This is a genomic window from Psychrobacter sp. H8-1, assembly GCF_904846575.1.
Classification (GTDB): Bacteria; Pseudomonadota; Gammaproteobacteria; order Pseudomonadales; family Moraxellaceae; genus Psychrobacter; species Psychrobacter fulvigenes.
The window spans coordinates 2,364,536-3,287,281 of the sequence record NZ_CAJHBG010000001.1 but is presented as its reverse complement, the minus strand read 5'-3'; the positions used below and the strand labels follow the sequence as shown (position 1 = coordinate 3,287,281).

The following is a 922,746-nucleotide window of genomic DNA, read 5'->3' as shown; positions in this document are numbered from 1 at the left end:
GAAAGGATGGGTATTGGCCAAGCAGTTTTGCCCTTGCGTGGCTTTACGAATATGAGCAATGACGTTCATTGCTTTGATCGGGTAACTATTGACCAAGTCAGCGACTGGCGATAAATGGCTCGGGTGGTTGTCATGAAATAAGCGCAGTCCCGTTGAGGCATGTGCCGACTCGCATTCGCTGCGCTCAAAAAACGCAATGCCAAAGCCATCTTCATGGCTATCGGTCAGACCACCACGCTTGCGAAAGCCTGCAAAGCTAAAACCAATATCAGTTGGGACATTACAGTTCATTCCTAAAAGTTGACACATTTACGCTTTTCCGCCTTTATCACTTTGATTGTTTTAGCTATCTCGATTGTCACTACTGTTACTATTAATGACTTTAGCTGTCTTGCGTACCACGATTGATCTGCGTATCTGCTGTATTAATACCCAGATCTGCATCGCTCATGTTATCTAGCAGCGTTTCTGCCGTAGTATCCGTATCGATATTATCTAAAATCCGCTGTGCTTGCGCCAAATCCTCATCTTGCACCCAAAGTACGATGCCAGAGTTCATACCTGGGATGGCACTTAATGCTTGCAGGGAGACGGTGATGCCATTATTACGCAGCAGATTGGCGTGCAGCTCACCTTGGATATTGGTGTCATAGCGTGCCAGTTTGTGCCAGTTGTCGACTTGATTGGTCATGAGATCACCTTTGAGGTTTTGATACAGTTTTGGTGCAGGAGTAACGAAATAACTTATGCTAACTGATCCAGCTTATATTTTTTGATTACAAACTCGCCATCAGATTTTAGATTGTCACGTGCTTGCTCAGCTTGCATGGAACTGCTAAATACGCCTACTACTTGATTAGCAGCGTTATCCATATTAGCAGGATTAGTCTCTAGGAGTACAAAAACAGTGTGTTGTGCTTTTTCGACATGTGACCAATGATAAGCAGCCAGACGTTTCATCAAATCAGGGTTTTTGACCATGATATTGTCGCCAGTGCGACCTTCAGTGCGGTTGTAATGAATGACGTTCAGACGTAACAGCCAAAAAATCACAGCGGCTTTTGCTAGCATAACAGGTAACGCGCGTTTTTCATTATCAGTCAGCGCTTTTTTAGACTCGTAACCTTGTAAAAAAGCCGTCATTTTTTCACGGTCAAAGTGAACTCTTTCATCCTGCTCTGCATCGCCCCACGTGGTACAAAAGTCATTGATGGTAATGGCAATATCCATCACATAATGCTCGACGCTGACTTCGGTAAAGTCCAATAACCCAGTGAGTTTCTCATGCCCTTTGGTCAAATCCCATAAGGTGTTGTCTGCAAACATATCCAAATGACACAAGCCTTTTGGTAGATCAGCAAGTGGTAGATCACTGTAAGACTGCCAGATATCACTCATTAGTTTGGCTTCATCACCTGGCATGAATTGCATCTCACGATCACGCACTTCTGTCCATGGATACAAAGGCACACCGTATTGCTCGCTTGGCTGCAGTGCTTGCAGGGTCTCATGGAGCATCGCTAGAGCGGCACCAATATCATGACACATCGCTTGCGTGGTTTGCTGCGGATGCGCGCCTGCCAGACACGGCACAAGCGTGATACCTTTGTTTTCATAATGGATGACGTAGCGTTTTTCGGTTTTAACAGCTTCTGATTCGTTAGCCTCTGAGTCGATAATAGCCAGTGGCGCGGCTACAGGGAGTTTGCCATCTAATTGATTGAGAATAACCGCCATCTTTTCGACATCGGCAGGTGGACGCTCCTCATATAAGGTAAACACATAAGAATGCTCGCCCTCTTTATCGTCAGTTGTCTGAATAAACCAGTTAGAGTTTTTGATACCTTGGGTAATAGGAATAGCGCGGGCGAAAGACACACCAAAACGTTGGCAAAAGCTGGCAAACTGATCATCGGTTAACTGGGTATAGACAGACATGACATCTCACTTAAAACAAGTAATTAGAGGTGAATTTAGATAGTAATGGTAATAATGACACCACATACAAGCAAACTTTAACAAAAAGCGTATTAATCTTGCGAAAACCTGCCTGATATGGTGGTGATTTTGCTAGACTAGCGCCTATAAATGAATTGATTATAAGGTGAAAGCCCCTATGTTAGCAAAGCGTATCATCCCTTGTTTGGACGTGGATAATGGTCGAGTGGTAAAAGGCGTACAGTTTGTCGATATCAAAGACGCTGGCGACCCTGTCGAAGTAGCGCAGCGCTACAACGAACAAGGTGCCGATGAGATTACTTTTTTGGACATTACAGCGACTAGTGATGAGCGTGACACCACTTATCATACCGTTGAACGTATGGCAGAGACCGTGTTTGTCCCATTAACAGTGGGGGGCGGTGTACGTAAAACAGCAGATATTCGTAACCTGCTGAACGCTGGCGCAGATAAAGTAGCGATCAACTCAGCGGCGGTATTTACGCCTGAGTTTGTCGGTGAAGCGGCGCAAAAGTTTGGCAACCAATGTATCGTCGTTGCGATCGATGCCAAGCGTGTCGCTGATATTGAGATTGATGGCATTGTCATACCGCGCTGGGAGATTTTCACTCACGGTGGACGTAAGCCAACTGGCATCGATGCGGTTGCTTGGGCCATCAAAATGGCCGAGCTGGGCGCTGGCGAATTATTGGTCACCTCGATGGATGGTGATGGCACCAAAAAAGGCTATGACTTGGCCTTGATGCAACAGATTACTAGCCAAGTAAATGTGCCTGTCATCGCCTCTGGTGGTGTGGGAAACTTACAGCATTTGGCTGACGGTGTCCTCAAAGGTGGCGCCGATGCCGTGCTTGCAGCCAGTATTTTTCATTTTGGTGAGTATACCGTTCAGGAAGCCAAAGAATACATGGCAGCGCAAGGAATACAGATGCGCCTGTGACACCTTTGTAAGCTACAAATACATCAAAAAAATGCTATCATAGTCAACTACTTACTTTTAGTTCATTGAGCTATTAAGCATTTAATAATTACTGGCATTTAAATCAATAAATTTTTCAAAAAATAGGATATCTTCATGTCGAATTTACAACAGCAGCGCAATGACATTACCCATATCGATGGCAACCTACACCAAAACGAAGATGCTCGCATTGGTATCGTCGTTGGTCGTTTCAATGGTTTTGTCGTCGAGTCATTGGTAGATGGCGCTATCGATGCGCTACTACGTCATGGCGTATTGGGCAGCAACATTACGGTCATTCGTGTGCCTGGTGCGTTTGAACTGCCACTGGTTGCCCAGCGCGCTGCTGAGTCTGATCGCTTTGACGCCATCATTGCTTTGGGCGCTATCATCCGTGGTAGCACGCCGCATTTCGACTTCGTTGCAAGCGAGTCAGCTAAAGGCTTAAGCAATGTCGCTACTGACTATAATATCCCTGTTGCGAACGGCGTCATCACAACTGATAGCATTGAACAAGCGATTGAGCGTTCTGGTACCAAAGCGGGTAATAAAGGCTCTGAAGCTGCCATGGTCGTGCTTGAAATGCTGGCTGTTTTATCACAGCTAGACATTGATGATGACTACGATAGTGATAATAGCGATGATGCTTAATCAAAACGTTATTTTATAGATTAGTTAAGCGTTCATTGGCGCTGTGGTTTCGATAATTTTTTTTAAATAACCACAGCGTCAATATTATTAGTAGTGCTATAAAGCTGGTAGTATTGCTACAAAGCTGAGCTGCAAAATCCGACTGTCAAAGCCGTCAGTCGATGACTATTTAACATATATTATGCTATTTTTAATTAAAAACTAGGTATTGACCCCCTATGACTGACCAACTCAAGCGCGCCATTAGCGCTGCGAAAACTGCACAAAGCAATACTGCCACTACAGATCAGGCCAGTAACGGTGCGGAACAACAAAACTTCGAGATGAGTGAGTCTTCTTATAAGACCAGTCACACCGCTGTGCGTAAAGCAAGGCGCTTTGCGATGCAAGGCCTATACGAATGGCTTGTTACGGATCATCGTTTTGACAAAGACGGCAAGCTAGGCTGGAAGGCCAATGCACCACATGACATCGCCGCGCGTACCCGTGCAACCAATGCCATGCATACCGTACACATCGGCTACTATCACGAAATGATGCGTGATATCCCAGAGCAGATCGAAGCGCTAGATGCTCTGATCAGCCAACATTTGGATCGCGAAATCGATAAGCTCGATACCGTTGAGCACGCCATCTTACTGATTGGTGCTTATGAGCTACAAAACCGTCTTGAGGTTCCTTATAAAGTAGTACTTGATGAAGCCATGAAGCTGAATAATCACTTCGGTGCGACAGACGCTCATAAGCTGATTAACGCTGTGCTTGACAGAATGGCTGTTGAGCTACGTGATGCGGAAGTACAAGCCGATACTAAGGCCAATCTACGCACCTCACAAAAAGCAGCGGCCAAGTCAGCAGAAGCTATAAAAGAAAAAGGCCTTGCTAAAGAAGAGACTGCAGCTGCAGACAGTAAGCCAGCGAAGCCACGTATTAGTGCCAATAAAACTAACGTTAAACGCGACCGCGCCAACAAAGTCGGTGCCGATGCTCCTAACACTGATAGCAAAAGCCAAGACGAATCATGAATGAATTTGAGCTGATTGAGCAAGTATTCTTGCAATTACAAGCCGAGCACTCACCAGCTGCTGGTATTGAAAAGAGCATTGGTGATGATGCAGCAGTGATAAGCTTGCCTGCAGGCTCACGCTTGGTCAGCTGTATTGATACCTTGGTTCAAGGTCGACACTTTAGTGCCGATTGGGATGAAGTCCATAAACTGGCATTTTCAATTGGTTATAAAGCCGTAGCGGTCAATGTCTCAGACCTTGCCGCGATGGGTGCGACGCCGCACAGTATTCTGTTGGCGTTAGCATTACCTGAACGTCTTGCCCATAAACAATGGCTCACAGAATTTTCCAAAGGCTTATTTCACGCCTGCCAACTGTTTGGAGTGACGCTTATTGGTGGTGATACCACCCGCAATAATACCTTGGTGCTCAGCATCAGCGCTCAAGGAATATTGGCCGCAGACACCCCAGCAGTCTATCGTTCAGGGGCACAAGTCGGTGACAAAGTCTATGTATCAGGCACACTTGGTGATGCTAATTATGCGTTGCAACATCCTGATAATGCTATCGGCAAAGAGCTAGCACATCGTCTGCACATGCCGACCCCGCGTATTGCACTAGGTACAGCGTTGGCAGAGATTGGCGCAACTGCGATGATAGATATCTCTGATGGTATCTATCAAGACCTTGGACATATCTGTCAACAAAGCAGCGTTGGTATGCAAATTAATCTTGAGCATATACCTAGCAGCAAAGCACTCGCCAGCGTTGATTTAGCAGAGCGCTTATTATGTCAATTGGCTGGCGGTGATGATTACGAGCTAGCATTTACCTTGCCTGCTGATATTGAGCTCCCTATTAGTAGCAGCAATACTCCTGTCACCTGTATCGGTGAAGTCATTGCGCTAGCAAGCAACCTAACAAACAGTGATTTTGCAAACAGTCCAGTAAGCAATACAGTTACTGCTGCCAATATCTCCAAAACCGTGCTTCCTGAATTATGGTATCAAGGACAGCGAGTAACAGCGTCTCATCCAACGCCATTTTCCACATGGCCAAATCTTACTGGTTACCAACATTTTGCAGGCTAACCCATGACTGAACATGATTTATCTAAGCCCGATATCCGTAAAGCCAATGACTGCCCGCCTCTACCAGCAGATGCTAGTATGCTTGACCGTGTGGTGTATTGGTTAGGTATTGGTTTGGGCAGTGGTTTGCCCCGCCGTGCACCCGGTACTTGGGGCACTGTTGGTGGATTTATTGTCGCCATACCGCTGATGAGCTTGGGTTTTGTGCCGTTTTTAATCATCACTCTCTTATCCTGCATCATTGGTATCTGGATATGCGGTCGTACTTCCGAGTTAATGCAGACCCATGATGACCCACATATTGTCTGGGATGAGTGGGCGGGTATCTGGATTACCTTGTTACCATTTTCTTATATGAGTGTGACGACAGATACCTTTTGGCAAGATATTTCACAAAGTTTGTCTATCATTGCGCTTATCCTCGCCTTTATACTGTTCCGGTTTTTTGACATTATTAAGCCACCACCGATTGGTTGGGCCGACAAGAGAGTCGCAGGCGGTCTGGGTATTATGCTCGATGATATCATCGCTGGAGTTATGGCAGCGGCCGTATGGCTTGTCGTCATGCTAGGTATACTGCTCTAAATAACTGCGTTTTGATCAAGCTATCTTAAGGCGATAAATGTATGGTCAGTAAATATTCACCTAAAGGAATATGGACTTTCCCGACATTTGCGCTATAATAAAATTATATTTGTTACATTTAACATAGGGCTTTTATGACATCTTCCCTTTCTGTAATTATTCTTGCTGCCGGAAAAGGTACGCGTATGCAGTCTGCTAAGCCAAAAGTCTTACAGACATTAGCAGGCAAACCACTACTCGGTCACGTGTTAGATACTTGTGACAACTTGACTGTAGCGAAAACCATTGTGGTACATGGCTTCGGCGGTGAGCAAGTACAAACAGCAATGAATAGCCAGTATGCGCATCTACCGATTACGTGGGTTGCACAGACTGAACAGCTAGGAACGGGGCATGCCGTTAAAGTCACCCTAGAGCAACTTCCAAAAGACGGGCAAAGTCTTATTTTATACGGTGATGTGCCATTAGTCAGCCGTCAGACATTAGCCACACTGCAGACCGCCAATACCGATGGCATGTCAATGCTGACACTAACGGTAGATAATCCGTTTGGACTTGGCCGTATCAAACGTGATGCTGCAGGTAATGTCCAAGCAATCGTCGAGCAAAAAGACGCCAGTGCCGATGAGCAGCAAATTCAAGAGATTAATAGTGGTATTTATTGCGTCGATAATGCTTTATTACATAAATACTTGCCAAAGCTATCAAATAATAATGCACAACAAGAATACTATCTGACTGATATCGTCAAATTGGCAGTCGCTGACGGTGTTAGCATTGCTGCCATTGAGCCTGAGCATGCCTTTGAGATTGAAGGCGTTAATAACCGCCAACAGCTGGCAAGTTTAGAGCGCACTTGGCAAGGAAAACTGGTCGCCGATTTACAAGAAGCGGGCGTCCAGTTTGCCGACCCTACTCGCGTCGATATTCGTGGTACGTTGACCGCAGGTCAGGACGTGTTTGTAGATGTCGGTGTGGTATTTGAAGGCGACTGTACCTTAGGTGATAATGTCTATATCGAAGCAGGCTGCGTGATTAAAAATGCCCAGATTGGCAATGCTTGCCATATTAAACCTTACTGTGTGATTGATCGTGCCGAAGTCGGTGCTGGGGTTGATATTGGTCCTTTTGCGCATTTGCGCCCTGAGACCATATTATCCGATAACACTAAAGTGGGTAATTTTGTAGAAATTAAGAAATCAACCATTGGTCATGGCAGCAAGGTCAATCATCTAAGCTATGTTGGCGATTCAACCGTAGGTATGAATGTCAATATCGGTGCTGGCGTCATTACTTGTAATTATGATGGGGTGAATAAATCGCAAACAGTTATTAAAGACAATGTGTTTGTCGGCTCTAACTCTAGCCTAGTTGCACCAGTAACGATCGGTGATACTGCCACAGTAGCCGCAGGTTCTGTGATTACCAATGACGTTGATAATAATGCCTTGGCTCTGGGCCGTGCTCGTCAAGTACAAAAAGCAGATTTCCAGCGTCCGACCAAAAACTCAAAATAGTCAGATCGTTACTAATAGTGTTTGAATAAATAGAAGCAGTGCGGCAAATTTTGTGGTGCTGCTTCATCTCATTTTTGTTGCTTATTAAACAGACATAAACAGACATCGAAGCATTGATACATTAAAAACCAAATTTAAGGAATAACTATGTGCGGAATTGTAGGCGCAGTTGCTGAGCGTAATATCGCTAATATCTTACTTGAAGGCTTAAAGCGCCTCGAATACCGCGGTTATGATTCCGCTGGTTTGACTGTCATTCGTGATGGTGAACTGCGCCGTGAGCGCCAAGTGGGTAAAGTACAAGAATTGGTTGATGCCGTCGCTAACGATCCAGAAAACTTTAACGGCCATATCGGTATTGCCCATACACGCTGGGCGACCCATGGTGAGCCTGCACAGCGCAACGCTCATCCGCACGTCTCAGGTAAAATCGCCGTCGTACATAATGGCATTGTCGAAAACTATGCTGAGCTCAAGGAAGATTTGGTCGCAAAAGGCTATGAGTTTACCTCACAGACCGACACTGAAGTAGTCGCGCATCTGATCCATGATATCTATAAAGACAAGTCTGACCTGCTAGAAGCCGTACGTGCCGTCACTCCATTGTTACATGGTGCATTCGCCCTTGGAATTATCCATATTGATAGCCCAGAAGAATTGATTACTGTTCGTTTAGGCTCTCCTTTGGTCATTGGTGTGGGTATTGGTGAGAACTTTATTGCCTCAGATCAGTTGGCGCTATTGCCAGTGACCAATCGCTTTATGTATCTAGAAGAAGGTGACATTGCCAAGATAACCCGCGATAGTATTCAGGTTTATGCCGACGGTGTCGAGGTAAATCGCGCTATCAATGAGATTGATGCTGCGCAGTTCAGTGCTGACAAAGGTGAGTTTAAGCATTATATGCTCAAAGAGATTTATGAGCAGCCTGATGCGGTCGCTCGTACTATCGAGATGGCTATCGATAGCGGCGCAACCTCAAAGTCGCCTAAATTACGTGCTGAATTTTTGCATCGCCATGAAGCCCAGCTTGCAAGCATTCGTCATATACAAGTCATCGCATGTGGTACCAGCTATCATGCTGGTCTGGTCGCCAAATATTGGTTTGAAAGTCTGACGCGCTTACCGTGTTCAGTTGAAATCGCTAATGAATTTCGCTATCGCAATCCCGTTGTCGTTGATAACTCGCTAGTGATTTGTATCTCACAGTCTGGCGAGACGGCTGATACCCTCTCTGCGCTGCGTGAGATTCAACGAAATAAGCCAACAGGGCTAGTGACATTAGCAATATGTAACGTGCCAACCTCATCCTTAGTGCGCGAAACAGATATATCTATACCAACGCTTGCAGGCCCTGAGATTGGTGTGGCATCTACCAAAGCCTTTACCACTCAGTTAGTCGCACTCATGCTGTTATTACTGAAAGTCGGCGTCGTACAACAACGTATCGATGATGAGCGTTTGGCATACTTGTTAGAGAACCTACAAAAGCTACCTGGCCAGCTGAATGCCAGTTTAAAACTTGATGCTCCTATTAAGGCGATGAGCGAAAGCTTTGAGCACAAAACCAGTTGCTTATTTCTAGGTCGCGGTTTGCAATTTCCAATCGCTCTAGAAGGTGCACTTAAGCTTAAAGAAGTCTCTTACATTCATGCAGAAGGCTACGCAGCAGGCGAGCTCAAGCATGGCCCGTTAGCATTGGTTGACAAGGACATGCCCATCGTCGTTCTTGCACCCAAGGACAGCATGTTCGATAAGCTCAAAGCCAATATGCAAGAAGTTCATGCCCGTCATGGTGAGCTGTTCGTATTCGCTAGTGATGCCAGTCAAATGGTTGAAGAAGATCGCTTGCACATAGTGTATGTCCCTGAGGTCTGCGAAACGCTAGCCCCTATTCTATATAGTGTGCCCATACAGCTATTATCCTATCATGTAGCAGTCATGCGTGGCACAGACGTTGACCAGCCGCGTAACTTGGCAAAGAGCGTCACGGTCGAATAGGTTTATCGTTCGTGGAAAATGACAATGTGGAAAATAACAATGTGAGCGAGTAATAAAGCCTCATCATATTGGACGTAAAAATAACCCCTGCTATTACTAATAGCAGGGGTTTTTATGTTTAAACAGTTTAACTTAATCATCAAACCCGATGCATCGATAAGCTTAACTTGTGGCTCGATCTACTGCTTCGCCGCTTCAATTTGGATATCTAAGCTGACATCTTTGGTGATACCGAGTAATACATATTTGCTAATACCCCATTGTGTGCGATCAATAGTAGTGGTGAAGTCGCCACCGCAGACTGGCTTTTTCAGCATAATATTAAAGTAACAATTAAATTTGGTAGCCGTGAGACTGACGGGATGTGTCTCACCATTTAGAGTTAAATTGCCATCAACTTTTGTGACTTGCGAGCCTGATTTTGCATCGCCAAAGTGCCACTTAGTTGATTGAAAGTAAGCCAATGGGAACTGTTCTACATCAAAGAAGTCCGGGCTTTTTAAAGCTAAATCAAAAGCTTTATTTCCTGTATTGATAGAATTCATTGGAATGACTAATGAAACGTCACCTGTCTGTGCTTTTGGATCATACTCTATTTGCCCTGTGATGTTATAAAATCCGCCCGTATTGGTAGAGGTATTAAAGTGATCAATGGCGAAGCGCACGTTAGCATGGGTGGGGTCAATGTGGTAGGTAGCCGCATGACTGCTCATCATAGCGCACATAGATAATAGCAAGGCGCCCAGAGACTTACGATAAGAGGATACTAGTGGCGAAAATGAAAGCTGACTCATGATTATATTCCTTTGTGGGTAATGCTTAATGGCATTTAGCGATCATATTATTTGTCATAACATTAGCTTCAAATGCACCCATACTGCTGACCTACTATTTATATCGTCAATAAAATATCGTCAATCCACTATAACTCATCAGCAGCTGGACTGTCTTCATTTTTACCATGCGGGATCAGCCACTTAGCAAACCACGCCGACAGGTCATCCATTAGAGTATAAACAACTGGAATCACCACCAAGCTTAATAAAGTAGAGGTCACTAGCCCGCCGAGGACAGCCGCTGCCATCGGGCGACGGAAGGTAGGATCAGCCTCACCCCAACCAAATATCAATGGCAACATGCCAGCCCCCATCGCGATACTCGTCATAATGATAGGACGTGCACGCTTGCGGCAGGCATCAATGATTGCCTCAAAACGCTCAAGGCCACGGCGCTGGGCTATCAGTGCATAATCCACCAGCAAGATAGAGTTTTTGGTGGCGATACCCATCAGCATAATAAAGCCAATCATCGACGGCATCGATAAGCTGCTGCCCGTAATGACCAATCCCACAAATGCCCCGCCTATCGATAGCGGCAATGCCATCAAAATCGTGAAGGGCTGCAATAAACGCCCGAATAATAGAATCAGCACCCCTAAGATACAAACGATACCCACCGACATGGCGATGACAAAGCCACTAAATAGCTCAGCCATATTCTCTGCCTGACCTTGGTCAATCACCGTAATCGAAGCCGGCAAACTCTGCATGGTCGGGGTGTTTTTGACTGCCTGTACCAAGTCGCCAAGCTCTCCATCTTCAGGCTGTACAGTGATACTAATCGCCCGCTCGCGATCTAGTCGGCTGATTTGGGCAGGACCTGTACCAAAGCTTAGGTCTGCCACCTCACCGACACGTACTCCTTGTCCTGCTGGTCGCGCACTAGGAACATACAAGCCTTCTAACTGACTGACATTTTGCTTGGCAATGTCAGGCAGGCGCACCACAATAGGAATTTGCCGCGTGTCTAAATTCAGCTTAGATAAGCGCTGCTCATAATCACCCACTGTAGCGATACGTAAGGTGGCAGCGATGTCTTGGGTGGTGACGCCTTTGTCTGCCATGGCTAACCGATCAGGAGTGACAGTCAGCTCTTGCCGCGGTAAGCTGCGATCACTGGTGACTGCGCCAACGCCAGGCAATGCGCGTATGTCTGTCATAATCTGTTGCACAGTCTGCTCTAGCACTTGTGGACTGGTACTGGTCAAGGAGAAGTTATATCCAGTCTCACCGCCAACTGCGAGACCAATGGTAAAGCGCGCGCCCGGTATTTCTGACAATATGGCGCTAATGCGTTTTTCTATGTCCTGCTTGGAGGCGCGCTCGGCTCTTGGTGTCAGCACAATATCTAAGCTACCGATGTTTTTTGCCATATTACCACTACCGCTAGCGTTCGGCCCCATAGCCGCTTGCGCTTGCCCTACCGTGGTAAAAGTACTCTCAACTTCTGGCATTTCTGAGATACGCGCATCTGCTAGTGCGACTACGCGCTCGGTATCTTCAAGCTCAACATCAGGTGTCAGCTCAACCGCGACTCGTGTCTGATTCACATCGTCATCAGGAATAAAGGCAGTCGGTAACAGCTTCACCAATGCAAGTGAGGCTATAAACAACGCCACCGTTGCCGCCATCGTCAACCAACGCTTATGCAGCGTCCATGATACGACTTTGAGATACCACGACATGACCTTGCTTTGTTTTTCAACTTGCTTCTTTTCAGGGCGCAACACATAGGCTGCCATCATCGGCGTAATCAGACGTGCGACCATCAGTGAGGCAAATATCGCCAAAGCAGCCGTCCAGCCAAACTGCCGAAAGAACTGTCCAACGATGCCGCCCATAAAGGCCGTGGGCAAAAACACTGCAATCAAGGTAAAGGTCGTCGCAACAACCGCCAACCCAATCTCTTCCGCTGCCTCCATGGCCGCCTCGTACGGCGTTTTTCCCATACGCAGATGGCGCATGATGTTTTCGACCTCAACGATGGCATCATCGACCAGTACCCCAATGACTAAAGACAAGGCCAATAACGAGATAATATTGAGACTGAAGTCAAACAGATACATCCCCAAAAAGGTGGGAATAATTGATAATGGCAGCGCCACAGCAGTCACAATGGTCGCGCGAATATTGCGTAAAAATAAGAAAACTACCACGACAGCTAAAATACCGCCTTCAATCAGCATTCGTAATGACGCTTGATAGTCATCGGCGACTGGCGTGGCTCTATCGTAGGCTTTATTGATAGTGATATTGCCCATATCTGCACTCAGCTGTGCGAGCGCCTCATCGGTACGCGCCATTACTTCAACTTCACTGGCACCGCGCGAGCGGGTGATATCAAATGCCACAACGGTTTGCCCATCGAGCTTGGCAACAGAGCTTCTATCAGCAGGACCATCTGTCACTTCGGCCATACGCCCTAGCGCTTGCGTGCCACCAGTCGGTACGGCAATCTGCAACTCATTCAGCTCATCGGCACGCTCAACTGCTCCTAGTACACGGATGGTTTGCGTGGTCTTGCCGACTTCAGCTTCTCCGCCTGAGCTGTCTTGCTGAATGCCTGCGATCTGCTGCGACAGCTGAATAATAGAAAACTGCAAGCCACTTAAGGCAATGGGGTCGGCTGCGACAGTAATCTCACGCTCAAGACCACCGATTCGGCTGATTGAGCCAACACCTTGGATATCAGATAAACGCTTGGTAATGGTGTCATCGACGAACCATGATAAGTCCTCAACACTCATATTATCAGCCGAGACCGTATAGGTAACGATGGGAAATCCTGAGGTTGAGACCTTGGTAATGATGGGCTCATTAACCGCTGCTGGCAAGTCACCACGCACCTCACCGACGGCTGAGCGCACATCATCGACCGCTTCTTGAATGTCTTTATCCAATATGAATTCAGTCGAGATAGTCGCTACGCCTGTCTGTAGGCTACTGCGAATATGCTTGATACCGTTGATGCTGGTGAGCTGGTTTTCAATCTTTTTGGCAACGTCGTTTTCAAGCTGGGCAGGTGCTGCACCTGGTAAGGTCACTGTGACCACCACCGCAGGCAAATCAATGTCAGGAAACTGCTGCACCTTCATTTGCAAAAAACCGTACACACCGCCCATCGTCAACAGCACAAACAGTAAAATCGCGACCAATGGGTTCCTAATCGAATACGACGACACATTAAAATTCATGATTGCGCCTGCGCTGTATTGGTTGCTGTGTTGACATTTTCATTGAGTCCATCAACAATCCGCACCAAATCGCCATCATTCAAAAAGCTGCCGCCTTGCTTGACCAGTCTACTGTCAGCAGGTAATGGCTCAGTAAGCGCCACGCTGTCACCGATGCGCTCTCCCAACGTCACGCGCTGCTGCTGGATACGCCCAAGCGTTTTATCATTCTGTGTTTTCACGTCTGTCACTAGCATCACATAATCATAACCATCATTACTGACGATGGCGCTATTGGGCACCGTTTGCATGCTTGCGCTGCCCAGCATAAACTCGCCCGTTTGATACATGCCAGCACGTACCGCTGGATTGGCAGCTAAGCTCACATAAATAGTGATTTGGCGATTGTTATCTGCGGTTGGCGCGATGCGGCTTACTTGTCCCATCACTGACTGATCTCTTGGTAAGCTGACCTGCACTGGCGTACCTATAGTCACGTCACCGATGAGCTTGGGATCGATATCTGCACGCCATTCCAAAACACCGTTCTTAATAATGGTAAATAGTGGCTCACCGCCCGCGACCATACCGACCTCAATCATCTTGTCACTGATAATCCCATTGACTGGCGCGACAACTTTGGCATTTTCAAGATTTAGCTGCTGATTACTCAAGCGCGCTTTTGACGCTTGTAGCGAGGCTCTAGCACGCAGCTCTGAGGTGCGATAACGATCAGCTTCTTGTTTGCTGATAGCGTCGATATCGAGTAGCGGCAGTACACGTGCCGCATCAGCACTGGCATTGGCAAGTGTGGCCTCAGCTTCTGCCACGTCTGCTTGTGCTTGTACCACTTGCTGCTCCATAGCATCTGTATCAAATACCGCCAGTACTTGACCCGCTTTGACCTGATCACCCTCTTCAACCAAGATACGCTCAATGGCAACCCCATTGACTTTGGCACTGACATTCGCGGTGTCTTTGGCACTGATTGTCCCATCCGCCGTTAGCGTGTTGCCGATACTCTCTTGGCTAGGCATGACTGTCTCAACTGACAATACGGCTTGCTCGCTAGCAGTGCTATCCGTAGCTGCATTATCACTCTGTGCACCCGAAGATACTGCTTTTACCTCAGCATCCGTACTTCCACCCCAATATCTGCCTAGCAATACACCAATCACCAGCACCGCTGCCAATACTGGTAAAAACCATACAGGAAACTTTGACGATGGCTGACTAGCAGGCACCTCTGTCTGACGATAGGGTGGCAGTTCAGACTCAGGTATCGGCTCTGGCGGCATAGGCGGCTGAACCGCTTGCTTATCGTTAGGGTCTTGAAAGTCACTCATAGTCAGTCTCTGTAAATACGCGCATTAATAAAAATTTTATTCTTTAAGGGTTGGAAGTGGTTGCAACTAGACTGGCAAAAAAACCAATCGATATTATTATTCTTTTTAGTATTTTATAGTATCGCAACGAGCGGTCAATCATTAGTTACTCTCAAAAGGTGGCCTGTATCGGTCAAACTATTTGAATGCAAAGGGTTGTGAATGCAGAAGGTTGTGAGTACTAACGAATCATAGGTAGGTTCTGCTGCCCCTCTAAAATTTGCAGGTCATCATTTCTCAAGTAGCCATTTATCAGGTCGCCATTTACAAGCAGACACCCTATAAGCCACGCTCTTCAAATTTGTCTACTAAGGTCAATGCCCCAGTCAACGCCTTTGCACTACACCAGCTTAATACATCCCCTGGCAGACGAATCGCTTTTCGATTGACGATCCAAAAGTCAGTCAGATCACTATTTTGCTCACTGAGTAATTGCGCGATTAACTTACCATTTAAGTGAGTTAAAGAGACGCCATGACCTATACAACCGCAGGTATAAATAATCTTTTTGGAGTTTAGATAGCCAATCTCTGGGGTCATATCTAAGTTAACTGAAGTCGGACCGCCCCATTTATAAGCGATTTTGACCTCCTGTAATTGCGGATAAATCCACTTAAGATGATCTTCACAGTGCTGCCACGCTTTTGGATTGCTATCTTTATCCATATTCTTGCCATAAGCCACATCGACGCGCCCGCCTCCCATCGTGATGCGTCCATCTGCTGTCGGCCTAAAATAATGTACCAGTTGCCTATTGTCTTCAAACGCTTGTCTCTTATGCCAGCCAATAGAGTCCCATTGCTCTTGAGTCAGAGGTTCCGTGACCACTTGATACGTCCAAACAGGAAGTTGCTGGTTTTTTAGGCTGACACTAGGCACGTTGCGTGAATAGCCATTGGTACCAATGACCAGTTTTTCACTGGTGATACTGCCCTTGGGTGTCGTTACTTTGATGGTTCTGGATTCTTGGATGTCTATCGCCGGCGTCGTTTCATAGATATCGATGCCTATCTGCAAACAGATTCTTTTTAATTCTCGCACCTGTTTGCAAGGGTTTAGTAGACCCGTCTGTGTTTCATACATACCTGCGAGGAACTTATCGGTTTTAAATTCTTGAGCCAGCGCCTCTTTTTTGCACCATGACATATCGCTATCTAGACCTAACTTTTGAAACAACTCATAGGTCTTGCTCAGTCTTTTGGCTTGCCTATCAGAATAGGCGACTCGAAACATACCAGTATGCTGATAATCAGATTGAAAGTCATGCTCTTGCACCAGTTGCTGCACATGATCTACCGCTTTCAGCATATATTGATGCGCTTGGATGGTTTTTTGCTCACCCCATCGCAGCACTGTTATCTCAGGCTCGAGACCGAATAGCTTCATACTAAAGCCACCGTTGCGCCCACTAGCACCGTAGCCGATTATCGCCGCTTCAATAACAACGACCGTCGCATTAGGATTGATTTTCTTAAACTCATAAGCCGTACTCAGACCACTAAAACCACCACCGATAATACACACATCAGCCGTTATGTCAGTTGTAAGCGTAGGATTAGGATCATACTGACCATAATCTTTTAACCAAAAAGATTTGTCTTCATACATAGTTTGGTCGTTGACGGTCATGATCTACTCCTGTTTATCTAAATATGGGCGTGCGTTTCGGGCGTGTCATCAATTAAATAATGAGAGTAGAAGTGAGCGGCTTGAGACGGTAGATATAGATAGCTGTCATTCATTTTACATACGCCCTACAGTAAAATCTTGTGTTCTGCTAACAATCTGCTAGTATTTATTAATAACGTTATTAAATCCATGACATAATCATGGTAATATCATTATTAAGTCAAGTAGCTTTGATTCTATACTGATGTTAAGACGCTGAATACCCAGCACTTTAAATCATAAATCAAGGAGTCCATCATGGCTAATAAAGAGAAAGTAAAAGACCTTAAAAAAGATATCAAAGACACTGAAGCAAAGATTGATAAGCAAAAGAAAAAGCTTAAAGATCTTAAGAAAGAGCTAAAGAAGGCAAAAAAAGAAAAGCCTGAGAAAAAAACCAAGAGCGAAAAGAAAGATAAAGAAAAGAAAGATAAATAAGATTTTCTTCTGAACCTTTCTTTAAAGAGGAGTTTCCTAAAAACTGTGTAACTGCTTATAATCCACTAACAGGAGAATAAGCAATGACTAACCAAACTGACATCAAGAAACTGGCTGAGCAAATGGCTGGTAGCATGAACAGCTTCGATGACATCAAAGATTTTCAAAAGCAGCTCATGCAATCCTTTATTGATACTGCCTTAGAAGCTGAGATGGAAGACCATCTCGGCTATCCCAAGCATGAAAAGGCGGATAAACCTAATAAGCGTAACGGGCACACTAAAAAGACCGTCCGCAGTGACACAGGCGATCTTGAAATCTCCACCCCAAGAGACCGTCATGGTGACTTTGAACCTGAGCGAGGAAATAGCGAAGCACTGCTTCGCCCGAGCGCAAGACAAGAGCTGTGCTCGCGTGGGTGCGCAAGCATCAAACCCGTATCTCAGGTCTCGATGATAAAATCATATTCCTTTACGCCAAGGGTCAAACCACCACTGAGATCGTAGAGAGCATTAAAGAGCTCTACGATGTCGACATCTCAAGCTCTCTTGTCTCAAGAGTCACCGATAACATATTAGACGACATCACCGCTTGGCAGAACCGGCCACTGAGCAGTGTTTATCCTATCGTCTATTTAGACTGCATCGTCGTCAAAGTACGTCAAGACAAGCAGATCATCAACAAAGCCATTTACTTAGCCCTAGGTGTTGCTCTTAACGGTAAAAAAGAGCTGCTTGGCATGTGGCTCTCAGAGAATGAAGGCGCTAAGTTCTGGCTAGGTGTTCTTACCGAGCTTCAAAACCGTGGCGTACAAGACATCTTAATCGCTTGTGTTGACGGTCTAAAGGGCTTCCCTGATGCCATTAACACCGTCTATCCAAAGGCACAGGTTCAGCTGTGTATCGTACACATGGTGCGCTATTCAATGAAGTTCGTACCGTGGACGGATAAGAAGGCCGTAGCGGCTGATTTAAAAGCCATCTACGGTGCGGATACGCTTGAGATAGCAGAGGCCAATCTTGAGCACTTTGATGAGACTTGGGGTAAGGATTACCCGCACGTGGTTAAGTCTTGGCGCAATAACTGGGAGGGCCTAACGGTGTTCTTTGAGTATCCTAAAGACATCAGAAAAGTCATATATACCACCAATGCTATAGAATCATTAAACAGTGTGATTCGTACGGCGGTGAATAAGCGTAAGGTCTTCCCGTCTGATCAGGCAGCATTCAAAGTGGTGTACTTAGCAACCCAGCAGGCATCTAAAAAGTGGTCAATGCCTATTCGTAACTGGACGTCTGCTTTAAATCGCTTTATGATTATGTTTGATGACCGTATTAGTAAGCATTTAATCTAAATGGCAGTTACACAGAATCTGGGATGGTCTCCTTTAAAGACACCTATTTCTAGACAAAAAAGAGGATGGCACTTGCTGTCCTCTTTTTTATTTACCTCACTCTCTTTTAAGCATTGGTATAACGACTGGCCTCAGGCATCCAGCGATGTATCAGTTGGCTGACATCCGCTTTACGCGTGGGGTCTGCAATTAAATGCTTCGCCAAACGCTGCGCAATGGCAAACAGCTCTTCATCACGAATCAAATCAGCCAAATAATAGCCCACATTACCCGTTTGCCGTTTGCCAAGTAATTCACCTGGACCACGCAGCTCTAAGTCTTTTTGGGCAATGACAAAGCCATCGGTGCTATCGCGTAATACATTTAAACGCTCAGTGCCAGTTTCCGACAACGGCTTTTGGTATAACAATACACAATAGCTTTTGGTCGAGCCGCGACCAACGCGCCCACGCAACTGATGTAACTGCGACAGACCCAAGCGTTCAGCATTTTCGATGACCATTAATGATGCGTTTGGTACATCAACTCCGACTTCGATGACCGTTGTAGCAATCAACAAATCAAGATTACCTGCTTTGAATTCTTGCATGATGGCTTGTTTGTCAGCGGATTTCATTTTGCCATGTACCAGCCCAATGCGAATATCCAAACGCTCATTTAAGTCTTCATAAGTGGCCTCGGCGGCTTGCGCATCGAGTACGCTCGACTCTTCTACTAGCGAACAAACCCAATACGCCTGCCTACCCGCCTCACAATTGATCGCAATGCGTTCTATCACTTCATCACGGCGGTTGCGATCAATTGTCACCGTAGTAATTGGCGTCCGTCCTGGTGGCAACTCATCAATGATCGAGGTATCCATATCGCCGTAAACACTCATCGCTAGCGTACGCGGAATCGGGGTCGCGGTCATGATCAGCTGATGCGGCGTACTATTGGCCACGCCTTTATTGGTCAAAGCCATGCGCTGCTCAACGCCAAAGCGGTGCTGCTCATCAATGATGACCAGTCCTAACTTGGCAAACTGCACTTGCTCTTGAAATAACGCATGAGTGCCAACGACCACTTGCACGGTGTTTTCGCTCACGGCCTCTAACGCTTCACGGCGCTGCTTGGTGGTTTGCTTACCTGCCAGCCAGCCCACACCAATACCTAACGGCTCAAACCACTGCTTAAAGTTTAATAAATGCTGCTCGGCTAGTATCTCAGTCGGTGCCATGACCGCCACCTGCCAGCCACTATCGAGCGCATAGCCCGCTGCGCCTGCTGCAACTAGAGTCTTACCTGCGCCCACATCGCCTTGCACTAGTCTTAGCATTGGGATAGAAGTCGCCATATCAGCCGTAATATCTTTCATCACTCTTTTTTGTGCGCCCGTGAGGTCAAAAGGCAGTGCCGCAAATAATTTATCAGCCAATGGACTTTGGGTGGCACATTTGGGCGCTTTATACTGATGTAATTGCTGACGGCGATATAACAGACTGAGCTGATGCGCGGTCAACTCTTCAATAATTAGACGCTGACAGGCAGCATGCGTACGCGCGCTTAATTGAGTGAGTAGCTTATACTGCTGCCCTGCATCGGTATAAGTAGGCGGTGTATGCAGTAATACTAAGGCTTCAAATATCGTCAAGTTATAGACATTATTATTGGCCGTTTTCGCAGCGACTGTATTGATATTATGGCTTTCCTCACTGCTTGTATTGTATGCAGTGCTACTGGCTTTATTGACACTATGACCAATCGTGTTGTCAGGTACACTACGAGCCAGAGTTGAGAATATATCTTCCGAATATTCTGGCTCTGCTACCAATGATGCAGTCGGCTCAAACGGTGCTAATGGCAAGTCCGCTACCACCGCAAAATCCTCTGGCGTAAATAGCGTCATCGGCAGACCTTGACTACGGACGGTTTGCAATGCCAATTTAATCAAGGTGCGTAGCTTATTCTGGTGCAAGCCTTTGACGCTCGGATAGATTGGCTGCAGACCCGTATCAGTCATAACTGTGTTATCAGTGATAATTTGATACTCTGGATGATGCATCTGCTTACCGTAACGGCTGACTTTTACCTCGCCGAACAGTTGCAGTCTTGTACCCAGATTCATGGTCTGCGCAAGGCCACGATATACCTTAAAAAAACGCAGCGATATCGTGCCAGTATCATCATCGACAATGACTGTCATACCGCTGCGCTTGGTATCGACGTGTACTATCCGCCCAGTGATTAACGCGGCTTGCCCATGACCGACATCGGCTATCGATACCAGTCGGCTACGATCTTCGTAATCACGTGGCAAATGCAGCAGCAAATCAAATATTCGTTTGATATTTAATTGTGCCAACTGCTCTGCGACTTTTGGTCCGACACCCGCTAGCGCCGTCACTGGCATATCGAGTGCCGAAACTGGCAGCTCAGAGCGCAAATGATCTGCTAAAGGCGCTGAAAAAGTGGTTGAAGTTTGGTTAACCGATATTGGCATCAAAGATCCTAACGATATTATTTTTAAATTCTGTATGGTTGAATACTTTATAGTTAGTTGTTTTTCTTAAAGCCTAATCATTAAACCATATCCAAACAGTATAATAATCAACAAACTATGAAAATAGTGAACTTATATCATTATAACTGACAACACCATTGATTATGCTAAGCTATTTATCAGGGTTTTTTGATTATTCGACCATGGCACTGATGCTAGCTTACGGCGATTTTATAAGGTCTTTTTATGTCCGCTTCTGTCTCTGTCTACAAATATCATAGTTTCATACTACTTCGTATCAGCCTGCTAATCACATTAGGGCTGTGTATTAGCGCTTGTAGCACTCTGACCCCAGCAGCGCCAGAGCCTGTGATAGAAACACCTAGTGTGGCCTTGGTATTGGGCGGCGGCGGCGCCAAAGGCTTTGCTCATGTTGGTGTCATTAAGACGTTAGAAGAAAATGGCATTAAGCCAACTTTGGTCGTTGGCACTAGCGTCGGTAGTTTAGTCGGCAGCCTATACGCCAGTGGTTACAATCCACAGCAGCTTGAACAATTAGCATTGAACACCCCTGATAGCGAGTTGACAGACTTTGTCTTCTCCAACCAAGGCTTTATCGAAGGTATCAAACTCAAAAACTTCATTAACGCAAAAGTCAGTGGACGCGCAATAGAAGACTTTCCGATGCGCTTTGCAGCGGTCGCGGCAGAGAAGCAGACGTTAAAAAAGGCGGTTTTTACCACTGGTAATGCAGGGCTTGCGGTACAAGCGTCATCTAGCGTGCCTAATATTTTCATCGCGCCGCGCATTCCTGAAAAAGTGGGCAAAAAATATATTGATGGCGGTGTGGTCAGCCTAGTCCCTGTCGATAGCGCTCGTGACTTAGGTGCGGATATTGTCATTGCTGTCGACGTGACTGCGCCTTCACCGAGCACAAAGAGCAAGACCAACAATATCTTGCCTGCTATTACCTCATTAAGTAGCTTTTGGGCATTGCTTGAAAACAACCTAGCCTCTAACGCCACTCTTGCAGCCACCAACCACAGCTCATCCATGCGTCATGAGCGGGAGCGTGCTGATATTGTCATTACTCCCGATGTCGGTCACATTAGCTCAATAGACACCAGTCAGCGTAGCATACTTATCTCCGCTGGCTCGCAAGCCACCGCCCCACAAATTAACGCTATTAAGCAGCTGATTAAAGAAAAATCTAACAGTAAATACGCCACACTTTGACAACGTCTATAGTCAATTGAAAATAAAACTGTTATAGATTGAGATGCGCTACTGGTATAAATTTTACTTGCGTGCTGCGTTCCCAGAGGCTGCGCAAAATTCATTCCAGTAGCGCTATGTCATTTCTAAAGTGTATTAACTATACAACCAACTCTCGCACATCCTAAATCGTGCTAAAAAAAGCACCGCAATTATCAATTGCAGTGCTTTTTTTATATTACTTAACTATCCAGTATGAGTGTTATACCATTTCCAAAAATGAGAGTAACGCGGAAAACTTGCGCAAGTACTACACCTAGTAGGCTTAGCAAGTTTGACAATGTTAATCGCATTTTGGGGGGTTGGTATTATTTCACTTTTGCACGGTATTTAACCACTACCGTATCATTTAGACCCACGCCTTCTAGATCCCAACGTACCGCTGTGTAATGCTTTAGATCAACTTCTTGCAGCTGGTTGTCCACTCGCGTACGTAATGGCATCCGCGCAAAGGTATTGCCATCGACACTACCATAGGGAAAGTCAGGAGACACAGCGCGCAGCAGCTCAACCTGCTCAGGGATGGTCAAAGTGACCGTCATCTTGCGTACTCGATCAGGGTTGGTATTGGTAAAAAACCCTTGATACTCTAGGACATTACCCGATTGCAGGCGCGTCTTATCAGTAACAGGTACTAATAGCTCCTGTCCATTTGCATCAACGCTGATCAAAGAAGCCGTAATTTTGGTATTAATGGCTTGTGCGCTTGAATTACTATTGTTAGTCGATTGCATGGTAGTCGCGTTATCAAGCGCAGGCTCTGGCGTGGGTAGCATCGCTGTAGCTTGCGTTACCGCCATCGCACCGACAAGCGTACCGGCAACGACGTGAAACAAACGATGACCGGCCCAAGCGGTGAACGGATTGGCTAACTGGTTGCTTTTTTTCATGGTATTCATTATTCCTAGTTGATATATCGATAAATCGGTGCTGGTCAAATTATGATTTCAAAAACAAGAGGCTTTCTATTAATAGGAGCTTAAGGCTAACAACTATAGCCGATTCGATTTAAAAGAGGATAAAAGCAACCAAGTGTAGATGTATATGTGATACTTCATAAGGTTGAGGTTGTCACTCTTTAATAGTTGATTGACTATATCATAACGCTGTTTACCATTAAGACAATAGCACTTAGCATAGCAAAAAGCCTTTAGTGGTACACTAACCCAGTGTTGAGGTTGTGTATATAAAAATCTCTATAAACCCCTATCAATATCGCTGAAATAAAAGATAGCCCATACTGGCGTTTTTTGCTATGGTAAATCCTTAGCGACAAGCTTTTTTTTATTGTCTCCCTTTTATTATTCTAACGACTACTGCTCCTACTATGACTACTAGCGCCATTCCACAGATCAACCCTGAATACGTCCATTGGTTCCGTAACTCTGCACCTTACATTAACACTCATCGCGGCAAGACGTTCGTGATTATGTTTGGTGGCGAAGCGGTCAATCATCCAAATTTCAGCACTCTTATCCATGACTTTGCCTTGTTGCACAGCTTGGGTATCAAGCTGGTATTGGTACATGGTGCGCGTCCACAGATTGAGAAAAACCTTCAAGAAATAGGCGCCACCTCGCCGCTACATCAAGACATTCGCGTCACTCCGCGTGAGGCCATGCCCTCTATTTTGCAAGCAGTTGGCGCTATTCGCCTGCAGATTGAAGCTCAGCTATCAATGGGCTTGGCCAATTCGCCTATGTACGGCTCACGTATCGATGCTATTTCTGGCAATTTTGTGACGGCGCGCCCCTATGGCATCCGTGACGGCGTTGATTATCAGATGACTGGTGAAGTGCGCTCAATAGACGTCGATGCTATCAAAAACAACTTGCTCCATGACCATATTGTCATATTAGGCTCCATGGGTTACTCAGCTACTGGTGAAGTCTTTAACTTGTTGGGCGAGGATGTTGCCCTTAGTGCAGCAGTAGCACTTGGCGCTGACAAGCTGATTTTATTAGGCGAAGAAGCAGGTATTAATGATGGTGACCGCTTATTGCGTGAAATGATTCCAAATGAAGTCGATCGCTTCTTACGTGACCGCGACTTAAACAGTGAGATTAATTACTTTTTGCACTGTGCCAGTAATGCTTGCCGTCAAGGCGTTCATCGTACCCACATTATCTCTTATGCCAAAAACGGCGCGCTGTTAGAAGAGCTGTTTACTCGTGATGGTTCTGGCACCTTGATCAGTCATGACCCTTACGAAGAAATCCGCCATGCAAATATTGATGATGTGGTCGGTCTCACTGAACTACTCGCCCCTCTTGAAGAGCAGGGAATCTTAGTAGCACGTTCACGAGAACGCCTAGAGCAAGAAATTGACAACTATAGCGTCATTGAACGTGACGGGATGATTTTGGGCTGCGCCGCATTATATCCATTAGACGATGACTCCGCAGAAGTCGCTTGTGTCGCCGTACACTCTGAGTACCGTAACGGTAGCCGCGGCAACGACTTGCTTGCCTTTTTAGAGCAGCAAGCACGGAGTCACGGATTGCATAAACTGTTTGTATTGACCACGCGTACTGCGCACTGGTTTGTCGAGCATGGATTTGTTGAAGTCGATGCCAATGCCCTACCTGCATCACGCCGAGAGAAATACGATAACAGTCGCAACTCAAAAGTCTTTCAAAAAACTCTTTAGCTGTCACAGCTAGTGGTAGCTATTCACAGATACGCCATGTAAAAAAAGCCCTCAGTTCAAAACTGAGGGCTTTTTCATTGTGTGTCATTAACGCTTAGTACAGCTTTATTTTACTGCCAGTTTTATTTTACTGATAGCAGCTCAACGGTAAAGATTAGCGTGCTGTTTGGCTCGATACCCGCATTGCCTGCTTCGCCATAAGCGATGTCTGCTGGGATATAGAACTCGTATTTACCGCCCTCTTTCATCAACTGTAGACCTTCTGTCCAGCCTGCGATGACTTGGTTCAATGGGAACTCGATAGGCTCACCACGCTCATAAGAGCTGTCGAATACCGTACCATCAATCAGCTTACCTTCGTAGTTGACTTCAACGATGTCCGTCGCTTTTGGTGATTTACCAGTACCCGCTTCTAACACTTTATACTGTAAGCCTGTATCAGTGACTTGCACGCCTTCTTTTTTAGCGTTTTCTGCTAAGAATGCTTCGCCTTTAGCTTTATTATCTTCGGCTTTGGTCTGCATATCTTGTACAAACTTCTCTTCTTGCTCTTGTTGATAGGTCATGAGCACTTCTTCCATCTGTTCTTGGGTCAAAGCAGACTCTTTGCCTTCATAGCCATCGCGGAAGCCTTGTTCAAAAGTATCAAGATTTAAGTCTTGTACGGCCTCTTTATTACCTTCTGCCATCATAAAGCCTAGGCTATAGCCTACTTTTTCTGTCGCTGAGCTTTGCTCAGTAACCGAAACGCTTTTTGCTGCGCTTTCTTGATTGCCATTATTGGTACTACAGCCTGTCACTAATAGCATAGCACTGGCTAGCGCACTGATGGTTAAAGTGGTGATTTTTTTCATAGAATACTCTCAAGTTGAAAAACGAGTGGTAAAAACATTTTCATGATTTGATTTGGTTGCCATCATAACAAATACTGGTTTTAGGAGCCACGATTACGAAAAAATTATCCGTTCAATGTACAGTCTTTGTTAATATTTATCTCTAAAATAACAACTTATCACACAATTATAGCGTGAGGTTAAGCTTTCTATCTTTAACTACACTATTATATCAGTTAAGCTAAATCGTTATGTGTGGTAAGCAACTGATAGGTTCTTGAGCATAAACCTTTATTTCATAAGCAAATTTTATATTTGCACTACCTATAAACCTTTACTTACTACATGAGCGATCTATTGCAATTACAACAACATTATTTTTAAATAGTCATGTGTATGCTGTTTTGTGAACACATCATATCTCACCACTGTCACATGATACTTAGAGGAGCATAAGATGAATCCAATGTTTGCATCTTTCAATGGCTACCTTGGTGGACCTATCGGTTCCATCATTGGAGCCATTTTGATTTTCGTCATCGGTTGGCTGGTCGCGCTTGGTATTGCAGCGCTTGTACGCAATGTATTGGCCAAGGTCAATCTCAATCAGCGCATGAACTCGTCAACGGGTAAAAGTTACGACCTAGAGGGTATTATTTCTAAAGTTATCTTCTGGTTTATCTTTATTATTGCCATTTCAGGCGCGCTGACCCAGTTAAACTTAAACTCTATTTCAGCACCGTTTGCCAATATGGTGAACCAAGTACTGGCATTTATTCCTAACCTCATCGGCGCTATCGCTGTTGGTGTCATCGGTTGGGTCATTGCTACTGTCGCACGTACTGCGCTTAACACTGCCTTATCAAAAACCTCAATGGATGAACGCTTAAGCGCACAAGCTGGCGTCAAACCTATGAGTAACACGATTGCTGATATGGTTTATTGGTTCATCTTATTGGTTGTATTGACGATGGTTCTAGGTCAATTAGAGCTTGATGGTTTATTCGCACCACTAAGCAATATGGTTGATAAAATATTTAGCTTTATCCCTAACATTCTTATTGCTGGTGTGGTCTTTGTGGTGGGTTACATCATCGCCAAAGTCGTACGCGGCATCGTCACCAACTTGGTTTCTACCTTTGATGTGCAGTCACTTGCTACAAAAGCTGGCGTAAGTGAGCAAAACAGCTTACCTAATATCGCAGGTTCTTTAGCATTTTTAGTGGTGATTATTCCAACGACTATCGCTGCATTGAATGCTCTAAAAATTGAAGTCATCGCGCGTCCTGCGACGAACATGCTCAATAAAATCATGGAAGCACTGCCAAACATCTTTATGGCAGCAGCTATCTTGGTTGTGACTTTCTATGTAGTACGTATGATTGCTAACATCATCAAAGGCTTGATCGAAAACACTCAGATCAATCAATTGCCTGCCAAAGTTGGCCTGCAAGAAACCATGGGCGATAAGAGAGTCTCTGACCTAGTTGGTTATGCGATTATCTTCTTCGCAATGTTATTTGCCTCTATCGCAGCTGCTGATCTATTAGGTTTTGAACCTATCTCAGCCATCATCACGATGTTCATTGCTTTCGGTGCCAACATCATTTTAGGCGCGATCATCCTATTCATTGGTTTTTGGCTTGCCAATATCATTGCTGGTGTCGTTGAGCGCTCTGAACAAGGCTCACAGTTCCTAGCAAACATCGTACGTGTACTGATCATGGGCTTAGTACTTGCCATGGGTCTAAAGGCGATGGGTATTGCTGATTCTATTGTTAACCTAGCATTTGGTCTAACATTGGGTGCAGTAGCCGTTGCATTTGCTCTATCATTTGGTCTTGGTGGTCAAGAAGCAGCAGCACGCTTCCTACGTAAGATGCAAGATAAGATGGATAAAGAACAAACTGAAGCAAAAGCAAAGTCTGCGCTTGAGCCTAGCTCAACGACCAAAGACAAAGTCGCTGATTCAGTTCGTGATAATACACCTGCCGCTACCAGCACAACGACTAGCGACTTGCGTACAGACACGGTCGATACCAATAAAATCGGTACTGACGCTGTAGATATTACTCATGTCGAAAATAGCGACAACAATAACGGCTTAAACTAAGTCTTAATCAGTAAGCTATTCGCAATAAAAAGACAGCCTAGGCTGTCTTTTTTTTTGCGATATATTTCAGACTTCATATCAGATATAGCTCTTTATTCATCGTCACGAGATGGCACTTTTATATTCATCTGCATACCTTCTAATGTGTGCTGTATTGGCGTCTTAGTAGAGAGCGACCTATGAGAAACACTCTTTTGAGCAGATGCTTTAGTCTGACGGCTTTGCTGTTGACGCATTCTCTGTAGCTGCTTAGTGAGTTGACGCTCTTTTTGACTCATTGGAGACAAAGGCTGAATCCACAAATCAATATCCATATAAGTGTCAGCCGCATCAGATACAAACTCTATGCCCAATACGATCACATGATGTAGCTCTGCTAGCGGTAAGCGTGTGGCGACATCTTGTGCCACCTTCTGTAAATTAGGCTGAATGGCAGCTTTACTTTGTTGTCCATCAGCGGTCTTTCCATAGAATATCAACACATAATGCCGGCCCAAACTTTCGTAAGAGTGCTGATGAACCACATAGCCACTCTCTCTCATCGCATGCGACTGCTTAGGATACATATACAGGGTACGAACCAGTTCATGACGTGAAAATAATGACTCGTCTAACAACTGCTGTTGCCACTGAGATCTGAGCCTCGCTGTTTTACTCACTTCTTCTTGCATAGGCTTGGTGGCCGCCAAATCAACCATCTGTATACTGAGCTGTGACCATAATTTTGCAGCCTGCAGCCTATGTTCATGATACATCTGCGTCGTCGCATTTTTACGCTCTTGCGCAAGACTCATCGTAACCAGAGCAGAGTTTGGCTCATCCTGAATACCATATTTAATCAATGCATTGTCTACAGTAATAGCCTGTGAAAGTAAATCAGCACTGCCCATAAAGCGTTTGATGAGCTCGTCTTCGGTATCAAATCTGGACATGCCCGTAATAGATGATTGCCTTATCTCTGTTAAGTGATATCTCAAAAATCGCCAGATGTCACTCGGAGTCTGAGCAGTCGCAACAAGCATCTGCCAGTCTTGCCAACTAAATACCTGTAGCACCTGTGTGTCATCGTTGATATCCAATACCAACTCTTCCATAAAGTAGCCTGCGCCGAAGCTATGTGGCATGGATGTCATCTGCAGTGCTGCGCTTTTTTGCTCATACGCTTTTTCAGCATCGCCTTTCTCCTCGCTACCGCAAGCAATAGCTAAGGTTTCATCTATCAGCTGGATATCGAGTACGAGCACTTCAGCGGTATCAAAACCGCTTTCTTTATGTCTTTGCAAACCACGTTTCTGCCAAGCCAATGCTGACTTGAGAGCAGAGACACGCGCTGCTTCGATATCCTCACTAGTAGCAGCGGCGGACAAATATATTGTCAGCTCTAGCAATTGCAGTTTGCCTAATGGCAACATATAAAAGCACTGCTGAGAGGTGTGCGGAATATCTAGCGCAAGCGGTGCAGGTAAGTCGATTTCTGGCGCATCTACTTGTAAGTAATAGCTAAGCTCATTATTAGTAGCTGTCAGATCAGGTGATGTAATACTAGAATCGGGCACAATACAAGCCTCTTATTATTAGCTAGATATCAGTAGATATTGGTTTTTATTAAAGCATAAACAAAAAGATTTACGCGGGTATAAGTAGCCACATATGTACCTATGTAGATACTTGTAAGCGCGGTCATAATAAAAGACCCCCAGACACAAGCGCATTCCTGTCGCTTTCAGAGCCTTGACTTGCTATGATGAAAGAAAGAGATAGCAGCATGGTTCACGCTTTATAACATAAAAACTGCTTGAAACCATATTCGAAGCCATGCTGATTAGACTTACCATACATACTCATAATCTTATGATAGCAAGGATTGAATGTCATGAAACGTTTTAATGATAAAGCCGTTATTATCACTGGTGCAGATTCAGATATTGGTCGTACAACTGCGATTAGGCTCGCCAGAGAAGGCGCTAATTGTATACTCGTCGGCATCAATCATGACATCTTAGAATATATCTATGAAGACCTGCCACAGGATACTACATGGATAAATACAGGTAATCACCTTACCGTAACCAGCGATGTCAATGAACCAGTCCAAATTGCAGGATTGATAAAGCATGTGCTGGATAAGTATGAACGTATTGACGTGATGGTAAATATAGATACTGAAGTCGGTATTCACCAGTCTGTCATTCCAGAACTGATAAAAACGAAAGGTAATATCGTCAATGTATCAACGCTAACGGATATGCCAAATGATTGGAGTATAGAAGCCTACAATGCGGAACAAGACAGCTTGACGGGCATCACCAAAGCACTGGCTTTAGAAAACGCCCCAAAGGGTGTACGTATCAATGCAGTCGTTGCTGGTTTAGTTACAACGGATAACAGTCACAACCCTTTTGTGACCCACTGCCCGCTTGGAAAAACAGCAACACCTGCTAACGTGACAGATGCTGTTTTGTTTTTGGCAAGTGATGATGCGGCAATGATCACTGGCATTAGCCTACCTGTCGATGGTGGAGTTAGCGCTTTTAAAAGCTAACCAGACTCTATAAGCCACAGATAAAAACCCCCTAACATTTTAATGTGAGGGGGTTTTTAATTATGAATACATTAACTACTGTCTCAGCGAAAGTTGTTATGAATTAATCAAACATCAATCAAGCAGTTTATTCACATCCTGTAGTGGCTGCGATAAACGTTCAGGATATCTTGGGACAACACCTCGATAATGAGCATATATTTTCGGTAAATCAACCTCAATATCTCCACTAGGATATACCAACGGCATAAAACGTATCTCTCTGGTTTTGTAGTCCATTGCTACCGGTAGTATTGGCACCCCGGCGCCAACAGCTAAATAATAAAAGCCCGTTCGCCATTTTTCAGTATACTCACGCGTCCCTTCTGGTGACAGCCCTAAAAACAACGGATCTCCTGTCTTGAATTTATCAATACTGGCTTGCAATACTGAGCCTTTGTTACCACGATCGATGGGAATAATACCTATCCAACGTAGTAGCTGAGCAAACACCGGTATTTTAAATAAAGTATGCTTGCCCATGATACTGATCTTTAAGTCTAGCGCAAACAAGCTAGGAATAGCATAAACACCATCGATATTGGAAGTATGCGGCAGCGCCAAAACGACTGCTTGCGAAATATTGGGAATTTCTCCAACCGTACGCCAACCAGATGCCTTTAACAAAGCCGACGCCACAGTAGGAGCCAGTTTATTACCACGTTTTGGTACTAGGTTACCTAAATCTTTTTTCTGAAGCTTAGGGAGCTTAGATGGAAGTTTAGACGATAGCTTAGAGGATTTGGTAGTTTTGGATGTCATAACGGCACCGCATAGTAATTAAAGGTATCGGTATCATAACATTAACCTAGCGCCACTAGACCCACTTTTGCAGCCTTTTATAAGGTTATGATTCGTCCACAGGTTACAAACCAAGATAGCAATATCAACACATATGACCTGCTGTTATTAACCAGCACTCATAAAGGAATATCTGCCAAGTTACCTTTACTCTCAAGCCACGACTTGCGATCAGCGGCGCGTTTTTTGGCGAGTAGCATATCCATCACGCTATTGGTCAATACCATATCGTCCATATCGAGCTGCACCAGACGACGTGTATCACGGTTCATGGTAGTCTCACGTAGCTGCTCTGCACTCATCTCACCCAAACCCTTAAAGCGAGTGATTTGCGCTTTTTTATTACCAGGAACGCCCGCTAAAATATGTTCAAGCTCAGGCTCATCTAAGGCATAATGCACCTCACGACCCACATCCACGCGGTACAATGGCGGCATCGCCACAAATAAATGTCCAGCATCCACGAGTGCTGGGAAATGCTTGACGAACAAAGCACAGATGAGGGTCGCAATATGCAGACCATCAGAGTCAGCATCCGCCAAAATACATATTTTATCGTAGCGCAGCTCAGACAAATCATCAGAAGCAGGGTCAACACCGATAGCGATGGCGATATCATGAATCTCTTGGCTAGATAGCACCGTATCGGAGGATACTTCCCACGTATTTAGAATCTTACCACGTAGCGGTAGTATCGCTTGATAATGACGATCACGCGCTTGTTTCGCACTACCGCCAGCAGAGTCCCCTTCTACTAAAAACAACTCTGCGCCGTCACGCAAATCACCACGACAATCAGCCAACTTACCCGGTAATGCAGGACCTTGCGTGATTTTTTTTCGTGCCACTTTTTTGGCAGATTTTAATCGACGACCCGCTTTATTGATCGCCAGCTCTGCAATTTGGGTACCTATATCTGCGTGCTGATTTAACCATAAGCTAAAAGCATCTTTGGCCAGAGTCTGCACCGCTCCAGCAGCTTCTCGGCTAGATAAACGCTCTTTGGTTTGTCCAGAAAACTGCGGCTCTGAAAACTTAAGCGACAAGATATAGTTCACCCCATCCCAGACATCTTCTGCCGTCAGCTTGACGCTACGTGGCAATAAATTATGAATCTCACAAAACTCGCGTAACGCCTCTAGGATGCCCGTGCGCAAGCCATTGACGTGGGTACCACCTTGGGCAGTCGGAATCAGGTTTACATAGCTTTCTTGAATAGGCGTGCCACCTTCAGGTAACCAAGATAAAGCAAACGTAATACCTGCACGCTCACCATCTTTGGCATCATGATTATAATAAAAAGGTTCGGACGGTAAAGTCTCAAGCCCATCGAGCTGCTCTGTTAAGTATTCAACCACACCATCAGTGAACTGCCATACAACCTTTTCATTATGGATGTCATCAACAAACTCAATGATCAGCCCTGCTGCCAATACCGCTTTGGCTTTTAGATTGTGTTTGAGCTGCTTAATATTAAATTTTGGCGTATCAAAGAAGCTGCTATCCGCCCAAAAGCGCACTCTCGTACCACGCTTACGCTTGTTTGAGCTGACGGACTCTGTCAACGGTGTCACGGGTGCGCCATTTTCAAGCACCATATCAAACTGGGTACCATCTCGCCACACGGTGACTTCAACTCGCGTTGAGAGCGCGTTAACGACTGAGATACCAACTCCATGCAGACCGCCTGAAACTTGATAATTTGATGTCGAAAACTTACCGCCAGCATGCAAGCGCGTCAATATGATCTCAATACCAGATTGATTAAATTCAGGGTGAATATCGGTTGGCATACCGCGACCATCGTCTTCTACGGACAACGAGCCGTCTTCGTGCAATTGCACCTTAATAGTTTTTGCATAACCAGCCAGTGCTTCATCAACTGAGTTATCAATCACCTCTTGTGCCAAATGGTTAGGACGTGTGGTATCGGTATACATCCCAGGGCGACGACGAACTGGCTCAAGACCTTCTAAAACTTCTAACGATTGCGCATTATATTGACTCACAAATGCATCCTTGAATATTTACGTACAATTAAATCTATTAAACCATTATAACGAAAAACAGCGACGTTGACGTTAATAGTCAGTCGCTTACGTCATCTAATGTCGTTTATTACCGTTTCTTTATATAGCAGCTTTTATGCCTGTTTTATATAAACCTAAAGCAACTGCCGTAGCATATCAATCACCATCGGTAATTGCTCGCCGAAGTCACTAAATCGATGATCGCCCTCTGCTTGTAAAATCACCTTAGCGCCATGTTGTTGATAGAACTTGGCAGATAAATTAGGATCAAGCAACTCATCGCCTTCTTTAATTAGTACAGCGATTTTATTAGGATAATTAACAGCTGCTAGCTGATGCTCTGCAAACCACTGCAAATCTGAATAAGTGATATTCCAACCACCTGCTGTCGTATAAAGAACCTTGTTTGTGGATACTTCATTCCTGTCATTGCGAGCTAATATCGACTCATCAGCAAAACGCTGCAAAGTAACATGCGGCTGAGTACTAGGATTTAATAATAACGCTGGGCAGCCTATATGATTGCTAACTAAGGTAGAAAAATAACCACCCAATGAACTGCCTACCAATACCGTATTTGAGGTTTTAAGCTGCGCATCATCATTATTATTTAAACTTTCGATTAATGACAGTATTTGCCTGAAAACCTGATCAGGTGTCTTATTTAAATCAGGGCGCACTACATTGATATCAGAATGATACTGCTGACAATAGTTTTCTAACAATATCCCTTTGGTAGAGTTAGCACCACTGTCTAACCCATGAATATAAATAATGTTCACCTATTATCTCACTTATTAATTTTGTTATGATTGCTATATATAGACGATAAGCGCTAAGCATAGCACTGGCTCAGCAAAAACAGTAATAATTATATGGCACACTATTATTCAGTATTTGCGACATAATAGTATTGTGACAATAATATGATGCAAGTCCAAGGAATGACGAGAGTAGCGATGGAGCCGCCATGAATCAACAGTTTGAGCTGTTCGAGATTGCCAATCCATGTATTGGTGTCTGCCAAAGCAATAAAAGAGGCTATTGCTTTGGCTGCTTGCGCAGTCGTCCTGAGCGTCAATTATGGCATAACATGACCACAGAGCAGCGTCGTGAGGTGCTACGGCTAGTTTCTGGTCGCAGGCAACGTATCGAGCAGATGAGACAACGTAAAGGCGAGCAGTTAGGATTTGATTTTGAAGAAGTAGTGGAAACAGGTGAGTTATTTTAATAGATAAAGGAAAGACTTAACTTCTGATTAACGAATACTAGCATCAATGTAATTTTACTACACAATCCCCTATTGAAATTTATATCTCCACCCTCAAAATAGTTAACAGAAGATTGATAAAACAAAACTGTTATCAACTATTGTTAAAAAAAGCAGGAGAGAATAATGAATGACAACATAGCGAATAGCGTAAAAGATAAAGTCACCCAATCACGTCAAGTGCAAGAGCTGTATGCTGGGGTAGATACCCAAGACGGCGCTGGTGTTAAGCTCACTCGCGTACTCACGCAGCAGCTACAAAGACGCCTCGACCCGTATTTGATGTTGGATAACTTTAAAAGCGATAATCCAGATGATTATATCGCCGGTTTCCCTAATCACCCACATCGCGGTTTTGAAACCATTACCTATATGATTACTGGCCGTATGCGTCATCGCGACAGTGCTGGTAACGAAGGGTTATTACAAAATGGCGGGGTACAGTGGATGACGGCGGCTAGTGGTGTGATCCATTCAGAGCTGCCTGAACAAGAAGACGGTGCGATGGAAGGTTTCCAGCTTTGGCTTAATCTACCGGCCAAAGACAAGATGAATGATCCTTGGTATAAAGACTTCCAAAATGATGATTTGCCTAAATATACTACCGAAGACGGCGCTCAAGTCACTGTAATTGCGGGTACATCGCACGGAGTAGAAGGTGCAGTCACCCGCGAAGTTACTGAGCCGACTTATTTAGATATACATCTACCAGCAGGAACCAGCTTTAGCCAAGCCATTCCAGCCAATCATAATGCATTTGCCTTTGTGTATCGCGGTAAAGTAGATATTGAAGGTCGAGAGGTGCCGACTAAGACTATGGCAATTCTCGCAAATAACGCTGATACTGATGGCGTTACCATCACAGCCGATAGTGAAGAAGATACTAAAGTGATTTTAATCACTGGTCGCCCACTACGTGAGCCGATTGTTCAATACGGTCCTTTTGTAATGAACAGTCAGCAGGAAATAATGCAAGCCGTCACTGATTTCCAGAGTGGTAAATTTGGTGAAGGTGCTTAATGTTAGCCTAATTTGTTAAATATTCTATTGAGTGTTAAAGCCCGTATTAGTTCGCTAATACGGGCTTTTTTTGTGAGAAAGACTACTTTGGTTGAATAAGGTGTCGTTCCAAGCGCATACTGTCGCACGATATAAATATTTAATAGCACTAAGAGGTTTTCAAATTAATAGTAGATAGTAAGCTACAAATTGAGTAAATGCGACTAGGATTTGATTTTAAGCCTGTGGTTGAGATTGATGAGTTTTTTGAGAATTGTAAGCTAGAATAAAAAGTTGAGCGAAAACGTTCAATTGCAGTAATTATTATCTATTCACCATTTATGTCTAGAGATTTAATATTTAGTAGTTCGCTACTTTCTTCATTTAATTCAAATGCTGAATCATTAAAATATAACTCTACTATCTCTGCATTTGCTCTTATACCGTCCATATAGTCAATGTTTATATAAGCTGAGAAAGTTTCTTGATGTTTTCTCGTTATATCGTTGTATAGAACAAATATATATCTTTTGTCTTCAGGATCCCAGGGTGAACGATCATAATCTATGATTGAGTAACGAGCTTCTAAGACAACTTCAAAATCTATTTCGTATTCAACATTTTCAATAGATACTGAAATAATATTCTTGTGAGTTATACAAACAGACTTAATATCTATTTGGTAAATTTCATCATCAAAGCCAATAGCCTCGTCAGAGTAAAACTCACTCTCATCGATTTTCGCTCTAGCACAAGTGATTATTTCAGCTTTTAATTGGTCGAAAACACTATCTGCAAATTTTACAGGCTCTTCTAGCTCTTTTTCCTTCCTCACAACTAAATCTAGAAAATCATCAACTCTTTTCAAATGAATTAGGTTGTCTAGATGGTCAGCGTATTTCTCCATGTCTTTATCATCACTAATAACGTATAAGATATGTCCTCTATCTTCACTTACTTTAGATATAGCCTCTAAAACAAACGCATCAGGAAATTCTGATTTTTTACTTCCTACACCAAATGGAGCTTCTGAATTAAAATATTTTTCAAAAACAACGGTAGCATTGACATTAGATATATCAACAATCTCCGCCGAACTCCTATCTAGAAAATCTTCAAAATTTTGTAAAGCTGCTTTATAGATATCATCTGTTTTTACTTTATAGAAAATACCGTGGCAAGGAAGATCAGGAGTATTTCTTAAAAACATTGCTTCCTTTTGTACTTTTTTAATAGCTTTAGCTGACTCTTCTGATTTAGAGAATAAATGAGCTTTTATTTCATTTATCGTAATTTCAGTTATCAAGAGATGGATTCTTTTCGACTCAAGATAATCGCAAAGCTTACCTAGTGCATATTCATTAAATTGATAGTTTTTGCTCTCATATGCTGACGTATCAATGAATACCAGTCTACTTTCTAGTTCATTACTCATAACTTTCCTTATGATATCCGCTCTATCTTGTGACCAGTTTTTAGCAAAGCAGAGAATTAGTCTTTAAGTGCATCTAATTGATTTAGAAAGGGATATCAGCATTAAAACTATTAGATGTCTTAAAAGTTTTTGGTTGAAGATACTCCTCATTTTCTAAAAGCTCATCAACACCTAATTCAGTGATTGAATACGCGTAAAACTCATAGCCTTCTTGATGATCTATTTCTATAGATTTACTTAATAAACCCATACGCTCTAATTTCACAAGAGAAAGCTGAAGAGCAGAATCATCTATTCCATTGAGTTGATTACTTATCATATAAAAGGGTAAGCCAATAGGATTAGTAACCTGACTTTGAAGACAAGAAGCTAAAAACTTATAATCTTGTTCTTTCAACTCATAATTCGATGGGTTAGCAATAATTGCTCTCGATTCAGAAAGACTAGAACGATTTAAAATACTTAAACGAGCAGCTTCCGTTTTGATTAATGAGCAAGCTCTATTAGTTGCAGAAACTAAATCACCATCTGAACGGTTAGCATCATAGTCAGCAGGAGTCACACCTAATAAGTCTGTTGGTAGATGTATATCTATATCACGAGGCTTAAGAATAAAAGAACGTTCCTTTCCAATAGCACCAACGAATAGACCAAGTTCAAATATTACATTGTCTCTAACTATATGTTGTTTTTCCTCTCTAATTACAGCTACATCATCTGGCGCAAAAATAAACAGTGCAAAGTCGACAGTAGAGGACTTCTCAACTAAATCTTCGATAGTTGAAGATGAGAGTTTAAACGTACCACCTGTCCAAATAGTAACCTCAAACTGATGATCTAGATTCACATTAACGGCTTCAGCAATTGGGATACTTTCAACTGAAGAAGCAATAAATAATCGTGGTTTTCTCAACTTATGACCTCCATACTTTATATAGTAACAATACAGTAAGTATAGCAACGAAAGCTGAGTAATGGATAGGAAGCCACATAAAAAAAGCCCCCTCTACATAAGTAAAGGGGGCTTTTTAGGGAATAGAGAGCTGACGATGACCTACTCTCACATGGCCGGAGCCACACTACCATCGGCGCTATGATGTTTCACTTCTGAGTTCGAGAAGGGATCAGGTGGTTCCATCATGCTATTGTCGTCAGCAAAGGGGGTTAGATATGAGTCTGTGTTTGTTTTAATGACTAGTGTCATCTTAATCCAACTGAACCAAGGATTAAGGTGATATCGAAATAATTAGACTTGTATACAAACCACTTGGGTGTTGTATGGTCAAGCCAAACGAGCAATTAGTACAGGTTAGCTACACGCATCGCTGCGCTTCCACACCCTGCCTATCAACGTCCTAGTCTTGAACGGCTCTTTAGGGAAATCTTATCTTGAGGTAGGCTTCCCGCTTAGATGCTTTCAGCGGTTATCCCATCCGAACGTAGCTACCGGGCAATGCCATTGGCATGACAACCCGAACACCAGTGGTTCGTCCACTCTGGTCCTCTCGTACTAGGAGCAGCTCCTCTCAAATTTCCAACGCCCACGGTAGATAGGGACCGAACTGTCTCACGACGTTCTAAACCCAGCTCGCGTACCTCTTTAAATGGCGAACAGCCATACCCTTAGGACCTGCTTCAGCCCTAGGATGAGATGAGCCGACATCGAGGTGCCAAACACCGCCGTCGATATGAACTCTTGGGCGGTATCAGCCTGTTATCCCCAGAGTACCTTTTATCCGTTGAGCGATGGCCCTTCCATACAGAACCACCGGATCACTAAGACCTACTTTCGTACCTGCTCGACTTGTGGGTCTCGCAGTTAAGCGCGCTTTTGCCTTTATACTCTATGAACGATTTCCGACCGTTCTGAGCGCACCTTCGTACTCCTCCGTTACTCTTTAGGAGGAGACCGCCCCAGTCAAACTACCCACCATACATTGTCCTCGGTACTGTTATACCTGAGTTAGAACCCCGACATGACCAGGGTGGTATTTCAAGATTGGCTCCACAAACACTAGCGTGTCTGCTTCAAAGCCTCCCACCTATCCTGCACAAGTCAGGTCAAAGTTCAATGTAAAGCTGTAGTAAAGGTTCACGGGGTCTTTCCGTCTAGCCGCGGGTACACAGCATCTTCACTGCGATTTCGATTTCACTGAGTCTCTGCTGGAGACAGCGCTGCCATCATTATGTCATTCGTGCAGGTCGGAACTTACCCGACAAGGAATTTCGCTACCTTAGGACCGTTATAGTTACGGCCGCCGTTTACTGGGGCTTCGATCAAGAGCTTCGCTTACGCTAACCCCATCAATTAACCTTCCAGCACCGGGCAGACATCACACCCTATACGTCCACTTTCGTGTTTGCAGAGTGCTGTGTTTTTAATAAACAGTTGCAGCAGCCTGGTATCTGCGACTGCCAATAGCTTACGGAGCAAGTCCTTCACCATCAGCAGCGTACCTTCTCCCGAAGTTACGGTACCATTTTGCCTAGTTCCTTCAGCAGAGTTCTCTCAAGCGCCTTGGTATTCTCTACCTGATCACCTGTGTCGGTTTAGGGTACGATTCGTTTATGACTATCGCTTAGAAGCTTTTCCTGGAAGCATGGTATTTGCCACTTCGCTGTACAAGTACAGCTTGCTATCAGATCTCGGTATGAAATAGCCCGGATTTACCTAAGCTATAAACCTACATCCTTCCACCTGGACAACCATCGCCAGGCTGGCATAACCTTCTCCGTCCCTCCATCGCATCATAAACAAGTATCGGAATATTAACCGATTTCCCATCGACTACGCCTTTCGGCCTCGCCTTAGGGGTCGACTCACCCAGCCCCGATTAACGTTGGACTGGAACCCTTGATCTTCCGGCGTGCGAGCTTTTCACTCGCATTATCGTTACTCACGTCAGCATTCGCTCTTGTGATACCTCCAGCATGCCTTACGACACACCTTCACAGGCTTACACAACGCTCCCCTACCACTTGAAAACAAATTCAAATCCGCAGCTTCGGCTCCTAGTTTGAGCCCCGTTACATCTTCCGCGCGGGCCGACTCGACTAGTGAGCTATTACGCTTTCTTTAAAGGATGGCTGCTTCTAAGCCAACCTCCTAGCTGTCTATGCCTTCCCACCTCGTTTCCCACTTAACTAGGAATTTGGGGCCTTAGCTGGCGGTCTGGGTTGTTTCCCTCTCCACAATGGACGTTAGCACCCACTGTGTGTCTCCCGGATATCACTCATCGGTATTCGGAGTTTGCATCGGTTTGGTAAGTCGGTATGACCCCCTAGCCGAAACAGTGCTCTACCCCCAATGGTGTTCGTCCGAGGCGCTACCTAAATAGCTTTCGGGGAGAACCAGCTATCACCGAGTTTGATTAGCCTTTCACCCCTATCCACAAGTCATCCCCTGGCTTTTCAACGACAGTGGGTTCGGTCCTCCGGTGCCTGTTACGGCACTTTCAACCTGCTCATGGATAGATCACTCGGTTTCGGGTCTATACCCTGCAACTAGACGCCCTATTAAGACTCGGTTTCCCTACGGCTCCCCTAAATGGTTAACCTTGCTACAGAATATAAGTCGCTGACCCATTATACAAAAGGTACGCGGTCACCACGCAAGGTGGCTCCCACTGCTTGTACGCACACGGTTTCAGGTTCTATTTCACTCCCCTCACAGGGGTTCTTTTCGCCTTTCCCTCACGGTACTGGTTCACTATCGGTCAGTCAGGAGTATTTAGCCTTGGAGGATGGTCCCCCCATCTTCAAACAGGATTTCTCGTGCCCCGCTCTACTTAATATGTTAACGCTAATGTTTCGAATACAGGACTATCACCTACTATGGTCAGCTTTCCCACGCTGTTCTTCTACATTAGCATTAATCGGCTTCTCCCCGTTCGCTCGCCGCTACTAGGGGAATCTCAATTGATGTCTCTTCCTAAGGGTACTGAGATGTTTCACTTCCCCTCGTTCGCTTCTTGTACAAGTACAAGATACCTACCTTATGGTAAGTGGGTTTCCCCATTCAGAAATCTCCGGATCACAGGATATTGCCGCCTCCCCGAAGCTTATCGCAGGCTGTCACGTCTTTCATCGCCTCTGACTGCCAAGGCATCCACCATGTGCGCTTAATTACTTGACCATACAACCCCAAGTAGTCTTACTCTTAAAGAGTTTGATTACTAAGTGTTGTCTGTCGTAATTATAACGATATCACCTATGTTTACGCTTGATTCAGTTCTCTTTACTTTTTTAATAACTCACTACTGGGATAACAACTGATGTCGTTAAGTAGTGAGTTATTAAGGTTAGTGACGACACGTGAACATGTCATCACTAACCCAGACTCATATCTATGTTTTTAAATAGTCTCTGTGCTCTCGTCGAGTCACAGATTCTGTATAAAACAGAAAGAAGTAATCAATGCCATCTTGGCTGAATCACTTGTTTCTATTTATACGTATTTAAATATTCTATCTAAAGCATGTCGTTTATAGTGGTGGAGCCAAACGGAGTCGAACCGTTGACCTCCTGCGTGCAAGGCAGGCGCTCTACCAACTGAGCTATGGCCCCATATATATGGTGGGTCTAAGTGGACTTGAACCACTGACCCCCGCGTTATCAACACGGTGCTCTAACCAGCTGAGCTACAGACCCTGAGCGAGGATACCATCAAAGCACTGCTTTGATCCGAGCGCAAGAGTAATTTGCTTAAAGGCAAATTGCTAAAAGCCCTGTATCTTCTTAATAAACTAAACTAAAGAACAACTTGTTGTGAATTCTTGCTGACCGAATGCGTCTATAAGGAGGTGATCCAGCCGCAGGTTCCCCTACGGCTACCTTGTTACGACTTCACCCCAGTCATCAACCACACCGTGGTGATCGCCTTCCTAAAAGGTTAGGCTAACCACTTCTGGTGCAATCAACTCCCATGGTGTGACGGGCGGTGTGTACAAGGCCCGGGAACGTATTCACCGCGGCATTCTGATCCGCGATTACTAGCGATTCCTACTTCATGGAGTCGAGTTGCAGACTCCAATCCGGACTACGATAGGCTTTAAAAGATTCGCATCACATCGCTGTGTAGCTGCCCTCTGTACCTACCATTGTAGCACGTGTGTAGCCCTGGTCGTAAGGGCCATGATGACTTGACGTCGTCCCCGCCTTCCTCCAGTTTGTCACTGGCAGTATCCCTAGAGTTCCCGGCTTAACCCGCTGGTAACTAAGGAAAGGGGTTGCGCTCGTTGCGGGACTTAACCCAACATCTCACGACACGAGCTGACGACAGCCATGCAGCACCTGTATTCTAATTCCCGAAGGCACTCCCGCATCTCTGCAGGATTCTAGATATGTCAAGACCAGGTAAGGTTCTTCGCGTTGCATCGAATTAAACCACATGCTCCACCGCTTGTGCGGGCCCCCGTCAATTCATTTGAGTTTTAACCTTGCGGCCGTACTCCCCAGGCGGTCTACTTATTGCGTTAGCTGCGTCACTAAGTCCTCAAGGGACCCAACGACTAGTAGACATCGTTTACGGCGTGGACTACCAGGGTATCTAATCCTGTTTGCTACCCACGCTTTCGAGCCTCAGTGTCAGTATGATGCCAGGAAGCTGCCTTCGCCATCGGTATTCCTCCAGATCTCTACGCATTTCACCGCTACACCTGGAATTCTACTTCCCTCTCACCTACTCTAGCTCAACAGTATCAGATGCAGTTCCCAGGTTAAGCCCGGGGATTTCACATCTGACTTATCAAGCCACCTACGCTCGCTTTACGCCCAGTAATTCCGATTAACGCTTGCACCCTCTGTATTACCGCGGCTGCTGGCACAGAGTTAGCCGGTGCTTATTCTGCAGCTAATGTCATCGTCTAGGGGTATTAACCCTAGAGTCTTCTTCACTGCTTAAAGTGCTTTACAACCAAAAGGCCTTCTTCACACACGCGGCATGGCTGGATCAGGGTTGCCCCCATTGTCCAATATTCCCCACTGCTGCCTCCCGTAGGAGTCCGGGCCGTGTCTCAGTCCCGGTGTGGCTGATCATCCTCTCAGACCAGCTACAGATCGTCGCCATGGTAGGCCTTTACCCCACCATCTAGCTAATCCGACTTAGGCTCATCTAATAGCGAGAGCAGTAAACTGCCCCCTTTCTCCCGTAGGTCGTATGCGGTATTAATTCGAGTTTCCCCGAGCTATCCCCCACTACTAGGTAGATTCCTAAGTATTACTCACCCGTCCGCCGCTCGTCAGCGAGAAGCAAGCTTCTCCTGTTACCGCTCGACTTGCATGTGTTAAGCCTGCCGCCAGCGTTCAATCTGAGCCATGATCAAACTCTTCAGTTTAATCTTGCTTGAAGTCTTCACTATAAATAGTAAGATGACTCCTAATCTTGGCTCATTCTTTTCTGGCTCGTCGCTCTAAATTATGTTCGTAATGAATTAACTTTGAGTTTTCTTGCTTTAAAGAATGATAATTTTTATAGTTATAAGTCCCCAGATAAACGAGGCCTCACAACTTTATTTTTTAGCATTCTGTGTCAGCAAAAATCCACACAAGTTGTTCTTTAGTTATGCTTTTAAATAGTGCTTATCTCTGTCGTCCAGTAGATAAGTGTTCTGTATAAAATATCTGACCAATTGTTACTTAGACAATACGTCTTTTCTTGATTGGCGAGCCGACTATCATATCACAATGGATTGGGTTGTCAAGCTGTTATTTTATTTAACTTCAACAGGTTAGACGGTTATAAGCTCTCGCTTCTAGCACTGCCTTGTCCTGATGAGCTGCGTATTATAGACGCTTTAATTCTTAAGTCAAGGGATAATTTTATTTAGTTTGAAGGTTTTTATCCAGCTACCTAGGTAGTTCAGATAAAACTGCAAACTATCAGCTGATTGGTTAATAGCTACGCTATTATTTATTAATAAGTGGTAATCCACTCCAATCTGCCTTCCCTTTCGACTGGAACGCATTATACTCGGTTTTAATAGGGGGTCAAGCTAATCCTAGCTTTTATTTTGGTGGTGTTCTAAAAAGTATGCTAGCGATAGAAGTCAATAAGAAATCTATGCTAAGTTCTCTGATTCTATAGGGCTTTAAAGGCTTCAAAAATTGTTCAAGTTTTAATCAGCATACTTTTTGACACACCACCTTTATTTTTTATATACTATAACTGATTGAAATAGCTCATTTTAATAAACCCCAATAAAGCAGATCTATTCTTGAGATATACAATGGAAGTATTATTTAATTTGGATACAAGACTAAACAGTTAAACAGTTAAACAGTTAAACAGTTAAACAGTTAAACAGTTAAACAGTTAAACAGTTAAACAGTTAAAGAAAAATGATAACTAAGATTGGTCTTCTTAGACTGAGATTACATCAACTATAGGAGAAGGTAAGTAAAAAGATATCTTTAAATCTACTCAGCAGTGGAATGCCAACGCTGGGTATTTGATATAAATCAGAACCTTCTAAATTATAATCCCGCGCATAAAAAAAGCCCCCTCTGCGTAAGCAAAGGGGGCTTTTTAGGGAATAGAGAGCTGACGATGACCTACTCTCACATGGCCGGAGCCACACTACCATCGGCGCTATGATGTTTCACTTCTGAGTTCGAGAAGGGATCAGGTGGTTCCATCATGCTATTGTCGTCAGCAAAGGGGGTTAGATATGAGTCTGTGTTTGTTTTAATGACTAGTGTCATCTTAATCCAACTGAACCAAGGATTAAGGTGATATCGAAATAATTAGACTTGTATACAAACCACTTGGGTGTTGTATGGTCAAGCCAAACGAGCAATTAGTACAGGTTAGCTACACGCATCGCTGCGCTTCCACACCCTGCCTATCAACGTCCTAGTCTTGAACGGCTCTTTAGGGAAATCTTATCTTGAGGTAGGCTTCCCGCTTAGATGCTTTCAGCGGTTATCCCATCCGAACGTAGCTACCGGGCAATGCCATTGGCATGACAACCCGAACACCAGTGGTTCGTCCACTCTGGTCCTCTCGTACTAGGAGCAGCTCCTCTCAAATTTCCAACGCCCACGGTAGATAGGGACCGAACTGTCTCACGACGTTCTAAACCCAGCTCGCGTACCTCTTTAAATGGCGAACAGCCATACCCTTAGGACCTGCTTCAGCCCTAGGATGAGATGAGCCGACATCGAGGTGCCAAACACCGCCGTCGATATGAACTCTTGGGCGGTATCAGCCTGTTATCCCCAGAGTACCTTTTATCCGTTGAGCGATGGCCCTTCCATACAGAACCACCGGATCACTAAGACCTACTTTCGTACCTGCTCGACTTGTGGGTCTCGCAGTTAAGCGCGCTTTTGCCTTTATACTCTATGAACGATTTCCGACCGTTCTGAGCGCACCTTCGTACTCCTCCGTTACTCTTTAGGAGGAGACCGCCCCAGTCAAACTACCCACCATACATTGTCCTCGGTACTGTTATACCTGAGTTAGAACCCCGACATGACCAGGGTGGTATTTCAAGATTGGCTCCACAAACACTAGCGTGTCTGCTTCAAAGCCTCCCACCTATCCTGCACAAGTCAGGTCAAAGTTCAATGTAAAGCTGTAGTAAAGGTTCACGGGGTCTTTCCGTCTAGCCGCGGGTACACAGCATCTTCACTGCGATTTCGATTTCACTGAGTCTCTGCTGGAGACAGCGCTGCCATCATTATGTCATTCGTGCAGGTCGGAACTTACCCGACAAGGAATTTCGCTACCTTAGGACCGTTATAGTTACGGCCGCCGTTTACTGGGGCTTCGATCAAGAGCTTCGCTTACGCTAACCCCATCAATTAACCTTCCAGCACCGGGCAGACATCACACCCTATACGTCCACTTTCGTGTTTGCAGAGTGCTGTGTTTTTAATAAACAGTTGCAGCAGCCTGGTATCTGCGACTGCCAATAGCTTACGGAGCAAGTCCTTCACCATCAGCAGCGTACCTTCTCCCGAAGTTACGGTACCATTTTGCCTAGTTCCTTCAGCAGAGTTCTCTCAAGCGCCTTGGTATTCTCTACCTGATCACCTGTGTCGGTTTAGGGTACGATTCGTTTATGACTATCGCTTAGAAGCTTTTCCTGGAAGCATGGTATTTGCCACTTCGCTGTACAAGTACAGCTTGCTATCAGATCTCGGTATGAAATAGCCCGGATTTACCTAAGCTATAAACCTACATCCTTCCACCTGGACAACCATCGCCAGGCTGGCATAACCTTCTCCGTCCCTCCATCGCATCATAAACAAGTATCGGAATATTAACCGATTTCCCATCGACTACGCCTTTCGGCCTCGCCTTAGGGGTCGACTCACCCAGCCCCGATTAACGTTGGACTGGAACCCTTGATCTTCCGGCGTGCGAGCTTTTCACTCGCATTATCGTTACTCACGTCAGCATTCGCTCTTGTGATACCTCCAGCATGCCTTACGACACACCTTCACAGGCTTACACAACGCTCCCCTACCACTTGAAAACAAATTCAAATCCGCAGCTTCGGCTCCTAGTTTGAGCCCCGTTACATCTTCCGCGCGGGCCGACTCGACTAGTGAGCTATTACGCTTTCTTTAAAGGATGGCTGCTTCTAAGCCAACCTCCTAGCTGTCTATGCCTTCCCACCTCGTTTCCCACTTAACTAGGAATTTGGGGCCTTAGCTGGCGGTCTGGGTTGTTTCCCTCTCCACAATGGACGTTAGCACCCACTGTGTGTCTCCCGGATATCACTCATCGGTATTCGGAGTTTGCATCGGTTTGGTAAGTCGGTATGACCCCCTAGCCGAAACAGTGCTCTACCCCCAATGGTGTTCGTCCGAGGCGCTACCTAAATAGCTTTCGGGGAGAACCAGCTATCACCGAGTTTGATTAGCCTTTCACCCCTATCCACAAGTCATCCCCTGGCTTTTCAACGACAGTGGGTTCGGTCCTCCGGTGCCTGTTACGGCACTTTCAACCTGCTCATGGATAGATCACTCGGTTTCGGGTCTATACCCTGCAACTAGACGCCCTATTAAGACTCGGTTTCCCTACGGCTCCCCTAAATGGTTAACCTTGCTACAGAATATAAGTCGCTGACCCATTATACAAAAGGTACGCGGTCACCACGCAAGGTGGCTCCCACTGCTTGTACGCACACGGTTTCAGGTTCTATTTCACTCCCCTCACAGGGGTTCTTTTCGCCTTTCCCTCACGGTACTGGTTCACTATCGGTCAGTCAGGAGTATTTAGCCTTGGAGGATGGTCCCCCCATCTTCAAACAGGATTTCTCGTGCCCCGCTCTACTTAATATGTTAACGCTAATGTTTCGAATACAGGACTATCACCTACTATGGTCAGCTTTCCCACGCTGTTCTTCTACATTAGCATTAATCGGCTTCTCCCCGTTCGCTCGCCGCTACTAGGGGAATCTCAATTGATGTCTCTTCCTAAGGGTACTGAGATGTTTCACTTCCCCTCGTTCGCTTCTTGTACAAGTACAAGATACCTACCTTATGGTAAGTGGGTTTCCCCATTCAGAAATCTCCGGATCACAGGATATTGCCGCCTCCCCGAAGCTTATCGCAGGCTGTCACGTCTTTCATCGCCTCTGACTGCCAAGGCATCCACCATGTGCGCTTAATTACTTGACCATACAACCCCAAGTAGTCTTACTCTTAAAGAGTTTGATTACTAAGTGTTGTCTGTCGTAATTATAACGATATCACCTATGTTTACGCTTGATTCAGTTCTCTTTACTTTTTTAATAACTCACTACTGGGATAACAACTGATGTCGTTAAGTAGTGAGTTATTAAGGTTAGTGACGACACGTGAACATGTCATCACTAACCCAGACTCATATCTATGTTTTTAAATAGTCTCTGTGCTCTCGTCGAGTCACAGATTCTGTATAAAACAGAAAGAAGTAATCAATGCCATCTTGGCTGAATCACTTGTTTCTATTTATACGTATTTAAATATTCTATCTAAAGCATGTCGTTTATAGTGGTGGAGCCAAACGGAGTCGAACCGTTGACCTCCTGCGTGCAAGGCAGGCGCTCTACCAACTGAGCTATGGCCCCATATATATGGTGGGTCTAAGTGGACTTGAACCACTGACCCCCGCGTTATCAACACGGTGCTCTAACCAGCTGAGCTACAGACCCTGAGCGAGGATACCATCAAAGCACTGCTTTGATCCGAGCGCAAGAGTAATTTGCTTAAAGGCAAATTGCTAAAAGCCCTGTATCTTCTTAATAAACTAAACTAAAGAACAACTTGTTGTGAATTCTTGCTGACCGAATGCGTCTATAAGGAGGTGATCCAGCCGCAGGTTCCCCTACGGCTACCTTGTTACGACTTCACCCCAGTCATCAACCACACCGTGGTGATCGCCTTCCTAAAAGGTTAGGCTAACCACTTCTGGTGCAATCAACTCCCATGGTGTGACGGGCGGTGTGTACAAGGCCCGGGAACGTATTCACCGCGGCATTCTGATCCGCGATTACTAGCGATTCCTACTTCATGGAGTCGAGTTGCAGACTCCAATCCGGACTACGATAGGCTTTAAAAGATTCGCATCACATCGCTGTGTAGCTGCCCTCTGTACCTACCATTGTAGCACGTGTGTAGCCCTGGTCGTAAGGGCCATGATGACTTGACGTCGTCCCCGCCTTCCTCCAGTTTGTCACTGGCAGTATCCCTAGAGTTCCCGGCTTAACCCGCTGGTAACTAAGGAAAGGGGTTGCGCTCGTTGCGGGACTTAACCCAACATCTCACGACACGAGCTGACGACAGCCATGCAGCACCTGTATTCTAATTCCCGAAGGCACTCCCGCATCTCTGCAGGATTCTAGATATGTCAAGACCAGGTAAGGTTCTTCGCGTTGCATCGAATTAAACCACATGCTCCACCGCTTGTGCGGGCCCCCGTCAATTCATTTGAGTTTTAACCTTGCGGCCGTACTCCCCAGGCGGTCTACTTATTGCGTTAGCTGCGTCACTAAGTCCTCAAGGGACCCAACGACTAGTAGACATCGTTTACGGCGTGGACTACCAGGGTATCTAATCCTGTTTGCTACCCACGCTTTCGAGCCTCAGTGTCAGTATGATGCCAGGAAGCTGCCTTCGCCATCGGTATTCCTCCAGATCTCTACGCATTTCACCGCTACACCTGGAATTCTACTTCCCTCTCACCTACTCTAGCTCAACAGTATCAGATGCAGTTCCCAGGTTAAGCCCGGGGATTTCACATCTGACTTATCAAGCCACCTACGCTCGCTTTACGCCCAGTAATTCCGATTAACGCTTGCACCCTCTGTATTACCGCGGCTGCTGGCACAGAGTTAGCCGGTGCTTATTCTGCAGCTAATGTCATCGTCTAGGGGTATTAACCCTAGAGTCTTCTTCACTGCTTAAAGTGCTTTACAACCAAAAGGCCTTCTTCACACACGCGGCATGGCTGGATCAGGGTTGCCCCCATTGTCCAATATTCCCCACTGCTGCCTCCCGTAGGAGTCCGGGCCGTGTCTCAGTCCCGGTGTGGCTGATCATCCTCTCAGACCAGCTACAGATCGTCGCCATGGTAGGCCTTTACCCCACCATCTAGCTAATCCGACTTAGGCTCATCTAATAGCGAGAGCAGTAAACTGCCCCCTTTCTCCCGTAGGTCGTATGCGGTATTAATTCGAGTTTCCCCGAGCTATCCCCCACTACTAGGTAGATTCCTAAGTATTACTCACCCGTCCGCCGCTCGTCAGCGAGAAGCAAGCTTCTCCTGTTACCGCTCGACTTGCATGTGTTAAGCCTGCCGCCAGCGTTCAATCTGAGCCATGATCAAACTCTTCAGTTTAATCTTGCTTGAAGTCTTCACTATAAATAGTAAGATGACTCCTAATCTTGGCTCATTCTTTTCTGGCTCGTCGCTCTAAATTATGTTCGTAATGAATTAACTTTGAGTTTTCTTGCTTTAAAGAATGATAATTTTTATAGTTATAAGTCCCCAGATAAACGAGGCCTCACAACTTTATTTTTTAGCATTCTGTGTCAGCAAAAATCCACACAAGTTGTTCTTTAGTTATGCTTTTAAATAGTGCTTATCTCTGTCGTCCAGTAGATAAGTGTTCTGTATAAAATATCTGACCAATTGTTACTTAGACAATACGTCTTTTCTTGATTGGCGAGCCGACTATCATATCACAATGGATTGGGTTGTCAAGCTGTTATTTTATTTAACTTCAACAGGTTAGACGGTTATAAGCTCTCGCTTCTAGCACTGCCTTGTCCTGATGAGCTGCGTATTATAGACGTTCTACAGCAGGTGTCAAGCACTTCCATCAAGTTATTTGAATTTAATTGCTAACACCCCTATATAGGACTTCTTACTTAATTGATATTAAAACCTTTTTATACAGATTAGGCTTATTATCTTTATTTCTATTACTTTCATCTCTGGCTCTCTCACTATATTATTAGATGTCATTGCCAATAGTTATATAGTTATTTAGTTGTATTCTATATAGCCTGATTTGCGCTAGCCTGTTATTAAAGCTTTATAGGCTTGTTGATTACTATTGAATCATACCTTACTAAGACAGTCGGCGCCGAAGACTGCCATATGTTTTAATAATGATAAAAGTAACTGTATACGCTACCCCTTGCTATCTGGTGTATATAGAAGGTTTTTGCTATAATATGCGCTTTTATTGCATTACTTACTCGCACGGTCAGTTAACTGTATTTAAAGGTCAGGCTGCTGCGCTTTAAACTGCAACGACTGGTCTACTGCAGCGGTTTGTCCATATTATAGTAGCGCGGGATACAGGTTAAGCGTATTTAAGGGATGTACATATCACAGCATATCACGATTCGTGGATATAAAATTGATGCGATCTTACGGTCATATGATTGATAGTTGCAATCATCACTGCCAACGGATCCAAAAACAGGTGAATAAATTATGGTAGCGATTACTTTACCCGATGGTAGCGTAAAAGAGTTCGAAGGCAATACCACAGTTATGGAAGTGGCGCAAAGTATCGGGGCAGGTTTGGCTAAGGCGACTGTCGCTGGGCGTGTAGATGGGCGCTTGGTAGATGCTTCTGATCCTATCACTGCTGATGCAAAAGTCGAAATCGTAACCCCAAAAGACGCTGACGGTGTCGATATCATTCGCCATTCATGTGCGCACTTACTCGGTCATGCCGTCAAACAGCTGTATCCTGATGTCAAAATGGTCATTGGACCTGTCATTGATGAAGGCTTTTATTACGACATCTATAGTGAGACGCCATTTACGCCTGAGCACATGGAAAAGATCGAAAAGCGTATGATGGAGTTGATTAAACAAGACTACGATGTCATCAAAAAAATGACACCTCGTGATGAGGTGATTGAGATTTTTAAGGCACGCGGCGAAGATTACAAAATCAAATTAATCAATGATATGCCTGAAGAGAAACAATTAGGGCTTTATTATCATCAAGAATATGTCGATATGTGTCGTGGCCCGCATGTGCCCAATACGCGTTTCTTGAAAGTGTTTAAACTGACTAAGATGTCGGGTGCTTATTGGCGCGGCGATGCCAAGAATGAACAGCTACAACGTATCTATGGTACAGCATGGGCGGATAAAAAAGATTTAAAGGCCTATATTAAGCGTATTGAAGAAGCGGAAAAACGTGACCATCGTAAGATTGGTCGTGCATTAGATTTGTTTCATATGCAAGAGCAAGCGCCGGGTATGGTGTTTTGGCACGCTAATGGTTGGACGATTTATCAAGTGCTTGAGCAATATATGCGCAAAGTGCAGTATGATAATGGCTACGAAGAAATTAAGACACCGCAAATCGTTGACCGTAGCCTGTGGGAGCGCTCAGGGCATTGGGGCAACTACGGCGCTAATATGTTTACCACGTCGAGTGAAAACCGTGATTACGCGGTAAAACCAATGAACTGTCCTTGTCACGTGCAAGTGTTTAATCAAGGCCTAAAGTCTTATCGTGAGTTGCCATTACGCATGGCAGAGTTTGGCTCGTGTCATCGTAACGAGCCATCAGGCTCATTACATGGTTTGATGCGCGTACGCGGTTTTACGCAAGATGATGCGCATATCTTTTGTACGCAGGCCCAGATTCAGCAAGAAGTCGCTGACTTTATTAAACTTACCTTAGCTGTCTATGAAGACTTCGGCTTTGAAAATATTGAGATGAAGCTGTCCACTCGTCCTGAAACGCGTGTCGGTAGCGATGAGTCTTGGGATTTTGCTGAAAAAGCTTTGGCTGACGCGCTTGATAGCTCAGGGCTTGAGTGGGAATACTTGCCAGGTGAAGGCGCGTTTTATGGCCCGAAGATTGAGTTTAGTCTCAAAGACAGTTTAGGTCGTGTTTGGCAGTGTGGTACTATTCAGGTCGACCCCAATATGCCTGAGCGTTTGGATGCTGAGTTTGTCAATGAGCAAAATGAGCGTGAAACGCCTATCATGCTGCACCGTGCTATATTAGGCTCGTTTGAACGCTTTATCGGCATATTGATTGAGCATTATGCGGGTTGGATGCCAGTATGGCTTGCGCCGCAACAAGTTGTGGTGATGAACATCACTGACAAACAAGCGGAAACCTGCGAAAATGTCGTTAGTGAACTAAAAAATGCAGGTCTGCGGGCTATTAGTGACTTGCGTAACGAAAAGATTGGATTTAAGATACGAGAGAAAACATTAGAACGTATCCCCTATATGCTAGTATTAGGGGATAAAGAAGTTGAATCAGGCAGCGTCAACGTCCGAACCCGCGAAGGTGAAAACCTAGGCGTGATGAGTGTTTCTGAATTTATCACATTAGTACAGACAGCCGTCGCCGAAAAAGGCCGACAGAATCAAAAAACAGATGAGGAGTAATACCTATTAAACAGTCAAACCGTTTGAACATCAACGAAGATATCAGCGTCAAAGAAGTCCGTCTTGTTAAAGAAGACGGCGAACAAATGGGCGTAGTCGATATCGATACCGCGATGAAAGCGGCACGTGATGACAATTTAGATTTGGTCGAACTAGTTCCTGATGCCAAACCGCCAGTATGTAAGATCATGGATTACAAACGTTACCTCTATGATCAAAAGCAAAAAGCAAAAGAAGCTAAGAAGAACCAAAAGCAGACCCAGCTTAAAGAGATGAAACTGCGTCCTAGTACTGATGAAGCGGATTACCAGGTCAAACTGCGTAAAATTGTCAGCTTCTTAGAAGATCAGGACAAAGTGAAAATCAGTATCCGCTTCCGTGGTCGCGAGATGGCACACCAAGAACTTGGTCGCAAACAGCTCGAACGCATCATTGAAGATACCGCTGAGATCTCAAACGTCGAACAACATCCAAAAATGGAAGGTCGACAAATGGGCATGCTGCTAGGGCCTACTAAGAAAAGATAGTAAAGTTGGATAGCGTACTGTTACCTAGCATAAATATCTAAGTTTTTGACCATCAATATGCTGCGGGATATTGGTGGTTTTTTGGTATTGGGATACTTATAAATAGCACGAGTATAATGCTATATCCTACTGGTTTGTAAACACTGATGAGATAAACAACCTTTTATAAGAATTATTCTCTAACTGTATTTTACAAAATCCATCTTCACGACTTAGTCATTACACGGTAGTCTAAAGGGCTATGCTATTTAGCAATGTATCTAATACAACGATAACGAATACCTATAAGCAAACATACTTCTTATCTCAGTTATTACAGGAAATTTTATGCAAGAATTGACGCCACCAGAAAACGCTACTAACCCTAGTATCTCTTTGACCCCACCTGCACCCGTGAAAGAAGTACAGAAAAGTGAAGCGGATCAGATGGTTTCCTTGGATAAAAGCCAGATTCCAGAACTGGATGCGAAGGTTGATGCTTTTGTTGACCATGTCCTTACCAACTCTGTTCATAGTCCTGAGTTTCAACAAAACGTGCAGTCCATTCATAACTTGGGCACCAAAGAGATACGTGAATCAGCGCAAGTATCTAACCGCATGCTAGAGCTACCAGCTAAAAGCTTGAACGATAGCTTGTTTGATAACTCGCCTATTGCTAAGTCGCTTACTGAGCTGCGCGGTATTGTAGAGGACTTAGACCCGAGTAAAAAAGAGCTGACCAGCTCACGTAAATTATTTGGCCTCATACCCTTTGGTAATAAAGTACAAGATTACTTCCGCCAATATGAATCAGCACAGTCGCATATCAATGCCGTGGTCACTAGCCTTTATAATGGTAAGGACGAACTGCTTAAAGACAATGCCATGATTGAGCAAGAAAAAGTCAATATGTGGGAGTTGATGCAGTCTATTCGTCAATACATCTATGTTGGTAAAAAAATAGATGAACAGCTTGAGCAAAAAGTCTATGCAATAGAAGCAACTGACCCAGAAAAAGCGCGCATTATTAAAGAAGAGATGTTGTTTTATGTACGTCAAAAAAACACTGACTTTTTAACGCAATTAGCAGTGAACGTCCAGGGTTATCTGGCACTTGATACCATTCGTAAAAACAACTTAGAGTTGATCAAAGGGGTGGATCGCGCTACCACCACTACGATATCGGCACTACGTACGGCCGTTGTCGTTGCTCAAGCGATGACCAATCAAAAGCTGGTACTTGATCAAATCACTGCGCTGAACAAGACAACCAGCAGTCTGATTGAGTCAACTTCTGCCATGCTCAAACGCCAATCAGGTGAGATTCATGAGCAAGCAACCAGCAGTACTATTGAGCTTGATAAACTACAAAATGCCTTCAATAATGTCTATGATACGATGGATATGATCAGCAACTACAAGATTGAAGCACTAGAAAACATGAAACAGACGGTAAATACTTTGACCACCGAAGTCGATAAAGCCCAAAAATATTTAGATAAATCGAACCAAACTACAGTGCTTGAAGTGTCGAAAGAACTGGATAGTAAAAAGATTACAGATAAATCGAGTACCACTGATATCGACATCTAACGTATGTCACTATGAAGCAAAAACAGCGACAAACGCCTATCCATGATACGAGTGACATAAGTTATTGCTGCGTCACTCGTGTTAACCCTCGTGGTTCGTGTTAAGATGTCCCCTATTAATAATTTTAAAAACAGATACGGTATTTTATGACTTGGAATGATCCAAACGCCTCGGCTGAAGCACAAAGATATGTCAACCCCATCCCTAGCCGTGAGCTTATATTGCGCACGATTACAGAATATGGCGAAGCGACACATCAACAGCTGGCAAAAGCTTTCAATATTGATGATTCAGATCAAATCGAAGCCTTAGCCAATCGTCTAAAGGCGATGGTACGTGATGGCCAGATTAACCGCGAAGGGCGTCCTTCTCGCTTTCGTGCAGTGACGCAACAAGATGTCGTCAGCGGCACAGTCTCTGCCCATGCAAAAGGCTTTGGTTTTGTGGTATTGGCTGATATGCCAGACTTGTTTTTGCATGAAAAGCAAATGCGTTGGGTCTTCAATGGTGATAAGGTAAATGCTGTCGGTACTTCGATAGACAGCCGTGGCCGTACCGAAGGGCGTATCGTTGAAATTACTGAGCGTCATCAAGATCAGTTCATTGGTACTCTAGCTCGTGATGAAGAAGGATATTGTGTTGAGCTTGGTAGCCCAAATAATCATCAGCCCATTACCGTTACTGACGAAAACGTACAAGCACTTGAAGCGAAGCAAGGTGCTCCCGTCAAGGTAGATGTCATCGATTGGCCCAATCAGCATGAGTTTGCAACTGGAAAAATCACTGAAGTACTTAGTGATGAAAACGATCGTGAACTTATTATTGAAACGACGCTACTCAATTATGATATTCCATCTGAGTTTAGCGAAGCGGCACTGAAGCAAGCCAATGACTATAGAGAACCGAGCAAAAAAGATCTAAAAGGTCGTAAAGACTTACGTGATGTTGCATTGATTACTATCGATGGTGAAGACGCACGTGACTTTGACGATGCGGTATTTGCAGAGAAGCGCGCTGGTGGTAACTACCGTGTGCTAGTGGCCATTGCGGATGTCAGCCATTATGTGACACCCAACTCTCCGCTTGATCAAGACGCTTATGAGCGCGGCACCTCTGTGTACTTCCCGCATCGTGTCATTCCGATGCTACCTGAAGTTCTGTCCAATGGACTGTGCTCACTGAACCCTTCGGTCGATCGCTTATGTATGGTGGCTGACATTAAGGTATCTCGCGCCGGTAACGTCACAGGCTATGAGTTCTATCCTGCAGTGATACATTCACAAGCACGCTTGACCTATACGCAGGTGAATAGTTATCTTGAAAACCCAAAAGATGACAGTGTTCCAAAATCATTGACAGAAAACAAAGACGTCAAAAAGTCTGTCGATACCCTATATCAGCTGTATGAGCTGCTCGTCAAAAAGCGTGAACAACGTCATGCGATGGAGTTTGAGACGGTTGAGACTTATATTAAGTTCAACGAAAAGGGTGGCATCGCTGCTATCTTGCCACGTACTCGCGGTGACGCACAGAAGCTTATCGAAGAGTGTATGCTACTGGCGAATACCTGTGCGGCGAATTTTACCCTGAAAAACGAGCTACCAGTCTTATATCGTAACCATGATAAGCCTGATGGTGAAAAGTCAATGCGTATTCATGAATATGCAAAGAACTTTGGTTTACCCTTCCCAGAGGAAAATCCAACGCAAGCCGATTATCAGCGAATTATCGAAGCGACTAAAGACAGACCCGACGCCATTAGTATTCATAGCATGCTGCTACGTTCAATGATGCAGGCTAATTATTCACCAGATAACATCGGTCACTTTGGCTTAGCCTATGATGAATATAGCCACTTTACGTCGCCTATTCGCCGCTATCCTGATCTGATGTTACACCGTGCAATTAAAGCAAAAGTCACAAATAGCCAGCAACCTGTTATGGACTTCTCTTTGGATGGTGCAGGTACACAAACTTCAGATACCGAACGCCGCGCCGAAAAAGCCTCGCGCTATGTAGAGTCTTGGCTCAAATGTCATTATATGAAAGACCATGTAGGCGAAGAGTTCAATGGTGTGATCACTACTGTGACAAGTTTTGGACTGTTTGTGACCTTAACCGACTTATACATTGACGGTCTGGTGCACATCTCAAACGTTGGTGACGACTTCTTTGTTTATGATGAAAAGCAGCAGCAACTGATCGGTAAAGATAAAAACTCATTATTTGGACTTGGTGATTTGGTAAAAGTAAAAGTCGCTGGCGTGAATATGGATTTATTACAGATCGACTTCGATTTGACAGCCAAATTAAAATCCAGTGAAATGAATCAATCTGAGCCCGAGTCGAGCGTACCGAAGAAAAAGCGTCGCCGCAGTAACAGTAAAAAAAGCTCGTAAATTATTGAATCATAAATTGAACCATAAAAAGGGGCTAAAGTTAACTTTAGCCCCTTTTTTGTGTGTCAGGTTTCGTCATACTGCTTTATTTACTGTGTACTATCCACTTGTTCAAAACGTGCGCTATCGACTTGTTGGGCGTTATTAATCTGTGTAGTTGCTTTGTCTATAATGGCTTTTGGCTGCTCCCCTAGAGGTTTTGCTGCCACGTCTGACGAATGATTTGAGGAGCTATCAGAATAGATAGTCGTAGATTGCGCTGATGCATTACTACTAGCGATAGCCTGTCTGTTATTTTTATGAAGATTACCATTGATGACATTAAAAGCCAGCAACATGACAATACCTATCAAGGCGATGATAACTAAGTTTTTTGCTTGCATGCTGATTCTCTTGTGACGTTAGGTTTGTCACTTAAGCCTGCATTTTTTATGCCTAAAGCTCATACCTTACTCTTGTGGGCTATTGCTATTCAATAAATCCGTCTCATCAGAGCCTTCTGCAATCTCTTGTTCGACCTTTTCCATGAGCTTGGCATCAGGACGGGCATCAAACATTTCTTCAGCATCTTGTCCCTGTAGTATCTGCTTGGCACGTGCTTTGGCTTGCTTTTTATCCTCATCATCGACGTCACTATCTTTATCATGAGCTTTGTAAGTAGCGGTGGAATCAGTTGTTGGCGTGACCGTCATATCAGAACCAGCGCCCTTACCGCCTTGAATATGCTCAAAGGCTTCTTCTAACTTATTATTAAAACGCAAGCGATAAATCGGTTCTGGTAGGCTAAATCCTGTATTTTCTAAAGCATGTTTGGTTTCACGAATAGTGATGCTACGTGCTTTAGAAAAGTCTGCTTCTGATTGATCAACCCAAACTTGAAACTCAAGCACTATATTGGAATCACCGACATTAGTAATGACAGCATTGGCTTTGGGCTTGTCCAAAACAAACTCTAAGGTACAAATCGCATCAAGCCCGACCTTAATAGCGGCCAGTGGGTCATCATTCGCATCCACCCCTAGCTCAAAGGTAAAGCGACGTTCGGGGTTTTTGGTATAGTTCAAAATAATGCCTTTAAATACCTCAGCATTAGGAATGCGCAACTGATTACCATCTAGTGTCATCAAGATAGTTGCGCGTGAAGTCAAACGTACCACTATCCCTTCATGTTCATTAATCTTTACATGATCACGAGCACGAAAGGGTTGGCGAATACTGAGCATAAGAGAAGCAATATAGTTTTCAATAGAGTCTTTTACAGCAAAACCAACGGCAATACCGATGACCCCTGCACCGCCTAGCAGTGTCCCTAAGATGGTCTCTGCGCCTATCAAACTGAGCGCTAATATCAACCCAAAAATAATAAAAATGACTTTGATGGTTTGTGATAACAGCTCGGCCACAAAAGGATTGGGCGTCAAGCGCTGCCAGATTTCTTGGCGCTTGGACAGCCAACTACCGAACCAAGCTACCAAACCAAATAAGACAATACCGACCAATAGTAAAGGTAAGGCTTTAACCAAATTTGTCAGCTGGTTTTTCAGCCCTTGATAAACGGTTGAGACGTTGTCCTGTACATCAAGCGTACGAACAATATTATCCTCAACCGTCACGACATCCGTTAGGCGGTTGGTAAGATTAATGGCTTGTTGGGCTTTTTTTTCATTTGGGGTTTCACCCGTCAAAGTCACCACACCTTGGGTCACGCTGACATTGACTGCCTGCAAACCATCAATCTCGGAAAAAATCCCGCTGATACGTTGACGAATGTCATTGTCTTTTTGTAGCGTTGGTTTGGTTTCAATTTGGGCGTTGTTGGTGCTCTCACCGCTAATCACTGGTGCCGGCTCTATGGGTGCTGGTTCTATCGGTGCAAGATCCGCAGGTTCTGTACTATCCGTTTCTGTACTGTCTACAGTAGTGCTCTCTCCTGCGTCTGTTACTGGCTCTTTGACCTCTACGCTTGCTGAAGTGCTGTCGTCAACGTCTAGTGCAGCAGCGCTATCAATGATCTCTTCACCAGCTGCGTGAGCAGGTAAAACATAAAAGATGCTCATGACTACTAGCAGCAGTTGACTCAAAGCCAGCAAACGCCCACGTGTGGATAGTTGGTCAAAAAAAGCCAGCATTAGCATCCTTGAATAAAATATTGTTTTAATAAAGTTTTTGTTAACAGTCGTCTATGCCATCAACATAGACGACCATATTGACAATAGTCGTCCACGCATTGATTATCTAAACACAGGATTAACTGTCTAAATAACTTTGCGCCTCGCCAAGATCCAACGTGCCTTCATAGATGGCGCGTCCAGTAATAATCCCTTCAAGGCAATCACCATAAGGTTTTAGTAATTCAATATCTTGCATGTCTGTCACCCCACCTGAAGCGATAACTGGCAGGCCACCTTCACGTGCTAGGTTTACCGTCTGTTCGACGTTGACGCCTTGCATCATGCCATCACGAGCAATATCGGTATAAACGATAGAAGAGACACCAACATCAGCAAAGCGTTTTGCAAGCTCTGTTGCCTTGGTATCGGTAACATTTGCCCAACCATGAGTCGCCACCAAACCGTCTTTTGCATCTATGCCAACGATGATATGTCCAGCAAATTCACGGCAGGCTTCAGCAACAAACTCAGGATCTTCAACCGCTTTGGTACCGATAATAATATAAGTAAGGCCAGCAGTAATGTACTGCTCAATAGTATTTAGATTGCGCACGCCGCCACCCAACTGGATCGGCAGCTTCGGATAAGCTTTGGCGATGTCATGCACCACGCGCTTATGCACAGGCACACCTTCAAACGCACCGTTGAGATCAACCAAATGTAATCGACGCGCACCCTCTTTTACCCAACGTGCCGCCATGGCTACTGGATCATCAGAGAATACCGTATCGTCTTCCATTCGGCCTTGTTTCAAGCGTACACATTTACCATCTTTTAGATCAATAGCAGGAATAATTACAGGTGCAGCACACATACAGCACTCCTTATAAAATACTTTTAATAGCGGAAATAAAACAGAAACAACAATTATCAAGAATTACCATTTATAAGTTACATATAAACCAACTCTGTTTTAAGGTAAAAAACAACTTAAGTTTGCCCTCAAGACTAGGCATGATACCAATTCACACATAACTATGCAGTGATTATTACCAGTTTCAGTCACTGATATCGGAACAACCATTGGATAAATTCAATTAGTAACTGGCAATTTTAGGTTAATTTAGCGTATAATCCTAGGTAAATTTGTATTTGTTTCTGAGTCTTAACAATCATGTATCAAAATCTGTAGCCTATTTATAAATAGACAGGTAAATGATATTTGGTGGTTAAGATACGACAAGTTTTAGATTTTCTATAAAAAGGTATGGTAAGGCTGTTTATATTAAGGTTAATAGCGTTAAGTGTTAGCTTTGATTGGACAACTCTATTATGCATCTTGGTAGCCAGTCGCCACTTTGGTCATTCGAATAAGACATTAACGTGTTGTTAAGGAGTCTAAGGTCAGCGTTAATACTCTTAGTAGCAGTCAATCTTAAGCATAGTGTTGTAAGGGCTTCATCACAGTTTTGCCACAGGCTACTGATGATGCGAGGTTTTGAGCACCGCTGCTGTTGATACTGCCGTTGTACCAAACAGGACGTCTGGTATCGTTTTAGACTATGGACTAAGTTTTCGCTTATGATTACCATCAAAAAAGGTTTGGATTTGCCCATCGCAGGTGAGCCCTCCCGCGAGATATCAGAGCACAGACCCGCACATGTGGCAGTTGTTGGCTACGATTACGTGGGCATGAAGCCCACGATGAATGTCAAAGAAGGTGACATCGTAGCAAAAGGTCAGCCCGTTTTTGAAGACAAAAAACGAGTCGGCGTTATTTATACTGCTCCTGCTGCTGGTAAAGTCATCGCTGTTAATCGTGGTGAGCGCCGTGTGTTTGAGAGTCTCGTGATTGAGGTTGACCCAAACGGTGAAGAAATTGAGTTTCAGCGCTATGACTCCCAGCAACTTGCTGACTTAGACGCTGAAGCTGTTGAAACCCAACTGATCGCCTCTGGTGAATGGACTGCTTTTCGTACCCGTCCTTATAGCCGCTCTCCCGAAATCGGTGCTCGTCCGCATGCTATCTTTGTCACCGCCATGGATACCAATCCATTAGCGTTTGACCCGATGCTGCTAATCAACGACAAAATACAAGCATTTAATGACGGTCTAGCTGTCTTATCAACACTGAGTCCTAAGACCTTTGTTTGTCATTATGGTGATGCTAAGCCAACACCAGCACCGCATACAGCCGCTAATAATGTGACTGAATACCATAGCTTTTCGGGTAAGCACCCAGCTGGTCTTGCCGGTACGCATGTGCACTTTTTGCATCCAATCAGTCGCGGCGTTACCGTCTGGACAGTTGGTTATCAAGATGTGATCGCTATCGGCAAGCTGTTTACGACCGGTCGCCTGTATACAGAGCGTATGGTTAGCCTAGCAGGTCCTGCCGTCAATAAACCGCATTTGGTTGTTACCGAGCGTGGTGCTGACGTCACTACGTTGACCAAAGGCCAACTAGCTGCTGGCGAGAACCGTATTATCTCAGGCTCCGTACTATCTGGTCGCAGACTATATGACAATGTAGCATATCTTGGTCGCTTTCATAATCAGATCAGTGTGTTGCCTGAAGGCCGTGAGCGCCCAGCGTTTCACTTCTTTACACCAGGTGCAAACCGCTTCTCTAAGCTCCCTATCTATATCTCACAGTTTTTTGGTGGCAAAAAGTACAACTTTACCACGACCAGTAACGGCTCACCACGAGCGATGGTACCTATTGGGGTTTATGAAGAGGTCATGCCGCAAGATTATCTGCCGACGCAACTTTTACGTGCACTTATCGTAGAGGATATCGTCTCTGCAGTAGAATTGGGCGTACTTGAATTAGACGAAGAAGATGTCGCACTATGCACCTTCGTTTCTCCTGGCAAATATGAATTCGGTGATATTTTGCGTGATAACTTAACGCGCATTGAGCTGGAGGGCTAACCACGATGAAATTTTTACACAATATGTTCGATCGTATGGAGCCGTCTTTCACCAAAGGTGGCAAACACGAAAAATACTATGCCATCTTTGAGATGTTTGACACTTTTTTGCGTCAACCAGGCTCAACGACTTATGCATCTTCGCACGTACGTGACGGTATTGACCTTAAACGTATTATGATTACCGTATGGCTATGTACTTTCCCAGCGATGTTTTGGGGTATGTACAACGTCGGTCATCAAGCATTGACCGCCATCGCTCAATTGGGTCTACAACCTGAGGGCTGGCGTACCATCATCACTGGCATGGCAGGCTATAACCCAGACAGTATCTGGGCAAGCTTTGTCTACGGAGCAATGCAGTTCTTACCGATATACCTTGTGACCTTTGCGGTAGGTATCTTATGTGAGATTATATTTGCCGTGGTTCGTGGGCATGAAGTAAACGAAGGTTTCTTTGTGACCTCTGTACTGTATGCGCTATGTCTACCACCAGATATTCCTTTATGGCAAGTTGCCTTAGGTATCATCTTCGGTGTCGTCGTAGCAAAAGAAGTATTCGGCGGTACGGGTAAAAACTTCCTTAACCCTGCCCTATCAGGTCGGGCGTTCTTATACTTTGCGTATCCAGCATATATGTCTGGTGACTCTGTATGGACGGCAGTCGATGGTTTCTCAGGTGCGACACCGCTTGGCCTCGCGGCACTTGGTGTAGTTCCTCAAGATTTCGTCGACGTCTATGGTAATGCCATCACTTGGAGTGATGCATTCTTAGGTAATATGCAAGGCAGTATCGGTGAAGTCTCGACGCTTGCCATTCTAATCGGTGCGGTGTTCTTACTATGGACGCGCATTGCATCATGGCGCATTATGGCAGGTTGTGTGGTCGGTCTGATCGCCACTTCTTTACTATTCAATATGATCGGCTCAGAAGATAACCTCATGATGAGTCTGCCGTTTTATTGGCATTTGGTCATCGGTGGTTTTGCTTTTGGTGCCGTCTTTATGGCAACCGATCCAGTCTCGGCAGCACATACCAATAAGGGCCGTTGGGCTTATGGTATCTTGATTGGGTTTATGACAGTCTTAATTCGTGTCGTCAACCCAGCCTTCCCAGAAGGTATTATGCTTGCCATTCTATTTGCTAACTTATTTGCTCCATTGTTTGACTACTTTGTGACTCAAGCAAATATCAAACGCCAAACAGCACGGAGGGTTCGCTATGTCCAAGCCCAAAAGTAATAATGCAAAAACCATTAGCGTAGCCTTGACGCTATGCTTGGTGTGTTCCGTATTGGTCTCAGCTGTCGCCGTCGGTCTCAAGCCGGCACAAGTTGAAAACGCGCGCTTGGACCGTAATAAGAACATCTTAGTAGCCGCTGGTATGTTTGATCCTGCATCTGATACCGCTGCTGACGTTGCTGAACGCTTTAAAGATTTTGACGTCGAGATTGTTGACTTAAATCAAGGCAACTACTTAGACGATGACCAACTATTAGATGTTGGTATTCCTGATCGAAATGCTTATGACGCTAGTCAAGCGACTAAAAATCAAGCATTAAGCGAAGACTTAGGTAACAACGACCCTGCTGGTATTGGCCGTGTACCTAAGTACGCCAAAGTCTATGTCAAAAGCGATGATGCTGGTCAACCTGAAATGGTGGTACTACCAATCCAAGGCTACGGCTTATGGGGTACTATCTATGGTTTCTTAACCCTTGAAAGCGACATGAATACCATCAAAGGTATCAGTTTTTATGAGCATAAAGAAACTCCAGGCCTTGGCGCTCGTATCGAAGAGCCAGAGTGGCGTGCCAAATGGAGTGGTATCCACTCTTATGATGAAAATGGTGATGTTGCCACTGGTGTCTCTAAAGCTGGTACACCAAGAGACAACTGGGTCGACGGAATCAGTGGCGCGACGCTAACTGGTCGCGGCGTCAGCAACATGATTCAGTTCTGGTTGGGTGAGCAAGGTTATAAACCTTATTTAGACGCTCTACGTGAAGAGAGTGGTCAAACTATTGATAATGCTGACGTACAAGCTGCGCAATCGACAACCGAGCTGGCAGCACCAGTAGCAAACGGCAAGGAGGCATAACATGGCTGACACTAAAAGTATCTTAACCTCGCCAATCTTTGATAATAACCCTATTGCTTTGCAGATCCTAGGCATCTGTTCAGCCTTGGCGGTAACCACCAGTGTGTCCAATGCGTTGGTCATGTGTGTGGCATTGACATTGGTAACGGCTTTTTCAAGCTTCTTTATCTCTATCATTCGTAAGCAGATTCCATCAAGTATCCGTATTATCGTACAAATGACCATCATTGCCTCATTGGTTATCTTGGTCGATCAGGTGCTAAAAGCGGTCGCTTATGATGTAAGTAAGGGTCTATCAGTATTCGTTGGTTTGATCATCACCAACTGTATCGTCATGGGTCGTGCAGAAGCATTTGCCATGAGTAACCCACCTGTACCAAGCTTTTTAGATGGTATCGGTAACGGTCTTGGCTACTCTGCAGTGCTATTGTTTGTTGCTACTATCCGCGAGCTATTAGGCGCTGGTACTTGGCTTGGCATTACCATTTTGCAGCCAGTCACTGACGGCGGTTGGTATTTGCCAAACGGTCTATTATTACTGCCACCTTCGGCGTTCTTTATTATCGGTTTGTTCATTGCCATTATTCGTATCTGGAAACCAGAACAGGTTGAAGAAGCTGATTTTGTGATGAAGCCGCAGTCTAAAGGCATGGCACATGGAGGCGGTCACTAATGGGACACTATATTAGTTTATTTATAACCTCAGTCTTTATTGAGAACATGGCACTGGCCTACTTCCTAGGCATGTGTACCTTTTTGGCAGTATCAAAAAAGGTATCAACGGCTATTGGTCTTGGCGTCGCTGTTATCGTGGTCATGGTCATTACTGTGCCATTAAACAACTTACTGTTTCAGTTCATCCTAAAAGACGGCGCACTAGCATGGGCAGGCTTTCCTGATATCGACCTCAGCTTCTTAGGTTTGCTAAGTTATATTGGTCTGATTGCTGCAACCGTACAGATCTTAGAGATGTTCTTGGACAAGTTTGTTCCAGCTTTATACAACGCACTTGGCGTGTTTTTGCCACTAATCACTGTAAACTGTGCCATTTTAGGTGGCGTACTGTTTATGGTTGAGCGTGACTATAACTTTAGTGAGTCTGTGGTATATGGCGTAGGTGCAGGTTTTGGTTGGGCAATTGCTATCACCGCATTGGCTGGTATTCGTGAAAAGTTAAAGTACTCAGACATCCCAGCACCGCTGCGTGGTCTTGGTATTACCTTTATCACAGTTGGCCTTATGTCGCTCGGCTTTATGTCGTTCGGTGGTATGTCCATTTAGACCGCTAAGCTTAGCGTTGTTGGTTGATAGAACGATTAACGACCTAAGCCTAAGACCCCATTTAGCTATTTGACCTATTTAACTCATTTATTCGGTAGGCGTTCGGGTACAGCAATAAATTAATGCCCCCGCACCCCTACCCCATAGATTAAGGATACATATCATGGATTATGCTACGGCGATTGGTGGCGTTGCTATGTTTACCTTGATCATCATGGGCTTGGTTGCCATTATTTTGGCGGCACGCTCAAGACTGGTCAGTTCAGGCGACGTTACAATACGTATCAATGATGATCCCGAAAATGATGTAGTGACACCAGCAGGTGGTAAGCTGCTACAAACCCTTGCTAGTGAAGGTATCTTTTTATCTTCCGCTTGCGGTGGTGGTGGTACCTGTGCTCAGTGTCGCTGCCGCGTTATTGAAGGTGGTGGCTCTATCTTGCCCACCGAAGAAGGCTATTTTACGCAAGGTGAGATTCGCGACCATATGCGCTTGGCTTGTCAGGTACCTGTAAAGCAAGACATGCAAATCGAGATTGATCCTGAGTTCTTTGATGTACAAAAATGGGAGTGTGAGGTTATCTCTAATGATAACGTTGCAACCTTCATTAAAGAGTTGGTGCTAAAAATTCCAGATGGCGAGGAAGTTAACTTCCGTGCTGGTGGCTATGTACAGTTAGAAGCGCCACCGCATGAAGTGCATTATAAAGATTTTGACATTCCTGAAGAGTATCGTGAAGATTGGAACAACTTCGGTTTATTTGATTTGGTTTCAAAAGTGGACGAAGAGGTCATTCGTGCCTATTCGATGGCCAATTATCCTGAAGAAAAAGGCTTGATCAAATTTAATATTCGTATTGCAACTCCGCCACCTCGTGGTCCTAAAGGCATACCACCAGGACAAATGTCGTCATGGACGTTCAACTTAAAACCTGGCGATAAAGTGACGGTATCAGGCCCTTATGGTGAGTTCTTTGCCAAAGATACGGATGCTGAGATGATCTTTGTCGGAGGCGGTGCAGGTATGGCACCAATGCGCTCACATATCTTTGACCAACTCAAACGCTTGCACTCTAAGCGTAAGATCAGCTTCTGGTACGGTGCACGCTCTATTCGTGAGATGTTCTATGTTGAGGATTATGATCAACTAGCAGAAGAATTTGATAACTTTGAGTGGCATGTGGCCTTGTCCGATCCTTTACCCGAAGACAACTGGGAAGGTCCAACTGGCTTTATCCACAACGTGTTACTCGAAAACTATCTGAAAGATCATCCAAACCCAGAAGATTGCGAGTATTACATGTGTGGGCCACCGATGATGAACGCGGCGGTAATCGACATGTTGCACAGTTTGGGTGTCGAGGACGAAAACATCATGCTTGATGACTTCGGCGGTTAAAGCTAAGCAAACATATCAAAATGATAATTTATGTTAAATTAAGAGCCTCTATTGAGGCTCTTTTTTATGGGCTAAATTTAATCACTATCAAAATGATGTCTTAGGGCGCGTCCTCAATTCAATCGAAGGATACCTAAATGGGCTAAAAATGGCTAAACCTAGCCAAACAGCGTTAAATAGCTAGGTAATATCCCGATATTATCTACGCTCTTTTCCTTGTTTGACGGCAATTTATCTCATTTTTATCTCCATTTTTAAAATGAGGACACGCCCTAGTGACAACAAGAAAGGACTCTTATGAAAACCAAGTATAAAGATTTAACCATTTGGATAACTGGTGTGTCCAGTGGTATCGGTGCAGCGTTAGCCATTGCCTTTGCCAAACGAGGCGCAAGGATTATCCTAAGTGGCCGTAATGAAGAAAAACTAGAAGCGGTTAAAAAACGCTGTAAACGCGCCAACAAACATATCATTGTGCCTTTTGACATCAGCGATGCCAACCAAGCAACAGCAGCTTACTTGTCGGTCAAAAAACAAGCAGGGAAAATAGATTGGCTGATTAATAATGCGGGTGTCAGTCAACGTTCTCTTATCATGGAAACCACCGAGGAAGTCGAGCGTCGAATAATGGAGATAGATTACTTTGCACAAACGCGTCTGACCCGATTGGTTTTGCCAGATATGCTCGCTCAAGGTAGCGGGAAAATAGTGATGATATCCAGCGTAGCAGGCCTTTTAGGTACTCAATATCGCGGTGCTTACGGCGCTGCCAAAGCCGCCATTCATATGTGGGCAAACAGTCTGCGTGCTGAACTGCACGATCAAGGAATAGAAGTCGCGACTGTATTCCCAGGGTTTATTCAAACCAATATCTCTATCAATGCCTTGACAGGAGACGGTAGCACGCAAGGCACCATGGATGACGCCACCGATAAAGGCTTAAGCGCTAGCGCATTTGCTAATCAAGCTGTCAAAGCACTGACAAAAGGCGAAGAATATATTATTGTCGCAGGCAGCAAAGAAAAACTGGCGACAAGAGTCAATCGAATATCACCACCAAAACTGTATAAACTCATCCGTGAGTCACAAGTAAAATAAAAAACCGCTCTTTATATGAGTTTGGCTCTACTTTATAGCTATTAGTGGCAAGAGGTGTAAAATAGGCCAACTCATTTGCACTTACACTCACCTTTATCTGATATCAAAGCACTTATGAAAAACTTAATGTCCCTCTCGTCCCTCCATAAATCTAATAATACCGCCCTATTTAGTGTCATCAGCATTGGCGCTGCTTTGAGCCTCAGTGCTTGTCAGCAAACGCCTGGTTATAACTATTTAAGCGGCGAGACCATGGGTACCAGCTACCATATCAGCTATCAGCTGCCAGAAGATATCGATGAGGCAGACATTCAAGCAGCGATTGATGAGCGGCTGCGACAAATCAATGACAGCATGTCGACCTATCAAAGCGACTCTACCATCTCAAAATTCAACCAATTGGCTAAAAATACACCGATCGTTATTGACGCGGATTTTAGTCATGTCCTAGACGTCTCTCGAACAGTGTACCAACAGTCTAGTGGCGCGTTTGATCCGACAGTGATGCCGCTCATTGATGTTTGGGGCTTTGGTAGCACCATGACCGTTGATCGTTTGCAAAGCCCGCCAAGCGCTGTACAAATTGCGCAAGCAAAGGCTTTGGTAGACTTTGACAGCGTGGTGCAAGAAGACAAAGAATTGTATAAAACCAAAGATGGCGTGGAATTAGACTTTTCTGCCGTAGCTAAAGGTTATGGCGTCGATGTCATCGCTGATGTACTTAGAGATGACTATCAAATCCGCAACTATATGGTTGAGATTGGCGGTGAGATTGCGACCTCTGGTGTCAATGGTCAACAACAACCGTGGCAGATTGCGATTGATGCGCCTATCCAAGGAAGCACTGTAAGTGAGCGTCAAACCATCTCAGCTATCCGTCAGCCGATGAAAAGTGGTAATCAGATGTATCTAGCAACGTCTGGAAACTATCGTAATTCGGTGCTCTTAGAAGGCAAACGTTATAGCCACACAATCGACCCAACCTCTGGCGAGCCTATCGCTGGCGGCGCGCCTTCGGTAACGGTCGCTGCCGACTCGGTAGCTCTTGCCGATGCTTGGACAACGGCGCTCACAGCCATGCCTTATAGCAAAGCATTAAGCGTCGCTAAAGAGCAAAACTTAGCGGCACTATTTGTCGTCTTGGCTGATGGTGTCAAACCAGACGCACCTGCTGATAAGCTAGAGGATTGGCAGGTAGTACAGACACCTGCGATGAAGGCCTTACGTGCTGATCAGGTTGATTAGAGGTTGTATAGTCAATCAACTATAGTGAGTCCTAGATAAAAAGAGTACAGCTTTTACGGCGTGCTACTGGTATAAATTTTCTTTGCTTGCTGTGCGACTTCGTCACTCCAGAGGCTGCATAAAATTCATCCCAGTAGCACTGTATTTATAATTCACCAATAGACACTGCTGATTTCTAAGCTTAGCGTGATTCATGATGTTTGATGATACCCACGTATTATTTCATGAGTAGTTCCTACAGTCATCCTACTGGCTGTCTTAATATTTGTAACTGACGTACAATATAGCCGTTTAAATAACTGTTGTCACCGTGTTCTTACACTAAGGATATCCAATGATCTATTCATTGATGGCGGTAGTTTTTGTCTTGGGCTATATAGCTATTGCTCTAGAACATAACCTCCATGTCGATAAAGCCGCCTCTGCCCTATTAACGGCAGTTATCGTCTGGACATTGCTCGTGATTGGATCAGAGACGTTACTTACCAATCAACTCACCGATGGTCTTAGCGCCACCGCTCTCTTAAATACTGAGCTTCGTCATCACTTATCAGAGATTGCAGAAATTTTGTTTTTCTTGATGGGTGCTATGGTCATCGTTGAGTTGGTTGATGCGCATGATGGTTTTGCAGCCATTACCAACCGCATTCATACGACCAACGCAGTCGCTTTGATATGGACAATCGGCACACTTACTTTCTTTTTCTCCGCACTTTTAGATAACTTAACCACCACCATTGTCATGGTTTCACTGCTACGTAAGCTAGTAGCAAATAAACAAATGCGCTTGTGGTTTGTCGGTACGGTCGTCGTATGTGCTAACGCTGGCGGTGCTTGGTCACCGATTGGCGACGTGACCACCACCATGCTGTGGATTGGTAATCAAATCACTGCCAGTCACATCATTGTTAATTTAATCGTTCCAAGCTTGGTCGCTGCTATTGTGCCACTCTTGATACTGACGTTTATGTTCCGAGGTAAAGAGGTACACAGACCAAAACCTGCGAAAGCCCCTATTGAGTCCTCAAACGTCAACTATCTTGGCGAGTACACGGTCGCCTCCGCTATGGCGATAAACGGCATAGAAGAGAAGCAAGTAAAGCTCCTCGAGGCCTACTCAAATGGAGAAAGCAGTGCAGCTGAACCCAATCCGCTTGATGCTGTGACGCCCAAGATGCGTATCAGCATCTTGGCTTTGGGTCTTGGCGCACTGGCCTTTGTACCTGTGTTCAAAACCTTGACCCAGCTGCCCCCTTATATGGGTATTTTATTCGGTGTTGGGGTACTTTGGGTGTTTACTGAGCTGGTGCATCGTCATGACCAATGGCATGTCAAACAGCAAATGACGGTCGTTGGCGTCCTTACCCGAGTCGACATGTCTAGTATTTTGTTCTTTTTAGGCATCTTATTGGCAGTCTCTGCACTCGCCACCGCTGGTCACTTGATCGATATGGCGACATGGCTCGATGATACCTTTGGCAACTTATATGTTATCAACATATTAATCGGTCTGTTGTCATCATTGGTAGATAACGTGCCACTGGTAGCAGGTGCGATGAAAATGTATCCACTACTCACCGATTCTGCGTTGGCAGGACTGACTGGTGATGAGCTGGCACGACAAAGCATGTTCTTACAAGACGGTGCATTTTGGCACTTCTTGGCTTACTGTGCAGGTGTTGGCGGTAGCTGCTTAATCATTGGTTCAGCAGCGGGTGTGGCAGCTATGGGTATGGAGAAAATATCATTTATGTGGTATCTCAAACATATCAGCGCTCTGGCACTTGTGGGTTACTTGGCAGGTGCTGCTACCTATATCGCTATGCATGTTATGTAAACTTGTAACAGCTTTGTTTAGCTAGACATTATCTAGACCAAGCAACTATGGTAGAATAGAGGGATAAATCCAATAACAGTCTGCAATAAATAGTAGGCTGAATAAGTCGAGGATCCCTCTATGCTTAGCCAACTACTTCCTATGCTCGCTATTACCTTTACCGTATTCGTATTGTTCTTTGTCTTTATGGGTATCGGTTATATGGTCAAAAAAAAGCCACTTAGAGGCTCTTGTGGTGGCGTTGCCAAATTGATGGGCGATGAAAACTGCTCGTTTTGCGGGAATGATCCTAATAAATGCGACTCTATCATCGCTGAACAACAAGAAAACGCGCTAAAAGCGGCACAGTTGGGCAAGTCTGTATAAACGCCTCGCTTGTTACCATTCTCTGGTAGTGTGTACTTACTCTCTCTTCTTATAATAGCGTCAAGTCCTTTTGATACCTTAAAAGTGACTGGCGCTATTTTAAATTGCACAATCCCATTCTTTTAAAGCAAATACCCATTTACTATGCTGACTCTATCTAATAGAGTGGTAAGCTTAGTATTTGACTGGTGTTCTGCCAGTATATTCCTAATGCTGATTCATTCTGTCAGTCACCATCTAGGTGAGATTTCTTTGGTGTTATTTCATAAGCGGTGGTTAGAGTCTGGTCTGTTCAGCGCTTGTTAATGACGTATCTTTTTTTAATCTAACTCTAATAGTCGTGCTGCTATGTCTACCCCCTCTAATATGCAATCTCAGTCTCACTCAAATACCGCAAAGCCATTTAAGCTGCCCTCTGAAAAGTTTACTTTTTGGTTGGTACTGTGCGCCATCATCTTGCTGGCGACCAATATGCGTGCGCCTATCGTTGCGCTCGGTTCCATTGCCCCTGTTGTACAAGAGGCGCTAAATATCTCTGAGACTCAAATCGGTTGGTTAGGTGCAGTGCCGATGTTAGGCTTTGCGGTAGGGTCGTTTATCTCGCCTGCTATTGGCAAGCGTTTTGGGCTTGAGAATACATTGATTGCGATGATTGCACTGCTCACTTTAGGTATGGTAGTGCGTTCAGTCATTCCGACTTGGATTGGGTTTTTGAGTGGTACGATAATTCTTACCTTAGCCATCGGATTTGCCAATACGCTAGCGGCGCCAGTGATCAAGCAGCGCACACCCAATCACATTCCTCTCATTACCGGCTTATTTAGTCTCACGATGACGGTGAGCGCTGGAGTCGTCGCTGGTGTGGTGCTACCACTGTCTGAGTATGTGGGCTGGCAATGGGCGCTTGGTGGTTGGTCAATCTTGGGGTTTTTTGCCATTGTTATTTGGGTGCTTTTGCGTTTGCGCTTGGGTTCATCCAATCATCAGCCCGTCACTTTAATACCTCAGGGTTCATCTGATATATCCATTTGGCGCAACGCCTTTGCTTGGCAAATCGCTATTTTTATGGGTCTTCAATCTTTGCTATTTTATACTGTCGCCAGTTTCTTACCCTCTATTTGGGTTAGCAAAGGGCTTTCAGCGGTGAAAGCGGGGCAAATGAACGCAGTATTCCAGTTTATGGCACCAGTCGCTATTTTAAGTTTGACGTGGCTTATTAATCGTGGCCGCCCTATTCAAGCCTTAGCCATATTGGCAGCTGTTTTAAATGTAATAGGCATATTTGGGGTCAGCTACCTGTCGCCTGACTTGGCTTGGTTGTGGTCAGCATTTATGGGTATGGGTTGCTCGGCGATTTTTACCTTAAGTATGATGCTGTTTTCTATGCGTACTTATACGCCCAATCAATCAAGTGAGCTGTCAGGTATGGCACAAACTGTGGGTTATTTGATTGCTTTTTTTGGCCCACTCGGTACGGGTTGGCTACATGAAGCGACAGACAGTTGGGACTTACCATTATTAATCATGCTGATATTAATGATTGCTAATGTGGTCTTTGCTTGGATGATCAGCCGTCCAGTGATGGTCGATGGTCGGCCTGCTTAGTTTAAGATGTGTTTGATATATCAGTCGCTAACAGCAGTCACTAGCAGTGTTGATTTGTCATTTATCAAACACGCTCGAATACTTATAAACTCAAAGGAATGAAGATGAGTCACTCTACCCAGCAAAATAAAACTGATACTGAAAGCCAAGTTGAGCTATTACCCGCTGTTGCTAACTATCTACAAGTATTAAATGAGCAGGTGCTACCCGCATTTATACAAACAGGCAGTGTTCCTAATGCCATTAATGCTCGGGACGGTTTGGCAAATCTAACCCATACCTTTGTCACTGAGACAGTGGATATGGCGCTAATAGTCGATGACATCATTGACTGTGATGCGGCAACTGGCGATGCTTATGATGTGCCTGCTTATCATGTACCGGTGCGCCTTTTTTATCCCAGCTTGCCTGACGCCTCAATAGAGCAGACTGAACAGACACCATTTCCCGTGATGTTGTATTTTCATGGTGGTGGTGGTACCGCGGGTAGGGTCTCTGTTTATCATCAAATCCTATGCCGTCTGGCAAAGCATACAGGGCACATTATTATTGCGCCAGAATACCGCCTTGCACCAGAAAACCCTTATCCTTGCGCCCAAAACGATGCTTGTACTACTTTACTTGGATTAAATAAACTACTGACCAGACGTAAAATTAGTGCGGCAGGGAAGGTTGTTGTAGCAGGAGACAGTCATGGTGGAGCTTTGGTGACTAATCTGCTACGCGACCCTAGAATAATAGAGTCAGGCGTAATAAATGATATCAGCGCGCAAGTACTGATATATCCAAGTGTTGACTTTACCATGAGCTGCCCTTCTATTAATAAATACGTCAATGGTTATTTGCTCAGTCGAGCGCGTATCGGCTGGTATTTTGATCAGTATTTTCAGCACGGTGAAGATAGACAGGCAAAATCTGCTCTATTTGCCAGTCGAGATGAGCTGGCACATCAGCCACCCGCGCTTATTATCAATGCAGCGGTTGATCCTTTATATGATGAAGGCGTCGCCTATGCCGCCAAACTTAGCGAAGCTGGCGTTGATACGCAGCACATGATTTTTGATAAGGTCATTCATGCTTATCTAAATATGGAAAATCTCAATCCTGACATTTGCCAGCAAACTTATCAGACTATAAGTGAGTTTTTGGGTAGCAAAAGTTCTGAATAACGCTAACCAATCTTCGACAGCCAGCCGTTATCAAAATTGTTAAGGTGTTTGATAGTTTGGTCATAGTATCAACTACTTGTGAATATTAAGCCTGCCCTAATATAAAGCACATACTGCCAATAAATATGTAACGGAACCACTATGTCATTGCCTTTAACAAAGCCTTATTTATCTAAATTTTTATCAAAGAAACTTAGCTTAGCGCTACTGACTAGCTTAGCGCTACTGACTAGCTTAGCACTGATGGCCTGTAGTCCAGCTGCTGATACTGATTCTAATGCTGACGCGAACGACCCTGTCGTAGATGCGCCTCAAGTAGAAGTAATTAATAATGCTACTAATGAAGTTTCACGTGAAACAAGTACTGAGCAAGAGAATGTCGTAGCGATTGAGCAACCTATTACTATCTTGGCGCTTGGCGATTCCTTGACCGAAGGCTTGGGCGTCGACCCTGATGACAACTACCCTGCGCAACTAGAAGCCAAGTTAAAACAGATGGGTTATACCAATGTCAAAGTGGTCAATTCAGGTCTCAGCGGTGAAACCAGTACTGGGCTTGTCAATCGTTTGGACTGGGTGGCGCAAACTCAGCCTGATATCACTATTTTGACCATTGGCGCAAACGACGCCATGCGTGGTATCGATGTGGCAACGGTTGAAGCCAATATCCGTACGGCAGTTAAGCATCTGCAAGATAATGGTAGCGAGGTTATCTTGGGCGGTATGCAGATTTATGAGAATTTGGGTTCTGACTATGTGCAGTCGTTTGCAGCGATATATCCTCGCGTCGCTAAAGATATGGATTTGACTTTGATTCCTTTTTTCTTGGATAAAGTAGGCGGTGACCCTGAGCTAAATCAAGCCGATGCCATTCATCCAACCAAAGATGGCTATACCATTATCGTTAATGATAATATTTTGCCAATCTTAACGCCTGAGCTTGAAACCTTTGTAGAGAGCGAAAACAACTGATTTGACTGACTTAATAATACAGTCAATTAAAAATAAAACTGTTATAGATTTAGACGCGCTACTGGTATAAATTTTACTTGCGTGCTGCGTTCCCAGAGGCTGCGCAAAATTCATCCCAGTAGCGCTATGTCATTTTTAAAGTGTATCAACTATACCTAAAAAGCCAGCGTAAATAACTGACCATACGTCAACTGAGACCCTGTAATGACCTTATCAAATTCGACTGCACCAACATCAAAACCAGAATCTACATCAAATTCTACACAGCAAGCCTTACTAACCGCCGCAAACTTAAATAAAACCGTGCAAGTCGGAGAGCAGTCGCTGTCTATTATCAAAGATGTCAGTATTGATATCGATGCTGGCGAGTTTGTGGTCATTATGGGTAAGTCTGGCTCGGGTAAGTCCACCTTGTTAGGACTATTAGCAGCGCTAGATTATCCCGATAGCGGCTCGGTTCAGCTGGCTGATAAAACCTTAAGCGCCCTTGATGAAGATGCGCTTGCCGCCATTCGTCAGCGTGAAATGGGCTTTGTGTTTCAGTCGTTTCACTTGCTGCCAACATTGACAGTCGCGGAAAACATTGCCTTTCCACTCGATATTGCTCGGCGTCCAGACAAAGCGCGAGTGGATGAATTGATTGAAGCCGTTGATTTGGGTCACAGACGCAACAGCCTGCCCAATCAGCTATCAGGCGGTGAACAGCAACGCACAGCCGTCGCACGCGCTTTGGTTTCGCGTCCCAAAATCGTCTTCGCTGATGAGCCCACAGGCAACTTGGATGAGCAAAACGCCGATCAAGTCATGAATCTGCTATTGGATTTGCGCCAGCAAACTGGCTCAGCCCTCGTCGTCGTGACTCACGATCCTGCGCTTGCTGAAATGGCAGATCGAGTCATTACCATGCATGATGGCCGGATTTTATCTTAATGAATAATAAGTTAACAGACAACAAACCAGCGGCTAGCAGCCCCACATCCGTTACTGAAAACGCTGACACTATGGATAAAGAGTCAAATTATTCTGGTGGCATGATAAGCCAGCTATTTACTCGCAATCTAGGCTCGCAAGCATTGAGTCGCAGCTGGTGGCGACGCTGGGTATATCCGGTGTTGTTTTTATTAACGCTCACGCTATCGCTTGCCACCTACCTGACCCTCGACTCTATCCAGCAGTCTGTTGATAGCTATATCACTGACAATCAGCGCGCGCTGGTCGGTGGCGACTTGATCTTAAACAGTAAGCAAGCGTTTCCAAGCGAGGTATTAACGCAAGTAGAAACGGTCGCTGAGACTCAAGTCGTTTATGATTATCAGTTTAATGCGATGATCGTCAATGATGAGCAAACGCTGCTTGCCCGCGTCAAAGCCGTCTCCCCTGCTTATCCGTTATATGGAGAGGTCGAGCTCGCTTCAGGGCTGCCGCTTTGGGAACAGCTGACTGTAGATAATGTGGTCGTCGCACCCGAAGTACTCAAAAGCTTAAACGCTGACATCGGTGATCGCATCACCATTGGCGAGGCGCAGTTTACGATCAGTGATGTACTGACGAAAGAGCCTGACCGTCCATTGACCGCCTTTGGCTTTGGCGGGCGGGTCATGATGCAAGAGGACGCGTTAGAAGCGACAAATCTGTTGGGTCAGCGTAGCCGCATCAATTATCGTATTGAGCTGGCAGGTGATAGCGAGTCAATGGCAGCGCAGCAGACGCAGCTTGAGCAAATATTAGAAGGCTATCCTGACATTGAGCTTTCTGATGCCGACTCTGCCGATACTTCAGTCTCGCGTATCTCTGATAATGTGTTGATGTTTTTGAAGCTATTGGTCATCGCCGTATTGCTGCTATCTGCAGTGGCAATGTATGGAGTTATCACGGCCTTTGTCACCAAGCAACAATCTAATAATGCGATTCGTCTGGCTGTGGGCGAGCCGATTGGTGAGATCAAAGTCAGCTATTATCGCCTATTAATGACCACCTCCATCATTGCCTGTGTGGCGGCAGTGGTGCTCAGTCTTGCACTGCTGAAAGTTGGTCAGCCTTATCTATCCGCTATCTTGCCTGCCGATATTGGCCTAGCCATCAATCCACTTAGTATTATCAAAACCATTATCATCGCTTTAATATTGACCTTGCTCATCACCCAGCGCGGTCTTAGTAGCCTTGATGATACCAAGCCTGCAACCTTACTCAATCAAGGTGCTAGCCAACAATCGCAAAACTTGCCTTGGTATCGACGCCTACCGCTCCTATGGTATGGACTGATGCTCATAGGACTGTATGCGTTTTTTGCCTATGAAGTCGGTTCGTTAAAACTGGGTGCACAGATACTGCTCGGTTTAATTGGTTTCGTGGCAATATTTTGGCTATTGGCACGGGTTTGGCTATGGCTACTGACCAAGTTGGCGACCAATACCAATGTCAGTTGGATGCAGCGCATTGCCATTCATAATCTGGCGCGCAAAGGCAATCAATCCGCGCTGTTTTTCGTTACCCTATCGCTGTCAGTCGCTGTCCTCACGCTCATTACCACGCTCAACCACAGCATCAATGCGCAGTTTATCAATGCATATCCTGATGATGCGCCCAATTTATTTTTATTAGATGTGCAGAGTGACCAGCACGATGAGATTAACACCATCATTGGTGCGCCAGTAAGCTACTATCCTGTGATTCGCGCACGCGTGGTGACCGCTAATGGGGTACCTGCGCAAGATATCGAAGTCGCCGATGGCTTTGATGATCCGACGCGCGTCTTTAATTTAAGCTATGCCGATACGGTGATGGATACCGAGTTCATCACTGATGCGGTAGTAGATGACCAGCTTTACGCGCCTATTGCCGATCAAGATGGCCTTCAATCAACGCGGTCATCAGCACTGCAACAAGTACAGCCGCTCTCTATTTTGGACACCGCCGCAGGCATGCTAGGTGTCGGCATGGGCGATGAAATTCGCTTTAATATACAAGGTATTGAGCTGACAGGACAGATTACCAGTATCCGTTCACGTTTTGAGCGCGGGCCGAGTCCTTTCTTTTATTTCTTATTTGAGCCGTCGGTATTATCAAGTGCACCGCAAATTCAATTTGCCACCGCCCACGTACCAGCCGATGGGATTCCAGATCTGCAAGGTGAGTTGGTACGCCAGTTCCCCGCAGTGACTACTATCGATGGTACGGCAATCGCTCAGCAAGTCCAAGAGCTGGTAGTACAAATGAGCCGCTTGGTCTATGTCTTCACGCTACTGGCATTGCTGACGGGTGTCATGGTATTGATTAGCTCGCTCCTCTCTACCTCGCAAGATCGCATGCAAGAAAGCGCTTCGTTCAGGCTATTAGGTATGCAAAAGCGTGACTTGTATATGCTCAATATCTTAGAGCTTGGGGTGCTTGGTATTAGTGCGGCGACATTTGCGGTCATTATCGCCAGCGTTGGCGCATGGGCTGCGATTACCCAATGGTTTGACTTACGCTATAGTGTGCCGTGGGCAAGCTTAGGCATTGGCGGTGCGGCGTTAGTTGCCTTGCTATTTGGCATTGCTATTATCTATGTGCGCTTGGTGATTGGACGCGGGATTATGGCAAGGGTGCGGGCGATGATATGAGGTGAGAAGCGTTAAAAAATTGCACTGCAATTTTAGCTTCGCAAGGAAAAATCCCTTAAAGGGGATTTTTTGATTGTTGAAAGTTTAGTAAGAATTGATGGCGGATTATTTGTAGCTAATCCTGCTATCCGCTATTATCTGTCAGCCTAGGCGTGAGGAAGGATTAAGTGAAGCACTGCTTCGCCCTGACGCAAGAGAAAATCTATGATTTTCTGTCGTTATCGTTTGAGCCGTTCCTGTTACCTCGAGACCATCTCAAAACGATACGTCCGCAACTCGCCTAGCCCGTCAGGATAACCGCTACTATCAGGGCTAAAACGTTACTTACTTAAAGTTAGTTTAAGACATTTAAACCTATAAAACTAAAGAGCTTGGGTTATAAATCTAATCAATGAATCAGTACTTAATAGTTTAGCTCGCATATTATAAATGTGCATTACTCCTACATGAAAAATCTCTTTTCTTAACTCTTGTCTTTTAAATGCAAAAGGTGTTTCACGTCTATTTTGATTACGAGACAATCCATTGTCTGAGTTCTCCAAAATATACCAATCGCCGTATTCATCGTCTTCGGATTCAACCAACAAGATATTTAAACCTCTCCCATTAGAAGCTTCTATTGCTCCCCATGCCATTACTGGTCTACCTTTTAGACTGGGTTTAGTAATCGATTTGACGTTATCACCCCACATTGTCTCCTTAGAATACTCTCTAAAATCAGACTCATCTATTTCGCTAAACCATATGTTTACTTCTTTTCCATTGAACGGTAATTTAAGAGAAAAATCTCCTTTATTAGAAGTTTGAGTTAACTTTACTGATTCATCTGATCGTAAGGTGGCATTTAACTGGTTAACTAGCTCTACTATTGGGCGTTTAATAGCTTGTTCAAATTGATAACTCAATATATCTCTTCGTCTTTGAATTTTTTCAGCTTCAATCTGTTTTTTAGTTAAATCTTCTTTATTTCTCAAGTCCAAATTTAACTTTTTCTGGAGTAAAATATTCACATATTCTTTATTATTACCTACATTACTAGTAGCAGCCTGTAAGTCCTTTCTAACATCACTCCAATTCTGATAACGGTCATTTGGCTTTTTTTCAATAAGCCTGTCAACAACACTTGCTACTTTTGGCGATATATTCGAATTAAGGTGGTGTGTCAAAAAGTATGCTGATTAAAACTTGAACAATTTTTGAAGCCTTTAAAGCCCTATAGAATCAGAGAACTTAGCATAGATTTCTTATTGACTTCTATCGCTAGCATACTTTTTAGAACACCACCCGAATTAATACTATTCAATGCTGGAGGTATCATAGTTAAATGAGCTTTTTCCCAATCAGCTTGATTACCAAAAGCATGCCTTAGACCTGCAATCTGAAAAAACACATGACCTATTGAGTACATATCCATTTGAATAGTATTTTTCTCAGAACGAAAAGCTTCAGGAGCTGTATATGGAGCAGTCCCCCATCCTTTAAAAGTTCTAGAGCGAGTTCTTTCTTGCACCACTTTTGCTAACCCAAAATCAGCGATTTTCAAAATACCATTGTCAATAAATATATTATCTGGCTTAATATCTCTATGAATTAGAACAGAATTGATTGCTTCCATACCATCGACAATCTGATGGAAAATTTGCAAACAAGCTTATTCTTTTAGAAGTTCATTTTGTTTGTCTAAGAAATTTTGCAAAGTATAGTCAATCCACAATAAAAGAGATACAACCCATATCATGAAATAGCTTAGGCAGATTATTCTCCATCCAGCCTTGGCGTAGAAACTTAGCTTGAGCCCATTTCTTTTCAATGGGATTAAGATCAGGACTGTACGGTGGTAGCCACAAAATACGATGACCATGTCTGTTGAGTAGTTTTTGGATACGCTTATTTTTATGAAACCGAGCATTATCCATGACAATAACGCATTTGGTTTTAAGGCTTGGGATTAGTGTTCGTTTGCACCAGTTGTAGAATATGGTGCTGTTAATATTCTGCTCAAAGTAATCAAGCGCAAACAGCATTTTTTCATACAATGCCCCGATGACATTCGTACGCTTTTTTGCTTGCCAGTTGTAGCTATCTATACAGGGTGTACCTATCGGTGCATAGCCATGAGAGCGGATAGTCTCGTGCTCAAAGCCGCTTTCATCCATATAGACAATGGGATAGCCTTGCTGTTTAAAGTGATCAAGCCTACTCTGGAATATCGCTCTTTTGATCGGACAGGCTTTTGGATGTTCCAAGGTCTTTTTTTGACTGATACCAAGACGCTTTAAGGCAATCTCAATGCCTGATTTGCTACAATTTAAACGCTGTGCTCGCTCATACATGTAATCGTCTGGATATTGCGCAACGTCTTGAAGAAGTCTTCATTTGGTATTTTACTGGGTGCTTTATCCCGAGATTGTTTGATTGTTGGGTTTTTCAACCAGCGTTGTAATGCCGTCTTGCTAACGTCATAGAAAGTACACGCTTCACGAATAGTCATGTCTTTGTTTTTGACGCTTTTGATCACTTGCGCCCGGAAGTCTGCAGAATAAGTCATCGTTATTAATATCTTTCTCTTAGTTTTAATAGTATTGTATCTTATTTATAAAAGACCGACTATACCATCATGTGCTAGATCCATAACAATGAATGGTGAACGGTTAGCAGCGTTACCACTATCAAAACCGAGATAACGTATAACATTTTTATGATCTATCTCTTGAGCTTTTTCCCATTCATTGATAAGAGAACGATAGTTTTCATCATCTGGTAAAAAGTTAGTTAGGGTTTTCATAGCAAACTGGCTATTAGTATTTTGCTCTTCTATTAAAAATACTTGACCCATACCTCCATTTCCCAAAAAGTCGACTAATTCGTAAGCCTCACTATTAAACTGTATAACATCATTTATCCTATCAAGTAGTATCTAGAATTATTGAACACTTCAAATTATTAACCACACACTAATTGTGGTTGAAATGACTATAGCAAACCAGAAAAATGGATTTTCTTTATTAGCCCAAGATGTAGCACGAGCAAATTGTATTGGTAAGCTTGCAGTTACCAATGCAATTAAAAATATTGGTAAAGTAAAAATCCACATAACTAAATAGTAGATCAGAAAAATCAATAAAAATACTAATGAAAGAATTACACTTGATATAATTGGACTGTTAAAACTCATACCTGTGTTTGATAATATAGTGCTAAAACTCGGAAATATAATGCTTAAGCTGTCGGCTATCGCAATGTAAAAACCTGACGTTAAGTTCTCTCCTGTCAATAAATCGAAACCTCCTAATATTATTGGACTAAGAATTACTAAAACAATATTTCCTGATCTTCTAAATATAGTGTTCTTATGGTCAATAAACCAGTTTATTGAAAACCAGCTCATAAATACGAATGCAAATACTAAGAAGGACACATAACCTGAATCTGTACCTATGAATTTACTGATGATTAAAAAAAGTGTAAAGAATAGGAGGCTTGCCCATCCATAAAGTTCACGCAGTGCTTTGAGGCCAGCTGTAAATGACAGTATTTCAAGATTTTTATTTAATTTGTTATAACTGTCTTGTATATTAGAAAAAAATTTATTTATTGTTGGATTTCCTCTAGTATTACTATCTACTAGGCATAAGCTTGTAAAGCTCAACATGAGAACACCAATTACTCTAAATAACGTTTCCAAAATCTTTCACCTTCAAAATAAGTTCATTTTATTTTGAACACTTATACACAGCAAATCAATGATGCCTAGTTTAGATACGTCAACTATTGTCGTGTCTTATCTAAGACAATGAAAATTTTTATTTATTCTTGTCTTATTTTTTAACAATGCTCTGTCAAACTACCAATACTCGCCTTGGAGAGCGGTTTAGCCTCGACAGTAGCGGGTATACTTATGTGACCACTGGTTTGCGTGGACTTGGCTTTCCAGAAAATCATAGATTTTCTCTTGCGTCGGGGTAAGTGTCTCCCAGACACTTACTGTTTCCCTCCTCATATCGAGGCAACAGGAACACTATCAGCCTTTAGTCACCGCGCTAGTGGGCATATAAGATATGAGCGGATGGCGAGATTAGCTCCAAAACATCAAACCCCAAAACCGCAAACCAAACTCTTCTCAATTCACATCCCAGCCACTTTAACTCTGATTATTTTCAATAAAGTCATTGATTTGCCGAGTGATTATCTTCCATAGTTTGACTTGCGAGGCTCGGCTTCCTGCACCCATATGCGGGGTTAGAATGATGCGAGGATGACCTTCATTAGCGAGCTGGACAATCGGGTCATTTTCGCCAGCAGGTTCATTTTCAAATACGTCAGTAGCATAGCCGAGTATTTGCTCCTGTTTGACTGCGCTAGCTAAGGCCTCGCTATCGACAATCTTGCCACGGGCGACGTTGACCAGTAGCGGTTTTTTGCTCATTTTGCTTAGGGTGTCTTGGTTAATGAGATGTTTGGTTTCCTCGGTGAGCGGGCAATGTATGGTGATGACATCGGACTTGCTCAGGACGGTTTCAAAGTCGGTGTAGTTGTCATTACGAGGCTTGCGACCTTGGCGCTCTGCCCATAGGACATTCATGTCATAGGCTTTGGCAAGCTTAGTAATCCGCTTACCAATGTCACCGATACCAATCATACCGATGGTTAAGCCCTCGAGGTCAATGGCCTCAGCATCGATGATGTCGGCTCGCCCCTTCTCCTTCCATTCGCCACTTTTAACTTTGTTGTGATAATGGATACTGGCACGCATGGCGCTGAGTAGTAGCATCATGGTGTGCTCGGCGACGGTGGCGCTGGCAAAATCCGGTGCGTTGAGGAGCTTGACGTCGTGGTCTTCGCAGGCTTGTTTGTCAATGTGGTTGGAGCCGACAGAGAGGAGCTGGATGAGCTTGAGATTGGGTAGCGCCTCAATCACTTCACGCTCGATACGTAGGGAGCCGTTAATCATGATGTCGGCATCTCGACAGCGCTCAATGATGGTTTGATTGTCTTGTGGGGTTTCTTCAAAGGTGACGTAGTCGGTTATTTTTTTTGGGGTAGGTCGCTCTAGGTCGGTAGCAAATCTTTTTTCATCGAGTAATACGGCTTTCATGAGGTACTCCTTTTTTAGTAATAGCTCTTTTATTTAGCACTTACTATATAAGGCTTGCGGCTGACGATGTGTTAGCGTTTGTTAGACATCGGACAAGCTCTTGTATATTCAGGTCTGCACCAAGCAAGGTTGTTTACTCACCTTGTCCCCCTCATTTGCTATAATGGCGCCACTTTATCAATTAATAACCTCCTACACCTCACGGTAATCTTATGAAATTCTCAAAATTTGGTCAAAAGTTCACCCAAACCACTGGCATCTCACAATTGATGGACGATCTGGGCGATGCACTAAAAAGCGATCAGCCGGTCAATATGCTCGGCGGTGGTAATCCTGCCAAAATTGATGCGGTGAATGAGTTGTTTTTGCAGACTTACCAAGCGCTTGGCAATGACAGTAACGCTAGTGACCCTGATAGTAGCGCCATTATTAGTATGGCAAACTACTCCAACCCGCAAGGTGATGCTGAATTTATTGATGCCTTAGTTGGCTTTTTTAACCGTCATTATGATTGGAATCTGAGCGCGGAAAATATCGCCCTAACTAATGGTTCGCAAAATGCTTTTTTCTTCTTGTTCAATCTGTTCGGCGGGGCCTTCAGTGATAATAAGCTTGATGAGCATGGTCAAGATAAAGAAAGCCAGTCCGTAGACAAATCCATCTTGCTACCGCTTGCCCCTGAATACATTGGCTATAGCGACGTGCACATCGATGGTCAGCACTTCATGGCAGTCCTGCCGCATATCGATGAAGTCACTCATGATGGCGAAGAAGGCTTCTTTAAATATCGGGTGGATTTTGAGGCATTAGAGAACTTGCCTGCGCTCAAAGAAGGTCGCATCGGTGCCATTTGCTGTTCGCGCCCGACTAATCCAACTGGTAACGTGTTGACTGATGAGGAAATGGATCATTTAGCCGAGATTGCCAAACGCTATGATGTACCGCTGATTATCGATAATGCTTATGGTATGCCCTTCCCTAATATCATTTATTCAGATGCGCATCTGACGTGGGATGACAATACGATTCTTTGCTTTAGTCTCTCCAAGATTGGCTTGCCAGGCGTACGCACTGGCATCATCGTCGCGGCTCCTGAAGTGATCGCAGCGGTCAGTGCCATGAATGCGGTGGTCAATCTAGCCCCTACCCGCTTTGGTGCAGCCATTGCCAAGCCACTGGTAGAAAACGATCGTATCAAGCAGCTATCGGACAACGACATCAAGCCGTTTTATCAGCAGCAAGCAACACTGGCGGTAAGACTTTTAAAAGAAGCGCTGGGTGATTATCCATTGATGATTCATAAGCCTGAGGGTGCGATATTCTTTTGGCTATGGTTTAAAGACTTGCCGATTACCACGCTTGAGCTATATGAGCGTCTTAAAGAAAAAGGCACGCTCGTCGTACCAAGTCAGTTCTTCTTCCCTGGTGTTGATGTCAGCGACTATCAGCACGCGCACGAATGTATTCGTATGAGTATCGCTGCGGACGAGCAGACGCTCACTGATGGTATTGCAGTGATTGGAGAAGTGGTAAGAGCGCTTTATGATGAGGCGGCAAATAAGAATTCTTAAAGCACTTTATCGTAGGAATGGTTAATTATAGAAACAAAAACACGGACTAATATTTAGTCCGTTTTTTGCGCTGTAAACAACATCTATGAGTCCTTGATTTAAGCGCTTGAGGTGATTCGTCAATTATACGATAACAAAGAGAGTGTTAGCATGTCGCAGCATGTAATTATTGAGTAGCAACACCATCAACTACTTTTATTCTAATATACTGTGACCGATTATTAAGATTACCGTCTTCCTGCCAATAAGCGGCGCTATGAGTCACTGCCAAATACAAATAGCCGTCGCTCGCCCAAAATATATCTGCTGACTCCATAGTAGGCATCCAGTTTTGCAAGCCTGCACTGATAATAGGTTTGACCTCTCTACCATCGATTTTATACAGTCCAAGCTCGGTCTGTTGCTCATATGGATTGGCGTAGGCTGAGATGATGTATTTTTTATTGGGCGAGATATAAGGGTAATCTAAGAACTCTTGTGTTAAGTGGCCTTCGACTTGATCTATCATTCGATAACCTTGACCCTCCCAATATCGCACCGCAACGAGATGCTGGTCTAAATCATCAATTCGACCGATATAGCGATAGTTTTCTGTATCTTCTTCTAAATTGTTATCTACCAGTGTTAATGAGTCTTTAGCCAATTGAATGGATATCACGCCGTCGCGCTTTTTGATAGCGTTTTTATGAGATAAAAAATCAACAGCCAGCGGTCGTTTTTTTTCAAACAATGCTTTATCTATCAGCTCAATTTTCAGGTAATCATTAAGCGCTTTGCCAGTTTCAAAGGACTCATCTTTTTTGCCTACTGATAAATGCGACACTATATTCAAGTCTTTAGGCATCAGTACTATGCTATCAAGCAATCCAGTCTGGTCTTTCTTGATATAGACCTTTTCCCACCGGACCACCTCTATTTGCATCCTATCTTGGCCGTCATAGTCTTCATCGTACTGTCTAAAAATACTGTCGCGAATCCCATACCACTGTTGATTGTCTTCGATGACATCAAGCTTTGTGCCAATACGATAGTCTTTAATCTTTTTTGCAGCACCACTCGGTAACTGGCGCGCAATTGCGCCGTCTTTGGCGGTCACGTAGACCTGCTTTAATACAGGAGTGTTGTCGTAGTCAATGACAATACCATCGCGATTGTATTCTGCCAATTGTGCTGCAGACATAGGCTTACGCATATCAATAGTGACGCTTTGACTGGCTATCGCAGAATGGTAGCTACCGAGGCTTAGTAGTAGCGCTGTTAATATTAAAAGGTGTTTGTTTGATATGCAGTTATTGTTCAAACGCTTGATGAGCAAGGGTGTGCACGGTTTCAATACAAGCATAATATTGACCTCTCTTTGATTCGATTCAGAGAATCTTTAAAATGAGTCTTTTGCTTTTTGATTCGTTTATGTTAACCGTTTTTCTATCACTGGTTTGTGTTATTTGCTAATCATCTATCATCGTTTTTTCAAAGACCCACTCACTAAAACCGTTGGATGAAAAATTGTCGTCCATTTATTCAATGCATAAAGCACATAAGGCAGCAGACAAGTATTAACCAAGTCATGGAGGCTTGCCTTTATGTCTACCATTCCTAATGCAAAAAACCCTCTAGGTATAATGATATGGCGGTTGTCTAGATATTCACCCAATAGAGCAACGCCCGTTACCACGATTAAAGCCATGAATGATCTGATACTTTGCTTTTTGATAATAGGCAGCAGCACGAGCAGACATAGCAGATAGACACCGACGCCAACATAGATATGCAGAGCATCCTTGGCCAGTCCGGTTATCTCTATGATGTTTATTTTAAAGATTGTGAAGTCCACTGGGATGTTCCAAACTTGAGATGCTCTAGACTAACCGATAATGCTGATGCTGAATAGCACTTTTCAATTCGATAGTTGGCAAAGGTTAGCAAGCGTGCTTTTTATGAAGAATCAAAGGCAGTTTTTTAAATCGGCCTTGGGGTGTGATTTAGCCCTGAGTGAGGGAATAACCAAGCACTGCTTCGTCCGAACGCAAGAGGTTTGCATGTTCGCAAATTCCGTAGCAATATCCTGCTAACGACGATAGCGTTGCGGACTAAGTCTGGGGGTGGTCGCTCGGTTTTAGAGGGAACGCTACCAGACCTATAAACCCGCACACCAGCGTCTAAGCAGATACAAGCGTCAGGTGGGTCTGGCTACACATCCCACTCTACAAAGTTCTTTAACAGTTGCAAGCCTGCGGTGTGGCTTTTTCTGGATGGAACTGGGTGGCAAATAAGTTATCTTGGATAATACTGGCACAAAACGGCTGACCATAGTCACAAACAGCAGCCACTTGCGTGCTATCGGCAGGCGCGCAGTAATAGCTGTGCACGAAGTAAAAGTGCGCATTGTCTTCAACACCATTCCATAAAGGATGATCAAAATCCATACCGCTAATGGTATTCCAGCCCATGTGCGGCACTTTGATGGTCGCGCCTTGCTCGTCTTTCCATGTAGGATCGAACGCCTCTACAGTACCATCTAAGATACCAAGACAGTCTGTGCCGCCATTCTCAGCAGACTGCTCGAATAGCGCCTGCATGCCAACACAGATGGCCATGACAGGCTTATTAAACACAGCATGGCGTACGACCTCATCAATGCCAGCCTCCGTCATACCAATCATACAATCGCGCATCGCACCGACGCCAGGGAAGACAATTTTGTCCGCTGCCGCGACAACCTTTGGATCATTGGTGATAGAAACTTCCGCACCTACCGCTGATAATGCTTTGCTAGCAGAGTGCAAATTGCCCATGCCATAGTCTAATAGTGCAACTTTTGTCATTAATTGGTTCTCATTGTTGAGTCGTTTTAATATATATAATCTCGTGTTTTTGCTAAGGTGTAAACAAGATTTTGCTACAAGTCAGCCAAGCGCAGGTTTTATGAGCAATACGCCAAGCTTGGCTGATAGCCTTAGCTGTACCTTAGAAAGCTTCTTTGGTCGAAGGTAAGGTATTCAATGCACGCTCATCATATTCACACGCCATACGCAGCGCACGCGCAAAGGCTTTAAAGGTAGATTCGATTTGATGATGGCTGTTTTTGCCTTTTAGATTGTCTAAATGTATGGTCATCCATGAATGGTTGACAAAACCAAAGAAGAACTCGCTAAATAAATCGACATCAAAAGTACCCACGTGTGAGCGGGTAAAAGGAATGTCCATATGCAGGCCGGGACGACCTGAGAGATCGACGACCGCACGGGTTAGCGACTCATCGAGTGGTGCGTAAAAATGACCATAACGACGAATGCCTTTTTTCTCACCCAGCGCTTTTGCAAAAGCTTGTCCAAGCGTAATACCAGTATCTTCGACACTGTGGTGATCATCGATGTAAGTATCACCCGTACATTTGATGTCTAAGTCAAACAGACCGTGACGCTTGATTTGATCAATCATATGATCCAAAAACGGCACACCAGTGTCTACAGTACCTTGTCCAGTGCCATCAAGATTGACAGTACAGGTCACTTGCGTCTCAGCAGTATTGCGCTCAACAGTCGCAGTACGCGCTGGACGACCGTATAGGTTTAAGTTCGAGTTTGGGTTTGAATCAGTTGTCATGGCTACTCTCTATAAGTTAAAAGCAAACAATAAAATAGGCCTAATAATAAGCCTGACGTGTTCCAAATATGAGAACGATAAAATATCACTAAATAAGCTCATAGCTATCATAGATAGCTAAAAAATAGATACTGTCTTTCTTATCCTAAATAGATACAAGGATGATATAAGTCTGTATGGTTAATTTTTATAGTGGATGGACTATAAATCACTACCCTCATCATAGCAAACCCCAACAACTACTGCCACGACCAAGGCATAAACCAAGCACAAAATCATCGTATTCTGCTAAAATAATGTGTTCAATATTATCAATCATGGCCGCGCCTGCCCTACTATCCTGCGCTATATCATATTATAGGAGCCGACTATGCCTTTAGAAGCGATTGCCATCAACAGCTTGGACGCTCCACTGATCAAAAAGCCTGCGCGCGAAAATGAGCTGTCTGAGCGTCTGCATGCTTTGTATGATAGTGATGATGCGCAGCCTAGTGGCGCAGAAGTATTAAACATCGTCGAGCAAGGCTTTAAGCGTGGTCAGACACTCTACGTCGGGATGTTTAATGACAAGCCTATTGCCGCAGTGGCCTGCTTTGATGATGGCCAAACCAATGCCAAACGCTTGCAATATCTCACCGTGCATCGCGAAAATCGTAAACGTGCTATCGACGCCAAGTTCATCAAGCTGGTCTATGATGCCGAGGTCAAAAAAGGCGTGCGTGAGTTTGTCCCTGTCGATGCGGATATTCACCGTATCATGAGCGAGTATGAGCTATTGCGTGTCAAAGATTAATGAGCTTTATTTGACTCATGCCAACACCTTATTAAGCCATAACAGATTATTTTTGAGTTTTTATAGCAGATAATGCAAAAACTTCTTGACAGCAGGGCGTATATTTAGTTTAATAGCGTCCTCAACGAAGACGGCTCGATAGCTCAGTAGGTAGAGCAACGGATTGAAAATCCGTGTGTCGGCAGTTCGATCCTGCCTCGAGCCACCATTCGTTTATAGAATTCTAAAAAACCCTAAACATCGCTGTTTGGGGTTTTTTTATGCTTAAATTTTATGACCTTTTTATGGTAAGTGATATAACCAGCCTATAATGAGACTTTAGGAAATGAGACTTTAAGAATAAAATCGATTCGTCGATAACTAACTATCAGCAGGAGTTACGAGTTACTCCTGATACAGCCGACCGCGCAATAGTAGATTACAACGCTCACGCGAATCCAAATCATAAATCGTCGCGCGATAGTCGATACCGTGACGCCCTTCAAAAAATATCACCCGATCGCCCACTGCCAAAAAACAAGACGTACGCGCATCATAGATAAAACCATCAATCACAAATGCCAAATCACGATCTATCTCTCGTACCGTATAGGTCTCACCTTGCGGAATCAAACGCTCAAACCATGCGCTATGAGCGACATTGGTAGTTAGGACACTTGTGAGTAGCAGCGCTGACATCATAAGCGCTTTTTTTAATAACATCGTGAAATCCGAGCCAGCTAAGCTGACTTTGTTTATGATATTTTTATTACCTGCCATGACCTTTACCTGCTCAGACCTGCCCAATAATGGATTCTTCTCATGCTAAACGCTTACTGTCACGGTTGCATAACATTTTTGTGCTGTTTTTTAGCCAGCTGCGCTCAGTATACTCGATAGCAATGAGAATGATAAATAAGACAGCTGAATACTAGAAACATGATTACTAATAGGGATAAGCGATGAGAGAGTTTGATTATGATTTGGATTATAAAAACCTAGACTTGCGGGCACAGCCTGAGCTATACCGTGTCGGTCGCGGTGAGCAAGGAGTGTTATTAGTGGAGCCTTATAAGTCTGAGATCTTGCCGCACTGGCGCTTTGCCACTCCCGATATTGCGACAAAAAGCAGCGAGACTATTTATCAGATGTTTTTAGATTATCTGGCTGCTGATGACTTCGTCGGTGCTGATATGGCGCGCAAGTTTATTCAAATGGGCTATACCCGCGCCCGCCGTTATGCCAATCATAAAGGCGGCAAAAAGTATAAAGGACCAGTGCTTGATGATAAAAAAGGTCAAAGCGGGGCGCATGGACGCGAAGAGCTACCACGGCAAACCGAAGATCCTATCAAAGCAGAATCTGCCCGTATTTTTAAACAAAAATGGGATCTGTGCCGCGAAAATGAAACCTATCTAAAGATGAAAAAGGAACATCGTGAGCGCTATAAAGAGGTTGAATAGTAGATATTAAAAACACTAGTAACAGTTAGCTTTGACAGTTTGCTGTGCTATGGTAATACAGAATTAAAACCTAAACTTTAAATCTAATAACTTAAAAAACGAATGCAATACTTCTAGGTAGCGAGGAATAATGGATAAGCAACTTTTAATTTTTGATTTCGATGGCACCTTAATAGACAGTGTGCCAGATTTGGCTGATGCCACTAACGCAATGCTAACCACACTTGGCAAAGACACCTACTCTCTCGACACCATACGTAATTGGGTGGGCAATGGCTCAAGGATGTTGGTCGAGCGCGCGTTGGTAGGCAAGATAGAAGTACTGGAGGATGAGTTAACGGTCGAGGAAGCCGAGCATGCCGAGCAAGTGTTTTTTGATGCCTATAAAAACCTTAGTGACAGCAAAACTGTTGCCTATCCAAATGTCGATAGTGGCTTGCGGCAGTTAAAAGAAGCGGGTTACACTTTGGCGCTAGTCACCAATAAACCCATACGCTTTGTACCCAAAATACTAGAGAGTTTCGGCTGGACGTCTTTGTTTGATATGGTCTTAGGCGGCGACAGCTTGACCACAAAAAAGCCTGATCCCGCGCCATTGCTACATGTCTGCGATAAGCTTGGTGTTATGCAAGACAAAGCGGTCATGATTGGTGATTCAAGAAACGATATATTAGCGGGACAAAACGCTAAGATAGATACGCTTGGACTGTCTTATGGTTATAATTATGGGCAAGACATTCGCGACCTGAACCCTACCGCAGCGTTTGATGACTTTGCTACATTGGTCAAATATCTTTTGAAAGATTAATCTTTGGCGTGTTTAAAGCACTTAACACACTAAGCAGCTAACCCTTTAATCTACATACCTCCAACCTGTGACGAGACCTTGATATGCCCGTACCTAGCGACATAGCCATCGCCCAAAACGTTACCCTACAACCCATCAACGACATTGCAAAAAAACTTGGTTTATCAGCTACTCATATCGAACCTTACGGACATTATAAGGCAAAAATAAATCCAGACGATGTGTTTGACATGCCAGCTAAGGCTAAGCAGAGCAAGTTGATATTGGTCACTGCCATTAATCCGACACCCGCTGGCGAAGGTAAAACCACGGTCACTATCGGCCTAGCGGATGCACTAAACCGTATTCATCAGCAGCAAAACAGTGGTGAAAAAACGGTGGTTGCCATACGCGAGCCGTCCATCGGCCCAGTATTTGGCGTCAAAGGCGGTGCCGCTGGTGGCGGTTACGCGCAAGTACTGCCCATGGAGGATATCAACCTGCACTTTACCGGTGACTTTCATGCCATCGGCGCGGCCAATAACCTACTAGCCGCGATGCTAGACAATCATATTTATCAAGGTAACGAGCTAAATATCGATCCAAAGCAAGTGTTTTGGCGTCGTGCGGTAGATATGAATGATCGGCAACTGCGCAACATTATCAGCGGCATTGGCAAAACTACAGACGGTGTGATGTGTGAGGATGGCTTTGATATCACCGTCGCCTCTGAAGTGATGGCTATCTTTTGCTTAGCGACAGATTTGAATGATTTGAAACAGCGTTTGGGCAATATATTGGTCGCCTTTAGCAAAGACAAACAGCCAATTTATGCCAAAGACCTCAATGCTCATGGGGCAATGGCAGTACTGTTGAAAGAAGCCATCAAACCCAACCTTGTACAGACGATCGAGGGCACGCCTGCCATTGTCCACGGCGGCCCATTTGCCAATATTGCCCATGGCTGCAACTCCGTTATTGCAACCCGCGTTGCCATGCATTTGGCAGATTACACCCTTACAGAAGCGGGCTTTGGAGCCGACCTTGGCGCGCAGAAGTTTTGTGATATTAAGTGTCGCTTATCAGAGTTGACGCCAGATGCGGCCGTTATCGTCGCCACCATCAGAGCGTTGAAATACAATGGTGGGGTCGCTAAAGACGAGCTAACGACTGAGAACTTGCCAGCACTTGAGTAAGGTCTGCCAAATCTGATGAAGCATATCAAAAACATGCAAGAAGTGTATGGGCTACCCGTAGTCGTCGCCATTAACCAGTTTGTCAGTGATACTGACGCTGAGGTTGAGTTGGTGCGACAAGCCTGCCTAGAAAAAGGCGTAGAAGTCGCGCTGACACAAGTATGGGAAAAAGGCGGCGCTGGCGGTGAAGACTTAGCACACGCTTTAATTAAGCTACTTGATGATAGCAGCCATCAGCCCAACCAATTTCGTTTGGCTTATGACAGTGACAACAGTATTGCTTATAAGATTCGCACGATTGCACAGCGAATCTATGGCGCCGATGATATCGATATCAGTAGCTTGGCCAAGGCTAAAATACGCCGCCTAGAAGAATTAAATCTCGACAAGATGCCCATCTGTATCGCCAAAACCCAGTATTCGCTCACTGATGATGCCAAACGACTTGGCCGGCCTACTGGCTTTGATATTCATGTACGCGATATCAGCATCTCATCTGGTGCAGGGTTTATCGTGGTGATTTGCGGCCCAATCATGAAAATGCCTGGCCTACCCAAACGTCCTTCAGCGGAGCATATTGATTTAGACGATGCCGGCAATATTACTGGGCTGTTTTAATTTCAGTAGTTTCTTTTTAAAGCTTGTATTAAACACCTTATACCAAAAGCCCTTCTAACTTTTAGAGGGGCTTTTTTATGGAAACACTCTAAGACTTAACACTCAAATATAACGAGTACGCCGAAACTCAGCCTTACTAATACTAATTTCCAGTTTTAATATTGCATTGTCTCAAATTTTATGAATTGAGCTATTCAGCACTTCAGATGACATTTAACTTTGTATGTTTTGTGTACCTTTAAACTCTCAAATAAAGTCAACAGAAATCATTTAATACTGAATACTATCCATATAACCCTTAGATTCAAACTTAAAAAAACCAACCAAAAACCCTAAATTATTGATATTAAATCGGTTTTAACGATACTTTTAATGGTTATATCTTTATATGTAATAACTTTTCTTTATTTTATAACTTCTCTGTAGGATGTTTTAACTTTTGTAAATATATGCATCTAATAAGTTAATAATTAAGCAATAGTAGCGAAATAGTTTTATCTTAGGAAAGGTAAACATAAGTTGCTTGATACTTGGATGCAGAATTTATTATAGATAGGTCGTTAGAAATTCTCACTGTCTCGATAAATTCAGTCATCTGCTAAACATTTAGTAACTGCTCATCGAGCAATAATAAAACAGCCAATAACCATATAACATAACTCAGCAAATACATAAGGCACCATACGTATATTGATATCTTACAAAATTAGAGCGCATCAACAATACTCACAGTAATAAAATTATGATTATGCCCACATTTTGTACGCTAAGGATGGTGTACACAGGAGAATATACTCCCTGCCATTCTTAATATTATCACCTGACTGTATGACCTGATAAAAACCACTGTTTCATGTTTAGTTGATACTTTGCACTTTTATTAATATTTAGTTTTGTCAGCCACTATATGCCAGCTATATGAGGATATTATGAAGCCACTTTCTGTGATGTTGTCGATGCTTGCCATCGGTATCACCTCTAGCGCCGCGATGGCTCAAGCGACCAGCTTACCTAACGTTAGCCCAGCCAATAGTGATTTGGCCAACCGCGGTGCTTATATCGCGCGTGCAGCCGATTGTATGGCATGTCACGGTGAGGACTATACGGGCGGCACTGCCATCGAAACCCCAATGGGCGGTATCTATGCCACTAATATCACCCCATCCAAACGCTACGGCATCGGCAACTATAGCGAAGCCGATCTAAAGAAGGCACTACAAAAAGGTCGTGCGCCCAGTCACATGCTCTATCCTGCAATGCCTTATCCGTCTTATAGTGGGATGACTGATGAAGATATTAGTGCACTATTTGCCTACTTGCAGACAGTACCTGTCTATGATCAGGCACCTGATTATAAGACTGACCTGCCCTTTCCCTTTAACATTCGTACACTCATGCTGGGCTGGAACGTGCTCAATATTCCTTCTTCCACTAACCGTGAAGGGCTCACAGAAGTACAGCAGCGCGGTGAATACTTAGTCAATAATCTGGGGCATTGCGGCACTTGTCACACGCCGCGCAACGCTACCATGGGCTTCGATAAAAGCAAATATCTGGCGGGTGCACAGCTTGGCCATTGGTATGCACCAAATATCACTCCAGATGCGCTCAGTGGTATCGGCAGTTGGAGTGAGCAAGATATTGTCACTTATCTACGCACAGGTGAGCTTGACCAACGCGCCTTTGCTGGCGGCCCTATGGGTGAAGCAGTTGCACACAGTACCCGCTACCTAAAAGATGAAGACTTAGGAGCCATTGCCTCTTACCTAAAAGCAGTACCTGCCATTCAGACCGATGATAAGGTCACTGCAGTCGATGCATCACGTCTACCAAGTCCGATTAATGAGTCAATCACTCATGATCTTGTCGCTCAAAAAGACTATCTGGCCGAGGCTAAAGCAGAGGTAGCAAATGGTAGTAACTCACCTGAAGCTTTATATTTGGCTACCTGCGCAAGCTGTCATGGTGTTGACGGCTACGGTCAACCTGATGCTCAATACTCACCCATTGTTGGTCTCAGCAGTATCCGCCGTGAAAGGCCTGATGCACTCGTCAATATGATTGTCCACGGTGTGGAAGGCAGTACCAATACCTCACCTATCATGCCAGGGTTTTCCGATGATCTAAACAGTGAGCAAATTGCCAGTATCGCTAACTATGTACGCGTTAACTTTGGAGGACTGACCAGCAGCAATGTAAAAGCTGCCGATGTCGACCGTATAGCAGCAGGCGAGGATCAAAGACCATTTTTGATTAAATATGCAGGTTTTCTAGCAATATTAGGCATCCTTGTCGCCATTATCGTCATTATATTTATTATACGCGCAATCATACGCTCTAGACGTCATCGCTAGTTTGAGTTTTTTAATCAAACAGCAAGGCTATTAACGATATAAAAGCGTTCGAAACGCTGATGACAAGACATGGATGAAGGGCAAAAAGGTAAGGCACTAAGGCTTGGCTTGTAAAACGACTCTATAAGCTAAGCCTATAATAAAAGTAAGTACTTACCAACATGCGCGAACGTCATACTATAAAGGACACCATCATGAAAGACATGCTTCAATCACCCACACGGCGCCAATTGCTCTCGATGATCGGTAAAACAGCGGGCGCAACTGCAATGTATCAGGCAATGACCACACTGGGGTTTGCCTCGGAATCTATTTTTGAAGAATCTATGGAGCTTGAAGGCGCACCTCCAGGAGCAAGTATTGTGATCCTCGGTGCAGGTCTTGGTGGCCTGACTGCCGCCTATGAGCTGCGCAAAGCAGGCTACGATGTCAAAGTTCTTGAGTATCAAAATCGCGGCGGCGGCCGCTGTTGGTCTCTAAATGGTGGTGAAAAATATACTGAGCTTGGCGGCGAAGAGGTCACTTGCGACTTTGAAGAAGGTAACTATCTAAATGGTGGGCCATGGCGCTTGCCAAGCCATCATTATGCCGTGTTTCACTACTGCAAAAAGTTTGGGGTAGAGCTGCAACCCTTTATCCAAACCAACGACCGCGCTTACTTGCATCGTACCGACCACTTTGGTGGTGTACCGCAGCGTTTGGGCGATGTCAAAAACGACATACGTGGTCACGTATCAGAGCTGTTATCAAAGTCTGTAAACGTAGGCGGTCTAGATCGCTCAGTCAATAGCGAGGATAAAGAAAAACTGCTCGAAGGCTTACGAGGTTGGGGCGTACTCGATAAAGACTATCGCTATAGATCTAGCCATGCAACCACTAAGCATCGCGGCTTTAGTGTCTTTCCAGGTGGTGGTTTGATGCCAAATGAAACACCCTCAAAGACCCTACCGATGAGTGAGATTTTGAGCTCAGGTATGTGGGCAGATATCTACGGTGAGCATACTACTTACAGTCATCAGCCTACGATGTTTCAGCCAGTCGGTGGTATGGAAAAAATCGGTGAGGCATTCACGCGTGAATGCGCTGATATGATTAAGTTCAATGCCAAGGTTACTAAGATCCATCAAGATGATAGCGGGGTCACAGTTGATTATGTCGATAGTAATAATCCAGAAGGCCCAACTAAGACCGTACGTGCCGACTGGTGTATCTGCAATATCCCACTGACGGTATTGACCCAGATTGACATCAATGTCTCAAAGCCTATGAAACAGGCAATGGCGGCAGTGCCTTATGACACTTCTTATAAAGTAGGACTAGAGTTCAACCGTCGTTTTTGGGAAGAGGACGAATGGATCTATGGCGGTGTCACTTATACCGATATGCCTATCAGACAGATCTCTTATCCATCAGGCAATATGTTTAAAGATGGCACAGGCGTATTACTAGGTGCTTACGGCTTCGGCGCCACTTCTTATAAGTTTAATACGCTGACTCCGCAAGAGCGTATCAATGTAGCGCTTGCTTACGGTAAATATATCCACCCACAGTATCCAAAAGAGTTCCGCTCGGGAACTTCGGTAGTATGGCATCGTATCCCTTGGACCTTGGGCTGCTATGGCATTTGGAGTGATTCCAGTCGGAAGCAGCATTACGATACACTCTGCAGTATCGACAACCGTATCGTGCTGACAGGCGAACACTGCTCACACATCCCTGCTTGGTTAGAAGGCGCTATTTTGTCTGGTTTAGACACAGCCAATCGCCTACATAAAAAAGCTAAAATGCTTGGTTAACTTTTATCAGTTAACGCAATCGCAGCTTATAACACTGTGGTTTAGCTAATAATGTGGTTCAACTTATAACGATAAAATTCAGAGGCAATCATGGACAATACAATCATGGAAAGCATGAAATCCAACGCATTTGCTATCATGTTGCTAAGCCTAGGCTGCAGTGCTGCATTATCAGGTTGTAGCCAACGTGCAGGTGACATCGAGACAGTGGCAAGCAAACAAGAGCAAGAGACAGCGCAAGCGGTTGACTATCAAGAGAGCCGTAATACGGGTGCTTGGGGCGGTGTCTATATGACCCGTGAAGAGCTCAAAGCACCCAAAGTCAATATCGTTGACGACAGCTCACTCCCAAGTATGGAAAACGATCCAAGTATTGCAGAATGGGAAGCCAAGTTCGAAGGCACCAATGCCTTTGTCACGACCGACGGCAAAAAACTATACCATGACTCATGCGCCGGCTGTCATATGCATGAGGGTGAAGGTGCATTTGGAGCAGGGTACTATCCGCCCCTAGCCAACAACAGTAAGATGGAATCTAAGTACTACACCATCAATATCTTGATCAACGGCTTCCGTGGTATGCCATCATTCCATACCATGATGAATGACGAGCAGATGGCGGCTGTTACTGAATATGTGATGAATGAGCTCAATGATTATAAAGAGACAGTCACGGCTGAAGATGTAGAAAAGCTAAGGCATGCCAATCCGCCAGGTGTAGATCCAAGTGTCTAATACGATCGGTATTATTACGGTATAGCGGAGGTATGAATAGTATTATTTGCTGCGATAGCTAAGTGCTTCAGACACATGAGCGCTGGTAATATTAATACTATCGGCAAGATCGGCAATCGTCCGCGCGACTCGTAATACTCGATGATAGCCACGCGCAGATAAATTCAAGCGCTGCTGCGCCATCTGTAATAACTGCTGCTCGCCCTCTCCTAGCTTAATAAACTGATCAAGTTCGCTCGGATTGAGCTCATTGTTGACCTTTTTTTGCCGTAACATTTGTCGCTTATGTGCCTCTGCCACCCGAGTGCGTACTTGCTGAGATGTCTCGCCAGCCTGACTATTTTGCAAATCTGCAATAGGGAGCGCTGGTACCGTAATGTGTAGGTCGATTCGATCTAATAGCGGTCCTGATAATTTGTCTTGATAGCGTTTTATTTGCTCAGGACGACAGCGACTGACAACTACAAATTTAGCTGATAATATCGAGGAGTTCTATAGTCAAATACTACAAAAATAGTTGATAATCTCATGACAGTGACCGAATCTACAATATTAAACGATAATTCTCCAGCAAGAACTATCCCTCGAAATCATAGAACTCTGACAGGATTCATTCACGGTAGTAACGATGGATTGTACTCAGGGTTCGAATCAAGCTTAGAACGTGATGCTCTTATACTGATTGAATTTAATACATCTATAATAAGATATCTATCTCAACCAAGAAGCTTTGAATATTTTCATGACAAAAAGGATAGGAAGTATACTCCTGATATCTTCATTCAGTATGACAATGGAAGGAAGCTTTATATTGAGGTTAAGTATCGAGAAGATATCAAAAAAGATTGGAGTGTTCTAAAACCTAAATTTAAAGCAGCTATCAAAGAATTATCCACTGAAGAGAATACACGGTTTAAGGTTTGGTCAGAAAAAGAGATCAGAACACCGCTTCTAAAGAACGCCACATTCCTACTCCCTTATAGGCATAGAAGTTTCGAGAACTATCAACTTGAAATGATCAAGAAAGTCGTTTCAAGGTTTGATGAAACAAATCCTGAAGACGTTATCAGGGTTTGTTCTAGTAACTTAGAGACTCGTGCTGAATTCTTAAATACTTTATGGTATGCCTTGTCTAATCAGATAATAAAGGCTGATTTAACTCGTCCTTTAACAATGAAATCACCTATATGGATGTAGTCAAATGAAAGCAGTCAAGTTAAATATAGGCGAAGAAGTGTTCAACGGTAACTCTCGCTATAGAATAACAGCTATTTTAGATATGGAACACGTCTGTGTTCGTAGTAGCTTTACTGGTAAAACTGATAAATTTCATATTTCTGAACTGTCTTCAAGCCCTACTGATGAAGATAGCTTAGATATAATACCATCTATCGAATTGATGAATATTCCAGACGATGAATGGATTGAAATACATAATAAAGCTGGACTTTTTAATAATATCCTTCAATCAGACTATGAGGATAGACGTGATGAGATCAAACAAGCTGCTGAAAAACTAGAGATATCTGAACCCACTTTGTATAGGCAATTGCAGAAGTACAAAGCAAGCAATGGTGATCCTACAAGCTTATTAAGAAAAAAGCGTGTGGATAAAGGGCGATTCGAGCCTGAAGTTGAGAAGATTATTCAGTCGTGTATAACACAGTACCTATCAACAGATAAATTAAAGGTTTCAGACGTTTTCAGAAACTTGGAGATTCAAATTTATCAGTACAATAAACTGAACGGTACTTCATTAGTTACTCCACATATTAATACTCTAAGATACAGAATATCTCAGCTTACAGCGGCTGAAATAGGATCTACAAGACTTGGCAAGAACGGTAAAGAGTCTTATCGACCTATCATGGGTAAATTTCCAGAAGTTATAAAGCCGTTGGAAATCGTACAGATTGATCATACCCCTCTTGATGTCATGATTGTTGACGACGTTAACCGTCTTGCTATAGGCAGACCGACAATTACACTAGCGATTGATGTTTTCAGCAGGATGGTAACTGGATTCTATATTTCGTTAGAAAAGCCAAATACCTTGCTCACAGGCTGTTGTATTACTCATTCTGTCTTGGATAAGAAGAAATGGCTAGCTGATCACAAGATAGACGCTCAGTGGCCTGTATATGGTCTTATAGATACTATCCATACTGATAACGGTAAAGAGTTTCATGCTAAGGCTTTAAAAAGAGCTTGCGAGAAATACCACATCAATCTAACTAAAAGACCAGTAGGAACGCCAAGATATGGTGGTCACATTGAAAGGCTGTTCAAAACCTTCAATGATACTGGTATACATACCCTCCCAGGAACCACAAAATCCAATATCGTAGATAAAGGTGAATACGATTCCGAGAAGAAAGCAGTATTGACGCTATTTGAGTTAGAGACTTGGTTCACTGAACTTGTAGTGAATGTTTATCATCATACTGTTCACTCTGAGCTTGGAATAACACCCTTCGAGAAATACAAAGAAGGAATATTAGGTAACGAAACCACCTTAGGAAGAGGTTTACCCCCCAAAATAGAGAATGAGTTGCAACTCAAAATTGATTTCTTACCTCATGAAGAACGAAGTGTGCAGAAGTATGGCATACAGCTTTTTGGCATACTTTATTATCACGACCTTTTAAGAAAATGGATACGCCAACCTGACAAAACACGTAAGAACTCAAAAAAATTCATCGTTAAATACGATCCAAGAGATTTGAGTTCAGTATTCTTCTATGATCCTGATATGAATGCTTATATCACTGTACCCTACAGAAATTCTAGTAGACCAGCTATATCTTTATGGGAGTTAAGAGAAATCAAGAGAAAACTGGCAGATTCTGATTCATTAAAGCAAGCTAATGAAGATGATATCTTTGAAGCTAGAATTAAAATGGCAAGAATAGTTGAAAATGCATCAAAGGAAACTAAGAAAGCGAGGCGATTAAAGCAGAAGGAATCTGTCAGAGTAAGAGAGTCTATTCCACAGATGGCTGAAACGAATAAAAATGTTGAAGATACGTACTTTATTGAATCCGATGACATGGATTTCGACATCAAACCATTTGAAGACGTAGAGGAATAAAAAATGGAACACTTATCTGAGAAAGCTCGCAGCTTAATAGATGCACCAAACAATCAGAAAATCCTCTACGCTAATACAGATAGATGGATTGGCTACCCAAGGGCTAAAGAAATACTTGAATCCCTAGAAGACCTAATGTGTTATCCAAAAACAGATAGAATGCCTAATCTGTTGATTATCGGTGATTCTAACAACGGCAAGACCAAAATATTGAAGCATTTTATGAAGCGCTATCAAGTTGATATTGATGAAGATACAGCATTGATACTAGAACCTGTTGTCATGGTTTCAGCACCTTCAAAGCCTGATGAAAATAGCTTCTATATTCGTCTACTACAAGAGCTTTGCACTCCATATGTAAAAAATGAGAGTGCTAGCGTTAAAAGAGAAAGAGTTATTAGAGTGCTAAAGAAGCGAAAAACAAGAATGCTAATTATTGATGAAATTCAGCACGTCATTGCAGGCTCATATAACGCTCAAAGAAACTTTCTTAACGCTATAAAAGATCTGAGCAATACGCTTCAAATTCCTATTGTTGGCGCTGGTATCGAAGATGCTTTTCATGCCATACAAGTAGATACTCAATTGGCTAATCGATTTCAAGTAGAAGTACTGCAACGCTGGAAAATAAACACATCTGACGATAAGAAAAACTTTGCTCGACTCATTGCATCCATCGAACAAAGCCTAGTACTACCAGAAGCTTCTTACCTCTATAAAAAGCCATACCTTGATCAAATCCATTATTTGAGTGAAGGTCTGATTGGTGAAGCATTCCAAGTGTTAAGGCAGTTAGCTATATTTTCTATCAAGAATGACCAACCTTGTATTAATCAAGAGACATTTGAATCATTAAAGCTACTGCCACCTTCAAGCAGACGTAACTTACTAAACCAACTAAGATGAAGACAAAATATCAAGGTCTAGAGCTATCCTATCAGTTGCAATTGCTTCCAATATACAAGAATGAGCTTATAAGGTCTTGGTTGGTTCGTAACGCCCTATATCTCAATATGAAGCCATCACAGCTATCCACTATTATTTTTCAAAATACTGATATTTGGAAGTCAGATATTGATGTTCAGCTTTCTCGGAGAAGTATTCAGTCACTTTTGAATACCGTTGAAATAAGAGAAGAGGACTTACTCAAACACTTATTGTCTTCGAAATGCGAACACTTTTACCCTCATTTAAATGAGTCTAAACAGGTGAAATGGTTATTACAGATTGGTGTTCACCAAAGAGGGAAAAAGAACAGCTTACAATACTGTCCAGCTTGCATTGCTTCAGACAAAGTACCTTACTTTAGAGCTTGTTGGCGTTTAGGATTTCTCACGAGTTGCCACATTCATGATATATGCTTATTAGATAGCTGCCCTAACTGCAATTCACCAATAGACTTATTTCGCTATAATAAGACTAACAATAAACATTTCGAACCATTAGATTACTTAGGGTGCAATCAATGCTCTTTTGATTTAAGGGAATCCCCACGAATAAAGCCTAGCTATTATGAACTTGAAGCTAATAAGGAACACTTTAAATTGCTAGTTGAAGGGCATGGTAGTATAGGTAACCTAGATTTTAACTACTCACACTTATACTATGATGGTCTAAAACGGATCATGTCATTTATTCTATGTAGTAAAAATGGGATAGAGTTATTCAAATATATTTTTAACAAATATGATTTAGATGATGACTGTATTAGAGAGAGGATGGAAGTATCACGTCACTCAGAACCTGAACACCTATCTATTAACATAAGAAAAGCTGGTGTTATATTCTCATACTATATAACAAGAGACTGGCCTATAAAGCTTCATCAGAATATGCAAGAAGTTGGGGATTACTAAACGATTTATATATTCTCCGCATCTAACCTATCCCTTTTGGCTTCAAAAGACCTTGGATTTGTTATTAAATTGAAATAGACACAATGTACATTAAAACATAAGAATTTTCTATGTAGACTAAGACCTAAATAATGAAAATAGAATTTAGTCAAAACTATGGTTCTCTTTAATATATTTTTCGACAAATTTGGCACTTGTAAAAGAAGCATATTCTTGGTAATAGTCATTTTTTTCACCATCACCAAAATCAGATATTGATTTTACAGCGAAGAAGTCTAAGTTATTGTAATCAGCTGCTTCGCAAGAAACATAGAAAGCTGAGACTTCCATGTCTATGCCTTTTAGTCTCTTATTTTTTTGATATGTTTCTAGGATAGTCTGCCCGTCATTCAGCACCGCGCTTCCAGTAGCTATGCCTCCTTTATTAATTGCAATAGCAGTATTAACAATACTTTTATCATCGAATTCAGTATTGATTTGATTTATACTATCCTTACAATTGTTTATAAAAGCTTGTAAGTTATCACTTAAAACCCTTCTAATATTTGAGTGTAAAGGAGAAGGATGAAAACGTACAGTTCCGCCAATCTTTTCTGTTTTTCCTTCATTATAGTTCCATGCTGATTGAGCAATCACTATATCTCCGTATTTGCTCTGGTCTTTTATACCTGCACAAATGCCAGTCATCACTATAAGCTTGGGACTGAAAAGCTGAATTAGTTTAGTTGTAGTAACAGAAGTATGTACCATTCCCTTTTCTGAAACAGCACATAAAATAGCATGTCTTTTGTGACCTTCTTTATCAGTAAAGCAACCTTTGTACCCAAATAGCCTACTTCCTAGAGGAGTTTGCTGGCTCCATTCCCAGTCAATATACTTCATAACAGTGGTGGCTTCTGGATCGTATAGAGCTGTCACTATACATACATCGACAGTATTGACAGGATTAAGAGATTCTGTATAAGACAAAATATCTAACAAGGTCTGCTTCCAAGAGTCTTCGGTATCGCTATATTTTATAATAGTCCATGCACATCTTTGAAACTGTTGCCTAGCCACAATCTCTAATTCATCATAAGCAGTAAGTCCAATACTTACTCTAGGTAAATTATAGAGGTTATCTTGGCTATTGATTTCTTTAACAAATTTTAACGTTGTATCTAAATCTGGAGTGGAATCAAAATTCAATGGCAGGTTTAGATCTAATATCATTAGATCGTATAATACCTCTTTATCTTTTAGCTTCTTTTTCGCCTCTACTATTGTCAGTACGCTATCAATCGTTAACTCACTCTCATCATAATTCTTCCGAATGGTGCTGCAGATTGATCGGGTTTTTTCACCACTATCATCGACTATTAATATCTTCATCTATTTCCTGTAAAAACTCTATTAACTTTTCTTTCCAGTCATCTATTAAACCACTATATTTGATAACACTAATTGTCAACTTCGAGGAATAGTTATTTAATTGTTTTTTTAGCTCATCTAATGACATACCCGACATACTTTCATCAGACCCTTCCAAATTGCTAAAGAAATCGTAAGCAGTGACTACAACAATTGGTATACATCTATTATCCCTAAAAAGCTGGCGAATGACCTCCTTACCTCCAAAGCCTTGAGGCCTACCACCAAACTCATTCCTACCAATATCAAAAGTTGGTAATGACATATCAAGAATAATACAATCAAAATCCTCTTTACTTTTTAGTAGAATTTTGGCTGATTTTACTGAATAAGCTTCTAACAGAATTGATTTTGGAAAGTTCTCTTCAACTAAACTTACGATATTTTCCTTTTTTGATAATTCATCTTCAACAACTAGAATTCTCATACCGTATACCCACTGTTAGGATTAAATCGCTGCTGTAAATCTAGTATAAAGTAATCATCCTCATAGCCAAAATTTATAGCTCCATCAGTATCATTGACTAAAACCATTGCTGCAATTTTATATAGACCTGAATTACCCTCAGATGCTATCTTGTCAAGATATTTGTGGTGTTCTATATTTTCTCTAATTTCACTAAGTAGTTCCTTATTTTTAGCTTCCATCCCATATATTACTTTGTTCCTAAAGCTATATTTAATTAACTTGTTATGATGATCTAATTTAACTTCAATATCTAAAGATACTACAGGCATGTGTACATGATCATTAATATTACCAACAATTATTTGGATAATATCTGCTAAAGGAAGTAGATTTGTAATTAAGACTTCCATATCGTTTTCTACAACAACATTACATACTATTTGAGTAGAAGAATGTCTTGCTTTAGCTGCTTCAATAGCGATATCCAACCATTCTTCTATCTTAAAGAAAGGTCTAGATGTCAGTCTATGTTTAAAGAACCAATCAGATGCCTTTTGTAAATTTACAGAAGACATTCTGTTAGATTCAATAACTAAATGATTCATGGTTTCATAGTATTCTTTATCCGTTACTCTGAAAATACTATCAAGATTACTAGATAATCTATTATGAATCTCAGAGACTTTAACAGAGAACTCATTTTGAAACTTCTTTCTAATACTTTCTAGAGATGGATCTAGAAGCTCCCAAAATAAGTTCAAAGTCAATACTACAAACTCTTCTAAATTACAATTTTGTATCGCAAGACGAAAGAAAACGAGAGTTGCTTTTTCAATTTTTAACTTTAGAAGACCTTCAGGGTATTTACTACTTTCAATCTGAATATACTTACTTTTTATATCCTCTAAATAGGTATCGAAGTCATCTGTAAACTGTCTCAATACTCTATTTATATCGCTATGATACTTTTCAGGTGTCTTCGACATCCAGAATTCGTTTAATTTATAATCTTCGCCTTTAGATGGTTGATTCGTTACTAAATGACATTTTTCGGGGGCAGCTCTTACGAATCCAACAATTGAGTTATGTCTTATTCTTAAACTTAAAAAGCCATCCAAACCAAACTTTGGATGATGTAGAAACAAGTTCTTCATATCATCGATGATTTCAAGTAGCAGGTTATCAGCTTCATTATTAGGTGTAGTTAATAAACTTTGAAACTTGGTGTTATCTTTACTCTCTAAAAAAGCATCGATTACCTCATCAAAATCTTCTGAAACACCAATTCCAGCTTCTACAAGGTTTTTATACCTTATAAAACTACTTTGATACTCATCAATAATTAAGTTTTTAAGTGCTTCTTCATCTACATGAATACGACTACCATCTAAAAACTCAATACCTGACTTGACTTTTAACTCTGAAGTAATCTTAAGTATTTCTTGATGATAGTCTTCCGAGTTTTCAGGATCTATTTTGATAAGATTACTTAATATCCTTCTACGTTCTTCACTCAAATCTTTAGAGCTCTCGAAACTATCACAATTGTCTAATATATTGTATACACATATTTGAGAAAAGAAATAAATAAGCTGTTCTTTACTAGATTCGATGGATGAAGCATCAATTTCAGAAGGCGCTTTAATCTCTAATAACTCAAGCTGCGTATTAAGAATATATGATATTTCGCTTTGAAGATCATCTGAAAATAAAATTGTATTGTACTTATGAAGTACAATTAGAACAGGTATTAAGTTGATACCTAAATTAGAAAAGTTATTTGCTATATCAAAAGGATCATCAAGTATGAACGTGATTAACCTATCTTCAAACTCATCATCAAGGATAAATTTACTCAGAAAATCTACTTTGCTAGAAGTTATTTCTTTCGTAAAATCATATTTAAGCTTTAACAAGTTAAATAAATTATGAAACTTATCATCTATAGTCTTTTGATCTTGACTTAGTAACGTAGAACTATTTAAGTTAAATAGTCGACTATAGAGGTTTATAACTTTATCAGAACTATGAATATAATAAGTGAACTGTTTATCACCTTGAGAATTCTGATAATTTTTTATAGGAGTAATATAACTATTATCAAAAGCTTCAAAAAATAGTACTAAACTCTTTAGATAGTAAAAACTATCGTTCTTTGATAGAAGTTCACATAATTGACTAAGAGTATTTAAACTCAGTTCATAGTTCTTGTTAAATAGTAATAAATCTTGTAGGAGCTCACTAACTTGGCTCAGAATGTTCATTTCATCTTTATTAGCACCTTGTTCTTGGTTAAAAGCTTTATTGAAGATATGAGGTAGAATATTCTTATCGTAGTCTTTAAGTACTAGTTCTTCAACAATGTTAATTTCTTTCTCTGTTAAGAAGTGTGAAAATGGTAGCGATCTCGATATAAGGTTTCTTCTAAGTGTAGTGCTTATGGTTTCAAACTGATCGACAATGTTGAATTTCATCTCATAGTATAATATTTCATTCAAATTATGCTTTTCGCTTATAGTCTCTGAATTTAGTTTATAAGATAAATAGCTTCTTAAACTGGAATCTATTAGATTGCTATTATCATTGAAATGTTTATCCAAAGAGGCTCTGAACCTATTGACATCTGTTCCTTGTTCATTTTTTGTACTCAATCTATGTATAATAAAGGGTTGCAATCCAGAACTAGATCGACTTCTTATTTCACTTAAATATTTTTTTTGTTTTTCTAGACCGAAATATAACTGATAGATTGTTAATCTAAGCGATATAGACCAAAGACTCTCACTACATTTTTCATCCATAAGATCTAAATGCTGTAATAATGCATCTATGTTATTCTCTAGTAGACACTTATATATTTCTTTCTTTATAGTAATGAACTCTTCAATTGTTTTCCTATTAGCATCTATCATCTTAATCGATAGACCTATATTTAAGAGCTTTCCATCTTCAAGTCTTTTTTCGTCTTGCTTAAATACCCCATAAGGTCGTGGATACCGACGCAATTGGTAACCTATAGATTTTTTTGTCCATACTACAAAATCTAGATAAGTATTACTATCTAGCGTGGCTCTAGCTTCTTCCAAAATATCTATTATAGAGAGTTCGATATTAACTGAGCGTTGTAGCTTAAAACCTCTAGAGAACGTATATGAGTTTTTTCCTGAAAAAGAAGGAGTGTTATTGTTATTTGCAATTACTCCTCTAACCCTCTTTTTAAGCTTTCTGAGCTGATAATCTATAGACATTTTTATACTCTTTGAACCAGTAGATAACCTACCAATATTATACTTAGTAAACTAATTACGACAAAAACACCTCTAAATATTTGTCCGTAAGTAAAGATTTTATTTAACTTTCTATTAGTATTTCTACTTGTTAAATCGTCACTATCATTAATGAACAGATTTATACTAGTAGTATTAAATTGATTCTCGAAATCAGCCAAAGCTTTTTCGCTTCGTTTGATTAGGAAAGAAGTACGTTGATCTAATTTATAGAACAAAAAGCTAAATAAGATTAGTAATATACAGAGGGTAATTTCTAAAGATATAAGGTCTTTGGTTGATTGAATACTATAACCTATAACAGAGCTTATGACACCGCATATCACGATGTAGAAATTAAAGAGCATCATTCTTTGCTGTGAATGAATTTCGAAATACTTCCATAGATGATCAATTACAACTTTCGAATCCATTTTAGACTTCCTAACTTGTCTTCACTCTAATTTCATATTAAGTGTAGTGATCAAATATGTATGGTCTTACGATAAACTATATTATCCAAATGAATGCAATCCAAGCCCCAATACATGCTAAAAAACAAATAAGACTGATTCTTTTGCAGTAAAAGAACAAACGAAATTTGTCTGAGGGTATAACGTTCTCGTATCTGTTGGTTCCCTTTAAAAGGAGGTGTAATCGTTGAATACTCAATTTATCAACTAGGTCTCTTTCACTTCTAATATCAATATATAAGTAAATAGCTCCAAAAATTATACCTAACGCATTAGTAATAATAGCTATTTTAAACAGAGTTAGTTGATTACCTTGTGTGATCAACGATTGACTATCGAGCACTGATGGCATTCTTGTAATTTGAGACACTATGACTGAGAATACTCCAGCAGCAATCGCAATTAACCACTTCATCCATTCATAATCTTTCTCATTAGCTGTGTTTTGACGCTCTGCACATGCTCGCTGAATTTCATCAAGTGTGGGTTTCAGTGTTTCATGATGATTATAAAAATCTACTGTTATCCCTTCTCTATTCATTTTGTCTGATAGCTGATTTTGAAGGTTTTTTAGCTCCTGTTTACTCATCAGCTCATAGCTCGTTTGATAAACCATCTTAGAGTTAACATGCCTAGTAGTATTAAGTACCCAAACCACCAGTAACCTTGTATTATATTTATAACTATTACAGGCGCTTGCTCGATAGCCCCAATGCTACTGTTCACGTTAGAGATATGTCTTCTTGCTATGAGACCAAGTACATAGTATCCGACTAAAGCGGCGACAGTAAATACCATTACCGCTATTGAAAATTTTTCGTCAATTTTCCGCATTGTCATCTACCGAAGCGCTTCGCAAGCTATACCATCTTTGTCACGATCCAAGCGTTTGTATCCTGCTTTTTTCGCATCGAAATAAGCTTGAGCTTCAGCTTGGCTACCAAAATCGGCGCATACTACGCCACCTGCATATGCAGGAGAGGCTGCAATTAATACAGCAATAGATACTAGATAACTGATAATTTTTCTCATAATTCACTTCTCCGTAATTAACTGTTTTCTGAACAATAATATGAATCCAAAACCAAATACTAAACAACCTAAACCCGCTACTAATTGTTCAGGAATTGTCGTTTGATGATCCCAATCGTATAGCATAATTATTATCAAGATGCTTACAATCCAAGCTACGACAGCATATAGGATTAACAACATTCGATTGCTTGGCAAGCAATTGGTAGACTGCAACCATTTAGGTTTGAAACAAAGCCATAGTGTTGCTATCGGGATCATTAGCATAGGGAATATGAAAAATACAGCGATGTAGTTACTCATTATTCATACTCATGGACAATTGTAAATTTATTATAAATTATTGGAAGCTGTTAGTCATGCCATATATTTTATTAACGATCCTATCTTTGATGGATTCGTTTACGCTAGTATGATTCAATCTCTTGACAACTTCGAATTTGGATTTCAAAATTTTTCCGATACCTTTACCTCTGTTCTTACTTATTTTGTCGATAATTTTTTCTAATTCAGTCTCACTTATACTTAATGCATACTTAGGTCTAGCGAATAGGTATAAACCATATGTTCTGTCATCCTTGGGTTCAATATCCAAGCAATATACAGTAAAGTTATCTACTTCATCTGCAAAAGCTTCTATGTCATCTATGACTTCTATTTCCAATAATAATCCTTTTCTGTTCCTAGAAGAGATCATAGACCATTTGGTTCCTTTAAAAGAGAATTCACCATAGGGTTCAGCACAGTTTATTCTATTTGTAGGCAATGCTTCAATTCGCCAGTCGTCCCGTTCTAGCTCAATTTCATAGAATGTTTTAGAAATGTCAGTGAACGACTTAATTTCAGTTGCCTCTCTGTTAAGCTCGAGCTGAACAGGATTAATTATATTATTTTGTCTATAGTTTTCTTCCCCTAAAGCTCCTTGATTTGTATTATAAATTTCTTGAAGCTGTTCTAGTTGTTTAATACCGACAGCGTTATAGATCAACTCTTCGTTATTTCCTTTCTCTCGTTTCTTCTCTACTGGTAACTCATGAAGAAAAGGGAAGCGTCCTTCCTGATCCACGTCAACTCTTAATTCAGTCTCTTCTGCACTAGAAACACTATCAACCATCAACTCTATGTCTTCTTGCTCAACTGAACTTTGTTCTTTTGGTATTCTGACCTCATATTCTTCCCTATCACGATCTGGGAAAGTCTCAGCACTAATAATCTCTAACTCATTAAATGGCCAAGAATGGTGACAGGTCTGTATTTTTCGGATTAGAAAATATTTGTCAATACTGTCTTTTTTGCTTACATAGTGACCTATGACTTCAAGCGTTGTTCCATCAGAAAAAGGTAGGTTCGTTGTCAAAGGTAGCTCAGTAACATTGTCATAGTAACCGCCGACCTTTGACTTTTTTAAATACCTATAAGCGTGACTATGAACTTCTCGCATTGCACTCATAGCATCATCGTCCAGTAAAGCTCTTGCTAAGAATGGAACATCACTATCAAGAAAATGCCTACTATTTAGCTTTATTGAACATAAATCCTTATTATCTTCTACACTTCCAACCAGTGTCGCTAATTCAGCAATTAAGTCTTCACTGAATAAACGACGAATAAAATATTTAGAAGCTGCAAAATAATGTCTGACGATTTCAGAATGTGGAATTAAGACTGTGACAGGTTCGCCTCTAAAAGTAGAGTTAGGTATACATAGTAAAGATAAACTATGGTTGTTCTTAAGAAATTTAAAATTTGCAGACTCACCTAACTCATTCATCATTTCTTTGTAGCTAGTGTCTTCTCTTTCACTACCTAACTCAATAGTTTCTGCTTTTTTAGGTTCAAAAACCTTCTTGATCGTTCTTGAACTGGTAGCCTTCCAGATAGAACCTGATGATAAGATATATAGATACTCAATTTCCATATCTAAAATAATTGATCTCGAGAAAAGGTCATAGCCCATAGAATTAAAGTAAGTGTCATAATCTTTTTTCTCAGACAACTTCTTAAGTTCACTTAACTGACGACCATCTTGTAATTGTATAAAATTAACTGTAAGGAACTTGAATATATCGCTTTTGCGAATTTTTCTAACTGCTTCTAATCTATAAAGGCTATCTTTTTCGAAATGATTATCCTTGAATGTTAGCTTCATATTGAGTCCTTATTCTCTTTTCTAGAGGACTCTAGATATTATCATTTATATTTGGTTTTATCACTTATATTTATAGTTATCGATTATTTTTGTAGTTGTCAGCGACAGCGCCCTGATCCATCACCATCATAGCCACAAGGGCAAGGATTCATCGCCGCCACCAATTGAAAGTTCGCTGGAAATGTCATCTGCGAGTTGGCACGGCTAATGGTTATTTGCTTGGCCTCAAGCGGCTGACGCAATACTTCTAATACTGTACGATCAAACTCAGGTAATTCATCGAGAAACAAAACGCCCTTATTTGCAAGGGTAATCTCACCAGGTTTGGGACGTGAACCCCTGTCAACTCCAACAATAAGTGTCATAATTAGACATCATTTCTTTATCTACATCCAATTATCACCTAGATTAAATGTCAAACATTACCAGTAATAAGTGTCAGATTCTTACAAATTACCAGAAATAGGTGTCATAATGTTCAAACATCAAGCTCGTAAAATAAAACCGACAAGACGGAGTGTTTCAGGTGTCATTTCTTACAAGAAAAAGCCGCTTGCTTACGAGTCGACTTTAGAAAGAGACTTTATTATTTATCATGCTTTTCGGGAAGATGTTAAAAACATTACCCCTCAACCTGTAAAGATACCTTTTAATAAAAACGGTAGAACCTATCGTTATACGCCTGATTACTATGTAGAGTTAGATGCCGAATCGGGTAAGTCGTTTATTGCAGAAGTTAAACCAAAACAAGAGTGGCAACTAAACTGGCGTGATTGGTCTGACAAATGGAAGGCAGCTAAACGATATTGTAAGGAAAAAGGTATCAGATTCATCATATTCGATGAAGATAGGATTAGGCATGAGGCTCTTGATAATATCAACTTTCTGAGGACTTATGAAACCATAAGAGTTACCAACGAAGAAGTTGAAGTAATACTCGCTGATATTAAGCAACGTGGCATCACTAATGTTGACTACATCTTAGAGAGATACTTTAAATCTAAGCTTTACCGACCTGATGGACAGGCTCTGGTTTGGCACTTAATGGCAAATAAGAAAATCGGGTTTGATATTTGGGATGACGTTAAAGACCCACAAATGGAGGTCTGGCATGTTGAACACTGAAATCGTAACCGAACCAATAGGACTAAGGATGAGTTCCCACTTCGACACTAGCAGTAAATATAGCCGTAACCATATTCAAATGGTGCTTGGCGGTATTTATCGTAATAAAACCGATGATGATGAGTACCAGCTTATCGAGTACCTTGATGATCTAAATCAAGCCGTGTTTAAAAACTTGCAAACACTGAGAAATCAAGTTTTATCAATCCATGACTTCGATAACGTGATAGACGGTGCAAATACTTCTGTTGTCATCGATCTTAATGATATTGGCGATGATGAATGGCAAGAAGCTCAAAAGAAGTACTTAGCTATCACCCCGCTCATTATGGAGGACGACTGGTATGGCAAAGACAACTATCGAGGTGAACAGGGTTATGAGAGAAGAGCTAAGGAAGTTGGGGTTTCTAGTCGTACTCTTAGACGATGGGTTGACGCTTATCAATCGACAGGCTCAATTGGATCTTTAATTGATCAAAAAAGAGGTTGGAGAAAAGGGGCTAAACGTCTAAATGATGAGACAGAAAACCTTATTAACGAAGTCATCAATGATTATTTAAAATAGAAGTGTTTGGCAATACAAGAGTGGCGAGGCAAGATAGCAAGTCAATGGCATTAGTGAAAGGGCTTTTTTGCTAAGGATTGTTAATTAGACGTTTATTGAAAAACCTAGTAAGAACACTATCCGTAACCGTATCAAAGAAATCAAAGAGAAAGACTTATTGCGCGGTCGTGGTCAGAGAAAACGTGCAAAACAAAAATTCACCGCTAAAGCAGGTCAGTTTCCTGACGCAAACTACCCTCTCAGTGTTATTCAGATAGACCACACACCAGTAGACTTGATACTGGTTGATGATAAGCATAGAAGACCTATTGGTAGACCATTCATTACAGTGGCTATTGATGTCTATAGTCGCATGGTTACAGGCTATTATATTTCACTAGATGCGCCCTCTGTTACTTCGGTTAGTATGTGCATCTCACGAAGTATTTTACCAAAAGATGAGCTGTTGCTTGAGTTTGGATTATCCGATGTGAAATGGGATGTCTTTGGTATGCCTAAAAAAATCCACGTCGATAATGGTTCTGATTTTAGAGCTGAGAGTTTGCAGAAGTCTTGCGCCTTTCATGGTATCAATCTTGAATTTAGGCCAGTAGCAAGACCTGAGTATGGTGGTCATATTGAACGATTAATTGGCACTATAATGAAACGTGTACATGAATTGCCGGGCACTACCTTCTCTAATATTAAAGAAAAAGACGAATACAACTCTGAAAAACATGCCAGTTTAACCTTGCAAGAGTTTGAAAAATGGTTCCTTACCTATGTCACGATGGATTATCACGAAAGCATACACTCAGGTATTGAGCGCAGCCCTAAAGAGCAATGGCGCATAGGTATATTTGGTGATGGGTTTGAGAGCGGTGTTGGATTGCCATCAATTCCATCAGACCGTCATACACTGGTACTGGATTTTATGCCAAGTGTTGAGCGTACTATTCAAAGAAATGGAGCAACAATAGATGGCTTGCAATACTACGATGCTTGCTTAAACAACTTCATTAATCATACTGATGGTAATGGTATTAAAACTAAGTTTATATTTAGGCGAGATCCAAGGGATATTACTAGAATATGGTTTTACGACCCTGAATTACTACAATACTTTTCTGTACCGCTAGCAAATCAAGTGTTACCACCAATTAGCCTTTGGGAGTACAGGAGAGTTTATAGGCAAGTTAAACAGGAATCAGGAACTGTTAACGAAGCATTGATCTATCAAGCATTGCAAGATATGCAGACCCTAGTTGAAGAGTCTAAAAATACGACTAAAAAGGTTCTTAGAAGTGAGCAGAGTAAAAAATTTCATACTAAATCGCAAATAATGTATGGCAAGTTGAAACCAGATGAAAGTGAAGAGGTGGATATATTAGACACGTTGCCAGAATCGACTAGGATTTTAAACAACAAGGTAGAGACAGAACTTGATGAGTCTGATGACGACTTATATTTTGAGGATATTGACTGATGAGCGAATCTTTATACACCCATATTCATGAGAAGTTTAGGCATATCGCTCATCTACCCGATAAAGAGAGGATTGAATTTATCCATTCTCCACGATGGGTAGGTTATAACACCGCTAATCAGGTTATCGATGTTATGCAAGGGCTGATGAATCATGTAAAGCAACATCGTATGCCAAACCTATTACTTATTGGGGATTCCAACAACGGCAAGACCACAATCATAAATCGTTTCTATGACAAATTTGGAGAAAACTATACGGTTGATGAGACATTGGTAATACCTATAGTCAAAATTCAAGCGCCCCCAACTGCCAGTGAAAAGGATTTGTACATCTCTATTATTGAGGCGTTTATGCTGCCATACAGACCAACTGATGCTGCCAATAAATTGAGATACCAAGTTGTTAATGCCTTTAGACACACCAACGTCAAAATGCTCATTATTGATGAAGTCCATTCAATGCTTACAGGTACAGCTAGACAGCAAAGAGCTATCATGAATGTGATCAAATTTCTATGTAATGAGTTGCTTATGCCTATCGTGCTTTGTGGTACTAAAGACGCTATTCGTATCTTACATACCGATCCACAACACGCTAGCCGCTTTGATGTCGCTGAGCTTTCTTTATGGTCAAATGATAAAGAGTTTAAACGTCTGGTTGGTAGTTTTGAGAAGATTTTACCACTTAAAAAGCCGTCTAAACTCATTGAGACTGAAAAGGTCAATTTAATCTATAGCATTAGTACAGGCAACCTTGGCGATGTTAAGCGTTTAATTAACGATTGCGCTATTAACGCCATTGAGTCAGGTGAAGAAGAAATCACTGTTGAAAGTATCAGGGGCAAGTCATGTCTAAAACCAACCAAAGGACTACGCAGAATTATTGGGTAAAACCACTGACTTTTGCCACACCTTTTCTATACGGTGAGAGCTTAACATCTTGGCTAGTACGCGCCGCGCTTAGGCACGGATGTAGTCCTTTGACCTTTACCTACTACTACTGGCCTAAGTACCGTATTTGGACGTATGACGTTGATAAAGGTTTTGATCATATCGATGAGCAAATCAGATCTGATATTGCAACTCTAGCAGGTCACAACATCGATACTTTTGATAATCAAATATTGATCGATTTCTTGGATGATACGTCAGTTACATCAGACAACAAAAAACCTCTACTTTGGACAGCACCCTTATCAAAACGCAACCGCTATTCAAGGCTAGGTTATCCCTTTTGTCCTGACTGCATGAGCGATGATAAAGAGGCTTACCTTAAGTTGCAATGGCGCTTTACATGGTCTGTCTGCTGCACTAAGCATAAGACATTCTTGCAGGTAGATTGTGGGTACTGCAATCAGCCTTATCAGCCCCAGCTTTTAAGTCCAGAGCAGCAGTTCATCAATCGCTGTCATTCCTGTCTTTATAAGATAGATAAAGCTATATCAGATATAACGCCAAGCGCTGCGCTTGATAAGTTTCAATTGCTTGCTGATCAGGCCTTTTTCAGTAAGCAAGGCATTGTTTTGGGGCAAGTGGTCAGTATGGCTCAGTGGCTTGAATACCTGCTATTTTTAATAAATCTAGTCAGGCGAGGTCTGCACAATCCCAACTATATGTTCGGCAAGCTACTGACTGTACTAGAGATTGATACTAGCGCTTTATCACTACCCAAAACGGCACTCAGATTTGATTATTTGCCGATAGAGGAACGAGCGGTACTGCTTGAGTGCGCCTACTACCTATTGCAAGTTGACGGTGATGAGTGGATCAAGGCTTGCTTAGCTCTTAATATTACCCAAAATAGTTTCCAGTGGTCAAAGTACACGGTTATACCTAAAGCCTTTAGCGAGGTATGCGATCAGCTCCATAGAGTACCTACGCGGCAATACAAAGCACAATCAGAGGATATACAACCCGCCTCACCCAAGGCGGTAATGACGGCATGGAATAGACTTAAGCGCAAGATGCAGATGAGAGAAAGTTATGACAAGCATAGAGAGGACTAAACATCGATGCAACTCCTGCGGTAATAAAAACGTTGAGATAAAAAGACGCTATAAAGATGATACCTATTGCGCCAATTGTTATCGGATATGGTTTGTTAAAAAGCCTTGTAGTCAGTGCGGCGAGATAAATCGTCTGCATAAAAAAGAGGACTTTGCCGTCTGTAGGTTTTGTCGTATGAGTCAACCCTGCATTCGTTGTGGAGGCGCGGCGGTTAAAAATGGAGCTAATACGGAGTATGGACGAGTCTGTCAGATATGCTATCAGGGCTACTTTAAGGCTGAAAAGAAATGCTTTGAGTGCGGTAAGTTTAAAAGAGGCGTTAGTCGCTACGCTAAACTATCTCATGATCAGGCGGTGTGTGTCACCTGCTATCAAGGACACTTTAGAGCGGCATGCCCTCGATGTCACAAGTATAGAGAGCTTGTTGATACTGAGGAAGATATGGCGTGTCAAAAATGCCATGACTTAGGTGAGATCCCCTGCGAGAGTTGCGATAAGCTTATGCCTGCGGGTATGGGTAAAAGATGTGATGACTGTTACTGGTCACAAAGATTAGAACTTGAGACAAGGACTAACTCCTACCTTTTATCGTCCGATCTGATGAGACAAGCTTATACTGCTTTTACAATATGGTTCAAGGCCGAGCTTGGTAGCAAGACCGCCACTCTTAAACATACCCATTTCATCAATTTCTTTATTCACTGTGATGAGCTATGGGGCAAGATACCCTGTTATGAATCACTGGTACATGAGTTCAAGCCAAATGGACTACGTGAGTACCTCACGGTACTGCGGTGGCTGATTAAAACTAAGCAAGTTGTGGTAGATCCTAAGATTAAAGATCAGATTGCAGAGGAAGAGCGCATTGTTAACTTGCTGGCTAAACTTGACGGTAAAGTGCCTCGTTGCATCATTGAATATCATCAATATTTAGAGCAAAAACTGCTTATGGGTAAAACCTCGCTTAAATCCGTCAGATTAGCCTTGCAGCCTGCAATAGACCTATGTACTAAATACGACATCGAAGGCTCGCATACGCCAAGTCAGGAACAATTGGATGGGTATTTGCTAGTTAAGCACGGTCAGTACAGCGCATTATACGGTTTCATCGCTTTTTTGAACAAAAGTTACGGTTTGAACTTGGCTTGCAATAAGCCTAACAAGGATGATATTCAAAAGCTCAAAAAGAAAGAGATTGAACAGAAAATGATGATACTTTATGACCAACCTAAACCGTTATCGGACAAGGATGAACTGATGTGGATACAGCTATCGATGATGTATTTTCATGGTGTAAATATTGACTTAAAGACCCTAGTATCTTTGAAAAAACAAGACTTGACTGTTGAAAAGGAGAGTGCGTTTTTAGTAAAACTTAAAGGTGACGAATACATCCTACCATCTCCTTGATATCACGTTAAAAATTCATAGTATTTGTAGTAGACACGTAATAAACATTGATTATTTTAATTGCTTCATATATGCTTCTATTTGTAACATTAGGTAATATTGTACATTGCCGTATAAATTGTAATAGGAAAACATTAATGAAAGCCGAGTTATATACTCTTGTATCTAACCACATATATGGAAAGTACAATGAGAGAGAAAGAAAAGCCTTGTTTTTAGAATTAGCTACGTTGATTGAACCTAGCTATTTGACAAGTAATGATTTGAATGATGCGACAATTGACTATCCTACTGTACAACGTCGTTTGTCTGTGATTAATGAAAAACAAAGTATTAGAAAGAAAAAAGGTGTTTATTACACGCCTATAGATTTAGTAAGTTTTATTGTATGCAATACCGTTAAAGAGTTATATGGAATACTAACTCCTAAGAATCTAAGTGACACCTCATTAGAGGAAGTGGATGCTAAAGACTTTTGTTTCAAAAAAACTTGCTACGATCCGACTTGTGGTACAGGCGAGTTTCTTATAAATACGTTAACTCTAAAATATGACTTAGCTGAAAATAAATTGTTGCCTTTGACAAGAGCTAAAATACACAAAATCGCAAAAACTATTTACGGAAATGACATAAACCCTGAATCAACCCTAGTGGTAAAACTAAGAATATTTTTGGTTATTTTAGAGAAATTTGGTGTTAGCGCAGTCAAAGGTATATTTAAAGCAATTAGCGATAACTATGATAATTACGATTTTGTAAGTGTAGAGCCGAATATTGAATATGACCTAGTACTTGGGAATCCCCCATTTGTAGAGGACTCTAAATATCAGGGTGATTTGACTGAAAAGTTTGGCAATATTTATGCAAATATATTGTTAAATAGTGCCAAATCATTGCACAAAAATGGTGCGTTTGGTTTTGTTATTCCAATTTCTTATATTTCTACGCCTAGAATGAAGAAAATACGAGATATGCTGTTAGAGCTAATGCCGAATCAGTATATATTGAGCTATGCTGATCGCCCTGACTGCCTTTTTACTGGTGTTCATCAGAAACTGTGCATTGTAATCGCAAGAAAGTCTGATGCTGTGTCTATTCATACAAGCCAATACAACTACTGGTACAGTCATGAAAGACCAGCCTTGTTTAATGAAATTGAAGTTATTAAAAATGAGTATAACCACTCTAATTTTATTCCAAAACTAGGCAATAAACTAGATGTTCATATATACGAATCTGTTTCAGCTAACAAAGATAACTGTGTTTCAAACCTCAAAAACCTTCTCTCTAGTGGCAATGTTCCTGTTTACTTAAATATGAGAGCTACCTTTTGGATGAAGGCCTTTTTAAGAAAACATGATAGCGGTGAATACAAGAAATACGGTTGTCAAACTGTAGAGGAGGCAAGCTTAGCATTTTGCATACTTAACTCATCTTTATTTTGGTGGCATTGGGTGTGTGTTTCAGACTGTTGGCACATAACCAATAAAGAGTTAGATGGTTTTAAAGTACCTAGTAGCCTCAAAGAAGAGGATTACGCTCGATGCATAGAACTTGCTAAATCTTTAGAGAGCAAACTTGAGGAAACTAAGAAGTTTGTTGGCACTAAACAGACAAGTCATGAGTACAAGCATAAATTATGCTTAGACGAAATTCATGACATAGATGACTTTATTAATTCGTTATACAACCTTCCTGAGAAGGAAAGCGAATACGTTAAATCATTTGCTTATAAATACAGAGTTGGTGAGGGGAAGTAAGATGAAAGTAATTGATTTGTTCGCAGGTTGTGGTGGTCTTTCTTTAGGCTTTATCCAAAATGGGTTTGAAATCACTAAGGCAGTCGAGTTTGATGCTGAAATAGCAAAAACCTATTCAGAAAACCATCCACAAACAAACATGATTGTAGATGATATTGCAAATATTGATAACAACAAACATTTCTTTGAAGGTGAGGCTGATATCGTTATAGGTGGGTGCCCTTGCCAAGGCTTTTCTACAGCAGGAGCTAGAATAAGAAAGGATTTCGTTGAAGATCCACGAAATTATCTTTTTAAGCATTTTTTGAATATTGTTAAGACAGTTAAGCCTAAAATATTTATCATGGAGAATGTTAAAGGCATGATGACCATGCAAAAAGGTGAAATCTTTAGAGAGATTATCACTGCTTTATCAGATAAAGAAATTATGGACGGTGAGCAATATCACGTTTATTACAAGATATTAAAGGGCATTGAGTTAGGCATCCCTCAGAAGAGAGAAAGACTGTTCATTGTAGGTATTAAGGACAATGAAATTGATTTTGACGCTTTATTGCTAGACACTAAACAAAAAATACTTCAAAGCAATGAACGGTTCTTTGATAAAGTAAACATCAAAGACGCTATTGCGAATCTACCTACTGTAAGTGTCGATGGATTTGTCAATAACCCAAAGGCCACTACAAGCTACGAAAAATACTTGTCATCAACAACTGCAATCATATCTAATCATATAAAAACAAATCACTCAGAAAAAGCAGTTGAGCGAATGCGTAAAATAGGCAATGGCGAGAATTTTACTAGCCTTGATGAAACGATTAAATCTGTTCATAGTGGTGCTTACGGTAGGTTATGCTGGGATGAGGTAGCACCAACTATAACAACACGTTTCGATACACCTGCTGGTGGTAGGTTTATCCATCCTACTGAAAATAGAACCCTATCCCCTAGAGAAGCTGCTAGAATACAGAGTTTTCCTGATAACTTTATTTTTGTTGGCAACAAAACTTCTGTCTGTAAGCAGATAGGAAATGCTGTGCCACCAAAAATGTCCTTTTATTGGGCTAATTTTGCTCAAATTGTTTTAAGTCAGAGTGTTAATTATGAACGAGCTGCTACAGAGGAAGCTAACGAAACTTGCGGAGCTGGATAACCTACAATGCTGGTATTTGGTAAAGCAACCTACAGAGTTCGGTTTGATTTGCTATCTAGTGTTTTTACTGAAAAGGTATAAAGAAGAAGGCTACAGAGGCAATATAGCAGAATTTGTTAGTGAACAAACGCAGGTGTTGAGGTCAGCCAAACCTGATGTTAATTTTTCTACAAACTATAGAGCATTGAGGGTTGCAGCATTTTTTGGGTTAATAAAGCTTGAATTTGACTCTTCAACTGGTAGCTATAAAAATGGTTACGAAAATGCAGAAATAACTGAGGTCTTTGAAGAGATCAATGATAGATGTTTAGGTGATTTCGAAAAAACTCATCTATACGCAAATATAATCCAAAGACAAATTGAGAAAATGTTTGTTAGCTCCAAAATAGACGAACAATCTGACGACATTCGTTCTGAGTATCGACTTTACCCAGCAATGCTATTGTACAAAATTTTAATTGAGCTAGGTCTTAGTCAAGGTAACTATCGCATATCAATAAGCGAATATAAATATTTAGTGGTGACTACTGAGAGTTTTAATCAGTATTTAGATACGCTTTTGCTAATAAAGCTATTAAGAGAGGATGAGTCTACTATTACTGAATTTGAGAATTTAGGTAATAAGTTTGATAATAGGCTAATCCAAGCGCTAAAACAACTTCCTACCCTTCTCATCGACTCTCATTACATAACACTGCTTCCTGAGAAAATTAGTGAAGTGGCCTTAAAGGTTTTCGCTTTCGAACAAAACCCTCAAGTATTTGATACTACAGAATATATCGACTTTCTTTGTAGTAAAACTAGCCTGTTTGAACTACCTAACTTTAATACAGACTTACTCTCAGTTGATCCTGCAACAGTGGTTGCTAAACAAAACTTATCAGGTGCAGAGAGTTCAAGTGATAAAAAGGGCGATAACATCATATTATATGGTGTTCCTGGAGTAGGAAAAAGTCACTTTATATCTAAAAACTATTGTGATGATGAACAAAGGTTTGAGAGGATTGTCTTTCATCCCGACTATATGAATACTGATTTTATTGGACAAATCCTACCCTCTCTTGAAAATGGAGTTGTCGAGTATAAATTTACCGCTGGTGCGTTTACGAGAATCTTAAAAAAAGCACATACAAACCCTAATGAGCATTACTATTTAATAATCGAAGAAATAAATCGAGGTAATGCACCTGCTATATTTGGTGAGGTTTTTCAACTATTAGACAGGGATTCTAATGGCATTAGTGAATATACAATTTCTAACCCTTATATATCAGAAGAGGTTTATGGCTCAAAGGATTGGACAGTACGTTTGCCATCAAACTTGACTATATTAGCAACTATGAACACCGCTGACCAAAATGTTTTTACGCTTGATACAGCATTCCAAAGACGTTGGCAGATGCAAATGATAGAAAATGATATTGAAAATTGTAATTTTAAAGATAAGCCTATCTTAGATACCACAGTATCTTGGGGTCGTTTTAACACGGTTGTTAATAATCAGATTTTGTCTAGTAGGCGATCAGTAATATCGTCAGAAGACAAAAGATTGGGGGCATACTTTATTAAAAAGGAACTGTTAGAAATAGGGTTGAACGGTAGCAACAGTAGGTTCGCTGAGAAGGTATTAAAGTACTTATGGGATGACGCTTTTAAATTGAGCCGAGACGACTTATTCAACAACAACTATCAAAGCTTGGATGAAATAATAAAGGGTTTTAATAACTCTATTGCAGATGATAGATTAGATATCTTTAATTCAGATATCAAGACACTACTGTTAATGCCTTCTGAGTAAATTTGTTATGTTAAACGAAGGACACCAAACGATAGACAGAAACTTGTCAGCAATTTGTAGGAACGCTACAAATACAGATGGTGACGAGTTTGTAGGTATAAAATTTAATTGGAATGAACATGATTCAAGTTTCGATATTGCTATTACATTTCCGTTAGGATATCGGATTGGCGAAGATAATGAAACGGTTAGAAATGATATATTAACTCTAGTCTCAACGCTTCACACTTATGAAGATCACGAGTCAGCCTCGCTCAACCAAGATAACACCTCTACTGCTACAAACTACACGTTTCCTATACAGGCGTATATAGATGTCATGTATGACTATCTTGACAGAGGTGGCTATTATGTAGAACAAGATGAAATATACATAAGTAGTAATAGTGGTAGAGTAAATTGGAATCGTACCATACGTCATGAACGTCCAATAATGCAAAAAAACGGTGTCGTTTACCTTAATATGCAGGTTAAAAAGCATAATGAAACGGATAGAAACTTAATCACTGAAATAAGCAAGTACTGTGTTTATGAAAGTTTTTTAAAATTAGGTTGGTTGTACAAGTACAGCCTACCTCCAAAACCAACAATCACGTTCAATAAAAACTTGTTCTTATCTGTGTTGAGAGAAAAACTAGCTACCACTCATAAAGACAGAGACAAAAGACTCATTCAAAATATGCTTGATATAATTTTATTTTTAGATAAAACATCACAGCAAGAACAGAGTTTTAACTTCGGTACAACTAGGTTTGAATATGTTTGGGAGAGGTTAATAGATAGTATTTTTGGAATAAAAAATAAAGATATTTATTTCCCTAGGGCTACATGGGAACTATTCTTTAGTTATGGCAAAAACAATAGCGCCCTACAGCCTGATACCATCCTAAAAGCAGATGATATTATTGTTTTAGATGCAAAATATAGTCAATCCCACCTAAAAGTGTTATAAACTAACTATCAAATTCAATTGTTATTATAAAGACCATGACTTACTCACTAGATTTTCGCAAACAAGTACTAAAAAGCTTAGACGAGGGTATGACCTTTGCCGAGGCAGCTAAATTCTATAACCCAGCCCAACCACCATACAAAACTGGAAGAGACGTGTTCATAGCAAAACAACCAGGCAAACCAAACCCTATAAAATACCAGATGATGTGCTACTTAATGATGTTCAAGAACATCCCGATGATTACCAGTATGAGCGAGCTCGTCGTCTAAACTGTAGTAAAACAGGCATTTATCATGCCCTAAAGCGACTTGGCATCAGTCAAAAAAAGACCTTAGAACACCCAAAAGCCTGTCCGATCAAAAGAGCGATATACCACAGTAAGCTTGATAACTTTAAACAACAAGGCTATCCCATCGTCTATATGGATGAAAGCGGCTTTGAGCACGAGACCATTCGCTCTCATGGTTATGCACCGATTGGTAAACCCTGTATCGATAGTTACAACTGGCAAGGTAAAAAGCGAACCAACGTTATCGGTGCTCTATATGAAAAGATGCTGTTTGCCCTAGATTACTTTAAGCACAACATTAACAGCAGCATATTCTACGACTGGTGCAAACACAAGCTAATCCCAAGTCTTAAAACCAAATGCGTGATTGTCATGGATAATGCCAGATTTCATAAGAATAAACGCATTCAAAAGCTACTGAACAGGCACGGTCATCGTATTCTTTGGCTACCGCCGTACAGCCCTGATCTGAACCCTATCGAGAAAAAATGGGCTCAGGTAAAGTTTCTACGCCAAGGCTGGTTGGAAAATGACTTATCCAAGTTGTTTTATGATGTTTGTCCTAACCATAACAATTTTATTTTGAACTGACTATACTATAGATATGGTGAAACCGCATTAGGCTCTCACTTACCTCATTCATCCTCTATCAATAAGCAAATAACGTATGGAGAGCATATATATAATAATCATAAAGACGAGAGCGAGGTCTACAATGCTTTTTTGATGCCATTTAGAAATGATCATCACTTATTTAATACGACCGCTAACTACTTAGCAGTCGGTATCGCTAAATCAGAATGGAAGAAAAATAATAAGCCTCATGAGCTTGTTTTAGGCGTTTTGGTTGATATTAAACACTTAATGACGGTCAAAAACAAACCTAACCCTAGTGAAATTGATAAATTGTTAGAGACCGTTAAAAATGCTTTACGCTAGATATGTAGTATTGATAAGGATGCTTATCGATACTACGAGCCTTTCCCAAACCTAGTAAGTCAGCCTAGTCTGGGTATACTGTATAAGTAAAAAATTACGTCTCTCTCAAGTGAAAACCTTTAATAGCAACCAAAAATCAATAAGCACCTAAAATGAGATAATTGCCGTTATCAAGTTTTGTGAAATCGTTTTCACGAGCTAGAATGGCCGCAACCTCATTAAAATAATCGGGCGACTTCATCAACTCAGATTGTAAAAATTGTAGCAATTCCTCATCGTTTAAATCATGTTGCAAGCTGTCAAACTTTTCTTTCGCATCAGCACTAATGCTAATAACAGTAGAACGGACCATATTGATGATTTCGCTGGTATGTTCTTTTACTTCGCTCCTAAGCTCGTAAACAACACCCGAAGCATCCCACTCTAGGGCGTCATTAAAGAGCGGCTCCCAAGCAATAGATGCTGAGTCATTACTTTCGCTTTGCACACGCTGATATTGGCTTAAAATAGCGTTAATCGCTTCTACGCTAAAATCGCTTACAAGCTCATGCCGCCCAAATTCTGCAATAAAATCCTGCGCATTTAGTTCTGACGTACCAGTAGTCATGTCTATGGTCCTTGATTTCGTCTTGATGTGCTTATTATAATCCTAATTCGGCGTAAGCCACACTTACACAAAGTTTAGGAAAGGCTCGATACTACATCAATGAAGTTTAAAATTGAGCTAGCAACTCATTGATATCTCTTAAATTAGAGTACATCAACCATCGGGCATCGCCCTCACCAAAATTCTGTGGTCTATTAGTATTTAAAAGCGTGTTTTCTGTCTCATAGCCGTATATTGTTGCACTCTCTATACTGTCCAAGTTAATAACTTTTTGCTTTATATCAGGGTCTATGGCGTTAAGCTTAACACCTACATAAAAGTTTTTAGGTTCGTTCAGCTGCTAGAGATTTACCATGAGTCTTCTATGATTTGATCTAAAACCTGTTTTTATATCCACTGTTTGATTATTAGCAGTTTCAAAATCAAACCCATCTACATTATCTTGTCCTTGAAATATCTCAAACATTGGTTCAAAGTCTACTTGTACACCTCTATTAATGAGAGCTTGAGCAAATGCAACCTCTCCTAACTTACCTACATAAGTTCTTTGTATTCGCACAGCATTGGAAAGATCTAAATTGTCTGCTCTTCTAATATCGGCTGGTAACAACCTGTCAAACTGATTATTATCTAATATTATACTTTGTGCGAACTCTAAGGTTCTTTGTTTTAGCTGTGGCGGGATCATTACATTCATAACTGGCATTCAATGAAACTCCTTATATTTCTTAGACCTACATTTTAATAACATAGACATAATTTTGATTTAGTTTAAGGTTTATAAATAACTTGAAATACAATCCTAAATACTGAGCTACTGAAACTGATTCAAATCCTCTTGTCTAATAGGTTTTGATACTGATTACATAGACCTAAACCTGTACTTATAGCTGTACTAAGATCAAAATTATCTTTAACGCTATACGGCACGTTTGAACGCATATCACCACTTTTTAGAGAGCTGGTGGCCGCTTTATTCAATGGTGTGCCGATATAGGACTCATCCGTAAAACCCTTTGGTGCAAAATATACTTCACGACCAAATTTTGGATGATAACCGCATGAAATTTCGCCGTAAGGTACAGTGAATGGGTAGGGGGTAGCGTGCTCAAAAGACCATGACATCTCGTTTACATTAATAAAACCTGCACCATAATATTCATCATACTCTCGACTTACAGGCTATCTCTGTTAGCAATAATGCTGAGTAAAACGTCAGTTTATTCATACGAATAATTTTCTTGCAACTCCATCGCATTTTAAGTTTCATTTTACGAGCACTCACATTTATTTATTCTTCAAGCAATTATCTATCGCTTTCTTAACCCAATTAGCACTCTCACCGTTAGTATGTTTAAAGTATCTAATAGTGCCAAATTTAGATATTGAGCTTGTATCGGACAACCGGCCATTATTTCTAAATAACTGACCTAAAACTTTTCTTATGGCCTCGTTTATGAAAACATCCTCATCCATTACTTTTATGACAATACCGCTGGTTTGGCTGCCTTTTTTCTTACAATCGAATAGGTAAAACACTCCAAGGTTAGTAATCAGGCGCATAACGAATACCACCTCCACATCAGAGTTATATTTATTACTACGCATACCACGTACTTTCTCACCAATAAATATATGATCGTGAGCAAGGTTTACGCAGTCTATGACCACAGGAGCATAACCCAAAGTAACCTTCAGTTCTTGAGCGTAGCGTAATAGGCGATCAAAATTATTCTTAACGGAGTGGACTGCACCTATCTCTGCTAAAACTTGTAACCTACCAATATCGCCATTCGCATTACCATCTACACCGTCAGCAAAAGCGTCAGGCTCGTTTTGAGGTACTCTTATGATGTCTGAGTTACAGTTACCTATAACATCATCTAAAGTTGTATTCGTACCCTTTACAAGCTCTCTGATAACCCCTATCCGCTCTATTCTATGTCTGACCACAGCAGTGATTATATTATTGGCATCTCTTTCGGCTTCTAATACTATCTCATCAGACTCAATGGTGTTATAGAGCGGTCTAATTTTTGATGTTGGTGGTGCGGCACCGTCAGCGTATGCAGCAAAACTAGGTTTGTCTATCCTATACTCTATGGCATTTCCTTTTGGCATAGACATGCCTAAAATTTCGGTACAAAGTATGGTCTGCTCATCAACCTTCAGGCCTGCTATTTTGAGTTGAATCTCTTGTTTATGATAAGGCTCGACCTTCAAGGGGTGGTACTGCCTGTCATTCCTAAGCATCCTACTATTAAGGCTCCAAACCATTCTTTTAGTATGAGCGTCTGTTTTTAAATGAAATAAGAATACAGCGTCGGCAATCACGCATCGATCAGGTATCGTGATCAGATCACCACAATTATCGTTTATATTTAAACTCTCTTCGACCTCCTGCTTATGCCAACTAATTAGAGCTTTATTGATTTCTTTTGATACCCCATAGTGTGCAACAAAAAACAAAACCGATGGGATAACTATTTTAGTATTACCAGTTTGTACAACGAGGTTGGTATTAGAGTCTGTTTTAATGTCATCAACTGGATAGTTATCAGGCTCAAGAATATACTCGGTTTTATTCACTGAAATACCAAAGTGATTAGTATATGTAAGGTTTGGGCGTTCTTGTTGCTTATCGTTATATGCATCTAACGTGGTATATAATGTTTCAAAATCGTACTTTTCATTACAGATACCATTAACCCAAATAGACCCTATGGGCAACTTCAAAATCGATTTAATCGATACTCCAATTACAACTTGCTTGTTGGTAGTAGAGTTTAAGAGGTACACTTGAACCGTTTTACGTCTACGATGATAGTATATTTTTCCATACCATAGTACGATGTACTCAGCCTTTGGGTTGTAGTAACTTCCTAGGCATATCTTAAAGTATCTTTTGATATCTACCATACCCATGTATTTAACTTTTTTACCGTTAGCCTTGAATAATGCATCAAACATAACCGACCCCTAGCATGCTGAATCTAGGTAGCGAGTTAGCTATTTTTTTGAAGATAACTTTGCGCAAATAGGAGGGGCTAAAGATAGTTTTTTGACATCTATTCTTGGAATATGACATTAATTGTTGGAATTGACAACCCCCACCAACCAAAGCCACGGCTGATATGGTGTGATGGACTTGTCTGAATGGCCGTGTTCCATAGTCATAATCGCTGTCTGCCACCGAGTAGGTACTGGCAACCTCTAATGCATCCTCATCACTTAAATCAGGCAGGATAGTCGGTAGCCGCGATGCCATCAACGTCTTGCCCGAACCGGGTGGCCCTGTAAATAATAGCGAATGACCACCAGCAGCAGCAATCTCTAAGGCGCGCCTAGCATGATGCTGGCCTTTGACATCCGCTAAATCTACTTTGTAACCCGCATGCTGCTGTATTGGACTGGGCGTGACAGTCTCCAAACACTCATAAGTTCCGCTTGGGTCTGCTAGCGATTGTAAATGGTCACAAACTGCTTTGAGACTTTGAGCACCTAATATCCCTACTCCCTCGACACGGCTGGCTTCCGCACCATTATCTATCGGTACGATTAACTGCACTGTTTGTCCCTGCTTACTCAGTTGTTGGTCATTGATTTTTGACGCTTGTACTACCTTTGACGCCAATGCCTCTGCTTTTATCGCTCGAGCGACAGCCAAGCTTCCAGTCACTTGACGCAGGTTGCCATTTAGCGCAAGCTCACCGATAAACTCAAACCCTGACAGTACTTCTGGCTCTAGTTGACCACTGGCTGCCAAGATGCCAATGGCAATCGGCAAGTCTAGCCTTGCGCCATCTTTTGGCAGGTCTGCCGGTGCCAAGTTAATCGTCAAGCGGCGATTGGGAAATTGGAAACCTGAATTAAGAATCGCTGAGCGCACTCTGTCTTTACTCTCGCGTACGGCAGCTTCGGGTAAACCTACAATGGTAAGCGCAGGCAAGCCTTGTGACAGATGCACCTCAATAATAACCTTTGGCGCGTGCAGGCCAACAACCGAACGCGTATAGACTTGGGCAAACGACATGAGCGTTTCCTAATAGAGGGAATATTGATAATAGAGCATTCATTAACTGTGCGCAAATAGTGTGCTTTATTATTTAGAATAAAAATAGATCTTGAATGGTAAAATTAAAACATAAGGCAGCCGATTCAAATATAAAAGCCTAGGAGTATCCATGAGCGACATTAATTATAAGTATTATCTTAAACAGTTGGGTTTTACAGAGTTGGAGATTAATCAATCGATTACTCCTGATTTAGATACCTTAAAACGTTTACAGTTGGCACATTTAACGCAGTATCCTTTTCAAAGCGTGACCACTATTTTGGATAGACCAGTGGACTTAGAAGAGGAGACAATCTATGACAAGTTAGTTGTGCGACGTTTAGGCGGATATTGTTATGAGCTCAATAGTTTATTTTTAGCGCTGCTGCGTCATTTAGGTTATGAGGCGCGTATCATTACTGGCATCGTGATTATAAACAATCAACTCGAGCCGCGTAACGCTCGCACTCATATGGCTTTAATGGTGACTGTTAATGAACAAAATTATTTGGTTGATGTGGGTTTCGGTGGTCTAGTGCCCAGTGCTCCCTTGCTATTTACCTATAATCAAGAAAACTACAAAGCTGACACTCAAAAGGACAATGATCAACTCGAGCCACAAATACAAACTACGCCGCATGGCCTCTATAAAATCATTAAAGATGATAGCTTCGATAATCAAACTGAGAACCCGATACTCCCTCATAGCCAAGTAAATTATGAGCGCTATATCTTATGCTGCGAAGTTAAGTCTGAATGGCAGATGCTCTATGTTTTTGATTTATTACCGCAAATTAAAATAGATATGATTGTCGGTAGCTGGTATATATCCACTTATCCTAAATCACCTTTTAAAGCTAGGCTTATGGCTTCAAGGCTTGATGAAGATGGTGTAAGACATAGTTTACTGGACCACAAATATACTCGTCGTCAGCTGGGCAAACCCAGTCAAAGCACTATTCTAAAAGACCTAAATGAAGTATTGACGCAGCTAAAGGAAGTGTTTTGGATAGATATCGCTGATAAGCTAACTCCAAATGAGCAGCTAAAACTAAAGCATTTTTTGGAAAACAATCAATAAATAGTCCCTATATAAAACCCACCAGCCACCACAATATTAACAAGGATTTGCTATACTAAACACTATCTATTCAACCATCACTTATTACCAATTAGACGATAGAGACTTAGATATTAATACCAACAATAACAAGTGTTTAGTAATATTTATCTCATAGGCGTTTAAAATAGTAAGATGGTAACATCAGGAGTACCGTATGACTGAATACTCAGAAAGTCTGATCAATCAGCAGCAACCCACCACCGTCCGTCCTGTTGTCGAGCCCAACAATCCTTACGCGAGTACTCGTGGTAGTCTAGCTAGTAAGCAGCTACCTACTTTTGATGAAGCGATTATCAATAAATACAACCGTTCGGGGCCGCGCTATACTTCCTACCCGACCGCTTTAGAGTTCTCACCAATGCCAGAGGGTCTTGAAACAAAAATCCTTCAAGATCGCGAAGCTCGCGCTCCTTTATCTTTATATTTTCACATTCCATTCTGTCGTCATCTTTGCTACTACTGCGCCTGTAATAAGATTATTACCAAAAAGAACAGCGACTCAGGTGACTACTTGCAGTATTTAATCGCTGAGATTAAACATAAGCGTCGCTTATTAGCTGTGTCAGATGGTAGTGATAAACCACTCGTTAAGCAGCTACATTTAGGCGGCGGGACGCCAACCTTCCTAAGTGATGAAGAGATGGTACAACTGTGGGAGTTTTTGCAGACTCAATTTGAGTTTTTACCTGAAGACGAAGGTGACTACTCTATCGAGATCGACCCACGTGAGCTGGGTGATGAGACGTTAAAAATCCTACGCAATCTTGGCTTTAACCGAGTCAGCTTAGGGGTGCAAGATTTAGACGAGACCGTACAAATCGCAGTCAATCGCGTGCATTCAGCGGAGCTTATTGAAAATGTACTCAACGAGGCACGTGACTTAGGTTTTCATTCTATTAATCTTGATCTAATTTATGGCCTGCCGCATCAGACACCTGTGACTTTAGATAAAACAGTACGCCGCATCATCGAGATGTCACCAGATCGCTTGTCAGTATTCAACTACGCGCATCTGCCTGAACGATTTAAAGCCCAACGCCAAATCAAAGATGAAGACTTGCCAGATCCAGCGGCTAAGCTCACCATGCTTGGTAATACCATCAATACGCTGAGCGAAGCGGGTTATCAATATATCGGTATCGACCACTTTGCCAAGCCTGATGACGAGTTGGCTGTCGCACAGCGCGAAGGCAAGCTGCATCGCAACTTCCAAGGGTATACCATTATGGGCGACTGTGATTTGCTGGGCTTTGGGGTCTCATCCATCAGTCAAATTGCCAATGCCAATACCCGCTATATCCTGCAAAACGATACCGATCTACAAGCCTATCAAGCCAATATAGATGCTGCACAGAGCAATCCTGCTGTCATGCCTGCGGTAAAAATTATCAAAACCTCTATCAAAGATCGCTTGCGTGAATATGTGATTATGAATTTACTCTGTCACGACTATATCGACTTTAAAGACGTCAACCAAAAATTCGGTATCGATGCCATCACTTACTTTATTGAGGAAATTCAACAGCTTGGCGCCATGCAAGAGGACAAGCTCATCGATATGGACGCTGCTGGTATTCGTGTATTACCGAAAGGTCGCCTGCTTGGTCGTAACGTAGCCATGGTATTTGATGAATATCTTGATAAAAAGCATAAGAACCGCTTTTCCAAGGTCATTTAAGGCCTCTTAATTCCGCTATTAATGATAGAGAAAGACCTCAATTTTATAAACTGAGGTCTTTTTTGTTGTTTATGATAAAGGTGGTTATTTAAATTAAGTCAATCTGGTCTACCGTCGTTCCTCTATAAAGACATACAGTGCTACTGGAGTAAATTTCCCGCAGCCTCTGTCTGCGTAAGCACAGCACGCAAGGAAAATATATCAGTAGCACGTTATAATAATGATACTTTTTATTTAGGATTAATTATATTCAGTAGGCATGACGATATATAGCCTATTGGCATCCTCTATGGTTTTTTCACTATCCAGATATTTTTGCTCAACGGTACTTTTCGAATTGATAATCGTTGAGTCTGTCAGCGCAAAATCATCATCATTGAGTAGCCCAAGTGAGCCATCTTGGCGTAACCATAGACCTTCTAGCTTGTCATGTGGGTAGTCTAACGTTGCGAGAACATCGACTACCAATGTCTTTTTAACTGGTTTAATATTTATGCTTTCAAATACTTGCCAATTGTCTTCACTCTCTGCAATGAGCTGCTCTAGCGTTTGTCCGTTGACAGTCAAGCCTACTGCCTCGTCTTGCTTGATACTATCTGTGCTAGCAATCGTCTCAACATTAGTAGCATTAACGATATTAATTTTATAGATAAGTTTTTGCGCAGAACTATCTTGTAGCGGAAACTTACGGTCATGCTCAATCACATAAAACTCATAACTGTTGAGCGCAACAATGCCCGAGGTCACATGCTGCGCTTTATCAAGACGATACAAATATTGCGCTATGTGACCCGAATCTAAATTGATAGTGACTATCCGCACCAAACTAGACATACGCCCTGATTGATCAGGATTATCCATGGAAGACTCCATGATACCGACCAGTGTCGTCTGGTCAGGAGTAATGGTTAACGCTTCCATCCCGCGATTGGTACGACGCTTAGTAAACTCTGGCGGTAATAAAATCCGCTTACCATCAATGACCACGTTATTGCGCTCATCACTTGCAAACGGATTGATACGTGCAATCTCTACCCCGTCCGCATCATAATGAACCAAGTGCGGCCCATACTCATCACTGATCCAAAAGCTGCCATCTGTGAGTACAGCAAGGCCTTCAGGATCCAAACCTTTGATATCCGTTCTGATGGGATTACTTACCTCATCAAAAGGCAGGTTTGGATTCACAGTCATCGGCTGTCCGTCGACATCGTAAGGGACTTCATTGGTTCCGCCCAACGCTTTTGGATTTGGTAATCCAGTAATAGGCTTGCCGCTGCTGTCTTTAAGCAGTATCTCTTTAATCTTGGTAATACTTCCGTCGGCTTGTAGCTCAAACAGCCCAATGCGCGGGGTATAATCAGGTACCAAAAATTGCTTACCCTTACCTGCAATGCCCTCAAAATCAGCATTAGGGCCTCGATCAGCCAGCACATAAAACTGATTGGCATTGGTTGGATGTGCCGCTGCATCTGAGCCAAAGCCGCCGCCTCGAATCTCAAGCTTGTTCTCGGGATAAGCAGCATTGGTGTGCGAGTCATCAAGCACGACATAAGGTAGTGGACTGCCTTGTAAAAAGTCATCTATATTGATGAGTTCTGTATTCACATTTTGCTTGGTCATTTTTGCATCCCTTAAACAGTTTTTATTATTAAAATAACAACACCTGCTACCGATTGAAGAAAATTTTGACTAATTACAACTCAAAAAAATAGCCAGCGCATAATAAGCTAACTGACTATTTTTAGGCGTTCTTTGTCTTAGATATGGTTAAAACATGACTGGTTAAACTTTTAGTTTATCACCAACCATGCCTTTTACCGTACTTAGTATATCAGCAGGTAATACCACCATTTTTGAGTTATCAGACTCAGCTAACTGACGAATCGACTTGATATACTGCTCACCAAGCAAGTAGACAATCGGCATCTCTTCATCGCCCATAGCAGCGGTAATAAGACGAATAGACTCTTCAGACCCTTTGGCCAGTACGACTTGCGCTTCAGCATCGCGGCGTGAGGCCTCCAAGCGCCCATCTGCTTCCAAGATAGCAGCCTGCTTTTGACCATCGGCACGTGTCACTGTCGCACGGCGGAGACGCTCTGCCGCTGCCTGCTCTTCCATCGACGCCTGCATGGTCTGTGAGGGATTAATATCTTGAATCTCTACTGTCTTGAGCGTGATACCCCAATCAGCAATATCTTCTGAAATCGCATGTTTAAGCAAGGCTTTAATTTCATCACGGCTAGATAAGGCATTATCTAAATCCATCTCACCAATGATAGAACGCAATGAAGTCTGCACCAAATTACGAATACCATACTCATAATCCTCAATACCATAAACCGCTTTATCAGGGCGCACGATATTAATATAAGCAACGGCGTTGGCAATAATAACCACGTTATCACGAGTAATGACTTCTTGTGAGGGGATATCAAGGACGATATCTTTAGTCGTTACTTTATAGGCAATCCTATCAACAAAAGGAATAATGATACTAAATCCAGGCTCTAAAGTTTGTTGATACTTACCTAGCCGCTGAACCACCCATTTGTAGCCTTGCGGCACAATACATACGCCTTTGTATACCGTAAAGACGACTAGCGCAGCCAATACCAGCATAACGATACTAAGGCCATTCATGCTATTGATAATACTATTCATAAAGCTCTCTCCTTGCGCCATTGCTCTGAATAGTGCAGCAATGTCTCATTTTTTGATCTCTACTAATCCATTGTATGATTGTACTGTAAATAGCTCCTACGAATGGTTATGCTAAGTAACGACTTCAGCCTATCAATTGTCTGTAAACTTCTTATTCAGGCGAGCTCTATCAAGGTTTTCTTTATTAAGGCTCAGCTTACTTTGCTCAACTTTACGACGATTCATTTCATTGGATCTTAACTCATTGATATTGGGCCGACTAGCAACGACAGGTGCTGCAATACGTTTGGTAGGCGCTACCACTAGCTCATTACCAGTAATATCAGTCACCACCACTCGATCACCTACTTCCACAGTTTCATCAATAGTACGACAATCCCATTCATCTGCGCCCACTATAGGCACATTGAAACGTACACGCCCAGAGATACCGTCTTGCGGCTTAACGACAATCATACCTGTCTCTCCGATGATTACAGTACCGCCCAGTCCAGCCTTTGTACGATCTACCGATAGTGGTTTGATATATTTGACCCAAGCAAACATAAATACTACGGATAGAGCTAACCAGATAATGACTTGTGCAAATAAAGGGATAGGTAATAACCAAGCTAAGGCAGCAACGATAACAGCAGCAGCACCAAACCAAAGGCTAGCAAAGGTCGGAATAAAAATCTCAGCAATCATCAATAAAAAACCCAGTACGAGCCAATGCCAAGGCTCAATCATCCAAATAGTCTCAATCATTACCATACCCTCCTCTGCATTCCTACCTTTTAATGTACCACAATTTGGTTATAGATATTGTCTTAAAAATCAATAATATAACCTATTATTATCCTAGTAGAGATATAATTGAAACTATTATCTAAAAAAATTAAACGCACAAAAAAACGACCGCCAGAGCGATCGTTTTATCATAGCTAATAAGCTGTCTTGCAGAGACTTAAAACTTCAAATGAGCACCTAGAGTAAGTAGTTTGGCATCAACATCGCTGTCCATTATGCCGTACTCTGCTTCGACATTGAAATTAGGGTTAACTGCATAACCTAGGCCTATGCCACCTGCAATACCTTTATCACTAGTCGATAGTGACCCTCCATCAGTGAAATTACTTTCCACTTCAGTCTTCGCAAGACCTAGTTTACCTTTGGCGTATAGTGCGGTATTAGCAAAAGCGTAACGATAAGTGCCATAAACACCATAAGTCTTGGCATCAATATCACCTTTGGTACCAAAAGCACTGATATCAGCATCATCAGAACCGACGTATTCAACTTCCATACCAAAGTTATTATCAAAATAGAGACCTGCATAGACTCCATAAGCTGTTGGATCATCTATATCAGCGCCATCCCTATCCAAATTAAACTGTCCAACTTTAACACCAACGTACGGCTGAGTCGTATAACTCCCATAGGTCATAGCTGCTTGTGCGCTCACACTTACTAATGAGGCAGTTGCTAAAACTATCAAAGACTTCTGTAAAACATTCATACACCCTCCTAATAAAACAAATAGTTAACTAAAGAAACTGAGCATCTATTTTTTATATAAAATATCGCTCAAACTGTCATTAAAACTTTAACATCAGTAAACAGTTTCTATCATACATTCTTTAATCAAAATATATTAGTTTTTATAGAGAGTTTTTAGCAAAAAAAAACGACCGCTTAAGCGATCGTTTTTATATTTAATAAGTTACTAACTAGATATTTAGAACTTTAAGTGTGCACCAACAGTCCATAGATCTGCATCGCTACCCAACTTGTCATATTCAGCTTCTACACTGAAATCTGAGTTCACTGCATAACCGAGACCAATACCACCAGCTAAGCTAGTATCTTTGTCTGAGATGTTACTAAGTGGAACAGTACTAGAAGCTTTCACTTCAGTTCTGGCAACACCTAATTTACCTTTGGCATATAGAGCAGTGTTTGGGAAAGTATAACGGTAAGTACCATAAGCGCCATAAGTCTTGGCATCTACGTCACCATTATAATAATCTGCATCGTCTGAACCTAAGTATTCAACTTCCATACCAAAGTTAGGATCGAAGTTATAACCAGCATAGACACCATAGGCGGTTGGCTTGTCTGCACCATTAAGGTCTAAGTCAAACTGACCCGCTTTGATACCTACATATGGCTGACCAACATAACCACTACCGTAAGAGACGGCTGCTTGTGCGCCTACGCTAACTAAAGAACCTACTGCTAGTGCTAATAAAGTTTTTTGTAAAGTTTTCATTATTATCTCCTTAAAACGAATTTTGACAAACAAGTTATTTATTTATTACTACTGACTAAAAGTAGCCACATCGCCTTGTTTGCTAACGATGAATATATAGTAACAAAGTATTTCGAACGCTGTGTCAGTGTTTAATAGTGCGACAGTTAAGTTTTGCAAGCGTATGTCAGCAACTGGGTTACAAAGGCCTAGATATGAAATATCTTGTTACAATCCTAGCTTTATGCTTCATTTTATGTCCACTTTTATCATTCAATGAACTAAGACAGTATCAGCACTCTCGTATACCTATTGTGATATAGAGCTTTATATCACAATAAAAAGCGCACTCCATAGAGTGCGCTTTTCCTTAAGCTATGTTCACAATCAGCAGTTAATGCTTATTTTTTGTCTTCATCAACTTCAGTAAACTCAGCATCAACGACATCATCGTCAGCTTGGCTACTATCTGCTGCATCCGCGCCTTGTTGGAACTGGTTTGGATCCATACCTTCAGCGCCTGCACCGCTATCAGCGTAGATCTTTTGGCTGACCGGTAAGAAAGCATTGTCTAACGCTTCAAGCTTGGCTTTGATATCGTCGTGATCATCTTCTTTGGTAGCCGCTTCAAGCTCAGAGATGGCTGTTTCTACTGTCGATTTTTCATCTTCAGTCACTTTATCTTCAGCTTCTTTCAGTGCTTTTTGTACCGCATGGATACGACCATCTGCTTCGTTACGCACTTGTGCTAAGTTCGCAAACTTCTCATCTTCAGCGGCGTTCGCTTCAGCGTCGCGTACCATTTGCTCGACTTCTTCATCCGACAAGCCAGAGTCTGCTTTAATCTGGATACTCTGTGCTTTACCAGTACCTTTATCAGTCGCTGAAATGTTCATGATACCGTCAGCGTTGATATCAAAGGTCACTTCGATTTGTGGCAGACCACGTGGTGCTGGTGGAATATCGGTTAAATCAAAACGGCCAAGCTGTTTGTTTTGGTTGGCGATTTTACGCTCACCTTGATAGACCTGAATCGTTACTGCTGGCTGGTTGTCTTCTGCCGTAGAGAACACTTGTGATTTCTTAGTAGGAATCATGGTGTTTTTCTCAATGATTGGCGTCATCACACCACCCATTGTTTCGATACCAAGCGTCAGTGGCGTTACATCAAGTAGTAATACGTCGGTTTTGTCGCCAGACAATACTGCACCTTGAATCGCTGCACCCGCTGCTACTGCTTCATCAGGGTTAACGTCTTTACGTGGCTCTTGACCGAAGAACTCTTGTACTTTCTGTTGTACAAGTGGCATACGCGTCTGACCACCAACTAAGATAACGTCATCGATGTCAGCATTTTTAAGGCCAGCATCTTCTAGTGCAATCTTACAAGGACCCATCGTGCGTTGTACCAACTCTTCCGTCAGGCTCTCTAGCTTTGAGCGGCTGATAGTTATGACTAAATGCTTAGGGCCACTGCTGTCAGCAGTAATGTATGGTAAGTTCACTTCCGTGCTTTGAGCACTTGATAGCTCAATCTTCGCTTTTTCAGCAGCTTCTTTTAGACGCTGCATCGCTAGTGAGTCACCTTTTAAGTTGACGTCTTGTTCTTTTTTGAACTCATTGACTAGATAGTCAATCAAAGCTGAGTCAAAGTCTTCACCACCAAGGAAAGTGTCACCGTTGGTTGATAGTACTTCAAACTGCTGCTCGCCATCGACGTCAGCGATTTCGATGATTGATACGTCAAAAGTACCACCACCTAAGTCATAGACAGCAACCGTGCTATCGCCTTGCTTTTTATCCATACCATAAGCGAGTGCGGCGGCTGTTGGTTCGTTGATAATACGTTTTACATCAAGACCAGCAATTTTACCCGCATCTTTCGTTGCTTGACGCTGTGAGTCGTTAAAGTAAGCAGGGACAGTAATGACTGCTTCAGTAACACTTTCACCTAAGTAGTCTTCTGCTGTTTTTTTCATTTTTGTTAAGATGTCAGCAGAAATCTGTGGCGGCGCTAACTTCTTACCGTTTACTTCGACCCAAGCATCACCATTATCGGCTTTAACGATTTTGTATGGCACCATACCGATGTCTTTTTGTACGACCTTGTCATCAAAACGACGACCGATCAGACGTTTGATCGCAAACAAAGTGTTATTTGGGTTGGTGACTGCTTGACGTTTGGCTGATTGGCCAACCAGTGTCTCGTCATCTTTATAAGCGACGATAGAGGGTGTGGTACGTGTACCTTCCGCGTTTTCGATAATTTTAACGCTATCACCTTCCATTACCGCAACACATGAGTTAGTTGTACCTAAATCAATACCAATAACTTTACCCATAATTTATTACTCCAAATCTATTTTGATACGTAAATGTTTAATATTAGTGGCTAACCAGTAGCACTGGTTAAGTTGTCCATCCGCGATAGAGCTGATTATTCGAAGTTTTTAATAACAGTCTATAAGCGGTTACTTATTGCTTTATATCGGTTTGCATCTATAACTTTTCAAGTCAATATCGATGCAAAAACCTGCCTTTGTGTGTATTTTTGTGAATATCCTTAGCTTTAATAAGGTTTAGCGCCTCTGATACCCTACTGTCCGACACGTACCATAGCAGGGCGCAGTAAGCGACCATTTAAGCTATAGCCTTTTTGCAATACCGTACCGACCGTATCTGCTGGAGCGTCGGTATCAATACCTACCGCTTCATGAAAATCAGCGTTAAACTTCTCATCTTGTGGATCGATGACTTCTACGCCATTCTTATTCAAGACATCCAGTAATGCTTTATGAGTCAACTTCACCCCTTCAGCAACTGGATCTGTATCGTCAGCGTTTTCAATAGCGCGCTCTAAATTATCGACGACTTCTAGCAACTCTTTGGCAAATTTTTGCAAAGCAAATTTTTTGCTTTTATCTGCTTCTTGTTCCATACGCTTTTGCGCATTGTAGGCTTCTGCATTGGCACGAGCAGTGGTCTCGCGGGCTTGCTTGACTTCGCCCTCTAGCTCTGCGATACGCGCGTTGAAAGCATCAATATCGATCTCGTTTTCAATGGTCGTGTTCTCTTCTGAGTTATTTTGTGGATCAAACTCATTCAGCGTTTCTGCTAATACGCTGTCTTCACGCTCGATATTACTTTGTGCAGCCTTTGGGTTTTCTACGTCATGTTCGTGATTAGGGACTTGCTCGCTCATGATAGCTCCTTATGATTTTAATAAAATAATAGGTTTTTAATAATTTGACGAACGTTTAATGATTTTGGATACACTCTCATTGGATGCCAACTTATTTGGCTCAATCATGTCTTTGTCACAACAGTATCTAATAGCTGATTGATAAAGGTCATGAGTCTAAATTTCAAGCCTAAAGCATAGGTATTTTTTATTGACAATATAAGTCGTACAAACTTTGGCAAGTGTTTTGCGGTAATTTGATAAGTAGTTTGTAGTAGATAGAGAGTCGTCTCTCTTTAAGCACAGTTCTAAGTACAGTAAATAGTTTTGGATGCTAACGATACCCACAAAAAACCTCAGCCATTCCTGATGCTTTACTATTACTATCTAAATGATTACTAAATAAAACTTAAAATCATTGTTTTTGCCTTATTATCGCTTTAAGTAATATAACTTAAGCTAAAGTAACAGCTGGTTGATTACAGCCAATACTGACAATAATTTTATGAGAGGTTTTATGCCAAGCTTACCAGTAGCATCGTTTGAGACCTTGCTCGACAAAGCGGTAAAGACATTCAAATTTACCTCTTTGGGTCAAGTAGCAAGCGATAAGCAAGAAAGTAGCACTGATGACAACCCCTTATCAGTCAAACAAATACTGCTCAACCACAATCCATTGACAAGTTATCAGCAGCATACACTGCATTATGTGATGAAAGGTTTTGGCTACCTGCCAACACCCTTATTAGAAAGCTTAATTAGGTATTTGAAAGGTCCCATCTCAAAGCAGTATTTGCATGTTGATGCGCACCTACGCTTGATTCTCGCGGTGAATAGCAAGCTAAAAAGACCTTTGCAACTGACAGAAATGGCTGAGCTGCGCAAAAAGTTTGCGGCCGATGCGGTTGCAATGCAAGCGCCAAAAGTATGGCGAGAAAATACCACCCATATATTAAGCAAAGCGAGGTGTTCTACTAAAAAGAACAGCACTGCCGTAAGTTGGCAAGACAAAACCATCGCCAATGCTGACGAGGATGAAATGACTGTGCGTTGCTATCAAGCAAGCGCTAGCCATACAGACGCTCGCTCTATAAACGCACAAAATCAAAATCCTGACGAGATAGTAATGTTGTTCTTTCATGGTGGTGGGTTTTGTATCGGTGATATTGATACGCATCATGAGTTTTGTCATACCGTCTGTGCGCAAACTGGCTGGGCAGTCGTTAGTGTGGACTATCGCTTAGCACCAGAACACCCTTCTCCAGCAGCACTACGAGACTGCATCAGCGCTTACGCTTGGTTGGCTGAAAACTGCCAGGCTCTTGGCGCATCGTCATCTCGTATCGTCCTAGCTGGTGATAGCGCTGGCGGCGGTTTATCAACTTTGATTGCGCAGCAAGTGATCACACCAACGAAGAGCGCGTGGTCAGACTTGGGTTTGGATGGTCAAAAGACATTCAATCTATTAAAGGATTTGCCCCATCCACTTGCACAAATGCCTTTATACCCAGTGACCGATGTCGAAAATGACTATCCAAGTTGGGAGTTGTATGGTGAAGGCCTACTACTAGACCACGCAGACGTGGCAGTATTTGATGCTGCCTGTTTGGAGAATAGCCCATTACCTCGCCAGCATATTCTTAACTCGCCAATGCTTGGTGATAACAGCCAAGTATGTCCCACCTACGTGGTGGCTGCCGAGTTAGATGTCCTGCGTGACGAAGCGTTTGCCTATGCAAAACAGCTGCGCAGTCATGATATTGAAGTCAAAACCCATACTGTGCTTGGTGCACCGCATGGCTTTGTTAACTTAATGAGCGTGCATAAGAGACTAGGCTATGAAACCAGATACATTATTGATGGGTTTAACCGCTTTATAAAACAGTTAATTCAAAAAGAAAAAAGTGATTTATCGTCATCAGCAACGTGCGTATGTATGGAATAAGTATGACTGAGAAGATTATGCTCAACGCTATAGCTCGCACTGATAAAACTTTGGAGCCGACTCAATCTAGAAATAACGTAATACTGAAGGGGCAAAGTCGCTTATTTACAGATATGCTGTCTTTTGCTACCTTTATGAGTTCGTCAAGAGACGTATTAATACTGAGCAATCAGCTATTAATACGTCTATATAAAAGGTACCAATCAACCAAAAAACTTACTGGAGAAACCAATGCCACAAACAACCTACCAAGCTCAAGTCACTAGCAAGGATGCTGCTGATAAATTAGTTGCTGATACTGAGAACCTACAAGGCGTAAAGTGGGTCAATGTCAATATAGATAAAGGCACTATCGTCGTCACTCATGGCGAAGATTATGATGAAGCAGCATTTAAATCAGGAGCTGGTATCTAATCCTTACTTTTTGAAGTCTATTCCTTATTCTGCAAAAATCACTGACACTACAGGTCTTTTTTGACAGCTCGGTGATTTTCTAAATAAACACATCTATTACTTTAATCTATATATCTAATGTGCAACTGCACAGGCTGCCTCTTTAGTCGGCTTGCTGCAGAGTAATTATCCATACCTCAGAGCGCGTGCCCAATCTAAAGGGCACAGGGCCAAACCCATATCCTGATGTCACCAAAAACTGTGTGTCTTCTATGTTTTTGGTACCATGCGCTAGTGGTTTGAACCATTTCATCAGTGTCGTTAGTGGGAATATCTGTCCGCCATGCGTATGTCCAGATAGATGCAAATCAACTGGCAAAGGGCTTATCTCTTTTATATTGTCAGGACGATGCTCTAAAAATATAACTGGTTTGTCTGTGTCTACTTGAGTTAATAGTTCTTCCGCTGTCAAGCGTGTAAGGTCAACATCGTCCGAGCGTCCAACCAGCCATACCGAATCATCTAGCAGCACACTCTCGCTATCAAGCGCTTTGATACCAGCCTTTTCGATAGCACGCGCTATCTGCTCATCATAACCCTGATAATCGTGATTGCCCAAGGTAGCATAGACGCCAAGCGGTGCTTTTAGTTGTGACAAACGCTCATGCATGTTGGTATTGTCATAGGCGATGGTGGTGTCATTCATAATGTCGCCAGCGATAACCACCACATCAGGATGTTGAGCATCGATTAAGGCAACCATCTTCTGTATCTGCCGATTACCAAACCACCGACCCAAATGGGTATCCGATACTAAGGCTATTTTCAGGGGTTGTGGCATGGGCTTATCTGTCGTCACCGTCAGATTATGTACCACTGGCGAGTAAGCATTGAATACAGCTAAGCCAACAATCCCCATATACACACCGACAGCAAACGAACGTACAAGCTTGGGAGGTAGGGCTCGCTGAAATAGCTTTCTATAAATCAGCCACCCAATAGCGACTATAAAAACAGCATAAAGCATAAACCCTTGCAAGATGCTAATCACTAAATAAACATGAAAACGCTCATACCAATACTCAGTCAGTCCATAAACCAATGCCACATTATTAATAACAAAGATAGCCAAGATGAGCGCAACTTTGCTGAAAGTACGACTTGGTTGAATGAACCACCAAACAATAACACTGGTCATGATGACTAGTATTTGAGTAAAAACGATAAAAAACCACATAATAAGGTCTGATCAAATAAAGATATGGCTATCTTACGCCAAAACCCTTATACGCTAAAGATAGGGAGATTGATTTCATAAAAACTCCATAATCTTTGGATGCACCATAAGTTATTTTGCAGTTTCATTTATCTCAAAAACACAGTAAAAGTTTCAAATAAACTATTAAACGCAAATTAACCAGCTAATATTGTTTCATGTGAAACAACATTGGCTTTTCCTAGTTTTGTTCTTCTAACGCCTGCTGCAATGTTAGATGCTTAAACTCATAGCCCGCATCAAGTAAGGCTTGCGGTAATACCTTTTGCCCATCAATCAATAAGGTCGACATCTCACCAAATATTAGCTTAAGAAAAAAGCTTGGCAAGCTAAAAAATGTCGGACGATTTAGCCATGACCCAAGCGCTTTGGTAAAAGTATGATTGGTAACTGGATTGGGCGCAGTAAGATTATATACTAGCGCTGCTGTATCATTTGCTGTCTGCAAGCTGTTGTCATTGGTCGTTAGGCTATTTGAAGTTGAGTCAGTAACTTGTTTGGTATCAGTACTCTGAATGTGAGACTTGCCAGCAAGATGCTTCTCAATGATAAAGATAGCCGCCCCTACCCAGTCCTCACGGCTGACCCAGCTCATGATTTGTTTGCCATCGCCTAACTGTCCGCCAACGCCCATCTTAAATGGCAGTAGCAACTTACCGATCATCCCGCCATCAGGATGGATAACGACGCCAGTACGCACGATAGCCACTGGTACGCCATATTCGGTTGCTTTTAGGGCCAATTGCTCCCACTCATCACAAAGCTTGTGAGAGAAGTCCGTCTCATACCCACTACTTTCGGTCAGTGGTTTATCACCTTGGGCACCATACCAACCAATCGCTGAACCACTGACCAAAAGTTTTGGCTTGGTGCTGCTGCGCGCGATGAACTCAAGTAGCGACTCTGTTGGCTTCACGCGACTGGCGAGCAGTTGCTCTTTACGCGCATCGCTCCAACGCTTATCAGCAATGCCAGCACCTGCTAGATTTAAAACCACATCAAAACTTTCATCAGTCTTTGCAAGCTCATCATAGGTCATCATACTGACACCATCAGGATGCGCTTGGCTGCTATCGCGAGTCAGCCAAGTAATGTGCAGCTCTCTATTCTGCGCACGGTAGCGTGTCATTAGCTCACGACTGAACGCACTACCCAAAAACCCTGAACCACCGCTAATGAGAATATTCATACCTTGCTCCCTATACTTATTGCTTATCATTTATTTAAAGTTAACTCTTTATAACCATCGTCTTCCTTTTTGGCAGTGATATCAAAACGACTTTTACATACTTTTGGTAAAGCAATGCAGCTGGCAATAACAGCTCCACAATCAGCCCACTAATGACACTGCCAAGTCCTGCAAATAAAATAATCACTTGTAGGTAAGGATATGCCTCAACCCTTTTATTCATTTTCATTATATTTATCCTATAACCGTTAGTCGTTAACTTAGTATAAATAGTGTCTTGGTAGTGCTCATGAGTTTGCCATGGATAATTGATGAGTATTTATCTAGCACCTTCTCTTAATTTCAATAGAGCTTACTCAATTACTAACCTCACTACGCAAAGCGCTTACGGATAGGGCACTCACCATCATCGTTACTATGATGATATCTGTCTTTTATTTTATTCCAGAGGTTCTTTATAAAACTTATAAGCTCACTCATACGTGGCAATACCTGTTGATTGGTCAGGTGTGGTGCTGCCGCATCTAATCGCTTGGCAAGCTCAGGTAAATGGTTGGATGGTACCGCGGGGAAAAGATGATGCTCTACGTGATACAGTAGGTTAAAGGTCAGCGCGTTGACCAACTTATTACGCTCAGTACGGGCGACGGTCTCATCGCAATCATGGTGCACGCCCCAGACCGCAATGATTCCGACACTCACGTTGGCAAGCGTCATCGTCAGTATGTGATAAACCAACACTTGCGCCAGCAGTGCAGCAGTAGGAGCAGTCACTGTGCTAAGGCCGATTGCAGCCATAACGACCAAAATAATTGAAGCAAACTCTAGCCAAGCCAGGCGTCGATTGCGACGGCTGCTTAGACGTAGCCCTTGACGATAGATATCAAGTCGATAAGTCACGCCTCCTAACAGCGCTTGCCACCATGATAGTTTCGCCAGAGCACCTTCTATGTCACTGTCACCCAATGGATTGCGGTGATGCTCCATGTGAGTGGCTCGAATACTGTGCAAGCCAGTCATCAATAACACACTAAGTAACAATAATATGCCCGTGGTCGTACGTTTACTGGTGCCTAAACTATGATGATAACCGTCGTGAGCTTGGCGAAAGGCTGCAGCAAAAAAGAAATAAGAAGCGCCGCATGCCAACACATACCAAGACTGGCTGGCAAACCACCATGACAACAACAAAAATGGATAGGGCAAAATTACATTGTAAACAATCTGAACGCGACTCAATTGGCGCAAATCTTGCCATTCTACTGAGCTCAAAGCATGTTTGATCGCTGATCTCTTCTTACTCTGTATTTTATTCGCTTTCATTTTACAAATCCTTTTGTTGTAGCTGCTAATAAAAAGAGCTTATATAAGTGCCATTCTTTACATTAATTTCTGTCAAAACAGAAATTAATGCTGAAATTTTTTATTGTTAAGTACTTTTATAATGCTACTGTCCTAATACCTTTTTAATACTAGCGCCAAGCTTGAGTATCTTTTTAAGCGCGCTTGTCGGTAATCTAAGCATCTCAGAAGACCAAGTGGTGACTGTCTCAACGAACTCTTGAGTCTCGCGGATACGAGCCTTTACTTCGCTATTCTCATGTTCAAACTCAGGACTTTCCATCAGCTCCTGTAAGAACTGCACTGTTGGCGCGAGCTCTCGCTTTTGTCGTTCGACGACGATAATACGAGCCAGCTCCCAAACATCGGTATTGGTCGTAAAGTGATCACGCCGATCGCCTAGTATCGAAACCTTTTGTATCAAGCCCCAATGCTGCAATTCCTTAATGCTATTTGAGACATTAGAGCGTGCTACCCCTAGGGTATGGGTAATTTCTTCGGCGTTTAGAGGCTTACCAATAATATAAAGTAATGCATGAATCTGCGACATGGTGCGATTGACACCCCACTGCGAGCCCATTTCGCCCCAATGTAAGATAAATTTTTCGGTCACAGGATTTAGTTTCATGATTGATGTGTACTCGCTATTTTCAGGTTTTTATGACGTTATTCGTTCATACTGCGCTATTCCTTAATTTCTGTCAAGACTGAAATTAAAGAATAGCAATATTTCAAATTTATTTATTCTCATTAGCGAATGACTTTGCCTGTCATAGCGTCACAGATTTGGCTTGGTAAGGTATAACCCAAGGTTTTAGCTTGTAAGTAGCGGATTTGCTCGCCGAAATAGGCATAGGCTTCATCGAACGTACTAGCAGGCGGATGACCTGATGGGTTACAACTGGTAGAGACCAATAGCCCAAATGGATTGTGGCTACTGACCATCTGTTGACACAGCTGACGGATGATTGGATGAGCAATGACTCTAACCGCGACCGTCTGATACTGACCCGTTATCCAAGGAGGAATGGTTGTAGCAAGTGTGCTCGGAATGGGCAGTAGCCAAGTATGCGCTTGCCGATACTGTAGATCATCAGTATGACTATCTGTCTGCCAGCTGTTAATGACTTGTTGACGCTGAGCATCATCTAAAGCGTCTAATAAAGGCGCTAAACGCTCTGCACTGTCGGTAATGACAATCATGCCTTTGCTTTGCGGACGCTGCTTGATATCCAAAATACGCTGAACGGCCGCTTGGTCATAAGCATCACAGCCAATACCCCAGACGCTTTCGGTTGGATAAGCGAGTAGCTCACCTTCACTGAGCCATTTAGCAGCTTGAATGACAGAGTCAGTAATAAGTGGCGCAGATTGGTTCATGGTTTGAATATTTCAGAAGCTAGAAGATAGGTACTTATAATAACACAGGATACAAAAAGACTAGGATAGCGGAAGTTGAAAACTGCCAAAATTGCATACAGCTCAAAAGCTGAGAAGTTACCAAAAAAAGGTTTGAAGGTAGGAGAAGCATGGCTTTAGACGCGTAAATAACGCCCGCCTTGCACGCTGATAACGCCCAGTAACTCAAGCTCCATCAACTGCCCAATAAGTTGCGGTGCTGCAAGCTCAGTGGCAACCAATAGCGCATCTAAATCCTGTCCATGCCAGTCAAGCTGCTCATAAACGACGGTTAGATGCTCGGGTACGACGACAGCGCTGGGAGGAGATTTGATATTAGACTGTGGCGACTGACCACTGGCCGAGATAGAGCTGCTGCTGTCCGTGTCTATAGAATGAGCGGTCTGATCGCTATTTGAGGCGGACATATCTGTTGCTTTGTATGCATAACGCTCATAACCCAACTGACTATTAACATCTTCTAGTACTTGCTGAGGGTGGTAAATCAAGGTCGCGCCTTCACGTATTAAATGATGGCAGCCTTCAGCATTACTATTGTCAATGTGACTGGGAATCGCAAAGACCTGTTTACCTTGCTCGGATGTCAAGCGTGCGGTAATCAGCGAACCGCTTTTGATAGTCGCTTCGGTCACAATCGTTGCTAAGCTCAGTCCTGCGACTAAACGGTTACGTCTTGGAAAAGTATGCTTATGCGGCTGAGTGTGCGGCAATAGCTCGCTGATGATACAGCCACCTTGGTCGATAATTTGCGCAAATAATTGGTCATGATGATTGGGATAATACACATCAATACCTGTACCCATGACGCCGATAGTACGTCCTTGATATTCAGCATCAGCCTGAGCCAGTGCCCCTAGATGTGCACGCTTATCCACACCCATCGCAAGGCCACTGGTGATGACATAACCTGCTTGCGCTAAATACTGCGCCATATCAAAAGTCGTCTTTTGCGCATGCGCTGTGGGCTTGCGGCTACCAACAATAGCGATTTGCGCTTGATTCAAGCGGGCGCTATTACCTCGATAAAACAGTAGTGGCGGCGGATCATAAATCTGTAGCAGCTGCATAGGATAATCAGCTTGATCGGCAAACAGCAGACTATAGCGTCCCTCTGTGAGTGCCTGTTGAATTTTGTCAATGTTGGCTTGTGTTTGTTCTGGCTGCTCGTGGCGCTTTAAGTGCGTAGTATGAATACCCAACTGCCGCCATGCTTCCAATTTGGCTTGCCAAGCAAGCTGCGCATCGCCAAAAGTACTGATGAGTTTATGATAAGCAGACAGTGACGCATTCACCTCATACCATAGCGCCAGTATGGCGCGCTGTTCAACGGATAGAGGAGGTGATTTTGACATCGTGTTTTTGCTCGTATTGGCTGACTCGTCTTATTTGAATGGTCAACAGACCCTTATAAATATGGGGGTGGCAACAGCTGGTCGCCGACATTCAACGGTAGCTCTGAGCTTAAGACATATGCGTAACTGATGTTATCAAAAGTATTAAATACCATTACCATGCCAGACTCTTCACTTGGCAAACGTACTGGCGTGTCATTATCCTTAGTATCGCGTACTAAAGGGCCTTTTTGATAAACAGTTAACACGTCACCAGGCTTAGCGCCTTGTGCACTACCTAAGTTGATAGCAACCACACTGCCCTTCGCCGCTGAGCTGATGGAGTCCATGACACGGACGATGAGGCCGCCACGATTGACCGTTGCAGGCTCAGGATAAAATACTGGTGGGATAGCATTGTCTAGCTCTACAAATACACGATCACCTTCACGTACTTCTTTGCCGTATGAGTCAGTGAGTTGCACACTGCTCACACCGTTTTCTTCGACGCTAGTAACCATTCCTGTTGCCACTTGCGTGACCTCTAAACCAATCACGTCTTGCGTCTTGGGGTCAACGTATCTCTCACCTTCACGGTATACACCATAACGCTGACCGACGATAAGCGGCACGCCTTTGGTATAAATTTTGTCGCCACTGGCGGTGATTAGGTTGCGTTTTTTGGATGCCAGTACATAAGGGGTGGTATTAAAGTCTTCTGGATTAACGATGATGGTCTTATCTAACCAATGCTGGATAGCCGATCTTGGAATGGCTGGAATACTATTGGCTGTCGAAGTAATCGTCACCGTGCTGGCAACCACGTCACCAGTCAGCTGCTTTTCGACACCTGCACATCCTTCTCCTGTATCGACACCGATCAAGGTCTTGCCTTGAATAATACACATGATGAGAATGTCATTTGGATAAATAAGATGCGGGTTTTTGATCTGCTTATTGGTCGCCCATATCTCTTTCCAACGCCACGGACTCTCTAGATAACGTCCAGATATATCCCATAAAGTATCGCCTTTTTTGACGATATAGCGATTGGGTGCATCCGCTTTCACAGTGGGTGCTGGGTTATTGGCATAAGCAGTCGTCAGCAACATTGTGCTACTTAAAGCAGTGATGAGCAGCGCTTTTGCTATAGAGTTAAGGCTCATTTTCATTGGCATATCCACAAAGTGTCATATATATCGCGGGCGATGCTTCAGTCAAGCCGAAGCGGATCGCGTCCCAAAAACATTTGGCGCAGATGTAATCAACTGTCACCATTATAAAGTTTACAATTATATGCACCATAGCACAATATGAGACATTTTTTTACAAAAGCGTAACCTTTATCGTCAAAATAGCTGCTTTAGCGACTGCTTAAACTTTGTGAATGTTAAATACATCTTCATTTAAATCCAGTAACTGACTTATGCCAGACGACGCTAATTGGCAGTGACATGCTGACGGATTTGTTCAGCAACCAATGCTGCCTGATTGTCCAAAACCACAACATGCTGTGGTAAATCCTCTAAGCCTTCGGTATGTGCGGGACGGGTAATATCTATTTGACCAATCGCCTCAACAATCGTCTCTGCAAATTTGACTGGCAAGGCAGTCTCAGCACAAATGATCACCTCGCCCTCTCGCTGCAACTCCTTGGCAACTTTGATACCGTCAGCCGTATGCGGATCAACCAACTCACCATGCTGCTCATAGAGTGCTTTGATGGTCTGCAAGCGATCGGCATGAGTAGACTTACCTGCTGCAAAACCGTAGCGTGAATTGACCGAATCCATCGAGTCAGACAAATCAAAGCCTTGACCAGCCTTCACCCCTTCAAATAACTCATGGACTCGCGTACTGTCTTTATCCAACAAGAGATAGACAAAGCGCTCAAAGTTCGAAGCCTTTGAGATGTCCATTGAAGGGCTAGACGTCACATAGGTTTTTTCTGTGGGGCGTGGCTGATAAGTGCCTGTATTAAAAAAGTCATTTAACACATCATTTTCATTGGTGGCGACGATGAGTCGACCTATCGGCAGTCCCATCTCACGGGCGATATGGCCGGCGCAAATATTACCAAAGTTCCCTGACGGTACACTGAAGCTAACTTGCTCATCATTGCTGCTGGTCACCGCAAAGTAGGCTTTGAAGTAGTAGACAATCTGCGCGAGGATACGACCCCAGTTAATGGAGTTTACTGTACCTAAATTATAAGCAGCTTTGAACTCAGCATCTTGTTGCAGCGCTTTAACGATGTCCTGACAGTCATCAAACATGCCTTCGATGGCGATATTATGAATATTTTTATCCGTCAAGCTATACATCTGCGCACGTTGAAACTCGCTCATCTTGCCATGCGGTGATAGCATAAAGACTTCGATGTTTTCTTTACCGCGTAGGGCATATTCGGCGGCGCTACCTGTGTCGCCACTAGTCGCACCAATAATAGTGATACGAGCGTCTTTTTTCTTTAACACATACTCAAAGGCATTGCCCAAGAACTGCATCGCCACATCTTTGAATGCCAGCGTCGGACCATTTGATAATCCTAAAATATAGAGGTTGTCTTCAAGCTTACGCACAGGGACAATCTCTGCGCTGCCAAACACCTCAGCGGTATAAGTGCGCTCAATGATATCTTGCAAATCAGCGACTGGAATATCAGTAGCAAAGCGCTGCATAATCGCTAATGCTAACTCTGGATAGCTAAGCGTACGCCATTCATCAAGCGTAGCACTATCAATATGCGGGTATTGCTCGGGCAGCATCAAACCGCCATCTGGCGCTAGTCCCATCAAGAGTACATCGCTAAAGTCCATCGGTGCTGTCTGACCACGGGTACTGATATATTTCATAGTGTTTCCCTACCTAAATGGTGTTTTTCAATACTTAACTTGCTTATATTCAGTCTAAAAAATTGGATGAATGCTCTATTATCTAATTAGCCGTTTTCTGTAGTAAGGCATAATAAAACCCATCACCGCCATCGCTATCCATTGGTAGACACTGACGACCAATCTCTTGCGCCATACCCCAATTGCAGGCTTCGGCAAATTCGATGGCAGTAGCATCAGTATGATGCGTGATAAAGTCCTGCATCTGGAGGACATTTTCTTGCTTCAAAATAGAGCAAGTCACATACAGCAGATAACCACCGACTTTTAGCTGTGGCCATAAGTTATCTAAAATTTGAGCTTGCAGTAGTGCTGTTTGTTCAACGTCTTCTTCGTTACGCAATAAGCTAATATCAGGATGACGACGAATCACGCCAGTGGCAGTACAGGGTGAATCTAAAAGGATAGCGTCAAAAACTGCTTGCTCTGGAGCTGATTTTTGCTTTGATGCTTGCCATGTCGTGGCATCAGCGCAGACAACATTCAGCTCGATATTTTTATTCTCAGTCTGCTCTAAATCTGATTGCTGCAAATTCAGGCGCTGCAAGTTTTCATGAATACGAGTGATACGCGACGCTTCATTATCGATGGCTGTTAGCTTAATAATAGAAGCTTCAGCTTTCACTTCTGCCTGTTGCTCAGCTTCTGATTGTTTCACATGAAACAATGATGATTTATCTGTCGTTAATAGCTCTAACCAGTGCGCAAGCTTGCCACCAGGGGCGGCGCAAGCGTCTAATAAGTGTAATTCATTATCAATATCGTCAGTCTTTATTTTATGGCTGAGTGCCAACTGAATCAGTGGTGCCGCAAGTTGGGCGTGCAGATCTTGCACACTTGCTACCCCTGTAGCAAACTCTGGTAAAAAGCTCACCGCCGTACTCTGCTCCAGCCTTAATGCTTGAGTGGTTATTGCCGCACTAGTGGGCTCAGTCTGATTGGGTAACTGCAATTCGCTCGATAACTCAACCAGCTCAGCGCTGATATCTGCCTCTGTTAATAGCTGATGATAATCATCAATAGCGCTCACGCTGGTATTTACGCGCAAAAACATCGGTGCTGGTTGACGTAAGCCTTGAGTCAATGCTGAATACTCCGCACCCCAATCTTGCTTGAGCTGATGCGCGAGCCAGTTGGGCAGGCTGTGATTTTTGTCACATTTTTTACGGAACTTGTTGGTGTTTTTTACGACCTTTCGCAGGATTGCGTTGACAAGACCAGAGGCCCTTGCAAACTCAATCTCTTTTGCCGCCTCTACCGTCTCATGAATCGCTGCATGATCTGCGACCTCTAGATAGAGCAGCTGAACCAAGCCCACTTGTATAGTGGTACGGACTTCTATCTCATCGATAGGATTGTCAGCCAAGCTATCAAGCAGACGATCCAAAGCATACCATTGGCGCAACGTAGTGAGTAGCAGCGCGTGCGCAAAGCCTTTATCACCTTCATGTAAGCTATTCAGCAGTGGATCTAATACGCTTGCCAGTGACTTACCTTGCTGAATAGCAAGCAAGGTGCGAATCACACGCGCACGCACACTGCCTGTCATCTTCAGATTGCTAGAAGGTTTATTCTTATTGTTTCTACTGTTGGTGCTTTTAGATGCAGTTGCGTTATGTCTCATTGGTCTTCATTTCCTATACGCATTGGAGCGTCTGCATTGATTGATTAATTGGATTCAGGGCCGAATTGGTCGCCATCGTTGAGCTGATTGCCGTGACAAACTTGCTCGGCGCTCACCGGCTTGCTACCTGCAAATTGTAATTGAGTGATTCTCAGAGTACTGGCTTTAGTATTAATATCAGTATCACGATCAGCGGCTTTACCGCAAGCCACCAGAATGGCTTTACGTCCGACGCTAATGACTTTCCCAGCTGGTTCTGCGGTTGTCTGCGACGGATTCACTGGCAAGCTTTCTAGTATTTTGACACGGGCGCCATTCAAAAAAGTATAAGCGCCAGGCCAAGGGGTCAGACCGCGAATTTGACGCTCAATAATGGTGGCAGACTGCGTCCAGTCAATTTCACCCTCAGTTTTCACCAGCTTTTCGGCATAATTAGCGTCATTATCATCTTGTACAATCGCTTGTGCTTGATAGCTTGGTAAGTCTTTCAGGACGGTGCTGATAGCAGTTGCGCCTAGAGCAGCCAATTTATCATGTAGACTCGCTGCTGTATCGTCATCGGTGATAGCACAGCTTACTTTGTACAGCATATCACCAGTATCTAGACCCTTATCCATCTGCATGATGGTGATGCCAGTCTCGCTATCTCCTGCCAACAGCGCACGATGAATCGGTGCGGCACCGCGCCAACGCGGTAATAAGGAGGCATGAATATTTAGGCAACCATAGGTCGGTGTCGTCAACACACCGATAGGTAGGATAAGCCCATAGGCTGCAACGATCATGACATCAGGCTGATAGCTTGCTAAGGTTTGTCTAGCTGCTACCCCTTCCTCACTAGATTTTTTAAAGGTAGCAGGCTGCTCGACAGGAATATGATGGGTGAGCGCTACCTGCTTGACTGCTGACGCCGATAGCTTCTGTCCACGACCTGCTTTACGATCAGGCTGCGTATACACTGCGACAATGTCTATATTAAGCTGCTCTTGCTGAGCAACCAAAGACTCAAGACTAGAAGCTGCAAACTCAGGTGTGCCTGCAAATATGACACGCAACCGGTCGCTGGCTGACTTAATATTGTCAGGACTTTGAGTAGTATTATCAGAAACGACGTTATCGGATGTAGAAGCAGAAGCAATTGTGGTCATAGCACCATACTAAATTATTAGATTATTAATCGTCACATTATAGGTGAGTTTAGGACGTTGCGCCATGATTGTGATGCAGACTGAGACTTAGAATCGATAACACAAAGAAATGATCCGATATTCAACGATCAAGCAACGCTTATGACAGGGTAAACATGCAAAAAACAGGCGCTTAAAAAACAGCCACTCGAAATCCACGGTCAAATAAAGGCACGATAATTGCATGTTATTCTATATAGTTATATAGAGTTTAGTGCTCAACGACGACTAGGGCGCACAAAATTTGTTATTATAAAATAATCACTGCATCAGTTTAAAACCTTTAGTCTAAGTATCTAGAAGCCACTAACGATAAGAGCAAACGCAGCAGAACGGGTAACATTAGACAATAATAAGTGAAAAATAAAATCAATAGCTCAATGAGCTTGTGCTACTCATATAAAGCTTTCTTGCATACCGCTAGCAAGCGCGCTGCAATGCTACAAAAACTCATCTCATCAGCACCGTATTTTTAAAGTGCTTTTACTACCTGAGATTATCATATCTTACGGTAGCACCGCACTCCACTGTCATGCAGGCATAGGCTCATATCCACATGCAACAGTTTCAGTCATTAAGACGCTTGCTTTTTTTCTATACTCTGACGCTAGTGATCATGTTGGCTTTGTATTATGCCATGTTGTATTTGACACTCAAAGATGACAGTCAACGATATAGCCAAGTTACTTTTAGCACTTTAAAATATGAAGTTACTGAGTTTGTGGTACCAACGAATCTAGATATTGAAAGTATCTTAACAGGCCCATTGTTTCAGGATATTAGTTATCAGCTGATTTTTATGATGCCCTCAGGTCAAACCTATGTTCATCGTCAGACACGACCTGATGAACCCAAGTTTACCAGCATAACGTTTCCGACTATTCGCGCATTACCAATCAATGATAATAGCTCATACGAGCTCAACAACAGTACTTTAACTGGAAAAATCACCCTTGATACTGGTCATCAGCTTTATGTGACACTGCGTCATCAACCTCTGAATATCAACTGGGTATCTTATCAATATTGGTTGCCACTCATGGCGGCTATAATGCTACTTACTCTCGCTTTATTTTATCTATTCAGACGCAATAGCAGCTGGCAATTATTACTAGAATATACTGAGACACTCACAGACACAGCCAAAGAATCTTATACTCCGCCGCTACTGCTAAAAACAAAAACCTCTCATGAGTTCCTACGCTTGGGTCATGCACTTAGCCGTGTGCATTATCAGCTTCACAACCATCATCGACGTATAAAAACGCTCACTCACCGTTTAGAACGTTTGGTCGATCAAGCGCCGCTACCAATGCTAATGATTGTACGTCAAGGTCAGATCAGTTTTTTTAACCAGCGCTTTGAGCAAGTTTTTACGACTACCTTTCAGCGCGGTGCCGATTACAGCTTAACGGACTTTGTGACTGGTAGTGACAAAGCAACCCAACAGATACTACAAAAACTGTCAACGCAGCGCGTCACTCGTACCTTGTTGGTTTATGGATTAGAAGACAATCAGGCCTATCATTTGCATATCACGCCGTGGTTAGGAGACCATGGACAAGTACATGGGTTTACCGCAATACTAAATAATGTGGAGCAACTTGTCAGTCAGACTCATGACTTAGACATCAAAAACCAGCAATTACAGATGCAAATAAAGGAGTTTAATAAGCTCAGATCTATTATCGGTCATGAGCTACGGACACCGCTGAATGCCATTATCGGCACATTGGACTTGATAGAGACCCATCAGCTGCCTCCAAAACAAAAAGAAATACTCGACACTCTGACTCAGTCTAGTCACTCTATGCTGGCAATGCTCAATGATATGTTGGACATGGCAAAAATAAAAGCCAACAAAGCAGATGTCGTCGCTGAATCTACTGATATTTTTAAGATTGGTCAACATATCAGTGACTTGATGATCGGTAGCGCACAGCGGCAAGAAATCAGTCTCATGTATTTTTTTGCCCCTGACTGCCCACGCTATATCAATACTGACAGTAATCGTCTACGGCAAATCCTGCTGAACTTGTTGGACAATGCCGTGAAATTTACCTCTTCAGGCTATGTAGCTTTGATCGTTGAGCCTATCACCCATGAGCAGATGCAACGTATCAATAAGTGTAAACAAGAGCGCGCCTTAACGAATGAGGCGCATGCTCAAAAGCTGATATTCGATAATGACATCTCAAACAAACCTTCTAAGATAAGCCCACAGCACCAATGGATCCGCTTTAGCGTTGAAGATACAGGAATTGGGATCTCAGAGTGTGATCAGCACAAGCTATTTTCTTACTTTAATCAAGCCAATATAAAAATAAGCCAAGACTATGGTGGTACAGGGCTGGGGCTTGCCATATCCAACAGCTTTGCACAACTATTAGGAGGGTTTATTCACCTTGAGAGCGATACTGATAAGGGCAGTACTTTTAGTCTTTATCTGCCTTGTCTAGCCCCAAGTTATCAGCCGGTATATCACTTTCATAGCAGCCTGACCAATATCCATTTGATTACTATCGTCAAACAAGACCTCTGTGCTCGTTTTATCACGCGGTTAGGGGAACACTTATCTCTACCTGTGAGTGCTTATACCTGTTTGGATAGCGCCAATCAGCAGTTGCAGTTGCTAGGCCAGTCAAAGCAAAACAAACAAAATCTAAAACCTGTCATACTTTTAGACTATGAGTGCTATGAAGCCATCACTGATAACACTAGCCGTGCTGATTTTCTAAGTAACTTACAAGAGACAGACTCTTTAGCGAAGATACTGTTTAGCATAAAACCTGAGCGCAGTATCCCTATCGACTTGTTTGATCGGTTCGATGGTTTTTTGAGTAAGCCTTTAGATATCGCATTATTATTATCCGAGCTGATACGCATAACGCAGCCTCCTATCTGCATCCAAAAGCCAGAAACTGTCGCTAATAATAACAATAATGAAGAAAAGCCTGCTATAGAAGATATTGCTGAACCATCACCATCTAGGATAATTTTGGTGGTGGAAGACAACCTAACTAACCAAAAAATCACCTGCAAACTATTAAGCAAGTTTGGTTATGAGAGTATGGTGGCAAGTAATGGTCAGCAAGCGCTTGAGATTTTAGATATCCAGCGACAAAAAATCGACTTGATTTTAATGGATTGTCGCATGCCCATCATGGATGGACTGCAAGCCACCCAAATCATACGCGCCCAAGGCAATGACATCCCTATCGTCGCCTTAACTGCTAATAATACGGAAGAGGATTTTGAGGCTTGCCGCCAAGCAGGTATGAATGAGTGTTTGACCAAACCTATCAATAAAGACAAGCTACAAGAGGTGCTGCAAAGCCTAATAAATGCTTAGGCTCTACTTCTATTAGCCAATATGTTTTTTGGTAAGAATATTTACTTGATAGAGGTTTTTTATAACAGCTACTTCATAAAACCATTATCTGCTAAAAAAGCTTCAGTAATAGTGCTTTGCGGGCTTGGCGCATTCATCTCACCGGTTTGCGATTTGTTTAATAAACGCTCTAAATAGCGCGCAACGATATCAACCTCTATGTTCACTTTACTGCCTACGAGCCAATGTTTAGCGATATTGGTTACTTGCGCAGTGTGCGGAATGATATTTAAAGAAACAATATTGTCACGTACAAGGTTGGTCGTCAGACTGATCCCATCGACCGTGATAGAGCCTTTGGTCGCCGTATAGTGTGCCAGCTCCTCTGGTATCTCAATCTCGATATAAATAGAGCGTGCATCTTGTTGCAGCTTACTAACGACCCCTACTCCATCAACGTGACCAGCGACGATATGACCACCAAAACGTGTGGTTGGTAACATGGCTTTTTCTAAATTGACAATATGACCTATTTTGAGATCTTCTAGCGCGGTACGAGCGATAGTCTCACGTGAAACATCAACCGCATAATAATTAGAACCAAACTCTACCACCGTCAAACAGATACCATTAGAAGCGATTGAGTCGCCTAGCTTTACGTCACTAAAATCCAGATCGTTTGCTTCAATGACCAGGCGAATGTCACCACCAACTGGTTGCATGGCTTTGACATACCCAACACTTTCTATAATTCCTGTAAACATATAAACCTCATATCATTATTGTATTGTGGTTAGAGCTGTAGAAACAGCCTATTGTAATTTATTAGAGCATACTTGAATCGGTTTTAGCTAAACGTGGGCTAGTTTTGCGCTTATTGTGGGATAAGTTGTGGATAAGTAACAACAAATCAACCAATAGGGTATGAAAAACTTGAATCTCATCAAGTTATCCACAGGATGATGTTATTTAATTACAACTCAATCAATACTAGAAAAACATCGCAAGTTGTTGATTTATATAACTATACCTTCAAGGCACTATATAAAACGCACTTTTTAAGTTTCATGTGAAACAAAGTTATGCACAGTTTCATGTGAAACATCTATTGTAGGTATTTACTTATCCACATCTAGTATAGTTTTAATAGAGACTGTGGATAAACTGTTCATAAACAACTGGTTTATAAAGGCTGTAAAGTTAGCTTAAGATCAGACCCGACCTGCTCATGACTACGAATATCAAAACGCAGCTGCTGAACTAAAGACAAGGGGTTGAACTCAACCATCGGTCGCGCTTGTGCTCCTAATAAACAGGGCGCTTGATAGACAATCAATTCATCTACCAGTTGTTGGCTTAAGAAACTGCCTGCGACGCTAGCACCAGCTTCTACCAATACGTCATAGCATTGATGCTCATTAACTAAGACCTTTAGTAAGGCAATCAAGTCATCTTCGCGCCAATAAATCGTATCTGCTTGGCGGCATAACTGATAATCAGCTTGCAGATTGTGCTCTAAGCGCTGACGTCTATCGAGCACTACTATCAGCGGGGCTGGAACTTGTTCAGGTAGTATACCTAATTGGTTCGAGCGTACATTAAGCTGTGGATTGTCAGCAATAATAGTTTCACTGCCCGTAATGATTGCGCCACTTTGTGCGCGTAATTTCTGGACATCTTCGCGGGCAGCTGCTGAGGTAATCCATTTTGACTCACCAGATGCCATAGCCGTACGACCGTCAAGACTGGTGGCAATCTTAAGACGCACATAAGGCATTTGAGTACGCATCGCCTTTAAAAACCCGCGGTTTAGTACTTCTGCTTGCTCTGTTAGTACACCAGCTTTAACCTGAACCCCAGCTTGTTCCAATAGACTCACGCCGCGTCCTGCCACTTGTGGATTAGGATCAAGACCCGCAATCACCACACGTTTCACACCTGCCTCAACAAGGGCAAGCGCGCAAGGTGGAGTACGCCCCGTATGACTACAAGGCTCTAAAGTTACATAAGCAGTAGCCCCCACTGCCCGCACACTAGCATCCTTGAGCGCAAATACTTCAGCATGAGGCTCACCAGCTTTGGGATGAAATCCTTGACCAACAATCTCTTGTCCTTGAACGATGACGCAGCCTACTGCTGGGTTTGGTCTAGTGGTATATAGGCCTTGCTTAGCCTGTTCGATAGCAAGCATCATAAAGTAGCGGTCTTGAGCATCTTGCGCGTGATTTTGGATCGACATAAGAATAGGCTTTATTTATGAGAGGAATGAATAAAAAGCGAGATTATTTTTCATTTGGGCGAATATTGGCGAGCTCTTGCTGAAAAGCATCAATATCTTGAAAATCACGGTAAACACTGGCAAAGCGTACATAGGCGACATCATCTAACGTCTTCAGCTCACTCATGATAATCTCACCCAAGACTTTACTGCTAATCTCACGCTCACCCATTTGTCTAACGCGTTTCTCAATACGGCTGATCATCGCTTCTTGCTCATCGATAGTGATGGGACGCTTTTGTAAGGGTAACAAAATTGAGCGACGCAGTTTTTCATTGTCATAAGGCTCAATCTTACCGCTAGACTTGATAATCCGCGGCATGACGACTTCTACCATCTCAAAGGTCGTAAAGCGTTCCTGACAACTACTACATGAGCGGCGGCGACGCACTTGTGCACCTTCCGCAGCAAGACGCGAATCAATAACCTTGGTTTCTGATGCGTTACAATACGGGCAGTGCATAGTATTTTCCTTATTTTACTGTTGAGAGCGAGAGCAGTCATCCGAGAGCAAACAGTCATCACTCATTAATTAATTATTTACCAATACAAAAACTGCCAAATATCTTGCCAAGTAAGTCATCAGCACTGAACTCACCAGTAATTTCACCCAAACTCTGCTGAGCTTGGCGCAAGCTTTCAGCAACAAGCTCCCCTGCTTGAAATACCGTTAATTGCTCATGTGCTTCCGCTAAATACTCAGCCGTCCGCCTAAGCGCATCTAAATGCCGTGTACGCGCAATGAGGCTATTTTCTGGTGGATGAAACCCTACTTTAGCACACAAGGTTTCGACTAACGTGTCGATACCAGCGCCTGTTTCACATGAAACATTGACTTGTTCATAACCGCGATTTTCTATTTCAATTTGCGCGGCAGTAGTCATTTTTTTACTGCCATCATCGCTCAATAAGTCGCTTTTATTGGCTATAATCAATAGACGCTTGGCCTCTGGCAGCTTACCAAATAGCTGCTCTGCAAGCTGCAACGGGGTGCTTTCTTCTTCAAGGTCACGGGTGACATCATAGACCATCAGCAGCATATCGGCCTGTGTGATGGCGGTACGTGCACGCTCAATTCCTATACGCTCTACAGTATCTTCTGTATCACGCAGACCTGCCGTATCGGTGAGATGCAGTGTTAGACCATTAAGCACCACAGTCTCTTGCAGCGTATCACGAGTGGTACCTGCTACATCAGTGACAATCGCGCGCTCTTGGCCTGCAAGGCGATTGAGTAGGCTCGACTTACCTGCATTAGGCCTACCTGCTAACACCACGTGAATACCGTCGCGTAAGAGTTGACCTTGTTTTGCCGTTGCTAGGACTTGCTGTATCTTAGCTTGTGTTTGCTCAAGCTTGTCTTGAATTACCCCATCAGATAGGAAATCCACGTCTTCTTCATCAGGGAAATCAATCGCGGCTTCAACATGCAAACGCAGGTGAATGAGTTGCTCTAATAGTTGATTAATCTTTTGTGAAAACTCACCACTTAATGAGCGAATAGCACTACTAGCAGCAGCGGCACTGGTCGCATCAATGGCATCAGCGATGGCTTCTGCTTGCACAAGATCTAATTTATCATTATCAAAAGCACGATACGAGAACTCCCCCGCACTGGCTTGTTTTGCGCCTAATTCAAACACCCGCGCTAACAGCTGGTTTTGCAGAATGATGCCACCATGTCCTTGTAGCTCGATCACATCTTCGCCAGTGAATGAATGCGGAGCTTTGAAGTACAGCACCAATCCTTCATCGATGACCGTACCATCAGCCTGATAGAAACGGCAAAAACTGGCCATACGCGGGGTAAAAGCCGTCTTGCCTGTGAGCTGACAAGCAATCTCATAAGCCCGCCTGCCTGATAGACGTACAATACCGACGCCACCTCGTCCGAGCGGTGTGGCAATAGCAGCAATCGTGGCCAATCCAGATAAGTCAGGCTTTTCAGATAAATCAGGTACGGCTAGCGCCCTCTCTAAAGAATCCACAGTTACTCTCAATAGCTAAAAGCTCCATTATAGACGGCTATGCTCAGGCTGACAAAGCAAACTTTAGATAGCAGTACTTTGCTATCTTCATTAGACGGTTTTATTATGGTCATAAAAAATTGTGAGTATGGAGCGTATAAAAAAACCACCGCTTGCGCGATGGTTTTTATTGTTTACGAGCATCGTTTAATTATCAATCAAGGACTTTAACAGTACGTTGTTTTTGCTCTTCTTCTACTTTTTTATTGACAACATACTGATGCGTCATACTGAATAAGTTGTTCACCGTCCAGTACAATACCAGACCTGCTGGGAAAAACAGCATGAAAGCAGTAAAGATAATCGGTAAAAACTTCATAACTTTTGCTTGCATTGGATCAGTTGGCTGTGGATTTAGCTGTTGCTGTACAAACATCGACGCACCCATTAGTAAAGGCAGTATGAACCAAGGATCCATTGCCGATAAATCCTGAATCCATAAGATCCATGGAGCGTGACGCAGCTCAACACTCTCGACCAACACCCAGTACAAGGCCAAGAAAATCGGCATCTGCATCAATATCGGCAAACACCCTGCCATTGGATTGACTTTTTCTTCTTTGTAGATGCTCATCATTTCTTGCGACATCTTCATGCGATCATCGCCGTGCTCTTCTTTTAGCGCAGCTAGTCTTGGTGCGATAGCGCGCATTTTTGCCATCGAATAGTAGCTCTTGTTCGAGAACCACATAAGAGCAATTTTGACCAAGATAGTTAGAGCAATAATTGACCAACCCCAGTTACCAATAATATTCTGAATACCATCAAGTATGGCAAATAAGATTTTTGATATTGGCCATAACAAACCATAGTCAACGGTCTGGTTGAGACCTACTGCGACTTCATTGAGCTCAGACTGTACTTTTGGCCCTGCATACAAGGTCGCGTTTAAGGTCGCTTGTTTGTTGGCGCCGACATTGACAGGTTGGCTATTGAAACCAATAAAGTAATCACCGCCAGTTTCACGGCTAAAAAACTTACCAGTGAAGTTCTTAGGTGTCCATGCAGAGACAAAATAATGCTGCACTACCCCGACCCAACCTTTATCACTGGTCAGTTTTAATTCATCACTACTGAAGTTACCAAACTTCAGCTTATTGTATGGATCTTCAGGTGTACCCCAAGCGCCACCCAAGTAGGTTGCCATACTTAGCGCACCTTTATCAGACATACCAGGATCTTTACTATCATCACGCTTTAGCTGCGCAAACATCTGCCCTTGCCACGGCTGTGCAGAAGCGTTTTGAATTTGATAGCTAATATCAATGGGGTATTTATCTTGAGTAAAGGTAAAGGTCTTGGTGATTTTTACGCCATCTTTTTGATAAGTTAGCGGCACTGATAACGTTTGCTGACCATCTTGCATCTTATAGTTGGTAGCAGCATAGCTGTAGTTAGCGCGACCTTCCGCAGTATCAATACCGTCTTTACCAATCAGACCAGACTGAGCCACATAAACACGATTGCTATTGTTTTCTAGCAGCACAAAAGGCTCATCGCTATCCAATGTAGCGTCATACTGCTTCAACGCTGCATAAACAATATCGCCGCCTTCTGGATTGATCTTGATGTCATAGCGATTGGTCGTAACCGTAATAAGACTTGCATCCTTAGTAGGCGCCGTCGTCGCAATATCAGCATCCACAGGTAGCGTCTGTACAGGAATATCACCTGCCGCACCAGTCGTAGATGGAATATCAGCACCTATTGAAGTTGCAACCTCAGGCGTCGTGTCTACAGCTGGCGCATCGGCATAATCATCTCGCCATGCCAAAATCAGCAGATAAGCGGTGATTAACATCGCAATGATGATCATCACCCGAAATATCTTTTGCATAAACCTTTCCTAGAGTGAAAATTTGGGGCATGTGTCATGACCATAACATTGCAGCAGCATGTGCAACTACCAACGCTATCGTGAGTCATTTACATAAAATGTGCATCATTTTACTAAAAATTCGCCTTAAATGATACTAACAGTGTGGATAACTTGTGGGTAACTTAGCAGTCGCCGTATAAGAAACCAACGACGATGAGTTTTATCTTAACCTCATCAAGTGATTGAGACGTGAAACATAGCTGTTGTTATCTCGGTAAACACCTAATCCTTGAAGATCTACATTACCTAATGATAAATAGTGATAACTATAATCAGCTAAAGGTAGGGGTACAAAATCAATGCCATGCCCTCCTAAAGGGTGACAACGACTTATACGTTTTACTAACAGCCAGCTACCTGCCCAAACGCCATGCCAAGCTAATGCTTGTTTACCATAATTAGAACAAGTCGGATAATATCGACAACGAGCAGGAAGTATTGGGCTTATTATATTTTGATAGAATACAATAAAAATATTAAATAAATTATAGAAAAAATTATTTAACAATCTTTTAAAAATTTTCATTTTATTTTTTTCTAATTTTTTAAAGATATTATTTACTTGATTTTTTAATTCTTCCTTGCTTAAATCATCAATAGGCTTTTTAACAATAAAAACAATATCCTTGTTTTCTAATGCAGATGACTGTAGACGAAAGCGTTCACGTATTTGACGTTTGACTAAGTTTCGAGCGACAGCAGTAGGTACTTTACGTTTGGTGATAGCCATACCGACACGTGCTTGCTGCTGATCATTAGTACGTATAAAGGCCATTAAATGGCTTTGGTGTAACTTGCGCTCAGGTGCATCAAACACCTCACGGAAAGCAGCAGGCGTCAGTAGGCGTTGCTCTTTAGTGAAGCGGAAGGTGGGTGTAGCTGAGAGAGTATCTGGCATAAGAATACCTAAATGTGAACTTATATTAACTTTATAATAAAAAGACAAAATACAGAGACAAAAAAAGCGCCGATGTAGGCGCTTTTGATATATGGTTCTGTGTCAGTTATTGTTCAATAGCTACTGTTTTTTATAGATAAAATAGATACTCAACAAGTACTATGAACCATAGTCATCATAATATACTGATTACACAGTAAGACGATGACGGCCTTTAGCGCGACGACGTGCTAAAACCTGACGGCCTTTTTTAGTTGCCATACGAGCACGGAAACCGTGAGTACGTTTACGCTTGATCACGCTTGGTTGGAATGTACGTTTCATAACTCACCTATCAAATAATGGACTAAATTCGTAATAACGGAGGATTATACCATTGCTTCATATCATGGTCAATAAACTAATTTGGCCTATACTCAAATGAATGAGTCCCTTGATAGTTTAAGTCGCTTTTTTGAACACTCGTTTTGTCAAAACCTCTGTTTGTAACTCTAGTTCCCCTGACCAAATAAATTGATTTATAGATTCAATTTTTAAAAGTTATCCACAATTTACCTCGAGCTCTATAATAATTAACTATTAATATATATAAGTATTGTTGTTATTGGGCACTGTTATTTCTGAGGATAAGTCTGTTTTCTTGATAACTATCAATATATTAGACTATGGGTAATCCTGTGGATAACCTGTGGGTGGAATATGGATAACTAGCTCTATTGAGTTGTCCACAAAACTATCCACAGTCTTATCCACAAAAAACAGGATGTTATCCACAGGCTATATGTGTTAGATTAGCCCCTAGTTTGATATGTGGTTTGAAGACGCTTTGGGCTATAAGTTCTCTAATAATAATTAGAACTCATATTGAGTGTCGTATGGCTTATAGCGTTGAGGTTTTTTGTTTCTTAGATTAAAGGGTTAGTACTTTTCATGATAGATACAGCAACGATTTGGGATAAGTGTCTAAACGACTTACGTTATCACGTTAAAGATAATGTATTCACTATGTGGTTAAGACCATTATCAGTCTATCAGGAGGCGCAGACTCTCGTTATTCTTGCTCCAAACGATTACTTCGTTACTTATATCAAAAAAAACCACTTACACGATATTCAACAACTGGTTGCTAAGCACAGTCAAGGGAGTATTGAGGATGTGGTTGTTCGCGTTGATAACGCTGGCCGTGGTACGGACGAGAGCAGTCAGCCTCAGTCAGGTTCTTTATTTGTAGAAGAGAAGCCCTCCCCTCCTCCAACAGATCATAACTTTGAAACTATATATCATAATAATGCGAAGGCAGATATTGAAGCCAATATGCGTCATGCAGAACTGGTCGACTCAGCCGATGCTAAATCGTTGAGTTATTTGAACCCTGATTTTACTTTTGAGACCTTTGTCACTGGTAAGTCCAATAACTTGGCTTATAAGGCTTGTTATGAGCTAGGAAAGCGCCAATCAAAAAATCGACATAATCCTTTGTTTATATATGGACCTTCTGGTTTGGGAAAAACGCATTTAATGCACTCTGTAGCACATCGATATTTAAAAAATAATCAAAGTTTTTATTATTTCACTTCTGAAAAATTTATTAATCAATTGGTTTATTCATTAAGAAATAATAAAATAGAAGATTTTAAAAAGAAATTAAAAAAAGTAGATTTATTAATTGTAGATGATATTCACGTATTAGCAGGAAAGACCAAAAGTAGTAATGAGTTTTTGACATTATTTGCTGACTTTACTAGTGGTGATAAGCAACTGATTTTGGCATCTGATCGTCATCCTTCACAGATGACTGAATTTGATGAACGTTTTAGATCGCGGTTTTCTTGGGGTTTGACGGTCGCGGTTGACCCACCTGAGATCGATACTCGTGTGCAAATTTTGCAGAAAAAAGCAGCGTCATATGGTATGACACTGCCTAAAGAATGTGCGTTGTTCATCGCCCAAAACGTGGTTTCTAATGTCAGACGTTTAGAGGGTGCTTTAAATCAGGTATTTGCGAATGCAAATTTGACAGGCGCACAGATTACCCTTGAGATGGTGCAATATGCGCTGAAGGATATCGTCGCGCTGCGCGTGCAAGCGGTCAATATGGACAATATTCGTAAGGTTGTTGCTGAGTACTATGATGTGACGGTCAAAGAGATCATGGGTCGTAAACGTACTCGTAGTATTGCACGGCCACGTCAAATAGCGATGGCGCTATCACGTGAGTTGACTGGTGACAGCTTTCCAGAGATTGGCCAGTCATTTGGTGGACGTGATCATACGACGGTGATGCATGCTTGTGATAAAGTGAACGAGCTGCGAGCTGCAGACCCAGCGTTTGACAAGGACTACAAGACATTAGCCCTGATGTTACAAGCTGGTTAGAAGGCCACAGCATCACTATGTTTTCGTCAATTAATATGGTTTATAATATTGAAAGTACGAGTAGAGCCATACTTTATGGATTATAGTCAGTAGACAGGGTATTATTAAGCCAGTATTTTGGATTTATAAAAAAGAATCATTCAAATAAGAGTAACTAAGCATGCAATTATCGATTAATCGAGAGTCGTTACTAAAAGCTATTAACTTGATCGCCAAGGCTGCTGATAAACGCCACAACATGGTTATTTTGGGCAATATTAAGCTGCAACTTTCTGAGTCCGAGCTGATTTTGACTGCCTCTGATCTGGAAGTAGAGCTGACATCGACATTGAAATTGCCTGCTGGTGCATGTATTGAAGCAGGCGAGACGACCTTACCAGCGACAAAACTAAAAGATATTTGTAGATCTTTACCTGCTCAGGCGCAGATTAACCTTGCTACTCAAGAAAATGAACGCTGTTTGCTTACCAGTGGTAAAAGCCGATTTACTTTAGGGACTCTTCCTAGTGAGGATTATCCAAGCTTGGGCAATCCTGAAAATATTACACCCTTAACGATTAGCCGTAATCGTCTGATTGATCTGATTCATAAGACCCAGTTTGCGATGGCAATCCAAGATGTACGTTATTATTTAACGGGTATGTTGTTTGACGTTTCACAGCAGCAATTGACGACAGTGGCAACAGATGGGCATAGATTGGCATTGGCGCGTAGCGTCATCGATGTCAGTAGCGACTTAAATATGCAGGCTATCTTGCCACGTAAAGCGGTCATTGAGCTTGAGCGCTTGGCTTCTGAGTTAGGCAAAATGCTTGGCGACAAAGATAACCCAGTCATACTTAGTTTTGGTCGTGAATTCTTACAAGTGAGCTTGCCGTTTGGTGATGTGGATAGTACAGGGCAGATAAATGATCATCTGATGGTGACTTTTACTGCGCGTCTGATTGATGGTAAATTCCCTGATTACCGCCGTGTTATGCCAAGTAACACAGATAAGTTGGCGTTATTTAACCAAGAAAAAATGACCGACGTACTACGCCGTGTCGCGATTTTGAGTAATGAAAAGTCACGTGGGGTAGTGTTTAATTTTGCCAGTGACGGTATGGTAGAAGTACGTGCCAATAATGCGGAGCAAGATGAAGCCGTCGAGATGATACAAGCTAAGTATCAAGGTGAGCCGATGGAGTTGTCGTTTAACGCAGCTTACCTGCAAGATGTTTTAGGCGTTATCCAAGGTGATTTGCAAATGCATATGAGCCAATCAAATGCCTCAGTGCTGGTCAACCAGCTTAATGATGAGTTCCATCAATATGTGATTATGCCAATGCGTATATAGTTTTTAGGTGGTGTTCTAAAAAGTATGCTAGCGATAGAAGTCAATAAGAAATCTATGCTAAATTCTCTGATTCTATAGGGCTTTAAAGGCTTCAAAAATTGTTCAAGTTTTAATCAGCATACTTTTTGACACACCACCTCTTTTTTTAATTTTAAAAACATTATTAGCTTATGAGATAGACTTTGTTTATCAGACTGTTTTGCCAATGGTTAGTAGCCGAGTTCTAACAATAAAATCTCATCCTAAAACCTGCCTAAATGCTTTTTAGACTAAACCTTTGCCTGTTAATTCGCAGGTGATCTTAATAGGCGGCTGTCGATACTATGATTGAACGTCTACAAATATCTAACCTACGTAACTTGACCCAAGTTGATCTCCAGTCTGCTGCTTGCAATGTCATTATAGGCGCCAATGGCAGTGGTAAAACCTCACTACTTGAAGCGATATTTTTACTATCAAGAGGGAAAAGCTTTCGCCATCATCAACCCAAGCGCTATATCCAGCACCACCAAAACACTGTCACTGTGCATGCTAAACTCAATGATAGCAGTACATTGGCTATCCAAAAGCAAGTCGATGCAACAACACTGTTACGCCTTAATCAAACCACTGTCTATAACCAAAGTATCTTAACTGAACAACTGCCAACGTTGCTGATAGATCCATCCACAATGGATATGTTAGAGCAGGGGAGTGCCAGTCGTCGACAATTATTGGATTGGCTAGTGTTTCACATGAAACAAGGCTTTCATCCGCAATGGGTTGCTTATCAACGACTGCTAAAACAGCGCAATAGTTTGCTAAAAAAAACACATCATCTGACGCAGGTTCAGATTGCTGAGCTAAAGTCATGGGATAAAGGGCTTAGTAATCATGCTGCTCTTATTCATCATTATCGCGAACGAATTTTTATGGAATGGCAGCCTTATTTTGCTGAGAGTATTGCTCGGTTACTGCCTGCTTACGCTGAGCAATTAAGCTTGAGCTATAGTGCTGGGTACGATACCAATGTGGCGCTGGATGTACAGCTTAACGAGCGCCTAGAGCAAGATTTGCAACTGGGATATACCCGTATTGGCAACCATCGAGCTGATATTCATGTGCATTGGCGCTCTAATGCTTCGGCAGAATCTACAAACAGCGATTCAAAAAGTGCTACTGGGGACTCAAATAATGCTTCACAAATAGATACTATTAAGTTGCCAGTATTAAAGGAACAAGCAGCTAATGTACTTTCTCGTGGTGAAAAAAAACTACTGATAACTGCTTTGCGCTTATCTCAGTTGCCGTTACTACTCCATGCTGAACAAAGCGCAGATGTAGCTAGTGAGCTACAGAACGCTAGAGCCACTCCGGTGGTACTCTTAGATGATATTACAGCAGAGCTAGACAATAGGGCTATAGAGATTTTATTGTCCACTTTGGCAAAGCTGCCTTGTCAGGTGTTTATGAGCAGCTTGACCGCCGATATCGTACCTTTGGTTAAAGAGCTATGGCCAAACCCTAAGATGTTTCATGTGAAACAAGGTCAAGTTTCATCAACTCAATAGTATTATAGTTATCTATCTAACCCACCTTAATAGCCTACAATTCTCATATATCCACGATTACTCACCCTCCAGTATTAACTATCTTAAGATAGCAATCAAAAGCAATAAAACTGCCAGTAAACAGTGACTTAGAGCCAAAAAAATGCTAAAATGGGGCTTTATTTTTGTCCTATTCTCAGCAAGTTATTTTGCAGCGTTATGCAGAGGGTTTTTACTATCTGTATATTTCTAAATGATTGATAAATATACGTTTCATTTGTTTTCTTAGCTTCGATAATATTTAAAAAAGCCAAAGCTAATATCAAAAACTGATCCGCTGATTTTAAGTATTACTTAAGTCTATATAATCTCTCACGAAGTGTTGGCTAACGCTAGGTTAGCAAAGCATATACGCTGAAGGTTTCAACTTTCAAAGTTAGATCTAAGATAACGTCATTTCATCATAGTGATGAGCTAATGATAAACGGCTGATTACGGCTAGATTAAGGAATGCACATGAGTGATTCATTACCTAACGACCACGAGCAACTGATGTCTGACAGCGTTGTCGAAACGGTTGTCGAAACGACTGCACCAGCTTTGACTCCAGAAGGATTACCTTCTGATTATAGCTCCAAAGATATTCGTGTCTTGCGTGGACTCGAAGCAGTGCGCGTGCGTCCTGGGATGTATATCGGTGATACTGATGATGGTACAGGCCTGCATCATATGGTCTTTGAGGTAGTGGACAACTCTATCGATGAGGCACTGGCTGGCCACTGCGACCAGATTGACATCATTATCCATGAAGATGAATCGGTCAGTGTCATGGATAATGGCCGCGGCGTACCTGTCGATATCCATCCAGAAGAGGGTGTATCTGCTGCGCAAGTCATCATGACTGTACTGCATGCTGGCGGTAAGTTTGATGATAATAGCTATAAAGTTTCAGGCGGTCTCCATGGCGTCGGCGTCTCAGTGGTCAACGCTTTATCTAAAAAGCTTGAGATGAATATCTGGCGTGAAGGCTATCATTATCATCAGACTTACACTGATGGTGTTCCTGATGCCGATATTCAGCAGATGGAAGCAACGGATAAAACAGGCACGCAAATTCGTTTTTACCCAAGCAATGATGTTTTTACAGGCACTATCTTTGAGTATGATATTTTAGCTAAGCGCTTACGTGAGCTGTCTTTTTTAAACTCAGGTGTGCGCATTGTTTTAACTGATGAGCGTATTGATAAGCGTCATGAGTTTGAACACAAAGGTGGTCTGTCAGAATTTGTCAGCTATATCAATGCGGGTAAAGACGGCATCAATGAAGTGTTTCATTTTGTCAGTGAGCAAGATGATGGCATCGCTGTTGAAGTCGCACTACAGTGGACAGATACGTATAACGAAAAAGTATTGTGCTTTACCAACAATATCCCACAACGTGATGGTGGTACGCATTTATCTGGCTTTCGCTCAGCATTGACGCGTGGTCTAAATAGCTATATGGATCGTGAGAACTTATTCAAAAAAGAAAAAGTGGTTGCGACCGGTGATGATGCACGTGAAGGCTTGACCGCAATTGTATCGGTTAAAGTACCTGACCCTAAGTTCTCCAGTCAAACCAAAGACAAGTTGGTATCAAGCGAAGTGAAATCTGCTGTTGAATCAGCAATGCACGATAAGTTTAATGATTATCTGTTAGAAAACCCAACTGCTGGTAAGGCAATTGCTAATAAGATTATCGATGCAGCTCGTGCGCGTGATGCAGCTCGTAAGGCACGTGAGATGACGCGTCGTAAGACGACTTTGGATATCGCTGGTCTGCCAGGTAAGTTGGCAGATTGCCAAGAAAAAGATCCAGCATTATCAGAACTCTACATAGTGGAGGGTGACTCTGCAGGTGGTTCAGCTAAGCAGGGTCGTAGCCGTAAGACCCAAGCGATTTTGCCACTGAAAGGTAAAATTCTAAACGTCGAACGTGCACGTTTTGACAAGATGCTATCGTCTGCTGAGGTAGGTAACTTGATTACCGCGCTTGGTTGCGGTATTGGTCCTGATGAATATAACCCTGATAAAGTACGCTATCATAAAATTATCATCATGACCGATGCGGACGTTGATGGGTCACATATTCGTACGCTACTGTTGACCTTTTTCTTCCGTCAAACTCCTGAGCTGATCGAGCGTGGCTATATTTATATCGCACAGCCACCGCTTTATAAAGTCAAAAAAGGTCGCCAAGAGCTCTATCTAAAAGATGATGAAGCACTTAAAGCCTATCTATTATCGTCGACAATTGATAATACTAAGCTACATATCAGTGCCGATGCCCCTGCTATTACGGGTCAGGCGCTTGAGACGCTACTAAATGACTATAACCAAACGCAGCTGATCAAGGCACGTTTGCAGATTCGTTTCCCAGCAGTGATTTTGGATGCATTAACGCATACACCGAAGCTTAGCACTGATATGACTTATGACAAGTCTGCTATGGAGGCATGGAAAGAGGCCATGCAAACTCAGTTGGATCACTTCGGTAGTGATTTGAGTCCTGAGATTGAACTGGTTAACATTCATGCACCGCAACCAAAAAACATGGATGCTGCTGCTGCTGACTTATTGGGTATGAAGCCAGTAGTAGAAGCTGAAGAAGGCGAAGGGTTTGATAGTGACACTTTATCCACTAAAGCACAGTGGCTACCGCGCATAACCGTTTATGTGCATCAATTGGCACATCATTACTTGCTTGATTCTAGCTTTATCAATTCAGGCGAATATAGCAAGCTGCTACGCTTATCTGCTGAATGGAATACCTTGCTTGAAGATGACGCGTTTATTCGTCGTGAAGCAAGTGCGGGCACGACGAAAGATATCCCGATACGTGATTTCGACTATCTCTGGCAACAGATGATGCTAGATGCGCGTCGTGGTCTGGCAATCCAGCGCTATAAAGGGCTAGGGGAGATGAACGCCGATCAGCTTTGGGATACGACGATGGATCCTGAAAACCGTCGTATGCTACGTGTCACTATCGAAGATGCTATCGCTGCTGATCATATGTTTACCTGTCTGATGGGTGATCATGTCGAGCCGCGCCGTATCTTTATTGAAGAAAACGCGTTAACGGTTTCTAATTTAGATATTTAACTTCTAATATTTAGTTTAAAGGTTGCGTTTTAATCTGTTATCAGTGAATATTTAAAGTCATCTTGTCAGCAAGGTGGCTTTTTTTGTTTCATGTGAAACATAACAGGGAGAGTAACGATGTTAGACACCACACAAAAAAGAAGTCTGTCGCAACTGCCAAAGGCCACTTTGGTTGATTTTGTGTCTGACGTGTATGGAGTGGATAAGTTGCTAGACAAAAAGATTGAACGCCTGCTACTACAGTCAGACAAACCTAAACTTATCAAAAAACTCACTTCGAACTTAAAAGGGCTTAGAAGGCGGCGTAAGTTTCTGGATTACTGGGAATACAGCGATTTTGTGACTGAGCTACATTATTTGGCTGATGATGTGATGAGTCTCTACCCTGAGCGACCAAAAGCATGCTTGGATTTGCTTGAGCTGTTTATTGACTCAACCGACTCTAGTTTAGAACGTGTTGATGACTCATATGGTGAGATTGGCGATCTATATCGAAGCCTCACATCATCTTGGCTGAAGGTTGCTGCTACTTGTTATCAGCAAGAAAAGCAGATATTGCCGGTCGATGAACAAGATATATTAAGCCACGCTTGGTTAGAGAAAGTAAAAGCAATGGCTGATGATAATGACTATGGCACCAAAGATAACTTACTAGCAGGTATTGGTCAGTTGTTTTCAGAGCCTGAAATACGTGGGTTGATAAGTGACTATCAACAAGAATATGAGGCAATACTTATAAAGGAAGCAGATCATAAAGAAGCGACTAAGGGCTTTAAGAAACGGGATTATGAAGTAGATTATACCATCAGTCAGGAAAAAAGTAGGATCGAGAGTGCGCTTGAAGAGGTAGCAAAAGCATTAGGCGATGTGGAATTGTTTGAGGTTATTTATCGTGAAATTCATCCTAAACGTCCGCTTCATCCACGCTACTTAGTTGATTTGATAGAGTTTTTGATGGACGCTGAAGCCTATGATTTAGCTTTAGGCCACTTGACGGATGAGTGGCAAAGCGACGACTTACAATACAAGCTTAAGCGCTTGGAATTATTGAATCAAATATATGAACAACAAAACGATATTGAAGCACAATTAAAAGTATTAGGAGAGGCGTTTGAGCTACAACCTTCTGTGAGGCGTCTAAAAGCTGTTATGGCTATTGCTACTCCTGCTCAGCAAGCTTACTGGCGCAAAAAATCTTATGAGTTAGCAGCTCAACAAGACGAGGTAGTGACGGCAATATCGCTTTTGTTAGCGCTTGGCGAGGTTGATTTTGCTAATAAAATAGCCGTTAAACGTCATACTGAATTTACCGATTTGCATTATATAACACTGACCCAGCTGTTAAAGGAGTTGCCAGCCGAGACAGATTTACTCCAAGTGATTATTTATCGCAGTCTATTAGATGATATTTTAGATAATGCTCGCACCAAAGCCTATGGTCACGCTGCGCGATATTATAAAAAGCTATTTCAGTTAGATTTTTTAGTCAGTAAAATGAATAGAGATTACAATGACCTTATTACGCCTCAAGCCTATACCAGAGCACTGATACAAAAGCATGGTAAAAAATACAGCTTTTGGGAGAGGGTTGAAAATTAATATTTAATTATAAATCAGAATAAAGGTTTCACGTGAAACAAACCACCATAAATACTCACCATATCAAATATAAAGTAGAGAACCAATGATTGAAGTGGTTTTACTCGCTATCGCTTTAGCCATGGACGCGTTCGCAGTTGCGATTGGACTGGGCGCTAAGTCGCAAAAACAGAGTAAGCAATATTTATGGCGTTTAGCGGTCTATGCTGCGCTATATTTTGGTATTGCGCAGGGTGTGATGCCACTCATTGGCTATTTATTAGGAGCGGCACTCTTAGGTTGGTTGGCTGCTGCTGCGCCTTGGATAGGAGGTATTATACTTATCGGTCTTGGTGGTAAAATGCTTTATGATGTTTTTACTGGCGATGAAGAAGATGCGGTAGACAGTGCGCTTCACCTAAAAGCCGACGCTAATAATGCAGTTGCGGCTATTAATAATGATCATCAAACTATCAATCATCGCACCATGTTCACGCTAGCGATTGCGACCAGTATTGATGCCATGGCGGCAGGCTTTACCCTTAATTTATTGGCGCTTAATGCGTGGTTAGCCTGTTTGATTATTGCGCTAGTAACTGCTGGGTTTGGGTTGTTCGGTGTTTATTTAGGTTGGCGCTCAGGCACGTGGTTAGAAGATAAGGCGGAAGCGTTGGGAGGCTTAGTGCTTATCGCAATTGGGCTGAAGGTTATGTTTTTCGCCTAAAAAACTACTTTGTCTCATCTTGTTTCTCAATAAAAAGCACCGTTCTGGACTCCAGAGCGGTACTTTTTTTGGTTTCACGTGAAACTTTTTATTTATATGACCAACGATTATTCTTCGTCAGTGTTAAAACGCCATGCTAATACGCGGGTGTTTTTCTGCCCTTGGCTCATCTCAATGATGCGCATTTGAGCAACATCGAGTTGCTTTAATAATAGCTGCAACGGTTTAACGTTTTCAGACTTGGAGACGAGGGTGGTAAACCAGCCAACGTGCTCGGCGAAGTCTTGGCTTTCTTTTGCCATCTTGGTCAGAAAGGCAATCTCACCGCCTTTACTCCAAAGCTCTTTATGTTGACCGCCGAAGTTTAGGTTTTGCGCGGCATTACCAGTCTTGGTTGAGTGTCGGCTTATTTGCTCGTTTTCATTCTTACCGCGATGTCTTTGTAGATTGTGCTGCTTGCGGGTATTGGCTTGCATCGCTTCCTCTAATGAAGCATGGAATGGAGGATTGCAAACGACCACATCAAAGTAGTCTTGACGACCAATAATGCCTGCAAAAAATTTCTTAGGATTAGATTGTAGTTTTACTTTAACCGCGCCTTTTAGCTTCGGATTTGCTTCACAGATAAGGGCTGCAGTATTGACCGAAATAGGGTCGATGTCACTCGCGGTAAAGCGCCAACCGTAGCTTTGACTACCAATAATTGGATAAATGGCACTGGCACCCGTACCAATATCGAGGGCGTGGATTTCTTTACCAGTAGGTGGTGTATTGTCGTCATTAATGTGCGTGGTTTGAGCCAATAAGTCAGCGATGTAATGAATATAATCGGCACGTCCCGGAATAGGTGGGCACAAATAGCCTTCAGGAATATCCCAAAACTTGACGCCGTAATAATGAGCCAATAGCGCCTGATTGAGTACACGTACGGCCTGATGGTCGGAGAAGTTAATCGTTGGCTCGCCATTAGGATTGGTAATCGTATGCTTGGCAAGCTCAGGTAAAGCGCGGGTCAGCACGGCAAAGTCATAGCGACCTTGATGTGGATTACGCGGGTGTAGCTTACCGAGTTTTTTCGCGGTCTCAGGTGAGCGGTTTCTGTGTTTATTAGTATTTGGTCTACTGGTCATAGTGTGGGGCTTTGATGTTTGAATATAACCAACCATTTTAGCAGATTTCGCGGGTAACAAATGCCTTATCGGCTACGTAAAATGAGGTTTAATCCTAATACTATCATCGCTGTACCCAATACGCGGTCGATCCAATGCTCAAAACGTTGAAAGCGTCGATGAATCGCAGGAATAGAGAGCAACATTACCACGGTACTAAACCATGCCATCTGCAACACCATCATCCATACGCCATAAATGGCCAGCTGCCACAGCGGTATGCCAGGTGATAGTACGAGGGTAAATATCGCTACGAAATAGACTGGCGCTTTTGGATTAAACACATTGCAAAAAAAGCCACGACGTAGAATGGCGAAAGTTGAGTCGGTATTGATAGAGGGTTGTTTCTGAGACAGGTTCTTAGACAAGCTTTTAGCAGAAAGTGGCGGTACTTGCTTGGCAAGCGTGGTCTGTGAAACAGCAATGCCTGCATTTTCTGAGTTTGCCGAACTTGTTGAGACTGCTAAATCTGACGGCTTTTTTGGTTTGGCTTGGATACCTTGCCAACCGAGATAAATAAGATAGCTACCGCCCAACCATTTAATAGCGGTCAATAGCGGCTGCGAATGGGCGATGACCGTCGCCAGTCCCAACACTGAATAGATAATATGTACGGCGAGACCTAAAGTAATACCGAAGCTACAAATCAGACCTGTGCGGCGACCTTTTGCTAAAGTTTGCTGTGAAACCAAGACAAAATCAGGGCCAGGCGAGGCGGCAGCGAGTAGGTGCACGCTGGTGATAAGCAAAAAACCGTGCCAAAATTCCATAAAGTGCTCTGAGTGATGTCTTAGTTTGGATAATGGTGGCACTTATCGCAAATCAGGTCAACTGATATTGATGTCAGCTATCAATGGCAACGCTAAAACGGTGCTTGCGTTGCAAGGGGCGTATGTCTATATTGAAAGAAAGTTAAATTAACTGCACCCTACACAGCTACAAACATAAAAAGGATAAAACCATGACTACGGACGGCAACAACAGCACAGACAATCGCATCACTTATGAAACGGACGGCTATATCTGCTTAATTGGACTAAATCGTGCGAACAAACGCAACGCCTTTGACAGTCATATGATCAAGCAACTATCCGAAGCGCTGACTCGCTATGAAAACGACGATGAATTACGCTGTGCACTCATCTTTGCCCATGGTGAACACTTCACCGCTGGTCTGGATCTGATGGAGCTGCAAGATAAGTGGGACAAAGGCGCGTTTGAATTTAACAATGACGAGATTGACCCGTGGGGCATAGGCGGTAAACTGCGTACTAAACCCGTGGTAGTAGCGATACAAGGCACCTGCTTTACCGCAGGCATTGAGCTGATGCTCAATAGTGATGTGGTCATCGCCAGTAGCAATTGCAACTTTGCCCAGATGGAGGTGCAGCGCGGTATCATGCCATTTGGCGGGGCGACGGTAAGGTTCGTCGCGGCTGCAGGCTGGCAAAAAGCCATGCCGTATCTACTTACAGGCAAGCCATTTGACGCGCAAACTGCGGATAGGCTGAATCTCGTCAGTGAAGTCGTGGCAAATGGTGAGGAATACGAGCGCGCGCTGACCATCGCCCAAGAGATTTGCCAAGCCGCACCGCTTGGCGTACAAGGGCTACTATCCTCAGCGCAAGATGCCAGTCGCAATGGTGCCGCTAGCGCAATCGCCAATATTCACAGCTACCTGCCTCCTTTGTTTCATTCAGAAGATGCCCGTGAGGGTGCGATGGCGATGGTTGAAAGGCGTGAGGCTGATTTTAAGGGGCGCTAAGCAAGGACGTTAGATTTTGAGTTTATATGCATTCTAAGACTGATTGATTATAATCGCTTGGCTGTATCATTGCTCACAATGCCTACAAGGGGCGATCACTACTATGTTAGACATCATCAACATCACTGCCCCTATTTTTATCGTCATCGCGCTTGGCTACTTATCTGTACGCCTCAAAGTCATTGATCCCAAGCATGCGAAAGGCATGGGTAGTCTGGTGATGAATATTGCGCTGCCCGCACTGATGTTTAACGCGATCGCTGGCACACCTTTTCGAGAGGTCATACTGCCGTACTATCTGCTTACCTACGCTTTGGGCTCGTTCATGGCTTTTATGGTTGGCATCATGCTGACCAAAGTCATTTGGCGGCAAGATAATGTCTCCGCCGCTCTCAATTCCACTGCGCTCTCGTTCTCTAATAGTGCCTTTATTGGCTTTGCTGTGATCTCCATGGTTATTGGATCTAGCAAGGCTGCCGCCTACTTATCGATGAACGTCCTCATCGAAAACCTGTTAATCCTGCCGATGCTATTTGTAATAGCCGAGATGAATCCTGCTTCAAATAAGTCGCTGGCAAGCGTGCTGCTAGGCATTGGCAAAAACTTCACTCGTAATCCGCTTATCATCGCTATCGTGGTCAGTGTGATATTCTCGATTTTTAGTATCCCTGTACCGCAAGTGGTCGCCGGAACCGCGCAGATGCTCACTGGCGCTGCGGCACCCGTTGCCTTGTTCGTTATCGGTATGAGCCTGTATGGGCTGGAGCTAAAGGGCGATTTGCCAAAAATTACCACCGTTGGCTTAGGTAAGCTGGTGCTGCATCCGCTGCTGGTGTTGCTTGCCATAATGCTCGTACCTGGCGGTATGGTGCAAGATAAATATGTCGCTGTGCTCTTTGCCTCAGCTCCAGTGTTCTCTACCATTGCTATCATCGGTCAGCACTATGGCTTGGTTGATCGCATGTCTGCTATCGTCATCGTCTCTACCGTGGGCTCGTTCTTTAGTATGAGCGCGGTACTTATTTATTGGCAGATGACGATTGGGTTTTAGGGGATGGTGATTGGGAGTTTTGAAGTATGATGGCGATTCTTAAACAGCAGTAGGGCTAGTTTTAGAGCGAGGTATATGTTTTTTTAAATGAATTTTGACATAAGTTTGTAATCAGTTATTTTATACCAAAAAAGAACACTTTCTTATTTGCTGAGCCAATAAACTCAAAATCTATATCTAGATTGTCTGTAATAAGCTTTTTCTAATATCTAAAACTAAGCCACATGCCTAGACTGGCAGATAATAGCAAATGGCAGGATCAGCTCCAAAAACCATTTCCTCCAAACTAAGCAAACCAAACTCCACAACCACCAAACACGGTGGTATTTTTTTGTCTACAAAAAGATATGGCTATAGTTTTGTTTTGAGCTTTTATATCCATCAGCCAACTCTCAATCCACTCCCTAAACTGACCGTTAACGAATATTACATTTTTGCTCTGATATCCTTAGTATCATAGTGGACTAGCCATCAACAGATAATAACAACGATAAGTGAGGCAATGATGTGGCACAACAAAACGACGCAGCAAGTCGAAGATGAATTGGGTGTCGACCCGTCCGCTGGGCTAAGCCCTCAGCAAGTAGCGGCGCGGTTAGAGAAGTATGGAAAAAACAAGATTGAGGGCACGAAAAAGAAAAGCCTTGTGGCGATGTTTTTTGCGCAAATGCAAGACGCCTTGATTTATGTGCTACTGGCGGCGACGGTGATTACTTTTATTATTGGCGAATATACCGACAGTATTATTATTTTATCCGTGGTGCTCGTCAACGCCATCATTGGCGTGGTGCAAGAGTACAAAGCCGAGCAGGCCATTGAAGCGCTACAAAAAATGGCTAATCCTAAAACCATGGTGCGACGCGAGGGCGCAAACCAAGAGATTGATTCGGAAGAATTAGTGCCGGGCGATGTGGTCATTATCGATGCTGGGCGCTTTATCCCTGCTGACTTACGTTTGATTGAATCATCGAATTTGCAAATTGAAGAATCTGCCCTGACAGGCGAGTCGGTGGCGGCGAACAAAGACGCAAGCGTGGTTATCGATAATGAGGACATCAATATCGGCGACCGTGCCAATATGGCGTTTCGCTCGACCACCGCCACTTATGGGCGCGGCGAAGGGGTAGTTATCGCCACTGGCATGCAAACCGAGATGGGCAAGATTGCCAGTATTTTGGACAGTGCCGACGACACCGAGACTCCATTGCAAAGGCGCTTGGATGAATTGGGTAAAGTGCTGGGTCTGATGGCGGTTGGGGTATCGGTTCTGATTTTGGTAATTAGTGTATTTCAGGGTCGAGATACCTTTGATATGTTTTTGATTGCCATTAGCTTGGCGGTGGCGGCGATACCAGAGGGTTTGGCAGCGATTGTGGCGATTGTATTGGCGCTGGGCGTGACACGGATGTCGAAGATTAACGCCATTATCAAAAAGCTACCAGCGGTAGAGACGCTAGGGTCGGTGAACATTATTTGCTCAGATAAAACGGGCACGCTGACGCAAAACCGCATGACGGTGGTAGAGCATTTTACTTTAATGGGTAATAAGACTATCCCTGAAAATATTATAAAATCTGAAGCTGATGTTGAATTAAGCGCCGATGAGCATTTGATGGCACGTAGTTTTTTACTCTGTAACGATGCCTCAATCGAAGGCGAGGAAGAAACGGGCGACCCGACTGAGATTGCGCTAGTGGCATATGCGCAAAAGATGGGTTTGATTAAATCAAAAGCGGAGGCGCAGTGCCCACGTATCGATGAGCAACCTTTTGACTCTGAGCGCAAATTGATGTCGACCTTAAACCAGATGGACACAGCTTATCGGGTGAATATCAAAGGGGCAATGGATCGAGTGCTGCCGCTGTGTACTCATGTCTTGGACAATGGCAAGGAGGTGGCGATTACGGAAGCGCATAAAGTGGCCTTTATTGAAGCATCAACAGCGATGGGGGAAAAGGCGCTGCGAGTGTTGGCCGCCGCTTATAAAAACGTTGATGAGGTCATTGACCCCAAAGAGATGGAGAAGAGTTTAGTCTTCGTCGGTATCGTCGGAATGATGGATCCGCCGCGAGAGGAGGTCAAGGACTCTATCGCTGAGGCGAAAAAGGCGGGTATTACCGCGGTTATGATTACTGGCGACCATCCTGATACGGCTTTTGCGATTGCTAAGCAATTGGATATGGCATCAGAGCGCGCACAGGCGATTTCAGGGTCTGAGATCAATCAGATGAGTGAAGAAGTCTTTAACAGAGAAGTGCTTAACTACCGCGTGTTTGCGCGCGTTAGCCCAGAGCACAAAGTACGCATCGTCAAAGCCTTGCAGTCACATGGCAATATCGTCTCTATGACCGGCGATGGGGTCAACGATGCACCAGCGCTAAAGGTTGCTGATATTGGGGTGGCGATGGGCATTACCGGCACCGATGTGTCCAAGAGTGCCAGCGACATGATTTTGGCCGATGACAACTTTACCACCATCGTGCATGCTATCGAAGAGGGACGCAATATTTATAAGAATATCAAGAAGTCGGTAATTTTCTTGTTATCTTGTAACCTTGGTGAGGTCATTACGATCTTGGTGGCGATTATATTTGCTTGGCCGCTGCCTTTATTAGCCACCCAGATTTTATGGATTAATTTAATTACCGACTCATTCCCTGCCATTGCGCTGGGCGTTGATACGCCTGATAAAGAGGTAATGAATGACAAACCACGTGACCCCACAGAGAGCTTCTTTGCTGGTGGCGCGGGATTTAGAGTGATGTTGGGCGGGGTATTGATTGGGGCATTGGCGTTGGTGGCGTTTTATATTGGGCTGAGCGAGGAGGGTTATCATTTAGGGCAGGATAATATTCCTGAAAGCGCGCTAGCTCATGCGCGCACCATGACCTTTTTGGTGCTGGCAGGCTCGCAGTTATTTTACTCGTTGGCGCTGCGCCATGAGTCCAAGTCTATTTTTCAATTGGGACTGTTCTCAAACCCCTATTTGATTGCAGCGGTGGTATTTGGTTTTGCTTTACAGATAATCATCATTAGTGTGCCCTTTTTAGCCGATGCCTTTAAGGTTCAGCCGCTAGAGATGCAAGATTGGCTCATTGTGCTGGGATTATCGCTTATACCATTTGTGCTCAAAGAGTTTTCTAAGCTATTTATTAGATATGAGAAGATATAGTTGAAATAAGATAAAAAAGTTTGCGTAGGCTGTGGCTTTAGCCCAGCATTTTACTTTTGCAAATTACTTTACAGAAATACTATTTAAAGAATTTCTCTTGCGAAACTAAAATTGCAGTGCAATTTTTTAACGTTTCTCAGGGCTAAAGCCGCAGCCTACAATAGTTCATACTAAGTAAAAATTTAGGTTAGATTTGGTACTTGCACAAGTTTTTCGTACTACTTTATTTTTAAACGATTATAGTTGATATTAACTAAACTTTAAGGAGCATGCCAATGCAATACAATTTTGATGAGATAATTGACAGACGTAATACAGGATCTATCAAATGGCATTATAGCGACGACACCATTCCGCTATGGGTGGCGGATATGGACTTTAAAGCGGCTGAGCCTATCTTAAACGCAGTTGAACAAGTTGCGCAGCATGGTATCTTAGGTTATACCAAACCTACTGAAGCTTTGTATGAGTCAATTATTAAATGGCATGGCAGTCGTTATGACTTGTCGCTCGATAAAGACAATATTTTATTCTCGCCCGGGGTCGTGCCTAGTCTGGCGCTGATGATGAAGGTATTTACCGAAGTAGGCGATGCGGTACTGGTCAATGACCCTATTTATACGCCATTTATGACCAAGGCCCAGCAAAATAATCGCACGCTGGTGACATCTGCATTAAAAGAAGTTGAGGGGAAATATCATCTGGATTTAAACGACATCGAAGCCAAAATTATCGAGCATAAAGTTAAGCTTTATCTGCTGTGCAATCCGCATAATCCTGGCGGGCGCGTATGGACAAGGGATGAGCTTGAGGCGCTACTTTTGCTTTGCAAAAAGCATGAGGTAGCGATTGTCAGTGATGAGATTCATCAAGATTTAACTTTGAGCGGTCATACGTTTACACCATTTTTAACGCTTGCAAAAGGCTATGAACACAAGGTGGTCAGCCTAACCTCGATGACCAAAACCTTTAACGTAGCGGGTATCAAAGGCTCGATGATCTTTGCTAAGGATGAGGTGTTACTTAAAAAAATTAGCCAGCAGCAGAATTTAAATGATGAGTATGAGCTGAATTTATTTGCATATACCGTGATGCAAAGCGCTTATGAAGAGGGCGATGAGTGGCTTGAGCAGGCGCTGGCTTATATTGAAAAAAACATCGAGTTGACGCTAGACTTTTTAGCAGGGCATTTGCCTGATATTAAGATTATGCGCCCAGAGGCGTCATATTTGATATGGCTAGATTGCTCAGCGTATGGTAAGGATGATCAGATGCTCTATGATAAGCTGAGAGAATCTAAAGTTGAGCTTAATGCGGGTATTAAATACGGTGCTGAGGGTCATTTGAAAATGCGCCTTAATGTGGCGTGTCCTGAGGCGCTATTGAGAGAAGGGTTGAATCGTATTTATTCGGCGTTGGGTGATAGTTAATAAACAAGCTATAAGACGTTAATATTAGCTTCACTTGGCAGGATACCCCGTAATATCTTGGATGCTTTGATATAAGGGCTTTAAGCGCTCGTACATTTTTAGATAGACCTCGTTATATAGGCGCTTGTAGAGCTGGACATTGGCGTCGATAGGCAAGAACTCATCGCCCAAATGAGTCATCGCTTGCGTCGCGGCTAAATGGTCGGGATAGACGCCGAGCCCCACCGCGCAGTTGATAGCAGCGCCTAAACCTGAAGCTTCATAAGTGTGTGGACGATAGGCGGGCATACCAAAGATATCGGCAGTGAGCTGCATGGCTGAATCACTTTGTGAGCCACCACCAGAGACGCGCAGGTGTTTGATGGATTTGCCTGTGCGCTTCTCGATAGTATCAAAGCCCAGTTTGAGCTCATAAGCCAGCCCTTCCAAGATAGCGCGGTAGACGTGTGCCCGCGTATGTACATCGCCAAAACCAATGAGCGCACCTTTGCCCTCAAGCCCAGGATGACGGACGCCGGGTGACCAATATGGCTGCATCATCAGTCCCATACAGCCTGCTGGGATGTCCTTGACTGCTTGATCAAGGAGCTTTTCGGTATCGATCCCCTGCGTCTTTGCTAGCTGAGCTTCATATTGGGCGAATTGCTCTTTGAACCAGCTGACCATCCAAAAGCCGCGATAAATCATGTACTCATGATTGTAGTAGTTTGGCGCAGCAGCAGTGTAGGCGGGCATGTGCTTGAGGATCTCGACATAATTACTCGACGTAGTGTTAATAGTCGCAGTAGTGCCAAAGCTTAAGCAGGCAGTGTCGGCAGCGAGACCTGCCGAACCCAATGCTTCGCAAGCTTTATCGCTAGCGGCTGCAATCATTGGTGTACCTTCTAAAATTCCAGTAGCTTTGGCGGCTTTGGTACTGATATGCCCGAGCGTTTGCCCTGGTGGCACGATCTTGGGCATCTGCTCTGGTCGGCAGCTGAATAAGCGCCACTTGATATTGTTGGGTCTCATCCAAGTTTGCGCTTTATAGTCATAAGGCAGATAGCCTAGAGCGTGACCATTGGAATCGGCTAATTCGCCTGTGAGCTGATAGGTCAGGTAAGCTGATAGGTTGACGTAATGGGCAGTCTTTGCCCACATCTCTGGCTCGTGATGGGCAAGCCAGTTACAGCGCGCTTTTTGCTGTGCTTCTTGTACCAGCTCGCCCATGCCAATGACTTTGGTCAGGGGATTCAGGAAACCAATATCGTTGGTTTCGCCGCGGCGTAAATCCATCCATACAATAGCAGGGCGTAGAGGCCGTTTATCCTTATCCAGACAGATCATGGTATAGCGCTGGGTGGCGAGACTGACGCCTGCGATTTGCTCAGGTTTAATATCGAAGCTTTGCCACAATTGCTGACAAGCCTCGCTTAGCTTTTGCCAATAATAGTCGGCATGCTGCTCAGCAAAATTAGGCTCAGTAGAAAAATAAGGCTCGATAGGAACGCGCGCTTTAGCAATCTCAGTGCCAAACTGATCAAAGATAAGCGCTCTGACGCTTTGGGTACCATTATCAATGGCTAAGAAATAAATAGGTGTATCAAAGGTAGTGGTCATAGTCGTCCTTAACTATGTAAAAATAGATAGATAGCTCAAAATAAAAATACACTATGATTATCGCTTGCTACTGGTGTAAGTTTTCCGCAGCCTTTGTCTGCGTAGGCACAACAAGCAAGGAAAAATTATACCAGTAGCAATTACTATTAATATAATAGAAAAGCGCTAAGCCGCAGGCAAATGGTAGTAGCGCTGCCACAAGTCCCGATAGCGAGCAACTTCTTGTTGCCATTCCTGCTCATTCCAGCCGAGCTCTTGCTGACATATTTGCTTTAGTCTTGTGCTGATAAGCGGCGTCATTGCGCCATGCGGTAGGATTAAACCCAAGCGTGTCCGTCGCAGTAATAAATCATCTAAATGAATAACCTGCTCATGGCGCGCGGCAAAACGAATCTCTGCCCAAATGGTATTGCTGTCGGTGACATAAGCCAAATCTTCGTCATGCGCTAGCTCTAGGAGAGTATCAAGCTGTAGGCCATAAAACCCTTGTAAGCGTTGTTGTAGATCTTTTGGTAAAGTAGAAAATTTAGGATTGGTTGGTGTGGTATCGCTAAAGACGTGATCGCCATTTATGGTTTGATTTTGAATGACAGATTTATCGAGCGCGAGCACTTCTTGACACTTTTCAAGGACATCTAAAGCAATAAGGCGAAAGGTTGTTAGCTTGCCGCCGCTGACGGTCACCAGATTATTATCGAGCCACACGCTGTGGTCGCGCTTTTCTTTACTAGGGCTCACGCGCTTACCGTCACCGCCGTCAGATATCAGCGGACGCACGCCTGCCCACGTACTGATGACATCTTCTCGATTAAGGTCGGCATCACTAAAAAGATCGTTAGTCGCAGTTAATAAATAATCGACCTCTTCGTTAGTAATACCAACTTCACTATCGTCCAAAGGCGGATGATCCAAGTCGGTAGTACCAAGGACGGTACGATTTTCCCACGGGAAGACAAATACCGCTCTTTTATCGACAGGATGCAAAAAGGTATAGGCTTGCTTAATTGGCAAACGCTCTTTGCTTACGACCAAGTGGCTACCGCGTGACGGACGGATTTGCTTATGAAAGCTTTGCTCAGTTTGCTTACTGGCCTGCATACGTAAGGTATCCGCCCAAGCGCCTGTGGCACTGACCACCACTTTGGCGTAAACATCGTAACTTTGAGCATTACTATGAGCATTGTCTTCAGAAGAGGTATCTTTGAGTGTTGCGCCTACCACCAATCCTTGCTCATTGGTAATCAACGATTCTGCTTTTAGGTAGTTAATCGCCTGCGCGCCGTCGTTAATTGCCTCATCAAGTACGCGCATCACCAGCCGCGAGTCGTCGGTCACCGCATCGCTAAATTGACTGGCTCCCAAAAACTTATCTTGCTTGATATGCGGATTTAGGCTTAAAAAAGCCTCTCTTTTAAAGTAGGTAAAATAACGCTTACCCGCAAGCCTATCGTAAACTCGTAGCAAGGTATTGAATATCCATGGCGGTGGAAACTTGCCTTTATAATGCGGCATAACATAGTGCATCTCATTCACAAGGCCACTTGCTTCACTGAGCATACGTTCACGCTCACGAACGCTAAGCAAGGTGGTCTTATAATCACCCGAGGCAATATAGCGCAATCCGCCATGTACCATTTTACTAGAGCGGCTGGACGTGCCCCAAGCAAAGTCTTTTTGCTCAATTAATAATACTGCCAAGCCGCGCCGTGCCGCTTCGCGCGCAATCCCAGCACCCGTAATGCCGCCACCAATAATCAGCATATCCCAAGGTTTCACTTGAGACGAGCGATGAGATAAAGGCGCTAGTGCTTGCTGACGTTGCTGATGTTGCTTAGTAGGGTTCATAAACGGTCTATCTCACATGACATTTAAAAGAATCAATGACATAAAATGCGTAAGTTAATTAATGGCGCTAAGGCCACTTTTTAATCCTCAATCTTTTAATCTTCGATTAAAACGCCCGGATTCATACGCTGTTCAGGGTCTAGGCTTTTGAGCATATCATGAGTCACTTGAATGCCGAGCTTCCCTTTTTCAGCAGCTAGATAAGGCGCATGATCACGGCCAACGCCATGCTGATGCGATATCGTGGCTGTACCATTGGCCAAACTTAAACTGGCCGCCTGTTTGATTTTTTGCCAGCGTTTTAAGGTTGTGGCGTGGTCTTTAGCTGCTCTAAAGAAGTAGGTCGTATAAAGACTAGCACCTTGCTTATAGACGTGCGAGATATGGGTAAAGGCCATAACGTTTTCGCCTTCATCTGACAAGGCGTTTCTCACCGCTTCTTGCATCTGCTGCATTTGCTCGTCGATGTTGTTCCAATTGGTTGCCGTCTCAAAGGTATCGACCATGATGCCTTTGTCCCATAAGGTGCCACGCAAGTAAGGGAATTTAAAGCGTCCATGCGCCCACACGCTACCCATAATATCGGTGATTTTACCAGTGACACTACCATGCTGCTTCAACAGCTTATTAAACTGCGTTAGCGCCAATTTATTCTGCGCCTTATCGCCTGATACGCCGTAAGTGAGCATAACCTTATCTGAGCTCAGCCCGCGCGCTTTTAGATAAGTGCTAATGGCTAAAAACTGGCTCGGTGACGTGCCTAAATGTAGATGCGCATCAGTTTCGACAGCATTACTTAAACGTAGCATGGACAAGCGAACATTTTTTTGCACGGCTTGTCTAAGTACTTCTTTACCAGCTTCCCAATTGGGTAGGAAAGCCACTTTAAATAGTTCTTCCTCAGGCTGCGGCTGTACGCGCATTTTGACTTCGGTAAAAATACCAGCACGACCTTCGGTACCCATCAACATCTCGCGCAAATCAGGCCCTGCTGATGACGCCGGAATATCAGCGATATTAAGTACACCCTGCGGGGTGACCAACGTACCGCCCGCAAACATCTGCTCGATACGCCCGTAGCCCAATGACTGCTGACCACTAGAGCGCGCGGCAATCCAACCGCCAAGCGTCGATAGCTCCCAAGACTGGGGGTAATGTCCCAAGCGGTAGCCGTGTGCGTCTAGTTGTGCTTCAACTGCTGGCCCTTGTGTGCCTGCGCCAAAGGTAGCAATTTGGCTCTCACTGTCTAAGTCAATCAGCTGATCCATCTTGCTCATGGCGATGGTCAATACGGGGCGTGAACCTTTTTGCGGATTGATATGACCCGCGACTGAGGTGCCGCCACCGAAAGGAATGACGATCAGGTCATATTCGCTCGCTAGCCTTAATAAGGATTCGACATCAGCGGTCGATTCAGGAAAAGCGACCCCATCAGGAAAGACTTCAAAGTCGCCACCATGCATGGCTATCCAGTCTGGAAAACTTTGCCCACGGGCGTGTCTAAGTCTCACTTCGTTATCGACAGATACGGTATCAAGCTCAGTCATAGCAACAGGCAAGCGGGATTTGGGGACGGTTTTAAGTACTTGCTGTAAGCTCACTGATGATAGTTTTTTGGTTTTACCAATGTGCGATTTGATCAGTTTTGCCCCATGTGCTGAGACTTTTTTATTAATATTGATATTGCCCCAGCCATTCCAGCGCGTTTGCTCGATTGGGGTATTTACCGTATGACCCTTTGAGGCAGCATCTATATTGGTATTTTGGTTATCAGAATTTACTGAAATAGCTTTAGACGGGTCAGATTTAGGGCGTTTTCGGATAAGGGCTTTGATTTTGCTCATAGGGACATACCTGTCAATTTATTATGATTATAGAAAAATGCAATGCTAATCGTTTGAGCATATCATAATATAAACCACTGTTTTTTATATACTTGCGACTGGTGAGTGATAGAAATAGCTAGTCTAAACTGCTAGCGTGACTACTCACTATAATCGTCTGAATTTGCCAAATATGCTTGCTTAGTAGCGTCTTTGGCAGCTATTCGTTTACAGTGTTCAGTACTATCGCAGGGGAACTTGAACTTATTGTCATAAAACCAACCTTTTTCTACAAATGTATCACCTTGCCAAACGCCATTTTTAGCGCGTTTATCGTTATCAAATGCAGCTCGTGGTGCGGTTAAATGGCCGAATCCCCATGCTTTACCATCTTGAAATGATCCTGCATAACGAATGCCGTTAGCTCTGACATTAATACCTTCGCCAGATAGCTTATCTTGGCTAAAGTTGCCCTCCGCCCAGCCGCCATCGCTATAGGTTATCTTACCCTGACCACTGAGCTGACCATAAGCGAACTGACCTTCATAAAGTAGCTCGTTATCAGAATATAGTTTACCTTGACCATGAAGTTGACCTTCTAAGTGCTGTCCTTCATAGCGTCTATCGTCTGACCAAGTAATTTCTCCATTACCGTCTCTAAGATCGTTTTTCCATTCTCCTTTATAAATAGTACCATCCGACTGGACTATTTCACCGTATCCAGATCTTTGGTTGTTTTTCCATTGACCTTCATAGCGCGTACCATTACCTTCAGTGTAGACACCATAGCCATGTTGTTTATTATTTTTGGTGGTGTATCAAAAAGTATGCTGAGGAGATAAAAGGAGGGTGACAGTCAAAGCAAGATGATATATTTGAGGTTATGAAGACACAAATAGATATCAGTTGCCCCGACTGTCACAGTCCCAGTCTAAAGAAAAATGGCAAAAAAAGCTATGGCAAGCAGAATTATCAATGTAAGAACTGCAAACGTCAATTCATTGGTGACCATGCCTTAACTTATCATGGCTGTCACTCTAAAGTGGAAGAGCTTATACGGCTCATGACAGTTAGAGGCTGCGGTGTTAGAGATATTGCTATTATAGCCTCAGTTAGTATTGGTAAAGTGCTTAGTACTATAGGCTCATCTGTTTATAAGATTACGCCTAAGAAGCGCTACTATGAACGCTTAGAGGTTGATGAGTTCTGGACTTACGTGTATCGCAAAAAGCGTAAAGTTTGGCTTATTTATGCTTATGATCGCGCTACTAATGAGATTGTCGCTTATGTCTGGGGCAAACGTGACTTAAAAACGGCTAAGAAGTTAAGAGCTCGTCTCAAGCAGCTTAAAGTCAGCTATGACTCGATTAGCATGGATAACTGGGACAGTTTTATAACCGCCTTTAAATTTGACCACAAACGAGTTGGTAAACCTCATACGGTAGGCATTGAAGGTAATAACTGTCGTCTTAGACACCGACTGCGTCGGGCGGTTAGAAAAACCTGTTGTTTCTCTAAGAAGCTCGATAATCACTTCAAAGTGTTTGATCTGGTGTTCTTTTACATCAATTATGGTTACGTCTGATGCCGGCATACTTTTTAGAACACCACCTTATTTTTATATTCGCCTTCGTAGACATCTCCTGCCCACTGGCTATATTCTCCCCAACTATAAACCCCTTTACCCTGTTTCTTGCCGTTTAGAAACTCGCCTTCGTAACGGTCACTATAGGATTCATTACCTGCGCCCCAAGTAAAAACCGCTTTGGTAGGTTTTCCCTTAGGGGTAAAAACGCCATCATAAATATTACCATCGGTATAATGGAAGATACCACGACCCATCACATCACTGTCTTTTAATTCGCCTTCGTAATAATCAAAGTCACAATTGGTTATTATTTCCCAATCGATACGACCTTTGCCATTTAGTTTGCCTTCTACATAATTACCTTGATAGCTGCTGGTGTGCTCATTGCCATTATACCATTTGGCAATTCCTTCACCTTGTGCATAGCCTGATGAGCAATTACCACTCCAAGTAACACGGTTACCGAAGCTTAATGGGGGATGATAAACTTTGCAGCCTTGCGCTGTTTTAGCGTAGCTTTTTTTATTGCTAGTGCTTTGTGAATAAGCAGCCTCTAAACTAGTATTAGCTATGACAGTGGTATTAGTGATGCTTAATAGCAAAAAGATGGTTAATGGTCGCGTAGTCTTATAAATATTTGAGGCCATAAGGTATGATCTTCTAGAGTTAAAATTATTATGTCGTCTTTTTGAGAACAACAAGCGCCGATCAAAACAAAGAAATAAAAAATTATATCATTATCGACTAATTTCGAGAAATATTATTTCGAACTCTCTTTTACTATTTAATAGCCATCAATGCGCCTAAACTTGTTAAAATAGCGCACCAATTTATTTATTGATGGACACTACGTTATGACAACTGCTGCCAACGTTCCTACTATTAAAGAAGATCGCATCTTAATTCTCGATTTTGGCTCACAGTACAGCCAGCTTATCGCCCGCCGTGTCCGTGATTCAGGCGTGTTTTGTGAGATGCTACCCTTTGATATCGACACTCAGCGCATTACTGATTTTGGTGCCAAAGGCGTTATCTTGTCAGGCGGCCCTGAGAGCGTACACGCAGAGAATAGCCCACGTATCAACGATGCCGTGTTTGACTTGGGCGTGCCAGTATTGGGCATTTGCTACGGTATGCAGGCGATGGCAGATCGTTTTGGCGGGCAAGTTCATGCCAGTGATATCCATGAATTTGGCGCAGCGACGATTAACGTCAATGGTCATTCGCAGCTGACCGATGGCATAGAGGACAAGACGACGGAAAAGGCGACTACTCAGCTCAATGTCTGGATGAGTCATGGCGATAAAGTGATTGAAGCGCCACAAGGTTTCGATATCATCGCCAGTACGCCAAGCTGTCCGATTGCGATTATGGCTGATGACAGCAAGCATTATTATGGTCTACAGTTCCATCCTGAAGTGACCCATACCCTACAAGGTCAAGCGCTACTTGGTCGTTTCGTGCATCAAATTTGCGACTGTGCAGGCGATTGGACACCAGATAATATCGCTGATATGCGTATCGCCCAGTTAAAAGAGCAAATCGGTGACAAGCAAGTTTTGCTCGGTCTATCAGGCGGTGTTGATAGCTCAGTGGTAGCAGCGTTATTGCATAAAGCAATCGGCGATCAGCTTACCTGTGTATTTGTAGACAACGGCTTGCTGCGTCTGAACGAAGGCGACCAAGTCATGCAAATCTTTGCAGAAAACATGGGCGTTAAAGTGATTCGTGTTGATGCTGAAGATTTATTCTTAAATGCACTAGCAGGCGAGTCTGATCCAGAGAAGAAACGCAAAATCATCGGCAAAACCTTCATCGACGTGTTCGCTGATAGTGCGCGTCAAGTGAGCGAGCAGAGCGATGGTAAAGTTGTTGAGTTCTTAGCACAGGGTACGATTTACCCAGACGTGATCGAATCTGCTAAGTCACATCAAGGTAAAGCACACGTCATTAAGAGCCATCATAACGTTGGCGGTTTGCCAGATGACTTGGCGTTTGAATTGGTTGAGCCGTTACGCGATCTATTTAAAGATGAAGTGCGTAAACTTGGTATCACGCTTGGCTTACCTGCCAAAATGATCTATCGTCATCCATTCCCAGGTCCAGGTTTGGGCGTGCGAATCCTTGGCGAAGTGAAAAAAGAATACGCCGATGTCTTGCGCCTCGCTGACGCTATCTTTATGCAGGAGCTTGAGCGTTCAGGCTGGTATGACAAGACCGCGCAAGCCTTTGCCGTATTCCAACCAATCAAATCGGTCGGCGTGGTCGGTGATGGCCGCCGCTATGCGTGGGTCATCGCGCTACGTGCCGTTGAAACTGTAGACTTTATGACCGCGCGCTTTGCCCATCTACCGTATGATTTGATCGAGACAGTATCGAATCGCATCATGAATGAAATCGCGGAAGTATCTCGCGTGACGTATGATGTGTCGAGTAAGCCGCCGGCGACGATTGAGTGGGAATAATTATTCATATGCTATGATTGTAATATCAACGCAAAGGAGTGATGGACTATGAAACTGGTTCATGTGGGACAAAACGAGTGGATGTTTGAAGATGACGTTAGCGATAAGTCGGCTGACAATAGATCAAATGCGCTTGGCGCTGGTAGAGCGCTTAATCTTAAAATAAAAGCCTTTGTAGATGCCGAGGTAAAAAGAGGTCGTGATATCAACGATATTATGAATGAAGTCATGACCAAATTTCAGCATGAAATTGTGCAAGACTTTGATGAGCAGCCGCCAACCTCATTCCAAGTGATACAGATGACGCTGGAGAAAGAAGGTTATGAAGTGGCTCGTGATATTGCTCAGTTTTTAGTATTAGAGAATATGAATGACCCTGATGCTTACTTTAACTTAGCATTTTTGTGTGAGCAGCATGATGACAGCTTTTTAGCACTATTGAGTAGCCGCGAATGTATGCGCCTATACTTAGAGTATTTCCCCAAAAACTTTAATTGGCAAAAAAGTAAGCTGCCATGGGGCATCATGGAGAACCGTCCCTTTTTGCGAGCGCTGTTTCAGCTGGCAAATGTCTATGCTGACAATATGAGCTTTGATGAAGCCTGCGAGCAGGGAGAAAGGCTGCTACAAGTTTGCCCTAGTGACAACCTAGGTATGCGTGAAGCGCTGATAGAATGGTACATGTTTACCGAAGAGTATCAGAAAATAATTCGAATTTGCGACAACTATCCAGAGGATATGCTTGCAAATATCGCTTTCGGTAAGGTGCTGGCTTACTGTTATCAAGATAAATTAGATAAGGCTGAAAAAGAGTGGGATATCGCAAAAGATAACTTGCCTGAAGTGGCGCATGAAATTCTTAAAAAGCGTCATCCTAGACCACGCGGTATGGGTATCAATAGTTATGGTATCGAAATTGGTGGTAAAGAGCAGGCTTATCTCTACTGGCAAGATATGGGCGATTGGTGGGAAGAAAATACTACCGCTCAAACCCTGATTGAGAAAAAACGTGCTGAGAAAAAGAAGAAAAAATAATTTGATTTAGCGGCACTTCTCTTTAGTTAAAACACTCAACTTAGTTGGGTGTTTTTTTTGGTTATAATTATTTTTCATAGTTTATAAGTTAACTCTCTATAACGGACATAGGTTTGCAGGAGCCCATCCCAGATTCTGTGTAACTGCCATTTAGATTAAATGCTTACTAATACGGTCATCAAACATAATCATAAAACGATTCAGAGCAGACGTCCAGTTACGGATTGGCATCGACCACTTTTTAGACGCCTGCTGGGTGGCTAAGTACACCACTTTAAATGCTGCCTGATCAGATGGGAACACCTTACGCTTATTCACTGCCGTCCGAATCACACTGTTTAGCGACTCTATCGCATTAGTAGTATAAATCGCTTTTCTAATGTCTTTAGGATAATTAAAGAACACCGTTAAGCCCTCCCAGTTATTGCGCCAAGACTTGACCACATGCGGATAACTTTCGCCCCACACCTCATCAAAGTGCTCAAGATTGGCCTCTGCCATCTCAAGGGTATCAGCGCCGTAGATGGCTTTTAAATCAGCCGCTACGGCCTTTTTATCCGTCCACGGTACGAACTTCATTGAGTAACGCACCATGTGTACGATACACAGCTGAACCTGTGCCTTTGGATAGACGGTGTTAATGGCATCAGGGAAGCCCTTTAGACCGTCAACACAAGCGATTAAGATGTCTTGTACGCCACGGTTTTGAAGCTCGGTAAGAACACCTAGCCAGAACTTAGCGCCTTCATTCTCTGAGAGCCACATACCAAGCAGCTCTTTTTTACCGTTAAGGTTAACGCCTAGGGCTAAGTAAATGGCTTTGTTGATGATCTGCTTGTCTTGACGTATCTTCACGACGATGCAGTCTAGATAGACGATAGGATAAACACTGCTCAGCGGCCGGTTCTGCCAAGCAGTGATGTCCTCTAATATGTTATCGGTGACTCTTGAGACAAGAGAGCTTGAGATGTCGACATCGTAGAGCTCTTTAATGCTCTCTACGATCTCAGTGGTGGTTTGACCCTTGGCGTAAAGGAATATGATTTTATCATCGAGACCTGAGATACGGGTTTGATGCTTACTAACGAGTACAGGCTCAAAGCTGCTATCACGGTCTCTTGGGGTAGAGATTTCAAGATCGCCTGTATCACTGCGGACGGTCTTTTTAGTGTGTCCGTTGCGCTTGTTTGGTTTATCTGCTTTCTCATGCTTGGGGTAGCCAAGATGGTCTTCCATCTCAGCCTCTAAGGCAGTATCGATAAACGACTGCATGAGCTGCTTTTGGAAGTCTTTGATGTCATCGAAGCTTTTCATGCTACCAGCCATTTTCTCGGCCAGTTTCTTGATGTCAGATTGAGTAGTCATTGCTTATTCTCCTGTTAGGGGATTATAAGCAGTTACACAGTTTTTAGGAAACTCCCGGAACTTAAGCTAGTTTTTAAGTCTGATTCATTCTCTTTTGAGATTCATCAGAAACATAAAGAACCGTACACATTTCAAAGTCTTTCATCTGGATTCTCTTCTATTATGGCAATTTATGCCGACTTAATTACTAAGGTATCATTACGTGCAATCGATCCAGAAGAATTAACTGGTATCGTTATGATTGATGAAATAGATGCCCACCTTCATGTATCGCTACAAAAGAAAATATTGTCGTTTTTAACGAGCGCCTTTCCTAACGTTCAGTTCATCGTTACTACTCATTCACCGTTTGTGGTTTCATCGGTTAAAGACGCTGTCATTTATGACTTGTCAAAACTAGAGCAAGTTGAAGATCTATCTATGTACTCTTACGAAGCAGTGCTTGAAGGTTTGTTTGGTGTACTCCCAATTTCTGAATTACTTCAACAAAACATTGAAGCACTTGCTGAGCTTTTGGAAAGACGTCCAATTGATCTTGAACAAATTCAAGCACTCTTAAATCAGCTACCTCAAGATGAAGATTCTCTAGATTCTGAATCGCTTTACTTTGTTAATTCAGCAAAACTAGCAATCAACAAAGCAAAGGGATAGTAGTATGTTTAATGTAGTAAGGAATGGATCAATCCCTGTTTCGCTAGCTGATAAACGGAAATACGATTCTAAAGATGTGTGGGAAGAGTTAAGCAAAGTATTCCATAAGAAGTGTTATATCTGTGAAACTAGTGAGCCTCAAGACATCAATGTTGAACACTTCGTACCACATCAAGGTGATGAAGATTTAAAGTTCGATTGGAATAATTTGTACTTCTCTTGTGGACGCTGCAACAATATAAAACTTTCTAAGTATGATGATCTTATCGACTGTTGTGATCCAAATATTGATGTCGTTCGAGCTGTTAAACATTTGCCACCATCAACACCATATGCTAAACATCTTCCAATTGAAGCTCAATATGACGACGACAAAACCCAACTGACAGCGAAACTCTTAGACAAAGTCTTTAACAGTGAACATACACCTAACAAAGCAGTTTCAGCATCGTTCCTAAGAAAAAGAGTGTTTGACCAATACAATCTACTTTTCAAGGAGTTAAACAATTACTACGACCCAATGGCTTTACCAGAAGAAAAAACAATGGCCGTTGAGCGCATTAAACTCCTTCTCAAACCAGCGTCTCCGTACAGTGCGTTTATAAGTTGGTGCATCATAGAAGATGAAGAGTTGGGGCCTATGCTACAAGATTTTATTGGCATAGTTGAGTAGGTTTTTATTGACTAGCTAAATATCAAAAACATTCTATTTATTCTAAAACCACGATGGCAGCACTCCAAAAGAAGCGCTGCCATCATCTAAAAACTAACGTCTAAACATTAACCCCGCACATTCACCACATAACGCCCAACCGTCTGACTCGCCATAAAGCGATCTAAATATTCCGGCGTTTGCTCAAGCGTAATCTCTTCAGCATACTTCTCTAAATTAGGTAGCTTCATATCGGTCGAGACGCGCTGCCAGATAGCCCTTTTATCCGCCAGGGGAATATAGACCGAATCGATACCGAGTAGGGACACTGCGCGAGTGATAAACGGCAATACCGTCATCGAAAATTCAGCGCCGCCTGCCAAGCCACAACTAGTAACTGCGCCGCCTGCTTTGGTTTGCTTGAGTAGGTTTGCCAAATAGTCACCGCCGATGGTATCAATGGCGTTTGCCCATAGTTCGCGGCCGACAGGTTTATCACCGATTTCATTGATGGTATCGCGATGACGGACTTCGCTTGCGCCAAGTTCTTTTAGATAGTCGCTTTGCTCTGGCTTACCAGAGAAGGCGATGACATCATAGCCCAGCTGACTCAAAATCGCGATACTGATACTACCGACACCGCCCGTTGCACCTGTGACGGCGACTGGACCGTCTTCAGGTTTTGCGCCCATTTTCTCTAACTTTTGCACACTTAAGGCTGCGGTTAAGCCGCCCGTGCCATAAATCATGGCTTCTTTTAGCGTTAAAGAAGATGGGCATTCGACCGCCCAATCGGCAGGGATAGAGATCATTTGCGCCAAGCCACCATCGGTATCCATACCCAGATCATAACCAAATACGACGACTTCTTGACCCTCGGAAAAAGTGCCAGACTTGTCGCTGACTACGATTCCTGCCGCATCAATACCAGGGGTGTGCGGATAGTTTCTGGTGATTCTTTTATTACCCGAGGCTGACATGGCATCTTTGAAATTTAATGATGAATAATGCACTTCGATTAACAAATCATTCTCAGGTAAATCATCGACACTGCGCTGTTGAATACTTTTCTTAAATTCACCGTCGTTGGTTTCTTCGACCACTAGGGCTTTGAAAACTGTGTTATTAGACATAGCGTACTTCCAGTTAAAAGGGTTTGTTTACAACTAAGAGCTATAAAAAATATAAGCTTAAGGCTTTAATAGCACCTTGCCGCTCTTACCCGCCTGCAACTTGCCATCGACTGCCTCGATAATATCGGCTAGATCAAAGGTCGCTTCTACAGGCAGTCTTAATTTGCCGTCAACGGCACACTCTATCAGCTCATTGACCAGACGCTTTTTGTTTTCGACACTCATCTCTTGGCTCAGCTTACTGCCCCAAAACCCTTTCAAGACTGCTTGCTTGAAAATCATGTGAGTCGGGTTGAGCACCATTGGCTTACCTGACATCGCACCAAATACCGCAAACGTCCCATAATGGCCAAGTAGAGAAAGCAGATCACCACTGTCTTCGCCACCGACAGAATCGACCGCCGCACTGATTTTATCGTCACCAAGGATGGCTTTGACTTGCTCTTTCCAGGCTTCATCTGCGGTGTTGACGTTGTTTTTGATGTCTAGCGCTTCTAATTCGCTCATGGCATCGCTACTGCGTACGACGTTGATGGTGTTGATACCGCGGGCAGCAGCGAGCATGGCCAGTGACTTACCGACCGCACCATTGGCAGCATTATGGATGATCCATTGTCCGCTCTCTACTTCTAGGAATTCAAGTAGCATAAGGGCACTGAGCGGCATGGCGATCAGCTGTGCTGCCATCTCATCGTCTAAGCTTTCTGGGATAGGAAATATCATATGCTCAGGCGCAACGAAGTACTCTGCCCAAGTCGCTTGTACGCTTGCCGCTGCTACGCGCTGACCGACTTTTAGGTCTTTTACCTCGCTTCCTACTGCATCAATGACGCCAACTGCTTCACTACCACCAATCGCCGGCAGCTCAGGTTTGAAGCCGTATTTACCGCGAATGGTGAGTAGGTCATGGTTATGAATGGAAGCGAGTACTGTTTTGACACGGACTTCATTGGCCTTTGGTTCTGGGATAGGACGGTCGCCAAGGCTAAGTACTTCAGTTGGTCTGCCAAATTCGTTATAAGTTGCGCTACGCATAATAAATCCTTTTTTTGATTTTTCAGTTTTTTGATAAGGTCTAATTGGTGCGGTTTATTTTGAAGTCCTCACCAATTATCAGTCACTAACAGTAACAAGTCTCACTTGTCTATCACAATGCTTGTTTGGTTAAGTTGCTTTAGTTTAAGCATGTTTTTATAAGTTTAAAATATAAAGCGTAAGAAGAGCTACACTTTAACCACAGCTTTACCTACTGTCCGATTAGACTCAACTTGACGATGAGCGTCTGCTAAGTTTTCAAAGGCAAAAGTCTTGCAGACGTGCGGTTTTAGCGTACCATTCTCCAGCATTTCTTTTAGCGTTTGCATGTCAGAGCCATTGGAAGTCACACTAAAAAACGAGACGTTGATATCATGTTGCTTAGCATAATTTACTACTGTTTCAGAGAACTCAGGACTGGGTAAAGAGATAATCGATTGTCCATCTTTGGTGACCGTTAAGGACTTCTCAAGTACTTCACCGCCGATAGCATCCAAAACAAAATCAAGATCCGATACTATCTTTTCAAAATCTTGCGTTTCATAATCAATATGTTCATCTGCGCCTAAAGACAGCACGAAGTCTCTATTGTCAGCAGAAGAAGTTGAGATAACGTAAGCACCAAGATGTTTGGCAATCTGTACAGCGAAATGACCAACACCGCCTGAGCCTGCATGTATCAGTACTTTATCACCAGCTTTAATTCTAGGCTCTAGTGCTTGTAGCGCTGTCAAAGCGGCAAGCGTGGTCGCAGCCGCAGCTTCAAAGGAGATACCGGCAGGTATCTTGGCAAGCTGCTCCGCCGGAGCGGTGACATATTCGGCGTAAGCATTGCCATGACCAGGAAAGTTGACCAGTCCAAAGACGGCATCGCCTTCTTTGAAGTCAGTGACATCTTGACCAATCGCGGTGACTACGCCTGCGATATCCCAGCCTAGAATCAGAGGTCTGTCAGTACCATACACCATATCCAATAGATCAGGTAGCTCGCGTATCTTGACATCGACAGGGTTAATACTAATGGCTTTGGTCTCAATCAGCACTTCATCGGCTTTGGGTGCTGGTCGCTCAATCTCGCTTAAGATAAGATGGTCAACGCCGCCTGATTTGTGCAGTAGATAGGCTTGCATAAGAGTCTCCTTTATTTTTCTAAAGTCAGGATTTTATTCATAAAATAAGTAAGAATCACTGTAGCAAGTTGCTCTGATTACTAGCAGTAGCAGTTTGGTTAAGTCATGTTATTGCTTGCTTTGAAACGCCCTAGTGTAATTATTGAGTTTGAGCGCTTTTTTAAAGTTAATTACTTCGGTTCAATCACTGCAAAGTTGCCATCGACCATATCAGTCAGCAAAGGCTCACCTTTATCATTCACCCGTAAGAGTCCATATTCTGCCGCTTCATAAGCTTCTGCATGACCTTCTTGAAAGAAAAAAGCATTGGTCGCAAGTTTCATGGAGCCGAGACGAATACGATAGTAAATCGCCATTTCATTCGCCGGCAATCCCTCAGGTTGACTATCACTTATACGTGCAAACTGCCCCACATTGTTTTCGTCTAGCGTTACGATGGCATAGCCATCAGCTGACACGATATTGCGAGCGTCAGCTGAATCATCGGCGGTACTTTTTTCTAACGCTGTAAAGACATTATTCTCCAGTGCGTATCTAAGGGTCATATAATCGCCCTGCATAAAGCCGCGCGGGTCAACAGGGGCAAGCTCTAGTAAAACGCTATCACCTGTCGCGAGATGAGTCTCAAACTTCATGACATTGATATTGATCATGGTTAAAACCAGCAGCAGCCCTAGTATGGCAACGCTAAGCGTAAACGAACACTTTTGCCACCAAGGTAGTGACTTGGCTAAGGAGTCTTGAGTCACCAGTCCATCATTGATATTAGTCATTATGGGCGCTCCTTACGGCTAATATCTTGACTGATAGAGCGGTCATTAGAGCGGTTAGTAATGTTGCCAGTAGTGCGATTAGATAAGGCAGTCTTATCAGAAAAATAACGCTTAATGAGCAACCAGCGCATCAGTAACAGGCTAATACCGATAATCAGCATGGAGATGGATTTAACGAGCAGTGAGGTATCGAGCTGATAGTAATACCAAAATACATAGCCGACCAAAGCAAACACTCCCGCACCTAATAGTATGCGTTGGCTGTTTGCCATAGCAATAACGATGACGAGACTGGTCGCAAGCAGTCCTGAGACATAGATCGACATCACGCCCAATACGGCAAGGGCAGATACGATTATCAGTCCAGCGGCTGATAGGGTTTTGATGTGATAACGGCTAAGAATCAGATAAGCAGCGTAAAGGCTGGCGAGGGTCAGTAGCCCTTGTGCCAAGTAATAGTTATAGTGAAACCCTTCATTATAGGTAGCAAAAGCATAAGTGCTTTCACTGACGATAAAGTAAACAGAGACGCACAGCAGCACGAGCGCGCTGCTATAGGCAACCGCTTTGCTAATATCAAAGGCCGCAAAACGAGTTTTGTAAGGGACTCGCTGTAACAGGGAGTAGCGTTGCAAATTGGCGATTATCACGACCAATGCCAACAGGCCTAAGCTAAATTCAGGTATACCATAATAACTGAGCATATAGACCAGACATCCTAACGCTATCGCACTACTCAGCAGACGATAGACGAAGTTTGGCATGAAGGTAGTGAGTATGATTTGAATCAGCAAAAACAGCCATAAGCCGAGTGGCTGTAACCCATCCATAAATAAGGCAATGACAATATAAACTTGTCCTGCGCCGCTAATCGCAAAGGCCAAACCATTCCAAAATGGACTCTGGCGTATATGCTCGTTGTGAAACATAATCCCACCTGCAGCGCTCAGCACTGCACCAACGATAAAGATACCTGCCGTACTATCAAGAATGCTGGTTTCAACTAAAATAAGCGTCAAGAATGCCAAAAACAGCAAGCTTGCAAACACACCACTTAAGCCAAAAAACACCTGTAAATACCAAGGCGTGTTCTCACTTGATTGACTATCAAGGGTTGCATTGCCATTGATTAGGCCGATGCGTTTTAACTCTATGAGGGCTTGTTGAGAGTCATCAGTCATGGTTTGCCCCTTTATCTGTTAGTGAGGCTTTAGCGTTTTTGTTGGCGATAAACTGGTGCTCAAGGCTTGCCAGTCTTCGCAGCCAAGCGACTGCATATGAGCTCATACCGATCAGTAAGGGCGTGAGTATAAAAAACACACCCGCATTCATATCATTAGGGAGCACCTGCACCGCCCAAAACATGACTACAGTGATGATAGAAAAACAAAGAAAAGTCAGCATCAGCACATCGATTTGCCGCAAATAAAAACGCCAATATATCAATGCACACCAGCCTGCCCATGACAGCAAGGTGGGGATCACTGTTAGTGCGTTGATGTTGCCAATGACATAAATAATAGCAAAATGGGTGATAGAGTAAGTACTGAGTACGGCAACGACATAAGTACTCCAATGCAAGCGAGCGTTTGTTAGATGGCGCTGGTCAATCAGAGTATCACCATCCAAAAATCTCAACCAGAGAATGAGCATCACTGTATTTATCAATGCCAATGTAGCAACACGAATGACATAAGGATAGTCGCTGTCAAAAGAGAATGCCGCATCGATATATTGCAAGACAGTAGCATTAATCAGCCCAAGCCATAGCAGCCATAGCGCAGGGAAGCGCGCGATGACTACCCACGGAGTGATGAGTGCCGCCCAGCCAAAAAACAACTGCCACGTATCCGCGCCCGTCTGATAGACCTGACCAAATAGCGCCAGCAAGCTGCCAGTAATGACACTAGCAATGAGTAAAAGTAGCTGTTGGATAAGTTTGAACTTGCGTTTAAAAGCCAATAACGCATAAGCCGCAATGGTGATGACTAACGCACCTTCGACCAAGGCAAACTTACCCATCTTGCCCATGTTTATCCAGTTGTAGGCGATAAAGAACACCAGTGCCAACACCAACGCTACTGCGCCAATGATGAGTAATGCTTTATCAAAAAATGCCAGCCAAGTGCGCTTGCTCGGAAATACTTCTAAGTGCGTCGCCGCTGTCTCTGCGTGCTCTAGGGGCAGGGTGCCTTGATTGAGCAGTTGCTCGATGGTACGCCGCGATTGGCTCATAGCGCTCTCTAAATAAAAACCGTATGACGTCTATATTAGCTGTTTTTATTTAGCAGGTGTGGAAAAGTGGGGTAAAGATAGGGTGGTAAATTAATAAAACTCAATACGACTGAGCAGATGCTCTTGGATCAAATAGGCACAGATGTAAGCGCTTGGCCAAGCAACCATAAAGGCAAATTTCCATGAATGAAACAGGGTGATAAAGAAGCCTTCGACAAATCCTATATTGATCAGCAGCAATGCCGTCGAGATAATCGTAGACATCATCAGCGCCATTAAAAAGGTGAAAATAAGGCGGTAGTATTTGCGCCGCGTGCGTATTCTGACGGTAGGAAATTTTGCCATAATGTTATGTTGTCCTGCATGATGAGAGCCACGCTTAAATAATGTTATAAACGTGATGTTGTGAGCTGATAGATTACGAAGTGAAGCATTACTAATGCTTGGCGGTGACTATGATATCGCGTGATGATGGTGAGGTAAAAGGGTTAGTATCAATCATAACGTTCTCATTATTATATTGTTATCATTTGGCTTTAATGATTTTCAGTCATCCAAGCATATTGAATAAGCTTCAACGCTATCCAAAAATACATGTATAAGGATAAAAAATGTCTACTGATCAAAAAAACTCAGCGCAACGAACCACTAAGCAACGAACATTAGGCATCATCGGCGGTATGAGCTGGGAGAGTACTGAAAGCTATTATCGTCTGATAAATGAAGGCATCAAAGCAAAATTAGGCGGATTACATTCAGCAGATTTGTTGATTCATAGTTTAGACTTTGCACCGATTGGCGAGTTGCAAGCCCAAGGCGATTGGAAAGAGATGAGCGAGATATTAGCCAATAGCGGCAAGCGTTTACAAGCGGCTGGCGCACAAGGCTTATTAATCGCTACCAATACCATGCATAAAGTTGCAAATGATGTGAAAGCTGCGACTGGTCTACCGATTATTCATATCGCTGATGCCACGGCTACTGCGATTAAGCGAAAAGGTCTGAGCAAGATAGCGCTACTCGGTACGCAATTTACGATGACGCAGGACTTTTACAAACAGCGCCTTGTTGATGCTGGCTTGCAAGTTTTAATACCTGAGACAGACGCGCGGGCAGAGGTGCATCGGATTATCTATGATGAGCTGTGCCAAGGGCAATTTCTTGATAGCTCACGTCAGTATTATAGCCAAGTGATTCAAGACTTAGCCAATGAAGGAGCAAAAGGCGTGATATTAGGCTGTACCGAAATTGGACTGCTGATTAAGCAAGAAGACAGTCCAATTCCAGTATTTGATACCACCGCCATTCATGCAGCGGCGGCGGTAGAGTTTTTATTGGATAATGCAAAGCCTAGTACAAGACAGAATTAGGTTAGGTGTTCGTAGTAATAGGTAAGTATGATGAATAATTACTCGCCATCCCAAGAGCAAAAGCCGCCAAGCCAAGCTTATACTGACACCAAGCTATGATCGCTTATTCTTTCTAATCATACGGTGTCTCTGCAGTCGTCTCTGCAGTCGTCGACGCAACCTTGTGATACGGCGTAAAGGCGATAGTTTCCATACAGTGGTCGGTAAAATATCACGAAATGATGCACTGGTGCCTGTATGCGCGCGAAACTCCTCAGACCTTTGCGCAGCTTCTTCTGCAGGCAGGTTTTTACCCTTGCGCCATCCGCCGTACAGATAGAGTCCCCCTCCCATCACAGCAGTGGCTACCATGCCCGCTGGAAACGACAGCCAAAGCGCATCGGTTCCGAGTAGGGGATAAAGCCCGAAAGCAAATCCAAGACGCACTGGATACATCGAAATCACCATGACAATCAGCGGCCAAATCACATATCCATTTGCACGCATGGTGCCGAACAGCACTTGCGCTATCCCAAAAAAGACAAAGCCCCAAGTCGCCATTAACTGAATATGACGCCCAATCGGCACCGCTGGGCTGTCACTACTAAGGAAAAGGCTCAAAATAGCCTCATCAAAAATGGTCAGCACCCCAATCATAGCACCAGTCAATATCACGTTAAAGATGAGCCCCCAACGGGTGATACCTGCAACTCGGCTCCATTGGTTGGCACCGATGTTCTGTGCGACCATCGCACTGGCTGCAGCGCTTAGCGCCATAGCAGGCATCTGTACGTATGTCCAAAGCTGCTGGGTTGCGCTATAGGCTGCTGTCGTCTGTACGCCCTCGCGGTTGATCAGTGATAGCATAGTCAATGCCGCCGAAGAAATGACAATCATCTGAATGCCCATCGGCAATCCTTTTGAGAACATTGACTTCAGGATTTCTCGGTTTGCGCGCAAAAAATGCAGCTCAGGTAAGCTAAGTGTCAGCACAGAGCCACGCCAGTACAGGGTGAAGACCATGCCGATAAGCGCCAGCGTGTTTGCAACGGCGGTTGCGAATGCCGAGCCAAATATACCCCATTCGGGAAAGGGTCCTAGACCCAAAATCAGCGTCGGTGTCAAAACCAGATCAATAACCACTGATATGATGATAAACCAAAGCGGCGTCGTAGAATCGCCCGTCCCGCGCAGTGCCATCATTAGTAGCGTAAAGGTCAATGTGACGGGCATCGCAACAAAAATCATCCGCAGGTAAGTCAAGGCAAGCCCGACCGCACTTGACGGTGTACCAAGCAGATCGAGTAACGTCGGGGCAAATATCCACCCTATTGCCGATACCAATACACTTATTGGAATAATGCTGCCCAGCGCTGTTCCCATGGTCTTTTTGACCATAGCATCGTCACGGCGACCCATTGCCTGACCAATCAAAATAGTGGCCGCCATGCCAAAACCAAAAACGAAAGAGATCAAGATAAACATCAAGATGTTACCGTTCGCCGTTGCGGCAAGCGCCTCCTCACCTAAAAATCGGCCCACCCAAACGGCATTGATCGAGCCGTTTAATGACTGTAGTGCCGATGAACCAAGCGTTGGCAAGGCAAACAGTAGCATTGTTTTGGTAATCGACCCTTCGGTGAGGTCACGCTGTTTACCAGTGGCGGTATTTTTTTTACTCAATGTTTATCCTTTTGCGCTAGACCGTTCATTTGGGTCTGATTAAACGAAAACGCTTATCATAAACCAGAAAGCGGGTGCCGTCTTTATTAGAGCTGTAAACCCTGAGTAAACTCTATAGTTATTTGACTATCGTTTTTTATGTGATTGTCATACCGTTTAGAGATGAGGATAATGGCTATGATTGCTTACACTTAAAATAAGCTTGTGCTAGGATTAATCTTTTTTATAAATGAACCCTATCAAGGATGCTCTAATGCTCTTAAAACGCCTAGGCCTCGCTACGCTGTTCAGTCTTTCTATGGTGGGCTGTACCACTGCGCCCAATAGCCTAGCCGTTGCCACGACGCAAAAACTGATAACGTACGAACGCAATAAATCAGATTTTGACGCCAAAGCGTTCACCCTAGCCTCGGGCGATAAAATGGTGTATTTAGAAAATGACAACTTGGCAGGTGAGCCTTTAATACTCATCCACGGCTTTGGCGGTAATAAAGACAACTTTACCCGTATCGCAGATAAACTAGAGGATTATCATCTGATTATTCCAGATCTATTAGGCTTTGGGGACTCTAGCAAGCCGATGTCGGCAGACTATCGCGCTAATGCCCAAGCGCAGCGTTTGCATGAGTTGCTGCAAGCCAAAGGTGTGGCATCTGCTATTCATGTCGGTGGCAACTCGATGGGCGGTAGTATCAGTGTCGCTTATGCGGCCATGTATCCTGAAAATGTTGAGAGTCTATGGCTACTGGATAGTGCTGGATTTTGGTCAGCTGGCATACATGAAGCATTTGAAGATGCTACCCCTGATGATAATCCGTTGGTAATCGATAGCACCGAGCAGTATTTTGAGCTCTATAAATTGGTGATGTTTGACCCGCCTTATATACCTAGAAGTGTGCAAGCAGTTTTTGCACAGGACAGTATAGTCAATCGGGAACTGCATAAAAATATCCTCGAGCAGATCGTTGAAGACAATGTCGAAGAACGCGCGAAAGTCGTCACAAAATACAATATTCCGACGCTAATCGTTTGGGGCGAAGAGGACAACATCATCAAGCCTGAAACTGCCGATTTGATGTCTGAGCTGATGCCGCATGCGAAGGTTATCAAGATGCCCGATGTCGGTCATGTACCGATGATAGAAGCAGTGGAGCAGACGGCGGATGATTATAAAAATTTTCGGGAGGAGATCAATAAGTAGTTAAATAGTTGTTTAGGTATAGTAGGCTGGATTTTTAACCCAGCATTTTCCTTGCAAAGCTAAAATTTCAGTACGATTTTTTAACGCTTCTCAGGGTTAGAAACCTAGCCTACGCTAATCAAATTACAAATCCCTTACCAGTCGCTCTAGCAATTCAATCGTGCTTTCTTGTCTGACCAAGGCGACTCCTTGTCCTGCCCATAAAGACTGATGTTCTGCATCAGAGCCTTTGCTAGCATGCGTACGCATAAACTTGGTCATGGCGTTTAATTGTGGGTAGGGCGGTAGTTCATGAGCACTCTCAAATTGGCCAAAGTCTCGCAGATAATCATTTAATAATCCACGAGCTTGCTTACCTGAAAACAGCCGAGTTAAGCGCGTCTCAGCACTGCGCTTATCTTGACTGGCATCGAGTAGCGCCTTTTTATAAATGTCATTAATGCCGCATTTATCTGTGGTCAAAAATGCTGTTCCTATTTGTGCAAGTTCGGCACCTGCTGTTTGCACAGCCTTGATGGCTTGCCCATTCATGATGCCGCCCGCCGCGATTAACGGAATATCGGTGCAAGCGCGCGTTTGGCTAATCAGCGTCAATAATCCTAGTGGATCGTTTGCGCTTTGCGGTAACCAGCCGCCGCGATGCCCACCAGCTTCTACTCCTTGCACACATACCGCATCAGCGCCAATCTCTGCCCATGCTTTTGCTTCCAATGGATGATTAGCGGTACCGATGACGCGTGTGCCTAGACTCTGTAAACGCTGAACTTGCTCAGCGCTGATAATGCCAAAGGTAAAGCTGGCGACAGGAACAGGATTGTCATAGAGCACTTGTAGCTGCTCTGCAAAGCTGAGCGCTGGCCGTTCAGGTAACGCGACTTCTATATTATTTTTTTCATAATACTGGCTTAGCCAATTCGGAATGGAGGTATCAAAGGTGTTGGATTCATGCTCAGATAACACCATTAGATTGGTCATAAAAGGACGATCAGTGAGCGATTTGATGGTGTTAATTTGACTGTTCAAAACATCTGGTGCTGTCATGCCAGCACCCAATGAACCCAGTCCACCAAAATTACTAACAGCAGCAATCAATTCAGGTGTGGTTGCCCCTGCCATCGGCGCTTGTACGATAGGGTAGGTTAAATCAAAGGCATTTAGTAAGGTCATGACGGGTGTCCTTGTTATTTTATTATGAGATTTACATGACTTACTTTAGCAAAGCTGAACGGCTTGCATGTTAGATAATGTGTATTTATTTGCTGAATAGAAGGGGTGGGGCTTAACCAGACACTGTGATTAAAATTAATAATTAAATTTCGAGAGATAAAGTTCAAAATATAAAATTTAACGCAAAAAATAGGCCAGCCCCCAAACCATCAAAACGATGGCTAAGAAAACTGACCTACTTACTTATACAATCTTATTACTGATCTGACTTACTAGCCTTAGCCACTAATCAATAGTTACTAGGTCAACTGCAACGAGCCTTTTGCACCCATTACCATGTCAATCACATCATCAGCGCTAATGATGGTAAATCGAGGATCAATCTCTGATTCAGCCACACCATTATGCTGCATGCATGCACCGCAGACCAATACTTGTCCACCTTTTTCGATGAAGGCTTCTAATAGTTTGGCAGCAGGCTCAAACGGCGCGCCAATATCAATACCGTCTAGCGAGTTTGGTTTGGCAAGATAAACCGCGTCCACCATCAGTATAAGGGCGGCTGAATGACCTTTATCTAACGCTTTAAACGCCATCGTATAAGCGACGGTAATCTTGTTTGGGTTGCTTGTGTCATCGAATAGCGTTCCGACATAATCTGTAGTTTTAACCATGTTATTCTCCTTGTTGGGTTTATCACTGTTGAGTGAATACTACTTAACTACCTATATTAGCATTTAATATATTTATTTATATAATGTAATGTTATGAAATAGTAGCCCTAAGGTTAGTAGTTGTGACAGACTGTCAAAAGTATATTTACACAAAAATTAATCCTTTGGCGGCCACGGGCGATCGCCGTCGCTTTCTATCCACTCTGCCACATAGCCTGTTGGCGGCATCTTCCAATCAGGTTTACCCATCGCCTCTAATACTTCCTGAGTATCGACCACGCCCCCTTTACTGGTGACGCCAGTACGTATCAACACCGATGAGCAAGGTTTGCCCTTCACCCACATGGACTGCTCCACATATATCCAGCGCTCATCAATAGCGGCGATATGAGTCTTCATGGTGACCTTATCAAAGGCACGGATGCGTTTGCGGTATTGTACCGTGCTGCCTGCGACGACCAATCCCCAACGCTGTTTGAGCAGCTGCTTGCCAAGTCCAGTACGAATGGCAAAATCTGTACGACCCAAATCATACAAGGTCAGCACGCGGCCATTATTCATCTCAAGGAAGTTATCAATGTCTGTCAGGCTACAGCGAAACTCAATCTCGCTAGTACCCGTAAAGTCTAGTTGAGCGCCTGTCGTCTTAGCGACAACTGCCTGAACGATGGCTTTGCCATAACGAAAAAATGGATACATAAAGTGGTCTCAACCGTTTAAAAAGATAGTTATGATTTATTCATTGCTACTTGTTAATAGTTATTTATTCGACTTGACACCAATAGACTGAAAGTAGGCGCTGACCGTTTCGGGCACCCAATTGATATCGAATTTTTGCGCTTTTGATTGTTTACCGTTTGCTTGCTTGGCGTCAGGTTGAGTACTGTCTGAGCGATAACGCAGATACCCAATATGCCCACCGTGGTCAGTCTCCAAAATGGTCACGCTATCTGAGACGTCATTTGGCGTGGCGGTAAAGCCGATAAAAGGATCGTCTTTCGCGCTAATTAATAGTAGTGGATGGGTCACATTCAATAAGTAAGGGAGGGCGGAGGAGGTGCGGTAATAGTCATTGTTAGAGCGATAGCCATGACGCGGCGCGGTAAAGATATGATCAAAATCACTGATGCGCTTGACGGATTTAATAGAGGCGATTTCTTCTTTGGTTATGTCGTTTGCCAAGGCTTTTTTGATGATAGGGTTAAGCAAATACGGCGTATAAATACGGTGACTCAAAAAGTTGTGCATGGTAATCGCCGCCGATGACATATCGACGGGCGCAGAGATAACCGCTGCGCCTTTACATATTGCGTCGTCACCATACTCGCCCATATACTTTGCTAAGGCGTTGCCACCAAGTGAAACCCCAACCGCGTAAATATTGGCGTATTTTTCACGCAAGTTTTGTAGCATATGATGCACCTCGCTTGTGTCGCCAGCATTATAAAACACTTGTCCATTGGCAGGGATGCCGCCGCAGCTGCGAAAGTGCGCGACCACAAAGTGCCAACCCTCGCTATGCATCTGATACGCCAAGGCGCGCGCATAATGGCTATCACTACTGCCTTCCATACCATGAAACAGCACGATTAATGGCGTTTCTTCTAACTGATCTGCCTCGGTAGAGGTGCTTACAAGATGCGCATCATAAAAATCATAGGCAATATCGGTTTCATCCAATGAGTCTTTTCTGATGACGCGTCTATAGTTAGGCGTTTTGGGTGCAAAAAACTTGGGCAAGATGCTTTGCAGATGCGGATTGGTCAACCAAAACGGCGGTTTGAAGGGAGCAGGAGCGAATGGCTTTGCGGTGTTTGAAGGTTTTGAAGTGTGCATAGGTCAGTCTTATATAAGTTGTTATCAAAAACAGTGACTTATCATACCGACTGGCAGGGTTAAAACCAATGATTTTCAGTGAACGCTTGGTTACTAAACAGGGATGGATTGCCGCAAAGGGCAGTTAATTACGCAGACGCAGCGGTGTTAAAAAACTGTAGCGCTGTTTCTGGCACCCAATTGGTATCTAACCCTTTGTCTTTCCAACGGACAAAGCCAATGTGACCACCATGCGCCGGCTCGTATAATATCACGCTGTTTGAGACATCACCTGCCGTAGCGTTAATACCCAAAAAAGGGTCGTCTTTAGCGGTGATAATCAAGGTCGGTTTGCTAATTTTATGCAGATGCGGCATCGCTGAGGCTTGACGATAGTAGTCATAAGGTGAACGATAACCCAAACGCGGCGCGGTAAAGGCCTCGTCAAACTCCTGAATGCGCTCGCTGGCGGTAATTTTATTGAGCTCTGTAACATCTAACTGCTGACTTAAAACCTTGGTCAGCATAGGGTTTAGTAAATAGGGTGTATATAGCCTGCGACCTATCAGGTTTTCCATCGCCGTTGTTGCTGATGCCAAATCAAGCGGCGCTGATACCACTGCCGCGGCTGCACAAATGGCATCATTAGCATAATCTGCCATATAACGCGCCAATAAGTTGCCCCCTAGCGAGACTCCCACAGCATAAATAGTTTCGTAGCGCTCGGCCAGTACTTCCAGCGTATGATGGGTCTCTGCGCTATCACCAGCATGATAGACCACCTCATTGGACATTGGCACACCGCCGCAGCCACGAAAATGCCCTACCACAAAGTGCCAGCCTTGCTGCTCGACATAAGTGGCTAACGTCCGAGCATAATGACTGGCACTACTGCCCTCCATCCCATGAAACAATACTATCAATGGCGTTTTGTAACGTTGATTGTGCTGCGGTTGCGGCTCACTATTATCGATGAAATCATAAGCCACCTCACTGATTTGATGAGAGTCTAGTATCAGCTCACGACGATAGGCAGGATTATGTTTGACAAGGACAGTAGGCAAGATGGTTTGTAAATGGGCATTGCTGAGCCAAAAAGGCGGCTCAAAGGGCTCAAAGGGCTCAAAGTTAAAAGTATTACCATTGATAATAGGCGGGGTTTTCAGTTCTGCTAGGTTAAGTACTGGCATGGTAACTCTCTTGGTTTGACTTGTTATTTTATTGCTATTTATTTTGAAGACTAGCGGTGATTATTCATCTTCTAACACCCGCCCATCCATCGCCAATCGTTCTTTTAAGTTTTCAATGTCTTGCTCAGCGATAGTGATGGTCAGCGTAACTTGCTTACTATAATCGACATCATCAATCTGACCATTTAGATCCTCCACCACATAACGGCATTGGGCTTCGGTAGCAAAGTCAGCCAATATCTGTATTTGCGCCATGGGTACATAAGGCTGCAATGTCATCTTATCAACGGCCGCTTGCGCAGAATTTGCATAAGCCCGGGTCAGACCACCAGCACCCAATTTAATACCGCCAAAATAACGCACGACAACAATAATAATATTGCCAATGGACTTATGTTGCAGCACATTTAATATGGGTCGCCCTGCTGTACCATTAGGCTCACCGTCGTCATCAAAGCCGGCACTGGTGGTGTTCTCGGGATCACCAATGATATACGCCCAACACCAATGACGCGCATCAGGGTACTTCACGCGTAGTTGTTCCACGTGAAACATCGCTTGCTCACGGGAGGTGACAGGGTAAGCATAAGCGATAAATTCAGACTTTTTAATCTCAAGGCGGGCAGTGACTGCTTTTTGCAGGGTTTGATAACTCATGTTTTAGCTCATTTAAAATAACGACCCAAAGATAGGTGCTGGAGTTTCATTCTATTTTTATAAAATGAAATACACCCCATATTCTAACCGATGATACGCCTAGGTCTGTGTTGGATATGCTAAACTTGCATGATAAATACTGCTGTGATTTTGCTCACTATTTAGCGCAGTATCCTTTTATTATTCACTATAACAAAACCAATGGTAGCAAATAACATGCGTTTAGATAAATTTATTAGTAAAGCCACTGAGCTGTCACGTAAAGAGTCCAAAAAGATACTGCACGCTGGTGAAGTGACTGTAAACGATCAGATCGTTAAAGATCCTGGTTTACACGTCGATATCACCAACGACGAAGTCATGTGGGCAGGCGAGCCGCTATCAGTCGCGACTGGCAATCGTTATATCTTATTGCATAAGCCTGAAGGCTTTGAGTGCACGCTGAAAGCGAAAGAGTATCCAATCGTCACCGAGCTGATTGCGGTGCCAGAGCTAGACAGCTTACGTATTGCTGGACGCCTTGATGTTGATACCACTGGCGCATTACTCATTAGCGATGATGGCAAATGGCTGCACCGTGTCACCAGTCCCAAGCACGAGCACGCCAAGATCTATGAGCTAACACTTGCAGATCCGATGGACAGTGACGCGCAGGCCAATGCAGTCCAAAAGGTTGCCAAAGGCATCTTGCTCGATGGTGATTATGAAGAGACCAAACCTGCTGTCCTTGAGTTTATTGATGAGACTCATGCGCGCCTTACTTTAGAGCAAGGCAAGTATCATCAGGTCAAACGTATGATGGGCTATTTTGGTAACAAGGTCGTCGAGCTGCATCGAGCCAGTATTGGCCACATCACTTTAGATGGTCTTGATAAAGGTGACAGCCGTTTCTTGACCGCAGAAGAGGTCGCAAAGTTCTAATAGCAGATACAATCGAGTCTCCTTAACACCATCACCAGCAGATCGCTATACTCGAAAGCGGGCGGTTTGTTGATGTTGCTTGTGTCTTAAAGTTGAGTAGCAGTTTTGCAAAATAGAGCACTCAGTACTTATCAATCTCTTATAAAAAACTGCCAATGTGCTACAGTCTCAGTAGTTTGTTAATCTACTTTTTTACATAGTATTATTGGTTTTTTAGTCAATCCAAATCAGCGGCTTGTAAGCACGGATAGGGATTGACTACCACGATGTCTGAAAACCGACATAACCGATAGCTTTGTATCAATTCTGATAGGAATTCTGTTGTGAAATTACCCGTATTTAAAACCGCCAGTGTCTTGAGTGCCATAATAATAGCGACCACTGCTTGCGCCCAACCTGACGCGACCAAACCTGCAAATAACAATACTGCCCAAAGCAGCCAGAGCACCAAAGCAGCAGGCACAGTAAGCGCTGATATCGACAGCCATCTGCGCCAAGTACTCACCCAAGCGGGTATCAAAACCCAAATCACTTCTATCACCCCGTCTAATTTGCCTAATATGTACCAAGTAGAGCTCGTTGGGCAACCGCCGTTGCATATGACTGCTGATGGTAAATATGTCATTCAAGCAGAGCTTATCAAAAACCCCAATCCAAACCGTCTATCGAGCAAGACGCCAACGAGTATTGATAGCGCGCAAATAGGTAAACCATTCAATACCAATGCGAAAACCCCATTTTATTACACCGCAGTACCAGGCGTGATTTGGGGCGCAAACCTAGAAGGGGTGCCATTCTTGGTATCCGATGATGGACAATACATCACTGATGGTGAAATATCAGTCATCGAAAATGGTCAGTTCATGGGATTAGATGAAGAATTTGAAAAACGAAAAAACCAATCGGTATTTAGCGTGTTAGATGAGTCGCAACTGATTACTTATCCAGCAACCACGGCTGAAAAAGCAGTGATATACGTGGCAACGGATGTGAACTGTCCGTTTTGTCGTCAGCTGCATAAGCAAATGGATGCGCTCAATAAAAAAGGCGTCACGGTGAAGACCATTGGCTATCCAATATATGAGCAATCACCTGAGCAAATGCGTGGAATCTGGTGCCAAGCTGATGAGTCAAGTCGCCGTAAAGCCTTAGATAATGCTATGTTAAAAGGCCAAATGACCCCTGCGCCAGCAGGTTGTAGTGCAGATCACATCACACCAAACCGTGACAAAGCAGCAGGACTGGCAGTGATGCCAACCCCTGCGATTTATCGTGAAGATGGGGTGTTGTTTCAAGCGAGTTTTGAGAGCCCTGAGTTTTTAGAGTTCCTGGGTGTAGAATAATACAGTTAATAACAGCATAGCCAATAAAAACCGCCCCATGAGTCTGGCTCATGGGGCGGTTTTTTATGCTGAAATTTTCAAGCAGTATTTACGGCAACACCACATCGATGATTTTCCAATCAAGCAATCCCTGGCGCTGCATCTCTATAGTGAGAGGATAGCCTTTGATCTGTCCGCTAATGGTGAAGCAGTTAATACCGCAATAGCTCAGCTTTGGCTTATCACTATCGGTACCTTGAGTTGCCTGTTGCTCTAACTGCGCCGCCTGTTTGCTCATCATTTGCTCGACTTGTTGTTTGACCACAGCATCGATATCTCCACGATGAATGATCAAATCTTGGATAAGGTTTTTGAGATCCATCTGATTGCTAGAGATGGCCCAAGCGGCTGCTAATTCCTTAGTGACAGTATTAGCCTGACCTTGAGTTTCGATCAACCTTTCGATATTTTGCGCGGTAATAGCGCCATCCACCGATTGCTCGATGAAGCTATTGGCTGCTTGAGTAAGAGGTTCACCGCCAAGCTCTGCAACGAGTGGGTAGCTGGTTATGGTGTTGGCAAAGTCACTGGTCAATTGATTTTTGATATTCGGCCTTAGCTGCTCATAATCGATTGCAGCAGCAATGGCTGCACCGTCTTTGGCATCATAAGCATTTTTTAGCTGATAGGCAGTGTAGTAAGGTGAACCAGCATATACTGCCACTGCGATGACGACTAATAACATCAGTAACGAGATCAGCTTTTTCATAACTTTTAGTACCTTTTCGCAGACTTAATATACCAGTAGCGCGTTTAAATCGATAACCGTTTTACATTCAGCTGGCTATACAACTAAACAATTAATATTGGCGATAAATACTAGCATGACTTTGACTGACAAAGGTATGAAAATGTTACGGTGGATTGCTGTGTCACGAGAGATTTAATTTGCCTTTTTATGCTATTCATAAGTTTTATACAGGCAGTCAGTAATTTACTGACAGTAGCGCTTGATAATTCAGTAGGTCATCTCCATTAATAGCGCAAACTATTATACTTTTTATACTAACTGATTTGGTTAAACAGCACCACGCCGTTTCAAATTACAATCTTCAAGTTTTTCTCATTATTAATGACATCAGTTTGGATGTTTCATGTGAAACCACTATGAGCGTTTGGTTATAACTGGCCAGCGTGATAGTAGATAAGATTGTCAGCCGGCGTTACTGTGATGACGATAGGAGAGCCCATGAGTAAGCGCGATTTTTATGAAGTATTAGGCGTCAGTAAGACTGCAGATAGCAAAGAAATTAAGAGAGCATACCGTAAGCTGGCGATGAAGTACCATCCTGATCGCAACTCTGATGACCCTGATTCTGAGGACAAGTTCAAAGAAGCCTCAATGGCTTATGAAGTTCTCAGTGATGAAGATAAGCGCTCAGCCTACGACCGTATGGGTCATGCAGCCTTTGAAAACGGCATGGGCGGTGGCGGCTTTGGTGGTGCAGGCGCGGGCAACTTCCAAGATATCTTTGGTGATATCTTTGGCAACTTCGGTGACATCTTCGGTCAATCACGCGGCGGCGGTGGGCGTTCACGCCGTGGCTCAGACTTGCGTTATGTGATTGAGCTAACGCTAGAAGAAGCCGTACGCGGCTGCAAAAAAGAGATCAGCTTTACCGCGCCAGCTCCTTGTGATACTTGTGATGGTAAAGGGGCAAAAAACGCCTCAGACGTGGTGACTTGTCAGACCTGTCATGGTCAAGGTCAAGTCCGTATGCAGCAAGGTTTCTTTGCCGTGCAGCAGGCGTGCCCACATTGCGGCGGCACAGGTAAACAAATCAAAAACCCATGCTCTGACTGTCATGGTAACGGCGTAAAAGACAAGTCGCGTACGCTAGAGGTCTCTATTCCAGCTGGGGTAGATGATGGCGACCGTGTACGTCTGGCAGGTGAAGGTGAAGCGGGCGGTGCAGGTGTCCAAAACGGCGACCTGTATGTTGAAGTCCGTGTGAAGCCGCATGATGTCTTTAACCGTCAAGGTGCAGATCTTTATATGGATGTGCCCGTTAGCATCACGGATGCTGCCTTGGGTAAAGAAGTTGAGATTCCAACCTTAGATGGTAAGGTGAAAATCAAGGTTGCAGAAGGCACACAAAGCGGTAAGCTATTACGGGTGCGCGGCAAAGGCGTGACCCCAGTGCGTACCACTATGAAAGGTGATTTGATCTGCCGCGTGGTGATTGAGACGCCAGTGAACTTGACTCGTGAGCAAAAAGATCTGCTGCGCCAGTTCCAAGATACGCTTGATGGTGACAGCAAGCACCAACAGTCGCCACACAAAAAATCATTCTTCAAAAAGATCGGCGAGCTATTTGACTAGATAGTTTTTGCTCAAGATACTGTCTTGATTGGCGTGATATTTCAAGCAAAGCCCAAAGGTTTCACATGAAACTTTTGGGCTTTTTATTGGCTGTATAAAAAACCATTCGTGCTATGATATTTGTTAAACTTAACAGAAGCTTTTTTGCAGATTACACATTAAAAATAAAGTATTCAGGATAAAAATATGAATCAACAATCACAGAGTAAAACAACCGATAAAACGATTAATGTCGGTGTTATCGGTGCAGGCGGCCGCATGGGGCGCATGCTCATCGAAGCGGTGCAAGATAATTCACAAACGACATTGAGTGCGGCTATTGAGCGTCAAGGCTCCAGCCTTGTCGGTGCTGATGCTGGCGAAGTAGCGGCGATAGAGCGATTAAACGTCAAGATAGTCGATGATTTGGTCGCTGCTATCAATGACATAGATGTCTTAATTGACTTTAGTCTGCCTGATGCCACCGAGCAAAACATGCAAACTTGTGCTGAGCATAAGGTAGCAATGGTCATTGGTACGACGGGCTTTAGTGAACAACAAGAGCAAGTGTTGTTTGAGGCCAGTAAGCACATTGCCATCGTCTATGCAGGTAACTACTCAACGGGCGTCAACTTGTCATTGAAGCTACTGGGCATGGCTGCAAAAGCCTTTGGGAGCAGTGCTGATGTTGAGATTATCGAAGCACATCATAAGCATAAAATTGATGCGCCATCAGGCACCGCTTATATGATGGCAGAAGCTGTCGCCGAGGCACGCGGACAGAACCTAAAAGACGTGGCTATATACGGCCGTGAAGGGCAGACTGGTGCACGTGAAGCCGGCACGATTGGCATTCATGCGGTACGTGGCGGCGAGATAATTGGTGATCATACGGTGATGTTTATCGCTGATGGTGAAGTCGTTGAAATCACCCATCGAGCGCGGGCGCGTATGACCTTTGCAGCGGGTGCAGTACGTGCCGCTACCTGGGTGATTGAACAAAAAACAGGCCAGTATAATATGCAGGACGTTTTAGGGCTAAGTGAGTAGGGTCTAAATGCATAAGTTTTCAATACGCCCTAATGATCATTCGTTATTAATTTGATTTACGGGTGTTTGATTTGGGAATAAAGGCAAGGCAGCGTGTATGAGTAGTAAAAAATATCCTCTAATACTAGCAGGTTATGGCTTTATGCAGACTTATGTACGCCAAACAATACTCGTTCTAAGCTTAGCATCACTATCGATTGGTGCTCAAGCAGCCACCTATCAAACCTACGTTATTCATACCTATGGCGGTGATACATTACTGCCAGCCGTGCGCCAACAATTAAATAGCAGCCGTGATGGTGGAAGCGCTGCTACTTATCAAGACAAGTTAATCCTACAAACCACCGCTGCCAATTATCAAGCAGTAGAGCAGCTGTTAAAGCGGATTGACGGTCAGCCGCAAGCATTGACCGTGGCGGTGCGCGTGGGCAATGATAGCAATGTTCAAAGCAATATCCAGCAAGGCCGAGTGGTCATCAGCAACAGAGGGATTGCAGGTGCAGGCGTGATCAGTCAGCGTAATACCCAGCAGCAGAATAACAGCGTTTATCAGGTGCAAACTCTATCTGGCAGTGCTGCCAGTATCAGTATTGGCACACTCTACTCATTAACGCAAAACTATCAAGTTAATGGCTATCCGACTTATCATCGCCCATCAGGACGGATTACTATTCAGCAGCAAGTGTTATTGCCCACCACCCGAGGTATTGCTGTGACACCAAGGATTCTACCTAGTGGGCAGGTAGAGGTCACTCTGTCGCAAACAGAGGAGCAGCTAGCAAGCGTAGATTCATCCTATAACGGTAATGTTTACGCCAATAATGCTGCTATCAAACACCAAGGCTTAAATAGCACAATTATTGTACCGCGTGGGCAGTGGGTCAACATTGGCCAGATCTCACAAAGTACACAAAACAGCACCTCAAGCTATGGTAGTAACAGTGTTTATAATGGTAATAACAGCATGCCTATTTGGTTGTTGGTACAGTAGCTTGTTTTAGTTAGTCATTTATTAACCTGACCTGACATCCAAAAAGAGCGGCACTGCCAATAACAGTGCCACTCTTTTTATGCTATAAAGTATTATAGTTAATACACTTTAGAAATGACATAGCGCTACTGGAATGAATTTTGCGCAGCCTCTGGGAACGCAGCACGCAAGTAAAATTTATACCAGTAGCGCATCTTAATCTATAACAGTTTTATTTTCAGTTAACTATAGCAGTCCAAGTGCTAATCGATATAAATCACTTCTAACGGCGGGAAGCCATTAAACTCAACCGATGAGTAAGAGTTGGTATAGGCCCCAGTAGTTAGCCAATAGTTCTTATCACCAATCGCTAGCTCTTCTGGCAGCTGATAGCCTGCTTCTTCATACATAATATCAGTCGAGTCACAGGTTGGGCCTGCCAGTACCACCGTCCCTTTGCTGGTTGAGGTTTCCATCTTTGGTGTATATACAGGATATTTAATCGCCTCACCCAAAGTTTCTATCAGACCTTGGAACAAGCCCACATCGGTATACACCCAGCGAGTCAAGTCAGTATGTGCCTTACGTGAGATAAGCACCACCTCACTGACCAATACTCCAGAACCACCGACTAATGAGCGCCCAGGTTCTAAGATAATCTCAGGCATATCGTCTTCGTTATAATCATCGCTTAGGTAGCGCTGGATCTCTTCGGTATAGACTTTTACTGGGTTAACTTCGCTGATATAATTGGCTGGAAAACCGCCGCCCAGATTAATCATTTGTAGCTTGATGTTCTCTTCATTTTTCATCCAGTCAAACATATACTTGACCTTTGCTAAGGCATCATCCCATGCCGCTACGTCTTTTTGTTGACTGCCCACATGGAATGAAATGCCATAAGGAACGAGGCCTAAATCACGCGCTTGTACCAGCAGCTCAAGAGCCATGTTCGGATGACAACCAAACTTACGTGAGAGTGGCCATTCAGCGGTATCTGAGCCTTGTACCAAGATACGCACAAATACTTTAGAGCCTGGTGCATGCTTAGCGATGTTCTTTAGATCCGCTTCTGAATCAGTGGCATAGAGCTGTACACCTTTCTCAAAAGCATATTTAACATGGTTTGCTTTTTTGATGGTATTGCCATAAGAGATACGAGAGGCGTCGACTCCGCAATCAAGCACGCGATCCAGCTCATAAATCGAGGCGCAGTCGAAGTTTGACCCAAGCTCCGCCAGTAAATTAATAACTTCAATGGCAGGGCTCGCCTTCATCGCATAATGAATCTTTGCATTAGGAAATAAGCCGACCATTTCATTATATTTAGTTTTGATACGGTTTAGATCCACTACCAATAAAGGTGTTTCACGACCTTCTGCCGCTTGAGTAAATTTTTGCCAATTGGCTTGATCAAAGTATTGATCGATTTTTATCATAGTCATGATACAGAACCCTTTAATAAGAAGAGTAGGCTACTGAGATTGGGTGATGAGAATTATAGAGATATATAGCAGATTAGTATGAATAGCGAAAAATAAAAGCCTTAAAGTTTTTTAAGGCTAAGAAGGCTGAAACAAAAAATCTGACGGATAATAGGGCATGATGAGCAAAACAATTAAGCGTTAGTGGGTTGTGCTTCGCCTTGCTTTTCACGTATTTTAAGTACTTTGCGTACCTTGTCACGCGCGCGAGTTTGCTTTAGACGGGATAGGTAGTCGACAAAGATGACGCCGTTTAAGTGATCCATTTCATGTTGGATACACACAGCAAGTAAACCTTCGACTTCTTTATCAATGGCTTGTCCATTCTCATCTAAGGCTTCGATGCGCACTTTTTTAGGACGTTCTACTTTGTCATAAACTTCAGGTACTGATAGGCAGCCTTCTTCGTACGGCTCTTTTTCTTCTACCAATGGCGTCACTTTTGGATTGATAAACACCATCGGTTCATTTTTGTCTTCGGATAAGTCCATGACAATAAGCTGAATATGACGATCGACTTGAGTGGCGGCTAGGCCAATACCCTGCGCATCGTACATGGTTTCGATCATATCAGCGATGAGGGTTTTAATCTCATCATTGACTTCTTTCACTGGCTTCGCAATAGTACGAAGGCGTGGATCAGGATAGCTTAAGATAGGGAGTAATGCCATGACGGCTCACCTCGATATTAGCGGGTAGAATAGGCGGTTTATTATAAGGTAAATGAGGGCAAAAGTAACATTAATCAAGACAGTTGCAAATCTATCTGTGTACTGGTGTGTCACAAGCTCCTACAAATATTCATTGCCTACTTATAATGAATTAGAAAATACGGAGTCAGACAAAAAAGACCTTACATTATGTAAAGTCTCTTTTTTTATCAATCTGTTTTTTATTAATATGTACTAATAGTTATCTCAAAAGCAATTATACGCCGCGTTTGCTCATAATCATCTCATATAAGAACAACAAGATAATGGCGCCAATCACTGAGAATATCAGACCTATAAAGCCACCGTCGGCATTGATACCGATAAGACTGGCGATAAAGCCACCCAACATGGCACCAACGATACCGAGTATGATGGTCATAATCCAGCCCATCGCATCGTTACCAGGCTTAATAGCACGTGCCAACAGACCAGCCACCAGACCAACGATAATCATCCAAATGAATCCCATGATACTTCTCCTAATTTTGTATGGTTAATTTATATTATTAATAAATGAATAAAAATTATTCTTATATTTAGATAGGTGTTTCTTATTTTGATAACGATATTGTAAACACTGAACCGCACAAAAAGTAAGTGTGAAATGTTACCAGTGTAGGGGCTATGTGAGAAAATGCCGTTATTTGCTGTTGTGCAGATAAGATAAGTAAATGGAAGGTTACAAAGGCAAAGCTATAGAGACGAACAGATATCGGGATACTACTAGGGCGTGTCAGAATAAAAAATAGCGCCGTTCTCACTGAAAACGGCGCTATCATATTAATTTTGCGGCTATTATATGTCTTTAGATCTAAATAATTTGCTCGCGCAACGCTGTTAGTAGCCTTTGATGGATACCTTCAAAGCCACCATTGGACATAATGATGATGGCATCGCCAGCCTCTGCGTGTGCTGTTATATGCTCGACTATGGCATCTGTACTGCAAACAACTTGTTGAATACCTTTGTGCTCAGCATTTTCAATGACTTCCTTTAGACCCCATTCAAGACCAGCTGGCTCATACCATAATGTATGATCTGCCAGTGCTGCTGACTGCGCCAGACTGTCTTGATGGATACCCATTTTCATGGTGTTACTACGTGGCTCAATAATCGCCCATAAGCGTCTGCCCGACAGTTTCTTTTTGGCACCGTCTAAGGTAGTGGTAATGGCTGTTGGATGATGGGCGAAGTCATCAAAGACTAAGATGTCATTAATATCTCCGATCAACTCCATGCGACGCTTGATACCAGCAAAGGCTGACAACGCGGCGCAAGCAGTCACTACATCTACACCGACATTATAGGCTGCAGCGACCGCAACCAAGGCGTTGTTCACATTATGAATGCCGCTCATGGCCCAGTCGACGGTCGCTGTGGCTTGCTCATCTTCATTAAAGCTGACTTTAAATTGACTGCCATCTGCGGTGATCAGCTCTGCTTGCCAATCACTATCAATTGCATCGCTTGTTGTGTTTGGCTGACTGGCTGAATGTTCATTAAGGAGAGATTTTTCGGTGACAGCAGTACGCCAGATTGGTGTCCAGACCCCTTTTGCTAAAGTGTCTTCTAAGCTGATGGTGGCAGCAGGCATGATAATCTTACCCGTACTTGGAATCATGCGTACCATATGGTGGAACTGCGTTTGAATGGCATCAAGATCCGCAAAGATATCCGCATGATCAAACTCTAAGTTATTTAAGATAGCTGTGCGCGGCCGATAATGTACGAACTTTGAACGCTTATCAAAAAACGCAGAGTCGTATTCGTCCGCTTCAATGACAAAGTAGCCTGGCTGCGTAGATGAAGTCGTCTCTGCCTCTGAGGCATCAGAGTCTTTATCTACTGTATCTGCACCCAGATAACTGCTGTGTGCAAATACTTTTTGCAGGCGCGTATTAGTAGTATCCACTAAGGGTACGCCACCAATCAAAAACCCAGTATCGATACCAGCATAGTGTAGTATCCATGCGAGCATCGTAGTGGTTGTGGTCTTGCCGTGTGTCCCTGCCACAGCTATTACATGCCGTGACTGCAACACTTCTTCTGACAAAAACTGTGGCCCTGAAGTATAGCGCATGCCTTCATTGAGCATATATTCGACCACATCCATACCACGTTTCATGGCATTGCCAACCACCACCAAATCTGGGGCTGGTTGCAGGTGCTGTACAAGATAGCCCTCTTGAATAGTGACGCCAGCATTTTCAAGCTGGGTAGACATCGGAGGGTAGACATTGGCGTCTGAGCCTGTGACTTCATGCCCAAGTGCCCGCGCCAATAGCGCCAATGAGCCCATAAAAGTGCCACAGATACCAAGAATATGAATATGCATAGATGTTCCGCGCTCGGATAGATAATCGTTAAAAAAGAAGGGAGTAATGAGTGACGTTAGCGAGTAAATACTGCTTATTTTTTATTACTGTAGACAATTGAACTCACTATAACAGCGCTCATTGTAAAGTAAACCTCGATAGATGACCAATAAAAAACGCCAAACAGGGAGGCGTTAATTAGTCAAAAAACTTTAGAAGATAGTACTTTTAGGCTGAAGTATGACTCAGAGAACTACTGCAATGCCCGACTCAAAAAAGCCATTAGTTTACGCGCTGACTCCCTGTGTGCTGCTTACTTGCGTGCTAGGGTGTAGTCAGTATTTGGCTTTTTATCGTCGTCTAACATAACCAGATGATTGCTTTGAATATTATAGCTTTCTATGTCTTTATTATCATAAACGACCGTGATGGTATTACTGTCCTGACGGTAAACACCGTGTTCAACCAAAGGGACTCTTGGCGTTTGTGGGTTCTCATAAACGCTTGTTTTTAGTACAGAGCTATCAGCAAATAAGTTTAGGGTTACTGATACACCATCACAAAAAGAGCAGGGTAATATACCTGCATAATCTCCAATTAAGGTTGCCTGCAGAGCATTGTCAGGTTGGGGCTCCGAGATCATTGGTGAACGACGTTTTTGTGCGGAACTATCGGGTTTTGCCGCTACTATAAGCGACTGGCCTTCATCTTCACTATCTGCATCTACACTGTCTGCAGAGTCGATACTAGAATCATCCATCTGGGCTGTGTCGTCAGCAGCGCCATCATCATTGGTTGCTGACTGTTGTACAGAGGATTTTTGATTCACTGTGGTTGCAGTGGACGGCTTATCACAGCCTAACAACAATAAACAAAACGGCAAGGGTAATAACAAACGACTGAAGCGTTTGATAGAAATAGTTAATAGTGGAGAAGTAGGCCCGAAAAAATTCATTATCACACCAACAATAAGCTAAAAATTATAAACGATGGCGACGCATATGCATGATTTAAAAATACTTACCTATATGGTAGCGTTAATCGCGCTCAGCATCGTTGTAAAAACGTCACAAAAGTCAAAACCACAATATTACTCTTATTTGGGCTTTTATCGCAAAAACTAAATCGCTGATACCAGATACGTAGCAATTTCTTAAGATTTTAGCAGTAAATACAAGAGATATTATGACAGAAGGTAACTTATAACCGACAAACGGTGCTCAAGATAACAGAACAACCTGATGACTATGTGTGGTTTTTGTTATAAAGCAGTCACTTTTGACAATAAAAAAGCCACTGATAAAGGTCAGCGGCTAATGGATATTTTTAAAATTATAATATTGCTAAGACCATCAGCTAAATCACATTAACAGTTATATAACCAGAATGAGCTATATGACCAGAAATGTTATCTACGAGCAGATAGCATAGGGCGCATGATTCGCCATAGTATTAATAGGTGAGTCAGTAATAGTACACTAAAAAGTATCAGCGACTGCTCAGGAATGCTTAAACCCAAAAAACGCCAGTCAACGGTGGCACATTCTCCAGAACCAGATAGCACTTCATTGAAAACCTGCTGCATAGGCAAGGTGTCTAGCCAGTAATCAAGACCAGGGCCGCAGGTGGGTACTTGATCAGGAGGTAGATGCTGTAGCCAAACATGACGTGCAGCGACGCCAGTTGACCAAATAATACCCGCCAGACTGCCAATCCATAATAGGAGCTTCACAGCGATAGATTTGGGATTTAACAGCGCAGCGATTAAAGCAAAACCGCCCATCACCATCAAACCGATCCGCTGAAACACACAGAGCGGGCAAGGCGAAAACCCCATATGTCGCTGCAAAAAGAACAAAGCAAAGCTCATTCCGATCACGGTCATAATGACCAAAAACACTTGTAAGTGGCGATAAGTGGTGAATCTTTGCATCTAGTACGTACTCTTAGATAATGGTTGCTAACTAACTTACTTAGGCACAGCAGCAGGTCAAACCGCCTGCTGACTTATTAACGATACTGCTGTATGAAGTCCATAAAGTCTTCTGTTTCGGCTTTTTCAATCTCGGCTTGCTGCAGGATTGATTTTTCAGCCAACACCTCATATTTAGCTTGGGTATTTGGACTAAAAGCTTGCTGCAATAAAGCACCGCGATGCTGCTGCGCTAGGGTCAGTCCAAGCTGCCACATGCCGCCCAAACGCTCACTGTCAGCGTTGACTTGTGCGGAGATGGTTGACTCAGATTGAGCCGCTTTGCCTTGCATGAGTGCCAATGCTGCACGGTAGTCGTTGCCACCATAGTGCGCGTCAAATAGTGCTGCTAGCGGTAGCATGTTGTTTAGATGTTCAACCATCCAGCTCTGTAGGGGAATCTCTTTACCGTCATTGATGATATGTAAGTCATCACGGCGACCTTCATTGACCACACGCTCTAGGTTAATTGCCAACTCTTCATCTTCTGCAGGCAGTAAGTCAGGTGAGCTGTTAAACAAACAATATAAGGCCATGATCTCTAAGAAGCAGGCGCTCGATAAGCGGATACCGATATCACTATAGGGATCAAGGTCGATGGCGCGAAACTCAACATAAGCGATACCACGACGCTCTAAAGCTTCAGTTGGCGTCTCTCCGCGATCAGCAATTTGCTTGGGACGAATAGGGCTATAATATTCATTTTCTATTTGTAAAATATGATCATTAATCTGTATTGGATTGCCGTCATCATCATCTAAGCCCAACTTTTGGAAGCTTTCATGAGGTGTTTGAATGGCACGGCGTAGACCCACGATATATTCTGGTAAATTATTATAACGAATATCAAGGTTTTCTTGCACACTATTGGTATAGCCCAGTCTGCCCATACGCAAGCTGGTGGCGGCAGGCTTATAATAGGTTGAGTCGTTTTGAAGTATCAAATCATGCTCACGGCCCGCCAAAAAGCAAGGGGAGACGTTAGGACTTGCACCTAGTAGATAGAGCACGAGACTGGTCAAGCGCTTGAAGTTACGAATCAGGCCGAGATACTTATCGTTTTTGAATTCTGTGAGAGTCAAATCGCTTGCTTCTGGTGTTTGTGCTTGCCATGACTCAAACAAACCATCACCAAATGATAAGTTGTAATGTAGCCCTGCAATGGACTGCATGCGGCGACCATAACGTACGCCAAGACCGCTGCGGTATAGAGTTTTAAGCTTGCCAGTATTGGAGGTGCCAAAGTCTGCCAGAGGAATATCCTCATCTTCAGCTGAGCGCATGTAAGGCATGGACAGCGGCCACATCAGCTCTTCTTCAGGTAAAGCTCGATACACCAGTACATGTAGTTGGCGCAATACCATCAAGGTGTCTTTCGGGGAGTTCCTAGGGTCAGTGACCAGCTCAAGCAAATTCTCTGAATAATCGGTGGTAATAAATGGATGCGTCAGTTTTGATCCGAGCTTCTCTGGGTGCGGTGCTCGACTCAGATAGCCGTCAGGTTTGATCCGTAAGCCTTCTTTTTCGATACCACGCAGCATTCCAGTTAGATGTTGACTGCTCATCCAGTCTGGAGTTTTAAATTGGGAAAAATCACTCATAGTATGTCATCTATTGTTATTCGTTATGATATATTGCAACACCGTTTGTATTTACCCCTTTTGTTTATAAGGGTTGTACTCTGTCATGGCCGATGTTAAGAACCTTGTCAGTTTAGCCCAAAGCAGGGTTAAAAACTATGCACAATTACAAAATCAGTAACCTTTACTTTAGGTCAGCTCAACGGTTTGTGCGTATTTAGCAAGTATAGGATAGGCGATTTTGCCAGTATTTTATAAGCTAGCCAACGCGCCCTTATATAAAAAAAGCATCTACCTATAGATAGGTAGATGCTTTTGCGATTAGAATTATATCTAGGTAAGATAAAAAACTAAGCGGTTCTTCTAAACGGGCTTATGAGAAATCAAGTTCAGTCTCAAAGCTCTTTAAGTTATGACGAGCCATAGCTAGGTTAGACTTTTGACGGTCAAGTACTAGGTATAAAAATAAGTTACTGTTACGTACCAATGGACGTAGCAAATGGTACTGCTTGCTTAGGGTGATTAGGATATCTTCGATGCTTTCATCCAGACCTAGAGCGTCAGCAACTTTACGCTTAGAACGTAAAACTTCAGTGTTACCAGCCGCCGCAAGTTCTAGATCGATGCCTGTACCCAATGTTGCAAGTGCTAGGCCTGATTCGCTATCAACCAGTGCTGCTGCCATAAAGCCATCAATTTCATTTAGTGCATCAAGTGTTAATTTAGCCATACTATTATTCCTTAAACGTAAAAACTATAGAAGATTAACAATCAGTAACGGGCGAAGTTCGTAACGATTAACGGTTCTCTTCAGGTGATAATCACATCACTTTGAGCACTTCTTATGGGCGCTAAAACAGTAGGCGCTATTAAATTATACGTGCTACACCGATAGCTAGGCACGTCACTGGATTGTCTAATTGGAGTGTCTTAATATTCTACTAAAGACAGGGTAATCACTGCAATTATGTGCCATTTATATTGTAGATTAACTTTACTGTTTATAACCACATCTATAATTACATTACTATCTAAGCATATTTTTATGAAAAAGTAAGGCTTTTCTCGATAAGGCGTTAGTTTTCGCGAATGAGCGGTCTGGTTGGAGTATTTTTGGATCAATACTCTAAGCATGGATATAGAAAAGATATGACGAGGAACTATAAGAAAGAGGTCAAAATTAAGCCGTTAACTTTATTAAAAAAGCTAACGGCTGAGAGGTTAAATACGGGTCTAGGTAAACAGTTTCTACTAAACGGCTTCTAAATAGAAAATGATGATCCGCAACCACAAGAGGTGGTGGCGTTAGGGTTTTCTACTACAAAGCGTGCGCCCTCTAGCCCTTCTATATAGTCAACAGTAGAGCCTTGTAAGTACTGATAGCTGAGTGAGTCAATAACTAAAGTGACATCACCGTTATCAAAGTTGGCATCGTCTTCATTTAAGTCGCTGTCAAATCTAAAGCCGTAAGAAAATCCTGAACAGCCGCCACCCGTCACATAAACGCGTAACATCAAATCGGTATCACCTTCTTCTTCACGCAGTCGGCGTACTTTTTGTGCCGCGCTATCGGTTAGGCTTAAGACAGTGGGATCTACAGGCTGGCTTGCGCTTGGATCGTATTGGTTGGTTTGTGTGTTCATATCTACCTCGGTTACTAATATCAAATGCCATCGTCGTCTTGATATGATTGGCAGCGTTAGTGACGACAATCTATTAGTGGCGATGTGATGGACTCGGATGGGTACTGTCGTATCATTGCTGTGATTATTTCGTTTTGTTATAAGACTACAAAAAGCTAGGAAAGACACCAAATCTATTTTTTATCGATATAAAAACAGCTTAGCTGCTCACAGTTATCGTGTCCTAACAGTATATCATAATGGGGGTTTGCGTGGATTTGTCAATAGCCTGCGTCATTCTGGCTGTCCTTTATTGATTTAACGGTTGCTGATAGTAAATACTTGGATATGAACTACCGACCACCTAAAGAGGTGACGGTTTCTTAGGTAATACCCATACTTATTTGCGATATTCTGCAATAGCGGTTAGGCAAATTGACTAAGCTAACCCCCTCGCACCGACGGTTTTGAGCGTGGACAGCTTCAATCCTTCGTTTAGGATATTGATACTGGCGTTGATGTCTCTATCATTGTCCTGCAAGCAACTTGGGCAATTCCATGTCCTCACCTGTAATGGTAGCTCAGCCTTAGTCAGCACATGAGCGCACCCTGAGCAGGTTTTAGAAGATGGATACCATCTGTCTATTTTCACCAGCGTTTTGCCGTACCAGTCCGCTTTATAAACCAGCATGGTGGTAAACGCTGACCATGAGCTGTCTGATATGGCTTTAGCTAACTTTTTATTCTTAACCATACCTTTGACGTTTAAGTCCTCTATGGCAATCACATCGTGGTTTTTGATGAGATTGAATGAGAGTTTATGTAGAAAGTCTTTTCGGGTATTGCTTATTTTCTCATATACCTTAGCGACTTTAACTTTTTGCTTTTGATAGTTGCGGCTCTTAGACAGCTTGCGTTGATCGGCCTTGGCCACTGCTCTACGCTTGGCCAGTATCTTTTGTTCTCGCGCAAGCTTATGTTGCAGCTTTGATAAGAACTTAGGATTAGCGACTTTGCTGCCATCTGATAGGACGATGAAGTCGGTTAAGCCTAAGTCAATGCCGATGTTTGAGTAGGTTTTTGGTAATGGCTCTACAATAGTCTCAACCAGTAAACTGACAAAATACTTACCTGTAGGCTCTTTACTGATGGTCGCTGACTTGATTAAGCCATTTATTTTATTTGGGAACTTAGCGTTGATATAACCAATTTTGGGCAGCTTAACGCTATTACTGGTGATGGATACCGTACCTTTTTGGTTGTTGGTGGTGTAGCTGTCACGCTGACCTTTTTTCTTAAACTTAGGAAAGCCCGATCCTTTGAAGAATTTACTATAAGCGGCTCTTAGGTTTTGCTGGACGTTAGCCAGTGCCAGGCTATCGACTTCTATTAGCCATTCAAACTCTTTTTTGTATTGAGCTGGAGTGTTTTTAAGCTCGGTCTTATGCTCGTTGTAATGATTAATCTTGTCACTAAGCATCCTATTCCAGATAAAGCGTGTGCAGCCGAATGATTTGGCAAAGAATATCTGCTGATCCTCATTGGGGTACAGCCTGACTTTATAGGCCTTTAAGATTTGTTTTGGCATGACCATATTATATCACTTAGAGGGCTGCTGATTACGTATTCATCCCACTACTTTAGAAGTAGGGGAGTTCTGCGCTAAGATGTTAAAATACTTTTTTAATTGTTTGCCTATAGTGAGTGTGTTTGAAATAATAGCCCGCAATTAGCGCACGCTGTGTGTGCTTTACTATGACATTATTTTGCCAAAAATACATTGAGATGAAAAAAATCTATGATCGAATTTAAAGACGTTAGTGTTCGCCGTGATGGCCGTGAATTATTTTCTGGTGCTAGCTTTCAGCTGCATCCAGGCCACAAGGTTGGCTTAACGGGCAATAATGGTACAGGCAAATCTACACTATTTGCCTTATTACTGACGCAAATGGGCACAGGTGATACCGAAGTCACCGTCGATCGCGGAGAAGTGAGCATTCCTGATACTTGGCAGGTGGCACATATGGCGCAGGAAGTTGGCGCAAGCGCGCAAACGGCGATTGACTATGTGCTGGGTGGTGACGAAGAGTGGTATGAGCTCAACGAAGCAATGAGCGACTTGAGTACGGTCAGTGATGAGCAGATTGGAGTGTTGCATCAGCGGTTTGATGAAATCGATGGTTATCGTACGCCCACCAAAGCGGCACAAATCATGGCGGGCCTTGGCTTTAATACGACGCAACATGAGCTGCCAGTAGAAGGGTTTTCAGGTGGTTGGCGTATGCGTTTGAATCTGGCGAAGACGTTGATGAGCCGTGCAGATTTGTTATTGCTCGATGAGCCAACCAACCATTTGGATTTGGATGCGATTTTGTGGCTTGAGACTTGGATCAATCAATTTGAAGGGCTGGTCATCGTTATCTCACACGATCAGGCATTCTTAGATGCCACAGTCGGTCACATCTTGCACGTCGAACAGCAAAAAATCACATTATATACCGGTAATTATCAGCAGTTTATTCGCACCCGTCATGAGCGTATGGCGCAGCAGCAGCAGGCGTATGAGAAGCAGCAAGAGACGCGGGCACATTTAGATGACTTTATTCGTCGCTTCCGTGCTAAGGCCAGTAAAGCCAAGCAAGCACAGAGCCGTATCAAACAGCTAGAGCGTATGGCGGATCTATCACCAATGATGGCGGATAACCCGTTCTCCTTTAAGTTTTATGAGCCGGCACACATGAGTAGCCCACTGATTGAACTGACTAAGGCTGATATTGGCTACAGTGATACGCCGCTATTGTACAATGCCAATGTGCAAGTAACTCCCGACACACGGCTTGGGCTGCTCGGTATGAATGGCGCTGGTAAATCAACTTTGATCAAAGCCTTGGTTGGTGAGCTGGGCGTGCTGTCTGGGACCTACACCGTATCTGATACGCTCAAACTTGGTTACTTTAATCAGCATCAAATGGATACCCTAGATGCCGAAGCGACGCCAATGGAGATGCTACGCCGCTTGGCGGGCAAGACTTCCGACGCGTTATTGCGCTCATTCTTGGGTAGTTTTGACTTCCGCGGTGAGCGTATTGATACGCCAAGTAAGCTATTCTCGGGCGGTGAACGTGCTCGTTTAACCTTGGCATTGATTGTCTGGCAACGCCCAAATGTCCTAGTACTTGATGAGCCAACCAACCATTTAGACTTACAAATGCGTCAAGCTTTGACGTTGGCGTTGCAAGGTTTTGAGGGCGCAGTCGTTCTGGTCTCGCATGATCGTGAACTGATTGCCAATGTCTGCGATGAGCTATACCTTGTCCATGATGGCAAGATTGAAGAGTTCGATGGTGATATCAGCGACTATGGTAAATGGCTTAGCGACAAACGCAAACAAGAGAATGCGCCAGAGAAAAACACTGGTAAGAAGAAAAGTAAAAAAGAGAGTAAGAAGTTTGTTTCACGTGAAACAAATAACAGTCAAGTAAGCAATAAAGCATCTGCTATGTCAGAAAAGACCAAAGCCGCGCAGCCAACGCTTAGTAAAGAAGGGCAGCGCAAGCTGGCCGCTGAACAGCGCAAGCTGACCGCACCTGTCCGCCGTGACATTGAAGAGACAGAAAAGACTTTGGCTAAGATTGATAAACAGCTGATTGCTCTTGAAGAAAAGCTTGCCGATACTGACCTTTATGAAGAGAGCCGTAAAACAGACTTATTAAAGTTGCTTGATGAGCAAACGGAGCTGCAACAACAGCATGGCGACAATGAAGAAAAGCTATTGCTTGCCATGACGACTTTAGAAGAGATGGAAGCCAGTTTTGAGTAAAGGGTTTCGATAAATGATGAATCAGCTATTATTTAAAAGTTGAACTATCACTTAAAAGTTGAATAGCAGCCATAAAAAAAGGAGAAGCACCAGCTTCTCCTTTTTTATTACATTATTGCTTACGGTATTTACCATCACCATAAGACAGAATCTTCATGGTAGTGGTACAAAGCTGACAGTTTATTTTACCAGCAGCGCCTTTAGATAAATCAAGAATTCGTCCTGGTGTAAAAGGACCTCTATCTGTGATTTTTACTATTACGCTCTGCTTTGTCTTTTTGTTGGTCACTTCTACTTCCGTACCAAACGGCAGCGTTTTGTGAGCAGCGGTCATAGCATTCATATTGAAGATACTACCGCTAGCGGTGCGTTTGCCATGAAATTTACTACCGTAGTAACTGGTGTTACCGGCAAAGACTGTGGTACTCAGCAGTAGCGATAACGTGACAACCAAAGACTTGATTAAATAAGACATTTAATACCTTTATGCAGTTTATAAGATAGACAGATACTCTTGCCTATAATATTCCTACTCCCTATGAGTACGAATAATGCACACATAATACAATAAATAACTTGCTCTTTCCTTACAGATATGTAAAAAACGCTTGAGTTCAAAGTTTGCCAATGTGCATATGCTTGTTAATATGGGTATTCTATAAATAATTGGGTCATTTCGCCTCTAACTAAAAAGCCGCGTCTATTAGTTTGCACGAATTGACACTATGGCAACAGCGGTTAAACAACAATGATGCCAAAATCAAAATGGCATATAGTTGATACATTTTAAAACCGATACAGTGCTACTGGGATAAATTTTGTGCAGCCTCTGGAGTGCGAAGCGCACAGCAAGCAAGGAAAATTTGTACCAGTAGCACGACACTATAAACGCATCGATTTTATTTCGAGTTGACTATATGTGAATAAAGCTTTATGAATGATAGCAGCAGGCAAAAATGAAATACTGATCCATCATCCCCATATTATGTATTAGCTGAATTTTTGTAAATAAATACAATAAGGAAAAATAACATGGCAGAAAAAAACTACTATGACATTTTAGGGGTCAAAAAAGACGCCTCAGACGCTGAGATAAAAAAGAGATACCGTAAGCTCGTTCGTCAATATCACCCTGATGTCAGCGACGATCCAGATGCTGACAATAAGATTGCTGAAATTAATAACGCATATGAAACCATCAGGGACAAAGAAAAGCGTGCTGAATATGACGCCATGCTAAACAACCCATTTGCCGGTCAAAGTGGCGCAGGTGGGTTCGGCGGCTTTGGTGGTCAGTCTGGTGGACAGCAGGGTGGCTTCCGCTGGGAAGATATCAAAGATCAGTTTGGCGATGGTGAGGCCTTTGGCGATGGCGGCTTTCGCTTTGATGATATCTTTTCGGCTTTTGGGCGCGGTGCACGCGGTGGGCAGTCACAACAGGGCGGCTTTGATCAGTTTGGTAGTGGCTTTGGTGCTCAAGACAGCAAAGGCCAAGACCAACATGCAGAGATTACCGTTGATTTAGCCTCTGTATATAGTGGTGATGATTATAGTATTAAGCTAAACGTTCCTGTTCGTCAGCCTAACGGCAGCGTCGACTACGAGAATAAAACCCTCAAAATAAAAATACCTAAAGGTATCACTGATGGTAAGCAAATCCGCCTAGCAGGGCAAGGCGCTGCTGGTATTGGCAGTGGTAAAAACGGCGATTTGTTTTTGAAAGTCAAGATTCGCCATACGGACAACATCCGTTTAGAAGGTGCCGATGTCTATCAGACAGTGAATATCGCCCCATGGGAAGCGGCGCTGGGCGAAAAAGTAAACGTCACGACGCCAGCAGGCACGCTAGGTGTTAGTATCCCAAAAAACAGTAAATCTGGCAGCAACTTACGCCTAAAAGGCAAAGGCATCCCAGCTAAGCAAGCGGGTGATCTTTATTTAACCCTAAATATTATCAACCCTGATGTCAGCACCGAGGCAGAAAAACAAGCTTATGAGCAACTGAAACAAGCCTTTGCTCATGCATCCATTCAGCGTTGATAAGTTAGGCGTTGATAAGGAAACAAGATGCACAATTGAAAGCGATAAAAATAAAGAGATAACGAGGATGATAACTATGAAACACTCGCCCGAATTAAACGATATTGTTTTGAGCTTAGATGAGCTAGTGTCTGCGTGCGGTCAGGAGCACCAATGGGTATTGGCGTTGATTGAAGAGAATATCATCGAATATGATGTCCCAGATAGTGAGCAGTTCACAGGCTATCAGCTAACGACCGTCCGCCGTGCTTCACGCCTGAGCCGTGACTTTGAAGCCAGCGTGCCTGCTATTGGCTTGATCCTTGAACTATTAGATGAGCTTGAGCAACTACGCCAATTCAAGCGTCAGTGGGAACTAGAAGCACCAACGGTGGAAGTGGAAGTTCGTCATATTAAGTAGTCTGAACATAAAATCATACCAAGCCCAAAAAGTACGATTAACTTTGTCAAACTTGCTAAGTCTACTAGGAGTAGTACTTGTACAAGTTTTCCGCGTTACTCTAACTTTTGGAAATGGTATCAGTATCGATGTCAGCTTTTGCAATAAAAAAAACGCCACTTAATAAGTGGCGTTTTTTTGGCAAGTAAGTGATTAACTGTTTATAATTTTAACGCTATTTATAATATTAACGAGAGTATTTTGGATCAGCCGCCGCTGTAAATAGCACGTCGGTCGACGAGTTCAGTGCCGTTTCTGCAGAATCCTGAATCACACCAATGATAAAACCAATTGCGACTACTTGCATGGCAATGTCGTTTGGAATACTAAACAAGCTAGCGGCAAGCGGAATCAATAGTAAAGAACCACCAGCGACACCAGAAGCACCGCAAGCACTAATGGTCGCTACTAAACTCAATAGCAATGCTGAAGCAAAAGTTACTTCGATACCGAGCGTATGCGCAGCAGCCAGCGTCAACACGTTAATCGTAATCGCCGCACCTGCCATATTGATGGTCGCACCGAGTGGAATGGTGACCGAATAAGTATCTTTGTGCAGACCTAACTTGTCGGCGAGGTTCATGTTTACTGGAATATTGGCCGCCGAGCTACGCGTAAAAAAGGCAGTAATGCCTGACTCACGCAAGCAAGTAAATACCAGTGGATAAGGGTTTTTGCCCGTTTTGACGAGGACAATAATAGGATTGGCAACCAGCGCAATGAATAGCATACAGCCGACCAATACCATCAAAATACGCGCATAACCTGCCAGTGCTTCAAAGCCTGTCTCAGCCACTGTATTGGCGACCAAGCCTAAGATACCAAAAGGCGCGAGCGCAATGACCCATTTGACCACTTGCGAGATAGCTTCAGAAAAGTCCACCACCATATTGCGCGTGGCATCTCCTGCTTGACGTAGCGCAAAGCCGATGATTAATGCCCATGCCAAGATACCGATATAGTTGGCATTGGCGACAGCCTCGACTGGGTTTGCGACGAGGTTCATGAGTAGATTGGTCAAGACCTCTTTTAGGTTCGCTGGAGGTACTTGCTCGATAGTGGCGTTTATGAGCACCAGTTCGGTTGGGAATAAGAAGCTTGCTCCAACCGCCGTCAGTGCTGCCAAAAAAGTGCCAAAGACATACATAATCAGCACCGGCTTGATATAAACCTCACTACCACTGCGATGCTGACAAATCGCTGCCATCACCAAAATAAAGACCAGCACAGGCGCTACAGCTTTTAGTGCACCGACAAACAGTGTACCGAGTAGTCCTAAGGCAATACCGATATTAGGCGCAAGCCAGCCAATTAAAACCCCTAGCACTAAGCCGATAATAATCAGCGGCACCAGTCCTATTCGTTGGTACATCGCAATCAATGATCGCATACTCCATCCTCAACATAATCAAATAAGAAAAACCATTATAAAAACAGCATTATAAATGGGTGGATGTTAGCATTTTTTTGTATATTCTCCTACTGATATACCGTATTTACGTAGGTGAACAGACTAAAATATCTTTATATTTAGGAGGTTTGGGCAAGATTAAAAAGGCATAAAAAAACCCAAGCGCTCATTTGGCACTTGGGTTTGGTCGTGAAATAGAAAGAGAAGCTTAAAGCATACTACACTTTAAAGTGCGTGAGTTGATACTCTAACTGCTGATAGTGCTTGTACTTATTGCGCCCCTCTTGCATGCTTTTTGCATCAGGTTTAATGAGCTCAAGCACGCGAGTAGGGTTCGCGCTACCAGCGGCCGCCATAAAGTCATTGACTGGTCGAGGAGTGATATTGAGCACAATACCATCAAAATCGATTGGCATATAGCTGCTGAGCAATACAGGTGCTAACTTGGTAGCAGTATCAGCAGTATCAGCAGTATTGTCAGTCGCTGTGCTGCTATCGTTGTTAAGACGTTGATGCGGAATGAAGCTGCTGGCATCACGCGCCCACAGTGCCTCATCAAGTGTGCCAAGTAAGACATCCTCTTCAGCAAGGATTAATAACGACTGGTTGCTTTTATTAAGTGCAGTTTGGGTCAACTGACAAATAAAGCCCAAGAGGTCTTGGGCTTTACTCTCACTTAATACATAAAAGCTAATTTGCATGCGATAAACACTCTAGGTTAATAGCGTTTGACCAAGTGACATTGAATCAACAGACCTAAATCAAGTGATATTTAGTCAAAGAATAGACAAACGCCCAAATCATACCTGCCCCAATACTTAGGGCACTTAGATACTGTTTTTTAGATATTGCATAAACAGTGGTACTGGACGACCCGTTGCAGCTTTTTCTTTACCTGAGTTCCATGCCGTACCAGCGATGTCTAGATGCGCCCATGCTTGACCTTCTTCGACGAAGCGCGATAAGAAACAAGCAGCGGTGACTGCGCCAGCTCCTTTGCCACCGATGTTTTGCATATCAGCGATCGGCGAGTCGAGCTGCGATTGATAAGCATCATCCATTGGCATATGCCAAACGAGATCGCCTGATTGCATGCTGGCGTTTTCAAGCTCAAATAGTACATCTTCATCATTACTAAAGACGGCTGAGCGCACATGACCTAAGGCCACGACACAAGCGCCCGTTAAGGTTGCCACATCGATGATGGCTTTTGGCTGATAACGTTGTACGTAGCATAGCGTGTCGGCAAGTACTAAGCGGCCTTCCGCATCAGTATTTAGGATTTCAACGGATTTACCGTTCATGGCTTTTACGATATCGCCAGGACGAGTTGCATCACCTGATGGCATGTTTTCTGCGCAGGCTAACGCGCCGACGACGTTAATTGGTAAGCGTGCTTCACACAAGGCTTTGATGGTACCGAGTACAGCGGCTGAACCGCCCATATCAAACTTCATCTCATCCATCGCTGCACCTGGCTTGATTGAGATACCACCTGAGTCAAAGGTCACGCCTTTACCAACCAAGACGATTGGTGCATCATCGTTTGTAGCTTGTACATCATCAGCGCTGTCTTTGTCAGCATTTTTAGCAGACTTCTTATTAGGAAGTTTGGTCGGTATTTTATCAGCCAGCGCTTTTAGACCACCGCTGACTTTTGCACTACTGGTAGTGGTTTTTGCGCCAAATTTTGACTTACCTTGATACTCCATCAGCACAAGCTTACCTTCTTTGGTAGAGCCCTGAGCGACTGCTAAGAAGCAATCCATGCCCAGCTCTGCCATCTCATCTTCACCCAGCACCGTTACTTTTAGTAGGTCAGGATAGGTTTTTGCCAGTGCTTCGGCTTGCTCTGCCATATAAGCAGGGAAGCAAATGTTGCCTGGTTCATTGGCCACGTCACGGGTTAGGCTTTGACCGGCAAAGACAGATTGTGCAAATTCCAATGCAGGCTCAAGCGCTGCATCAGCCAGTACATAAATATCTGTAAGAATAGGCGTGGTTTGCTCAGATTTGTATTTATCAAAGCGATAGCTTGCTGCCAATAGATTCAGCGCAAACTGACCGAACTGAGTGTCTTCTAAGGTATCACCAAGCGCGACTGTGATTGAAGCGACACGCTTTTGCGTGCTGTCATAGATAGTCTTAGCGATCTTTTGTAATACGGTGTTGTTGAGCTTATCAACATTACCCACACCGACCAACAATAGCTGCACTGGATTTTGCTTAGTGGTTTTTTTGTCACCTGCCAATGCGTAGTCAGCGACAGTCTCACAGGCTTTGCCATTGAAATGCGAGACTTCGATTAATTGCTCAATACGAGTTGTATAATCCGTTAACGCAGATTCGGCAAGGATATTTTTTTTATCATCGACTAGTACTACTAGGCAAGCCTCGTCTTTATCTTTGGCTTCTTTTTTGAGAATCTTTTTGGTATGAGTTTGGGGTAATTGTTGGGTTAATTTAATATTCATATATTATTATCCTTGTTAGAGTGGTTAAAATTTAAATGATTGAAAACAACACAGCGACGCACAGTTACTGCCTATTCCACTAAGGCTTATTATTAGAGGTTGTTTTGCCAAAATATATAGTCAGGTGTGCGTGGTAGTGTAGCATATCAGGTAGTCAGTGCGCTGTCCGTAAGGCTTAGGTAATGATTTCACACACTTCTTACTACTATTTTGTATTAGTTATACCAATACCTATATCTATACAGCCCCTAATGATTAACGAGCTTATCTGTCGATAGTAAGGTTGCAAACATGTCTTGAAGGGCCGCCATCGCGGTGTCATGCATGATGTCCGCAGTTATGGCACTGCCTTTAGCATCAGGCAAATCACGAGTAGCACAAGCATCATGACAAACAAAGTTCTCCAAGCCAATATCAAAGGCGGCTCTCACGCTTGAGCTGACACACATGTGACTCATAAAGCCTGCAAAGATAACCTGCTGTTTACCAGTCGCTTTTAGCAGCTCTTGCAGTGGCGTATCATGGAAGGCGTTAGGATGTTTTTTGGTTATGGTTTTTTCGCTATCAAGCGGTTTTACATCTTCGATAAAGTTGACCTTAGATGACAGTGGGTCAAAAATATTGCCATTATCTTCGCCATGATGCGCCACATGAAACACGGGAACAGCCTCCTTTCTGGCTTTTTCAAGCAGCAGGCGCGCATTGGCAACTGCTTTAGCGCCGGCTTCACCCAAAGGCAGTGCACCATCAACATATTCGTTTTGATAATCAATAAAGACGATAGCGCAATTTGACCAATCGACGCTGCCAAATTGTCCGCCAGCAAGATTGATTAGGGTAGAGGGAGTAGACATTGTATTCTCCATTATAGGTTAAGTAAGTAATAGGTTAAGTGAGTATTGTGAGTATGGTTATGAGTTTTACTAAGTCTAACAAGTAATAGGGGTGATACTTATCAAATGATACGAACCACACACAAAATTTTCTAAAGAATAAGTGCTTAACTTTATTTATTTGATTTCAGGGGTTTATGTGTTTATTTGTCTTATTACTTTCCATTTAATAATAGCTGACGAGTAAGATTTAGGTAATGTTTTCAAACACATTTCACAGCCATTTTTTACAAAAACATGCTAGCATTAGCGGTTACGCCTAAGCGTCTATGAGAGCTGAAAACTCAACTAAATTTTCTGATACATGCCGCGACCCTTGCGATGAGCGCGCGACTGCCAACTGTGAAGAGTACTTATTTGTGATATTACGCCGTTATATGACCCGTCAAGTTGCCTCAACCACTGCTTTGGTATTGGGGTTTTTGGTGGTGATGATGCTCGGTGGTCGCTTGATACGTTACTTTGGCATTGCCGCTGAAGGAAATTTGGATATTGGTTTGTTATTTACCATTATTGGTTATAATTTGCCGTATTTTTGGAGCTTATCCTACCGTTAGCGTTTTTTATTGCCTTAATGCTGGTGTTTGGTCGCCTCTATGTTGATCAAGAAATGGCCGTGATTAATGCCAGTGGCGTCTCGCGTGGTAAGCTTGCCCGGCTGATGACACCGTTAATACTGGCATTATTTGTCGGTGAAGCAGCATTGTCAGTAGTAGGTAAGCCGTGGGGTGTGCGCTCATCGGAGAGTGTCTGGCAGCAACAAGCATTGACCAGTGCCTTTGATTTGATTCGTCCCAAGGAGTTTATCAGTAGTGGCAATTACCATCTCTATGTCGGCAGTCTCAGCGATGACAAAAAACAACTGCAAGATGTGGTGCTGATTCAAACTGAGCCTGTCAAAAAAGGCAGCGCTCCTAAAAATCCTCCTACTACAGATGTAAACGTCTCAAGCACTGCAAATAACTCTGAATCACTTGATGAGCTACCCATCCCAGAGCTGCCCAAAGCGTTAATCGATACGGGCAATGAAAAAGTCAGTAAAGATACCATTACCCTCGCTAAGCGTGCCGTGCAAGTAGACAATAGTGGCAGCGGCGTGACGCAGTTGGATCTGTTCCAAGGTCGTCGCTATGAAGTGGGTGCAGGCAGTCTTAAGTATAATCAGGTGGGCTTTGAGCGTTATCGTATTACCTTGACTGAATCTTCCAAAGAGATCGTCACTGAAAATAATATTGAAACCCAAAAGATAGGCGCACTTTGGCAAGTGGCGACTGGCGGCGTGCCAGATAGCAGTATCGATACCTTGCGAGCAGCACAAGGCGAGCTTGGCTATCGTTTTGCCCTGCCTTGGCTGATGATTATCGCTCCTATGTTGGCAGTGCCGCTCGCGCAAGTGCGTCCACGGCAAGGGCGTTGGTTGCGTCTGTTTCCCTCTATTTTATTATTTGTTAGCTGTGCGCTAGGGATTATCTCTCTTAAAAACGCCGTGAGCAAAGGCAGCGTCAGCGTGTGGGCATATGCATGGTTGATAGTAGGATTCATGGCATTGGCACTATATATGAACTGGGGCAGTCGATTCCAGCATCGATTACGCGTGAGCCTAGAAGACAAGGCATTAGGATCTAGCGATCATCCAGCAAAAGACTCTCATGGAGGTCAAGCATAATGCGCTCCTGGACATCTAAAGCCCAATCCTCGCAAGGCCGATCTACTGCCAGTCGCTCAGCCAACCTAAAAGTGCTTGGTCGCTATGTAAAGACCAATGCACTGCTAGCAATCATCGCTGCCGTCGTTGGGCTGTGGGCATTACAAATCCTCTTTACCTACTTATCTGAGCTTGAAGATCTGAGCGACAGCTACACCATGTCAGATGCGCTCAGGTATATTCTGTATCGTTCACCTTATTTTTTAGAGCAGTTTATCCCGACTGGGGCGCTACTTGGTGCAGTCGTGGGCTTAGGATTACTGGCCAATAAAAGCGAGTTGGTAGTCATGCGCGCCGCTGGGGTTAGCATCTATCGCATCGTCGGTTGGGTGTTGCAACCTGCGCTGATTTTTGTACTTTTGGCTCTAGGCATCAATCAGTTTGTACTACCGCATTCCAATCAGTTAGCAAAAGAGATTAACGACGAAGACAGTAGTTCATTGGTCACCTCTGTCCGTGGTTATTGGACGGTGCAGCCGCGTTTTCAAAATACAGCGGAAGACAGTACGGATGGCGATGCTCAACCTGACGGCAGCGATATTTTGTATATTGATTATGCCGATGTGCAAGGTAATATCGGCACCGTCAAGCGGTGGCACTTAGACAATGATGGCAGATTGCAAACGGCGATTCGTGCCGAAGGCGGTCAATATAGTGGGCGTGTCGCAGTGCCTACCGCCAGCACCGAGCCAAGTGAGCAATATCGTTATGAATGGCAGCTAAACGATATGACTGAACTGACGATCAATCAAGGCTTTGAGAGCAGCCAAACCAAGAGCGCCTCAGACACCTTGAGCTTGCCATTCGCGCCCGAGTCCGTTTACTTGTTGACTCGTGTGGCGGAGGATCTATCTCTAACTCAGCTATATGATCATCGCCAATTGATGCGCCAACAGGGCAACCGCTCCTTAGAGCATGAGCTGTCATTTTGGCAAAAGCTGCTGTCACCTTTGTCTATATTATCGTTGGTTATTGTCGCTTGTTCCTTTGTCTTTGGCTCGCTGCGTACCCATAGCTTAGGCTTGCGAATCGTGGTGGCATTATTGTTTGGTTTGTTATTCAGTTATATCCAAGACTTGGTTGGTTTCGTCTCATTGGCGACAGGCTTTTCGCCACTCTTGATGGTATTATTGCCGATTATTGGTAGTGCGATTTTGGGTGGGTACTTGCTTAAGCGGCAGATGTAATATCAGTCTAAAAAGTACGATTAATTTTGTCAAATCTACAAAGCTCAATTAATACCACATTGTTAGCTACTTAAATATGTTTGCGTAGGCTGCGGCTTTAGCCCAGCGTTGTAATTTTGCAGAGTTTCTTGCTGGGCTAAAGCCGCAGCCTACGATATTTCTAAACCTAAAAGTCTGAGCAAAATTTTTATTTCTAAATTAATACTTTATTCCTTTGTCGCCATGGTAATGGTATAGGTTTTCCCTTGTTTGACCTTTTCACTATTGCCAAACACCTCGGTAAACGAGCGCTTCATAAATTGGCGCAGACCATTGATGGTCACAACGTAAAAACGGCCACCTTGACGCATACGCGCATAGGCATCGAGGAAGTATAGATAATGCTGCTCTTTACCTACTTTGGCTGGCAAGTTCGACATCACAAGGCTAAAGTCTTTGTCTTTTGCCACGTGATTAAAGCCGTTTGATAAATGCACATCGACATTTTTTAGACCGTTTTTCTCGCAATTCAGACGCGCATATTCCACCGCCATAAAGTCTTTATCGATTAACGTATGCAGACCATTCGGACATTCACGCGCCGCGGTCATACCAAGCACACCATAACCACAGCCCAAATCTATCGAATCATCATCCGCTTGAAAGTCCACATAATCAAGCAGCATCAAGCTGCCGTCATCGAGCTTTTGCGGTGAAAATATGCCCCAGGTAGTGGTAAAGTCAAACGGCTTACCTAGCACATCTTGGCGAAAATGAATGTCTTCGCGCCAGTGTTCGGCATTTTTTAATAGGTCAGCAGGGGGGCGGTGATTTGTAGAATGGCTCATGGGATTCTCGGATAATAGATAGTTAAAATGGTAATAGGTTATGGCAGGTATTGTAGCGAGAAAAGGGCAGGTTTGCAGCTAGGGATTGATAGAATTTTAGCGAGGTTTTAAGAAGAATAGAGAGGGTGCGCTCAGCGCACCGATAAATGGAGTAATTTTGGTACAAACATCGTTGGGTCTCGTTCCTCGACGCCAACCTGAAAAAATCAGGTTAGCAGTGCTTCGTTTTAACGATTCTTACCCTCTCGGATGATGCTCGGTATGTAATTTTTGCAATCTCGCTGTCGCCACATGAGTATAAATCTGCGTGGTAGACAGGTCACTATGCCCAAGCAATAACTGCACACTACGAAGATCTGCGCCATGATTGAGCAGATGGGTGGCAAAGGCATGGCGTAAGGTATGCGGTGATAACTCTTTATCGATACTAGCGACTTTGGCATATTTCTTAAGTAAATACCAAAAGTTTTGCCGCGTCATATAACCGCCTTGTGCGGTTAAAAATACCGCTTGGCAATTGCCAGATTTTAAATGAGCGATTAAATCACCACGAGCATGAGTTAGATAGTCTTCTAGCGCGTCTGTCGCGTATTCACCTAATGGAACCAGTCTTGTTTTATTACCTTTACCGGTGATTTGTAGCCAACCAGAGTTTAAGTTGACTTGTTCAAGCGACAGATTAATCAACTCGCTAACACGCAGACCGCACGCATAGAGCACTTCTAGCATGGCTTTATCACGCAGGCCGAGCGCCGTGCTGGTATCAGGCGCAGCGAGTAAATTATCGACATCCGCTTCGCTTAAATCCTTTGGCAAGGGGCGTCCAAGCTTCGGGCTTTTGATGCGCTCGCAAGGATTGTCTTCACGCAGATTACTGGCAATCATCCAAAGGTAGAACTGCCGCAAGCTTGAGAGCATGCGCGCTTGAGTACTTGGCGTTTTGCCGTCTTGGATGAGGGTAGAGAGACAATGCAGCACATCGTCAGGCTGCCATTTCGTCAGGGCAATAGGATTGGTGAGCTCGCAAGCACGTAGGTCGCGGACATAAGCGTTACGTGTCCGCGTTGCCAGACCGCGTGCCAGCATGGCTTGCCGAAATTCAGTGATATAAGATGGTTCGTCATCGACGGCTAGTGCTTTTGGTTGGCGCTGTTGTACGGCACGGTCGCGGCTCATGGGATTTACTCAGTAGTTGACTGTTAAATACGCTGCAAACACCATAACGAGGTGACTTCCGCACTTCGTGCTGCAAACAATGGATCAGTGTCGTCTTGGCTGCGACCATGCTTAGGTTTGGTATCGAGACGGTATTTTACTGCTAAATCGCTATCCGCAAACCAACCCAATAAATCATCACGCGTACGCAGTTGCAAATGCTCAGCTAAGTCCGACAGAATCAACCAGACTTTTCCTTGCTCGGCTAGATGCTGTTGTGCGCCCTGTAACAACCCACGCAGCATTGCACTATTGGCATCATAAACGGCGTACTCTAAAGGCGAGCTGGGCTTAGCAGGCAACCAAGGTGGATTACAAACAATCAGATTGGCGAGCGGCGCGTCAGTCGGATACAAATCCGCTTGCTGCAACTGGACGTTAGATAGCCCTTGGCGCGTAAAGTTTTCATTTGCACAGGCCAAAGCACTCGGATTTAAGTCCGTCGCAATCACCTGATTTATACCGCGCTGCGCTAAGATAATCGCCAGCAAGCCAGTGCCAGTACCGATATCGTAGGCGATATCATTAACTGCTGGTAGTGGCGCATCGAGGAGCAGCTGTACGTACTCATGACGGGTTGGTGCAAAGACACCATAATGCGGGTAAATCGATATACCTAAGCTTTCAATTGGTACACCTTTTTCGCGCCACTGCGCTGCACCAAGCGCCCCTTGTAGATCACGAAACGACAGCACGCACGACTCATCCATCGCCTTATCTAACTGGCCAAAAGCCGCCATACAGGCGGCACTGACATCAGGGGCGCGGCGTAACTTACTGACATAATCAGCATCAAGCTCTAACAACAAGCGGCTCAATATGCGCGAACGCTGGGCTTGGATTTGGCGCTGTTGATGAAATAGGTTAGGTATGGCTACCGAATCAGTCGTGGATTTGGCAGACTCATTAGCCTTAGCAGCTTTTTTCATTTTGCGCTGCTGGGAGCGCTCATTGGTACGCTCGATACGCCGTTTGAGTGCTTGTAGTAATTGCCGCGCATTATGAAAATCACCGCGCCACAGTAGTGACGTGCCTTCGCACGCTAAGCGGTAAGCTTCATCCGCCGTCGTTTTATCATCGACTAATACAATCCGCGCAGGCGGCGTATGATTGCTTGCAGACAACCAGCGGGCTGTATATAAGCTTTCGCTGCCGTTTTTGTTTTCGAGCCACTGCACATACTGCTTCTCTGTTTGTAACACGTAGCCTACCTTTTATGAAAATATGATCTCTATAAAGTACTGAGTCTTGGCTGTCTTATTAAGCGCTCTTTTTCTTTACCAAATAACGATAAAGTGTGGCACTTATTGGCGCATTATCATCGTCAGCGACAGTGATTTCGTCAGGATCGACGTCTAAAATCACATTTTCAGCAAGCGTCTCTTGTTGGACAAGCGTGTGCCCCAGATGACGACAAAAATTAGGAATGTCACGAGTCGTTGCAGGGTCTGTGGCGAGTATTTCAATCACTGCGCCCGCATCGGCTTTACGAATGGTTCTATGCAGCATCATTACCGGTTCAGGGCAGATCAGCCCTTGGGTATCTAGATGATGTTGAATCGTGGTATCAGATATTGAAGGTGTCATAGTCTTAGTTTGAGTCGATAAAGTAAAGTTAAAGTGTTTGCTATACAGCCATTAGTAAAGATTTACCGCTTAGCTGCTTTACGCCTCTTCAATGATGTCAGCTTCAGCTTCCAAAAAGTTAAAAAAGCGTTTAAAGCTTACCTTGAATAAGAAGGCCACACCTACCCAACAAGCCAGTCCCAGCCATGCGGTATCAGCAAATAGTAGCCCCCCAATCAATACTACGGCGGAGACACCGATGCTTAGTGCAATCATTGATGGCTGATTTAAGCGGTAGCGATAAATCACTAACGCATCATAAATGGCAATGGGAATGGTGAGTGCAATCAAGGCATATGGCAGATTATAAAACAGTTGATACAGCAGCTGATTGTCATGAAATGCTTTGATACTGGCAATAGTTCCAAAGATCATAAAGGCGAGAATAGCGGTATAAATGAGATAGATCGCTATTTGGTTGGCACGCTGTGCGCCTTTGATACGAGCAATAGCAAGCGGAGCAAAGCCATGTTGCGTCTTGCTTTGCAAGGGTTGGTCTGAGGCATTGATCATAACAGTCAGTCGTTTATCAGTATGTGATTATAAGTGTGCGATTAAAAAGCACTTGCTCGGATGCCATAGCGTTGCATAGTAAAACGGCCTGAGCTCAATGCTTGCTTACTCTGTCTTAATAGCACTAATCGCAACGGCGCTATTAGGATCAGCGAAGTAGGCGGACAGCAGGATACAGGCAGAGATATCATCAATTGGGTCGCGAGGATCTTGGATCCAACCTTGCTCCCATGCCAACTCACGTGCTGCCACTGAAGTCAGACGCTCATCACATAGCTTCACGGTCACAGGTAAGTGTTGTTCCATGATGCGATGTGCTAAACGGCGTGCAAACTTATGCGCACGTTTGGAGAGCATAGAGCTGCTACCATCCATGTTTAGTGGTAGTCCAACCAATACTTGCGTGACGCCCCATACTTTTATGATACCCAGCAAGTTGTCCCAATCAGGTTGGCCGTTGTCCATCGCCAAAATATCAAAAGCGCGTGCGGTCTCGGTGATGGTATTACCAAGCGCCATCCCCATCTTTTTGACACCATAATCCAGCGCTAAAATCAGATGGTCTTTAGGTGTTGGATCCGTTTGACAAGTATTGGTAGCATGCTCAGCGGACATATCCGTCTCCGCATTGATATCTGTGTCTGTGTTAAAGGTATTGTTGACCATAGTAGCCGCTTTCCCTGTTGTCATTGAACTTATAGCGCTCAGTATGACGTTATGTGTTGGACTTTAGCAAAAGCAATAGATCTCATTAGCCACAGAATAACTGTCTGATATTGGTCGTGACTAATCATAGTTAATCATAGCTAGGCATGACCAATATCAGTGCTTAAGTAGTCAAAGTTCACGCCGATTTTATCCGCCGCTGACTGCCAACGCTCTTCAAATGGGGTATCAAACAATAAGTTTAAATCAGCAGGGCACACTAACCAGTCGCCATTTTTAAGCTCGTTTTCTAGCTGTTTTTTGCCCCAGCTGGCATGTCCCAAGCACAGATGGTAGTGACCAACGCCTTGACCAGCAGCGATACGCTTGAGAATGTCTTGACTGGTGGTAATACAGACGTTCTCTGATATCGCAAAAGAAGACGCCCATTCTGGTTGGCCAGTATGCAGCACAAAGCCTACTTCAGGGTACATCGGACCACCCTCTAGCGCCAAATCTTCCATCACTTGTGGATCAGTCACCTCAATGTCTAAGTCTTCTAATAGCTTGCCGACACGTGATTGCTCGATTGGACGATTCACCATCAATCCAAGTGCGCCTTGTTTGTCGTGGCGACAGATATAAATCAGCGCGCGCTCAAACCGTGGGTCTGGTAGCTCAGGTGATGCAATCAAGAAGTGATGGGTCAAGTTAGCTTTAGACATAGATACAGGCACAGTTTAAAGGAGATGAGACACTACTATATGGTGATTGTCAGCAGAAAATCAACAGAGGTTTGATATTCGCGTCGCCGTTACCGATTATTTGATATCAGTCAGTAAGCTGCGCGCGTGATCACGGGTGACATCAGTGATGGTCACACCGCCTGACATCCGTGCCAGCTCATCTACCTGGGCATCTTTACCCAATATCACCAACTCGCTTTGGGTTTGTTCATGATGATGCTTTTGTACCAAAATATGCTGATGCGCTTGCGCGGCAACCTGTGCTTGGTGGGTAATGGCTAATAGTTGCTGCGTCTGTCCTAGCGCACGCAATAGCTCGCCAACGACTTGCGCGGTGCCGCCGCTGATACCGACATCGACCTCATCGAATACTAGCATGGGTTTGGCGGCATTGTTATCGGCATTGGTCGCTTGCAATACTTGCATCACTAGTGCCATTCGTGACAGCTCACCGCCTGAGGCAATCTTATGTAGTGGCTGCATTGGCATGCCAACGTTGGCACTAAAGAGCAAGTCGATATCGAAGCAACCTTGGGCACTGTAGACGCTAGGGTCTGCTTTTTTGGTAAAGACGAACTCGCAGCGTGCATTGGGCAGGGCAAGCGGCTGCAATTGTTCAATAAGCTGCGCGCAGATACTCGGTGCGGCTTTTTCGCGCTTTTTATTCAGTTCAGTTGCTCGTTTGAGATATGCTTGCCAAGCGTCATCAATTTGTGCCGCCATTGCATCGCTACTGGGCTCGTTCTCTAATTGTTCTAGCTGTTGTTGCCAAGCTTTCGCTTCAGCGATTAAGTCGACTGCTGGCAAGCTATGCTTGCGCGATAAGCGGTGACCAAGGCTGATAAGGTTGTCTAACTCTTGTAAGCGTTCAGGGTCTGGCAGTTGCTGCTCAGCATAGTCCGAAAGTAGAGCAGTCACTTCAGTAATTTGCTGCTGTGCCAAATGCAGTTGCTCAGATGCTTGCCCAAAGGTTTGACTGACACCGATTTGATGGTCACACAACTTGATGGCTTGACCAAGCAAGGTCATGACGTCAGGCTCATCAGTATCATTGTCAAGTAAATGCAGGCCATGACTGGCCTCTTGCATCAAAGCTTCAATATTGGACAGCTCCTCGTGCTCCGCTTCAATATCATGATAATCGACAGCCAGTAGCGGTGCGATATCAGCCAGTTGACTTTGGAGTAGCTCGATACGGTCTTGGCGCTGCGCTTCTCGGCTGGCTAGCTCATCTGCTTGGCGTTTGAGCTGTTGATAGTGTTGATAGCTACTGGCTGTTTGTGCTGCTAATGTCGTCAGCTGCGCCATTTCATCCAGCCACTGCACCACGAACTGTGGCTTGAGTAGCGCCTGCTGTGCGTGTTGGCTATGAATGTTGACGAGTAGTGTGCCAAGACTTTTTAGCTCAGCCAGACTGACTGGCGTACCATTTAGCCAAGCTTTTGAGCGACCATTGCTACTTAATTGCCTACGAATCAACACTTCTGGCTCATCCAAAGAGCGATCATGCGCGGCAAACCACTCTGCCACCACAGTATTGTCTGCTACATCAAATTGCGCGTAAATATCTGCATTTGCAGCACCATGTCTTACCATCGCGCTGTCTGCTCGGTCGCCTGCACATAGTGCTAATGCATCGAGTAGTAGTGACTTGCCAGCACCAGTCTCACCGGTAATGACATTAAAGCCCTCAGCAAAGCTCAGCTCATGCTCACTAATGAGTGCAAACTGGTATAAGGTTAGTGATAACAGCATCAAAGCCTCTCATGGCAGACGGTTAATATCGGATAACAGGTGTTTAAATGTGGTTTAATCATCTAGTCATCGTTTAAATAGAGCAATATAAAAAGTAAAAATGGATTAAATAGCTATGGATATTAGTAGTGGCTGCTATAGAGTTAGTGTATAGCTAATTTATAACTAACGCTCAGTATATAGTATCAAAATCTGCTTAATATAAATTTTATCGTGGAAAAAGTCTATTTGCTCTTGGGATAAACCAGTTTTCAGAAACGTTATACTATTGATCAAATCCATCACGATAAGATGAAAGATAACCATGGTGAAGCGTATATTCTGTGAAGGTTTGACGATTAAGCTGAAGTAGATACGCTAATTAATTAGTAATAATAGCTGTATTAAGCGCTGTCTAATAAGCTATAGTTAAGCACACTGACCCCAAATATTAATCATGATTTACAGGCGTGCTGTAACAAACTTTACAGATATAATGTGGTAGCATAATCTCACCTAATCGTAATATCTGGCCACACTGAACACACATATTAACGCATGCGCTAATGGTTCAATCACGCTAAAGTGGGATTTTATCATAAGATTAGGCAGTAAAATCAATATTTTAGGAGTCGGGTGCCACAATAGCAGCTCTTTAAAAGACCATAGCTATAGTGAGGATTCAAGAGTGTCCATAGTGCTTTGATGTGACTAGTGAATCTCTTAACCTCCCTAAAATAAGTCACTTATTTTTTAGTTTTGCAATAATTATTTGATAAGGAAGCCACTATGTCAGCGGCACAGTTTACCAATGTGACAGTCAATGCTCAGGCGACGATATCTTATGATGGTCGCTGCTCCAGCCATACCATTATGTTTGAGGATGGTCGACACAAGACTTTGGGTGTCATTCTACCGTGTGATAATACCATCGAGCAGTATCAGTTCAGCACCAATACCTCTGAGCGTATAGAGATCATTAGCGGAGAGTGTGAAGTTAAGATTAGTGGTGATGAAGAGTTTAGCTACTACCGTGCTGGCCAGTCTTTCGTAGTCGAAGGTAATAGTAGCTTCAATTTACGTACTGATGAGATCGTGCAATATGTCTGCCATTTAGAGGGCTGATAATAGCAAATATATAAGGTATTAACTTATTGACTGTTAAAAGGATTATTCCTTCAGTTAGACAGTAATCGTTAAGCTAACTCATCAAGCAGGCTAGCTCATCAAGCAGATAGTCACACAGCTAAGCACACTACAATCAAGAAACAAATAATATCCTATAGATTTTATTTGTTTCTTTTTTTGTTCAAAATTGTTTTATTCACGCTTCTTTTATTCGAACGTTTCTATTAGGTTTATCTATTATGGCAAAACCCAGTTACTTTTATGGTATTCATGCGATTGAAGCCTTACTTGCGCATCGTCCACTGGATGCACTGAGCTTGTTTGTGCAGCAAGGACGCGAGACCGACAGCCATGTGCAAGAGATTATGGCCGCTGCAAAAGCGAATGGCGTCAGTCTACAACCAACGCAAAAAGACAAGCTCACGCAATTATGTGGTAGCCCGCAGCATCAAGGCGTTGTCTTACATGCTCGCCCATTAGGCTTTGCTAATGAAGGCTTATTAGACACCCTCACGGCCAATGACCATTGTCTATTGTTGGTACTCGATCAGATTACCGATGCGCACAACTTCGGTGCTTGCCTGCGTACAGCAGTGGCGATGGGCGTGGATGCGGTTATCTGTCCAAAGCATCATGCCGCCAGCTTGACACCGACGGTTGCGAAGGTCTCTGTAGGAGCCGCTGAGATGATGCCTATTATCAGCGTTACTAACCTAGCACGGACATTATCACAAATTAAGCAAGCGGGCGTCTTCGTATTTGGCACCGCACTGAGTGCAGATGCCAAACCAATACATGCTGCAGATATGACTGGCAAGACTGCCTTAATCATGGGGTCGGAGGGCGAAGGGATGCGACGCTTGACTACTGAGAGCTGTGACGAGTTGGTGTATATCCCCATGTCAGGTAATGAGCATGGGAATCTACAAAGTCTGAACGTCAGTGTCGCTACGGGAATGGCGCTTTATGAAGTTAATCGACAGCGTACTTTATCTGTTGGGCAAGTGTAAGATAGTTTTGGTGCAGTGGCTCTAGCTGTTGATGTAAAGCTGCTAGATCTGCGTTATTGACCACGATGTCATCGGCATGATGATTACGCTCATTACGATCAAGCTGATTGGCCATGATGGCTTTGATTTTGACCATGCTTAGCTCATCGCGTAGACTGGCACGCTGTAGTTGGGTGTCTTCACTGGCATCAATCACCAAGATACGTTGACATAAGTTAGCCAGCCCTGCCTCGGCCGCTTCAATCAATAACGGGGCTGACAAGATGACATAAGGTGAGGTACTCGCCGCCAGCTGTACTTTTGCCGCCTCACGGATAGCGGGGTGCGTAATTTCCTCAAGCTCAATCAGAGCAGCGGGATTGGCAAACACATGCGTGCGTACAGCAGCACGGTCCATATGTCCTTCTGCATTAACCACCCAATCTCCAAGCTTTTTTTGAATTTTGCGCAGGGTGGGGCTGCCTTTGGCAACAACTGCGTGAGCAATCACATCAGCGTCAATGATATCAATCCCTTGCTCTGCGAACCAATCACTAGTAGCAGACTTGCCACTACCGATACCGCCTGTCAAGCCAACGACCAAGCGTCTGCTTTTGCTAGTATTGATGGTTTGTGGACGATCATTAGTAAAGACAGACTGAGACATTGAATCGGAGTTTGTTGACGCATCATTTATTGACATAATAGTGACTTATTTGGCTGATAAAATAAAAGGGGGTTGGCATGCTTAGTGACATTAGTAATAATGTATCACTAACTAAACAGTCGATAAAGCGCTTATTGAGTAAGCGCTAGTCGTTACATCGACAATCTATATGTACATTGCCAAATACCAGTTAATAATATCTGAACCATATAATAAAGCAATGATGCCTGCAATGGCGATATAGGGACCGAATGCAAAAGGTTTGCTCTCACCTTGCTTTCTCATCAAGATAATACCGACGATGGAGCCTAGTAAGGAGGAAAGAAGGATGATTAATGGCAACATCATCGGGCCAAGCCACGCGCCCATGACAGCCAACAGTTTAAAGTCGCCTTGGCCCATACCATGCTTTTTGGTAATGAGATAAAATATCTTAACCACCACCCATAACGATAAAAACCCTAATAATAATCCCCAAATAGACTCAGTGGGCGATACAAACCAGCTTTGCGAATTGACCGCTAAGCCCAAGCCTGCGAGTGGAAAGGTCAAGCGATCAGGTAGTAGCTGAGTATCAAAATCAATACCGGTGAGCGCAATCAAAGTCCATACCAATACAAGCGCAGAAACCCCTGCAGCCGTAACGCCAAACTGGTAGATGACCAGAGCCGATAGCAGGGCAGTGACAAACTCTACGATAGGATAACGAATACTAATCGGCGCTTGACAGTCTGAGCAGCGTCCTCGCAGCACTAGCCAACTTATCAGCGGTATGTTTTCATACCACCTGATTTTATGAGCGCAGTGCGGACAACGTGAAGCCGGCGTGCTTAAAGTAATCGGTGCGTCGCCTGAAACTACTTGCGTTAACACTGAGGTATGTTCGAGCGGCATATCTGCCTGCTGTGACATAAACTGGCTACATTCTTGGCGCCAGCTGGCGACCATCATGAGCGGTATGCGGTGAATAACCACGTTCAAAAAACTGCCCACACAGAGCCCTAGTAGTGCAAACACGACCAAGGCTATTGTCATATTGTCTTGTAATAACTGTATCAATTGCATTAAGTAGCAATCCTAATATTTGAATGTTCAACAGAGCCTAGCCGACCACTGAGCCCATTTGGAAGATCGGTAAATACATGGCAATGACTAAGCCACCGATTAACACCCCTAGTATCGACATGATTAAAGGCTCCATCAAGCTGGTTAAGCCATCGACTGCGTTATCTACCTCGTTTTCATAGTAGACAGCGACTTTATCGAGCATCTCTTCCAAGCTACCTGATTCTTCGCCAATACCGACCATTTGAATGGCCATACTTGGGAACAGGTTGGTTGAGCGCATAGAGAACTGCAGCTGCTGACCGGTTGAAACGTCGTTTTTTATCTGCTGAGTGGCGTTGTAAAACACCACGTTGTTGGTCGCGCCTGCGGTGGAATCCAAAGCATCGATTAAGGGGACACCTGCTGCAAAGGTAGTAGACAGTGTGCGGGCAAAACGAGCGATCACTGCTTGATAGGCAATGTTGCCAAATATGGGCGCTTTTAATGTGGCACGGTCCAAAAAGTCACGAAACTTTTTCGAGCGTTTTTTGGCTTCAGAAAAGCCAATGACAGCACCACCAATGGTTATGATCAATAAAAACCACCATGACTGCATCCACTCTGACATACCAACGACCATTTGCGTAAAGGCAGGTAGCTCTGAGCCGAAAGATTCAAACAAATCTGCGAATACAGGAACTACTTTAATTAACAGGATAATGGTCACAATAATAGCCACCACAATGACCGCAATAGGGTATTTCATGGCTTTTTTGATCTTCGCCTTAAGTAGCTCGCTTTTTTCTTTATAGGTGGCCACCCGCTCTAGCATAGTTTCAAGTGCACCTGCTTGCTCACCAGAGTCAACCAGTGAACAAAACAGATCGTCAAAGTAGCGTGGATGCTTTCGTAGCGCAGAAGCAAAGGTACTGCCAGATTCGATATCGGCTTTTATCTGTAGTACCAACTCTTTCATACTCGGATTATCTAAAGAGTCAGCCACAATCTCAAACGACTGGGTCAGAGGCACCCCAGCTTTCATCATGGTCGCCAATTGCCGCGAAAATATCGCGATATCCATCGGCTTAATCGATTTTTTGAATGCAAATAAGGGCTTGGGTTTTTTCTTAATGCTTTTAACCGTGATACCTTGTTTACGCAAAGTGGCTTTTGCTAGCTCCAAGCTACGGCTAGTGGTCTCACCTTTGACTTTTTGTCCACGTCGATTGACTCCGTCATAGACAAAGTCTAGTAGCGTGTCAGTTTTCACTTGTGCCATACTCTCACCCTCAAGTTTTTCCCAATTTATACATTTTTATATCATTGGCTGCTATTTATGCTGGCTGTTATTCAGAAGTTACTCGCATCATCTCTTGAATACTGGTCACACCTTGTAAGACCTTTAAGATACCTGAACGTCGCAAATCGCGAAAGCCGTTTTTTAGCGCGGCATCTTTGATATCAATGGCATTACCGTCTTCCATAATAATACGGGAAATATCAGGACTGACTTTCATGACTTCATAAATACCGACACGGCCTTTATAGCCTTCACGGCATTCACTACAACCAACAGGCTCATAAATCACGTTGTCTGGGTCGTCCAAATCTGCATCAGTAAAGCCAAGCTCGAGTAAGCTTTGCCTAGGAATATCAATAGGAGTTTTACAGTTTTTACATAAACGCCGGGCCAGTCGCTGCGCGATGACTAAGTTTACTGAGGTGGCAATGTTGAATGATGCCACCCCCATGTTGCGCAGACGAGTCAGGGTTTCAGGAGCGGAGTTGGTATGCAGAGTCGATAGCACCATGTGTCCTGTTTGCGCGGCTTTGATAGCAATCTCAGCGGTCTCAAGGTCACGAATCTCACCGACCATAACGATGTCTGGATCTTGACGCAAAAATGACTTTAGAGCATTAGCAAAAGTTAAGCCTACTTTGGGGTTTACGTTGACCTGATTAACGCCTTCAAGGTTAATCTCAACAGGATCCTCGGCGGTGGAGATGTTGGTCAGACCCGTATTTAATATATTGATACCTGTGTATAGAGATACCGTTTTACCAGAGCCGGTGGGTCCCGTGATCAATAGCATGCCTTGTGGCTTATTGAGCGCCTCCATAAACATCTCTTTTTGATCCGGCTCATAGCCTAGAGCATCAATACCGAGCATCGCTGAGGAAGGATCTAAAATACGCAGCACGATTTTTTCGCCAAACAGCGTAGGTAAGGAGTTTACCCGGAAGTCGATGGCTTTGTTCTTTGAAAGCTTTAATTTGATACGGCCATCTTGTGGTATGCGCCGCTCTGAGATGTCCATCTGTGACATAACTTTTAGACGCGCGGCAATTTTGCTGGCAAGTTGTATGGGCGGGTTGGCCATTTTTTCCATCACACCGTCGACCCGAAAGCGTACGCGATAGGATTTTTCATAGGGCTCAAAATGCAAGTCAGAGGCTCCCATGCGAATTGCTTCAACCAGCATTTTGTTAACGAACTTCACCACAGGTGCTTCATCCACACCGTCATTAAGTTTGGTCTCGTTATCTTCTTCGGTGTCTTCTAAATCAACATTGAAATCACCGTCAGAAAAGCTATCGAAGTTTTGCATGCTATCAGCATAGACACTGTCTATACGCTTTTTTAGCTTGTCTTCCTCGACCACCACGGTTTCAACCGATAACTGCGAGTTAAAGGCGATGGCATCAATAGCATCGACTCTGGTAGGATCGCTTAGCGCAACAAATAGCCGTTGTCCACGCTTAAAGATAGGCAGAGCATTGAACTTGCGTACTACTTTTTGATCAACCAAGTCTTTGGGGATATTATCGTTATCCAGTACATTAATATCGAAAAGTGGATCGCCAAACGCTTGCGAAAGCAATTTAGCCACCTGATAGGCATTGGCCATTTTATTGTCTACTAAATACGAAACCAGGCTTATTTTTTGTTGTAATGCTTCGGCTTGCGCTGTTTTCATATGCGCTTCGCTAACCACACCAGCATGGATAAGTTGCTGTGATAAACTTCCGAATTTATTGGTCATGCTAGACATAGACCATCTCCTTAATACCGAACATTAGTACCGAATATATTAAAAATCTTACAATAACTTTAAATCGGGTTATCGCACCTTCTAAATAACACTATAAAAAAAGAAGGCCAGTAGGTTGATTAATTACTTATACTCTAATTTATCTGAGCTGTTATAGTAAAACATGCAAGAATCATGACAGTTTGAGGTGACTGCTGTAGCAAATAAAATGCCATAAAAATAATTATTTAAGTCTTAGGTCACACTGAGCATTAATTAGTAGAGGCAGCTTAATGATAGACAGCGTAAAGGCAACGACTATAAGGTTGTTGCGCTATACTATAGCACTTGATGAATATTTGTTATACTTGACCGCATATTAGCCATCCTGGCAATGACAAATGATAGAAGGTAGATAAGCCATGCAAGCTTGGGTAATTGGAAATTGGAAACAAAATCCGGCAACGATTAGCGATGTAAATACATTAATAGAAGCATTATTAGCTGCTGTCGGCGATGACAAAGCTGATAATGACAAAGACAGCGCATTTGATCGTAGCAATGGCTGTCAGCTAATGGTGGCACCAAGCTGTATCCATCTTGCTGCTGTGAGTGAGCGTTTGAAAGATACGCCAATACTCACGGCCGCTCAGGACATCAGCGCTCACAGTGATAGCATTGGCGCTTATACTGGAGATTGCTCGGCACAGCAAGTAGCAGATGCTGGCGCGTCATGGAGCATATTAGGTCACTCTGAGCGTCGTCAATATCATCAAGAGTGCAATGACTTACTGGTACAAAAGTTAAGCAACGCCCTTACTCAGGATTTAGGCGTGATATTCTGTGTGGGTGAGACGCAAGCGCAGTATGATGAGCAGCAGACATTAGAAGTACTGGATGCACAGTTGGAAGTGATCAAAACCCTATTAGATGAGCAGGCGCATCTAGCCACATCGATAGCAAAGCACTTGATTGTTGCTTACGAGCCAGTCTGGGCGATTGGTACGGGCAAAGTTCCCACATTAGAAGAGGTCAGCGCAACTCATCAGCATATTAAACACACCCTAGCTGGATATGCTGAACCTTTGTCTCAGACTGCTGTATTATATGGCGGTAGTGTCAACGCAGACAATGCTGATAGCTTTGCCGCCAGCCCTGTGATAGATGGTGCATTGGTTGGTGGTGCCTCTTTAAAAGCTGATAGCTTTTTAGCGATTGCTGATGCTTTTGGCCGAGCCAAAAAATCGGGCTAAGTGCAGGCATTATGAATAAGTAACAAACCTTATATCTGATTGGCACAGGAAGTAACCTATAAAAAGTGCTGATAAGTTGCTAGAAGTGGGTTTAACAGTACCCTTGCAATCGTGTACAATGCGCCTTATTTACTGTAATGGTTTGATATAGATGGTTTAATCTGCATCAAACCATCTATATCAAACCCTGAGATTTAATTTTTCGTTATTAGTCGTCATTACACGGCAAAAGAGGCCACCATGTTTACGTTTATATTAGCCCTGCACATTATCGTGGCGATTGCCATGATTGGCTTGATCTTGATACAGCATGGTAAAGGAGCAGATGCAGGGGCTTCTTTTGGTGCCGGTTCTTCTGGTACGGTTTTTGGTGCTGCAGGTACGGCCAACTTTCTGACCCGTGCCACTGCTGTATTAACGGTGATCTTCTTTATCACCAGTATGACGCTCGCTGTGCAAGCTCGTGAACAAGCCGAAGACCAGTTTCGCTTAGATGCGCCTGTCTCAGCACCGCAGTCACCGCGTCCTTTAACGCAAAATCCTCAGTAAAAGTTGTGTACGGCTATCTTGCAAAAGTCGATGGTTAGACGGTTTAAAGGTTTTTTAGAGAGTAGTAAGCGCGTTCTTTGTAGTAGCCCTTGCTATTTTGGCGCGTAAGTCTTACAATACTTGCCTGTTTTTATGATGCTGGATTTAATGCCATTGTCTTCCTCAGGACATAAAGCAATACATTGCAGTAAAGCAAAATAAAAATAGTCTAGTAAAGAAGGTTGTAGTAAGACGTAACAACAAGCGATTGTGGTGGAATTGGTAGACACGCCATCTTGAGGGGGTGGTGGCGCAAGCTGTGGGGGTTCAAGTCCCCCCAATCGCACCAAGTTATATGTTACGTGATGCGTTATGCTGCACAGTGTTAAGTTGGTTATTGTAGATATGAGATTTCTAATTTAAAGTTTATTTTAAATAAAGATTGACAGGTCTATAAAACTCACATACAATGTGCATTCTAAATTGATGCGGGGTGGAGCAGTCTGGTAGCTCGTCGGGCTCATAACCCGAAGGTCGTTGGTTCAAATCCAGCCCCCGCTACCACTTTTAATACTGATTTTTGATACACTAAATTATCAGTGTAAATTAGCCCACCATTATGTTTGTGGGTTTTTTTGTATCTGATTGTCGGTGTTACCACGGTATCTATCCTACTTATGCTAAGCTCTACGCCCATAGTGTACGATAATATCGGTCACATGCGCAGTTATTTATGAGCGACATTGTCTGTTATTCTGCACTCCTTTAGTGATAATCTTGCTTTAAAAACACTTGCTTTAAAAAACAATAATAGCATTCATGGTTTGAGCTTGAGGTTCAAGGGTTGTACCCTCATATATAAATTCGTATGTACAAAACGGGTATGAGGTCTTGCTCAGCAAGTTGTCGCTATATCGACAAGCAAAGCAGCGAATATTGTGGCTAGCTATGCATAACTGATAAACAATACCAATAAACAATGCACGCATTACATTAAGTACGATAGATAAGTGAATAGGAAACGATAAATAGATTATGAAACTTTCGACCAAAGTTGCAGAGCTCACTAATATTATTGCCCCTGCGGTAGCTGCTTGTGATGTGGCACTATGGGGTATAGAATTTGCACCACAGGGCCGTCGCTCTTTGCTGCGTATTTATATTGAATCTTTACCTGAAGAAAAAGCACAAGACAAGCAAGTAACGATTGAAGACTGTGCTGCAGTTAACCATCAAGTTAGCGGTATTCTTGAGGTTCATGATCCCATTGCAGGTGAATATATTTTAGAAGTGTCCTCACCTGGTTTTGACAGAGTGTTTTTCTCAGATGAGCAAATGCTGGATTATGTGGGTCAAACGGTTAGCCTACGCTTGATACAAGCGATCGGGCAAGGCGATAAAAAGCGCCGAAAAGTGACGGGAAAACTGGATGGTATGGACTCTACGACTCTCAAACTAACGGCAACAGATGGCGAGCAGTTTGAGATTGCACTTAGTAATATTGATAAAGCTAACTTAGTTTTTGAAGATGCTTAGTGGTTGCTTAGACGCTTATTATAGTGTCAAGCATGCGTTGTGCTCACAACTAAATCAGTGTTGTTCATTGTTAGCTAATTAATTAATGAACTCACTTATAAATAGCACGTAATTTAACTTAGAAAATAACGCTAATACATAAATGACAAAATTTAAGCAAGTATAGGACAGGTATAGCATGAGTCGTGAAATCTTAACGGTAGTTGAAACCGTCAGTAATGAAAAGGGCTTAAATCCTGAAGATATCTTTGAAGCAATAGAAGAAGCTTTAGTGGTTTCGACCAAGAAAAAAGTATACACCGAACAGCCAGAAGTGGCAGTACGGGTAGCCATTGACCGCACGACTGGTGATTATGATACTTATCGTTACTGGACTGTCGTTGCAGACGAAGATCATGAGATGCCTGCTTGTCAGCTTGCTATTACTGACCTTGACCAAGAAGAATGGTCGATCGGTGATGTCAAAGAAGAGCAAATTGAGTCCATTGAATTTGGTCGTATTGCTGCTACGCAAGCCAAACAAGTCATCATCCAAAAAATCCGTGAAGCTGAGCGTGCGCTTGTAGCAGATGCTTTTGAGCCACGCATTGGCGAGATGATGTACGGCGAAGTCAAAAAACAAACCCGTGATGGCTATATCATTGATTTAGGTGATAATGCTGAAGGCTATTTGTCTCGCGACCACATGTTGCCGCGAGAGCAGCTGCGCGTTAAATCACGCATCAATGCTATCTTATATCATGTAAACCGTGAAAATCGCGGTGCACAATTGCTTTTATCACGTACTCATCCTGAAATGCTTTCAGCGCTTATGCAAAAAGAAGTGCCTGAGATTGCTGAAGAAATAATTGAAATTCGTAACGTCGCTCGCCTGCCGGGTACTCGTGCTAAAATATCAGTGAAGACCAACGATCATCGTATTGATCCCGTTGGTGCTTGTATTGGTATGCGTGGCACACGTATACAAGCGGTACAGCAAGAGCTTGATGGCGAACGCATTGATGTGGTGGTATGGTCAGATGATCCTGCACAATATATCATCAGTGCGCTTGAGCCTGCAGACGTTAGCAGCATTATCTTAGATGAAGATACGCACACAGCAGACATTGTATTCAGCACTAATGACCAGCTCGCACGTGCTATTGGCTCACAAGGCCAAAACGTACGTTTAGCGTCAGAGCTCACAGGTTATAAGCTAAACATGATGCTTGAAGAAGAGTATCAGCAACGTCAAGAAAATGAGACCAAAGTATTTGTTGAGCTTTTTTACGAGCGTCTAGAAGTAGATCAGGATCTAGCGCATGCTCTGGTTGACATTGGCTTTACCAGCATTGAAGAAGTTGCTTACGTACCTGTCGAAACTTTTTACGATATCGAAGGTTTAGATGACGAAGCGATTGATATGATTCAAGAGCGCGCAAAAGAAGTGGTCATCGCCGATGAACTGGTCAAACAACAAAACATGAAAGAGCCAAGTCAAGAACTGCAAGATCTTGAAGGTATGACTGTCAGCTGGGCCTATAAAATGGCACAAAAAGACATCGTTACTGTTGATGATCTAGCTGAGCAAGCGGTATTTGACTTAGAGGGTATCGAAGGCTTAGATGCTGAAACAGCAGGTCAGCTGATCATGAAAGCTCGGGAATCTTGGTTCAATGAATAGGTATTAGGAGCATATCACTGTCTTTTAGTGATATGCTATTAATAGTAAAGGGTCGATAAAAATCGTTATTTAGCATGCTAATATAATAATCAGCTATCATAAACAACGCGCGTATCAGCCCAAACCCAATCATTTGTAGCCAACAACTGAATTGAACATATAGCAAATAATAGACAGTAGGTGATAATAAATGGCAGATAAGACCGTCAAAGAACTGGCAGAAATGGTAGGCAAAACCGCTAGTGCTGTACAACAGCAATTGCAGGATGCTGGGCTGCCTGCGCGCGCAGAGGATGACATGGTCACCGAACGTGAGCAAGAGAAGCTGGTAGCGTATTTAAAACAAAGTCATGGCCAGCAGGAAAAGCGCCGTATTAGCCTCAAATCTAAGACGACAAGCACTGCGCGTGTGACTGGCTCTTCTGGTAAATCGAAGAGTGTCAATGTTGAAGTGCGCAAAAAGAAAGTTTTTGAAAAGCCTGATCCAGAGAAAATCGCTGCAGAATTAGCGGCTCGCGAAAAGGCCATGGTTGAGGCGCAAGCTCGTGCTGCTAAAGAAGCAGAAGAGCGTGCCGAAACGAAGAAAAAGTCAGAAGAACGTCAAGCAGCAACATTGGCTGCTATGCGTGCAAGTCTGGGCTCAGGTAAAAAGTCAGACGGCAAAAACGACGATGTCTCTACATCTGTGGTGGTCAAAAAAGGTGGCAAGGCTGCTGTTGAAGTCAAAACCAAAGAAAAAGAGAAAGAAAAGAAAAAAGTTGCACCTACTAAGCCAAAAGTGGAGACGGCAGCTGAGCGTAAAGCTCGCGAAGTGCGCGAAAAAGAAGAAGAGCGCCTACGTCAAATCGAAGCTGAAACACGCCGCGTCCAAGCTGAAGAAGCGCAAAAGCGCACCCTTGAGCAAATGCGCAAAATGGCTGGTAAATATACTGACCGTGAGCCTGTGGCTGAAGTTCGTAAGGACGAGCCGTTAGCTGAAGGTTTGGTTGGTGATGCTCTAGAAGAGTCATTTGAAAAAGAACGTCGTGAGATTAAGCGCGGTGCAAGTAGCACAGGTGCTCGTGGTCGTCGCCGTAAGAATCAAGATGAGCGTGAGTTCAAAAACCGTAAAAACGGTTTGCGTTCAACACAAGCGTCGCAGCATAAGTTCGAAAAACCTGTCGAAAAAATTGTTTATGATGTTGAGATCAGTGAGCAAATTACAGTAGCAGATCTTGCTCAGCGCATGGCTGTTAAAGCTCGTGAAGTGACCAAGTTACTCATGAAAATGGGTGAGATGGCTCGTGAGTCAGATACGATTGATCAAGCGACAGCGAGCTTAATCGTTGAAGAGATGGGTCACAATCCAGTACCAGTAAGTGATACCAAGGTCGAAGATGATCTGCAGGATGCTGTTGATGAGCGTAGCAGTAACGTGCAAACACGTCCACCAGTGGTGACCATCATGGGTCACGTTGACCATGGTAAAACTTCACTACTAGATAAAATCCGTGAGACCAAAGTTGCTACGGGTGAAGCTGGCGGTATTACTCAGCATATCGGTGCTTATCATGTGAAGACCGACCGAGGTGTTATTACTTTCCTTGATACTCCAGGTCACGCCGCCTTTAGTGCCATGCGTTCACGCGGTGCTCAGGCGACTGATATTGTGGTATTGGTCGTTGCAGCAGATGACGGTATGATGCCGCAAACTGAAGAAGCGATTGACCATGCGCGCGCTGCTGGTACGCCACTTATCGTTGCTATCAACAAGATGGATAAGCCAAGCGCAGATCCAGATCGCGTGTTGAACGAATTAACAGCGAAAGAAGTGGTATCAGAAGAGTGGGGCGGTGATACGCCAATGGCGCGTATCTCAGCTAAGACTGGTGATGGTATCGATGGCTTATTAGAACTTATTAGCTTACAAGCTGAGCTAATGGAGCTAGAAGCGCCATTAGACGGTGCTGCTCAAGGTGTGGTCATCGAATCAAAACTTGAAAAAGGCCGTGGTCCAGTCGTTAGCGTATTGGTCAAAAAGGGTACGCTAAAACAAGGCGACTTAGTATTGGCTGGTGAGCACTACGGTAAAGTCCGCGCCATGATTGATGAGCGTGGTCAGCGTATCAAAACAGCTGGTCCTTCTATTCCTGTTGAGATCTTGGGATTACCTGAGACGCCAGCGGCTGGTAGTGAGTTCCTAGTTGTCACCGATGAGAAAAAAGCACGTGAAGTGGCAGATTTCAGAACCAACCGTGAGCGTGAGCAGCAACTTGAGCGTCAGAACAAAATGCGCTTAGAAAGTATGTTTGAGCAGATGGGTCAAGGCGACGTGTCTTTCCTAAACATCGTTCTAAAAACAGACGTTCGTGGCTCGCTTGAAGCATTACTTGCGGCATTGAATGAGCTTTCTACTGACGAAGTCAAAGTGAGAGTTATTAGCTCAGGTGTGGGTCCTATCTCTGAATCTGACGTCACTCTTGCAGAGTCAAGTGAAGCAGTCTTATTAGGCTTTAACGTCCGTGCAGACAGTACCGCACGCCGTAAAGCAGACGCTGCTGATATGGATATTCGTTACTACAGCGTCATCTATGGCCTGATCGATGATGTCAAAGCAGCCATGAGTGGCATGCTGGCACCAGAGCATCGCGAGAAGATCTTGGGTATTGCTGAAGTCCGTGAAGTATTCCGTTCAAGCAAGTTTGGTGCAGCCGCTGGTTGTATGGTGGTTGAAGGTACTATCTATCGTAATAAACCAATCCGTGTACTGCGTGATGATCAAGTCATCTTTACTGGTCAGTTGCAGTCATTACGTCGCTATAAAGAAGACGTTAATGAAGTGCGCACTGGTATGGAATGTGGTTTGGCCGTCCGTGGATATGATGTTGAAGCAGGCGATAAGATCGAAGTCTTTGAAATCCAAGAGTTTGCACGTACTATCTAAGCGTATTGCTAAGTATGCTATATACTTAGCAAGTTGATCTTAGATTAACGTCATAACCGTGTACTGAGGTCTAACAGGTTCATCCTGCTAGGCCTTTTTTATCGTATATTTGTACCATCAGATACTATTGATTCATTAATATTAAAAACAGGAAAACAATATGAGCCAACGTTTACAACGCTTAGCCGATCAGATTCAGCGTGAGCTAGCCGTTCTTATTCGTGATGAAGTGAACGACCCACGCCTGACAGGCTTTGTCACTATCTCTAGTGTTAAGGTGAGTCCAGACTTAGGTTACGCAGATATTTACGTGACCATCATGGAACCTGAGCTGAACGATGCTATGACTAAGAGTAGTCATGAGCAAAGTGTGCAAGTCCTTAATAAAGCGGCAGGTTTTTTGCGTACTGAGCTCAGCCACAGCCTAAAAACACGTACCACTCCACGTCTACGCTTTCATTATGATGAAGTAACCGCTCGTGGTAACTATATGATGGACTTGATCAGTCAGGCCGTCACAAAAACTGAGCAAAACGAAGCAGACGAGTAATTTTCCATTATGTCGATATCTCCAGTTAAACAAAGAGTCTCGGGTGTCATTTTAGTAGACAAACCCATAGGCATGACTTCACAACAGGTGGTGTCAAAAGTTAAGTATCTGTTTAAGTCACCCATACATGACAGCAAAAAAGCAGGTCATACAGGGACGCTCGATCCCATGGCGACAGGACTATTACCTGTCTGTTTGGGTGAGGCAACTAAGTTTAGCCACTATCAGCTTGATGCTGACAAATCTTATCAAGCAACTATTTTGCTGGGTCAGCAGACGGATACTGGTGATGCAGATGGGCAGGTAACTGCGCAAGCGGCTGTACCAGAGCTCAACGAAGCGCTTTTGGACAGTATCGCTCAGCAGTTCTCAGGGGCTCAGCAGCAAACTCCCCCCATGTATTCTGCCTTGAAAAAAGACGGAAAGAAGCTTTACGATTATGCGCGTGCTGGTATCGAGATTGAACGTGCAGCTAGAGATATCGTCATTAAGGATATCTCTTTAATACTGGTCAATGCACAGCAACTGCAGCTAACCGTCACCTGTACTAAAGGCACTTATGTACGTGTATTGGCAGAAGATATTGCCAAAGCGTTGGGTACATTAGGCCATTTAATTGCTTTACGCCGTCTAAAAACAGGTAAGTTTTTGATAGATGATGCCATTACTTTACCGCAGCTAGAGGCGTTGACATTGGAAGATCGCCTGTCGCAGCTACTGTCCATAGATGCCTGTGTTGATATCGAACCAAAACTTACTTTGGACGCTGAGCAGTGTGCACGGGTGAGGCAAGGTCAGCGACTAAACGTCATTAATCAATTGACAGATAGCTTGCAAAATTATATCTCAACCACTGTTGCCCAAGAGCTAGCAACTGCTGAAAACACTAATCAACAAAGCAGCACGACTGATGAGGAAACTGCTGATAGTCAGCCAGTGTTACATGAGGTGCCTGTCGATATTCGTCTGGTTGATGAGCAAGGGCAATTCATTGGCTTAGGTGCAGTCAGTTTGAACGGTCGCTTACAACCTAAAAAGTTAATTCAATTATAGCTTATGACTAAGGTCTAGGCGTTACTATCGCTAACAGTTTGGAAGCATTTATCCTAACTCACTAAGTTTGGGTATAACTTACGGGCTCATTACATTAATCACATATCGTCACATTTTATTGCAGGTTTCGCCTATGGTGAAACCTGCTTTTTTTGTACAGTGGTTAAGTCAGCTAGAGGAAGCTGGATAAAAATAATAATAACTAACTACAATAATTACCTATAACAAAAAAATCTCAGAGGAAGTCTTACCGATAACTTATGAAGAATAAACATCCATAAAATAAAAATTAAGAACAAATTAAGCTATAAAAAAAGAGTTGCATACAACCTATGTTTCTATAACAAGAGAAGGGATATTATGAAAACAATTGCTTTTTTATTACATAATAACTTTGAACAAGCAGAGTATGAAGACGTCAATGACCAATTGAAAGCCAAAGGTTACAAGACAGTACTGATCACCACTAATGAAGAAAAAGACGTCCAAGCGATGAATCAGGACGTCAATAAAGGTGCTACCTTCACTGCTGACATCTTTGCAAAAGACGCAAACGTTGCTGACTATGATGCCTTAGTTTTACCAGGTGGCACGGTGAACGCTGACACCATACGTGGTAACGAAGAGGCTCATAATATAGTAAACGCGATCAATGATGCTGGTAAGCCGTTAGCTGTCATTTGCCATGCGCCTTGGATTCTTATTAACACAGGTATCGCTAAAGGCAAAACGCTTACGGCTTATCATTCACTACAGTTGGATCTAGAAAATGCTGGTGCAAACTTTGTAGACAAAACCGTACAAGTAGACGGTAATTTGATTACTTCGCGTAATCCAGATGATATTAATAATTTTGTAGCAGCTATAGATAAAGCCTTATCATAATTTAAAAAAATTAACACCTCACGCTTACTTACAACCCACCATCAATCATGACAACAAAAAAGGAAAAAACTATGACACAGCCTAATCCCAATGATACTAAGTTTGAACAGCAGAAGTCTGAATCAGAGATTTCATCACTAAAAAATCAAACTGAAGACAATTATGATAAAGATACAGACGCTGCTGCAGAGCGTATTGCAGACAACTTAGAAGAAGCTAAAAAAGATAAGTAATATCGATCGGTTGATACTGACCAAATAGCTTCGATACAATAGTAATCAGATAGGTGCTAGCTGATATGGCTAGGGCTTATCTTTATTAAATTCATAAAAGGGAAGATATTATGGACAAGTCAAAACAAGATATGGATGCGCAAGAACAAAAAATACAAAAATTAGCAGAAGACATCAATCCTAGTGAAGACTCAGTGCCTGATAGTGTCGCTGAAGCAACGACAGTGCCGTTAGATGATGATGCACTTGGCGGTAACGCTACTGAAGACGACGTCAAAAAGTGACACTAAAAAATAAAATTAAATAAGCTTTAAATCGATATGGCGCTTACTTAAGCCATGCTTTCAAAACTGTTGAAACTAATCGTGAAAACTGCTGTTAGTTCAGCAGTTTTTTGTTATAATCGCTGCCACGCTAATAGCAGAAACTGCTAAGCTCAAACACTGTGCTCACTGTCCACTAGGTCAACTCTAGTAATGCAGGGTTGTCCCGAATGACAGGTGAGCTATTTTATTTATTCTATGGTTTCAAAGGTGCTTAACTATGTTGAGAAAACATGGCTTGAGCGAGCATTGAAACTTTTAGCATTGCCGGAGAAAATTTATGCTAACTAATACTGATCGCGAACAAATCATTGCCCAATACAAGCGCAGCGAAAATGACACAGGTTCACCTGAAGTTCAAATCGCTCTACTAAGCGCGCGTATCAATGATCTACAAGACCATTTTAAAGCTCATAAAGCTGACCACCATAGCCGCCGCGGTCTTATCCGTATGGTTAATACACGCCGTAAGCTACTAGACTACCTAAAAGGTAAAGATCTTGGTCGTTATAGCACCATTATTAGCCAGTTAGGCCTACGTCGTTAATTTAACGATCGTTGATAGATAAGAGCCAAGTGAGGTTGCTGCAGCTTTGCTTAATAGACCAACTTGCTATTATCTATCTAAAATATGAGTTTTATAAAAACGGTGTGGAATAGTTTCACGCCGTTTTTTTATGCAAGTTCGTTCTCTCTTAGAGTCGATATCAAGTCAAAGTCAGGTCAAAAACAAATTTTTGCATCTACTGTTAAAGAGTAAATGAATTTGAGCTAGTTTTGCAATTAATTGGTCAATACTCATAAATCACTGTAAAATAGTGCACTATTAAGTTTTTAAGGTTACCTGCTGTTTATGGTGTGAGTATTATGCCTGCTTGATAAGCATTGGTAGCGCCAAACGATATGGGTAACATTGAGATTTGTGCATTTTTTATCAGCAGTAATCACAATGATCGGTGATAAGGGATCAGTGATAAAAAGCTGAATGTAGAACAATCAAGAAGAAACAAAAGTACGACCAATAAATGTGTGCTCAAGAGCAAAGTGTGCAAGCCGGACTTGCAAGCCTCACTAAGCACACAACAGAATTTTTAACGACAGATATCGTGCATTATATGGCTGATATCAATTTCGTCATTCATCATTAGGAAAATTATATGACAGCTCCAACAATGTTTAATACCATTAAGCGTGAATTCCAATACGGCGACCAAAAAGTCGTGCTAGAAACTGGCCGCGTCGCTCGCCAAGCCAACTCTATCATGGTACATATGGGCGGTGTCACCGTACTAGTAGCAGCCGTAGTAAAGTCAGAAGCCCGCGAGGGACAAAACTTCTTTCCATTGACTGTCAACTATCAAGAAAAAATGTATGCTGCGGGTAAAATCCCAGGTGCTTACGGTAAACGTGAAGGCCGTGCCAGTGAGTTTGAAACGTTAACGTCGCGTCTAATCGACCGTCCGATTCGTCCATTATTCCCTGAAGGCTACCTTAACGAGATTCAAATCACGGCTACCGTTGTTTCATCAGATAAGACTCAACATGCCGATATCGCAGCACTGATAGGCGCCTCAGCAGCGCTTGCTATCTCTGATGCACCATTCAATGGTCCTGTCGCTGCCGCACGTGTTGGCTTTATCAATGGTGAATACGTCCTAAACCCAACGCTTGAGCAGCTCAAAGAAAGCGATCTTGATTTGGTAGTTGCCGGTACAAAGTCTGCAGTACTTATGGTTGAATCTGAAGCAGCTGAGCTATCAGAAGACCAAATGCTAGGCGCAGTACTATATGGCCATGAGCAGCAGCAAATCGTCATTGACAATATTATTTCAATGGCAGAAGAAGTTGGCACTGCAAAGCAAGAGTTCACTGCTCCTAAGCATGATGAAACGCTTGAAAACAACATGAAAGAGCAGTTCGGTGCACAGGTTGCTGACGCTTATACCACTACTGATAAGCAAGAGCGCTACTCTAAGCTTGACGAAATCAAGCAAGCTGCTATCGATGCGTTAGCCGGTGATCCAGAGTCAGAAACCTACAGTGATACTGTGGCTGAGCTAAAAGAGATCTATAACGATCTTAAGTACCGTACCGTGCGTGATAATATCCTATCTGGTAAGCCACGTATTGATGGTCGTGATCTTGAGACCGTTCGTGCGATAGACGTACAAGTTGGTGTCCTACCATATACTCATGGTTCAGCGCTATTTACTCGCGGTGAGACGCAAGCATTGGTGACCACCACGCTTGGTAACAGCCGTGATGTGAATATGATTGACTCGCTAGCGGGCACTATTCGTGATCATTTCATGCTGCATTATAACTTCCCGCATTTCTCAGTCGGTGAGACTGGCCGTGAAGGCATTCCAAAACGTCGTGAAATCGGTCATGGCCGTCTAGCACGCCGTGGGGTACAAGCGATGCTACCGGACAGCGAACGCTTCCCATATGTCATCCGTGTGGTCTCAGAAATCACTGAGTCAAATGGTTCATCTTCTATGGCGTCTGTTTGCGGTGCAAGCTTGGCATTGATGGATGCAGGTGTCCCAATCAAAGCACCAGTTGCTGGTATTGCGATGGGCTTGGTTAAAGAAGGCGAGCGCTTTGCGGTCTTATCAGACATCTTAGGTGATGAAGATCATCTTGGTGATATGGACTTTAAAGTTGCGGGTTCTAAAGACGGTATCACTGCGCTACAGATGGATATCAAAATCGAAGGTATTACTTCAGACATCATGGAGCAAGCGCTTAAGCAAGCTCATGCTGGTCGTATCCATATCTTAGAAGCAATGAATAAAGTATTGCCAGAGAGCCGTACAGAAATCAACGCTCATGCCCCGAACTATGCGGTTATCGAAATCAACCCTGATAAGATTCGCGACGTCATCGGTAAAGGCGGCGCGATGATTCGTCAGCTAACGGAAGAGACTGGTGCAGTCATCGATATCGACGATGCTGGTACGATTCGTATCTTTGGTGAAAACAAAGCCGCGACGAAAGCCGCTATTGGTAAAATTGAAGCATTAACGGCTGAAGTTGAAGTCGGCAAAACCTATGAAGGTACGGTTGCTCGTATCGTAGACTTCGGTGCGTTCGTTAACGTCTTGCCAAATACTGACGGCTTAGTACATATCTCACAAATCGCAGAAGAGCGCGTAGAGAATGTATCAGACTATCTAAAAGAAGGTCAGACGGTCAATGTCTTCGTCCAAGACGTCGATAACCGTGGTCGCATTAAGCTGACTATGAAAGGTATCGAGCAGGGTTCAAACTCAACTGCTGAATAATTAGTTTTGCTTGATATAAAAAACCGCCTTGAGTTGATGCTCAAGGCGGTTTTTTTGGTCTGTTAGATAATTGGAAGGTGGTTTTGACTTATAGTGTTGGGTATCGCAGTTTTACCTAGTATGTAGGCTGTTTAGGGTAACGTTTATTATAAGAATAAACAGTAACTCTTAATATCTCTGACACTCTAATCGTTAACCTATGTTTTATTGACTGGCGCTACTTTCTTTCTGCCTGTCTGAATGAGCAGCACGCCACACAAAATAAGTAGTAAGGCGATAATTTCTACATAAGTAATAGACTCTCCTATGATTGCACCAATGACTACAGCAACAATAGGCGCAATGTACGTCGCACCAGCGGCACGCACAGAGCCTAAAGTCTCGATGATAAAGTAGTAAATTAAAAAAGCGGCGCCCGTTCCTAATATACCAAGTCCTAGTACAGTTCCCCACAGTGCTTGGGCATCTGTCGCTATATGAGTAATACCATCAAAATCAATGAGCACGGCAAGCGTCATCACCGCAATACCAGTCTGCCACGTGGCTAATGCCAATGGCGGTAGCTTTAGATGCGATAAAAAACGACGTACGTATACGAATGATGCGCCAACACTCAAAGAACCAGCAAGCATCCATAAAACACCTATAAGGGATATATTCATGCTGCCTTGCCATGGACATGCACTTAATGCGATACCAGCAAATCCTAAGGCAACCCCTAGCGCCATCTGTTTGGTAGGTTTCTCATCTGGCAAAAAAATCGCTGCCCCTACAAAAGTAAATATCGGTATTGAGCCACTTAATAACCCCGCGATACTACTGGGTAACAATGCAGTACCAGCAATAAACCCATAATAATAAAAGGACGTTGCGAGCACAGACATAACGATCAAATGCGGTAAATATGCAAGTTGCTCCCGAGTAATGACCTTACTACGCCATGCGATTAACGCTAAAGGTATAAACCCAAACAACACTCGTAGAAACACAGTTTGAGAAGGCGTTATTAAAGCGGTAGCCCACTTCATAAAAATGAAGTTGGACCCCCAAATCACACCAAGTAATATTAGCGCTGTATAGGCTCTAAACATAGCACTACCCTTTATCAAACAGAGTGCGTCACACCGCCATCCACGCGTATGCTCTGGCCCGTAATATATCCAGCGCTCTCTGATAATAAAAAGGCAATCGTTGCAGCGACCTCCTCAGCTTCCCCATAACGTTGCATTGGTACCTGATCGCGGCGCTCATCAACTTCAGGTAAGCTATCGATCCAACCAGGTAAAACATTATTAATGCGAATGCCTTGTGACGCATAATCATCGGAGAAAATCTTAGTAAAAGCACCCAGACTGGCTCGAAACGCTGTCGAGGTTGGGAAAGTTGCTGTCGGCTCTGATACCCAAGTCGTGGAAATATTGACAATAGCGCCACTGCCTTGTGTCACCATGATCGGAGTAACGAGGCGAATCGGACGAACCGCACTGAGAAAATAAACCTCCATACCTTGATGCCAGTCCTCATCGGTGATCTCTAAAATAGGCGCACGTGGACCGTGACCAGCAGAATTCACCAGTGCATCAATACGGCCCCATTTCTCCATTGCTAAGTCAACTAAGCGCTGTACATCAGCATCTACCAAGTTAGAACCCGTGACACCGACACCGCCTAGCTCTTTTGCTAATGCTTCACCTCTGCCTGAGGACGATAAGATAGCCACCTTATAACCGTCCTGAGCAAGCTTACGAGCTGCCGCCGCACCCATACCTGAGCCACCTGCCATAATAAGCGCAACTTTTTCTTTAGTCATGATTTTCTCCATCAGTGATTGGTTTATCTATCATAACTAATGGTTGCAGATATCTCGCATGATATTAAAAGATGCTAGACTGTAGAAAATCTATTGTCTAAGAGGTGGTTGTGCTAAATGCTCATCGTGCTTTACCCTCTTTGAATGCATTACGTGCATTTGAAGCGGCGGGGCGTCATTTGAATTTTCGTGCGGCTGCCGATGAGCTGTTTGTGACCCAAGGAGCGGTCGCTCAGCAAATACGTATATTAGAAGAGTACATGGGGTTTGCTCTGTTTCAAAGGCTGCCAAAGGGAGTTGCTCTTACCAGTCAAGGCGCAATCTACTTTGCAGAAGTCACACGAGCGTTTGAGATTTTAAAAAAAGCCACCACTCAAATACTCAAAGAACCTCAGGCGGTGACCATTAGTGTGACACCTACGTTTGCTACTAAGCTGTTACTGCCCAATCTTTCAGCCCTATCCACCGCTATTCCTGACGTTGACTTACGTACTGTCGCTACTGAATCTATTGCAGATTTCGACCGTGATCAGGTAGATATAGCGGTACGGCTTACCCGTCCACCATTTCCTATCTCTTTTGATACGCAGTTATTGTTCAAACAAAAACTGGTAGCCGTTGCTAACCCTTACTTTGTCGCTGATATCACGCTTCCTATGTCACTCAAGCAATTAAAAGCGATGCCATTACTGCATGATTCACATAGTCATTGGCCACGTTTTCTTAGCACGACAGATAAGCTGCCAGGCGCCGTATTTAACCAAACTGCGCTGGCTTTAGATGCTGCTTTGGCAGGACAAGGGGTTGCGATTGCTTGTCAGGCTTTCGTGCAAGCGGATTTGTCTGCGGGGCGTTTGGTACAAGTCAGTGAATTAGATTTAACCGTTGAGCCTGATTACTACCTTATTCGTAAACTCACATCGGTGTCACGACCTGCTGTAGATGCGGTATGGGAATGGTTTATTAAAAACTTGGTTATTGGTTGATAGTTCTGTAATAACTATAACCCCATAGGAACCACCAAAAAATACTTAATAAACAATAAATAATAACAAAACATAAGAATTTTAATCGTTATTATTTATAAGATCTCTTTATTCACAGTGGAATATCAAAGCGATAAACAAAATATTTCCTACTCTATCTCTATCCCATGCATTCAGTTAAACTCATTATTACCCAACAACGCAGTAGAACTACGGTTACACCACTATTATGCAGCAGATTCTAGACGACATTGCCGCCCAGATGGCTCTTGAAACCGAGCGTGGAAAAGTGGCGGATTACATCCCGCAACTGGCTCATATAGACCCAAACCAGTTTGGTATTGCCGTCGCCACACCTGATGGGCAGGTATATGCAGCAGGGGATGCGAGCACTCTGTTTTCCATACAAAGTATCTCCAAAGTGTTTACCTTAACCATCGCCCTTGGCAAGTTAGGGAATGCGCTTTGGACACACGTTGGTCGTGAGCCATCTGGCGACCCCTTTAACTCCATCACCATACTGGAGTATGAATCTGGTCGACCGCGAAACCCCTTTATCAATGCTGGGGCGATTGCAGTGGTAGATGCGATTATGATGGGGCATGAGCCAAGAGAAATACTGGGGGAGATTCTGCAATTTGTGCACTTTGTGGCAGACGATGAATCAATCCGTTTTGACCATAAAGTGGCTGCATCGGAAATGGAGCATAGAGACCGAAACGCAGCGTTAGCACACTTTATGAAATCCTTTGGTCATCTCAAGCACGATGTGGATAAAGTATTAGGTGTTTATTTTCATCAATGTTCGATTGCGATGAATTGCCAGCAATTAGCCCGTGCCGGCCTATTTTTAGTATCTAATGGTGTCAATCAACATACAGGGATCAGGGTCATCAATCCACAGCGGTCTAGGCGTATTAACTCGCTGATGATGATGTGCGGTCATTACGATGGCTCTGGAGAGTTTGCCTATCGTGTCGGCTTGCCAGGTAAAAGTGGGGTAGGTGGCGGTATTTTGACGATAGCGCCGGGTAAAGGATCTATCGCGGTTTGGTCGCCAGGACTTGATCCTGTAGGCAACTCCAAACTGGGGCTAAAAGCATTAGAGCTGCTAGTAGAACAAACGGGCTGGTCTGTTTTTTCGGATTAGAGGCAATAAAAAATCCAATGCCAAACGCTTACTTCAAACGTCTAACATTGGATTAATGACACTACAAACTAGTTGGTGAGATTTTCTATTCCTGATCTAGTTTATCAATCATACCTTGATACTTTTCTTTTCTGCTAACAATCTTAGCGCGTTCTTCTTCTACGTTGGCTATGAGCTTTTTGGCGACTTCGACACTCTTGTCAAAGGCTGCCAGCTCCATATCTACCACAGCTATCAACCTTTGCAGAGTCATCGCCGCGGCTTTTTCTGTGACACCATTAGTAATGCCCGTAGCTTCGGACATAAAGTCTTCTCTAAGCTTGGACGCCCACTGGAACATACCAGCCATCGTCATACCAGATGCATCGTCTTGTTCTGACTTATCTTTTTTGTTAGCGTCTTCATCTTTTTTTTGATCAGATTTACTATCTTTATCGGACTTGTCGTCTTTGTTAGATTTATTATCTTTTTTAGATTCATGTTCTTTGCTAGAGTCATCGGTATCATAGTTATGATCAGCGTTATAATCGTCAAAATCACCGTCTTCGTACACGACGGTATCGTCTTTTACGACCTCTACCGCTGTCACCGCATCATTTTCTTTCTTAGTGCTTTTATTGTTTGAAGTGTTGTTTGACATAATTGATTATCCTGTTTGAAGTTCTAAGTAAGAGATATCTACGCTCGATAATCTTCATACTCGATACTAGGCCGAAGTGATTTTTTAGTCAATGTGTCGACATAAATATACCTATTAAGACCTACAGGAAAAAACATTTGAATAGAAGGTTTAGTGGGTGTAAGAAGAGATGCTATTGGGCAGATGAATATCTATTCGAAGCTTAGGGAGATCTTGTAGTTGCCGAGTCAGCAAGGGCAGGGTGTCAGCATGCCAATCTAAGGGCACTGAGTTTGATGAGTCGAGAGCATCGGTCGCATCAGCTTGTAGGGTATGGTAAGAAATGAGAGGGCGTGCCAGTAGTGCAACCCTGCGGATGCCTTGATAGCGTATAAGAGGCATGAGCTGTTGCTGCAAATCAATCAATGAGGCGTTTAGCCAACGAGCTCGCGTTGGGTGATAAGGGTGGTCAGATGTGACAAGATTAGCAATATAACTGGGTTGGTTGCCATTACTGCTGATACCAAGACCGGCGTGCTCAAGTGTACGTTTGTGCAGTAAGCAGCTGCCGACTTTTAAGCTATTATCACGACAGGCGCGATAATAGCGCTGATGGTTGTCAGGGAATAAAGTTTTTGTGCGCATGAGCACAGGATCTAAGAGGATGCCTGCTGTGTTTACTGGCAACACCAGTATTTGCGCACTGCTATTCAATATAGGAGTATGGGTAAGCTCTACAGTTGCCATCGTACATACTCCTTTTGATAGCATGGCATCACTCAGCGTTAGCTTCAGCTTGTTTGCTTGCTTCAAGCTGAGCAATTTGCTGCTCAAGCAAGGCGATTTGCTCAGCTTTCATATCCGTTAGCTGTTTATTCATAGCGATTTGTTCAGCTGCCAGTTTTTCTTGTTCGGCTAAGCGTTTACGCTCATCCTCTAAGCGATCAATCTCTTCTTTGGCTAGGCTATCGGTTTCTGGCAATGGCGCATTTAAAATAGCTGCAGCCTCAGGAAGCTGCAAGTCAATCATGTCGCTACCATCATCGACTACAACGCTACTGTCAATACTGTTGGTATCACCGATGGTGTCTGTATTCTCTGTCATGGCAGCAGACTGTGCAGCTTGAGTTTGCTGAGTTTCCGTTGGTGTCTCTTCTGTCGTTGCTGGTGAGCTCGGCAGCGGACGTGGCCAAACAAAGTAACCAATCACGATTATTAGTAATAAAATTATTAGGGCAATTAGCCCTTTTGAGCCAACGCCTGCTGACTCGGACTTCGAGGTTTTGGTCAAAATAGGACGGGGTTTTTTGGAAGACATACCATGGCCAATATAGGTTGGAAACAAGGTTCTATACTATAGCAAACCCCACAACAAAAACCTATCTGTTGATAGGTTAGTGGTCGTTCTGAGACTATAGTATAGAAATTATCCGCGGTACGAATAGAGCTGACTACGTTTTAAACTTCACAGTGCCGCTGGTACCTGTGGTCATTGCATCCCGAGTAAGCTGATCTTCGAGATGGTTTTTGGCACTGATCGCGTCAGGATCAGGGCGGCGTTCGCTGTGGTCGCACTGAGTACACTCAATGTACTCATCAGGCTCAGGCGTGACCACAGTTATCTGTACGACTGCATCTAAGGCCTGGCATTTTGGACAGCGTACGCCAGCCAAAAACTGCCGTTTCGGACGGTTGGACTGATAACGCATTAGCTGACCTCGCGATTTGATGGGGTGTTAGCTGCCTCAGCGCTTATTATGTCGCTAAAGCCACTGTGACGCAGCAGAGCATCGATACTGGCACTACGGCCGCGGAAATTCTCAAAGTTAGTTTTTGCCGGTAAGCTGCCGCCAACCGATAAAATGGTATCGCGGAAGGCTTTACCAGTGATGGGGTTAAAGATACCGTCTTCTTCAAACTTACTAAAGGCATCTGCAGACAACAGCTCCGCCCACTTATAGGAGTAATAACCTGCCGCATAGCCACCAGCAAAAATATGACTAAAACCATTCGCAAAACGGTTGTAATCTGGCGTTTCCATAATAGCGATATCACTGCGTACTGTATTTAGCGTGTCGAGAATGCCTTCATAATCAAGCGCTGGCGTGTGAGCATGAATGAGTAAGTCAAACAGCGCAAACTCAATTTGACGCAGTGTCTGCATGCCACTTTGAAAGTTTTTAGCGGCAAGCAAGGCATCAAGTTTGGCTTTTGGTAGAGGCTCACCCGTCTCGACATGACTGCTAATGAGTGCAATGCCATCGCTCTCCCATGCCCAGTTCTCCATAAATTGACTGGGTAACTCGACTGCATCCCACTCAACGCCATTGACACCAGCGACATCACCGACAGTCACTTGAGTGAGTAAATGATGCAGACCATGACCGAACTCATGAAACAAGGTTAATACTTCATCATGTGTCAGCAAGCTTGGCTTACCGTCTAATGCTGGCGTAAAGTTACCCACCATAAAGCAGACTGGCAGTTGCTGATAGTTTGATTCGTCATGACGATAGCGCGCTTGGAAACCGCTCATCCACGCGCCGCCACGCTTGCCGCTACGCGCAAATAAATCAAAGTAAAAACCACCGAGCAATGTATCGTTTGCATCAAACAGTTGGTAAAAACGGACATCATCATGCCAGCGTGACACTGTTTGGGCTTTATTCGTGGCAGCTGCTTCATCATTTTGTTCGCGAACCTTAATACCATAGAGACGTTCGACAATGTCAAAAAGGCCGTCGATGACTTTTGGTAATGGGAAGTAAGGACGAATGGCTTCTTGCGATAAGCTGAACTTATTTTGTTTTACTTTTTCGGCAATATAAGCACTGTCCCATGGCTGCAGCTCGGTAATGCCATAATCACGGGCACACTCTTGTAGCTGTGCCAAATCCTCTTTGGCAGTAGGTGTCGCTTTGGCGGCTAAACTGCGCAAAAACGCTTCAACCTCGGATACGCTGTCTGCCATTTTGGTTGATAGAGACACTTCAGCATAATTCTTAAAGCCTAGTAGATGTGCTTTTTGTTCACGCAACTGCAGGATCTGACTCATGATGTCAGCGTTATTGAGCGACTCACCTTTGGCATTGGTATGAGTATCAAACTCTGAAGCGCGGGTGACATAGGCGCGGTATAGAGTCTCGCGTAGCTGGCGGTCATCTGCATGGGTCATCACTGCTAGATATACGGGGATATTCAAACTTGCGACATAATAAGGCGTTGGTAGTGCATCAATCTCAGCTTGTGTGAGTGTACCGTTAGCAAGCTCTCGAGCTTTATATTGCTTGCCCGCATCTGCCAGAAGTGCAAGTCCACTTTCAGTCAAACCCGCCAGTTGATCGGACTTTAAGGGTAGGGCAAACGCTTGCGTGGCATCTAAAATATGGTCAGAGAAGGTTGCCGATAAGGTTGAGAGCTTACTTTGAATCTCAGCAAAGGTGTCTTGCTCGGCTTTAGGTAACGCCACCCCTGATAGCTCAAAGCTTTGCAGTGCCAACTCAATAGCACGTGCGCGCGCAGGTTCAAGCGCTGCAAAAAAGTTTTTGTCATTGACGATGGCTTGATAACGACTGAATAGCGGTTGGTGCTGACCGACACGCGTGCCATAGGCTGAGAGTTTAGGTAGCAGCTCGTGATGTACATGACGAATCTCATCATTACTCATCACACTATTCAAATGCGACAAAATACCCCAGCTGCGATCCAACGCCAGATTGATATGGTCAAAGGCAATCACATCGTCTAACGCTTGCTGAGTGCCCATATCTGATGTTTTTGTATCTTCAGATAATGTTAGCTCATCTAAAAAGGCGTTGGCCTGATCGATGTCTTGATTGACTTTTACCTTCAAATCGTTTGGCTCTGTAGCGGTAAAGTCAACAAGGTGTAAATTTGAATCAAGTGCAGTCATATGGGTATCCAATGGTAATAAGTGTACAGTTATAAAATATCTATTATCTAAAATTGTGTAATAGTTGATTTTTTAAGCGTTTGCTTTATTTATAGAGTGAGTTAAATGGCTTTTGTTCTAGTTATAGCTTTAATACTTTAAACGAGGTTATCTAAAAGATGGGTATGGCATGATAGAAATACAACCCAGAGACTGGTGGAGTCGCTTTCTCGTTTATCTTACTGTGTTTGTTAATAAGTATGTAGGGAGTCGCCTCAGCAAAAGAAAGACACTAGAAAGACACTATTATCGCGTCACTTACAAAGAGTCATCATTTACTTGCAAAATACCCCTACAGTGAGTAAGGTAAACTTGTTATGATGGTATTAAAGGTACAAGAGAATGGCTAAAGCTGCTTAAAAATCTACATCTAAGAAACTATCGTAAACAATATTTTTAATAATTGTATCTCAATAAAAGTGTTTATCAACAATAATGACTAACCAAAACACTGGCTATCTATAAAGATAATAAATCACAAATAAATACATGATTGAAGGGTATGAGACATCTTGTATGTGTTATTTTAATTGATGATGACTTCCCTAAAATCCAAAGATAATAAAATTAGGAGTACTATCTATGAAAGCAACGCTTAAGAGTTTACGTGAGACCAAAGCCAACCCAGCTGTCAGCGTCTTTGTAAAAACCCACCGCGCTCATCCTGCTAATGAGACTGACCCTATCGCCCTTAAAAACCAACTAAAAGTGGTCGAAGAGCGTCTGACAAATGAATACGATAAAGCTACAGCGACGACTATCTTAGATAAGATTCATGCAAAGACTAATGATCTGAATCATAACTACAACCTAGATACCTTAGCTATCTTTGCTAGTACTGATGATGTACAAGTACTGCGTTTACCTCTAGATGCCAAAGAACGGGTCATTATCGGTGAGCGTTTTGCAACCCGTGATCTGGTACGTGATATGGCGAGTGCCGTCCATTATTACACTGTGGTGCTTGGTCGTGATCATGCACGTTTGATTGAAGCGTCTAACGATCGTGTAGTCAAAGAGTTTGACAAAGATGATGATGCGCAAAAGAACATGGAGAGCATTCCATTTCCTATCGAAAACAATAGTTTATATAAGACAGGTGATGGTGGCTCTGATCGTTCAGCCAACAACGAAAACAGCTATCTAAAAGAGTACTTCAATCGTATTGATAAGAGTGTACAAGAGCTGTGGGGCGAGCATAAAATGCCACTAGTGATTGTTGGTGATGCTCGTAATATTAGCTACTACAAAGAAGTTTGTGATCGTCCAGAGAATATTATTGCTTCTGTATCGAATGTCACAAACCTCGAAGATGGTAGTGCCCAGCACATCGTTGATGGCGTACAAGAAGCCGTCGAAAGCTATCGTTCTTCATTGCATGAAGCGGCACTTGGTGAAATAGACAAGGCTCGCGGCGCAGAGATGTTACGCACTGATTTGCAAGAAGTTTACCGTGCTGCCTATCAAGGGGCTGGTGAGACGTTATACTTACGTCGCGGTTACATGCAACCTGCCAAGATTGACGAAAAAGCGCAGACACTCATGATCGCTGATGATGCAGCCGCAGAAGGCGTTACTGATGATGCGGTTGGCGAGATCATCGAGCACGTGATGCATAATGGTGGCGAAGTAGTCTTTATGCCGCAAGATATCATGAGCGAAGACCAACCCCTTGCTCTGGTAACGCGTTACTAATTATTAACTCAAAACTTATTAGTACGGAATAGCAAAAATAAAAGCATTGATTCATTATGAGTCAGTGCTTTTTTTATGAGTTATTTTTTTAGATTGGAAGTAGGTAAATTTGCCGTTTGTTAAGTGAGCAGTTATCCTATAATACGAAAATGCCTTGTTTTTAAACATTGTTTTTTAGGCATTATGTTATTTGCTACATGTTTAGCATAGCGATGGTCTATGATGGTGGGTAAGATAATAAGCAGGTTTTATACTATACTGCTATGAGTATCTGCCTTTAACCCTCTACTTTATGAACGCCAAATCTATGAATAAAAAAGACTCTTTTATCTTGACCAGTTATAACATCCATAAAGGGATGTCGCCGCTAAACCGACAGGTCAAAATGCAAGGTATTGCGCAGGCGCTCGAAATAGTAGCTCCAGACATACTGTGCCTGCAAGAAGTGCAAGGACAGCATCTAAAGCGCAACTTACAATATAATGAGTATCCTGACCAATCTCAGCATGAGTGGTTTGGAGAATATCTGCAGCTGCAAAACAGTTATGGCAAAAACTCAGAATATGAAAACGGACACCATGGTAATGCGGTACTGAGCCGCTTCCCACTAGATCCCAAACACAATGTCAATATAACGGTTAATAGACTAGAGCAGCGCGGTGTATTGCACTGTGAGGTTCAGCCGCCGGGTTGGGAGATGCCAGTGGTCGTGCTCTGCGCCCATCTAAATCTGTTTGAGCGTGATCGCATCAAGCAATATCAGGCGATTAGTGATTATGTGCGCAATGTCATTAGCCCAGAGCAGCCACTGATTCTGGCAGGCGACTTCAATGATTGGAAAAAGCTATCGTGTGATAAGCTAGCAAGTGATCTTGGGATGATAGAAGCCTTTAAGCATTGTCATGGTCAACTATTGCCGACTTTTCCAGCAAAACTGCCTGTATTAAGCTTGGATCGTATCTATGTACGCAATCTTTCGGTCAAGGATGCTTGGGTACATACTGGCAAGCCGTGGTCGAAGCTGTCTGATCATCTGCCTCTGAGTGCTGAGTTGGGTTTACTGTAAAGTCTATTGTCTGTTAGCGACATACTCATATCTATGTAATACCAAACCCAAAAAGTACGATTAACTTTGTCAAACTTGCTAAGCCTACTAGATGTAGTACTTGCACAAATTCTCCGCGTTACTCTAATTTTGGAAATGGTATAAGATATAAATCTTAAACAGCCATCTATAATCAACAGACCCTAAATAATATAAGGATATATTACATGTCTCAATCTACTAATAACCGACAACTACCAACCACTCAACATGCCGTGCTCATTCGTGAGTTTGGTGAACCTGATGTCATGAGCTATCAAGAGGGTGTTGCGATTCCTGAGCTTAACGATGAACAAGTACTCATAAAAGTCGCATATGCAGGTATTAACCCCGTTGACTACAAAACGCGCCAAGGTAAAGGTTGGGGTGCGGACAATATCCGTCAAGCAAAATTCGATAATGACGAGCCAGCCATTTTAGGTTTTGATGTGGCAGGCGAGGTAGTTAGTAGTAACAGCGATAAGTTCGCTGTTGGGGATAAAGTGGCTGCATTAAGCTTTGGCGGTGGTTGTTATGCTGAGTATGTGGCAGTAGACGCAAAGCTGCTCGCCAAAGTCCCAGAGTCGGTGTCATTAAAAGCTGCAGGTGCCTTGCCGTGTGTGGGACAGACCGCGCTACAGTTTGTAGAGTTCGCAGACATCAAAAAAAGCGAGCATGTGGTGATGAATGCACCAGCAGGCGGAGTAGGTCATCTCGTTATCCAGCTACTCATGGATAAGGTGACACAAGACGATATCAAAGTAACCGTTATCTGCTCACCTGAGAAGTATGACAAGCTGTCAGAGCTGGTCGATGTCGATAAGCTAGCAGGTTGGATTGACTATACAAAAGACGATGCCTTCCCTGACCTGCAAGCGGATGTACTGCTAGATCTGGTCGGAGATGAGGCGGGTGTCAGAGCGCTGAGCGTACTCAAGTCGGGTGGCCGTATCAATGTACTGCCAACCATTTGGGTTGACAAGCTAAAAGAAGCAGGAAGCTCGCAAGACCTAAGCGTCGACGGCTATGCAGTCAAGCCTAATGGTGAGGATATGCAGCGAGTTTTACAACAGTTGGCTGATGGTAAGCTGGTGCTAAAGGTACAGCAGAGCTATCCACTGTCAGAGGTGGTTGCTGCCCACAGTGAGCTACAAAAAGGCGATGCTTTTGGCAAGATTGTATTGGAAGTAGGCTAAGCTAAATTTGATCAAACCGATAGCATACGACGAAAGGTCAGACTAATACGACCGTCATCGACCTTTTTGGTCTTAGTGATGGTGTGTTTCCAAAATTTTTGCGTATCACCGTGCATGACGATAAGCTGACCAGACTCAAGATGAAGCTCGACTTTATCTTGAGTTTTTTTGTGTTTGAAGACAAATTTACGCGTAGCGCCCAAGGAGAGCGAGGCTATAACAGGCTGAGAGCCGAGCTCTTTTTCATCATCCGCATGATAGCCCATACCTTCACTACCCGAAGGATAATAGTTTAGCAAGCACGAGTTAAACTCAGCCATGATTCCTAGCTCTGCAAGATGCTTTTCAATATGTTGTTTCACATGAAACACTACATCAGACCATGGAACGCTTTGGCGAGTATGACCAGAATAGTGATAGCTGGTGCCTTTATCACCCATCCAAACGATTTGACGACTGGTGCTATGAGTCTTACCAAACAATGTCACGATATCAGGTTGCCAAGGTAGCTCGGTTAATAATGTTTCATAGAGAGCATCAGAATGCTCAGTAATCACGCCTAAATTATTTACCTTACCGTCGTATGGCAATAGGTTTTCAGTTGGCGTGTGAGCAAAGAGGTCAGTCATGACTTGGCTTGTTTGCCACTCTGATGGTGCTCATGAATGATTTGAGCGCATAATTCAGGTGCTTCCATGGGTAATAGATGACCGTACTCAGGCAAGGTGATGATGTGCTTTTCAGGCACTACACCTTGCCAGCTTTTGCGCACTTTATCACTATTGAATACAGAAGGCTTTGCGAGTATCAGCGTGTAGGGTACGTTATTTTTGTTCAGGTTTTTTAGGGCGCTGGTGATATAAGGTGTGCCAAAATAACTGGCTAGCTCATGTTCAGGTTTAAATAATAAAGTATAGCGACCGTCATCTGTTTTGACTAAGCTGTTATTTGCAAAGGTGGTTAGATGCTCATCGCTGATGCGTTTAAAAGCCCGATGCTGACGCAAGTATTGATAGTAATCATCGATACTCGTCCAGTGGCGCTGTTTTTTACGCGTGCTCTTAAATGGCTCTTGAGTCATCAGTAGTCGCCGAGGAATACGGCTATATAACAGTGTCTGCGGCTTGGTAAAGGTCACAGGATCAATAAGGTATAACTGTGAAAATAATTCAGGACGCTGTGCAGCGGCCATCACCGTCGCGCTTGCGCCTTGCGAGTGGCCAATACCTACAATGGGCTGGTCTTGGGTTTTCTCTAGATATTCAATCAGCATAGCGGCATCTTGCTCACGGGTCATCACTTTATTGGCCGGTTCATCGTACCAGTAGCCACGCATCGCCAAAGAGCTAAGATCAAACCCTGCTGTCAGCTCTGTCAATAACGGCTCATAAGTGCCGACTGTGAAACCATTACCACCATAGAAATGTGCTGAAGGGCGCTGATCATTGAGGGTTGCTTCTAACTTATTGAGCGAGCTTAGATCATAGTAGCGTGCTTGCTGGTCGTTAATACTGATGCTTTTTGCATATGCTTCCATGAGAATAATACTACCTTTTAATCTACATTAACTAACTGTCTTCACCTAAGAAGCCACCACTTTGACGCTGCCACAAGCGCGCATAAACACCATCTATTGCTAATAGCTCATCATGACTACCTTGCTCAATGATATGACCTTTATCCATCACTACCAGTCTGTCTAGAGCAGCAATGGTAGAGAGGCGATGGGCAATGGCAATCACGGTCTTGCCAGTCATGATGTCATTGAGACTTTCGGTAATCGCAAACTCAATCTCAGAGTCAAGTGCGCTAGTGGCTTCATCCAACAATAAAATCGGGGCGTTTTTTAGCATAACACGGGAGATGGCGATGCGTTGACGTTGACCACCAGAGAGTTTGACTCCGCGTTCACCCACTTGTGTATCAAGGCCAGTGTTGCCTTTGTCGTCGTATAGATCTTTGATAAAGTCCCATGCCTGCGCTTGTTTGGCCGCATGGATGATTTCTTCGTCACTAGCGTCAGGGCGGCCATAAGCGATGTTTTCACGCACGGTACGATGGAGCAGTGAGGTATCTTGGGTGACCATACCAATTTGCCCGCGCAAGGACTCTTGGGTGACCTCATCGATGGCTTGTCCATCTATCAGTATTTTACCTTTATCGACATCAAAGAAGCGTAATAGTAAATTTACCAAAGTTGACTTACCAGCCCCTGAGCGCCCGACCAAACCAATCTTCTCACCTGGTTTGATATCCAAATAAAAGTTATCTAATAGTTTGATTTGTGAAGCGTTCAGCGCGGTGGCGGCAGTCTCAATCTCGTCAACACGCTCACCTTCGACGTCGGTGTTTTCTTCGCCTTCATAACTAAAATCAACATGGTCAAACACAATATGACCATCAGTGACGTTGAGTGCTGGCGCATTGGGCTTATCAATGATGGTTTGCGGCGCAGATAAGGTACGCATGCCATCTTGCACCGTACCGATGCTTTCAAAAAGACTGGCGGTTTGCCACATAATCCAGCGCGTTAGGCCGTTTAGACGTAACGCCATAGCCGTGGCTGCGGCAATCGCGCCGACGCCAACGGCGCCTTGTTGCCACAAGTACAGACCAATACCCGCCGTGCTACTGACCAAAATAACGCTAATAAGGTGGGTTGATACTTCTAAATAACTGACCCAGCGCATTTGCGCATGCACCGTTCCCAAAAACTGCCCCATGGCGTTTTTGGCATAACCAAGCTCACGGCGTGAGTGGCTGAATAGCTTGACCGTCATGATATTGGCGTAGGCATCGGTGATACGCCCAACCATCAAGGCGCGGGCGTCCGCTTGGACGATTGCGGTACGTTTGAGCCTAGGAATAAAGAACCACATGGTCAGGCCAACCAAGACAAACCAAGCGATAAAGGGTATTAATAATAGGCTGTCTAAATTAAATAAAATGACACCAGTGGTAATAAAGTAAACCGTGACATACATGAACATATCAGTGACGGTCATCACAGTATCGCGCACGGCAAGCGCTGTTTGCATCACCTTAGCAGAGACACGACCAGAGAACTCATCTTGATAAAACTGCATCGATTGCCCAAGCATGCGCTGATGGAAGCGCCAACGCATTTGCATTGGGAACACGCCCTGTAGGGTCTGAAAGTGGATAAACGATGATAAGGCAATCCAAAATGGACTGACAAGCATCACTGCAAACATCAGCAGCAACATATCCCCTTTTTCTGTCCATAGATTTTGCGGTGTATAGATGCCAAGCCAGTCGACTATGTCACCAATCCACGCAAACAGCATCGCCTCGTATATTCCAATACCTGCGGATAAAATCATAAACAGCAGGAGCCAGCCACGCAGACCTTTGGTACAGGCCCACAGAAACCTCAGCAGTCCATCACGGGGTGAGGGCAGCGGCATAGGGGATTCAGGAAAGGCTGGCAGGCGGTTTTCAAAAAAGCGAAATAGAGCATTCATAGGCAATAGAAATACATCAAGATGACTGGCATCATTAAAAGTGACAGGCTTCTTGAGCCATTATTTATAGGGGTGCAACAGCACGCTAGTTTAGCAAAACTTAGCAATCACACCTGCATGCTAATTGTAATTTGAACGCAGTAGACACTTTGTACGAACCAATATTTTGAGCGGTTATAAATAGATTGCCATATGGGAAATATATTGTTACATTCTATAGTTTTATTTTATTTGCTTGAGATCAATTTTATTTTGCACTGATGATAGCGCCAACACTAGGGCGTGTCCTCAATCAAATTATATGAATAATAAACACGCAAACTTGCGGCTTAATAAGGTAGAAGCTAATGATATATTTAACGATTGCGGTGCTTTGCAGCGTCGCTGTCTCTGTACTATTAAAAGTATTGCGTCAGAAGAATATAGACATTCGTCAAACCATCGTGGCAGGTTATCCTGTGGCTTTTTTGCTCACTTGGTTATTATTAAAGCCAGATGTTAGCAGTATTGGTACTTTGGGCAATGCGTGGGGTATTATCATTGCACTTGGCATCTTATTACCTGCCGTCTTTGTGATCCTTGGACGAGCGATTGAGGCGGTCGGTATGGTCGCAACCGATGCCGCGCAGCGTTTATCGCTGATTATTCCTATCATCGCGGCATTTATGCTATTCGGTGAAGTACTAACAGGAACGCGAATATTGGGGTTAGGACTGGGTTTCTTGGCACTTGCGGCTTTAATCTACCGTCCGCAACAAGCAGTTAGCACTCAAGACATTAGTAAAAAAGCTACTACTCCTAACCGTACACTACGAACTCCATTATGGCTATTTGGGGTATGGGCAGGCTATGGCGTTATTGATATTTTATTTAAACAAGTTGCCAAGCAAGGAGCTGCGTTTCCGCTGACTTTATTTGTCAGTTTTGGGATGGCAGGACTGCTCTTGTTTATCTACTTGCTCATCACTCGCGTGCGTTGGCAGGGTAATGCTCTGATAGCAGGGCTGCTACTTGGTGCACTCAACATGGGTAATATCTATGCGTATGTGCGTGCTCATCAGGTTTTGTCTGAGTCGCCAAGTATCGTATTTACGGGAATGAACGTCGGTGTCATCGCGGTGGCGACTATCATTGGTGTAGGCGTATTCAAAGAGCAGCTTAATCGTATAAACATGCTTGGGATAGTACTCGCAGTGAGCTGTGTGGCGGTTCTGTTTTTGGCTTAAATAGTTTTTATGCGCTTAACTGCCATTGAGTTGGATGTTGCAATAGCATAATCAATGAAAAAAAGTAGCTGATGACACGATATTTGCTCGTCAATTAACGGTTCAGTTTGTATATTCTTCTCGCGGTATATATACTAACTCCTAGTGATGGTCTACAAAATACCAACAATTGTTCTAGGAAGGTGCTTATTCTTAACTGACTGAATATAGGCACAAAGCATGGTGTGTGGTAAAGTTGTTTATGATTCGATGACGTATAAACGCTTATAACTCATCTAATATACAACATCTAATGTACAACGTATCACAATAAAAACTGACCCTTATTAATAAGTATAGGATGAACACTTAATGGAATACCAAAAGCAATTACAACGCATAAAAAACGATTCAGGCTTTATCGCTGCACTTGACCAAAGTGGCGGTAGTACGCCCAAAGCGCTTGAGAACTATGGCGTGAGCGGCGATGAATACGATAATGACGAAGCCATGTTTGATTTGGTACATGAAATGCGTGCGCGTATCATGACCTGTGATACTTTTGATAATGAGCGCGTCCTTGGTGCGATTTTATTTGAAGATACGATGGATCGCGAAGTCAATGGTAAGCCAACGGCTAACTTTCTATGGGAAGATAAAAATATTGTCCCATTTTTGAAAGTAGATAAAGGCTTAGCAGAACAAATGAGTGGCGTGCAAGTCATGCGTCCCATGCCAGATTTGGATGCCTTATTAGATAAAGCCAAAAAGTATCCAGTGTTCGGTACTAAAATGCGCTCAGTGATTTATGAGCCTAATGTCGATGGTATTGAGCTGGTGGTGCAGCAGCAGTTTGACGTTGCCAAACAAATCCTTTCAAAAGGTCTCATGCCAATTGTAGAGCCAGAAGTAGATATCAATAGTGCTAAAAAGCATGAGTGTGAACTACTGCTCAAAGCGGATATCCTACGTAACCTTGAGCGTCTAAGCGATGACCATCAAGTGATGCTAAAGCTCACCCTACCTGAAGAGGCTGGCTTTTATCAAGAACTGATTGATCATCCAAAAGTGCTCAAGGTAGTTGCACTGTCTGGTGGCTATAGCCGTCATGATGCGTGCGATAAACTTGAAGAGAATCCAGGTATGATTGCCAGTTTCTCACGTGCTTTTACCGAAGGCTTGAGCAAACAGCAAAGTGATAAAGAGTTTGCTGATACGATTGATGCTTCTATTGATGAGATTTATAAAGCGTCGAAGGTTTAACGAAATTTGTTACTGATATAAGCCATCTAAAAGCAAAAAGCTCTACTATTAGTAGAGCTTTTTTATTCTAAATAAGAAATAAACAGTTTACCCTAAACCTCTTTATATAATTGACGACCCTCAGAGTGATATTTCTCAGTCATCTTTGCCATACCTTGACGAACTTCATCTAAGCTCGCTTCTCGGGCTTGTCCAACCAGCTCGGTATCAACTTGCTTGATGCGATGATTATTATCTTTTAGATCACCGCTACTTGGCGTCACTTTACTCTCTAAACCCTTAGCATATTCGCGCACGTTTTGAGTGATTTTCATTGAGCAAAATTTCGGGCCGCACATGGAGCAAAAGTGGGCGGATTTGTGCGCGTCCTTTGGCAAGGTCTCATCGTGATATTCACGCGCCGTATCAGGGTCGAGTGCCAGATTAAACTGATCATCCCAGCGGAACTCAAAACGCGCTTTAGATAAGGCATTATCACGTGCCTGTGCACCCGGATGACCCTTGGCAAGGTCGGCAGCGTGAGCGGCAATCTTATAAGTGATGATACCGTCTTTGACGTCCTTTTTATTGGGCAGACCGAGATGTTCTTTGGGCGTCACATAGCAAAGCATCGCCGTACCGAACCACCCAATCATCGCCGCCCCTATGGCGCTGGTAATATGGTCATAACCAGGAGCAATATCTGTCGTTAATGGCCCCAACGTATAAAAAGGCGCATCTGCACAAGTCTCAAGCTGCAAGTCCATATTCTCTTTAATACGGTTCATCGCGACGTGGCCTGGGCCTTCAATCATCACCTGTACATCGTGCTGCCAAGCAACTTGCGTGAGCTCGCCAAGCGTACGCAATTCGCCAAACTGCGCTTCGTCATTGGCATCTTGTAAACAACCAGGACGCAAGCCATCACCTAAGCTAAAAGCCACATCATACTGCTTCATAATCTCGCAGATATCTTCAAAATGTGTGTATAAAAAGCTTTCTTTATGATGGGCAAGGCACCACTGCGCCATGATTGAGCCTCCACGTGAGACGATACCTGTGAGTCGATTAGCGGTTAGAGGCACATAACGCAAAAGTACGCCCGCGTGAATGGTGAAGTAATCTACGCCTTGCTCCGCTTGTTCAATCAGCGTATCACGGAATATTTCCCACGTGAGGTCTTCTGCTACGCCATCGACTTTTTCAAGTGCTTGATAAATAGGCACCGTACCGATGGGTACTGGCGAGTTACGAATCAACCATTCACGGGTCTCATGGATATGATTGCCCGTGGATAAATCCATGATCGTATCGGCGCCCCAACGCGTCGCCCACGTCATTTTCGACACTTCTTCATCGATAGAAGAACCGAGCGCCGAGTTACCGATATTGGCATTGATTTTCACCAAGAAATTGCGCCCGATGATCATCGGCTCGGATTCAGGATGATTAATGTTATTGGGAATAATTGCGCGTCCAGCCGCGACCTCAGAGCGTACAAACTCAGGGGTAATTATTGTAGGCGTATTAGCACCGAAGCTTTCGCCGTCGTGCTGACGCATATCAGTCAGCTCATGCTGCTTTTGCGTTTCGCGAATGGCGATATATTCCATTTCAGGAGTAATGATGCCGCGACGTGCATAGTGCATCTGCGTGACATTACCCGCTTTACCATTGACTTTTTTGGCACGGCGCGGCTTATCAATATGGGCAAAACGTAGATTGGCCGTGGTGATATCACGCGCACGCGCTTGCCCGTATGAGCTGGACAAGCCGCTCAATTGCTCGGTATCGTCGCGCTCAGCTATCCAGCCTTCGCGTAGTTTTGGTAAACCTTTGGTTAGGTCAATTTGGGCATCAGGATCGGTATAGACACCTGAGGTGTCGTAGACATAAAATGGCGGGTTTTGCTCCCAGTCAGCCTCAGCCAAGCTCTGAATAGGCGTTGGAGCCAGCTCAATCTTGCGCATTGGTACTTTGATATCGGGTCTTGAGCCTTCGATATAGACTTTTTGCGAGGCGGGTAGGATGCGGTGTAAGTCGCGAGCGTCTTCTTCAAAACGGGCGTCGGTAGACGTACGGTGGGCAGGGGTTTTTAGCGCGTCCGCTTTTTTGTCAGCTTTGCTATTATGCCCATTATCAATAGAATTATTGACGGGCGTATGAATATTAGCAGAAGTGCTCAAAGTGGAGTTAGAGTTGGTACTTGAGCTGTTTTCTAGAGTAGTCATATGCTGTCCTAGCGTGTTGGTTTTTGAGTAAAAGCAACACCGCCAGTAGCTGCGGGGGTAAGCGTTGGTTATCAATACAAGCTCAGTTTTATAAAAACCATCTACTACTAACCCTAGTAATAGATGGTTTTAAAAAATCAGTGGACGCAGCTTAATATTAACCGTCACCCTTAAGCGCTTAACAAGCGACATAAAATAATAACGGTAATATAAAGGCATTTCTGCACGCCCTTTGTATCGGTATAGCCAGTGCTTAAGACTTCCCTGCGTCGGTACTAACCGCATCAGGTTCGGCGGGTGATCTCTCAGCGAATGTATAAAGGCAGATACTTTAATAAAGCAAGTTCAGTAAAGCGAGCCTTTAATACACCGCACCCCGAGTCTGTCAGTGTTGTGAATCAGCTTTATACTAACAAAAATTTATGATGAAACCTAGCCATCTATTGATAATTAATAAACGATAAGTTTGCTCGTATTAAGTTTATTAGTTTAAGCTGTCACAGGAGTGTGTTATGTCTCAGGTGTCCAGCCTTGCGGGCGTTCGTAGTCTTCATTGTCCAAAAACTTGTTACGCTGCTCAGTCAAAAACTTTTTGGCTTCAGGATCCATCATGCTCAGATGGTTTTCGTTAATCAGCATGGTTTGTAGCTCAAGCCAGTCGTTCCATGCTTTTTCAGAGACTGTCTCTTGCAGCGCTTGTCCTGCTTTGTTAGGAAAAGGAGGATGCGGCATTTTTGGCAAGTCTTTTTGGTATTTGCGGCAAAAAACTGTATTGGCTTGCGGATTAAAAGTCTCAGTCATGAGGTACTCCTTATTAGTGGTATTAAGTCGTTATTATGGTACTGATATGGTACTGAATCGAATATTCATATCAACCTATAGTCGATGCACTTTAAAAAGAACATAGCGCTACTGGGGTGAATTTTGCGCAGCCTCTGTGATAACAGCACGCAAGTAAAATTTATATCAGTAGCGCGCTTAAATTTATGTAAGAGTTTTATTTTCAACTGACTATATGATAACGGTCTTGGGAGATTTAGCAAAGGCTATCAAGTGTATAGACGGTAACAGCTGCCATTCTTGATAAAACTTACAAAAACACCCGCATGGATGGCGGGTGTTTTTATTTGATAAACTATGCAGTGGTAAATCAGATACTTATGCAAACACTTTTAGACGCGCACGACCGTTAGCTACGGCTAGCTTAACCTGATTGGGTGCAGTACCGCCTAGATGATCACGGGCGGCAAGTGAGCCTTCCAAAGTTAAGAAATCAAACACATCATCACCAATCGCGTCACTAAACTGCTGCAGTTGAGCAAGTGATAAATCACTTAAATCAACGCCTTCTTTAATACCCAATGCAACCGCATTACCGACCACTTCATGCGCATCACGGAATGCCACACCTTGGCGAACCAGATAGTCTGCCAAGTCGGTCGCAGTCGCATAGCCTTTCATGGTGGCTTCGCGCATGGCATCGATGTTTGGCGTGATGTTTGGTAGCATATCAGCAAAAGCGAGTAGCGAACCCGTTAAGGTGTCAACGCAATCAAAGAGAGGCTCTTTGTCTTCTTGGTTGTCTTTATTGTAGGCCAGTGGTTGGCTCTTCATCAGGCTTAATAAGGTCATCAGTTGTCCAAAGACACGCGCCGCTTTACCACGTACCAACTCTGGCACGTCAGGGTTTTTCTTTTGCGGCATGATAGATGAGCCAGTACAGAAACGATCTGGAATCTGTACAAAGTTAAACTGCGCCGACATCCACAAGATGATCTCTTCACTCATGCGTGATAAATGCATCATTAAGATAGAGGCCGCTGAAGTAAACTCAATGGCAAAATCACGATCAGAGACCGCATCGAGTGAGTTTTGACAAATACCTTCAAAGCCAAGCAGCTCAGCGGTAATGGTACGATCAATTGGGAAGGTCGTACCCGCAAGGGCAGCGCTACCAAGTGGCATCTGGTTGATACGGCGACGGGCATCGACCAGACGCTCGGTATCACGATATAACATCTCAAACCATGCCATCACATGATGGCCAAAGCTAACTGGCTGCGCCGTTTGCAAGTGCGTAAAGCCAGGCATGATAGTATCGGTATGCTGCGCTGCCAAATCAAGCAGGCCGCTTTGTAGACGTACCAACAGAGCGATGATATTGTCAGTTTCTTCGCGTAACCACAGACGAATATCGGTGGCGACCTGATCATTACGGCTACGTCCTGTATGCAGTTTTTTGCCGACGTCGCCGACGATATCGGTCAAGCGTGACTCGACGTTCATATGCACGTCTTCAAGCGTAATGGACCAGTTAAACTCGCCCGCTTCGATCTCGCTGAGCACTTGCTGTAAGCCATCGATAATGGTTGCGACTTCCTCGCTAGTCAGAATCTCGCACTCTTTGAGCATGGTAGCGTGGGCGATAGAGCCTTCGATATCATGACGGGCAAAGCGTTGATCGAAGCCGACTGACGCAGTGAATGCGGCAACGAAGCTATCGGTTGCTTCACTGAAGCGTCCACCCCACATTTGCTGGCCTTGGCTACTTGATTGGTTATTTTGTGCGGTGTTTTTAGCTGCGTTTGTGCTAGAATCGAGCGCACCTGAATGATTATTTGGCTGGGGATTACTAGAATTTGAAGAGTTGGCGTTCATATTGGTCTAAGACAAGTCAGGAGAATAAGAGCTTAAGTATAGCAAAGGATGAGGTTGCCTTGCTAGCTGAGCGCTTAGAGTTTTTTATTCCCAAACTCATGGAGGTCATGAAGCTTTGGCAGTGGCTGCTGTATATCGTTTTTTGGTCGCTGTTTGTTACCGTTATTGATCGTCATGATCTCGTAACTTGGTCAGAGTTTTTGCTCAAATTTATGAGCCGAGTCATTCAAAATATTTTGTCGATTATCCCTCCGTTATATTTGATTGATTATCTGCGTCCTATTCTGAAGCGCATGAGCATCCCTAAAGTCAGTATGTTTATATTACTGCTCATGATCATCAGCTCTGCGTTAATGATGATCTTGGTGATGCTGGTTATGATCAACGTTGGCTGGCTTGAATACAACTATCACGCTTTTGTATTAAATGTATTGTTTGATGGCGTGATTTCTGGTGGTTTTACGTTAGTGTTTTTAATATATTTTTTACATCGACATCGTGAGTTAGTAGCACTTAAGCAGTCATTTGAAAACAAACTCATCGCTCAAAACTATTTAATCAAAGCGCGTATTGCCCCGCATTTTTTATTTAATACCATCAACACCTTGACATCGCTGATTGAATCTAATCCACCGCGCGCGGCAGATCTTTTGCAACATGTGTCAGCACTGTTTCGTGCCAGTTTTAATGGTCCACGTGAGATTAGCTTTGAAGAAGAGGTTGCTCTGTGTGAGCATTATTTGGCCATTGAGTCGAGCCGTTTGACGGATAAGCTGGTTGTCAGTTGGGATCTTCCTGACGATGATATTATGTATGATATGGTGATTACGGCATTAACCTTACAAAGTGTAATCGAAAAAATGCTGCTCAATGTGGCTGAGATGACCACTGAAACCATCCATATCGATATTGTGGTAACGTGGCAAAAGCACGTTGTTGCTATCACCATTACTGTGCAATTACCCAGCAAGACCTTGATGATTACGCATGATTTGCGCCGCCAACTAGATCTGCATGAGCAAGCTGAGCGCTTAAAAACCCATTTTGGGGAAAGCTCAGAGATCGAAAGTACGGTAACCAGCGAACGCATCATCACGGTCATTAAGTATCCTCTATATGACGTCGGGCTTTGAGCCTTATCTTTCATACCTGTAAATCAAAAGTTTTATCCTGTAACGTTTGTTAAGCCTAATTTCAAGCTATTTCTTAGCTATGGCATGCTTATTGCATCGCTTAGCTAAGTAGCTATTTTAAAAATGCTAACCCATGGTAATCATACTAAAAGTAGCTGTTTATTTTTAAAACATCTTTAAATTTTTATGTGCACAAGGCGATAAGTTACTATCAAGACGCCTGAGTATTTTTTTAAATTCAAATATATAGATAACAAATAGAAAACAAATGTTTTTTAGTTTAAGCACCATGCATTTTAGGTTTACAGTAGAATGTGGCGAAAATAACAATACCCCATGGACTAAGACTTTTACTTTATAACATTTTTTATTTGCAAACGAATCAACAGATTAGGTCTTCAGACGTAGGATGAGAAGTATCAGTGAGCAATGCAATTCCTCCTACTGTCAGATAAAAATTGTTAATAATATTAATATAGCGTTAAGATGCTAAAAAAGAGGAGTTGACATGCGTATTGTCATTTGTGACGATGAACCACTCGCTCGTGAGCGTTTGGTCAGGATTGTACAGGAGTCAGGATATGAGGTGGTCGCACAAGCAACGACGGGTGCAGAAGCCGTTACTGCGGTAAAGCTACAGCAACCTGATGTTATCTTATTAGACATACGCATGCCGGAGATGGACGGAGTGCGTTGTGCGCAGTTACTCAATGAGCTTGAGCATCCGCCAGCGATTATATTTGTCACGGCTTATGATCACTATGCTATTACTGCGTTCAAAGCCAATGCTATTGGTTATCTATTAAAACCTGCCAACAAAGATGAGCTATTGGATGCACTGAGTAAAGCCAAAAACTTAAATGCGGCTCAGCTAAACCAAATCCGTAAGCTTGAAGACCCGACGGCTCGACCTGTACGTGAGCATATTTCTGCGCGTACCCATCGCGGCGTTGAGTTAATTAAGCTTAAAGATATCTATTACTTTACGGCAGATCAAAAGTACGTCAAAGTCCGTCATAAAAACGGCGTCGTGCTGATTGACGAGACCCTAAAAGAGCTTGAGGAAGAGTTTGGCGAGCGTTTATTCCGCGTTCATCGCAATGCTATTATCAATCTCAGCTATTTAGATTATCTAGAAACCATAGACTCAGGACAGTATCAGGTTCGTTTTAAAGGGATTGAAGAGGCTTTAGCGGTTAGCCGTCGCCATCTACCGGCATTGCGTGATAAAATACAAAGTATGTAACAGGCCGCTGAAAAGTAGATATTGATAAAAAGTAGCGTTTATTATTCAGACCTCTACATTCAAATAATTAAAGGTTCCCACCGCTCTCGCGACTTACTCCGCAGCTTTCGCAACTTATTATAATTATTAACCCTCTTAACGAAAAAGTATGCAAACACAGATGCCATATCATCAGACCCTTATTTATGCTTAAATAGGGGTATTTTTTTTGCGTCTTATAGACGTCCTAACAGCAGTAATATTGAATCAACAATATCGAACCCATTATATTGAGGCCACTTATGAGCACCACACAGCAACCTACTTTGAAGACGTTAAACATCGCCACTCGTCAAAGTCCTCTTGCTTTATGGCAAGCAGAGCACATTCGTGACCGACTTTTAGCGTTATATCCAGAGATGACCATCAACCTTCTAAAAATTGTCACTAAGGGTGATAAGATTTTGGACACGCCCCTGGCAAAAATCGGGGGTAAGGGTTTGTTTGTCAAAGAGCTTGAGCAGGCGCTGTATGACAAGCAGGCAGATATTGCCGTACATTCATTAAAAGATGTACCGATGCAGCTACCTGAAGGCCTGACGCTTGGGGTTTATTGCAAACGCGCCGCGCCAACAGATGCGTTTGTGTCTAACACTTATAGTAATATCGATGAGTTGCCAGAAGGCGCCGTCGTTGGTACCTCAAGTTTGCGTCGTCAATGTCAAATCAAAGCCTACCGTCCAGACCTACAAATAAAAACCTTGCGCGGTAACGTAGGGACGCGATTAGGAAAGCTCGATGCGGGGGATTATGATGCGATTATCCTAGCGACCAGTGGTCTGCAGCGTATTGAGCTGACGGAGCGCATTCGTGGTGAGCTCGATATCGACACCTGCTTGCCCGCAGTCGGTCAAGGGGCATTGGCAATTGAGTGCCGTAAAGGTGATGCAGAGGTAATGGCATTGCTTGCACCGCTTAATGATAATCAAGCGCGTATTCGCCTAATCGCAGAGCGTGCTTTGAACCGTCATTTAGAGGGTGGCTGCCAGGTTCCTATTGCAGCTTATGCAGTACTGCATGCGGCAGACGCGACAGATTTTGACAACGATGATGCGGGTGATCAGTTATGGCTGCGCGGCCGTGTCGGACAAGCGGATGGCAGCGAACTGCTAAAAGCTAACAAGCGTATTACACTAACAGGAACGCAAACAGAGCAAGAAGAGCAGGCCAATCAGCTGGGTATCGATGTCGCTAAGATGTTGTTGGCTGATGGTGCAGGTGATATCTTGGCAGCAATTTATAACCCTTAATTATAAACAGACCTTAGTTGTCGTGAATACCTTCATGGCTTCTGTTTTTTAATCCATGGTCAAACTCAAAAAGTTGAGCAACAAACGCAGGCAAGCTTCTTGAGTTTGGCACAAACCAAACCCATTGTTTCGAGCAAGTATATGTCTATGTCTCGCGCATCATCGTCTCAATTAACGGACTTCTCAACATCATCTCCAGCCGTGGTGATCAATACCCGTCCAGTAGAGCGCGCCGCACCTTTAACGGAGTATTTGCAGAATGCTGGTTTGACGGTTGTCGATATACCAATGTTGACACTGCAAACCCGTGCTGTCAGTGATGCAGATATCGAGCTGATGCGCCGCTGGCTAGCAGGTGATTATCAAGCGTTGGTCATCGTCAGCCCCACGGCGGCGGCTTCAGGCTTGGCAGTGTGGCAAGCGCTTGCACAAGAAAAGCAGCAAGCTGATACAAATAAACCATCAGGAACGATAGCGAATGAGCTTGGCGCTAACACAGCACCCAGCCACATCATTGCGGTAGGAGAGGCGACAGCTTCAGTATTGCAAGATCCCAAGCTACACCCTAACTATCAAGTCCTAAAGCCAATTATTGCCAACAATGAAGGTATGCTGGCCATGCCAGAGATTGAACATCTGCAAGCAGGTGACAAGCTTTTGGTTTGGCGCGGGCTTGGTGGGCGGCGATTATTGGCGAATACTCTAAAGGAGCGCGGAGTACAGATTGATAGTATCGCTTGGTACGAGCGTACTTTACCTGTCGATGCAAGCGCAAACTACCAGCAATGGCACAGCCGCTTTACGGCAAGAGATGAAGAGCAACCACTGTCAAAGCCAGTTGTCATTGTGAGTAGTGGTACCGCTTTTGAGCATTGGGCAAGCGTGGTCGCGCAAACACAGGCCTCTGTATCAGACTCAGGTTTAGAGCAGGCATCTGCGCTGACCTTGTCTGATTTTAATTATGTGGTACTAGGTGAGCGTTTAACGAATATGCTTGCTGAGAAGCAACTGCGCCATTGGCGTGTAGAGGACTTGTCGCCTGCGACTATTTTAGATGCCATTCAAAGTGATCGTCTGTCCTAGCGGACGCTTTTATAAACAACTATTTTTGCTACTTTATCATTTGATTGCTCATTTTGAGGAGCAATCAAAACTATCTATAACGGTGCTGCATTATGTCAACAGAGCTTGAACCTTCATCTGATACGCTAGCTGCCGTTCAGCAGCGCCGGCAGGCGAGCATCTTATTGTCACGACTGCAGTGGCTGTTTATATTGCTATTGATCATCGCTTTGGCTTGGTTATATGTCTCCCAGCAGCGTTTTCAAAATCAAATCAATGAGCGTTTGCACAGCAATGAGCAAGTAGTCAGTCGTTTGAATGAGATGGATGATCGTCTCTTTGCTATCAGTCAGCAAAGTCTACCCGAACCTAGATCGCAAGCAGGCAGTCAAGCACAAAACCAGCTGGACTTATTACGCATTCAGATACAGGCAGCCGATAGACTACTGGCTGATAACAACCATAGTGCTGCGATTGATTTGCTACGAGGTTTGCAGTGGCAGCTATCGCAAAGCAATAATGAGATTGCACCGACTTTAACCATCGTGATCAAACAAAGCTTGGCCGAAGACATTGAGCGTCTGCAGGCTCAAAGCAACCAGCCTAGCCCATGGCAGCTACAAAACCTTGCGATGCAAGATATTCAAGAGTTTTTGCATAGCACTAATTATGGGAACAGCATTGATGCTAGAAATGATGGCCGAGATAGCACTACAAGGATCACAGTAACGAATCGGCAGCTCATCATTCATGAAGTAATCATGACGCTAAACTTGGCGATGCAAGCCAGCAATATGCGTGAAAAAGAACAGTTAACCAGTTATCTACAGCAAGCACGAAAGCAGCTGCAAGTACTTGTGCCAAATACATCTTTGCCCAAAAATAATGCTCATGCAAATTCTGTCACGCCCTCTACTGATACTGATAAGCACACGACTGGTCATCAGAAGAGCTTAACCAAAGAAGCACCACATAATATCTCCGAAGTCATGGTCTGGCTTGATGAGCTGATTGCCAATGCTCCAGCTGCAACGCCTTTGTTGACGACACAAATGCTTGATAAGTCTCGATAGGAGTGAGTATAGTGATAATGGCAGCAGCGTTATAGCCAATCTACGATAAAACAAGGTGAATGATGACTACTATTAATCAAATATCAAGTTTGACGGCAGAGCTGCCACGTGAAAGCCGCCCAGAAGCGCTTGCACATTATGCAGTGATATATATCCAAGCCATACACTGGGGTGAGATGGATGCGTTCAATCATTTGAATAACGTGGTTTATTATCGTTATGCTGAATCAGCGCGTATCGCTTATTTACAAAAGATTGGGGCATTTGATGGCAGTGTGACCATACTGGCGCAGTCAAGCTGTCAGTATTTACGTCCAGTGGTCTATCCTGATATTTTACTGATTGGTGTCCGTTGTCAGCGTCTTGGCAATACCAGTATTGTCATTGAGTACAGCTACTATAGCTTGGCGCAGCAAGCAGTGGTTGCTACTGCTGATGCGGTGTTGGTACGTTTTGCTAGTGATGGCAAACAAAAAATGCCATGGACCACCGTTGAGCGCGAGCAACTGTTTGCTTTGGAAGCAGAGTTTGGTCACACGCCTGAGTCTTAATATTAAGATCTGTTTGATTATTCAAATATAGTTCTGACAGTCAGAAGCAGTCTATAGTCGTCGATACACTCTAAAAATGTCATAACGCTACTGGGATGCTATCTTTTGAAGTACAGTTGCGCAGCCTCTGGGTACGCAGCACGCAAGTAAAATTTATACCAGTAGCGCGTTTAACTCCATAACAGTTTTACATTCAGCTGACTATAAACGCAGTTAAAAAAAAGGCACGCCAATAAAATGAGCGTGCCTTTTTTGTATGCTGTATTTGCTAACAGGAAGTTTTAAACTCGATATTAGCTTTATTTGGGTGCATGGACAAAGTCCACAACGTTTAAGTCAAAGCCAGATAGAGCGTAAAACTTCATCGGCGATGACAGCAAGCGCATATCACGCACCCCTAAATGGCGCAGAATCTGTGCACCAACACCGATACTACGATACGGCTGCTGAGCAATGGTCGATAGTGATTGATTATCGGAAGCTTTATCAAGCGCGTCACCCAAATCGATCGGCTGATGACTACCAATCCATACCAAGACCCCACGCTCTGAAGCACTGATCTCTTCTAATGCCGCTTGTACGCTCCAGCCGCTACGTCCAGTGGTGTCATTCTTGGCGGCAAACAAGTCACGCAGCGGATGAAATCCGTGAACACGTACCGTACTCACACCTTCGCTCACATCACCCTTGACCAGTGCTATATGAGTCTCATCTGCACCAAACTCGCGGAAACGGTGTAGCGTGAAGGTGCCATGTTCTGTCTCAAAAGGATGCGTGTCAATCTCTTCTACCGTTTGCTCATTAGCGATGCGATAGTTGATGAGGTCAGCGATGGTACCGATCTTTAGATCATGCTCTTTGGCAAATATCTCAAGATCATCACGGCGTGCCATCGTACCATCAGCGTTGATAATCTCTACAATGACCGCTGCTGGCTCAAGTCCTGCTAGACGTGCTAAATCACAACCGGCTTCAGTGTGGCCAGCACGGTGCAAGACACCGCCGTTTTGAGCCATAATAGGAAAGATGTGCCCAGGTTGTACGATGTCTTCTGGTTTTGCAGCTGATGATACAGCCGCCTGAATGGTACGCGCACGATCTGCAGCAGAGATACCAGTCGTTACGCCTTCAGCCGCTTCAATAGAGACGGTAAAGTTGGTGCTGAATTTTGCCTCGTTACGATCAGACATTAGCGGCAGTGCTAGCTGTTGGCAACGTGCTTGCGAAAGGGTCAAACATACCAGTCCACGTGCATGAGTAATCATAAAGTTGATGTCTTCAGGACGGACATGGGTTGCCGCCATGATAATGTCGCCTTCGTTTTCGCGATCTTCATCATCCATCAAGATGACCATCTTTCCAGCGCGAATGTCTTCGATAATTTCAGGAACAGTATTCAAATTCATAAAAAGTCTCAATGTTTTATTATTTATCAATGTGTGGAAGATAAGGTGTAAAAATAAAAATTAATTTGCCTATTGTAGCAGTAGATTAGCTGCAGCGCTGCAGCTGTTGCTAGAAAGTCGCTCACTAATAGGGATGGGAAAGCGTCAATAAATGTTACTCGTATCCTGATATGGTTACTGTTGGCAGATTTTAAAGGCTTGGGCTGCGACTGGTCATCTCATTGCTAGGCCATCAATCTGATTATTGGTGTATGGCGTTATAATATTTGTCGCTATTTTATATAGGACTGACTATATATCTGATGAGGACGCGGCCTAGAGGACACTTTTTATTCATTGCCCGCCGCTTGAGATTTTAACCAATCCATAAACTGTTTACTGTGCTGCTCACGCTGATTGTCTGCAAATTCATAAAAACGAGTGCCCACTAGATTATCAGGCAAGTAGCTCTGCGGATAATAATGATTGGGATAGTTATGTGGATAAGCATAACCTTGGCCATAGCCTTGGTCACGCATCAGTTTGGTGACACCGTTACGCAGATGTAGAGGAACAGGGGAAGCGTCTTTTTCTGCCAAAGCCATCGCCGCATTGATTGCTTGATAGGTGCTATTACTTTTAGCGCTGGTCGCCAGATAAACCACGACCTGACCTAAGATAATACGTGCTTCAGGCATCCCTATCGACTGGACGCTGCGCAGCGCCGCATCAGCGAGCAGGAGTGCATTGGGGTTGGCATTGCCAATATCCTCACTGGCCAAAATCACTAAGCGCCGTGCGATAAAGTCTGCAGGCTCGCCGCCAACCAACATTCGCGCCATCCAATATAGCGCCGCATCAGGGTCTGAGCCGCGTACGGATTTGATCATAGCGGAGACGATATCATAATGCTGCTCACCGTTTTTGTCGTAGCGTACCAGCGCCGTTTGAGCCACTCGTCCGACCAATTCATCATCAATCATGATAGGTGATTGCTTTGGATCGGCAGTCTGTACCGCCAGCTCTAATAGGTTGAGCGCTTTACGGGCATCTCCATGAGCCAATTGACTGATAAAATCTTGCGCTTGCAAGTTGATAGACAGTTGCTGAAGTACGCTATCTTCAGTAATCGCGCGATGGAGTACGGTAGCAATCTGTTCCGAGGTAAGCGGCTCTAAACGGTACACTTGGCAACGTGACAGTAGAGCATTATTGACACTGAAAGATGGGTTTTCAGTGGTCGCGCCAATCAAGGTAATATCACCAGATTCGACGGCTCCTAAAAGAGCATCTTGCTGGGCTTTATTAAAGCGGTGAATCTCATCGATAAACACCACTGGCGATTCAAAGCTCAAACCGTCTTTACTGTCCAAGACTTCACGTAGTTGTTTGACGCCTGTATTGAGCGCTGACAAAGCATGAAACGGCCGCCCCACGGCACCAGCTAATAGCATGGCGATGGTGGTTTTACCGATACCTGCTTCACCATGCAAGATGATAGATGGCAGATGATTTTGCTCAACCAAGCGCCGCAGCGGTGCACCTTCAGCCAACAGATGTGCTTGACCGATGATGGCATCAAGAGAAGTCGGACGCATACGCTGCGCCAGTGGGGTATCGGTATGAAAGTTGGGGGGCATAAAGTTCTCTGTTTTTTAACGAAGCGTTGCTGCAATATAAGTGAGGCTAGCGCAGTTCCATGTTAATGCCAGTCATATAAATGTACAGCTTATGTCTTAGATGCTTTTATTTTGTGGTGGCTAGCCTTATTTATAGACTATGATAATCAATAGGTTATGGTATCAATGCCTTATAAACAAGTAAGCCGATTACTTGCATCGCAGTTAGGCAGCTATTCTGCATTTGCCATGCAATCTTAACGACGGAGATACTTATTAACAATGATACGTCAGACCATAAAGCAGTTATTGAGCCGAAAATGGCATTTATCAAGCCATGATAAGCAGCTATCGCGGTACCTTAGCACAGGTGAGGTTGCGCTGGCACGTTCAGTCTTTGGAGACAACATTGATCTCGATACTGTGCAGCTAAAAACTGCTTGGTGGGTACTAAAAAACTATGCAGTTAGCCCGAATGGCAATATCTATTTTCATAGAGCAGATTGGATAGAGGATTTTAGTAAAGTCTCAATCAGCAAACAACGTTGGCTAATACATGAGCTGACCCATGTCTGGCAACTGCAGCAAGGCTTAAAGGTGGTGCGCGGAGCGCTTATCAATCGGCGTTATGATTATGATTTAGCAATAGGGCAGTCGTTTTTTAAGTACGGTATTGAGCAGCAAGCACGGATGGTAGAGGATTACTTTGTACATCGCCATTTCGGCCAGGACTGTCGGGCATTTGAAACTTGCATTCCATTTCTAGCATCGCCGGCTGAGAATCCTACTATCATAAGTTGATACTATTACCATAAGTTAAAGGTATCTCTTTAAAGCTACCTTTTTACAACTACCTTTTACAACTACTCTAACGAATCGCACTGACGGTTCGTTCACAGTTTGATATTCAGCTTGCGCTTAAGACACGCTATGCTAAAACAGGTATTTACTATCAGTGCTTATAATAACCACATCAATTAATAATAAATAAGAGCTGCTATTTGGGCTTATAACAAAGGAGTGGTGCCGTGATGTTTACTCGTTTAACCTCAAAGTCTGATGCCAACAGTCAGAAAAGCACTATGCGTAAGGATGACGCTACTGAGCTGACTACTCAGACACGGCGTATCCCTAGTCTGTTAGCTGCAACACTTGCAGGAGCGTTATTGCTGACGGGTTGTCAGCAGCCGTCAGAACCATCAGCCTCTGATGCAGATAGTCAACCCAGTACCCAAGCCGATGTTGAAGCCTCCAAGCCTGTGGCAATCAGCGATTCTGCAGCAGCGCGTATCGAGCAATTCCAACCATCATACGTCGTGCAGATGCAAGGGCTACAGCGACGATTACAGGCAGAGTATGAGTCATTACAAGCGGCAGATAGTCCTGACAGTGACAATGGCTTACTAACGACTGTATCACCTGAAACGACGACTGGCACCGAGTCCACTGATACCGATAGCCAAACCAATGACACAGCGGCACTTAACACCGCTGAATCGACCAATGTTACTGTTGGTGCCGATACAGCTACTCAAGAAGGCGCTGTAGGGACAGAAATAAATACCAGCACTGAGGTTGGTGAACGAGACTTAGAAGTGCTAAAGCGCATCAGCCTTGAGCCAAGAGAGCCCGAGGTACTGACGGAAGCGCAAATCATAGAACGCTATCAGCAAGCAACACAGGCACTGTATCAGCCAGCAAATACTGCGCTTAGCGCTCAAGACATAGATACTTTGCTTAATATCGCAACCTTGTTGCCGCAATTGTTCGAACATACGGAGATTGCGGAGCGGCTGAGCGTAAAAAGCCCAGCACTGGCTCGGATTATCGTACAGCATCAAGTTTGGAAGCAAATAGAAGCGCAGCAAGCATTAGATATGCAGCAAATGAAGCTGACACAGCAGCAAGAGTTTGAAACTTTGATGGCAAAGTTTAATGACACCATCAAAGATTATGATGCGCAGATCGCCAAATATGAACGTCTGCTACAAGAGTTTCAGGACTAAAAGAGTGTTAAAGATATAGTCGACCCTAAATAAAGCGAATAGATTTTGCCATGTGCTGTTGGGATGAATTTTGCGCAGCCTCTGGAGTGGCGAAGTCACACAGCAAGCAAGGAAAATTTATACCAACAGCACTACATCATTTTTAAAGTGTCTTAACTAACTATAGTTCGAGAGTAAGTTTCTCTTCCATAAATCTTCCATAAAAAAATCCCGCACACTGGCGGGATTTTTGTTGTTTCAATATCTAGTATCTGCTCAAAATTACTTACGATCTTCAGTTTTGACAAAATCGCGCTTTACTTCACCAGTATATAACTGACGTGGGCGACCGATTTTGAACGGTGCGCTGTGCATCTCTAACCAATGACTGATCCAACCAGAGGTACGAGCCAATGAGAAAATCACAGTAAACATTGACGTTGGAATGCCGATGGCTTTTAGAATAATACCAGAGTAGAAGTCAACGTTTGGATACAAATTACGCTCGATGAAGAACGGATCTTCTAAAGCAATTTTTTCGAGCTCCATCGCTAATTCAAGCTTAGGATCATCGATACCTAGCGCTTCTAATACTTCATCAGAGGCCTGTTTAAGCACTTGAGCGCGTGGGTCGAAGTTCTTATAGACACGGTGACCAAAGCCCATGAGTTTCACTTCACGGCTTTTCACTTTTTCCATAAATGCAGGAACGTTTTCAACAGTACCGATCTCATCTAACATCTCAAGTACTGCTTCGTTGGCACCACCATGTGATGGGCCCCATAACGCAGCAATACCAGCAGCGATACAAGCGTATGGGTTTGCGCCAGTAGAGCCAGCCAGACGTACCGTAGACGTTGAAGCGTTTTGCTCATGATCCGCATGCAAAGTAAAGATTTTGTCCATTGCTCTTGCAACAACAGGGTTTACTTTATAGTCAACGTCACCAGGGGTAGCAAACATCATGTACAAGAAGTTTTCAGCATAGCTAAAGTCATTGCGTGGATACATGAACGGCTCGCCCTGTGAGTATTTATAACTCATCGCAGCCAGTGTTGGCATTTTGGCAATCAGACGAATAGCTGTGATCTCACGATGCTCTTCATTACTGATATCTAAGTCTTCATGATAAAACGCTGATAGAGCACCGACGACACCGACCATAATGGCCATCGGGTGTGCGTCACGGCGGAAGCCTTCAAAGAACTTACGCAGCTGATCATGAACACCAGTGTGTTTACGAATTTTTTCAAAGAAGTCTGCTTTTTGTTCGCTATTAGGCAGGTCGCCGTGGATGAGGGCATAAGCCACTTCTAAATATTCAGCATTGTTTGCTAATTGATCGATAGGGTAGCCGCGATGCAGTAGCTCGCCTTTACCACCGTCAATAAAGGTGATTTTTGACTCGACAGGGGCAGTTACTTTAAAGCCAGGATCGTAAGACCAGTAACCAGACTCTTGTAAGGCAGCAACATCAATAACTGGGCGTCCTAGAGTTCCTTTAGTAATAGGGAGTTGGTAATCCTTACCATCTACTGTTAGTGTGGCATTGTTATCAGCCATAATTTCCTCTCCGTTGGTTTTAGCTTGTTAGAGTAAAAGTGCTAACGATACAAACCTTCGTATCGTTAATTTCGTATCGTTGATAGTACAAATGAAAAAACACGAATGAACTAATTTGGTAATTCAGCTATGTTACCAGTAATTAAGCGCGATTTGAAAAGACTTTTCATAGTGAGAGAGCCAAGATATATGGTTTAAAGGCATTTGTCCGCAGTAATATTTGTATCAAAATATGTCTATTTGCCAATTTGTTATAAAACACTCATTCTTGGACTCGCTAAAAAAAGCGGTCTATTATGATAAAATATGACTCTTTTTATCAACAGGCTATGAATAGGTTTTCTATTTAGCTTGGCAGAAACAGACGGTGCATGACTAACAGGAAAACTTAGTCGAGTTTATAATAGATCAGGTATGCGCAACATTCTAGCAAACATATTACGCATATCTGGCTTTTTGTGAGAATAACTCTGATATTCACTATTTAGGGGATAAATTTGTAATTATCGGCCAGTCATTTTATAATTAGAAAAATTTGACTGACACTAATTTCGCTATATCCAATAATTACTTAGCAAAAGACACTCTACTAAGCATCAGATTTGCTGCTATTTTTTAGTCGCTGGTCGATGGTTAGCTCATAAATCAGAAGCTAAACAATAGTTTATGACTTGAATGTTGTTGTTATTTGATCTATTTTTAGATAAGCATTGGTTTTAGAGTATAGTTATGTCTTTTTCAAAGACCAATTAGAAATAGACCAGATAACAATACTCAGCAATCAACGATAATACCGTTGGCTGTTGCAGCCAAAGCATGATTATTGACTTACTTCACCACTTACAATGACTAGATTCATTATGATTATATGATGAGGCAACACCTATTGTTGACTGTCAAAAAGTAAGTGAGCTCAGTGAGCTGGAAAGTAAGTAAACATAGTATGTATCAGTGATTATAGTATGTATCAGTGATTGTTGAAACTCATAGTGATATGTAGTAGGACCTTAGCGAAGTCAGCTAGCTCTTCCTTACTTTATTCGTCTCGTGTGGTGCTATAGGCACTCAATGTTATTTAGTTTCATTGAATCCCCATGGCAGATACAGGAGTATAACCGCAAAAAGGATGCCCGCTGTGAAAAGCAACCGACCCATTAACTTGCCTTTGAGCCAAGTGATTAGCGTTAATAGTTCGCCGATAGCCAGAGCCTCGATTTTACATCGTATCTCAGGAATTGTTCTTTTCTTATTGATTCCGGTAATGCTGTGGCTTTTACAAACCTCTTTATCTTCTCCTCAAGATTTTGTCGCTGTCTTTGATAATGTGCTTGTGCGTTTTGTTGCATGGGTTTTTGTCGCAGCAACCGCATACCATTTCGTGATGGGTGTTAAGCACTTATTTGCGGATATGGGCTTCAACGAGGATCTTCAGTCAGGTAAAACAGCGTCAATTGTGAGCTTTGTTATTGCCGCTATATTGATCGTGCTGTCATTTATATGGGTGATGTTCTAATGATTAAAAATGATACAGGAATTAAGAGCGCGACAGGTCTTACTGGCTCAGGCTCGCGCGATTGGGTAATGCAGCGTATTAGTGCCGTCGTATTGGCGGTATATTCCGTTGTCATGGTAGGTTTTTTTGTATTCAACGGTGATTTGACTTACGAGCAGTGGGTTGGTTTCATTACGAGCCTACCGATGCGCTTACTAAGCTTGGTGGCAATCATTGCATTGGCAGCTCACGCTTGGGTAGGGATGTGGACGGTATTGACCGACTATATCCAATCTTCTGGGCAGCGCCTTGTGCTACAAGCTGTTATGATTATCGCAATTTTAGTATATCTATTTTGGGGCATCATGATTTTTTGGGGTAATGGCTTAGGTGTCGTTGCCGTTTAACTGTTTAATTCACTGTTAAAAAATGATGGCTATACACATTTTAGTAAGTGGCTGAAGATTGAATAAATAAAGTCCAGTAGGAGTGATTAGGTATCTATACAATACAATGCCTTTTTCTGCTCCAATTAGACTGTCATCCAATCTTTGTATTACTTCCCAAGCATTAACAGGCATTAGGAAAATTGTAATGGCAACAAGACAAGATAATACCATTAGCAACATCAAAACCCTCAACTATGACGCTGTCATCGTTGGCGGTGGTGGGTCAGGTATGCGTGCCTCCCTACAACTGGCCGAGTCAGGCATGAAGGTTGCGGTAATCACAAAAGTATTCCCAACGCGCTCGCATACAGTCGCCGCTCAAGGTGGTATCGGTGCTAGCCTTGGTAACATGAGTAATGACAACTGGCACTTCCACTTTTATGACACTGTCAAAGGGTCAGACTGGTTGGGCGACCAAGATGCCATTGAGTATATGTGCCGTGAAGCACCAAAAGTGGTGTATGAGCTTGAGCATATGGGCATGCCTTTTGACCGTAACGAAGATGGCACGATTTATCAGCGTCCATTTGGCGGTCATACCTCAAACTATGGCGAAAAAGCTGTACAACGTGCTTGTGCTGCTGCTGACCGTACAGGTCACGCACTATTGCATACGCTCTATCAAAGAAACTTAAAGCTGGGTGCTGAGTTCTTTATTGAGTGGATTGCGCTGGATTTGATCAAAGATGAAGACGGCAATATCAATGGCGTCATCGCTATTGAGCAAGAAACAGGTACCGTTGCAGTATTTCAAGCGCCAGCCACGGTCATAGCGACTGGCGGAGCAGGTCGTATCTTTACCGCCTCTACCAACGCCTATATCAATACGGGTGACGGTCTTGGTATGGCAGTTCGTGCTGGTGTGCCTTTGCAGGATATGGAATTCTGGCAATTCCACCCAACGGGTGTGCATGGTGCCGGTGTCCTATTGACTGAAGGGTGCCGCGGTGAAGGCGCGATCTTACGTAACAAAGATGGCGAAGCCTTTATGGAGCGTTATGCCCCAACGGTTAAAGACTTAGCACCACGTGACTTGGTCTCTCGTTCTATGGACCAAGAGATCAAAGAGGGCCGCGGCTGTGGTCCGAACGCTGACCACATTGTTATGGACATGACGCACTTAGGTGTAGACACCATCATGAAGCGTCTGCCATCTGTTTTTGAGATTGGTAAAAACTTCGCCAACGTCGATATCACCAAAGAGCCTATTCCTGTGATTCCAACCATTCACTATATGATGGGCGGTATCCCAACGACGATTAACGGTCAAGTGATTGTGCCAAATCTTGAAGGCCCAGTAGACGAAGACGGTCTATATACCGAAGGCACACTCGTAAAAGGTTTATACGCTATTGGCGAGTGTGCTTGTGTGAGTGTACATGGTGCCAACCGTCTAGGCACCAACTCACTGCTTGACTTGGTAGTCTTTGGCCGTGCAGCAGGTAAGCATATCGTTGAAGATTACTATCATGCGGACAACGCTTATAAGCCAATCGATCCACGTGTATTAGATTACACCTTGAGTCGTTTGAATAAGCTACAAGAATCAACTGATGGCTATAACGCACAAGACGTCGCTGACGAGATTCGTGCAACCATGCAGACACACGCCAGTGTATTCCGTACACAAGCGTCGATGGATGAGGGTGTCGCAAAGATTCTTGCATTGGGCGAAAAAGTTGACAAGATTCATCTTGGTGATAAGTCGCAAGTGTTCAACACAGCTCGTATTGAAGCGCTAGAAGTGGCTAACCTCTACGAAGTTGCAAAAGCAACGATGATATCAGCAGCGAGTCGTCATGAGTGCCGTGGTGCACATACGGTACTTGATTATGAGCGTCCAGAAGATGATCCAGTTGCACCAAACGGTCGTAACGACAACGAATGGATGAAGCACACTATCTGGTATGCTGAAGATAACAAAATTATCTACAAGCCAGTTCGTAAGGTACCGCTAACTGTGGATTACGTTGAGCCAAAAGTGCGTGTTTACTAATCGTCTCGTTAAACAGGTTTATGTAGTTTAATGAACGGTTTTCGAATTTAATTTTTGATTTTGTAAGGCCCGTTATTCATTATCATAAAGAGTTAAGACTTTTGAATAGCATAGCCTTACACCGCGTGGAGTTAGCACTATGAGTCGAGGTACTCGCACCATCGAGATATACCGCTACGATCCTGACAAGGACGCAGCCCCTTACATGCAAACATTTACGGTTGAGCTTTTAGAGTCAGATCGTATGTTGCTTGACGTTTTATTGCGCTTAAAAAAGCAAGACGAAACCATCACCTTTAGACGCTCTTGCCGTGAAGGCATCTGTGGCTCTGATGGTGTCAACATCAACGGCAAAAACGGCCTGGCATGTTTGATCAACATGAACACGCTGCCAGAAAAAGTCACTGTGCGTCCGCTGCCAGGTCTACCTGTTGTGCGCGATCTGGTCGTTGATATGAACCAGTTCTACGAGCAGTATGAAAAAGTACATCCGTTCTTGATCAATGATCAGCCAGCACCGCCAACAGAGCGTTTGCAGTCACCTGAGCAACGTGAAAAACTGAACGGTCTATACGAGTGTATCCTATGCGCTTGTTGCTCGACCAGTTGCCCATCGTTCTGGTGGAATCCTGATAAGTTCTTAGGCCCTTCAGCGTTGCTACATGCTTATCGTTTTGTGGCAGATAGCCGTGATACGGATGCACAAGCACGTTTGGCGCGTTTAGATGATCCATTCAGTCTCTTCCGTTGCCGCGGTATCATGAACTGTGTCTCGGTTTGTCCAAAAGGTCTGAACCCGACCCGAGCGATTGGCCATCTACGTAACCTGCTAATCGATCAAGCAGGTTAAGCTAGTAGCTAGCTTTAATAGATAGACCCTTAATATGTTGATAAAACACCGTCTGCTCATCAGGCGGTGTTTTTTTGTGATAATGACTGTCATCATGTAATGAATAAGGTTTATTAAACTAAGGCACTTGTTAATAGCGACGACCGCTCATATATATGCAGTAACGGATTATAAATTTGAGCTTACTGGCTATAAACTTTCACAAAACTGTATCAGTAACTACTAAGTAGTAATAAAAATACGTATGTAAAAATGTTATCATATGCCTGTTCGATTGCCTGAAAGTTTATTTAGAGGTCGTCGAATAAGTAGCCATGTAAATAACCGTGTAAGTAGCTATGAGAAATAAAGATGATAATGAGTATTTATTAGGTAAATACCTAGTATTGAAGAAACAAACTATATCAGGTAATTTAGGCATGTTACCCTAGATAGCAATGTATGTTAGGCGTAAAAAACAGCAGAAAATAGCTGAACGTCATGTGACCTATTGATTAAGTGACATTGATTAATAACTAGCATTGATTAAGTATTTCGATAGGAACCAATTGGTTATAGCTACTGTCAGTATATATAATTTAATTTTTTGAGACGAGCATACAAACAAAACTGTCCGTTCACAAATAATTAAGATTGAGGCATTCATCGGTGTTGACAGTCGCTCATGCAACCGACTCATGTGACATAGCCTGTCCGCTTAGCATAAAATAGATTACACAACAATAAGCACGATTCCATTCATTTATCTATCAAATAGACGATTATTATGAATAGTATAACTAAAGAAAGATCTGGCGCAGCGCATACTGAACTTGCGGCTGATAACGCCCACTATATCGAATCCCTTTATGAGCAGTATCTCAGTGATCCAGATAGCGTCGATGCTGATTGGCAAAGTTACTTCGAACAATACCAATCTCCTAATGATGCTAAGCACAATGAGATCAAAGATCAGTTCTTACTGCTTGCACGCAATCAAACAGCCAACAAAGTCAACACTGAAGCTGGTAGCAGTGCAGCCGATTGCGCTGATCCTAAGCAAATGGGCGTACAGCAGCTGATCTCAGCTTACCGTCGCCGTGGTCATCGCCGTGCTCAGCTTGATCCATTAGGGTTGCATCCACGTCCCGAAGTAGTGGATCTGACGCTAGAGTATCATGGACTGTCAGAAGCGGACTTAGATAATATTTACCCTACCAGTGATTTGAACATCGGTAAGAGTGAAGCACCGCTGCGCGAAATCATCGAAATCATGGAGCGTGTCTACTGCCGTTATATTGGTGTAGAGTATATGCACGTGACCACCAGTGTCGAAAAACGCTGGATGGAGAAGTATCTTGAGAGCAACCTTGGTCATATCGAGTTCGATAAAGAAAAACGCTTGTCTATACTTGAGCGCTTAACGGCTGCTGAAGGTCTGGAAAAATACTTGGCACGTAAATATACGGGTGTCAAACGTTTCGGCCTTGAAGGCGGCGAAAGCTTCATCCCTGCGGTCAACGAGATCATCCAGCGTGCCGGAAATTATGGCACCAAAGAGATGATGATCGGTATGGCGCACCGTGGACGCTTAAACGTACTGGTGAATATCTTAGGTAAAAACCCTGCCGATTTGTTTGATGAGTTCGATGGTAAAGTACAGCCAGAGAAAGGCTCAGGTGACGTCAAGTATCACAGTGGCTTCTCCTCTAACGTGATGACGCCAGGTGGTGAGGCGCATTTAGCACTGGCCTTTAACCCATCGCATCTTGAGATCGTTGCACCTGTACTACAAGGTTCAGTACGCGCGCGTCAAGTTCGTCGTAATGACCAACCTGGCCGTAGCGACAAAGATGGTAATTCAGTATTGCCCATCGTTGTACATGGTGATGCTGCATTTGCAGGCCAAGGCGTGGTGCAAGAGACCTTTCAGATGTCACAAACCCGTGGTTATACCACAGGTGGTACGCTACACATCGTCATCAATAACCAAGTTGGTTTCACCACCAGCCGTCAAGAAGATTTGCGCTCGACAGAATACTGTACTGATGTCGCAAAAATGGTACATGCGCCTATCTTGCATGTGAATGGTGATGATCCTGAATCAGTGATATTTGCTGCTCAGTTAGCGCTTGACTACCGTCATGAGTTCGATAAAGACATCGTCATTGACTTATTCTGTTATCGCCGTAACGGCCATAACGAAGCGGATGAGCCGTCAGCGACTCAACCACTGATGTATGCAGTGATCAAAAAGCTACCAACCACCCGCGCTATTTATGCACAGCAGCTTATTGATAAAGGCGTCATCACTGAAGAAGATGCCAAAAAATACGAAGATCAATACCGTGAGTCGCTAGACCGTGGTGATTATGTGGTGAACTCTTTGGTGAGTGATCCTGATGAGGCACTGTTTGTCGACTGGACACCCTATATCGGTCATGACTTGATAGATGACTGGGACACTGGTGTCGATATCGAAAAGCTAAAAGGCTATGGTCGCCGTATGGCGCAGATGCCAGAAGGCTATAAGCTTCAGCGCCAAGTAGAAAGACTGGTCGAACAACGTTTGGCCATGCAGACTGGCGAAGAGCCTCTGAACTGGGGTGCTGCTGAGACTTTAGCTTACGCCAGCTTGGTCGATAACGATGAAGTATTGGTTCGTATTACTGGTGAAGATGTCGGCCGTGGTACATTCTCACATCGCCATAGCGAAATATACAATATGAATGACGGCAGCATGTATGTGCCACTGTCTCATATCAGCGAAAAGCAGGCGCGCTTTGCCACTTACAACTCATTGTTGTCAGAAGAAGCCGTGTTGGCGTTTGAATATGGCTATGCAACGACTGTTCCAAATGCGTTGATTATTTGGGAAGCGCAGTTTGGTGACTTCGTCAACGGTGCACAGGTAGTAATTGACCAGTTCATCTCAAGCGGTGAAACCAAGTGGCAGCGTGTTTGTGGTTTGACTATGCTATTGCCACATGGCTTTGAAGGTCAGGGCCCTGAGCATTCTTCAGCCCGTCTGGAGCGTTTCTTACAGCTATGTGCTGAAGACAACATGCAAGTGATCACTCCGACGACGCCTGCACAGATATTCCATGTGCTACGTCGTCAAGCGATACGTCCAAGCCGTGTGCCATTGGTAGTGATGTCACCTAAGAGCCTGTTACGTCATAAGCTTGCGACATCCTCTCTAGAAGAGTTAGCAGAGGGTAAGTTTGAGACAGTACTGCCAGAGATCGATCAGCATGATGCAGACAAGATCACCCGTTTATTACTGTGTGGTGGAAAGGTCTATTATGACCTACTTGAGCAGCGCCGTGCCTTGGGCATAGAACATATTGCTATTGTTCGTATTGAGCAGCTTTATCCATTACCAGAAGAGCGTTTGATTGCTGAAATTGAAAAATACAGCAATCTTAAAGAAATCGTCTGGGCACAAGAAGAGCCGCTTAACCAAGGTGCTTGGTACTATTTAGCGCCGCATATGTTCCGTATTGTGGTACCGCATCCGACTAGAGCGAAGGTGATGGAGCCAGTAGCGCGCCCACCAAGTGCGGCACCAGCCACTGGTTCACCGAAATTGCATGCTCAGCAGCAACAAACATTGGTTGCCGAAAGTCTAGGCGTCAGTGTCGATGAGCTGGCAAAGTAGCGCTAAAAAACAGAGCAGCAGTATAAAGAAAAGATCGATCCCTATAACGTATATCAATCAGGCGGTGGCAGTCAGATATTATTAACAGTCAGCAATTATTAAATCATCAATAATAAGCTGTCATAGGTAAATGGCTCATAAATATGCATTATTATTTATGAGCCGTCTTCCAAAATACTGACTGCTCATCACGACTCAATAATAAATAGTAATATTCATATCTAAGGAGTATATCGATGGCTGAAATTAAAGCCCCCGTTTTTCCAGAATCGGTTGCCGATGGCACGATCGTTGAATGGCATGTCACTGAAGGCCAACAAGTTAACCGTGACGACCTTTTGGCTGAAATCGAAACTGATAAAGTTGTATTAGAAGTGGTTGCACCTGATGATGGTGTAGTGACTAAGATTGTTAAGCAAGTCGACGACACTGTTGAGTCTGCTGATTTGATTGCAGAGTTTGAAGCGGGCGCCAGCGGTTCTACCGATGATGCTCCTGCAGTAGATCCAGATCAACCTGCTGCTCCTGTACAAGCAAAGCAAGCTGCTGATGGCGGCGAGCCTACGCAAGGCGCAAGCGCTGCAGAAGCCGATCATAAAGATCAAAGCCCAGCAGTACGCAAAGCGGCAAAAGAGTCTGGCGTTGATCCAAAGAACGTCGAAGGCACTGGCCGTGGTGGTCGCGTAACCAAGACTGATATGGCTAGCCCAACCCTCAAAGCTGACAGCTCTATCAAGTCGGACAGTGGTCGCCCAGTCGCAGAGTCAGTTGGTGAGCGTACTGAAAAGCGCGTACCAATGACGCGTCTACGTAAGACAGTCGCCAATCGTTTGTTGTCAGCGTCACAAGATACGGCAATGCTAACGACGTTTAACGAAGTCAATATGAAGCCGCTGATGGACATGCGTGCGAAGTATAAAGAGCAGTTTGAAAAGCGTCATGGCGTACGTTTAGGCTTTATGTCGTTATTCGTAAAAGCAGCCACTGAAGCACTCAAACGCTTCCCAGCAGTAAACGCTTCACTAGACGGTGATGACATCGTTTATCATGGTTTCTATGACATCGGTGTGGCTGTTTCTTCAGATCGCGGCTTGGTAGTTCCTGTATTACGTGATACAGATCGCATGAGCATGGCGGATGTCGAGAGCAAAATCCGTGAGCTTGGCGGCAAAGCACAAGACGGTAAGCTTGGTCTGGACGAGATGACTGGTGGTACCTTTACTATCTCTAACGGTGGTGTCTTTGGTTCACTCATGTCTACGCCGATTTTGAACCCACCACAAACGGCTATCTTGGGTATGCACGCTATCAACGATCGTCCAATGGCGGTCAATGGTCGAGTCGAAATCCTACCTATGATGTATCTGGCACTGTCTTATGACCACCGTATGATCGATGGTAAAGAAGCTGTTCAGTTCTTGGTCACTATCAAAGAACTGGTCGAAGATCCAGCGATGCTCTTACTAGACCTATAAGCCTCTGAGCTTGTATCGGCAACCGTCGATACAAGCTTTTTGCTTTTGAGACAGATGGCTTTTGCTTTTCTTAACCTGAATCTCAATTTAATATGAGTTATCGTAGGCTATATGCTACAAAGCCATATAGAGACGAGAGAGGTAATTATCATCAGTTCAAGATAAAAAGATATGAATTTTTCAACGTGCTACTGGTATAAATTTTTCTTGCGTGCTGCTTACACAGAGGCTGCGCAAAATTCATCCTAGCAGCACTGTAACACTTTTAAATTGAATCGACTATGTCATCAGTCAATGAGCTCAAATGGTGTATTTACTGTTTGCTGATCTTGTATTTGATGACTGATTTTTACTTTTTACTTTTTAATGGCTGAATGATTTACCCTATCCTTGATAAACTGCCCAATGAGTCAGTTGATAATCAACCTTAAAAGCAAAGCTAAAACCTAAATTAAAACCTAAGTTATAAATAGGAACCTATTATGAAAGACAATTATGATTTAGTCGTCATCGGCGGCGGTCCTGGTGGTTATGAAGCAGCTATCCGTGCAGGACAGCTTGGTATGAGCGTGGCTTGTATCGAAAAACGCGTTTACAAAGGCGAGCCTGCGCTTGGCGGTACTTGCTTAAACGTTGGTTGTATCCCATCAAAAGCTTTACTTGATAGCTCGCATCGCTATGAGGCGACCAAGCATGATCTTGCTGAGCATGGCATCAGTACTGGCGACGTGGCCATCGATGTAGAGCAGATGATTGAGCGCAAAGAAGGCATCATCAAGCAGTTAACTGGCGGCGTTGCGGCACTGCTAAAAGGCAATGGTGTTGACTGGCTACAAGGCTGGGGCACGCTGGTTGATGGCAAAGGCGCGGACAAACAAGTTAAGTTTACCGCTCTAGAAGATGAGACAGAGACCACCATCACTGCCAAAAACGTCATCCTAGCAGCAGGTTCGGTTCCTATCGATATCCCAGTTGCTAAGACTGACGGCGAGCGTATCGTTGACTCTACTGGTGCGCTTGATTTCACCGAAGTGCCAAAGCGTTTGGGCGTGATTGGTGCAGGCGTTATCGGTCTAGAGCTTGGCTCAGTATGGCGTCGCCTAGGTGCAGAAGTGGTGATCTATGAAGCGCTACCAAACTTCTTAGCCGCTGCTGATAAAGACATCTCAAAAGAAGCGGGTAAGATGCTGAAAAAGCAAGGTCTTGATATCCGTGTCGATACCAAAGTCACTAACGCTGAAGTTAAGGGCGATGAAGTGGTCGTCACTAGTGAAAAGAACGGTGAAGCCTCTGATGAAAGCTTTGATAAGCTAATCGTGTGTGTGGGTCGCCGAGCCTATGCTGAAAAGCTCTTGGGTGAAGACAGTGGTATCGAATTGACTGAGCGTGGTCTGATCGATGTTGACGATCAGTGCAAAACCAATCTTGACGGCGTATACGCTATCGGTGACTTGGTACGTGGCCCAATGCTTGCGCACAAAGCGATGGAAGAGGGCATGATGGCGGTTGAGCGTATTCATGGCGAAAAAGCTCAGGTCAACTATGACACCATCATCAACGTCATCTATACGCATCCAGAAATCGCATGGGTTGGTATGACTGAGCAAGAAGCGGAAGCAGCTGGCTATGAAGTCAAAACAGGCTCATTTAACTTAGCGGCAAACGGCCGTGCATTGGCGCAAAGTGAAGCCGAAGGCTCTATCAAGGTCGTCGCTGATGCCAAGACAGATCGTCTACTCGGTATGCATGCTATCTCTGCGGGTGCAGGCGACATCGTCCATCAGGGTATGATTGCGATGGAATTTGTCTCTAGTATCGAAGATCTACAGCTAATGACCTTTGCGCATCCGACGATCTCGGAAGCGGTACATGAAGCTGCGCTCTCTGCGGATGGCCGTGCTATCCATGCTATTCAGCGCAAAAAACGTAAAAAGAAGTAGCCTTAAAAATAGTATAAATAGTAACGCAAAATATAAGTCGCATTATTATTTAGTTAACCCCATCAGATTCACGTAGCTTACTATCATAGTCGCTGCGTGGGTCTGCTGTGCTGTTTTAGATAGTTGAGAATGGGGTATATAAGGTAAGATCGAATCACAACCTGACTTAGCGCTATTATCATTGTCGCTGCAGTCACAAGTGCGCCAGCCAAATGTTGCCGCGCACTTATTTTCACTTTTATTAATTGTAAAAAAATAAAGGATACAATCAATGAATCTACATGAGTATCAAGCAAAAGAGCTACTAAAAAGCTACGGTTTGCCCATCCAAGAAGGCATCATCGCCCGTAATGGCGAAGAAGCGGCAGCCGCTTTTGATAAGACGCCAACCGACATTGCCGTTATCAAAGCACAAGTACATGCTGGTGGCCGTGGTAAAGCGGGTGGCGTCAAGCTGGTCAAGACTCGTGAAGAAGCGAAGCAAGTGGCTGAAGCGCTGATCGGTACCAATCTAGTGACCTTCCAAACGGACGCTGATGGCCAACCAGTCAACTTCGTATTGGTTGCAGAAGATATGTACCCAGTCAGAACTGAGCTATATCTTGGCGCGGTTGTTGACCGTTCTACGCGCCGTGTGACCTTTATGGCATCAACCGAAGGCGGCGTTGATATCGAAGAAGTGGCCAAAGAAACCCCAGAAAAAATCTTTAAGGTAAGCGTCGATCCATTAGTGGGTCTCATGCCGTATCAAGCGCGTGAAGTAGCGTTCAAGTTGGGTCTTGAAGGCAAGCAGATCAATCAGTTTGTCAAAATCATGACGGGTGCCTACCAAGCCTTTGTCGAAAATGACTTTGCCCTACTTGAAGTCAACCCACTAGCGGTACGTGAAAATGGCGAAATCGTCTGTGTCGATGGCAAAATCGGTATTGATTCAAACGCGCTGTATCGTCTACCAAAAATCGCTGCCCTCCAAGACAAGACGCAAGAAAACGAGCGTGAGCTAAAAGCGGCTGAGTTTGATCTAAACTATGTGGCCCTAGAAGGTAACATCGGCTGTATGGTCAACGGTGCTGGCCTTGCGATGGCGACGATGGATATCATCAAGCTCTATGGCGGTAAACCTGCTAACTTCCTAGACGTTGGCGGCGGTGCAACCAAAGATCGCGTCGTTGAAGCGTTCAAGATCATCCTAGAAGACAGCAGTGTGGAAGGCGTACTAATCAATATCTTTGGTGGTATCGTGCGCTGTGACATGATTGCAGAAGCCATCATCGCCGCAGTAAAAGAAGTGGGCGTAGAAGTGCCAGTAGTGGTACGTCTAGAAGGTAACAACGCCGAAAAAGGCGCGCAGCTACTAGAAGAGTCAGATGTACAGATCATCTCAGCTCAAGGCTTAGCAGATGCTGCACAGAAGATCGTCGCTGCGGTGGGAACCAACATCGTTCACTAGGCATTGTTCATTAGGCATCTTTAATCCAGCATCATTCACTAAGAGATGCCCTAGACAGACAGCCAGATATACAAGAATATAATTAGGAGCAAATAATGAGTGTACTCATTGATAAAGACACCAAAGTATTGGTGCAAGGTTTCACTGGTAAAAACGGCACGTTCCATTCAGAGCAAGCCATCGCATACGGCACCAAAGTCGTCGGCGGTGTCACTCCAGGTAAGGGCGGTCAAACGCACCTAGGTCTCCCTGTATTCAACACCATGGCTGAGGCGATGGCGAAGACACAAGCGGACGCATCGGTTATCTATGTACCAGCGCCATTCGTCTTAGACTCTATCGTAGAAGCGGTCGATGCAGGCGTGAAGCTGATCGTGGTCATCACTGAAGGTGTCCCTACGCTCGATATGCTAAAAGCCAAGCGTTATATCGAAGCAGCAGACGGCGTGCGTATGGTTGGCCCGAACTGCCCAGGTGTCATCACGCCAGGTCAGTGCAAGATCGGTATCATGCCAGGTCATATCCACTTGCCAGGTAAAGTGGGCATCATCTCACGCTCTGGTACGCTGACTTACGAAGCGGTCGCGCAGACGACTAAGCTTGGCTTTGGTCAGTCTACTTGTATCGGTATCGGTGGTGACCCTATCCCTGGTATGAACCAAATCGATGCATTGAAACTGTTCCAAGACGATCCACAAACCGAAGCCATCGTCCTGATCGGTGAGATCGGTGGTACGGCGGAAGAAGAAGCGGCTGCTTATATCAAAGAACACGTGACTAAGCCTGTGGTTGGCTATATCGCTGGTGTGACGGCTCCAGAAGGTAAGCGTATGGGTCATGCTGGCGCGATCATCTCTGGTGGTCAGGGTACGGCAGAAGAGAAGTTCAAAGCTTTTGAAGATGCAGGCATTGCGTATACTCGTGATCCAGCGAAAATCGGTGAGAAGCTAAAAGAAGTGACTGGTTGGTAGGTTATCTATCTGTTAAATAGGCCACTCGTCTATAAAAATGGACGTAAATTTATTAATTAACTACTAAAGCTGCATTGAAAATAAACCAAGACACCTCTACAATGGGGTGTCTTTTTTTATGAATATTTTATTTTATGCATTTGGGGAACATCAATGCTTAGTAACTCAACAATTTTGGTGACAGGTGGTACAGGGTCTTTTGGTCATAAATTTATTCCGATGACTTTAGAAAAATATAATCCAAAGAAAATTATAGTGTTTTCACGTGATGAAATGAAACAGTGGGAAATGGCTAAGCTTTTTCAAGATGATCCACGCGTGCGCTTCTTTATTGGTGATGTGAGAGATAAAGAAAGGCTTTATCGGGCACTAGATGGCGTTGATTATGTTGTTCATGCTGCTGCTACAAAAATTGTACCAACTGCAGAGTACAATCCTTTTGAATGTGTAAAAACTAACGTGCATGGAGCGATGAACTTAATTGATGCTTGTATAGATAAAGGCATAAAGCGAGTAGTAGCCTTATCAACTGACAAAGCAAGTAGTCCTATTAACCTATATGGTGCTACTAAGCTTACCTCTGATAAATTGTTTGTAGCAGGAAATGCCTATAGTGGTCAGCATCCTACTCAGTTTGCGGTGGTACGTTATGGTAATGTCATGGGCTCACGTGGTTCGGTTATCCCATTCTTTTTATCGATTAAGGAGAAAGGTGAGCTACCTATCACTGATGACCGTATGACACGTTTTATGATTACTTTACAAGAAGGTGTTGAGCTCGTATGGCATGCTTTTGAAGACATGGAAGGTGGAGAGATCTACGTTAAGAAAATACCATCAATGAATATCATGGATGTGGCTAAAGCCGTAGCACCAGAAGCTCAAACTAAGATTATCGGTATCAGACCAGGCGAAAAACTACATGAGCAAATGATCGGCGCTGAAGACTCCTACTATACTTATGAATACGCTGAGCACTTTAAGATATTACCGACGATCAATAACTGGGGTAATTCACCAGAACGTGTGAAAGATGGTAAAAAAGTCCCAGAAGGCTTTGTTTATTCAAGTGATAACAATACTGAATGGATGCCAAGAGAAGAGCTTGAGTCTTGGATACAAGAAAATAAAGATAGAATTGGTAAAATATAATGAATTTTATCCCGTATGGTCGCCAAAATATCACTAAAGAAGATATCAATGCCGTTGTTGAGGTATTAGAATCAGATTTTCTTACTCAGGGGCCAAAGGTTCCTGAGTTTGAAGACGCTATCAAAGAACAGTGCAATGTTGAATATGCTCTGGCAATGAATAGTGCCACATCTGCTTTGCATGTAGCCTGTTTGGCTTTAGGTGTGGGTAAAGATGACATTGTTTGGACGACACCTATTACATTTGTGGCGTCAGCAAACTGTGCCTTGTACTGTGGCGCTACTGTAGATTTTGTAGATATTGACCCTCAGACTTATAATTTATCCACTCAAGCTCTAAAAGAAAAGCTGCAAATTGCTAAAGCAGAAGGGAAGCTACCCAAAGTAATTATTCCTGTACACTTATGTGGTCAGCCTTGCGATATGGAAGGCATATACGAGCTTTCTAAAGAATATGGCTTTGCGATTATTGAAGATGCCTCACACGCTATAGGAGGCAGGTATAAAAATGAGCCAATAGGTAGTTGCCAGTATTCGGACATTACTATTTTTAGTTTTCATCCAGTCAAAATCATTACGACTGCTGAAGGCGGCGTAGCTACTACCAATAGCAAAGACTTGGCGCAAAAGATGGAATTGCTACGCAGTCATGGTATCACGCGTGACTCTGAGTTGATGACTCACGAGCCAGATGGTTCTTGGTATTATCAACAAGTGATGCTTGGGTTTAATTATCGCATGACTGAAATGCAGGCTGCATTAGGTGTCTCACAAATAAAGCGTCTCACCACTATCACTGATAAACGTCATCAACTTGCCAATAACTATGACAGCTTATTAGCTGAACTACCGATAGTAACGCCTTATCAACATTCAGATGGATATTCTGGGCTACATCTTTATGTAATACGTCTCAAAACCAACCAGATACAAAAATCTCATAAAGAAGTGTTTGATGAGTTGCGAGCTGCTAATATTGGTGTCAACCTACATTATATTCCAGTGCATTTACAGCCTTATTACCAACAAAATCTAGGCTTCAAGGCAGGTGACTTTCCTGAGGCGGAGTTATACTATTCACAGGCGATTAGTCTGCCCATGTATCCCGATTTGACAGAAGAGCAGCAAGTTTATATCGCGCAAACTCTGGGGAGTATATTGAATCATGGCTAATATTGCAGTTATTCCTGCACGAGGCGGGAGCAAAAGAATTCCTAGAAAGAATGTTAAAGAGTTTTGTGGAAAGCCTATTATTTCTTATTCTATTGAGGCTGCAAAAAAAAGTGGTTGTTTTGATAAGATTATAGTCTCTACCGACGATCTTGAAATTGCAGAAATAGCTACAAAGCTTGGTGCAGAGGTGCCTTTTATACGACCTGATGATATATCAGAAGACTTTTCTGTAGTAACAGATACAGTTATCCATGCTATTACTGAGCTTGAAAAGAAACTGGATATTCAAGTGGAGCGAGCTTGTTTAATATATGCAACAGCTCCACTCATTAATAGTAGATATATAGTTGAAGGTTTAGAGAAGCTTCTATCTATGGACAAGAGTTTTGCTATAGGAGTAACGTCATATGCATTTCCTATTCAAAGAGCTTTATCTATTATTAATGATGAAATTAGTCAGGTATCTGATTATCGTGATGCGAGGTCGCAAGATTTAGAAGAGTATTACCATGACGCAGCCCATTTTTGTTGGGGTACTAAAGATGCTTTTCTGGAGAAACATGACTTTTTTTCTAGTAGCGCTACACCTGTTGTGATTCCTAGAGGCCTGGTCCAAGATATTGATACCGCTGAGGATTGGAAGTTTGCAGAAATGCTTTATAGAGCAAATAATGCGATATAAAGAAAAAAATATTGTCTTTAGAGTTGATGCTGCCAATCATATCGGCACTGGTCATCTACAACGATGTATAACTTTAGCTAAAGAGCTCCAAAAAACTGGGTATCAAATCATATTCGTAATGATTCCCTTTGACTTAAGTTTTATTAATCTTGTAAAAAAAGAGAGCATTAATGTCATCACTATGAGTGCACCCCTCTTAGAGAGTATAAAAACAGATGACTCTGCAACATGGCTAGGTAGAACTCAGGAAGATGATGCTAAAGATTTTTTGGCAGTTACACGCCATATAGATTTTTCTTGGTGTATTGTTGATCATTATTCTATAGATTATAAATGGCAAAAATTAGTCAGAAAAAATATCTCGAAGATTTTTGTTATTGATGACTTAGCAAATAGAAAGCATGAATGTGATATTTTATTAGACCAAAACTATTGGAGTAACTTCTTAACTAGATATGACCCTTTAATCAATAACAATTGCTTAAGACTACTCGGTCCGAAATATTCCTTATTAAGAGATGAGTTTAAAACTCTAAGAGCTACTGAAAACAGAGAAAAAACGGAACTAAGGAATATATTGATTAACTTTGGTGGCATAGGTAATTATGTACTGTTAGAGAAAGTAGCCACTGTTTTACCACAATTTTCTCATAAGTATAATTTTACAATTATCACTGGAAAAATGACTACTTCGAGCTTTGATGTTATAAAAAACAAACTCGCCAGTACAGGGGTTAATGTTACTGAAACAACTTCAAATATGGCTAAGTTAATGTTTGAAAGTGACTACGCTTTTGGTGCATGTGGATCGACTGTTTGGGAACGGTTTTGTCTTGGTGTAAATTCTGCTTTAGTTGAAGTAGCTGATAATCAACATGAGTTATTAGGTTTTCTAGCACATAAATCATTAGTTGATTATCTGGGAAAAGCATCTGAATTAAGCTATGAACAGATCCAAAGTTTTATTGAGACTTTAAATCTAGACTCAATTATCTATAGTGAAAGAAAGACTCGGATAATGTCACTCGTAGACGGTGAGGGTGCTACCAGAGTTGCTAGTAAGATTAAGGAGCTACAATATGTTTAAAGGCAAATTGCGTCCAGTTGTCGACAGAGACATAGATATGATCTTTGAGTGGAGAAATAGGGAAGAAATCAGAATCAACATGTATAATCATGAGAAGATACCTTATGAAAATCATAGAAAATGGTTTGCCTCTATTGCTACTAATAAAACCAATCAATATTTTATCTATGAACAAGAACAAAAACCACTTGGGCTAGTGTCATTTAATAATATTGATAGAGATAATAGCTTTGCATCATGGGCATTTTACTCTGCTGATTTATCCACTAGAGGCCTCGGATCTGAAATGGAAAGATTAGCATTAAAATATGCTTTTGAGGATTTGAAGTTAAACAAATTGTATTGTGAAGTGCTTGACTTTAACTTTCCTGTAGTACGTTTTCATCAGAAACATGGCTTTAAATTAGAAGGTGTAAAAAGGCAACACTATAAAAGGGGAGATAGTTTTTATGATGTCTATCAATTAGCTATTCTAAAAAAAGATTATGAAGAAATTTCTAAAAGTGACTTTAAGTCTAATATTGATAAGTCTTACGAATGGGTTTTTGAAATAGACACTAAAAAAATTATTGAGTATTCTGAGTTGTCTGGTGATAAAAACCCTATGCATCTTGATGATGTGGCAGCTAAAAACTTGGGCTTCAAAAGTAGAGTCGCCCATAAAGAAATACTACTTGCTGAGATTTCAAGAGTCGCTGCATCAAAGTACCCTGGTCCAAATACTACTTATATAGGTCAAGACGTTGACTATCTTGCTCCTGCCTATCCAAATAAAAAAATCACTGGCAATGCTACTTTAATCACACAAGTAGGCAGATATTGTTTGATTAGATATGAACTATTTGATCAAGATAAACTAATTGCTACATCAAATTCAGAGTTTCTGTTAGGAAAATAAAATGAAAATTGACAATAGAGAAATCGGGCTAGACTATCCACCTTATATCATTGCAGAAATGTCTGCTAATCATAATGGGAGTATTGAAAAAGCTTTTCAAATAATAGAAATGGCAAAGGCGAGAGGTGCAGATGCAGTAAAGCTTCAAACTTATAAGCCAGATACCATCACTATGAAAAGCAATCGTCCCGAATTCAAAATTGAACATGGGCTTTGGAAAGGTAAAACTTTATATGATCTTTATGAATCAGCCTACATGCCTTGGGATTGGCATGAACCCTTATTTCAAAAGGCCAAAGATGTTGGGATTACAATTTTCAGCTCCCCTTTCGATTTCACTGCAGTAGACTTATTAGAGAAACTAGATGCTCCTGCGTATAAAATAGCTAGTTTTGAAGCTATTGATATACCGTTGATTGAGTATGTTGCTCAAACGGGTAAGCCGATGATTATTTCAACAGGTATGGCTAACAAGCGAGAGATTCAGGACGCTGTCGATAGTGCGCTAGCTGCAGGCTGTCGTGAACTAGCGATACTTCATTGTGTGAGTGGCTATCCTGCACCAGCATCTGATTATAACTTACGCACAATTACTGATATGAGAGAAAGTTTTAATTGTGAAGTTGGTTTGTCGGATCATACTTTGGATAATACTTCTGCAATAGTGAGTGTAGCTATGGGGGCTTCTATTATTGAGAAACATGTAACGCTAGACAGGAATGGCGGTGGCGCAGATGATAGTTTTTCGTTAGAACCAGCGGATCTTGAAAACTTATGTATTGGTGCTAAAACTGCATGGGAATCAATGGGTAAAATCGACTACCAACTCAAAAAAAGTGAGAAAGATAATGTTAAGTTTAGACGCTCATTATATTTTGCAAAAGATATGAAGAAGGGTGATGTGATTAATGCAGATTGTATCCGTAGTATTAGACCTGGATATGGTCTGCCACCAAAACTATATGAGAGTATAATTGGTTCAACTGTTACTGTAGATATTAATAAAGCAACAGCTGTGACAGAAGAACTATTATCTGATTTTAAGAAAAATTAATTTTAATCCCTTATTGTTAATACTGTTAGCTCAGTTTTGAAATATATGAAGTATAACTTAATAGATATAAGTTAAAAGGTATAGATTCTATGTTACGAAAGTCCAGAAGTTTTATCAGTAAAAAGGTAAATAAAGCCCAAGATATATACAACAAATCGTTTATATATGAGAGTGATTTACCTGTTGAACTAATTGGTGAGAATTGGATCAGTAATTCTGAATCTGCAAAAGGAGTAGCCTTATTAGTAGGTTTTAACCCTTGGAAAAGAGATGTGGTAAGTCATTATTTAAATGAGTATAAAACGGCCTTCTTAATGGGGAGGCCAACTATCGAAAAACTATATAGACTCGAGAATACTTTTATTAATAAAATTCCAGAAGAAAAGTTGACTATATTTATATGGGGGAAAAAATTTAATCAAAAAGTATTTGAAAGGTACTTAAGGTTAATGAAAATCAGAAAGCCTACCTTGAAAGTGTGTTACGTTGAGGATGGTTTTCTCCGTTCGATTAATGCAGGTGTACTACATTCTAGGCCTGCTTCATTATGTTTTGATTTTGGTGGAAATCACTTTGAGAATAAAGCGACTGACTTAGAAGAGTTACTGAATACAGTAAAGTTAACAGAAGCAGAACACAATGATGCCCAGCGTCTTGTTAGCTTTTTTATTGATGCCCGTTTGACTAAGTATTTTAATCCTCAAGCGTTTAAATATAAGGAAAATTTTGAGAGGTTAAAAGATGTAAATCCAGAAGAAACAGTCTTGGTAATTGGTCAGGTTGAAACAGATGCATCAATTTTATACAGTGGTGGTGATGTAAAATCAAACTTTGAGTTAGTTAAAAAAGCAAGAAAAGAGAATAAAGGTAAAAGAATTCTATTTCGTCCACACCCTGATATTTTTAATGATGAAAAGAAATCAGAATTAAAAGCAATTAAGAATATTGCAGAAGTACTTGACCCAAACTATAGTCTTTATGATAGCTTTTACTTAGCAGATACTGTTTACGTAATAAGCTCCCTGTCAGGATTTGAAGCGTTAATACACGGCAAGAAGGTTGTAGTGTTTGGCACACCATTTTACTCTAATTGGGGATTGACGGATGATCGGGTAAAAATAGAACGACGTACAGCTAGATTAGATATAGCTACGCTTTTTAAGGTTGCATATGATATTTATCCCAAATACTTACACCCGATAACAAATAAAAAGTCTTCATTTTTAGAGGTAGCTAGTTATTTTATAGTTGATACCTTGCTTTTTAAATATGTATCTGACTTAGAGAGCGATGAACTGCTCTTAAATACCTTAAAGTATCAGGATCTTCTTTGCCCTGCTTATAAAGTGCTAGCTTACTTAGCGAGTACAAAAAGTGTCACTCTTGCAAATACTGAAGAGTTATTGAAGGTTGTCGGCAATAACTTCAGTTTACAAGATTATCCACAGATTGCAATTCTACTAGAGAGCACGTGTAATTATGATCAGTTGGCAATAATATCAAATACTGTCATATCAGAGCTTAATAAAGTTGTATCTTTGAGTGAAAGACTAGATCCTTTATTACTTAATAATGTTTTACACTCTTTATATGTTTCTCATAAAGGAGCAAATAGTAGACCTTTTGATGAAATTACCTCTCTAGTAGGCTTTTTAGATGAAGCTATAATTAATGATGAAATGCTTCCTAAGATTATTATTAATTATTTGTCTATTCTTTCAGATAACCTCCAGTATGATGATATTGAGAAGCTATTTGTTTGGATAGAGGCTAATACTTATAGTTTTGTTTACAAACTGAATCAGTTTGCATCTTATAATGAAGCCGTAAATTTCATTAATGTCAAAAAGCTTAGTCCGAATATATGGAAAAGAACAGTAGGTATTTTAAATACTAACCCCGTGCGTTCGGAAAGGGGTGTTTATCGTAGATCTTTATTAATAGATATCGCAGCTAAGAATTATCTAAACTTGTTGAATGAAGCGTATACTTCTCCTGATGATGTGTTCATAAATCAAGCGCTCTATCATAGTACGACTTCGGAAAACTCCCTAGCTGTCAGTTCGTATCGAGAACTTCTCTTGAATTTGCAAGTTCCGTTTGATATCAACTCTGATAATTTGAATGAAGGTTTGGCTGCAACTATAAGACGTAGGCTTGGTCATTTTATCGAAATAGGCAATTCATTTATAAAGAATGGTAATCTTGAGGAGGCAGAAGTTCTATATAACCATTTACCAAGTTATAGTGAAAACAAATCTCCGAGTATTGCTACTTATAAATTAAGACTTAGTAAGCTTAAGAATGGAAATAAAGGTCTTTTTTGGGAGTACAGTAAACTACCTAAGGAGATTGTAAGCCACGATGCTATTCAACAGCTCATAACAGTCACATTGAGGGAATCAGGTTTATTTGGTCGTTCGTTAGATACCTACGAGCAGCTTTATAATGTTGCGAAAACTCAATCGAGAAAGAAGGCGCTTCTTCGCGAAATTGACACTATTAAGTTCTCACAAGAAGCAAGTCGTATTATTAATTCTGTGCAACAGCCTAAATTACCTAAAGGCGTCATTTGTCTAGCCTCTTTAAGAGATTATAATATATTAGCGATGATGGCACCGGTAATCGTTGAATTAAAAAAACAAGGCTATGCGTTTGTAAACTTATGTGATGGTATTACTGAATATCAGGCTACTGGTATTGATTTTATAGATGAACTTGATGGTACCATTCCCTTTGAAATGCATGATGGCAAGCAATTTTATGATTGGAAGATTGATTGGGAAGGCAAGACTATTGAAGCTGAGGGCATAAATTTTTATCAAGGTTTTTATGAGTGGCTTTCACGGTATGTTCGCAGATATTTTGTTTATCCTGACATATCACCTGCAGCAATGGAGTTATTTAAAATACAGCTACTTCGATCGGATAGTATGTTGCGTGCCGCCGAAAAAGTATTTGATAATGTCGTATTAAAGGGTTTACCCGTTATCATAATTTCTGGACAACCTCATGCGCCACCTTACTCCATTATGCGTGAATACTGTATGTCCAAAAATCATCCGCTGATGTCATTCATTTTTAGTAGTGTAGCGTATGAATCATACTTTTCTAATTTAGGTAGTAAGTTTGCAACCACCATGTGCGTAACTGATATGACTGAATATCCTGATCATCGAGCACCATTTTTAGCAAGGAAAGATCAGTTTGAGAAATGGTATGAATTAAACTCCTCTAATCCTGAATTCTTAGATAAAGCAAAAGATCTCATCAGTGTAAATCGAGTAGGTTCTATTTCAGATGATAAAGAAATTGCAATCATTAATTACATAAAAGAAATGAAAGAACAAGGTAAAAAAATTATCTGTGCCTTTGGGAAGGTGCCAGTAGACTTGAGTGTGCCTTATGATGGTGGTCCAGCACATCAAGATATGTCAGATTGGATCACGCATACTGTAAAAATATGTAGTGAACATAAAGATATCGTATTGTTTGTCAAGCCTCACCCTCATGAAATAAGGCCAGAAATTTCACTTGATTTGGTAGAAGGTTTCGAGGATTTAATTAAAACCATACCAGGAGATAATGTACATACTCTTGGGCACAAAGATATTAATGGTCATGCTTTAGCGCCTTACTTAGACTTAGCGTTATTGTACAATGGCTCTAGTGGTTTAGAACTAGCTGCGCAAGGCGTACCTGTCATAATGGCTTCCCATTTTGGTCGTTTAGATTATCCTGTTGAGCTGTTATATCCAGAAAGTAGAGAGCAATATGCTGAGTTTATTAAAAGTTTAAATTACACTCCCCCTAGTGATGAAACACGCAAAAGAGCGGCATTTTTAATGTGTTATATGGGATCTGGCGAAGTCGCTATTCCCAATGAATACTCTATACGTCCGATTACAAATGATAAAACAGGGCCTATTAAATGGCGAAGCAACAAAGTATCTAAATTTTTACGTGAGGGTGATGAAAATATGAGCTTGGTAGCAAAACAGATGACCGAAAAAGTAGAAAGAGCACTTTCAATAAATACAGATTAACTAAGACTGGCTTTATCTGTTATCGAGCTATGTGCATGTCACACTCTTTTTATAAAAATCAAGAATTTAAAAGTGTTTAAAGGTCTTTTCGTATTAAAGCCGATAATTCATATGCATTGAGTTGATTAAATGCGTTATGCTGATTGAAATCAGAGTAACTGCAATCAGCATATTTTTATAACTTTAATAACAAACTATTTATCTGTGGTTTAATTTAGAATTGGTGAGGTTTTTTTGAAGTGATTCAATCTTTTATTTATTAGATTTTTTTATTATGCTTTTTATTTTTTTTATAATTCTTGAATGGTTGGAACTAGTTGTTCAGTATTGGCTAAAATTTTTTTAAATGCTCAAACAAGGTGCTGATTTGTTTGAGTTTTTTTGTAGCTTATTAGTTTATCTGTAAAGGGCTTAAAGGTTTTAATTATAATCTGATGATTAACGCATAGAAAGACTATATTAGTAGGGCGCGATAGTTTAGGGTTGGCACAAGTAGATCACTAAATAAGTTGGTAGATTAGCAGGATGTTGTTAAATGATTTCAATGTTTTATTAGTAGGATATCACGTTCTTGTTTTACGATTTTTATTTATACCTAGCTCTGAACACGAGGAGAAAATGTGAGTACAATTATAAAGTTGGATAAAAAACATATCGAGCTAATTATTGATCAGAAAGTATTCTTAAACTCTAGAGGAACTTATATTGATTCATGGCTAAAAACTGGCAGAGATTACAATACTTATGGAAAAGCAATTGTTGAGCCTTATTCAGGTATTTGGATTGGCCCAAGACTATCCTCTATAGGTTCATTTTCATATACCAAATCATATTTTCCACCACAGGAAGTGAAAATAGGAAGGTATTGTGCTATTGCTGAAAATGTAAAGCTTATGGGATCAAACCACCCTATGGATAGGTTAAGTGTTTGCGGTTTCTGTTACTCTAAAGCAGCTCCCTATGGTTTTTTTGAGAAAGATTTAGGTATAGACTTTCCTAAGAAGTCACCGAATTTACCTAGTAACTCTGCATTTACAACAATAGAGAATGATGTATGGATAGGAGAGGGTGTACTTATAAAAAAAGGGGTTACAATTGGTACAGGTTCTATTATAGCTTCACGTTCAGTAGTAACTAAAGATGTTCCGCCTTACTCTATTGTTGCTGGCTCACCTGCAACATTAAAAAAATATAGGTTTAGCGAGTCATTAATTGAGCAACTTTTATCATCAGAATGGTGGAACTATAAATACACCGATTTCAAAGAGCTTAATATTTTAGAACCTAATATTTTTGTTTCTCAATTAAACAACCTAAAATTGAAGAGGGATATAAAACCTTTCATAAATAAGACGGTTGATATACATGAAGAGTTTAGAATAATATCAAACAATCTTTAATATAGGTAGCGCGCTAACTTAAAGACTGTTTATAAGCCTTAAAACAAAGTGGATACTAATAAGCGGCTACTAAGACATTAATAAGGTAAATCAGGCTGCAAATTCTTACATTTGATATTGTTATTAAAATGTGGGAGAACAAGCATATAGTTTCAATGTTTATTTAACAGAAAAAGACAGATAGAAACTTTGTTTTAATAATAACTTCTTACGAGCTATCTAAAAATATTTGGTCACTATGAAGGGTGCTATGCAAAGATCGATATTTTAATAATCTCATGATAGTTAACAGTCTAAATGCTGAATCTTCATATGGATGAAAAAAGTATGGTTTTTATAACTTAAACAGTAGGAATTAATATGAGTTTTATGAAACAGCTAATCAACGATTGGAAAGAAGCAGGTATTAAGGAAGGTGATACTCTTCTGATACATAGTAGTATAAAAAGAACTCTAAAAAGGTTTGCTGATCAAGGGCTTATTATAAGCCCAGACGATATTCTTGAGTCTTTTATATATGCAGTGGGTGAGAAAGGTACTGTGATTCTTCCGTTATTTAACTTCAGTTACTCTGAAGGTGTTACGTTTGATATTAATAATACACCCTCTCATATGGGGGTGCTAACTGAAGCAGCAAGGAAACATCCTTTATCTGTAAGGACAGGTCATCCGATATACTCATTTGCGGTTATCGGTGCAAAATCTAATCAATTTGAGGGTGTTGATAATTTTAGTGGTTATGGGGCGGACTCTCCATTTGCTTTACTACGTGAAATGCACGGCAAAATAGCTGTATTAGATTTGCCAGATCAGAATAGTATGACCTTTTATCATCATGTGGAAGAGATGCTCGAGGTAGATTACCGCTATCATAAAATATTTAGTGGTAATTATGTAGACTCTTTGGGGAATGAAACAGTTAAAGAGTATGGTCTTTTTGTTAGAGACATTGAAAAAGGTGTTTTGACACATGTCAATCCAGCTGGAGAGTTGATGTGGCAGGAGGGTCTTTATACTGGATCTAGACCAAAAGAAGGCTCTGGGTTAAGAGTTGTATCTGCTCAAAATGTTTATGATTTTACTGCAGATATTATAAGATCTAATAAAGCAAAAGACATTCTCTATCGTATTGAAGGAGAGCAATAATATGACAGATATTGGTGTAGATATGCATAAGCTTTGTGAAAAGCTTTTTCCAATTTGTCGAAGCATAACTGGCGATGGTTTTCGTGAGTCATTGAGAATAATTAAAAATGATTTAGAGTTGCAGGGCTTAAGTTTTTTCGAAGTTCCAACTGGAACTAAGTGTTTTGATTGGGAAGTGCCAAAAGAATGGAATATTAGGGACGCATATATAATTGATCCTAATGACAATAAGATCTGCGACTTTAAAACCTCTAACCTACATGTCGTAGGCTACTCTACACCAGTTGATAAAGAACTATCTCTTGAAGAGTTACAGAAATACCTTTACTCACTCCCAGAGCAACCAGATGCCATACCGTATATAACCTCTTACTATAAAGAGAGGTGGGGATTTTGTATCACTCAAAACGAAAGAGATAATCTCCAGAAAGGAACGTACAGAGTATACATAGATAGTGATCTTAAGGATGGAAGCTTAACCTATGGCGAATTGATAGTTCCGGGTGAAACAGAAAAAGAGATATTTTTGTCAAGTTATTTATGCCACCCTTCAATGGCTAATAATGAACTGTCAGGCCCAGTAGTGACAGCGTTTTTAGCTAAGTGGATTTTGAGTCTGGAGTCTAGGAAGTATACTTATAGAATAGTTATAATTCCAGAAACAATTGGTTCAATTACATATCTCAGCAGAAATTATAAAAAGATGCAAGAAAAGATAGTAGCTGGATTTAATATTTCTTGCGTAGGTGACGATAGAGCTTACTCATATTTACCTTCTAGAGCAGGCAATACCCTTGCAGATAAAGTAGCAAAGCACGTTCTAAAATATGCGCAACCAGAATTTGTAAGCTACACATTCTTAGATAGAGGAAGTGATGAAAGGCAATATTGTAGTGGTGGAATAGACTTGCCAGTATGTTCCATCATGAGAACTAAGTATGGATGTTATCCTGAGTATCACACCTCACTAGATGACTTGAGTCTAGTAACACCATCGGGCCTATTCGGTGCTTATGAGGTATTAAAGAAGTCAATCGAATGTCTTGAATCTAATGAAACACTTAGCAAAACTGTTTTATGCGAGCCTCAGCTTGGAAAAAGAGGGCTATACCCTACAATTAGTACGAAAGATACACATTCAATTGTGAAAAACATGATGAATTTTCTGGCTTATTGCGATGGGGTTGACTCAAACTTAGAAATTGCAGAAAAAATTGATGTTCCACTTTGGGAGTTAGAGCAGATCATCAACAATTTGAAAGCTGAGAGTTTACTTGAGGTAAGTAGCTAGCTAGATCATTAGCTGTAAAGTGTCATGAAATAGATTGAGAGTTTATAAGAAGTCAGATACTGCAAGTACCTGGCTTTTTCTTTGGGTATTAGGTAAACCTCCTAACCATAATGCACTTAATAAATAGAATTAAGGTGCATAGTTTAGAAAAATAGCTGATTTTTGTTGGTAATATAGCCTAATTGTTAGTATAGTCGCTTATATGAATAAAGGTGAAAATAGCCAATCCTCTGCAAATTCGTTCTAGTAGCACGATAGAACAGCTATCACGCTTTTATTTGGAAATAACTATAGTATGATTGACTATAAATAACTATTTAAACACTTTTGGCTGATTTTATGACTAAAAAAATATTAGTAACTGGCGGTGCTGGATATATCGGCTCTCACACTTGTATTGCCCTGCATGAAGCAGGCTATGAAGTTGTGGTCTACGATAACCTATCTAACAGTAGCCGTGAAGCGCTCAATCGTATCTCTAGTATTATTGGTCAGCCTATCTCCTTTATCGAAGGTGACATCCGCGATGCTGATAAGCTCAGAGAAGTCTTTGCCTCGCATCAATTCTTCGGTGTCATTCACTTCGCTGGGTTAAAAGCCGTTGGTGAATCCGTTGCCAAGCCCTTGTTATATTATAATAATAACGTCAGTGGCAGCATCACTTTACTGGAAGTCATGGCAGAATATGATGTTAAAAACCTGGTCTTTTCATCTTCTGCCACGGTTTACGGCGACCCTGAAACTCTCCCTATCGATGAAACATCAAAGCGCTCTTGTACCAATCCTTATGGACAAAGTAAGCTTACCGTCGAGCATATCCTAGAAGACCTAGCGGTATCGGATGCTAGCTGGAACCTGATACCTCTTAGGTATTTCAATCCAGTAGGGGCGCATCCATCAGGGCAGATCGGCGAAGATCCGAACGATATCCCAAATAACCTCATGCCTTATATCTCGCAAGTGGCCGTCGGTAAGCTTGAGAAGCTCAGCATCTTTGGCAATGACTATCCTACCGTCGATGGTACGGGTGTCCGTGACTTTATCCATGTCACTGATCTGGCGCAAGGTCATGTGGCCGCACTGAATTATTTACAGCAACACGCCAGCTCAAAAAGCGCTTCGGATACAACTAGCTCCGTAGGCTTTCTACCTATTAACCTAGGAACGGGCAAAGGCACCTCGGTCTTAGATCTGGTTGCAGCGTTTACCAAAGTCTCTAAACAGCCTATTCCTTATCAATTTGCTGCCCGCCGTGCAGGGGATATTGCCAGTTGCTATGCCAGTGCGGACAAAGCCAAAGAGTTATTAGGCTGGGAAGCCAAGCTGTCTATCACTGAGATGTGCCAAGATACTTGGCGTTGGCAGAGCAAGAATCCAGATGGTTATAATAAGACCTAAGCGATATGAGCTGGATTGAGTTATGGTTATCCACCAATGCTCGCTTACTATTTCGACTTATTATTTTGAACTCAACCTCACCTTTCTCTTTAACATAGCCAAAAATTTATGAAAAACATCACCCACGCTGTTATCCCCGTCGCAGGCTTTGGTACCCGTATGCTGCCACTGTCCAAATCCGTGCCAAAAGAGCTGTTGCCGCTGGGCAATCGTCCCGCCATTCATTATGTAGTGGCAGAAGCGATCGCTGCTGGTATCAAGCATATTGTCCTCGTCAGCCATGCACAAAAAGGCGCGATTGAAAACTACTTCGATATCAATGCCGAGCTGGATAATCAGCTTAGAGCGAAAGGTAAAGATGAGCTCGCAGATAGTCTCAACTGGCTACCAGAGGATGTCACCGTCTCGATGATCCGTCAGGGCAAGCCTTTAGGACTGGGACATGCGGTATTGGCAGCGCGTCCTATCATCGGTACGAATGGCTTTGCCGTATTATTGCCCGATGTCGTACTTGATCCATTTACCACTGATATGTCTGCTGATAATTTAGCCTTTATGATTGATGCCTTTGCTAAGGATAGTCATTCACAGATATTGGTAGATAAAGTCGCCGATGAAGATGTGCATAAATATGGTATCGCCCAATTGCATGAAGCATCTAACGATGACAGTGATCGCAATAGCAACGAAAATGTGAATACCAGCTTTAAAGTGGCGGGTTTTGTAGAAAAGCCCAGTTTAGCAGAGGCACCTTCACGCTTAGCTGTGGTGGGTCGCTACGTGTTTAGCAATCACATCTTTGACTATCTGGCCAATACCAAAGCCTCTGTCGGCGATGAGATTCAGCTGACCGATGCCATTGATGCCTTAATTAGCGAATATGGCGTCAATGTGACCACCATGCGCGGCGATAGCTATGATGCAGGCGATATGCGCTCGTATATGCAGGCATTTATCTACTTTGCCGAGCAGCAGTTAGCGAGTAGTGAATAACTGACAGATAGCCGATAATTAGCAGATAAATAGCCGGTGAATAAAATGAAAAGTAACAGCTCGTATAGCGGATCATATAATAGCTCATACAATAAGGCGCGTAGCTCTGAATACTGGCAGCAATTGCAGACACTGGCAGCGCAGCCGTGGTCGCTGGCGCAGCTGTTTGCGCAGGACGATGAGCGTACCACCCGCTTTAGTAGCCAAGCGGGTGCGCTATATATGGACTATAGCAAGCAGTGTATCGATGACACCGTATTAGCCAATCTATTGAGCCTTGCCGATAGCTGTGAGTTGTCTGCCCGTATTCAGGCGCTACTACAAGGGGCGATGGTCAATACCAGTGAGCAGCGCGCCGCCTTACATACCGCGCTACGTTTGCCAGAGACTGCCGAGCTACAAGTAGGAGCGCAAGACGTGGTTGCCGATGTGCATCATAGTCTAGCAAGAGTGGCGCGACTGTCCGAACGTGTGCGCAATGGCACTTGGCGCGGGTTTTCTGGGCAAGCCATCACTGACGTGGTCAATATCGGGGTCGGTGGTTCTGATCTGGGGCCACTAATGGCGACCACCGCCCTTGATGAGTGGGCAGATACCGACATCGAAGTGCATTTCGTCTCTAACATGGACGGCACTCAGCTTGATAACCTGCTCAAGCACCTAAATCCTGAAAATACCTTATTTATCATCTCTTCCAAATCTTTTGGCACCGTGGATACCTTATCTAATGCCAAGACCGCCCTGTCATGGCTGCTGGCGACTGCCAAGCTGCGCGCAGGTACCGAAGACAGCGTCTTACGTCGGCACTTTATCGGTATCTCCGCCAATAGCGAGAAGATGAGCGCTTGGGGCATTCATCCTGAGCATCAACTGCAGCTGTGGGAGTGGGTCGGTGGTCGCTTCTCGTTATGGTCAGCGATTGGACTGGCCATTGCGATTCGCATTGGTATGCCAAGGTTTAAGGAGCTGTTGAGCGGTGCGCATAGTATGGATGAGCATTTTGCCCAAGCGGACTTTGGCGATAATTTGCCCGTGTTATTAGGGCTGCTTGCCGTTTGGAACAGTACCTTTTTACAAGTGAATGCTCATACCGTCTTGCCGTATGATGGTCGTCTCAGCTATTTGCCCAGTTATTTGACCCAGCTAGAGATGGAGAGTAACGGTAAGTCCGTCACCCTGCATGGCGACCATATTGATTACGATACCTGTCCGATTCTATGGGGTGAGATTGGCTCCAACGCTCAGCATGCGTTCTATCAGCTGCTGCATCAAGGAACGCAGCAGGTCTCTTGTGACTTTATCGCTTGCGTGCGTCGTTATAGCACTAAGGTGCAGAATAATGCGCCACTCCAGCAGCAGCATGAGCTATCGCTGGCGAACTGTCTGGCACAAAGTCGGGTACTGGCCTTTGGTAATGCCGCGGTTGGCGATGCGGCTGCCAATGCTGCTGATAAACCTGGTAGTGAAACGACAACGGCTTCTGAGGCGGATAAGTATAAGTACTACCGTGGCAATCAGCCGTCAACCACCTTACTGATCAACGAGTTGACCCCGCACAGCTTAGGGGCGCTGATTGCGCTCTATGAGCATAAAGTCTATGTCATGGCCAGTATCTGGGATATCAACCCGTTTGACCAATGGGGCGTTGAGATGGGTAAGCAGATGGCAGAGTCCGTACACCATGCCATGCAGCATGAGGTTGATGGTCAGTTTGACAGCTCCACCGATCAGCTATTACAGCATATCAAACAGCTGTCGTAGGGCGCATTCCATGCACCATTATTGCAACGTTTGACAGGTACTGAGTTATCGTAGGCTGTGGCTTTAGCCCAGCATTTTGCTCTTGCGAAGGTTTGATTTGTAGGGCGCATTCCATGCACCATTATTGCAATGCTTGAACGGTGCTTAGAAAGCACCCTACACAAAAATTTAGTCTACGCTGTAGCGTTTGTAAAGTAAGCCGACCGTATTAAAAAGGATAAAAGATGTCTGTTCATCCAAGCCATGCCAATAATAGTCATAATAAAATAAAAGTCTGCGTGATTATCGGACATAGTATTGAGGCCATTACTAGCGCCGTAGTGCTGGCAAGTCTCGGGCAGCGCGTGCACCTCTATGCCGATAAGGAACGCTTGGCGCAGCAGATACAGCAATATGGCTTTGAGCATCATCTGCAGGCGCTGTGGCAGATGTACGTGCAGCAGCAGAGCATTATCAGTCAGGCGCTGCCTGATAGTGCTGACACTCTAATACAGAGTTATGAAGCGATAGGTCAAGATGCCGATCATGGCGCTAGTCATCAGGGTCATGAGCAAACAACCGTGGCGCTGTACTGGTTGTTTTTAGACAGTATCAAGTCAGTTTGGTTGGATGACAGCTGGGTGACTGCCTTTAATCACAGTCATCAGCAGGCGCTACCTGTGATTATGAGCGGCATTGAGCAACTAGGGCATATCGCAGGGTTGGCTCAGCGCTTGCAGCGTGCTTGGGTGTATTATGTGCCGTTTGTCTTCTTAAAAGACGGTGATGCCTATAGCTCGATGTTGAACCCCTCATTGTGGCTCTTGGGTGAAAAGACCGCAGACAGCCGTCAGCATCTACCTATCTTAGCGCCTTTAATGCAGTCTGCTCATGCTGCTCATCATGCTGATATCGCCACCATAGAGTTTGCCCGCAGTAGCATCATGGCCATGCTAGCGACGCGGGTAAGCTTCATGAATGAGATGTCACGTTTGGCTGACAGTCAGCAGATCGATATCAAGCACGTCAGTCGCATCATGGGCTTAGATGAGCGGGTGGGCAGCAGTTACTTGCAAGCAGGTTGGGGGTTTGGCGGTAATACCCTACCGACAGAGCTGGTAAAGCTGCAGCAATCAAACCAAGAGCATAGTTTGGACATGCCGCTCTTGCAGTCGGTGCTGCATATCAACGAAGATCAAAAAGAGCTGATATTCCGCAAGTTTTGGCAATACTTTGATGGCTTTATTGATAATAAAACCGTCATGATTTGGGGTGGCAGTTATAAAGCAGGATCAGGGCGTACGGCGGACTCTGCCATTCATCCTTTGTTGGCATTATTATGGTCGTATAACATTCGGACGCTGGTCTATAGTGACAAAGCCCAGACTGAACTTGCTGCGCTGTATGGGCAGCAGCCTTTATTAAAGCTGATCGCCAGTCCTTATCAGCAGCTGGATGAAGCGCAAGCAGTATTTATCATCAGTTGGTCGCCACGCGATCAGCTCGATGTTGCCAAGCTCAATCAGCAAGCGATGCCAGTATTTGATGCGCAGAATGCACTGACAAGGGCTCAAATCAACAGTTTAGTGGGTGACTATATGGGTATTGGGCGTGCTAAGTAAGTCATCCAACTTTAAGCTGGCACCGCACCTTGCTCACTTAACCATGCTTTTATTTCTTGAATCTTGTCGGCTAATAGCTTCTCATCTCCGCGAGTTTCGATATTTAGCCTGATCAGCGGCTCAGTATTCGATGCGCGTAAGTTAAAGCGCCAGTCACCGAAGTTGAGGCTTAAACCATCAAGCATCGACTTGCTTGGGTTCTCGCTGCTAAATCTGTCTTCTATAGCGCGAATGATGGTTGGCGCATCATGGGTGGTAAGGCGAAAGTTTAGCTCACCTGAGCTAGGATACGCTTTGATATAGCCAGTGACCAACTCAGATAGCGTCTTACCCGTGACGGATAACAGCTCAATGGTGAGTAGCCACGGAATCATCCCGCTGTCGCAATAGAAAAAGTCACGGAAATAGTGATGAGCGGACATCTCGCCGCCATAGACGGCGCCTGACTCGCGCATGACTTGCTTGATGAATGAGTGTCCAGACTTACTGATGACCGCCTTGCCATTGTTTGATGCAATGACTGCTTCGGTATTGTAAATCACTCGTGGATCGTAGACGATGGATTCGCCCTGCTCTTGATGTTGGTATTTGTTTAAAAATGCTTGTGCCAGCATGCCGACCACATAGCTACCATCAATAAATTCCCCGCTTGCATCAAACAAAAAGCAGCGGTCAAAATCACCATCAAAAGCAATACCCAGATCGGCTTTGTTTTCCAAAACTGCTTGTTGGGTAGCCACTCTATTGGCTTCAATCATAGGATTGGGGATACCATTGGGGAAACTGCCGTCTGGAGTGTGATGTAATTTAATCACTTCAATTGGCGCGCCCGCTTGTGCAAGTTTATCAATCAATAAGTCAACCACGGGGCCAGCGCTACCATTACCTGAGTTAATCACCAGTTTCAGGGGTTTGAGCTTATCGGTATCGATAAAGGTCATCACGTGCTCGACATAGGCGCTTTTATCAGTCAGCAACTGCAAGGTTCCTGATTCATTACTGGTAGCGAACTGCCCAGACTCTGCCAATGCTTGAATCTCGGCCAGACCATCATCGGCGCTGATCGGCTTTGAGTGTTCTTTGACCAGCTTGAGACCATTATAATTGATGGGGTTGTGACTGGCGGTGACTTCGATGCCGCCTAAAGCCTGATAGTAACTGGTGGCAAAGTACACTTCTTCAGTGCCCGTCATGCCCAAATCGATGACATCGACGCCTGCATCTATCATGCCTTTGAGGGTCGCTTGTTTTAATTGCTCGCTTGAATGGCGGATATCGCTACCGATGACGATGGCAGGTTTTAGCGTTGTCAGTTCACTCTCTTGATCGGCGGCAACGGCAGCGTTATAACGCTGAAATAAAATCTGCGCAAAGGCGCGTCCGATACGGTAAGCGATCACCTCATCAAGGTTTACCCCAAGCTCACCGCGAATATCATAAGCTTTAAATGAATCGATCGTCATGGGATGAAATTCAGTTGCTGGCTGATAGCTAGGGGTCGCAGAAGTAGGCATAATGAGAAGATTCCTTGCGCTAAAGCAGTGAGGTGAGAAAATAGGGTGTGTTAAATATTTGGCCATACAATTATAAGCCAATTAGCGTTCAATGCTACACTATAGTCGATTAAATTTACAAACAATAGCGTATTGCTAAGAACAGAAGATTTGTAGGCTGTGGCTTTAGCCCAGCTATAAATCCTACAAAATTATAATGCTGGGCTAAAGCCACAGCCTACGTTAAGATATTTAAGGGGTTGAGATATTAGATGGTAAGTAGAAATAATAAAAAATGATAGAAAGAGAAGAGTAGCCTTTATGAATAATCCAGACCTTATTAATGCTCCAGTAAGTGTGAGTACCCATAAAAATAACAGCTCAACTGCGAATAATGAGAATCAGAAACAAGTCTCAGCACCCGAGCCTGTACAAGGTACGCCAAAAGCCAGCGGGCAGCTTGATGACCTTCTTGCCTTGATGGCGCGGCTACGTGCTGACTGTCCGTGGGACAAAAAGCAAAGCAATCATAGTCTTATTCCGTATGCTATCGAAGAAGCCTATGAGCTTGGTGAGGCGGTACAAAGCGATGATGACGAAGACATCAAAGGTGAGCTCGGTGATGTGCTGCTACAAGTGGTCTTTCATTGTCAGATGTACGCTGAGCAGGGACGCTTCGATATCAGCGACGTCATTACCACCTTGCAAGAGAAGCTGATTCGCCGACATCCGCATGTCTTTGAAACCGAAACCCTTAAAGATGAAGCGGCAGTCAAGGAGCGCTGGGATGAGATAAAAGCTGAGGAAGCGCTTGAGCGTCAAAGCCGCGGTAAGCCCAAACGTCGTCTCGATAAAGTAAAAGCGGGTAGTGCCCTTATGCAGGCGCAAAGCTTACAAAAGGCGGCCAGTAAATTGGGGTTTGATTGGGAAGGGGTCGAGGGCGCTATCGAAAAGCTAGAAGAAGAAATCGCTGAGCTGAAAGACATCATTCCGCAAACAGGCGAGACCTTAAACGCGGCACAGCGTGATGAGCTAGAAAAAGAAATGGGCGACTGTCTGTTTGGCTTGGTCAATGTCGCGCGCAAACTAAACCTCGATGCCGAGATGGCAGCGCTCACTTGTGTGCATAAATTTAAATCGCGTTTTGGTTATATCGAAGCGCAGTTGGCCGCCGCTGGCAAGCGTGTCGAGGACAGTGATATCACAGAAATGGATGCCCTATGGGAAGCCGCGAAACAACATGAACGTTCATAACACTCGTAGCATCTATTATATCTATAATAAAGGCTCATGCGTTTATTTGATAATGAGTGCTGTTTGTTGTTTGGCTATTATCAGCAGTGTCATGCTCACCAGTGTCATGATTAATAATGCCCATGCTGCGCCGTGCTTTGACAATCCCCAAGCTGCTTATAATCATCTGATTGCGCAAGAAAACGCGGCAATTCAAGCGCGTGATCAGGCCGTAATCAATATTAACCGTGCTACTGAAGGCGAGCTGACCTCATTGCACGGTATCGGTAGTAGTAAGGCGCAAGAAATTATCTTATATCGTGAGATGTTTGGTGATTTTAAAAGCGTTGATGAGTTAACCAAAGTCAAAGGTATTGGCGCAAAAACCGTTGAGAAAAACAGAGCCCGTCTAACGGTGCAAGAGTAGGTTTTTTGTGGTTAAAAACAGCATAACCCTTGATATTGACAAAATAGCGCACAACTAAAGCGCATAATACACCTAGCAAGCCTAAAGTTTGTTAGAATAGCGAATACATCCGCCTGATAAACGCTAAGCTCGTTAAAAGCTAAGTTAATCAAGAGCGGTTAAGAATACCGGCGAGGAGTAGATGCATGGCCGAGCGTGCCGCCAAGCAGTTAGAACTGAATAAATCTGAATTACCAAATTCCATCACTGAAGTTATTGCCACATTATCCCGAGCTGGGTTTGATGCCTATATCGTCGGTGGCGGGGTGCGTGACACCTTATTAGGTCTGCAGCCCAAAGACTTTGACGCCGTCACTGATGCCAAACCGCACGAAATCAAAGACGTCTTTGGTAAGCGCTGCCGCATTATCGGTCGTCGTTTCCAGTTGGCGCATGTCTACTCTGGACGCGACTTGATTGAAGTCGCTACGTTTCGAGGGCCACCAACCAGTGATGCCAATACCAACCAAGACGGTATGATCCTGCGTGACAATGTCTGGGGCGATATCAAGCAAGACTTTGCCCGTCGTGACTTTTCGATTAATGCGCTTTATTATCAGCCGCTCAAAGGCGTGGTGCATGATTTTTGCGGTGCGCTTGAAGACATTAATAATAAGACTATTCGCTTGTTAGGTCATGCGCCAGTACGCATTGAAGAAGATCCCGTACGGCTGTTACGTGCTCTGCGCTTTAAAGCCAAGTTGGGTTTTGAGTTTGATAAAGAGTTGTCTGAGCAGTTCCATGACAACAACTGGGCGCTACTCGAGCAAATATCGCCGCATCGTCTCTATGATGAGACGCAAAAGATGTTTGCCGGTGGTTATCTGGTGCCGTTATTGCCGCTCTTGTTTGAATCGGGTGCGATTGACAGCTTACTTATCTATCCGCCGTCTGAGCCAAGCGCCTTGGTGAAGCAAGTCGCTATCAATACTGACAAACGTATTGCCGCAGGGAAAAGCATCAATCCCGCGTTTTTCTATGCAGCCCTCTTGTGGGAAAACTATCTGCATCAGCTAGAAAAAGCCAAAAAGCGCAACATGCCATTCGCCGAAGCGCAATTGCATGCCGCCAGCAAAGTCATCGACCGTCAGCGCATCAAGACGGCTATTCCTAAGTTTGCTGAGCAGTTCATCCGCGACATCTGGCTATTGCAGCCAAAACTCTCTGCGCCGCGTAGCAAGCAAATTGTACAGCTTTCTGAACATCCACGTTTTCGTGCTGGTTTTGACTTTTTATTGTTGCGTGAGCAGTGCGGCGACGCTGAGCATCCACTGTCAGAGTCGACCAATGGCATGGGCGACTGGTGGCAGACCTATCAAACTCTGTCAGAAAAAGAGCAACAGCAAGCCATCGATAGCTTTGATGAAAATCTGCGCCGCGGTGCTCACAAAAAAGGGCAGCGTGGCCGTGGACGCAATCGCCAAAAGCCTGCGACAAGTACTGCAGATGAGTTAGTGGTTAGTCAAAGCGACACTAAGCATCATCAAGATAATGGCAGCGCTGCAAAAGAGGACTCAAACGTACCCTCACGCCGTCGCCGTGCCGAAAGCTTGCCTGCAAACGCTAAGCACTCTGCTAATAAACGCAAAACGCAAGGTGAGCAGCAGAGCAAACAAGACAGCAAAGAGCTGGCACAGTTGCAGCAGCTATCGCTTGCTGGTGATACTAAGCAATCGTCACACAAGCGTCAGGCATCTAAACCTGCCCCGTTATTTGTCATCGAACACGAAAAAGTGGTGCCACCACTACCAAGACAGCCAGCGGATGAGCAGCAGCAAAAAGACAGTCAAACGCCTGCTCAAAAAAAGCCTGTACAAAAAGAGCCAGCCTCTCATAAAGCAGCCGTTAAGCATGATGAAAAGGATCAGCAAACATCAAGTGCAAAGTCGGATGCGAAGGTTGATGGCTCAAACATTGCTCAGCCAGATCAAGTAAAGCAGCCTGAGGCTAAATCCTCATCTGCTACTCCAGAAAAGGCAACTCGCAGCATAGCAAGATCGCCTGCGCTAGTGAGCATGAACAACGAGCCAATACCGCATAAGCGCCGCCGTCGTCGTCAGCCTAGCGCTGCTAGCGTCAGTGTTACTAGCGATGCTCCAGAGTCAACAACTGGCACTAAGTACGCAAAAAAAGCACCTAAACCAGCGGCACAAGTTGATCAAAAGCATAACCAGGCTAAAGCAGATGCCCAAGCTCAACAGTCAGAAAAACAGCTAACCAAAGCACCCGTGGCGGTAGCAGAAACAACAAAAGCTACCAAAAGCAGTCAAGTGGCGGACAGTCTAGCCATTGCTAGCAAGCTGAATGACAATAAAGGGCCAATACCGCATAAGCGTCGCCGTCGTCAGCCAAGCACTGACAATGCGTAGCTTGAATAACTAAGTAGCGATAACTATTAGAATAAAATGAGCACCATGAATAATGCTAATTGGGTTACCTGCTATGTGGGCTTGGGTAGCAATCTCTCTAATGAGTTGGGATCGCCTACAGAGCACTTGCAGCAAGCCATTGCAGCGATGCGAGAGCATGAGCAAATACGCAAAGTTGATGTCTCTTCGTTCTATGCCTCAGCGCCTATGGGGCCACAAGACCAGCCAGACTTTGTCAATGCAGTTGCAAGCTTTGAAACGACATTGACCCCTGCTGAGTTGCTCGCATTTTGCCAACAGTTGGAGCAGCAAGCGTTGCGCGCGCGATTGCGCCGTTGGGGTGAGCGTAGCCTTGATGTGGATATCTTGTTGTACGGTGAAGCGCAAATCGCAGAGCCACAACTCACCATACCGCATGCTGGACTGCTTGAGCGCAATTTTGTCCTGATACCGCTACGTGAGTTGGCAGCAGATATTATGATTTCGGGTCAACCGATAGACAGTTATGCAGCTAGTAATGACTGGACAGGCTTAAAGCTACTATAGTCAATCCACTATAAAATTCATACCAGTAGCACGCCGTAAAAACTGTACTCTTTTTATTTAGGACTCACTATAGTGAGAGTTAAAAGCATTTAGTTAAAGGCATTGCAGATTAATTGAGGGTCATATGACGACGTTATCTACTTTAAATAAATTTAAAAAAGACGGTATCAAGTTTACCTGTTTGACCTGCTATGACGCGATGTTTGCGCGGATGATGGATAAGGCGCAGATTGATACCATCTTGATCGGTGACAGTTTGGGCATGGTAGTACAAGGTCATGACTCAACACTGCCTGTAACAGTCGATGACATGGCATATCATACTGCCAATATTGCTCGTAGCAATGAGCACGCCCTGATTTTAGCTGACTTGCCATTTATGAGCTATGTGACCTTGCCAGAAGCTGTAGCTAATAGCAGGCAGTTGATGCAAGCGGGCGCGCATGTGATCAAGATCGAAGGCGGTAGTGAGCTTTGTGATTTGGTCAAGACGTTAGCGCAAGCGGGTACGCCAACGTGTGTGCATTTGGGACTAACGCCACAACTGGTCAATGTCTTTGGCGGCTATAAGATTCAAGGCCGCGGTGATGAAGCGGCTAATAAACTACTTGCGGACGCCAAAGCAGTCGTCGCCGCAGGTGCTGCATTATTGGTATTGGAGTGTGTACCTGCTGAGCTTGCCAAAGCAGTGACAGAAGCGGTGGCTGTGCCCGTCATTGGTATTGGCGCTGGTGCCGATACTGACGGTCAAGTATTGGTGATGCATGACATGCTGGGCATGGTGCATGGACGCGTGCCGCGCTTTGTTCATGACTTTTTGACCGATGAGCGCAATAGCGCCCACAGCATCGAAGGTGCCTTTGCCCTGTATCAGCAGTCAGTCCGTGAAGGCAGTTTTCCAACTGAGCAGCACCAATTTAGCTAGTTTTATGTAATCTGTTGGTTTTTACGATTCGAAATAGAAGAAAATGACATCATGCCCACCATTTATCATCATATTGCGGCGTTACAAGACACGCTAAAACCGCTCCGTAGTGAGCAACGTATTGCGCTAGTGCCAACGATGGGCAATCTGCATGACGGTCATCTAGAACTGGTAAAAATGGCAAAGCAGCAGGCTGATATCGTAGTGGTAAGTATCTTTGTCAATCCCACTCAGTTTGGTGAAGGTGAAGACTTCGACAGTTATCCTCGTACGCTAGAGGATGATGTTGCCAAACTGGCTACTGTCAGTGCAGATTATGTTTTTGCGCCCAGTATCGATGAGATGTATCCAGTACTGCCACCACCGACATCTGTTCTCGCTGGTGCTATTACCACTCAATTATGTGGTCAATCGCGTCCTGGTCATTTTGACGGTGTCGGGATTGTGGTCTCGAAGCTGTTTAACATAGTGCAGCCTAACGTGGCTATATTTGGGCAAAAAGACTATCAGCAATTGGCCATTATCAAGCAATTGGTACGTGATTTAAGCTATCCGATAGAGATCGTTGGTGCGCCTATTGTCCGTGCTGCGGACGGCTTGGCACTGTCCTCACGCAATCAGTACTTAAGCGCAGCTGAGCGTCAAATGGCTCCTATACTGCATCAAGAGCTACAACGGTTAGCACAGCAGTTGATGGCAGGAAATGATCAGCATGAGCTTAAGTCGTTATTAGCAGAAACACAGACGCGCATTACGGATGCTGGCTTTACTATTGATTACTTGGAGCTAAAAACTGAGCAGCTAGACGCTGTTGATAATGTTGAAAGCTTAAAAGAAAATAATCAAAAGTTAATTATATTGGTCGCGGCATGGCTCGGGCGTGCACGACTGTTAGATAATGAGATCGTAACCTTTAATTAGAATGATAATAGCGAATGTAGATGGTTTTAAGCTAAAGGTTGTCAGTGTTGTATGAGGAAACGCGCTAGGGCAGCAGTGGACGTAATGAACTAGGATGGTCAACCATGGAAGCGGCAGGTATGAATCAAGAGCATGAGTCAGTATCAGGACAATCAGTGATAGAGAAGTCCAAGGACGATAGCCTTAGTATCTTAGTGGTGTCAGGACGCTCTGGTTCGGGTAAAACTTCGGTATTAAATATCTTAGAAGATTTGGGTTATTATTCTATAGATAATCTACCGCTGTCCTTGGTGCCTAATGCTGCTCACAAGCTAGTAGGAGAGAGTAGTATCCGCCGCATTGCTCTGGGTGTCGATATTCGTACTCCACGGGCGGACTTATCCAAATTCGATGCAATTTACGACTCACTAAAGCAAACATATGGAACACAGGCGGTCAAGGTTGTCTACGTGACGGCGCAAGAGAGTACGTTGGTAGCACGCTTTAATGCTACTCGCCGCGTACACCCGCTGATGGCGCAAGATATCGATAGTGACAATGCCAAGCATATCGCTTTTAATTTACCTGCTGCCATCAAAAAAGAAGTTGAGCTGTTAGAGCCTATTGCTAGCCATGCTGACATCAAAATTGATACCAGCAATTTAAATATCCATCAGCTAAAAGACACCTTGCGTGAACACGTGGGTATGGACAATCAAATAGTCATCAACATATTGTCTTTTGGTTTTAAATACGGTAGCCCTATCGACGCTGACTTTATATTCGATGTCAGGATCTTGCCCAACCCCCATTGGAACCCTGATCTGCGCGCCTCAACAGGTCTGGACTCCGAGGTCGGTGAGTTCTTTGCTGATTATCCAGAAGTGGCGGAAATGAACGACGATATTGCTAAATTTTTGACACGTTGGTTGCCAGATTTTTTACATAACAATCGCCATACGGTGACGGTTGCGATTGGTTGTACAGGTGGCAAGCACCGCTCAGTATTCATTACCGATAACCTGCAACGCCGATTGGCCGACAGTATGCCAGCAGGTTTAAAAGTGGTTGCCAAACATCGCGAAAAAAGTCGTTGGTAGCTCTTGGATGTTATATAGCTGATGACTATCATCTGGCTAATCTTATTAAGAAGTTTGCTGTTAAAGTTTTTATTAAAAGTTTGCTGCCATAAATCGTGGTTAGCAGGCCCTAATTTTATTTATTATTTTGGAAAGCTTGTATGATTGACTGGTCAGAACATGACATGCGCGTCTCGCGCACCGAACTGAAAAAAGCCCACGAGCGCTTGCAGCAGTTATCTATACCGCTGGCAGGCTTATCAAAAAAGCAGTTAAAAAAACTCCCAGCCAGTGAGTATTTTATGGCGGAGTTGATGGCACTTGCTGATATTACCAGTGCCAATGCACGCAATCGTCAGACCAAACGTGTCGGCAAGCTGATCGGTGAAGAAGATCGCCATGCTTTGGTAAAAGCACTGTTTAATGCCCTATTCCCAAATGAGCAAATCGTGAAGATAGAAGGGTGGTTTGGCAGGCTTAATATCAATGATGAAGGCACACTGAAGCAGTTTATAAAGCAGTACAAGGCTTCTGAGCGCAACAGCTTATATCAGCTACTACTATGGATTGAGTATGCCAAACACATGCAAGATGATGAGCTGTTAGCAGAGTCGGAAGAAGATTTGGCCAGCTATATTCGCGAAGTCGCCATACTTTCGCAGCTAAAGTAAAGATAGTCCAATGCACAAAAAGGCCAATCATTCACTGATTGGCCTTTTTAGTTTTTGCATAGAGTAGTGCGAATAACGTACTTTTCTTATGCAGTATGCAGGTTTTATACAGCTACAGCTATTCTGCAGAGTTATTTTTTCTCAGCACGTACTTTATCGACTAAGAAATCGACTACTTTAGGCACGGTAGCACTTTCACCAGTCACGACATATTTACCGTGTACGACAACAGCAGGTACGCCAGAGAGTTGATAGCGCTTTGCACCCGCTTGCGAGCGACCAATCTTGGTGCCGACAGCGAACGAGTTGTATAAACTGTTAAATTTCTTTTGATCGACACCTTTAGAAGCATAAAACTTACTCAGTGAGGCTTGATCAAACAGCTGCTTGCCGTCTTTATGAATGGCATTAAACAAAGCGTCATGCGTCTTGTTTTCATAGCCTAATAACTGAGCAGCATAAAAACCGCGTGCACTGGCTTCCCATACTGGGTTTAGGGCTGCTGGGGTTTTGAAAAATGCCACATCTTTGTCTTTGGTTTTTGCCCACTTTTCCATATGCGGGTTCAGGGAATAGCAGTGTGGACAGCCATACCAAAAGAACTCACGAACAATAATCGCATTGCCGCTGATGTTTTCTGGGTTGTTTAACACGCGATAGTCTTTTCCTGCGACATAATCGGCCGCTTGTGCGCCCATATTGGCAAGTCCAATGGCCATAGCCAGACCAGTCAGTGTGATGACACGTTTCATACTGTTTCCTTGGGAGTAAATATTTAAATTATCAAAAAGGGTATCAAAGGGAATACATGCTAAAGCGTTGAGTGCCTATTTAAGCGAGACGCGCCTATGATAACGTAAAAACACGGCCCTTGTGAACCGGATTCTTAAGCAAGCGTTGTAAAGCTGTGAGACTATATTTAAGGTATATTGCTCGTCAGTTAACAATACCAGTCATAAATGCTCACGATGTCGTCACGACAAACAGCCCGCACTCATGCTAATATTGAGCACATAAATAATCAGCTCGTTTAGACTACTAATGCAAATAATGCAAAAATCATACCATAAAGAGAAACGCCATAAGCGCTACTGTCTCTTCTCAATCTACTCATACATAGCCGGATTCTGACATGAATACTACGATTAACGTGGACCTAAGTGAAGTCGACAAATTTAATAAGCTTGCCAGTGAATGGTGGGATAAGACAGGTGCATTTGCAACCTTACATCATATCAATCCTTTGCGCCTAAACTGGATCGAAGAAAACGTCAAACGTGGCTATCAAAGCAGCCATCAAAACCCTGATGCTAATAAAACCGCAGAGGCTGGGCTTGCTGGCAAAAAGATAGTAGATGTAGGTTGTGGCGGCGGTATATTGGCCGAGTCAATGGCGCGTCGCGGCGCTGATGTGACGGGTATCGACTTAGGCACTGAGAACTTAAAAGCCGCCAGCCTGCATGCCGAACAAAGTGACTTAAATGACGTTTTGCGTTATCAGCATATCCCTGTTGAGGACTTAGCAAAAACGCATGCAGGACAGTTCGATGTGGTGACTTGTATGGAAATGCTAGAGCATGTGCCAGATCCAAGCGCCATTGTGCAAGCCTGCTACGATCTGCTTGCGCCAGGCGGTGTTTGCGTCCTCTCTACCATCAACCGTAATCCTAAGTCCTACCTGTTTGCCATCGTTGGGGCAGAGTATGTCTTGCGCCTACTGGATCGCGGTACCCATGACTATGCAAAATTTATCACTCCAGCTGAATTGGACAAAATGGCAGTCAATGCAGGGTTTACTCGTCAAGACATGATTGGGCTGCATTATAATCCTATCACTAAGCGCTATTGGTTGGCGCAAAATGTCGATGTTAACTATATGATGGCGGTTCAAAAACCCCTAGTATAGGGTCTGTTTAATACAATTATTTAAAATAAGAGCATGTATCATGAGCCAATTTGTAAAAGCGGTGTTATTCGATCTTGATGGCACTCTTATCGATACTGCGGCTGACTTTGTACGCATTATTGGTAAAATGAGTGCACAAAATAACTGGCAAGCCCCACCTGCAGCAGACATTCGTGAGCAGGTTTCTGCTGGCGCGTCAGCGATGGTAAAGCTTATGCTACGTCATAATAATCAGATGAACGTGAGCGAGGAAGAACTGTTGGTGTTCCGCCAACAGTTTTTGGATGATTATGAAGCGGATATCTGTGTCGATAGCTGTCTATTTGATGGCCTTGAAGAGATATTGAGTAAGCTTGAAAAGCAGGACGTGCCTTGGGGTATTGTAACCAATAAGCCCCGCTATTTATCTGAGCAGCTACTTGCAGCCATGCAGTTAGATGAGCGCTGTGCTGTGTTGGTATGTCCTGATGATGTATCGCGTAATAAGCCTGATCCAGAGCCTATGTACATGGCATTAGAGAAGCTTGCCATACCACGCGGCGCATCTGCGTCTGTACTCTATATAGGCGATCACGTGCGTGATGTCGAAGCTGGGAATGCGGCAGGTATGCCGACTATTTTGGCGGCTTATGGTTATATCCCGCCTGAAGATCAAGAGGACTTAAAAAGCTGGGGGGCAGACTATATTGTTGATACCCCTAAACAGTTAAGTAAGTTGCTATTGTCTTCAGGTAAGTTTGAATACCTTTGAGTTTTGCATGTTTAGCACACCCTAACCAATAGCCCTTTATCTTTATTATAAATCGATAAGCAGTGAGTAATTTCATGAGTGACAATGCCAATCAGGCTGCAAGCCAGTCTGCCAAATCTGCTGGTCAAGTTTTGAGCCACGATGATATTCGTAACTATGCGCCACCTGAAGGATGTTTGGAAGGTAAAACCATCTTGGTCACAGGTGCGGGTGCGGGTATCGGACGCGTAGCGGCTTTGACCTATGCCCGTTATGGCGCCACGGTGTTACTGTTAGGTCGCACTAGTAGCAAGCTTGAAGAAGTGTATGATGAGATAGAAGGCTCTGGCGGTCAGCAGCCAGCGATACTTCCTATGGATCTAGAGCATGCTACTTATGGCGAGATGCAGCAGTTAGAAAACCTAATCAATAAAGAGTTTGGTCAGCTTGACGGCGTACTGCACAATGCTGGCATCTTAGGCGATTTGACGCCGCTGGCGATGTACGATGTTACGACCTTCGCCAAGGTCATGCATATCAATGCTACCGCCACCTTTATGCTTACCCAAGCATTACTACCATTACTCAAAGATGCTGCCCATGGCTCGATTGTATTTACCTCAAGCTCAGTCGGTACGCATCCACGGGCGTTTTGGGGTGCATACGCTTTATCAAAGCAAGCGGTAGAAGGCATGAGTGATATCTTCACTCAAGAGACGCAAAACACCACCAACTTACGTTTTAATTGTATTAATCCTGGCGGCACGCGTACAAACATGCGCGCTCATGCTTATCCAGGCGAAAACCCAATGACATTAAAAACACCTGAAGAGATCATGGCAGGCTACGTTTGCCTCATGAGTGATGACAGTATCAATGTACGCGGGCAGGTCGTGGCATTACAGCCAAAAGACTAGCCACTGCCAGTATTACCTTTGCATGCTCAACAGATGCTAAGGCGTATTGAAAGCACTCATAACTAACCCCATCTATTTGTTATTAAAGCATTTAATGCTAAATTTTATAAATTAATAACAAAGGATAAATTATGGCAGGTGGATGGTCAAGAGATGGCGCGGAGCATGAGCAAATGGATGCTACCGTCAATGACGCGCTCGATAGACTAAGACGTACCCTACCGACAGGCGACAGCGCTGAGTATTGTGATGAGTGCGGTGAGTCAATACCTGAAGCAAGGCGAGAGGCACTGCCAGGGGTGCAGCACTGTGTTGGTTGTCAAACTGAGCTTGAGAAGCAAACCAAAGCGGCTGAGCTGTTTAATCGCCGTGGTAGTAAAGACAGTCAATTGCGTTAATGAGTTAGTTGATACTAACGGATCACCTCAAACGTAGACCAATAAAAAACCCTGTCACAAATGTGCAGGATTTTTTATTAGTCGTTTTTTATTTGATAAAGCGTATAAATACCTTTTGAGGTTACTCGCTTTTGGCTTCTTCTACTTCCGCTTCATCCGGAACGAAGACGTAGCCCACGCCCCAGACAGTCTGAATATAACGTGCTTGTGATGGGTTGTCTTCAATCAGACGACGTAGACGTGACACTTGCACATCGATTGAACGCTCCATGGCGCCCCATTCGCGGCCGCGCGCAAGGTTCATCAGCTTGTCACGAGTCAGTGGCTCGCGTGGATGCTGTACCAGTGCTTTGAGGACGGAAAACTCACCTGTCGTCAAAGTCACCACATTGCCATCACGTTTGAGCGTGCGCGTCGACAGATCAAGTGTCCAAGGACCAAACTGCACCACTTCTAGCTGATGGCTTGGTGCGCCAGGTAGCTCACGGTTTTGGCGGCGTAGTACGGCTTTGATACGTGCCAGTAGCTCTTTTGGGTTAAATGGTTTGGGCAGATAGTCATCGGCACCTGCTTCAAGTCCCGCAATGCGATCCGCGTCACCGCCTTTTGCCGTTAGCATAATAATGGGGATATCGCCTTTATCTTCACGTAGGCGCTTACAAATACTAATGCCATCCTCGCCTGGTAGCATCAAGTCCAATACCACCAAAGAAAACAGCTCGCGTTGCATCAGTTTGTCCATTTGACTGGCATCATGCGCCGTGCGTACGACAAAACCATCGTCCTCTAGAAAGCGCTGGAGCAAAGAGCGTAAGCGCGCGTCGTCATCAACGACTAAAATACGCTGGGTCATGGTATCTGGGCTGGTATTATCAGTCATGCAGAATTCCTTTTAGTAAAAATTATTATTGTCAGAGATGCTTCAATTGTTTCACTTATAAGCAATCATTTAATTATATAGGGCAGTCACAACTTTTGTGCAATAGCTGGTTGGTTGTCAATATTTACAATATTACTGCTTTAGTGTATAAGATTGTGTCACTAATTGCATCACTCATGCACACAAATGCTGTATGCGTTTGTTTAACATACATACAGAGGTGCTGATATAGGGTGATTTGAGCGATAAAAACCCTGATAAATAACGAAAGTATAAAAAGGATTTTTATTCATCCAGCTTTTGCTATAATGCAAAACTACATTTCTCAACGATTGATACGTATATGAGTAGCACTGATACCCAAACGTCTTCTCAGGCCTCGACAAAAGCTCAGAGCCTAGATGCAACCACCCACGCGAATATTCACGACAAGCTTGCTCGCGCGCTTGGCATTAAGACTGCTCAAGTCAATGCGTTTGTCAAACTATACGATGAAGGGGCGACGGTCCCGTTTATTGCGCGTTACCGCAAAGAAAAAACCCAGAATCTCGATGATGCGCAGCTGCGTGCTTTAGAGAAGTCTCTCAATTATGAGCGCGACATGGCAACCCGTCGTCTCAAAATTACTGAGCTGCTTAGCACGCAGGGCAATCTCACCGACGAGCTACAGACGCGCATCGATAATGCGACGTCCAAGCTTGAGCTTGAAGATATCTACTTGCCGTACCGTCCGCGTCGCCGCTCACCAGCTGCCAAAGCACGTGCTGCAGGTCTTGATGCGGCAGCGCAAGCGCTGTTGACGCAAGAGGTGACTCCAACAGAGGCCTTGGCTGACTATCAAGCACCATCTAGCATCTCTGACGATAATGGCAATGAGATTGAAGTGGACTTCAGTGATCTCGACAAGCAACTGGCTGGCGTACAAGCCATCATCGTCGATGAATGGACACAAGCGCTCGATCTGCTTGATGGCCTGCGTAGTGGCTTTGCCAAAACAGCGAGTATCGTATCTGCTGTTGCCAGTGACGAAAAGCGTGAAGTGGGCGAGAAATTCAAAGATTACTTTGAGCATAGCGAAAGCCTAGCGCGCCTGCCCAATCATCGCTTGCTTGCGATGCTGCGTGGTCGTCAAGAAAACGTCTTAGGTCTAAAAATTGAAGGCGAAGACGCACCCTTTATCGAAAAAATCATTCATCATTTCAATGTTGATGCCAAAGCGCCTGCCGAGCGCCGTGAGTTTTTGACCGAAGCAGCTAATAGCCTGTGGAAAGACAAGTGGCGTCCGCATATCGAGCATCGCTTGCTGACTGAGAAGCGTCTGACGGCAGAAGCGGATGCGATCGATGTGTTTGCCAACAACTTACAGCATTTATTGATGGCAGCGCCTGCTGGCCGCAAAGTAATCTTAGGTGTCGATCCTGGTATCCGTCATGGCGTCAAAATGGCAATCGTTGATGCCCAAGGCCATGTCGCGCTAGACAGTGAAGACAAGCCTGTGGTAGCGACTGTCTATCCATTTGCCCCTGATAATAAGATGATTGAGGCCAAAAAAGTCATTGATGAGCTGTTAAGCACTTATGACGTTGATTTGGTAGCGATCGGCAATGGTACTGCAAGCCGCGAAACAGATGCTATGATCAAAGAGATTTTGGCTGCCAATACTGAGCTAAAAGCCAAAGCGGTGATCGTCAATGAATCGGGTGCATCAGTCTATTCTGCCAGTGAGCTTGCCAGTGATGAGCTTGCCAACCTTGATGTCTCGGTACGCGGCGCGGTCTCTATTGCCCGCCGTCTACAAGATCCGCTATCAGAGTTGGTGAAAGTCGATCCAAAAGCCATTGGTGTAGGCCAATATCAGCACGATGTCAACCAAAGCCAATTGGCAGATAGCCTTGATAAAGTCACGCAAGACAGCGTGAATGCTGTTGGCGTTGATGTCAATACGGCAAGCCCTGCTATCCTAGCCCACATTGCTGGTCTGAATCGCAACGTCGCGCAGCAAATCGTCACTTATCGTAAAGAGCATGGTGCATTTGATAGCCGCGAGGCGCTCAAAAACGTTCCGCGCTTGGGTGCTAAGACCTTTGAGCAAGCAGCAGGCTTCTTACGTATCCATGATGGTAGCAATCCCCTTGATGCCACTGGTGTGCATCCAGAAAGTTATGGTTTGGTCGACAGCTTACTGGCGCAAACCGGTAAAGCATTGCCAGAAGTGCTCGGTAATGATGGTGTGTTAAATAGCATCGATACCAATGCGCTTGCGGCGAACGATGACAACATCAGTGTCAAAGCCATCATCGAAGAGCTGGCCAAGCCAGCACGTGATCCACGTCCTGAGTTCAAAACCGCTAATTTCCGTGAAGACGTCAATAGCATTAAAGACTTAGAGGAAGGCATGCAGCTTGAAGGCGTCGTGACCAACGTCACCGCCTTTGGTTGTTTCGTTGATGTCGGTGTACACCAAGACGGCCTAGTGCATATCTCGCAGATGGCCAATGACTTCGTCGCTGATCCGATGAACCGCGTTAAACCAGGCGACATCGTCTCAGTACGTGTCATTTCTATCGATGAAAAACGTGGTCGTATCGGCTTTAGTATGAAACCAGAAGGCGAAAAGCCTGCCCGATCTGCTGATGAGAAGCCCAGTCGCCCGCGCAGTAGTCGCCCAGCTACTGAGGGTGACAAACGCCCTGCAAAGCCACGTGGCAAACGTCCTCAGGACAGAGGTGATAAGGGTAATAACCCAGCGAATAACCGTAATAAAGCATCAAAGCCTAGTAAGGCTGAAGCACCTACCAAAATTGGTACGCTTGGAGCACTCCTACAAGAAGCAGGCGTGACCAAAACCAAGAAGTAACCGTCATTTAGCATTTAGCACCACATAAAAAGGCAGCCATTCGGCTGCCTTTTTATGTTTACGATATTTACTGAAAGCTTTTAGTGCTGATAGATTCAAAATCGTCTAGCGTACAGTAATGCGACGACTCTCATTTGCTTCGACTTCTGCAGGCTGGGTAGCAAGCAGCTCACCGCGTGGGTCTTTTTTCTTTTCTTGCAGCGTAATAGCGGTATCTGCGGCTTGCTCGTCAGTAGCGTTTTCACCAGTGATTAATGGCTGATAGTTAGCCTCACTATGCTGCATATTCAAAGCTTGCGTATTCTGTGCTGGTTGCAAAGCTTCTGCTTCTACCATATCAGCATCAGCAGCCGCAACTTCTGCATCGACTTCAGCAGTAGCCATGTCAGCATCCGCTTCGTCATCCATTTCAGCGATAGCAACCGCTTCAGACTCATTGGTCTCGATAGCGCCAGGTTGCGTCGCAAGTAGCTCTCCGTCAGGTCCTTCAACGTCGGCCTCTAGCGTATTATCAACTGGCATCGTACGCATGTCAGCTGGCGTGACGTCCGTCATCTCATCAAGATTGCTTGTGTCAGCCATTGCTAGACTCGGAATAGCTAGAGCGGCGCCCATCAGTAATGATAAAGGTAAAGTACGGTTTTTCATGAGTTGATTCCTTAAGTTATTTATCTACAGTAGCTGGTTTTCAGTGTCCTAGTTTCAGTGCTCAGATAAAGAACTTTCAACATATCTTGAGCAAGCACTGAAGCCAAGTTTGTATCTTGGTGACTTTTAGCAGCTGCACTTTTAGCAATTGCTTAGTCGGCTTTATCCATGAAAAACTTCGTATAAAAAGTTTGAGTAACACAAAACGACTCATACGAAACCATTCATATTTCACGATATATATGTTTAGTATTTTTAACATACCGCCAATAAGCAAAATAAAATCATGATAACCGCTGTGATAGCTATCATGATCGATGCAAAATAAAGGGCTGAATGTTTGATTATCTGAACCACAATATTTAAACGTGAAAGTAACAGCTGTGATGCTGTTGTTTCAGTAGTAAGCTGTTTAATAAAGTCACAGCTTGATGTTTACATGTGACATTATGCAATGTCTGCAGCGATGCTCTTAGCTTCTATTTTTAAACTGTTTTTTTTAAACAGGTGCTTGCAACGTTATCAAAGCTTAGTCGGTGACTGAAAAATGACAGGATAATAAATAAGAAAAACGATTTTTATCAAAAAATCTATCCTTTGAGCGATGCAGGGGCATATACCAAAAAGCTAGAAACCAGTAACTTTGTTTACTTGAGTGATACGATGTCATGATCTATAGTGAGTCCTAAATAAAAAGAGTACAGCTTTTACAGCGTACTACTGGGATAAATTTTCTTTGCTTGCTGTGCGACTCCGTCACTGTTCGATGCTGCATAAAATTTATCCCAGTAGTACTGTATTTATTTTATAGTGGATCGACTATAACAATCTTGAGCATTTATTTATTTTGGTATTTTTTATTTTAGTATCTAATATTTTGAAAGACCTAAAAAAGGCCGTACTCTTTAGTTAGAGTACGGCCTTTAATGGTAGTATTAATTATCAGTTACTATTATTTATCGATGTCCAAGCATCAAAGCATTGAGGTTAAGCTTTGTTTTAGACTACTTCAAAGCTGAGACCAGCATGATCTTCTAAACGAGTGAGGAGTTTGTTACCCATCGCAGATGCTGGCGTCCAAAACCCACCTGCAACTTCTGCCTTGGTCACATCTTGAGCCAAGCATAGAGCTGATTGTGCCAGCATACGTGACGTACTGCCGTAGCCTGGGTCTTTGTCACCTGTAACTTTGGTGCTGATGCTGTCTTTTTCGGAAGTTTCGCCAAAGAAGCGAATATCAAAATAGCCGTTTTCTTGCTCAGACTTAGAAGGGCCAGAGCCTGATTTTGGCAGCACATGCTTAGATAATAACTCACGGCTTGGTTTAATCATCATCGCTGTGGCAAAGCCAAGTAAACCTGCGCTCATTGCGTAACTTGATAGTTGACCTTTGATACCATCCTTCATCCACATCGCTTCGTCGTATTTGAAATCGCGACCATATTCGTAACCAAGGAGTTGGTTACTACGATGAACGATACGCGTATTGATACTGGCCATTACAAAAGGTGCCAACCAGCGCTCATGCTCACTATCATATTCTGGTTTGCTGATGTTGTCTTGGCGCACATTGGGGGCATCTGTATCATCGTTTAGCAAGTAAGGGTTGGCGACTTGCTTACGGCGCGCTTTATCCTTACCAACTTCTTCAAAGATAGTCGCCATAGAAGCGATGGTACCACCAGATAGCCCGCCCTTAGCCGCTTTTACGCGCATATGAATAACGTCACACTGTTGATTAAACTTTGCTTCAGCTTGCTGCTGGGTGAAGTAGACGCCTAAATCTGAAGGAATGGAGTCAAAGCCACACGAGTTGACGATACGAGCGCCAGTTTGCTGAGCCTTTGCTTGGTATTTATCCATCATATCCTTGATAAAAATGGCCTCACCAGTGAGATCGACATAATCCGTACCATTATTGACACAAGACTTAATCAGTGGCTCACCATATTTGAGATAAGGGCCTACGGTTGAGATAATGACTTGTGTTTGCTTGGTCATCTCATCGAGACTAGTGTCATCGTCACTATTGGCAATGATAATATCTACTTTCTTATCAGTTTCTTCATTGTTCTGAGCCTTACTAAGCTCTGATTGGAGCTTCTCAAGTTTTTCTTTATCGCGGCCCGCTATCGCCCAAGTAACCGCAGATTTTTCTGAATCGTCAGTAGATTTTTTATTGGATAAAAACTGCGCCAGATAGTGAGCGGTGATTTGACCGACAAAGCTGGTTGCACCGTATAAAACCACGGCATAGGGGCGTTTTGAAGTGTCATGTTGGTTATCTGTATCATTTACCATATCGTTTACCATAAATATTTTCCTTTATTTAGTTTGCATTTGAATTTATATAACTGTTTTATTTTCAATGGATTATAAGCAAACATCTCAGCATAAGGGTTTCAGCTGTCGATGCAAAGCCAACGATGAATTTTGAAACTCAGTAATACTCAAAACCTCTCAAACTTGATACAAATAAGGTAAGACTACTACAAAGCTTACACAACATAGCCTGATGATTACCAAACTGAACGTATTACTCCGAAAACAATTGCTAATCTATTATCACGACCTATAGGGTCATATAACCAAAAACAATAAGCATTAATAATAAGTAGACGTAGCGGGATGTGAAAGGAGCAGCTGCTAAAGGACTATCAGAATCAATCTCTGTTTTGCGTTTTACAACCAAATGCTTTTATAATTAAGGAGAGTAATTATGTTTCGCTGGGCAATCATTTTTGCAGTCATCGCATTGTTGGCAAGTTTTTTAGGATTCGGCGGTGTCGCTGGACTGTCTTCTAACTTGGCATATATTTTCTTAGTAGTCGCAGTAATCTTGTTTATTGTCGCCTTTATCGGTCGCAAAATGTAATAAGGCCGATATTAAGAATAAAACTCTCAAGCTCTACAGAAAACGTCCTCTTGCAGGACGTTTTTTAGTTATACCTTAAAAGATTTGCTGTATAAGCTGCTGAGAACGTTACTTGCTTTACTTTGCTAAGTTTAGAGAGTCTGGTTTAGAAAGCCTAGAAAGTTTTGGGCTGGATGATGTGTTCCATGCGTTTTGCCAAACGGATATCGTGGCTGGTAATCCCGCCAGTATCATGTGATGTTAGGCGTACTTCCACGACGTTGTAGACATTGCGCCATTCAGGATGGTGCTCAAGTGCTTCAGCATAAAAAGCCGCTTGATTCATAAAACTCATGGCTTCGATGAAGTCGCTAAAGTGGTAGGTTTTGACGATACTATCGCCTTCGCGCTGCCAACCAGCGAGCTCTTCTAGCTGTAGATTTACTTGTTTGTCAGATAAGCTACTCATATCAATATCCCTTATTATTAAGCTCTAGCTATTATGTGCTAGTGATGAAGTCATTAAAACATTTTTTAGGATATGTACCATATTAAGCTATTATTTAACTGGGTTATAGCAGATCCTGATACTCAGGATGCTTGTCAATATAGACAGACACAAATGAGCACTGCGGCACGACTTTTTTGTTATGCTCTTGGGCATAGTCAAGTGCATGCTTGACCAGTTTTGAGCCAATGCCGCGTCCACCAAGGGCTTGTGGCACGATGGTATGATCGTAGACTAGGGTGTCGCCACGCTCTTGATAACTGATATAACCCATTTGATCTTCGACCGTGGTTTCAAAACGTTTGGCTTGCTCATTATGGATAATATCTAAGTCTAGTGAGCTTGCTTGGTTACTCATAGTAAAACTCCGTCTTTATGTTTTTATTGTCTTCAGTACTTTTTTATTTTACTGTTATTACACTTTCTATTATGAGCCTTTATCGCTTTGGTTACCAGTGGCTTACCGTTGCTTCTAGTAAGAATAGATAGGCTAAATGTTACTGTTTTTTTGACTTTAGCTGAAAGCGGCTTAGCTTTGTGACAAAACAGCCAAAACAAGCCATAAACCTGCCTGTCAGCTTGCAGGGTATGCGCCACAATGCGATAATGGCGGATAATTTACAATCCTTATTTTGAGACAACGCCACATTAGCAGCAACATTGCATTATTAGCGTTTTTGCTAAGCGGCTTGCTGGTCTCGTTTATGTAGTCTATCGGAGTGTCAATGGCACAATATATTTATACGATGAACAAGGTGTCAAAACTTGTTCCACCAAAGCGTGAAATCCTGAAGGATATCAGCTTGTCATTCTTCCCTGGTGCGAAGATCGGGGTTTTGGGTATCAACGGTGCAGGTAAGTCAACCCTGCTACGTATCATGGCTGGCGTGGACACTGAGTACAGTGGCGAAGCACGTGCACAACCAGGTACCAAAATTGGCTATTTGCCGCAGGAACCACAATTAGACGACAGCAAAGACGTGCGCGGCAACGTTGAAGACGGTATGCGTGAAGCCCTAGATGCCTTAGCGCGCCTTGATGAAATCTATGCAGAATACGCCGATCCTGACGCAGACTTTGATAAGCTTGCTGAAGAGCAGGGTAAGATGGAAGACATCATCCAAGCTTGGGATGCGCACAACTTAAATACGCAGCTAGAAAAAGCCGCTGATGCACTACGTCTACCACCTTGGGATGCAGAAGTTAGTAAGCTGTCTGGTGGCGAAAAGCGCCGTGTTGCTCTGTGCCGCTTATTATTATCGCGTCCAGATATGCTATTGCTTGACGAACCAACTAACCATTTAGATGCTGAATCTGTCGCTTGGTTGGAGCTATTCTTGAAGAACTTCAGCGGTACTATTGTCGCGATTACGCATGATAGATACTTCTTAGACAACGTCGCTGAGTGGATTTTGGAGCTTGACCGTGGTTATGGCTATCCTTATGAAGGTAACTATACTGAATGGCTAGAGCAAAAGAACAAACGCTTAGAAGATCAGAATAAGCAAGAAGAGTCATTTGCAAAAGCGCTGAAAAAAGAGTTGGATTGGATCCGTAAAAACCAGAAAGGTCAGCAAGCGAAGTCTAAATCTCGTATCCAGCGCTTTGAAGAGCTTAACTCAAAAGAGTTCCAGCAGCGTAACGAAACCTCGGAGATTTACATTCCGCCTGGTCCACGTTTGGGTAACAAGGTCATTGAGGTAAATAACATCTCAAAATCCTTTGGTGATCGTCTGCTTTATGAAAACCTAAGCTTTAATGTACCGCCAGCTGCCATCGTTGGTATTATCGGTCCAAACGGCGCGGGTAAAACCACACTATTTAATATGATGACGGGCAAAGATACTCCTGATACCGGTTCGGTTGATCTGGGGGAAAGCGTCAGCGTCGCTTATGTTGGTCAGGTGCGTGACAACCTAGATAATGATAAGACTGTTTGGGAAGAAGTTTCTGACGGCTTAGATATCATCAAAGTTGGAGACTACGAAACGCCAAGTCGTGCTTATATTGGCCGCTTTAACTTCAAAGGGTCAGATCAGCAAAAGTTGGTCGGTAATCTATCAGGGGGTGAGCGTAACCGTCTGCAGTTGGCAAAGACTCTAAAGCAAGGTGCGAACGTTATCTTACTGGATGAGCCATCGAACGACTTGGACGTAGAGACTTTGCGTGCGCTTGAAGATGCGATTCAGGTATTCCCAGGCACTGTATTGGTTGTCTCGCATGACCGTTGGTTCCTTGACCGTATCGCCACTCATATCCTAGCCTTTGAACCAGAAGGTCCAGTATGGTATGACGGTAACTACTCTGAGTACGAAGCGTATCGTAAAAAGACCATGGGTGATGACGCAGGTCCTAAGCGCATGAAGTACAAGAAGATTACTGGCTAAGATATAGTCGGAGTACTTTTAAACCGCTACGGTGTTGCTCGCCCTAGAGGTACTCAGTGTACTATCTGCGGTCGATCGCCTTGTAGCGATTTTAAAATTCCTTGACTATAGCTACTGAGTTTGTTTGATTTAACAAAAAAAAGACCTCTAAAATATTAGAGGTCTTTTTTTGAGCCAGAACATAAGTTACTTTGTCTTAATTAGCGCTTGCGTCCAAACTTACGCTGTTTTTTATTACTAATCTCAGTAATAGCATGGGCGATTTCTTTGTCATCTAAACTGGCGACTTGCTGCAAGATTTGCATCATATCTGGGCTCAGTACATATTTGGCATGACTGGCAATATCGTTGATACGATGATCAAATGTTAGTACCCCTGTTTCTTCGTCTTTTTGTAGATAGTTGAGACGAATGAGCGCGTTCACAAAGCTGGTGAATAGTGAGCGATCAAAGAAGTCTGGGATGTCATCGGCATACAGCACAGATAAACGCTGACCGAGCAGATGACATAGATCGACCACCTCGTCCTCAGTTAAGTTGCCAGAGCCTTGCTGCGCGAGTAGCGCAAGCGTCATAAAGTAACGCTCAAGACTTTGCTCGACAGGGGCTGCTAGTACCTGAAGCTGTTGATAGCAGTTGCTATTGGCGTCAGGGACACTGAGCATACCATTGCCCAAATCGACGATTAAGTTATGGGCAATGAGGTTGTCAACTTTTTGATCGAGGACATCCATTAGACCGTGTGAGGGATAGTATAAGAACAGCTCACTTTGTAAGAATGGATACATCTGAATGACGATGTCATCAAGACGACTGCGTTTGATACGGCCATTGCGTGCGACGAGAGCGGCTAAGAATGACAATAAAATAAACACATGCAAAATGTTATTACGGAAGTAGCTGAGCAATGCCGCTTGCTTACCAGCGACTTGGATAATGTCGCCTAAAATATGCGGCGTACGCTCGATAAGCTTGAGCTTGATACCATAATTGATGATTTGCTGCGGATTCATATCCGTAATGACCGTATCATCAGAGTAGGGCATCTTACGGGCGATACCTTGATATAAGGCAATTTGCTGACGGCAAATATCTTCATCAAGTGCTGCTTTTGGCGCTGAGAGAAGTACTAATGACAATAGCGATACGGGATTGATGACGGCAGCTTTATTGATATGCTGCATGATTTTTACGCCGATATTATCAACCATGGCATTGGCGTTTTCGCCCAATGGGGTATCGGTACGATCAGCAGGTAGGCTGTCAGCGGCGACATCGAACTTTTTCATAAATTCGCTCAGATGCAGCGGAGTACCAAAGCTTAAATGCACATTACCAAAGATGCGTTCAATCTTGCGACTGACCTTGAGGAGCGCAAGGACAGATTCTGACTCTTTTGGTTTGCCTTTTAACTCACCAATATAAGTGCCACCCTCCATAATACGCTCATAACCAATATAGGTCGGGATAAACACGACTGGCTTATTGGTGTGACGTAGCTGACTGTGTACCGTCATGGCCAGCATACCCATCTTCGGTGGTAGTAGACGCCCTGAGCGTGAGCGACCGCCTTCAACAAAATACTCAATCGGTGTATTGCGAGTAATGAGCGTATGCATATATTCGCGTAATACGGCAGTATAGAGCGCATTACCACGGAAGCTACGACGAATATAAAAAGCAACTGCACTGCGCAATAAAGGTCCTAAGACAGGTACATCTAAGTTATCACCCGCTGCGACATAAGGAATGCTCAGACCACGCTTATAAATGACGTAGGACAGCAACAGATAGTCAACATGACTGCGATGGCAGGGCACATAAATAATCTCATGATCAGCTGCAACCTCACGTACACGCTCAAAATGATGGACTTCTACGCCATCATATAATTGCGTCCATAACCAAGTCAAAAACCTGTCAAAGACACGAATAATAGGATGCGAGTAGTCATTGACCATCTCGTTGGCATAGCCTCTAGCGAGGTTACGCGCTTCACGAACGGTGATACCCTTTTCTTGCGCTTCAATCTCTGTCGCATGCTTGATGGCTGGCGAGTAGATCAGCTTATCTACCAAATTGCGTCGATCTGATAAATCAGGGCCGAGCATAGTCGTGCGCTGCTTATCGAGATAAACATTGAGCTGCTGCTGCAATGCGCGTATCAATTCGCGATTGGCATCCGTGGTTGCTACTAACGTATTGCTAGGTACTGGCGCTGCGGTATTATCAGAGCTTGCTGCGCTATCAAACGCACTCAGCTCATCTAAATCAGCAATATCTAAGTTGGTGTTTAGATTGTTACTGATAAGTGTGCGCAAGTCTTTGGGTGCATGGAACTGCACAAAGGTGTCACGGCCCATTACTCCGATATTAAATAACTGCTTGGTGATGCTAGGATCTTGCCAGTTATCGGTCATGAGTAGCTTGAGCAAGGAGTCTTCTTTTTCTGGCGCGCGTCCCCACAGGATGGATACAGGTATCAAACGTATCTTGAGATCTGGGTGTTGCAGACTGGCAGCGACTAGGCGTGATAAGCGCGGTGATAACTTACGCTCTTTGGCTTTGGGATGATGCAAAAATATAATGGCTGCGCTTTCATCAATATCGTGCACACTGTCTTTTACATCTACCAGAGCAGGCGGCAGCTGATATTCCTGCGTTTGCAAGTCAATCAAAATACTGTTGGAGCGTGAATAGTCCTGCAGTACATAAAAAGTCAGTGTCTGGTCGTCTTCATTCAGTACCGGCAACTCACCTAATAGCTTGGCTTTGACCGCCACATTCAGTGTTTTTCCTGATAGTTTGCGGTATAGCTGATTGATCGGAGTGCTGTTATAAGGCGTGGCTACTGAGGTATTAGCAGTAGGCGCTTTTTTGGCATCTGAGAGCACTGATGTTTTGGCTTTTCGTTTTTTTAAGAGTTTGTTTTTTAAGCGGTTGGGTATCATAATAAAAAGTCATGCTATGTAAATGTAATGGCCTTATGATGCCATAAAAGTGCATAAAGCGATATATGGTGTCTGTATCTCTGCTGAATATATTATAAAGTTATCCTTAGGCAAAGTTGCCATGACTTTATGCGTAACTCTATTACCACGGTGCAAGATTTTTGCGTAAAATATATCTGCTGAATGTCTGCCACGGCATCTCATAACGTTCATCTACCCCAGTCGCGGGTTATAATATTTGTACCGCTATTATTTAGGACTGATTATATGACTCCTGCTATTAACATTGCCAAACAGCGCCGTCTTGATTACAAGTTGCATGAATACACGCATGATAGTAATGCCGTCTCTTTTGGGTTAGAAGCTGCTGAAAAGCTAGAGGTCGCAGCGGCACAAATCTTCAAGACCTTAGTGGTGGAGACGGATACTGGCAAGCTGGCTGTTGCTATTTTGCCAGTCGATACGACCTTAAATTTAAAAAAAATGGCGAAAGCGCTGTCTTCTAATAAATTGCTGCCCTGCAAAAAAGTACAGATGGCAGATCCCAAACAGGTTGAACGCAGCACAGGCTATGTGCTAGGCGGTGTCAGTCCGTTGGGGCAGAAGAAGCGCCTAGTGACAGTCATAGACAGCTCGGCACAGCCGCACACGAGCATTTATGTCAGTGCTGGGCGTCGCGGGCTAGAGATTGAGCTACCACCGATGCAGTTGGCAGAAACGCTGGGCGCTTGCTTTGCTGACATTGCCGATAGCTAGTGTTTAGTAATGGCTGCGCTCATTGAGAAGTGATGGTGACTCTGATTGGTGACAGTGATTTATTGTTATGATGAGCGACCATTTGAACACCTATAATAAGTAGCCAAACGTGCTAAGCTTTCTGCTATCAATAAAGTGTTCTTTTCATTCAATATATTATAAGGAAATACCTATGCCGCATTTAACCATTCAAGCGACACCCAATGTCAGCATCGCTCACGAAGAGTCCTTACTCAAAGCGTTAAATAAAGCGCTGTGGGATAGTGGTCACTTTGGTAAACCTACTGATATCAAAGCACGTATACTACCAGTGGATACCTTCTTAGTCGGTGTCGAAGATGATGAGCAGGAACATGGCTTTATTTATGCGCACCTAAAACTGATGACAGGGCGTGATATTGTGGCGCGCAATCAATTGGCTGAGCTTTTGGTGACCACGATAGAAGAGGCTTTGGCCGAAGAGCAGTCAGGACGCGCAGCTTTGCAAATATGCGCCGAAGTCGAAGAGATTAGTGCCGTTTATAAAAAGAAAATGCTGAGTATAGTCAGTCCTAATAGTTGAGAATCCAACAGACTCTAGAGCGTGCCTAAAATGAGAAACAACAAAAAAGCGCCCAATGTATTGGGCGCTTTTTGATTATTGACTTAATTTCGATATTGTTTGATAAGGCTTAGTCTAAAAAGGCAAAGCTATCGATAGGCATGTTCATCATGCTCTCGCTTGGTGCGACCATGGCTTCCGCATGACCTGAAGTGCGTGGCAACAGTTTATCAAAGTAGAATTCAGCAGTTTGAATCTTAGCTTCATAAAACTCTGGTGCTTCTACGCCGCCTTCTTCTAGTTTTTCATAAGCGACTGCAGCCATACGTGCCCAATGATAGCCCATCATTACGTAGCCTGAGTACATCAGATAGTCGTCTGAGGCCGCTGAGATGATTTCACGGTCTTTACGTGCCATCAGCATCAAGCGTACGGTCAGGGTGTTCCATTCGGCACACAGCTTGGTCAATGCCCAAACGAATTTGCGCATGTCTTTATCAAGAGCGTATTCGCCACACCACTTCATGATGCTTGAGGTGTAATCGCGAATGATTTTACCTTTTGACTGTAGGATCACTTTACGACCCAATAAATCAAGCGCTTGGATACCAGTCGTACCTTCATACATAGTGGCGATACGAGCATCACGAGCGATCAGCTCCATGCCCCATTCTTTGATATAACCATGACCACCGTAAACTTGCTGACCATGCTTAGCCGCTTCGATACCCAGCTCAGTTAAGAAACCCTTTAGGATAGGGGTATAAAAACCAAGCTTGTCATCCCACTTCTCAAACTCTGCATCATCACCGTTGGCGATACCTTGTGACATTTTGTCTGCATAGCGCGCAGCGTGATAAATCATTGAGCGACCGCCTTCCGCAAAGGCTTTTTGCGTCAATAGCATACGACGTACGTCAGCATGGTGAATGATGGCATCTGCTACTTTTTCAGGATCTTTGGTGCCTGATAATGCGCGCATAGAGCGGCGCTCTTTGGCATATGGCAGGGCGTTTTGGAATGATAGCTCAGTATGTGCGAGACCCTGAATACCAGTACCGAGACGAGCAGTGTTCATAAAGGTGAACATCGCTTTTAGACCTCTGTTTGGATCACCAATCAGATAAGCGGTGGCTTCATCGAAGTTTAGGACGCAAGTCGATGATGAGCTGATGCCCATTTTGTGCTCGATAGAGCCACAGCTCACACCATTGCGCTCGCCAATCTCGCCTTCAGCGTTGGGTAAGAATTTTGGTACGATAAATAGTGAAATGCCGCGCGTGCCACCTGGTGCATCTGGTAGGCGTGCTAGGACGATATGGATGATGTTTTCTGTTAAATCATGCTCACCACTTGAGATAAAGATTTTGGTGCCGCTGAGCTTGTAACTACCGTCTTCTTGTGGAATGGCTTTTGACTTAACCTGACCCAAATCTGTTCCACACTGTGGTTCGGTTAGACACATGGTGCCAGACCATGAGCCTTCAACCAATTTATGCAAATAAGTCTCTTTTTGCTCATCTGTACCGTACTGCATCATGGTATTGATACAACCGGTTGATAGACCTGGATACATCGCCCATGGCCAGTTGGCAGTACCGATGATTTCTGCTTTGATTAGGTTCAATGACATTGGTAAGTTCATACCGCCGTACTCTTCAGGGTACGAGATACCTTGCCAGCCACCCTCTACAAACTGGTCATACGCTTCTTTAAAGCCTTTCGGTGTGGTCACAACGCCATTTTCGAAATGACAGCCTTCTTCGTCAGCAGGCTGATAAATAGGAGATAAGACGTTTTCTGCGAAGTCAGCCATACCCTGCAAAATCATATCGACTGTTTCAGGATCAGCATTTTCGCCATTATCTAAATCTTTATAATGGGTTTGATAGTCAAAAACGTCATTTATCAAAAATTTGATGTCACGCAAAGGCGCTTTGTAAGTTAACATAGTTGGTCTCTTTGGTTGATTCGTATCAGCTCGTTTATTAGCCGAAATTTACGATGTAATAGGATGGATGTTAAGGATAGTGTTTGTTAAGTACTGCTTATTTACTAAGAGTGCAGTTAAGGACTACTTCATTTATAAAAAGGGTTGGAACTTAATCTCAGTATAAATGTTATGTGCAGACAAATATACTATATATAACTAAAATTCATGTTTAACACTATAAGATATTACTTATAATTATAATTAGTAAGCCAATACTTGGTAATATAGCGTAGATAGAGATTGATTTATTTCACTGGGATTAAGATTTATGGCCGTATCAGGGCACATCGCAAAGCGAAAACAATGGATTAAGCAGTTGCTTGTTTATATCAAGTATCTCATCCATGGCGAGCTTGATCACTTGCTAACCGTTAACAGGAGCCGTCGGCCATGGCATATGCCAATTATTGCCGCTATCGCCATTAGCTTTCCGGTGTTTGTTGGTGCCTATTTCGGTGCGCTGCCTGCAGGTATCAAAGCGTCCTTGGGGGCGATGATTATTTTGAATTTGCCTTTGGCGGGCTCTTTGCCTTATCGGTTGGTGACAGTGATGGCGTGGGGGTTTGCGATGACGCTGTGTTTTGCGCTTGGGCTTATCGCTCAGCAAATTCCGATACTCAGATTGCCCGTGTTTTCATTGATAGCGTTTGGCGTGGTTATCTTCGGTCGTTATTATCGTCAGTCGCCGCCAGCTGGGCTGTTTGTGATGATGGCTGGTGCCATTGCGTTATTCATACCTGTCACTCTGGATGAAGTGATGTCATCGACAGGGCTTGTGATGCTAGGCAGTGGTTTTGCGATGTTTATGGCATCGCTATATACGCTGTTTTTGTTAGCAACGCGTCCCTCCAAGCCTACGCCAACTTATCAATATCAGCCTGATACTCTGACGGAGAGTCTCATCGTGGCTGGGTTTGTGAGCTTGGCATTGTTTATCGCCATGATGCTTGAGATGCCTTATCCATACTGGGCGGCGGTCAGCTGTTTTATCATCATTCAGGGCATCCAGATGCGCACGATATGGATCAAACAGCTCCATCGTTTGCTGGGTACGTTAGTTGGGATGGGGCTGGCGGGTTGGATGATGTCTTGGAATCTCTCAATGTGGGGAGTGGCCGTGGCGATACTGCTACTGATGCTCTGTATTGAGGCGTTGGTCGATCGCCATTATGGATTGGCAGTGATATTTGTCACCCCCCTAACCATCTTTATAGCGGAGTACGGCAGCACGGTATCGCTTGCGCAGTTCGGTGTACAGGAGGTCATCCGCGTGCGTATGCTCGATACCACTATCGGCTGTATGGTGGGTCTCAGTGGCGGCTTAGTCATACATTCAGCCAAGCTGCGTGCACCCTTACAGCGTTTTGAAGAATGGTTACTTATCCGTCTGGCCTAGCTTACAACTACTGTTTTAAAGTCTCAGTGGCTAGTGCCACATCGATCGTGTGACCCGTCCAACGCTCAAAACTCAATGCCGCTTGCCCAATCAGCATGCCGTAGCCATCAGATATCTGCGCTGCGCGCGCCTCAAAGTGCTGCAAAAATGGCAGCGTGCGTCCGTACATCATGTCATAGGCGTAATGGCAATTTAACTCCTCAGCCAGTGGCAAGGTATCGCCTGACAGCCCGATAGAAGTGGCATTGATAATCAGGTCAAACTGTCCTGTTAACTCGGTGGTGGTGCAGGTCTGAATATCATGCTCAGCAATGGTGTGACTGGCGGCGCTCAGCTCTGTAACCAAGGTCTCTGCCTTTGTCAAAGTGCGGTTGGCAATGGTCAGCTGCTTGACGCCTGCTTCGATAAGCGGCAAGACCACGCCGCGGGCAGCACCACCAGCGCCAATGATGGCAACGCGAGCTTGCGTGAGAGGCCAGCCCAGACTGGTCATATGATTGACCAGACCTTGACCGTCGGTATTATCACCGTATAGCGCCTCTGCAGTAGGCACGTCACTCTGTAGCAGGGTCTTATTTAACAGCAGCGTATTGACGGCACCAGCGACTTTGGCATGCTCAGACAAGCCGCCACGAGCCGCGCAGCAATCACAAGCCACTTGTTTGAAGGGTACGGTCACATTGGCACCGACACCGCCGCCATGAAAAAACGCTTCAATCACCGCTGTAAAGCTAGCGGCATCATCAGGGCAATACTGACGCTGATAGTCAATATCGATACCCGCTTGCGCTGCGAATACTTGATGAATCTCAGGAGATTTACTGTGGGCAATCGGGTTGCCAATAACGATAAAATGCTGGGTCATAAGTGCTCTACTGGCCATTGGTGATAAGTTGATGATAGAAAGAAAGGGTAGGAAAAATCAATCAAAACTTACTTATCATAGGGGATAACAAGGTCTTTAACAAATCTGTGCTCTCTGCGACTCTTCTGTGTAACGTAAAGGCTAGTCAAGCGCTGGGCAGTTGGGTAAACTGTGGTCTTGACCCTATAATGATGCAGCGGATATCGGTGTATCATCGTTAGGTCATATCAACGATAGAATAACAACAGAGCATGGTTGGTCATGGTGAGTGGCGCTGGGTTTGTCATTGGCGCAGTTATTGCATGATCTCTTTATACAGCCTACTGAGTTAGCCTGCGTACACGCCCTAGTTTGGTTGCTGGTTAATCTAACTTTTAATAGAACTCCAAGACCCTAAAAATGTGAGTGAATTGCCCATGTGGAATAACACCCTACAGACCTTTGTGGTTAGCATAATGATGGCAGCTGGATTGTCATTGAGCGCTTGTAATGGCTCTCAAAAAGATGTCGAACCTGATACCAATAGCGACAACGCACCTGCGGCAGAGACCGTACAGTCAAGTCCGACGCCAGATACAGATATGGACGGAGCCACTGTCGAGCAAGGTACTCCGGTCAAGTATGATGTGGCATCATGGGGTAACAGTAGCGACAAATCCGTGAGCATCCATGAGCTGGATAAAATCAAACCTGCTTATGGCAAGGTGGTTAGCAATGATGAAAATAGCCTGGACTATGCCAGTAACCCTGCTACCAAATATCGCTTTATGGACACGGATGCGCCTTATTTAGACTTGATCGATTCCGAAAAGTACCTTGAGCTTGGTTGGTACTATGCCAATCCTACTGACTCTGATAAAGAAAAAGAGCTGAGTAAAGCCCATGCGAAGAAATCGTATCAGCTAGCGCAGCAGCTAATGGGCGTTGATGGCGGTAAATTAATCGCCGAGATGCTTGGTGGCCAAATCATCAAAAACAAAACCATCGGCGGGCAAAAAGTAGAGCTGGCCAAGTGTGAGTTTTATAGCTGCATGCTGGTACTGAATAAGTCAGGCGAGCAACAAGCGGACGCCAGCTAAGCATGACAGCAGCGGCTAGCGATTGGCAACGTTTATCTCCTCATCCGCAGCCAGGCTCTGTGGATGATGCTATCAATACTTCTGCGCATAATATCGTAGAGACTGTAAAAGATACTGCAGCAAAAAAAGCGCCAATAACGCCAGACAATCGCGGGCTGGCTTATGGTGATGGATTCTTTAGCACTATCGCTGTCATCGATGGCGCGATAGTGTGGCAAGCTTATCATTATCAGCGCCTTATCTCGCACGCTCAGGCCCTACAACTGACGCTTGATAGTCAAAAGTTAATGGTCATCCTACAAGCGCATGCGCAAAAGCTACAGCAAGGTATGATGAAAGTTGTCGTGACTCGGGTAGCACAGTCTGTGCGTGGTTATGGCTTTACGCCTGATGTAGCGGGCAGTGGCTGTGAAGTCTGGCTAAAATCAGTTGCTATGCCGATTGATACCGCTATGAAAGCACAATTGCCAGATGGGCGCACACTCTTGATGCAGCCTATGATGTCAGCAACCTGTCTGACCGCGCAGCTTAGCTGCCTACCGCCACCGCTATCAGGTTTAAAAAGCCTGAATCGTCTCGATAGTGTGCTCGCCAGTGGTGAGCTCCAGCAGGTCAAGGCAACGAAGCCAAATATCGACGAAGGCTTGGTACGCGATATGAGGGGCTACTGGGTCGAGGGTACGATGAGTAATGCCTTTTATCAGCTCTCCTCTCAGTTCTCAGAATTGCCAGTCGCTGACAAGTCACAATCGCAAGCAGGTATGGCTGATAGCGACAATAGGGCGACCGACTATCCGTTATCAGGGCAGTGGTATACACCGCCACTGACACAGTCAGGGGTGACGGGCGTACAGCGCCAAGTCATCATTGATGCGTTTGCCAATACGGAAACACCGGTGATCATGCGTTCATTAAGTGATGAGGATTTGCCAAACTTACGCGGTTTGTTCTTTTGTAATGCGCTGCGCGGGGTGATGCCAGTATCTGAACTTACTTTGCTGTCTGGGCAGGTGGTTGAGTTTAATTAGTTGCTTATTTCACATCAAAAATATTAAACTTAGTATCAATCAAATCATCGTAATTCAACTCAATATCTTCATTCCTGTACCTTTCTTGCGCTTGTATAATCGCTGAAGAATCATCTTCAGCGACTATTTCTATAATAGCGCTCATGGTCTCGACTATTTCTATTTCATAGGTGCTCAAACTTTTATCATTACTCATTTCTACTCTCACTTTTTTAACGAATGGTGCTGCTGATCGTAGCAAAAAGATTCTAGAGAAGTGATCGTCTTTTGTTATTTACCCTTGTGCCACGAAGCAAATCGATCAATGATCGCCTTTTAATAAGTAACTTTAAAAGGAGAGAGGGTAATGCGTTCAGTTTATGAAGAAAATAGAATTCCATTACAAATACGGCGATTGATGATTTTTGACGAAATCTGTCAATTAGCACAAAAAAAGCCTGACGAAATTGTCCATTTATCTCGCTATACACAACTGGCATTAGGCGTCATGTATCTGCGAGACTTTAATAAATATATTGCCTTTGGTGGAATGTTTGAATATGCGCATACACGTGAGGAGGTTATTGAACAAGGTATTAATGTTTTTCCTAATGATGAGCTAGTGAGATGTGCGATAACAGTGAACCTCAAACCGTTTACTAAACCTGCTCGAGCACCTATTCAGTTGCTCTGGCACTGGAATAATTATGTAAAAAATAGGCAGCATGCGTATATAGATTATTGTGAAGAGAGCTTTTTTCGAATCAATGATGAAATTGATTGGGAATATCCACCGCACAAGTTTCATGACCGTTTAGTTGCAACAGCACGATTACCATTATGGGATGATAGGGATGAATTGATTGCAGATGTTTATCGGGATAAAAAAGGACAACCGAGACTTAAGCGCTACAATGAAAAGCGTTTAGGATAATTTCTGATAGCGACCGCGTCCTAAAAACTCAATAATGCCCTTATCACGTAACACCTGTAGCTGTTGACGAATTTTGGCATGAATATGTTGGTTTTCAGGATGTTTAAGTTGTAGCTCATCCGCAAAGCTGTAAACCTGATTGAGAGTAAACTTACTATCAAGCTTATCAATACATTGCCAAACATCTAATGTCCAGCCCCGTGTCTGCTGTGATTGCTCGCGTAAAAATAGCGTTTTTTGATATTGTTGTTGGACGTTGTCTTTCGGGGTGACCTGTTGATTTTTCACCAAAAATACTTTTCCAGATTCGGGAACTTGGCGCAGGTCAATATTGCAGCCGACCCAACCGGCACGCCGCGCCGTTGCTGGTAGCGGGTTACGTTTGATAATCATATCGGGTTTGAAGAAATGCTTAGGGATAATTAAAAAGTTGTTAACGCTTAGTTGTGCTGAATAAGTCAAAAAGAAAAAGCTTGGGTTATCATCACTCTTGATGCGCTGCATCATAGTGGCATAAGCGCCATCGTTAATAATATTACTTAATTTGGCTTTTTTACTTTTTAGCTCGTATTGTTCGGCACAATTTGCACAATAAAAATCAGCGACAGGTTGATTATTGCTAAATTCAGATAAAGGCTGGGTGCTACAATTAGGGCAATAGCCATTGTCTTTTACCCACGCCTCACTCAGTATCCGAATGATTTGAGAAGGTGAGCGATAGTTAGCAGCGAGTGCTTGATTAAAGTTTAAGTTCATAAGAGTCAGTCGTTTTGACAGTGATACATGGGTGAATGGATAGGCTAAGCTGTGATGTGAAAGTTGTAGCCATCAATACTAGCACGTCGTTTAAAGACTAATTAGGTACGACTAAGCAAATAACATTGAAAAGCGCACGGTTCAGTGCTAAATTCTAGCAAACCTCTGCCCTGTGAGTTGTCATGAGCAAGCCAACACCCGATACCCCTTCTGATGAGCCTAATAAAAAGCAGGCTAGTGATAAAGCCGATGCTCCTAATGAGCCTACTGATGGCCTAGACTCAGAGCCAGTGGTGGCTGATGAGCAAGCATCAGTAGCTGCTTACGAGAGCGAAGAAGATAAAGCGCTAGCCACTGACATCTCCTTAATCAGTAGCCAAAGTAAACCACGCAAGTACAAAAAAGACAATCCATCGTTTTTTATGCAGCGTGGTTATCAGATCTTATTGGTACTGGGTTTGATTGCTGCGTTTTTATTGGTGATGGTCTATCAGACTTTATTTGGACGCATCGAGCAGCCAGAGCAGAAGGTGACCATCGAGCAGGGTGATACCTATTATGGATTGCTACCGCAGTGGCAGCAACAAATCCCACTGTTTTCGAGTACCGTTGCCAAGATTTATATCAAATCGCAAGTAGATGCGCCCTTGCATGCGGGTATTTATCAACTGCCTGCCAATCCAACCATCGCCGAGGTTTTGCACATCCTAGGGCAGGGTGCAAAAGTTGCCATGGTCAAAGTACAAATCATCGAGGGTAGAAGCGTAAACGAGTTGTATCAAACCTTACGTGACAACCCCGGCATCAAAAAAGAAGTACTGATCACAGATGGCGGCGATGCGAGTAATGCCAGTATCGCGCAGGCGCTAGACTTGGTGGATATCTTGCCAGACTCGGTGACGTCTCATAGCGATCCTATCGTGCAATACAATCTAGAAGGTTGGTTTGCCCCTGATACCTATTATTATGGCGAAGGTGCCAGTGATAAGCAGGTACTGACCGATTTGTATAAGCGTCAGCAGCAAGCGCTTACCGATGCATGGGAAAACCGTGCGCCAGATCTACCATACAAAACGCCTTATGAAGCGCTGATTATGGCCTCTATTATCGAAAAAGAAACCAGTATCCCTGAAGAGCGTCCCTTGGTATCAGCAGTATTTACCAACCGCTTCACCAAAGGCATGCGCATGCAGACCGATCCGACCATTATCTATGGTATGGGCAGTCGCTATGATGGCAATATTCGCCGCAAAGACATCGACGAAAAAACGGCTTATAACACTTATCAAATCGACGGCCTACCGCCAACACCGATTGCGCTACCGTCGGCGGCTTCTATCGAAGCCACACTGCATCCAGCAGACAGTGATGCGCTATACTTTGTGGCGACCGGTACAGGTGGGCACAAATTTACCAACAACTTAGCGGATCATAACCGAGCGGTACAAGAGTACCTCAAGGTGATGCGTGAAAAGAAAGCACAAACCCCGCCAGAGTAGATTTTAGGTAATAATATGAGTAATCACCCAAACAAGGGTCGTTTTATCAGTTTTGAAGGTACCGAAGGCGTGGGCAAAACCACCGCTATCGAGCAGCTATGCGCCCGCTTGCAAGCGGCTGGTATCGACTACCTACGCACACGTGAGCCAGGTGGCAGTCCCTTCGCTGAGCGTCTACGCGCCATCTTGTTAGATCCTGCGACTGATATCAATGATGATACTGAGCTACTGCTGATGTTTGCGGCACGTTGCGACCATTTACAGCAAGTCATCTTGCCTGCATTGCAGCGCGGTACTTGGGTGATATGTGACCGTTTTACGGATTCGACCATCGCTTATCAGGGCTTTGCACGTGCGCATGGTGATCCTGTGGCATTGATAAAGATAGAGACATTAATTGCGCAGTTTATACCGCAGATGCCAGAGCTGACACTATGGCTTGATCTGCCAGTGTTAGAGGGTATGGCGCGTGCAGGTAAGCGCAGCGCTGCCGATCGATTCGAGCAGCAGGCGACGGACTTTTTTAATCGTGTCTATGCAGGGTTTAGCGCGCTGGCTGCTGAGCATCCTGAGCGTATTCACCGTATCGATGCGTCAGGCACTGCCGATGAGGTCAGCGCCCGTATATGGCAGGTCGTCACGAGTCAGCTTGATATAAGCTGATTCGTCAGCAGTTACCACATCAAGTCATCTGGAATCACATAAGCGGCGTAAGGATCGTCATCTGCCAGCTCACTATCTGCGGTGTCGTTGGACACCACGATAAAGCCTTCTTGCTTTTCATTGATACGATCTGCCAATGGACGCGGAAGTAGGGCGTAGCCTTCCTCCAGTCGCGCAATCACCACATGGCCAGCCACTACCTGATCATATAGCTTTTGAGTGATATAGATTTTTTTGATTTTAGCGTCATCAACGAACTGATAAGTCACCTCGCCTTGGGTCTCAGTTATCTGATGCTGCTTAATCATTTGAATGATATTGGCAGTGAGTGTTTTTTCTTCTAAAGCGCGTTGTCTTTCCTGATTGAGCAGCTGGTCTTTTTCTCTTTGTTTGGCTTGTGCTTCTGCCAAGGCTTTTTTTGCTTCGATATTTTCTGCATCGCCAGTACGCTTGGCATGCTGAGACTGTTTGCTGAGTTTCTTGGCTTTTTTGCTATCCACCAATCCCGCTTTTAGCAGTTGAGCTTGTAGGGCATTTTTTGCCATAATTCCATCACCTGAATAACGATACTTGACTATAGTTAACACACTTTAAACTAGCTACAGTGCTGCTGATATTAATTTCTCGCAGCCTCTGTCTGCGTAGGCACAGCACGCAAGGGAAATTAATACCAACAGCACGTGGCATAGAGTGTGCCAGTTTTATGATTTAGAATGGACTCATCAAATCTAAATCATAAAACCTAAAAAATACATGGTAGCAAATTTTGCTAGGGCGTGTTATCAAATCAGCCAAACGCCCTAATGATAAAAACCCCAGCTCAAAGTTGAACTGGGGTTTTTGCTATTAGATTATGATAAAAAGCTGGTGCTACTTCTCTACATCATTAGCCGAATCTGACTTAGTAGTAGCTGTGTTGCTAGCTTCTGTGTTTCTGTCTGTGTCAGGTAGACGTTTTGGATCCAGCGCGCCTTTTTTGTTCTTGGGTGCGCTGCCACTGCCTTGGGCATTGGCTTTTATCTGAGCAACTGAACTAGACGCTTTGTAGTCAGATTTTTTTGCAGCAGGGCTTTTCGGCTCTGAGCTTTTCGCTTCTGCACTGGCAGGCTTGGCTGTAGACACGGCAGTGGTAGTCGTCTCATTTGCTTTAGCTGGCTCTGCAGCTTTGTCCTCTGTTTTTGCTTCAGCTGAGCTATTTGCCTTTGCCGTATCATCTTGCGACATCTCGTTTGCTGACGTTGCGCTGAGCTCTTTTTCTTTACGCTTTTCAGGCGCTTTTGACTTGGCTTCGAAACTTGCATCCGCAAGCGCCCTTGCTTGCTCTTGCTTGGCGGTGACATCTACCGTCTTTGGTTGCACCTCGTCTTCAACGACCAGCGCGACCAGCTTGCGATCACGTGGCACTGTACCATCAAACTTATCGGTAAAGACATTCAGATGACCTTCTTTATCCAATGTATACAATGGAACAAACTGCTTATTGTCCGCCTTATACTGCTCAAAGCTGTAGCTGTCTGTGATATTAGTAATCTTAATTTTAGCCTTTTTGGAGAGCATACTGGCAAGCTTGGTATAAGTGACATCTTTACCGAACAGCCACTGCGAGTGGAAGTTTGCCTGCTTGGTATCGCGCTCACTTTTGGCTTTTTCGTCGCTGAATTTGAGACGGAATATCTTTTGTTCACCAAACTCATGTCGATAATGAATCTCAGAGAGCGTGTTCAATTCTTTATCTATACTCATGGCAAATAGGTGACCGATGCCGATTAAGTCGAGATGGTGGTCAGCGTGGTCAGAGACAGGATTACCAAAGTAGGTACGCAGACCGCTCATACGCGCTTTTGCGATGTTGGTGTAGTTATTGTGGGCGATAACGACATCGAAGCCATGATCTTTTAAAGATGTCGCAACCATGAGGGCGACAGGGTTTGAGCCGACAACTAAGATACCATTGGTCTCAGGCTCACGAACTCCCAAGAAGTTGGCCACCATTTTTGCGCCCAAACCTTGAATCATGACCGTACCGATGATCACCATAAACACCAAAGGTACTAACAACTCAACGCCTTGAATATCGTACTCTTGCAAGCGAATCGCGAACAGAGAAGAGATGGCGGCGGCAACGATACCACGCGGGCCAATCCAGCTGATCATCAGCTTTTCATTGGTTTTTAAGTTCGAGCCAATGGCAGATGCCCAAACAGACAATGGACGCGCTACAAACATAACGATGGCGAGTAATACCAAACCTGCAACGCCAACGCTCATTAAGTCTGTAAGCTCCACCCGAGCAGCAAGGATAATAAACAACACTGAAATCAGTAAAATGGTTAGTGATTCATTGAACTCCAAAATCGTATCACGCGGGAACTTGGGCCAGTTGGCTAAGGCAACGCCCATCACGGTAACGGTTAAGAGACCTGATTCGTGCTCCAAATGGTTCGATATCGAAAACAGCAATAATACAAAGGCCAGCGTAAAGACATTACGCAAGAATTCAGGAATCATATTGCGGCGCATTAAGAACGCAAGCGCCCACGCACCAGCCATACCAATGGCTGAGGCTAGTACAACAATCTTGGCAAACAGCAGGATACTACTGGCTTCACCGCCAGAGATGATGTACTCATAAATCAAGACCACCGCAATCGCACCGATGGGATCGATGATGATGCCTTCCCACTTTAGGATATTGGAGATGGTTTTGTTGGGGCGCACACTACGCAGTAGCGGCATAATCACCGTTGGCCCAGTCACACAGACCAACGCACCGAATAGCAGTGCAATCAAGGGATCGACGTCGAATAATAGATACGTCGATAGTGCCACGATGGCGATGGTAATCACTACCCCAACCGATACCAGCATCTGTACGACAGTACCGTGCTGTTTGATTTCATCGAACTCTAAGGTTAGTGACCCTTCAAATAAGATGATGGCGACACCCAAAGAGATAAAAGGGAACATCAGCTCGCCTAAAACCAAATCGGGATCAAATATACCGAGTATCGGCCCAACAATAATGCCGATCAATAATAAAAATAGAATGGACGGCTGCTTTAAATACCAAGCCAACCATTGGGCGGCAATGCCGAGCCCAACCACGCCGGATAGCAATAGGGCGGTATCCATAAATCAATCCTTTTATAAGCTTGTCATACTTCACATATTGTAGAGTCTGTTCGTTCTGCGACGGCACCAATCAGTGCCCGCTGATAAACTCTAAATAGTGCTATAGTAAAATGACCATTTTAAACAGTGACAACGGCTAGATTTATCATGAGTCATCATAAAGGGTATTCGTGCCATATCAGAGCAGGCAGGAATAGCAGTAGAAAAGCAGTCATTGTGTAAAGCGTACAGGTTTAAATAAGCATCACCTACCGTCATTATTTGCGGTAGATAACAAGCGATATACAGCTCCTTCATAATAGAAGCCACGATGGTCATCCATATAAAGCCATGTGCTCATAGTGAACTTTTGTCTACTATGAGTATTATTCGGTTTGTTATCATAGCATGATTTTATTTGTCTTGTATTAAGTGCGCTAGGCAAACTTGCAGACGAGAGACTGACTAGAGACTGATGAGTTTGCTGGTTTATGGGACGGCTTACTAAGTTATCATGCTCATATTCAAGTGTATGGTCATGGCGGACAATGTCTTGCATAATATAAGGTGGATAATAAAATCACAGTAAAATAAATACTGATTTTGTTATACAGTAGCGGCATAAAAAATAGGTTAAGATTATATGTCTGAGAATAAGGCTACAACAGAGCTGCATTGCAACTGTATGATACGCCCTAATAATAAAAGCATTCAGACCAAATACATTGAATGCATATAGATAACTAAATATAGATAATTAAATAAGAGGATACTATGCAGAGTCAACCAATCGCTTATCATTTACAGCGCATGCTACAGCGTAGCTTGCTGGCGGTAGCAGTAAGTACAACGATGGTGGCGGGCATGAGCGTAGCGACCACTCAAACCGCACAAGCTGCAGTCGCTACCACAGACTTCTCTAACCTTGTACAGCAAGTGACACCAGGGGTGGCGCGGGTGAATGTGACCAAAACTGTGAGCGAGGCGGAGCTTGCCCAAGCTCAGACCGCAGAATTGCTGCGACAGTTCTTTGGTGACCGTTTACGCATTCCTGATCGAGCAGCCACGCCCGCGATTGAGCACGCGTATGGAACCGCATTTTTTATCACCTCCAACGGTTATATGCTCACCAACCATCATGTGGTTGAGGGCGCTGACAAAATCACCGTGACATTAAACGATCGCACAGAGTTAGATGCTACCTTGGTCGGTAGTGATGAGCGCTCGGATGTGGCAGTGTTAAAAGTAACTGGGAGTCAGTTCCCAGCGCTACCAATTGGCGACTCCAACATCATCAGAGTTGGAGAGCCAGTATTGGCTATCGGTTCGCCATTTGGTTTTGACTACTCAGCGTCTGCTGGTATCGTCAGTGCCAAGTCCCGCAGTTTTTCTCGTGAGACCAGTGTGCCTTTTATCCAAACCGATGTGGCGCTCAACCCTGGCAACTCAGGTGGCCCTTTGTTTAATCAGCGCGGTGAAGTGATTGGCATCAACTCACGTATCTTTAGTGGTACTGGCGGCTATATGGGCTTGTCGTTCTCTATTCCCATTGATGCGGCGATGGATATCTACGAGCAGCTAAAAAACAACGGTGAGGTGACGCGCGCCTACTTAGGTATCTATCCGCAGGACATTGATCGTAACTTGGCAGAGGTCTATAAGCTGGCCAGGCCACAAGGGGCGCTATTGACGCGGGTATCACCAGACTCGCCTGCCCAAAAAGCAGGTCTAAAATCAGGCGATATCATCTTGCAGTACAATGATAACAAGATCATGCGTGCCTCAGACCTCTTAAACCTCATTAACCGCGCCAAGCCCAATGATAAGTTCCGTGCTCAAGTACAACGGGACGGCAAGCAGCTCACTGTGTCTGGCACACTTAGCCATGCCCCAAGTGATGTACAAGCTGAAGGTCAAAACCAACAAGATGATGAAGTGCGTTTAGGTCTGCGCTTACGTAACTTGACCCCTGATGAGCAAGCAGAGCTTGCGACAGATGGCAAGACTGGGGTCTTGGTCACGGCCGTTGAGCCTACGGGACTGGCCGCGCGCTCTGGTATATTAGCAGGTGATGTCATTACCAACTTGCATCAAAAGCCTATCAGAAAGGCGACGGATATTGCTGATGCTATCTCATCGCTGCCCAAAAAAGGTGTCGTTACTATCGAGATTATGCGTCAAGGCATACCCGCTATTATTGGTTTGCGCATTGATTAGGGAGAAATGAGCTATAAGTATGCTCATCATGCTTAAGCGTTTTAAGTGTGCGCTGCGAATGGGGTTTTGACTTGTGGACCTTGAGCTTTATAATGGCTGATTTTTTGCTGGACTGCTGGGTGGTTGCTTGAGGCTAGCGCATCCATTGAATATAGGTATAATAAGGCGGTTTTTGATAGGCCAGTGTTCACGACATAATCAACTATGCGGCACACTGGCTTTTTCTTTTTTCATCTACATCCACAGCTAGGTATTCATGACTGACCACGCTATTTATACGCTAGGTATCATTACTGCGACGGCATTGCTGGCGTATGTGGTGCTGTGGTCATGCCTACAGACATTTAATGCCAACCCCAGTAAGCGCTTTATGCGTATTTGGCCTAAGCTGGCTTTGTATTATGCCGCTTATACCATGCCATTTTGGGCGTTATTACTTATTATTGGTTGGGTACAAAACGTGACGCCACTGCTTGGCAGTCTATCGCTGCCTGCGGTTTTGATGGCTGTGATAGCCATGGGGTTGTATTTTTATGCCGTTATTGTCCAGCCCAATCGCTTACGCCTGCATCATCAAGCGATCGATATTAATATACAGTCGCCACTAACCATAGCGGTATTGGCTGATTTGCGTATAGGGCTCTACAGTGGCAAACCTAGGCATATCAGAAAGCTTGTTGCTACGATTAATGCTTTACCCGTAGATGCGGTGCTAATCACAGGTGACTGGCTGTATTATCCAGGGGCAGATCTGGTTGGGCAGTTGATGTTGTTTAAAGGGGTCAATAAACCCATTTATACCGTGATGAGTACCTCAGATTTACGCTATCAGTCCATAAATACTACCAAGCAAGGGCAGCCGTTATTAGAAGATACGCTAGCTGCTGCGTTTGATGTACTCGACATTACCTATATCGGTCAGCAGTGTCGGCCACTCTCACCGATAGCTGACAAGCATCATAAAACCAAGCATCCTAAAAATAGTACGATCAGTCCGCAATCGCAGAGCGCTGAAACCTCATCAAAAGTAGCCATGCTGTGTGGCTGGCAAGATATGCCGCAACTAAACTCTCAAGACGACAGCTTACCTAGTGCAAAGGCGCTGCTATGCCCAGAGGGTCTAGCATCCAAAAACTCGCCAGCAGATCATGTTACTAAACGCCATTCGGCCAGCGATAACACCAGCGAGGTGATCGTTGTTGCTGATAAAGCAGCGTTATGTACTGAAATTGAAAATGCTGCGCTACCAGTGATTATTCTAGCGTCAAGATTTGATAGTATTACTGACTTACCCAAGACGCTACAGCCAAGACCACTATTGATTACAGGGGCGGCAAAACCAGCTCAATCTAGCCGATTGTCACCGCAGCAGAATGATAGCACTACTCATAATCAGCCTAGCTTTGCTTCTAATATGTTATTGCCCGAGACGGCTTTTGACAACAAATGCGGGGTGTATCAACATAGCAATGCACAGGTCTTTATCAGTAGTGGTGTTGGTACTCGCGGGTTACCATTTCGAGTGCGTCGACCCACCATTGATGTGTTGACGATTCGTTAATAATCGACAAAACCTTTTATAGAGTACGGTATTTGCGTTAAACTGAGCGGTAAAATCAAAGCCAATATAAAACCCGGACAGGGACGAAGCTTGTTAGTGAGCCTATAAATCAAAATATGCTACACTAGCGGTCATTTATAGCAGTAGTCTTTAGCACTTATTAGTTGAATACTTATTACAAGCGTGCTTCTATAGATGCAGCGTTTGACTGAGTGTTTGGTTAGTAGTATACATATTGAGCAAGGCAGCAGCGCTTGCAAACGACCTATCATGCGATAGCTTTAATTAAAGCTAGGATAATCCAGTAAGGCACAGTTATGAGTACAGCATACGACGATATTAAAACCCGACTACAAGGCTCTATGGTAGCCTTGGTAACGCCCATGCATCCTGACGGAGCGGTCGATTATAAACGTCTGGCAGACCTCATAGATTGGCAAATCGAGCAAGGCACGCACTGTCTTGTTGCGGTTGGTACGACGGGTGAGTCTGCCACCTTGTCTATGCAAGAGCACAGCGATGTGATTCGCTATTTTGTCGAGCATGTCAAAGGCCGTGTGCCTGTGATTGCTGGTACAGGTGCGAATAACACCCTTGAGGCTATTAAGCTGACCCAAGACGCAAAAGAAGCTGGTGCGGACTGCGCGTTGCTCGTAGCGCCTTATTACAATAAGCCGCCACAAGAAGGCCTGTTTCAGCATTATAAAGCCATCGCTGAAGCCGTTGATATGCCGCAGATGCTCTATAACGTACCAGGTCGTACGGTCGTAGATATCGCTCAAGAGACCGTTGAGCGTCTCGCTGATATCGATAATATCGTGGCGATTAAAGATGCGACTGGCTCTGTGGGCCGCGGAGAGCAATTGATTAAAGCGGTTGGTGATAGAATCGTTGTGCTCTCTGGTGATGATGCGACCGCGCTTGATTTGATGAAGGTGGGTGGCAGTGGTAATATTTCAGTCACCGCCAACGTGGCACCAAAAGCCATGAGTGAGACTTTTACGGCAGCTTTGCGCGGTGATTTCGCTGCTGCTGACAGCGCACATGATGTCATCAAACACTTACACCGTGATTTGTTTATTGAATCCAGCCCTATCCCTGCCAAATATGCCTTGTATAAAATGGGCATGATAGATAAAGGTATCCGCTTACCCTTGGTATGGCTTGCAGAGCAGCACCATGCCACCATCGATCAAGCCATAGTACGGGCAAATTTACTATAAAATCTGGCTAGAAGACGCCTTTATAGGTATTGAGTTGACATATTGTCAGCGCACGTCTATATAGGCACCGATTGCTAACTCTGAGAGAGCATATGATGAAGACATCATTAATGACATCAAAAACTTTAACTGCGCTATTTACCTTAGTTCTAGGCAGCACCTTAGTACTGAGTGGTTGTCAAACCGCCAAAGGCGTACTAGGTAAGCGTGATAATGGCAGTTTGGAATATCAACAAAGCCAAAAGTTAGCGCCACTAGAGATGCCTGTAGCGCAACAAGCCGCTCCGTTTGTACCCTTGTATCCGACCCCAAATCTGGGTGAAAATACACTGCAATTACAAAACGAGTCTGGCAAACAGTATCGACTGCCAAAGCCAGAGCGTACCGTTCCAATCACTACTGCACCTACTAATTAAACTTAACACCCTAATCATACCGTTCATTTTTGAGCGGTAGCTGCGCGTTTTTACCACATAAGCTTGAACGAACAGGAACCCCCATAATGCAAAAGCAACAACTGCTGTATAAAGGCAAAGCCAAATCTGTCTATGAAACAGATGATAATGATCTTTTGATTTTACACTTTCGTGATGATACCTCAGCGCTTGATGGTAAGCGTATCGAGCAATTAGCACGCAAGGGTGTGGTTAATAACCGCTTTAATGCCTTTATTATGCAAAAACTGGCTGACGCTGGTATTGAAACGCATTTTGAAAAGCAGCTGTCTGAAGATGAAGTGTTGGTCAAGCGCTTGGATATGATTCCAGTTGAGTGCGTGGTGCGTAACTTTGCCGCAGGTAGTTTGGTTCGTCGTTTGGGCTTAGAAGAGGGGCAAGCGTTGACGCCGCCTACTTATGAGCTGTTCTACAAAGATGACGCGCTTGGTGATCCTATGGTCAATGAGTCACTTTCTATCTCTCTTGGCTGGGCAACACAGGCACAGCTAGCAAAGATGGAAGAGCTGACCCATCAAGTCAACGATGTATTGAAAGCGCTATTTGATGCTGGTGATTTAATATTGGTCGATTTCAAGCTAGAGTTTGGTGTCTTCCATGATCGTATCGTCTTGGGTGATGAGTTCTCACCTGATGGCTGCCGTATTTGGGATAAAACGACTAAGAAAAAACTGGATAAAGACCGATTCCGTCAGTCACTTGGTGATGTGATTGAGGGCTACGAGGAAGTGGCTAAGCGTATCGGTGTCCCCTTAAGCTAAGCGTTCAATCGAAGTATGTGATAATGTAGAACACAAGAACTGAGCCACGCGCTCAGTTTTTTTGTGCAAAAAATAACTGAACCATCAAGAAAGAGACACGACTAAGGCGCCTTATTATTCTTATAATAAGGTTTGTTTATCCAAGCAGGCTAACGAGTTTTCATGTCTAAACCCACTACAAGCACTGTGCTAGCGCCAACATGGTTTACCCGTCCAACCTGTGTGGTTGCCTCTGAATTGGTGGGTAAAATACTATGTAGAAAGTTGATAGATACTGATGGCACAGCGAAAATATTGCGCATGCGTATCTCTGAGACAGAAGCCTATATCGGTGCAGATGATCCTGCCTGCCAGTCACATGCAAGCACACGTACAGCACGTACTGAGATTATGTACGAGCAGGGCGGGGTGTTCTATGTGTATCTGACTTATGGCGTGCATCATATGCTGAATCTCATCAGTGGCGCGTCAGAGTCACCAGAGTCTGTACTGATACGTGCTGGGTTTTTGACCGATGACAGTGACCGTTTGATTGAAGAGCAATTGCTTAGCGCCACTAAGCAACTGACACATCCCAAGCAGTTTGCTGGCCCTGGCAAGCTGACTAAGCAGCTACAAATTGATCGCACTCTCTATGGTAAACCTATCGCCCCAGAGTCAGCAGTTTGGGTGGAGGATGATGGTTGTCAACCGCCAGTATCCTTGCGTCCCCGTATTGGTATTGAGTATGCTAGTGATGCCAAAGACTGGCTGCTACGTTATGTGTGGACAGAGCATCCTTCTTTGTCGAAAAAATAGCAGTTTCTATCGTTTTTCAATTTTATGCTAAACGTATTTTATAAGGGCAATCTATGTATAAACTGACCGTTTTTATTCCTGACAACGCTTTAGAGCTGGTTAAGTCGGCACTTTTTGCTGCAGGTGCTGGTACTATCGGTAACTATGAGCACTGCTGCTGGCAAGTGCAGGGAACGGGGCAGTTCAAGCCCTTGGCAGGCAGTAATCCACATATCGGTGCCCATGATAGACTCGAAGAAGTTGACGAATGGCGGGTAGAGATGGTGGTTGCTACTGCGAATATTGCTAAAGTTATTGAGGCACTAAAGCAGGCGCATCCTTATGAGACGCCTGCGTATGATGTCGTCGAAGTGCTGGATCTTTAAGCTTTAAAAGCGGTGACTCAGTCTTATTTTATTTTGATTATCTGATAACCTGGATAGGCCATATCGATTTTATAGTCTTTACCACCGCGTGTGGCCTTTACTTTGATTTTGCTATCGCCTTTTTTGTATTTGACGTCTTTGACACGGTAGCCCATACCACTGACTATATTGGCCGCTCGTTGCTCAATAGCGGGTTGATAGATGTCTTTATCAATGGCTTTGATGGTCTTTTTGTGCTTTTTGTAGACCTTGCTGTCTTTATAAACATCTTCATAAAGATCGCCATAAGCATTATAGCCAGGCGCAGTGACACAGCCTGTCAATGTCAGTAACGCTGCAACGATAGTAGTGGCAATGGCTGGTTTTAATAAGTTTTTGTTTTTCATAAAGTCTTATCCTGTGAAAAGCGCTTGTGATAACGCGATAAAAAAATGATCAAATAAACCAAAAGTAGGCTTATTTGACCATAGGCACCAAAGGGTTAGCGATGCCAAAAGCTTAACTTTATATCTCTGTTGTCGGTGCTGTCACCTCATTAGTGCCATGGTCGAATGTTCAGCACGGCCTAGTCTTTTTTAAGTTTTATGACGTTTAGGTCAGGGTAGCTAAGTTCAATCTCATAATCTTGTCCACCGCGTTTGGCTTCAATGTCAAAAAATGCCCGATTTTTCTTTTCGTCCAGCTCGATATCGGTGACACGGTAGCCCATGGCATTGACCTTTCTAATCGCCCGTTGCTTGATGACAGGATAGCGAGCTTCTTGTTTGATCCTATCTTCGACATCGTGACCTTTCTTCTTTCGCTCACTGTTGTTTTTATAATTTCCGTTATTCTTATACTTACTATTGCCATTATTTTTATGGTTTTTTTGACGATAGTCGTTATTATCTTGCCAGATGTTTGCCCCGCTCTTTTTGACTGAGCTGATGCGCTTAAGTTCAGGATAGGTATATTTTAATTCATACAGTTGATTGTTCTTTTTAGCATAAGCAATCAGTATTTGACGGCCACGATACTCATCAGACTTGATGTTTATCACATCGTAGCCGCTGCGGCGCAGATCTTGGCGCAGTTGTTGGCTTGCACGATTAAAGCTGCCATCACGGTAGACTGGTTGGTTGTCGTAGCCTGATGTCACAGTGCAACCAACAGCAGTACCCAATAGCGCGACTGTCAAACCAGCTGACACGGCAGCTTTGAGTGTCAGTCTAGGCGTTGCTCGAGAAGTAAATTTCATGATATCCATGTTCCTATAATGACTCACAGCTTAGTGTAGTCAACTCACTATAAAAAAGTTACAGCGTTAACCTCGTTTGAAGTATTGCGTACACATCTACACTCAGTTGCCTTGTAGTTTTTGCGAATTGAATCGACTATACCTTTATTGTTTTTTATCTGTATCAACCCCTGTAATTGTTCTAAAGCCTTGACAGGGCAACAAGCGAACTGCTTGAAATATTTTATTACATGTACATCATAGAGCGTAAAACTTGATAGTAAGTGTCGTTAGCGTTAATAAGATGTAAACAAGGCAGTGGATTGCGTAATAAATCAATACGGCAGTGAGTCAGCCCTGCTAAGTAGTTCACTTATCGTTAACAAGATGGGCTACTATCAGTAGCATCTAGCGAATACACCTAAGTTGGAGGTACTTGAGCTATGTTTATCTAAGCTATTTGTATCTAAGCTATGTGCATCTAAGCTATTTGTATCTAAGCTATGTGTATCTAAGCTATGTGTATCTAAGCTATGTGTATCTAAGCTGTGGGTATATAACTATCATAAAAGGATTAAAAACCATGCTGTTAAAGCTTGTCTTGTTTTCAGGGTTTGCTGGGGCAACGGTGTTTCTTGGCGGGATTTTGGCCAACATATTCAATCATCATGTCAAAGAAAGTCCAGTTAAGTATGAGATCACCCATACGTTAATGTCGTTTGGAGCTGGTATTATATTATCGGCGCTGGCTTTGGTATTGGTTCCCAAAGGCATGGAGACGCTTGGTATTTGGGACGTTGCAGGTTCATTTTTGCTAGGTGCTGTGCTATTTATGCTTATTGATCGTAAGCTTGCACAGTCAGGCGGACAGCAGTCAACGTTATTGGCGATGATGATGGACTTTATACCAGAGTCTATTGCTTTAGGAGCGGTGTTTGCGATTGAGCCGCAGATGGCTCTATTGTTGGCAGTGTTTATTGGTTTGCAAAACTTGCCAGAATCATTTAACTCATTCCGAGATTTGGTGCAAAGTGGCTTTAGTGTAAAAAAGACCTTAATTATCTTTTTTTGCCTAAGCTTTTTGGGAGTCTTTTCTGCACTTATTGGGCATTTTTTCTTAAGTGCGCATCCTGACTTAACAGCGCATTTAATGATGTTTGCCAGTGGCGGTATTTTGTATTTATTGATACAAGACATTATCCCTGAGAGTAAATTAGAGAAGAGCTACTTGATCTCGCTTGGTGCGTCGTTAGGGTTTTTGGTCGGTATTGTCGGCGAGATGTTGATCTAATACCGATAAAAATCGTCTTATTATAAAACTCTTGTAAGCATATGCTTACACACATTGACGCTAATACGACTTAACAACAAGGTGTTAATTTGGCATTATAGTCACACGGCATTAGGGAATGTGACTCAAGGATTGAGTTAACCGCATTAAGGATAATGATTCACAAACTAGTATCAGGATGATACTGGCAAGTGAAGTAAGGACGCAAAACCTTTGCTGATAGTTGTACTAAAAAGGGTAGGATGCCCAATATCACATTATACTGAACCTTATGCAAGGATGCATAGATTACAGTCGTGATAGTTAACATGGATAGTTAACATGGATAGTTAACAATAAAACCGCATAACAATCATTTGCTATGCGGTTTTATCGTGTCTGGACGTTATGAAGTTTAATGTCTTTATTAGATATCCTAGTCTTGTTAAACAATCTAGCCTATGGTATGAATACCTGAGCAAACAAAAAGCCGCATAATTATATGCGGCTTTCTTGATTCTGTATTTATTTGCATAATACTACAGATAAATTAGTAATTATTTTCACGACGCCATGTGTCTACTTCACGCTCAGCTTCTTCCTTAGAATGACCATAACGCTCTTGCACACGGCCGACTAGCTTATCGCGGCTGCCTTCGACATGTAGTAAGTCATCATCAGTTAAGTCGGCCCATTTTTGTTTTACTGAACCTTTGAGTTGGTTCCAATCACCTTTTAGAGTATGTTCGTTCATTATTAGATTCCTTTTTTGATTTTTGGATTCATTATTGAGACATTTATTCCATCTGTCTTTTTCATACTTCAGTCAGCAGTTATGCATCTAAACCAATCAACTGGTGCTATCTAATATAGGTAGATTGAGCAATGATGTCTGTATGAGCAATGTTTGCAGTGTTGCTTAATTATGGTTATCTGCAGGTCTATGTTATGGATACCATAGTTATGTATTGAATCATCTAGATTGTGCATGTGCTACGTAAAACGAGTAACGAATGAGAGGGTTTGGATTCAGAAAAGATAGAGGGTATGACGCTTATTTATTGACTCCAACAAAATCAAAATCGACTGGTGGTGTCTCACCCTGTATTAACAGACTAATAGCCTTCGCTGAACCGCAAGCATGCGTCCAGCCAAGCGTACCATGACCAGTATTGAGCCATAAATTATCAAAACTGGCATTCGTATTTTGACTGCCATGACGGACTTGACCGCTATGCGCGCGTCCTATTAACGGTACGTTTGATGGGGTCATCGGTCGCAGCCCTGTCCAATATTGCACAGAATTAGCAATGATACCTTTCGGGAATAGCTGCTGTACACGGCGAGTGATGGCTTCACAGCGAGTAGTGTTCAAATCCAAATTATAGCCGTTAAATTCTGCTGTCCCAGCAACCCGCAGTTTATCTCCTAAGCGAGATGTGACCAGTTTGAACTCATCATCAATGAGACTGACAAAGGGTGCTAGATGCGGAGCGCGGGGATTGATTTGATAAGTGGCCGAGTAGCCTTTGGCAGGAAAGATAGGCAGGTGAATATTGAGCGGCTTCATTAATGCGACGCTATGGCTACCAAGTGCCAGTACATGACTGTCTGCACTAAAGGTTTGCGCATTTTCACCAGCGGGACGGATAGTCATGCTATGAATATGCGGATGGGTAGAGTGGGCGTCAGCGTTTAACGCCAACACCTCGGTATTATATAAGAATTGCACGCCAGCATTGGCACAGCGCTCAGCTAGGCGCTGGGTGAATAGATGCGCATTACCTGACTCATCACGGCTGGTATAAGTTGCGCCTTTGAGCTTGTGGGCAATAGGATAGAGCGCTGGCTCGAGGCTGACAGCGTTATTGATATCGATGACATGGCGTTCGCAGCCTAGCGCTTGCATACGCTGTGTTGGTGCAATGGCGGCATCAAACTCAGCTTGATCGGTATAAAAGTGCATAATACCGCGTGTTTGCTGCTCGTAATCAATACCGATATCAGCACGCAGCTGCTGCAAGGCATCTCTAGAATATAAGCCCAAACGTACCATTTGCACCAAATTGGCATCAGCTCGTTCTGCTCGGCACTCTTGCAAGAATTGCATCGCCCACCTAAGCTGCGCCTTGTCAGCTCGCAGACGATACAGTAGCGGAGCGTCTTCTTTAAACAGCCATTTGAGCGCTTTCATTGGGGTAGCAGGATTGGCCCAAGGGGTCGCATGGGAGACGGATATCTGCCCGCCATTGGCAAACGAGGTTTGCATTCCGGCTGCTGATTCACGCTCAATGACAGTCACATCATAGCCTGCTTGCCGAAGATACCAGGCGCTGGTCACACCCACCACGCCTGCTCCGAGTACCGCAATATGTGTCATGAGTAAAATCTCTTAGTGGCTGTTTTAGCGGCTTATTTGACGCTTGATTGCGGTTTGAACACAGCTATTGCGGACGCGCGATATCAGCTTGCAATGCTTTTGGTAACTCTAATAGAGTCAGGTCACTATCATCGAGATGTGCTGGGCGTGCAACTACCAAGGCTTCAAAACCGTCGGCAGTAGCAATCGCATTGACCACTTGAATTTTATCAAGCTTGTCACCTGCTGCCGGGACATCACCTGATCCTTGCACATAATGCAAAAATGCTTTGGGCGCCGCTTTAAAGTAAATGCGAGCGATGACTTCTTGACCGAGATAGCAGCCTTTGTCATAGTCCATACCGCCGCGCTGGTGCAGACGCAGTTCTTGCGGCTGAAACTGACCTTGAGTTGCCGCTACTATCCAATAGTTACCCGTGGCGATGCTACTCTGCATCCAAGCTTGGGTATCCTCTGCCGTATTATGCTCATCTTTATGACTAAAGGTCGGCTCATCAGCAATCACGCAAGGATAGATTGGCGTTGGCGTGCTGGTCTCAAACTTAAAAAAAGCACCGTATTTCTTTAAATGTGCTTGGAGAGATTCAACACAGTCAGCACTAACGACCAAGTCGAATTGATTTTCGTCTTGCTTCTTTATCGAAAGGCCAAAATCAATCCGCCCTTTTAGGTTACTAAGTGCGGTGGGTTGATAGCTGAGCCCGATTTTGGTTACGTCAGTTGTGATCTGACCTTGTAAGAATTTTTCGGCATCCTCGCCTTGTAAGGTTAATTGTGCAAATTGCGGCAATACAGATACGTTTGAAGATTGACTCATGGTTATTATCCTTCATTATTATATGGATTTAGTTGGATGTACTCTATTTTATGGTTCGTATGTCGTCTATTAGAATCGAAATAGGGAGCACAATAAAGATTGCGCTTAGGTCATATTCAAAGACCAGTATATCGAAGATGAATGACTACAAAGTAGAGTAACACAAAAAACAGATGCATAAAAAAATGCCATACATGTGTTGTAGATTGGGCGCAGCGCTTACATTTCAAGCGTGCAGATTGGTTAAAGTCAGCGACTTGGGGTACAATAATGATCTACTACAACCCTTATTTTGACGGCTATCGAGGAAATTATGAGCTTACCCAATTGTCCAAAATGTGATGCTGAATATACTTATGAAGATGGTGCCTTACTAGTGTGCCCGATGTGCGCTCATGAATGGACGGCTGCTGAAGCTGATGCTGCCGAGGCTCAAGCTGAGGAAGACAGCATCATTCGTGATGCGGTAGGGAATGAGCTGCAAGATGGTGACGCGGTGACGGTCATTCGCGACTTAAAGGTCAAAGGCTCATCAACCTCTATCAAGGTTGGCACCAAAGTGAGAAGTATCCGCCTGCTTGATAATCCTGTAGATGGGCATGATATCGACTGCAAGGTTGATGGCTTTGGGCAGATGAAGCTTAAATCTTCAGTGGTAAAAAAGGCTTAAGGATCTAAGCCTTTTAAAAAGCTAAAAAGAGAGTTTGAATAGCACGCCCTAATAGATTTGATAAAAAGAAAAGCCACCTAAATCGTTTGGGTGGCTTTTTTTATGCCAGGATGTTTGAACTAAAAGTTAGATTGCTTTTTTTGTAAAAAACAATGAATAACTCCATTGTGCTAAGTTTTTTATAATATGATGAATGATAGGCAGGAGTTTTTGTAGTGTTTTTTAAATTTTTGGAGGTAAGCAATGGCGAAGAAGCCAAGTAAAGTTGAAAAAGTGAGTGATGACTACGTTACTGATAAAAAAGGTATTGAGGCATACGAAACTAAAAAGAAAGAAGCAGGTTCTCGGGTAAAGACCAAAGAGGCTATTGATCAAGTATTACTCAAAGATTTGGCTGAGGGTAATATCGATAGTATCTCTGAGCATTTACAAGCCTTAATCCATGACGCCTCTCCTGATGATCTGGTCAAGCTGAAGGACATATTTGCTAAGCATGCCCTTGCCAACTATGTAAAGACAGGCAGCGTCAAAGACGATGAGCTCTCTGATAATTGGCGCGAAGGTGGCTATCCGTATAAAAACCGTTTGTCACGCAAAAACTACGAGAAGCAAAAATATCATTTGCAGGTAGAGCTGCTGAAGTTACAGCGTTGGGTGCGAGACACGGGACAAAAGGTTGTTATCGTCTTTGAAGGTCGTGATGCAGCAGGTAAGGGCGGCACGATTAAGCGCTTTATGGAACATCTCAATCCGCGTGGCGCTAAAGTGGTCGCCCTTGAAAAGCCAACCGAACAAGAGTTAGGGCAGTGGTACTTTCAGCGTTATGTGAAGCATTTGCCCACTCAAGGTGAGATGTTATTGTTTGACCGCTCTTGGTATAACCGTGCTGGCGTTGAACGCGTGATGGGATTTTGTACCGATAAAGAGTATGAATCTTTTATGAGGCAAGTTCCTGACTTTGAAAAGTATCTGATTGATTCGGGCGTGCATCTGATCAAGTTTTGGTTCTCAGTCAGTCGTGATGAGCAGCGCCGCCGTTTTGCCCAGCGTGAAGCGCATCCACTAAAACAGTGGAAGCTATCACCGATTGATATGGCCTCGCTTGATAAATGGGATGACTATACGCTAGCGAAAGAAGCAATGTTTTACAATACCGATACCGCGGAGTCGCCATGGATTGTGATCAAGTCGGACTGTAAAAAACGCGCCCGTTTAAACGCCATGCGCTATGTGCTTAATAAGCTGCCATATGAAAATAAAGATCAAAAGCAAGTAGGCAATGTTGATCCACTGATCGTTGGTCGTGCAGGCGCATTGTATGAGCTTGGTGAAAAAGAAGACTTGGCTGTTTAACGTGGCAGCTTAGATCTGCTTATTTAAGAGAGCCCTGCTAAAACTTAAAACCACCTAGATAGGTCTAGGTGGTTTTTGTTTATCAATACATTTATCAGCACGTTTATAAAACATCGCTAGTAAACACGCTTTCATCAAGCGTTAACGATTCGCAGTGCCCCATATCCCACTCATGGTGGCTAACGATGATTAATAAGTCATCTTTTTGATGCGTACGCACATTTTGCCAAACCTGTGCACGAGTTTGAGCGTCAAGGCCCGCAAATGGCTCATCAAGTAAGAGCACTCTGCGAGGTTTTAGTAGCAGCCTCGCCAGCGCTATACGCCTTGCTTGACCACCAGATACTGCCGCACCATATTCGCCAAGTGGTGTGGCAAGCCCTTGCGGCTGCGCTTGTAACCACTGCGATAGACCGACCTTTTCCAAAGCAGCAAGTAACTCAGCATCACTGGCATCTGCTTTTCCCAAACGCAGATTAGCCGCCAAGCTTTGATCAAAGATATCAAGCTGCTGACCTAAATAGCCGAGCTGATCACGCCAGTCGTAATCATGCCAAGCGGCACCATTTAAAGTCACCTCACCTTTTAATAGTGACAGCTCACCTGCCAGCATTTGCAATAACGTCGATTTGCCGCAGCCTGAAGGGCCACGAATGATGAGCGGTGTGCCTGATGTTATGCTGACGCTCACATCTTGCGCGCCAACCAAAGCTTTGGGTATTTTTGCATAAACGCTCTGAAGCTCTGCGGTGAGTGCATTCGTAGGCAGCGCTAATAAGGGTTTGGATGTTTGTAATGTAACGGCTTCTTTTTTCACGCTGTCTTTTGCTAGATTATCGTCATCAGCCTGCTGATTTAGCAAAGCATTTAAGCGATTTTTGGCAGCGATACTACTGCCCAGTGAAAGATAGTGCTGACCTAAAGGCGCGACAATCTCTTGAATACCAAGCAGTCCTAGTGTCACTGCCAGTATTAATGGCACATTGATAGAGGCACTGGCCTCAACGCTGGCAACAGCGAATAACACTACCAAAATACTCAAATAAAATAACCACTGAATCCCCAAAATATAGCCAGAGCGCTGCTTTTGGGTTTGCCATTCTAAATGCTGTAAGGCCTTATCCTGAGCGATATAGTCTTGGGTTTGTGCGCGCCATTGTTGCCAAAGAAGTAGTTGGGTAATAATCGCTAAAGGCGCAAGGAGCTTATGTCGGCGTGCTTCCGATACTTCGGCCAATCGCTGTGCTTGCCCAATACCCAAATAAGTGCCCAAAAGCGGCAATAGTAGCGTAAAAGCGAGCAATGTATAAATAACCAGCTTAAGCATGGCGCTGATAGGCAACACAAAACCGATAAATACACCCAATAGCAGCACCGTTAGGGTGCTAATCAGCCAAGGGGAGATCACCCGCAATATAAACTCATCGAGCTTATCGATATCGCTGACCAGCCTGTGCATATATTGAGAGGCGTGCAGAGCGTGCCGCTGCTGCAATAAAGGCAGGGCAGCCAAGCGATTAAAAAACCTCAATCTGAGCGTCTTTAATAAATCAAATACGGCATGATGCGAGACCATCAGTTCACCATAGCGACTCGCGGTCCGCGCCATGGCTAGCATGCGTATGATGCCAGCGGGCACCATGTAGTTAAAGGCGTGTGAGCCAACAGCCAGCATGCCAGCCAAGGCAGCACCAGTAATAAACCAGCCTGATATCATCAGCAGCGCAATGATTGAGATGGCAAATATTAACCCGAGCAGCCATGAGATGAGCCATAAATCAAACGAGGGCTTGAACATATCGCGTAAGCGAAAGGCTGGTGCATTGCTATCTACAGGCTGATAGTCAGACTGATGAGGTGAGATATTTTTGCTCATGGCTTATCTCCTAACGGGCTAGAGTGCTCATTAGTGTCAGCACCAATACCAGTATTAGCATTGAGTGCCTGATGGTTAGTTGCCGATGACAGTGGTTGTGACATAGGCAGAGACAGTCGAATCACGTTATCTAACCAATCTAGCTGCTCATGCGCGTGGGTAATCCAAATAACGGTTTTATGACGGCTGACCCTCTCAAGTAAGGCATGAATACGCTGGGCGGTATCAGGGTCTAAATGCTCGGTTGGCTCGTCTAGCAGCCATAAACTGTCATCACGCAGTAGCAATTGTGCGATACCCAAACGCTGCTGTTGACCGCCAGATAAGCCTTGACCACGCTCGCCAAGCTGAGTATGGATACCGTCAGGTAAGCGCTTAATCAACTCCCATAGCTCCACCACCTCAAGTGCATCAATCAGCGCTTGTTCCGTGGCGTTAGGGTTAGCAAGACGCAGGTTTTGGGCAATCGTGAGCGGCATCAGTGCCACTTGCTGTGCTAGATAGCCGATGTTTTGACGCAAGTTTTCAGGATTGATATCGGTAAGCTCGACTCGCTGCCCACCCTCTTTGCTAATCAGCTCAATACAGCCTTCGTAGTTTACAAAGCCCATCAGCGCTTGCAGTAGGCTTGACTTGCCACTGCCGCTATCACCAATCAGGGCGACCCGCTCGCCTGCTGTTACACAAAAACTAACAGGTGCTAGACGCGTGCGATAGAGGGCTACGGTGTCGGTTGCTTGTTGATTGGCCAGTTCGGTAGAGGTTGCTATCGGGCTGCGGATGCTGAGGTTAGATAGTGCTATGCCAAAAGCTTGAGAGACATCTAGTGGCGTTAGATTTACGGTATGGATACTAGCTTCAGGTTTGTTTTTATTATTATCATGATTGTTACGGTCATCTAAAGAGTCAGAGTGCACTTGTTTAGCATTTTCAATACCAGCCGTTTCAATACTGGCGGCCTCAATAATCGGTAGCAGGCTCTGTACCGCGCCCTCCGCTTGCGCTTTGGCATGATAGTCGGCACCCAACTGGCGTAGTGGCACATAAAACTCAGGCGCTAGTAATAAGATAAACAAAGCGCCAAAATAGGGTACTGGCACTTCCCCTTTAGCCCACGGCAAAATACCGACTAATCCAAAGCCCAAATACACCGCTACTAACGCAATACTTAGGGCAGCCAGGAGCTCTAATACCGCACCGTTTAAAAAGGCAACTTTTAGTACATCCATGGTGCGGCGACGATAATCCTCGCTACTAATAGTCAGGTCGTGAGCTGCGATATCGGTGGCTTGCAAACGTTTTAAGGTTGGCATACCACGTACCCAGTCCAAAAAACGCCCGCTCAGCTGAGCGAGAGCCGTGAATTGATCCGCGCTTTTTCGGGCAGTTAAATGACCGATAAGTATCATAAATATGGGTACTAATGGCGCAGTCAGTAATAGTAGAGCCGCGGCAATCCAGCTTTGCCATGCTACAGCAATCACCAAAATAATAGGCGTGCTGGTAGCAACCTTGCGCTGCACACTAAAGCTACTGATAAAGCCATCTAGCGCATCCGTTTGGTCAATGATCTGGCTAGACAAACTACCGTCACTGCCAAAATAACGCAGGTTTGGTCCAAGCTTTGCCATGGTCGATAACAGAGACTCACGAAGCTCGCTGCGCACTTTGAGACTGGCGCGACTACTAATGAGCTCACGTCCACTGTTGAGCAGTGGCCGGATCATAAAGCAGAGCAGGAGTCCTACAAACCAATAGTTAGAAACACCTGTGGACAGCGGCAACTCATTAAAATGATTATTCAGCCAAATACTAAAAAGGCTGGCAAGTAACCAAGCCTGCCAGACAAAAAATAGCGTACTGATGATGGTGAGCGCCCAAGCCAAATTCAGTGGGCGACTGACCGACGTAACAAGCGCTTTGAGGAAACGTTTTTCGGCATTGGAAAGTGTTGCCATAATGCTATCTGCCGTAAAAAAGAATAAGAATTAAACAGTATTAACGACCAATCAAAGGTGTTTATTAAAAAAATATTTACTAAAATAGATAGGAGTCGATGCTAAATCAGCGACACCAGCACCTCAAAAACAAATTGAGGGTATATAGCGATTGGCTTATTTGATTAAAATTAATAACATGATTGTAAGCGCTGCCATAGACAAAAGCCAACTGAGCCTCCTGCTTAGCCTTCGACCATATTACTCGGTAATGATTGCAGTGGTTGGTGCGCTCGGTGCCAGATAAGTAAGTTCTAATAAAGTGACTGGTAAGTAATATTTATCTTTTATTGGCTTAAACCATAGAGGTCATTTGCTCTCCAGAGGTCTACAGCGTAATATCTAAAGTGTTCTAAACAATGACAAAGACATAATTATTGATATGCTATGTAATAACTGAGGGTTAATTCCCTAGGTTTTCTGTGACTTTAGTCCTTGTGTTGGTATGGTGTAGATATTATACTAATAAACATACTATTGTTACTGATAGTTTATATTTTTGTTTTTCAATCACTTATTGCAATGATGAGGTGGTTGGTTTTATTTTTTTGTGGGCTTCTATGATACCGATATGGGTGCGTCCTTAAAACGCTCATCGGTCGCAGTTATTCATATAAATGGATGTATATAAATAAAGAGGCAAAATCCTATGAGTAATATAGGGTGAGCAGTTAGGCCAATCAATGGATTATATAGAGAAACGTTACACCAAGAGAGAGGTAACGGGGTTTTTCTATATGATTTTTTAGGGCGATTGGGCCTGGTTTGTGAGTCCTTATTTTTAGGGAGTTTAGTATGATTACTGAACAACTAGTAGATATATCCCGCTTGCAGTTCGCGGTGACCGCACTTTACCACTTTTTGTTTATCCCACTCACGATAGGCATGGTCTGGATCCTTGTTATTATGGAGACAGTCTATGTGACCACTGGGCTACAGATCTGGAAAGACATGACCCGTTATTGGGGCAAGCTCTTTGGTATCAACTTCGCTTTAGGTGTTACCACGGGTATCACCATGGAGTTCCAGTTTGGTACTAACTGGTCGTATTATTCGCAGTACGTGGGTGATATCTTCGGGGCGCCGCTAGCCATCGAAGGCTTGATGGCATTCTTCCTCGAATCCACTATGGTGGGTTTATTCTTCTTTGGTTGGGACAGGCTGTCTCGCTTTCAGCACTTAGTAGTCACAGTTTTGATGGCGATAGGTACCAACTTGTCGGCACTATGGATTTTGATTGCCAATGGCTGGATGCAAAGTCCTGTCGGTGCAGAGTTCAACTATCAAACCATGCGAATGGAGATGACTGACTTTGCCGCCATTCTCTTGAACCCAGATGCTCAAAACAAATTTGTACACACCGTATCGGCAGGCTATGTCGTCGGTTCGGTATTTGTGCTTTCTATCTCAGCATTATATTTGCTGCGCAAACGTGATGTCGAGTTTGCTAAGCGTAGCTTTCAGGTAGCAGCGGCCTTTGGTCTGGCATCCATCTGTAGTGTTATCGTACTGGGTGACGAGTCAGGCTACTCGGTGGGTAAAGCGCAGCAAACCAAATTGGCAACGATGGAGGCCATGTGGCATACAGAGCCTGCACCAGCGCCGTTTAACTTGATTGCGAGCATCAATGAAAAAGAACAAAAAAACAACTGGGAGCTGCAGATTCCCTATGCCATGGGGATAATTGGTACGCGCTCGTTTGATACAGAAATCCCTGGTATTCATGAAATCAAAGAGGTAAACCGTGAGCGGATTATCACAGGCATCACAGCGGTAACCTTGCTAGAGCAGTTACGCCAAGATACTGGCAATATGGCTTTAAGAGATGAGTTTGATAAAGTTAAAGATGACTTAGGTTTTGGTTTATTGCTCAAAAAATATACGGCTGATGTCTCGCAAGCCACGCCTGAGATGGTACAAAAAGCCACGGACGATACCATTCCTAGAGTCGCGCCGATGTTTTGGTCTTTCCGTATCATGGTGGGCTTGGGCTTCTTGATGCTAGCACTGTTTGCCGTCAGCTTATGGTACAGCGTCAAAGGCACCTTTACTGAAAAGAGATGGCTGCTGAAATGGGCGGTTGTGATGTTGCCAGCACCTTGGATAGCCGCTGAGCTTGGTTGGGTGGTGGCTGAGTATGGCCGTCAGCCTTGGACTATTTATGGGGTGTTACCGACCTATGTGTCGACATCGAACATTGGTATAGCGAACGTTTATTGGTCACTGGCTGGGTTTGTCGGGTTCTATACCGTGCTGCTTATTATCGAGGTATATCTGATGATTAAGTATGTGAAGTTAGGACCTGCCAGTTTGGGTACAGGACGTTATGATGGTGAGACCCCTCGCGATGTAACGCCGACTTCAGCGGATCAGGAGGTGACTCATGTTGTTTGATTATGAAACGCTAAAAATTATGTGGTGGCTTCTCGTTGGGGTGTTACTGATTGGTTTTGCCATCATGGATGGTCACGACATGGGGGTTTGTACCCTATTGCCTTTCGTTGGAAAAAATGACGAAGAGCGCCGAATTATTATCAACACCATTGGACCACATTGGGAGGGTAACCAAGTGTGGTTCATCACCGCAGGTGGCGCATTATTTGCTGCTTGGCCTATGGTCTATGCCACGGCTTTTAGTGGCTTTTATTGGGCGATGATGGCGGTGTTGTGGGCGCTGTTTTTCCGTCCTGTTGGTTTTAAATACCGCAGCATGGTCAAAGATCAAAGATGGCGCAACGCTTGGGATTGGGGGCTGTTTGTCGGCTCGTTTATTCCCGCTGTGGTATTCGGCGTGGCGTTTGGTAATCTGTTCTTAGGCGTGCCATTCAGCTTTGATGACAATCTTTTGTCGACGTATACTGGCAACTTTTGGCAGCTGCTAAACCCATTTGCTATTTTGGCCGGTTTAGTGAGTGCAACCATGCTCATCATGCAAGGCGGCGCTTATTTGGCTCACCGTACCGAAGGTGTCATCCAGCAGCGTACGATTCGCTACAGCATAATCTCCGCTGTGGCGATGGTGGTGCTGTTTGTTGGCGCTGGGTTTTGGGTACAAACGCTTGATGGTTATGTCATTACATCAACGATTGATCCAGGCGGCCTGCCGAACGTACTAGCCAAAGAGGTTGCCGTGCAGCAAGGTGGTTGGATGACGAATTTTGCTACTTATCCATGGGCATGGGCTTTCCCTGTATTAGGTGTGTTAATGCCACTCGTTACTGCGTTGCTATTAAAAGCTAGCAAGACACTGACGGCGTTTGTTAGCTCAAGTATTGCCGTTCTGGGTGTCATCATGACGGCAGGTATTGCACTGTTTCCGTTCATTATGCCGTCATCTTCTTTCCCAAATTCCAGCTTAACGATTTGGGATAGTGTGTCTAGCCATTTAACCTTGATGGTCATGCTGTATGCAGTCGTATTCTTGGTGCCGCTCATCGTGTTTTATACAGGCTGGGCTTATAGTGTCATGCGGGGTAAAGTCACTGCTGCTTATATTCGTGAAAACGATCATACGCTTTACTAAATTAAGGAGATAAGTATGTGGTATTTTGCCTGGATGTTGGGGCTAGGGTTTGCGGTATTATTGGCTATTGTTAATGCTATCTGGTTAGAGTACGAACAAGGACGCCTAGATGCATTCTCTCCCAAAAACAAAGAGCCAGAGACGCCTGATCTTGACAAGCTACCTAAAGAAAGTACGACTGGAGTAGAGTAGAGGTCGTTTATTTTGATCAGACGATTATGATGGCTAAGTTATAATAATTAGCGGTTATAACAGGATTTTGTAAGCCAGATACAAAGTGAGCTCAGATGAGCTCACTTTTTTTTGGTAAGATAGACGTAATGAATAATTTTGTACGATAAATATGAGTTGTAAGCCCTAAGACAAACCATGGGTTCAGCTCATTTTTTTGCTTAAAAAGTCTTGATCCACCCTTTTATCAATACGTTTATAAAGAGTCATTATTATGAGTACTAAAAACGAACAACTTTTCGCCCAAGCCCGCAAACATATCCCAGGTGGCGTAAACTCACCCGTCCGTGCCTTTGCAGGGGTAGGTGGTACGCCTATCTTTATGCACCGTGCTAATGGCAGCAAAATTTATGATACCGAAGACAATGCCTATATCGACTATGTCGGATCGTGGGGGCCAATGATTTTGGGTCATGCGCATCCAAAAGTAATCGATGCGGTCAAAAAAGCAGCTGACGACGGTTTAAGCTTTGGTACACCAACACCGTTTGAAACCACGGTTGCAGATAAAATTTGCGAAATCGTACCCAGCGTTGAGATGATTCGTATGACCAGCTCAGGCACAGAAGCGACCATGAGTGCGATTCGTCTGGCACGTGGCTATACTCAGCGTGACAAAATCGTCAAGTTTGAAGGTTGCTATCATGGGCATTCAGACAGTCTGCTAGTAAAAGCAGGCTCGGGCATGCTTGATATTGGTGAGCCAACGTCAAAAGGCGTACCAGCGGATTTTGCTAAGCATACTATTACGATTCCTTATAACAATCCGCAAGCGATAAAAGACTGCTTTGAAAAATGGGGTGATGAGATTGCTTGCGTTATCTTGGAGCCGATCGCTGGCAACATGAACATGGTCATCCCGACTCAAGAGTTCCACGATACTTTGCGTGCAGAGTGTACCGCCAATGGCGCGGTACTTATCTTTGATGAAGTGATGACGGGCTTTCGTGTCGGACTTGGCGGCGCACAAGCGCATTTCGGTATCGACCCTGACTTGACTTGCTTTGGTAAAATCATCGGTGCAGGTTTACCAGTCGGTGCCTTCGGTGGTAAAGAAGAAATCATGTCTTGCATCGCGCCACTTGGCGGTGTCTATCAAGCCGGTACGTTATCAGGTAACCCATTGGCGATGCGTGCTGGTATTGCCATGTTTGAAGACTTAACGGCAGAGGGTTTTTATGATGAGCTATCAGCGAAGGTAGACAAGCTGGTTGATGGTTTTCAAGCGGCAGCTGACAAGCATGGTATCAATCTGCGTACCAATAAGTTGGGCGGCATGTTTGGTATGTTCTTTGTCAGAGACAGTGAGACGACGGTCCCGCAGAACTTTGATGACGTGACAGAGTGCGATATGGAGGTGTTTAATACCTTCTTCCATGGTATGTTAGATCGTGGTATCTACCTTGCACCGTCTGCTTATGAAGCGGGCTTTATGTCTATCAAGCATAGCGATGCAGACATCGAAGCATCGATCAAAGCGGCTGACGAAATCTTTGCAGAAATGGCAAAAGCGTAACCGAGCTATTTGTAGCTTTAAGCCTTTAAAATAAAAAACCAGCCGCTGTGCTGGTTTTTTTGTGCTTATGTATCCTTGGGATCTGTTGAACACGCTAAATTTTATCAAACTCACGATCTTTTAAGCTGAGCCTACCGCGTAGCACATCAGTATACATACGAAAGTCGCTGACAAAGCTCTTTAGTGGAAATTTAAAAGAAGCGGGCTTGTTTTTTTCAAAGAAAAAATGACCAACCCAGGCGCAAGCATATCCAGCTGCAATGCCTTTGAGTAAGGGTTTTGGTGAACGAGTTTTGACCGACTTTGCCAGTCCCAATAGGCCAAAGCTACTGCCTGCAAAGTGCAAACGGCGACAAGCCATGTTTTGATGCTCCTCTAAATAAAAGTCGTAGAAGCTTTGCTTAGCCAGCGTGTCTTTTTTGATAATATCAGTGTTTTTGCTTGCCTCGATATCGGCAGGTTGATCGGTACTCTGTGCTTGAGTAGCAGCCTTATCCATGATGATAGCGTCCTTTGCTGAATGTTGGTGAACTAGGGCGTATCCTAGTAATATTCTTCATTTAGAATGTAACAAAGGGTCATAGTGAATACAAGCAATTGCATGTGACTTAGCATTCGTTTTTTAAAACCTGCTTGCTAAGCTGACTATCAAGTTCAAGCTTCGCTTGCCAGTGTTTCTTAGAAGTGTTTTAATGGCGAAAACTGTCTATAGATTGCCTATAATGCGTGAGAGTGATGGGCACTGATAGTCGCATCAGCGATATAAAGCCCGCTTTCATAGATTGAGATAACCCACCTAGCCTACACGGTAATTATTTTTTTATGCCTCATAACTATCTAGAAAACCCACCGCTCGCAGAAGATGAACTGATGGCTGCGATTGATATTGGCTCCAACAGCTTTCATTTGGCCATCGCCCGTCTTGATCATGGTGAGGTACGAAAAGTCGTTTCCATGTCTGAAAAGGTACAACTGGCTGCAGGGCTAGACGAGCATAATGTGTTGAGCGCTGCTGCTGAAAAGCGTGGTCTTGATTGCTTGAGTCGTTTTGTCGCCCGTCTGGACTCAGTATCTGCTTCGCGTGTCCGTGTGGTTGCGACCAATGCGCTGCGTCAAGCAAAAAACGCCAATGACTTTATCACACGTGCGAATGAGATATTGCCGAAGCCGATTGAGATTATCGCTGGGCGCGAAGAGGCACGCTTGATTTATCTTGGGGTATCACATACCAATGCCAGTAGCGATAAGCGTTTGGTGATTGATATTGGTGGTGGCTCTACTGAGTTTATCATTGGTCAAGGGTTTGAACCCTTATTGACCGAAAGTATGCAGATGGGCTGTGTGGCCTATACCCAAAAGTTTTTTGCCGATGGGCAGATTACCAAGGATGCCTTTAATAAGGCGATGGCATCTGCGCGTAAAGAGGTACTCGCCATTAATGGTCAGTATCAAAAGACGGGCTGGAGCAGTGTGTTTGGTTCGAGCGGCACGATTAAAGCGGTGCGCAATGTATTGGTATCCAAAGGCTGGTCCGATGATCAAGAGCGCATTACTTATGAAGGTATCAAAAAACTAGAAAAGCTATTGATCAAAGTCGGTGACGTCAAAGACATTGAGTTAGAAGGCGTCAAAGAGCACCGTAAGGCGGTATTCCCTGCAGGCGTGGCCGTACTGCGTGCTGCCATGAAAGTCTTAGGTATCGAGACCATTACCTACTCTGATGGCGCCCTACGTGAAGGAGTCATGTATGACATGCTTGGACGCTTGGCCAGTGAAGATGTTCGTGACCGTAGTGTCTTGGCACTCATCAAACGCTATTCAGTAGACAAAAAACAAGCCAGACAAGTGGTCAGAACCAGCAAGCATCTCTTCAAACAAGTGAAAGATGATTTGCAGTTGACCAATGATGATGCTGACGTATTGAGACGTGCGGCCTATTTGCATGAGATTGGTCTAGCGATTAGTCACAGTAGTTATCATAAGCACAGTGCCTATTTGCTTGAATATTCAGACATTCCAGGATTCTCGCAGGTCGATCAAAAACGCATGGCGCAGCTGATGCTCAGTCATAGACGTAAGCTAAAAGCAGACATGCTTGAACAAGTATGTCATATCGGTGGCAATCAGTTGATATATCTATGCTTGCTACTACGCTTAGCGGTGCTCGCGCATCATAGCCGTAGTGAATATGAATTGCCTTTATTACAGCTAAAAATCATGAGCAGCAATCATTGGCAAATCACCGCCGAAACGGACAAGCAGCATTATGCGTTCTTGTTGTCCGATTTAGGTGCTGAGGTGGAGCAATTTGCAAAATGGGGCATCAAACTCAGTGTGATTGAGGCAAAGGGATAAAGACACTTAGGATTTAACCTATAACTATTACAAAATGCACAGTGAGCAGTAATGCCACGGGTATATAAATTGTGCTACTATAAGTTTTATTGAGTTTACAGGTGTACTTATTATGCTTGTTTAATGCTCAACTCTATTACTATACCTAGTAGCACACTATATAAACCATATAAAACGACAAAAGGGAAACGTCTATGAGTACCGTCTGGGATAGCGTTCAGCTTGCACGGCATGCCAAACGTCCATTATTTATGGACTATGTAAATAACCTATTTACAGAGTTTGATAGATTGCATGGCGACCGTGCCTATGCAGATGACAAAGCCATCATTGGTGGTTTGGCACGTTTAGATGGCATGCCAGTCATGGTCATTGGACAACATCGCGGTCGCAGCACTCGTGAACGCATCGCGCATAACTTTGGGATGGCCAATCCTGAAGGCTACCGCAAAGTGATACGCTTAATAAAAATGGCCGAGCGCTTTAATATTCCAGTCATGACCTTTGTCGATACTCAAGGTGCTTATCCTGGTGTTGGTGCTGAAGAGCGTGGCCAGGCGCAAGCCATCGCTGAGAGTATTGCGGTATTCTCAAGTCTCAAAGTCCCTGTGATCGTCACCATCATTGGTGAAGGGGGTTCAGGTGGTGCGCTGGCAATTGGGGTTGGCGATAAAGTGAATATGCTAGAAAACAGCATTTATTCAGTCATCTCACCTGAAGGTTGTGCGTCTATTCTGTGGAAGACTGCCGAAAAAGCGCAAGATGCCAGTGAAGCATTGAAATTAAACGCGGTTAATTTGTATCAAATGGGTTTGATTGATGCAGTTATCGAAGAAGGTGAGGGTGCGCATGTGCATCCGCAGCCAGTGATGAACTCACTTAAGGCGCTATTATTAGAGCAGATGGATGAAATTAAGGACATGGACGCTGATGTTCGTTGTGAACAGCGTTATGAAAAGCTCAAGTCCTTTAACTCAGAAGTCATGCTACCTTGCTAAGCATCTGACACTTATCGACCTTAATGCTAAAATAAGACGTGCTACCTTGTAGCGCGTTTTTTTATGGAAGAAATAAATTATGACCAGCAGCGCCATTCGTCAATACCCTATCGAGCCAATCGCAACCCACTCGCCGATAAATAAAGCACTTGCCGAGGCTTTATTGGAGAGTGTGGCTCAGTATCGTACGCAGTTGCAAGGTCGCCGTATTTGGCTGGCCTGTAGCGGTGGCCGTGACTCTTTAGCCTTAGCGGCGTTATGCTTGCAGTTATATCGGCAAGGCAAACTGCCATTTTTACCGCAGTTACTGCATGTCGATCATGGCTGGCAAGCAGATAGTAGATACTGGGCCGCGCACGTTGCTAAGTGGGCACAAGTACAGCAGCTACCCTGTCAGGTGTTGCAGGTAAAAGTACAAGGAACGGATGAGCAAGCGGCAAGGCAGGCACGTTATAAAGCCATGCGCACTCATATCAATCAAGAGGATGTTTTGTTGCTTGCGCATCACGCTGATGACCAAGCTGAGACGGTATTGATGCGTTTGATACAAGGGGCAGGGGTAAATGGCTTGTCAGGTATGCAATCTTGGCGGGTACAAGAGGAGGGCGTGCAGCGCAATATATTATGGCGGCCTTGGTTGTCAGTCCGCCGCACCGCCATTACTGCATATGCAGAGCAACTCAAACTGCCATATATTGATGACCCTACCAATGACAGCGGTGATAATGTGCGTAGTGGCTTGCGTCACGAAGTGTTGCCTTTACTATCAGCTTATAATACCAATGTCATCGAAAATATCGCCCGTAGTGCCCAGCTGCTTACTGACGCTCAGGCTAGCCTTAGTGCGCAAGCTGAGCAAGATTTACAGCAGACTGCCATCAGTGCTTTAGAATGTTCTTCAGCTCAGCGCGTGCTAAATATTGATGAGTTGCACACATTGCCTATTTATCGGCAGCGGCAATTGCTACATTATTGGCTAACGCAAGATGAGCCGTTGCCACCATCGAAGCAGCTGGTAGATGATGTGTTGACCCTCACTCAGCGTGACGATCATGATCATCAAACTCAATTAGATTGGCAAGGACGTACTCAGCAGTACAGTATCCGTCGTTATCGCCAGCAATTATATCGACTTAGTCATACTTGGCTAGCAGGGTTGACCGAGCCAGCAATAGAGCAGACACATACCTTGTCTGAGAGCATTTGTTCTAGCATCAGCTTACGCACAGGTCAGCGTCATCGTTGGCAACTAGAGTTTGTAGCGGATGCAGTATCGCAGTTATTCAGCCATTTACAGCTTTTATTGATCTATCAGGATGGCTCAGCAGACTTAAAATCATTTATTAGCAATAAAAATAATGCTAAAGATAAGATTGCCCTACGAATCACGCCTTTAGGTCGGCAGCAGCGTGTGCAAACAGCGCTTACCACCCGCCCGCAGTCAGGTAAAAAGCTCTATCAAACCTTGGGTATTCCCGTGTGGCTACGTGACAGCTTGGTGGTTGTCAGTGTCATGAATAGTAACATCAGTATCAATAGTGATATCGATACTGATGATGGCTTGCCGCTATTGTTGCTATCACCCTTTGAAAGCTGGGCGCTAGGCGTTAAAAAGCCAGATGCAGATAAAGTGGGTCAGCAACTCGCTTTTGTCATAAAAAACACCTTACATATCTATGATTAGTGGGTCAATTAGATTGCTATTTTTTGCTGTGGCGACTGACGAAATGTATGTTAATTGATGTTTATAACAGTATTTAAAGCCAGTAGCTTTACGCAAGTCAGACACTTGCGGTTCTGCACTTAGGTGACTGAAGGTCATCATAATTTATCAAACAGCTGCCATGTCAGTATGGTAAACTGACTGTCATTTTATATCGCATCTTGAATACTTTTGAATTTTGTTAGTAGGAAATGCTCATGTCAGTATTAGATAATAAAAAAATCAGCTTTATCGGTGGCGGGAATATGGCACAGGCTCTAATCAGCGGGCTTGTTGCCTGCGGTGTCAAGCCTGAGCTGATTACAGTATCAGCACCTAGTGCCGCAACCCGTCAGCAATACTCAGATCAGAACATGAATACCGTTGATTCAACTGCAGATCCAAAGGCTGCAGTTATTGGAGCTGATGTCGTGGTACTGGCGGTCAAGCCACAAGTCATGAGAGAGGTGGTCAGTGAGTTTGCGGATGCTTTAGACAGTCAATTGGTTATCTCAGTTGCCGCAGGCTTATCAACTGAGCTTCTATCGAGCATGCTAGGTGGCTATCGCAATATAGTCCGAGCCATGCCCAATACGCCCTCTCAAATACAAATGGGAGCAACTGGTCTTTATGCTACCGATAATATCAGCGAGTCACAAAAGCAGCTGGCGACAGCCGTCATGGAGGCTTCTGGTCTGGCCATGTGGGTCGATGATGAAACGCATATGCACGCAGTAACGGCGGTTGCAGGCTCTGCACCAGCTTATGTCTTTTACTTTATCGAGTCGATGATTGATGGCGCAGTCGCTTTAGGGCTGGATAAAGAGCAAGCATCAGAGTTGGCGATGCAGACGGTATTGGGCGCAGCCCAGATGACCATCAATAGTGATGATAGTCCAGCCGAGCTACGCCGCAAAGTCATGTCACCAAAAGGCACGACCCAAGCTGCTATTGAGTCCATGCAAGCCAATGAGATTGGCCGTCAAATTGGCGAGGCCATGCAAGCCTGCTACGATCGTAGTCAAGCGCTTAGTGAAGAGATGAAGTAAGCGAGTAAAACTCTGAGTAATCAGCTTCTTTTATAAAACCCCACTGCTGTAACAGCATCTGTTAATAATGGCACATTGAGTAGCGCTTCATGAATAATATGTTATTACAAGTTTTTGATTTAATTACTACCTTCGCCATGCTGCTGATATTCATCCGTTTTATGCTGCAGTTTGCAGGGATGGATGCACGTGATCCTATGATCAGCCCAGCTTATAAGGCCACAGGCATTGTCGATGTGTTTGGTCGTATTTTTCCAACCGTCGGGCAAGGACGCATCAGTATCGCCGCGATTGTACTGATGTTTTTGATTCGCTTAATTGATATCTCTGGTAAAGCCGCGCTCACCCATCAAGGTATCGCACCGCTGCCATTATTCTTTCAAGGGTCGCTCAGTCTGATTCTAGACTTTTTGCGCATGTGTCGCTACTTAGTGATCGGTTCTATCATTGTCAGCTGGATTGTGGTATTTACCAACTCTATGCATCCAATCATCGGTATTATCATGCGCTTAGCAGAGCCAATTTTGGCACCGTTTCGCCGCATTACGCCCAATTTAGGTATGCTGGATCTGTCACCGATGGTTGCCTTTTTGGCGTTTATTCTGCTCGAAATGTTTATTGGCGGTCTCGCAGCAAGCTTCTTGCCTATGTTGGGTTAAAGGCAACGCTGGGTTAATGCAGATTTAGACTTAATTGTTTTTAAAGTAAATATCTGCCAAAAAAAGACGCTCAATTCAAATTGAGCGTCTTTTTTATTGCTGCTATGATTTAGATCATACTTTACCGAAGCTTAGTTTTGCACACTTATAAAACGATTCGGTACCAATTGTGCACTGCTGTCTTCAGGATGCGGTTTATCTGCCGCTCTAAGGGTTTGCGTAATCCAGTGATCAGCAGCTTTTACAGCATCGATTAGCTCGTCACCCATTGCTAAGCGTCCAGCGATAAAGCTGGCAAGTGAGCAACCAGAGCCATGAAACTCACCGTCTAGGCGCGGCAAGGTGCTTTGGTGGATCATCTCGCCCTTGATATACAAATACTGTTCGATGTCGCCACTGTCAAAGTCATGCGAGGTTTTGACCAGCACGGCATGCGTGCCTTGGGCACATAGTTTTTTCGCTCCGCTGTGCAGATCTTGCTCTCCGCTTAATGCCCTTAGCTCGTGAGTGTTTGGAGTGATTAGGGTGGCATAAGGCAGCAGTTCTCTAAACGCTGTGACCAGCGTCTGCTCATCGCCCAAGCTACCACCACTATTGGCAACTAGTACAGGATCAAGAACGAAAGGAGTTTCTTCACTGATAGTGTGCTCAGCAAACAGATGGGTCAGCATCGAGATATTATCCGTTGTACCCATCATGCCAGACTTAATGACTCGCACAGGCAAATCCTTGAGTACGGTCGTCGCCTGATCTTTTACCAATGTCGCTGAGCAGGCCTCAAACCCGAAAACTTGCTGTGAGCTCTGCACAGTAATGGCAGTGCAGGCGATGGCAGCATGAGCACCTGTCGCTCCGATGGACTCTATGTCTGCTTGTAGCCCCGCACCACCTGAGGGGTCCAATCCTGAAAAGCATAATACTACTGGTCGCATAACCGCTCCTTTATGGCTAAGTTGAATAACAAATACTATAGCCACACAATAGCAAAAAAGCCACCGCAGTAAACTTCTTATGTCTCTGTCGCTTAAAAGAGTCTGTTGAACCTATCGATTGCTGTTTTTTATGGCTGTAAATGGCAATTTTAAGTATCAAAAATACCTAAAATTAATTAAATCGATAATTATGGCAAAAGCAGGGCTAAATCTGTAGACAACGCTTGCAATTCGTTTCGGCTTTGTTATAATACTCGCCCACGACATAAGACGTATCATTAGCATCGATACTGTATTTAGAGAAGTATTTTTATAAAATATTTTGATAAGTGTCTTAAATCGTTCGGTGAAGTGGGTGAGTGGCTGAAACCAGTTCCCTGCTAAGGAACCATACGTGTAAGCGTATCGAGGGTTCGAATCCCTCCTTCACCGCCATTTATTCGGTTTATTGTTAGATTTAAAATGCAGTATATCGATGTTAGATAGTTTTTTTAGTTAAAATAAAAATATATTTTGTTTTAAGTATCAAAAGTTATTGACATCATCTGGATTATCTATATAATAGCCAACCTAATTTGCTGTAAATGTTCATTAAAAAACAGCAGATAATGTGCAAAATACGCGCCTGTAGCTCAGTTGGATAGAGCACTTGGCTACGAACTAAGGGGTCGGGAGTTCGAATCTCTCCAGGCGCACCATTTGCATACTAGCTTACATTATTAATATAGTAATAAAGCTTAACGAAATCCTAAATAAATCGCCTGTCTAACGACAATTTGGCGATTTTTTTGTGTCTGTTATTTTTATAGTGATCATTTCCTTCTTTTAAGTTTAAGCTTTTAAGCCTAAGTATTTTAATGCCTTTCTTATCAAACCTTCTTTGATGTTAATGTACGCTAAGCGCCTGAATTACGGTACAATAGTGCCATTATTCTTTGCTTGCTATGAGCTTGTATCATGTCAAAAAGTACCTCAAAAGCTACTGTTAAATCAAAATCTCAGCGCAAACACTCGCCACAGCAAATGCCTGTCGTCGAAGAGCCTGTGATTGCCAAACCAACGACCCGAATCGTGGCTATCGTTTACGATGGTATGCTGATTTTGGCGTTATTGTTTTTGGTAGGGACAATGCTGACAGTCATTGGCACGCTGCTGACCATGGAGACGGGTACCGAATCATCACAAGCGCAGTCGCTGCCCACTTGGTATCAGAACTTTGTCATGACCCCGTCTTTTATCCTGACTTTGGTAGGTTTTTATGGGATATTTTGGCGTCGGGGTGGGCAGACATTGGGTATGCAGACGTGGCGTTTAAAGACCGTAAACAATGCAGGGCACTTATTGACGTGGGGACAGTCGTTCAAACGTATCTTGGCTGCCAGCTTGATGCCATTATTGTTTGGTATTATCGGTAGTTTGATCGGTGGCTCTCGCGCCATCTTGCTGACCAGCGCATTTTTGGGCTTAATTTTTAATTATGTGTTTTGCTTATTTAATCGCCGTGGTTTGGCGGTACAAGATATGCTCTCTAATAGCATTACCTTAAAAATGCCCAAACAACAACATGAGGGCTTATGGCGTGGCTTCAAAAACCGTAAGCAGCCCAAAAGCAGTCAAGAGAATGCACAAAAATAATATAAATATCAGGATGACAACAAGGCCTATATATTAAAAGCCTACATATTAATGGTTTTGATCAGCCATATCGTATAGCCAACAAAGCACATGAGCAGCGCTCCGCCAGACAGTCGCCCAAATTTACGCTGGGTAAGATAAGCAAAAGTACATAGCACAAATAGCAGTACGGTTAATATACTGACCATCGATATGTCTCTCGATAGAATCAAAGGGTTGGCCTCAATCGGTGCAATAAGAGCTGCTAAGCCAACCACGCCCAAAGTATTAAACATATTAGAGCCGATGATATTACCGAGCGCCATATCATGCTCACCATGTCTTGCAGCTGCAAGGCTTGCGACCAGCTCTGGTAGAGAAGTGCCAACAGCGACAATGGTCAAACCAATGATTAGCTCGCTAAGTCCCCAAAACGTTGCCAGTTCAACCGCGCCCCAGACAATAGCGCGTGAGCCCAGTACCAGCATCAGCATACCAATGAATAAGCTCGCAAAACCGCGTGATATGCTAGGTTCTATATAGCCAGCTTCTGTGCTGTCTTTCATACCATGCTGTGATGTGCTGTTATTCTCTAAGCTCAAGCTTTCTTTATGTGCGTGTGCCTGTTCAGCGTCTGTCTGATTGTCACCCATACTAAAAAAAATCTGTACACCTAGAACGAGCATCAGTAATATTAATAAAAACACCCCATCAGCTAGGCTCAAAAAGCCATCACGCAGCTGCCACGCTGCCAAAGCGGTAATCAGTAGTAAGATGGGTAAGTCTCGCGCTACGATGCTCTTATGGATGATAATAGGGCTTATCAGTACTGTTAAGCCTAGCACTAGGGCGATGTTCATGATATTTGAGCCATAAGCATTACCCAATGCAAGCTCAGGACTACCGTCGATTGCTGCTAGCACCGATACCACCATTTCAGGTGCTGATGTGCCCAAACCTAAAATCAACACTCCAATCAAAAAACTTGGTACGCCGAGCTTTTTTGCTAATGCGGTGGCACCCTCAATAAAAACATCAGCACTCCATACAAGGATTGCTAAGCCAATTAGTATTGCAACAACTGCCAATCACATCAGGGTATTCCTTTGCTCGTCATAAAGGTGTCATAAAAAATACTTTGTATTTGAAGGATAAAAAAAGCTGAATAACAATACGGATTCAGCTTTTTATTAAAACAGATAAATAAGAAAGTCCAGCATCTTGAGGCGCTAGACTGAATAAAGACTAGGCCACTTGCACAGGAATGATATTCGCTGTGTCTTTGACGGTATTGTCTTCATTACAATAGACCAGTTTTGGCTGATAAGTCGAGGCTTCAACTTCATCAAAATGGGCATAAGCGCAGATGATGACGATATCACCTAAGTCTGCCATATGAGCAGCAGCACCATTGAGCGAGATAATGCCAGAGCCAGCTTCAGCACGGATAGCATAGGTGCGAAAGCGTTTGCCGTTGGTGACATTATAAATGTCGATAGATTCATTCTCGCGTAAACCTGCAAGATCTAATAAATCGCCATCGATACCGCACGAGCCTTCATAGTGCAGCTCAGCATGCGTGACGCGGGCACGGTGCAATTTGCATTTAAGCATATTAAGTAGCATGAATTGCTTCCTTAGCGTAACAAAAGTAATCTGTTAATGGGGGCAAATAGCGCAAAATAAAAGGGTAGTCCACTGTTTTAGCGGTCAAATCTGCACTACCAGCCTGAATATAAAACATGAAAGAGTGCTATAAACGCTTAAAACAACATCCATACTAAACTTGAAGCAACCATCATGTTTTAGACAGCAAGTATCATACCGTTCAGTCAGGCAATTTAAAACTATTAATTTGCGAACGCGCCCGTTCAATATCACCATCTAATAATAATGGCAATGCTTCAAACGCTGCGGTAAGGGCACTATCGATTGCAGTTTGCTCATCTGGTGCTGCTTTTGAGAGTACATGGCCAGTCACTTTAGACTTATGACCAGGGTGGCCAATGCCCACACGCAAACGATGAAAGTCATTACCTATATGTGGGGTGATATCACGCAGACCATTATGGCCACCATGACCACCACCTGTTTTTAGCTTGATGCTCCCAGCAGGTATATCGAGCTCATCATGGGCAATCAATAACTCATCATTATCAATACCATAAAAATTGACCATGGGTACCACGGATTGACCAGACTTATTCATAAAGGTCAGTGGCAATAATAGACGCACGTCATGGCCATGGATTTGCCCTCGGCCTGTGACCCCGTGGAATTTTTTGTCGGGGCTTAAGTCAATATTGAACTGATGCGCCAGATGCTGTACAAACCAAAATCCTGCATTATGCCGCGTATACATATACTGCTGACCAGGATTGCCAAGACCGACGATAAGTTTTAGTGCCATGACTATACTCTGCTTGAATTTAGAAATAAGAGAATGAATAAAATACGATTTGAAAAAATAGCCACTGCCAGTACCACATTTGAATGTTCAACAGACCCTAGTTTTTCAAAACCTACTTACAAAAACAGCAGGAGATATCGATCCCCTGCTGTTTTATACATAACCAAAAAGCTAACTGCTTAACAGGCAACAATAATGCTTATTAAGCAATATAAAAGACATCTGAATTATTCTTCTTCGCCTTTATCTGCAGCTTCGCCTTGCGCTGATGCAGGTACGTCAGCAGCATCAACTTCTTCAGTATCTTCGTCAACTTCTTCAATTGTTGGTGGCTGCATGTTAACGATCGTGCGATCGACTGCGTCTTCCATATCAAGATCAAAGATGATTACGCCTTCAGGCAGGTTGATGTCTGATAGACGGAATAGATCACCGATTTCCATACCAGATACATCTACTTCTAGATATTCAGGTAGCTGTGATGGTAAGCAAACGACTTCAACTTCAGTAACCAACGTAGATAGGATACCGCCCGCTTTAGTACCAGGTGCATCTTCACGACCTGAGAAATGTAGTGGGATGTTCATGTTGATTTTCTGGCCTTTTACGATGCGCTGAAAGTCAGCATGCATTGGAAAGCCTTTAGCTGGGTGGCGTTGCAAGTCTTTGATAACTGCCTGATGCTCTTCGCCGTCAACAGTGATGGTCAAAACCTGAGAGAAGAAGGCTTCATACTCAAGTGATTTTACCATTTCGTTAACTTTGATAGCGATAGCCATTGGCTCTTCACCACCACCATAGATAATAGCAGGAACTAGGTTCTGCTTACGTAGGCGGCGGCTCGCACCTTTACCTTGTTGGTCTGCAGAACGGTCAACTGCGTTAATTGCAAAATGATCAATGCTCATGGATATAATCCTATAAAAAGATAAATGAAGTGTCTGGTCATAAAAAAGTGGATTTGCGACCAATCCACTAATAGGTGATGATAGCTATTGTTCATAGTGGTTAATTAAAACTAGTAACTAGTTAGTAACTAATGGGTCACTATGAGCTTCGCCACTCGCTCATGATAGCGGTTTGTAGTGATGTTTATTTTCATTACAGGCGCTACTATGTTGCGTGATCAGCACTTTTGAAAGCGCTCACCCTGCTTAGTCACTCTAAATTCTATATATGATAAGCAAATGGTCAGCACAGGCGCGCATTATACGTGGTTTTGTAGCAATAATAAAGACCTACGCAAAAGCCTAGTCGAAAAACAGCGCCAAGTAAGGATACGTGGCGCTGTTTTTGAGTGTTAGATAGTTTATCTCAGCCAGTTTTGTTGTTACGTTAAATAACAACTAGCAGTCAAGCCTTTAGGCATCAAACATAGCGCTGATAGATTCTTCGTTATTGATACGGCGTAAGCTTTCGGCCAGCATGGGCGCGATACTTACTTGGCGTATTTTGCTACACGCTTGAGCGGCAGGTGATAATGGAATCGTATCGGTGACTACCACTTCGTCCAACTCTGATTCGTTGATGTTATTGAGGGCATTACCTGATAGCACAGGGTGGGTGATATACGCCAAGACGCGGCGGGCACCGTTTTCTTTTAGCGCGACTGCTGCTTGGCACAAGGTACCTGCAGTATCGACCATATCATCAACGATGACGCAATCACGGTCACGTACGTCACCGATGATGTGCATCACTTGTGACTCATTGGCGCGCGCACGACGCTTATCAATAATCGCCATGTCGGTATCGCCCAACTGCTTGGCCATTGCACGGGCACGCACAACGCCGCCAACGTCAGGTGAGACCACCATGATGTTGTCATAATCTTGTTTTTTTAGATCATTCAATAAGACAGGCGTACCGTAGATGTTATCCACTGGAATATCAAAGAAGCCCTGAATCTGGTCGGAGTGCAAATCAACGGTCATGACGCGGTCGATACTAACGATGTTTAGCATGTCAGCGACGACTTTAGCAGAGATGGGTACACGTGCCGAACGCGGGCGGCGGTCTTGACGAGCATAACCAAAGTACGGCATCACGGCAGTGATACGGCCAGCACTTGAGCGACGCAGAGCGTCAGCCATCATCATGATTTCCATCAAATTGTCGTTGGTCGGTGCACAGGTGGGCTGCATGATAAACACGTCTTTACCGCGTACGTGTTCTTTGATTTCCACAGCAATTTCGCCATCAGAAAAACGGGTGACGTCAGCTTTACCAAGAGGAATATGCAGGTGGTCGGCTACGGTTTTCGCAAGTTCAGGATGGGCGTTGCCCGTAAAAATTGCCAAATAAGGCATGACTGAAGTCCTATTGATTGACTCAAGCAGCGACCGCTAAGCAGTGTCTAACTGCCCAAATAAAGAAAAGAGTGATGAACGTTGGTATTGATATACTTACTACAGAAAATGGCAGGGGTAGCTGGACTCGAACCAACGGATGTCAGGATCAAAACCTGATGCCTTACCAACTTGGCTATACCCCTGTAGTGTTTAGGCTGTGCGAGCATTGAGTACTAATAAAAAAATTAGACTAACGTCGTTGCCTATACTTAACTTATCAAACCGTATAAAACGGCGTTCCCTAGCGGTGTTCATTGCGAACTATACCGAAATTGGGAAGGTGTTGTCAATTGCTATAAAGCAGCAATCCGAACTAAAAAATGGCAGGGGTAGCTGGACTCGAACCAACGGATGTCAGGATCAAAACCTGATGCCTTACCAACTTGGCTATACCCCTATTGTGGCGACCTATTATAAGTAAATTTTTAGATTTTGCAAGTCATTTGCGGCTTTTTATGGTTTTTATTCATAATTAGCGTGCGCTGATGTAAGTATGGCGCATTAATAACGGAGATATTGAGCATCCATGCCATTCACTACTTCTGAATGAGTGGCACGTTAATTGCAGTTTACTCTTGGTTATATAGCTGATCTACTCACGCTATTTGCTTATATATACGCGTGATAATTGTAGCTGAAATTTGAATTTATATTTATAGGTGTTTATATGGCTGAGATAGTAATATTTGTATTGGCTACAGCTGCTTTGATCTTATCTATAGGAATACTTTGGTATTTTATCAAAACTATTAGGATAATTTGGAGATATAATTCTTTATTAGCAGTTGCTGCGGTAATATTCGGCCCTATGATTCAAATTGTATTTTATTTGATGCCTAAAGATGAGTTTGATAGACATGAAGCTAGTTTGTTCAAAAAATACTTCTTGCTTATTGGGCTAGTTGCTTTATTGGGTATTATAGCGGCTATAGTGATACCAGCTACGCAAGCACAAAATTCAGTTGAGAGTATTAGTGATGAAGAGCTAATAGAACTAGCAACAAAAGGCGATGTAAAGGCTCAAAGCCGTCTTGGGACAATGTACGTTAAAGGTGATGAAGTACTTCAAGATTACGATAAAGCAGTTTATTGGTATGAAAAAGCAGCCGAACAGGGAGATGCAGCAGCTCAAATAGGTCTTGGAATGAGCTACTATAGTGGTGAAGGTGTGCCTCAGAATAGCACAAAAGCAGCTGAGTTCTTTGAGAGTGCCGCCGAACAAGGACTTGCTGACGCTCAACATAATATTGCTATAATGTATAGTAATGGGGTGGGTGTTCGTCAGAACTATAATACGGCATTTAAATGGTATGAAAAAGCAGCTAATCAAGGTGTTGGTGAGTCAATGCTTAGCCTTGCATGGATGTATCATAAAGGCGAAGGCGTTCGTCAAGATAATGTACAGGCAAAAGAGTGGTATGGAAAAGCTTGCGATAAGGGAAACCAAATGGGTTGTGATAATTATCGGTCACTAAACTAAACAAGACAGACTATAAACATTAATTAAACAGCACCTTTTTAGAAAGGCTCGCAATAGGCACGAGCCATTATTTTTCCTAATTAAAAAAGTGCTAAAAAACCATAGGCAAGCAACTGATTTTTAAAAGTAACTCAACTAAAGATACCAAAGTGTCGCATATTAAAATAATCAGTTGAACTTCGTCAAGGTGTGAAAATAGCCATCTAAAAATATTCATTATTACCTCATATTAATTATTTTCTGCTAACCAATTATTTAATTAGCAGTAGTACTTAATACGAAGCTTAACTTCATGAGTCGAGCCTGTCTAACCTTATAGGGGTGTTGAGCTAAAGCTACTGTTGCTATTAGTGTTAACAACTATATAAGAGATGTAAAGTCGAAGTGGATTCCACTTTACTGTTTACATCATAAATTACTTACTAAATAAGTAGGACAAGGCGCATTCGCAATCCACTCTGCCAATAGCGTCTTGTCAGTAGCAGCGCTCGCATCCAACGGCAAAAACACCGCGCTACCAGAGCCAGTCATCCGTGCTGTGCCCAATGCTATTTTTTCTAAACTATGCAAATACTGCAATGCCTCATCAACAGCAGGGGCGAGGCTTGTCACCACTGGAGTAAAGACATTGTGATAGGGTGCAAGTAGATTTTGTGTGTAACTCCCTGACTGACTTTCGATAGCTTCAGTTGCGAGTGATGCTATATCTCGGCGTAACTTAGGATGCGCAAACAGTTCAGCCGTATTGACATGCGCATCAGGCGTCAAGACTAAATAGTGCTGATCTGGCAAGTCAATGACTGTCAGTTCTTCACCAATGCCCATTGCAATAGCATCTTGCCCAAAGATAAATATTGGCACATCTGCGCCAATAGTGGTGGCTATTTTGATAAGTTCATCTTGGCTTAGATGAAATTGCCATAGCTCATTTAAAGTAAGCAAGGTCGTGGCTGCATTAGAAGAGCCGCCACCTAAGCCTGCGCCCATCGGTAACTGCTTGTCTAACGTAATACACATTTGCGGTAGCTGCTGAGGTAGCTTGTTTGATTGCATGGTAAACGCTAATAATGCGCGTGTGGCCTTAAAGATTAGATTGTCTTCTACGCTAGTAGTTATCGCTTCTGCGCCAGCCAAGGTCAGTAGCTGACCACACAGCTCGTTCATGTCTAAAGAAATATCAGGAGTTATCACTTCATCCGTGACTGAAAAATGCAGATAATCGCCCCAGTCAAGCAATCGAAATACCGTCTGCAAGTTATGGTAGCCATCTGCGCGTTTGCTTGTGATATGCAAAAACAGATTTATCTTGGCAGGAGATAAACGCGTCAGAACGGTAAGTTGGGGCGATGAGTTATCAGTCGTCATGAGTTATATCTATTAGCTACTTTGATGGTTGATAGTCATGATGACTTTGTGGCCTGCAGGCTGCACCGCGCTGATCTTAACGGGTAATTTATCTGCGCCTTTATAGGTGAAGCTTGCCGTCCATTCGCCGTTGACTGAGCTGATCAATCTGCCTTGCTCGTCTAGCTGTGGCGCACTGTCTGAAGGGGCTGAGCGTCCAGATATCCAGTAGGGCATTTGCGAGATAGGCGCTTGCCAACCTGTGGCTTTTTGTAGCAAGGTTTCAGGGTTGTCCGCGGTTAAGGTGCCTGTTTTTTCGCTGACTAGGGTTGCCGTTTGACCATCATATTCGATATTGGTCTTACCAATGCCCAGAGCACCAATCAACTCGATAGCGAAGCGCTCTTGTTGTTGCCCCCAAGCATAAAATGCACTGCCACCTTGCGCTCCTGTATTGGTAGCGCTATTCGCAGGCGTGGTCACGCCGATTTTGCCAGTAATAGTGAAGTTGTCGAGCTTTTGAGCTTGTACCATGGAGGAGGGGCTAGAAGTAGCACCGGCACCTTGTAAAGACTGACAGCCAGAGGTGATTAGCAGGGCTGCAGTAAGCGCTGTAAATACAGCAAGCTTTTTAGGTTTATGGTTGGTTTTTATTAAAAAATCTGACATGGTGTTTCCTCAAAGTGTATGAGCTTAAGATATGGCCAAAGTAGCTTACGCTCAATTTGTTACTCAGTTATCGCCTATTGTTAGAAACTTATAAATGGCGTGAGTAATGATTGTATGTCACGCAGACAAGTGCTATTAATGCTAAGTCATACCATAAGCTATGAAGTCAGGTGAGGTCTTCAATAAAGCTGCACACGATCATTGACGTTTTGTTGTCCAAAGGAGAAGCGTTGCTGTAGGTCGGCTAACAGTGCCTCGACTTTGTCATCATCTCCTAGGCCTTGATAGGCACGCAATAACAGCACACCAGAACGTAGTGTAGGCAGCACATCATAAGGTGTCTGTAGATACTCTATAACTTGGGTATAATTGTCATTGGCTAAGGCATTGCTCGCCAGCACATTCAAGGCTTGTAGATGTAACTCATTGTCATAGCGAGGATCATCATAGCGGATTTGAATGACAGCTTGCGCAATTTCTAAGCCTCTTTCAGAATCACGATCATTAGATAACAACAGCTGCGCGTAGCTGAGCTGATATGATAAGTTGCTAGGGTCTAGCGCTTGTAAATGGTTGAGTAAGGTGCGTTTGACGATATAGTCTGTGACGTCATCAAGCAGTTGCGTGCGGGCAAATAAGATCATCTCATTATCAGGATACTGACGACTGGCACGAGTCAATAAATCTAGTGCCAGATCGGCTTCATTATTTTGCCATAAGATATCCGCTTGTAAAACGTAAGCATCAGGCGCAAAAACCTCAAACTGTCTACGGAGCTTTTCTAACGTCGCGATGGCCGCATCGATGTTCCCCATCAACAGCTCAAGGTCGACTACTTTTTTGCGTGCCGCCAATACCAAGTCTTCTTGTATGACTTCATTTAAGTACGACTTGGCCTGATCAAAGCGTTGCTGGCGCTCAGCACTGATGCCAAGATAATAATAGGCTTGATCCAGATAGGCTGGGTTTTTTGCCAGCATATTCAGCAGTTGGTCTGCGCTACGATATTCTTCAATATCCAAACTGACCAAAGCTGCCAATAAGGTGATCTCTGTATCATCGCTAAAGCGGTTATGCGTATCGATCAGTAGCTCCCATGCCGCTTGGCTTTCCTTTAAATCTAGTAAGTAGCGAATCTCATATAAATATAAGCTCTTGCTGTTTGGATTACGCAAACGTGCCTGACTGACATAGTTTATGACAGTCTCTGCTGGTTCTATCTTGCGTAAGATATCCGCTTTTAGGGTCACAAAAGGCACATAATCTGGCTGACGCATCAAAGCACGGTCGATATGTACCAGAGCGATTTCTGGCTCGTTAAACTGATTGAGCAGACCCGCCTTTAACACCGATAAAGAGGCGTTTTGCTCACTGTTGATTGGCTCTAATGCAGCTAGCAGCTCACGCTGATCACGATCGGTCGTCGGGTAAATTCCAATCAGAATTTCACTCAAGTCAGTACGTGGATCATAGCGCAAAATACGGTTTAGAGTCTCGCCTGCTAAGGCATAGTCATGAGCTTTCAGTGCCAAATGCGCCACATAAAACCAAGCAGGGACGTGGTCTGGGTTTTGCTCTTGCCACGACTTGGCAAACTGCAGCGAGGATCCAACGGCTTCATGACGCAGTGACAAACTCAGCGCGCGCTCAAATACCGCGGTGGCATCTTCTTTAAAAGACTGCTGTTTATAAAGCGCTAGCGCACGGTTGATGTCACCACGACTTGCCGCAAACTCCGCATCTAGCAAGGCGTATAGGCTGGGTTCGTTTAGCTCTGGTTGCATGACAATAGCTGAAGGTAGGTTTTCAAGATTATTAGCATCGTTAAAACCACTACGCTGGTTTGATAGCGTAGTGGATTGATACATTTTATCAAAACCAACTGCCCCATCTGTATCAGCATCAGCTGAAGATACAGAGTTCAGCGCTGACGTTTTTGTATCATCAGCAGCTTTATGCAGTCTAATATAACTGGCACTGCTATCCTGAATAGCGCCTGCAGTACTGTCTATATTTAGCTCAGCAGAGCTTGCTTGAGCAGAAGTCCCTAAACACACACAAGCGGCCAACAATAATGTTAACTTACGATAGTGGCGCAGACGACTCATAATGACGTTTAATAAAGCCTGAATACGAGATTGGCTTTCATACTCAAGTGTTGGCGCGGGCGTTGATGGCAACAATGACCCAAAACAAATCATAGATAGCGGTATTTACCTATTAAAAGAGTTCTTTATTATAAAAGTGGATGAGGGCAGTTAACAATAGTACTCGTGTTACCTGATAGCGAATACTACCTAAAACCGATGCACGGTTCTATAGTAGAGGTCACTGACTGGTATTATTTATATTATAAGTACAAATTATATTATAGGTACAAACTAAAAGCAGGTAGAGCGGTTGATTTATGCTCTGAGTGCCCAGATACAAGCGGATACTGGCTAAGTATTAAATAAAGCCCGTAAAAATGCTATAATAAACGGTTTTATATATAGCAATTGCTGTATAACCTATTCAAATTAATAACGTTATATTAGATATGCACCGGTTTACGTTCGATAATAGTATGCTTATGTGTAGCATTGCTATTGTCTAGCATATTTCTGAGCGTTATATTTATGGTCTATTGATAATGAGATTAGTGGTCATTGGGGTCAATCACAAAACCGCACCAGTCGCTTTGCGTGAGCGTCTGGCGTTTGTGGGCGATGATGTGGCCGCCGCACTTGGTGAGCTCAAAGCTTTAACTGACGGCAGCGTGATTGTGTCGACCTGTAATCGCACAGAGATTTACGCCTTGGTACCTGAGCCTAGTAGTGCAACGACAACGTCGGCTACCGCGGTGATGTCCGCACATGTCAATCATATCAAAACTTGGCTTGCTAATTTTAAGCAGCTACCAATCGCTGAGATTGAGCCTTTTTTATACGTGCATCGTGACACACATGCGCTGACCCATTGGCTCAGAGTCGCTGCAGGGCTTGACTCCATGATATTGGGTGAGCCGCAAATTTTAGGACAAATCAAACAGTCGGTACAAGTGGCGCAGGCTGAACAGTCGTTAAGTGGTCAGCTAAACTGGGTGGTAGATCAGATATTTGCAGCTTCCAAACGGGTACGTAACGAGACTAAGGTCGGCGCCCACGCCGTATCGCTTGGCTTCGCAGCGGCCAAACTGGCCACGCAAATTTTTGATGACATGCCCAAGCGCACTTTGCTGATTGTCGCTGCAGGCGAGATGAACCGCTTGGTGGCCACGCACATTGCAGGTCTGGGAGTAGGCCGCATTATTATTTGTAATCGCAGCCCTGAACGTGCTGAGGCCTTAGCAGATGAGTTACGTCTGCCCAATCGCACTGTGGAGGTCAGATCACTACAAGATCTACCGCAAGTACTTGCAGAAGCCGATATCGTCAGTAGCTGTAGTGGTAGTATGGACATCTTGATTGATAAAAACATGACGGTGCAAGCACTAAAACGCCGCCGCTATCAGCCAATGCTGCTGATAGATTTGGCAGTACCACGTGATATTGACTCGACCATCAGCCGTATGGATGCCGTCTATTTGTACTCGGTTGATGATTTGCAGCACGTTATCGCAGGTAATCTTGAGCAGCGTCGTCAAGCTGCCGTCGATGCTGAACTGCTGGTCAGTCAGCTGGTCGTCGAGATGGAGCGCAGCTTTCAAGTACGCCAAGTGGGCCGTGATATTCAACAATATCGTATACGCACCCATGACCAAGTGGATAAGTTGCTGCATGAGTCTATTGCCAAGCTTGGGCAACAAGATGCCAGCGCTGAAGACATCATCACTGAGCTGTCACGGCGTTTGACTCAGACTTTGACTCACGCTCCATCCAAGCTCATGCGTAAGGCTGCGCGTGAAGGTGACAGCGAGCTGCTGGATTTTGTGGTATCAGGGTTACATGACGCCTATCGTCGGCGCTAAAAACCGCCATTAAATGAAGCGGTTTGTTAGGGTTGTTGTGACGGTTTTCAGCCATTGTCAGGCAGCATTTTCAGTGCTAGTATCAAACCATCAGGGTCATCGCTATCAGCATTACCAAACGGACATTTATTTAACGGATATTTATACCATTTCCAAAAGTTAGAGTAGCGCGGAAAACTTGCGCAAGTACTACACCTAGTAGGCTTAGCAAGTTTGACAACGTTAATCGCACTTTTTGGGTTTGGTATTACTTAATATTACCAAGGAGCTTCCATGCCAGCATTACGTCAAGATATTGATCCAGAAGGCTTATTAGAGTACTCAGTGGTTTATACAGACCGCGCACTTAACCATATGTCGAAAGTCTTTCAGCAAGTCATGAAGGATCTATCGAGCAATTTACAAGCAGTCTACAACGCTGATGCGGTGGCTATTGTGCCAGGTTCTGGTACTTATGGAATGGAAGCGGTTGCGCGTCAATTAGCAAATGATGAAGATTGCTTAATCATTCGTAATGGTTGGTTTAGCTATCGTTGGACGCAAATCCTAGAAAAAGGCAAAATTGCCAAGTCGTCTACCGTACTGACAGCCAACCGTGCTGAAGATACGGATGCGCCAAAACCGTTTGCACCGGTCGATATCGATGAAGCCGTTGCCAAGATTAAAGAAGAAAAACCAGCAGTTGTCTTTGCTCCGCATGTTGAAACCTCATCAGGGATCATCTTGTCAGAAGACTACATTAAAGCCTTAGCAGATGCTGTGCATAGCGTTGGTGGTTTGTTGGTTATCGACTGCATCGCTTCAGGTTGCGTTTGGCTGGATATGAAAGCACTTGGCATTGACGTGATCATCAGTGCGCCACAAAAAGGCTGGAGCAGCACACCGGCTGCTGGCTTGGTGATGTTAAGCGCTGCGGCAGTCAAAAAAGTAGAAAGCACTGAGTCTGATAGCTTTAGCTTGGATCTTAAGCAGTGGTTAAACATCATGCGCGCCTTTGAAAACGGCGGCCACGCTTATCACGCGACCATGCCGACAGATAGCTTACGCCAGTTCCGTGATACCATTATGGAAGCTAAAGAAATCGGCTTTGATAAGCTTTGCGCTGCTCAGTGGGAGCTAGGCACACGTATTCGCCAAGTGCTTGCAGACAAAGGTATTGAAAGCGTCGCGGCTGAAGGGTTTGAAGCGCCAGGTGTGGTGGTTGCTTATACTGACCGTGATGACATGCATAAAGGCAGTGCATTTGCTGAAGCTGGCATGCAGATTGCTTCTGGTGTACCGCTTAAAGTCGGTGAGCCAGAAAGCTTTAAGACTTTCCGCTTAGGTCTGTTTGGTTTAGATAAGCTTACTGACGTAGATGGCGCAGTACAGCGTTTTGAGTCGGTTCTTGATAAAGTGTTGGCTAAATAGTCATACATCATTGTAATAACCATAGCGATAAATCTTGTTAATAAAGTAAATAAAAATACTGAGCTTCTGAGCTCAGTATTTTTTGGCTATTTATTATGTTTTATTATATAATATATTTCTATGAATCGAATATACGTGCAACAATACAACGCATTTAAAATCAAACAACGACATATCAATAAATTAAAAAGCAGGCTAGGTGAGACCTTATGAGTATACAAATAGACTGGCAAGCATTTACTCCGATCTCTTTAGTAGGTGGAATGATGCTAGGCGTGGCGACGATAATTTTGCTACTGGGCATTGGGCGTATTGCGGGTATTAGTGGGATTTTTTCCAGCCTGCTAAAACCCAAACGCGTAGAGATGTGGCAGGTATTGTTTATACTTGGCCTCATCATCTCGCCATTGTTATATAAGCTGGCACGGCCGTTACCTGATGTAGAGGTCAGTACCTCCTTGCCTCTGCTCATCGCTGCAGGTTTGCTGGTGGGTTTTGGTACGCGCTTAGGTTCAGGCTGTACCAGTGGTCATGGTATTTGCGGTAATGCGCGCCTATCTCCCAGATCATTGGCGGCGACCGTGACCTTTATGTTTTTTGGCATTCTCACCGTCTATATCGGACGGCATCTACTCGGACTGCTCTAAATGTTGAGCAGAATAGATAGAGTGCGGCGAAGACAGAATTTAATACTATTAATAAAAGATGATGATAGCGAGAGACGACAATGCTAAAAAATATAATTGGGTTACTAGCAGGGTTATTATTTGGATTTGGACTGCTGATATCGGGCATGACTGACCCTGTTAAGGTACAAGGCTTCTTGGACGTGTTTGGTGCGTGGGATATCTCCTTGGCACTGGTGATGGGTGGCGGCTTGGCAGTCGCTATCGTTGGCGTGCAGTTGGCTAAGCGTCAGCAGACCAGTTGGATTGGTACATCAATCGATATGCCAAGCAAAACAGTCATTACGAAGCCGCTTATTATTGGGGCGATGCTGTTTGGTATCGGCTGGGGTCTCGTTGGTATTTGCCCTGGACCAGGTATAGTACTACTCGGTACTGGACAGTGGCAAGCTTATGTCTTTATACCAGCGATGATCCTTGGTATGCTGATATATCAATGGCTTGAGCCCAAGCTTGGCTAATGGCTTTGATTAATGAAAGAGCAAACAAAAAGGTCAGCCTAAAATTATTAGGCTGACCTTTTTTATGACTGTAAATTAAACTATAGTCAGTACTAAATAAAATCGATACGTTAATAGCTACGTGCTACTGGTATAAGTTTTCCTCGCTTGCTGTGCGCTTCGCACTCCAGAGGCTTCGCAAAATTTATTCCAGCAGCACTGTATCGGTTTTAACATTTCAGTGCAGAATTCCCCTACTTCTAAAGTAGTGGGATGAATGCGTTATTGGTAACTACCCTTACTCCCTATGGTATTATAATTAATAATTATAACGTCAATTAACAACAAGCTCCTTATGACCAAGCAAATCCTAAAAGCCCATAAAGTCAGGCTGTACCCTAATGAAGAACAGCAAATATTCTTTGCCAAATCATTCGGCTGCACACGCTTTATTTGGAATAGGATGCTTAGTGACAAGATTGAGCATTACAACGAACATAAGACTGACCTTAAAAACACTCCTGCTCAATACAAAAAAGAATTTGAATGGCTAAGAGAAGTCGATAGCCTGGCACTGGCTAACGTCCAGCAAAACCTAAGAGCCGCTTATAGTAAATTCTTCAAAGGCTCGGGTTTCCCTAAGTTCAAGAAAAAAGGTCAGCGTGACAGCTACACCACCAACAACCAAAAAGGTACGGTATCCATCACCAGTAATAGCGTTAAGCTGCCCAAAATTGGTTATATCAACGCTAAGTTCCCAAATAAAATAAATGGATTAATCAAGTCAGCGACCATCAGCAAAACCCCCTCAGGCAAGTACTATGTCAGTCTATTGGTTGAAACCATCGCTACAACACTGCCAAAAACACACTCTAACATTGGTATTGATTTAGGACTGACAGACTTTATCGTCCTATCAGATGGCAGCAAAGTCGCTAATCCTAAGTTCTTATCAAAGCTGCAAAATAAGCTTGCGCGAGAACAAAAGATACTGGCCAAGCGTAGAGCAGTAGCCAAGGCCGATCAACGCAAGCTGTCTGACAGCCGCAACTATCAAAAGCAAAAAGTTAAAGTCGCTAAAGTTTATGAGCGTATCACGAATTCCCGAAAAGACTTTCTGCATAAACTCTCATTCAATCTCATCAAAAACCACGATGTGATTGCTGTTGAGGACTTAAACGTCAAAGGCATGGTTAAGAACAAAAAGTTAGCTAAAGCCATATCAGACAGCTCATGGTCAACCTTCACCACCATGCTGGCTTACAAAGCCGATTGGTACGGTAAAACGCTAATCAAGGTTGATAGATGGTATCCCTCATCTAAGACCTGCTCAGGCTGTGGTCACTTGCTAACTAAGGCTGAGCTGCCATTACAGGTGAGATCATGGAATTGCCCCAGCTGCTTGCAATCCAACGATAGAGACATCAACGCCAGTATCAATATCCTCAATGAGGGTTTGAGACTGGCATCACTCAAAACCGTCGGTACGACGGGGTTAGCTTAGTCCATTTGCCTAACCGCTGATACAAAACATTGTATCAAGTAGGGGTATTACCTAAGAAATCCCCACCTCTATAGGTGGTGGGTAGTTCATAGTAATTTGACTATATGCGCTAGGTGGCACTTGGAATGACCTTGGGTGTTTCATGCGCTAGCGACTTAGCCGCTTGCCGTAACTCAAATTTTTGCACCTTACCTGTACTACTCTTCGGTATTTCAGTAAAGATGATATATTTAGGCACTTTAAAGCCAGCCAAATGCTGTCTACAATGTTCAGTCACAGCATCGCGCTGTAGGGTGCTGTCTTCATGAATCTCGATAAAGGCAACTGGTACTTCACCCCATTTCTCATGTGGTGCTGCAACGACCGCACAGCTTGCGACAGCTGGCATGCTGTAGAGCACGTTTTCAATCTCAATACTAGAGATGTTCTCGCCACCTGAAATGATGATGTCTTTGAGTCTATCCATGATTTTGATATAGCCATCAGGGTATTTAACCCCTAAGTCACCGGTACGGAACCAGCCATCAGCAAAGGCAGCTTCAGTAGATTTGCGGCTTTTGAGATACCCTTTCATGATCATATTGCCGCGCAGTGCCAGCTCGCCCATCTCCTCGCCATTGGCCTCGACAGGCTCTGTAGTGCCTTGTTTAAAGACATCAAAACCCGTCATCAGGTGTGAGCGTACGCCTTGACGAGATTTCTTTTGTGCGCGTCCATTCACGTCAAGCTCGTCCCATTCTTCTTGCTCAGCACAAACTGAGACTGGTCCATAAACTTCGGTAAGTCCATAAACGTGCGAGATATGAAAACCCATGGCCTCCATCTGTGCCAGCATGGTTTCTGATGGCGGCGCACCAGCGACCCAGCCTTTTACCTGATGCTCAATCGCTTCTTTGTATTCAGCTTTGCCGCCAGCAATCATATTATGCACGATAGGCGCCGCGCAGTAATGGCTCACTTTATGCTTGGCAATCAGTTGCAAAATCAGGTTGCCATCAATCTTACGCAGGCAGATATTGACTCCTGCGCGTTCAGCAATCGTCCATGGAAAACACCAGCCGTTACAATGAAACATCGGTAGTGTCCATAGATACTGCGGATGCTTGGGCATGTCCCAATCTAGGATATTTGACACCGCATTCAATGCAGCGCCGCGATGATGATACACCACGCCTTTAGGCGCACCAGTAGTGCCAGAGGTGTAGTTGAGAGAGATAGCATCCCACTCATCGAGCGGCTTTTCCCAATTGTCTAGATTGTCTGAGCTGGCGATTAGCTCTTCGTAGGTCATTTTGCCAAAGCGTTCAACATCAATGGCATCATCTGTCGCATGAATCACGATTAAGTTAGGAAAAGTCTCATCGATAATCTCGGCAAGATCCGCAAACTCACTGTCCATGATGAGAACTTTTGCCTCAGAGTGCTGTACGCAAAAGGTGAGGGCGTTGATATCGAGACGGGTATTCAAGGTACAAAGGACGCCGCCTGACATGGGTACGCCAAAAGCGGCCTCAACCATAGGCGGAGTATTTGGCAACATAACCGCCACGGTATCGTTTTTATCAATGCCCAGTTTGCGCAGGCCATCAGAGAGCTTGCGGCAACGCTCATAAGTCTGCTGCCACGTTTGCGTTAGCTCATTGTGTTCAAGATCATCATAGATGATGGCGGTTTTATCAGGATAAACTTGTGCGCTACGAATGACAAAGTCAATAGGCGTAAGTGGTTGGTAGTTAGCAGCGTTTTTGCCGAGACCTGTGTGAAAGTCAGTCATAGAGATAGTCCTTTATCGTGTTTTTTCCATTTGGTGAAGCAGCTACAAACTGATGAAACGTTTGACTCACTGTAAACAATAGCCCATTCATTATAGACAAAAATACTTAAAAAGTAAGCATACTTTGTGACGTTTGCTTAATTGGGCGCTGTGAGCAAGAGAAATTATCACGATAGTGTTCACTCATCAGTCGTTTGTCCGCGTAGCTGATGATAATCGCGGTGTGTTAGGATAGATTCAATATTAATTTTCGAGCTATTTATAGAGCGATAACCCATTAATTCATAAGGATAATGATATGAGCACCAGCACCACTGCTACTCGTAATGCCAGCACTGATAAAGCAATTGATGTTGCTAATACCAATGAGCACTACCCACACTTATTTGAGCCGCTGGACTTGGGTTTTACGACCCTAAAAAACCGTGTGGTGATGGGCTCTATGCATACAGGCCTTGAGGATCGTTTTTATAATTACGGTAAGCTTGCTGCCTATTTCGCTGAGCGTGCCAAGGGCGGCGCAGCGATGATGATCACGGGCGGTATCTCGCCCAATCGTGAAGGTTGGCTCTTGCCTGCTGGCGGCACCATGAATACCAAACTTGATGTCATCAATCATCAGCGTGTCACTCGTGCTGTGCACAAACATGACAGCAAAATCATCATGCAAATCTTGCACAGTGGTCGCTACGGTTATCATCCCTTTATCGTGTCAGCAAGCCCTATTAAATCGCCGATTACGCCCTTTAAACCACGTAAGATGAGCATCAAAAACATCGAGCAGACGGTTGAGGATTTTGCTCGTTCAGCACGCCTAGCTAAGCAAGCGGGTTATGACGGTGTTGAAGTGATGGGTTCTGAAGGTTATTTGCTCAACCAGTTCTTATCTCGTCATGTCAATAAGCGCGATGATAAATACGGCGGTGATATTCATAATCGTATGAAGTTTGCCGTCGATGTGGTTAAAGCTGTCCGCGCGGCAGCTGGTGAAGACTTTATCATCATATTCCGCTTATCGGTCATTGACTTGGTCAAAGACGGTAATACGATGGAAGAAGTCATCACTGTCGCCAAAGCGCTAGAAGAAGCAGGCGTGACCATTATGAATACTGGTATCGGCTGGCATGAAGCGCGCGTACCGACCATCGTAACCAGTGTCCCGCGCGCTGCCTTTGTCGATTACACTGCCGAGGTCAAAAAGCACATCAGCATTCCGATGATGGCCGCCAACCGTATCAATATGCCAGATACTGCAGAAAGCATTGTCGCTAGCGGTCAGGCTGATTTGATTCAAATGGCGCGTCCGTTCCTCGCTGATGCCAACTGGGTCAATAAAGCCAAAAGTGGTCAGGCCGATCGTATTAATACTTGTATCGCGTGTAACCAAGCTTGCCTCGACCATACTTTTGAGAATAAACGTTCAACCTGTTTGGTCAATCCGCAAGCCTGCTATGAGACCGAGCTGGTCTATAAAAAAACCAAAAAGCCGCAAAAAGTCGCGGTCATCGGTGGCGGTGTCGCTGGCATGTCAGCGGCGCATGTCGCAGCGCTACGTGGTCATGAAGTCACCTTGTTTGAAGCAAAAGATATCTTGGGTGGACAGTTTAACTACGCCAAGGTCATCCCAGGTAAAGAAGAGTTCTTTGAGACCATTCGCTACTATGTCAATGAGCTTGAGCACTTAGGCGTTGAGATTAAGCTTAATACCAAAGTCGACAAAGCCATGCTCGAAAAAGCCAAGTTCCATCATGTCATCGTCGCTACTGGTGTGGTACCGAGAAGCCTAGAAGGTAAGCTGGAAGGTGCTGACCTGCCACAAGTGATGAGCTATGCAGAGTTGCTATCAGGTGAGAAATCCGTTGGTAATACGGTCGCGGTCATCGGTGCTGGTGGTATTGGCTTTGATGTCAGCGAATACCTGACGGCCAATCATGGTCAGCCATTAGATGAGCTTGGGCCTGAGACCCTAAAAGATCCAAGCTATCGTCCTACGCCGCAGTCGGTTGATGAGTGGCGTGAAGAGTGGGGCGTCAACGCTGAGCCTAACTATCAAACCGAGGGCGGCCTGATCAAACCTGAAGGCATCACACCAGTTCGCCAAGTGTATCTCATGCAGCGTACCAAAGGCCGCTTGGGTCGCGGTCTCAACAAGACTACAGGTTGGGTACACCGCGCACATGTCAAATCACACGGCGTCATCCAAGTATCAGGCGCCCAGTACGAAAAAATCACCAATGAGGGTATTTGGATAACCAACAATCAAGGCCAAAGCCAACTACTACGTGTCGATAGCGTGGTGGTCTGTGCTGGTCAAGAGTCAGTGGTAGAGCTGATGCCCAATGTCGGTGATGCGCCAGACGCGCAATATCATCTCATTGGCGGTGCAAAACTGGCGGCAGAGCTCGATGCTAAACGCGCCATTCGTGATGGGGCAGAGGTTGCCGTGCAGATTTAGGATTCGATTCAAAATCCTAAGTTAAAATTAGCAGACGGCAGGGGAGCAATCTCCTGCCGTCTGCTTGTATCTGCCTTGCTGATGGCATGTGGACTAATTTGTGCAAGGATACCTTTAAGAATTTCCCTTTAAGGGAATTCTCCTTGCAAGCCTAAAATTGTGTGCAATTTTTTTACGGCTTTCACGTCAGGGCTAGCGGTGAGATCTTGTTTCTTGCGGATAATGGTCGTCGTTTGGGTTCTTTATTTAGAACCAATCAACACTACCGCCAATCTTATATTTCAGCCAATACTTGACTCAGTGGTTGCTTAAGCTGCTGATATTTTTCAGGCATTTGCTTAAAAGGCTCAAGGGTAAAGCTAAAGGTTTTATCACCATCAAAAACCCAATAATTTCCCAGCATTTTGCCGTCTTCGGTTTGCAGATTGTCACGCGGGACATGATTGACAGAGAATTGATTTTTCTTAGCATCATACCAAACACCCATTGCCCGCAACTCTTGCTCGTCGCTATAGCTCAGCGTTAGCTGTGGCTGAATCTGACTATCCAGTGACGCCAAACTAAGCGTCTTGGTAGTAAAACCGTCTAACGCCTGCGCCCAAGTAGCATCACTTTTAGTCATCGCAGACACGCCAGCCCATAGCTCTCTAGCAATGGTTAAATCAGCCTCTGAGCGAATAATCGCAAACAAATCCTCTTGGACGATTTCTATTTGTTGGCTTTGAGGATGTATCGTCACCGTCGTTTTATCAGCGGCTATTATATTATTCTCTATCCCAAAAAAAGAGGTCAGCGCAAAGAAAAAAATAATGATTTGTTCCATAGGTTAAGTTACCGAAGTTCAGGGTAATTGTTGATGAGCTTAGGGGCGGTATAGCATTTGCTGATTTATTAACATACGCTTAATTGATAATTTAATTCTGTAGGCTATCATAATAGTAGTACATGCCAGTGTCTTTAAATGTGTGTGATAAAGGAGCGCTATCATGGCCAAAGAAGTTAGATTGTTTAAAAGTAAAGAGCGAAAAACCAGAGAAGAGGTGGTTACCTTTTTGCATGAATTGGCGGACAAAATCGCAACTGGAGCGGTGGTACTCAGCCAAGGCACCGAGGATTTGAAATTAGAGTTGCCAGAGAATCTTACTTTAGAAGTTCAGGTCGAAAATGAAGAGAAGAAGAGAAAAGGTACCGAGCATAGCCTTGAGATCGAGCTCAAATGGTATGACAATGATCAATCAGCAAAAGGGCTAACGCTTAAATAGTCTCTTAGCTTTAGTAGCTTATCATTTGAATGAGAAGGTGGGTTGACAGTAGCTCAACCCACATAAATATTTAAAGATTTAACCTTCCATCTCATCAAGCAACCACTCTGAAACATCATCAATATGCTCTGCCAAATCAGGATGCGCTTTGCCGAGCTCAGCAAGCTTGGCTTTTACTTCATTGCGATTATATTTAATGTCAGTCAACGTTTCTTTTAACAGATCAATTAACTCAACGTTTAGCGCATCAGAGAAAATTACCACCTCACTAATCACTGCGTGCTTTACATCAAGGTGCAAATCAATGATGCCCCAATCAAAACGGGTCTCGATATGATGGGTGAATTCAGGCGTCTTACCGAAGCGCCAGTCCCAATCTGCCATTTGCTGATAGTATTTATCTAGCGTAGGCTGCTTGGCGAGACTGGCTTCATCTAGCTCTTCTACTGGCGAGGTATCACCATAATATTCACAAAACGCCTCAATAATTGCATCTGATAACGTCTCGTGATTGATGTCTTCATTAAATTCAACCAAATTGGCTACGCGCGCACGTACCGATTTAATGCCTTTGGCTTTGAGCTTAAGCGGGTGCGGATTGAGATAATCGCCCAGCTTTTGCATATTGGCATTCACCAGTAACGTGCCGTGATGAAAGCTACGATCCGCCGCATGTTTAAAGGCGCTGCCTGATATTTTCTTATCACCGACTTGCATATCATTACGACCAGATAACTCCGCGTCTATGCCCAGTTTTTTTAGCGCATTGATGATAATGGTAAAGTTCGCTTCTTGGTCGTAGTCGTCTTTGGGCGATAAAAAGGTAAAGTTGGTATTGCCCAAATCATGAAATACTGCGCCGCCGCCACTCTGACGCCGCGCCAAAAATACATCGTCTTCTTCCATCTTATCTATTTTGCATTCTACCCACGGGTTTTGCGAACGTCCAATGACCACGGTCTCGCTATTGCGCCATAAGAATAGTGTATGCGAGTCGGGATTGAGCGTATTAAATATCCAATCCTCGGTCGCAAGGTTAAACCAAGGGTTGGTAACGCTTGATTTTAAGATGCGCAGTTTCATTATTTATCCTTTTTATTATGGAGATTGTTGGTAGAAGCTATTGTTGCTGATGCGGGGTTAGAATTCAATGGGAGTGTGGTAGGGGATAGTTTTAGAGTGTTGGAATAGGAGGGAGTGTACTTAATTTTGAGATTTTGACAAGCTAACTTATTTTGAGTCTTTCTGATATAATTTTGCTGTACCTAAATAAGGTGCTACAAGATTAAGGGAAATTGATGTCTAAAAATAATCAAATATTGCTTGAAGCTATAATTAAACAAGAGATGGAAAACTTAGGGGAAGATTCTCATGTAAGTGATTTTTTTGAATTCTATTCTGCGCTTCAAGTATTAAAGGAACATGAGCTAAGCTATGATGAAATAAATGCAGGTATTGCAGGTCAGAGTCATGATGGTGGTGCAGACGCACTTTATCTATTCATCAATGGCGAGTTAGTAAAAGAAGAGAATTTAACTGGTAAGTATAAGAAAAATGTAGATATTGAGTTTGTATTAATCCAATCGAAATATCAAAACTCTTTTTCTGAAGATCCTCTTTTAAAGCTTTCAAGATTGTGTAGAAGCCTTTTCGACCTAGACTTCAATTCGAATGACTATATAGGACAATACAATGAAAAGGTCATAGCTTCATTTGAATTGTTTAGAGATACTTATCTAGGCTTAATCACCAAAAAACCTAAATTGAAAATTAGTATTTATTATGTATCTAAAGGAGTTGAATTACACCCGAATGTTGAAAAGCAAGGTATTGATTTAGAAAATGATATCAAGGATAAACTACCGGGAGCCGAAGCGAATGTTAAGTTTTTTGGAGCGGAAAAACTTGTCAAAATGGCACAAGAAAGGCCAAACGATGTATTCCGCTTGAGGATATCAGAAACTCCACTATCAACCTCAGGTCAGGTGTTTATAGCTCTAATGAATTTAGCTGATTACTTTAACTTTATCACAGATGAAGATGGAAAGCTCATCAGGCATATATTTGAATCAAATGTCAGAGACTATCAAGGTAAAACGAATGTAAACAATGAAATACAAGATACTCTTGAAAACCCTGGAGATGAAGAGTTCTGGTGGTTAAATAATGGAGTTACTATTCTAGCCAGTGAAGTTGCTGCTCCTGGAGGTAAAGAACTAGTTGTCCATAATCCTGAGATCGTAAATGGGCTATAGTCAATCCCACCTAAAAGTGTTATAAACTAACTATCAAATTCAATTGTTATTATAAAGACCATGACTTACTCACTAGATTTTCGCAAACAAGTACTAAAAAGCTTAGACGAGGGTATGACCTTTGCCGAGGCAGCTAAATTCTATAACCTCAGCCCAACCACCATACAAAACTGGAAGAGACGTGTTCATAGCAAAACAACCAGGCAAACCAAACCCTATAAAATACCAGATGATGTGCTACTTAATGATGTTCAAGAACATCCCGATGATTACCAGTATGAGCGAGCTCGTCGTCTAAACTGTAGTAAAACAGGCATTTATCATGCCCTAAAGCGACTTGGCATCAGTCAAAAAAAAGACCTTAGAACACCCAAAAGCCTGTCCGATCAAAAGAGCGATATACCACAGTAAGCTTGATAACTTTAAACAACAAGGCTATCCCATCGTCTATATGGATGAAAGCGGCTTTGAGCACGAGACCATTCGCTCTCATGGTTATGCACCGATTGGTAAACCCTGTATCGATAGTTACAACTGGCAAGGTAAAAAGCGAACCAACGTTATCGGTGCTCTATATGAAAAGATGCTGTTTGCCCTAGATTACTTTAAGCACAACATTAACAGCAGCATATTCTACGACTGGTGCAAACACAAGCTAATCCCAAGTCTTAAAACCAAATGCGTGATTGTCATGGATAATGCCAGATTTCATAAGAATAAACGCATTCAAAAGCTACTGAACAGGCACGGTCATCGTATTCTTTGGCTACCGCCGTACAGCCCTGATCTGAACCCTATCGAGAAAAAATGGGCTCAGGTAAAGTTTCTACGCCAAGGCTGGTTGGAAAATGACTTATCCAAGTTGTTTTATGATGTTTGTCCTAACCATAACAATTTTATTTTGAACTGACTATACAAACATCTTCTGAAATACATCGTTTTTACAATTCGAGTCAAGATAAATTAGCAGATGAGAAGCGAGATGTGCTTGTTAGAATAATCGTTCCTGAAAGTGAGGAAACACGAGATCGAATCATTCGTGCTACAAATAGTCAAACGCCAATTCCTAAATCTTCGTTAAGAGCAACGGACCAGGTACACAGGCAAATAGAAGATTTTCTTAAATCTAGAGGGCTTTTTTATGACAGAAGAAAGAATTTCTATAAAAATGAAGGTAAAAAACCTAAAGAAATAATTAGTGTTCCTTTTATGTCTCAATGCTTGATTTCAGTGTTGATGCAAAAACCAAATTTTGCAAGAGCGAGACCATCAACTTTGCTAGAAGATGATGAGTCGTACTCTAAACTATTTCATAAAAATAATGACTTACAATCTTACTATTTAGTTGCCAAACTAGGGCGAAGCATTGAAGAAAAATTAAAGAAAGATAAAAGTTATACAACAACTGAAATTGCAGATATAAAGTTCTATATTTTATACACTGTAACCTGCTTAATGACCCAAAGTCTCTACCCAAGTAGTAATCAATTGTCCAAGTTAAAACCTGAGAATCTAACTGATGATATGTTTGATTATGCTTTAGCCACAACATATGATTTGTATCGTGAGCTTGGAGGTACTAACAAGGTTGCCAAAGGTGCCAAATTAATTGAAACCCTTAAAGAGAAAATTAGAGCGGATAAACAGTTATAATCAGTGGCAAAAAATTATATTACCTGATTGTTTAATGACAGCTTGCGAAGCTTAATCCACTAATATTGAAGATTTACATCTCAAATTGGTGGATTAGACTTGTATTCATCACTAAACGAGACCATCCCAGATTCTGTGTAACTGCCATTTAGATTAAATGCTTACTAATACGGTCATCAAACATAATCATAAAGCGATTCAAAGCAGACGTCCAGTTACGAATCGGCATCGACCACTTTTTGGATGCCTGCTGAGTTGCTAAGTACACCACTTTAAATGCTGCCTGATCAGATGGGAACACCTTACGCTTATTCACCGCCGTCCGAATCACACTGTTTAGCGACTCTATCGCATTGGTGGTATAAATCACTTTTCTGATGTCTTTAGGATAATTAAAGAACACCGTTAAGCCCTCCCAGTTATTGCGCCAAGACTTGACCACATGCGGATAACTTTCGCCCCACACCTCATCAAAGTGCTCAAGATTGGCCTCTGCCATCTCAAGGGTATCAGCGCCGTAGATGGCTTTTAAATCAGCCGCTACGGCCTTTTTATCCGTCCACGGTACGAACTTCATTGAGTAACGCACCATGTGTACGATACACAGCTGAACCTGTGCCTTTGGATAGACGGTGTTAATGGCATCAGGGAAGCCCTTTAAGCCGTCGACACAAGCGATTAAGATGTCTTGTACCCCGCGGTTTTGTAGTTCAGTGAGAACACCCAGCCAGAACTTAGCGCCTTCATTCTCTGAGAGCCACATACCAAGCAGCTCTTTCTTACCGCTAAGATTGACGCCTAGGGCTAAGTAAATGGCTTTGTTGATGATCTGCTTGTCTTGACGTATCTTCACGACGATGCAGTCTAGATAGACGATAGGATAAACACTGCTCAGCGGCCGGTTCTGCCAAGCAGTGATGTCCTCTAATATGTTATCGGTGACTCTTGAGACAAGAGAGCTTGAGATGTCGACATCGTAGAGCTCTTTAATGCTCTCTACGATCTCAGTGGTGGTTTGACCCTTGGCGTAAAGGAATATGATTTTATCATCGAGACCTGAGATACGGGTTTGATGCTTACTAACGAGTACAGGCTCAAAGCTGCTATCACGGTCTCTTGGGGTAGAGATTTCAAGATCGCCTGTATCACTGCGGACGGTCTTTTTAGTGTGTCCGTTGCGCTTGTTTGGTTTATCTGCTTTCTCATGCTTGGGGTAGCCGAGATGGTCTTCCATCTCAGCCTCTAAGGCAGTATCGATAAAGGATTGCATGAGCTGCTTTTGAAAGTCTTTGATGTCATCAAAGCTGTTCATGCTACCAGCCATCTGCTCGGCCAGTTTCTTGATGTCAGATTGAGTAGTCATTGCTTATTCTCCTGTTAGGGGATTATAAGCAGTTACACAGTTTTTAGGAAACTCCCCACTAAACACCCTACCCAAAATCTTCCCGCAAAATCCTCGCCATATTACGCTCAGCAAGTCCCGTAATAAATACATACGGATTGACGCCAGCACTGCCAGGGATTAACGCGCCGTCTTGCACGTAGATATTTTTGTGCCCTTTGACGCGGCCAACTTCGTCAGTCGCTTTGCCCAATACGCAGCCACCATGCAGACTTCACAGCTTAATCTCTTTACCAATATCAGTTAACCACTCATCAACCTGATGCTGCTCAAACACCTTAGCACCACGCGAAACGGTTGCGATACCGACACCAAGCTGGGCGCTAATCTCTCTTTGGGTCATGCCCTGTTGTAATAGCGCAAATATAGTTAAGCGGTTGGCCAGCTCTGTTTGCTCTTTTTCCGTCATGAGCGCATTAAATATCGCTGATAGGCGCGTTCTGTCATCCGTCTCTACCAGTAGCTTAAGTAGATAATCATAAGCATCGCTTGCCTGATTTTTTGCCTGATGGTCATCTTGTCGCATTTCAACATCCTCTTAAATGAATCAAACCAGCTAATAAAAGCTCACTATAAATACGTGCAAATCAACTCTAGTTATTGACCTTATACAGGACTTAACTTAAAATACGTTTCAGTGTACTAGAACATGGATACAACGGCCTTATTATAACGCCACAAAAATAATTTGCTTGGATAATTTCCAGATATTAAAGCTTCAAAACTAAAATTCCAAAGACTAAAATCCCAAAAACTAAGGTTAAACGATGACAACTGAAAATACGGCAAGTAGCTACGGGCTGCATCACTCAATCCTACCTAATAATGAAGGTTTGTACGGTGAGTTCGGCGGCAAGATTGACCACCCTGAGCTTGCCAAAGCCATGGATGAGATAGAGAAGGGCTTTCGTGAAATTATCAAAGATGAAGACTTCGTCACTGAGATGAAACGCTTGCGTGAGACTTATATCGGCAGACCAAGCCCGATATTTCATGCCAGACGCTTAACCGAGCATTGCGGTGGGGCGCAGATTTATTTTAAGCGTGAAGACTTAAACCATACCGGCGCGCACAAAATTAACCATTGTTTGGGTGAAGTGTTACTGGCGAAAAAGCTTGGCAAGACCAAAGTCATCGCTGAGACTGGCGCAGGGCAACACGGCGTAGCCTTGGCAACGGCGGCTGCCTTGATGGGCGTTGAGTGCGAGATACATATGGGCGTGGTCGATATCGAAAAAGAACACCCTAATGTCAGCCGTATGAAAATTTTGGGTGCCAAAATCGTACCAGTATCACGCGGGGCAGGGACGCTAAAAGAAGCGGTAGACAGTGCCTTTGAAACCTATATGAATGAGCTGGATAGCAGTATGTTTGCGATCGGTTCGGCATTAGGGCCGGCGCCTTATCCAGAAATCGTCAGCTACTTTCAGTCGGTCGTTGGCCGTGAGGCACGTGCACAGTTTTTGGAGACGACAGGCAAGTTGCCCAATAAAGTGGTGGCTTGTGTCGGTGGCGGCTCGAATGCGATTGGTATCTTTAGCGGTTTTTCGGGTGATGCAGGCGTTAAGAAAATAGGAGTGGAACCTGCGGGCGAGGGCTTAGATACCCCCAATCATGCAGCCACCATGACGCTGGGTATTAAGGGGGAGATTCATGGCTTTAAGTGCTATGTGTTACTCGATAAGGATGGCGAGCCAGCCCCTGTGCATTCGATAGCTTCTGGTCTTGACTATCCAGGCGTAGGCCCGCAGCACTCGCTGTTACGCGATATGCAGCTAGCGACTTATGAATCGGTGACGGACGCTGAGTGTTTAGAGGCCTTTATGGCGCTGTCACGGCTGGAGGGTATTATTCCAGCCTTAGAGTCCGCACATGCCATTGCCCATGCGATGAAAATTGCCAAGGATATGTCACCAGAGGAGACTATCTTGGTCAATTTATCAGGGCGCGGGGATAAGGATATTGATTTTGTATTGGATAAGGTAGATCTGTAGAGTAGCAATGAATGATAAGCCGATAAAAATAAGTGATTAATCAGAGCGGATGCACTCTCTGTTTAGTCTTTGGTTAGTTCCTATTTAGCCACTATCTATCAAGCCTATAAACCGTTATGATTGCCATGTTTTTATAGCATGGCATTTTTATTGACTGGCTCAAACAATCTATAGTTAATACACTTTAGAAATGACATAGCGCTACTGGAATGAATTTTGCGCAGCCTCTGGGAACGCAGCACGCAAGTAAAATTTATACCAGTAGCGCATCTCAATCTATAACAGTTTTATTTTCAATTGACTATATACGCTCAATAGGATTATTCAGTGACCAAACGCGATCTCATTACCTTTATTACGCTCTCTTGCATGTGGTCGCTGTCCTTTATCTTTTATCGGGTTGGCGTTCCTGAGTTTGGTTCGTTATCGTTTGCCAGCTTGCGCGTGGTGTTTGCTGGATTCACGATGCTTATCTTTGTTTTATTTAATACCAAAAACAGACGCGGTATTCGTGAGAATTTAAAAACACTGGCGCTTGTGGGTTTGTTTTCTGCTGCCATTCCCTTTGTGTTGTTTTCATTTTCGGCGCAGTCAGTGAACGCAGGGGTGCTAGCTGTGCTTAATGCTTCCGTGCCGATGATGAGTGGCTTTATCGCCAGCACGTTTTTTAATGATAAATTGGCAAAAAAGCAAATCCTCGGCTTAGTCATCGGCGTCATCGGGGTGGTGATTTTGATGAGCGAAAGCTTGTTTGGCGGGCAGAGTGCAGAGTTAGGTATCAGCTCAGGGTTATTGCCGATGGGCTACGCTTTATTTGCTTGCGTCGGCTATGCTGTTGGCGCCAATATCACCAGAAACTACTTGGATGACATCTCACCGATTGCGATCACCTCAGGCTCGTTGATCATTGCCAGCGTGGTCATGCTCCCCATTGCAGTGGTTGAGTTTCCGTATGGCAAAAGCATCAGCCTATTCGCTTGGGTGTCAGTGGTTTGCATCGGGGTGTTTTCGACGGCGATTGCGCTTATCTTTATGAATCAGCTGATTAAAAGTATTGGCCCAATGCGTGCCACGAGCATTACCTTGGTGATTCCAATCTTTGCGATTATTTTAGGGTATTGGCTGCTTGGTGAAGCGCTAGATCTGCTAGCGATTATCGGCTCAGTGGTGATATTGATTGGGACGTATCTGTCTCTGAACTTGTCATTGACGATGTTTAGAAAAAAGACGATTTAGTTGTGGGAGCTTTAGCCTGCTTATATTGACGTAAGCTCAAGTTGTCCACTTAGGTTTGGGCGGTGTATAAGCGGCCATTTGAGCAAACAGCTCTGTCACGTCGTCTGATATTATCAGCATATCCAGATATTCTTGTTTCATAAAGCCACCAGCGACCATGGTCTCAAAAAATGTGAACAGGCCATCAAAATAACCGTTCACATTTAAAAAACCACAGGGCTTGTGGTGCAATCCTAGCTGACCCCAAGTCCAGACTTCCGAGATCTCTTCTAGCGTGCCAGGACCCCCAGGTAGAGCGATGAAACCATCGGCAAGATCTGCCATGATGGCTTTACGCTTATGCATGCTTTTTACCAATATGAGCTCGTTGACGCCAGTATGCGCCAGCTCCTTATCTGCTAAATGATCGGGAATAACGCCGACGATATGTACGCCAGCAGCAATGGCTGTATCGGCCAGTGCCCCCATTAGCCCGACCTTACCGCCGCCATAGACGATATGCAGTTTTTTCTTTGCCATGACTTGAGCCAATTCAATGGTTTTTTCGAGATGCTTTGGATCTGCCCCTTGGCTTGATCCACAAAAAACGGCAATGCGCATTATTTTCCTTAAGAGTTTTTATCTGAACGCTTTATTTATTGGCTAGTTTCGTCTACACAAATGATACCATGCAAGCAGTTTCTAGCTCGTACGCTATCCCATGGCGAAGATATTGCTAACGCTTGACCCAATTGATAATGAGTCACTTGCCATGCGTTTATTTTTCGACCGTTTTCATCTTTGTCAGGCACAGGATATGATTGATGACGCTCGTCATCTGACTGCTGCATAAATACCAAAAGCTTTTGTACATCTTGAGCCAGTTGACTGTCAGTACGTTCAGTCAGTTGCATCATCAAGCGTTCATCTGCGGGAAGATAGAATTTGCGTAGATCATCATCAAACCATTGAGTGTTTTCTGAACCAAAAAAGAGTAGATAACGATAGGTATCAAACAAAGCCTTAGCATCATTGTAGAAGTTACTTTGTGGATAACGTTTCATAAAGTCTTCCCAGAAGACAGCACGTTCAACCAATTCTTCAAAAGAAAAGGCAATCGCCGCATCGAACCAAAATAACTCTTGGTTGTCTTGCGCCATACGCTGAATAAATTCACTTTGGTCATCTGGCAGATAAGGGGTAAATATATCAGCCATTGCCGATAGGTCGTGATGAAACTCAAAATCGTTTGCGCCCATGTATCTTATGCTAACGTCCGCATTACTTCTAATCAAACCAATAAGATATCGAGCACGAGGGCTGATCTTTCTTAATTGTGCTACAGCGATACTTTTGCCTTGTTCCACATTGCTCATAACGGTAAAAAAGTCTTCATCGTCTATAGAGCTATCAGACTGCAAAAACCGTGCATACATCGCTTGGTAGTCTACTAGCCACTGCAATATCTCAGCATTATCAGCCGTTGGTAAGCAAGCAGCCAGTTGGCGCTGCACCGCACGCAGGCTTTCGATTTTACTTGTATGGTCAACAGCGTTTATATTGTCATCAAGCTTGCTACAAATGAGCTGCTCTCTTAATCTATCCGCAGATGAATCGACTAAGGCAGTCGTAAGTTGCTTTGGAGTTTTGGCTTCTATCAAAGGTTGGGTGCTTGGAGGCGTTGCCGTTTGCGTAGAGGTTGAAGTGGCGTCCGATGGGTCAGTTTTATCCGCAGGAGGCTGGCAAGCAGTGATACCAAACAGTAGGCTTGCACCTATGATGAGTGCTATTTTGTTCTTTTGCACAAATTATATCCTTTGAATAATTGGGGAACTTATATAATGTAAGAAATTCTACTACCTTCTTCATAGCTTTAGAACACCGCTCATATAATCATTTTTAAAAATAAACGGTCTTAAACGAGTGTTGTTGTTTGTAACGCCCGCTTGAATAATAGCGTATACCCCTTATAAAGGAAATCGAGAACAGCGCTTTAAGACATGCTGGTATAAGCATTATTAAATAACTTTATCATCCGTTTTATATAACAACAAACAAGGCTTTTTATGGCACACGATAACTTATTTGAACCGCTCAAGATGGGTACTCAAACGCTAAAAAACCGCATCATTATGGCACCGTTGACACGTCTGCGTGCGATTGAGCCAGGTGATGTTCCAACGGCGCTGGCTAGTGAATATTATTCGCAGCGCGCGGGCGCAGGACTTGTCATAACTGAGGCAACGCAGGTTTCTTTTCAAGCTAAGGGCTATGCTGGCGCGCCAGGTATTCATACCCAAGATCAGACCACAGCATGGAAAGCTATCGTCGACAACGTCCATGCCAAGGGTGGCAAGATCGTCGCACAGTTATGGCATACTGGCCTTGTTGCGCACAAAAGCCTACAGCCTGACAGTAAAGCCCCTATCTCTGCATCAGACGTCAAAGTCGGTGCTCGTACCTCTCTTCGCGATAGCGATGACCAAGCGATTCGTGTCGAAGCGACACCGCCGCGCCCAGCGACTATTGATGAGATTAAGCAAGTGGTTGCTGACTTCGCCCATGCGACCAAATGTGCGCAAGAGGCAGGTTTTGATGGTGTAGAGATTCATGGTGCTCACGGTTATCTGTTGCATCAGTTCTGGGTCGAGCATACCAATAAGCGCGATGATGAATACGGTGGTAGTAAAGAAAACCGTGCCCGTCTAACGCTCGAGGTCGTTGACGCTTGTATTGCGGCTTGGGATAACGATCACGTTGGTATTCGTATCTCTCCGCAAGGCGCGTTCAATGAAGTAGAAGCAGGCTATGATGAAGAAAACAATATCTGGCTGATTGAGCAGCTCAATAAACGCAATCTGATGTATCTGCATATCTCTGAGCCTGATTGGGTAGGTGGTACGCCATATAGTGACGGTTTCCGTCAGCGTATCCGCGATGCTTTTGATAATATGATTATCGCAGCGGGCGGTTATACAGCAGAAAAAGCATCGCAAAATATCCAAGCCGGCTATATCGATGCGGTTGCCTTTGGTCGAGACTATATTGCCAACCCTGATTTGGCAGAACGTATCCGTCAAGGTGCACCTTTAAATGAGCAACATCCGCAAACCTTCTATGGCGGCGGTACGGAAGGCTATACCGATTATCCGTTTTTGGATGAAAAACAAGCTTAATATTACAGCAAAGTGATAAAGCTTTCGTTCCTAAATCAAGCGAAGCCCCGATAGCGTAATGCTGTCGGGGCTTTTTATTATATTTTAATGATACAACCAAACGATATAATAAAATACTTCCTTAAACCACTTCACCGCAGACAAAGCCGCTGGCCCACGCCCATTGAAAGTTATAACCGCCAAGCCACCCTGTGACATCGAGCACTTCACCGATGAAATACAGCCCGTCTTGCAAGTTACTTTGCATGGTCTTTGAGGAGATATCGTTGGTTTTGACGCCGCCGCGTGTGACCTCTGCCGTGCGATAGCCCTCAGTACCAGAGGGCTTTAGTTGCCAGCCATTGAGAGTAGCCCCAAGCTCTATTAGGCGCTCATCTTTAATATTGGCAAGCTCGGTATCTTTGATATCTTCCCAAAGATGGCTTTGTAATGCAGCCAGCAGCTTTTTGGGAAGAACATTGTCAGTGCTTTCTGCTAGTACCGTTCGTATTAACTGCTTGGGGTGCGATTTTTTGCGAGCGAGAAGCAGCTCCGTGACATCAGTTTCGGGCAATAAATCAATAGTGATGGTCTCGCCAGTGTGCCAGTAGTTAGATAGCTGCAGCATAGAGGGGCCTGATAAGCCGCGATGGGTAAACAGCAGTGGCAACTTGAATGAGATGCGCTCATTACTAGCGATCACAGGTAAGCTGATACCAGCCAAGGCGCGAATGAGCTCGCCGGTTTTATCGGTAAAGGTAAAGGGCACTAGACTGGCATCGGTTGCGATAAGTGTATGTCCAAATTGCTGCGCCAACTCATAGCCAAACCCGCTTGCGCCCAGTGTTGGAATGGACAAACCACCTGTCGCCACCACTAATGATTCACAGCGATAGCTGGCTTGCGAAGGTTTGGCGGCATTGGCTTCGGTTGCAGAGAGAGCAGCTTGTTTATCTTTTTTACTAAGTTTTTTCGAAGTCAGTAATTGAAAACGCGCGTTATGCTTATCAGCAGGGGCCTCAATAGTCTCAACTTTATCAATCTGGGTGTTGATTCGGACTTGCACACCGACCGCTGCACATTCATCTAGCAGCATGGTTACAATATCTTTTGCTGAATCATCACAAAATAGCTGGCCATTATCTCGCTCATGATAAGCAATGTTATGCTGTTCGACCATGGCGATGAACTCCCAACTGGGGTAACGGCTCAACGCTGATTTAAAAAAATGCGAATTGCTGCTGATAAAATGTTCAGGCTCGACGAAATAGTTGGTAAAGTTACAGCGGCCACCCCCTGACATCAGGATTTTTTTGCCTACCTTATTGGCATGATCTAACACCAATACACGGCGACCACGACGCCCAGCGGTCAGCGCACAGTATAGCCCAGAGGCTCCCGCGCCGATAATGATGACATCATAATATGTAGAGGAGTTATTCATTGTTGTTAGAATCCATAGAGGGTGGTCGATAAAGTATAAATACTAGCGTAAGCAACCTATCGCTAGAGGGGCTATTGTCCATATTTAACAGGCAGTTACAAGGATTAAATATCAGATGATTGTTAGTTAAGGATAAGGGCTTTAACGCAAAAAGGTATATGTCTACAAATGTACGTTAGAATTGTTGTGATTGGTATTTGATGTCTTGCATCAAACATTCTTATTTGTCAAACTGGAGTGGATGAGTTATCCATCATGGAAGGTGGTACTAGATAGTATCAATCATCCGATACTACTGACTTATTGTTCATGATGATAATTGCTTGATGGTCGTTTTTCATCTATTAATGTTCCAAAAAAGTTTAGTAGTCAATATAAAAAAATAGCAGATATACTTGTGCAGGAAGTAATAATTAAAAAAGGAATTTATAATGACGCAACCCTCATTTCCCATTTCGGCTGAGTTTGTCGCTGCCGCCAATACCACTTCTGCACAGTACATCGAAGATTATCAAAGATCCATCGCATCACCTGAAGCCAATGAGGCTTTTTGGGCTGAGCGTGCCGAGCTTATCGACTGGATAAAAAAGCCAACCAAAATCAGCAATGTGAACTATGATTTGGACGATTTTCGTATCAAGTGGTTTGAAGATGGAGAGCTGAATATATCCGTCAACTGTATAGATCGCCACTTAAAAACCAACCCTTATAAGCCAGCCATTATCTGGGAAGGTGACCACCCATCCCTGCACAAAATTATCTCTTATAAAGAGCTACATGCTGAGGTTTGCCGACTTGGTAATGCCATGCGTAAGCTTGGAATCAGCAAGGGCGATCGGGTCACGCTATATATGCCGATGGTACCTGAGGCCATGATCGCCATGTTGGCCTGCGCGCGTATTGGCGCCGTACATTCAGTGGTGTTTGCTGGTTTTTCGGCTGAGAGCTTGGGCAGCCGTATCATCGATAGTCAATCCAAGCTTGTCATCACTGCTGATGAAGGTCTGCGTGGAAATAAGCATACACGGCTCAAAGCCAATGTCGATCGAGCCTTAGAGATGGACGGCACTCAATGCGTTGAAAAAGTCATCGTGGTACATCGTACGGGCAATTCAATTCCGATGAGTGGTCGCCGCGACGTTTGGTATCATTCTTTGGTCGCTGGCGAGTCGGCAGAGTGTGAGCCTGAGGTCATGAATAGCGAGGACCCGCTTTTTTTATTGTATACCTCTGGCTCAACAGGCAAACCTAAAGGTGTCCTGCACACCACGGGCGGTTATATCACTTATGCGCTATCAACCTTCCGTGATGCATTTGATATAAAGGAAGAGGATGTCTACTGGTGTACGGCTGATGTTGGCTGGATCACTGGTCATACCTATTCTACCTATGCACCACTAGCCAATGGCACCACGACTCTAATGTTCGAAGGCGCACCAGATTATCCAACGTGGGCGCGGGTTGGGCATATCATCGATAAGCATAAAGTCAGTGTGTTATATACCGCACCGACGGCTATCCGCTCGATGATGAAAGAGGGCGATGCTTTCGTCCGCGAGTCTGATCGCTCAAGCCTGCGTCTGCTTGCTACCGTTGGCGAGCCAATCAACCCTGAAGCTTGGGACTGGTACTATGAGGTCGTTGGCGGTGGTAAATGCCCCATAGTAGATACGTGGTGGCAGACAGAAACGGGCGGTATATTGATCGCGCCCATACCAGGGACAGTAGCTCTCAAACCCAGCTGTGCGATGAATCCTTTGTACGGCATCATGCCCGAAGTCGTTGACAGCGATGGAGAAGTGCTAGAAGGTCTGGCTGAGGGGAACTTGGTCATTCGTGGCAGTTGGCCGGGACAGATGCGTACTATTTATAATGATCATCAGCGCTTTTTGCAAACTTACTTCACTGAATATCCTGGCTATTACTTTACGGGAGATGGCGCACAGCGCGATGAGGATGGTCACTACTGGATCACAGGACGGGTGGATGATGTGCTCAATGTTGCAGGCCACCGTTTGGGTACTGCAGAAGTTGAGAGCGCAATAGATTCTCATCCTGCTACCGTTGAGGCGGCGGTGGTCGGTATGCCACACGAGATTCGCGGAGTGGGTATTGCGGCTTTTGTTATTCTCAAATCGGGAGAAGTTGCAAACCAACATCTAAAATCTGAGCTAAATCGTCATGTACGTGCAGAGATTGGCCCGATTGCCAATTTAGACGCTATCTATATCGTTGAGGGTTTACCAAAAACCCGTTCAGGTAAGATCATGCGCCGTATCTTACGCAGTATTGCAGCAGGGCAGTATGTTGGCCTTGGTGATTTATCGACCCTTGCAGACAGCTCGGTCATCAATAAGATAATTGAGGTGGTCAAAGCTGAGTATCAATAAGTTGTACGATTGATAGCCCATATAGTCAGTTGAAAATAAAACTGTTACATAAATTTAAGCGCGCTACTGGTATAAATTTTACTTGCGTGCTGTTATCACAGAGGCTGCGCAAAATTCACCCCAGTAGCGCTATGTTCTTTTTAAAGTGCATCGACTATAGCTACTTATACACTGTCACAAAAGTCATGCTGTTTTTAATAGCATGACTTTTTATTATGGTGATATTCAACAACAATAAAAGCGATACTTTGTGCTGCATGTTTTCGCTTAACACGTCGCTTAATGAGCGCTCTTGCTCATTACTCACTAACTCTTTTATAAGGTCTATTGTTACTATGACAGATCACTCTTTGCACACTGACGCTGCAAAATCACCACAGATCGCTATTATCGGGGCTGGTTTGACAGGGCTGTTTACCGCGACCTTATTGGAGCGCGCTTTTAGACAAGCCAGTGACAGAGCTCTCGTACCACAAATAACTGTCTTTGAAAAATCAGCGGGTGTTGGTCGTTTGGCAACACGTTATCGTAGCGATAGCGCGACTAAACAAAACTGGCAATGGGCATTTGGAGCGCAGTTTTTTACGGCAAAGACTTCCAGCTTTCAGCAGTTTATTGCACCTTGGCTAGAGTCAAAGCTCATTCAGCCGTGGTGTGCGCAAGTGGTTGATTTAAATCCAGCGAGCGTTAGTGGTCAATCCCTCGATATTCAGCAAAAGGAGCAGTGGGACACGGCGCAGGCGCGTTATATCAGTACACCAAAAATGACCAGTTGGGGGCGAGCATTGGCCGATGAGCTAGCGCATACGACCATCAACTTTAAAACCCGTATCGCACCATTGGCTCAATACCCACAAAGCCAAAGCGATCATAAAACTGAGCTATTCGATGAAAAAGGAGACAGTCTGGGCCACTTTGATTGGGTGATTTGTACAGCGCCAAATGCTCAAGCCTTAGAGCTAATGGCAGATAGCGGCTTTACTGAACAAGCAAAAATCACCGAGCCCCAAATGCAGGCTTGTTACACACTGATGCTAGGTTGGGATAACGTGCAGCCATTACCTGAGGCGTTAAACCATCAGAAGAAACCAACATGGGATGTGGCTTATGTAAATGACTCAATAATTGACAGGATATTCATTGAACATCACAAACCTGCTCATGATGAGCTGCTGCCCAGTGTCACTATTCATGCGAGCAACGACTGGTCAGAGCAGTACGTCGATGAGGATATCGAAACTGTCAAAGCGCAATTATTACAGGCAGCCAAGCAAGCATTAGATTGGAATGAGAACAGCGCACCCAGTCAAGTAGACTGTCATCGTTGGCGTTATGCAGCGACGCTCACTGAGACGAATAAAGAAGCGTTAGGTATCTTAATGGATCAAAAGCAGCAATGGATTGTCAGTGGTGATTGGTGCGGGCAGGGTAATATCGAAAGCTGCTATCAAATGGCACAACAGACGGTAGAAGCAGTCTGTCAAACAACTTAACTATAAGGGCGACTGTAGTAAGTTATAAAAAGATTGGTGGTGTTCTAAAAAGTATGCTAGCGATAGAAGTCAATAAGAAATCTATGCTAAGTTCTCTGATTCTATAGGGCTTTAAAGGCTTCAAAAATTGTTCAAGTTTTAATCAGCATACTTTTTGACACACCACCAAAAGATTTAGCTAATCTGCGCTTAGTATTTAAAAGCGTTTACGGCAATAAAAAGGAGATAAACGATGTTTGGATTTGATATAGATTTAGACCTCATGCAATATCACTTTTTTCAGTTGGGTATTGCCTTTATCCTCTCCCTGCCGATCGCTCTAAACCGTGAGATGAAGGACAACGGCGCAGGTCTTAGGACATTTCCGCTCGTGACGATTGCTTCTTGTGCCTTTATGTTGGTCGGTAGGGATATCTATGAGTCTGCAGGTGAGGCGAGGATTATGTATGCCATCATCACGGGTATGGGCTTTATCGGTGGGGGTGCTATCTTCAAAAATGAAATGGGTTCTAAGGGTACGGCAACAGCAGCAAGCTTGTGGAATACAGGCGCAATTGGCATTTCGGTGGCGTACGGTCGTTATGAGATTGCCATTATACTGTCTGCCGTCGGCTTTTTAATCCTGCAGTTTTCAGAACCCTTTAAGGTGAAAAGAGATTAGGTGATAGCGGTATCGAAATTTAAAAGACAAAAAAAGACCCACAGAGGAGGAAACTGTGGGCTGAGGAAAACTGGCTATGTAGCAAAACTACAAGAGCAGTAAGTGATAATTATTATTGTTAGCTTTTTTAGTACTGTTCACTATAAATAAGGGTGTTTTTTGATAATTCAATAGTGATATATACCTACTTACAAATATAAGTGTACAACTGTGTCCTTACTCTGATCATCATAGCTGAAATGCGGTACCTTAAGCCAGCTTAATTACATGACCTTACGTTTCAGTCAGTCTGACTACATCTTTTTATGGATATCAGGTTTTGAGATGTTTTTTTATTTTTACCTTATTTTTGCCTAATCCTTGCTACGTATGGCTTATATCTAAAATATTTGACAGTTATATCAATACTAGAAGTGTGGTTTTAAAAGTGCTGATACCTATGTACCTAGATTCCAACTCGCGACGATAGCAAAAGAGATGGCATGACTGTATGCCTGAAAAATGCTAAGCTAGCACTCATCCTTACGTCTACATACAACTGGGTTTGCCATGACCGAGAGCACACAGCTGCATACGCCACAGCCGTCACAACCGCAAAACGAAAAAAGCATTTTTAATTTGCCCAACAACCTTACGATTGCGCGTATCTTGATGATTCCACTATTCGTCGCGATCGCGTATTGGCCACCAGCAATGGGTATTGGCTTACCTGCGATTTCAGATAACGTCATCGCTCGGGTAGGGATGAGTGAATTTAGCGATAGCCTATTACGCCATTTGTTATTGACAGGCGTCTTTATCATCGCTGCCATTACCGATTGGCTCGATGGTTACTTCGCCCGTAAGCTCAATGTGGTCTCAGCTTTTGGTCGCTTTTTAGATCCCGTTGCTGATAAGCTGATGGTTGCAGTAGCACTGATTATCTTGGTGCAGTGGCATCCCAATATTATTATGGCGATTGCTGCGATTGTGATTATCTCGCGTGAGATTGCGGTATCCGCATTGCGTGAATGGATGGCAGAGCTTGGTAAAAGTACCAGTGTCGCAGTGTCGTATGTTGGCAAATTAAAAACTACCTTTCAGATGGTTGCTATCACGGTGCTTTTATTAAACTGGGAGTCGCTTGAAACCATCGGCTATGTGTTAATGGTTGCGGCCGTTGTTTTGACCCTATGGTCGATGATGATTTATCTAAGAGCGGCTTGGCCGTATTTAAAACAGAGCGGTTAAACGCAGTATCGATATTAAAATCTAAAGACAAAAAACGCCAGTCGCATGAGCCACTGGCGTTTTTCATTATCTAGGTAAAAGTGTTGTCTAAGTAAAAGTGTTGTTCTTATATTGATTATAATTCTACCGAAAAGGTCTCGCCCATATCTTCAGCGGTTTTTCCTTCTTGCAATGCTGCTGCGGCCATCTTGAACATATTTACCGTAGAGCTACCACTAATCCAACACTCCGCGCCTTTTGGTACGACTTTGATCAGTTGAACGTTTGGATCTTCTTTGCCTTCAGCAAAAAACGCATTGTAAACAGGAGACCACAGCTCCTCTAATTTATTTTTGTCATCTGGTAGTTCCGCATCACCAGTAATTGAAACAAAATTTTTGTCATCTTGACTGGCGTAAGTTAGACCAACGTTTGAGTTGTCTTGAAGGTCTTTTACTACGTCTGAAGTTTTGTCACCAATGAACCAGATTTCACGACCGCCAATACTGGCTTCATTAGTGGTCATTGGCCAAGCATGCAAGTCACCTTTTTTATTGACCGTACTCATCATCGCAAATTTGACATCTGTGATGATTTCTTGGATTTTGTCGATATGATCTTGTTTACTCATAGTGATTTCCTTTTCTTTATAGTGATTGGATTTATGATAACCAGTCTTCTTTATTTAAACGAGCAGGATTTAAACTCGCAAGTTGTATTTATTGAGCTCTTAAATATTAGCTAATTATGTGCGGTTAACTATGATTAGAATAACGAGAGATAGCCGTCGACTTATATAGGTTGCCAGTAATGCGATGTGAGGGTTTGTAAGGAATACAAGGATTGGGTAAAAATTGTGACGCCATACGGCAATCCTTTCTGTTTTGAAAAAGCCTTGTGTGAGTCTCTAAAATTAAACGGCAGGTCCAAAAAGGAACTTAGAAGAGTTGTTTTTTAATGGCAACTTCCTAACGCTTTGCCAGCGCGATAACTGAACACTTTAGCAATTTATTTGGTTTTGACCTGCTTATTATGGGGCTTCTTGTTATAATACGCGGACCATTTACTTTGCATGGCAGAGATGCCTTGATCTTACGGATTATGCCTTTATGATGACCATCGCCGGACAACCGTTTCTTACCGATTTTCAGACGCAGCAACTCATCAGTCAGTTTCAGCAAAAAACCGAGCTAAATGTCAGCCACATCCATACTCAGCAAGTCTATGTGCTATCACGAGAACTAAAAGGTGATGAGCATAAAAAAGCGCTGGACCTATTTGGTATTAAAGAAGATACCCAGCTTGCCGCTCCGCAAGACAACCAATTACAAGTGATCGTGAGCCCGCGTTTTGGTACGATTTCGCCATGGGCCAGTAAAGCGACCGATATCTTTAATAACTGTGATATTAAGATTAACCGTGTCGAGCGCGTCATTGTTTATACCCTAACTGTTGATGAAAAAGCAGACGGCAAAGTAGGTGCTACGCTACCTAAAGCCGCTGAGCAATTATTGTTTGATCGCATGACCCAAAGCTTGGTTTATGATTTAAACGATGTGAATAAATTGTTCGATGACGAGCAACCAGCATCGCTCAATCATATCGATGTGATTGGACAAGGTCAGTCAGCGTTAGAAGCAGCCAACACAGAGTTTGGTTTTGCGCTATCTGTTGAGGATATTGACTACCTAATGAATGCGTACGTCAATGAGCTCAAGCGCAATCCGACTGACGTCGAGCTAATGATGTTTGCGCAGGCCAACTCAGAGCATTGCCGTCATAAGATTTTCAACGCTGAATGGACCGTTGATGGCGCAGTACAGCCAAAATCATTGTTCCAAATGATTAAGAATACTTATAAAGCCAATCCACAAGGTATCTTGTCAGCTTATAAAGACAACGCTGCTGTAATGGCTGGGGCAGAGGGGATGCGTTTTTACTCCATTCCTACCGACGCTCAAAACCCTAATTCTGCCCATCCTTACGATTTCCATCAAGAAGAAATCGATATCTTAATGAAAGTCGAAACCCACAACCATCCAACCGCGATTGCCCCTTATGCCGGTGCAGCGACAGGTGCGGGCGGTGAAATTCGTGATGAAGGTGCAACCGGTCGTGGCGGTAAGCCCAAAGCAGGTCTCACAGGTTTTCATGTGTCACATTTACATATCCCAGAGCTTGCGGAAAAATGGGAGCAGTCAGGTCAGGTCAGTACGCAGAATTATGGTACGCCAGATCGTATGGCAACCAGTCTTGAAATTATGACCGAAGCGCCATTAGGGTCAGCTAACTTCTCTAACGAGTTTGGTCGTCCAAACCTATGCGGTTATTTCCGCAGTTTCCAATTGGACACTTCAGCGGCAAAAGACGGCAGCCAAATGCGCGGCTATCATAAGCCAATCATGCTGGCAGGTGGTTACGGCAATATCAAACGCAACCTGATTGAGAAAAATTCGATTCGCCAAGGTGATCTATTGATCGTCCTTGGTGGCCCTGCGATGCAAATCGGTCTTGGTGGCGGTGCAGCATCTTCGGTCGATAGTGGTTCACTCGATGAGGGCTTAGACTTTGCTTCTGTACAGCGTGACAATGCTGAGATGGAGCGCCGCTGTCAAGAAGTCCTTGATCGCTGCTGGGCACTTGCTGGTAACGATATTGACGCAAGCAACAACAGTAAAGACGGCAACCCAATCGTCTCGCTACATGATGTCGGTGCAGGCGGTCTATCGAATGCCATGCCAGAATTGGTCAATGACCATGAAATGGGCGCGGTGCTAAATCTACGTAAAATCCCGTCGTTAGAAGCTGGCATGTCGCCAATGGCTATCTGGTCAAACGAAGCGCAAGAGCGTTACGTATTGGCGATTCGTCCTGAGAGCAAAGAGCAGTTCGATGCGATTTGTGCGCGTGAGCGTTGCCCATATGCCATCTTAGGTGAAGCGACTGAAGTACGTCAGCTTGTCGTTAATGATGAGCTGCTGCCTGAGCAGCCAGTTGATATGCCGATGCAAGTATTGCTCGGTGGTACACCGCAGATGCAGCGTAGCTTTGATCGTCAGGAAAGTACCTTGCCAGAGTTAGAGCTTGGTGACATCAATCTAACCGAATCAATCAAAGACGTGCTACGTCATCCAACTGTCGCTAGCAAATCATTTTTGATTAGCATTGGTGACCGTTCTATCACAGGTATGGTCGTGCGTGATCAGTATGTCGGTCGCTACCAAGTGCCAGTGTCAGATTGCGCGGTGACCGCTTCAGGCTTGATTGCGTTAGATGGTCAGCCAATGAGCGGTGAAGCGATGAGTGTTGGCGAGCGTACGCCTGTCGCGCTTATCAATCCAAAAGCTTCTGCACGTTTAGCTGTTGGTGAAGCCATTACCAATATCGCAGGCGCGCGTATCACTCAGCTATCTGACCTTACTATGTCAGCGAACTGGATGGCAGCATGTGGCGAAGACGTAGAAGACGCGGCATTATTTGACGCCGTCCATGCGATCGGTGAAGAGCTATGCCCAGCATTAGGTATTGCTATTCCAGTCGGTAAAGACTCGCTATCGATGCGTGCCAATTGGACAGATAGTGATGCTAAGCAGGATAGCCAAGACAAATCTGTCGTTTCGCCAATGAGCTTGGTTATTACCGCTTTTGCTCCTGTCGTCGATGTAGCAAAAACCTTAACGCCTGAGCTTATTAACGGTGACAGCGCCTTTTACCGTATTGACTTATCCAAAGGTCAATTCCGTCTAGGCGGTTCAATCCTTGCGCAAACGCTTAGCCAATTAGGTAATGACTGCCCAGATTTAGCGCAGCCAAGCGACTTAATCGACTTCTTTAACTTTGTCCAAGCGGGTAACGCGCAAGGCGTCATCAGCGCCTATCACGATATCGGTGATGGCGGGCTGCTAGCGACTATCGCTGAGATGCAATTCACCAGCCGCCAAGGCATCAAGCTGTCATTGACTGATGATAATCTGCTCGGTCAACTGTTCAGTGAAGAGCTGGGTGCAGTTATTCAAGTACTACCAGAAAATGTTGCCGCGTTAATGCAACTGGCAGAAGAGTTTAACGTCAGCGACATGATGAGCCTCGTCGGTCAAAGCTCGGAAGAAGACAGCCTGCTAATTCAAACGCCAACACTCATGGGTGACGATACTCTACGCTTTAAGCGTTCTGAGTTGCAACAAGAGTGGAGTCAGGTTAGCTATCAAATTGCTCGCCGCCGTGACAACCCAGCGTGCGTGCAGCAAGAATATGACTTGATTGCTGATACTAACCATAAAGGTCTTATCGCTGCGCCAAACTTTGATCTTAATCAAAAAGTGGAAGAGCCATATTTAGCTAGCCGAGAAAACAAACCTAGAGTCGCTATCCTGCGTGAGCAAGGCGTCAACGGCCAGTCAGAAATGGCAGCAGGCTTTACCCAAGCAGGCTTTGAAGCGGTCGACGTCCATATGAGCGATTTACTTGAAGGTCGTATTAATCTACGTGACTTCGATGGTTTGGTCGCTTGTGGTGGCTTTAGTTACGGTGATGTCCTCGGCGCAGGCTCGGGCTGGGCAAATTCTATCTTGTTCCATGACGAATTGCGCATGCAGTTTGTCCGCTTCTTTGCCCGTCCGGATACCTTCTCACTTGGTGTCTGTAACGGTTGTCAGATGATGGCGCAATTAAAAGACCTCATCCCAGGCGCGGAAAACTTCCCACGCTTTATCGCCAACCAGTCGGCGCGATTTGAAGCGCGTACGGTCAACGTAAAAGTCGAGCGTACCAAGTCCATCCTATTCAAAGGTATGCAAGACAGCATCTTACCAATCGCTGTCGCGCACGGTGAAGGCTACGCCACGCTAGACAATACCGAGATCGACGGTATGGCAAAACACGGTCAGCTCGCCATGCGTTATGTCGATAGCCAAGGTCATCCAACCGAGACTTATCCGCTCAATCCAAACGGTTCGCTCGGCGGTGTCACAGGTCTGTGTAGCACTGACGGTCGCGTCACTCTTATGATGCCGCACCCTGAGCGTACACTACGTGCCTACAATCACAGCTGGAAACCAGAAGAGTGGGACGAGGACGGCGCTTGGATGCGTATGTTCCGTAACGCCCGTGCTTGGTTGCGTTAGTCACAAACCCTTAGAAATTGCTTATAGTTTAGATATAAAAAAAGGTGGGCTTCGGCTCACCTTTTTTGTGTTTGGGGTTTTGTATTTTTTGGAATAGGGGAGCTATTTCCCGCCTTCCGCTTGTATCTGCCAGTCTGGGCGAGGCGCTGGCTACGGTTTGGGTTGTCGCTTGCTCCGCGTCGCCACCCCAAAACCTAGCCATCGCAACTCACCCAAACCAGCAGGATACCGCTACAGTCGAGGCTAGCGGCGGCATCATGTTCTTGTACATATTCGTCGTGGTTCGAGTTTACAGGTTAAAAGTTAATATATAGTCGGTCTTTTATAAATAAGATACAATACTATTAAAACTAAGAGAAAGATATTAATAACGATGACTTATTCTGCAGACTTCCGGGCGCAAGTGATCAAAAGCGTCAAAAACAAAGACATGACTATTCGTGAAGCGTGTACTTTCTATGACGTTAGCAAGACGGCATTACAACGCTGGTTGAAAAACCCAACAATCAAACAATCTCGGGATAAAGCACCCAGTAAAATACCAAATGAAGCACTTCTTCAAGACGTTGCGCAATATCCAGACGATTACATGTATGAGCGAGCACAGCGTTTAAATTGTAGCAAATCAGGCATTGAGATTGCCTTAAAGCGTCTTGGTATCAGTCAAAAAAAGACCTTGGAACATCCAAAAGCCTGTCCGATCAAAAGAGCGATATTCCAGAGTAGGCTTGATCACTTTAAACAGCAAGGCTATCCCATTGTCTATATGGATGAAAGCGGCTTTGAGCACGAGACTATCCGCTCTCATGGCTATGCACCGATAGGTACACCCTGTATAGATAGCTACAACTGGCAAGCAAAAAAGCGTACGAATGTCATCGGGGCATTGTATGAAAAAATGCTGTTTGCGCTTGATTACTTTGAGCAGAATATTAACAGCACCATATTCTACAACTGGTGCAAACGAACACTAATCCCAAGCCTTAAAACCAAATGCGTTATTGTCATGGATAATGCTCGGTTTCATAAAAATAAGCGTATCCAAAAACTACTCAACAGACATGGTCATCGTATTTTGTGGCTACCACCGTACAGTCCTGATCTTAATCCCATTGAAAAGAAATGGGCTCAAGCTAAGTTTCTACGCCAAGGCTGGATGGAGAATAATCTGCCTAAGCTATTTCATGATATGGGTTGTATCTCTTTTATTGTGGATTGACTATACTGCATATATTTCAAGTCTTTTAGACTTATACCAGTTCCTTTATCAATAATTCTTAACTTCCAGATATTTTCTAAGCTATCAGTTTGCTCTACTAGTTCTATATCTAAGTGTATAGTATAGTCTTCAATTAAATCTATAACTTTACTATCATATGGATTTCCATCTTTTAAAATGGATAGTTTTTTAGGATGTTTTTGGGTGTCAATCCATACCCTAATTAAGGTCGCATCAATAGCATTTTGTATAAGCTCTCTAACGATATCAGACATACCACTATATAGGTTATTACCTTGCAGTAGTTCAATGACACTTTTTTCATCAAGTGAAAACTTCATTGGTTTATTGTTGAGTAAGATTTTTGAGTCATCCATTTCAACATCAAGTTTGTTGATGGTCGGTAGCAGACCAAAGTCACGACTAGGCACGATATTTTTCCACTGTGACATTTGATTTTGAATCTCTTCTTTGATCCAGTCAAACCAATTGCGACATTCAATATATGCCATCTCAGTACTACAAATAGCTGTCACGCTTACCGTTTCACTATCTAATTGAAATTCACGAATAGCTTTGTGCTTTTGTTCATGAGTTTCACTAAGTGACGGCATATTACCAACTTGCCTTGCCATTACAGGACAAAAGCGGTTGTCATCAATATCAAATAAATCACCTAAACGCAGTAGGCAAGCGACAAAACGAGGGTGGCAATCTTCTGTACCCATTCCAGTTTGGCGGAATGGTAATAAGCTCATGACTTCTTCAAAATTGCGTCCATGTGACCAACAGATTTGACCAAGATAACGATAAATACGTGTGGGAAGTAATTCAGTACGCGGAGAGCTAATATTGAGCTTTTCAAATGGCTTCAAAACAACGTCGTTTGAATTTTTAGCATGACCTTTGCGATACCATTCGGCAACCATCTGACGATATTTTTCAACGCCTTTATAAGGGTTATCATAATGAACAAGGGCAGCTTCCCAACCATCGTTATGCCAAACCTTCGCAAACTCATGTAAGTCTTGAACATTGTTATTAGCAAGCTCTTCAACGTAGTCTTTGAAATGCTCATTTTCAATTACATCTTGAACTTCATCAGCATTGAACAGCATACCGATATCATGCCAGTAGGCTGCCTCCAATATTAGCCAAGTATCTGTCGCTGTCAGCTTGTCAATATTGCTACCTAGTAGACGCTCGATATTGACAAGTATTTGTTGAGAGTGCGATTCATTGTGGCTACTGAAATGCGGATAATAACTACCAACATTTTCAAGCGACTTACCGACGAGCTTTTCATCAAATTCCCATTGCGACATTAATATTTTAGTATTGCTGTCTTCCTCAGTTTTCTTCTTTAGATGTTTGATTAAACCTGCGCTCATGGTAAGTCCTTTTTATTTTTTCACATTTGGTGTTTTAGCTTTATTCTACAAAAGCGCATGTTTACTTAATTACTGATCCTCTGAATGTTCATTAGTCTTTTTCTGAGCCTCAGCAATCAACTCATGAATTTTCGCACTCTCTTTTAGCACACAAGCCTCATAAGCAGAAAGCTGCTCAGCTTCTTGTTCTTTCTGCTTTTCCTGCTCTTGTTTAGCCTTTTCTTCTAAATACTTTTGAAGCTCATCTTGTTCGTTATGTTGTGAGTCACTCATGGTTTATTCTCCTTACTATTTAGTTTGCCGCTATCCGATTTAGCATAGCAGATAGCCTTGCGTTATTTTCTTCGATGTATTTATCACCCAGTGCGATTATCTCAGCGGGTGATTGCACGGTTTTGGGATATTCTTTCAGTCCACTTTGAATGGAGTTATTACCATTTACTACCATCTTGGCAAGACTCTCTTTGGTCACTTCAAAGTGACATTGCCACGCCAGTAACCAAGTGCCCAGCTCTTTATGCAGTGGGGTCTGATAGACAAAGCCTTGATTCGCCCAAGCATCCGTCGATGCAATAATGCTAGCACCTTTTGGACAGTCAAAACCATCACCATGAAAGTGAAACACGGTAAAATCCTGCTTTGGCAAATCTTGTAATAAAGGATGCGTCTGACCTTCAGGCGTGAGTCGAATTGGCAACCAACCGATTTCTTTTACCCCAGACGGCTGCACGCTAGCACCCAAACAATGGGCGATGAGCTGCGCCCCTAAGCAAACACCGATGACGGTTTTGCCAGTATCAATACTTTGATTAATCAGACGTTTTTCAGCGATGAGCCAAGGGTGTTTTTCCTCATCATGGACGCTCATAGGTCCACCCATCACAATCAGCCAATCAAAACTATCTAGCGCTGGCAGGGCATCATTATCGTAAGAGCGACTGACGTTAAGAATATAATTGTGACTGTTTGCCCACTGCTTGATAAAGTTAAAGTCTTCATAATCAGTATGGAATAGAGCATGGATGCGTAGCGTCATAAGATACCTCATTAGCGAATATCGATGAACAAATATCGTTTTGCCAAGGCTTTAAATTCAATCTCAATAAAAGTCATCACGACCAGCATACTTCTTATTGAGTGCCTTTAAAATAGCATAAGTCTCTAAATCCAGCTCTCCTGTTGGACGCTGCGGTCTGAAGTGCAATTGAAACGCATAAACCACATCACGGCTGGCTTTATCCCACTCGCCTGTATCGTTGATTTGATAGCCGTAATCACGAAAGGCTTGCTTAATCTCAGGTATCGTTGCCGCGGCAAAAGCGTCTTGATGCATAAAGAATTGCTTATCAAACTCATCATACCAAGCACCAATGCCGTACTCGAAATACAGTCGCTCCCAAGGAAACTTGGCACCTGGATCGATTTTGCGTGACGGCGCTATATCAGAGTGACCAACGATGTTTTTTGGAGAGATGTCATATCTTTTTACCAAATCCTGTAATAGCTGCGCGACCTTTTTAATCTGCAACTCATCAAATTCCACATAGTGCTCATAAGGACGATATTCTAGCTCGCTATTTCTAAGCGCGTCTCGATATTCAGGTTTAATACCGCTATTTACAATTTCGATGCCGATAGAGGTATCGTTGAGGATGGTTCTACCTGCAAACCCGCTGTCACCCGCATGCCAAGCACGCTCGCTTTCGGGCACGAGGTTATAAATTTTATCATCGTCACTGGATAAGATCAGGTAGTGGGAGCTTACATTGCCAGTGGTCAATGTTTTTATAGATCGGTCATTATCTGAGACTGTATAATGCAGGACAATGGTTTTAATGCGCTCGCTTTTGCCTTGGGCTTGGTAGGTTTCACTGTCAATAATATAGCGCGGTTCTGAGGTGGCGACGCAGCCGATGAGTGGCAGCGTCGTAAACGATGTTAATACTGATGCTAGCGCTAAAGAGGTGATGTTTTTTGCCATGAAATGCTCTGTGTTAAAGAATCAATATTAAAGTGATAGTATAAAACCTTCTGTTATTCATTATCTAAACCATTGTGTTTGATATAGCTAGGCTTCCTTTTTTAGCAATATTTACATGCTGTCATTGAGTGTATAATCATTATAAATTAGCCCGTTTTTATCTTCTTTTTAAGCACTTTTTTCCAACTGTCCTCCAAACACTCAATCGCCAGCCAAGGCTCAATCACTTTAGCGTCATACTTTTCTTTTGAGTTAGACAACTGCCATAAGCGCTCAAGGGTCGCAAACGGATAAGGACGCCCGATCAGATAAACGGGTAAACCCGCGTCAATCAGCCCATCACGCACCACCTGAAAGTACCAACCCGCGATGCCTTGCTTGCTCACCCATGCGGCTATGTTTGGCACTTTGGTAAACTGCCCGATTTGGTCGTTTATTTTGTAGCAGGGGCGGCGTGGTTGCACGATTCTTAATTGCACGCTATTGCTCTTATCATAATTGGTATCGTCAATATTGCCATATTGGAAAACGTCACCAATACAAACGGTGGACTCGTCCATCTCTGGCAATCCGTCTACGGCTTCGGTTGTTAAGTTTTCACCCAAAGTGCCGATACGCACCTTTAGATCAAACTCTGCGTTAATCTTTTCATAAGTCGCCATTGGCATCTGATGCACTGCTTTTAGTGGGCCGCCATGATGTTTGCGATCGGCTTGCTCATCGGTGGTTAAGCCCATAAAGTTGACGGCGACAGGGGCTTTGATTGGCGCTTTATCAATGGCACTCATTGCTTCACGGGCGAATGGCATGGCTTTACCAGTACGTACGCAGACTAGGTTGGCGATATGTAGGGGCAGGGTAGTATTGAAGTCTTTATTGAGGGGTTCTGTCGTAGAGGTGATGGATTCTATGCTCATTGCTCTTCCTAATTGCCATTGATAGTGTAAACAAGGGATAGTGTAAACAGATGCTGTCTAATAGAGCTATATTAGCGCAATCATGGGTGGCTTTCAGCTTGTTTTGTTCTTTATGCTGACTAATATTTAAACAAAAAAAGACCAGAATATTCATCTGGTCTTTTGCTTTAACAGTACATTTTAATGAGAAGTCTTAGTTACGGCGACCGGCTTTCTTTTCACGTGGCGTGGCGACCAGCTCAGCTAGGCTTTCAGGTGATGACCATAGACCTTCAAGATCGTAGAACTCACGAGCTTGTGGCGTCATCATGTGTACGACGACAGCACCCAAATCGATGAGTGTCCATTCAGAGTCAGCACCGCCTTCACGGCCAAGTGGCATAAAGCCAGCTTCTTTGGCAGCAGCACCGACGCTGTCAGCAAGGGCGCGTACATGACGCTTAGACGTACCGTCAGCGATGACGATGCGCTCCATCACGTCAGTCAACTCTTCTACATCAAGTACAGTAATGTTTTTAGCTTTCATACCATCTAAGGCATCTTTCACTAAGGTTAAGCACTCTTCTAAGCGTTCGTTAGTCATGGTTTTGATCATAAATATTGGTCTCTTGGATCGTTGTCATTAAAAATGAAGTAATCAATAGTCATTAAAAGTAAAAGTAATAAATGGTCATTTGACATTCCCTAAAACGAACTCTAACCATTCGTATATAAGATGCTGATGCGCAATGACATAGATAAGGTGATTTTAACGGAATTGAGTCGCAGAATATAGCTGATGGGCGATAATATATTGATAAACAGCAGGATTTAGTAATCTGCTCGCGTTATTTGGCTCGATATCGGCCTTAGTAGGGTGCATTTGTAGCTGTTTGCGTATGTCAGTACTGGATATGGCATTGACTTGGCGCTGGTCAATATAAATGCGTCCTTGGTCGCCTCTTTTCAAGAGCGCGCAGTTTTGAGCAGAGTAGCTGAAAGGCTGCACTAAGTCTAGCGCTGTTTCAGTGACCTGTGCTCGCAGCTGCGCGGGAAGCTCGCTGCAGAGACGGGTGATATCTTGGGCGCACAGAGTGTCTGCGTTGTCGTATTCTTGAGATGTTGCGACGCTTGGCATCGATAGATTAGATGACGAAGCATCTGATAAATTAAGGTTTTCTATACGGTTAAAGATCCAGAGATGCACATAGTCAGTCAGCTGTAGGCCATCCTTCCACTTAGCCAGCGTCCGTGCGCTATCCATCCCCATGATAAATATCAGGCTGTCATCAGGGTAGCGCCTGCGCAGAGTTTGTACGCTATCGATAGTATAGACAGGCGGTGTCTGCCATAGCTCAAGCTCGCTAATCTGTAGAGGCGTCTCTTGCGTCGCTAGTTTTAACATGGCTAGACGGTGTGCAGGATTAGTGCTGCGGTCTTTGAAGGGAGAGCGAGCATTGGGTAATAATGACACCTGCAGTTCGCGTTGTTGCCGCTTTGCGATGGGTAACAAATGCTTATAAACAGACATCGCCATTTGCAAATGGCCATTATGCACAGGGTCGAATGAGCCGCCAAGATACGCGCGGATGGCTGGCGCAGGGTTTTGGTCATGATGACTATTGGCGTTATTTGACATAAATGAGTGAGCAACAGAGTTATGCAGGATTAGTTGAGCATATTGTAGAGCGCAGCTGATAAGAAGTACACTGATTCAGTAGCTGTTTGAAACGGTCAGCACCAAAAAGCCGACCATCGTTATGACAGTCGGCTAAATAAAAGAGTTTTTTTGAATCAAATATTGCTTTGGGTTAAATACTATACCCTACTAAATCTCATCACTATACGCTTGAATGGCGGTTAGAGCGATGGTGTAGATGATGTCATCAACCAATGCACCACGGGACAAGTCATTAACAGGTTTGTTTAGACCTTGTAGCATCGGTCCAACACTGACGACGTTGGCGCTACGCTGTACCGCTTTATAAGTGGTGTTACCTGTATTGAGATCTGGGAAGATAAATACGTTGGCTTGACCAGCGACTAGCGAGTCTGGCGCTTTTTGTTTACCGACACTCATCACTGATGCCGCATCATACTGCAGCGGGCCATCGACTGCCAGATGAGGGGCACGCTCACGGACTATTTGTGTGGCTTTGATGACTTTTTCGACATCTGCGCCGGTACCTGAGGCGCCTGTTGAGTAGCTGATCATCGCAACTTTTGGCTCAATACCAAATGCCGCAGCAGACTGAGCAGACTGGATAGCAATCTCAGCCAGCTCTTCAGCATTAGGATTTGGGTTAATCGCACAGTCACCATAGACCACCACTTGCTCAGGTAAGAGCATAAAGAAGATCGATGATACCAGTGAGTATTGCGGTGCTGTCTTAATCAGCTGAAACGCTGGGCGCACAGTATTGGCAGTGGTATGGATAGCACCAGAAACCAAGCCATCAACTTCGTCCATCTGTAGCATGATGGTACCTAAGAATACCGTATCTTCAAGCTGTTCAGCCGCCATCTCTGGTGTGGTCTTGCCTTTGCGGCGCTCCACCACCGCATCTATATATTTGCTCATATCGAGACTTGCAGGGTCGATAATCTCTAAGCCTTCAGGCAGGATAAGATCGCGGTTTTTGGCGACTTGTTCCACATCTTCACGCTTTGCAAGTAACACGCAGTTAGCGATACCACGGCTTTGACAGATACAAGCAGCCTCTACTGTACGCGGCTCAGAACCTTCTGGCAGTACCACCCGTTTTTTGGCGTGTTGGGCTTTTTTGACCACCTGATGACGGAACGCAGCTGGCGATAAGCGCGGTTTGTGCTCGCCGCTGAACTGCTCTTTAATCCAGCCCAAATCTAAATGTGCTGCCACATAGCGTGTAACTTCTACAGCGCGTTCAGTGTCATCACTTGGAATCTCAGAGCTCATGTTCAAGAGGCTCTGTACGGTCTCAAAACTATCAGACTCAACACTCATGATAGGTAGGCCAGTCTCCAGAGCAGACTGCCACAATTCGGCGACAGTAGCGTTTGGCGTGACGCCGCCCGTGAGTACCAAGCCAGCTAGCGGAACACCATTAATACAAGCCAGTGCGGCTGCCAATAGTAACTCATCACGATCACCAGGTACCACGACGAGAGTGCCACGTTTGAACACTTCATCCACGCGTGTCACTGAGCGTGCGGTCAAGCTGATATCATTGATGCGGCGTGTTTTGGCTTCACCAACATTGATCCAAGTGGCATCAAGCTCAGCCGCGATATCCCATGTACGGGGTACGGATAAAGAATCGCTAAAAGGCACCACACCTATCAGGCGAAATTGCTCGGTATCAAAGTAGGGTGACAGACGTTGCACCTCTTGAATGAAGCCTTCATCCAAGCTAACAATCGCCTCGCCAGGGGCAACGGGCTGATTTTCGAGGGTGTTTGGTATATTCACTCGCATCAAGATACAGCCCAAAGTACGATCAGAGCCCATACCGCTAAACTCACGAGCATGGACGTCTAGTTTGTCTGCCAGATGAGCAGGTTTGCTGGTATCGACGTTACTGACGAAGATGATTTTGGCATCTAGGGCGTGAGCAATGGCACGGTTGACTTGTGAGGCGTAAGACGCTTCTGTGGTCGACACCAAGCCTTCACAGATGACGACGCCATAATCACCCTCGATGGAGTGATAGTTTTCAACCACTTCTTCCATCAAGTCATCCAGATTGTCATCACCAATCATGCGCTCGACACGTTGGCGATTGATGGATTTAGGCGGGGTTAGACCGAAGGCGTGCATGGCCAAGGCACTTGAGCTGTCTAGGCTGCTTTGTTTGTCTAAGGTATCGTCTTGCAAAAATGGCTTCATAAAGCCGGCTTTGACGCCGTTGTAATCAAGCGCGCGAATCAAGCCGAGAGCGGCTGAAGTGACACCGATACCGCGGCTAAGAGGAACGAGTAAAATGGTTTGCATAGCGTATCCTACTATCTATTAATATGTCCTTGAGGGAAGAGAGACTGCTGACTGCTATTGCTATCAGAGCTGTTTTATAGAATGGCTGTTTTATATAGTTGCTGCTTTACCGAGCTCATAGCTGGGTAAAATAAGCATTAACATTTAACATCACTGAGTGAGATTGGGCTGCTATTCATCTAATTGATCAATAGCAGCGCCGCACAATCGTTATGGATAGTATCGCTCAGCTTGGCTTTGCAAGAGGCGATTATTTAGACAGTTAATCTCTATAAACTCAGCTTCTAAAACAGGCTGTTAATAGCGACTCAGCGCTTAGTCTAGTCCCAATGTTTGGCGAGTCTCTTTGGCAATCTGACATTCTTCGTCAGTTGGGATAACCCACAGCTCAATACTGCTATCATCGCTGTGAAGGCTGCCTTCTGCGCCGCCAACAAGAGAGGCGTTTTTGTCTTCATCAAACTTGATGCCAAAATGACGCATGACATTCAAGATACGCGCACGGGTGGTCGCTGAGTTTTCACCGATACCACCAGTGAAGACAATACCAGTGAATTCAGGTAGGGCACAGCTTAGGCTGGCAAGGTATTTACCCACACGGTAGCAGAACATCTCAATCGCGAGCTGGGCATCTTTATGACCTTCATTAGCAGCTTGCTCAATGGTGCGCAAATCATTTGATAAGCCTGAGATACCAAGCAGACCACTTTCGCTATTGAGCATCTTATCGATCTCTTCTAGGCTCATGCCCAGCTGACGCTTTAGATGGACATGCAGACTAGGATCAATATCACCACTACGTGTCCCCATCATTAGGCCTTCAAGAGGGGTCAGACCCATACTGGTGTCTAAGCTCTTGCCATCATAGACAGCAGTTGCAGAGCAGCCGTTACCTAAATGCGCAGTCAACCAACCATGTGGCCCTTCAGCACTCGTAATCTCGCTGGCACGTTCTGAGACGTAAGCATGGGAAGTACCATGGAAACCATAACGACGGATTTTGTGTTCTTCGTATAAGGCTTTTGGCAGCGGATAACGGTAAGCCACCGCTGGCATGGTTTGGTGGAAGGCCGTATCAAAGACGACGACTTGCGGGATTTCAGGATAGATGGCTTGGACAGCTTCGATGCCTAAAGCGTTGGCAGGGTTGTGTAGCGGCGCTAGTACCTTTAGGCGTTTTACTTCTGATAATACATGCTCGTCCACACGTACTGCTTCTGAGTACTCTCGGCCACCATGAACACCGCGATGACCAACAGCGATAAAGTCATATTGCTCAAGTAGCGCTAGGATTTTTTGTAGTGCCAATTCATGACGACCACCTGGAATGGTAATTTCTAACTTTTCACCATTCAAAGTAGTGTGTTTGATGCGGGCGGTATCTAGGCCTAAGTTTTCAGCCAGACCAGTGATACGGGTAGAATCATCTTCACTGATCAAAGCGTATTTGATGGAAGAAGAGCCGCAGTTTAGTACCAGAGTAGGGTTGGTGAGTTTTGATTTACCAGCATTAAGATCGTTAAAAGTAGTGGTTACGCTGTCGCTCATGCTCTATCCTTAGATGGTTTTAGTAGGGGATGGGTCATCACAAATGAGTCATCCATTGAACAAACAAATATCAGCTACATCCACGCTAGCGCTGCGGTGGAGTCTGTCAAAAAACAACACTGCTGATAGCCTATCATTATTGGGTTGCAACTAGATATGAGGTGCGTATCTGCACCTCGCTTACAACCACAAGGTCTTCATATAATGTAACATGTTTTGACTGTTATACCACGACAACTATAAGGATTACAATAAGTAGTGCTCAACTAGTTATAACAACTGTTCACTCGCTGCGTCTGCTATCTATTGACTAATATAGAAGGACATTACTAATTACTGAAATTGTAAGAAAGTTTGTCAAAGCATGAATGAAGCGTTTTTTATAAGCACGCAGCTCCCTTATCTATGTCCAATGTTTTTAAGCTCAGACAAAGATATAAGCCCTATTGAATAACAATAATGCTGTTATAGTCTGTTGCAAGCAGGCCGGTTATATAGATTTAAACTGCTAATAAAAGCTAAGATAAGCACAGCTTTAGCGAATAATGCTATGATTAGCGCCTGTTAGTGTCCACCTTATACAAATATTTAGCATACTTTCAGTGGCTTATTAGGCGGTCAAAAATCTGACCACGGAACTGCCGCTGGTAATAATAAATACACCTATCATCTCAATACTGTTGCAAGGTTGATTGCCCTATGTTTACGATACGTCGCTCTTCAAATACTGGCTCATCTGTTGGTGCCAATCGCCAAGCGTTATATGTGCTGCTAATTGGTACAGTCATGGTTGGATTGTCTGGCTGCGGACAAAAGGGCGATTTATATCTAACCGATACCAGTAGTGAAACCATTGCTATTGGAGCAGAGGCTAGTGATGACCCCAATGACTATTAACAGATTGCCACACTGAATAAACTGCTGAATTGAAAACTTTTAATATTAACGAATTGATTAGATGAGAGAGCCCGATATGAGTAATTCTGAGTTGCAAGCTGCATCCGTAACGACCCAAACTGAGCAAGGGTTGTACGTCGACCCTATGGCTTTAACGGCTCATCTACCTGCACTACACTATAGCTATGATGCGCTGTGTATGGAGGAGGTGAGTATCAGTGAGCTGGTAGAGCGCTACGATACGCCGTGCTATGTCTACTCAAAACAGGCAATTCTTGATGTCTATCAAGACTATAGCGACAGCTTTGCTGCGATTGACCATCAGATTTGCTATGCTGTGAAGGCAAACTCCAACATTGCCGTACTCGGGATACTCGCGCAGGCGGGTGCAGGGTTTGATATCGTCTCTCGTGGTGAGCTTATGCGGGTACTGGCAGCAGGCGGACAAGCCAGCAAAGTAGTGTTTTCAGGCGTTGGCAAAACTCACGATGATATCGAGTATGCGCTTACCCAAGGTATTGCTTGCTTCAACGTTGAGTCGGTCAGTGAGCTTATGCTGATTAATGACGTCGCGCAGCAGCTCGATAAGCGCGCGCCGATATCGCTGCGGGTCAATCCAGATGTCGACGCCAAGACTCACCCTTATATCTCCACAGGTCTAAAGGACAATAAATTTGGTATTGCCCATGAGCAAGCATTGGACGTTTATGAACAGGCAGCGGACTTATCGCATATCGATATCGTCGGGATTGACTGTCACATTGGCTCACAGCTCACGGAAGTAGAGCCGTTCATTGCCGCCTTGGATAAGGTCATCGAGCTGGTACATAGTCTGAAGAATAAAGGCATTGAGCTGCGTCATATTGATTTAGGCGGTGGCTTGGGAGTGCGTTATATCGATGAAACGCCCGTTTCGATCAGTGATTTTGCACAGGCACTATTACCCAAGCTTACAGACCTTGGCATGACGGTATTCTTTGAGCCAGGCCGCAGTGTCGTTGCCAATGCTGGCGTATTATTGACGCGTGTCGATGTACTCAAGCCGACTGAGCATAAGAACTTTGCTATCGTTGATGCAGCGATGAACGACTTGATTCGTCCAGCCCTTTATCAAGCCGAAATGGCGGTGATTCCTAATGTATTGCCCAGTGCTGGCATCGATACGGCTGGCACGCAGCCGTGGGATATCGTCGGCGCTATCTGTGAGACGGGCGACTTCTTGGCAAAAGATCGCTTATTGTCATTGGCGACAGGCGATATCTTAGCGATCACGGGCGCGGGTGCGTATGGCTTTACCATGAGCAGCAATTACAACTCTCGCGGGCGAGCAAGCGAGGTGATGGTCTCAGAAGATAGTCATCAATTGATACGTAAGCGGGAAAGTCTCGAAGAGTTATACGCTAATGAGACGCTGTGGCAAGGTGAATAACGCGCAAAAGACATAAGCGCTATAGCTGGCTGGATTTCATAGTCGCTAAGCCAGCTGGATTTCAAAGTATAGAAGTATAGAGAGGACCCATTGTTATCATGACAGTGGGTTTTTTATGGTCTCTATTTTATTAAGAGGGATATGGCCTCTGGTGCGGTGATAGTTATCATTGTGCTGGGCAGCGTGCTAATATAACGGACACATAAAAATAGAATAGGACAAATGGATATGCTAATAGAATTTACTAAAATGCATGGCCTAGGCAATGATTTTATGGTCATCGATTTGGTGACCCAGCGCCTAGAGCTGACTAAGGAGTTGGTACAATTATTGGGTGATCGGCACTTAGGAATCGGCTTTGATCAATTGCTCGTCGTTGAGCCGCCGATGCGCCCTGATGTTGATTTTAGTTATCGTATTTTTAATACTGATGGCACCGAAGTTGAGCAGTGCGGTAATGGCGCCCGCTGTTTTGCGCGTTTTGTACAAGCGCGCAAGCTGTCATTTAAGCAGCGCCTGCGTGTTGAGACGGCCAGTGGTATTATTTCTCTCACCACTGATCGTTACGGCTGGGTTGAGGTTGATATGGGCAAACCTAAGTTTGAGCCAGACGAGATTCCATTTACTCCAAAAGCCACGACTAAAATTCAAAACGCCTATCATCTGAGCGTAGATGGTACGCCAGTACAATTGTATGTGGCCAATATGGGCAATCCGCATGCGGTTATCAAAGTAGACGACGTACTGGATGCCGATGTTGAAAACCTAGGCAAGGCCATTGAATCGCATCCAGCATTCCCTGATAGAGTCAATGTCGGCTTTATGCAAGTGATGAACCAGCGCCACATACGCTTACGGGTTTATGAGCGCGGCGTCGGTGAGACGCAAGCGTGCGGTACTGGTGCCTGTGCCGCAGTTGCTATCGGTATACGTGAAGGCTGGCTAGATGAAGGTGAAGAGATACGCGCACAGCTATATGGCGGTAGTATGATAGTCCGCTGGCAGCCAGGGTATTCAGTGATGATGACTGGGCCAACTGCTTTTGTTTATGAAGGAGTGTTTAGTCCAGATGGGCTGATGGCGCAAGCGGGTATTAAGCCCAATCCAGCCAGCTAAAAGAGGTTTATATCTTTGGTATTAGGTAACACTCATGTCTATAAAAGATGACTATATCTACATGCCTGCTGAATCGATGGAGCTTGATAAGCAGCTACGTGAGCTGCTTGCGCCTGTGCATCGGTGGCTCAATACCTTAGCAGTGCGCAATCACTCAGTGCATACCTTGACGGCGTACTTTGCTGCCCTGAGTCAGTTGGCGCTATTTTTGCGTGGTAAACGCTTGACCTGGACGCGCTGTGATAAGCGTCAGCTTGCCCAACATATCAGTCAAAGACTTGATGAAGATAAGCTAGCACTTGCCAGCGTGCAGCAAGAGCTATCGGCTATTCGGCACTTCTATGGCTGGTTGATTGAAGAGGGTTTGGCACGTATTAATCCAACCACGGGTTACCAGTTAAAACGCAGTCCGAGACCCTTGCCTTCTATTGCAGATGTAGACTTGTTGACTCAGCTACTGGATCAACCTATTCCTGATACTCCTGAGCAGGCGCGGCTGTGGTTGCGTGACAAGGCCATGTTTGAGCTTCTTTATAGTAGCGGTCTTCGGGTGGGTGAGTTGGTCGCGCTCGACACAACAGACATAGACCTAACGGATTTGCGCGTACGCGTGATGGGTAAGGGTAATAAGACGCGCATTGTGCCGATAGGCGCAAAGGCGGCTGCCGCTATTACCCGTTATCTGCCGCATCGTAATCTATGGGTAGAGCAGCAAGACAGCGCGTTATTCATCAGTGAAAAGCTGGGCACGCGGTTATCGACACGGGCAGTGCAGCAGCGCCTCAAGGTCGTTAGCGCGCGCGCTGGCATCGCGCAAAACCTATATCCACATCTGCTGCGTCATTGCTTTGCCTCGCATATGCTCTCGGGCAGTGGTGATTTGCGCGCCGTGCAGGAGATGCTAGGACATAGCGATATCAGTACGACGCAAATCTATACTCATGTTGATTTTGCCAAGCTGACGCAAGTTTATGACCGAGCGCATCCGCGAGCCACACATATCAAGCAAGATACAGAAGAAAGCTAGAACCTACTAAATAATAGGCTCTACCAAATGCTAAGCTATGCCAAACGATGACAATCAAAGATGGGCATTTTTTGTCGGCCTTGCTGCTGTGCCTCTTTATCTAAAGTGGCAAATACTAGCGCATAGTCGTTGTCAGTCGCTACGCCTTGTAACGCACTATTATCATAGCTGTCTACCACTGTACCATTAAAGTCAGTAATCGCAGTATGACCCCATGTCTCACGCGTCTTGCCATTTTTATAGTGATGTTCACCGCCTTGCGCGGCACCAATCACCATACACTGACTGTCTAAGGCACGCGCTTGCAACAGCAGTGACCAGTGCGCTTGACCAGTCATATAAGTAAAGGCTGAAGGTGCACTCAGTATATCGGCTCCAGCCTGTCGCAAGCGCTGAGCCAGTGCTGGAAAACGTAAATCAAAGCAGACCATCATGCCTAATTGGTAGGTTGAACTGTTGAGCTCAATAGGAGCAACGACTGTCTGCGTGCCTGGCTCAAAGGTTGCGGCTTCATCATAACTGCCTTGCTTGTCGGCGACGGTGGCAGTAAATAAATGAATCTTGTCATAGCGTGCCACCATCTTGCCATCTGGCGCAAACAATAGGCTGACTTGACGTAAACGACCATTAGGCACGGTAGTACCATCAGGACGATACAGGCAAGGAAGCGTGCCTGCGAGTAAGTAAACACCTTGCTCGCGTGCATAGCCCGCTAGAGTTTCTGATAGCTCGTCAAAGCGCTCAGCAGTTGGAAACTGCCGTCCCATGCTACAGCAGTTTTCAGGTAGTACGATGAGCTTGGCTCCTTGCGCACTGGCCTCACTGATGGCTGATTTGATAGTGGCAAGGTTGTTTTCGATGTCTTGCTGAGTGTTCATTTGTACCGCAGCGACGGTCAGCTTATTATTGTTCATCGCGTCGTTCGTGATGTCATTCATAGTATTGTTCTCAATTAGCGTTTGTAGATGCAGAGACTCTTAACCAGTTTTTTATTTATATGATTTTTATAAAATGCATTAAGGAGACGCTCTAAAGGGTTGACTGATGTTTATCATTAGCCTTTGATTGCTTATATGGCTCTATGCGAAAGTAAATAACCAGATTAGAGACATAGAAGAGAGATTATCATAGCAAAGCGGTTACGAAAAATGCTATCGTCATGACTTACGCAGTTAGGTTACCATTTTAACTAGCATAACATAGACAAAACCACCACTACCGGAGTGCAATAAACCAGCCATGAGTATGTCGTTCGGATTGGCAGCTACGCTAAGCACCTCGCAAAAGCTAACGCCACAGATGCAGCAAGCAATCAAACTGCTTCAACTCTCAAGCCTTGAGTTGGCGCAAGAGGTGCAGGCGAAGCTAGACAGCAACCCTTTGCTTGAGCGCGTTGAGGAAGAAGATGAGTATGATGAATTCGATAGTGACTCAGTAGATGACTATCCTGAGCTCTCGACGCTTGAGATGTGGAATAATGAATCGACAGTGAGCTTGGCTGCAGAAGGCTCTGACACTGTTGAGAGTGCAGATTTCGAATTTGAAGATACCTTTAACGACAGCTTAGATATGTTGCAGCAAACCACCATCGATAATGATGCTATCGACGATGTTGCGATGGATAATGACTATCAGAGCAGCGATTACACCAGCAGTGAAAACCAGGACAGCGATTATCAAAACAGCGTGAGCGATATAGATTATAGTAGCTTTGATACGGGCAGCTTTAGTAGTGGTAGCTCATCGTCTGCGCTTGCGGACTTTGATGATTTTGATAGTTACCAAGGCAGTACCAGTGCCACTATTCAGGATCATGTACGTTGGCAGCTTAATTTTAAGCGCCTATCAGATACGGATACGGTGATAGCAGAGTACTTAGTCGATTCGATGGATGACATGGGTTTCGTGCAGCTAGATATCGATGAGTTGCTACAAACCTTAAATATGATGGCCAGCTTTTATCAGTGGGAGCAGCAGGTTGAGCGCGAGGAGATTGAGGTGGTGCTGCGTGTCATTCAATCTTGTGACCCACTAGGGGTAGGTGCGCAGAGTTTGAGTGAATGTCTGGCTATCCAACTGGCCAAACTTGATCCTAATACCGAACACCTTGAATATGCTCAAAAACTGCTATCAGCAAGCGAGCATTTGGTCAGTAATAACATCAAAGCGTTAACCGATATCACAGGTTTGTCACCATCGCATATCACACCGGCACTTGAGCTGCTGCGCACGTTAAATCCTGCACCAGGATTGGCGTTTCAGAGTAGTCAGCCTGACTATGCTCAGGAGCCAGAAAGCTATGATATTCCCGATGTGCTCGTAACGCCCATACGTTATCACAATGCTGAAATTGCAGGGCAAGATGGTGGCTGGCACGTACGCCTTAATCCAGAGACGCTACCAAAGCTGCGTGTCAATCAAGAGTACGCAAGCCTAGTCAAGCGTGGCGACGATAGCCCTGATAATCAATATCTGCGTGAAAACCTCACCGATGCCAGACTGTTTATTCGTAGTATTGAAGAGCGTAATCAAAACTTATTAAAGGTCGCTAGCAGCATCGTGCGTCGTCAGGATGAGTTTTTGCAACAGGGTGCTACTGCCATGCAGCCACTCATTTTGAAGGAAGTCGCAGAGGAAGTTGGCTTGCATGAATCTACAGTCTCACGTCTGACTACCAGCAAAAGTATCTTGACGCCGCAAGGCCTGTTTTCACTCAAGTATTTTTTCTCATCGCATGTGAGCAGTAGTGATGGTGATATCTCGTCAACGGCCATCAGTGCTATGATCAAGCAGCTGATCACAGATGAAGACCCAAAAAAACCACTCTCAGATAGCCGTATTCAAGCTCAGCTACTGGCTGAGGGTATCGATATTGCAAGGCGTACAGTGGCCAAATACCGCGAAGCAATGAATATTGGCTCATCGACTCAGCGCAAAAAGAAATACTAAGGCGCGCTGAGATAAGACGCGACTTAAAAAATGTTTACCACTTTTCAGAAAGGTTATATTAACGCAAACGATTATTAAAAATAAAATTTTTCGATTATATACAATTTAGCAGTCAATATAAGATTTATTTACATTTATTTACATTATAGCGTCTTGCTACTATCCAACTTTCATGACAAATTAGAGTCATACCAACGATGATTACCACCCAGTTTGTCTATATTAAAACACGTGATCAAAAACTTAATTAAAAAGCGTGTGGATAAGGTGGTGATAAAAGGATACGCCACAAAATATAAGATGAACTAGTTGAGGTTGTTGGTACAGTAGGATGCTTTAGGTAGGAATGCCAAAGCATCTATTTACTATCAGTAATAAATATAAGGATAAGTATATGAATGTTTCTATTAGTGGTCACCACATCAGCGTTACTGAGGCGATGGACACAGCAGTCCGTGAGAAACTTGAGAAAGTAGAACGTCATTTTGACCAAATTCAAAGTATCCAAGTCATTTTGTCACTAGACAATAGCGGTGGTGGTAAAAAAAGCCATAAGGCTGAAGCCATAATGCGTGTTTCAGGTCATGAAATGTTCGTACAGTCGTATGATGATGATATGTATAAAGCCATTAATGACATGGCGGATAAACTCAGTAGACAAATCCGCAAATATAAAACCCGTCTAGAGCGCAAAAAGACACAAGGTGCAGGACGTGATGGACGCTACCAAGACCTTGCTGATACGGATGCAGCACCGGCAGTTTAGTTATATAAAGGTTAATGAAGAGTGGCTAAATAATAATAAATAGTCTAAATGCCCGCTTCATTAACCCTTTATCAATACAAGAAAAAAGACCTCAAACGTTTGCTACGTTGAGGTCTTTTTTAGTATTTATGGCTTTAAAGGCAGTCAATCAACTGCAGTGACTTAAAGACAGCCAATGACAATAATCAATGTTAATAGTCAGTCCTAGCCACCACCGACAGCTTGTACGACTTCAATACTCATGCCTTCGGCGATACGCAACTGGCCAAGCTCACTTTTTGGAATAAGCTCGCCATCGACCTCGACAGCATAGCGGCCTTTACTAAGCCCTAGCTCATTAACGACGAGCTGTACCGTTTGATGAGTGGTTTGTAAGGTCTGTCCATTGACAGTAATAGTACTCATAGTGTTTTCTTCCTATAACTGAAACTGTTTATTTTTTCTAGATGACTGGCGGCATAAGAGGGCTGTGGCTAAGGTTTTATTCGAAAAGCAGTCACTGCCAACCACGTCCAACCTGCGATCATCAGCACGCCACCGATAGGGGTAATCGCCCCAAACCAACGCGGGGCCCCAAGTGTCATGGCAAATAGGCTACCAGCGAAGATGATGACACCGATTTGTAATAGCCAAGCGGTGGCTTGAGTGGCATAGTTTAGGCGAATCAGCAACCCAACCATCAACAGCCCTAAAGCATGGATAAAGAGATATAGGGTTGCAGTGTGCCACCAAGCCAGCTGCTGGGCATTGACCATGCTTTTAATGCCGTGAGCACCAAAAGCACCCAAAGCCACAGCGACAGCCAGATTAATCGCTGCAATGCCTATCCAATTTAACATCATAAAACTCTTACTATTAAGGAGTTGAGTGCTTACTCTTTGCTACTAATGACAAGCCCTAGCGAACAGCGGTTATGTTTATTTATTGAATATCATCGGGCAATATAACGCTATCGATGGTCATGGCGTCACGGATTTTATCCATGGCGTTTTTCTCGATTTGGCGTACCCGTTCTGCAGAGATGGAGTAAACTGCCGCCAGCTCATGCAAGGTTGATTTTTGCTCAGAGAGCCAGCGCTGCTCGACGATATCGCGTGAGCGATCATCTAGCGTATCCATAGCGGCGACCAAGGCTGAAGTATTGCTGTCTTCCCAGTCAGACTCTTCTACTATCTCTGCTGGATCCACGCCATCTTCTAAGAACAGCTGCGGCGCATAGCGACCATCATCGTCATCACTAGATTGAGTCTCAAACGAGGCGTCATAAGACGTCAGACGAGACTCCATCTCTAGCACCTGTTTGCGGCTGACATTGAGATCTTTTGCGATGGCATCCGCTTCTTCTAAAGTTAGCTGGTTATTGGTCTTTTTTAAACTGCGCAGATTAAAGAAGAGCTTACGATGAGCTTTGGTGGTGGCGACCTTGACGATACGCCAGTTACGAATCACAAACTCATGAATTTCAGCTTTGATCCAATGCACAGCAAAGGAGACCAAACGCACGCCCTTATTGGGATCAAAGCGCTTGACGGCTTTCATTAAGCCTAGATTGCCTTCTTGAATCAAATCCGCTTGCGGCAAGCCATAACCAGAGTAGCTGCGGGCGATATGAATGACGAAGCGCAGATGTGACATAACCAATAGGCGTGCAGCCTCGACGTCGCCTTCGTCATAATAACGATGGGCAAGCTCCTGCTCTTGAGTGGGCGTCAAAATTGGGATTTGATGGACAGTATTGATATAAGCGCCCAGATTCACTCCAGGAGCAGATAAATGCGTCGGCATAGCGGGCACTAAATCACGCGTGCTCATATCTTCTAAGGCACTAGAGTCATAAGGAGGGCGTTTAGAGGCGGCTTCTAGTGCCGCTTCACGCGCTGCGTTTTTCTGAGTAGCACTGCTATCAGTAGTGCGCTTTTCTTTGCTAGGCGCTGAGTTGTTAGGAGGATTAGCCATATTCTTGACCTTGATCAAATAAGTAAACAATTATGCAATTGAGAATTTTTATTATCTTAATTGTAAAGGATAGTCGCGCTTAGTTGCTATCAGTTTTGGTAATGATGAAGTGAAATATTGTATCGGGCGGCTGTTTTGGCAAGCCATTCGCGCCATTCACTGTTTGCCCGCCAGTCATTTCATTTACCGTTAATAACAACGTATCACCATGAGCAGCTTGCTGGGTTTGGCGACAAAAAGCAGTAATATCTGCTTGTGAGTTGGGATCAGTGGCGACAACATACAGTGATTCAGCAGTCGCCACATCACGTAGAGCCACTTTGGTTTTTAATAATGGCATGGGGCAAGCCATGCCGCGTCCGTCAACCATGCGCTTAATATTAACGATTGATTGATCGACTTCACTGTCATCGCTGCTTTCAATGGCACTAATGCTTTCAATGGCGCTAATACAGTCAGGCGGCAACACAGCCAATAGGGACTGTGCGGTATCCCGCTCAGCATCAGATAATTCTGATGATAGATATACCTTAAAAGGTACGTGCATGTTGATAGAATGACTGTCAGCAGACATAACAGGAACCCTTAAAGTCTTAGTGTTTAGGCTTGAGGTGTTAGCCATGAGTTTTGATAATTGTATAAGACAGGATGCTAACACCAAACATTGATCAGAACCGCTCATTATAACAAATTGCTGCTTAGCAATTGCAGTTGAATATAATCATCATAAGATTGAGTCGATTAGAACCAAACGGCTGCTGCATGAGTATCTTGAAGATAGTAATTACGTGATCGATATGCAATTGTTTCACTATAGAATTACACAACCATGTTGCACGAAAGTGACGCGCTGCCTAGACATTGGTAGCCAGAAGAACACTGCAATTGACGTGGTCAGGTCAACCTCGTATAGTCAAAAATGATGATATTGCCAAAAGCATAGGATGCAGACATTGAACCACTATAATAATAACACCCCTCGAGCGACTGGCTTTGTGACCAGCCAATGTCACGCAGGTAGAGGAAAAAGGCGACATTATATCGGGCTGCTGACACTGGCAGCTTTGATTAGTAGTCTTAGTATGCAGGGTAATGCGCTGTCTTTTGCAAACGCCAATACTGCAAGTTTCAATGCTAGTACTAGTACGCCATCGGCCTTATCTGGTGCAACATATGGCTCATGGCAGACCAAGAATTCCGATGAGTTAGAGCTGCCAAGTTTGCAAGGTCAGGGGCTAAGCTTTTCCGATCAATATCAAAATAAGCTCGTCGGTGAATGGGCGCTGCAAAACATCAACGGCCGCATAAAGATGGAGCATGACCCTTGGATTCAAGAAACCATAAAAGACATGACATGGCGCATGAATGCGCAAGTGCGTCAGCAAGCACCATTGGCTTTGGTGGTCATTGATAATCCGAGTATTAACGCCTTTGCGGCGCCAGGCGGGGTGATAGGGGTCAATACTGGTACCATATTGGCCGCAAATAGCATGGATGAGCTGGCCAGTGTCATTGCACATGAGGTGGCTCATGTGAGCCAGCGTCATTATGAGAGCGGTGCAGATGAGCGTAAAAAAGCCTTACTGATGCAGATAGGTGGCATGTTAGCAGCGATTGCGGCATCGGCCGTGGATGGTGATGCTACAGCAGCAGTCATGATGGGCAGCCAAACAGCGATTATGAATAGCAGCATGGCTTTTAGTCGTAGCAATGAGCGTGAAGCTGATCGGGTGGGCATGCAAATCATGAATCAAGCTGGTTATGATCCACGCGCCATGCCAAGGTTTTTTGCCACGATGAATCAAAAAAGCCAGCTCAATCAGGTAGAAAACCAGTTTTTGCCAAGCTTTGTACGCTCGCATCCTTTGAGTAACGAGCGTCTCAGTGATACACAAAGCCGTGCTCAGCGTTACCCCTCCTTGTCGCTCATCCAGCAGCAGCGTCATCAAGCGTTATTTGACTTGCTCTATTGGCGTGTACAAGTCATGGGCAAGCATGCCTCGGAGACGTCCCTGACGACCGCCGCCAAAAATAGCATTGGTGCCAAACTGGCCTTAATGTATTGGTATAGCGAGCAACAGCGTTTTGACGACGCCAATGATCTTATGACTGAGATGAGGGCTTTACCTACTCGGCAGCAGCAATCTATAGAGCCTCTACTGTCAATCACTCATAGCCAAGTGCTGAGTGAGCAAAACAAATGGCAACAGGCGGCAGAAGTACTGACGCGTCAGCAGCGCCTGTACCCTGAGCGCCGCGATTTGCGCTTATATTTGGCGGAAGCGCTCACCAATAGCAATCAGCCTTTGCAGGCACAAACACTACTAAAACCACTCATTCAGCAGCAGTCCAGCGATCGCTATGCGTGGCAAAGTATGCAACTGGCCAACGAAAAGATGGCCAAAACGGCAACCTCACCGCAAGTGGCACGCATTGCTACCATCAATGCGCTGCGTTATCGCAGTCATGACCAGCTATGGAATGGTCGTTATGACTCAGCGCTGACCTCACTCACGCAGGCCAAGCAGCTTGTAGAGCAGATGCAGGCAAGTGGCCAAGGCAGCAGTGCTCGTCCGCTCCTTGCGAATATCGCGCAAGAAATAAAAGACGTAAAAACCGCGAAAGACTATAAGCCTTAAGCGGTTATTAGGAGGTCAGAGGTGTTATTGCTCATTGATTTTGACGAAGCTTTAGCCTTGTAACGCTTCTTTTACCAGCTTTGAGATGAGAGCAGGATCGGCACGGCCAGCGGTTTTGTTCTTTAGCACACCCATCACGCTACCCATATCGCGCATTGAGGTGGCACCTTGTTCAGCGATCTCAGCCTTTACCAATGCTGCAATTTCTGCTTCGTCCATTTGCTTGGGCATGAACTCATTGATGATATCAATCTCGAACTGCTCTTTGCTCGCCAGATCATCACGGCCATTTTCTGTAAAGATGCCCAGTGACTCTTGGCGCTGTTTAAGCTGTTTTTGTAGTATCTCTAAAACGCCAGCGTCATCCAGCTCTGTTTGACGGTCAATTTCAATTTGCTTAACGACTGCTTGCACGTTGCGTAGCACTTTGACGCGCTCAAGCTCACGGGCTTTCATAGACGTTTTGATATTATCAGATAGGGTTTGTTTAAGTTGGCTCATGATTGTTATTGTTCCTTATGTCATTGAAATCTTATGTTATTGAAATAAAAAATAAACGCAACGCTAATATAAACGCTAAGGCATCATACTAAAAAGTGTAGCATAAAAAACGCCACTGATATCAATGGATAGCAGTGGCGCTGAGATATATGGGGATAATCTTAGTTTCAATTATTGTCGTTACAATTACTAGCCAATATTATCGAAACTTAATATCCAACCTCATTATCGACCTTAACAAACATAATTGGTGTTAGTAAGCAGTCTTTAATAAGTGATTAGTACATACGCGTAGTACGGATAGTTTCGCGTTGTAGTTTTTTCTTGTAACGCTTAACGGCAGCGGCTTTTTTGCGCTTGCGCTCTTGCGTTGGTTTTTCATAAAACTCACGTTTACGTACATCTGATAACACACCAGCTTTTTCACAAGCACGCTTAAAACGACGGATAGCGATATCAACTGGTTCGTTTTCTTTAACCTTAACTGAAGGCATGAAGACTCCTTTTGGATGAGATATAAGGGCATTAGTTTGGCTGTGTATTAGTATTTAGCCGCAATATCTCAAGATTGCAGGCATCAGCTCAAACTAGGATTATCTTGCGCTATAGCACAAGGGCGACCATTCTACTAAAAAATACCAGTAAAGTCAAAGCCTTTAGGGCATTTATGTATGACTATCTTATTGTTTTATAGTGAATAAATAAGGTTTTTTGAGATTTACTATTTAATTTCTGGAGTTTTTCATTCGAGACAGTCCTGAAACTCTTAACCAATCACAATAAAAAACCCTACTGTCTATAACGTATTCAGTGCAGTTTATGCTATGATTATTTCCATACAGTAATAGATTTTTTTACGCTTTTATGTCAATTTTATTGAGGGTTTTAGAATGAAAAAAACAGCATTAAACATGGCGTTAAGTACCGCACTCATCGTCAGCTTTGGTATGGGTATCAGTGCCTGTAGTGGTGATAAAGAATCAAAGGTCTATGCACCTGATCGCGTTGATGAAGCGGCTGAGCTTGCTCGTAGCAACGCGCCTGAAGCTGAAGTAATGGATTTTCCAGAAGTGGAAGTAGTGGCGACAGATGCTGAAGCAGATACTAGCATGGCAACGGAAGAAGATGCGATGGCAGATGAGACGCTAGAGTCTGATGCTGATACAGCAGATACAGAGGTGGCTGACGCCGAAACGCCTGCCGCGGATGCTGTTGCAGCAGACGACGAAGTAGAGCCTGAGCCAGCAGCCAGTTAATAGCTGCCAGCGTACTTCGAGTAATATGAACGTGTGAATGGCAATAAAAGCCATTGCTATAAGCCAATCGATAAGGATTTGAGCATGGATTGCAAACAACAACGTACGCAGACAAAACCAAGGGGTAAATTGCTTTTGTCTGCCATGAGCCTTAGTGCATTATTAGCACTCAGCGCTTGTAGTAGTGATAATACAGCTGCTGAAGAGCCTGCGGCTGTCAACGAGACTGAAACAGTAGTGGTTGAAGCGCCAGAAGCAGAGACTGAGGTTGTCATTGATGAGCCCGTGGCGGAGCCTGAGCCTGAAGAGGCGGTAGTCGTAGAAGCTGAAGAAACTGCCGTGGAGCCCGAGCCAGTCGCTGCTGAACCAGTAGTGTTGGCTGCAGATACGGGCGCCAAGATATATGAGGCAAACTGTAAGCTATGTCACGAAAGCGGATTGCTAAGTGCTCCAATACACGGTGACAAAGCGGCGTGGGCTCCTCGCCTTACTAAAGATAAAGAGACGCTTTATATGCACTCTGCAAAGGGCTTTAACAAGATGCCAGCACAAGCCACTGACAAAGTGAGTGAAGCTGAGGTTCATGCTGCTGTTGATTATATGCTCGCAGCGGTAAGCTAAATCAGCTTACTAGCCATTGAAATTTGCTAAACTGGCCGTCATTGTAGCTTACAATGGCGGTTTTTTTGATTAAAAACAGCGATAAATATATTGAATGTATCGTTACGCTAAACAACGAAATAAAGGCAAAAGCATGAAAGTATTGGGTTTAGAGACTTCTTGTGATGAGACTGGGCTGGCTATTTTTGATAGTGAGCAGATAGACAGTGACAATCAAGGCCTGCTTGGACAAGTGCTGTACTCACAGATAGAGCTGCATGCCGTCTACGGCGGCGTCGTGCCTGAGCTTGCCAGTCGTGATCATATCCGTAAGCTCGTGCCTTTATTTCATGAGCTCTTGGAACAATGCGGCATCAGTAAAAATGAGATAGATGCTGTTGCTTATACCAAAGGCCCTGGGCTGATCGGCGCTTTGATGACGGGTGCATTATTTGGGCGCAGCTTGGCGTATGGTCTAGATATTCCAGCGATTGGTATTCATCATATGGAAGGGCATTTGCTGGCACCGCTAATGGGCGCAAATCCGCCCGCGTTTCCTTTTGTGTCACTATTGGTGTCTGGTGGCCATACTTTACTGATCGCCGCGCGTGGTGTTGGGCAATATGAAATACTCGGTGAGTCTATCGATGATGCAGCAGGTGAGTGCTTTGATAAAGCCGCCAAGATGCTCAGCTTGCCATATCCTGGCGGCCCCAATATTGCCAAATTGGCGGAAACGGGTAATCCGAATGCTTACGATTTACCAAGACCGATGCTACATCGCGGTTTAGATTTTTCGTTTAGCGGTATGAAAACAGCCGTGCATAACCTGATCAAAGATACCCCTTATTCGGAAAGTGGCCCTGACGGTGATCCACAAGTTCGTGCCGATATTGCCGCAAGCTTTCAGCATGCAATGGTTGATACGCTGGTGAAGAAGAGTGTTAAAGCACTGAAGCAGGCAGATATGAGCCGCTTAGTAATCGCGGGCGGCGTCAGTGCCAATACTCATCTGCGTGAAACGCTAGAGGCTGAGTTGGCTAAAATAAACGCCACTGTGCATTATGCGCCGCCAGAGCTATGTACCGATAATGGCGCGATGATTGCTTATGCTGGCTTTGAGCGTCTGCAAGCGGGGCAGTCCGACGATTTGGCTGTCAGCTGCGTACCTCGTTGGCCAATGACCGAGCTACCTGCGGTCTGAAGTTTCAAATCCATACAAACTAAGGATAATCTATGCAGTGGCTCGCCATTGGTTTAGGAGCAGCACTTGGGGCTTGCTTGCGGGCATGGTTAACGCGTTTTAATCTGCTGCACAGCTGGATACCACTGGGTACACTCAGCGCGAATGTGTTAGGAGGGCTGCTGATAGGTTTGGCATTGGTATGGTTTGAGCGGATGGGTAGTGGCCTATCTGATCATGTCCGCGTGTTTGTCATTACTGGATTTTTGGGCGGGCTGACGACTTTTAGTACCTTTAGCGCTGAGGTATTTAGCTTTATTCATGATGGACGGCTGTTGGCAGGTTTGGCACTGATAGGGTTGCACATTGGACTGACATTGCTGGCAACTGCTGTAGGGTTTTACTTTTTTAAGCTTATTTTATAAACGTTGATAGATATTATTCGTTTAATGGTCTGATATAAGTAGTTCCTTGATTGCAGTCTATTTTGAATGGTCTATTAATAGGCTTTAATGGCAAAGTAACTGGTTCGTTTGGGGGGTATACATATAGAGGTCTTCATAGATTGAATGATCTCTAGTTACACAGAATTTGTGAAAGTATCAAGGTTTACTTTTCTATCTTAATTAACTTGCCGCCTTTAAAGTAGAGGGAGTGAGTGCTGCTATACATCCATCGTTCTAACGTTCCTGACGCATCAATAGTTGTCCTTACATCTTTAGGTCTACCCCAGTTGGTATCACTCAAAACTTGTTTATGAGACATACCAATTCTGGCATCTGGCTTCTTATTTAACTGGCGCTCCCACTCTCTTTCTCTATCTTTTTCTACATCCCTATAAATTGCATCTTTATAAGAAGTTGTTTTTATTTTTTTAGCAAATTTATCAAAATTACCACTAGGACTAGTGTTTGTGAGTAAAACTTGACCAGCTCGGTCTTTGTAAATATACATATTACCCGAATTACGTTTTAAGCGATCGTTATCATCTAATTCATCTTGAGCAATTTCTATATCTCCTGCAGCTTGAGCTTCTTTTATATCTGCCTCAGCTTGAGCTATAGCTTGGGCTGTTGCTGGCGAATGAACAAATACTGGTACAGACTCAGGTATTCCTTGTGACGCGATCTTATATGGATGCGCACTTTCACCATTACTGTACATAATCTCAAGATTGTATTGGGACTTAGTATGGCCTTGTTTAGCTGCCTGTTTAAACCATTCAACTGCCTTGGCATTATTCTTTTGAACGCCTTTACCCTTATAGTACATCACTCCAAGGTTATATTGAGCAGAAGCATTGCCTTGATTAGCTAACCTTAAGTTTTGTCTAAAGTCCATAGCTATCGCTGACACAGAAAACATTGCTGCTACCAGAAAAATCGTTGTCTTGCTTATGAATGAGTTTTTAAACAGTGGCATGGCTTATCTCTAGTAAGTTCTCTTTAGTACGATTTTTTTGCGTTAATGTCATGGTATCTACATGCTGATATTTATTCTACTAGTGAAATGCAGCAATATCCTAGGTCATCCACAATGCTCAATATAGAAAACATGGTCTGTAGGTAGTAAGTAGCTACTCAATCTCTTATAGTTTATTGATAGGGTCTTTTTTTCTGAGAACCTATTTTAGCTCCATAGATTATGAAGTGGACTATCCATGAAAAAGCCAGATACGAGACTATTGTTGATAAGAATAATCCGAATCCTATAGCTATTCTAATTAAAAAATAGTCTTCAAAATAAGATTGCGCTGCTCTAACCTTGTCAAAGTATTGCTGCTCATCATCTGGATTGATAAATTCTATTCGTCCATAAGTTGAGGCCCAAGCAAAAAGAGGTTCTTTACATATAATCATTAAGCTTGATAGATAGCAATGCTGAGCTTCTAACTCCTTTATATCAAATAAACCTGTTACATCTCTCTCTTCATTGCTATGTATTTCGTCAAAAAAAACCTCACTGGAAAGTCAAAGTGAGATATTGCCAACAACTTTTCTGGAGAGTAAGTATTTAGTTGTACAGCTCGAAGATTATAGTCTTTTGCAAATGTCTCTACTTTATCTAGAGGCATTTGCTCATGGTAGCAATAATCACTATTCATACTACACGTTACGATTTGTCCTCTATTAAATACACAGTCTTGTTGTGCTAACCAGAAACTAGCAATCAAAGCTGGAACAGCTAAGACTATTGATAGCCGAATATACTGTTTTTGATTCAAACCAACCTCGTGGACATTGTTTTTTTGATTTTTCGGAATTAGTAGTAATCATTCTAACCAATTTTTTTAAAAACAATCTAATCTATTGATATTTAAAATAATTAATTATGATAGCTTCTGGTTTTTTAATCTTATCATTAAATTCTGAGAGTAATATAGGGCTGTTTGGATTTTCCCTAATTTCTGCGAAGCTTTTCTTATCTAATTCCTTAGCTTTATTATAGAAAGTACCAACGGTGTTTTTGATTTGTATGGCTACAGCTCTTTCGTTACTAGCTAACTTACTAAACGACATAGCGCTATTGCAAAGTTGACGAGCAATCAATCTAAGCTCTTCCAAATTAGCTGTGTTTTCTTCTTTTAACGGTTTCATCATCTCGCTATCTAAATGAACAAGTTTTTCCCTATATTCTTCCAGAAGAACTAAGATTTTTGCGGCCTCATTCGACATTATTTCACTACGTTTTTGACCTTTCCATTGAAAGTATATAAATAAAGCAATTAATCCTGTTAAGAAGGGCGCAATAGATCCCCAGTCCCAACTACCAATATTCATTTATGAAGTCCTTATGTGTGCAACTGATTAAAAAAATATCACCATCCAACCTACACTAACTATTGGAAATTGAATCAACATTAACCTAGCCTACACTTATCCCTACAACGGCTTCACAATCCCTTCCAATAAACTCGCAAACCCCTGCATATAAGCGGTATCTTGACTTGAGGTACGCGTCGCTGCATACAGCTGACAATGTACGCCATCCCCTAAAGGTCTTGAAACCACCCAGCCCTTTTTCTCATATTCTGCCACTACCCAGTCAGGTAATGCTGCTACGCCGCGCTCACTGGCGACCAATTGAATCAGCATTGCCGTCAGCTCTGTAGTACGAATACTCGCAAAGCTCACTTCTGCAGGCGTCATAAAGTTGGCTATAATGTCGAGACGCTTAGCTTCCACCGGATAAGCAATCAAAGTCTCGTCAGTCAAATCACTGGGTTCAATAAACTCTTGCGCGGCCAAATCATGCGTTGGTGAAAGTACCAAGCGACTCTCATACTCGAATAGGGGCTGATAGCTGATACCCTCTATCGGTAAATCACTGGTAGTAATGAGCAGATCAATATCACCTTCCATCAACAAATGATGTGGTTCAGGCTCAAAGCCAGTCGCAAAGTCCAGCTCCACATCCGACCATTCACGGCGGTAATGATTAAGTATCGGCATCAGCCAATCAAAGCAACTATGGCATTCAGAGGCTAAGCGTAATCTGCCAGCTTGACCATGTGCTAAGCGTTTAAGATTGGATTTGGTGCGGGTGACTTGCGGCATGATGCTGTCTGCCAATGCCAGTACCGTTTTACCCGCTGGGGTAAAGGTGAGCGGGCGTGTGCGGCGATTGACCAAGCTAATATCGTAGTAATTCTCTAGCTCTTTTAGCTGATGCGACACTGCAGAAGCGGTGACGTGCAGCTCATCGGCGGCCGCAGCCAAAGAGCCATGCGCACGCAGTGCCGTTAAAGTATTGAGATGGCGGAGCTCTAACATAAGATAACCTGAGTGCTAAGGTGAGAAAATTTCATTATAATCGATATAGCGCTGATTTTCATTCAAAGCTTAAGATTGACAGGTTATTCATAACTCTTCAATTGCTAGCGCCGACGTAACAATAGCTGCGAGATAATGACTAAGATAAGCGAGGCGGCCAATAGCAATGTACCAATGGCGTTGACTTCCGGCTTGAGTCCTACGCGTACCATAGAATAAATTCTCAGCGGTAAAATCTCATAGCTAGGGCCAGTGACAAAGGTTGAAACCACCACATCATCTAATGATAAGGTAAAAGCGAGTAGCCAGCCTGCCATCACTGCGGGCAGAATCACGGGGATTAGAACGGTACGTACCATGGTCGATTCGTTAGCGCCCAAGTCGCGCGCGGCTTCCATCAAGCGTTCATCTAAGCTGCTTAAGCGTGCAAACACAGTGATGACCACAAATGGCAGACAAAAGGTAATGTGCGCCAGTAACAGCGATATAAAGCCTAATTGCAGACCAATTAATAAAAATAACGCGAGCAATGAGATAGCCAAGACAATCTCAGGTGACATCATCAGCACAAACAACAGCCCGTTTAACAGACCTTTGCCGCGAAAGTTGTAGCGGTGTAGGGCAAGCGCTGTCAGTGTACCTATCAAAGTTGAGACGGTCGCGGCGACCAAACCCAAAACGATAGAATGCCAAAAAGCATCGAGCATCGCTTGGTTATTGAATAGCGACTCATACCACTTTAAGCTAAAGCCGCCCCAAGTATAGCCAATCTTCGACTCATTGAATGACATCACTACCAAAACGATGATGGGCAGATATAGCATCGCATAAATCAGGCCAAGATAGCCTTTTGCCGCGATGCTGCCAACTTTAATAGGACGCTTATTGTTAATGGGTGAGTTGTTTAATGATCGATTAGACATTAGGCCACCTCATTAAAGTCGGTCTTGCCAATGCGGCGGCTACTGGCACGATAGGCGAGTAACAGTACTGCCATCGCAAGGGTCAATATCACGCTGGCTGCGGCACCAAATGGCCAATCGCGCGCATCCAAAAATTGGTTTTTGATGATATTACCGACCAATAAGTTGCGTGAACCACCCAAAATATCTGCCACATAGAACATACCCATCGCTGGCAATAGTACCAATAGCACCCCTGAAATAATCCCAGGCGTGGTCAAGGGTAGCACCACGTGCCAAAAGGTCTGCGTTTTTGAAGCGCCCAAATCCTGCGAGGCAAGCAGCATGTCATTACGCAAATCGGTAAATACTGCATAGAGCGGCAATACCATAAACGGGAATAGTAAATAAGTCAGTCCAGCTATTACCGCACCTTGGGTGTATAAAATATCGATAGGGGCATCGATGATACCTATTGCTAGTAGGGTTTTATTAATCAAACCGTTATTGGCAAATAGTAATTTCAGCGCATAAGTCCGTACTAGAGAGTTGGTCCAGAACGGCAGGATTAATAGCATCATTAGCAAGGGCTGCCAGCGCACTTTGGCTTTGGATATTAACCAGGCAAAAGGATAGCCTAGCAATAAGCAAATGATCGTGGTGATACCCGCCATCCATAATGAATGGACAAATACCTCAAAATACAGCGGGTCAACCATGCGTATATAGCTGTCGATACTGACAGGTAAGCTAATAAAGGCACTGCTATCACGGGTCAAAAAACTGACAGCGATGACCAATATATTTGGCAATAACGCAAATATCAGTAGCCAACCCCAGATTAGCCATAGCGTTGCGGTGCGAAAAGGGCTTTTGCTGCCCAAATTGAAACGGCTAGTACGCGCCATCAGCTGCCATCCTTTTGTGCAATTTTATTTTGCGCCAATACGTTTTGCCCAACTTCATTTTGCTCAGTTTTATTTTCGATAGGCACAGAGTCATCTGGCAATACCCACTCCCAGCCATCCACCCATGATACTCTGACCGCTTCATTTAATTTATAGTCAAAGCTTGGATCATCTTCATCAAAGAACTCAGAGGCCTTAATAATATGACCGTTTGCCAATTCGATAATAGAATCTAAGGTACTGCCTTTATAGTTACTTTCAATGACGCGGCCTAGTAGTCCCGTGTGACCATTATCTTTCGGGTCATAGATTCGCAAATCTTCAGGACGTAACAGTAAATTTACGATGTCGCCTACTTGCACATCATTAGCAAAGTCAGGACGACGCAAATTACGTAATGTCGTTGGACCGTCTTGTGCCTGCGCCTCACAGACCTCGACTTCGATACGCCCGTTGGTCACTTTTCCATCACGATCTGGCTGGTCGGGATAGACGCCTTTTACCTCGGCTTTAAATAGATTGGTCTCACCGATGAATTTGGCGGTAAATAAGTTGGCAGGGGTTTCATAAATCTCAATCGGCGTGCCAATTTGCTGAAACCTGCCGTCTTTCATGACCGCAATACGATCTGACATCGACAGCGCTTCTTCTTGGTCATGGGTGACGAAGACAAAGGTAATGCCAAGCTCACGCTGCAAACGCTTAAGCTCAGATTGCATTTGTAGGCGCAGTTTGTAATCAAGTGCGGATAACGGCTCATCGAGTAACAAGAGTTTAGGACGATTGATGACTGCACGTGCGATGGCAACGCGCTGCTGCTGACCACCAGATAAATCCTGCGGTTTACGGTTGGCAAGATGCTCAAGCTGTACCATTTCTAGCATTTCACGCACCCGCGTTTGGATCTCGTTTTTAGGAACCTTCTTTAGTTTTAGCCCATAAGCCACGTTTTGCGCAACGCTCATATGCGGGAACAGTGCATACTGCTGAAACACGGTGTTTACTGGGCGCTTATCAGCTGGCAAGCCTGCCATCTGCACACCATCTAAAAAAATCGCTCCTGCTGTTGGCTGCTCAAAACCTGCAATTAAGCGCAGCAGTGTGGTTTTGCCGCAGCCCGATGGACCAAGGAGGGTTAAAAACTCACCATGCTTGATATCTAGGCTAATATCAGTCAGTACTTCGGTATGGTCGTAGACTTTTTTTAGACCTGCCAGTTGCAGCAGTACAGTGTCAGGTGACGCCGAGGTTTTATGCATGTTTGAAGTCGATTCGGTCATAAGATGTGTTCCTAAGCGTCCAACGTGTCAGTACAGCTATTAATATAAGTCACTGTAAACAAGGTAGTTTGGCATGAGCGTAAGCGTGGTCGGCTGGTTGCTCAGTATTATAACAAACCCTTGATATAAGTCAGTGCAAGTTCGTTATAAGTTACCCGAGTCATACCGTCTTAATCATAAATATTCTTTAAAGTCCCTACGCCAATATATTTAGTGAGTTGAGAGAGGGGTAGCTTTACGTGGCTTTTTAATCATTTTTACGGCCATTCGATTGTAGGGAGTATTACGCTATTATTAAAACAACCTTAAGATAGCGACATTAAAACAAAATTTTTTATCATTTTTTAGTCGCTATTCCTATACAATTACTTTAAGGCTAACAAATATAATCAGTCTGATAGTTTAATCATTATCAGCAATCATTTTGCCAATACTTATTTAATTCAAGATCTACTTAATCCAAATTGCTACCATTCATTATTTTAATATTTTTGATACTCAAGGATCTCCCATGCCTACTGATACACGTCCACAAACAGGTCAAGAAGCGCTCGAGCTTTTGAAAGAAGGTAATGCCCGCTACGTCGATAGCCTAACCAACCCCGATCCCTGTATGCAAAGACGTCCAGAGCTGATTAGTAATCAAGATCCTTTGGCGATTATTTTGGGCTGTTCAGATGCCCGTGTACCGGTTGAGATCGTATTTGATCAAGGCTTGGGTGATTTGTTTGTCATTCGGGTGGCGGGTAACGTGGTTGCACCTTCGCAGATTGGCTCAGTCGAATTCGCCGCCGAAAAGTTCGGAACCAAGTTGGTTGTGGTACTCGGGCACTCACATTGCGGTGCAGTCACAGCCTGCGTAGAAGCGCTTATCAATCCTGAGCAGAATTATTCTCCAAACTTGCAGTCCATCGTCGACCGTATTCGTCCAAGCGTTTATAACTTGCATGAACTTGCAACTGCCAACGGTCAAGATGTCGATGCAGATGAGCTGCTCGATCGTTCTATTAGCGCCAATGTGCGCATGTCAGTCAGTCAACTTAAGCATGGTTCACGGGCGTTAGAGGACTTAACTAACAGTGGTCAGCTGCTCGTTGTGGGTGCAGAGTATGACTTAGAAACAGGTAAAGTGCTGTTCTTAGAAAGCTAGTTGCTGTTATAGAGTGGTGATAGGCTGAATATACTGATGAGTTAAGTCAGGTTATTACAAAACCCTATCACGCACCTCAGTATTATTTAGTATCATGAGAGGCTCAAGCGAATCGCTACAGTCTCTATAAAGGCGATTGGCTAATTTCTAAGTTTACTTTTTATGTATTAGGATAATTATAACTATGTCTACTTCAGCAACTGATAATAATGCATCAACCATCGCTCAGCCAGCTAGCAGTGTAAATACCGCTGGCATTCAGCCCATCTCTGCACAGACTTCAGGCTTTACCTTTAACCACACCATGCTACGGGTAAAAGACCCTGTTAAATCATTGGAGTTTTATACTGGCGTGCTCGGTATGACGCTACTGGCAGTAAAAAAGTTCCCTGAGATGGAATTTGATTTGTATTTCTTAGCCAAGCTGACTGACAGCGAGCGTGAGAATTTACCAGCTGGTGAAGAGTTGGAAATCTTTGCATTCCGTCAGCGCGGTATTTTGGAATTGACCCATAACTATGGCACTGAAACCAAGGCTGACTTTAGCTATCACGATGGTAATAGTGAGCCACAAGGTTTTGGTCATATCTGCTTTAGCGTCCCGAACCTAGATGAAGCGGTGGCTTGGTTTGACAAAAACAATGTCGAATTCAAAAAACGTCCAGAAGATGGCAGCATGAAAAACATCGCCTTTATCAAAGACGTTGACGGCTACTGGATTGAGATTGTACAAGCCGATTTGATGGGCTAGTTTTAAAAATCTGACAATAAAAATCTGACAATAAAAAACTGAACCAACCAAAGGAATGACCCCTGAATGCCTACCTCTGAGGCAGGAACCACCGTGAGTGCTGAGACAGCTGCTGGATCGACAACGACTGATGCCTTTACCTATCAAAGCATCATTGATTCAGCAAATGGAATATTGATTGGCTTTGTCGAGCGTATTCCATATTTTGTAGCATCAATCATTGTTATTCTGATTTTTTGGTTTTTATCGACTGTTTTCAAAAAGATCGTCTTCAAAATATTGGGAAGTCGCAGTCGCCATCAGAATTTGGTGAAAGTGTTTCAACGGGTAGGCGGGGCACTGATTATCTTTATTGGTTTTATGATCGCCATGGTCATTGCTGTTCCAGGATTTACGCCTGCCAAACTGATTGGGGCGCTCGGCATTGGCTCGGTCGCTATTGGTTTTGCTTTTAAGGATATTTTTCAAAACTTATTGTCAGGTATTTTACTGCTTATCTCGGAGCCATTTCGTATCGGTGATCAGATCGTTTCAGGTGATTATGAAGGCACTGTTGAGGATATCAAAATCCGTGCGACGACCATCAAGACTTATGATGGTCGGCAGGTGGTCATTCCGAACTCAGATCTCTATACCTCGGCGTTGACTGTCAATACCGCCTATAAGCAGCGCCGTTTGCAAGTCGCTGTCGGTATCGGTTATGAAGATGACATCGAAGCGGCTAAGGCTGAGATTTTGCAGGCATTAGATAAAGCAGACACGGTATCCACTAAAGCTACGCCAAGCGTGATAGCGACAGGATTTGGCGGTTCATCCATAGATTTGGTTGTGCGCTGGTTTATCGAAGACGGTACCCAAGCCAACAAGGTCGCTTCTATTCACCAAGTCATTGTAGAGATCAAAACGGCGCTTGATGCAGCAGGCGTGAATATTCCGTTCCCGATACGCACCATAGATTTGAGCGATCCTTCTGTGACGGCTATCGTCAATAAAATGCACGAGCAGCAGGCGATTGATGTTAGTAAGACAGCAACAGAGTAGTCCTACTCTCAACTATCTAAATATGTTGGCGTAAGCTGTGGCTTTAGCCCAGCATTTTGCTTTTGCAAAGATTTGAGCTGGGCTAAAGCCACAGCCTACGATAACTCACACTAAGCTGAGAGTCAGGTTTCTCATGAATTTGTATAAAAAAACCGCCATATCATTTGATGTGGCGGTTTTTTTGCTCTCAGTTTTGCTGACTATTAGCTATCGTCTTTTACTTTATAGTCGGTGTGGCACGATTTGCAGCTCTCGCCGACAGCGCCAAGGGCTGGCAAGACTTCTTCGATACTAGTTGCTGTTTTTGCAGCAGCATCCAACTCAGCAGTTACTTGCTGGAATTGTGCGGCTTTGGCGGTGAAGTCGTCATTGTTGCTCCATACTGCTGACGTTGCATTACCTAGCGCTTCTGAGTCTTCAAAATGCGTCCAAGGCGTCGCCGCATCACCCGCTAAGTATGATGCTTGCTCTTTGAATACTTCTGCATCAAAGGTGTCAGGTGCTTCAGCCATATCGCCCATGACGCCCATCGCATCACCCCAGCTTTTCATACTGTCTTGACGGGCTTTGATGTCAGGGCTAGCAGGACTGCTACATGCTGACAGACCAAGCGCTGCGGCTACTAGGGTAATGCCAAAGATGGACTTTAGTGAGGTGTTGGTTTGAACCTTTACCATAGGAATAACTCCTTTATGTGTTGCTATTGATTAATAAGCACTTAAATAATTGGCACGTAAGTAAATGCTGGCCTCCAAATTAAATGGCGATAACATGTTGTTTAACATTAACCATCTTTTAAAAGTGATTTTATAAAAATCGCTCTGTTTAAATGACTATTGTAGATAAATTATCTACTAATATGACCATAATTGGTATAAATGATGTAGTTTATGTTATCCATTCAACCAATCACGAGGCTTTAAGTAATAATCGGTCAGCTCAAACTCTGCGGTACCTGGTTCAGGCTCGAAGCGATAGTGCCAACTTACCAATGGCGGCATACTGACCAAGATGGACTCGATTCGTCCATTACTCTGTAGCCCAAAGAGCGTGCCACGATCATAGACTAGATTATATTCCACATAACGTCCACGGCGATATAGCTGAAATTCACGCTGCTCGTCGGTAAAAGGAGTATTTTTACGTTGTTCAAAGATGGGAAGAATGCCGTCCAGATAGCCATTACCTACTGCTTTCATAAAATCAAAGCAAGTCTCAAAGTCCCAGCCACGGCTGTCCGTATTGACATCATCATAAAACAAACCCCCTACGCCGCGCTGCTCATCACGATGACGCAGATAAAAGTATTCATCACACCATTGTTTGAAATCAGGATAAATAGTGTCACCAAAAGGTGCACATAAGTCATGACAGACCTGATGCCAATGTACACAATCGGCTAATACTGGATAGAAGGGTGTCAAATCAAAACCGCCACCAAACCACCAGATAGGATCCTCACCGTCTGCTTCGGCGACGAATAGACGCACGTTGGCATGACTGGTAGGGACGTTGGGGTTCCTTGGATGCACAACCAGTGATACGCCCATTGCTTGGGCCTTACGGCCAGCGATATTGGGATGGCGTGCGGTCGCTGAGGCAGGCAAGTTATGGACATGGATATGGCTAAACATGACGCCTGCTTTTTCGATGACCTCACCATCTGCCAAGATACAGGAACGACCACCGCCGCCTTCAGGGCGTTCCCAGTCATCAGGAACAAAGGTTGCATCGCCGCCGCCATCACGCTCTTGCGCCTCTAAGGCTTGGCAGATTTCTGCTTGCAGGTTGACTAAAAACTCACGTACCCGCGCAATATCGTTATTCGTAGGAACGACGTTAGTATCAGCAGCTGTTGTCGAACTTAGTATATTAGGAATAGTCATAAAAACATCTATAATAAAAGTAGGTGATGATAAATTGTAAGGCCAATGACGCCCTTTATTTTAACGTTCATTTATTGAGGTGAGCCTCGGTATAAAACTCTTTATCAAGTAAGTGCCCCATACGGTCACGCTTGGTCGCTAAATACTCAGCATTCATGTCATTGACTCCGACCACTGAAGGCACGCGCTCAGTGACATTGATCCCATGATCCGTTAAATAAGCGACTTTGTCAGGGTTGTTGGTGATGAGGCGTACCTCGTCGACACCGACATGTGCCAGCATCGGCCCGCACATATCATAAATACGCGCATCTGCAGGCAAGCCAAGCATCAGATTGGCATCAAGCGTATCATGACCTTGATCTTGCAAGGCATAAGCACGTATCTTATTGGTCAAGCCAATGCCGCGACCTTCTTGGCGCAAGTACAAGATAGCGCCGCAGCCAGAGGCCTGTATCGCTTGCATGGCAGTATTTAGCTGTGGCCCGCAGTCACACTTTAAGGAGCTAAAAGCATCCCCTGTCAAGCACTCAGAGTGAATGCGCACTAATGGGGCGAGACGCTGTGACAGCTCGTCGTCTTTTTTGTCCAAGGTAGCATCAAGCTCTATGTCTTGATCGACCACAGGCAGGCCGACAGTGAGCATGACATGCTCCTGACCGTCTTGATTCTCAAAGACATGAAGATCAAACTCGCCATGACGAGTGGGCAACTTAGCACTAGTAATAAATTGATATGACATTAATGTCCTGCGATAGACTGATCATCGTGATAGTAGATGGTGTAGTCATAGTCATGTCGTGATAACTATGGTGATATGGTTGTATAATGCTAGCAAAAATAGCATGTTAGTCGTATTTGCGAGAAAAACACACAAAGTTCACAGACTACGCACGATGATTAAAGCGACTGTTTAAAAAAAATGCTATTATGCCATACTATTTTAATGGATACAGTGACAAGTCTTTGTCCTTACATTACTGTATCGTCATTAGCGCATAGTGAGCTCACATTTTACTGAGAAAGAAAGATGTGGCTATACTTATGCAAAATCGAATAACACAATGACGATGCGTCAACCATGTCTTAACTTATCCTTGATAATCGTACATCGTTTGTGATTATTGAGAGTTGGATTATCCCATACTGCCTTATCAATACGGTAAGGCAGGGTGGTGGTATGTTAAGGTAGCATCTTGTCAGCAGATTGGTAGGTATCGTACGATTTATGCAGCAGACATCTTATTCCACACAGTCTTGGTCTTCACCTGCGTCGCTCTCTACGCCATCAGCTACCGACTCTGCTGCATACCTATCTGGCTTGCAACAGACCTTCGAGCAGATACCGCGTACGCGTCCTGACACGCCACTACTCGACGCTATTGATGCGCCGTTAGACCTAAAAGCACTCACTACAGATCAGCTGATTACTTTGGCTGATGAGCTGCGCTTGTTTTTATTATATTCAGCAGGCCAAAGTGGTGGGCATTTTGGTGCAAACTTAGGCGTGATCGAGCTGACCATTGCGCTACATTATTTATTAGATGCTCCTAACGACCAGATTATTTGGGATGTGGGTCATCAAGCTTATGCGCATAAAGTCTTGACCGGACGTCGTGACAAGCTTGGCAGTATCCGCTCAAAAGAAGGTCTGACTGCGTTTCCTGAGCGTGCTGAGTCTATTTATGACACTTTTGGTGTTGGTCATTCTTCAACCTCTATTTCAGCAGGTCTGGGAATGAGCTTGGCGCTGCGCTATCAAGGTCGTCCGCAGACCGTCGCTTGTGTGATAGGTGACGGTGCGATGACAGGTGGCATGGCCTTTGAAGCCATGAATGACGCTGTACAACAAGACGCTGATTTATTAGTCGTTCTAAATGACAATGATATGTCGATATCCTGCTCTATTGGCGGTTTTTCAAGACATTTAGCGATGCTTTGGGAGTCAGGTTATCAGGTCGATATCTCAGATGAAGGTGAGCCATTAATCCGCCGTCGCCCAGATATGCGGGCTTATGATAGACGCAAGCGTCATAGTGAGCAGCGCAATGTACCGCAATTAGAAGACAACTTATTCAAAGCCATAGGCTTTACTTATTTTGGCCCGTTTGATGGTCATGACATGCCTGAGCTGCTGCGAGTATTATCGCTAGCGAAGCAAGTGTCTGGACCTGTATTGGTACATATTTATACCACTAAAGGTAAAGGTTTTTCTCCTGCTGAGGCTGATCCAGTCGGTTATCATGCGATTAGCAAGTTACCTGTAGAAGAAGTAGCGAAGACTGACTCAAAGAAAGACAACGCTGCTGATACTATGGTGCCGGCACTGAAGTATTCGCAAGTGTTTGGTCAGTTCTTATGTGACAAAGCTGCTGAGGATGACAAGCTGCTCGCTATTACCCCTGCTATGGAAGAAGGCTCGGGTATGATTGACTTTGCGCGTCATTTCCCTGAGCGTTTCTTTGATGTGGCGATTGCTGAACAACATGCAGTGACACTCGCAGGTGGTATGGCTACTCAAGGCGTCAAGCCAGTTGTGGCTATTTACTCCACTTTTTTGCAGCGTGGTTACGATCAGCTTATTCATGATGTTGCCCTACAAGACCTTGATGTGACTTTTGCTATCGATCGAGCAGGCTTGGTCGGTGAAGATGGTGCTACTCATGCGGGCGTGTTTGACTTGGCTTTTTTGCGCTGTGTGCCCAACATGCTAATCGCCACACCAAAAGATGAAAATGAGTGCTATCACTTGTTGAATACTTGCTATGAGTACCAAGGTAGCACCGCAGTACGCTACCCACGTGGCACAGGTACTGGTGCGATGATCAGCCGCCCAGCGCAGAGCTATAAAGTAGGTCAAGCAGTCGTAGAGTCAGTCTTAGGGCAAGCAAACGCCCCTAAGAAGCTTGCGCTGCTCGCATTCGGTACAATGGTAGCCACTGCGGAGCAAGCGGCCCAAGCTTTGACATCTGACGATGTGAAATCCGATTGTCAGGTGCAGGTCGTTAATATGCGCTGGGTGAAGCCATTAGATACCAATTTGCTTGAGACTTTGCTTGAGCAAGGCGTCACCCATATAGCAACCCTAGAAGAGCATACGATCATGGGTGGGGCTGGTAGTGCTGTCAATGAGTACTTGCTTAATGCGTCTCCAGCCTTTGCCACTAGCCGTCCCGCTATTTGTAATATTGGTATTCCAGATCGTTTTATCGCCCATGGTTCACAGGCAGAGCAGTTAGCGGATTGTGGCCTTGACGTGAGCGGTGTGGTTATTCAGCTACAGCGTTTATTGTCTGAAAAAGCATAGATGTATTAAGTGGATAGAAAAGGTTAAGTAAACAGAGAAAGCTTTAAGATACCTCGAGAAAAATAAAACTCCGATTAATCGAAGTATGATTTGACCAAAAATATTTAAAATGTCGTAACGCCTGCTTGCCGCAGGTGCTCATTGTTTTACAGCTTACGTAGTTTGTGATGGCAACCATGAAAGATGGTAAGCTTGGTGTTTTTGATTTTTCTTATTTCGTGTTTTTAGTATGCTGTTAGCAGTGTTTTTAGGTTGTAGAGAAGTAAGGTAATACAGTGGACAATCGCTCTGCTGTTTACGAGTATATAGGCAATATTAGTAGTTCTCATTCTTTCGTTTTTATTCATTCATTAAGCAGATAGGTTATTTATGGAACCCATGGTCGTCATCGCAGCGCGTACTGCCGAAAAAGTTGGTGCAGAAATTTTATACGCGCATCAAAACCGCCACAAAGTCGAGTTTGAGACGGAGTCAAAAGGTCTCGATGGCTTGGTAACACGCATCGACCGCTATAGTGAAGAGCTGACCATAGCCACACTAAAAAACAGCTATCCGAATCACTCGTTTTTGGGTGAAGAGTTTGGTATGCAAGAAGGCCAAGGCGAAGATGCTGATTGGTGCTGGATTATTGATCCGCTAGATGGTACCAAAAACTTCGTTTATGGCGTACCGCATTTCTGTGTATCGATAGCCGTGCAGCATAAAGGCGTGACGCAACATGGTGTGGTCTACGATCCAATTCGTGATGAGATGTTCTCTGCCAGTCGCGGTAAAGGTGCTCGTTTGAATCAGCGCCGTATCAGCGTTGGTGAGCGTAAAACCATTGATGGTGGTTTATTTACGACTGGGCATCCTCTTGAGCGCAAGCGTGATGGTCAAGTCATCTCTTATGCCAAAGAGCATTTTGAGAGTTTACAAAAGGTCGCTGAGGCAGGTGGTCAAACTCGCCGTTTAGGGTCAGCAGCACTTGATTTGTGTTATGTGGCTGCAGGGCGTTTTGATGGTTACTTTGAGATGTCTATCAAGCCGTGGGACATCGCAGCGGGTGAGCTGATCGTATCAGAGGCACGCGGTGTGGTCGTTGATCATACAGGTGCACACAATTCTATGACCTCTGGCTCTATCTTTGCGTGTAATGTGAAGCTATTGAAGCCATTGATGCAAGTGGTCGTGCCAACATGGCGTGATGTAGTATAAGCCAATGACAAAGCTGTAAGTCTGTCAGACTCACAAATGTAAAAAAGCTGGTTCCGTTATGGAGCCAGCTTTTTTATTGTCTATGGTTTTTGTCTGGTTTGGCTAGTCACGAAGCCCCAACCCTGACGGTAACTCGTCGCTGGTGCGTTCTAGTAGTTGCAACTCTTCTTCTATCAACAAGAGCATGTCTTGCACATGAGGCAAGGTCTTGCTACAAGCAGTGATACCAAACTCAATCTTATCCAAATAACTGGCAAGCGTAATATTCATGGCTTGTCCGTTAAATACAACAGAAGCTGGATACAAGGCTTGCAGACGTGCACCGTTCCAATACAATGGCTTTTCAGAGCCAGGAACATTGGAGATGATCAGGTTAAAGGCTTGTTTTTTTGGAAAGAGACCAGTCGCCAGATTGATACCTTCCCACGCATAGGCGATGGCGCTGTAGTTGATGACTTGCGCTTGGGTCATACGTCTAAAGCGGCGTTTACCATTATTCATACTGCGATGAATCAGCTTCATTCGGCGCATTGGGTCGTCTAGATGTGTGCCCAAATTGGCCAACACAAATGAGAGCTGATTGCCTGCTGTGCTGTTATCACTGCGTAGTGACATCGGTACAAACGCAATCAATGGCTTGGTAGGCAAAGCCTTCATCGATATTAAGTAGCGACGGATGGCGCCAGCACAAACAGCAAGCACCACATCGTTTCTACTCACCTCTAACTTATCAGCAATATCATGAAAGCGCTTGATGTCATAAGACTGAGCCGCTATCCGCCGTGAAGCAGATATACGCTTGTTCAATATGCTCATGGGCGCGTCAAACGTACCGACATAGTCGTCATCACCATAGTTTTTTAGATTATCCAACAACTCTGTAAATACAGGCTTGATGGTGGATAGTTGCTCTTTTACAATTCCAAAGGCCGAGCGTTTGGCAGGTGATGCAGCGTTGATTTGGTTGCGATGGCGAGCGACTAACGACCAGACTGGCAGAGTGACTGTTTCGGTCGGTGATTGTGATAGCGTCTTTTGCAGTAGGCGCATGGCGGCGATACCATCAACTAGAGAGTGGTGAATCTTGAAATATAATGCGAAACGCTCAGGGCCATCTTCGGTATCTGGTTGCACGCCTTCAATCACATGGCATTCCCATAGTGGCATAGCACGGTCAAGCAGGCGTCCATGCTCTCTTGAAACATACATAAGCAGTTCGCGCACGCGGGCAGGCTTGGGTAGGGCGACATGGTGAAAGTGATGCTCAACATCAAAGTGTTTATCTTCTTTCCAAAAAATCAGATTCTCAAGCACTTGGTTAAATGGAAAGCTTGGTGGTACCTCAGAGTTTTGCATCTGCTTGACCAACTCGTAAACAAAATTATGCTCGGCACCCTGAGCGTCTTCGGGCAACTCAAACAAGAACAAACCGCCCACATGCATCGGCTGTTTACGCGATTCAAGAATTAAAAATAGCTGATCAACTGCTGTCAAAAGTCGCATAATAAGTCCTTTTATGGCGATAAATAATGGGTAATGAGCTATTCATATTCACCATATAAGCGCCTACTTAAATGATTACTACCTTATAGAATTGCTAATAGCTTAAATAATTACTGATACCTTAAATGATTACGACAACAAGGCGTCTATACAAATATAGACTGCTGTGTCCAAGCTTTATAATTGTGTTTTATAAATACTTTGTATATGGAGCATAAGTTAAGTACCAGTGCGTAAATACCAGTATGTAAATAACAGTACGCTTCCATAAGCTACTGAAAAAAGTAGCCAGTCTGCGGTGAGCTGGCAGCTGCCATCTTGCGCATCGGCATACGGCCTGCCAAAAACGCCTCACGACCTGCCCAAATGGCATGTTTCATTGCTTGTGCCATCAGCACTGGATTTTGTGCATTGGCAATGGCTGAGTTCATGAGTACGCCATCGCAGCCAAGCTCCATCGCGATCGCCGCATCGGATGCTGTGCCAACGCCTGCATCCACTAACACAGGTACTTTGGCGTTTTCGATGATGAGGCTTAAGGTATGACGATTGAGCAGCCCAAGACCAGAGCCGATAAGGCTGCCAAGTGGCATAATGGCGACACAGCCCATGCTCTCAAGCTCTTGTGCAACGATAGGGTCATCTGAAGTATATACCATCACCTCAAACCCATCATCAACCAATACTTGTGCTGCTTTTAATGTTTCCATTACATTAGGGTAGAGGGTTTTTTCATCCCCTAATACCTCAAGCTTGACTAGATTATGCCCGCCTAATAGCTCGCGAGCAAGCTTACAAGTACGAACCGCTGTTTCGGCATCAAAACAACCCGCAGTATTGGGTAAAATGGTATATTTATCCGGTGAGATTACATCCAGTAAATTTGGCTCATTACTGTTTTGACCAATATTAGTACGACGAATGGCAACCGTCACAATCTCTGCCTCTGAAGTGGCAATGGCAGCACCCGTCTCATTCATGTCTTTATACTTGCCAGTACCTACCAGTAAACGTGACGAAAATGTACGACTACCCACCGTAAAGGTATCTTGAGGAAGTGCTAGGCTTTCAGTAGTAGTTTGGGATAGAGCTTGTGACATATCTGGCATCCTGATAATAGACGGACTATAAAAGATAAAAGCGTCATTCAATAAATAAACAACAAATATAGAGTAAAGCGCTAAAGGTCATTCAAATGGCCAACGCCTGCTCATCTCATCATAAAATGGCGCAAAAGCCTTGCGAATCACGCAAAGCAAAATGTTATTATAACAAACTCATCAGCGCTTACTGACAAACTTTAACCAGTTTAACGCATTCATGTATTTTATTTTGATCAGGTCGTCTTTATGATGCAACTGCCGTACAGTTTTGCCAAGCGCCATCAGCTTTTGCTTGTTTTGGCCATGGACCCTGAGCTGCCGCCGACGTTGGTTTTAACCAAAGCGACGCCGCTATCAGCTATCAATGAAGCGGTGCGGTTTTTGCAGCAGCAAGGCGTTCGTGGCGTACCGACGTACGAAAGTGTCAGCCCAGATGAGTTTGAAAAACGTATGAATGCCGCTTATGCAGGCAATACAGGCGAATCACAGCATATTGCCGCTGGACTAGAAGATCATCCTGATTTGGACAGCTTAGCAGACAGCGTGCCTGAGACCGAAGATTTGATGGATCAGCAAGATGATGCGCCCATTATTCGTCTGATTAATGCGCTGTTGTCCGAAGCCATTCGTCTCAATGCCTCAGACATTCATATCGAAACTTTTGAGAAGCGGCTAGTGGTACGCTTTCGTGTCGATGGTGAGCTCAAAGAAATCATCACGCCAAAACGCCAACTGGCACCGCTCTTGGTATCACGTATTAAAGTGATGGCCAAACTCGATATCGCCGAAAAGCGCGTACCGCAAGATGGGCGTATCAGTTTACGACTGGCAGGGCGTGAGGTCGATGTGCGTGTCTCTACGCTACCTTCAAGCTTTGGTGAACGCGTGGTGATGCGGCTGTTGGATAAACAAGCAGGACGCTTAAATATGACGTACCTTGGGCTCTCGGATAATGATTATACTGAGCTCAAACGCTTGATCCACCGTCCACACGGCATTATTTTGGTGACTGGTCCGACCGGTTCAGGTAAGACCACCACCCTGTATGCGGCACTGACCGACCTCAATGATCAAACGCGTAATATCTTGACCGCTGAAGATCCTATTGAGTTTCAGCTGGATGGTATCGGGCAGACGCAGGTGAATAATAAAGTCGATATGACTTTTGCCAAAAGCCTACGAGCGATGCTACGTCAAGATCCAGACGTGGTAATGGTTGGTGAAATTCGAGATATTGAAACCGCTGAAATCGCGGTACAAGCGTCATTGACGGGGCATTTGGTATTATCAACCTTGCATACCAATACGGCTATTGGTGCGGTGACGCGTTTGCAAGACATGGGTGTGGAACCATTTTTATTGTCATCGTCATTGATCGGGGTGGTTGCGCAGCGCTTGGTGCGGACACTGTGCTCACATTGCCATACATGGCAAGCAGCTGATACTGAGCAAGCCAAACTGTTTAGCGAGATTGGTATAGAGGTAGGTGCGGAGGGTTTGACAGATAAGTCGATCAACTTACCCAAGCCAGTCGGCTGTGATAAATGCAATCAGTCTGGCTTTAAAGGCCGTACAGCGATATATGAGGTCGTGCCTGTTGACGACACGTTACGGCGTATGATTCATAGCAATACCGCAGAGTACGAGCTAGAAGCCTATGCCAGACAAAAGACCCCGTCCATTCGTGCTGATGGATTGCATAAAGTGATCGTAGGACGGACAACTTTGGAGGAGGTGCTGCGAGTGACCAAAGAGAGCGCTGTCATCGATGACACGATACTTGGGTAAAATGCTTAGATAAGAGATGGGTATAGCATCTAAAAAAATAACTGACTATAAAAGCCAGTTATTTGATCTTAATACGATTTAGTTTTAATGCTATAAAGCTGCACGTCGCTATTATTTTGCCGCGATACATTCAACTTCAACATTGGCACCGACGGCCAAGTCTTTTACCGCAAACGCTGAGCGTACTGGATAAGGTTTGGCAAGTTCCGCTTTATAGACTTCATTAAACGCGTTAAAGTCGTTTATATCGGTCAGCATGACCATACACTTAACAAGGTCTGACTTTTTATAGCCATACTGTAGCAATACCCCATTGATATTATCTAATACTTGCTTGGTCTCTGCTTCAATACCACCTTCAACCAGTTTGCCGTCTTTAAAGCCAAGTTGCCCTGACATATATAAAGTATCTCCCACACGCACCGCGCTAGAGAATGGATACTCGCCACCACCACCCAGAAAAACAGGAGTGGATTTGGTCATGGTTACATTAGCAGCCGCTTTCTCTGGAGCAGCATGAGCGCTGATAGCCAGCCCTAATGAGCAGGCGCCTACTAGTAACGCCTTAGATAAGTTTGCACTAACTTTCTTGGTAAACTTGGACATCAATGTCTCCTTATTACTTAGGTTCACCCCAGTATCGCATGATTGTGTAACTATTTTCCGTTAGTCGTTTGTTGTTCAGTATAGCCAATCCACTATAGTGGTGTTTAAGTCGCTGATTGGTCATTTTGCTCAGCTTGAATGATGTTTTCCTCTACAGGTTTGTCCTGAGACTTTCCTTGACGGCGTGCTTCTAGTTCAGACTTAGGCACCCACGCCCATGTCATCTCAACGGTAATAGGGTCGCGCTCACTATCAGACTCACGATCATTGATGACACACGGGATGACCATCTCACCTTTGGGCTGGTTCAAGATATCTAAGCGCTGCTCATCACTCAAAGTAGCAATGGCAGCAACCTGACCCTTCCTAAGAGGACGATAAAAATTCACTGAGTAAGATTTGATCAATAACACACGGTCAGAAGGTAGGTTTAACCCTAAAATAAAGCCTGTGGCCGTTTCGGCAAGTAGCGTCACCGCGACTGCGTGGATTGAGCCGATATGGTTTTGTACCGCTTTATTATTGTTTAGACTGACCACGACCTGATTGGGATCGACCGTTTCGTAATAGATGCCTGTGGTGCCCACATAAGGAACGACTTTGCCAAAAGCCTTAGATAAAATACTTGAGCGCGCGCCGGCAGGTAAATATTTGGTGACGGCCAGCAGCTTAGAAAACTGATTGTTGATCGGTTTGAGGCTGCTTTTTGGCGCGTCATTTTGAGGGCTAAGCGCATCAGAGATCTTTTCTGGTAGGTTGACTGGCAACTCAGTCGGTATCTTCGCTGATAGCTTACCGGGTAATTTATTTAGTAATCCTGACATAAAAGTTCCTCAAATTAACCTAATGGGACAGTAGTTAAGCAGCATGCTATAAGTATTAGCAAGCAATAGCACACTTGGCTATGTTAGCATTAACCCGCATACGCCTGTCATTATTAACTTAAACTACCACGCTCAAAAAGTGCAATATAGCGCGTGCAAAATACAACAGATCTTATAAATGCTGAGTTCATCCATGAGTGGTTCGTCCATTAACAGTCTAAATATTAACAGTGTAAACAGTAGCAATCAAAACACTACCCAGCCAACCAACATCATTTATACAGGTGTGGCTGGTACGGGAAAGACATATCGACTGCTACAGCTTGCGAAGGAGTACACTCATCAGCTATCAGCAACGGATAGTCATGAGCTGCTAGCACAGCTGTTACATGACCTGAGCTGGCGAGAAGTGGTGTGTTTGGTGTTTTTAGATTTAAAAGCCCAGCAGCAAGACTTGGTCAAGGTACCTGAGATTGTCGCCCATGAGTTCTTTATCACTAAGGCTGCCCAAAATGAGCGCGATAAAAACTTAAGCAACACCGCATGGTCAGTGCTGCAAACGCACAGTCCAGCCAGCTCACAAACAGTTATGTATAAAAATCGCTCAGCGCAACCTTACTTTGATAAAGACAATAGTGGTGCGTGGTATTTGCTAAAGGCAAGCATTCCACTGCTAGACAGTTTGGCTCAGCAGCTAGCGGAGTTTCGGCAGGCGCAGCAAGACCATCAGCCTATTATCAATCAGCGCTATAGTATGGTCAGCTTTCATCAGGCCTACGGCTATGAAGAGTTTGTCGAAGGCATTCGTCCAGTGATGAGCGCCAATCAAAAAAGTGGGCAGGGCAGTCAGATGCACTATGATATTCAAGATGGTGCGTTTTTACGTCTCTGCCAACGTGCGGCTAAAGATCCTGAGCATCGTTATGCCATGCTGATTGATGAAATTAACCGCGCTAATGTGTCGCGAGTATTTGGGGAATTGCTGAGCTTGATTGAGCCTGATAAGCGCGCAGGGCAAGCGCATGCCATGCAAGTAAACTTGGCGTATTCTGGACGTGCTTTCAGTGTGCCATCCAACGTAGATATCTATGCCACTATGAATACTCAAGATCACTCGCTAGCGCCGCTAGATATGGCGCTCCGTCGGCGTTTCCGCTTTATCGATTGTCCGCCACAGCCTGAGCTGCTTCCTATTATCCAGACCTCTGATAACGTATCGATAAGCTCAGATGGCTCAGATAAATCGGACATGAATGAGACGACAGAGACTATTGATCTAGCAAAAGTGCTCTCTGGCCTAAATCATCGTATCAGTCAGACCTTAGGGCAGGATGCACAATTGGGTCACGCCTTTTTATTGTCGGTAACGAGTCTAGAGCAGCTACAAAGCGTCTTGAGCGAGCAAATCATTCCGCAGTTGGCACAAGCAGCAGGTGGGCAGGTGGCGCTATTACAGTATTTGTTTAATGATGAACAGCAGCCAACTGCCACACAGTTTATTCACGACGATCAGGCTGCGGGACAGCAGCAGTCAGACATTGCTCAAGCTCATCATGATGTGAGTCATAGCTCACTGTTTGCCAGTCACAATGCGTTTTCAGGTTCAACGCTGCACATGGGTAGCTATCGTATCAACCCAGACCTCATCACAAAAACGGGTGAATTTATCCATGCTACTGTCTATCAGCACCTGTATTGATACTTATGATTACTAAAAAATATGGCGCAGTCGCTGCTCAGAGTACTAATGACGCTAATGGCATTGGTTTAAAGGCATCTCATATATCTATTATGAGCGTGTTTGAACATCAGCGTTTAAGCGTACAGAACTTTGCTCGGAGGTCAGATTTTGACTGGCTGTTGGCGCAAGAGTTTGCGGTATTCACCATCAAACGCCAACATGGACAATGGCAACTAAAAGTCGGTCATTACATTGGCGTCATCATGCTACCAAGTGGCATCACGCTTGAGATATTGCCAAAACTTGTCGCTGGAATGTCTAATCGCGGAATGTCTAACACTAGAACATCTAACCATAGTCATGCACAACAAGAGAAAGACATATTACGTACCCGTCAATGGGTGCAGCAGATGTTGACTGACTTAACGGCGACAGCACACAACAGCAAGCTGCCTCACACGAAAAACTTAGGTCAGCTCAGTCCGCACCTCGCTCTACTAGCAACACAAACGCCGCCCTTATCACAGTGGTTTGTCACGCAGTTTTTGCAGTTGCTGTCTGGTTATCAGCCGACGACAGAGTATCAAACGCAGAGACGCAATCAATCTATGCTACAGGGTAAGCTGCTAATCAAAGAGCAGTTGCGACGTAACAGCCACCAGCCGCACAAGTTTGTCAGTGAGATCAGTCAGCTCAGCCAAGACACGCTAGCCAATCGCTTGATCAAAAGTGCGCTGCTATTGGTTCAGCAGTTGGCAGGTTCGCAGTATGGATATGGGGTGCAGTCAGCGTTATGGTCTGTCGCAGTGATGCCATGGCGACAGGTTGTCGCGTTTAGCCAGTATGAGCTCAAGCAGCTTGAAGCACTATACTTAACGGCGAAGCGGCAGCTAGACAGTCAGCCACTGGCAAGGCCACAGCGGCACTCAGCGCATCAGCTACTGGACTTGGCTTATTGGTTATTACAGGTACAGCAATCAAGCAATGCTACTGGAAGTAGCATTAATAAGCAGCAACCGCCAGAATTTGCTACGCGCAATCACTCACCGTTACGCTTGTGTTTATTGATCAATATGAACCAAGCGTTTGAGCAGTGGGCAACTCAGCGCGTCGCCGCATTGTTCGCGCAGGTGCTGGTAGACGGCAAACCGCGTTATCAAACCTTTTGTCAGTCAAGAGAGGTTTGGCTCAGTGATGAGTCAGGGCAGGCTTGTTTGTCTATGCAGCCAGATTTACTGGTTTATGACACCGCTGCTAGTAGCGATATAGTAGATACTGGCGATATTGTTAATCATAAAACCTATAATCATAAAACCCCTATACACAGGGCTGCAGGGAAGCATCATTGTAGCCATGTGATTGATATCAAATGGAAGCATTTGTCACATTCACGTGATATCAGTGCCAGTGACGCCTATCAGCTGACCAGCTATGCGCAGGCCTATCAAGCCCAGCAAGTATGGCTGGTCTACCCAGTAACCGATAGCACGCGCCAAGCGGTGGCGCTGCGGCAGCCGCTGCAGTCTGAGCTGTCAAATCATGCAACGCTGTGGTTGATGCCCTTTAATGTCCTAACCGGTACGCTTAACAGTGACTTGCCTAAAGATTTTAATAGAGTATAATAGCGGCAATAAGGAAACAGATAGAAAGTACTTGTAGCAAAAAACACTCGTTATAGGCGCTTTTTATTAGAAAACAGCAGTTTTGTTAAATAGTTTGAAAATAGATGTTGACACAACTGACTTTACCCCTTATTATGTGCACCTCGATAGCGAGGAACATTAACCAGTTAGCGGCATTGCCAATAATCAGTTAATAAATCAAGCTATCGTGATAATAGAAATATCGGAGTGTGGCGCAGTTTGGTAGCGCATCTGGTTTGGGACCAGAGGGTCGTAGGTTCGAATCCTATCACTCCGACCATCTATTTTAAGAGCCTTACAGGCTTTTTTTTATGTATGATGGTTTGGTTTCTGATATTATTAACTCACCAGAATACGTAGAAGTCCTCTAAGAGCGCCTGTAGCTCAGCTGGATAGAGCATCTCCCTTCTAAGGAGGTGGCCGCAGGTTCGAATCCTGCCAGGCGCACCATTTAGCCTGCAAATCTTGCCTACTCTTGGCAATAGTTATGGCGGTTGTAGCTCAGTTGGTAGAGCCCCGGGTTGTGATCTCGGTTGTCGTGGGTTCGAGTCCCATCAGTCGCCCCAATTTTTATTCTCACTCCTCTATTTATATCCTCTTGTTTGTATTTATACTGATTGCCCTCGTTGGCATTTTTTTTTGTCTAAATTTTGTCCAAGATCGCAAAAAGGCTTTATAGGTCTTATTTGCCGAATCTATTAAGGCGTGTCCTCATTTTTAACCCATTTAGATATTATCGTTCAGATTGAGGACACGCCCTAGTATACCTCTCTTATCTTATGCGTTGTTGCATCCGTCTAGTCATGTCTGATAACTATAGTAAAGCTGACAACTTAGCAGTGTTCAGGTACTATATAACTGTGTACTGTCTTAGCGCAGGCGTTTAAGTAATAATGCCTTTGGTTCAATTACTTAACAGGCTTAATAGCGACTAGGATGGCTTTTATTCCTTGCTGATGATGGTACGTTATGACCCAACCGACTTTTGAACACAGCTTAGCTTCTGTAAATATAGACAGTGATCAAGCCGATCAGCGAAACCAATCTATGCCGCTGAGCAAAGCGGAGTTACTCGCTCTCTTTACCATGCCATCTGATGCGACATTGAGTCACACAGATCAAGCACAAGAGACAGTAGAGTCTAGCGTTGCTGAGCAGCGTTTGGCGCTGTATCACGAACAGCATGAGCGTACGCGGCTGCTGTATCTAGCGCCAGCAAGTACTCGCCCGACCTATCTGGTACAGACACTAAAAACCCAGTTTGCAGAGTATCAGCAGTACAAGCTGGCACAGCAGCTGGATAAGCGTGGTTTGCTGGATGTTGATGCACTTGAGAGATTATGGCAACAGCTGCACGTGGTCGACGACATTATCGCTGATATTGTGCGTCATATGCCCGCTCAAAAGCCGGCAGGATGGCAACTGACTGCCCAAGATGGTCACAATCCATTGCGTATTGCGACTATAGGTAAATTAAGGCACCTGAGGCCCATCAGTGATCAAGCCAGCTTAAATAGCTATGTGCTCGGGCATTTTGGGGTCAGTAGCTTTACTTATGATCGTGCCTATTATATTGGTCATGTGATTGGTTACTTATTCAGCTGCTACTTCTGCGCCCATCTGTCCATTAGCTACGGCGTCACAGCACTGGGTGACAATGTCGTTGAAGGCTACGATTATGCGAGCCTCGAAACCCCCTATATGGTGCGTTTATTGCAAGGTCTTGATGGCTATTCTAAAAAGCGTGTCTATCAGTTGGCAGTGATTTGTGCGCGGCTCAGTGTCTATGCGTCTGATAAGCGCATTGAAAAAATGCTCATCGCTGAAGTCAATGATTTCGATAAAAAGCTACAGCAGCAGCATTTAGATGTCTTACTACTGCAAGGCATGATGCCTGAGAGTAACGACTCTACGCCTTTGTTTTAGAAAGGCTGCTTTAACTATAATGGTTTTAAATACAGCTGTTTTAAGCATAAGAGTGTAAACATATCGCTTTTTACTTATCATTCAAAAACGCTTTGCCTCTTAACCTGCCGCCTTAGGATATTTTTTGCCATGCCTGCTTATCATTATAAAGCGCTTGATGATCAAGGCGCTGTCCGTAAGGGGCTATTAGAAGGCGACTCTGCACGGCAAGTACGTCAACAGCTGCGTGATAAGCAGTGGACGCCGGTAGAGATCAGTGCAGTCAACAGTCAGCAAGGTCGGCAGCGTAACCGTTACAAAAAGCCTTCCGCTTATGAGCTGGCGCTACTTACCCGTCAGCTTTCTGTGTTGCTCGCCGCAGGCATTCCGCTTGAGGAAGCGCTCGCCGCTGTTGCCAAGCAATCTCCCAAGACCCATATCAAATCTCTGATGTTAGCAGTGCGCTCGCATGTGCTTGAAGGCTTAAGTCTAGCGCGCTCCTTACAGCAAGCAGCCAGTTTTCCGCCACTATATATCGCCACCATTGCCGCTGGTGAAAAGTCAGGCCATCTGGATTTGATTCTCAATCAGCTAGCAGATTACACCGAAAACCGCTTTGCACTGCAAAAGAAGATCCAAGGTGCGATGGTCTATCCCATTGTACTGATGGTGATGGCGTTTGCCGTCATTATGGGGCTCATGAGCTTTGTAGTGCCCAAAATCGTTAAGGTATTTGAGCAATCAGAGCAGGCGCTGCCGCTGATTACGCAAGTGGTATTGGCCATATCTAACGCAATCACCGAGTGGTGGTGGCTTATGTTACTGATAATGGCAGGCGTGGCGTTTTTATTTTACCGTTTTGCACAGACGCAGGCAGGCAAGCTGGCTATCGATAGTGTGGTGCTCAAGCTACCGATACTGGCACGGTTGTCCAAGGGTCTGAATGCTGCCCGCTTTGCCAGTACTCTTGCGATATTGGTGCGCTCAGGTGTGCCGCTGATTGAGGCGTTGCATATCGGCGCGGCGGTCACCACCAATCTACATATTCAAAAAACCATTACCGATGCAGCCGATAGAGTCACCGAAGGGGCGAGTCTCTCAAGTCAGCTAGAAAAATCCTCCTACTTCCCACCGATGATGGTGCAGATGATCAAAAGTGGCGAGAACTCAGGGGAGCTTGAAAGCATGCTAAGCCGTGCAGCCAATATGCAAGAAGCTGAAGCGACTAACTTCATCAGCACTTTACTGTCGTTACTAGAGCCTTTGATGTTGGTGTTGATGGGCGTAGTGGTGATGATCATTGTGATGGCAGTCATGCTACCTATCGTCAATATGAATGATTTGGCGGGTTAGGATAAATTTAAACCCACTCATCTAACGAGACCTTGTCCAAGGTTTCGCAAGTCTTGCCTATTGTTATAACTTAATAGCAATCGATGTCATTATATGAATGAGTAAGTTATAGTGGCTTTCAGATAAAGCACTGGGTTTGGTATAGCGACTGTGCTGTCATCATCTAATGGAAAGCGCTGCGTTATCTGCCATGCTAAATAAACGTCAGTGACCTGTAGAATCTGTGTCTGCTGGTAGATAAATAGAATATCATGGTCTATAGTGATATTTATTTACCATTTGAGCTATTGGCTCATTTAGTATTCACCTATAAAGGCGAAGATAATAGTGATGACCATGAAAAACCGATATCAAACACATGCCAGTAATCAATACATTATGAAAGAAAATCTACTAAGCCAAGACATGAATGAGCACAATAGCTTGAAAGACAAAAAATCTAGTCAGTCAGGATTTACCCTTATTGAAATCATGGTAGTGATTGTTATTTTGGCTATTCTTGCAGGCTTGGTGGTGCCCAAAGTCGTCGGACAAAGTGACAAAGCTCGAGTCAAAACGACAGAGACAGCATTGGCTACTGTGTCCAACGCTTTGGATATGTATAAGGTAGACAACTCCCGCTATCCGACAACGGCGCAAGGCTTAGACGCCCTGACCACGCCGCCCGCCGATGCCAAGAACTATCCAGAAGGTGGCTATATCAAAGGTGGCTATCCGACTGATGGCTGGGAAAACGAGCTGCAGTATGTTGCGCCTGGTAGTGAGGGCAAGCCGTACGACTTATTTTCTTTGGGCGCAGATGGGCAACAAGGCGGTGAAGGGCAAGACGCTGATATTTATGCTCAACTATAGCGAGCTTAGGTGGCACAGCACTTAATAACTTACTGCTAACAATCAATCAATAAAAGGTTATTGGTTGATTTTTTATTATGCTCTGATTTGTACGCTCTGGTTTTTTATGCTTTAACTTTTTTACGCTTTAATGATGAAAATGAAAGGTCGCTTCTATGTTGATCAAATCTCTAATCACCAACCCCACTTTAGCCGGCAAATCCACTGCCAAGCCTTTATTATTGGCTTTATTTTTCGCCAGTGCTACGTTGAGTGCTATCCCTAGCCATGCCGCTGGATTGGGCGACTTATTTGGCAGTAGTGCTAATAAATCTAAGTTTTTGCCTGTCGATGAGGCTTTTCAAGTCAACACCAGTACCAAAGCCACTGCTAAAGGAACGCAATTAACCATCAAGTTTGATATCACTCCTGAGCACTATGTCTACAAAGACAAGCTGACCGCGACCTTTCCTAAAGGGATAAGTGCCACGCCATTTACTTTTAATCAGGCGCCCGTGTCAATTGATGATCCTACCTTTGGGCGCGTGCCAGTATTCACCCAAAAAAGCGTGCTAGCAACCACTACTTTGACCACCAATAATGGCAAAGGTGCCAAAAATGCCCCCGTCGTTATCGGCTGGCAAGGCTGCGCCAAGGCTGGACTGTGCTATCCGCCAGAAAAAATCAAAACTAAGGTCAATATTGCTAAGCCATAAGTAGTTGAATAAGCAGTGTTCAGCGCTGCGCATCAATCCGCTCAAGTATTAGTCATAAAAAGTTATACCATCTTTAAAAGTCAATCGTACTTTTTGGGTTTGGTACTAGCAATAAAAAGGTAGCTCTTCATGTCTAACATGACGTCAAAAAAAAACCCTAATAAAAAGTCTTCTATATGGGCCTTAGCTTTGGTCAGTACCTCATTAATGCTAGGACTGACAACGACTGCTACGACCGCCCAAGCAGTCAGTTTGGGAGATTTGTTTGGCAATAACCAAAGCAGCGCCCAGAAGTTTTTGCCAGTGGGCGAGGCCTTTCAGGTCGGTCACACCACTCAGTCGACGGCTGAGGGCACACGCTTAGCGATCAATTTTGATATTACCCCAGAGCATTATGTTTACAAAGACAAGATAATGCTGAGCTTACCCGATGGTGTGAGTGCTGCGCCCTTCGCTTTTAGTCAGACTGCGGTGACTATCGATGATCCCACCTTTGGGCAAGTGCCTGTGTTTGATCAAACCAATGTAGTAGCAACCACCACCCTGACAAGCGCCAGTGGCAAGGCAATAGAGAATGCTGCGCTGACCATCGGTTGGCAGGGCTGTGCCAAAGCAGGGCTGTGCTACCCTCCTGAAAAGATTAAAACCACTATTAGCGTGGCAGCGCCTTCTAAAGCTTCTGCGGCCAATTCGTCTGCAACTGCCGCGACGTCAACATCTACGCAATCACAAGCACTGCAAGAGGCCAGCGCTAATGATGACGCTAACAATGAGGTTATCGGTGACGATGGGTTAGAGCGTGCTGCTGTAGATAATGACGTCATGGATAGTGATGTCATAGATTACGATGCGCTAGAGGGTGACGCAACGGCGACCAATAGCATCTCTGGGGCAGATGCTACTACTGATGACGCTGTCGTTAATAGCAATAATAGTGGTGCCACAGATGGTAGCAGTGGTTTGGTCGATGGTGATCCGTTCGGCTTAGCCTCGCATCCTTGGCTAGCGCTAGGCCTGCTGTTTTTAGCGGGTCTGGGTTTGGCATTGACCCCCTGTGTCTTGCCAATGTTGCCCATCGTTGCCAATATCGTGGCGCGTCAGCAGAATCCAACCGTCAAAAAAGGCGTCATCTTGACCACTAGCTATGCCATCGGTGTGGCGACTGCTTACGGTATGCTCGGTGCTTTGATTGCCGTATTTGGTGAGTCATTGGGTATCATTGGTTGGTTACAGAACCCAATTATTCTTATTAGCTTTGCCATTGTTTTTGTCTTATTAGCCTTGTATATGTTGGGTGTGTTTACGATTCGTCTGCCCCATGCGATGAGTAGCAAAATGCAAGGCCTGAGTCAGGCGGGTGATAGTAAGCTTGGTAGTACTGGCGGTAGCTTGGTGGCTGGATTCTTATCAGCACTGGTCGTGTCGCCTTGTGTGTCCGCGCCATTATTTGGTGCGCTGCTTGCAGTCTCTACTATTGGTAGCCCGCTGCTTGGTTTTGCCGCGCTGTTTATGCTTGGGTTTGGTTTATCAGTGCCACTTATCATCATCGGTGCGACCCAAGGCAAGATTATGCCCAAGGCTGGCGAGTGGATGAACTGGGTGAAGCTAGGCTTTGCGCTGTTACTGTTTGCAGTGGCGCTACTACTGGTTGAGCGGGTATTTATCTCTCCTGTGATGCTGCTGGTATGGGCACTGTGGTTTATGGTCGTTGCAACATGGGCCTGGAGCTGGCTCGGTAAAGGTCGAATGCTGACCCAAGCGCTTGCGCTGGTCGCAGGTATTTGGGCAGCTATGTTGATTGTCGGCGCGGCACTGGGCAATGATGATAGCTTACATCCACTAGCGTCACTGAGCGCCGCTCCGATGATGATGCAATCAGCTGATGGTCAGGCGCTGGGCAATAGTAGTGCCTCAGATGAGTATATCACCACGCTTGCCGAGCTAGATGCTATCGTCGCTGACAACCCCAAAGTCATTGTTGATTTGACCGCTGACTGGTGCGTTGAGTGCCGTATCATGGATAAGAATCTTTTTCACAATCGTCCAGCGCAGATGCAAGGGTGGCAGTTGGTGAGACTTGATATTACGGACACCACTGAGGACTCTAAAGCGGTCTTATCACGCTATAAGTTATTTGGCCCGCCAGCATTGATGTATTATCAAGATGGTCAGCTGGTGAATCAGCAAGTGGGTGAGATTGGTCGCTCAGAGTTTGAGCAGACCTTGACGGCGCTCAATCAATAACGCAGAGCGCGTAACTCTTCATCCTGTACATATAACGTCTTATTGTGTCTCAGATCCAGCGTATTGCTAAGAGCAGTGCGCTGGATTTTTTGTTAAAGATGAATAGGTTAGTAGCTGCGGATGGCGCTATCAATAACATTGTTAGCGGGCTGAACTGATAAATATTTTTGGCAATTAAAGCTTGTATATAATGTTGATAACGCTAGTATAATGTCCGTATTTTCATTACAATAACGCAACAATGCTAAGGCGAGCACTAACAAGTGCGTGCTGAGTTTTATGCTTTAGAGAGCTCTATTTTTAGATTGCTGATACGATAGCCATATTGGCTGCTGTTTTTCCTACTATCTAAGAGCGAAAGAGGACTCCATCCGACATTAGGGTAGAGGTGAATTTCGCCTAGTCGTTATTATATGTTCATACAAACTATCTACTAAAACAAGCTATAATAAGATTTAGATTTTGTATTGCATCAAAGAAAAAGAATAGGTGTTATGAAAATCAACAAAGCGTATAAATTTAGGCTTGAGCCTAATGCAGAGCAAGAGGTTGTCTTGAACAATCTTGTCGGCTCTGCCCGTTTTGTTTGGAATCAAATACTGGCTGTCTCATTTGAGATGTTTGCCAAAAACGAGTTTATCAACGCCACCAACCTCGTTAATAAAATCATGGATTTAAAGAACAATCCTGACTTTGCGTTCTTGAAAATTCACGCCAATGCCGTGTCTTTACAACAAAAGGTTCGTGATCTAGCATCCGCGTGGTCACGATTTTTTGACCCTAAAGTACATGCCAGACTCAAAGAAAATAAAAAGAAACCTAAAAAGCCCAAATTCTTTAAGCTAAGCGATGGCACAGAGATTCAACTACGACCACTAATGCCACGTTTTAAGCGCAAGTCAGATGGGCGTGACTCAATTCGCTTGGTTCAGTTTGATAAGTACTGCCGCATTGAGGGCAATCGCGTCAAGCTGCCTAATGGTATTGGTTTGGTGAAGTTTAGAAAGTCACAAGACATCATCGGCACCATCAAAAACGTCACCATTAGCAAGAAATCAGGGCACTGGTACGTGTCGTTTGGTACTGAGCGTGAGCTAGAACAAAACCCGACTCATCCCTCTAAAAGCGCCATCGGCATTGATTTAGGTGTCACCAAACTCATTACCACCTCAGACGGTGAAACCATCCAACCCAAAAACAGCTTTAAAGCCAACCAGGTCAAACTTGCCAAGTTGCAACGCGGATTGGCAAAGAAAGTAAAATTCAGTGAAAACTGGAAGAAGCAAAACCATAAGATTCAAAAACTTCACCATCACATCGCCAATATTCGCCATGACCACTTGCATAAAATCACCACCAGCATCAGCAAAAACCACGCCATGATTGCTTGTGAGGATTTAAAAGTCGCCAATATGTCGAAATCAGCAAGCGGGACGATGGATAATAAAGGTCGTCATGTCAAAGCCAAGTCAGGATTGAACAAATCCATCCTAGATCAAGGTTGGGGCATGATGATTGATATGCTTGAATATAAACAACACTGGCAAGGCGGATTACTTATCAAAGTAAATCCGCACTACACCAGTCAAACCTGTTTTCAGTGCAAGCACGCCACTAAAGAGAATAGACAAACTCAAACAAAGTTTGAGTGCGTCAAATGCGGTTATATTACGAACGCAGATGTGAATGCGGCTCGTAATATATTAGCGGCAGGACATGCCGTTTTGTCTGTGGAGGGAGGATGCGGTAAAGGTCGCCCGGTGAAACAGAAAACATGTGACATTCGTGAGAAAGTTGCCTAAGAGCTTATGCTTTTAGAATCCCCCACTTGAGCTTGGCGAAAGTGGTGGGAGTATGTCAAGTTCTACTCTTACGATTAATTAATGCGCTTCATTATTAAGATAGCTCTTTCAGATAATCTACTGGCCATATTGCCAGTAAGATAAAGGATTTTTATGTTTGCTCACAATATCTCACCGCGTCAGGCAAATTGCCCAAGTACGACTGCTAATACTGATCAAGATACAGCATCTCAAGTCTGCAAGACTTATCTCAGCATCGCTGTCGGTGTAGCGTTGGCTTGTTTTAGCATTCAAGGACATGCAGCCAGCAATGGTCAGGTCTATAACGAGCTACCTATGGAAGGTGTATCAATAGAGCAGACTTATAGGTCCTCACAAGGGGCTGTTTTGCGCTTAGAAGATCCTATGGCGACTACTGATAATATGGAATGGCTAAGTGAGGAGTTCATATCCCAGCAGACCAATCTATTTTTAGAGTGCACGCAAGTACAAACTAGTGCGGCGCGTTTGGCTTGTTACGATAAGGTGGCCGATCAAGGCAAAACACCAAGCTTTACTATGAACAAACAGCCTGTAGACCTAGCAAGGACTATCAAGAAAACGATATCAGGTAACCCGCAGTTCGTACTCGCAGGGCAGGATGCCGAAGAGGGTGAGACGACTGAACAACTTGCCGAACAGACAGCATCCAATGAGCGCCTAGATACCATCGGACTGACCAAAAGAGAAGCGCAAGTCTTAAAGGATGTGGGCGTCACGCAAACAGATATCGAAAGATACACTCCACTCAGCATGGCTTATGATCTCGATCAAAACGGCGAACGTGGTACCTGGACAGCCAGGCCACACAATCCTAACTATGTATTGCCTCTGTTCTATAGCTTCGATCCCAATCTTAGCCCAACTTCAAGTAGCGAAGAAGTAGAGAGAAGAGAATACACCCCTAATGAGATACGCAATACAGAGCTAAAGTTCCAGTTGTCTCTAAAAACCAAAGTCGCCGAGGACTTGTTCAATACCAGATCTGATCTGTGGTTTGGTTATACTCAGCAAGCGCACTGGCAAGTCTATAACGAAGACAACTCAAGACCGTTTCGCGCGACTGACTATCAACCGGAGATTTTCTTGACTCAACCGGTCACCGCCGATCTGCCTTTTGGGGGACGTCTGCGTATGCTCGGAGTGGGGGCTGTGCATCATTCAAATGGTCGCTCTGACCCTATATCACGGTCATGGAATCGTGCTTATCTGATGGGCGGTGCTGAATGGGGTAAGCTCTCAGTCATACCGCGCCTTTGGACGCGAATAAAAAATGAAAGTTCTGATACGGACGATAACCCAGACATCACAGACTACATGGGTCATGGTGATTTGACTTTGTTGTATGATTTGCCCAAACAGCAGAGCATCAGTAGTACCTTACGCTATAATACTGAGACCAAAAAAGGCGCAGCACAGATTGACTACATCTACCCATTAACAAAGAATGTCAATGGCTATGTGCAACTGTTCCACGGTTATGGCGAATCCCTCATTGATTATAACCATGAGAATACGACTATCGGTGTTGGTATAGTGCTCAATGATTGGAAAGGGTTTTAATAAATCGATAAACATAACTGATGCAGCGCTTAGCACCATATCAAAGTGGCTTATGGCTGGCAGAGTATATTAATTTGCGCTGTCAGCTATGCCATGTCTATCGCAGCGCTCCGCAAGATCTAGCCTCTTGGCAATCAAATAACCTATCTCATACCCATAATAGTACTCAAGATTTTCTCAGTCGTTTGCATCATAGATTCAATAAAGGTCTGTTATGTTCACGCTGTCATGACAGCATAGCGTGGCGACCGACCCCTTTCACTGTCGATATCGCCGCTGGCACCTCATTGCCCATTCAAGCGGCTACCTATTACGATTATCCACTTCGGCAAGTCATTCGCGCCTTTAAGCATCATGAGGACATGACCAAGCTGCCACTTCTCGTGCATGTCATACGTCAGCTACCCAGACCAACAGGCTGCCATAGTGGCAACAGCGTCATCCTGCCTATGCCCACTACCGCAAACCGCTTGGTAAAGCGCGGATTTGATCCAGTGACTATCTTGTCGCTCTATCTCTCTAAGCACTGGCAAATACCGCTGTGGCACGGCGTCAAGCGCGTTGATGACACCATTAGCCAGCAAGGTCTATCACGAGCCGAGCGTCTCACCAATCTTGATAATGCCTTTGTGCTCAGTGAGCTGCCTCCAGTCAAGCGTATCTTGTTGTTTGATGATGTTGCGACGACGGGAGCCAGCTTACAGGCGCTAGCACGTACCTTATATCAGCAGTCTTCTCCTGCCTTTTTGACTGATCAAGACAGCACCACTCAACCCAAGCGTTATCACTTATCTGCCTACGCACTCGCGCATGGCAATATGGGCAAATGACCATACAGTTGTAGAGATTAGGTTTTTATTGCAATAATTATGTATACTTAATACTACAGATTTGTTTCCGTATGATTTATTGTGTTTGCTTTTGCGCATGACTCATGACTCTTTAATCAACGATCTGTCTGACGTACTCGTATTTGGCATAAATAACATTTCAGTATGCGAATATACTGGAACAAATCTTGCATGGTAAAGAGTGATAAGTAATAAACAGGCAAAGTCGTTTTAAATAGATTTGTCAGTATTGATAAAGATATAAAAGGTAGTTGTACCTTAGTAAATGTGCAGCCGCTATAGATAACTATAGCCGTTATAAATAGGATTTTGATGTGAATGCATCTATAAGTAGCTCATCACGCCAGCGACCAATGTCCAGTGCAGGGTTTACCCTGATTGAGCTGATGGTGACTATTGCGGTATTGGCCATCATTGCTAGTATCGCTGCGCCCAATATCAGTACCCAACTTGCCAATCAGCGGGTAAAGTCGACAACTGCCACACTTAATAATGCTTTGAGAGAAGCAAAAGTTGAAAGTGTTATTCGTCGACGCACTATGGAAATATCCTACGATAATAACGGCACTAGCGCAGGCACGATTAAAATTGAAGATGATAACTCAAATTTAATCGCTACTTATGCCTACGATGCCAGAGTTACTATAAGTGGCGATGATACTGAATTTAAGCCTGACAAAACTGCTGTTGAGACCACTTATACTATTTGTGATAACAATACATCAGCTGCTTCTGGACAGGTAAGTGTCAGTAAACTTGCGACAATCAATGTTAAGTTTGGAGTAGCATCATGCTAATGCATCCGATCAGTCAGCAGAGGGGCGTGGGGCTGGTAGAAGTGCTAGTGGCATTATTGTTGTTAGCCATTGCAGTATTAGGATTTATGGCTATGCAAATGACAGCAATTAAAGCCACTGATGAAAGCCTGATGCGCACGCGCGCTTTGACTATTATGCGAGGAGGTGCTGAGACCATGCGTACCAACCTTGATGGTATTAGTGCTTTTAGAGCAGCTATAAATGGTGACTCAGATACAGTGAGTATTGACGGCGCTAGTATAACTAAAAGCAGCTGCATACAGAATACAGTAACAGCACCTGCCGCTACAGATAGTTGTACTATTGATCAGCTAGCAACCCGTGATGGACTGCTATTGAAAGCATATGCCAAAAGTAATGATATGCGCATCGGGTTGGCTACCGATGGCTGTCCAGGTACATCAGGTAATCAAGAACGCCAATGCTTTTTGGCCAGTTGGGGAGATACGACACTTGCGCTAGACGACACGGCAAACGCTTGCGCTAATGCAGATGGTATTTATAAAAATGGTGCAGAGTGCTTTATCATGGAGGCTTATTGATGTTATCTATTCCTGAGCAGTCACAACAATATAGCCATCCTCACCAAACAGGGTTTACCTTAATAGAGCTAATGATCTCTTTGATACTAGGTTTGATCATATCTGCCGCGGTGATGCAAGTATATTTGATCAACGTAAAAACCAGTAGTATCCAAGTCAGTGGTAGTGAGTTGCAGGATGCCAGCGTCTTTGGACTACAACAACTAGAAAGAAAAGTGCGCCTAGCAAACTTAGGTAACTCTGAAACAAAGATTGATGATACAACTGTTAAAGGTGGGGTTGTACTAACGGGCATCAACCTTGGTGATACTACGACTCCTTATGCAGATACGGGTTATTTAACGAGACGAGCCAGTGATAGTGGCAGTGGTGATAATGGGTGGACAGGCATTTCTAATATAAAGGATGTCGATAGCGATCAGCTGACCATCCAATATACCAATATAACCGGTAATCCAATGAGTGATTGTGAGGGATCGACAGTTGCTGTTAATAAGGTGGTTGTTGAGCGTTATTTTTTGCGTCAAGAAACGGGTGATAGCAGTAAAGGCGACATAAAGAAGCTAGTACTGGCTTGTGATGCTGGGCGCGTTGATGTAGTAGCTGGGGTGATAAATGGTATAGATACCAGCTATTCAGCCACTGATGCTCGTAGCTTTGGCCAGGCGGGACAAGAGATCATCACCAATGTTGATCAGTTTAAAATCTTGCTAGGCGTACAAGAAACAAAAGGTGCCAATACAGGAAGAATGATGTATTTGCCAAGTAGCGCTTACCTAGCCATAACGGGTGACAAGCCTGCCATAACAGCCATTAAGATGGGTTTGATTGCCCATGGTAGTACGCCAATATTAGAAGGTGAGGATCAAGATAAATTCGTATTATTGGATCAAGACAACGTCTTAAAGACAGATGCTACCCGCAAAAAACAAGTACGTAACACCTATGAGACCACAACGTTATTGCGTAATGCTCGTGTGGTCAATATAGATACAGGCTTATAGCCGCAGGAGAGAGATTAACAATGACTAACCACCGTTATAAATCATGCCCCACAGATAAAATCGGTAGTACAAGCCTGATTTATGGTAGGTCAGAGCAGGGCGCAACACTGATAGTGGTTTTATTGTTTTTGATTCTTATTATGTTGGCTGGAGCAATAGCAGTTAAACAAAGTAATACCGATCTCAAAGTGGCGACGAGTGATCAGATTAATACGGTTTTATTACAGTCATCAGACAGTGCCAATCAAAAACTTGAGACTATGATTAATGGTGATCCAGACTCCGAGCAATATCAAGACGTCACCAGCTCAGCAGGGGTGTTTGGTCATTTTCTATTAGATGAAAATAATACAGATAACGAATTTATTTATTGCTTTAATCCGCGTACCAAGAAGTACTTGACCGCCAATGCGACGGTCAGAGCTCCTGATGGCGGTTATTGGGGTAGTATCAATAATGGTATCTGTGATTACACCAGTGCTGATGGTTATACCAGTGCCAGACAAACCATTATGACTCAAATGAGCGTCACTACGACGCCTCCTGATCCCAATGCAGAGAGGTTTGGACATATGGTCATTGGTAAAGAAGTCGAAGACAGAACCAGTGAGCGCTTTAAGTTTGATATTCGAGCCACTTCTGCTCTACCTGCTTATAGTGAGCCTAAAGATGATGATGGCTCCTGCTTTGCAAAAACCAGTATTGAGGCCAATGTAGCAACGAATAAAAAATCATTGAACGACTGCCTATTGGAAGCCAAGACCCCAAGCAAAATGCTTTATGAGCAAGCGGATGTCGAAAACGTCTCAGCCTCTACGGTATGTATTCCATTTGGTAAAGGCTCTGGGTCACTGAATAGCAAATGTGTGCTTGCGTCTCCATCCAGCCCTTAGCCCACGGCTTAGTTTTGCTTACCTCATCATTATAAGGAACGATGTCATGAAACGACAGAGTAACACATCGCCACTCATGCAAAAAAAGACACTAGCGCTCAAGTATTTAGTCGTGGTTATGGCATCTATGATGGTAGTGCCAGTGACCCAAGCCGATGTCGCTGGCAAAAGAATCGGCGACTTAGAGATCTATAAGCCTGCTGAAGGCGGTAGTGTTACCATCACCATGATGCTCGATACCTCAGGTAGTATGAGCCTAAATCGGGTCAGCTATGCTTGTGATATTCCAGGATCACCTTCTTATAAAGAAGGCTATGAGATGTCTTTAACGGATCCCTCATATAAGAGATATAGCTGTATAACTGGAAGTCCTAGGTTTTATTATCGCTTATCTCCTGAAGGTCAATGGTATAGCTGTGGTAGCTCTGGTAATAATAGTTATAACTTCAGTATTTGTAATAAAAAGATTAATCGCCCTTCTATAGATAGTGAGTATAATTATGTCACCTCAGGTAGTGACACTAGATATTATTATAAAGGCGGTACTAGATACCCTGATCGCCTAACTCGCCTAAAGGATGCGCTGTTTGCTTTAATGGACAGTAGTGCTTTGGATAGTAATAAGGTGAAGATAGGTATCGGCCAGTATTCCTCGCATAGTGGTAGTGATAATAAAATAGTATTTGATTCAGATGGCAGTGTTCAGAGTTCTGCTGATGGTCGTACTGGTAAGATACTGGTGCCTGCTGCATTATTAGATGATGCCCAACGTGCAAAAATTAAAGAAGCTGTGGCAGCTGCTGGCGGTGGTGGTGGCACACCAACTGCCAACGCCTATGCCGAGGTAGGATCCTATATGCTGGGAACCAATACAAAGTACGGTGGTACATACAATGGTTTTGCTAAATCTGTAACATCTTCAAAAAGTGGCGGCAACTATATCAGTCCACTTACTTCCAGTACTACTTCTAGCTGTGATGGACGTGGTATCTACTTCTTAACCGATGGCGCGCCGAACAACTCTAAAGATCCTAAAGAGATTATGCAAAAGGCTCTGGATGTCAAGACATTAACAATACCTTCAGATACGTTACCCAGTGGTACTGAAGGTGGTAATGCTATGAAAGAAGTCGGTGCCTTTGCTCGCGCGCTGCGTGACCCAACCATCAATCCGCTGGGGGCGAACGGGGAAACCTTAACTGCAGTAGTGGGCTTTGGGGCGGACTTCGATGTCAATAAAACCGCTGATGCGGCTCTACCCGAAAAGGACAGAGTCATTCGCACACTGTCTTATATCGACTCACGGGGCAAAACAAAAACCGCTGAGTTTTATAATTGCAACAACATAGTTGGTAAAGATGACAACGCAACTAAAGACGCTAGAAACGCCTGTAACTGGGGCGCAAAGTCACATCCTGAACTACCAGGCGTTGGTGGTTTTGGTGAAGGTGGGTTTTTCTCAGCGCAGTCCACTCAAGACATCATCAATAGTATCACTACCTTTGTCAGTGATCTAAACCAGACCTTACCTGCGACCCCATCAGGTACGATTATCATACCCGATGACCCTTATCGTGCTGATAGCCAGCTGGCCGTTGCTTACTATCCTACCTTACAACCTAGAGTCGCGGATAACGTGGTGATTTGGGATGGTAACCTAAAAAAGTATGCGCTAGACGAAGGTACTTTATACGGTAAAAACAATAAAAAACTGTTTAAAAATATCGCTGGTGACTTAGATAAAAACACAGTAGATCTATGGTCAGATAAGAACTACTCTAATGCCAATAATGAAGTGGAGTCAGGGGGCTTTTATGCGCAGCTAAAGACACCTGATACGGGCGTATCTTCTGTGAGAACCCTGTATGTAGAGGACTGGAATAGCGCTAATAATATGGACAAAAAAACCGTCCTGAGAAAGTTTGCCGTCAATGCTTCAGGTAAGGTTACCGTCGATAATAGTAGTTTAACCGATAGCAGTTTTAAAGATACGGCGACTTATAATGAGGCCACATTAAGAAAGCTACTGAACTTTTTAGGGTTTGATAAGCTACCAAGTACCGCAACTGCAGTTAAAGACATGACCCTAAAAGCGGAAAACGTATCACAAGCTGTCAAAGTTGTCGGTGCTACCATTCACTCAACCCCAGCTTCAGTGTCTTATTCTGCTACTTTAGATGACGCTGGCAGAGTAACCGACAAGCGTGATGACTATGTGTTATTTGGCTCATCTGAGGGTGGGCTACATTTAGTCAATGCCGACAACTATAGTAATGCTGGTGATGGTGGTAAAGAAAAGTTTGTCATCATTCCAAGAGAGATGCTTATAGACCCCGACAAGTCAGACGCCTTAGTAAAAGGTGCCAAAAAAGCTGCAATAGGCTCACCAAACTTTGGTATCGATGCGCCTTGGCTAGTGACTGCAGGTTATAAGTATGACTTTGATAACAAGAGGGTCCGTATTGATACCAGCGGTAAAGGCGTCTCAGCTTATGGGGGATTACGTATGGGCGGTGAGGCGCTGTATGGTGTCAACCTCAATGATGCCAATGCGCCTAAGATGCTGTTTTCTATCACGCCTAATACCAGTGGATTTAGCCGTATGGGGCAGATCTGGTCCAAGCCTACTGCTGCTAAAATCAAAACCAGTACATCAGAGTCGGATACTGGCACCGATGTTCTTGTATTCGGTGGTGGCTACGACATGTGCTACGAAAATCAAGGCTTTCAAGTGGGCATAACCGACGCTGAGCTAGGCAGCTGTTCTGATGCTTCATCAGCTAAAGGCAATGCGGTCTATATCATTAATGCAAAAACGGGTGAGCTAATCTGGTCAGCGTCTAGTGATAGTGGTGCAACTACCCAAGTCTCAGCCATGAAAAACAGTGTCGTCGGCGGTATCACCACCTTAGATCGTAATAATGATGGTTTTATGGATCATCTGTACTTTGCAGACTTGGGTGGGCAAGTATTCCGTGCTGACTTTACCAATGCTGGATTTGAGAAGCCCGTTGCAGAGGGGCAAACAGCCTCACCAGAAAGCACTTTTAGCAATACTCGAGTGACTAAGGTGTTAAGTAGTGCTTATTCAGGCAGCGATACCAAGTACAATTATAGATTTTATGAGCGCCCAGCTGTGAGTTTTTATCGCAACCCCAACAGCAATAGCTTATTTGCTTTGGTCAATGTGATTTCAGGAGATCGCAGCTCACCCTTGTCCAAGATGCGTGATACCACTAAGTCCGATAGACTCTACGGTATTATGGATACCGATGTCACCAGACCAGACAATATATTTTATGCCAGTGACTTTACTAGCAGTAGTAATGCCAATGGTCAAAAAGTCAGCAACTTAGCAGACAATGATTTAGCAGAGTTGCCGTTAGATATAGGAACGCCCTCAACTGCTGGCTATACTTTGGCGCAAAAAAACGTGGTGATCGATGAGCTCAAAGCAGGTGGGAAACAAGGTTGGTATTATCCCCTAAACAACTTTGATGGCTATGGCAATGTCCGATATACCAAAGGTATCGGCAAGTCAGCGGTGATTGATAGTTTCTTATATACCACAGTTTATAACCCAGATATGAATTATGGGGCTGTCGATGCGTGTGCGGCTGAAATCATCGGTGGTTCAGAAAGGCAGCTTTATTGTCTGCCTTATGGTATCTGTACGGATGAGGCATCCAAAAATGGTACAGGCGGCTTTGTCAGGGCGGGCAAAGGGATCCAAGAGCTGACCCTAGGTCCACGTAGCTCAGATCTCTCCAATCAGCGCTTGCTCATTGGTACGCAAACCTTGACTGAACGTGCCAGTGACCGTGTGGGATTTGGAGAAGACAGTGATAAAGGTTTATTTGAGCGCATAGCGGACAGTAAGGGGTTGGATCAAAGTTTATTAGATGCAAATGCAGACCGGATTCCTGGTAGTGGTACAGCGCCTACTCTGATACACAACGACCGCTATACCCTGCAGCCAAAGATCTGGTACGAAGTAGACTGATGGGATAATTGTATGAATACCAAAGCATTAATGCGTCAGTCAGGCTTTACACTCATTGAGCTGATGGTTGTGGTGATGATAATCGCTGTTTTAGCCGCTATTGCTGTTCCTTCTTATCGGCAATATGTCCTGCGCAATGCCGAGTTACAAGCGCAAGCACAGATGCAGCAGCTTGAGATAGAGCTCAACCGTTGGCGAGCGACATCATTGACTTACAAAGGCTTTAAGCCCAGACGACTCGATAATAATGGCGATGTCAGTCATGGCTATGATGAGACCGATGATATCACTATCTATGTACCCAAAGGCAGTAATAGTAGCAATTACCGCTATAAAATAACCCTAGTTGATGATAGTACCAGCGAGACTTTGGCGCCTGCAACCAATAGCTACTCTACAGCGGGCAGCTCTTGGCGTATGTTGGCAGAGCCAAACTATACTGGTATCACAAAAGATGCCTCTATCATCATGACTCGCAGCACGGGTCTACAGTGCAAGAGTAAAGATAGAGACGTCACCATAGATGATACCGACTGTGGTACTGGACAGGAGGAATGGTAATGCAATCATCAATAGACAATCAAAAAGGCTTTACCCTCGTTGAGGTGATGATTGTGGTTGCTATCATCGGGGTACTCGCTGCTATCGCTTATCCCAGCTATCAGCGCTATGTCATCAAGACCAAGCGTACAGATATGATGGTTGAGATGCAAAATATCGCTGCACAGATAGAAAGCCGTAAACTGGCACAAGGCAGCTATAGTGCTATCAGTGCTAAGGTGCTGGATGATTTTGAAGATGCATATCCTACCCAAGGCGTCGCACTCTACGATATAACGATTGCCCCTGATCCACTCACTGCCAAATGGACGATCACTGCTACTCCAAAATCTGGCACACAAATGGCAACAGATGGTACGTTAAGCCTAAATTATCAGGGGCTTAAATGTAAAGCAACGACTTGCAGCACAGGCGATGATTGGAACTAGGTATTAGTTCAGTCATTTTTATCAACGCAACTGTTAGTGCGCCATTACTGACAAAAAACGTCAACCAAACCCTAAATAGTGTGAAAGGCGTTTGGAAAAGGTGACAATTTTAGTAACCTTATAGTAACAATCCAAAATGAACAGAAATTGTCACCCAGTACCTCACTAAGCCTTTAATAGTAAGTGTTTGATTAATATCCATATGTCAGATGAATAATACCGCTTATACTAATCAGTCCAATTATCCTGCCAAAAATCCATAAAACTCTCTCAAAATCCAAAAAGTTGGCACGCTAGCTGCAACAGTACTGACAAGAAGGTTAATTTAACCACCAACCATAATATTTATGACTGCTGACAGATATCAACGCCTCACTATAACTGGCTAAGCTGTCATTACATTGTCCCAAAAGGAGTTCTTATGAACACTCAAAAAGGTTTTACTCTAATCGAACTCATGATCGTCGTTGCGATCATCGGTATCCTAGCTGCAATCGCTATTCCTCAGTATCAGAACTATGTAGGTCGTTCTAATGTAGCTGCAGCTGTTCAAACTGTATCTTCAAATAAAACTGGTTTAGAAGATTTTGTTTTAAACAATGGTTTTTTCCCAGATGGTGAAACTGAAATTCAACCAGCTACAGGCAGTGTAGAAGATGGAGACTATGTGGCAGCAGTTCCTGGTCAAACTCCAGGTGAGCTAGGAATCGTACCTTCAACTATTGGTCCGATTAAGATAGCAGATGAGGACACTACTCCTGGTGCGGGTAAAATACAAATACAGTTTGCTAATGGTAATCCAGGTGTAAAAGACAAGATTGTAGAGTTAAGTCGCGATGCTAATGGTACTTGGACCTGTTTGACAGACGTAGAAGAAAAGTTTGCAGGTAAAGCCTGTCCAGTAAGTGACTCGGCTCTAACTCCTATTTCATAAATAGTATAAGCTGAGCCCAATATAACTAACAGTTTGAACATTATTGATTTTACAAAAAAGCCAAACACGATGTTTGGCTTTTTTGTATTTAGAATTAGTTAAAACAATTCGAGACAAAACTTCACTTTTATCTTAAAGATTATACTCATCTCAAGACAGACCTTTGTGGCACGGTGTCTGCATCATAAACATATAACGATAATATAATGATGATGCTATGCAATACTCCCAAATTTGTCACCCTACCGCGCCCCTCTTGCCAAGACAGGCAGGATTTACACTTATAGAACTCATGATAATGGTTGCTATCATTGGCGTTTTAGCAGCGATCTCTATTCCCCAGTATCAAAATTATGTTACCAAGACTCAAACAACCAGAATAATTAGTGAGCTGGGACAGCTACGACTACCAATAGAAGAGTGTCTGCAGACAGGTAAGACGGTGATTGGGTTTGATACTAACGAATGCAATCCAAAGACGACTGGGGTCAATCTGATCGTAAGTGATTCACTGGATGGTGCGACTTTAGCCAGTGGTATGGCAGTCCTAGAGGTTACTAGTCCATTGACAGTGACGACCAGTGTCATCGCGACAATAACGCCTCAAGTTACTCAAAGACTGGCAGGTAAAAAGGTATTATGGTTGCGTAGCAGTGAGGGAACGTGGCGTTGCAGCAGCAGTATCGAAGCTATCTATTTGCCCAGTTTTTGTACGCATGTTGCTGCTTTATAATATCAAGCTCAAAACAGTTATGTAGGGTGGATTAGCGATAGCGTAACCCGCCTTACCCGCAGTAAGCGTAGGCTGTGGCTTTAGCCCAGCTTTAAAACTTTGTAAGAACAAAATGCTGGGCTAAAGCCACAGCCTACGAAAAACAAAAATTCCAGTGCAGTTTGTTTACGTTTCTCAAGACTAATGCCACAGCCTATGATAGACCTAAGCGAGTAACCCGCCTTACCCGCAGCGACAACATCCCAGCCAGAATAGTGTAAAATCATGCTATCTATCACGATAAGCTGATGAGTTTTTATGCAAAAGAAGGTCTTGGCAATATGTTTGGTCATCGCACTATTTGAAGGCTTCGCCGGTCTCGGTATCGAGATCTACGCCATCAGAATATCAGCAACCTATATCGGTGCCTCCATCGCCATCACTGGGGTCATCCTTGCCATGGTACTGATCGCCATCGCCGTCGGCTACTGGTATGGCGGACGCCTATCACAGTCGATTACCTCCCCAAGACAAGCGCTACTAAAAGCAGGACACGTCCTATCATGGTCAGCCGTCGCCCATGCCATCGCCTGTATGGTGCAGCTGCCCCTGCTGGCCGCTATGACCGCCAGTACCGACAGCCCCATCATCGCCGCTATCGGTGTCGGGCTACTATTTGGCGTTGGACTGGCGTTTGGCTCGACTTCCATCCCGCTGATTACCCAGTTTTTATCATTAAAGTATAAAAACTTGCAGGGCGTCGATGCGGGCAAAAACGCTGGCATGATGGTGGCGATCACCACTGTCGGCAGCGTGCTGGGCTCAACCGCCACCCCGATATTGTTATTGCCGTATATCGGCCTGATGAGTAGCTTGGCGCTATTTATCGCTGCTCTGGCATTTAGCGCTTGGCTGTGTACTCGTCTGGGCGTACAGATGCAGAGCGATGAGCCTAGCAGTCAGTCTCTACCTGTCATCAACTACATGCTGGCACTGTCAGCGGTGGTGATGACCGTCGCTTTTATCAGCTTAAATAAAACAGATACGGGCTTGCAAACCGCCACTGGCGCTTGGTTTATCAATTATGCGGTCGCTGATGGTCAGATGGCGGTCACCATCTCTGACAATCCCAGACACACCACCAGTAGCTGCTGGATGCCTGCGATCAAAAAGAACTGCCACTGGTATGGCGAGAAGACAGTCGAGAGTATCGAGCAGACCCTGCCCGAGCGCTTGGTATTCTTGGGCGGCGCTGGTATGGGCACGCCGAGCGAAGTGGCTTATCATCATCCTGACATGGCGCTGACGGTCATCGATATTGATAAAGACCTACCAGAGATTGTCGAAGCGCATTTTTTGGAAGCGCCGATAGCGGACAATATAGAATTCGTCGGTGATGACGCCAGAGGCTACCTGAATCGCCATAGCGATTTGCGCTATGACTTTATGCTCATCGATGCTTTTCAAGGTCGGTTTGTCGCCAGTAACTTATATACCCTAGAGGCGCTGAGCCAGTTTCAGCAGACCAGCACTCATATCATGGCAAACATCATCGGTAGGCCCGCTATCGAGCATGGCTATACTCAGACAATCTTTAAAAACTGGCATCAGGTGTTTGGCGACTCGGCCTACGTCATGACCAGCCATGACGGTACAGATCTGCAAAATATCCTGCTGTGCAACTTTGCATGCGCGGGTGGGCAAAAGCTATCACAAGCTGAATTTTTTAATAAAGACCAGCTGGTACATACCGATGATTTACCAAGATTGGAGCGATATTATTATCGCTCGATTGAAAGATTGTGAGTGGCTTAAAGTAATGATTGATTTATAAGCTTGGTAAGAAGGGTAGGCTGTGGCTTTAGCCCAGCTTCCAAATTCTACAAAAGTTACAATGCTGGGCTAAAGCCGCAGTCTACAACACTTATCAAAAACAAAACAATAAAAAAGGCTGCAGCATAAGCCACAGCCTCATTAACGGGGAGATTGGTTACTTAAAACCAAACTATCTTTCTAGATACTGAATCTTACCTTCCACACCGTCCCATTTTTCAGCATCGGGCAGTGGTTCTTTCTTCTCCGTAATATTCGGCCATTTTTGCGCCAGCTCTTCGTTGAGCTCGATAAATACTTCTTGTCCTTTAGGCACTTCGTCATCTGCATATATCGCATTAGCGGGACATTCAGGCACGCATAAGGCACAGTCGATGCACTCATCGGGGTCGATGGCGAGGAAGTTTGGCCCTTCATAGAAGCAGTCCACAGGACAGACTTCCACACAGTCTGTGTATTTACAAAGAATACAGTTCTCAGTCACGACAAAGGTCATATCGAGGCCTACAGTTTAGAAAAACCAACAAAAAACCATCTAACCGCATAACGCTATTAGATGGTTTAAAGGTTTAAACGTATTTATTGCGATCTACTTCTCTAGATACTGAATCTTACCTTCCACACCATCCCACTTTTCTGCTTCTGGCATTGGATCCTTCATCTCAGTAATGTTTGGCCACACTTGTGCCAGCTCGGCGTTGAGCTCGATGAATATCTCTTGCCCTTTAGGCACTTCGTCCTCTGAGAATATCGCATTGGCTGGACATTCAGGCTCGCATAGCGCGCAGTCGATGCACTCATCAGGATCGATGACTAAGAAGTTTGGCCCTTCATAAAAGCAGTCTACAGGGCAGACTTCCACACAGTCAGTATGTTTGCAAAGGATGCAGTTATCTGCAACGATAAAGGTCATATTGATGTCTACCTGTTATTGGTTTGGCTAAATGAATAAAACTAAATGAATAAAATAAGGCATATTTTAGCGCTTTTGGGCCAGTTTCACAAACCTCTTTAACGACTAATGAGTTGTTTGAGCTCATAGAGCAAATCATGCGCTTGCTTGGGTGTGAGACTGTCAGGATCGATAGTATCAAGCTGCTGTTGCAAGTTAAGTAATTGTTTTTGTTGTTGATTGTCAGGTAGTGATGCGTCTTGGTTATAGCTCTGGGTAAATGTCTCGGCTATAGAGTGATGATGCACTTGCTGTTCTTTATCCGTTACTGACTTAGCTAAGTCATTTTTATCATCAGCCGATTTCCCCTGATCTGCTGTCAGGGTGTCACTGGCTAAGGTGTCGAGCAGGTAACGTTTGGCATCGCTGAGCACTTGGTTTGGAATGCCTGCCATCTTGGCCACATGTAGGCCAAAGCTAGAGCTGGCAGCGCCTGCGTGTATTTGATGCAGCAGTAGTAGTTGCCCATCGACCTCACTGGCGGCGACGTGTACGTTGCGAATACCATCGTTGTGATTTGCCAGTTCCGTCAGCTCAAAATAATGAGTGGCAAATAATGTCAGGCAGCCAATTTCCAGCAGTCGATTGACACAAGCGTGGGCGATGGCCAGCCCATCAGTGGTCGCCGTACCGCGTCCGACTTCGTCCATCAGTACGAGAGATTTGTCAGTGGCATTGTTAAGGATATTGGCGGTCTCTATCATCTCTACCATGAAGGTCGACTTGCCACCTGCCAAGTCATCAGCTGAGCCAATACGGGTAAAGATACGATCGATATCGCCGATATGAGCACTAGCGGCGGGCACAAAACTGCCGCAATGGGCGAGTAGCACGATCAGCGCTGTCTGGCGCATATAGGTAGATTTGCCACCCATATTGGGGCCAGTGATGATGAGTAGACGTTCAGGATGCTCTTCAGCGCCAAGCGTACAGTCGTTGGCAACGAAATGGCTTATGTGGTTGGTGTGTTCAGGATGGTTGTTTCTATGAGCGCTATTAGTTGGGTTTAACGCTGCTTCGACCACCACATGGCGACCTTGGCGAATGTCGATGCAGGTGTGGTCTTGATGTTTATCAGGGTTTTGAGCGTGGCTTATATTTTGGTTTAATAAAGTAAGCTGCTGTTGGCCATTTTGTCTATGATCGCTGTTTTTGTCAGTTATATTGGCTGTATCTGCCATATTATCTGCAAGGTTATTTACAATACCATTGGCATTATCGGCACTCATGATCGGGCGTTGCCACTGGTAGCTAATGGCCAGTTGTGCCCAGTTACTCAGCACGTCTATCTGCGCGACAGCAGCACTGAGCTGTTGTAGCTCGGCCAAATGACTGGCAAGGGTGGTCAGTAGCTCCTGATACAGCTGTTTTTCCCGTGCCAAGGCGAGAATCTGCGCGCTCAGATATTCGGTCTCGACGGTTTTTAGCTCGTCAGTGATAAAGCGCTCGCTATTTTTTAGCGTTTGTCTGCGGATGAAGTGCGCAGGGGCGTGTTGCGCTTGCATCTTGGGCAGCTCAAAGTAAAAGCCGCTGACTTTATTAAAGCCGACTTTTAGACTTGGTAGCTGATTGTCTTGCCGTGCGCGCTCTACCATCTCGTCTAGTGTCGCTTGGATGTTGTCATGGAGATGAGTCAGGCGATCAAACTCCTCATCAAAGCCAGCGGCTAACATACCGCCATCACGGATATGGGCCGGCGGCTCTGCAACGATGGCGCGTTCGATCAGCTCGGAGGCCACTTGCACGGCAGGTAGCTGCGCGGGTAATTGCTGCATCAACATCGGCAGCAGTCCTGCATGCTCATGGCTGATGCCTGCAGCATTGAGCAGGGCATTTAGTTGCTCACTACTGGCAATACTGTCGGCAAGCTTACGCAAGTCACGTGGCTTAGCGCTCATCAAAGCGATACGGCTACTAATACGTTCGATATCGCCGATGGCATTGAGCGTTTCGCGTAGGCTGGTAACGGGACAGGAGTTGGGTACGACAGAAGAGCTAGATATGTTAGCAGCGTCTGGCAAGTTATTTGCTGCGAGTAAGCTTGCGATCGCATCCAAGCGCTGATTGATGCGGGTATGCTGACGCAGGGGCCGCTTCATTTGCTGCACCAGCAGACGCCTGCCCATCGGGGTCTTACAATGATTGACCACCGATATCAGCGAGGTGCCATTATTGCTGGCAGGGGTAAATAGCTCAAGATTTTGCTGACTATTGGCATCGATGATCAGATAGTCATCGCTGTATTCTACAATTAGCTGATTGACTTGTGGTACGTGGCGCTGCTGAGTCTGGCGGGCATAATGAATCAGCGCGGCACAGCTTGATTGCGCCAATGCTGCATCAGCAATGCCCAAGCCATCAAGGCGCTGTACGTCAAACTGCTGACACAGCGTCGCTGCCGCATGCTCACGGTGAAAGTCGTTGGCCGCCACTTCTATAATCGGGCAGTCGAGATGACTGCGCAGCCATGCCAACCATGTCTCATCAAGCGCTTCGCTAACGATACATTCGCTGGGGGCAAAGCGCGCCAGTACGGTAAGCATCTGTGCCTGTAGCTGCTCAATGCCCTCATTGTTTCTATTATCTGCTGTTAGCGTTTGCGTGGTCAAGGTGCCTGCTGCCAGATCCAACTGGCTGACGGCGGCTTGTAGTGGTTGCTTGGAGTTGGCTTTTGGCGCAGCGATATCTATGGCGACCACCGTTGGGGTATGATTTGGCGCGATAAGTGCATCATCGGTGATGGTGCCTGCGGTCAGGGTCTTGACCACTTCGCGGCGCATGATGCCACCCGCAGTCGGTTTGCTATTATCCTTTTTTTGCTTCTCGCCGATAGTAGGAAGGTGAGGGGCGTTACTATTAGCAGTGCTGCTGGCTGATTCATCAATTTGCTCACAGACCACCACCGTTTGCCCAGCTGCAATCAGTCGCGCCATATAGCTGTCAGCTGCGTGGAAAGGTACACCTGCCATGGCGATAGTGTTGCCTGCTTTATCAGTACCACGGCGGGTCAGGGTAATGTCTAATATCTGCGCCGCGCGCTTGGCATCATCAAAAAACAACTCATAAAAGTCGCCCATCCGATACAGCAGTAACGCATGGGGATAGTTTGCTTTCATGGTCAGATATTGCACCATCATTGGCGTATGATGCGCTAGATCGTAGACAGCATCACCGATGGTCAAGATTTCAGCAGCAGTGTGGTTGGTATCATTGGTCGCAGAGGGTTTAACAGTCATGCACAGTCTCTTATATTTATTGCTTGGCTTATATTAAATTGACAAGGATTTGGATGGGTTTGGATCAAAAGTAGGATTTTTTTTATGGTTATAACCACACTCTCAACTCACTAAATGTATTGGCGTAGGCTGTGGCTTTAGCCCAGCATTTTGCTTTCGCAAAGGTTTAAGCTGGGCTAAAGCCACAGCCTACCTAGAATATAGGGTTTTTATAGCGTTACCTTCCATTATCTGGCTTATTGGCATAAACACCATTTTAACATGAGCTGCCGCGTTTCGACGTTGGCGAATAGTTGGGCATTTATCTGGTTGGTTATCTATTCATAGCTGATTCACTTAAAAACGATACAGTGCTGCTGGAATGCTATTTTTTGAAGTACAGTTGCGCAGCCTCTGTCGGCGTAGGCACAGCACGCAAGTAAAATTTATACCAGTAGCACGTGGCTACTAATAATGTATCGGTTTTATTTAGTAATGACTATATTTATCCGTCCACTTATCTGCTCAATGCCCTTGTATCCATCAGCGCCATAACCATATATAATAACGGCACACTTTATTGGGTGATAAGATGACGGCAGGCTAATGTGCGCGCTCATTATCGAATATTTCCATAGGTTAAAAAATTATGTTATCAAAGATTGTAGGCAGTGTTGTTGGCACCAGAAATGACCGTGAACTTAAGCGTATGCGTCGCGTGGTCAGCAAAATCAATGCCCAAGAGGCTGGCGTGCAAGCCCTGTCTGACGAACAACTGCAACAAAAAACCGAAGAGTTTAAAGCGCGTTTTCAAAAAGGCGAGAGCTTAGAAGCCCTGCTACCAGAAGCCTTTGCCGTTTGTCGTGAGGCGTCATTACGCATCACGGGCATGCGCCACTATGATGTGCAGCTGATCGGTGGTATCACCTTGCACGAAGGCAAAATCGCCGAGATGAAAACCGGTGAAGGTAAAACCTTGATGGCGACGCTGGCCATTTATCTCAATGCCATTAGTAGTAAAGGCGTGCACGTGGTCACGGTCAACGATTACTTGGCCGCCCGTGATGCGGATTTGAACCGTCCGCTGTTTAATTTTTTGGGATTGACGGTTGGGGTTATCTATTCGCAGCAGCCACCGCAAGAGAAGGTTGACGCTTATCAAGCCGATATCACTTACGGTACCAACAACGAGTACGGCTTTGATTATCTGCGCGATAACATGGTGTTTAGTCTCGCGGAAAAAAAGCAGCGCCCGCTGAACTTTTGTATCATTGATGAGATTGACTCCATCTTGATTGATGAAGCGCGTACGCCACTGATTATCTCAGGGCAAGCCGAAGACTCATCGCGGATGTATGCGCTGATCAATACCATCATTCCAGTATTGGTACGCTCAAAAGATGAAGAAGCCAATAAAAATAACGAAGACGAAGACTTTTGGATCGATGAAAAAAACCGTCAAATCGAGATCAGCGAAAAAGGCTACGAAAAGATTGAGCGCTTCTTAATAGAAGTCGGCGAGCTGGGTGAAAACGAGAGTCTGTATAGCCCAAGTCGTTTGCCACTCTTGGCACACGTACAAGCCGCTATTCGTGCCCATCATATCTTTGTCAAAAACGTCCATTATATCGTTGATGATGGCGAAGTGGTCATCGTCGATGAAAACACAGGTCGTACCATGCCTGGTCGCCGCTGGTCAGAAGGTCTGCATCAAGCGGTAGAAGCCAAAGAAGGCGTGGAGATTCAAGCTGAAAACCAGACGCTTGCGACCACCACTTTTCAGAACTTCTTCCGTCTGTATGACAAGCTATCTGGGATGACTGGTACTGCGGATACCGAAGCAGCAGAATTTAAGTCGACCTATGATTTAGAAGTGGTGGTTATCCCGACGCACAAGCCCATTGCGCGTATCGATATGGATGATCAGATCTTTTTAACCAAATTGGGTAAGTACAAAGGCATCATCCGCGAGATCAAAACGATTCAAGAAAAGGGCGCGCCCGTACTGGTCGGTACAGCGACGATTGAAGCCAGCGAAGAGCTGTCTTATTTGCTCGATCAAGAAGGCATCAAACATAACGTCCTAAACGCCAAACAACACGAGCGTGAAGCCGAAATCATCGCGCAGGCAGGTAGCCCTAAAGCGGTGACCATCGCCACCAACATGGCAGGCCGTGGTACCGATATTATCTTGGGTGGTAACTGGCAGTCGTTTATCGAAGATATCGACAATGTCAGCCCTGAAGAGATGCAGCGCTTGCGAGAGCAATGGCTGGTCAAGCACAATCAAGTGGTTGATGCAGGCGGTCTGCATATCATTGGCTCTGAGCGTCACGAGTCACGCCGTATTGATAATCAGCTGCGTGGTCGTGCTGGTCGTCAGGGTGATCCTGGTATGTCGCGTTTCTTCTTGTCATTAGAAGATGATCTGATGCGTATCTTCGCAGGCGATCGCGTGGTCAATATGATGCGCGCCATGGGTCTCAAAGAAGACGAAGCCATCGAACACAAAATGGTTTCTAAGTCGATTGAAAACGCGCAAGGTAAAGTTGAAAGCCGCGACTTTGATGCGCGTAAAAACCTACTAAAGTATGATGACGTGGCCAACGAGCAGCGTAAAGTCATCTATAGTCAGCGTGATGACCTGCTCGCTGAGACGGATCTGCTAGAAGCCATCGAAACCATGCATCATGAAGTCTATAACGCCATGATCAATCAGTTCATCCCGCCAGGCTCTATTGATGATCAATGGAATATCGATGGGCTAGAGGATGAGCTAGAAGAAGAGTTTAAGCTGTACATGCCGATTAATGATTGGCTCGATGAAGACCGTCGCCTTGATGAAGAAGGTCTGCGTGCGAAGATTATCGATACCGCGCTTGCGCATTATCACAGTCGCCGTGAGCAGATGGGTGAGGAAAATGCCGCCCAGCTTGAGCGTCACTTTATGCTCCAAAGCCTTGATAAGCACTGGAAGGAGCACCTAACGCAGATGGATCAACTGCGTAAAGGGATTCATCTACGTGGCTATGCACAAAAGAACCCTGAGCAGGAATATAAGCGTGAATCATTTGAGCTGTTCCAGATGATGCTGGGTGCGATTAAGTCAGAGACTGTACAAGATTTATCACGCGTTCATATTCCAACCAAAGAAGAGTTAGAAGCGCTAGAGGCGCAGCAGCGTGCAGATGCTGAGCGTATGCAGATGCAGTTTGAGCACAGCGAAGTGGCCAATCTAGCTGGCGAAACCCCGCCAACGCCGCGCCCGCAAAATCAAGGCGCACGGGCAAGTGGCCAGATGCGAGTGAACCTTAGTGGCGGTGTCGCAGCAGGTGCTGGTATGGCTGCAAGTGCTGCTGATGCCAATGCAGCTGACGCTGAGCCAAACCCATATGCAGGGATGAATATCAGCCGTAACGCTCCTTGCCCCTGTGGTTCGGGTCTCAAATACAAGCAATGTCACGGCAAAATTTAATGGTTAGTGTTTAGCAGTGAATATTTAACAGTTATAGGTATATTATGACTGATCTTAAATACCCATAATGGTGCACCGTTATGGGTATTTTTATATCGATTTATCAACCAGCGCCGTAAAACCACATCATTCTAGGGCGTGGATACCAGGCGTCAACCGTTGTCGCCCAATATTGCGAATGCCTTGATAACCGCACTCATTGAGATCATAATTATTCCATGAAAACGCTCAAACTACGCATCAAAGACAAACACGCGAGTCAGCTCAATATCTTAGCTGGGTCGGTCAACTTTGTCTGGAATTACGTCAATGAGCTTAGTTTCAAACATCTTAAGCGCACGGGCAAATTCTTTTCGGCTTATGACTTGGCCGCTTACACCAAAGGTGCGGGTGAATACCTAAATCTGCACAGTCAAACCTTACAAGCAGTGACGGAAACCCATGCCAAGGCTCGAGCACAGTTTAAAAAAGCCAAACTCAACTGGCGCACCAACAATCCAAGAGCCAAGAGAAGAAGCTTGGGCTGGATTCCTTTTAAAAAGACCGCCATTAAGCACTTAGCAACCCGTCAATCAGGCAAGAAAAGCCTTAAATCCACCATTCAGCTAAGCCTCGCTAAGGGTAAAAAGCTGATCATTGATTTGTGGGATAGCTATAACCTCTCCTTCTATAGCATCAACACTTGCGAATTGGTACAAGATAATCGTGGCCACTGGTATGCCTGTATCACCGTTAAAGAATTTCCAAAAACAGTTTGTGGCACGGGCCAAGTCGGTATTGATTTAGGCTGTAAAGATGCCGCAGTCAGTAGTGAGGGTGATCAGCTACAAACCAAAGTCACCCATCAATACGCAGAAAAACTGGCCATCGCTCAACGAGCCAAGAATAAAAAACGGGTCAAGGCCATTCATGCCAAGATTAAAAACACCCGCCAAGATTTGATCCATAAATTCACATCAAAGCTTGTCAAAGCCAACAGTTTAATCGTTGTTGGTAAAATAAAATCAACATCATTCACTAAGGGCAAACTGGCCAAATCCGTCTATGACGCTGGTTGGTTTGACATTAAGCGGCAACTGGATTACAAATGCAAGCATGCAGGTTGTCACTATATCGAAGTGAATGAAGCGTACACCACCCAAACCTGCTCGTGTTGCGGCTCCCGCCAAGACAGTCCGAAAGGTAGAGAAGGTCTTGGTATAAGAGAATGGTTTTGCAGTTCTTGTCAAACTGCCCATAACAGAGATGTTAATGGAGCAAAAAACATTCTCGCGGTCGGGCTTGACCGTCTTTAGTAGGAATCCCCGTTCCTTTAGGTCGGGGAGGAAGTCAATTGAGTGGATTGAGTGCTTTCTAGCCCATTTAAAATTTACGGTTCAGATTGAGGGCGCGCCCTAATCAATATTCACAAATTCAACCGATAGGTTTAGCCAAGCAGTTCGCTATTGGGCAAGCACAGCGCTAAGAAGTGATTACTTACAAATTCAGCATAGGCGTGCAGATATGGACACGTTATAGTGTTTAACATATCTAGCTAGGAGATGACGATGAGTCTAGGGCAATTAAAACAATTACGATCTTATATATTTATGACGGGTTTATTGGCTGCTGCTATCAGTATCAGTGCCTGTCAGAAGCAAGAGCCAGAGTCGGACCTAACTGACAGTGTCAATGCTGAAGAGTCAGTACCAATGTCCGCTGAGCCTGCAGAGCCTAGCGACATAGTGATTTTGGATGATAATGATGACATTACGATGGAACCAGAAGGTGAGATAGGCGCAGAAGATGAGTTAACAGATGCGACCTCAATGGATGTAGAGAGTGACGCAGTGGTGGATGCTGATACCGAGACTGATGCAGCACAGTAATTTGGTTATCGTTGGGCGTGGCGGCTACTGAAGCCCTAAGTATAGAGAACAAAAGCAACGCGGCGGCGTTGCTTTTTTTGTGCATCAAATTGTTGTAAAAAGTTGACGTCTTTAAAGAGGTTTATTTTTTATGAACGCGCGCGGCCTCATGTTCCAAAAAGCCTTCTTCTTTGACATCTAGCTCTTCATGCTTGAGCTCAACTTGGATACTATCAGTATGTGTATGGGTAGTTTTACTGACCTCGACTTCCTGAACCACGTGAGTATCTTTGGTAATGGTGGCGACTTGCCGTGATAGCACAATCTCGACAGGCTCATCACCAATCTCAACCTGTTTGCCATTGATGGTGACGACAGCTTTGCTATCTAGGGACGGCTCAACGTGGCGCAGTATGTCTTTATCATCGTACTGACCTGAGAGCAAATCTTGGCTTTCGGCATCATGATAGTCTGTACGAATAGTGAGATATTCTTCTACCAGCTCAATAGGCACTTCAATCGTTTTGCTGCGTGTATGTTTAGTGACTGTGACTTTTCCAACATCTAAGCGTTCTTTATTGACGACTGGACGCTCTTCTAATAGCTCTAGATGGTGAGTGCTTGCTTGTTCATTGATCGGAATGTCGGCACTGGCTTTTAGCATAGCGTTATCAGCTGTGTCCTTTAAGTTATCGGGTGCGGGCAGTTTATTCTCAGCCGCATGATCTTCTATTTTTGCATTGGTGTTAGTTGCGCTATCGTTATTATAGTCGGTGCTCATGATCATAATCCTTATGGTTGTGAGAGTGTTCTTTTATATGGCAGCTTTCAGAGTTTCGAAGTAGGGTGATTGACCTACTTTATTCTTATCATAATCTTTATATTGGTATCATGGTAGCTTGATTATATATGCCGCTTTAATCCTTTAAATCTTCTTAAAACCATGCTTTTTATAGTGTTAAAAAGTGAAACATAATAAGCATAAAAAAAGGTCAGAGACTGACTCTGACCTTAATTGACTGAGTCTAGATACTCAGCTAAAAAGCATTAACACCATTCTTATAACTATATTAATAAGGATAATGCTAAAGCATCATATATCAAAAGCTATATAAGAAATTACATACCACGAACGCGGCGTACGTCTTCAGCAGTGATGTCGTCACGGTCTATGATATTGCCTTCACGGTCGACAACATGGCCTTCATCATTGACGTCTAGCTCTTCACGCTGGATAGTCTCAACGATAGTCTCTGTGTGGCGTTCGGTGGTTTTACCGACATTCACTTCTTCTGTAACGTATGTTTCTTTACCAACGCGAGCACGTTCAGCTTCTAACTCAACCTCGATAGATTCGTTGCCAGTCACATCACCGATACGACGATCCGTTGGGCGATCTACATTGGTACGTTCGATATGAGCATGCTCTTCTTCCAGTTCTACATCGACATTACGGTCTTCTGTAACCACATGCTTGCCTACTTTTACCAGACCTGCAACGATGCGGTCTTTATTTACCGTCAGGCGCTCTTCTAGGAGCTCTAGGGTATTTGGTGCATCATAGGCAGTATCTGCAATATCCATACGCTCTTCTGTCGGTACGGTGTCAGCGACAAAGGCTTGACGATCTTTTTCGTACTGGTCTTTATAACTGTACTGATAGTCATGGTCATACTTTTCCATAGCTTCTACTTGTGATTTGGTTAGGCTATCAAAGAATACGTCATCACCAACGATACGAGCAAGACCTGCTGGCACGAGGACTTCTTTTGAGCTAAACCATCCACCAGCATCAACAATCAAATAACGAATGCGGCCAGTCGTATCTTCTACTAGAGCACCTTCAATTTTACCGATTTTTTCTTCATTGACGCCATAAGCAGTTTTGCCTGTTGGGTCAAAGTAATCATCACCAATAAGGTCTTGATGCGTTGCTTGGATATCTTTTAAACGAATTAGTTGGCTCATTGTTGTCATCCTTTTCTATTATTAAGTCATTTTTATGAAAATAAAGCGCTAATATCAGCACTCATTATTGAGTCTTATTAAAAATAAATTTGCTGTATGTAGCAGCAAGTGTTTTTATACTCGTTGTCTTTGTTTGCTGCTCCAACAACATTTGATTATCGTAACACTAAGATTTTTAATGAAATATAGGAGTGAAGTAGCCGTGTGTGCAACTGACGTAATTGCGTGTAATGGGCTGTAAGTGCCACAACATTGTAAGGGTAAAAATTAACGCTGCTTTACATTGAGATGAGATTGCGACTTAATTTTATACCAAACCCAAAAAGTACGATTAATTTTGTCAAACTTGCTAAGCCTACTAGGAGTAGTACTTGCACAAGTTTGCCGCGTTACTCTAATTTTTGGAAGTGGTATTAGTTCAGTGAAAAGTTATCAGGCACAAAAAAACCGCACTGTACGCTGACAATGCGGTCATCGAGTTTTAAGGCAATTTACAAAACCAGCTTTTGTAAAGCAAGCTTATTTAGGCAAGTTCAATAGCGACAGCAACAGATTCACCGCCACCGATACACAAGGCTGCAACGCCTTTTTTGCCACCAGTACGTTTCAGTGAGTTGATAAGCGTCACAAGGATACGTGCACCTGAAGAACCGACAGGATGACCTAAGGCACAAGCACCGCCTTCGATATTTACTTTAGCAGGATCGATTTTTAGCTCGTCCATGGCTGCCATAGTAACCATGGCAAAGGCTTCGTTGATTTCCCATAGATCAACATCTTCAACCGACCAACCTGCTTTAGGCAATAACTCATTGATAGAGCCAATATTTGCAATGGTAAACTCACTTGGATGACGTGAGTGCGAGGCAGAAGCGATGATACGTGCCTGATAATCAAGCCCTTCAGACTCAGCCTGCGACTCTTTCATCAGTACGACAGCTGCTGCACCGTCTGAGATAGAGCTGGAGTTGGCAGCGGTGATAGTACCGTCTTTGGAAAAGGCTGGGCGCAGCGTAGGAATACGCTCAATATTGGCAAGACCTGGCTCTTCGTCAGTATCGACTGTTTGCTCGCCTTTACGGGTCTTATAAGTGACCGGCTCAATCTCGTTTTTGAAATGACCGTCTTTGATAGCGGTTAACGCGCGGTTGACAGACTCAATAGCAAACTCGTCCATCTGCTCGCGCGTGTAGCCTTTTTCATCAGCCATCTCTTGCGCGAATTGACCCATTAGGCGGCCAGTTTCGGCATCCTCAAGACCGTCTAAGAACATATGATCTTTGACTTCTTTATGACCCATACGATAGCCACTACGTGCGCTTGGCATGATATAAGGGGCATTGGTCATTGATTCTAGACCACCTGCGACAGCGATGTTGATGCTACCTGCTTTGATCGCATCATGGGCTTGCATCACAGCTTTTAGACCAGAGCCGCACAGCTTATTGATGGTAACGGCACCTGTCGCATCAGGTAGACCTGCTTTTCGCATTGCTTGGCGGGCAGGACCCTGACCAAGACCAGCTGACAGGATACAACCCATAATGACTTCATCAACGCTCTCTGCGCTGACGCCTGCACGCTCTACCGCCGCTTTGATAGCAGTAGCGCCTAGATCGGTAGCGCTAACGTCTTTTAGTGCGCCTTGAAAGGCACCCATTGGAGTACGGGCACCATTAACAATTACAATTGCATCATTAGACATTATTTTTTCCTTGTTGGCATGTGTTAAAAAGCTCAGCACTCAATTGGTTCGGCGAACCTCTTATAATGCCAAGTATCATTGGAGAAACAGTATCGTTGGACAGTAATTATAATGCGTATATACGAAGCATAATTCAAGTGCGCTGATTCAAATGCTTTGATTAATCAAGCTCATCTAAACGAATACGCACCACTTTATCCGTGACGGCATCAAGCTTTTCGATTTTTTCGATGGCAAGATTCATCTGATTTTCAACCACAGGTAGGGTTAAGATAATCACGGGTACTTGGCCAAGTTTGTGCGCAGGTTTTTGTAAAATAGCATCAATATTGATACCAGCATCACTTAATATACGAGTAATATCAGCGAGTACCCCTGGATTGTCATAAGCGTGGACACGTAAGTAGTAGCCTGTTGTCATTTGCTCTGCACGCAGGATAGGCGTGTCAGACAGCTGCTCTGGCATAAAGGCCAGATGCGGTACATGATGACTGCCTTGGCTTTGATCATCATTAGCCTTAGCATCGCCATTGTTGCCTAAAATGCGTACCAAATCCATGACATCCGCCATCACGGCTGATGCCGTTGCACCAGCGCCAGCACCATCACCGCAGTACAGTGTCTGCCCGAGTGGGTGTGAGTTGACCAACACGGCATTTTTTACGCCATTGACATTGGCAAGCAAAGCATCTTGCGGGATCAATGTTGGATGAACGCGGAGCTCAATACCAGCACTGCCTGAGTCTGCACTGTCACGGCGCACAGCAAAGCCTAGATGCTTGATACGGTAGCCTAGCTCTTCGGCGTAATTGACGTCTTGTAAGGTGATGCCAGTGATGCCTTCACAATAGACTTTGTCAAACTGTAGCGGAATACCGAAGGCGATAGAGGCCAAAATAGCCAGCTTGTGTGCCGCATCGATACCTTCTACATCAAAAGTAGGATCTGCTTCAGCATAGCCAAGCGCTTGCGCCTCTGCCAGTACGTCTTCGAAGGTCCGACCTTTATCACGCATCTCACTCATAATAAAGTTGCCTGTACCATTGATGATACCAGCCAACCAGTCGATTTTATTGGCCGCGAGTGCTTCACGCATGACTTTGATAATCGGAATACCACCAGCGACTGCTGCCTCGTAGGCCACATGCACGTTGTGCGCTTCCGCTAAGGCAAATATCTCATTGCCATGCTCAGCAAGTAAGGCTTTGTTGGCAGTGACCACATGCTTGCCGTTTTTGATGGCGTGGATGATGAGGTCTTTGGCAAAAGTCGTACCGCCGATGACTTCGACGACGATATCGACATTGTCACTGCTTGCAATGGCCATCAAATCATCGTTTTGGACAATACTAGTATCAATATCGTCACGCTGTCTGCGTGTACCAACTTCGGTGATAATGATATCGCGTCCGCTGCGACGTTTGAGTTCGTCTAAGTTGTCATTGATTAGGTTGATCACGCCAGTACCGACAGTACCTAGGCCAAGTATCGCTAGTTTGATGGATTTACTCACAGTATCCTCAGGAGGTCAAATAGGTGAAAAAAAGTAAATAACGCTTTATCGTATCATACTGATAAGCGCTAAGGGCGTCTACACAATGTACGGTCGCGTATAGTGCTTTTTTATAAACAATTAAGTTTATCTGTTACTAATATCAGTTGATGCCTACCGCTTGCGCCAACTGCGCTGCTGGTAGATAGCCGCCGACTTGTTCGCCAGACTCAGTAAAGATAGCAGGCGTACCGCGCACACCCAGACTGGCACCTAAAGCCATATGCTCGGCGACCGGATTGTCACAGGTAGGTGCTTGTACGTTGGCACCCATCTTGGCTTGATCCATCGCAGCGATGCGATCTTCACTACACCAGATCGCTTCCATCTTAGGAATCGATTGCTGATTACGCGGCCAAGCCAAATAGCGCACTTCGATGCCACGGGCATTGATGTCTTCTATTTCTTCATGGAGCTTGGTGCAGTAAGGGCAGTCGGCGTCGGTAAACGAATAAATGACTGACTTGGTTGCGCCTGTCGCGGGATAAATGATCATCTCACTTTTATCGACATTTTTTAGTGTTTCTTGAGCAGTACGGGCGACTAACGGACTACTGATATCAACAGGCACTTCGCCGCCGACACTGATGATCTGACCTTGAATAATATGTTTGCCTGACTTGTCAGTAAAGAAAGACGGCAGACCTTCAGCGCTCACCCAGTAGATGCCTTCCATATCTGTTGGCACTGCTGAGGTGATGGTTTCCTCAATGCCAGAGGCCTGCAAGTTCTCTTGTAAAGACTTGACGACTGCTGGGTCACTGTCTGCTGTAGCAGTATTTGTAGTACTACTTGTCTGCACGTTTTTTACCGTACTGCTATCGCTGGCCGCATCATTCGAGCAGCCTGCTATGCCTAGCACGAGCAAAGCACTTATGATGGAATGAGAGAGTTTATTGCGAATAAGCGCAGTGCTAGAGTTTTTGACAGTAGAAGATAAAAAAGACATATGATGTTTCCTGTAGGCAGGCACGCCTAAACATGGTTTTGGTATAAACTGAGATCAGAAAGTTGTAGGTTTATAACGTATTTACTGCTAAAAAAAAGCATAATAAAGTAGCGTTAAAATATTTTATAGCATTTAAAAGGCTCTATACTAACATATTTAGATAAATGACCGTCAAAAGGCTAGTACCTTAAATTGCTAACGCGTTAAACAACAAAAAATAAAAACAAGATACATTCTTACTATGTCATACATGGCGTTGGCTAAGTAGGCTACAATAAATATTAGCAGATATTTTACTTATTCATGGCATCATTCATGCTGTGAAAATCATATAACAAAAACTTACTCTAAGGAACGCGCATGGCAGGTGGTAGTTTATTAATGTTACTCGACGATATCAGTGTCATTTTAGATGATGTGTCAGCCATGACTAAGGTGGCGGCCAAAAAGACAACTGGGGTATTGGCTGATGACTTGGCACTGAATGCTGAGCAGGTGTCTGGGGTCAAAGCAAATCGAGAATTGCCAGTGGTATGGGCGGTAGCAAAAGGCTCTTTTGTTAACAAACTTATCATAGTGCCAGCAGCATTGCTTATTAGTGCTGTCTACCCACCTCTAGTTACCTTTTTATTAATGTGCGGCGGCTTATACTTAGCTTATGAAGGGGCAGAGAAGGTCATTCATAGGTTTTGGCCCCACCTATTACCCCATGACGAGCAGCAGACTGCCCGTCTGCAAGCCAATGCGCAAAACGTCGACTTGGTAGCCCTTGAGAAGCAAAAAATCAAAGGCGCTGTCAGGACGGATTTTATTTTGTCGGCTGAGATTATCGTGATTGCGCTCGGCTCAGCAGTAGCATCAGGTGCTACTTTTATGCAAAAAAGCTTGGTGTTGTCTGTCATCGCTGTCGCTATAACCGTTGGTATTTATGGTTTGGTTGCTGGCATTGTAAAAATAGATGATGCAGGTTTGCATCTGATGGACAAAGAAAGTGACTTTCAACAAAAAATAGGTAAGGTTTTATTTACTGCTGCTCCTAAGCTCATGAAGTTCTTATCTATTGCTGGTACGCTCGCCATGTTTTTGGTCGGTGGTGGTATTTTGGTTCATGGTATCGGATTTTTACAAGATGGCGTAGAGGATATAGCGGATCTGACAGGGATCTTTGAAAGCGTGACCACTACACTGCTGAATGGTGTTATCGGCTTCATCATTGGCGCTGCCGTTGTCGCTATTTTTACTATTATAGGCAAGATACGCGGTAATAATGGTAAGTCGTCTGCACACTGATGCTCTCGATTTACTATAGGTTAGCGCAGGCTGTGGCTTTAGTTAGTTGAGTGTGGATTAGAAATAGAAAACCCCCAAAGTTGCTAGCAACTTTGGGGGTTTTATTTTGTATACAGTATCAGAGCTAGAGCGTGTATTAGCTGTCGCTATCTGAGTGTTCAGATTCTGATTTTTCCGCTTGCGAGGGCTTTTTATGCTCAGCTTTTGGCTTGCGACTACGAGCTTTAGGAACCTTTGGCGTCGTCAAACTAAACATACCCGTTTGTGGCAGCAGTTGCTCAGCGACATTTTCAATCATGTTTTTATAGCTGGCAATCGTGGTTTTAGACTTACCTGATGCATCCTCTTTCGCAGACTCATCATTATCTGCTTGCTCGACTTCTAGCAAATGCTCACTTTCAGCACTGATATCGTCCGCTTGCTGCTGGCTGCTCAAAGCGTCTGCTTCTATTTCATCGGCAGCGACTTCACTGCTGTCTTGCGTAGTATCGGCTTGGAGTTCATCAGATGAAGCCTCATTAGTCACGGCCTTTGACAGCTCATTACTGTCAGTTTCAGGGCTTTCACCTTCAGGGCTTTTGGTTTCAGAACCCTCAGCTTCAGATGCCGAGTCCGCTTGCTGCTGTGTCTCCTGACTGTGCTGCTCCGGCTGTGCATTTTCAACACTAAGCACTGCTACTTCTTGGTAGTCAGGATGCTGTCCACGAGGGTCATTGCTAGCGCGTTTGCTGATAGCGCGTGGTTCAACTTCCGTCTTACCTTGAGCCAAAGCAAACTGGCTGACGGCTTGGGTCATGGCATCGAAGCGTGCAATATAATCCGCGCTTAATGGCTCATAGCCGTAGTTGCTAAAGTCAAATTCGCCATTATCGACAGCAGCTTTTGCATTGTCATCAGCAGGTTTGGTTTGCTGTGCTTGTGCGTCAATAGCGGCAATGAAACAGCTGATCACACCGTCATTTTGCAAACGACTCTCTGCGTCTGTTAAGGCTGCACGGATGAACGCTCCAACCGTACCACGAATAGCTGGTGCACTCGTCTGAGCTGGCGCGCTAACGTCTACAGTTGCAGCACTTTGCTGCTGGCGTACGACACGTGGGTCATTACTGGCTTGACCAAACTTCTCAGCGGTTACGTAACGCTCAGCAAAAAACTCATCATGAGTCAGCGTAAACTCAGCGCTCTTGTCAGCACTACTGGTATCAGTGCTAACCGTTGCCTCAGCTGCATTATGACTGTCAGTAGCTTTAGCGTCTGCAGTAGTATCTAAAGCAGTATCTACAGCGCTCTCAGGTGCATCGGCTTTTGCCGCCACAGGCTCTTGCTCTGTCGCACTACTCTCAGAAGCTTTGCTATCTGTCGCTTGGCTTTCTTTGGCTTTGCTAGGCTGCGAGATATTCTCAACCTTATCTGCAATAGCAGTTTCAGCTTTTGTCTCGCTGACGGGAGCTGACGTTTGCGCGGCTGGCTTACTATCGCTGCGGTTAGGAGTATCAGACGGCTTGTCAGTTGTTACTACGTTGGTTGCATTAGCTTGCGTGGCCACATCCTTAGGTGCCGCTTTTCCTGCCTTACTGTCGTCTAAAGACAGATGCACCACTTCAGCGGCTTTGAGCTTCGCTGGTGCGACATTGACCTGTAGCGTCACTTCGTTAGGGTCTTGACTGCGCTTAGCATTTGGCTGAGCTTTGTTGTTAGCAGCTGATGACTGGCTGCTTTGTTTGCCATTGTCAGTCGCTGCGGTTAATGTCTCACCACGCTCAAGCTTGCCACGTGAGTCGCGCTTACTATGGGGTTTGCGCTTAGCACGAGATGGCTCGGCAGAGGTGCTGCTGTCTTGACGGTGGTCGTCGTTACGGTCAGCAGTGGTACGCTCGCTGCCATTTCGTTCATTGCTTTGACGACTGCGGCCACGCTCACTACTGCGCTTGTTATCGTGCTCACGCTTATCTTGACTGTCAGTCTGCTTGTCGCTAGAGCCATTAGCAGTGCTGCTATCACCCTCATTATCGTCACGCTGCTCTCTTCTTTGACGCGGCTTAGAAGGTCTCGGTTTGCGTGATTTACGTCTTCTTTTGTCGTCGTTTTCACCCTCGCCATTACTCTGACGAGGTGCTTGGGTGTGCTCGCCTGGCTGCTGACTGTTGTCCTGCTGAGTCACTGCTGCGCTTTGAGTTTGGCTCAAAGCACTATTATCAACTTGACCAAACGATCCTAGACTTTGAGCACCTGTATTGACCAGTGCCTCAATGGCTTCGGCAGCATCACGGCTGCTGACACTAGCGGTTGCTTGTGCTTGCGGGGCCTGTGCAAAGAGATTGGATAGCCAAGCGACCGCTTGTGGTTGGGCGGCAGATGCAAGCTGCGTTGCGACTGGAGCAGGGCTAGGCTGATTACTCTGGGCGCCATTGCTTGGAGCTGCAGCGCGCGCTGACGAGACCTGCGTGCTACTGTTGGCAGTAGCTTTGTTCATCGCCACACTACTTGAGCCAGTGCTCGTGGTTGGCTGTGAGCGAGCTTCGTTTTTTTGCTGACTTTGATTGTCAGCAGCTTTACGTGGCTGGCGAGTAGGCTGCTGCTCTGGGCGTTCTTTTTCAGCCGTTTGCCAGTCAACATTATAGCCAAGGTCGCTATGTTCTTGTTGCTGAGTATCGGTGATACGCTCATAGCTTGTCGGTGCAAAGCCGTCACGATTATAGTGCAGCTTGAAGTTAGGTGACTCTAAATGCGCATGTGGCAAGATGGTGATGCGCGTGCCACTGTCTTGCTCTAGATAGACTAAGCTATCACGCTTCTCATTCAATATGAACGCAGCAATATCCGTCGGTACTTCAGCCTGTACTTCACCTTGACGCTCTTTTAAGGCGATCTGCTCAATTTGACGCATGATAGAGAGTGATAGTGAGCGCAGGTCACGAATCATGCCGTTGCCATGACAGCGTGGGCAGATATAGCCAGTCGACTCTTCTAGTGAGGGACGCAGACGTTGGCGGCTCATTTCCATCAAGCCAAACTTCGATATTTCACCAAACTGAACGCGTGCACGGTCATATTTGGTCGCATCAACCAGACGTTTTTCCACTTCTTTTTGATGCTTATTGTCATTCATGTCAATAAAGTCAATGACGATTAAGCCGCCCATATCACGTAGACGCAGCTGGCGTGCAATCTCATCAGCCGCTTCTAGGTTGGTATGGTAGGCCGTTTCCGCGACGTCTGAGCCTTTAGTTGATTTGGCAGAGTTGATATCGATAGAAACCAGGGCTTCTGTTTGATCAATAACGATTGAACCACCTGATGGCAAGCGTACTTCACGGTGATAGGCGGTCTCGATCTGTTTTTCGACATTGAAGCGCGAAAACATCGGCTCATAGTCAGTATATTTACGCAGCTTATCTGCTTGTTTTGGCATCACCGCATCGATGAAGCCTGCCGCTTCAATATAGGCGTTTTCGTTGTCAATCCAGATCTCAGCGATATCATCACGTAGATAGTCACGTACGGCACGAGTGACCACACCAGCTTCTTGATGCACGAGACGTGGCGACGGATATTTTTGATTTTGTTCTTGAATGGCTTGCCAGATATTGAGCAGGTGGTTTAGGTCATGTTGCAAATCTTCTTGAGTTTTGCCAATGCCAGCGGTACGAATGATAACGCTCATACCTTTGGGTAAGTCAAGATTGCCCAGCATGCGTTTCATGTCTTCACGCAGTTTGCCAGAGATTTGACGCGAGATACCGCCACCACGAGGGTTGTTTGGCATCAGCACCAGATAGCGACCCGCTAAGGATACATAAGTCGATAGCGCCGCGCCCTTGTTACCACGCTCTTCTTTTTCGACCTGTACGATCAGCTCGTCACCTTCTTTGATGAGCTTTTTGATGTTTTCATCACGTGGGTTGCCGCTTAGATATTCGGCAGAAATCTCACGTATGGGCAAAAAGCCTTGACGCTGTGAGCCATATTCCACAAACACAGCTTCAAGCGACGGCTCGACACGGGTGACGTGGCCTTTATAAATGTTGGATTTCTTTTGCTCGCGCGTACGGTTTTCTAGATCGAAATCGTACAGATGATTGCCTTTACAAAGGGCAACACGAATTTCTTCGTTTTGAGTAGCGTTGATTAAAATGCGTTTCATACCAGTTCCTATGAGTACGCATGACAACGACGAGAGGGGTTTTTATATTAAAATTGGCTGTTAAGTGGCTTTTGAGTAAAGGCGTTAACTTGGTAAAAGCGTTAACGGTTTATTCAAGCTACCAAAAGGGCAGCGGCAAATATAAAAATTACCAAAGCAAACATTGAGCTTGCAGTGTAGTAAGTGACGCTAAAGTAAGCGTTAAATATTGGATGTCAGTTGAGCTTAACGCTCAGATAAATGGTGATAAATAACAAGCTCGACCTCATGGGTATGGATAGTATCGTTATGGCTGAGCTCTCAATACTCGCTATGAATAGCGCTCGTTTGAAAGTGCCGCACTCTATCGTCTCATACTCAAAGCTTGAGTTTATAGAAGCTATCGCAGGGTGTAAGGCTACAACGTTTCTATGGTTAACTGTTTTGCTAACGCGTGTTATGGTTGGGTGTTATTAATACGCTTTGTAAGAGGGTATTAAAGAGTCAATCCGCTATCATATCAACACCAGCTCATCGCTTGGTATGAGGTCAAATCCATCTGGTCGTTCTAACTATATATTTATCGTATTATCTAATAACATTGATCATATCTTGGTAGCTTATATTATGAGTGCCACTGCACTGATTGTCAGCGGGGCGTACTCGGCAAACAGAAGGGGAACCGGCTTATTGGCGCGGTATCGTATGTGTTTTTATTTAACATTTATCATATCTGTTTGACCGCCAATACTCAGGCAGCTATAAACCCTTAACATCGGGCTACCGTCACTTGCTCAACTGCGCGTGCCAAAATGATTGCAAAATCAAGTCATGGTCAGGCGTTAAATGAGTAATTGTGTGCTGTTTTCGCTTAATAAATGGGCATGTTGGCCTGTTTTATTAACACGATTATATTTAATTTAACAATTCATTTTATCAAGCAAGATACTGACTGTTATCAGGTATCTTACTCTAAAAATAAGATGAGTCGCGCAGTGGTAAGCAATAACTATTATTGCCGTCGCCTCTGCTTAATTGGCGCTCAACATGCTAAACTATACCAAATCTTTGTGTAAATACCTAACTAAAAATGACAAACTCAAAAATGAATGATGAAACCCCTATCCATGAAGCCCCTGCCATCTTCAACAGCAAAACCCGTCCGCAAAGCGCCGATGATGAGATTAGCACCTTTGAAAAGGTCAATTACCTTGAAGTGACGCGCCATCAGCATGATCAGCGCTTGGATAATTTTTTGCTAAACCGCTTAAAGGGTCTGCCAAAATCGCATATCTATAAAATGATTCGCTCGGATGAGATTCGCGTGAACAATAAACGCTGTAAAGCGCATGATAGACTACAGCGCGAAGATGTCGTACGTATCGCACCGGTACAGCTGGCGACCCGTGAAAAGCCAATTATCAGTACTGAGTTCGCCAAAAGCCTGTTGGCACGTGTGGTCTATGAAGATGAGGGGCTGCTGGTATTAAACAAGCCTTCAGGTATTGCCGTCCATGGCGGTAGTGGCCTTGACTTCGGTGTCATCGAAGCCATGCGTGAAGTGACTGGGAAGAAGTACTTGGAGCTAATACATCGTATCGATAAAGATACCTCAGGTCTGTTGATGATTTCTAAGAAACGCTCAGCGCTCAAAGCATTGCAGCAGCATCTGGTAGACAAGACCATCCAAAAGCACTATTTATGTCTGGTAAAAGGGCAGCCTGCGCTTAATGAGCAGCGTATCGATGCGCCACTGCTGCGCTATACGCTTGCCAGTGGTGAGCGTCGCGTCAAGGTAGACGCCCAAGATCCTCAAGCCAAAGAGAGCCAAACGGACATCATTGTTCATGAGCGTTTTATGCTAGCCGGTCAGCCCGTCAGCTTGGTCGAAGCCAAGCCACTGACGGGACGCACCCATCAGATCCGTGTACATTTGGCTCATATCGGTCATGCTATCTTGGGTGATGATAAATACCATGTGCATGACAAGTCAGGCGTTCATCGTCTATGCTTACATGCGTGGCGTTTAGACATTCCAGGTTATGAGACCATTACCGCACCATTACCAGATGAGATGGCGGACTGGTTACCAGAGCAAACCAAGCTGCCTGAATAGGCTCGCAGCCTGCGCGTTTTAATCTACTTTTAAAACTTTTATTGAATATAAGTCATTGGTGGTGTGTCAAAAAGTATGCTGATTAAAACTTGAACAATTTTTGAAGCCTTTAAAGCCCTATAGAATCAGAGAACTTAGCATAGATTTCTTATTGACTTCTATCGCTAGCATACTTTTTAGAACACCACCAAGTCATTTAATATAAAAAACGTCACGATAGCTTATTTATCTTTCTGAATAAGTCGCCGTGACGTTTTAGTATCTGTAATTTATCATCTTATTAAGGTAAGTTCATGAAACAACAACCCAATTATCGTAGCGCAGCAGCTATTAGCTCAAAGCATTCTCATTCATCGACCAATCATTGCTTGATAGACAAGACGCTCATTATCTTTGACTGGGATGGAACCTTGATGGACTCAATTGGTTTAATCGTAGAATCTATGCATATCGCTGGAGAAGCGCACGGTTTTCAAACGACTGACCAAGCAGTGAAAGACATTATTGGTCTTAGCCTAATGAACGGCATTGATATCTTGTATCCTAAAACTAACGAGTCGCAAAAGCTGGCCATTCAGCAAAGCTACGCCGACTACTATATTGCCAATAGTCATCGCACGCCATTATTTGACCCGATTGAAAATATGCTACAGCGCCTGCAAGCGCAGGGCAAACAGCTCGCTGTAGCAACGGGTAAAAAGAGAAAAGGCTTAGATCGGGTATTGGATGCATCCGGCAGCCATGACTATTTTGTCATAACACGCTGCGCTGACGAGTCTGGCTCTAAGCCTGATCCGCAAATGCTTACTGATATCTTAAACCACACACAGCAGCAAATATCTAAAGCGGTATTTATTGGTGATAGTATTTATGATATTCAAATGGCAAATAGCCTAGGAATGACTAGTATTGCCGTGAATTATGGCACCGCGACCAGTGTGGAGCTTGCTGCGCAGCACCCTAGCTATCAGGTCGATACGCCGCAAGATTTGGTTAATTTACTAAGCCCTGAGTAGAAGGGATGTGCAGTGAGCGCTGAAATGTTAAAAATTATTAAAAACCATTAAAAAAAGGGTTTACCATTGACTCATCTAATATGAGCCATATCGTAAACCCTTATTTTTTATTCTTCGTTTTTTCCCTCAAAATCCTCTATCACTGTTTCGACAGCTGCCGCGACTTGTTCACCATCAAGCTTGTACTGATACCATTTACCCATGACCCCAGCCAGTTCGTCAATGCCGTCTTTTCTAAGGGCAGAGAATAGCTGAATAGTGCAAGATGACAATCCTAACTTTTTTAACGCTTGACGGGTATTCAGCAGGGCATTTTTGGCCGCGCCATACTTTAGCTTGTCAGCTTTGGTCAATAAGATGTGTACGGGCAGCTCACCGTCTTTTGCCCAGTGCAGCATTTGCTCATCAAAGAACTTTAGTGGATGACGAATATCAGTGAGCAATACTAAGCCTGCCAGACTTGAGCGTGATACCAAGTATTCCTCTAGCTCGACCTGCCATTCTTTTTTCATCTCCAGCGGTACGGCAGCATAACCATAGCCAGGCAGATCGACCAGTCTAGTATCGGTATCTCCGATACTAAAAAAGTTAATCATCTGCGTACGGCCAGGGGTCTTTGATGAGCGTGCAAGCTGACGCTGATTGGTCAAAGCGTTGATGGCTGAAGATTTACCAGCGTTTGAACGACCAGCGAAGGCGACTTCTAAACCCTCATCGGGAGGACAGAGACGGAAGGTCGGCGCTGAGGTCATAAACTCAGTTTGTTGTATGCGCTGACGGGCTTTGGTATTGAATGCCGCATGTTCGGCGGCGACGTCTTTATACTGGGTACTCATAAATAACTCATTAACAATTAGAAAATAAAAAACGAAATAAGGGGTAGCAGCGTAAAGAAAACCAGCTTTTTAATAGCAACTCAGTCATGCAGCTTCTGGATGAGATTTACTATAAAGGATATCCAATAAAGCGACAGATGATATGATGGTTTACTTAATGACAAAGCTATGACTATGTTGACAACAGCATAACACTAAAATGCGCCGTCGCTTAGTGAAAGTTAGAGAACAGCTAAGATGCTCTGATGGCGAAAACAGGATATTTCTATATTGATAAGAAATATTTTGTTACTATGATAGAGGTATTAAGGTAAAAGCGTTTAGCAATCGGCCTATTATAAATCAACATGATAATGAAATGTGACCTCGTTGATTAATACCTTAAAGAGCACCAGATTATATTTATCAATCATCAGCCAATGGAGGTGTCAGATGTCTACAATAAATACACTTTTCGTCAAAGCAGGCTGGACTTTGGGCAGCACTGCATCAGCGCTCTTACTCAGTATTGCTATGATGAGTAGTGGGGTAGCTGCGGATGATATATCAACTGTTTACAATAATTCATGCGCTGCCTGTCACGATAGTGGCGCCTTGAATGCGCCTAAGAAGGGTGACCGTGCCGCCTGGCAAAAGCTCATTCAACAAAAGGGCATGGATGGACTGGTAAACTCCGTCAAAGGCGGTATGACTCAGATGCCAGCAGGTGGACTACACGAGAGCGGTAATGATGCAGAGTATCGTAAGCTGATTGAGTATATGAGTAAATAGACACACCGAGCTTACTTACTTAGGCGTGTTGATCATAAAAAAATAAGCTTCATGAGGTTCATATGACGATATATATACGCTGATGACATCCTCATCGATACGTTATATATAGAAAAATCATCATATATTATGATTAAGTAGGCAAATCCTATAAAGTCTTGCTATAATAATCGCAAATAAACCCTGATATTAGTAAGTACTTTCAGGCTGCTTGTGATTAAGACCTAAAACTGTATGAATTGCCTCGTTATATATCATAGCTTGGCTCATGATTCATATAGGGTGTCTGTCAATACAATCAATCTAAACAATGCTTACGTCGAGTTAGTAGGATTCGTATCAATGAAAAAGTTAATCGCTGCCGCCAGCTTATGTGTTGCAAGTTTCAGCGTACAAGCTGTTATTACTGTTCCTGAATATGATGCTAATGCAGGTAAACAAATCGTTGAAACGGTCTGTGCCGCCTGTCATGGTATGAATGGTATAAGCCCTGTTCCCTCTCAGCCTAATCTGGGTGGTCAAAACATCAAATACATATACAAACAATTGATCGACTATAAGACGGGTTACCGCAAAAACGGCATCATGCAATCGCAGATTGCTAACCTGTCACAGCAAGATCTTGCGAACGTATCAGGATACTATTCTGAACAGCCTGTATGGAATGTTGGCTTTGCTGATCCTGCGACCACTGAAGAAGCAACCAAGATATACTTGGGCGGTCAAAAGTCGCGCGGTGTGATTGGGTGTGCTGGCTGTCACGGTCCAGATGCTGCTGGCAATGACTTTGCCGCTTTCCCGCGTTTAGGTGGACAGCATGCGGAGTACATCGCAACTCAGCTCAAGCTATTCCGTGCCGCTGGTCGTGAAGACGATATTGCAAGTGATGATCAAAAGCGTATCAATGATGCAGCCAAAGAAGGTGAGATGGGCATGATGCAGACAGTGGCAGCACGCTTGTCAGATCGTGACATTCGTATCTTGTCTGACTATATCAGCGCTATTCACTAATTGCTTTTTATTAAGTCATTAAACCCCGTTTTCGGGGTTTTTTTATTGCTATATGTCCCCTATAGTATAGACAGACTTTTCATACTGCTACAATGAGTCATTTTAAAATATCATTAACTTTAGATCGTTTGGATTGAAATTATGATGATCCGTTATGCTTCTTATTTTATGGCAGCATTATTGCCGCTACTTCTATTTCGTTGGTTTGCGCCCGCTTCCATTGGTGAGATTGACTTTTGGTTGCTTTGGTTGCTAGCGATGGTGCTAGTATCACTACCAGTGGTCTATGCCGAGATAGCACTGGCCTATCGTAGTGTTGATGCGCCTATAGCTGGCATGCAAAAGCTCACTCGTGAGGCAGATGCCAGTCCGCTCTGGCGTAGCTTTGGTTGGCTAGCCGCGATTGTCGCCATCATCATTGCTGCTCTTGTCATATCAGGAGCGAGCAGTGGTCTCTTATCTGCTTTGGCTGAGCTAGGTAGTGCGCCTAATTTGCCAAGCTTTGCCGTTGCTGCAGGCCTCATGATCATTGCACTACTGTTAAGCCTACTTGGAGTCGCGCCATTACCAATAGGCTTAGGGCTTATGGTTGTGGGTTTGGTGATGGGCGTCGCTAACGGCTTACCACAAGTCAATTTTGCCATGACTGAGATTAGTCTTGCCGAGTGGGCGCGTGCTGTTGCCCTAGCATTGGTCAGTGTGGGAGCAGGTACAGGCTTGTATTGGTTCGGTCAGCATTTGGTGACTAGACAAGACATAACCGCGTTAGAAGCAGGCAATCTGCATGCGCATGATTCACGTGCCTCTAAGTCTGCAAACGCTTACCGCGCTACCAAGCTGGTATTACCTATTTGGATACTACAGTTGCTCGTAGGTGTGGTGGCATTATTTATCAGCGGCTTGACGTTGCCACCTATCGGACAGTTATTATATTGGGCAGGCGTGGTATTTGTAGCCAGTTATCTGCTGCACTATAGTGCTCAGCAATTGGCGCATAAGTTTGGCTTCTTGGTCAGTTTATTGATGACCTTAGCGCTAGGAGTGTTATTAGTGGTAGCCATACCCACGGCTTGGCTGGTAGGCTTGTTAGTCATTATTAGTAGCGTGGCAGTGCTATTGTTATCTATCTTTGCTGGATGGCGCATGAAAATCAGTCATCTGCGTAAGTCTTTGAATTTCAGCAGCGAGGCCTTATATAACTTATGGCGAGTCGCCATTCGTCTCATCGTACCCTTGGCATTGATTTTTGCGTTAATAGGCTGGGTGATGCAGTGGTTAAGCTAACAGATAATGCTTCTACGCGGTCTCAGCCATTAGGGAAGATAGAGACGATAACAGTATATTTAGCGTATGCTGAGGATGTGCAGCGCCAACACTATCTGACTTTACAAGTGATTGGCGGTACGACTTTATATGAAGCGCTCACACAGGCTGGTTGGTTGGTTCAGTTTCCTGAGCTAGCAACATGGTGTGAGCAGGTAGTCGATATTCAGATACCAGCGGCTAAGCGTTGGCACGTTGGTATCTATGCGCAAAAGCAGCCGCTAAGCTATGTCTTGCAGCCGCTTGATCGTATCGAGGTCTATCGTAGCTTGAGCGCTGATCCAATGTCTCAGCGCAAAAGTAGAGGTATACAAAAAAAACAGAAGTAAGCCGCTAAGCCATAATATTAAGCTACTAAGCGATAGTATAAGTATTGCAGCTATGGGCTTAAGCTATAGAGCGCTTAGGATTCAGGTAATGTTTCGATACCTTCAATACGATTAACAATACCATTGGCATCAAAGTAAATAGTCAGATGCTGACTGGCGTTTTTGACATCCGCAATACCATCACGCTTACCTTGAGTGCCTGCTTGATAGTCATAGATATAATCCCAGCGATTGGGCGCTAAGGTATCTCGAATGGCTGGACTTCCCAATATATATAATACTTGGTTTTGATTCATACCGACTTGTAGCTTTTGCGCTTGGGTCTGGGTAATAGGTGTACCCTGAGGTAAGTCAATTGTATACACACTAAACAATGAGCAACCAGATAGAGCGACAGTGGCACCAAGGGTCGCAGTAATCATAAGTTTACGTAGGGTATTTACCTTGTTAGATGTGCGATGGTTCAGTGTAAGATAAGTTAGAGGCTTTATCATGGTAAGATGACTCATAAATAATGGGTTAGGCACGGTTAAGGGCAACGGATGCGTGTCTTACCGGCAATCTTTGACAAATGATACGTTATTTACTTGCAATTGCCTACCACTTACGACATTATTTACCAAACACTACCTAATATAATCTAGCATTTATATTTTAAATTCATAGACTTAACATGGCTGCAAGCGTTAGGTAACGGCATGATGTTATCATACAGAACTACTACCATTGCTTTTAGATATAAAGCTTGTTAGATAGACAGTTATTATTAACGGTTTTTATTTCTCGAAATTTTTGCTAAGACTTTAATAGTCATAAGGGATACCATGGCTTCTTTATCCAATCAAGAACTACGTAAAGCGGGATTGAAAGTAACCTTGCCACGTCTCAAGATTTTGGAGTTGCTTGAGAACGCTGAGTTGCATCATATGAGTGCAGAGGAAGTATATAAGGCACTGATTGAGCAAGGAGAAGACGTAGGTCTAGCGACAGTTTACCGAGTGCTGACACAATTTGAACAAGCGGGTATTGTCGAGCGTCACAACTTTGAAAATAACTTATCCGTCTTTGAAATCACTCGAGAAGAGCATCACGATCATCTCGTTTGTGATATTTGCGGTAAGATTGTGGAATTCCGTAACGCAATCATCGAAGAACAGCAGTTAAAGGTTGCAGAAGAGTTCGGTTTTACGCTGTCTGGTCACTCACTGGTGCTGTATGGTATCTGTGATAATCAAGAATGCAAAGACAGTGCTAAGTAAGCTGCGTGCTGTCTATTTTTGCTGTGCATTAGCATGAAATACTAGACAGTTTGAATCAAAAAAAAGCGCTCACCTTGAGCGCTTTTTTAGTGGTTAATAATAAGCGATTAACGCATATCTAAAGATAAACTATTGGCGTTCTCATCCACGTTTGCAGTGCTGTTTTTACCATAAAGCTTGATTTTTAGACGTACATCATTTGGTGAGTCAGCATGTTTTATAGCATCGTCATAGGTAATATCGCCGTTTTCGTATAGATCAAACAGTGCCTGATCAAAAGTTTGCATACCGCTATCGCGTGAGCGTGTCATGACATCTTTGATTTCGTGCAGCTCGCCTTTACGGATATAGTCGCTAATCAGCTGCGAGTTCAGTAGGATTTCAATGGCGGCACGTCGACCCTTACCATCAGGAGTTGGAATCAATTGCTGAGCAATAACGGCCTTTAAGTTCAGGGACAAATCCATAAATAACTGATTATGACGGTCACTTTCAAAGAAGTGAATGATGCGGTCAATGGCTTGGTTAGCGTTATTGGCGTGCAAGGTGGCAAACACCAAATGCCCTGTTTCGGCATATTGAATGGCATAGCTCATTACCTCTCGGTTACGAATCTCACCAATCAAAATAACATCAGGCGCTTGGCGCAGCGTGTTTTTTAGCCCTGCTTCAAACGATAGCGTATCAATGCCAACTTCACGCTGGGTGATGATACAGCCTTGATGCTGATGCACAAACTCTATCGGATCTTCGATAGTAATGATGTGGCCGTGAGAGTTTTGATTACGGTAGCCTACCATCGAAGCAAGTGTCGTCGATTTCCCTGTACCCGTTGCGCCTACTAACAGAATGATGCCACGTTTTGTCATGGCCAGCTCTTTAAGTGAGGGCGGCAAATTAAGCTCTTCAACGGTCGGGATTTTAGTTTCGATCTTTCTGAGAACCATCGCTGCCATATCACGTTGGATAAAAGCACTGACCCGAAAGCGTGCCTGCTGCGCTTTATCTGAGATGGCAAATTGACATTCGTGAGTCTCATCGAATTCTTTTTTCTGAGCATCTGTCATAATGCTTTTAACCAAAATCATGGTTTGTTCAGCGGTCAGAGGGATTTGGCCTATAGGGCAGATTGTGCCATTTACCTTCATCGAAGGTGCGACATCGGCAGTGATAAATAAATCTGAGCCGTTCTTTTTTATCATGAGTTGCAGCAGTTTATCGAAGTCCATAGCATGCCTATATTAAAATGATGGGTGGTGTTCTAAAAAGTATGCTAGCGATAGAAGTCAATAAGAAATCTATGCTAAGTTCTCTGATTCTATAGGGCTTTAAAGGCTTCAAAAATTGTTCAAGTTTTAATCAGCATACTTTTTGACACACCACCAAATGATGTTATTAAGGAAAAAGTCAGTTCTTAGTGCTAGATAAAGTCGTCAGGCTGCTTAGCATATGGCCGTGCAACATCTTTATGAATCGTGCCTTTGGATACCAAGTTTTTCAGTGATTGATCCAGAGTAATCATGCCGTCACCTGCGCCAGTCTGAATAGATGAGTACATCTGCGCTACTTTGTTTTCACGGATTAAGTTACGAATAGCAGGTGTCCCCAGCATAATCTCATGCGCCGCGACTCGTCCGCCTGTTTGTCTGCGTAGCAGCGTCTGGGAAATGACAGCCTGTAGGGATTCAGATAACATCGCACGAATCATGTCTTTTTCAGAGGCAGGAAAGACGTCAATCACTCGGTCAATGGTTTTGGCCGCGGAGCTGGTATGCAAGGTGCCAAATACCAAGTGACCCGTTTCGGCAGCGGTTAATGCCAGACGAATAGTCTCAAGGTCACGTAGCTCACCAACCAAGATAACGTCTGGATCCTCACGTAGTGCCGAGCGCAGTGCAGGCTCAAACCCTAAGGTATCGCGGTGCACCTCGCGCTGGTTGATGAGGCTTTTTTTGGATTCATGGACAAACTCAATGGGATCTTCGATGGTCAAAATATGCTCTTTACGCGTATCATTAATATAATCAATCATGGCTGCTAGTGTCGTTGATTTACCAGAGCCAGTAGGACCAGTCACGAGTACCACACCGCGCTTGAAGTCTGAAACCCGTTTAAATACTTCGCCCATGCCTAAATCGTCTAGGGTCAAAACCTCTGATGGAATCGTACGGAATACAGCACCAGCACCGCGGTTTTGATTAAAAGCGTTTACCCGAAAGCGAGCTAAGTTTGGGATTTCAAAAGAGAAATCCGTCTCAAAAAACTCCTCAAAGTCAGCGCGCTGCTTGTCATTCATGATGTCATAAATCAACTGATGCACAACCTGATGACTCATCACTGGCATATTGATACGTGTGATCTCGCCATCGACTCGAATCACTGCCGGCATGCCAGCGGAGAGATGTAAGTCTGAGGCTTTATGCTTAACTGTGAACCGCAGCAGATCTTCGATACTTAAGTTACTTTTTTCAGTCATGGTCAGGAATTCCTAATGATCAAAATGGGTAGATATATAAAAGGCTATTTTTCCGCGTTATAAAATCCATATAAATACGTTAAGATAGGCGTGGCAGGCAGCAACGTATTGATAAATACTAATTAATAAAAATATCAGGTTAAATTATTTTTGTATTTCTTACTGTGGTTAACAGTATATGTTAAATCGTGTAACAATATCATAACAAGACTGCTGATATTTAACCATCCACTAGACAAATTAAATAAAAAATATTCAGTGTGGAAAATCAGTTAAAAAAAAGGTTTCTGTTATTATTTTATATTGACGAATATTTAACCCGTATTTATCTTTCAATCTTTTAAGAAACTTGAACGAGCCATTTATGTATAGTGATTTTACAGGTCACACCAACAGCGAGGTTATAAAGAGCGACATGGCAGATAATCTTGATCAGCAAGGTAACTTTGATAAACAAGCTTTGATCGATAACTGGCAACAGGTAAATCATCAAATAAAGGAGGCTTGTACTCAAAGAGAGAGAGGGAAGAGAGGAAGCGTTAATTTACTGGCAGTATCAAAAACCAAGCCTGCTGAGATGATTGCAGCATTAGCTCAGCAAGGTCAGCGTGATTTTGGCGAAAACTATCTACAAGAAGCCATTGAAAAGATTACAGCACTGCAAGCTCAGCCTGATACGAATTACATCGTATGGCATTACATCGGTCATATACAGCGTAATAAAACCCGTGATATCGCCGAGCATTTTGACTGGGTACAAACGGTAGAGCGCGATATCATTGCCAAACGCTTACATAGCCAGCGACCTGATAACTTACCGCCACTTAATGTGTTGATTCAAGTAAATATCGATAATGAGGACAGCAAGTCTGGTTGTTTGCCTGAAGAGTTGCCAGAATTGATAGCCTCTATCAAAGATTATGAGCGTCTGCAGATACGAGGTCTGATGATTATCCCAGCTCAAGAGGACACAGATGCTTTTGCGCGTACCAAACAGCTGTTTGAGCAGATTAAACTAGCGTATCCAGAGTTAGAGGCATGGGATACGCTGAGTATGGGTATGAGTGGTGATATGGCAAATGCCATCGCTAATGGCTCTACGATGGTACGTGTCGGCACAGCCATATTTGGGTCGCGTGACTAGTCGCCGAGTGTTAGAAGCTTGAATTAACGATACTAAATTAGGCAATAAGGCTAGGTAACCTCATCAGATTTAGTGACCAGCAGCTGATTGATTTTTAAATGATCAGTGGCCAGTATCTCGAAGTGATAATTGGCATAGTCGATACTGTCGGTCTTTTTGGGTATTTTGCGCAGCATATACATCATAAAGCCACTCATAGTCTCATAGTTTTGGCTGCGTGGCAGATCGACAATCCCCAAAGCACGAATGACGTCCTCAATCGGCGTCATGCCATCTACTAGCCATGAATTATCAGTACGCTGTACGATAGGCTGCTCTTCCAAAGTGACCAGCTCGCCCATCACAATGCTCATGACGTCTCTCAAAGTGAGGACGCCCACGACTAATGCATATTCATTGACGATGACAGCAAAGTCTGCGCCAGTAGACTTAAAGGTTTCTAATACTTCAAATAGTGACAAGGTATCTGGTATAAAGAGAGCGGGTTTTAATAATGTCTTGTCCGTGAGACTGACATCTTGATGCTCAAGCACTAACGCCAAAAAGCTGCGCGACTCAACATAACCGATGATGTTTTCTAGATCATCATCCTTACAGACCAAAAACTTATTATGTGGCTGTTTGATCATGGTCTTGACGATCTCGTCGGTCGTGGCCTTGGTATCGAAATAAACCACATGCTCGCGTGGGTTCATCACTGAAGTGACGGTACGCTCTTGCATCTCAAAGATGTTTTCGATTAAGTGATGTTCTTGTTTTTTGAGGACACCCGCTTCTGCGCCAGCGTCCATCACAGCATAGATGTCTTCTGGAGTCATGTCATCTTGACGTACAGTTGAGATACCAACCAGTTTGAATAATAAGTTGGCTGCTCCATCAAACACCCAAATGACAGGCTTAAATATAAAAATCAACAGCATCATTGGTCGCACTAATTTCACTGCAATAATCTCAGTATTTAGCATAGCCAAGCGTCTGGGCATCAAATCGGCGAGCAATGAAAACAAACTGGTGATTAAGACAAATGATATGATCGATGAGGCAGCTTCATGTTTGATTAATAGCTGTAGATAAGGGCTAATCGCAGACTCACCAACGGCACCCGCTGAAATTGCCACCGCGTTTAGCACGATTTGAACCACAGTGATAAAACTGCCAGGATTGTCCTGCATCTTGAGGACGTCCAGTGCGCGGACGTCACCGTCTTTTGCCATGATTTGCAGCTTAATTTTGCGGCCAGCTGCAATGGCAATCTCGGCACTAGAGACAAAAGCGCTTAGGGCAAGTAATAAAAGAAGATAGATACTAGCAGTTAGCAAACTCATGAGATACTCGGATAAAAACAGATAGGCTCAATCATTGAGCCATTGGAATCTGCTTGATAATTAGAGAGATAGAGAATAGATAGATAATAAAAAAGCTGGGCATACACCCAGCTAATGATAAAACAAGAGAATTATAATTCTATTGCACTCAGCCCGCCACTTTTAATTGTTTGTTGTGACAGGCGTTGAGTGTGGTGATTAGCCTTTAAGAGACCATTTATTCACCAGCGGATAACGGCGCTCACGGCCAAAGGCTTTGTGGCTAACCTTAGTACCAATAGGTGCTTGCAAACGTTTGTATTCGCTACCATCAACCATCTGGATGATTCTACCGACCATATCAGCATCGAAACCTTTATTGATAATATCTTGGTAACCCATATCTTCATCGATATACAAGGTCAAAATACCGTCTAGCACATCATAGTCAGGTAGGCTGTCTTGGTCTTTTTGATCAGGGCGTAGCTCCGCAGAAGGCGGGCGGGTGATGACGCGCTCAGGAATGACAGGCGTATCTTCAAGACGATTGCGGTAGCTGGCTAAGTTATAGACTTGTGACTTATAGACGTCTTTAAGCACGTCAAAACCACCAGCCATGTCACCGTATAAAGTGGAGTACCCGACTGCCAGCTCAGACTTATTGCCAGTGGTGAGTACTAAGTGTCCAAACTTATTAGAGAGTGCCATCAAGATAACACCGCGTGCACGTGCTTGAATGTTTTCTTCAGTCGTGTCGGTAGGTGACTTGTTGAATAATGGTGCAAGCGTATGGCGAATGCCTTCTACCGCATCAAAGATAGGGCAGACGGTATAAGAGACGTTCAGGCGACGTGCTTGCGCTTGTGCATCTTCTAGGCTGATTTTAGAAGTGTATTCATAAGGCATCATCACTGCATAGACCTTATCAGCGCCCAATGCGTCAACCGCTATACACAAGGTAAGGGCTGAATCAATCCCGCCTGAGAGACCTATAAGCACCCCTGTAAATCCTGAATGGTTGACATAGTCGCGCAGTCCAACGACCAACGCTTGATACATTTCTGATTCACGGCTGAGCGACAGTGGCGCTTTGGTTTGGTTGTCAAATTTGAGGGTGTTGACATCCAAAGTTGCCAGCATTAACTGATCTAAAAAGCGCGAAGCTTCATGCGCGATAGTGCCGTCGGCTTGTGCGACCATAGAGCCGCCATCGAATACTAAGTCGTCTTGACCACCCACCGCATTTACGTACACGATAGGCAGCTTGTGCTCGCGGCTACGTTTGGTCAGCATGGCTTTGCGTGTGTCTTGCTTATCCGCTTCAAACGGTGATGCATTTAAGCAAACAATGAGATCTGCGCCTTGCTGTTTGAGATCAGCGATTGGCGTTTTTTCCCATAGGTCTTCACAAATAAGAAGCCCGATAGTGATGCCTTTATAATCAAATAATACTTGATTGCGACCTTTGTCAAAATAACGACGCTCATCAAACACGCCATAGTTTGGCAAAAACTGCTTATGATAAAAGCCTTTTTGGTGACCATTATGCAAGATAGCCGCTGAGTTAAAGGTGCCATGATGATCGACATGTGGGTAACCGACGATCATCACAATATCTTCGATATCACTGAGCGCAGACAGTGCATTTTTGACGCGACCTGAAAGGCTTGGACGTAATAGTAAGTCTTGCGGTGGATAGCCTAATAGCGCCAACTCTGGGAAGACAATCACATCGGCGCCTTGCGCGCGTGCTTCAATAGCAAGCTGACGCATTTTATCCGCGTTGGCAGTAATATCGCCCACCAAAAAATGTGACTGAGCTAAAGCAAAAGTGACAGTGTTGGGTATAGAATTTGAGTTGGCAGCATTCTCTGCTATAAGGTTGGAGGTATCAGTGTCTTTTGACATTGTTATTGTTCCTATAAATATATCAATTAAAATTTGGAGGATTTATCAATCCGAATCAGATCTTTGAAAACTGTGCGAGCAGATATGCTCTGTCTAAGCACAGCGCCTTAAATGATCAGGCTTTATTCTAAAAACGCTCATAAGCTGGTACTAAGTCATCAATACTTATCGCATGCTCGTTATTTATGATGCTGAGATTTGCGCAGAATGTTGCGCTAAAACTTATTTAGCAGCTTTGGAAAAACTAAAATAGTCGCTTTAGTATAACATCAATTATCAAGGCTAAGAGCAAGCCGCGATGATTTACCTCTATTAGAAGACTCCTTTATGAGACTACTCGACACTATAAAGTGTAGCTTGATTAGGGCGTGTTGAATATTCGACCGCGGCACTGATAGAGACTGTTTTTTAGAATCTAAGTAGTAATGATGCTAAGCTGCTTAAATGAAATTGTAAGTAAAAATTACAACATAGCGTTATCCTATTCAGTCATCTTATTGCATAATAGACGCGAAGCACGAAATCTGTTTGCTCAGCACTCAAGCGCAGTCGGTAGGTTGGTTGTTTAATCTGATAAATCAATGAGTTTATCAGCTAATCATATCCATTGACGGTTATTAACTATAAGATATGGTTGATAAAAAATGATATAAAAGAAAGTCTTCAACGCTAAATATAACACTGATAACTACTTATCTCGCCTATGGCTACCGTTTATGGATATGGTTCGTAAACAGTAGCTTACTTATATATTTTGCAGCAAAAGCGTGCCCACCTTTTGCGGTTAACTTTTGGTTTACACGTTATGATTGAAAACTGGACAAAAGAGTTAGTCATTCAACGCTTACTCGCCATCACTTTGCTCGCAATATTAATAATCCTGTGCTTTCAAGTGGTACAGTTTTTTATTGTACCTGCATTGTGGGCAGCGATTTTGGCTTATGTCACCTTTCCAGTTTATAACTTTTTCCATGAAAGAGTGCGTTTTAGCCCAGATCTCAGTGCCGCCATCATGACTGTGAGTATCTCTTTAATCATGGGTGTGCCGCTGGTTATTGGCTTGTTTATCTTGCAACAAGAGGCGCTGAGCCTTATTAGTAATTTGATTTACCGTGTCAAAGTTGGTTATCTTGATGTGCCAGAGTCGCTCAAAGAGTTGCCTATTATTGGTCAGCAAATCAAAGATATATTGTGGCAGATAAATAGGAACCCTGAAGGGGCGCTTGAAGCATTCCGCCTGTGGATACAGTCGCATTTGTACTATGGGAAGGTCGCACTTGATGTGGCGTTTAGCACGCTAGCTAAGCTTGGTATGGCGTTGATGACGTTGTTTTTCTTTTATCGTGATGGTATTAGCTTGATACGCCAGATTCGTCAGGCGCTGCGTAATGTCATCGGCAATCGTATTGACGGTTATATTGATTCGGTTGGTAGCACCACGCGTGCCGTCGTTTATGGTATTGGACTGACAGCATTAGCGCAGGCGATGCTTGCGGGTCTTGGCTATTATTTTTCAGGGGCACCAAGTCCAATCTTATTAACCATTGCTACTTTTATGATTGCATTAATTCCTTTTGGTACACCGTTTGCTTGGGGTGCAGTATCGATTTGGCTATTGAGTCAAGGCCATACAGCAGAAGGTATCGGCCTAGCAGTTTGGGGTACCTTAGTGATTAGCTGGGTAGATAACTTGATTCGTCCTATGGTGATCAGTGGCGCAACCAAAATCCCTTTTATTATTATTTTTATCGGGGTGTTAGGTGGTCTGACGGCCTTTGGTTTTGTCGGTTTGTTCATTGGGCCAGTCGTATTAGCAATTGGCCTTGCCGTGTGGCGCGAGTGGATATCTCAACATAAAGACGAGATATTTTCGCCAAAAGAGGTCGTCCTGACAGACAATCAAATGCTGTTAGACTTTGATGACTCAGCAAAAAGTAACAGTGATAAGCGTAAAACAAAAAAGTAAGGTATGGTTAGGACGTGTCCTCATTTTGAAAATGATGATAAAAATGAGATAAATTGAAGTCAAACAAGGAAAATAACGCAGATAATATCGGGATACTAGCCAGTTATTTGACGCCGTTTGGCAAAATTTAGCCATTTTTAGTCCATTTAGATGCAATCGTTCAGATTGAGGACACGCCCTAGTTGTCGTGCATATGATACTAGCCGACCCGATCATAACAATCAGCAGACACTCAATAATACTCTTAATCAATCGAGGCGCTTATTATGCCCAACGCTATCAACTCTTCTGTACTGACTGAGCTTGCGCCAGATAGTGCTTCTCACGGAATCTCTGAAACAACAGATAGTCTGACCATTATCGCAGATAGCAATATTGCCAGTCTTGACGACTTTTTTAACGCGCAAACGCTGGGTCAGGATATTTATCAAAGCGTTAATATTATCAAAGCCGCTGGGCGAGACATTAGTGCGCAGCTACTTGCCGAGACGCAGCCAGATGTCTTATTGATACGCTCTGTGACGCAGGTAAACGCGCATTTATTAGCAAATAATGACAGTGTAAAGTTTGTCGGTTCGGCGACCATTGGTACCGATCATGTCGATCAGGAATATCTGGCGCAGCGCAATATTAGCTTTGCCAATGCTGCAGGCTCTAGCAAGCATTCAGTGGTGCAATACGTATTGACGGCAATTTTGACCTTGCGTCCACAGTACTGGCAGCAGCCACCGGTGCCAGTAACCTTGGGTATCATCGGACTGGGTAATATCGGTAGTACACTGGCGCAGTATGCTACTAATCTTGGGTGGCAGATATTGGGGTATGACCCATTACTGCCTGCATCGAACATCAATAACGCCAGCTTTGAGCAAGTCATTAACCAAAGTAACATCATCAGCTTGCATGTACCGCTGACTGATAAGAAGGGTGAATCTAGCCTTAGTGGTAGCGACTATCCAACACGGCATTTGATTAATAAAGCTGTATTAGATGCCATGCCATCAGAAGCCTTATTAATTAATAGTGCCCGAGGTCCAGTGATTGATGCAGCCGCATTACAGGCTGATATTGAAAGTAACGAGCGCCAAGTAGTGCTCGATGTGTTTGAGCATGAGCCGCAAGTCTCTGAGCAGTTATTATCAAAGCTCGCAATCGCCACAGCGCATATTGCAGGCTATACCTTAGAAGGTAAGCTGCGAGGTACACAAATGATCTATGATGCATTATGTGAAGCGCTTGCCGTTACTCCGACACAGTCTATGCAGCAACTATTACCAGTCAATATGTATTTATGGTCGGAGCTGAAGGAGCATCCTGATAGGCTAGTGAAGTTTTATGACATTATGCAGGATGATAAACAGCTACGCGCAAAAGTTACTAACGGGCAGGTGAGCGGTGCTGACTTTGATAAGCTGCGTCGGGATTATCATCTACGCCGTGAATGGCAGTTTTAGCAATCCAAGAATAGTAGCTAAATATAAAACCTATTGTTAATAAGTTGTAGTCAATATTCATGAGTCAAAAAAATAACCATCCTAGGCATGATGCAGATTGCAGCTATGCGCCAACCATGACACTGGCAATGGCGCAACAGCGCGCACAATTCATGAGCAATATCCGTCAGTTTTTTGCCAGTCGTCACATGCTTGAAGTGCAAACGCCACTGCTGTCGCAAGCAGGTAACACCGATACATTCTTGCAGTCAGTCGCCGCGCAAGTCACTTATCAAGATAAACCCTGTATGTATTATCTGCATACCTCACCTGAGTTTGCCATGAAGCGTTTACTCGCCAGCTGGCAGGTACCTATCTATCAGATTTGCCCAGTATTTCGAGATAACGAAATAGGTGTGCGCCATAATATTGAATTCACCATGCTTGAATGGTATCAGCCAAATTATAGTTTAGATGATATGGCGACTGAGTTAGGCGAGTTACTAGAGGCGCTTTATGGTCATCCAGTGGTGATGAGTCATTACCGCTATGTCGATGCGTTTATGGACTTTGTCGGTATCCATCCGCTGACGGCCAGCCTTGCAGCGCTACAAGCAGTCGCAGAAGACAAAGGCTTAACGGGCTTTGATTTCAACGCTGACATCAATGATGCAGACGAGAGTGAAGAAAACATTCGCCAAAGCTGGTTGGATTTGCTATTCAGTCATGCAGTAGAGCCGAATCTGGGTCATGATTTGCCGACGTTGATTATCGAGTATCCACCTGCAACGGCGGCACTGGCAAAAACAGCGGTAGATAAAGAGGGCAATACAGTCGCCAAACGCTTTGAGCTCTATATCAATGGTATCGAGATTGCCAATGCTTATGATGAGCTGGCCGATGGACAGGCGTTACGGGAGCGCTTTGAGCAGGACAATCAATTGCGCAAGCAGCATCATTTGCCACAAATGCCAATCGATGAGCACCTATTGGCGGCGTCTGATGCTCTGATGCCTTGTAGCGGTATCGCAGTTGGTGTTGATAGATTATTAATGGTTATAACAGGTGCTAGAAATTTGGAAGAAGTGATTCCTTTTCCCAGTGGCTTGGCTTAGTCTTTTTTGAGAGACTTAGTGTAGTTACCGCTTATTTTATAGTCCTTTATAAAAAAGCGAGTAAACCTTTCGGCTTACTCGCTTTTCTTCTTTAGCTATCGTAGAGCGACAGGTTATTTATTATAAGTCTCTAATTATTATAGTTTTGCGATAGCGTCAGTGATGGCTGTTTCACCATTGTGCATACTAAACACTTTCTTAGTCGTGTTGCTCGCATTTAGTACGGCAGCTAACGTAGTAGCCACATCTTCAATCGAGTTCTCACCCGCATTGTCATTATTGATAGTGATTTTACCAGTCGCTTCACGTTCTTTTAGCGCACCTGCTTGTACGATAGTGTAGTCAAGGTCGCTGTTATTAACCAACCACTGATCGGCGTAATGCTTGCAAATATAGTATTCTTTTAAGTCTGCAATACCAGGGTTGTCCCATTTGCTAGTGTCTAACGAAAACACTGTACTTAGCATGATATAGCGTTTGATACCTTTATTATCTACTGCTTGCATGGTCTTAACCGCACCGTGTAAATCTACTTCTAAAACGTCCTTACCGCCAGAGCCTGCAACAAAGTAAACGGCATCAATATCTTGCTCGATTTGTTTTTGAATCGCGTCTTTTTCGGCGGTAATGTCTAAATCTAACTGACTATAATTGTCATCGTTAAATAGCTTTTCTTCTTGACGGGTCGTGCCAATCACTTGATGCTTATCCTCTAATAACTGTTTAACCAAATCTGTACCTACGCGGCCACTTGCGCCAATTACTAAAATTTTCATAATCATTCCTGTTTTTGTATACGTTATTATTTTTTATTGACATCTTCTTTGTGTAAAGTCTTTGTGCCAAAAACTGAATATATACTAACAAGAATAGTCGGCACGCTTCGTTATGAAGCGTGCCGTTTGCATAGTGTTTGGTTATAGAGTGTATACGCTTTGCAAGATTGTATGTTTTGCAGAAAATAACGCGTATTAAAGAAGAGGGAGAAAGGACAGCTTTCAGATTGAGGCTGGATAAAGGTTGGCTTAAAAGTAGGTGTGAACTTAACGTACCAACTTATTTAAGCCGTCAGCAAAGGCTTTTTTGTCCCGATCGCCATAAGGTTTTTGCCCACTCATTTCTTGCAATTCGAGTACGCCAGTACCGCGCATGGTATCCATGAAGTCGCGCATATTGAGCTTTTGCTTGATGTTATTTTTGTCGTAGACCACCCCGCGCGTGGTCAAGACCATGCCGCCTTTGTCCAAAATATCATTGGCCAGAGGAATGTCACTGGTGATGGCCAAATCGCCTGGCTGTATTTGCTCGACGATATAATCATCAGCTTTATCAAACCCTGAAGGTACCACCGTCATGACGAGCAGGGGTGATTTACGTAACTTGATCGGCTGATTGGCGACGAATATCGCCACCGTTTGCGTGCGCTCAGCAGTTTTAATAATCAAATCTTTGGCGATTAACGGCACCGAGTCAGCATCTACCCAAATCTGCATTATTTTTTAGCCTTTTCAATACTATCCACTTTGCTATCCTTACTTACTAAGTCAGCGTTTTCGACAGCTGTTTCGGTTTCGTTATCAAGCTCTTTAGCATCTTGAGGAGGAGTCTCAGTTGTCTGCTCCTGACGCTCTTGAGTAGCTGCGATAGGTGGATATTCTTTGTCTAAGCCAACCTTATTGGGTAACACGGCGACCAGTTTAGCCATTGAAGGTTCTAAGTCGGTCACGTCATTGGGCATCAAGGTAATATGAGCAATTTTGCGATCTTCGCGCTCCGCCTTGTGGTAGCTATGATAATGCACACCATCGATAGCCAGTACGGCACTGATATCAGGATATTGTCCCAGTACGTTGACCATAATCGCAGGATGGACGTTGTCGGTATCACCCAAAGGTAAGTTGACGACTGCGCGAATATGGTTCTCAAACTGACTGGTAATCGCCCCTTCAATACTCCAGTGACCAGAGTTGTGCACGCGTGGAGCAATCTCATTAGCAAGCAAATAATCATGACCGCGAGCGTCTTTAGTGACGAATAATTCAAGTGCCATCACCCCGACATAACCCAGATGGTTCATGACTGTGGTAATGGCTTCTTGTGCTTGGCTAAAGAGATGACTGGTGCCAACGGCAGGCGCTTGGGTCTTGGCCAAGATGCCATGATGATGATCATTTTCCACCAAGTCATAACAGCGTACACTGCCGTCTTGGGCGCGTGCGGCGATGATAGACAATTCACGGCTGAAATTAATAAAACCCTCTGCAATAAGTGGTGCAGGGGTTGGTGTTAGGCTGCCTTTGCCGCTGACGGCGTCTTCAAAATCTTGCCAAGCAGCTTTGATGTCACTGTCTTGCTTGATGACGTATTGGCCTTTGCCATCGTAGCCACCGCGACTGGTTTTAAGCACAATAGGCAGTCCTAACGCTTCACAAGCTTGTTGTAACTCAGCTTCAGAGCTGACTTCTTTAAAAGGTACGGTGGCGATATCTAAATCATTAAACATCTGCTTTTCTTTTAAGCGATCTTGGGCAATCTCAAGGGCAATCGGCGGTGGAAACATACCTTGTTTGCTGCCCGATTTTGATAATTTGGCTAACTGCTCGACAGTCGCTGTCGGAGTGTTTTCAAACTCTAAGGTAAACACATCGGCTGCAGCGATGAACTCCTCTAATTGCTCACTATGGAACACTTTGCCATATAGGCTAGCAGGACAGTCAGTGCTGTCTTCTAAAAACACACACTGATAGCCGAGCGGCAGAGCAGCTTGGGCGAGCATCATACCAAGCTGACCACCGCCTAAGATACCGATGGTACGAATGGTTTGAGTAACAGGATAAGCAGTGGCTGTGGTCATGATAGAGACTCTTTGAATGAAAAATGGATTAAAACGATCATATTAAAATAGGAAAAGGTGCAACGTATGCACCTTATATTCAGTAAAAACTATCTTGAAATAAATATCAAGTGGAGAACCATTAACATCAACCCATCTCGATAGAGAAGGTAAGAAGTCATGGTAATAAAAACTATCTAGCCGCTGCTATCTAGCCACTAATAATACCAGGCGTTGGACTGGCTAAGATGGTTTCCGTTTGGGTGCTACGCAGATTATCTAGCTTAGTAGCAATTTCGCTATCATGCAATGCCAAGACCTGAATCGCAAGCAGGGCAGCATTATAAGCACCTGCCGTACCAATCGCTAACGTGCCAACGGCCACGCCTTTAGGCATCTGTACGATAGAGAGCAAGCTGTCCCAACCGCTCAGTATCGAGGACTTTACTGGCACTCCAAATACAGGAAGTGGCGTTTGACTGGCACACATACCCGGCAGGTGCGCTGCGCCGCCTGCACCAGCGATAATCACTTGTAAGCCTTTATCTTTAGCGCTTTTGGCATAGTCAAATAATCTGTCTGGCGTTCGGTGTGCAGAGACCACTTCACAATCAAAAGCAATCTCAAAATCAGACAGCAACTGTGCCGCGGCGCTCATCGTCGCCCAGTCAGACTGTGAGCCCATAATAATGCCAACTTTTGCTTGGCCGGCAGGAGAAAAGATAGGTTTGGGATGTTCAGTAGCTGATTGGGTGCTCATAATGCGATATCCTCAAAAAGACCATCATACAAAAAATATGCTATGGCCGTAAAGCCAAGTTTTACCAATAATTGCAAAGTAAGCGTCATTACTCATTCGCTACTGGTTCAAAATGGACTCAATGTGTAGATAGTATTTGTCAATTAGTCATGGCGATATTGGATAAAGTTATCGGCATTTAGTGGCAATGGCTTGGCAGTATCAAGCTGATAACACGTCAAGTAGCCGCTATCTATCGCTGCTGAATAGTCAGTACAGACTACTTGTGCGCTTAATGGTTCGGGCTCTCCTGCGAGCCAGTAATGACCGACAAACACAGGTTTGTGTGTCTTAAGCGCAAAGTCGATGTTTTCAGCCATCGCATCTATTGGGATTTGCGCCAGCGCTGATGAGGGCGCACGTGCAATCTCATGCAGTGTGCGTGATTTCAAGTCATCTAGCCACCAGCGTACCCGTACGCGCTTGCGTACCGTACCTTCTTTATCTACCATCACAATGCCTTCAGGCAGCGGTGTTTCTACGCCTTTTAATACCCGCTCGAGGGCATCAAAGGGTGCGGTAAATTCTCTTGAGGTTATTTCAAGGGCGTGAGGGGTCAAGCAATTGTCAGAGGTGAGCATCGGCTTGAGCACCGCCATACTGTCTACATCCCAACAAGCATGCACAAAGCAGGCATAGTCAGTCTCAATCCACAATGGAATCTCATAAAAGCGCTTGATCCAATATTGATGTTGCTCTGAGCCAAAGGGTACTTCTGCCAAGAAGGTTTCGTGTTGGCGTGTATGAATATCATTATGTGAGCGCAAGTACTCACCTGGATTGCGAGGATCAGGCGTGGCAAAAGCGATCGCATTGTATTCATGGTTGCCCATCACGACATCGGCGACATCAGCGTCTAGCATCGCAAAGACGATCTCAAGTGTTGCTACTTGCTGTGTGCCGCGGTCTATCAAATCACCAATAAACAGCGCCCGATGGCCTTCTGGTGGTACAAAGTACTGACCATTATGGACATACCCTAACTGCTCGAGCAAGCCAGTCAGCTTGTCAGCATAACCATGAACATCACCAATAATATCTATAATCATAAGTCGTTATCAAAACCCAAAAGCTAAGTGAATGAAGAAAGGTGCTAAAAACAAGCTAAAAATTAGGTGAAAGTAAGGCATTAATAAAATGCGGTAACACTTGTGGCTCAAGAGCGATGGTCGCTATCACCCCAAATGCACCGCCCCACATATGTGCCATATGGTTGATATTGGAGCCACCGCGCTTATCAGCGTAAATACTATAGCCGACGTATGCAATGGCAAATACTATCGCAGGAATAGGAACGACAGCAAATAAATAAAGCGTCTCCCAAGGAGCAAGCAAAATAAAGGCAAAAAGTACCGCTGACACCCCACCTGATGCCCCTAAGCTTAAATAACTGGCACTGTTTTTATTTTTGATGTAGCTTGGTATCATCGCAACGATAATTGCTAGTAGATAAAAAACGATAAAGCCATAGCCAGCTAAAAATGGCTGATACAGTCCTTCAATGGCACGACCAAAAAAGTATAGAGTAAACATATTGAACAATAGATGCATACTATCAGCATGAATAAAACCATGACTGACAAACCGATACCATTGACCTTCGCTCACGGCTGGCGGATAAAAGATTAGCCGATTAAACAACGCCTTGTTTTGCCACGCTAGTAAGCTGACAATAACGGTGACGATGATGATAAGAGTAGTATGGTTGAACAATGAATAATCCTTAGGCCATGCCAAATAAACAAGGCGTCGCAAATGTAATGGTTGTTATCGCTTTAGAATGAGGAAAAGACGGCTGTACAGCAAAGGCTATTGTTTGGTTGTATTGACGACGAATTACGAAGCAGTTATTTACCGTTGAGCAGTGATAGCTTCATCGTAATTTTTTTAATGGAGAATTACAATTAAATCGCCGCTCCTTTTACATATGCATACACATTATACTCAATATACTGTCTAATTGATTAAGAATAATAACGACAAAGCGTAAGCTTTGCTGTGGCTGCTGTTCTAATACTTTTTACTACCCAAACCAACCAAAATAAAGACGTTATTTATGACTCTCATTGACCAACTCGAACGAACCGTTACCACAGCCGTGTTAGGCAATGATGATAACGTGGCACATACCAGCTTGCTGGAACAGTTTTATGCTATTTTGATTACACGCTTGGCACAGCCAATGGCATACTCACAGCTGCTGCGTAGTGACCACAGCGTAGCAGTACAGTCAACGGCAAATACTAGCTTATTTGAGCAGATATGGCAGTCAATTGATCAGCGTCAGCTACTGATTGATGAGTTGGCAGTGACTCATCATGTTGATGCTGTGGCTACTGAACAGCTATTGATAAACGTAGCGCAATTAGCCTATCAAGAGCTGAAGAATCAAGCACAAGGGCAATTCTTGCCTGCATTTTTGCAAGCCGAGCAGCCTACTGTGCGCCAGTATCTACCGGTATGGGCTGACGAAGTGCTCTCACTGATAGCCGTAACGGATGAGAAGGTTCATTCGATAGATAACTCTTCAGTAGGTACGTCGACTTTCAATACTCTAAACAGCCATGCTGCAAGTGAAAATACTGCAAATGACAATGTTGTAAGTGACAATGCTTCAAATGACAATGTTCCAAGTAGCAATGCTGAAAGGTATGACGCTGCAAATGATAATAATGGTACAGCGACTGACACGATGGATTTAGCAAGTCCAAGTCTAATAACTGCCACGGCTGATGTGCCAGTTGACAGCTCAGAAGGTGCAAGTGAGCAAATGCCAACGCAAGTAGAGCTTACCAAAGCCCAAAAAAACAGTATAGATGCTATTCATGTCAACCCATCGGATTATCGTGCGTCGCATACTGCTACAGGCAGTGCAGATGTTAGTAATCGTAAGCGAAGAAATGCCATAGTTATAGGGTTGCTACTGGTTGGAGCGTTAGTGGCTATTGGCTTGGTTTGGGCGCTGGTCATTCAACCAAACTCTACGACACCTGCAGAGCCAGTTGCTACGGCACCTGTCATCACTGCGCCTAACGAAGCGCCTGTCGCACAAGTATTAACGCCTGCCGAATTGGTCGTGGCAGTTGATAACAGCGGCAGTTTGTATAACTGTACGGCTATCATTGGCGATGACGCATTGCAAGGTGCGCTTAGACAGGGCTTAAATGTCAGCTTTGGCGAGCAAGCAAGTAGCTGTGAGCTGACAGTAGAAGAAGGTGTTGCCACTAGCTTGTCTGGAATTAACACAGAAACCCTGCCTGATATATTTACCTTGTTGCGCTCAGTACCCTTTGCACGCCTACAGTTGCAAAATGACACCCTTAACTTAGAAGCGCCTGATGCTGTGCTGCTGCAAAATTTAGTCACTGATATGCGCACTCTCATACCTGCTATTGCTATCACCACATCGGCTCCCTTACCATTGTCTGACAACAATGCCATGACCGCTGATGAAGCTAATGATATGGCTGCTATGAATGGAGTTAACGATGAGTATAATGAAGGGATGTCAGCCAATGAGGGTTATGGTGGCGATGTCAATAATACTCAAATGAGTAACGCTCAGAACTATCAGGCATTAGATGATGATACCAATGACAGTGTCGTTCCAGCACCGCCCAACTCTAATAGCAGTTTCAATAACAACAAAGCGACCACTCCACGAGCAGGCACTATGTCAGCGGCAGAGGTCGATGAGCTTGCCAATACGACTATCGTTGCCGAACAACTACGCAATGAGCGTCCTGTAGATAAAAATATCACGCAAGATAGATAGTTTTATTAACACCCATATTCGTCTTTATTGGTCATTTATAATGCTGTACCAAGCTTATAAGGCTTAATAGTTTTACGCTTTGTAAACAGACAGATATAGACAAGCTGACTGTGCTTACTAGCCTGTTTACAAAGTATTCATAATCTGCGCTGTCGATCTGATCTTTCCCTTCTTTTATGCTAGACATTCTGTCGTAGCTGTACCAATCGACCCTATTTGATGATGATTATCGTTTATTACCAGTTACGTGTCACAACTGAAAAATTACCTACTGTATCATTTGCACAACAGCCCTTGATTGTACTGTGCCAGTGATCACTCTTATAATTACCAAAGCGAATATCAATAGATTGCTCGAGTAAAATCGACTTTTAAGTGTATTATTAGAGACATAACCTTGAGAGTGAATACTGAATAGGCTAACAACCAAACGTTGACGGTTAGAAAAGCTGTTTGTATGAAGCGGTAGTCTATTTGGTCATAAGGTTTTCTCAGGGTCTTTTAATAAAAATGAGAAATGAAGACAGTAGTTACTGAAACCAAAAGGTTATTCATAGCTGTAGAGTTGTTTTGCTGAGGTTATTTAAGATTAAAAAAATTAATGGTAAATGGAGGAGTTATTATGGATATTATAGGTCATTTGACGCGCACGGTTAGCCCAGCAGTACTTGGAGATGATCGCACGCCTGCCAAAAAAAATCTACTTGAGCAGTTTTATGCAATCTTTGCTGCTCGACTAGCCGATGACGATACTTACAGTCGTTTCTCAAACGAAAATATTGCCCGTGATGATCAAAGCTTTTATGAGCGTGTATGGATGGATGGTGCCAATCGTGACCGTGTTTCACGTGAGCTTGCTGGCGCGCATAATGTAGACGCAGATGCCTCTCGCGGTCTAGTCGCTATGGCAGCACCGCTAGCCTATCATGAGATTAAAAGCTTAGCTGGTACCACACCCGTGCCACAGTTTTTGCGTGACAATCTTGCGGGTTATCAGCACAACATTCCAGCATGGGCAGGCGCTGTATTGCCCGCAGGTATGTTGGCTGCTGCGCCTGCCGCAGGGAAAATTTCTGATACTACTAGTACGGCACCCCTGCAGCGTGAGGAAGAAGAAAAAGGCAGTTTTATGAAAGCGCTGCTCCCCATTGTTGGTCTGATTATTTTAGCGGCACTGGCCTGGGCGCTACTGCGTGGCTGTCAAGAAAACCCTGAGCCAGTCGGCACACCCGTAGCGACCGAACAGCAGCAAGATGCCCGTGATGATGGACAAGCCATGGCAATCGCTGATATCGAGCCTGCATCGTTACGCATTGCTACTGGTGAAGCAAATACCTTGTATGCGTGTCGCATGAACGTCGGTGATGAAGCATTACAAACGACAGTGATGAATGCCATGACCAGTACATTTGGTGAGGAAGCTAGTAAGTGCCGTGCTGATGTCGATGATGGCTTTGCAACCGATATGCCTGCAGCTGCTCAGCTTGCTACTATTTTACCGATTCTAAAAAGCGTGCCAAATGCCAGCATGATTATTAAGGGTGATGAGATCATCGTTAATACTGCGGATGCAGCTTTGTTGGATAAGTTGGTCAGCGACTTACAAGCTGCAGCTCCAGCCATGACTGTAAAAGCTGAAGGCCCACTAGATTTGCAAGGCGAGATTGACAACAGTCTAGCCGCTGCAGGCGTGGCTATGACGAACCTTGGTGAAAACCCAGATCCTCGTGATGTCGCGCGTGCATTAAGCATTCAGGTTATCAACTTTGAAGTGGATGAAGCTGCTATTCCTGAGGTTAATAAAGAGCTGCTTGACCGTGCTGCCAAAATCATCACTGAAGTGCCAGATATGAAGTTGGTTATTATTGGTCACACGGACAGTCAAGCATCTGATGCTTATAATATGGAGTTGTCGCAGGAACGTGCTGATTCAGTCAAAGAGTATTTGGTGTCTCAAGGTGTTGATGCCGATAAGCTGACTACCAAAGGTATGGGTGAGACAGATCCTATCGCAGATAACTCAACGGATCAGGGTCGCTTCCGTAACCGCCGCATTGAGTTCGTTGTAAATGATGAGTCTGTGAGCGCAAATGATGGTATGTTGATCAGTAACGATGCGCTTGACCCAGACTTAAATCCGCTAGATAGCGATAATGATGATTTATTGCCAGACGGAGATGATCCTAGTCAAGGTACGGTAGTAGATCCAACAAACTAATCGCTGCTATGTTTGAGATGTTTTATTAATTAGTCAGTACTCAACAAAACCGCACCTTATCGAAGGTGCGGTTTTTTGTACTTTTCATCAAGAGTTTTTTATAAAGCGTTATTTGTAAGCGGTAGGGTCTATACTGTCGTTACTTTTGTCATTCCTTAACTGGCTGTCAAAAGCGGGCGTATCAAGCTCAGCGCCAAAAAACGTTTCAGTCACACTATCTTTGGCTTGTTGCCAATACTCAAACTGTTGGCAAGTAGACGTAAGATCTCCTTGCCATGAGGGAATCTGTCCACGCATGGCTTTGATACGCTTTTGATTTGGATAGGGGAGCTCTTGCGCGGCTTCTGCTGCTTCGTGGGCTGCAATGCGATCATTACACACCAATGCGATGTCACAGCCTGCTTCGATCGCGGCTTTGACTCGGGCACTGACATCACCTGCCGCTTGCGCACCCGCCATGGATAAGTCATCAGAGAACAAGACGCCTTTAAATTTAAGGGTATCGCGAATGATGTCTTTTAGCCAAATTTTAGAAAACCCTGCCGGCTTGTTATCCACTTGTGAGAATATTACGTGTGCTGGCATTAAAGCATCTAGCCAAGGTAGCGTTTGAGCAAAAGGCTGCATATCACTGGCTAGGATTTCATCAAGGCTACGGTTATCAATGGCTTCTGCTACATGGGAGTCAGGCGCGATTGCACCGTGTCCAGGGAAGTGCTTACCCGTGGTGGCCATTCCTGCTGCTCTCATGCCACGCATGAATTGCGTGGCTAGGGCGACGATGATTTGTGGGTCTTCATGAAAGCTACGATCGCCAATCACTTGACTGATACCGTCTCTATCGAGTACTGGTGCAAAGCTCAAATCAATACCGACAGCCAGTACTTCTGCGGCCATCAAATAGCCACAGTCATAAGCGCTGCTCAAGGCTTGGGTGGGGTCACGGTCGAACAATTTTCCAAGCTTGCCCATCGCAGGGAGTTTGGTAAAACCTTCGCGCAGGCGGGCGACACGTCCCCCTTCTTGATCAACCCCGATTAAGATATCGGGGTTGTGATAACGGATATCATCACAGAGCTCGCGCACTTGTGCGGCACTTTCGACATTGCGAGCGAATAGTATCACACCGCCTACTTGAGCTTGTTTGATTAAGCTGACATCTTCAGCAGTCAAGGCTGTGCTGTCGATATCAATCATTAATACGCCGTACATGATGGTATCCTTAGAGTGCGATGCACTGTTATACGATGGATTTATATTATGAGCTTTGAATGAGCGTTACATTATGCCAGATATTATGCCAGTTATTGGAGGTTAGATATATGTTACCTTAACTGCAAATCATGGTTGTCTGATATCTTAATGCTCATTTGATTATTGAGAATAATGATGAGCTGCTTGGTATCAGGTCAGCGGTGTATTTGGTCATAAGAAATCTAAGAGAAAGTTTGGTATGTAGAGGCGTAGCGTGTAAGATTGCTTATACAGTTTGAGACAGTGGCTAGCCGACACCCATGATAATATTAATTGCTTTTTAGCTAGGTGGCTTTTGGTTAAGTGATATAAGTATTATCTAAGCCATATAATAATGAGACACATACTAAATAGACAAGAATTATAATAGAATCAGATATGGTTTATGTAATGATTGATCATAACAAAATAAATTTTAGGTATTTTACAACTTAAGACAATTAGGTATATATGATGAAAAAACAACCAGCACAGTGGTTACTCAGTGTGGCGTCAATTGGCTTGGCCGGTGTTATCTTGACCCAGAGTTATAGCGCAGCGGTGGCAAACACTGATACTGAAGGCTTCACGCAGACACCTGAGCAGAAGCTGACGACTCGGCAAGTAGCGGCCTTGTTGGATCGCAGTCACTATCTGAATCAGCCATTGGATACCGAGATGGGTAGTGAAATCCTATCCATGTATATTGATAATCTAGACCCAAACCATACCTTGTTTTTGCAGTCTGATGTTGATGAATTTAAAGAAAAATATGCCAGCGACTTTGGTAATCGACTAAAGCGTGGTGATTTATCTGCCGGTGTAGATATTTTTGAGCGTTATCGCAAACGCTCAAACGAATACTTCGAGATGGCAAAAAGAATGCTCAAAACAGATATAGATCTGACGAGCGATCAGACCATTATTCTAGATCGTGAAAATATTGGTCACCTTAAAACAAAAAAAGACCAACGTGATTATTGGGAGCGTCAGCTTAAGTTTCAGTTGATGAGTATCACTTTGGGTCAAGAAAGCGAAAAGGGCAAAGAAAAAATATTTTTAGACAACCCTGACATCACGCTTGGTCAGGACCTTGTACGTGACGATAAACGCACACCAAGTGAGATATTGCTCAATCGTTTATCACGACAGCAAGGACAGATGAAACGTCTAAAAGATGATGAGATCATGGAAACGGTACTCAACACCGCCATGCTGACTTATGATCCTCATAGCAATTACTATGCGCCAATTCAGGCAACTGAGCTACAGATACAGTCAAGCTTACAGCTAGAAGGTATCGGCGTCTCTATCCGTCCAGATCGCAAAAACCCAGACTATACTCGTATTGTCACCTTAGTCGATGGCGGGCCTGCAGCCAAAACAGGTCAAATCAAACCTAATGATTTGATTATCGGGATTGCTGAAGACGGCAAAAACATGACCGACGTGGTCGGCTGGTCGACGCGTGAGATTGTCGGCTTGATACGCGGCAAACGTGGCACTTCAGTTACTTTAAGGGTAATGCAGCCCAATACACCAGAAGCGAGTGCCCGTACGGTCACTGTCGTCCGCGATATCATTGAGCAAGAAGAGTCGGGTGTGACTCATCGTACTATAGACGTACAACGACCTAATATTGATGCCACACCAAAACGTATCGGTGTGCTTGAGATACCCAGTTTTTATTTGAATTATCGCGCGCGCCGTAGTGGTGAAGACTATCGTAGCGTCAGCGTTGATACTGAACGTGCCCTAAAAGAGCTCAATAAACAAAACATCGATGGCTTGGTTGTTGACCTACGCAATAACCCAGGTGGCTCGCTAGATGAAGTGGCCAAAATGCTTGGGTTGTTTATTAAGGGTGGGCCATTGGTACAGATTCGTGATAATCGCGGTAATATCCAAGTCTACAGTGACGAAGACGGTGGCAAGCAGCTATATGACGGCAAAGTCGTGGTTTTGACCAACCTAGCATCCGCCTCTGCCAGTGAGATATTTGCCGCTGCCATTCAAGACTATGGCCGAGGACTGGTGGTGGGTAATACCACTACAGGTAAAGGCTCAGCACAGATTCAGCTAGACAATTTGGCGTTAGGCTCGGCCACTTTGACTCAGCGTAAGTTTTATCGCATCACGGGTGGCAGTACCCAGAATAAAGGCGTTGTACCTGATGTAGAGCTGGTTAATATTTATGATGATGCTACTTTTGGTGAACGGGCACAGAAAAAAGCCCTGCCATGGGATACCATCAAAACAGCGGCCTACAAACCAGAAGCTAAATTTAGCTCAGATACGCTGGCAACCTTGAATCAACAGTCTAAAATTCGCCAAGAAAAAAACCCGCAGTTTGTATACTTATCGACACTCAATGATATTCGAGATATGGAAGACAGTAAGCAGCCAATCGATCTTGATATTAATAGTCGCCGCGCAAAGATGAGGTTGATCGAACAGCGGACATTAGAAGCGGAGAACAAGCGCCTAATAGGCACTGGCGAGCGCCCGTACAAAGACTGGAACACCTATCAGGCAGCAATGGATGCAAAGTTTGAAGAGCGTAGCCAAATGAAGTCAAATGAGCGTCCGCAGCTACCAGAAGATGAGGTTTTTGTAAAAGAAGCGGCTTATCTCATGCTTAGTGCAGAGGCGGATATCAGCGTCAGCCCTGAAGAAGCGCTTATGGCAGAACGATAGAGACACTCATAAAGGTTTAGAGGCAGTGTAAGCATATGCTTACATGCAATGACGTTGTGACCTCTTACTATAAACTGAGTAATCTGCGATTATATACCCACTGCACAATTTAACGATACTGTTTGTTGATACTAGGGATTGGTATTTATAGGATTGTTTATAAATTGCGTCAGGGATGGATTGCTGATTACGGATGATAAGGCTGGATGCCTGTCAGTTGCGACATATCTTGGGATTGGATATGACGTGACATTAACAAGGATAGTTAGTAACTAAAACCGTGTAGCCTAATGGCTATACGGTTTTGTTATATCTGAGATATGCAAAGCTTGTCAAAGCATGTAAAAACCTATCATGTACAAATACAAACTCATAAAATTTGCGCCAAAAAAAGACCAATAGCAATGCTACTGGTCTTTTTAGATTGAAGGGCGCAGTCATATAATGATAGCACCCTCCAATTTTTAGCAGTTATCTGTATAGACTAAATAAGCTCAGTCATACAAGATTAGTGCTCAACGCCACCAGCACCATGTACATGGCCGTGGTTTAGCTCGTCTTCAGTCGCTGCACGTACTTCTTGGATTTCGACATCAAAGGTCAAACGCTTGCCAGCTAGTGGATGGTTTGCATCAACAGTAACGATTTCGTCGTTCACATCAGTAACAGTCACCAACATCACTTGGCCACCAGCTTCTGACTGAAACTGCATGCCAGGCTGAATGTCTTCAACGCCTTGGAAGTTATCACGAGGTACTTGTTGTACTGCTTGCTCTTGATATTCACCGTAGCCATCAGCAGGCTCAACGACTGCGTTGACTTTTTCGCCAGCAGACTTACCTTCTAGTTGCTTTTCTAGGCCAGGAATGATGTTCTGGTGGCCGTGTAAATAAGCAAGTGGCTGACCTTCTGGAGATTGGTCAAGTACGTTGCCTTCGTCGTCTTTAAGCGTGTAATTGAATTTAACGGCAGTGTCTTTTGCGATAGTGGTCATAAATTATCCTAAATATATCTATGTAAAAAATTAAATACGATGGAAATAAACCTAAAAAAGCCAATCAGCAAGCCAAAAGCCACATCATTAGTCAATTATCATCAGTTTATTAGGGTAACTTTAGCAGTTAGCCTCTTTAATTGCGATGGAAGTGATAACTTTCAAGGCAAAATCATAAAAAATAGTAATATTAATGAAGTTTGAGTCAATAAAGACCCTAATCGCTGCTTTTATGTCAGTTGCGTTTTTTGGCTAGGCCTTCTACCATGGGTACAGACATTATAATAAGCATTTTTCCTGAATTATATAACTCGTATAAATAAACTTACATAATTAAAGTAACTACTATGAATAAAACTCTTATGACCAAATCCACGACCGACGCTGCTGCGGCTGCTGATATTGACTATATTCTTGATTTTGCCCGTTTCAATGAGCATTTGGTCGATATCACCCTCAGCTTTACCGCAAATACATCGGCTCCTTGTTTATGGTTGCCAGCATGGATACCAGGCAGCTATCTGATGCGTGAGTTTGCGCGTCATATTACCGCTGTATATTATCAAATAAAAGACGAAAATACTGATGATGAAAATACCGTTGACGACGGTGTTCTGCAGCGGGCGCACAAAGTTGACAAAAACACTTGGCAATTGCCAGCCGTAAAAGCAGGGCAGACGCTGAGTGTGCATTATGAAGTCTATTGTTATGATTTGTCTGTGCGTACCGCCTATGTCGATCAGCAGCGTCTCTATGGCAACTTTACCTCGCTGGCTTTGGCGGTAGAAGGGCAGGAACAGCAGCCCGTACAAGTGAGCTTGCTAGTGCCAACCGCATTTGTAGCGGCGCAAGATTTAACGATAAAAGGTACCGAGGTAGTGCTTGCTTGCGGGCTTGAGTCCACGCATTTACAGAGTGCAGATCAACACGGCTATCAGCTACATGCCGAGAGCTATCACGATCTCATTGATCATCCGTTTGAGATAGCAGCCCAACAGTCATTTGATTTTATTATTCAAGATAACGCGCATCAGACTTTGAGTCATCGCTTCTTCATCTCTGGCAAGCACAGTACTAATATGGGTCGCTTGCAGCAAGATATTACCCAAATTTGTCAGACGTATCTCAATTGGCTAGAGGATGCGCCATTTGCTGACTATACCTTTATGACTTATGCCAGTGGCAACGACTATGGTGGTCTTGAGCATATCAACTCGACCAGTCTCATTACGCCGCGTAATGATCTGCCAAGTCGTGATGAGCCACAGATACCAAGCAGCGATTATCAGCGCTATTTGGGACTCTGTAGTCATGAGTATTTTCACGCATGGTGGGTCAAGACCGTACGTCCAGATGTCATGATAGACGTGGATTTACGTAAGGAAGCCTTTACGCCGTTACTATGGGTGTTTGAAGGTTTTACTTCTTACATCGATGACTTCATGTTGCAAGCATCAGGCGTGATTGACGAAAGAAGTTATCTCAAATTATTGGCTGAGCAGATCAATCGCTATCATCAGACTGACGGTCGTGCACACCAAAGTGTCGCTGAGTCGAGTTTTGACGCTTGGATTAAACTGTATCGTAGTGATGAAAACACGGGTAATGCAGGTATAAGCTACTACAATAAAGGGGCATTGGTCGCACTGTGTTTAGACTTAACACTACTGCAGAAAAGCGACGGTCGCTACCGTCTGTTTGATGTAGTCAAGGCGTTTTATGAGCAAGCAAAACAAAACGATAATAAGCGCATTGGGATTAGTAGCGCCGATATGGGCGCAGTCATCAGTCAGTTTATGACCCAAGCAGAATGGCAGGAGTTTGAGCACCGCTATGTCAATGGCATCGATGCGCTGCCTATTGATCAGCTACTAACAGCCAATGGCATCGAAATACATAGTGATAAAAAAGACAGCACACTGCCTTGGGGTATCAGTGTACAAGAGATCCCTGAAGGCTTGCGAGTCAATAAGGTGCTGCGAGATAGTGTCGCAAGCGCAGCAGGACTCTCTGCTAAAGATGTTATCATCGCAATTGATGGTATCAAAGCCGACAAAAAACAACTGAAAAACGCTGCTAAGTCTGACAAGGTAATGAGTTGCCATGCTTTTCGCCGTGATGAGCTGATGATATTTGAGGTGCATGCCAACACAGCTTCAGGCGTATCTGCCAATCCGAGTTTACACAAGGTCAGCTTAGCGCTAAAAGAGTCAGGGTTTGAGGATTGGTTAACTGTTGATTTTACTAAATAACAAACCTTTTAAATCTATGCATTAGCTAAAGCGCTGCTGTAAATAGGCGATAATATCATCTGATTCATACATCCATTTGACGTTATCGCCCTCATCGATACGTAAGCAAGGCACTTTGATGTGTCCACCGTTTTCAGCCAACTCACTGCGAAATTGCTCATTATTTTTGGCATCACGCAGCTCGATGGGTAAGTTTAGCTTATGCATGTGCCGACGTACTTTGACACAAAACGGACATAACTGGAACTGATACAAAGATAGGTTATTGCAAGCCTCATTCACTTTGGCTTGCGCCTCTGGCGTACGTTTCATCGCAGCACCTTGAGTTAAAATATTCAAGGCAGCGATGATGCGTCCTAAACCTGTCCGTATAATGCTAATTAACATCTGTACCTCTATATCTTATATTGTGTGTGTGAATGGTCTCTGAAAAAACATAGCTGTGCCCGATTCCTCTAATCACCATAATGCTTGGTAGACGGCGATAGAATGATACTATTCTTGTTCTACCTTGCTCTCTTGCGCTTCACGCTCAGTGACACTAACATCTGATTCATTTTCTGTATCCAAGTCATTTTGCTCATCTGAATCAATCAAAGAATCGTTTGTTGCAAGCCAGTTTTCTGTCGTCTGAATTCGGCGCTGCTGTGCATCGATGATTTGTAAGGCAAGGTCTCGCATTTCTTCATCTGTGCCGTACTTTAGCTGTATCAGCGCCATATCTACAGCGCCCACGTGTAGCGATAGCATACTACGTGCAAAGGCTATATCTGCCACTGAAGCTGTGATACCTTTTTCCATATCCTCATACATATCTTCTATATCATCGGCGTAAGCTTGCTGCATGGCTTCGGTATTAGGCTTAGGTTTGGCAGCATCAGGATGGCTAGCAAGCCACCTTCTCATCGTATCAATTTTAAGCTGCTGATTATCGATGATATCTTCTGCCAGTGCGCGCATCTCGGCATCAGTACCATATTTTAATTGAATTTGTGCCATATCGACGGTACCGCGATGGTGTCCAAGCATACTTTTGGCAAATGTAGTATCAGGATCGTTGTAGCCCATACCAATCAGCATCTCATCATTCATTCTGCTCATGGCTCTGGTATAGTCGTTAAACATATCTATAATCTTGGTATCGTCTACCGTCTCAACTTCGGCGACCTCTGCACTTGAATCTTGATCTGCTTCTATGTCGTCAGTAACATCCGCTTCAGGAGTAGCGGCTGGCGGCGTCACAACTTCCTCAGTAGCAGTAGGCTCGGTATCCTCAGGTTTTGGCTGACAAGCACTAAGCGCAAGGGCTGCGGTGACGCCAAGAGCGATAACGGATATACGATAAGAAGAAGTCATGATATGTCCTTAATATAAGATAGGAAATATAGGCGGGCAAAATATACAATGTAAGATAAGTATCGATATATATAATAGTATATGAATACTAGCAGATAAACCTTACCAATTCGAGACGCTACTTCTAAAGAATGGTAAGGTTTGTGATATGTCAGTAGGCAAACTAATCTCGTATACCCAGCTGCTGGCAACGCTCACTATTTAAGTGTATACGAACAAACTCACCGACAGCTAAATGGCCTAACTCAAACCCAGCCACTGACCAGCGAATCAAACGCAGGCAAGGTAACCCTACGTGTGCTGTCATACGTCGCACTTGACGGTTTTTACCTTCATAAATGGTTAGCATCAGCCATGAGTCTGGTACGCTCTTACGCTCACGTATCGGTGGATCTCGTTGCCAAAGCGGCATTGGTAGTTCATCTTCAGCGACGTGTTTGACTTCGGCAGGTAGGGTTTTTCCATCTTTGAGCATCACGCCCTTTTGCAGCTCACTGAGTTGTTCAAGAGTAGGGATGCCCTCAACTTGCACTAAATAAGTCTTGCCTTGTTTATGCCCAGCATTGGCTTTGGGTGGATGGGTAATGGCTTTATTGACTCGTCCATCATTGGTCAAAATCAACAAACCCTCTGACGTAGCATCAAGCCTACCTGCGACTCTTAACGACTTATCGGTAAAGTACGGTGCTAGCGTTGAGTGAGTACTATTACTGTCATCACGAAACTGACTTTGCACGCCGTAAGGCTTATTGAACAAAATAAGGCTTGAGGTCGACATAAAGTAAAACTTCCTAAAATAACAAATAGATAGAATCTGTTTTGAGAGATAATAAGCTGTTCAATCTAATGGTTCCAATAAGGCGGCTTGTTTTAAATTTAACAAGGGCGCTTGTTTGAACATCTCTTTTTTATTTTAACACTAACTGTGTCTAGAATGGTTTATGACATCATTTATAAAATCTTTATAATCGACACAAAAAAACACCCCAAAAGTCTGAGACTTTTGGGGTGTTTACAGGCTGAGTAAGCTATAGGTCAGGTTTGCTTAAATTGACCTATAAAAGCAGTCCAATAACTAATAACTTTAGTACTCAGTTATAACGAGGCTATCGTGTCATTGAATAAAGCACTTGGGCGCATTACTTGCTTGGCCAAATCTTCATCTGCATAGTAGTAGCCTTTGAGATCTACAGACTTGCCTTGAACCTCATTCAGCTCTTTGACAATGGCTTCTTCGTTGTCTTTTAGCTTTTGTGCAAACGGGGTAAACTGCTCTTTTAATTCGCTATCTTGATCCTGCGCCGCCAGCTCCTCGGCCCAGTACATGGCTAGATAGAAATGGCTACCGCGGTTGTCTAACTCACCCGTTTTGCGTGATGGTGACTTATCGTTTAACAGCAGCTTTTCGGTCGCTGTATCGAGGGTGTCTGCCAATACTTTTGCTTTGGGGTTGTCGTCGTTATTGGCCAAATGCTCCAAAGATACCGTCAAGGCCAAGAACTCACCCAAGGAATCCCAACGTAAGTGGTTTTCTTCTACCAGCTGCTCGACATGCTTAGGAGCAGAACCACCAGCGCCTGTTTCAAACAGACCGCCACCTTTCATTAATGGTACTACTGATAGCATCTTGGCACTGGTTCCTAACTCTAGAATTGGGAACAAGTCAGTTAGGTAATCACGTAAGATGTTACCTGTCGCGGAGATGGTATCAAGACCACGAGCAACGCGCTCTAAGGTATAACGCATGGCACGAACCTGTGACATGATTTCAATGTGCAGGCCTTCAGTGTCATGATCTTTTAAGTACGTTCTAACCTTTTTGATCAGCTCGTTTTCGTGTGGACGATATGGGTCTAACCAAAAGATGACAGGGGTATCTGATTCACGTGCACGGCGTACAGCGAGCTTCACCCAGTCTTGGATTGGCAAGTCTTTGACTTGACACATGCGCCAGATATCACCCTTTTCAACACGCTTTTCGAGCAGTACTTCGTCGGTATCAATGTCGACAATACGAGCAATACCTGCATCGCTAGACTCAAAAGTCTTATCATGTGAGCCGTACTCTTCAGCTTTTTGTGCCATGAGGCCTACGTTAGGAACCGTACCCATCGTGGTTGGATCAAAGTTACCATGCCACTTACAGAAATTAATCATTTCTTGATAGATACGGGCAAAGGTAGACTCAGGCATGACGGCTTTACAGTCATATAGCTTGCCATCAGCGCCCCACATTTTACCGCCATTACGAATCATAGCAGGCATAGAAGCATCGACAATAATGTCGCTCGGTGAATGGAAATTGGTAATACCTTTTGCCGAGTCAACCATGGCCAGACGCGGACGATGCTCTTGACAAGCATGCAAGTCTTGCTCAATCTCTTCACGCTTTGATGCTGGCAATGTTGAGATTTTGTCGTATAGATCAGCCATACCATTATTGACGTTAATGCCTAGCTCATCAAAGAAATCCCCATGCTTTTCAAAGGCTTCTTTGTAGTAGATTCTAACCGCATGTCCAAAGACGATAGGGTGTGATACCTTCATCATGGTTGCTTTTACGTGCAGTGAGAACAAGATGCCAGCCTCACGGCAATCTTCCATTTCACGCTCATAGAACTCTAGCAGCGATTTTTTGCTCATGACCATCAGATCAATGACTTCTTTGTCTTGTAGAGCGATTTCAGGCTTCAAAACTTTCGTGCTGCCATCATCAAGTAACAAGTCCATACGTACGGTACGGGCTTTGTCCAAGGTCATCGATTGCTCGCCATCATAGAAGTCGCCGCCATGCATGTGCGACACGTGCGTGCTTGACCACTGTTTCCATTCACCCATCGAGTGTGGATGTTTGCGAGCATAGTTTTTGACGGCTTTAGGGGCGCGGCGGTCCGAGTTACCTTCACGTAATACTGGGTTCACCGCACTGCCTAGGGATTTACCATAGCGCTTACGCAGCTCTTTTTCTTCGTCAGTCTGTGGGTCTTCAGGAAAGTCAGGTAACGCATAGCCTTTGCTCTGCAGCTCTTTAATGGCGGCTTTAAGCTGTTGCACAGAGGCACTGATGTTTGGCAGTTTGATAATATTGGTATTTGGGTCTTGTGTCAGACGACCAAGCTCAGCTAGGTTATCTGGAACGCGCTGTTCTTCAGTTAAGTAGTCGGGGAATTCAGCCAATACACGCGCGGCAACAGAGATGTCACTGGTCTCAACAGCAATCCCTGCTGTCTTGGTAAATGCTTCAACAATAGGTAAGAATGAAAGGGTCGCAAGCGCTGGGGCTTCGTCAGTTTTGGTATAAATAATCTTTGACATTTATAATTGTTCCTCTAGTCTGTGGTGAATAATAAAGCTCAAATATAGCTTAATAAATCTATGCAATAGCGGACTACATGATTAGATCGAGTTCATCAATATAGTCTTTAGGAAAAAGTCTCTGGAAATTTTCGAGACTGCTTAAACACTTTCTTTCGCCAACATTAACTTTGGCTAGTTTTCATCAAAACGACACTTAGATAACCGTCTTAGCGACTGATATCTAAGCTATCTGACATTTTAGTACTTATATGAGTACTTATAGCTGATAAGTACGGGCAGCATATTATAGTGAATCCACTATAAATCCGACACGATGTCAATCCCGTATCATGAACTAAGTGTACTGTTTTCGCTCATATCCTATGTATCAGAATTATATTAAGCTGATAACAACCTTATTCTACCAGTCATCAGCATCAATATCATCTTTTCCATCGAAGTAGCCTATCTTTAGTCTCTTTTTAGAGTCGCTATGGTCAAAAAGACATAAGCACACACGGTAGAACTACCCCTAATAGCACCTCTGTACTCAATACTGTCATTAAAAACAAAAACCCACCTAAAGTCATCTGCATTTTTGTAGATGATTGTTTAACCTTATTTAGCAATCCTTGCAGAACCTCTCTAGTTGCAGGGTTTATGATGTTTACAGAGGGTGTCTGCAGATTTTTGCAAATTGTGACAGCATCAGGGCAAAAATTTGGTAGGCTAAAGCACTATATAAAAGACAGAGTGGGTGTTATGAACTTACAATATGCGCTACTCAATGATAGCAGTTGGCAGAGTCAAACAGATTGGCAGATCCCTGATACGCCATTTATGTCTTTTGCCTTTTGGCAAGCATTGACAGAGACGGGTGCGATTGGCGAGCAGGCGGGCTGGCTGCCGATATTTATCTTAGTACATCGTGTAGAAGCTAGCTCAACAGACAATGCGCAAAACAACGAAGCTTATGCTGCAACTGACAGTGCACAAAAAGCTGAAGAAGTTGAAACAACGCCAGTGACGCAATCTGTTGCTGTGCTACCCGTATTTATAAAGAACCATCATCGCGGCGAGTTTGTGTTTGATCATGCTTGGGCAGAAGCTTACGCACGTTACGGTGTTGATTATTATCCAAGACTGGTGTCCAGTGCGCCTTATACCCCGATTACTGGTCAGCGGCTATGGCTGGCAGAGGGTGAGGCGCTGACGGCTGATATTTTGCAGACGGCAATAGCAGGGGTGGACGATATTGCTCAGCAAGTGGGTGCATCAAGTTGGCATGGGTTGTTTGTGACGCCTGAGCTGGCTTCTGTTGCGAGCGCAGCGATGCCTACGGATGTCGATATAGAGCGTGCGCTCGCCGCCCAAGATAATGGTTTAGAGCCAACCGCTATCGATATACCAATACTTGAGCGTCAAGGCTGTCAGTTCTTGTGGCAAAATAAGAATTTACTTGACGATGAGCAGCCATTTACAGACTTTGATGCCTTCTTAATGACCCTGACAGCAAAGAAGCGCAAAAATATTCGCGCTGAACGCAAAAAAGTTGCGAGACAAGGTATCCGCTGCGTCCGAAAATGCGGTGAGGACATTACTGAGGGAGACTGGAAAGCGTTTTATCACTGTTATGTGATGACCTATGCCATACGTGGGCAGAGACCATACTTAAGTGAAGCCTTCTTTAAAAAGCTGGCGCAAAGCATGCCTGAGCATTTGTTTTTAGCGCAAGCCTATAATGAGAGTGATGAGATTATTGCTAGTAGTTTGTTTTTATACGATAAACCTCATAGCAAAGGCGCTACTCTTTATGGCCGCTATTGGGGCGCACTGGGTGAGTACGATAGCCTGCATTTTGAGCTCTGCTACTATCAAGGCATTGAGTTTGCCATTGAACAGGGCTTGACATATTTTGATCCTGGTACTCAAGGTGAACATAAGTTAATACGCGGTTTTATCCCAACCAAGACGCACTCGTTACACCGCATCTATGACCCGCGCTTCGTGCCAGCTATTAGCGACTTTTGCACAAAAGATCGGATGCATATGGCGCAGTATCGCAAGCAAGCGCATGAGGCATTGCCCTTTAACAGTGATAACATGCCATCCTTTGATTCTTGATAACCATCACTTACGATGATTCATTATCATTAGTCATGATTCACGTGAGCCTTCTTCTTTTAGCACTCAACAATTAGCTATTTACTATGTCCAATAACCACTCTACAACTTGTACCCCTGCGGCTGAGCTATTGGCTTGGCTGAATGCGGAAGGCTCTCTGACTGCCATGCTAGAACAAAAAGCAGGGCAGCCATTACGCGTAGAGCGCAGCTTTGAAGGCTATCGCTCGCTGTCTTTAGCCCAAAAAAAGCAACTCGGCGTGCAAGGCGCCATGCTCAATCGGCCCATGCTGGCATGGGTGCGTGAAGTACAGTTGTATGGTAACGATGAAAGACCATGGGTAGCAGCGCAAAGCGTCTTTCCACTGCCTAGTCTAAAAGGGCGTGCACGGCGTTTGCAGCAGCTAAAAGGCACGCCCATTGGCTATGTCATGTTTAAGCGCTGCCGCACATTACCAAGCCAACGTTTCATTGCTCAGACGGCTGCTGGTTGGCAGCGACAAACGCGTTATGACTGGTATGGTCGCAAGCTGCTCATTAGTGAGACTTTTTTGCCAACGTTTTGTCAGAGCTTATGAGTAATTACAAACGTTTTTTTTCTCTCTTTATTTTTTATTACAATGAATCGGTTCTGCTAAGATGCTATGACTTAGGTGAGTCGCTTACGACACTTCGATAGTGTTAAATGAATTGTTTTGTATCGCTATTATAGTTAATTGTCAGACTAATAAACTCACTCATACCAAGATGAGTTTTTTGCGCTCGTAACATAAAGTTTCATGTTACACTTGATTGCAGCGATATCTCAGATGCAAAAATGCATCAAAACTATTGCTGAGAACGAGACGCTAGCTTAGGCTTCTCCCCCTCTAACAGCTCCCTCCTAATAATAGTGAATACATAGGACATCAATATGTTTAAAGATATATCTATCAAAGATTATGATCCTGAGCTTTCTGCTGCTATGGAAGCCGAAAGTGTTCGTCAAGAAAACCACATCGAGCTTATTGCATCAGAAAACTACTGCTCGCAAGCAGTCATGGAAGCACAAGGCACAGATCTCACCAATAAATATGCTGAAGGCTATCCTGGCAAGCGCTATTATGGTGGCTGTGAGCATGTTGACGTGGTCGAGCAGTTGGCGATTGATCGTGCAAAAGAGTTATTCGGTGCCGAGTATGTCAACGTCCAGCCGCATTCAGGTAGCCAAGCAAACTCAGCGGTGTTTTTGGCGCTGCTTGATGCCAACGATACCGTGCTTGGCATGAGCCTAGATGCTGGTGGTCACTTGACGCATGGCGCCCATATTAACTTCTCAGGTCTCAACTATAACGCCGTACAATATGGCTTAGTTGAAGAAACTGGCCTGATTGATTATGACGAAGTGGAGCGTTTGGCAAAAGAGCACAAGCCTAAAATGATCATTGCTGGTTTTTCAGCATACTCACAGGTTGTAGACTGGCAGCGTTTCCGTGAAATCGCTGACGAAGTAGGCGCGTACTTACTCGTCGATATGGCGCACGTTGCTGGCCTCGTCGCTGGTGGTGTTTATCCAAACCCAGTACCCTTTGCGGATGTTGTTACTACTACCACGCACAAAACCTTACGTGGCCCACGCTCAGGTATGATTCTTGCCCGTGACGAAAAGCTTGCCAAAAAGCTCAACTCTGCGGTATTCCCAGGCAACCAAGGTGGCCCGCTGATGCATGTGATCGCTGCCAAAGCGGTTTCGTTCAAAGAGGCATTAGAGGACAATTTCAAAACTTATCAGCAGCAAGTGGTCAAAAACGCTCAAGCAATGGCAAAAGTCATCCAAGAGCGCGGCTATGAAATCATCTCTGGTGGTACTGAAAACCATCTGATGCTGATCAGCCTAGTTAAGCAAGAATTGACTGGTAAAGAAGCAGACAAGTGGCTGGGTGATGCGCATATCACGGTCAATAAAAACGCTGTACCAAACGATCCAAAATCTCCATTTGTGACTTCTGGTATCCGTATCGGTACGCCAGCGATTACTACACGCGGTTTTAACGAAGCACAAGCTGGTGAGCTGGCAGGTTGGATTTGTGACGTACTAGACAGCCGCGGCGATGAAAAGGTCGCTGCTGAAGTGCGTGCTAAAGTAGAAGCGATCTGTAAAGAGTTACCAGTTTACGAAAAAAACCAGTAAGCTTTAATTAGTATCGTATAAAATAAAAACCTGCTAAATCTGAACTGACCCCCATAAGTTGGACACAACTTTTGGGGGTTATTTTATGAAATATGACATAGACTTTAAGATAAGAGTGATCGCCTATTATCAGCAAGGTCATTCTGCTTATGCTACTGCCAAGCACTTTAATATTGACGATAAAGATGTCGTTAAATGGGTCAACCAGTATCAAGCTGGAGGCGTCCTTGCCATCAAACCTAAAACTCGTAAAGCTATATACGGTTGTGATTTTAAGCTTCAAGTTCTCACCACTATGGCAGGTGAAGATTTAAGTCAATCACAAGCCGCTTTGAGGTTTAACATTAGCTCACCTGCACTGATTAGTGTATGGCGCACAGCCTATGCCCGTCATGGTATGCTAGGCTTAACCGCCAAAGCCAAAGGACGACTTACTATGAAGCACCCTTACCTTACTGACAAACCTGACCATGAGAAAAGTGTAGAAGAGATCAAACGCGAGAATGAGTATTTGCGTGCGGAGAACGCTTATCTAAAAAAGCTCGATGCCTTGCTCAGGGAAAGGGAACAAGCCGCGACAAAGCAAGGCTCATCGAAGGACTAAGGAATCAGCATCCCTTAGCTTTACTACTACTTATTGCAGGTATACCAAGAAGTAGCTTTTACTATCATCTAAACTTGCTGACGGCTGATGATAAGTATGCCGATCTTAAACAGCGTATCAGTGACATCTATCATCACCATAAAGGTCGATATGGCTATCGTAGAATCACTCAAACACTTAAGAGTGAAGGGTTAAGGTATAACCATAAGCTCATCGCACGGCTTATGAGTGAGCTTAAACTTACCGCGAGAATCAGAAGGCAGAAGTATCGATCTTATAAAGGACAGTGCGGCGTCATTGCTAAGAATAGAGTTAAACGTAGGTTCAGAGCGAAAGCGCCCAACCGCAGATGGCTTACTGACATTACTGAGTTTAAGGTCGGTGAGGATAAGTTGTACTTGTCTCCTATACTAGATTGCTATAACAATGAGATCATCAGTTATACGCTCTCAAGACGACCGGTATATGACTTAGTGAAACAGATGCTTGAGCTGGCGGTTAAAGGCATACCATCAAAGCGCAAGCATAAGGAGGAGCTAACACTGCATTCGGATCAAGGGTGGCATTATCAGATGAAACCGTTTGCAAAGTCGCTTAAAGAGAATAACATTAAGCAAAGCATGAGCAGTAAGGGGAATTGCTTAGACAATGCATTGATTGAAGGCTTCTTCGGTACGCTGAAGTGTGAGACGATTTATATTGATAAACCTAAAACCGTTGAGGCTTTAGAGAAACAGATTCATGAGTATATGCATTATTATAATCATGAAAGAATTCAGCTTAAACTAAAAGGACTGAGCCCTGTACAGTACAGAACTCAGTCCTTAATACAAAATTAAACTGTCTAAGTTTAGGGGGTCAGTTCAGCTTTTGCTAGGCGGTTTTTTGTTGGCAATTGTCCTGAAATCTAATCTTTCTTCAACGCATGACTGTCTTCTAAGATAACAGTAAACCTCTCGTGTAACCAAGGCTCAAGCTCATCAATGGCTTGGTTATAGAGTTTTGGCCCTATTAGCTCGAGTAAAAAATCTAATAATATTTTTGCTGGAAAGTCCTCAAGTTCAAATTCAAGCTCATCTCTCATATAACATTTTAAGCTATCTATGATGGTGTCTTCATCTTCAGCTGACAGCTTTATACTCTTTTTGTTTTTCATTTTTTCCTCTTCAAATGAATAAGTCGTGAAAGCCATCCTATAGCTTACTAGACGCGGTAGGTTATAACCTCTCATTCAGCAAGTTAAGCAAAACAGACTTTTATTAAGTGAGCTGCGCCATCCATAGATTAATGGCAAATCCAATGAATATGAAGCCAGTAAAACTCATGCTTGCTATGATTAGCCTGGGTGACTGGCTAAATTTACGCGATAGGTTTTTACCAGAAAACACCATCACACTTTGGTAGCTGACACTGATGATTTGCAGAATTACTGCCAATATAAAAAAAGATAAAAACGGATGCGGATAGGCGGGGTCAACGAACTGTACAAAGAACGATAAGAAAAACAGAATGCCTTTGGGATTGGTCAAGCTAAGGAGCAGGGCGCGATAAAAGAAGTTTTGGCTTGTTGGCGGTGTAGAGAGCTTGGGCTCGGCATCGGCAAGTAGTGCTCTATGACGAAAGGTTTGATAAGCTCCCATGAGTAGCTTGACCCCAAGGTATAGCAAATATAAGCCGCCAATCAGCTTGATGGCATTGAACAGGACTGGGTATAGCTTGAGTAGACCACCAACCCCAAGTACAGTGACCAGCATCAAAATACTATCACCCACAAAGATACCCGCTACTGCGCGGTAGCCTTTGCGCACGCCATGAGCGGCTGCGACAGATAGGCAATACAGGCTGTTTGGACCTGGCAATAAGATGATGATGATTGAGCCGATGATATATGCGGTAAGATCAGTAATGCCAAACATAAAAAGTCCTTTACCACGCCCAAATATAGTCGGAGTACTTTTAAACCGCTACGGTGTTACCCGCCCTAGATGTACTCAGTGTACTATCTGCGGTCGGTCGCCTTGTAGCGATTTTAAAATTCCTTGACTATAAAAGCCCCAATTATAAAATATAATCGGGGCTTATTTATATCAATTCAGTCTTATTTGATGACTAAAGTCACATAAACGGTAAATTAACGAAGATCTGCAATACCGTAGCGTTGACGATATCGACAAAGAAAGCACCAACCATAGGTACAATCAAAAACGCTTTATACGAGGGTAAGTAACGATCGGTGACCGCTTGCATATTAGCAATCGCCGTCGGAGTTGCACCCATACCAAAACCACAATGTCCTGCTGATAAAACCGCTGCATCGTAGTTTTTGCCCATGATTTTAAAGGTCACAAAGTACACATATATAATCATGACCACTGTTTGTACCAGCAAGATAATCAATACTGGGCCTGCCAGATCAGTCAGCTGCCATAGTTTCAACGATAGTAATGCCATGGCTAAAAACAGACTCAAAGAAGCGTTACCTAATACATCAATGGCACGGTCAAACATATCAAAGTTAAAGAAGATGGTGAGGACGTTACGAATAATCACACCGCCTGCCAGTGCCCAAACGAACGTTGGTAGCTCAAACCAAGTATCTGCGGCAACCAAAGTCATGGTCTCTGCAAACGCCAAAGCACCAGCAAATAGCGCTAAGGTCTCAATCGTAGAAGAGGCTGTAATAAGGCGAATATGGTCAGGCTTTTCGAAGATTTCCTTATCACCAAGAATATCGTCTTCATCATGTTTGGTACTATACAGCGACTGCGCGCCAGCGACTTTTTCGATATCGCTTGGGTCTGGATTATAAGGGGTTGGTTTTATCCCAAGCTTTTGAATCAATCGATGAGCCACAGGACCACCAACCACACCGCCTGCTACCAAGCCATAGGTGGCAACCGCGATACCCAGTGTCGTCGCTCCGACCACACCGTATTCTTGCTCTAAGGTAATGCCCCAAGCGCCTGCTGTTCCATGGCCACCAGTTAAAGCAATAGAGCCTGTCACCAATCCAAGCAGAGGGTCAAGTCCAAGCACGCTGGCCATAGCGACGCCAACGACATCTTGTAGAACAATGAAAACTGAGACCACAATAGTGAAAATTAACAATGGCGTACCGCCGGCTTTAAGCTTGCTAAAATCAGCACTTAGTCCAATAGAGGCAAAAAACATCAGCATGGTGGCCGTCTGTAGGCCTTGGTGAAAGTTAAAACTAAATCCCCAAAATATATTGAGCACATAAACAATAATCGCAGCGACCAAACCGCCTGCAACAGGTTCTGGAATATTAAAGTTTTCCAAAAACTTAATATTTTTTACTAAAAAGCGTCCTAGCAGTAGCACTAAAGTGGCTAAGATCAGCGTATAGTAGCCGTTTAAAGTAATTTCCATAAGTTAATCCTTTTTATTATTAAGGGAAGAAAGTAAGTAGCAGGGATAAATTATTTGGTGGTGTTCTAAAAAGTATGCTGAGGGAATAAAGGAGGGTGACAGCCGAAGCAAGATGATATATTTGAGGTTATGAAGACACAAATACAGATCAATTGCCCCGACTGTCACAGTCTTAGTCTAAAGAAAAATGGTATAAAAAGCTATGGTAAGCAGAACTATCAATGTAAGGACTGTAAACGCCAATTTATTGGCGATCATGCGATAACCTATAACGGCTGTCACTCTAGAATAGAAGACATCATACGACTGATGACTGTCCGAGGTTGTGGTGTTAGAGACATAGCAGTTATAGCCAAGGTTAGTATTGGAAAAGTGCTTAGCACCATAGGCTCATCCATTTACAAGATTGTACCTAAGAAGCGCTACTATGAACGCTTAGAGGTTGATGAGTTCTGGACTTACGTATATCGCAAGAAACGTAAAGTGTGGCTCATCTACGCTTATGACCGTGCTACTAATGAGATTGTCGCTTATGTCTGGGGCAAACGTGACCTAAAAACGGCTAAGAAGTTAAGAGCACGTTTAAAGCAGCTTACAGTCAGCTATGGCTCTATCAGTATGGACAACTGGGACAGTTTTATAACCGCCTTTAAAAGTGATAACAAACGAATTGGTAAACAGCATACGATAGGGATTGAAGGCAATAACTGTCGTCTTGGGAGTTTCCTAAAAACTGTGTAACTGCTTATAATCCACTAACTGGAGAATAAGCAATGACTACCCAATCTGACATTAAGAAACTGGCCGAGCAAATGGCTGGTAGCATGAATAGCTTCGATGACATCAAAGACTTTCAAAAGCAGCTCATGCAATCCTTTATCGACACTGCCCTTGAAGCTGAGATGGAAGACCATCTCGGCTATCCTAAGCATGAGAAAGCAGATAAACCAAACAAGCGCAACGGACACACTAAAAAGACCGTCTGCAGTGACACAGGCGAGCTTGAGATATCCACCCCAAGAGACCGTCATGGTGACTTTGAACCTGAGCGAGGAAATAGCGAAGCACTGCTTCGCCCGAGCGCAAGACAAGAGCTGTGCTCGCGTGGGTGCGCAAGCATCAAACTCGTATCTCAGGCCTTGATGACAAGATCATATTCCTTTACGCTAAGGGTCAAACCACCACCGAGATTGTAGAGAGTATCAAAGAGCTCTACGATGTCGACATCTCAAGCTCTCTTGTCTCAAGAGTCACCGATAACATATTAGAGGACATCACCGCTTGGCAGAACCGGCCGCTGAGCAGTGTCTATCCTATCGTCTATCTAGACTGCATTGTCGTTAAAGTACGTCAAGATAAACAGATTATCAACAAGGCTATTTATCTGGCGCTAGGCGTGGGGCTTGATGGTAAAAAAGAGCTGCTTGGTATGTGGCTCTCAGAGAATGAAGGCGCTAAGTTCTGGCTGGGTGTTCTCACTGAACTACAAAACCGCGGCGTACAAGACATCTTAATCGCTTGTGTCGATGGTTTAAAGGGCTTCCCTGATGCCATCAATACCGTTTATCCCAACGCTCAGGTTCAGCTGTGTATCGTACACATGGTGCGCTATTCGATGAAGTTTGTACCTTGGACAAATAAAAAGGCAGTAGCGGCTGATCTAAAGGCTATCTACGGCGCTGATACGCTTGAGATAGCAGAGGCTAACCTTGAACACTTTGATGAGGTATGGGGCAAAGATTACCCGCACGTGGTCAAGTCTTGGCGCAATAACTGGGAGGGCTTAACGGTGTTCTTTGAGTATCCGAAAGACATCAGAAAAGTGATTTATACCACCAATGCGATAGAGTCGCTAAACAGTGTGATTCGGACGGCGGTGAATAAGCGTAAGGTGTTCCCATCTGATCAGGCAGCATTTAAAGTGGTGTACTTAGCAACTCAGCAGGCATCCAAAAAGTGGTCGATGCCGATTCGTAACTGGACGTCTGCTTTGAATCGCTTTATGATTATGTTTGATGACCGTATCAGTAAGCATTTAATCTAAATGGCAGTTACACAGAATCTGGGATGGGCTCGTCGTCTTAGACACCGATTGCGTCGGGCGGTTAGAAAGACTTGTTGCTTCTCAAAAAAGCTTGATAATCACTTTAAAGTATTCGATCTGGTGTTCTTTTATATCAATTATGGCTACGTCTGATGCCAGCATACTTTTTAGAACACCACCTATTATTTATCTTCACTCGGTACCACAATCCATAACTGCGGTTTGCCAAAATCCTTATAAGCATCCTCAATTATGCTTCTAAAAACATTCAAGTCTTCGGTGTTTATCTTTTCTACGCCAACCAAACAAAGCTGCAAATGGCTGACATCGCTATCGGTCAAGCAGTCCCAAGCACTGTCCCAATTATGAGCAAAGTAGCTGGGAAAATGACACGCTTTGGCTAAGCTGGTTAACAGAGTGGCTTTATCAAGCACACCATTAATCGGAATCTTAACAGCCTGCTCAGGAATGCTATCACTTAGTGTTGTACCGTTTTGGTTAATACTGTTTTGGTTAACGCCGTTTTGGTTAATATAGTAAATGGCTTGGCTCATATCAGTTCACATCCAGTTTGGTAAAGCTATCGTAATGGTCGATGGTCAAATAATAGACGGTAGGGGGATTGCCACCCGTGACAATACGCCGCGCCCCTCGATGAGAAACTCCAGGCGTGGGTACGGTGTATTCTCGGTAGTAGCCTTGAGACTGCGTGGGTAGTCTGCCTTCGCGATTATAAAACGTCGTGCCGTCTTTATGAGGATAGGGGAAGGGCCCGCCTTGCTGAATCAAAGCAACTGTTTGGTCTATCTGTGGGTCACCAGTGATAGAGCTTGTATCCGTCTCAACATAAGAAGGCGACGGCATAGAGCTAGACTGAACCTCATTATTAAATAAGGTCGGCTTTAATTCTGTATAGCCAAAGAAGACGATCGCTATAATCGTTAAAATACTGATTGCGATAGACTTCCAGCCCTTTGTATTCTGCCCATGACTCTTTCGATTAGAGTTGCTGTTTTTATTAGAATTGTTTTTATTAGGGCGCTTAGGACTGCTGCGATGGTTTGAGCTATTGTCGTCATTTCGGTCCGAATCTGTTGACGTATGCTTAGAGGAAGATGAGTTTTCTAAGATACTTAATGAAGAATCGGTCACTTCAGTAGCTCGCAATTGATTTTTATCATTACGTTCACTATTGAAATAAACCTGCTGACCCTCCATCGGCTGCTGCGAGAGCTTCCATGTGCTGATATGAAAAAACACATCCTCACGCTGATTATTAGCGTCGATAAAGCCATAACCTTTATCTGAATTATAATATTTGACTTTACCACTTTGCATGAGCGCGTTTTCCTGTAGGTTTTGTATCTTTTAGCAGCATGTGCAACGTACTTATTTTTACTAATAAAAAACGCCAGCAATTACGCTGACGTTTTTTTGTGGATTATACTTTAAATTGTACTATAAATGGCAAATTAAGCGCGAGTCTCGCCATGCCCATAGACGATCCATTTTTGCGAGGTGAGACCTTCCAGTCCAACAGGACCGCGCGCATGGATTTTGTCGGTTGAGATACCGATCTCTGCGCCCAGACCATATTCAAAGCCATCAGCAAAACGGCTAGAGGCGTTAATCATCACGCTTGCCGAGTCTACTTCACGGATAAAGCGCTGCGACTTGCTATAGTTATCAGTGATAATCACATCGGTATGCTGACTGCCATGAGTGTTGATATGCTCAATCGCTTCATCAATGCCGCTCACTACCTTGATGGCTAAGATAGGCGCAAGATATTCGGTATCCCAGTCCTCAGACGTGGCGGCAGATAGATGACCGTCAAGCTTGGCATTACCATTCAAGATAGTTTGCGACTTATCATCGAGACGTAGCTGCATGGCATCATCGGCTGCAACAATGGCTTCGGCAATCTTCGGTAATAGCTCATCTGCAACGGCTTCATCGACCAATAGCGTCTCCATGGTATTACACGTACCGTAGCGATGGGTCTTGGCATTGACACTGACTTCGATGGCGATACTTGGCTCGGCATCGCGATCAATAAAGGTGTGGCAGTTACCGTCCAAATGTTTGATGACCGGCACTTTTGCATCGTTGCTGATACGTTCAATCAGGCCTTTGCCGCCACGGGGTACGATCACGTCCACATATTCTGTCATGGTGATCAGCTCACCGACAGCAGCGCGATCTGTGGTTTGTAGCACTTGCACGCTGTGCTCTGAGAGACCAGCGTTTTTTAGACCTTGATGGATACATTTTGCAATGGCTTGGTTGGACTCAAAGGCTTCAGAGCCGCCGCGTAGGATAATGGCGTTACCTGATTTTAGCGCAAGAGAGGCTGCCTCCAAAGTGACGTTGGGACGTGACTCATAAATCATACCGACTACACCTAGAGGGACACGCATCTTACCCAAATGGATACCTGAGGGGCGATAGGTCATATCTGTCACTTCGCCAATAGGATCAGGCAAGGTAGAGACGTCTTTTAGGCCTTGGAGCATACCCTCAAACCGATCGTCATTTAGCTCTAAGCGATCCAGTAGCGCAGCATCAAGGTCGTTTTTGTGACCCTTATCCATGTCAATTTTATTGGCAGCCAAAATATCTTTTTTAGCACTTTTTAATTCATCGTGAATAGCCATCAAGGCTGAGTTTTTGCTACCAGTATTGGCAGCGGCAAGTGCACGAGAGGCAGCACGTGCTTGCTGACCAACTTGTTGCATATAAGCGGTAACATCTGCGGTATTCGATTGACTCATAGAACATTTTCCTTATGTCTGTGGATGGGAATTGTTGATTATATGGAGGGTTGTTATTCGCTATTGATTTGTTGACAGCCAGTATTGCTGACAATGCATGAGCTACATTAAGTAGTAAGCTATATAACAGCGAATGAAAAAAAGCGAATAAAACAAAGAAAGTAGGCCAAAACCAAAAGTGGCCAAAAAACATCACTTTCTATCAATCTTCGGGGCTTTTTATCAACCTTACGGGATTATGCTATTTAACATAGAGGAGATTGGGACGATAGTAAAGACGAATTTGTGAACAGAATCTGCTTACACAGGCTTATTGAGCCCTTACGTCCCTTGTGTTTTGTCATGATTTTACCATAGGCACTCAATTGTGTAGTCGTTACGCATTCTGCACATAACTGTGCTGTAACTACTAAAGTAGTCGAGAGCAATTATGAGTATATTGAACACTGAAACCATAATTAGTTATATACCAACTTGTTCAATACTAGCTTGTTTAATACCAGCGATGGAGAGTCGAGATGACCATTATGAAAAAACCAATTAACTTGTCAACACGTAAAACTTGGCTATTTGCGTCTTTAGCCGCTGCTGCTTTAACAATCGGGGCTTGTGCCGATAAAGAGCCAGTAGCTACGGAGGATGAGACAACCATTGATGCTCAAACCACCGTGGAGCAAGAAGCAATAGCTGAAAACACGGATGATGTCGCTGTAGCAAGCGCTGATGAGAGCATGGTCGTAGGTGATAACGATGATGTTGCAGTCGCCACAGCAGATGACTCAGAAGTTCTTGATGGCAGTGAGTCAGAAGAGCATGTGTCTACCTATTAACTTAAGTTTAGTATATGTGAGTACAAAATGGCTCAGATACGTTTTTACGTTCTGAGTTTTTTTATATTGCAGCAGGTTTTGGGGAATAGGTGTAAAATTAGCCATAAAATTTGCCTTTTTACTGTATTTTGAGCGACAATGGCGCGCATCATGCCCTACATCTCTGGGCGAAAAATTATTCTGCCTTTTTATTCATATTTATTGGAAGTTTGCTAACCCATGCTTGAGACTGCCGAAAACTCGAATCGCCCGATCGCTCTAGAGCTACAAGATATTCATAAAAGCTTTGGCTCATTGGCTGTGCTCAAAGGAGTGTCACTCACTGCCTATGATGGTGATGTGATCTCTATTTTGGGCTCGTCTGGCTCTGGTAAGTCTACCTTGCTGCGCTGCATCAACTTGCTAGAAAAGCCCACCCAAGGTCGAATTATCATTGGTAATGAAGAGCTGATATTAAAGCCGACCAAATCAGGTGAGATGCAGGCGGCGAACATCAAGCAGCTAGAAAGCCTACGTGCACGAGTGGGTTTTGTCTTCCAAGGTTTTAACTTATGGCCGCACAAGACAATCTTACACAACATTATCGAAGGGCCAACACAGGTCTTAAAGATAAAAAAAGATCAAGCCATCAGCGATGCTGAAAAGCTACTGGACAAAGTAGGCTTGCTGGATAAAAAGGATGCTTACCCAGCAAACTTGTCAGGCGGTCAACGCCAGCGGGTTGCGATTGCCCGTGCATTGGCAATGCAGCCACGGGTATTGCTATTTGATGAGCCAACTTCAGCACTAGATCCTGAGCTGGTCAATGAAGTGCTGGCAGTCATGCGTGAACTAGCAGAAGAGGGGCGTACAATGTTGATTGTCACCCATGAGATGCGCTTTGCGCGTGAAGTATCAAGCCAAGTGGTGTTTTTGCATCAAGGTATCATTGAAGAGATGGGCGCACCTGAGCAAGTCTTTGACAATCCAACGTCAGAGCGCGTAAAAGACTTTATGGCTTCCCATCGTCAAAACTAACAGTGTGCTAACTAAAGCGCGTTAGTTTTGAAATTATCTAATCATAAACTCTTACTTATTTTTCATTACACAATAATGACAGTCAATACGTAAAACGTTTGTTTTTGGTATTTTAGTCAGGTATTATCGATTGAATTATCGCTTATTAATACCTGTGACTCTCAGTACTAGCATGGATGGTAGCGCTGAGAGTCATGAAGATACTTATCTAAAACCAAGCAAAAACTAAGGAACGTATGATGTCGAACTCTCGTCTACTGTGGTCATCGATGACCATTACTGCAGCGCTAGCACTTAGTGCCTGTAGCCAGCCTGCTAATGAAACCACTGATGCCAACGCTGACGCTGCCACGACAGATGTCGCTGGCAAGACCATTCGTATCGCCACTGAAGGCGCATACCCTCCTTTTAACTATACCAATGCTGATGGTAGCTTAGCGGGCTTCGATATCGATGTGGCCAATGCGCTCTGCGAGCAGATGCAAGCCAAGTGTGAAATTGTCGCTCAAGACTGGGACGGTATCATTCCAGGGCTTTTAGCACAAAAGTATGACGCAGTCGTCGCTGGCATGTCGATTACTCCTGAACGCCAAGAAAAAGTTGATTTTACTGAGCCGTATTTTGCCAACACCATGGTTTGGCTAACGGACACTGATGGCAGCTTTGACCCAAAAGCGATAGCAAACCTAACGCTTGGTGGACAGCGCTCAACCACGCCAGGGGCTTATCTGCAAGATAACTATGAAGGCAAAGACGGCAACACTGTGCAGCTGTATGATAACTATGACAACGCTTACTTAGATCTAAAATCAGGCCGCAGTGATGCAGTGCTGGCCGAAAAAGTCTCTGCCAACTCTTGGCTAGCAGATAATCCTGAAGGTTTTGGCATCGTTGGTGATGAGATTGATAACGATGATAATATTGCTATCGCTGTTCGTAAAGATGACCCTCTAAAAGATGAGTTAAACAAAGCATTGAGCGAAATCCGTATCAATGGTGAGTTGGCCCGTCTTGAGCAGGCAAACTTTAGCCAGTAACCGTCAACAAACCCTGATTTAGAAACGTGATCTGATTTAGACATGAAGGAATAGCAATGATGATATCATCAATGAAAACAAAAACAATGTGGCTTGCACCACTAAGTGCGGCGATGCTTATGTTGGCTGGTTGTAGCAATGGCTCAGCCCCAGAAGAAAGTGCGGCCACTGATACCACTGCCGATGCTCCAATGAGCGTAAAAATAGCGACTGAGTCAAGCTATAAGCCCTTTAGCTATACGGATGCTGATGGCAAGCTGATTGGCTATGAGATTGAGCTAGTCGACGCTTTATGTGCGCAGATGAAAGCAGAGTGTGAGCTTATCTCTCAGGACTGGGATGGTCTTATCCCAGGTCTAAACGCACAGAAATTTGATGCCGTTATCGCTGGTATGTCAATCACCCCTGAGCGTAAAGAAGTCGTAGAATTCACTGATCCGTACTTTCATACTGGTATTATCTTGATCGGTAAAAAAGGCGATGATATCAGTGTGGCAGATCTAGCAGGGCAGCCAGTTGCTTCACAACGCTCGACAGTGTCATCACAGTACTTACAAGATGAGTATCCAGATGCTGATATCAAGCTTTATGATACCCAAGATAACGCCTATCTAGATCTTACTTCAGGCCGCGTACGCGCGATGATGTCAGATAAAGTGACTGGTATTGATTGGTTAAAAACTGAAGCTGGTCAAAACTATGAAGTGAAAGGCGATGAGATTAGCACTGAGGAAGATGCGATGGGCATTGCGTTTCGTAAAGGTGATCCTTTAGTGGCTAAGTTCAACACTGCTTTGGCTGAGATTAAAGCTGATGGTACCTATGATCAGATCACTGGCAGCTACTTTGGTACCAGCACCACTGCTGCTGCACAAGAAGCAGAAACAACGACCAACTAATCTACGTATATAACAACCTACGTATTTAAAGGCTTACGTATTTAAGGGTAAGTCTCTTAAAGACAAGTCGCTTAAGGTCTGCATGTTATCTAACAGAGTTTTAGGTTGATGACATAGCAGGCCTTAACTTTTTATAGAGTAAGCAGTTTATCTAGTAACAAAAACAGGAAATCAAGGATGACTATCGGTAACACGCCAAGAATGAATATTTCAAACAGCAGTTCTGCCCAGTTTATAGCCAATACTAAGTCCAACATTCGCTCTGTGCGCCGTCTATCGCTATCGCTTTTTGCAGCAATAACAGCCGCTGCTTTAGTGGGCTGTGGTAGTGGTTCAGATGCTGGTAGTGAGACCAACGCAGATAATACGGCAGCGAACGCAGCTGCGCCTGCGGGCGAGGTGTTGCGTATTGGTACGGAAGGGGCTTATGCGCCTTTTAACTATACCAATGCTGATGGAACACTTGGTGGGTTTGACGTCGATATGGCCAATGCCATCTGTGACGATATGCAGGTCACTTGTGAGATTGTTGCCCAAGATTGGGATGGTATCATTCCAGGGCTAAAAGCGGGTAAGTACGATGCCATCGTAGCGGCGATGTCGATTACGCCAGAGCGCGCGCAACAAGTTGTTTTTACCGAGCCTTACTTTAGCAACTCTTTGGTGTTTTTAGCAAAAAAAGACAGCAGCTTTGACCCTAGTAAAAGCAGCGATATTAATGCTCACTCTATAGCAGCGCAGCGCTCTACACTCTCCTCGCAGTGGTTGGAGGGCGAGTATCCAGAAGTCAATATGAAGCTATATGATACGCTAAGCAATGCATTTTTGGACTTAGAGTCAGGCCGAGTGGATGCCATGATATCTGATAAGCTACCAGCGATAGAGTGGCTAAGCTCAGAGTCTGGCGGTGACTATGCGGTCAAAGGCGATGAGATCGATATCGATGACCACTTTGCCATTGCTGTGCGTCCTGGTGATGAGCTGCAAGCAAAAATCAATCAGTCCTTGGCCAATCTAAAAGCCAATGGTACTTACGATAAAATCAATCAAAAATACTTTGCGGTGCCAACGTCTGCTACGGTAGTGACAGCCGAGTCCGAAGTTATGGCAGACAGCACTGCTCAGTAGCAGGTTGAAAGAGTCATACCTTTTTATTTTGAACTGAGGATACTATCGTTGTCTTGCAAAAGGATATTACCAAACTGGTGATATCCTTTTTTCTTTATAAATGCTGACTGAACAGTGTTGTATTCACTGTTTTATTTTTAGCGAATTTAGTATGATGCGTGCTGGTTTGGATGCAGCTTTTACGTGCGAGCATTAACATAGAGTCTACTGATTATGATAAAATCACAACTCTTTTCTACCGAGTCAATTATCGTCGCCATAATCGTAGGAACTGCACGTCAATCTATGACGCAAAAGACCCATCTCTAGATGGTCTACCATACGATTATCAGCAGCGCTCAGCCATTGGTGCTGATTCTTTTAACTCATATTTTGCTAACTTGCTAATATAAAGAGACTGAGTGGACAACCGTGTTTGATTTACAAGGGTTCGGCGCGCTATTACTTAGCGGCGCAACTGTCACCATAAAGCTTGCCATGACCAGTTTGATCATAGGCATGTTTTTGGGGCTTCTGGGTGCCACCGCCAAGCTGTCAAATGTCTGGATACTGCGCAAAATTGCGACTGTCTATACGGCAACGATGCGCGGTATTCCCGAGCTATTATTGGTGCTATTCATTTACTATGGCGGCTCCATGCTGCTCATGAGCGTCCTCAAAAAATTCGGTTATAACGAATATGTTGAGATCAGTGCGTTTTGGGGCGGGGTGATGGCGCTGTCTATCGCTTTTGGTGCCTATGCGACTGAGATTTTGCGCATGTCTATCCAAGAGATTCCGGTAGGTCAAAGCGAAGCTGCGCAAGCGATTGGTATGCGTCCCTTTCAGATATTTTATCGTATTACTTTACCGCAAGTATGGCAGATTGCACTACCAGGTCTTGGTAACTTATTTTTAGTCCTATTAAAAGACACGGCTTTGGTATCTGTTGTGGGTCTCAAAGACATTATGTATCAGTCATCACGCGCGGCTCAGTCGACACAGCAGCCTTTCACTTTTTATATGGCGGCTGCGATTATTTATTTGGGTCTAACTATGCTGATCACAGGGTTTATGATGTGGCTTGAGTGGCGTGCAAATCCAGCCGCACGCTATGCCAAAAAACTGAGCCGTCAAACAGCGCCCCGTCAATCGACCATAGGGTAGAGGAGAGAGTCTTATGGATTGGAATTGGCAGGTTATTTTCGATCATATCCTAGATCTACTAGGCGGGGCGGTATTGACCGTGCAGCTGGTGGTTATTTCGGGCATTATCGGTTTATTCTTTGGTTTGATTTTAGCTTTACTACGCTTGTCAAAAAGCTGGGTAGTACAAATATTACCTTTTCTTTATATTTTCTTTTTTCGTGGCACGCCGCTGCTGGTACAGATATTCTTGATTTATTATGGCCTCGGGCAGTTTGAGGCAGTGCGCAACTCCTTCTTATGGGAGCCAGTGCTGAGCCAAGCCTACTGGTGTGCCATTATTGCCTTCACCATGAATACCAGTGCATATCTCGCTGAGATTATTCGCGGCGCTATTCAGACTATTCCGGTTGGTGAGCTTGAGGCTGCCGATGCTGTTGGTATGTCTAAGTGGCAGAAGCTGACGCGCATTACCTTGCCGCGAGCGTTTGGTATTGTGATCCCTGCTTACAGTAATGAAGTTATCTTTATGCTCAAAGGTAGCGCTCTAGCGTCAACCATTGCTCTGATGGATATTACAGGGGTTGCCCGTACGATCAGCGCGCGTACTTATACTTTGATGGAGTTGTTTTTCGCTGCTGGTATTGTTTACTTATTATTATCTTGGATTATTTTATTTGCCTTTGGTCGGTTTGAAAAAAGAATGAATCGCCATCTCGGTTATGTGCCGCCAGATGTAGCGACGCGCACTATTCCTTAGGTTTCAATGTTCTTAACTTATTTTAATGTGGTTGCAAAATACTGACAGCTTGGCAACAAAGGTGCAGTAAGGTATATATATGTTTAAATGAATGATTTATTATTTAGACATATGACCTTTATCGACAGTCGCCATATTTGTTTCAAGTCGCTGTTTTTTGCGAGAGGCTATGTGTTAAAGGTTCCTGTATCCAAACATTAAGTAGGGCAAACTTTGAGCAAAGACTTAAGTAATGAGCCAAGCAAGGATTTAAATAAAGAAACAAGTAAAGACCTGAGTAAAGACTCTATCAAAGATTTGAGTAAGAAGCTTAGTAATAGCTTGAGCAAAGAGTTAGAAAGAACCAAGAGGAAGGAAAAAGAGAGGAAAGATAGAGAAAAAGCCGAGGCTCAGGCTGACAAACAACCGCTTCTCGGCACATCTAAAGCGGTAGAAACTATGTTTCGCAACGCCTTACGGGCTGAGCTTGACTTGATTGCGCTAGCAGCCACCAAAGCCAATATCATGATTTCCCTAAATGGGGTAATCATTTCGGCACTGATGATTTCTGGGGCATTTATCTTTGCCTCCTCACCGACATTTATTATCCCTGCAGGGATATTTATGTTCACCGCATTGGCCTCAATTCTCTTCGCCATTCTCTCAGCATCTCCCGAAAAAGCGCATTTTTTCAATGGCTTTTCAAGCTGGTTTGGTGCTCTTCTCAAACGTGAAGCGGGCTTTGGTGATTTGCGCACGTATCTCGATCGTGCCAATCAGTCTGGGGATGATGGTGACGATCTTAATCTGCTCATCAATACCGATCGCATGATGCTCTCACGAGAAGACTATTGGGAACAGATGCAGCTCTTAATACAAGATCGTGATGAGACCTATCGAGCGATGAGCTATCAGCTGTATTGGCTTGGTCAGATGAGCGCCCGAAAATTTAAGCTACTCAATGTCTCCTATGCTGCTTTTCGTTGGGGTTTACTGATCTCAGTTTTGGCATCGCTTATTCTACATTCCTTGTTGTTCCTATATCCTAATGTATTAGAAAAACCTCCAGCACGCTTGACAGAGTCGGGCATGGGGGCATTTAGTGGGTTGTATGAGCCCTCAGGTGCTCAGCAGCTTCCTGATGGCAATATGTTGGTGGTTGAGGATGAAGCTAAGCGTGCCATGAATATTCTGACCGTTGCGCCCGATGGTGGCTTGGTAGAGAATGCAATTTCCAACCTCAGACTGACTCGAAGCTTTGGGCGTGAGCTCAATGATTTGGAAGGGCTGGCAGCCGACGCACAAGGCTTCATTTATGCAACTACCTCGCATTCATCGGATAAGAACGGCATACGCCAGCCAGCACGTGAGCAGCTCCTAAGGTTTAATGTAAAAGGTAGTAAAGCGGGCAATATCGCTACCGTCACCACATTGCGTGATGCTTTGACAGAGTCACAATTAATCGCTGCAGCAATTAGAGCACGCACAGGTGAGGACGCCAATTTTGACAAACTTGATATTGAAGGTTTGGTTTATTATGACAAAACTCAGGAGTTATTACTTGGTTTGCGTGACCCAGTCGTGGCCAATCTGACTATGATTGTTCCTATTACCAATCCTGCTGAGATGTTCGATAATGATGCCGCTCCAGCATTTGGTGAGCCTATTTTTCTTGATATAGAAGGCGGCGGCATTCGCTCCTTACATTTTGATAAGGCGTTAGATAGATTTATTATTGCCAATGAGCTCGAGGATGAGGAAGGGGATAAGTTTTCACAAATATGGACGTGGAGTGGCAACGTGCAAGACGAAACCATACCTATGGACTTACCTCAATTATTGGACTTAAAGAACATAGAGGCGATTAGTACGATTACGGTTGATGGCGAGTCAAAGCTGGTATTTATGGCCGATGAAGGCGATGCCAAAAAAGGGGTTCATGCCAGATACGTCATATTAGATTATGAGGAGTTCACAAAATAACGTGACACGCCCTAATCAGTTTTACGATAAGAGGTCATGATGCAGCAGTTACCAAAGGATTCTTTTTTACATTTTCGCCGAAGGATGTCGGCTTCAGCGTTGGCGGCCATAATGTTTGGTGCAGTTTTGTATGTTTATCCCAATGTCTCGTCTCAAGCAGCGCTGAGCTTGAGCGATGATGGCCTGGGAGTTTTTAGTGAGATTTATGAGCCCTCAGGCGTGATTCAGTTGGCAGATGATAGAGTGCTGATTGTTGAGGATGAGGTGCATAGAGCCATGAGGCTTTTGACCATTGCGCCAAATGGGGCTTTGGTTGAAGATAATGATGCTAATGAGCAGCTTACTAAGAGCTTTGATAATAAGCTTTCTGACCTAGAAGCAGCAGCCACTGATCATAGAGGTTATGTGTACGCTACTACCTCACACTCAAACGTAAAAAAGAACAAGCGCGACGAAGATCGTGAGCGCTTGCTAAGGTTTCGAGTGCAGGGCAACAATGCCATTGATATCAGTGAAGTCACGAGTCTGCGTGATGATTTAGAGCAGTCAGAACTGATTGCTGATGCGATAAAAGCGCATTCAGGTGACAAGCCTGATTTTGATGACCTTGATATCGAAGGCTTAACTTATCAGCGTAAAACTAACAGTCTGCTGCTGGGCTTGCGTGCGCCAATGTCAGATAATAAGAGTGTTATTATAGCCATTACCAATCCAGATCAGGTGTTCGATAAGGGCGCTGCTCCTGAGTTTGCCAAACCTATCTTTTTAGATATGGATGATGGTGGTATTCGCTCTTTGCATTTTAATAGTGATTTGAACAAATACGTTATCGCCAACGAAGTCGAAAACAAAAAAGGCAAGAACCGCTCAAAAATATGGACATGGAGTGGTGATGCTAAAGACGATCCTGTCCTTATGGATTTGCCTGAGCTGGATGATTTAAGAAACATAGAGGGTGTTGCTGCGGTTACCGTTAATGGTCAAAAAAAGCTATTATTCACCCCCGATGAAGGGGTGGAGAAAAAAGAGAAACCAGCGAAATATCGCTACGTTGATCAAAGCAAATTTAGATAGCCAAGCAGGTTGAATTTATAAACCAATATTTATAAACCAATATTTATAAACCGAAGGGGAAGGTGTCGAATGTGTTGTCCTTCCTCTGTTTTGGCAAAGCTTCAACCGCACGCGTTTTATTAAACCAGATATACTCATCAAACTGGGAGGGCAAAGAGGCATAAAAATAATGACTCTGTAGCTCAGTTTCAGGTCTATAAATGACGCCTATCGCTCGTTCTAAACGCTCTGGTAGTAATTCTTTACGGATGTCTTCATTTAGTGGATAACGTAATGGTAAAAGAAAGTTATCAGTAGATACCTCATGAAAAATACGTTCATAACTGTCGATATGTGAGGGCTGTACTGGTTTTATTTCCATTGGCCCTCCCCATCTAGACGCAGCGGCAACGGTACCATGATCGGTGCCAAAACCTATATTATAGGCTTTATCGCCATATTCTTGACGTGCTAATTGACCTATATTTAATTCGCCACGTGCGCCCATTTGAGTTGCCCGAGCATCACCAATGTGGGAATTGTGCGCCCAAACGACCGCCTTTGATTTGGAACCTCTAAACTCAAGCACCGCCTGCAATGCTTCAAACATGTGTTGATCGCGCTGATTCCATGAGTTGTTTTCAGCACAATAAAGAGTACGGTAATAACGTTCGGCATTGACTATCAGCTTGGCATTTTGTTCGGCGTCAAAAAACTGCTCTCCACTGGCTACAGAATATTCTAAGCGCTTATTGACTAAATCCTGTAGATTTTTTAGTACTTCTGTCTCACAGCCCTCGTGCTGCTTGGTTGCAACAGTATGACCATACAGAGCAGGGTCGTCTGCCCAAGGCATCAGACAGCCATAACGATCGCGGGCAGTATCTGCCGCCTTATGGTCTACTTGCTGTAAATAGTCCAATACTGCTTCAATAGAGCTGTATAAGCTGTATAAATCCAGACCATAAAAACCTACTTTTTGTGCTGGAGACTCAGTTTTAGCGTTCTCAATTTTAGTATTATAGGCATGAAGCCAATGGGTAAACTCAAGCATGGATTGATTTGCCCACATCCAAGTAGGAAATCTCGAAAAAGGCTTATTTTGCAGCAAAGCATCATCTTCTCTGCCATTAATATAATGATGGATATGCGCGGCATCTGGCCAGTCCGCTTCAGCAGTGATAATAGTGAAACCTTTCTTTTCTATCAGCTCTTTGGTGATACGCGCCCGCATTTCATAAAATTCAGCCGTTCCATGTGATGATTCTCCAAGCAATACGACACGGCTGTCTCCAATACGCTCCATGAGATTATCTAGATTGACGTCATCAATATTTGCAAAATGCTCACTTGATTGGCCAACTAACTCAGGCAAAGTTCTATGATCTTTCATTACTTTCCTCCTGCCAACCTGCTGCACCAACCAAAGGTACAAATCGAACGTCTCCCAAATCTTCTGTTTTATATTCATCTTTACTGATACGACGAACACGTACCAGTTTCTGTAAATTTAAAGATTGACCAACGGGAATGACCATCCGTCCGCCAATGGCTAACTGTTCTTTAAGTGTTTGCGGTACTTCAGGCCCACCTGCTGCCACTATGATGGCATCAAAAGGTGCCTGCTCTACCCAGCCAAGGGTACCATCGCCATGCTTGACCTGAACATTGGTATATCCCGTCTCTTTTAGCCTTGCCCGGGCAGTATCTGCCAAAGTTTTATGGCGCTCAATCGTATAGACATTCTCACAGATCTCTCCGAGCACTGCTGCGGCATAGCCAGAGCCTGTACCAACTTCGAGTACGCGGTGATCTGGTTTTAACTCAAGTGCCGCAGTCATCAATGCCACAATATAAGGCTGTGAAATGGTCTGATTTTCCTCAATAGGTAAGGGGGAGTCTCTATAAGCAGATCCGATGAGGTCTGCAGGCGTAAATGCTTCGCGCGGTACCTTACCCAACGCATTAAGTACCGTTTGATCATGCAAGCCACGAGCCTTGAGTTGCTCATCTATCATTTGCTGTCTTAATTTTTTAAAATGACTCATTATGATCTCCTTAATTTTCATTTTGGAAGATTAGATATCACATACAGACAATCCTAAATAAGAAAGGTATAACAATGTGTAATTGAGAAAAAATCATTCGCTGGCTGTACGTCGTTCCAAAGGGCTGTAAGCTTTACCAAAGGTTGTGTGCAAGGTCTTTTGTTAGCCTGTGTTTTTTAAAGTGAACCGATTATATTTATTGTTTTAACTAACGAGAAATACACGCCCTAATAACCATGATGCTAAAGGTGATATAGTTCTAGGTTATGGTTAATACTTCTTCAGTTCAATGAGTTTTCGTCTGACTTTTGTCATATTAAAATAATATCCATAAATTTATAGTGAGAATCTATTATGAGCCAATCGCCACATATGTCTTTAATTGACACCCTTGCAGCGAATACTAATGAAGTTGACACCGAGGCTAAAGCCAACAAGAGCTTGCAGACTGCCATCGGCAAAGTTGTCTGTGTCGGTCGTAACTATGCCGCTCATGCTGCTGAGCTTGGTAATGCTGTACCGACGCGCCCATTATTGTTTATCAAGCCTGCTTCTAGCATCATCTCTTTAACAGACGCAATTCCTAGCATTATCAAGGATGTGCCTCGAGATAAAAGCTACCCAGTACATTATGAAGCTGAGCTGTGTATTCGTTTGGGACGTGACTTAAAATCTGCCTCGCTAGAGGAAGTGATGAGCACCACGGATTTGATTACATCGGTTACGTTAGGACTGGATTTGACGTTGCGCGATATGCAAAGCGAGCTGAAGGAAAAAGGCCATCCGTGGGAGCGAGCGAAGTGTTTTGATGGCTCTTGCGTCTTGGGTGAGTGGGTAAGTGCAGAGGCGTTTGCTGATTTTACTCAAGTAAACTATCAGCTCTATATCAATGATGAGCTCAAGCAAGATGGCGACAGCGCTTTGATGCTGTTTCCCGTTTATGAACTGCTCAGTGAAATTAGCCATGCCTTTAGTCTGCAAGCGGGCGATGTAATAATGACCGGCACGCCAAGCGGGGTTGGGGTATTGCAGGCAGGTGATAAGTTGCGGCTAACGCTTGGTACGCATGAGTGGCAGGCGAGCGTAGAGTAGGTTTTTTACCAAGTAGCATCCCTCAAAAACAGAAAGCCAAATCTAACCTCAAGTGTGATGCTTGGGGTTTTTTTGTGCAGTAAATTCTTTCTACTTGAACACACCTTGTCATCATATTGTCATCTAACTTTCATCCTAGTGTCATGAGGGCTGAGTAGACTCAAGCGTAATTCGTACTTTTGTAGTCGTCACTACAAAGATGTGATGATTCCATTCATGCCAACTTAGCCTAACAGCACGGTGACCAATAATGACATTATTAAAGAACAAGCAAAATCTTGCCCATGAAGTTGTTGAAGACTCCAACCCTACTAACAATACCAGCTTTCAAACCATCATCAACCGTCGCTTGAACCGCCGTAGTATCCTAAAGGGCGGTACGGGATTGACCGCTGCTGCTTTTTTTGGTGCTGTTCCTCTAGTAGCATGTAGTGACGATGATGACAGCAATGCGACCGCGAATAATGACAATAGCGCCGCTATCCCTGCGCAGGGTGACTTAACCCGTCCTGAGACGTTAGAGTTTACCGCAGTCGCCCACTCAACCGCTGCAACGATGAGTGTGGCAGCAGGTTATAAGGCTGAGATAGTATTGCCACTAGGAACACCGCTAATCTCTGGGATTGAGGAGTGGAAAGACAACCGTGAGCAGTCTGCTGAATCGTTTGAATGGCGCATGGGTGATAACCATGATGGCATGTGGTTTTTTGGAAAAAAGAACGGCGCCTATGATGCAAAAGCGTCAGATAGTGGTCTGTTGGTCATGAATCATGAGTATGTTAATAGTAGCGAGCTGAGCCCTTTTGGTTACCATGTGATCGAGGATGATAAAGCTGCGCCTATATTCCAGAATCGTCGCCTCGCCAGTGATGTGCGCCGTGAGGTCAACTGTCATGGGGTTGCCGTCGTTGAGATGACCCGACGCGAAGATGGAACGGGCTATGAGATGGTGCTCAATTCAAAATATAATCGCCGCATCACCAGTAGTACAGTTGCACAACTGGCTGGCCCTGTAGCAGGCTCTGAGTTAGTGAAGACCAAGTTTGATCCAACTGGCTTTCAGACTCGCGGTATCAACAACAACTGCGGCGCTGGTCTGTCACCTTGGGGGACTTATCTGACTACAGAAGAGAACTTTTTGGGCGTTTTTGCACGCGGTAAAGACGCCAGTCAACTTAGCGAAGGGCATGACTATGGCCGTGTTCGTTATGGGGCGACTGAGAATTTCCCTGGTTGGGACTATCTCTGGCATACGCCTGATGGTAAGGATGCCAAGATAGCGGATGAGTTCTCACGCTGGGACATGACTGCTACTGGAGTCAATGCAACTGATGATTACCGTAATGCATTCAATACCTTTGGCTATATTACCGAGATTGATCCCTTTGACCAAAACTCTTTACCACAAAAGCGTACTGCACTGGGTCGCTTTGCTCACGAAAACTGCGCTTATGCACCTGTGGAGCAAGGTAAGCCTGTTGTCTTCTATATGGGAGATGACGCTCGTGGAGAGTATATTTATAAGTTTGTCTCCAAAGCCAAGTGGTCAAATAAAGATATCGGTGGTGGCTTAAAGGCAGGTGATAAATACCTGAATGAAGGCACGCTATACGTGGCGATTTTTAATGAAGATGGTAGTGGTCAGTGGCAAGCCTTGACTCATGGTCAAAATGGACTGGATGTTGCTAATAGCGCGATGCCTTTTAAGGGACAAGATGACATCTTAGTCTTTGCTCGTGCTGCTGCTGATGCGGTAGGAGCGACTAAGATGGATCGTCCAGAATGGGTGTCTGTCAGTCCCATGACGGGTGAGGTTTATGTAACTTTGACCAATAATAAGTATCGCGGCGAACGAGAAGATCAGCCAGTGTCAGCGTCTAACCCGCGCAGCTATGACGCTCGTGGGAAAGCGCGCGGCAATGACAATGGGCACATCATTCGTTGGGCAGAAACAGACGGCGACCATGCCGCACTGAGCTTTGAGTGGGACATCTATCTATTTGCAGCACCCAGTGACTTGTCAGCAGAAAACTTATCAGAGCTGAATCAGAATAATGACTTCTCCTCACCAGACGGTTTGTACTTTGACCCACGTGGTGTGTTATGGATTCAGACGGATGACGGTGCCTATACGGATACCAGCAGCTGTATGTTACTGGCGGCGCTACCGGGAAGTGTGAATGACGGTATACTCACAACGACGTCAGCAGGGCAGCCAACCCGAGTGGGGAGAGCAGCCAGTAATGATAATATCAAACGCTTTTTTGTCGGTCCTGAAGGCTGCGAAGTGACGGGCATTACGATGACCCCAGACTTCAAGACTCTGTTTATCAATATTCAGCATCCTGGCAATACGTGGGGCGCAGTTGCGGGCGGTAGTACCCCGCGCTCAGCCACGGTCATGATTACCAAAGAAGATGGCGATGTGATATTGGCAGAGTCATTTTTACCGACAACTAATACGACATCAGTGACTTAAGCAGCAAGCTGATTCATACTTTATAGAGTAACTTATATCTAAAACCCCAGCTGTGTCTGGGGTTTTGATTCAGCGCTGAAAATACATTCAATCATACTAACTTATCAGTACGCTTCATAGCAGACGTATCTGTCAGTCAAATCATTCCCCTTTCGTTTCGTGCATTTACAGGATAATATGTAATGCTACCTTTTATGTTAAATATGCCAAAATTATGCTTAGTCCAAAGTCGTTCGACATCATTCATGACCTCTTCGCCAGTAATCAGCGTGAATCTGTTATTCATCCTGACTCGGATGCTAGCAAGCGTTTTCAGGGGGAAGTGTATGAGCAGCTGGCTGAGCTTGAATATATCTATGTGGATGAGTCAGCCCTATCAACGGCGGATGATTGTCCTACTACTGCTATAAGTGAACAAGTTTCTTTGGGGGATTTTTTTGAGGGCTTGGCTCAGTTGGCGACGCTGGGTGCGGTTGAAGTCACTGATATTGTAGAGGCTATCCACCGTGAGATTATTTTACGTCCCATAGGGCGTTTCAATGATTTTAATCTAAACAAGTGGCAAACGGGTATCACTGGTCGTATCTATGGCACGGTAAGATATGTCATGCTATTGGTGGGCAAAAACTTGGCGTCAGTGTTCCGACTGTATAAAGCCATGATAAACCAAAAAACAGTGCGCCCAGTGTCAGGGTCATTGAAGCAGCTGGTTAATGTCCTAAATGGGGTGATGGGCGATCATCTGGTTAATAAAAACAACCCAATCGCCCTCCCAATGGTGCTCTACGATAGATACGGACAACCACATAATGGTGAGATTTCAGGGCGCGTTGCTGTTTTGTGCCATGGTCTTTGCTTGAGCCATTTAAGTTGGCAGTCGTTCAATAATGAAGGCTTGGGTGAGGAGATTCTTCGTAGTCAGCCTGAGACTACGGTGCTCTACCTTGATTATAATACGGGACAACGTATCTCATGCAATGGGCGTAATCTTTCCCAAGTGCTGCAAGCGTTGACAGATAACAACCCCAATGTTTCTCAGATAGATCTTGTTGGTCACAGTATGGGCGGATTGGTCGCTCGCAGTGCTCTGTTTTACGGCAAGCAAGAGGGTCTAGACTGGATAAAACGTGTCGGCAATCTTGTCACTCTCGGCTCACCACATCATGGTGCCATCCTTGAGCGTATCGGCTTTTTTGTGCAAGACGTCATTGCAAGGCTGCCTTTTGCTAATGCGCTGGCAAAGCTCGGTGACCTGCGTAGTGCTGGTATCATTGATCTGCGTCATGGCAGTATTCGGGATGCTGACTGGATGTCTTTAGAAGGCCGAAGTGTCTTGCCACAAGATTTTCGCCATCCAGCGCGCCTGCCTCGACATGTCAATACTTATCTCGTCGCCGCTACCTTGATGGAAGGTCATTACGACTCTAAGGCGACCAGTTTATTGGGTGATGGTTTGGTGACCATAGATTCTGCTCTAGGCGATCATAAAGGTGAGCATATGTTGATGGTACCAGAAGGGCGCAAAGCTGTTTTTTATGGGCTGGGTCATATGAGCTTAATTTATAGTAAAAGAGTGCATAAGCAGGTCGTTGCATGGCTGTTAGATAATGGCAAAAGTAGCTTTAATGGAGAAGATGATGCACTTGGTATGCGCATACATTCTTACCCTGATGATTTTGATGTGGCGATTTGAGTATAGTAGGCTTGGTTAGCGTTGTTTAGCCGTAGCTATTTGTGCATGTTCAATATAGCCCAATCATTTGAATGATGATTGAATAATTAATCCTCTGTTTTTATCTTACCCGTTATAGTTAGCTGAAAGTAAAACTGTTATATAGATTTAGAAGCGCTACTGGGATAAGTTTTACTTGCGTGCTGCGTCCCCAGAGGCTGCGTAAAACTCATTCCAATAGCGCTATACTTTTTTTAGAGTGCATCGACTATAGAGTGCACTGCATAAAAAAAGCCCTCAAACATCAGGCTTGAGGGCTTTTTGCTCATACGAAATTCAGACTAGTCGGCAAATATCGTTGCAACATCGTCTTTATTAAATTTATAGACCTCACCGCAAAACCCGCAATCCATCTCGAATGTACCGCCTTGCTCTTCGATGATGTCCAAGGCTTCCGTTTCACCGATTTGCTCAATTGCCATCTCGCATTTCTCGCGTGAGCAGGTACAGCCAAAGGATAACGCAACAGGCTCAGGCGCAACGACGTTTTCTTCATTGTATAAGCGATACAAAATTTCGTTGCTATCAAGTGTGGTTAACTCTTCAGCTTTGACAGTGCGCGTCAAAACGCTCAAACGCGTCCATAAATCGTCATCGATACCAGCATCTTGGTTTTGCTCTACCTCATAAGTTTCCTCAGCGGTACGAGGCAGCATCTGTACCAAGATACCACCCGCTTGTAGACCATCAGAAGCCAAGTTAATCAGCGTTGGAATCTGCGCCGATTGCTTTTGATAATGCGCTAAACAGTCGGCCAAATTATCATGGCTGCGTTCTACAATGCCCTGATAGGATTCACCGCCAGCAGGTTGAATGTTGATAAATAACACACCCTGACCGGTTTCACCAAGCTCAGCAAAGGCCTCATCAGCACTGGTCATATTCTCCCAAGCTTGTACTTGCTCATCAGTATCCGCTTTCCAGCTGGCAAGCGCACGAATGATACCGTCTTGGTCGCATTCAGCCACTGCCCAATTCAGTAAGCTATTACTGTCTGAGGATTGCAACTGAATGGACAGGTGACCATCAATTTTAACAGTACCGATCAGTAAACTGGCAGCCGTCAACATCTCACCAAGTAAGCGTTTAATCGCTTCAGGGTAAGGCTTTTGGGCGATGATGGTCGCATAGCCACGTGATAGGCGTACCACATCACCACGGACAGGTGAGTCTTGAATAAAAAAGCGCTGACGCACATCGCTATCGACAGTAACGGTTTGGGTGTTTGGTGTTTGATTGGCTTGAGTCATAAGTCTTTTCTAATATTGAGAAGTTGCTAGCTTTATGGGGATTACTAACAATTTATCAATAATACGGCTGTCCTAAATAGTTTAACTATCTATAACGTGGACGCGTCATCAATTAAAGCATTTATATTTTTACTCTCAAGATCTAATAGGTGACACAACCTAGGACAGCTGCCACTGGTTTATAAAAATAAGCAGCAATTGAGTGTAATTATGCTCCGTTACGATTACTCAATCACTAATCAAACATACTCATCAATAGCAAAACATCGCAAAAATAGTCTTGCACGGCTATAAAGGATATTGCATGCTTAATAGCTATATAAAGCTGATAACCACCACTATATAGCTATAGCCATTCAAACTCTACCGACCACTACATCCTATGACCGAAAACAAAAAGTCTTTTTATTATAGACCAAAGACCAATCAGTCCAGTAACGCAACAGTGCGCTGGACGTTTGTGACGCTTGGCTGGATATTCTTTGTACTTGGTATTATTGGCGTGCTGCTGCCAGTGATGCCGACGGCACCTTTTATACTACTGGCAGCAGGGTGCTGGGCGCGTAGCTCACGGCGGTTTCATTTTTGGCTGATTAACCATAGGTTCTTCGGTAAGTATGTCCGTGACTGGGAGGAGCGCCGTGCGGTGCCGCGTTATGCCAAATGGCTGGCAACCATCATGATGGCTATATCGACCACGATGATGTTCTATCAATTGCCTGCTGATATGATTTGGGTGGCGTGGGTGATAGCGGCAGCTTGTAGTGTGGTGGTGATAATACTGTTTCGCTTGCCCAATGCCTAACCCGATCTGTATGAATAAATATTAACTTAAGAACACTAAATAGCCATAAAAGATGCTTAAAAAGACGATTAATGTTGTTTAGTTACACAAAGTAGCATTTAAGACTTGCGCTAATGCAATTAGCCCCCTATAATGCACTCAAGCTTAAGAGCAGTTCTGCACCAAATCATTACCTCGTAGTATTAGTTATAATCCTTCGTTTTAATATTTATCGTTCAGTAGCTATTTGCAAGCGTTATCGGCCAATTAGGCCAAAAATAAATTAAATATCAGGGTTATGACTATGTCAGACGTTCAAAAAGGTACAGTTAAGTGGTTCAATGAAGCTAAAGGCTTTGGTTTCATCGCTCCAGAAAATGGCGCAGACGTTTTTGCTCATTACAGCGAAATCACTGGTTCAGGTTTCAAAACTTTGGCTGAAGGCCAAGAAGTTGAGTTCACTGTAACTCAAGGCCAAAAAGGCCCACAAGCACATAACATCGTTGCTATCTAATTTCATCTTTTATAGATGAAACATAGATAAATAGATGTTTAAAAAACGAACCTTCGGGTTCGTTTTTTTTCGTCTACGGTTTATTATTGAAAACTTGATATTAAAAGCTCGAACTTATTTTTAAATCAAATTATAAATCGAGTAGTGAGTGTGAAGTGTTTATTAGATAAAACTGATCCCAATATTAATCAGCCCGCCACCTACAATAAGCCAAACAAACATCATCGCGGCTAAGATAAGAGGTTTGACCCCAGCTTGCTTAATAGCGCTGAGATGAGTGGTCAAGCCTAGTGCAAACATGGCCATGGTCAACAAAACATCATCCAATATGATCATATTCTGCTCAAAGCTAGCAGACATTGGCACCCATGTGTGCAGTACGACGATAAGAATAAAAATAAAGGCAAACCAAGGGACTTTGACTTGTTTGACGCGTGCTATAAACGATGGTTTTTTGCCACTGCTATTATTATTGTTAACGGTGGTTAGCGCAAAGGATAGTATCAATAAAAATGGCGCCAGCATCATCACTCGAATCATCTTAGTGACGACAGCGGTATTGCCGACCTCAGGGCTGATGGCATTGCCTGCGACCACGACTTGTGCCACTTCATGTACGGTCGAGCCTGTATAGACACCGTATTGTTGGGCATTAAGCCATGGCTGCAGCCAGCCCAGATGATATAAGAAGGGATAGAGCAGCATCGCAATAGTGCCAAAGACCACTACCGTTGCCACAGCGATAGTAACTTTATGGGCTTCTGCTTTGACCACTGGCTCTGCCGCGATAACGGCTGCTGCCCCGCAAATACTGGCACCTGAACCAATCAAAAGCGTCGTTTGCTTATCGACCTTGAGCCACTTTGTACCCAGCCAATAGGTTAATAAAAAAGTCGAGGTTAGCACCAGTGCATCCGTCATAATCGCTGGCATGCCAACGCTTGCTACTTGTGTCATCGTCAGCTTAAAACCATAAAACATAATGGCCAAACGCAAAACTTGACCTTTAGCAAACACAACGCCAGCATCTAAGCGCTCAGCGAAATTAGCATAAATTGTATTGCCGAGCAGCATACCGAGTAAGATGGCTAAGGTTAAAGAGGATAGTCCTTTGATGCGACCATCAGACCAAGTATCCAAGCTGGTATTTAGCGATAAGCAAAATAAACTACCAATCAGTACCACGACTAGCCCTGCTAAGTGGCGATTGCTCGGAACATAATGGTTGATTGATTGGGCAAAAGCGTGCATGACAGACGCATCCTATTAGAATAATCAAAATAAGCATAAGCTTATGAGTAGACAGTATAAGTCAACTCAATTTATAATAAAAACAGATTAATAAGATACAAACTATCGATTTTTTAGGTTAGTAAGCCAATGTTTATTCGGTCAACGTAAGATGTGATTATAAATAAGGTGTGATTATAAATAATGAAAAAAGCGATACAGGTGCTACCGAAGATTACACTAAAGCAATTGGCAGTTTTTGTCAGTATTTATCAAACAGGCAGCACCAGTCGCGCCAGTGAAGAATTGCATCTCTCACAGTCCGCAGTCAGTAGTGCGCTCACTGAGCTAGAGGCAAGATTGCAAATGCCATTATTTGAACGGGTAGGGCGCAGACTGAACCAACACCCTAATGCTCATCCTGTTTATGTACAGGCACAAGCTATCTTGGGGCAATCGTTGACGCTTGAATATTATTATAAGTACCAAGCAGGGCAGATTCATATCGGCGCGAGTACTACTATAGGCAATTATGTTTTGCCACCACTGCTTGCCAAGCTGTATGAAGCACTGCCTGATGCAAATGTCGATATGTATATTGCCAATACCCAAGAGGTGGTCAGTGAGGTTGAACAGTTAAATATCGACATTGCCTTAGTAGAAGGCATGCCACGGCCAACAGATATGAAAGTCATTGAACAACGAGCATGGCGTACCGATACCTTGATGGTGTTTGCCAAGCGCGATAGCAAATGGCTAACTGAGGTAGCAGCATATAACCATGATGGTGACTGCTATCAGCTTACGGTTGAGCAGTTGGCAAAGCTGCCACTACTCGTACGTGAGGCGGGATCGGGTACACGGCAGATTATTGATGAGCAACTGCTACAGCACCTACCTGATGCTGAGACAATCATAGCTATCCAGCAATCAGAAGCTCTAAAAAACATGGTAAGCGCAGATATTGGATTGGGCTGTCTATCGCAGCATGTGATTCAAGCGGGGTTAGAGGCGGGCACGCTTGTGCAGGTCAAAGTGGCTGGAATAGATTTAACGCGAACGTGGTGGTTAGTTTGGCACAAGTCGCGTCACCAAAGCCCAATTTGGCAGACGTTTATAGATATTATTCAGCACGGTTAGACATAAGCTTTAGATATTATTGGATGTTAAATAAAAAAATCGCAGCGTAAATAAATACGCTGCGATTTTTAATTGCTGTACCAATAGGTATCAGAACCAGCTTAACGTTTAATATAGTTTTAAACTAATATAGCTCTAAGCGATCTTTATTTTGCGACTGGCTTATCGAGTCTCACCACCAAGCTATCACAAGGGACATTAGGAAGGATATTATCCGCAGTGGCACCGCTTAGCCAAGCGGCGATGCCGTGACGCTCATGGCGTCCGATGACCAATAGGTCAACGTCATGCTTATGGCAGTAATTAACGATACCTTCACTGCTAGAGATGGCAGTTGTGACCTCAGACTTCACAGCCTGTAACTGATTGCGCTCCAAAAACTCAGCAAGCTTGGCGCGTGCTTCTTGGCAACGCACATCATCAATCTCATCGTAAAGACTAGAGGCGGGTACTAGCTCATAGCCAAAGCCAACCATGGTATCTTTGACGATATGCAAGACAGATAGCTTGGAGCCAGGACGATTGTCGACAATGCGCTTGGCTTTTTGCGCAACGATATCTGCATCTGCCAATAGGTCAGTAACCAGTAAGATATGTTGGTAACTCATGATATATTCCTCGTATCGGATGGCATTTAGCGTTTATCAAACTACTTTGCTACAGGGTGATCAAGCTTGACTACTAGACTGTCGCACGGGGCATTGGGTAAGATATCATCTGCTGTCGCACCGACTAACCAAGCGGCGATACCACGGCGCTCGTGGCGTCCAATAATCAACAGGTCAACGTCATTTTTATCACAGTAGTTGATGATGCCTTTAGCATTAGAGATGGCGGCAGTGACTTCTGATTGGGTAGCATGTAAGTCATTACGCTCAAGAAACTGTGCCAGCTTGGCGCGTGCTTCTTGCCAGTGTTCACCGTCTTTTTCACCTGAAAGACTAGAGGCAGGGACCAGCTCGTAGCCAAAACGCACCATATCATCTTCGACAATATGCAGAACCGAAAGCTTGGCCTCAGGGGAGCCAGCGATGACACGTTTGGCTCTTTGCGCGACGATATCTGCATCAGATAATAGATCAGTGACCAGTAGAATATGTTGGTAGCTCATAAGGTGCTCCTTTTATTACATGTACTTAACTATAACACTACTCCTGGTAGCTGTTAAGTGTACTTTGTAGAGATACACCAGTTATGAAGCGCGTTTTAGCTGTTTTTACATTGGCCTAGTTTCTATGTAAATTTATATTATAGCAATATGCCTTAATCCATTTTCGAATTAGCATAGACTATGCCAATATAATCAGTTGAAAATAAAACTTTTACATAAACTTAAACGCGCTATGTTCTTTTTAAAGTGCATCGACTATAGAGTTAAATAACTGAGAGTGTGGTATGGCACTCTTATTTATTGTGATACTGGTTTATCAAGCTTGACGACCAAGCTATCGCAAGACACGTTAGGCAATATATTATCGGCAGTGGCACCGACCAACCACGCTGCAATACCGCGGCGTTCATGGCGGCCAATGACCAACAAGTCGACATTTTCTTCACGGCAATAGTTCACGATGCCTTCACTGCTAGAGATAGCTGCTGTTAATTCGGATTTGGTTGCTCGTAGCTCGTTACGCTCAAGGAACTCTACCAGCTTTATCCTAGCTTTAGGCCAAAGCTCTTCTTCTTTTTTATCAGCAATTCTAGAAGCCTGTACCAGCTCATAACCAAAGCGAGCCACGTCCTCCTCAACGATATGCAATACGGAAAGCTTGGCTTCAGGAGAGCCAGCGATGACACGTTTGGCCCTTTGCGCAACGATATCTGCATCAGATAGTAGATCAGTGACCAGTAGAATATGTTGGTAGCTCATAAGGTAATCCTTTTAATAAACAGCCTTTTTATAAAAAATAAGTGTGATTGAACGTATATCGTCAAAACACTTTGGGGCGCTACTCTAATACAGGTTCGTTCAGTTTGACGACCAAACTATCACAAGGAACGTTGGGTAAGATACTGTCTGCCGTCGCCTTAATCAGCCATGCAGCGATACCTTGACGTTCGTGGCGGCCAATAATCAACAAATCAACGTTTTGTTCGCGGCAGTATTTGACGATATCTTTATCATTAGAGATCGCTGCAGTGACTTCTGAGTGTGTCGTTTTAAGATCATTGCGCTCAATGAATTGGGCAAGCTTTTCTCTAGTTTCTTTCCATTTACCACTTGGATCATCGTCGATCAGTGTGGTCTCAGTGACAGGCTTGCGACCGAAATGTACTAAGTCGTCTTCGACGATATGCAGTACTGATAGCTTAGCCTCAGGAAACCCGAGAATAACTCGTTTGGCTCTTTGTGCGACGATATCAGCATCAGAGAGTAAGTCAGTTACTAATAGAACGTGCTTATAATTCATGAGTAAATCCTCGTGTATGAGAAGGTATAAAGTAGGCATTCAAATAAAACAATAGCTGATAACTCCATAGTAGCACTATGGATAAGCTTTGTTAAGATAGTAGACACTTGCTGGTTATTAATATTGTGTTTTATTGATACCATTAGCCGCCTTCACTGCCTTGACTTATCATGCTATTAGCCCCATCTAATCGCATTAGGCAAACATATTGATATTCAAAAATAACTAATAAGGACAACTATGACTGACACGCCATTTACCGCTGATTTAACGCTGCATCCAGCATTTGAGCTACTTGAGCATCGCCATATTGAGGCGTTATCAATGGATGTGCTGATCAGCCAGCATGTCAAAACAGGTGCGATGCATTACCATTTGGCGCATCCTAGTGATGAAAATGCCTTTTTGGTCGGCTTTCGTACGCAGCCGATGGACTCTAAAGGCGAGGCGCATATCTTGGAGCATGTGGCACTGTGTGGCTCTCAGAAATATCCCGTCCGTGATCCGTTCTTTTCGATGATCAAACGCTCATTGAATACCTTTATGAATGCCATGACTGCTGCGGACTGGACGGCTTATCCCTATGCGACGCAAAATAAGAACGATTATTTTAATTTGCTCGATGTGTATCTGGATGCCGCATTCTTTCCCAATATTCATCCGCTGGATTTTGCTCAAGAAGGCATTCGTGTTGAGTTAGATGAAAACGACAACCCACAGTTTAAGGGTATTGTGTTTAATGAGATGAAAGGAGCGATGAGTGGCGAGATCGATCAGCTTTATCATGCCGTCGCCCATCATTTATTCCCAACCACGACTTATCATTATAACTCTGGTGGTGATCCTGCTGATATTCCTGATTTGACCCATCCTGAGCTGATTGAGTTTCACCAAAGCCATTATCATCCATCAAACAGCGTGATCATGAGTTTTGGTAATATCCCCGTCGCCGAGACTCAAACGAAGATACACGAAGATGCGCTAATACAGTTCGAAGCGGGCAAAAAGCATGTCTCGCGTCCAGAGCAGCGTTTATCTGCACCGATCAGTGCCACGGATACTTATACCGCTGACGAAGCGGGTCCTGATCAAACCCATCACGTGGTTGCTTGGTTGTTACCATCCATCACTGATCCAAAGCAGCGTCTGGCACTGCGTTTGCTTGAAGGAGTGTTGATAGAGCATGCAGGCTCACCACTACGTGCTTATCTTGACAGTCATCCGCTGGGCAAAGCGCCAAGCCCCCTATTAGGGCTTGATGATAGCCATTATGAGATGGTGTTTTATACGGGTCTACGAGGCTCAAACCCTGAGCATGCCGAAGCGGTAGAGCAGGGCATTATGGACTTGCTGGCGCAAGTTGCCAGTACGCCGATTGATGATGAAACCATCGAGACTATCTTGCATCAGATTGAGATTGATCAACGTCATATCGGCGGTGATAGCATTCCTTATGGTCTGAACTTGATGTTAGAGGGTTTTAGTACGGCGATACATGATGGTAACCCTCTCGATATTTGGGAGGTTGATGAGCATTTAGCTTGGCTACGTGAGCAAATCGTCGACCCGCAGTGGCTGCCCAATTTAATTAAACAGCACTTACTAGAAAATACCCACCGCGTACGTTTGACATTGACGCCTGATAGCGAAAAGTCAGCACGCCTTGCTGCCGCTGAGCAAACGCGTTTGGATACCATCGCGATGAACCTAACCGCTGATGATAAAGACATCTTACGTAAGCAAGCGCTAGATCTGGCGGCACGCCAAGCAGCCCCAGACGACTTGAGCCTGTTGCCTAAGGTGGGTTTGGAAGATGTGCCGACTGATATTAGCTTCAAACAAGGCTTGCAAAAACAGATCAATTTGGCAGGTCAAGACAGTACCTTATTTGAATACGAATCGGGCACTAATGGTTTGTATTATTATCAAATCATCGTGCCATTAACCGATACGATTGGTGACGGTAATGCAGAAGAGCTACCAGCGAATGAAGTGATCAACCATCCGTTATTGCCAATCTATTTGAGCCTACTGTCAGAGCTAGGGACAGACTCATTAACGGCTTATGAGCTGCAAGCCAAGCAGGCAGCGCATTCATCAGGCGTGACGGCACGTATTAGCCAGCGTACCAGTATTGAGAATAACCAAGCTATTAGTAGCTATTTTGTCATGGCGACGCGGGCGTTAAACCGCAAAGTAGAGGCGATTGATTTGCTCAAAGAGGTGATGGAGCATAGCGTCTTTACTGAGCATGATCGTATCAAAGAAATCTTGCAGCAGCGCCAAGCAGCATGGCAGTCACGTCTGGCAAGTGCAGGGCATGCTTATGCCATGCAAACCGCCAGTCGCGGTATGAGTCGCCAGTCGCATCTAGAATATGTGCGTAGTGGCTTGCCAGCGCTTAATGCGCTCAAAGACTTCCTCTCTCATGCCAGTCAAGATGATGCGCAGTGGGACAAGCTAGCAACCAGCCTGATGGAGCTACATCAGCACATAATCAGCTTGCCTAAACACGCATTGATCATTTGTGAAGCTGAGCAAACAGAGCGCTTAAGTGATTTAATCGTCAAGAGCTGGAAAGACAGCCGTGCGTCAGAACTGGCAGTCAGAACAGCAGATATCAATATTGAAGATGGTATTCCAAGCGAGTTTGCTAGTCTGACTTTAGACCCAGCGCTAGATGGGGAAAGCGCTACTGACCAAGCTACTGCAAGTGGCGCCGCGATAGACGTTGCTGACTTAGCTTGGCTGGTTGCGACCAATGTCTATCATAATGCCAGTGTGTACTCGGCTCCTGCTGCAGACCACCCTGATACCGCAGCGTTGATGGTTTTAGCGCCTTACTTACGTAATGGCTACTTGCACAGTGCCATTCGTGAGCGCGGCGGTGCTTATGGTGGCGGTGCGGGTTACGATGCCAATGCCTGTGCGTTTAAGTTCTTTAGCTACCGCGATCCGCACTGTGCTGAGACCTTTGAGCACTTCGAGGCTAGCATCGAGTGGTTGCTCAATGAGCCACAAACTGCTGAGCAATTAGAAGAAGCCATCTTGGGTATCATCTCAGGTATGGACAAGCCAGGTTCGCCAGCAGGTGAAGCGGTCAAAGCGTGCTTTGCTGACTTGCATCAACGCGGCGCAGACTGGCAGCGCAAAATGCGTGCGGCTATCTTAGAAGTCACTATCGATGACTTGCAGCGCGTCGCGAAACAGTATCTGCAGGGTCAGAAGCATGTGCGTGCAGTACTTGCGCCATACGATAAAGAAGAGGACATTAAAAACCTAGGCTTTGAAGTGTGCAAAATCAAAAGTTAGTAGTGTTTTTTAGTTAAACGTTAGTATTCATAGATAAATAAGCAGATAATACTTAGGTATTGTCTGCTTTTATATTAGTGCTCAATAATTTATTATTTTGTTAGGATATGTCTGTCTTTATTCGCTTGGCTGCTTACTATAGACTATGGCATCTGCAGAGTTCTGTAAGACAGTCACTTAGTACGGTGTCAGTCGCCTAATGCTTTAATAAAAACGCAAAGAGAGGATCATGGTTTTTTCTAAAAAATCGCAATGGTTAGGACTGTTGGTATTAGCACTAGCGCTTAGCGGCTGCGATAAGCAGACATCAACTTTACCCTCTAATAATGCAGAGATGACGATAGAGCAGGATATTTTGGCTGCACAAAAAGCATTATCCCGTTATTTTAAACAAGAGTTTGTGCCGTCTGATGATGTAGGAGCGACTGCTGCAGGTGTTGAGCGCATCGTAGCTGCTAATAATGACTTTGCATTTAACATGTATCAAAAACTTTCTCAGAATGATGATAATTTACTTTTTTCTCCTTATGGCTTATCGTCAGCGATGATGCTTGGTTATGCAGCTGCACAAGGTCAAACTTATGAGGAGATTAAAGAGGTCTTTTTTTATCCGCCAATGGAAGAGATGCTACCAAATACAGCGGCTATCTATAATCAGCTGAATCGTCCTAACCCAGATTATAGTCTGGCCAGTAGCAATAAGTTATGGGTACAACAAGAGTTGTCACCCACAAAAGACTATTTAGAGACGGTTACGCGTTACTTGGGTGCTCAAGTGACGCCTGTAGATTTTATTAAAGATAGAGCATCAGCACGGCAGACCATTAACAAAGCGATTAGTGAACAGACCAATGCTCGTATACCAGAGCTGCTATCTGATAGTGCAGTCAACGAAAGTACGCGCAATATTCTGACCAATGCCCTATATTTCAAAGGCACATGGGCCAATGAGTTTTTTGCAGAAAGCACTAAACCTGAGCCTTTTCATGTTTTTGAGTCGTCTCATGATAAGGCCTCCGTGCCTACTGTCGATATGATGTATCAAAATAATACTTTTAATTATACTGAGGATCAGCACGCGCAAGTCATTGAGTTACCATATAAAGGCAACTCATTGTCTATGATGGTTGTACTGCCGAAGGCTACAGATAAATCAAGTATGGAGCGACTCAGCGCATCGTTAACCGCTGATAAGGTCAGAGCGTGGCGAGATCAGTTCGATTATAAAAACGTAGATTTATATTTGCCTAAGTTGAAGCTGAGTATGAACTATGAGTTAGCTGAAGTATTTGGCTCAATGGGAATGCCAACCGCATTTTCAGCAGCAGCAGATTTTTCCATGTTCAGCTCGTCATCCCAGTTGGTGTTTGATAAGGTCATTCATCAAGCCGTGATAGAAGTCGATGAGATGGGTACAGAGGCAGCAGAAACGGCGTTGGTCATAGACGCTTCTACAGCAGAAGCGCCAGTAGCGCCCGTTGTGTTTAAGGCAGATCATCCTTTTATTTTCTTTATTTATGACAAACAGATCAACACCGTTTTATTTATGGGAAAGATGATGATGCCACCAGCATCATCAGTAACTTCTGATTAATCATTGATTTCTAAATAACACGTATTTCAGCAATAAAACACCGCCACTTTGCATCAAAATGGCGGTGTTTTTGTAGTAATAGCAAACCCAAAAAGCACGATTAACTTTGTCAAACTTGCTAAGCCTATCAAGCATTTGCTCAGCGACATACAAGCTCATGAGTCTAATAACGCTTAATACTCAGATCTTTACCGATTGTATCCTGATGAATAGGAAAGTCGGCTAAGGTATCGAACTGCTTGCGATCAGCAAAATAACTGGTCAATGTGCGGCGTACGGCTTCAAAGGCAAGCTTATCCCACGGGATATCCTCTTCACTAAATAGCGCACAGTCCAGGCTTTCAGCGCCGATGCCATAAGCGCCATCTTTTAAGTCAGTCAAATAAATGCTGTAGATCTGTCCGATAGCTGGTAGATCATAAATGCAGTACAAATGTGGATTGAGCGCCACGGCATCAGCTTCTTCAAAGCACTCGCGTGCAGCGCCTTCCGCCATGGTCTCACCGTTTTCCATAAAGCCTGCTGGTATGGTCCATAAGCCATACTGAGGTTCGATGGCACGGCGACACAGCAGCACCCTGCCTTTATGCACTACCAAAGAGCCACAGATCACTTTTGGATTTTCATAATGAATATAGCTGCAATTGGGACAGACCAAACGCGGTATATTATCAGTGGGTGGGATTTTGCGTTCAGCTTCATGACCGCATTGTAAGCAATAGCGCATATTAACTGCCTTATTTTGATGACGTAAAAAAGCTAATTCGAAATATTTGTCTTAAGATACCATAAAATAGCCCAAAGCTGAGCGTTGATAACATCAACACCTCATTTGCTGGTAACAAACGACAAAGAGTGCACCCAAAAAATGCTAATACGATAAATAACATAGCATAGGTGACGGGTTCAATTAGCCCAGCAAGTCAGTATCCTAAAGCACATTGCATGGTAATATGACTCATAGCTATATATTTAATAAAGCAAAATAATAGGGTAAGAATAATGACGGTATTTCAGCCTTCTGTACGTTTTGATGAGTTTTCAGTTGCGTTACCAAAACTTATTCGTCATCCGACACTCAGACAGCTGGCTGAACGGGTGCAGAATGAAACATTAAATGAGCTAAAAATCCCAGCGACGCCTGATTTTACTGATACTTCTCGCAGTGCTCGCGTTTTAGACAGCTTATATCAAACACCGATTGCGGATGCGTCAATATTGGTTGCTATTACCCATGAGCGCCATCCTAAGCTGTTGTTGACGCGCCGCGCTGCACATATGACCAGTCATGCAGGGGAGGTCTCTTGTGCAGGCGGTAAATACGACATTGGTGATGGCAGTAACGTCATTACTGCTTTGCGCGAGGCTTGTGAGGAAACAGCACTACCGCCGAATAAAGTACAATTGCTCGGTCAGCTGCCTATTCAGATATCCAAAAGTGGCATGAGTGTCCGTCCAATTGTGGCACTCATCGCGCCAGATTTGGTATTGGTGCCTGAGATTGGCGAGATATCACGTATCTTTTGGGCAGACTTTGAAGCGCTACTGACTCAGCCGACGGTAGAGTATTCAGTCGAATATAAAATGCTAGATCAGACTGCAACTCTGCTGACGCCCAGCTGGCAAGTGGATGGTGAGACGGTCTGGGGTTTGACAGGGCGAGTCATCGCTAATCTGCTAGAAACTGGCTTTGATCGACAGCTTGAATGGTATTATCACATAAAAGATCAGCATGACCTGTTACGCTAGATGGCACTAGCGTCTAAAACAGACAGCACTCTAAAGATTTATGCTGACTATTTATAATATTCATCATTTCGCTTTAGCCACCAGTTCATATTGTCCTGACGCTTGGCACGGAACGCTTCTAACTTATCAGCAACGGTCTGATTGTGCTGGCGTGCGGTATCAAGGGTAAACAAGATAGGCGCTGAAGACAGGACACCAAAGCGTATTTTTGACTTGGGTAATTCTAGCCCATCGCCAACATCGTCACCGACTAGGGTACGTGTCACGCTGGCATTAACCATCTCAACGAAACGTCCGCGGCGATTATCCTCACCCATTAGCTGGCGCGGCAAATCGTGTAGGGCTTTGGCCAGTGGCCGCCCCATCTTAAAGTCAAGTTGCTGAATAGATAGATAAGTATATAGCCATTCCCAGCAGGCAGCCTCATCTTTCGGTAAGCGGTTTAAATCAACTCCCATCCAGTAGCTGGCCAGATTCCATAGATGTAAGATGCCCTGCGCTTCTTCTTTGCTAATACGTGCGCCTAGTAATTGTAGCCCGCGCATGATGAGTAAGGAAAACTGTAAATGCGTGGCAATCATATCCGTTTGGTTAATTGGTACACCCCAGTAATCCCTATTCCAACTGCCATCAGGGTTATGATGCTGAGCCGCTTCAGGAATGAGACCTGCAGCACCCGTCAGCTTGCCCTTGAGTAAATTCTGACGTACCAAGGTATGGATTTGGCGAACTCTGATAGACTGCCGCCAACCTTCAGAGCCGATGTCTAGTACTTGGTCAATAGGTTTGCGATCATTGCGCGCGCTCATATTGGACTGTGGATGCTCAGAGACCGCTAAAATATAAGCATAGGTACGCATCAGACGTGGTAGAGCGTCATTTGTCAGTGCGCCAGTTTGAATCAGAGGCAAGGATAGGGCAGGAATGCTGTAGCCAGCCATCAATGCGACATTGCGCAGTAGCCAAATTAGCATAAGGGGATAACGACGATAAGCGATAGCGCCGACCTCAGCAAGCTTGGGATCAAACCAATCAGGGTGGCTGCTAAATTGCTCAGTGAGTGTGCTAAAGGACGGGTTAGAGATAATATCATTATCAACGTTATGGCTGCCGCTGCTAATGATTTGCTGCAAGGGCTTTGCAAAACGGATACCATCAGTGGCTAACGTATCTGCCAGCGGATCGCCAATATCGTAACCCGCGACCATCTCATGTAATAAATCCTGCGAGATGGTAAAGCCTTTTGGTAATAAATAACGCTTAATGCGTCTTAAAACCTGCAGGTCGCTATGATCGTCAATAGCGGTGGTACGTCCATGGCGCTGATAAGATGCTGTCGATTGTCGGCGCTGGTTTTCAGTCAAAATACTTGCGGGATTGGTGTTGTGCTTGTCCATATTTATCAAGTACTCTCATGATTAGGCTTTATCAAACTGACCGTATCGTTAATCGTTTTTCATCATAGCTATTTGTAACCGCTTTTTATAACAGATTTGTACAATAGAGCTGCTTGTAACAGATCAGTCATAAGGCCTCCTCATCTGGTTGAATGAGTTGAGTTGTCTCTGCGTATTAGTGATACGGTGTGTCACTTTTCGCAGCTCTGACGATAAATGTAGTAATCGCGCACGAGCCTCTTTTTCATTAGCAAAGTCTAGCATCTCACCATTTTCGAGCTTATCAAATTCATTCTGATATTCATCTAGCAGCCGATTATCTTCCTCTATTTGACGTTCTAAAGAATAGTAATCTAGGCCACGTTGATTGGCCTTTTGCAGGGTGTTTACCACCGCTATCGGACAGACGTTGTTTAGTTTACGCCCACGTCTACCAAGGTTATAAGCGTTACTGGCTGTGCAATACTGCTTGAGACCAAGCTGACGACCGCGCTCCCATGCCTGATAATCAGGTGCAATACTGGCTTTTGCACAAGCTTTGGCATGGGATGCGAGTCGCTCTGAATGGTAGCCTGCCACACCGTCATTGTAGCCAATCGTCTGCCAATCGCCGACCATGCACTCCTCTTTCGATAAGGTCGCACAGCCTGACAGTAGATAAATGCTACTAAGAGCCGTTACGCTTAATGCAAATCGTAACATTGTTCTCTCCTTTGGCAACTCAAAACATTCTGAACTAAGTAGCAGTGAGCGACAAAGCGCTCAGTGCATCATGAGGGTGTGCGAGTTAAATCTACAGAAGTGCCGCTGACATCTTCTTTTAGCGTCGCTTTGAGCAACAGATAACCAGCCACACCAGAGACGATTGAACCCATGATAATACCGAGACGCTCATCAAATAGTGGCGTATCGCCAGCAAATGCCAAGCCACCGATGAATAAGCTCATGGTAAAACCAACACCGCACAGTAAGGCTGCGCCATAAATCTGCTTAAAGTTCATGCCTCTTGGCATGGTTGAGATACCCATTTTGAAAATCAACCAGCACATAAACATAATGCCTATTTGCTTTCCAATGAACAATCCAGCGGCAATACCAAGCGGTACTGAGTGGAATAGCTCAGCGAAACCTGCACCCTTGAGCGATATACCAGCGTTGGCAAACGCAAATAGCGGCAAAATACCATAGGAGACAGTGTCTTGTAGGTCATGCTCCAGCTCTTCTAGTGGAGAGTGCTCAGGGTCAGTACGGTCGAACAGCGGTATGAATAATGCCAAGACCACACCTGCCAAAGTCGCATGCACGCCAGATTGCAGCACGGCAAGCCACATGATGATACCGACCAATAAATAAGGGGTGATACTGGTAACGTTACGGCGATTTAGCGCGTATAGAATCGGCAAGCAAATGGCGGCTACCGCCAATGAGAACAAAGATAGATCACTGGTATAAAACAAGGCAATGATGACAATGGCGCCAATATCATCAAAGATAGCAATGGAGACTAAGAATACTTTCAAAGCGTTTGGTACGCGATTACCAAGTAGGCTCAAAATACCGAGTGCAAAGGCAATGTCGGTTGCTGCTGGAATAGCCCAACCTTTGAGGTAGGAAGGCTCATGATAGTTAAAAAGCAAGTAAACAATGGCGGGTGCAATCATACCACCGACAGCCGCGCCGGCAGGGAGAATGATTTGCTTTATATTGGATAGCTCACCGATCAAAACCTCACGCTTGAGCTCAAGACCGACCAAAAAAAAGAAAACCGCCATCAGACCATCATTGATCCAATGCTGCGCATCTTTAGCAAGTACAAAATCACCGACTTGAATAACAACAGGGGCGTGAATAAAACCTGCATACCAAGTATTGAGTGGGGTATTGGCAATAATCATTGCAGCAATGGCAGCCAGTGCTAAGACTATACCGCCAGATGCCTCGAGGTCAAAAAATGCTTTAATTCGTCGCATTGCCATATTTATCCTTATTTACTAAATACACGGTAAACTCGAGCGACTGCTTTAACGCATCATCACGATAACAACAGACTGCCTCAGTTTCTCATAATCCGATCAATATAAAAAATAAAATGCATCAAACCGTTTCTATCCGCCTGTTACTCATATGAATAACACGATAAGGCTTCATGATATGGCTGATAGCATTTTGGCGACCAACTGCTTGGCTATGGTCGAGATGCCTTCTTCCTTGAAGGCTCTATTATTACTGTCAGGTGTTTTATCTTATCATAGCGACTGATAATCGCCATTGATATGTTATATATTTTAGAACAGCTTACTAGCATCATAGAATATATAATCGTCACATGATAGTGTTCACTGAATGGTGAGCATGCAACTTTGCTAAATTTAACAGACTTTAATAGGTTTTTGGCTTTTTATCGTTTGAAATTTTTGTTTCCACCCTTTTTTATTCATATATCAGCTATTGAAGCTGATTGGTTTTTTATCATCAAACCGACTCTAACTGCTCTTTTGAAATAACTTTACTTATCTCTGCACTGCTCTTAAACAACCTTCCTTCAAATACCTTTTTTGCTATCAAACGGTTTCCGATACTGTTTATGCGTTTTCATGGCGAGACGACAGTCATTGTATTGTCATATATCCTTAACGGAAATGTAATATCTAATAGATACACTGCTGACCTACGCAAGATAAGTAATTAAATGATTAATTATAGGCGATTAGGTGAGTTGATATGTTAGAGCTTAGGCAGGTTACCAAGAAGTATGACGACAAAGTTATCTTTGAAGATCTTTCACTCAAAATTAACAAGGGTGAAATAGTCTCAATATTAGGGCCATCTGGCTGCGGGAAAACGACGTTATTGCATATCATTCTAGGTTTAACGGATATCAATGGTGGCCGGTTGGCGTATAACGGTGAGGATATTACTCGTGTTCCTATGAGACAAAGAGGGTTTAATATTGTCTTTCAGGACTATGCTTTATTTCCAAATCTCAATGTCAAACAAAACATCGAATACGGTCTACGTAATAACCCGAATATCAGCACCCAAAAAGAAGTCGATGAGCTGGTCGACTTGCTCGATATTAAAGCCCATCTAAATAAGCGCATTCATCAGCTGTCTGGCGGTCAAAAGCAACGTGTGGCGTTGGCTCGTACTTTAGTTATGAAGCCCAAAATATTACTGTTAGATGAGCCATTATCTGCTCTAGACGGTGTGATCAAAGAAACCATTAAACAGCGTATCCGTGAGATTGCTGTCCGTTATCAGCTAACCACCTTGATCGTCACTCACGACCCAGAAGAGGCCATGACCTTATCTGATCGCATCCTACTACTATCAGATGGCAAAATCGCACAATTTGACAAGCCAACTGAGATCATCGGTAATCCTGCCAATGATTTCGTCACAAATTTCATTCTGAATCAGCTCAATATCAAACGTCGCAATATCTTAAGTTTATTTGCAGGGGACACCTCTCAAGTTGATCCACTAAGTAAATACACTCAAACCCAAAGCTATGGACAGCATGAGGCTGATATTGGCCCTCGTCATGCTGACTCTAAAGCCATCGCTGTCCATAATAAGCAAAAGTCAAAAGGTACTGTGAAAGGCTGATTTTATAGAAGCTGACAGTGACTGCATCGGTAACTGAGATACTGATTATAGAGGTCATTCAGTAAAAACCTGACCATTTAATTGTTTTGGACGTTTATGAAGCTTAGTAATCCACCCCAAGCAAAAGCCATTTGGCTATTTGTGACGATTTTATTCATCGCCTTTCTGTTTGTACCATTAGGAAAGATGTTGGCGTTATCCTTGAATACCAGTGATGGGTTTGGCTTAGATAACTATACGAGTATCGTTAGTAGCAACGACTTTCAACAGGTGATGATCAATAGTTTTGTTGTGGCGACGGTGAGCGCGCTGAGCGCCACAATGCTCGCTTTTATTTTAGCTTATACCGTACATTGGACCAATTTGCCTAAAAGCTTCAAAAAAGTCATTAAAATCGCGGCATTATTCCCCATGCTATTGCCAACGGTGACTTACGGTTTTGCCATTATCTATACCTTTGGTAAGCAAGGCTTGCTGACACAAATACTGGGCTTTCAGCTATTTGAGAACATATATGGCTTTCAAGGGATGTGGCTTGGCTACACCATCTATACTTTGCCCATTGCCTTTTTATTACTCAATAATACCTTTCAATATTTAGACAAAAAATTCGTCATTGTCTCAGAATTGATGGGCGACTCCCATCTGCGCCAGTTCGATATGACGGTGATTCGCCCGCTGATTGGTACTTTTGCGGCGGCAATGATTCAATGCTTCTTTTTAGCCTTCACTGACTTTGGGATACCAGCCTCTATTGGCGGCGAGTATAAAGTCATCGCTATTGAACTATACACACAGATATTAGGTGCGTCGCCTTCGTTTGAAAAAGGCGCAGTGGTCGCGCTGTTTATGCTCATTCCTTCCGTACTGAGTATTGGTCTGCTGTGGTATGTCGCTCGTTTTAACATCCGTTACAACACAGTTGAAAGTATCGATTTACCTACCTCGAAAGTTAAAGACAGAGCGTTAGCCATTTTATCCAGCACTATCTTGTTTTGCTTACTCACTGTGTTTGCGGTGATATTTATCATTCCATGGATAAAAACATGGCCTTATCAAATGCAATTTAGCACTGAGACGGTCAGCAAGGTTTTAGCCTCTACCAATCTAATGCGGGTCTACCAAAACTCACTCATCGTCGCGGTGTTGACAGCTGTCTTTGGTACTTTAATCACTTATTTTTCAGCGTTATTGTGCGAGCGCTCTGGCTTATTCAAAATCGGAAAATTCAGCATAGAGAGCTCAGCTCTGGTGACCAACACCGTGCCAGGGATGGTCGTGGGTATCGCGTATCTCATGGTGTTTTCTGGATCTGCTGTTGCCAATACCATCTTTATTATCGTGATAAGTAATATCATTCACTACTTTGCGACGCCTTATCTGATGAGCAAAAACGCGCTATCTAAAATGAACTTAGGCTGGGAGACGACTGCTAGTCTATTGGGCGACTCATGGGTTAAGTCTCTGATACGAATTGTGATTCCGAACTCATTGTTTACCTTAATTGAAGTCGCGTCATTCTACTTTATCAGTGCCATGGTGACGATTAGCGCAGTTATCTTTATTTCTGGTGCAAAAACCATGGTGCTCACCACCAAGATTGTAGAGTTACAGCATTTTGCGCGTTTTGATGAGATTTTCATCTTATCCCTCATGATACTGATCACCAATATCTGCGCGTTACTTCTGTTTGCCATTATTCGTCATTTATATAGTAAACGCCTTTACGGCACCACCAAAGTAAAAGACGAGACACTTGTTGTGCCAACGACAGCCTGAGCAGATCAACTGATCGTTATCGACCATACAAATAAGACTGTAATCATTAAAACTCAATAAAACTTATAGGATAAAAAATGCTCTCATTTAAAACGTTAGTGCTAGGACTTACGTGCAGCATGATATTGACAGGCTGTGGCTCAGCGTCTTCAAAGGGAAGTAGCACAGAGGAGGTCATCATTTATAGTAACGCCGATGTAGAAGCGGTAGAAGTCATTCAAGAGGTATTAGACGAAGCAGGCTATGAGGGTCAATATATCTTTCAGTCTTTCGGTACGGGTGAGCTTGGCGGGCGTTTATTGGCTGAAGGTAAAAACACAGAGGCAGATCTGGTTACCATGAGCTCGTTTTATTTAGAGAGCGCGCAAGCAAAGCATTCGATGTTTAAGGATGTCAGCTTTGAGGTCAACCCGCAACTCGCAGTACCAAGTTACTATGCGCCCATCTTAAGTTTTACTGGGGCAATTATTTTAAATACCAAAGAGATGGCCGCGCAAAATCTGCCTAGACCAACCAGCGCCAAAGATTTGGCGAAGCCCATCTATGAAAACAAAATTGCTATGGTTGATCCCAATGGCTCGTCTACTGGTTGGTTATTTGTACAAAACATCACCGCTACGTATGGCATGGATGCCGAAGGACAAACACTCATGAATCATATTCGTGACAACGCGGGGCCAAATTTAGAGCTGTCAGGATCAGGTCCGTTAAAAAAGGTCATGGCAGGTGAAGTGCCTATTGGCTTTGGTATGCGCCATCAAGCAGTCGTTAATAAAGCAGAAGGTCTGCCCATTGATTACATTGACCCAAGCGAAGGCAACTATACGCTGAGTGAATCAGTCGCGGTCATCGATAAAGGCGACAAAACCAACCAAAATGCGATGAAAATGGCCGAAGTCATCGTCAAAAATGTACGGCCCCAACTGCTAGAGATATACCCAAGCATCATCTATGACGGCGAGACAGTAGCACCTGAAAACCAAATCAAAAATGTAAAAACCTATGCTGAACCGCTTACCGCTGAGTTATTAGATAAGCACAGGGCATTTTTTCACGGTCAAAAGCTATAAGTTAGACAGCGCTCGCTGTATTTGAAATATTAATTTTAAGCTTTCTAAAAAATAGCATTTAAAAGTAAATAAAATTAAGGAACATCAAGGTGCAGTTATCAACCAAATTATCCCCAAAAAAATACGATGTGGTGATCGTCGGTGGCGGCATCATCGGTCTTGCCAGCGCTTATGCCGCAGTCAAAAAAGGACTGAGTGTAGCGCTGGTAGAGCGGGAGTCAAAAAATAAAGATGCATCAGTACGCAATTTTGGTTTTGTTACCGTCAGTGGCCAACAAAGTGGCGCACATTGGCAACGTGCGATGCACTCCCGTAACGTGTGGGCAGATATTGCACCTCAAGCGGGTATTGAAATGGAGCATAGCGGCTTGCATATGCTGATTCAGCGTCCAGAAGCGATGGACGTGGCTGAGGCGTTTTTACAGACAGATATGGGCGCGTCTTGTCGATTACTGACTCAATCTGAAATAGCTGAAAATGCCCCTTATCTTAAACAAGGTTTGGGTGTGTTATATAGCCCTCATGAGCTCAGAGTCGAATCAAAGACCGCTATCAGTAAATTGGCTAACTGGTTAGCGCAGATCCATGGCGTGGCCTTTTATAACAAGACGACCGTCCATTCTATCGAGTTGCCAGTGGTGCATACCAGCCGTGGTACGCTGCAGGCCAAGCATTGTGTTGTTTGCCCTGGTAGCGATTTGCACAGTTTATATCCAGATACCTTGGCGCAGGCTAAGGCCAAACTTTGCACCCTCAATATGATGCGAGTGATGCCCAAAAAAGCCTTTAAGTTAAATGCAGCGGTGATGTCGGATTTAAGCTTTGCTCGCTACGATGGGTTTGCCAAGTTACCTGAAGCCCAAGGATTAATCACTTTACTAGACGATATTCAGTCAGCCGAGCGTAAGGCTGGTGTGCATCTGATCGTTGTACAATCTGCGGATGGCTCTCTCATTATCGGTGATAGTCATGATTATAGTGATAGAGAGCTGCCATTTAGAGAGGTGCGTCTTGATGAATTGATTATCAATGAATTCCATCAAGTGATGGATATAGGTGAAATTGATATTGTGCAGCATTGGTTAGGGGTTTATCCCAGCGGTGATGATGTGGTGTTCACAGCGTCTCCAGAAAAAGGCGTGGTTGTCGGCTCTGTCACTGGCGGTACTGGCGCATCGACAGGCTTTGCATTTGGTGAAGAATTAATTGATCTAGTATTGGAGTCAAAATAATGAGTACAGATATGAGTAGTATTAAAGAGAAATTTGAGCATATTAAGCTATGCGTGTTTGATATGGCAGGCACCACTGTCAATGAAGACAATCTGGTGTATAAAACGGTACGTGATGCGATCAATCAAGCGCTTAGCGATGAGGACAAAACCGCTCAAGAAGTGGATCTGGAGATCTGCTTAGCCTTCGGTGCTGGCAAGGAAAAACGCCAAGCCATCAATGACATACTTAACCAGTTAGATATGCCTGATATTGAGGTTGAACAGCTGACAAACACAGCGTTTGCTGTCTTTAAAACCAGTTTGGCGACAGCTTATACAAAAGATACCTTAGCTGCATTTGAGGGTATATTGACGTTGATTGACAAGCTAAAAGTCAGTAATAGAAAGGTCGTCCTAAATACGGGCTATGATGCAAAGACTGCCAATAAAATATTAGATATATTAGGGTGGTCAGCAGGGCGTGAAATTGATGCGTTGATTACTGCGGACGATGTCACGAATGGTCGTCCTGCGTCAGATATGATCACGCTTGCGATGGACAAGTTTGGCATTGAGGATTCAAAGCAAGTGTTAAAAGCGGGTGATAGTGGTATCGATATTGAAGAAGGTAAGAATGCTGATTGTGGCTTATGTATCGGCGTTCTGACCGGCGCGCAAACCAAGGTACAACTTGAAAAGTATTCACCAGATGTAGTATTAGATAAATTGACTGATTTGGCTGAATTGATTTAGAAATAGTAGCGTTTTAAATTTGGATTTAGCGAGCAGCCAAACTTTAAAATAATGCCAGTTTATTGTAGATAGGGAGGGTTGCACAGAAGTGTGACCCTTTTTGTGTTGAGCATTCGCTGCTTCTACGCAGTATGAAAGACTTAAAATAGTGATGTCTTTGAAACTTTAAAAAATGGATAATACCTATTCGTAATTGGACAGTATCGCTCTATGGCTTTATCATGGCGCGTTCTAAACAAAGTGGCTAATGAAATTAGGTGCAGTTACACTCAGCTAGGCAGGCGACTTTAGCTGTATCAGTAATCGTTGCTATCTGTTCTTCGAGTATTTCTTTATCAAAATCTTCCTTAGATTTTTATTTTAGTTTGATATGTATTAGCATCAGACCAGAGGTCCGATGCTGACTATTTCCATTACAAGGCCAGAGTCATGGACTTATCGTTATCTTTAGAAATTATATTAATGCTCACTGCGGTAGCGGCGCTTGCTGGCTTCATTGACGCTATCGCAGGGGGTGGCGGCTTGCTGACCATTCCTGCCATGCTGCTGGCAAACATACCACCAGTCATGACATTGGGCACCAACAAGTTACAAGCCGCGTCAGGGGCGCTTGCAGCGTCTATTACCATGATTAGAAAAGGTATCGTTAAGCCTCAACGCATCAAAGTTGCCATTATTGCCGCTTTTTTGGGTTCAGTACTTGGTACGATCGCAGTACAGATGTCACCCCCTGATTTGCTTGAAAAGCTTATTCCGTTTTTGATTGCCGCCATCGGTATTTATACCTTATTTGCGCCCAGACTTGGCGAAGTAGAAGCGGCACCGCGTATCTCAGAAGGCAAGTGGCAAAAAGTTGTCGCGCCACTCATCGGGTTTTATGATGGTTATATCGGCCCTGGTACAGGGATGTTTTTTGCGCTTGGTAATGTCGCCTTGCGCGGTCGGCAGATTATTGAAGCCACGGGTGCGGCAAAGGTATTGAACTTATCAACCAATATTGGCTCGCTGATATTTTTTATTTTGGGCGGTAATGTGATTTGGAAAGTGGGGCTGGCGATGATGGTTGGGCAAATAATCGGCGCGTATTTTGGCTCAAATATGGTGGTCAAAGGTGGTAGTAAGCTCATTCGCCCTATGATTGTCTTGGTGTGCTTGGCAATGATTACCAAATACGTCATTGGTTGATTTAGAGTTAACAGACCCTAGTAAGAATGCTGTCTTAAATAAAAACCCCAGACCAAATTGGCTGGGGTTTTGGTGTTTTATAACACTTGTTTCAGTTAAATTATTGAGCTAGCTTTTATATGCTCTGGTTATTTGCGACGATCCACATCATCATATTCGCTACCCATCAAGCCATCGCTAAAGACTTCAGAAAACTCACGTTTGCTGTCTTTATCAATATGACCGTCGAATACATCTTTGGTACCTGCATCAGGGTCATTATAGATAGCCACGTCCATCTTGTCTTCTGATTTTGCCACAATAGCAGTCACTGCAGCATCACCGCCGACGTTCACAGCAGTACGCAGCATATCAAGAATACGATCCACACCTAGGATAAGACCGATGCCCTCGATAGGTAAGCCAACTTGGGCAAATACCATCGATAACATAATCAGACCGACACCAGGGACACCAGCGGTACCGACAGACGCCAGTACAGACATCAAGATGACAGTTAGATACTCTGTGACTCCCAAATCAATGCCATAAATATTGGCAATAAAGATGGTCGCTGTCCCTTGCATGATGGCGGTACCATCCATGTTGATGGTAGCACCAAAAGGCACGGTAAAAGACGCGACTGAGTTATTGACACCCATGCGCTTGGTGACCGTGCGTAAGGTAATAGGAATCGTGGCATTCGAGCTTGAAGTACTAAAAGCAAAGATTTGAACTTCACGCATTTTTGCCAAAAAGGTTCTGACTGATAAGCCAGAAAATAGCTTAAGCACAATCATCATGGTGATAAAGAAGTGGAAAGCCAGTGAGCCAACCAGTACAGCGACATAGCCTAGCAGTGACCAAATCAGATCTAAGCCGAGCTCAGCCATGGCTTTGGTCAAAAGGGCAAATACACCATATGGTGCCAAGTTCATGATGACTTCATTAATCAGCTCTAAGCTTTGTACCAAGCCTTTGGCAGGCTTGCCAACCATTAAGATACTGATACCGATCAAGATAGCGAAGAAGATAATCGATAACATATCGCCATTTGCCATCGCGCTGATGGGGTTAGAGGGGATAATGTTAGAAAATACATCCAGTAGTGGCGGTGCAGACTTGGCTTCAAATGCTGCTTCGGTGGCGATATCCATGCCTTTACCGATGCCAAATAGCGAGCCAAGTCCAATAGCAGTCGCGATTGCTAGCGCCGTTGTCATCATATAGATGAGGAAAGTCTTGGTACCAATGCGGCCAAGCAAACGGATGTCACCGATACCACAGACACCGCAAATCAGTGAGATGAGTACTAATGGTACGACCAGCATTTTTAAAGAGTTGACGAACAGCTTACCGATGATGGCCATAAAACCATTGGTAATATATGTGTTAACAAAACTGCCCTCAGCGTTAAGTCCAGAATAGTTTATAAATAGGTGGTGTTCTAAAAAGTATGCTAGCGATAGAAGTCAATAAGAAATCTATGCTAAGTTCTCTGATTCTATAGGGCTTTAAAGGCTTCAAAAATTGTTCAAGTTTTAATCAGCATACTTTTTGACACACCACCTATAAATAAACCCAGTGCGATACCGAGCACCATGGCAACGATGATCTTGCCCGTTAGCCCCAAATTTTTCCACATAATACATATCCTTTTTGTGCATAACGATCGTGTGAATATACGGTGCTCAAATCAATGTGATTATGAGAGTGGTTTTCATCACAGTTACAGTTATGCCTATTAAATTCTTTAGGTTGTCTTTCGAGTTTGTCGCTTGATGCTATATTTTCGAGGACAATATAAAAGAATAGTTAAGGGCACTGCAAGATTTTTTTATAATTTAAGTTCAATGGACGTTCCTTGTCACCGCTATGTGCCCACAAATAGCTGTTTTTATTCTAAACGGTTTGTTGGGTATATGAAACAAAATATTTATACAACTGTCTATGAGACAAATAATGACCAAAAAAAAGCAAGACAGCCGTCAAAGGGCAATCTTGCTTTTAGGGTCTGTTGGACATTCGACCTTGGCACTGACAGACCCTAATAAAGCTCACAATTCATAAAGGATGGTAAAGGTTAGGATTGCTAAACGCTTCCTAACCTTATTTTTTTAACGAAACTGTTAAACCTTATCGTCTTCTTTATGATGCAAGTCATCTTGAAATTTTTGAGTGTCCTCTGTGGATTTGACAGTCGCTTTTGTTAGATCAGGGTCAGCATCTAGATCTTTACCTAAGGCCTTAGACTCAGCGGCACGTTTGCGGCGATTATGATTGTAGCTCATACGCTCATTCAATATGGACTCAGCATCGCGGACACGGTGGTCAAGCGCTTCTATCTGAGGGCCCGAATCGTTAAAGTCAGTCTGTGCGTGAACTTCTTTTGTAGTGTCTTGCTCACCGACTAGCGTGACGTCGCCGTCAGTTTCATAGCCGTGATTGGGATTGTCATCACCAGTTTTGTCATCGATGTCTGTCGTCACTGTCTCTATGTCATCTGTAAGAGCTTCATCGCTGCTAGCTTGGTCAGTCTCTAGACTGTCTGTCAGGGTCTCTTCTTGAGCTTGCTGTTCAGCTGCTAGTTGGTTGTTTCTACTCTGTGCATCGCTCTTGATTTGGGCATAGTCAGTCAACTGATGCACCGCATTTTCTAGACTGTGCGGATTGATCCGCTCTTGCGCCTGCAAGAGATGCTCATCGAACACGTCGGTCAATAGCGAGTCAAAACGTAGCCCATTATAATGAATCAGCTGCTCAGCTTCCTCTTCAGTGATATCACCATTTTGGCTAGCATAGACTACGTGATCTTCAAAAGTTAAGCCTTCAAAGTCACCATCATGTTCTGCTTTTTTGAATTGCTTCCAAAGTGGTTCAATCGCCAGCAAGGTTTGATAAGCATTTTCCATACGACCAGTGACGTCTTCAGGATCAGTATTGTAGTAAACCATGGTTTTGAGGAAGTCGCGAAATGGGTTGTCCTCGAAGTCATCCATAAAGGTATCGCCCAGTTTGCGTTTCAACTCGTCACTGGCTGGAGTAAAGATGCGGCCACTTGGAAAAGTCACGAAGCCAACGACATTTGCCGCCAAGCGATTTGGGAAGTTGGCAAAGAAAGAGACGAAAGCTTCTTGAATAGTATATAAGCTATGCTGAAGGGCAACCTCAGCATGCAAGCGTTCAGCTTCTGACTTACTGCCATGCTGATAAAACTGCAGGATAGCAGTGACGATAAATAAATGACTATGGATATCGGCAAGGCGACCAGAGAGCATCTCTTTACGCTTGAGATCACCTGCAAGCAAGCCGAGAGCCATGTCTGCTGTGAGCGCAAAGCTGGCGCTCAAACGGTTGATATGCTTGTAGTAAGGGCGGGTAAAGCCATCAGCATAGCTTGGCGCTTTACTACTACCGCCGACATAACCTGCGACAAAGGCTTTGGCACCGCGATTGAAGGTATAGCCCAGATGCTTAAAGAATAAGTCATCAAATTTCTCAAGCGCGCTGTCTTTATCGTCACTTTGCAGTAGTTGCAGCTCATCAAATAAATAGGGGTGACAGCGCATCGCACCTTGACCAAAAATCATCAACGAGCGGGTCAGGATGTTTGCGCCTTCAACGGTGATCGAAACAGGAATGGCTTGATAAGGAATGGACAAAAAGTTGCGTGGGCCCATCTGAATGGCGCGGCCACCAACTACATCCATACCGTCGTTGACGACTTCACGCATGGTTTCGGTGGCATAGTATTTTGCCATCGCAGTCATGACTGACGGGGTGCCGCCTTGATTGAGACCGCAAGTAACCAGATGACGAAAAGCCTCTAACATATAAGTGTGACTAGCAATGCGACTGGTCGCATCTTGCACACCTTCAAAGTTACCGACGGAGATTTTGAACTGTTCACGAACTTTGGAAAATGCACCAACGGATAGGTAGCTCATCTCACTGGCAGAAGTCGATAACGCAGGCAAGGAGATGCCGCGACCAACCGCCAAGCATTCCATCAGCATGCGCCAACCACGTCCAGCATTGTCAACGCCGCCGATAATGTAATCGAGTGGAATAAAGACATCCGTACCATCGACAGTACCATTCATAAAGGGCGAGCCACTAGGGTAATGACGCGGGCCAATGACAACGCCATCGTGGCTAGCAGGGATTAACGCACAGGTAATGCCGTAATCAGTTTTGTTAGGATCACCAAGCAGACCTTCTGGATCATGCATCTTGAAGGCAAGCCCCACAACAGTTGCGATAGGGGCAAGTGTGATCCAGCGCTTGGAAAAGTTCATGTTTAGGCCGAGCATATATTGCCCATCATGGATACCGTAGCAGACCACGCCAGTGTCAGGAATAGCGCCAGCATCAGAGCCAGCTTCAGGGCCTGTGAGACCAAAGCAAGGAATCTCCTCACCTCTAGCCAGACCTGGTAACCAATATTGCTTTTGCTCCTCTGTCCCATAGTGCATCAACAGCTCACCAGGGCCGAGTGAGTTTGGTACCATACAGCTGACTGCTGCGGTTGGCGATCGTGAAGCAATCTTGCTCATCACACGGCTTTGCGCATAAGAGCTGAACTCAAGACCACCATACTCTTTTGGGATGATGAGACCCAAGAAGCCGTTGTCTTTAATAAACTGCCATACCTGTGGTGGCAGGTCTTTATATTCTGCATTGATTTGCCACTCATCGAGCATCGTACACAGCATCTCAACTTCATTATCAATAAAGCCTTGCTCTTCTTCTGACAGCTGTGGATACGGATAGTTTTCAAAGATTCGCCAGTTCGGCGCACCCATAAACAGCTCCTTTTCCCACCAACTGGTGCCAGCGTCCAGTGCTTCACGCTCGGTATCACTCATGCTAGGCATGGCATTGCCCAGCGCCTTATAGACAGGCTTGGTGATCAGCGCTTGGCGAACGGGAGAGATAAGAAGCATCAAACATAAGAGTGCAATTGGCACGCCCAGGATCAGCGACCATGGACTAATAAAGGCAGTCACTAGTACCGTAATGATAGCGACGATACTGCCACTAACCCGTGATAAGGACAGTAAAAATATGGCCAAGACGACGGCTAACTGAATAAATACTGCCAAAATGAATAAGCCAATCGTCATGACTGTCTCCTTAGCAAAAGTGAATGAAAAATTGGAAAGCGAAGTTACTCATTATAAGTAATTTATAAGAAGTAACTTATAATGAGTAACTAATTTTAAATAACCAGTCATAAAATACGTAACTAGTCATCATTAATAAAGTGTCTCTAGCAAATTTTTTATTATTTATTTAATAGCTGTAATAAGCTTTTATAAAAGATAATAAGTATAAATTGATTATAGCTAGCGATTATATAGATAAATTGTCTACTAATATGAAACGAGTTGGGCAAACTATCAATAGGGAAAATGCTACGCTATGTCGACAATATGTATCAGTCCGAATGGATGGCTTCAGTTCCGAAGCTGCTATTGAGTTAAAAGGGCGTCAAGCCTTTTTCAGCATATGACAGCGTATTATTACGGCCAACGATAATATGATCGACAAGCGACAAGTCCAATAAGTCGCAGGCTTTTTTTAGCTCATAAGTCAGTAGGTTGTCTGCTGTTGATGGCGTGGCATCTGTATGTGGATGATTGTGAGCGATAATCAACTGACTGGCGGCATGTGTTAAGGCGTGACGCAGGACATGCTTGATACATACTGAGCAAGAGGAAATACCACCGGTAAACAGGATCTCAAAGTTTAAAAGGTTTAGGGCGTTGTCTAAGCACAGCACGGCAAAGACTTCACGGTGCTCACCGCGTAGTTGGGTACTGATATAATCTTTGACCACTTGTGAGCGCCCAAGTGCTTGTCCCATTTTTAGCTGACTGTCCAGATAGCGCGTCCCCATCTCGAGAGAAGCCATTATTTGGGCATATTTGGCAGGGCCGATACCGTGACAAGCCAACACCGTCTCTTGAGGAGCAGCCAACAGCTCTGCCAGGCTGCCAAACTGATCAATGAGGTGCCGAGCAAGCTCAATGGCTGACTGCGACTGAGTGCCGGTACGCAAGAATATGGCCAAAATCTCTGCATCCGTTAGGTGTGCTGCTCCAAATTTCAGTAATTTTTCGCGTGGTCTGTCGTCTTCATGCCAGTCTTTTATGGCCATTATTTTTCCTTGTGCTTTAAAAAGTGGGTTAGCATCAGGTAAATATTATGATGAATAAGATGATAATTAAGATAAGAATATAAAATCTTACCCAACTTATCTCATAATTGTTACTATAAGCGCAATTCTTATCTTTCAACTTTTTTATAGATGCCATGCCTATGTCAAATGTTGTGCTCGCTATCACTGGCGGTATTGCCGCTTATAAATCCGCTGTTTTTGCTCGCTTACTGATTAAAGCAGGCTTTGAGGTGCGCGTCATTATGACCGCAGGCGCACAAGCCTTTATCACGCCGCTCACTTTGCAAGCTCTGACGGGTAATGAGGTACATATCTCTTTGCTTGATGAGCAGGCGGAAGCAGGAATGGGTCATATTGAGCTGGCTAAGTGGGCAGAATTAATCATCATTGCGCCAGCTTCGGCCAATACCTTGGCGCGTCTGTCTATGGGTATGGCAGATGACTTGTTGACGACTGTGTGTCTTGCGACTACTGCACCAGTCATTATTGCTCCAGCGATGAACCAGCAAATGTGGGCTCATCCAGCAGTAAACCTCAATGTGCAGACCTTGCGTGATATGAATTACCATATCATCATGCCAGAAAGTGGTGAGCAGGCGTGCGGCGATGTGGGAGCAGGGCGACTGCCTGAGCCTGAGCAGTTATTGGCCGAGGTGCGTTTGTTTAACGCCCAGCAGACTATTCCACAATATCTAGCAGGCAAAAAGGTGGTCATTACTGCTGGGCCAACTGTTGAAGCGATCGACCCAGTACGCTATCTGTCCAATCACTCTTCAGGGAAAATGGGCTTTGCCTTGGCGCAAGCTTGCGTCGAAGCAGGGGCGCAGGTGACGTTAGTTGCTGGTGGTAAGGTGACATTGGCCACACCGCTTGGGGTCACACGTATCGATGTGTTGTCTGCGGCAGAGATGCTAACCACTGTCGAGCAGTGTGTTGCTGGCACGCATCCTGCGTTACTACATTTACTACCTTTGGCTAAGAATGCGCAGACTTTGGCTGAGAATGTTCAGAGTGATACTCATGAACACCATCATTCCCACGAGCATCATGAACATGACTGTGATTGTCAGGAGCCACACGAGCATATTGAGCAGCAGAGTGCACAAGTGAATACTCCTCGTCATGCTGATATCTTTATTGCCACTGCGGCTGTAGCTGATTATCGTACGGAAGAAGCCGCGCCGCAAAAAATCAAAAAGACGCAAGATGCGATGTCGCTCAGTCTAGTCAAAAACCCAGATATCTTGGCGACGATTTCTCATGCCTATCCTGATATGTTTGTGGTAGGTTTTGCCGCAGAGACGCAAGATGTCGAGCATTATGCTCGCGGAAAGCTGGTCTCTAAAGACTTAGATTTGATCGCTTGTAATGATGTTTCACGCTCAGACATTGGCTTTGCCAGTGATGATAACGCTATGCAGGTGTTTTTCTCTCAGCGCTATCAAAACGATACGGTGACACTAGAAAAAGCCAGTAAAGATAAGATTGCTGCACAGTTGGCGACGATTATCGGTGAGACAATCTGGCAACGTCATAATGGTTAGTTGTGTCGTTTTACGGATCGACATAGTCATAGATCTAAATGTAGGCCCTAAACTAAGCGTAAAGCCTTGCATGCTATGTCTGACATGACAGAAGTGCTGGGCAGCGATAGCACCCAAACGCTATTGCTGATTGCCATCTTCGCGATAGCCTCATTACTCCATGGTATTAGCGGTCTGGGTATCACCTTGGTGACTACGACCGCCTTAGCCAGTATTTATCCGTTACCCCATGCCATCATTTTAGTTATCTTTCCGTCATTACTACTCAATGCGATGACATGGCTGTCTGGTGGTGGACGCAGTATTTGGCAAAACTTTATTTATTATGGCCGCCGTTATTGGCTGTTGGCCCTAACCAGCTTAATCGGTAGTATCTTGGGCGCTAAGCTGTTGCTATGGGTAGATAGCGCTTATATTCTAGTGGTGTTGGCGGCTGTGATTGGTTTTTATGTGATCAGCTCGCTATTGGGTAAGCAAATTCGGCTACCTGATACCAAGCCTGTGCTGATTGTTGTGGGACTCAGCGCAGGCGTCATCGGCGGTGCGACCAATGCCATGTCGACTATTTTGATGATGTATTTGCTGTCGGCAAGTGATGATAAAAACACCATCGCCAAAGTCGGTAACATGTGTTATTTATTGGGAAAAGTTGCACAAATCATCGTCCTGCGCGAACCTATCATGGCGCTGAGCAGTGGCGAGTGGCAGCTGATAGCACTACTTAGTGTGCTATCTATCGGGGTGCTATTGATAGGCATTCGTCTGCGTCGCTATTTACCGCAAGCACGATTTCGTCAGCTGATTTTGCTAATATTGACAGTGCTAGGATTACGGGTGGGCTGGCAGGGGGTGACGGCATTATTGTAAAGGTAAAAGCTAAGCGGTTTAGGGTGTTATTCAAGTTAGCTTAGGGTGTGATGAGAGCAGCTCAACTCGCCATTTTCTTTGGTAATTTAGCGATTAAACAAGTTCAATACTATGGTGGCGACGACACTGACGACTATCATGGTAACGATTGGGAAGTAAACACTGGTATTGCCTGATTTGTATTTAATATCGCCTGGCAGATTACCCATCCAAGAAAACGCGCTTGGAAATACCAGCCAAATGATTCCTACAATCACCAAGACCATGCCTGCAATAATAAATATTTTTGCCATGTAAATCTTGCCTCGTCACTTAATATTGCTTGATAAGATATACATTAGCTAACCGTTTCACCAAAATATAGCTGTTGCGCGAGCCGAAAAGTATTGCAGTGCGCCTCAACCACATCTTCAACATCTTCTGAATAGCCGCCACCCATCACAATCGCCACTGGAATATCAGCCGTTTTGGCCTGATGCAAGACATACTCATCACGTGTTTTGCAGCCTTGTTGTGACAGTGCCAGCTTACCGAGCTTATCAGTTGCCAACACATCGACCGCCGACTGATAAAAGATCATATCTGGCGCAAATTCACTAATTAAGCGCGGCAAAGTATCTGTCAAAATCCGTAGGTACTCTTCATCGCCAGTATCATTTGCCAGCTCAATATCCAAGTCTGATGCCTGCTTACGAAATGGGTAGTTTTTTGCCCCATGCATACTAAAGACAAAAACCCGTGATTCATCTGCCATGATACTGGCATTGCCATTGCCTTGATGTACATCTAAATCGACGATTAAAATTCTTTGTGCCTGCCCACGATTCAATAATAAGTTGCTGGCGATACAGACGTCATTAAATACACAAAACCCCTCTCCATGATTGGCAAAGGCATGATGTGTACCACCAGCGACATTCATTGCGACACCATGCTTCTGAGCATACAGCGCACACTCGTAGGTGGCATGAGCGATATAGCGTCCGCGCTCAACTAGGGTGGGCGTCATCTCAAACCCAATCGCTCGAGCTTCTTTTCGGGTGAGCGTCTGAGTTTTTAACTTATGCCAATACTCCTCAGTATGGGTGGTCAAAATCTCCTCTTCGCTCAACCGCTTGGGCGCAAAAAAGTTATCCTCCGTGATCGTCCCTTCGGACAAGAGACGCTCAGGAATCATGGTGTATTTTTGCATGGGAAAGCGATGTTTTTCGGGTACAGAATAACGAAAAACGTCAGAATAGGCGATTTTTAGCATAGTTTTATGAGATGAACGGCGTGGTTGATGGGTTAAGGTAACGGTAGCTCTATTTATAAATGGTTTCTTACCAATACTTCACTGCACATACTGCGTTGGTAAAAAGAAGGTTCGAGCATCCTCCTGCTGACGCAGCTCACTGAGTAAGGTCGCCATATTTTCACTAGGCTCTGGCGTATTCATTAAGTCACTGAATAACTCATAGCTTACGGTAGTCATTGCAATCACTGTTTGTAATAGATGCTCAATAATATGATCGTCGAGACCAACGGCTTCGACGTCAATGGCGTTTTTATAGCGAATCTCACCGTCGCTGATATCCATCTCCAAATTACCAATCAGCATGTCATAGTTGATTTGGGTAATGAGTAGCATAGCAGCGCTTTGATGGCTCTCAGGTATTAAGAAGGGCAAAATACCATAGACCGCGAGCAGGTTGTTGCCTTCTTGTACTCGAAACAAATAGCCACAATCAATTTGTTTATTGCGCATTCGTAGTGATAGATGATGCGATTGTTGGCTATCGTTTTTTCTTGGAGAGTAATAAGTATAGTGCCACTGCTTATTGTTTAAGTACTCTTTTAATCGATTGATAATGGGCAGGTCATCATTACTGCCGGGCTCTGAATGGCTTGTTTGCGATTCATCATCTTGTGCGCTTTTTTTATTTTCTGCAGTCGTTGTTTTGTCTAAAGTTTTTTCGACTGTACTTTTGTTATTGACACTATGAGTATCCGAAGCCGCCTCATCAACCTCTGTGGTTGATGAATGCTGAGGCACGTCTAGCGAAGCTTTAGACTGCGATGCGGATGCAGTCAATAGCTGTTTGATTTTTTGCCATAAGCTGAGTTTATTGCTGTGACTCATAGATTTGATACTAACTATTAATAATTTAGGTCAGTTGAACGTAAGACTCTCTTTGATGCTTGGCTGCTCGTAAAAAGCCTGTAGCATCTCTTTGATATGTGTCGTGAACCAGTCACTTTCAAGTGCATCATTAACGATAGGCATCAGCGCAGAACTAAACGATGTCATTGCAGCTTCATCAATATTAAGGCTAGTCGCCAAGACAGCGATAGAGTCAGACTGATGATTGGCATACCAAGTATCTACTGCTGCTGCAACCAAGCTCTGCAAATAAGGAGAGATTCGCAAGCGGTTATAGCTTTGCTGCAAACTGGTTTCGAGGTGCTCAATACTGCTGTGCTCAGGATCATCACGTAAATAGTCTTGCACACGACTGATGGGTTGATCTTTAACACGTACCCAACCTGTTACCAGCAGGCGCGTGACTTCTTCATTTGATAAGTGTGCTTGGGCATTGGCCTCTGCTCGTCGAGCCAAGTCTTTGATATTGCGATGCAAATACATTTGCAGTTTTTCATCAAGATTTCTGTTGGTCGCCTTTTCAAAAGAGCTACGCCCCATCTTCATCAGTTTGCCGACGCCCCCAGCTTTGTCTAAGGTGGTTTCCATAAAATCATTAATAGCGTGATAAAGCGTTTGGGTCAGTAAATCAGCGAAAGTATTGTTACCAATCAGCGTACTAATGAGAATGTTACGCTGCTGCTCATAATTGCCAACATAAGTAGCAAGGGTCTCAACCTGTGTATCATCGATCAGATCAGACAGGGGTACGTTGTCATTGGCTGGGTGATAAATCAACGTGTGCAAGATATCGCGAATATCAGTGCGCATGACGTCGCTCATCGGTTGGGCGAGTATCCAGTTGTTGATGAGGTGCTTTAAATCATCGGCGTTTAGATATTTGTTCAACGGCTGTTCGCCTAACCATTGCCAAGCCTCTATCGTCAGTGGCTGCGCTTGATCGCGTAACCACTGCTGCACGAACGCAACTTGGGCATCGATTAAGCGGTCTATGGTTATGCTAGCTTGGTTTTGGTTACTAGCAGCGTCAGTTGATTGAATGGCTAAGTTTTGGGTATGTTTTTCAGTTTGCATAGGTTTTGAGGTCATAGTAATCGACAATTTGTTATACTGTGTGGTTGTAGTGAACCAACTACGAAACTGTTACGGCGTCAGACTTGCTTAATGTACTGGGTGTACTATTTTCGCTCGTCTTTCTTGTAGCAGTTTTATATTTGAATCACTATAGTGAGCATAGGGTATTATGCCATGAACGCCGTTAGGGTTTGTGGTGAATATTTATTGCTGCTTGATAAATAATAAGAGGTTTTGATGACAGCACTGCATTCACCCTTACTTACCTTTGATGAGCTGACCGTTCAGCGCGGGGAGATACCCTTGTGTGAAGGGGTTACGCTCACTCTATCTGCTGGTAGCATCTGCCATTTAGTCGGTGCGAATGGCACAGGTAAAACGACATTGCTCATGCAGCTTGCGGGGCTATTACCGATATTGACAGGGGAGGTTGGTTATCAAGGGGCGGCAGGACTACCAATACAGCCGTTATATGTCTCCCACCAGTTGGGTATCCATTCAAGCTTAACCGTCGCGCAAAATCTAAGCTTTTTGTTAAATTTATATGGCATCACGCCAACTGGGGCTGATATTGATGAGGCGTTGGCATGGGTAGGGCTGCAAGGGTTTGAAACGCTGAGCTCAAACCACTTGTCGGCTGGGCAAACGCGCAGAATTACGCTGGCACGCTTATATTTATTGACGCCACAAGTCACCCCGTTATGGCTACTTGATGAACCCTTTACCGCGCTTGATGTGGATATGGTTGCGCGGATGGAGGACAGGCTGCGTGAGTTTGCTGATGCTGGTGGTGCGATATTAATGACCAGCCATCAGCCAGTGGCCGTCGCCAACCAAGTGCTCGATTTGTCAGATTATATGGTATAAGGGGCGCATAATGACACAGAGCAAAATGCAACCAGTAGTGAATACTCCCAAAAAATCTGACGTCGCTGCCATACGTGGTATTCGCTTTGGTCAGCTGTGGCGCCGTGAATGGCAAGTCAAACAGCAAGGGGCAGTACAGTGGCTGTATCCTCTGGTATTGTTCTTAATGATCATCACTTTATTTCCGTTAGCAGTGGGCAGCGAGCCGCAGTTGCTGCAACGTCTTGCCGTATCGGCAGTGTGGATTGCCGCATTATTGTCACTGGTGATGGGTGTTGATGGTTTGTTTAAGCCGGCACTGGATAACGGCACGCTGGCACAGCTGGTAGTGGCAAAAGCCTCTATACCGCTTTGGGTATTGATACGCTTAGCCATTCATTGGATATTTAGCAGTGGTATTGTGGCGGTACTCAGTTTGCTTGCTGTGCCACTGTTTCAGCTCAGCTGGTTTGAAGCTGGGATTTTGATGGCTTCTATCGTGGCTGGTAGTCCTATGCTGCTAATGTTGTCGGCGATTGCCAGTAGTTTGACCTTGTCCTTAAAAAACGGCGCGGTATTGGTCCCCTTGATTGCGCTGCCGATGCAATTGCCAGTGTTGATTTTTGCCACGGGCGCGGTTGATTTGTTTGCGACCGGCCTGAATGGGCTGCCTATTTTAGCCTTGTTATTGGCAGGTAGTATCATGTCTGTGTTGCTCATGCCATGGGTAATTGCTCAGACTCTAAAGATGGCATGGCTGAATTAAAATGTCAGTTTTATATATTCGATATAGTTAATTAAAAATAAAACTGTTATAGATTCAGTAGCGCTATAACATTTTTAAAGTGTATTAACTATAGTTGTCCTTTAAATCAACAGCGTGGTTAAAACTGGCAACTTTGCTATAATGGTAGTTTATAGATTCTATCCCATATTTAACGCCAGCAGGTTCACAGATAATAGCTTATAAGGTAGTTGCTTAATGCGTACGGCAATACCAGCTGAGTTTATCTGTCATAACCGATATGCTGTGCAATAGGTTGATTCCATGCCCAATATGAAAAATGTCTCATCTCCTAGTTTGTGGCAGCGCATTTGGCAAGTATTCTTGACCACTGTGGGTACCAAGCAGTTTTTTCGTATTTTTGCGCCTTGGGTTAAGTGGTTAGCGATATTAGCCAGTATCTGTCTTGTGATTGGTAGTGTTTGGGGATTGGCGTTTGCGCCACCTGACTACCTACAAGGCAATAGCTATCGCATTATTTTTATCCATGTGCCAGCAGCCAGTCTGGCTATTTCTATTTATTTTGCCCTTGCCGTGCTAGGCGTTATCTTTTTAGTTTGGAAGATTAAGACTGCCAGTTTGGTAGCGCAAGCACTTGCTCCTTTGGGCTTTTTATTGTGTGTCATTAGTCTGCTGACAGGCTCTATTTGGGCAAAACCAACGTGGGGCACGTACTGGGTTTGGGATGCACGCCTGACGTCGATGCTGATTTTGGCGTTTTTGTATGCAGGGGTGATGGCGCTATTTGCCGCCTTTGAACATACTGCCAATCGCGGAAAAGCGGCTGCTATCTTATCAGTGGTCGGCGCAGTGAATCTGCCCATTATTAAGTATTCTGTACAATGGTGGAATACCTTGCACCAAGGATCGACTTTTACCTTGACCGCTGCGCCAAAAATGTCAGCAGATATGTGGATGCCGCTGTTACTTATGACCATAGGCAGCTATTTGTTGGTTGGGACATTGGCGATTTATCGTACCAATACGCTTATTTTGTATCGCGATCAAGGCAAAGCTTGGGTCAAAGAGTTCGTCCGTGAAAAAAACAAGTAACACCCAAATAATACCCAAGTTATTATTTATAGATAATACTGCATCATAAAGTTAAGTTTAAATGATAAAAATACCTAGGAGAAAATTGTGCAGCCCTATTTTTATAGCTTATCGGAATTTATCGCCATGGGTAAGCATGGTGTTTTTGTCTGGTCGTGCTGGGGAATTACCGTAGGTTTGATGTTCATTTTTATTTTGTATAGTCGCCGACAAAGACAGGCGTTGATTCGTCAGCTGGCCATTCAACAAGCAAGACAAGCACAGCGTACCTCTAAGACTCCTAAATCTGTAAATAAGCATCGACCTTCATAAAATGACTTTAATATCAATAAATAAGGGTATTGAATTGTCCAAAAAATGCTACTATATAACTATTATCAACGGGATTTGATGGCGATGCTTTTAGATCCTTTTTTTTATTCAAAATTTCCTTTATTTGTACAGTAGTCACTCATTCATGAGGTAGTGGTATGAACGCAGTTCGTCGCAAAAAATTGATGTGGGTTATGTTTACGCTTGCAGGCGCAGCGATCGCTGTGGTATTAGTCGTTTATGCCATTGGGCAACAAACGGACTACTATTTTGATGCGACCGCCATTGCACAAGGTGAAGCGCCACAAGACAAACGTATTCGTGCTGGTGGTATGGTAGTAGCGGGCAGTGTGCAGCGCTCAGTCAGTGATCCTTTGAGTGTCGAGTTTGCGATTACTGACTTTGCTTCAACGGTTCCAGTGACCTATCAGGGTATTTTGCCCGATTTGTTTGCCGAAAACTCAGGCGTCGTAGCGACAGGAAAAATGCAAGGCGAAACCTTTGTCGCAGGTGAGGTATTGGCGAAGCATGATGAAAACTATATGCCACCAGAAGTTGCAAAATCGCTGAAAGAGCATAATCGTAGCGGTGCCATTCCCGCTTCTGAGCAGTACAATCCCGCTGAGCCGATACGTGAGACTGAAACGCTACAGCAGTAGCCAGCATATATTTCTTCTGCTTGAAAGCAAAAAGCCATCGATATAATCGATGGCTTTTTTTATAAAAATGCTGAGCTTATGAAAGTTTATTTTCTTGCAAGCATTTAGTCATCCCATTCAGGCTTATAATCAGGATGTTCAATCTGACGGCCATCAGAGCGGGCTAGACGGTCAATCTTGGCTAACTCATCTGCGCTCAATTGCACTTTGATGGCATCTAAATTACCTTGCAAATGATTAGGGTTAGAGGTCTTTGGAATAGCGATACGATCTTTGTCGGATAGAATCCAAGCCAATGATACTTGTGCTGGCGTCACCCCATGCTTGTCAGCGATCTCTTTGATTACGTCATTATTAAATACATCACCATGAGCAAGCGGCGAGTAAGCCTCTAGTAAAATATGATGATTATGCAAAAAAGTCTGCAAGGTGTTTTGCTTAATGAACGGATGAAACTCAACTTGGTTGACGACGATAGGGACATCAGCATATTTCTTTGCTTCAATGATATTGGCGATATTAAAGTTAGAGACGCCAATATGACGTGTCAATCCTTGCTTTTGCAACTCACACAACGCAGGAATGGTTTTGGATAAGGGAACGCGGTCATCAGGCCAATGTAGCAGCAATAAATCAACATAATCGGTATCTAGATTTTCCAGTGAGCGTTTGGCAGCTGCTTTTAATTTCTCCGGCTCAAACTTCATATCGTCAGGGAATATTTTGGTGGTCAAGAATAACTTATCACGCGCCACACCTGATTGCTTGATACCTTTACCGACCTCAACTTCGTTACTATACGCTTGAGCAGTATCAATGTGCTCATAGCCCATTTTTAACGCTTGGCTAACGATATCAATACAGTCTTGTCCCTTCGATCGCCATGTACCTAATCCAAGCACTGGAATTTTGGCTTGTCCAGCAGTGCGAGTGTTATAGTTTTTAGTGCTCATATAATTATCCTTTTTATATGCGGTCTTGTAGCCGTTTGACCCATCGTTTTTTATACAGTGTATGATTCACTTGGAGTCAAAAACTTATAAACCATGGTTCATAGTAGTAATAGTAAAATCTAGTCCAATAGGACGACTATGTCACCTAGTCACTATAAAAAAATTCAGCACAAAGCGAAAGAGCGAGTGACGGTTTCCTACAAAGGACAAACAGGCTGTAACGTCAGACAGGCTTATCAAACAAAGCTTTAGACACCATTATGGTTTACGACACGTCCTAATCACTGACTAAATAAAAATAGGAGTTTTTAATGATTAAATTTACCAATGCCAATATCTACCGCAATAGTGATGCCAATGAAATTTTGGTTAAGGATGATGTTATCGAGCAGATCGGTAAAAACTTGCCTGCTGCCGAGGAGGAGATTGATTTAAAAGGCCGTCTAATCGTACCACCTTATGTGGACTCGCATTTACATCTTGATTATGTCTATACGGGCGGCGGCGATGATGCCAAGAACGCCTCAGGTACGCTATTTGAAGGTATCGCGCGCTGGCATGATGTCAAAAAAACGCAAACCTTTGCAGATGCCAAAGCGCGGATGCTAAAAGGTATTCAAGAAGAAGTCTCCAAAGGCGTGCAATATATTCGTACCCATATTGATGTCTGCGATCCTGATCTGACAGGACTTAAAGCGATGCTTGAGCTGCGCGAAGAGTTGAAGGATAACGTCACTATTCAGATTGTGGCTTTTCCGCAAGAGGGTATGTACGCCTATAAAGGCGCAGTTGAGTTAATGGAAGAGGCACTGAAGATGGGCGCGGATTGCGTCGGAGGTATTCCACATTTTGAATGGGCGTATGAATTCGGTCAAGATTCTGTGCGTAAGACGGTTGAGCTTGCGCTTAAATATGACAAGCTCATCGACGTGCATTGTGATGAAACTGACGATCCGATGAGTCGCCACGTGCAGCTGCTAAATGCCTTGGTGATGATTGAAGGTATCGGTGCGCGTACCGCTGCTAGCCATACTTGCTCATTTGGCTCAGCAGATGATGCCTATGCGTTTCGCATGATGGGTCTGTTTGAGCAGTCAGGCATGAACTTCATTGCGCTACCTACTGAGAACGCTTATTTACAAGGTCGTCAAGATACCTATCCTAAGCGCCGCGGACTGACTCGCGTCAAGGAGTTTTGGGAGAGTGGTATCAACGTCAGCTTTGGTCAGGATTCTATCAGTGACCCTTGGTATCCAGCCGGTAACGGTAACATGATGAATATTCTAGACAATGGTATTCACTTGGCACAAACCATGTCATTGCCGCAGCTTGATGTCTGTCTTGACTTCATCACCTTTAACGGTGCGAAAACCTTGAATATCGAAGAGGAATACGGTTTAGAAGTCGGACATGCAGCCAACTTTTTGGTGTTGGATGCCGATAGTCCATTTGAAGCGGTGCGCCAACGTGCCGACGTATTGGCATCAATCCGTAATGGCAAGTATCTATTCAAAAAACCTGAACCCAGTTATGAGATTGAACTGGATCTGTTTAGAAAAACCAAATAACTGTGTTTGATAAATAACTATAAAATGCAGGCCATAAAAAACGCCCATTACTTATCGGTAGTGGGCGTTTTACTATTATCAGTACACAACACTTAAAGCTTATTCAGCAGCTGCAGCAACGGTACCTTCAGCGGTCGCTGTACCAGCAGTCGCAGTAACGGTTTCTGCTTGGTCAGCTGTGTTCCAGATTTTTGGATATTTATAACCTGGGAAGGTGTCATGAGCGTACTTCTTGAACTCATCCGAGTTATAAGCTGCCGTCACATCTTGTACCCATTTTTTGCCGACATCAGCAGATTTAACCGCTGACCAGTTCACATAAGCGAAGCTTGGCTCTTGGAATAATGCATCTGTCAATACAATACCAGCGTCAGTAGCATAGTTGCCATTAATAACGGCAAAGTCTACTTCGTCACGGGCGCGTGGTAACTGGGCAGCTTCTAGCTCAACGATTTTGATATCGTACTTGCTGTTATCAGCGATGTCCGTTTTTGCAGCGGTGAGTGGGTTAATGTCGTCTTTTAGGGTAATCCAGCCAAGATCGTCCATCATGACCAAGGCACGAGCAAAGTTACTTGGATCGTTAGGCGCTGAGACACTCATGCCTTTATAAGCGTCATCAAGAGAGGTTTTTTTGCCAGTATAGATCCCGAGTGGCGCTGTTGGTACTTGGAATACTTCGACCAAATCAAGATTGTTTTCAGTCTTGAAAGTATCAAGGTAAGGCTTGTGCTGAAAGATATTGATGTCCAAATCACCTTCGGCTAAAGCAAGATTAGGACGGACATAATCAGTAAAGGCAACCAATTCAACTTCATAGCCTTGTGCTTCAAGCGATCCTTTGACTTGGTTACGCACCATGTCTGCAAAGTCGCCTTCGGTAGTACCGATGATGATTTTGCTATGCTCAGGATCGATATCGCTAGCGCTCGTTTCCGCTGTCTCTGTCGTCGCTGGTGTTTCTTTGGTGGCTTCTGGAGCAGATGAGTTGTTACAGCCAACTAAAACTAGGCTTGATACACCAACAGCGGCAAATGCGGTTGCCAACTGACGGCTGATGTCTGTTAATTTCATGAAATTCCCTTAAGAATAATAAATAAAAAGTGATTGGTTCAATGCTTGTAATACATAGCCATTAAAAAAGCAACATTATAAATAGTAATGTTGCTGCACAGATTGCATATATATTAGGTTGCTAGAATGTTAACAAAGTTATATGGTTTCTAAGACAAAATCAAGCATTTTACTTATGAATAATCCCCATCAAACGCTGAATTTTATTCATAGTAAGCGTGTAGTAGCAAGCACTCAGCGTTTATCTAAGCGCGTTGCTAACCAGTTGCCACCTGCCTGTATAGAAATAACCATGACCGATAACATGATAACAATGAAGATCATGACCTCGGTTTGATAACGGTAATAGCCATAACGAATCGCTAAATCACCCAGACCACCACCGCCAATCATGCCAGCCGCTGCTGAAAATGACAGCAAGCTAATGCAGAGGATGGTGACCGATAGTACCAGTCCCGAACGTGCTTCATTAAGCAATACCTTAATAATCGTAAAGGGACGAGCGCCCATTGACTCAGTCGCTTCTATGATACCGCGTGGTACTTCGCGTAGGTTTTGTTCGACCAAACGCGCAAAGTAGAATGAGCCTGCAATCGCTAGTACCAAAGAGGCGGCGATAGGGCCAATACCTGTGCCGACAATGGCTTTGGTAAAAGGACTCATGGCAATCATCAAAATCACAAATGGAAAGGCGCGCATAAAGTTGGTGATACCACCCAAAATGGCATATAGCCCTTTATTTTGCAAAAACTGCCGATCGCTGGATAAAAACAAAAATATCCCAAACAAGCCGCCAATAACGATGGCTGCCGTAGTGGAGATGCCTAACATCAAAAAGGTATCGAAAGTCGCTTGCCAAATCTCTTTACGTAGCGCAAGCAGCTTATCAATCGAAGCGGATAATTCAGCACCGGTCAACATATCTATTTCTCTTGCCTCATTAGTCTTCGTCTCTCTAATCTTCGTAAACTAGGCCTTGGCCTATCGGGGTAGTGGCCTGAATCAGCCCATCTCGGACATCTGCCACTTCAAGTAACTGGCCTTCGTGCAATAGTGCGGCACGGTCACACAGTCTGCGAATGACGCTCATCTCATGAGTAACAATGACAATAGTCACACCAAGTTGCTCATTAATATCACGCAAACAAGTCAGTAGGCTACGTGTCGTTGCAGGGTCAAGTGCGCTGGTTGGTTCATCAGCCAATAAGACTTTTGGGCTTGGCGCAATAGCACGCGCAATACCGACACGCTGTTTTTGACCACCTGACAACTGCGCTGGATAGTGACCAGCACGATCTGTCAAATCCACAATGGCAAGACAGTCCATCACACGCTTATAAATATCGCGGCTTGGATAACCTGCAACGGTTAAGTTAAACGCGACATTGTCAAAGACCGTACGGTTCGACATCAAGTTGAACTGCTGAAAAATCATACCAATATTGTGACGAGCGACACGCAACTCACTGGCTGATAATTTGGTTAAGTCCACGCCATCGATGATGACTTGACCGCTATCTGGGCGCTCAAGCAAATTGATTAAACGCAGTAAGGTGGATTTTCCTGCCCCTGAATAACCCATCAGGCCAAATATCTCACCTTGCTTTACAGATAACGACGTCGGCTCAACAGCAGTAAACCAATGCGGCTTGCCGTTTTTGTCTTTTATCGATCGGTCGCTTAAAAAGCGCTTGGTCACATCATTTAGGACGATCATGTCACTCATGGAATGCTCAAAATTTAATAGAGTTAGGGTTTGTATCGCGTTCAACTATTGAGACTGCGGATAGCTGAACTCTATACAGATCCATAATGGTTTCAAAGCGGTAAAGGCTATTGCAAGTGACAGCGCTGAGTTGATGGCTGCTATCATTAACAATGTAATAAGGGGCGTTAATATAGCATATTATACAAGGCTTTGGATATGCACATCCGTGACCAACTTATGACAATATAGCCATAAGTCAAATTAAATAGCGAGGTAGGTTAAGTGTTGAGAGGGTATTGGCTAAAATGATAAAAAACAGGAGTCTACTTAAGAGCAGTTATATAGGGCTAGTCCCGCTCGTTTTGATAGCTATGGTGAGGGTCGTGTTTTACTGGTATGACGACTAAAAACCGAGTGTGACCGTTGATGGTATCAGTGATGATATGTCCCTGATGCGCAGTAATGATTTGCGATACTAAGGATAAGCCAAGCCCTGAGCCTTTGTTTTTTTGTTGCAAACGTACAAACGGGCTAAAGATCTCTTCACGTTTGTCTTCAGGAATGCCTGCGCCTTCATCGATGACAGCGAGTACCGCATACTTGGGTAAAGGTCGTGTCGGCTCTGACTTGGATTTTTTTAGGTGCTTGGAAAACAAACTTTCTTTACGAGGGACGTTGGCAGTTTCGCTTTCATCTGTCGCAGCACTTTCATGGATCACATCATTGGCCACAGGTTTAGCGTTAATTACCTTGCTAGCTTTGGGTTCATCGCTTGTACTATCGGCTTTTTGTTGCTGTGCAGTATTAGGGACGATACTCCAAATAGCCTGTTTGATTTTGTCCGCTATCTCTGTGGTAAATTTACTATAATGATTGATGAGTGATTTATCATTGAGTAAAGAAGCGCTGGTTTTTAATGAGCCAGAAACTTCGTTCGTTTTTTCAACTGCGTTATTAGACGCATCAGTAGGCAAGGCGTCACTGAGTGAGGCTTCTGAATCAACCGCATTTTTTTGTTTTTCATTTTTATTAGGATCAGCCACAGGACGTTCGTTATCGGTGCACTCGGTAGCTGTCTCGTGCAGGCTATCTTCCTCATCAGGAAGAGCAAGCGTCTCGCCATTTCGGTAAATAATGGGCGCTGACAAGATATCTGCTGAATCTGAGGTGTCAGTTGCCGTATCTTGATCAGCCTGCTCGTCAGAGAGACTGTCAGCATAGTCGTTTAAGAGCTTGGTGCTCGCCACATCAGGTCTTGGTTCCTCATCGCTCAAGGTATTATAATCCGCGAAGCTGTTGTCCATGATCGATTGCAACAGATAATCAGGCACGGTATCTGCCTTATCCATGGTTTGCACACCATAAAGTAAGATGGTGACTGGCGGTACACCATGGAGCATAGCATTATTGAGTAAATTGCGAATCAAATGGGTCAGCATGGCTGGCTGGCCGTCAATCACAATGTGCTCACCAATTAATGTCGCTTCTGGATAATGCTGCCGTTCTTGGTTGATAAGGTCATAAAGATCAACGCGTTCGACCTGCTGCATCACGTGACCTGCATCTAAGCGACTGACCAATAAGATACTTTCAACCAAATCGTTCAGTCCTGACAAGTCACGATTGATGGCTTGCGCGCGTTTATCGAACTTAGCTTTGGTATCTATTGGCATGGCACTTGCGAGCATGTCCATCATTTCAATCTGTAAACGAATACGTGTGATGGGCGTGCGTAACTCATGTGAGGCGTGAGCTAAGAGCAAGTTGTTGGCATTGATAAGGTGTTCTATCTTTTGTGCCGCTTGGTTAAAGCCACGCGCAAGAGATGCAATCTCGTCATTACCGCGACTATTGACACGTACCGTAAAATCACCATCACCCAGTTGTATCATCTGCTGACTCATCTGGTTGATGCGCCATGTCATTGAGCGGGCAATCCACCACAAGACGCCTGCCATGATGATGAGCAGCAGCAGGGTGCCAGTGAATAAGTTTAGAGCGGCAGACAAAGCGGGTTTCTTAGGGGTTAAGCGTGACTCATAGAGTAGGGTATAGCCAGTACTGCTATAGACTTGTGCTTGCTGGATAGCAGGTGCATCTGAAAAAGAAGGAAAAATACGAGTTAATAAAGAAGGGGTGTCAGGCAACTCTAATGGTAAGTCACTATTGTCTGTCTGCATGAGCAGACGCCCTGTATTGTCATACAAGCCCATTTTGGCCTGTAATGACTCATCAAAAATATCAAAGCTTTTTTTGACCACTGCCAACATAAAACGCGCTTGTAGTCGATTGTCTTTACTGACAGCGACGTTGAGCTCTTGCAAAAAAGGATCAATCTGCCCTAGGATTTGAGTGGCGACTACCTCAGAGCGTATGCCTGCATCTTTATCATGAACCAGCTGCGTCAATAGCACCATAGCTATCGCAAATAAGATAAGAGCCAGCATGACACTGGCAAATAGCTTAGCGAAAACGGAGCGAAAACCCAGTTGTTGCATGCATTAATCTCTAGTAATAAATACTTAAAAGTGACTAAACCTGTTAACCGCCATTAACAGTATAAATACCGTGGCGATTAAACAAGCTTAGTCTGTCGTGATTAAACTTGATCGGTTGCGAACTGATAACCAACACCGCGCACCGTGATGATACGCTTAGGTTGACGAGGGTTATCTTCAATAAGTGCGCGCAAGCGAGAGATATGCACATCAATGGCTCGATCGATGTTATCAGAGCTATCGTCATTGGGCATGGCCTGCCACAACTGCTCACGATTGAGCACCTTGCCTGCATGCGTGGCAAAGTAGTGCAGCAATTGGAACTGATGGGTAGTCAGGCGTACAGGCTGATCGTCGATGGTTACTTCATGACTGTCAGGAAAAACACTTAAGCGTCCAAATGTCAGGCTATCGGATTGGCTGTCTGCTTGGTTTGGCTGCTCATGGCGACGAATAACGGCACGAATACGTGCCAAAAGCTCACGGGGTTCGAATGGCTTGGCAATATAATCATCCGCGCCCATCTCTAAACCCAATACGCGATCTGTCGTATCCCCTTTGGCAGTCAACATGATGATGGGGACTTTATTGGTCATATTGCTTTTATTGCCGCGTATTTTTTGGCAGACTTGCATGCCATCCATATCAGGCAGCATCAAATCTAGCACGACTAAATCAATATCACGCTCTTTGGTGTCTAAGATATCAAGACCTTCTTGGCCAAGCCCAGCGTGATGAACATCATAATAATTCATCGTCAAATAATCGCTGATCAATTCAGCCAAATCTGGATCATCTTCAATCAATAGGATTTGCTTACTCATAAAATGTCCTCTAGTAATGGTTATAATGATTGTTATTGTTGGTTGAGCATACGTTTTATCAAGCGATCAGTTTTATCAAGCAGTCATTGAGAGTGACCGTGACAATTATGCATTATTGCTATTATCACTATCTATTACAGCTATTAATATCATTAATGTTAATAGCGTTACTGTGTCTATTTTGCCTAATATAGACGTTACCAAACAAGACGCCCTTTGTTAATGTTTCTACAGAATGTAACAACTTGCTGATTAATAGCTAAACGGTGATAGAAAGGCGCCTATACTACAGTGCGCTCCCTGCTTTGTCCTAATGCCCTGATCTGTAGTTTATATTGTCTATCATGAGATGACTACTTTTTTACCAACAGACTCTATTGGTAGATCTGCCAAGCAAATCAGGCTGTCATTGCTGATGCCTGCAATGAGGTATTTGCCCGTACTAGGGTCATATTTAATAACATCTATCGGCTGACGCGTCAGACGCTGATTTTGTTTGATGATCCAAACATTGGCAGTCAAGGGTGTCAGTGGCTGATAAGGAGGAGTCTTCAGAGAGGATAGATCCACATCTTGAATCGCTTGTTCCGGAACGATATTACCGACAGCGATTTGCCCATAATCGACGCGGCCTATGACTTGCATGCCTAGCTTTAGCTTATCGCGGCTGGCCTCGTTTTTGACCACACTCACAGAGACCATCAATTCATCTGGCTGCTGCTGACTCGTGCTCAGCTTGCTAACTTGACCTGTAAAAGTTTCTGAAACATCTTTAGCAGTGAAGTTGACTGTCTGACCGACCGAAAGCTGAGACTCGGCTTGCATAGGTAAGGTGGCGGTAAAGCGTAAGTCTTTATCATTGCTTAAGCGTAGCAAAGGTTTGCCAGCAGCAACCTGTTGCATGTTCTCCACATATAGCGTGTCCACGCGCCCTGAAAAACTAGCATACACTACAATAGGCGGCTGTGTTGACTGTTGTGAGCTGGCTATATCCTGATCCTGTGCATCAGTAGATTTATTGTTATCTACATTAGCATCAATTGCTATGCTAGCGTTATTCGATGTTTCAGGCACAGGAGTGTTATTGGTATTGTCATTGGTTTTTGATTCATCGGTGGCTGTCTCATTGAGCTTACCATCAGCGCTGCTCGCGCTACTATCATTTGCTTTGCTTTCTTGTTTACTTTCTTTCTTACTCTCTTTTATGTCATCAGACACTTGCTCTGCTGAGCTTTTTTTAGTTGCTGTTGGCTGCTCAGGCTTAGCCTCTGAGTCTGAAGGCGTGGTCTTATTGCTTCCTACACGTTCATGTTGCTGTAAGAGTAGTAAAGGCGCGCCATCCTCTACCCATTGACCTTCTTTGACCAGTATTTTTTGTACGCTGACATCACGAGTGGTGACAAATCGCGACTGCTGGTTTGGCTCAATGGTGCCTTGCAATCCAAGACTGGGCTGATAGCGTGAAGGTTTGATATTCAGTATATAGTCTGATGACATGGTGACACTGTCAGCATCAATAGTTATAGGCGAGTTTGCCTGCTCACTGTCTTGAGAAAGCTGTTGATTATCGCTAGGTGAGGGTGGCTGACAAGCACTGACCAATAAAGCCGCTAGCAAAAAAGTACTATATTTAGAGTATTTAGAAAGTCTCATAGTTGTCATTATCGGCCATCATCATAAACGTTATTTTATTATATAGACAATAGCAACAAGGTGCGATAACTAAGCATTATAATCTTGGCATTTCTATATTGGCATTGTTATGTTGACATTATTATATGGGTATTATCATCTTGGGATAATAGTCTTCTATTTGTCTTTCAACATGAGTGACTTATGACCGTTATTGGAGATAGGGAAGATTTAGGTCACTAGAAAACTCAGTAGAACTATGATAGAACGAGGGCTGAATACTTAATTGATACATACACGTTACAAAAAAGTATAAGACTGTAAAAATAGTATTTATCAGACCGCAAACCCATAGACTGTGAACGCTGCGTTTATAGATAGTATTAACCAAATGATGCGAGTCAGTAACAAAGTGGGTATAGTAGCTCATGATTACTGCAATTTATGACAATTGTCCTTTTAAGGATATTCATTGGCACGGATAGTGCATATATTTTGACTAGGCGACTTCCTAAGATATGAGTTTTTGCTATAACAAAGTAACTATCTTATACAAGCGCTTATCAATAGGAACCAAAGCAAATCAATGCAGAATACAGCTGATGATAGTTGTATTAAGAATAAACAGTCGTTCATAGGACAATGATAATGGAAAATAATTTTGAAGGGTTGAAGGTCATGGTCATCGATGATTCAAAGACCATTCGCCGTACCGCGGAGACCTTATTACAAAAAGTAGGCTGTGAAGTTGTCACGGCTATCGATGGTTTTGACGCGTTAGCAAAAATCGTTGATAACAATCCAGATATTATCTTTGTCGATATCATGATGCCGCGTCTCGATGGCTATCAGACTTGTGCATTGATCAAAAACAATCCTGATTATGCTGACAAGCCCGTCATTATGCTGTCATCAAAAGATGGGTTGTTTGATAAGGCACGTGGCCGTATTGTCGGTTCTGATGAGTATCTGACCAAACCTTTTAGTAAAGATGAACTTTTTGATGCGATTAACCAGTATCGCTCGTAGCTGTCAAATTTTGGCACAGTAAACTAAGAATAAAAATAGATGTAGATAAGCAGTGACAAGATAAGCAAATAGGCAATAGGAAGCGACGATGCTTTTGAGACGCTAATAAGTGCTTAGCATGAGAGTAAAAGACGTCATTTTATTGTCTCTAATAATAATATCCTAGCGGATATCATCAAATACAAAGGAAATACCCATGACAACTGTATTAGTCATTGACGATTCGCCATCTGAAATGGCGAAATTTCGTGACATGCTTGCAAAAAACAACTTTCAAGTATTGGAAGCAGTTAATGGTGAGCAAGGCTGCGCGATGGCAGCTGAACATTTGCCAGACGTAATTTTGATGGACGTGGTGATGCCTGAAATGAATGGTTTTCAAGCGACACGCAAAATTACTCGTGGTAAAACAACGGCTCATATTCCAGTCGTAATGATCAGTACCAAAAACCAAGAAACTGATCGTGTGTGGGGTAAGCGTCAAGGCGCGAAAGAATATCTTACCAAGCCGGTTGATGAATCTGAGCTGATGCGCATTATTCGTTCGGTAACGGAGTAACTTGTGGCCTCTAAAGGATTTATTGAGCTTTTACGTTTAGCCGACTTAGCCAAAACTCGTAGTACAGGTCTCCAAAGTGGTAAAGGGTATGACTGGCGAGGGGTGGTTTTTGAGGTTGGTGACCAGCGTTTGGTTGCACCAATGGGAGAGGTATCTGAGGTGTTAAATATGCCTGAATATACCAGTATGCCTATGGTGGAGCCTTGGTTGTTAGGTCTAGCAAACATACGTGGACGCTTATTGCCTTTAACAGATTTACCGCAGTTTTTACATCTACCTAATCGTCATCAAAAGAAACAACGTAAAGTTTTGATTATTGATAATAGCACTGTGTTTTCAGGTTTAGTAGTAGATAAGGTGATTGGTATTGAGCAGTTCACGCGTAATCAATATCGCGCTGAAACCCTTGATAGTGACTCACCATTTGCCCCTTATAATCATGGCAAGTTTGTCAAAGACCAACAAGACTGGTTCGTCTTTATGCCAAGCTTGTTGGCCAAAGATCCACGCTATATTGATGCCGCTATGTAAATTGAAACAACTTATATAAGTATGGCTTGTTATCTGTTTTGATGCAGGTAAAGCAAAGCAGGAATGACTGAAATAGCACATTAAAGTGTCTACACCCACAAAAAAGAAATTTGATGGCCGAGAGATGTCTTTTATTGGCTAATAATAATTAGCAAAGCCAGTCATGATACGACTTAAACGACCGTTTGGAAGGAATAAGCACGATGAGTGATGTTACAAAAAGCCCTGTAGCTGGCGCCAGTCAAAACATCTCAGGTACTGAGGATTCTAAAAATAAGTGGAAGATTCTATTAGGAGTTTTTGCCTTAGTGAGTGTGGCCTCTTTGATTTGGGCAATCAACTCAATAGCAACGGTAAGTAACTACTTAAGTGAAGTTGAGCGTGATGTTTTGACCCATAGTGGCATAATATGGGCAGCCATTCTGTTCTTGATCGGCTTGCTTGGTATTCTACTGACCCTAACGCAGCTATTTAAAAATCGCGGCGGTGCTGAGCGCTTATTAATCGAAAAAGAAACCCTACGGCGCCGACAAGAAGCAGAAACGGAGTCTGAGCGCGCCCGTCAAATCCAAGAAGAAAACGAGCGTAATCAGATGGCGATTTTGCGCCTACTTGATGAGCTTGGCGATTTGGCTGAAGGTGACTTGACGGTTAACGCCACGGTATCAGAAGACTTTACTGGTGCGATTGCTGACTCGGTAAACTTCGCGATTGACCAATTGCGTCAGTTGGTATTGGTTATTAACAGTACTGCTGACCGCGTTTCTCAGTCCTCTGAACAGACTCAGATGAGTGCTGTTGAGCTCGCTGAGGCTTCTGAGCATCAGGCTCAAGAGATTGCTGGTGTTTCTACTGCTATTAATGAGATGGCGGTGTCTATTGACCAAGTATCGACCAACGCTACGGAATCTGCAGGCGTTGCGCAGCGCTCAGTTGCTATTGCTTATAATGGCGCGGAAGTAGTACAGCGCTCCATTGAAGGTATGAACGTTATTCGTGATCAGATTCAAGAAACCTCAAAACGAATCAAGCGCTTGGGTGAATCATCGCAAGAGATTGGTGATATCGTAAGCTTGATTAATGACATTGCCGATCAGACCAACGTCTTGGCATTAAACGCTGCCATTCAGGCTTCGATGGCCGGTGAAGCTGGGCGTGGTTTTGCGGTCGTTGCTGATGAGGTTCAGCGTCTGGCTGAGCGTTCAGCCAACGCCACCAAGCAGATTGAAACCCTAGTCAAAACCATTCAGGCAGATACCAGCGAAGCGGTCATGTCGATGGAATCAACCACCTCTGAAGTAGTGCGCGGGGCGCGCTTAGCAAAAGATGCTGGTGAAGCGCTAGAGGAAGTACAAAGTGTCTCAAACACCTTGGCCGACTTGATTCAAAACATCTCTGATGCCGCGCAGCAACAGGCCAAGTCTGCCAGTCATATTTCGAATACCATGAACATCATTCAAGATATTACCTCACAGACATCATCAGGTACTATGGCGACAGCGCGCTCTGTCGGTGAGTTGAGCGAGATGGCTGCTGCGCTACAAGAGTCTGTAACGGGCTTTAAGCTATCGAACGAAGATGATCATTTAGATAGCATTGACGAGCGTTTTTAAGCCGTTGACTAGGTATTAATGCGATAAAAATGCGATAAAGCGGCTGTTAGCATGGCAAAAAATCAGTGCACAAACGAGTTAGGATAACCCTATGAAAAACCAGCCTAATGAAATGGTGAGGCTAGAGTGGCTACTACCATTATTTGATCAGCAGTTATCAATTATGTCTGATGGTTGGCAACTAGATGCTCATCCTGACTTTGAGCTTATGGCTCAGTATTATCATGAGACTAGTGGTGCCTTGACGATGGTGGATCTGCCTCATCTTGCAACGCTAGCTGCCAAGCTTGCACAGTTTGCCAAAACATTCAGTCGTGAGACGCTCGATGCTGAGCACAGTCGATTGGCACAATTCGCCCATCAATTGTTGCAGCACGAATTAACGCAATATGTACAAACGGGCGCTTATCGAATCGTACTGCTGGATAAGGTTATTCAGCAGCTCTCTCGAGCCTTAGTGCAGAAGAATGTCGCAGTAGATGATAGTACAGCGCCGTCTGTAGATACTCTTATGGAGACTGAGGTTTCTCACAGTATTGAAGTCGTTACCCTGAGTCATTCGGCTTTAGAGGTTTTGCAACCTGAGCAATATCAGCTATTACTATTGGCATGGCGTCAGCAAGTTCAGCAACTACTCGCGGCTAATAGCAATCTAGAGACGGTCTTAGTAAGCCTAGAAAAATCCAGCTATTATTTATGGCAAACCAGTACTGACGTTCAACAACAGCGCTTGTGGTATTTGACAGCACTTTGGTTAAGCAACCTAGCAAATAACGCTTTGCCATTACCCTCAGGCTACGCACAGTTACTTTCACGCTTAGATCAGGTCATAGAAAACCGCCATCAGCAGACCTCTCATACCGACGAGCAGTCAGATAAGAGTATACAAAAAAACGATATTGAAGGTTTGCTGGCTGAGATATACATTCAACTCAGTATTCTTGAAAATATTGATGAGCCAGCCCGAGATATACTCAGTCATTTATCGTCAGCCCATGATGCTAAGCTGCACTTTTTGCCACGCATACTAGCAGGACTTGAGTCTGTCATTTTTGGACTGGATGAGCCAAAAACACTCATAACACCATTGCAGCACATCAAAAAGCAGCTGGGACGACATGGCTGGATACAGTATGAGTCACAGGTTAGCCAAGTTTTGCTGGATCTTGAAGACAGCATGGCCTCTGATACTGTATTTGCCCAAATGCAGTGGCAGATTGAGCGCCAATTGCAAGAGCTCTATAGTGCTATTTATCATACCGAACAATCTATTGATCTTAATATTGGTCATACTGTCTCTTTAAAGCCCTTATCTGGCTCAAGAGATAATCAAACTGTTGACGCTTTTTCTGATGATACGTTATACAAATTGCGTAACGCTATCAAAGAGGTAAAGCAAGGTTTTAATAGCTATATAGACGGTAAACAAGACTATCTATCTTCCAGCGCGGCAGCCTTCACTGATATTGGCAACATACTAGATGATATGGGACTTGGTTCAGTGCGAGCGGTTAGCGATAAACTGGCTGAGTTATTCAAAAGTCTGGAAACTCATGAAATACAGAGACTCAGTAAAGAGCTTGTACAAGCACTAGCGCAAGGTGTCGCATCCATCGAATTGTTATTGGATTATCTGGCGCAGCAGGTACTGGATCAGCAGCTATTATCACAAGCAAGTGAGCATCTCGCACAGGCTTCTACTCTGGTAGATGCATTCATAGCAGCACCTGACGCAGATATTGATGTCTACTATCCTACTGCGGCGGCGACTTCTGATGTGGTGCGTTACGATGATAGTGGTGAGATAGCGCCAGACGATTCAGTAAAGGAGAAAGCTAACGCAGATGCTACAGGGAATATAGGTGAGATTGCTGAGGCAGTCAGATCAACTTCCGATGTATCTAATACTAATAGCGTAGAGAGTGAGAGCTTACAGGCTGCCCGTAGACAAGTTCAACCTGATAACTTTGAAATTGACCAAGAGATTCTCGAGGTTTTCATTGAAGAATCGACAGAGATTGTGGAAGATCTAAGCGACTTTGTTTCTATCTGGCAGCAAGATGCTCAGGATCTGACACCATTGACAGAGGTACGCCGCGGCTATCACTCCCTAAAAGGAGCGGGGCGAATGGTTGGTGCCTTTAGTATCAGTGAGATGGCCTGGTCTATAGAAAGCTTACTCAATAGAGCGTTAGATAAGACGTTATCAATAACTGAAGAAATGGTGATGCTGGTTGTAAAGACGACAGAGCAGTTGCCAGCGATGGTGGCAAGTTTTATAGCAAAGCAAGCACCACCTAACGATCCTGCTATTACGATTTTACAGAGTAATAACCTAGCAATAGGACAGCCACTAAATAATGGCCTAGATGAGTCTGCGACTCTAGAGTCAGACTCAGCTGAGTCTATGCGTTTAACAGAACCGCAGTCAAAACCAACGATTGCACCTGATGACTCATATGAGCATATGATAAATGACTCAATAGATGAGTTGACACCAGCACCTGCAGATAAGGTCATACCTGCAGTGCTTGAGCCTTTTATGCAGCAAGCATTGCAGTCACCAGCTGACGATCAAGATGCGGATCCCGACATCAAAGAGATATTTATTGAAGAGGCGACCGAGGTCTTGGCTGATATCACGCCAAGATATGCGCATTGGCGCAGCAACCCTTCTGATTTGACTGAATTAAAAGAGATACGACGTGGTTTCCATACACTAAAAGGCTCTGGTCGTATGGTTGGAGCGCATTATACTGCAGAGCTGGCATGGGCTGTGGAAGACATGCTAAACCGTATTTTAGATCACAGCATCCCTGTATCTACAGGTATTATCGAGCTGATAGACGATGTCTTAGCAGCTTATCCTGATTTGGTGAGTGTTTTCGCTAATAACACCTCAGCGACTAACGAGGAAGGCGAGAGTTCTGATTATCCGACGAGTGTGCCCTTGTGGGTAGCATGTGCCCATGCTTATAGTAAGCATCACGGTGCCGAGTTTAGTTACGATGCGCTACGTAAGAGTGTGCCTGCACAGGATGAGCAAGTAATTACCAATGCTGATGATGCAAAGGCGCATAGCACTATGTATTGTTCTGATAGTGTGGAAAACCTTGTCAATGTGAGTGTCAGTCATGATCCTGCTTTAGCGTCTATTCATTCTGTCAATGAAATGATGGCAGATGCTTCAGCAATAACAACCCCTCAAAGCAATGAAGAGCAAGAGTTTTGCGCAATATTTATCGAAGAAGCGCAAGAGCTACTGCAAGATGTCAAAAACTTTGTCAATGCCCATCGTGAAGATAGTGAGGTTGAAGTTGCAGATGAAATAGTGCGGGCATTTCATACTTTGCGTGCAGCCTCGGGTTCGAGTGCTTTATCTGCTATTAGTGAGGTTAGTGCCACTATAGAGCAAAGCTTAATGCAGCTACAGCAGCAAGACACCCTTATGGGGAGTCAGCATTTACAGGCACTGTGTCAATCAGTGTTATTGATTGAAAATTATCTGAATAATTATAAGCAGGATGTCAATCAGCAGGACGTACCAGTTGAGACACTACAAAACCAAGACGATCTGGCTTGTTTACAGTTTATGCTTGGTGAGCCTGATGAGGCTGAAACAGCTATAAATAATGAGTTAATGGTTGCTAAACTGCTAGAAACCAATGTCGATGGGTTACTGGATGCTGAGTGGCAGCTAGAAGATGAGCTAAGCAATCAAGATACTAACGCTATTCAGAACTATGTGCAGCAACAAATCGGTCAGATTGAACGCTTAGCAGCGCTAACGACAGCATCGGCAAAATTCACTGCTATATTGAATGCTCTGTACTTAGTGTACGATCATATTGCTCAAAACCTGGAAGCTGCTCATGATACTAAAGTACAGACGGCGCTTCTTGCGGGTCATAAGCAGTTAGTCGGCTTATTCGACGCGCTAGCAGCCAGCATGTCACTCAAAATAGATCCGCGAGCTCTTCAAGGTTTACAAAACATTGCTACTGGCAACACTGTGGCTGGTCATGATGCCGATCAACAAGAAGTTGCAGTCGAAGCGAGCGTCAATAGTACTCAAGCAGATGAGCTGCGACTTGAGGCGATCAATACAGATATTGAGTTGCTAGAAATATTTTTGGAAGAAGCTCAAGACTTGGACAGTGCTATCGCTCAGACATTCAATGAGTGGCGTACTGACCTTGATAATCATATCATCCTAAAAACACTTCAACGCCATATGCATACCATCAAAGGTGGTGCGCGAATGGCAGGTATTCGTAGTATTGGTGATTTGACTCATATAGCAGAAGTTATTTATGAAGCTTTTGATGAGCAAAGGGTGCGCCCAACGTTGCAGTGGTTAACCATCATGCAAATGCTGCATGACACTCTATCGTTACAGATCGATTATGCTGCACGTTATCAAGAGTCTTTTTTTGCTGATGAGTTTATTGAGCAGTTGCAGAAGTTTGAGCGCAGCAAAGAATTACCATTGGCAGTCACGCTGGTCTTACCTGCTCTGCATAAAGACAGTCACGAAGATTTAGAAGAATTAAATGCGGGCGAGCTTGCAGAAACTGAGCAGGCTGCTAAAACCATAAGTTTCGATAAAATTATTGCGCAGTCATGGCCAAATGGCTTACCTGACGCTGATATCTTGGAAGTATTCTTAGAAGAAGCTGAAGAAATCATTGCCAGTAGCAATAAGTACCTGCAGTTGTTTTTAAGTAATATCAGTGATGTGACTGCCTTACAGGCATTGCAGCGAGATTTACATACCATCAAAGGTGGTGCGCGCATGGTTACGGCCAACGGCATCGCTGACTTGGCTCATGAGATGGAAACCGTCTACGAAGAGTTGGCTATTCGTCGGCGTCCAGCGACCAAAATGGTCTCTCAGTTACTCATGGCTTGTCATGATTGGCTGGCAGATGCTGTCTTTATTCTCAAGCAAAAGGTAAACCCGCCAATACCTTCTGCACTGGTTGCTGCACTGAAACAGTTTAGTAAAAACCCCGATGACTTACAACAGGTTCCAAGAGAGTCATTACAAGAGCAACTTAATATGATCTCTGCTGCCAAAAAGCAGCAGAAAGAAAGAGTGGTAGCAGACGTTAACGAGATGCCACCGATGACGGGCAGCTTTGAGGTACAGGAGCAAAGCGTTAGCCATAATGAGGTTATTCGTATCTCAGGCGGCTTGGTTGAGCACATGATTAACCTCTCAGGTGAATCAGCAATCAACCGTGCGCGTATCGACATGGGTATAAGCAGCCTGACCAATAGCATCGAAGAGATGGGCACGACTGTCCAGCGTCTTGCCGATCAGCTGCGCCGAATGGAAACGGAGCTTGAAGCTCAGATTTTATCGCAGATTGATGACGAGAAGTTAATCAACGACGAGGGTTTTGACCCATTAGAAATGGATCAGTATTCGTCTCTAAACCAATTGTCAAAGTCATTGTCAGAGTCGGCCTCTGACTTGGTGGATATTAAAAGTACCTTGTTAGAAAAAACGCGTGACAGTGAGAGCCTTCTGCTACAGTTAGCACGCACCCAAGCCGAGCTACAAGATGGGCTGATGAATTCGCGTATGGTACCGTTTACGCGAGTAGTGCCACGCCTTGAGCGTATTGTGCGTCAAACGGCGCATGAGCTTAATAAGTCAGTAGAGTTGAGTATCATCAATGCTGATGACGAGATTGATAGAACCATTCTTGAGCGCATTACGTCACCACTTGAGCATATGCTGCGTAACGCTGTCGATCACGGTATCGAAAATATACAAGCCCGTTTAAGAGCAGGCAAAAGTCGTAGTGGTCAAATTACTTTAGAGGTACTACGTGAAGGCAGTGAAGTTGTTATCCATTTATCAGATGATGGCTGTGGTATCAATGTCGATGCCGTCCGCAAAAAAGCCATTGCGCAGGGTCTGATTGCAGAAAACGACGATAGTCTGAGTGATCTTGATGTCATGCAGTATATCTTTAACGCTGGTTTGACGACTCAAAAGAAGGTGACCCAAATCTCAGGGCGCGGTGTTGGGATGAACGTGGTTATCAGTGAGATCCGTCAATTGGGCGGTGTCGTCTCTGTAAACTCTGAAGAGGGTAAAGGGTCGCGCTTTACCATCCGAGTACCACTGACAGTCGCCATATCAGATGCCTTGGTCGTGCGTGCTGCAGATCGTTATTATGCGATTCCTTTAGTACAGATTGAGCGTGTCATTCGTGTGAACCCTGAAAAACTTTACGATTATTATGAGTCAGGTGCCACTAGTTTAAATATTGAAGATGAAAATTATCGAATTCGCTATCTCAATGAGATTTTATCTGGTAATAAATTTAACGAATTGATGGTTAGTACTAATACCAGCTTGCCAGTTATTGTCATAAAAAATCGTACAGGTCAAAAGATTGCCCTACAAGTCGATCAGATTGCAGGCTCACGTATTGAAGTGGTCGTAAAACCGCTTGGCCGTCAGCTATCACGTCTTTCAGGTATTTCAGCTGCAACCATCATGGGTGATGGCTCTGTTATGTTCATCTTAGATCCTATTGCTTTGATGCGTAATGCACCGGTCATCAAGGATGTGAGTCAGGGCGTAGTGGCTGAAAGAGAGGATGTGAAATCACGGATCACAGTATTGGTCGTTGATGACTCAGTGACAGTACGTAAGGTCACATCGCGCTTACTAGAACGTCAAGGTATTAATGTCGCCATTGCCAAAGACGGGATTGATGCCATCGAGATTTTGCAAGAGACCACTCCAGATCTTATCTTGTTAGATATCGAGATGCCACGTATGGATGGTTTCGAGGTTGCAACCCAAGTGCGGCATAATAAGCGTTTACGTGACATACCCATTATCATGATTACTTCTCGTACTGGTGAGAAGCATCGCGAGCGTGCGTTCAAAATCGGTGTCAATGACTACATGGGTAAACCATTCCAAGAAAACGAGTTGCTGGATAAAATTCAAGCGCAATTGGGCCAAGATATTAGCTTAAGTCATAATGAATAATACTCGTTTATCAGCATTGAGCGCCAAAGCCAGTAGTGCTATTAGAGTATTGGTGGTCGCAGAGAGTCGGCATCAAAGACTGGCGTTTAGTGACACTGTGCGCAGCTGCGACTTTACTTTGATTGACTGTCTCTCTCGCCAGCAGCTGCAAGACAAGCCACAACCTTATAAGGTACAGGTTGATATTTGGTTGATCGATAGCGAATACGATGACGGTATCGCCACCGTGATTAAAGCTTCTAACTCTAGCGCAGTATTGGTAGGTTTTAGCCAAGCGCCACATTTAAACGAAGTACAGCGCTATGCTAAATGGCAGCGCAAGCTAAAACGTAAGCTGGCGCAATTACTTGATAGGCCGACGCTTTTAGAGACCAGCGTTTATGCTGGTACGCTACCATCTTGGCGCTTTGTGGTATTTCTAGGCTCTGCTATGGGTGGTCCTAGTGCAGTAAAAGAGTTTTTGGATAATTTGTCACCCACGCTGCCGATTTGTGTTTTACTCGCACAGCATTTTAATCAGAATATGATAGAAACCTTACCACGTGTACTCAATCATCATAATGAGTGGTATTGCCAAGTCATATCTACCACCCAAAGACTACGCTCTGGATATTGTCTAATCGCCCCAGCTGATCGACAGATTGTTTGTGATTCTGAAGGTCGAGTCATCCTAACAGAGCAAGAGTGGTCTGGAGAATATCAGCCGTCTATTGGCCAATTACTCAAAAATACCAGCGATGTTTATGGCAGTGAGCTTGTGAGCATCATATTCTCTGGCATGGGTAATGATGGCACACAGTATTTGGATAACATTCAACAAAATAACAGTCAGCTGTGGGCACAAGATCCAAACCTAAGTACTTATTCTAGCCAGCCACAAGCGATTGTTGATTCAGGCTATTGTCAATTTATCGGTAGTCCTGAAGCACTCGCCCAAAAACTCACTGAGTATGTCGGTGAGAGGATGGCAACCCTTTCTTCATCTACGGTGAGCGATTTATGAAGCAAATCATGAAGCATTCATTTGAAGCGGTCAGTTTGTTGACAACCAGTAAAGGTATGCTTGAAGTGACCATTATCCCAGCTATGAATCAGCCTGATTGGATCATTCCAAGTAGTTTGATCTTGAGTATCGATGATTATGATGAGCGTATTGCCACATATTTATGGCAGCAGCAAGAAGTGGCAGTATTTCATCTGGTACCAAGCGATCAGCCCGTTGATATAATCGTTGTGCTCGAAGGCAACACTGTTGCCCATCGTCTGGCGTTACAAACAGTAGGGCAGCCGTATCAGATGCAAGTACGAATCTCAGATGTTGAGGATGCTGAATTACCCGAACGCTATAGGCAGATAGCGCAGAGTAATAGTGATGCTAATCATGATGATGACGATAATAACGATAATAACAATGCGCTACAGAGTGACCATGCTAGCAATGAGAACTCGAGTAACGATGCAGAGGATACGGCAGATAAACGCTTTAGAGAAAACGTCGTTACTTCTTATATGTTTAACACCGTTGTCATTGATGATGAGCCATATCTAGTGCCAGATTTAGACAAAATTGCTCACCAGCTGGTCGATTTGGATAGCTGATTGAGTGTGATCTAAATAATCGGTTTTATAACATCGTACTTTTAATAGCGGTTAATGAAATGGTTCTATGAAAAAGCTCAATGATACAGTCCAAAACCATCTTGCTCTGAGTGTTTGAGTTGAGACCCAGATAACACAAAAGCCCCAAACATGACGCTTGGGGCTTTTCTATCGAGTGTCTAGTAATGAGCTAGATTGAATTCGCACTCATTGTCATTGCTACTTTAATCTTGCAAGTGGTCTTATTTCTTATGTTCAGGTAAGCTGATATTCATTTCAAGAACGTCAAGGGTGTCCTCTGAACGATGATTGATATTAACATCGTCAATCTGTACACCGTTGACGTACTTATTGACCACTTCTAGTATCTCGCGCTTCATCTTCTCAATACGATCTGCTGTTAGTCGGTTATTCAGCCGATTTTCGCTAGCAACAATGACTTTAAGACGTTCGGTGGCCATGTTGGCACTACCGGCGTTACTGCTGTCATCTGTGCCAAATAGGCTACTCCAAAATCCTTTTTTCTTACTCATTATTAACCCCCAAACCAGCGCTGTAATAGACTCTTTTTCTTAACGTCGAGATGACGTAGCGGACGCTCTTCTCCCAAAAAACGGGCAACGATATCATCATAGCATTGACCAGCGACTGAATCAGTATAATGAATGACTGGCTCACCGTGGTTAGATGCTTCTAGTACGGCATCGCTCTCAGGAATAACACCAAGTAACGGGACCTTTAAGATATCGTTAGAGATGGTATCAATGTCCATCATTTCATTGGCGGCAGCGCGTTCAGCGTTATAACGAGTAATGACTAAGTGCTCACGCACAGGCCCTAGGCCTTCTTCAGCTTTTTTGGTACGACTTTGTAAGATACCGATAATGCGATCAGAGTCACGTACTGATGAGATCTCAGGGTTAGTGACGATGATGGCTTCATCTGCATGGTACATTGCTAGCTGTGCACCGCGTTCGATACCTGCTGGAGAGTCGCAGATGATATAGTCGAACTGTTTTGATAGTTCCGCCATCACCTCAGCCACACCTTCATCTGTTAGGGCATCTTTATCACGGGTTTGGCTGGCAGGCAAAATATATAAATTCTCTAGCTGCTTGTCTTTCACCAGTGCCTGTGACAAACGGGCATTGCCGTTAATCACGTCAACAAAGTCGTACACAATGCGATTTTCACAGCCCATAATCAAGTCTAGATTACGTAAGCCCACGTCAAAATCGATAACAACTGTTTTATAGCCACGTAATGCTAAGCCGGCGGCAAAAGATGCGCTTGTTGTGGTTTTACCCACACCGCCTTTACCTGAAGTGATTACAACAATCTTCGCCACAATGGCACACTCCTATAGTTAAATGGGATATCTGATAGATAAAAAATCGTTCGATAACATGTATATGTGTTTGCTACTGTCTTTTGCAGCACCAATGAGAGGGCTACTCAATCTTATAGCTACTAAGTCTTATAAAGGGATGCTTATCAATCAACTGCACAGTTATACAGTTATGCTAGGACTACTATCTGCGAGCGTAAGCCTAGCATAAATATATACAATAATTTATAGCAAAGCTATTATGATACGGCAGTAACTTGCTCATTAGGTACTAAGGTAGCACAAGCCACTATCTATATGCTATTGCCATTATGGATAGTGGCTGAATTATCAATTTTTCGTAAGGTTTTTTTGTTAAATTAACTTACCTAAATATTAAAGCTCAGTGTTTACGCTCATACTGACGAAGACCGTAACCCTATAAAGTCAGAAGACTGACTCAAAGCGATAGATTATAGTTAACGGTCAAGGATATTATGAATTGTCCATAACCGTAAATACTAAGCCTTCACCCTCAACGAAACGCACCTGTACTGGCTTGTCAATGGTCTCTTCAGGTAAGTTATCTCGTAGGCAGTAGGTGCCAGCAACTGATACCAGTGATGGGTTAAACACTTGGCAAAAAATACGCGCGTCTTTATCCCCAGTTGCCCCAGCTACTAGTCTGCCTTGGGCACGGCCATAGACATGAAGGCTGTTGTCAGTAATGGCTTCAGCGCCACTATTGACACTATTGGTTAATATCAGATCACCACCAACATGGTTGATACTCTGTCCAGATCTCAGCATTTGATCGTAGATCATACTGGTAATATGGTCAGCACTCAGTAGCGTCTCAGTAGCTGCATCTGGAGAGTTGAGAGTCTCCGATGGACTGGCGTCTTTTTCGCTGTCTGTTGATTGTACTTCTGCGGCTTTAGGCTCAGTTGTTTGACTGATCTCAGTTTTAGGCTTTTTTGTGGGCAAGATACGTTCGATACGCTTACCATCACTTGGGAATATTGCCAACCTTTGGATACGCGCTTGTTCGTCAAGTAACCCTGTGACCACTCCGATGGGCTGTAGCCCCCATGACCACAGTAGATCTACCAAGGCAGATAAATTCTGCTCAACGCTACTGTCAATAACGACTGGAATGTTACTGTTCTTGTTGCTAACCAAGCCTGCTAAATGCGCTTCAATCGCTGCTGGATCATCAGTATGCAACTGCAAGCGCGAGAATGTCAGCATCTTGCCATAGAAGCTGATCGCAGGTTGAGTGGTCGTCACTTGGTTGTCTGTATCCGAAGTCGTCATAATGTAAATCCTTAAAAGATACTCATACTGCTGTGATCATGGTGCAGTTATTATATAGTCGGAGTACTTTTAAACCGCTACTGTGCTGCTCGCCCTAGATGTACTCAGTGTACGATCTGCGGTCGATCGCCTTGTAGCGATTTTAAAATTCCTTGACTATAAGTATATCGTTAATCATTTTATGGTCATTGTTTATCATTGTGCAGTGTACTAAGAGACGCTAGGAATTAACAAGCCCTTAACAACATAAATATCGCCAAAAAGCCGTGGTTAAGTCCATGCTTGTGAGTTTGGCTACAGATGAAACATCTCTCGATGCTTCCATTGCTGTACTTTGACCTGATTTTCTAGCTCTGACAAGCTATCAGAAATAATAGTGGCAATCAGCGCTTCGAGCATCGTATCTGATGTATCGATATTTGCGACACCATGAGCGATCTCTTGCATGAGCTTATCGAGAATCTCTGTACTTAATAGACGCTCATTAAGAGATAGGATGGAGTTTTCACCAATACTCTGACCGATTTGCTGTAATTGTGACTCAATTAAGCTGCCTGCAATGGGGATAAGACGCAAATAACGGCGTAGCTCAGGGGTGTTTGCCAAACCATCTTCAATGGCTTTACCAACTTCGTTTGCCAACAGATTGCCCTCTGCTGTTGTATCGTTCAGCCTTTGCAATTGCGGTATCAGCTCTTTTCGCAACAACGATAATATGACCGCTTCAATCTCGGCGCGGTTGCGAGTAATGGTTGATTCTATCAGCGATTTTTGCATCTCAGGATCGGTTAGCTGCTGGCGATAATTGGCAATAGTGGTCAAAATGACTCGATCAGACAGCTCTTCTAATAATAAGTCTATATAGAACTTAATACGGTTAAGCCATGGCTGTGGCAGTACTTGGTAACCAAGCTGATATAAGCGTCGCCCGATGACCACCGCCCGAAACAGTCGTAGCGCCCGCAGCTGCGGAAAACAGCCAAGCACCTCATACCAGTGGATAAATGGGAAGAAAAACCAGCGATAATAGACCTGCTCTTTAATCGCTATCGCCCAACGTATGAGCAGCTCAACAATTAAAAACACTGTAAAAAAACCACCAGCCGTTCGCAATGGATCGTGTAGGGTGCTTTGATACCAATTAAGTCCGTCACTAAGCGCTAGCCAACCAGCAACCTCATAACTAAAGTTACTCATCAAAATCGCATCAAGGCCGATAAGCAGTAGGTCAATACTGATAACGACCAACATGATGATGTCATAAGTCAGTTTTGTGCGATTTGGTGCGGGGCGTTTAGGGCGTTGTGGTGTTGCAGAGTCTGATGAGGTATTGGGCAGAGGTTTATTGTTTATAGAAGGGTCGGACACGGTCATCCCTTATCTCAGTAAATATTTGGTTATCGAGTTATTATAAGCAAAAAGGAGGTTTTGGTATTCCAACAACCTCCGCTGACGCATGTTCAAAAACATCATGCAGTTATTATCTCGCTATTATAAAGGAAAGCCAGTTAACTGTGAGATTAATGACTAAGGTTTTGACGTTTGCGGCTCATTTTCAAAGTCAGCCAACATCTCATCGATAAGATGGTCTTTTTGCTGCCATATGTCATCAATCCAATCGAACATCTGCTTTTTGATGGCTTCATCGTTATCATAGCCACCATTTTGGATAGCAGTAAACAATTCATCAGGCATCTCAATGTGACGTACATTGACACCTAAACGTTTAATATTACCTTTCCATAAATCACTATAGTTTGGTACCCCATCAGGGTAAACAATGGTCATATCTAAGATGCCATCGATATCCGTACCCAAGGCGTTAATCGCTAATGACAGACCACCTGCTCGCGGTTTCAGTAGATGCGTATAAGGGGAGTTTTGCTTAGCATGTTTGGCCTTGGTGAAGCGCGTACCTTCTAAGTAATTGAGTAGAGTGAACGGCTTGTCTTTGAGCAAAGAGCAGGCACGTTGAGCTTCTAATAAGTCCTTACCTTTTAGCTCAGGGTTTTTGGCGAGCTCCTCTTTAGAATGTCGACGCATCATGGGAAAGTCTAAAAAATAAAAGGTCTGACCGACCACAGGAATATAGATTAGCTCAAATTTGGTAAAGAAGCGCGTCAGCGGTAAGCGGTTTTCACTGATATATTGTACGATACTGGTATCCACCCATGATTGATGGTTACTAACAAGCAGATACTTGCCATCAATGCGTACGTCGTCAGGCAAGTTAATACGCCAATCTTTTTTTGGTAAGATGTGGTTGATGACCGCATTGTTACTTTTAATCCAATGGTTGGCAATTTTAATGACCGTTTCGTCGGCAATAGAGGAGCCAGTGATCATTTTAGTCGCACCCATTAACCACATAGGGATACTCGCGCCTAGACTGTTACCGAGGATAACGCCAGTAGCGGTCGCCAGCGAAACCGCTTTACCAAGTTTGGGCGCACGTTCATGCAATTTTTGAATGGAAGAAGTCAGTCGCATGTTAAGTCCTTTTTTATATCAGTCTTTTAATAGGTATTCAGCTCAGTCTTTAATACACAAGCCAAGGGTTTTGTTGTTAGAGTCATAAAATATGAATACTTTTATTAATGATATACCCCAGTTTTGAGCAAGTTTTTAACATTGATGATTTTAGCAGAAATCAGCAATAGTGTACGACTGTTAACGTGACTGACGGTAGCAGATAAGCGGAGATGGAAAATATACTTTTTGAGAGCTGTATGAAATTGTGAGCTGACAAGCGACTTAGGGCAGTGCGAAATCGTGCATCACACCTTGGTATCTATGCTCTTATATGGGTAAATATAATACGCTGTGTAAGGTGCCACGCACTTTTCATACAGAGGTATGACAAAATATTACACATAGATAGCTTGGGCTTGCCATACTATAACTGGTGTGCTTAGCATCTAAATCACTATTTTATATAGTCTTGTTGATTATATGCATAGTGTGTTTTATATTTAGAACTTACAATAGAATAAATCAAAATTTTTAGAGTTAACTTAAGAGGAAATAATTATGCGTAACAAATTAATGATCGCAGCAGTCGCTTCAGGTCTAGCCCTTACTGGTTGTGTGACAGATCCAAATACTGGACAGCAACGTTTGAATAAAGCAGCTATCGGTGGTTTGGCCGGCGCAGCAGGTGGTGCAACTATCTCAAAAGCAACTGGCGGTGATAAGACTGGCCGTGATGCTCTGATTGGTGCTGCGCTTGGTACTGGTGTTGGCTATTATATGGAGCGTCAAGCAAGACAGCTTGAGCAGCAAATGGCTGGTACTGGCGTAACTGTTGAGCAAAACCCAACTACTGGTAACATCGATCTAGTCATGCCAGGCAATATTACTTTTGCTTTTGATGATGCAACCTTGAGCTCTTCTTTCAAGCCAACGCTTGATAAGCTTGCCTCAACGATGAATCAGTACAACCAGACTACTGTAAATATCGCAGGTCACACAGATAGTAGAGGTGCTGCATCTTACAATATGGGTCTGTCACGTGACCGTGCTTACTCAGTAGCGAACTACTTGAGCGCACGTGGCGTATCATCAAACCGCATTAATGTGGTTGCTTATGGTGAGTCACGTCCAATTGCTGACAACAATACAGATTATGGCCGTCAGCAAAACCGCCGTGTTGAGCTAACCATCAACTCACCACAGAACTTAAACTAATAAGTAATCTTATATAGTACTATGTGTTGAGTATTTCGATACATAAGGGTCAGCGATAAGCTGGCCTTTTTTTATGTCTTTAATTTGGATTTTTGAGCAAATCTTTATTTTCCATAGTGCTTATCTACTACAGCAACAATATATATTAAATAATCCGGTGGTGTTCTAAAAAGTATGCTAGCGATAGAAGTCAATAAGAAATCTATGCTAAGTTCTCTGATTCTATAGGGCTTTAAAGGCTTCAAAAATTGTTCAAGTTTTAATCAGCATACTTTTTGACACACCACCAATAATCCTATTATATGAAAAGCAAACACTACGAAAAAGTGATGTAAATATAAATTAAATATTGATAATGATTATCAATAACTTTATAATTCTTGAATATCTATTATTGCAGTATTCTTTAATTGAGACTGACGACTACTTTTTCTTTTGCAATATCTTTTGAGGGTGTGTATGACGATTACTACAGTGACGAGCCGTAAAATCTTCCCAACTACTTTAGCTGCAGCGCTTGCAGGGCTGTTGATGGTGTCGGGTTGTACCAAGCAAGCCAGTGAGGGCACTGCTGCTGACGCTGAGACGCAGACAGAGGTGCAAAACGCAGAGTCGACCGACAATACAAAGCTGTCAGCTGCTGAGCAAGCTCACACTGATAGGCTGGTCATCAGTTATGCCAACATGGCACATGCCGCTTATAAAGACTCGTTAGAAACAGCCAAATTATTGCAAACAGCGGTAGAAACCTATGTAGCCACACCGACACAAGCCAATCTCGATGCGGCAAAAGCGGCCTATAAAGCGGCGCGTCAACCATATTCGCAAACTGAAGTTTTTCGTTTTGATGAAGGTTTTGTGACTGCTAACGATGAGCGTGCCATTGGCAGTATAGATAGCTGGGAAGGACAGGTAAATGCTTGGCCGCTTGATGAAGCACTGATTGATTATGTCAGTGACAGCTATGAAGGTGAGTACAGCAGCCAAGACAATATCGTCAATAGCGACAGCATCACTGTTGGTAGTATCAAACAAGACACCAGCGAAATCACTCCTGAACTATTAGCCGAGATGAATGAGATCGGCGGTAGTGAGGCCAATGTAACCACTGGCTATCATGCCATTGAGTTCATGCTATGGGGTCAAGATACCAATGGCGTCGGCGCAGGGGCAGGGAATCGCCCTGTGACCGATTATGTGACCGAAGCAGGTCAATGTACCAGCGGTGACACGGTCAATGAAGATGCCAGTATATGTGAGCGTCGCGGTGAGTTTTTGAAGGCCGCTACTCAGTTATTGGTTGATGATTTGACAGCGATGGAAGCCGAGTGGCAGCCTGAAAGTGAAAACACCTTACGTAGCGATCTGATAGCGCGTAAATACGACAACGGTCTTCGTCAAATCCTGTACCAGATGGGCAGCTTGGCGCTTGGTGAGCTGGCTTCTGAGCGTATGCAAGTCGCCTTTGTCACAGGCTCTACCGAAGATGAACACGAATGCTTTAGCGATTTGACGCATTTAAGCTATGCCAACAATGCGCGCGGTATTCAAAATGTCTTTAACGGAAGTTATCAGACAGTCGCTGGGAAAGCAGTCGGTGGTTATGGCATCAAAAACTATCTTGTCGATAGTGGTCACAAAGACGCTGCTGATAAGCTGGCTGCTGATTTCAAAAAGGTAGAAAGTGCCTTTAACGTCATCGTCGAAAAAGGTGAGAAAGAAGGCATTAAGGTTGATCAGATGATTGCAACCGTTGGTCAAGCAAGTAAGCATGGCGTCTCTGCTGAAGAGCAAAACACCCGTCGTGGCTGGATTGAGGCTGGTATTACTAGCTTACAAGAGCTGACTGATGGTATCGAAAATGCGGCAAAAGCGGTCGGTATTGATAACTTAGATGCGGACGCAGGGTCACAGTTTTAAGTTAACCTTTGTCTTGAGTTGATTTCTATATATTTATACCTGCTAATAAGTCACGATAAACTCAAGATAAGTCTTTTTGTGAAAGTATAAATCAGATACGATACATGCGTTGTTAGCTATGGCTAGCAACGTATTTCTAAGAGCATTAAAATAGGTCGATAGCATAGCACGCGATTTTAATGGTTCTATTCTAGAACTAAGGCAACTCCTATGAACGCCATTCATATTAAACCCTCTGTTTTCTCTTCTACAATCCTCCGAAGTGTGTCATCCAAACTTGCGTTAATTATGATGGGTACACTGACTCTTAGTGCTTGTCAGCCAGCTGATAATATTGCTAATGATATTTCTGCTAATGAAAACAACCAAGCGTTAGGGCCTGAACGTACGCAAACCATAGAAGCGCTCGCTGGCGTGCCAATGCAGCAGCTGGCCACATTTGACCCGCAAGAGATTAAGCAAGGTGGCGACACTGGCATTAGTATTACTAGCGCCGAGAGTTATTCTAAACCTTCCTCAAACGTATCTGCCTCGCGTAAAGGCAATTTCTTTATTGGTAATGCCTTTTTTAAGCAGCCTTGGGTGGTTGCACCTGCGAGCACTGACAGTCGTGACGGTCTAGGAGCGTTATTTAACGTCGCTGCTTGTCAATCATGTCATATAAAAGATGGCCGTGGTCACGCTCCAATGAATAGTGAGGACGATGCTGACAGCTTGCTTATTCGACTGGCGATGCCAGCGACCACGGATGAGCAGCGAGAGCAATTACAAAACTCACTTATCGAAAAAGTCGTTCATCCGATGTATGGTGGTCAGCTGCAAGATCGTGGTATTCAAGGCGTGCCTGCCGAAGCAAGAATTGCGGTGCAATGGACAGAGAAGCCAGTCACCTTTGCCGATGGTCATGTTGAGACGCTCCGTGCGCCAACTTTTAACTTAACCAAACCTAGTTATGGTGTATTTGATGATGAGCTGATGGTATCACCGCGCGTGGCGTTACCGATGATTGGACTTGGGCTGCTTGAGCAAATTCCCGATGAAGATATCAAGAAACAAGCAGATAGCGATGACGAAAATAATGACGATATTAGCGGTAAATTTAACTGGGTAATGGATCCGCAAACAGGAAAAACAGCTTTAGGTCGTTTTGGCTGGAAAGCAGGACAAACCAAGCTCCTCACCCAAAACCAAAGTGCGTTTAATGAAGACATGGGGCTGACCTCAAACATCCGTCCTCATGAATCCTGCATGCCGACGCAAACGGCTTGCTTGAGTGCAACGACTGGCGCTGATGAGCAGGGTAATGGTAAACCACCCGTTGAAGTCAATGATGAAGTGGCGAAGTTTGTGGAGTTTTATACGCGTAATTTAGCGGTGCCGCATCGGCGTAATGCTGATGACAAGCTGGTATTAGCTGGTAAAAAACGCTTTTATGATATGGGCTGCCAAAGCTGCCACACGCCAAGATATCAGTTGCCAAAAACCGATGATGACCATCTTGAGCAGCATGGGCAAGTGATTTATCCTTATACAGATTTATTGCTGCATGACATGGGTGATGACCTTGCTGATCGGACGATTGCGGGCAAGTTGCCACCGAAAGACGCGCAAGTAGAGTTTTTAGCCAACTCCTATGAGTGGCGCACGCCGGCATTGTGGGGTATTGGCCTTGCGCAAACCGTCGATTCGCAAGCAACGTTTTTACATGATGGGCGTGCACGTACATTGATGGAAGCGGTACTGTGGCACGGCGGTGAAGCTGAAACACAGAAACAAAAAGTATTAAAGTTAGATAAACAAGGGCGTACTGAATTGAATGCGTTCTTAAAATCCTTATAAAAATGATGTGGTTTATCTGCTTTTAACGACTAAAATAACTACTTATATAAATACCGAGAAACTTATGAAAATAAACCCTGCTTTAGCAATGGCGCTATCTGCTCTAAGCGCTGGCTTGCTTATTAGCTGCGTCAAACCTGCTGATGAGAATAAATCGTCAGAGGTTGATAGCCAAAAGGTTGCGCAAGATAGCGAAGTTTCGACTAACTCAGCAGATAGTAATAGCGGCAATGCAGATAAAATTATCGCCATAGATATCAGCGCGGATACTGAAAAAGCCTATCTGACTCATGTGGCAAATGATATTGTCATTCCAGCGTACGCGGATGCAGCGAAGCAGAGTGGTTTATTGTACAACTTGGCGCAAAAGCATTGTCAGCAAGCGCCAGTAAGTGGTGATGAGCTACAAACGCTGCGCGATCAGTGGCTCGTGTTAGCACAAGCATGGGCGAATGCTGAAATGATCAATTTTGGCCCTGCAACTGCCAGTATGAGCAATTTATATATCAATTATTATCCTGATGAACGAGGGCTGGTACACAGCGGCGTTGCAGATTTAATCGCTGCTAATCCAACATTGACCGCTGAGCAGCTGGCTAACGAAAGCGCTATTGTGCAAGGAGTGCCAGGATTAGAAGAAGCGCTATACGCCAATGACAGCTTGGATGCTGGGCAATGTGCTTATGTGATAAGCGCAAGTAGCGCCTTGAGTACACGCCTAAAAAATATCGAAGACAACTGGCAGCAGAATGCCACTGATCTATTAGCGATTGATAAAACAGTAGATAGCGATCAAGGTTTGAACCAATGGTTTAACTCTTTACTATCGTTGGTTGAGACCATGAAGTCTAATGCCATAGACCAGCCTTTGGGCCTAACGGGTAAGGCCAAAGGTCATCTGCCGGCCGCTACCGCTGGGCAAAGCCGCGCTATTATCAATGCCAAATTGGCTACACTAAATCAAGCGCTGACCGATCCAGTTTTAACCGCTATCCTTGGCAGTAATAACGAAAACGAAGTGGCTGATAGTTTATCCACCGCACTTGCTGATGCCACCACGCTGCTGGCACAAATGCCAGAAGATTTAGCGACTGCGGATAAAGCCACACAGCAAGAATTACATGAGCATCTAACCACCATTACTCGTGTCATTAAGCGCCAATTGATTCCGACACTCGGTCTCCGTGTGGGCTTTAATAGCACTGATGGCGATTAAATCATGCAGAATACCGAAGCTAAGACAGTAGCGCTAGTGACTGAAGATTCTTCTGAGTCACAGGGTCTAACACGCAAACAGTCTAATAATCGAAACAATACTCGATTAGGCCATGAGCTGTTGACAACCTCAGCACTGACAGCGCTGTCTACTGTGGTAGGTACAGCGGCACTTGTCGTTATCCATCATCGCTATCGTAAGCAGCGTCAGCCTGATGCAAGATTGTTAGATTATGTAGCAGGCGTCCGTGCTCAATTGAGTTTATTATCATCAACCGCTAAACCTGAGTTAACGCGATTTCGCTATGCTTGTCAGCAAGCCGCTGCTGCGTGGCAACAGTCGTATCATAACGCTATAGAGGACAAAGGTAGCGATAGTGACACTACTGATTTTAGCGCTGCTCATACTACGACCATGTTAGCGCGCCCAGTTTGCTGGGTGAGTGGTGTGGCTTCTATGCCAAAAAATATTTCATCAATGAATGATGATGGTAATCCTGAAAATGACTTCGGTGTGGTTGGTATCGATGCGGATAGGGAAGTCGTTTGGCAGACCACCATGCCTGAACGTGTGCATGATATCGTTGTACAGCCAGTTTCTGATGCTCAAAATACAGCTATTAATGATAATCAAAATCGCGATGTGGTAGTCATGGGACGGCGTCCAAGCGAGAAGTTTTGGGTGCTAGATACAGCGACTGGTCAAGTAAAGTTCGCTATTAAAGCTTCAAACCATCGCCATTTTTATGGTCATGCCTGTTATAGTTTAGACGGTAAACTGCTGTATGTGACCGAGAATGACACGATAAATTTAGACGGTAAAATTGGTATCTATGATGCTCATGATGCTTATAAAAAAGTAGCAGAGTTTGACTCGCATGGTATTGGGCCGCATGAGCTAATCATGCACCCTGATGGTGAAACGCTGGTGATTGCTAATGGTGGCATTAAAACCGAGCAAGCTTCTCGGGAAGAGCTAAACCTAGACAGCATGCGCCCGTCATTAGTGTATCTGAATCGTCATGATGGCTCATTGCTTGAGCAGATTGTTCCTGAGCACAATCAAATGAGTGTGCGTCATTTAGCCATGCATGATGACGGCACTGTGATGATTGGCATTCAGTTTCAAGGTGATAAGCATATCAATGTGCCATTGGTGCTCACTCATAAGCGCGGTAATTCTGACTTTAAACCATTGATTATGCCCAATAATCAATGGCAACGCTTTCATCAATATATTGCCAGTGTGGCGGTCGATAGCGAGCGTAACCTATTATGTGTGACTACACCGATTGGCGGCTGTGCAGCGATTTATGACTTAAACACTCGAGAATTGATTGATGATGTTAGTTTGCCAGATTGTGCAGGAGCATCAGTGTTATTTAATCAGCGTACTAGCAACGTAAGAGATAATAGTGAGCGTTCAGGTTTTATCGTTAGTGATGGACAAGGTCAGTTAACGACGTTAGAGGTGAATGATACATCAGCGACAGGGTCAATTAACCAGGATAAGATTGAGAAAACTCAGCGCATTATTAAAAACAGTAAGGTGCATAAGATGTCTTTTGACAATCATTTGCAAGCGCTGTAGCTCTTATGATTATTAAGCAAGGGGATATGACATCAGTTTAAATACTGTTAGACAACAACTTGCGCAGGCGGGCATTGAGCTACACGTGACCAAAAAGCGCGTTAAAAATATCAATTTTCGCTTGCAGCCACATCTTCTTAAAGTGTCAGTACCTAAAACCATTAGCGCTGTGCAAATGGCGCAGGCTATCGACCACCGCGTACCTTGGGCAATCGCTAATCACGCGCAAGTGTTGGAGCAATATAAGCGTAAACAAACCTCTTCACCAGAAACTTCAGCTGCCGACAGTCCTATTCTGTTGTGGGGTGTAGAACAATCATTTACCTTAAGTCATGATGAAAAAATTGCTTATTATCGGCAACAGCTCTCTGAAGTCATGCCTTCTCTGTTTGAAAAATGGCAACCAGTTGTCGGCGCTGAGGCCAATGAGATACGCCTAAAAAAAATGCACACGCGCTGGGGCAGCTGTAATACGCGCGCGCGACGGATTTGGTTATCCGTTTATCTGCCCGCCTATCCTATTGAATGCACAGAATACGTCATCGTTCACGAGCTGTGTCATTTGCATCATGCCAATCATAGCCGTGCGTTTTGGCAAACGGTTGCGACAGCAATGCCGGATTATCGGCAATGGCATGATATGCTGGCAGGCAAGACGGGACAGTTATAGTCGGAGTACTTTTAAACCGCTACTGTGTTGCTCGCCCTAGATGTACTCAGTGTACTATCTGCAGTCGACCGCCTTGTAGCGATTTTAAAATTCCTTGACTATCGATTAACACAGCCCGTAAATAATATAAAAAAAGCGTGATAAGACTGATATGATAGGTCATAACGGTACACAGCGTATTGTTATAAAAATATAAATCAGCATACAAGGATGTCATATGGATAATGTCAATCAAGCCGAGTATTGGCAACAACGTTACGAGTCGGACAGCATACAATGGGATATGGGTCAGGTGTCGCCACCGCTAAAAGCCTATATTGACCAGCTGCCTGACTCTGCTAAAAACCAAGCCATTTTAGTGCCGGGTGCTGGTAATGCGTACGAAGTGGGCTACTTACATGAGCAAGGATTTACCAATGTCATTTTGGTGGACTTTGCTCCTGCACCGATTGAGGCGTTTGCTGAGCGCTATCCTGACTTTCCCGCTGAGCATCTGATCTGCGCGGACTTTTTTGATTTATCAGCAGAGGATTATCAATTTGATTGGATACTTGAACAGACGTTTTTTTGTGCGATAAACCCATCGCGCCGTGATGAGTACGTGCAGCAGATGGCAACGCTGCTAAAACCTCAAGGTAAGCTGATTGGGTTGTTGTTTGATAGAGAGTTTGGTGATGATGACATTCCCTTTGGCGGCTCAAAAGAGGAGTATCTACAGCGTTTCAAAACGCATTTTGATATCGACGTCATGGAGACGAGCTACAACTCACACCCAGCAAGGCAGGGCACTGAGTTGTTTCTCAAGCTCTTAGCAAAGTAGCAGACTGCTCTCTCGTTTGATATTGTCCCGTGCTTGCGCTTCCAACCGCTCAAAATAGTAGTCAGTGAGATATAGACGAGGAGGTGCAAGCAGCCCTGCTAATACTTTAGTTCGTCCTGTACGATAGTTTGTGATCGGAACGTGACTATATTCTTGACGCACGGCTTGCGCGTATCTTTTGTAATCAGACCAAACGCTGCCTAAAATACTCAAATCCATATCAAGCAAAAAAGCTGCGTCAAGGTCGCTATCTTTATCCTCATCAAGCTCGTGATCAGCGGTCAGCATTATCAAGTCATCAATACGTCGGCACTGCTCAACATCTAAATAGGGGCTGAGTTTTTTAATCATGTATTCTGCACTTTGCCGCTCGTTATCCGCGCGCCTTGGCTCGTAGATCACATCATGATAATAGAGTGCCAAAGCGATGATATGTGGCTCATGTAGATACTGCTGCACCTGTTCAAACTGCGCAAACAACTGGGCCAGATGCTCTAAGGTATGATAAGCGCGCTGAGTTTCGTTATAACGATCAGCGATGTCCTGCCAAAGTATTTTAGCTTGTACTGTCTCAATGTCACCATTAAGAGCAGATAGATGCAGAACAAAACGCTTACCAAGATCAGAAGTTGTTTGCGCAGATGCTTTCATATATAACCTGAGCTGCTATTGTTTGTTGTGACTGGCATCGTCTTCAAAGGCCTTTTTGAATAACTCACCGAGCAAGTTTACATCATCCACGCGCGCATAATTCAGACGAGTGACGAAGGCAATATGTCGGTGCGGCCCTGACTCTGCTAATGGGACAGCGACCGAGTTTTGGTTTTGTAGATGGAGTTGATCCAGCGCCATTTCAGGCACCAATGTCGTCCCCATGTTGGCGAGCGCCATCTGAATGAGTGTGTTTAAGCTGGCATCAGAAAAGCTTGATTTCATTTGTTCTCGATCGAAGTCGCACACTGACAATGTCTGATCAGTGAGGCAATGACCCTCTCCAAGCAACATTAAATTGGCTGTTGCCAGCTCATCGGCATTAATGGTCTCAAGCTTGGCATGCACATCGTCTTTTGGAAAGACAGCGAAGAAGTCCTCTGCCCAAAACTCAAACGTATGTAAGCCATCTACTGCATAAGGCAAGGCTATAATTGCGGTGTCAATATGTCCGTAGCGAACCTGCTCAAGTAAGCGCTCAGTTTGCTGCTCTATAATGGTCATACGAAAGTTTGGATATTGCGCTCGTAGAGCAGGCAATACTTTGGGCAACAAATAAGGGGCGATGGTTGGGATAATACCGACGGTCATTGGATAGGCAAGTGGCGTTTGATGACTGTGGGCACGACTGGTCAAATCGTTCACTTCAGAAAATATCCGCTGCGCCCGTGTCAAAATCTCTTGGCCGATAGGGGTGATCAGGACTTGTTTGTTATTACGCTCAAAAATTTGCGTATCCAGCTGCCTTTCAAGCTCTGCGATACCCAAGCTGAGCGCAGACTGGGAAATACTACAGTCTTCCGCGGCACGTTTAAAATGGCGATGCTTAGCGACGGCTAAGGCGAATTCAAGCTGACGTAGGGTGATCATAAAGGCTCTCTTTTAAGGGGTTTTAGTGCAGTTTTTATACTTATTAATCCAGTATACGACAGCAGTTTACCGATAGTACACTGATAACAAAAAGCAGATAGAATAGTTTAACAAGATTAATAAAACAAAACATCACATTAAAAACTTTTAACTGGATTAACCATGGAATTCGTGTATAGTTTGTCTGGTAGCCGAGATAGTTAAAGGCTTAAACAGAAATTTAGTCCAGATTAATAAATGATTACTAAATACAAATTAACCAATCATCTTAACAATTAAGGAGCCCATCATGGCGTCTATTATCAATCAGGAAATCCCAGAGTTTTCAGCAGAAGCGTTTGTAAACGGTGAGTTTAAGACCATCACTTCAAACGACGTTAAAGGTAAGTGGGCAATTTTCATGTTTTACCCAGCAGACTTTACCTTTGTTTGCCCAACTGAACTAGAAGACATGGCAGCTCAGTACGAAGAGCTACAAGGTCTAGGCGTAGAAGTTTACTCAGTATCTACTGACACTCATTTCACGCACAAAGCATGGCATGACTCTTCAGAAGCCATTGGTAAAGTAACTTTCCCAATGATCGGTGACCCAACTGGTCGTATCACTCGTGGCTTTAACGTCATGATCGAAGAAGCTGGTTTGGCTGAGCGTGGCACATTCTTAGTAGATCCAGATGGCTTGATCCAAGTTGCTGAGATTCATGCTGGCGGTATCGGCCGTAGTGCAAAAGACATGTTGCGCAAAGTAAAAGCAGCACAATATGTTCGTGAAAATGACGGCGAAGTTTGTCCAGCAGCTTGGGAACAAGGTGGTGACACGCTAAAGCCAAGTCTTGATCTTGTTGGTAAAATCTAAGTATTGATTTTAAGTATTGATTTGACGAGCGAGTTTGACGGTCTAAAGCTTGGTAATATTAGACCCAGCATTTAGCTCAACTCAGTACTATGAATCTCAGTACTATGAATAAAGACCCCATCAGCATAAGTTGATGGGGTCTTTTTATGTCAATGTGCATGCACTTGGTGGGTTCATCTAAGTGCCCAAATATGAGATTTTTTTATTATTATGTCTCAATGACAAGCTCAGTATCAGGCTTGAGGTTTCACTTTATTTTTATCAATTATTTTATAAATCTCATCTTTTAACTGTAGCTTTCGCCTTTTCATCTGTTCTATTTCCTCATCACGGCTGGCGTGCTTCACCAAGTCTTTGTCGAGCTGATTGATTTGCTGATCAAGCTGAGTATGTTCATCAAAAATAGTCGCAAAGTGGCTGTCTTTTTGCTTAAGCTCGGTAATAATATCTCTGTTATCTTGCCATGTATCCGTCTTTCTCATGTGATCATCCTTGTATTGAGCGCAAGCTTGGCATAAGCGTCAGCGCATTGTCGTTAAGATTGCTATGATTGTGAGACTGAATAGCTGTTGAGCCAAATCGCTATCTTAATCGTACCTGCCAAATATTGAACTGAGCATATAGTGATAAGGCTGAATAGCAGCAGAAGGGACTTTGAAAAACACGTGCATAAGCCAATCTGCCAGTAGGTAAATAAGATTTTTTCTTATTGTCCTCAGTTGATTGTAGCGAAAAAATACCTTTGATACTATGACAATAATGCCTTGATGGTTTTAATTTTAGTGATTTAATCCCATTAGTGATTGGTTTTATAAAACGTAAGGTTTGGGTTTCTCAGCTTGCTCAAACCCACGAAAGCTATGATAATAGAGACATCAAAGGGCATAAAGCTATTGCCTATAATATTTTAGATAAAACTATTAGTATCAAATAATCCATATTTACACGTGCAACATGATAGTTGCCGTTACATATTCAGTAATGATGAGGAACAAACATGATAGATCAAAGCTTATTAGATGCCGTTAAGAGCTATAGCGAAAACATGACCCGTCCAATTAGCTTCGTATTGGGTAGCGGCGAGCATGAAAAACGTGCCGAATTGATTGATTTTTTGACCAAAATTGCTGGCACGACTGACAAAATTAATTTTGATGCAGCTGCGAACGATGACAGCTTACCAAGTGCGATTAGCTTTGCGGTATTGAGCCATATCGATGATACATTGGTCGATACTGGTATCGTTTTTAGCGGTATTCCAGGTGGTCATGAGTTTACCTCGCTGATTTTGGCCATCTTGCAAGCTGGTGGTCACACGCTAAAACTAGATGAGGGCATTCAAAAGCTCATTAAGCGCTTTAATAAGCCATTACAGTTCCAAACTTACGTGTCGCTGTCTTGCCACAGCTGTCCAGAAGTCGTACAAGCGCTAAACCAATTCGCGCTCCTAAACGATGACATTAGTAATGAGATGATCGACGGTGCCTTGTTCCAAGAGCAAGTGGAAGCGAACAACATTCAAGGCGTACCAGCAGTATTTTTAAACGGTGAACCGTTTGCAAACGGTTTGATTGACACGGCCAAATTGATTGAGAAGTTGCAAGAGCAATTCCCTGATTTATTAGCAGCAGCTGACGATGACGCCGAGCAGCTAGAGCAGCAAGACGTTACCATTATCGGTGCTGGTCCTGCTGGAGTTGCCGCAGCGATTTATACGGCTCGTAAAGGTCTAAAAGTGACGATGGTTGCTGACCGCATCGGTGGGCAGGTCAAAGACACACAGGACATCGAAAACTTAATCTCTGTGCCAAAGACCACAGGTACTGAATTGTCTGCCAATTTTGAAAAGCACTTGCAAGAGTACAATATCACGCTAAAAGAGCACGTGAGCGTTAAAGAGATCGGTGAGACTGAAGAGGAAAACTATCGCATTCATCTAAACACAGGTGAGACGTTTGAGACTCGCAGTATTATCTTAGCGACTGGTGCGCAGTGGCGTAAGCTTGGTGTCCCTGGTGAAGAAGAAAACGTCGGTAAAGGCGTCGCCTACTGTGCACACTGTGACGGTCCTTTCTTCAAGGGTAAAGACATCTCAGTCATTGGTGGTGGTAATTCAGGTATCGAGGCGGCGTTAGACCTTGCAGGTATCGTTGAGCATGTGACGGTGCTTGAGTTCGCTGACGAGCTAAAAGCCGATCAGGTATTGATTAACAAAGCCAAAGAAAAAGACAATATTGAGTTCATCACTAGCGCAGCGACGCAAGAGATTAAAGCGACTGATGGTAAAGTGACTTCTATCGTTTATCAAGATCGCAGCACAGGTGAGACCCATGAGCGTGATTTGGCAGGGGTATTCGTACAGATTGGTCTAGTACCGAATACGGAGTTTGTCAAAGGCTTTGTTGATTTAAACCGCTTTGGTGAGATTGAGATCGATGAGCGCTGCCGTACTGATCGTAAAGGTATCTTCGCTTGTGGTGACGTGACCACGGTGCCCTTTAAGCAGATTAATATTGCGATGGGCGAGGGTTCGAAAGCCGCATTATCAGCATTTGAATACTTAGTGATGCAGTAAGCCGTTCAGCTCTAATGTTAGTTTAAGAAGCCACCTCTTTTGAGGTGGTTTTTTTATCCGCTAAACTCAGTTCTTCTTCCTCATCAAAGCAATAATCGGTAGCGCAATCACATACATCAATACGCCATATACGGCAGCAGGTAAAGCGATGGCAGGTAGACCAACAGTGGTGCCCATAATAATAGGCGCTAAGGTAATGGCGGTCGTACTGTTTTGAATGCTGGTTTCTATTGATATGGTTTTGGTATCAAACCAGCTAAGCTTTAACGCTTTAGAAGTCAAAAAGCTTAATACAAATAAGGCCATGATGATCAGCACCAGCTCAAGCCCCATTGATGTCAATTGCGACTTTAGCAACTCCCAATTAGAAGCGATGGCTGCAAAGACGATTAATACGAAAAACAGGCTGGCTAAGCCGTTAAGAATGCCACTTCTACGTATCATAAATCTACGGAACTTATAGCGAGCGAGCATGCCGAGGGTGACGGGTAAAGTCGTCAATAAAAACATCACAACGCCAATTTTTACCGCACTAATAGAGCCCGCTTGGTCTTGCATAAAGTGGTTAAAGGCTAAGGTAATTAAGATAGGTAAGGTTACGACTGATAGCAAACTGACCACGCCAGTAAGTGCCACTGAGAGTGCGACATTGCCCTTAGCATAGTAGGTGAGCATATTACTGGTCACCCCGCCTGGACAAAAGCTGATCAGCATGATGCCAAAAGAGATGGTTGGTGGCGTCGCCATCACTAAGACTATCGCCAAAGCGACCAAAGGTACAAAAACCACTTGATTCACTAAGCCCACCAAAAACGCTTTTGGGTGGTTGATGATGACCTTAAAGTCACTGGGTTTTAGCCCTGTCCCTAAGGTAAACATGATGTAGGCAAGAGCCAGCGGGAGTAAAGCCAGTACGGTATTACTCATGAAACATTCCTTGTAGAATACTTTTTAACATTTCAGCGCAGAATTCCCCCACCTCTTAGGTGGCGGGATGAATGCGTCAGACTTTTGATATGGTACAATAGCTTCATGCCAAAGCAAATTCTAAAAGCCCATAAAGTCAGGCTGTACCCTAATGAAGAACAGCAAATATTCTTTGCCAAATCATTCGGCTGCACACGCTTTATCTGGAATAGGATGCTTAGTGACAAGATTGATCATTACAACGAGCATAAGACCGAGCTTAAAAACACTCCTGCTCAATACAAAAAAGAGTTTGAATGGCTAATAGAAGTCGATAGCCTGGCACTGGCTAACGTCCAGCAAAACCTAAGAGCCGCTTATAGTAAATTCTTCAAAGGATCGGGCTTTCCTAAGTTTAAGAAAAAAGGTCAGCGTGACAGCTACACCACCAACAACCAAAAAGGTACGGTATCCATCACCAGTAATAGCGTTAAGCTGCCCAAAATTGGTTATATCAACGCTAAGTTCCCAAATAAAATAAATGGCTTAATCAAGTCAGCGACCATCAGTAAAGAGCCTACAGGTAAGTATTTTGTCAGTTTACTGGTTGAGACTATTGTAGAGCCATTACCAAAAACCTACTCAAACATCGGCATTGACTTAGGCTTAACCGACTTCATCGTCCTATCAGATGGCAGCAAAGTCGCTAATCCTAAGTTCTTATCAAAGCTGCAACATAAGCTTGCGCGAGAACAAAAGATACTGGCCAAGCGTAGAGCAGTGGCCAAGGCCGATCAACGCAAGCTGTCTAAGAGCCGCAACTATCAAAAGCAAAAAGTTAAAGTCGCTAAGGTATATGAGAAAATAAGCAATACCCGAAAAGACTTTCTACATAAACTCTCATTCAATCTCATCAAAAACCACGATGTGATTGCCATAGAGGACTTAAACGTCAAAGGTATGGTTAAGAATAAAAAGTTAGCTAAAGCCATATCAGACAGCTCATGGTCAGCGTTTACCACCATGCTGGTTTATAAAGCGGACTGGTACGGCAAAACGCTGGTGAAAATAGACAGATGGTATCCATCTTCTAAAACCTGCTCAGGGTGCGCTCATGTGCTGACTAAGGCTGAGCTGCCATTACAGGTGAGGACATGGAATTGCCCAAGTTGCTTGCAGGACAATGATAGAGACATCAACGCCAGTATCAATATCCTAAACGAAGGATTGAAGCTGTCCACGCTCAAAACCGTCGGTGCGAGGGGGTTAGCTTAGTCAATTTGCCTAACCGCTATTGCAGAATATCGCAAATAAGTATGGGTATTACCTAAGAAACCGTCACCTCTTTAGGTGGTGGGTAGTTCATAAAGCCCACATCCTTTGTGGCAATATAGCGGTAAATATAACCTAAGACGACACCTTCTCAAATATTATAAAAGCCCACATAGGTATATGGGCTTAGTTAGGATCTGTTTAATTACTTAAGATGTCTTATTTATTAGTCGTCTAAAAGATCCATTTTTTTAGCGGCTTCATAGATACCCGTTGAGCGCGCACCGCTGCGGCAGAATATCAAAACAGGCTGCTCGGCTTGATTAAAGAAATCAGCAAAGTCCTCGACGTGAGTTTGATTCAAATCACTACCAGCAAATGATATTTCTTTATAAGCAAGGCCCGCTTTTTTAGCAGCAGCAGCGATATCAGCACTGGTTGGCTGTCCAGGCTCTTCACCATCAGGGCGGTTATTAATGATGGTTTTGAAGCCGTTTTCAGCAATCACAGGTACTTGGTCAGGGGTGATTTGTCCAACAATGCTAACTTGATGGCTCATAAGAGCTCCTTTTTTATCAGTTTTGGGGTTTAAAGAAATAGGATAAGAGAAAAATCGTACAGATGCGGATTTATATATCGCAATCTGACGATTTATATCTATGATTTAATTAAAGACATATTCTATAGCAGACCTTGCATTAGAGCGCTTTGATAGAGCAGTTTTGCGCGTGCACCAGTACCACAAAACATCAATATGGGTTTGGGCAGTGCGTGATAGTAGGTGGCAAATTGCTCAACTGTCATACAGCTCAGGCGCTCATCATCAAAAGGCAAGTAATGATAGCTTAAGTTTGCATGCTTGGTGGCGGCAGCAAAATCACAGCTATTAGGCTGGGTAGTTACTTCGGCATCGGGGCGTACATTGAGCACCGAGCGGTAACCAAGCTCAGCAATTTTGATGCATTGGCTAGGATAAATTTGCTTATAAATCGTTAAATCATCGGTCATAAATAATGTCAGTAATAATGAGTAAAAATAATAGAGAAGGTTAGGGCTAAGCAGCTAGGCTTTTACAGTAAGTTTTTGATGCCAATGAAAAATCAGCTTTTGCGATAGTATATCAATTTAGCATAATACAGGCTTTATCGTAACGATATTTGCTTACTGACAACAATAAATATTGTATATCTGGTATAAAATAAATTTTGTAATTATCTAGCCGTTCTTTATTTAAGAGGCATTCATTAGGTGTCTTTCAGTTCACTGACAGCCTCTATCGTACTGAGATAGACCTGTCCTGATAGCTCATCAATAAGCGGAGTGTGGCCGATGATATCCATCACAGGGCCTTTAATAAAGCTGAAGTGTAAACGCTTATCTTGCATCGCCAGCTCTTGATTCAGAGTGCTGAGCATCTCTTGCGCCGTCAGGTCGATGTGATTGACAGCAGCCATGATGAGAATGATTTCCTGGGCTTCTGGATATTGTCGTATTGCCTGTAATATCCGCCGATGCACCGACTCAGTATTACCAAAGAACAAACTCTCATCAATGCGTAAAATCAATAAATTCTTAAAGGTCTGCACATCGTGACGGTTGATATTACGGAAGTGCCCTGTACCACCCAACTGACCGACGATGGCCATATGCGGCTGGCTTGATTGCCAGATCAGACTGGCAAATGACATCATAAGTCCAATGACCAGTCCAGTATTTAGCCCGAACATCAGCACACCCACAAATGCTGCTATAAAGCTGGCAGCATCTAAGCGATCACGCTGCCAAGCTGATCTTAATGTCGAGACATCAATCAGCCCAATGATGGAGGCCATGATGGTTGCGCCAAGCAGCGCATAGGGTAGTGGGGCAAGTGCGCTGCCAAAGGCTATTAGGGCGGCAATCATCACTAACACTGTCACAAAGCTGGCAAAAGGAGTCTTGGCTCCTGAGTCAACGTTGATGGCCGTACGTGAAAACCCGCCCGCTACCGCAAAGCTTTGAAAAAATCCACCCGACAAGTTAGCAAGGCCGAGTCCTGTCAGCTCACGGTTGGCATCAAATGTCTCACCGCGCAGCCGTGCATAGGTGCTGGCAACCGAACTACTAGAAACAAAGGCAATCAGCGCCATCAGTCCTGCTGTCGGTAACAAATTCAATGCTTCATTAAAATCCGGTATATGGGGCAACGTAAAGCTTGGCATCCCTTGTGGGATATTGCCAATCGTCGCCACTCCAAGCTCGCTCCATTGCATACTTATGCTAAGCATAATAGCGATAATCAGTAGAATAAGTGGAAACAAACGCTCTGCCCATTTGGCATAAGAGGATGATAGCCACGATTGCCACACCCACTTCTTACCATAACGGTTAGCAACCAAAAGGGCAAAGGCAATCACCCCAATAATTAACGTTAGCGGATGCAGCTGGCGAGCATACATCTGCATGCTAGATAAGTAATCTATTAAGCTACTACCCGCGATCGGAATATCGGTTAAGTACTTCAGTTGGCTGACAAAGATAAGTACCGCTGCACCGCTGACAAAGCCTGCCGATACCCCGCGACTGATGAACTGCATAATCCAGCCAAGCTTTAGCTGGCCTGCAATCCAGAGTAGGGCACCTACCATTAGGGCCAGCAGGCTTGCCATCAGCACATATTGCTCAGTGCCTTGTTCAGCATAAGGATACAGACTACTGGCCGTCATAATGGCAGTGATAGCAACGGGTCCTACTGCTTGCACATTGCTAGAGCCGAGCCATGCATAGACGATGACAGGGACGATCGCTGCATATAGGCCGTATACTGGCGGTAGTCCTGCTAGTACCGCGTAGCCCAAGCTTTGAGGGATAACCAACACGCCCACTACCAGTCCTGCGACGACATCGGTCGGCAAGTCGGCAAGTCGGTATTGACGCAACCAAGCAGGAATCAGTCGAGCAGCGATAGAGGACATATCAATTCATCATCACATCAAAGATTAAGGCAGGCATAGAGTTGGCAACCTATAGCGAGCCTTTAGGTTCACCATAGAAAATCATCATTATAGGGCAAGCTATTAATCTGTTTTTCTACTACTTTACCTTTGCGCAAAAGCGCTGATATAGCAGTTCCAATACAGCTAAAGCGTCGTCACTCGCGATACTATAATAGATTTGTTTGCCATCACGGCGTGTCGAGACCAGCTCATCTTTACGCAGGATACCGAGCTGCTGTGACAAGCTTGGCTGTCCGACACCGACTAAGTCTTCAAGCTCACCGACACAGTATTCCCCTTGTGTGAGCTGGCACAGAAGTAACAGGCGATCTGGGTGCGAGAGCGACTTTAGTAGTTGGCTGGCTTGCATAGAGGCTTGTTGCATCTGCTGAGCAAGATCTGTCGGTGCAAAGCCAGTGATGCCTTGTTCTGCTTGTTCAGTAGTGTGACGAGTATCTGTCATGGTTGGGCTGATTTCTGAAATAGAAGTCATGGTAGTGAGCTCCTTACACGAAGCGGCGAAAATTGTCGCGGCATTGGTTTGTGATTAGTTGTGATCATTATATAGTCAAAGAAGTTCCAAGTCGCTACGGTGTTGACCTCTGCCAGATAAACTGTTTGTAAAATCTGCGCTTGGTTGCTTCGTATTGGTCTTGGACTTCTCTAACTATGATATTGATGATCATATAGTGTTTACTGTCTATTATATAACAGATTATATCAAATTATCTTCATTTACATTATATAAATTTATAAAGTGTGTAATAATTGCTATATTAATGACAACAGTTAAGTAGTATTTACATTTAAATATCAATATAGATATATACAAATAGAGAGGTATTCATGGAAGTTCACTCTTTCTTACATAGCGATACAGAAACTTATACCCACGTACTTGCGGATGTTAAGCAGAAGCTATGTGCGGTCATCGATCCAGTATTAGACTTTGATGCCAAGTCGGGACATACCAATACAGCTGATGTCGATAAAGTGATTGAGTTTATCCGCGAGCATGATTGGGAGTTGGTTTATATTATTGAGACTCACGCGCACGCTGATCATTTATCAGGCGCTATCCATCTAAAAGAAACGTTAGGCGGACAGTTGGTGATGGGTCGTCATATTACCGAAGTACAAAAAATATTCAAACAGATTTTTAACTTTGATACCAGTTTTCGTACCGATGCCAGTCAGTTTGATATCTTGACAGATGAAGGTGAGATTCTAGCGCTTGGTGATATTACCATTACTGCCATGCACGTACCAGGTCATACGCCTGCCGATATGGCTTATCTCGCTGCCGACGACGAAAAGACAGTGGTGTTTGTCGGTGATACTTTGTTTGCGCCTGATGTGGGCACGGCACGTTGCGACTTTCCGGGCGGCGATGCCAAAACCCTATATCACTCTATTCAAAGGCTTTTGGCACTTGATGATGATACCGTGATGTATTTATGTCATGACTATCCAAGTAAAGGTCGTAAGCACTGCCCAACGACCAGTGTCGCTGCGCAAAAGCTAGGCAATATCCATGTAAAAGACGGTATTAACGAAGCCGAGTTTGTACAGATGCGTGAGAGCCGTGATGCGACTCTAGCAATGCCGCGCCTGATCATCCCATCGGTACAGGTCAATATTGATGCTGGTCATTTACCAGAACCTGAAGACAATGGAGTGCGCTATTTAAAAGTGCCGCTTAATGCGCTCGCCTAATAGTCACTCAATAGATACACCATTTATAGCAATGCTAGTCTAAGCTGTAGTAATAATGGCTAGCTTGTTTTCAAATACTAAGCATAAAGCTTAAGGAGTCAGCAATGAAGGCAAATGTTGGAAGTACTGAGAGAACGTTACGTATTGTAGCCGGTTTGATCATCATCGGGCTTGGTGTGTATTATCAAAGCCTATGGGGTGTGATCGGTTTGGTCCCCTTACTGACAGGACTGTTCCGTTTTTGTCCCTTGTATACCATGCTCGGTATCAATACCTGCAAGCGCTAAGCGGCTATTAATCTTTTGATAGTATAAGACTGATAGAGTAGGAGTCATGTTATGAGTGAACCAAGTTTACATCTGGTATGTCCGCATTGCCAAGCGACCAACCGTGTGCCAGCCACGCGGTTAAGCGCTGCTCCCAACTGTGGTAAATGTGGTCAGTTATTATTGTCAGGCAGTCCGCATGAGATGACAGCGCAAACGGTCAATAAAATCATCCAAAAAAACGATGTCTTAACCGTTGTTGATTTTTGGGCGAGCTGGTGTCAGCCATGTATCATGATGGCGCCGCAGTTCAAAGAGGCGGCAGGGCAACTGCCAGAAGTGGTATTTGCAAAGCTACAAACGGATAAGTATGAGCAAGCAGCAGCCCCTTACAATATCCGTAGCTTACCAACGATGGTGGCCTTTAGAGGTGGCAAAGAAGTCGCACGCCAGTCAGGTGCGCTGCCAAGCAATCAAATCGTGCAGTGGGTGAAAAGCCTGCAATCTTAATGTTTCATCTAAAGCACTATGTACAGATCAAAAAAGCCAATATGCACTAGTGCATATTGGCTTTTTACTTGACTAAATTTAGGGTCTGTTGAACATTCAAATATTAGGGCTGCTGATAGATAAAATCGCACCAAACTAGGCGCAAACCGACGATAATGTCAAGACCTTAGCTAGGATTGCAACACCATTTGGAGTGATTTTAGCATCAGCCCTTCGGGGCAGTGCTATTTTTTGCCAATACATGGTGAAATTATTTAACCTAGAATGACTAGGCCGCAAAAATTTCACTGCGTATTACCTAAAAAATAGCTACTGCCAGTACCACATTTGAATGTTCAACAGACCCTAATCAAAACTCTTTTTTGCTACTTAATTTGGCATATGTAGAGTGCTTTACTCACCATAGATTTTGATGCCATTGGCAAAGCTGCAACGCTTAACGCGTGCGGATTGGATGATGGCATCGCGCTCACCGTACAAGCGTGAGAGCTTGGCGTCACGAGCTTTAGTGTTATTGCTTTTGCCAACACCAAAGCTGATATTAGGGGAGATACCCCAGCGCCCTGCCGAAACACCAATGCCGACGCCAGAGGTCGATAGTGAGGACTGCTCATTACGCGCGGCTTCAACATAGCGATTGACGCGATTGTATTCTTGACTCAGCGTCTGGCAGTCATAGCCTTGATAGTTACTTGGTGGCACATATTGCGGCGTGATATTACCAGTAGAGGCGCAACCAGAAAGACCTAATAGGCCAGTTGCTGCTAGTAATGTCGCTGCAGTAAATATTTTCATAATGACTCCGTAAAGCTAAAGTACGATACTTTAAGATAGCAAAAATAAGCTGGCTGCGATACCAAAAACACAGTTTCACGCCCTAACCTCAAAACAAGTTATCAGGCTTGGCAATCGCTAGTATCAAGATGCCAGCATAAGCCAAGCTTGCGATCAGAATACCCGCTTTACTTTGTGCAGGCGTTGCATGGTTATTAAAAGCTTTCATACTGGCACTGATAGCAGCAACCAGCAAAATTATTTTGGCAAACACCCATTGGACAGGGGCATTGGCACTCATCAGCTGCATGAGAATCCCCGCCCCAGAAAGAATAATGAGCGCATAAACGATGTGGGTAGAAATTTTGACTACGCGTGGCGCTCGACTATTTGAGCTCAATACCAGATAGCTTTGATATAAAAAAAGTACAATGATCAGTACCGCCATCAGCATATGTAAGTGTTTCATTAAATATCGTTCCTTATACAGTCGCAATTTGCAAAGATTCGCCTAATTATTGTTGCTTAAGTGCTATCGCTTAAGTATTAGCGCTTAAGTACGGGCGTCTAACTATAGTCAAGTTACGCTTTATTTTGACCAGCACAGAGTGGGCTGTCAGGGCTTTGTCCTTGCCACTCTTGCGGCGTATAAGCATGGATAGCCAGCGCATGTACACTGCCGCCTTGAGCCGTTAATAACTCTGTCACAAGCTCATAGATAAGCTGATGACGGGCGACTAAGCGTTTGCCAGTAAATGCTTCACTCACGATAGTCAGCTTAAAGTGGCTTTCTTTACCTTCAAAGTAACCAGCATGATCCATTGATTCATTGACGAGGTCAATATGCTGCGGCTGTAGGGCTTGTAGCGCATTATGTAATGCGGCAGCAGTAGGGGTAGAAGCGGAAGTAGTCATAATGATCCTTTTTAGGGTAACACCTAAATTAAATGATATTTAACAAGAGGTAGATGATATATGGTCAGTAGTATAGCAGACGCCGAGCTGACTGAAAGTACATCAAAACAATGCAAAGTACGGATATGACCTAATAATAAAAGATACATAAAAAAAAGCAGAGCATGATCAACTTCTCATACTCTGCTTTTCTGTCTTATTATCTATCCTACTTTAGCAAATAACCTTTTAGGCATAACTGCGCAAAATTAACGACGCGACTTTTGATAAAGAGGCATCACCTTTGGCATTAGAGCTTGCAACTCAGCGATACGGTTGCTGCTGCTTGGGTGAGTGCTCAAAAACTGTGGTGGCTCGCCTTGGCTGGCACGCTGCATTTTTTGCCATAAGGTAATAGAAGCCTGCGGGTTGTAGCCTGCACGTGCCATCAGCTCAAGACCGATTCGATCAGCTTCACTCTCTTGAGTACGGCTGTGTGGACGGCTAAGTCCAAAGTCACCAGCTAGGTTGGCAAGCTCTGCTTGTCCTTGCGAAAAACCAAAGATACTGGCTGCAACACCAATGCCTGTCTGGGTTGCATATTCACGTGAGAGACGTTCGCGCGAATGCTCACGTAGCGCATGAGACATTTCGTGCCCCATGATTGCCGCGATTTCATCATCTGTTAAATTAAGGCGTTCGATGATACCCGTATAAAACATAATCTTGCCGCCTGGCATGACAAAGGCGTTAAGCTGGTCAGACTTGATGGTATGGACTTCCCACTGCCAACGCGCTGCATCTGGACGATAGACACCTACTTGACCAATGAGACGGTTAGAGATGTTTTTCAAGCGATTGACTTGAGCTTTGTTGGTATCTAGCACACCGCGGGCGCGTGCTTCCTGAATACTCTTATTATAGCTTTGCGCGGATAGCTGCAATACTTGTTCGCTAGAGACAAGCAGTAGCTGCTGACGATCGACGCCGACGGCACCAGTACTGGTAGTACTGCTACAACCTGTGAGAGTCAGCGCTGACAATGATGCTGCCAGCACTGTTGTAGTAAGTAGTTTTTTCATAATAATCCTCATATATATTCAAAGAGTAAAATCTAACAAAGTAAATATAAGTGCAACTGCTCGATCAAGGACAAAATAAGTCATGAGACATAATAATAAATATCAGGCGTTTCATCAGCTAATATGAAATGCTCAGTACTAGGTGCTTAGTTTTTTTAGTTCATCAGCATAACCATGAAATTATGCGTCATGATGGAATCCTATTAATCAGGTTACAAGTATAAATCTGATAACCTCACAAAACCAGTGCAGCAAAAGTAACAATACTACGTATGATTGTAAGTAAATCCTGCTGAGCCAATATAATAATAGTGCATTATCACCTTGTAGTTGCAATAAAAATAACATCGCGCAAATTGATTGAATACATATAGAAATCAATAGTGTATGGCTGTTTTTGTCATAGATTTCGGTCTTGGATAGAGATATTTTTTGGGAAAGTTAAAAAAAGGGATTGACACTGCCAGAATAGTTGCTAAAATAGCCATCCTATCGAGACGTAGTAGATGTTAATCAGATTGCGTATTGATATAAGCGGGAATAGCTCAGTGGTAGAGCATAACCTTGCCAAGGTTGGGGTCGAGAGTTCGAATCTCTTTTCCCGCTCCAAATTCTAAAAAGCCTCACTTCACAGTGAGGCTTTTTTTTATGCCTGAAGCTTAGGTAGTATTTGATAAGCATGCAGCTCAAAGCCCTTAATTACAAAACCCAATTAACTTGTCACATTGTATTGGGTTGAAACAAGCATACTGAGCAGACTGATGATAAAGTTTGCATAACAAAAAAAATAAATGAATAAGGAGCTTATATGCAGCAGTTTAAACATAAAGAATTTAATGAGCTATTTGATCTAATAGGTAAAACGGCGATCATCACTGGTGGTGCCAATGGCATCGGTAAAGCCTCTGCTTTACGTCTTGCACAAGCGGGTGCAAATATAGTCATTGCTGATCTTAATATGGACGATGCAAAAGCAGCGGCTAAAGAGATCGAAAGCTTCGGTGTCAAGGCATTGGCAGTTGAGTGCAATATTTTAAAAGACGATGACTTGGTCGCTATGGTTGATCAAGCGATGAGTACGTTTGGTTGTATTAATATATTGATCAATAATGCGGGCGGCGGTGGTGGCGGTCGTGAAAACCCATTCAAAATCTCAGTGGATGATTTCCGTCGTGACTTTGAGTTGAACGTATTCAGTGCATGGCGCTTATGTCAGCTATGTGTGCCGCATATGAAAGCATCGGGTTATGGCTCTATCGTTATTACGACTTCTATGTCCAGTATCAATAAGAGTCCAAATATGAGTGGCTATGCGGCTTCCAAAGCAGCGGTAAACCATATGGTCGCAAACTTAGCTCATGATTTCGGCCCTGAAGTACGTATCAATGCCGTCGGTCCTGGGGCAACTCGCACGGATGCGCTAAAGTCAGTACTAACCCAAGAGATCGAGGAGCGTATGCTATCTGGCACCCCTATCAAGCGTTTGGGTGAAGCCGACGATATCGCAGGCGCGATGCTGTATTTTGCCTCACCGATATCAGAGTGGGTGAGCGGTCAGACACTTTTCGTGAATGGTGGTGGCGTACAAACACTAGAGTAATTATATAGTCAGTACTAAATAAAATCGGTACATTATTAATAGCCACGTGCTACTGGTATAAATTTTACTTGCTTGCTGTGCCTACGCCGACAGAGGCTGCGCAAAATTTATCCCAGCAGCACTGTATCGTTTTTAGAGTGAATCAACTATAGCTATTTTCTATAACTACGAAACAATAAAAGCGTCATTCAGTCTATTGCTGAATGACGCTTTTTATCTGTTTTAACGGCTTAATTTTGAAGGTTCGATCAATATCACTAAGTAGCATGAAACAGTCAGTTCACTTGAGCTTACGATATTAGACAGTAGTCTTTAGTAGTTAACCCTCTATCAGTAAGACTTAATTAGCACTGGCCTTATTAGTACTGGGGTGTTTGCGTTTACCACGCATCAAGCTATCTGCTACCCATGCAGGACCAATTAATAAAAACTGTAGATCCTCAAAGAATGAGGGTTTTTTGCCTTCTATTTTATGACCAATAAATTGTCCAATCCAAGCCACAAAAAATATACTCGCCCAAACCTTAAAACCCCAAGGCAGGGCTGTCATGACTGCCAGACAGATGAGGATGAAGATGCCCATTGCCAAAAACAGCGGGGTTGAAAGTCGTATATAAAATAATAGCACCAATGCGCTAAGCACAAGAGTCAGCCAGACGGACAAAGACATACCCATACCCAAAATACTGACAAAAATAGTAGGGACGCATAGCCAGTGGATTCTTTTATTAATCAGATTTTGATGGCTAACGGCATATTCACTGAGCCATTGTTCTAGCGTGCGCTTGGACATGCGCTTTTGAGAAGTACGAGACATACTAACCTCCTTGTTAGTAAGTGGGTGAATCTGTTCTGTACTATTAGTTGTAGCACTAATCTAGGCACACTGCCATTTTATCTGGCAAACCGCCTAGTCACTATCTTCTTATTCCATCGCGTATTATCTCAAGATAAGGCTGTTTTATAACTGTATAGCTTAGACCAACACTTTTACAGAGTCGCGCTCACTACGATGCCACTCATAAAGACCGACAAAAGAGTTCACCTGATAGACCATGGTTTGAATAGCAAAGATATAATTGCCTGACATGAGATTTACCGTTAACCAAACGAAGTTAGAGATAATCCATAACCACCAGTTAAAAGAATAGCGCAAAATCATCGCCGCTTGGGCAGTGATAGAGAGTACAAAGGCGATGACGTTAATCCAGAAAAAAGAGATGAGTCCCAAAAACTTACTATTATCGTCTTCTACAACGGCATAACCGTAGCTCGCAAGTAAATCATTGACCGTTGGAAACAGTGCCAAACCGATGATCATGAAGGTGATGGTAATTAGCCAGACCCATTTACTGGCTGATTTGGGCACCATATCACCGTCTAAATCCGTGTGCTTGGACCAATAAAAGATACCGTAAACATGAGTGAAAAAATTAAATAAAGGCGCAAGCATCAGACCAACTGCACCGGCGGTGCCTTGGACGATGACCTCGCCAGCAGTCGCTGCCATCCCAAAACCATTACCCATGACGTTTTTGCGAAACGATAGTGACACCACGCAAATTAAGCCAATGAAAGACACGCCCAGATAAAACATATCAAGAGTCGTATGCTCAGTCGTGAGCCAAAATCCAGCTGATAGCGCCAAAACCCCACAAATGAACCAGATAATAATCCATTGCAGCGCCCATTTTCCGGTAATGTTGTCCAGTAGCTGAATGCGCATAAGTTTCTTTCCTTAAATTATTATTGTTGTTATTTTATGCTTTTTTACCATAAATAAGCTCATCGATAATAACCAATGCTTGCTTGTAGCGCTCATCATAGTCAGGTGCATCAATCATATAGGGCTGTATCTCATGCTGAGCAAAGATATCCAGTAATCGCTGCTCAAAGCGTCCACGGGCATCAGGAGTGCCCAAAGAGCGCATACCATCATCGACCCATGGCGTATTGTTATCGAGCATAATGGTATGGTCCAAACGGAACTCGTCGATACAGGCAGCCACAAACGGATGTGTGCGACCCTCATACTCTTCACAAAACGCTTGTGTGGTCACAAAGTCGGTATCGATAATCGTAACAGGCGCTGTTGCGGTAGCCGCAGCCTCTCGAATAGCCTGAGCATGATTGAGCGCAATCGGTCCATAGTCGCTATATTGCAAGCCAATCTCTCGTCCGCCCAGATCTGTTGCTACATACAAGCGCCCCATCTCTAGCGCAAAGGTAGCGCCATAATAGTTCGCCAGCTTATGCACCAAGGTCGTCTTGCCAGAGCTTTCTCCGCCAACTATGGCTATCGTCTTAGTATACTCACTGCGCGCTTGCGGGTGTATGGCTGTCCAATGGGCAATTGGATCACGAGCAATGGCATAAGAGTCAAACTCTGGCAGCAGTGGCGTAGTCAGTACGGTCATTGCCAACTGCTCTTGGACGTTGCTGTTGGCTAATGGATGGTTGTCCGCGACGAATAATACCGTATCTGTCGGTAGGTTTAATGCCTCAATTAGACGTTGCAACTTGGCATTGCTAGCAGGCACGTCAATAGTGACGTCATCAAAATTATCATGTAGCGGCAGCTCGACTTTATCAGTGGTATGAATCTGGATGAAAGGCAGATCAGCACAAGCCATCTGTAGCCAGCGAGCTTTGTCTTGTAGGGTGATGGTAAAGTCTGAATGCGGTGAAGGATGGACGGTGATGACGATGTGCAAGGTCTTTGCTTGTCCTGCCGCATCCAAGATACTACGCATTTGCCCTAGATGTAGGGGTTCGAAGTGCCCAATCATTAAGCCAGTATCGTACATAATATTTCCTAAAATTTATTTTATGGGTTGGCGCTTTTTATCAGAACGCTCAAGTCTTTCGTTAAATTTATCAGTTATTTATCATCGATTGGTGATGCTTGAAGTAATTTTAGTAACATCATACAAAGGTTTTTTGAGCGTTGCAGGTAGGTTATCGTAAATGTGAGCTTTAATATGGTGAGCACTTGTAAATATTCATGATTTTACTAACTTCACTCATATGTCGTATCAACAACGAGGTTGGACACAAAGATTGGTTATGAAATAGTCGGGGCGGTTCATAGTAATAATAATTACATCGTAAAATTAGCGCAAGAAGAGCGTAACAAAGTCATCTCTGAAACATTTTGAAATAGTTATTTAAAATCAGGGAGTTACCGCAGTTTATGACAGGTTAGTGCAAGTTTAGGTAGCATAAAGTCACAAAGCACACCTACACTGCCAACAGATAAAATTTGAATGCTTGCTATAATCGTTTATAAGTTAATAAGACCTAAAGACAACTGATAGAAATATTGATAAATAAGCAGGTCTGAAATAGCACTAAAATATTAAAAAGACAAAAAAAGAGAGGTATGAGATTTGGCTAAATTAGCAAAATTACATCGCTCACAGAACAGCCGTATGATTGCAGGTGTGATGGGCGGAATAGCAGAATACTTAGGTTGGTCACCGATGTGGGTGCGTCTATTATTCGTAGTGGTGTCTTCCTTGAGCGCTGCAGTACCTGGAATACTAATCTATATCATCTTATGGATTGTGATGCCGAAAGCTACCAGTCAGTCATATCAATAGCACTTAAAGATAATATAGTAGTCCACAAAAAGTAAAAAGCCTGACCAAAACAGGATAGCAGCGATACACTTTTCCTCCTGCCCAGATGCTAACCCATCTGGGTATTTTTTTGTCCTGTGATTTTTGCGCTATAGTCAGTTGAAAATAAAACTGTTATATAAATTAAAACGCACTACTGGTATAAATTTTACTTGCGTGCTGTATTCACAGAGGCTACGCAAAATTCATTCCAGTAGTGCTATGTTCTTTTTAGAGTGCATCGACTATGTTGATCATATATATGTTACAACCTGCTCTAAGCGATGAGTTTTTGTGATTTAGTATTTATTGACACTGATGCCTCTCTGGTTTTTGCGATATTTTGCGCTCAAGAGAAATTTAGTTGCTGTAAATATGGATAAAATAGCCGTTTTTTAGTAAGGTGGGCAGGCAAATAGATTCGTTGCCAAATCGGTCATGCGAACCCTATTAAGGTTTCATTTAATAATACTCATTCCACAGTGGCTTTATGACGATGCCCCAAACTATGACAATCCAAACTATGACATCCCAAGTGAAAAACTCTCAACCAATGACTTTTCAAGACTTGATTTTAACTCTACAAAATTACTGGGCAGATAAGGGCTGTGTGGTCTTACAGCCTTATGACATGGAAGTGGGAGCAGGTACTTTCCATACCGCTACTTTCTTGCGCTCATTAGGTCCTGAGCGCTGGAACGCGGCTTACGTTCAGCCGTCACGCCGTCCAACCGATGGCCGCTATGGTGATAACCCAAACCGCTTGCAGCATTATTATCAGTTCCAAGTAGTATTGAAGCCCAATCCGCCCAATATCCAAGAGTTGTATTTGGACTCGCTAAAAGCCATTGGTATTGATCCTTTGGTGCATGATGTGCGTTTCGTTGAAGACAACTGGGAGTCGCCAACGCTTGGTGCGTGGGGACTGGGCTGGGAGATTTGGCTCAACGGTATGGAAGTCACGCAGTTTACTTACTTCCAGCAAGTGGGCGGCATTGAATGTTTCCCAGTAACTGGCGAGATTACATACGGTCTGGAGCGTTTGGCCATGTATGTGCAAGGCGTCGATAGCGTCTATGATCTGGTCTGGGCAGATGGCGAGTTTGGCCGTGTCACTTATGGCGATGTGTTTCATCAAAACGAAGTTGAGCAATCGACCTATAACTTCGAGCACGCTGATGTGCCGATGATGGGTCAGATGTTTGATTTTTATGAGCAGCAAGCAGATAAGTTGGTTGCCGCTGGTTTGCCATTACCTGCTTATGAGATGGTGCTAAAAGCCTCACATACCTTTAACTTATTAGATGCACGCGGTGCGATTTCGGTGACTGAGCGTCAGCGTTTTATTTTACGTGTGCGCACGCTGGCACGCAAAGTCGCGTTTGGTTATGTAGAAGCACGCGCCAAGCTTGGCTTCCCGCTGGCAGATGAGGCACATCGCCAAGCGGCGCTCGATAAGTATTTGCCAAAAGAAGAAAATGACATGGCAGCTAAAAACTCAAAATCCACTCAAAAAAACAACGATAAATAGGAGCATCCCATGAGTACTATTCTATTTGAACTGGGGTGTGAAGAGCTACCTCCAAAGAGCCTAAAGCCATTGCGTGATGCGCTACAAAAAAGCGTCACCGAACAGTTGGCTGAGGCTGATATCAGCTTTGATAGCATGAAGGCCTTTGCCGCGCCGCGTCGTCTGGCTATTCAGATACAAGGCATTAGTGACAAGCAGCCTGACCGCACAGAACAAAAACGTGGCCCTGCGATTAAAGCAGCGTTTGACGCTGATGGTAATCCTACTCGCGCGGCAATGGGCTTTGCCAAAGGGTTAGGTATCGAAGCAAGCGAGCTTACGACCATTAACACCGATAAAGGTGATTATGTCGGCTACGAGCAAACCATTCATGGTCAAGCGACAACTGAGCTGCTGCCCGCTATTTTTCAAACCGCGCTTGATGATTTACCAATTGCCAAGCGTATGCGCTCAGGGGCGAGCCGCAATGAGTTCGTGCGCCCAGTACAGTGGGCGGTATTGATGCAGGACAGTGCAGTTATCGAGGCCACCATTCAAGGACATCAAACGGGTACGCAGACACGTGGGCACCGTTTCCACAGTCCTGACTTTTATAACATCGAGCATGCCAATGACTATGAGCCACTGCTAGACGGCCTAAAAGTCGTTGCGGACTTTGATAAGCGTCAGATGCTGATCAAAAACCAAGTCAAAGCACTGGCCGACGAAATCAATGCTGATGCCATCGTGCCGCAGGGTTTGTTAGATGAAGTCACAGCCTTGGTAGACTTTCCAATTGCGCTACGAGCGGACTTTGAAGCGCGCTTTTTGCAAGTACCACAAGAAGCGCTAATCTCAACCATGCAAGCGGATCAGAAGTACTTTTGTCTGACAGATAAAGCTGGCACGCTACAGCCTTACTTTATCTTTATCACCAATATCGAATCAAAAGATCCTCAGCAGATTATCGAAGGTAACGAAAAGGTCGTGCGTCCGCGTTTGGCTGATGCTGAGTTCTTCTTTTTACAAGATCAAAAGCAGCCATTATTTGCGCTGACAGAAAGCTTGAAAACTCGTGTGTTCCAAGATCAGTTGGGTACGATTTGGGAAAAGTCTGAGCGTATTGCTAAGCTGGCTGCTTATATTGCAGCCTTAATGCAGCAGCAAGGTCATGAAATTAATATCGATGACACGGTACGTGCTGCCATGCTGTCAAAAGCAGATTTGGCAAGTTCACTCGTCGGTGAGTATCCTGAATTGCAAGGTATTGCAGGTACCTATTATGCGCGCCTGAATGATGAGCCTGAAGCCGTCGCTGCCAGTTTGGAAGAGCAGTATCTTCCAAAGTTCAGTGGTGACGTATTACCGCAAACATCGATTGGTATCTGCTTAGCATTAGCAGATCGCTTGGATACCTTAGTCGGTATTTTTGCTATTGACCAAGCGCCGACTGGTTCAAAAGATCCGTTCAGCTTGCGCCGTTCAGCAATTGGCATCTTGCGTATTTTGATCGAAAAAGAGCTGCCCATTAATTTGGTGGCGCTCGTTGAGCAAGCGATCAAAGCCTATCATCATCAAATTGGTTCAAAGCTTGCAGTAGATAACAGCAATACGACTCTTAAAATGGGTGATACCTTTACGCAAGTGATGGGCTTTTTAAATTCACGTTATCGCGCTATGTATACCGAGCAAGGCGTCAGCGTCGATACCATTCAAGCAGTGCAGGCAATTCACCCACATATGCCACTTGATTTTGATCAGCGTATTCGAGCGGTACAGACCTTTAGCGAGCTGCCACAAGCTGAGCAGTTGGCTGATTCTAATAAGCGTGTGGCAAATATTTTAGCCAAGTCTGAAGAGACGGTCGCTGATAAAGTGGATGAAGCCTTGTTGACTGAGCCTGCAGAGCAAGCACTGTATGAGACGGTTCGCCAAGCGCAAACGGCTGTCACGCCACTGCTTGCAGAAGCTGACTATACGCAAGTATTGCAAACATTGGCTGGCTTAGATGCACCGCTCACGCAGTTCTTTGACGATGTGATGGTCAATAGTGAAGATGCAGCGCTTAAAAACAACCGTTTGGTATTGCTTAAGCAAGTGCGGGCGCTGTTCTTAACAGTGGCTGATATCAGTGAGTTGCAAATTTAAGCATATCTGTTGAGTATTATTGTTATCAATAAAACACCATAAAATAAAAAACTGGCTACGCGATAGCCAGTTTTTTGATTTATATAAGTGATTAAAAAGCCTTAATAAATAACAGTGTAGCAATTGTGCTATCAGTATTGTTTACGTAAACTTTATGTCATCGCCGTATTTTTACTCAAAAAATATCACGTCTAAAAGATTAATCAAAGGAGCGTTGCCGTGGCTGCTGCTATTATTGTCATCGTTATTATTTGGATCTCGATGTGGGGGTTTTATAAGTTCATGTATCCACGTCCACCGCAAAGCATGATGCCTAAAGAAGGTGATGTGACCACCCCGCGTCATTGCGACTTTTGCGGCAACAGTCTTGCTGAATATCGCGGTGTGCTTGAAACCATCTCTACCGCGACTGCTAGTGAGAATAACCCACCCAAAGGTGAGCTATTCTTTTGTAACTATGAGCATCAGGCAGACTATCACGCTGGTAAAAGCTATCAGCCAGGAGTGTAGGCTGCCGTATAGGCGCTTATAAGACAGACTGGGCGTCTTTCATGATTTTGCTCAGGAGCATCTCCGCCTGTTTGGACGCTTGTGCTGCATCATCACTGGCTTTAGTCTGGGTATGAATCTTTTCATAAAGGTTTAAGCAGCATAATACCAGTAGATTTTCTTGGCTTAAGCTCGGTGCGCCTTTTTTGATATCGAGAAGAAAGTTATTGATATAATATACCGCTGAACGTAGCTCTGCTTCTTCATGCACTGGGCAATAGATCTGATACGTTATCCCAGCGATGACGATATCGACCTTTTTCATTTGTGGTTCAGGGGCGCTTGTTTTTGCAGTTGCGTCCTTAGTGGCTGCTGTTTCTACAGGTGTTTTTTTAGCATTATTGGTTTGCTCTGGCAAGTTTTGGGTTTTTTGAGAGTGTGGCTTATCATTTGCAGCGGTCTTGCTATTGTTATCAGTCATGAGAAATCCTACAAAATAATGTCATTGAATTAGTATAAGTGGGTATGCGTAATCAGGAGCAACACGCTACGTCAGCGCTTACTGGCTTTATGCTCTCGAGATTGCTCTTTATAGTTGCTTAGCTCTCAACAGTTACGGTTAGCCTTCCATCTGGTCGATGCGAGTCAGTCGTTTTAACACTACTTGGGTGCGCTCTGCGGCCAATAGGTTTTTTTCTTGTAAATCGTGATTTTGTTGTTTGAGCTCGCTATTTTGCTGTTTAAGTTCGTTGTTCTGCTGTAGAAGCTCTCTGTTTTGTTGTTGCAACTCGCCCAATTGTGTTTGCAGTTTGTCTTGCTCTTCACCGATCATATGATGCGCTTCGGCAAGGCTTTGATAGCGCTTATCAAGATCAGCCAGTTGTTTTTTTGTTGTAGCGTATTCAGTATTACGGCTATCAAGTTGTGTTTTGAGAGCAGCCAACTCTTTTGGATCGGCATTGGGCTTTTGTTTGAGGCTGCTAAGTTCAGCACTGACAAGCTGATGCTGTTTTTTGATGTCGAGTATCATTTTTTCTAAGCTTCTAAGTTGATCATACATAGTCAGTTTTTATCCTTAACAAGTAATACGTGGATGAATTTGTTTCGTTACGTTTAATAATGCCATAGGTGACCGCATAATATCTATATCAACAAAGTAATTGCGCGTATTACGCTCTATTTTTGACCCTTATTAGTCATGGTGCTACAAACAATGTAGGGCTATGCTTATTTATAACCAGTAGACGCTCATCGTTAGGCGTTAATTAATCGATAGGATATATATTATGAATGACAATATTTCTGGCTGGAACACGTGGAGTATTACCTTTGAGCAATGGAATGACGTGAGTATCAGTGAGCTGCATGGCTTGATGACAGGGCTGATGACGGCTTGTTATGCACCTGATGAAGCGGGCTGGGCGACAGTGCTCGAGGAGCTCAGCTTTGCGCCATTGCCAGAGCCTGCATTGACCTTGCTTACTGAAGAAGCAGAAGATACGGTATTTCAGCTAAAAGATAAAGATGATGCCTATGCTTACACGCCACTGGTACCTGATGACGAACATGATCTATACGAGCGTGTAATGGCACTGAAACAGTGGGCAAATGGCTTTATGACGGGTTTTGGGATTAGCGATTGCCGTCTAACTGCAGAAGAGAACGAGATGCTGAGCGACTTGGCAAAGATTGGTGCTATTCGTCTCGAAGAAGATGAGGATTATGAAGGCGGCGAAGAGTCCTATCTTTATATTTATGAGTTTGCGCGCATGGTGCCAGTCAGTTTTGCCACCCGCAAGCGCAAGCCAGTAAAAGAGCTGGCGCTAATAGCAGGTCTGCCAATGGGTGCCAAAACCACTAAAGAGCTGCAAGCAGAGGGTAAGCTACTCAAACCAATGCCACCTGTCGTAGATGTGATGAACCAACATAACCCGTCATAAGCCTTTATTTAGAAGGTCGTTTGCAACACAGTATAGAATAAGGTAATAAAGAGTAAGATAATAAAAGGACGACTATGATGATTACTGACAAGGATATGACCCATTTGCGCCGCTGCGTTGAGCTTGCTGCCGAAGCTTTGGATGCGGGCGATAAGCCATTTGGTAGCGTGTTGGTCGATGGTGATGGCAATGTATTGCAGGAAGACCGTAACCGCGCCAATACGGTCGACGCAACGTATCACCCTGAGATTGCTGTCGCAAAGTGGGCGGCACAAAACATGACTGCTGAAGCGCGTGCAAAAGCGGTAGTTTATACATCAGGTGAGCATTGTGCGATGTGCTCTGCGGCGCATGCTTGGGCAGGACTGGGACGTATTGTCTATGTCAGTTCCTCAAAACAGCTGGGTGAGTGGATGGCGGAGGCTGGGGTAACATCAGACTCACCGATTAATACCTTATCTATTCAAGAGGTCGCGCCCAATATACCAGTCGCAGGTCCTATTGCTGGCTTGGATGAAGAAATAAAAGCGCTGCAGCAGCGCTCGCTCCAAAAAGGTTAGCGTTTTTATCTTATATCATGATAAGGATATCCCATGGTTTTAAATAACAATGACAGTCAACTTATAAATACTGCTTATCCAATGACAAGCATCGATTGGCTAACGCGTCTGATTGGCTTTGATACCGTCAGTCGCTATTCAAATTTGGCATTGATTGAAGAGGTGCAAGGGTACTGTGAACAATTGGGATTGAGCGTTGATTTGACCTTTAATGAAGCGAAAGATAAAGCCAATCTATTTGTCACTGTGCCAGCAGGGGCAAACGCTGATCAAGTCAATCACGGTCTCGTGCTATCTGGGCATACCGATGTGGTGCCTGTCGATGGCCAAGACTGGTCGTCAGATCCGTTCACTGCCACGATTCGTGACGACAAGCTATACGGACGCGGGTCTTGTGATATGAAGGGCTTTATTGCTTGTGCATTGACGCTATTGCCGCAAGCGGTAAAGCTGTCTAATGCAGGCCAACTTCGTCGTCCGCTGCATTTGGCGTTATCATTTGATGAAGAGGTTGGCTGCCTAGGTGCGCCACTGATATTAGCAGACTTGAAGGCGCGTGGTATTGCGCCTGATTATTGTATCGTTGGTGAGCCGACTAATATGACGATGGTGGTGGCTCATAAAGGCATCGCTGTCTATCGTTGCCGCGTTCATGGCAAGTCTGCGCATTCGTCATTAACTGCGCAGGGTGTCAATGCCATCAGCTACGCCAGTCGTCTGATTGGTTATGTCGATGAGTTGGCGGAAGAGATCAGTCATCGAGAGGATAATGACTCTTTGTTCGATGTGCCTTATTCGACACTGTCAGTGGGTACGATACAAGGTGGCACAGCAACCAACATTGTTCCCAATCTCTGTGAGTTTACCTTTGACTATCGCAATCTGCCACATATGACGCAAGAGGATATCCTTGCGCCTATCAAAGCTAAAGTGGCTGAACTAAGCGCACAGATGCAAGCGCGCGCACCAGAGACTGGCATTGAACTGCTGCAACAAGAGAGCGTGCCTGCGATGACGGATAATGACAATGGCGAGCTGCAAAATCTGATAAGCGTGCTTACAGGCGATGATGAGCGTCATAAAGTCGCTTACGCCACTGAAGGCGGGCAATTTACCAATGCTGGCATTCCAACGATTATCTGCGGGCCTGGTAGCATTGAGCAGGCACACAAAGCCAATGAGTTTGTGAAGCTGAGTGAGATTGAACGCTGTGATGGATTTTTGCAAAAGCTGCTAGATAGCTGCACGGTAAGCGCTTAAACCACTCGATTTTGATATAAATTGCTATAAAATACACCGTCTTTATGGCGGTGTTTGTTTTTTAGTACTATCGCAATGTTCAGTTAATGTTTTCTAATAATAACAAAGTAGGGGTTGGTCGATGTCTTGGCATCTGTTTACTGTATTTTTTGTCAGCACTTTTTTTATTTCCGCGACCCCAGGCCCCAATATGCTCCTAGCATTTCAATATGGGCTAAATTATGGTGTTAAGCGCACATTATGGACGTTGGCAGGTCTGAGCCTTGGGCTCTTCATCCTGTTATTATCGACCTTGCTTGGGCTTGACGTTATTAGCCGTCAGTCACCTTGGCTGTTGGATATTATTAAGACGGTTGGCGCGTTATATTTAATCTATTTAGGTGTCGCATCATGGCGCGATGCAGGCGACGGTAGCTTAATGAGTGATGCGCAAGAGATGGGTGCCGAAGTAGCTGCTGACTATCCTAGCACTATGCAGCATACGGCTGATATGCCTAAGCCACGCTCACTATCGAGTGCGGCAGTCAGAGAATATCCGAGCAATGTGACTTTATTTCGTACTGGCGTTTGGGTGTCATTATCTAACCCGAAAGCCATCTTGTTCTTCGCCGCCTTTTTCCCCAAGTTTATCAATTTCAGTGCGCCACTATGGCCACAGTATATCTTACTGACTATAGGGCTGTTTTTCAGTGAAACTATTTGGCAGATCATTTATACCGTTGGTGGTAAACAGTTGGCTGGATGGCTAGATATTGGCAACCGTTTAGCATGGCTAAACCGCGCTTGCGGGGTGATATTTATCTTAATTGCAGCGGCTTTGTTGGCTGAGGTGGCTAGTACCTTTATTGCTTAAAAAATATAAGCAGTTGAAGAGGTATCAGAGCACAATAACACCGCCCGACTATTTAGAGAGCGAATTGAGCGAATTAGAGAGCGAATCGAGAAAAATAGAGAGCGAGTCGAGCGAATTAGTGAACGTACAGAGCAAAATAGAGCAGTCACAAGCGAAAATAACAGGCTCGCAAAGGGGAATACAGACGGAATTGCAGGAATTAAGCAAATTGCTGAACAAACCAGAGCCGTAATAAAAGCCAAAGAACAAGAACTTGCACGTGCTAGAGCACCCACAAGGTCACGATCTCCAAGCATGGGTCGCTAACTGTGCCTGATACCAACTCATAACTGGAAGTCATTTAAATAAATAGAGAGAAGTAAAAACTATGCAATCACTGAAAAGCATATTCATTACTGTGGCAATGACATTGGCATTGCTGTTTGGAGTAACATCATCAGTGATAGCAAGTCCATTTTCAGATTTTGAAAACACTAAAAAAATAGCAGAGTGTGGTAATCCCATGTCTCAAGCTGCTCTCGGTTCAATGTATTATAACGGTTTAGGCGTTAGACAGAACTATGAAAGGGCGTTTTACTGGCATAAAAAATCTGCTGAGCAAGGATATGCAGGCGGTCAAACTATGCTCGGGATTTCTTATCATCAAGGTGATGGTGTTCGACAAGATTACAGTAAAGGACTTTATTGGCTTAGAAAAGCAGCTAAGCAAAAAGATACTAATGCTCTAAATTATATTGGATTAATTTATGAAGAAGGTTGGGGCGTCCGTCAAAACAAAGCTGATGCCAAAGAGTGGTATGGAAAAGCTTGTGATAATGGAGACCAGTTAGGCTGTAATTATTATCGAAAATTAAATGAGCAAGGTTACTAATTTGGCGCTTATTTAGATTGATAGAAGTAAAAAAACGGATTTTCTCTTATTAAGATGGGGCGGATTTTTATGTTTTTGCATCTTTCGTATCAGCAAGTGTTAAGTATATTCATATCAGTTTCTAATGAAGATGTAGTTATTTGAGCTAATCCATTTTTATAAACGGTATCAGGAGTACAAAGATTTGACTCTCAATAAATCTAAATTAATTTTCATTATTTTGAGCTTTACGCTAACAGCCATCATTCTTACAGGTTGTCAGAAAACTCAAGGTACAGCTACGAGTATATTTAAAGAGATGCAGGAATTAGCTAAACAAGGTGACGCTGGGGATCAATACAATTTGGGAATGATGTATGAGTATGGTCACGGTGTGGAAAAGGATTATACCAAGGCGTTTAAATGGTATGAAAAGGCTGCTAAACAAGGTCTTGCTGATGCTCAATATAATCTTGGAGTGATGTATTATTATCATCGCGGAGTGGAAACCGATTATACCAAGGCGTTTAAGTGGTATGAAAAGGCTGCTAAACAAGAGCATGCTCATGCTCAGGACAGGGTTGGAGATATGTACAAAAATGGGCAAGGCGTGGAAACCGATTATACCAAGGCGTTTAAATGGTATGAACAAGCTGCCAACCAAGGTCTTATTAGTGGCCTTGCATCGATGTATAAAGAAGGTTTAGGGGTAAGGCAGGATTATACCAAGGTGTTTGAATTGTATGAAAAAGCTGCGAACCAAGGCGATGTTAGTTATCAATTCCTCCTTGGAGTGATGTATGAAAAAGGTGAAGGAGTGCATGAAGATTATGGCCAAGCAATTGAGTGGTATGAAAAAGCTGCGAACCAAGGTGATGTTGGAGCTCAAGAAAATATGGCATTTATGTACGCTGCAGGTCGAGGCGTAGAAAGAAATGGATTCAAGGCAAGCGATTTGCTTGAAGAACAAGCTAAAAAAAGAAAGTTGAAGTCTGCGATTTTAGACTATGTTTATCTTTATGGCGAAGGTACAGGACCACTTGACGAAGGCCAACATCTACGTAAAGACGAAGGCACAGGTCTACGTAAAGACTATCTTAAGGTAATTAAGTGGTATGAAGAAGCTGCAAACCAAGGCGATGTTAGTTCTGCATACAACCTTGGAATGATGTATGTAAAAGGTGAAGGAGTGCATGAAGATTATGACAAAGCACTTCAGTGGTTTGGTAAAGCTTGTGACAATGGGTCACAAAATAGCTGTGATAAATATCGAATATTAAATGAAAGGTAGGGTTTAGATTATTCGGCAGTTTTTTTGATTGATAGACTACATTGTAATTTTGATCTCATGAAAGAAAATAGCAAGAATAAAAATGAGTTAAAGACCCCTATTGTTCGCACAAAGGTAGATTATGGTAAATGGTTTTAGGGGTAAAAAGTCACCGAGCCGAACGCTCTAAAATATGTCTGCTATCATATTAAAAGTGCACAAGTGTAAATCCCAAAAACCAATTAGTAGAGATTCGCCATGGCATTTTTTAAGACCTCTTTAATACGTAAACTAACCCTCTTTTTAGCAGCAGCGATGTTGTCTGTCTCAGCAATGGCCACTGATTTTAACGAAAATAAAAGATTAGCCAACCAAGGCAATGCGTCTGCTCAATACAATCTTGGAGTTATGTACTACAAGGGCGAAGGGGTTAAAAAGGATAATGCTAAGGCCATTGAGTGGTTTAAACTGGCAGCTAACCAAGGCCATCCTAGGTCCCAATACAATCTTGAGGCTATGTACAGCAATGGTGAAAGTGCGTATCCATATAAGATTGCGTCAGAACGAATATCTGAGCCTGTGCCAGTATTTCTTCGTTCGCCAACAACAGCTGCAGCCCAAGCTATAGCTCAAGCTGAGGCAGATATAAAAGCAGCTCAAGCTGCAGTAGGTATAGAAATTGCTCAAGATGAGGTAGAAGTTGCTAAAGCTAGGGCAGGTTTAAAGAAGTTTTCTACAGATCTGGCTAAAGGTACGAAGTCTAAAAGTCCATTCGAAGCCAAAGCAAAGCGAGGTGATGCTAGAGCTCAATATTTTTTTGGAGCAGAGTATTTCGGTGGCTTTGGGAGTGTTAAAGATTATAAAAAGGCATTTGAATGGTGGGAAAAATCAGCTTATCAAGGGAATGTGGACGCTCAATACGATCTTGGAGGGATGTATTTTAATGGCTATGGAACTACTAGGGATTATAAAAAGGGGATTGAATGGTGGGAGAGAGCAGCTCATCAAGGGAGTGCTAAAGCTCAATATAGTCTTGGTTTAACATATCAAAAAGGTTATGGGACTTATGGCGCAGGTAAGGATTATAAAAAGGCAGTTACGTGGTATCAGAAAGCTGCTGAACAAGGAAACGCAGATGCGCAAAATAACCTAGGTTATATGTATAGCAGTGGACTTGGCTTACGACAAAATCATAAAAAAGCACTTGAGTGGTTTCAGAAGTCAGCCAAGCAAGGGAATGTTGATGGACAAAATAATGTTGGTCGCATGTACTTAAAGGGCAATGGAGTTCGTCAAAACAAAGCTAAAGCTAAAGAAATATTTGGTAAAACCTGTGATGACGGTGATCAAGCTGGATGTGATAACTACCGATTTTTGAACTAAAGATAGGGTGCTGAGTATTAAGTGGTTTTTATTTCTAGATCAACGTTTATGGAAAACAATGCCTCAAGCAGTCTTGTCCTAACAGTGACGTAGGTACAACTTTTGAGAGCGATGTAAGCCACAAATGGCATGACTTTGAGAAGAAATTGTTGTTTGACGCAGAGGTAAGGAAAGCGTAAACTCAAGTGCTAGAAACGAGTAACCCCCAATGCTTGCAGGCATCGGGGAGACCATCCCAGATTCTGTGTAACTGCCATTTAGATTAAATGCTTACTAATACGGTCATCAAACATAATCATAAAGCGATTTAAAGCAGACGTCCAGTTACGAATCGGCATCGACCACTTTTTGGATGCCTGCTGAGTTGCTAAGTACACCACTTTAAATGCAGCTTGATCAGATGGGAACACCTTACGCTTATTCACTGCTGTCCGAATCACGCTGTTTAGCGACTCTATCGCATTAGTAGTATAAATCGCTTTTCTAATGTCTTTAGGATAATTAAAGAACACCGTTAAGCCCTCCCAGTTATTGCGCCAAGACTTGACCACATGCGGATAACTTTCGCCCCACACCTCATCAAAGTGCTCAAGATTGGCCTCTGCCATCTCAAGGGTATCAGCGCCGTAGATGGCTTTTAAATCAGCCGCTACGGCCTTTTTATCCGTCCACGGTACGAACTTCATTGAGTAACGCACCATGTGTACGATACACAGCTGAACCTGTGCCTTTGGATAGACGGTGTTAATGGCATCAGGGAAGCCCTTTAGACCGTCAACACAAGCGATTAAGATGTCTTGTACGCCACGGTTTTGAAGCTCGGTAAGAACACCTAGCCAGAACTTAGCGCCTTCATTCTCTGAGAGCCACATACCAAGCAGCTCTTTTTTACCGTTAAGGTTAACGCCTAGGGCTAAGTAAATGGCTTTGTTGATGATCTGCTTGTCTTGACGTATCTTCACGACGATGCAGTCTAGATAGACGATAGGATAAACACTGCTCAGCGGCCGGTTCTGCCAAGCAGTGATGTCCTCTAATATGTTATCGGTGACTCTTGAGACAAGAGAGCTTGAGATGTCGACATCGTAGAGCTCTTTAATGCTCTCTACGATCTCAGTGGTGGTTTGACCCTTGGCGTAAAGGAATATGATTTTATCATCGAGACCTGAGATACGGGTTTGATGCTTACTAACGAGTACAGGCTCAAAGCTGCTATCACGGTCTCTTGGGGTAGAGATTTCAAGATCGCCTGTATCACTGCGGACGGTCTTTTTAGTGTGTCCGTTGCGCTTGTTTGGTTTATCTGCTTTCTCATGCTTGGGGTAGCCGAGATGGTCTTCCATCTCAGCCTCTAAGGCAGTATCGATAAAGGATTGCATGAGCTGCTTTTGAAAGTCTTTGATGTCATCAAAGCTGTTCATGCTACCAGCCATTTGCTCGGCCAGTTTTTTAATGTCAGATTGGGTAGTCATTGCTTATTCTCCTGTTAGGGGATTATAAGCAGTTACACAGTTTTTAGGAAACTCCCGCATCGGGGGTTAGATGAATTTTAATCTGTGTCAGCAGATATAAAACCCACCATATTCGAACGGTCATTTTATATCAGCAGGCGCACCAACACAAGTGTGCGTGATGTTAATACTACCGGAAATATACGAAACACTCCCCCATAAGCCCTATTGCACCGATGATTTAGGTAATCTTGTCATTCGTCCTAAGCAAACTGCCGTCAAAATGCGGTACATCCAGCACAACCCCCCTTGCATGACCCACTTCATTTGCTTAGACATTGATCATAAGCATGGCGCAATGCGTTGGGCAGAAGAATACCTACCACCGCCACGGTGGACAAGCCAAAACCCTTCAAACGGACACGCTCATATTGTTTATGAGCTAAAAACACCTGTTTGTACCAGTGAACATGGCAGCCGTAAAGCCTTAGACTATCTCGCTAAGATACAAGCAGGACTTGTTAGAGAGACAAGAGCAGACGATAGTGAGAAAAGAATGACGCCATAAATAACAATAGCGAACAGCTAACGCGCATAGCATTTACCATGCATGCAAAAATGGCACAGCAGACAAGATAAAAAGGATTGCAAAGGCAGATAATATAACACCTGATAACAAAGGTGAACCCTTACCAAGGATAAGTACAATTAGAAAGGCAATGAGATAGCTATAAAAATAAGCCTTTATAGAAGAATTTCGTTTTTCTTTCTCATACTTATTATTATTTTGAAATCCTCTTTGCTACAAGGGTTTGAATTTGATGGGTTAGTGCTTATTTGGCGTAGATACACCGTAGAAAGTAACTTCTAGTGATAAAAAAGCCGTTCACTAGCCATAGCAAACGGCTTTTCTTATCTAAAATCATATTATGAAAATTGATTTAAGCCAGCACTTCCTCAAGCTCACCCTTCACCATATGCGGGCTGACAAAGTCGGTCACACGGACGCTGACGATTTTACCTAATAGCTCCGCCATTTTCTCAGCGTCATAAGGGAACATTACTGTGCGTGTATTATCCGCGGTACCAATCAAGCAGTCTGGATGACGGTCGGCAATTTGTTCGACCAATACCCGTGTCGTGGTGCCGACCATTTCATGAGTTTTGGCAAGCGTTGAATCGATAATGACCTTTTGAAATTCAGCCAAGCGTGCTTTTTTGGTGGCAAAGCTCACATCATCGGGCAATTCTGCTGCTGGTGTGCCCGGACGTTTGGAGTAAATAAAGCTGTACGAGTGGTCAAAGTTCAGCTCTTTTGCCAAGTTTAATGTCGCTTGAAAGTCTTCATCGGTCTCACCTGGGAAGCCAATGATAAAGTCACTCGATAAATAAATATCAGGGCGAATGGCTTTTAGCTTATTAATCTGATCGATATAGACATCAATAGTGTGGTTGCGTTTCATCGCAGCTAATATCGCATTAGAGCCGCTTTGCACTGGTAGATGTAAGTGCGAAACCAGCTCTGGCAACTGCGCATAAGCGTCAATGATATCATCGGTGAACTCTAACGGATGGCTGGTGGTATAGCGAATACGCTCAACGCCATCGACATGCGAGACATAGTGCAATAGCTCGGCAAAACGGCAAATACTGCCATCGTCTTTTTCGCCGCGATAGCCATTGACGTTTTGACCCAATAGGTTAATTTCACGAACGCCTTGCGCTGCTAGGCTATCAATCTCTGCCAATACATCATCGAGAGGACGAGACAACTCTTCACCGCGGGTATAAGGCACCACGCAAAACGAGCAGTATTTTGAGCAGCCTTCCATGATAGACACAAAGGCTTTATAACCGTCGACTTTTGGCTCGGGTAAGAAGTCAAATTTTTCGATACTGGGAAAGGAGACGTCAACCGTACCAATACGGTTCTTAGGTGCGATGTCACGCTGTTCACTAGATTGGTCGTAGAGCTCTGGCAGGCGATGTAAGGTTTGCGGGCCAAATATCATGTCGACGTAGGGGGCGCGTTTTTGGATATTATCGCCTTCTTGTGAGGCCACGCAGCCACCGACGCCGATGACGAGGTCAGGACGTTTTTCTTTCAGCTTGCGCCAGCGGCCCAATTCTGAAAACACTTTTTCTTGAGCTTTTTCACGGATAGAGCAAGTATTCATCAATAGCACATCGGCTTCATCGATGTCATGAGTGACTACCATGCCATGCGAGTCACCAAGCACATCAAGCATTTTGTCAGAGTCATAAACGTTCATCTGACAGCCTTGAGTGGTGATAAAGACTTTTTTATGCGCAGTAGATGTTTGCACTGGGTTTGGCTCTACGAGTGCAGTGACATCAGGCGCACTATCCACGGCGTCATTGATGCGGGGATTAAATACAGAAACACTCATAAGGATTAGTCCATGATTATCAAACAGTAGATAGCGGCGGCAAGCCATTAATATCGTCAATACACTTTAAAAAGAATACAATATTACTGGGATAAATTTTATGAAGCCTCTGGAGTGACACAGTCACACAGCAAGCGAGGAAAATTTGTATCAGTAGCACGTTAGCATAACTGTATTTACTTTATTTCGGACTGACTATAGGTGGCGTATTTTATCATAACCATCTGCCAATGTGAAAAGTAAGCGTATACTATTGGCTATAATCATGACAGATTATTTATAATACTATCAATTGCTTATACTGCCTTAGTATATATTTAACCAGTACCTAGAGTTTATGCTTATATCACCTTTGTGTTACACAGGGCTATCGTATTTATTGATAAATGGTAAGGATACTGGTTGAAAGTCAAAACAATATAGTATGATGAGCGCTATATTACCTGATCACTAAGACAATTGAAGAAAATAAAGAGAGTAAATATGACAAAGCAGCCAGTTGGCTTTCGCAAACATAATGACACTTCTAAAGATGCCAACAGCTCGCTACAGGAGTCTGGCCGAAAAGGTATGGCGCGTTTAAATGCAAGCACCTTGCGTTTTGGTGCGTTAAGTCTGGCGACAGCGATGAGCGCACTGGGGTTGTCACAAGTGGCTTGTGCCGATCTGACTTGGGGCGATGGCAGTAGCACACAGCAAAGCGGTAGCTATCAACAGGATAATAGTGTGGATCATTTCACTGCCGCTGCGATAGCCGCAGATCGGGGTGATGTCAGCGCGTTATTCAACTATGAGCAGCTGATGAGTGGTGGACTGTTTGCCATGTATCCAACATATTGGCGCATGAATTTAGACTTGAATTCGCAAAGCTCAGCAGCCGTATCGCAGTTTGTGCGTCAATATCCAGGAACAGTGATGGCAGAAAAGCTGGTGGCTGACTTTGCTGAGACCAAAGCGGCATCAAACGATTATGCGTCAGTACGACAGGTGGCGAACCTGATCACCAACCCTGATGCCAGTGAACGCTGTGCCATTGCGCTTGGCTTCAATAATGGGGGCGATCCCATGCGTGCGATGGCAGCCAAATCAGACGTTTGGCTGACGGCGAAAAAGCAGCCAGCACTGTGTGATCAATTGGCCATGGAGATGAACAACAATGCGCTTATCAGTAATCAAGACCGTGTAGCTCGCCTTAAGCGTATGCTGCGCGCAGGTAAGACTGGCGACATCATGGCGCTGTCTTCACGTCTTGGTACGCCAATTCCTTATTCTAAATTAAGTGAAATACAGCTTAATCAATCATCGTTCTTTAGCCGTTTTGGACGCGAGCCTGCAAGTACAACCAATCAATATTTATATTTATATGCGATGGGGCGTCTTGCCAACAAATCTTATCGTGAGGCTGCGCTGCAATTGGATTTCGATATCAAGCAGGACAATCAGCGCTCAGCAAGATTGTTAAATGACGAGACGCGCCGATATGCCTACCGCATCCTTGGCGTTCAGCGTATGAATCACAATACCGATGATGGCTTTAACTCTGAAGCTGTCGATTGGTTTCGCCAGAGTTTAGATGATGATTTTAGCTTTGAGGAAGCAGAATATTACGCTATGGCTGCTATTCGTTTCAGTCGTTGGGATGATGTGGTCGAAGCTATCTCACAGATGGATGCCGAGATTCAACGAACCAATCAGTGGCAATATTGGCTAGCGCGTGCTTATGAGCAATCGAGCGATGCTAATAAGCGCAATACTGCCAAAAAGATGTACCAACATCTGGCCAAAAGCAACGAATACTATGGACTAATGGCAAAAGATAAAGTCGGTCAACGTTTCGATGTCAGTAGTATGGGCGGTGGCAACTTACCTAATGTCAGTAGTAGCGATCGTGCCCGTGCTATGCAAGATCCGCATTTTGCCCGTGCGTTTGCCCTATATAATGCTGATGCGAGCCGTGCCTATGCCAACCGTGAATGGAACTGGGCGGTGAAGCAAGCACGTGACAATCACGATGATGCGTTAATGGTCGCTGCCGCTCGTCAAGCTTATGATATGGGCTGGCTAGACCGTGCTATTTACGCCGTTGATAATACGGAAAGAGTGCATAATTTAGCATTATCGCATCCGATGCCGCATCAAAGTGCAGTAGTGCGTTATAGTCAGTCAGCAGGTATTGATCCAGCGTGGGCATACGGCATCATGCGCCAAGAAAGCCGCTTTGTGACCTCAGCGCGCTCAAATGTCGGTGCAAGTGGTCTTATGCAGATCATGCCAGATACCGCCAAGTATATTGCACGCAACTTAGGCGAGTCTTATAGTGCTAGCCGCGCCAATAGTGGCGATACCAACATCCGCTACGGTACTTGGTATATGAGCGACATCATGGGCAAGCTTAATTATCAGCCAGTATTGGCAACCGCTGGTTATAACGCGGGCCCCAATAACGCCAAACGCTGGCAGCCAGTCTATGGGTCGCTTGCAGCAGATCAGTATGTCGAATCGATTCCTTTTCCAGAAACTCGTAACTATGCCAAGCATGTCATGGAAAACGCCACTATTTATAGTAGCCTATTAGGTCGTAACCAACCGATCAGTCAGCGTATGGGGACTGTCCCAGCTGCCTTTTAAGCTTTCACGGATATAGATGCTGAGATAAAGCATCAAAGCGACTGTTGCTGAAAGAAAAACATACTGTAATAAAAAGCCATTAATCATATATGATTAATGGCTTTTTTTATGGTTTGATTGTTATTGGTCGTTAATAATCTATATTTTTCTAGGCACAGAGAACATCCTGTATAAAAAACAGAAAAGCAAGCTTGTATCAACCTATTTTTTTGCACATATCAAGGCAGTTTTTACGTGAAGCCTACGATTCTGCTATGGATTAAAAAAGGGTATTTGCTACCATTGTATTTATATACGTGCGGGTTGCATTCTGAGTTTGTCGCTGCAGTGTTTATATGTTTTTATATATGCTGATTTCAAACTATTTTTCGCCCACACTATTTTCCCACCCATATTGTATAAGTTGTGCCAGCTTAATCTGTGTAGCCTCGATTGAAGGGCTGTACTGGATAATGTAACTATTAGACGATTTAAATATTGTCGTTGATGATTGATAAAGGCTTAATATCTTTTTCTTATGAAAAAACTCGATACCGACATGCTTATGCAGAAAACAGCTGAACAGCAGCCGTCTGTTCAGGCACGTATACGACACGTATTAAATTTTGCAAGGTTAAGAGCTCGATCACCAAACAAAAATTGTGTATCAAAAAAAACCACGCAAAAAGAAGTACAACAAAAATCACCACCAAACGAATTGATAACACAAAGCGTGCATTCAGATAGCCATTCAGGCAATAAATATAATCGTCATACATTATCTACCATTATAGGGTTAGCGGTTGTACAAGGAATGATGTCACTGCCAGCACAAGCAGCCAGTGCGTCTAAGACAGGACAGCGGGTATTAATGGTCGAAATGACGCCAGCACTGTGCAGCTTGCAACCATCACGTACTCGCATGCGCCAATGTTTAGAGGGTTATTCATTAACCGTGTCAGGCCTTGATCTTGGATACGGTGAGCGCTGCGGCCGAGGTAGTGAGCCAAGACTCAGTCCACTGCAATTAAAAGTCGTCAACCGTATCATGCCAGACAGCAGTGTTCGTAGCCAGGCATGGCAACACTATGGTGCTTGTAGTCCGCTTAGTGCCAGCAGTTATTTTCGACAAATCGTCAATCTTGCTGGTCAGTTAAAACTGCCCAGTGAGTTGAATACTGGTAATAGCTACACGGTCTCCAAGTCCCGTTTTATCAGCCAAATGACTCGGCTAAACAGTGGTATGTCTGCTGATGGTATCGATTTAATCTGTCAGGATGGTAGCCGCCGGCAGTCGATATTGACCGATATTCATATCTGTTATGAAGGCAGTCAGTTCGGTAGCTGTCATAATGTGGTCAACAGCTGTGGTAAGAACTTCATCATTTCAGGTCGAAAGTAATCTTCAAGATACCTAACGTCACCGTACCTTATCAGCGTTATATTGCATACGCACTGAACTTTTGTCAGCATAAAATGTAACAATATAAACGCCTATCATCGTTATATTCTATCTAGACGATTCACTAAATGAAGTGATACACTAGCCCTCGGTGAATGTCATCTACCATTTTTTGAGTTCAAAGCTAGAATGCTGGCGCTAAAACAATGGTGAGTACATTATCTAATGGCCAATATCTAATAATCAATTAGGGAATATTCTATGTCTATGAAACAGCCTTTACGCGTTGCCGTGACTGGTGCTGCTGGTAATATCAGCTATGCTATGTTATTTCGTATTGCATCTGGTGAGATGCTAGGAAAAGATCAGCCAGTTATCTTGCAATTACTTGAAATCACTCCAGCTCTCGATGCTCTAAAAGGTGTCGTTATGGAACTAGAAGATTGTGCATTCCCTTTATTGGCAGGTGTGGTTCAAACTGATGATGCTAATGTTGCATTCAAAGATATTGACTATGCATTATTGGTTGGTGCACGTCCACGTGGCCCAGGTATGGAACGCAAAGACTTGCTAGAAGCCAACGCTGCGATTTTCTCAGCACAAGGTAAAGCCCTTAATGATGTGGCAAGCCGTGATGTAAAAGTATTGGTCGTGGGTAACCCTGCCAACACCAACGCCCTTATCGCTCAGCGTAACGCACCAGATCTTGATCCGCGTAACTTCACTGCGATGACTCGTTTAGATCATAACCGTGCTATGGCACAGTTGGCTGAAAAGACTGACAGCACTGTTAATGACATCAAAAACATGACCATCTGGGGCAACCACTCATCAACTCAGTATCCAGACCTGACTGCTTGCACCGTAAATGGTAAGCCAGCGCTAGATTTGGTTGATCGCGAATGGTACGAAAACACTTATATCCCAGAAGTACAGCAGCGCGGTGCAGCGATTATCAAAGCTCGCGGTGCTTCATCTGCCGCTTCTGCTGCCAACGCTGCCATCGCACACATGCGTACGTGGGCACTTGGATCTGACGAAAACGATTGGGTATCAATGGGTGTTTACTCAAACGGCGAATATGGTATCGCTGAAGGTTTGATCTACTCATTCCCATGTACTTGTAGCAATGGTGACTGGTCTATCGTCGATGGCGTAGACGTATCTTCAGATTTCTCAAAAGAGAAAATGGCCGCTACTGAGCAAGAGCTGAGTGAAGAGCGTGATGCAGTATCTCATCTACTACCGTAAGTAGACAGATCGCTAAAACCTGAGTAATAATTACAAGAAGCCCTCCTTTATGTGAGGGCTTTTTTGTTGTTAACATAACTGATAACGTTGGATAACAGCTTTTAAAATGAGTATTGCTACAATAGGTCTTGTGGTACACGTTTAGACAGTAGGTATTATTATGCAGAATATCTATTGATCTAGCGCATAAAAATAAACGAATAATACTTAAGGAGTGAGATAATGTTAGGTGATATAGATTATACGATGAATGATTTATTTGCACAGTTAGGACTTGATAGCTCAGATGAGGCCATTGAAAGTTTTATCAAAAATAACCAGTTGGGAAGAGATGAGTCATTAAAAGATTCTGATATTTGGAATGAGAAACAGCGCATGTTTTTACAAGAAGAATGGAAGAGAGATGCCGTTTGGGTTGAGATTATTGATGAGCTGAATGTGCGAATGCATCCAGAGGCTTAATCTCAGGTATTTGTCATCAAGCGCATAGCAATACAGAAATGATGACAACGCAAAAATAAAGTGAAAAACCCATAATGCTGATGATTATGAGTTTTTTTGGTTGAGCTTCACGGTTAAGCTATTTGATTGATGATGGCTATCAGCTAAGTTGCTCTTTCCGCCACTCTAGCAGTTCTGTAATGTCATTTTGGATGCCACTCTTTAGCGCATCCAAGCTTTCGTAGCGGCGCTCACCATGCAAGAAGTGTAAAAAGCGTACCTGTAATCTTTTATCGTAAAGGTTCGCTTGCAGCTGCGGAAAATGTACCTCTAAACGCCACTCAAGCGCTTTATCAACAGAGGGTCTAGTGCCTATATTTGCAGTGCCAAACAGACTATGGGGTCTTAGGCCTGCTAGACCTTTTTGCTCATCATTATCTGCTAGAGCCGCCAGCCCATTCGGTACTATTTGATTATCATCATCAAGTAGCACTACATCGACAGCAAAGATACCATGTAAGGCAGGTTTGATCCGCGCCAGATCGACATTGGCAGTTGGAAAGTCCAGGGTACGGCCAATTTTGTCACCACCTACCACGATACCAGAGATAGTATAATCTCGACCTAATAAAGCATTCGCTGCACATAGGTCACCAGCCAGTAGTAGGTCACGAACACGAGTAGAGCTAATACGCTTTGCAGTATCATTATCATCAGTGACCGTTTGCAAGTTGGTTACGTGTAAGCCGTAGTTACGTAAGAACTGACTGTCACCTGTGCGGTCATGACCAAAACGAAAATCATCACCCAAAACCAACGCTTGCACATTTAAACGTTGAATCAATATATCCGCGAAAGCTTGTGCAGAGAGTGCGCGAAAGGAAGCGTCAAAGCTGGCAACAATCAATGTCTCGACGCCATATTCCGCTAGTAAGGCTTGTTTTTCTGCCAAATTGGTCAGGCGTGCAGGAGCAGTCTCTGGTGAAAAAAACTCACGTGGCTGCGGCTCAAAGATCATCACTGCTGAGCCAAGCTTACGCTCATTTGCCAACTTGCGTACTTGAGCAAGCATTGCTTGATGACCTAAATGTACGCCATCGAAGTTACCAATAGTCAGCACACAGGGTGCTAATACTATGGGGCTAGTGTTTGCCTGCATAGCGTTTGGTAACGCCATCAGTTGCTCAAGAAAGTAGGTGTTCATAAGTTTGCAGCTGTCATAGGGTCAGGTAATAGATAAAAACACATCCATAGTAAAACTATGGTCAAAAAAGTGTTGAGTCGCTACAATCTTAACCGCCCAAGATGTACTATTTGTACAATCTGCGCTCGGTCGCTTTGTATCGATTTTCGACTTTTCTGACTGGAGGTGTGTTCAAAACTTGCCATTATAAAGTAAAATAGCGGCACTGACACCATTATCAGTGCCTCATGAGCACTTAGTAGCAACTCTTCATTATTCATCAGGGAATTCTATGTCTGACCTCAGTTGTATAGCGCCCACATTATCGATAGCTAGGCTGAGCGATCAGTTCATAGTGCAGCGAGCCAGTATAGAAGACCTGCCAACCGTATTAGAGATTTACAATCAAAGCATACCTGGCAAGCAGGCAACAGCCAACTTGGCAGTGGTGACCATCGATGAACGTGCGGCTTGGTTTGCTGAGCATCTGAACAGCCAAACGCGCCCCATCTATGTGGTCAAAACGCTTGCAAGCAGCGAAAACACGACGAGCAAATCGCCAACTGTGGTGGCATGGGGCAGTTTTAGTGATTTATATGCGCGTACGGCTTATCACATCAGCACTGAGATCAGTATTTATCTGCATCAAGAGTATCATGGACAAGGATTGGGTAGCTTATTAACCCGCTGGATGCTGACGCAAGCGCCAAGTCTAGGTATTCAGAATGTTGTCGCGCTTATTTTTGCACATAATCAGCCAAGCTTAGGACTGTTTTATAAGCTTGGCTTCGAGCAGTGGGGATATATGCCGAAAGTCTGTGATATGCAGGGCTTTATCGCGGATGTCGTGATGCTGGGTTTGGCGGTGGCATCAGACGATAGCGACAACAACAGCGAGACGCTTTAACCCAAGATTTTCCACTTGCCGTCTATCTTTTGTAACTCATAAGTCAAAGGTGCAGGCGCGCTTTGACCTTTTAGCATCAACTCACCTGTAATGGTGGCACGCGTTTTATCGTCATTATAGGTAGTATCCGTGATGGTCACGGCGTCGACCGTTTGTTGAAAAGCAGATTGAGTGTTGGCAAGCTCTTGCTCAAAGTTTGCCATATCTACTTCGTAGTAAGAGGCGGACTTTTTCGCGTCGCCATAATACAAACTATCTAAAGCCTGCTTAACAGTATCTTCTGGCGTGCCAGCTTGGGTGGGGTTGGTGACTAGACTGGGCTGCTTATCAGTGCTTGTCATAGGGTTTATATTATCACTGGTAATGGTGGTTTCGTTCTCTATATTTTCTAAGTCGGTATCAGTATCAGTATCAGTAGCATCTGCTATCTGCGCATCTCCAGCAGCATCGTCATCTAATGTTTCTACTTGAGCAGCTGCGTCATTTTCTGAATCTTCAACCACAGCTGCCGCATTATTTGTTTCGACAGTGGCTTCTGTCTCTATATTATCGTTATTGCTACAAGCGCTCAGTAGCAGTCCGCTGCTCAGGACACCAGCAGCAAAAATAATGGGTAGGCGTTGGGACTTTACCTGTTTATTTATCATATCAAACCTCAAAACTCATTTATCAATTAATGACTCATTTATAAACAATTATGACAATTATCAGTATCGTTGACTGTCAATTCTCATGATAGGCTTGTTTTGGTTTAGTAAGTTTATGCCTTATTGGACTCGTTTATTTATCCATGTCTGAGCTGACGCGGGCGGAACCCTGAAGCCAGTAACACCACACCATACACCAAGGCGCCAACCGCACACATGATGAGCAAAGCAATGATACGTCGCCACTGGGCATCATCGGTTGGGAAGTAGGGCAGCATGACATAAAGTACGCCCGTCATAGCGCTTGTCGCCAGCAAAAACTGTGCAAAAAGCTTTTTCCAGTGACTGCCAAAGCGGAATATCCCGCGTTTGTGTAAGAAGTAATATAATAAACCCGCGTTCACAAATGCGGCTCCTGTGGTCGCTAGAGCCAAGCCACCATGCAATGGCATCTCAAGCAGGTAAAATATTCCAATAAAAATCACACTAAAAATCATATTGGCAAACACAGATACGATACCAATTTTGACCGGTGTTCTGGTGTCTTGCCGTGCAAAGAAGGCTGGAGCGAATATTTTAATCAGCATAAATCCTAAGATGCCGCCAGCCATACTACGCAGTGCCAAGCCACTCATCTCTGCATCACGTAATGAAAACTCACCACGTAAAAACAGTGCCTGCATCAGGACGTCAGAGAGGATAAATAGCGCCGCTGATGCTGGCACGCCCACCAAAATAATCAATCTGGCTGCCCAATCGATGGTCTTTTTAAAGCTCACGTCATCTTTTTGCGCTTCGCTTTTTGACAAGCTTGGCAAAATAACCGTACCAATCGCTACACCGATTAGCCCTAATGGCAGCTCGCTCATACGCTCAGCCGCATAGAGCCAAGAGACGGAACCGCCAATCATCAGTGAGGCAAATATCGTGTTAAGCAGTAGGTTAATCTGAGTGACAGAGACACCGAAGATAGCGGGTAGCATCAGCTTTAGAATGCGCTTAACCCCTTCGTGGCCAAAGTCGACCTTGGGTGCGACCAGCAGTTTTTGTTGCCATAATTGCGGCAATTGTATCAAGAACTGCAGTAGACCTGCGATAGCGACGGCATAACCAAGCGCCATAATCGGCGTATCGAACATAGGTGCAAATATCAGAGCACCGCCAATCATACACAGGTTGAGCAGTACTGGGGCAAAGGCCGGCGCGGCAAAGCGTCCATAGCTTTGCAGGATGCCGCTGGCAAACGCGGTCATGGAGATGAATAACAAATAAGGGAAGGTCAGACGCAGCAGCTCAGCAGTGATGGCAAATTTATCGGGTTGGTTGGCAAATCCTGGGGCAAATAAAGTCACTACCCAAGGCGCGATCAAAATGACGACCACCGTCAGCATGGATAAAACCAGCAACAGCGCTCCAGAGGTGCGACTGACCAGTATCTGTACCTGTTGTAAGCTGTATTTTTCTTTATACTCAGACAGTACAGGAACGAAAGCTTGACTAAAAGCGCCTTCCGCAAATAGACGCCGCAAAAAGTTAGGTATCTTAAAGGCGACCAAAAAGGCGTCCATGAGTCCGCCTGCGCCAAACACACTTAACAACACCACATCACGTACCAAACCTAAGATACGCGATAGCATGGTCATGCTGCTGACTATCATTGTGGAGCGAAATAAACGACTTTTTGCCATGAGAACCTATTTGCTTATTTGTCTGCGGATATATTTGTTAACTTAATAATGTCAAAAAACTGACGGATTATAGCACTTTCAGTATGCGGGTAAATGAATTGATTGTGGAAAGGCCAAAAGCTGCCTTCAGGTATTATTAGGTAAGGTTCTTAGAGAGCATCTCACGCAGCCGAGTCCACTCAAGATAATCACCAGGATCAGTCTTACGACCTGGGGCGATATCACTATGCCCAGTCAGGTGTCGGCGCGTTCTGGGGTAGGCGTCGTATATCGCAGTGATAACTTGTACGAGCGAGTCATATTGAGCCGCAGCAAAGGGTACAAAGTCTGACCCTTCAAGCTCGATGCCAATGCTATAATCATTGCATTCAGGTCGCCCAAGATAGGCAGATCTACCGGCATGCCACGCACGCTCATGAAAGTTTACAAACTGAGTAATAGTGCCGTCGCGTTCGATCAGTAAGTGTGCGGAAACTTCAGCGCCTTCAATGGTCTGAAAATAAGGGTGTGCCTCCCAGTCTAGCTGATTGGTGAATAACGCCTTTACATAATGCAGACCATCCGCGCTGCACGCGCCAAACTCATTGGGTGGTAAGCTGATGTTATGAATGACAATGGTGTCAATGCTGGTATCTGCAGGTCTGGTATTGAAGTTCGGCGAAGCCAGCCAAGTGGCAGCGGACAGTAGACCGTCATTTATAGTCATTGGAGTCTGTGATGATGTTTGTGGTGCAGATGACATAGTATTCTCTGTTATTATTACACTGGATTGGCTTATGTTGAAGAAGATGATAACGGATTTTGATATCACTATGATCTTTTATCATACCGCGCTATTGTAAACAGTGTCTTTAAGTAGAAATTCTCAATAGCACTCTTAAATGAGCTCCATCATAGACTTTATTTGGGCGAGTTGAGCGAGTATTTCACACGCATATAATATTCTGGTGTAAACCCAATTGAGCAGTCATAGAGCTGTTGTGAATTTAAAAAAGAGATTTTCACTCATGTTTAAAAAACCATTGTGGGTAAGTGGCCTTCATGTCCGTTTACCGCCGCACTCTGCCATTGCAAGCGCCGTTGTAGGCTCATTATTGAGTCTATCAGCGCAGGCAGTACTGCCTATTCCTTTTGCTGTAATGGATACTAATGAAAATATAACAACTGAACTGGGCAATACGGCGCTTGTTGGGAACACTGTGAATGTTGCGAGTAATGTTAGCAATGAGACGCAAAACATTCAAAGTACTGCTGCTGAGCAACTGCTGGCAGAATGGCGCAAACAAGTACAAACAGACAATTTAGCGCAGCATACAACATGGCGACGCCTGTTGTATTTTCTTGATGATAATAAAAACATCTTTACCAAAGGCAAAAATAAAAGTCTGATTGACGATCCAACATTCTTTTTTGCAAACAATGGTCAACAGGACTCAGCAGCAGAGCTGGATGCCATATTGGTCGCACTTTCTCAGCAGCTTACGCTACCTGCTGTCAGCAAAAAACCAGCAGATAATAGCTCAGTGCTGTGCCGTTTTCCAGCGCGAGTAAATTGGTTGGTTGAGACTTTGGGGATTCATCACACAGGTCTGCAGGTTGACTGCCCAGAGCTTGATGAGTGGATAACCATGTTGGATCCTGAACAGTTATCTATTATGTTTGGTCAAGAGTACTTGGATAACCCTATCTCTGCTTTTGCGCATACACTATTGCGTATTGACTCAAAGGCTAGTGTGGCTGACCCTAGTCAAATTCATCATGCCTATGCCCTTAATGACACAGTCGATGGCAATCCTAATGATAATTTTCTGATTTTTGCCATCAAAGCAGCAAGCGGCGGTTATGATAACCGTATCGAGATCGATCCTTATCCAGAAAGACTGGCAAATTATTTACAAAAGGACGAGCGCGATACTTGGACGTATCAATTGGATTTGACCCCAAGCGAGGTACAGCAAATCATGCTGCATGTCTGGGAGACCAAGGAGCTAGACATCCCTTATTACTTCGCCACCGATAACTGTGCTTCCGAGATTTTGCGTCTCGTTGATGTGGTGCGCCCGCAGCAGAGCTTATTGAGTCAGCTGCCTTATGCGGTTATACCCTCTGATGTGATCAAACTGCTTGATGATGAACAGTTACTGACAAATACTCTGTACACACCATCGGACAGCACCTTGCGTCAAGCGCAGCTGAACAAGGCAAACGCCGCGGCAAAACTAGGCTATCAAGCGTTTAGTAAAGACGACATAAATGCCATTAAATCAGAAGATGTTAACTTAGCCTCAAGCATATCGGCAGATAATAAAAGATTAGAGCCGCTTGAGATTGTAGTTTCAGATAACAATCCCATCGATTGCCATCCGCTACAACGAGGACATGTCGCTGTTGGTCAGCGCGGAGATAATAGCTATATAGACCTCGGTCTACGCGCAGGCTACCATAGTACGCTTGATCGTCCTGCAGGATTTCCGCAGTTTCTAGATCTTGAAGGCGTCGCTGCCACTCTGCGCTTGTATGATACCGATAGTGATAAAGCCAATCAGCCAAAAAGCGTGGTCTTGCAGAACTTTACGTTAATTCGTGGGCGCTCCTTCAACCCTGTCAACTCTGCTAAGAAAGGCCATACATGGGGCGCGAGTGTCGAAGCCACCCGCGTCGATGATGGCTCGCAAGCACAAGGTAGAGATCATTTGGTTGCCAGTACCGCCTTTGAGTATGGTAAGTCATGGGTTTTTGGCACGCCGACTGCCAATACAGGCGAGATGCCACCGCAGCTGTGCTATGCCTTTGCAACAGGTGCGCTGCAAGGCGGGCGCGGTATTAATAAAGGCTTTCGCGTTGGGGCAGGAGTGAATGCTGGTTGCCGCTATCAGATTAACAATCGCTTACGTGCGCAAGCTGAATTGCAATTACCATATTGGTATCATGGCAGCAGCGCTCAGCCAGACGTTCAAAGTCATTATTGGCAGCCGATCAGCACGTTTGGACTGCAATACGATATAGATAAAAAACAAGCACTACGAATTAATGCCAGCTACGATTGGCAGGATCGTGTTGAGGCAAATGATGACGTAAAACTGTCTTATATGCGTTATTTTTAGAAATGGTTTTTAAGTATTGCGTCTAAATATTACTTCTAAGTGCTTTTTTAAACACCGTGCCAAAAGGGTAAAAGATTATGAGTATTAAAAATTGGCTGGTTATTGGTCAAGGTGATATCGGCTTACCCGTCACCAATCAGCTTGCTGAAGATGGTCTTTCTGTCACTGGGCTTGCGCGTAGTGACCGCAGCCATTACGCTTTAGATGCTCAAGTGACGTTTATACAAGCTGATGCATTAACGCTTACCGCTGAACAGCTGCAAGATTTTAGCAGTATTGCTATTATCGTTACTCCTGATGAATACTCAGCTAGTGGTTATAACAACAGTTATTTGGCGATCAGCCAGCATTTGGCACAGTTTGCAGAGCAACTGACCCGCCTTGAGCGCATTGTGTTTATTTCATCGACGGGTGTTTATGGGCAAGATAATGGTGAGTGGATTGATGAATATACCACGCCCATCACTCCTGAGCGCGAAGCATCAAAGGTAATATTGCAAGCAGAGCAAGTACTGCAGCAAGGTTTTGGTGATAAAGCAATTATCATTCGCCCGAGCGGTATTTATGGGCGTGAGCGCTTAATGCGTCTACGCAAAGCCCGCGAGCCACAAAAAGAGCCCGTCGCCGCTGTCCACTGGAGCAACCGTATCATGGATCGTGATTTGGTTAATATCATAACCAAAGTGCTGACCATAGAGACGCCGAAGCCCCTTTATATCGCCACTGACTACTTGCCTGTCACCACCCTTGAGCTTGGCACTTGGTTGAGCGAGCAGGTCGGTGCAGCTGCCCCCGAGATTGATAGCGAAAAAACCGCAGTTACGGGGAAGCGCTTACATAGCAATATTCCGTTAGCTTGGCTGCGTTATCCTGACTGGCAAATAGGGTATGCTGATATTTTACAGCAGCAAAAGTAGACTTAAAGGGTTGGCCTGATATAGGACAGCTATAATAGTTTTATAGATAGCTGTTTTAACTACACTCAACTAATCTGTATTTTATAATCTTTTAATATTTCGTCTATGGAGATGTCATGACTCAGTCGTTTACCTCTGATAATAGCTTCACTCATGCTCAGTCATTGCAAGGGCAGAGTAAGTCTGTGACAGACAAATCTGAGTCTTCAACTAATATGGCTAATAGCACCCAGCCTGCTATTGTCCATCCCAATTTTGATCCTAGCCAGACCCCGCTTGATCCAGCCAGACCATTGACAGACATTCCAGAGCCTGCCCGCCGAGGCAACAATCAGTTACGTCGTTTGTATGGCAGGTCTGTGCGCTTTCATCAGCCGCGAGAAGAGACGTTGTCAAAGTGGCAGCTAGTAGCATCAGAGCCTTTTGCAGAGCATTTGGCGTTACTTAGTGCCGCAAACCTTATTGATCTTCCGGACAGTTTTTATCGCCCTTATCATAATCAAAGCCAAAGCGCACAGTCCCTATTATCATCACTAGAGCAGATGAGCTTAGTGGATATGACAGACATTCAGGCCGCTATGAATCAATACCCTAAGTTGACTCGCTATGGCTTTAGCGCACTTGATGATCTAAATAGTGATTTGTCAAAAAAGGCGGTCAAAAAAAGCGTTAAAGATAAGGTCGCACCAGCTAACAGCAGTGCTAACAACAAAGTACTTAGCTTGCATACAATGGCCAAACGTCACAACCCTGATGAGCTGCTAAATAGTATGTATGCGGATGATTGGCAAGTCATCTTGCAGCCGCAGCAGTTTGAGACAGGCGCAGGCAGTTTGGCGACAGATATTATGGCCTGTAGCGTCGCCGTGCATGCCCTAAAACAATGCGCTACTCGTAAAAGTATCAATCACAGCTATAGCGCTGCGCAAATTTGTCAGCATTTACGCAGTTATTTACTGAGCCAAGTATATCTTACACCTACTCAGCGTCATCAATATCGGCAGATTCGGCTGTTTTCTGGGCACATCATCGTTGCTGCTGTGCATTTAGGTTGGGATATTCATGTCCGTAGCGATGGAGAGTGCTATTTTAATCTATCATCGCGTATTAGCCTATTGACTCGCTACCCCAATATGCAGGATTACGACATCAATGGTTGGTCAAGCTAAACAATAATACGTACAATAATGCAAATTTTTTATTCTTAATATTTCTGATAGGAATGCCATAATGCTCAATACTCCAGTGCCTGATGCTCAACCTGCCCAAAACCAATTATTTTCATCTCATGATTTTATACAGCTGGCTTTAGACAATGAAGTGCTCAAGTTTGGCGAGTTTGTCCTCAAGTCTGGACGTGTCAGTCCATATTTTTTTAATGCAGGATTGCTGGCGACGGGTGAGATGTTATCGTTGTTAGCGCGTGGTTATGCAGATGCTTTGGCGGAGCAAATGGTTGCTAATGACAGTGTGAATAACGCTGCAAATGCTAAAGAGTTGGTTATCTTTGGCGCAGCATACAAAGGTATTCCTTTTGTGGCAGCGACAGCGCAAGCGTTATGGCATCATCATGGTATCAATGCCAAATGGGGTTATAACCGTAAAGAAGCCAAAACCCATGGTGAAGGTGGCAATTTAGTCGGTGCGGATGTCAGTGGTAAGGCCGTATGGGTACTCGATGATGTCATCACTGCTGGCACCGCAATGCGTGAAGTGGTCGATATTTTAGAGCAGGCAGGTGCAAGTGTGGCTGGCATCATAGTCGCGCTTGATCGTAAAGAAAAAGGCCAAAGCGCTCATTCTGCTATTCAAGAGCTTGCCGCCACTCTAAAAGTGCCCGTACGTGCGCTGGTCGATATAGACGATTTGATTGGCTATTTAGCAGATGAAAACAGTCAGTATAAAGATGCGACCCAGCTGGCAAAAATGCAGCATTACCGTGAGCAGTACGGCGTATAACTTGGGAGCAGACTGGCAGCACATTGCCTATCTCTGTTCTATATATTAATAATATAAAAAGTGAGTTCTATTATGAGCCAAACAGAAAATAAGAAGTCTTTGAATATACTCGTCATCATGGATCCTATCGAACAGGTCAACTATAAAAAAGATACCAGCTTGGCAATGATGTGGTCAGCGCAAGATCGTGGTCATACCCTCGGCTACTGTCAAATCCATGACCTATGGCTGGATCGAGGTCAGCTCATGGTAGATACGCAGCCAGTCACAGTAAAGCGTGATCCAAATGATTTTTATACACTCGCAGATAGAGAGACAGGGCCAGTCACGGATTATGATGTGATCTTAATGCGTAAAGATCCACCGTTTGACATGCGCTTTCTTTATTCAACTTACATGCTTGATCATGCCAAAGCGGCAGGTGTGCTAGTGGTCAATGACCCACAGGCGATTCGCGACTGTAACGAAAAGCTATTTGCTACTTGGTTTAGTGACTACATGAGCCCAACGATTGTGACCAGTAAACAGGCACATATTCGTCAGTTTATCGCCGAGCAACAAGATGTGATTGTCAAGCCGCTCGACGGTATGGGTGGGACTGGCATCTTTCGTCTGACCGCTGACAGCCCAAATATTGGAGTCACGCTGGAGGTTTTAACAGAGCTTGAAACCTTACCAATCATGGCGCAGCGTTATTTACCAGAAATCAAAGAAGGCGATAAACGTGTCTTAATCGTTGATGGGGCAGTGGTAGATTATAGCTTGGCTCGTATTCCAGTCAAAGGCGAGACGCGTGGTAATCTGGCGGCAGGCGGTAGCGGTGTTGCAATGCCATTGACAGATATTGAGCGCCAAGTGGCAGAAGTAGTCGCCCCAATCGTGAAAGAAAAAGGCCTTATGTTCGTTGGTTTGGACTTAATCGGTGGCCGTATTACTGAGATTAATGTCACGAGTCCTACCTGTGTACGCGAAATTGACGACCAGTGCGGTACAGATATTGCCACAGATTTTATACTGGCGGTAGAAGCACGTTGTGCGCAGAAATAGTTTTATAAAACAGCCTATAAGTTATGGTGGTCTGTTTTTTGGCAAACATTTTTATTATTAGGCAATACAGTCACTTAAGCCGTTATTCAACCGAAAAAACACTATATATACCAGCGTGATTTACTCTATACTATGCGGGTTTTAGAATATGGTTGTTTACAGAGAGCAGCTTACAGGGAGCGGTTCATAGAGCACTGCTCATAGTAAGCTGCGCCTACTAATATATTTAATACTCATCAGTAAAGATAAGAAAGGCAGGGGTTAATGAAGACACCGCATATATTAATGATGGCTGCAGGCACTGGCGGGCATGTATTCCCAGCGCTTGCGGTAGCTGAAGAGCTAACCCAACGTGGTGCGGTCATTCATTGGCTAGGTACGCCCAGTGGTATGGAAAATCGCTTGGTCGAGCCGACTGGCTATACTTTTCATGCCATTGAAATGCAAGGCTTGCGTGGAAAAGGGATAGGGCGAGTGCTCAAACTGCCTTTCACCTTGTTATCAGCCACCATGGCAGCTATTAAAGTTATTCGTAGTAATAAAATCGATATGGTCGTGGGTTTTGGCGGCTATGTCACAGCGCCTGGCGGTATTGCTGCTCGCCTTACAGGCACGCCTCTAATTATTCATGAACAAAACGCCATCGCTGGCATGAGTAATCGCTATTTGGCCAAAATGGCGACCAAAGTGTTGCAAGCTTTTGAGAATACTTTTGCCAACAGTGAAGGTGATGCTAAGCTCGAAACGGTCGGTAATCCAGTACGTAATGCGATCACTGGTGTCGCTGAGCCGAGTGTGCGCTATGATGTTAATGACAGCTCACCCTTGAAGTTGCTAGTAGTTGGCGGCTCACTTGGCGCACAAGCTCTAAATGATACTGTACCGAAGGCGCTTGCCTTAATAGACCGTCCTTTTGCAGTGCGTCATCAATGTGGACGCAATAATGAAGCAGCGACACAGGCAGCTTATGATGAACAACAGCTGAGCCAACATGAGTTCAGCGTACAGCCATTCATTGATGATATGGCGGCTGCTTACAATTGGGCAGATATGATTGTTTGCCGAGCAGGCGCATTGACCGTGACCGAGATTCAAAACGTCGGTATCGCTGCGATTTTTGTGCCTTTGCCGCATGCAGTGGATGATCACCAAACCGCTAATGCTCGTACTTTGACCTCCCATGATGCGGCGATTTTGATACCGCAGTCGACATTGACGCCCAAGCGTTTGAGTGATGAGCTGACAACGCTTGATCGACATCGTTGCTTAGAAATGGCGCAAAAAGGCCATGCACTTGCCAACCGTCATGCCAGTCAGCAAGTTGCTGATATCATTTGGCAGTCACTGTAGAGCAAGTAATTTGCTGACCGTTAGTTTGTATAACTAACGATATTTTTCATTAAAGCCCCCATATTTATCTCCCTAAATAAAGAGAAACTCCTATGTCCACAACTGCTTCAGCTGTTACTCCTATCACTAAGGCTTTGCCTAAACGCTTGATTGAAATACCCGAGATGCGCCGTATTCAGCATTTACACTTTGTGGGAATCGGTGGTTCAGGTATGTGTGGTATTGCTGAGGTTATGAGTAATCAAGGTTACCAAGTGAGTGGGTCAGATATAGCAGAAAGCCTTGTGACAAAGCGTTTGCAGAATATTGGTATCGAAATATTCATTGGTCATGATTCCAAAAATATCTCTAATGCGGATGTGATAGTCGTGTCATCTGCCATCGATCGTAGCAACCCTGAGATTACAGCAGCACTCAAAGCGCGTCTGCCAGTGGTACGCCGTGCTGATATGCTTGGTGAGTTGATGCGCTATCGTCATGGTATTGCGGTGGCTGGTGCCCATGGCAAAACCACAACGACCAGCTTGTTGACGACCATGCTTGCAGAAGGACAGCTTGACCCAACGTACGTAATTGGCGGCAAGCTCAATGCCTCAGGCAAAAATGCCGCACTCGGTAGCAGTCGTTTTTTGATTGCTGAAGCAGATGAGTCTGACGCATCATTTTTATCTCTGCACCCGATGGCGGCAATTGTGACCAATATCGACCAAGACCATATGGAAACGTATGAGAATAGCTTTGATAAATTAAAAGCAGCCTATATTCAGTTTTTACAAAACATGCCATTTTATGGTTTAGCCGTAGTGTGTGGTGACGACCCTGAGCTGTATGCGATGATTGATGATATCGGGCGTCCAGTGCTGACTTTTGGGCTTGAGCCTTTTAATGATGTGCAAGCCGTAGACGTGGTGGTTGAAGGCACCAAAACTCACTTTACGGTACTGCGCCGCGACCGTGAGCCATTACGTCTGACCTTAAATATTCCTGGCATTCATAATGTCTATAATGCGCTGGCTGCTATCACGATGGCCACTGATGAAGGTGTGGACGACGAAGCAATTGAGCGAGCGCTACAAAGATTTGAAGGGGTAGGTCGCCGCTTTGAGCAGCACCCGCCTGTCGCGGTTGACGAAGGCGATGTACTGCTGATTGATGATTATGGTCACCACCCTAGAGAGGTTGACGCTACCATTAAGGCGGCACGCCAAAGCTTCCCTGAGCGCCGTTTAGTGATGCTGTTTCAGCCGCACCGTTATAGCCGCACCCGCGACTGCTTTGATGAGTTTGTTGAGGTACTATCAAGCGTCGATGAGCTATTATTGTTGGATGTATACTCAGCAGGAGAAACTCCGATTACAGGTGCAGATACCAGAGCATTAGCACGCAGTATCCGTCTGCGAGGTGAAGTTGAGCCGACGATTATTGATAAAGACAACCTTGCCCCTACTATGCAGCGGTTACTTAAAGCCAATGATATGCTCATCACCCAAGGTGCGGGCAATGTGGGTCAGGTAGCTGTTGAGCTTGCTGCTAATAATTTATATCTTAAGTAAGCCTTAAAAGAATCTTAGGAACTATCCTCATGACTATTAATCATCAAGAAAACAGCCATCAAGGCAATAAGCAACAAGAAGATCCAAACATGCTTAACCAAGCCAACGATTCTGCTAGAAGTACGACAATTATCACTAATCCAGAGCCAGCATTAGTGGCTGCTGCACAAGCAGAAGGTAATCACATAAATAATCAGTCAAATCATGAGCCGCTACAAAGTGCCGCCAACAGCAAGGTAAAAGATGCCAGCGAGTTTGGCAAGGTGGCTGTTGTTTATGGTGGTACCAGTAATGAGCGTAGCGTCTCCCTAGACAGTGGTGCGGCAGTACTACAAGCACTACAAAACAAAGGCGTTGACGCTACTCACTTTGATCCCAAGCACCAAGACATTACTGAGCTGCGTGACTATGACCGAGTATTTAATGTGCTACATGGTCGCGGCGGAGAGGATGGCTTGCTGCAAGGGGTATTGCAGTGGTTGGATATCCCGCAGACAGGTTCAGGGATTTTAGCATCAGCCCTTGGTATGGACAAAGTACGGACCAAGCAGCTGTGGCAAGGCTGCGGACTATCGACGGCGCCGTTTGCTCTGCTGACTGCTGATACTGATTGGCAACAAGTAGTAAATATGTTGGGCCTACCACTGATTATCAAGCCAGTACATGAAGGTTCAAGTATTGGTATGACCAAAGTCAATCACCTAGATGAGCTGCCAGCGGCTTATGCAACGGCTGCACAGTGCGGTGATAAAGTGATGGCTGAGCGCTGGATTACTGGCCGTGAATTCACCATTGTTATTATTGATGATGAAGCCTATCCAGTCATTCGTCTAGAGCCTGCCGATATCAGCAATTTTTATGATTTTGAAGCCAAGTACAATCGCAACGATACTGGCTATTATATTCCTTGTGGACTCAGTGAACATGACGAAAAACACTTGCAAGCGTTAAGCTTAGCGGCTTTTCGTGCAGTTGATGCAAAAGGCTGGGGGCGCATCGATGCCATGCAAGATAATAATGGCAATTTCTGGCTACTTGAGATCAATACCGTACCAGGTATGACCAGTCATAGTTTGGTACCAATGGCAGCAAAAGCACGCGGTATGGATTTTGAAAGCTTGTGCTGGCACATACTGGCGCAGACAGTCTAAGAAATATTAAATGTATCGCTAGGGCTGCTATAACACAGCATCGTGTAAACTTGTGTAAAATCATCAGCAACAGCATACGTTGGGCTATTGTTTGCCATCAAAATACGTTAATATTGTAAGAATAAGTCTATTTTGGCAAGATTCATCTCATTTTAGGGTAAAATCGTCTAATAAACTTGCAGGTATTAGTAGGTTCAATTGTAGTAATAAGCTACTAGTGATTCGATAGCGTATATTAGATATAGGGACAAAAGCGATCATGGCTCAAACTGTCAACAGAGCAACTGACTTGATGAGTGATAACGCACGTCGTCCAAAAACCAACTTACAGTTACCAACTTCGGCCAAGTATTTTTTTACAGCTTTAGTGATAGGGTTGTTGCTGCTGATACTAGCGATGGGTGCTAAAGCCTTACGTGATGCACCACCAGCGGCAATACAAGTGAGTACTCAGGGTTTGACGGCTGCTCAGCATCAAACTTTGCAACAAACCATGGGCCAACAGCCAGTCAGTAGTTTTTTTACCACTAACTTGCAAGCTCTGCGTGATATTGCAATGGGACTTGCTTGGGTTGATCAAGTGAGCGTCACACGTGACTGGCAACAAGGTATTGTGATTACCGCACTGCCAAAACAAGCAGTTGCTAATTTTGGCACTGAGCGCCTAGTGGACGCTAGGGGCGCTGTGTTTGTACCTGTTGATAGTGAAGAGTTGACCAGATCACAGTTTGCGACACTACAAGGTGAGATCAATCAAGCGCCAGTCATTATGCAGCAAATGCAGCAGATCAATGATTGGTATGCCCCACTTGATATGCGAGTTGAGGATATTATTCTAACACCTCGCATGACTTGGTTAGTACGCTTCGATAGTGGTTTACGAGTCATTGTCGATAATGAAAATACAGCACAAAAGTTGCTGAACCTCAGTCAACTGCTCACTAATCAGCTGAGCACGCGCCGTGAGGAGATGCAGTCTATAGATTTGCGTTACAAAAACGGTTTTACTATTACGTGGAAGGTTGTAGAGCCAAAAGCGGAAGTATCTGAATAGTTTAGAATGCCACTTGCCACAAATAATTTGATTTAATAAGCATCTTTAAGTTGCCGCAGGATATTACCTGCTCTTTTTACTGTGATGTATGTGATGTAATGGTTTTGAAATAATGCTTTTTCAATGATTCAATGGGAACGTCATCTAGTTTCCTGTTTAGCGATAATTTGTTTGGTAACATGAAAAATACTGAAAATCTGGTTGTTGTCCATATAAGTGCCACTGCAGTATATGTAGTGATTGGCAGTGTTGTGTCCGAAAAAGACATTCGTATCATGGGCGTTGGACAAGTCAAAAACAGCGACTTTTACCAAGGCCAGATCAAACATCGTGAACGTCTGCAGGGTGCCATTAAGCAAGCCATTCAGGACGCGGAAGATACCGCAAACTGTCGTGTGCACAGCGTGTGGCTAACGATAGCGACCCCAGAGCTATTGAGCAAAAACAGCTCTGGATATGTCACGGTAGAAGAAGATACTGTCAGCGCAAAAGATATGGTACAAGCGCTGTCAAATGCCAAGTCACAAGATTTGCCTTCAGATTATTATTTGATGCACTGCTGTCAGCAAGGTATCTATATCGATGAGCAAGAAACGATGGTAGATGATGCCATCGAGATGTTTGCCAATGACATTACCGTTATGTATCACATGATGATGCTGCCGGTTGCCAGCCGTCAGAATATTCAAAAGCTACTACAAAGCTGTGATGTGGGTATTGACCATATTGTATTTGATGCCGTGACGAGCGCAGAGTATGGTTTGATGAGTGAAGAGCGTCAACAGGGCGTTTGTTTGGTGGATATTGGCGCTGGTACGACCAGTCTCTGTGTCTACAAAGAAAACAAGCTCATTTTTACTCATTGCATAGCAAGTGGTGGTCATGAAGTCACGATGGATATCTCAGCAGATATGGGTATCTCGATGATAGAAGCTGAGAAACTAAAAAAACTACATGGCACAGTAGACATTCATAGTATTGATCCAAGTGCGTTTTTTGTTTTTAAGCCACAAGGTTCAGGCGATGAGATCAATGTCAGTGTGTATAATTTGGCGCGTATCATTGAAGCCCGTTATATACAGATATTCACCGAAGTTGCTCGTCAATTGCATGAGGCGGGTCTGCTCAGCTATATAGAGCGCGGCATCGTCTTAACTGGCGGTGGCAGTACCATTAAAGGTATGGTACCTTTTGCTAAAAAACTGCTCAAAATGCCTGTTGTATTGTCCAATACCCATCCGGCTATCAGCGCTTATAGTTATTTTGATAATGAAGAGTCATTCAAACAGTTGAACTTGCAGATTAATGATCGTGCCTATCAAACTGCGTTTGGCACTTTGCTTTATAGTCAGAGCGAGCAGTTTCGCCGAAGTGAGAAAAGCGAGCCTGAAGCGTTACAAAAAGGCGGCATGAAGAGCACGTTCCGTAATGTAGGGCAGCGCTTTTCGAATGTGCTGAAGAAAATACTTTAGATATATTTATAATCATGAATATTTGAGATGGTATCATAAAGGCATTATTATGGAAGTACGCTGTCAGCAAAAAATGCTTAACTGAAGAATACTATCTTGCTAGGTAATAATGTTTTTTGAGTAATAGTATTTTGCTAAGTATAGCCAGCTTCTAAAAAATAGTGATATTACTAGGTCGTTTTAATTATGTTCATAAGTAGCATGATATATTTAGGCTTTAAATGGATTGTATAAGCCTCACCTTTTATAACCCTTATTTAATTAAATACATTTATATATAGTAAGTCGATAGTACATCATGCGAGTGCGTTATTACGTATTGACCATCACGCTATCTGCAACTGGAGAATCTTTTTTATGTCAAAATACACCATGCCAGATGAAAACCAACCTCTAAACAATGGCCAAGCTCGCTTTACCGTATTCGGTGTTGGCGGCGGCGGCGGTAATGCGGTTGAGCATATGGTTCAACAAGGTATTAAGGGTGTAACGTTCGTTTGTGCTAATACTGACAGACAAGCGCTTGATCGTCTGACAGTACCGCATAAATTGCAATTGGGTGCCAAAACTAACCGTGGATTGGGTGCAGGTGCGAATCCAGAGGTTGGGCGTGAGGCTGCAGAGAGCGAAGAGGAAGCCATACGTACGCTGCTTGAAGACTCAGATATGGTCTTTATTACCGCAGGTATGGGCGGCGGTACAGGTACGGGCGCGGCTCCTGTTATTGCGCGTATTGCCAAAGAAATGGAAGTGCTAACCGTGGCCGTCGTCACGACACCCTTTAAGTTTGAAGGGGGTAAACGTAACAAGTCTGCCAAAGCAGGTATTGAGCAGCTGACCAATTTTGTTGACTCTATCATTACCATTCCTAATGATAAGCTGATGAGTGTCTACGGCAATATCTCTATGAAAGACGCGTTCAAAAAAGCAGATGACGTACTGTTACACGCCGTACAAGGTATCGCTGAAACCATTGCCCGTTCAGGTCTGATTAATATTGACTTTAACGATATCCGTACCGCGATGACCGCCAAAGGTCATGCGATGATGGGTATTGGCCGCGCGAGTGGTGATGATCGAGCCCGTCAAGCAACTGAAAAAGCCATTAAATCACCGTTACTTGATGATTTATGCTTAGAAAATGCCAAAGGCTTATTGGTTAACGTAATCTCTTCTGAAACGCTTTCTCTGGATGAATTTAGCAAGATCAGTGAAATTGTTGAAGGTATTACCGATACTGATGATGCCAATATTTTCTACGGCTCAGTCGTTGACGAAGAAATGGGTGATGATATCCATGTCACCGTGATTGCCACTGGTTTGACCTTGGATGAGCGTGCGGGTGAAGAGGCTAAACAGCCGCAAGCCGTTCCTCCTGTGACCAGCACACAACCAGTAGATCCGAATCTGCATACCAGTGCTTTAAATAGTCAGAAACTGTCACAAACTCGAGCGTATCAAGATAGCATGAGTCGCTCTACGCCTGCTCAAGATCAGCAGCAGACGAAGACCAACAGCATTCAAGACTACCTAAAACGTCAACAAAATAAATAATTTATTCAGTTAAATTGTTAATTTATGATAAGTAGTATTGAGCTTTAGTCGTGTTTTATGGCTAAAAACGGATGGTTTAGTTTGAGAAGGTCTTAACAGGTAATATAAAAACCAGCGCTTAGGCGTTGGTTTTTTTTGTGCCTATATATTAATAGACCTGATTAACAAGTATATTCATTGAGTTTGATGGTTTCATACAGTCAAGGTACTCCTGAACAGCCTCAGAGCTATATTCGGTATGCTGATACAAGCTTTGATACATATGTGTTCCGATTTTATATACTTCGGCGCAAATCTCATCGTTTTATGAATATTTGCTTTGAAATGGTCATTAAACTCTTTGGTTTAAAGCAGCTTATGAAGGAAGTTTTACTTATACTAAGCCAGTCTAATGAGTCGTTTTTACCAAAAAAATGTCCATGATGAGTCGAATCAATTGAAGAAATAAGTAAATTACTGTTTTTTTGCTATAGCGAACTGGTAGCAGCTAGTGGTACACTAGGCTAATTGTAACAAGATATGTGAGGAACTAGCCATGAATCAAAGAACCATACAAAAAGCCATCGCTATCACAGGTATCGGTCTACATAGTGGCGAACCTGTCGATTTAGAGTTTCATCCCCAACCTGTAGATACAGGCATTGTTTTTGAGCGCTCTGACATAATGGGGAGTACGCCTATTCCTGCCAGTGCCTTCTTGGTACAAGATACGATGATGTCCTCAAACTTGGTTTTTGGTGGAACACGTGTCGGTACGGTTGAGCATCTATTGAGTGCAGTTGCTGGTCTTGGCATCGATAATCTATTAATACGGGTTTCTGCCAGTGAGATTCCCATTATGGATGGCAGTGCCTCACCTTTTATAGGTTTGTTATTACAGTCAGGTTTTCGTGAGCAAGAAGGCTTAAAGAAGTTTTTACGAATTGTGCGCCCAGTGCGAGTAGATGTCGATGACAAATGGGCAGAGCTGCGTCCTTATGATGGGTTTGAATTAAACTTTGAGATTGATTTTGATCATCCTGCGTTTAATAAAGACTTTCAACACGCACAATTGCAGTTTTCGACGCAAAACTTCATCGAACAATTAAGTGAAGCTCGTACTTTTGGTTTTTTGCAGGACATTGAGACGTTACGTCAGAATAATTTGGCATTAGGCGGTAGCATGGATAATGCCATTGTCATCGATGATGCGCGCGTACTCAACGCTGAAGGCTTACGTTTTGCAGATGAGTTCGTCCGTCACAAGATATTGGACGCCATAGGCGATCTATACTTGATTGGTTATCCTATTTTAGGCCGTTTCAATGCTTATAAATCTGGTCATGCTTTAAATAACATGTTGGTACGTGAAGTATTGTCAGATAAAAATAATTTTGAAATTGTAACTTTTGATGACAATGTAACCTGTCCTATCGAATATTTGCCCTTAAAAGGTATGACCGTTGAAGGATGAATACGCAAATATACATGATGTATCGCAACACTTACGTAAGATTACATAGTCGACCTTTGATAACGTGCAAATTATAATCGTAATAATGAATATATGTGTTGGGGTTTTTTGTGGCACTTTCTCCAACCCAGAGTATACAAAAGCTTTATCCAACTACAAATCATCTAGAGGTTAGGTCCATATTTTGGATTCAACTTTTAGATGATTTTTTTTGTTTATAAAATCAGTGATTGTCTATGCCAAAAACGGCGTTTAACTTAAATTACTTACATAACTTTACATTGTAAACAGCTGTTTTTTTACTCATCAGCCAAGCGCAAAAGTGCTTTTTTGAGGTTTTTATCAGTGGTGACATGCTTTGCAGCCTGTGTTATAGTCCGCTTTGTGTTTTGGCTAAGAGCCTGATTTTCATTGGCTTTATGAGGTTTTAAAGCTGTCGTTGATGATGCTAAATGTTGATTAGACGATGGATTTACAGCTGGTGTATTTGTTACCACGACACGGATTTGCTTGAGTTGTTGAAATGTAATTGACTGCTCTGTTAACACCTGCAAATAGGCGTTTTGTAAATAACGAATATGATTGGCTGCTGTGACCGAGCCCACGCTGAGCGTTAATTGCTCAGGAGTTAAGCCCACAACCCAACAGGTATCAAGTATTTCCTCAGGTAGACAATCTACCAGAAGCTTTTTTACCTCATCAGTGGCCTTTGTATAAAGTTGCATATTATCAGCTAGAGTTTTAGGTAGCGCGCTACCCGCGAACTCTTGATGATCAATAAGCTGAGCGAGCCGATTAGGCTGTTTTTTTGACATCGTGTTTACTCATCAATTAGGTGATAAAGCCGATTTGCAAGATTAGCAAGCTCAACTTTATAGATAGAATGAAAAGCGAGCGATTTATGAGGTGAGCAACCACACTGGCAATGATGCCTAGGTTGACCACTGTAGACTAAATAGTAAGCGGCTGTATTCAGAATTTTATCATGATTGTCTCATGATTATATTCTCTAAATTAATCGATGCTTTGTTATGGATGGCAGGCAATCTTGTATTAACAATAGGTAGTAAATTTATGAAACAAGCTTTATTAATTTTGTCAGTATTGGGAATGGGCATAGCACAAACGAGTGGTGCTGTCGAAACGACCTTTCAACCAAATAATACCTTGACTCATACCATCACTAATATCTCAGCCTCAAATAATTATGGTTCTAGCCGTAATATTTATAGTACTAATAGTGGCGCCCATGTCTTTAGCAATGACGAAATCAGTCAGGCTATCGATAACCTAAGTGCTCATGCTCAGCAAAAAGAGTATCAACTTGCCTCACTAACCAGTCGTCTATCTTATGAGCGTCAGCAGCAAGCCAGTAGCCGCGTACCAGATAGCAACTCAGCACCTGCACTTGCAGCTGCCCGTGCATCACGAGCAGCACTGTCTAGAAGCTCTGGTTACTGTGCCCGTTATGTACGTAAAGCATTACAGTCTGCGGGATATGAGTTTACGCCCAACCCTTCAGCATATCAGTATGCCTCTCGTGGCACGCTAGCACAGGCAGGCTTCACTAAAATCAGTAATGATATGCCACCACAAATTGGTGATGTTGTCGTTTATGACCGCACCTCAAGACGCCCACATGGGCACATTCAAATATTTGATGGCAACGGCTGGGTATCAGATTTCCGTCAAAAAAGCATTAGCCCTTACAGCGGCACTCACAGCTATACAACATGGCGCGATTCACAATACGTTGATGATGCATCAGATCGTGGCATCTACCTTGCTATGGCTGACAAATAAGACCTAATAATCAGATTTAATAAATAGTTAGGCCATAAAATTTAAAGTTTTCTCCAGACTCAGTAATGTCTTTAATGATATTACTGGGTTTTTTTATGCAGTATTTTAAATTAGAGCATTAAGGAAAAAGAGTGCAAGCCTCATCTCTTCAATTGAACAAGGTTGATGCAGTTAGTTGTTTTTTGTATTGTAACTATTTTTAGCCTATTTAGAGCTTGTTGCTCAGATTGAGTTGAGAACACGCTCTAGTAGACAGTAATGGCTATGTAGCAGCTGCTGCTTGATAGTCAAAGTGTGACCAAAAACGGCGTTGATGAAAGTCAGGGGGAGAGGCATGAGCGGGCGCAAAGTATAATGCAGTATCACCGAACCATAAAATCACACAAGGATGGATGAACTTAATGGCGTTATGATGGGCGTTAGTATTAGAGATGTTTAAGCCACTATCCAAGCTATTATCTAAGTCATGATTTAGGTTCTCAAGTCCATTTTTGGTAGATGATGTATATGGTAGCTGATCAAGAGAGAAACCAAGTCTGCAGTGGTAGTTATAATTACCATCATAGCGCTGAGATTTAGAGGGTTTCGATTGGGTAGCAGGCCAGATGATATGAGCGCGCTTGCCAGTACTCGCTTGTATCAAAGGCACTGGGGGCAACTTTGCTGGATTGCGATAGCTCTGGAAATGATAAAAGGCGTACTGTCCACTTGGGCTGGCGTTTATCTCAATATAACTGTTGTCATTCTCTATACTATTAGCACTATCGCTACTAATGAAGCACTCAAGACAGGTCTGCTCCCATAAGTAGTCGGCAAAACCAACCTGATCCTCACGCCATGCAGGCCAGCACAGTTGCTCAGCCAGTATGGATGAAGGTAGCTGTATCTGATAGCTGAGCCATAGCTGTAATGCCATGATTTGATTATCACTATATGGAAGGGCATTTTTTTGCACAATCGAAGCATCAACTTGTATGCTAATGTCTTGTAGCTGCGCAGGACTGACGCCCAGCTGTTTTGCGTCTGCTGCAATGCTGTCGGTAGCTAGTATTAAGATAAAGGTCTGGCTCATAGTGTGAGTTCATTAAGCATGAAGAGTGAGAGTAATGTTATATATAAGAATAGCAGTAGTGAATGAAGTTTTTACTTATCGAGGGTGAACGTGGCAATAATGATAGAGATACTGATAAAAATACTGAACCATCAATACTAATGACAAGAAGGCCACGAACAGAATGAACGTGGCCTTCTTGATCTATCCCAATGAACTTTTACCTTAGAGTCCATACGAATAGCATTGTCTTATTGAGCGTGACGAACTAGATTGGATAGCTTTGGATTGGCATTCGGGTTTTGACGGAGTAACAACGCCATACGACCGATAGAATGTACCAAAGAAGCATTAGCCGCTTTGGCAAGCTCAGCTCCGACGATATCACGTTCTTCTTTCGTGCCTGCAGGTAGCTTTACTTTGATGAGTTCGTGATCGGTAAGGGCGCGATCAATCTCTTCAGTGATCGAGGGTGTGATGCCTTTGTTGCCAATCATGACAATAGGTTTGAGCTCATGACCAATACCTTTTAAGCGTTTAAGGGTAGCGTTATCGAGTTGCATAAATTTCCTAAATATTTGTAAAAATAAAAGTTGATCTTAAAAAAAGTTACCGCTGCTATTATAGCCAAGTGTAAAAAATAGCGAAGTATAAAAGCGGTAGAGAATATCATTAAAAAAGTTAATACCCATTATAGATAAACTGTCTCCATCTTGCATGAAATCAGCAGGATTTTGCACGATTTTAGGTGATGGAAATGTTAAACTGGATAACTTGTTGCATTATAGACGCTGTTAGCAGATAAATCTGTTAAATCATTAACATTACTGTTTATTTCAGTTATGAGCAAAGCAGTATGACTGATAATGGTGTCTATAGCTTTGATTGATGGATAATAGCGTCATGGATGTTCACAAATTATGTATCAATGCATTTAAAAGTAAGAGGAGCAGGTGTTTTGGCCACGCGTATTGAAAACAAAAAATTATCAAAAAGCAGCAGTGCTTGGATGAAAGAGCATATTGATGATCATTATGTACAAAAAGCGCAAAAAGATGGCTATCGTGCGCGCGCCGCTTATAAGTTATTAGAGATCAACGAAAAAACCAATCTTATCAAAAAAGGCATGACGGTCGTTGATTTAGGCAGTGCACCTGGCAGTTGGTCACAAGTCGCCAGCAAGCTTGTCGGAGAAAAAGGCATATTGATCGCCTCTGATATTTTGCCGATGGATAATTTGCCAGACGTCACCTTTATTCAGGGCGACTTTCGCGAAGCAGATGTATTCGACACTATCATGGCAGAGGTTGGCGATAGGCAAGTGGATGTGGTGTTGTCCGATATGGCGCCTAATACGGCAGGCAATAGTGCCATAGATCAGCCACGAATGATGTACTTGTGCGAGCTTGCAGTAGACTTTGCTTTGGAAACCTTACCAGAAGGTGGCGCCCTTATTATGAAAGTGTTTCAAGGTGAAGGAGCTCAAGAATTACGCAAGCAAATGCAGTCTAAATTTAGTAAGATTCGTAGTATTAAACCCGCTGCATCACGACCACGTTCGAAAGAGATGTTTTGGATAGCTATTAAATAGCTTATAACTAATATAGCTTATAACGTCAGTATAGAGTGGTGATGCTTAGTTTTAGGGGGCTGATTGAGTAGGTTAAATAGTAGAAAACCGCTACAATAGTTAACTGAATAAACGCAGCGCTTGCTTGAATTATGCCAGTCAGTACCACATATAATTGTTATATTAACTTTGTTTCAAGCAAAGTCGCTTGATAATGTGAGTAGTCTTTCTGCATTATTCTTTTCATTTGTGTCTCTTTTATACTTTAATATGCGGTAAGATGAGCATGCAAGTATCGAGATACGATATGAATGTAAAGATTGTATGATATCGCAAAGACTAAATGATACATTACAAGGCGTCACGTGTTTAGTAAACACACCAATAAGTAAGGGATGGGAATAACTAGTGAGCGACATGGTAAAAAATACCTTATTGTGGCTGGTGGTAATCGGCATATTAGTGCTGGTGTTTAGCGGCTTTGACCAATCGACAGAGCCGGATAGCCTTAACTACTCTGAGTTTGTGACCGCAGTGTCTGAGAACCAAGTAGCCAGTGTTGAGATCGACGGTGAACAAATCACCGGCGAAAAGAAAAATGGTTCAACCTTTGAAACCATTAGGCCAGCTGTAGCTGATGACCAGCTAATGCCAATGCTGCGTGAGAACCAAGTCGAAGTTCAAGGAACGGCACCGAAACGCCAAAGCGTATTGATGCAACTGCTGATAGCCAGCTTCCCAATTTTATTAATTATTGGTCTGTTTCTATTCTTCATGCGTAATATGCAAGGCGGCGCTGGCGGTAAAGGCGGCGGTCCGATGAGCTTTGGTAAGTCAAAAGCCAAAATGCTGACTGAAGATCAAATTAACGTCAACTTTGAAGACGTGGCTGGTTGTGAAGAAGCCAAAGAAGAAGTCGTTGAAGTTGTCGAGTTCTTACGTGATCCAGACAAATTTACCAAGCTTGGCGCGACCATCCCACGTGGTATTTTGATGGTAGGTCCTCCAGGTACTGGTAAGACACTATTAGCCAGAGCCATTGCTGGTGAAGCCAAAGTGCCGTTCTTTTCAATCTCAGGGTCTGATTTTGTAGAGATGTTCGTTGGTGTTGGTGCGTCCCGCGTACGTGACATGTTTGAACAAGCAAAGAAAAGCGCCCCTTGTATCATCTTTATTGATGAGATTGATGCAGTCGGTCGTCATCGTGGCTCAGGTATGGGCGGCGGTAATGATGAGCGTGAGCAGACGCTTAACCAGTTGCTGGTTGAGATGGACGGTTTTGAAGGTAATGAAGGCGTTATCGTCATTGCTGCAACCAACCGTGCGGATGTTCTTGATAAAGCATTATTACGTCCAGGTCGTTTTGACCGTCAAGTACAAGTTGGCTTGCCAGATATCAAAGGCCGTGAACAAATTTTAAAGGTGCATTTGCGTAAGCTACCAAATACCATTGGTGTGGATGCCAACTCACTTGCTCGTGGTACACCTGGGTTTAGTGGTGCACAGCTTGCCAACCTTGTAAACGAAGCAGCATTATTTGCGGCACGTCGTAACAAGACCAGTGTCGACATGAATGATTTTGAAGATGCTAAAGATAAGCTGTATATGGGTCCTGAACGTAAGTCTATGGTCATACGTGAAGAAGAGCGCCGTGCAACTGCTTATCATGAAGCAGGCCATGCCTTGGTCGCTGAATTGCTACCTGGCACGGATCCGGTGCATAAAGTAACGATTATGCCGCGTGGCTTTGCCCTTGGTGTTACTTGGCAGCTGCCTGAGCATGATCAGACCAGCATGTATAAGTCAAAAATGCTCAATGATATTGCTATTTTGTTTGGTGGTCGTATCGCCGAAGAAGTATTTATCAATCAGATGTCGACAGGTGCTTCAAACGACTTTGAACGTGCAACCAAAATGGCACGGGCGATGGTCACTAAGTACGGTATGTCTGATGCACTTGGTATTATGGTGTATGAAGATGAAGACAGCTCACAAGGTTACTTTGGCTCTAGCAGCCGTACGATATCAGAAGCCACGCAGCAGAAGGTTGATGAAGAAGTGCGCCGTATGCTAGAAGAGCAGTATGATATTGCTCGTGAGCTTATCGAAGGTAATCAAGAAAAGATGCACGCAATGGTTGATGCGTTAATGAAGTGGGAAACGATTGACCGCGATCAGTTGCAAGATATCTTGGCAGGTGAAGAGCCACGTCCACCAAGAGTGTATCAGCACAATGAGGTGAATCTGTCCAAAAACGATATCAAAACCACTGGACCAACACCGCCACCATTACCAGCGATGTAATCCTATAGTTAATTAATCTCGAATATCAAAAGCCCTTTTTATAAAGGGCTTTTTTATTGGCATCATTTTATGAAGGGTTTAGGACAGCGTAAGATTTACTGGTATCATAAGCACAGATAATAAGATCAAAACTCTCTTATACCAAACCCAAAAAGTGCGATTAACTTTGTCAAACTTGCTAAGTCTACTAGGTGTAGTACTTGCGCAAGTTTTCCGCGTTACTCTAATTTTTGGAAATGGTATTACTTATAAACCTTATTTATGATGGATTGCTTATGTCATTATTTGAGCCCCTACCTATTTATAGCGTTTCGAGCCGCGACAAAGTGTTAGATCTATCGCAGCCACATATTATGGGTATTCTCAACGTAACGCCAGATTCGTTTTCGGATGGTGGGCAGTTCAATGCGGTCGATAAAGCCCTTCAACATTGTCAGCAAATGATGAGTGAAGGCGCAACGATTATTGATATTGGCGGTGAATCTACGCGTCCAAATGCTGACCCTGTTGCCACTTCTGCAGAGATTCAGCGTGTTGTACCAGTTGTGCAAGCCATCAGACAGCATTTTGGTCATGATATTTGGCTGTCTATTGATACCAGTAATCCAGCGGTGATGCAGGCAGCTTTTGCTGCAGGTGCTGACATCTGGAACGATGTACGAGCGCTTAAGCGCGAAGGTGCAGCACAGTTAGCGGCAGCGCTTGATATACCAGTTATGCTCATGCACATGCGTGGTGAGCCAACGACCATGAATGATTTGGCACGGTATGATGATGTGGTTGAAGAGGTCGGTACTGAGCTTGCTGCGCGTATTGATGAGGTGTTAACCCTCGGTGTCAAACGTGAAAAAATAATTATTGACCCTGGATTTGGCTTTGCTAAAAACTATGAGCATCATTGTGCTTTATTAAGTCAGCTTAAAAAGTTACAAACACTCGGATTGCCGATGATGTTTGGTATTTCGCGCAAGCGATTTTTAGCAGAAGTACTCAGTAAAAGTGGCGTCGAAGCTGTTGCTAATACTCAAGCGTTAGAACGTGATGCCGCAGGAATGGCAGCTGGACTTTTTGCTCTACAACAGGGTGCGAGTATCATTCGCACGCATAATGTAGCGATGATGCAGCAAGCCGTGGCACTATGGACTCAGCTGTCTGCTTATAATAAACATCAATCCTGACTAAGCTTGATAAATACTAAGCTTGATAAATATCACAGACATACTATGAATCAAACACTTAACATTCTAGGGCGTGTCATCAATTAAAGCATTTATATTTTTAATCAATGAAACCATCGATAGGACGACAAGCGATATGACCAAAAACATGCAACCAGAACCAACCAATGAGCAGCGCCGTATTATTTATCAAGCTCGCCGCGGTTTAAAAGAGTTAGACTTTTATATTGATCCTTATGTCAAAGAGTTGTATCTGACCGCTGATCCTGCGGAGCAAGCCGCTTTTGCCCAGATGCTTACTCATGAAGATCCTGATTTATTGGATTACTTTACCAATCAAAGCCGTCCAGATGATGAGGCTATATGGACCTTGGTCAATAAAATTAAAACGTGGCGTCATGCAAAAGACTAGGGTTTACGATACGACCACCTCAGGTGCGCGATAGCGTGGCAGATGTCGAGCAGGCAGGATTGCTACGTATTGACACCGTCATTAAGCCAAATAGCTATTTGCGTACCCTGTTGTATTCAGGTCTGATAATTACAATAATAATATTGGCATGGTTTGCACAGTTATTATTGTGGCACTATGTGCTGGTAGTCATTATCAGTGTCATGGTAGTGAGTTATTTGGCTCTCTCACGGCCGATATTACTACACTTAAGTCAGCCGCCTTTAGATAAGCAGATAAATAAAGACTGGCAGCTGCTGATGCGTACAGGTCGAGGTGACGAGCTGTGGCTTGCTGATTTGAATAAGGTAAATAATTATAGCTGGCTAATAAGTCTTAGTTTTGAGACGATCGAACCATTTAAACGGTCATTGACTGTCATTATATATCGAGATCAAGTGAGTATGGATGAATGGCGACAGCTGATGATCTTGGCCAATGTAATCGACACACCTTAGTTAAAGGTCATACCTTCAAAGTTTGAGCTGTACTTTGGCTCATAACAGTAAGCTAATGAAGTCCTACACGCTATAACAAAACACTTATCTTACCAGTCAGCAGGATTTGCTATATTATACCAAACCCAAAAAGTGCGATTAACGTTGTCAAACTTGCTAAGCCTACTAGCTGTAGTACTTGCACAAGTTTTTCGCGTTACTCTAATTTTTGGAAATGGTATTAGACAGCATTACTGAATAATAATGCATTGAAAGCTATGCATATTAAAAATGACTCAAATCACACAGATCTCGGATAGTTATGATGACATGTGTGATAATGGAAATATGATAATAAAAGGATGACATTATGAGCTTATTAGGAAATTTAATTACACAAGTCGCCCGTAGCGCTATGGATCCAGAAGACTCAAAGCGTAACCCAGTGAACCAAAATATTAATCCGCGTCGCACCGGTGGTCTTGGTGATATTTTAGGCGGGGTACTAGGTGGCAGCGCTAATAGCCCTAATAACAATCAAGCAGATAACGGCTTTGGTTTAGACGATGTTTTAGGTGGCCTGATCGGTGGTAACGGCAATCAGCGTGCTAACACCAACTCTGGCGCAGGTGGTTTGGGTGACATACTGGGTAGTGTGCTAGGCGGTCAAACCAATAGGAGTGGCTTTGGCGGCGGTAAAGGCATGCTAGTTGCGGCACTGCTACCTATGGTGATGAGCTGGATTCAGCGAAATGGTGGCTTGGGTGGCGCACTATCAAAGATCACCAGCATGGGTTTTGATAACCAAGCACGCTCTTGGATGAGTACTAATGAGGTTAATGATAATTTGGACCCTAATGATATTACTCGTTTATTTGATACCACTGAAATTCAACAAGTCGCTGCGCATACGGGTGCCAATGAAGCAGAAGTTCGTCAAGGTCTCGCTGAATTATTACCTGAAGTCGTCAATCAGTTGACGCCCCATGGCAATTTAGACAACGAATCAGAAGCTAACCAAGAGATTGATCAGATTGTTAGTCAAATCTCAAGCCGCTTAGGTACGCTAAAATAAAGCCTTGCTACCTACCTACGCCCATAATAACTAGAGCTAAACCGTAACTACTAAAGTTAAGCCGTAGCAACTAGAGTTAAATAGAGAGTGCACTGAATGGTGTGCTCTTTTTGGGTTTATAAAAGCCTAGAAGCGTTCGTCCAAGGTTTCTAAGGTATGGTTAAGAGCCTGAAAACAAATGTCACCCTTAAAGCCCCGATACTGTAAAAACCGCAGCTGGCGCGCCTTGTCTTTTGGCTCAGTAGGAATGTCGTCACCGTATTTTTTGGTGCGTGCTGTGACGGCAAGCTTGAGCCAGTCAACGCCTTCGATTAGGCTATCTTCGCTATCGTCAACAAACTCGCTAAACTCTTCAGACTCTGTATTTGCCATATCAATGAGCTCATCGATATTATCTGGCATTTCTACCTTCTTGCGATAAAACTCTTGCTTGATACGAGCGCGTCCACGACCTTTACGAATATTCTCACGAATCAGCATCAGTGTCGTACGGTAATCACTTTGATAGCCTTTTTCCTCGAACTCATCGAGTAGTGCCTCTATTTTTTCTGGATCTTGCTCTTTATCGAGCAGTTTTTGTTTAAGCTCAGCCTTGCCGTACTCACGGCGTGATAAATAATAAAACGCCAACCAACGCAAGCGACTTTCCGCTTTGATAGCGTCAATCTCAGCTTGTTTTTGTTCTGGAGTGCGTAGATAGGCTTTGAGCGCAGAGGGTAGATTATCGAGATCTGATTGAGTGTTTTTGGCGAGCTCTTTTTGTTGGTCATCGCTATTGATAGTCGCATCATGAACGTCACGCTTAACCTCAGCCAGCATCTCCTTAATACTTTGCGCCTCAGGTGGCTGATAAACAGGCACATCATTAGGTTCAGGGACAAAGTTAGCCGCTGGGTGAAAACGTTTTTTGCGTTTCTTATGCTTTTTGGACTTAGAAGGGTCTTGATGGGTAAGGGAAGGTGAGTCGCTTGGTGCTACATCAACCATAGAGTCATCGTACACCGATTGCTCTTTGTCTGAATGGATCGAGCGTTTGCGCGTTTTAATGGATTGTTTGGTTTTATATGATGGTGTAGATGGGCTAGAACGCTTAGAAGGTGTAGTAGGATTTTTTGATTTAACACGAGGAGTACTCGCTGAATCGGTTTCCGATTCAGCGAGTATTTCAGCTAAGGTTTTAATTTTCATAACAAGTCATGATCATTGATAACGGTGAATAATGAAGCCGTTATTGTACAGGTTCAGAAGCCAGCGCTGCGTCAGCTTCCTCAGTATCTGTTGCTTTGGCACTCTTTTTTGACCCAAGCTTTTCATCACGAATCTTATCTTCAATTTCTTTCGCGATAGCAGGGTTTTCTTTTAAAAACAGCACAGAGTTGGCTTTACCTTGGCCAATTTTTTCATCGCCATAGCTATACCAAGAGCCTGCTTTGCCGACTGCACCAATCTCAACGCCTAAGTCGATCACTTCTGCCAGATGGTTGGTACCTTCACCATAAGTAATCTCAAACTCCGCTTGACGGAAGGGAGGAGCCATTTTGTTTTTGATCACTTTGACACGGGTTTGGTTACCGATGATTTCATCGCCATTTTTGACGGCACCGATACGGCGAATATCCATACGAACTGAGGCATAGAATTTGAGCGCATTACCACCAGTCGTGGTTTCAGGGCTACCGAACATCACACCGATTTTCATACGAATCTGGTTAATAAACACCACCATACAGTTAGAGCGTTTGGCGTTACCAGTAATTTTGCGTAGTGCTTGGCTCATCAGGCGTGCTTGCAAGCCCATATGGGAGTCGCCCATCTCGCCCTCAATCTCTGCACGTGGCGTCAACGCAGCAACCGAGTCAATAACGATCATGTCGATCGCACCCGAGCGTACCAGCATATCAGTGATTTCAAGTGCTTGCTCACCATTATCAGGCTGAGAAAGCAATAGATCATCAGTGTTTACCCCAAGCTTGCGGGCATAGACAGGGTCAAGCGCATGCTCAGCGTCGATAAAGGCACAAGTGCCCCCTTGTTTTTGACACTCTGCGATAGCTTGCAAGGTCATGGTGGTTTTACCTGAGCTTTCAGGGCCATAGATTTCAACAATACGCCCTTTTGGTAGGCCGCCTATACCGAGTGCAATGTCTAGACCCAATGAGCCTGTTGATACGACATCCACATCCATGATAGCTGAATCATCGCCTAGATGCATGATGGTATTTTTACCAAACTGCTTTTCGATTTGACCTAACGCTGCTTTAAGGGCTTTGGCTTTGTTCTCATCCATAATGGATTCCTTGTAAGTACTAAAATGAATATTAAGGTGTTTGAAGGTGGTAAATTAATAAGCTGTCATTATCATATGAAGATTAATATAGATTAATCCACTATACAGTAAAATATATAAACAAGATAAATCGATGGTGTTTTAGAGTGACTAAATGTCGTCATAACATCTGTATGGGTTATCACTACCAATCAGTAATGATAAATAATGTGTCATAAAAATAAGAGGGTATGAAACTAACAAAGCTCATTTTTGCTAAAGAAACTTCAGTAAGAATATACAAATGCTGAATATTACTGTGTCAAAATGAACTTAATTGTCAGCTGTTTTATTAGATAAGGTAATTATAACAAAATCCAAGGGTCATAGAAGCGTGCAAAACATACTATACGACATTGAGTGTCGTGTAGTATCTGATAGACAGTATATTGATAAATGGCCAAATAGAAGTAATTTTGAACATTTATTTAGAACACTTAATATCAGAATTGTCAATAAAAATAAAAGTTGTCCACAGAAAATAACGGTATATAACGCCAATACTGTGAAACATCAGATAATAAAAAAATATTTAAAATTTATTTTAAAAAAAGTTTTTTTATAAACCATGTGAGTCTAAGTCTTTGATTTTGTTGTAATTAAAAGTTGTACAAAAAATGACCAATTTTACCCAAGCCATTAAGCTATCAAGTCGTATGCGTGTCAAGTCGCCACTTATCCACATAGTTATCCACAGTTTATGGGGAGAACTCACCAAGCCCTTATGCTATCGATGTTAGCGCAGATGATAAATATTTAGCGCTCAGATAATAACAGATTTATTGCTTTGAACTGGAGTAATAATTGTCTAAAAGCCAATGAATGATTGCAATGTTCCACGCAGTAGCAGGGTTGTTTTGTGATCAGCAAGCCATAAAAAAGCGGCTTCATTGATGAGCCGCGATATATAAAATGGTTTGAAAAGCAGAACAGTAGGTTGATAGTCTAGTCTTTGATATAGATTAAATCCCAGACACCGTGACCCCGCTCTAAGCCGCGACGTTCAAACTTGGTCATTGGGCGAAAGTCTGGGCGTGGGGTAAAGTTGCCTTTACCAGCTTGATTGCTAAGACCGTCAAAGTCATCTAAAACATCGACCATCCAAAAAGCATAATGTTCCCAGTCGGTTGCTGTATGGAACCAGCCGCCAGGTTTTAAGCTTCGAGTAACAATCGCCATGCGTTCAGGACTGACAAAGCGGCGCTTATAATGACGCTTTTTTTGCCAAGGATCAGGGAAGTAGAGCTGGATACGATCGATATGGTTTTCTGGTAGCTGTTTAAGCAATTGAATCGCATCACCATTGATGATTTTTACATTGGTCAAGCCTTGAGTGCCTGCCATATAAGCACACTTACCAATACCTGGCTCGTGTACTTCAATCCCAACAAAGTTGCGTGCGGGGTCAGCAGCTGCCATTTCAATAAATGAATCACCAAGCCCAAAACCAATCTCTAAGGTAAGCGGTGCATCGCTGCCATTAGGGCTATCAGCGAACAACGAGCGTAAATCGTGGATAGCATCTAAGTTGCCATCACCAAAGCTGTTATTGACCAAATACTCAGCGAATTCTGGATCTGTGAGCGCCTGTTCAGCATTTTTGTTCATATGCGTGCGCCGCTTCATAAACGTTTGCACGATGCGTTTATGTTTATCATTCGGTGGAAGTGCTTCGGTGGCCAAGGTTGTATTATCCGTATTTTGAGGATCTGTGACCCTATCAGGGTGGCTATCAAAAGGGCTGTTGGTGTGAGGATTTTGAGTCATAAGATCAAGAGAACTTAAATAAGTTGCGAATATGAGCGTATTATAAGTCAAATAGCCCTTAGAGTGAACGCACAATCTCACAATGGCCTGACGATGCCTGATAAGACATAGAGAAGTACGTCGCATCTGGATTAACGTTGTCATATAATAATGACTAGTATGAAACCCAAATAGCCAACAGAGCCTAGCGTAATGTTATTTATCGAGACGGATTCGCCACCACCATTTTATCAAGCAAAGCTGACACCTGCTAAGCGTAAACAGCTGGATCAATGGTTTATAGGCCATCGTACGCAAAATTATTATCTCAAGCGCTTTGAGCAGTTTGATAAGCAAGGATATCTGTCACCAAAGTGGCATTGGGCAGCATTTTTTATAACCTTGCCTTGGTTGCTATATCGCAAGCGCTATATGGACGCTTTGGTTTATAGCGTTGCTGGCTGGTCATTTATTCAGCTCAACATTGCCATTGCCCTAGTGACATTTGAGTTTGTAGCGATGTCTTATATTCCAGAAGCGTATCAGATGGCGATACGTATTGGGATTGCGGCAGTGATTTGGCTGTTTTGGGCAGCTATGGTAGCGCGCTGGACTGATGCGTACTATTATCGAATGGCGCGGCGCGAGATTGCGGATGCACTTGATGACTATCCACAAGACACCGCCGCGCAAGAAGCGCATCTGCGCCGCGAAGGCGGAGTGAGTTTGTTTGGCTTGGGTCTTGGTTTTGGCTTTTTTATTTTCGCATTGATGGTTATCAATGTGCAGTTTTTGCCCATTGTCGCTAAGCAAAGAGAGAGTGAGATATTGTTTGATGCTTATTATGCGACCAAAACGGCACAAGACCACGTAGATGAGGTTTATCAGCAAACAGGTCAGTGCCCAGTCAGTTTGCCATTGGTGAGTGGTACTCAACAAGTAAGGCTACGCATTGAAACACAAATGGAAGGCATTCCTAGCAATGACTGTGCAGTGATCGGTACGATGCAGAATATCAAGTTTCCTACCCGTTATCTCAATGATCATACCTTTGTGTTTTATCACACTCCCAATAATGATGATTGGGAGTGCATTAGCTCACTCAATAAAAAACAAGCCCCTGCATATTGCCCCGCTGATTAGCCATCATCAAATATAGTCGGAGCACTTTTAAACCGCTACGGTGTTACCCGCCCTAGATGTACTTAGTGTACTATCTGCGGTCGGTCGCCTTGTAGCGATTTTAAAATTCCTTGACTATACTGATAGGCGAGCTAAACTTTAGGATCAGTTACGATATCGTTTGTAGTATCTTCAACGGGTGTGGCTTGATCTTTCAGCGCATCGTAAAAATCTTCTAAGTCCATCTTTCGCGCTTTATCAATGTCTTCATCGAATAGACTTTCAAGCTCTGCCATCGCTGACTGTGCTGACTCAATCAGTCGCGCTTCATCATCGTAAATGGCTTGCTGGCGCTCGATTAAATCATCATCATAATCACGGAAAGTTTGAATGGTTTCTCGTGCTTTATCTGGCGGTATACCAAGCAGTTGTAATGACTCACGCGACATATCTAGTGAGGATAAATAAGTCTCACGCCAGATATGACGGACGCCTACCTCACGCAAGCGATAATAGTGCTGTCGATCGCGGGCGCGGGCAAGTATGACCAGGTCAGGGTAGTTTTTACGCAGATACTCAGCGGTGGTGATAGAACGCTCCAAATCATCCACAGCAATGATGAACAGACTGGCTTGTTTAATCCCAGCGGCGCGTAATATCTCAGGGTTTTTCGGATCACCATAATAGACTTGGTTACCAAACTTACGCACAAAATCCACTCGGTTTGCCGAGCGTTCGATGGCTGTAAATTCAATATTATGCATACGCAGCACCCGACCAATGATTTGTCCAACGCGGCCAAAACCAGCGATGATGACAGGATGCTCATGATCTGGAATCGTATCATGTTCGCGGCTAGGTTTACTCTTAGCAAATAAAGGCTCACCGACTTTATCTAATAATAAGAAGGCCAGCGGTGTCAGCGCCATAGAGATGGTCACGATAAGATTGAGCGTGTTTTCTAATTCAGGGGCCAATACATTTTGAGTCGCTGCGACGTTGAATAAGACAAAGGCAAACTCACCGCCTTGAGCTAAGGTGACCCCAAGCCGAATACTGGTGGGCCAGCGATTGCCTGATATTTTTGCGATAGCAGTAATCACCGCAAACTTGATAAACATCAACGCCACTGCACAACTGATAATAAATATCGGGTGCGCCATAATGAGTTTGATGTCGGTCAGCATACCTACTGACATAAAAAACAAACCGAGTAGCAAGCCTTTAAAGGGTTCAATACTGGCTTCTAACTCATGACGATACTCAGAGTCAGCCAATAACACGCCAGTCAAAAATGCGCCAAGCGCCATAGATAAGCCAATTTGACCCATCAAAATTGACACACCCATGACGATAAATAACGCTACTGCAGTGAGCAACTCTGAGGCGCCACTGGATGCGACAAACTTAAAAAATGGCCTGATGACGTAACGACTGGCAAAGATAAGCCCAGCAAAAACGGCAAAGACTTTACCGAAGTAAATGAGATCGTAACTTTGCTCACGTACGCCAGATAAAAACGGAATCACAGCCAATAAGGGAATGACGGCAATATCTTGAAATAACAAGATAGTAAAAGCTTCACGGCCGTGGGTACTGGAGAGCTGCTGTTTTTCGGTCAAAATTTGTAGCACAAAGGCAGTAGAAGAAAGGGCTAGACCAAAGCCAACGATAAATGCAGTGTCCAAATGTAGAGAGAAGAACTGGTATAAAATCGCCATTAACAGCACGCCAGTAAGTCCTACTTGCAAACCACCAAGCACAAAGATAGAGCGGCGTAATGCCCAGAGCCGTGATGGCTGCAACTCAAGGCCGATGATGAATAACAGCATCACCACCCCAAACTCAGAGAAGTGCAGCAAGCTTTCAGCATCACCAGCTACATCCAGTGCACTTGGGCCCAATATCAAGCCTGTAATGAGGTAGCCGAGTACCGTGGCTATGCCGAAGCGTTTACCCAGTGGTACAAAAAGTAGCGCTGCACCCAAAAAGATAGTGGCCTGTAGCATTAAGTTTGGTGAGCCGGCAGCGGCAGCGAACATATAACATCCTTAGCAATCAATTCAAAACCATAGCCCTTTAAAACTATAGCGTGTCGTTATTCATTTTTTACGGTAAATCTTCCAAACCCCATTATCTGCTATTGGGTTACTGTACGCATCGTTGCGCCGCTTACGGGGTGTTTGCCTGCTATCGACGATTTTAAAATTGGGTAGGGCATGGACGATGAGTCCAGTACGATAAAAGCGTACTCGCTCAGGCTCTAACATCTCGCCCTTATTGTCACGGCAAAAGACATAGGCACGCAAGTCAATAAATTCACGATGTGCCACCAAACGCGCCTCGTCGTCATGATCAAACACTGCTGACATACGCGCAATTTCATCAGCACTATAATCACCACATTTATCAGTCAGTGCTCCCACTGAGCCAAAGCTTTTGGACTCTTTGGCGCGGGTCTTGGTCAGATGTAGACGCTGAACATGATATATGAACTGCGGTATCTCAAGACTGGCTGGTAATGGTAAATAGTCGGGTGGCAGATAAGCGGCTGGATAAAAAGCCATCGCGCGCTCAATAAGAGGCTGCCAGCGTTGTTGGTAGGCTTGGACTTCTGCTAAGTTGCCTTCAAAAATGGGCATATCACGAATTTGGCGCAAAATATCAGGCGGAAACTGCTCATCACGAAAGCTGGCAATGTCTTCTTGCAGTGTTGATAGCAAAACTTTGGCGTGTTTTTTGCCATCCTTTGAAGTAGGGTTGTCGATATAGTCGGGGGCGACAAAAGGTGCCGAGCGTCTAGACATAGTGGTATATCTTCGATAGATAAAATAAAAAATACTAATAAGACTGCTTGCCAAAGTCAATCAGTATCGCGAATGGTCTTTTATGATCGGTAAATAGATAGTTATTATAAACACATAAACCACTTTAAGTTTAATTTGTTTAAAATTGCTGATGCAAAAATATGTTAGGAGAGAGTCAATCTTGTTTAAATAGTCGTGAAGGGTAGTGAAGGATAAGAGGGTAAATATAAGGATTTTGTGTGATAGCGAACTGGCGTCCAGTAACGAGTGAGACTAATGGCTCATAGATAATCTGTCACAAAACCCATCTACTTTAATGGTTGTGACCAATATGATTGTTACCCTCAGAAGGACGCTCTAATATGTCACAGACCAGTGCATCACCATGTGCTCGAGTATGCGAATGTAACAGGCTCTCAACCTGAATAGTAGCATGGTCGATACCAAGGTCTAAGAGGCGCTGTTCCAGATCAGCGATCAGTAAACTAGACTCGTAAATGCTCATTTCACCATCGACCACAACGTGACAAGATAAGGCATTTAGGCCGCTGGTAATACTCCACACATGTAGATCATGTATCTTGTGCACTTGTGGATGCGCTACCATCCTTTGCTCGACCTCAACCAGTGATATGTCTGCTGGCGTGCCTTCCATTAAGATATGTACCGAGTCGCGTACCACGCGATAACCACTGATTAATATCAGTATGGCAACCACCACTGATGCCACCGCATCCGCCCATATCCAACCAAACGCAATCATTAATAAAGCGGCGACAATAGCGGCAACAGAACCCATCAAGTCACTTAATACATGCAAATAGGCACTGTGCATATTGAGGTTAACTGGCTCTTCAGATCTCTTTTTGCGCGAATTTTGCGCGCTGTCAGATGATGCTTGCTCTGTACTTAAGTCATGGCTGTGCTGGTGTTCATCTGCTTTGGTACGGCTACCTCGGTGCATGAGCCAAGCGACCAAAATATTGACCAACATGCCAATAGTGGCAATGATGAGCATACCTTCGCTAGCAATGTCAGTCGGTGAGTTAAAGCGTTTAATGGCTTCATAAAAAATCATGACAGCGATAATGACGAGAGTGGCACCATTGACGGTAGCGACCAAAATCTCAAAACGTTTATAACCAAAAGTTTTTTGATGGGTGGCAGACTTTTCACCGATTTTGAATGCCATCAAGGTTGCGCCAAGTGCTATGGCGTCGCTTAGCATGTGGCCTGCATCGGATAATAGCGCCAAACTACCAGTGAGCCAGCCACCTATCGCCTCGATGAACATATAAGCAGTGATGATAATAAAGCTAAATAGCAGCGTGCGCTGATAGCCTTTGGTGTCTCGCGGTGCCGTTGTGACCTCTAAATGCTCGTCGTGATCGTGAGTGTCTTGATTACCATGGGTATAGTTCTTTATTTTGCTGTCTTTCTGTTGACTCTCAGGATGACCAGTACCCTCAGAAGCGTGCTGAGGATTAGCATTTGTTTGATTGGGGCTGCTATTTTGTTCAGGGTTCAAATCATTTGGACTCATAACAACACTCAAGATTATAGAAGCAAGTTAATTAATATATAGAGCGCGCCTATAAGGCTGTGCTCTATAAAAAAGTACGTCTAAGAGCGTACGTCACGTCATTAGTAAGCGTCATACTTTTTCGATATACAAAGAATTTAGCATATCTAAGACCTCTAAGCTGTAACTAGGCGTTAAAAAGGCAAGAAAGCCTATCTTAATCGTTATCAGTTTATGGTAGGGGTTGCTACCAACCAACAGGGTCTATGTCTAAGGTAAGCTTAAGATATTTGGCGCTTGGCATGGCAAGTACTGGCTGCCACCATTGATTTAATACATGATGTAATTGCTGTCTATCTTTGGCTAAGAGCAGCAATTGTGCATGATAGCGGCTGTTCTTTTTACTCATCGGCGCATCGATAGGACCAAGTACTGCAAGGTTGTGTCCATGAGGCAGATTAATAACCGCATCCTTGAGTGCTTGGGTGGTAGCAACAAGGGTCTTGCCTTCACAACGTATCAGCGCGGCATGGCTATGAGGCGGCAGCCCCATCATCTTTCGCTCTTGCAGCAATTCACGCGCAAAGGAGAGATAACCATCTTTCACCAGTTTTAATAATAGCTCATTATCTGGTTGCAGCGTTTGAATCAACACGCGCCCAGCTTTATCACCGCGTCCTGCACGTCCCGCTACTTGAATCATTAGCTGTGCGGTATGTTCAGGCGAGCGGAAATCTGCGGACAAAAAACCGCGATCAGCATTGGGCAAACAAACCAAGGTAACATTGGGGAAATGATGGCCTTTGGCGACCATCTGTGTGCCAACTAAGATGGCAGGATTGCCTTGATTGATACGCTGATAGATATTCTCCCAGCTGTCTTTGCGCCTTGTGGTATCGCGATCGATTTGGATAATCGGATACAGCTCTTTACTGGTTTGTGGATTGGCAAAAATAGCGTGCAAGTTTTCGCTCAGCCTTGTGGTGCCCATGCCTTTAGCATCTAAATTTTGACTACCGCAATCAGGGCAAACTTTTGGAATATAGGCTTGCCAGTCGCAGTGGTGGCATTTCAAATATGAACTATTTGAGTAATTACTCTGCTGAGCTTGGCTATTGTAGTGAACCGTTAAGTGCGCATCACAGCGTGGGCAATCTGCCTGCCAACCGCAAGCCTCGCATAATAAGACAGGGGCATAGCCGCGACGATTTAAGAATATCAATACTTGATCGCCAGCTTCAAGCGTTTGCCGTATCGCGCCAATGAGTGCATCGGTTAAACCTGTATCATAGCGCGTGCCGTCATCGGTTGTTTGTTGATGGGTACTTTGCAAGCGCGCATCAATCAGCTGCATCGTTGCAGGCTTTGCATTACCAGGGCGAGTAAGCAGCTGACACTCTACCAGCTTGCCATCATCGACTAATTTTAAATGTTCAAGGGAAGGGGTTGCGGTACCGAGCACGACTGGAATGTTGTATTGCAGACCACGATAAAGCGCGACGTCGGCAGCATGATAACGCAGTGTGTCTTGCTGCTTATAAGAGCCATCATGCGCTTCATCGACGACGATGAGGCCTAAATCTGTGAAAGGATACAGCACCGCTGAGCGTGTCCCGATGATGATTTGTGCATGACCAGTACGGCAGTCTTGCCAGCCTTGCAAGCGATGGGTATTGCTCATGCCTGAATGGAGCAACACAATCTGAGCCGCAAAACGGCTAGCAAAGCGTGCACGCGTCTGCGGTGTCAGTCCAATCTCTGGTACGAGAATCAAAACCTGTTTACCAGCTTCTAATACGGCTTGCATCGCTTGTAGATAGACTTCAGTCTTGCCACTACCAGTGATGCCGTTTAATAAAAATCCTGTATAGCGTTTAGCTTCATGGGCAGCAACAATGGCTGCAACGGCAAGCTGCTGTTCATCATTGAGATCAAGCGGCATTTTTGCGAGCTTGACAGGTGAGGGTGCTTGTTTGGGCTGAATATAGCGCTCTATAAGACCTTTTTCTTCTAGCGTTTTTAAAAAGCTCCGCTGCATGCCTTCTAATAACAGTACATCCTCACTAGCACCGCGCTCGCCATGTAGTTTAAGCATATCAAACTGCTGTTTCTGCTTTTTTGCGTTGGCACGAAAGTCGTCATCGGTAATGTGGGGCAGTATTCGCCAGTGGGTGATCAGAAGATCTAGTGGTTTTCCTTGACGAACTAGGCTTGGTAAGATGACGGCTAGGACGTCACCAAGTGGATAGTGATAATAACGGGCAAGCCAATGAGCAAGCTTGAGCATGCTAGCATCTAAGATAGGCTCAGCATCCAAGCATTTATTAATGGGTTTTAGCTTTTTGATAGGTACACTACTGTCAGTTTCAGAGATATGAGCAACCACGATGCCGATTAAGGTCTGACGACCAAATGACACCTCAACGCGGCACCCAATATGCGGTAAAGAGGGGCTTGATAAAGCGTTAGTATCTGCCGGTACACTATAGTCAAATACCCGATAAAGGGGCACGGGTAGAGCAACTTGTACCAACATAAAATACACCTATAGCTTTTAAATATAGTCGGAGCACTTTTAAACCGCTACGGTGTTATCCGCCCTAGATGTACTTAATGTACTACCTGCGGTCGGTCGCCTTGTAGCAATTTTAAAATTCCTTGACTATAGTTAGATCATGACATTGGTAGAGATAAGAGCAGTAAGCCCAAATAGCTATATTTGGGCTTACTTTAGAAATGTTTTTTGGAGTTTTTTTGACTTAATAACTTGAGAGTTAAGTAAAAATACGTCTGTTTACTCAATATACAGGATAGCTTCAATCTCAACCACGCCACCTTTAGGCAGTGCGGCGACCTGTACAGCTGCGCGGGCAGGATAAGGCTCGCTCAAGTTTTCAGCGAATATCTCATTCAGGACAGCAAAGTCGCTTAAGTCAGTTAAAGACACGTTGAATTTAACCACATCATTTAAGCTGCCACCCGCTGCTTCGCAAACCGCTTTTAAATTAGCGAACACTTGCTTAGCTTGCGCTTCAAAGCCGTCTTTTAGCTCCATAGTCTGAGGGTCGAAACCAAGCTGACCTGAAACATAGACGGTATTGCCAACTTTGACCGCTTGTGAGTAAGTGCCAACGGCTGCAGGGGCGTTATCAGTTTGGATGGTTTGACGAGTCATAATTTATCCTTGTCGTTCTTGTGTTATTTTAATCTGCTGAATGTTTGGGTAGCAGATGAGTGAGGGGTATTCTAAACTTTTAAAGCAAAGTTAAATAGGGGTTGTTAGCCGTCATACGAACAAACAAGTGAAAGTAGTAATCATCTTTATAGTTGATACAATCGTATGATATTTGGGAAGCCTAGTAATGAGCGCAGGTCACGAATGCCTTGTGCTAAGTGATTGCGACTACGGACGATGACATGGACGATAGTATCAGTACTGCGCACATCGACCTTTTCGACACCGATATTGAGCTGACGCAAATGATAGATGACTTCACTGATTTGCTCATCACTGAGAGCGATAGAAAGCTTTAGATAAGCTGGGAAACGAATCTCTCCAGTGTTTTTACCATTGATTGCATCTGCCTCATTCGTTTTGACCGTTTTATCGTCACGCCAGCGCAGCTGTATGACTTGATAAGGGTTATCCTTACGAATATCGTCTAGCGAAAAGCATTTGTGGCGGTGTACGACCAGGCCATGCCGTGATAAATGGCCTACAATTGGGTCACCATAAATAGGATGACAACAATTGGCAAAATCAAGCTCGACGCCTGTCGCGTTCGCGATTAGCTGCTGCGCCTGTGTCATGCCATTGTTTTGTTGTTGCGTTTGTAGAGTGCTGACTTCGTCGCTAAATAAGCGTGACACCACGAGCTGTGGCAGTAGAGTACCAGAGCTTATTTGTTGAAATAATGCGTCTTTTTCTGGTACGCCTCGCCATTCGATCAAGTTCTTCCAGTCGTTATCTGTTAAGTCGTCGAGACTCTTTTGGTAGGTTTTTAGCGCACGATCCAATGCTTGCTGACCATGATGCTGCTTATCGGCGGTCGATAAGTCTTTAAACCAGCGCAGTATCTCTTCACGTGCTTTATTGGTCACCACAAATCCTAGCCATTCCGCTTTTGGTTCAGAGTGGCTGTTTACTTCAATCTCAACCTGTTGGCCATTTTTGACCACCGTACCAAGCTTGGCTTTTTACCATCGATGTTTGCGCCAACAGCCACATTACCAACCATAGGCCCAACAGCATAAGCAAAGTCCAGCGCTGTGGCACCTTGTGATAGCTCATAAGCACGGCCTTGCGGACTATAGCAGATGATTTTGCTAGGGTGTAGGTAGTCCATCAGCTCATTAATTGTGAGACAGCCGCTGTAAAATCTGGGTTGTTTTCATCTAAGGTATCTTCATCGACCAACTCTTTCATATTGCGCAGCGATGCTTGGATGACTGAGCGACTGACATCGGAGGCATGCTCAGCACCAATGACTCCAAGCCGTGCAGCATTTTGCATTTTTTTGGTCAAAATAGTAACTTTCACAAAATCGCTGTCACGCTCATATATCAGCGTTAGTGATTGGTTACCACCTGGCAGAGGGCGACGAATATTGTCTTCAATATGAGAGTTCTCTATTTGGTATTTTTTTATCAGGTAGTAAGCGAGCTTGTCACACTCTTCGATGCTATCAAGCACAATCTCAAAAGCATAGTGGCGTAGCAATGCGTTGATTTCACCGCGATTACGGAAAAACTGGCGATATATCACCACGCGATTATCGAGTACTTTTACGTGTCCGTTTAGTCCTAAATTACTGAGGACAATACTGAGGTAACGGTGAATGGACTCTCTTTGGAAGTTGCGCCCAAGCCCATGCTGCAATAGCTTGTCAGACAGCTTGTTGTACATCTCAGAATCAAGGTTACGATAACAAAGCACTTCGATATAATCAGCAATATCATTGAGCCCCATCAAACGTGCGAATGGCACATAAAAGTCCAACGTTTCTTGGGCGGTCGCGCGCTGCTTTTCTGGACGTACCGCATCAAGCGTAGACATGTTGTGCAAGCGGTCAGCAAGCTTGATGATTAATACGCGTGGATCAGCGAGGGTTGCGGTTAGGATTTTATGAAAGGTAGCGGCTTTGTTTTGTTGCTTATCATGATTGGATGATTTTAGCTTAGTCACACCATCGACCAGTGTGGCGACAACTTTACCATAGCGCTGTTCGATTTCATCATCACTAACATCCGTATCTTCGACGGTATCATGCAAAATCGCAGCTATGATGCTGTCTCGATCTAAGCGGAAGCCTGCTAAAATCTCAGCAACCGCAATCGGATGGGTGATATAGGGCTCACCTGATTTGCGCTTATCTTTTATGTGAGCGATATCACCAAACTTGCACGCATCAATAATATCACGGCGATCTGCTGCGCCAAGATACCCAACTGAACGCAGCAAATCATACTGAGCTTCGTCAACCAGAGGATGACTGAGTTTGGGTAAGGTTTGGCTCATAGAGGGATGATCCTATAGTTCGTTGCTTTCAAGAATTGCTAGTGAAGAAGCGCTTGTTAAGAGTAAGGTTTTAATAGATGTTGATATTGCAACAGCTGTCTGTGAAGGTGACCTTTCATTATTGCAAGGCCACCCTCTAATTAATCGTAAATTGCTCTCAATGTCAACTACTAAGCGATTGGGCAGCTCAAAAAAATTGAAACCCTGCTAAGCAAATTCTGATAGTTACAGAGAGCAAATATAAAAAAGTTGACAGTCGTTTAGAAAAATAACAGGTTTAAACGCCAAAAAACCACAGCATGAACTGTGGTTTTTTGAATTGGAATATAAGTTTGGTGGTGTTTTGAGGAGACAATATTTTAAGGATACAGTATCTTAAGGAAACAATATCATCAGCCTAAAAACCAACCTGATGCCTGAGTGGCTTTAAAAGCTATGGTCACCTGACAATGCTAAATCTAGTGAGCTGGTTGCAAAGTTGTGCTCTGGTTGATTTAGAATATCACGGGTGATTTTGCCAGCAGCGATTTCGCGCAGTGCCAAAACAGTAGGCTTGTCATTATCGACATCAACCATTGGTTCAGCGATACCTTTGGCCAATTGACGGGCGCGTTTACTGGCAACTAAAACCAGCTCAAAGCGATTATCAACATTATCCAAACAATCTTCAATCGTCACTCGTGCCATAAATAGCTACCTCGGTTGTTTTTATTAGTGGTGAGCTGTGTCCGCCACTCAATAAAAATAATATCAAAAACATAAAGGGGAATAGCTAGGCATTATAGCATTTTTTGTACAGTTGCGCAGTTGCTTTTTATGCCTAGCCTATTTGAATTGAATAATATTTATCTAATCGAGTGCTTTATTATTCAGCAAGGTTGTGATGGTGCGATGATAGCGCTGCTGCTGACGCTTTAAAGTCTGTCTATCAGCGACTATGATGGCCTTTAGCTCTGTTAATGCAACCTCAAAGCTGTCATTAATAATGACGAAATCAAAGTGTACATATTGCTCCATCTCGGTCACTGCGCCAGCCAAACGTTGTTCGATGACCTCGGCAGTATCTTGGTTACGAGATGATAAGCGTTGACGTAACGTTGTCAGGCTTGGCGGTAAAATAAAAACTGTAATGGCATCGGCAAATATTTTTTTGACCTGTAGAGCGCCTTGCCAGTCAATCTCTAAGATGACATCAATGCCCGCATCTAGCTGTGCTCGTACGCTTTGCTCTGAGGTACCATAATAGTTCCCAAATACTTCTGCATGCTCCAAAAACTTGCCCTCATCGACTCCTGCTGTAAATGATGCGACATCAGTGAAATGATAGTGATGGCCATCAATCTCGCCAGGTCGTGGATCGCGAGTGGTATGGGAGACACTGACAGTCAAGTCGTTGGTGGTGGCTAATAGCTGCTTAACCAGTGATGTTTTGCCAGTACCAGAGGCGGCAGTAATAATAAATAATGAACCTGTCATACAGTGTATCCTAATGGGATGAGTGAGCGAGTAAGGGCTGGTAAAATGAAAAAAAGACATCATGTAGGATGATACAAATCATGCATGCCTGTGAATTATCCGTTTAATTATAAATTGATTTTAGATCCTAAAACCTACTTTACCGTATTACGACCGAGACGACGGTATTTTAAACGGTAATAAAGGCAATTTATGCTAAAGTAGGGTATTCGCATTATTGTAAACTTTTGACTCTAAATTATCTAATGATAGGCCTTCTTATGCAAATTTATCTTGCCAATCCACGTGGGTTTTGTGCTGGTGTGGACCGTGCGATTGCGATTGTGAACGAAGCATTGACACGTTTTGAACCTCCTATTTATGTCCGTCATGAGGTCGTACATAATAAGTTTGTGGTCTCAGATCTTGCCAATCGCGGCGCAGTATTCGTCGAGGAGCTCGATGAAGTGCCGGATGGCTCCATCGTTATTTTCTCTGCACATGGGGTCTCAAAAGCGGTCGAAGATGAGGCTGAGCGCCGTGATCTCACTGTGTTTGATGCAACTTGTCCTTTGGTCACCAAAGTGCATATCGAAGTAGCGAAGTTTGCCCAAGGGGGGATGGATGCTGTATTGATTGGTCACGCTGGACATCCTGAGGTTGAAGGCACCATGGGGCGTTTTAACCACCGTCATGGCGGTCAAATCCATTTGGTCGAAAACGAAGCAGACGTCGAAAAACTGACGGTACAAAATGCTGAGCGCTTGGCTTTTGTTACCCAGACCACCCTTTCGATGGATGATACAGCGCGCGTCATCGATGCACTGCGGGACAAGTTCCCTAGTATCCAAGGGCCACGCAAAGATGATATCTGCTACGCCACCCAAAACCGCCAAGATGCGGTCAAAGACTTAGCTGGTCGCTGTGAAGTAGTGTTGGTCGTCGGCTCACCAAACTCGTCTAACTCTAATCGCTTGCGTGAATTGGCCGAGCGCATGAACTGCCGCGCGTATTTGATTGATAATGCGAGTGAGATGAATCATAAATGGTTTGATGGGGTACAAAATGTCGGTGTCACCGCTGGTGCGTCAGCGCCTGAGATTTTAATTCAAGAAGTGCTGCAACAGTTGCAGGATTGGGGCGGCGATTTGCCAAGTGAGCTGTCAGGTATTGAAGAAAACGTGACCTTTAGCCTGCCTAAAGCCTTACGTATTCCAGTCACGCAAGTGGGTAAGTAAAGTAGGATATAATGAGTTATAGAGCCATCTACTATTATAAGCACAGTAGGAATAGGTAAGATAGGATGAAAAAACAGCGAAAAAGATTCGTATTGGCAGAAGCTAGCCTTAAAGAAGTCAATAAGCAATTAAATATCAATATGTTTGTCATTAGCATATTGGCGATGATGCTTGGACTAGACATAGCGCACTTTATGAAAGAGTACAGTCTTTTTTATGGAGTACTCGTTGTCATCATGGGTATTTTGCTGTTTTTTACTCTGAAAAGTCGTCAGCTTCTTAGGATGAGAAAACAAGAGCTTACTAAATAGAGCGTGTTGAATATGCATGCTTTCTTTCAATAATAAAACCTAATAATATTTTTTCATACAACGATAACGATTTCTCATAACCTTCAAAAAGTATTGGATAGTCCAAAAGTACTGGGTAAATGAGAAAGGATTGATAAAACACTAAGGAAGGTCATGTCAGCTTATTACAACTTTATCAAACGTGAACAGCAGGAAGACGGTGTCTGCGTTGCACACTATCAGCCAACCAAGCATGCGCAAGGCGCTTGGAATGAGCATGAGCAACATATGGCATCAGCAACAGGTGTACTCACAGCAGAGCTGAGCCAGTTTGCGCCGCAAAACAACATGCGCATCGCGCGTATTAGTCTGGATATATTAGGACTGATTCCGCTCGATGAGTTTACGATTACCACCCGCTGTATTCGACCGGGCAAGACGATTGAGCTTGTGGAGGCGGTGATGAGTAGTCGCGGGCGTGATTGCATTATTGCTCGTGCGTGGCGGCTGATGACTCAGGATACTAGCGAGATTGCAGGGCTTGAGGATCAAAAGGCAGTGAACAAGCCAGAAGAGTTGGCCGTTTGGGATGATATGAAAGGCTGGCCGGGCGGTTTTATCGAAAGTGTGCGTTTTGTCGCTGCTCCCGATCGTCGCGAAGGCAAAGGTATGGTTTGGATAACCAATGACATCGAGATGGTAGAGGGCGAAACCACCGATGATTTGGTGCATCTATTGGGTATGGTAGATACCGCCAACGGCGTGGTGCCAAGACTTGGTCTAGGATTGTCAGAGCTGCAATGGATGTTCCCCAATACTGATTTGCAAATTCATATGCATCGCACGCCACAAGGGAAATGGCTAGGTATCGAAGCTGTGCAGCAGTATGGCGACGACGGTATAGGGCTCACCAGTGCGGTATTGCATGATGTACATGGCCCGTTTGGTCGTAGCGAGCAAATTCTTACGATTCGTCCGATGCCGCGCTAGTGAGTAGTCTTATGATGGCTGGCTAGATGATGGTTGGTTAGCTCAGTTGCTGTGGTTTTTGATAGCTAAGTCGTTTTTAATAATCAATCATGCAGCGGCTTATGTTTTAAAAAACAAAACAAAAGAATGTGATTAATTTATTATGCAAATTTATCAAAATCAGTTGTAATAGTATTTAACAAGGCAACATGATTGCACTAATAGATTACTATGAAAAAGACTCACCGTTATTCAAACAAACTGACGACTATTCTAGAGCTACTGCTAGAAGCTTATTCAGAATAGAATTTGTACTTTAATCCAATTGCTTTTCAAAGGAGTATCACTATGAGCAACGACATGAGCGATAAAAAATGTCCCTATGCACCGACCCAATTAACGATGGGTAATGGCGCACCAGTCGCTGACAACCAAAACAGTCTCACGGCAGGTAAGCGCGGTCCACTATTGGCGCAAGATGTCTGGCTAAACGAGAAACTAGGCAACTTTGTGCGTGAAGTGATTCCAGAGCGCCGTATGCACGCCAAAGGATCTGGTGCCTTTGGTACGTTTACCGTGACCAACGACATCACCAAGTACACCCGTGCCAAAATCTTTAGTGAAGTGGGCAAGCAGACTGAGATGTTTGCGCGCTTTAGTACGGTTGCAGGCGAGCGCGGTGCTGCTGACGCTGAGCGTGACATTCGCGGCTTTGCGCTGAAGTTTTATACCGAAGAGGGCAACTGGGATATGGTGGGTAACAATACGCCAGTATTCTTTATGCGTGACCCCCGTAAGTTTCCAGATTTGAACAAAGCGGTTAAGCGTGACCCACGTACCAATATGCGTTCACCAACCAATAACTGGGACTTTTGGACGCTATTACCAGAAGCATTCCATCAGGTTACTATTTTGATGAGTGATCGTGGCCTGCCAGCATCTTATAGAAACATGCATGGCTTCAGCTCGCATACTTACAGTTTTTGGAATGAAGAAAATGAGCGCTTTTGGGTGAAGTTTCATTTCCGTACGCAGCAAGGCATCAAAAACTTAACTGATGCTGAGGCAGCAGAAGTCGTCGGTATGGATCGCGAGAGCAATCAAAGAGACTTATTTAATGCCATCGAAAATGGTGATTTCCCTAAGTGGAAGATGTATGTGCAAATCATGCCTGAAGAGGAAGCGGATCAAGTACCTTATCATCCGTTTGATTTGACCAAAGTATGGCCAAAAGGGGATTATCCGCTGATTGAAGTAGGTGAGTTTGAGCTCAATAAAAACTCGAATAACTACTTTGTCGATGTCGAGCAGGCAGCTTTTGCGCCAAGTAACTTAGTGCCAGGCATTAGTGTCTCGCCAGATAAAATGCTGCAAAACCGCTTGATTAACTACGCCGATGCTCAGCGCTATCGTGTCGGTGTCAACCATCAGCAAATCCCTGTCAACAAGCCACGTTGCCCAGTGATGAGCAACCATCGTGATGGTGAAGGGCGTGTCGATGATAACTATGGCGGTCGTCCACACTATGAGCCAAACAGCTTTAACCAGTGGCAAGAGCAGCCTGATTACGCTGAGCCACCACTCAAGATCAACGGCGATGCAGCACACTATGATTTCCGTGAAGACGATGACGATTACTTTAGCCAGCCACGTGAGTTGTTTAACTTGATGAATGATGAGCAGCAGCAAGTACTGTTTGAAAACACCGCCAGAAATATGGGTGATGCGCCTGACTTTATTAAGTATCGTCATATCCGTAACTGCAACTGGTGTGAGCCTGCATATGGCGAAGGCGTTGCCAAGGCACTTGGTATGACCGTAGAAGATGCCATGGCAGCCCGCGAGTCAGATCCTGCTGGTCATCTGCCTAGCTGCTTGTAATTCCTAGATTTTAAAAATAAATCATTCATTGTATAACGACACCGCCTTAGGACACTAAGGCGGTGTTTTTTGTTTAAACAAGTCTTTGAGCTTGAAATATTTCTCCGCGCCCCTATTAGTAGTAACAGCCTAGCGCTATTTAAAACCAAACGCTCTGATGCCTATTTGATGCTGACTTGAGTGACTTTGGTTTGATTACTGCTGTTTAATAATAAGTTTTGACATAAATTAAAGGAGTTTTTTATGAGTGAGCCAAAAAACGACACCCGCATAGTTGATGAGAATAATCCAGAACTAAAAAAACATACTTTTGAAGCGGAAGTGGCGCAGCTGCTGCATCTAGTGACGCATTCGCTATATTCTAATGCTGATATCTTTGTCCGTGAGCTGGTATCAAACGCCTCTGATGCGTGTGATAAGTTGCGTTTTGAAGCCACCAATGACGACAGCCTGTACGAAGATGATGGTGAGTTAAAAATTCGTATTGCCGTCGACGAGGAAGCCAAAACCATCACCTTTACCGATAACGGTATTGGCATGAATGAAGCCGATACCATCGAAAACTTGGGAACGATTGCCAAATCGGGCACCAAAGCTTTCTTGGACAAGCTCTCTGAATCACAAAAACAAGACGGTCAATTGATTGGACAGTTTGGGGTTGGCTTTTACTCAGGCTTTATCGTTGCAGATACCATCAGTGTTGAGTCACGTAAAGCAGGTGAGACGGCTGATAAAGGCGTGCGCTGGGTATCTGATGGCACTGGAAGCTTTACCGTTGAGCCCATTACCAAAGAAGCGCGCGGCACCAGTATCATCCTGCATCTAAAAGAAGAATATACCGAAGGTGAAGATAACTATCTAGATCGCGGCAAAATTAAGCGTTTGGTCAATAAATACTCAGACCATATTAGTTTGCCGATTCAGATGCGTAAAGAAGTCTGGCAAGAAGACGAGGTCGAGGAAGGCGACGACACGCCAGCTAGTGGACAAATGGTACTGACTGATGAGTGGGAAACCATCAACAAAGCCAGTGCGCTATGGACACGCTCAGCGTCTGAGATTGAAGAGGATGAGTACGCCGACTTCTATAAAAACATCACTTATGACATGGATGCACCGCTCACGTGGACGCACAACCGTGTTGAAGGTCGTGTACAGTATACGCAGCTGTTGTACATTCCCAAAAAAGCACCCATGGACTTGTATACCCGTGAGCAGCAACATGGTCTCAAGCTGTACGTCAAACGCGTCTTCATCATGGATGACGCCGAGCAGCTATTGCCAATGTATCTGCGCTTTGTCAAAGGGGTGATTGATTCAGCAGACTTACCGTTGAACGTTAGCCGTGAGCTATTGCAAGAGTCGCGCGATGTAAAATCTATCCGCGATGGTAACGCACGCCGCGTCTTGACTATGCTCGCAAGCCTTGCCAATAGTGAAGATGAAGCCAAGCAAGAGAAGTTTGCGCAGTTCTATAGCGAGTTTGGCGATGTCATTAAAGAAGGTCTGGGCGAGGACATGGGCAATCAAGAACGTATTGCCAAATTGCTGCGTTATGCTACCAGCACCAATGATAAGGTTGAGACCAGCTTTGAAGACTACAAAGCACGTATGAAAGACGGTCAAAAGGCCATCTACTATCTAACGGCTGACAATCTGGCCGCTGCCAAAAACAGCCCGCAGCTTGAGCTGTTTAAGAAAAAAGGCATCGAAGTTATCCTCATGACCAGCCGCGTTGATGAGTGGGCGATGAACTTCTTGACCCAGTTCGATGAGACACCGCTACAGAATATTGCCAAAGGCGCGGTAGATTTGGGCGACTTGCAAGACGACGAAGAAAAGGCGGAAGCTGAAAAGGCGCAAGAAACCATGAAGCCAGTCGTCGACAAGCTTAAAACAGCATTGGGCGATCGCGCAAAAGATGTCAAAGTTTCAACGCGTCTGGTTGACAGTCCAGCATGTCTGGTGGTCGGTGAAGGTGAGCTGTCTCCACAGATGATTCAAATGCTACAGCAGATGGGTCAAGATGTACCAGAGAGTAAGCCGACGCTAGAAGTAAACCCTGATCACCCACTCATCAAAAAGCTTGAGGGTAGCGAGCAGTTTGACGACCTTGCACAGGTTATCTTTGATCAAGCACTCTTGGCTGATGGCGGTCAATTAGAAGATCCAGCCGCTTATCTGAAGCGCGTCAATGAGTTATTGATGCGATAGTGGTTATCTTTAAACGATTTGTCTGATGAGTAAAGAAAAGGTCTTAACTATAAGGCCTTTTCTTATGTTTATTCTTTCTATCTACTTTTATAGTTTCTACCTCACTCTCAACTTTTTAATTATATTGAAATAAGTGATGGTATCTACAAAACTGCACTGCATCTATTTTAAAGTATGTTAACTATATAATAGTGCTTTTTACAAATCATGCTTATTTTCTTAACTAACAATCCGTTACAATCGTGAGAGGTTAGCAATATAAACTATGAGGTTAGGTTATCAAGATAGGCTCATACTCACTGCAAGAGTGGGCACTAATCTTGACTGGATAGAGGTCTAAGGCTTTGCCACTTTCGTCGCTAAAAACCATTTCTCTTCAGCGTTTTTCATTGAATTTCGCTGCCAATATTATTGCCGCTTTATGGATGCTGGTAGGGTCAACCCGCGCGTTTTCTTGGGTGAAGCCAACCTTTATGCAGTTTGCAGCGTTTGCACTATTGGCACTTGGCAGTAATGTGCTTTTTTCGTGGTTGGCGGCTGAGCAGGGAAGTGTTTTCAACGAGCAGGGTTTGGTCAGCTACCTAATTTGGCCAGCGATTATCTCCTTGGGCGGTATCATTCTTGCGCGGCGCTCAGGCAACCAAATGCTATTGTTTGTACCAGTAGTACTATGGCTGGTGGCTGATACACTATCTGCGCTGCTGCAAAGCTTGGTGCAGTTCTTGGGTAGTCAAGGGTGGCTGCCAGACTGGAGCTATTCATTTTTACCGATTTTGTTTTTAGTGCTGTTTTTATGGCAAACGTTGGCGCTGCTATGGATTTTTGCCCGCAGGCAACGTACGCCTTGGTGGGAGCGTATCATCGTACTGGTAGGAGCGGTGGCACTATTGACCATCTGGCAGCGTAACGTTGCCGACCAGCCTATCTTTAAGCAAATCCCTGTACAGCCTGTGTTACAAGAAGCAGCGCTTTATAAGCAGCCACAGCTATTGCAGCAAGCACTAGCAGGTATCGATCCGAGTACACCAGGCAAGAGTGATTGGTATTTTATGGGGGTTGCGGGATTTTCTGATCTAGATGTCTTCCGCTCTGAGATTAATAAAGTGCGCGAGCTGTTTGATGTGCGTTTTGGCACCAGTGGCTATTCATTGGCACTGATTAATAATACTTATAGCTGGCTAGACGAACCAGTCGCCACGAAGACCAGTATTTTGCAAGGGCTAAAAAGAATTGGTCAGCAAATGAATGCCGATGAAGATGTGCTCTTTATGACGCTGTCTTCACATGGTGATCAAGACTTTATTCATTTATCTAATCCACCCCTTGAGATGGACAATCTGGATGCCACCTGGCTGCGTGAGGCGCTGGATGCATCAGGCATTCGTTGGCGGGTGATTGTGGTGTCTGCTTGCTATTCTGGCTCATTTATCGATGAATTGACGTCACCGACTACTGTGGTTATAACGGCTTCAGCGGCTGATAAGATGTCGTTTGGCTGTACCAATACCGCGGAGATGACCTATTTCGGTCAAGCATTCTTTGCTGAGAGTCTGCGTGAAAGCAATAGCTTTTCTGCTGCTTTTAAAGAAGCGAGTCTACGTGTCAGTGAACGTGAGAGCTTTATGGGTTTTGAGCCATCAGAGCCACAAATGATCGTTGGTAGTTTGATGAAAACAGCATTGCCTGCATTTGAGCAAGTACTGTTTGACAAAGCGCGTTCACCAATCGCCAATGTTACTGACGGTACTGGCAATACTGACGATGGCGCTATTGACATATTGTATGAAGACGCTACTAATACTAGTCTGCCTATGACTACAACGACTACTAATTAGGGTAATTCCTAATAAATAAACGCTATTCATTTTTTAGTGCTTACTCTTTGGTTTATTAAATAATTTTATAAATCATCATTTGTTTTAATTTCTATAAAAAGGATGTTAATCATGAATAATGCTTACAATAAAAGTTTATCTGCCAATACCCAGCTTACCCAAATCAGTGTGAATCGCTGCTTTAATGGTGAGCAGCATTACTATAGTCACGAATCGACGGCTACTAAGACACCGATGACGTTTAGTATTTACCTGCCAGATGAGGCGCTGTTAGGACAACGCTGTCCTGCAGTTTTGTATTTGTCAGGTCTGACTTGTAACGCAGATAACGTCACTCACAAAGCGCACTTTCAACAAAGATGTAGCGAGCTTGGCATGATATTTATCGCGCCTGATACTTCTCCTCGCAGTAGTGAAGATACCGATGTGCCGAACGATGAGCGTTATTTTGTCGGTCAGGGTGCCAGCTATTATGTGGATGCGACGCGTGCGCCATGGGCAGAGAACTTCAATATGCAAAGCTACATCGTTGATGAGCTTTATGACCTAGTACGCTCTGAGTTTGCGATTAGCAGTATCGGTGTGACAGGGCACTCTATGGGTGGTCATGGAGCATTGTTATTAGGTTTCAAATTCCCAAGTAAGTTTGTCAGTGTCTCAGCATTATCGCCTGTCTGTGCCGCCAGCGAGTCTGCTTGGGGTGAGGCGGCCTATACAGAGTACTTCGGTGACGATAAGGCGCTATGGGCGCAGGCTGATGCATCACATACCATCAAAACCGTTGGCCGTCAGTACTCGAGTATCTTAGTAGATCAGGGCGCTGCTGATAACTTTTTGGCAGAAGGACAGCTGCAAACGGCTAAGCTACAACAGGCTTGTGAAGAAGCCAAGCAGCCGTTAACACTCCGCTATCAGGCAGGCCACGACCACAGCTATTACTTTATCCAGACAGTCATCAATGATCATATTGAGCATCACTGGCGCATGGCGCAGCTGAGCTAAAGGCTGATGTCTTATGCTGTTTTAAAAATTAAAAGGTAAGTTTTATGGCAAGTTATCAAGATTTAGCAGCAGCGGACGTAGATACCAAATCAGCGCTTGCGATCATGCAAGCTGACATGGAGGCTGCTTTGCAAAATAAGCAGCACGCCAGTGTTGATGTCGATGTTAATGTTAATGTTAACCTCAATGTTAGTAGCAATGGCAAACTGATAGGCTCTGTCAAATCACGCAATGAGACAGGCGGTAAAGTGCTTGATGAGGCGCAAGTCTCACGAGTGATAGAGATGGCCTGGGAAGACAGAACGCCATTTGCAGCGATAGAGCATAGCTATGGACTCAATGAAGCTGCTGTCATTAGACTGATGCGCCATGAGTTAAAACCTTCGTCCTTTCGCTCATGGCGTCAGCGTGTGACCAATCGTGCGACTAAGCACCAAGCAAAACGTTCATTTGCCGTCGGTCGTGCTTACTGTAAGACTCAATATAAACAGCGCTAGTGAGTTGAATATTCAATCTAAGTCGCTTAAAGATTGAAGCTTTACTTGGACCAGTTCCAAGTCTTTTTTATTTTATGACACTTTTATATAAACATGAATTAGGTAATTCAATTATGAGCAGTCCTTCTAAACCCTATCTCATCGCCCCTTCTATTTTATCTGCCGACTTTGCCAGACTTGGCGAAGAGGTAGAGCGGGTATTGGAGTCTGGTGCGGATGTCATCCATTTCGATGTCATGGACAACCATTATGTGCCCAATTTGACCTTTGGCAGTATGATCTGTAAAGCGCTGCGTGACTACGGTATCGATGCGCCAATTGATGTGCATCTGATGGTCAGTCCTGTCGATGGTATGATTGAGCAGTTCTTAGAAGCGGGTGCTAGCATCATTACCTTCCATCCAGAAGCCAGTGGGCACGTTGATCGTTCTCTAAAGCTTATCAAAGATGGCGGCGCTAAATGCGGCCTTGTGTTAAACCCTGCGACACCCCTACATTATCTAGACTATGTGATGGATACCGTCGATCAAATTTTACTGATGAGCGTCAATCCTGGATTTGGTGGGCAGTCGTTTATTGAGAGCACTTTAGACAAGGTGCGCGAAGTGCGTCAGCGCATAGATGCCAGTGGTCGCGACATCAGACTTGAAGTCGACGGTGGTATCAAAGCCAGTAACATCCGCGCTATCGCTGAGGCAGGTGCAGATATGTTTGTTGCAGGCTCTGCTATCTTCAACCAAGAGGATTATAAAGCCGCCATTGATGAGATGCGTCAAGAGCTTGCTTTGGTCAATAGTAGTCATTAAGTAAGCATAAGATTAAAGTAACTTTTAAGACATGAAGTCTAATAAGTGGCTTGTAAAAGCGACTTGTCAGTATCGACGTGTTTTATGCCACACAAAGGTGCATTATGAATAAGCCAACTACGCAAATGCCAGATGATAATCAACAGCGCCCTCAAGATCAGCCACGTAGCTTGGTACCTAAAGGGATTACCATTGGCCTAGCAGTGTTTTCATTAGTGCTAAGCCTTGCAGGTTATGGTTTTCGCTTGATGATAGGTGAAGATATAGAGTCAGTGTTACGTCATGCGGCGTTCATCGTACCCGCATTTGTCCTCGGTATTCCATTGCTGTTTTGGCTTGGCTCACGAGTGTTCAATAAAGTAAAAGGCACCCATATCGAGACTAGAAACGCCTTAACGCTTGGTTGGCTGACCGCTTGTGTGTCCATGCTGTGGCTAATGGGTACTTACAGCTAATCCGCTGCTTGCAAACCCAGTCAGCTATTTTGACTGGTAAATGGAACGATCATCAAACCTCTCATATTATTAAAATTTTTACTCATCAATAAGTCACGCTTTTTGGGTGTGACCGGACGCTAGCATGCCAAAAACCTCTAATAAAATTACTGATATTATCTTTCCAAAAGACTTACCAAACGGTTTGTTTATCGCCTTAATCATTGCCTGCTTGCTGTTGGGTTTGGCGTCATTGCGTCATGGTACCGATCTGCAAGGCTGGCTTGGTGTGTTTGAAAACTGGCTACTCATGCTGCTGATCTTTCCCACCGCGACGGCGACAGTTGCGCTACCGTTTAAGTACCGTGACCCAAGCTTTGAGCTAAAGCTGGCTTATTATCTGGGTATGTTCGTCGCATTGCTATTTACCTTAGCAAAACTACGCTACTGGCGTTAGAACAGCGACTGTTTTTACACAATCAATAAATAGATTAATACCTACTCATTGATAACACTTGTGTTACAGCCCTTGAATTCTAAGCTCAAAGCGTCCATTGTATGAATAAGACAGTTTTACCCGTATTGCTGTATAACGATAATTTGCGATTTTTTGCCAGTATATGACGGGACAATAAGGAACACATAAATGCCATATGATATTGATAATGAGATTGAAGTAGACAACGATAACCAAGATAGATTTGCAGGATTCGGTAAAGAGACGACTCTTGAGTTGGTCGAAGCAGACGATGGTAGATTATTGCTGCGCGATGCCGAACAAGATGATGCACCGCTGATGACCATTGATTTTTCTGACAAGCTAAAAGAGTTGCTCGGCAGCGATACTCAAGCCATCGGTCAGCATATGATTCATGCTGCCATTCAGGTGATTATGCAAAAGCAAATGAGCCAGTGGCATGCGCACGTCTATGACAAAGAGCCAACGCACTATAGTTGATACACTGCTGCATACTCTGGCTTGGCTAAGAGACTTTGTTAGAGTAGAGTTTGTTAGAGTAGTGTGAAGGTGAAATAACTAGGTAGAGACAGTCAGTTAAAAGTATAAATGACTGAGATAGCAGCCAATAAAAAGACAGACAATAAAAAGGGCTTATCAATTGATAAGCCCTTTTTATATTTCAAATAACGTTGTTTATAAGCGGTTAAGCTTATAAATAATAAATTATTTGATTTTTGCTTCTTTAAAGATCACGTGCTGGCGAACTTTTGGATCAAACTTTTTGATTTCCATTTTGCCAGGCATAGTGCGCTTGTTTTTGGTAGTGGTGTAGTAATACCCAGTACCAGCAGTCGATACTAATTTGATTTTATCTCTCATGATAGCTTTCCTTTAGATGGTGGCGATAAGCGCGTGGCTTAAACTTTTTGACCTTGTGCGCGCAAATCTGCTAACACTTTATCAATACCAACTTTGTCGATGATGCGCATACCTTTGGTAGACACACGTAGACGTACAAAACGGTTTTCTGATTCTACCCAAAAACGATGGTTGTGAAGGTTTGGTAGAAAGCGACGACGGGTTTTGTTGTTTGCGTGCGAAACATTATTACCCACCATAGGGCGCTTTCCAGTCACTTGGCAAACTCTAGCCATGAGGAACTCCTAATCTATGAGGTATGAGGGATTCTCATACCAGTCTGGGCAAGTCGCGCGTTTTTGCGGCATGGACACAGCAAGCGTTACTTTTGCACCAAACAAAACTATATGAAGGTTGAGCTGGTATTTCTGTCATCTAAAGGCAAATAACAGGACGACCAATTCAGAAAATTTTAAAGGCGACATTTATACCACAAATACAATGAATACTCAAATTATTTTGTGACTATTGCCGTCATACAAGTCAGCTATTATACCCTGAATTTGCATTGCTATGTGATTGATTAGTTAACCCAAAAGTATAATTTTTTGTTGTAACTTACAACAGAAGTTAGTAAAGTTGCTGTTATAAAATTAATACGATATATATAAATAGAAATTATACTGTAATATAAGTAATTATTTTTTTACATACCCTTAGTTTGGGAACGATTCTTGCTTGTTTTTACGAATATACATCATTGCCGATTCGGAGTTCAAAAATGTCCTATAGTTCACTACCTTTTACTTCTAAGTTGTTTCAACTCACTTCTTTGACTTGCGCATTGGCATTAGCAGGTTGTGGTGGTGGTGGTGATGGCGATACCGTAGATTCTGTCGCGCCAGCACCTGATTTGGGTGTTACCCAACCTGGTACTGGTGGTAATGGCAATACAGGTGGTGGCAACAATGATGGTGGTGAGCAAACACCCGATATTAAACCTGACTTTTTCTTACAAGAACTGACGATAAATCCACCTAATATTAAGCTGTCAGATGAGCCCGTCTTATTCACAGTTACGGTAAAAGCAGTCGCATTTGACGGTTTTTCCACTATAGACAATCAAGATGTTAAATTAAAAATTATGTCATCTAGTGAAAATGATGGTGCGCTTACGATTGAAGGAAGCTCTACACAGATCACTAATGACAAGGGTGAGGCAGTTTATGACATTAGACTTAACCCGCAAGCTATCAAAAATGAAACAGAATTGTTAAATAATGGTTTTCAATTTGAAGCATCAGCTACTAAGACTAGTGGGGATATTGCTATACAACAGGGGCAAGTCCGTTTTTATAAAGAGGGTGGTAGTGGTGACGGATCTTCAACCTCTCCAGTAATTGAATTGGATATTTTAAATGCGTTTGACAGTTTTGATAATCAAATTGGCTACATTCTGAACGATGCAGGTGGAACGACTACTATCCAAGTTCAGCTCAATAACCAATCTTCTGGAGCCCAAGTTAGCGGTCAGTCCATTAAGTTCGCATTCGATGATAAAGAGTTGGCAAGCTTATTGAAAGTGAATAATGTCCTTGGATCAGCAGTAGTATCTGTGAATACAGATACCAATGGTATTGCTAGCTTTAAGGTTAATGTACCGAATGACCTAACCACTGCTCAAAAATTAGCGCTCAATCAGAAAGTATTGACGGCTACATTAACTGAAACTCTTACTGGTGAGCAAAAACAAGTCAAGATTAAAATACAGTCTATGGTATCTGCTATTTCGTTAATACCTAAACAGACACAACCATTGAATCTCAATGGTGGTGAGACACAAGTTGAAGTTACAGTAGCAGATAACGATGGAAATAGCGTAGCTGGGCAAAAAGTATTCTTGGCATTACCAGCAGTTATTGCTAGTCAGGGCGTTATACTAGTCTCTAGTGGTAGTCAAACGACTGATAATTCAGGCAAAGTAATATTTACAATTGCGGTGCCTACCGATCTTACAGATAAGCAGAAAGATGCTATCAGTAATAGCTTCGCCATTGCACTATCTGCTGCTGACAGAAATAATAATATTGTTACAAAGGCCAGTAATGTCACAACTGTTAGACCAACTGAGAATGGTACGCAAGAAAACCTAACCATTGGCGCCAATAAAGTTGTTAATACCAAAGGCGATACCTTTAAAGTCTTTGTACGAGTGGCTGATAACGACGGCAGTATCGCCAATCGCGAAGTGCGCTTAAATGTAGATGATCCTATACAAACTGGCGTTACCATTACTAATAACACCGCTACAACGAATGGTGACGGTGTAGCAACTTTTGATCTCACGCTTATAGATGATGCTAGGGTCAATCAAGTGGTATTAGAAGGCGGTATCAAACTAACAGCAACCACTACGACCGCTGAAAATATTAAGTTAGTACAGAACTATATCGTAGCAGTAGATACTGCCACGATTGATAGTTATCAGCTCATAGCGTCCTCTGATAAGTCTACGTTGAATACTGGTGGTGATCAGACCAATGCTACCTTCCGTGTGACCGACAGCAAAGGCGGTATCTTGGCAGGAGTACCTGTACAGTTAAGTATTGAGAACCTTGAAGCCAGTGGTGCGGCGTTAACCACACCAAGTATGGTAACCACTGATGCTAATGGTCAGATCGATGTTGGCGTCATCTTAGCAGCCAATTCTATCAATTCGCGTCTAAATCATAGCGTAGTGATTAATGCTAAAATCGTTACACCACAGTACGGTGCAGATGGTAAAGTCAGTATGCAAGTGCGTGAAGAGAAGTCATTAAACTTATCAGCGATCGGTACAGAAATTACCATTGTAGCTACAGAAGCCAATCTAAAAGATGGCGCTTCTACTACTATCACGACCACATTGGTGGATGGTGCAGGGCGTGCTATTGCCAATGCTGGTATGGAGTTAGTCGACGCAAACGGTGATATTATCCACTCTAGTGCGACTGCTGTTAGCAATGCAGATGGTCAAGCAGTATTTAATATTAACGAAGCTGATTTGACCTTTGATAGCAATGGTAACTTACGTGTATTTGCTCGTGCTTTGGGTGAAAATAGCATCAATACTCAACGCAGTCTAAATAGTATTGAGCTGATTAAGGTTTCGCAGGCAGGTATTAGCTTTATTGATATCAAAAACGTTTATGATGTCAATAAAACACAGACCATAAATATTCAGATACGTCGTGATACAGCTGCTCAAGCAGCGGAATTAATCGGTAAGCAAGTTGAAGTACAAACGACTATTGGTACGTTTGCTGATAGCAACGATGTAATCGTCACAAAACCCATTACCGCTGCTAATATAAACGGCAATATCGTTACAATACCTGTTACCTTAACATCAGAACTTGCTGGTATTACTGCACTACAGGCGACTGTATTGGGTGAAACACTACCAAACGGTGAGCCGCGCTATCGTGCGACAGTAGACGCACGTTTCCGTGCTACGACACCTGCTAAAATGCTATTCCAAGCGGTGAAGTCGGTCATCACTCCAGGTGGTAGTACTGAAATTGTCGCTACAGTAAAAGATAAAAACGACGTGCCAGTTGAAGGACAAACCGTTGTCTTTAGTCGCACGTCAGACTCTTCAGCAGGTCGTTTGTCAGCTGCCACAGCAGTAACAAACAGTAGAGGTGAAGCACGTGTTGTCTATCAAGCCAACGCCAGCTCACCTATTGGCGGTGTGATTATCAATGCTCGACTACTCGATGATAAATTTAATGTTCCTACTAGAACAACCACTATTACCGTATCAGAAGAAGCAGTGTATACCACCTTAGCATTCGCTGATAAGATATCATCAGACGATATTTATTATACTGTACGTGGTTCGATATCGGTCATGGATGGTTCGGGCCGTGCTGTGCCAAATAAAGAAGTATCAATTAAGTCTTATGCAGTTGAATACGCTCAAGGAAAGGTATGCTTACTGAATACAAATGTAGCTTATCAAGGTGCAAATACTATAGATAAAGATGGTACAGTAAATACGCCAGCACTTAAGACATCTACTAAGCAAGAACCACTTATCTTTAAGTCTAATTGGTATGATACTGAAGATCCAGAGTATAATTACACTCTAGATAAAGATGCTGACATCAATATCAATGATGATGGTAGTATAGGAAATGGTAGATTAGACCCTATCAATCCAGTAGCTATTATAAATGGCCAAGTGTCTGAAGATGGTTATTCATTTAAAACTGATGAAGTAGGGCGAGCTGATTTTGAGATTCGTTATCCAATACGCTATTCAACTTGGGTGAAAGTGCGGTTTGATGCTTCAACGTTCTTGAACGGTAGTGAGAGTACACAAAGTATCAACTATGTATTACCGTATCAGTTAGGCGACCTGTCGATAAGTGATTCGAGCTTAATTACACCTTGGATAGATCATGCAAGTCCATTTGGTACTGGTGGTGTTCCATGTATTGATAGTATGAGTATCAATATCGATGCTGAGAAGGATATCTCCAAGGTGGTTTTATCTCCTTATCAGCCAAATTATTCTGTATCTATTAACGGTGAAGGTCCAAGTAACATATCTACAGGTTATAACAGCTTCATAGTAGACTTTAGTAAAGCATTTGACTTAGGGTCTACTATTAGCGTAAATAGTAATGGATTTGGCTTCTCTAAAGTGATTCAAGCCCAGTAGAGATTAACAACCTTATAAAATAAAAAACTATAAATACAAACCCCCAACCCCGCGTTGGGGGTTTTTGCATTTGTAATCTCAATAATTAAATACAAGCAACTCAATCAGCAAAGTTTTGCAAAAGCGATTAGAATAGTCAGTTTCCTATGCTGCTATGCATATTCAAAGTAAGCAGCACGTTTCATTTTTAATTGGGCGCACTATGTCAGACAATACCACGACTGCTACAGCAAGCATAAAGTCGAGCAAAACTTCTCAAAATGTACTATCTACCGATGTTATTGATACCGCAACGCTACTGATTAAGTGTCGTGATCAAGCGGGTATCGTACAGGCCGTATCTGAGTTTATACACCGTTATGGCGGTAATATTATTACGCTTGATCAGTATTCAACGGCTCATGAAGGTGGGCAGTACTTTATGCGTTTGGAGTTTGCGTTAGCAGGCTTGAGCGAGATTATGGATAACTTTGAAGCCAGTTTCGGTCATACGGTGGCCAAGCGTCACAATATGGCGTGGCGCTTGCATAACAATGCGATTAAAACCAAGGTTGGCATTTTAGTGTCAAAGTTCGACCATGCGCTATTAGATTTACTGTGGCGTCATCAGCGCGGATTACTCGATTGCGAGATTACATCTGTTGTCAGTAATCATGAGGATCTGCGCCAAGCAGTAGAGAATTTTGGCATACCTTTTCACTATATACCAGTGACCAAGGATAATAAGGCAGAAGCGGAAGAGCAGATTCATACGTTGATGGCAGGCAATGATTTGCTGGTATTGGCGCGTTATATGCAGATTTTATCGTCTGATTTTGTCAAGCGTTGGCCGATGCAAGTTATCAATATTCATCACTCGTTTTTGCCCGCATTTGTGGGGGCTGACCCATATCGTCAGGCCTATGAGAAAGGCGTCAAGCTGATTGGGGCGACTGCGCATTATGTGACTGCCGAGCTCGATCAAGGCCCCATCATTGAGCAAGATGTGCACCGTGTGACCCATCGTCAAGGCGTGACAGAGTTACGCGCTATTGGCCGTGATATCGAGCGCAATGTATTGGCACGCGCTGTGAACTGGCATGTGCAAAACCGCGTGATTGTGGCAGATAATAAGACGGTGGTGTTTAACTAGCTTTTCATTAGAGCTATTTTGAACTGAGTCTATAACAGCATCTCTAACACAAACTTGCTACCGACAAAACCAATAGCCAGTAGTATAAAGGCATAGATGGTGATGTCGGCCGCGCGTTTGCCACGCCATCCAGCGCGCCAGTTGCCGAGTAGTAACGCCCCAAACAATAACCACGACAGCACGCTAAAGACTGTCTTGTGGGCGATGTGCTGTGCCATTAAGTCTTTTACATAGACAAAACCAATGCCCAAAGCGATACTCAGCAGGACAAAACCGACCAACAGCATATCGAACAATAAGCTCTCCATGCTTTGCAATGACGGCAGCTTATTAACCCAAAAACGGTGTATGGTCTGATGCTTAAGTTCACGAATCTGTAGACGCAAAAACAGCGCTTGCACCGCGGCCATCAGCAGCACACAATAGGCGGCAAACGATAATAGAATATGAGTCTCAAGCCCAATACCGATATCTGTCAAGGGCTGATAAGGGGCGCGGCCAACATAGCCAATCGTCAACCCTACGAGTGCAGTTGGTGCAGCTAGGATACCGAGGCTAATAATTGGGCGATATAGGCTGAAAAGTACATAAAACAATAAAAAGAATAGGCTGATCAGGCTAAGCACGTTAAATAGATTAAAGTTCAGCCCATACAGGGTGACGACATATGGATAGAGTATAGTCAATCCCACCTAAAAGTGTTATAAACTAACTATCAAATTCAATTGTTATTATAAAGACCATGACTTACTCACTAGATTTTCGCAAACAAGTACTAAAAAGCTTAGACGAGGGTATGACCTTTGCCGAGGCAGCTAAATTCTATAACCTCAGCCCAACCACCATACAAAACTGGAAGAGACGTGTTCATAGCAAAACAACCAGGCAAACCAAACCCTATAAAATACCAGATGATGTGCTACTTAATGATGTTCAAGAACATCCCGATGATTACCAGTATGAGCGAGCTCGTCGTCTAAACTGTAGTAAAACAGGCATTTATCATGCCCTAAAGCGACTTGGCATCAGTCAAAAAAAAGACCTTAGAACACCCAAAAGCCTGTCCGATCAAAAGAGCGATATACCACAGTAAGCTTGATAACTTTAAACAACAAGGCTATCCCATCGTCTATATGGATGAAAGCGGCTTTGAGCACGAGACCATTCGCTCTCATGGTTATGCACCGATTGGTAAACCCTGTATCGATAGTTACAACTGGCAAGGTAAAAAGCGAACCAACGTTATCGGTGCTCTATATGAAAAGATGCTGTTTGCCCTAGATTACTTTAAGCACAACATTAACAGCAGCATATTCTACGACTGGTGCAAACACAAGCTAATCCCAAGTCTTAAAACCAAATGCGTGATTGTCATGGATAATGCCAGATTTCATAAGAATAAACGCATTCAAAAGCTACTGAACAGGCACGGTCATCGTATTCTTTGGCTACCGCCGTACAGCCCTGATCTGAACCCTATCGAGAAAAAATGGGCTCAGGTAAAGTTTCTACGCCAAGGCTGGTTGGAAAATGACTTATCCAAGTTGTTTTATGATGTTTGTCCTAACCATAACAATTTTATTTTGAACTGACTATAGCGTCGCATGCGCGAGCATACCGACTACTAATAACCCCAAGCTGATGTTTTTGTTAATAGGTTTATCCTGAATCAGCGACCAACCAATGTGGATGCTAACTAAGATATAAACCAGACTAGCCAGTAAGAATGCAAGGTGCACGGATAGAAAACCTCATCTCATAATGAGCGCAAAATAGCCGCTCAATCTAACGCTAAAGTGGTATTATCAGAATGATTAGAATAATCGTCCAATTTATCATAAAATGGGTACCAATTGAGTATCATCTTGCTTATCGCCTACAAATGCTTGTGGTCAGCCAATGATAGTAAGGATGAGATAATAGCGGAAATAGGTGAATTATAAATTATTGCGCGCTTCCTTTTGCAAAACGACTATCAATTTTGAGCCGTGTTAATGCTATAGTATTGATAACATGCTATTTTTTGCTGTTTTTCGAAGGAAGGTAGCATGGCTGAATATTACATCACACATCCTAATACTATTTAAAAGTTATTTGAAAACTATTTGAATTATTTAACTAAGAATTATTTTAACTGAGAGTTATTTATGTTTGATACCTTAACAGAACGTTTATCGTCTAGCCTGCGCAATATCGTAGGTACTGGACAACTGACTGAAGACAATATCAAAGACACCATGCGTGAAGTGCGCATGGCGCTGCTAGAAGCCGACGTGGCGCTACCAGTCACTCGTGATTTTGTAAAACGTGTCAAAGAGCAAGCGCTTGGTGCTGAAGTGCTGAAAGAATTGGCGCCAGGACAAGCATTTGTAAAAATCGTCCATGATGAGCTGACCGAAATGATGGGCAGTGCTAACCAACAGCTTGAGATGACGGGTAAGCCGCCAGTTGTTTATCTCCTAGCGGGTTTGCAAGGTGCGGGTAAAACCACTACTGCTGGTAAATTGGCCAAATTTTTGCAAGAGCGCCATAAGAAAAAGGTCATGCTAGTCTCAGCTGACGTCTACCGTCCAGCTGCTATTGCCCAGCTTGAGCAAGTAGCGGGTCAGGTCAATGCCAAGTTTGTCAATTCAACCACAGATGAAAACCCTATCGATATCGCCTTACGCGCTATTGAAGAGGCCAAAATCCAATATCAAGATATTTTGATTATTGATACCGCAGGTCGTCTACATATTGACGATACTATGATGGATGAAATCAAAGCCCTCACGGCAGCGGTTAATCCTTCTGAGACGTTGTTTGTCGTTGACGCGATGACGGGTCAGGATGCGGCCAATACTGCCAAAGCCTTTAATGATGCGCTGCCGTTAACCGGTGTTATCCTCACCAAAACCGATGGTGATGCTCGCGGCGGTGCGGCATTGTCTGTACGTGCTATCACCGGTAAGCCGATCAAGTTCTTGGGCCGCGGTGAGAAATTAGATGCGTTAGAGCTGTTCCATCCTGAGCGTATCGCCCAGCGCATCCTTGGCATGGGTGACGTACTGAGTCTGGTCGAAGAAGTCGAACAAAAAATCGACCGTGATAAAGCCGAAAAAATGGCGAAAAAGATGCAAAAGGGCGGCGAGTTCGACCTTGAGGATCTATTGACCCAGTTTCAGCAGATGAAAAGTATGGGCGGCATGGCAGGTTTCTTAGATAAAATGCCAGGCATGGGCGGCTCTGATATGCAAAAGGCCGTTGAAGAGGCTAAGCCTGAAGAAAAAGTACGTGAGATGGAAGCCTTGATTAATTCAATGACGCCGTTTGAGCGTAAAAATCCAGATAAGATCAACCCTAGCCGTAAGCGCCGTATTGCCGCAGGTTCGGGTAAAGAGATTCAGGACGTCAATCGTTTGCTCAAGCAGCACAAACAAATGGCAAAAATGATGAAAATGATTTCCAAGCCTGAAGGCATTAGCAAAATGATGAAAGCGGTACAAGGCTTAGCAGGTGGCGGCGGCGGAGCTGGCGGTGGTGGTCCTCTATTTGGCGGTGGCGGTCAGCAAGGCGGCGTCAAGGATGTGAATCCACAACAAATGGCGAAGCAAATGGGGCTGGATCCAAACAACATGCCTAGCACCGAAGAGATGCAAAAGCAGATGCAAGAGATGCAAAATCAAGCGCCAAAGAAGTTTAAAACGCGCTTTTAAGTAGGGGCTGACCTTATCAGCACTATCAATCTCATGAAACCCAAAGCTAAAGTAGTTTTGGGTTTTTTTATGGATAACGTACTTATATACTCTTTAGTGAATAAAGTATGAAAAACGTAGAAATTAATAAAATCCGCCTATCCTAAATGATATGATAGGCGCTGATTTATAATGCCAAGACGATAAGCCGAGGTTGTGATGTTTTTAGCAATGGATACCGTGTTTGATCAGTGTTCGATCGCGATTTTAGATGCGAGTGGTCAAGTGCTATCGAGTCGTACCGAAACAGGTAAGCGCCAGCAGACCCAGCAAATTCTGCCGATGATTGACGCTGCTCTGTCTGAAGCTGAGTTGCGCCTTGCTGACGTAGAAGCATTGATATTTAACCGAGGTCCTGGTGCGTTTAGCGGTATACGGATCAATACGGCAGTGGTGCAAGCGCTATCTGTGGCGCATGATTTGCCCTGTGTGGGTGTCTCAAGCTTGCAAGCGATTGCGCAGCAGGCCTATCAGCAATATGGTCTGACGCAAGTATATAGCGCCCTTGATGCACGCATGCAGCAAGTATATTTTGGCCAATACGCAATAAAAGATAGTGATAAAGCAGGCAATCAATCAGGCAATCAATTAGACCGTGCCATTATGCAGCCTGTACTGATTAATGAAAGTGAGAGCACTGAGCAGCTGCTCGATTATGACAGCCAAACTGCAGTTAATCTGCCCATCGTCGGTAATGGTGCGACGCTATTAACATTACATGATGAGCAAGTATGTTATGAAGATGTCTGGCCAGATGCAGTGGTGATAGGGCAGTTAGGCATTGCTCAGTTTATGAACTCTGGTGGTACCGATGCGGCGAATGCATTACCCAAATATTTGCGCAATCAAGCGTGGAAGACGCTCAAAGAGCAAGGTAAAGCATAGTTTTTTATTAAGTTAAAAGCTATCTTGTAACGACTAAAATCTAGCATCAATGATGCACAAGCTAATACAAAACAATGATAGCTAATACAAAACAACGATAATACAGGACAGCCATTAGGTCTGTTTTTAGGAAGTTAATTGTGGATATACTGTTACTAATTCAAGCGGTCATCATGGGTATCGTTGAAGGTATCACTGAGTTTTTACCTATTTCTAGTACTGGCTACTTGATTTTATCAGCAGATTTGATGGGGTTTTGGACCAAAGACAAAGTTGATTTGTTTGTAGTGGTGGTGCAGCTTGGGGCTATCTTGGCGGTTATCTATGACTATTGGGGCAGACTCTGGCAAGCACTGATGGGGCTGCTCACTGGTAAAGCAGAAGGCATGAGTAATCCAAGACAGCTTGGGCTGAGCTTAATTGTCTCTACCATTCCAGTAATGATAGTGGGCTTTACCTTTGCCGATGAGATCAAAGCGTATTTATTTAATCCCATCGTGGTAGCGATAATGCTGATCATCGGTGGTCTGCTAATATTTTATGTCGAAAATCGCCCTAAAACAATTATTGCGCAAGAAGCAGAAGACGTCAGCCTAAAGACAGCTCTGATGATAGGTCTGTTTCAATGCCTTGCTTTGGTGCCAGGGACTTCGCGCTCGGGTGCGACTATTATTGGTGCGCTTTGGCTTGGCGTATCACGCAAGGCCTCGGCAGAGTTCTCTTTCTTTTTGGGCATTCCTGTCATCGTCGGTGCCGCACTACTGGACTTGCTGAAGCATCATGAGGTGTTGACCAGTAGCGAGGACTGGGTGATATTAGGCATAGGCACCGTGGTGTCTTTTGTTGTCGCCTTATTATGTATTCGCTTATTGGTCGCTTGGGTCAGCCGTCGTGACTTTAAGATCTTTGCTTGGTTGCGCATTATTACAGGCGTCATCGTATTGGTCGCTGCTTGGGGTTTTGGCTATCAAATGGCAGGCTAGGATTTATAATGGAATAGTTTTTGATGGTAATACATGTGCTCTTAAATACTAGAAAGGAATGGCAGTTAATATGACCAATGTGAAGCAAGTACTGACCGCTCATATTAACTGCCAACTACTTTATGTTAGCGAGTCGCAGCAAGTGCAGATTGAACGCTTGCAAGCCTTGATAGAACAGCATCAGTTGCCCATCACTTTAAATACCGAGCTGTTTACCGATAAGCTTAATCAAAAACGTCGCCAGCAATTAAGCCAGACAGCAACCCAACCTATATTGTTGTTGGATGAAAAAAACAAACTGTCATGGCTCAGTGATGGATTAAGCGTGGCACCAGAATGGGATAAGCTACAGCGCCGTGTGGTAAGTGCCGGACGCAAGTCTGAATTGCTGCTACAAGCTGCTAAAGCTACATCGGATAGCATGGTTATTGATGCCACTGCAGGTTTTGGTCATGACAGTCTCATATTGGCGAGTACTGGCGCTCAAGTTATTATGCTCGAGCAGCAGCCTTTGATGGCGTTGTTACTGCTAGCTGAACAGCAACGTATGAGCGCGCTGCCAAATTGGCAAAAGCTGATGAGCCGTTTGCAGATTATTAATATTGATGCGCTCAGTTATTTTGAAAAATTACAGACTGATGCGATAGATAATAGTAAAGAAAATGATGCGAAAGTAGTTGATGTAATATATCTGGACCCTATGTTTCCAGAAGACAGCTATCAAGACAGCAAAACGGGTAAAGGCGCAAAAGTGGGCAAGCATATGCAAGCCTTGCACCAATTGGCGAGCCCGCCAACACTAGAAGAAGAGCTGCAATTGCTACAAAGTGCGCAAGCAGTCGTTAGTCAAAATGCTCAAAAACAAGGCCGCGTAGTCGTGAAACGTCCGCAGTTTGCGCCGTTACTTGCTAATCAACAGCCGAGTGAAAGCTGGAGTAATGAAGCGGTACGTTTTGACGGTTATTTTGTATAGGGTCTGTTGAATAAGTATACTGTTGAATCGGTCGGCTTATAAGTTGAGGAGTAAGAAATGTTAACGCTGGTTATTTGGGTGGTGGGTGCAGGTTTATTATTGATCAATATTATGCTACGTACTCGCATCTTAAGGTTAGAGGCGCGTTTGAAAGAGCAAACAGGAACACAAGCATATTTGGCTTATTTGCGTCAGCATGCTGGCAAAGGTGATGTTGCGGCCATCAAAGCCCTGCGCAAAAAACATCCTGAGCTGTCTTTGGTTGAAGGCAAAAAACTATGGGATCAGTTATAAAACAATGATGAATAACACAACGATTAGTATAAGAATTGAGTAGTAATGATGTATAGGTCACCAGTCATGAGTCCAAAAGATAAGCTATATGCCTACATGCAGCTGACACGCTTTGATAAGCCTGTGGGTATTGAACTATTACTATGGCCAACTCTATGGGGCGTGATGCTGGCAGCGATGGGTCAGGCGCAGCAGCAAGGAGCAACGGCAGGTCTGCCAAGCCTAAAGGTATTTGTGATATTTGCGCTGGGTGCGATTTTGATGCGCGCGGCAGGCTGTGCGATTAACGACTTTGCCGATCGCAAAGTCGATGGTCATGTCAGTCGCACCAAAGGTCGACCGCTAGCTGATGGACGCTTATCTGGCAAAGAAGCCATTGCTGCATTTTTAGTGTTGGTATTACTCAGTGCCAGTTTGCTCTTCTTTTTACCCATTGCCGTGTTCTATTGGTCGCTTGGTGCAGTCATATTAGCGTTCATTTATCCCTTTATGAAGCGCTATACGCATCTGCCACAAGTGTTTTTGGCAGCGGCGTTTGGTTGGGCGATACCGATGGCGTACGTGGCCGTGCAAGGCGCTCCTGATATTTGGTGTTGGCTGTTGTTCATCGCTTATATGTGCTGGACGGTGGCGTATGATACCCAGTACGCCATGGCTGACCGTGAGGATGATCTAAAGATAGGGGTCAAATCAACGGCGATATTATTTGGCCGTTATGATGTGATTATTATATCGCCGCTGCAAACATTGTTTTTGCTCATTATGGGCGTGGTGATGTGGCATTATTTTGCACCGACAACGTTAGGTGTCACCCCAGTCTTTGGTTTGGCGCTAGTAGCGATGATGTTTGCCAAGCAAAACAGCGCTTGTGCCAGTCGTCAAGCTTTGGCATGTTTTCAGGCATTTTTGGCCAACATATGGGTAGGGCGTTACGTCTTTGCTGTCATCGCCATCGCTTGTCTATGGACGAGCATGAAGGGCTAGAAAATATATAGAATACGTATTAGAGGAACGCTATTTTGCCAACAGTAATATGTTAGTATTCTCTAAAATTAGTACTTATTTTTGGTAAGTAACTTTTATTACTCTAGAGGTTTAAGCCCTTAATAAAGGAATTAAAATGGCAATTGCTCAGCAGGAAGTGTCGATTGTAGAAGGCGCTAATAAGCTTTTCGTTTTTGACGAAATTTACAGTTTTCGAGCTGCTCAAGAGCAGGCTGAAAAAAAGAAATTAAATGCCTTTGGCGTGATGGCAAAACTCAATCCATTAAAGCGGCCACGAGAGGATACGGTACAGTTGTCTCGTAAAGAAAGCCGTTTGGAGCCGTATTGGCATATTGAAGCGACAAAGGTTGTTGATTATGACTGCCAGATTACCTATCAGATACCTATTCATAATCCTTATGTGCAATCGATACAGATTAATAATGACGCTTACGAGGTTACTCACAGCAGAGATAAAGCCAAAATAGACGTTACTGCTTTAGAGACTTGCCATCGTAAGATATTTTATGATGAATTGTTAGATGGTCTAAAACGTGATATTAAATCTGCAACTTTTAAAAGCTACAATGAAAAATATAAATTCCAAGAACTTAGCGAAGTAGCAGAAGATAGCAATGTCATTGAGCCACTATTACCACAGCAAGCGGCTATTCAGCAGGCATGCGCCATGCTCAATAGTGATGCGGTGAACGCTCATAATATTCACCACAACACCATTATTTTCAATAAGATTCATTTGTTTTTAGTACCAGTGTTTGCCTTTGAGTTCGTTTGGGGTACTGCTGATAAAACAGGGGTTATAGAGGTCAATGGTCTGACAGGTGAAGTAATAGAAGATGGCGAATGGTACAAAGACAAAATAGGTCAGTTATTGACACCTGAGATGTTAATGGATATTAGCGTAGACTTAGCAGGGGAGCTCGTTCCTGGAGGTGGCATTATACTCAGGGTTGCTGGTCAGTTGATACAGTAATGAGGAATCCTCTTATCATTTTGCATACCTAAGAGTATCTTTATAAATGCCAGACAACAATATAAAAGCCAAAGCTAAAAGCTTGGCAGCGAAGTTAAATAAGCCACCTGCAACCAAAGCTGCTAATATCGACTATCAGGCAAAGCTGGCTGAGCATGGGCTGACACGTGAGCAAGTCATCGCCACCGAGCGTAAACTGGCAAAGTTTGCCAATACTATGGATTCGCTCGTACGTGTGCCTTTTACCAAACAAGGTATGGGTGCCGATGCGGCGCTTTCGACCATTCCGCTGGCTGGTGATTTGGCAGGACTTGCCTTAACCAGTTACGCGTTTATACTGGGTCGTCAGTTGGGTGTTCCCGCGCATAAGATGACGCCAGCAGTCAGACTGGCGTTCATTGATATGGTGGTTGGCATCGTACCTGGTATCGGCACAGTACTCGATATCTTTATACGTCCGAGTCGCAAGACCTTAGGTATCGTCCACGAGCATCTGCACCACGAGTATGGCATCACTGAAACCATGCATATGGATCGGCCGTTTTTGCATCAATCCTTAGAAGACAAGCAGCAGCAAAGCCGCTTTGGTTTTTTTTGGCGCAACCCAGTCGTTGCGTGGTTGTATTTGCATATTCCTGATATTCTTGGTTTGCTCGTCATTATAGTCATTGGCTGGGGATTATGGACAGTGATCAGTTGGCTGGTCGGCCTATTTGGTAAGACAACGGGCTTTGGCTAGAGAACACTTAAAAATCATAATAAAATGACATCAAAAAGGCGGCAACGATATGAACGTTTGCCGCCTTTTTTTGCTCAAAATATTATTTTTGCGCAGCTCTAAGCCACTTATCTTTTGATGAATTACTCAGTGATGACTTCTGCTTCAGCACTGACCGCATCGAAGCTAGTGACTTTATTGTTTTGAATAAGATCAATACTACCACCACCTGCATGGCTGACTAACTGGATACTACCGTCTTTCGAGCGGTAGGTCGGGTTATTGCCTTGACCTTCTGGCGCACTCAGTGTCATTTTTGGCTTGTTAGGTAAGGTGACGATAGCATTGAGCACGCCTGCTGCTGAAGTCTCAAAAACGACAGAAAGAGATTCGCCAGTCGCGCTTTTATATTGTACATCGGTAATTTGAGCGCCTTTAATCGCTTGCTCAGGATTGGGAGCTGTAGCAGCATTGTTGGGTATTGTACCAGTTGCCCCAAGATCATTTTCTAGCTGAGTTAAGCTGATATCGAGCTCTGAGTTTACCGTTGTTTGCACAGAATCATCATTGATAGGCTCATCCATACTTTCATTGTTATCGTCTGGCGTATCGACATTGATATTGGTTGTCACGGGTGTGGTTTGAGTTTCCGTTTCAGTCGGTGTGTCGCTTACCTCTTCAGCATCAGGTGGTTTTTCGCACGCTGTCAGCAGCAATAGGCTAAACAGAACAGCAGGAAATGCTTGATGGTAGCGCTTTAATTTTTTTGATTTTGACCATTTAGAAGCGGGAATATTCATGAGAGTGGTGCTGTCCATTAAAAGAGCTTGATTTAAGCTTCGACTATAGATTATTAAGTGTTAACCGTTATAACCAACTTGCGCTGACTGATATGATTTCTATGCTCACATAAATAAATACCTTGCCACATACCAAGCCCCAATGCGCCATTGATCAGTGGAACCGTTAAGCTGACTCCAAGCATTAAGCTTTTAAAATGGGCTGGCAGGTCATCCGAACCTTCTAGCGTATGGCGATACTCTGGCTGGTCGGCTGGTGCAATTCTATTCAGCCAGTCTTCGGTATCAAGTCTGACATCTGGATCGGCATTTTCGTTGATAGCGAGACTGGCCGAGGTATGCTGTAAAAATAGATGCACCAGACCTGCCTCAGATGAATACGGTATTAGCGGCTCGATGGCATTTTCAATCAATGGCGTGATGATATGAATGCCGCGCGCATAGGCAGGTAAGGTAAGCGTAGTTTGATGGTAAGGCATGGAGTCTGTCTCGTTATTAGATTCAACTTATAAAGCTCATATTACAAGATAGTTATGAGCGTTGAAAGTGTTGAAATTTAAGCCTTAGGACAGACAAAAAACCACCTCAAAATTTCAAGTAAGCGGTGTCTGTAAGCGTGTGCGATTAGGCGATAGTCGCGCAAGCATCGCCGATGATAATGGGGCAAACGAGCCTAGCATCATATCTGCCAATGCTTCAGCGCATATCGGCGCCAACGCATAGCCTTTAGCGCCCATTGCACTCATCACCCAAATCCGCTTGTTATCTGCAAGTGATCCGACAACTGGATGGTAATCAGGCGTTTGGGTACGAATGCCAGCACGACCTTGCCACAAATGACTGTCTGTTGCAATGACTGAGGCCATCTCCGGTATGGCAGTAACCAGCTTGTCACGGCTAATCTGATGCTCTTCATGACGGATGTCTGTGCCTGTATCATTGCGTACAAAGCTTGCGCCCAGTAAGAAATGTTGTCTACCTTCTACCACCTCGTTCAATTCATTATCACCAGTTTTTGCAGTAAATGCAGCGCAGTAACCGCTGTACTTAAGCGGTATTTTAGGTAGTTTTGTGAATTGTTCGGCGCTGGGCGTAAACCAAGAGAGCTGACCACGGATTTTGCGACAATCAAAAATACGCTTATCCAGCTCATGGCTCTCATAAGCGGCGCAAATCACCACATTATCAGCGCTAATAGTCAGTAGATGGTTATCCTGATTACTACCTTTTATATAAACACCTTCTTCTGCTTCACTAATATCATCAACGTTTAATTGTTGAAAGTGGATAAGCGGATGCGTCAATACGGTATCTTTTAATACTTGCGGATTGACCAAGCCAGATTGCGCTAAATACAAATTCTCTGATAAATCTTGGGCTTTTAAGCCGCTGATATTTTGCGCCTGCTCAAGCGATAAGGTGGTTGCCATCTCATCAGGATAATCAGCGATTTGCTCTGTGCCAATGTTAGCCTTTATAAGCAAGTCGAGTGCGCCTGTGAGCTCAAGTACTGGCGCTGTATGTTGCTGTGCAGCTTTTTCATTGAGCACTCGATATAGCCTGCTGCTATAGAGATAGCCAATGGTATGCAAATGCTCATCAACATGATGGATGGGTGTCATCTTGGGCGCGAGTAGCGCGCGAGGATTGCCCGATGCCCCAGCCAACGGTGCTGACTTATCTAGCAAAGTGACATGAATACCACGATTGGCAAGCGTCCACGCCATCATCAGTCCTGAGATGCCAGCACCAATGACGATGCTGTGGGAGAGGTCAGAGTTATGGCTATTACGCTCACTCTCAATGTCCTCTGAATAGTCAGGCTCAGTCATGACTGCTGTCAGCATTTCACGCTTACGGCCAAAGCCTTTTACTTTCTTAATCTGAAAGCCGCAGCCTTGTAGCGCGCGTTTGACGATACCAGCACAGCTATAGGTGGCTGCGGTGGTATTGGGACGTGACAAGCGCTGTATTTGCGCAAAGATACTCTCCGCCCATAAGGTGCTATTACAAGAAGGGGCAAAGCCATCTAAAAACCAAGCATCAACGTAGGGCACGGGCTTGATGGAGGTGTCTAATGCCAGTTTGGCGAGGCTATCAGTAGCATCGCCCAGCCATATATCAACGGTCAAACTATCATCAAAGAAGCTTAAACGATGACAGCCAGCGATAAGGGGCGGGTAAGCAGCTAAAAACAGATCAATGAGCTCTGCCAACTCAGGAGCACGCTGTCCCCATAGTGCGAGTATCTGTGTGAGGTCAGCAAGTGGTATGGGGAACTTTTCAGTAGTAATAAAATGCAGTTTCGCAGTCGCCAATTGCGGATGGATGGCACGCAGCTGTCGCCATAATTGCCAAGTCGCCAAGAGATTTAGCCCCGTACCCAAGCCCAACTCAGCGATGGTAAAGCATTGCTTTGGCGCAAGGTTCGCCAGTCGCTCTGGCAGCTGGTTATGTGCCAAAAATACGTGACGCGACTCTGCTAGACCATCGGCATGCGAAAAATACACATCACCAAACTCGCCAGATATGGGCACGTTATTGCCTGTATCATCCACCTGCCAATCAATGTTGGCAGGAGTGATTTTTGATGGATGAGCCTTTAGAGACTGACTGTTTTGAGATTGATCAGTAGAGGTACAGGCATTGTTTGGTACAGATGTAGGTTTAGGCATAGACAATCACATAAAAGACAAGGCAATAAAGACATAAAGCGCTACCAGCGCTCACGGCGCACAAATACCAGCCAAGAAATAAACACCCCGACCAATAAGCTGATCAATACCGTAAAAGCACCATATAAAAACAACTGACCCTTACTTTCATAGATCAAGACATTGACCTGAGTTTGTAAGTCATTCACCTGTCTTTGTAATTGCGCATTACGGCTCAGTAGCTCTTGATTGGCATCTGATAATGCTTTACTTGAGGGCTGCATCTGAGAGGCAAAGGTAGTATCCGTTGCAGCTGTCTCTGTCGCAGGATCGTTTGTAATCACTGTCGGTGCTGCTTGCCCCGTTATCGCTGCCAGCATGATAAATAATGCCAACCCCACTTTAGCACTGCTATGCAGCAGTAAGCTTATTAGTCTTAAAAGGATGGGTAGCTGACTCACGATTTTGTAACCTTATCCGTAGCGGTATCTTCAGGCTTGGGCAAAACATGAATAAATGGCTTGAGGTCGACATGACTGTAGACACCATCACGCAGATAGGGCTCAGCACTTGCCCATGTTTGCGCCGCCTCAAAAGATTCAAATTCAGCAATGACAATACTACCCGACATGGCATTATCGCCGTGCTCAATCGGTGTTGGCCCTGCAATGACTAGGCGCTGCTCAGCATCTAACGCTTGCAAGCGCTGTAAGTGTTCAGTACGGGTAAGCTGTCGTTGTGCGCTGCTATTGGCAACGTCATGACCGATAATAGCAAATAAAGGCATGGTTTTTCCTTAATAAAAGACGAAATACAAAGCTAAGCAGTTTATCGATTGATATAGTATTTAACAGACCCGAGAGTAAATCATTTATTTTGCTGATTTGTCACTCAGTGCTGGATTGAGATGGTTTTTTAACACCGCAAATTGGGCAGCAATAAACACCAGCATAATCGGAATCCAGCCATAAGTCTTAAAGTTGATCCATGCTTCGTTAGACATGGTAAAGGCCGTGATATAATGAAGTACGCCCATAAGTGCAAAGAACAGTCCCCATGCGACGGTCAATTTTTTCCAACCACTCATGGTCAGCGTAAATACTTCTTTCATCGCCAGCTGCATCAAGGGCTTGTTAATCGCAGCGCTGACAAACAGCGTTAGCGCAAAGATACCGTTGATAATCGGTGACTTCCAACGCAGATAGATATCATCACGCAGCAGCAATGTGCCACCGCAGAAGACGATGGTTATTAATAAAACAACCCATTGCTGCTTATCGAACTTGCCTTTTTGGCGTACAAAATGAATGGCATAAACAATCAGGGTCGCAATAAGTAATGCGCCTGCTGCTGCTAATATGCCACTTTGACGGGCAGCGATAAAAAATGCAATGAGAGGAATAAAGTCTAATAGGGCTTTCATAACAGGTGGGATGTCCAACAAAAACGTAGAGGATAGTTTACACGTCTACTGCAGCAAAAAGAAGTAATCAACCGCACAATAACGGCTGGTATGAATAAGGGTGTATAACCAGTAACATTACTCAGGGTTATTTAACTATTATTCATTCAACCGTACCAACAAACTATATCAAGAAATGAAGGCAAAACTTATGAAAATTGACTTACATTGTCACAGTACATGCTCTGACGGTACTTATGCACCAACAGAAGTCGTGCAACGTGCGCAGGCAGCTGGCGTCAATGTATTGGCATTGACGGATCACGATACTCTAGCAGGGATTGATGAGGCGAGAGCAGCGGCAGATACCTATGGTATCACGCTTGTAAATGGCGTAGAAATCAGCTGCGAGCATACACTGAGCGGCGGCTATGGCAAAAATAAATCCACCAATAAAATCATCCATGTGGTGGGTCTCGATTTTACTGATCGCGACAAAATGCATGCAGCTCTACAGCAACTACAAGACAGCCGTGCCAATCGTGGGCAGCGAATCACTGAAAAGCTGAGTGAGTTATTAGAGATTGATTATGAGGGTCTTTGGCAAGCGGTGCTTGATAAAGCTGGTAATAATCCACAAGCGGTGGGGCGTGCCCATATTGGACAAGTGTTGTTCGAACGTGGACATGTCAAGACGGTGCAAAAAGCCTTTGATATCTACCTAGCAGACAACAAGCCCGCTTATGTTGCGATTGATGCGCTGAGCATGGCTGACGGGATTAAATTGATACAGGATTGTGGTGGCAAGGCAGTGCTTGCGCATCCAACGCGCTATCATCTTTCGGCCACGCGAGTCCGTAAACTTATTGAGGAATTTGCGCAGCTTGGTGGTGACGCTTGTGAGCTACCAGCCAATAGTGAGCCTATCAGCACACGGCGCATGGTAGATCGCAGCATCGCTGAGCATAGCCTAGTAGCCTCGATTGGTAGCGACTTTCATGGCAGTAATATGCCGTGGCGACGTCTTGGTGATGTGCCGAGTTTGAATGCTGAGCAAAAAGGCGTGTGGCAAAATTTTGCTGAGTTGATATAATGGTATATGTCGATATCTGAATATAAGTAAGCAGTTAACAACCGTATATCGATAATTAAAGCCTTTCATACAAACTTTGTTGCTAAATCTTAGAGAGGTTGCCAGTATTAATAACAGCGTTGTAGAAATAATAAAATATAATTAATATCAGCTATCTGATTGTTTTTATTGTTCTTTGTTGTTGGTTCAGTCTCTGACGTCAACAGTATGTTTTTTTATTATTTCCAATGCATCTATCAGCTGTTATTCTATTTTATACCAATAATGTTTAAGTGATAGTTGGTAATAGAATGATTCTTCATATGGTAACGTATTAATGGCTGTCTCTATATACCAGTTAGGCTACAAAAAGCTTTCTCGAATCATTTTTGAGTGGCAGGCTGCCGACCGAGCTTCATTGATGGCACTGTTCATCTTAATGGAAGCATATTTACACTGGCTGTGGTGTTTGTATGTTTGGATACGCCGAGATAAGCTAAGCATTTATGTGGATATGGACATGCTGTATCCGATGTGGCTTGGCGTCCATATCATGGGGCTGTTTGCTTGGTGGATGGTCGAGCATTTATCGCGTATCAAAGACGATGATGCGCGTTTAAACAGATGGCAAATCGTACTCATCTCAGTCTATAGCGTCTATATTGCCTTTGTGATTTTGGTGATGGGACAAAGCGGTTTGGTCTCAGGGGTGTCATTAGTCGGCGGCGCGATGTTGGGAATGATGCTGATTAGGCGTCGTTATATTTGGCGGGCATTTCTAGGGCTGATTTTATTGGTTCTAGTGGTGATTAGTTTGCCTTATTGGGGTATCGACTTTCCTAGCTTACAACACATACATGAAAGCACTATACCACTCGATATTTATAGCTATCTGATAGCCAGTGGTCTCAGTACTATAGAGATGAGTGCTATTGAAAACGCCATGGCGAACTCGACCCTCTCAAATGAGGCGCTTGGCATAGATGGTCTTAATGAAGTTCGCCAATCCTCAGCGTTATTTTGGCATTCGACACATATATATCTGGCAGTGCCTAAAGCCATTTTTATCGTTTATGTATTCCGAGCTTTGTTATTGATCTTAGATGCCAGTAAAGCTGAAACCTTAAAACATGCCAATCAAGATGAGTTGACTCAGCTGACCAATCGCCGTTACGGCCTGACTCAAATGCAGGACACACTTGCTGCCTTAGATCATAAACAAAATTATAGTGTGATTTTGATGGATCTAGACTGGTTTAAAAGCATCAATGACAGTTATGGACATCAAGTAGGCGATCAAGTATTACAAGAGGTGGCAGGCGTCTTAAAAGCCACGCTGAAAGACACAGACAATGTCAGTCGCTATGGCGGTGAAGAGTTTTTGATTGTATTGCCAAGTACCGCTCACCATGAGGTACTGACCATTGCTGAACAGCTGCGCTCTAACATCGCAGAGCACATGATACAGGTGAGTGATGGTTTTAGTTTTCAGGTGACGGCAAGCTTTGGGGTTTATACCTTAACTTGTGAGGAGCTTGCGCGTATCAAGCAAGATCATATGACTACAGAGCCTGAGACGGTCATGCCAGTTCTGACAAAACTACAGAAGCTAAAACGGCGCAAAAACTCGCAAGGGCAGGTTACAGGTAGCTTTCGTGAGCAGTCACAGAGTGAGCTGCCAAGTGATATATGTCAGCGTTTAATCAGTATTGCGGATAAAGCTTTGTACGAAGCCAAAGACCGTGGACGTAATAAAGTCGTCAGTGCTAATGAGATGCGTGCAGCAAAGAATAGATCTGAGTCGTCGTCTTCCGACTCTGGCACTGAACCTCTTTGAATCAACTAAGCTGTGCTTAACTGCTGAACCAAGCTTGCTAAGACACTGGTGGCAAAGCTGCCAGTCGTCAGAGTAAAGCTTAATACTAGCGTTTGCTCATCGCTCCACTTCCAACTCATGCCTTCAATCGGGAGTCTCAGCGCTCGTCGTTGTGCTTTGATATCGCGCTGCTCTAAGCCTGTCGCTAGCTGTGTTAATAACGCGCTATTATTTACAACATTTTTCTCGAGCTGAGCTGCTTGGCCACTGACTTTATCGTTGCCCATACCCCATAACACAGCAGTTGGATGAATATCACCGCTGGTAACTCGCGCGCGCAAAGCATCGTCTATTGCCTCACTGTCAAATATCGAGCCTGAGCCATCCAAGTTAAACACCTCACCTGCCAGTCCAGTATTCCAACTACCATCGCGCACTCTCGCTGCCAATATCTCATTGAATATCAAGCTACGCGCGGCAGACAATTCCATAGAGTTTTGCTCTCGCGGCGCACGTTTGCGTTTGCTCTTCTTTGGCTGAGGGCGTTTCTCTGGCATTGGACGTGCAAATAAGGCCAATGCTTCTCTAATATTATTGCCATTCCATCCAAAGCGCTGTGGGCCAAAATAATTGGGCACACCGGTTGTACCTATATTGGCCAAATGCTGCTCTACAGATGACTTATCGTCACCCTCCAATTCAATATCACGCAAGGTAATGATAAATTGATTGGCCCTGTGCGTACCGCGATTGAGTTTTTTATTATGCCAATGTTGGGCGAGAATAGTGACCGACTCGTTGTCGCCAATATCTATCGGCGCAAATTCAGAATCAGGTAGTTGCCTCAAAGGTATTCGTAAACTAAACCACTGCGTCGTCAATGCCTGACGATCTTTGAGTCCTGAGTAGCCGACATCACGTAATGGAATATCAGCCCACTCTGACAGTAGTTTGGCCAGATAGGCGGTATTCATCCCAAGCTTTTCGATATGCAGCCATAGATGCTCACCTTCACCTGTAAACTCTAAGGGCAATATTTCATTGACGACGAAGTCTGTTGCACTGGTTTTATAAGTTGCTCGCTGCAAAGGCGGGAGTGTCGGCTGCGGTAACTGCGCAGTATCAGCCGCAGCTTGGATATCAATAGTTGAGATATCGAATGATTCGTTATCAACGGTGCCATTATCAAAATCATGTTGAGGAGTCGCTGTCGTTTCGTTGTGGTTATGATTGGGGTGATCTTGAGAAGTCATAAAGTCGTCTTGTGTTTTGATTATAAGTTTAGATTGAAAGGGACGAGGCTAGGCATTAAAGACCAGTTAACATTAGTAAGTTACGTTTTGCAACGCAGCGAACATACAAATAAACAGCGTCCGCTTAGTGGTCTTGCTACTATCAATGCATCTGCTTTTTAAAGCATATCGACTATTTCAACACGTTTTACTCAGGAAGCCATTATAACTGTTAAGGAAGACTTATGACCAACGCAACGATCAATAACGTCACCATCAGCAAAGCCGATATCCCAGATGGCGGCATGAAATCCTATAAGCAAGAGGACGATAGTATCATTTTAATCACTCGTGATGACGATGAGTTTAGTGCCTTTGATGGTAAATGCCCGCATGCTGGGGCAGATTTGGGCGAGGGGTTACGCTGCGGCAATCGCGTGGTCTGCCCGTGGCATCATGGGAGCTTTGATAGCCGAGATGGCACCTTGCTAGAGCCTGTCGCCATGCGCGGATTGACCCAATATGAGCTGACTGACGATGGCGATAGCCTGACGGTCAATACCTCGGCAAAGATAGACAAACGCATCGAAAATGACAAGCTGATAGACACTCATACCCTCATCGTTGGTGGCGGCGGTGCAGGCTTTATGACTGCCAATCAACTGCGTCATACTGGTTATGGCGGTAAGATAACCATCGTTAGTGCCGATGACAAAGCCCCTTATAATCGTCCCTTATTATCCAAAATGTTTTTGGCAGGGAAAATGGACGAGAAATATTTGCTGCTTGGCGGTGCAGATTGGGCCAGTAAAAACAACATTGATCTACGTTTGAACCAAACGGTTAGCGAAGTACTCCCTAATGAATGCACCATCGTGATTAAAGACCAGAGCGGTCGTAGCGAGCAGCAAACAGCCGATTTCTTAGTGGTAGCGACAGGCGCTGAGCCAAAGATACCGCCATTTAAAGGCGCTGAGCTGGATGGCGTCTATACGTTACGCAGTATGGACGATGCAAAAGACATCAAAGCCGCCAGTGATAACCAGCACGTAGTCGTCATTGGCACGGGCTTTATTGGGATGGAAGCGGCTTCGGCACTTATGCAGGCAGGTAAGGCCGCGTCTATCACCATCGTAGGTCGTAGCCGCCGTGTGATGAGCAATATCGTCTCTGAGAGCGTGAGTAACGCCTTAATCAAACTGCATGAAGACCAAGGCGTTACCTTCGCCTTCGGTGCTGGCGTTGATGAAATCAATGGAGAAGGTGGTAAGGTCAACAGCATAACGCTGTCTGATGGCAGTAAGCTTGCAGCCGATGTTGTGATTTTGGGTACTGGCGTAGCGCCACGCACAGAGCTGTTAAATGAAGTAAACGCTCCAGACGGCGTGCAAGTCAATGATCATTTGCAATTGCGTGATGGCGTCTATGCGCTAGGTGATATCGCCAAAGCCACGAATCAAATGGGGCGTATGCGTATCGAGCATTGGCGGGTGGCTTTGCAACACGGCATGGTGACGGCGGCAGCTATCTTAAATCAAGACAATGTCAACTCGCTAGAGGAGCGCATTCCTTTCTTTTGGACAGGGCAATATGGCAAAAGCCTACGCTATAGCGGACATGCCGCTTCGCCAGATAACAATATCTTGTTTGGCTCACCAGATAACCTTGATTATATCGAATACTACTTTGATGATGATGGGGAAGATACACGCGCCAGTGCCGCAAGTTCGCTCGGACGTGATAAAGAGTTAATCGCTTTTTCTGAGTTGTTACGCCGTGGTCATGCGCCAACACGCGCGCAAATCAATGCAGGGTTTGATATTATCGAGCAAGCGCAGGTGTTATCACGCTAGGTCGTGTCCTCATTTTAAAAATGGTGATAAAAATGAGATAAATTGCCGTCAAACAAGGAAAATAGCGCAGATAATATCGAGATATTACCTAGCTATAGTCAGTTGAAAATAAAACTGTTACATAAGTTTAAGCGCGCTACTGGTATAAATTTTACTTGCGTGCTGTTATCACAGAGGCTGCGCAAAATTCACCCCAGTAGCGCTATGTTCTTTTTAAAATGCATCGACTATATTTAACGCTGCTTGGCAAGGTTTAGCCATTTTTAACCCATTTAGGTATCCTTCGATTGAATTGAGGACACGCCCTAGTACTCAAAACTGATAAGGTTTAATATAAAGGCTGGCTCATTGATTTGGGTCAGCCTTTTATACTAAATAGATGGAAAAGGACAACCAGTATTATGAACGCAGACTCCATAAACAAAAACCACTTAAATAAAGAATCCGTATTTTTACGACAAGCCAAAGCGGATGATATTGACGCACTTGAACAGCTACTAAACCGCTGCTATCGGCAGACAGAAGGTTGGACCAATGAAGCAGACTTGGTCGGTGGCATTCGTATCACTCAAGCTGAGCTGGCAAGCGTCATCGATAATCCAAAACACTATCTATTCGTCTATCCAAAAACCACGACCGGTGCTCGCGATGACGATGAAACTGATGAGCTGTTGGGTTGTATCGCGGTCGATATGAAAGTCGATATTGACTCAAATAAAGATGATCACGATCAGAGCGACTATTATAATAAAGCCTATATCGGTATGTTTGCAGTACATCCAGAGCTACAGGGGCAGGGCGTTGGCAATGTAATTTTAGAAGCGGCAGAGACTTTTGCAGAAAGGCACTTGCAGTCAAGCACGCAGGCGCCCGATGAAAAACCTGCTCGTCTTACCATGTCTATTTTAAGCCATCGCCCTGAGCTATTGGCTTATTATCAGCGCCGTGGCTATCAGTTGAATGGGAATAAAATGCCGTTTCCAGATGATGGTAATAATGGCGAGCCCAAGCGTCAAGATTTAGAGTTATTAGAATTAGAGAAAGTTGTCAGTATATAAAGGCTAACTCTCGCTACTTAGAACTAGAGTTAACTCCAAAAATGCCCAAAGGTCATAAACAGGCCAATACTAAGTAATAAAAATGCCACGATGATTAAATGCTTAAACCAGTTAAAAGCGGGCAAGCGCGTGGCATTATCATCAGACATTAAAAAGGCAAACAAGAACAGTAAACTTGCTGCCAAAGTCATAATGCCTAGACCAATCGGTAATATAAAAAGGTACAACTGCCACACAGTCATCTCTCAACAGTTCAGAATACTGGCATCATACCAGTATCGGTATTACACTGTCAGTAAATATCCAGCATGCCCTAACCATCCAACGTGCTCTAATCATCAGAGTCAATAATTAACAGAAACTGAAACGCTTATGAATAACTTTAAAAAACTGGCCACATTACTATTAGTGACGCCATTGTTGGCTGCTTGCTCGAATGCACCTGCTGATAGTATCGTGGAAGATCTCATTCGAGGGCAGTATGAGCAAGCGCATAGCATGATGGCAAATGATCATGGGAACGTGGCGATGCCGACACTTGAGAATGTCGATGGCGTCAAGTGCCGCTCTGAAGATGGTGAAGACAGCTATCGATGTATCGCGGATATTACCCAAAGTATCGATGGTAATAGTGAAACCAAGACAGTTAACTTCTTAGTCTATAAGTACAATGATGAGTGGGCGCTTGGGAGTTAAAAGGTCAGGGTAAGCCATGCTGATTTAAATCAAAAAAGGCTATTCTGAATCAGAATAGCCTTTTTGATAAGTTTTTCAGCTCGTCCAGTCTCCCTAACGCATCGTCACAAACTCTTCTGAGCCAGTAGGATGAATGGCAACCGTATCATCAAAGTCAGCCTTGGTAGCGCCCATTTTAATCGCTACCGCAAAGCCTTGAATCATCTCATCGACGCCAAAGCCGATACCATGCAGACCAATGACTTTTTCCTCATCGCCTAAGCATATCAATTTCATCATACACTTCTGGCGATGTTGGGTTACTGCACTGTACATAGGAGTAAATGTCGAGGTATAGCACTTGATATTATCCTTACCATACTCGTTGACCGCCTCGATTTCAGACATACCAATGGTGCCGATAGGGGGATGGGTAAAGATAACCGTCGGTACTAAGTCATAAACCAAATGCTCATCATGTTTCTCATTAAATAAGCGCTCAGACAAGCGACGACCTGCCGCGATAGCCACTGGCGTCAAATCAATACTGTTCTCAATAATATCACCGACCGCATATATGCCATCGACATTGGTGTTTTGGAACTTATCGACTTTGATTTTGCCAGTATCGGTGGTTTCTACACCCGTCACCTGCAAGTTGATATTGTCAGTGGAAGGCGCACGGCCAATTGCCCAAATCAAACAATCCACCGTATCAAGACTGCCATCTTTGGTACACAAGGTCAGGCTATCATCATCATTTTTACGGACTTCAGTGAGCGTAGTGTTGGTATGCAGTTGAATGCCCTCTTGCTCCATCTCTATCAGCAAGGTTTCTACGATACTGTGGTCAAATGAGCGCAGCGGCGAATGCTGACGCACATACAGATGCACCTCAGCGCCTAAACCACTAAGTAGCCCCGCGATTTCAACGGCAATATATCCTGCGCCCACGATAGCCACTCGTTTTGGCAACTGATTCAAAGCAAAAAAGCCATCAGAATCGATGCCGTGTTCTCCGCCTTTGATATCGGGGCGAATAGGATGACCGCCGGTAGCGATCAAAATATGGTCAGCGGTAATGTGTTCGCCATTGACCTCTACCGTATTGGTATCGACGAATTTGGCAAAGCCTTTTATCACTTCAACGCCGTTTTTTGCTAAGTTATTATCGTAAGCGCGGTGAATGTTTTCGATATATTGTTGGCGGCTATGTACCAGCTTTTGAAAGTCAAAGCCTTTGACATCGATATCGAAGCCATAGTCTGGCGCATATTTGTGGATGGCTTCGGCAATTTGTGCCCCATACCACATCACCTTTTTGGGCACACAGCCCAAGTTTACGCAGGTGCCGCCCAACTGCTCGGCTTCGATAATGGCGCATTTTTTGCCATAGCTCGCTGCGCGGTTGATCGAAGAAATGCCGCCGCTACCGCCACCAATGGCGATATAGTCATAATGTTTTGTCATTGTTATATCTCTCTAATGAATGCGTGTGAATATCGCTTTGAACTCTATTGTAATTGGTGTCATTATAAATCTTACAAGTTTTTTATCGTTAGGGTATGTTGAGTAGCATCAATATTTTAACCATATCCAAAAGTAATTAAATAGAAACAGCTTATCATCTAAATTCATTTAAACCCACTTAGACTATGGCACGACGTCTATAAAATAACAGTCCAGGAATGGACAAACCCAGCACCAACCCTGAAGTCACAAACAAGGCCTCAAACAAATACACCATCATCTGGCTAAATAACTCGTCTGAAAAGCCAAAATAACCAATCTGCACCATACTGACCATTGCCTTATAGGCGGCGATGCCCGGCATCATACAGATGACACTTGGCGAGATTAGGGCTTTGGGCGGTAAGGTATACTTTTTAGAAAAATATACCCCCAAAAAGCTGGCAAGCATCGCGCCAAAAAAGCTGGCCACTACCAGATGTATGTGCTGATAGACAAGGGCTGTTTTTAGTCCGAATCCAAAAGCGGTCATCAGCAAACACGGCAAAATATAGCGTTTGGGCACGGTGAACATCAGTGTCCAACCAAGGGTAATAATGCACGACAGTACAACGGTCTCAATAAACCACATGTCAGAATCCCCAGTGCTGTATTCTAAGTAACACTAGCGCCATCACGATACCAACGCACGCCGACAAGGTCAACATATAGGTAAAAACGGCACGCCCCACGCCAATATTGACATAGCCTTTGAGGATGTCTGATAAAGAGTTGATCAAAGGAAAGCTTGGCACCAGTAGCAGCACGCTAGAAGCGACCGCTATATCCGCATTATTACCAATATCAAAATAATAGGTCGTGGCCCCAATTAAAGAGGCGATAAAAGCGGTCACAATGACTGTGATAAAGGGATTGAAATGGTGTTTGGACAGATAGATACGGGTGAACATCGCCACCATGCCAGCGATAAATGTCACGGCGGTAATCGACCAACTGCCACCGTTCAGATAAGCAAACGCCGCACAAGATGTGCCAACAAACAGACCCACCAGCCATGTTGGATAAATCGTCTTATCTAACTCATCAAATGCAAGAATGGTGCGGTCTGTCAGTTCATGATTCAGCTTGTTATTGTTATTATTATGGTTATCTGTGACGGCTTCGGTTTTATTAACAATTTGCTGAATTTGTACCAATAAGTTGACATTGATGCTCTGATTAATCGTGTCTCGAGTGGTGGTGATACAGCGTTCATTACAGATGGTCGTCAAGGTAATAGCATTAAAATTCAGCGAACATTCTACGCTACTCATCCCCAAAGCGAATCCCAAACGTTTAGACAAGTCCACCACCACGGCAGACTCAGCACCATATTGCATAAGGAGTAATCCGCAGCGCACGCATAATCGAGTAATGCGCTGTTGCTGTACATAGCTGATAGAGGTCATTGGGCGAGTACGCATATTGGCTATTGTGATTTTTATGAATGGTATTAGTATAAACAGTGTGAGTCGTTATGAGGTATCGATACGGCAAGGTAACGATAGCATAACTTGCCGTGCTTATTTGCTACTATTATAAAGCGTAAACCACTGTAGCAAGGAGAATAAAATGCATATCGCTATCTTAACACTGACTTTCGCGCTACCCGGATGTAGTTCACTCAAAGAAAAACGCCAACGCATGGGCGGCTTGCATGCACGATTTGGTAATACGCCAAGCGTCGCGGTATGTGAAAGCGGCGAGCGTGATCGGCATGATGCCAGCGAATGGACGTTTGTAATCGTCGGGCTGTCTAAACGTGAGGTCGAGTCGCAGTGTAGTCAGATAGAGGAGAAAATAGAGCGTACGGTAGATGCAAGGGTGATGAATGTTGAGAGAGAGTTTATTTAGTTAGAGCGCTTTTATTACTGGGAGCCAATCCCGCTTTCCGCTCATATCTTGGTTGCCCACTAGAGCGGTAATGAATAACCAATAGCGTTCCTATTGTCTTGATACCGCTTCTACCTAAGTCAATGTAACCTACAAGCTACTTTTCTCCTCTTAGGCGCTCAATGAGCCAGCCTGACAATGGGAATGAAACCATTTGTGTTAACGGAACGAGTATGATCGTTTCGATTAATACCACCACTGGAAGACTTAAGTCATGAGTCACAGGCTTTAATAACGTTAACACGATCAAAAGAGTCGGATAAAGGCCTACATATCCTACTAATATGCGTATAAGTCTGTCTTTAATATTCTTATTCATTAATTTTTACCAATTGATAAATAAATAATCTACAAGTTATAAAAAACCTTAATAGTAGCTTCATTATTTACCAGCTATCAAATTATGAGAACCGTCAAAGCTTTCTATAAGCTTATCTATATAACCTTCGATTGTTTTTATAAGAAAGTATAGTAGGTTCACCTTAAAACCGATGCAGTGCAACTGGGATGAGTTTTTCGTAGCCTCTGTGATAGCAGCAAGCAAGGAAAATTTATACCAGTCGCACGTGACGACAAACGTATCGATTTTATTTCGAACTGACTATATTAGATTTAAGAACAAAAAATAAGGCCACGAATGGCCTTATTTTTTTAATAGCTACTTTTGATAATAAGGATAATCGCTATAGCCTATTTCCGTGCCACCATACATTGTGGCTGGATCTACCTCATTGAGCGGCCAATGATGAGCTATGCGCTCTGGTAAATCAGGATTAGCAATAAAAGGACGACCAAAAGCAAATAAATCACCATAACCTTTAGATAACATATTGAGCGATTTCTCTACAGTGTATTTTCCCGCATAAATAATACGTCCTGAAAACTCAGCTCTAACCGCTTGATAAAAGGGCTCTGGTAAATCAGGTGCACTATCCCAATCAGCTTCTGCAATGGACAAATAAGCGATGCCCGCTTTCTCAAGTACTTTAACCGCTTCAATATAAGTATGATGAGGATCTGATTCTACCAGCCCTAAGTACACACGATCCTCACCGGTACTAGCAAACAAAGGCGCAAAACGGACGCCTAAACGATCAGCACCGACCACATCACTGACAGCAGCAACCACTTCTTTTAGGAACCGCAAACGATTCGCTAGCGAGCCACCATACTGGTCATCACGTTTATTGCTATGCTCAGAGATAAACTGGTTCACTAAATAACCATTGGCACAGTGCAGCTCTACCCCATCAAAACCCGCTTCTAAGGCGTTGCGAGCGGCTTGAGCGTACATCGTTATCAACTCGCTCACCTCTTCTGTGCTCAGTGCCCGCGGCTCACTTGGATCAGCTAAAGCACCTTCGCCTGGACCTGTTTCAATGAATACTTTGACATTATCAGCAGTAATAGCAGAGGGCGCTACAGGCTGATTTTGGTTGGGTTGTAAGCTAGTATGAGACACACGGCCAACGTGCCATAGCTGAGCAAAAATAATACCGCCCTTGGCATGTACCGCTTGCGTGATTTTTTTCCAGCCTTCAATTTGTGCTTGCGTATGAATACCTGGCGTCCATGCATAACCTTGGCCTCTGGGTTCGATCTGTGTCCCCTCCGTCACCATAAAGCCTGCAGAAGCACGCTGGGCATAATAACTTGCCATTAAATCATTAGGAATATTGCCAGGTTGCGTGCTACGAGAGCGCGTCAATGGTGGCATCACAATACGATTTTTAAGCGTATAAGGCCCAAGTTTTACAGGCGAAAACAGTGCACTGGTATTAGGAATAGTTTGTTTCATGACATTCTCTTTTATAGCAAACAGATAGGCTTATTACTTGAAATTTATCCGTTATTTTAAGGTTTGATTGATCACTTAAGTAATATGAGTAAGCATAAAGTTTTAGAGGTACAATTAGAAACAACGTTTTCTTGTTGAAGATACAATTATTAATGGTATAGATGATGAATGGTATAAATCGGCTTGATATCAAACAGCTCAGAGTGCTACAGGCATTGCTTGATCTAAAGAACCTATCAAAAGTTGCACGCAAAATGGGCTTAACCCAACAAGCTATCAGTGAGCAGCTGCGTAAGCTACGTGATCTATTTGATGATCGTCTGTTTATTCGTCAAGGAAACAGCATGGTGCCCACACCAAAAGCACTATCGATGCAGCAACCTATTAACGATATATTAAGACAGTTAGAGGTGCTCTTGGAGCCGGATGTGTTTACGCCGCAAACCTATAAAGGTGTTTTTACGATTAGTGCGACCGATTATGCGACGCAGGCATTATTACCGCAGTTGTTTAATCTAACGCGCCGTGAAGCTCCTAGTCTAAAATTGATAGTACGCGACTTTGCCTCAGACAATATTAACCAGCTTATTGCGGCAGGCGAACTTGATCTACTGATTACCTTTCCCGAGTTTATACCTGATAATTTATCGTATGTGACTTTGTTTGAAGAGCAACATTTATGCATTACAGGTCATAAAAACGAGTTTGCAACAGAGATATTCACACTGGCGCAAGTTGCCGCACACCCGCAGCTGGTGGTATCGCCTTCGCGGGCCAATCTACGTGGCTCTCATGACCAGTGGTTTGCCGAAAAAGGGCTTAAGCGAAACATTGTGATGTCAGTGCCTAGCTTTTCAGCTGTGCCAGATATTTTGCATACCACTGACATGATTGCCTTTTATCCCGCGCGACTACTGCCAAACAGTAAAGTTAAAGCGCTTAAAGTAGAAGCCCTACCGCCTACCTTTAAGATAATAGCCGCTTGGCATCCACGTACCAATGACAGTGGCATTCACCGTTGGCTAATCGAGCAATTACGAGATTTATAATATACAGCGATGGTTAGTGTACTCTCCTGCATCCTATGGATATTTCAACAATATTCTACAGCCCTCGCAGCCCAAGAGTCACATCATAAAATGCTACTTTAGCGTCTTCTATCTCTCCTGCAAAAAGAGAAAATAGAGGTGGTAGCGTCTCATAAACCGTAAGCTCATTCTCTATGCCCGCTCCAAAAAGAATCCGGTAGCAAGCAACTCAAATGATTCACGTTCACGACTCATATCTACCCAAGGCACTCATAACAATTGCAGCTTTGGAGGATAGGTGTCGTCTTTGGTTTGCTGTGCCACGATAGCCGCTAAGTTGCCTCCTGCTCTATCACCGCTAACCGCTAGACGCGTCGCATCAGCGCCAAACTTATCGGCATTATTCGCAATATAACGATAAGCAGCCAGTCCATCATTGACAGGGGTGAGGAAGGGATGCTCAGGCGCTAAGCGGTAATCTAATCAACTGCAATGACAGTGCAATTGCCATTATTCGCTAGATGCTGACAAAGCAAATCATGTGATTCAAGCGAGCCAGCAACATAGCCACCGCCGTGATAAAATACTAGAGCAGGCTGACTTTTGTCAATAGTATTTCGATGGCGATAACGACGCAAGCGAATGCTCTCACCATCCGACACGTCGAGCTTAAACTCATCGCTGATGATGTCTTTCTGATTTGACTGCGCTAACAACGGGCCTTGTCCATCGATTTGACTACGCGTACTTGCCACGCTCGCTAATTGATCAGGCGGTGAACCAAACAGCTTTTAGATGACTTGCACTGAGACATCCAAGGTCTGACCATCTATAACGATAGGCTTGCCAGCGATTTTTCTTAGAATAGGTTTTGGCAGGTTGATAATTGTTCTGACAACAGTTCTTTTTGCTTTCGATGTTAACTTCTTTATTCTTGCGTGGTTTTTGATTTTCATTAAAGATATCCTTATCTCGTTTAGCCAATAATAACACGCAGGTTGGCGTGGAACTTGCTACTGCTAACAGATAAACTATATTTAATAGACTTTTGTTCCTTAGAGTGATAATATTTTGCGGCAATTTAGACACATTACTTACATGCTAGTTACATTGCTAATGTGTATGTTGCTATTAATTGGTGTCTTGCATGACATGGATTTTGGTAGCGAATTTTTGAACTAATAAATTTATTAGCTTCAATTTAGCCATTTAAATATACCTCTCAACTAGGACGTTTAATGAAAACTGTTAACAAAATAAAAAATGCTTTATTTTTGACTACTATTACAACTTTAATAGGTTGTACCACTGTAGCCGATATGGCAGGGTACGATACTGCTACGCTAAATACTAATGCGGCTAAAAATTACTCTCAAGTGGTTTCTAGTGCTAATAGTCAAGGCGCAGTAGATAATACGTCTGCCACTGCTATCCGAGTTAAAAACGTTTTCAATCGCATGAAGCCATATGCTGTAAGCGCTAATACAACAGGTGTTCCTTTTGATTGGCAAGTTACAGTTATACGTTCACCCGAATTAAACGCTTGGGCAATGCCTGGCGGTAAAATGGCTTTTTACACTGGTATTGTAGAAAAATTACAGTTAACGGATGCAGAAATCGCTGCAATCATGGGACACGAAATGACCCATGCGTTAGCTGAGCACAGTAAAAAAGATGCTGGGCAAAAAATCCTGACAAGCTTAGCGCTGCAGTTAGGTGGTGCTGCGATACAGGAAAAAACAGGGTTAAATGCTGAGGCAATGAGTTTAATTAGTGACTACGGACTTGATAAGCCATTTTCTCGTAGCCAAGAATCACAAGCCGATGCGGGTGGTCTACGCTTGATGGCGCAGGCAGGCTACAATCCAGAATCTGCAATTGGAGTATGGCAAAAAATGGAAGCCGCCAACGGTCGTAGCAACACTCTCGTCACGTTGATGTCTACGCATCCAAACTCTGGGCAGCGTATCGCTAAAATTCAGGCACTTTTACCTGAAGTTACGCCTGTTTATCAAGCGGCTGTTAAAGCACCTACTAGCACAACTAGTGGGGCAACTACTGGGGTAGTTACTAGAACCATTAAACGTAGATAACTCAGTAAATATCCTCAAAAGTAAATGTTATCAAAAAAGGTAAGTCAAACGACTTACCTTTTTTTTGCGAAGGAATATTGAAAAGTGGCTGGTTTGATTTTTATCTTATGTCGTGATGCTGGGTGTCGAGTAGGTTAGCGGCAAGGTATGAGGTCCAACAACTAAATATTATTGAAAATGATTTATAATATTCTTAAGTATTAAAAGCCTCACTAGTGTAACGGCTTATTCTTCTTAGGATATTTAATGAAAGTTAAAACTTTGGTAATAATGACTCTAGGTATTTCTATTGGATTGATGTTTTTTACCTTAACTCAAGAAGCATACTGTACCGCCGAAGGATGCATGCACTCAATGATGGCTTTTACTTTTGGCGTATTCGGTCTGTTTATTGGGGGTAATGAAACATTGACTTGGTTTGCCAATCCTTTATTAATTTTAGCATGGGTATTTATTAAGAACCGTAAACTATCTTTTTTATTGAGTTTATTATCTACTTCAATCGCATTGTTATTTTTGGTGTTTGATGAGGTAGTTATTACTGAGGCAGGGCATAGCAGTATACTTATAAAGTATGCTCTAGGATATTGGCTGTGGATAGGCAGTCATGCCACTATGGTATTGGGCAATGTGCTGATTATTATTAATGAACATTCTTATTTAAAAACAGAAACGAAACAGGATTGAAATTTAGCGCACGCCTTACTAATAGTATCTGCGATTTTGCATTTTAATCTGCAAGTGATGGTTGACGATTCATTTTAAATTATGACATTGGGGTTCGCAAGTTCCGCCCAACCTATGGACTAAAAAAGAGCCACTCCTTTGGAAGTAGCTCTTTTATAAATATTAATCATTATTAGAAATATTCTGTATGCCTTAAAGTTTACATAACCCAGATTTTTTATAATTCAAATACAAGATATTGTAAAATTCTTTGCTGTACGTTCATTTCATTATTTGACAGATTAGATGAGTTTTTGACGCACTCATTGAACTCCTCTTCACTCAAGGCATCATAACAGTAGCTACCACCTTCTTCATTATGATAAGAAGTATAAGTGACGCGCCCTTTACCATAGTTGAACGCCACTGTTAATGGACGAAGTGATTGATCACTGTCTTGCCCAGTTACATATATATCTACGTTTTTACTGTTGTTGACTGAGTTCATTCTAGCCCATCCACCTGCAAAACCTTTTATAGTAACAGTACCATCAGCATTCAAACATGATCCTTGAGCGCAAGTTACGCCTTCTAACCACGATTTGAGTCTTGGTTCGATATTGCTTTGAATAGTGATACCATCTTCGCCTTCGTTGGCGCTGTATAGTTCTTCTGGCTGATTGGTTGGTGTGTCATCTGAACCAAAGAAATCAATATATTCTGGGAAAGTCTGCTCAACAATATCGTAGGCTTGGTCACTAACATAGATGCGACCACCAGTGTTGATGTAGTCTTTTAAAATTTGACGTTTACCATCATCCATTAACCATGAAAGACGATTTTGACCACAGTTAAAGAACACTATTTCATAGTCGTATATATCTGCTTTACCATCATTGTTATTATCTGCAAAAAGCTTATCAGTTGAATCCCATAAGTCGAACTCAGACTCAGTAATCTCTCCAGTCTCAGTGTCAATACTAGCAAGTCCTAATCTTGCTAGGATGAGTTCAATGCTATCGTAAAGGCCTTCAATAACGACCATTTTAGGAACACTTTGAAGAACAGTATCGCTTAGTTCAGTTACTCCTGCTTGAGATGACCCAGTGTTTTGTAGAGTGATTTTTTGCTCAGCAGTGAATGCTCCTTTTTCAAATTTGATAACTAACTCTTTTGCATCGGTTTCAATATCTAAATCGTAGCTTCCATCCGCACGAGTACAAGTGCTGGCCAAGCTTGACTCAGGAGCCACACCACATTCAGATGCCGCGCTATTAGAGGTTAGATCTACATCCTCTACATCAATGCTACTAGCGCTATATAAGCTCGTCATTATTTTACTATCCAAAGCATTTTGTTGCCCTACGATATATACCAATGCATTAGCAATAGGAGTCTTACCGTCGTATGAAACCAACTTACCAGATATCATATTACTTTGTGTAGGTAGAGATGGCTCGATAACTTCTCCAGGATTTTCAGAGTTTTGCACAGTTACGTTTGAATCATTGTCATCGTTACAAGCGGTCAAAGACAATGTGGTCATAGCTAATATAGTCATTACTGATAGTTTATTTCGTAAAAAATTCGTCATCCTTTGAGCCTTATTATGTAAAATGGAATGATACTAATCCCAGTTCATGTATTTACAATATGATTACATTAAATATGATATTAGCAACAATAAGATAAATAGTAAACATAAGTATATGATATGTCAACTATCAAACAAGCTATATTTGTTGATTAAAACAGGTAATAAGGATAATTATAAACTGATTGAATTTCATTTCGATAGAATAGTAATTCTCAATTAACATCTATTTCATTGTAAGTAGTCAGACTTTATTAAAATTTACTAATAAAAAAGGTCACCCCAAAAGAGTGACCTTCAAATCAAAACCAAACAATTAACTAAACTAACCCGCCTCAGAAACCACCTGCGTAAGCATCGGCTTCAAAAACTCACCCGTGTGCGAGCCTTCGACCTCTGCGACCTCTTCTGGCGTACCCTCCGCGATAATCATGCCGCCGCCTTTACCGCCTTCAGGGCCAAGATCAATCACCCAGTCCGCAGTTTTGATCACATCCAAGTTATGCTCGATGACCACGATGGTATTGCCTTTGTCACGGAGCGCATGCAGGATATTGAGCAGCTTGGCAATATCATGGAAATGCAAACCAGTAGTCGGCTCATCCAAGATATAGAGCGTTTGCCCAGTATCACGCTTGGCAAGCTCACGTGCCAGTTTCACCCGCTGCGCTTCACCGCCAGATAGCGTAGGGGCAGACTGTCCAAGACGAATATAGCTAAGTCCAACTTCCATCAGTGCTTGCAAGCGACGATAAATCGCTGGAATCGCGGAGAAAAACTCAGTCGCATCTTCTACCGTCATGTCTAGCACATCAGCGATGGTTTTACCTTTATAGTGAATCTCGAGCGTCTCACGGTTATAGCGCTTACCATCACAGCTGTCACAAGGCACATACATATCCGGCAAGAAGTGCATCTCAACCTTGATCAGGCCATCACCTTGGCAAGTCTCACAGCGACCACCTTTAACGTTGAAGCTAAAGCGACCAGGCTTATAACCACGAGCGCGCGCTTCTTGCGTTTGCGCAAACATTTCACGCACTGGGGTAAAGACACCCGTATATGTTGCTGGGTTTGAGCGCGGGGTACGGCCAATTGGGCTTTGGTCGATATCGACCATCTTGTCTAGGTGCTCAAGACCGCTGATGCTTTCAAACTTATCCGCAATTAAGGTTGAGGCGTTATTCAGCTGTGTCGCTGCCAGTGGCATCAAGGTGCGATTGATCAGCGTTGACTTCCCTGAGCCTGAGACACCAGTGATACAGGTCATGATGCCAACAGGCAGAGTCAAGTTGACGTCTTGTAAGTTATTACCTATTGCACCTTTTAGCTCAATGGTCATCGGTAGTTTTTTGGCTTTGGCCTTACCTTTGGCTTCACTCTCAAGCATCTTGGGTTGATGACGAACCTTCGGTACATCGATTTTCATTTTGCCAGACAAGTATTGCCCAGTGAGCGACTCTTTCGAGCGCATGATGTCATCGACTGAACCTTGAGCGATGACATGACCACCATGAACACCAGCACCCACACCGATATCGATGACGTGATCAGCGTGGCGAATAGCATCTTCGTCATGCTCAACCACGAGTACCGTATTGCCCAAATCACGCAGACGCATCAAGGTCTTTAACAAGCGATCATTATCGCGTTGATGCAGTCCAATCGAAGGCTCATCGAGGACATACATCACGCCCATCAGACCTGCACCAATTTGGCTGGCTAGACGAATGCGCTGCGCTTCCCCGCCTGATAGCGTCTCGGCAGAGCGCGCAAGTGACAAGTAATCCAAGCCGACACTGACGAGGAAATTTAGACGCTCATTAATCTCTTTAAAGATTTTTTCCGCGACTTCGCCTTTATGTCCACCAATTTTCAGCGTTTTATAATAGTCAGCCGCATCACCGATGGACAGCTTGACGATTTCAGCGATGGTTTGGTCATCGACGCGGACATTGCGTGAGATTTCATTGAGACGCGCGCCATCACAGACGTTACATGTGGTATCGGCCAAGTATTTCGCCAGCTCGTCACGCACAAGATTACTTTGAGTCTTGGCATAGCGACGCTCTAAATAAGGCAATACGCCTTCAAAGGGTACGGTCTTGTTGGTTTTGCGGCCGCGCTCATCAGTGAAGTTAAAGGTCAGCTTTTCTTTGCCTGAACCATGCATGATGAGGTCTTGCTGCTCTGTAGCCAGCTCTTGCCACGGTGCATCCATATCAATTTTGAAATGATTACAAACGGTCGACAGCAGGCCAAAATAATAAGCGTGACGCTTATCCCAACCATTAATCGCGCCTTGATTGAGCGATTTTTCATGATGAGTAATCAGTTTCTCAGCAGAGAAATACTGGCGTTTACCCAAACCGTCACAGGCAGAGCAGGCGCCATAAGGATTGTTAAAGCTGAACATGCGTGGCTCAAGCTCAGACACTGCGCGATCGCAAACAGGGCATGAGTGTTTGGCTGACATCACTTGATTGTCGTCGCCGCCTTCTTTTGGATTACCATCCATAAAGTGCAGCGTGACCAGTCCTTGACCTAAGCGTAGGGCAGTCTCCAAACTTTCAGCGACACGGTTGCCCAAGTCGTCACGGACTTTGAAGCGATCAACCACCACTTCGATGGTGTGCTTTTTCTTTTTATCGAGTGTCGGTAGCTCGTCGGTATCGTAGACATGACCATCAACACGTACACGCACGAAACCTTGACCAATCAGTTGCTCAAGCAAGACGGTATGCTCGCCCTTACGCTCACGAATCACTGGCGCTAAAATCATGAGCTTGGTGTCATCTGGCAAGGCCATGATTTGGTCAACCATTTCAGTGACCGACTGCGCCACCATCGGCTCGCCATGTTCTGGGCAAAAAGGCGTACCGATACGCGCATAGAGTAGACGCAGATAGTCATAAATCTCGGTAATCGTGCCAACTGTTGAGCGCGGGTTATGGTTGGTCGATTTTTGCTCAATGGCAATCGCCGGCGACAAGCCTTCAATACTGTCGACCTCTGGCTTTTCCATCTGCGAGAGAAACTGACGCGCATATGCCGACAAGCTCTCAACATAGCGACGTTGACCTTCGGCATAGAGTGTATCAAATGCTAAAGATGACTTACCTGAACCAGATAAACCCGTAATCACTACGAAGTTATCGCGTGGAATATCTATGTCAATATTTTTTAGATTGTGAGTACGTGCACCGCGTACTGAGATATGGTCATTTGCCATCGGTTATAGGTTTCCTGTTTGCTAAAATGGTATTTGAAAAAATATATAAAGGTCAAAAGAATCAATAAAGCTAAGTGGATTTATTAAATGAATAAACAGTTTTTTAAATTCATATTGCTTTATAAAGGGTTGATGACTTTATAAAGCAATATAAATACCTATATTGATTTATGGTTTTGCTTTTCAATTCACGCTGACTCAAAAAGGCCATAATCATCAAGTTTGGTTGATATCATTAAGTTTGATTGATGAGGTATAACAGCTTGCGACGCCTTACTTTATTGTCATGGTAGTAGCATTATTCAAGGTATCGAGACACATCAGATGCACTTAGTAACAAAATTATTGTCTAATATGAAAGGCTTAAGTTGCTACTAGAGGGGCTGCGGCGGTAGTAAGACAAAAGTTTCGGCAACCAAACGGCGAATGTCTTATACTAGGGGGCTTAATTTTTAGGCTAAAGCCTTGATAGAGTCATAGTTATATAAGCGGTGCAGTAGTAATAGATCAGCAATCATAAACCAGTGAGGCAAGTATGAATAGCGTAGAAAAACGGGCAATTCTCGGGGTTGGTGGTATTTTTGCCTTGCGGATGATTGGCCTGTTTATGATTGTGCCAGTGTTTGCTGTATATGGTGACAATTACACGCATGCCACGCCGTTTTTGATAGGTTTGGCTGTCGGTGTCTATGGTCTCGGGCAGGCTGTGTTTCAGATTCCGATGAGTCTTGCGGCTGATAAGTTCCCGCGTAAGCCCATTATTTTATTTGGCTTAGTGCTGTTTGCGCTAGGGAGTATTGTAGCGGCCAATGCGACGGATATTTATGAGGTTATTATTGGTCGGGCGCTGGCAGGTAGTGGCGCCGTTTCAGCAGTGCTGATGGCGTTGTTAGCAGACGTAACGCGTGAAGAGATGCGCACCAAAGCGATGGCGACCATGGGCTTGACCATTGCCACTTCCATTATGCTTGCCTTTGCATTCGGTCCGCTCATGGTAGATTCGATTGGTATCTCAGGACTGTTCTGGTTGACCGCAGGTTTTGCCGTATTGGCAATGGTGTTATTGTGGGTGGTGCCCACGCCATTACGAGTACTCAAGCATAATCTAGATAACAAATCGATTGGTCAGCAGCTGGCTACCGTCCTAAAAATCGGTGATTTGAACCGCTTGCACATCGGTATTTTCGCCCTACATTTGACCCTCACCGCGATATTTGTGATTTTGCCGCAGCAATTGACCGATGTCATGGGGCTATCTGTACGCCAGCAAGGCATGGTGTATTTGCCACTATTATTTATTGGCTTTGCCATCGCCATTCCTTTTATTATCATTGCCGAAAAGAAACGAAAAATGCGTCAAGTATTCTTAGGGGCGATTGTCCTCATGACCGCCTCTTTGCTGCTCTTAGCATTGGGCAGTCAGCTTGGTATTGGTATTATCCTCGGTTTATTGTTTTATTTCATGGGCTTTAATTTACTTGAGGCGACCATTCCTTCATGGATATCGAAGCGTGCGCCAGTCGCCAATAAAGCCACAGCGATGGGGCTTAATTCCTCTAGCCAGTTCTTTGGTGCGTTTGTCGGCGGGGCGATGGGTGGTCTGCTATTGACTCAATCCAATCTGTTGGCATGGGGAATACTCGCGGCAATCATGGGCGTGGCATTATTGATTATTATCCCGATTGCCCAGCCACCGTATCTATCGAGCACCACGGTGACTATCCCTAAGAATATCGACATCCAAGACTGGTCGCGGAAGATGCTTGCGGTAGAGGGCGTCGATGAGCTGGTAGTGATGGCAAAGGAGCAGGTCGCGTATCTGAAGTTAGATAAGACTCAGCTGACTGATACTTCACGCCAACAGCTATCAAGTCTGGCGCAGAGTCCTTTAGATATTTAACGGGCTCTTGGGCTAGTATGTTACTGTCGTAGGCTGTGTATTTGGAATGAGTTTTGTCGTATCGAGAAAGGCTTGCGCAGAGCGTGCAAAGCAATCTCCTCAAGCCATCTTATATTCGTCTTAAATGGAAATGATTACCTCAAAAGGAAACACAGTCTATGCAGCTCCTTCCCATTCCGCCCGTCACCCAGACACTTCAGCGCTTTATTGAGGGTATATCCCCGCTATTAAATGAGACTGAGCGTGAGCAAACCAAAGCGGCTGCGGCTGATTTTGCCACTAATGACGCGCCAATATTACAACAGCGCCTGATGGATTATGCCGAAGAACAAGCAAAAAGTGGACAAAGCTGGCTGACCAAAATCAAGCTTGCCGAATACCTGCAAGATAGACGTCCGCTCGCGCTGTCTAATAACGCCAGTTTGCAGCTAGACTATCCTGACAAGGCAGTAGGTACGGCACGCGCCGCCTCGTTTATTCATCGAATGGTTCGTACGCATATCGACTATATGAGTGGCAATATAACGCCGCCAACGGATCCGCGCGGGCAGCCTATCTCTACCTATAACTGGCGTATTTTGACTGGCGCGGTACGTGAGCCGCATCCTGAAGGCGACTACTATTACTACGCCGCCAACCAAGTTACCAATCGTCATATTAGCGTGCTCTGGCAAGGGCATCATATCGCTCTGCAAGTAACGGATGCACAGGGCAAAGTATTCTCAGTTGAGTCGCTAACAAAGGCGCTTGAAGCCATTATAAATAGCGACTATGACCAGCCCGCTTTTGCGTTTAGCGCCATTAGTGCTTTGGGGAGTGCAAAAACCGCGCATTACCTTGATTTGCTCAGCAAAGAGCCAGCAAACAGACGAGCTTATGACGCCTTGCGCGATAGCTTATTTACCTTTTCAATGTACCATTTTGTAGACTCGTCCAAAAAGACTGAGATTGAACAAGCCGAGACCGAGCAGATACAGCAGCAAACCTTTATGCCTGGCAATGCTTGGCAATTTAAACCTATCAATTATCAGATGGATCTACAGTCAGACTTTTTAGCCATCCATTTTGAGCATAGCGAAATCGATGGCGCAGCGCTGAATCATCTATTCACTTATGCTTTTGCGCTTGAGCTGCAGGATGATAACAATGTTAATAGCAGTGCTGACGAAGAGTCAGACCTGCCATCTTTGCAGCAATTAGACTGGGCGTATGATGAGATAGATAAGGCGATGCTTGCAAATATTAAACAAGATATAGCAGCCGTTACCGCGCAAGCAAAACAGATCGAAGTACAACGATGTACGGTCGATTATAGCGCCATCACTAATAAAAACAGCACCAATAAAGACAGTAGCATCAAAGTCAGTCACGATGCCATGATGCAGTTTGCCCTGATTTACGCGCAGTTAAAAGTATTTGATAAAGTGCGCCATACTTATGAAGCGGTTGATACCAGTCACTTTATGGCGGGGCGTACCGAAGGCCTGCGTCCTAACAGTCATGAGGCGATTGCATTATGCCAAGCGTTGCTGACGGATAGTGCCACTCAAGAACAGCTGGCAAGCGCCTTTACTGCCCATAAACAGCGGGTCATCGCTTGCAAAACCGGTCAAGCGTTCGACCGTCATTTAACGGGCTTGAAAATGATGATGCAGGATAGCATCAATCAAAGCGACATGAATCAAGCAAAGGCCTTTTTTCAAAGTGCAGGTTATCAGAAACTGACTGGCGGTGACTTTCTATCTACTTCATCTATGGGCGTTCGCTATCCTGTTAAGCGTATTTTATTTGCTCCAACGTATACGGGCGGTTTTGGAGTGAACTATAGTTTGGGTGAGTACAAATATGAATTTGTGCTTTTTGCGGATAAAGAGAGTAGCCAGCACCTTAATGATATGTGTAAAAGTTGTATTGAAGGTATTGATAAACTGATTGAACTCATAAACAAATGAAATAAAAACTGTAAAAGCCTAAGTGATTGATTTAAAGTAAACGAAGAGTGATGTAAATGTTTATCGACGACATTAATTGTCGTGTGCCCTATACAGGTTGCTGGATATTTGCGTAAAAACGGTATAAAGTAAAACCATATTAGTAAAAGTATCATATGTCAGTGGTAGCTGGCTTTGATTACATAAGTTGTTTTTACACTAAAGTTTTCATTGATAATATTCATTAAAAAAGGAAGATACTATGCGCGGTGTTAATAAAGTTATCATTATTGGTAATCTCGGTGCCGACCCTGAATCACGTCAGTTCAGTAATGGCGGTAGCGTGACCAATATTTCGGTAGCGACTTCCGAACAGTGGACAGACAAACAAAGCGGCGAAAAGCGTGAAGCGACTGAATGGCATCGTATCTCCTTATTTAACCGTTTGGGTGAAATCGCTGCACAGTATTTACGCAAAGGCAGCAAGGTCTATATTGAAGGTAGCCTGCGTACACGTAAATATCAAGATCAAAGCGGGCAAGATCGTTACATCACCGAAATTCGTGCTGAGCAAATGCAAATGTTAGATGGCGCGACTGGTGGTCAATCTCAAGGAGGCGGTTATGGTAATCAAGGCGGCCAACAAGGTAGCGGCTTTGGTGGTCAGCAAGGTGGCTATAATCAAGCCGGTGGCGTAGCAGCGGCAGCACAAGGTGGCAACCAAAACAGCTTCAACAATCAGGGTGCTCCTGCTCAGCAGAATCAGTTTAATCAGCCAGCTCAAGCACCAACGCAACCTAAGCCTACAGCAATGCCAGATGGCCCTGTAGATGATGATATCCCGTTCTGATGTTTACCTAAGAGTATAGTGTAGTGTTCATGATTTGGAGCCTGTTTTTACAGGCTCTTTTTTATACCTATACTTTTAGAGTATTAACTTTATTGGAGACTATCGCTGAGTTTATATTTGACTATCTATAAAGTATGATTGTTTCTTCAATCTTTGTTGTGACATAGTTTTTTATAAATATACTCAGGATTTATTATAAGAGAGGTTAATCCCTAATGGCTTTATTGAATTATAAATAAGGTATTGAAGTTAAGGCTTGGATAATTACCTCTTATTATTTTATTTTTAATTATTCATAAAATATAAATAATATGTTAATCTACCACGGTTGCTAATACGGATTGATTTAATCGTATATATCGATATAAATTCTACAATGTTTCGATTCTAATATGGAAAAGAATCGACCGTAACAAAGCAGTATCATTGTTTAACTATCTGTAACCTAATAAGTCGTAAAAGACCTATTGGGCCTATCCCTGTTTTTATAGCCGAGGTTATTATGAATAAGAATAAAACCATTGATTTAGACAATCTAGATGTAGATGAGTTACGTGCAATCACCGAAAATGCACAGCAGCTTATTGCAAAAAAACAGCATCAGCGTTTATATGATGCTTATATGCAGTTTGAAAAAATTGCAGAAGAGAGCAATAGTACTATTGAAGAGATCCTAAAAGCTGGTGAAAAGCTAGAGAAAAAACGCAGTATTAAATATCGCAATACTGACAATAGTGAAGAGACTTGGACAGGCCGTGGTCGTAAGCCCACTTGGCTGGTTGAAGCGCTAGCAGCAGGGCGTGATCTTGAAGATTTTGCGGTTTAAAAATACCGTATCAAGTAGTATAGCTAGTATAAAAAGCCAGTATCTTTAAATGAAGATACTGGCTTTTTTTCTGTCATCTATAGGTGATTGTTTGTTATGATAACGTCATTTTCACTTTACCTATATAAGTAGTCTCACTGTGCCTCAAGCGTCTGCTTCGTCTCATAAACGTCCTCGTAAGCTATGGTGGCTGATTGGGTTTGTGCTATTTGCTTTATTTACGTTGTTGCAAATGCCAGCAGCGTGGGTGATCGAAAAATACGCGCCCGAGTCGTCTTATGTACAGCATGTCTCAGGTAATCTATGGCAAGGCTCTGTCATTTGGCAACTGCCTTTAACGACGACACTGTTGACTGGCTCAGCCAATTGGACGTGGCAGCCATGGCAGCTGTTTTTGGGCAAGATTGGTGCCGATGTCAATATCAGTACAGGGCAGACACGGCTGAATGGACAAGTCAAAGTCGGACGCCACTCTTGGCAGATTGCCGATATGAGTGGCAAGATCGCCCCTGAGACGCTGGCTAGCGTGGTCGATTGGCAACTACCCAATACTCCTATTCAGGTCAATGCGGTTTCATTGCAGCGGCAGTCAGGTTCAGATGCAAAGGTCGCAGGCTTTACGCAAGCAGATGGTCAGCTGACATGGGTCGGTGGTGAGGTCGGCTATCCAAATGGCGGCAAGGTTTTTTATATCACGATGCCCGCCATGCGTGCGCAGCTCACGACAGAACAAAAAAACAATAAAAACCTGCTACATGTGAATTTATTAAACAATCAAGATAAGCGCTTGGGCGACTTATATCTTGATGGTGATAATATGCTGGATGTCAGTTTGACGCAGCGCTTACTGGAAAACATGCCAGAGTATAAAGGGCAAGCACCACAAGACACCCCTGTGGTAAGCGTGCGTCAGCCATTACTATCAGGGTCGTTATTGTCGGATTCAGGGGCGCGTTAAATGATAAGTATCTCGGCACGCCTAAAACCAGTTGTAAATAGTCTAAATCGTTTTTCAGGCTGGCTGTTACTATTGGCAGTTGGCTGGTTGGCTTGGACAGCAGCACGGCTGTTGTGGCTGATATTAGCCCCGCCAGCAGCCCCTGCGCTTCCAGTACAGGCATTGCAAAATAATATGGGCTCGACAGCTGACAACAGTAGTCTCTTCGCCATCTTTGCCGATCCCGAACTGGCTGCCGCTGTGACTCAGCCACCGCCTAATGTGGCATTAAAAGGGGTGATGCTGGCCATACCGTCAAGCCTGTCCTCAGCTTTGTTGGATGTGAATGGCGAAGTAAAGAACTACCGCATCGGTGATGAATTGCAAGATAGCGGCTATACCTTGGTCGCAGTTGATTGGGATTCTGCCATTATTGCCGATGCTGCTGATAAGCAAAGTGTGATTAGTATGGCGGATGCTATGCCACTGGATCAAGGCAGTATGGCAGCAGGCGGTATGAGTAATCAGCGCTTACCTGAGGGTGTCCCGATGCCATCTACAATGCCGCAAGCGTTGGCTTTACCCAATACCTTAGATACGAATGAAGGTGTCGACTCTGTTAATAATCCTGCCGTCAATACTGAGAGTCCCACATCTGCTATCGATGAAGCAGTGGAGGCATTGCAACAAAGCCCAGCCAGTTATCTGAGTCGTATGGGTGTGATGGCTGCAGGCGAAGGCTATCAAGTAACAGCGGCAATGCCAGCCGAGGTGCGCAATCGTTTGGGGTTAGAGCCAGGGGATCGGGTAATGACGGTCAACGGTCAAAGCGTCGGCAACGATCCTATGCAAGATGCAGGAGTATTACAGCAAGTACAGCAAACAGGCGAAGCGCAGATTGAAGTCAAGCGCGGTGATCAAGTAATCACCATTCGTCAGCAGTTTTAAATCTTATAAGCCGTTTAAAACCTTATGAGTTGGTGCAAACATCCGTTGTTTAAACCACATAAAAACCTCGTTAATGCTATTTTAGCAGCGTTTCAGTTCAAACTGAGTGACATCACAGTGGATAATTATGACCATGGCAACTATGCATAAATTGACAATAAACCCTTTGCGCCACTCACTGCAGCGTTTGCTGACTCTCTGTCGGCCATTGTGTTTAGCCTTGCCACTCTGGGCCGCGACGTGCGGAGTTGCCAGTGCTGAAAGCTGGAAGGTGAATCTGCAAGATGCCGACATCAAAGCTTTTATTAATGAAGTGGCCACCATCACCGATCAAAACTTCGTTCTCGATCCGCGTATTAATGGTAACGTCACCGTCATCTCTAACCGCGCCCTATCACGTGATGAGATCTACCAGCTGTTTTTGAGTGTCATGCAAGTCAATGGTATTGCCGCGATTGATTCAGGCACCACGGTAAAGCTAGTGCCGGACAATATCGCTAAGCAATCTGGTATAGCGGTAGACCTGCGTGGTGACAGTGTTGGCGAGTCATTAGCAACCCGCGTCATTTATTTGACCAATACCCAAGCCGCGGAAGTGCTTGGTGTTATCAGGCCTTTGATGCCGCAATCAGCGCATGCTGCTGCCGTGCCTGGGGTCAATGCGCTGGTCTTATCTGACCGCTCTGACAGTCTCAATCAACTGACTGCCTTGATTCGTGATTTAGACAGCAATGTCAACGATAGCTTGCAGGTAATACCGCTGCGCCATGTCGATGCTGAACGCATGATGGATCTGATTAGTAGCCTTGTTGCCAGTGCAGGCGGCGCGCAGGCGCAGGGCAGTGATCAACTCAAAGTCATTGCTGATAGCGCCAGTGATAGGCTGCTGGTCAAAGGCAGCCCTGAGATGATCGCCAAAGTGCAAGAAATGGTCAATCAGCTCGATACCACGCCGTCACGTCGCCTAAGTGGTCTACGCGTCTTTCGACTAAAGTATGCCAGTGCCAGTCATATTGCCGAGATGCTACGGGGACTGTTATCCAATCAATCGATTAATAGCTCTGGTGCCAGCTCTTCTTTAGAGTCGGCATCATTATCCGATAGCAGCAGTACGGGTGCGGCGCTAAATACTAACAATGCAGCGAATTCAACTAGTACGAGCAATTCGGCTGTCAACACAGGCGGAAGCAATAACAGTATGGGTGGTAGACCCTTTAGTATCATCGCTGACGAAACTCAAAATGCTGTGATTGTTAATGCGGCGCCAGAGCTGATGTTTGAGATTGAAGAAGCGGTCAATCAGTTGGATAATCGCCGTGCGCAAGTGCTGATTCAAGCGGCTATCGTGGAAGTCTCAGGGGATGATGCGACCCAGCTTGGAGTCCAGTGGGCACTTGGTAATGCCAACAGTGGCTATGGTGTTGTCAACTTCAATAACGTCGGTGCCAGTGCCGCCTCGCTCGCTGCTGCCGCTCTTTCAGGTAATGCCAGTGCGGCTGTCGGCTCGATTGCGGGTGCTTTGGTTGGTATTGGCAACAGTAGCAAAGACAGTCAAGGTAATACGCAGTTTTATGGTGCTATCTTGCAAGCGTTGGATTCCTCTACCAGTGCAAACTTGCTGTCCATGCCCTCAATATTGACACTGGATAATGAAAAAGCCAGTATATTAGTGGGTCAAAACGTGCCCTTTGTGACGGGTTCTTTTACTACGACTGGCGACTCCTCTACCAATCCGTTTCAGACCATTGATCGGCAGGATATTGGTATCAATTTAAATGTCATTCCCCATATCGGCGAAAACGGCACAGTGCGGTTGGAAGTCTCGCAAGAGGTGTCTTCGGTAGTGCCAGGCAGTCTCGGTAATGCCAGTGGCTTGATTACCAATAAAAGCTTGATTAACACCACGATTTTAGCGGATGATCAGCAGACCATTGCTCTCGGTGGCTTGATGCGTGATAACACCACCACCAGACAGCAAAAAGTACCTGGTCTAGGTAGTGTGCCAGTCATAGGCCGACTCTTCCGCTCAGATAATGACACCACCCAAAAGAGTAATTTAATCATATTTCTGCAACCGACTATATTGCGTAATGGCGGCGCAGTGGCAAGTGTCACAGAGCGTAAATACAATCAAATGCGCGTCTTACAATTGGTGATAGACAAAAACGGTACGATTAAGCAGCTGCCGTTAAGTGGCACTGAAGGTTGGGGCGGCAAAGTTGATCCTAACTACGAGCTGATGCCGCTTAATCCACTCGTTCCGAAAAAAGATCAGACATCACGCCCTGCATCGCAAGGGTTTACCAGAGTAGACAGTCCTAACAGTGAGATGACGACCTATCCGTTAAATCGCTAAACCGTGGCTAGGAGTAAGAGACAATGAATAAGAAAAAATGGCTTACTCTCAGCGTTGTCGCAACGGCCTTATTATTGATCCCAAGGCGTAGTAGTCGACAAGCGATGCCTGACCATCATAAGCCTTCTAAAAAAGACACTGTGAACCAGCCAAATCAAGCTCCGCTTAATGATAAAGATGCTTGAGCGTAACCCGATAAACGTACCATGATAAAACACTTCTATTTTGCCTCGCTTGTAGCTTGACTTGTATTCTCTGCGCTCGATATCCATAAAAGCCATATATTTATTCACAAATTATATATTCACTAACATGGAGGCGCCTGATGACTGATATAAGTTCATCGTTCACGGCTCAAGGCCAATCATCTAACTGCTCTCAATCTCATGCTGTTTATCCAACAACCCCATATCCTCTCATAGATACCCATACGCACTTTGATGCGCCAGTCTTTGATCATGATAGGCGCCAGCAAGCAAAGCGTGCCTATGCGCAAGGCATTCGGCACCTGATGTTGGTTGGCTATCTGCATCGTCACTTTGATAGGTTGTATGCAACGCAGCAGGAACTGGCGCAGATAGAATCAGCTGATGCTAGTGAGAAAAATCCCTCCTCGGATAGCTATCCTCAAACCCATATTGCGTTAGGGTTGCATCCTTTTTATATCGAGCAACATACTGACGCTGATCTCAGCAGTATGGCGCAAATGATCCGTCAGCAGCGCCCGATCGCAATCGGTGAGATAGGCTTGGATACTTATACCGATGCTATGAAACAGCCAGCAGCCTTGGAAAAGCAGCAGCGTTTTTTTGCAGCGCAGTTGGACATGGCGGTGACGCATCAACTGCCTGTCATGCTGCATATTCGTAAGGCTCATGCTGAGGCGTTGGCGCTGTTAAAAGCACACGATTATGATGCTCATAAGCTTGGCGGTATCGCGCATAGCTTCAGTGGCGGCGTACAAGAGGCGAAGGCTTTCGTTAAGCTAGGCTTCAAACTAGGTGTCACGGGTCAAGTCACCAATCCTAATGCCAAAAAACTGCGACTGGCCATTCAAGCGGCTGTCGATAGTTATGGTATTGAGTGTTTGGTTATCGAGACCGACTGTCCTGATATGACGCCCATTATGTGTCAGACATCAGGTATGACTCAGCCTGCCAACCAGTCGGCCTTGGGACAGAATGCCGATAATGAGTGGCAAGGCGCTGATGGTCACAATCGCAATGTGCCTGCCAACCTGCCTTGGGTATTGACTACCCTAAGTGAGTTGCTTGATGTTGAGTGTGCAGTGTTGGCGCGTCAGCTTTGGCAAAATAGCTGTGACGCCTTACAAGTATCATGGGCGTATCCAGATCTTGAGCAGCAGAGCTTTTAACCCATTATAAATCACCCATCTACCCAAATCGAAACAGGATTTAAGGCGACTGATATGGCTTTAAAAAACGACACGTTAGAAGTTGGCACGTTAAATGCTACAAGTACAGATAAGCAGTATGAGCGCCGCTTTCAAGGTACGCAGACGCTTTACGGTAGCGCTGCGTTTGAGACTTTTGCAGCGGCCCATGTCTACGTCATCGGTGTTGGCGGTGTTGGCACTTGGGCAGCTGAAGCATTGGCACGTACCGCCATTGGGACGATTACTTTGATTGATTTGGATGTGTTGGTCGCATCCAATGCCAATCGGCAATTGCCAGCGCTTGATAGCACCTTTGGTCAAAGCAAGATAGCAGCGATGGGTCAACGCATACTCGAGATTAACCCAAAAGTCACCCTGAATCTGATCGATGATTTTTTGACGACAGAAAATATTGATTTACTGTTACCTAGCCGTAAGGATGCCAAAGCCGCTGCCGATGCGCATCGTCCTATTGTGATATTGGACTGCGTCGATGATATGAGTGCCAAGCTTGCCATCGCGCTGCATTGCCGTTTTAACAAATTAAAGCTGATTTGTGCGGGCGGGGCGGGTGGCAAGATTGATCCACTGCAAATCACCGTCAGTGACTTAAAGGACAGTTATCAAGATCCTTTACTGGCACGACTGCGCAATAAGCTGCGTCATGAAAAAGGCATCAATAGTGCCCTAAAAGACAAGTTTGGCATCAAGTGTGTGTATTCCACAGAGCCGCCGCGAGTGGATAAAAGCTGTCAAACAGGTGGATTGCACTGCGGTGGCTATGGCTCAGCAGTGGCAGTGACCTCGGTGGTTGCAATGATTATGGTCAGTGAGGCGCTACAGATGTTAAGCAAACAAGCAGCCATAAAACGCACGAACTTATAACTTCGTATGAAGCTTGGAGAGATGGAGAGAGATGTGTTAAATTATCAGTATCCGTTAGCAGCAGATGAGCAAGACCGAATTGCTAAACTGCGTGAATATGATGTATTCAATAACGAGCATGACCCCGCATTTGCACGTCTAACGGAACTGGTAAAGCTGTTTTTTGATTTTCCCATCGTGACCATCACCTTCATGGATGAGCGCACCCAGTATCTAAGAGCACCTCACGGAATGCAGGGTGCTTGTACGACCTCACGTGAAGTCGCTATTTGTAACTATACCGTACTGTCTAATGATGTTTTTGTGGTGCCAGATTTAGCAAAAGACAGCCGCTTTATTCACAATCCCTTAATCACCCAGAGTCCTCATTTGCGCTTTTATGCAGAAGCGCCAATCCTTCTGTATGAGGATAGTAAGGTATATCGTTTGGGGTCTTTGTGTCTTATGGATACGCAGCCGAGCGACACATTTGATGAAGAACAGGCTGAGGTGCTGACTAAATTTGCAGCTATGGCAGCAGACGCGTTAGAGCTACAAAAGAGTCAACGCCTCGCTAGGCACGACAGTAAGATGAAGTCAGACTTTTTGGCCAACATGAGCCACGAGATACGTACGCCAATGAACGGTATTATTGGTATGGTCGAGATGCTCGATGAGACTGAGCTAAATACTGAGCAAAAAAGTTATATCGATAATATTAAAATATCTACCGAGCATTTATTAGCGATTATAAATGGCATTTTGGACTTATCGAAAGTTGAGTCTGGAAAAATGACGCTAGATTCGGTACCGATGAACTTGTCAGTACTGTGTCATGAAGTGATTGACTTGTTTGCAGTTCGAGCACAGCAGCGCGGGCTGACACTTGATTATCATTATACTTCGGAATTATCGCCTTATGTAAAAGGCGATCCAGTACGATTGAAGCAGGTTTTATCAAACCTTGTCAATAATGCGATTAAGTTCACTCGTGAAGGTGGACACGTTAGTCTCAAGGTCATGCATGTACCGAACTGTGATGATGACAATAAGGCCAATGAAGGTCGTGCTGATAACGGCAAGGCTATCATGCGCCATGACTCTAATGACTGTGACATCACCTTATGTATTGAAGTGACAGATACGGGGGTCGGTATTAAGCCTGAGGCGCTAGAAGCTATATTTGACGCTTATAGCCAAGCGGATAACTCTACCCATCGATTATATGGGGGTACGGGTCTGGGGCTGTCCGTTTGTAAGTCTTTGGTCAATCTGATGGGTGGTTATATTTTACTAGACAGTGTGATAGGAGAGGGTACGACCTTCAAGGTGTTGTTACCCATTCCGATACTAGAAAAGTCCCAGTATGAAGATTGGCATCATACCAATGCTATAGATGTCAAACCACTCTCGCAAAATATAGGTCGCATACTGCTTGTGGAAGATGACAGTGTCAGTGCCATGGTAGCCATAAAAGCCTTAAGTAATAGCGGGCATACGGTCACCCATGTCACTGATGCACAGCAAGTCATTGAGCAGCTATCAGCCTGTCCGCAGCGTTTCGATGTGATACTCATGGACCATCACATGCCAATTATGGATGGCATTCAAGCAACGGCTGAGCTACATAAGCGCTATGATCCTAAACATTTACCACCCATCATTGCGTTGACGGCCAATGCGATGAATGGCGATCGTGAAAAGTATTTGCAAGCGGGCATGCAAGACTACTGCACTAAGCCCTTCAAAAAAGAGGCGCTCACGACATTGGTACAATACTGGCTCACGCAAAACTCATCAAAAAAGAATTAATATCGACAGCAATACGTGAAATAAACAATAAAAAAAAGACAAACGATAAAAAAAGCTCAACCATCACATGACGGTTGAGCTTTTTTATGACTTCATCAAAGCCTTAGCTATATTAGCTGACGCGAGTTTGATAGTCGCTAGTACGGGTGTCTACTCGTACCACTTCACCTTGCTGTACAAATAAAGGTACACGAACCACTGCGCCAGTCTCTAGAGTGGCAGGCTTACCGCCGCCGCCAGAGGTGTCACCGCGGACGCCAGGATCTGTTTCAGTAATTTGTAATTCTACAAAGTTTGGCGGGGTCACTGCAAGAGGGACGCCATTGAATAGAGTGATGGTACATAAGTCATTACCATTCTCTTTTAACCACATCTTGGCATCAGCCATGGCCGTTGCATCTGCTTGCAACTGCTCAAAGGTCTCAGGGTGCATGAAGTGCCAAAACTCACCATCGTTATAAAGATAGTTCATTTCGGTATCGATCACATCGGCTGCTTCTAAGCTTTCACCTGACTTAAAGGTCTGCTCGAGCACTTTACCGCTACGTAAGTTGCGCATTTTTACGCGGTTAAAAGCTTGGCCTTTACCAGGTTTAACAAACTCGTTTTCGATAATGGAATAAGGGTTGCCATCAAGCATTATCTTGAGACCGGCTTTAAATTCGTTGGTAGAAAAATGTGCCACAAGAGACTCCTAAGGGTTACTAGTAACTCTAATTAGTAATAAATAATTAATAATCAGTAGTTTGGATGAGAGTAAATCAATCATCAACGCGCCGCCAAACTTGACGCTAATAAAACATTAATCCGATCATATCAAGAATAAGGAGAGGTGAACAGATAGGTTTGGTTGGCATGCTTTGATAGAGTGCTGACTTACAGCGTATAATGTCGGTTTTTAGGCGCATGTATTAGGGTGTCATGATAAACCATTTAATCACACAAAAAAACTGGCAAACACAATTATCTGAAGCAGTCACTTCGGTAGATGAGTTGCTCACTATGCTCAACCTTGAGTCTTTAAAGCCGCAGGTTTATATACCTGAGCACTTTGAGCTGCGTGTTCCACGTGGCTTCGTTGCCAAGATGAGGGTTGGGGACGCCGAGGATCCTTTACTAAGGCAAGTCTTACCTGACAAACAAGAGCAAGTCGCGGTGAGCGGCTACGTCACTGACCCATTGGCCGAAAATGAGCAAAATCCAACCAAAGGACTGCTGCATAAGTACCAGTCGCGGGTTTTATTGACGATTACAGGGGCGTGCGCTATTCACTGTCGTTATTGTTTCCGTCAGCACTTTGATTATAGTGCCAATATGCCCACAACCTCTGCCCATGCAGCCATTATCAATCATATAGAAGCGCATCCTGATATAAATGAGGTTATCTTAAGTGGTGGCGACCCATTAAGCGTCTCCAATCGTCGTTTGTTTGCTTGGCTCGATACACTAGAAGCACTCCCGCAGCTGACCACCATCCGCTTGCACACACGTATGCCTCTGGTTATCCCCGAACGCTTAGACAATGACCTATTGGATCGTCTGGCTCAAAGTCGCTGTCATATCGTTATGGTAATACATTGTAATCACGCCAATGAGATTGATACAAATACAGCTGAGTACTTACAGCGTGCGCGTAAAGCAGGGGTTACGCTACTCAACCAAGCCGTTTTATTAAGAGGTATCAACGATAGTGTCGCGACACAAGGGGCTTTGAATCAGCGCTTGTTCAGTGCTGGTGTTCTGCCCTATTATTTGCATGTCCTAGATAAGGTCGCTGGCGCTGCTCACTTCGATAGCGACGAGCGGTTAGCTATCGAGCTTTATTGGTCGTTATTGGCTGAGCTTCCTGGATATTTGGTTCCAAAACTGGTCAGAGAGTTGCCGAACAGACTTTTTAAGGTGCCAGTTGACATTTACAAAAAGTAGCAGAGTGCTCAAAATGGTAACTTAGGATACCTTAAATTACCAAACATTAGTGGTGGTTTTTAGCGTACCTATTATGACTATATCGGTCGTTGGTTCATACCGTCATTAAGGAGCACTTGTGATCACGTTATCGGCTTTTCAAGAGTATCTATCGTCTAAGGTGCCCTTGCCACAGCCTGCAAGCAAGTATATCAATGGGGAGGAGCAGCAACTGCTTAAATGGGCAGTAACCCTACCCACGCAAACAGAAGCGCAGCAACTGGATCAAATTGAAAAAATACTGACTGAGTTGGCAGTATCTGACTTGGAGGATGAGCCGCGTCTTAAGCTGATGGGTATTGTTGCTACGGCCTCCGATCGCTTGATTGCCTCATTGCGTCAGCACTATATCAATGAGTCAGGAGCGCTGAATAGCGAACAGTTGCAATATAGCGCAGAAGTTAAGTCGTTATATTATTTAAGTATTCTGGTTTATGATGGCATTGTAAGGCGAGAGAGTCAGAGATTAGATTATCAACAGCGAACCTCTGCAGTCACAGGCTGGAGACAGATATTTTCTTTAGGCAAAAAGCCTCCTATCACATTAGCGTCTGCCATTTATCAAACACTGGCTACTTATCAAAGGTTGCTGTATGAGCAAGCTATCTCATATGAAAATGCTCAGCAGCATTTATGGGAAGCGATCAATCAGCTGTACTACTTAGCTCATCGGCACGACATCACTCATGTCAATCTCAGCGAGCATGTAGTGGTGCGGCAGGCAATCAGTATTCATGAGATTTATCTTCAGATATGTCTGCATAGCTTGTTGAATACCCGTGCCATGCGCAGGGCAAATATCATATTGATACACCGCTTGCTACCCTCATGGTCAGCCCACACCAAGGCAACCATAGAGCCAATAACCGATACGCGTGTTTTTGTGGATTTGCAAGGCAGTAGCCCGCCAGTTTATCTGACAGCAAACTCCACCATCAATCCGTATGACGAGTATCTCAACTGCTTGTTCATTGAGCTTGACCCTCTAGCATCGTACCTGCAACAACGTCAACAAGTGCTACTTGAAAGTGGCTACGAGAGCATAGAAGCTCAATTAGTCGCTAAAGTGTTAATGGCCATCAAACACCGATACATTAACAGGCAAGCGACCATACCTGCCAAGCTCAGTCCTAAGCTGCGGGCAACAGTCATTACTGGTTTTGACGCCATACATTATCATGTGGCAGGTGGACATAGCCTAATGAGTATGATTGCTGCAAAAGAACTACCGATTGAGCAGTTGCCAAGCTACGATACGCAGCCTAAAGAATATGATCAAAGTATTAAAGATAAAGGTGTTAAAGAAGATACTAATGACCAAGATGCTAAAAAACAGCACAACTCTATTAAGCTCTATGTAGACACTTTTGATAGTACCGATACCACATCACAAATAAGGCTGATGCAGTTATTATCAGCGCAGGACATCATGCAGCGACAAGCCATTATCGCAGATCGAATGGCAACGAGGCAGTCAAACTTAACTAAAATGCACAAACATCAGCCTGTGATTGAAGAGACCTCTTTGTCTGTCAAGCCAGTTGAATTGGATAAAACTCAGAGTAACAAGAGAGAAGGTAAGCAAGGTAGCGCGCCACCGCTGTCATTGATGAGTATGTTTTTGCTGTGTCGCCCAAATGACAGTAGCAAGCTTAAATGGTCGCTGGGTATGGTGCGTTGGCTCAATCTTGAGAGTAAGCTTGTCGAGGTAGAGTGGCAGGTGCTCGGCCATGAGCTGACTGCCTGTGCGCTACGCTTGGATAATAGAGGTAATATAGACCAGCGTAGTCAAAACTTTATTCCGGCCTTTCTCATGGCAGGTGATGAAGACTTGCAAACTGACTACAGTGTCATCGTACCTTCTTACCGCTTTCAAACTGGAGACAGAGTGATGATGCGTATCAATGACAACCAAGAGCCGTTGCGGTTACAGCAGTGTTTGATTAATAGTGAGGAGTTTAGCCAGTATAAATTTGTCCGTCTGTAGCACGATATTAATACCCTCAAAAATTGTTATGGTCAAATATACAGTCCTCGATAAAGGCTAGAAATGGCTGATATGGGTTGCTGTGGCTATAAATATATCCTTCATTAGTTGATGACATCATTCGCTATCACGCTATAATACGGGTTCGATAATCAAAAGCCACTCAGGTATAATGGATTTGACAGAAAAGCTGATGATTGCTCCAAAATAGCCCCTACAAGAATAAAAAGGCCTGATATGCACACCAAGTCCCTCTTGAACTTATTAGTGATAGATGATGATCAGCTATATGCTGAGCGTCTGGTTAGATTGTTGTCTGCTTACTACGATGAGGTAAATCTAGGGTTTTTGGATGATAAAGAGGAGCTGATGAAATCCCTGCGTCATCAGTGGGATGTTCTCGTTTTTGGCCGCGCTTATGACATAAGCTTCACTGATGTGGTCGGTATCGTTCAGGAACAAAGCCTTGACTTGCCTCTAGTCGGTTTGATGAGTGATGAGATGGCAAATACTGGGCGCAATGGTGACGGCATGCCCGCAGTCATTGATGGTACTATGGTCAAAGCGCTGCTAGCAGAAAAAGAAACACAAGTTGTAATGGCGATATGTCTACAACACGCCAACCTGCGTTGCCGACGTCAGCTACAAACACTCCAACACGTCCTGTCTGAAGCTGAGCAGCGCGCCAATATTTTGATCAAAAACTCCAAAAGTGCCGTCGCTTATATTGATCAAGGCATTCATATCTTCGCTAACGACCCCTACCTTAAGCTATTTAACTTTGAATCGATGGACGAAATCATAGGACTGCCAGTGATTGATTTGATCGCAGGTGGAGACAGCATTAAAGAGTTTAAGAACTTTTTGCGTCAGTTTGATAAAGGTAATCGCGAGCAGGTCGAGTTTAACTTCGAAAGTCGGCGTTTGGATGGCACTACCTTTGAGGCCAAACTGCAGTTGGCAGCTGCAACGTTAGATGGTGAGCCAGTGACTCAAATCATCATTCAGCAGAGTGGTGCGAACAGCGCTGAAATTGCTCAGCGTTTAGCGGCTGCAGAGCGCCAAGATAACCTCACTGGACTTACTAACCGCCGCGGCTTTGAAGAGCGCTTTGAGGCACTATGTCAGTCAATATTGCAAGATAAAAGTAATGCAGGTTTATTATACATTCAACTAGATAGTATTGGTAAGATTAGCAGTAGTTTGGGTTTGCAAGGGGTAGATGCCACCATCAAGCAAGTGGCTGAAATGCTAGATGAGATGTTAGCAGATGCTCATATCAGTCGCTTTAGTGACACTGCATTTACGGTATTGGTGAAAAATGTCACAGCAGATACACTCAAGGCGTTAGGTGAACGTATTCGCCAGCGTATCAGTGAGATGCTCATCGAAGTGGATACAAACACTACCAATACCACAGCCAGTATCGGTATTGTACAAATTGACTCAAATGCGGCTGAGCCGCAAGTGCTGCTTGAGCGTGCCGTTGAGGCCATTAGTCATATCAGAGTTGAGACAGCGAACCGCGGTGATGCTATTCATATATATGATCCCAGTGAGTATGCTAGTAGTGACGAAAACGCCTTAGCTGAGTACTTAGTAAATGCCATTACCAACAATCATTTTGAGGTACTCTTTCAGCCGATTTATGACGTCAATAATGATCGTAGTGACTTTTTTGAAGTCTACTTGCGCCTCCCATTGAACGATGCTGACAATACAGTATTGACCCCTGATCAATTTATGATGGTCGCTAAGAAGCATGATTTACGTGAAAAAATAGACCGCTGGCTACTGATCAATGCTTGTAGGCAACTGAATGATGTCCGCAGGACGCATCCAGAAGCACGCTTATTAATACAATTGACCAGCGCTTCATTGGTAGATAAAAAGTTGGTCAATGTTGCCAGTCAGCTGATAAAAGCGGTGGGTGGTGCACCTGGGGCATTGACATTGCAGTTCAATGAACAGGATGTGGCCAATCATTTAACCGTTGCTAAGTCACAGTTTTCATCACTAAGAGAGGTTAGTTGTCAGCTGAGTATCCATAACTTTGGAGCCTCTGCTAAATCAGTTGAGATCGCCGAGTTCGTACATCCTGATATGACGCGACTGGCTCACAGATATGTCGAAAACATTGATAGTACAGAAAGCTTAGAAGCTATCAAATCCTTGATTGGACGTACTAATGAGTTGGGTCTGGATGTATTAATGCCTCATATTGAAGAAGCTGTAACGATGTCAGTGGCATGGAGTGTGGGCGCACGCTATCTACAAGGTCACTATTTTGAAGAGCCAAGCAATACCATAAATGTGGTTTAAAAAACTCAATCTGCCGTAGTCTAATACCTGAGCTACGGCTTGCTTCATCCCTTTCTATTATACAAACGCTTATCGCTATCTACTTACTTTCATGGCCATGCCTGCTATGATTGTCTTTCCGTGAACCTTTCTTAATCAAAAAAACCTAAAGAATATATAAATATGCCTATTAATATTAAGTTTCGACTTAGTGGTATGCTAATTGCAGTGCTTTTAGTGAGTGCTTGTGAGAAGACGCCAGCAGATTATCGTGCGCCTGTGACCCTGCCAGAATATACTCAGGGTAATGCCGATCAAGGGGCGATAATCTACGGCGATGCCTGTGCTCAGTGCCATCAGCTGACGCCTGGACTGAATAAAAAAGGCCCGCAGCTGATGAACATATATGGGGCGTCTGCTGCAGAGTTGGCAGACTATGATTATAGTGATGCACTCAGCAGCTCAGGCTGGGTTTGGGATGCTGAGACGCTTGATCCTTATATTGCCGATGCTGAAAAAGCCATGCCTGGCTCAAAAATGCTGTCAGATCCGATGCCAGACGCTAGTGAGCGCGCCGATGTGATTGCTTATCTATCGACCTTGCGTGCTGCTGCACCAGTCTCTACAGAGGATCAGTAAGCGCGGTATGGTATAGTCGATACTAAATAAAATGGATGCGTTATTTAATAACGCGAAACTGGTATAAATTTTTCTAGCTTGCTGTGCCTACGCCGACAGAGGCTGCAAAAAATTCATCCCAGTTCCGCTGTATCTTTTTCATATTGGACTGGCTATACATCAATTATGGTGGCTTTATCATAGTGCAGTGTGTCTCGGTGCTGACAGTAGTCATTTATAATGACTGTTTGTACTGAATGTTTGTGAATGTTCAATACGCCCTATATTTACCATAAAAAAAATTCGGTAGTTTATTATGCGCCAAAGCAATGCTTATGACTTATTGCCAGAGGAAGATAGGGTATTGATAAAATCATCCGCTATTTTTAAGAAACCTGAGGTTAGTGATAGTACAAACTACATGACCAATCAACGCCAAGTGGCGCAGTTACTTGTACAGCTCAATCAAATTGTACTGGATAAGCCGCAAGTGGTTAAGCTGGCGCTCAGTTGTGTGCTGGCAGGGGGACATTTGCTATTACAAGACTTGCCAGGTATGGGCAAGACCACGCTGGCACAAGGGCTAGCGCAGCTACTTGGTTTGTCATTTAATCGGGTACAATTTACCAATGATATGCTGCCAGCAGATATCTTAGGGATGAGTATCTATGATCAAAGCACGCAGAGCTTTGAGTTTCGTAAAGGCGCTATCTTTACCCAGTTGCTACTGGCTGATGAGATTAATCGCTCCAGTCCGAAGACGCAAAGTGCCTTGCTTGAAGCAATGGAAGAAAGGCAAGTTACTCAAGATGGGTATTCTTACCCATTACCTGAGCCGTTCTTTGTTATCGCTACCCAAAACCCAATGCAGCAAGCGGGTGTCTATCCGCTCCCTGAATCGCAATTAGATCGCTTCTTGATGTGTTTATCGCTCGGGTATCCGTCACCAGCTGCAGAGCGGGAGTTGCTGCGCGGTCAAGATCGCCGTGAGCTATTAGCAAGCTTAGATGCGGTGCTAGATACGCAGGCCGTATTGTTGGCTCGCCAAGGGGTACAACAAGTCTATGTAGCGGATGTGGTATTAGATTATCTGCAGCGTTTGGTCGCAAAAACGCGTATTAGCCAAGAGTATCATGGGCTGTCACCGCGTGGGGTGTTGTCACTGCAGCGCGCCGCACAAGCGCATGCATATGTGTCAGGGCATCAAGAAGTATCACCAGAAGATATTCAAGCGGTGTTTGCCGCTGTGACAGATCACAGGCTGGGTCAGCGATTTATGCCGCTGCATTTCGATGGAGGGCAGGCAGCGCAGACCATTGCTCAGCGTATTATCAATGAGGTGCCGGTGCTTGTCTAAAGGTATACTTAAACAGACGCTCTCTACGTGTTTATCATGATAAAGATAGGGCAGTTATGACAGTACCAATACCACAAACGCCGCCAGCGCCAGACTCTGCTCAACCTACAAAGGCAGCCTCGGAAACATCTGGCGTATTGGCGCGTTGGTTTGCCAAGCGCGCGCCCAAAAGCGATAGTGTTAAGTTGAATTTGCGCAATGTCTATATTTTCTTTAGCCGAGAAGGGGCGCTGTTCGCCGTACTATTAGTGATAACCTTTATCGCTGGTATTAACTATGGCAATAATTTGGTGCTGGGTTTGTTCTTTTATCTGGTCAGCGTTTGGTTGATCAGCTTTCATGTGACCTTTGCGCATATATCGGGTTTGCAAATCGATTTGCTTGACGTTACGACAGCAGAGATAGGCTCAGCCGTCTGGGTGACGCTGCAAGTACGGAGTGAGAGTCGACAACCCAGACGTCAGCTAAGCTTTAGCTTTGAACAAGCGAAAAGTAACAAAAAAAACAGGCGTAAACGTAACGCTCAAAGTCAGCTCAACCTCAACAGCGAGACAAAAGTATTGCTACCAAGTCTAAAAGACCAGCAAATCATTCGCTTGCCTGTCATGATGGATAAGCGTGGCCAACTTGAGCTACCAAGACTGAGGATTAGCAGCGTCTATCCGCTAGGTATTATGCGTGCTTGGTCATATGTATACTTTGCGCGCCGCGCATGGGTCTATCCTAAACCGTTAGCGTTTGATTGGCAGGCGCAGTATATGACGGCCAGTGTCGATGATTTGCCTGTGGGTGCGCATTATAGTCAGCATACTCAGGGTCAAGATGACTTTGAGCGTTTGGATAACTATATCGAAGGCGAGTCATTGGCGCGCGTATCTTGGGCGCATGTGGCACGAGGTCAGGGCATGCTTACCAAGCACTTTGCTGATCCAATCGGTGTGGAGCAGGTGCTAGATTATGCAGACATGCCAGCTGCCCATCATGAGCAGAAGCTCGCGCAATTGGCGCACGGCGTCATTACCCTTGGTAAGCTTGGTGTACCTTTTCAGATGCAGCTGCCCAATGAAGCCCACTCTGTCGCTACCATCGGTCAAGGCGAATCATTTGTACAAGCCTCCCTATTACGATTGGCAAAAGCACCATGAGCGATTCTCATAATACTTCCAGCACAGCTACTTTTACAAATTTGGCAAAACAGCCAAGCTTTGAGCAGTTGGCGCTCGGTCAGTATCAGAAGATAGATGATAGCTCAACCACAAATAAAAAATGGCACAGCAAATTATTAGCATTACCAGCTTATTATTGGGTGCTATTGGCTCAGGTCGTGGTGGTGTTTCCGCATGCGGCGCACCTGCCCTTATGGTTGATGGGCTTTGCGGTAGTCAGTATCATGGCTCAGCTACCACCGATTAAGGCCAAGTTTAGACAAGCGCGCCATCTAAAACGCCTTTATCAAGGCATGCAGATGCTTGGGTTTTTGTTAGGGCTGGCGGGTTTGTGGCTCACTTATAACGCAGCGTTTGGGCTGGATATGGGCGTGGCGTTTTTGGTGCTGTGCTTGATTAGCAAATTGTGGGAGCTGTATAAGCGCCGCGACGCCTATGTGGTATTGAACTTATCGCTGTTTGTGCTTGCGGCGCTGTTTTTGATGGATCAAGGGTTGGTCACCACCTTAGAGGTCATCATAGGTACTGTCGTTGTGTTACTGGCCTTTATTGCTCTTAATGATGATGGCAATAGACGCGGTGATGGACGTTTGCGTACGCTTGGGGTATTAGGGATTGGAGCATTGCCGTTATTAGTGGTGCTGTTTTTATTCTTCCCACGTTTGCCGCCGCTATGGTCAGTGCAGCTATCAGGAAGTCAGGCGACTACAGGTGTCTCAGACAGTATGTCACCTGGCGACTTTGCCAATTTGGGTCAATCCACTGCGCTTGCCTTTCGGGTTGAGTTTGCAGAGGAGCGCCCATCTCAAGATGAGCTGTACTGGCGCGGCTTGGTGTTTAGCGACTTTGATGGGGTGACATGGCGACCTAACCGAAGTGCACAGCAGCAGTGGCAATCGCAGCAAACACAGCCGCAATGGCTGAATAGAGCACTGGCCACGGCACCCAGTAATGTGCAGCTTGAGCCAAATCACTACGAAATCATACTAGAACCAACTCAGCAGCACTGGCTATTTGGGCTGGATTATCCGTTTGCTCAGCGCTCAGACGTCAGTATTACCTCAGACTTTACCTTATTAAAAGATCAGCCTGTCACGCAGCAGCTGCGCTATGATGTATTGCGTTTTGCACCCATGCGTATCGATCCAGTGCTTGGTGTAGCCTCTCGGCGTGTCAACTTGGCATTGCCTGACAATGGCAATCCACAAGCGCGCGCCCTTGCTCAGCAGCTATTTGCCGAGTCAGGCTCAGATCCTGTGCGCTATATGCAAGCACTTGAGCGCTGGATCAATCAGAGCGAGTTTCGCTATACGCTATCACCGCCACGGCTGAATGATAACCGTATCGATGAGTTTTTATTCGATACCAAAGCAGGGTTTTGTGAGCATTATTCTTCTAGCTTTACCTTTATGCTGCGTGCAGCGGGTATCCCCGCACGAGTGGTGGCAGGCTATCAAGGCGGTGAGCCGAGTCGGGGCGGCAGCGTGTGGGAAGTGCGGCAGATGGATGCTCACGCTTGGACGGAGGTATGGCTTGAGGGTCAAGGTTGGCTACGTGTGGATCCAACAGCGTTTGTCGCGCCAGAGCGTGTCGAGCAGGAGATGGATGCACTGACGCAAAGTCAAGGCGCGGCGATGTTTGGCGATGGTGCGGGCGCACAGCTCAGCTATCAGCAGTATCAAATGCTGCAAACTCTGCGCCGTTTCTCTGATCAAGCCAGCTACTATTGGCAAAAAGACATCGTCGGCTATGATCAGGACAAGCAAGCAGGCTCGCTACTCAAATGGTTCAATATCAGCTCGATTATGCAGCAGATTGTCTGGCTGGCTGCCAGTGCCGTGACCGTGGTCAGTATACTTGCGCTGATGATCTGGCAACGACGACGTAAGCGTTGGCATCCAGCAGACCTGCCACTAGTGACATTGTCTAAACGCTTGAGTAAGTATGATTCGTTGTTGGCTCGTGATGAGAGTGAAGGGCAGCTAGCATGGCTTGAACGCTTAGCAGCTAGCCTTGCTGTTCCTGATAATTCTGACACCCTTGATAACAGCTTAGAGACAGACAACCTAGATGTGACTCAACAGCATATAGAGCAGATTAAACAAGATTATCGGCAGCTACGCTATGGGCGAATGAGTACGTTTGATGCTAATAGCGCTGAGTACCAACGACTACTTAAGCAGCTCAAAGAAAACGTACGTAAGCTATTGTAAATAGCCAAATGATAGTCGGATAATGCGTGATTTTGTGTTTATTTAATAATAAATCACAGTTTCGATAGAAAGTGCTTGCAAAGTCCCAAAAACTTGCTAAAATGCTCAACCTAAATAGGCGTATAGCTCAGTTGGTTAGAGCGCTACCTTGACATGGTAGAGGTCGTTGGTTCGAATCCGATTACGCCTACCAGATTCGAAAATCCCCAATCTTATGATTGGGGATTTTTTTTGCCTGTAATATAAGGGCTGACACCTATCCCACCTCTCGTCGTAGCACATTGATTTAGTCTATCTTTATAACTCGTAAAAAAACCGTGTGCCCAGATTGTGCCCAAGCTGTGCCTGCCCTAAATTCTCTGACTCATAAACCTCTTAACTTTGACCTTTACTCTACTTTTTCAAATCCTGATCTTCTGCAGCAGGAACATATTCAAATATATCTCCAACTTCAACTTCTAAAAACTCGCATAGCTTATCAATAGTATCGAAGTCGATTCTCGACGACTGGTCATTATATATTTTATGTAACGTTGTTTTGCTGATTCCTGTCGCCCGTACGGCATCCGCTACCTTTAGCCTTCTTTCCGCTAACAAAGTCGGTAAATGATTAACTATCACAGTAAAACTCCAATCTTAGTTGTAAAAAGTACTTGCATAGTTATAAAAATGTGCTAAATTACAACTATGGTATTTAAAAGTACCATCATAATTAAACTTTATATAAGGAATGTATTATGTCACATACCTACCTAACAACCCAAGAGCTTTCTGAACGCATCAAGTATACCCCTCGAACGATTCGTAATGAACTGAAAGACAGTGTCTTGATCGAAGGTATCCACTACATAAGACCTTTTGGTGGTAGAAAAATCCTTTATGTTTGGGAAGAGATTGAAAAAGATATGCGTGTCGGAGTGTCCGGCAGCATCAACGCCATGGCATTACAATAAGGAGGCTATTATGGCTAGCATTAGAAGCAGAGGGAAAAAGCTGTTTGTTGACTTTCGATACTTAGGAGTCCGCTGTCGCGAAACAACAAATTTGATTGACACCCCTGAAAACCGTAAGAAGTTGCAAAAAATAATTGAAAGAATGGAAGCTGAAATTGTTTTGGGTACTTTCAATTACGCTCAGTACTTTCCTAAAAGTGATAAAGCTGAACGAATGATGTATCTAAGTGATCGAAAAGAATGCATCACTACAAATGTACCGTCATTTAAGCAGTTTGCAGAGCTATGGTTTTCTGAAAAGGAGATAGAATGGCGCGCAACACAAAGGCGTAAAGTAAGAGAAATCTTGGATATGTACTTGCTGCCTGAGTTCAATGGTAGGCCCATTGAAGGCATAAAAAAGACAGATGTATTAGCTTTCCGTTCATCACTCGCCAAAGTTACGCGCGGAAAAACTAACAAACATCTGTCAGCGGCACGCATCAATTCGATAATGGTACCTCTGGGTATGATACTAAAAGAAGCTTCCAAACGCTACAAGTTTGAAAATCCTTATGAGGACATAAAATCGCTTAAGGAACCAAGAACGAGTATTCAGCCTTTCACGTTAGATGAAGTTTGGAAGTTTATTAACTGGGTTAGGGAGGATTATCGAAACTACTATCTTGTGCGCTTCTTTACAGGAATGAGAACCAGCGAGATTGACGGTTTAACTTGGGAGAATGTTGATTTTGACCGCCGAGAAATCGTTATCAATCAAGCGCTCGTTAAAGGTAAAGTTGTGCCGCCTAAAACCCAAGAGTCGTATAGAGCCATCCAAATGTCTCCATGGGTCTATGATGCTTTAAAAGAGCAGCACAAGGTCACTTATAAGCGATCTGAATATGTCTTTTGTTCGCACACAGGCGAGCCACTTGACTACAACAATGTGAATAAGCGTGTTTGGCACCCTACGCTTAAGGCGTTAGGCCTTAAAAAGCGCAATGCCTATCAGACTCGGCACACTGCGGCCACTCTCTGGCTAGCTGCTGGTGAGAGCCCTGAGTGGATTGCTTATCAGATGGGTCATTCAACCACCAAAATGCTGTTCAATACATACAGCCGCTATGTACCAAATATGACACGCCAGGATGGTAGTGCTTTTGAAGCACTCGTAAGTCGAAGCCAGATGGCTCAAGCATCTACTGACAAGGAGACGTCAAAATGAAAATTATTGATTATGACAAGCTATTTGCCGAGTTTAAGCCTAATGGCTATGTCAGTGAGGATGCCAATACTATCGCCAATATGTTGATTTATGATTTATGTATTCAACCTGGTTATAATCTAGCACGCTTTTTAGGAATCAAGCCTTGCTTTAATAACCATATGGCAATGCGTATATGGGTACAGAAGCGCTTGGATGCGAGTCTTGGATATGTGGTTGAAGATATGTGTAGTCAGCTACAAAGTGAGCTTTACGAGCTACTACCACCATCTGGATATGGCTACTAACGAGGAGAATATCATGTGTGTAAATTTTGTGTTCGACTCAAGCCTAGATGATGAAGCAAAGCGTTTGTGCCATCAGTATTGGTCGTATGTATCACCCAATGACTATATCGCTCATCTAAAGATACTTTGCTACGATTACAATATAAGGTCTGATGAGTTGTTTGCTACGCTTGCAAAATGCCAGGTTTATTTGGGTGATATACATTGCGAGTATTGCGGTCGTCCTTATCAACTCGATGTGCCAGCAGATATCCCCCATGCAAGACAACAAAAATCTTGGTTTTGTGATGGATGCATCAGCTTTTCTGGGGGACAGCTTACTGTTGGTAGATAGATATTTGATGTTACTTGATAACCAGATGGCCTAGGCTGTCTGGTTTTTTATGCTGACTAACTCTTTTCGATGTAAAAATCTTAGCGCTTTGTCAGTCTTTTTGCGACATTGCTAAGTCACCTATGCGGTGATGAAGTAATACAATGTGTTAGTAGAATAGTGGCTGTATTTCTAAGTCACCTATGCGGTGATGAAGAACAATGACCACTTTGAGGCAGACTTGCGTAATTTCTAAGTCACCTATGCGGTGATGAAGATATGCTCGATGCACAACTCGCAGCGGAGGAATTTCTAAGTCACCTATGCGGTGATGAAGGGAATACCCTACAATTTATGGGAGTTTATACGTTTCTAAGTCACCTATGCGGTGATGAAGTAATGTCTCTAGTTTTTTATGACCAGTGATTTTTTTCTAAGTCACCTATGCGGTGATGAAGATCAATGCTCGATAAGGTATCCGCTTCTGATGTTTCTAAGTCACCTATGCGGTGATGAAGCTGATGCTGCTAATGCTGAATGTGCTTATCATTTTCTAAGTCACCTATGCGGTGATGAAGGAGATGAAACAAACGGACATGGGGCACTCACATTTCTAAGTCACCTATGCGGTGATGAAGAAAACGTTTGAGCAGGTCTATGGGCAAGTAGTTTTTCTAAGTCACCTATGCGGTGATGAAGGCAAAAACTAGATAAAGCCCTGCCTTTTGGTATTTCTAAGTCACCTATGCGGTGATGAAGCAGACAACACCGGCAAGCTGACTTCATTCAATTTTCTAAGTCACCTATGCGGTGATGAAGCCCGCTTGTATGGTGGCGCGTGTTAGTGCGTGTTTCTAAGTCACCTATGCGGTGATGAAGCACAAAAGCGGCGCGTGTTATCTCAATATAATTTTCTAAGTCACCTATGCGGTGATGAAGAGGTCGGTTAATGCAATCGCCCAAACCTCTACTTTCTAAGTCACCTATGCGGTGATGAAGTTTTGCTGGTCACTGGCTGCGCTCTGCTGGGCTTTCTAAGTCACCTATGCGGTGATGAAGGGATTTGTAATTGCATCATTCGGATAAGTCATTTTCTAAGTCACCTATGCGGTGATGAAGAAAAGCTATTGCGTCAGGCGTTCGGTGATAGTTTTCTAAGTCACCTATGCGGTGATGAAGGCTTAAGTCAAGGGCGTGTATCTCATTTTTATTTTCTAAGTCACCTATGCGGTGATGAAGGTAAACGCAGGTAGTGCAGCAGGTAATGACGATTTCTAAGTCACCTATGCGGTGATGAAGTTGTTGAAGTTATCGTGGCAAAAAACCGTAACTTTCTAAGTCACCTATGCGGTGATGAAGTTGATTTTGATATTCGAGTGGCTGCCAATGCCTTTCTAAGTCACCTATGCGGTGATGAAGATCTGCGCGCATTACCCACTGAAAGCCGTTGATTTCTAAGTCACCTATGCGGTGATGAAGCGTTATCTAAAAACCGTATGCAGTGGTTATCATTTCTAAGTCACCTATGCGGTGATGAAGAGTATCTGCAGAGTGAGGGCGATATGAGCGAGTTTCTAAGTCACCTATGCGGTGATGAAGTCAGCTTTGTTCTGCTTTGCTAGGTTCCTCATTTTCTAAGTCACCTATGCGGTGATGAAGAAAACGGCAAGCTTTATCGTGGCTATGAAAAATTTCTAAGTCACCTATGCGGTGATGAAGCTGTATTGCTTTGCGTGTGCGTCAAGCTCCTTTTTCTAAGTCACCTATGCGGTGATGAAGTAGCTCTCATATCTGTGCGCTGTTGCTGATAATTTCTAAGTCACCTATGCGGTGATGAAGTGATAACGACCAGTGCTGCACTCATAGCACAATTTCTAAGTCACCTATGCGGTGATGAAGTTCAATCTGCGTTGAGTTGCCAGTATCTTTAATTTCTAAGTCACCTATGCGGTGATGAAGGATAGTCTGGTCATTACTGTCGCTACTACTTTTTTCTAAGTCACCTATGCGGTGATGAAGGTTGATTACGACACGCTAAATACACGCATTAATTTCTAAGTCACCTATGCGGTGATGAAGCATGCAAATGATGGGCATGCGCCGTCAATGCATTTCTAAGTCACCTATGCGGTGATGAAGACGGCAACCACCTGCGACTATTTTGTATGGTGTTTCTAAGTCACCTATGCGGTGATGAAGACTCTGGCGGTTTTGGTGGTAATGATGGTGTATTTCTAAGTCACCTATGCGGTGATGAAGGCTGTAATCATGGTCAGTGTCGTTAATCGTTTTTTCTAAGTCACCTATGCGGTGATGAAGGCTGTTGACACCTATGCAGTTGGATGTGCATATTTCTAAGTCACCTATGCGGTGATGAAGTAATCGAAAGCGGTACTGGTAGCTGGCAAAAATTTCTAAGTCACCTATGCGGTGATGAAGACATTTATAGGTAGTTTTTTTAGAATAGCTAGTTTCTAAGTCACCTATGCGGTGATGAAGAGGGCGTAGAGTCGCGCAAGTGAAGCGGAAGATTTCTAAGTCACCTATGCGGTGATGAAGTATTATGAGCGCCCATCGACTGTCCACACTTATTTCTAAGTCACCTATGCGGTGATGAAGATCTGCAATAAAGATGGTTATATCTTGATAAATTTCTAAGTCACCTATGCGGTGATGAAGGTCAGTAGGTATGGGTTACGACACCTCAGACTTTTCTAAGTCACCTATGCGGTGATGAAGTTGTACGAGGCAGTAAGTGTGCTAGGCATAGATTTCTAAGTCACCTATGCGGTGATGAAGAAAACAAGGTGGCACACCAGTTGATGAAGTCGATTTCTAAGTCACCTATGCGGTGATGAAGCAGTCCACTTTTTGACAGAAATAGCAGCAGACTTTCTAAGTCACCTATGCGGTGATGAAGAACCCGAAAAAATACATGACCTACGAAGTTAATTTCTAAGTCACCTATGCGGTGATGAAGACGGTAAAGGTATGGTTACGCTATTACGCAATTTTCTAAGTCACCTATGCGGTGATGAAGCATGTAAGCGACACCTGTTGCGGTCACGATTTTTTCTAAGTCACCTATGCGGTGATGAAGACTTAACGTACTACTACGAAGATGTCGGCTCATTTCTAAGTCACCTATGCGGTGATGAAGTTGGCGTTCATTCCAGAGGTTATCGCAATCTATTTCTAAGTCACCTATGCGGTGATGAAGCTACGCCCATAAAGCCGACGCCACAAACACTATTTCTAAGTCACCTATGCGGTGATGAAGCATTGCTGTTATTATTTACGTCCTTATTATCATTTCTAAGTCACCTATGCGGTGATGAAGCCCTATCTGAAATAGTAAATTTGCGCTTATTATTTCTAAGTCACCTATGCGGTGATGAAGTTTAGAGTATGTTTTATTGCCCTTAATCAATATTTCTAAGTCACCTATGCGGTGATGAAGGTTGCAATAAAAAACCACAATCCTAAGATTGTTTTCTAAGTCACCTATGCGGTGATGAAGCTTGAGGAGGATGTACAGCTCTTCCGGGGTAATTTCTAAGTCACCTATGCGGTGATGAAGACTCTGGCGGTTTTGGTGGTAATGATGGTGTATTTCTAAGTCACCTATGCGGTGATGAAGCACAAACAGGGAACGCCCAATCACAAAAGGAATTTCTAAGTCACCTATGCGGTGATGAAGTGACCCAAACGACTATCGTAAACCTAATCAATTTTCTAAGTCACCTATGCGGTGATGAAGTTAAACTTGGCGAGGTTGTTCCGTTCGGTGAGTTTCTAAGTCACCTATGCGGTGATGAAGGATGGCTATAGTCGTGCTGATGACTTAGTTATTTTCTAAGTCACCTATGCGGTGATGAAGTATTGAGGTTAGGAAGGTAGCCCTTGAGATATTTTCTAAGTCACCTATGCGGTGATGAAGTTTATGAGGGTGACATTGTTAATTGGCAAGCATTTCTAAGTCACCTATGCGGTGATGAAGATTCTGTTACTGACACCTCTAATGAAGTTACTTTTCTAAGTCACCTATGCGGTGATGAAGTTGCTTCTGTTACTTTTGGAACATCCACCATATTTCTAAGTCACCTATGCGGTGATGAAGATATAAATAATTAAAACCATGATTTCTTTGAATTTCTAAGTCACCTATGCGGTGATGAAGATTATGATCAATGTACTTATCTTCATCATTGATTTCTAAGTCACCTATGCGGTGATGAAGGATTTGAGGTACTGATAGCCCTTGAACGAACCTTTCTAAGTCACCTATGCGGTGATGAAGAGCACTCATAAGAGAGTACAACGCTGCATTGATTTCTAAGTCACCTATGCGGTGATGAAGGATGATGCAGAATACAACAAAGGGTCTAATGATTTCTAAGTCACCTATGCGGTGATGAAGTGCGCCCGACTGGAATCGAACCAGTGGCCTTCTTTCTAAGTCACCTATGCGGTGATGAAGTCTTTGCTTATATCAAGGGATTATCTGTTATTTTTCTAAGTCACCTATGCGGTGATGAAGTCTTTGCGCTCGATTAGCGATTCTTTCCAGTTTTTCTAAGTCACCTATGCGGTGATGAAGTCCACCCCATAAACCATAGCCATTCTCTCGGCTTTCTAAGTCACCTATGCGGTGATGAAGATGAGTCTAAGAACTGCACGGTTTATCTGAAATTTCTAAGTCACCTATGCGGTGATGAAGAGTTGCATGGTTTTTATGATGGTGAAGTAGATTTTCTAAGTCACCTATGCGGTGATGAAGTAAACGGCTATCCAGTTGATACCAATGCACTTTTTCTAAGTCACCTATGCGGTGATGAAGATGATGTGGTTCTGTATGTAACACCAACAGCATTTCTAAGTCACCTATGCGGTGATGAAGATGATGTGGTTCTGTATGTAACACCAACAGCATTTCTAAGTCACCTATGCGGTGATGAAGTGAGCCGTCTGCTGCAACTTCGGTCAAAAAGTTTTCTAAGTCACCTATGCGGTGATGAAGGCAGACAATGCTACCGCCAGGCAAATCTCATTTTCTAAGTCACCTATGCGGTGATGAAGGAGCGTACATCAAGCAGCTATAACAATGTCGATTTCTAAGTCACCTATGCTGTGATGAAGTTGTTAAATCATATAATCGCATTTATGCGTAATTTCTAAGTCACCTATGCGGTGATGAAGAACAGATATGAGCAACGGTGCTTGTGTGCGTTTTTCTAAGTCACCTATGCGGTGATGAAGGGGTTTATGCTCCAAGCCCATCTATTAATTTATTTCTAAGTCACCTATGCGGTGATGAAGCGCAGTAAGTTGTGCGTTTTCTTCGATGGTCTTTTCTAAGTCACCTATGCGGTGAGGAAGCGAGCATCAACATCGCCCATGTATAAACCTGTTTTCTAAGTCACCTATGCGGTGAGGAAGCACTGGCTGGCGCGAAAACGTCATTGTGGGTATTTCTAAGTCACCTATGCGGTGAGGAAGAGCAAGCAGTCGGTATGAGTCTAAGACGTACATTTCTAAGTCACCTATGCGGTGAGGAAGACTGACACTTTTGATGAGAAACCTATAGTTAATTTCTAAGTCACCTATGCGGTGAGGAAGCGTCACACTTGCTAAAATCTATCAAGTCAAAATTTCTAAGTCACCTATGCGGTGAGGAAGATCGTCGTATTGAAGTTTGCGCTCTGATATATTTTCTAAGTCACCTATGCGGTGAGGAAGGCAATGCCAAATCACCCTGCACACTAAAGATATTTCTAAGTCACCTATGCGGTGAGGAAGAATTGATTTGAGCCACTTGTACTTAAAATACTTTTCTAAGTCACCTATGCGGTGAGGAAGTAAAGAGCGTAAGTTGCGATTATTAGTGCAAATTTCTAAGTCACCTATGCGGTGAGGAAGGCGTCAACATGCCTCCTAGTGCGCCAAAGATTTTTCTAAGTCACCTATGCGGTGAGGAAGGGTAGAGGTCTGTTCCCAAAGAACACCTCGTTTTTCTAAGTCACCTATGCGGTGAGGAAGCTAATGTCACAGGGCTAACATGGTTAATCTCATTTCTAAGTCACCTATGCGGTGAGGAAGAGGGTGGCATAACTGTAACGCCAAAGGAGAACTTTCTAAGTCACCTATGCGGTGAGGAAGAGTAATGCAATAATTGAAAGAGAAGGACTAAATTTCTAAGTCACCTATGCGGTGAGGAAGTCAATAGCTGCTCCGTTAATAATAGTGGCTCATTTCTAAGTCACCTATGCGGTGAGGAAGAATAACCGCTCTACTGATGATGGCATTCTTAATTTCTAAGTCACCTATGCGGTGAGGAAGGAGATGTTCAAAAAGCTCATACGCACGATATCTTTCTAAGTCACCTATGCGGTGAGGAAGGGATACAGCAACCATACCTTTAGAATACTTAATTTCTAAGTCACCTATGCGGTGAGGAAGTATAATACAGACATAAGCAATTAACGGTATGTTTTCTAAGTCACCTATGCGGTGAGGAAGGAACTATCAAAAGAAAGTAGCGCTACATCATTTTTCTAAGTCACCTATGCGGTGAGGAAGGCATTGGTTGGGGTGGGCGATAATCGTATGCTTTTCTAAGTCACCTATGCGGTGAGGAAGGTGGCAGGCATCAGCGACGACTGCATTGTGTGTTTCTAAGTCACCTATGCGGTGAGGAAGGTCGCCTACTACGGCTCAATCGTTGATACGCATTTCTAAGTCACCTATGCGGTGAGGAAGCTAACAATATTGGCGGTCAATCGCTTAATACATTTCTAAGTCACCTATGCGGTGAGGAAGGCAACCCTTGCAGGTTAAGTGTAGTATGCAGTTTTCTAAGTCACCTATGCGGTGAGGAAGGCCATCACTAAGGAGGTTGGGCAGTCTACAGCTTTCTAAGTCACCTATGCGGTGAGGAAGTAACAACTTCATGGCTACCATTCGCTCGGTAATTTCTAAGTCACCTATGCGGTGAGGAAGTATTGGCATTGCTGGCTGGGGCTGGGTGTGGTTTTCTAAGTCACCTATGCGGTGAGGAAGTGAACCTGACACACTTGAGATACCACCATCAATTTCTAAGTCACCTATGCGGTGAGGAAGGGCTACCTGAATGTTTTAGGGTTTTAAAAGAGTTTCTAAGTCACCTATGCGGTGAGGAAGTTCATACATATCAAATTCACGCGCCACCTTAATTTCTAAGTCACCTATGCGGTGAGGAAGTCGTTAAAGAAATGACAGGCAAGCTAAATAATTTTCTAAGTCACCTATGCGGTGAGGAAGTGCTGGCTTGGATATTAATAACAAGGTGTGTGTTTCTAAGTCACCTATGCGGTGAGGAAGACAACTTCCTTATTTCGCAAAACACTAATAATTTTCTAAGTCACCTATGCGGTGAGGAAGACAGCTTAGCGCTTTTGACAGCACCTCCTTGTTTTCTAAGTCACCTATGCGGTGAGGAAGCTCTGTACGCCTCTTATGACCATGTTGAGCTATTTCTAAGTCACCTATGCGGTGAGGAAGGCTATGAGGTTTATAACGTCAACATAATAAATTTTCTAAGTCACCTATGCGGTGAGGAAGGGCATAGAGTAAGCAGTCCCTAGTAAGGTTTGTTTCTAAGTCACCTATGCGGTGAGGAAGAATGCAATTAATACGCTAAATATATGATTACATTTCTAAGTCACCTATGCGGTGAGGAAGAATTAAGCAATCAATTAAGCAGCACCAACAAATTTCTAAGTCACCTATGCGGTGAGGAAGGCGAGAGTCGCCTTGAGGGTTGTATTGAGATTTTTCTAAGTCACCTATGCGGTGAGGAAGAAACTGATTTGTCATCAAGTGAAGATAGTTTCTTTCTAAGTCACCTATGCGGTGAGGAAGGCGCATCAATAACCGCTATCTCACCGTTGACATTTCTAAGTCACCTATGCGGTGAGGAAGGGTTCGTTCAAGGGCTATCAGTACCTTAAATCTTTCTAAGTCACCTATGCGGTGAGGAAGTTTATAGTAATTTTTACGATAATGCAAGCACATTTCTAAGTCACCTATGCGGTGAGGAAGCTTGCTAGCTCTGCTATTTGGAATATTTCAAATTTCTAAGTCACCTATGCGGTGAGGAAGATGTTAAGCCTAGCCAATCAGTTAAATAATTATTTCTAAGTCACCTATGCGGTGAGGAAGAGGAATTATACCTCAAAAAACTCAATTACAACAAGGCGTGGAGAGTAAAACACCCTATTTTACCCTCCGTTTTTCGCCCTAATGTAACTGATTGATTTTATTACAAGTTTTTAAATAGCTCAAAAAAAGGGTTTTTTGTCCCAATTTTTGGGTAATTCGTCATTACCTTATAAGTAGCTTACCAATGGGGCACAGTAACCTTATCTGCCGCATTGTTAATGCCATAGCTGTTAAACGACCCTTGAGTCTCATTATCTGTCATTTCTTGAATGATAGATAATGCGTAGGGTTGATTGTTGCTGATACTCCTTAAGTTGATATACGGATACGGTTTGTTATCCTGTTTGTGTTTGGCGCAGTGTATCAGTGCCGCCTCCAGCGTAATTCCTTTGTGCTCAGCGAATGCTTCAGCCTGCTTGAGCACGTTTTTATGGCGGTAGCGTCTGATCACAACGTGCCCTTTGGCTTTGTCACCAACCTCATTGATGCGCTTCACATGCACATAGTCCGTCAATCGCTCCAGCCATTTATCGAGATCTAGAGTCTCTAAATCCTTTTGGCTTTGAGCGAAGACACGTAGTTTATCACCTAACGTAGCAAATACTTTATCGCCTTTTTCTTCATAGCGATAACTTGGGAAACTGACACCAATAGTATTTATATCATGCTTATTTTTTGCTTCCGCTAAAGCAATGTGTATTTGGTTATAAACATCGCTCCACAATTCGTACAGCTTTTTATCACCGTCTATCAGCGTAACTTCTTGATAGTAGTTCATTTATTACTCCCTAACGTAAACGAATATCTGAAACATACGCCAAGCCTTTCTTGCCTAAATAAAATGACGATACACCTGCATCGTCAATCATTCTTTTAAGCTCTTTAGCTTTTGCATCGTCAATATCTAATGTGATTTCAAGCTGTCCACTGGCTTTGGTTAGAGCGTGCTTGATCTTGCCTTCACCCTTTACAAACTCTTCGCGAATGAATGGATTACCATAAATCAGCTTTTTGCCACCTGTGACATAGGTTTTCATAAAATCTTTAGGGGTAAAGCCATTATTAGATATGCCGCTGATGCCGCCTGCTTTAGTTTTTGCACTACTCATATCATATCTTTCTTCTAACCGCTGTAGCTGTAAATACAAGGCAGAGCAATACATGGGTAGGATCAGTTGCTGTTCTTTCTTATTGAGTGGTTTATATTTCTCAAACAATGAAGATAGCTGATCGGAAGCTTGTTTAATACGTCCTTCAGGTTCAACAGGTTTGACTTTTTTAATATCATCAAGGCGGTTCATGATAGAAATAGGATCAAGCGGCAAAGTACTCTTTATTAAGGTGTTATCAATAATAAAGTCGCAAAGCTCGTCAATATCAAGCGATAAGACACCCCAAAACTCGTTTGAATAATCAGACTGAAATATTGGGTCGTTCACTTTAATCATTCCCGTAAATGAGTTTTGATCTGTACTACCTTTCATATTACGAAGATAGGCGATCTCGCGGTTTATTACTGTTGGTGTATCCTTAAAGCTGATAGCATTCTCAATATCTGAAAAGTAAAAATGCTCACTTTTTCTGGCTTGATAGAGCTTACGCTGATCGCCTATGAGGCGACTTAGTATGCCTAAAACTGTATTTTTACTGACTGATCTATTATGATAGTTTTCAGGCTTTTTAAGCTCAGTCATGGACGCAACATAGTTGCGTCCCCTCTTGGGTAATGCTTCGTCATTGCTACCATCTAAAAACGAATTTCGCCATGACGCTTCATAGTCGATAATGATTCTCATAAGACTTCCTATTCATCGTTATTGGCTTCAAAGTAAATAGCGTAATCCATACTAGGAGTGTTATTGGCTTCATCAGGACTGCGCTTGATACGCATCATTTTGTTGCTATCGTTATAATCTACCTCAACACTATCGACATACATATAGCTTTTAGCTTGGCGTATAGAAAGCTCTTTTATTAGCTCTAATGTAGTATTGACTAAAATATCTATAGCAACTTGATCAAGTAAAATGCCAGTTTCACCCTCATTATAAATAGTGCCTTTTCTAACATAGTTGTGATGAAAAGTAGCTTTTGGCTCTCTGTCCGGTGACAGTGATTTAATAAAACCTTGTACTTGTTCGGCGATAGTGTCACCTTGATTGTCTTTGATAATCATCGCTGCGCGATCAAATTTATTGTCCAGTGAGATAAATTGTAGCTGCTCAATACTGATTGAACCGAAAGACAAGTATTCAGTATCACCAAAAGTTGTTTTAGAAAAGAACGATGAGCTATCACGTTCACCGGCTTGTCCAAACTGCTCAAAGTTACCATTACCTAGCTGATCAACAAAATCTTCAAGCAACAAAGGACTGGTACGTTTGCATTGACTGGCAGGAACTACATACCCACGGATCAAACCTGTAATGGATGCGATTACCTTATCTAGACTTTTTTCGCCTGCGAAGTGTAAGTCAAAAGCCTGATCACGAAAAAGGTGATGACGGATACAGTTTTGACTGATGTATAAAGGCGTTTCTTTAAAGTTGATATCAGTTGCTTCTTTTTTATATTTATAGCCTGTTTCATCCTTGATTTTTCCCGTTAAATTGGTGTAACCACGTAATTTGGGTAAAGTGTGATTATCAACGGTACGACCCTCACTACTCAATGTTGTCGGTCCATTCCAGTTAACAACACCATGACCAAATGCTTTTACTTTGAAATCAACGCTTTTAATACCAGTTACTTTGTTCATTGTTCTCTCCTAGAGTTTATTTCTCAGTCATCCACTGAGGTTGGGTTAGTTAATTTATTAATAGGTACTGTGCCAACAGGTTGTTTGGCTGTCATCACGTAATACATCGCGTATTGATGACGTTCTCGTTCTCCGCCAATGGGTTCTAAGTCCTCAGGCGTATAGCTCAGATAAAGAGGGTGATCAGGGGATCGGGCTTCTGCTAACAGCATAAAGTCTTTATAAGCTTTGTTAGCATCTTCTTTTATATTGTGGTGTTTGGCTTGCATAAAACCGACTAAGTCTTTGGCACTGTCACCGTACCCTCGAACACGCTCAACAGACTCAGTTAATCCAATACTGACCGTACTGTGATCAGTATGTTCATCATAAGCATACTCATTAGTAAATGTTGGGTTTAGCTCATCATCCACATGACAGACTGCCATTTGAACAAATCGATTATTGCCTCGTAACGAACTTTTAGATATCTTAGCAGCGCCGTCTTTAGAGCGCTTAGACTTAGGTGGTACACTGATAGGATCAATGACTTTGGCATTGATTAAACTCACACTTTGCTTTAATGCTTTTTCCATATCCTCCGTGACTTTGTCTCGGCAATCCTCATCTGTATAGAATTTTTGATAAACCTGATAAAGCTCGTTTAGAGTGACGGTATCAAGATTGTTGTCATCTAAGTAGTCTTGTAGATAGTTTAGCCAGGCAACACTACTATTCCAAACGCAAAGACTGGCTAAAAACTTTGCTTGCCGACTACTTTGTTTACCCTTTTTTGCGCTCTCAGGAATCACGGTCGTATAGATATTTAATTCATTATTCTCACCAAAGCGATCCAATCGGCCTAAGCGCTGTAACCAATTTTCAGGACTGGTCATATCCGTATACATCTGCTGGCACGTGATATTGAGTGACGCTTGAACAATAGGTCCACTGCGCAATACTTTGTACTTTTGGCTGCCCTTTTCCTTGAAACTGTCAAATACTTGGTTAAACCAATGTACTTTATCAGTACGAGTATATTTGGAATGAAGTAAGATATTGTTCTCGTTGTTCTGGTGCAGTAAAAAGCCAAGCTGGGCATCTTGCGCGGTATTAGTAATAATGAAAGTTGTTTTGTCTACTTCGATAGCGTCATTGACCAGCGGGTTTGGATGTTCAGTTTCATCGTAGCTGACAAAATCCAACTTGTAGTCTGACTCATTAAAGCTATCGACTCGCACGACATAGGCGTTGTCGATATTAAGCACTTCATTGACAAAATAGTCATGAGGCGTCGCTGATACGAGTAAGGTATTGGCGTTAGCACCGCGACACTTTTTCGCTTCTATTAACTCTGCAAATAAGAGATTAAAAGCAGGCATGGGAATCAATTCATGAAACTCATCAAATATTACATGCGCTTGCATAAAGTCTGTCATTTGAGTGGTGACTTTATGGTGGGAGATAATATTATTAATCACCTGATCTATCGTTGTTAGTACGATATCCCCACTAAAGTAGTCACTCTCGCTAGTGTCAGGCGTATCATTCATACTCATGCCATTAGTTAAGATTTTTTTATATTCTCCTGTAAATATTTCGATACGGCTGTTAGGTAAATACTCAGCTTGGGTTAAGTCAGTTAAGAGTCCTAAGCAAACCTGCACCCGAGGACAAACCCAAATGATTTTATTAGCATTGGTTCGACTTGCCCATTCCAATGCAATTTTAGTTTTACCGCAGCCAGCGGGACCTTGTAGCACACCGATGTTGTCCGCCTCATCAAACTCAGCAATCTCTTTTAGCTCAGCTAGTTGGCTAGCAGCTTGAGTCTGAGCAAGGTTACGGTCACTGTTTGGATAACGACTGTCAAAACCTGCAAGACACGCATTGATTTTACGACATAAGTCACTGTCTTCAATAAGGATATTGTCTATAGCCTGTTCTAAAGTACCTTCTTTGATATAGTCTGCTAAGTCTTCAGCGGGCATGGCAGATACAATTCTATCTGCACTGATGACCGCTGTACGGATTAAGTTGTTTAAAGCGTTAGGTTTGATATCTATAGTAAATTCATCAATGTCTTCAGCAAGTTCATCGTATACTTTATAGCATGGTAAGTCCTCTTGAGTGAGCGCAAAATCCTTGTTCCACTTTGGTATTAGATTATCAAAATTAACATCAGTATAGTTCGCACTGATTTGAGCAACATCATTAAGGACTGCTGATAACTCATCCATAATCTTATTTATAGATTCAGATTTCAGGGATTTTACAAATAATTTATGAATGCCTTTTGCCTGCATAAAAAATTTGTCGTCTTTACGATAGGGGCGCGTATGATGCCAATAGATGCCGTGAAACACTTGATCGCGCTGATTTGTGTTTAGTGCGTCAGTAGGTAAGATAGATTGTGCTAGTAGCCAAGAAATCTCATGATGACGAGGATGTTTTTCAAAGGTAAATTTGGTATGACCTCGAATACTATTATCAATATGGACGCCATCGTCAGGTAGATCAGGCAATACCTCATCTGATGTGTCTGATGGCTCTTTACCGATCTTGGTTTTTAACCAGCCTTGAAATTGCGGGTCTAATTTTCCAATATCATGCAAAATACCGGCTATCAATGTTGCTTGAGCAAGCTTTGGATTACTGATTTGCATTTTTTCAATAATCTTATAACCAAGATAGCCAACAGCAAAAAGATGCTGGCTTAATGGCTGCTCATTTGTATTGGCTAGAATATCAGCCGTTGTTATCGGTAAATCCATAAAAACCTCGTTATTAGTCCAATTAACAGGAACCACCCCAACCTCATTAAACTGACGTTTATTGCCCACTATCCATACCAGTTCAGTAAGCTGGCGAGTTTTATTACGATGACAGCTTACCGCCGTTGACTTGGTCGCTGATTTGCGTAGTAGCTGCTTAACCATTTTTAGTCCGTCTTCTGTAATCGCCGTCTGCCAGACATTGTCACCAATGCGATTGGCAAAGGCATCCAAAATTCTGCGAGTGCGCTTGAGTGATTTTTTCTCACACTGGGAGACAAAAGTGACAATCATTTACGCCTCCCATTTTTTAGTCATCGCCAACTGCTTTACCACCTCAAACTGATAATCCAAAGCTTTGTGTTTAGTAAACATATTGATGCACTCTTGGCGAAACTCTTGCTCGCTCATGTTTTCGCTAGCGCAGATAAAGGCCAAGGGCAGTACCAAGGCATCTTTGATAATATCTGCAATATCAAACACCAGAGCTCCGCGACGGGTCTTACCATGCATCACCGCAAAGCCATGCGGAATACCCAGCGTCCATGCGGTCGTCGCGCCAAGTCCATAAGCCAGATAGTTGCCATGGTTAAGAAACCCATTGGCTTTGTCGATACCGTCATGCTCACGAGTAAAACCATCGTAGCCCGTGTTTTTAGCTGCCAATTTATATAACTGTTTGGTCAAGCGTGCTTCCAGTTGTAATAAGTGCATGACCTCGGTTTGCTTATCGATTTGCTGAATATTATTACTGAGCAATTTTTGTACCATCTCGATATTGCTATCAAACCCCCAACGCTTAAAATCACTGTCTTTACCCCATACCGCTTGCAGATAAGCAACGCGAGCTATTTGCAACTGCTTGGCAGCGGCGAGGCGCTTGTCATCATCCCACCACCAGCTCATCCAACCTTGGATATATTCTGTTGGTCGATACTCGCTTTGCGGGGTCATCCACTCGACATAGACCTCACGCTCCGTACCCATAAACAGGGGCATACCGCCGCCGCCACAAAACCCAACCAACACGCCAGCTTGCGAGAGCAAACGCATCGCCGCTTGAGTAATGGAGGTTCCCGTACCGAGCAAGATAGAAGTAGTATTAGCGATAGGAATGTTGTAATACAGATTGGCTTTGTCGTCTTCGGTGAGATATAACACGCGCCCATCCTTTTGCATGACCCGGCAATGGGAGAGATAGTAGATATTGGCGCGTTTAGAGTGCAAGATAGTCTTGAGGTCGGAGGAGGCGAAGCTATTGTCGGTATAGGGGTTGCTAGGTTTTGGCATTATCATTCCATTCTTTAAGTAAAAACCATATCAGGGGTATGGGTTTACTGTAGTCAAAGTAGAAGGACTAAACAATGCTTAATGTACAATGAAACGACAACAGGTGTCGTGTAATGAGTTTTTTTGCGGTAGCTTAGGGCGTGTCCTCATTTTTAGCCCATTTAGATGACTATCGATTGAATTGAGGACACATCCTAGATAACTGGAACTATTTAAAATAGTGAAGTGATAAAATGGAGAGATAGACTGTTAATAGCCTGCTTTTTGAGCCACTAGCGTTTCTTCAAACTCTTTTTTAATAGATGATCGAATATAAACGGCCCAAAAGGTAAAAAGGAGCCGAGCACGCCTGCGGGCATAGCCCAGATAGGCATTTTGATTTTGGTGGCTGCGCCCAGCAGTATCAGGATATAGGCGATGAACAATACACCGTGTGCCATGCCGATATATTTGACAGCTTCTGGGATGCCCATCATGTACTTTAGTGGCATGGCAATGAAGAGTAATAACAAAAAAGAGGTGCCTTCTAGGTAACCCATAATCGTCAGGCTCTTTAAGGCACGGTTTTGTTTGTTGGTGAGGGTAGGTATTTGTTCGAGAGTTGGCTGCGCCTGTAGCACTGTGTTTTCCTTTTATGATGATCAATCAATAACTTGGCGAGTATTTCAATGTCGCGTTTCAATGTCGGTATGATACGGGATATGCTGAGCGCTTTGAAGGTTTAATTGATTGCAGCTGTCACTGCTTATGTCACGCCTTACTCGGATGGTTTTGAAATGCTAGGACTATTCTAAGAAGGCGGCTTCTCTTTAAACGTTTTTTAGCACTTTTATATAAAGGCTCGAAGCAACATATAACTGCCCATACCAAACATCATGACATTTTCTGTTAAGGAGATAGCACCCAAGGGCACCTTGCTGTCGCCACCCATACAGGCACAGGTCAGCTCGCGCTTATCAATGTATACCGCTTTAATAACTGATATGCCGCCTATCAGGCCGATAGTCAGCGCTACCGCACCCGCTATTGGATTTAGCCACGGCTGATTGGCAAGCATGGCGATACCTGCAAAGGCTTCAAAAAACGGATAAACATAGGCATAACGAACTACCCGCTGAGCCAATAAATCATAGCCCAAAAAGCTGGTGGTAAAGCTTTCTAAATCTTCTAGCTTTTTGATGGCGAGCACACACATAGAGAGCGCTACGAACCACATGAGCGCCTGCATCGACAGCACGTTGACAGATAGCGCCCAACATAATGCCAAGGTCATTAAGGCAGTGACAGAAAATATGGCAATGACTGGTGTGTAAGTCTTTTCATCTTCTGCTTTTGGCTCGCTATTACCCAAAAACACCTGCAGCTCATCATTGCCACCGATGCGCTTGCCATCGATAAAGGTTTGCGGTGTGGTCTCAACGCCTAAGTTGTCTTTGACTAAGCTGTTTTGCTCGTCATTGGTGATATGACGATCGATGATATCGTAACCTGCGCGCTTGAGCGCATCTAACGACTTTAGGCCAAATGGGCATAAATGATCGGACATCACCATGCGAAAGATGACAGCTGATTGACCAGCGTCTTGTGTGATATGCTCGCCAGGCAGGGTTTCGATAAGCTGCTGTACTTTAGGATCATGGCTATCAGCAATAGGCTGGCTAGCAGACGATTTATTAGCCTCTGTAATCATGGCAGACCTCCCTTGCGTTTTATCACTCGCTGCTCATTATTTATTACGAGCTACTGATTATTATGAGCTACTGATTATTATGAGCTACTGATTATCTACGAGTTGCTCACTATCAGCCTATAAGCGTGCCAAGCCCTAGTCTTTACCAATCTTGTTATTTTTCTTAGGTTTCATGATAAGCAAAACACCGGTTCGTTTGTTAAGGCAGTAACTTATTTTTAAAACAAGAATAAGGGGGCTAAATCAATTGATTTAGCCCCCTTATTTAATACCAGTAGCACGGTACCTATTTTAAAGTGTGTTAACTATAGATTACTGCTCGGTAAATACTATAGCCTTAGCACCTTCAGCAGTGGGTAGATTAATGGTCAGCCTGCTCGTCAAGATATCGCCTCGGGCATTGATTTTGTAGCATTCTGCCGTTGTTCCCTTAGGCTCAGCACCTAGCAAAGCATTTTCTGAGCTATTGATGCAGAACCATGCCGTATTATTGCTGTCTCGCGTCAGAGACCAGTCTTGGCTATAACTACCTATCTTGTTACGTTTGCTGCTGTCGCTATAGACGTTTTCCGTGATCAATTGATTGGAGTCGCCGACCTGAGCCATCTTGGGTATGGTACTCGTTTGAGTGGCCAGCGAGTACTCGCCTGAGCTGTCAGTGTAGCCGTGGAATACTAAGGGGTTCAGGGTAAAGTAGTTGATAGCGACTGATTGATCGGTGATTTGATTGTTCGACTTGGTGATGGTGTTTATCTCGCTACCTTGAACTTGTTTATTATTGAACAGCATATTGCCTTTGGGCGTGACTTTTATCTCTGCTGTAATGGTTTGGTTGCCTACCACCGAGACCAAATTTTGCTGACGCTCTTTGGTATAGATATTGAGCATGGCGGTCTCAACAGGGTACTGAGTCACGACTTGACTGCCAGTCGTTGTTCCACTATTCATACCTGTTGCACAAGCGCTTACGCTTAGTCCAGCCACAATACACAATCCTAGTGCTTTCATTGTTTAATCCCTCAGTTTGTTTGAATTAATGCTATAGTCGGAGCACTTTTAAACCGCTAAGGTGTTATCCGCCCTAGATGTACTTAGTGTACTATCTGTGGTCGGTCGCCTTGTAGCGATTTTAAAATTCCTTGACTATATAAATGTCTACTATAATAGAATTTTAGGATAATGACACTAAAGGAGTAGATATGTCTGCGAGTAAAGAAGAGATTGCTGCCTTTTTGGCAGCGGAGTTTCCCCAAACTAAATGCAAGGTCGAGGCAGTAGGGGAGAATGGCGCGACCCTATCGCACGATATTGGGATAGACGAGCTGCGTCCGGGTGGTACGGTCTCTGGCCCTGTATTGATGAGCATTGCCGATGTCGCCATCTATGTAGCGATACTCGGTCGGATTGGCATTGTACCCTTGACCGTGACGACGAGCTTGTCTATTAATTTTTTGCGCAAACCTTCTGCAAAAGCCCGCATCATTGCAGAATGTACTTTGATAAAAGTGGGGCGTACGCTAATCGTCGGCGAGGTGGCTTTATATTCAGAAGGTTCTAGCGATATGGTGGCGCATGTGGTCGGCACCTATTCTGTGCCACCCAAACGTGACTAAACGACTCTATGACATGACGATCGTCATATAGTATTAATATCATTGATAGCCTTAATAAAAAAACAACGCCCCACGTCGTCGTGAGGCGTTGTTTTTTTATTATCCAAGAGACACTTTATCAAAGAGATATTTTATCTTGTCTTTCAGTGAGCAGTTAATGTACTGCTACTGGGTTTTTGCGACTGCTTTAAATTGTGCGACTTGGTCATCATTGGTGATAGTTAATACTGGCACGTTGTTCGCATTTTTACCCAAGCTGTATTTGCCATCTATGGTAGCAAGGGTGGCGGTATCAAAGCTGGCTTGTGGTTCTGGGCATGCCATCATGGTGCTTCTGCCGTGACCCAGCTGTACATCACCATTTACCACCTCATAGCTAGCTGCTATGTTGTTGCAAGTGTTCATAAAGCTGACAAGGTTGTTGCCATCCACTTCCATAAAGTTTAGCGTCAAAGGTTTGGCGGGATCATAAAATAATTGAGAAACCTTTTCGCCGTTGCTACGTTTTGCGTCGACAAGTTGCCAATTATGAGCCTGTAGGATATCTGAAGTGATGGGCTGTGTACTTGGTGTGGTAGCGCCAGGCGTCGTTTGGCAACCCGCTGCCAGCGCACTAATAGCAAGGGTACTGGCCATTATTATTTTAGTCATGTTTTTCATAAAGATCCTCTTAAAAGTATTAATTTATTATTTTTGCATAAATGCTCGTTATAAGGTTTTGCTAACAACAATTGCTAACAACCAATGACCAAAAGCATAGTTAGGCGCTACTGTGTAGGCGCTGATGCTGTTGTTAAATGTCGGCATCGTTGTTAAGCGCCTGCATTCTTGCAGAGGTGTCAGCGGGATGCAAGGAGGAGTTACTTTTTGAATACCTTAATAGGTCTTTACTTACAAACGCGCGCTGATACAGACGTATCGTTCTAGGATGCGTTACGAAAAAGTAATGAGCGCTAAAAATAAACTGGGCTCTAAACCGTTCTAGTCATTTGAAAATAAAACTGTCATACTTTTAAATTGAATCTGCTACACCCCAATTAATCGCCCAATAAGTGATGTTGCGACCATGGCCAGTAAACCCCACACGACGACGCGAGTGACAGCAGGGAGAGTGGGTGCACCGCCCAAGCGCGCCGATACCATGCCAAGTAGGACTAAGCCGACTATGGTCAGCGCGGCCAATGACCAAACAAGGATCTGGGCTGGAAACACCAAGATGCCGATGACAGGAAATATGGCACCAGTAATAAAGGCCAATGCGGAGGCAATGGAAGCTTGCAGGGGCTTTGCTTGACTGATTTCAGTTAGCCCTATCTCGTCACGAGCATGAGCCTCAAGTGCATCGTGCTCAGTTAAGGCGACAGCAACTTGGTGTGCTAAGTCTTGATCAAGTCCACGCTGCTTATAAATTGTTGTCAGCTCGACAAGCTCCCGCTCAGGATTATGCGTCAGCTCGTAAAGCTCTTTTTTTAAATCAGCCTTTTCAGTATCTGCTTGTGAGGACACAGAGATATACTCACCAGCCGCCATTGATAAAGCCCCTGCGGTCAGTGACGCCAATCCTGTCAGTAATAAGGTTTGGCTGCTCGCGTTTGCGGCGGCAACACCAACCAGTAAACTGGCGGTAGAAATGAGTCCATCATTGGCGCCAAGTACCGCTGCTCTGAGCCATTGACTGCGGTTACTTAGGTGCGGCTCATCGTGAATAGAGTATGACATAGACATCCTCAAAAAATACAAACGCTCAGAGGACAGTTTAACCTGTAACGGATCACAGGGTTAGAGCGTGTTGCATATTTTGTATGAATGTTTGTATGAATGAGCGCTTCAGCCGTCTAATTTTTTTGCCACCTCTGCAATTCTTCGCCGCTACTCCAAATAGTTTTAACGAGCCCCTGACTGTTAATTCAGCAGCTCGGTCTGCGCATCCTGACGCTTTTCTACTTTATGCTGATCTTCGGTGTTGTCGACTTTCCAGTAGCTCGATATGTATAAATGCGTTTTGGGCAGTTGCTGGATGGTTCTAAAGTAATGCCTGAGCGCGCGCATGCTATGGAACTCGCAAGCTGCCCACACCGCAGGTTGTCCATCAAGCCAAGCAAGCGCTTTGACACGCTCAAGCAAAGGACAATCATTAGCATTGGGGCTGGCATTGATAACCCAATGTATTTCCATGTTTTTCGGTTTCTTTAATATCTGAATGTCCAATTCAGTGGTTACTTCCAGCACTGCATACCCTCGTGCGTCATCGGGCAATTGAGCAAGGTTGACCGAAATAGCTGGTAGCGCCGTCATATCTCCTGCCAACAAAAACCAGTCTGCCGCATTATTGATGAGCTTCTTTGGCCCAGGGCCACCCACCAATATTTGCTGACCAGGCTGAGCATGGCGTGCCCACATCGATGCAGGGCCTTCAGCGTCATGAAGGGCAAAGTCGACATCTATCGCGTCATCGCGTTGCGCGCTTACGGTATAGGTACGCATCAGTGGTCGCGTGTCATTAGGTTGAGGAAACAGCAGTTTGATATAAGCGCTTTCTTGATCTTCTGGAAAGTCTGATAATCCGTTCCCGCCGAGGGTGACGCGGCGCATATTTGGCGTGATGTATTTAGCATCAAGCACCTCTAGTGTTCTGGGTGTCGGTTTTGCCATTTTAAGGTTTTCCTTTATTTAGGGGTGAGCGTTTGCTGTATATGAAAGTTTACCTAAGGCATGAGCGCAACCTTATCGATACAGCGTGTTTTACGCATGATTCATTGTGTTAATTCTTACAAGAATTTTATTACGCTTATTTTTCTATTGAAATTTTAATAGCGTTCAGTTATTATCTGCAACGGTCATTATAAATGATAATCATTACTATTAACATTAACATTTGTTTTTACGTGATTTTGACAGTAATTATTGCTTGATAATTTCTAACGCTTATATATAAGCCCTATTACAGAGTGAGTTTTTATGCATAATTCATTACCCAGCCGTCTATCGACATTAACCTTAGGTGTTGCCACTGCTATGTTTGCGCAAGTTGCAATGGCGAATGACACGCCGAGCATGACCGCGCAAACCATTACGGTGACCGCCAATAGTTCAGTCCGTGAAAACATGCAAGAGGATTCAGTTTATATCGATGATTACACGCCAGCGGCGCAAGCCAGTCATTTAAGTGACTTTTTGGACGTCGTACCAGGGGTAACCGTGGGTGGCACATCAACCGTGAACCAGCGCGTGCGCGTACGTGGCCTTGACGATACCAACCTAAAAGTCACGATTGATGGCGCCCGTCAAGAAGGCGCGATGTTTTACCATATGGGTGATATCACGATCGATCCAGATTTATTAAAACAAGCAGAAGTCGCGGTGGGTAATAATTCAGTGACTTTGGGTAATGATGCTTTGGGCGGCGCGGTAGCGTTTGAAACAGTCGATGCTGCCGACTTGCTCAAGCCTGGTCAAAAAATAGGTGCAAAAATACATGCAGGGTATGGCAGTAACAATGATGAGCTATTAACGTCAGCAACGGTCTATGGCGCACCGTCTGATAATGTGGATTTATTGGCCTATTACGGCAAGCGTGATGCAGATTCTGGCGAAGATGGGGAAGGCCGTGAGCTTTTTGAAGACAGTAAAGGCGAAAATATCTTATTAAAAGCAGGGGTTTCTATCCTCGATGATCACCGTGTGGGTGCTAGCTTTAGCCGTACTGAAAAAAAGGGTATCTTTCCGTTTCGTCCAGACTTTCCGAGTTTGAGTGACGAAAGAATCCCGCAAAAGGTAAAGCGAGATACTTATACAGTGGATTACAACTTTAATCCATTAAACTCTCTGATTGATGTCGATGCCAATGTCTATCAAACCGAAACAGAAATTTCGCGTAACAATAATGCTGATATATCGTCAAATTATGATTGGAATGCTAAGGTAAAAACCACTGGCGCCAAAATTGAAAACACCAGTGTGATTGATACTGCTACCGGTAGCCATAAGTTGATCGCAGGGGCAGAGCACTACAAAAAAGAGTCGGAGATGGCACGAGACAATCAGGGTGCAAACAGTGACAGCGCAAAAAACACCTCAGTGTATTTAGAAGACCAGTGGCAAATGGGTAAATTTACCCTAACGCCAGGCGTGCGTTATGACCGTTACGAATCACCCGAGTTTGTGTCAGGTGGTAAGACCTATGACAATGTCGTTGGTGCCTTGGCTGCCAGCTATGAGATTGCGCCGCGTACGCAAGTGTTTGCCAGCTATACTCAGTTGTTTAATGGTCCAGACTTAGGCCAAGCTGTCTTTAACAGCAATGGCGAGGGTGGTATCTATGTCAATAATGACCTTAAGCCAGAAGAAGGCTATAACTCTGAAGTAGGTGTGGCCACCACACTACGAGGGCTGACGCTTGCCGATGATGCGCTACAATTAAGTGCAAAGTACTTTAGATCTAATATCGAGAACTATCAGCAGTTTATGCGTAAACCAAGCGCAACACGTCCAGAGAGAGTAGGTATTGATTGCGATACTGGTGCATTAGGCGGTAGTTGCCAAGGTATGATCAACAGTGATGAAGACTATGAAATCAAAGGCGTTGAGCTGGCAGCGAACTATAGAATGGATAACTTTGGTATGGGTCTCAGCTATTCACGTGCCCGTAGTGAAGGTAGCGAAACAGGCGATAGCATTCCATCCGTAAGCGGCAGTAGTGCTGACTCGGGCGACCGCTACATGGTGAACCTGAACTATGAACCAAGTGATGAGCTAGGGCTTGGCTGGCGCAGTACGTACGTAGCATCCATCACCGATAATAGTGGAGATACCAAGCCAAACTATGATGTGCATGATGTGTATATGAACTATTCACCACGTCAGCTTGAGGGTGTGAAAGCTACGGTTGGGGTCTATAATCTGTTCGATGAAACTTATGCTAGCCACTCATCGCGCTTAGATACGGCTGCTGATGCTTCTACTGACTTTGAAATGGGTCGTAATATCAAAGCGTCTTTAACCTATCAGTTTTAAAGAGTAATTATAAATAGTTCTAAAAAAACCAGCCATCTAACATTTAGGTGGCTGGTTTTTTATGCAGCGTTTTATCAAGGTTTTGTTATTAAGGGCTTGTTATTGAGAGCTTTTTATTAAAGAGGTATTGATCAAAGTCTCTTTGTCGAGAGAGTTTAAACCGTATCTACAATGACGGGGCGACCATTGTGCGTCAGTACCGTAACGTCTACGCCATATAAGTCATCGATGGCATCATGAGTCAGTACATCGGTAGGGTGACCGGTCTGGATGATTTTGCCTTCCTTCATCATAACCACGGTATCGGCGAACTGCGCTGCTTGATTGATATCGTGCAAGACAATGACCACAGTTTTGCCCGCTTGATGCGTCAGCGACCGCAGCTCACGCATCAGCCTGCCGGCATGATACATATCGAGGTTGTTTAATGGCTCATCGAGCAGTAAGTAAGGTGTATCTTGGCAGACAATCATAGCGATCAATACCCGTTGCCGCTGTCCGCCAGAGAGGGTAGAGAGAAAGCGCTTGGCCATGTCGAGCAGCTCAAAACGCTGCATGATGGTCTGTACCATTTGTTTGTCGCTGTCTGTGGGACGGCCCTGATGATAAGGGTAGCGGCCAAACATCAATAGCTCTTCTACCCGCAGTCGCCCTTGAATGTGGTTTTCTTGTGCCAACATGGCGACGGTTTTGGCAAGGGTCTGGCTATCGGTGCTTTCGATATCATGCCCGTCAAAGCTGACACTGCCTTTTTGTAAAGGTGTCAGCCGCGACATGAGGTTAAACAGCGTTGACTTGCCCGCACCATTGGGGCCAATAAGAGCGATGACTTGGCCTGTCGCTAGGGTTAAATCCACATCATCGAGGATGGTGTGTGAGCCAATACGATGGCTGACGTGAGAGAGGGTTATCATAATGACATTCGCACTTTATATGAGTAATTTATACGGGTGATTTATGTTGACGGAACTGACTGAAAATTAACGCGATAAAGACAATGCCTCCTAGCAGCTCAATAACGACTGAGAGCACACCTGCCATACCTAATATGCGCTCGAATATGGTCTGACCCAATACCAAGCAGAGCATGGCCATAAAACTCACCAATACCAAGCGTTCGCTGTGGTGCATGGTTTTGCAAATACGATTGGTCAGCGCGCATACCAGCAGTCCTAAAAATATTACTGGGCCGACAAACGCAGTCGCCGTCGCGACCAATACGGCGATGACTATTAATAAACGCATCGCTAACGATTGGTAGTTGATACCTAAATTGATGGCATGTGCTTGTCCCAACATCAAAACATCCACTTGATGCCGCCATCGCCAAATCAAAACTGCACTCACCAGACAAACGACCAAACTTGCCATCATCATCGCTGAATTAATCGTATTGAATTGCGCAAAGCTGGCTGATTGAATAACGACGTAATCTTCAGGGTTGATCAGCCGTGCGACCAAAGACGATAAACTGCGAAACAATACCCCAAATACGATGCCGACTAAAATCAACCTTGCCAAATCATGATTGGAGCGTGTAAAAAGTAAGCGAAATAATAGCAGTGATGCTCCTACCATTAACCCCACTTCCAAGGCAAATTTTAGCAAAGGCTGGCTGCTAAACAGATTGCTGGTGCCCAAAAAGAAAACCAGCAGACTTTGAATAAGTACGTAAAGAGCATCAAAGCCCAGTAACGAAGGGGTCAAAATAGGATTGTGCGTTAAGCTTTGAAACAGAAGAGTTGAGACGCCAATCGCATAGCCAACAATCAATAGTGCCAACAGTTTTTTGCCACGGAATCCGAGCACAAAATCCCAATTACCATTGGCACCGATAGTCATAAATAAGACTGAACTGACGATGAGTAGGCCAAGGACGATCATTACAGGCTTGGTCCATATCTCGTTAGAAAGTAGCTTTGATAGCCGCTTTGATGACTGCTTTGGTAGCTGTTTTTGTAATAGGGAATGCTTGCTCATGGCTTGCTTAGAAGCTTTTCGACTGTCTAAAAAGTCATGGTCAGTATTATCAGGATGGATGCTGTGGTCAGGTGATGTCGTCATTGGCTTGATTCAACGTGGCTATGATAAGTTCAAAAAAAGAGGCGTACTTCTAAAGGGAAAGTCACTTCAATAGTGCACCGCTACTGTTATGGGTGTATGGGTTTTCTCGCTTGCTGTGCGTTTTTTACTCCAAAGACTTCGCAAAAGCAAAATTAACTGGCTTTGGGTTGACGTAATAGCAACCATAAAAACACTCCCGCACCAATAACGCCAAAAATAGTCGCCACTGGCACCTCATAAGGATAGCGAATACTGCGCCCGATGATGTCGCATAGCAGTACAAAACTGGCTCCCATCAAAGCAACCGCAGGCAGACAATGGCGCAGCTTATCGCCCATGATTCGGCTGATGATATTGGGCACTATTAATCCCACAAATGGAATGGCACCGACGGTCACCACGACCACTGAGCTAATGATGGCGACAGTCATAATGACAAACCAAGTCATCAGGTTTTTATTAACACCAAGATTGATCGCAATGGCGTCGCCAAGACCAACGATGGTCAGCTTATCTGCTAAGATATAAGCGCCTATCGCTAATGCCCCTGTCAAATACAGCAGCTCATAACGACCTGCTAAGATAGTAGAGAAGTCCCCAAAACGCCATACTGAGAGCATTTGTACCGACTCAGTCTGATAAGCAATAAACAACGTCACCGCTTCGATGATGGCACCAAACACGATGCCGACCAACGGCACCATCAAGTAATCAGTCGGCGGTAAGCGCTTAATAAGGCGCATAAATATCACCATACCAACCACCGCACATAGCGTAGCCACTAGCATCTTGTTCAGTAAGCTGCTAGCTGGCAGGTATAGACTGATGAGTAATAATCCTAAACCAGCACTTTGAGTCGCCCCCACCATAGAGGGCTCGACAAAGCGGTTTTTTAGTACGGTTTGCAAGATCATCCCTGCGACCGCCAACGACGCTCCAGTCAAGATAATGGCAATAGTGCGCGGTATACGGCTGACCATTAACAGCTGCATGTCAGTACTGGCTGCTTGGCTGGTGGTTTGGCTCGCTGTGCCACTACTGAACATGGCGAATAAAGGCGAGGCACTATCGACAAGCCATTGCCACGAAAAATCAGCGACGCCAATAGACAAGCTCAGTAAAATCAAAGCAAACAGCAATACCAAGCTGAGAGCATTTAACAGCCTTGGTGATAAAGACCATGATAATCGCGGAGACTGAGTGAGCGGTACGCTGCGTGCCATAGGGATATCTACACATTAAGTGGCTGGCTAACGGTTAACTAAAGATTTACGTAAAGAGTTAAGTCAGCCAGCGACTTGTTTGCTTGTTAATAATTTTGCTTATTAACAATTAATCTATTGGGTGCTGTCTGCCTGAGCAAATTTTTCGGTGACAAGGTTGGCATCTTTTAGCCATTGATAGTAACCACCAAATGCTAGGTAAGAATCTGGGCTTAAATAAACGATATTATTGTTTTTCCACGCCTTGGTTTGATGCACCAATGGGTTGTCCAGCACCACTTCTGCGCCATCACCTTCCTCACCAATGGCAGAGGTTCTGTCCAATACAAATAGCCAGTCGGGATTGATTTTTTGTAGGTATTCAAAAGAAACAGGCTGCCCATGCCTAGAGTCTTTGATCTCGGCATCTGCTACAGGAATGCCAAATACGGTGTGGATAAACCCAAAACGCGACTCCGCACCATAAGTTGAGAGCTTGTTACCGTTGACCAATACCACTAAGCCATTACCTTTGCCTGCGCTGGCTGCTTTGGCTTTTTCGATAGCATCATCGATGTCTTTTTGTAGCGCTTGCGCTTTATCTGCTTTATTAAACAAACGCCCCAAATCCGCTAGACGCTGCTTGCTAGACTCATAAATATTGGCGGTATCTAAGGTGAGGTCTAGCGTCGGTGCCATTTGATTTAAGGTATCGTGTTTTTCTGCCATACGCGAGCCGACCAAGATGGCTTTTGGCTGCATCTCGTTCAAAGCTTCCATATCTGGCTCAAATAATGTGCCTATTTTTTTGCTCTCTGGATTTTTACTCTCTGGTGTATCAGCAGTCTTTAAGTTGTCTAAGGGTAAATTGTCAGGTAAGCCATCGACGGGCACGCCCAGCGCTGCTAAATCCTGCATCAACGTCATGTCATAGACAGCGATAGGGTGGGGATTAACAGGCAAATCCACATCACCACGAACGGTATCAATCGTGACCACTGTATCGTCACTAAGTGCAGAGTTTGCTTCTATATTGCCATCCGCGTTAGTCGATTGGGTTTGTTCGGTGTTAGTTATGTCGTTGGCTTGATCCGTGTTTTCTGTTGGTGTGCAGCCAACAAGGCTGGCGCTGACGGCAAGTCCAAGCAAAGTAAGTTTTGTTTTTCTGTTCATATGGCAGGCCTATTATTTACAAATATTGTGTCTGTACAACGAGATATGTTTGATTCATCAAAAGAAAGCTCATGATACGCTAAAAATTATAATAATGGAATGATATTCATTATCATTAAGATAACTATTACTATTAGTAGCTGATTACTCATTCATCTTGCTGTTTTAAAGTATTGATATAGATGGTTTTTTATAACTATAAAAAAATTGTGGAGGGAAAAAGGTTTACGGCATTCATTTGATTAGGAGTAGTTACAAGATATTAAAATGATAATAATAATGATTCTTATTTACATTCATTATTTTTTATATTATTATCCCCCAACTTAGAGTGAAATATAGCCGTAGCAAACGAACGCTTAACGAGTGCTAGTAATCAGGACATTAGACACTGCGCGTCACCGCGAAACATGAGCTGTGAGCATCACAAACCTGACTGTGCTTTTATAATTAAAAATGCTTCTATGACCAAAAAATATAGCCACAAAAAAAGCCTAACAAAATTGAATATCGCCACTGCGATCGTCGTCGTCACTTTGCATGGGGCTGCTTCTGGTGCATTAGTCACTATGAATATGCCTAAGCAGCCTTTCCTGCAACCAGATGACATCTTGCCTGTGGAAGTTCAGCTTATTAGTCCTCCTCCTGAATCAAAGCCTGAGCCAGAAGCTGAGTTAAAAACTGAACCTGAGCTAAAACCAGCGCCTAAACCAGACACAGCACCGAAAGTAGTGACCGAAGTAAAAGTTGAGCAGGAGCCCAAACCGAAAGCTAAGCCAGTGTTTGAGCCTGAGCCTGTAAAACCACCTGCAGAAAAACCTCCGCCAGAGTCAAAACCCGAACCAAAGACAGAGCCAAAACTACAGCCAAAACCAGCCCCTAAACCAGAGGTGAATACTGTAACTGTTGATAACAGTAACAGTGAGATAAAACAGCAAGCTGCAAGAGAGCAAGCTGCAAGAGAGCAAGCTGCAAGAGAGCAGGCTGCAAGAGAACAAGCTGCAAGAGAACAGGCTGCAAGGGAACAAGCTGCAAGAGAACAGGCTGCAAGGGAACAGGCTGCAAGAGAACAGGCTGCAAGAGAACAGGCTGCAAGAGAACAGGCTGCAAGGGAGCAAGCTGCAAGAGAGCAAGCTGCTGCCAGTAATACACCAATATCGGTATCAGCCTCTGAAGCAAGTTGGCAACGCGCCCCTAATATTAGCTTGTCTAAAAGAACCAGAAGCAAGGTATTGCCAGGTGACTCTTATAGCGTATTGCTAAAAATGACGGTTGATAAGCAGGGCAACATCCAAAACGTGGCAGTAGTGTCTTCATCGGGCAATGCTTTGGTTGATAAAGATGCTTTAAGAGCAGTTAATCGCGCTAAGTTTAACCCTTTTAAACGCAATGGCATGGCTGTGGTTGGGATTGTTGAGTTACCCATAAATGTTAACGTCGATTAAACAGCACATGGCAAAATGTATCATTTTTATTTAGCATCGACTAGACCTAACAAAGAATAGTAGCTAAGAACAGTATTTGAATAATTAAGGCATATATTTTATAAAACACGAGGATTGGTCATGGACTTCGCAGAATACTGGCAATATACCGATGGTGTCACTAAGTTTTTGTTTTTTACCTTACTGGCATTGTCAGTCGCTTCTTGGTTCACCGGTATCATTCGTCTTTACCAAAGCTATCAGTTAAAAAAAGCAGTGGCAGGGGACTTGGTAAGAGCGGTTGATTTGCAGTCTACAGAGCTTGAGAGTCTGAGTAGCGCAGAGCGTAAAACGGTCATTGAGCAGACGCTCATGCAACAAATCAGTCGTTACCGTGATAAAGGCGAGCAGGGCATGTCCATTCTTGGAACGACGGCAGCCATTGCGCCATTCATAGGTCTGTTTGGCACAGTCTGGGGAATATTTCACGCCCTACATAGTATCGGCCAGTCTGGGCAAGCAGGGCTGAGTCAGGTAGCAGGCCCTGTCGGTGAAGCGTTGATCATGACTGGCTTGGGTCTAGCCGTTGCCCTCCCTGCGGTGATTTTTTATAATATTGCCCTTCGTCTCAATCGCCGAACCTTATATGTGGCCAATGATACTGCTTATGGGCTGCTCAGAGAGACCGCCAAACAAGGTGGTGTTAGTACGCCTGATACCAAACAGACGATAGCACAAGTGAATAAAAACAAATCGTATGTTGGCAGTATGTCTGCATCAACGGCGGGCTAAATCAATCTTGATTATGCGCCTCATAGATTTGCTTTGAGCAAATAGCGGCAACATCCATAAAGGTATTAAATAATCAGACCTTAGACTCTAAAGAGACAGTAGGAAGTTAAGATGGCGTTTCAATTAGGCGAAGATGACATGCAAGGCATGAGTGAAATGAACCTCATTCCTTTGATTGATATCATGCTGGTATTGATGATTATATTTTTGGTCACGGCAACCGTATTAAATCCGTCGGTGCCCTTAGACTTGCCCAAGACCAGTGCAAGCGTACAAGAGCAGCCACCTGAAGTCATTCAAATCAGTGTCGATAAAGATGCGGGTGTGTACTGGGATGAAGCTTCTATTTCATTAGAGGAGTTAGAAAAACGACTCATAGCGCAGTCAAGCCTTGAAGCAGAGCCAACGATACATCTGCGGGCAGATAAAGATGCCAGATATGATACGGTCGCACAAATATTGGCGCTTGCCAGCAAGGCACAATTAAGCAAAATTGCTTTCGTTAATGAGTAGTGGTGGATTACTACTTGAGATTAAAAATTTGCATTGAATAATTTAGAAATTTAAAGAATAAGCCATCGTTTGATGGGCAATAGATATAACAATAATAATAGTCAGTATGAATGCTATTCTCCACGCCCTGCTGGTGTCATCACTGGCAGGGTTTTTTTTATGATGAATACCTGATGGTTAAGTCATTCAAGTTTTGTCTTAATAGTAGATGAAAGCTGGTCGTAGATTTATAAAAAATCCAGACAAGCCAGATAGTATCGCAGAGCGGTATCTGAATGGGAGAGAATAGGCTAGAATAGAGTATTACAAAAAATATAGAAGCCGTCCACCGCTCGTTATAAACAAATAAGCCACTCTACGTGGCTTATTTGTTTTGAAAATACTGATAAGTTAAAAGTGTGTGTTTAAACGTGATGAAGGGTGTTTTCATGGTTCAATAGACCCTAAGTTCAACAGAAACAGACCCTTATAACTCCCTCAAAATAATCTTAAGGAAGCAAGCAGATGTTAATCAATGAAGAACTGTTAGCTGATGTCAAACAATGGCGTCAACATATTCATAGCCAGCCTGAGCTTGGTTTTAAAGAGTTTAAAACCGCCGCATTCATCGTCGAAAAACTACAATCTTTCGGTATCGAGGTGCATCAAGGGCTGGGCGGTACTGGCGTGGTCGGCACATTGAAAAATGGCTCAGGCCCTACGATTGGGATACGCGCGGATATCGATGCGTTGCCGATAGAAGAGCAAAGTGATATTGATCACAAATCTACTCATACAAACTGTATGCATGCCTGTGGTCATGACGGTCACACTTCTATCTTGTTGGGTGCTGCCAGACATCTAAGCCAACACAAGAACTTTAGCGGTACGCTGCATTTTATATTTCAACCTGCTGAAGAAGTCTTGGGCGGTGCCAAAGCCATGATTGATGACGGGCTGTTTGATCAATTCCCCATGGATGCCGTATATGGCCTGCATAATTGGCCAGGCTTGCCGCTGGGTGAGGTGGCAGTCAATAATGGGCCTATGATGGCGTCCTTTGATACCTTTGAGATTACGTTGACGGGTAAAGGAACACATGCTGCCATGCCGCATCTAGGCGCTGATCCGATAGCAGCAGGCGCGGCCTTGATTACCAATATCCAATCTATTATTTCTCGCCGAGTATCGCCATTGCAATCAGGGGTGATTAGCGTGACGCAGATGAATAGTGGCGATACCACCAACGTCATTCCTGATTATGCGATTCTAAAGGGGACGGTTCGTAGCTTTGATATGGACGTACGCCAATCGATGCAGGATATGCTCACAGAGATGGTAACGACTTTGCCGCCTTTATATGGTGTCAAAGGAGAAATAGACTACCACATTCGCTATCCGGTCACTATCAATGACGCTCAGGCATATCTTGAGATTAAAGAGGCTGCGACCAAAGTGCTGGGCGCTGATAAAGTAAAAACGGATGTAGAGCCGTCAATGGCATCTGAAGACTTTTCATTCATGAGTCAACAGGTCAAAGGCGCTTATTTTTGGTTGGGGGTAGATGGTAGTACGCCTTCTAAACCTTTGCATAATGCACATTATGATTTTAATGATGATGCCATCGAGATTGGTATTAAGGTTTGGGTATCTTTGGTTGAGTCTGAACTGCCAAAACAGGCTTAACTGACTGAGCTATAGTCAGTCTCAAATAAAAAAGAGACAGCCATTAAAGCGTGCAGTAGCACTAAAAATAAAGGGAATTGATATGAATGATAAAAGCGTGCTGTCATCTACCATGACCAAGCACCTACTTGATTGGAAGCTACATTTATTAGTGATAGCGGTGTCACTACTGGCAGAGTGGATAGGCATCATTAAGATTCCTATCGGTATTGGTACTTTGGTCCTACTGCCTTTGTTATATGCTTTCATTTTTGCCATATTACTCAACCCCAACGTCATCCCTTCGATGAAAGCGGTCATCACCAAAAAGCGGGCAAAGTTTGCCAGTTATGCGGTTCTGTTAAGTATCATGCCTTTTATTGCCAAATTCGGCGTCGGCGTCGGTCCTAATATCGATGAGATCATAGCGGCAGGGCCTGCACTGTTACTACAAGAGCTTGGTAACGTTGCTACTGTCTTGATAGCACTACCAGTTGCAGTATTGGTATTTGGTATGGGGCGAGAAGCTATCGGTGCCACTCACTCCGTTGCTCGTGAGCCGAACGTGGCTTTGATCGCTGATAAGTATGGCTTGCAGAGCGCCGAAGGTATCGGTGTCATGGGCGTTTATGTGATGGGCACCTTATTTGGTGCGATCTATTTTTCATTGCTGGCAGGTGTCATTGCTTCTATGAATATCATGGATGTGCGCGCACTGGCCATGGCTTGTGGTATCGGCAGTGGCAGTATGATGGGTGCGTGTTCGGCTGCGCTTGCAGAAGCTGTGCCTGCGCAAGAAGAAACGATCACCGCATTTGCAGCGACTTCTAACTTACTCACTTATGCGACAGGCTTGTTTGTGAGCTTATTTATCGCCCTGCCTTTTACCGAGTTTTTGTATAAGATGGTCAGCAAGTTTAAGAAAAAAACCGTGGATGTCGCTACCGAAACAGATTTCGGTGCGGTGATGCAAGAGCAGGCGCCTTTGTCGACAGTACAGTCTTTTGCGTTATTGGCTGTGATATGTGTGGTGCTATTATTAAGCAACTGGGTAGGACAAGGCGTCGGTCCATTCGATGCTTTGCCCGCGATGCTTATTCTATTCGCCTGCTGTGTGGTTGGGATTTTATTAAAACGAATTATCCCGTTCAATGTCCCAGCGATTGCTTGGATATCCATTGTGGCTATCTTGATATCGTTACCACAGTTCCCGTTCAATGCCTATGTCTTAGAAGAGACGGCTAAGCTTGGTGTATTGCAACTGCTGACGCCAGTGCTGGCTTATGCAGGCTTTGCTATCTCGCAGATGGAAGTGGATCTGTTCAAAAAGTCTGGCTTTAAGATTGCTATTGTTGCCCTCCTTACCTTTACAGGAACTTTCTTAGGGTCGGCACTCGTTGCTCAAATCATGCTATAAACCGCTGGTCTTTATAGTCAGTTTTTAGTCTTATTAGCCATATCACAGATATTATTCAAAAGAGGAGGGGCTTAGCAGTTTATAAAACCGCTAAGCTCATTTTTTTCAGCTCGTTTGGACTGGCTTACCGCTCTGACTTACCGCTCTGACTTACCGCTCTGACTGCCCAGCAGTATGTCAGCATCTTTGTGCTTTTTTATTTTGAACCTGCCTCTTTTAACGTCAATCAACTATGGCTAGTAGCGCTCATCGTTAGTAGACTGTTTGAGCAGGATTGATATGATCAGCCATTAAGATAATTTGTGAGTGCATCTATGCAGCAGGTCTCTAACAGTAAACAGTCGTGGCTGGTTCCGTTCACCTGTCTTTTAGCGGGCGGCGCATTAATAGGCATCTCTACCAATCTCGCCAAATATGCAGGCGAAGTAGGGCTGACACCATTGGCTTTTTTGTTTTGGTCTATTACTGGCGCTGCCATCATTCTGTTGCTGGTTTCCTTTTTACGCCAACAGCCACCGCCACTCAGTGCGCGTAGCTTTGAGTATTATTTTGTCGCGGCACTGGTTAGCGTGGCAGGTTCCAACTTGCTGCTTTTTTCAGCGATTCCTCATGTTGGCGCAGGTTTCGTCGCGCTTATCATTTCTCTACCACCACTACTGACGTATCTTGGTGCCTTGGTCATGCGGATAGAGCAGTTTACGGTTATGCGCGCTTGCGGGGTAGTAGCAGCACTGATGGGTGCAGGGGTACTTGCCATCCATAAGTTTTCTGCGCCAGATGCGAGTGTCTTTTGGATTGTGATGGCGCTCTGTGGCCCTGTACTACTCGCGATTGGCAATATCTATCGCACGTTACGCTGGCCAGATAATGCGTCGCCGAGCGCACTGGCACCAGGTATGCTGATTGCGGCTGCGCTATTGCTAGGCATGATGGGTGTTTTGCCAAGTTTCTCAGTAGCTGTACCGCTAGGAGAGCTGCTGCCAATAGGTTTGATCCTAGCGCAAGCTTGTGTATTCGCTGGCCAGTTTTTACTGCTGTTTTTATTACAAAAAACTGGCGGGCCAGTATTGCTGAGCTTGCTTGGCTCGGTAGGGGCGGTAGTCGGTGTGCCTGTGGCTGTTTTCTTACAAGGTGAGAGCCCACCAGAAGGACTTATCTTGGGCGCTTCCTTGATCGCGCTTGGTATCGCTTTGGTCACATGGGGCGGGGTCAAAATGGCAACGGCGCCTTCAAAATAGCAAAATAGCAAAATAGCCAAAAGAACAAAAAAAGTAGAGGTAAAGTAGCTGTAAACGCATCACTTTTTGGTTATATAAGTGCCTATTAAAGCAACACTTAAAGGGCCAGTGCTATGCTAAGTTAGAAGTAGAGTCATTAGCATATCTAAAAACTTAATCAAAATAAGGACAGAGTGATGTTAAAACAATTATCTGCTCCAAATCATGTCATTGCATTCACGATTGATGGGGCATTGAGCGCTGAAGGTGTCCAAGAATATCGCAGTATCTTTGACGAGAAACGACAACAGTATGAGCAAGTTGGCCTCTATGTTGAATTCTTAGAACTTGCTGATATCAATGCAAGCACATTATTAGAAGGCGTCAAGGCTGACATGGAATTATGGCGTCATCTTGATCAGCTGAGTAGATGTGCGATTGTATCGGATAAAAAATGGCCACAAACATTAGTCTCTATTATAAAGCGCATAGTTCCTAAGCTTGAGATGCAGGTTTTCCCCTCAAGCCAAAGTGCAGAGGCCTTGCAGTGGGCAGCGACCATACCAAAAAAACCAGCAGAAAAGCGCGCTGCTATTCACTTTTTGCCAACCAACAAAGCCAATGTACTGGCTTTCGAGATTGACGGTAAAATGTCTGCAGACGAGATGCCCGAGGTGATAGACAGTCTAGAAAGCTTTTTTGCCGATCACGAAAAGGTGCGTTTGCTCAATCGCATGACGCATTTTGCAGGTTTTGATCCAGCCATTCTTATTCAGAGGCAGGGCTTATTTTCAATGAAGCTTGCGGCGATAAAAAAGGTCGAGCGTTATGCGATAGTCGGCGCACCTAATTGGATGAGTAAACTGATTCATGCCATGCAGCCAGTCTTTCCTAATATGCAGATGCAGACCTTTGCTGCAGATCGTGAAGATGAGGCATTACAATGGCTCGAGGCTGAGCTGATTAAGACGGATGAGCTGATGACGTAGCCAATAACTGCACATTGACTTGAAATTCGTAGTCATCTTTGATGGTAATACTGACCTTGCCGTTATGGGCATGTGCGATCGCTTGTACGATAGATAAACCCAATCCTGTACCCGAGTGCTGACTATTGGTTTTGTCATGACGATAAAAACGTTCAAACAGCTTATTGGCTTCTGCTTGCGTAAGAGGTTCGTTTAAACGATTGGTAATGGTGATTATTGATGACGGTTGCTGAATCGTGTCTTTTAGCACATGCGTATTGTTTGTAATGACGCTATCAGTGCTAGGGACTGCCGCAACAGTAATGATGCTGTCGCTGGCGGCATAATAAACCGCATTGGATATCAGGTTAGCAAACAATCTTTGTAATAAATTCTCATCACCCAACCCCGCATCAAAGTGGCCTTTTTTTTCAAAAGATATACCTCGCTCTTCGGCTATCAGCTCAAAATAATCAATAAGCTTGGCCATCAATGACTCGGTATCGACAAGATTGAGCTGTGAGTCATAGAGTCCTTTTTGAGTTTTTGCGAGCAACAGCATATTGTTAATCAAAGCCGATAGCTGCTCGAGCGTATCGTGTTGATGATGCAGCTGTTCAACATATTCCTGACTGTCTCTGGGCTTACTGAGCATCACTTGAGTTTGGGTGCTCAAGGTCGCCAGTGGCGTGCGCAGCTCGTGAGCGATATCGTCTGAAAACCGCGATAGCGAGTCAAAGTTGTGCTCAAGTTTATCCATCATGGCATTGTAAGCGTTAGCTAATGGGCGCAGCTCGCTAGGCATTTCAGCGACGATGATTCTATCGTCTAGCTGCTCGGCATTGATGCGAGTCATCTTATGACTGATGGTAGATAAGGGCGCAAATCCCAGATACACACTAAGCGCCGCCACTGACACCAATATCAAGGTAATCGTACTGAGTATCAGAATGAGATGGCGATTGAATTGTACAAGATACTGATGATGCACATCAATCGGTAGCACGATTAATGCTAAGCGCGTGGAGTGCTCAATGACGATGGCGCGGAAATGACGGTTATCGAGTTGCAAGTCAAAGGGTTGGTCGTGGTGCTGCTGCCATAATTCTTGTACCAATCGGCTATCATTAAACGTATTAACAAAGTTTGTCGGCTGACTGCTAATCACTTGTCCGTTAAGGTCGGTGATGACAGTCTTGACCTCATAGCCCAGCCCAGAAGTTTCTAACGCTGATGGCTGCCTATTGATTGGGTAATGCTGGTCATTTAGGTTATGCTGGTCGTTTAAGTTATGTAAGTTAGACGGGCTAGATGAATCTGTCAGGTTGGATAAGTCGTTAGAGGTCTGGTCATCAGGCGGGATGTCCATGATGTGTTGGCGCAAATTAAACGCTGCATGAGTCAAAATCTCTGCGTCCATTTGTTCAAAATGATCATTAACCGAGCGCTGTATCCAAGTGTATAAAAAGACTTGGGAAATCAGTACGCATACCGTCAGCAGTAGGATAGTGCGCCACAATAATGACAAGCGTCGATTATGCGAGTGATATCCCATGCTACTTCACTTCAGGGTGATTGGTTTTAGAGGTTGGGTTGGTATCTATAGATTTAGTAGGGTTAGTAGTATTTATATTGCTTTGAGTGTTTTTATTATTGTTGGCTTCATTAGTCGCTTTAGCGTCGACATCGATAGCTTCTAATTTATAACCCATGCCGCGTACGGTATGAATGAGCTTAGTTTCAAAGTCATCATCGATTTTGATTCTTAAGCGCCTTATGGCCACGTCAATCACATTGGTATCGCTATCAAAATTCATATCCCATACTTGCGAGGCGATCACAGAGCGCGGCAATACCTCGCCTTGGCGCTCAAGCATAAACTGCAATAGGGCAAATTCTTTTGCCGTTAATTTGATAGGCAGCTCAGCTCTCTGTACGCTACGCTTAGCGATATCCATCTTTAAATCAGCACTATGCAGCACTGTGCTGGCGTAGTCTGCTTGATTGGCACGGCGCAGTAGGCTCTTGATTCTAACCAGCAGCTCAGCGAAGGCAAAAGGCTTGGTCAGATAGTCATCACCGCCAATCTCAATACCTTTTATGCGGTCGCTGAGGTCATCTTTTGCGGTCAAAAATAACACAGGAGTAGTATTACCAGCTGCTCGATAATTACTCACTAGTTCAAATCCGCTCACATCAGGCAGCATCACATCCATCACTACGACAGTGAAGTCTTCCGTCATAAGGGCATGATAACCATCTAAGCCGGTTGTTTTATGCTCAACGAGAAATCCCGCCTCGCTTAGACCTTTCTTAATATAGTCGCCAAGCGATAACTCATCTTCGACTAACAATACTTTCATAGCATACTCGCGCCGATTGTTTGGGGTGATATCAATATATGTGCCAATTGTTATAGTGAATTCTAAATAAAAAGAGTACAGCTTTTACAGCGTGCTACTGGTATAAGTTTTCTTTGCTTGCTGTGCGACTGCGTCACTCCAGAGGCTGCAAAAAACTCATCCCAGTAGCACCGTATTTATTTCATAGTGGATCGACTATATTTATGATAAAGCAATACTCAGCGCGGTAAGATGACAAAATTGTCATCTTGGCGTCATCTGCTTGTCAGAGTCATTCTGCTAATTTGACTTTATATTAAATAACTCATGAGAAGTGACCATGATGCCTTTCGCTACTAAATCTACTTTGAAATCTGATAGTCATATGCCCAAGCTTATTCGAGGGTCAGCCATATTATTAACCGCTGCCATATTATCAGCTTGCGGGCAGTCTGACATCAATGCTGCTAGTGGCAGTACTTCTAATGCTAGCACTGCTGAGACAAACGCTCCACAAGTAACGCAAACCATGACAAATACTCAGGTCATCAATCCAGACTTACTAAAGAACGTATCAGCCACTGTTTATAAAGATGCCAATTGTGGCTGCTGTAAAGAGTGGATAGGTCACGCAGAAGACAATGGTTTGAACGCAACGGCGAATGATGTTGCAGACTTGGCATTGTTTAAAGACCGCTACGGTGTACCGACTGATATGCGCTCTTGTCATACCGCGGTTACCACCGATGGGTATGTATTTGAAGGCCATGTCCCTGCCAAGTATGTGGCTGAGTTTTTGGCCAATCCGCCAAGCGATGCCATCGGGCTGGCGGTACCTGGTATGCCAGTCGGTAGCCCTGGTATGGAATATCAAAACCAGTTTATGCCGTATCAAGTCATGCAAATGAACAAAGATGGTACAAGTCAGGTATATGTTAACGTAGAGTCCGCAGAACAACAGTTATAAGCTATAAGAAAGCCTGTAAGTTTTGGCTGTTTTTCAGCATTGATGGAGATTGACTTATGAATCATACACAGCAAAAAAAGATGAACCCTTATGTGAAGTTCACCCTCATGATTCTAACGTCTACGGTCGTGATGTATATCATGATGTACTTCAATACCTATGAGTGGGATCACGTTTATTTCAGTGAGACCAGAGCTTATATGGCGCTATATATGGGCGCAGGTATGGCGGTGATTATGCTCGCCTTTATGAGCAATATGTATAAGAAAACTAAGGTCAATTTAATGATGTATGGTCTGAGTGTATTGCTATTTGCCGTGGGTATTTGGGGCGTTAGATCACAAGCAACCGTCGATCAAGTCGATTGGATGCAAGCCATGATACCGCATCACTCGATTGCTATCTTGACCAGCTCGAGAGCGGATATAAAAGACCCCAGAGTAAGGCAGCTTGCCGATGACATCATCGAAGCACAAGAGCGTGAAATCAAGGAGATGCAGGCGCTGATTGAAGAGCTAGAGTAAGTGTCTTATTAATTATCTTAAAGCCTTTTTTTCAAGGGTTTTAGCTTTCAAAAACTTTTAATACATAACAAATCAAGTGACTTTTTCCTAAGCTGGCAAATCTTAACGGATTTGTCGGTTTTTCTTTGAGCCATGACGGTTAAACATAATAACTGAACCTAGTAACTGAATTCAGTAACTGACTCTATTAATTAAAAATTAAGGATGTACCATGAAAACCCTAAAAAATTCACGTCTCGCCGTTCTGACTGCCAGCATCAGTGCGGCACTCATGCTTAGCG

760 protein-coding genes, 16 tRNA genes, 6 rRNA genes, 17 pseudogenes, 1 CRISPR repeat array and 1 riboswitch (2 of these 801 only partly in view) are annotated in these 922,746 nt (G+C 44.0%); of the genes and pseudogenes, 439 read left to right on the top strand and 360 right to left on the bottom strand.

Features of this window, described 5'->3' with window-relative positions; all coding sequences use genetic code 11:
- From JMY01_RS13665 to JMY01_RS13655, 3 genes are all read right to left on the bottom strand, one after another.
- Positions 1-309, bottom strand: partial view of a class II glutamine amidotransferase gene (locus JMY01_RS13665; RefSeq protein WP_201576866.1) — the beginning only. It extends 588 nt beyond the left edge of the window; the window shows 309 of its 897 coding nt (coding positions 1-309); it begins with the start codon at positions 307-309; its stop codon lies beyond the left edge, outside the window.
- 73 nt (positions 310-382) lie between these two features.
- Positions 383-691: a DUF2007 domain-containing protein gene (locus tag JMY01_RS13660; RefSeq protein ID WP_227677941.1), complete on the bottom strand. Its 309-nt coding sequence runs from the start codon at positions 689-691 to the stop codon at positions 383-385.
- Positions 692-744: 53 nt separating this feature from the next.
- The gene (locus JMY01_RS13655; protein ID WP_201576865.1) at positions 745-1,938 is read right to left on the bottom strand and encodes a homoserine kinase; all 1,194 of its coding nucleotides are present in this window, start codon (positions 1,936-1,938) and stop codon (positions 745-747) included.
- A gap of 178 nt (positions 1,939-2,116) precedes the next feature.
- On the opposite strand from JMY01_RS13655, the gene hisF reads away from it, so the two are divergent.
- The 7 genes from hisF to glmS all read left to right on the top strand — a co-directional run bounded on the left by hisF (position 2,117) and on the right by glmS (position 9,772).
- Entirely contained in the window at positions 2,117-2,899 is a 783-nt protein-coding gene (gene hisF, locus JMY01_RS13650; RefSeq protein WP_201576864.1) for an imidazole glycerol phosphate synthase subunit HisF, read from the top strand.
- Between the two features lie 135 nt (positions 2,900-3,034).
- The gene (gene ribE / locus JMY01_RS13645) at positions 3,035-3,571 is read left to right on the top strand and encodes a 6,7-dimethyl-8-ribityllumazine synthase (protein WP_201576863.1); all 537 of its coding nucleotides are present in this window, start codon (positions 3,035-3,037) and stop codon (positions 3,569-3,571) included.
- Between the two features lie 218 nt (positions 3,572-3,789).
- The gene (gene nusB, locus JMY01_RS13640) at positions 3,790-4,596 is read left to right on the top strand and encodes a transcription antitermination factor NusB (protein WP_227677939.1); all 807 of its coding nucleotides are present in this window, start codon (positions 3,790-3,792) and stop codon (positions 4,594-4,596) included.
- On the top strand, positions 4,593-5,669 hold the full coding sequence (gene thiL / locus JMY01_RS13635) for a thiamine-phosphate kinase (protein WP_201576862.1): 1,077 nt from the start codon (positions 4,593-4,595) through the stop codon (positions 5,667-5,669). The genes nusB and thiL overlap by 4 nt, the downstream gene beginning before the upstream one ends.
- A gap of 3 nt (positions 5,670-5,672) precedes the next feature.
- Positions 5,673-6,254, top strand: coding sequence for a phosphatidylglycerophosphatase A (locus JMY01_RS13630; RefSeq protein WP_201576861.1), 582 nt, complete (start codon positions 5,673-5,675; stop codon positions 6,252-6,254).
- A gap of 134 nt (positions 6,255-6,388) precedes the next feature.
- Positions 6,389-7,771: a bifunctional UDP-N-acetylglucosamine diphosphorylase/glucosamine-1-phosphate N-acetyltransferase GlmU gene (glmU, locus tag JMY01_RS13625; protein ID WP_201576859.1), complete on the top strand. Its 1,383-nt coding sequence runs from the start codon at positions 6,389-6,391 to the stop codon at positions 7,769-7,771.
- A gap of 147 nt (positions 7,772-7,918) precedes the next feature.
- Positions 7,919-9,772 (top strand): glutamine--fructose-6-phosphate transaminase (isomerizing), encoded by a 1,854-nt coding sequence (gene glmS, locus JMY01_RS13620; RefSeq protein ID WP_201576857.1) that lies wholly within the window; start codon positions 7,919-7,921, stop codon positions 9,770-9,772.
- Between the two features lie 179 nt (positions 9,773-9,951).
- On the opposite strand, the gene JMY01_RS13615 is transcribed toward glmS, so the two are convergent.
- The 4 genes from JMY01_RS13615 to JMY01_RS13600 form a co-directional block, all read right to left on the bottom strand.
- Positions 9,952-10,566, bottom strand: a complete 615-nt coding sequence (locus JMY01_RS13615) for a YceI family protein (protein WP_201576856.1) — start codon at positions 10,564-10,566, stop codon at positions 9,952-9,954.
- A 128-nt stretch (positions 10,567-10,694) separates the two neighbouring features.
- The gene (locus tag JMY01_RS13610; RefSeq protein WP_201576851.1) at positions 10,695-13,805 is read right to left on the bottom strand and encodes an efflux RND transporter permease subunit; all 3,111 of its coding nucleotides are present in this window, start codon (positions 13,803-13,805) and stop codon (positions 10,695-10,697) included.
- On the bottom strand, positions 13,802-15,130 hold the full coding sequence (locus JMY01_RS13605; RefSeq protein WP_201576849.1) for an efflux RND transporter periplasmic adaptor subunit: 1,329 nt from the start codon (positions 15,128-15,130) through the stop codon (positions 13,802-13,804). Before JMY01_RS13605 ends, JMY01_RS13610 begins: the two co-directional genes overlap by 4 nt.
- A gap of 318 nt (positions 15,131-15,448) precedes the next feature.
- Entirely contained in the window at positions 15,449-16,798 is a 1,350-nt protein-coding gene (locus JMY01_RS13600; RefSeq protein WP_201576848.1) for an FAD-binding oxidoreductase, read from the bottom strand.
- 297 nt (positions 16,799-17,095) lie between these two features.
- Between JMY01_RS13600 and JMY01_RS13595 the strand changes: the two genes are divergently transcribed.
- Together JMY01_RS13595 and JMY01_RS13590 are read left to right on the top strand one after the other, a co-directional pair.
- A complete protein-coding gene (locus tag JMY01_RS13595; RefSeq protein ID WP_201576843.1) occupies positions 17,096-17,275 on the top strand; it encodes a hypothetical protein in 180 nt (59 codons plus the stop codon).
- An 83-nt stretch (positions 17,276-17,358) separates the two neighbouring features.
- Positions 17,359-18,629 (top strand): annotated as a pseudogene (locus tag JMY01_RS13590) (IS256 family transposase).
- A 106-nt stretch (positions 18,630-18,735) separates the two neighbouring features.
- Here the strand turns inward: JMY01_RS13590 and recG are convergent.
- A complete protein-coding gene (gene recG / locus JMY01_RS13585) occupies positions 18,736-21,111 on the bottom strand; it encodes an ATP-dependent DNA helicase RecG (protein WP_227677937.1) in 2,376 nt (791 codons plus the stop codon).
- Between the two features lie 246 nt (positions 21,112-21,357).
- Between recG and JMY01_RS13580 the strand changes: the two genes are divergently transcribed.
- Positions 21,358-22,347 (top strand): patatin-like phospholipase family protein, encoded by a 990-nt coding sequence (locus tag JMY01_RS13580; RefSeq protein WP_201576840.1) that lies wholly within the window; start codon positions 21,358-21,360, stop codon positions 22,345-22,347.
- 347 nt (positions 22,348-22,694) lie between these two features.
- Here JMY01_RS13580 and JMY01_RS13575 read toward each other — a convergent pair whose 3' ends face one another.
- Positions 22,695-23,276, bottom strand: a complete 582-nt coding sequence (locus tag JMY01_RS13575; RefSeq protein ID WP_201576838.1) for a hypothetical protein — start codon at positions 23,274-23,276, stop codon at positions 22,695-22,697.
- A gap of 437 nt (positions 23,277-23,713) precedes the next feature.
- Between JMY01_RS13575 and argA the strand changes: the two genes are divergently transcribed.
- The gene (argA, locus tag JMY01_RS13570; protein ID WP_201576836.1) at positions 23,714-25,036 is read left to right on the top strand and encodes an amino-acid N-acetyltransferase; all 1,323 of its coding nucleotides are present in this window, start codon (positions 23,714-23,716) and stop codon (positions 25,034-25,036) included.
- 122 nt (positions 25,037-25,158) lie between these two features.
- Here the strand turns inward: argA and JMY01_RS13565 are convergent, their stop codons facing one another.
- On the bottom strand, positions 25,159-25,890 hold the full coding sequence (locus tag JMY01_RS13565) for an FKBP-type peptidyl-prolyl cis-trans isomerase (protein ID WP_201576834.1): 732 nt from the start codon (positions 25,888-25,890) through the stop codon (positions 25,159-25,161).
- A gap of 436 nt (positions 25,891-26,326) precedes the next feature.
- On the opposite strand from JMY01_RS13565, the gene JMY01_RS13560 reads away from it, so the two are divergent.
- Positions 26,327-27,982, top strand: a complete 1,656-nt coding sequence (locus JMY01_RS13560) for a mechanosensitive ion channel (protein ID WP_201576832.1) — start codon at positions 26,327-26,329, stop codon at positions 27,980-27,982.
- 92 nt (positions 27,983-28,074) lie between these two features.
- Here JMY01_RS13560 and JMY01_RS13555 read toward each other — a convergent pair whose 3' ends face one another.
- On the bottom strand, positions 28,075-29,538 hold the full coding sequence (locus JMY01_RS13555; protein WP_201576830.1) for a hypothetical protein: 1,464 nt from the start codon (positions 29,536-29,538) through the stop codon (positions 28,075-28,077).
- A gap of 317 nt (positions 29,539-29,855) precedes the next feature.
- On the opposite strand from JMY01_RS13555, the gene JMY01_RS13550 reads away from it, so the two are divergent.
- Complete coding sequence (locus JMY01_RS13550; RefSeq protein WP_201576828.1) at positions 29,856-30,524, top strand: SDR family NAD(P)-dependent oxidoreductase; 669 nt, start codon at positions 29,856-29,858, stop codon at positions 30,522-30,524.
- 114 nt (positions 30,525-30,638) lie between these two features.
- Here the strand turns inward: JMY01_RS13550 and JMY01_RS13545 are convergent, their stop codons facing one another.
- The 3 genes from JMY01_RS13545 to JMY01_RS13535 form a co-directional block, all read right to left on the bottom strand.
- On the bottom strand, positions 30,639-31,325 hold the full coding sequence (locus JMY01_RS13545) for a lysophospholipid acyltransferase family protein (RefSeq protein ID WP_201576825.1): 687 nt from the start codon (positions 31,323-31,325) through the stop codon (positions 30,639-30,641).
- 158 nt (positions 31,326-31,483) lie between these two features.
- Positions 31,484-33,373 carry a DNA topoisomerase IV subunit B gene (parE, locus tag JMY01_RS13540; protein ID WP_201576822.1) on the bottom strand — a complete coding sequence of 630 codons (1,890 nt, stop codon included), beginning with the start codon at positions 33,371-33,373 and terminating at the stop codon, positions 31,484-31,486.
- A gap of 155 nt (positions 33,374-33,528) precedes the next feature.
- Entirely contained in the window at positions 33,529-34,176 is a 648-nt protein-coding gene (locus tag JMY01_RS13535; protein WP_201576819.1) for a YqiA/YcfP family alpha/beta fold hydrolase, read from the bottom strand.
- Between the two features lie 188 nt (positions 34,177-34,364).
- Between JMY01_RS13535 and JMY01_RS13530 the strand changes: the two genes are divergently transcribed.
- Positions 34,365-34,625, top strand: a complete 261-nt coding sequence (locus JMY01_RS13530) for a DUF1289 domain-containing protein (protein ID WP_201576816.1) — start codon at positions 34,365-34,367, stop codon at positions 34,623-34,625.
- A gap of 165 nt (positions 34,626-34,790) precedes the next feature.
- A complete protein-coding gene (locus JMY01_RS13525; protein WP_201576812.1) occupies positions 34,791-35,684 on the top strand; it encodes a pirin family protein in 894 nt (297 codons plus the stop codon).
- Between the two features lie 307 nt (positions 35,685-35,991).
- Here JMY01_RS13525 and JMY01_RS13520 read toward each other — a convergent pair whose 3' ends face one another.
- The 12 genes from JMY01_RS13520 to JMY01_RS13465 all read right to left on the bottom strand — a co-directional run bounded on the left by JMY01_RS13520 (position 35,992) and on the right by JMY01_RS13465 (position 49,930).
- Positions 35,992-37,098, bottom strand: coding sequence for a PIN domain-containing protein (locus JMY01_RS13520; protein WP_201576808.1), 1,107 nt, complete (start codon positions 37,096-37,098; stop codon positions 35,992-35,994).
- 82 nt (positions 37,099-37,180) lie between these two features.
- Positions 37,181-38,011 carry a TIR domain-containing protein gene (locus JMY01_RS13515; protein WP_201576806.1) on the bottom strand — a complete coding sequence of 277 codons (831 nt, stop codon included), beginning with the start codon at positions 38,009-38,011 and terminating at the stop codon, positions 37,181-37,183.
- Between the two features lie 128 nt (positions 38,012-38,139).
- Positions 38,140-38,254, bottom strand: a 5S ribosomal RNA gene (rrf, locus tag JMY01_RS13510).
- Positions 38,255-38,376: 122 nt separating this feature from the next.
- Positions 38,377-41,233, bottom strand: a 23S ribosomal RNA gene (locus tag JMY01_RS13505).
- A 355-nt stretch (positions 41,234-41,588) separates the two neighbouring features.
- Positions 41,589-41,664, bottom strand: a tRNA-Ala gene (locus tag JMY01_RS13500).
- Between the two features lie 7 nt (positions 41,665-41,671).
- Positions 41,672-41,748 (bottom strand) — tRNA-Ile (locus tag JMY01_RS13495).
- A gap of 145 nt (positions 41,749-41,893) precedes the next feature.
- Positions 41,894-43,433: ribosomal RNA gene (locus tag JMY01_RS13490) — 16S ribosomal RNA — on the bottom strand.
- Between the two features lie 1,203 nt (positions 43,434-44,636).
- Positions 44,637-44,751, bottom strand: a 5S ribosomal RNA gene (rrf, locus tag JMY01_RS13485).
- A gap of 122 nt (positions 44,752-44,873) precedes the next feature.
- Positions 44,874-47,730: ribosomal RNA gene (locus JMY01_RS13480) — 23S ribosomal RNA — on the bottom strand.
- A gap of 355 nt (positions 47,731-48,085) precedes the next feature.
- Positions 48,086-48,161, bottom strand: a tRNA-Ala gene (locus tag JMY01_RS13475).
- A 7-nt stretch (positions 48,162-48,168) separates the two neighbouring features.
- Positions 48,169-48,245 (bottom strand) — tRNA-Ile (locus tag JMY01_RS13470).
- Between the two features lie 145 nt (positions 48,246-48,390).
- Positions 48,391-49,930: ribosomal RNA gene (locus JMY01_RS13465) — 16S ribosomal RNA — on the bottom strand.
- Together the 16S, 23S and 5S rRNA genes with 4 tRNA genes alongside form the textbook arrangement of a ribosomal RNA operon.
- 1,107 nt (positions 49,931-51,037) lie before the next feature.
- Here JMY01_RS13465 and thrS point away from each other — a divergent pair.
- From thrS to rnr, 4 genes are all read left to right on the top strand, one after another.
- Positions 51,038-52,972, top strand: a complete 1,935-nt coding sequence (gene thrS / locus JMY01_RS13460; RefSeq protein WP_201576804.1) for a threonine--tRNA ligase — start codon at positions 51,038-51,040, stop codon at positions 52,970-52,972.
- A 23-nt stretch (positions 52,973-52,995) separates the two neighbouring features.
- Positions 52,996-53,499 (top strand): translation initiation factor IF-3, encoded by a 504-nt coding sequence (gene infC / locus JMY01_RS13455; RefSeq protein ID WP_201576801.1) that lies wholly within the window; start codon positions 52,996-52,998, stop codon positions 53,497-53,499.
- 327 nt (positions 53,500-53,826) lie between these two features.
- Entirely contained in the window at positions 53,827-55,071 is a 1,245-nt protein-coding gene (locus JMY01_RS13450) for a toxic anion resistance protein (RefSeq protein WP_201576799.1), read from the top strand.
- 146 nt (positions 55,072-55,217) lie between these two features.
- Positions 55,218-57,470 carry a ribonuclease R gene (gene rnr / locus JMY01_RS13445; protein WP_201576796.1) on the top strand — a complete coding sequence of 751 codons (2,253 nt, stop codon included), beginning with the start codon at positions 55,218-55,220 and terminating at the stop codon, positions 57,468-57,470.
- A gap of 89 nt (positions 57,471-57,559) precedes the next feature.
- Here the strand turns inward: rnr and JMY01_RS13440 are convergent, their stop codons facing one another.
- The 3 genes from JMY01_RS13440 to hisA form a co-directional block, all read right to left on the bottom strand.
- Positions 57,560-57,853 carry a hypothetical protein gene (locus JMY01_RS13440; protein ID WP_201576787.1) on the bottom strand — a complete coding sequence of 98 codons (294 nt, stop codon included), beginning with the start codon at positions 57,851-57,853 and terminating at the stop codon, positions 57,560-57,562.
- Between the two features lie 66 nt (positions 57,854-57,919).
- Positions 57,920-59,599, bottom strand: a complete 1,680-nt coding sequence (locus JMY01_RS13435; protein ID WP_201576782.1) for a mechanosensitive ion channel family protein — start codon at positions 59,597-59,599, stop codon at positions 57,920-57,922.
- A 118-nt stretch (positions 59,600-59,717) separates the two neighbouring features.
- Complete coding sequence (hisA, locus tag JMY01_RS13430; RefSeq protein WP_201576777.1) at positions 59,718-60,455, bottom strand: 1-(5-phosphoribosyl)-5-[(5-phosphoribosylamino)methylideneamino]imidazole-4-carboxamide isomerase; 738 nt, start codon at positions 60,453-60,455, stop codon at positions 59,718-59,720.
- Between the two features lie 707 nt (positions 60,456-61,162).
- On the opposite strand from hisA, the gene JMY01_RS13425 reads away from it, so the two are divergent.
- The 15 genes from JMY01_RS13425 to JMY01_RS13355 all read left to right on the top strand — a co-directional run bounded on the left by JMY01_RS13425 (position 61,163) and on the right by JMY01_RS13355 (position 79,189).
- On the top strand, positions 61,163-62,515 hold the full coding sequence (locus JMY01_RS13425; protein WP_201576776.1) for a Na(+)-translocating NADH-quinone reductase subunit A: 1,353 nt from the start codon (positions 61,163-61,165) through the stop codon (positions 62,513-62,515).
- A gap of 5 nt (positions 62,516-62,520) precedes the next feature.
- Positions 62,521-63,756 carry an NADH:ubiquinone reductase (Na(+)-transporting) subunit B gene (locus JMY01_RS13420; RefSeq protein ID WP_201576774.1) on the top strand — a complete coding sequence of 412 codons (1,236 nt, stop codon included), beginning with the start codon at positions 62,521-62,523 and terminating at the stop codon, positions 63,754-63,756.
- On the top strand, positions 63,737-64,615 hold the full coding sequence (locus tag JMY01_RS13415; RefSeq protein ID WP_201576768.1) for a Na(+)-translocating NADH-quinone reductase subunit C: 879 nt from the start codon (positions 63,737-63,739) through the stop codon (positions 64,613-64,615). The genes JMY01_RS13420 and JMY01_RS13415 overlap by 20 nt, the downstream gene beginning before the upstream one ends.
- A gap of 1 nt (position 64,616) precedes the next feature.
- Positions 64,617-65,288, top strand: coding sequence for an NADH:ubiquinone reductase (Na(+)-transporting) subunit D (locus JMY01_RS13410; protein ID WP_201576766.1), 672 nt, complete (start codon positions 64,617-64,619; stop codon positions 65,286-65,288).
- Positions 65,288-65,896, top strand: a complete 609-nt coding sequence (gene nqrE, locus JMY01_RS13405; protein WP_201576763.1) for an NADH:ubiquinone reductase (Na(+)-transporting) subunit E — start codon at positions 65,288-65,290, stop codon at positions 65,894-65,896. Before JMY01_RS13410 ends, nqrE begins: the two co-directional genes overlap by 1 nt.
- A 163-nt stretch (positions 65,897-66,059) precedes the next feature.
- Positions 66,060-67,295 (top strand): NADH:ubiquinone reductase (Na(+)-transporting) subunit F, encoded by a 1,236-nt coding sequence (nqrF, locus tag JMY01_RS13400; RefSeq protein WP_201576759.1) that lies wholly within the window; start codon positions 66,060-66,062, stop codon positions 67,293-67,295.
- A gap of 297 nt (positions 67,296-67,592) precedes the next feature.
- On the top strand, positions 67,593-68,393 hold the full coding sequence (locus tag JMY01_RS13395; protein ID WP_201576756.1) for an SDR family NAD(P)-dependent oxidoreductase: 801 nt from the start codon (positions 67,593-67,595) through the stop codon (positions 68,391-68,393).
- A gap of 126 nt (positions 68,394-68,519) precedes the next feature.
- A complete protein-coding gene (locus JMY01_RS13390) occupies positions 68,520-69,638 on the top strand; it encodes an FAD:protein FMN transferase (protein ID WP_227677935.1) in 1,119 nt (372 codons plus the stop codon).
- A 334-nt stretch (positions 69,639-69,972) separates the two neighbouring features.
- A complete protein-coding gene (nhaD, locus tag JMY01_RS13385) occupies positions 69,973-71,475 on the top strand; it encodes a sodium:proton antiporter NhaD (RefSeq protein ID WP_201576744.1) in 1,503 nt (500 codons plus the stop codon).
- 120 nt (positions 71,476-71,595) lie between these two features.
- On the top strand, positions 71,596-71,841 hold the full coding sequence (nqrM, locus tag JMY01_RS13380) for a (Na+)-NQR maturation NqrM (RefSeq protein ID WP_201576732.1): 246 nt from the start codon (positions 71,596-71,598) through the stop codon (positions 71,839-71,841).
- Between the two features lie 348 nt (positions 71,842-72,189).
- Positions 72,190-73,446 (top strand): CynX/NimT family MFS transporter, encoded by a 1,257-nt coding sequence (locus JMY01_RS13375; protein ID WP_201576729.1) that lies wholly within the window; start codon positions 72,190-72,192, stop codon positions 73,444-73,446.
- Positions 73,447-73,550: 104 nt separating this feature from the next.
- Positions 73,551-74,615, top strand: coding sequence for an alpha/beta hydrolase (locus tag JMY01_RS13370; protein WP_201576727.1), 1,065 nt, complete (start codon positions 73,551-73,553; stop codon positions 74,613-74,615).
- Between the two features lie 141 nt (positions 74,616-74,756).
- Entirely contained in the window at positions 74,757-75,587 is an 831-nt protein-coding gene (locus JMY01_RS13365) for an arylesterase (protein ID WP_227677933.1), read from the top strand.
- 204 nt (positions 75,588-75,791) lie between these two features.
- Positions 75,792-76,517, top strand: coding sequence for an ABC transporter ATP-binding protein (locus JMY01_RS13360; protein WP_201576725.1), 726 nt, complete (start codon positions 75,792-75,794; stop codon positions 76,515-76,517).
- A complete protein-coding gene (locus JMY01_RS13355; RefSeq protein WP_227677931.1) occupies positions 76,517-79,189 on the top strand; it encodes an ABC transporter permease in 2,673 nt (890 codons plus the stop codon). Before JMY01_RS13360 ends, JMY01_RS13355 begins: the two co-directional genes overlap by 1 nt.
- A 362-nt stretch (positions 79,190-79,551) precedes the next feature.
- Here the strand turns inward: JMY01_RS13355 and JMY01_RS13350 are convergent, their stop codons facing one another.
- From JMY01_RS13350 to JMY01_RS13325, 7 genes are all read right to left on the bottom strand, one after another.
- The gene (locus tag JMY01_RS13350; protein ID WP_201576723.1) at positions 79,552-80,355 is read right to left on the bottom strand and encodes a hypothetical protein; all 804 of its coding nucleotides are present in this window, start codon (positions 80,353-80,355) and stop codon (positions 79,552-79,554) included.
- A gap of 47 nt (positions 80,356-80,402) precedes the next feature.
- Positions 80,403-80,834 carry a protein kinase gene (locus JMY01_RS13345; protein ID WP_227677929.1) on the bottom strand — a complete coding sequence of 144 codons (432 nt, stop codon included), beginning with the start codon at positions 80,832-80,834 and terminating at the stop codon, positions 80,403-80,405.
- A 58-nt stretch (positions 80,835-80,892) separates the two neighbouring features.
- A complete protein-coding gene (locus JMY01_RS13340; RefSeq protein ID WP_227677928.1) occupies positions 80,893-81,522 on the bottom strand; it encodes an IS630 family transposase in 630 nt (209 codons plus the stop codon).
- Positions 81,498-81,737, bottom strand: coding sequence for a transposase (locus tag JMY01_RS14190; protein ID WP_227677680.1), 240 nt, complete (start codon positions 81,735-81,737; stop codon positions 81,498-81,500). Before JMY01_RS14190 ends, JMY01_RS13340 begins: the two co-directional genes overlap by 25 nt.
- A gap of 45 nt (positions 81,738-81,782) precedes the next feature.
- Entirely contained in the window at positions 81,783-82,079 is a 297-nt protein-coding gene (locus tag JMY01_RS13335) for a protein kinase (RefSeq protein WP_227678051.1), read from the bottom strand.
- 45 nt (positions 82,080-82,124) lie between these two features.
- Positions 82,125-82,874 (bottom strand): hypothetical protein, encoded by a 750-nt coding sequence (locus tag JMY01_RS13330; RefSeq protein WP_201576707.1) that lies wholly within the window; start codon positions 82,872-82,874, stop codon positions 82,125-82,127.
- Positions 82,875-83,330: 456 nt separating this feature from the next.
- On the bottom strand, positions 83,331-84,284 hold the full coding sequence (locus tag JMY01_RS13325; protein ID WP_201576706.1) for an NAD(P)-dependent oxidoreductase: 954 nt from the start codon (positions 84,282-84,284) through the stop codon (positions 83,331-83,333).
- 212 nt (positions 84,285-84,496) lie between these two features.
- On the opposite strand from JMY01_RS13325, the gene JMY01_RS13320 reads away from it, so the two are divergent.
- Positions 84,497-85,855 (top strand): valine--pyruvate transaminase, encoded by a 1,359-nt coding sequence (locus tag JMY01_RS13320; protein ID WP_201576705.1) that lies wholly within the window; start codon positions 84,497-84,499, stop codon positions 85,853-85,855.
- Between the two features lie 166 nt (positions 85,856-86,021).
- Here the strand turns inward: JMY01_RS13320 and JMY01_RS13315 are convergent, their stop codons facing one another.
- From JMY01_RS13315 to hisB, 4 genes and pseudogenes are all read right to left on the bottom strand, one after another.
- Positions 86,022-87,197 (bottom strand): hypothetical protein, encoded by a 1,176-nt coding sequence (locus tag JMY01_RS13315; protein ID WP_201576704.1) that lies wholly within the window; start codon positions 87,195-87,197, stop codon positions 86,022-86,024.
- A gap of 117 nt (positions 87,198-87,314) precedes the next feature.
- Positions 87,315-87,689, bottom strand: a complete 375-nt coding sequence (locus JMY01_RS13310; protein WP_201576703.1) for a hypothetical protein — start codon at positions 87,687-87,689, stop codon at positions 87,315-87,317.
- A gap of 356 nt (positions 87,690-88,045) precedes the next feature.
- A pseudogene (gene hisH, locus JMY01_RS13305) lies at positions 88,046-88,680 on the bottom strand (imidazole glycerol phosphate synthase subunit HisH).
- 142 nt (positions 88,681-88,822) lie between these two features.
- Positions 88,823-89,461, bottom strand: a complete 639-nt coding sequence (gene hisB, locus JMY01_RS13300; protein WP_201576701.1) for an imidazoleglycerol-phosphate dehydratase HisB — start codon at positions 89,459-89,461, stop codon at positions 88,823-88,825.
- 370 nt (positions 89,462-89,831) lie between these two features.
- On the opposite strand from hisB, the gene JMY01_RS13295 reads away from it, so the two are divergent.
- Together JMY01_RS13295 and JMY01_RS13290 are read left to right on the top strand one after the other, a co-directional pair.
- Positions 89,832-90,254 carry an acetyl-CoA sensor PanZ family protein gene (locus tag JMY01_RS13295; protein ID WP_201576698.1) on the top strand — a complete coding sequence of 141 codons (423 nt, stop codon included), beginning with the start codon at positions 89,832-89,834 and terminating at the stop codon, positions 90,252-90,254.
- A gap of 132 nt (positions 90,255-90,386) precedes the next feature.
- Positions 90,387-90,462 (top strand) — tRNA-Phe (locus JMY01_RS13290).
- A 176-nt stretch (positions 90,463-90,638) separates the two neighbouring features.
- Here the strand turns inward: JMY01_RS13290 and JMY01_RS13285 are convergent.
- Positions 90,639-91,013, bottom strand: coding sequence for a hypothetical protein (locus JMY01_RS13285; RefSeq protein ID WP_201576688.1), 375 nt, complete (start codon positions 91,011-91,013; stop codon positions 90,639-90,641).
- A gap of 182 nt (positions 91,014-91,195) precedes the next feature.
- Here JMY01_RS13285 and JMY01_RS13280 point away from each other — a divergent pair, with 182 nt between their 5' ends.
- From JMY01_RS13280 to JMY01_RS13255, 6 genes and pseudogenes are all read left to right on the top strand, one after another.
- On the top strand, positions 91,196-91,696 hold the full coding sequence (locus JMY01_RS13280; protein WP_201576686.1) for a DUF4385 domain-containing protein: 501 nt from the start codon (positions 91,196-91,198) through the stop codon (positions 91,694-91,696).
- Positions 91,697-91,826: 130 nt separating this feature from the next.
- A complete protein-coding gene (locus JMY01_RS13275) occupies positions 91,827-92,504 on the top strand; it encodes a phosphoglycolate phosphatase (protein WP_201576684.1) in 678 nt (225 codons plus the stop codon).
- A gap of 83 nt (positions 92,505-92,587) precedes the next feature.
- Positions 92,588-94,297 (top strand): annotated as a pseudogene (locus JMY01_RS13270) (formate--tetrahydrofolate ligase).
- Positions 94,298-95,226: 929 nt separating this feature from the next.
- Positions 95,227-96,651, top strand: coding sequence for a cytochrome c (locus JMY01_RS13265; RefSeq protein WP_201576682.1), 1,425 nt, complete (start codon positions 95,227-95,229; stop codon positions 96,649-96,651).
- A 194-nt stretch (positions 96,652-96,845) separates the two neighbouring features.
- Positions 96,846-98,447 carry a flavin monoamine oxidase family protein gene (locus tag JMY01_RS13260; RefSeq protein WP_201576681.1) on the top strand — a complete coding sequence of 534 codons (1,602 nt, stop codon included), beginning with the start codon at positions 96,846-96,848 and terminating at the stop codon, positions 98,445-98,447.
- A 90-nt stretch (positions 98,448-98,537) separates the two neighbouring features.
- Positions 98,538-99,182, top strand: coding sequence for a cytochrome c (locus JMY01_RS13255; protein ID WP_227677926.1), 645 nt, complete (start codon positions 98,538-98,540; stop codon positions 99,180-99,182).
- A gap of 42 nt (positions 99,183-99,224) precedes the next feature.
- On the opposite strand, the pseudogene JMY01_RS13250 reads toward JMY01_RS13255, so the two are convergent.
- Positions 99,225-99,635 (bottom strand): annotated as a pseudogene (locus JMY01_RS13250) (ATP-binding protein); the annotation flags it as partial.
- A gap of 75 nt (positions 99,636-99,710) precedes the next feature.
- On the opposite strand from JMY01_RS13250, the gene JMY01_RS13245 reads away from it, so the two are divergent.
- From JMY01_RS13245 to JMY01_RS13230, 4 genes are read left to right on the top strand one after another with little or no spacing between them, the layout of a single operon-like run.
- Complete coding sequence (locus JMY01_RS13245) at positions 99,711-100,379, top strand: TnsA endonuclease N-terminal domain-containing protein (protein ID WP_201576680.1); 669 nt, start codon at positions 99,711-99,713, stop codon at positions 100,377-100,379.
- Between the two features lie 4 nt (positions 100,380-100,383).
- Positions 100,384-102,273: a Mu transposase C-terminal domain-containing protein gene (locus JMY01_RS13240; protein WP_201576676.1), complete on the top strand. Its 1,890-nt coding sequence runs from the start codon at positions 100,384-100,386 to the stop codon at positions 102,271-102,273.
- Positions 102,274-102,276: 3 nt separating this feature from the next.
- Positions 102,277-103,179 (top strand): TniB family NTP-binding protein, encoded by a 903-nt coding sequence (locus tag JMY01_RS13235; RefSeq protein WP_201576673.1) that lies wholly within the window; start codon positions 102,277-102,279, stop codon positions 103,177-103,179.
- Positions 103,176-104,129: a TniQ family protein gene (locus tag JMY01_RS13230; RefSeq protein ID WP_227677924.1), complete on the top strand. Its 954-nt coding sequence runs from the start codon at positions 103,176-103,178 to the stop codon at positions 104,127-104,129. Before JMY01_RS13235 ends, JMY01_RS13230 begins: the two co-directional genes overlap by 4 nt.
- Before the next feature lie 144 nt (positions 104,130-104,273).
- Here JMY01_RS13230 and JMY01_RS13225 read toward each other — a convergent pair whose 3' ends face one another.
- From JMY01_RS13225 to JMY01_RS13195, 7 genes and pseudogenes are all read right to left on the bottom strand, one after another.
- The gene (locus JMY01_RS13225; RefSeq protein ID WP_201576669.1) at positions 104,274-105,500 is read right to left on the bottom strand and encodes a hypothetical protein; all 1,227 of its coding nucleotides are present in this window, start codon (positions 105,498-105,500) and stop codon (positions 104,274-104,276) included.
- A complete protein-coding gene (locus JMY01_RS13220; protein ID WP_201576667.1) occupies positions 105,478-105,966 on the bottom strand; it encodes a response regulator in 489 nt (162 codons plus the stop codon). Before JMY01_RS13220 ends, JMY01_RS13225 begins: the two co-directional genes overlap by 23 nt.
- Positions 105,963-109,196 carry a hypothetical protein gene (locus JMY01_RS13215; protein ID WP_201576662.1) on the bottom strand — a complete coding sequence of 1,078 codons (3,234 nt, stop codon included), beginning with the start codon at positions 109,194-109,196 and terminating at the stop codon, positions 105,963-105,965. The genes JMY01_RS13220 and JMY01_RS13215 overlap by 4 nt, the downstream gene beginning before the upstream one ends.
- Positions 109,197-109,724: 528 nt before the next feature.
- Positions 109,725-110,276 carry a hypothetical protein gene (locus tag JMY01_RS13210; protein WP_201576659.1) on the bottom strand — a complete coding sequence of 184 codons (552 nt, stop codon included), beginning with the start codon at positions 110,274-110,276 and terminating at the stop codon, positions 109,725-109,727.
- A gap of 251 nt (positions 110,277-110,527) precedes the next feature.
- Positions 110,528-110,719 (bottom strand): excalibur calcium-binding domain-containing protein, encoded by a 192-nt coding sequence (locus JMY01_RS13205; protein ID WP_201576657.1) that lies wholly within the window; start codon positions 110,717-110,719, stop codon positions 110,528-110,530.
- Between the two features lie 340 nt (positions 110,720-111,059).
- Positions 111,060-112,868 (bottom strand): hypothetical protein, encoded by a 1,809-nt coding sequence (locus JMY01_RS13200; RefSeq protein ID WP_201576655.1) that lies wholly within the window; start codon positions 112,866-112,868, stop codon positions 111,060-111,062.
- A gap of 101 nt (positions 112,869-112,969) precedes the next feature.
- Positions 112,970-113,215: pseudogene (locus tag JMY01_RS13195) on the bottom strand (ATP-binding protein); the annotation flags it as partial.
- 127 nt (positions 113,216-113,342) lie between these two features.
- Here JMY01_RS13195 and JMY01_RS13190 point away from each other — a divergent pair.
- From JMY01_RS13190 to JMY01_RS13135, 13 genes and pseudogenes are all read left to right on the top strand, one after another.
- Positions 113,343-113,993 (top strand): TnsA endonuclease N-terminal domain-containing protein, encoded by a 651-nt coding sequence (locus tag JMY01_RS13190; RefSeq protein ID WP_201576652.1) that lies wholly within the window; start codon positions 113,343-113,345, stop codon positions 113,991-113,993.
- 28 nt (positions 113,994-114,021) lie between these two features.
- Positions 114,022-114,558, top strand: coding sequence for a helix-turn-helix domain-containing protein (locus tag JMY01_RS13185; protein WP_201576643.1), 537 nt, complete (start codon positions 114,022-114,024; stop codon positions 114,556-114,558).
- Between the two features lie 157 nt (positions 114,559-114,715).
- The gene (locus tag JMY01_RS13180; protein ID WP_201576640.1) at positions 114,716-116,023 is read left to right on the top strand and encodes a Mu transposase C-terminal domain-containing protein; all 1,308 of its coding nucleotides are present in this window, start codon (positions 114,716-114,718) and stop codon (positions 116,021-116,023) included.
- Positions 116,023-116,916, top strand: coding sequence for a TniB family NTP-binding protein (locus JMY01_RS13175; RefSeq protein ID WP_201576637.1), 894 nt, complete (start codon positions 116,023-116,025; stop codon positions 116,914-116,916). The genes JMY01_RS13180 and JMY01_RS13175 overlap by 1 nt, the downstream gene beginning before the upstream one ends.
- The gene (locus tag JMY01_RS13170; protein WP_201576635.1) at positions 116,874-118,031 is read left to right on the top strand and encodes a TniQ family protein; all 1,158 of its coding nucleotides are present in this window, start codon (positions 116,874-116,876) and stop codon (positions 118,029-118,031) included. Before JMY01_RS13175 ends, JMY01_RS13170 begins: the two co-directional genes overlap by 43 nt.
- A 175-nt stretch (positions 118,032-118,206) precedes the next feature.
- Positions 118,207-119,442 carry a hypothetical protein gene (locus JMY01_RS13165; RefSeq protein ID WP_201576633.1) on the top strand — a complete coding sequence of 412 codons (1,236 nt, stop codon included), beginning with the start codon at positions 118,207-118,209 and terminating at the stop codon, positions 119,440-119,442.
- A gap of 137 nt (positions 119,443-119,579) precedes the next feature.
- A complete protein-coding gene (locus tag JMY01_RS13160; protein ID WP_201576631.1) occupies positions 119,580-121,202 on the top strand; it encodes an N-6 DNA methylase in 1,623 nt (540 codons plus the stop codon).
- A gap of 1 nt (position 121,203) precedes the next feature.
- Positions 121,204-122,355 carry a DNA cytosine methyltransferase gene (locus tag JMY01_RS13155; protein ID WP_201576622.1) on the top strand — a complete coding sequence of 384 codons (1,152 nt, stop codon included), beginning with the start codon at positions 121,204-121,206 and terminating at the stop codon, positions 122,353-122,355.
- Complete coding sequence (locus JMY01_RS13150; RefSeq protein WP_201576619.1) at positions 122,306-124,153, top strand: McrB family protein; 1,848 nt, start codon at positions 122,306-122,308, stop codon at positions 124,151-124,153. Before JMY01_RS13155 ends, JMY01_RS13150 begins: the two co-directional genes overlap by 50 nt.
- Positions 124,154-124,160: 7 nt before the next feature.
- Positions 124,161-125,105, top strand: a complete 945-nt coding sequence (locus JMY01_RS13145; RefSeq protein WP_201576602.1) for an LlaJI family restriction endonuclease — start codon at positions 124,161-124,163, stop codon at positions 125,103-125,105.
- 136 nt (positions 125,106-125,241) lie between these two features.
- Positions 125,242-125,385, top strand: a pseudogene (locus JMY01_RS14485) (transposase); the annotation flags it as partial.
- 9 nt (positions 125,386-125,394) lie between these two features.
- Positions 125,395-125,988, top strand: coding sequence for an IS630 family transposase (locus tag JMY01_RS13140; RefSeq protein WP_374220380.1), 594 nt, complete (start codon positions 125,395-125,397; stop codon positions 125,986-125,988).
- A gap of 135 nt (positions 125,989-126,123) precedes the next feature.
- Positions 126,124-126,336 (top strand): hypothetical protein, encoded by a 213-nt coding sequence (locus tag JMY01_RS13135; RefSeq protein WP_201576595.1) that lies wholly within the window; start codon positions 126,124-126,126, stop codon positions 126,334-126,336.
- A 136-nt stretch (positions 126,337-126,472) separates the two neighbouring features.
- Here the strand turns inward: JMY01_RS13135 and JMY01_RS13130 are convergent, their stop codons facing one another.
- From JMY01_RS13130 to JMY01_RS13110, 5 genes and pseudogenes are all read right to left on the bottom strand, one after another.
- Positions 126,473-126,943 (bottom strand): hypothetical protein, encoded by a 471-nt coding sequence (locus tag JMY01_RS13130; protein WP_201576590.1) that lies wholly within the window; start codon positions 126,941-126,943, stop codon positions 126,473-126,475.
- A gap of 340 nt (positions 126,944-127,283) precedes the next feature.
- Positions 127,284-127,649 (bottom strand): hypothetical protein, encoded by a 366-nt coding sequence (locus tag JMY01_RS13125; protein ID WP_201576589.1) that lies wholly within the window; start codon positions 127,647-127,649, stop codon positions 127,284-127,286.
- Between the two features lie 122 nt (positions 127,650-127,771).
- Positions 127,772-128,068: a hypothetical protein gene (locus JMY01_RS13120; protein WP_201576588.1), complete on the bottom strand. Its 297-nt coding sequence runs from the start codon at positions 128,066-128,068 to the stop codon at positions 127,772-127,774.
- A gap of 162 nt (positions 128,069-128,230) precedes the next feature.
- Positions 128,231-129,913 (bottom strand): hypothetical protein, encoded by a 1,683-nt coding sequence (locus JMY01_RS13115; RefSeq protein WP_201576582.1) that lies wholly within the window; start codon positions 129,911-129,913, stop codon positions 128,231-128,233.
- Between the two features lie 136 nt (positions 129,914-130,049).
- A pseudogene (locus JMY01_RS13110) lies at positions 130,050-130,976 on the bottom strand (YifB family Mg chelatase-like AAA ATPase); the annotation flags it as partial.
- 151 nt (positions 130,977-131,127) lie between these two features.
- On the opposite strand from JMY01_RS13110, the gene JMY01_RS13105 reads away from it, so the two are divergent.
- Together JMY01_RS13105 and hemN are read left to right on the top strand one after the other, a co-directional pair.
- On the top strand, positions 131,128-132,078 hold the full coding sequence (locus tag JMY01_RS13105; protein ID WP_201576580.1) for an arylamine N-acetyltransferase: 951 nt from the start codon (positions 131,128-131,130) through the stop codon (positions 132,076-132,078).
- Between the two features lie 196 nt (positions 132,079-132,274).
- Entirely contained in the window at positions 132,275-133,798 is a 1,524-nt protein-coding gene (hemN, locus tag JMY01_RS13100; protein ID WP_201576579.1) for an oxygen-independent coproporphyrinogen III oxidase, read from the top strand.
- 240 nt (positions 133,799-134,038) lie between these two features.
- Here hemN and JMY01_RS13095 read toward each other — a convergent pair whose 3' ends face one another.
- The 7 genes and pseudogenes from JMY01_RS13095 to grpE form a co-directional block, all read right to left on the bottom strand.
- The gene (locus JMY01_RS13095) at positions 134,039-135,421 is read right to left on the bottom strand and encodes an esterase-like activity of phytase family protein (protein ID WP_201576577.1); all 1,383 of its coding nucleotides are present in this window, start codon (positions 135,419-135,421) and stop codon (positions 134,039-134,041) included.
- Positions 135,422-135,583: 162 nt separating this feature from the next.
- Positions 135,584-136,444, bottom strand: a complete 861-nt coding sequence (locus tag JMY01_RS13090; protein ID WP_201577690.1) for an SPFH domain-containing protein — start codon at positions 136,442-136,444, stop codon at positions 135,584-135,586.
- A gap of 312 nt (positions 136,445-136,756) precedes the next feature.
- Positions 136,757-137,212 (bottom strand): annotated as a pseudogene (locus tag JMY01_RS13085) (NfeD family protein); the annotation flags it as partial.
- A gap of 199 nt (positions 137,213-137,411) precedes the next feature.
- Positions 137,412-137,963, bottom strand: coding sequence for a porin family protein (locus JMY01_RS13080; protein WP_201576571.1), 552 nt, complete (start codon positions 137,961-137,963; stop codon positions 137,412-137,414).
- Positions 137,964-138,182: 219 nt separating this feature from the next.
- Positions 138,183-138,716 carry a porin family protein gene (locus tag JMY01_RS13075; RefSeq protein ID WP_201576567.1) on the bottom strand — a complete coding sequence of 178 codons (534 nt, stop codon included), beginning with the start codon at positions 138,714-138,716 and terminating at the stop codon, positions 138,183-138,185.
- Positions 138,717-139,096: 380 nt separating this feature from the next.
- Positions 139,097-141,037 carry a molecular chaperone DnaK gene (gene dnaK / locus JMY01_RS13070; RefSeq protein WP_201576564.1) on the bottom strand — a complete coding sequence of 647 codons (1,941 nt, stop codon included), beginning with the start codon at positions 141,035-141,037 and terminating at the stop codon, positions 139,097-139,099.
- Positions 141,038-141,291: 254 nt separating this feature from the next.
- Positions 141,292-141,897, bottom strand: a complete 606-nt coding sequence (grpE, locus tag JMY01_RS13065) for a nucleotide exchange factor GrpE (RefSeq protein ID WP_201576552.1) — start codon at positions 141,895-141,897, stop codon at positions 141,292-141,294.
- Between the two features lie 496 nt (positions 141,898-142,393).
- On the opposite strand from grpE, the gene JMY01_RS13060 reads away from it, so the two are divergent.
- Entirely contained in the window at positions 142,394-143,821 is a 1,428-nt protein-coding gene (locus JMY01_RS13060) for an alpha/beta hydrolase (protein WP_201576550.1), read from the top strand.
- Between the two features lie 231 nt (positions 143,822-144,052).
- Positions 144,053-144,235 carry a hypothetical protein gene (locus JMY01_RS13055; RefSeq protein ID WP_201576548.1) on the top strand — a complete coding sequence of 61 codons (183 nt, stop codon included), beginning with the start codon at positions 144,053-144,055 and terminating at the stop codon, positions 144,233-144,235.
- Positions 144,236-144,377: 142 nt separating this feature from the next.
- Here the strand turns inward: JMY01_RS13055 and JMY01_RS13050 are convergent, their stop codons facing one another.
- The 11 genes from JMY01_RS13050 to fmt form a co-directional block, all read right to left on the bottom strand.
- On the bottom strand, positions 144,378-145,451 hold the full coding sequence (locus JMY01_RS13050; RefSeq protein ID WP_201576546.1) for a metallophosphoesterase: 1,074 nt from the start codon (positions 145,449-145,451) through the stop codon (positions 144,378-144,380).
- 220 nt (positions 145,452-145,671) lie between these two features.
- Complete coding sequence (locus tag JMY01_RS13045; protein ID WP_201576544.1) at positions 145,672-146,679, bottom strand: TIGR01777 family oxidoreductase; 1,008 nt, start codon at positions 146,677-146,679, stop codon at positions 145,672-145,674.
- A gap of 40 nt (positions 146,680-146,719) precedes the next feature.
- On the bottom strand, positions 146,720-146,908 hold the full coding sequence (locus JMY01_RS13040) for a hypothetical protein (RefSeq protein ID WP_201576541.1): 189 nt from the start codon (positions 146,906-146,908) through the stop codon (positions 146,720-146,722).
- Between the two features lie 143 nt (positions 146,909-147,051).
- Positions 147,052-148,002 carry a fatty acid desaturase gene (locus tag JMY01_RS13035; RefSeq protein WP_201576539.1) on the bottom strand — a complete coding sequence of 317 codons (951 nt, stop codon included), beginning with the start codon at positions 148,000-148,002 and terminating at the stop codon, positions 147,052-147,054.
- A gap of 124 nt (positions 148,003-148,126) precedes the next feature.
- Positions 148,127-148,648, bottom strand: coding sequence for a GbsR/MarR family transcriptional regulator (locus JMY01_RS13030; RefSeq protein ID WP_201576537.1), 522 nt, complete (start codon positions 148,646-148,648; stop codon positions 148,127-148,129).
- Positions 148,649-148,770: 122 nt separating this feature from the next.
- The gene (locus JMY01_RS13025) at positions 148,771-149,400 is read right to left on the bottom strand and encodes an L-threonylcarbamoyladenylate synthase (protein ID WP_201576535.1); all 630 of its coding nucleotides are present in this window, start codon (positions 149,398-149,400) and stop codon (positions 148,771-148,773) included.
- A gap of 155 nt (positions 149,401-149,555) precedes the next feature.
- Complete coding sequence (gene dprA, locus JMY01_RS13020; RefSeq protein WP_201576532.1) at positions 149,556-150,791, bottom strand: DNA-processing protein DprA; 1,236 nt, start codon at positions 150,789-150,791, stop codon at positions 149,556-149,558.
- A 53-nt stretch (positions 150,792-150,844) separates the two neighbouring features.
- Positions 150,845-151,942 carry a LysM peptidoglycan-binding domain-containing protein gene (locus tag JMY01_RS13015; protein ID WP_201576529.1) on the bottom strand — a complete coding sequence of 366 codons (1,098 nt, stop codon included), beginning with the start codon at positions 151,940-151,942 and terminating at the stop codon, positions 150,845-150,847.
- Positions 151,943-152,209: 267 nt separating this feature from the next.
- Positions 152,210-153,625: a threonine synthase gene (thrC, locus tag JMY01_RS13010; RefSeq protein ID WP_201576527.1), complete on the bottom strand. Its 1,416-nt coding sequence runs from the start codon at positions 153,623-153,625 to the stop codon at positions 152,210-152,212.
- A gap of 82 nt (positions 153,626-153,707) precedes the next feature.
- The gene (locus JMY01_RS13005) at positions 153,708-155,213 is read right to left on the bottom strand and encodes a transcription antitermination factor NusB (RefSeq protein ID WP_227678049.1); all 1,506 of its coding nucleotides are present in this window, start codon (positions 155,211-155,213) and stop codon (positions 153,708-153,710) included.
- 119 nt (positions 155,214-155,332) lie between these two features.
- Entirely contained in the window at positions 155,333-156,436 is a 1,104-nt protein-coding gene (gene fmt / locus JMY01_RS13000; RefSeq protein WP_201576522.1) for a methionyl-tRNA formyltransferase, read from the bottom strand.
- Between the two features lie 595 nt (positions 156,437-157,031).
- On the opposite strand from fmt, the gene JMY01_RS12995 reads away from it, so the two are divergent.
- Positions 157,032-159,827 carry a response regulator gene (locus JMY01_RS12995; RefSeq protein ID WP_201576520.1) on the top strand — a complete coding sequence of 932 codons (2,796 nt, stop codon included), beginning with the start codon at positions 157,032-157,034 and terminating at the stop codon, positions 159,825-159,827.
- Between the two features lie 68 nt (positions 159,828-159,895).
- On the opposite strand, the gene JMY01_RS12990 is transcribed toward JMY01_RS12995, so the two are convergent.
- The 8 genes and pseudogenes from JMY01_RS12990 to rpmH form a co-directional block, all read right to left on the bottom strand.
- Positions 159,896-160,570, bottom strand: coding sequence for a riboflavin synthase (locus tag JMY01_RS12990; RefSeq protein WP_201576517.1), 675 nt, complete (start codon positions 160,568-160,570; stop codon positions 159,896-159,898).
- Positions 160,571-160,989: 419 nt separating this feature from the next.
- Positions 160,990-162,045: a bifunctional diaminohydroxyphosphoribosylaminopyrimidine deaminase/5-amino-6-(5-phosphoribosylamino)uracil reductase RibD gene (gene ribD, locus JMY01_RS12985; RefSeq protein WP_201576515.1), complete on the bottom strand. Its 1,056-nt coding sequence runs from the start codon at positions 162,043-162,045 to the stop codon at positions 160,990-160,992.
- A gap of 43 nt (positions 162,046-162,088) precedes the next feature.
- On the bottom strand, positions 162,089-162,547 hold the full coding sequence (nrdR, locus tag JMY01_RS12980; RefSeq protein ID WP_201576512.1) for a transcriptional regulator NrdR: 459 nt from the start codon (positions 162,545-162,547) through the stop codon (positions 162,089-162,091).
- A 73-nt stretch (positions 162,548-162,620) separates the two neighbouring features.
- Positions 162,621-164,009 (bottom strand): tRNA uridine-5-carboxymethylaminomethyl(34) synthesis GTPase MnmE, encoded by a 1,389-nt coding sequence (mnmE, locus tag JMY01_RS12975; RefSeq protein ID WP_201577688.1) that lies wholly within the window; start codon positions 164,007-164,009, stop codon positions 162,621-162,623.
- Positions 164,010-164,265: 256 nt separating this feature from the next.
- Positions 164,266-165,948, bottom strand: coding sequence for a membrane protein insertase YidC (gene yidC / locus JMY01_RS12970; protein ID WP_201576501.1), 1,683 nt, complete (start codon positions 165,946-165,948; stop codon positions 164,266-164,268).
- 202 nt (positions 165,949-166,150) lie between these two features.
- A complete protein-coding gene (gene yidD, locus JMY01_RS12965) occupies positions 166,151-166,516 on the bottom strand; it encodes a membrane protein insertion efficiency factor YidD (protein ID WP_201577686.1) in 366 nt (121 codons plus the stop codon).
- 18 nt (positions 166,517-166,534) lie between these two features.
- Positions 166,535-166,888, bottom strand: a pseudogene (gene rnpA, locus JMY01_RS12960) (ribonuclease P protein component); the annotation flags it as partial.
- 189 nt (positions 166,889-167,077) lie between these two features.
- Positions 167,078-167,212 carry a 50S ribosomal protein L34 gene (gene rpmH / locus JMY01_RS12955; protein WP_007394757.1) on the bottom strand — a complete coding sequence of 45 codons (135 nt, stop codon included), beginning with the start codon at positions 167,210-167,212 and terminating at the stop codon, positions 167,078-167,080.
- Between the two features lie 606 nt (positions 167,213-167,818).
- Between rpmH and dnaA the strand changes: the two genes are divergently transcribed.
- The 6 genes from dnaA to JMY01_RS12925 all read left to right on the top strand — a co-directional run bounded on the left by dnaA (position 167,819) and on the right by JMY01_RS12925 (position 177,575).
- Positions 167,819-169,264, top strand: a complete 1,446-nt coding sequence (gene dnaA / locus JMY01_RS12950) for a chromosomal replication initiator protein DnaA (protein ID WP_201576498.1) — start codon at positions 167,819-167,821, stop codon at positions 169,262-169,264.
- A gap of 160 nt (positions 169,265-169,424) precedes the next feature.
- On the top strand, positions 169,425-170,600 hold the full coding sequence (gene dnaN, locus JMY01_RS12945; protein WP_201576495.1) for a DNA polymerase III subunit beta: 1,176 nt from the start codon (positions 169,425-169,427) through the stop codon (positions 170,598-170,600).
- A gap of 323 nt (positions 170,601-170,923) precedes the next feature.
- Positions 170,924-172,150: a DNA replication/repair protein RecF gene (gene recF / locus JMY01_RS12940; protein WP_201576493.1), complete on the top strand. Its 1,227-nt coding sequence runs from the start codon at positions 170,924-170,926 to the stop codon at positions 172,148-172,150.
- Positions 172,151-172,645: 495 nt separating this feature from the next.
- Positions 172,646-175,273, top strand: a complete 2,628-nt coding sequence (gyrB, locus tag JMY01_RS12935; protein WP_201576489.1) for a DNA topoisomerase (ATP-hydrolyzing) subunit B — start codon at positions 172,646-172,648, stop codon at positions 175,271-175,273.
- A 117-nt stretch (positions 175,274-175,390) separates the two neighbouring features.
- Positions 175,391-176,872 (top strand): DUF6880 family protein, encoded by a 1,482-nt coding sequence (locus JMY01_RS12930; protein WP_201576488.1) that lies wholly within the window; start codon positions 175,391-175,393, stop codon positions 176,870-176,872.
- 85 nt (positions 176,873-176,957) lie between these two features.
- Positions 176,958-177,575, top strand: a complete 618-nt coding sequence (locus JMY01_RS12925; protein WP_201576487.1) for a manganese efflux pump — start codon at positions 176,958-176,960, stop codon at positions 177,573-177,575.
- Between the two features lie 107 nt (positions 177,576-177,682).
- Here the strand turns inward: JMY01_RS12925 and rlmF are convergent, their stop codons facing one another.
- A complete protein-coding gene (rlmF, locus tag JMY01_RS12920; protein WP_201577684.1) occupies positions 177,683-178,741 on the bottom strand; it encodes a 23S rRNA (adenine(1618)-N(6))-methyltransferase RlmF in 1,059 nt (352 codons plus the stop codon).
- Positions 178,742-178,770: 29 nt separating this feature from the next.
- The gene (locus JMY01_RS12915; RefSeq protein WP_201576485.1) at positions 178,771-179,514 is read right to left on the bottom strand and encodes a LysE family translocator; all 744 of its coding nucleotides are present in this window, start codon (positions 179,512-179,514) and stop codon (positions 178,771-178,773) included.
- A gap of 191 nt (positions 179,515-179,705) precedes the next feature.
- Here JMY01_RS12915 and JMY01_RS12910 point away from each other — a divergent pair, with 191 nt between their 5' ends.
- The 4 genes from JMY01_RS12910 to JMY01_RS12895 all read left to right on the top strand — a co-directional run bounded on the left by JMY01_RS12910 (position 179,706) and on the right by JMY01_RS12895 (position 186,162).
- Positions 179,706-180,509 (top strand): crotonase/enoyl-CoA hydratase family protein, encoded by an 804-nt coding sequence (locus tag JMY01_RS12910; protein WP_201576473.1) that lies wholly within the window; start codon positions 179,706-179,708, stop codon positions 180,507-180,509.
- A gap of 103 nt (positions 180,510-180,612) precedes the next feature.
- Positions 180,613-181,560 carry an AEC family transporter gene (locus JMY01_RS12905; protein WP_201576470.1) on the top strand — a complete coding sequence of 316 codons (948 nt, stop codon included), beginning with the start codon at positions 180,613-180,615 and terminating at the stop codon, positions 181,558-181,560.
- A 502-nt stretch (positions 181,561-182,062) separates the two neighbouring features.
- Positions 182,063-184,732 carry a cation-translocating P-type ATPase gene (locus tag JMY01_RS12900; protein WP_201576468.1) on the top strand — a complete coding sequence of 890 codons (2,670 nt, stop codon included), beginning with the start codon at positions 182,063-182,065 and terminating at the stop codon, positions 184,730-184,732.
- Positions 184,733-185,007: 275 nt separating this feature from the next.
- Positions 185,008-186,162 (top strand): MalY/PatB family protein, encoded by a 1,155-nt coding sequence (locus tag JMY01_RS12895; RefSeq protein ID WP_201576466.1) that lies wholly within the window; start codon positions 185,008-185,010, stop codon positions 186,160-186,162.
- 30 nt (positions 186,163-186,192) lie between these two features.
- On the opposite strand, the gene JMY01_RS12890 is transcribed toward JMY01_RS12895, so the two are convergent.
- From JMY01_RS12890 to JMY01_RS14475, 5 genes and pseudogenes are all read right to left on the bottom strand, one after another.
- Complete coding sequence (locus JMY01_RS12890) at positions 186,193-187,761, bottom strand: FGGY-family carbohydrate kinase (protein ID WP_201576464.1); 1,569 nt, start codon at positions 187,759-187,761, stop codon at positions 186,193-186,195.
- 165 nt (positions 187,762-187,926) lie between these two features.
- The gene (locus JMY01_RS12885) at positions 187,927-189,606 is read right to left on the bottom strand and encodes a glycerol-3-phosphate dehydrogenase/oxidase (RefSeq protein ID WP_201576461.1); all 1,680 of its coding nucleotides are present in this window, start codon (positions 189,604-189,606) and stop codon (positions 187,927-187,929) included.
- A gap of 95 nt (positions 189,607-189,701) precedes the next feature.
- Positions 189,702-191,450, bottom strand: a complete 1,749-nt coding sequence (locus tag JMY01_RS12880; RefSeq protein ID WP_201576459.1) for an FAD-binding oxidoreductase — start codon at positions 191,448-191,450, stop codon at positions 189,702-189,704.
- 140 nt (positions 191,451-191,590) lie between these two features.
- On the bottom strand, positions 191,591-192,118 hold the full coding sequence (locus JMY01_RS14480; protein ID WP_374220379.1) for a hypothetical protein: 528 nt from the start codon (positions 192,116-192,118) through the stop codon (positions 191,591-191,593).
- Between the two features lie 6 nt (positions 192,119-192,124).
- Positions 192,125-192,178, bottom strand: a pseudogene (locus JMY01_RS14475) (hypothetical protein); the annotation flags it as partial.
- Positions 192,179-192,312: 134 nt separating this feature from the next.
- Here JMY01_RS14475 and JMY01_RS12860 point away from each other — a divergent pair.
- Entirely contained in the window at positions 192,313-193,014 is a 702-nt protein-coding gene (locus JMY01_RS12860) for an IS1 family transposase (RefSeq protein ID WP_201576457.1), read from the top strand.
- Between the two features lie 14 nt (positions 193,015-193,028).
- Here JMY01_RS12860 and JMY01_RS12855 read toward each other — a convergent pair whose 3' ends face one another.
- Positions 193,029-193,664, bottom strand: a complete 636-nt coding sequence (locus JMY01_RS12855) for a hypothetical protein (RefSeq protein WP_201576454.1) — start codon at positions 193,662-193,664, stop codon at positions 193,029-193,031.
- Between the two features lie 207 nt (positions 193,665-193,871).
- On the opposite strand from JMY01_RS12855, the gene guaA reads away from it, so the two are divergent.
- Both guaA and JMY01_RS12845 read left to right on the top strand, forming a co-directional pair.
- Positions 193,872-195,482, top strand: a complete 1,611-nt coding sequence (gene guaA / locus JMY01_RS12850) for a glutamine-hydrolyzing GMP synthase (RefSeq protein ID WP_201576451.1) — start codon at positions 193,872-193,874, stop codon at positions 195,480-195,482.
- A 48-nt stretch (positions 195,483-195,530) separates the two neighbouring features.
- A complete protein-coding gene (locus tag JMY01_RS12845) occupies positions 195,531-196,517 on the top strand; it encodes a lipopolysaccharide assembly protein LapB (protein WP_201576442.1) in 987 nt (328 codons plus the stop codon).
- A 150-nt stretch (positions 196,518-196,667) separates the two neighbouring features.
- Here JMY01_RS12845 and JMY01_RS12840 read toward each other — a convergent pair whose 3' ends face one another.
- Positions 196,668-197,882 carry an IS256 family transposase gene (locus tag JMY01_RS12840; protein ID WP_201576440.1) on the bottom strand — a complete coding sequence of 405 codons (1,215 nt, stop codon included), beginning with the start codon at positions 197,880-197,882 and terminating at the stop codon, positions 196,668-196,670.
- A 21-nt stretch (positions 197,883-197,903) separates the two neighbouring features.
- Here JMY01_RS12840 and JMY01_RS12835 point away from each other — a divergent pair, with 21 nt between their 5' ends.
- Together JMY01_RS12835 and JMY01_RS12830 are read left to right on the top strand one after the other, a co-directional pair.
- The gene (locus tag JMY01_RS12835; RefSeq protein WP_201577677.1) at positions 197,904-198,533 is read left to right on the top strand and encodes an AAA family ATPase; all 630 of its coding nucleotides are present in this window, start codon (positions 197,904-197,906) and stop codon (positions 198,531-198,533) included.
- A gap of 4 nt (positions 198,534-198,537) precedes the next feature.
- Positions 198,538-199,206, top strand: a complete 669-nt coding sequence (locus tag JMY01_RS12830; protein ID WP_192994463.1) for a hypothetical protein — start codon at positions 198,538-198,540, stop codon at positions 199,204-199,206.
- A 107-nt stretch (positions 199,207-199,313) separates the two neighbouring features.
- Here the strand turns inward: JMY01_RS12830 and JMY01_RS12825 are convergent, their stop codons facing one another.
- The 7 genes from JMY01_RS12825 to JMY01_RS12795 form a co-directional block, all read right to left on the bottom strand.
- The gene (locus JMY01_RS12825) at positions 199,314-200,318 is read right to left on the bottom strand and encodes a YhdH/YhfP family quinone oxidoreductase (RefSeq protein WP_201576437.1); all 1,005 of its coding nucleotides are present in this window, start codon (positions 200,316-200,318) and stop codon (positions 199,314-199,316) included.
- A 57-nt stretch (positions 200,319-200,375) separates the two neighbouring features.
- The gene (locus JMY01_RS12820) at positions 200,376-201,353 is read right to left on the bottom strand and encodes a zinc-binding dehydrogenase (protein ID WP_201576434.1); all 978 of its coding nucleotides are present in this window, start codon (positions 201,351-201,353) and stop codon (positions 200,376-200,378) included.
- Positions 201,354-201,541: 188 nt separating this feature from the next.
- Complete coding sequence (locus JMY01_RS12815; protein ID WP_201576431.1) at positions 201,542-202,483, bottom strand: NADP-dependent oxidoreductase; 942 nt, start codon at positions 202,481-202,483, stop codon at positions 201,542-201,544.
- 170 nt (positions 202,484-202,653) lie between these two features.
- Positions 202,654-203,256 (bottom strand): GDYXXLXY domain-containing protein, encoded by a 603-nt coding sequence (locus JMY01_RS12810; protein WP_201576428.1) that lies wholly within the window; start codon positions 203,254-203,256, stop codon positions 202,654-202,656.
- On the bottom strand, positions 203,256-204,437 hold the full coding sequence (locus JMY01_RS12805) for a DUF4401 domain-containing protein (RefSeq protein ID WP_201576426.1): 1,182 nt from the start codon (positions 204,435-204,437) through the stop codon (positions 203,256-203,258). The genes JMY01_RS12810 and JMY01_RS12805 overlap by 1 nt, the downstream gene beginning before the upstream one ends.
- Positions 204,430-205,491, bottom strand: coding sequence for a DUF2157 domain-containing protein (locus JMY01_RS12800; RefSeq protein ID WP_201576425.1), 1,062 nt, complete (start codon positions 205,489-205,491; stop codon positions 204,430-204,432). The genes JMY01_RS12805 and JMY01_RS12800 overlap by 8 nt, the downstream gene beginning before the upstream one ends.
- 90 nt (positions 205,492-205,581) lie before the next feature.
- On the bottom strand, positions 205,582-205,836 hold the full coding sequence (locus tag JMY01_RS12795) for a DUF2798 domain-containing protein (protein WP_201576424.1): 255 nt from the start codon (positions 205,834-205,836) through the stop codon (positions 205,582-205,584).
- Between the two features lie 266 nt (positions 205,837-206,102).
- On the opposite strand from JMY01_RS12795, the gene JMY01_RS12790 reads away from it, so the two are divergent.
- Positions 206,103-206,861 carry an aspartate/glutamate racemase family protein gene (locus JMY01_RS12790; RefSeq protein ID WP_201576423.1) on the top strand — a complete coding sequence of 253 codons (759 nt, stop codon included), beginning with the start codon at positions 206,103-206,105 and terminating at the stop codon, positions 206,859-206,861.
- Positions 206,862-206,954: 93 nt separating this feature from the next.
- Here JMY01_RS12790 and JMY01_RS12785 read toward each other — a convergent pair whose 3' ends face one another.
- On the bottom strand, positions 206,955-208,523 hold the full coding sequence (locus JMY01_RS12785; RefSeq protein WP_201576422.1) for an MATE family efflux transporter: 1,569 nt from the start codon (positions 208,521-208,523) through the stop codon (positions 206,955-206,957).
- 253 nt (positions 208,524-208,776) lie between these two features.
- Between JMY01_RS12785 and JMY01_RS12780 the strand changes: the two genes are divergently transcribed.
- On the top strand, positions 208,777-209,724 hold the full coding sequence (locus tag JMY01_RS12780; RefSeq protein ID WP_201576420.1) for an alpha/beta fold hydrolase: 948 nt from the start codon (positions 208,777-208,779) through the stop codon (positions 209,722-209,724).
- 123 nt (positions 209,725-209,847) lie between these two features.
- Here the strand turns inward: JMY01_RS12780 and JMY01_RS12775 are convergent, their stop codons facing one another.
- The 6 genes from JMY01_RS12775 to JMY01_RS12750 form a co-directional block, all read right to left on the bottom strand.
- The gene (locus JMY01_RS12775) at positions 209,848-210,891 is read right to left on the bottom strand and encodes a nitronate monooxygenase family protein (protein ID WP_201576416.1); all 1,044 of its coding nucleotides are present in this window, start codon (positions 210,889-210,891) and stop codon (positions 209,848-209,850) included.
- A gap of 299 nt (positions 210,892-211,190) precedes the next feature.
- Entirely contained in the window at positions 211,191-211,565 is a 375-nt protein-coding gene (locus JMY01_RS12770; RefSeq protein WP_201576413.1) for a DsrE family protein, read from the bottom strand.
- Between the two features lie 156 nt (positions 211,566-211,721).
- Positions 211,722-212,264, bottom strand: a complete 543-nt coding sequence (locus JMY01_RS12765) for an acyl-CoA thioesterase (protein ID WP_201576411.1) — start codon at positions 212,262-212,264, stop codon at positions 211,722-211,724.
- A 60-nt stretch (positions 212,265-212,324) separates the two neighbouring features.
- Positions 212,325-213,401, bottom strand: coding sequence for a YheT family hydrolase (locus JMY01_RS12760; RefSeq protein ID WP_201576408.1), 1,077 nt, complete (start codon positions 213,399-213,401; stop codon positions 212,325-212,327).
- Between the two features lie 128 nt (positions 213,402-213,529).
- On the bottom strand, positions 213,530-214,570 hold the full coding sequence (locus JMY01_RS12755; protein ID WP_201576407.1) for a YheT family hydrolase: 1,041 nt from the start codon (positions 214,568-214,570) through the stop codon (positions 213,530-213,532).
- A 60-nt stretch (positions 214,571-214,630) separates the two neighbouring features.
- A complete protein-coding gene (locus tag JMY01_RS12750) occupies positions 214,631-215,227 on the bottom strand; it encodes a YigZ family protein (RefSeq protein WP_201576406.1) in 597 nt (198 codons plus the stop codon).
- A 216-nt stretch (positions 215,228-215,443) separates the two neighbouring features.
- On the opposite strand from JMY01_RS12750, the gene JMY01_RS12745 reads away from it, so the two are divergent.
- Positions 215,444-216,148, top strand: a complete 705-nt coding sequence (locus tag JMY01_RS12745; RefSeq protein ID WP_201576405.1) for a pseudouridine synthase — start codon at positions 215,444-215,446, stop codon at positions 216,146-216,148.
- 323 nt (positions 216,149-216,471) lie between these two features.
- Positions 216,472-217,491 (top strand): disulfide isomerase DsbC N-terminal domain-containing protein, encoded by a 1,020-nt coding sequence (locus tag JMY01_RS12740; protein WP_201576403.1) that lies wholly within the window; start codon positions 216,472-216,474, stop codon positions 217,489-217,491.
- Positions 217,492-217,579: 88 nt separating this feature from the next.
- Here the strand turns inward: JMY01_RS12740 and JMY01_RS12735 are convergent, their stop codons facing one another.
- A complete protein-coding gene (locus JMY01_RS12735) occupies positions 217,580-218,239 on the bottom strand; it encodes a DUF2939 domain-containing protein (RefSeq protein ID WP_201576401.1) in 660 nt (219 codons plus the stop codon).
- Between the two features lie 480 nt (positions 218,240-218,719).
- On the opposite strand from JMY01_RS12735, the gene dnaJ reads away from it, so the two are divergent.
- From dnaJ to JMY01_RS12720, 3 genes are all read left to right on the top strand, one after another.
- Complete coding sequence (gene dnaJ, locus JMY01_RS12730; protein ID WP_201576398.1) at positions 218,720-219,853, top strand: molecular chaperone DnaJ; 1,134 nt, start codon at positions 218,720-218,722, stop codon at positions 219,851-219,853.
- Positions 219,854-220,039: 186 nt separating this feature from the next.
- The gene (gene dapB / locus JMY01_RS12725; RefSeq protein ID WP_201576396.1) at positions 220,040-220,882 is read left to right on the top strand and encodes a 4-hydroxy-tetrahydrodipicolinate reductase; all 843 of its coding nucleotides are present in this window, start codon (positions 220,040-220,042) and stop codon (positions 220,880-220,882) included.
- A gap of 97 nt (positions 220,883-220,979) precedes the next feature.
- Positions 220,980-221,873 carry a hypothetical protein gene (locus tag JMY01_RS12720; protein WP_227677922.1) on the top strand — a complete coding sequence of 298 codons (894 nt, stop codon included), beginning with the start codon at positions 220,980-220,982 and terminating at the stop codon, positions 221,871-221,873.
- Positions 221,874-222,115: 242 nt separating this feature from the next.
- On the opposite strand, the gene JMY01_RS12715 is transcribed toward JMY01_RS12720, so the two are convergent.
- The 10 genes from JMY01_RS12715 to tnpB (JMY01_RS12670) form a co-directional block, all read right to left on the bottom strand.
- Complete coding sequence (locus JMY01_RS12715) at positions 222,116-223,291, bottom strand: type III PLP-dependent enzyme (RefSeq protein ID WP_201577671.1); 1,176 nt, start codon at positions 223,289-223,291, stop codon at positions 222,116-222,118.
- A gap of 179 nt (positions 223,292-223,470) precedes the next feature.
- Positions 223,471-224,007 (bottom strand): peptide deformylase, encoded by a 537-nt coding sequence (gene def / locus JMY01_RS12710; protein ID WP_201576393.1) that lies wholly within the window; start codon positions 224,005-224,007, stop codon positions 223,471-223,473.
- A gap of 256 nt (positions 224,008-224,263) precedes the next feature.
- Positions 224,264-224,518 (bottom strand): GlsB/YeaQ/YmgE family stress response membrane protein, encoded by a 255-nt coding sequence (locus tag JMY01_RS12705; RefSeq protein WP_201576390.1) that lies wholly within the window; start codon positions 224,516-224,518, stop codon positions 224,264-224,266.
- A gap of 342 nt (positions 224,519-224,860) precedes the next feature.
- Positions 224,861-226,384 carry a UDP-N-acetylmuramate:L-alanyl-gamma-D-glutamyl-meso-diaminopimelate ligase gene (mpl, locus tag JMY01_RS12700; protein WP_201576387.1) on the bottom strand — a complete coding sequence of 508 codons (1,524 nt, stop codon included), beginning with the start codon at positions 226,382-226,384 and terminating at the stop codon, positions 224,861-224,863.
- Between the two features lie 293 nt (positions 226,385-226,677).
- Positions 226,678-227,319, bottom strand: a complete 642-nt coding sequence (locus JMY01_RS12695; RefSeq protein ID WP_227677919.1) for a copper resistance protein NlpE N-terminal domain-containing protein — start codon at positions 227,317-227,319, stop codon at positions 226,678-226,680.
- Positions 227,320-227,772: 453 nt separating this feature from the next.
- Entirely contained in the window at positions 227,773-228,297 is a 525-nt protein-coding gene (locus JMY01_RS12690) for a disulfide bond formation protein B (RefSeq protein WP_201576385.1), read from the bottom strand.
- 77 nt (positions 228,298-228,374) lie between these two features.
- The gene (gene gshA / locus JMY01_RS12685; RefSeq protein WP_201576383.1) at positions 228,375-229,937 is read right to left on the bottom strand and encodes a glutamate--cysteine ligase; all 1,563 of its coding nucleotides are present in this window, start codon (positions 229,935-229,937) and stop codon (positions 228,375-228,377) included.
- Positions 229,938-230,289: 352 nt separating this feature from the next.
- The gene (locus JMY01_RS12680; RefSeq protein ID WP_201576381.1) at positions 230,290-230,646 is read right to left on the bottom strand and encodes a roadblock/LC7 domain-containing protein; all 357 of its coding nucleotides are present in this window, start codon (positions 230,644-230,646) and stop codon (positions 230,290-230,292) included.
- A gap of 532 nt (positions 230,647-231,178) precedes the next feature.
- The gene (gene erpA, locus JMY01_RS12675) at positions 231,179-231,559 is read right to left on the bottom strand and encodes an iron-sulfur cluster insertion protein ErpA (RefSeq protein ID WP_201576379.1); all 381 of its coding nucleotides are present in this window, start codon (positions 231,557-231,559) and stop codon (positions 231,179-231,181) included.
- A 418-nt stretch (positions 231,560-231,977) separates the two neighbouring features.
- Entirely contained in the window at positions 231,978-233,132 is a 1,155-nt protein-coding gene (gene tnpB / locus JMY01_RS12670) for an IS200/IS605 family element RNA-guided endonuclease TnpB (RefSeq protein WP_227677917.1), read from the bottom strand.
- Between the two features lie 204 nt (positions 233,133-233,336).
- On the opposite strand from tnpB (JMY01_RS12670), the gene JMY01_RS12665 reads away from it, so the two are divergent.
- Complete coding sequence (locus JMY01_RS12665) at positions 233,337-235,358, top strand: ABC-F family ATP-binding cassette domain-containing protein (RefSeq protein ID WP_201576377.1); 2,022 nt, start codon at positions 233,337-233,339, stop codon at positions 235,356-235,358.
- A 112-nt stretch (positions 235,359-235,470) separates the two neighbouring features.
- Here JMY01_RS12665 and JMY01_RS12660 read toward each other — a convergent pair whose 3' ends face one another.
- Positions 235,471-235,833 (bottom strand): septal ring lytic transglycosylase RlpA family protein, encoded by a 363-nt coding sequence (locus tag JMY01_RS12660; protein WP_201576371.1) that lies wholly within the window; start codon positions 235,831-235,833, stop codon positions 235,471-235,473.
- A 557-nt stretch (positions 235,834-236,390) separates the two neighbouring features.
- Here JMY01_RS12660 and JMY01_RS12655 point away from each other — a divergent pair.
- Positions 236,391-237,398, top strand: coding sequence for a J domain-containing protein (locus tag JMY01_RS12655; protein WP_201576370.1), 1,008 nt, complete (start codon positions 236,391-236,393; stop codon positions 237,396-237,398).
- Between the two features lie 76 nt (positions 237,399-237,474).
- Positions 237,475-237,798: a chaperone modulator CbpM gene (locus JMY01_RS12650; protein WP_201576369.1), complete on the top strand. Its 324-nt coding sequence runs from the start codon at positions 237,475-237,477 to the stop codon at positions 237,796-237,798.
- 226 nt (positions 237,799-238,024) lie between these two features.
- Here JMY01_RS12650 and sstT read toward each other — a convergent pair whose 3' ends face one another.
- From sstT to JMY01_RS12630, 4 genes are all read right to left on the bottom strand, one after another.
- Entirely contained in the window at positions 238,025-239,227 is a 1,203-nt protein-coding gene (sstT, locus tag JMY01_RS12645; protein WP_201576368.1) for a serine/threonine transporter SstT, read from the bottom strand.
- Positions 239,228-239,466: 239 nt separating this feature from the next.
- On the bottom strand, positions 239,467-239,949 hold the full coding sequence (locus JMY01_RS12640) for a DNA polymerase III subunit chi (protein WP_201576367.1): 483 nt from the start codon (positions 239,947-239,949) through the stop codon (positions 239,467-239,469).
- A 126-nt stretch (positions 239,950-240,075) separates the two neighbouring features.
- Positions 240,076-241,722: a leucyl aminopeptidase gene (locus JMY01_RS12635; protein ID WP_201576366.1), complete on the bottom strand. Its 1,647-nt coding sequence runs from the start codon at positions 241,720-241,722 to the stop codon at positions 240,076-240,078.
- A 248-nt stretch (positions 241,723-241,970) separates the two neighbouring features.
- Entirely contained in the window at positions 241,971-242,576 is a 606-nt protein-coding gene (locus JMY01_RS12630) for a cysteine hydrolase family protein (protein WP_201576365.1), read from the bottom strand.
- Positions 242,577-242,884: 308 nt separating this feature from the next.
- On the opposite strand from JMY01_RS12630, the pseudogene lptF reads away from it, so the two are divergent.
- Positions 242,885-244,281, top strand: a pseudogene (gene lptF / locus JMY01_RS12625) (LPS export ABC transporter permease LptF).
- Positions 244,281-245,507, top strand: coding sequence for an LPS export ABC transporter permease LptG (gene lptG / locus JMY01_RS12620; protein ID WP_201576362.1), 1,227 nt, complete (start codon positions 244,281-244,283; stop codon positions 245,505-245,507). Before lptF ends, lptG begins: the two are co-directional and overlap by 1 nt.
- A 206-nt stretch (positions 245,508-245,713) precedes the next feature.
- Here lptG and JMY01_RS12615 read toward each other — a convergent pair whose 3' ends face one another.
- From JMY01_RS12615 to recN, 8 genes are all read right to left on the bottom strand, one after another.
- Complete coding sequence (locus JMY01_RS12615; protein WP_201576359.1) at positions 245,714-246,334, bottom strand: class I SAM-dependent methyltransferase; 621 nt, start codon at positions 246,332-246,334, stop codon at positions 245,714-245,716.
- A 237-nt stretch (positions 246,335-246,571) separates the two neighbouring features.
- Complete coding sequence (xerD, locus tag JMY01_RS12610; RefSeq protein WP_201576356.1) at positions 246,572-247,510, bottom strand: site-specific tyrosine recombinase XerD; 939 nt, start codon at positions 247,508-247,510, stop codon at positions 246,572-246,574.
- Between the two features lie 23 nt (positions 247,511-247,533).
- A complete protein-coding gene (locus tag JMY01_RS12605) occupies positions 247,534-248,751 on the bottom strand; it encodes a class I SAM-dependent methyltransferase (protein ID WP_201576353.1) in 1,218 nt (405 codons plus the stop codon).
- Positions 248,752-248,809: 58 nt separating this feature from the next.
- Positions 248,810-249,136: a sulfurtransferase TusA gene (gene tusA / locus JMY01_RS12600; protein ID WP_201576349.1), complete on the bottom strand. Its 327-nt coding sequence runs from the start codon at positions 249,134-249,136 to the stop codon at positions 248,810-248,812.
- A gap of 78 nt (positions 249,137-249,214) precedes the next feature.
- On the bottom strand, positions 249,215-249,688 hold the full coding sequence (locus tag JMY01_RS12595; protein ID WP_201576346.1) for a hypothetical protein: 474 nt from the start codon (positions 249,686-249,688) through the stop codon (positions 249,215-249,217).
- 105 nt (positions 249,689-249,793) lie between these two features.
- Positions 249,794-250,303, bottom strand: a complete 510-nt coding sequence (gene ruvX, locus JMY01_RS12590) for a Holliday junction resolvase RuvX (RefSeq protein ID WP_201577653.1) — start codon at positions 250,301-250,303, stop codon at positions 249,794-249,796.
- Positions 250,304-250,494: 191 nt separating this feature from the next.
- The gene (locus tag JMY01_RS12585; RefSeq protein ID WP_201576342.1) at positions 250,495-251,058 is read right to left on the bottom strand and encodes a YqgE/AlgH family protein; all 564 of its coding nucleotides are present in this window, start codon (positions 251,056-251,058) and stop codon (positions 250,495-250,497) included.
- A gap of 96 nt (positions 251,059-251,154) precedes the next feature.
- Complete coding sequence (recN, locus tag JMY01_RS12580) at positions 251,155-252,834, bottom strand: DNA repair protein RecN (protein WP_201576339.1); 1,680 nt, start codon at positions 252,832-252,834, stop codon at positions 251,155-251,157.
- Between the two features lie 768 nt (positions 252,835-253,602).
- On the opposite strand from recN, the gene JMY01_RS12575 reads away from it, so the two are divergent.
- Both JMY01_RS12575 and rlmB read left to right on the top strand, forming a co-directional pair.
- Positions 253,603-253,938, top strand: coding sequence for a pyrimidine/purine nucleoside phosphorylase (locus JMY01_RS12575; RefSeq protein ID WP_201576334.1), 336 nt, complete (start codon positions 253,603-253,605; stop codon positions 253,936-253,938).
- Between the two features lie 242 nt (positions 253,939-254,180).
- Positions 254,181-254,951: a 23S rRNA (guanosine(2251)-2'-O)-methyltransferase RlmB gene (gene rlmB / locus JMY01_RS12570; protein ID WP_201576331.1), complete on the top strand. Its 771-nt coding sequence runs from the start codon at positions 254,181-254,183 to the stop codon at positions 254,949-254,951.
- On the opposite strand, the gene coaE is transcribed toward rlmB, so the two are convergent.
- From coaE to pilB, 4 genes are all read right to left on the bottom strand, one after another.
- The gene (gene coaE / locus JMY01_RS12565) at positions 254,914-255,597 is read right to left on the bottom strand and encodes a dephospho-CoA kinase (RefSeq protein WP_374220378.1); all 684 of its coding nucleotides are present in this window, start codon (positions 255,595-255,597) and stop codon (positions 254,914-254,916) included. The genes rlmB and coaE overlap by 38 nt on opposite strands.
- 165 nt (positions 255,598-255,762) lie before the next feature.
- Positions 255,763-256,662 carry an A24 family peptidase gene (locus JMY01_RS12560; protein ID WP_201576325.1) on the bottom strand — a complete coding sequence of 300 codons (900 nt, stop codon included), beginning with the start codon at positions 256,660-256,662 and terminating at the stop codon, positions 255,763-255,765.
- Between the two features lie 37 nt (positions 256,663-256,699).
- Positions 256,700-257,923 (bottom strand): type II secretion system F family protein, encoded by a 1,224-nt coding sequence (locus JMY01_RS12555; protein ID WP_201576322.1) that lies wholly within the window; start codon positions 257,921-257,923, stop codon positions 256,700-256,702.
- 67 nt (positions 257,924-257,990) lie between these two features.
- Positions 257,991-259,697, bottom strand: a complete 1,707-nt coding sequence (gene pilB, locus JMY01_RS12550; protein ID WP_201576319.1) for a type IV-A pilus assembly ATPase PilB — start codon at positions 259,695-259,697, stop codon at positions 257,991-257,993.
- A gap of 401 nt (positions 259,698-260,098) precedes the next feature.
- Here pilB and tpiA point away from each other — a divergent pair, with 401 nt between their 5' ends.
- The 14 genes from tpiA to pnp all read left to right on the top strand — a co-directional run bounded on the left by tpiA (position 260,099) and on the right by pnp (position 273,910).
- Positions 260,099-260,929, top strand: coding sequence for a triose-phosphate isomerase (gene tpiA / locus JMY01_RS12545; protein ID WP_201576315.1), 831 nt, complete (start codon positions 260,099-260,101; stop codon positions 260,927-260,929).
- A 240-nt stretch (positions 260,930-261,169) separates the two neighbouring features.
- Positions 261,170-261,478 carry a preprotein translocase subunit SecG gene (gene secG, locus JMY01_RS12540; protein ID WP_201576312.1) on the top strand — a complete coding sequence of 103 codons (309 nt, stop codon included), beginning with the start codon at positions 261,170-261,172 and terminating at the stop codon, positions 261,476-261,478.
- A gap of 243 nt (positions 261,479-261,721) precedes the next feature.
- A tRNA-Leu gene (locus tag JMY01_RS12535) sits at positions 261,722-261,806 on the top strand.
- A gap of 138 nt (positions 261,807-261,944) precedes the next feature.
- Positions 261,945-262,021, top strand: a tRNA-Met gene (locus tag JMY01_RS12530).
- A 471-nt stretch (positions 262,022-262,492) separates the two neighbouring features.
- Positions 262,493-262,993 (top strand): ribosome maturation factor RimP, encoded by a 501-nt coding sequence (gene rimP / locus JMY01_RS12525; RefSeq protein WP_201576309.1) that lies wholly within the window; start codon positions 262,493-262,495, stop codon positions 262,991-262,993.
- A gap of 178 nt (positions 262,994-263,171) precedes the next feature.
- The gene (nusA, locus tag JMY01_RS12520; protein ID WP_201576306.1) at positions 263,172-264,656 is read left to right on the top strand and encodes a transcription termination factor NusA; all 1,485 of its coding nucleotides are present in this window, start codon (positions 263,172-263,174) and stop codon (positions 264,654-264,656) included.
- Positions 264,657-264,846: 190 nt separating this feature from the next.
- The gene (gene infB / locus JMY01_RS12515; protein WP_201576303.1) at positions 264,847-267,579 is read left to right on the top strand and encodes a translation initiation factor IF-2; all 2,733 of its coding nucleotides are present in this window, start codon (positions 264,847-264,849) and stop codon (positions 267,577-267,579) included.
- A gap of 160 nt (positions 267,580-267,739) precedes the next feature.
- A complete protein-coding gene (locus JMY01_RS12510; RefSeq protein WP_201576300.1) occupies positions 267,740-268,129 on the top strand; it encodes a ribosome-binding factor A in 390 nt (129 codons plus the stop codon).
- 9 nt (positions 268,130-268,138) lie between these two features.
- The gene (gene truB, locus JMY01_RS12505; RefSeq protein WP_201576297.1) at positions 268,139-269,182 is read left to right on the top strand and encodes a tRNA pseudouridine(55) synthase TruB; all 1,044 of its coding nucleotides are present in this window, start codon (positions 268,139-268,141) and stop codon (positions 269,180-269,182) included.
- Positions 269,183-269,542: 360 nt separating this feature from the next.
- Positions 269,543-270,067 carry a type 1 glutamine amidotransferase domain-containing protein gene (locus JMY01_RS12500; RefSeq protein WP_201576296.1) on the top strand — a complete coding sequence of 175 codons (525 nt, stop codon included), beginning with the start codon at positions 269,543-269,545 and terminating at the stop codon, positions 270,065-270,067.
- A gap of 71 nt (positions 270,068-270,138) precedes the next feature.
- Positions 270,139-270,300 (top strand): hypothetical protein, encoded by a 162-nt coding sequence (locus JMY01_RS12495; protein WP_201576295.1) that lies wholly within the window; start codon positions 270,139-270,141, stop codon positions 270,298-270,300.
- Between the two features lie 110 nt (positions 270,301-270,410).
- Positions 270,411-270,584: a hypothetical protein gene (locus JMY01_RS12490; protein ID WP_201576294.1), complete on the top strand. Its 174-nt coding sequence runs from the start codon at positions 270,411-270,413 to the stop codon at positions 270,582-270,584.
- A 319-nt stretch (positions 270,585-270,903) separates the two neighbouring features.
- Positions 270,904-271,170, top strand: coding sequence for a 30S ribosomal protein S15 (rpsO, locus tag JMY01_RS12485; protein ID WP_201576293.1), 267 nt, complete (start codon positions 270,904-270,906; stop codon positions 271,168-271,170).
- Between the two features lie 625 nt (positions 271,171-271,795).
- The gene (gene pnp, locus JMY01_RS12480; RefSeq protein ID WP_201577645.1) at positions 271,796-273,910 is read left to right on the top strand and encodes a polyribonucleotide nucleotidyltransferase; all 2,115 of its coding nucleotides are present in this window, start codon (positions 271,796-271,798) and stop codon (positions 273,908-273,910) included.
- 197 nt (positions 273,911-274,107) lie between these two features.
- Here the strand turns inward: pnp and JMY01_RS12475 are convergent, their stop codons facing one another.
- Positions 274,108-275,001 (bottom strand): DMT family transporter, encoded by an 894-nt coding sequence (locus tag JMY01_RS12475; RefSeq protein ID WP_201576284.1) that lies wholly within the window; start codon positions 274,999-275,001, stop codon positions 274,108-274,110.
- Positions 275,002-275,015: 14 nt separating this feature from the next.
- On the bottom strand, positions 275,016-275,720 hold the full coding sequence (locus tag JMY01_RS12470) for an SDR family oxidoreductase (protein WP_201576282.1): 705 nt from the start codon (positions 275,718-275,720) through the stop codon (positions 275,016-275,018).
- Positions 275,721-275,830: 110 nt separating this feature from the next.
- Here JMY01_RS12470 and JMY01_RS12465 point away from each other — a divergent pair, with 110 nt between their 5' ends.
- A complete protein-coding gene (locus tag JMY01_RS12465) occupies positions 275,831-276,706 on the top strand; it encodes a LysR substrate-binding domain-containing protein (protein WP_227677915.1) in 876 nt (291 codons plus the stop codon).
- A 229-nt stretch (positions 276,707-276,935) separates the two neighbouring features.
- Positions 276,936-277,856: a glutaminase gene (locus tag JMY01_RS12460; RefSeq protein WP_201576276.1), complete on the top strand. Its 921-nt coding sequence runs from the start codon at positions 276,936-276,938 to the stop codon at positions 277,854-277,856.
- 85 nt (positions 277,857-277,941) lie between these two features.
- Here the strand turns inward: JMY01_RS12460 and JMY01_RS12455 are convergent, their stop codons facing one another.
- From JMY01_RS12455 to JMY01_RS12435, 5 genes are all read right to left on the bottom strand, one after another.
- Complete coding sequence (locus tag JMY01_RS12455) at positions 277,942-278,496, bottom strand: hypothetical protein (protein WP_201576273.1); 555 nt, start codon at positions 278,494-278,496, stop codon at positions 277,942-277,944.
- 150 nt (positions 278,497-278,646) lie between these two features.
- Positions 278,647-279,222 (bottom strand): hypothetical protein, encoded by a 576-nt coding sequence (locus tag JMY01_RS12450; protein ID WP_201576270.1) that lies wholly within the window; start codon positions 279,220-279,222, stop codon positions 278,647-278,649.
- A gap of 28 nt (positions 279,223-279,250) precedes the next feature.
- Complete coding sequence (locus tag JMY01_RS12445; RefSeq protein WP_201576267.1) at positions 279,251-279,793, bottom strand: hypothetical protein; 543 nt, start codon at positions 279,791-279,793, stop codon at positions 279,251-279,253.
- Between the two features lie 133 nt (positions 279,794-279,926).
- On the bottom strand, positions 279,927-280,184 hold the full coding sequence (locus JMY01_RS12440) for a YheV family putative metal-binding protein (protein ID WP_201576265.1): 258 nt from the start codon (positions 280,182-280,184) through the stop codon (positions 279,927-279,929).
- The gene (locus JMY01_RS12435; protein ID WP_201576263.1) at positions 280,184-282,388 is read right to left on the bottom strand and encodes a M3 family metallopeptidase; all 2,205 of its coding nucleotides are present in this window, start codon (positions 282,386-282,388) and stop codon (positions 280,184-280,186) included. The genes JMY01_RS12440 and JMY01_RS12435 overlap by 1 nt, the downstream gene beginning before the upstream one ends.
- A gap of 621 nt (positions 282,389-283,009) precedes the next feature.
- Here JMY01_RS12435 and JMY01_RS12430 point away from each other — a divergent pair.
- The 3 genes from JMY01_RS12430 to JMY01_RS12420 all read left to right on the top strand — a co-directional run bounded on the left by JMY01_RS12430 (position 283,010) and on the right by JMY01_RS12420 (position 286,402).
- Entirely contained in the window at positions 283,010-284,122 is a 1,113-nt protein-coding gene (locus JMY01_RS12430) for a hypothetical protein (protein WP_201576261.1), read from the top strand.
- Positions 284,123-284,429: 307 nt separating this feature from the next.
- Positions 284,430-285,188: an endonuclease/exonuclease/phosphatase family protein gene (locus JMY01_RS12425; RefSeq protein ID WP_201576259.1), complete on the top strand. Its 759-nt coding sequence runs from the start codon at positions 284,430-284,432 to the stop codon at positions 285,186-285,188.
- A gap of 206 nt (positions 285,189-285,394) precedes the next feature.
- Positions 285,395-286,402, top strand: a complete 1,008-nt coding sequence (locus tag JMY01_RS12420; protein WP_201576257.1) for an NADP-dependent oxidoreductase — start codon at positions 285,395-285,397, stop codon at positions 286,400-286,402.
- Between the two features lie 11 nt (positions 286,403-286,413).
- On the opposite strand, the gene JMY01_RS12415 is transcribed toward JMY01_RS12420, so the two are convergent.
- Genes JMY01_RS12415 through JMY01_RS12405 form a run of 3 tightly spaced genes read right to left on the bottom strand, consistent with a single transcriptional unit; the run spans position 286,414 to position 289,887 of the window.
- On the bottom strand, positions 286,414-287,031 hold the full coding sequence (locus tag JMY01_RS12415) for an alpha-ketoglutarate-dependent dioxygenase AlkB (RefSeq protein ID WP_201576255.1): 618 nt from the start codon (positions 287,029-287,031) through the stop codon (positions 286,414-286,416).
- Positions 287,028-287,939: an alpha/beta fold hydrolase gene (locus JMY01_RS12410; RefSeq protein WP_201576253.1), complete on the bottom strand. Its 912-nt coding sequence runs from the start codon at positions 287,937-287,939 to the stop codon at positions 287,028-287,030. The genes JMY01_RS12415 and JMY01_RS12410 overlap by 4 nt, the downstream gene beginning before the upstream one ends.
- Before the next feature lie 31 nt (positions 287,940-287,970).
- Positions 287,971-289,887: an ABC transporter ATP-binding protein gene (locus JMY01_RS12405; RefSeq protein ID WP_201576251.1), complete on the bottom strand. Its 1,917-nt coding sequence runs from the start codon at positions 289,885-289,887 to the stop codon at positions 287,971-287,973.
- Between the two features lie 347 nt (positions 289,888-290,234).
- Between JMY01_RS12405 and JMY01_RS12400 the strand changes: the two genes are divergently transcribed.
- Complete coding sequence (locus JMY01_RS12400) at positions 290,235-291,113, top strand: EamA/RhaT family transporter (protein WP_201576248.1); 879 nt, start codon at positions 290,235-290,237, stop codon at positions 291,111-291,113.
- 351 nt (positions 291,114-291,464) lie between these two features.
- Positions 291,465-292,355 (top strand): fructose bisphosphate aldolase, encoded by an 891-nt coding sequence (locus JMY01_RS12395; RefSeq protein WP_201576245.1) that lies wholly within the window; start codon positions 291,465-291,467, stop codon positions 292,353-292,355.
- A 92-nt stretch (positions 292,356-292,447) separates the two neighbouring features.
- Here the strand turns inward: JMY01_RS12395 and thiC are convergent, their stop codons facing one another.
- The 3 genes from thiC to argH form a co-directional block, all read right to left on the bottom strand.
- Positions 292,448-294,565, bottom strand: coding sequence for a phosphomethylpyrimidine synthase ThiC (gene thiC / locus JMY01_RS12390; protein ID WP_227677913.1), 2,118 nt, complete (start codon positions 294,563-294,565; stop codon positions 292,448-292,450).
- Positions 294,566-294,809: 244 nt separating this feature from the next.
- Positions 294,810-294,954: riboswitch (TPP riboswitch) on the bottom strand.
- A 121-nt stretch (positions 294,955-295,075) separates the two neighbouring features.
- Positions 295,076-295,366, bottom strand: a complete 291-nt coding sequence (locus JMY01_RS12385; protein ID WP_201576241.1) for an oxidative damage protection protein — start codon at positions 295,364-295,366, stop codon at positions 295,076-295,078.
- Between the two features lie 357 nt (positions 295,367-295,723).
- Positions 295,724-297,097 carry an argininosuccinate lyase gene (gene argH, locus JMY01_RS12380; protein ID WP_201577640.1) on the bottom strand — a complete coding sequence of 458 codons (1,374 nt, stop codon included), beginning with the start codon at positions 297,095-297,097 and terminating at the stop codon, positions 295,724-295,726.
- A gap of 185 nt (positions 297,098-297,282) precedes the next feature.
- Here argH and JMY01_RS12375 point away from each other — a divergent pair, with 185 nt between their 5' ends.
- The 6 genes from JMY01_RS12375 to JMY01_RS12350 all read left to right on the top strand — a co-directional run bounded on the left by JMY01_RS12375 (position 297,283) and on the right by JMY01_RS12350 (position 303,577).
- Complete coding sequence (locus JMY01_RS12375; RefSeq protein ID WP_227677911.1) at positions 297,283-298,356, top strand: histidine kinase; 1,074 nt, start codon at positions 297,283-297,285, stop codon at positions 298,354-298,356.
- A gap of 508 nt (positions 298,357-298,864) precedes the next feature.
- The gene (locus JMY01_RS12370; RefSeq protein WP_201576238.1) at positions 298,865-299,602 is read left to right on the top strand and encodes a LytTR family DNA-binding domain-containing protein; all 738 of its coding nucleotides are present in this window, start codon (positions 298,865-298,867) and stop codon (positions 299,600-299,602) included.
- A 281-nt stretch (positions 299,603-299,883) separates the two neighbouring features.
- Positions 299,884-300,891: a hydroxymethylbilane synthase gene (hemC, locus tag JMY01_RS12365; RefSeq protein WP_201576237.1), complete on the top strand. Its 1,008-nt coding sequence runs from the start codon at positions 299,884-299,886 to the stop codon at positions 300,889-300,891.
- A 141-nt stretch (positions 300,892-301,032) separates the two neighbouring features.
- Positions 301,033-301,974 carry a uroporphyrinogen-III synthase gene (locus JMY01_RS12360; protein ID WP_201576236.1) on the top strand — a complete coding sequence of 314 codons (942 nt, stop codon included), beginning with the start codon at positions 301,033-301,035 and terminating at the stop codon, positions 301,972-301,974.
- Positions 301,975-302,066: 92 nt separating this feature from the next.
- Positions 302,067-303,026, top strand: a complete 960-nt coding sequence (locus JMY01_RS12355) for a hypothetical protein (RefSeq protein ID WP_201576235.1) — start codon at positions 302,067-302,069, stop codon at positions 303,024-303,026.
- 62 nt (positions 303,027-303,088) lie between these two features.
- Positions 303,089-303,577: a thioesterase family protein gene (locus JMY01_RS12350; protein WP_201577639.1), complete on the top strand. Its 489-nt coding sequence runs from the start codon at positions 303,089-303,091 to the stop codon at positions 303,575-303,577.
- A 299-nt stretch (positions 303,578-303,876) separates the two neighbouring features.
- On the opposite strand, the gene ribBA is transcribed toward JMY01_RS12350, so the two are convergent.
- Positions 303,877-304,983, bottom strand: coding sequence for a bifunctional 3,4-dihydroxy-2-butanone-4-phosphate synthase/GTP cyclohydrolase II (gene ribBA, locus JMY01_RS12345; protein WP_201576234.1), 1,107 nt, complete (start codon positions 304,981-304,983; stop codon positions 303,877-303,879).
- Positions 304,984-305,312: 329 nt separating this feature from the next.
- Positions 305,313-306,602, bottom strand: a complete 1,290-nt coding sequence (locus tag JMY01_RS12340; protein WP_201576232.1) for a replication-associated recombination protein A — start codon at positions 306,600-306,602, stop codon at positions 305,313-305,315.
- Between the two features lie 261 nt (positions 306,603-306,863).
- On the opposite strand from JMY01_RS12340, the gene JMY01_RS12335 reads away from it, so the two are divergent.
- Both JMY01_RS12335 and JMY01_RS12330 read left to right on the top strand, forming a co-directional pair.
- Positions 306,864-307,382, top strand: coding sequence for a type IV secretion protein Rhs (locus JMY01_RS12335; RefSeq protein ID WP_201576229.1), 519 nt, complete (start codon positions 306,864-306,866; stop codon positions 307,380-307,382).
- A gap of 230 nt (positions 307,383-307,612) precedes the next feature.
- Positions 307,613-308,587, top strand: a complete 975-nt coding sequence (locus JMY01_RS12330; protein ID WP_227678045.1) for a hypothetical protein — start codon at positions 307,613-307,615, stop codon at positions 308,585-308,587.
- Positions 308,588-308,848: 261 nt separating this feature from the next.
- On the opposite strand, the gene gltA is transcribed toward JMY01_RS12330, so the two are convergent.
- Positions 308,849-310,129: a citrate synthase gene (gltA, locus tag JMY01_RS12325; RefSeq protein ID WP_201576224.1), complete on the bottom strand. Its 1,281-nt coding sequence runs from the start codon at positions 310,127-310,129 to the stop codon at positions 308,849-308,851.
- A 1,126-nt stretch (positions 310,130-311,255) separates the two neighbouring features.
- Between gltA and sdhC the strand changes: the two genes are divergently transcribed.
- The 23 genes from sdhC to JMY01_RS12210 all read left to right on the top strand — a co-directional run bounded on the left by sdhC (position 311,256) and on the right by JMY01_RS12210 (position 344,073).
- On the top strand, positions 311,256-311,642 hold the full coding sequence (gene sdhC / locus JMY01_RS12320) for a succinate dehydrogenase, cytochrome b556 subunit (protein ID WP_201576222.1): 387 nt from the start codon (positions 311,256-311,258) through the stop codon (positions 311,640-311,642).
- A gap of 20 nt (positions 311,643-311,662) precedes the next feature.
- On the top strand, positions 311,663-312,028 hold the full coding sequence (gene sdhD / locus JMY01_RS12315) for a succinate dehydrogenase, hydrophobic membrane anchor protein (protein ID WP_227678044.1): 366 nt from the start codon (positions 311,663-311,665) through the stop codon (positions 312,026-312,028).
- Between the two features lie 187 nt (positions 312,029-312,215).
- The gene (gene sdhA / locus JMY01_RS12310; RefSeq protein WP_201576220.1) at positions 312,216-314,066 is read left to right on the top strand and encodes a succinate dehydrogenase flavoprotein subunit; all 1,851 of its coding nucleotides are present in this window, start codon (positions 312,216-312,218) and stop codon (positions 314,064-314,066) included.
- Positions 314,067-314,205: 139 nt separating this feature from the next.
- Positions 314,206-314,916, top strand: a complete 711-nt coding sequence (locus tag JMY01_RS12305) for a succinate dehydrogenase iron-sulfur subunit (RefSeq protein ID WP_201576217.1) — start codon at positions 314,206-314,208, stop codon at positions 314,914-314,916.
- Between the two features lie 766 nt (positions 314,917-315,682).
- Positions 315,683-318,556, top strand: coding sequence for a 2-oxoglutarate dehydrogenase E1 component (locus tag JMY01_RS12300; protein WP_201576214.1), 2,874 nt, complete (start codon positions 315,683-315,685; stop codon positions 318,554-318,556).
- Positions 318,557-318,792: 236 nt separating this feature from the next.
- Positions 318,793-320,031: a 2-oxoglutarate dehydrogenase complex dihydrolipoyllysine-residue succinyltransferase gene (gene odhB, locus JMY01_RS12295; protein WP_201576210.1), complete on the top strand. Its 1,239-nt coding sequence runs from the start codon at positions 318,793-318,795 to the stop codon at positions 320,029-320,031.
- Between the two features lie 482 nt (positions 320,032-320,513).
- A complete protein-coding gene (lpdA, locus tag JMY01_RS12290) occupies positions 320,514-321,971 on the top strand; it encodes a dihydrolipoyl dehydrogenase (RefSeq protein WP_201576206.1) in 1,458 nt (485 codons plus the stop codon).
- Between the two features lie 271 nt (positions 321,972-322,242).
- Complete coding sequence (gene sucC, locus JMY01_RS12285) at positions 322,243-323,421, top strand: ADP-forming succinate--CoA ligase subunit beta (RefSeq protein WP_201576203.1); 1,179 nt, start codon at positions 322,243-322,245, stop codon at positions 323,419-323,421.
- Positions 323,422-323,516: 95 nt separating this feature from the next.
- Positions 323,517-324,392 (top strand): succinate--CoA ligase subunit alpha, encoded by an 876-nt coding sequence (gene sucD, locus JMY01_RS12280; protein WP_201576200.1) that lies wholly within the window; start codon positions 323,517-323,519, stop codon positions 324,390-324,392.
- A 153-nt stretch (positions 324,393-324,545) separates the two neighbouring features.
- The gene (gene pseB / locus JMY01_RS12275) at positions 324,546-325,544 is read left to right on the top strand and encodes a UDP-N-acetylglucosamine 4,6-dehydratase (inverting) (protein ID WP_201576196.1); all 999 of its coding nucleotides are present in this window, start codon (positions 324,546-324,548) and stop codon (positions 325,542-325,544) included.
- Entirely contained in the window at positions 325,544-326,716 is a 1,173-nt protein-coding gene (gene pseC / locus JMY01_RS12270; RefSeq protein ID WP_201576193.1) for a UDP-4-amino-4,6-dideoxy-N-acetyl-beta-L-altrosamine transaminase, read from the top strand. Before pseB ends, pseC begins: the two co-directional genes overlap by 1 nt.
- Positions 326,709-327,398, top strand: a complete 690-nt coding sequence (gene pseF / locus JMY01_RS12265; RefSeq protein WP_201576189.1) for a pseudaminic acid cytidylyltransferase — start codon at positions 326,709-326,711, stop codon at positions 327,396-327,398. Before pseC ends, pseF begins: the two co-directional genes overlap by 8 nt.
- Positions 327,388-328,485 (top strand): UDP-2,4-diacetamido-2,4,6-trideoxy-beta-L-altropyranose hydrolase, encoded by a 1,098-nt coding sequence (gene pseG, locus JMY01_RS12260; protein WP_201576185.1) that lies wholly within the window; start codon positions 327,388-327,390, stop codon positions 328,483-328,485. Before pseF ends, pseG begins: the two co-directional genes overlap by 11 nt.
- Positions 328,478-329,383 (top strand): UDP-4-amino-4,6-dideoxy-N-acetyl-beta-L-altrosamine N-acetyltransferase, encoded by a 906-nt coding sequence (gene pseH / locus JMY01_RS12255; protein ID WP_201576181.1) that lies wholly within the window; start codon positions 328,478-328,480, stop codon positions 329,381-329,383. The genes pseG and pseH overlap by 8 nt, the downstream gene beginning before the upstream one ends.
- A 1-nt stretch (position 329,384) precedes the next feature.
- The gene (gene pseI, locus JMY01_RS12250; RefSeq protein WP_201576178.1) at positions 329,385-330,437 is read left to right on the top strand and encodes a pseudaminic acid synthase; all 1,053 of its coding nucleotides are present in this window, start codon (positions 329,385-329,387) and stop codon (positions 330,435-330,437) included.
- An 89-nt stretch (positions 330,438-330,526) separates the two neighbouring features.
- Positions 330,527-334,483: a hypothetical protein gene (locus JMY01_RS12245; protein ID WP_201576174.1), complete on the top strand. Its 3,957-nt coding sequence runs from the start codon at positions 330,527-330,529 to the stop codon at positions 334,481-334,483.
- A gap of 620 nt (positions 334,484-335,103) precedes the next feature.
- Positions 335,104-335,883 (top strand): CatB-related O-acetyltransferase, encoded by a 780-nt coding sequence (locus tag JMY01_RS12240; RefSeq protein ID WP_201576170.1) that lies wholly within the window; start codon positions 335,104-335,106, stop codon positions 335,881-335,883.
- Between the two features lie 360 nt (positions 335,884-336,243).
- Positions 336,244-337,029, top strand: a complete 786-nt coding sequence (locus tag JMY01_RS12235) for an AAC(3) family N-acetyltransferase (protein WP_201576167.1) — start codon at positions 336,244-336,246, stop codon at positions 337,027-337,029.
- A 1-nt stretch (position 337,030) separates the two neighbouring features.
- Positions 337,031-338,320: a DUF4910 domain-containing protein gene (locus JMY01_RS12230; protein WP_201576165.1), complete on the top strand. Its 1,290-nt coding sequence runs from the start codon at positions 337,031-337,033 to the stop codon at positions 338,318-338,320.
- A 339-nt stretch (positions 338,321-338,659) separates the two neighbouring features.
- Positions 338,660-339,718 carry a UDP-glucose 4-epimerase GalE gene (gene galE / locus JMY01_RS12225; RefSeq protein WP_201576162.1) on the top strand — a complete coding sequence of 353 codons (1,059 nt, stop codon included), beginning with the start codon at positions 338,660-338,662 and terminating at the stop codon, positions 339,716-339,718.
- Positions 339,719-339,826: 108 nt separating this feature from the next.
- Complete coding sequence (locus JMY01_RS12220; RefSeq protein WP_201576160.1) at positions 339,827-340,711, top strand: UTP--glucose-1-phosphate uridylyltransferase; 885 nt, start codon at positions 339,827-339,829, stop codon at positions 340,709-340,711.
- Between the two features lie 45 nt (positions 340,712-340,756).
- Positions 340,757-342,472 carry a glucose-6-phosphate isomerase gene (gene pgi, locus JMY01_RS12215; RefSeq protein WP_201576157.1) on the top strand — a complete coding sequence of 572 codons (1,716 nt, stop codon included), beginning with the start codon at positions 340,757-340,759 and terminating at the stop codon, positions 342,470-342,472.
- A gap of 224 nt (positions 342,473-342,696) precedes the next feature.
- Positions 342,697-344,073: a UDP-glucose/GDP-mannose dehydrogenase family protein gene (locus JMY01_RS12210; protein WP_201576155.1), complete on the top strand. Its 1,377-nt coding sequence runs from the start codon at positions 342,697-342,699 to the stop codon at positions 344,071-344,073.
- 11 nt (positions 344,074-344,084) lie between these two features.
- Here the strand turns inward: JMY01_RS12210 and JMY01_RS12205 are convergent, their stop codons facing one another.
- Complete coding sequence (locus JMY01_RS12205) at positions 344,085-345,587, bottom strand: phosphomannomutase CpsG (protein WP_307781405.1); 1,503 nt, start codon at positions 345,585-345,587, stop codon at positions 344,085-344,087.
- A 300-nt stretch (positions 345,588-345,887) separates the two neighbouring features.
- Here JMY01_RS12205 and mazG point away from each other — a divergent pair, with 300 nt between their 5' ends.
- The 8 genes from mazG to yjgA all read left to right on the top strand — a co-directional run bounded on the left by mazG (position 345,888) and on the right by yjgA (position 353,755).
- A complete protein-coding gene (mazG, locus tag JMY01_RS12200; protein ID WP_201576153.1) occupies positions 345,888-346,820 on the top strand; it encodes a nucleoside triphosphate pyrophosphohydrolase in 933 nt (310 codons plus the stop codon).
- Entirely contained in the window at positions 346,807-347,226 is a 420-nt protein-coding gene (locus JMY01_RS12195; RefSeq protein ID WP_307781404.1) for a helix-hairpin-helix domain-containing protein, read from the top strand. Before mazG ends, JMY01_RS12195 begins: the two co-directional genes overlap by 14 nt.
- 185 nt (positions 347,227-347,411) lie before the next feature.
- Positions 347,412-349,634 (top strand): polynucleotide adenylyltransferase PcnB, encoded by a 2,223-nt coding sequence (pcnB, locus tag JMY01_RS12190; protein WP_201576150.1) that lies wholly within the window; start codon positions 347,412-347,414, stop codon positions 349,632-349,634.
- A 45-nt stretch (positions 349,635-349,679) separates the two neighbouring features.
- Entirely contained in the window at positions 349,680-350,180 is a 501-nt protein-coding gene (folK, locus tag JMY01_RS12185; RefSeq protein WP_374220352.1) for a 2-amino-4-hydroxy-6-hydroxymethyldihydropteridine diphosphokinase, read from the top strand.
- A gap of 124 nt (positions 350,181-350,304) precedes the next feature.
- Complete coding sequence (gene panB, locus JMY01_RS12180) at positions 350,305-351,105, top strand: 3-methyl-2-oxobutanoate hydroxymethyltransferase (protein ID WP_201576145.1); 801 nt, start codon at positions 350,305-350,307, stop codon at positions 351,103-351,105.
- A gap of 51 nt (positions 351,106-351,156) precedes the next feature.
- Positions 351,157-352,026: a pantoate--beta-alanine ligase gene (gene panC, locus JMY01_RS12175; RefSeq protein ID WP_201576142.1), complete on the top strand. Its 870-nt coding sequence runs from the start codon at positions 351,157-351,159 to the stop codon at positions 352,024-352,026.
- A gap of 119 nt (positions 352,027-352,145) precedes the next feature.
- Positions 352,146-353,105 carry an RNase adapter RapZ gene (gene rapZ, locus JMY01_RS12170; RefSeq protein ID WP_227678043.1) on the top strand — a complete coding sequence of 320 codons (960 nt, stop codon included), beginning with the start codon at positions 352,146-352,148 and terminating at the stop codon, positions 353,103-353,105.
- A 140-nt stretch (positions 353,106-353,245) separates the two neighbouring features.
- Positions 353,246-353,755: a ribosome biogenesis factor YjgA gene (yjgA, locus tag JMY01_RS12165; RefSeq protein ID WP_201576136.1), complete on the top strand. Its 510-nt coding sequence runs from the start codon at positions 353,246-353,248 to the stop codon at positions 353,753-353,755.
- Between the two features lie 131 nt (positions 353,756-353,886).
- Here yjgA and JMY01_RS12160 read toward each other — a convergent pair whose 3' ends face one another.
- The gene (locus JMY01_RS12160; RefSeq protein ID WP_201576134.1) at positions 353,887-354,507 is read right to left on the bottom strand and encodes a thiol:disulfide interchange protein DsbA/DsbL; all 621 of its coding nucleotides are present in this window, start codon (positions 354,505-354,507) and stop codon (positions 353,887-353,889) included.
- A gap of 380 nt (positions 354,508-354,887) precedes the next feature.
- Here JMY01_RS12160 and ubiG point away from each other — a divergent pair, with 380 nt between their 5' ends.
- From ubiG to JMY01_RS12140, 4 genes are all read left to right on the top strand, one after another.
- Positions 354,888-355,661 carry a bifunctional 2-polyprenyl-6-hydroxyphenol methylase/3-demethylubiquinol 3-O-methyltransferase UbiG gene (gene ubiG, locus JMY01_RS12155; protein ID WP_201576132.1) on the top strand — a complete coding sequence of 258 codons (774 nt, stop codon included), beginning with the start codon at positions 354,888-354,890 and terminating at the stop codon, positions 355,659-355,661.
- Positions 355,662-355,701: 40 nt separating this feature from the next.
- Positions 355,702-356,412: an HAD family hydrolase gene (locus tag JMY01_RS12150; RefSeq protein ID WP_201576130.1), complete on the top strand. Its 711-nt coding sequence runs from the start codon at positions 355,702-355,704 to the stop codon at positions 356,410-356,412.
- 74 nt (positions 356,413-356,486) lie between these two features.
- The gene (locus JMY01_RS12145) at positions 356,487-357,308 is read left to right on the top strand and encodes a YciK family oxidoreductase (RefSeq protein WP_201576128.1); all 822 of its coding nucleotides are present in this window, start codon (positions 356,487-356,489) and stop codon (positions 357,306-357,308) included.
- A 131-nt stretch (positions 357,309-357,439) separates the two neighbouring features.
- Complete coding sequence (locus JMY01_RS12140; RefSeq protein ID WP_201576126.1) at positions 357,440-357,706, top strand: DksA/TraR family C4-type zinc finger protein; 267 nt, start codon at positions 357,440-357,442, stop codon at positions 357,704-357,706.
- Between the two features lie 121 nt (positions 357,707-357,827).
- Here the strand turns inward: JMY01_RS12140 and ompR are convergent, their stop codons facing one another.
- Complete coding sequence (gene ompR, locus JMY01_RS12135) at positions 357,828-358,586, bottom strand: two-component system response regulator OmpR (RefSeq protein ID WP_227677908.1); 759 nt, start codon at positions 358,584-358,586, stop codon at positions 357,828-357,830.
- 343 nt (positions 358,587-358,929) lie between these two features.
- On the opposite strand from ompR, the gene JMY01_RS12130 reads away from it, so the two are divergent.
- Positions 358,930-361,443: a Tex family protein gene (locus tag JMY01_RS12130; RefSeq protein ID WP_201576124.1), complete on the top strand. Its 2,514-nt coding sequence runs from the start codon at positions 358,930-358,932 to the stop codon at positions 361,441-361,443.
- 105 nt (positions 361,444-361,548) lie between these two features.
- Here the strand turns inward: JMY01_RS12130 and JMY01_RS12125 are convergent, their stop codons facing one another.
- Both JMY01_RS12125 and JMY01_RS12120 read right to left on the bottom strand, forming a co-directional pair.
- A complete protein-coding gene (locus JMY01_RS12125) occupies positions 361,549-362,091 on the bottom strand; it encodes a hypothetical protein (protein ID WP_201576122.1) in 543 nt (180 codons plus the stop codon).
- Positions 362,092-363,090: 999 nt separating this feature from the next.
- Positions 363,091-364,404 carry a trans-acting enoyl reductase family protein gene (locus JMY01_RS12120; RefSeq protein WP_201576120.1) on the bottom strand — a complete coding sequence of 438 codons (1,314 nt, stop codon included), beginning with the start codon at positions 364,402-364,404 and terminating at the stop codon, positions 363,091-363,093.
- Positions 364,405-364,810: 406 nt separating this feature from the next.
- Here JMY01_RS12120 and JMY01_RS12115 point away from each other — a divergent pair, with 406 nt between their 5' ends.
- Positions 364,811-364,966, top strand: coding sequence for a DUF1328 domain-containing protein (locus JMY01_RS12115; protein WP_201576118.1), 156 nt, complete (start codon positions 364,811-364,813; stop codon positions 364,964-364,966).
- A 154-nt stretch (positions 364,967-365,120) separates the two neighbouring features.
- On the opposite strand, the gene JMY01_RS12110 is transcribed toward JMY01_RS12115, so the two are convergent.
- Together JMY01_RS12110 and JMY01_RS12105 are read right to left on the bottom strand one after the other, a co-directional pair.
- Positions 365,121-365,414 carry a 4a-hydroxytetrahydrobiopterin dehydratase gene (locus tag JMY01_RS12110; protein WP_201576116.1) on the bottom strand — a complete coding sequence of 98 codons (294 nt, stop codon included), beginning with the start codon at positions 365,412-365,414 and terminating at the stop codon, positions 365,121-365,123.
- 103 nt (positions 365,415-365,517) lie between these two features.
- Complete coding sequence (locus JMY01_RS12105; protein WP_201576114.1) at positions 365,518-365,811, bottom strand: GNAT family N-acetyltransferase; 294 nt, start codon at positions 365,809-365,811, stop codon at positions 365,518-365,520.
- A gap of 367 nt (positions 365,812-366,178) precedes the next feature.
- Here JMY01_RS12105 and ettA point away from each other — a divergent pair, with 367 nt between their 5' ends.
- The gene (gene ettA / locus JMY01_RS12100) at positions 366,179-367,840 is read left to right on the top strand and encodes an energy-dependent translational throttle protein EttA (protein ID WP_201576111.1); all 1,662 of its coding nucleotides are present in this window, start codon (positions 366,179-366,181) and stop codon (positions 367,838-367,840) included.
- Between the two features lie 200 nt (positions 367,841-368,040).
- Here ettA and plsB read toward each other — a convergent pair whose 3' ends face one another.
- Positions 368,041-370,791, bottom strand: coding sequence for a glycerol-3-phosphate 1-O-acyltransferase PlsB (plsB, locus tag JMY01_RS12095; RefSeq protein WP_201576109.1), 2,751 nt, complete (start codon positions 370,789-370,791; stop codon positions 368,041-368,043).
- Positions 370,792-371,058: 267 nt separating this feature from the next.
- On the opposite strand from plsB, the gene ybaK reads away from it, so the two are divergent.
- Both ybaK and JMY01_RS12085 read left to right on the top strand, forming a co-directional pair.
- Positions 371,059-371,547: a Cys-tRNA(Pro) deacylase gene (gene ybaK / locus JMY01_RS12090; RefSeq protein WP_201576107.1), complete on the top strand. Its 489-nt coding sequence runs from the start codon at positions 371,059-371,061 to the stop codon at positions 371,545-371,547.
- Between the two features lie 172 nt (positions 371,548-371,719).
- The gene (locus JMY01_RS12085; RefSeq protein WP_201576105.1) at positions 371,720-372,109 is read left to right on the top strand and encodes a 5-carboxymethyl-2-hydroxymuconate Delta-isomerase; all 390 of its coding nucleotides are present in this window, start codon (positions 371,720-371,722) and stop codon (positions 372,107-372,109) included.
- 109 nt (positions 372,110-372,218) lie between these two features.
- Here JMY01_RS12085 and JMY01_RS12080 read toward each other — a convergent pair whose 3' ends face one another.
- On the bottom strand, positions 372,219-374,039 hold the full coding sequence (locus JMY01_RS12080; protein ID WP_201576103.1) for an acyl-CoA dehydrogenase C-terminal domain-containing protein: 1,821 nt from the start codon (positions 374,037-374,039) through the stop codon (positions 372,219-372,221).
- A 310-nt stretch (positions 374,040-374,349) separates the two neighbouring features.
- Here JMY01_RS12080 and JMY01_RS12075 point away from each other — a divergent pair, with 310 nt between their 5' ends.
- On the top strand, positions 374,350-375,477 hold the full coding sequence (locus tag JMY01_RS12075) for an FUSC family protein (protein WP_201576101.1): 1,128 nt from the start codon (positions 374,350-374,352) through the stop codon (positions 375,475-375,477).
- Positions 375,478-375,484: 7 nt separating this feature from the next.
- On the opposite strand, the gene aroE is transcribed toward JMY01_RS12075, so the two are convergent.
- Positions 375,485-376,342, bottom strand: a complete 858-nt coding sequence (gene aroE / locus JMY01_RS12070; protein ID WP_201576100.1) for a shikimate dehydrogenase — start codon at positions 376,340-376,342, stop codon at positions 375,485-375,487.
- 416 nt (positions 376,343-376,758) lie between these two features.
- Between aroE and JMY01_RS12065 the strand changes: the two genes are divergently transcribed.
- Together JMY01_RS12065 and JMY01_RS12060 are read left to right on the top strand one after the other, a co-directional pair.
- Complete coding sequence (locus tag JMY01_RS12065) at positions 376,759-377,421, top strand: hypothetical protein (RefSeq protein ID WP_201576099.1); 663 nt, start codon at positions 376,759-376,761, stop codon at positions 377,419-377,421.
- Between the two features lie 2 nt (positions 377,422-377,423).
- Positions 377,424-378,449, top strand: a complete 1,026-nt coding sequence (locus tag JMY01_RS12060; RefSeq protein WP_201576097.1) for an aminotransferase class IV — start codon at positions 377,424-377,426, stop codon at positions 378,447-378,449.
- Between the two features lie 4 nt (positions 378,450-378,453).
- Here the strand turns inward: JMY01_RS12060 and JMY01_RS12055 are convergent, their stop codons facing one another.
- On the bottom strand, positions 378,454-378,645 hold the full coding sequence (locus JMY01_RS12055) for a DpnD/PcfM family protein (RefSeq protein ID WP_201576095.1): 192 nt from the start codon (positions 378,643-378,645) through the stop codon (positions 378,454-378,456).
- 150 nt (positions 378,646-378,795) lie between these two features.
- Between JMY01_RS12055 and JMY01_RS12050 the strand changes: the two genes are divergently transcribed.
- A complete protein-coding gene (locus JMY01_RS12050) occupies positions 378,796-379,362 on the top strand; it encodes a hypothetical protein (RefSeq protein WP_201576094.1) in 567 nt (188 codons plus the stop codon).
- Here the strand turns inward: JMY01_RS12050 and JMY01_RS12045 are convergent.
- Complete coding sequence (locus JMY01_RS12045) at positions 379,354-380,118, bottom strand: DpnI domain-containing protein (RefSeq protein WP_201576093.1); 765 nt, start codon at positions 380,116-380,118, stop codon at positions 379,354-379,356. The two genes, JMY01_RS12050 and JMY01_RS12045, sit on opposite strands and share 9 nt — an antisense overlap.
- A gap of 182 nt (positions 380,119-380,300) precedes the next feature.
- Here JMY01_RS12045 and mltG point away from each other — a divergent pair, with 182 nt between their 5' ends.
- Together mltG and tmk are read left to right on the top strand one after the other, a co-directional pair.
- Entirely contained in the window at positions 380,301-381,617 is a 1,317-nt protein-coding gene (mltG, locus tag JMY01_RS12040) for an endolytic transglycosylase MltG (protein ID WP_201576092.1), read from the top strand.
- Between the two features lie 15 nt (positions 381,618-381,632).
- Positions 381,633-382,280: a dTMP kinase gene (gene tmk, locus JMY01_RS12035; RefSeq protein WP_201576090.1), complete on the top strand. Its 648-nt coding sequence runs from the start codon at positions 381,633-381,635 to the stop codon at positions 382,278-382,280.
- Positions 382,281-382,291: 11 nt separating this feature from the next.
- On the opposite strand, the gene JMY01_RS12030 is transcribed toward tmk, so the two are convergent.
- Together JMY01_RS12030 and JMY01_RS12025 are read right to left on the bottom strand one after the other, a co-directional pair.
- Complete coding sequence (locus tag JMY01_RS12030) at positions 382,292-382,825, bottom strand: DUF2058 domain-containing protein (RefSeq protein WP_201576088.1); 534 nt, start codon at positions 382,823-382,825, stop codon at positions 382,292-382,294.
- Between the two features lie 325 nt (positions 382,826-383,150).
- A complete protein-coding gene (locus JMY01_RS12025) occupies positions 383,151-385,412 on the bottom strand; it encodes a sodium:proton antiporter (RefSeq protein WP_201576086.1) in 2,262 nt (753 codons plus the stop codon).
- A 789-nt stretch (positions 385,413-386,201) separates the two neighbouring features.
- Between JMY01_RS12025 and JMY01_RS12020 the strand changes: the two genes are divergently transcribed.
- The 7 genes from JMY01_RS12020 to JMY01_RS11990 all read left to right on the top strand — a co-directional run bounded on the left by JMY01_RS12020 (position 386,202) and on the right by JMY01_RS11990 (position 392,771).
- Positions 386,202-387,608 carry a Do family serine endopeptidase gene (locus tag JMY01_RS12020; RefSeq protein ID WP_201577621.1) on the top strand — a complete coding sequence of 469 codons (1,407 nt, stop codon included), beginning with the start codon at positions 386,202-386,204 and terminating at the stop codon, positions 387,606-387,608.
- Between the two features lie 256 nt (positions 387,609-387,864).
- Positions 387,865-389,169, top strand: a complete 1,305-nt coding sequence (locus JMY01_RS12015; RefSeq protein WP_201576085.1) for a hypothetical protein — start codon at positions 387,865-387,867, stop codon at positions 389,167-389,169.
- Positions 389,170-389,486: 317 nt separating this feature from the next.
- Positions 389,487-390,392: a 4-hydroxy-tetrahydrodipicolinate synthase gene (dapA, locus tag JMY01_RS12010; RefSeq protein WP_201576083.1), complete on the top strand. Its 906-nt coding sequence runs from the start codon at positions 389,487-389,489 to the stop codon at positions 390,390-390,392.
- 110 nt (positions 390,393-390,502) lie between these two features.
- Positions 390,503-390,808 (top strand): hypothetical protein, encoded by a 306-nt coding sequence (locus JMY01_RS12005; protein WP_374220351.1) that lies wholly within the window; start codon positions 390,503-390,505, stop codon positions 390,806-390,808.
- Positions 390,809-390,894: 86 nt separating this feature from the next.
- The gene (gene purC / locus JMY01_RS12000; protein ID WP_201576081.1) at positions 390,895-391,608 is read left to right on the top strand and encodes a phosphoribosylaminoimidazolesuccinocarboxamide synthase; all 714 of its coding nucleotides are present in this window, start codon (positions 390,895-390,897) and stop codon (positions 391,606-391,608) included.
- Between the two features lie 162 nt (positions 391,609-391,770).
- Positions 391,771-392,406: a DNA-3-methyladenine glycosylase gene (locus JMY01_RS11995; RefSeq protein ID WP_201576079.1), complete on the top strand. Its 636-nt coding sequence runs from the start codon at positions 391,771-391,773 to the stop codon at positions 392,404-392,406.
- Between the two features lie 53 nt (positions 392,407-392,459).
- Entirely contained in the window at positions 392,460-392,771 is a 312-nt protein-coding gene (locus tag JMY01_RS11990) for a YqfO family protein (RefSeq protein WP_201576077.1), read from the top strand.
- A gap of 23 nt (positions 392,772-392,794) precedes the next feature.
- On the opposite strand, the gene JMY01_RS11985 is transcribed toward JMY01_RS11990, so the two are convergent.
- Positions 392,795-393,157, bottom strand: a complete 363-nt coding sequence (locus tag JMY01_RS11985) for a hypothetical protein (protein WP_201576074.1) — start codon at positions 393,155-393,157, stop codon at positions 392,795-392,797.
- Positions 393,158-393,336: 179 nt separating this feature from the next.
- On the bottom strand, positions 393,337-394,008 hold the full coding sequence (locus tag JMY01_RS11980; protein ID WP_201576071.1) for a hypothetical protein: 672 nt from the start codon (positions 394,006-394,008) through the stop codon (positions 393,337-393,339).
- 562 nt (positions 394,009-394,570) lie between these two features.
- On the opposite strand from JMY01_RS11980, the gene JMY01_RS11975 reads away from it, so the two are divergent.
- On the top strand, positions 394,571-395,278 hold the full coding sequence (locus tag JMY01_RS11975; RefSeq protein ID WP_201576068.1) for a ZIP family metal transporter: 708 nt from the start codon (positions 394,571-394,573) through the stop codon (positions 395,276-395,278).
- A 529-nt stretch (positions 395,279-395,807) separates the two neighbouring features.
- Here the strand turns inward: JMY01_RS11975 and JMY01_RS11970 are convergent.
- The 3 genes from JMY01_RS11970 to JMY01_RS11960 form a co-directional block, all read right to left on the bottom strand.
- Positions 395,808-396,011, bottom strand: coding sequence for a CsbD family protein (locus JMY01_RS11970; protein WP_201576065.1), 204 nt, complete (start codon positions 396,009-396,011; stop codon positions 395,808-395,810).
- 300 nt (positions 396,012-396,311) lie between these two features.
- Positions 396,312-397,637, bottom strand: coding sequence for a D-amino acid dehydrogenase (locus JMY01_RS11965; RefSeq protein WP_201576063.1), 1,326 nt, complete (start codon positions 397,635-397,637; stop codon positions 396,312-396,314).
- A gap of 64 nt (positions 397,638-397,701) precedes the next feature.
- Positions 397,702-398,454: a folate-binding protein YgfZ gene (locus JMY01_RS11960; RefSeq protein WP_201576061.1), complete on the bottom strand. Its 753-nt coding sequence runs from the start codon at positions 398,452-398,454 to the stop codon at positions 397,702-397,704.
- Between the two features lie 313 nt (positions 398,455-398,767).
- Between JMY01_RS11960 and JMY01_RS11955 the strand changes: the two genes are divergently transcribed.
- Both JMY01_RS11955 and ppk2 read left to right on the top strand, forming a co-directional pair.
- Entirely contained in the window at positions 398,768-399,124 is a 357-nt protein-coding gene (locus JMY01_RS11955; protein WP_307781403.1) for a zinc ribbon domain-containing protein YjdM, read from the top strand.
- 243 nt (positions 399,125-399,367) lie between these two features.
- A complete protein-coding gene (ppk2, locus tag JMY01_RS11950) occupies positions 399,368-400,477 on the top strand; it encodes a polyphosphate kinase 2 (RefSeq protein WP_227677906.1) in 1,110 nt (369 codons plus the stop codon).
- Positions 400,478-400,580: 103 nt separating this feature from the next.
- On the opposite strand, the gene JMY01_RS11945 is transcribed toward ppk2, so the two are convergent.
- Complete coding sequence (locus tag JMY01_RS11945; protein ID WP_201576058.1) at positions 400,581-402,353, bottom strand: amino acid ABC transporter ATP-binding/permease protein; 1,773 nt, start codon at positions 402,351-402,353, stop codon at positions 400,581-400,583.
- Positions 402,350-404,311, bottom strand: a complete 1,962-nt coding sequence (gene cydD / locus JMY01_RS11940) for a thiol reductant ABC exporter subunit CydD (protein ID WP_201576055.1) — start codon at positions 404,309-404,311, stop codon at positions 402,350-402,352. The genes JMY01_RS11945 and cydD overlap by 4 nt, the downstream gene beginning before the upstream one ends.
- A gap of 834 nt (positions 404,312-405,145) precedes the next feature.
- On the opposite strand from cydD, the gene JMY01_RS11935 reads away from it, so the two are divergent.
- From JMY01_RS11935 to hemL, 4 genes are all read left to right on the top strand, one after another.
- Positions 405,146-406,744, top strand: a complete 1,599-nt coding sequence (locus JMY01_RS11935; RefSeq protein ID WP_201576052.1) for a cytochrome ubiquinol oxidase subunit I — start codon at positions 405,146-405,148, stop codon at positions 406,742-406,744.
- Complete coding sequence (cydB, locus tag JMY01_RS11930) at positions 406,737-407,873, top strand: cytochrome d ubiquinol oxidase subunit II (RefSeq protein ID WP_201577607.1); 1,137 nt, start codon at positions 406,737-406,739, stop codon at positions 407,871-407,873. The genes JMY01_RS11935 and cydB overlap by 8 nt, the downstream gene beginning before the upstream one ends.
- A gap of 15 nt (positions 407,874-407,888) precedes the next feature.
- Positions 407,889-408,065 carry a cytochrome bd-I oxidase subunit CydX gene (gene cydX, locus JMY01_RS14470; protein ID WP_201576049.1) on the top strand — a complete coding sequence of 59 codons (177 nt, stop codon included), beginning with the start codon at positions 407,889-407,891 and terminating at the stop codon, positions 408,063-408,065.
- 253 nt (positions 408,066-408,318) lie between these two features.
- Positions 408,319-409,620: a glutamate-1-semialdehyde 2,1-aminomutase gene (gene hemL / locus JMY01_RS11920; protein WP_201576046.1), complete on the top strand. Its 1,302-nt coding sequence runs from the start codon at positions 408,319-408,321 to the stop codon at positions 409,618-409,620.
- Positions 409,621-409,714: 94 nt separating this feature from the next.
- On the opposite strand, the gene JMY01_RS11915 is transcribed toward hemL, so the two are convergent.
- Positions 409,715-410,119, bottom strand: coding sequence for a DUF962 domain-containing protein (locus JMY01_RS11915; RefSeq protein ID WP_201576045.1), 405 nt, complete (start codon positions 410,117-410,119; stop codon positions 409,715-409,717).
- Positions 410,120-410,442: 323 nt separating this feature from the next.
- Here JMY01_RS11915 and ppx point away from each other — a divergent pair, with 323 nt between their 5' ends.
- The 5 genes from ppx (at position 410,443) to JMY01_RS11890 (ending at position 416,383) form a co-directional block, all read left to right on the top strand.
- Positions 410,443-411,975, top strand: a complete 1,533-nt coding sequence (gene ppx / locus JMY01_RS11910) for an exopolyphosphatase (protein ID WP_201576044.1) — start codon at positions 410,443-410,445, stop codon at positions 411,973-411,975.
- A 194-nt stretch (positions 411,976-412,169) separates the two neighbouring features.
- Entirely contained in the window at positions 412,170-412,973 is an 804-nt protein-coding gene (locus JMY01_RS11905; protein ID WP_201576043.1) for an acetyl-CoA carboxylase carboxyltransferase subunit alpha, read from the top strand.
- A 79-nt stretch (positions 412,974-413,052) separates the two neighbouring features.
- The gene (gene tilS / locus JMY01_RS11900; protein ID WP_201576042.1) at positions 413,053-414,657 is read left to right on the top strand and encodes a tRNA lysidine(34) synthetase TilS; all 1,605 of its coding nucleotides are present in this window, start codon (positions 413,053-413,055) and stop codon (positions 414,655-414,657) included.
- Positions 414,658-414,893: 236 nt separating this feature from the next.
- On the top strand, positions 414,894-415,724 hold the full coding sequence (proC, locus tag JMY01_RS11895; RefSeq protein WP_201576041.1) for a pyrroline-5-carboxylate reductase: 831 nt from the start codon (positions 414,894-414,896) through the stop codon (positions 415,722-415,724).
- Between the two features lie 89 nt (positions 415,725-415,813).
- Positions 415,814-416,383, top strand: a complete 570-nt coding sequence (locus JMY01_RS11890; protein ID WP_201576038.1) for a YggT family protein — start codon at positions 415,814-415,816, stop codon at positions 416,381-416,383.
- A gap of 131 nt (positions 416,384-416,514) precedes the next feature.
- On the opposite strand, the gene JMY01_RS11885 is transcribed toward JMY01_RS11890, so the two are convergent.
- Entirely contained in the window at positions 416,515-417,315 is an 801-nt protein-coding gene (locus JMY01_RS11885) for a hydroxymethylpyrimidine/phosphomethylpyrimidine kinase (protein ID WP_201576035.1), read from the bottom strand.
- A 345-nt stretch (positions 417,316-417,660) separates the two neighbouring features.
- On the opposite strand from JMY01_RS11885, the gene JMY01_RS11880 reads away from it, so the two are divergent.
- From JMY01_RS11880 to JMY01_RS11870, 3 genes are all read left to right on the top strand, one after another.
- A tRNA-Ser gene (locus JMY01_RS11880) sits at positions 417,661-417,750 on the top strand.
- A 186-nt stretch (positions 417,751-417,936) separates the two neighbouring features.
- Positions 417,937-418,013, top strand: a tRNA-Arg gene (locus JMY01_RS11875).
- A 259-nt stretch (positions 418,014-418,272) separates the two neighbouring features.
- The gene (locus JMY01_RS11870; RefSeq protein ID WP_201576032.1) at positions 418,273-418,950 is read left to right on the top strand and encodes an RDD family protein; all 678 of its coding nucleotides are present in this window, start codon (positions 418,273-418,275) and stop codon (positions 418,948-418,950) included.
- A 41-nt stretch (positions 418,951-418,991) separates the two neighbouring features.
- Here JMY01_RS11870 and JMY01_RS11865 read toward each other — a convergent pair whose 3' ends face one another.
- From JMY01_RS11865 to JMY01_RS11835, 7 genes are all read right to left on the bottom strand, one after another.
- On the bottom strand, positions 418,992-420,017 hold the full coding sequence (locus JMY01_RS11865; RefSeq protein WP_227677902.1) for a calcium/sodium antiporter: 1,026 nt from the start codon (positions 420,015-420,017) through the stop codon (positions 418,992-418,994).
- A 157-nt stretch (positions 420,018-420,174) separates the two neighbouring features.
- Positions 420,175-420,555, bottom strand: coding sequence for an aspartate 1-decarboxylase (gene panD, locus JMY01_RS11860; RefSeq protein ID WP_010196068.1), 381 nt, complete (start codon positions 420,553-420,555; stop codon positions 420,175-420,177).
- Positions 420,556-420,757: 202 nt separating this feature from the next.
- Entirely contained in the window at positions 420,758-421,339 is a 582-nt protein-coding gene (gene pth, locus JMY01_RS11855; RefSeq protein WP_201576029.1) for an aminoacyl-tRNA hydrolase, read from the bottom strand.
- A 227-nt stretch (positions 421,340-421,566) separates the two neighbouring features.
- Positions 421,567-422,247: a 50S ribosomal protein L25/general stress protein Ctc gene (locus tag JMY01_RS11850; protein ID WP_201576026.1), complete on the bottom strand. Its 681-nt coding sequence runs from the start codon at positions 422,245-422,247 to the stop codon at positions 421,567-421,569.
- A 453-nt stretch (positions 422,248-422,700) separates the two neighbouring features.
- The gene (locus JMY01_RS11845; RefSeq protein WP_201576023.1) at positions 422,701-423,648 is read right to left on the bottom strand and encodes a ribose-phosphate pyrophosphokinase; all 948 of its coding nucleotides are present in this window, start codon (positions 423,646-423,648) and stop codon (positions 422,701-422,703) included.
- Between the two features lie 109 nt (positions 423,649-423,757).
- A tRNA-Gln gene (locus JMY01_RS11840) sits at positions 423,758-423,833 on the bottom strand.
- Positions 423,834-424,011: 178 nt separating this feature from the next.
- Positions 424,012-424,087 (bottom strand) — tRNA-Gln (locus JMY01_RS11835).
- A gap of 270 nt (positions 424,088-424,357) precedes the next feature.
- Between JMY01_RS11835 and JMY01_RS11830 the strand changes: the two genes are divergently transcribed.
- Entirely contained in the window at positions 424,358-425,170 is an 813-nt protein-coding gene (locus tag JMY01_RS11830; protein WP_201576018.1) for a tetratricopeptide repeat protein, read from the top strand.
- Positions 425,171-425,578: 408 nt separating this feature from the next.
- Here JMY01_RS11830 and ispE read toward each other — a convergent pair whose 3' ends face one another.
- From ispE to JMY01_RS11815, 3 genes are all read right to left on the bottom strand, one after another.
- On the bottom strand, positions 425,579-426,535 hold the full coding sequence (ispE, locus tag JMY01_RS11825; protein WP_201576016.1) for a 4-(cytidine 5'-diphospho)-2-C-methyl-D-erythritol kinase: 957 nt from the start codon (positions 426,533-426,535) through the stop codon (positions 425,579-425,581).
- Positions 426,536-426,547: 12 nt separating this feature from the next.
- Positions 426,548-427,183: a lipoprotein insertase outer membrane protein LolB gene (lolB, locus tag JMY01_RS11820; protein ID WP_201576014.1), complete on the bottom strand. Its 636-nt coding sequence runs from the start codon at positions 427,181-427,183 to the stop codon at positions 426,548-426,550.
- A 179-nt stretch (positions 427,184-427,362) separates the two neighbouring features.
- Positions 427,363-429,384, bottom strand: a complete 2,022-nt coding sequence (locus JMY01_RS11815) for a lipopolysaccharide assembly protein LapB (protein ID WP_201576011.1) — start codon at positions 429,382-429,384, stop codon at positions 427,363-427,365.
- A 431-nt stretch (positions 429,385-429,815) separates the two neighbouring features.
- Here JMY01_RS11815 and hemA point away from each other — a divergent pair, with 431 nt between their 5' ends.
- The 5 genes from hemA to tnpB (JMY01_RS11790) all read left to right on the top strand — a co-directional run bounded on the left by hemA (position 429,816) and on the right by tnpB (JMY01_RS11790) (position 435,172).
- Positions 429,816-431,132, top strand: coding sequence for a glutamyl-tRNA reductase (gene hemA / locus JMY01_RS11810; protein ID WP_201576008.1), 1,317 nt, complete (start codon positions 429,816-429,818; stop codon positions 431,130-431,132).
- Between the two features lie 273 nt (positions 431,133-431,405).
- Positions 431,406-432,542, top strand: coding sequence for an aminotransferase class V-fold PLP-dependent enzyme (locus JMY01_RS11805; RefSeq protein ID WP_201576006.1), 1,137 nt, complete (start codon positions 431,406-431,408; stop codon positions 432,540-432,542).
- 209 nt (positions 432,543-432,751) lie between these two features.
- Positions 432,752-433,189, top strand: coding sequence for a YeeE/YedE family protein (locus tag JMY01_RS11800; RefSeq protein WP_201576004.1), 438 nt, complete (start codon positions 432,752-432,754; stop codon positions 433,187-433,189).
- 80 nt (positions 433,190-433,269) lie between these two features.
- Complete coding sequence (locus tag JMY01_RS11795) at positions 433,270-433,689, top strand: DUF6691 family protein (protein WP_201576002.1); 420 nt, start codon at positions 433,270-433,272, stop codon at positions 433,687-433,689.
- A gap of 334 nt (positions 433,690-434,023) precedes the next feature.
- Positions 434,024-435,172: an IS200/IS605 family element RNA-guided endonuclease TnpB gene (tnpB, locus tag JMY01_RS11790; RefSeq protein ID WP_201576000.1), complete on the top strand. Its 1,149-nt coding sequence runs from the start codon at positions 434,024-434,026 to the stop codon at positions 435,170-435,172.
- A 109-nt stretch (positions 435,173-435,281) separates the two neighbouring features.
- Here tnpB (JMY01_RS11790) and JMY01_RS11785 read toward each other — a convergent pair whose 3' ends face one another.
- A complete protein-coding gene (locus JMY01_RS11785; protein ID WP_201575998.1) occupies positions 435,282-436,946 on the bottom strand; it encodes an AMP-binding protein in 1,665 nt (554 codons plus the stop codon).
- A 298-nt stretch (positions 436,947-437,244) separates the two neighbouring features.
- Between JMY01_RS11785 and JMY01_RS11780 the strand changes: the two genes are divergently transcribed.
- On the top strand, positions 437,245-439,401 hold the full coding sequence (locus JMY01_RS11780) for an NADPH-dependent 2,4-dienoyl-CoA reductase (protein ID WP_227677900.1): 2,157 nt from the start codon (positions 437,245-437,247) through the stop codon (positions 439,399-439,401).
- 274 nt (positions 439,402-439,675) lie between these two features.
- Here JMY01_RS11780 and JMY01_RS11775 read toward each other — a convergent pair whose 3' ends face one another.
- Positions 439,676-440,224 (bottom strand): hypothetical protein, encoded by a 549-nt coding sequence (locus JMY01_RS11775; RefSeq protein WP_201575995.1) that lies wholly within the window; start codon positions 440,222-440,224, stop codon positions 439,676-439,678.
- A 163-nt stretch (positions 440,225-440,387) separates the two neighbouring features.
- Between JMY01_RS11775 and JMY01_RS11770 the strand changes: the two genes are divergently transcribed.
- The gene (locus tag JMY01_RS11770; RefSeq protein WP_201575992.1) at positions 440,388-440,663 is read left to right on the top strand and encodes an amphi-Trp domain-containing protein; all 276 of its coding nucleotides are present in this window, start codon (positions 440,388-440,390) and stop codon (positions 440,661-440,663) included.
- 78 nt (positions 440,664-440,741) lie between these two features.
- On the opposite strand, the gene JMY01_RS11765 is transcribed toward JMY01_RS11770, so the two are convergent.
- Entirely contained in the window at positions 440,742-441,746 is a 1,005-nt protein-coding gene (locus tag JMY01_RS11765) for a lipoate--protein ligase (protein WP_201575989.1), read from the bottom strand.
- Positions 441,747-441,961: 215 nt separating this feature from the next.
- On the opposite strand from JMY01_RS11765, the gene JMY01_RS11760 reads away from it, so the two are divergent.
- Genes JMY01_RS11760 through JMY01_RS11745 form a run of 4 tightly spaced genes read left to right on the top strand, consistent with a single transcriptional unit; the run spans position 441,962 to position 444,571 of the window.
- A complete protein-coding gene (locus JMY01_RS11760; protein ID WP_201575986.1) occupies positions 441,962-442,918 on the top strand; it encodes an AIPR family protein in 957 nt (318 codons plus the stop codon).
- Between the two features lie 60 nt (positions 442,919-442,978).
- Positions 442,979-443,329 carry an IS630 transposase-related protein gene (locus tag JMY01_RS11755; protein ID WP_201574560.1) on the top strand — a complete coding sequence of 117 codons (351 nt, stop codon included), beginning with the start codon at positions 442,979-442,981 and terminating at the stop codon, positions 443,327-443,329.
- On the top strand, positions 443,256-443,828 hold the full coding sequence (locus JMY01_RS11750) for an IS630 family transposase (RefSeq protein ID WP_201574559.1): 573 nt from the start codon (positions 443,256-443,258) through the stop codon (positions 443,826-443,828). Before JMY01_RS11755 ends, JMY01_RS11750 begins: the two co-directional genes overlap by 74 nt.
- Positions 443,825-444,571: an AIPR family protein gene (locus JMY01_RS11745; protein ID WP_201577603.1), complete on the top strand. Its 747-nt coding sequence runs from the start codon at positions 443,825-443,827 to the stop codon at positions 444,569-444,571. The genes JMY01_RS11750 and JMY01_RS11745 overlap by 4 nt, the downstream gene beginning before the upstream one ends.
- A gap of 148 nt (positions 444,572-444,719) precedes the next feature.
- Here JMY01_RS11745 and JMY01_RS11740 read toward each other — a convergent pair whose 3' ends face one another.
- The 3 genes from JMY01_RS11740 to JMY01_RS11730 form a co-directional block, all read right to left on the bottom strand.
- Positions 444,720-445,934, bottom strand: a complete 1,215-nt coding sequence (locus JMY01_RS11740) for an IS256 family transposase (RefSeq protein WP_201575983.1) — start codon at positions 445,932-445,934, stop codon at positions 444,720-444,722.
- Between the two features lie 67 nt (positions 445,935-446,001).
- Complete coding sequence (locus JMY01_RS11735; protein WP_265089893.1) at positions 446,002-446,184, bottom strand: GMC family oxidoreductase; 183 nt, start codon at positions 446,182-446,184, stop codon at positions 446,002-446,004.
- A 3-nt stretch (positions 446,185-446,187) separates the two neighbouring features.
- Entirely contained in the window at positions 446,188-446,499 is a 312-nt protein-coding gene (locus JMY01_RS11730; protein WP_201575981.1) for a Trp family transcriptional regulator, read from the bottom strand.
- Between the two features lie 274 nt (positions 446,500-446,773).
- Between JMY01_RS11730 and trpB the strand changes: the two genes are divergently transcribed.
- Positions 446,774-447,967, top strand: a complete 1,194-nt coding sequence (gene trpB / locus JMY01_RS11725; protein WP_374220377.1) for a tryptophan synthase subunit beta — start codon at positions 446,774-446,776, stop codon at positions 447,965-447,967.
- Positions 447,968-448,294: 327 nt separating this feature from the next.
- Entirely contained in the window at positions 448,295-449,203 is a 909-nt protein-coding gene (locus JMY01_RS11720; protein WP_201575976.1) for a DMT family transporter, read from the top strand.
- Positions 449,204-449,239: 36 nt separating this feature from the next.
- Here JMY01_RS11720 and JMY01_RS11715 read toward each other — a convergent pair whose 3' ends face one another.
- Together JMY01_RS11715 and JMY01_RS11710 are read right to left on the bottom strand one after the other, a co-directional pair.
- A complete protein-coding gene (locus JMY01_RS11715; RefSeq protein ID WP_201577601.1) occupies positions 449,240-449,806 on the bottom strand; it encodes a TIGR00730 family Rossman fold protein in 567 nt (188 codons plus the stop codon).
- Positions 449,807-449,838: 32 nt separating this feature from the next.
- Entirely contained in the window at positions 449,839-450,987 is a 1,149-nt protein-coding gene (locus JMY01_RS11710) for a hypothetical protein (protein WP_201575974.1), read from the bottom strand.
- A gap of 261 nt (positions 450,988-451,248) precedes the next feature.
- Here JMY01_RS11710 and JMY01_RS11705 point away from each other — a divergent pair, with 261 nt between their 5' ends.
- A complete protein-coding gene (locus JMY01_RS11705) occupies positions 451,249-452,358 on the top strand; it encodes an alkene reductase (RefSeq protein ID WP_201575971.1) in 1,110 nt (369 codons plus the stop codon).
- 121 nt (positions 452,359-452,479) lie between these two features.
- Here JMY01_RS11705 and JMY01_RS11700 read toward each other — a convergent pair whose 3' ends face one another.
- Positions 452,480-453,781, bottom strand: a complete 1,302-nt coding sequence (locus JMY01_RS11700; RefSeq protein ID WP_201575969.1) for an NAD(P)/FAD-dependent oxidoreductase — start codon at positions 453,779-453,781, stop codon at positions 452,480-452,482.
- A gap of 431 nt (positions 453,782-454,212) precedes the next feature.
- Here JMY01_RS11700 and acs point away from each other — a divergent pair, with 431 nt between their 5' ends.
- The 4 genes from acs (at position 454,213) to pgsA (ending at position 459,555) form a co-directional block, all read left to right on the top strand.
- Positions 454,213-456,171 (top strand): acetate--CoA ligase, encoded by a 1,959-nt coding sequence (gene acs, locus JMY01_RS11695; protein WP_201575968.1) that lies wholly within the window; start codon positions 454,213-454,215, stop codon positions 456,169-456,171.
- A 335-nt stretch (positions 456,172-456,506) separates the two neighbouring features.
- A complete protein-coding gene (locus JMY01_RS11690) occupies positions 456,507-457,664 on the top strand; it encodes an NAD(P)/FAD-dependent oxidoreductase (RefSeq protein ID WP_201575967.1) in 1,158 nt (385 codons plus the stop codon).
- Between the two features lie 232 nt (positions 457,665-457,896).
- Positions 457,897-458,325 (top strand): MgtC/SapB family protein, encoded by a 429-nt coding sequence (locus JMY01_RS11685; RefSeq protein WP_201575966.1) that lies wholly within the window; start codon positions 457,897-457,899, stop codon positions 458,323-458,325.
- Between the two features lie 549 nt (positions 458,326-458,874).
- Positions 458,875-459,555, top strand: coding sequence for a CDP-diacylglycerol--glycerol-3-phosphate 3-phosphatidyltransferase (gene pgsA, locus JMY01_RS11680; protein ID WP_201575965.1), 681 nt, complete (start codon positions 458,875-458,877; stop codon positions 459,553-459,555).
- Between the two features lie 115 nt (positions 459,556-459,670).
- On the opposite strand, the gene JMY01_RS11675 is transcribed toward pgsA, so the two are convergent.
- Positions 459,671-460,165 (bottom strand): pyridoxamine 5'-phosphate oxidase family protein, encoded by a 495-nt coding sequence (locus JMY01_RS11675; protein WP_201575963.1) that lies wholly within the window; start codon positions 460,163-460,165, stop codon positions 459,671-459,673.
- Positions 460,166-460,643: 478 nt separating this feature from the next.
- Here JMY01_RS11675 and purL point away from each other — a divergent pair, with 478 nt between their 5' ends.
- Positions 460,644-464,657 carry a phosphoribosylformylglycinamidine synthase gene (gene purL, locus JMY01_RS11670; RefSeq protein ID WP_201575962.1) on the top strand — a complete coding sequence of 1,338 codons (4,014 nt, stop codon included), beginning with the start codon at positions 460,644-460,646 and terminating at the stop codon, positions 464,655-464,657.
- A 373-nt stretch (positions 464,658-465,030) separates the two neighbouring features.
- Entirely contained in the window at positions 465,031-465,876 is an 846-nt protein-coding gene (locus tag JMY01_RS11665; RefSeq protein ID WP_201574958.1) for an IS630 family transposase, read from the top strand.
- On the opposite strand, the gene JMY01_RS11660 is transcribed toward JMY01_RS11665, so the two are convergent.
- From JMY01_RS11660 to JMY01_RS11620, 9 genes are all read right to left on the bottom strand, one after another.
- Entirely contained in the window at positions 465,840-467,267 is a 1,428-nt protein-coding gene (locus JMY01_RS11660) for an ATP-binding protein (RefSeq protein WP_201575960.1), read from the bottom strand. The two genes, JMY01_RS11665 and JMY01_RS11660, sit on opposite strands and share 37 nt — an antisense overlap.
- Positions 467,268-467,336: 69 nt before the next feature.
- Positions 467,337-467,540: a hypothetical protein gene (locus tag JMY01_RS11655; RefSeq protein ID WP_201575958.1), complete on the bottom strand. Its 204-nt coding sequence runs from the start codon at positions 467,538-467,540 to the stop codon at positions 467,337-467,339.
- Between the two features lie 19 nt (positions 467,541-467,559).
- Entirely contained in the window at positions 467,560-468,303 is a 744-nt protein-coding gene (locus tag JMY01_RS11650; RefSeq protein WP_201575957.1) for a type 1 glutamine amidotransferase, read from the bottom strand.
- 63 nt (positions 468,304-468,366) lie between these two features.
- Entirely contained in the window at positions 468,367-469,248 is an 882-nt protein-coding gene (locus JMY01_RS11645; RefSeq protein ID WP_201575956.1) for an N-acetylmuramoyl-L-alanine amidase, read from the bottom strand.
- Positions 469,249-469,394: 146 nt separating this feature from the next.
- The gene (locus JMY01_RS11640) at positions 469,395-470,165 is read right to left on the bottom strand and encodes an MOSC domain-containing protein (RefSeq protein WP_201575954.1); all 771 of its coding nucleotides are present in this window, start codon (positions 470,163-470,165) and stop codon (positions 469,395-469,397) included.
- Positions 470,166-470,358: 193 nt separating this feature from the next.
- Positions 470,359-470,760, bottom strand: a complete 402-nt coding sequence (gene rsfS, locus JMY01_RS11635) for a ribosome silencing factor (protein WP_201575953.1) — start codon at positions 470,758-470,760, stop codon at positions 470,359-470,361.
- A 153-nt stretch (positions 470,761-470,913) separates the two neighbouring features.
- On the bottom strand, positions 470,914-471,783 hold the full coding sequence (locus tag JMY01_RS11630) for a nicotinate-nicotinamide nucleotide adenylyltransferase (protein ID WP_201575952.1): 870 nt from the start codon (positions 471,781-471,783) through the stop codon (positions 470,914-470,916).
- A 189-nt stretch (positions 471,784-471,972) separates the two neighbouring features.
- The gene (gene pta, locus JMY01_RS11625; RefSeq protein WP_201575950.1) at positions 471,973-474,117 is read right to left on the bottom strand and encodes a phosphate acetyltransferase; all 2,145 of its coding nucleotides are present in this window, start codon (positions 474,115-474,117) and stop codon (positions 471,973-471,975) included.
- Between the two features lie 315 nt (positions 474,118-474,432).
- Entirely contained in the window at positions 474,433-475,665 is a 1,233-nt protein-coding gene (locus JMY01_RS11620) for an acetate/propionate family kinase (RefSeq protein ID WP_201575948.1), read from the bottom strand.
- Between the two features lie 699 nt (positions 475,666-476,364).
- On the opposite strand from JMY01_RS11620, the gene JMY01_RS11615 reads away from it, so the two are divergent.
- From JMY01_RS11615 to JMY01_RS11600, 4 genes are all read left to right on the top strand, one after another.
- Positions 476,365-476,562, top strand: a complete 198-nt coding sequence (locus JMY01_RS11615) for a lipoprotein (protein ID WP_201575946.1) — start codon at positions 476,365-476,367, stop codon at positions 476,560-476,562.
- Positions 476,563-476,638: 76 nt separating this feature from the next.
- Entirely contained in the window at positions 476,639-477,991 is a 1,353-nt protein-coding gene (gene lysA, locus JMY01_RS11610; RefSeq protein ID WP_201575943.1) for a diaminopimelate decarboxylase, read from the top strand.
- A gap of 228 nt (positions 477,992-478,219) precedes the next feature.
- A complete protein-coding gene (dapF, locus tag JMY01_RS11605; RefSeq protein ID WP_201575941.1) occupies positions 478,220-479,107 on the top strand; it encodes a diaminopimelate epimerase in 888 nt (295 codons plus the stop codon).
- Positions 479,108-479,141: 34 nt separating this feature from the next.
- A complete protein-coding gene (locus JMY01_RS11600) occupies positions 479,142-480,134 on the top strand; it encodes a tyrosine recombinase XerC (protein ID WP_227677896.1) in 993 nt (330 codons plus the stop codon).
- A 35-nt stretch (positions 480,135-480,169) separates the two neighbouring features.
- On the opposite strand, the gene JMY01_RS11595 is transcribed toward JMY01_RS11600, so the two are convergent.
- Positions 480,170-481,072: a carbon-nitrogen hydrolase family protein gene (locus JMY01_RS11595; RefSeq protein WP_201575939.1), complete on the bottom strand. Its 903-nt coding sequence runs from the start codon at positions 481,070-481,072 to the stop codon at positions 480,170-480,172.
- Positions 481,073-481,373: 301 nt separating this feature from the next.
- Here JMY01_RS11595 and rpoN point away from each other — a divergent pair, with 301 nt between their 5' ends.
- Together rpoN and hpf are read left to right on the top strand one after the other, a co-directional pair.
- Positions 481,374-483,083 (top strand): RNA polymerase factor sigma-54, encoded by a 1,710-nt coding sequence (rpoN, locus tag JMY01_RS11590; protein ID WP_201575937.1) that lies wholly within the window; start codon positions 481,374-481,376, stop codon positions 483,081-483,083.
- A 394-nt stretch (positions 483,084-483,477) separates the two neighbouring features.
- Positions 483,478-483,849: a ribosome hibernation-promoting factor, HPF/YfiA family gene (gene hpf, locus JMY01_RS11585; RefSeq protein ID WP_201575935.1), complete on the top strand. Its 372-nt coding sequence runs from the start codon at positions 483,478-483,480 to the stop codon at positions 483,847-483,849.
- 204 nt (positions 483,850-484,053) lie between these two features.
- Here hpf and thiS read toward each other — a convergent pair whose 3' ends face one another.
- From thiS to JMY01_RS11565, 4 genes are all read right to left on the bottom strand, one after another.
- Entirely contained in the window at positions 484,054-484,254 is a 201-nt protein-coding gene (gene thiS, locus JMY01_RS11580; protein WP_201575933.1) for a sulfur carrier protein ThiS, read from the bottom strand.
- Positions 484,255-484,322: 68 nt separating this feature from the next.
- Positions 484,323-484,688, bottom strand: a complete 366-nt coding sequence (locus tag JMY01_RS11575; protein WP_201577595.1) for a DUF423 domain-containing protein — start codon at positions 484,686-484,688, stop codon at positions 484,323-484,325.
- Positions 484,689-484,770: 82 nt separating this feature from the next.
- Entirely contained in the window at positions 484,771-485,661 is an 891-nt protein-coding gene (gene rpoH / locus JMY01_RS11570) for an RNA polymerase sigma factor RpoH (RefSeq protein ID WP_374220376.1), read from the bottom strand.
- A gap of 223 nt (positions 485,662-485,884) precedes the next feature.
- Positions 485,885-486,379 carry a sulfurtransferase TusA family protein gene (locus JMY01_RS11565; RefSeq protein WP_201575932.1) on the bottom strand — a complete coding sequence of 165 codons (495 nt, stop codon included), beginning with the start codon at positions 486,377-486,379 and terminating at the stop codon, positions 485,885-485,887.
- Positions 486,380-486,758: 379 nt separating this feature from the next.
- On the opposite strand from JMY01_RS11565, the gene JMY01_RS11560 reads away from it, so the two are divergent.
- The gene (locus JMY01_RS11560; RefSeq protein WP_227677892.1) at positions 486,759-488,444 is read left to right on the top strand and encodes a M48 family metalloprotease; all 1,686 of its coding nucleotides are present in this window, start codon (positions 486,759-486,761) and stop codon (positions 488,442-488,444) included.
- Between the two features lie 51 nt (positions 488,445-488,495).
- Here the strand turns inward: JMY01_RS11560 and JMY01_RS11555 are convergent, their stop codons facing one another.
- Positions 488,496-488,945: a GatB/YqeY domain-containing protein gene (locus JMY01_RS11555; protein ID WP_201575931.1), complete on the bottom strand. Its 450-nt coding sequence runs from the start codon at positions 488,943-488,945 to the stop codon at positions 488,496-488,498.
- A gap of 278 nt (positions 488,946-489,223) precedes the next feature.
- Entirely contained in the window at positions 489,224-489,439 is a 216-nt protein-coding gene (gene rpsU / locus JMY01_RS11550) for a 30S ribosomal protein S21 (RefSeq protein ID WP_201575929.1), read from the bottom strand.
- Between the two features lie 396 nt (positions 489,440-489,835).
- On the opposite strand from rpsU, the gene JMY01_RS11545 reads away from it, so the two are divergent.
- The 4 genes from JMY01_RS11545 to JMY01_RS11530 all read left to right on the top strand — a co-directional run bounded on the left by JMY01_RS11545 (position 489,836) and on the right by JMY01_RS11530 (position 492,409).
- Entirely contained in the window at positions 489,836-490,201 is a 366-nt protein-coding gene (locus tag JMY01_RS11545) for a hypothetical protein (RefSeq protein ID WP_201575927.1), read from the top strand.
- Between the two features lie 84 nt (positions 490,202-490,285).
- The gene (locus JMY01_RS11540; RefSeq protein WP_201575924.1) at positions 490,286-490,822 is read left to right on the top strand and encodes a cytochrome c5 family protein; all 537 of its coding nucleotides are present in this window, start codon (positions 490,286-490,288) and stop codon (positions 490,820-490,822) included.
- Between the two features lie 133 nt (positions 490,823-490,955).
- Positions 490,956-492,005 carry a tRNA (adenosine(37)-N6)-threonylcarbamoyltransferase complex transferase subunit TsaD gene (gene tsaD, locus JMY01_RS11535; protein ID WP_201575921.1) on the top strand — a complete coding sequence of 350 codons (1,050 nt, stop codon included), beginning with the start codon at positions 490,956-490,958 and terminating at the stop codon, positions 492,003-492,005.
- A 32-nt stretch (positions 492,006-492,037) separates the two neighbouring features.
- Positions 492,038-492,409 (top strand): CrcB family protein, encoded by a 372-nt coding sequence (locus JMY01_RS11530; protein ID WP_201575918.1) that lies wholly within the window; start codon positions 492,038-492,040, stop codon positions 492,407-492,409.
- A 184-nt stretch (positions 492,410-492,593) separates the two neighbouring features.
- On the opposite strand, the gene JMY01_RS14390 is transcribed toward JMY01_RS11530, so the two are convergent.
- The 6 genes from JMY01_RS14390 to potA all read right to left on the bottom strand — a co-directional run bounded on the left by JMY01_RS14390 (position 492,594) and on the right by potA (position 498,847).
- On the bottom strand, positions 492,594-493,406 hold the full coding sequence (locus JMY01_RS14390) for a tetratricopeptide repeat protein (protein WP_307781402.1): 813 nt from the start codon (positions 493,404-493,406) through the stop codon (positions 492,594-492,596).
- An 884-nt stretch (positions 493,407-494,290) separates the two neighbouring features.
- The gene (locus JMY01_RS11515) at positions 494,291-494,764 is read right to left on the bottom strand and encodes a hypothetical protein (RefSeq protein ID WP_201575915.1); all 474 of its coding nucleotides are present in this window, start codon (positions 494,762-494,764) and stop codon (positions 494,291-494,293) included.
- Between the two features lie 102 nt (positions 494,765-494,866).
- A complete protein-coding gene (locus JMY01_RS11510; RefSeq protein WP_201575913.1) occupies positions 494,867-495,757 on the bottom strand; it encodes a LysR family transcriptional regulator in 891 nt (296 codons plus the stop codon).
- A 104-nt stretch (positions 495,758-495,861) separates the two neighbouring features.
- Positions 495,862-496,680: a spermidine/putrescine ABC transporter permease PotC gene (gene potC, locus JMY01_RS11505; protein ID WP_201575911.1), complete on the bottom strand. Its 819-nt coding sequence runs from the start codon at positions 496,678-496,680 to the stop codon at positions 495,862-495,864.
- Positions 496,680-497,567 carry a spermidine/putrescine ABC transporter permease PotB gene (gene potB, locus JMY01_RS11500; protein WP_201575909.1) on the bottom strand — a complete coding sequence of 296 codons (888 nt, stop codon included), beginning with the start codon at positions 497,565-497,567 and terminating at the stop codon, positions 496,680-496,682. The genes potC and potB overlap by 1 nt, the downstream gene beginning before the upstream one ends.
- Entirely contained in the window at positions 497,567-498,847 is a 1,281-nt protein-coding gene (gene potA, locus JMY01_RS11495) for a spermidine/putrescine ABC transporter ATP-binding protein PotA (protein ID WP_227677890.1), read from the bottom strand. Before potA ends, potB begins: the two co-directional genes overlap by 1 nt.
- A 511-nt stretch (positions 498,848-499,358) precedes the next feature.
- On the opposite strand from potA, the gene JMY01_RS11490 reads away from it, so the two are divergent.
- From JMY01_RS11490 to JMY01_RS11480, 3 genes are all read left to right on the top strand, one after another.
- Positions 499,359-499,997: a carbonic anhydrase gene (locus JMY01_RS11490; protein ID WP_201575908.1), complete on the top strand. Its 639-nt coding sequence runs from the start codon at positions 499,359-499,361 to the stop codon at positions 499,995-499,997.
- A 184-nt stretch (positions 499,998-500,181) separates the two neighbouring features.
- Entirely contained in the window at positions 500,182-500,748 is a 567-nt protein-coding gene (gene gloA, locus JMY01_RS11485; RefSeq protein WP_201575906.1) for a lactoylglutathione lyase, read from the top strand.
- A gap of 66 nt (positions 500,749-500,814) precedes the next feature.
- Positions 500,815-501,789, top strand: a complete 975-nt coding sequence (locus tag JMY01_RS11480) for a mechanosensitive ion channel family protein (protein ID WP_201575904.1) — start codon at positions 500,815-500,817, stop codon at positions 501,787-501,789.
- A gap of 203 nt (positions 501,790-501,992) precedes the next feature.
- Here JMY01_RS11480 and JMY01_RS11475 read toward each other — a convergent pair whose 3' ends face one another.
- The 3 genes from JMY01_RS11475 to ribA form a co-directional block, all read right to left on the bottom strand.
- Positions 501,993-502,466 carry a cytochrome c gene (locus tag JMY01_RS11475; RefSeq protein WP_201575902.1) on the bottom strand — a complete coding sequence of 158 codons (474 nt, stop codon included), beginning with the start codon at positions 502,464-502,466 and terminating at the stop codon, positions 501,993-501,995.
- Positions 502,467-502,682: 216 nt separating this feature from the next.
- Positions 502,683-503,675 carry an oxygen-dependent coproporphyrinogen oxidase gene (gene hemF, locus JMY01_RS11470; RefSeq protein WP_201575900.1) on the bottom strand — a complete coding sequence of 331 codons (993 nt, stop codon included), beginning with the start codon at positions 503,673-503,675 and terminating at the stop codon, positions 502,683-502,685.
- 67 nt (positions 503,676-503,742) lie between these two features.
- Complete coding sequence (gene ribA / locus JMY01_RS11465; RefSeq protein WP_201575899.1) at positions 503,743-504,417, bottom strand: GTP cyclohydrolase II; 675 nt, start codon at positions 504,415-504,417, stop codon at positions 503,743-503,745.
- Between the two features lie 486 nt (positions 504,418-504,903).
- On the opposite strand from ribA, the gene dxs reads away from it, so the two are divergent.
- A complete protein-coding gene (gene dxs / locus JMY01_RS11460; RefSeq protein WP_201575898.1) occupies positions 504,904-506,982 on the top strand; it encodes a 1-deoxy-D-xylulose-5-phosphate synthase in 2,079 nt (692 codons plus the stop codon).
- A gap of 369 nt (positions 506,983-507,351) precedes the next feature.
- On the top strand, positions 507,352-508,179 hold the full coding sequence (locus JMY01_RS11455) for an inositol monophosphatase family protein (protein ID WP_201575897.1): 828 nt from the start codon (positions 507,352-507,354) through the stop codon (positions 508,177-508,179).
- Between the two features lie 102 nt (positions 508,180-508,281).
- Here JMY01_RS11455 and JMY01_RS11450 read toward each other — a convergent pair whose 3' ends face one another.
- On the bottom strand, positions 508,282-509,682 hold the full coding sequence (locus JMY01_RS11450; RefSeq protein ID WP_201575896.1) for a wax ester/triacylglycerol synthase family O-acyltransferase: 1,401 nt from the start codon (positions 509,680-509,682) through the stop codon (positions 508,282-508,284).
- Between the two features lie 272 nt (positions 509,683-509,954).
- Positions 509,955-510,782 (bottom strand): thiazole synthase, encoded by an 828-nt coding sequence (locus JMY01_RS11445; protein WP_201575895.1) that lies wholly within the window; start codon positions 510,780-510,782, stop codon positions 509,955-509,957.
- Between the two features lie 249 nt (positions 510,783-511,031).
- On the opposite strand from JMY01_RS11445, the gene gspE reads away from it, so the two are divergent.
- On the top strand, positions 511,032-512,573 hold the full coding sequence (gene gspE / locus JMY01_RS11440) for a type II secretion system ATPase GspE (protein WP_201575893.1): 1,542 nt from the start codon (positions 511,032-511,034) through the stop codon (positions 512,571-512,573).
- 111 nt (positions 512,574-512,684) lie between these two features.
- Here the strand turns inward: gspE and JMY01_RS11435 are convergent, their stop codons facing one another.
- Both JMY01_RS11435 and JMY01_RS11430 read right to left on the bottom strand, forming a co-directional pair.
- The gene (locus tag JMY01_RS11435) at positions 512,685-513,179 is read right to left on the bottom strand and encodes a RidA family protein (protein ID WP_201575890.1); all 495 of its coding nucleotides are present in this window, start codon (positions 513,177-513,179) and stop codon (positions 512,685-512,687) included.
- A 104-nt stretch (positions 513,180-513,283) separates the two neighbouring features.
- A complete protein-coding gene (locus tag JMY01_RS11430; protein ID WP_201575887.1) occupies positions 513,284-514,003 on the bottom strand; it encodes a DUF4442 domain-containing protein in 720 nt (239 codons plus the stop codon).
- Between the two features lie 193 nt (positions 514,004-514,196).
- Between JMY01_RS11430 and JMY01_RS11425 the strand changes: the two genes are divergently transcribed.
- From JMY01_RS11425 to JMY01_RS11315, 23 genes are all read left to right on the top strand, one after another.
- On the top strand, positions 514,197-515,702 hold the full coding sequence (locus JMY01_RS11425; RefSeq protein ID WP_201575884.1) for an McrB family protein: 1,506 nt from the start codon (positions 514,197-514,199) through the stop codon (positions 515,700-515,702).
- A gap of 5 nt (positions 515,703-515,707) precedes the next feature.
- Complete coding sequence (locus JMY01_RS11420; RefSeq protein ID WP_201575880.1) at positions 515,708-517,306, top strand: McrC family protein; 1,599 nt, start codon at positions 515,708-515,710, stop codon at positions 517,304-517,306.
- Positions 517,307-517,530: 224 nt separating this feature from the next.
- Positions 517,531-517,607: transfer RNA gene (locus JMY01_RS11415), tRNA-Pro, on the top strand.
- 93 nt (positions 517,608-517,700) lie between these two features.
- Positions 517,701-517,777, top strand: a tRNA-Arg gene (locus JMY01_RS11410).
- Positions 517,778-517,817: 40 nt separating this feature from the next.
- Positions 517,818-517,893 (top strand) — tRNA-His (locus tag JMY01_RS11405).
- Positions 517,894-518,296: 403 nt separating this feature from the next.
- Positions 518,297-519,253: a hypothetical protein gene (locus JMY01_RS11400; RefSeq protein WP_201575877.1), complete on the top strand. Its 957-nt coding sequence runs from the start codon at positions 518,297-518,299 to the stop codon at positions 519,251-519,253.
- Between the two features lie 129 nt (positions 519,254-519,382).
- Positions 519,383-520,585 (top strand): type II secretion system inner membrane protein GspF, encoded by a 1,203-nt coding sequence (gene gspF / locus JMY01_RS11395; RefSeq protein WP_201575875.1) that lies wholly within the window; start codon positions 519,383-519,385, stop codon positions 520,583-520,585.
- Positions 520,586-520,990: 405 nt separating this feature from the next.
- Positions 520,991-521,437, top strand: coding sequence for a type II secretion system major pseudopilin GspG (gspG, locus tag JMY01_RS11390; protein ID WP_201577577.1), 447 nt, complete (start codon positions 520,991-520,993; stop codon positions 521,435-521,437).
- A gap of 155 nt (positions 521,438-521,592) precedes the next feature.
- Positions 521,593-522,132, top strand: coding sequence for a protein-disulfide reductase DsbD domain-containing protein (locus tag JMY01_RS11385; protein WP_201575873.1), 540 nt, complete (start codon positions 521,593-521,595; stop codon positions 522,130-522,132).
- Positions 522,133-522,261: 129 nt separating this feature from the next.
- Complete coding sequence (locus tag JMY01_RS11380; protein WP_201575871.1) at positions 522,262-524,376, top strand: protein-disulfide reductase DsbD domain-containing protein; 2,115 nt, start codon at positions 522,262-522,264, stop codon at positions 524,374-524,376.
- 494 nt (positions 524,377-524,870) lie between these two features.
- Entirely contained in the window at positions 524,871-526,178 is a 1,308-nt protein-coding gene (locus JMY01_RS11375) for an RNA-guided endonuclease TnpB family protein (RefSeq protein ID WP_201575869.1), read from the top strand.
- A 153-nt stretch (positions 526,179-526,331) separates the two neighbouring features.
- The gene (locus tag JMY01_RS11370) at positions 526,332-527,780 is read left to right on the top strand and encodes a phospholipase A (protein ID WP_201575867.1); all 1,449 of its coding nucleotides are present in this window, start codon (positions 526,332-526,334) and stop codon (positions 527,778-527,780) included.
- Positions 527,781-527,800: 20 nt separating this feature from the next.
- Entirely contained in the window at positions 527,801-528,610 is an 810-nt protein-coding gene (locus JMY01_RS11365) for a ComF family protein (RefSeq protein WP_227677888.1), read from the top strand.
- Between the two features lie 335 nt (positions 528,611-528,945).
- The gene (locus JMY01_RS11360; protein ID WP_227677885.1) at positions 528,946-529,428 is read left to right on the top strand and encodes a prepilin-type N-terminal cleavage/methylation domain-containing protein; all 483 of its coding nucleotides are present in this window, start codon (positions 528,946-528,948) and stop codon (positions 529,426-529,428) included.
- Positions 529,422-529,991, top strand: coding sequence for a type IV pilus modification protein PilV (pilV, locus tag JMY01_RS11355; RefSeq protein ID WP_227677883.1), 570 nt, complete (start codon positions 529,422-529,424; stop codon positions 529,989-529,991). The genes JMY01_RS11360 and pilV overlap by 7 nt, the downstream gene beginning before the upstream one ends.
- Positions 529,991-530,995, top strand: a complete 1,005-nt coding sequence (locus tag JMY01_RS11350) for a PilW family protein (RefSeq protein WP_201575864.1) — start codon at positions 529,991-529,993, stop codon at positions 530,993-530,995. The genes pilV and JMY01_RS11350 overlap by 1 nt, the downstream gene beginning before the upstream one ends.
- A gap of 20 nt (positions 530,996-531,015) precedes the next feature.
- Complete coding sequence (locus tag JMY01_RS11345; protein WP_201575861.1) at positions 531,016-531,888, top strand: pilus assembly protein PilX; 873 nt, start codon at positions 531,016-531,018, stop codon at positions 531,886-531,888.
- A 46-nt stretch (positions 531,889-531,934) separates the two neighbouring features.
- Positions 531,935-535,891 carry a pilus assembly protein PilY gene (locus JMY01_RS11340; protein ID WP_201575858.1) on the top strand — a complete coding sequence of 1,319 codons (3,957 nt, stop codon included), beginning with the start codon at positions 531,935-531,937 and terminating at the stop codon, positions 535,889-535,891.
- Positions 535,892-535,903: 12 nt separating this feature from the next.
- Complete coding sequence (locus tag JMY01_RS11335) at positions 535,904-536,452, top strand: type IV pilin protein (protein WP_201575856.1); 549 nt, start codon at positions 535,904-535,906, stop codon at positions 536,450-536,452.
- A complete protein-coding gene (locus JMY01_RS11330; protein ID WP_307781401.1) occupies positions 536,452-536,880 on the top strand; it encodes a type IV pilin protein in 429 nt (142 codons plus the stop codon). The genes JMY01_RS11335 and JMY01_RS11330 overlap by 1 nt, the downstream gene beginning before the upstream one ends.
- A 421-nt stretch (positions 536,881-537,301) precedes the next feature.
- Positions 537,302-537,814: a pilin gene (locus JMY01_RS11325; protein ID WP_201575853.1), complete on the top strand. Its 513-nt coding sequence runs from the start codon at positions 537,302-537,304 to the stop codon at positions 537,812-537,814.
- 217 nt (positions 537,815-538,031) lie between these two features.
- The gene (locus JMY01_RS11320; RefSeq protein ID WP_201575850.1) at positions 538,032-538,547 is read left to right on the top strand and encodes a pilin; all 516 of its coding nucleotides are present in this window, start codon (positions 538,032-538,034) and stop codon (positions 538,545-538,547) included.
- A 297-nt stretch (positions 538,548-538,844) separates the two neighbouring features.
- On the top strand, positions 538,845-540,332 hold the full coding sequence (locus JMY01_RS11315; protein WP_201575848.1) for a fused MFS/spermidine synthase: 1,488 nt from the start codon (positions 538,845-538,847) through the stop codon (positions 540,330-540,332).
- A 199-nt stretch (positions 540,333-540,531) separates the two neighbouring features.
- Here the strand turns inward: JMY01_RS11315 and fdxA (JMY01_RS11310) are convergent, their stop codons facing one another.
- The 3 genes from fdxA (JMY01_RS11310) to mutS all read right to left on the bottom strand — a co-directional run bounded on the left by fdxA (JMY01_RS11310) (position 540,532) and on the right by mutS (position 544,547).
- On the bottom strand, positions 540,532-540,855 hold the full coding sequence (fdxA, locus tag JMY01_RS11310) for a ferredoxin FdxA (protein ID WP_201575846.1): 324 nt from the start codon (positions 540,853-540,855) through the stop codon (positions 540,532-540,534).
- A 93-nt stretch (positions 540,856-540,948) separates the two neighbouring features.
- Positions 540,949-541,272 carry a ferredoxin FdxA gene (fdxA, locus tag JMY01_RS11305; protein ID WP_201575844.1) on the bottom strand — a complete coding sequence of 108 codons (324 nt, stop codon included), beginning with the start codon at positions 541,270-541,272 and terminating at the stop codon, positions 540,949-540,951.
- A gap of 98 nt (positions 541,273-541,370) precedes the next feature.
- Entirely contained in the window at positions 541,371-544,547 is a 3,177-nt protein-coding gene (gene mutS, locus JMY01_RS11300; protein WP_201575842.1) for a DNA mismatch repair protein MutS, read from the bottom strand.
- Positions 544,548-545,175: 628 nt separating this feature from the next.
- Between mutS and secA the strand changes: the two genes are divergently transcribed.
- The 3 genes from secA (at position 545,176) to JMY01_RS11285 (ending at position 549,869) form a co-directional block, all read left to right on the top strand.
- Positions 545,176-548,001: a preprotein translocase subunit SecA gene (gene secA / locus JMY01_RS11295; protein ID WP_201575840.1), complete on the top strand. Its 2,826-nt coding sequence runs from the start codon at positions 545,176-545,178 to the stop codon at positions 547,999-548,001.
- A gap of 218 nt (positions 548,002-548,219) precedes the next feature.
- A complete protein-coding gene (locus JMY01_RS11290) occupies positions 548,220-549,296 on the top strand; it encodes an RNA-guided endonuclease TnpB family protein (protein ID WP_201575838.1) in 1,077 nt (358 codons plus the stop codon).
- A 294-nt stretch (positions 549,297-549,590) separates the two neighbouring features.
- Positions 549,591-549,869, top strand: coding sequence for a hypothetical protein (locus JMY01_RS11285; RefSeq protein WP_201575837.1), 279 nt, complete (start codon positions 549,591-549,593; stop codon positions 549,867-549,869).
- Between the two features lie 121 nt (positions 549,870-549,990).
- Here the strand turns inward: JMY01_RS11285 and JMY01_RS11280 are convergent, their stop codons facing one another.
- The 5 genes from JMY01_RS11280 to JMY01_RS11260 all read right to left on the bottom strand — a co-directional run bounded on the left by JMY01_RS11280 (position 549,991) and on the right by JMY01_RS11260 (position 556,022).
- The gene (locus JMY01_RS11280) at positions 549,991-550,629 is read right to left on the bottom strand and encodes a YsnF/AvaK domain-containing protein (protein WP_227677881.1); all 639 of its coding nucleotides are present in this window, start codon (positions 550,627-550,629) and stop codon (positions 549,991-549,993) included.
- Between the two features lie 338 nt (positions 550,630-550,967).
- Positions 550,968-551,816 (bottom strand): DUF2382 domain-containing protein, encoded by an 849-nt coding sequence (locus tag JMY01_RS11275; RefSeq protein ID WP_201575836.1) that lies wholly within the window; start codon positions 551,814-551,816, stop codon positions 550,968-550,970.
- Between the two features lie 523 nt (positions 551,817-552,339).
- Positions 552,340-553,521 (bottom strand): thiolase family protein, encoded by a 1,182-nt coding sequence (locus JMY01_RS11270; protein WP_201575835.1) that lies wholly within the window; start codon positions 553,519-553,521, stop codon positions 552,340-552,342.
- Between the two features lie 160 nt (positions 553,522-553,681).
- On the bottom strand, positions 553,682-555,034 hold the full coding sequence (locus JMY01_RS11265) for a homoserine dehydrogenase (RefSeq protein WP_201575834.1): 1,353 nt from the start codon (positions 555,032-555,034) through the stop codon (positions 553,682-553,684).
- Between the two features lie 142 nt (positions 555,035-555,176).
- Positions 555,177-556,022: a DsbC family protein gene (locus JMY01_RS11260; RefSeq protein WP_201575833.1), complete on the bottom strand. Its 846-nt coding sequence runs from the start codon at positions 556,020-556,022 to the stop codon at positions 555,177-555,179.
- 360 nt (positions 556,023-556,382) lie between these two features.
- On the opposite strand from JMY01_RS11260, the gene JMY01_RS11255 reads away from it, so the two are divergent.
- Entirely contained in the window at positions 556,383-557,312 is a 930-nt protein-coding gene (locus JMY01_RS11255) for a DUF808 domain-containing protein (RefSeq protein ID WP_201575831.1), read from the top strand.
- A 136-nt stretch (positions 557,313-557,448) separates the two neighbouring features.
- Here JMY01_RS11255 and JMY01_RS11250 read toward each other — a convergent pair whose 3' ends face one another.
- The gene (locus JMY01_RS11250; protein ID WP_201575829.1) at positions 557,449-561,456 is read right to left on the bottom strand and encodes an Rne/Rng family ribonuclease; all 4,008 of its coding nucleotides are present in this window, start codon (positions 561,454-561,456) and stop codon (positions 557,449-557,451) included.
- Between the two features lie 1,084 nt (positions 561,457-562,540).
- Here JMY01_RS11250 and JMY01_RS11245 point away from each other — a divergent pair.
- A complete protein-coding gene (locus JMY01_RS11245; protein WP_201575828.1) occupies positions 562,541-563,551 on the top strand; it encodes an RluA family pseudouridine synthase in 1,011 nt (336 codons plus the stop codon).
- Positions 563,552-563,844: 293 nt separating this feature from the next.
- Entirely contained in the window at positions 563,845-564,567 is a 723-nt protein-coding gene (locus JMY01_RS11240) for an HAD-IA family hydrolase (protein WP_201575827.1), read from the top strand.
- A gap of 107 nt (positions 564,568-564,674) precedes the next feature.
- On the opposite strand, the gene yihA is transcribed toward JMY01_RS11240, so the two are convergent.
- Positions 564,675-565,403 (bottom strand): ribosome biogenesis GTP-binding protein YihA/YsxC, encoded by a 729-nt coding sequence (yihA, locus tag JMY01_RS11235; RefSeq protein ID WP_201575826.1) that lies wholly within the window; start codon positions 565,401-565,403, stop codon positions 564,675-564,677.
- A 432-nt stretch (positions 565,404-565,835) separates the two neighbouring features.
- On the opposite strand from yihA, the gene JMY01_RS11230 reads away from it, so the two are divergent.
- The 4 genes from JMY01_RS11230 to JMY01_RS11215 all read left to right on the top strand — a co-directional run bounded on the left by JMY01_RS11230 (position 565,836) and on the right by JMY01_RS11215 (position 568,837).
- Positions 565,836-566,174: a cytochrome c5 family protein gene (locus JMY01_RS11230; RefSeq protein WP_201575825.1), complete on the top strand. Its 339-nt coding sequence runs from the start codon at positions 565,836-565,838 to the stop codon at positions 566,172-566,174.
- Positions 566,175-566,516: 342 nt separating this feature from the next.
- The gene (locus JMY01_RS11225; RefSeq protein ID WP_201575824.1) at positions 566,517-567,185 is read left to right on the top strand and encodes a c-type cytochrome; all 669 of its coding nucleotides are present in this window, start codon (positions 566,517-566,519) and stop codon (positions 567,183-567,185) included.
- A 141-nt stretch (positions 567,186-567,326) separates the two neighbouring features.
- The gene (locus tag JMY01_RS11220; protein ID WP_201575823.1) at positions 567,327-568,469 is read left to right on the top strand and encodes a hypothetical protein; all 1,143 of its coding nucleotides are present in this window, start codon (positions 567,327-567,329) and stop codon (positions 568,467-568,469) included.
- Entirely contained in the window at positions 568,457-568,837 is a 381-nt protein-coding gene (locus JMY01_RS11215; RefSeq protein ID WP_227677879.1) for an RnfH family protein, read from the top strand. The genes JMY01_RS11220 and JMY01_RS11215 overlap by 13 nt, the downstream gene beginning before the upstream one ends.
- 74 nt (positions 568,838-568,911) lie before the next feature.
- Here JMY01_RS11215 and JMY01_RS11210 read toward each other — a convergent pair whose 3' ends face one another.
- Entirely contained in the window at positions 568,912-569,346 is a 435-nt protein-coding gene (locus JMY01_RS11210) for an outer membrane protein assembly factor BamE (protein WP_201575820.1), read from the bottom strand.
- Between the two features lie 315 nt (positions 569,347-569,661).
- On the opposite strand from JMY01_RS11210, the gene fur reads away from it, so the two are divergent.
- The gene (gene fur, locus JMY01_RS11205; protein ID WP_201575818.1) at positions 569,662-570,096 is read left to right on the top strand and encodes a ferric iron uptake transcriptional regulator; all 435 of its coding nucleotides are present in this window, start codon (positions 569,662-569,664) and stop codon (positions 570,094-570,096) included.
- Positions 570,097-570,203: 107 nt separating this feature from the next.
- Here fur and JMY01_RS11200 read toward each other — a convergent pair whose 3' ends face one another.
- Both JMY01_RS11200 and JMY01_RS11195 read right to left on the bottom strand, forming a co-directional pair.
- Positions 570,204-571,325: a PilT/PilU family type 4a pilus ATPase gene (locus tag JMY01_RS11200; RefSeq protein ID WP_201575816.1), complete on the bottom strand. Its 1,122-nt coding sequence runs from the start codon at positions 571,323-571,325 to the stop codon at positions 570,204-570,206.
- Positions 571,326-571,516: 191 nt separating this feature from the next.
- Positions 571,517-572,572, bottom strand: a complete 1,056-nt coding sequence (locus JMY01_RS11195) for a type IV pilus twitching motility protein PilT (RefSeq protein WP_201575814.1) — start codon at positions 572,570-572,572, stop codon at positions 571,517-571,519.
- Positions 572,573-572,987: 415 nt separating this feature from the next.
- Between JMY01_RS11195 and JMY01_RS11190 the strand changes: the two genes are divergently transcribed.
- Positions 572,988-573,716 (top strand): YggS family pyridoxal phosphate-dependent enzyme, encoded by a 729-nt coding sequence (locus JMY01_RS11190; protein WP_201577557.1) that lies wholly within the window; start codon positions 572,988-572,990, stop codon positions 573,714-573,716.
- Positions 573,717-573,766: 50 nt separating this feature from the next.
- Here the strand turns inward: JMY01_RS11190 and JMY01_RS11185 are convergent, their stop codons facing one another.
- Both JMY01_RS11185 and JMY01_RS11180 read right to left on the bottom strand, forming a co-directional pair.
- Positions 573,767-575,041: a hemolysin family protein gene (locus JMY01_RS11185; RefSeq protein WP_201575812.1), complete on the bottom strand. Its 1,275-nt coding sequence runs from the start codon at positions 575,039-575,041 to the stop codon at positions 573,767-573,769.
- A 198-nt stretch (positions 575,042-575,239) separates the two neighbouring features.
- Positions 575,240-576,928 carry an NAD+ synthase gene (locus JMY01_RS11180; RefSeq protein WP_201575810.1) on the bottom strand — a complete coding sequence of 563 codons (1,689 nt, stop codon included), beginning with the start codon at positions 576,926-576,928 and terminating at the stop codon, positions 575,240-575,242.
- Between the two features lie 805 nt (positions 576,929-577,733).
- Between JMY01_RS11180 and JMY01_RS11175 the strand changes: the two genes are divergently transcribed.
- The 3 genes from JMY01_RS11175 (at position 577,734) to epmA (ending at position 581,442) form a co-directional block, all read left to right on the top strand.
- Entirely contained in the window at positions 577,734-578,894 is a 1,161-nt protein-coding gene (locus JMY01_RS11175; RefSeq protein ID WP_201575808.1) for an AI-2E family transporter, read from the top strand.
- Positions 578,895-579,160: 266 nt separating this feature from the next.
- Positions 579,161-580,348, top strand: coding sequence for a 4-phosphoerythronate dehydrogenase (locus JMY01_RS11170; RefSeq protein ID WP_201575806.1), 1,188 nt, complete (start codon positions 579,161-579,163; stop codon positions 580,346-580,348).
- 59 nt (positions 580,349-580,407) lie between these two features.
- Positions 580,408-581,442 carry an EF-P lysine aminoacylase EpmA gene (gene epmA / locus JMY01_RS11165; RefSeq protein WP_201575804.1) on the top strand — a complete coding sequence of 345 codons (1,035 nt, stop codon included), beginning with the start codon at positions 580,408-580,410 and terminating at the stop codon, positions 581,440-581,442.
- Between the two features lie 137 nt (positions 581,443-581,579).
- On the opposite strand, the gene JMY01_RS11160 is transcribed toward epmA, so the two are convergent.
- The 6 genes from JMY01_RS11160 to JMY01_RS11135 form a co-directional block, all read right to left on the bottom strand.
- Positions 581,580-582,218, bottom strand: coding sequence for an NAD(P)H-binding protein (locus JMY01_RS11160; RefSeq protein ID WP_201575802.1), 639 nt, complete (start codon positions 582,216-582,218; stop codon positions 581,580-581,582).
- Between the two features lie 267 nt (positions 582,219-582,485).
- Positions 582,486-582,935, bottom strand: coding sequence for a DUF188 domain-containing protein (locus tag JMY01_RS11155; protein ID WP_201575800.1), 450 nt, complete (start codon positions 582,933-582,935; stop codon positions 582,486-582,488).
- Positions 582,935-584,296, bottom strand: coding sequence for a 5-(carboxyamino)imidazole ribonucleotide synthase (locus JMY01_RS11150; RefSeq protein WP_201575797.1), 1,362 nt, complete (start codon positions 584,294-584,296; stop codon positions 582,935-582,937). Before JMY01_RS11150 ends, JMY01_RS11155 begins: the two co-directional genes overlap by 1 nt.
- Before the next feature lie 190 nt (positions 584,297-584,486).
- Positions 584,487-585,035, bottom strand: a complete 549-nt coding sequence (gene purE / locus JMY01_RS11145; RefSeq protein ID WP_201575795.1) for a 5-(carboxyamino)imidazole ribonucleotide mutase — start codon at positions 585,033-585,035, stop codon at positions 584,487-584,489.
- 143 nt (positions 585,036-585,178) lie between these two features.
- Positions 585,179-586,123 (bottom strand): metallophosphoesterase, encoded by a 945-nt coding sequence (locus JMY01_RS11140; RefSeq protein ID WP_201575793.1) that lies wholly within the window; start codon positions 586,121-586,123, stop codon positions 585,179-585,181.
- Positions 586,124-586,178: 55 nt separating this feature from the next.
- Positions 586,179-586,787 (bottom strand): rhomboid family intramembrane serine protease, encoded by a 609-nt coding sequence (locus tag JMY01_RS11135; protein ID WP_201575791.1) that lies wholly within the window; start codon positions 586,785-586,787, stop codon positions 586,179-586,181.
- A 343-nt stretch (positions 586,788-587,130) separates the two neighbouring features.
- Between JMY01_RS11135 and JMY01_RS11130 the strand changes: the two genes are divergently transcribed.
- Together JMY01_RS11130 and JMY01_RS11125 are read left to right on the top strand one after the other, a co-directional pair.
- A complete protein-coding gene (locus tag JMY01_RS11130) occupies positions 587,131-588,849 on the top strand; it encodes a hypothetical protein (protein WP_201575784.1) in 1,719 nt (572 codons plus the stop codon).
- A gap of 622 nt (positions 588,850-589,471) precedes the next feature.
- Positions 589,472-591,067, top strand: coding sequence for an OmpA family protein (locus JMY01_RS11125; protein ID WP_201575781.1), 1,596 nt, complete (start codon positions 589,472-589,474; stop codon positions 591,065-591,067).
- Between the two features lie 108 nt (positions 591,068-591,175).
- Here JMY01_RS11125 and nagZ read toward each other — a convergent pair whose 3' ends face one another.
- Positions 591,176-592,279 carry a beta-N-acetylhexosaminidase gene (gene nagZ / locus JMY01_RS11120; protein ID WP_201575780.1) on the bottom strand — a complete coding sequence of 368 codons (1,104 nt, stop codon included), beginning with the start codon at positions 592,277-592,279 and terminating at the stop codon, positions 591,176-591,178.
- A 495-nt stretch (positions 592,280-592,774) separates the two neighbouring features.
- Between nagZ and JMY01_RS11115 the strand changes: the two genes are divergently transcribed.
- Entirely contained in the window at positions 592,775-594,997 is a 2,223-nt protein-coding gene (locus tag JMY01_RS11115) for a carboxy terminal-processing peptidase (RefSeq protein ID WP_201575778.1), read from the top strand.
- A gap of 508 nt (positions 594,998-595,505) precedes the next feature.
- Here JMY01_RS11115 and JMY01_RS11110 read toward each other — a convergent pair.
- Positions 595,506-595,991, bottom strand: a complete 486-nt coding sequence (locus JMY01_RS11110) for a peptidylprolyl isomerase (RefSeq protein ID WP_201575776.1) — start codon at positions 595,989-595,991, stop codon at positions 595,506-595,508.
- Positions 595,992-596,338: 347 nt separating this feature from the next.
- Between JMY01_RS11110 and JMY01_RS11105 the strand changes: the two genes are divergently transcribed.
- Positions 596,339-598,243, top strand: a complete 1,905-nt coding sequence (locus JMY01_RS11105; protein ID WP_227677877.1) for a M61 family metallopeptidase — start codon at positions 596,339-596,341, stop codon at positions 598,241-598,243.
- A gap of 21 nt (positions 598,244-598,264) precedes the next feature.
- Here the strand turns inward: JMY01_RS11105 and JMY01_RS11100 are convergent, their stop codons facing one another.
- The 4 genes from JMY01_RS11100 to JMY01_RS11085 form a co-directional block, all read right to left on the bottom strand.
- Positions 598,265-598,630: a glutathione S-transferase N-terminal domain-containing protein gene (locus tag JMY01_RS11100; protein WP_201575774.1), complete on the bottom strand. Its 366-nt coding sequence runs from the start codon at positions 598,628-598,630 to the stop codon at positions 598,265-598,267.
- A 108-nt stretch (positions 598,631-598,738) separates the two neighbouring features.
- Positions 598,739-599,599, bottom strand: a complete 861-nt coding sequence (locus JMY01_RS11095; protein WP_201575772.1) for a DUF305 domain-containing protein — start codon at positions 599,597-599,599, stop codon at positions 598,739-598,741.
- Between the two features lie 163 nt (positions 599,600-599,762).
- The gene (locus tag JMY01_RS11090; RefSeq protein ID WP_201575770.1) at positions 599,763-600,377 is read right to left on the bottom strand and encodes a pseudouridine synthase; all 615 of its coding nucleotides are present in this window, start codon (positions 600,375-600,377) and stop codon (positions 599,763-599,765) included.
- Positions 600,378-600,694: 317 nt separating this feature from the next.
- Complete coding sequence (locus JMY01_RS11085; RefSeq protein ID WP_201575768.1) at positions 600,695-602,914, bottom strand: NADP-dependent isocitrate dehydrogenase; 2,220 nt, start codon at positions 602,912-602,914, stop codon at positions 600,695-600,697.
- A gap of 744 nt (positions 602,915-603,658) precedes the next feature.
- Between JMY01_RS11085 and JMY01_RS11080 the strand changes: the two genes are divergently transcribed.
- The 5 genes from JMY01_RS11080 to JMY01_RS11060 all read left to right on the top strand — a co-directional run bounded on the left by JMY01_RS11080 (position 603,659) and on the right by JMY01_RS11060 (position 608,633).
- On the top strand, positions 603,659-605,020 hold the full coding sequence (locus JMY01_RS11080) for a GNAT family N-acetyltransferase (protein ID WP_201575766.1): 1,362 nt from the start codon (positions 603,659-603,661) through the stop codon (positions 605,018-605,020).
- A gap of 86 nt (positions 605,021-605,106) precedes the next feature.
- A complete protein-coding gene (locus tag JMY01_RS11075; protein ID WP_201575765.1) occupies positions 605,107-605,598 on the top strand; it encodes a chorismate lyase in 492 nt (163 codons plus the stop codon).
- A 335-nt stretch (positions 605,599-605,933) separates the two neighbouring features.
- Positions 605,934-607,190 carry a serine hydroxymethyltransferase gene (gene glyA, locus JMY01_RS11070; RefSeq protein ID WP_201575764.1) on the top strand — a complete coding sequence of 419 codons (1,257 nt, stop codon included), beginning with the start codon at positions 605,934-605,936 and terminating at the stop codon, positions 607,188-607,190.
- An 85-nt stretch (positions 607,191-607,275) separates the two neighbouring features.
- The gene (locus tag JMY01_RS11065) at positions 607,276-607,794 is read left to right on the top strand and encodes a helix-turn-helix domain-containing protein (RefSeq protein ID WP_201575763.1); all 519 of its coding nucleotides are present in this window, start codon (positions 607,276-607,278) and stop codon (positions 607,792-607,794) included.
- Positions 607,782-608,633 carry an IS3 family transposase gene (locus tag JMY01_RS11060; protein WP_227678040.1) on the top strand — a complete coding sequence of 284 codons (852 nt, stop codon included), beginning with the start codon at positions 607,782-607,784 and terminating at the stop codon, positions 608,631-608,633. The genes JMY01_RS11065 and JMY01_RS11060 overlap by 13 nt, the downstream gene beginning before the upstream one ends.
- Before the next feature lie 68 nt (positions 608,634-608,701).
- Here the strand turns inward: JMY01_RS11060 and JMY01_RS11055 are convergent, their stop codons facing one another.
- The 3 genes from JMY01_RS11055 to gltS form a co-directional block, all read right to left on the bottom strand.
- Positions 608,702-608,986, bottom strand: coding sequence for a DUF2164 domain-containing protein (locus tag JMY01_RS11055; protein ID WP_227677875.1), 285 nt, complete (start codon positions 608,984-608,986; stop codon positions 608,702-608,704).
- Between the two features lie 67 nt (positions 608,987-609,053).
- Positions 609,054-609,710, bottom strand: coding sequence for a leucine efflux protein LeuE (gene leuE / locus JMY01_RS11050; protein ID WP_201575762.1), 657 nt, complete (start codon positions 609,708-609,710; stop codon positions 609,054-609,056).
- A gap of 199 nt (positions 609,711-609,909) precedes the next feature.
- Positions 609,910-611,184: a sodium/glutamate symporter gene (gene gltS / locus JMY01_RS11045; RefSeq protein ID WP_201575761.1), complete on the bottom strand. Its 1,275-nt coding sequence runs from the start codon at positions 611,182-611,184 to the stop codon at positions 609,910-609,912.
- Between the two features lie 129 nt (positions 611,185-611,313).
- Here gltS and JMY01_RS11040 point away from each other — a divergent pair, with 129 nt between their 5' ends.
- From JMY01_RS11040 to JMY01_RS11030, 3 genes and pseudogenes are all read left to right on the top strand, one after another.
- Positions 611,314-611,925: an IS1 family transposase gene (locus JMY01_RS11040; RefSeq protein WP_201575759.1), complete on the top strand. Its 612-nt coding sequence runs from the start codon at positions 611,314-611,316 to the stop codon at positions 611,923-611,925.
- Between the two features lie 32 nt (positions 611,926-611,957).
- A pseudogene (locus JMY01_RS11035) lies at positions 611,958-613,228 on the top strand (IS256 family transposase).
- A gap of 36 nt (positions 613,229-613,264) precedes the next feature.
- Positions 613,265-613,381, top strand: a pseudogene (locus JMY01_RS11030) (IS1 family transposase); the annotation flags it as partial.
- 29 nt (positions 613,382-613,410) lie between these two features.
- On the opposite strand, the gene JMY01_RS11025 reads toward JMY01_RS11030, so the two are convergent.
- The 3 genes from JMY01_RS11025 to JMY01_RS11015 form a co-directional block, all read right to left on the bottom strand.
- Positions 613,411-613,782, bottom strand: a complete 372-nt coding sequence (locus tag JMY01_RS11025; RefSeq protein WP_201575757.1) for a barstar family protein — start codon at positions 613,780-613,782, stop codon at positions 613,411-613,413.
- 1 nt (position 613,783) lies between these two features.
- Complete coding sequence (locus tag JMY01_RS14340; RefSeq protein ID WP_201575755.1) at positions 613,784-614,566, bottom strand: ribonuclease domain-containing protein; 783 nt, start codon at positions 614,564-614,566, stop codon at positions 613,784-613,786.
- 134 nt (positions 614,567-614,700) lie between these two features.
- Positions 614,701-616,002, bottom strand: coding sequence for a glutamate-5-semialdehyde dehydrogenase (locus JMY01_RS11015; protein WP_201575753.1), 1,302 nt, complete (start codon positions 616,000-616,002; stop codon positions 614,701-614,703).
- A gap of 518 nt (positions 616,003-616,520) precedes the next feature.
- On the opposite strand from JMY01_RS11015, the gene JMY01_RS11010 reads away from it, so the two are divergent.
- The 9 genes from JMY01_RS11010 (at position 616,521) to JMY01_RS10970 (ending at position 625,834) form a co-directional block, all read left to right on the top strand.
- Positions 616,521-616,832, top strand: coding sequence for a hypothetical protein (locus JMY01_RS11010; RefSeq protein WP_201575751.1), 312 nt, complete (start codon positions 616,521-616,523; stop codon positions 616,830-616,832).
- Between the two features lie 219 nt (positions 616,833-617,051).
- A complete protein-coding gene (locus JMY01_RS11005; RefSeq protein WP_201575749.1) occupies positions 617,052-617,849 on the top strand; it encodes an ABC transporter ATP-binding protein in 798 nt (265 codons plus the stop codon).
- A 239-nt stretch (positions 617,850-618,088) separates the two neighbouring features.
- Complete coding sequence (locus JMY01_RS11000) at positions 618,089-618,886, top strand: transporter substrate-binding domain-containing protein (RefSeq protein WP_374220350.1); 798 nt, start codon at positions 618,089-618,091, stop codon at positions 618,884-618,886.
- A 59-nt stretch (positions 618,887-618,945) separates the two neighbouring features.
- Positions 618,946-619,785 (top strand): transporter substrate-binding domain-containing protein, encoded by an 840-nt coding sequence (locus JMY01_RS10995; protein WP_201577550.1) that lies wholly within the window; start codon positions 618,946-618,948, stop codon positions 619,783-619,785.
- Between the two features lie 177 nt (positions 619,786-619,962).
- The gene (locus JMY01_RS10990; protein ID WP_227677873.1) at positions 619,963-620,913 is read left to right on the top strand and encodes an ABC transporter substrate-binding protein; all 951 of its coding nucleotides are present in this window, start codon (positions 619,963-619,965) and stop codon (positions 620,911-620,913) included.
- 411 nt (positions 620,914-621,324) lie between these two features.
- Positions 621,325-622,059, top strand: coding sequence for an ABC transporter permease (locus JMY01_RS10985; protein WP_201575738.1), 735 nt, complete (start codon positions 621,325-621,327; stop codon positions 622,057-622,059).
- A gap of 13 nt (positions 622,060-622,072) precedes the next feature.
- Complete coding sequence (locus tag JMY01_RS10980; RefSeq protein ID WP_201575736.1) at positions 622,073-622,798, top strand: ABC transporter permease; 726 nt, start codon at positions 622,073-622,075, stop codon at positions 622,796-622,798.
- Positions 622,799-623,011: 213 nt separating this feature from the next.
- Complete coding sequence (locus JMY01_RS10975) at positions 623,012-624,760, top strand: DUF3616 domain-containing protein (RefSeq protein ID WP_201575734.1); 1,749 nt, start codon at positions 623,012-623,014, stop codon at positions 624,758-624,760.
- Between the two features lie 36 nt (positions 624,761-624,796).
- Complete coding sequence (locus JMY01_RS10970) at positions 624,797-625,834, top strand: hypothetical protein (protein WP_201575732.1); 1,038 nt, start codon at positions 624,797-624,799, stop codon at positions 625,832-625,834.
- A gap of 43 nt (positions 625,835-625,877) precedes the next feature.
- On the opposite strand, the gene JMY01_RS10965 is transcribed toward JMY01_RS10970, so the two are convergent.
- A complete protein-coding gene (locus JMY01_RS10965; protein WP_201575730.1) occupies positions 625,878-627,206 on the bottom strand; it encodes an erythromycin esterase family protein in 1,329 nt (442 codons plus the stop codon).
- Positions 627,193-627,861: a protein-L-isoaspartate(D-aspartate) O-methyltransferase gene (locus tag JMY01_RS14335; protein WP_201575729.1), complete on the bottom strand. Its 669-nt coding sequence runs from the start codon at positions 627,859-627,861 to the stop codon at positions 627,193-627,195. The genes JMY01_RS10965 and JMY01_RS14335 overlap by 14 nt, the downstream gene beginning before the upstream one ends.
- A gap of 441 nt (positions 627,862-628,302) precedes the next feature.
- Here JMY01_RS14335 and JMY01_RS10955 point away from each other — a divergent pair, with 441 nt between their 5' ends.
- The 3 genes from JMY01_RS10955 to JMY01_RS10945 all read left to right on the top strand — a co-directional run bounded on the left by JMY01_RS10955 (position 628,303) and on the right by JMY01_RS10945 (position 633,125).
- Positions 628,303-628,953 carry a fumarylacetoacetate hydrolase family protein gene (locus JMY01_RS10955; protein ID WP_374220375.1) on the top strand — a complete coding sequence of 217 codons (651 nt, stop codon included), beginning with the start codon at positions 628,303-628,305 and terminating at the stop codon, positions 628,951-628,953.
- Between the two features lie 250 nt (positions 628,954-629,203).
- Positions 629,204-631,432, top strand: a complete 2,229-nt coding sequence (locus JMY01_RS10950) for a PhoX family phosphatase (protein WP_201575727.1) — start codon at positions 629,204-629,206, stop codon at positions 631,430-631,432.
- 214 nt (positions 631,433-631,646) lie between these two features.
- Positions 631,647-633,125, top strand: coding sequence for an alpha/beta fold hydrolase (locus JMY01_RS10945; RefSeq protein ID WP_201575726.1), 1,479 nt, complete (start codon positions 631,647-631,649; stop codon positions 633,123-633,125).
- A 320-nt stretch (positions 633,126-633,445) separates the two neighbouring features.
- Here the strand turns inward: JMY01_RS10945 and JMY01_RS10940 are convergent, their stop codons facing one another.
- Complete coding sequence (locus tag JMY01_RS10940) at positions 633,446-634,414, bottom strand: Hsp33 family molecular chaperone HslO (RefSeq protein ID WP_201575725.1); 969 nt, start codon at positions 634,412-634,414, stop codon at positions 633,446-633,448.
- 382 nt (positions 634,415-634,796) lie between these two features.
- On the opposite strand from JMY01_RS10940, the gene JMY01_RS10935 reads away from it, so the two are divergent.
- Positions 634,797-635,219 (top strand): YbaN family protein, encoded by a 423-nt coding sequence (locus JMY01_RS10935; protein WP_201575724.1) that lies wholly within the window; start codon positions 634,797-634,799, stop codon positions 635,217-635,219.
- A gap of 283 nt (positions 635,220-635,502) precedes the next feature.
- Positions 635,503-635,712: a cold-shock protein gene (locus JMY01_RS10930; RefSeq protein WP_068403593.1), complete on the top strand. Its 210-nt coding sequence runs from the start codon at positions 635,503-635,505 to the stop codon at positions 635,710-635,712.
- A 162-nt stretch (positions 635,713-635,874) separates the two neighbouring features.
- Here JMY01_RS10930 and JMY01_RS10925 read toward each other — a convergent pair whose 3' ends face one another.
- Positions 635,875-636,963, bottom strand: a complete 1,089-nt coding sequence (locus tag JMY01_RS10925) for a YeiH family protein (protein ID WP_201575722.1) — start codon at positions 636,961-636,963, stop codon at positions 635,875-635,877.
- Positions 636,964-637,146: 183 nt separating this feature from the next.
- On the opposite strand from JMY01_RS10925, the gene JMY01_RS10920 reads away from it, so the two are divergent.
- Positions 637,147-638,082, top strand: coding sequence for a LysR substrate-binding domain-containing protein (locus tag JMY01_RS10920; RefSeq protein ID WP_201575720.1), 936 nt, complete (start codon positions 637,147-637,149; stop codon positions 638,080-638,082).
- A gap of 146 nt (positions 638,083-638,228) precedes the next feature.
- On the opposite strand, the gene JMY01_RS10915 is transcribed toward JMY01_RS10920, so the two are convergent.
- The 4 genes from JMY01_RS10915 to JMY01_RS10900 form a co-directional block, all read right to left on the bottom strand.
- Positions 638,229-638,690 (bottom strand): universal stress protein, encoded by a 462-nt coding sequence (locus JMY01_RS10915; RefSeq protein WP_201575718.1) that lies wholly within the window; start codon positions 638,688-638,690, stop codon positions 638,229-638,231.
- Between the two features lie 41 nt (positions 638,691-638,731).
- On the bottom strand, positions 638,732-639,193 hold the full coding sequence (locus JMY01_RS10910; protein ID WP_201575716.1) for a universal stress protein: 462 nt from the start codon (positions 639,191-639,193) through the stop codon (positions 638,732-638,734).
- A 297-nt stretch (positions 639,194-639,490) separates the two neighbouring features.
- Positions 639,491-639,952, bottom strand: coding sequence for a universal stress protein (locus JMY01_RS10905; RefSeq protein ID WP_201575714.1), 462 nt, complete (start codon positions 639,950-639,952; stop codon positions 639,491-639,493).
- Between the two features lie 79 nt (positions 639,953-640,031).
- Entirely contained in the window at positions 640,032-640,493 is a 462-nt protein-coding gene (locus tag JMY01_RS10900; RefSeq protein ID WP_201575712.1) for a universal stress protein, read from the bottom strand.
- 240 nt (positions 640,494-640,733) lie between these two features.
- Here JMY01_RS10900 and JMY01_RS10895 point away from each other — a divergent pair, with 240 nt between their 5' ends.
- Positions 640,734-643,805 (top strand): insulinase family protein, encoded by a 3,072-nt coding sequence (locus JMY01_RS10895; RefSeq protein WP_201575709.1) that lies wholly within the window; start codon positions 640,734-640,736, stop codon positions 643,803-643,805.
- A 229-nt stretch (positions 643,806-644,034) separates the two neighbouring features.
- A complete protein-coding gene (locus JMY01_RS10890) occupies positions 644,035-645,399 on the top strand; it encodes a serpin family protein (protein WP_201575707.1) in 1,365 nt (454 codons plus the stop codon).
- A 163-nt stretch (positions 645,400-645,562) separates the two neighbouring features.
- Here JMY01_RS10890 and JMY01_RS10885 read toward each other — a convergent pair whose 3' ends face one another.
- Positions 645,563-646,126: an NUDIX hydrolase gene (locus tag JMY01_RS10885; RefSeq protein WP_201575705.1), complete on the bottom strand. Its 564-nt coding sequence runs from the start codon at positions 646,124-646,126 to the stop codon at positions 645,563-645,565.
- Between the two features lie 275 nt (positions 646,127-646,401).
- Between JMY01_RS10885 and JMY01_RS10880 the strand changes: the two genes are divergently transcribed.
- Positions 646,402-647,148, top strand: coding sequence for a CoA pyrophosphatase (locus JMY01_RS10880; RefSeq protein WP_201575703.1), 747 nt, complete (start codon positions 646,402-646,404; stop codon positions 647,146-647,148).
- A 47-nt stretch (positions 647,149-647,195) separates the two neighbouring features.
- Here JMY01_RS10880 and JMY01_RS10875 read toward each other — a convergent pair whose 3' ends face one another.
- The 3 genes from JMY01_RS10875 to nhaA form a co-directional block, all read right to left on the bottom strand.
- A complete protein-coding gene (locus JMY01_RS10875; RefSeq protein WP_201575702.1) occupies positions 647,196-648,545 on the bottom strand; it encodes an oxygenase MpaB family protein in 1,350 nt (449 codons plus the stop codon).
- A 123-nt stretch (positions 648,546-648,668) separates the two neighbouring features.
- The gene (locus JMY01_RS10870; protein WP_201575701.1) at positions 648,669-649,247 is read right to left on the bottom strand and encodes a DUF2799 domain-containing protein; all 579 of its coding nucleotides are present in this window, start codon (positions 649,245-649,247) and stop codon (positions 648,669-648,671) included.
- Positions 649,248-649,315: 68 nt separating this feature from the next.
- Positions 649,316-650,521 carry a Na+/H+ antiporter NhaA gene (nhaA, locus tag JMY01_RS10865; RefSeq protein WP_201575700.1) on the bottom strand — a complete coding sequence of 402 codons (1,206 nt, stop codon included), beginning with the start codon at positions 650,519-650,521 and terminating at the stop codon, positions 649,316-649,318.
- A 745-nt stretch (positions 650,522-651,266) separates the two neighbouring features.
- Here nhaA and JMY01_RS10860 point away from each other — a divergent pair.
- From JMY01_RS10860 to JMY01_RS10835, 6 genes are all read left to right on the top strand, one after another.
- The gene (locus JMY01_RS10860) at positions 651,267-652,154 is read left to right on the top strand and encodes an ABC transporter ATP-binding protein (RefSeq protein WP_201575699.1); all 888 of its coding nucleotides are present in this window, start codon (positions 651,267-651,269) and stop codon (positions 652,152-652,154) included.
- 96 nt (positions 652,155-652,250) lie between these two features.
- Positions 652,251-653,933 (top strand): ABC transporter permease subunit, encoded by a 1,683-nt coding sequence (locus JMY01_RS10855; protein WP_201575698.1) that lies wholly within the window; start codon positions 652,251-652,253, stop codon positions 653,931-653,933.
- Positions 653,934-654,010: 77 nt separating this feature from the next.
- On the top strand, positions 654,011-655,003 hold the full coding sequence (locus JMY01_RS10850; RefSeq protein WP_201575697.1) for an extracellular solute-binding protein: 993 nt from the start codon (positions 654,011-654,013) through the stop codon (positions 655,001-655,003).
- A gap of 89 nt (positions 655,004-655,092) precedes the next feature.
- Entirely contained in the window at positions 655,093-656,235 is a 1,143-nt protein-coding gene (locus tag JMY01_RS10845; RefSeq protein ID WP_201575695.1) for a TIGR03364 family FAD-dependent oxidoreductase, read from the top strand.
- A gap of 11 nt (positions 656,236-656,246) precedes the next feature.
- Positions 656,247-656,969 carry an HAD family hydrolase gene (locus JMY01_RS10840; RefSeq protein ID WP_227677871.1) on the top strand — a complete coding sequence of 241 codons (723 nt, stop codon included), beginning with the start codon at positions 656,247-656,249 and terminating at the stop codon, positions 656,967-656,969.
- Between the two features lie 429 nt (positions 656,970-657,398).
- On the top strand, positions 657,399-658,154 hold the full coding sequence (locus JMY01_RS10835) for a TSUP family transporter (RefSeq protein WP_201575691.1): 756 nt from the start codon (positions 657,399-657,401) through the stop codon (positions 658,152-658,154).
- Between the two features lie 128 nt (positions 658,155-658,282).
- Here the strand turns inward: JMY01_RS10835 and JMY01_RS10830 are convergent, their stop codons facing one another.
- From JMY01_RS10830 to radC, 3 genes are all read right to left on the bottom strand, one after another.
- On the bottom strand, positions 658,283-659,503 hold the full coding sequence (locus JMY01_RS10830) for a dicarboxylate/amino acid:cation symporter (protein WP_265089873.1): 1,221 nt from the start codon (positions 659,501-659,503) through the stop codon (positions 658,283-658,285).
- A gap of 759 nt (positions 659,504-660,262) precedes the next feature.
- The gene (locus JMY01_RS10825; RefSeq protein WP_201575690.1) at positions 660,263-663,259 is read right to left on the bottom strand and encodes an acyl-CoA dehydrogenase; all 2,997 of its coding nucleotides are present in this window, start codon (positions 663,257-663,259) and stop codon (positions 660,263-660,265) included.
- A 356-nt stretch (positions 663,260-663,615) separates the two neighbouring features.
- Positions 663,616-664,296 (bottom strand): DNA repair protein RadC, encoded by a 681-nt coding sequence (radC, locus tag JMY01_RS10820; RefSeq protein ID WP_201575689.1) that lies wholly within the window; start codon positions 664,294-664,296, stop codon positions 663,616-663,618.
- A 161-nt stretch (positions 664,297-664,457) separates the two neighbouring features.
- Between radC and coaBC the strand changes: the two genes are divergently transcribed.
- Both coaBC and JMY01_RS10810 read left to right on the top strand, forming a co-directional pair.
- The gene (coaBC, locus tag JMY01_RS10815) at positions 664,458-665,861 is read left to right on the top strand and encodes a bifunctional phosphopantothenoylcysteine decarboxylase/phosphopantothenate--cysteine ligase CoaBC (protein WP_201575688.1); all 1,404 of its coding nucleotides are present in this window, start codon (positions 664,458-664,460) and stop codon (positions 665,859-665,861) included.
- Positions 665,862-665,945: 84 nt separating this feature from the next.
- Positions 665,946-666,728 carry a sulfite exporter TauE/SafE family protein gene (locus JMY01_RS10810; RefSeq protein WP_201577546.1) on the top strand — a complete coding sequence of 261 codons (783 nt, stop codon included), beginning with the start codon at positions 665,946-665,948 and terminating at the stop codon, positions 666,726-666,728.
- A gap of 86 nt (positions 666,729-666,814) precedes the next feature.
- Here the strand turns inward: JMY01_RS10810 and JMY01_RS10805 are convergent, their stop codons facing one another.
- The 4 genes from JMY01_RS10805 to JMY01_RS10790 form a co-directional block, all read right to left on the bottom strand.
- The gene (locus tag JMY01_RS10805; RefSeq protein WP_201575687.1) at positions 666,815-667,021 is read right to left on the bottom strand and encodes a DUF2905 domain-containing protein; all 207 of its coding nucleotides are present in this window, start codon (positions 667,019-667,021) and stop codon (positions 666,815-666,817) included.
- A gap of 44 nt (positions 667,022-667,065) precedes the next feature.
- Positions 667,066-667,983, bottom strand: a complete 918-nt coding sequence (locus JMY01_RS10800) for a histone deacetylase (protein ID WP_201575686.1) — start codon at positions 667,981-667,983, stop codon at positions 667,066-667,068.
- A 78-nt stretch (positions 667,984-668,061) separates the two neighbouring features.
- Complete coding sequence (locus JMY01_RS10795) at positions 668,062-668,850, bottom strand: YbjN domain-containing protein (RefSeq protein WP_201575684.1); 789 nt, start codon at positions 668,848-668,850, stop codon at positions 668,062-668,064.
- 30 nt (positions 668,851-668,880) lie between these two features.
- Positions 668,881-669,945 carry a hypothetical protein gene (locus JMY01_RS10790; protein WP_227677869.1) on the bottom strand — a complete coding sequence of 355 codons (1,065 nt, stop codon included), beginning with the start codon at positions 669,943-669,945 and terminating at the stop codon, positions 668,881-668,883.
- Between the two features lie 237 nt (positions 669,946-670,182).
- Here JMY01_RS10790 and ccmA point away from each other — a divergent pair, with 237 nt between their 5' ends.
- From ccmA to ccmE, 5 genes are all read left to right on the top strand, one after another.
- Complete coding sequence (gene ccmA, locus JMY01_RS10785) at positions 670,183-670,812, top strand: heme ABC exporter ATP-binding protein CcmA (protein WP_201575682.1); 630 nt, start codon at positions 670,183-670,185, stop codon at positions 670,810-670,812.
- Between the two features lie 25 nt (positions 670,813-670,837).
- Entirely contained in the window at positions 670,838-671,557 is a 720-nt protein-coding gene (locus JMY01_RS10780) for a heme exporter protein CcmB (RefSeq protein ID WP_374220374.1), read from the top strand.
- Positions 671,558-671,839: 282 nt separating this feature from the next.
- Positions 671,840-672,628 (top strand): heme ABC transporter permease CcmC, encoded by a 789-nt coding sequence (gene ccmC / locus JMY01_RS10775; protein WP_201575680.1) that lies wholly within the window; start codon positions 671,840-671,842, stop codon positions 672,626-672,628.
- Between the two features lie 87 nt (positions 672,629-672,715).
- Complete coding sequence (gene ccmD, locus JMY01_RS10770) at positions 672,716-672,940, top strand: heme exporter protein CcmD (protein WP_201575678.1); 225 nt, start codon at positions 672,716-672,718, stop codon at positions 672,938-672,940.
- A gap of 158 nt (positions 672,941-673,098) precedes the next feature.
- Positions 673,099-673,599: a cytochrome c maturation protein CcmE gene (gene ccmE, locus JMY01_RS10765; RefSeq protein WP_201575676.1), complete on the top strand. Its 501-nt coding sequence runs from the start codon at positions 673,099-673,101 to the stop codon at positions 673,597-673,599.
- Between the two features lie 104 nt (positions 673,600-673,703).
- On the opposite strand, the gene JMY01_RS10760 is transcribed toward ccmE, so the two are convergent.
- Positions 673,704-674,552 (bottom strand): aldo/keto reductase, encoded by an 849-nt coding sequence (locus JMY01_RS10760; protein WP_201575674.1) that lies wholly within the window; start codon positions 674,550-674,552, stop codon positions 673,704-673,706.
- Between the two features lie 311 nt (positions 674,553-674,863).
- Between JMY01_RS10760 and JMY01_RS10755 the strand changes: the two genes are divergently transcribed.
- The gene (locus JMY01_RS10755; RefSeq protein WP_201575672.1) at positions 674,864-676,120 is read left to right on the top strand and encodes an amidohydrolase family protein; all 1,257 of its coding nucleotides are present in this window, start codon (positions 674,864-674,866) and stop codon (positions 676,118-676,120) included.
- A gap of 99 nt (positions 676,121-676,219) precedes the next feature.
- Here the strand turns inward: JMY01_RS10755 and JMY01_RS10750 are convergent, their stop codons facing one another.
- The 6 genes from JMY01_RS10750 to JMY01_RS10725 all read right to left on the bottom strand — a co-directional run bounded on the left by JMY01_RS10750 (position 676,220) and on the right by JMY01_RS10725 (position 683,877).
- Positions 676,220-677,194, bottom strand: a complete 975-nt coding sequence (locus JMY01_RS10750) for a MetQ/NlpA family ABC transporter substrate-binding protein (protein ID WP_201575670.1) — start codon at positions 677,192-677,194, stop codon at positions 676,220-676,222.
- 234 nt (positions 677,195-677,428) lie between these two features.
- Positions 677,429-678,115: a methionine ABC transporter permease gene (locus tag JMY01_RS10745; protein ID WP_201575668.1), complete on the bottom strand. Its 687-nt coding sequence runs from the start codon at positions 678,113-678,115 to the stop codon at positions 677,429-677,431.
- Between the two features lie 34 nt (positions 678,116-678,149).
- Positions 678,150-678,920 (bottom strand): methionine ABC transporter ATP-binding protein, encoded by a 771-nt coding sequence (locus tag JMY01_RS10740; RefSeq protein WP_201575666.1) that lies wholly within the window; start codon positions 678,918-678,920, stop codon positions 678,150-678,152.
- Between the two features lie 329 nt (positions 678,921-679,249).
- The gene (locus JMY01_RS10735; RefSeq protein WP_201575664.1) at positions 679,250-681,400 is read right to left on the bottom strand and encodes a sensor histidine kinase; all 2,151 of its coding nucleotides are present in this window, start codon (positions 681,398-681,400) and stop codon (positions 679,250-679,252) included.
- Positions 681,401-681,501: 101 nt separating this feature from the next.
- Positions 681,502-682,224, bottom strand: a complete 723-nt coding sequence (locus JMY01_RS10730) for a response regulator transcription factor (protein ID WP_201575662.1) — start codon at positions 682,222-682,224, stop codon at positions 681,502-681,504.
- Positions 682,225-682,566: 342 nt separating this feature from the next.
- Positions 682,567-683,877: an HlyD family efflux transporter periplasmic adaptor subunit gene (locus JMY01_RS10725; protein ID WP_201575660.1), complete on the bottom strand. Its 1,311-nt coding sequence runs from the start codon at positions 683,875-683,877 to the stop codon at positions 682,567-682,569.
- A 627-nt stretch (positions 683,878-684,504) separates the two neighbouring features.
- On the opposite strand from JMY01_RS10725, the gene pilG reads away from it, so the two are divergent.
- From pilG to JMY01_RS10690, 7 genes and pseudogenes are all read left to right on the top strand, one after another.
- The gene (gene pilG, locus JMY01_RS10720; protein WP_201575658.1) at positions 684,505-684,885 is read left to right on the top strand and encodes a twitching motility response regulator PilG; all 381 of its coding nucleotides are present in this window, start codon (positions 684,505-684,507) and stop codon (positions 684,883-684,885) included.
- 196 nt (positions 684,886-685,081) lie between these two features.
- Positions 685,082-685,444 (top strand): PleD family two-component system response regulator, encoded by a 363-nt coding sequence (locus JMY01_RS10715; RefSeq protein ID WP_201575657.1) that lies wholly within the window; start codon positions 685,082-685,084, stop codon positions 685,442-685,444.
- 3 nt (positions 685,445-685,447) lie between these two features.
- Positions 685,448-685,975, top strand: a complete 528-nt coding sequence (locus JMY01_RS10710) for a chemotaxis protein CheW (RefSeq protein ID WP_201575656.1) — start codon at positions 685,448-685,450, stop codon at positions 685,973-685,975.
- A gap of 575 nt (positions 685,976-686,550) precedes the next feature.
- A pseudogene (locus JMY01_RS10705) lies at positions 686,551-687,588 on the top strand (methyl-accepting chemotaxis protein); the annotation flags it as partial.
- A 91-nt stretch (positions 687,589-687,679) separates the two neighbouring features.
- Positions 687,680-694,609: an Hpt domain-containing protein gene (locus JMY01_RS10700; RefSeq protein ID WP_201575654.1), complete on the top strand. Its 6,930-nt coding sequence runs from the start codon at positions 687,680-687,682 to the stop codon at positions 694,607-694,609.
- The gene (locus JMY01_RS10695; protein WP_201575653.1) at positions 694,602-695,612 is read left to right on the top strand and encodes a chemotaxis protein CheB; all 1,011 of its coding nucleotides are present in this window, start codon (positions 694,602-694,604) and stop codon (positions 695,610-695,612) included. Before JMY01_RS10700 ends, JMY01_RS10695 begins: the two co-directional genes overlap by 8 nt.
- Positions 695,613-695,620: 8 nt before the next feature.
- A complete protein-coding gene (locus JMY01_RS10690; RefSeq protein WP_227677865.1) occupies positions 695,621-696,208 on the top strand; it encodes a hypothetical protein in 588 nt (195 codons plus the stop codon).
- 242 nt (positions 696,209-696,450) lie between these two features.
- On the opposite strand, the gene minE is transcribed toward JMY01_RS10690, so the two are convergent.
- From minE to JMY01_RS10665, 5 genes are all read right to left on the bottom strand, one after another.
- Positions 696,451-696,741 (bottom strand): cell division topological specificity factor MinE, encoded by a 291-nt coding sequence (minE, locus tag JMY01_RS10685; RefSeq protein ID WP_201575649.1) that lies wholly within the window; start codon positions 696,739-696,741, stop codon positions 696,451-696,453.
- 2 nt (positions 696,742-696,743) lie between these two features.
- Complete coding sequence (minD, locus tag JMY01_RS10680) at positions 696,744-697,556, bottom strand: septum site-determining protein MinD (RefSeq protein ID WP_201575647.1); 813 nt, start codon at positions 697,554-697,556, stop codon at positions 696,744-696,746.
- Positions 697,557-698,030: 474 nt separating this feature from the next.
- Positions 698,031-698,852, bottom strand: a complete 822-nt coding sequence (minC, locus tag JMY01_RS10675; RefSeq protein ID WP_201575645.1) for a septum site-determining protein MinC — start codon at positions 698,850-698,852, stop codon at positions 698,031-698,033.
- A 294-nt stretch (positions 698,853-699,146) separates the two neighbouring features.
- A complete protein-coding gene (locus JMY01_RS10670) occupies positions 699,147-700,226 on the bottom strand; it encodes a hypothetical protein (RefSeq protein ID WP_201575643.1) in 1,080 nt (359 codons plus the stop codon).
- 153 nt (positions 700,227-700,379) lie between these two features.
- Positions 700,380-701,342 (bottom strand): acyltransferase, encoded by a 963-nt coding sequence (locus JMY01_RS10665; protein WP_201575641.1) that lies wholly within the window; start codon positions 701,340-701,342, stop codon positions 700,380-700,382.
- 540 nt (positions 701,343-701,882) lie between these two features.
- On the opposite strand from JMY01_RS10665, the gene JMY01_RS10660 reads away from it, so the two are divergent.
- From JMY01_RS10660 to JMY01_RS10630, 7 genes are all read left to right on the top strand, one after another.
- Positions 701,883-702,539, top strand: coding sequence for an OmpA family protein (locus JMY01_RS10660; protein ID WP_201575640.1), 657 nt, complete (start codon positions 701,883-701,885; stop codon positions 702,537-702,539).
- 459 nt (positions 702,540-702,998) lie between these two features.
- Positions 702,999-704,459, top strand: a complete 1,461-nt coding sequence (locus JMY01_RS10655; RefSeq protein ID WP_201575639.1) for an imelysin family protein — start codon at positions 702,999-703,001, stop codon at positions 704,457-704,459.
- Positions 704,460-704,669: 210 nt separating this feature from the next.
- Complete coding sequence (locus JMY01_RS10650) at positions 704,670-706,298, top strand: di-heme oxidoredictase family protein (protein ID WP_227677861.1); 1,629 nt, start codon at positions 704,670-704,672, stop codon at positions 706,296-706,298.
- Between the two features lie 64 nt (positions 706,299-706,362).
- Positions 706,363-707,514: an imelysin family protein gene (locus JMY01_RS10645; RefSeq protein ID WP_201575638.1), complete on the top strand. Its 1,152-nt coding sequence runs from the start codon at positions 706,363-706,365 to the stop codon at positions 707,512-707,514.
- Positions 707,515-707,517: 3 nt separating this feature from the next.
- The gene (locus tag JMY01_RS10640) at positions 707,518-709,104 is read left to right on the top strand and encodes a DUF1513 domain-containing protein (protein ID WP_201575637.1); all 1,587 of its coding nucleotides are present in this window, start codon (positions 707,518-707,520) and stop codon (positions 709,102-709,104) included.
- Positions 709,105-709,189: 85 nt separating this feature from the next.
- Complete coding sequence (locus tag JMY01_RS10635) at positions 709,190-709,774, top strand: M48 family metallopeptidase (RefSeq protein WP_227677858.1); 585 nt, start codon at positions 709,190-709,192, stop codon at positions 709,772-709,774.
- A gap of 217 nt (positions 709,775-709,991) precedes the next feature.
- Complete coding sequence (locus JMY01_RS10630) at positions 709,992-710,594, top strand: methyltransferase domain-containing protein (RefSeq protein ID WP_201575636.1); 603 nt, start codon at positions 709,992-709,994, stop codon at positions 710,592-710,594.
- On the opposite strand, the gene JMY01_RS10625 is transcribed toward JMY01_RS10630, so the two are convergent.
- Positions 710,583-711,245, bottom strand: coding sequence for a hypothetical protein (locus JMY01_RS10625; protein WP_201575635.1), 663 nt, complete (start codon positions 711,243-711,245; stop codon positions 710,583-710,585). The two genes, JMY01_RS10630 and JMY01_RS10625, sit on opposite strands and share 12 nt — an antisense overlap.
- A gap of 15 nt (positions 711,246-711,260) precedes the next feature.
- Positions 711,261-712,175 carry a hydrogen peroxide-inducible genes activator gene (locus JMY01_RS10620; RefSeq protein WP_201575634.1) on the bottom strand — a complete coding sequence of 305 codons (915 nt, stop codon included), beginning with the start codon at positions 712,173-712,175 and terminating at the stop codon, positions 711,261-711,263.
- 289 nt (positions 712,176-712,464) lie between these two features.
- On the opposite strand from JMY01_RS10620, the gene ahpC reads away from it, so the two are divergent.
- On the top strand, positions 712,465-713,031 hold the full coding sequence (ahpC, locus tag JMY01_RS10615; RefSeq protein WP_201575632.1) for an alkyl hydroperoxide reductase subunit C: 567 nt from the start codon (positions 712,465-712,467) through the stop codon (positions 713,029-713,031).
- 233 nt (positions 713,032-713,264) lie between these two features.
- Here ahpC and JMY01_RS10610 read toward each other — a convergent pair whose 3' ends face one another.
- Positions 713,265-713,513 (bottom strand): YdcH family protein, encoded by a 249-nt coding sequence (locus JMY01_RS10610; protein ID WP_201575631.1) that lies wholly within the window; start codon positions 713,511-713,513, stop codon positions 713,265-713,267.
- Between the two features lie 515 nt (positions 713,514-714,028).
- On the opposite strand from JMY01_RS10610, the gene ahpF reads away from it, so the two are divergent.
- Positions 714,029-715,606, top strand: coding sequence for an alkyl hydroperoxide reductase subunit F (gene ahpF / locus JMY01_RS10605; protein WP_201575630.1), 1,578 nt, complete (start codon positions 714,029-714,031; stop codon positions 715,604-715,606).
- Positions 715,607-715,672: 66 nt separating this feature from the next.
- Here the strand turns inward: ahpF and JMY01_RS10600 are convergent, their stop codons facing one another.
- Positions 715,673-716,533, bottom strand: a complete 861-nt coding sequence (locus JMY01_RS10600; RefSeq protein WP_201575629.1) for a bile acid:sodium symporter family protein — start codon at positions 716,531-716,533, stop codon at positions 715,673-715,675.
- Between the two features lie 105 nt (positions 716,534-716,638).
- Between JMY01_RS10600 and tnpB (JMY01_RS10595) the strand changes: the two genes are divergently transcribed.
- On the top strand, positions 716,639-717,787 hold the full coding sequence (gene tnpB / locus JMY01_RS10595; protein ID WP_201575628.1) for an IS200/IS605 family element RNA-guided endonuclease TnpB: 1,149 nt from the start codon (positions 716,639-716,641) through the stop codon (positions 717,785-717,787).
- 223 nt (positions 717,788-718,010) lie between these two features.
- On the opposite strand, the gene JMY01_RS10590 is transcribed toward tnpB (JMY01_RS10595), so the two are convergent.
- From JMY01_RS10590 to JMY01_RS10575, 4 genes are all read right to left on the bottom strand, one after another.
- On the bottom strand, positions 718,011-718,343 hold the full coding sequence (locus tag JMY01_RS10590) for a TIGR01244 family sulfur transferase (protein ID WP_201575622.1): 333 nt from the start codon (positions 718,341-718,343) through the stop codon (positions 718,011-718,013).
- A 122-nt stretch (positions 718,344-718,465) separates the two neighbouring features.
- Positions 718,466-718,792, bottom strand: coding sequence for a beta-lactamase hydrolase domain-containing protein (locus tag JMY01_RS10585; protein ID WP_201575615.1), 327 nt, complete (start codon positions 718,790-718,792; stop codon positions 718,466-718,468).
- 236 nt (positions 718,793-719,028) lie between these two features.
- Complete coding sequence (locus JMY01_RS10580; RefSeq protein ID WP_201575613.1) at positions 719,029-720,738, bottom strand: SulP family inorganic anion transporter; 1,710 nt, start codon at positions 720,736-720,738, stop codon at positions 719,029-719,031.
- 118 nt (positions 720,739-720,856) lie between these two features.
- Positions 720,857-721,144 carry a helix-turn-helix transcriptional regulator gene (locus tag JMY01_RS10575; protein WP_201577535.1) on the bottom strand — a complete coding sequence of 96 codons (288 nt, stop codon included), beginning with the start codon at positions 721,142-721,144 and terminating at the stop codon, positions 720,857-720,859.
- A 461-nt stretch (positions 721,145-721,605) separates the two neighbouring features.
- Here JMY01_RS10575 and JMY01_RS10570 point away from each other — a divergent pair, with 461 nt between their 5' ends.
- From JMY01_RS10570 to trxC, 3 genes are all read left to right on the top strand, one after another.
- Positions 721,606-722,475, top strand: a complete 870-nt coding sequence (locus JMY01_RS10570; RefSeq protein WP_201575611.1) for an MBL fold metallo-hydrolase — start codon at positions 721,606-721,608, stop codon at positions 722,473-722,475.
- A 104-nt stretch (positions 722,476-722,579) separates the two neighbouring features.
- Entirely contained in the window at positions 722,580-722,762 is a 183-nt protein-coding gene (locus tag JMY01_RS10565) for a DUF2892 domain-containing protein (protein WP_201575610.1), read from the top strand.
- A 51-nt stretch (positions 722,763-722,813) separates the two neighbouring features.
- Entirely contained in the window at positions 722,814-723,251 is a 438-nt protein-coding gene (trxC, locus tag JMY01_RS10560) for a thioredoxin TrxC (protein ID WP_201575608.1), read from the top strand.
- A 393-nt stretch (positions 723,252-723,644) separates the two neighbouring features.
- Here the strand turns inward: trxC and JMY01_RS10555 are convergent, their stop codons facing one another.
- The 4 genes from JMY01_RS10555 to JMY01_RS10540 form a co-directional block, all read right to left on the bottom strand.
- Positions 723,645-724,046 (bottom strand): hypothetical protein, encoded by a 402-nt coding sequence (locus JMY01_RS10555; protein ID WP_201575606.1) that lies wholly within the window; start codon positions 724,044-724,046, stop codon positions 723,645-723,647.
- Positions 724,047-724,134: 88 nt separating this feature from the next.
- The gene (locus JMY01_RS10550; RefSeq protein ID WP_201575604.1) at positions 724,135-724,494 is read right to left on the bottom strand and encodes a SirB2 family protein; all 360 of its coding nucleotides are present in this window, start codon (positions 724,492-724,494) and stop codon (positions 724,135-724,137) included.
- Positions 724,495-724,607: 113 nt separating this feature from the next.
- The gene (locus JMY01_RS10545) at positions 724,608-724,940 is read right to left on the bottom strand and encodes a BolA family transcriptional regulator (protein ID WP_201575602.1); all 333 of its coding nucleotides are present in this window, start codon (positions 724,938-724,940) and stop codon (positions 724,608-724,610) included.
- Positions 724,941-725,188: 248 nt separating this feature from the next.
- On the bottom strand, positions 725,189-726,001 hold the full coding sequence (locus JMY01_RS10540) for a M48 family metallopeptidase (protein ID WP_201575601.1): 813 nt from the start codon (positions 725,999-726,001) through the stop codon (positions 725,189-725,191).
- Positions 726,002-726,535: 534 nt separating this feature from the next.
- Between JMY01_RS10540 and JMY01_RS10535 the strand changes: the two genes are divergently transcribed.
- Positions 726,536-726,610: transfer RNA gene (locus JMY01_RS10535), tRNA-Gly, on the top strand.
- A gap of 199 nt (positions 726,611-726,809) precedes the next feature.
- Positions 726,810-727,601, top strand: a complete 792-nt coding sequence (locus JMY01_RS10530) for a glucose 1-dehydrogenase (protein WP_201575600.1) — start codon at positions 726,810-726,812, stop codon at positions 727,599-727,601.
- Positions 727,602-727,941: 340 nt separating this feature from the next.
- Here the strand turns inward: JMY01_RS10530 and JMY01_RS10525 are convergent, their stop codons facing one another.
- The 3 genes from JMY01_RS10525 to nadR all read right to left on the bottom strand — a co-directional run bounded on the left by JMY01_RS10525 (position 727,942) and on the right by nadR (position 730,408).
- Positions 727,942-728,418, bottom strand: a complete 477-nt coding sequence (locus tag JMY01_RS10525; RefSeq protein WP_201575599.1) for a DUF962 domain-containing protein — start codon at positions 728,416-728,418, stop codon at positions 727,942-727,944.
- 159 nt (positions 728,419-728,577) lie between these two features.
- Complete coding sequence (pnuC, locus tag JMY01_RS10520) at positions 728,578-729,327, bottom strand: nicotinamide riboside transporter PnuC (protein WP_201575598.1); 750 nt, start codon at positions 729,325-729,327, stop codon at positions 728,578-728,580.
- A 34-nt stretch (positions 729,328-729,361) separates the two neighbouring features.
- Entirely contained in the window at positions 729,362-730,408 is a 1,047-nt protein-coding gene (gene nadR / locus JMY01_RS10515) for a multifunctional transcriptional regulator/nicotinamide-nucleotide adenylyltransferase/ribosylnicotinamide kinase NadR (RefSeq protein WP_201575597.1), read from the bottom strand.
- A 582-nt stretch (positions 730,409-730,990) separates the two neighbouring features.
- Between nadR and JMY01_RS10510 the strand changes: the two genes are divergently transcribed.
- The 4 genes from JMY01_RS10510 (at position 730,991) to JMY01_RS10495 (ending at position 735,389) form a co-directional block, all read left to right on the top strand.
- Entirely contained in the window at positions 730,991-731,203 is a 213-nt protein-coding gene (locus JMY01_RS10510) for a PspC domain-containing protein (protein WP_201575595.1), read from the top strand.
- Between the two features lie 571 nt (positions 731,204-731,774).
- Positions 731,775-732,752, top strand: a complete 978-nt coding sequence (gene glyQ, locus JMY01_RS10505; RefSeq protein WP_374220373.1) for a glycine--tRNA ligase subunit alpha — start codon at positions 731,775-731,777, stop codon at positions 732,750-732,752.
- Between the two features lie 9 nt (positions 732,753-732,761).
- A complete protein-coding gene (gene glyS / locus JMY01_RS10500) occupies positions 732,762-734,879 on the top strand; it encodes a glycine--tRNA ligase subunit beta (RefSeq protein ID WP_201575592.1) in 2,118 nt (705 codons plus the stop codon).
- 219 nt (positions 734,880-735,098) lie between these two features.
- On the top strand, positions 735,099-735,389 hold the full coding sequence (locus JMY01_RS10495) for a hypothetical protein (protein WP_201575590.1): 291 nt from the start codon (positions 735,099-735,101) through the stop codon (positions 735,387-735,389).
- Between the two features lie 16 nt (positions 735,390-735,405).
- Here the strand turns inward: JMY01_RS10495 and JMY01_RS10490 are convergent, their stop codons facing one another.
- Complete coding sequence (locus JMY01_RS10490; protein WP_201575588.1) at positions 735,406-735,849, bottom strand: cell division protein ZapA; 444 nt, start codon at positions 735,847-735,849, stop codon at positions 735,406-735,408.
- Positions 735,850-735,987: 138 nt separating this feature from the next.
- A complete protein-coding gene (locus JMY01_RS10485) occupies positions 735,988-736,428 on the bottom strand; it encodes a hypothetical protein (RefSeq protein WP_201575586.1) in 441 nt (146 codons plus the stop codon).
- 226 nt (positions 736,429-736,654) lie between these two features.
- On the opposite strand from JMY01_RS10485, the gene JMY01_RS10480 reads away from it, so the two are divergent.
- The 7 genes from JMY01_RS10480 to JMY01_RS10450 all read left to right on the top strand — a co-directional run bounded on the left by JMY01_RS10480 (position 736,655) and on the right by JMY01_RS10450 (position 743,484).
- Positions 736,655-737,308, top strand: coding sequence for a UPF0149 family protein (locus JMY01_RS10480; protein ID WP_201575585.1), 654 nt, complete (start codon positions 736,655-736,657; stop codon positions 737,306-737,308).
- A gap of 74 nt (positions 737,309-737,382) precedes the next feature.
- Positions 737,383-737,868 (top strand): nucleoside deaminase, encoded by a 486-nt coding sequence (locus JMY01_RS10475; RefSeq protein ID WP_265089872.1) that lies wholly within the window; start codon positions 737,383-737,385, stop codon positions 737,866-737,868.
- A 33-nt stretch (positions 737,869-737,901) separates the two neighbouring features.
- On the top strand, positions 737,902-739,128 hold the full coding sequence (gene argE / locus JMY01_RS10470; protein ID WP_201575584.1) for an acetylornithine deacetylase: 1,227 nt from the start codon (positions 737,902-737,904) through the stop codon (positions 739,126-739,128).
- Between the two features lie 121 nt (positions 739,129-739,249).
- Positions 739,250-739,981 (top strand): LysE family translocator, encoded by a 732-nt coding sequence (locus JMY01_RS10465; RefSeq protein ID WP_201575583.1) that lies wholly within the window; start codon positions 739,250-739,252, stop codon positions 739,979-739,981.
- Positions 739,982-740,348: 367 nt separating this feature from the next.
- Complete coding sequence (locus JMY01_RS10460; protein ID WP_201575582.1) at positions 740,349-740,852, top strand: tetratricopeptide repeat protein; 504 nt, start codon at positions 740,349-740,351, stop codon at positions 740,850-740,852.
- Between the two features lie 184 nt (positions 740,853-741,036).
- Entirely contained in the window at positions 741,037-742,122 is a 1,086-nt protein-coding gene (locus JMY01_RS10455) for an SEL1-like repeat protein (protein WP_201575581.1), read from the top strand.
- Positions 742,123-742,359: 237 nt separating this feature from the next.
- A complete protein-coding gene (locus JMY01_RS10450; RefSeq protein ID WP_201575580.1) occupies positions 742,360-743,484 on the top strand; it encodes an SEL1-like repeat protein in 1,125 nt (374 codons plus the stop codon).
- Positions 743,485-743,741: 257 nt separating this feature from the next.
- Here JMY01_RS10450 and JMY01_RS10445 read toward each other — a convergent pair whose 3' ends face one another.
- Positions 743,742-744,956, bottom strand: coding sequence for an IS256 family transposase (locus JMY01_RS10445; RefSeq protein WP_201575578.1), 1,215 nt, complete (start codon positions 744,954-744,956; stop codon positions 743,742-743,744).
- Between the two features lie 160 nt (positions 744,957-745,116).
- Here JMY01_RS10445 and JMY01_RS10440 point away from each other — a divergent pair, with 160 nt between their 5' ends.
- Positions 745,117-745,503, top strand: coding sequence for a replication initiation protein (locus tag JMY01_RS10440; RefSeq protein WP_227677856.1), 387 nt, complete (start codon positions 745,117-745,119; stop codon positions 745,501-745,503).
- A 373-nt stretch (positions 745,504-745,876) separates the two neighbouring features.
- Here the strand turns inward: JMY01_RS10440 and miaB are convergent, their stop codons facing one another.
- Positions 745,877-747,346 (bottom strand): tRNA (N6-isopentenyl adenosine(37)-C2)-methylthiotransferase MiaB, encoded by a 1,470-nt coding sequence (miaB, locus tag JMY01_RS10435; protein WP_201575576.1) that lies wholly within the window; start codon positions 747,344-747,346, stop codon positions 745,877-745,879.
- 570 nt (positions 747,347-747,916) lie between these two features.
- Between miaB and JMY01_RS10430 the strand changes: the two genes are divergently transcribed.
- The 4 genes from JMY01_RS10430 to JMY01_RS10415 all read left to right on the top strand — a co-directional run bounded on the left by JMY01_RS10430 (position 747,917) and on the right by JMY01_RS10415 (position 753,068).
- Entirely contained in the window at positions 747,917-749,974 is a 2,058-nt protein-coding gene (locus JMY01_RS10430; protein ID WP_201577530.1) for a lytic transglycosylase domain-containing protein, read from the top strand.
- 544 nt (positions 749,975-750,518) lie between these two features.
- Positions 750,519-751,355, top strand: coding sequence for a ribonuclease T2 (locus tag JMY01_RS10425; protein WP_227677854.1), 837 nt, complete (start codon positions 750,519-750,521; stop codon positions 751,353-751,355).
- A gap of 261 nt (positions 751,356-751,616) precedes the next feature.
- Positions 751,617-752,606, top strand: coding sequence for a malate dehydrogenase (locus JMY01_RS10420; protein WP_201575575.1), 990 nt, complete (start codon positions 751,617-751,619; stop codon positions 752,604-752,606).
- A gap of 222 nt (positions 752,607-752,828) precedes the next feature.
- On the top strand, positions 752,829-753,068 hold the full coding sequence (locus JMY01_RS10415) for a DUF2789 family protein (protein WP_201575573.1): 240 nt from the start codon (positions 752,829-752,831) through the stop codon (positions 753,066-753,068).
- Positions 753,069-753,207: 139 nt separating this feature from the next.
- Here the strand turns inward: JMY01_RS10415 and ribF are convergent, their stop codons facing one another.
- Complete coding sequence (gene ribF, locus JMY01_RS10410) at positions 753,208-754,251, bottom strand: bifunctional riboflavin kinase/FAD synthetase (RefSeq protein WP_201575571.1); 1,044 nt, start codon at positions 754,249-754,251, stop codon at positions 753,208-753,210.
- A 271-nt stretch (positions 754,252-754,522) separates the two neighbouring features.
- Here ribF and JMY01_RS10405 point away from each other — a divergent pair, with 271 nt between their 5' ends.
- Positions 754,523-755,137, top strand: coding sequence for a GNAT family N-acetyltransferase (locus JMY01_RS10405; protein ID WP_201575570.1), 615 nt, complete (start codon positions 754,523-754,525; stop codon positions 755,135-755,137).
- On the opposite strand, the gene JMY01_RS10400 is transcribed toward JMY01_RS10405, so the two are convergent.
- The 3 genes from JMY01_RS10400 to ampD form a co-directional block, all read right to left on the bottom strand.
- Complete coding sequence (locus tag JMY01_RS10400; RefSeq protein ID WP_201575569.1) at positions 755,134-755,784, bottom strand: hypothetical protein; 651 nt, start codon at positions 755,782-755,784, stop codon at positions 755,134-755,136. The genes JMY01_RS10405 and JMY01_RS10400 overlap by 4 nt on opposite strands.
- 137 nt (positions 755,785-755,921) lie before the next feature.
- Positions 755,922-757,472: a murein biosynthesis integral membrane protein MurJ gene (gene murJ, locus JMY01_RS10395; protein WP_201575568.1), complete on the bottom strand. Its 1,551-nt coding sequence runs from the start codon at positions 757,470-757,472 to the stop codon at positions 755,922-755,924.
- 136 nt (positions 757,473-757,608) lie between these two features.
- The gene (ampD, locus tag JMY01_RS10390) at positions 757,609-758,214 is read right to left on the bottom strand and encodes a 1,6-anhydro-N-acetylmuramyl-L-alanine amidase AmpD (RefSeq protein ID WP_201575567.1); all 606 of its coding nucleotides are present in this window, start codon (positions 758,212-758,214) and stop codon (positions 757,609-757,611) included.
- Positions 758,215-758,479: 265 nt separating this feature from the next.
- Here ampD and JMY01_RS10385 point away from each other — a divergent pair, with 265 nt between their 5' ends.
- From JMY01_RS10385 to lpxC, 12 genes are all read left to right on the top strand, one after another.
- Positions 758,480-760,576 (top strand): DUF4105 domain-containing protein, encoded by a 2,097-nt coding sequence (locus tag JMY01_RS10385; protein WP_201575566.1) that lies wholly within the window; start codon positions 758,480-758,482, stop codon positions 760,574-760,576.
- 77 nt (positions 760,577-760,653) lie between these two features.
- Positions 760,654-761,493, top strand: a complete 840-nt coding sequence (locus JMY01_RS10380) for an SDR family oxidoreductase (protein ID WP_201575565.1) — start codon at positions 760,654-760,656, stop codon at positions 761,491-761,493.
- 116 nt (positions 761,494-761,609) lie between these two features.
- Positions 761,610-762,662 (top strand): hypothetical protein, encoded by a 1,053-nt coding sequence (locus JMY01_RS10375; RefSeq protein WP_201575563.1) that lies wholly within the window; start codon positions 761,610-761,612, stop codon positions 762,660-762,662.
- Positions 762,663-762,723: 61 nt separating this feature from the next.
- Positions 762,724-763,452: an orotate phosphoribosyltransferase gene (gene pyrE, locus JMY01_RS10370; protein ID WP_227677852.1), complete on the top strand. Its 729-nt coding sequence runs from the start codon at positions 762,724-762,726 to the stop codon at positions 763,450-763,452.
- 72 nt (positions 763,453-763,524) lie between these two features.
- Positions 763,525-764,499: a glutathione synthase gene (gene gshB / locus JMY01_RS10365; RefSeq protein ID WP_201575561.1), complete on the top strand. Its 975-nt coding sequence runs from the start codon at positions 763,525-763,527 to the stop codon at positions 764,497-764,499.
- A 264-nt stretch (positions 764,500-764,763) separates the two neighbouring features.
- Positions 764,764-765,849 (top strand): undecaprenyldiphospho-muramoylpentapeptide beta-N-acetylglucosaminyltransferase, encoded by a 1,086-nt coding sequence (gene murG / locus JMY01_RS10360; RefSeq protein ID WP_201575559.1) that lies wholly within the window; start codon positions 764,764-764,766, stop codon positions 765,847-765,849.
- A gap of 92 nt (positions 765,850-765,941) precedes the next feature.
- On the top strand, positions 765,942-767,402 hold the full coding sequence (murC, locus tag JMY01_RS10355) for a UDP-N-acetylmuramate--L-alanine ligase (protein WP_201575557.1): 1,461 nt from the start codon (positions 765,942-765,944) through the stop codon (positions 767,400-767,402).
- A gap of 29 nt (positions 767,403-767,431) precedes the next feature.
- Positions 767,432-768,553: a D-alanine--D-alanine ligase gene (locus JMY01_RS10350; protein ID WP_227677849.1), complete on the top strand. Its 1,122-nt coding sequence runs from the start codon at positions 767,432-767,434 to the stop codon at positions 768,551-768,553.
- 259 nt (positions 768,554-768,812) lie between these two features.
- On the top strand, positions 768,813-769,607 hold the full coding sequence (locus JMY01_RS10345) for a cell division protein FtsQ/DivIB (protein ID WP_201575556.1): 795 nt from the start codon (positions 768,813-768,815) through the stop codon (positions 769,605-769,607).
- Between the two features lie 179 nt (positions 769,608-769,786).
- Positions 769,787-771,079 carry a cell division protein FtsA gene (ftsA, locus tag JMY01_RS10340; RefSeq protein ID WP_201575555.1) on the top strand — a complete coding sequence of 431 codons (1,293 nt, stop codon included), beginning with the start codon at positions 769,787-769,789 and terminating at the stop codon, positions 771,077-771,079.
- A 357-nt stretch (positions 771,080-771,436) separates the two neighbouring features.
- Positions 771,437-772,633, top strand: coding sequence for a cell division protein FtsZ (gene ftsZ / locus JMY01_RS10335; RefSeq protein ID WP_201575554.1), 1,197 nt, complete (start codon positions 771,437-771,439; stop codon positions 772,631-772,633).
- A gap of 535 nt (positions 772,634-773,168) precedes the next feature.
- On the top strand, positions 773,169-774,086 hold the full coding sequence (gene lpxC, locus JMY01_RS10330; protein WP_201575553.1) for a UDP-3-O-acyl-N-acetylglucosamine deacetylase: 918 nt from the start codon (positions 773,169-773,171) through the stop codon (positions 774,084-774,086).
- 299 nt (positions 774,087-774,385) lie between these two features.
- Here lpxC and JMY01_RS10325 read toward each other — a convergent pair whose 3' ends face one another.
- A complete protein-coding gene (locus JMY01_RS10325) occupies positions 774,386-774,901 on the bottom strand; it encodes a hypothetical protein (RefSeq protein ID WP_201575552.1) in 516 nt (171 codons plus the stop codon).
- A gap of 259 nt (positions 774,902-775,160) precedes the next feature.
- On the opposite strand from JMY01_RS10325, the gene JMY01_RS10320 reads away from it, so the two are divergent.
- On the top strand, positions 775,161-775,889 hold the full coding sequence (locus JMY01_RS10320) for a CHAP domain-containing protein (protein WP_201577518.1): 729 nt from the start codon (positions 775,161-775,163) through the stop codon (positions 775,887-775,889).
- Positions 775,890-776,151: 262 nt separating this feature from the next.
- On the opposite strand, the gene JMY01_RS10315 is transcribed toward JMY01_RS10320, so the two are convergent.
- Positions 776,152-776,961, bottom strand: a complete 810-nt coding sequence (locus JMY01_RS10315) for a hypothetical protein (protein WP_201575550.1) — start codon at positions 776,959-776,961, stop codon at positions 776,152-776,154.
- Positions 776,962-777,191: 230 nt separating this feature from the next.
- A complete protein-coding gene (locus JMY01_RS10310) occupies positions 777,192-777,503 on the bottom strand; it encodes a YhbY family RNA-binding protein (protein WP_201575548.1) in 312 nt (103 codons plus the stop codon).
- 395 nt (positions 777,504-777,898) lie between these two features.
- On the opposite strand from JMY01_RS10310, the gene JMY01_RS10305 reads away from it, so the two are divergent.
- The 6 genes from JMY01_RS10305 to JMY01_RS10280 all read left to right on the top strand — a co-directional run bounded on the left by JMY01_RS10305 (position 777,899) and on the right by JMY01_RS10280 (position 783,955).
- The gene (locus tag JMY01_RS10305) at positions 777,899-778,531 is read left to right on the top strand and encodes an RlmE family RNA methyltransferase (protein ID WP_201575546.1); all 633 of its coding nucleotides are present in this window, start codon (positions 777,899-777,901) and stop codon (positions 778,529-778,531) included.
- 387 nt (positions 778,532-778,918) lie between these two features.
- Positions 778,919-780,814, top strand: a complete 1,896-nt coding sequence (gene ftsH, locus JMY01_RS10300; RefSeq protein ID WP_201575544.1) for an ATP-dependent zinc metalloprotease FtsH — start codon at positions 778,919-778,921, stop codon at positions 780,812-780,814.
- A gap of 275 nt (positions 780,815-781,089) precedes the next feature.
- Complete coding sequence (folP, locus tag JMY01_RS10295; protein WP_201575542.1) at positions 781,090-781,992, top strand: dihydropteroate synthase; 903 nt, start codon at positions 781,090-781,092, stop codon at positions 781,990-781,992.
- Positions 781,993-782,140: 148 nt separating this feature from the next.
- A complete protein-coding gene (locus JMY01_RS10290) occupies positions 782,141-782,404 on the top strand; it encodes a succinate dehydrogenase assembly factor 2 (RefSeq protein ID WP_201577514.1) in 264 nt (87 codons plus the stop codon).
- Positions 782,405-782,427: 23 nt separating this feature from the next.
- The gene (locus tag JMY01_RS10285) at positions 782,428-782,901 is read left to right on the top strand and encodes a hypothetical protein (RefSeq protein WP_227677847.1); all 474 of its coding nucleotides are present in this window, start codon (positions 782,428-782,430) and stop codon (positions 782,899-782,901) included.
- Positions 782,902-783,250: 349 nt separating this feature from the next.
- Positions 783,251-783,955, top strand: a complete 705-nt coding sequence (locus JMY01_RS10280; RefSeq protein ID WP_201575540.1) for a YidB family protein — start codon at positions 783,251-783,253, stop codon at positions 783,953-783,955.
- Between the two features lie 126 nt (positions 783,956-784,081).
- Here JMY01_RS10280 and JMY01_RS10275 read toward each other — a convergent pair whose 3' ends face one another.
- The 3 genes from JMY01_RS10275 to trmB form a co-directional block, all read right to left on the bottom strand.
- Positions 784,082-785,143, bottom strand: coding sequence for a regulatory protein RecX (locus tag JMY01_RS10275; protein ID WP_201575538.1), 1,062 nt, complete (start codon positions 785,141-785,143; stop codon positions 784,082-784,084).
- A 40-nt stretch (positions 785,144-785,183) separates the two neighbouring features.
- The gene (gene recA / locus JMY01_RS10270; protein ID WP_201575536.1) at positions 785,184-786,242 is read right to left on the bottom strand and encodes a recombinase RecA; all 1,059 of its coding nucleotides are present in this window, start codon (positions 786,240-786,242) and stop codon (positions 785,184-785,186) included.
- Between the two features lie 984 nt (positions 786,243-787,226).
- A complete protein-coding gene (gene trmB / locus JMY01_RS10265; protein ID WP_201575534.1) occupies positions 787,227-788,048 on the bottom strand; it encodes a tRNA (guanosine(46)-N7)-methyltransferase TrmB in 822 nt (273 codons plus the stop codon).
- A 192-nt stretch (positions 788,049-788,240) separates the two neighbouring features.
- On the opposite strand from trmB, the gene JMY01_RS10260 reads away from it, so the two are divergent.
- Entirely contained in the window at positions 788,241-789,170 is a 930-nt protein-coding gene (locus JMY01_RS10260; RefSeq protein WP_201575532.1) for a DUF2628 domain-containing protein, read from the top strand.
- A gap of 131 nt (positions 789,171-789,301) precedes the next feature.
- Here JMY01_RS10260 and JMY01_RS10255 read toward each other — a convergent pair whose 3' ends face one another.
- From JMY01_RS10255 to gmk, 8 genes and pseudogenes are all read right to left on the bottom strand, one after another.
- Positions 789,302-791,191: a monovalent cation:proton antiporter-2 (CPA2) family protein gene (locus JMY01_RS10255; RefSeq protein ID WP_201575530.1), complete on the bottom strand. Its 1,890-nt coding sequence runs from the start codon at positions 791,189-791,191 to the stop codon at positions 789,302-789,304.
- Positions 791,192-791,251: 60 nt separating this feature from the next.
- Positions 791,252-791,956, bottom strand: coding sequence for a hypothetical protein (locus JMY01_RS10250; RefSeq protein WP_201575528.1), 705 nt, complete (start codon positions 791,954-791,956; stop codon positions 791,252-791,254).
- A gap of 313 nt (positions 791,957-792,269) precedes the next feature.
- On the bottom strand, positions 792,270-793,499 hold the full coding sequence (locus JMY01_RS10245; protein WP_201575526.1) for a cation diffusion facilitator family transporter: 1,230 nt from the start codon (positions 793,497-793,499) through the stop codon (positions 792,270-792,272).
- Positions 793,500-793,725: 226 nt separating this feature from the next.
- Entirely contained in the window at positions 793,726-796,014 is a 2,289-nt protein-coding gene (locus tag JMY01_RS10240; RefSeq protein WP_201575524.1) for a primosomal protein N', read from the bottom strand.
- Positions 796,015-796,272: 258 nt separating this feature from the next.
- Positions 796,273-796,653 (bottom strand): RidA family protein, encoded by a 381-nt coding sequence (locus JMY01_RS10235; protein WP_201575522.1) that lies wholly within the window; start codon positions 796,651-796,653, stop codon positions 796,273-796,275.
- A 146-nt stretch (positions 796,654-796,799) separates the two neighbouring features.
- Positions 796,800-798,996, bottom strand: a pseudogene (locus JMY01_RS10230) (bifunctional (p)ppGpp synthetase/guanosine-3',5'-bis(diphosphate) 3'-pyrophosphohydrolase).
- A 426-nt stretch (positions 798,997-799,422) separates the two neighbouring features.
- Positions 799,423-799,683, bottom strand: coding sequence for a DNA-directed RNA polymerase subunit omega (rpoZ, locus tag JMY01_RS10225; RefSeq protein ID WP_192524480.1), 261 nt, complete (start codon positions 799,681-799,683; stop codon positions 799,423-799,425).
- 162 nt (positions 799,684-799,845) lie between these two features.
- Positions 799,846-800,472 carry a guanylate kinase gene (gene gmk, locus JMY01_RS10220; RefSeq protein WP_201575520.1) on the bottom strand — a complete coding sequence of 209 codons (627 nt, stop codon included), beginning with the start codon at positions 800,470-800,472 and terminating at the stop codon, positions 799,846-799,848.
- Between the two features lie 260 nt (positions 800,473-800,732).
- Here gmk and ispH point away from each other — a divergent pair, with 260 nt between their 5' ends.
- From ispH to JMY01_RS10160, 12 genes are all read left to right on the top strand, one after another.
- The gene (gene ispH, locus JMY01_RS10215) at positions 800,733-801,689 is read left to right on the top strand and encodes a 4-hydroxy-3-methylbut-2-enyl diphosphate reductase (protein ID WP_201575518.1); all 957 of its coding nucleotides are present in this window, start codon (positions 800,733-800,735) and stop codon (positions 801,687-801,689) included.
- Positions 801,690-801,754: 65 nt separating this feature from the next.
- Entirely contained in the window at positions 801,755-802,000 is a 246-nt protein-coding gene (locus JMY01_RS10210; RefSeq protein ID WP_201575516.1) for a hypothetical protein, read from the top strand.
- 153 nt (positions 802,001-802,153) lie between these two features.
- Entirely contained in the window at positions 802,154-802,969 is an 816-nt protein-coding gene (locus JMY01_RS10205; protein ID WP_201575514.1) for a thioesterase family protein, read from the top strand.
- A 327-nt stretch (positions 802,970-803,296) separates the two neighbouring features.
- Positions 803,297-804,829: a catalase gene (locus tag JMY01_RS10200; RefSeq protein WP_307781400.1), complete on the top strand. Its 1,533-nt coding sequence runs from the start codon at positions 803,297-803,299 to the stop codon at positions 804,827-804,829.
- 243 nt (positions 804,830-805,072) lie between these two features.
- A complete protein-coding gene (htpG, locus tag JMY01_RS10195; RefSeq protein ID WP_201575512.1) occupies positions 805,073-807,043 on the top strand; it encodes a molecular chaperone HtpG in 1,971 nt (656 codons plus the stop codon).
- 344 nt (positions 807,044-807,387) lie between these two features.
- Entirely contained in the window at positions 807,388-808,878 is a 1,491-nt protein-coding gene (locus JMY01_RS10190) for a C13 family peptidase (protein ID WP_201575510.1), read from the top strand.
- Between the two features lie 111 nt (positions 808,879-808,989).
- A complete protein-coding gene (gene fghA, locus JMY01_RS10185) occupies positions 808,990-809,880 on the top strand; it encodes an S-formylglutathione hydrolase (RefSeq protein ID WP_201575508.1) in 891 nt (296 codons plus the stop codon).
- 209 nt (positions 809,881-810,089) lie between these two features.
- Positions 810,090-810,377 carry a TIGR03643 family protein gene (locus JMY01_RS14385; RefSeq protein WP_374220372.1) on the top strand — a complete coding sequence of 96 codons (288 nt, stop codon included), beginning with the start codon at positions 810,090-810,092 and terminating at the stop codon, positions 810,375-810,377.
- Positions 810,378-810,490: 113 nt separating this feature from the next.
- Entirely contained in the window at positions 810,491-811,183 is a 693-nt protein-coding gene (gene rpe / locus JMY01_RS10175) for a ribulose-phosphate 3-epimerase (protein ID WP_201575504.1), read from the top strand.
- Between the two features lie 104 nt (positions 811,184-811,287).
- Complete coding sequence (locus JMY01_RS10170; protein ID WP_227677845.1) at positions 811,288-811,638, top strand: hypothetical protein; 351 nt, start codon at positions 811,288-811,290, stop codon at positions 811,636-811,638.
- A 124-nt stretch (positions 811,639-811,762) separates the two neighbouring features.
- A complete protein-coding gene (locus JMY01_RS10165; protein ID WP_201575502.1) occupies positions 811,763-812,074 on the top strand; it encodes a hypothetical protein in 312 nt (103 codons plus the stop codon).
- Between the two features lie 189 nt (positions 812,075-812,263).
- Positions 812,264-812,575 (top strand): hypothetical protein, encoded by a 312-nt coding sequence (locus JMY01_RS10160; RefSeq protein WP_201575501.1) that lies wholly within the window; start codon positions 812,264-812,266, stop codon positions 812,573-812,575.
- A gap of 225 nt (positions 812,576-812,800) precedes the next feature.
- Here JMY01_RS10160 and rpmG read toward each other — a convergent pair whose 3' ends face one another.
- Both rpmG and rpmB read right to left on the bottom strand, forming a co-directional pair.
- Positions 812,801-812,956, bottom strand: coding sequence for a 50S ribosomal protein L33 (rpmG, locus tag JMY01_RS10155; protein WP_010201403.1), 156 nt, complete (start codon positions 812,954-812,956; stop codon positions 812,801-812,803).
- A gap of 38 nt (positions 812,957-812,994) precedes the next feature.
- Complete coding sequence (gene rpmB, locus JMY01_RS10150) at positions 812,995-813,231, bottom strand: 50S ribosomal protein L28 (protein WP_201575500.1); 237 nt, start codon at positions 813,229-813,231, stop codon at positions 812,995-812,997.
- Between the two features lie 485 nt (positions 813,232-813,716).
- Here rpmB and JMY01_RS10145 point away from each other — a divergent pair, with 485 nt between their 5' ends.
- On the top strand, positions 813,717-817,643 hold the full coding sequence (locus JMY01_RS10145) for a hypothetical protein (RefSeq protein WP_201575499.1): 3,927 nt from the start codon (positions 813,717-813,719) through the stop codon (positions 817,641-817,643).
- A 202-nt stretch (positions 817,644-817,845) separates the two neighbouring features.
- The gene (gene purU / locus JMY01_RS10140) at positions 817,846-818,775 is read left to right on the top strand and encodes a formyltetrahydrofolate deformylase (RefSeq protein WP_227677844.1); all 930 of its coding nucleotides are present in this window, start codon (positions 817,846-817,848) and stop codon (positions 818,773-818,775) included.
- 29 nt (positions 818,776-818,804) lie between these two features.
- Here the strand turns inward: purU and JMY01_RS10135 are convergent, their stop codons facing one another.
- Positions 818,805-819,461: an inner membrane protein YpjD gene (locus JMY01_RS10135; protein WP_227677841.1), complete on the bottom strand. Its 657-nt coding sequence runs from the start codon at positions 819,459-819,461 to the stop codon at positions 818,805-818,807.
- Positions 819,462-819,517: 56 nt separating this feature from the next.
- Here JMY01_RS10135 and JMY01_RS10130 point away from each other — a divergent pair, with 56 nt between their 5' ends.
- From JMY01_RS10130 to JMY01_RS10085, 10 genes are all read left to right on the top strand, one after another.
- Positions 819,518-819,868 (top strand): IS630 transposase-related protein, encoded by a 351-nt coding sequence (locus tag JMY01_RS10130; RefSeq protein ID WP_201574560.1) that lies wholly within the window; start codon positions 819,518-819,520, stop codon positions 819,866-819,868.
- Positions 819,795-820,367: an IS630 family transposase gene (locus JMY01_RS10125; RefSeq protein WP_201574559.1), complete on the top strand. Its 573-nt coding sequence runs from the start codon at positions 819,795-819,797 to the stop codon at positions 820,365-820,367. The genes JMY01_RS10130 and JMY01_RS10125 overlap by 74 nt, the downstream gene beginning before the upstream one ends.
- A gap of 555 nt (positions 820,368-820,922) precedes the next feature.
- The gene (gene ffh / locus JMY01_RS10120; RefSeq protein WP_201575498.1) at positions 820,923-822,470 is read left to right on the top strand and encodes a signal recognition particle protein; all 1,548 of its coding nucleotides are present in this window, start codon (positions 820,923-820,925) and stop codon (positions 822,468-822,470) included.
- Positions 822,471-822,668: 198 nt separating this feature from the next.
- A complete protein-coding gene (gene tsaB / locus JMY01_RS10115) occupies positions 822,669-823,394 on the top strand; it encodes a tRNA (adenosine(37)-N6)-threonylcarbamoyltransferase complex dimerization subunit type 1 TsaB (RefSeq protein ID WP_201577497.1) in 726 nt (241 codons plus the stop codon).
- 140 nt (positions 823,395-823,534) lie between these two features.
- On the top strand, positions 823,535-824,377 hold the full coding sequence (locus JMY01_RS10110) for an undecaprenyl-diphosphate phosphatase (RefSeq protein ID WP_201575497.1): 843 nt from the start codon (positions 823,535-823,537) through the stop codon (positions 824,375-824,377).
- Positions 824,378-824,447: 70 nt separating this feature from the next.
- A complete protein-coding gene (locus tag JMY01_RS10105) occupies positions 824,448-825,350 on the top strand; it encodes a class I SAM-dependent methyltransferase (protein WP_201575496.1) in 903 nt (300 codons plus the stop codon).
- Positions 825,351-825,407: 57 nt separating this feature from the next.
- Positions 825,408-825,644 carry a hypothetical protein gene (locus JMY01_RS10100; RefSeq protein WP_201575494.1) on the top strand — a complete coding sequence of 79 codons (237 nt, stop codon included), beginning with the start codon at positions 825,408-825,410 and terminating at the stop codon, positions 825,642-825,644.
- A 66-nt stretch (positions 825,645-825,710) separates the two neighbouring features.
- Positions 825,711-826,628 carry a 4-hydroxybenzoate octaprenyltransferase gene (gene ubiA, locus JMY01_RS10095; RefSeq protein ID WP_201575492.1) on the top strand — a complete coding sequence of 306 codons (918 nt, stop codon included), beginning with the start codon at positions 825,711-825,713 and terminating at the stop codon, positions 826,626-826,628.
- A 136-nt stretch (positions 826,629-826,764) separates the two neighbouring features.
- Positions 826,765-827,622 carry a hypothetical protein gene (locus JMY01_RS10090; RefSeq protein WP_201575490.1) on the top strand — a complete coding sequence of 286 codons (858 nt, stop codon included), beginning with the start codon at positions 826,765-826,767 and terminating at the stop codon, positions 827,620-827,622.
- A 46-nt stretch (positions 827,623-827,668) separates the two neighbouring features.
- Positions 827,669-828,361, top strand: coding sequence for a DUF4112 domain-containing protein (locus JMY01_RS10085; protein ID WP_227677839.1), 693 nt, complete (start codon positions 827,669-827,671; stop codon positions 828,359-828,361).
- Between the two features lie 122 nt (positions 828,362-828,483).
- Here JMY01_RS10085 and JMY01_RS10080 read toward each other — a convergent pair whose 3' ends face one another.
- The 6 genes from JMY01_RS10080 to JMY01_RS10055 form a co-directional block, all read right to left on the bottom strand.
- Positions 828,484-829,140 (bottom strand): hypothetical protein, encoded by a 657-nt coding sequence (locus JMY01_RS10080; protein ID WP_227677837.1) that lies wholly within the window; start codon positions 829,138-829,140, stop codon positions 828,484-828,486.
- A 53-nt stretch (positions 829,141-829,193) separates the two neighbouring features.
- Positions 829,194-829,619: a secondary thiamine-phosphate synthase enzyme YjbQ gene (locus JMY01_RS10075; protein WP_201575487.1), complete on the bottom strand. Its 426-nt coding sequence runs from the start codon at positions 829,617-829,619 to the stop codon at positions 829,194-829,196.
- Between the two features lie 114 nt (positions 829,620-829,733).
- Positions 829,734-831,815 (bottom strand): tRNA (5-methylaminomethyl-2-thiouridine)(34)-methyltransferase MnmD, encoded by a 2,082-nt coding sequence (mnmD, locus tag JMY01_RS10070; RefSeq protein ID WP_201575486.1) that lies wholly within the window; start codon positions 831,813-831,815, stop codon positions 829,734-829,736.
- Positions 831,816-831,856: 41 nt separating this feature from the next.
- On the bottom strand, positions 831,857-832,255 hold the full coding sequence (locus JMY01_RS10065; protein ID WP_227677835.1) for a hypothetical protein: 399 nt from the start codon (positions 832,253-832,255) through the stop codon (positions 831,857-831,859).
- Positions 832,252-832,581: a YciI family protein gene (locus tag JMY01_RS10060; RefSeq protein WP_201575485.1), complete on the bottom strand. Its 330-nt coding sequence runs from the start codon at positions 832,579-832,581 to the stop codon at positions 832,252-832,254. Before JMY01_RS10060 ends, JMY01_RS10065 begins: the two co-directional genes overlap by 4 nt.
- An 84-nt stretch (positions 832,582-832,665) precedes the next feature.
- Positions 832,666-833,217 carry an inner membrane-spanning protein YciB gene (locus JMY01_RS10055; protein ID WP_201575484.1) on the bottom strand — a complete coding sequence of 184 codons (552 nt, stop codon included), beginning with the start codon at positions 833,215-833,217 and terminating at the stop codon, positions 832,666-832,668.
- 190 nt (positions 833,218-833,407) lie between these two features.
- Between JMY01_RS10055 and JMY01_RS10050 the strand changes: the two genes are divergently transcribed.
- The gene (locus tag JMY01_RS10050) at positions 833,408-834,289 is read left to right on the top strand and encodes a PHP domain-containing protein (protein WP_201575483.1); all 882 of its coding nucleotides are present in this window, start codon (positions 833,408-833,410) and stop codon (positions 834,287-834,289) included.
- Between the two features lie 316 nt (positions 834,290-834,605).
- A complete protein-coding gene (locus JMY01_RS10045; RefSeq protein WP_201575482.1) occupies positions 834,606-836,105 on the top strand; it encodes a diguanylate cyclase in 1,500 nt (499 codons plus the stop codon).
- A gap of 5 nt (positions 836,106-836,110) precedes the next feature.
- Here JMY01_RS10045 and truD read toward each other — a convergent pair whose 3' ends face one another.
- Complete coding sequence (gene truD / locus JMY01_RS10040; protein ID WP_201575480.1) at positions 836,111-837,337, bottom strand: tRNA pseudouridine(13) synthase TruD; 1,227 nt, start codon at positions 837,335-837,337, stop codon at positions 836,111-836,113.
- Between the two features lie 224 nt (positions 837,338-837,561).
- Between truD and JMY01_RS10035 the strand changes: the two genes are divergently transcribed.
- Both JMY01_RS10035 and JMY01_RS10030 read left to right on the top strand, forming a co-directional pair.
- A complete protein-coding gene (locus tag JMY01_RS10035) occupies positions 837,562-839,169 on the top strand; it encodes an FAD-dependent oxidoreductase (protein WP_201575478.1) in 1,608 nt (535 codons plus the stop codon).
- A gap of 401 nt (positions 839,170-839,570) precedes the next feature.
- Positions 839,571-840,227 (top strand): GNAT family N-acetyltransferase, encoded by a 657-nt coding sequence (locus JMY01_RS10030; RefSeq protein ID WP_201575476.1) that lies wholly within the window; start codon positions 839,571-839,573, stop codon positions 840,225-840,227.
- Positions 840,228-840,256: 29 nt separating this feature from the next.
- Here JMY01_RS10030 and JMY01_RS10025 read toward each other — a convergent pair whose 3' ends face one another.
- Complete coding sequence (locus JMY01_RS10025; RefSeq protein WP_227677833.1) at positions 840,257-840,418, bottom strand: hypothetical protein; 162 nt, start codon at positions 840,416-840,418, stop codon at positions 840,257-840,259.
- A 181-nt stretch (positions 840,419-840,599) separates the two neighbouring features.
- Between JMY01_RS10025 and JMY01_RS10020 the strand changes: the two genes are divergently transcribed.
- Positions 840,600-840,923, top strand: coding sequence for a hypothetical protein (locus JMY01_RS10020; protein WP_201575472.1), 324 nt, complete (start codon positions 840,600-840,602; stop codon positions 840,921-840,923).
- Between the two features lie 93 nt (positions 840,924-841,016).
- Here the strand turns inward: JMY01_RS10020 and gorA are convergent, their stop codons facing one another.
- From gorA to JMY01_RS10005, 3 genes are all read right to left on the bottom strand, one after another.
- Positions 841,017-842,372 carry a glutathione-disulfide reductase gene (gene gorA, locus JMY01_RS10015; protein ID WP_201575470.1) on the bottom strand — a complete coding sequence of 452 codons (1,356 nt, stop codon included), beginning with the start codon at positions 842,370-842,372 and terminating at the stop codon, positions 841,017-841,019.
- Between the two features lie 178 nt (positions 842,373-842,550).
- A complete protein-coding gene (locus JMY01_RS10010; protein WP_201575468.1) occupies positions 842,551-843,003 on the bottom strand; it encodes a threonine/serine exporter family protein in 453 nt (150 codons plus the stop codon).
- Between the two features lies 1 nt (position 843,004).
- On the bottom strand, positions 843,005-843,820 hold the full coding sequence (locus JMY01_RS10005; RefSeq protein WP_201577485.1) for a threonine/serine exporter ThrE family protein: 816 nt from the start codon (positions 843,818-843,820) through the stop codon (positions 843,005-843,007).
- Positions 843,821-843,983: 163 nt separating this feature from the next.
- Here JMY01_RS10005 and JMY01_RS10000 point away from each other — a divergent pair, with 163 nt between their 5' ends.
- A complete protein-coding gene (locus tag JMY01_RS10000; protein WP_011514283.1) occupies positions 843,984-844,265 on the top strand; it encodes a DUF503 domain-containing protein in 282 nt (93 codons plus the stop codon).
- Positions 844,266-844,401: 136 nt separating this feature from the next.
- Here JMY01_RS10000 and JMY01_RS09995 read toward each other — a convergent pair whose 3' ends face one another.
- Together JMY01_RS09995 and JMY01_RS09990 are read right to left on the bottom strand one after the other, a co-directional pair.
- On the bottom strand, positions 844,402-844,623 hold the full coding sequence (locus tag JMY01_RS09995) for a hypothetical protein (RefSeq protein WP_201575466.1): 222 nt from the start codon (positions 844,621-844,623) through the stop codon (positions 844,402-844,404).
- Between the two features lie 339 nt (positions 844,624-844,962).
- On the bottom strand, positions 844,963-846,102 hold the full coding sequence (locus JMY01_RS09990) for an alkene reductase (protein WP_201575464.1): 1,140 nt from the start codon (positions 846,100-846,102) through the stop codon (positions 844,963-844,965).
- A 161-nt stretch (positions 846,103-846,263) separates the two neighbouring features.
- Here JMY01_RS09990 and JMY01_RS09985 point away from each other — a divergent pair, with 161 nt between their 5' ends.
- Complete coding sequence (locus JMY01_RS09985) at positions 846,264-847,151, top strand: LysR family transcriptional regulator (protein WP_265089871.1); 888 nt, start codon at positions 846,264-846,266, stop codon at positions 847,149-847,151.
- A 249-nt stretch (positions 847,152-847,400) separates the two neighbouring features.
- Here JMY01_RS09985 and JMY01_RS14465 read toward each other — a convergent pair.
- The 3 genes and pseudogenes from JMY01_RS14465 to JMY01_RS09970 all read right to left on the bottom strand — a co-directional run.
- A pseudogene (locus tag JMY01_RS14465) lies at positions 847,401-847,598 on the bottom strand (alpha/beta hydrolase fold domain-containing protein); the annotation flags it as partial.
- An 11-nt stretch (positions 847,599-847,609) separates the two neighbouring features.
- Positions 847,610-847,885 (bottom strand): alpha/beta hydrolase fold domain-containing protein, encoded by a 276-nt coding sequence (locus JMY01_RS14330; RefSeq protein ID WP_201575462.1) that lies wholly within the window; start codon positions 847,883-847,885, stop codon positions 847,610-847,612.
- 36 nt (positions 847,886-847,921) lie between these two features.
- Positions 847,922-848,086, bottom strand: a complete 165-nt coding sequence (locus JMY01_RS09970) for a hypothetical protein (protein WP_201575460.1) — start codon at positions 848,084-848,086, stop codon at positions 847,922-847,924.
- Between the two features lie 282 nt (positions 848,087-848,368).
- Between JMY01_RS09970 and JMY01_RS09965 the strand changes: the two genes are divergently transcribed.
- Positions 848,369-849,223, top strand: coding sequence for a M48 family metallopeptidase (locus JMY01_RS09965; protein WP_201575458.1), 855 nt, complete (start codon positions 848,369-848,371; stop codon positions 849,221-849,223).
- 246 nt (positions 849,224-849,469) lie between these two features.
- Positions 849,470-849,910, top strand: coding sequence for a hypothetical protein (locus JMY01_RS09960; RefSeq protein ID WP_201575456.1), 441 nt, complete (start codon positions 849,470-849,472; stop codon positions 849,908-849,910).
- Positions 849,911-850,127: 217 nt separating this feature from the next.
- On the opposite strand, the gene JMY01_RS09955 is transcribed toward JMY01_RS09960, so the two are convergent.
- Both JMY01_RS09955 and uvrA read right to left on the bottom strand, forming a co-directional pair.
- Entirely contained in the window at positions 850,128-851,483 is a 1,356-nt protein-coding gene (locus JMY01_RS09955; RefSeq protein ID WP_201575454.1) for a hypothetical protein, read from the bottom strand.
- A 325-nt stretch (positions 851,484-851,808) separates the two neighbouring features.
- Positions 851,809-854,715, bottom strand: a complete 2,907-nt coding sequence (gene uvrA / locus JMY01_RS09950) for an excinuclease ABC subunit UvrA (RefSeq protein ID WP_201575453.1) — start codon at positions 854,713-854,715, stop codon at positions 851,809-851,811.
- Between the two features lie 535 nt (positions 854,716-855,250).
- Between uvrA and JMY01_RS09945 the strand changes: the two genes are divergently transcribed.
- The 11 genes from JMY01_RS09945 (at position 855,251) to JMY01_RS09895 (ending at position 868,535) form a co-directional block, all read left to right on the top strand.
- Positions 855,251-856,615, top strand: a complete 1,365-nt coding sequence (locus JMY01_RS09945; protein ID WP_201575451.1) for an MFS transporter — start codon at positions 855,251-855,253, stop codon at positions 856,613-856,615.
- A gap of 158 nt (positions 856,616-856,773) precedes the next feature.
- Positions 856,774-858,567: a choline/carnitine O-acyltransferase gene (locus JMY01_RS09940; RefSeq protein ID WP_201575449.1), complete on the top strand. Its 1,794-nt coding sequence runs from the start codon at positions 856,774-856,776 to the stop codon at positions 858,565-858,567.
- Positions 858,568-858,808: 241 nt separating this feature from the next.
- A complete protein-coding gene (ssb, locus tag JMY01_RS09935; RefSeq protein WP_201575447.1) occupies positions 858,809-859,396 on the top strand; it encodes a single-stranded DNA-binding protein in 588 nt (195 codons plus the stop codon).
- A 502-nt stretch (positions 859,397-859,898) separates the two neighbouring features.
- On the top strand, positions 859,899-860,222 hold the full coding sequence (locus tag JMY01_RS09930; RefSeq protein ID WP_201575446.1) for an H-NS family nucleoid-associated regulatory protein: 324 nt from the start codon (positions 859,899-859,901) through the stop codon (positions 860,220-860,222).
- 139 nt (positions 860,223-860,361) lie between these two features.
- Complete coding sequence (gene gspN / locus JMY01_RS09925) at positions 860,362-861,180, top strand: type II secretion system protein N (RefSeq protein ID WP_201575444.1); 819 nt, start codon at positions 860,362-860,364, stop codon at positions 861,178-861,180.
- On the top strand, positions 861,181-862,107 hold the full coding sequence (locus tag JMY01_RS09920; RefSeq protein ID WP_201575442.1) for a type II secretion system protein N: 927 nt from the start codon (positions 861,181-861,183) through the stop codon (positions 862,105-862,107).
- 133 nt (positions 862,108-862,240) lie between these two features.
- Entirely contained in the window at positions 862,241-864,463 is a 2,223-nt protein-coding gene (gene gspD, locus JMY01_RS09915) for a type II secretion system secretin GspD (protein ID WP_201577479.1), read from the top strand.
- Positions 864,464-864,486: 23 nt separating this feature from the next.
- Entirely contained in the window at positions 864,487-864,648 is a 162-nt protein-coding gene (locus JMY01_RS09910; protein ID WP_201575440.1) for a hypothetical protein, read from the top strand.
- A 140-nt stretch (positions 864,649-864,788) separates the two neighbouring features.
- Positions 864,789-865,838 (top strand): TatD family hydrolase, encoded by a 1,050-nt coding sequence (locus JMY01_RS09905; RefSeq protein WP_201575438.1) that lies wholly within the window; start codon positions 864,789-864,791, stop codon positions 865,836-865,838.
- 54 nt (positions 865,839-865,892) lie between these two features.
- Complete coding sequence (locus tag JMY01_RS09900; RefSeq protein WP_201575435.1) at positions 865,893-866,744, top strand: ThiF family adenylyltransferase; 852 nt, start codon at positions 865,893-865,895, stop codon at positions 866,742-866,744.
- A 33-nt stretch (positions 866,745-866,777) separates the two neighbouring features.
- On the top strand, positions 866,778-868,535 hold the full coding sequence (locus JMY01_RS09895) for a GAF domain-containing hybrid sensor histidine kinase/response regulator (RefSeq protein ID WP_227677829.1): 1,758 nt from the start codon (positions 866,778-866,780) through the stop codon (positions 868,533-868,535).
- A 112-nt stretch (positions 868,536-868,647) separates the two neighbouring features.
- On the opposite strand, the gene efp is transcribed toward JMY01_RS09895, so the two are convergent.
- Positions 868,648-869,220: an elongation factor P gene (efp, locus tag JMY01_RS09890; protein WP_201575431.1), complete on the bottom strand. Its 573-nt coding sequence runs from the start codon at positions 869,218-869,220 to the stop codon at positions 868,648-868,650.
- Positions 869,221-869,456: 236 nt separating this feature from the next.
- Here efp and epmB point away from each other — a divergent pair, with 236 nt between their 5' ends.
- The 8 genes from epmB to JMY01_RS09850 all read left to right on the top strand — a co-directional run bounded on the left by epmB (position 869,457) and on the right by JMY01_RS09850 (position 880,335).
- A complete protein-coding gene (gene epmB, locus JMY01_RS09885) occupies positions 869,457-870,461 on the top strand; it encodes an EF-P beta-lysylation protein EpmB (RefSeq protein WP_201575429.1) in 1,005 nt (334 codons plus the stop codon).
- A 118-nt stretch (positions 870,462-870,579) separates the two neighbouring features.
- Positions 870,580-872,487: a hypothetical protein gene (locus JMY01_RS09880; RefSeq protein WP_201575427.1), complete on the top strand. Its 1,908-nt coding sequence runs from the start codon at positions 870,580-870,582 to the stop codon at positions 872,485-872,487.
- A 237-nt stretch (positions 872,488-872,724) separates the two neighbouring features.
- Positions 872,725-874,809: an EAL domain-containing protein gene (locus JMY01_RS09875; RefSeq protein ID WP_201575425.1), complete on the top strand. Its 2,085-nt coding sequence runs from the start codon at positions 872,725-872,727 to the stop codon at positions 874,807-874,809.
- A 162-nt stretch (positions 874,810-874,971) separates the two neighbouring features.
- Entirely contained in the window at positions 874,972-875,427 is a 456-nt protein-coding gene (locus JMY01_RS09870; RefSeq protein WP_201575423.1) for a cytochrome c family protein, read from the top strand.
- Positions 875,428-875,722: 295 nt separating this feature from the next.
- Positions 875,723-876,763: a MoxR family ATPase gene (locus tag JMY01_RS09865; protein ID WP_201575421.1), complete on the top strand. Its 1,041-nt coding sequence runs from the start codon at positions 875,723-875,725 to the stop codon at positions 876,761-876,763.
- A 56-nt stretch (positions 876,764-876,819) separates the two neighbouring features.
- A complete protein-coding gene (locus JMY01_RS09860) occupies positions 876,820-877,908 on the top strand; it encodes a DUF58 domain-containing protein (protein ID WP_227677827.1) in 1,089 nt (362 codons plus the stop codon).
- Positions 877,905-880,142 (top strand): DUF3488 and transglutaminase-like domain-containing protein, encoded by a 2,238-nt coding sequence (locus tag JMY01_RS09855; protein ID WP_201575419.1) that lies wholly within the window; start codon positions 877,905-877,907, stop codon positions 880,140-880,142. The genes JMY01_RS09860 and JMY01_RS09855 overlap by 4 nt, the downstream gene beginning before the upstream one ends.
- A gap of 116 nt (positions 880,143-880,258) precedes the next feature.
- Positions 880,259-880,335 (top strand) — tRNA-Val (locus JMY01_RS09850).
- Between the two features lie 200 nt (positions 880,336-880,535).
- On the opposite strand, the gene JMY01_RS09845 is transcribed toward JMY01_RS09850, so the two are convergent.
- On the bottom strand, positions 880,536-880,763 hold the full coding sequence (locus JMY01_RS09845; RefSeq protein ID WP_201575417.1) for a helix-turn-helix transcriptional regulator: 228 nt from the start codon (positions 880,761-880,763) through the stop codon (positions 880,536-880,538).
- A 116-nt stretch (positions 880,764-880,879) separates the two neighbouring features.
- On the opposite strand from JMY01_RS09845, the gene JMY01_RS09840 reads away from it, so the two are divergent.
- From JMY01_RS09840 to JMY01_RS09825, 4 genes are read left to right on the top strand one after another with little or no spacing between them, the layout of a single operon-like run.
- Positions 880,880-881,095, top strand: coding sequence for a hypothetical protein (locus JMY01_RS09840; RefSeq protein WP_007393965.1), 216 nt, complete (start codon positions 880,880-880,882; stop codon positions 881,093-881,095).
- Positions 881,096-881,105: 10 nt separating this feature from the next.
- Entirely contained in the window at positions 881,106-882,302 is a 1,197-nt protein-coding gene (locus JMY01_RS09835; RefSeq protein ID WP_201575416.1) for a site-specific integrase, read from the top strand.
- Positions 882,299-882,589 carry a hypothetical protein gene (locus JMY01_RS09830; RefSeq protein WP_201575415.1) on the top strand — a complete coding sequence of 97 codons (291 nt, stop codon included), beginning with the start codon at positions 882,299-882,301 and terminating at the stop codon, positions 882,587-882,589. The genes JMY01_RS09835 and JMY01_RS09830 overlap by 4 nt, the downstream gene beginning before the upstream one ends.
- Positions 882,590-882,602: 13 nt before the next feature.
- On the top strand, positions 882,603-882,923 hold the full coding sequence (locus JMY01_RS09825) for a hypothetical protein (RefSeq protein WP_201575414.1): 321 nt from the start codon (positions 882,603-882,605) through the stop codon (positions 882,921-882,923).
- A 108-nt stretch (positions 882,924-883,031) separates the two neighbouring features.
- Positions 883,032-891,101: a CRISPR direct-repeat array (repeat unit 28 nt; unit sequence TTTCTAAGTCACCTATGCGGTGATGAAG).
- 178 nt (positions 891,102-891,279) lie between these two features.
- Here the strand turns inward: JMY01_RS09825 and cas6f are convergent.
- The 8 genes from cas6f to JMY01_RS09785 all read right to left on the bottom strand — a co-directional run bounded on the left by cas6f (position 891,280) and on the right by JMY01_RS09785 (position 900,600).
- Positions 891,280-891,879, bottom strand: coding sequence for a type I-F CRISPR-associated endoribonuclease Cas6/Csy4 (gene cas6f / locus JMY01_RS09820; RefSeq protein WP_201575413.1), 600 nt, complete (start codon positions 891,877-891,879; stop codon positions 891,280-891,282).
- A 10-nt stretch (positions 891,880-891,889) separates the two neighbouring features.
- Positions 891,890-892,795, bottom strand: a complete 906-nt coding sequence (cas5fv, locus tag JMY01_RS09815) for a type I-Fv CRISPR-associated protein Cas5fv (RefSeq protein WP_265089870.1) — start codon at positions 892,793-892,795, stop codon at positions 891,890-891,892.
- A gap of 110 nt (positions 892,796-892,905) precedes the next feature.
- Positions 892,906-893,859: a type I-Fv CRISPR-associated protein Cas7fv gene (cas7fv, locus tag JMY01_RS09810; RefSeq protein ID WP_201575411.1), complete on the bottom strand. Its 954-nt coding sequence runs from the start codon at positions 893,857-893,859 to the stop codon at positions 892,906-892,908.
- 23 nt (positions 893,860-893,882) lie between these two features.
- Positions 893,883-896,906, bottom strand: coding sequence for a CRISPR-associated endonuclease Cas3'' (locus JMY01_RS09805; RefSeq protein ID WP_201575410.1), 3,024 nt, complete (start codon positions 896,904-896,906; stop codon positions 893,883-893,885).
- Entirely contained in the window at positions 896,907-897,902 is a 996-nt protein-coding gene (gene cas1f / locus JMY01_RS09800; protein WP_201575409.1) for a type I-F CRISPR-associated endonuclease Cas1f, read from the bottom strand. It lies immediately after the preceding gene.
- 272 nt (positions 897,903-898,174) lie between these two features.
- On the bottom strand, positions 898,175-898,522 hold the full coding sequence (locus tag JMY01_RS09795) for a DUF3817 domain-containing protein (protein WP_201575407.1): 348 nt from the start codon (positions 898,520-898,522) through the stop codon (positions 898,175-898,177).
- A 209-nt stretch (positions 898,523-898,731) separates the two neighbouring features.
- Positions 898,732-899,592: a MauE/DoxX family redox-associated membrane protein gene (locus JMY01_RS09790; protein WP_201575406.1), complete on the bottom strand. Its 861-nt coding sequence runs from the start codon at positions 899,590-899,592 to the stop codon at positions 898,732-898,734.
- 312 nt (positions 899,593-899,904) lie between these two features.
- On the bottom strand, positions 899,905-900,600 hold the full coding sequence (locus JMY01_RS09785; protein ID WP_201575405.1) for a hypothetical protein: 696 nt from the start codon (positions 900,598-900,600) through the stop codon (positions 899,905-899,907).
- Between the two features lie 191 nt (positions 900,601-900,791).
- Here JMY01_RS09785 and JMY01_RS09780 point away from each other — a divergent pair, with 191 nt between their 5' ends.
- The gene (locus JMY01_RS09780) at positions 900,792-901,205 is read left to right on the top strand and encodes a PaaI family thioesterase (protein ID WP_201575404.1); all 414 of its coding nucleotides are present in this window, start codon (positions 900,792-900,794) and stop codon (positions 901,203-901,205) included.
- 165 nt (positions 901,206-901,370) lie between these two features.
- Here the strand turns inward: JMY01_RS09780 and JMY01_RS09775 are convergent, their stop codons facing one another.
- From JMY01_RS09775 to JMY01_RS09765, 3 genes are all read right to left on the bottom strand, one after another.
- A complete protein-coding gene (locus JMY01_RS09775) occupies positions 901,371-901,865 on the bottom strand; it encodes an META domain-containing protein (RefSeq protein WP_201575403.1) in 495 nt (164 codons plus the stop codon).
- Between the two features lie 366 nt (positions 901,866-902,231).
- Positions 902,232-902,924, bottom strand: a complete 693-nt coding sequence (locus JMY01_RS09770) for a VIT family protein (RefSeq protein WP_201575402.1) — start codon at positions 902,922-902,924, stop codon at positions 902,232-902,234.
- Positions 902,925-903,107: 183 nt separating this feature from the next.
- Positions 903,108-903,857, bottom strand: coding sequence for a siderophore-interacting protein (locus tag JMY01_RS09765; protein WP_201575400.1), 750 nt, complete (start codon positions 903,855-903,857; stop codon positions 903,108-903,110).
- Positions 903,858-904,163: 306 nt separating this feature from the next.
- Between JMY01_RS09765 and JMY01_RS09760 the strand changes: the two genes are divergently transcribed.
- The gene (locus JMY01_RS09760) at positions 904,164-906,218 is read left to right on the top strand and encodes a TonB-dependent receptor domain-containing protein (protein WP_201575398.1); all 2,055 of its coding nucleotides are present in this window, start codon (positions 904,164-904,166) and stop codon (positions 906,216-906,218) included.
- Positions 906,219-906,373: 155 nt separating this feature from the next.
- Here JMY01_RS09760 and JMY01_RS09755 read toward each other — a convergent pair whose 3' ends face one another.
- The 4 genes from JMY01_RS09755 to JMY01_RS09740 form a co-directional block, all read right to left on the bottom strand.
- Positions 906,374-907,132: an ABC transporter ATP-binding protein gene (locus tag JMY01_RS09755; RefSeq protein ID WP_201575396.1), complete on the bottom strand. Its 759-nt coding sequence runs from the start codon at positions 907,130-907,132 to the stop codon at positions 906,374-906,376.
- Positions 907,133-907,160: 28 nt separating this feature from the next.
- A complete protein-coding gene (locus tag JMY01_RS09750) occupies positions 907,161-908,102 on the bottom strand; it encodes an iron chelate uptake ABC transporter family permease subunit (protein WP_227678034.1) in 942 nt (313 codons plus the stop codon).
- Between the two features lie 332 nt (positions 908,103-908,434).
- On the bottom strand, positions 908,435-909,505 hold the full coding sequence (locus JMY01_RS09745) for an ABC transporter permease (RefSeq protein WP_201575394.1): 1,071 nt from the start codon (positions 909,503-909,505) through the stop codon (positions 908,435-908,437).
- Between the two features lie 114 nt (positions 909,506-909,619).
- Positions 909,620-910,657, bottom strand: coding sequence for a siderophore ABC transporter substrate-binding protein (locus tag JMY01_RS09740; protein ID WP_201575392.1), 1,038 nt, complete (start codon positions 910,655-910,657; stop codon positions 909,620-909,622).
- 939 nt (positions 910,658-911,596) lie between these two features.
- Between JMY01_RS09740 and JMY01_RS14460 the strand changes: the two genes are divergently transcribed.
- The 8 genes from JMY01_RS14460 (at position 911,597) to JMY01_RS09705 (ending at position 918,653) form a co-directional block, all read left to right on the top strand.
- Positions 911,597-911,920 carry a pentapeptide repeat-containing protein gene (locus JMY01_RS14460; RefSeq protein ID WP_227678032.1) on the top strand — a complete coding sequence of 108 codons (324 nt, stop codon included), beginning with the start codon at positions 911,597-911,599 and terminating at the stop codon, positions 911,918-911,920.
- Positions 911,863-912,102: an energy transducer TonB gene (locus JMY01_RS14455; protein WP_227678029.1), complete on the top strand. Its 240-nt coding sequence runs from the start codon at positions 911,863-911,865 to the stop codon at positions 912,100-912,102. The genes JMY01_RS14460 and JMY01_RS14455 overlap by 58 nt, the downstream gene beginning before the upstream one ends.
- 120 nt (positions 912,103-912,222) lie before the next feature.
- On the top strand, positions 912,223-912,873 hold the full coding sequence (locus tag JMY01_RS09730) for a MotA/TolQ/ExbB proton channel family protein (RefSeq protein ID WP_201575388.1): 651 nt from the start codon (positions 912,223-912,225) through the stop codon (positions 912,871-912,873).
- A 111-nt stretch (positions 912,874-912,984) separates the two neighbouring features.
- A complete protein-coding gene (locus JMY01_RS09725; protein WP_201575386.1) occupies positions 912,985-913,386 on the top strand; it encodes a biopolymer transporter ExbD in 402 nt (133 codons plus the stop codon).
- A gap of 504 nt (positions 913,387-913,890) precedes the next feature.
- Positions 913,891-915,051, top strand: a complete 1,161-nt coding sequence (locus JMY01_RS09720) for a M20 aminoacylase family protein (RefSeq protein ID WP_201575384.1) — start codon at positions 913,891-913,893, stop codon at positions 915,049-915,051.
- Between the two features lie 82 nt (positions 915,052-915,133).
- The gene (locus JMY01_RS09715) at positions 915,134-916,447 is read left to right on the top strand and encodes a DUF3100 domain-containing protein (protein WP_201575382.1); all 1,314 of its coding nucleotides are present in this window, start codon (positions 915,134-915,136) and stop codon (positions 916,445-916,447) included.
- A gap of 302 nt (positions 916,448-916,749) precedes the next feature.
- Complete coding sequence (locus JMY01_RS09710) at positions 916,750-917,685, top strand: DMT family transporter (RefSeq protein ID WP_265089868.1); 936 nt, start codon at positions 916,750-916,752, stop codon at positions 917,683-917,685.
- 176 nt (positions 917,686-917,861) lie between these two features.
- A complete protein-coding gene (locus JMY01_RS09705) occupies positions 917,862-918,653 on the top strand; it encodes an STAS/SEC14 domain-containing protein (protein ID WP_201575380.1) in 792 nt (263 codons plus the stop codon).
- Here JMY01_RS09705 and JMY01_RS09700 read toward each other — a convergent pair.
- Positions 918,628-920,187 carry an ATP-binding protein gene (locus tag JMY01_RS09700; RefSeq protein ID WP_201575378.1) on the bottom strand — a complete coding sequence of 520 codons (1,560 nt, stop codon included), beginning with the start codon at positions 920,185-920,187 and terminating at the stop codon, positions 918,628-918,630. The genes JMY01_RS09705 and JMY01_RS09700 overlap by 26 nt on opposite strands.
- A gap of 127 nt (positions 920,188-920,314) precedes the next feature.
- A pseudogene (locus tag JMY01_RS09695) lies at positions 920,315-920,995 on the bottom strand (heavy metal response regulator transcription factor); the annotation flags it as partial.
- Positions 920,996-921,314: 319 nt separating this feature from the next.
- Here JMY01_RS09695 and JMY01_RS09690 point away from each other — a divergent pair.
- The 3 genes from JMY01_RS09690 to JMY01_RS14155 all read left to right on the top strand — a co-directional run.
- Complete coding sequence (locus JMY01_RS09690) at positions 921,315-921,941, top strand: DUF411 domain-containing protein (protein WP_201575374.1); 627 nt, start codon at positions 921,315-921,317, stop codon at positions 921,939-921,941.
- A 56-nt stretch (positions 921,942-921,997) separates the two neighbouring features.
- Positions 921,998-922,465, top strand: coding sequence for a DUF305 domain-containing protein (locus JMY01_RS09685; protein WP_227677823.1), 468 nt, complete (start codon positions 921,998-922,000; stop codon positions 922,463-922,465).
- A gap of 211 nt (positions 922,466-922,676) precedes the next feature.
- Positions 922,677-922,746 carry the beginning of a hypothetical protein gene (locus JMY01_RS14155; protein WP_227677821.1) on the top strand. The gene runs 122 nt beyond the window's last position, so 70 of the gene's 192 nt are visible here — the first part of the coding sequence; its start codon is at positions 922,677-922,679; the stop codon falls past the right edge of the window.

Excerpts from the sequence above, each read along its gene's own strand:
- JMY01_RS11785 (WP_201575998.1), bottom strand. The coding sequence starts at position 436,946 with ATGACTGACTTTCACACAGGTCTCGGCAAAAACGCTGCTAACTACCAA.
- JMY01_RS11055 (WP_227677875.1), bottom strand. The coding sequence starts at position 608,986 with ATGGCTTTCACGACTTATTCATTTGAAGAGGAAAAAATGAAAAACAAA.
- JMY01_RS09700 (WP_201575378.1), bottom strand. The coding sequence starts at position 920,187 with ATGGGATATCACTCGCATAATCGACGCTTGTCATTATTGTGGCGCACT.
- JMY01_RS11195 (WP_201575814.1), bottom strand. The coding sequence starts at position 572,572 with ATGACTGAAAAAAGTAACTTAAGTATCGAAGATCTGCTGCGGTTCACA.
- JMY01_RS10315 (WP_201575550.1), bottom strand. The coding sequence starts at position 776,961 with ATGAGCCAGACCTTTATCTTAATACTAGCTACCGACAGCATTGCAGCA.
- pseC (WP_201576193.1), top strand. The coding sequence starts at position 325,544 with ATGAATTTTATCCCGTATGGTCGCCAAAATATCACTAAAGAAGATATC.
- JMY01_RS11540 (WP_201575924.1), top strand. The coding sequence starts at position 490,286 with ATGGATTGCAAACAACAACGTACGCAGACAAAACCAAGGGGTAAATTG.
- JMY01_RS11190 (WP_201577557.1), top strand. The coding sequence starts at position 572,988 with ATGGCAGATAATCTTGATCAGCAAGGTAACTTTGATAAACAAGCTTTG.
- JMY01_RS09870 (WP_201575423.1), top strand. The coding sequence starts at position 874,972 with ATGCCTATTAATATTAAGTTTCGACTTAGTGGTATGCTAATTGCAGTG.
- cas5fv (WP_265089870.1), bottom strand. The coding sequence starts at position 892,795 with ATGACTGAGCTTAAAAAGCCTGAAAACTATCATAATAGATCAGTCAGT.
- JMY01_RS09835 (WP_201575416.1), top strand. The coding sequence starts at position 881,106 with ATGGCTAGCATTAGAAGCAGAGGGAAAAAGCTGTTTGTTGACTTTCGA.
- JMY01_RS11970 (WP_201576065.1), bottom strand. The coding sequence starts at position 396,011 with ATGAACGAACATACTCTAAAAGGTGATTGGAACCAACTCAAAGGTTCA.
- JMY01_RS09855 (WP_201575419.1), top strand. The coding sequence starts at position 877,905 with ATGAGCGATTCTCATAATACTTCCAGCACAGCTACTTTTACAAATTTG.
- JMY01_RS13435 (WP_201576782.1), bottom strand. The coding sequence starts at position 59,599 with ATGCTGGCTTTTTTTGACCAACTATCCACACGTGGGCGTTTGCTGGCT.
- coaE (WP_374220378.1), bottom strand. The coding sequence starts at position 255,597 with ATGTCTCAGTCTGTCTTTACTAATGATCGTCCACAAACCATCAATACT.
- JMY01_RS13315 (WP_201576704.1), bottom strand. The coding sequence starts at position 87,197 with ATGCTTGTATTGAAACCGTGCACACCCTTGCTCATCAAGCGTTTGAAC.
- JMY01_RS11960 (WP_201576061.1), bottom strand. The coding sequence starts at position 398,454 with ATGAGTCAATCTTCAAACGTATCTGTATTGCCGCAATTTGCACAATTA.
- JMY01_RS10735 (WP_201575664.1), bottom strand. The coding sequence starts at position 681,400 with ATGCAACAACTGGGTTTTCGCTCCGTTTTCGCTAAGCTATTTGCCAGT.
- JMY01_RS13285 (WP_201576688.1), bottom strand. The coding sequence starts at position 91,013 with ATGGCAGGTAATAAAAATATCATAAACAAAGTCAGCTTAGCTGGCTCG.
- galE (WP_201576162.1), top strand. The coding sequence starts at position 338,660 with ATGACTAAAAAAATATTAGTAACTGGCGGTGCTGGATATATCGGCTCT.
- JMY01_RS13325 (WP_201576706.1), bottom strand. The coding sequence starts at position 84,284 with ATGAAAGCCGTATTACTCGATGAAAAAAGATTTGCTACCGACCTAGAG.
- JMY01_RS09875 (WP_201575425.1), top strand. The coding sequence starts at position 872,725 with ATGCACACCAAGTCCCTCTTGAACTTATTAGTGATAGATGATGATCAG.
- mutS (WP_201575842.1), bottom strand. The coding sequence starts at position 544,547 with ATGACTGTTAAACCCTCTGCGACCAATGATACCAACCACACTGCTGCT.
- rsfS (WP_201575953.1), bottom strand. The coding sequence starts at position 470,760 with ATGATCAAAACCATGACTAACGAACGCTTAGAAGAGTGCTTAACCTTA.
- JMY01_RS13395 (WP_201576756.1), top strand. The coding sequence starts at position 67,593 with ATGAAAACCAAGTATAAAGATTTAACCATTTGGATAACTGGTGTGTCC.
- JMY01_RS10630 (WP_201575636.1), top strand. The coding sequence starts at position 709,992 with ATGGATAATGTCAATCAAGCCGAGTATTGGCAACAACGTTACGAGTCG.
- hisF (WP_201576864.1), top strand. The coding sequence starts at position 2,117 with ATGTTAGCAAAGCGTATCATCCCTTGTTTGGACGTGGATAATGGTCGA.
- JMY01_RS11010 (WP_201575751.1), top strand. The coding sequence starts at position 616,521 with ATGACCATTATGAAAAAACCAATTAACTTGTCAACACGTAAAACTTGG.
- JMY01_RS10170 (WP_227677845.1), top strand. The coding sequence starts at position 811,288 with ATGAATAAGCCAACTACGCAAATGCCAGATGATAATCAACAGCGCCCT.
- JMY01_RS10075 (WP_201575487.1), bottom strand. The coding sequence starts at position 829,619 with ATGCCTTACCATCAAACTACGCTTACCTTACCTGCCTATGCGCGCGGC.
- JMY01_RS13370 (WP_201576727.1), top strand. The coding sequence starts at position 73,551 with ATGAGTCACTCTACCCAGCAAAATAAAACTGATACTGAAAGCCAAGTT.
- JMY01_RS11330 (WP_307781401.1), top strand. The coding sequence starts at position 536,452 with ATGCAATCATCAATAGACAATCAAAAAGGCTTTACCCTCGTTGAGGTG.
- JMY01_RS12005 (WP_374220351.1), top strand. The coding sequence starts at position 390,503 with ATGACATCAAAAACTTTAACTGCGCTATTTACCTTAGTTCTAGGCAGC.
- pta (WP_201575950.1), bottom strand. The coding sequence starts at position 474,117 with ATGCAAACCATTTTACTCGTTCCTCTTAGCCGCGGTATCGGTGTCACT.
- JMY01_RS13360 (WP_201576725.1), top strand. The coding sequence starts at position 75,792 with ATGACCTTATCAAATTCGACTGCACCAACATCAAAACCAGAATCTACA.
- JMY01_RS11445 (WP_201575895.1), bottom strand. The coding sequence starts at position 510,782 with ATGTCACAAGCTCTATCCCAAACTACTACTGAAAGCCTAGCACTTCCT.
- JMY01_RS12560 (WP_201576325.1), bottom strand. The coding sequence starts at position 256,662 with ATGCAATTGATACAGTTATTACAAGACAATATGACAATAGCCTTGGTC.
- cas7fv (WP_201575411.1), bottom strand. The coding sequence starts at position 893,859 with ATGAACAAAGTAACTGGTATTAAAAGCGTTGATTTCAAAGTAAAAGCA.
- JMY01_RS12860 (WP_201576457.1), top strand. The coding sequence starts at position 192,313 with ATGAAGACACAAATAGATATCAGTTGCCCCGACTGTCACAGTCCCAGT.
- glyA (WP_201575764.1), top strand. The coding sequence starts at position 605,934 with ATGTTTAAAGATATATCTATCAAAGATTATGATCCTGAGCTTTCTGCT.
- JMY01_RS10385 (WP_201575566.1), top strand. The coding sequence starts at position 758,480 with ATGTTTAAAAAACCATTGTGGGTAAGTGGCCTTCATGTCCGTTTACCG.
- JMY01_RS11780 (WP_227677900.1), top strand. The coding sequence starts at position 437,245 with ATGAGCACCAGCACCACTGCTACTCGTAATGCCAGCACTGATAAAGCA.
- JMY01_RS13420 (WP_201576774.1), top strand. The coding sequence starts at position 62,521 with ATGAAATTTTTACACAATATGTTCGATCGTATGGAGCCGTCTTTCACC.
- thiL (WP_201576862.1), top strand. The coding sequence starts at position 4,593 with ATGAATGAATTTGAGCTGATTGAGCAAGTATTCTTGCAATTACAAGCC.
- dapB (WP_201576396.1), top strand. The coding sequence starts at position 220,040 with ATGAATCAACAATCACAGAGTAAAACAACCGATAAAACGATTAATGTC.
- JMY01_RS12055 (WP_201576095.1), bottom strand. The coding sequence starts at position 378,645 with ATGAGTAATGATAAAAGTTTGAGCACCTATGAAATAGAAATAGTCGAG.
- JMY01_RS13125 (WP_201576589.1), bottom strand. The coding sequence starts at position 127,649 with ATGCCAGTTATGAATGTAATGATCCCGCCACAGCTAAAACAAAGAACC.
- JMY01_RS12350 (WP_201577639.1), top strand. The coding sequence starts at position 303,089 with ATGACTACTATTAATCAAATATCAAGTTTGACGGCAGAGCTGCCACGT.
- JMY01_RS10930 (WP_068403593.1), top strand. The coding sequence starts at position 635,503 with ATGTCAGACGTTCAAAAAGGTACAGTTAAGTGGTTCAATGAAGCTAAA.
- JMY01_RS10910 (WP_201575716.1), bottom strand. The coding sequence starts at position 639,193 with ATGAGCTACCAACATATTCTACTGGTCACTGATCTATTATCTGATGCA.
- JMY01_RS12105 (WP_201576114.1), bottom strand. The coding sequence starts at position 365,811 with ATGAGTAACCAAGCAAGCTCACTAGACTTAGATATTATCCATAATGAG.
- ssb (WP_201575447.1), top strand. The coding sequence starts at position 858,809 with ATGCGCGGTGTTAATAAAGTTATCATTATTGGTAATCTCGGTGCCGAC.
- JMY01_RS10000 (WP_011514283.1), top strand. The coding sequence starts at position 843,984 with ATGCATATCGCTATCTTAACACTGACTTTCGCGCTACCCGGATGTAGT.
- JMY01_RS13030 (WP_201576537.1), bottom strand. The coding sequence starts at position 148,648 with ATGAAACTAAATCCTGTGACCGAAAAATTTATCTTACATTGGGGCGAA.
- JMY01_RS10790 (WP_227677869.1), bottom strand. The coding sequence starts at position 669,945 with ATGCAAACTGAAAAACATACCCAAAACTTAGCCATTCAATCAACTGAC.
- gyrB (WP_201576489.1), top strand. The coding sequence starts at position 172,646 with ATGAGTGATTCATTACCTAACGACCACGAGCAACTGATGTCTGACAGC.
- JMY01_RS10375 (WP_201575563.1), top strand. The coding sequence starts at position 761,610 with ATGACTCAGTCGTTTACCTCTGATAATAGCTTCACTCATGCTCAGTCA.
- JMY01_RS12425 (WP_201576259.1), top strand. The coding sequence starts at position 284,430 with ATGAATAAAAAAGACTCTTTTATCTTGACCAGTTATAACATCCATAAA.
- JMY01_RS11660 (WP_201575960.1), bottom strand. The coding sequence starts at position 467,267 with ATGAGCGCAGGTTTAATCAAACATCTAAAGAAGAAAACTGAGGAAGAC.
- secG (WP_201576312.1), top strand. The coding sequence starts at position 261,170 with ATGTTTACGTTTATATTAGCCCTGCACATTATCGTGGCGATTGCCATG.
- JMY01_RS09685 (WP_227677823.1), top strand. The coding sequence starts at position 921,998 with ATGAATCATACACAGCAAAAAAAGATGAACCCTTATGTGAAGTTCACC.
- JMY01_RS12770 (WP_201576413.1), bottom strand. The coding sequence starts at position 211,565 with ATGGTTAAAACTACAGATTATGTCGGAACGCTATTCGATGACACAAGC.
- JMY01_RS11595 (WP_201575939.1), bottom strand. The coding sequence starts at position 481,072 with ATGAATGACATCACGAACGACGCGATGAACAATAATAAGCTGACCGTC.
- JMY01_RS13280 (WP_201576686.1), top strand. The coding sequence starts at position 91,196 with ATGAGAGAGTTTGATTATGATTTGGATTATAAAAACCTAGACTTGCGG.
- JMY01_RS13525 (WP_201576812.1), top strand. The coding sequence starts at position 34,791 with ATGAATGACAACATAGCGAATAGCGTAAAAGATAAAGTCACCCAATCA.
- aroE (WP_201576100.1), bottom strand. The coding sequence starts at position 376,342 with ATGACCCAGCATTTTATCGTTATTGGCAACCCGATTGCCCACAGTAAA.
- JMY01_RS13035 (WP_201576539.1), bottom strand. The coding sequence starts at position 148,002 with ATGAAAGCGAATAAAATACAGAGTAAGAAGAGATCAGCGATCAAACAT.
- JMY01_RS10240 (WP_201575524.1), bottom strand. The coding sequence starts at position 796,014 with ATGTTGGTACAAGTTGCTCTACCCGTGCCCCTTTATCGGGTATTTGAC.
- JMY01_RS11800 (WP_201576004.1), top strand. The coding sequence starts at position 432,752 with ATGAGTATACAAATAGACTGGCAAGCATTTACTCCGATCTCTTTAGTA.
- JMY01_RS12115 (WP_201576118.1), top strand. The coding sequence starts at position 364,811 with ATGTTTCGCTGGGCAATCATTTTTGCAGTCATCGCATTGTTGGCAAGT.
- JMY01_RS11000 (WP_374220350.1), top strand. The coding sequence starts at position 618,089 with ATGTCGAACTCTCGTCTACTGTGGTCATCGATGACCATTACTGCAGCG.
- JMY01_RS11345 (WP_201575861.1), top strand. The coding sequence starts at position 531,016 with ATGACTAACCACCGTTATAAATCATGCCCCACAGATAAAATCGGTAGT.
- JMY01_RS12650 (WP_201576369.1), top strand. The coding sequence starts at position 237,475 with ATGAAACACTCGCCCGAATTAAACGATATTGTTTTGAGCTTAGATGAG.
- JMY01_RS10625 (WP_201575635.1), bottom strand. The coding sequence starts at position 711,245 with ATGAAAGCATCTGCGCAAACAACTTCTGATCTTGGTAAGCGTTTTGTT.
- ribA (WP_201575899.1), bottom strand. The coding sequence starts at position 504,417 with ATGTCATATCAATTTATTACTAGTGCTAAGTTGCCCACTCGTCATGGC.
- JMY01_RS12410 (WP_201576253.1), bottom strand. The coding sequence starts at position 287,939 with ATGGAAGCATATGCAAAAAGCATCAGTATTAACGACCAGCAAGCACGC.
- JMY01_RS10665 (WP_201575641.1), bottom strand. The coding sequence starts at position 701,342 with ATGCGACTGACTTCTTCCATTCAAAAATTGCATGAACGTGCGCCCAAA.
- pth (WP_201576029.1), bottom strand. The coding sequence starts at position 421,339 with ATGGCACTAAAACTTATCGTCGGTCTTGGCAATCCTGGTCAGCAGTAT.
- JMY01_RS12695 (WP_227677919.1), bottom strand. The coding sequence starts at position 227,319 with ATGAATTTTTTCGGGCCTACTTCTCCACTATTAACTATTTCTATCAAA.
- JMY01_RS11400 (WP_201575877.1), top strand. The coding sequence starts at position 518,297 with ATGACCCAACCGACTTTTGAACACAGCTTAGCTTCTGTAAATATAGAC.
- JMY01_RS14335 (WP_201575729.1), bottom strand. The coding sequence starts at position 627,861 with ATGAGTCATTTTAAAAAATTAAGACAGCAAATGATAGATGAGCAACTC.
- JMY01_RS10275 (WP_201575538.1), bottom strand. The coding sequence starts at position 785,143 with ATGAAAATTAAAACCTTAGCTGAAATACTCGCTGAATCGGAAACCGAT.
- JMY01_RS12385 (WP_201576241.1), bottom strand. The coding sequence starts at position 295,366 with ATGACTGAGACTTTTAATCCGCAAGCCAATACAGTTTTTTGCCGCAAA.
- JMY01_RS10875 (WP_201575702.1), bottom strand. The coding sequence starts at position 648,545 with ATGGACAAGCACAACACCAATCCCGCAAGTATTTTGACTGAAAACCAG.
- JMY01_RS11090 (WP_201575770.1), bottom strand. The coding sequence starts at position 600,377 with ATGTCGACCTCAAGCCTTATTTTGTTCAATAAGCCTTACGGCGTGCAA.
- JMY01_RS11530 (WP_201575918.1), top strand. The coding sequence starts at position 492,038 with ATGCAGTGGCTCGCCATTGGTTTAGGAGCAGCACTTGGGGCTTGCTTG.
- JMY01_RS13185 (WP_201576643.1), top strand. The coding sequence starts at position 114,022 with ATGAGTTCCCACTTCGACACTAGCAGTAAATATAGCCGTAACCATATT.
- JMY01_RS13045 (WP_201576544.1), bottom strand. The coding sequence starts at position 146,679 with ATGAATATTCTCATTAGCGGTGGTTCAGGGTTTTTGGGTAGTGCGTTC.
- rpmH (WP_007394757.1), bottom strand. The coding sequence starts at position 167,212 with ATGAAACGTACATTCCAACCAAGCGTGATCAAGCGTAAACGTACTCAC.
- JMY01_RS11965 (WP_201576063.1), bottom strand. The coding sequence starts at position 397,637 with ATGACACATATTGCGGTACTCGGAGCAGGCGTGGTGGGTGTGACCAGC.
- yidD (WP_201577686.1), bottom strand. The coding sequence starts at position 166,516 with ATGAAAATTTTTAAAAGATTGTTAAATAATTTTTTCTATAATTTATTT.
- JMY01_RS12370 (WP_201576238.1), top strand. The coding sequence starts at position 298,865 with ATGCGTATTGTCATTTGTGACGATGAACCACTCGCTCGTGAGCGTTTG.
- tsaD (WP_201575921.1), top strand. The coding sequence starts at position 490,956 with ATGAAAGTATTGGGTTTAGAGACTTCTTGTGATGAGACTGGGCTGGCT.
- JMY01_RS11650 (WP_201575957.1), bottom strand. The coding sequence starts at position 468,303 with ATGACGCTACGCATCCATGCTCTATTCCATACTGATTATGAAGACTTT.
- potB (WP_201575909.1), bottom strand. The coding sequence starts at position 497,567 with ATGGCGCGTACTAGCCGTTTCAATTTGGGCAGCAAAAGCCCTTTTCGC.
- minC (WP_201575645.1), bottom strand. The coding sequence starts at position 698,852 with ATGACGACTTCGGATACAGACAACCAAGTGACGACCACTCAACCTGCG.
- JMY01_RS12780 (WP_201576420.1), top strand. The coding sequence starts at position 208,777 with ATGCTCTTAAAACGCCTAGGCCTCGCTACGCTGTTCAGTCTTTCTATG.
- JMY01_RS10780 (WP_374220374.1), top strand. The coding sequence starts at position 670,838 with ATGCAACCAGTAGTGAATACTCCCAAAAAATCTGACGTCGCTGCCATA.
- JMY01_RS12900 (WP_201576468.1), top strand. The coding sequence starts at position 182,063 with ATGATGTGGCACAACAAAACGACGCAGCAAGTCGAAGATGAATTGGGT.
- JMY01_RS12575 (WP_201576334.1), top strand. The coding sequence starts at position 253,603 with ATGTCAGCGGCACAGTTTACCAATGTGACAGTCAATGCTCAGGCGACG.
- JMY01_RS09985 (WP_265089871.1), top strand. The coding sequence starts at position 846,264 with ATGATGAATGGTATAAATCGGCTTGATATCAAACAGCTCAGAGTGCTA.
- JMY01_RS11420 (WP_201575880.1), top strand. The coding sequence starts at position 515,708 with ATGATTACTAAAAAATATGGCGCAGTCGCTGCTCAGAGTACTAATGAC.
- JMY01_RS12995 (WP_201576520.1), top strand. The coding sequence starts at position 157,032 with ATGCAACAGTTTCAGTCATTAAGACGCTTGCTTTTTTTCTATACTCTG.
- JMY01_RS10205 (WP_201575514.1), top strand. The coding sequence starts at position 802,154 with ATGTCAGCTTATTACAACTTTATCAAACGTGAACAGCAGGAAGACGGT.
- JMY01_RS12435 (WP_201576263.1), bottom strand. The coding sequence starts at position 282,388 with ATGACTGCACTTGATTCAAATTTACACCTTGTTGACTTTACCGCTACA.
- proC (WP_201576041.1), top strand. The coding sequence starts at position 414,894 with ATGTCAGTATTAGATAATAAAAAAATCAGCTTTATCGGTGGCGGGAAT.
- JMY01_RS10805 (WP_201575687.1), bottom strand. The coding sequence starts at position 667,021 with ATGGCAAAAATATTTATTATTGCAGGCATGGTCTTGGTGATTGTAGGA.
- rpmB (WP_201575500.1), bottom strand. The coding sequence starts at position 813,231 with ATGGCTAGAGTTTGCCAAGTGACTGGAAAGCGCCCTATGGTGGGTAAT.
- hemN (WP_201576579.1), top strand. The coding sequence starts at position 132,275 with ATGACTGAATACTCAGAAAGTCTGATCAATCAGCAGCAACCCACCACC.
- pilG (WP_201575658.1), top strand. The coding sequence starts at position 684,505 with ATGGAAAATAATTTTGAAGGGTTGAAGGTCATGGTCATCGATGATTCA.
- tilS (WP_201576042.1), top strand. The coding sequence starts at position 413,053 with ATGACCAGCAGCGCCATTCGTCAATACCCTATCGAGCCAATCGCAACC.
- lpdA (WP_201576206.1), top strand. The coding sequence starts at position 320,514 with ATGAAAGACAATTATGATTTAGTCGTCATCGGCGGCGGTCCTGGTGGT.
- rapZ (WP_227678043.1), top strand. The coding sequence starts at position 352,146 with ATGAATCAAGAGCATGAGTCAGTATCAGGACAATCAGTGATAGAGAAG.
- JMY01_RS11985 (WP_201576074.1), bottom strand. The coding sequence starts at position 393,157 with ATGAAAAACAAAAACTTATTAAAACCAGCCATTGCCACTACTATCGTT.
- JMY01_RS09955 (WP_201575454.1), bottom strand. The coding sequence starts at position 851,483 with ATGACGAATTTTTTACGAAATAAACTATCAGTAATGACTATATTAGCT.
- JMY01_RS11275 (WP_201575836.1), bottom strand. The coding sequence starts at position 551,816 with ATGAGCCAACTAATTCGTTTAAAAGATATCCAAGCAACGCATCAAGAC.
- JMY01_RS11730 (WP_201575981.1), bottom strand. The coding sequence starts at position 446,499 with ATGCGACAAGATGACCATCAGGCAAAAAATCAGGCAAGCGATGCTTAT.
- pgi (WP_201576157.1), top strand. The coding sequence starts at position 340,757 with ATGAAAAGTAACAGCTCGTATAGCGGATCATATAATAGCTCATACAAT.
- JMY01_RS11040 (WP_201575759.1), top strand. The coding sequence starts at position 611,314 with ATGAAGACACAAATACAGATCAATTGCCCCGACTGTCACAGTCTTAGT.
- JMY01_RS09770 (WP_201575402.1), bottom strand. The coding sequence starts at position 902,924 with ATGTCATACTCTATTCACGATGAGCCGCACCTAAGTAACCGCAGTCAA.
- JMY01_RS13600 (WP_201576848.1), bottom strand. The coding sequence starts at position 16,798 with ATGACCGTCAACGACCAAACTATGTATGAAGACAAATCTTTTTGGTTA.
- JMY01_RS13175 (WP_201576637.1), top strand. The coding sequence starts at position 116,023 with ATGAGCGAATCTTTATACACCCATATTCATGAGAAGTTTAGGCATATC.
- grpE (WP_201576552.1), bottom strand. The coding sequence starts at position 141,897 with ATGAGCGAGCAAGTCCCTAATCACGAACATGACGTAGAAAACCCAAAG.
- JMY01_RS11285 (WP_201575837.1), top strand. The coding sequence starts at position 549,591 with ATGACGGGTTTATTGGCTGCTGCTATCAGTATCAGTGCCTGTCAGAAG.
- JMY01_RS11260 (WP_201575833.1), bottom strand. The coding sequence starts at position 556,022 with ATGTCTTTTTTATCTTCTACTGTCAAAAACTCTAGCACTGCGCTTATT.
- JMY01_RS11375 (WP_201575869.1), top strand. The coding sequence starts at position 524,871 with ATGAAAATCAACAAAGCGTATAAATTTAGGCTTGAGCCTAATGCAGAG.
- JMY01_RS11105 (WP_227677877.1), top strand. The coding sequence starts at position 596,339 with ATGAATAAAACTCTTATGACCAAATCCACGACCGACGCTGCTGCGGCT.
- JMY01_RS13255 (WP_227677926.1), top strand. The coding sequence starts at position 98,538 with ATGGACAATACAATCATGGAAAGCATGAAATCCAACGCATTTGCTATC.
- rnr (WP_201576796.1), top strand. The coding sequence starts at position 55,218 with ATGACTTGGAATGATCCAAACGCCTCGGCTGAAGCACAAAGATATGTC.
- JMY01_RS12885 (WP_201576461.1), bottom strand. The coding sequence starts at position 189,606 with ATGAACCCTACTAAGCAACATCAGCAACGTCAGCAAGCACTAGCGCCT.
- JMY01_RS10740 (WP_201575666.1), bottom strand. The coding sequence starts at position 678,920 with ATGAGTGACATGATCGTCCTAAATGATGTGACCAAGCGCTTTTTAAGC.
- JMY01_RS10160 (WP_201575501.1), top strand. The coding sequence starts at position 812,264 with ATGCCATATGATATTGATAATGAGATTGAAGTAGACAACGATAACCAA.
- JMY01_RS14190 (WP_227677680.1), bottom strand. The coding sequence starts at position 81,737 with ATGACTTATTCTGCAGACTTCCGGGCGCAAGTGATCAAAAGCGTCAAA.
- JMY01_RS11665 (WP_201574958.1), top strand. The coding sequence starts at position 465,031 with ATGACTTATTCTGCAGACTTCCGGGCGCAAGTGATCAAAAGCGTCAAA.
- lpxC (WP_201575553.1), top strand. The coding sequence starts at position 773,169 with ATGAATCAAAGAACCATACAAAAAGCCATCGCTATCACAGGTATCGGT.
- JMY01_RS10840 (WP_227677871.1), top strand. The coding sequence starts at position 656,247 with ATGAGTAGTATTAAAGAGAAATTTGAGCATATTAAGCTATGCGTGTTT.
- JMY01_RS10565 (WP_201575610.1), top strand. The coding sequence starts at position 722,580 with ATGAAGGCAAATGTTGGAAGTACTGAGAGAACGTTACGTATTGTAGCC.
- ccmC (WP_201575680.1), top strand. The coding sequence starts at position 671,840 with ATGCCCAATATGAAAAATGTCTCATCTCCTAGTTTGTGGCAGCGCATT.
- JMY01_RS12750 (WP_201576406.1), bottom strand. The coding sequence starts at position 215,227 with ATGAGTTATCAAACCCTGCAAAAAGCAGTCACTGCCCGCCTTGAGATT.
- JMY01_RS11510 (WP_201575913.1), bottom strand. The coding sequence starts at position 495,757 with ATGTTAGAGCTCCGCCATCTCAATACTTTAACGGCACTGCGTGCGCAT.
- JMY01_RS12640 (WP_201576367.1), bottom strand. The coding sequence starts at position 239,949 with ATGCAAATTAGCTTTTATGTATTAAGTGAGAGTAAAGCCCAAGACCTC.
- JMY01_RS12500 (WP_201576296.1), top strand. The coding sequence starts at position 269,543 with ATGAAAACAATTGCTTTTTTATTACATAATAACTTTGAACAAGCAGAG.
- JMY01_RS10700 (WP_201575654.1), top strand. The coding sequence starts at position 687,680 with ATGAAAAACCAGCCTAATGAAATGGTGAGGCTAGAGTGGCTACTACCA.
- JMY01_RS12210 (WP_201576155.1), top strand. The coding sequence starts at position 342,697 with ATGTCTGTTCATCCAAGCCATGCCAATAATAGTCATAATAAAATAAAA.
- rlmF (WP_201577684.1), bottom strand. The coding sequence starts at position 178,741 with ATGGTTGGTTATATTCAAACATCAAAGCCCCACACTATGACCAGTAGA.
- JMY01_RS11085 (WP_201575768.1), bottom strand. The coding sequence starts at position 602,914 with ATGTCAAAGATTATTTATACCAAAACTGACGAAGCCCCAGCGCTTGCG.
- JMY01_RS11080 (WP_201575766.1), top strand. The coding sequence starts at position 603,659 with ATGAACTTACAATATGCGCTACTCAATGATAGCAGTTGGCAGAGTCAA.
- JMY01_RS10480 (WP_201575585.1), top strand. The coding sequence starts at position 736,655 with ATGAATGACAATATTTCTGGCTGGAACACGTGGAGTATTACCTTTGAG.
- JMY01_RS11815 (WP_201576011.1), bottom strand. The coding sequence starts at position 429,384 with ATGATTTGTTTTGGGTCATTGTTGCCATCAACGCCCGCGCCAACACTT.
- JMY01_RS09720 (WP_201575384.1), top strand. The coding sequence starts at position 913,891 with ATGTTAATCAATGAAGAACTGTTAGCTGATGTCAAACAATGGCGTCAA.
- JMY01_RS11770 (WP_201575992.1), top strand. The coding sequence starts at position 440,388 with ATGGCCAAAGAAGTTAGATTGTTTAAAAGTAAAGAGCGAAAAACCAGA.
- JMY01_RS13340 (WP_227677928.1), bottom strand. The coding sequence starts at position 81,522 with ATGTATGAGCGAGCACAGCGTTTAAATTGTAGCAAATCAGGCATTGAG.
- JMY01_RS10830 (WP_265089873.1), bottom strand. The coding sequence starts at position 659,503 with ATGGCCATCATCGGTAAGCTGTTCGTCAACTCTTTAAAAATGCTGGTC.
- JMY01_RS12025 (WP_201576086.1), bottom strand. The coding sequence starts at position 385,412 with ATGGATACCGCCCTATTGCTATCCGGCGTGGTTGGGCTCGGCATTGCC.
- JMY01_RS09970 (WP_201575460.1), bottom strand. The coding sequence starts at position 848,086 with ATGAAAATCAAAAACCACGCAAGAATAAAGAAGTTAACATCGAAAGCA.
- JMY01_RS10130 (WP_201574560.1), top strand. The coding sequence starts at position 819,518 with ATGACTTACTCACTAGATTTTCGCAAACAAGTACTAAAAAGCTTAGAC.
- JMY01_RS13320 (WP_201576705.1), top strand. The coding sequence starts at position 84,497 with ATGAAATTCTCAAAATTTGGTCAAAAGTTCACCCAAACCACTGGCATC.
- JMY01_RS09930 (WP_201575446.1), top strand. The coding sequence starts at position 859,899 with ATGAATAAGAATAAAACCATTGATTTAGACAATCTAGATGTAGATGAG.
- JMY01_RS10035 (WP_201575478.1), top strand. The coding sequence starts at position 837,562 with ATGACCAACGCAACGATCAATAACGTCACCATCAGCAAAGCCGATATC.
- JMY01_RS09755 (WP_201575396.1), bottom strand. The coding sequence starts at position 907,132 with ATGATAACCCTCTCTCACGTCAGCCATCGTATTGGCTCACACACCATC.
- JMY01_RS11700 (WP_201575969.1), bottom strand. The coding sequence starts at position 453,781 with ATGAATAACTCCTCTACATATTATGATGTCATCATTATCGGCGCGGGA.
- JMY01_RS11845 (WP_201576023.1), bottom strand. The coding sequence starts at position 423,648 with ATGCCTTATTTGGCAATTTTTACGGGCAACGCCCATCCTGAACTTGCG.
- rpoN (WP_201575937.1), top strand. The coding sequence starts at position 481,374 with ATGAGTATGTCGTTCGGATTGGCAGCTACGCTAAGCACCTCGCAAAAG.
- JMY01_RS10925 (WP_201575722.1), bottom strand. The coding sequence starts at position 636,963 with ATGCACGCTTTTGCCCAATCAATCAACCATTATGTTCCGAGCAATCGC.
- pseF (WP_201576189.1), top strand. The coding sequence starts at position 326,709 with ATGGCTAATATTGCAGTTATTCCTGCACGAGGCGGGAGCAAAAGAATT.
- argH (WP_201577640.1), bottom strand. The coding sequence starts at position 297,097 with ATGTGGGGTGGACGCTTCAGTGAAGCAACCGATAGCTTCGTTGCCGCA.
- purE (WP_201575795.1), bottom strand. The coding sequence starts at position 585,035 with ATGAGCACCCAATCAGCTACTGAACATCCCAAACCTATCTTTTCTCCT.
- argA (WP_201576836.1), top strand. The coding sequence starts at position 23,714 with ATGACTACTAGCGCCATTCCACAGATCAACCCTGAATACGTCCATTGG.
- JMY01_RS12555 (WP_201576322.1), bottom strand. The coding sequence starts at position 257,923 with ATGGCACAAGTGAAAACTGACACGCTACTAGACTTTGTCTATGACGGA.
- pseB (WP_201576196.1), top strand. The coding sequence starts at position 324,546 with ATGCTTAGTAACTCAACAATTTTGGTGACAGGTGGTACAGGGTCTTTT.
- dnaK (WP_201576564.1), bottom strand. The coding sequence starts at position 141,037 with ATGGGTAAAGTTATTGGTATTGATTTAGGTACAACTAACTCATGTGTT.
- dnaA (WP_201576498.1), top strand. The coding sequence starts at position 167,819 with ATGATAGATACAGCAACGATTTGGGATAAGTGTCTAAACGACTTACGT.
- JMY01_RS12765 (WP_201576411.1), bottom strand. The coding sequence starts at position 212,264 with ATGTATCCATTTTTTCGTTATGGCAAAGCCATCGTTCAGGCAGTTGTC.
- gspF (WP_201575875.1), top strand. The coding sequence starts at position 519,383 with ATGCCTGCTTATCATTATAAAGCGCTTGATGATCAAGGCGCTGTCCGT.
- JMY01_RS10020 (WP_201575472.1), top strand. The coding sequence starts at position 840,600 with ATGAATAACTTTAAAAAACTGGCCACATTACTATTAGTGACGCCATTG.
- JMY01_RS10145 (WP_201575499.1), top strand. The coding sequence starts at position 813,717 with ATGTCCTATAGTTCACTACCTTTTACTTCTAAGTTGTTTCAACTCACT.
- JMY01_RS10210 (WP_201575516.1), top strand. The coding sequence starts at position 801,755 with ATGAAAAAACAGCGAAAAAGATTCGTATTGGCAGAAGCTAGCCTTAAA.
- JMY01_RS12305 (WP_201576217.1), top strand. The coding sequence starts at position 314,206 with ATGAGTCGAGGTACTCGCACCATCGAGATATACCGCTACGATCCTGAC.
- JMY01_RS10235 (WP_201575522.1), bottom strand. The coding sequence starts at position 796,653 with ATGACTCGTCAAACCATCCAAACTGATAACGCCCCTGCAGCCGTTGGC.
- JMY01_RS12790 (WP_201576423.1), top strand. The coding sequence starts at position 206,103 with ATGTCTACTGATCAAAAAAACTCAGCGCAACGAACCACTAAGCAACGA.
- JMY01_RS10755 (WP_201575672.1), top strand. The coding sequence starts at position 674,864 with ATGATTAAATTTACCAATGCCAATATCTACCGCAATAGTGATGCCAAT.
- JMY01_RS10310 (WP_201575548.1), bottom strand. The coding sequence starts at position 777,503 with ATGCAACTCGATAACGCTACCCTTAAACGCTTAAAAGGTATTGGTCAT.
- JMY01_RS12755 (WP_201576407.1), bottom strand. The coding sequence starts at position 214,570 with ATGCCAGTACTTAACCTAGCAGAACTGAAAACCCCGCCTATTATCAAT.
- guaA (WP_201576451.1), top strand. The coding sequence starts at position 193,872 with ATGACAACTGCTGCCAACGTTCCTACTATTAAAGAAGATCGCATCTTA.
- rpe (WP_201575504.1), top strand. The coding sequence starts at position 810,491 with ATGAGCAGTCCTTCTAAACCCTATCTCATCGCCCCTTCTATTTTATCT.
- JMY01_RS12245 (WP_201576174.1), top strand. The coding sequence starts at position 330,527 with ATGTTACGAAAGTCCAGAAGTTTTATCAGTAAAAAGGTAAATAAAGCC.
- JMY01_RS09965 (WP_201575458.1), top strand. The coding sequence starts at position 848,369 with ATGAAAACTGTTAACAAAATAAAAAATGCTTTATTTTTGACTACTATT.
- JMY01_RS09790 (WP_201575406.1), bottom strand. The coding sequence starts at position 899,592 with ATGATTACAGAGGCTAATAAATCGTCTGCTAGCCAGCCTATTGCTGAT.
- JMY01_RS12450 (WP_201576270.1), bottom strand. The coding sequence starts at position 279,222 with ATGGCAACTGTAGAGCTTACCCATACTCCTATATTGAATAGCAGTGCG.
- JMY01_RS12015 (WP_201576085.1), top strand. The coding sequence starts at position 387,865 with ATGACTGACCACGCTATTTATACGCTAGGTATCATTACTGCGACGGCA.
- JMY01_RS11335 (WP_201575856.1), top strand. The coding sequence starts at position 535,904 with ATGAATACCAAAGCATTAATGCGTCAGTCAGGCTTTACACTCATTGAG.
- purU (WP_227677844.1), top strand. The coding sequence starts at position 817,846 with ATGTCAGACAATACCACGACTGCTACAGCAAGCATAAAGTCGAGCAAA.
- JMY01_RS13115 (WP_201576582.1), bottom strand. The coding sequence starts at position 129,913 with ATGTTTGATGCATTATTCAAGGCTAACGGTAAAAAAGTTAAATACATG.
- lysA (WP_201575943.1), top strand. The coding sequence starts at position 476,639 with ATGAGTAATTCTGAGTTGCAAGCTGCATCCGTAACGACCCAAACTGAG.
- JMY01_RS12845 (WP_201576442.1), top strand. The coding sequence starts at position 195,531 with ATGAAACTGGTTCATGTGGGACAAAACGAGTGGATGTTTGAAGATGAC.
- dnaJ (WP_201576398.1), top strand. The coding sequence starts at position 218,720 with ATGAGTAAGCGCGATTTTTATGAAGTATTAGGCGTCAGTAAGACTGCA.
- JMY01_RS11175 (WP_201575808.1), top strand. The coding sequence starts at position 577,734 with ATGATTGAAAACTGGACAAAAGAGTTAGTCATTCAACGCTTACTCGCC.
- JMY01_RS12080 (WP_201576103.1), bottom strand. The coding sequence starts at position 374,039 with ATGTTAACTTACAAAGCGCCTTTGCGTGACATCAAATTTTTGATAAAT.
- folK (WP_374220352.1), top strand. The coding sequence starts at position 349,680 with ATGAATAATGCTAATTGGGTTACCTGCTATGTGGGCTTGGGTAGCAAT.
- JMY01_RS09745 (WP_201575394.1), bottom strand. The coding sequence starts at position 909,505 with ATGGCACGCAGCGTACCGCTCACTCAGTCTCCGCGATTATCATGGTCT.
- JMY01_RS13230 (WP_227677924.1), top strand. The coding sequence starts at position 103,176 with ATGAAGACAAAATATCAAGGTCTAGAGCTATCCTATCAGTTGCAATTG.
- JMY01_RS12745 (WP_201576405.1), top strand. The coding sequence starts at position 215,444 with ATGCGTTTAGATAAATTTATTAGTAAAGCCACTGAGCTGTCACGTAAA.
- JMY01_RS11805 (WP_201576006.1), top strand. The coding sequence starts at position 431,406 with ATGCCAGCATTACGTCAAGATATTGATCCAGAAGGCTTATTAGAGTAC.
- murJ (WP_201575568.1), bottom strand. The coding sequence starts at position 757,472 with ATGGCAAAAAGTCGTTTATTTCGCTCCACAATGATAGTCAGCAGCATG.
- JMY01_RS11280 (WP_227677881.1), bottom strand. The coding sequence starts at position 550,629 with ATGAGCACCGACTATAATAACGATAGCGCAACTAACACCAATGCAAAA.
- JMY01_RS10555 (WP_201575606.1), bottom strand. The coding sequence starts at position 724,046 with ATGAAAATATTTACTGCAGCGACATTACTAGCAGCAACTGGCCTATTA.
- JMY01_RS12930 (WP_201576488.1), top strand. The coding sequence starts at position 175,391 with ATGTTAGACACCACACAAAAAAGAAGTCTGTCGCAACTGCCAAAGGCC.
- JMY01_RS10005 (WP_201577485.1), bottom strand. The coding sequence starts at position 843,820 with ATGACCTCTATCAGCTATGTACAGCAACAGCGCATTACTCGATTATGC.
- JMY01_RS09900 (WP_201575435.1), top strand. The coding sequence starts at position 865,893 with ATGGCTTTAAAAAACGACACGTTAGAAGTTGGCACGTTAAATGCTACA.
- JMY01_RS11125 (WP_201575781.1), top strand. The coding sequence starts at position 589,472 with ATGGATATTATAGGTCATTTGACGCGCACGGTTAGCCCAGCAGTACTT.
- recG (WP_227677937.1), bottom strand. The coding sequence starts at position 21,111 with ATGCCAATATCGGTTAACCAAACTTCAACCACTTTTTCAGCGCCTTTA.
- JMY01_RS13545 (WP_201576825.1), bottom strand. The coding sequence starts at position 31,325 with ATGACATCCAAAACTACCAAATCCTCTAAGCTATCGTCTAAACTTCCA.
- ettA (WP_201576111.1), top strand. The coding sequence starts at position 366,179 with ATGGCACAATATATTTATACGATGAACAAGGTGTCAAAACTTGTTCCA.
- mltG (WP_201576092.1), top strand. The coding sequence starts at position 380,301 with ATGAGCAAGCCAACACCCGATACCCCTTCTGATGAGCCTAATAAAAAG.
- JMY01_RS11640 (WP_201575954.1), bottom strand. The coding sequence starts at position 470,165 with ATGAGCATAGAATCCATCACCTCTACGACAGAACCCCTCAATAAAGAC.
- JMY01_RS10400 (WP_201575569.1), bottom strand. The coding sequence starts at position 755,784 with ATGATAAATAAACAGGTAAAGTCCCAACGCCTACCCATTATTTTTGCT.
- JMY01_RS09940 (WP_201575449.1), top strand. The coding sequence starts at position 856,774 with ATGCAGCTCCTTCCCATTCCGCCCGTCACCCAGACACTTCAGCGCTTT.
- JMY01_RS11350 (WP_201575864.1), top strand. The coding sequence starts at position 529,991 with ATGTTATCTATTCCTGAGCAGTCACAACAATATAGCCATCCTCACCAA.
- JMY01_RS10245 (WP_201575526.1), bottom strand. The coding sequence starts at position 793,499 with ATGAGTCCAAATGATTTGAACCCTGAACAAAATAGCAGCCCCAATCAA.
- JMY01_RS11935 (WP_201576052.1), top strand. The coding sequence starts at position 405,146 with ATGATTACTGAACAACTAGTAGATATATCCCGCTTGCAGTTCGCGGTG.
- thrS (WP_201576804.1), top strand. The coding sequence starts at position 51,038 with ATGGTAGCGATTACTTTACCCGATGGTAGCGTAAAAGAGTTCGAAGGC.
- JMY01_RS11945 (WP_201576058.1), bottom strand. The coding sequence starts at position 402,353 with ATGAGCAAAAATATCTCACCTCATCAGTCTGACTATCAGCCTGTAGAT.
- JMY01_RS12665 (WP_201576377.1), top strand. The coding sequence starts at position 233,337 with ATGATCGAATTTAAAGACGTTAGTGTTCGCCGTGATGGCCGTGAATTA.
- dprA (WP_201576532.1), bottom strand. The coding sequence starts at position 150,791 with ATGTCAAAATCACCTCCTCTATCCGTTGAACAGCGCGCCATACTGGCG.
- ppk2 (WP_227677906.1), top strand. The coding sequence starts at position 399,368 with ATGGCGAAGAAGCCAAGTAAAGTTGAAAAAGTGAGTGATGACTACGTT.
- ribD (WP_201576515.1), bottom strand. The coding sequence starts at position 162,045 with ATGTCGATCCAAAATCACGCGCAAGATGCTCAAGACCGCTACTTTATG.
- JMY01_RS09945 (WP_201575451.1), top strand. The coding sequence starts at position 855,251 with ATGAATAGCGTAGAAAAACGGGCAATTCTCGGGGTTGGTGGTATTTTT.
- thiC (WP_227677913.1), bottom strand. The coding sequence starts at position 294,565 with ATGACTACTCTAGAAAACAGCTCAAGTACCAACTCTAACTCCACTTTG.
- JMY01_RS11290 (WP_201575838.1), top strand. The coding sequence starts at position 548,220 with ATGAAAACGCTCAAACTACGCATCAAAGACAAACACGCGAGTCAGCTC.
- cas6f (WP_201575413.1), bottom strand. The coding sequence starts at position 891,879 with ATGAACTACTATCAAGAAGTTACGCTGATAGACGGTGATAAAAAGCTG.
- JMY01_RS12915 (WP_201576485.1), bottom strand. The coding sequence starts at position 179,514 with ATGGAATTTTGGCACGGTTTTTTGCTTATCACCAGCGTGCACCTACTC.
- JMY01_RS10280 (WP_201575540.1), top strand. The coding sequence starts at position 783,251 with ATGAGCTTATTAGGAAATTTAATTACACAAGTCGCCCGTAGCGCTATG.
- JMY01_RS10980 (WP_201575736.1), top strand. The coding sequence starts at position 622,073 with ATGGATTGGAATTGGCAGGTTATTTTCGATCATATCCTAGATCTACTA.
- JMY01_RS10445 (WP_201575578.1), bottom strand. The coding sequence starts at position 744,956 with ATGACTACCCAATCTGACATTAAAAAACTGGCCGAGCAAATGGCTGGT.
- JMY01_RS11545 (WP_201575927.1), top strand. The coding sequence starts at position 489,836 with ATGAAAAAAACAGCATTAAACATGGCGTTAAGTACCGCACTCATCGTC.
- JMY01_RS10695 (WP_201575653.1), top strand. The coding sequence starts at position 694,602 with ATGAATAATACTCGTTTATCAGCATTGAGCGCCAAAGCCAGTAGTGCT.
- sucD (WP_201576200.1), top strand. The coding sequence starts at position 323,517 with ATGAGTGTACTCATTGATAAAGACACCAAAGTATTGGTGCAAGGTTTC.
- JMY01_RS10025 (WP_227677833.1), bottom strand. The coding sequence starts at position 840,418 with ATGACTTTGGCAGCAAGTTTACTGTTCTTGTTTGCCTTTTTAATGTCT.
- JMY01_RS12395 (WP_201576245.1), top strand. The coding sequence starts at position 291,465 with ATGGAATACCAAAAGCAATTACAACGCATAAAAAACGATTCAGGCTTT.
- yihA (WP_201575826.1), bottom strand. The coding sequence starts at position 565,403 with ATGAGTACCCAGTATAAAGACGTCGCCGCCGAACATGCGGCATTCAAT.
- JMY01_RS10290 (WP_201577514.1), top strand. The coding sequence starts at position 782,141 with ATGCAACCAGAACCAACCAATGAGCAGCGCCGTATTATTTATCAAGCT.
- JMY01_RS10855 (WP_201575698.1), top strand. The coding sequence starts at position 652,251 with ATGAAGCTTAGTAATCCACCCCAAGCAAAAGCCATTTGGCTATTTGTG.
- JMY01_RS09840 (WP_007393965.1), top strand. The coding sequence starts at position 880,880 with ATGTCACATACCTACCTAACAACCCAAGAGCTTTCTGAACGCATCAAG.
- ubiA (WP_201575492.1), top strand. The coding sequence starts at position 825,711 with ATGAGTCCAAAAGATAAGCTATATGCCTACATGCAGCTGACACGCTTT.
- JMY01_RS09830 (WP_201575415.1), top strand. The coding sequence starts at position 882,299 with ATGAAAATTATTGATTATGACAAGCTATTTGCCGAGTTTAAGCCTAAT.
- minE (WP_201575649.1), bottom strand. The coding sequence starts at position 696,741 with ATGAGTAAGAAAAAAGGATTTTGGAGTAGCCTATTTGGCACAGATGAC.
- JMY01_RS13235 (WP_201576673.1), top strand. The coding sequence starts at position 102,277 with ATGGAACACTTATCTGAGAAAGCTCGCAGCTTAATAGATGCACCAAAC.
- JMY01_RS10725 (WP_201575660.1), bottom strand. The coding sequence starts at position 683,877 with ATGAGACTTTCTAAATACTCTAAATATAGTACTTTTTTGCTAGCGGCT.
- JMY01_RS12470 (WP_201576282.1), bottom strand. The coding sequence starts at position 275,720 with ATGACTAAAGAAAAAGTTGCGCTTATTATGGCAGGTGGCTCAGGTATG.
- JMY01_RS10640 (WP_201575637.1), top strand. The coding sequence starts at position 707,518 with ATGCAGAATACCGAAGCTAAGACAGTAGCGCTAGTGACTGAAGATTCT.
- JMY01_RS12355 (WP_201576235.1), top strand. The coding sequence starts at position 302,067 with ATGTCAACAGAGCTTGAACCTTCATCTGATACGCTAGCTGCCGTTCAG.
- JMY01_RS10575 (WP_201577535.1), bottom strand. The coding sequence starts at position 721,144 with ATGCAACAAGCCTCTATGCAAGCCAGCCAACTACTAAAGTCGCTCTCG.
- JMY01_RS11255 (WP_201575831.1), top strand. The coding sequence starts at position 556,383 with ATGGCAGGTGGTAGTTTATTAATGTTACTCGACGATATCAGTGTCATT.
- JMY01_RS12440 (WP_201576265.1), bottom strand. The coding sequence starts at position 280,184 with ATGCGTTATCAGTCCAACCGTCCGAAACGGCAGTTTTTGGCTGGCGTA.
- ispE (WP_201576016.1), bottom strand. The coding sequence starts at position 426,535 with ATGACGACTGATAACTCATCGCCCCAACTTACCGTTCTGACGCGTTTA.
- JMY01_RS12075 (WP_201576101.1), top strand. The coding sequence starts at position 374,350 with ATGGCCGTATCAGGGCACATCGCAAAGCGAAAACAATGGATTAAGCAG.
- JMY01_RS10485 (WP_201575586.1), bottom strand. The coding sequence starts at position 736,428 with ATGTATGATCAACTTAGAAGCTTAGAAAAAATGATACTCGACATCAAA.
- tnpB (WP_201575628.1), top strand. The coding sequence starts at position 716,639 with ATGCCAAAGCAAATTCTAAAAGCCCATAAAGTCAGGCTGTACCCTAAT.
- JMY01_RS11425 (WP_201575884.1), top strand. The coding sequence starts at position 514,197 with ATGAGTGGTTCGTCCATTAACAGTCTAAATATTAACAGTGTAAACAGT.
- JMY01_RS11690 (WP_201575967.1), top strand. The coding sequence starts at position 456,507 with ATGACAGATCACTCTTTGCACACTGACGCTGCAAAATCACCACAGATC.
- JMY01_RS10620 (WP_201575634.1), bottom strand. The coding sequence starts at position 712,175 with ATGATCACCCTACGTCAGCTTGAATTCGCCTTAGCCGTCGCTAAGCAT.
- JMY01_RS11620 (WP_201575948.1), bottom strand. The coding sequence starts at position 475,665 with ATGAGCGACAGCGTAACCACTACTTTTAACGATCTTAATGCTGGTAAA.
- fghA (WP_201575508.1), top strand. The coding sequence starts at position 808,990 with ATGAATAATGCTTACAATAAAAGTTTATCTGCCAATACCCAGCTTACC.
- JMY01_RS10880 (WP_201575703.1), top strand. The coding sequence starts at position 646,402 with ATGACGGTATTTCAGCCTTCTGTACGTTTTGATGAGTTTTCAGTTGCG.
- JMY01_RS13390 (WP_227677935.1), top strand. The coding sequence starts at position 68,520 with ATGTCCCTCTCGTCCCTCCATAAATCTAATAATACCGCCCTATTTAGT.
- dnaN (WP_201576495.1), top strand. The coding sequence starts at position 169,425 with ATGCAATTATCGATTAATCGAGAGTCGTTACTAAAAGCTATTAACTTG.
- JMY01_RS11150 (WP_201575797.1), bottom strand. The coding sequence starts at position 584,296 with ATGACCACAGCCACTGCTTATCCTGTTACTCAAACCATTCGTACCATC.
- ccmE (WP_201575676.1), top strand. The coding sequence starts at position 673,099 with ATGAACGCAGTTCGTCGCAAAAAATTGATGTGGGTTATGTTTACGCTT.
- JMY01_RS10795 (WP_201575684.1), bottom strand. The coding sequence starts at position 668,850 with ATGAGTCACAGCAATAAACTCAGCTTATGGCAAAAAATCAAACAGCTA.
- JMY01_RS11490 (WP_201575908.1), top strand. The coding sequence starts at position 499,359 with ATGCCTACTGATACACGTCCACAAACAGGTCAAGAAGCGCTCGAGCTT.
- panD (WP_010196068.1), bottom strand. The coding sequence starts at position 420,555 with ATGCTACTTAATATGCTTAAATGCAAATTGCACCGTGCCCGCGTCACG.
- JMY01_RS10320 (WP_201577518.1), top strand. The coding sequence starts at position 775,161 with ATGAAACAAGCTTTATTAATTTTGTCAGTATTGGGAATGGGCATAGCA.
- JMY01_RS12030 (WP_201576088.1), bottom strand. The coding sequence starts at position 382,825 with ATGGCAAAAAATGCCCTACAAGCTCAACTGCTAAAAGCGGGATTGGTG.
- nagZ (WP_201575780.1), bottom strand. The coding sequence starts at position 592,279 with ATGTACGGCGTATTAATGATTGATATCGACAGCACAGCCTTGACTGCT.
- JMY01_RS11740 (WP_201575983.1), bottom strand. The coding sequence starts at position 445,934 with ATGACTACTCAATCTGACATCAAGAAACTGGCCGAGCAGATGGCTGGT.
- JMY01_RS12830 (WP_192994463.1), top strand. The coding sequence starts at position 198,538 with ATGTTTAATGTAGTAAGGAATGGATCAATCCCTGTTTCGCTAGCTGAT.
- JMY01_RS11870 (WP_201576032.1), top strand. The coding sequence starts at position 418,273 with ATGTCAAAAAGTACCTCAAAAGCTACTGTTAAATCAAAATCTCAGCGC.
- JMY01_RS11755 (WP_201574560.1), top strand. The coding sequence starts at position 442,979 with ATGACTTACTCACTAGATTTTCGCAAACAAGTACTAAAAAGCTTAGAC.
- tusA (WP_201576349.1), bottom strand. The coding sequence starts at position 249,136 with ATGACACCTTCAATATCTGATACCACGATTCAACATCATCTAGATACC.
- JMY01_RS13295 (WP_201576698.1), top strand. The coding sequence starts at position 89,832 with ATGCCTTTAGAAGCGATTGCCATCAACAGCTTGGACGCTCCACTGATC.
- JMY01_RS13200 (WP_201576655.1), bottom strand. The coding sequence starts at position 112,868 with ATGAAGCTAACATTCAAGGATAATCATTTCGAAAAAGATAGCCTTTAT.
- hemA (WP_201576008.1), top strand. The coding sequence starts at position 429,816 with ATGAGATTAGTGGTCATTGGGGTCAATCACAAAACCGCACCAGTCGCT.
- thiS (WP_201575933.1), bottom strand. The coding sequence starts at position 484,254 with ATGAGTACTATTACTGTCAATGGACAGACCTTACAAACCACTCATCAA.
- ubiG (WP_201576132.1), top strand. The coding sequence starts at position 354,888 with ATGAATACTACGATTAACGTGGACCTAAGTGAAGTCGACAAATTTAAT.
- JMY01_RS13105 (WP_201576580.1), top strand. The coding sequence starts at position 131,128 with ATGAGCGACATTAATTATAAGTATTATCTTAAACAGTTGGGTTTTACA.
- sdhA (WP_201576220.1), top strand. The coding sequence starts at position 312,216 with ATGGCAACAAGACAAGATAATACCATTAGCAACATCAAAACCCTCAAC.
- JMY01_RS12120 (WP_201576120.1), bottom strand. The coding sequence starts at position 364,404 with ATGGTAAACGATATGGTAAATGATACAGATAACCAACATGACACTTCA.
- JMY01_RS11515 (WP_201575915.1), bottom strand. The coding sequence starts at position 494,764 with ATGAATATTGGTAGTTGGGACTGGGGATCTATTGCGCCCTTCTTAACA.
- mazG (WP_201576153.1), top strand. The coding sequence starts at position 345,888 with ATGAATAATCCAGACCTTATTAATGCTCCAGTAAGTGTGAGTACCCAT.
- JMY01_RS10600 (WP_201575629.1), bottom strand. The coding sequence starts at position 716,533 with ATGAGTAATACCGTACTGGCTTTACTCCCGCTGGCTCTTGCCTACATC.
- JMY01_RS11705 (WP_201575971.1), top strand. The coding sequence starts at position 451,249 with ATGGCACACGATAACTTATTTGAACCGCTCAAGATGGGTACTCAAACG.
- JMY01_RS10450 (WP_201575580.1), top strand. The coding sequence starts at position 742,360 with ATGGCATTTTTTAAGACCTCTTTAATACGTAAACTAACCCTCTTTTTA.
- JMY01_RS14340 (WP_201575755.1), bottom strand. The coding sequence starts at position 614,566 with ATGCAAAGTGGTAAAGTCAAATATTATAATTCAGATAAAGGTTATGGC.
- JMY01_RS11885 (WP_201576035.1), bottom strand. The coding sequence starts at position 417,315 with ATGCGACCAGTAGTATTATGCTTTTCAGGATTGGACCCCTCAGGTGGT.
- JMY01_RS11160 (WP_201575802.1), bottom strand. The coding sequence starts at position 582,218 with ATGAAAATTTTAGTAATTGGCGCAAGTGGCCGCGTAGGTACAGATTTG.
- JMY01_RS11600 (WP_227677896.1), top strand. The coding sequence starts at position 479,142 with ATGTCTATAAAAGATGACTATATCTACATGCCTGCTGAATCGATGGAG.
- JMY01_RS10200 (WP_307781400.1), top strand. The coding sequence starts at position 803,297 with ATGAGCAACGACATGAGCGATAAAAAATGTCCCTATGCACCGACCCAA.
- JMY01_RS10090 (WP_201575490.1), top strand. The coding sequence starts at position 826,765 with ATGGCAATTGCTCAGCAGGAAGTGTCGATTGTAGAAGGCGCTAATAAG.
- JMY01_RS13610 (WP_201576851.1), bottom strand. The coding sequence starts at position 13,805 with ATGAATTTTAATGTGTCGTCGTATTCGATTAGGAACCCATTGGTCGCG.
- JMY01_RS10690 (WP_227677865.1), top strand. The coding sequence starts at position 695,621 with ATGAAGCATTCATTTGAAGCGGTCAGTTTGTTGACAACCAGTAAAGGT.
- truB (WP_201576297.1), top strand. The coding sequence starts at position 268,139 with ATGTCGATATCTCCAGTTAAACAAAGAGTCTCGGGTGTCATTTTAGTA.
- JMY01_RS11225 (WP_201575824.1), top strand. The coding sequence starts at position 566,517 with ATGAAAAAGTTAATCGCTGCCGCCAGCTTATGTGTTGCAAGTTTCAGC.
- JMY01_RS11385 (WP_201575873.1), top strand. The coding sequence starts at position 521,593 with ATGTTGATCAAATCTCTAATCACCAACCCCACTTTAGCCGGCAAATCC.
- JMY01_RS12235 (WP_201576167.1), top strand. The coding sequence starts at position 336,244 with ATGAGTTTTATGAAACAGCTAATCAACGATTGGAAAGAAGCAGGTATT.
- JMY01_RS11110 (WP_201575776.1), bottom strand. The coding sequence starts at position 595,991 with ATGACCACTATCGCAAAAGACACTGCCGTTAAATTCAATTACACGCTT.
- JMY01_RS11630 (WP_201575952.1), bottom strand. The coding sequence starts at position 471,783 with ATGTCAAATAACGCCAATAGTCATCATGACCAAAACCCTGCGCCAGCC.
- JMY01_RS12585 (WP_201576342.1), bottom strand. The coding sequence starts at position 251,058 with ATGTCTAAAGCTAACTTGACCCATCACTTCTTGATTGCATCACCTGAG.
- JMY01_RS09865 (WP_201575421.1), top strand. The coding sequence starts at position 875,723 with ATGCGCCAAAGCAATGCTTATGACTTATTGCCAGAGGAAGATAGGGTA.
- JMY01_RS12230 (WP_201576165.1), top strand. The coding sequence starts at position 337,031 with ATGACAGATATTGGTGTAGATATGCATAAGCTTTGTGAAAAGCTTTTT.
- JMY01_RS11210 (WP_201575820.1), bottom strand. The coding sequence starts at position 569,346 with ATGAGTCATCTTACCATGATAAAGCCTCTAACTTATCTTACACTGAAC.
- JMY01_RS11140 (WP_201575793.1), bottom strand. The coding sequence starts at position 586,123 with ATGATTATAGATATTATTGGTGATGTTCATGGTTATGCTGACAAGCTG.
- hisA (WP_201576777.1), bottom strand. The coding sequence starts at position 60,455 with ATGTGTGCTGCACCTGTAATTATTCCTGCTATTGATCTAAAAGATGGT.
- JMY01_RS10730 (WP_201575662.1), bottom strand. The coding sequence starts at position 682,224 with ATGAGTAAGCAAATCCTATTGATTGAAGATGATCCAGATTTGGCTGAA.
- JMY01_RS10965 (WP_201575730.1), bottom strand. The coding sequence starts at position 627,206 with ATGAAAGATCATAGAACTTTGCCTGAGTTAGTTGGCCAATCAAGTGAG.
- epmA (WP_201575804.1), top strand. The coding sequence starts at position 580,408 with ATGAGTCAAAAAAATAACCATCCTAGGCATGATGCAGATTGCAGCTAT.
- JMY01_RS10425 (WP_227677854.1), top strand. The coding sequence starts at position 750,519 with ATGCAGAAAACAGCTGAACAGCAGCCGTCTGTTCAGGCACGTATACGA.
- JMY01_RS11675 (WP_201575963.1), bottom strand. The coding sequence starts at position 460,165 with ATGAGTAAACAAGATCATATCGACAAAATCCAAGAAATCATCACAGAT.
- JMY01_RS12990 (WP_201576517.1), bottom strand. The coding sequence starts at position 160,570 with ATGTTTACAGGAATTATAGAAAGTGTTGGGTATGTCAAAGCCATGCAA.
- lolB (WP_201576014.1), bottom strand. The coding sequence starts at position 427,183 with ATGTCAGATTTTTTAATAAAAACCAACCATAAACCTAAAAAGCTTGCT.
- JMY01_RS09860 (WP_227677827.1), top strand. The coding sequence starts at position 876,820 with ATGACAGTACCAATACCACAAACGCCGCCAGCGCCAGACTCTGCTCAA.
- recA (WP_201575536.1), bottom strand. The coding sequence starts at position 786,242 with ATGGATGAGAACAAAGCCAAAGCCCTTAAAGCAGCGTTAGGTCAAATC.
- JMY01_RS11975 (WP_201576068.1), top strand. The coding sequence starts at position 394,571 with ATGCTGTTAAAGCTTGTCTTGTTTTCAGGGTTTGCTGGGGCAACGGTG.
- JMY01_RS12420 (WP_201576257.1), top strand. The coding sequence starts at position 285,395 with ATGTCTCAATCTACTAATAACCGACAACTACCAACCACTCAACATGCC.
- JMY01_RS10895 (WP_201575709.1), top strand. The coding sequence starts at position 640,734 with ATGACTGACACGCCATTTACCGCTGATTTAACGCTGCATCCAGCATTT.
- JMY01_RS10715 (WP_201575657.1), top strand. The coding sequence starts at position 685,082 with ATGACAACTGTATTAGTCATTGACGATTCGCCATCTGAAATGGCGAAA.
- nqrF (WP_201576759.1), top strand. The coding sequence starts at position 66,060 with ATGGATTATGCTACGGCGATTGGTGGCGTTGCTATGTTTACCTTGATC.
- infB (WP_201576303.1), top strand. The coding sequence starts at position 264,847 with ATGGCAGATAAGACCGTCAAAGAACTGGCAGAAATGGTAGGCAAAACC.
- ispH (WP_201575518.1), top strand. The coding sequence starts at position 800,733 with ATGCAAATTTATCTTGCCAATCCACGTGGGTTTTGTGCTGGTGTGGAC.
- JMY01_RS10380 (WP_201575565.1), top strand. The coding sequence starts at position 760,654 with ATGAGTATTAAAAATTGGCTGGTTATTGGTCAAGGTGATATCGGCTTA.
- JMY01_RS10835 (WP_201575691.1), top strand. The coding sequence starts at position 657,399 with ATGGACTTATCGTTATCTTTAGAAATTATATTAATGCTCACTGCGGTA.
- JMY01_RS12220 (WP_201576160.1), top strand. The coding sequence starts at position 339,827 with ATGAAAAACATCACCCACGCTGTTATCCCCGTCGCAGGCTTTGGTACC.
- JMY01_RS10085 (WP_227677839.1), top strand. The coding sequence starts at position 827,669 with ATGCCAGACAACAATATAAAAGCCAAAGCTAAAAGCTTGGCAGCGAAG.
- JMY01_RS10580 (WP_201575613.1), bottom strand. The coding sequence starts at position 720,738 with ATGTCCTCTATCGCTGCTCGACTGATTCCTGCTTGGTTGCGTCAATAC.
- JMY01_RS11980 (WP_201576071.1), bottom strand. The coding sequence starts at position 394,008 with ATGAAATTTACTTCTCGAGCAACGCCTAGACTGACACTCAAAGCTGCC.
- recN (WP_201576339.1), bottom strand. The coding sequence starts at position 252,834 with ATGCTGTTATCACTAACCTTATACCAGTTTGCACTCATTAGTGAGCAT.
- JMY01_RS13410 (WP_201576766.1), top strand. The coding sequence starts at position 64,617 with ATGGCTGACACTAAAAGTATCTTAACCTCGCCAATCTTTGATAATAAC.
- JMY01_RS12020 (WP_201577621.1), top strand. The coding sequence starts at position 386,202 with ATGCTACAGCGTAGCTTGCTGGCGGTAGCAGTAAGTACAACGATGGTG.
- JMY01_RS12460 (WP_201576276.1), top strand. The coding sequence starts at position 276,936 with ATGCAGCAGATTCTAGACGACATTGCCGCCCAGATGGCTCTTGAAACC.
- JMY01_RS09960 (WP_201575456.1), top strand. The coding sequence starts at position 849,470 with ATGAAAGTTAAAACTTTGGTAATAATGACTCTAGGTATTTCTATTGGA.
- glyS (WP_201575592.1), top strand. The coding sequence starts at position 732,762 with ATGAGTACTATTCTATTTGAACTGGGGTGTGAAGAGCTACCTCCAAAG.
- JMY01_RS12125 (WP_201576122.1), bottom strand. The coding sequence starts at position 362,091 with ATGAAAAACCGTACTTTACCTTTATCATTACTGATGGGCGCCGCTCTA.
- JMY01_RS10750 (WP_201575670.1), bottom strand. The coding sequence starts at position 677,194 with ATGAAATTAACAGACATCAGCCGTCAGTTGGCAACCGCATTTGCCGCT.
- JMY01_RS13055 (WP_201576548.1), top strand. The coding sequence starts at position 144,053 with ATGCCACAAACAACCTACCAAGCTCAAGTCACTAGCAAGGATGCTGCT.
- JMY01_RS12160 (WP_201576134.1), bottom strand. The coding sequence starts at position 354,507 with ATGAAACGTGTCATCACACTGACTGGTCTGGCTATGGCCATTGGACTT.
- JMY01_RS10970 (WP_201575732.1), top strand. The coding sequence starts at position 624,797 with ATGATGCAGCAGTTACCAAAGGATTCTTTTTTACATTTTCGCCGAAGG.
- ahpF (WP_201575630.1), top strand. The coding sequence starts at position 714,029 with ATGATAGATCAAAGCTTATTAGATGCCGTTAAGAGCTATAGCGAAAAC.
- gspG (WP_201577577.1), top strand. The coding sequence starts at position 520,991 with ATGAATGAGCACAATAGCTTGAAAGACAAAAAATCTAGTCAGTCAGGA.
- JMY01_RS13095 (WP_201576577.1), bottom strand. The coding sequence starts at position 135,421 with ATGACCAAGCAAAATGTGAATACAGAACTCATCAATATAGATGACTTT.
- JMY01_RS11180 (WP_201575810.1), bottom strand. The coding sequence starts at position 576,928 with ATGTCAAAAGACACTGATACCTCCAACCTTATAGCAGAGAATGCTGCC.
- JMY01_RS12840 (WP_201576440.1), bottom strand. The coding sequence starts at position 197,882 with ATGACTACTCAATCTGACATCAAGAAACTGGCCGAGAAAATGGCTGGT.
- JMY01_RS12140 (WP_201576126.1), top strand. The coding sequence starts at position 357,440 with ATGGCAGGTGGATGGTCAAGAGATGGCGCGGAGCATGAGCAAATGGAT.
- JMY01_RS11130 (WP_201575784.1), top strand. The coding sequence starts at position 587,131 with ATGACTCTCATTGACCAACTCGAACGAACCGTTACCACAGCCGTGTTA.
- JMY01_RS11655 (WP_201575958.1), bottom strand. The coding sequence starts at position 467,540 with ATGAGTGACTCACAACATAACGAACAAGATGAGCTTCAAAAGTATTTA.
- JMY01_RS09780 (WP_201575404.1), top strand. The coding sequence starts at position 900,792 with ATGTCTGCGAGTAAAGAAGAGATTGCTGCCTTTTTGGCAGCGGAGTTT.
- JMY01_RS10810 (WP_201577546.1), top strand. The coding sequence starts at position 665,946 with ATGACAGAAGTGCTGGGCAGCGATAGCACCCAAACGCTATTGCTGATT.
- JMY01_RS11320 (WP_201575850.1), top strand. The coding sequence starts at position 538,032 with ATGCAATACTCCCAAATTTGTCACCCTACCGCGCCCCTCTTGCCAAGA.
- JMY01_RS10055 (WP_201575484.1), bottom strand. The coding sequence starts at position 833,217 with ATGAAAGCCCTATTAGACTTTATTCCTCTCATTGCATTTTTTATCGCT.
- JMY01_RS11430 (WP_201575887.1), bottom strand. The coding sequence starts at position 514,003 with ATGTCAGGATTACTAAATAAATTACCCGGTAAGCTATCAGCGAAGATA.
- JMY01_RS11155 (WP_201575800.1), bottom strand. The coding sequence starts at position 582,935 with ATGCAGATTTGGGTAGATGCTGACTCGGTGCCGTTAATCGCCAAAGAT.
- JMY01_RS12890 (WP_201576464.1), bottom strand. The coding sequence starts at position 187,761 with ATGACCACTACCTTTGATACACCTATTTATTTCTTAGCCATTGATAAT.
- JMY01_RS13245 (WP_201576680.1), top strand. The coding sequence starts at position 99,711 with ATGACAGTGACCGAATCTACAATATTAAACGATAATTCTCCAGCAAGA.
- JMY01_RS11565 (WP_201575932.1), bottom strand. The coding sequence starts at position 486,379 with ATGTCTGCTGACAGTCATTCTATCAACATGCACGTACCTTTTAAGGTA.
- JMY01_RS12510 (WP_201576300.1), top strand. The coding sequence starts at position 267,740 with ATGAGCCAACGTTTACAACGCTTAGCCGATCAGATTCAGCGTGAGCTA.
- JMY01_RS10860 (WP_201575699.1), top strand. The coding sequence starts at position 651,267 with ATGTTAGAGCTTAGGCAGGTTACCAAGAAGTATGACGACAAAGTTATC.
- tnpB (WP_201576000.1), top strand. The coding sequence starts at position 434,024 with ATGACCAAGCAAATCCTAAAAGCCCATAAAGTCAGGCTGTACCCTAAT.
- JMY01_RS13375 (WP_201576729.1), top strand. The coding sequence starts at position 72,190 with ATGTCTACCCCCTCTAATATGCAATCTCAGTCTCACTCAAATACCGCA.
- JMY01_RS11100 (WP_201575774.1), bottom strand. The coding sequence starts at position 598,630 with ATGTTAATTAGCATTATACGGACAGGTTTAGGACGCATCATCGCTGCC.
- JMY01_RS12045 (WP_201576093.1), bottom strand. The coding sequence starts at position 380,118 with ATGAACTTAAACTTTAATCAAGCACTCGCTGCTAACTATCGCTCACCT.
- hisB (WP_201576701.1), bottom strand. The coding sequence starts at position 89,461 with ATGACAACTGATTCAAACCCAAACTCGAACTTAAACCTATACGGTCGT.
- JMY01_RS13120 (WP_201576588.1), bottom strand. The coding sequence starts at position 128,068 with ATGTCATGGTCTTTTGAGCACGCTACCCCCTACCCATTCACTGTACCT.
- JMY01_RS13170 (WP_201576635.1), top strand. The coding sequence starts at position 116,874 with ATGTCTAAAACCAACCAAAGGACTACGCAGAATTATTGGGTAAAACCA.
- trmB (WP_201575534.1), bottom strand. The coding sequence starts at position 788,048 with ATGACTCAAAATCCTCACACCAACAGCCCTTTTGATAGCCACCCTGAT.
- JMY01_RS10100 (WP_201575494.1), top strand. The coding sequence starts at position 825,408 with ATGTTAACGCTGGTTATTTGGGTGGTGGGTGCAGGTTTATTATTGATC.
- gltA (WP_201576224.1), bottom strand. The coding sequence starts at position 310,129 with ATGGCTGATAACAATGCCACACTAACAGTAGATGGTAAGGATTACCAA.
- JMY01_RS11075 (WP_201575765.1), top strand. The coding sequence starts at position 605,107 with ATGTCCAATAACCACTCTACAACTTGTACCCCTGCGGCTGAGCTATTG.
- JMY01_RS13660 (WP_227677941.1), bottom strand. The coding sequence starts at position 691 with ATGACCAATCAAGTCGACAACTGGCACAAACTGGCACGCTATGACACC.
- JMY01_RS13210 (WP_201576659.1), bottom strand. The coding sequence starts at position 110,276 with ATGAGTAAACAGGAGCTAAAAAACCTTCAAAATCAGCTATCAGACAAA.
- JMY01_RS10325 (WP_201575552.1), bottom strand. The coding sequence starts at position 774,901 with ATGTCAAAAAAACAGCCTAATCGGCTCGCTCAGCTTATTGATCATCAA.
- JMY01_RS10165 (WP_201575502.1), top strand. The coding sequence starts at position 811,763 with ATGCCAAAAACCTCTAATAAAATTACTGATATTATCTTTCCAAAAGAC.
- JMY01_RS12495 (WP_201576295.1), top strand. The coding sequence starts at position 270,139 with ATGACACAGCCTAATCCCAATGATACTAAGTTTGAACAGCAGAAGTCT.
- nusB (WP_227677939.1), top strand. The coding sequence starts at position 3,790 with ATGACTGACCAACTCAAGCGCGCCATTAGCGCTGCGAAAACTGCACAA.
- JMY01_RS12925 (WP_201576487.1), top strand. The coding sequence starts at position 176,958 with ATGATTGAAGTGGTTTTACTCGCTATCGCTTTAGCCATGGACGCGTTC.
- glmU (WP_201576859.1), top strand. The coding sequence starts at position 6,389 with ATGACATCTTCCCTTTCTGTAATTATTCTTGCTGCCGGAAAAGGTACG.
- JMY01_RS13265 (WP_201576682.1), top strand. The coding sequence starts at position 95,227 with ATGAAGCCACTTTCTGTGATGTTGTCGATGCTTGCCATCGGTATCACC.
- nhaD (WP_201576744.1), top strand. The coding sequence starts at position 69,973 with ATGATCTATTCATTGATGGCGGTAGTTTTTGTCTTGGGCTATATAGCT.
- JMY01_RS13615 (WP_201576856.1), bottom strand. The coding sequence starts at position 10,566 with ATGAGTCAGCTTTCATTTTCGCCACTAGTATCCTCTTATCGTAAGTCT.
- pseH (WP_201576181.1), top strand. The coding sequence starts at position 328,478 with ATGTTTAAAGGCAAATTGCGTCCAGTTGTCGACAGAGACATAGATATG.
- JMY01_RS10460 (WP_201575582.1), top strand. The coding sequence starts at position 740,349 with ATGCAATCACTGAAAAGCATATTCATTACTGTGGCAATGACATTGGCA.
- JMY01_RS10530 (WP_201575600.1), top strand. The coding sequence starts at position 726,810 with ATGCAGCAGTTTAAACATAAAGAATTTAATGAGCTATTTGATCTAATA.
- gspE (WP_201575893.1), top strand. The coding sequence starts at position 511,032 with ATGATGCAACTGCCGTACAGTTTTGCCAAGCGCCATCAGCTTTTGCTT.
- gshA (WP_201576383.1), bottom strand. The coding sequence starts at position 229,937 with ATGAGTGATTTTTCCCAATTTAAAACTCCAGACTGGATGAGCAGTCAA.
- pilV (WP_227677883.1), top strand. The coding sequence starts at position 529,422 with ATGCTAATGCATCCGATCAGTCAGCAGAGGGGCGTGGGGCTGGTAGAA.
- JMY01_RS10465 (WP_201575583.1), top strand. The coding sequence starts at position 739,250 with ATGTCTTGGCATCTGTTTACTGTATTTTTTGTCAGCACTTTTTTTATT.
- JMY01_RS10945 (WP_201575726.1), top strand. The coding sequence starts at position 631,647 with ATGCTTAGTCCAAAGTCGTTCGACATCATTCATGACCTCTTCGCCAGT.
- JMY01_RS13550 (WP_201576828.1), top strand. The coding sequence starts at position 29,856 with ATGAAACGTTTTAATGATAAAGCCGTTATTATCACTGGTGCAGATTCA.
- JMY01_RS13365 (WP_227677933.1), top strand. The coding sequence starts at position 74,757 with ATGTCATTGCCTTTAACAAAGCCTTATTTATCTAAATTTTTATCAAAG.
- JMY01_RS13160 (WP_201576631.1), top strand. The coding sequence starts at position 119,580 with ATGAAAGCCGAGTTATATACTCTTGTATCTAACCACATATATGGAAAG.
- JMY01_RS12405 (WP_201576251.1), bottom strand. The coding sequence starts at position 289,887 with ATGAATGCTCTATTTCGCTTTTTTGAAAACCGCCTGCCAGCCTTTCCT.
- JMY01_RS09785 (WP_201575405.1), bottom strand. The coding sequence starts at position 900,600 with ATGAAAGCACTAGGATTGTGTATTGTGGCTGGACTAAGCGTAAGCGCT.
- JMY01_RS10650 (WP_227677861.1), top strand. The coding sequence starts at position 704,670 with ATGAACGCCATTCATATTAAACCCTCTGTTTTCTCTTCTACAATCCTC.
- mpl (WP_201576387.1), bottom strand. The coding sequence starts at position 226,384 with ATGCATATTCATATTCTTGGTATCTGTGGCACTTTTATGGGCTCATTG.
- leuE (WP_201575762.1), bottom strand. The coding sequence starts at position 609,710 with ATGTTTGGCATTACTGATCTTACCGCATATATCATCGGCTCAATCATC.
- trxC (WP_201575608.1), top strand. The coding sequence starts at position 722,814 with ATGAGTGAACCAAGTTTACATCTGGTATGTCCGCATTGCCAAGCGACC.
- glmS (WP_201576857.1), top strand. The coding sequence starts at position 7,919 with ATGTGCGGAATTGTAGGCGCAGTTGCTGAGCGTAATATCGCTAATATC.
- JMY01_RS09765 (WP_201575400.1), bottom strand. The coding sequence starts at position 903,857 with ATGGCAAAACCGACACCCAGAACACTAGAGGTGCTTGATGCTAAATAC.
- JMY01_RS11555 (WP_201575931.1), bottom strand. The coding sequence starts at position 488,945 with ATGAGCCAACTTAAACAAACCCTATCTGATAATATCAAAACGTCTATG.
- def (WP_201576393.1), bottom strand. The coding sequence starts at position 224,007 with ATGGCATTACTCCCTATCTTAAGCTATCCTGATCCACGCCTTCGTACT.
- JMY01_RS13595 (WP_201576843.1), top strand. The coding sequence starts at position 17,096 with ATGGCTAATAAAGAGAAAGTAAAAGACCTTAAAAAAGATATCAAAGAC.
- tsaB (WP_201577497.1), top strand. The coding sequence starts at position 822,669 with ATGTTTTTAGCAATGGATACCGTGTTTGATCAGTGTTCGATCGCGATT.
- JMY01_RS10350 (WP_227677849.1), top strand. The coding sequence starts at position 767,432 with ATGACTATTAATCATCAAGAAAACAGCCATCAAGGCAATAAGCAACAA.
- JMY01_RS12905 (WP_201576470.1), top strand. The coding sequence starts at position 180,613 with ATGTTAGACATCATCAACATCACTGCCCCTATTTTTATCGTCATCGCG.
- cas1f (WP_201575409.1), bottom strand. The coding sequence starts at position 897,902 with ATGCCAAAACCTAGCAACCCCTATACCGACAATAGCTTCGCCTCCTCC.
- JMY01_RS10490 (WP_201575588.1), bottom strand. The coding sequence starts at position 735,849 with ATGACTGATAACAATAGCAAGACCGCTGCAAATGATAAGCCACACTCT.
- JMY01_RS13275 (WP_201576684.1), top strand. The coding sequence starts at position 91,827 with ATGGATAAGCAACTTTTAATTTTTGATTTCGATGGCACCTTAATAGAC.
- JMY01_RS10255 (WP_201575530.1), bottom strand. The coding sequence starts at position 791,191 with ATGTTCGCTGCCGCTGCCGGCTCACCAAACTTAATGCTACAGGCCACT.
- JMY01_RS11325 (WP_201575853.1), top strand. The coding sequence starts at position 537,302 with ATGAACACTCAAAAAGGTTTTACTCTAATCGAACTCATGATCGTCGTT.
- JMY01_RS12130 (WP_201576124.1), top strand. The coding sequence starts at position 358,930 with ATGAGTAGCACTGATACCCAAACGTCTTCTCAGGCCTCGACAAAAGCT.
- JMY01_RS13225 (WP_201576669.1), bottom strand. The coding sequence starts at position 105,500 with ATGAAGATATTAATAGTCGATGATAGTGGTGAAAAAACCCGATCAATC.
- JMY01_RS10570 (WP_201575611.1), top strand. The coding sequence starts at position 721,606 with ATGGAAGTTCACTCTTTCTTACATAGCGATACAGAAACTTATACCCAC.
- JMY01_RS10475 (WP_265089872.1), top strand. The coding sequence starts at position 737,383 with ATGATGATTACTGACAAGGATATGACCCATTTGCGCCGCTGCGTTGAG.
- nusA (WP_201576306.1), top strand. The coding sequence starts at position 263,172 with ATGAGTCGTGAAATCTTAACGGTAGTTGAAACCGTCAGTAATGAAAAG.
- pilB (WP_201576319.1), bottom strand. The coding sequence starts at position 259,697 with ATGTCTAGCATGACCAATAAATTCGGAAGTTTATCACAGCAACTTATC.
- JMY01_RS10250 (WP_201575528.1), bottom strand. The coding sequence starts at position 791,956 with ATGTCTAGACGCTCGGCACCTTTTGTCGCCCCCGACTATATCGACAAC.
- JMY01_RS12735 (WP_201576401.1), bottom strand. The coding sequence starts at position 218,239 with ATGAAAAAGCTGATCTCGTTACTGATGTTATTAGTCGTCATCGCAGTG.
- JMY01_RS13190 (WP_201576652.1), top strand. The coding sequence starts at position 113,343 with ATGTTCAAACATCAAGCTCGTAAAATAAAACCGACAAGACGGAGTGTT.
- JMY01_RS13040 (WP_201576541.1), bottom strand. The coding sequence starts at position 146,908 with ATGAAAATGAATAAAAGGGTTGAGGCATATCCTTACCTACAAGTGATT.
- ampD (WP_201575567.1), bottom strand. The coding sequence starts at position 758,214 with ATGTCATCTGCACCACAAACATCATCACAGACTCCAATGACTATAAAT.
- JMY01_RS10440 (WP_227677856.1), top strand. The coding sequence starts at position 745,117 with ATGTTAATACTACCGGAAATATACGAAACACTCCCCCATAAGCCCTAT.
- yidC (WP_201576501.1), bottom strand. The coding sequence starts at position 165,948 with ATGCAAAAGATATTTCGGGTGATGATCATCATTGCGATGTTAATCACC.
- rimP (WP_201576309.1), top strand. The coding sequence starts at position 262,493 with ATGAAACTTTCGACCAAAGTTGCAGAGCTCACTAATATTATTGCCCCT.
- JMY01_RS10825 (WP_201575690.1), bottom strand. The coding sequence starts at position 663,259 with ATGACGATTGGCTTATTCATTTTGGCAGTATTTATTCAGTTAGCCGTC.
- argE (WP_201575584.1), top strand. The coding sequence starts at position 737,902 with ATGGTTTTAAATAACAATGACAGTCAACTTATAAATACTGCTTATCCA.
- gorA (WP_201575470.1), bottom strand. The coding sequence starts at position 842,372 with ATGACAAAACATTATGACTATATCGCCATTGGTGGCGGTAGCGGCGGC.
- JMY01_RS13240 (WP_201576676.1), top strand. The coding sequence starts at position 100,384 with ATGAAAGCAGTCAAGTTAAATATAGGCGAAGAAGTGTTCAACGGTAAC.
- lptG (WP_201576362.1), top strand. The coding sequence starts at position 244,281 with ATGCGCTCCTGGACATCTAAAGCCCAATCCTCGCAAGGCCGATCTACT.
- JMY01_RS12430 (WP_201576261.1), top strand. The coding sequence starts at position 283,010 with ATGAAAGCAACGCTTAAGAGTTTACGTGAGACCAAAGCCAACCCAGCT.
- JMY01_RS12595 (WP_201576346.1), bottom strand. The coding sequence starts at position 249,688 with ATGATCAATGCCTCAGACCAACCCTTGCAAAGCAAGACGCAACATGGC.
- JMY01_RS13580 (WP_201576840.1), top strand. The coding sequence starts at position 21,358 with ATGTCCGCTTCTGTCTCTGTCTACAAATATCATAGTTTCATACTACTT.
- potA (WP_227677890.1), bottom strand. The coding sequence starts at position 498,847 with ATGACCGAATCGACTTCAAACATGCATAAAACCTCGGCGTCACCTGAC.
- JMY01_RS13215 (WP_201576662.1), bottom strand. The coding sequence starts at position 109,196 with ATGTCTATAGATTATCAGCTCAGAAAGCTTAAAAAGAGGGTTAGAGGA.
- cydD (WP_201576055.1), bottom strand. The coding sequence starts at position 404,311 with ATGGCAACACTTTCCAATGCCGAAAAACGTTTCCTCAAAGCGCTTGTT.
- rpoZ (WP_192524480.1), bottom strand. The coding sequence starts at position 799,683 with ATGGCACGAGTGACGATTGAAGATTGTTTGGATAATGTTGATAATCGC.
- JMY01_RS11450 (WP_201575896.1), bottom strand. The coding sequence starts at position 509,682 with ATGCGACTTTTGACAGCAGTTGATCAGCTATTTTTAATTCTTGAATCG.
- JMY01_RS13015 (WP_201576529.1), bottom strand. The coding sequence starts at position 151,942 with ATGAAAATGAGCCTTAACTCTATAGCAAAAGCGCTGCTCATCACTGCT.
- JMY01_RS11615 (WP_201575946.1), top strand. The coding sequence starts at position 476,365 with ATGTTTACGATACGTCGCTCTTCAAATACTGGCTCATCTGTTGGTGCC.
- JMY01_RS12815 (WP_201576431.1), bottom strand. The coding sequence starts at position 202,483 with ATGCAAGCCTATCTACTGCACAAATCAGGCGGCGTTGACCATCTTATC.
- pyrE (WP_227677852.1), top strand. The coding sequence starts at position 762,724 with ATGCTCAATACTCCAGTGCCTGATGCTCAACCTGCCCAAAACCAATTA.
- pnp (WP_201577645.1), top strand. The coding sequence starts at position 271,796 with ATGTTTAATACCATTAAGCGTGAATTCCAATACGGCGACCAAAAAGTC.
- nqrM (WP_201576732.1), top strand. The coding sequence starts at position 71,596 with ATGCTTAGCCAACTACTTCCTATGCTCGCTATTACCTTTACCGTATTC.
- JMY01_RS13080 (WP_201576571.1), bottom strand. The coding sequence starts at position 137,963 with ATGAATGTTTTACAGAAGTCTTTGATAGTTTTAGCAACTGCCTCATTA.
- JMY01_RS11200 (WP_201575816.1), bottom strand. The coding sequence starts at position 571,325 with ATGGACTTCGATAAACTGCTGCAACTCATGATAAAAAAGAACGGCTCA.
- dapA (WP_201576083.1), top strand. The coding sequence starts at position 389,487 with ATGAGTACAGCATACGACGATATTAAAACCCGACTACAAGGCTCTATG.
- ppx (WP_201576044.1), top strand. The coding sequence starts at position 410,443 with ATGCCTCATAACTATCTAGAAAACCCACCGCTCGCAGAAGATGAACTG.
- JMY01_RS11575 (WP_201577595.1), bottom strand. The coding sequence starts at position 484,688 with ATGTTAAATTGGATAGGCATTGCAGCGATTAATCTGGCTGTCGCTGTG.
- secA (WP_201575840.1), top strand. The coding sequence starts at position 545,176 with ATGTTATCAAAGATTGTAGGCAGTGTTGTTGGCACCAGAAATGACCGT.
- JMY01_RS09725 (WP_201575386.1), top strand. The coding sequence starts at position 912,985 with ATGGCGTTTCAATTAGGCGAAGATGACATGCAAGGCATGAGTGAAATG.
- JMY01_RS12110 (WP_201576116.1), bottom strand. The coding sequence starts at position 365,414 with ATGAGTAGCTTATCTGACAAACAAGTAAATCTACAGCTAGAAGAGCTC.
- JMY01_RS12415 (WP_201576255.1), bottom strand. The coding sequence starts at position 287,031 with ATGACTGACCTCTTTGCTCACACGCCAACTGAAAACCTATTGCCATAC.
- JMY01_RS11115 (WP_201575778.1), top strand. The coding sequence starts at position 592,775 with ATGAAAAAACAACCAGCACAGTGGTTACTCAGTGTGGCGTCAATTGGC.
- JMY01_RS11340 (WP_201575858.1), top strand. The coding sequence starts at position 531,935 with ATGAAACGACAGAGTAACACATCGCCACTCATGCAAAAAAAGACACTA.
- JMY01_RS10850 (WP_201575697.1), top strand. The coding sequence starts at position 654,011 with ATGCTCTCATTTAAAACGTTAGTGCTAGGACTTACGTGCAGCATGATA.
- JMY01_RS12195 (WP_307781404.1), top strand. The coding sequence starts at position 346,807 with ATGAACGTTCATAACACTCGTAGCATCTATTATATCTATAATAAAGGC.
- JMY01_RS13005 (WP_227678049.1), bottom strand. The coding sequence starts at position 155,213 with ATGACAGGCAGTGTGCGTGCGCGTGTGATTCGCACCTTGCTTGCTATT.
- JMY01_RS09825 (WP_201575414.1), top strand. The coding sequence starts at position 882,603 with ATGTGTGTAAATTTTGTGTTCGACTCAAGCCTAGATGATGAAGCAAAG.
- JMY01_RS11850 (WP_201576026.1), bottom strand. The coding sequence starts at position 422,247 with ATGAGCATTGATCATTTTGCAATTAACGCAGTTGACCGTTCTGCAGAC.
- JMY01_RS10345 (WP_201575556.1), top strand. The coding sequence starts at position 768,813 with ATGGCTCAAACTGTCAACAGAGCAACTGACTTGATGAGTGATAACGCA.
- JMY01_RS11380 (WP_201575871.1), top strand. The coding sequence starts at position 522,262 with ATGTCTAACATGACGTCAAAAAAAAACCCTAATAAAAAGTCTTCTATA.
- panC (WP_201576142.1), top strand. The coding sequence starts at position 351,157 with ATGCCCACCATTTATCATCATATTGCGGCGTTACAAGACACGCTAAAA.
- nadR (WP_201575597.1), bottom strand. The coding sequence starts at position 730,408 with ATGTACGATACTGGCTTAATGATTGGGCACTTCGAACCCCTACATCTA.
- JMY01_RS10950 (WP_201575727.1), top strand. The coding sequence starts at position 629,204 with ATGACATTATTAAAGAACAAGCAAAATCTTGCCCATGAAGTTGTTGAA.
- JMY01_RS12475 (WP_201576284.1), bottom strand. The coding sequence starts at position 275,001 with ATGTTTAGAGCCTATACAGCGCTAATATTACTTGGTGTGATTTGGGGG.
- tpiA (WP_201576315.1), top strand. The coding sequence starts at position 260,099 with ATGCAAGCTTGGGTAATTGGAAATTGGAAACAAAATCCGGCAACGATT.
- JMY01_RS12810 (WP_201576428.1), bottom strand. The coding sequence starts at position 203,256 with ATGACTAATATCAATGATGGACTGGTGACTCAAGACTCCTTAGCCAAG.
- sdhC (WP_201576222.1), top strand. The coding sequence starts at position 311,256 with ATGCCCGCTGTGAAAAGCAACCGACCCATTAACTTGCCTTTGAGCCAA.
- JMY01_RS10550 (WP_201575604.1), bottom strand. The coding sequence starts at position 724,494 with ATGAAACACTTACATATGCTGATGGCGGTACTGATCATTGTACTTTTT.
- murC (WP_201575557.1), top strand. The coding sequence starts at position 765,942 with ATGTCCACAACTGCTTCAGCTGTTACTCCTATCACTAAGGCTTTGCCT.
- JMY01_RS12630 (WP_201576365.1), bottom strand. The coding sequence starts at position 242,576 with ATGTCTACTCCCTCTACCCTAATCAATCTTGCTGGCGGACAATTTGGC.
- JMY01_RS12660 (WP_201576371.1), bottom strand. The coding sequence starts at position 235,833 with ATGTCTTATTTAATCAAGTCTTTGGTTGTCACGTTATCGCTACTGCTG.
- pseG (WP_201576185.1), top strand. The coding sequence starts at position 327,388 with ATGCGATATAAAGAAAAAAATATTGTCTTTAGAGTTGATGCTGCCAAT.
- JMY01_RS10545 (WP_201575602.1), bottom strand. The coding sequence starts at position 724,940 with ATGACTACTTCCGCTTCTACCCCTACTGCTGCCGCATTACATAATGCG.
- panB (WP_201576145.1), top strand. The coding sequence starts at position 350,305 with ATGACGACGTTATCTACTTTAAATAAATTTAAAAAAGACGGTATCAAG.
- fmt (WP_201576522.1), bottom strand. The coding sequence starts at position 156,436 with ATGACCACAATTGCTTCTGCTTCTACATCCGATAACGTCGTTTCTGAT.
- JMY01_RS13440 (WP_201576787.1), bottom strand. The coding sequence starts at position 57,853 with ATGCAAGCAAAAAACTTAGTTATCATCGCCTTGATAGGTATTGTCATG.
- JMY01_RS10760 (WP_201575674.1), bottom strand. The coding sequence starts at position 674,552 with ATGAGCACTAAAAACTATAACACTCGCACTGCTGGACAAGCCAAAATT.
- JMY01_RS10915 (WP_201575718.1), bottom strand. The coding sequence starts at position 638,690 with ATGAGTTACCAACATATCTTACTGGTTACTGACCTATTGGCAGATGCA.
- coaBC (WP_201575688.1), top strand. The coding sequence starts at position 664,458 with ATGTCAAATGTTGTGCTCGCTATCACTGGCGGTATTGCCGCTTATAAA.
- pgsA (WP_201575965.1), top strand. The coding sequence starts at position 458,875 with ATGACCGAGAGCACACAGCTGCATACGCCACAGCCGTCACAACCGCAA.
- JMY01_RS09995 (WP_201575466.1), bottom strand. The coding sequence starts at position 844,623 with ATGAATAAGAATATTAAAGACAGACTTATACGCATATTAGTAGGATAT.
- JMY01_RS11245 (WP_201575828.1), top strand. The coding sequence starts at position 562,541 with ATGAATGATGAAACCCCTATCCATGAAGCCCCTGCCATCTTCAACAGC.
- JMY01_RS12445 (WP_201576267.1), bottom strand. The coding sequence starts at position 279,793 with ATGTCTTCCAAAAAACCCCGTCCTATTTTGACCAAAACCTCGAAGTCC.
- JMY01_RS10540 (WP_201575601.1), bottom strand. The coding sequence starts at position 726,001 with ATGAAAAAACTACTTACTACAACAGTGCTGGCAGCATCATTGTCAGCG.
- pnuC (WP_201575598.1), bottom strand. The coding sequence starts at position 729,327 with ATGCGCATTCAGCTACTGGACAACATTACCGGAAAATGGGCGCTGCAA.
- JMY01_RS13050 (WP_201576546.1), bottom strand. The coding sequence starts at position 145,451 with ATGTGGTTTTTTATCGTTTTTACTCAAATACTAGTCATCATGACCAGT.
- JMY01_RS11025 (WP_201575757.1), bottom strand. The coding sequence starts at position 613,782 with ATGAGCCAAGCCATTTACTATATTAACCAAAACGGCGTTAACCAAAAC.
- epmB (WP_201575429.1), top strand. The coding sequence starts at position 869,457 with ATGATAAACCATTTAATCACACAAAAAAACTGGCAAACACAATTATCT.
- sstT (WP_201576368.1), bottom strand. The coding sequence starts at position 239,227 with ATGCGATCATTGATTGCGATGTACCAACGAATAGGACTGGTGCCGCTG.
- JMY01_RS13575 (WP_201576838.1), bottom strand. The coding sequence starts at position 23,276 with ATGAAAAAAAGCAACCAGTTAGCCAATCCGTTCACCGCTTGGGCCGGT.
- JMY01_RS13630 (WP_201576861.1), top strand. The coding sequence starts at position 5,673 with ATGACTGAACATGATTTATCTAAGCCCGATATCCGTAAAGCCAATGAC.
- JMY01_RS13415 (WP_201576768.1), top strand. The coding sequence starts at position 63,737 with ATGTCCAAGCCCAAAAGTAATAATGCAAAAACCATTAGCGTAGCCTTG.
- JMY01_RS12085 (WP_201576105.1), top strand. The coding sequence starts at position 371,720 with ATGCCGCATTTAACCATTCAAGCGACACCCAATGTCAGCATCGCTCAC.
- JMY01_RS09805 (WP_201575410.1), bottom strand. The coding sequence starts at position 896,906 with ATGATTGTCACTTTTGTCTCCCAGTGTGAGAAAAAATCACTCAAGCGC.
- murG (WP_201575559.1), top strand. The coding sequence starts at position 764,764 with ATGAAGACACCGCATATATTAATGATGGCTGCAGGCACTGGCGGGCAT.
- glyQ (WP_374220373.1), top strand. The coding sequence starts at position 731,775 with ATGACTTTTCAAGACTTGATTTTAACTCTACAAAATTACTGGGCAGAT.
- JMY01_RS11315 (WP_201575848.1), top strand. The coding sequence starts at position 538,845 with ATGCAAAAGAAGGTCTTGGCAATATGTTTGGTCATCGCACTATTTGAA.
- mnmD (WP_201575486.1), bottom strand. The coding sequence starts at position 831,815 with ATGCCTAAACCTACATCTGTACCAAACAATGCCTGTACCTCTACTGAT.
- JMY01_RS13565 (WP_201576834.1), bottom strand. The coding sequence starts at position 25,890 with ATGAAAAAAATCACCACTTTAACCATCAGTGCGCTAGCCAGTGCTATG.
- odhB (WP_201576210.1), top strand. The coding sequence starts at position 318,793 with ATGGCTGAAATTAAAGCCCCCGTTTTTCCAGAATCGGTTGCCGATGGC.
- JMY01_RS10885 (WP_201575705.1), bottom strand. The coding sequence starts at position 646,126 with ATGCGCTATTGCTTACAATGCGGTCATGAAGCTGAACGCAAAATCCCA.
- JMY01_RS09705 (WP_201575380.1), top strand. The coding sequence starts at position 917,862 with ATGTTAAAACAATTATCTGCTCCAAATCATGTCATTGCATTCACGATT.
- JMY01_RS13130 (WP_201576590.1), bottom strand. The coding sequence starts at position 126,943 with ATGACTACTGGTACGTCAGAACTAAATGCGCAGGATTTTATTGCAGAA.
- JMY01_RS10420 (WP_201575575.1), top strand. The coding sequence starts at position 751,617 with ATGTCTATGAAACAGCCTTTACGCGTTGCCGTGACTGGTGCTGCTGGT.
- JMY01_RS09905 (WP_201575438.1), top strand. The coding sequence starts at position 864,789 with ATGACTGATATAAGTTCATCGTTCACGGCTCAAGGCCAATCATCTAAC.
- ftsZ (WP_201575554.1), top strand. The coding sequence starts at position 771,437 with ATGTCAAAATACACCATGCCAGATGAAAACCAACCTCTAAACAATGGC.
- JMY01_RS12050 (WP_201576094.1), top strand. The coding sequence starts at position 378,796 with ATGCGTTCAGTTTATGAAGAAAATAGAATTCCATTACAAATACGGCGA.
- JMY01_RS11185 (WP_201575812.1), bottom strand. The coding sequence starts at position 575,041 with ATGAGTTTGCTAACTGCTAGTATCTATCTTCTTTTATTACTTGCCCTA.
- JMY01_RS11475 (WP_201575902.1), bottom strand. The coding sequence starts at position 502,466 with ATGGTAAAGGTTCAAACCAACACCTCACTAAAGTCCATCTTTGGCATT.
- JMY01_RS11685 (WP_201575966.1), top strand. The coding sequence starts at position 457,897 with ATGTTTGGATTTGATATAGATTTAGACCTCATGCAATATCACTTTTTT.
- rpsO (WP_201576293.1), top strand. The coding sequence starts at position 270,904 with ATGCTAACTAATACTGATCGCGAACAAATCATTGCCCAATACAAGCGC.
- acs (WP_201575968.1), top strand. The coding sequence starts at position 454,213 with ATGACGCAACCCTCATTTCCCATTTCGGCTGAGTTTGTCGCTGCCGCC.
- JMY01_RS10905 (WP_201575714.1), bottom strand. The coding sequence starts at position 639,952 with ATGAGCTACCAACATATTCTACTGGTCACTGATCTACTATCTGATGCA.
- JMY01_RS09730 (WP_201575388.1), top strand. The coding sequence starts at position 912,223 with ATGGACTTCGCAGAATACTGGCAATATACCGATGGTGTCACTAAGTTT.
- JMY01_RS11890 (WP_201576038.1), top strand. The coding sequence starts at position 415,814 with ATGAATAATATGTTATTACAAGTTTTTGATTTAATTACTACCTTCGCC.
- JMY01_RS12715 (WP_201577671.1), bottom strand. The coding sequence starts at position 223,291 with ATGATAAAAATCGATCAATACTTTGATCAAGCCAATTGGCAAAAATTT.
- JMY01_RS12795 (WP_201576424.1), bottom strand. The coding sequence starts at position 205,836 with ATGGCAAAATTTCCTACCGTCAGAATACGCACGCGGCGCAAATACTAC.
- gloA (WP_201575906.1), top strand. The coding sequence starts at position 500,182 with ATGTCTACTTCAGCAACTGATAATAATGCATCAACCATCGCTCAGCCA.
- ffh (WP_201575498.1), top strand. The coding sequence starts at position 820,923 with ATGTTTGATACCTTAACAGAACGTTTATCGTCTAGCCTGCGCAATATC.
- JMY01_RS13075 (WP_201576567.1), bottom strand. The coding sequence starts at position 138,716 with ATGAAAACTTTACAAAAAACTTTATTAGCACTAGCAGTAGGTTCTTTA.
- JMY01_RS09715 (WP_201575382.1), top strand. The coding sequence starts at position 915,134 with ATGAATGATAAAAGCGTGCTGTCATCTACCATGACCAAGCACCTACTT.
- ribBA (WP_201576234.1), bottom strand. The coding sequence starts at position 304,983 with ATGAATTTGAATACTGTTCCTGAAATTATCGAAGACATTCGCGCTGGA.
- JMY01_RS13060 (WP_201576550.1), top strand. The coding sequence starts at position 142,394 with ATGCCAAGCTTACCAGTAGCATCGTTTGAGACCTTGCTCGACAAAGCG.
- rpmG (WP_010201403.1), bottom strand. The coding sequence starts at position 812,956 with ATGAGAGATAAAATCAAATTAGTATCGACTGCTGGTACTGGGTATTAC.
- truD (WP_201575480.1), bottom strand. The coding sequence starts at position 837,337 with ATGACTTCTCAAGATCACCCCAATCATAACCACAACGAAACGACAGCG.
- tmk (WP_201576090.1), top strand. The coding sequence starts at position 381,633 with ATGAGTAATCACCCAAACAAGGGTCGTTTTATCAGTTTTGAAGGTACC.
- JMY01_RS10800 (WP_201575686.1), bottom strand. The coding sequence starts at position 667,983 with ATGCTAAAAATCGCCTATTCTGACGTTTTTCGTTATTCTGTACCCGAA.
- fdxA (WP_201575846.1), bottom strand. The coding sequence starts at position 540,855 with ATGACCTTTGTCGTGACTGAGAACTGTATTCTTTGTAAATACACAGAC.
- JMY01_RS12615 (WP_201576359.1), bottom strand. The coding sequence starts at position 246,334 with ATGAGCCATTCTACAAATCACCGCCCCCCTGCTGACCTATTAAAAAAT.
- tnpB (WP_227677917.1), bottom strand. The coding sequence starts at position 233,132 with ATGGTCATGCCAAAACAAATCTTAAAGGCCTATAAAGTCAGGCTGTAC.
- JMY01_RS11915 (WP_201576045.1), bottom strand. The coding sequence starts at position 410,119 with ATGGATAAGGCTGCTACTCAAGCACAGAGTACCGATCAACCTGCCGAT.
- JMY01_RS12205 (WP_307781405.1), bottom strand. The coding sequence starts at position 345,587 with ATGCCTACTTCTGCGACCCCTAGCTATCAGCCAGCAACTGAATTTCAT.
- JMY01_RS10670 (WP_201575643.1), bottom strand. The coding sequence starts at position 700,226 with ATGACCGTGTCCGACCCTTCTATAAACAATAAACCTCTGCCCAATACC.
- JMY01_RS10405 (WP_201575570.1), top strand. The coding sequence starts at position 754,523 with ATGTCTGACCTCAGTTGTATAGCGCCCACATTATCGATAGCTAGGCTG.
- JMY01_RS13205 (WP_201576657.1), bottom strand. The coding sequence starts at position 110,719 with ATGAGAAAAATTATCAGTTATCTAGTATCTATTGCTGTATTAATTGCA.
- erpA (WP_201576379.1), bottom strand. The coding sequence starts at position 231,559 with ATGAACACACAAACCAACCAATACGATCCAAGCGCAAGCCAGCCTGTA.
- JMY01_RS10995 (WP_201577550.1), top strand. The coding sequence starts at position 618,946 with ATGATATCATCAATGAAAACAAAAACAATGTGGCTTGCACCACTAAGT.
- ribE (WP_201576863.1), top strand. The coding sequence starts at position 3,035 with ATGTCGAATTTACAACAGCAGCGCAATGACATTACCCATATCGATGGC.
- JMY01_RS13135 (WP_201576595.1), top strand. The coding sequence starts at position 126,124 with ATGCCATTTAGAAATGATCATCACTTATTTAATACGACCGCTAACTAC.
- JMY01_RS13025 (WP_201576535.1), bottom strand. The coding sequence starts at position 149,400 with ATGAACCAATCTGCGCCACTTATTACTGACTCTGTCATTCAAGCTGCT.
- JMY01_RS10585 (WP_201575615.1), bottom strand. The coding sequence starts at position 718,792 with ATGACCGATGATTTAACGATTTATAAGCAAATTTATCCTAGCCAATGC.
- JMY01_RS10010 (WP_201575468.1), bottom strand. The coding sequence starts at position 843,003 with ATGTGGTTTATTGAGACCGTTGTACTGTCGTGCATTATTACCCTTGGT.
- JMY01_RS10260 (WP_201575532.1), top strand. The coding sequence starts at position 788,241 with ATGTTATTTATCGAGACGGATTCGCCACCACCATTTTATCAAGCAAAG.
- JMY01_RS11435 (WP_201575890.1), bottom strand. The coding sequence starts at position 513,179 with ATGTCCAAGTTTACCAAGAAAGTTAGTGCAAACTTATCTAAGGCGTTA.
- JMY01_RS10590 (WP_201575622.1), bottom strand. The coding sequence starts at position 718,343 with ATGAGCCATCAAGTTAGCATTGTTGGACAAATCACCCCTGACCAAGTA.
- JMY01_RS12910 (WP_201576473.1), top strand. The coding sequence starts at position 179,706 with ATGACTACGGACGGCAACAACAGCACAGACAATCGCATCACTTATGAA.
- JMY01_RS11765 (WP_201575989.1), bottom strand. The coding sequence starts at position 441,746 with ATGAAACTGCGCATCTTAAAATCAAGCGTTACCAACCCTTGGTTTAAC.
- fur (WP_201575818.1), top strand. The coding sequence starts at position 569,662 with ATGGCTTCTTTATCCAATCAAGAACTACGTAAAGCGGGATTGAAAGTA.
- JMY01_RS12705 (WP_201576390.1), bottom strand. The coding sequence starts at position 224,518 with ATGGGATTCATTTGGATGATTATCGTTGGTCTGGTGGCTGGTCTGTTG.
- JMY01_RS12690 (WP_201576385.1), bottom strand. The coding sequence starts at position 228,297 with ATGCAAAGATTCACCACTTATCGCCACTTACAAGTGTTTTTGGTCATT.
- JMY01_RS12065 (WP_201576099.1), top strand. The coding sequence starts at position 376,759 with ATGTGGAATAACACCCTACAGACCTTTGTGGTTAGCATAATGATGGCA.
- JMY01_RS11775 (WP_201575995.1), bottom strand. The coding sequence starts at position 440,224 with ATGGAACAAATCATTATTTTTTTCTTTGCGCTGACCTCTTTTTTTGGG.
- nqrE (WP_201576763.1), top strand. The coding sequence starts at position 65,288 with ATGGGACACTATATTAGTTTATTTATAACCTCAGTCTTTATTGAGAAC.
- JMY01_RS11760 (WP_201575986.1), top strand. The coding sequence starts at position 441,962 with ATGTCTAAAAATAATCAAATATTGCTTGAAGCTATAATTAAACAAGAG.
- JMY01_RS09760 (WP_201575398.1), top strand. The coding sequence starts at position 904,164 with ATGCATAATTCATTACCCAGCCGTCTATCGACATTAACCTTAGGTGTT.
- nrdR (WP_201576512.1), bottom strand. The coding sequence starts at position 162,547 with ATGCACTGCCCGTATTGTAACGCATCAGAAACCAAGGTTATTGATTCG.
- JMY01_RS12880 (WP_201576459.1), bottom strand. The coding sequence starts at position 191,450 with ATGAGCAAAATCAAAGCCCTTATCCGAAAACGCCCTAAATCTGACCCG.
- JMY01_RS10060 (WP_201575485.1), bottom strand. The coding sequence starts at position 832,581 with ATGCCTTTATTTGCTATTATCGGTCATGACGTTGCCAATAGCAGCGCA.
- JMY01_RS12635 (WP_201576366.1), bottom strand. The coding sequence starts at position 241,722 with ATGAATATTAAATTAACCCAACAATTACCCCAAACTCATACCAAAAAG.
- JMY01_RS13145 (WP_201576602.1), top strand. The coding sequence starts at position 124,161 with ATGTTAAACGAAGGACACCAAACGATAGACAGAAACTTGTCAGCAATT.
- JMY01_RS12805 (WP_201576426.1), bottom strand. The coding sequence starts at position 204,437 with ATGACTGATGACTCTCAACAAGCCCTCATAGAGTTAAAACGCATCGGC.
- pseI (WP_201576178.1), top strand. The coding sequence starts at position 329,385 with ATGAAAATTGACAATAGAGAAATCGGGCTAGACTATCCACCTTATATC.
- JMY01_RS10745 (WP_201575668.1), bottom strand. The coding sequence starts at position 678,115 with ATGTTGACCGGTGCTGAATTATCCGCTTCGATTGATAAGCTGCTTGCG.
- JMY01_RS12455 (WP_201576273.1), bottom strand. The coding sequence starts at position 278,496 with ATGTCAAACAACACTTCAAACAATAAAAGCACTAAGAAAGAAAATGAT.
- hemF (WP_201575900.1), bottom strand. The coding sequence starts at position 503,675 with ATGACTATTCCTAATATACTAAGTTCGACAACAGCTGCTGATACTAAC.
- radC (WP_201575689.1), bottom strand. The coding sequence starts at position 664,296 with ATGGCCATAAAAGACTGGCATGAAGACGACAGACCACGCGAAAAATTA.
- JMY01_RS10050 (WP_201575483.1), top strand. The coding sequence starts at position 833,408 with ATGAAAATTGACTTACATTGTCACAGTACATGCTCTGACGGTACTTAT.
- JMY01_RS10920 (WP_201575720.1), top strand. The coding sequence starts at position 637,147 with ATGAAAAAAGCGATACAGGTGCTACCGAAGATTACACTAAAGCAATTG.
- htpG (WP_201575512.1), top strand. The coding sequence starts at position 805,073 with ATGAGTGAGCCAAAAAACGACACCCGCATAGTTGATGAGAATAATCCA.
- JMY01_RS13155 (WP_201576622.1), top strand. The coding sequence starts at position 121,204 with ATGAAAGTAATTGATTTGTTCGCAGGTTGTGGTGGTCTTTCTTTAGGC.
- JMY01_RS10900 (WP_201575712.1), bottom strand. The coding sequence starts at position 640,493 with ATGAATTATAAGCACGTTCTATTAGTAACTGACTTACTCTCTGATGCT.
- JMY01_RS11645 (WP_201575956.1), bottom strand. The coding sequence starts at position 469,248 with ATGGCAAAAAACATCACCTCTTTAGCGCTAGCATCAGTATTAACATCG.
- JMY01_RS13425 (WP_201576776.1), top strand. The coding sequence starts at position 61,163 with ATGATTACCATCAAAAAAGGTTTGGATTTGCCCATCGCAGGTGAGCCC.
- JMY01_RS10990 (WP_227677873.1), top strand. The coding sequence starts at position 619,963 with ATGACTATCGGTAACACGCCAAGAATGAATATTTCAAACAGCAGTTCT.
- JMY01_RS10610 (WP_201575631.1), bottom strand. The coding sequence starts at position 713,513 with ATGAGAAAGACGGATACATGGCAAGATAACAGAGATATTATTACCGAG.
- JMY01_RS09690 (WP_201575374.1), top strand. The coding sequence starts at position 921,315 with ATGATGCCTTTCGCTACTAAATCTACTTTGAAATCTGATAGTCATATG.
- JMY01_RS11230 (WP_201575825.1), top strand. The coding sequence starts at position 565,836 with ATGTCTACAATAAATACACTTTTCGTCAAAGCAGGCTGGACTTTGGGC.
- JMY01_RS11830 (WP_201576018.1), top strand. The coding sequence starts at position 424,358 with ATGGCTGAGATAGTAATATTTGTATTGGCTACAGCTGCTTTGATCTTA.
- nhaA (WP_201575700.1), bottom strand. The coding sequence starts at position 650,521 with ATGGCAATGCGACGAATTAAAGCATTTTTTGACCTCGAGGCATCTGGC.
- JMY01_RS10940 (WP_201575725.1), bottom strand. The coding sequence starts at position 634,414 with ATGACTCAAGCCAATCAAACACCAAACACCCAAACCGTTACTGTCGAT.
- ybaK (WP_201576107.1), top strand. The coding sequence starts at position 371,059 with ATGACTCCTGCTATTAACATTGCCAAACAGCGCCGTCTTGATTACAAG.
- JMY01_RS11005 (WP_201575749.1), top strand. The coding sequence starts at position 617,052 with ATGCTTGAGACTGCCGAAAACTCGAATCGCCCGATCGCTCTAGAGCTA.
- JMY01_RS12340 (WP_201576232.1), bottom strand. The coding sequence starts at position 306,602 with ATGCCCCCCAACTTTCATACCGATACCCCACTGGCGCAGCGTATGCGT.
- JMY01_RS09920 (WP_201575442.1), top strand. The coding sequence starts at position 861,181 with ATGATAAGTATCTCGGCACGCCTAAAACCAGTTGTAAATAGTCTAAAT.
- pcnB (WP_201576150.1), top strand. The coding sequence starts at position 347,412 with ATGGCCGAGCGTGCCGCCAAGCAGTTAGAACTGAATAAATCTGAATTA.
- rpsU (WP_201575929.1), bottom strand. The coding sequence starts at position 489,439 with ATGCCTTCAGTTAAGGTTAAAGAAAACGAACCAGTTGATATCGCTATC.
- JMY01_RS11270 (WP_201575835.1), bottom strand. The coding sequence starts at position 553,521 with ATGTCTAATGATGCAATTGTAATTGTTAATGGTGCCCGTACTCCAATG.
- JMY01_RS12825 (WP_201576437.1), bottom strand. The coding sequence starts at position 200,318 with ATGTCTAATAACACAGTTTTCAAAGCCCTAGTGGTCGAAGAAACCAAC.
- JMY01_RS12300 (WP_201576214.1), top strand. The coding sequence starts at position 315,683 with ATGAATAGTATAACTAAAGAAAGATCTGGCGCAGCGCATACTGAACTT.
- purC (WP_201576081.1), top strand. The coding sequence starts at position 390,895 with ATGCAAAAGCAACAACTGCTGTATAAAGGCAAAGCCAAATCTGTCTAT.
- JMY01_RS09740 (WP_201575392.1), bottom strand. The coding sequence starts at position 910,657 with ATGAACAGAAAAACAAAACTTACTTTGCTTGGACTTGCCGTCAGCGCC.
- xerD (WP_201576356.1), bottom strand. The coding sequence starts at position 247,510 with ATGAGCCGCGACCGTGCCGTACAACAGCGCCAACCAAAAGCACTAGCC.
- JMY01_RS12150 (WP_201576130.1), top strand. The coding sequence starts at position 355,702 with ATGAGCCAATTTGTAAAAGCGGTGTTATTCGATCTTGATGGCACTCTT.
- potC (WP_201575911.1), bottom strand. The coding sequence starts at position 496,680 with ATGTCTAATCGATCATTAAACAACTCACCCATTAACAATAAGCGTCCT.
- ompR (WP_227677908.1), bottom strand. The coding sequence starts at position 358,586 with ATGACTGATAATACCAGCCCAGATACCATGACCCAGCGTATTTTAGTC.
- JMY01_RS12855 (WP_201576454.1), bottom strand. The coding sequence starts at position 193,664 with ATGGCCTCAAATATTTATAAGACTACGCGACCATTAACCATCTTTTTG.
- JMY01_RS11365 (WP_227677888.1), top strand. The coding sequence starts at position 527,801 with ATGCAGCGCTTAGCACCATATCAAAGTGGCTTATGGCTGGCAGAGTAT.
- JMY01_RS11905 (WP_201576043.1), top strand. The coding sequence starts at position 412,170 with ATGAGTACCGTCTGGGATAGCGTTCAGCTTGCACGGCATGCCAAACGT.
- JMY01_RS10030 (WP_201575476.1), top strand. The coding sequence starts at position 839,571 with ATGAACGCAGACTCCATAAACAAAAACCACTTAAATAAAGAATCCGTA.
- JMY01_RS12360 (WP_201576236.1), top strand. The coding sequence starts at position 301,033 with ATGTCTATGTCTCGCGCATCATCGTCTCAATTAACGGACTTCTCAACA.
- JMY01_RS13530 (WP_201576816.1), top strand. The coding sequence starts at position 34,365 with ATGAATCAACAGTTTGAGCTGTTCGAGATTGCCAATCCATGTATTGGT.
- JMY01_RS13450 (WP_201576799.1), top strand. The coding sequence starts at position 53,827 with ATGCAAGAATTGACGCCACCAGAAAACGCTACTAACCCTAGTATCTCT.
- JMY01_RS11370 (WP_201575867.1), top strand. The coding sequence starts at position 526,332 with ATGTTTGCTCACAATATCTCACCGCGTCAGGCAAATTGCCCAAGTACG.
- yjgA (WP_201576136.1), top strand. The coding sequence starts at position 353,246 with ATGATTGACTGGTCAGAACATGACATGCGCGTCTCGCGCACCGAACTG.
- JMY01_RS10430 (WP_201577530.1), top strand. The coding sequence starts at position 747,917 with ATGGCGCGTTTAAATGCAAGCACCTTGCGTTTTGGTGCGTTAAGTCTG.
- JMY01_RS11990 (WP_201576077.1), top strand. The coding sequence starts at position 392,460 with ATGTATAAACTGACCGTTTTTATTCCTGACAACGCTTTAGAGCTGGTT.
- JMY01_RS11095 (WP_201575772.1), bottom strand. The coding sequence starts at position 599,599 with ATGACTTCTTCTTATCGTATATCCGTTATCGCTCTTGGCGTCACCGCA.
- JMY01_RS12400 (WP_201576248.1), top strand. The coding sequence starts at position 290,235 with ATGATATATTTAACGATTGCGGTGCTTTGCAGCGTCGCTGTCTCTGTA.
- JMY01_RS12800 (WP_201576425.1), bottom strand. The coding sequence starts at position 205,491 with ATGAGCCAATCGCGGCGTACCATCGAGCAACTGCTCAATCAAGGCACC.
- hemC (WP_201576237.1), top strand. The coding sequence starts at position 299,884 with ATGAGCACCACACAGCAACCTACTTTGAAGACGTTAAACATCGCCACT.
- JMY01_RS12060 (WP_201576097.1), top strand. The coding sequence starts at position 377,424 with ATGACAGCAGCGGCTAGCGATTGGCAACGTTTATCTCCTCATCCGCAG.
- rlmB (WP_201576331.1), top strand. The coding sequence starts at position 254,181 with ATGGCAAAACCCAGTTACTTTTATGGTATTCATGCGATTGAAGCCTTA.
- miaB (WP_201575576.1), bottom strand. The coding sequence starts at position 747,346 with ATGAGTGTTTCTGTATTTAATCCCCGCATCAATGACGCCGTGGATAGT.
- JMY01_RS09990 (WP_201575464.1), bottom strand. The coding sequence starts at position 846,102 with ATGAAACAAACTATTCCTAATACCAGTGCACTGTTTTCGCCTGTAAAA.
- JMY01_RS12145 (WP_201576128.1), top strand. The coding sequence starts at position 356,487 with ATGAGTGACAATGCCAATCAGGCTGCAAGCCAGTCTGCCAAATCTGCT.
- dxs (WP_201575898.1), top strand. The coding sequence starts at position 504,904 with ATGCAGCAGACATCTTATTCCACACAGTCTTGGTCTTCACCTGCGTCG.
- JMY01_RS11015 (WP_201575753.1), bottom strand. The coding sequence starts at position 616,002 with ATGAGTCAATCGAATACCGCAGATGTTACCGCTTATATGCAACAAGTT.
- JMY01_RS09775 (WP_201575403.1), bottom strand. The coding sequence starts at position 901,865 with ATGAAAAACATGACTAAAATAATAATGGCCAGTACCCTTGCTATTAGT.
- JMY01_RS11065 (WP_201575763.1), top strand. The coding sequence starts at position 607,276 with ATGAAATATGACATAGACTTTAAGATAAGAGTGATCGCCTATTATCAG.
- JMY01_RS10660 (WP_201575640.1), top strand. The coding sequence starts at position 701,883 with ATGCGTAACAAATTAATGATCGCAGCAGTCGCTTCAGGTCTAGCCCTT.
- cydX (WP_201576049.1), top strand. The coding sequence starts at position 407,889 with ATGTGGTATTTTGCCTGGATGTTGGGGCTAGGGTTTGCGGTATTATTG.
- JMY01_RS11955 (WP_307781403.1), top strand. The coding sequence starts at position 398,768 with ATGAGCTTACCCAATTGTCCAAAATGTGATGCTGAATATACTTATGAA.
- plsB (WP_201576109.1), bottom strand. The coding sequence starts at position 370,791 with ATGATACCCAACCGCTTAAAAAACAAACTCTTAAAAAAACGAAAAGCC.
- ruvX (WP_201577653.1), bottom strand. The coding sequence starts at position 250,303 with ATGTCCGCTGAGCATGCTACCAATACTTGTCAAACGGATCCAACACCT.
- JMY01_RS13165 (WP_201576633.1), top strand. The coding sequence starts at position 118,207 with ATGAGTCAACCCTGCATTCGTTGTGGAGGCGCGGCGGTTAAAAATGGA.
- JMY01_RS09910 (WP_201575440.1), top strand. The coding sequence starts at position 864,487 with ATGAATAAGAAAAAATGGCTTACTCTCAGCGTTGTCGCAACGGCCTTA.
- JMY01_RS11795 (WP_201576002.1), top strand. The coding sequence starts at position 433,270 with ATGCTAAAAAATATAATTGGGTTACTAGCAGGGTTATTATTTGGATTT.
- JMY01_RS13150 (WP_201576619.1), top strand. The coding sequence starts at position 122,306 with ATGAACGAGCTGCTACAGAGGAAGCTAACGAAACTTGCGGAGCTGGAT.
- sucC (WP_201576203.1), top strand. The coding sequence starts at position 322,243 with ATGAATCTACATGAGTATCAAGCAAAAGAGCTACTAAAAAGCTACGGT.
- purL (WP_201575962.1), top strand. The coding sequence starts at position 460,644 with ATGATGACCATCGCCGGACAACCGTTTCTTACCGATTTTCAGACGCAG.
- recF (WP_201576493.1), top strand. The coding sequence starts at position 170,924 with ATGATTGAACGTCTACAAATATCTAACCTACGTAACTTGACCCAAGTT.
- JMY01_RS13090 (WP_201577690.1), bottom strand. The coding sequence starts at position 136,444 with ATGAATGGCCTTAGTATCGTTATGCTGGTATTGGCTGCGCTAGTCGTC.
- JMY01_RS13260 (WP_201576681.1), top strand. The coding sequence starts at position 96,846 with ATGAAAGACATGCTTCAATCACCCACACGGCGCCAATTGCTCTCGATG.
- JMY01_RS09750 (WP_227678034.1), bottom strand. The coding sequence starts at position 908,102 with ATGATCGTCCTTGGCCTACTCATCGTCAGTTCAGTCTTATTTATGACT.
- gspD (WP_201577479.1), top strand. The coding sequence starts at position 862,241 with ATGGCAACTATGCATAAATTGACAATAAACCCTTTGCGCCACTCACTG.
- JMY01_RS13355 (WP_227677931.1), top strand. The coding sequence starts at position 76,517 with ATGAATAATAAGTTAACAGACAACAAACCAGCGGCTAGCAGCCCCACA.
- JMY01_RS12895 (WP_201576466.1), top strand. The coding sequence starts at position 185,008 with ATGCAATACAATTTTGATGAGATAATTGACAGACGTAATACAGGATCT.
- JMY01_RS13605 (WP_201576849.1), bottom strand. The coding sequence starts at position 15,130 with ATGAGTGACTTTCAAGACCCTAACGATAAGCAAGCGGTTCAGCCGCCT.
- JMY01_RS11170 (WP_201575806.1), top strand. The coding sequence starts at position 579,161 with ATGCCCAACGCTATCAACTCTTCTGTACTGACTGAGCTTGCGCCAGAT.
- JMY01_RS12655 (WP_201576370.1), top strand. The coding sequence starts at position 236,391 with ATGGCAGAAAAAAACTACTATGACATTTTAGGGGTCAAAAAAGACGCC.
- JMY01_RS10645 (WP_201575638.1), top strand. The coding sequence starts at position 706,363 with ATGAAAATAAACCCTGCTTTAGCAATGGCGCTATCTGCTCTAAGCGCT.
- JMY01_RS10105 (WP_201575496.1), top strand. The coding sequence starts at position 824,448 with ATGACCAATGTGAAGCAAGTACTGACCGCTCATATTAACTGCCAACTA.
- ftsA (WP_201575555.1), top strand. The coding sequence starts at position 769,787 with ATGAAAAATACTGAAAATCTGGTTGTTGTCCATATAAGTGCCACTGCA.
- JMY01_RS12490 (WP_201576294.1), top strand. The coding sequence starts at position 270,411 with ATGGACAAGTCAAAACAAGATATGGATGCGCAAGAACAAAAAATACAA.
- JMY01_RS11455 (WP_201575897.1), top strand. The coding sequence starts at position 507,352 with ATGGAACCCATGGTCGTCATCGCAGCGCGTACTGCCGAAAAAGTTGGT.
- JMY01_RS10525 (WP_201575599.1), bottom strand. The coding sequence starts at position 728,418 with ATGTCTCGTACTTCTCAAAAGCGCATGTCCAAGCGCACGCTAGAACAA.
- hemL (WP_201576046.1), top strand. The coding sequence starts at position 408,319 with ATGAGTACTAAAAACGAACAACTTTTCGCCCAAGCCCGCAAACATATC.
- JMY01_RS10935 (WP_201575724.1), top strand. The coding sequence starts at position 634,797 with ATGACCGAAAACAAAAAGTCTTTTTATTATAGACCAAAGACCAATCAG.
- JMY01_RS12775 (WP_201576416.1), bottom strand. The coding sequence starts at position 210,891 with ATGACCTTACTAAATGCCTTTGATTTAACCTACCCTATCGTACAAGCG.
- JMY01_RS12680 (WP_201576381.1), bottom strand. The coding sequence starts at position 230,646 with ATGGCTAAATTAACACTTGATGCACTAAATGAAATTGATGGCTTTATG.
- dapF (WP_201575941.1), top strand. The coding sequence starts at position 478,220 with ATGCTAATAGAATTTACTAAAATGCATGGCCTAGGCAATGATTTTATG.
- JMY01_RS13520 (WP_201576808.1), bottom strand. The coding sequence starts at position 37,098 with ATGAGTAATGAACTAGAAAGTAGACTGGTATTCATTGATACGTCAGCA.
- JMY01_RS12720 (WP_227677922.1), top strand. The coding sequence starts at position 220,980 with ATGAGTAGTAAAAAATATCCTCTAATACTAGCAGGTTATGGCTTTATG.
- JMY01_RS11480 (WP_201575904.1), top strand. The coding sequence starts at position 500,815 with ATGCCTACCTCTGAGGCAGGAACCACCGTGAGTGCTGAGACAGCTGCT.
- JMY01_RS12820 (WP_201576434.1), bottom strand. The coding sequence starts at position 201,353 with ATGCGTAGCGCAACTTATAACGAATTTGGCAGACCAACTGAAGTACTT.
- thrC (WP_201576527.1), bottom strand. The coding sequence starts at position 153,625 with ATGAAATATATCAGTACCCGTGGTCAGACAGCACCGATGGACTTTAGC.
- JMY01_RS12330 (WP_227678045.1), top strand. The coding sequence starts at position 307,613 with ATGTTTACTCGTTTAACCTCAAAGTCTGATGCCAACAGTCAGAAAAGC.
- JMY01_RS13220 (WP_201576667.1), bottom strand. The coding sequence starts at position 105,966 with ATGAGAATTCTAGTTGTTGAAGATGAATTATCAAAAAAGGAAAATATC.
- JMY01_RS11250 (WP_201575829.1), bottom strand. The coding sequence starts at position 561,456 with ATGAAACGCATTTTAATCAACGCTACTCAAAACGAAGAAATTCGTGTT.
- JMY01_RS13560 (WP_201576832.1), top strand. The coding sequence starts at position 26,327 with ATGAATCCAATGTTTGCATCTTTCAATGGCTACCTTGGTGGACCTATC.
- folP (WP_201575542.1), top strand. The coding sequence starts at position 781,090 with ATGTCATTATTTGAGCCCCTACCTATTTATAGCGTTTCGAGCCGCGAC.
- ahpC (WP_201575632.1), top strand. The coding sequence starts at position 712,465 with ATGGCGTCTATTATCAATCAGGAAATCCCAGAGTTTTCAGCAGAAGCG.
- ribF (WP_201575571.1), bottom strand. The coding sequence starts at position 754,251 with ATGAACACCTACTTTCTTGAGCAACTGATGGCGTTACCAAACGCTATG.
- uvrA (WP_201575453.1), bottom strand. The coding sequence starts at position 854,715 with ATGGCAAATGACCATATCTCAGTACGCGGTGCACGTACTCACAATCTA.
- JMY01_RS10655 (WP_201575639.1), top strand. The coding sequence starts at position 702,999 with ATGACGATTACTACAGTGACGAGCCGTAAAATCTTCCCAACTACTTTA.
- JMY01_RS10890 (WP_201575707.1), top strand. The coding sequence starts at position 644,035 with ATGGTTTTTTCTAAAAAATCGCAATGGTTAGGACTGTTGGTATTAGCA.
- JMY01_RS10870 (WP_201575701.1), bottom strand. The coding sequence starts at position 649,247 with ATGTTACGATTTGCATTAAGCGTAACGGCTCTTAGTAGCATTTATCTA.
- rpoH (WP_374220376.1), bottom strand. The coding sequence starts at position 485,661 with ATGAGCACGCGTGATTTAGTGCCCGCTATGCCGACGCATTTATCTGCT.
- JMY01_RS12335 (WP_201576229.1), top strand. The coding sequence starts at position 306,864 with ATGATACGTCAGACCATAAAGCAGTTATTGAGCCGAAAATGGCATTTA.
- fdxA (WP_201575844.1), bottom strand. The coding sequence starts at position 541,272 with ATGACCTTTATCGTTGCAGATAACTGCATCCTTTGCAAACATACTGAC.
- JMY01_RS11995 (WP_201576079.1), top strand. The coding sequence starts at position 391,771 with ATGTCTAAACCCACTACAAGCACTGTGCTAGCGCCAACATGGTTTACC.
- JMY01_RS11220 (WP_201575823.1), top strand. The coding sequence starts at position 567,327 with ATGATGATCCGTTATGCTTCTTATTTTATGGCAGCATTATTGCCGCTA.
- hpf (WP_201575935.1), top strand. The coding sequence starts at position 483,478 with ATGAATGTTTCTATTAGTGGTCACCACATCAGCGTTACTGAGGCGATG.
- JMY01_RS11240 (WP_201575827.1), top strand. The coding sequence starts at position 563,845 with ATGAAACAACAACCCAATTATCGTAGCGCAGCAGCTATTAGCTCAAAG.
- gshB (WP_201575561.1), top strand. The coding sequence starts at position 763,525 with ATGAGCCAAACAGAAAATAAGAAGTCTTTGAATATACTCGTCATCATG.
- JMY01_RS10045 (WP_201575482.1), top strand. The coding sequence starts at position 834,606 with ATGGCTGTCTCTATATACCAGTTAGGCTACAAAAAGCTTTCTCGAATC.
- JMY01_RS13655 (WP_201576865.1), bottom strand. The coding sequence starts at position 1,938 with ATGTCTGTCTATACCCAGTTAACCGATGATCAGTTTGCCAGCTTTTGC.
- JMY01_RS12760 (WP_201576408.1), bottom strand. The coding sequence starts at position 213,401 with ATGCACACTTCAAAACCTTCAAACACCGCAAAGCCATTCGCTCCTGCT.
- gltS (WP_201575761.1), bottom strand. The coding sequence starts at position 611,184 with ATGGAAATTACTTTAAACGGCTACTATACGCTGATCTTAGCCACTTTA.
- JMY01_RS14390 (WP_307781402.1), bottom strand. The coding sequence starts at position 493,406 with ATGCCACTGTTTAAAAACTCATTCATAAGCAAGACAACGATTTTTCTG.
- ccmA (WP_201575682.1), top strand. The coding sequence starts at position 670,183 with ATGACAGCACTGCATTCACCCTTACTTACCTTTGATGAGCTGACCGTT.
- JMY01_RS10415 (WP_201575573.1), top strand. The coding sequence starts at position 752,829 with ATGTTAGGTGATATAGATTATACGATGAATGATTTATTTGCACAGTTA.
- JMY01_RS10080 (WP_227677837.1), bottom strand. The coding sequence starts at position 829,140 with ATGAATATTCCCGCTTCTAAATGGTCAAAATCAAAAAAATTAAAGCGC.
- gmk (WP_201575520.1), bottom strand. The coding sequence starts at position 800,472 with ATGACAGGTTCATTATTTATTATTACTGCCGCCTCTGGTACTGGCAAA.